This is a genomic window from Adlercreutzia caecimuris B7 (assembly GCF_000403355.2).
GTDB classification, from domain to species: Bacteria; Actinomycetota; Coriobacteriia; order Coriobacteriales; family Eggerthellaceae; genus Adlercreutzia; species Adlercreutzia caecimuris.
Window position 1 is genome coordinate 1,144,258 of the sequence record NZ_KE159646.1, and the last position, 766,477, is coordinate 1,910,734.

General features: G+C 64.0%; 728 protein-coding genes, 14 tRNA genes, 1 rRNA gene, 1 other RNA gene, 4 pseudogenes and 3 riboswitches. Of the genes and pseudogenes, 239 read left to right on the plus strand and 509 right to left on the minus strand.

Annotated elements, in window-relative coordinates:
• Window positions 1-388 precede the first annotated feature (388 nt).
• Window positions 389-1,900: ribosomal RNA gene (locus tag C811_RS08450) — 16S ribosomal RNA — on the minus strand.
• A 492-nt stretch (window positions 1,901-2,392) separates the two neighbouring features.
• On the opposite strand from C811_RS08450, the gene C811_RS08455 reads away from it, so the two are divergent.
• A complete protein-coding gene (locus C811_RS08455; RefSeq protein WP_016309141.1) occupies window positions 2,393-3,832 on the plus strand; it encodes a CCA tRNA nucleotidyltransferase in 1,440 nt (479 codons plus the stop codon).
• A gap of 109 nt (window positions 3,833-3,941) precedes the next feature.
• Here C811_RS08455 and C811_RS08460 read toward each other — a convergent pair whose 3' ends face one another.
• From C811_RS08460 to C811_RS08515, 12 genes are all read right to left on the minus strand, one after another.
• A complete protein-coding gene (locus tag C811_RS08460; protein WP_016309142.1) occupies window positions 3,942-4,691 on the minus strand; it encodes a sulfite exporter TauE/SafE family protein in 750 nt (249 codons plus the stop codon).
• 164 nt (window positions 4,692-4,855) lie between these two features.
• Window positions 4,856-4,932 (minus strand) — tRNA-Glu (locus C811_RS08465).
• Window positions 4,933-4,987: 55 nt separating this feature from the next.
• A tRNA-Glu gene (locus C811_RS08470) sits at window positions 4,988-5,064 on the minus strand.
• Between the two features lie 24 nt (window positions 5,065-5,088).
• Window positions 5,089-5,162, minus strand: a tRNA-Gln gene (locus C811_RS08475).
• 195 nt (window positions 5,163-5,357) lie between these two features.
• Entirely contained in the window at window positions 5,358-6,053 is a 696-nt protein-coding gene (locus C811_RS08480; RefSeq protein ID WP_016309143.1) for a TetR/AcrR family transcriptional regulator, read from the minus strand.
• 111 nt (window positions 6,054-6,164) lie between these two features.
• A complete protein-coding gene (locus C811_RS08485) occupies window positions 6,165-6,548 on the minus strand; it encodes a cytochrome c3 family protein (RefSeq protein ID WP_016309144.1) in 384 nt (127 codons plus the stop codon).
• Window positions 6,549-6,552: 4 nt separating this feature from the next.
• On the minus strand, window positions 6,553-7,737 hold the full coding sequence (locus tag C811_RS08490) for an FAD-dependent oxidoreductase (RefSeq protein ID WP_016309145.1): 1,185 nt from the start codon (window positions 7,735-7,737) through the stop codon (window positions 6,553-6,555).
• Between the two features lie 348 nt (window positions 7,738-8,085).
• The gene (gene thiD / locus C811_RS08495; protein WP_016309146.1) at window positions 8,086-8,940 is read right to left on the minus strand and encodes a bifunctional hydroxymethylpyrimidine kinase/phosphomethylpyrimidine kinase; all 855 of its coding nucleotides are present in this window, start codon (window positions 8,938-8,940) and stop codon (window positions 8,086-8,088) included.
• Window positions 8,941-8,946: 6 nt separating this feature from the next.
• Window positions 8,947-9,543 carry a cysteine hydrolase family protein gene (locus C811_RS08500; protein WP_016309147.1) on the minus strand — a complete coding sequence of 199 codons (597 nt, stop codon included), beginning with the start codon at window positions 9,541-9,543 and terminating at the stop codon, window positions 8,947-8,949.
• A gap of 40 nt (window positions 9,544-9,583) precedes the next feature.
• Window positions 9,584-10,261, minus strand: a complete 678-nt coding sequence (gene thiE, locus C811_RS08505) for a thiamine phosphate synthase (RefSeq protein ID WP_016309148.1) — start codon at window positions 10,259-10,261, stop codon at window positions 9,584-9,586.
• A gap of 161 nt (window positions 10,262-10,422) precedes the next feature.
• The gene (gene thiC, locus C811_RS08510; protein ID WP_016309149.1) at window positions 10,423-11,793 is read right to left on the minus strand and encodes a phosphomethylpyrimidine synthase ThiC; all 1,371 of its coding nucleotides are present in this window, start codon (window positions 11,791-11,793) and stop codon (window positions 10,423-10,425) included.
• A riboswitch (TPP riboswitch) is annotated at window positions 11,782-11,911 on the minus strand. Its footprint overlaps the gene before it by 12 nt.
• A gap of 11 nt (window positions 11,912-11,922) precedes the next feature.
• Window positions 11,923-12,549 (minus strand): thiamine diphosphokinase, encoded by a 627-nt coding sequence (locus tag C811_RS08515; protein WP_016309150.1) that lies wholly within the window; start codon window positions 12,547-12,549, stop codon window positions 11,923-11,925.
• A gap of 48 nt (window positions 12,550-12,597) precedes the next feature.
• Between C811_RS08515 and rnpB the strand changes: the two genes are divergently transcribed.
• An RNA gene (gene rnpB / locus C811_RS16125) (RNase P RNA component class A) lies at window positions 12,598-12,968 on the plus strand.
• Window positions 12,969-13,028: 60 nt separating this feature from the next.
• On the opposite strand, the gene C811_RS08520 is transcribed toward rnpB, so the two are convergent.
• The 19 genes from C811_RS08520 to C811_RS08605 form a co-directional block, all read right to left on the minus strand.
• Window positions 13,029-13,859: a DivIVA domain-containing protein gene (locus C811_RS08520; protein ID WP_016309151.1), complete on the minus strand. Its 831-nt coding sequence runs from the start codon at window positions 13,857-13,859 to the stop codon at window positions 13,029-13,031.
• A 56-nt stretch (window positions 13,860-13,915) separates the two neighbouring features.
• On the minus strand, window positions 13,916-14,173 hold the full coding sequence (locus tag C811_RS08525; protein WP_016309152.1) for a YggT family protein: 258 nt from the start codon (window positions 14,171-14,173) through the stop codon (window positions 13,916-13,918).
• 66 nt (window positions 14,174-14,239) lie between these two features.
• Complete coding sequence (gene sepF, locus C811_RS08530; protein WP_016309153.1) at window positions 14,240-15,061, minus strand: cell division protein SepF; 822 nt, start codon at window positions 15,059-15,061, stop codon at window positions 14,240-14,242.
• 113 nt (window positions 15,062-15,174) lie between these two features.
• Window positions 15,175-15,867 (minus strand): YggS family pyridoxal phosphate-dependent enzyme, encoded by a 693-nt coding sequence (locus C811_RS08535; protein WP_016309154.1) that lies wholly within the window; start codon window positions 15,865-15,867, stop codon window positions 15,175-15,177.
• Between the two features lie 4 nt (window positions 15,868-15,871).
• Window positions 15,872-16,699, minus strand: coding sequence for a purine nucleoside phosphorylase YfiH/LACC1 family protein (locus C811_RS08540; RefSeq protein WP_016309155.1), 828 nt, complete (start codon window positions 16,697-16,699; stop codon window positions 15,872-15,874).
• 22 nt (window positions 16,700-16,721) lie between these two features.
• The gene (gene ftsZ, locus C811_RS08545; RefSeq protein WP_016309156.1) at window positions 16,722-17,846 is read right to left on the minus strand and encodes a cell division protein FtsZ; all 1,125 of its coding nucleotides are present in this window, start codon (window positions 17,844-17,846) and stop codon (window positions 16,722-16,724) included.
• Window positions 17,847-18,112: 266 nt separating this feature from the next.
• Window positions 18,113-19,153 carry a cell division protein FtsQ/DivIB gene (locus C811_RS08550; protein WP_016309157.1) on the minus strand — a complete coding sequence of 347 codons (1,041 nt, stop codon included), beginning with the start codon at window positions 19,151-19,153 and terminating at the stop codon, window positions 18,113-18,115.
• Window positions 19,146-20,138 carry a UDP-N-acetylmuramate dehydrogenase gene (gene murB, locus C811_RS08555; protein WP_016309158.1) on the minus strand — a complete coding sequence of 331 codons (993 nt, stop codon included), beginning with the start codon at window positions 20,136-20,138 and terminating at the stop codon, window positions 19,146-19,148. The genes C811_RS08550 and murB overlap by 8 nt, the downstream gene beginning before the upstream one ends.
• Window positions 20,139-20,149: 11 nt before the next feature.
• On the minus strand, window positions 20,150-21,532 hold the full coding sequence (murC, locus tag C811_RS08560) for a UDP-N-acetylmuramate--L-alanine ligase (protein ID WP_016309159.1): 1,383 nt from the start codon (window positions 21,530-21,532) through the stop codon (window positions 20,150-20,152).
• A 38-nt stretch (window positions 21,533-21,570) separates the two neighbouring features.
• Complete coding sequence (gene murG / locus C811_RS08565) at window positions 21,571-22,686, minus strand: undecaprenyldiphospho-muramoylpentapeptide beta-N-acetylglucosaminyltransferase (protein WP_016309160.1); 1,116 nt, start codon at window positions 22,684-22,686, stop codon at window positions 21,571-21,573.
• Between the two features lie 3 nt (window positions 22,687-22,689).
• Entirely contained in the window at window positions 22,690-24,006 is a 1,317-nt protein-coding gene (locus C811_RS08570) for an FtsW/RodA/SpoVE family cell cycle protein (RefSeq protein WP_016309161.1), read from the minus strand.
• Window positions 24,007-24,035: 29 nt separating this feature from the next.
• Window positions 24,036-25,517, minus strand: a complete 1,482-nt coding sequence (murD, locus tag C811_RS08575) for a UDP-N-acetylmuramoyl-L-alanine--D-glutamate ligase (RefSeq protein ID WP_016309162.1) — start codon at window positions 25,515-25,517, stop codon at window positions 24,036-24,038.
• A 1-nt stretch (window position 25,518) separates the two neighbouring features.
• The gene (gene mraY / locus C811_RS08580; protein ID WP_016309163.1) at window positions 25,519-26,568 is read right to left on the minus strand and encodes a phospho-N-acetylmuramoyl-pentapeptide-transferase; all 1,050 of its coding nucleotides are present in this window, start codon (window positions 26,566-26,568) and stop codon (window positions 25,519-25,521) included.
• A complete protein-coding gene (locus C811_RS08585; RefSeq protein ID WP_016309164.1) occupies window positions 26,568-28,070 on the minus strand; it encodes a UDP-N-acetylmuramoyl-tripeptide--D-alanyl-D-alanine ligase in 1,503 nt (500 codons plus the stop codon). Before C811_RS08585 ends, mraY begins: the two co-directional genes overlap by 1 nt.
• Before the next feature lie 15 nt (window positions 28,071-28,085).
• Window positions 28,086-29,576, minus strand: a complete 1,491-nt coding sequence (locus tag C811_RS08590) for a UDP-N-acetylmuramoyl-L-alanyl-D-glutamate--2,6-diaminopimelate ligase (protein ID WP_016309165.1) — start codon at window positions 29,574-29,576, stop codon at window positions 28,086-28,088.
• A 7-nt stretch (window positions 29,577-29,583) separates the two neighbouring features.
• Window positions 29,584-31,353 (minus strand): peptidoglycan D,D-transpeptidase FtsI family protein, encoded by a 1,770-nt coding sequence (locus C811_RS08595; protein ID WP_016309166.1) that lies wholly within the window; start codon window positions 31,351-31,353, stop codon window positions 29,584-29,586.
• A gap of 3 nt (window positions 31,354-31,356) precedes the next feature.
• Window positions 31,357-31,902, minus strand: a complete 546-nt coding sequence (locus C811_RS0103210) for an FtsB/FtsL family cell division protein (RefSeq protein ID WP_016309167.1) — start codon at window positions 31,900-31,902, stop codon at window positions 31,357-31,359.
• Window positions 31,903-32,023: 121 nt separating this feature from the next.
• Entirely contained in the window at window positions 32,024-32,980 is a 957-nt protein-coding gene (gene rsmH, locus C811_RS08600) for a 16S rRNA (cytosine(1402)-N(4))-methyltransferase RsmH (protein WP_016309168.1), read from the minus strand.
• A 24-nt stretch (window positions 32,981-33,004) separates the two neighbouring features.
• Window positions 33,005-33,481, minus strand: coding sequence for a division/cell wall cluster transcriptional repressor MraZ (locus C811_RS08605; protein WP_016309169.1), 477 nt, complete (start codon window positions 33,479-33,481; stop codon window positions 33,005-33,007).
• A gap of 492 nt (window positions 33,482-33,973) precedes the next feature.
• Between C811_RS08605 and C811_RS08610 the strand changes: the two genes are divergently transcribed.
• Window positions 33,974-34,894, plus strand: a complete 921-nt coding sequence (locus C811_RS08610) for a site-specific tyrosine recombinase (RefSeq protein WP_016309170.1) — start codon at window positions 33,974-33,976, stop codon at window positions 34,892-34,894.
• A 3-nt stretch (window positions 34,895-34,897) separates the two neighbouring features.
• On the opposite strand, the gene C811_RS08615 is transcribed toward C811_RS08610, so the two are convergent.
• From C811_RS08615 to C811_RS08630, 4 genes are all read right to left on the minus strand, one after another.
• Window positions 34,898-35,932 carry an asparaginase gene (locus tag C811_RS08615; RefSeq protein WP_016309171.1) on the minus strand — a complete coding sequence of 345 codons (1,035 nt, stop codon included), beginning with the start codon at window positions 35,930-35,932 and terminating at the stop codon, window positions 34,898-34,900.
• A gap of 3 nt (window positions 35,933-35,935) precedes the next feature.
• The gene (locus C811_RS08620; protein WP_016309172.1) at window positions 35,936-36,700 is read right to left on the minus strand and encodes a trimeric intracellular cation channel family protein; all 765 of its coding nucleotides are present in this window, start codon (window positions 36,698-36,700) and stop codon (window positions 35,936-35,938) included.
• A 21-nt stretch (window positions 36,701-36,721) separates the two neighbouring features.
• Window positions 36,722-38,203: a DUF1846 domain-containing protein gene (locus C811_RS08625; protein ID WP_016309173.1), complete on the minus strand. Its 1,482-nt coding sequence runs from the start codon at window positions 38,201-38,203 to the stop codon at window positions 36,722-36,724.
• 255 nt (window positions 38,204-38,458) lie between these two features.
• Window positions 38,459-38,947, minus strand: coding sequence for a DUF1269 domain-containing protein (locus C811_RS08630; RefSeq protein ID WP_016309174.1), 489 nt, complete (start codon window positions 38,945-38,947; stop codon window positions 38,459-38,461).
• Between the two features lie 280 nt (window positions 38,948-39,227).
• On the opposite strand from C811_RS08630, the gene C811_RS08635 reads away from it, so the two are divergent.
• The gene (locus C811_RS08635; protein ID WP_016309175.1) at window positions 39,228-40,841 is read left to right on the plus strand and encodes a CTP synthase; all 1,614 of its coding nucleotides are present in this window, start codon (window positions 39,228-39,230) and stop codon (window positions 40,839-40,841) included.
• A 220-nt stretch (window positions 40,842-41,061) separates the two neighbouring features.
• Here the strand turns inward: C811_RS08635 and map are convergent, their stop codons facing one another.
• A complete protein-coding gene (gene map / locus C811_RS08640; RefSeq protein ID WP_016309176.1) occupies window positions 41,062-41,835 on the minus strand; it encodes a type I methionyl aminopeptidase in 774 nt (257 codons plus the stop codon).
• 4 nt (window positions 41,836-41,839) lie between these two features.
• The gene (gene murJ / locus C811_RS08645; RefSeq protein ID WP_016309177.1) at window positions 41,840-43,843 is read right to left on the minus strand and encodes a murein biosynthesis integral membrane protein MurJ; all 2,004 of its coding nucleotides are present in this window, start codon (window positions 43,841-43,843) and stop codon (window positions 41,840-41,842) included.
• 66 nt (window positions 43,844-43,909) lie between these two features.
• Here murJ and C811_RS08650 point away from each other — a divergent pair, with 66 nt between their 5' ends.
• Window positions 43,910-44,914 carry an NAD(+)/NADH kinase gene (locus C811_RS08650; protein WP_016309178.1) on the plus strand — a complete coding sequence of 335 codons (1,005 nt, stop codon included), beginning with the start codon at window positions 43,910-43,912 and terminating at the stop codon, window positions 44,912-44,914.
• Window positions 44,915-45,000: 86 nt separating this feature from the next.
• Here the strand turns inward: C811_RS08650 and rplA are convergent, their stop codons facing one another.
• The 10 genes from rplA to C811_RS08700 form a co-directional block, all read right to left on the minus strand.
• Entirely contained in the window at window positions 45,001-45,705 is a 705-nt protein-coding gene (gene rplA, locus C811_RS08655; RefSeq protein WP_016309179.1) for a 50S ribosomal protein L1, read from the minus strand.
• A 63-nt stretch (window positions 45,706-45,768) separates the two neighbouring features.
• The gene (gene rplK / locus C811_RS08660) at window positions 45,769-46,266 is read right to left on the minus strand and encodes a 50S ribosomal protein L11 (RefSeq protein WP_016309180.1); all 498 of its coding nucleotides are present in this window, start codon (window positions 46,264-46,266) and stop codon (window positions 45,769-45,771) included.
• A 115-nt stretch (window positions 46,267-46,381) separates the two neighbouring features.
• Window positions 46,382-46,912, minus strand: a complete 531-nt coding sequence (gene nusG / locus C811_RS08665; RefSeq protein ID WP_016309181.1) for a transcription termination/antitermination protein NusG — start codon at window positions 46,910-46,912, stop codon at window positions 46,382-46,384.
• A 3-nt stretch (window positions 46,913-46,915) separates the two neighbouring features.
• Complete coding sequence (gene secE / locus C811_RS08670; RefSeq protein WP_016309182.1) at window positions 46,916-47,320, minus strand: preprotein translocase subunit SecE; 405 nt, start codon at window positions 47,318-47,320, stop codon at window positions 46,916-46,918.
• A gap of 72 nt (window positions 47,321-47,392) precedes the next feature.
• Window positions 47,393-47,469, minus strand: a tRNA-Trp gene (locus C811_RS08675).
• 23 nt (window positions 47,470-47,492) lie between these two features.
• Entirely contained in the window at window positions 47,493-47,642 is a 150-nt protein-coding gene (gene rpmG, locus C811_RS08680; protein ID WP_016309183.1) for a 50S ribosomal protein L33, read from the minus strand.
• A gap of 123 nt (window positions 47,643-47,765) precedes the next feature.
• Window positions 47,766-48,968 (minus strand): elongation factor Tu, encoded by a 1,203-nt coding sequence (gene tuf / locus C811_RS08685; RefSeq protein WP_016309184.1) that lies wholly within the window; start codon window positions 48,966-48,968, stop codon window positions 47,766-47,768.
• A gap of 78 nt (window positions 48,969-49,046) precedes the next feature.
• A tRNA-Met gene (locus C811_RS08690) sits at window positions 49,047-49,123 on the minus strand.
• Between the two features lie 3 nt (window positions 49,124-49,126).
• Window positions 49,127-49,202, minus strand: a tRNA-Thr gene (locus tag C811_RS08695).
• A gap of 6 nt (window positions 49,203-49,208) precedes the next feature.
• Window positions 49,209-49,293: transfer RNA gene (locus C811_RS08700), tRNA-Tyr, on the minus strand.
• A 330-nt stretch (window positions 49,294-49,623) separates the two neighbouring features.
• Between C811_RS08700 and C811_RS08705 the strand changes: the two genes are divergently transcribed.
• The gene (locus tag C811_RS08705) at window positions 49,624-50,802 is read left to right on the plus strand and encodes a coiled-coil domain-containing protein (RefSeq protein ID WP_016309185.1); all 1,179 of its coding nucleotides are present in this window, start codon (window positions 49,624-49,626) and stop codon (window positions 50,800-50,802) included.
• A 120-nt stretch (window positions 50,803-50,922) separates the two neighbouring features.
• Here C811_RS08705 and C811_RS08710 read toward each other — a convergent pair whose 3' ends face one another.
• Together C811_RS08710 and putP are read right to left on the minus strand one after the other, a co-directional pair.
• Window positions 50,923-52,116, minus strand: coding sequence for an FprA family A-type flavoprotein (locus C811_RS08710; RefSeq protein WP_016309186.1), 1,194 nt, complete (start codon window positions 52,114-52,116; stop codon window positions 50,923-50,925).
• Window positions 52,117-52,269: 153 nt separating this feature from the next.
• On the minus strand, window positions 52,270-53,832 hold the full coding sequence (putP, locus tag C811_RS08715; RefSeq protein ID WP_016309187.1) for a sodium/proline symporter PutP: 1,563 nt from the start codon (window positions 53,830-53,832) through the stop codon (window positions 52,270-52,272).
• A 292-nt stretch (window positions 53,833-54,124) separates the two neighbouring features.
• Here putP and C811_RS08720 point away from each other — a divergent pair, with 292 nt between their 5' ends.
• The 4 genes from C811_RS08720 (at window position 54,125) to asnB (ending at window position 59,908) form a co-directional block, all read left to right on the plus strand.
• The gene (locus tag C811_RS08720; RefSeq protein WP_016309188.1) at window positions 54,125-55,414 is read left to right on the plus strand and encodes an aspartate aminotransferase type Ic; all 1,290 of its coding nucleotides are present in this window, start codon (window positions 54,125-54,127) and stop codon (window positions 55,412-55,414) included.
• A gap of 301 nt (window positions 55,415-55,715) precedes the next feature.
• A complete protein-coding gene (locus tag C811_RS08725) occupies window positions 55,716-57,149 on the plus strand; it encodes a carboxylate--amine ligase (RefSeq protein ID WP_016309189.1) in 1,434 nt (477 codons plus the stop codon).
• Window positions 57,146-57,943: a cysteate racemase gene (gene cuyB, locus C811_RS08730; RefSeq protein WP_016309190.1), complete on the plus strand. Its 798-nt coding sequence runs from the start codon at window positions 57,146-57,148 to the stop codon at window positions 57,941-57,943. The genes C811_RS08725 and cuyB overlap by 4 nt, the downstream gene beginning before the upstream one ends.
• Window positions 57,944-58,036: 93 nt before the next feature.
• The gene (asnB, locus tag C811_RS08735) at window positions 58,037-59,908 is read left to right on the plus strand and encodes an asparagine synthase (glutamine-hydrolyzing) (RefSeq protein WP_016309191.1); all 1,872 of its coding nucleotides are present in this window, start codon (window positions 58,037-58,039) and stop codon (window positions 59,906-59,908) included.
• A gap of 259 nt (window positions 59,909-60,167) precedes the next feature.
• Here asnB and C811_RS08740 read toward each other — a convergent pair whose 3' ends face one another.
• The 6 genes from C811_RS08740 to C811_RS08765 form a co-directional block, all read right to left on the minus strand.
• A complete protein-coding gene (locus C811_RS08740) occupies window positions 60,168-61,124 on the minus strand; it encodes a slipin family protein (protein ID WP_016309192.1) in 957 nt (318 codons plus the stop codon).
• Between the two features lie 23 nt (window positions 61,125-61,147).
• Window positions 61,148-61,534 carry a GntR family transcriptional regulator gene (locus tag C811_RS08745; protein ID WP_031325016.1) on the minus strand — a complete coding sequence of 129 codons (387 nt, stop codon included), beginning with the start codon at window positions 61,532-61,534 and terminating at the stop codon, window positions 61,148-61,150.
• A gap of 68 nt (window positions 61,535-61,602) precedes the next feature.
• Window positions 61,603-62,484, minus strand: coding sequence for an NrfD/PsrC family molybdoenzyme membrane anchor subunit (gene nrfD / locus C811_RS08750; protein WP_016309194.1), 882 nt, complete (start codon window positions 62,482-62,484; stop codon window positions 61,603-61,605).
• 59 nt (window positions 62,485-62,543) lie between these two features.
• Window positions 62,544-63,335, minus strand: a complete 792-nt coding sequence (locus C811_RS08755) for a TorD/DmsD family molecular chaperone (RefSeq protein ID WP_016309195.1) — start codon at window positions 63,333-63,335, stop codon at window positions 62,544-62,546.
• 172 nt (window positions 63,336-63,507) lie between these two features.
• Window positions 63,508-64,134, minus strand: a complete 627-nt coding sequence (locus C811_RS08760; protein WP_016309196.1) for a DMSO/selenate family reductase complex B subunit — start codon at window positions 64,132-64,134, stop codon at window positions 63,508-63,510.
• 12 nt (window positions 64,135-64,146) lie between these two features.
• Window positions 64,147-66,783 (minus strand): molybdopterin-dependent oxidoreductase, encoded by a 2,637-nt coding sequence (locus tag C811_RS08765; RefSeq protein ID WP_016309197.1) that lies wholly within the window; start codon window positions 66,781-66,783, stop codon window positions 64,147-64,149.
• Between the two features lie 428 nt (window positions 66,784-67,211).
• Here C811_RS08765 and C811_RS08770 point away from each other — a divergent pair, with 428 nt between their 5' ends.
• A complete protein-coding gene (locus C811_RS08770) occupies window positions 67,212-67,928 on the plus strand; it encodes a ferric reductase-like transmembrane domain-containing protein (RefSeq protein ID WP_016309198.1) in 717 nt (238 codons plus the stop codon).
• Between the two features lie 283 nt (window positions 67,929-68,211).
• Here C811_RS08770 and nifJ read toward each other — a convergent pair whose 3' ends face one another.
• Window positions 68,212-71,763 (minus strand): pyruvate:ferredoxin (flavodoxin) oxidoreductase, encoded by a 3,552-nt coding sequence (nifJ, locus tag C811_RS08775; protein ID WP_016309199.1) that lies wholly within the window; start codon window positions 71,761-71,763, stop codon window positions 68,212-68,214.
• Window positions 71,764-72,197: 434 nt separating this feature from the next.
• On the opposite strand from nifJ, the gene C811_RS08780 reads away from it, so the two are divergent.
• Window positions 72,198-73,844 carry an ABC transporter substrate-binding protein gene (locus C811_RS08780; protein ID WP_016309200.1) on the plus strand — a complete coding sequence of 549 codons (1,647 nt, stop codon included), beginning with the start codon at window positions 72,198-72,200 and terminating at the stop codon, window positions 73,842-73,844.
• A 20-nt stretch (window positions 73,845-73,864) separates the two neighbouring features.
• On the opposite strand, the gene C811_RS08785 is transcribed toward C811_RS08780, so the two are convergent.
• The 22 genes from C811_RS08785 to C811_RS0103215 all read right to left on the minus strand — a co-directional run bounded on the left by C811_RS08785 (window position 73,865) and on the right by C811_RS0103215 (window position 88,872).
• Window positions 73,865-76,054 (minus strand): hypothetical protein, encoded by a 2,190-nt coding sequence (locus tag C811_RS08785; protein WP_016309201.1) that lies wholly within the window; start codon window positions 76,052-76,054, stop codon window positions 73,865-73,867.
• A gap of 123 nt (window positions 76,055-76,177) precedes the next feature.
• Complete coding sequence (locus C811_RS08790; RefSeq protein WP_016309202.1) at window positions 76,178-76,804, minus strand: adenylate kinase; 627 nt, start codon at window positions 76,802-76,804, stop codon at window positions 76,178-76,180.
• A gap of 35 nt (window positions 76,805-76,839) precedes the next feature.
• The gene (secY, locus tag C811_RS08795; protein WP_016309203.1) at window positions 76,840-78,120 is read right to left on the minus strand and encodes a preprotein translocase subunit SecY; all 1,281 of its coding nucleotides are present in this window, start codon (window positions 78,118-78,120) and stop codon (window positions 76,840-76,842) included.
• Entirely contained in the window at window positions 78,114-78,563 is a 450-nt protein-coding gene (rplO, locus tag C811_RS08800; protein WP_016309204.1) for a 50S ribosomal protein L15, read from the minus strand. Before rplO ends, secY begins: the two co-directional genes overlap by 7 nt.
• 152 nt (window positions 78,564-78,715) lie before the next feature.
• Complete coding sequence (gene rpmD / locus C811_RS08805) at window positions 78,716-78,907, minus strand: 50S ribosomal protein L30 (protein WP_016309205.1); 192 nt, start codon at window positions 78,905-78,907, stop codon at window positions 78,716-78,718.
• Window positions 78,907-79,440, minus strand: a complete 534-nt coding sequence (gene rpsE, locus C811_RS08810) for a 30S ribosomal protein S5 (RefSeq protein WP_016309206.1) — start codon at window positions 79,438-79,440, stop codon at window positions 78,907-78,909. The genes rpmD and rpsE overlap by 1 nt, the downstream gene beginning before the upstream one ends.
• A gap of 15 nt (window positions 79,441-79,455) precedes the next feature.
• Window positions 79,456-79,824: a 50S ribosomal protein L18 gene (gene rplR / locus C811_RS08815; RefSeq protein WP_016309207.1), complete on the minus strand. Its 369-nt coding sequence runs from the start codon at window positions 79,822-79,824 to the stop codon at window positions 79,456-79,458.
• A 35-nt stretch (window positions 79,825-79,859) separates the two neighbouring features.
• The gene (rplF, locus tag C811_RS08820; RefSeq protein WP_016309208.1) at window positions 79,860-80,399 is read right to left on the minus strand and encodes a 50S ribosomal protein L6; all 540 of its coding nucleotides are present in this window, start codon (window positions 80,397-80,399) and stop codon (window positions 79,860-79,862) included.
• Between the two features lie 18 nt (window positions 80,400-80,417).
• Window positions 80,418-80,816: a 30S ribosomal protein S8 gene (gene rpsH / locus C811_RS08825; RefSeq protein ID WP_016309209.1), complete on the minus strand. Its 399-nt coding sequence runs from the start codon at window positions 80,814-80,816 to the stop codon at window positions 80,418-80,420.
• A 101-nt stretch (window positions 80,817-80,917) separates the two neighbouring features.
• Complete coding sequence (locus C811_RS08830; RefSeq protein ID WP_013980746.1) at window positions 80,918-81,103, minus strand: type Z 30S ribosomal protein S14; 186 nt, start codon at window positions 81,101-81,103, stop codon at window positions 80,918-80,920.
• Between the two features lie 94 nt (window positions 81,104-81,197).
• Complete coding sequence (gene rplE / locus C811_RS08835; RefSeq protein WP_016309210.1) at window positions 81,198-81,749, minus strand: 50S ribosomal protein L5; 552 nt, start codon at window positions 81,747-81,749, stop codon at window positions 81,198-81,200.
• Window positions 81,750-81,921: 172 nt separating this feature from the next.
• A complete protein-coding gene (gene rplX, locus C811_RS08840; protein WP_016309211.1) occupies window positions 81,922-82,254 on the minus strand; it encodes a 50S ribosomal protein L24 in 333 nt (110 codons plus the stop codon).
• A 13-nt stretch (window positions 82,255-82,267) separates the two neighbouring features.
• Window positions 82,268-82,636 (minus strand): 50S ribosomal protein L14, encoded by a 369-nt coding sequence (rplN, locus tag C811_RS08845; protein WP_016309212.1) that lies wholly within the window; start codon window positions 82,634-82,636, stop codon window positions 82,268-82,270.
• A 51-nt stretch (window positions 82,637-82,687) separates the two neighbouring features.
• Complete coding sequence (gene rpsQ / locus C811_RS08850) at window positions 82,688-82,948, minus strand: 30S ribosomal protein S17 (RefSeq protein WP_016309213.1); 261 nt, start codon at window positions 82,946-82,948, stop codon at window positions 82,688-82,690.
• A 19-nt stretch (window positions 82,949-82,967) separates the two neighbouring features.
• Window positions 82,968-83,162, minus strand: a complete 195-nt coding sequence (rpmC, locus tag C811_RS08855; protein ID WP_016309214.1) for a 50S ribosomal protein L29 — start codon at window positions 83,160-83,162, stop codon at window positions 82,968-82,970.
• On the minus strand, window positions 83,162-83,584 hold the full coding sequence (gene rplP, locus C811_RS08860; protein WP_016309215.1) for a 50S ribosomal protein L16: 423 nt from the start codon (window positions 83,582-83,584) through the stop codon (window positions 83,162-83,164). Before rplP ends, rpmC begins: the two co-directional genes overlap by 1 nt.
• Complete coding sequence (rpsC, locus tag C811_RS08865; RefSeq protein ID WP_016309216.1) at window positions 83,585-84,298, minus strand: 30S ribosomal protein S3; 714 nt, start codon at window positions 84,296-84,298, stop codon at window positions 83,585-83,587.
• Between the two features lie 4 nt (window positions 84,299-84,302).
• Window positions 84,303-84,644 carry a 50S ribosomal protein L22 gene (rplV, locus tag C811_RS08870; protein ID WP_016309217.1) on the minus strand — a complete coding sequence of 114 codons (342 nt, stop codon included), beginning with the start codon at window positions 84,642-84,644 and terminating at the stop codon, window positions 84,303-84,305.
• 19 nt (window positions 84,645-84,663) lie between these two features.
• A complete protein-coding gene (gene rpsS, locus C811_RS08875) occupies window positions 84,664-84,936 on the minus strand; it encodes a 30S ribosomal protein S19 (protein WP_016309218.1) in 273 nt (90 codons plus the stop codon).
• 20 nt (window positions 84,937-84,956) lie between these two features.
• Entirely contained in the window at window positions 84,957-85,787 is an 831-nt protein-coding gene (gene rplB / locus C811_RS08880) for a 50S ribosomal protein L2 (RefSeq protein WP_022926468.1), read from the minus strand.
• A 510-nt stretch (window positions 85,788-86,297) separates the two neighbouring features.
• Window positions 86,298-86,990 (minus strand): succinate dehydrogenase/fumarate reductase iron-sulfur subunit, encoded by a 693-nt coding sequence (locus C811_RS08885; RefSeq protein ID WP_016309220.1) that lies wholly within the window; start codon window positions 86,988-86,990, stop codon window positions 86,298-86,300.
• A gap of 34 nt (window positions 86,991-87,024) precedes the next feature.
• Entirely contained in the window at window positions 87,025-88,872 is a 1,848-nt protein-coding gene (locus C811_RS0103215) for an FAD-dependent oxidoreductase (protein ID WP_016309221.1), read from the minus strand.
• 366 nt (window positions 88,873-89,238) lie between these two features.
• On the opposite strand from C811_RS0103215, the gene C811_RS08895 reads away from it, so the two are divergent.
• Both C811_RS08895 and C811_RS0103225 read left to right on the plus strand, forming a co-directional pair.
• On the plus strand, window positions 89,239-89,952 hold the full coding sequence (locus tag C811_RS08895) for a MarR family transcriptional regulator (RefSeq protein ID WP_016309222.1): 714 nt from the start codon (window positions 89,239-89,241) through the stop codon (window positions 89,950-89,952).
• Between the two features lie 279 nt (window positions 89,953-90,231).
• A complete protein-coding gene (locus C811_RS0103225; RefSeq protein WP_016309223.1) occupies window positions 90,232-91,197 on the plus strand; it encodes an Abi family protein in 966 nt (321 codons plus the stop codon).
• Here the strand turns inward: C811_RS0103225 and C811_RS08900 are convergent.
• A complete protein-coding gene (locus C811_RS08900) occupies window positions 91,194-93,383 on the minus strand; it encodes a YgiQ family radical SAM protein (protein WP_016309224.1) in 2,190 nt (729 codons plus the stop codon). The genes C811_RS0103225 and C811_RS08900 overlap by 4 nt on opposite strands.
• Before the next feature lie 85 nt (window positions 93,384-93,468).
• Window positions 93,469-94,842 (minus strand): trigger factor, encoded by a 1,374-nt coding sequence (locus C811_RS08905; RefSeq protein WP_016309225.1) that lies wholly within the window; start codon window positions 94,840-94,842, stop codon window positions 93,469-93,471.
• Window positions 94,843-95,119: 277 nt separating this feature from the next.
• Between C811_RS08905 and C811_RS08910 the strand changes: the two genes are divergently transcribed.
• Entirely contained in the window at window positions 95,120-95,947 is an 828-nt protein-coding gene (locus tag C811_RS08910; RefSeq protein WP_016309226.1) for a pyridoxamine kinase, read from the plus strand.
• Between the two features lie 66 nt (window positions 95,948-96,013).
• The gene (locus C811_RS08915) at window positions 96,014-96,646 is read left to right on the plus strand and encodes a TatD family nuclease-associated radical SAM protein (protein ID WP_016309227.1); all 633 of its coding nucleotides are present in this window, start codon (window positions 96,014-96,016) and stop codon (window positions 96,644-96,646) included.
• A gap of 20 nt (window positions 96,647-96,666) precedes the next feature.
• On the opposite strand, the gene C811_RS08920 is transcribed toward C811_RS08915, so the two are convergent.
• From C811_RS08920 to C811_RS08930, 3 genes are all read right to left on the minus strand, one after another.
• Complete coding sequence (locus tag C811_RS08920) at window positions 96,667-99,939, minus strand: FtsX-like permease family protein (protein ID WP_016309228.1); 3,273 nt, start codon at window positions 99,937-99,939, stop codon at window positions 96,667-96,669.
• Between the two features lie 49 nt (window positions 99,940-99,988).
• Complete coding sequence (locus C811_RS08925) at window positions 99,989-100,690, minus strand: ABC transporter ATP-binding protein (protein WP_016309229.1); 702 nt, start codon at window positions 100,688-100,690, stop codon at window positions 99,989-99,991.
• 203 nt (window positions 100,691-100,893) lie between these two features.
• Entirely contained in the window at window positions 100,894-102,573 is a 1,680-nt protein-coding gene (locus C811_RS08930; RefSeq protein WP_016309230.1) for a response regulator transcription factor, read from the minus strand.
• A gap of 220 nt (window positions 102,574-102,793) precedes the next feature.
• Between C811_RS08930 and C811_RS08935 the strand changes: the two genes are divergently transcribed.
• Complete coding sequence (locus C811_RS08935) at window positions 102,794-104,374, plus strand: molybdopterin-dependent oxidoreductase (protein ID WP_016309231.1); 1,581 nt, start codon at window positions 102,794-102,796, stop codon at window positions 104,372-104,374.
• A 16-nt stretch (window positions 104,375-104,390) separates the two neighbouring features.
• Window positions 104,391-104,882, plus strand: coding sequence for a molybdopterin-binding protein (locus tag C811_RS08940; protein ID WP_016309232.1), 492 nt, complete (start codon window positions 104,391-104,393; stop codon window positions 104,880-104,882).
• A gap of 301 nt (window positions 104,883-105,183) precedes the next feature.
• On the opposite strand, the gene C811_RS15755 is transcribed toward C811_RS08940, so the two are convergent.
• The 10 genes from C811_RS15755 to C811_RS08985 all read right to left on the minus strand — a co-directional run bounded on the left by C811_RS15755 (window position 105,184) and on the right by C811_RS08985 (window position 114,506).
• Window positions 105,184-106,527 carry a CAP domain-containing protein gene (locus C811_RS15755; RefSeq protein WP_016309233.1) on the minus strand — a complete coding sequence of 448 codons (1,344 nt, stop codon included), beginning with the start codon at window positions 106,525-106,527 and terminating at the stop codon, window positions 105,184-105,186.
• Window positions 106,528-106,829: 302 nt separating this feature from the next.
• Window positions 106,830-107,117, minus strand: coding sequence for a 50S ribosomal protein L23 (rplW, locus tag C811_RS08945; protein WP_016309234.1), 288 nt, complete (start codon window positions 107,115-107,117; stop codon window positions 106,830-106,832).
• The gene (gene rplD / locus C811_RS08950) at window positions 107,117-107,743 is read right to left on the minus strand and encodes a 50S ribosomal protein L4 (protein WP_016309235.1); all 627 of its coding nucleotides are present in this window, start codon (window positions 107,741-107,743) and stop codon (window positions 107,117-107,119) included. The genes rplW and rplD overlap by 1 nt, the downstream gene beginning before the upstream one ends.
• A gap of 33 nt (window positions 107,744-107,776) precedes the next feature.
• On the minus strand, window positions 107,777-108,397 hold the full coding sequence (rplC, locus tag C811_RS08955; protein ID WP_016309236.1) for a 50S ribosomal protein L3: 621 nt from the start codon (window positions 108,395-108,397) through the stop codon (window positions 107,777-107,779).
• A gap of 13 nt (window positions 108,398-108,410) precedes the next feature.
• On the minus strand, window positions 108,411-108,719 hold the full coding sequence (gene rpsJ / locus C811_RS08960) for a 30S ribosomal protein S10 (protein ID WP_016309237.1): 309 nt from the start codon (window positions 108,717-108,719) through the stop codon (window positions 108,411-108,413).
• 41 nt (window positions 108,720-108,760) lie between these two features.
• A complete protein-coding gene (fusA, locus tag C811_RS08965) occupies window positions 108,761-110,878 on the minus strand; it encodes an elongation factor G (RefSeq protein WP_016309238.1) in 2,118 nt (705 codons plus the stop codon).
• A gap of 15 nt (window positions 110,879-110,893) precedes the next feature.
• The gene (rpsG, locus tag C811_RS08970; protein ID WP_016309239.1) at window positions 110,894-111,364 is read right to left on the minus strand and encodes a 30S ribosomal protein S7; all 471 of its coding nucleotides are present in this window, start codon (window positions 111,362-111,364) and stop codon (window positions 110,894-110,896) included.
• Between the two features lie 83 nt (window positions 111,365-111,447).
• Entirely contained in the window at window positions 111,448-111,819 is a 372-nt protein-coding gene (gene rpsL, locus C811_RS08975) for a 30S ribosomal protein S12 (protein WP_016309240.1), read from the minus strand.
• A gap of 286 nt (window positions 111,820-112,105) precedes the next feature.
• On the minus strand, window positions 112,106-113,332 hold the full coding sequence (locus tag C811_RS08980; protein WP_016309241.1) for a M20/M25/M40 family metallo-hydrolase: 1,227 nt from the start codon (window positions 113,330-113,332) through the stop codon (window positions 112,106-112,108).
• 205 nt (window positions 113,333-113,537) lie between these two features.
• Complete coding sequence (locus C811_RS08985) at window positions 113,538-114,506, minus strand: manganese-dependent inorganic pyrophosphatase (RefSeq protein ID WP_016309242.1); 969 nt, start codon at window positions 114,504-114,506, stop codon at window positions 113,538-113,540.
• Between the two features lie 202 nt (window positions 114,507-114,708).
• Between C811_RS08985 and sdaAA the strand changes: the two genes are divergently transcribed.
• Window positions 114,709-116,316, plus strand: a complete 1,608-nt coding sequence (gene sdaAA / locus C811_RS08990; RefSeq protein WP_016309243.1) for an L-serine ammonia-lyase, iron-sulfur-dependent, subunit alpha — start codon at window positions 114,709-114,711, stop codon at window positions 116,314-116,316.
• 245 nt (window positions 116,317-116,561) lie between these two features.
• On the plus strand, window positions 116,562-117,494 hold the full coding sequence (locus tag C811_RS08995) for an InlB B-repeat-containing protein (protein WP_016309244.1): 933 nt from the start codon (window positions 116,562-116,564) through the stop codon (window positions 117,492-117,494).
• Between the two features lie 147 nt (window positions 117,495-117,641).
• Here C811_RS08995 and C811_RS15760 read toward each other — a convergent pair whose 3' ends face one another.
• Window positions 117,642-119,204, minus strand: a complete 1,563-nt coding sequence (locus C811_RS15760) for an FAD-dependent oxidoreductase (RefSeq protein ID WP_016309245.1) — start codon at window positions 119,202-119,204, stop codon at window positions 117,642-117,644.
• A gap of 146 nt (window positions 119,205-119,350) precedes the next feature.
• On the opposite strand from C811_RS15760, the gene C811_RS09005 reads away from it, so the two are divergent.
• On the plus strand, window positions 119,351-120,244 hold the full coding sequence (locus C811_RS09005; RefSeq protein WP_016309246.1) for a LysR family transcriptional regulator: 894 nt from the start codon (window positions 119,351-119,353) through the stop codon (window positions 120,242-120,244).
• Between the two features lie 46 nt (window positions 120,245-120,290).
• On the opposite strand, the gene C811_RS09010 is transcribed toward C811_RS09005, so the two are convergent.
• Both C811_RS09010 and C811_RS09015 read right to left on the minus strand, forming a co-directional pair.
• A complete protein-coding gene (locus C811_RS09010) occupies window positions 120,291-122,717 on the minus strand; it encodes an ATP-dependent helicase (protein WP_016309247.1) in 2,427 nt (808 codons plus the stop codon).
• 215 nt (window positions 122,718-122,932) lie between these two features.
• Window positions 122,933-123,322, minus strand: coding sequence for a transporter substrate-binding domain-containing protein (locus C811_RS09015; protein ID WP_016309248.1), 390 nt, complete (start codon window positions 123,320-123,322; stop codon window positions 122,933-122,935).
• 268 nt (window positions 123,323-123,590) lie between these two features.
• On the opposite strand from C811_RS09015, the gene C811_RS09020 reads away from it, so the two are divergent.
• On the plus strand, window positions 123,591-123,968 hold the full coding sequence (locus C811_RS09020) for a hypothetical protein (RefSeq protein ID WP_016309249.1): 378 nt from the start codon (window positions 123,591-123,593) through the stop codon (window positions 123,966-123,968).
• On the opposite strand, the gene C811_RS09025 is transcribed toward C811_RS09020, so the two are convergent.
• On the minus strand, window positions 123,965-124,279 hold the full coding sequence (locus tag C811_RS09025; RefSeq protein WP_022926472.1) for a hypothetical protein: 315 nt from the start codon (window positions 124,277-124,279) through the stop codon (window positions 123,965-123,967). The genes C811_RS09020 and C811_RS09025 overlap by 4 nt on opposite strands.
• Before the next feature lie 346 nt (window positions 124,280-124,625).
• On the opposite strand from C811_RS09025, the gene C811_RS09030 reads away from it, so the two are divergent.
• The 4 genes from C811_RS09030 to gad all read left to right on the plus strand — a co-directional run bounded on the left by C811_RS09030 (window position 124,626) and on the right by gad (window position 129,591).
• On the plus strand, window positions 124,626-125,429 hold the full coding sequence (locus C811_RS09030) for a TatD family hydrolase (RefSeq protein WP_016309251.1): 804 nt from the start codon (window positions 124,626-124,628) through the stop codon (window positions 125,427-125,429).
• A 48-nt stretch (window positions 125,430-125,477) separates the two neighbouring features.
• A complete protein-coding gene (locus C811_RS09035; RefSeq protein ID WP_016309252.1) occupies window positions 125,478-126,221 on the plus strand; it encodes a TlyA family RNA methyltransferase in 744 nt (247 codons plus the stop codon).
• 175 nt (window positions 126,222-126,396) lie between these two features.
• The gene (locus C811_RS09040) at window positions 126,397-127,962 is read left to right on the plus strand and encodes an amino acid permease (protein WP_016309253.1); all 1,566 of its coding nucleotides are present in this window, start codon (window positions 126,397-126,399) and stop codon (window positions 127,960-127,962) included.
• Window positions 127,963-128,148: 186 nt separating this feature from the next.
• Entirely contained in the window at window positions 128,149-129,591 is a 1,443-nt protein-coding gene (gene gad / locus C811_RS09045; RefSeq protein ID WP_016309254.1) for a glutamate decarboxylase, read from the plus strand.
• A gap of 159 nt (window positions 129,592-129,750) precedes the next feature.
• Here gad and C811_RS09050 read toward each other — a convergent pair whose 3' ends face one another.
• Together C811_RS09050 and C811_RS09055 are read right to left on the minus strand one after the other, a co-directional pair.
• Window positions 129,751-130,800, minus strand: coding sequence for an aspartate-semialdehyde dehydrogenase (locus C811_RS09050; RefSeq protein WP_016309255.1), 1,050 nt, complete (start codon window positions 130,798-130,800; stop codon window positions 129,751-129,753).
• A 247-nt stretch (window positions 130,801-131,047) separates the two neighbouring features.
• Window positions 131,048-132,325 carry an aspartate kinase gene (locus tag C811_RS09055; RefSeq protein WP_016309256.1) on the minus strand — a complete coding sequence of 426 codons (1,278 nt, stop codon included), beginning with the start codon at window positions 132,323-132,325 and terminating at the stop codon, window positions 131,048-131,050.
• A gap of 231 nt (window positions 132,326-132,556) precedes the next feature.
• On the opposite strand from C811_RS09055, the gene C811_RS09060 reads away from it, so the two are divergent.
• Window positions 132,557-133,579 (plus strand): zinc dependent phospholipase C family protein, encoded by a 1,023-nt coding sequence (locus C811_RS09060; RefSeq protein ID WP_016309257.1) that lies wholly within the window; start codon window positions 132,557-132,559, stop codon window positions 133,577-133,579.
• A complete protein-coding gene (locus C811_RS09065) occupies window positions 133,573-134,769 on the plus strand; it encodes a trimeric intracellular cation channel family protein (protein WP_016309258.1) in 1,197 nt (398 codons plus the stop codon). The genes C811_RS09060 and C811_RS09065 overlap by 7 nt, the downstream gene beginning before the upstream one ends.
• Before the next feature lie 101 nt (window positions 134,770-134,870).
• Here C811_RS09065 and C811_RS09070 read toward each other — a convergent pair whose 3' ends face one another.
• From C811_RS09070 to C811_RS09125, 13 genes are all read right to left on the minus strand, one after another.
• Window positions 134,871-135,500 (minus strand): DUF47 domain-containing protein, encoded by a 630-nt coding sequence (locus C811_RS09070; RefSeq protein ID WP_016309259.1) that lies wholly within the window; start codon window positions 135,498-135,500, stop codon window positions 134,871-134,873.
• 18 nt (window positions 135,501-135,518) lie between these two features.
• The gene (locus tag C811_RS09075; RefSeq protein WP_016309260.1) at window positions 135,519-136,574 is read right to left on the minus strand and encodes an inorganic phosphate transporter; all 1,056 of its coding nucleotides are present in this window, start codon (window positions 136,572-136,574) and stop codon (window positions 135,519-135,521) included.
• 179 nt (window positions 136,575-136,753) lie between these two features.
• Window positions 136,754-137,428: an MBL fold metallo-hydrolase gene (locus tag C811_RS09080; RefSeq protein ID WP_016309261.1), complete on the minus strand. Its 675-nt coding sequence runs from the start codon at window positions 137,426-137,428 to the stop codon at window positions 136,754-136,756.
• A 161-nt stretch (window positions 137,429-137,589) separates the two neighbouring features.
• Complete coding sequence (locus C811_RS09085) at window positions 137,590-139,959, minus strand: RelA/SpoT family protein (protein WP_051127492.1); 2,370 nt, start codon at window positions 139,957-139,959, stop codon at window positions 137,590-137,592.
• A 79-nt stretch (window positions 139,960-140,038) separates the two neighbouring features.
• Complete coding sequence (gene recJ / locus C811_RS09090) at window positions 140,039-143,377, minus strand: single-stranded-DNA-specific exonuclease RecJ (RefSeq protein ID WP_016309263.1); 3,339 nt, start codon at window positions 143,375-143,377, stop codon at window positions 140,039-140,041.
• Between the two features lie 240 nt (window positions 143,378-143,617).
• Window positions 143,618-145,327 carry a phosphoenolpyruvate--protein phosphotransferase gene (ptsP, locus tag C811_RS09095; protein WP_016309264.1) on the minus strand — a complete coding sequence of 570 codons (1,710 nt, stop codon included), beginning with the start codon at window positions 145,325-145,327 and terminating at the stop codon, window positions 143,618-143,620.
• A 4-nt stretch (window positions 145,328-145,331) separates the two neighbouring features.
• Window positions 145,332-145,595 carry an HPr family phosphocarrier protein gene (locus C811_RS09100; RefSeq protein ID WP_016309265.1) on the minus strand — a complete coding sequence of 88 codons (264 nt, stop codon included), beginning with the start codon at window positions 145,593-145,595 and terminating at the stop codon, window positions 145,332-145,334.
• Between the two features lie 170 nt (window positions 145,596-145,765).
• Window positions 145,766-147,775, minus strand: a complete 2,010-nt coding sequence (locus tag C811_RS09105) for a PTS fructose transporter subunit IIABC (RefSeq protein WP_016309266.1) — start codon at window positions 147,773-147,775, stop codon at window positions 145,766-145,768.
• An 18-nt stretch (window positions 147,776-147,793) separates the two neighbouring features.
• Entirely contained in the window at window positions 147,794-148,768 is a 975-nt protein-coding gene (locus C811_RS09110; RefSeq protein WP_016309267.1) for a 1-phosphofructokinase family hexose kinase, read from the minus strand.
• A 168-nt stretch (window positions 148,769-148,936) separates the two neighbouring features.
• Window positions 148,937-149,647, minus strand: a complete 711-nt coding sequence (gene queF, locus C811_RS0103245) for a preQ(1) synthase (protein ID WP_016309268.1) — start codon at window positions 149,645-149,647, stop codon at window positions 148,937-148,939.
• A 3-nt stretch (window positions 149,648-149,650) separates the two neighbouring features.
• Window positions 149,651-150,364 (minus strand): 7-cyano-7-deazaguanine synthase QueC, encoded by a 714-nt coding sequence (queC, locus tag C811_RS09115; RefSeq protein WP_016309269.1) that lies wholly within the window; start codon window positions 150,362-150,364, stop codon window positions 149,651-149,653.
• Window positions 150,364-151,149 (minus strand): radical SAM protein, encoded by a 786-nt coding sequence (locus C811_RS09120; RefSeq protein ID WP_016309270.1) that lies wholly within the window; start codon window positions 151,147-151,149, stop codon window positions 150,364-150,366. The genes queC and C811_RS09120 overlap by 1 nt, the downstream gene beginning before the upstream one ends.
• A gap of 4 nt (window positions 151,150-151,153) precedes the next feature.
• The gene (locus C811_RS09125) at window positions 151,154-151,579 is read right to left on the minus strand and encodes a 6-pyruvoyl trahydropterin synthase family protein (RefSeq protein ID WP_016309271.1); all 426 of its coding nucleotides are present in this window, start codon (window positions 151,577-151,579) and stop codon (window positions 151,154-151,156) included.
• Between the two features lie 112 nt (window positions 151,580-151,691).
• Here C811_RS09125 and C811_RS17170 point away from each other — a divergent pair, with 112 nt between their 5' ends.
• Window positions 151,692-151,820: a hypothetical protein gene (locus C811_RS17170; RefSeq protein WP_016309272.1), complete on the plus strand. Its 129-nt coding sequence runs from the start codon at window positions 151,692-151,694 to the stop codon at window positions 151,818-151,820.
• Between the two features lie 133 nt (window positions 151,821-151,953).
• On the opposite strand, the gene C811_RS09130 is transcribed toward C811_RS17170, so the two are convergent.
• The 6 genes from C811_RS09130 to glmU all read right to left on the minus strand — a co-directional run bounded on the left by C811_RS09130 (window position 151,954) and on the right by glmU (window position 159,133).
• A complete protein-coding gene (locus tag C811_RS09130) occupies window positions 151,954-152,571 on the minus strand; it encodes an IMPACT family protein (RefSeq protein ID WP_022926476.1) in 618 nt (205 codons plus the stop codon).
• Complete coding sequence (locus C811_RS09135) at window positions 152,571-154,403, minus strand: ABC-F family ATP-binding cassette domain-containing protein (RefSeq protein WP_016309274.1); 1,833 nt, start codon at window positions 154,401-154,403, stop codon at window positions 152,571-152,573. The genes C811_RS09130 and C811_RS09135 overlap by 1 nt, the downstream gene beginning before the upstream one ends.
• Window positions 154,404-154,447: 44 nt before the next feature.
• Window positions 154,448-155,839: an MFS transporter gene (locus C811_RS09140; protein WP_016309275.1), complete on the minus strand. Its 1,392-nt coding sequence runs from the start codon at window positions 155,837-155,839 to the stop codon at window positions 154,448-154,450.
• 131 nt (window positions 155,840-155,970) lie between these two features.
• Entirely contained in the window at window positions 155,971-156,528 is a 558-nt protein-coding gene (pth, locus tag C811_RS09145; RefSeq protein ID WP_016309276.1) for an aminoacyl-tRNA hydrolase, read from the minus strand.
• A 173-nt stretch (window positions 156,529-156,701) separates the two neighbouring features.
• Window positions 156,702-157,667, minus strand: a complete 966-nt coding sequence (locus tag C811_RS09150; RefSeq protein WP_016309277.1) for a ribose-phosphate diphosphokinase — start codon at window positions 157,665-157,667, stop codon at window positions 156,702-156,704.
• A gap of 89 nt (window positions 157,668-157,756) precedes the next feature.
• Complete coding sequence (gene glmU, locus C811_RS09155; protein WP_016309278.1) at window positions 157,757-159,133, minus strand: bifunctional UDP-N-acetylglucosamine diphosphorylase/glucosamine-1-phosphate N-acetyltransferase GlmU; 1,377 nt, start codon at window positions 159,131-159,133, stop codon at window positions 157,757-157,759.
• 112 nt (window positions 159,134-159,245) lie between these two features.
• Here glmU and C811_RS09160 point away from each other — a divergent pair, with 112 nt between their 5' ends.
• On the plus strand, window positions 159,246-159,761 hold the full coding sequence (locus tag C811_RS09160; RefSeq protein ID WP_016309279.1) for a DUF6125 family protein: 516 nt from the start codon (window positions 159,246-159,248) through the stop codon (window positions 159,759-159,761).
• Between the two features lie 17 nt (window positions 159,762-159,778).
• Here C811_RS09160 and C811_RS09165 read toward each other — a convergent pair whose 3' ends face one another.
• Both C811_RS09165 and C811_RS09170 read right to left on the minus strand, forming a co-directional pair.
• The gene (locus tag C811_RS09165; protein WP_016309280.1) at window positions 159,779-160,171 is read right to left on the minus strand and encodes a hypothetical protein; all 393 of its coding nucleotides are present in this window, start codon (window positions 160,169-160,171) and stop codon (window positions 159,779-159,781) included.
• The gene (locus tag C811_RS09170) at window positions 160,158-160,529 is read right to left on the minus strand and encodes a hypothetical protein (RefSeq protein WP_016309281.1); all 372 of its coding nucleotides are present in this window, start codon (window positions 160,527-160,529) and stop codon (window positions 160,158-160,160) included. The genes C811_RS09165 and C811_RS09170 overlap by 14 nt, the downstream gene beginning before the upstream one ends.
• A gap of 495 nt (window positions 160,530-161,024) precedes the next feature.
• Here C811_RS09170 and C811_RS09175 point away from each other — a divergent pair, with 495 nt between their 5' ends.
• Entirely contained in the window at window positions 161,025-161,801 is a 777-nt protein-coding gene (locus C811_RS09175) for a fibronectin type III domain-containing protein (RefSeq protein ID WP_016309282.1), read from the plus strand.
• Between the two features lie 135 nt (window positions 161,802-161,936).
• On the opposite strand, the gene C811_RS09180 is transcribed toward C811_RS09175, so the two are convergent.
• The 3 genes from C811_RS09180 to nhaA form a co-directional block, all read right to left on the minus strand.
• A complete protein-coding gene (locus tag C811_RS09180; RefSeq protein ID WP_016309283.1) occupies window positions 161,937-164,741 on the minus strand; it encodes a heavy metal translocating P-type ATPase in 2,805 nt (934 codons plus the stop codon).
• Window positions 164,742-164,750: 9 nt separating this feature from the next.
• The gene (locus C811_RS09185) at window positions 164,751-165,098 is read right to left on the minus strand and encodes a metal-sensing transcriptional repressor (RefSeq protein WP_016309284.1); all 348 of its coding nucleotides are present in this window, start codon (window positions 165,096-165,098) and stop codon (window positions 164,751-164,753) included.
• A gap of 181 nt (window positions 165,099-165,279) precedes the next feature.
• Entirely contained in the window at window positions 165,280-166,878 is a 1,599-nt protein-coding gene (gene nhaA, locus C811_RS09190; RefSeq protein WP_016309285.1) for a Na+/H+ antiporter NhaA, read from the minus strand.
• A 425-nt stretch (window positions 166,879-167,303) separates the two neighbouring features.
• Here nhaA and hpf point away from each other — a divergent pair, with 425 nt between their 5' ends.
• Window positions 167,304-167,888: a ribosome hibernation-promoting factor, HPF/YfiA family gene (gene hpf, locus C811_RS09195; RefSeq protein WP_016309286.1), complete on the plus strand. Its 585-nt coding sequence runs from the start codon at window positions 167,304-167,306 to the stop codon at window positions 167,886-167,888.
• A gap of 3 nt (window positions 167,889-167,891) precedes the next feature.
• Window positions 167,892-168,110: an acyl carrier protein gene (locus tag C811_RS09200; protein WP_016309287.1), complete on the plus strand. Its 219-nt coding sequence runs from the start codon at window positions 167,892-167,894 to the stop codon at window positions 168,108-168,110.
• A gap of 76 nt (window positions 168,111-168,186) precedes the next feature.
• Here the strand turns inward: C811_RS09200 and C811_RS15765 are convergent, their stop codons facing one another.
• Complete coding sequence (locus C811_RS15765; RefSeq protein ID WP_016309288.1) at window positions 168,187-169,620, minus strand: bifunctional folylpolyglutamate synthase/dihydrofolate synthase; 1,434 nt, start codon at window positions 169,618-169,620, stop codon at window positions 168,187-168,189.
• Between the two features lie 229 nt (window positions 169,621-169,849).
• Here C811_RS15765 and C811_RS09210 point away from each other — a divergent pair, with 229 nt between their 5' ends.
• Entirely contained in the window at window positions 169,850-170,773 is a 924-nt protein-coding gene (locus tag C811_RS09210) for a magnesium transporter CorA family protein (RefSeq protein ID WP_016309289.1), read from the plus strand.
• Here the strand turns inward: C811_RS09210 and C811_RS09215 are convergent.
• The 4 genes from C811_RS09215 to C811_RS09230 all read right to left on the minus strand — a co-directional run bounded on the left by C811_RS09215 (window position 170,751) and on the right by C811_RS09230 (window position 174,795).
• A complete protein-coding gene (locus C811_RS09215) occupies window positions 170,751-171,347 on the minus strand; it encodes a uracil-DNA glycosylase (RefSeq protein WP_035009408.1) in 597 nt (198 codons plus the stop codon). The genes C811_RS09210 and C811_RS09215 overlap by 23 nt on opposite strands.
• 15 nt (window positions 171,348-171,362) lie before the next feature.
• Window positions 171,363-172,790, minus strand: coding sequence for an alanine racemase (alr, locus tag C811_RS09220; RefSeq protein ID WP_016309291.1), 1,428 nt, complete (start codon window positions 172,788-172,790; stop codon window positions 171,363-171,365).
• Between the two features lie 142 nt (window positions 172,791-172,932).
• On the minus strand, window positions 172,933-173,466 hold the full coding sequence (locus tag C811_RS09225; protein ID WP_016309292.1) for a MogA/MoaB family molybdenum cofactor biosynthesis protein: 534 nt from the start codon (window positions 173,464-173,466) through the stop codon (window positions 172,933-172,935).
• A 72-nt stretch (window positions 173,467-173,538) separates the two neighbouring features.
• Window positions 173,539-174,795: a molybdopterin molybdotransferase MoeA gene (locus C811_RS09230; protein ID WP_016309293.1), complete on the minus strand. Its 1,257-nt coding sequence runs from the start codon at window positions 174,793-174,795 to the stop codon at window positions 173,539-173,541.
• A 244-nt stretch (window positions 174,796-175,039) separates the two neighbouring features.
• On the opposite strand from C811_RS09230, the gene C811_RS09235 reads away from it, so the two are divergent.
• Window positions 175,040-176,161 carry a putative NPN-dependent ornithine cyclodeaminase gene (locus C811_RS09235; protein ID WP_016309294.1) on the plus strand — a complete coding sequence of 374 codons (1,122 nt, stop codon included), beginning with the start codon at window positions 175,040-175,042 and terminating at the stop codon, window positions 176,159-176,161.
• A 261-nt stretch (window positions 176,162-176,422) separates the two neighbouring features.
• Here the strand turns inward: C811_RS09235 and eno are convergent, their stop codons facing one another.
• Both eno and C811_RS09245 read right to left on the minus strand, forming a co-directional pair.
• Complete coding sequence (eno, locus tag C811_RS09240) at window positions 176,423-177,715, minus strand: phosphopyruvate hydratase (RefSeq protein WP_016309295.1); 1,293 nt, start codon at window positions 177,713-177,715, stop codon at window positions 176,423-176,425.
• Between the two features lie 203 nt (window positions 177,716-177,918).
• Window positions 177,919-179,838, minus strand: a complete 1,920-nt coding sequence (locus C811_RS09245; protein WP_016309296.1) for an oleate hydratase — start codon at window positions 179,836-179,838, stop codon at window positions 177,919-177,921.
• Between the two features lie 275 nt (window positions 179,839-180,113).
• Here C811_RS09245 and C811_RS09250 point away from each other — a divergent pair, with 275 nt between their 5' ends.
• A complete protein-coding gene (locus C811_RS09250) occupies window positions 180,114-181,079 on the plus strand; it encodes a DMT family transporter (protein WP_016309297.1) in 966 nt (321 codons plus the stop codon).
• Here the strand turns inward: C811_RS09250 and C811_RS09255 are convergent.
• The 19 genes from C811_RS09255 to C811_RS09330 all read right to left on the minus strand — a co-directional run bounded on the left by C811_RS09255 (window position 181,014) and on the right by C811_RS09330 (window position 195,658).
• Entirely contained in the window at window positions 181,014-181,787 is a 774-nt protein-coding gene (locus C811_RS09255; RefSeq protein ID WP_016309298.1) for an energy-coupling factor transporter transmembrane component T family protein, read from the minus strand. The two genes, C811_RS09250 and C811_RS09255, sit on opposite strands and share 66 nt — an antisense overlap.
• Before the next feature lie 225 nt (window positions 181,788-182,012).
• Entirely contained in the window at window positions 182,013-182,246 is a 234-nt protein-coding gene (locus C811_RS09260) for a hypothetical protein (protein ID WP_016309299.1), read from the minus strand.
• Window positions 182,247-182,518: 272 nt separating this feature from the next.
• On the minus strand, window positions 182,519-183,169 hold the full coding sequence (gene rplQ / locus C811_RS17220) for a 50S ribosomal protein L17 (RefSeq protein WP_016309300.1): 651 nt from the start codon (window positions 183,167-183,169) through the stop codon (window positions 182,519-182,521).
• Window positions 183,170-183,181: 12 nt separating this feature from the next.
• Entirely contained in the window at window positions 183,182-184,132 is a 951-nt protein-coding gene (locus tag C811_RS09270; protein WP_016309301.1) for a DNA-directed RNA polymerase subunit alpha, read from the minus strand.
• A 28-nt stretch (window positions 184,133-184,160) separates the two neighbouring features.
• Entirely contained in the window at window positions 184,161-184,757 is a 597-nt protein-coding gene (gene rpsD / locus C811_RS09275; protein WP_016309302.1) for a 30S ribosomal protein S4, read from the minus strand.
• Window positions 184,758-184,775: 18 nt separating this feature from the next.
• Window positions 184,776-185,171, minus strand: a complete 396-nt coding sequence (rpsK, locus tag C811_RS09280; RefSeq protein ID WP_016309303.1) for a 30S ribosomal protein S11 — start codon at window positions 185,169-185,171, stop codon at window positions 184,776-184,778.
• 15 nt (window positions 185,172-185,186) lie between these two features.
• A complete protein-coding gene (gene rpsM / locus C811_RS09285; RefSeq protein ID WP_016309304.1) occupies window positions 185,187-185,555 on the minus strand; it encodes a 30S ribosomal protein S13 in 369 nt (122 codons plus the stop codon).
• Window positions 185,556-185,577: 22 nt separating this feature from the next.
• Entirely contained in the window at window positions 185,578-185,691 is a 114-nt protein-coding gene (gene rpmJ / locus C811_RS09290; protein ID WP_016309305.1) for a 50S ribosomal protein L36, read from the minus strand.
• A 135-nt stretch (window positions 185,692-185,826) separates the two neighbouring features.
• Window positions 185,827-186,045: a translation initiation factor IF-1 gene (infA, locus tag C811_RS09295; RefSeq protein WP_016309306.1), complete on the minus strand. Its 219-nt coding sequence runs from the start codon at window positions 186,043-186,045 to the stop codon at window positions 185,827-185,829.
• A 301-nt stretch (window positions 186,046-186,346) separates the two neighbouring features.
• Window positions 186,347-186,928 (minus strand): DUF5028 domain-containing protein, encoded by a 582-nt coding sequence (locus C811_RS09300; protein WP_168770131.1) that lies wholly within the window; start codon window positions 186,926-186,928, stop codon window positions 186,347-186,349.
• A gap of 83 nt (window positions 186,929-187,011) precedes the next feature.
• On the minus strand, window positions 187,012-187,671 hold the full coding sequence (locus C811_RS09305) for an ABC transporter ATP-binding protein (protein WP_016309308.1): 660 nt from the start codon (window positions 187,669-187,671) through the stop codon (window positions 187,012-187,014).
• Window positions 187,668-188,504 carry a hypothetical protein gene (locus tag C811_RS09310; protein ID WP_156997065.1) on the minus strand — a complete coding sequence of 279 codons (837 nt, stop codon included), beginning with the start codon at window positions 188,502-188,504 and terminating at the stop codon, window positions 187,668-187,670. Before C811_RS09310 ends, C811_RS09305 begins: the two co-directional genes overlap by 4 nt.
• Window positions 188,505-188,524: 20 nt before the next feature.
• Window positions 188,525-189,391 (minus strand): hypothetical protein, encoded by an 867-nt coding sequence (locus tag C811_RS09315; protein ID WP_016309310.1) that lies wholly within the window; start codon window positions 189,389-189,391, stop codon window positions 188,525-188,527.
• Window positions 189,388-190,113: a hypothetical protein gene (locus C811_RS0103255; protein WP_136432396.1), complete on the minus strand. Its 726-nt coding sequence runs from the start codon at window positions 190,111-190,113 to the stop codon at window positions 189,388-189,390. Before C811_RS0103255 ends, C811_RS09315 begins: the two co-directional genes overlap by 4 nt.
• Window positions 190,106-190,609 (minus strand): hypothetical protein, encoded by a 504-nt coding sequence (locus C811_RS16530; protein WP_156997066.1) that lies wholly within the window; start codon window positions 190,607-190,609, stop codon window positions 190,106-190,108. Before C811_RS16530 ends, C811_RS0103255 begins: the two co-directional genes overlap by 8 nt.
• 119 nt (window positions 190,610-190,728) lie before the next feature.
• Window positions 190,729-192,873, minus strand: a complete 2,145-nt coding sequence (locus C811_RS09320) for a helix-turn-helix domain-containing protein (protein ID WP_022926481.1) — start codon at window positions 192,871-192,873, stop codon at window positions 190,729-190,731.
• 732 nt (window positions 192,874-193,605) lie between these two features.
• A complete protein-coding gene (locus tag C811_RS09325; RefSeq protein ID WP_016309314.1) occupies window positions 193,606-193,944 on the minus strand; it encodes a HepT-like ribonuclease domain-containing protein in 339 nt (112 codons plus the stop codon).
• 73 nt (window positions 193,945-194,017) lie between these two features.
• Window positions 194,018-194,335, minus strand: a complete 318-nt coding sequence (locus C811_RS17255; protein WP_136432403.1) for a nucleotidyltransferase family protein — start codon at window positions 194,333-194,335, stop codon at window positions 194,018-194,020.
• A gap of 45 nt (window positions 194,336-194,380) precedes the next feature.
• Window positions 194,381-195,658 carry a hypothetical protein gene (locus tag C811_RS09330; RefSeq protein ID WP_016309315.1) on the minus strand — a complete coding sequence of 426 codons (1,278 nt, stop codon included), beginning with the start codon at window positions 195,656-195,658 and terminating at the stop codon, window positions 194,381-194,383.
• Between the two features lie 358 nt (window positions 195,659-196,016).
• Between C811_RS09330 and C811_RS09335 the strand changes: the two genes are divergently transcribed.
• Window positions 196,017-196,092, plus strand: a tRNA-Lys gene (locus tag C811_RS09335).
• 55 nt (window positions 196,093-196,147) lie between these two features.
• Window positions 196,148-196,221: transfer RNA gene (locus tag C811_RS09340), tRNA-Gln, on the plus strand.
• Between the two features lie 72 nt (window positions 196,222-196,293).
• On the opposite strand, the gene C811_RS15770 is transcribed toward C811_RS09340, so the two are convergent.
• From C811_RS15770 to C811_RS09420, 17 genes are all read right to left on the minus strand, one after another.
• On the minus strand, window positions 196,294-197,817 hold the full coding sequence (locus C811_RS15770; protein ID WP_016309316.1) for an MFS transporter: 1,524 nt from the start codon (window positions 197,815-197,817) through the stop codon (window positions 196,294-196,296).
• Complete coding sequence (locus tag C811_RS09345; protein WP_016309317.1) at window positions 197,817-198,248, minus strand: universal stress protein; 432 nt, start codon at window positions 198,246-198,248, stop codon at window positions 197,817-197,819. The genes C811_RS15770 and C811_RS09345 overlap by 1 nt, the downstream gene beginning before the upstream one ends.
• A 458-nt stretch (window positions 198,249-198,706) precedes the next feature.
• Complete coding sequence (locus C811_RS09350) at window positions 198,707-200,149, minus strand: UPF0236 family transposase-like protein (RefSeq protein WP_016309318.1); 1,443 nt, start codon at window positions 200,147-200,149, stop codon at window positions 198,707-198,709.
• Window positions 200,150-200,301: 152 nt separating this feature from the next.
• Window positions 200,302-200,901, minus strand: coding sequence for an HD domain-containing protein (locus C811_RS09355; RefSeq protein WP_016309319.1), 600 nt, complete (start codon window positions 200,899-200,901; stop codon window positions 200,302-200,304).
• A gap of 241 nt (window positions 200,902-201,142) precedes the next feature.
• Entirely contained in the window at window positions 201,143-202,894 is a 1,752-nt protein-coding gene (locus C811_RS09360; protein WP_016309320.1) for a carbon starvation CstA family protein, read from the minus strand.
• A gap of 47 nt (window positions 202,895-202,941) precedes the next feature.
• The gene (locus tag C811_RS09365; RefSeq protein ID WP_016309321.1) at window positions 202,942-203,547 is read right to left on the minus strand and encodes a DUF8052 family protein; all 606 of its coding nucleotides are present in this window, start codon (window positions 203,545-203,547) and stop codon (window positions 202,942-202,944) included.
• Between the two features lie 171 nt (window positions 203,548-203,718).
• The gene (locus tag C811_RS09370; RefSeq protein WP_022926483.1) at window positions 203,719-204,681 is read right to left on the minus strand and encodes a putative manganese transporter; all 963 of its coding nucleotides are present in this window, start codon (window positions 204,679-204,681) and stop codon (window positions 203,719-203,721) included.
• A 95-nt stretch (window positions 204,682-204,776) separates the two neighbouring features.
• Window positions 204,777-206,411: a chaperonin GroEL gene (gene groL, locus C811_RS09375; protein ID WP_016309323.1), complete on the minus strand. Its 1,635-nt coding sequence runs from the start codon at window positions 206,409-206,411 to the stop codon at window positions 204,777-204,779.
• Window positions 206,412-206,442: 31 nt separating this feature from the next.
• The gene (locus tag C811_RS09380) at window positions 206,443-206,730 is read right to left on the minus strand and encodes a co-chaperone GroES (protein WP_016309324.1); all 288 of its coding nucleotides are present in this window, start codon (window positions 206,728-206,730) and stop codon (window positions 206,443-206,445) included.
• Window positions 206,731-206,973: 243 nt separating this feature from the next.
• Window positions 206,974-207,693 carry a response regulator transcription factor gene (locus C811_RS09385; RefSeq protein WP_016309325.1) on the minus strand — a complete coding sequence of 240 codons (720 nt, stop codon included), beginning with the start codon at window positions 207,691-207,693 and terminating at the stop codon, window positions 206,974-206,976.
• Window positions 207,674-208,924 carry a sensor histidine kinase gene (locus C811_RS09390; protein WP_084811587.1) on the minus strand — a complete coding sequence of 417 codons (1,251 nt, stop codon included), beginning with the start codon at window positions 208,922-208,924 and terminating at the stop codon, window positions 207,674-207,676. The genes C811_RS09385 and C811_RS09390 overlap by 20 nt, the downstream gene beginning before the upstream one ends.
• A 64-nt stretch (window positions 208,925-208,988) precedes the next feature.
• The gene (gene nadE / locus C811_RS09395) at window positions 208,989-209,831 is read right to left on the minus strand and encodes an NAD(+) synthase (RefSeq protein WP_016309327.1); all 843 of its coding nucleotides are present in this window, start codon (window positions 209,829-209,831) and stop codon (window positions 208,989-208,991) included.
• Between the two features lie 141 nt (window positions 209,832-209,972).
• The gene (locus C811_RS09400) at window positions 209,973-210,329 is read right to left on the minus strand and encodes a hydrogenase maturation nickel metallochaperone HypA/HybF (protein ID WP_016309328.1); all 357 of its coding nucleotides are present in this window, start codon (window positions 210,327-210,329) and stop codon (window positions 209,973-209,975) included.
• Between the two features lie 91 nt (window positions 210,330-210,420).
• Window positions 210,421-211,203 carry a twin-arginine translocase subunit TatC gene (gene tatC / locus C811_RS09405; protein WP_016309329.1) on the minus strand — a complete coding sequence of 261 codons (783 nt, stop codon included), beginning with the start codon at window positions 211,201-211,203 and terminating at the stop codon, window positions 210,421-210,423.
• A gap of 1 nt (window position 211,204) precedes the next feature.
• Window positions 211,205-211,885 (minus strand): twin-arginine translocase TatA/TatE family subunit, encoded by a 681-nt coding sequence (locus C811_RS09410; RefSeq protein WP_016309330.1) that lies wholly within the window; start codon window positions 211,883-211,885, stop codon window positions 211,205-211,207.
• Between the two features lie 22 nt (window positions 211,886-211,907).
• Window positions 211,908-212,120 carry a hypothetical protein gene (locus C811_RS09415; RefSeq protein ID WP_016309331.1) on the minus strand — a complete coding sequence of 71 codons (213 nt, stop codon included), beginning with the start codon at window positions 212,118-212,120 and terminating at the stop codon, window positions 211,908-211,910.
• 214 nt (window positions 212,121-212,334) lie between these two features.
• A complete protein-coding gene (locus C811_RS09420; RefSeq protein WP_016309332.1) occupies window positions 212,335-213,693 on the minus strand; it encodes an amidohydrolase family protein in 1,359 nt (452 codons plus the stop codon).
• A gap of 222 nt (window positions 213,694-213,915) precedes the next feature.
• On the opposite strand from C811_RS09420, the gene C811_RS09425 reads away from it, so the two are divergent.
• Together C811_RS09425 and C811_RS09430 are read left to right on the plus strand one after the other, a co-directional pair.
• A complete protein-coding gene (locus tag C811_RS09425; RefSeq protein ID WP_016309333.1) occupies window positions 213,916-214,659 on the plus strand; it encodes a class I SAM-dependent methyltransferase in 744 nt (247 codons plus the stop codon).
• A gap of 74 nt (window positions 214,660-214,733) precedes the next feature.
• Window positions 214,734-215,609: a DUF5685 family protein gene (locus tag C811_RS09430; protein WP_016309334.1), complete on the plus strand. Its 876-nt coding sequence runs from the start codon at window positions 214,734-214,736 to the stop codon at window positions 215,607-215,609.
• A 24-nt stretch (window positions 215,610-215,633) separates the two neighbouring features.
• On the opposite strand, the gene C811_RS09435 is transcribed toward C811_RS09430, so the two are convergent.
• From C811_RS09435 to C811_RS09515, 17 genes are all read right to left on the minus strand, one after another.
• Complete coding sequence (locus tag C811_RS09435; protein WP_016309335.1) at window positions 215,634-216,389, minus strand: TorD/DmsD family molecular chaperone; 756 nt, start codon at window positions 216,387-216,389, stop codon at window positions 215,634-215,636.
• A gap of 51 nt (window positions 216,390-216,440) precedes the next feature.
• The gene (locus C811_RS09440) at window positions 216,441-216,914 is read right to left on the minus strand and encodes a DUF4405 domain-containing protein (RefSeq protein ID WP_016309336.1); all 474 of its coding nucleotides are present in this window, start codon (window positions 216,912-216,914) and stop codon (window positions 216,441-216,443) included.
• Window positions 216,911-217,300, minus strand: a complete 390-nt coding sequence (locus C811_RS09445; RefSeq protein ID WP_016309337.1) for a hypothetical protein — start codon at window positions 217,298-217,300, stop codon at window positions 216,911-216,913. The genes C811_RS09440 and C811_RS09445 overlap by 4 nt, the downstream gene beginning before the upstream one ends.
• A gap of 63 nt (window positions 217,301-217,363) precedes the next feature.
• Entirely contained in the window at window positions 217,364-218,641 is a 1,278-nt protein-coding gene (gene nrfD / locus C811_RS09450) for an NrfD/PsrC family molybdoenzyme membrane anchor subunit (protein ID WP_016309338.1), read from the minus strand.
• A 109-nt stretch (window positions 218,642-218,750) separates the two neighbouring features.
• Complete coding sequence (locus tag C811_RS09455; protein ID WP_016309339.1) at window positions 218,751-219,371, minus strand: 4Fe-4S dicluster domain-containing protein; 621 nt, start codon at window positions 219,369-219,371, stop codon at window positions 218,751-218,753.
• A 2-nt stretch (window positions 219,372-219,373) separates the two neighbouring features.
• Window positions 219,374-221,899, minus strand: a complete 2,526-nt coding sequence (locus C811_RS09460) for a molybdopterin-dependent oxidoreductase (protein ID WP_016309340.1) — start codon at window positions 221,897-221,899, stop codon at window positions 219,374-219,376.
• Window positions 221,900-222,678: 779 nt separating this feature from the next.
• The gene (locus C811_RS09465) at window positions 222,679-223,650 is read right to left on the minus strand and encodes a slipin family protein (RefSeq protein WP_022926485.1); all 972 of its coding nucleotides are present in this window, start codon (window positions 223,648-223,650) and stop codon (window positions 222,679-222,681) included.
• Window positions 223,553-224,086, minus strand: a complete 534-nt coding sequence (locus C811_RS09470; protein WP_016309342.1) for a GntR family transcriptional regulator — start codon at window positions 224,084-224,086, stop codon at window positions 223,553-223,555. The genes C811_RS09465 and C811_RS09470 overlap by 98 nt, the downstream gene beginning before the upstream one ends.
• Window positions 224,074-225,237, minus strand: a complete 1,164-nt coding sequence (nrfD, locus tag C811_RS09475) for an NrfD/PsrC family molybdoenzyme membrane anchor subunit (protein ID WP_016309343.1) — start codon at window positions 225,235-225,237, stop codon at window positions 224,074-224,076. The genes C811_RS09470 and nrfD (C811_RS09475) overlap by 13 nt, the downstream gene beginning before the upstream one ends.
• 170 nt (window positions 225,238-225,407) lie before the next feature.
• Complete coding sequence (locus C811_RS09480; RefSeq protein WP_016309344.1) at window positions 225,408-226,118, minus strand: response regulator; 711 nt, start codon at window positions 226,116-226,118, stop codon at window positions 225,408-225,410.
• A complete protein-coding gene (locus C811_RS09485; RefSeq protein ID WP_016309345.1) occupies window positions 226,118-229,009 on the minus strand; it encodes a sensor histidine kinase in 2,892 nt (963 codons plus the stop codon). The genes C811_RS09480 and C811_RS09485 overlap by 1 nt, the downstream gene beginning before the upstream one ends.
• Before the next feature lie 250 nt (window positions 229,010-229,259).
• On the minus strand, window positions 229,260-229,868 hold the full coding sequence (locus tag C811_RS09490; protein ID WP_016309346.1) for a potassium-transporting ATPase subunit C: 609 nt from the start codon (window positions 229,866-229,868) through the stop codon (window positions 229,260-229,262).
• 27 nt (window positions 229,869-229,895) lie between these two features.
• Window positions 229,896-231,974, minus strand: a complete 2,079-nt coding sequence (gene kdpB, locus C811_RS09495; protein WP_016309347.1) for a potassium-transporting ATPase subunit KdpB — start codon at window positions 231,972-231,974, stop codon at window positions 229,896-229,898.
• Between the two features lie 16 nt (window positions 231,975-231,990).
• A complete protein-coding gene (gene kdpA / locus C811_RS09500) occupies window positions 231,991-233,778 on the minus strand; it encodes a potassium-transporting ATPase subunit KdpA (RefSeq protein WP_016309348.1) in 1,788 nt (595 codons plus the stop codon).
• A 479-nt stretch (window positions 233,779-234,257) separates the two neighbouring features.
• Entirely contained in the window at window positions 234,258-236,678 is a 2,421-nt protein-coding gene (gene tsaD, locus C811_RS09505; protein ID WP_016309349.1) for a tRNA (adenosine(37)-N6)-threonylcarbamoyltransferase complex transferase subunit TsaD, read from the minus strand.
• A gap of 284 nt (window positions 236,679-236,962) precedes the next feature.
• Window positions 236,963-237,475 (minus strand): tRNA (adenosine(37)-N6)-threonylcarbamoyltransferase complex ATPase subunit type 1 TsaE, encoded by a 513-nt coding sequence (gene tsaE / locus C811_RS09510; RefSeq protein ID WP_016309350.1) that lies wholly within the window; start codon window positions 237,473-237,475, stop codon window positions 236,963-236,965.
• A 202-nt stretch (window positions 237,476-237,677) separates the two neighbouring features.
• Window positions 237,678-238,499, minus strand: a complete 822-nt coding sequence (locus tag C811_RS09515; protein ID WP_016309351.1) for a formate/nitrite transporter family protein — start codon at window positions 238,497-238,499, stop codon at window positions 237,678-237,680.
• 337 nt (window positions 238,500-238,836) lie between these two features.
• Here C811_RS09515 and C811_RS09520 point away from each other — a divergent pair, with 337 nt between their 5' ends.
• Window positions 238,837-240,531, plus strand: a complete 1,695-nt coding sequence (locus C811_RS09520; RefSeq protein ID WP_016309352.1) for an FAD-dependent oxidoreductase — start codon at window positions 238,837-238,839, stop codon at window positions 240,529-240,531.
• Between the two features lie 40 nt (window positions 240,532-240,571).
• On the opposite strand, the gene C811_RS09525 is transcribed toward C811_RS09520, so the two are convergent.
• From C811_RS09525 to C811_RS09545, 5 genes are all read right to left on the minus strand, one after another.
• Window positions 240,572-242,011 carry a helix-turn-helix transcriptional regulator gene (locus tag C811_RS09525; RefSeq protein ID WP_198010024.1) on the minus strand — a complete coding sequence of 480 codons (1,440 nt, stop codon included), beginning with the start codon at window positions 242,009-242,011 and terminating at the stop codon, window positions 240,572-240,574.
• Between the two features lie 111 nt (window positions 242,012-242,122).
• A complete protein-coding gene (locus C811_RS09530; protein ID WP_016309354.1) occupies window positions 242,123-242,983 on the minus strand; it encodes a bifunctional 5,10-methylenetetrahydrofolate dehydrogenase/5,10-methenyltetrahydrofolate cyclohydrolase in 861 nt (286 codons plus the stop codon).
• Window positions 242,983-243,597, minus strand: coding sequence for a cyclodeaminase/cyclohydrolase family protein (locus C811_RS09535; protein WP_016309355.1), 615 nt, complete (start codon window positions 243,595-243,597; stop codon window positions 242,983-242,985). Before C811_RS09535 ends, C811_RS09530 begins: the two co-directional genes overlap by 1 nt.
• 267 nt (window positions 243,598-243,864) lie before the next feature.
• Window positions 243,865-245,553, minus strand: coding sequence for a formate--tetrahydrofolate ligase (locus C811_RS09540; protein ID WP_016309356.1), 1,689 nt, complete (start codon window positions 245,551-245,553; stop codon window positions 243,865-243,867).
• A 211-nt stretch (window positions 245,554-245,764) separates the two neighbouring features.
• The gene (locus C811_RS09545; protein ID WP_016309357.1) at window positions 245,765-246,535 is read right to left on the minus strand and encodes a type III pantothenate kinase; all 771 of its coding nucleotides are present in this window, start codon (window positions 246,533-246,535) and stop codon (window positions 245,765-245,767) included.
• A 137-nt stretch (window positions 246,536-246,672) separates the two neighbouring features.
• Here C811_RS09545 and C811_RS09550 point away from each other — a divergent pair, with 137 nt between their 5' ends.
• On the plus strand, window positions 246,673-247,368 hold the full coding sequence (locus tag C811_RS09550) for a response regulator transcription factor (RefSeq protein ID WP_016309358.1): 696 nt from the start codon (window positions 246,673-246,675) through the stop codon (window positions 247,366-247,368).
• 406 nt (window positions 247,369-247,774) lie between these two features.
• Here the strand turns inward: C811_RS09550 and C811_RS09555 are convergent, their stop codons facing one another.
• From C811_RS09555 to C811_RS09590, 8 genes are all read right to left on the minus strand, one after another.
• Window positions 247,775-248,419, minus strand: coding sequence for a biotin transporter BioY (locus tag C811_RS09555; RefSeq protein ID WP_016309359.1), 645 nt, complete (start codon window positions 248,417-248,419; stop codon window positions 247,775-247,777).
• Window positions 248,420-248,597: 178 nt separating this feature from the next.
• Window positions 248,598-250,133 carry an MATE family efflux transporter gene (locus C811_RS09560; RefSeq protein WP_016309360.1) on the minus strand — a complete coding sequence of 512 codons (1,536 nt, stop codon included), beginning with the start codon at window positions 250,131-250,133 and terminating at the stop codon, window positions 248,598-248,600.
• A gap of 41 nt (window positions 250,134-250,174) precedes the next feature.
• Window positions 250,175-251,020, minus strand: a complete 846-nt coding sequence (locus C811_RS09565; protein ID WP_016309361.1) for a biotin--[acetyl-CoA-carboxylase] ligase — start codon at window positions 251,018-251,020, stop codon at window positions 250,175-250,177.
• Window positions 251,021-252,334, minus strand: a complete 1,314-nt coding sequence (folP, locus tag C811_RS09570; RefSeq protein ID WP_016309362.1) for a dihydropteroate synthase — start codon at window positions 252,332-252,334, stop codon at window positions 251,021-251,023.
• Between the two features lie 88 nt (window positions 252,335-252,422).
• Entirely contained in the window at window positions 252,423-254,693 is a 2,271-nt protein-coding gene (ftsH, locus tag C811_RS09575) for an ATP-dependent zinc metalloprotease FtsH (RefSeq protein ID WP_198010052.1), read from the minus strand.
• A gap of 69 nt (window positions 254,694-254,762) precedes the next feature.
• Window positions 254,763-255,311, minus strand: coding sequence for a hypoxanthine phosphoribosyltransferase (hpt, locus tag C811_RS09580; RefSeq protein ID WP_016309364.1), 549 nt, complete (start codon window positions 255,309-255,311; stop codon window positions 254,763-254,765).
• Between the two features lie 227 nt (window positions 255,312-255,538).
• Window positions 255,539-256,261, minus strand: coding sequence for a succinate dehydrogenase/fumarate reductase iron-sulfur subunit (locus C811_RS09585; RefSeq protein ID WP_016309365.1), 723 nt, complete (start codon window positions 256,259-256,261; stop codon window positions 255,539-255,541).
• 33 nt (window positions 256,262-256,294) lie between these two features.
• Window positions 256,295-258,154: an FAD-binding protein gene (locus C811_RS09590; RefSeq protein ID WP_016309366.1), complete on the minus strand. Its 1,860-nt coding sequence runs from the start codon at window positions 258,152-258,154 to the stop codon at window positions 256,295-256,297.
• A gap of 189 nt (window positions 258,155-258,343) precedes the next feature.
• Here C811_RS09590 and C811_RS15775 point away from each other — a divergent pair, with 189 nt between their 5' ends.
• Complete coding sequence (locus C811_RS15775; RefSeq protein ID WP_016309367.1) at window positions 258,344-258,955, plus strand: TetR/AcrR family transcriptional regulator; 612 nt, start codon at window positions 258,344-258,346, stop codon at window positions 258,953-258,955.
• Window positions 258,956-258,966: 11 nt separating this feature from the next.
• Here the strand turns inward: C811_RS15775 and C811_RS09600 are convergent, their stop codons facing one another.
• The 5 genes from C811_RS09600 to rlmD all read right to left on the minus strand — a co-directional run bounded on the left by C811_RS09600 (window position 258,967) and on the right by rlmD (window position 265,022).
• Window positions 258,967-259,647, minus strand: a complete 681-nt coding sequence (locus tag C811_RS09600) for a Maf family protein (protein ID WP_016309368.1) — start codon at window positions 259,645-259,647, stop codon at window positions 258,967-258,969.
• A gap of 52 nt (window positions 259,648-259,699) precedes the next feature.
• On the minus strand, window positions 259,700-260,863 hold the full coding sequence (gene tilS / locus C811_RS09605) for a tRNA lysidine(34) synthetase TilS (RefSeq protein WP_016309369.1): 1,164 nt from the start codon (window positions 260,861-260,863) through the stop codon (window positions 259,700-259,702).
• A 251-nt stretch (window positions 260,864-261,114) separates the two neighbouring features.
• Window positions 261,115-262,059 carry a hypothetical protein gene (locus tag C811_RS16215; protein ID WP_016309370.1) on the minus strand — a complete coding sequence of 315 codons (945 nt, stop codon included), beginning with the start codon at window positions 262,057-262,059 and terminating at the stop codon, window positions 261,115-261,117.
• A gap of 4 nt (window positions 262,060-262,063) precedes the next feature.
• Window positions 262,064-262,489: an SMI1/KNR4 family protein gene (locus C811_RS0103285; RefSeq protein ID WP_022926489.1), complete on the minus strand. Its 426-nt coding sequence runs from the start codon at window positions 262,487-262,489 to the stop codon at window positions 262,064-262,066.
• Between the two features lie 1,093 nt (window positions 262,490-263,582).
• Window positions 263,583-265,022, minus strand: coding sequence for a 23S rRNA (uracil(1939)-C(5))-methyltransferase RlmD (gene rlmD / locus C811_RS09610; protein ID WP_016309371.1), 1,440 nt, complete (start codon window positions 265,020-265,022; stop codon window positions 263,583-263,585).
• A 44-nt stretch (window positions 265,023-265,066) separates the two neighbouring features.
• On the opposite strand from rlmD, the gene C811_RS09615 reads away from it, so the two are divergent.
• Window positions 265,067-265,438, plus strand: a complete 372-nt coding sequence (locus tag C811_RS09615; protein ID WP_016309372.1) for a phage holin family protein — start codon at window positions 265,067-265,069, stop codon at window positions 265,436-265,438.
• Window positions 265,439-265,610: 172 nt separating this feature from the next.
• Here the strand turns inward: C811_RS09615 and C811_RS09620 are convergent, their stop codons facing one another.
• Complete coding sequence (locus tag C811_RS09620; RefSeq protein WP_016309373.1) at window positions 265,611-268,874, minus strand: ABC transporter ATP-binding protein/permease; 3,264 nt, start codon at window positions 268,872-268,874, stop codon at window positions 265,611-265,613.
• A 185-nt stretch (window positions 268,875-269,059) separates the two neighbouring features.
• Between C811_RS09620 and C811_RS09625 the strand changes: the two genes are divergently transcribed.
• From C811_RS09625 to trhA, 3 genes are all read left to right on the plus strand, one after another.
• Complete coding sequence (locus tag C811_RS09625; protein WP_016309374.1) at window positions 269,060-269,575, plus strand: ferritin; 516 nt, start codon at window positions 269,060-269,062, stop codon at window positions 269,573-269,575.
• 228 nt (window positions 269,576-269,803) lie between these two features.
• Complete coding sequence (locus tag C811_RS09630; RefSeq protein WP_022926490.1) at window positions 269,804-270,598, plus strand: epoxyqueuosine reductase QueH; 795 nt, start codon at window positions 269,804-269,806, stop codon at window positions 270,596-270,598.
• A 138-nt stretch (window positions 270,599-270,736) separates the two neighbouring features.
• On the plus strand, window positions 270,737-271,480 hold the full coding sequence (trhA, locus tag C811_RS09635; protein ID WP_016309376.1) for a PAQR family membrane homeostasis protein TrhA: 744 nt from the start codon (window positions 270,737-270,739) through the stop codon (window positions 271,478-271,480).
• A 98-nt stretch (window positions 271,481-271,578) separates the two neighbouring features.
• Here trhA and C811_RS09640 read toward each other — a convergent pair whose 3' ends face one another.
• Entirely contained in the window at window positions 271,579-272,415 is an 837-nt protein-coding gene (locus tag C811_RS09640) for a deoxyribonuclease IV (RefSeq protein ID WP_016309377.1), read from the minus strand.
• Between the two features lie 111 nt (window positions 272,416-272,526).
• Here C811_RS09640 and C811_RS09645 point away from each other — a divergent pair, with 111 nt between their 5' ends.
• Both C811_RS09645 and C811_RS09650 read left to right on the plus strand, forming a co-directional pair.
• Entirely contained in the window at window positions 272,527-273,471 is a 945-nt protein-coding gene (locus tag C811_RS09645) for an AEC family transporter (protein WP_016309378.1), read from the plus strand.
• A 164-nt stretch (window positions 273,472-273,635) separates the two neighbouring features.
• Window positions 273,636-274,736 (plus strand): MerR family transcriptional regulator, encoded by a 1,101-nt coding sequence (locus tag C811_RS09650; RefSeq protein WP_016309379.1) that lies wholly within the window; start codon window positions 273,636-273,638, stop codon window positions 274,734-274,736.
• Window positions 274,737-274,783: 47 nt separating this feature from the next.
• Here the strand turns inward: C811_RS09650 and C811_RS0103290 are convergent, their stop codons facing one another.
• Window positions 274,784-274,999, minus strand: a complete 216-nt coding sequence (locus tag C811_RS0103290) for a helix-turn-helix domain-containing protein (RefSeq protein WP_022926493.1) — start codon at window positions 274,997-274,999, stop codon at window positions 274,784-274,786.
• 83 nt (window positions 275,000-275,082) lie between these two features.
• Here C811_RS0103290 and C811_RS09655 point away from each other — a divergent pair, with 83 nt between their 5' ends.
• The 5 genes from C811_RS09655 to C811_RS09675 are packed head-to-tail and all read left to right on the plus strand — an operon-like array spanning window position 275,083 to window position 278,664.
• On the plus strand, window positions 275,083-276,210 hold the full coding sequence (locus tag C811_RS09655; RefSeq protein ID WP_016309380.1) for an SPFH domain-containing protein: 1,128 nt from the start codon (window positions 275,083-275,085) through the stop codon (window positions 276,208-276,210).
• A complete protein-coding gene (locus C811_RS09660; protein WP_016309381.1) occupies window positions 276,200-276,613 on the plus strand; it encodes a hypothetical protein in 414 nt (137 codons plus the stop codon). Before C811_RS09655 ends, C811_RS09660 begins: the two co-directional genes overlap by 11 nt.
• The gene (locus tag C811_RS09665; protein ID WP_016309382.1) at window positions 276,613-277,155 is read left to right on the plus strand and encodes a hypothetical protein; all 543 of its coding nucleotides are present in this window, start codon (window positions 276,613-276,615) and stop codon (window positions 277,153-277,155) included. The genes C811_RS09660 and C811_RS09665 overlap by 1 nt, the downstream gene beginning before the upstream one ends.
• Before the next feature lie 39 nt (window positions 277,156-277,194).
• Window positions 277,195-277,782, plus strand: coding sequence for a zinc ribbon domain-containing protein (locus C811_RS09670; protein WP_016309383.1), 588 nt, complete (start codon window positions 277,195-277,197; stop codon window positions 277,780-277,782).
• Between the two features lie 21 nt (window positions 277,783-277,803).
• Entirely contained in the window at window positions 277,804-278,664 is an 861-nt protein-coding gene (locus C811_RS09675; RefSeq protein ID WP_156997067.1) for a DUF6591 domain-containing protein, read from the plus strand.
• Between the two features lie 170 nt (window positions 278,665-278,834).
• Here C811_RS09675 and C811_RS09680 read toward each other — a convergent pair whose 3' ends face one another.
• On the minus strand, window positions 278,835-279,962 hold the full coding sequence (locus C811_RS09680; RefSeq protein WP_016309385.1) for an aldo/keto reductase: 1,128 nt from the start codon (window positions 279,960-279,962) through the stop codon (window positions 278,835-278,837).
• A 160-nt stretch (window positions 279,963-280,122) separates the two neighbouring features.
• Here C811_RS09680 and C811_RS09685 point away from each other — a divergent pair, with 160 nt between their 5' ends.
• The 3 genes from C811_RS09685 (at window position 280,123) to C811_RS17175 (ending at window position 283,312) form a co-directional block, all read left to right on the plus strand.
• On the plus strand, window positions 280,123-280,725 hold the full coding sequence (locus C811_RS09685; protein ID WP_016309386.1) for a 5-formyltetrahydrofolate cyclo-ligase: 603 nt from the start codon (window positions 280,123-280,125) through the stop codon (window positions 280,723-280,725).
• Between the two features lie 98 nt (window positions 280,726-280,823).
• Window positions 280,824-282,479 carry an AmmeMemoRadiSam system protein A gene (gene amrA, locus C811_RS17055; RefSeq protein ID WP_016309387.1) on the plus strand — a complete coding sequence of 552 codons (1,656 nt, stop codon included), beginning with the start codon at window positions 280,824-280,826 and terminating at the stop codon, window positions 282,477-282,479.
• A gap of 302 nt (window positions 282,480-282,781) precedes the next feature.
• Window positions 282,782-283,312 carry an LbetaH domain-containing protein gene (locus C811_RS17175; RefSeq protein WP_016309389.1) on the plus strand — a complete coding sequence of 177 codons (531 nt, stop codon included), beginning with the start codon at window positions 282,782-282,784 and terminating at the stop codon, window positions 283,310-283,312.
• A gap of 2 nt (window positions 283,313-283,314) precedes the next feature.
• Here C811_RS17175 and C811_RS09700 read toward each other — a convergent pair whose 3' ends face one another.
• The 5 genes from C811_RS09700 to C811_RS09720 all read right to left on the minus strand — a co-directional run bounded on the left by C811_RS09700 (window position 283,315) and on the right by C811_RS09720 (window position 288,938).
• Entirely contained in the window at window positions 283,315-283,764 is a 450-nt protein-coding gene (locus C811_RS09700; protein ID WP_016309390.1) for an aldo/keto reductase, read from the minus strand.
• Window positions 283,765-283,795: 31 nt separating this feature from the next.
• Window positions 283,796-284,911 carry a galactose-1-phosphate uridylyltransferase gene (locus tag C811_RS09705; RefSeq protein ID WP_016309391.1) on the minus strand — a complete coding sequence of 372 codons (1,116 nt, stop codon included), beginning with the start codon at window positions 284,909-284,911 and terminating at the stop codon, window positions 283,796-283,798.
• A complete protein-coding gene (locus C811_RS09710) occupies window positions 284,908-286,221 on the minus strand; it encodes a galactokinase (protein ID WP_016309392.1) in 1,314 nt (437 codons plus the stop codon). Before C811_RS09710 ends, C811_RS09705 begins: the two co-directional genes overlap by 4 nt.
• Window positions 286,196-288,145, minus strand: coding sequence for a glycoside hydrolase family 2 protein (locus C811_RS09715; protein ID WP_016309393.1), 1,950 nt, complete (start codon window positions 288,143-288,145; stop codon window positions 286,196-286,198). The genes C811_RS09710 and C811_RS09715 overlap by 26 nt, the downstream gene beginning before the upstream one ends.
• A 160-nt stretch (window positions 288,146-288,305) precedes the next feature.
• On the minus strand, window positions 288,306-288,938 hold the full coding sequence (locus tag C811_RS09720) for a TetR/AcrR family transcriptional regulator (RefSeq protein ID WP_016309394.1): 633 nt from the start codon (window positions 288,936-288,938) through the stop codon (window positions 288,306-288,308).
• Window positions 288,939-289,358: 420 nt separating this feature from the next.
• On the opposite strand from C811_RS09720, the gene C811_RS09725 reads away from it, so the two are divergent.
• Both C811_RS09725 and C811_RS09730 read left to right on the plus strand, forming a co-directional pair.
• On the plus strand, window positions 289,359-290,480 hold the full coding sequence (locus tag C811_RS09725; RefSeq protein WP_016309395.1) for an endonuclease/exonuclease/phosphatase family protein: 1,122 nt from the start codon (window positions 289,359-289,361) through the stop codon (window positions 290,478-290,480).
• A 39-nt stretch (window positions 290,481-290,519) separates the two neighbouring features.
• On the plus strand, window positions 290,520-291,293 hold the full coding sequence (locus C811_RS09730) for a CPBP family intramembrane glutamic endopeptidase (RefSeq protein ID WP_016309396.1): 774 nt from the start codon (window positions 290,520-290,522) through the stop codon (window positions 291,291-291,293).
• A 52-nt stretch (window positions 291,294-291,345) separates the two neighbouring features.
• Here C811_RS09730 and C811_RS09735 read toward each other — a convergent pair whose 3' ends face one another.
• Window positions 291,346-291,900, minus strand: coding sequence for a DJ-1 family glyoxalase III (locus tag C811_RS09735; protein ID WP_016309397.1), 555 nt, complete (start codon window positions 291,898-291,900; stop codon window positions 291,346-291,348).
• 469 nt (window positions 291,901-292,369) lie between these two features.
• On the opposite strand from C811_RS09735, the gene C811_RS09740 reads away from it, so the two are divergent.
• Window positions 292,370-293,908, plus strand: a complete 1,539-nt coding sequence (locus C811_RS09740) for a helix-turn-helix domain-containing protein (protein ID WP_218957589.1) — start codon at window positions 292,370-292,372, stop codon at window positions 293,906-293,908.
• 322 nt (window positions 293,909-294,230) lie between these two features.
• Here C811_RS09740 and C811_RS09745 read toward each other — a convergent pair whose 3' ends face one another.
• The 3 genes from C811_RS09745 to C811_RS09750 all read right to left on the minus strand — a co-directional run bounded on the left by C811_RS09745 (window position 294,231) and on the right by C811_RS09750 (window position 298,543).
• Window positions 294,231-295,943 (minus strand): FAD-dependent oxidoreductase, encoded by a 1,713-nt coding sequence (locus tag C811_RS09745; protein WP_016309399.1) that lies wholly within the window; start codon window positions 295,941-295,943, stop codon window positions 294,231-294,233.
• A gap of 185 nt (window positions 295,944-296,128) precedes the next feature.
• Window positions 296,129-297,328 (minus strand): HipA domain-containing protein, encoded by a 1,200-nt coding sequence (locus tag C811_RS0103295; protein WP_016309400.1) that lies wholly within the window; start codon window positions 297,326-297,328, stop codon window positions 296,129-296,131.
• 54 nt (window positions 297,329-297,382) lie between these two features.
• Window positions 297,383-298,543, minus strand: coding sequence for an aldo/keto reductase (locus C811_RS09750; RefSeq protein ID WP_016309401.1), 1,161 nt, complete (start codon window positions 298,541-298,543; stop codon window positions 297,383-297,385).
• A 184-nt stretch (window positions 298,544-298,727) separates the two neighbouring features.
• On the opposite strand from C811_RS09750, the gene ade reads away from it, so the two are divergent.
• The 3 genes from ade to C811_RS09765 all read left to right on the plus strand — a co-directional run bounded on the left by ade (window position 298,728) and on the right by C811_RS09765 (window position 302,622).
• Window positions 298,728-300,551 carry an adenine deaminase gene (gene ade / locus C811_RS09755; RefSeq protein WP_016309402.1) on the plus strand — a complete coding sequence of 608 codons (1,824 nt, stop codon included), beginning with the start codon at window positions 298,728-298,730 and terminating at the stop codon, window positions 300,549-300,551.
• Between the two features lie 265 nt (window positions 300,552-300,816).
• Complete coding sequence (locus tag C811_RS15780) at window positions 300,817-301,779, plus strand: gamma-glutamyl-gamma-aminobutyrate hydrolase family protein (RefSeq protein WP_016309403.1); 963 nt, start codon at window positions 300,817-300,819, stop codon at window positions 301,777-301,779.
• Between the two features lie 81 nt (window positions 301,780-301,860).
• Entirely contained in the window at window positions 301,861-302,622 is a 762-nt protein-coding gene (locus tag C811_RS09765) for a DNA/RNA nuclease SfsA (RefSeq protein WP_016309404.1), read from the plus strand.
• A gap of 111 nt (window positions 302,623-302,733) precedes the next feature.
• Here C811_RS09765 and C811_RS09770 read toward each other — a convergent pair whose 3' ends face one another.
• The gene (locus C811_RS09770) at window positions 302,734-304,101 is read right to left on the minus strand and encodes a Na+/H+ antiporter NhaC family protein (RefSeq protein WP_016309405.1); all 1,368 of its coding nucleotides are present in this window, start codon (window positions 304,099-304,101) and stop codon (window positions 302,734-302,736) included.
• A 141-nt stretch (window positions 304,102-304,242) separates the two neighbouring features.
• Between C811_RS09770 and C811_RS09775 the strand changes: the two genes are divergently transcribed.
• Window positions 304,243-306,915, plus strand: a complete 2,673-nt coding sequence (locus tag C811_RS09775; protein ID WP_016309406.1) for a DEAD/DEAH box helicase — start codon at window positions 304,243-304,245, stop codon at window positions 306,913-306,915.
• Window positions 306,916-306,991: 76 nt separating this feature from the next.
• Here C811_RS09775 and C811_RS09780 read toward each other — a convergent pair whose 3' ends face one another.
• The 3 genes from C811_RS09780 to C811_RS09790 all read right to left on the minus strand — a co-directional run bounded on the left by C811_RS09780 (window position 306,992) and on the right by C811_RS09790 (window position 308,893).
• A complete protein-coding gene (locus tag C811_RS09780) occupies window positions 306,992-307,663 on the minus strand; it encodes a SanA/YdcF family protein (protein WP_016309407.1) in 672 nt (223 codons plus the stop codon).
• 229 nt (window positions 307,664-307,892) lie between these two features.
• Window positions 307,893-308,501 (minus strand): ATPase, encoded by a 609-nt coding sequence (locus C811_RS09785; protein WP_016309409.1) that lies wholly within the window; start codon window positions 308,499-308,501, stop codon window positions 307,893-307,895.
• A complete protein-coding gene (locus tag C811_RS09790) occupies window positions 308,501-308,893 on the minus strand; it encodes a helix-turn-helix domain-containing protein (protein ID WP_016309410.1) in 393 nt (130 codons plus the stop codon). Before C811_RS09790 ends, C811_RS09785 begins: the two co-directional genes overlap by 1 nt.
• 281 nt (window positions 308,894-309,174) lie before the next feature.
• Window positions 309,175-309,293, plus strand: a riboswitch (glycine riboswitch).
• Window positions 309,294-309,356: 63 nt separating this feature from the next.
• Here C811_RS09790 and C811_RS09795 point away from each other — a divergent pair.
• Entirely contained in the window at window positions 309,357-310,832 is a 1,476-nt protein-coding gene (locus C811_RS09795) for an alanine/glycine:cation symporter family protein (protein WP_016309411.1), read from the plus strand.
• 207 nt (window positions 310,833-311,039) lie between these two features.
• Here C811_RS09795 and C811_RS09800 read toward each other — a convergent pair whose 3' ends face one another.
• Both C811_RS09800 and C811_RS09805 read right to left on the minus strand, forming a co-directional pair.
• Window positions 311,040-312,092, minus strand: a complete 1,053-nt coding sequence (locus tag C811_RS09800; protein WP_016309412.1) for a DUF3644 domain-containing protein — start codon at window positions 312,090-312,092, stop codon at window positions 311,040-311,042.
• 92 nt (window positions 312,093-312,184) lie between these two features.
• A complete protein-coding gene (locus C811_RS09805) occupies window positions 312,185-315,601 on the minus strand; it encodes a DEAD/DEAH box helicase (RefSeq protein WP_016309413.1) in 3,417 nt (1,138 codons plus the stop codon).
• A gap of 272 nt (window positions 315,602-315,873) precedes the next feature.
• On the opposite strand from C811_RS09805, the gene C811_RS09810 reads away from it, so the two are divergent.
• Window positions 315,874-316,293, plus strand: coding sequence for a YgdI/YgdR family lipoprotein (locus tag C811_RS09810; protein ID WP_016309414.1), 420 nt, complete (start codon window positions 315,874-315,876; stop codon window positions 316,291-316,293).
• Between the two features lie 68 nt (window positions 316,294-316,361).
• Here the strand turns inward: C811_RS09810 and C811_RS09815 are convergent, their stop codons facing one another.
• Window positions 316,362-317,207, minus strand: coding sequence for a PmeII family type II restriction endonuclease (locus tag C811_RS09815; protein ID WP_016309415.1), 846 nt, complete (start codon window positions 317,205-317,207; stop codon window positions 316,362-316,364).
• A 118-nt stretch (window positions 317,208-317,325) separates the two neighbouring features.
• On the opposite strand from C811_RS09815, the gene C811_RS09820 reads away from it, so the two are divergent.
• A complete protein-coding gene (locus C811_RS09820) occupies window positions 317,326-318,684 on the plus strand; it encodes a DNA cytosine methyltransferase (protein ID WP_016309416.1) in 1,359 nt (452 codons plus the stop codon).
• Between the two features lie 50 nt (window positions 318,685-318,734).
• Here C811_RS09820 and C811_RS09825 read toward each other — a convergent pair whose 3' ends face one another.
• The 5 genes from C811_RS09825 to C811_RS09845 all read right to left on the minus strand — a co-directional run bounded on the left by C811_RS09825 (window position 318,735) and on the right by C811_RS09845 (window position 325,402).
• A complete protein-coding gene (locus tag C811_RS09825) occupies window positions 318,735-320,519 on the minus strand; it encodes an ABC transporter ATP-binding protein (RefSeq protein ID WP_016309417.1) in 1,785 nt (594 codons plus the stop codon).
• 299 nt (window positions 320,520-320,818) lie between these two features.
• Complete coding sequence (locus C811_RS09830; RefSeq protein WP_016309418.1) at window positions 320,819-322,936, minus strand: HelD family protein; 2,118 nt, start codon at window positions 322,934-322,936, stop codon at window positions 320,819-320,821.
• Window positions 322,929-323,348, minus strand: coding sequence for a peptide deformylase (locus C811_RS09835; RefSeq protein WP_016309419.1), 420 nt, complete (start codon window positions 323,346-323,348; stop codon window positions 322,929-322,931). Before C811_RS09835 ends, C811_RS09830 begins: the two co-directional genes overlap by 8 nt.
• Before the next feature lie 99 nt (window positions 323,349-323,447).
• The gene (locus C811_RS09840) at window positions 323,448-324,449 is read right to left on the minus strand and encodes a hypothetical protein (protein ID WP_016309420.1); all 1,002 of its coding nucleotides are present in this window, start codon (window positions 324,447-324,449) and stop codon (window positions 323,448-323,450) included.
• A 104-nt stretch (window positions 324,450-324,553) separates the two neighbouring features.
• On the minus strand, window positions 324,554-325,402 hold the full coding sequence (locus C811_RS09845; protein WP_016309421.1) for an MBL fold metallo-hydrolase: 849 nt from the start codon (window positions 325,400-325,402) through the stop codon (window positions 324,554-324,556).
• A gap of 458 nt (window positions 325,403-325,860) precedes the next feature.
• On the opposite strand from C811_RS09845, the gene C811_RS09850 reads away from it, so the two are divergent.
• Complete coding sequence (locus C811_RS09850) at window positions 325,861-327,123, plus strand: RidA family protein (protein WP_016309422.1); 1,263 nt, start codon at window positions 325,861-325,863, stop codon at window positions 327,121-327,123.
• Between the two features lie 189 nt (window positions 327,124-327,312).
• Here C811_RS09850 and C811_RS15785 read toward each other — a convergent pair whose 3' ends face one another.
• The 3 genes from C811_RS15785 to C811_RS09860 form a co-directional block, all read right to left on the minus strand.
• Entirely contained in the window at window positions 327,313-329,628 is a 2,316-nt protein-coding gene (locus tag C811_RS15785; protein ID WP_016309423.1) for an ATP-binding response regulator, read from the minus strand.
• 219 nt (window positions 329,629-329,847) lie between these two features.
• Window positions 329,848-330,348: a hypothetical protein gene (locus C811_RS09855; RefSeq protein WP_016309424.1), complete on the minus strand. Its 501-nt coding sequence runs from the start codon at window positions 330,346-330,348 to the stop codon at window positions 329,848-329,850.
• Between the two features lie 195 nt (window positions 330,349-330,543).
• Window positions 330,544-330,999: a hypothetical protein gene (locus tag C811_RS09860; protein WP_016309425.1), complete on the minus strand. Its 456-nt coding sequence runs from the start codon at window positions 330,997-330,999 to the stop codon at window positions 330,544-330,546.
• Between the two features lie 261 nt (window positions 331,000-331,260).
• Here C811_RS09860 and C811_RS09865 point away from each other — a divergent pair, with 261 nt between their 5' ends.
• The gene (locus C811_RS09865) at window positions 331,261-331,737 is read left to right on the plus strand and encodes an MGMT family protein (RefSeq protein ID WP_016309426.1); all 477 of its coding nucleotides are present in this window, start codon (window positions 331,261-331,263) and stop codon (window positions 331,735-331,737) included.
• 42 nt (window positions 331,738-331,779) lie between these two features.
• Here C811_RS09865 and C811_RS09870 read toward each other — a convergent pair whose 3' ends face one another.
• Both C811_RS09870 and C811_RS09875 read right to left on the minus strand, forming a co-directional pair.
• Window positions 331,780-332,901 carry a DUF1648 domain-containing protein gene (locus C811_RS09870; RefSeq protein WP_016309427.1) on the minus strand — a complete coding sequence of 374 codons (1,122 nt, stop codon included), beginning with the start codon at window positions 332,899-332,901 and terminating at the stop codon, window positions 331,780-331,782.
• Window positions 332,902-333,143: 242 nt separating this feature from the next.
• Entirely contained in the window at window positions 333,144-333,632 is a 489-nt protein-coding gene (locus C811_RS09875) for a GntR family transcriptional regulator (protein ID WP_022926497.1), read from the minus strand.
• A gap of 94 nt (window positions 333,633-333,726) precedes the next feature.
• Here C811_RS09875 and C811_RS09880 point away from each other — a divergent pair, with 94 nt between their 5' ends.
• The gene (locus C811_RS09880; protein WP_016309429.1) at window positions 333,727-334,719 is read left to right on the plus strand and encodes a CPBP family intramembrane glutamic endopeptidase; all 993 of its coding nucleotides are present in this window, start codon (window positions 333,727-333,729) and stop codon (window positions 334,717-334,719) included.
• A 54-nt stretch (window positions 334,720-334,773) separates the two neighbouring features.
• Here C811_RS09880 and C811_RS16225 read toward each other — a convergent pair whose 3' ends face one another.
• Both C811_RS16225 and C811_RS0103315 read right to left on the minus strand, forming a co-directional pair.
• A complete protein-coding gene (locus C811_RS16225; RefSeq protein WP_016309430.1) occupies window positions 334,774-336,210 on the minus strand; it encodes a DNA-deoxyinosine glycosylase in 1,437 nt (478 codons plus the stop codon).
• A 200-nt stretch (window positions 336,211-336,410) separates the two neighbouring features.
• Window positions 336,411-336,626, minus strand: a complete 216-nt coding sequence (locus C811_RS0103315; protein ID WP_022926498.1) for a desulfoferrodoxin family protein — start codon at window positions 336,624-336,626, stop codon at window positions 336,411-336,413.
• Between the two features lie 226 nt (window positions 336,627-336,852).
• Between C811_RS0103315 and crcB the strand changes: the two genes are divergently transcribed.
• From crcB to C811_RS09910, 7 genes are all read left to right on the plus strand, one after another.
• Complete coding sequence (gene crcB / locus C811_RS09885) at window positions 336,853-337,233, plus strand: fluoride efflux transporter CrcB (RefSeq protein WP_016309432.1); 381 nt, start codon at window positions 336,853-336,855, stop codon at window positions 337,231-337,233.
• Window positions 337,234-337,441: 208 nt separating this feature from the next.
• Window positions 337,442-337,792: a zinc ribbon domain-containing protein gene (locus C811_RS16230; RefSeq protein ID WP_016309433.1), complete on the plus strand. Its 351-nt coding sequence runs from the start codon at window positions 337,442-337,444 to the stop codon at window positions 337,790-337,792.
• A gap of 235 nt (window positions 337,793-338,027) precedes the next feature.
• Window positions 338,028-338,699, plus strand: a complete 672-nt coding sequence (locus C811_RS09890; RefSeq protein ID WP_156997068.1) for a protein kinase domain-containing protein — start codon at window positions 338,028-338,030, stop codon at window positions 338,697-338,699.
• A 266-nt stretch (window positions 338,700-338,965) separates the two neighbouring features.
• Entirely contained in the window at window positions 338,966-340,219 is a 1,254-nt protein-coding gene (locus tag C811_RS09895) for an SLC13 family permease (RefSeq protein ID WP_031325113.1), read from the plus strand.
• Between the two features lie 258 nt (window positions 340,220-340,477).
• Window positions 340,478-340,909 carry an MOSC domain-containing protein gene (locus C811_RS09900; RefSeq protein WP_016309436.1) on the plus strand — a complete coding sequence of 144 codons (432 nt, stop codon included), beginning with the start codon at window positions 340,478-340,480 and terminating at the stop codon, window positions 340,907-340,909.
• A gap of 139 nt (window positions 340,910-341,048) precedes the next feature.
• The gene (locus tag C811_RS09905) at window positions 341,049-341,267 is read left to right on the plus strand and encodes a type II toxin-antitoxin system Y4mF family antitoxin (protein WP_016309437.1); all 219 of its coding nucleotides are present in this window, start codon (window positions 341,049-341,051) and stop codon (window positions 341,265-341,267) included.
• 41 nt (window positions 341,268-341,308) lie between these two features.
• Complete coding sequence (locus C811_RS09910) at window positions 341,309-342,544, plus strand: HipA domain-containing protein (RefSeq protein ID WP_198010026.1); 1,236 nt, start codon at window positions 341,309-341,311, stop codon at window positions 342,542-342,544.
• Window position 342,545: 1 nt separating this feature from the next.
• On the opposite strand, the gene C811_RS09915 is transcribed toward C811_RS09910, so the two are convergent.
• The 3 genes from C811_RS09915 to C811_RS16870 all read right to left on the minus strand — a co-directional run bounded on the left by C811_RS09915 (window position 342,546) and on the right by C811_RS16870 (window position 345,281).
• Window positions 342,546-342,800, minus strand: a complete 255-nt coding sequence (locus tag C811_RS09915; RefSeq protein WP_016309439.1) for a hypothetical protein — start codon at window positions 342,798-342,800, stop codon at window positions 342,546-342,548.
• 138 nt (window positions 342,801-342,938) lie between these two features.
• Window positions 342,939-343,616 carry a hydrogenase nickel incorporation protein HypB gene (gene hypB, locus C811_RS09920; protein ID WP_016309440.1) on the minus strand — a complete coding sequence of 226 codons (678 nt, stop codon included), beginning with the start codon at window positions 343,614-343,616 and terminating at the stop codon, window positions 342,939-342,941.
• A 198-nt stretch (window positions 343,617-343,814) separates the two neighbouring features.
• Window positions 343,815-345,281: a response regulator transcription factor gene (locus C811_RS16870; protein WP_016309441.1), complete on the minus strand. Its 1,467-nt coding sequence runs from the start codon at window positions 345,279-345,281 to the stop codon at window positions 343,815-343,817.
• A gap of 319 nt (window positions 345,282-345,600) precedes the next feature.
• On the opposite strand from C811_RS16870, the gene C811_RS09930 reads away from it, so the two are divergent.
• The 3 genes from C811_RS09930 (at window position 345,601) to C811_RS09940 (ending at window position 349,797) form a co-directional block, all read left to right on the plus strand.
• Window positions 345,601-347,304 carry an FAD-binding protein gene (locus tag C811_RS09930; RefSeq protein WP_016309442.1) on the plus strand — a complete coding sequence of 568 codons (1,704 nt, stop codon included), beginning with the start codon at window positions 345,601-345,603 and terminating at the stop codon, window positions 347,302-347,304.
• Between the two features lie 329 nt (window positions 347,305-347,633).
• Window positions 347,634-348,086, plus strand: coding sequence for a hypothetical protein (locus C811_RS09935; protein ID WP_016309443.1), 453 nt, complete (start codon window positions 347,634-347,636; stop codon window positions 348,084-348,086).
• A gap of 196 nt (window positions 348,087-348,282) precedes the next feature.
• Window positions 348,283-349,797 (plus strand): APC family permease, encoded by a 1,515-nt coding sequence (locus tag C811_RS09940; RefSeq protein WP_016309444.1) that lies wholly within the window; start codon window positions 348,283-348,285, stop codon window positions 349,795-349,797.
• Window positions 349,798-350,486: 689 nt separating this feature from the next.
• On the opposite strand, the gene C811_RS09945 is transcribed toward C811_RS09940, so the two are convergent.
• Window positions 350,487-351,281 (minus strand): ZIP family metal transporter, encoded by a 795-nt coding sequence (locus tag C811_RS09945; RefSeq protein WP_016309445.1) that lies wholly within the window; start codon window positions 351,279-351,281, stop codon window positions 350,487-350,489.
• Between the two features lie 230 nt (window positions 351,282-351,511).
• Window positions 351,512-353,356 (minus strand): flavocytochrome c, encoded by a 1,845-nt coding sequence (locus tag C811_RS09950; RefSeq protein ID WP_016309446.1) that lies wholly within the window; start codon window positions 353,354-353,356, stop codon window positions 351,512-351,514.
• A 314-nt stretch (window positions 353,357-353,670) separates the two neighbouring features.
• Here C811_RS09950 and C811_RS09955 point away from each other — a divergent pair, with 314 nt between their 5' ends.
• Window positions 353,671-354,312 carry a phosphatase PAP2 family protein gene (locus C811_RS09955; protein WP_016309447.1) on the plus strand — a complete coding sequence of 214 codons (642 nt, stop codon included), beginning with the start codon at window positions 353,671-353,673 and terminating at the stop codon, window positions 354,310-354,312.
• A gap of 23 nt (window positions 354,313-354,335) precedes the next feature.
• Window positions 354,336-354,560, plus strand: a complete 225-nt coding sequence (locus tag C811_RS09960) for a 4Fe-4S binding protein (RefSeq protein WP_016309448.1) — start codon at window positions 354,336-354,338, stop codon at window positions 354,558-354,560.
• A gap of 10 nt (window positions 354,561-354,570) precedes the next feature.
• Here C811_RS09960 and C811_RS09965 read toward each other — a convergent pair whose 3' ends face one another.
• Complete coding sequence (locus C811_RS09965) at window positions 354,571-355,614, minus strand: deoxyguanosinetriphosphate triphosphohydrolase (protein WP_016309449.1); 1,044 nt, start codon at window positions 355,612-355,614, stop codon at window positions 354,571-354,573.
• A 413-nt stretch (window positions 355,615-356,027) separates the two neighbouring features.
• Here C811_RS09965 and C811_RS09970 point away from each other — a divergent pair, with 413 nt between their 5' ends.
• Window positions 356,028-357,152 (plus strand): IS1249 family transposase, encoded by a 1,125-nt coding sequence (locus C811_RS09970; RefSeq protein ID WP_016308716.1) that lies wholly within the window; start codon window positions 356,028-356,030, stop codon window positions 357,150-357,152.
• Window positions 357,153-357,370: 218 nt separating this feature from the next.
• Here the strand turns inward: C811_RS09970 and C811_RS09975 are convergent, their stop codons facing one another.
• Window positions 357,371-358,549, minus strand: a complete 1,179-nt coding sequence (locus C811_RS09975; protein ID WP_016309450.1) for a phosphoribosylaminoimidazolecarboxamide formyltransferase — start codon at window positions 358,547-358,549, stop codon at window positions 357,371-357,373.
• 177 nt (window positions 358,550-358,726) lie between these two features.
• Window positions 358,727-359,362, minus strand: coding sequence for an IMP cyclohydrolase (locus C811_RS09980; RefSeq protein ID WP_016309451.1), 636 nt, complete (start codon window positions 359,360-359,362; stop codon window positions 358,727-358,729).
• 126 nt (window positions 359,363-359,488) lie between these two features.
• Window positions 359,489-359,571, minus strand: a riboswitch (ZMP/ZTP riboswitch).
• A gap of 630 nt (window positions 359,572-360,201) precedes the next feature.
• Here C811_RS09980 and C811_RS09985 point away from each other — a divergent pair.
• The 4 genes from C811_RS09985 (at window position 360,202) to C811_RS10000 (ending at window position 365,391) form a co-directional block, all read left to right on the plus strand.
• Window positions 360,202-360,852, plus strand: a complete 651-nt coding sequence (locus C811_RS09985) for a putative ABC transporter permease (protein ID WP_016309452.1) — start codon at window positions 360,202-360,204, stop codon at window positions 360,850-360,852.
• Window positions 360,853-361,023: 171 nt separating this feature from the next.
• Window positions 361,024-362,958, plus strand: a complete 1,935-nt coding sequence (locus tag C811_RS09990) for a fructose-bisphosphatase class III (protein WP_016309453.1) — start codon at window positions 361,024-361,026, stop codon at window positions 362,956-362,958.
• Between the two features lie 177 nt (window positions 362,959-363,135).
• Window positions 363,136-363,714, plus strand: a complete 579-nt coding sequence (locus tag C811_RS09995; RefSeq protein WP_016309454.1) for a hypothetical protein — start codon at window positions 363,136-363,138, stop codon at window positions 363,712-363,714.
• A 132-nt stretch (window positions 363,715-363,846) separates the two neighbouring features.
• Entirely contained in the window at window positions 363,847-365,391 is a 1,545-nt protein-coding gene (locus C811_RS10000) for an APC family permease (RefSeq protein ID WP_016309455.1), read from the plus strand.
• Between the two features lie 153 nt (window positions 365,392-365,544).
• Here the strand turns inward: C811_RS10000 and C811_RS10005 are convergent, their stop codons facing one another.
• The 7 genes and pseudogenes from C811_RS10005 to C811_RS10030 all read right to left on the minus strand — a co-directional run bounded on the left by C811_RS10005 (window position 365,545) and on the right by C811_RS10030 (window position 369,843).
• Complete coding sequence (locus tag C811_RS10005; RefSeq protein WP_016309456.1) at window positions 365,545-365,850, minus strand: ferritin family protein; 306 nt, start codon at window positions 365,848-365,850, stop codon at window positions 365,545-365,547.
• 141 nt (window positions 365,851-365,991) lie between these two features.
• Window positions 365,992-366,534: an adenine phosphoribosyltransferase gene (locus C811_RS10010; protein ID WP_016309457.1), complete on the minus strand. Its 543-nt coding sequence runs from the start codon at window positions 366,532-366,534 to the stop codon at window positions 365,992-365,994.
• Between the two features lie 144 nt (window positions 366,535-366,678).
• Window positions 366,679-366,951 (minus strand): annotated as a pseudogene (msrB, locus tag C811_RS0103325) (peptide-methionine (R)-S-oxide reductase MsrB); the annotation flags it as partial.
• A 26-nt stretch (window positions 366,952-366,977) separates the two neighbouring features.
• A complete protein-coding gene (locus C811_RS10015) occupies window positions 366,978-367,418 on the minus strand; it encodes a GNAT family N-acetyltransferase (RefSeq protein ID WP_016309459.1) in 441 nt (146 codons plus the stop codon).
• Between the two features lie 135 nt (window positions 367,419-367,553).
• Entirely contained in the window at window positions 367,554-369,242 is a 1,689-nt protein-coding gene (locus C811_RS10020) for an FAD-dependent oxidoreductase (protein ID WP_016309460.1), read from the minus strand.
• On the minus strand, window positions 369,243-369,563 hold the full coding sequence (locus C811_RS10025; RefSeq protein ID WP_016309461.1) for a rhodanese-like domain-containing protein: 321 nt from the start codon (window positions 369,561-369,563) through the stop codon (window positions 369,243-369,245).
• A 10-nt stretch (window positions 369,564-369,573) separates the two neighbouring features.
• Window positions 369,574-369,843 carry a DUF1905 domain-containing protein gene (locus C811_RS10030; RefSeq protein ID WP_016309462.1) on the minus strand — a complete coding sequence of 90 codons (270 nt, stop codon included), beginning with the start codon at window positions 369,841-369,843 and terminating at the stop codon, window positions 369,574-369,576.
• Window positions 369,844-370,320: 477 nt separating this feature from the next.
• Between C811_RS10030 and C811_RS10035 the strand changes: the two genes are divergently transcribed.
• The 4 genes from C811_RS10035 to C811_RS10045 are packed head-to-tail and all read left to right on the plus strand — an operon-like array spanning window position 370,321 to window position 373,709.
• Window positions 370,321-370,752: a potassium channel family protein gene (locus tag C811_RS10035; RefSeq protein WP_016309463.1), complete on the plus strand. Its 432-nt coding sequence runs from the start codon at window positions 370,321-370,323 to the stop codon at window positions 370,750-370,752.
• Window positions 370,749-371,306 (plus strand): potassium channel family protein, encoded by a 558-nt coding sequence (locus tag C811_RS0103335; RefSeq protein ID WP_016309464.1) that lies wholly within the window; start codon window positions 370,749-370,751, stop codon window positions 371,304-371,306. The genes C811_RS10035 and C811_RS0103335 overlap by 4 nt, the downstream gene beginning before the upstream one ends.
• Window positions 371,307-371,311: 5 nt before the next feature.
• The gene (locus C811_RS10040) at window positions 371,312-372,850 is read left to right on the plus strand and encodes a TrkH family potassium uptake protein (RefSeq protein ID WP_016309465.1); all 1,539 of its coding nucleotides are present in this window, start codon (window positions 371,312-371,314) and stop codon (window positions 372,848-372,850) included.
• Window positions 372,837-373,709, plus strand: a complete 873-nt coding sequence (locus C811_RS10045; protein ID WP_016309466.1) for a DUF4118 domain-containing protein — start codon at window positions 372,837-372,839, stop codon at window positions 373,707-373,709. Before C811_RS10040 ends, C811_RS10045 begins: the two co-directional genes overlap by 14 nt.
• A gap of 40 nt (window positions 373,710-373,749) precedes the next feature.
• Here C811_RS10045 and C811_RS10050 read toward each other — a convergent pair whose 3' ends face one another.
• The 4 genes from C811_RS10050 to C811_RS10065 all read right to left on the minus strand — a co-directional run bounded on the left by C811_RS10050 (window position 373,750) and on the right by C811_RS10065 (window position 377,642).
• A complete protein-coding gene (locus tag C811_RS10050) occupies window positions 373,750-375,435 on the minus strand; it encodes a SulP family inorganic anion transporter (RefSeq protein WP_016309467.1) in 1,686 nt (561 codons plus the stop codon).
• A gap of 354 nt (window positions 375,436-375,789) precedes the next feature.
• Window positions 375,790-376,353 (minus strand): hypothetical protein, encoded by a 564-nt coding sequence (locus C811_RS10055; protein WP_016309468.1) that lies wholly within the window; start codon window positions 376,351-376,353, stop codon window positions 375,790-375,792.
• Window positions 376,354-376,363: 10 nt separating this feature from the next.
• Entirely contained in the window at window positions 376,364-376,564 is a 201-nt protein-coding gene (locus C811_RS10060) for a helix-turn-helix transcriptional regulator (protein WP_016309469.1), read from the minus strand.
• Window positions 376,565-376,709: 145 nt separating this feature from the next.
• Window positions 376,710-377,642 carry a Fic family protein gene (locus C811_RS10065; protein WP_244874318.1) on the minus strand — a complete coding sequence of 311 codons (933 nt, stop codon included), beginning with the start codon at window positions 377,640-377,642 and terminating at the stop codon, window positions 376,710-376,712.
• A 194-nt stretch (window positions 377,643-377,836) separates the two neighbouring features.
• On the opposite strand from C811_RS10065, the gene C811_RS0103340 reads away from it, so the two are divergent.
• The 8 genes from C811_RS0103340 to C811_RS10095 all read left to right on the plus strand — a co-directional run bounded on the left by C811_RS0103340 (window position 377,837) and on the right by C811_RS10095 (window position 387,160).
• The gene (locus tag C811_RS0103340) at window positions 377,837-378,715 is read left to right on the plus strand and encodes a Fic family protein (RefSeq protein ID WP_016309471.1); all 879 of its coding nucleotides are present in this window, start codon (window positions 377,837-377,839) and stop codon (window positions 378,713-378,715) included.
• A 188-nt stretch (window positions 378,716-378,903) separates the two neighbouring features.
• Window positions 378,904-379,683: a MerR family transcriptional regulator gene (locus tag C811_RS10070; RefSeq protein WP_016309472.1), complete on the plus strand. Its 780-nt coding sequence runs from the start codon at window positions 378,904-378,906 to the stop codon at window positions 379,681-379,683.
• Window positions 379,684-379,866: 183 nt separating this feature from the next.
• The gene (locus tag C811_RS10075; RefSeq protein ID WP_016309473.1) at window positions 379,867-380,811 is read left to right on the plus strand and encodes an SDR family NAD(P)-dependent oxidoreductase; all 945 of its coding nucleotides are present in this window, start codon (window positions 379,867-379,869) and stop codon (window positions 380,809-380,811) included.
• Window positions 380,812-380,822: 11 nt separating this feature from the next.
• Window positions 380,823-382,310, plus strand: a complete 1,488-nt coding sequence (locus C811_RS10080; RefSeq protein ID WP_016309474.1) for an MFS transporter — start codon at window positions 380,823-380,825, stop codon at window positions 382,308-382,310.
• A gap of 46 nt (window positions 382,311-382,356) precedes the next feature.
• Entirely contained in the window at window positions 382,357-383,316 is a 960-nt protein-coding gene (locus C811_RS0103345; protein WP_016309475.1) for a hypothetical protein, read from the plus strand.
• A gap of 100 nt (window positions 383,317-383,416) precedes the next feature.
• Entirely contained in the window at window positions 383,417-384,388 is a 972-nt protein-coding gene (locus C811_RS10085) for an IS481 family transposase (protein WP_016309476.1), read from the plus strand.
• A gap of 6 nt (window positions 384,389-384,394) precedes the next feature.
• Window positions 384,395-385,246 carry an AmmeMemoRadiSam system radical SAM enzyme gene (gene amrS / locus C811_RS10090; RefSeq protein ID WP_016309477.1) on the plus strand — a complete coding sequence of 284 codons (852 nt, stop codon included), beginning with the start codon at window positions 384,395-384,397 and terminating at the stop codon, window positions 385,244-385,246.
• 636 nt (window positions 385,247-385,882) lie between these two features.
• Window positions 385,883-387,160, plus strand: coding sequence for an IS256 family transposase (locus C811_RS10095; protein WP_016308427.1), 1,278 nt, complete (start codon window positions 385,883-385,885; stop codon window positions 387,158-387,160).
• 35 nt (window positions 387,161-387,195) lie between these two features.
• Here the strand turns inward: C811_RS10095 and C811_RS10100 are convergent, their stop codons facing one another.
• From C811_RS10100 to C811_RS16540, 5 genes are all read right to left on the minus strand, one after another.
• Window positions 387,196-387,669, minus strand: a complete 474-nt coding sequence (locus C811_RS10100) for a hypothetical protein (RefSeq protein ID WP_016309478.1) — start codon at window positions 387,667-387,669, stop codon at window positions 387,196-387,198.
• Window positions 387,670-387,789: 120 nt separating this feature from the next.
• Window positions 387,790-389,340, minus strand: coding sequence for a serine/threonine protein kinase (locus tag C811_RS0103350; protein ID WP_016309479.1), 1,551 nt, complete (start codon window positions 389,338-389,340; stop codon window positions 387,790-387,792).
• 253 nt (window positions 389,341-389,593) lie between these two features.
• Entirely contained in the window at window positions 389,594-391,612 is a 2,019-nt protein-coding gene (locus C811_RS10105; RefSeq protein WP_016309480.1) for an AlwI family type II restriction endonuclease, read from the minus strand.
• 2 nt (window positions 391,613-391,614) lie between these two features.
• A complete protein-coding gene (locus C811_RS10110; RefSeq protein WP_016309481.1) occupies window positions 391,615-393,480 on the minus strand; it encodes a Dam family site-specific DNA-(adenine-N6)-methyltransferase in 1,866 nt (621 codons plus the stop codon).
• 2 nt (window positions 393,481-393,482) lie between these two features.
• Window positions 393,483-393,704 carry a hypothetical protein gene (locus C811_RS16540; protein WP_156997069.1) on the minus strand — a complete coding sequence of 74 codons (222 nt, stop codon included), beginning with the start codon at window positions 393,702-393,704 and terminating at the stop codon, window positions 393,483-393,485.
• Between the two features lie 489 nt (window positions 393,705-394,193).
• Between C811_RS16540 and C811_RS10115 the strand changes: the two genes are divergently transcribed.
• The 3 genes from C811_RS10115 to C811_RS10125 all read left to right on the plus strand — a co-directional run bounded on the left by C811_RS10115 (window position 394,194) and on the right by C811_RS10125 (window position 398,588).
• Entirely contained in the window at window positions 394,194-395,636 is a 1,443-nt protein-coding gene (locus tag C811_RS10115) for a UPF0236 family transposase-like protein (RefSeq protein WP_016309482.1), read from the plus strand.
• Between the two features lie 230 nt (window positions 395,637-395,866).
• Window positions 395,867-398,260: a hypothetical protein gene (locus C811_RS10120; RefSeq protein WP_022926506.1), complete on the plus strand. Its 2,394-nt coding sequence runs from the start codon at window positions 395,867-395,869 to the stop codon at window positions 398,258-398,260.
• Complete coding sequence (locus tag C811_RS10125; protein ID WP_016309484.1) at window positions 398,244-398,588, plus strand: hypothetical protein; 345 nt, start codon at window positions 398,244-398,246, stop codon at window positions 398,586-398,588. The genes C811_RS10120 and C811_RS10125 overlap by 17 nt, the downstream gene beginning before the upstream one ends.
• A 186-nt stretch (window positions 398,589-398,774) precedes the next feature.
• On the opposite strand, the gene C811_RS10130 is transcribed toward C811_RS10125, so the two are convergent.
• The 3 genes from C811_RS10130 to C811_RS10140 form a co-directional block, all read right to left on the minus strand.
• Window positions 398,775-399,161, minus strand: coding sequence for a hypothetical protein (locus C811_RS10130; RefSeq protein WP_016309485.1), 387 nt, complete (start codon window positions 399,159-399,161; stop codon window positions 398,775-398,777).
• Between the two features lie 64 nt (window positions 399,162-399,225).
• Window positions 399,226-400,503, minus strand: a complete 1,278-nt coding sequence (locus C811_RS10135; RefSeq protein WP_016308427.1) for an IS256 family transposase — start codon at window positions 400,501-400,503, stop codon at window positions 399,226-399,228.
• A gap of 76 nt (window positions 400,504-400,579) precedes the next feature.
• Complete coding sequence (locus C811_RS10140) at window positions 400,580-400,912, minus strand: TetR/AcrR family transcriptional regulator (RefSeq protein ID WP_016309486.1); 333 nt, start codon at window positions 400,910-400,912, stop codon at window positions 400,580-400,582.
• Window positions 400,913-401,087: 175 nt separating this feature from the next.
• Here C811_RS10140 and C811_RS10145 point away from each other — a divergent pair, with 175 nt between their 5' ends.
• Window positions 401,088-402,050, plus strand: coding sequence for a DUF5692 family protein (locus tag C811_RS10145; RefSeq protein WP_016309487.1), 963 nt, complete (start codon window positions 401,088-401,090; stop codon window positions 402,048-402,050).
• A gap of 34 nt (window positions 402,051-402,084) precedes the next feature.
• Here the strand turns inward: C811_RS10145 and C811_RS10150 are convergent, their stop codons facing one another.
• The 4 genes from C811_RS10150 to C811_RS10160 all read right to left on the minus strand — a co-directional run bounded on the left by C811_RS10150 (window position 402,085) and on the right by C811_RS10160 (window position 407,307).
• Window positions 402,085-402,957 carry an ADP-ribosylglycohydrolase family protein gene (locus tag C811_RS10150; RefSeq protein ID WP_016309488.1) on the minus strand — a complete coding sequence of 291 codons (873 nt, stop codon included), beginning with the start codon at window positions 402,955-402,957 and terminating at the stop codon, window positions 402,085-402,087.
• 160 nt (window positions 402,958-403,117) lie between these two features.
• Window positions 403,118-404,362, minus strand: coding sequence for an ATP-binding protein (locus C811_RS10155; protein ID WP_016309489.1), 1,245 nt, complete (start codon window positions 404,360-404,362; stop codon window positions 403,118-403,120).
• 278 nt (window positions 404,363-404,640) lie between these two features.
• A complete protein-coding gene (locus tag C811_RS16545; RefSeq protein WP_016309490.1) occupies window positions 404,641-405,702 on the minus strand; it encodes a hypothetical protein in 1,062 nt (353 codons plus the stop codon).
• Between the two features lie 321 nt (window positions 405,703-406,023).
• The gene (locus C811_RS10160) at window positions 406,024-407,307 is read right to left on the minus strand and encodes an IS256 family transposase (RefSeq protein ID WP_022926507.1); all 1,284 of its coding nucleotides are present in this window, start codon (window positions 407,305-407,307) and stop codon (window positions 406,024-406,026) included.
• A gap of 52 nt (window positions 407,308-407,359) precedes the next feature.
• Here C811_RS10160 and C811_RS16550 point away from each other — a divergent pair, with 52 nt between their 5' ends.
• Window positions 407,360-407,797 (plus strand): hypothetical protein, encoded by a 438-nt coding sequence (locus tag C811_RS16550; protein ID WP_156997070.1) that lies wholly within the window; start codon window positions 407,360-407,362, stop codon window positions 407,795-407,797.
• Here C811_RS16550 and C811_RS10165 read toward each other — a convergent pair.
• From C811_RS10165 to C811_RS10175, 3 genes are all read right to left on the minus strand, one after another.
• Window positions 407,751-410,120, minus strand: a complete 2,370-nt coding sequence (locus C811_RS10165) for a DUF3825 domain-containing protein (protein WP_022926508.1) — start codon at window positions 410,118-410,120, stop codon at window positions 407,751-407,753. The two genes, C811_RS16550 and C811_RS10165, sit on opposite strands and share 47 nt — an antisense overlap.
• Before the next feature lie 153 nt (window positions 410,121-410,273).
• Window positions 410,274-410,660, minus strand: a complete 387-nt coding sequence (locus tag C811_RS10170; protein ID WP_016309493.1) for a hypothetical protein — start codon at window positions 410,658-410,660, stop codon at window positions 410,274-410,276.
• Between the two features lie 171 nt (window positions 410,661-410,831).
• A complete protein-coding gene (locus tag C811_RS10175; protein WP_016309494.1) occupies window positions 410,832-411,251 on the minus strand; it encodes a hypothetical protein in 420 nt (139 codons plus the stop codon).
• A 168-nt stretch (window positions 411,252-411,419) separates the two neighbouring features.
• Between C811_RS10175 and C811_RS0103355 the strand changes: the two genes are divergently transcribed.
• The 3 genes from C811_RS0103355 to C811_RS16235 all read left to right on the plus strand — a co-directional run bounded on the left by C811_RS0103355 (window position 411,420) and on the right by C811_RS16235 (window position 413,918).
• Window positions 411,420-411,935 carry a hypothetical protein gene (locus tag C811_RS0103355; RefSeq protein WP_156997071.1) on the plus strand — a complete coding sequence of 172 codons (516 nt, stop codon included), beginning with the start codon at window positions 411,420-411,422 and terminating at the stop codon, window positions 411,933-411,935.
• Window positions 411,936-412,094: 159 nt separating this feature from the next.
• A complete protein-coding gene (locus tag C811_RS10180; RefSeq protein WP_016308716.1) occupies window positions 412,095-413,219 on the plus strand; it encodes an IS1249 family transposase in 1,125 nt (374 codons plus the stop codon).
• 102 nt (window positions 413,220-413,321) lie between these two features.
• Window positions 413,322-413,918 (plus strand): WYL domain-containing protein, encoded by a 597-nt coding sequence (locus C811_RS16235; protein WP_198010027.1) that lies wholly within the window; start codon window positions 413,322-413,324, stop codon window positions 413,916-413,918.
• Window positions 413,919-415,171: 1,253 nt separating this feature from the next.
• On the opposite strand, the gene C811_RS10185 is transcribed toward C811_RS16235, so the two are convergent.
• The 6 genes from C811_RS10185 to C811_RS10210 all read right to left on the minus strand — a co-directional run bounded on the left by C811_RS10185 (window position 415,172) and on the right by C811_RS10210 (window position 421,074).
• Window positions 415,172-416,074: an IS3 family transposase gene (locus C811_RS10185; protein WP_156997038.1), complete on the minus strand. Its 903-nt coding sequence runs from the start codon at window positions 416,072-416,074 to the stop codon at window positions 415,172-415,174.
• Entirely contained in the window at window positions 416,017-416,538 is a 522-nt protein-coding gene (locus C811_RS10190; RefSeq protein WP_016308383.1) for a helix-turn-helix domain-containing protein, read from the minus strand. Before C811_RS10190 ends, C811_RS10185 begins: the two co-directional genes overlap by 58 nt.
• A 186-nt stretch (window positions 416,539-416,724) precedes the next feature.
• The gene (gene guaA, locus C811_RS10195; RefSeq protein ID WP_016309495.1) at window positions 416,725-418,329 is read right to left on the minus strand and encodes a glutamine-hydrolyzing GMP synthase; all 1,605 of its coding nucleotides are present in this window, start codon (window positions 418,327-418,329) and stop codon (window positions 416,725-416,727) included.
• Window positions 418,330-418,418: 89 nt separating this feature from the next.
• Window positions 418,419-419,276, minus strand: coding sequence for a tyrosine-protein phosphatase (locus C811_RS10200; protein WP_016309496.1), 858 nt, complete (start codon window positions 419,274-419,276; stop codon window positions 418,419-418,421).
• A gap of 98 nt (window positions 419,277-419,374) precedes the next feature.
• Window positions 419,375-420,679 carry a cation:dicarboxylate symporter family transporter gene (locus tag C811_RS10205; RefSeq protein ID WP_016309497.1) on the minus strand — a complete coding sequence of 435 codons (1,305 nt, stop codon included), beginning with the start codon at window positions 420,677-420,679 and terminating at the stop codon, window positions 419,375-419,377.
• 17 nt (window positions 420,680-420,696) lie between these two features.
• On the minus strand, window positions 420,697-421,074 hold the full coding sequence (locus C811_RS10210) for a sulfurtransferase (protein WP_016309498.1): 378 nt from the start codon (window positions 421,072-421,074) through the stop codon (window positions 420,697-420,699).
• 350 nt (window positions 421,075-421,424) lie between these two features.
• Here C811_RS10210 and C811_RS0103365 point away from each other — a divergent pair, with 350 nt between their 5' ends.
• The 4 genes from C811_RS0103365 to C811_RS10225 all read left to right on the plus strand — a co-directional run bounded on the left by C811_RS0103365 (window position 421,425) and on the right by C811_RS10225 (window position 425,973).
• Window positions 421,425-421,766, plus strand: a complete 342-nt coding sequence (locus C811_RS0103365) for an ArsR/SmtB family transcription factor (RefSeq protein ID WP_051127496.1) — start codon at window positions 421,425-421,427, stop codon at window positions 421,764-421,766.
• A 107-nt stretch (window positions 421,767-421,873) separates the two neighbouring features.
• Window positions 421,874-422,101: a cation transporter gene (locus tag C811_RS10215; RefSeq protein WP_016309500.1), complete on the plus strand. Its 228-nt coding sequence runs from the start codon at window positions 421,874-421,876 to the stop codon at window positions 422,099-422,101.
• 247 nt (window positions 422,102-422,348) lie between these two features.
• Entirely contained in the window at window positions 422,349-424,346 is a 1,998-nt protein-coding gene (locus tag C811_RS10220) for a heavy metal translocating P-type ATPase (RefSeq protein ID WP_016309501.1), read from the plus strand.
• Between the two features lie 376 nt (window positions 424,347-424,722).
• Entirely contained in the window at window positions 424,723-425,973 is a 1,251-nt protein-coding gene (locus C811_RS10225) for a baeRF8 domain-containing protein (protein WP_016309502.1), read from the plus strand.
• Window positions 425,974-426,268: 295 nt separating this feature from the next.
• Here C811_RS10225 and C811_RS15790 read toward each other — a convergent pair whose 3' ends face one another.
• A complete protein-coding gene (locus C811_RS15790) occupies window positions 426,269-427,597 on the minus strand; it encodes an MFS transporter (protein ID WP_016309503.1) in 1,329 nt (442 codons plus the stop codon).
• 340 nt (window positions 427,598-427,937) lie between these two features.
• On the opposite strand from C811_RS15790, the gene C811_RS10235 reads away from it, so the two are divergent.
• The gene (locus tag C811_RS10235; RefSeq protein ID WP_016309504.1) at window positions 427,938-428,852 is read left to right on the plus strand and encodes a patatin-like phospholipase family protein; all 915 of its coding nucleotides are present in this window, start codon (window positions 427,938-427,940) and stop codon (window positions 428,850-428,852) included.
• A gap of 399 nt (window positions 428,853-429,251) precedes the next feature.
• Here C811_RS10235 and rplL read toward each other — a convergent pair whose 3' ends face one another.
• From rplL to C811_RS10290, 12 genes are all read right to left on the minus strand, one after another.
• Window positions 429,252-429,629, minus strand: a complete 378-nt coding sequence (gene rplL / locus C811_RS10240; RefSeq protein ID WP_016309505.1) for a 50S ribosomal protein L7/L12 — start codon at window positions 429,627-429,629, stop codon at window positions 429,252-429,254.
• A 90-nt stretch (window positions 429,630-429,719) separates the two neighbouring features.
• Window positions 429,720-430,241, minus strand: a complete 522-nt coding sequence (gene rplJ, locus C811_RS10245) for a 50S ribosomal protein L10 (RefSeq protein WP_016309506.1) — start codon at window positions 430,239-430,241, stop codon at window positions 429,720-429,722.
• Window positions 430,242-430,553: 312 nt separating this feature from the next.
• Window positions 430,554-431,981: a helix-turn-helix domain-containing protein gene (locus tag C811_RS10250; RefSeq protein WP_016309507.1), complete on the minus strand. Its 1,428-nt coding sequence runs from the start codon at window positions 431,979-431,981 to the stop codon at window positions 430,554-430,556.
• Between the two features lie 122 nt (window positions 431,982-432,103).
• Window positions 432,104-433,732 (minus strand): FAD-binding protein, encoded by a 1,629-nt coding sequence (locus tag C811_RS10255; protein ID WP_016309508.1) that lies wholly within the window; start codon window positions 433,730-433,732, stop codon window positions 432,104-432,106.
• Between the two features lie 284 nt (window positions 433,733-434,016).
• Entirely contained in the window at window positions 434,017-436,269 is a 2,253-nt protein-coding gene (locus tag C811_RS0103370; RefSeq protein WP_244874319.1) for a Tat pathway signal sequence, read from the minus strand.
• A 194-nt stretch (window positions 436,270-436,463) separates the two neighbouring features.
• Entirely contained in the window at window positions 436,464-437,780 is a 1,317-nt protein-coding gene (gene hisS, locus C811_RS10260; protein ID WP_016309510.1) for a histidine--tRNA ligase, read from the minus strand.
• A gap of 132 nt (window positions 437,781-437,912) precedes the next feature.
• On the minus strand, window positions 437,913-438,098 hold the full coding sequence (locus tag C811_RS10265) for a hypothetical protein (RefSeq protein ID WP_156997073.1): 186 nt from the start codon (window positions 438,096-438,098) through the stop codon (window positions 437,913-437,915).
• A gap of 119 nt (window positions 438,099-438,217) precedes the next feature.
• Window positions 438,218-438,598 (minus strand): NifB/NifX family molybdenum-iron cluster-binding protein, encoded by a 381-nt coding sequence (locus C811_RS10270; protein ID WP_016309512.1) that lies wholly within the window; start codon window positions 438,596-438,598, stop codon window positions 438,218-438,220.
• A gap of 234 nt (window positions 438,599-438,832) precedes the next feature.
• Entirely contained in the window at window positions 438,833-439,939 is a 1,107-nt protein-coding gene (gene leuB / locus C811_RS10275) for a 3-isopropylmalate dehydrogenase (protein ID WP_016309513.1), read from the minus strand.
• Between the two features lie 328 nt (window positions 439,940-440,267).
• Window positions 440,268-440,762: a 3-isopropylmalate dehydratase small subunit gene (locus tag C811_RS10280; protein WP_016309514.1), complete on the minus strand. Its 495-nt coding sequence runs from the start codon at window positions 440,760-440,762 to the stop codon at window positions 440,268-440,270.
• Window positions 440,763-440,776: 14 nt separating this feature from the next.
• A complete protein-coding gene (gene leuC, locus C811_RS10285; protein WP_016309515.1) occupies window positions 440,777-442,063 on the minus strand; it encodes a 3-isopropylmalate dehydratase large subunit in 1,287 nt (428 codons plus the stop codon).
• A gap of 367 nt (window positions 442,064-442,430) precedes the next feature.
• Window positions 442,431-444,182: an FAD-dependent oxidoreductase gene (locus tag C811_RS10290; protein WP_016309516.1), complete on the minus strand. Its 1,752-nt coding sequence runs from the start codon at window positions 444,180-444,182 to the stop codon at window positions 442,431-442,433.
• 248 nt (window positions 444,183-444,430) lie between these two features.
• Between C811_RS10290 and C811_RS10295 the strand changes: the two genes are divergently transcribed.
• Window positions 444,431-445,963, plus strand: a complete 1,533-nt coding sequence (locus C811_RS10295; RefSeq protein WP_016309517.1) for a response regulator transcription factor — start codon at window positions 444,431-444,433, stop codon at window positions 445,961-445,963.
• Window positions 445,964-445,971: 8 nt separating this feature from the next.
• Here the strand turns inward: C811_RS10295 and C811_RS10300 are convergent, their stop codons facing one another.
• Both C811_RS10300 and C811_RS10305 read right to left on the minus strand, forming a co-directional pair.
• Window positions 445,972-446,874, minus strand: coding sequence for a peptidoglycan-binding domain-containing protein (locus tag C811_RS10300; protein ID WP_016309518.1), 903 nt, complete (start codon window positions 446,872-446,874; stop codon window positions 445,972-445,974).
• A 1-nt stretch (window position 446,875) separates the two neighbouring features.
• Entirely contained in the window at window positions 446,876-447,931 is a 1,056-nt protein-coding gene (locus C811_RS10305; protein WP_016309519.1) for a polyprenyl synthetase family protein, read from the minus strand.
• 258 nt (window positions 447,932-448,189) lie between these two features.
• Here C811_RS10305 and C811_RS15795 point away from each other — a divergent pair, with 258 nt between their 5' ends.
• A complete protein-coding gene (locus C811_RS15795; protein WP_016309520.1) occupies window positions 448,190-449,062 on the plus strand; it encodes a sortase domain-containing protein in 873 nt (290 codons plus the stop codon).
• Between the two features lie 52 nt (window positions 449,063-449,114).
• Window positions 449,115-449,199, plus strand: a tRNA-Leu gene (locus C811_RS10315).
• Between the two features lie 123 nt (window positions 449,200-449,322).
• On the opposite strand, the gene C811_RS10320 is transcribed toward C811_RS10315, so the two are convergent.
• From C811_RS10320 to C811_RS0103385, 7 genes are all read right to left on the minus strand, one after another.
• Complete coding sequence (locus tag C811_RS10320) at window positions 449,323-450,273, minus strand: Ppx/GppA phosphatase family protein (RefSeq protein WP_016309521.1); 951 nt, start codon at window positions 450,271-450,273, stop codon at window positions 449,323-449,325.
• A gap of 80 nt (window positions 450,274-450,353) precedes the next feature.
• Window positions 450,354-451,310 carry an FtsB family cell division protein gene (locus tag C811_RS15800; RefSeq protein ID WP_016309522.1) on the minus strand — a complete coding sequence of 319 codons (957 nt, stop codon included), beginning with the start codon at window positions 451,308-451,310 and terminating at the stop codon, window positions 450,354-450,356.
• Window positions 451,311-451,399: 89 nt separating this feature from the next.
• Window positions 451,400-451,780 carry a metal-dependent transcriptional regulator gene (locus tag C811_RS10325; RefSeq protein ID WP_016309523.1) on the minus strand — a complete coding sequence of 127 codons (381 nt, stop codon included), beginning with the start codon at window positions 451,778-451,780 and terminating at the stop codon, window positions 451,400-451,402.
• Between the two features lie 352 nt (window positions 451,781-452,132).
• A complete protein-coding gene (locus tag C811_RS10330) occupies window positions 452,133-452,336 on the minus strand; it encodes a FeoB-associated Cys-rich membrane protein (protein ID WP_016309524.1) in 204 nt (67 codons plus the stop codon).
• A gap of 91 nt (window positions 452,337-452,427) precedes the next feature.
• Window positions 452,428-454,761: a ferrous iron transporter B gene (gene feoB, locus C811_RS10335; RefSeq protein ID WP_016309525.1), complete on the minus strand. Its 2,334-nt coding sequence runs from the start codon at window positions 454,759-454,761 to the stop codon at window positions 452,428-452,430.
• Between the two features lie 144 nt (window positions 454,762-454,905).
• Entirely contained in the window at window positions 454,906-455,136 is a 231-nt protein-coding gene (locus C811_RS10340; protein WP_016309526.1) for a FeoA family protein, read from the minus strand.
• Window positions 455,137-455,230: 94 nt separating this feature from the next.
• Window positions 455,231-455,512, minus strand: a complete 282-nt coding sequence (locus tag C811_RS0103385) for a FeoA family protein (protein ID WP_016309527.1) — start codon at window positions 455,510-455,512, stop codon at window positions 455,231-455,233.
• A 226-nt stretch (window positions 455,513-455,738) separates the two neighbouring features.
• On the opposite strand from C811_RS0103385, the gene thrC reads away from it, so the two are divergent.
• Both thrC and C811_RS10350 read left to right on the plus strand, forming a co-directional pair.
• Window positions 455,739-457,313: a threonine synthase gene (gene thrC / locus C811_RS10345; RefSeq protein ID WP_016309528.1), complete on the plus strand. Its 1,575-nt coding sequence runs from the start codon at window positions 455,739-455,741 to the stop codon at window positions 457,311-457,313.
• Between the two features lie 27 nt (window positions 457,314-457,340).
• Window positions 457,341-457,685 carry a winged helix-turn-helix domain-containing protein gene (locus C811_RS10350; RefSeq protein ID WP_016309529.1) on the plus strand — a complete coding sequence of 115 codons (345 nt, stop codon included), beginning with the start codon at window positions 457,341-457,343 and terminating at the stop codon, window positions 457,683-457,685.
• On the opposite strand, the gene C811_RS10355 is transcribed toward C811_RS10350, so the two are convergent.
• The 15 genes from C811_RS10355 to C811_RS10405 form a co-directional block, all read right to left on the minus strand.
• Entirely contained in the window at window positions 457,682-458,152 is a 471-nt protein-coding gene (locus C811_RS10355; protein WP_016309530.1) for a hypothetical protein, read from the minus strand. The two genes, C811_RS10350 and C811_RS10355, sit on opposite strands and share 4 nt — an antisense overlap.
• A complete protein-coding gene (locus C811_RS17260) occupies window positions 458,143-458,583 on the minus strand; it encodes a DUF192 domain-containing protein (RefSeq protein ID WP_425304018.1) in 441 nt (146 codons plus the stop codon). Before C811_RS17260 ends, C811_RS10355 begins: the two co-directional genes overlap by 10 nt.
• Window positions 458,514-459,008, minus strand: a complete 495-nt coding sequence (locus tag C811_RS16880; protein WP_022926516.1) for a hypothetical protein — start codon at window positions 459,006-459,008, stop codon at window positions 458,514-458,516. Before C811_RS16880 ends, C811_RS17260 begins: the two co-directional genes overlap by 70 nt.
• 10 nt (window positions 459,009-459,018) lie before the next feature.
• Complete coding sequence (locus tag C811_RS10360) at window positions 459,019-459,456, minus strand: hypothetical protein (protein ID WP_016309532.1); 438 nt, start codon at window positions 459,454-459,456, stop codon at window positions 459,019-459,021.
• Window positions 459,457-459,465: 9 nt separating this feature from the next.
• Entirely contained in the window at window positions 459,466-461,568 is a 2,103-nt protein-coding gene (locus tag C811_RS10365; protein WP_022926517.1) for a hypothetical protein, read from the minus strand.
• The gene (locus C811_RS10370; protein ID WP_016309534.1) at window positions 461,558-462,076 is read right to left on the minus strand and encodes a TadE/TadG family type IV pilus assembly protein; all 519 of its coding nucleotides are present in this window, start codon (window positions 462,074-462,076) and stop codon (window positions 461,558-461,560) included. Before C811_RS10370 ends, C811_RS10365 begins: the two co-directional genes overlap by 11 nt.
• Window positions 462,077-462,275: 199 nt before the next feature.
• A complete protein-coding gene (locus tag C811_RS17060) occupies window positions 462,276-462,518 on the minus strand; it encodes a class III signal peptide-containing protein (RefSeq protein WP_016309536.1) in 243 nt (80 codons plus the stop codon).
• A 30-nt stretch (window positions 462,519-462,548) separates the two neighbouring features.
• Window positions 462,549-463,505: a type II secretion system F family protein gene (locus tag C811_RS10375; protein WP_156997074.1), complete on the minus strand. Its 957-nt coding sequence runs from the start codon at window positions 463,503-463,505 to the stop codon at window positions 462,549-462,551.
• A gap of 5 nt (window positions 463,506-463,510) precedes the next feature.
• A complete protein-coding gene (locus tag C811_RS10380) occupies window positions 463,511-464,305 on the minus strand; it encodes a type II secretion system F family protein (protein WP_244874320.1) in 795 nt (264 codons plus the stop codon).
• A gap of 149 nt (window positions 464,306-464,454) precedes the next feature.
• The gene (locus C811_RS10385) at window positions 464,455-465,786 is read right to left on the minus strand and encodes a TadA family conjugal transfer-associated ATPase (RefSeq protein WP_016309539.1); all 1,332 of its coding nucleotides are present in this window, start codon (window positions 465,784-465,786) and stop codon (window positions 464,455-464,457) included.
• Window positions 465,787-465,791: 5 nt separating this feature from the next.
• Window positions 465,792-467,063 (minus strand): CpaE/TadZ family protein, encoded by a 1,272-nt coding sequence (locus C811_RS0103405; protein WP_244874338.1) that lies wholly within the window; start codon window positions 467,061-467,063, stop codon window positions 465,792-465,794.
• 5 nt (window positions 467,064-467,068) lie between these two features.
• Entirely contained in the window at window positions 467,069-467,878 is an 810-nt protein-coding gene (cpaB, locus tag C811_RS10390) for a Flp pilus assembly protein CpaB (protein WP_016309541.1), read from the minus strand.
• Window positions 467,879-468,424: 546 nt separating this feature from the next.
• Window positions 468,425-469,525: a tyrosine-type recombinase/integrase gene (locus C811_RS10395; RefSeq protein WP_016309542.1), complete on the minus strand. Its 1,101-nt coding sequence runs from the start codon at window positions 469,523-469,525 to the stop codon at window positions 468,425-468,427.
• 268 nt (window positions 469,526-469,793) lie between these two features.
• Window positions 469,794-470,252, minus strand: coding sequence for a hypothetical protein (locus C811_RS10400; protein ID WP_016309543.1), 459 nt, complete (start codon window positions 470,250-470,252; stop codon window positions 469,794-469,796).
• A 25-nt stretch (window positions 470,253-470,277) separates the two neighbouring features.
• Window positions 470,278-470,649, minus strand: a complete 372-nt coding sequence (locus tag C811_RS10405) for a helix-turn-helix domain-containing protein (RefSeq protein WP_016309544.1) — start codon at window positions 470,647-470,649, stop codon at window positions 470,278-470,280.
• A gap of 150 nt (window positions 470,650-470,799) precedes the next feature.
• Between C811_RS10405 and C811_RS10410 the strand changes: the two genes are divergently transcribed.
• The 44 genes from C811_RS10410 to C811_RS10590 all read left to right on the plus strand — a co-directional run bounded on the left by C811_RS10410 (window position 470,800) and on the right by C811_RS10590 (window position 501,479).
• Window positions 470,800-471,093, plus strand: a complete 294-nt coding sequence (locus C811_RS10410; RefSeq protein WP_016309545.1) for a DUF7678 domain-containing protein — start codon at window positions 470,800-470,802, stop codon at window positions 471,091-471,093.
• Window positions 471,094-471,096: 3 nt separating this feature from the next.
• Window positions 471,097-471,339: a hypothetical protein gene (locus tag C811_RS10415; RefSeq protein WP_016309546.1), complete on the plus strand. Its 243-nt coding sequence runs from the start codon at window positions 471,097-471,099 to the stop codon at window positions 471,337-471,339.
• 252 nt (window positions 471,340-471,591) lie between these two features.
• Window positions 471,592-471,828, plus strand: coding sequence for a helix-turn-helix domain-containing protein (locus C811_RS10420; protein ID WP_016309547.1), 237 nt, complete (start codon window positions 471,592-471,594; stop codon window positions 471,826-471,828).
• Between the two features lie 176 nt (window positions 471,829-472,004).
• A complete protein-coding gene (locus tag C811_RS10425) occupies window positions 472,005-472,226 on the plus strand; it encodes a hypothetical protein (RefSeq protein ID WP_016309548.1) in 222 nt (73 codons plus the stop codon).
• Window positions 472,226-472,534, plus strand: a complete 309-nt coding sequence (locus C811_RS10430; protein ID WP_016309549.1) for a hypothetical protein — start codon at window positions 472,226-472,228, stop codon at window positions 472,532-472,534. Before C811_RS10425 ends, C811_RS10430 begins: the two co-directional genes overlap by 1 nt.
• Window positions 472,531-472,737: a hypothetical protein gene (locus C811_RS10435; protein ID WP_016309550.1), complete on the plus strand. Its 207-nt coding sequence runs from the start codon at window positions 472,531-472,533 to the stop codon at window positions 472,735-472,737. The genes C811_RS10430 and C811_RS10435 overlap by 4 nt, the downstream gene beginning before the upstream one ends.
• A complete protein-coding gene (locus tag C811_RS10440; RefSeq protein ID WP_016309551.1) occupies window positions 472,734-472,988 on the plus strand; it encodes a hypothetical protein in 255 nt (84 codons plus the stop codon). Before C811_RS10435 ends, C811_RS10440 begins: the two co-directional genes overlap by 4 nt.
• A complete protein-coding gene (locus tag C811_RS10445) occupies window positions 472,975-473,418 on the plus strand; it encodes a hypothetical protein (protein ID WP_016309552.1) in 444 nt (147 codons plus the stop codon). Before C811_RS10440 ends, C811_RS10445 begins: the two co-directional genes overlap by 14 nt.
• The gene (locus C811_RS10450) at window positions 473,415-473,903 is read left to right on the plus strand and encodes a hypothetical protein (protein ID WP_016309553.1); all 489 of its coding nucleotides are present in this window, start codon (window positions 473,415-473,417) and stop codon (window positions 473,901-473,903) included. Before C811_RS10445 ends, C811_RS10450 begins: the two co-directional genes overlap by 4 nt.
• 133 nt (window positions 473,904-474,036) lie before the next feature.
• Window positions 474,037-474,471 carry a hypothetical protein gene (locus tag C811_RS10455; protein WP_156997075.1) on the plus strand — a complete coding sequence of 145 codons (435 nt, stop codon included), beginning with the start codon at window positions 474,037-474,039 and terminating at the stop codon, window positions 474,469-474,471.
• Window positions 474,468-474,815 (plus strand): hypothetical protein, encoded by a 348-nt coding sequence (locus tag C811_RS10460; RefSeq protein WP_016309555.1) that lies wholly within the window; start codon window positions 474,468-474,470, stop codon window positions 474,813-474,815. Before C811_RS10455 ends, C811_RS10460 begins: the two co-directional genes overlap by 4 nt.
• Window positions 474,808-476,034 (plus strand): hypothetical protein, encoded by a 1,227-nt coding sequence (locus tag C811_RS10465; protein WP_016309556.1) that lies wholly within the window; start codon window positions 474,808-474,810, stop codon window positions 476,032-476,034. Before C811_RS10460 ends, C811_RS10465 begins: the two co-directional genes overlap by 8 nt.
• Window positions 476,027-476,941 (plus strand): DUF1351 domain-containing protein, encoded by a 915-nt coding sequence (locus C811_RS10470; RefSeq protein ID WP_016309557.1) that lies wholly within the window; start codon window positions 476,027-476,029, stop codon window positions 476,939-476,941. The genes C811_RS10465 and C811_RS10470 overlap by 8 nt, the downstream gene beginning before the upstream one ends.
• The gene (gene bet / locus C811_RS15805) at window positions 476,934-477,827 is read left to right on the plus strand and encodes a phage recombination protein Bet (protein WP_016309558.1); all 894 of its coding nucleotides are present in this window, start codon (window positions 476,934-476,936) and stop codon (window positions 477,825-477,827) included. The genes C811_RS10470 and bet overlap by 8 nt, the downstream gene beginning before the upstream one ends.
• 12 nt (window positions 477,828-477,839) lie before the next feature.
• Window positions 477,840-478,529, plus strand: a complete 690-nt coding sequence (locus tag C811_RS10475; protein WP_016309559.1) for a hypothetical protein — start codon at window positions 477,840-477,842, stop codon at window positions 478,527-478,529.
• On the plus strand, window positions 478,513-479,262 hold the full coding sequence (locus C811_RS15810) for an ATP-binding protein (protein WP_016309560.1): 750 nt from the start codon (window positions 478,513-478,515) through the stop codon (window positions 479,260-479,262). Before C811_RS10475 ends, C811_RS15810 begins: the two co-directional genes overlap by 17 nt.
• Window positions 479,249-479,989 (plus strand): DNA-methyltransferase, encoded by a 741-nt coding sequence (locus C811_RS10480; protein ID WP_016309561.1) that lies wholly within the window; start codon window positions 479,249-479,251, stop codon window positions 479,987-479,989. The genes C811_RS15810 and C811_RS10480 overlap by 14 nt, the downstream gene beginning before the upstream one ends.
• On the plus strand, window positions 479,990-480,400 hold the full coding sequence (locus tag C811_RS10485; protein ID WP_016309562.1) for a hypothetical protein: 411 nt from the start codon (window positions 479,990-479,992) through the stop codon (window positions 480,398-480,400).
• Window positions 480,397-480,534: a hypothetical protein gene (locus tag C811_RS16560; protein ID WP_016309563.1), complete on the plus strand. Its 138-nt coding sequence runs from the start codon at window positions 480,397-480,399 to the stop codon at window positions 480,532-480,534. The genes C811_RS10485 and C811_RS16560 overlap by 4 nt, the downstream gene beginning before the upstream one ends.
• The gene (locus C811_RS16565; protein ID WP_016309564.1) at window positions 480,531-480,689 is read left to right on the plus strand and encodes a hypothetical protein; all 159 of its coding nucleotides are present in this window, start codon (window positions 480,531-480,533) and stop codon (window positions 480,687-480,689) included. The genes C811_RS16560 and C811_RS16565 overlap by 4 nt, the downstream gene beginning before the upstream one ends.
• A gap of 2 nt (window positions 480,690-480,691) precedes the next feature.
• Complete coding sequence (locus C811_RS10490) at window positions 480,692-481,402, plus strand: hypothetical protein (RefSeq protein ID WP_016309565.1); 711 nt, start codon at window positions 480,692-480,694, stop codon at window positions 481,400-481,402.
• Window positions 481,403-481,404: 2 nt separating this feature from the next.
• Window positions 481,405-481,776, plus strand: a complete 372-nt coding sequence (locus C811_RS0103435) for a DUF4406 domain-containing protein (RefSeq protein ID WP_016309566.1) — start codon at window positions 481,405-481,407, stop codon at window positions 481,774-481,776.
• A 375-nt stretch (window positions 481,777-482,151) separates the two neighbouring features.
• On the plus strand, window positions 482,152-482,298 hold the full coding sequence (locus C811_RS16885; protein ID WP_016309568.1) for a thioredoxin domain-containing protein: 147 nt from the start codon (window positions 482,152-482,154) through the stop codon (window positions 482,296-482,298).
• Window positions 482,298-483,950 (plus strand): PBSX family phage terminase large subunit, encoded by a 1,653-nt coding sequence (locus tag C811_RS0103440; protein ID WP_016309569.1) that lies wholly within the window; start codon window positions 482,298-482,300, stop codon window positions 483,948-483,950. The genes C811_RS16885 and C811_RS0103440 overlap by 1 nt, the downstream gene beginning before the upstream one ends.
• Entirely contained in the window at window positions 483,950-485,374 is a 1,425-nt protein-coding gene (locus C811_RS16890) for a phage portal protein (protein ID WP_016309570.1), read from the plus strand. Before C811_RS0103440 ends, C811_RS16890 begins: the two co-directional genes overlap by 1 nt.
• Entirely contained in the window at window positions 485,374-486,996 is a 1,623-nt protein-coding gene (locus C811_RS15815) for a phage minor capsid protein (protein ID WP_016309571.1), read from the plus strand. Before C811_RS16890 ends, C811_RS15815 begins: the two co-directional genes overlap by 1 nt.
• On the plus strand, window positions 486,993-487,277 hold the full coding sequence (locus C811_RS10515; protein ID WP_016309572.1) for a hypothetical protein: 285 nt from the start codon (window positions 486,993-486,995) through the stop codon (window positions 487,275-487,277). Before C811_RS15815 ends, C811_RS10515 begins: the two co-directional genes overlap by 4 nt.
• A 256-nt stretch (window positions 487,278-487,533) precedes the next feature.
• Complete coding sequence (locus C811_RS10520; RefSeq protein ID WP_016309573.1) at window positions 487,534-488,061, plus strand: hypothetical protein; 528 nt, start codon at window positions 487,534-487,536, stop codon at window positions 488,059-488,061.
• Between the two features lie 10 nt (window positions 488,062-488,071).
• A complete protein-coding gene (locus C811_RS10525) occupies window positions 488,072-488,944 on the plus strand; it encodes a hypothetical protein (RefSeq protein WP_016309574.1) in 873 nt (290 codons plus the stop codon).
• Between the two features lie 11 nt (window positions 488,945-488,955).
• Window positions 488,956-489,213 (plus strand): hypothetical protein, encoded by a 258-nt coding sequence (locus C811_RS10530; RefSeq protein WP_016309575.1) that lies wholly within the window; start codon window positions 488,956-488,958, stop codon window positions 489,211-489,213.
• A gap of 3 nt (window positions 489,214-489,216) precedes the next feature.
• On the plus strand, window positions 489,217-489,573 hold the full coding sequence (locus C811_RS10535; RefSeq protein WP_016309576.1) for a hypothetical protein: 357 nt from the start codon (window positions 489,217-489,219) through the stop codon (window positions 489,571-489,573).
• Entirely contained in the window at window positions 489,570-489,917 is a 348-nt protein-coding gene (locus tag C811_RS16895) for a putative minor capsid protein (RefSeq protein ID WP_016309577.1), read from the plus strand. Before C811_RS10535 ends, C811_RS16895 begins: the two co-directional genes overlap by 4 nt.
• Entirely contained in the window at window positions 489,914-490,252 is a 339-nt protein-coding gene (locus C811_RS16900) for a minor capsid protein (protein WP_016309578.1), read from the plus strand. The genes C811_RS16895 and C811_RS16900 overlap by 4 nt, the downstream gene beginning before the upstream one ends.
• Before the next feature lie 14 nt (window positions 490,253-490,266).
• Window positions 490,267-490,644, plus strand: a complete 378-nt coding sequence (locus C811_RS10545) for a minor capsid protein (RefSeq protein ID WP_218957590.1) — start codon at window positions 490,267-490,269, stop codon at window positions 490,642-490,644.
• 3 nt (window positions 490,645-490,647) lie between these two features.
• A complete protein-coding gene (locus tag C811_RS15820) occupies window positions 490,648-491,370 on the plus strand; it encodes a phage tail tube protein (RefSeq protein ID WP_016309580.1) in 723 nt (240 codons plus the stop codon).
• A gap of 96 nt (window positions 491,371-491,466) precedes the next feature.
• A complete protein-coding gene (locus C811_RS10550) occupies window positions 491,467-491,928 on the plus strand; it encodes a hypothetical protein (RefSeq protein ID WP_016309581.1) in 462 nt (153 codons plus the stop codon).
• Window positions 491,903-492,580 carry a Gp15 family bacteriophage protein gene (locus tag C811_RS10555; RefSeq protein WP_016309582.1) on the plus strand — a complete coding sequence of 226 codons (678 nt, stop codon included), beginning with the start codon at window positions 491,903-491,905 and terminating at the stop codon, window positions 492,578-492,580. The genes C811_RS10550 and C811_RS10555 overlap by 26 nt, the downstream gene beginning before the upstream one ends.
• A gap of 3 nt (window positions 492,581-492,583) precedes the next feature.
• Entirely contained in the window at window positions 492,584-495,463 is a 2,880-nt protein-coding gene (locus tag C811_RS15825; protein ID WP_016309583.1) for a phage tail tape measure protein, read from the plus strand.
• Window position 495,464: 1 nt separating this feature from the next.
• Complete coding sequence (locus C811_RS10565) at window positions 495,465-498,095, plus strand: fibronectin type III domain-containing protein (RefSeq protein ID WP_016309584.1); 2,631 nt, start codon at window positions 495,465-495,467, stop codon at window positions 498,093-498,095.
• Window positions 498,092-499,210 (plus strand): hypothetical protein, encoded by a 1,119-nt coding sequence (locus C811_RS10570; RefSeq protein WP_016309585.1) that lies wholly within the window; start codon window positions 498,092-498,094, stop codon window positions 499,208-499,210. Before C811_RS10565 ends, C811_RS10570 begins: the two co-directional genes overlap by 4 nt.
• Window positions 499,204-499,437: a hypothetical protein gene (locus C811_RS10575; protein WP_031325166.1), complete on the plus strand. Its 234-nt coding sequence runs from the start codon at window positions 499,204-499,206 to the stop codon at window positions 499,435-499,437. Before C811_RS10570 ends, C811_RS10575 begins: the two co-directional genes overlap by 7 nt.
• A 9-nt stretch (window positions 499,438-499,446) precedes the next feature.
• Window positions 499,447-500,925 carry a BppU family phage baseplate upper protein gene (locus tag C811_RS10580; protein WP_016309587.1) on the plus strand — a complete coding sequence of 493 codons (1,479 nt, stop codon included), beginning with the start codon at window positions 499,447-499,449 and terminating at the stop codon, window positions 500,923-500,925.
• Window positions 500,926-500,953: 28 nt separating this feature from the next.
• Complete coding sequence (locus tag C811_RS10585) at window positions 500,954-501,199, plus strand: hypothetical protein (protein ID WP_156997078.1); 246 nt, start codon at window positions 500,954-500,956, stop codon at window positions 501,197-501,199.
• 76 nt (window positions 501,200-501,275) lie between these two features.
• Window positions 501,276-501,479, plus strand: coding sequence for a pyocin knob domain-containing protein (locus tag C811_RS10590; protein WP_016309589.1), 204 nt, complete (start codon window positions 501,276-501,278; stop codon window positions 501,477-501,479).
• Here C811_RS10590 and C811_RS16575 read toward each other — a convergent pair.
• On the minus strand, window positions 501,476-501,625 hold the full coding sequence (locus C811_RS16575; protein ID WP_016309590.1) for a hypothetical protein: 150 nt from the start codon (window positions 501,623-501,625) through the stop codon (window positions 501,476-501,478). The two genes, C811_RS10590 and C811_RS16575, sit on opposite strands and share 4 nt — an antisense overlap.
• A gap of 345 nt (window positions 501,626-501,970) precedes the next feature.
• Entirely contained in the window at window positions 501,971-502,981 is a 1,011-nt protein-coding gene (locus tag C811_RS10595) for a tyrosine-type recombinase/integrase (protein WP_156997079.1), read from the minus strand.
• A 36-nt stretch (window positions 502,982-503,017) separates the two neighbouring features.
• On the opposite strand from C811_RS10595, the gene C811_RS10600 reads away from it, so the two are divergent.
• Genes C811_RS10600 through C811_RS15830 form a run of 3 tightly spaced genes read left to right on the plus strand, consistent with a single transcriptional unit; the run spans window position 503,018 to window position 504,493 of the window.
• Window positions 503,018-503,473, plus strand: a complete 456-nt coding sequence (locus tag C811_RS10600) for a phage holin family protein (protein ID WP_016309592.1) — start codon at window positions 503,018-503,020, stop codon at window positions 503,471-503,473.
• Window positions 503,470-503,622 (plus strand): hypothetical protein, encoded by a 153-nt coding sequence (locus C811_RS16580; protein WP_016309593.1) that lies wholly within the window; start codon window positions 503,470-503,472, stop codon window positions 503,620-503,622. Before C811_RS10600 ends, C811_RS16580 begins: the two co-directional genes overlap by 4 nt.
• Before the next feature lies 1 nt (window position 503,623).
• Window positions 503,624-504,493 carry a peptidoglycan recognition protein family protein gene (locus tag C811_RS15830; protein WP_016309594.1) on the plus strand — a complete coding sequence of 290 codons (870 nt, stop codon included), beginning with the start codon at window positions 503,624-503,626 and terminating at the stop codon, window positions 504,491-504,493.
• Window positions 504,494-504,693: 200 nt separating this feature from the next.
• On the opposite strand, the gene C811_RS10610 is transcribed toward C811_RS15830, so the two are convergent.
• Window positions 504,694-504,768 (minus strand) — tRNA-Val (locus C811_RS10610).
• A gap of 404 nt (window positions 504,769-505,172) precedes the next feature.
• Here C811_RS10610 and C811_RS15835 point away from each other — a divergent pair.
• The 3 genes from C811_RS15835 to C811_RS10625 all read left to right on the plus strand — a co-directional run bounded on the left by C811_RS15835 (window position 505,173) and on the right by C811_RS10625 (window position 508,041).
• A complete protein-coding gene (locus C811_RS15835; protein WP_016309596.1) occupies window positions 505,173-505,997 on the plus strand; it encodes an AraC family transcriptional regulator in 825 nt (274 codons plus the stop codon).
• A complete protein-coding gene (locus tag C811_RS10620; RefSeq protein WP_016309597.1) occupies window positions 505,994-506,929 on the plus strand; it encodes a DMT family transporter in 936 nt (311 codons plus the stop codon). The genes C811_RS15835 and C811_RS10620 overlap by 4 nt, the downstream gene beginning before the upstream one ends.
• 416 nt (window positions 506,930-507,345) lie before the next feature.
• A complete protein-coding gene (locus C811_RS10625) occupies window positions 507,346-508,041 on the plus strand; it encodes a pentapeptide repeat-containing protein (RefSeq protein ID WP_016309598.1) in 696 nt (231 codons plus the stop codon).
• Between the two features lie 204 nt (window positions 508,042-508,245).
• On the opposite strand, the gene C811_RS10630 is transcribed toward C811_RS10625, so the two are convergent.
• Window positions 508,246-509,232 (minus strand): DMT family transporter, encoded by a 987-nt coding sequence (locus C811_RS10630; RefSeq protein ID WP_016309599.1) that lies wholly within the window; start codon window positions 509,230-509,232, stop codon window positions 508,246-508,248.
• 219 nt (window positions 509,233-509,451) lie between these two features.
• Here C811_RS10630 and C811_RS10635 point away from each other — a divergent pair, with 219 nt between their 5' ends.
• Window positions 509,452-510,339, plus strand: coding sequence for a LysR family transcriptional regulator (locus C811_RS10635; RefSeq protein WP_016309600.1), 888 nt, complete (start codon window positions 509,452-509,454; stop codon window positions 510,337-510,339).
• Window positions 510,340-510,493: 154 nt separating this feature from the next.
• On the opposite strand, the gene C811_RS10640 is transcribed toward C811_RS10635, so the two are convergent.
• Entirely contained in the window at window positions 510,494-510,784 is a 291-nt protein-coding gene (locus C811_RS10640) for a helix-turn-helix transcriptional regulator (protein ID WP_016309601.1), read from the minus strand.
• Window positions 510,785-511,060: 276 nt separating this feature from the next.
• Here C811_RS10640 and C811_RS10645 point away from each other — a divergent pair, with 276 nt between their 5' ends.
• The 5 genes from C811_RS10645 to C811_RS10660 all read left to right on the plus strand — a co-directional run bounded on the left by C811_RS10645 (window position 511,061) and on the right by C811_RS10660 (window position 515,104).
• Window positions 511,061-511,435: a GntR family transcriptional regulator gene (locus tag C811_RS10645; RefSeq protein WP_016309602.1), complete on the plus strand. Its 375-nt coding sequence runs from the start codon at window positions 511,061-511,063 to the stop codon at window positions 511,433-511,435.
• Between the two features lie 37 nt (window positions 511,436-511,472).
• Window positions 511,473-512,357: an ABC transporter ATP-binding protein gene (locus C811_RS10650; protein ID WP_016309603.1), complete on the plus strand. Its 885-nt coding sequence runs from the start codon at window positions 511,473-511,475 to the stop codon at window positions 512,355-512,357.
• Entirely contained in the window at window positions 512,354-513,058 is a 705-nt protein-coding gene (locus tag C811_RS10655) for an ABC-2 transporter permease (protein ID WP_016309604.1), read from the plus strand. Before C811_RS10650 ends, C811_RS10655 begins: the two co-directional genes overlap by 4 nt.
• 102 nt (window positions 513,059-513,160) lie before the next feature.
• The gene (locus C811_RS0103485) at window positions 513,161-513,637 is read left to right on the plus strand and encodes a MarR family winged helix-turn-helix transcriptional regulator (protein ID WP_016309605.1); all 477 of its coding nucleotides are present in this window, start codon (window positions 513,161-513,163) and stop codon (window positions 513,635-513,637) included.
• Between the two features lie 108 nt (window positions 513,638-513,745).
• On the plus strand, window positions 513,746-515,104 hold the full coding sequence (locus C811_RS10660) for an MATE family efflux transporter (protein WP_016309606.1): 1,359 nt from the start codon (window positions 513,746-513,748) through the stop codon (window positions 515,102-515,104).
• Between the two features lie 68 nt (window positions 515,105-515,172).
• Here the strand turns inward: C811_RS10660 and C811_RS10665 are convergent, their stop codons facing one another.
• The 9 genes from C811_RS10665 to C811_RS10700 all read right to left on the minus strand — a co-directional run bounded on the left by C811_RS10665 (window position 515,173) and on the right by C811_RS10700 (window position 524,854).
• Window positions 515,173-518,247 (minus strand): ABC transporter permease, encoded by a 3,075-nt coding sequence (locus C811_RS10665; RefSeq protein ID WP_016309607.1) that lies wholly within the window; start codon window positions 518,245-518,247, stop codon window positions 515,173-515,175.
• Window positions 518,244-518,927, minus strand: a complete 684-nt coding sequence (locus C811_RS10670; RefSeq protein WP_016309608.1) for an ABC transporter ATP-binding protein — start codon at window positions 518,925-518,927, stop codon at window positions 518,244-518,246. Before C811_RS10670 ends, C811_RS10665 begins: the two co-directional genes overlap by 4 nt.
• Before the next feature lie 161 nt (window positions 518,928-519,088).
• Window positions 519,089-520,201, minus strand: coding sequence for a sensor histidine kinase (locus tag C811_RS10675; RefSeq protein WP_016309609.1), 1,113 nt, complete (start codon window positions 520,199-520,201; stop codon window positions 519,089-519,091).
• Window position 520,202: 1 nt separating this feature from the next.
• Entirely contained in the window at window positions 520,203-520,874 is a 672-nt protein-coding gene (locus C811_RS10680) for a response regulator transcription factor (protein ID WP_016309610.1), read from the minus strand.
• Window positions 520,875-520,971: 97 nt separating this feature from the next.
• Window positions 520,972-522,426 (minus strand): bifunctional phosphopantothenoylcysteine decarboxylase/phosphopantothenate synthase, encoded by a 1,455-nt coding sequence (locus C811_RS17065; RefSeq protein WP_016309611.1) that lies wholly within the window; start codon window positions 522,424-522,426, stop codon window positions 520,972-520,974.
• Window positions 522,427-522,458: 32 nt separating this feature from the next.
• A complete protein-coding gene (locus C811_RS10690; protein WP_016309612.1) occupies window positions 522,459-522,728 on the minus strand; it encodes a hypothetical protein in 270 nt (89 codons plus the stop codon).
• Window positions 522,721-522,993 (minus strand): type II toxin-antitoxin system Phd/YefM family antitoxin, encoded by a 273-nt coding sequence (locus C811_RS15840; RefSeq protein ID WP_016309613.1) that lies wholly within the window; start codon window positions 522,991-522,993, stop codon window positions 522,721-522,723. Before C811_RS15840 ends, C811_RS10690 begins: the two co-directional genes overlap by 8 nt.
• Before the next feature lie 191 nt (window positions 522,994-523,184).
• The gene (locus C811_RS10695; RefSeq protein ID WP_016309614.1) at window positions 523,185-524,105 is read right to left on the minus strand and encodes a 3-phosphoglycerate dehydrogenase; all 921 of its coding nucleotides are present in this window, start codon (window positions 524,103-524,105) and stop codon (window positions 523,185-523,187) included.
• Window positions 524,106-524,227: 122 nt separating this feature from the next.
• Window positions 524,228-524,854, minus strand: a complete 627-nt coding sequence (locus tag C811_RS10700; protein ID WP_016309615.1) for a TetR/AcrR family transcriptional regulator — start codon at window positions 524,852-524,854, stop codon at window positions 524,228-524,230.
• Between the two features lie 246 nt (window positions 524,855-525,100).
• Here C811_RS10700 and C811_RS10705 point away from each other — a divergent pair, with 246 nt between their 5' ends.
• Window positions 525,101-525,541, plus strand: coding sequence for an IS1096 element passenger TnpR family protein (locus C811_RS10705; protein ID WP_016309616.1), 441 nt, complete (start codon window positions 525,101-525,103; stop codon window positions 525,539-525,541).
• Here C811_RS10705 and C811_RS10710 read toward each other — a convergent pair.
• Together C811_RS10710 and C811_RS10715 are read right to left on the minus strand one after the other, a co-directional pair.
• Window positions 525,538-526,389 carry a hypothetical protein gene (locus C811_RS10710; RefSeq protein WP_016309617.1) on the minus strand — a complete coding sequence of 284 codons (852 nt, stop codon included), beginning with the start codon at window positions 526,387-526,389 and terminating at the stop codon, window positions 525,538-525,540. The two genes, C811_RS10705 and C811_RS10710, sit on opposite strands and share 4 nt — an antisense overlap.
• Window positions 526,390-526,397: 8 nt before the next feature.
• A complete protein-coding gene (locus C811_RS10715) occupies window positions 526,398-527,093 on the minus strand; it encodes a SanA/YdcF family protein (protein ID WP_016309618.1) in 696 nt (231 codons plus the stop codon).
• Between the two features lie 186 nt (window positions 527,094-527,279).
• On the opposite strand from C811_RS10715, the gene C811_RS10720 reads away from it, so the two are divergent.
• Window positions 527,280-530,030, plus strand: coding sequence for a PAS domain-containing hybrid sensor histidine kinase/response regulator (locus tag C811_RS10720; protein WP_016309619.1), 2,751 nt, complete (start codon window positions 527,280-527,282; stop codon window positions 530,028-530,030).
• 104 nt (window positions 530,031-530,134) lie between these two features.
• On the opposite strand, the gene leuS is transcribed toward C811_RS10720, so the two are convergent.
• Both leuS and C811_RS10730 read right to left on the minus strand, forming a co-directional pair.
• Window positions 530,135-532,708 carry a leucine--tRNA ligase gene (gene leuS, locus C811_RS10725; RefSeq protein ID WP_016309620.1) on the minus strand — a complete coding sequence of 858 codons (2,574 nt, stop codon included), beginning with the start codon at window positions 532,706-532,708 and terminating at the stop codon, window positions 530,135-530,137.
• A 386-nt stretch (window positions 532,709-533,094) separates the two neighbouring features.
• On the minus strand, window positions 533,095-533,325 hold the full coding sequence (locus C811_RS10730) for a hypothetical protein (RefSeq protein WP_016309621.1): 231 nt from the start codon (window positions 533,323-533,325) through the stop codon (window positions 533,095-533,097).
• A 495-nt stretch (window positions 533,326-533,820) separates the two neighbouring features.
• On the opposite strand from C811_RS10730, the gene yihA reads away from it, so the two are divergent.
• Window positions 533,821-534,405, plus strand: a complete 585-nt coding sequence (yihA, locus tag C811_RS10735; protein WP_016309622.1) for a ribosome biogenesis GTP-binding protein YihA/YsxC — start codon at window positions 533,821-533,823, stop codon at window positions 534,403-534,405.
• 275 nt (window positions 534,406-534,680) lie between these two features.
• Here the strand turns inward: yihA and C811_RS10740 are convergent, their stop codons facing one another.
• Window positions 534,681-535,670 (minus strand): TDT family transporter, encoded by a 990-nt coding sequence (locus C811_RS10740; protein ID WP_016309623.1) that lies wholly within the window; start codon window positions 535,668-535,670, stop codon window positions 534,681-534,683.
• 235 nt (window positions 535,671-535,905) lie between these two features.
• On the opposite strand from C811_RS10740, the gene C811_RS10745 reads away from it, so the two are divergent.
• Entirely contained in the window at window positions 535,906-536,790 is an 885-nt protein-coding gene (locus C811_RS10745; RefSeq protein ID WP_022926525.1) for a LysR family transcriptional regulator, read from the plus strand.
• A 64-nt stretch (window positions 536,791-536,854) separates the two neighbouring features.
• Here the strand turns inward: C811_RS10745 and C811_RS10750 are convergent, their stop codons facing one another.
• From C811_RS10750 to C811_RS10775, 6 genes are all read right to left on the minus strand, one after another.
• The gene (locus C811_RS10750; RefSeq protein ID WP_016309625.1) at window positions 536,855-537,682 is read right to left on the minus strand and encodes a hypothetical protein; all 828 of its coding nucleotides are present in this window, start codon (window positions 537,680-537,682) and stop codon (window positions 536,855-536,857) included.
• 147 nt (window positions 537,683-537,829) lie between these two features.
• The gene (locus tag C811_RS15845) at window positions 537,830-538,798 is read right to left on the minus strand and encodes a VanW family protein (protein ID WP_016309626.1); all 969 of its coding nucleotides are present in this window, start codon (window positions 538,796-538,798) and stop codon (window positions 537,830-537,832) included.
• 3 nt (window positions 538,799-538,801) lie between these two features.
• Entirely contained in the window at window positions 538,802-540,616 is a 1,815-nt protein-coding gene (locus C811_RS10760; RefSeq protein WP_016309627.1) for a tetratricopeptide repeat protein, read from the minus strand.
• 221 nt (window positions 540,617-540,837) lie between these two features.
• Window positions 540,838-542,358 (minus strand): IMP dehydrogenase, encoded by a 1,521-nt coding sequence (locus tag C811_RS10765; protein WP_016309628.1) that lies wholly within the window; start codon window positions 542,356-542,358, stop codon window positions 540,838-540,840.
• Between the two features lie 122 nt (window positions 542,359-542,480).
• Complete coding sequence (hdhA, locus tag C811_RS10770; RefSeq protein WP_016309629.1) at window positions 542,481-543,278, minus strand: 7alpha-hydroxysteroid dehydrogenase; 798 nt, start codon at window positions 543,276-543,278, stop codon at window positions 542,481-542,483.
• 318 nt (window positions 543,279-543,596) lie between these two features.
• A complete protein-coding gene (locus C811_RS10775; protein WP_022926527.1) occupies window positions 543,597-544,217 on the minus strand; it encodes a LysE family translocator in 621 nt (206 codons plus the stop codon).
• 178 nt (window positions 544,218-544,395) lie between these two features.
• Here C811_RS10775 and C811_RS10780 point away from each other — a divergent pair, with 178 nt between their 5' ends.
• Window positions 544,396-545,304 carry a LysR family transcriptional regulator gene (locus C811_RS10780; RefSeq protein WP_016309631.1) on the plus strand — a complete coding sequence of 303 codons (909 nt, stop codon included), beginning with the start codon at window positions 544,396-544,398 and terminating at the stop codon, window positions 545,302-545,304.
• 36 nt (window positions 545,305-545,340) lie between these two features.
• On the opposite strand, the gene ngr is transcribed toward C811_RS10780, so the two are convergent.
• A complete protein-coding gene (gene ngr, locus C811_RS10785; protein ID WP_016309632.1) occupies window positions 545,341-545,949 on the minus strand; it encodes a nigerythrin in 609 nt (202 codons plus the stop codon).
• A gap of 273 nt (window positions 545,950-546,222) precedes the next feature.
• Between ngr and C811_RS10790 the strand changes: the two genes are divergently transcribed.
• Complete coding sequence (locus tag C811_RS10790) at window positions 546,223-547,695, plus strand: aminopeptidase (RefSeq protein ID WP_016309633.1); 1,473 nt, start codon at window positions 546,223-546,225, stop codon at window positions 547,693-547,695.
• 166 nt (window positions 547,696-547,861) lie between these two features.
• On the opposite strand, the gene C811_RS10795 is transcribed toward C811_RS10790, so the two are convergent.
• Window positions 547,862-548,725 carry a hypothetical protein gene (locus C811_RS10795; protein WP_156997080.1) on the minus strand — a complete coding sequence of 288 codons (864 nt, stop codon included), beginning with the start codon at window positions 548,723-548,725 and terminating at the stop codon, window positions 547,862-547,864.
• Between the two features lie 957 nt (window positions 548,726-549,682).
• The gene (locus tag C811_RS10800; RefSeq protein WP_016309635.1) at window positions 549,683-549,970 is read right to left on the minus strand and encodes a YerC/YecD family TrpR-related protein; all 288 of its coding nucleotides are present in this window, start codon (window positions 549,968-549,970) and stop codon (window positions 549,683-549,685) included.
• Window positions 549,971-550,247: 277 nt separating this feature from the next.
• Between C811_RS10800 and C811_RS10805 the strand changes: the two genes are divergently transcribed.
• Together C811_RS10805 and C811_RS10810 are read left to right on the plus strand one after the other, a co-directional pair.
• Complete coding sequence (locus tag C811_RS10805; RefSeq protein ID WP_016309636.1) at window positions 550,248-551,456, plus strand: IS3 family transposase; 1,209 nt, start codon at window positions 550,248-550,250, stop codon at window positions 551,454-551,456.
• A gap of 100 nt (window positions 551,457-551,556) precedes the next feature.
• Entirely contained in the window at window positions 551,557-552,528 is a 972-nt protein-coding gene (locus tag C811_RS10810) for an IS481 family transposase (protein ID WP_016308429.1), read from the plus strand.
• A gap of 142 nt (window positions 552,529-552,670) precedes the next feature.
• Here C811_RS10810 and C811_RS10815 read toward each other — a convergent pair whose 3' ends face one another.
• The gene (locus C811_RS10815; RefSeq protein ID WP_016309637.1) at window positions 552,671-554,050 is read right to left on the minus strand and encodes an MFS transporter; all 1,380 of its coding nucleotides are present in this window, start codon (window positions 554,048-554,050) and stop codon (window positions 552,671-552,673) included.
• Between the two features lie 366 nt (window positions 554,051-554,416).
• A complete protein-coding gene (locus tag C811_RS10820; protein WP_084811484.1) occupies window positions 554,417-555,982 on the minus strand; it encodes a helix-turn-helix transcriptional regulator in 1,566 nt (521 codons plus the stop codon).
• 220 nt (window positions 555,983-556,202) lie between these two features.
• On the opposite strand from C811_RS10820, the gene C811_RS0103515 reads away from it, so the two are divergent.
• The 7 genes from C811_RS0103515 (at window position 556,203) to C811_RS10850 (ending at window position 563,771) form a co-directional block, all read left to right on the plus strand.
• On the plus strand, window positions 556,203-556,868 hold the full coding sequence (locus tag C811_RS0103515) for a 4Fe-4S dicluster domain-containing protein (RefSeq protein ID WP_016309639.1): 666 nt from the start codon (window positions 556,203-556,205) through the stop codon (window positions 556,866-556,868).
• On the plus strand, window positions 556,861-557,853 hold the full coding sequence (locus tag C811_RS10825; RefSeq protein WP_016309640.1) for a 4Fe-4S binding protein: 993 nt from the start codon (window positions 556,861-556,863) through the stop codon (window positions 557,851-557,853). The genes C811_RS0103515 and C811_RS10825 overlap by 8 nt, the downstream gene beginning before the upstream one ends.
• Window positions 557,840-558,574: a hypothetical protein gene (locus C811_RS10830; protein ID WP_016309641.1), complete on the plus strand. Its 735-nt coding sequence runs from the start codon at window positions 557,840-557,842 to the stop codon at window positions 558,572-558,574. Before C811_RS10825 ends, C811_RS10830 begins: the two co-directional genes overlap by 14 nt.
• Window positions 558,575-558,613: 39 nt before the next feature.
• Window positions 558,614-561,502 (plus strand): molybdopterin-containing oxidoreductase family protein, encoded by a 2,889-nt coding sequence (locus C811_RS10835; RefSeq protein ID WP_016309642.1) that lies wholly within the window; start codon window positions 558,614-558,616, stop codon window positions 561,500-561,502.
• Window positions 561,503-562,090, plus strand: a complete 588-nt coding sequence (locus C811_RS10840) for a 4Fe-4S dicluster domain-containing protein (protein ID WP_016309643.1) — start codon at window positions 561,503-561,505, stop codon at window positions 562,088-562,090. It begins immediately after the preceding gene.
• Window positions 562,091-562,092: 2 nt separating this feature from the next.
• Complete coding sequence (locus C811_RS10845; RefSeq protein WP_016309644.1) at window positions 562,093-562,977, plus strand: DmsC/YnfH family molybdoenzyme membrane anchor subunit; 885 nt, start codon at window positions 562,093-562,095, stop codon at window positions 562,975-562,977.
• A 113-nt stretch (window positions 562,978-563,090) separates the two neighbouring features.
• Entirely contained in the window at window positions 563,091-563,771 is a 681-nt protein-coding gene (locus C811_RS10850; protein ID WP_016309645.1) for a TorD/DmsD family molecular chaperone, read from the plus strand.
• A gap of 250 nt (window positions 563,772-564,021) precedes the next feature.
• Here the strand turns inward: C811_RS10850 and C811_RS10855 are convergent, their stop codons facing one another.
• From C811_RS10855 to C811_RS16915, 3 genes are all read right to left on the minus strand, one after another.
• The gene (locus tag C811_RS10855; RefSeq protein ID WP_022926529.1) at window positions 564,022-566,172 is read right to left on the minus strand and encodes a carbohydrate-binding domain-containing protein; all 2,151 of its coding nucleotides are present in this window, start codon (window positions 566,170-566,172) and stop codon (window positions 564,022-564,024) included.
• A 320-nt stretch (window positions 566,173-566,492) separates the two neighbouring features.
• Window positions 566,493-567,188: a DUF4956 domain-containing protein gene (locus tag C811_RS10860; protein ID WP_016309647.1), complete on the minus strand. Its 696-nt coding sequence runs from the start codon at window positions 567,186-567,188 to the stop codon at window positions 566,493-566,495.
• A gap of 25 nt (window positions 567,189-567,213) precedes the next feature.
• Entirely contained in the window at window positions 567,214-568,206 is a 993-nt protein-coding gene (locus C811_RS16915) for a polyphosphate polymerase domain-containing protein (RefSeq protein ID WP_016309648.1), read from the minus strand.
• A gap of 143 nt (window positions 568,207-568,349) precedes the next feature.
• On the opposite strand from C811_RS16915, the gene C811_RS10870 reads away from it, so the two are divergent.
• From C811_RS10870 to C811_RS10880, 3 genes are all read left to right on the plus strand, one after another.
• Window positions 568,350-569,030, plus strand: a complete 681-nt coding sequence (locus C811_RS10870) for a response regulator transcription factor (RefSeq protein WP_016309649.1) — start codon at window positions 568,350-568,352, stop codon at window positions 569,028-569,030.
• Window positions 569,027-570,511 (plus strand): sensor histidine kinase, encoded by a 1,485-nt coding sequence (locus C811_RS10875; RefSeq protein ID WP_016309650.1) that lies wholly within the window; start codon window positions 569,027-569,029, stop codon window positions 570,509-570,511. The genes C811_RS10870 and C811_RS10875 overlap by 4 nt, the downstream gene beginning before the upstream one ends.
• Before the next feature lie 161 nt (window positions 570,512-570,672).
• Complete coding sequence (locus tag C811_RS10880; RefSeq protein WP_016309651.1) at window positions 570,673-572,031, plus strand: ATP-binding protein; 1,359 nt, start codon at window positions 570,673-570,675, stop codon at window positions 572,029-572,031.
• Window positions 572,032-572,217: 186 nt separating this feature from the next.
• Here the strand turns inward: C811_RS10880 and C811_RS16595 are convergent, their stop codons facing one another.
• From C811_RS16595 to C811_RS10910, 6 genes are all read right to left on the minus strand, one after another.
• Complete coding sequence (locus C811_RS16595; RefSeq protein WP_016309652.1) at window positions 572,218-573,606, minus strand: 4Fe-4S dicluster domain-containing protein; 1,389 nt, start codon at window positions 573,604-573,606, stop codon at window positions 572,218-572,220.
• A 361-nt stretch (window positions 573,607-573,967) separates the two neighbouring features.
• A complete protein-coding gene (locus C811_RS10890; RefSeq protein WP_016309653.1) occupies window positions 573,968-574,957 on the minus strand; it encodes a 4Fe-4S binding protein in 990 nt (329 codons plus the stop codon).
• A 9-nt stretch (window positions 574,958-574,966) separates the two neighbouring features.
• A complete protein-coding gene (locus tag C811_RS10895) occupies window positions 574,967-575,677 on the minus strand; it encodes a 4Fe-4S dicluster domain-containing protein (RefSeq protein ID WP_016309654.1) in 711 nt (236 codons plus the stop codon).
• A 209-nt stretch (window positions 575,678-575,886) separates the two neighbouring features.
• Entirely contained in the window at window positions 575,887-576,801 is a 915-nt protein-coding gene (locus C811_RS10900; RefSeq protein WP_016309655.1) for a dimethyl sulfoxide reductase anchor subunit family protein, read from the minus strand.
• A gap of 6 nt (window positions 576,802-576,807) precedes the next feature.
• Window positions 576,808-577,467 (minus strand): 4Fe-4S dicluster domain-containing protein, encoded by a 660-nt coding sequence (locus tag C811_RS10905; protein ID WP_016309656.1) that lies wholly within the window; start codon window positions 577,465-577,467, stop codon window positions 576,808-576,810.
• Between the two features lie 18 nt (window positions 577,468-577,485).
• Entirely contained in the window at window positions 577,486-581,130 is a 3,645-nt protein-coding gene (locus C811_RS10910; protein ID WP_016309657.1) for a molybdopterin dinucleotide binding domain-containing protein, read from the minus strand.
• A 334-nt stretch (window positions 581,131-581,464) separates the two neighbouring features.
• Between C811_RS10910 and C811_RS0103530 the strand changes: the two genes are divergently transcribed.
• Window positions 581,465-582,418, plus strand: a complete 954-nt coding sequence (locus tag C811_RS0103530; RefSeq protein WP_016309658.1) for a hypothetical protein — start codon at window positions 581,465-581,467, stop codon at window positions 582,416-582,418.
• Window positions 582,419-582,427: 9 nt separating this feature from the next.
• Window positions 582,428-584,383 carry a UvrD-helicase domain-containing protein gene (locus C811_RS10915; RefSeq protein WP_016309659.1) on the plus strand — a complete coding sequence of 652 codons (1,956 nt, stop codon included), beginning with the start codon at window positions 582,428-582,430 and terminating at the stop codon, window positions 584,381-584,383.
• A 252-nt stretch (window positions 584,384-584,635) separates the two neighbouring features.
• Here C811_RS10915 and C811_RS10920 read toward each other — a convergent pair whose 3' ends face one another.
• Complete coding sequence (locus C811_RS10920) at window positions 584,636-585,331, minus strand: TorD/DmsD family molecular chaperone (RefSeq protein WP_016309660.1); 696 nt, start codon at window positions 585,329-585,331, stop codon at window positions 584,636-584,638.
• 3 nt (window positions 585,332-585,334) lie between these two features.
• Window positions 585,335-586,165 (minus strand): hypothetical protein, encoded by an 831-nt coding sequence (locus C811_RS10925; RefSeq protein WP_016309661.1) that lies wholly within the window; start codon window positions 586,163-586,165, stop codon window positions 585,335-585,337.
• 239 nt (window positions 586,166-586,404) lie between these two features.
• Here C811_RS10925 and C811_RS10930 point away from each other — a divergent pair, with 239 nt between their 5' ends.
• Window positions 586,405-586,920: a LisH domain-containing protein gene (locus tag C811_RS10930; RefSeq protein ID WP_016309662.1), complete on the plus strand. Its 516-nt coding sequence runs from the start codon at window positions 586,405-586,407 to the stop codon at window positions 586,918-586,920.
• A 171-nt stretch (window positions 586,921-587,091) separates the two neighbouring features.
• Window positions 587,092-589,140 carry a response regulator transcription factor gene (locus C811_RS15850; RefSeq protein WP_016309663.1) on the plus strand — a complete coding sequence of 683 codons (2,049 nt, stop codon included), beginning with the start codon at window positions 587,092-587,094 and terminating at the stop codon, window positions 589,138-589,140.
• A 343-nt stretch (window positions 589,141-589,483) separates the two neighbouring features.
• Here the strand turns inward: C811_RS15850 and C811_RS0103540 are convergent, their stop codons facing one another.
• On the minus strand, window positions 589,484-590,692 hold the full coding sequence (locus tag C811_RS0103540) for an IS3 family transposase (protein WP_016309664.1): 1,209 nt from the start codon (window positions 590,690-590,692) through the stop codon (window positions 589,484-589,486).
• Between the two features lie 505 nt (window positions 590,693-591,197).
• Here C811_RS0103540 and C811_RS10935 point away from each other — a divergent pair.
• Together C811_RS10935 and C811_RS10940 are read left to right on the plus strand one after the other, a co-directional pair.
• Window positions 591,198-592,076 carry a LysR family transcriptional regulator gene (locus tag C811_RS10935; RefSeq protein ID WP_016309665.1) on the plus strand — a complete coding sequence of 293 codons (879 nt, stop codon included), beginning with the start codon at window positions 591,198-591,200 and terminating at the stop codon, window positions 592,074-592,076.
• Between the two features lie 257 nt (window positions 592,077-592,333).
• The gene (locus C811_RS10940) at window positions 592,334-594,562 is read left to right on the plus strand and encodes an oxidoreductase (protein WP_016309666.1); all 2,229 of its coding nucleotides are present in this window, start codon (window positions 592,334-592,336) and stop codon (window positions 594,560-594,562) included.
• A gap of 219 nt (window positions 594,563-594,781) precedes the next feature.
• Here C811_RS10940 and C811_RS10945 read toward each other — a convergent pair whose 3' ends face one another.
• The 3 genes from C811_RS10945 to C811_RS10955 are packed head-to-tail and all read right to left on the minus strand — an operon-like array spanning window position 594,782 to window position 597,709.
• Window positions 594,782-595,657, minus strand: coding sequence for a sensor histidine kinase (locus C811_RS10945; protein ID WP_016309667.1), 876 nt, complete (start codon window positions 595,655-595,657; stop codon window positions 594,782-594,784).
• A 14-nt stretch (window positions 595,658-595,671) separates the two neighbouring features.
• Entirely contained in the window at window positions 595,672-596,748 is a 1,077-nt protein-coding gene (locus C811_RS10950; protein ID WP_016309668.1) for an ABC transporter permease, read from the minus strand.
• A complete protein-coding gene (locus C811_RS10955) occupies window positions 596,741-597,709 on the minus strand; it encodes an ATP-binding cassette domain-containing protein (protein WP_016309669.1) in 969 nt (322 codons plus the stop codon). The genes C811_RS10950 and C811_RS10955 overlap by 8 nt, the downstream gene beginning before the upstream one ends.
• A 173-nt stretch (window positions 597,710-597,882) precedes the next feature.
• On the opposite strand from C811_RS10955, the gene C811_RS10960 reads away from it, so the two are divergent.
• Together C811_RS10960 and C811_RS10965 are read left to right on the plus strand one after the other, a co-directional pair.
• Window positions 597,883-598,731 (plus strand): response regulator transcription factor, encoded by an 849-nt coding sequence (locus C811_RS10960; RefSeq protein ID WP_016309670.1) that lies wholly within the window; start codon window positions 597,883-597,885, stop codon window positions 598,729-598,731.
• Window positions 598,732-598,915: 184 nt separating this feature from the next.
• Window positions 598,916-600,988 carry a tetratricopeptide repeat protein gene (locus C811_RS10965; RefSeq protein WP_016309671.1) on the plus strand — a complete coding sequence of 691 codons (2,073 nt, stop codon included), beginning with the start codon at window positions 598,916-598,918 and terminating at the stop codon, window positions 600,986-600,988.
• Window positions 600,989-601,277: 289 nt separating this feature from the next.
• Here the strand turns inward: C811_RS10965 and C811_RS10970 are convergent, their stop codons facing one another.
• The 15 genes from C811_RS10970 to C811_RS11030 all read right to left on the minus strand — a co-directional run bounded on the left by C811_RS10970 (window position 601,278) and on the right by C811_RS11030 (window position 617,658).
• The gene (locus C811_RS10970) at window positions 601,278-603,371 is read right to left on the minus strand and encodes a glutamine synthetase III family protein (RefSeq protein ID WP_016309672.1); all 2,094 of its coding nucleotides are present in this window, start codon (window positions 603,369-603,371) and stop codon (window positions 601,278-601,280) included.
• Between the two features lie 178 nt (window positions 603,372-603,549).
• Complete coding sequence (locus C811_RS15855; protein ID WP_016309673.1) at window positions 603,550-604,401, minus strand: Rpn family recombination-promoting nuclease/putative transposase; 852 nt, start codon at window positions 604,399-604,401, stop codon at window positions 603,550-603,552.
• 314 nt (window positions 604,402-604,715) lie between these two features.
• Complete coding sequence (locus tag C811_RS10975; protein WP_016309674.1) at window positions 604,716-606,074, minus strand: MFS transporter; 1,359 nt, start codon at window positions 606,072-606,074, stop codon at window positions 604,716-604,718.
• 17 nt (window positions 606,075-606,091) lie between these two features.
• Window positions 606,092-607,024, minus strand: coding sequence for a rhamnulose-1-phosphate aldolase (gene rhaD, locus C811_RS10980; RefSeq protein ID WP_016309675.1), 933 nt, complete (start codon window positions 607,022-607,024; stop codon window positions 606,092-606,094).
• An 11-nt stretch (window positions 607,025-607,035) separates the two neighbouring features.
• Window positions 607,036-608,289, minus strand: a complete 1,254-nt coding sequence (locus C811_RS10985) for an L-rhamnose isomerase (protein ID WP_016309676.1) — start codon at window positions 608,287-608,289, stop codon at window positions 607,036-607,038.
• Window positions 608,290-608,603: 314 nt separating this feature from the next.
• Window positions 608,604-610,118 carry a rhamnulokinase gene (locus C811_RS10990; protein WP_016309677.1) on the minus strand — a complete coding sequence of 505 codons (1,515 nt, stop codon included), beginning with the start codon at window positions 610,116-610,118 and terminating at the stop codon, window positions 608,604-608,606.
• Between the two features lie 356 nt (window positions 610,119-610,474).
• Window positions 610,475-610,777 (minus strand): molybdopterin-binding protein, encoded by a 303-nt coding sequence (locus C811_RS10995; RefSeq protein WP_016309678.1) that lies wholly within the window; start codon window positions 610,775-610,777, stop codon window positions 610,475-610,477.
• Window positions 610,778-610,852: 75 nt separating this feature from the next.
• On the minus strand, window positions 610,853-611,653 hold the full coding sequence (locus C811_RS11000) for a molybdopterin-dependent oxidoreductase (RefSeq protein WP_016309679.1): 801 nt from the start codon (window positions 611,651-611,653) through the stop codon (window positions 610,853-610,855).
• Between the two features lie 9 nt (window positions 611,654-611,662).
• The gene (locus tag C811_RS11005; RefSeq protein ID WP_016309680.1) at window positions 611,663-613,318 is read right to left on the minus strand and encodes a molybdopterin-dependent oxidoreductase; all 1,656 of its coding nucleotides are present in this window, start codon (window positions 613,316-613,318) and stop codon (window positions 611,663-611,665) included.
• A gap of 117 nt (window positions 613,319-613,435) precedes the next feature.
• Entirely contained in the window at window positions 613,436-615,100 is a 1,665-nt protein-coding gene (locus C811_RS11010; RefSeq protein ID WP_016309681.1) for a hypothetical protein, read from the minus strand.
• A 216-nt stretch (window positions 615,101-615,316) separates the two neighbouring features.
• On the minus strand, window positions 615,317-615,709 hold the full coding sequence (gene rpsI, locus C811_RS11015) for a 30S ribosomal protein S9 (RefSeq protein WP_016309682.1): 393 nt from the start codon (window positions 615,707-615,709) through the stop codon (window positions 615,317-615,319).
• A 2-nt stretch (window positions 615,710-615,711) separates the two neighbouring features.
• Entirely contained in the window at window positions 615,712-616,146 is a 435-nt protein-coding gene (rplM, locus tag C811_RS11020) for a 50S ribosomal protein L13 (RefSeq protein ID WP_016309683.1), read from the minus strand.
• A 496-nt stretch (window positions 616,147-616,642) separates the two neighbouring features.
• Window positions 616,643-616,996: a hypothetical protein gene (locus tag C811_RS11025; RefSeq protein WP_022926530.1), complete on the minus strand. Its 354-nt coding sequence runs from the start codon at window positions 616,994-616,996 to the stop codon at window positions 616,643-616,645.
• Window positions 616,971-617,246 (minus strand): type II toxin-antitoxin system Phd/YefM family antitoxin, encoded by a 276-nt coding sequence (locus C811_RS15860; RefSeq protein ID WP_016309685.1) that lies wholly within the window; start codon window positions 617,244-617,246, stop codon window positions 616,971-616,973. The genes C811_RS11025 and C811_RS15860 overlap by 26 nt, the downstream gene beginning before the upstream one ends.
• A 103-nt stretch (window positions 617,247-617,349) precedes the next feature.
• Entirely contained in the window at window positions 617,350-617,658 is a 309-nt protein-coding gene (locus tag C811_RS11030; RefSeq protein WP_016309686.1) for a hypothetical protein, read from the minus strand.
• 229 nt (window positions 617,659-617,887) lie between these two features.
• Here C811_RS11030 and C811_RS11035 point away from each other — a divergent pair, with 229 nt between their 5' ends.
• The gene (locus C811_RS11035) at window positions 617,888-618,754 is read left to right on the plus strand and encodes a ZIP family metal transporter (RefSeq protein ID WP_016309687.1); all 867 of its coding nucleotides are present in this window, start codon (window positions 617,888-617,890) and stop codon (window positions 618,752-618,754) included.
• Here the strand turns inward: C811_RS11035 and C811_RS11040 are convergent.
• Both C811_RS11040 and C811_RS11045 read right to left on the minus strand, forming a co-directional pair.
• Complete coding sequence (locus C811_RS11040) at window positions 618,751-619,122, minus strand: type II toxin-antitoxin system VapC family toxin (protein ID WP_016309688.1); 372 nt, start codon at window positions 619,120-619,122, stop codon at window positions 618,751-618,753. The two genes, C811_RS11035 and C811_RS11040, sit on opposite strands and share 4 nt — an antisense overlap.
• Window positions 619,106-619,363 carry a type II toxin-antitoxin system Phd/YefM family antitoxin gene (locus tag C811_RS11045; RefSeq protein WP_016309689.1) on the minus strand — a complete coding sequence of 86 codons (258 nt, stop codon included), beginning with the start codon at window positions 619,361-619,363 and terminating at the stop codon, window positions 619,106-619,108. Before C811_RS11045 ends, C811_RS11040 begins: the two co-directional genes overlap by 17 nt.
• A 220-nt stretch (window positions 619,364-619,583) precedes the next feature.
• On the opposite strand from C811_RS11045, the gene dtd reads away from it, so the two are divergent.
• The gene (dtd, locus tag C811_RS11050) at window positions 619,584-620,030 is read left to right on the plus strand and encodes a D-aminoacyl-tRNA deacylase (protein ID WP_016309690.1); all 447 of its coding nucleotides are present in this window, start codon (window positions 619,584-619,586) and stop codon (window positions 620,028-620,030) included.
• A gap of 50 nt (window positions 620,031-620,080) precedes the next feature.
• On the opposite strand, the gene C811_RS11055 is transcribed toward dtd, so the two are convergent.
• From C811_RS11055 to C811_RS11110, 14 genes are all read right to left on the minus strand, one after another.
• Entirely contained in the window at window positions 620,081-620,968 is an 888-nt protein-coding gene (locus C811_RS11055) for a hypothetical protein (RefSeq protein WP_016309691.1), read from the minus strand.
• Entirely contained in the window at window positions 620,965-621,450 is a 486-nt protein-coding gene (locus C811_RS11060; RefSeq protein ID WP_016309692.1) for an RNA polymerase sigma factor, read from the minus strand. Before C811_RS11060 ends, C811_RS11055 begins: the two co-directional genes overlap by 4 nt.
• Before the next feature lie 165 nt (window positions 621,451-621,615).
• Window positions 621,616-621,882, minus strand: a complete 267-nt coding sequence (locus tag C811_RS11065; RefSeq protein ID WP_016309693.1) for a hypothetical protein — start codon at window positions 621,880-621,882, stop codon at window positions 621,616-621,618.
• Window positions 621,883-621,967: 85 nt separating this feature from the next.
• Complete coding sequence (locus C811_RS11070) at window positions 621,968-622,255, minus strand: hypothetical protein (protein ID WP_016309694.1); 288 nt, start codon at window positions 622,253-622,255, stop codon at window positions 621,968-621,970.
• 220 nt (window positions 622,256-622,475) lie between these two features.
• Window positions 622,476-624,329 carry a GNAT family N-acetyltransferase gene (locus C811_RS11075; RefSeq protein ID WP_016309695.1) on the minus strand — a complete coding sequence of 618 codons (1,854 nt, stop codon included), beginning with the start codon at window positions 624,327-624,329 and terminating at the stop codon, window positions 622,476-622,478.
• 412 nt (window positions 624,330-624,741) lie between these two features.
• Entirely contained in the window at window positions 624,742-625,194 is a 453-nt protein-coding gene (locus tag C811_RS15865) for a hypothetical protein (protein ID WP_016309696.1), read from the minus strand.
• Complete coding sequence (gene metA / locus C811_RS11085) at window positions 625,191-626,138, minus strand: homoserine O-acetyltransferase MetA (protein ID WP_016309697.1); 948 nt, start codon at window positions 626,136-626,138, stop codon at window positions 625,191-625,193. Before metA ends, C811_RS15865 begins: the two co-directional genes overlap by 4 nt.
• An 89-nt stretch (window positions 626,139-626,227) precedes the next feature.
• Entirely contained in the window at window positions 626,228-627,511 is a 1,284-nt protein-coding gene (locus tag C811_RS11090) for an O-acetylhomoserine aminocarboxypropyltransferase/cysteine synthase family protein (RefSeq protein ID WP_016309698.1), read from the minus strand.
• A gap of 560 nt (window positions 627,512-628,071) precedes the next feature.
• On the minus strand, window positions 628,072-629,613 hold the full coding sequence (locus tag C811_RS0103560) for a putative ABC transporter permease (RefSeq protein WP_016309699.1): 1,542 nt from the start codon (window positions 629,611-629,613) through the stop codon (window positions 628,072-628,074).
• A gap of 315 nt (window positions 629,614-629,928) precedes the next feature.
• Window positions 629,929-630,732: a spermidine synthase gene (locus C811_RS11095; RefSeq protein WP_016309700.1), complete on the minus strand. Its 804-nt coding sequence runs from the start codon at window positions 630,730-630,732 to the stop codon at window positions 629,929-629,931.
• 141 nt (window positions 630,733-630,873) lie between these two features.
• Window positions 630,874-632,076 carry a hypothetical protein gene (locus tag C811_RS11100; RefSeq protein ID WP_016309701.1) on the minus strand — a complete coding sequence of 401 codons (1,203 nt, stop codon included), beginning with the start codon at window positions 632,074-632,076 and terminating at the stop codon, window positions 630,874-630,876.
• A gap of 158 nt (window positions 632,077-632,234) precedes the next feature.
• Window positions 632,235-632,441, minus strand: coding sequence for a hypothetical protein (locus C811_RS11105; RefSeq protein ID WP_022926532.1), 207 nt, complete (start codon window positions 632,439-632,441; stop codon window positions 632,235-632,237).
• A gap of 73 nt (window positions 632,442-632,514) precedes the next feature.
• Window positions 632,515-633,327 carry a VanZ family protein gene (locus C811_RS15870; RefSeq protein ID WP_198010029.1) on the minus strand — a complete coding sequence of 271 codons (813 nt, stop codon included), beginning with the start codon at window positions 633,325-633,327 and terminating at the stop codon, window positions 632,515-632,517.
• A gap of 44 nt (window positions 633,328-633,371) precedes the next feature.
• Window positions 633,372-634,268, minus strand: a complete 897-nt coding sequence (locus C811_RS11110; protein WP_022926533.1) for a hypothetical protein — start codon at window positions 634,266-634,268, stop codon at window positions 633,372-633,374.
• 504 nt (window positions 634,269-634,772) lie between these two features.
• Here C811_RS11110 and C811_RS11115 point away from each other — a divergent pair.
• On the plus strand, window positions 634,773-636,056 hold the full coding sequence (locus C811_RS11115) for an IS256 family transposase (protein ID WP_022926507.1): 1,284 nt from the start codon (window positions 634,773-634,775) through the stop codon (window positions 636,054-636,056).
• Window positions 636,057-636,803: 747 nt separating this feature from the next.
• Here the strand turns inward: C811_RS11115 and C811_RS17265 are convergent.
• On the minus strand, window positions 636,804-637,283 hold the full coding sequence (locus C811_RS17265; RefSeq protein ID WP_084811489.1) for an amidase domain-containing protein: 480 nt from the start codon (window positions 637,281-637,283) through the stop codon (window positions 636,804-636,806).
• Between C811_RS17265 and C811_RS11120 the strand changes: the two genes are divergently transcribed.
• Both C811_RS11120 and C811_RS11125 read left to right on the plus strand, forming a co-directional pair.
• Window positions 637,273-637,530, plus strand: a complete 258-nt coding sequence (locus C811_RS11120) for a hypothetical protein (protein ID WP_016309705.1) — start codon at window positions 637,273-637,275, stop codon at window positions 637,528-637,530. The genes C811_RS17265 and C811_RS11120 overlap by 11 nt on opposite strands.
• A 9-nt stretch (window positions 637,531-637,539) precedes the next feature.
• Window positions 637,540-637,779 (plus strand): hypothetical protein, encoded by a 240-nt coding sequence (locus tag C811_RS11125; RefSeq protein WP_016309706.1) that lies wholly within the window; start codon window positions 637,540-637,542, stop codon window positions 637,777-637,779.
• Window positions 637,780-637,818: 39 nt separating this feature from the next.
• Here the strand turns inward: C811_RS11125 and C811_RS11130 are convergent, their stop codons facing one another.
• Window positions 637,819-638,187, minus strand: a complete 369-nt coding sequence (locus tag C811_RS11130; protein ID WP_022926535.1) for a DNA methyltransferase — start codon at window positions 638,185-638,187, stop codon at window positions 637,819-637,821.
• Window positions 638,188-638,567: 380 nt separating this feature from the next.
• Here C811_RS11130 and C811_RS16920 point away from each other — a divergent pair, with 380 nt between their 5' ends.
• Window positions 638,568-638,756: a hypothetical protein gene (locus tag C811_RS16920; protein WP_022926536.1), complete on the plus strand. Its 189-nt coding sequence runs from the start codon at window positions 638,568-638,570 to the stop codon at window positions 638,754-638,756.
• On the opposite strand, the pseudogene C811_RS17270 reads toward C811_RS16920, so the two are convergent.
• The 32 genes and pseudogenes from C811_RS17270 to C811_RS11275 all read right to left on the minus strand — a co-directional run.
• Window positions 638,702-639,019, minus strand: a pseudogene (locus tag C811_RS17270) (DNA methyltransferase); the annotation flags it as partial. The gene C811_RS16920 and the pseudogene C811_RS17270 overlap by 55 nt on opposite strands.
• A gap of 17 nt (window positions 639,020-639,036) precedes the next feature.
• Window positions 639,037-640,488: a glycoside hydrolase family 73 protein gene (locus tag C811_RS15875; protein WP_016309708.1), complete on the minus strand. Its 1,452-nt coding sequence runs from the start codon at window positions 640,486-640,488 to the stop codon at window positions 639,037-639,039.
• Between the two features lie 54 nt (window positions 640,489-640,542).
• Window positions 640,543-640,923, minus strand: a complete 381-nt coding sequence (locus C811_RS11140) for a hypothetical protein (protein WP_016309709.1) — start codon at window positions 640,921-640,923, stop codon at window positions 640,543-640,545.
• Window positions 640,924-640,938: 15 nt separating this feature from the next.
• Complete coding sequence (locus C811_RS11145; RefSeq protein WP_016309710.1) at window positions 640,939-641,352, minus strand: hypothetical protein; 414 nt, start codon at window positions 641,350-641,352, stop codon at window positions 640,939-640,941.
• Between the two features lie 32 nt (window positions 641,353-641,384).
• Complete coding sequence (locus C811_RS16265; protein WP_016309711.1) at window positions 641,385-641,546, minus strand: XkdX family protein; 162 nt, start codon at window positions 641,544-641,546, stop codon at window positions 641,385-641,387.
• Window positions 641,539-641,850, minus strand: coding sequence for a hypothetical protein (locus tag C811_RS11150; RefSeq protein ID WP_016309712.1), 312 nt, complete (start codon window positions 641,848-641,850; stop codon window positions 641,539-641,541). The genes C811_RS16265 and C811_RS11150 overlap by 8 nt, the downstream gene beginning before the upstream one ends.
• A complete protein-coding gene (locus C811_RS11155) occupies window positions 641,838-643,052 on the minus strand; it encodes an RNA-directed DNA polymerase (RefSeq protein ID WP_016309713.1) in 1,215 nt (404 codons plus the stop codon). Before C811_RS11155 ends, C811_RS11150 begins: the two co-directional genes overlap by 13 nt.
• Window positions 643,053-643,274: 222 nt before the next feature.
• Window positions 643,275-643,424 carry a DUF6273 domain-containing protein gene (locus tag C811_RS16600; RefSeq protein ID WP_022926537.1) on the minus strand — a complete coding sequence of 50 codons (150 nt, stop codon included), beginning with the start codon at window positions 643,422-643,424 and terminating at the stop codon, window positions 643,275-643,277.
• 1 nt (window position 643,425) lies between these two features.
• The gene (locus C811_RS11160; RefSeq protein WP_016309714.1) at window positions 643,426-643,917 is read right to left on the minus strand and encodes a hypothetical protein; all 492 of its coding nucleotides are present in this window, start codon (window positions 643,915-643,917) and stop codon (window positions 643,426-643,428) included.
• 73 nt (window positions 643,918-643,990) lie between these two features.
• Complete coding sequence (locus tag C811_RS11165) at window positions 643,991-644,929, minus strand: DUF6273 domain-containing protein (RefSeq protein ID WP_016309715.1); 939 nt, start codon at window positions 644,927-644,929, stop codon at window positions 643,991-643,993.
• Between the two features lie 12 nt (window positions 644,930-644,941).
• Entirely contained in the window at window positions 644,942-645,622 is a 681-nt protein-coding gene (locus C811_RS11170; RefSeq protein ID WP_016309716.1) for a phage tail-collar fiber domain-containing protein, read from the minus strand.
• Window positions 645,622-646,440, minus strand: coding sequence for a phage tail protein I (locus C811_RS15880; protein WP_016309717.1), 819 nt, complete (start codon window positions 646,438-646,440; stop codon window positions 645,622-645,624). Before C811_RS15880 ends, C811_RS11170 begins: the two co-directional genes overlap by 1 nt.
• The gene (locus C811_RS11180) at window positions 646,431-647,804 is read right to left on the minus strand and encodes a baseplate J/gp47 family protein (RefSeq protein ID WP_016309718.1); all 1,374 of its coding nucleotides are present in this window, start codon (window positions 647,802-647,804) and stop codon (window positions 646,431-646,433) included. Before C811_RS11180 ends, C811_RS15880 begins: the two co-directional genes overlap by 10 nt.
• A gap of 11 nt (window positions 647,805-647,815) precedes the next feature.
• The gene (locus C811_RS11185) at window positions 647,816-648,079 is read right to left on the minus strand and encodes a hypothetical protein (protein ID WP_016309719.1); all 264 of its coding nucleotides are present in this window, start codon (window positions 648,077-648,079) and stop codon (window positions 647,816-647,818) included.
• On the minus strand, window positions 648,076-648,627 hold the full coding sequence (locus C811_RS11190) for a phage tail protein (protein ID WP_016309720.1): 552 nt from the start codon (window positions 648,625-648,627) through the stop codon (window positions 648,076-648,078). The genes C811_RS11185 and C811_RS11190 overlap by 4 nt, the downstream gene beginning before the upstream one ends.
• A 17-nt stretch (window positions 648,628-648,644) precedes the next feature.
• Complete coding sequence (locus C811_RS16925; protein WP_016309721.1) at window positions 648,645-648,992, minus strand: hypothetical protein; 348 nt, start codon at window positions 648,990-648,992, stop codon at window positions 648,645-648,647.
• A complete protein-coding gene (locus tag C811_RS11200) occupies window positions 648,992-649,915 on the minus strand; it encodes a phage late control D family protein (RefSeq protein ID WP_016309722.1) in 924 nt (307 codons plus the stop codon). The genes C811_RS16925 and C811_RS11200 overlap by 1 nt, the downstream gene beginning before the upstream one ends.
• A gap of 3 nt (window positions 649,916-649,918) precedes the next feature.
• Window positions 649,919-650,152 (minus strand): tail protein X, encoded by a 234-nt coding sequence (locus C811_RS11205; RefSeq protein ID WP_016309723.1) that lies wholly within the window; start codon window positions 650,150-650,152, stop codon window positions 649,919-649,921.
• Window positions 650,145-652,190: a phage tail tape measure protein gene (locus tag C811_RS11210; protein ID WP_016309724.1), complete on the minus strand. Its 2,046-nt coding sequence runs from the start codon at window positions 652,188-652,190 to the stop codon at window positions 650,145-650,147. Before C811_RS11210 ends, C811_RS11205 begins: the two co-directional genes overlap by 8 nt.
• A 90-nt stretch (window positions 652,191-652,280) precedes the next feature.
• Window positions 652,281-652,706, minus strand: a complete 426-nt coding sequence (locus C811_RS11215) for a hypothetical protein (RefSeq protein ID WP_016309725.1) — start codon at window positions 652,704-652,706, stop codon at window positions 652,281-652,283.
• 75 nt (window positions 652,707-652,781) lie between these two features.
• Entirely contained in the window at window positions 652,782-653,291 is a 510-nt protein-coding gene (locus C811_RS11220; RefSeq protein ID WP_016309726.1) for a phage major tail tube protein, read from the minus strand.
• 2 nt (window positions 653,292-653,293) lie between these two features.
• A complete protein-coding gene (locus tag C811_RS11225) occupies window positions 653,294-654,805 on the minus strand; it encodes a phage tail sheath family protein (protein ID WP_016309727.1) in 1,512 nt (503 codons plus the stop codon).
• 55 nt (window positions 654,806-654,860) lie between these two features.
• Window positions 654,861-655,436: a hypothetical protein gene (locus tag C811_RS11230; protein WP_016309728.1), complete on the minus strand. Its 576-nt coding sequence runs from the start codon at window positions 655,434-655,436 to the stop codon at window positions 654,861-654,863.
• A gap of 22 nt (window positions 655,437-655,458) precedes the next feature.
• Window positions 655,459-655,776: a hypothetical protein gene (locus tag C811_RS11235; RefSeq protein ID WP_016309729.1), complete on the minus strand. Its 318-nt coding sequence runs from the start codon at window positions 655,774-655,776 to the stop codon at window positions 655,459-655,461.
• Window positions 655,773-656,351 carry a hypothetical protein gene (locus tag C811_RS11240; protein ID WP_016309730.1) on the minus strand — a complete coding sequence of 193 codons (579 nt, stop codon included), beginning with the start codon at window positions 656,349-656,351 and terminating at the stop codon, window positions 655,773-655,775. Before C811_RS11240 ends, C811_RS11235 begins: the two co-directional genes overlap by 4 nt.
• Before the next feature lie 24 nt (window positions 656,352-656,375).
• Window positions 656,376-657,449 (minus strand): major capsid protein, encoded by a 1,074-nt coding sequence (locus C811_RS11245; RefSeq protein WP_016309731.1) that lies wholly within the window; start codon window positions 657,447-657,449, stop codon window positions 656,376-656,378.
• Between the two features lie 12 nt (window positions 657,450-657,461).
• Entirely contained in the window at window positions 657,462-657,827 is a 366-nt protein-coding gene (locus C811_RS11250) for a hypothetical protein (protein ID WP_016309732.1), read from the minus strand.
• The gene (locus C811_RS11255) at window positions 657,827-659,077 is read right to left on the minus strand and encodes a head maturation protease, ClpP-related (RefSeq protein ID WP_016309733.1); all 1,251 of its coding nucleotides are present in this window, start codon (window positions 659,075-659,077) and stop codon (window positions 657,827-657,829) included. Before C811_RS11255 ends, C811_RS11250 begins: the two co-directional genes overlap by 1 nt.
• On the minus strand, window positions 659,067-660,647 hold the full coding sequence (locus C811_RS11260; RefSeq protein WP_016309734.1) for a phage portal protein: 1,581 nt from the start codon (window positions 660,645-660,647) through the stop codon (window positions 659,067-659,069). The genes C811_RS11255 and C811_RS11260 overlap by 11 nt, the downstream gene beginning before the upstream one ends.
• Window positions 660,647-660,919, minus strand: coding sequence for a hypothetical protein (locus C811_RS11265; RefSeq protein ID WP_016309735.1), 273 nt, complete (start codon window positions 660,917-660,919; stop codon window positions 660,647-660,649). The genes C811_RS11260 and C811_RS11265 overlap by 1 nt, the downstream gene beginning before the upstream one ends.
• Before the next feature lie 13 nt (window positions 660,920-660,932).
• Window positions 660,933-662,858 carry a phage terminase large subunit family protein gene (locus C811_RS11270; protein WP_016309736.1) on the minus strand — a complete coding sequence of 642 codons (1,926 nt, stop codon included), beginning with the start codon at window positions 662,856-662,858 and terminating at the stop codon, window positions 660,933-660,935.
• On the minus strand, window positions 662,830-663,402 hold the full coding sequence (locus C811_RS11275) for a hypothetical protein (protein WP_016309737.1): 573 nt from the start codon (window positions 663,400-663,402) through the stop codon (window positions 662,830-662,832). Before C811_RS11275 ends, C811_RS11270 begins: the two co-directional genes overlap by 29 nt.
• On the opposite strand from C811_RS11275, the gene C811_RS17275 reads away from it, so the two are divergent.
• Window positions 663,389-663,451, plus strand: a complete 63-nt coding sequence (locus tag C811_RS17275) for a hypothetical protein (protein WP_370689556.1) — start codon at window positions 663,389-663,391, stop codon at window positions 663,449-663,451. The genes C811_RS11275 and C811_RS17275 overlap by 14 nt on opposite strands.
• Before the next feature lie 73 nt (window positions 663,452-663,524).
• Here C811_RS17275 and C811_RS11280 read toward each other — a convergent pair whose 3' ends face one another.
• The 27 genes and pseudogenes from C811_RS11280 to C811_RS11380 all read right to left on the minus strand — a co-directional run bounded on the left by C811_RS11280 (window position 663,525) and on the right by C811_RS11380 (window position 677,839).
• Complete coding sequence (locus tag C811_RS11280) at window positions 663,525-664,154, minus strand: hypothetical protein (RefSeq protein WP_016309738.1); 630 nt, start codon at window positions 664,152-664,154, stop codon at window positions 663,525-663,527.
• 241 nt (window positions 664,155-664,395) lie between these two features.
• On the minus strand, window positions 664,396-664,866 hold the full coding sequence (locus C811_RS15885; RefSeq protein WP_016309739.1) for a hypothetical protein: 471 nt from the start codon (window positions 664,864-664,866) through the stop codon (window positions 664,396-664,398).
• A gap of 109 nt (window positions 664,867-664,975) precedes the next feature.
• On the minus strand, window positions 664,976-665,317 hold the full coding sequence (locus C811_RS11285; protein WP_016309740.1) for a DUF2786 domain-containing protein: 342 nt from the start codon (window positions 665,315-665,317) through the stop codon (window positions 664,976-664,978).
• On the minus strand, window positions 665,314-665,712 hold the full coding sequence (locus C811_RS11290; protein WP_016309741.1) for a hypothetical protein: 399 nt from the start codon (window positions 665,710-665,712) through the stop codon (window positions 665,314-665,316). Before C811_RS11290 ends, C811_RS11285 begins: the two co-directional genes overlap by 4 nt.
• A 107-nt stretch (window positions 665,713-665,819) precedes the next feature.
• Window positions 665,820-666,041, minus strand: coding sequence for a hypothetical protein (locus tag C811_RS16610; protein WP_156997085.1), 222 nt, complete (start codon window positions 666,039-666,041; stop codon window positions 665,820-665,822).
• A gap of 136 nt (window positions 666,042-666,177) precedes the next feature.
• A complete protein-coding gene (locus C811_RS17070; protein WP_244874321.1) occupies window positions 666,178-666,477 on the minus strand; it encodes a hypothetical protein in 300 nt (99 codons plus the stop codon).
• Between the two features lie 25 nt (window positions 666,478-666,502).
• On the minus strand, window positions 666,503-666,856 hold the full coding sequence (locus C811_RS17075) for a DNA cytosine methyltransferase (RefSeq protein ID WP_016309743.1): 354 nt from the start codon (window positions 666,854-666,856) through the stop codon (window positions 666,503-666,505).
• Window positions 666,853-667,263, minus strand: a complete 411-nt coding sequence (locus tag C811_RS17080) for a hypothetical protein (protein ID WP_016309744.1) — start codon at window positions 667,261-667,263, stop codon at window positions 666,853-666,855. Before C811_RS17080 ends, C811_RS17075 begins: the two co-directional genes overlap by 4 nt.
• 8 nt (window positions 667,264-667,271) lie before the next feature.
• Entirely contained in the window at window positions 667,272-667,904 is a 633-nt protein-coding gene (locus tag C811_RS11305) for a hypothetical protein (RefSeq protein ID WP_156997086.1), read from the minus strand.
• On the minus strand, window positions 667,901-668,779 hold the full coding sequence (locus C811_RS11310; RefSeq protein WP_016309746.1) for a radical SAM family protein: 879 nt from the start codon (window positions 668,777-668,779) through the stop codon (window positions 667,901-667,903). Before C811_RS11310 ends, C811_RS11305 begins: the two co-directional genes overlap by 4 nt.
• Window positions 668,779-669,432 carry a hypothetical protein gene (locus C811_RS11315; RefSeq protein ID WP_156997087.1) on the minus strand — a complete coding sequence of 218 codons (654 nt, stop codon included), beginning with the start codon at window positions 669,430-669,432 and terminating at the stop codon, window positions 668,779-668,781. Before C811_RS11315 ends, C811_RS11310 begins: the two co-directional genes overlap by 1 nt.
• 8 nt (window positions 669,433-669,440) lie before the next feature.
• Complete coding sequence (locus tag C811_RS11320) at window positions 669,441-669,626, minus strand: hypothetical protein (RefSeq protein WP_016309748.1); 186 nt, start codon at window positions 669,624-669,626, stop codon at window positions 669,441-669,443.
• Window positions 669,627-669,831: 205 nt separating this feature from the next.
• Window positions 669,832-670,260, minus strand: a complete 429-nt coding sequence (locus C811_RS11325) for a class I SAM-dependent methyltransferase (RefSeq protein WP_016309749.1) — start codon at window positions 670,258-670,260, stop codon at window positions 669,832-669,834.
• 64 nt (window positions 670,261-670,324) lie between these two features.
• Window positions 670,325-670,654: a DUF4406 domain-containing protein gene (locus C811_RS11330; protein ID WP_016309750.1), complete on the minus strand. Its 330-nt coding sequence runs from the start codon at window positions 670,652-670,654 to the stop codon at window positions 670,325-670,327.
• Window positions 670,654-670,896 (minus strand): hypothetical protein, encoded by a 243-nt coding sequence (locus C811_RS11335; protein ID WP_016309751.1) that lies wholly within the window; start codon window positions 670,894-670,896, stop codon window positions 670,654-670,656. The genes C811_RS11330 and C811_RS11335 overlap by 1 nt, the downstream gene beginning before the upstream one ends.
• Entirely contained in the window at window positions 670,897-671,262 is a 366-nt protein-coding gene (locus tag C811_RS11340; RefSeq protein WP_016309752.1) for a hypothetical protein, read from the minus strand.
• On the minus strand, window positions 671,259-672,014 hold the full coding sequence (locus C811_RS17085) for a DNA cytosine methyltransferase (RefSeq protein ID WP_016309753.1): 756 nt from the start codon (window positions 672,012-672,014) through the stop codon (window positions 671,259-671,261). The genes C811_RS11340 and C811_RS17085 overlap by 4 nt, the downstream gene beginning before the upstream one ends.
• Window positions 672,015-672,281: 267 nt before the next feature.
• A pseudogene (locus tag C811_RS17090) lies at window positions 672,282-672,740 on the minus strand (DNA cytosine methyltransferase); the annotation flags it as partial.
• Window positions 672,740-673,459 carry a DNA-methyltransferase gene (locus tag C811_RS11345; protein WP_016309754.1) on the minus strand — a complete coding sequence of 240 codons (720 nt, stop codon included), beginning with the start codon at window positions 673,457-673,459 and terminating at the stop codon, window positions 672,740-672,742. The pseudogene C811_RS17090 and the gene C811_RS11345, both read right to left, overlap by 1 nt.
• A 115-nt stretch (window positions 673,460-673,574) precedes the next feature.
• A complete protein-coding gene (locus C811_RS11350) occupies window positions 673,575-674,006 on the minus strand; it encodes a hypothetical protein (protein ID WP_016309756.1) in 432 nt (143 codons plus the stop codon).
• Window positions 674,003-675,091: a DUF4373 domain-containing protein gene (locus C811_RS11355; protein WP_016309757.1), complete on the minus strand. Its 1,089-nt coding sequence runs from the start codon at window positions 675,089-675,091 to the stop codon at window positions 674,003-674,005. The genes C811_RS11350 and C811_RS11355 overlap by 4 nt, the downstream gene beginning before the upstream one ends.
• On the minus strand, window positions 675,088-676,302 hold the full coding sequence (locus tag C811_RS11360; protein ID WP_016309758.1) for a tyrosine-type recombinase/integrase: 1,215 nt from the start codon (window positions 676,300-676,302) through the stop codon (window positions 675,088-675,090). The genes C811_RS11355 and C811_RS11360 overlap by 4 nt, the downstream gene beginning before the upstream one ends.
• Window positions 676,299-676,682 (minus strand): P-loop NTPase family protein, encoded by a 384-nt coding sequence (locus C811_RS11365; RefSeq protein ID WP_016309759.1) that lies wholly within the window; start codon window positions 676,680-676,682, stop codon window positions 676,299-676,301. The genes C811_RS11360 and C811_RS11365 overlap by 4 nt, the downstream gene beginning before the upstream one ends.
• On the minus strand, window positions 676,679-676,960 hold the full coding sequence (locus C811_RS11370) for a hypothetical protein (RefSeq protein ID WP_016309760.1): 282 nt from the start codon (window positions 676,958-676,960) through the stop codon (window positions 676,679-676,681). Before C811_RS11370 ends, C811_RS11365 begins: the two co-directional genes overlap by 4 nt.
• 321 nt (window positions 676,961-677,281) lie before the next feature.
• The gene (locus C811_RS16615; protein WP_016309762.1) at window positions 677,282-677,455 is read right to left on the minus strand and encodes a MerR family transcriptional regulator; all 174 of its coding nucleotides are present in this window, start codon (window positions 677,453-677,455) and stop codon (window positions 677,282-677,284) included.
• Window positions 677,418-677,594, minus strand: coding sequence for a hypothetical protein (locus C811_RS16620; RefSeq protein WP_016309763.1), 177 nt, complete (start codon window positions 677,592-677,594; stop codon window positions 677,418-677,420). Before C811_RS16620 ends, C811_RS16615 begins: the two co-directional genes overlap by 38 nt.
• The gene (locus C811_RS11380) at window positions 677,591-677,839 is read right to left on the minus strand and encodes a hypothetical protein (protein WP_016309764.1); all 249 of its coding nucleotides are present in this window, start codon (window positions 677,837-677,839) and stop codon (window positions 677,591-677,593) included. Before C811_RS11380 ends, C811_RS16620 begins: the two co-directional genes overlap by 4 nt.
• Window positions 677,840-677,921: 82 nt before the next feature.
• Here C811_RS11380 and C811_RS11385 point away from each other — a divergent pair, with 82 nt between their 5' ends.
• Window positions 677,922-678,116, plus strand: a complete 195-nt coding sequence (locus C811_RS11385; protein ID WP_016309765.1) for a hypothetical protein — start codon at window positions 677,922-677,924, stop codon at window positions 678,114-678,116.
• On the opposite strand, the gene C811_RS11390 is transcribed toward C811_RS11385, so the two are convergent.
• The gene (locus C811_RS11390; RefSeq protein ID WP_031325241.1) at window positions 678,073-678,459 is read right to left on the minus strand and encodes a DNA-binding protein; all 387 of its coding nucleotides are present in this window, start codon (window positions 678,457-678,459) and stop codon (window positions 678,073-678,075) included. The genes C811_RS11385 and C811_RS11390 overlap by 44 nt on opposite strands.
• 171 nt (window positions 678,460-678,630) lie before the next feature.
• Between C811_RS11390 and C811_RS11395 the strand changes: the two genes are divergently transcribed.
• The 8 genes from C811_RS11395 (at window position 678,631) to C811_RS16630 (ending at window position 682,293) form a co-directional block, all read left to right on the plus strand.
• The gene (locus C811_RS11395; RefSeq protein WP_016309767.1) at window positions 678,631-679,014 is read left to right on the plus strand and encodes a helix-turn-helix domain-containing protein; all 384 of its coding nucleotides are present in this window, start codon (window positions 678,631-678,633) and stop codon (window positions 679,012-679,014) included.
• Between the two features lie 23 nt (window positions 679,015-679,037).
• Window positions 679,038-679,283 carry a hypothetical protein gene (locus C811_RS11400; protein ID WP_016309768.1) on the plus strand — a complete coding sequence of 82 codons (246 nt, stop codon included), beginning with the start codon at window positions 679,038-679,040 and terminating at the stop codon, window positions 679,281-679,283.
• Between the two features lie 90 nt (window positions 679,284-679,373).
• Window positions 679,374-680,903, plus strand: a complete 1,530-nt coding sequence (locus C811_RS11405) for a recombinase family protein (RefSeq protein WP_016309769.1) — start codon at window positions 679,374-679,376, stop codon at window positions 680,901-680,903.
• A 110-nt stretch (window positions 680,904-681,013) separates the two neighbouring features.
• Window positions 681,014-681,388, plus strand: a complete 375-nt coding sequence (locus C811_RS16930) for a DUF6900 domain-containing protein (RefSeq protein WP_016309770.1) — start codon at window positions 681,014-681,016, stop codon at window positions 681,386-681,388.
• A 29-nt stretch (window positions 681,389-681,417) separates the two neighbouring features.
• Window positions 681,418-681,666: a hypothetical protein gene (locus tag C811_RS11410; protein WP_016309771.1), complete on the plus strand. Its 249-nt coding sequence runs from the start codon at window positions 681,418-681,420 to the stop codon at window positions 681,664-681,666.
• The gene (locus C811_RS11415; protein ID WP_016309772.1) at window positions 681,663-681,845 is read left to right on the plus strand and encodes a helix-turn-helix domain-containing protein; all 183 of its coding nucleotides are present in this window, start codon (window positions 681,663-681,665) and stop codon (window positions 681,843-681,845) included. The genes C811_RS11410 and C811_RS11415 overlap by 4 nt, the downstream gene beginning before the upstream one ends.
• Window positions 681,846-681,901: 56 nt before the next feature.
• Window positions 681,902-682,117 carry a hypothetical protein gene (locus C811_RS11420; protein ID WP_016309773.1) on the plus strand — a complete coding sequence of 72 codons (216 nt, stop codon included), beginning with the start codon at window positions 681,902-681,904 and terminating at the stop codon, window positions 682,115-682,117.
• A gap of 14 nt (window positions 682,118-682,131) precedes the next feature.
• Window positions 682,132-682,293, plus strand: coding sequence for a hypothetical protein (locus C811_RS16630; protein WP_016309774.1), 162 nt, complete (start codon window positions 682,132-682,134; stop codon window positions 682,291-682,293).
• A gap of 217 nt (window positions 682,294-682,510) precedes the next feature.
• Here C811_RS16630 and C811_RS16635 read toward each other — a convergent pair whose 3' ends face one another.
• The 7 genes from C811_RS16635 to C811_RS16645 form a co-directional block, all read right to left on the minus strand.
• Window positions 682,511-683,422, minus strand: a complete 912-nt coding sequence (locus tag C811_RS16635; RefSeq protein ID WP_016309776.1) for a hypothetical protein — start codon at window positions 683,420-683,422, stop codon at window positions 682,511-682,513.
• 229 nt (window positions 683,423-683,651) lie between these two features.
• On the minus strand, window positions 683,652-684,386 hold the full coding sequence (locus C811_RS11430; protein WP_016309777.1) for an ATP-binding cassette domain-containing protein: 735 nt from the start codon (window positions 684,384-684,386) through the stop codon (window positions 683,652-683,654).
• Between the two features lie 18 nt (window positions 684,387-684,404).
• Window positions 684,405-685,196 (minus strand): hypothetical protein, encoded by a 792-nt coding sequence (locus C811_RS11435; protein ID WP_156997088.1) that lies wholly within the window; start codon window positions 685,194-685,196, stop codon window positions 684,405-684,407.
• An 82-nt stretch (window positions 685,197-685,278) separates the two neighbouring features.
• Window positions 685,279-686,067 (minus strand): hypothetical protein, encoded by a 789-nt coding sequence (locus C811_RS11440; RefSeq protein WP_016309779.1) that lies wholly within the window; start codon window positions 686,065-686,067, stop codon window positions 685,279-685,281.
• A 4-nt stretch (window positions 686,068-686,071) separates the two neighbouring features.
• The gene (locus C811_RS11445) at window positions 686,072-687,268 is read right to left on the minus strand and encodes a hypothetical protein (protein WP_016309780.1); all 1,197 of its coding nucleotides are present in this window, start codon (window positions 687,266-687,268) and stop codon (window positions 686,072-686,074) included.
• 53 nt (window positions 687,269-687,321) lie between these two features.
• The gene (locus C811_RS16640) at window positions 687,322-687,756 is read right to left on the minus strand and encodes a hypothetical protein (protein WP_156997089.1); all 435 of its coding nucleotides are present in this window, start codon (window positions 687,754-687,756) and stop codon (window positions 687,322-687,324) included.
• A gap of 162 nt (window positions 687,757-687,918) precedes the next feature.
• A complete protein-coding gene (locus C811_RS16645; RefSeq protein ID WP_016309781.1) occupies window positions 687,919-688,542 on the minus strand; it encodes a hypothetical protein in 624 nt (207 codons plus the stop codon).
• Window positions 688,543-688,664: 122 nt separating this feature from the next.
• On the opposite strand from C811_RS16645, the gene C811_RS11450 reads away from it, so the two are divergent.
• Complete coding sequence (locus tag C811_RS11450) at window positions 688,665-689,948, plus strand: IS256 family transposase (protein WP_022926507.1); 1,284 nt, start codon at window positions 688,665-688,667, stop codon at window positions 689,946-689,948.
• A gap of 243 nt (window positions 689,949-690,191) precedes the next feature.
• Here C811_RS11450 and C811_RS11455 read toward each other — a convergent pair whose 3' ends face one another.
• The gene (locus C811_RS11455) at window positions 690,192-690,617 is read right to left on the minus strand and encodes a hypothetical protein (protein ID WP_016309782.1); all 426 of its coding nucleotides are present in this window, start codon (window positions 690,615-690,617) and stop codon (window positions 690,192-690,194) included.
• A gap of 375 nt (window positions 690,618-690,992) precedes the next feature.
• On the opposite strand from C811_RS11455, the pseudogene C811_RS17280 reads away from it, so the two are divergent.
• From C811_RS17280 to C811_RS16650, 3 genes and pseudogenes are all read left to right on the plus strand, one after another.
• A pseudogene (locus C811_RS17280) lies at window positions 690,993-691,403 on the plus strand (RNA polymerase sigma factor); the annotation flags it as partial.
• Window positions 691,404-691,458: 55 nt separating this feature from the next.
• A complete protein-coding gene (locus C811_RS11460) occupies window positions 691,459-692,328 on the plus strand; it encodes a hypothetical protein (protein WP_244874323.1) in 870 nt (289 codons plus the stop codon).
• Window positions 692,325-692,993 carry a hypothetical protein gene (locus C811_RS16650; RefSeq protein ID WP_156997091.1) on the plus strand — a complete coding sequence of 223 codons (669 nt, stop codon included), beginning with the start codon at window positions 692,325-692,327 and terminating at the stop codon, window positions 692,991-692,993. Before C811_RS11460 ends, C811_RS16650 begins: the two co-directional genes overlap by 4 nt.
• Before the next feature lie 56 nt (window positions 692,994-693,049).
• Here C811_RS16650 and C811_RS11470 read toward each other — a convergent pair whose 3' ends face one another.
• The 5 genes from C811_RS11470 to C811_RS11485 all read right to left on the minus strand — a co-directional run bounded on the left by C811_RS11470 (window position 693,050) and on the right by C811_RS11485 (window position 698,320).
• Window positions 693,050-693,577, minus strand: coding sequence for a hypothetical protein (locus C811_RS11470; RefSeq protein WP_016309786.1), 528 nt, complete (start codon window positions 693,575-693,577; stop codon window positions 693,050-693,052).
• 266 nt (window positions 693,578-693,843) lie between these two features.
• Window positions 693,844-694,668: a helix-turn-helix domain-containing protein gene (locus C811_RS15910; RefSeq protein WP_016309787.1), complete on the minus strand. Its 825-nt coding sequence runs from the start codon at window positions 694,666-694,668 to the stop codon at window positions 693,844-693,846.
• A gap of 445 nt (window positions 694,669-695,113) precedes the next feature.
• Window positions 695,114-695,782, minus strand: coding sequence for an HAD family hydrolase (locus tag C811_RS11475; RefSeq protein ID WP_016309789.1), 669 nt, complete (start codon window positions 695,780-695,782; stop codon window positions 695,114-695,116).
• A 182-nt stretch (window positions 695,783-695,964) separates the two neighbouring features.
• Complete coding sequence (locus C811_RS11480) at window positions 695,965-697,248, minus strand: homoserine dehydrogenase (protein WP_016309790.1); 1,284 nt, start codon at window positions 697,246-697,248, stop codon at window positions 695,965-695,967.
• Window positions 697,249-697,924: 676 nt separating this feature from the next.
• On the minus strand, window positions 697,925-698,320 hold the full coding sequence (locus C811_RS11485) for a molybdenum cofactor biosynthesis protein MoaE (protein WP_016309791.1): 396 nt from the start codon (window positions 698,318-698,320) through the stop codon (window positions 697,925-697,927).
• A 543-nt stretch (window positions 698,321-698,863) separates the two neighbouring features.
• Here C811_RS11485 and lysA point away from each other — a divergent pair.
• Together lysA and C811_RS11495 are read left to right on the plus strand one after the other, a co-directional pair.
• Window positions 698,864-700,219, plus strand: a complete 1,356-nt coding sequence (gene lysA / locus C811_RS11490) for a diaminopimelate decarboxylase (protein WP_016309792.1) — start codon at window positions 698,864-698,866, stop codon at window positions 700,217-700,219.
• Between the two features lie 271 nt (window positions 700,220-700,490).
• A complete protein-coding gene (locus C811_RS11495) occupies window positions 700,491-700,991 on the plus strand; it encodes a nitroreductase family protein (RefSeq protein WP_016309793.1) in 501 nt (166 codons plus the stop codon).
• 37 nt (window positions 700,992-701,028) lie between these two features.
• On the opposite strand, the gene C811_RS15915 is transcribed toward C811_RS11495, so the two are convergent.
• Window positions 701,029-702,483 carry an Mbeg1-like protein gene (locus C811_RS15915; protein ID WP_016309794.1) on the minus strand — a complete coding sequence of 485 codons (1,455 nt, stop codon included), beginning with the start codon at window positions 702,481-702,483 and terminating at the stop codon, window positions 701,029-701,031.
• 374 nt (window positions 702,484-702,857) lie between these two features.
• Between C811_RS15915 and C811_RS11505 the strand changes: the two genes are divergently transcribed.
• Together C811_RS11505 and C811_RS11510 are read left to right on the plus strand one after the other, a co-directional pair.
• Entirely contained in the window at window positions 702,858-704,261 is a 1,404-nt protein-coding gene (locus tag C811_RS11505; protein ID WP_423773938.1) for a sodium-dependent transporter, read from the plus strand.
• Between the two features lie 93 nt (window positions 704,262-704,354).
• Window positions 704,355-704,438: transfer RNA gene (locus C811_RS11510), tRNA-Leu, on the plus strand.
• A 496-nt stretch (window positions 704,439-704,934) separates the two neighbouring features.
• Here the strand turns inward: C811_RS11510 and C811_RS11515 are convergent.
• The 6 genes from C811_RS11515 to C811_RS11540 all read right to left on the minus strand — a co-directional run bounded on the left by C811_RS11515 (window position 704,935) and on the right by C811_RS11540 (window position 710,937).
• Window positions 704,935-705,714 (minus strand): hypothetical protein, encoded by a 780-nt coding sequence (locus C811_RS11515; RefSeq protein ID WP_016309796.1) that lies wholly within the window; start codon window positions 705,712-705,714, stop codon window positions 704,935-704,937.
• Window positions 705,715-706,741: 1,027 nt separating this feature from the next.
• Window positions 706,742-707,251 carry a GNAT family N-acetyltransferase gene (locus tag C811_RS11520; RefSeq protein ID WP_016309797.1) on the minus strand — a complete coding sequence of 170 codons (510 nt, stop codon included), beginning with the start codon at window positions 707,249-707,251 and terminating at the stop codon, window positions 706,742-706,744.
• 77 nt (window positions 707,252-707,328) lie between these two features.
• Window positions 707,329-708,276, minus strand: coding sequence for a beta/alpha barrel domain-containing protein (locus tag C811_RS11525; RefSeq protein ID WP_016309798.1), 948 nt, complete (start codon window positions 708,274-708,276; stop codon window positions 707,329-707,331).
• A gap of 319 nt (window positions 708,277-708,595) precedes the next feature.
• The gene (locus tag C811_RS11530) at window positions 708,596-709,390 is read right to left on the minus strand and encodes a TVP38/TMEM64 family protein (RefSeq protein WP_016309799.1); all 795 of its coding nucleotides are present in this window, start codon (window positions 709,388-709,390) and stop codon (window positions 708,596-708,598) included.
• Window positions 709,391-709,563: 173 nt separating this feature from the next.
• Window positions 709,564-710,382 (minus strand): PRC-barrel domain-containing protein, encoded by an 819-nt coding sequence (locus tag C811_RS11535; RefSeq protein WP_016309800.1) that lies wholly within the window; start codon window positions 710,380-710,382, stop codon window positions 709,564-709,566.
• A 3-nt stretch (window positions 710,383-710,385) separates the two neighbouring features.
• A complete protein-coding gene (locus C811_RS11540) occupies window positions 710,386-710,937 on the minus strand; it encodes a YtxH domain-containing protein (protein WP_016309801.1) in 552 nt (183 codons plus the stop codon).
• A 1,169-nt stretch (window positions 710,938-712,106) separates the two neighbouring features.
• Here C811_RS11540 and C811_RS16275 point away from each other — a divergent pair.
• From C811_RS16275 to C811_RS16280, 3 genes are all read left to right on the plus strand, one after another.
• The gene (locus C811_RS16275) at window positions 712,107-713,354 is read left to right on the plus strand and encodes a radical SAM/SPASM domain-containing protein (protein ID WP_016309802.1); all 1,248 of its coding nucleotides are present in this window, start codon (window positions 712,107-712,109) and stop codon (window positions 713,352-713,354) included.
• 172 nt (window positions 713,355-713,526) lie between these two features.
• Entirely contained in the window at window positions 713,527-714,057 is a 531-nt protein-coding gene (locus tag C811_RS0103675; RefSeq protein ID WP_022926553.1) for a hypothetical protein, read from the plus strand.
• Window positions 714,058-714,071: 14 nt separating this feature from the next.
• The gene (locus C811_RS16280; RefSeq protein ID WP_084811494.1) at window positions 714,072-714,287 is read left to right on the plus strand and encodes a helix-turn-helix domain-containing protein; all 216 of its coding nucleotides are present in this window, start codon (window positions 714,072-714,074) and stop codon (window positions 714,285-714,287) included.
• Between the two features lie 105 nt (window positions 714,288-714,392).
• On the opposite strand, the gene C811_RS16655 is transcribed toward C811_RS16280, so the two are convergent.
• From C811_RS16655 to serS, 11 genes are all read right to left on the minus strand, one after another.
• On the minus strand, window positions 714,393-715,151 hold the full coding sequence (locus C811_RS16655; protein ID WP_016309803.1) for a hypothetical protein: 759 nt from the start codon (window positions 715,149-715,151) through the stop codon (window positions 714,393-714,395).
• Between the two features lie 33 nt (window positions 715,152-715,184).
• A complete protein-coding gene (locus tag C811_RS11545; RefSeq protein ID WP_016309804.1) occupies window positions 715,185-715,871 on the minus strand; it encodes a DUF5028 domain-containing protein in 687 nt (228 codons plus the stop codon).
• Window positions 715,864-716,553 carry an ABC transporter ATP-binding protein gene (locus tag C811_RS11550; protein WP_016309805.1) on the minus strand — a complete coding sequence of 230 codons (690 nt, stop codon included), beginning with the start codon at window positions 716,551-716,553 and terminating at the stop codon, window positions 715,864-715,866. Before C811_RS11550 ends, C811_RS11545 begins: the two co-directional genes overlap by 8 nt.
• Window positions 716,546-717,394, minus strand: a complete 849-nt coding sequence (locus tag C811_RS16660; RefSeq protein ID WP_016309806.1) for a hypothetical protein — start codon at window positions 717,392-717,394, stop codon at window positions 716,546-716,548. The genes C811_RS11550 and C811_RS16660 overlap by 8 nt, the downstream gene beginning before the upstream one ends.
• Window positions 717,391-718,269 (minus strand): hypothetical protein, encoded by an 879-nt coding sequence (locus C811_RS16665; RefSeq protein ID WP_156997092.1) that lies wholly within the window; start codon window positions 718,267-718,269, stop codon window positions 717,391-717,393. Before C811_RS16665 ends, C811_RS16660 begins: the two co-directional genes overlap by 4 nt.
• 109 nt (window positions 718,270-718,378) lie before the next feature.
• A complete protein-coding gene (locus C811_RS16670; protein ID WP_156997093.1) occupies window positions 718,379-718,879 on the minus strand; it encodes a hypothetical protein in 501 nt (166 codons plus the stop codon).
• Between the two features lie 426 nt (window positions 718,880-719,305).
• A complete protein-coding gene (locus tag C811_RS11555) occupies window positions 719,306-720,310 on the minus strand; it encodes a D-alanine--D-alanine ligase family protein (RefSeq protein WP_016309808.1) in 1,005 nt (334 codons plus the stop codon).
• 189 nt (window positions 720,311-720,499) lie between these two features.
• The gene (locus tag C811_RS11560) at window positions 720,500-721,936 is read right to left on the minus strand and encodes an aminotransferase-like domain-containing protein (RefSeq protein ID WP_016309809.1); all 1,437 of its coding nucleotides are present in this window, start codon (window positions 721,934-721,936) and stop codon (window positions 720,500-720,502) included.
• Between the two features lie 2 nt (window positions 721,937-721,938).
• Window positions 721,939-722,337 carry a cyanophycin synthetase family protein gene (locus C811_RS11565; RefSeq protein ID WP_016309810.1) on the minus strand — a complete coding sequence of 133 codons (399 nt, stop codon included), beginning with the start codon at window positions 722,335-722,337 and terminating at the stop codon, window positions 721,939-721,941.
• The gene (locus tag C811_RS16675) at window positions 722,337-723,095 is read right to left on the minus strand and encodes a hypothetical protein (protein WP_016309811.1); all 759 of its coding nucleotides are present in this window, start codon (window positions 723,093-723,095) and stop codon (window positions 722,337-722,339) included. The genes C811_RS11565 and C811_RS16675 overlap by 1 nt, the downstream gene beginning before the upstream one ends.
• 7 nt (window positions 723,096-723,102) lie before the next feature.
• Entirely contained in the window at window positions 723,103-724,398 is a 1,296-nt protein-coding gene (gene serS, locus C811_RS11570; protein WP_016309812.1) for a serine--tRNA ligase, read from the minus strand.
• Between the two features lie 242 nt (window positions 724,399-724,640).
• Here serS and C811_RS11575 point away from each other — a divergent pair, with 242 nt between their 5' ends.
• Window positions 724,641-724,838 (plus strand): DUF6724 family protein, encoded by a 198-nt coding sequence (locus C811_RS11575; protein WP_016309813.1) that lies wholly within the window; start codon window positions 724,641-724,643, stop codon window positions 724,836-724,838.
• A 137-nt stretch (window positions 724,839-724,975) separates the two neighbouring features.
• Here C811_RS11575 and C811_RS11580 read toward each other — a convergent pair whose 3' ends face one another.
• From C811_RS11580 to C811_RS11590, 4 genes are all read right to left on the minus strand, one after another.
• Complete coding sequence (locus C811_RS11580) at window positions 724,976-725,878, minus strand: hypothetical protein (protein ID WP_016309814.1); 903 nt, start codon at window positions 725,876-725,878, stop codon at window positions 724,976-724,978.
• A 227-nt stretch (window positions 725,879-726,105) separates the two neighbouring features.
• Window positions 726,106-726,597, minus strand: a complete 492-nt coding sequence (locus C811_RS11585) for a GNAT family N-acetyltransferase (RefSeq protein ID WP_016309815.1) — start codon at window positions 726,595-726,597, stop codon at window positions 726,106-726,108.
• Window positions 726,585-726,863: a type II toxin-antitoxin system TacA family antitoxin gene (locus C811_RS0103695; RefSeq protein ID WP_016309816.1), complete on the minus strand. Its 279-nt coding sequence runs from the start codon at window positions 726,861-726,863 to the stop codon at window positions 726,585-726,587. The genes C811_RS11585 and C811_RS0103695 overlap by 13 nt, the downstream gene beginning before the upstream one ends.
• A gap of 159 nt (window positions 726,864-727,022) precedes the next feature.
• Window positions 727,023-727,988 (minus strand): helix-turn-helix transcriptional regulator, encoded by a 966-nt coding sequence (locus C811_RS11590; RefSeq protein ID WP_016309817.1) that lies wholly within the window; start codon window positions 727,986-727,988, stop codon window positions 727,023-727,025.
• A gap of 368 nt (window positions 727,989-728,356) precedes the next feature.
• Between C811_RS11590 and ptcA the strand changes: the two genes are divergently transcribed.
• The 4 genes from ptcA to C811_RS11610 all read left to right on the plus strand — a co-directional run bounded on the left by ptcA (window position 728,357) and on the right by C811_RS11610 (window position 733,633).
• Window positions 728,357-729,427, plus strand: a complete 1,071-nt coding sequence (gene ptcA, locus C811_RS11595; protein WP_016309818.1) for a putrescine carbamoyltransferase — start codon at window positions 728,357-728,359, stop codon at window positions 729,425-729,427.
• Window positions 729,428-729,490: 63 nt separating this feature from the next.
• A complete protein-coding gene (locus C811_RS11600) occupies window positions 729,491-731,008 on the plus strand; it encodes an APC family permease (RefSeq protein WP_016309819.1) in 1,518 nt (505 codons plus the stop codon).
• Window positions 731,009-731,141: 133 nt separating this feature from the next.
• On the plus strand, window positions 731,142-732,347 hold the full coding sequence (locus C811_RS11605; protein WP_016309820.1) for an agmatine deiminase family protein: 1,206 nt from the start codon (window positions 731,142-731,144) through the stop codon (window positions 732,345-732,347).
• Between the two features lie 245 nt (window positions 732,348-732,592).
• Complete coding sequence (locus C811_RS11610; protein WP_016309821.1) at window positions 732,593-733,633, plus strand: PDDEXK nuclease domain-containing protein; 1,041 nt, start codon at window positions 732,593-732,595, stop codon at window positions 733,631-733,633.
• Window positions 733,634-733,747: 114 nt separating this feature from the next.
• Here the strand turns inward: C811_RS11610 and C811_RS16285 are convergent, their stop codons facing one another.
• The gene (locus C811_RS16285; RefSeq protein ID WP_016309822.1) at window positions 733,748-733,909 is read right to left on the minus strand and encodes an agmatine deiminase family protein; all 162 of its coding nucleotides are present in this window, start codon (window positions 733,907-733,909) and stop codon (window positions 733,748-733,750) included.
• Between the two features lie 29 nt (window positions 733,910-733,938).
• On the opposite strand from C811_RS16285, the gene C811_RS16680 reads away from it, so the two are divergent.
• From C811_RS16680 to C811_RS11625, 4 genes are all read left to right on the plus strand, one after another.
• The gene (locus C811_RS16680) at window positions 733,939-734,043 is read left to right on the plus strand and encodes an agmatine deiminase family protein (RefSeq protein WP_022926558.1); all 105 of its coding nucleotides are present in this window, start codon (window positions 733,939-733,941) and stop codon (window positions 734,041-734,043) included.
• A gap of 447 nt (window positions 734,044-734,490) precedes the next feature.
• Entirely contained in the window at window positions 734,491-735,984 is a 1,494-nt protein-coding gene (locus C811_RS11615) for a hypothetical protein (RefSeq protein WP_016309823.1), read from the plus strand.
• Window positions 735,985-736,157: 173 nt separating this feature from the next.
• Window positions 736,158-736,820, plus strand: a complete 663-nt coding sequence (locus C811_RS11620) for a cytochrome c biogenesis CcdA family protein (RefSeq protein ID WP_016309824.1) — start codon at window positions 736,158-736,160, stop codon at window positions 736,818-736,820.
• A gap of 27 nt (window positions 736,821-736,847) precedes the next feature.
• Window positions 736,848-737,618: a TlpA family protein disulfide reductase gene (locus C811_RS11625; protein WP_016309825.1), complete on the plus strand. Its 771-nt coding sequence runs from the start codon at window positions 736,848-736,850 to the stop codon at window positions 737,616-737,618.
• Between the two features lie 27 nt (window positions 737,619-737,645).
• Here C811_RS11625 and purB read toward each other — a convergent pair whose 3' ends face one another.
• Entirely contained in the window at window positions 737,646-738,995 is a 1,350-nt protein-coding gene (purB, locus tag C811_RS11630; protein ID WP_016309826.1) for an adenylosuccinate lyase, read from the minus strand.
• A 214-nt stretch (window positions 738,996-739,209) separates the two neighbouring features.
• On the opposite strand from purB, the gene C811_RS11635 reads away from it, so the two are divergent.
• A tRNA-Ser gene (locus C811_RS11635) sits at window positions 739,210-739,300 on the plus strand.
• 564 nt (window positions 739,301-739,864) lie between these two features.
• On the opposite strand, the gene C811_RS11645 is transcribed toward C811_RS11635, so the two are convergent.
• From C811_RS11645 to C811_RS11740, 22 genes are all read right to left on the minus strand, one after another.
• Window positions 739,865-740,152, minus strand: coding sequence for a hypothetical protein (locus tag C811_RS11645; RefSeq protein WP_016309828.1), 288 nt, complete (start codon window positions 740,150-740,152; stop codon window positions 739,865-739,867).
• A 2-nt stretch (window positions 740,153-740,154) separates the two neighbouring features.
• Window positions 740,155-740,562, minus strand: a complete 408-nt coding sequence (locus C811_RS11650) for a hypothetical protein (RefSeq protein ID WP_016309829.1) — start codon at window positions 740,560-740,562, stop codon at window positions 740,155-740,157.
• A gap of 169 nt (window positions 740,563-740,731) precedes the next feature.
• Window positions 740,732-741,538 carry an FtsK/SpoIIIE domain-containing protein gene (locus C811_RS11655; RefSeq protein ID WP_022926562.1) on the minus strand — a complete coding sequence of 269 codons (807 nt, stop codon included), beginning with the start codon at window positions 741,536-741,538 and terminating at the stop codon, window positions 740,732-740,734.
• On the minus strand, window positions 741,539-741,682 hold the full coding sequence (locus C811_RS16685; protein WP_016309831.1) for a hypothetical protein: 144 nt from the start codon (window positions 741,680-741,682) through the stop codon (window positions 741,539-741,541).
• 79 nt (window positions 741,683-741,761) lie between these two features.
• Window positions 741,762-742,526 (minus strand): hypothetical protein, encoded by a 765-nt coding sequence (locus tag C811_RS11660; RefSeq protein ID WP_016309832.1) that lies wholly within the window; start codon window positions 742,524-742,526, stop codon window positions 741,762-741,764.
• On the minus strand, window positions 742,498-742,839 hold the full coding sequence (locus C811_RS11665) for a hypothetical protein (RefSeq protein WP_156997095.1): 342 nt from the start codon (window positions 742,837-742,839) through the stop codon (window positions 742,498-742,500). Before C811_RS11665 ends, C811_RS11660 begins: the two co-directional genes overlap by 29 nt.
• 168 nt (window positions 742,840-743,007) lie before the next feature.
• Window positions 743,008-743,346 carry a hypothetical protein gene (locus C811_RS11670; RefSeq protein ID WP_016309834.1) on the minus strand — a complete coding sequence of 113 codons (339 nt, stop codon included), beginning with the start codon at window positions 743,344-743,346 and terminating at the stop codon, window positions 743,008-743,010.
• A 31-nt stretch (window positions 743,347-743,377) separates the two neighbouring features.
• Complete coding sequence (locus tag C811_RS11675; RefSeq protein ID WP_016309835.1) at window positions 743,378-743,713, minus strand: hypothetical protein; 336 nt, start codon at window positions 743,711-743,713, stop codon at window positions 743,378-743,380.
• A 265-nt stretch (window positions 743,714-743,978) separates the two neighbouring features.
• On the minus strand, window positions 743,979-745,784 hold the full coding sequence (locus C811_RS11680) for a BspA family leucine-rich repeat surface protein (protein ID WP_016309836.1): 1,806 nt from the start codon (window positions 745,782-745,784) through the stop codon (window positions 743,979-743,981).
• Between the two features lie 223 nt (window positions 745,785-746,007).
• Window positions 746,008-746,973, minus strand: coding sequence for a hypothetical protein (locus C811_RS11685; protein ID WP_016309837.1), 966 nt, complete (start codon window positions 746,971-746,973; stop codon window positions 746,008-746,010).
• Between the two features lie 119 nt (window positions 746,974-747,092).
• On the minus strand, window positions 747,093-747,434 hold the full coding sequence (locus C811_RS11690) for a hypothetical protein (RefSeq protein WP_016309838.1): 342 nt from the start codon (window positions 747,432-747,434) through the stop codon (window positions 747,093-747,095).
• Between the two features lie 82 nt (window positions 747,435-747,516).
• Window positions 747,517-748,569, minus strand: coding sequence for a hypothetical protein (locus C811_RS11695; RefSeq protein WP_022926567.1), 1,053 nt, complete (start codon window positions 748,567-748,569; stop codon window positions 747,517-747,519).
• Between the two features lie 295 nt (window positions 748,570-748,864).
• Window positions 748,865-749,548 (minus strand): hypothetical protein, encoded by a 684-nt coding sequence (locus C811_RS11700; protein WP_016309840.1) that lies wholly within the window; start codon window positions 749,546-749,548, stop codon window positions 748,865-748,867.
• Window positions 749,549-749,550: 2 nt separating this feature from the next.
• Complete coding sequence (locus tag C811_RS11705; RefSeq protein ID WP_016309841.1) at window positions 749,551-751,458, minus strand: hypothetical protein; 1,908 nt, start codon at window positions 751,456-751,458, stop codon at window positions 749,551-749,553.
• 589 nt (window positions 751,459-752,047) lie between these two features.
• On the minus strand, window positions 752,048-752,530 hold the full coding sequence (locus C811_RS11710) for a hypothetical protein (RefSeq protein ID WP_016309842.1): 483 nt from the start codon (window positions 752,528-752,530) through the stop codon (window positions 752,048-752,050).
• A gap of 331 nt (window positions 752,531-752,861) precedes the next feature.
• Window positions 752,862-754,043: a tyrosine-type recombinase/integrase gene (locus C811_RS11715; protein WP_016309843.1), complete on the minus strand. Its 1,182-nt coding sequence runs from the start codon at window positions 754,041-754,043 to the stop codon at window positions 752,862-752,864.
• Between the two features lie 400 nt (window positions 754,044-754,443).
• Window positions 754,444-755,925, minus strand: a complete 1,482-nt coding sequence (locus C811_RS15920; RefSeq protein WP_016309844.1) for a hypothetical protein — start codon at window positions 755,923-755,925, stop codon at window positions 754,444-754,446.
• A 175-nt stretch (window positions 755,926-756,100) separates the two neighbouring features.
• Complete coding sequence (locus tag C811_RS11720) at window positions 756,101-756,463, minus strand: hypothetical protein (protein ID WP_022926569.1); 363 nt, start codon at window positions 756,461-756,463, stop codon at window positions 756,101-756,103.
• 5 nt (window positions 756,464-756,468) lie between these two features.
• On the minus strand, window positions 756,469-757,536 hold the full coding sequence (locus C811_RS11725) for a 4-(cytidine 5'-diphospho)-2-C-methyl-D-erythritol kinase (RefSeq protein ID WP_016309846.1): 1,068 nt from the start codon (window positions 757,534-757,536) through the stop codon (window positions 756,469-756,471).
• Window positions 757,533-758,081: a nucleoside deaminase gene (locus C811_RS11730; protein ID WP_035009541.1), complete on the minus strand. Its 549-nt coding sequence runs from the start codon at window positions 758,079-758,081 to the stop codon at window positions 757,533-757,535. The genes C811_RS11725 and C811_RS11730 overlap by 4 nt, the downstream gene beginning before the upstream one ends.
• Before the next feature lie 114 nt (window positions 758,082-758,195).
• A complete protein-coding gene (locus C811_RS11735) occupies window positions 758,196-759,476 on the minus strand; it encodes an ATP-binding protein (protein ID WP_016309848.1) in 1,281 nt (426 codons plus the stop codon).
• A 263-nt stretch (window positions 759,477-759,739) separates the two neighbouring features.
• Window positions 759,740-761,362 (minus strand): FAD-dependent oxidoreductase, encoded by a 1,623-nt coding sequence (locus C811_RS11740; RefSeq protein ID WP_016309849.1) that lies wholly within the window; start codon window positions 761,360-761,362, stop codon window positions 759,740-759,742.
• Window positions 761,363-761,582: 220 nt separating this feature from the next.
• Here C811_RS11740 and C811_RS11745 point away from each other — a divergent pair, with 220 nt between their 5' ends.
• Both C811_RS11745 and C811_RS11750 read left to right on the plus strand, forming a co-directional pair.
• Window positions 761,583-763,067, plus strand: coding sequence for a response regulator transcription factor (locus C811_RS11745; protein ID WP_016309850.1), 1,485 nt, complete (start codon window positions 761,583-761,585; stop codon window positions 763,065-763,067).
• A gap of 133 nt (window positions 763,068-763,200) precedes the next feature.
• A tRNA-Ser gene (locus tag C811_RS11750) sits at window positions 763,201-763,288 on the plus strand.
• A gap of 253 nt (window positions 763,289-763,541) precedes the next feature.
• Here C811_RS11750 and C811_RS0103720 read toward each other — a convergent pair.
• Complete coding sequence (locus tag C811_RS0103720) at window positions 763,542-763,928, minus strand: CdiA C-terminal domain-containing protein (protein ID WP_016309851.1); 387 nt, start codon at window positions 763,926-763,928, stop codon at window positions 763,542-763,544.
• Between the two features lie 518 nt (window positions 763,929-764,446).
• Here C811_RS0103720 and C811_RS11755 point away from each other — a divergent pair.
• Window positions 764,447-765,571: an IS1249 family transposase gene (locus tag C811_RS11755; RefSeq protein ID WP_016308716.1), complete on the plus strand. Its 1,125-nt coding sequence runs from the start codon at window positions 764,447-764,449 to the stop codon at window positions 765,569-765,571.
• Window positions 765,572-766,477: the final 906 nt, after the last annotated feature.

Below are 766,477 nucleotides of genomic sequence, written 5' to 3' on the forward strand. Positions count from 1 at the left end.
CTCCCCGCAGCTTATCGCAGCTTGCCGCGTCCTTCGTCGACTTCCTGTGCCAAGGCATCCGCCGTGCGCCCTCGGTATCTTCGCTTTCCTCAGATACCCTAGGCGCCGGGGCCGACAAGGCCCCGGCTTCGTCCTCTGGTTTAGATCTATGAGAATTAAAAATCCGTCGTAAGATAAAAACATACGTTCGCGATCGTGATGAATCGTCGTGTCCATGATGCGAACACCCATCGAACCTAAAGCCTCAGCTTAGGGAATTGATGTAGGTGTTGATCATGTGCGACATTTTCATGTCACGCGCTATGCAGCTGTCAAGGTGCCGGGGGCCTCAAGGGGCCCTCGCAGCCGGATGCTGGGGAATGGAGAAGACGGCCTAGGTTCTCCCTAGAAAGGAGGTGATCCAGCCGCACCTTCCGGTACGGCTACCTTGTTACGACTTCACCCCCCTTACCCTCCACACCTTCGACGCCTCCGCCCCCAGGGGGGGGTTCGGCCGGCGGCTTCGGGTGCAGACGACTCGGGTGGTGTGACGGGCGGTGTGTACAAGGCCCGGGAACGTATTCACCGCGGCGTGCTGATCCGCGATTACTAGCAACTCCGGCTTCACGCAGGCGGGTTGCAGCCTGCGATCCGAACTGGGGCCGGCTTTCCGGGATCCGCTCCCCCTCGCGGGGTGGCAACCCTCTGTACCGGCCATTGTAGCACGTGTGCAGCCCAGGGCATAAGGGGCATGATGACTTGACGTCGTCCCCACCTTCCTCCGGCTTGACGCCGGCAGTCTCCCGCGAGTCCCCAACCTAATGCTGGCAACACGGGACGGGGGTTGCGCTCGTTGCGGGACTTAACCCAACATCTCACGACACGAGCTGACGACAGCCATGCACCACCTGCGCGCCCTCCTCTCGGCCACCGCGTCTCCGCGGCTTCAGGCGCATGTCAAGCCCTGGTAAGGTTCTTCGCGTTGCTTCGAATTAAGCCACATGCTCCGCTGCTTGTGCGGGCCCCCGTCAATTCCTTTGAGTTTTAGCCTTGCGGCCGTACTCCCCAGGCGGGGCGCTTAATGCGTTGGCTGCGGCACGGAGGGGGGATCCCCCCACACCTAGCGCCCATCGTTTACGGCTGGGACTACCAGGGTATCTAATCCTGTTCGCTCCCCCAGCTTTCGCGCCTCAGCGTCAGTGACGGCCCAGAGAGCTGCCTTCGCCATCGGTGTTCTTCCCGATATCTGCGCATTCCACCGCTACACCGGGAATTCCGCTCTCCTCTACCGCACTCGAGCCGCCCAGTCCGGAACCCGGCCCGAGGTTGAGCCCCGGGGTTAGAGGTTCCGCTTAGGCGGCCGCCTACGCGCGCTTTACGCCCAATGAATCCGGATAACGCTCGCCCCCTACGTATTACCGCGGCTGCTGGCACGTAGTTAGCCGGAGCTTCTTCTGCAGGTACCGTCTTGGATCTTCCCTGCTGAAAGCGGTTTACGACCCGAGGGCCTTCGTCCCGCACGCGGCGTTGCTGCGTCAGGGTTTCCCCCATTGCGCAAAATTCCCCACTGCTGCCTCCCGTAGGAGTCTGGGCCGTATCTCAGTCCCAATGTGGCCGATCGACCTCTCAGTCCGGCTACCCATCGTCGGCTAGGTGGGCCTCTACCCCGCCTACTACCTAATGGGCCGCGACCCCATCCCGCGCCGTCGGGGCTTTCCCGCCGCCCCCATGCGGGGGCCGCGGAGTATCCGGTATTAGCCGCCGTTTCCAGCGGTTGTCCCGGAGCGCGGGGCAGGTTGGTCACGTGTTACTCACCCGTTCGCCACTGTATGTCCGCCCGAGGGCGGTTTAACCGTTCGACTTGCATGTGTTAGGCACGCCGCCAGCGTTCATCCTGAGCCAGGATCAAACTCTCCGTTCAAACAGCGCCCTTCCGGGCGCCACAGATCGTGTGAGTCTCGATTCTGTTAAAACTCTCCGCGGGGCCCGTGGCCCCGACGGGGATAAAAGTAAAGCTTTTCGCTTCGAATGTCCGTCTGACGCCCGAGATGAATCTCGGGCTTCCATCCTCAGTATCCGGTTGTGAAGGTGCCGCGGGGCCTCTCCCCGCCGCCGTCTCTCGCGAGCGGCGCAAGGAAGTACTTTACGCGCTTCTCCAATCGGTGTCAACTCGTTCACAAAATCTTGACAACTTTGCTTTCTCGTCTCTCACCGCGAAGAGCCTTGCGAGGTTGTCTTCCGCACTTCCAAAAAAGACAACTTGCTTATAATACCCATCTTCCATAGAAGCGCAAGGGGTCAATTTGAGATTTCTTGAAAATCTTTCCTTTCTGACATCGGTGGAAACTTTTTCGCAAAGAGAGACCGCTATACTGGGCACTCTTAGCTTCAATACACGTTAAAGGATACGCCCATGGCCCATCGCAACCCCAACATCAGCGCCCAACCCTTCCGTTTTGCGATGGAAAACGGCTCAGCGGCTTCCATCCGAAGGGGGGCGCTTCCCCTTCCCGATGTTGCCCGTGAAGCCCTGCGTATCTTGGAGGAGTCCGGGGGCGAGGCGTGGTGCGTGGGTGGCTGCGTGCGCGACGCGCTTCTGGAGCGACCCGTTCACGATGTCGATCTGGCCACGAATCTGCCGTGGCCCTTGGTGCAGAAGGCGTTTCGCGACGAAGGCTGGGGCACGGTGGAGACCGGGGTGGCCCATGGCACTCTGACGGTTGTTCGGGATGGGGAGCCGCTGGAGATCACCACCTATCGCTGCGACGGCACCTACAGCGACGGGCGACACCCCGATGCGGTAACGCCCGCTGCCACCATAGAGGAGGATCTGCTGCGGCGCGATTTCACCGTGAACGCGCTGGCCTATCACCCCGATCGCGGCATCATCGATCCGTTCGGAGGCGCCGAGGACATCGGACGCGGCATCATTCGCTGCGTGGGCGATCCGACGAGCCGCTTTTCCGAGGACGCCCTGCGCATCCTGCGAGCCTGCCGCTTCGCCTCGCAGCTGGGTTTTGCCATCGAGAAGACCACCTTCGATGCCATGCTGGCGTCGAAGCACCTGCTGCGCAAGGTATCGGGCGAGCGCATCTACCGCGAGCTGGAGCGCTTCCTCTGCGGCGACTACGTGCACGACGCCCTCATGGCCTGCGTGGACGTGCTGGCCTTCGTGCTCCCGGAGCTGGTGGCCATGAAGGGCTGCGAGCAGGTGACGAAGTACCATATATACGACGTGCTGGAGCACACCGCCTGGGTAGTGCAGCACACACCGCCCGAGCCCCTGCAGCGCTGGAGCGCCCTATTCCACGACATGGGCAAGCCGGCGGCGGCCTTCTTCGAGAAGCGCGATGGCGAGCTTGTGGAGCACTTCTACGGCCATGCCGCCGTGAGCGTCGTACTGGCCGAGGGCATTATGCGGCGCCTGCCCTTCCCCGCATGGCTGCGGCGCGACGCGCCGACGCTCGTGCGCACCCACGACGATGTAGTGCCGGCGAACTCGCGGGCGGTGCGCCGAATGCTCGGGCGGCTGGGCGGTCGCACCGACCTGTTCGAGGCGCTCTGCGACATCAAGCGGGCCGATGCGCTCGCCCAAGCTCCCTTCTGCGCGCCTCGGGCCGATGAAGCCGAAGAACTGCGATCCGCCCTGCACGAAGTGCTGGCGGCCGAGGAGGCCTTCACGGTGAAGCAGCTCGCCATCAGCGGCAACGATGTGATGGCCCTCGGCGTGAAAGCCGGGCCCGAGGTGGGCCGCATCTTGGATGCCGCGCTCGGCGCCGTCATTGATGAGCGCGTGCCCAACGAACGCGAGGCGCTGCTGGCATTCGCAAGGAGCGTGGCGTCAGCCGAATAGGCGGCCGCCAGCCGAGGAGGGCCCGAGCATAACGGGCGCGCGGCATGTGCGGCAGCCTGTCGCTCATGCCGTATGTTGCCGGGACGGGCAGCCCATCGGCACGCAACATCTAGGCGATGAGATCGGCGATGAGCTTGACGGCGAACAGCGCGATGACCACGAGCATGATGGGGCGCAGGACGAGCGCCCCCTTTCTGTCAAAGAAGGTGGAGCCGAGCCAGTTGCCCACGATGTTGAACGCCGCAGCGGCCAACCCGAGGGCGATGAGCACCTGACCGTTGACGAGAAACACCGCGAGAGCCGCCGCGTTCGTAGCCAGGTTGACAGCCTTGGTGGTGCCGGCCGCGCTCTTCACGTCCTGGCGGCCCACCGCGGCGAGCAGCAGCATGAGGATGGTGCCGGTGCCCGGCCCGTAGAAGCCGTCGTAGATGCCCACGACCAGGGCGATGGCCGCGGTCGCTGCGAGGGCGGCGACCGACGGCAGAGGCCGCTCGGAGAACCGGTTGAGGTCTTTGGCGCGAAACACCAGCACAGCCACAGGCGGCAGGGCCACGAGCATGAACACCATGAGTGCCGTGGCATCGGCAAGCAGGGCCAGGTTCGCGCCCGCGGCCGAACCAACCAGGCCGCAGACAACGCCCACGACGACGAACCGCTTCACCATATAGCCGAACAGCGCATAGCGCACACAGGCCACAGCGGTGCCCAGGGTGCTCGACAGCTTGTTGGTGGCGATAGCGGCATGGGCGGGAAGGCCGGCGAAGAAGTAAGCGGGCAGCGAGATGAGCCCTCCCCCGCCGGCGATGGCATCGACGAAGCCGGCGATGAGCGCCAGCGGGCACACGATGAGAAATTCCATGGAGACCCTTTCCGCCGTCCGTTCGACTAGACGAACTCCAGCCTCGTCCCTTTAACAGCCGCAGGATGCGGGACACCGCGGTCTCGCGGCTGCCTCCTCGCCCCGGCGACGACCGCCATCGCTCAGACATGAAAAGAGCCGCCCGCAGGCGGCTCGTGAGTTCTTGGTAGCTCCGACCGGATTCGAACCGGCGACCTCCGCCTTGAGAGGGCGGCGTCCTAAACCGCTAGACGACGGAGCCACATAGTGCGCTTCATAAAGCCGGGAGGGATAAACACCTCCCGGCCCGATTTCCCTGGTAGCTCCGACCGGATTCGAACCGGCGACCTCCGCCTTGAGAGGGCGGCGTCCTAAACCGCTAGACGACGGAGCCACATAGTGCTTCGCGCGATGAAAATGGCTGGGGTGGAAGGAGTCGAACCCTCACATACGGCACCAGAAACCGCTGTCCTGCCATTAGACGACACCCCAACGACAATTCTTCGCACGAACCGCTAAAGCGGTAAGCGCAAGTGAGTATATTAATGATGAAGGAGCTGTCCGTCAAGACCCAATTTTCTCTTTTTTCGGAATACCCCTCAAGCGGTACGGGCGGCAGAGACAGCGCGGTCTGCTCTCGGGCGGCGTGGAGCCCTGTGGAGTCGGGAGCTGTTCGCAAGCGACAGGCTATTCCTCGGGAGTGCGCCATGCGCAGGGATCGGGGGCGGACAGAGCACGGATGCCCTGGATGATGATCTCCACGCCGTGGGCGAAGGCCTCCTCGGTGTAGGCGCTTCGCACGATGCGCTGCCACAGCGGCGCCGCAGCCGCCTCCCCGTCAGCGCCGCCCCCTCCCTCTTCCCTCAGCTCGGCAGCGGAAACCCCCTTCCGCTCCGCCTCAGCCTGCAAGGCAATGGCATTGCCGACGAATCCGGCGAGATAGGCGTCCACCATAGCCCAGGCCTGGCGCAGCACCGGCTCGGGCATGCCCTGGGCCAAATGCAGGCTCACAATCTTCTCGGTATGGGCGGCCAGGCCGTTGCCGGCTGCCTGGGGGTTCACATCGATGGAGGCCACCTCGGGATGGGCCAGCTCCTCCCGGTAGATGGAGGTCATGGTGCGACGCAGGGTGTCGTCCCAACGCTCCCCGGGAACCGGATCGGTATCCATCGTGCCCATGAACCGCTCGAGCACCGCGCAGAGAACCTCGTCGCGGGAAACGAAGTGACTGTACACCGCCATGGCCGACACGCCCAGATCGCGGCCGAGCGCGCGCATGGTGAAGGCGCCGAGGCCCTCCCGTTCGATGAGCTCGGTCGCCACCTGAACGATGTGGTCGCGCGTGAGCGCCGGGCGCTCCTTAGCGGCCGGGGCATGTCCCATGGGGGCGACTCCCTTCTCCGTCGCGTTTACCTCGTAAGGCAAGTATAGAAAAGCGGCGCGCCCGCGAGGAGCGCGCCGCCTTCTTCCCCATCTGGAATCCAGACCCGATCCCTAGGCCGCTTGGAGCGCGGTGCCCGGACCCTGCTCGGGGTTATGGGGCCAGCTGTGGCAGTTGTCGCACTGGTTGTCGGTGACTTCCTTGTCCCGGGCGTGGCAGTTCACACAGGAGTTGGGGCCGCCGTGAATGGAGCCGTGGGGGTTCGACAGGCCGTAGTCGGCCGTGGTCTCGGCCAGGGCGTCGTAGGAGCCGCCGTGGCAGGACAGGCACTGCTCGTCGGAGACGTACATGCCGTCGCCCGTATCAGCCATCTCGGTGTGGACGCCGCCGGCGGCATCCTCGGTCGTGGACTGAGTCGCCGGCGCGCAGGCGGCCAGGGCCGCGCAGAGGGCCACCGCACAGGCAACGCCGGCCAGCTTGATCATGTTCTTCTTCATAGGACTACTCCCCCTTCATCGCGTGCTCGGCGGCCACATAGCCGAAGGTGATGGCGCGGCCGATGGATGTTCCCGGAATATGACGCGGGTAGTTGCCCGCGAAGAAATTGCCCGAGGCGTTGCCCACGGCGTACAGACCCTCGATGACCTTGTCGTCCACGTCGAGCACGCGGCAGTCGCCATCGATGGTGAGGCCGCCGCCCGTGGCCAGCACGCAGCTGTTGGTGGTCAGCGCGAAGAGGCGCGTGCCCGTGAACGGCATGGTGGTCGCCAGATCGCGGTTGAAGTCCTCATCGATGCCGCCGGCGAAGAAGCCGTTGTAGCGCTCGATAGTGGCGGCGAGGTTCTCCCCGTCGATGCCGGCGGCCTGGCCGAGCTCCTGGGGCGTGGCGCCCTCGAAGAGCCAGCCGCGGCCCTTGAACTCCTCGATGGCGGCGTCGTCCATGCCCTCCATCATGTTCTCGTCGAACACCTGGAAGCAGCCGGCACCATAGCCGGGCTGGGCGTTCTGGGCGTTGGACACGGCCTGGAAGGGTAGATCCTCGCGCACGAAGCGCTTGCCCTCGGGGTTGATCATGAGGCCGAAGTAGATGGCGTTCCACGTGCGGGCATCGAAGAACGAGTCGGGGTTGCCCCAGCGGAAGTTCATGACCGGCTGCGGGCACGGATCCATCTGGGCGCCGATCTTGAGGCCCATGAGGTGGCCGTCGCCGGTGGTGCCCCAACCGGGATTCCGCCAGCTGGACGTGGCGTAGTCCTCCGGTCGGGTCCAGGCCTCCATGAGCTCGGGGTTCGCGTCGTAGCCGCCCGTGGCCAGGATGACGCCCTTGGCGGCGTTGATGCGCCCGTAGGTGCCGTCGGCGTTCTTCACAATGACACCGGTCACACCAGCGCCCTCGCGCACCAGCTGCACGGCCGGGGTGGAGAAGCGCAGCTCCAGATTGCTGTACTGCTTGGCCACTTCCTGCATTTCCAGGCACACGTAGATGCCCGAGTAACCGGAGCGCACGCCGGCATCGGGCGGCAGGCAGGGGCTGTCGTAGAAGCCGAGCTCGGTGGGGATGAGATTGGTCACGGCCGGCATGCCGTTGGAGGAGGGAGGCTCCTCGACCGGCGTGATGACGAAGCCGTTGGAACCCTTGTCGAGCATGGTCTGCCAGAAGTCGGTGGCCTCGCCGGAGCAGTCCACGTAGGTGCGGATCGGTTCGAGGCGCCCACGGCACCGGCGCCGCGCAGGAAATCGCGCCGGGATACGCTTCTCTCCTTCATGGTTCCTCCTTCTCTCCCCGAACCCCTCTCACGGGTTCGCCAGATACCTCAGACCCGTCCTTTCCTTCATTGCCACACGGGCCTTACACTGTAAAGTTAGCAGTGCAATGCGCATCATAGCGACTTTACTTTACATTGTAAAGAGACTGAGGGAACAAAAGAGCCCCGCCGAAGCGGGGCCGATGGGTTCTACGGAAAACCCGATGATGAGAAGGGAGGGGAAGCGAGCCGGTGAACCGCGCCGATGCGGAGGGCGCCGAACGCAAGCCTAGCAGGGCACCGGGCCGTAGCGCCACATGTGGTTCAGAGGACCGCTGCCGCGCCCCAGATCGAGCCCGTCCGCCAGGGCACCGGCCACGTAGGCCTTGGCCTCGCGCACGGCCACATCGACGGCGAAGCCCTGGGCCAGGTTGCAGGCGATGGCCGAGGAAAGGGAGCAGCCCGTACCGTGGGTGTTGCGGGTCTCGATGCGTGGCCCGCGCAGCCAAACGTGCTCGCCGTGAGCCAGATGCAGGTAATCGTCGGCCGCATCGGGCTCGCCCACCCCGTGACCTCCCTTGATCATGATGGCGGGAACGGGCGCGTCGCTGTCGGCGAAGTCGGGTGCCGTTTGCCGGGCCGCCACGATGCGGTCGGCGATAAGGCGGGCGGCCTGTTCCACGTCGGCGGCGCAGGAGATGGCAATGCCGGCGAGCACTTCGGCCTCGGGAATATTCGGCGTGACGACCGCGGCCACGGGGAACAGCTCGGCCACCAGCGCGTCCACCGCCGCATCAGCGATGAGCGCCGAGCCGGAGGTGGCGACCATGACCGGGTCCACCACGATGTTGGCGGCACCGTGCCGGCGCAGCCCATCGGCAATGGCGCGGACGATGGCCGGCGACGAGACCATGCCCACCTTCACCGCATCGGGGCGGATATCCTCGAACACGGCGTCGATCTGCGCGCCTACGAAGGCGGGGTCCACATCGAGCACGCCGGCCACGCCCGTGGTGTTCTGGGCCGTGAGCGCCGTGATGACGCTCTCCCCGAAGAGCTGGTGAGCGACGATGGTCTTCAGATCGGCTTGGATGCCCGCGCCTCCGCTGGAATCGGAGCCGGCGATGGTGAGAACTGCCTTCATAGGGGCCTACCCTTCGATGAACTTCACGGCCTCATCGGTATTGATGACCTTTGCAGCGTAGCACACCTTCATGTACTCGATGCCCTCCTCCTGATTTCCCACGAGGAAGGTTGCCGTCGCGTCATCCACGACGATGATATTGAAGTTGTTGAAGTAGGCATCGGCCACGGTGTGCTTCACGCAGATGTTCGTGTCCATACCGCAGCAGATGAGCGTGTCCACGCCCAGCTCGTTCAGCAGCAGAAGCAGCCCCGTTTGGAAGAAGCCGCTGTAGCGGCGCTTCTCCACCACGTAGTCGGTGGGCTGCGGGTCCAAAAACGGCGAGGTCTGCGCCTCGGGCGTGCCGGCGATGCCGTGGGCGCCCCACAGGGCCAACTCGCGATCGATGCCGGGCAGGTGCGCGTCGTTGGTGAAGATGACGGGCACACCGGCCGCGCGGGCAGCGGTCGTAAGCTTCGCCGTCTGCAGGATGGAGGGCAGAAGCACGGCCTCCAGCGGGCCGCCCGTGGGGTCCCCTAACTCGTCGATGACAAGCAGCGCGCACTTCGCGCGATCGATGGCGTCCAGGTTCACCAGGTCGTTGTTGTTCTCGTCTCCCAGCATGATCGTCCTCTCTCGATGGCGGCCGCGAAAGCAGGCCGGCCTAGGCTTGCGGGTTCGCAGCCCCTCGTTCACGGGGCAGCACCTCATCCATGATACGAGAAAGCTCGCGGGTCGCCGCCGCTATATCGTCGGCGGCGAAGATGGCGCTCACCACGGCGGCGCCGTCCACGCTCAGGTCGGCCAGAAGTGGCAGCGTGTCGCCGTTGATGCCGCCGATGGCCACGATGGGGATATCCACCGCTGCGGCAATGGCGCGGAACTCCTCGGGTGCGAGCACGCCAGCCTCGGGCTTGGTGGCCGTACCGCGCACGCCGCCCACTCCCAGATAGTCGGCGCCGGCGGCCTCGGCAGCGCGGGCCTGCTCTACCGTCTGGGTGCTCACGCCCACGATGGCATCGGGACCGAGCAACGCCCGGGCCCGCTCGCAGGCCATGTCGTCTTGGCCCACGTGCACCCCGTCGGCGCCGACCGCGAGCGCGCACTCCACATCGTCGTTCACCACGAAGGGAACCCCGGCCGCCCGGCACAGGGCCAAAAGCTCGGCGGCCTCCGTGCGCAGCGCGGCCCCATCGGCCCCCTTGTGACGCAACTGCACAAAGGTGGCGCCTCCCTCAAGTGCCTCTTCCACGCACGAGGCCAGGGTACGCTCCCCCAGCCACGCATTGTCGGTCACCGCGTATAGGCGCAACGCGGCCTTCAGGTTTTTCTTATCGAACATGTTCTTACCTCCCGGGTTGAACCCATGTCAGCGAGGGTCCGATAGGTGCCTGGAATTGCCCCGCCTTCGCACCAAGTTGGCTTCGGCCAACGCCGCGCGCGAAACAAGGGGCAAGGCCAGGTGCCTATCGGAGCCACAGCGTCGGCTTAATTCGTTGTCCGTCAGGACAACGAAACAGTGAGTCCGTCCATGATGTCGTTCACCGTCTTCATGGCGCACATCTTGCCGCACATGGTGCAGGTGCCCTCAGTGGAGGGCGGAGCGCTCTCGAAGACAGCGCGGGCGCGGGCCGGATCCAGGGCCAGATCGAACATCTCGTCCCAGGCCACGCGCCGGCGGGCGTCGCTCATGCGGTTGTCGCGGTCACGGGCACCGGGCACGCCCTTGGCGATGTCGGCGGCGTGGGCGGCGATCTTCGTGGCCACCAATCCCTCGCGCACATCGGCCGCGTCGGGCAGGCGCAGGTGCTCGGCCGGGGTCACATAGCACAAAAAGTCGGCGCCCGCAGTGGCCGCAACGGCCCCGCCGATGGCGGCCGTGATATGGTCGTAGCCGGGGGCGATGTCGCACACGAGCGGCCCCAGCACGTAGAAGGGGGCATCGTGGCACAGACGCTTCTGCAGCTTCATATTGGCGGCGATCTCGTCGAGGGCCATATGTCCCGGGCCCTCCACCATCACCTGCACGCCGGCATCCCAAGCGCGACGCGTGAGCTTGCCCAGCTCGATGAGCTCGGCGATCTGCGCCGCATCGGTGGCGTCGTAGCCGCTGCCGGGACGCATGGCATCGCCCAGCGAGATGGTCACGTCGTGCTCGTGCAGGATGGCCAGTACCTCGTCGTAGTACTCGTAGAAGGGGTTCTCACGCCCCGTGGCCTCCATCCAGGCGAAGATGAGGGAGCCGCCGCGGGAGACGATGTTGGTCAGGCGGCCCGTCTCCTTGAACGACTCGATGACCCGGCGGTTCATACCCGCGTGGATGGTGACGAAGTCCACGCCGTCTTCCGCATGGGCCCGCACCACTTCCAAAAAGTCCTCGGGCGTGATGGCGATGAGGGACTTTTCCAGATAGCCGATGGCATCGTACATGGGCACCGTGCCGATCATGGCCGGCGACTGCTCGATAAGCTTCGTGCGGAAGGCGCGCGTCTTGCCGGAGTTCGACAGATCCATGATGGCATCGGCCCCCAGTTCCAGGGCCACGGCCACCTTCTCCCATTCCGTCGCCTCGTCGGCCAAGTCGCCAGAGATACCGAGGTTCACGTTCACCTTGGTGGTCAGCGGCACGCCGTCCAAGGTGGAGCCCACGCCGCCCGGTGTCAGGCTCGCATGGTGGATGTTGGCGGGAATGGCGATGCGGCCGGCGGCCACGGCAGCGCGGATGGCCTCGGGCTCGCGGCCCTCGGCGGCGGCCACGGCGGCCATCTGGGGCGTGACGATGCCGGCACGGGCATAATCGATCTGGGTGACGGGTGCGGCAGCGGCCGGGGCTGAGACGGCGGCAGATACGGACGTTGTGCGATCTTCGATCATAAAACTCCCTTCGTTGGCATTACCCACAGCAGGTTCGGCGGGTCGAGGCGTATGCGGCGCCTCCTCTCAGCCTGCCCGGCCGCCCATACGGCGGCTGCAAGCTCCCCGAATATGAGGTTGTGGTCGCTATTATAACGGCAGGAACACCGCGAGTGTGCCGCTTTCCACGGAAATGCGGGCGGCGGCACCCGCGAGCTCGTTGGAAAGCCCCCAGCTCGTGCGGTTGGTGAGCGCAACGTGGTCGAGACCGTACTTCAGCCCCTCCTCGCACACGCCGGTGGCCACATCGGAAAGGGAGAACACCGACACGATGCCCTCGTCGGCCGCCTCGATCAGCAACTCACCCGGCCCTACCAGCAGTGCGATGCGCTCGCGCTCCCCCACGGCCACCACGTCCAGCCCGCGCTCGGCGAACGAGGCCAGAAGCGACAGGTTCGCAAGTGTGTGGTCGAGCCGACCGCCGAGGGCCCCGTACACTTCCACGGCTCCGGCGCCGCGCGTCAGCGCCTCTTCCAGGGCCAGCTCCATGTCCGAAGCGTCCTTCTCCGCTGGAAATAACTTCACGGGCACGCCCTCGGGCACGAAGCCCAGAGAGTCGAAATCGCCCAGAGCAAGATCGGGCACGCAGCCCGCCGCCTCAAGGGACGCGAAGCCGCCGTCCACAGCGATAACGGCATCGAAAGCACCGCGGGCCGCGCGCTCGGCGAAGTATGCCGCGTTGAAATCCGAGGCGCCGATAAGAGCGTAGGTGGTCACGAAAGTCCCTTCTGGCAAGTTCCGTCCTTTCTGCTACAATACCACAGGCGAGCGGGCCAGACGGCCGCGTACCCATCGGGTGCGAGGAAAGTCCGGGCTCCGCAGGGCAAGATGCCAGCTAACGGCTGGGCGGGGCGACCCGACGGAAAGTGCCACAGAAAAGAAGACTCCCCCGCGCGAAACGTGCCGCCTGCGCGGCACGCACGAAACGGGAGAAAAGCTGAAACGGTGCGGTAAGAGCGCACCAGCGCGCTGGCAACAGCGCGGCTTGGTAAACCCCATCTGGAGCAAGCGCAAATAGGAGCGCCATACGGTGGCCCGCCGTGCGCTCGGGTTGCGTGCTAGAGGCGTCTGGCGACAGGCGTTCGAGATAAATGGCCGTCCCACGACAGAACCCGGCTTACCGGCCCGCTCGTTTTCTCAAAAAGAAAAGGCCCCGAAGGGCCTTTTCGTGTTCCTTGGCGCTCTATCGCGGCAGGTTAGTCGATTTCCTCGAACTCGAAGTCGTCAGCGTCGCCGAAGCCCGAGAGATCCTTCTCGTAGGCCGAGGCCACCGGCGTGGCAGCGGCCACGGCAATGCCCGCCGAAGCGGCCGGAGCGGCCGCAGGGGCGGCCGGCGTCACATAGGAGGAAGGAGCCACGTACTCGTCGATCTCGAAGTTGCCCGTAAGACCGGCGGCCACATCGTACTCGCCGTCGCCGGCAGCAGCGGCGGCGGCCGGCACGTTGGCGCCGATGTCGGCCAGCTTGCGGGAGGCGTCGGAGATGATGTCCTTCAGCAGGTCGGCATACTCCTCGCGCGCATCCTCGCGATCGTCCTGCAGCTTGCGAATGGCGTCGATGACGTCCTGACGGTCGGTGTTGGCGCGATCGATGATGCGCTGGGCCTCGTCGCGGGCGTCCTGGATGGTCTCCGTGGCGTTGGCATTGGCCTTGGCGAGAATCTCGTCAGCGGAGCGCTGGGCGATGATGAGGGCCTGGGCGATGGCGTTGTCGTCGGCGCGCTTGTCGTTGAGCTGGCGCTCCAGATCGGCGATGATCGCGTCCTTCTGGGCGAGCTGGGCATCGTACTCGGCGGTGTCAACCGAGGCAGCCACCGTCTCGGTGATGGCCACCGTGGAGGCAGCCGGCGCGTCGAAGCCGCTGAAGCGATCCTCCTCCAGCTGCGCCTGCAGCTGGGCGATGGTGTCGTTCAGAATGTCGATCTCGTCGGCCACATGCTCGAGGAAGACGTCCACCTCGTCGACATCGTAGCCCTTACGATCGATAGAGAAGCTCTGGTTGTGGATGTCGGAGGCGGTGATAGCCATGTAGTTACCCTAGCCCTTCTTACGTTGCCTTTGTTACCTGAATGCTCATCGCTCGGTTAGATGAGCCAAGCGAGCAGACGTACCCCGAATTGTAATACAAGCAAGGCGATGATGGGAGTTACATCCACCATACCTCCAAGGGGCGGGATCAACTTTCGGAACAAGTCGAGGTACGGGTCGCAGAGTTTCCCCAGCGCTCGGTACACATCGCCAATCACGCCGCTTTGGGTGTTCGGGAGCCACGACATCATCACGTAAATGAAGATGATCATGGAGTACGCGTCCACGAGACGGACGAGAAGCGAGAATAGCATAGAGCAGACTCCTTATCACGGGCCGCGAAACGCCGTTGCCGTACCGTTTGCGACCCTATGCGGCTATTAGATCAGACCCTGGCTGCGCAGATACGAGCGCTCCGCTTCGGAAAGCTCGTTGATCCGCGTAAGGGCGAACACCTTGTTGCCCACGCACTCCACATTGGCATCGAGGGCGCTGGCCACGCCGAACGAGAAGTCGAGGATCCGCTTGGCCAGAGCATCGGGCGTGCCCGTCAGGCACAGCACCACGGCATCCCCCAGCTTAAGCGCTGTGGAGACCGCCTCGGCGTCGTTGTAGGCCACGGGCTTGACCACCTTCACCGTACGGGAGGGGGCGGTGCGGCCGACAGCGGCCGCGCTGCTGGACGAGGTGAAGCTGCGCGCTGCGCCGCGGTCTTCGGAAGGCGCGGGCGCCGTCGGCTCGAACAGCGAGTTGAGACCCTCTGAACGCGCATGGTGAGCCGCCGAGGCCGCCGCCGAGGCCGCCGCGGTGCCCTCCGGGGTCATTTGGGGCGGCAGCGAGGAGTCCACCATGGTGCGGAAGGAGCTGGAGCCTGAGGAGCGACGCGTGGAAATCGCACCGTCATCGGGCAGCGAGGGCACCTGGGTACGGGCACGCACGTCGTCGATGGAAACGAGGCGCGGCATGCTCGAGCGGCCCGACGAGCGCACGCCCGGCTCGCGCGTCGTCACCGAGTCGTAGCGATCGTAGCTCGAGCGGGCGGAGGTGCGGGTGTAGCTCTCGTCGTAGCCGTACTCGCCGTAGTCCTCGCCGTCATCGAACTCCTCGTAATCGTCGTAGAACTCCTCGTGGTCGTCCTTGCGACCGAAGCCCAGTTTCGACTTGATGTCGCCGAACATGCGCTTGCCGTCGTTCAGATCCATGGGGCCTCCTGCTTCGTTTTCGCGACCGCGGGGCCGCGTTCTTGTTCGTTGAAAGACACGGGGGTCTTTTTCCCTCCCGCTGTAAGCCATCCACCATCATAGCAGGTTCGGGGCTACTCCTGAAAAGATTCGCTAAAGATAGCACGGCCGACGCGCACAATGGTGGCGCCGCAGGCGATGGCCTCGCGCCAGTCATCGCTCATGCCCATGGAAAGCTCGGTGAACGCAGCCGCCTCGTCGGAGGGAAGCTGAGCGCGAATCTCGCCCGCCAAGTCGGCCAGGCCGCGGAACGTATCGGCCGCCACGGACAGATCGCCTTGGGGCGCCATGGTCATGAGCCCGCAGACGCGCACATGGGGAAGCGCGGCGCACGAGCGCACGAGGGCGAGCGCCTCTTCGGGAGCCGCGCCGCTCTTCGACGCCTCCCCCGACACGTTCACCTCGACGAGCACGTCCTGCACCTTGCCGAGAGCCTCGGCTGCGCGATCGATCTTCTCGGCGTGGCGAAGCTGGTACAGCGAGTGGATGAGGGTCGCGGCCCCCACGATATCGGGAATGCGCCGGGACTGGATGTTCCCGATGAAATGCCAACGGGCCTGCGGAAACGCCGGGGCCTTGGCAACGATCTGGTCGGGTCGGTTCTCGCCGAAATCCCGTGCACCGGCCTGCAGGGCGCAGGCAACCTCATCGGGGCCCACGGTCTTCGACACCGCGACCAGGCGCACCGATCCGGGGGCGCGCCCGCAGGCCGCGCACACCTCCGCCACCTCGTCGGCGACCGTCCGGTAGCGTTGAGCCGTATTCATGTCGTCACTCCTTTCGACCGGCAAAAGCACCGTGGCGTCCGCAGCGCCCTCCGCTCTTGCGGTATGAGAAATAGCGGTCATCGCAGCAGGCGGTGCACTCCCCCGCCGCCGCGATGCGCCGCGCGGCAATACCCGCCTCGGCAAGACTGGCGCGCACGGCCATCTCGAGATTCAGATGATCGGTTCCGAGGGCGCAGGCCTCACCGAAGCGCTCGACGAAGCGGCCCACGAGCTCCTCGCCGCATTCATAGCAGGCCGCGGCGATATGCGGGCCGATGTAGGCGTTGAAATCGCCCGCATCTGTCAAAGCTCCGGCCTCGGCGTCCAGCGCCGCCACCGCACTGACCGCTTTCGCGGGAATACCGGCGAGCGCCCCGCGCCAGCCGGCGTGGGCCACGGCGAAGGCCCCCGTGGGAGAGGCGACGATCACCGGCGTGCAGTCGGCGAAGCACAGAAGCGCGGTCACCCCCGGCACGTCCACCGCCACGCCGTCGGCGCCCGCGCGAGCAGCGGCGGCGACGGCCGCGAAGGCGGGGGCGTCGGCAGACGACAATGAGAGCACCCTGTCGCCGTGGACCTGGTTCAACGTGAGCATCTCGGTGGCGGCAAGGCCGGCGGCATCGAGCAGGCGGCGGCGGTTCTCCGCAACGGCGGCCGGGTCGTCTTCCACGTGGTCGCCGAGGTTCAGGCTGTCATAGGGCGCCTCGCTCACGCCGCCCCAGCGCCGCGAGAACCCCACACGCAGGCCCGTAGCGGCGAAAAGCGGCTCGTCGGTTAAAAAGGACAGGCCCGCACAAGCGCGGGCCTGCAATGTAGGCAGGGGAAGTGCCATAGGGCGTCGTCGGGCCTCTCTCCTAGCGCGAGCGCTTCAGGAAGTCGGGGATGTAGTCCTCGTCGGCAAAGCGGTTTGCAGGCGCCGGCGCGCTGAAGGTGACCGGGGCCTGCTGCACCGGCTGGGGCGCGGGCGCCTCGGTGGAGGCGAACAGGTCCTTGCGCGGGGCGAAATCCATGGACGCCTGGGCGGCGCCCACCTTGAAGCCCGTGGCGATAACGGTGATACGCACCGCATCGCGCAGCTCCTCGTCGATGATCTGGCCGTAGATGATGTTCGCGTTGTCGTCGGCGCAGGCCTCCACGGTGCGGGCCGCCTCGGACACCTCGGTAAGCGTGAGGTCGGGGCCGCCGGCGATGGAGAACAGCACGCGGGAAGCGCCGGCGATGGAGGACTCCAGCAAGCTGGAAGAGGTGGCCTGCTGGGCGGCGTCGAGGGCGCGGTTCTCGCCCGTGGCCACGCCGATGCCCATCATGGCCGTGCCCGCATCTTTCATGACGGTGCGGATGTCGGCGAAGTCGAGGTTGATGAGGCCGGGGATGGTAATGAGATCGGTGACGCCCTGAATGCCCTGGCGCAGCGTGTCGTCGCAGATGCGGAAGGCGTCGATCATGGACGTCTTCTTATCGACGATCTCGAGCAGGCGGTCGTTGGGGATCACAATGAGAGTGTCGACCTTTTGCGAGAGCAGATCGATGCCCTGGTCGGCCTGGTTGCGACGCAGACGGCCTTCGAAGGAGAAGGGCTTGGTGACCACGCCCACCGTGAGGGCGCCGATCTCCTCACGAGCAATCTCGGCCACGATGGGGGCCGCGCCCGTGCCCGTGCCGCCGCCCTCGCCGGCGGTGACGAAGACCATGTCGGCCTCGGCCAGCGCCTCGCGGATCTCCGCGCGGCTCTCTTCGGCAGCCTGGCAGCCCACCTGCGGGTTCGCGCCGGCGCCCAGACCACGCGTCAGCTCCTCGCCGATGTGGATGGTCTTATCGGCGTCGGACATGAGCAGCGCCTGGCGGTCGGTGTTGACCGCAATGAACTCGACGCCTTTCACGCCGGCTTCCACCATGCGGTTCACCGCATTGGTGCCGCCGCCGCCCACACCGACGACCTTGATGACCGCCAGATGATCTCCGCCCGAGATATTCGCCATGGTTTCCTCCACACTAGCTGCGTTTATTGCTGCGTTTTTCAATCGTTCTTCACGGGCCTTTGCAGGCACGCCCTTTGAGCCGCTCATTCGAGCAGCCGTTATGTGGGGATATTGTACACGATGAGCTGCCCATTGCAACGACTGGCGCGGTCAAAGGATTCCCCACGTCCACGAATACGACAGATTACCGATCCAGGATTTCGAAGCGCCGCGCGGCTCCTTGACCGGTAACAGGAGAATCGCCCTCCCCGGACAAAGGCATCCCGCTATACGGCACGCCAGGTAGGACGGTCGGGGACGCGGACGTTGATATAGGCGACCTTGCCCTCGTTCTTGGCCATGATCTCCAGGCAGATGCGCTCCTTATCGCGAATGTCCTCGGCGGTTCCGAAGGCGATCTGGATGCCGTTTTCCAGGGTGAGCAGCGTCGACTGCGCGTCGGTGGCCGAGACGGCCTTCACCTGGTCGGCCAGCTCGCCGGTCAAGCCGCCCAGAATCTCCAGCGCATTGTTCACGTTGCCGTCGGTGCAGTAGGTTCCCACCTCCGGCGCGAGCCCGAAGGGCACGCCGGTGATGTGCAGCACGCTGCCGGCATCCTCGTAGATCTGCGGACTGATGGACTGCCCCAGCTCGGAATTCTGATCGGGAATCTCCATAAGCCACATGCCATCGGAGGCGATGGCCCAATGCTGGGTCGTCTTGGCGTTGTCGGCCACCACGTCCACCACGGCGGCGATCTTGCGCTCGGTCACAGCGATCTCCAGCGTGTTGGGAAAATGGCGGTTCACCCTCACGTCGGCCACCCAGGCATCGCGCACTACGCTGTCGGCCACCGCCGAGGCGTCCACGTTGAGCAAGGTGGTGCCCTGGGGCACCGCTGCGAGCACCGCCATCTCGTCGCTCGTCAAATGATCGGCGCCCGTCACCTCCACCTTCTCGATGGTGAAGGCCGAGGAGAAGTAGAGGCCCGCATAGACCACGCCGAGCACCGCCGCCGTCACAGCCAAGGCCACGATTACGCGAAAGGCGCCGGAGCGCTTGGGGCGCGCAACGCCCTCGCGCAACGTCGTAGCGCGACGGGATGCGCGCGAACGATCCATGTCGCCCAAACGGACCGAGGTCACCGCCTTGCGCGTGGAGGCGGCGCGGCCCGAAGACGGCCGGCTCGTGGGCGCCGATGCGCCGCGCGCGGATCTCGAGCGCGGCGACGGCATCCGACCGGCGGCGGGCTGCCAGCTCGACGAGGGTACGGCGCGGCGGGCGGCGGTCTTGTTGTAACGGGGGTTGTTCGCCCCTCCCCTAGCCATGATGCTCCCCGACGGCGCCGTGAGCGCCGTGCACGGGCGCGTCGGCGGCAGCCGCCCGCGGTGCGTCGGCGCCGAAGCCCACCATGCGCACCTCGGGCACCAAATCGATACCGAACGTGGCCGCCACGCAGCGACGCACGTGCTCCATGAGCGCACGCACGTCAGCCGCCGTGGCCGCACCGGCGTTCACGATGAAGTTGCCGTGCACGTCGGACACCCGGGCACCGCCCACGCACGTGCCCTTCAGCCCCAGCTCCTCCACGAGCTTGCCCACCGAGGCGCCGTCGGGGTTTTTGAACACGCTGCCGCAGGTGGGAAGCGACAGGGGCTGGGTCTGCTGGCGGCGCGCCAGGTTCTCCTCCATCTTATCCCGCACCTTGAACGGGTCGGCCGCCTCGGCGGACAGCTCGCATTCCAAGATGACCTCGTCGGGCGAGAACGAACTCTCGCGATAGCCCCAGGAGAGCTCCGAGCCGCGACGACGCAGAAGGCCGCGCCCGGGCCGGTAGGTGGTCACCGTCACCACGCGCTCGCCGATCCACTCGTCCCGGGAGCCCGCATTCATGCGCAGGGCCCCGCCGACCGTGCCCGGCGTGCCCACGGCGAACTCGAAGCCGCCCAAATTGCGGCGGAAGGCGTCCTGCACCACCGAGGAGAGCGTGGCCCCCGCGCCGACCATGAAGCGGCCGTCCTCGAACCGCGAGGTGCGGAAGTCGCGCCCGAGGGCGATGGCCACGCCGCCGAAGCCCTCGTCGGCCACGAGCACGTTGGAGCCACGGCCCACAACGACCCACGGCACGTTCCCATCCGCGCACACGTCGACAAGACTGCAGAGCGCGCCGATGGAGTTGGCGCGCACGAAGAAACGCGCCGGGCCTCCGATACGGTAGGTGGTATGCCGGCTCATAGGCTCGTTGGGGTACACATCGCCGTCAAAGCGATCGTCTACGAGCAGCGATTGGAGCGGAGAGGCGTGACGGGCCATGGACGCAACCCCTAGCGGCCCAGCTCGTCGACGAGCTGGGGCGCCACGGCGGTAACGTCCCCGGCGCCCATGGTGATGATCAGGTCCCCCGGCTCGGCCACCTCGATCATGGCGGGCACCACGTCGATGCGACGCGGCACGTACCGGGTTCCGCCATGGCCGTGCTCCACTACGGGCGCGAGAAAGGTCTTGCCCGTGATACCGGGCACCGGCGCCTCTCCGGCCGAGTACACGTCCATGAACGTCACTGTGTCGGCCCCGTCGAAGGCGGCCCCGAACTCGTCGCGCATCACCTCGGTGAACAGTGCCGCACGAGAGTAGCGATGCGGCTGGAACAGCACATGCACGCGCTTGAAGTCGAGTTCCTTGGCCGCCTTGATGGTGGCGGCGATCTCGGTGGGGTGGTGCGCGTAGTCGTCCACCACCGTCACCCCGGCCGCCTCGCCGGCCAGATCGAAGCGCCGGCGCACGCCCGAGAACTCGCCGAGCTTCTCGGCGGCCGTCTCCACGTCGAGACCCAGCGCGTCGATGAGCGTAAGCACCGCCGCGCCGTTGGCCACATTGTGCAGGCCCGGGTTTTGCTTGATGGAGCTGGCCACCATGCGCCCGTCGGGCAAACGCAGCGTGAAGCGCGTGCCCACGCCGGCGGCCTCCCACACCGTCACCCGGGCATCGCAGCCCTCGGAAAAGCCGTAGGTGATCACCGGGCGCTTCGTCGAGCGAGCCTGCGCCACGAGCCCCTCGTCATCGCCGCACACCACGATAGGGCCGCCCTCGCGCACCCCTTCCATGAACATGCGGAACTGGGAGTAAATCTCGTCGAGACCCTCGTAGTGATCCAGATGATCGGCCTCGATGTTGGTGACGATGGCCGCAGCCGGCGTGAGGTAGGTGAAGGACTTGTCGGACTCGTCGGCTTCCACCACGTAGTAGTCGCCGGTGCCGGAATGGGCGTTGGTGCCGTAGGCGCGCACGATGCCCCCGATGAGGAAGGTGGGGTCGCACCCCATGGCGTCCAGGGTACTCGCGAGCATGGACGAGGTGGTCGTCTTGCCATGGGTGCCGGCCACGGCGAGCGTGTCCAGGTTGCGCCCCAGATGAGCCAGCATCTGGGCACGGTGGCAGATCTTCAAATCGCGGCGGCGCGCCTCGATAAGCTCGGGGTTGTTGTCCAGAATGGCCGTGGACACCACGACCATGGGATCTCCTTCGGGAATGTTCGCGCCGTCCTGGCCGATGAAGACGGTCACGCCCGCGTCGCGCAGCTGCTTGGTATAGCGGCTCTCCTTCAAATCGGAGCCCGACACCTCCATACCCTGATCGTGGGCGACCCGCGCGATGCCGCTCATGCCGACGCCGCCGACTCCGATGAAGTGAAGCTTGTCCGTGCTCATAGCCAACCGCCTTACACCCGTCTCGTGTTCAAACTTCGCTATTGTACAGCACGCGCGACCGGTTGGGCCGCCGCTTCCACGACATCTGCCAACATCGCGGCCGCCTCGGTCGTTTTCTGCGCCCGCGCGGCGTCGCGCTGGGCCTCGCGCACCGCTTCGTCGTCGATAAGCAGCGAGACGGCTTGAGCGAAGCTCTCGGTTTCAAGCTCGGCATCGGGCACCATAAAGGCGCAGCCGGCCTCCACGTAAGAGCGGGCGTTGGTGGTCTGGTGGTCCTCGGTAGCGTAGGGAAAGGGCACGAGCACCGCGGGGATGGCCAGAGCGGAGATCTCGGCAAGGGAGGTGGCGCCGGCCCGCGAGACGATGGCGTCGGCAGCGGCCATAGTCTCGCCCATGCGGTCCTGGTAGCCCATTACATGCCAGCGACGCTCCTCGTCGGGCGTGAGCGCCAGGGCCTCGCGCACCGCATCGAGCTCCTTCGGACCGGTGATGTGCACCACATGCAGGTGCGGCCGGGCCAGCAGGTCGTCCTTCATCGCGACGACGGCCTGGTTGATATGACGCGCCCCGAGAGAGCCGCCGAAGACGAGCAGCATGAAGTCGTCCTCGCCCAAGCCGAACAGGGCCCGGCCACTTGCGCGGTCGGCCTCGACGACCTGGCGGCGCACCGGGTTGCCTGTCAGGCGCACCGATGCGCCCTCAGGCAATCCGGCCCGAGCGTGCTCGTAGGTCAGGCATACCGCCTCGGCCTTCTTCGCGAGGTACCTGTTGGCCATGCCGGCTACGGAGTTCTGCTCGTGCAGCACCACCGGAATGCCCGCCTTCTCGGCGGCGCGGGCCACGGGAATGGACACATAGCCCCCGAAGCCGACGACCACATCGGGCTCGATCTCGCGGAACCACTTCCGCGCCTTGGCCGTGGATGCGGCGATCTTAGCCACGCCGCGGGGCAGCGACAGCAGGTGCGCCCGATCGAATCCCGAGGCCTCGAAAGCAGTGAAGGGCACGCCGGCCGCCGGCACGAGACGGGCCTCGACCCCCTCGGGCGTGCCGGCGAAGCGCACCTCCCACCCGCGCGCGGTCAGCTCCTCGGCCAAGGCGAGGGCCGGATTGATATGGCCGGCGGTTCCGCCGCCGGAAAGCACTGCCAGCATAGCCTACCTCCTCGAAGATCGGGATCGGGTTCTTTCGGATCGGCCGCCGGCTCTATCGGCGGATCCCGCAGGCCGGCGCCGCTGCGCGCAGGCCCGCGCGTCGCGGGGGCCCGCATCGTCGACAAACCGGGTGCGCCCGGCACGCTCGGCTCCTTCCGCACGCCCCTGCTTCACGAGGCGCAAGTCGGCCCGACGCTGCTCGTAGACGGACGGGGCCGCATCGGCCCTCGAGACCGACAGCACGAGCCCCACCAAGATAAACGACGCGAGCATGGACGTGCCGCCCGACGAAATGAAGGGCAGGGGCTTGCCCGTGGTGGGAAACACGCCGATAACGCAGGCGATGTTCAGAAACGCCTGAAAGACGAGCATCACCGTGCAGCCGCCGGCGATCATGGATCCCACCTCGTCGGGCGACCCCTCGGCAATGGAGAGCCCCGAGAGGAGCACCCCGAAGAACAGCGCGATAACGGCCATGGCGCCCACAAGCCCCAGCTCCTCGCCGATAACCGCGAAGATGAAATCGCTCTCGGAGGCGAACAGGTACTGGAACTTCTCATGGGAGTTGCCGAGGCCCACGCCGAACAGGCCGCCCTCGGAGAGCGCGTAGAACGAGCGGATGATGTTGTAGCCGGTGCCGTAGCCGCCCTTCCCGTCGTTCCACGGATCGAGGAACACCATACGGTCGGCACGATAGCCGGTGCCGAACACAGCGATGAGGCCGCCCACGAAAGCGGCTACGAGCAGTGCCGCGATAGCCCGCCGACTCACCCCGCCCATCCAGAGCACCGCGAGAATACCCACGAAGCAGATGGCCGTGGTGCCCAGATCGGACTGGGTTCGGTACATAAGTCCTACGGGCAGGATGACGAACAGAAACGCGCGGACCATAGCGGCGCGAAAATCAACCGCCCCGCTTTGGTAGTCCACTAAAAGGCGCACGGCCACGAGCAGAAAGGCGATCTTGCAGAATTCGGAGGGCTGCATCTCGGTGCCTCCGACGGCGAGCCAGCGCTGGGCGCCGTAGTGGTCGACGCCCACGAGCCACACCGCGAAGATGAGCAGGACGGCCACACCCCACACGATCCACACCAAAGGCCCGATCCACACATGGTAGGGCACGACCTTCCACAGCACGAGGGCGACGATGACGCCGAGCACAGCGTAGATCACTTGATTGCGGAAGAACGTCTCGGCGGGCGCGCCGTTCTCCAGGGCCTTAACGATGGAGGCGGAAAACACCATTACGAGCCCGATGAGCACCAGCGCGAGCACGCACAGGAGCAGGAGAACACGAGGCCCCTGCAAGAAGGGGCCCATCGTGGAAGGACTCTGTCGCGCGGCGCGGCTCATGCGCCTGCCCGAACCGCCGCAGCACGGGCGGCCACGAGCTTTTTGAAGACATCGCCGCGTTCCTCGAAGCAGGAGAACTCGTCGAAGGAGGCGCAGGCCGGCGAGAGGAGGACAACCTCGTCGGGCGTGGCGACGGCCAAGGCCTCATCGAGGGCCGCCTCCATGGTGGGAGCACCGAGCACCCGCAGAACCCGCGAGCCCGCAAAGGCCGCCTCAAAGCGCTCGCGCGCCTCGCCGAAGCACACGACCGCCGCGGCGCTCTCCTCGCAGGCCGCCACGAGCGGCGCCAGATCGGTTCCCTTGTCGCGGCCGCCGAGCAACACCACAGGCCGCGCGGGCAGAAACGCCGTCAGCGCCACAAGCGTCGCGTCGACGTTCGTGGCCTTGGAATCGTTATAGCAAGCCACGCCGGCCACGCTGCCGGCCGGCTCGATGCGATGCTCCAGGGGCGCGAAGGACAGAAGCCCCTCGGCCACAAGCGACGCCGGCGCGCCGAGCGCCAGGGCGGCCGATGCCGCGGCCAGGGCGTTGGCCTGGTTGTGGGAGCCCTTGATCTGAAGGTCGTCGACGGAGACGAGCTCGGAGACCTCGCCGCCCAACGCCACCATAAGGCGCCCTCCCGCTCCGCGGAACGCCGCGTTCGCTGATCCGCAGGCCGCGCGCATGTCGCCCCCCACGCCCGCCGCGGTGCCCACGGGCGCATAGGGAAACGGGAACCCGCCGGCCTCGCGCGCCGCGCGGATAGCCGCGCGCACCTCCTCGTCGCAGGCAACGAGAATCGCCATGGCACCCGGGGTGCGCTTCAAGTTCGCGAGCACCTTCCACTTGGCCGCCGCGTAGTTCTCGTGGCTGCGGTGCCACGCCACATGATCGGGGGTGATGTTGAGCACCACCGCCGCATTCGGGGCGAAGTCGCGGGTAGAGGCCAGCTGATAGCTCGACACCTCGGCGACGTAGACCTCGGTCTCCCCCGCTGCCACGGCCTCGATGCACGTATCGCCGATGTTTCCCACCGCCGCGGCGTCAAAGCCGGCATGGCGCAGCACGTGGGCGATCAGGGCCGTCGTGGTGGTCTTGCCGTTGGTGCCGGTCACCGCCACCCACTTCGCGTCGGCGGCGCTCTCGCGCCAGGCAAACTCCACCTCGCTCACCACTTCGGCGGCCGCCGCCTGGGCGCTGCCGTAGAAATCGGAGAACTGGGAGATGCCCGGACTTGCGATGCACAGGTCGTAGACGCCCTCGATAGCCTCGTGGTCGAACATGACCACCGCGCCCCGCTCCCGCGCGGTCTCAGCCCACGCCTCGGCATCGGCGCCCGGCGCGCCCGTCGCCACGGCGAGCGCCTCCACGCGGCCGCCCAGCAGGTTCAGGCAGTAGTCGGCCACGGCGCGGCCCGACTTGCCGAGGCCGAGCACGAGCACGCGCCCGAGGTTCGCCGGGGCGAGCTTGCGCCCTTCCAGATACTCGCGCGCCCCCATGCTAGGCCACCGCCAGAGACGAGGCGAACTGCAGCACGAAACCGCAGGCCGCAAGCATGCCCGACACGATCCAGAAGCGCACGACCACCTTCGTCTCCGACCAGCCCTTCTTCTCGAAGTGATGGTGCAAAGGCGCCATGAGGAAGATGCGCTTCTTCGTCTTTTTATAGTAGAACACCTGGATCATGACCGAGAGGGCCTCGGCCACGAACAGGCCGCCGATGATGATGACGATGAACTCCACCTTGGCGACCACAGCCAAACAGCCCAGCGCCATGCCGAGCGCGAGCGAGCCGGTATCCCCCATGAAGATGTCGGCCGGAAAGGAGTTGAACCACAGAAACCCGATGCAGGCGCCGGCGAGCGCCCCGGCAAACAGCGCCGGCTCCAGGGAACCGTGGCTGAAGGCGATGGCGGCCATCACGAGCATGACCACCATGACCGTGCCGGCGGCCAGCCCGTCCAAACCGTCGGTGAGGTTAACCGCGTTGCACAGGCCCACGAGCAGGATGAGGCAGTAGACGAGGTAGAGCCAGGGAATCTCGATGCCATCGCCCACGGGCACCACCGTGGTGAGCACGCCCAAGTCGATCACGCACACGAAGGGGATCTCCACCGTGGGCGCCACATCGAGCAGGTTCACCGCGGCCAGGACGAATACGCCCGCGATGAGAAACTGCCCGACGAGCTTCGCCTTGGGGGTGAGGCCCAGCGAGCGCTCATGGGCCACCTTCGAGGCGTCGTCGACAAGACCCAGAAGTCCCGTGGCCAGCGTGGCGCCCAAGAGCAGCCACAATTCCGCAGTGGGGGCGTTCACCGAGGCCACCAGCGTGAAGACGATAACGGCCACGAGCATGATGACACCGCCCATGGTGGGCGTGCCCTGCTTCACCAGGTGGCTCTGGGGGCCGTCGGCGCGCACCTGCTGGCCGATCTGAGCGCGCTTGAGGAAACGTATCCAGGCGGGCATGAGCACCATGGTGATGACCATGGACAGCACCACCGCCAGAAAGACCATGAACGTGGGATAGGCAGAGAACAGCGACAGCATTAGCGAACCAATCCTTCGACAACACGGGTAAGCCCCATGAAATGAGACGCCTTCACCAGCACGGCGTCCCCGGGCTCCAACAGGGTATCAAGTTCCTCTAGCACATCGGCCACGGTGGCCGCACGGCTTATGCGGGCGGCATCCATGCCGGCATCGCGAGCGCCCTCGGCGATGAACGAGGACAGCGCTCCCACGCAGACGAGGCGATCCAGGGAAAGGGCGGCCGCATGGGCCCCTACGCCCCGGTGGCATGCCTCGGCGAAGTCGCCCAGCTCTCCCATATCGCCGAGCACGGCGATACGGCGGCCGGCCACCTCGGTGGCGGCGAAAGTGGAAAGCGACGCGCGCATAGAGTCGGGGCTCGCGTTATAGGCGTCGTTGACGATGGTAAAGCCCCCGCGGGCGGCGATGACCTCCTGACGGCCCGGCTCGGGCACCGAGGCGCCGAGGGCGGCGGCGATCGTCTCCAAATCCAGACCGAGGGCAAAACCCACCGAGGCTGCCGCCACGGCGTTGTCCACGTTGTGGGCTCCGGTCAGGGTGAGAGCGCACCGGCACCGCTCCACCGGGGCGAGCAGCGCCTCCTCCTCATGGTCGGCATGGTCGCGAGCGCAGAGAGCGAAGCGGGCACGGCCCTCGCCGTCCAGCGCCACGTCCTCGGCCCACACCACCTCCTCGCAGACCGTCCCGTCGCGCTCGAGCATCTCGCGCAGGTCCTCGTCGGGATTGCCCGCGAAACCCGACAGCAGCATCGGGCGCTCGCGCAGGCCGCCGGCTTCCATCAGCACATCGAGGTAGGCGCCGTCCAGATTGAGGAAGGCGCGGCCGCGCCCGGCGGGCAGCGCCGCATACAGCTCCGCTTTCGCCCGGGCGATATTCTCGCGCGAGCCCAGAAGCTCGATGTGGCTCTCCCCCACGTTGGTGACAAGACCCCAGTCGGGACGCACGAAATCGCACAGCTCGGCGATCTGGCCGCTCCCGCGCATGCCCATCTCGACCACCACGACGGCGGTCTCCGGATCGGCAGCCAGAAGCGTGCGGGGCACCCCGAGCTCGTTGTTCTGATTGCCGCGTGTGGCCACGACGCTGCCATAGGCGGCGCACACGTCGCGCACGAGGTTCTTGGTGGTCGTCTTGCCCACCGATCCGGTGAGCGCGATCACGCGCCCGCGCAGGTACCCGCGCCACGCGCGGGCCAAGTCGGTGACGGCACTGGCGGTGTTGGCCACCTCGATGACAGCGGCCCCCATCTCGCGGGCGAGCAGGCAGGCGGCACGGCCGGGGCTCTGCATGACAAGCGCGCCCGCAGCGCCAGCGCGCAGGGCCGCCTCCACGAAATCATGGCCGTCCACCCGCTCGCCGGGCAGCGCCACGTACAGCCACCCGGGCTGCATCTCGCGGGAATCCCAGGTAACGCCCGTCATGAGGGCGCTCGGGTCAATGGCTTCTACGAGAAATTGTCCGCCCGTGCATGCTGCGATTTGTTTTGCGTTGAGGCGCACGCGACTTCCTTCCCCTTAGTTGGTCTCCGTCTCGCCGAAGGCGCGCACGAGCTCCTCGGCGGCCACCTTGCGGTCGTCGAAATCGAGCACGGCATCGCCCACCAGCTGGTAATCCTCATGGCCCTTGCCGGCCAGAAGAATGGCATCGCCCGGACGAGCCTCGGCAATGGCGGCCGCGATGGCGGCGCGGCGGTCGGGCTCCACGATAAAGGCGCCGTCGGCATCCATGCCCGCCACGATGTCGTCGATGATGGCCTGCGGATCCTCGTGACGCGGGTTGTCGCTCGTCACCACGGCGAAATCGGCGGCCAGGGCCGCGGCGCCCATGATGGGCCGCTTGCCCGCGTCGCGGTTTCCACCGCAGCCGAAGACCACGATGGTGCGCCCGCCCGACAGCTCTTGGATGGAAGCGATAGCCTTCGTCAGCGCGTCGGGGGTATGGGCGTAGTCCACATAAACGGTCACCGGCGCATCGACGCCGGCATCCACCTGCTCCAGGCGGCCGGGAACGGCCGGCATGGTGGCAAGCGCGTCCACGATGACATCGGTCGGAATGCCGAGCGCGAGCGCGCAGCCGAAGGCCGTCATGACGTTCTCCACATTGAAGCGGCCCACGAGGGGATAGACGACGTCCACCTTCGCCCCGCGCACCTCGAGCGTCACGCGCGTGCGCGTGGCCTCGTAGGCGATGTCGACCGGATGAATCTGGGCCATGGACGCAAAGCCGGTGGTGATCACCTCGTCGCCCGCCTCGGTCGCGCGTCGCAGAAGCTCGCGACCCCAGGAGCTGTCGATATTGATGACGCGGCGCGCCGGATAGGCGCGGGAGAACAAGAGCGCCTTGGCTTCGAAGTAGTCGTCGAAGGTATGGTGGTAGTCCAGGTGGTCCTGGGTCAGGTTCGTGAACGCGGTCACCGCGAAGTCGGTGCCCCAGGTGCGCTGCAGGTCGAGCGCGTGCGAGCTTACCTCCATGGCCACCACCGTGCAGCCTGCGTCCCGCATGCGGGCGAAGAGCTTCTGCAGGTCGGGCGACTCGGGAGTGGTGTGCTCGGAGTGCTCCATACGCCCGGCGATCTTGTTGCCCACCGTGCCGATGACGCCGCAGCGGTTGCCGGCCACGCTCGCGATATGCTCCACCAGATAGGTCGTGGTGGTCTTGCCGTTGGTACCCGTAATGCCCACGAGCGAGAAGTCGGCCGAGGGATGGTCGTAGAAGCTCACAGCGGCGTGGGCCATGGCCTTGCGGGAATCGGCCACCACCACCTCGGCAACGTCGGTGGCATCGGCCAGATACACCTTGCGCTGAACCACCAGCGACGTGGCGCCGCGATCGATGGCGTCTTGGGCAAAGGAGTGGCCGTCCACCACATTGCCTACGATGCAGAAGAACATGTCGCCCGGCTCGACGGCATCGGAGCGGAACGACAGGCCCGTCACCTCCTCGTCGCCGTTGCCGATGATGGTGCATTCCATTCCCTGGAAGAGCTCTGCGCAAGTATGGGTCATGGCTCGTCTATTCCTTTGAGGTTGCGGGTTGCTTTGCTTCGGCCGCCGTGATGTTGTACTGCTTGACGGCATTAGACATTATATCGTTAAAAATTTGGGTAGTCTGGCGCATGGCGTAAACCTCGTTGGCTCCTACAAAACAAACCAATTTGCTCGAGGAGTTGTCGATAAACCCGCAGAACCCGAGGTTGTAGACCTCCTGCTTATAGCCGCCCTCCTCTGAGGGGATCTCGGCGGTGGAGGTTTTGCCGCACACCTCGTAGCCCTCGATGTCGGCCGCCACGCCAGTGCCGTTGGTCACCACCGAGCGCAGCATCGAGCGCAGATCCTCGATGGCCTCCATATCCTCGGTCACCGTCTCCTCGTGGTAGGTGGGAACCTCCCCGCTCTGGGTCTTCGCGATGAGGAAGTGCGGGGTGACCATGACGCCGTCGTTGGCGATGGCGCCGTAGAAACGCACCATCTGCAAGGGGGTCACCGAAATGCCCTGGCCGAAGCTGATGTTGTAGCCGGTGATGCGGCCCCACTTGCTGAAATCGAGCACACTGCCAGAACCCTCGCCGGGGTAGTCGATGCCCGTGGCCTCGGTAAGGTGGTAGCGCTTGATGGCGTCGTTGAGCTTGTCGAAGCCGGCATTGTAGCTGGCCAGCGAGATACCCACGTTCGAGGAGTGGTTCAGGATCTCGCGCAGCGAGTAGGTGGCGCCGTCTCGCTCATGGGAGTCGGAGACGTCGTAGTCGTTGGCCGAGATGGTGCTCGGGCAGAACATGGTGGTCTCAGGCCCCATGGCCTTGCTCTCCAGAATAGCCATGGCCGATACCGATTTGAAAGTGCTTCCGGGCTCGTAGGGCTGGGTGATGGCCTTCACATGCTCGCTTCCCACCTCGGATTTCGTCATATCGGTAGGATCCATGTAGGGCAGCGAGCAGGCTGCGTACACCTCGCCGGTGGCCGCATCCATCACGATGGAGGAACCCTCCTCGGTTTCCAGCTCCTCCACGCCCTCTTCCAGGGCGCGCTCCACGGTATCCTGGAGCTTGATATCGAGCGAGATCATGATGTCCTGGCCGTCAACGGCGGCCACTTCCTCCTTCACCCCGCCGGGGATGGGAAAGCCCTTCTCGCCGCGCTCGGCCACATAGACGCCGGGGGTGCCCTTCAAAATGTCGTCGTACTGCAGCTCCAGGCCCGTAAGGCCCTCGCCGTCGGCGTTGCAGAAACCCACCACCTGGCCGCCTACGGAACCGTGGGGGTACTCGCGGCGCATGTCGGCGATGAAGTAGATGCCGTCCAGATCGAGTTCCTTCACCTTCTCGGCCTTGTCCACATCGGCCTGGCGCTTGATGTAGACGAAGGTGGTGGAGGGGGTGGCGAGCAGATCCTGGTAGTCGTCGGCCTCGCCGCCGAGCACGTCGGCCAGCTGACGGGCCTCCTCGACGGCGTTGCTCACTTCCACCGGGTTCGCGTAAATGGTCGTGGCCTCCACGCTCGTGGCGAGCACGATGCCGTTGCGATCGTAAATGGTCCCGCGGCGCGGGGAGGTCTCGAAGCTGACCGTACGCGACTCCTCGGCCATGGCCGAGTACTGATCGGCAACGATAACCTGGAGGAATATCAGGCGCAAGAAGAAGGCGGCCGCAATGGCAGCGAAAACGAGCAGCACGACCCGCGTCCGCTCGGGCAGCGCTCCGATCACGGAGGCGAAAGCGTCGCGGGCGCCCATAGGCGTCGAGCTGGCGCGACCGCGGCCGCGGCGCTGACGAGACGGGGTGCCCATGGGCTACTCCTGAGCCGCTGCGGCGGCGATGCTCTGCGAAAGCGACAACTTGCCCGCCGCGTCCACGATGACGATGTCCTCGGGCAGCACGATGTGATCGGTGTACTCGGCGCTCGGCGCGGCCATGCCGAGCGACTCGGCCTTGTGCTTGATGCGCGAGGGATTGGACAGCATGCTCTGGGCCACTTCCAAATCGTTGCCCTCGGTGCGAGCGGTCTCGATGTCCTGCTCGATCGCCTTGGTTTCCAGGGCGCAGGCCGCCGCCGCCGAGGTAATGGCCACGCGGACCACGGCGATGAGGGCCAGGGAGACGAACACGATCGCGCAGACCTTCGCCAGAACCAGCGCGCCGGCGGCCAGACCGGCGGGCTCAACGGCCGCGCCGCGGCCTGGAACGACCGAAATGGCCGGTTTCTCATCGAAGTCGGGCAGCGCCTCGGCCACCGAGGTGGAGACGTAGCGCGCGCCGCGATAGCCAGCCGCGAAGCTCGCGCCGCGCGAGGAGGCGCCCGCACGAGCGCGCGCGTTGGGGCGAGCTGAAGCGCTCATGGGCCGTTCCTCCTTCGAACTCATCGGGCCGTATAGGCTACGCAAGCCCGAGAAGTGCGTCCTCGGGCTTGTCGTCACAGTCTGTCATAGTCGGTGAGTTTCCCCTGCTTGGAGAAGGCTCTCACCGTTTCCGCGCCACACGCAGCTTGGCGCTGCGGGCCCGCGGATTCCTCTCAATTTCCTCAGGCGTGGGAAGTTGGGGTTTTCTCGTTACCACATCGAGTATCGGCTGCTTACCGCACGCGCACACCGGCAGCTCCGGCGGGCAGGTGCATCGGTTCGCGAAACGCGCGAACGTGTCCTTCACGATGCGGTCCTCGAGCGAGTGGTAGCTGATCACCACCAGCATGCCGCCCGGATTCAGCCAGCGAACCGCCGCGTCGAGTCCGCGACGCAGAACGGTCAGCTCCGAGTTGACCTCTATCCGGAGGGCCTGGAAGGTGCGCTTGGCAGGGTGTCCCCCAGCCCGGCGCGCCGAGGCGGGAATAGCCGCCTTGATGATGTCGACCAGCTGCCCACTCTCTTCGATGGGAGCCTCCTCGCGGGCCTTCACGATGAAGTCCGCGATGCGGCTCGCCCATTTCTCGTCCGAGTAGGCGCGAATGATCCGAGCGAGATCTGCTGCGTTGTAAGTGTTGACGATCTCTTGTGCGGTTAGGGTTTGTTTACCCGGATCCATCCGCATGTCAAGCGGGCCGTTCTCCTTGAAGGAGAAGCCGCGTGATTGCGTGTCTATCTGCACCGACGAGACGCCCAGATCGAACAGGATCGCATCGATCCCGGGAATCTCGCAGGATGCGAGCATATCGTCGAGATCCCCGAAGTTGCCGCGCAGAAGCGCCAGTTCCGGACGGTTCGCCCCGGGAATCGCCTCCAGGCGCTCGGACGCGCTCGCAAGCGCCACCTCGTCCTGGTCGATGCCGATGAGCAACCCGTCACGCCCCAGCTGCTTGGCAGCCTCGAAGGAGTGTCCCGCGAAACCGAGCGTCGCGTCCACGAACACCGGGTGATCCGGCAGATCGAGGGCATCGATGCACTCGTCGAGAAGAACAGGTATGTGCCGATATTCGCTTGTCACGGTTCCGCTGCCTTACGCCCCGTTCTAGGTGAACAGCAGGCTCAGATCGACATCGTCCATCATTGCCTCGTAGCGTTCGGCGTCCCACACCTCGAACCGGCTTCCGTTGCCCACCACGATGATGTCCTTGTCGATGCCGCAGGCCTCGCGCATGTCCGCCGAGAGCATGATGCGGCCAGCCGAATCGACCTCCACATCGCGGGCGCGGCTCTTCAGGGCACGATGGTATTTGTCCTGCTGCCGGTCGTTGGCCTTCCGCTCGGGAAAGGCACCGCCCATAACGCTCTCGACCCACTGGTTGAAGTCCGGCGCCTCGAACGCGTACACGCATTCGTCGAAGGGGTTCCGGGTGACCGTGAGGTCGTTGGAAAGAACCTTGCGGAACTTCGCGGGAAGGGTCACGCGGCCCTTGCCGTCGACCTTCAAACGGAACTCGCCATTCAGATCCACCTCGCGGCGAGGCGCATCTTCAGCGATTCCGTTGTCGACGGTTGCGGCCAAGGCTTCCTTTCCCCTGCTGCGTTTTGAGTGGGATTTGATTTCGTGTGTGGTGCGTTTCGAAATCCCGCTCGGTCGTTTTCCACGGGATGCATATTACCCCACTATGCCCCACTTCGCAACATTTTGCCCCACTTTTGCCGCATTTTCACCCCACTTGTTACCCGCAAGATATTGAAAAAGAAAGCGGACAATCGTACAATTTTCTACATCTTGTATTTCTGATGCAAGAACCAAACGCGATACCACTAGATGTGCCCAATCGTCTCATAAATGGGGGACAACCCGTCGGACGCAAGGGTTTCGCCCATGCTGTGAGCGAGATTTGAAGAGGCTGTGCACAGGGCGCCGCGAACGGCAGACGCGATTGCGGGCGGCAGGGCCATGGCGGCCAGGCGAGCTCCGTGCGGCTGTGGCCGAACGGAGCAGGGTGCCCACTCCGGCGGCATCGCGCGAAGGCGGTACAATGGGGCCGTCCCGAGAGAAGGAGCCGCCGTGTTCGAGTTGGAGAACGCCTTAGACGAGTACCTTTCGCACCTGCGCATCGAGCGGGGCGCCTCGCCGCGCACCGCCGAGGCCTATCGACGCGATCTGGAAAGGTATCTGGCCTTCCTCGACGAGCAGGGCGTCGGCAGCTGCGATGCGGTAACCCCCGAGATTATCGCAGCCTTCGAGAAGCGGCTGGCCGAAGAGGGCCTGGCCACCACCACGGTGCGTCGCCGCATCTCAGCGGTGCGCGGCTATCACAAGTTCCTCGTGCGGGAAGGGCTCACCGCGTCCAACCCCGCCGAGGCGGTGGACATCCCCAAGGCGGCCGACGTGCTGCCCGACGTGCTCTCCATCGAGGAAGTGGGGCGCATGCTGGACGCCTATATCGACGAGCGACCGAGCGGCCTGCGCGACCGCGCCATTCTGGAAGTGCTCTACGGCTGCGGGCTGCGCGTGAGCGAGGTATGCGGACTCGACCTGGACAACCTGCACCTGGACGATGGCTTCCTCCGGGTGTTCGGCAAGGGGTCCAAGGAGCGCATCGTGCCCATCGCCGGCGCGGCCGATGCGGCCCTGCGCACCTACTTGGCCGAGGGACGCCCGACCCTTGCCCGGGGCACGTCCCAGGGCAACGGAGCCGATGCCCAGGCCGCGGTATTCCTCAACCAGCGGGGCGGTCGCCTCGGGCGCCAGAGCGTGTTCAATCTGGTGCGCAAGGCGGGCCGGGCCATCAGCCGCTACGATCTGCACCCCCACACCCTGCGCCACTCATTCGCCACCCATATGCTAAAGGGCGGTGCCGACCTGCGCGTGCTCCAGGAGATCTTGGGCCACGCCGACATGTCCACCTTGCAGGTGTACACCCACCTGGACCGCACCCACCTCCACGAGGAATATGCCCACGCCCATCCCCGCGACAAGATGTAAGGGTTACTTCCCCACGGTCAATTCGCCGGCGAGGGGACGCGTCATGGCGGCGGTCACCTCGGCAGCGGTGAGGCCCTGGCCGAACAGGTGCATGAGCTTGGTGAGGGCCGCCTCGCAGGTCATGTCGCAGCCCGACACCACGCCGGCCTTCGCCAGGGCGTCGCCAGTAGCGTAGCGCTTCTCCTCCACGCCGCCCGCAGGGCACTGGGTCACGTTCACCACCACCTTGCCTGCACCCACGGCCTCGGCCACCAGATCGGTGAACCAGGTCTCGGTGGGGGCGTTGCCGGCGCCGAAGGTGCGCAGCACCACGGCCTTGGTGCCGGGAGCCAGAAGCTGGGGCCGCAGGGCCGCCTCGGTGATGCCCGGGTACAAGAAGGCCACGGCCACGGCATCGTCCATGGCGTAGAGCGGTGCCAGGGCCGTGCCCGCCGCCGGCCGGGCGAGCAGCCGCTCGCGGTACACGATATGCAGGTCCATATCGGCTAGGGGCGGGTAGTTGTAGGAGGCGAAGGCGCCGAAGTTCGTGGAGCTCACCTTCATAGCCCGGTTGCCGCGCCACAGGTGACGCCCGAAGGAGATGGCCACTTCCTGCACCATGGGCGCCCCGTCCCCGGTGCGGGCCGCGGCGATCTGCAGGGCCGTGATGAGGTTCTCGGTGCCGTCCTCGCGAATCTCGCCGATGGGCAGCTGGCTGCCCGTGAGGATGACCGGCTTGGCCAGGCCGCGCAGCATGAAGGATAAAGCCGAGGCCGTGTAGGCCATGGTGTCGGTGCCGTGGAGCACCACGAAGCCGTCGAAGTCGTCGTAGGCGTCGGCGATCATCTTCGCCACCTGGGCCCAATGGGCCGGGTTCATATTCGACGAGTCGATGGGCGGGTCGATCTCCACGTGGTCGAGCGCGTAGCCGAGCCGCCCGATTTTCGGGACGTTCCTCACAAGGTGATCGAAGCTGAAGGGCACGAGCGCCCCGGTGGCCAAATCCTCCGTCATGCCGATGGTGCCGCCGGTGTACACGATGAGAATGCGCGGTTTCACGATCTAGTCCTTTCGCTTGCGGAAGAAGGGCGCCCGTGCCACCGAGTCGCGCTTGCGGTGCAGGGTGGCGCGGCGGAACAGCTCGGCACAGAAATCCTTGGCGGCGTGGGCCCCGCGGGACACCTTCGGCGTCAGGTCGGCCTCGTCGGCGGTCTTCCAATCGAAGTACACCGACAGGTAGCGCAGAAACACCACGGCGAACACGCAGGCCACCGCTGCCAGCACGAGCGGCGCGCCGGCGAAGGCCATGGCCGCGAACACGAGTGCCCCGCCGAAGCCGGCCACCGCGTAGAAGTTCGACCGCTGAAACACCCCGGGCGTCTCCCCCACCGATATGTCGCGCAGGGCACCACCGCCCACGCTGGTGAGCGCGCCTAAGATGACCACCATGACGAAGCCCTCCCCGCAGGCGAAGGCCTTGTTGGCCCCGGCCAAGGCGAACAGGGCCACCGACAGGGCGTCGGCGAAGAACAGCAGCTGGCCCGAATGGCGGAACAGCCCGCGGAAGTAGAACACGAACACGGCCAGCCCGATGCAGATGAGGATGACGCTCGGGTGCTCCATGAAGTACACCCCGTCGTCTTGCAGCAAAAGATCGCGGATGATGCCGCCCCCGTAGGCGGTCATGAGGCCCAGCACGATGGTGCCGACGATATCCAGTTTGCGGTCGCAGGCGAACATGGCGCCGGTGATCACGCCCACGGCCACCGAGAAGAAGTCGGCGCCGAAGGGCACGGTCAGGGCCCCGTCCGAGAAGAGCTGCTCCATGATCAGCGGAACGGGCGCCGGCTACTTGTGGTAGTAGCGGTGCTGCTCGTACTTCGGCTCGCAGCACACGTTGATGCCGAGCGTGCGGTACAGCTTCTCATCAGCCGCCGAGATGATGACCGAGAAGTAGGCGTCGCAGCCGCGCAGCTTGTCCGCATTGTCGATGAGCTCGGCGGCCAGCGGATTGCTCACCGAGGAGATGGACAACGCGAGCAGGGTCTCGTCGGAGTGCAGGCGCGGGTTGTGGCTGCGCAGGTGGGCCGTCTTCAGGTGGCAGATGGGCTCCAACACGTCGTCGGAGATGACGTAGAGCTCGTCGTCCACCCCCGATACGCCCTTGAGCGCGTTCATGAGCAGGGCCGAGGCGGCACCCAGAAGATTGCCGGTCTTGCCCGTGACCACCCGCCCGTCGGGCAGCACCATGGCGCCGGCCGGGCCTCCCGTGGTCTCCTCCTTCAGCAGCGCCGCCGAACGGGCCGGCGACAGGTTCTGGTTGATGCCGGCCTGGTTCATGAGAAGCTCGATCTTCTTCAGGGCCTCCTCACCGGTGCCGGTGCGCTTGATCTCCTCGGCGGTCTGGAAGTAGCGGCGCACGATCTCGTTGTTGCCCGCATCGCGGCAGGCCTCGTCGTCGGAAATGGCCACGCCGGCCATGTTCACGCCCATGTCCGTGGGCGACTGGTAGGGGCACGCCCCCGCGATGCGCTCCATAGTGGCCCTCAGCACGGGGAATATCTCCACGTCGCGGTTGTAGTTCACCGTGGTCTCGCCATAGGCCTCCAGGTGGAAGGGATCGATGATGTTGTCGTCGTCCAGGTCGGCCGTGGCCGCCTCGTAGGCGATGTTCACCGGGTGGGTGAGCGGCAGATTCCAAATGGGGAAGGTCTCGTACTTGGCGTAGCCGGCCGTGACCCCGCGCTTGTGCTCGTGGTAGAGCTGCGAGAGGCAGGTGGCCATCTTGCCCGAGCCGGGGCCCGGGGCCGTCACCACCACAAGTGGCCGCTCGGTCTCGATGTAGTCGTTCTTGCCGAAGCCCTCATCGGACACGATATGATCGATGTCGTTGGGGTAGCCGGCGATGGGATAATGCAGGTAGCTCGTGATGCCCATGGCCGTAAGCCGCTTGCGGAACAGGTCGGCGTTGGGTTGGTTCGCGTAGCGGGTGATGACGACCGAGCCCACCGCAAATCCCATGGAGCGGAAGATGTCCATGAGGCGCAGCACGTCCTCGTCGTAGGTGATGCCCAAGTCGCCCCGCACCTTCGAGCGCTCGATGTCGTTGGCGTTGATGGCGATGACAATCTCCGCCTCGTCCTTCATGGACTGGAGCATGGAGATCTTCGTATCGGGCTTGAAACCGGGCAGCACGCGGGAGGCGTGGTAGTCGTCGAAGAGCTTGCCGCCGAATTCCAGGTACAGCTTGCCGCCGAACTGGTCGATGCGCTCGCGGATGCGCTCCGCCTGCAGCTCGATGTACTTGTCGTTGTCGAATCCCTCGCGCATGGGCGACACTCCTTCGCATGAATGGGGCCAAGGCGGCGGGAACCACGAGCGGGCACCGGCAACCGCCAGCGTCGATGACCGATCCAGTATAGCGCAGGGGCCGGTTTCGCCTCCGTTAAATCATCGCGTTCGCGGCTTTTGCACAGAGCCGCTGCCACAAGAAAAGGCGCCGACCGAAGCCGACGCCCAGAGATGGTGAAGCGAGGGACGCTGGGGCCGCCGGGCCCGCGTCCGCCAAGCGAGGCGCTCAGCAGGTTAGCACTTGCCCAGCTCGCATTTGAGCTCTTCCTCGTCCTTGATAGACAGCGAGGTCTGCAGGATGTCGCCGCCGAAGGGGCGCATAGCCTCGGCGAACTTGTCCTCGGTCATAGAGCTGACCACCATGAACACAGCCGCCTCGTCCTTCTGGGTCAGAAGGTTGCGCACGCGGTCCTGGAAGTCCTCGTCCACACCGCGCTTCACGAAGAAGCCCGTAAGCGCGCCCAGGCCGGCGCCGATAGCGGCGCCCCAGAAGGGGATGAGGAAGATGAGGCCGAAGAGCATGCCCCAGAACAGGCCCCACACGGTGGAGTTGCCGATGGGCTGCCCCGGGGTGACCACGTCGAACTTGTCGTTGTCGCGGCGGGCAACCACGGCTACCGACTGAAGGTTCACGATGAAGTCGTTGCCGAGGTTCAGCACCTCCTGGTAGGCCTCCTTGGCCTTCTCCTCGGTGGGGTAGCCCAAAACGAGCAGCGTAGACATAAGCACGTCCTTTCTCTTGAAATCGGGTTGACGCCCAGTCTAAAGATGACCCTCCCGCAAAGAACTGAGCGCGCGCCATCCGTCATCGCTCGATGAACATCTCGTTGTCGGGGCGTCACACGCCCTCGCCCATGTTTCGGATGCGTTACAGTGCCGGCGCGTTTCACATCGGAAACATTGGCGCTATAAGCTGATCAGGCGTTGGGGAGTTGCGCGAGCGCGCCGCTCCAAGGCGCATTTTTTATGCCCGGGCGCGAACCTGCGGCGGAAGGAGCGGTTTATGGCCAAGCACATCTTCGTTACCGGCGGCGTCGTCTCGTCGCTTGGCAAGGGCATCACCGCCGCGTCCCTCGGCCAGCTTTTGAAGGCGCGGGGCTATCATGTGACCATGCAGAAGATGGATCCGTACCTGAACGTGGATCCCGGCACCATGAGCCCGTTTCAGCACGGCGAGGTGTTCGTCACCGAGGACGGCCACGAGGGAGACCTTGATCTGGGCCACTACGAGCGCTTCATCGACGAGAACCTGTCGCGCGAGAGCAACTTCACCCAAGGCTCCATCTACCAGACGCTCATCGCCCGCGAGCGCCGCGGCGACTTCCTCGGGGGCACCGTGCAGGTGATCCCGCACGTGACCGAGGCCATCAAGGAGCGCATCCGCCGCGCGGCCGAGCAGTCCGGGGCCGACATCGTCATATCCGAGATCGGCGGCACCGTCGGCGACATCGAGGGGCTGCCCTTCATCGAGGCGGCCCGCCAGTTCAAAAAGGAGATGGGGCCGGGCAACGTGCTGTTCGTGCACGTGACACTCGTGCCCTACATCGCGGCGGCCCACGAGGTGAAGACCAAGCCCACCCAGCACTCGGTGAAGGAGCTGCGGTCCTTGGGCGTGCAGCCCGACTTCATCGTATGCCGCAGCGATCACGCCATCGAAGACGGCGTGCGCGAGAAGATCGCCCTGTTCTGCGACGTGGACGCCGACGACGTGCTCGCCTGCCCCGATGCGCCCTCCATCTACGAGGTGCCCCTGAGCCTCTACGAGCAGGGCTTCGATATTTCGGCCCTGGCGAAGATGGGTCTGGCGCCCCGCAAGATCAAGCTGGCGCCGTGGCGCGCCTTCCTGAAGGCGAAGGATGCCTGCGCAGGCGAGCTGGACATCGCCGTGGTGGGCAAGTACGTGAGCCTGCCCGACGCCTACCTATCGGTCCACGAGGCCTTGGAGCACGCGGGCATCGCCTGCGGCCGCAAGGTGAACGTGCATCTCGTGGACGGCGAGGAGCTTACCGACGCGAACGCCGAGGGGGTGCTCGGGGCCATGGACGGCATCCTCGTGCCGGGCGGCTTCGGGCAGCGGGCCTTCGAGGGCAAGATCGCCGCCGCCCGCTATGCCCGCGAACGCGGCGTGCCCTTCCTCGGTATCTGCCTGGGCCTGCAAGCGGCCGTCTGCGAGTTCGCCCGCAACGTATGCGGTCTTACAGGCGCCACCTCGGCCGAGTTCGCCGACAGCGCGCCCGAGGGCACGCCTTTTGTCGTCGATCTCATGCCCGAGCAGGAAGATGTGGAGGACAAGGGCGGTACCATGCGCCTGGGGGCCTACCCCTGCAAGGTGGTAAGCGGCACCCGCGCCGAGGCAGCCTATGGCGAGCCCATCATCTACGAGCGCCATCGCCATCGCTACGAGGTGAACAACGCCTATCGCGACCGGCTTACCGAGGCGGGGCTCGTCGTCTCGGGACTTTCCCCCGACGATCGTCTCGTGGAAATGGTGGAGGCTCCCGACCATCCCTTCTACGTCGCCAGCCAGGCCCACCCCGAGTTCAAGAGCCGCCCCGGCAAGCCGCACCCCCTCTTCAAGGCATTCGTGGAAGCCGCGAACACACACAAGGAGAACTAACCGAAAAAGCAGCGCGTTCCGGCCGGCCTCGCTTCCGACGGCCTCTGAGCGCCTTCCGGAGAACGCGGCCGTTAAGAAGCGGATTCCACTTCGCCAGCACCGATGCGGGGACAGTACCGACCTGTGGGCATCATTTTCTCCGCTTCTGTTGCCGCGTTCGGAGGAAGAGCAGCGATCAGCGGACGGCGGGAGCGAGGCCGGCCGGAACGCGCGAACAGCCCTAGACCGGCCGCTCGTGGCCCTCTTCGGTGGTGAGGATCACCGGGCCGTCCTCGGTGATGGCCACGGTCTTCTCGAAGTGCACCGAGGGACGCCCGTCCCGCGTGCGCACCTCCCAGCCGTCGGCGCCCTGCACGGTGCGCCGCGTGCCCATGTTCACCATGGGCTCGATGGCGAGTACCATGCCGGGCAGGAGCTTCAATCCCGTACGGCGGCGCCCGAAGTTGGGTACATTGGGATCCTCGTGCATATCGCGCCCGATGCCGTGGCCCACGTACTCGCGCACCACGCTGAAGCCCGCAGCTTCGGCCATGGACTGCACCGCGTGCCCGATGTCGCCGAGGCGCTTCTTAGGGCACGCTGCCGCAAGCCCCTCCCACATGCACCGCTCCCCCACGGCCAGAAGGCGCGCCACCTCGGGCGCCACCTCCCCCACCGGATAGGTCCAGGCGTTGTCGCCCACCCAGCCGTCCACAATGGCCCCGGTGTCGATGGAGATGATGTCCCCTTCGCGCAGCTTCACGCGCCTTGAGGGAATCCCGTGCACGATCTGGTCGTTCACCGAGGCGCAGATACTGCCCGGGAACCCGCCGTAACCCTTGAACGCGGGAATGCCGCCCTCGGCGCGAATGGCCTTCTCGGCGATGGCATCCAGCTCGCGCGTAGTGATGCCGCACTCCACGGCCTCGCCCACACGGCGCAGGGCCAGGGCCGACACGCGGCCGGCTTCCCTCATGGCCTCGATCTGGGCCGGCGATTTCAACTTCACTGCCATGGCGCTACCCCCGCTTCAACTTTCGCGTCACTTTGCGCACGGCGCCGGCGATAAACGATGCCTCGGGCCAATTCCAATGCACTGCCGGCCCGAAGGTGACCGCGAGGGCCGCGATGCCCCCTGCCGCAATATAGGCGAAGGCCTGGCCCACGCTGCCGCTCAACGGGCCGAAGCCCAGCGACAGCCCCACGAGCACCCCGTAGCCCGCAACCGCACCTGCGCCGCCCAAGGCAAGCGCCAGGAAAAGCGACTTCACCACACTGCCCAGCCCCATGGGCCCGTAGTGGCGCCGCAGGTAGATGAAGGCGATGAGGTCGCCAATCACATAGGACACGATGGTGGAGGCGGCAATAGCCTCCAGAGTGACGGCAAAGCCGGCTTGGTAGGCCGCCGCCGCGCCCATGGTCACGGCCACCTGGGCCGCCACGGCGATGAAGTTGATCACCGAGAAGATGCCCATACGCCGAATGGAGCTGAAGATCTTGTTCAGGTAGGCGTTCACCCCGTAGAACGGCAGGGCCACGGCCATAACCGCCAGGTAGCGGGCAATCTGGGCGATAGCGTCCTCAGTGAAGGCGCCGATATGATACAGGGTCACGAGCGGCGTGGCAAACACCATGAGGTACAGGGCCATGGGGACCATGAGGAACAGAATCTGCCGCGTGCCGTCGATGATGCCCGCCACCACCCCGCGCACGTTCCCATCGGCCTGCATCTCCGAAAGCTCCGTGAACAGCGTGGTGGTCACGGGCACCGCGAGGAAGGAGTACGGGAAGGTGAACCACAGCCGCGCGTAGGCGATGACCGACGGCCCATTGTCGGCGAACACGTAGGAGGCGGCGTTTTGGGCCGACACCGTGGCAAAGGAGCACACGGTCACGAAGATGGCCGGCGCCCCCAGACGCAGCGTGTCCACGAGGGCCGGATCGCGCAGATCGATGCGCGGTCGCAGGCGGATGCCCACCTTCTTGAGGGCAGGAATCTGGAAGGCCATCTGCACGAACACGCCGAGGGGGTTGCCGATGGCGATGGCGAAGTAGGCCAGGTTCTGATCATGGGTTGCAAGCACCGCGTACAAGATGAACGACGCAATGACGATGACGTTGTTGAATACCGGCGCGAAGGATGACCAGAAGTACTCCCGGTTCGCGTTCAGCAGGCCCGACACGATGGAAGATGCCCCGTAGAACACCACTTGCACGGCGAAGAACTGGAAGAAGAAAGTGGCGAGCGCCATCTCGTCCTGGTTCGAATAGAAGCTCTGGGTGTAGATGACCTGGCCGGCGAAGACGACGCAGAGCGCCGATACTACCGCGAGCAGAACCACCACAATGGTGAGCAGGTTCGAGGCGTACTCGTTGCCCCGCTCCCAGCCGAGCTCTTTCTTCACCGACAGGTACACCGGCAGAAACGCCGTGATGAGCATGCCGCCCATCACGAGCTCGTAGAGCATGTTGGGCAGGTTGTTGGCCACCTGGTAGGAGCTGGACACGAAGGTGGATCCCAGGGCGAAGGCCATGGCCCAGGTGCGGGCGAAGCCGGTGATGCGCGAGGCGATGACGCAGATGGAGATGAGGGCCGCACTGGCTCCCACCGACTCGGCACGGGCATCGGCGTCGGGAACGGCCGTCTCGGCGGCGAGCGCGCCGGGGGCGGCGGACTGCTCCACCGCGAGCACCTCCTGCTGGCGGATGGACTGCTCCATCACCGCCGAGGGAATGGTGCGATCGAGCCCGGCGTGGGCCCCCACCACGGGAATGAGCCCCGTGGCCCCGGGATCCATGGGCGGGTTCACAAGCGTCTTGTCGGAGCCGCGATGGCGTCCGCGAGCGGGAAGGTCACGCGCCTCTTTGAGCCAGCGGGGGTTGTTGGTGGCGGGCAGCGCAGGCTCGCCCGCGCGCTCGGGCGTCGGCCGGGGGGCCGCCGAGCGCGCGTCCGACGACGGCGCGGCCGGCCGTGCTGGGCCGCCGTGCTTGATGTGTCGTGCTCGTTGGAGCTTATCTGGCATGAACGCGCCTCTGAAAACCTTCGGGTATAATCGACAATCATAGCAAAGATGCGAAAGTGGAACCCCATGCAGATACTCGTTGTGCGCAATAACTCCAATCCGCAGGCCGTGGATGCCTCGATGCTCCTCGTCGCTTATCTCGGAGAACAGGGCATCCGGGCCCTCGTGGCCGACTCGGCCTCCCTCGGCAACGACCAAGGCCGCGCCGCCATCCGCGCCCAGCTACCCGAGGTGCTCGACATGGCCGTCGTGCTCGGCGGCGATGGCACCGTGCTGCACACGGTGCATCTGCTGAACAACCGCCAGGTGCCCATCCTGCCCGTGAACTTCGGCCGCCTGGGGTTTCTCGCCAACGCCGACGACAACGGCCTCATCCCCCTTGTGGCCGAGGCTCTTGCCGGCGAGCTCACAGCCGAGCGCCGCAGCGTGCTCTCCCTCGATGTAGCTTGCGAAGGCGAACCCGACCCCTACGGCGAGGGCGCCGAGGAGGTGCCCTACCCCCAGATCGTCACCGAGGAGGACTACGCCGCCAGCGTCGATCCGAACGCTGCCTTCGTGGGCGGCACGATGATGCCACCGGACAAGTTCGGCGTGAACCTGCGCGGGATGGCCGGCATTCGCCGCTTCATCGCTCTGAACGAGATCGCCATTACCCGCGGGGCGCTCGGCCGCATCATCGAGCTATCGCTGGGTATCTCGGGCACTCACGTGGCCCGTATGCGCGGCGACGGGCTCGTGGTGTCCACCGCCACCGGCTCCACCGCCTACGCGCTTTCGGCCGGCGGCCCCCTCATCTCGCCGCGTTTTGGCGGCATGGTTGCCGTGCCCCTGGCACCTCATACCTTGCGCTCGCGAGCCATCGTCACCGACACGAGCGACGTCATCGAGATCACCTTCGACGACACCGAGGACTACCGCGATGCCACCTTGTTCGTCGACGGCGAAATCGTCCCCTTCGAGCGTTCCCTCCAGAAGATCTACGTGCAGGTAGCCCCCTTCCCCGTCACTCTCCTACGCGCCAATGGCGCCAGCTTCTACGAGCGTATCTCCCACGACTTTTTTGGCGAGTAGACCCGTTTTTCGCCCGCAAAACGCAAAAGGGCCCCGCAGCCTCATCGGCTGCGGGGCCTTCTGTTGATAGAGAAACGAGGAGTCGCTTACTCGGCGGTGTAGGCGCGGGTCACTGCAGAATCAACGGCAACGCCCGGCGTCATGGTGGCGGACACGGTAATGGACTTCACGTACTTGCCCTTGGCCGCGGCCGGCTTCATGCGCAGGATCTCGTCGTAGACGGCGCCGTAGTTCTCGGCCAGCTGCTCGGGGGTGAAGGACACCTTGCCGAGCACCACATGCGCGATACCGTAACGGTCGGCACGGTACTCCACGCGACCGCCCTTCAGCTCGCTGATGGCCTTCGCCACGTCGTTGGTGACGGTGCCGAGCTTCGGGTTCGGCATAAGACCGCGGGGGCCGAGGATCTTGCCGAGACGACCGACCTTGCCCATCTGATCCGGGGTAGCCACGGCGGCGTCGAAGTTGAACTCGCCGGCCTGGATCTGCTCCATGAGGATGTCGGTGCCCACGATGTCGGCGCCGGCCTCCTCGGCCGCGCGAGCAGCCTCGCCCTCAGCGAAAACGGCCACGCGCACAGTCTTGCCGGAGCCGTTGGGCAGGCTCACGGTGCCGCGCAGCTGCTGGTCGGCCTGACGGGTGTCGATGCCCAGGCGGAAGTCGCCGGTCACGGTCTCGTCAAAGTTGGCCGTGGAGATCTCCTTCAGCAGCTTCATAGCCTCGAGCGGAGACACCGCCTCGGCCGGGATCTGCTTCTCAGCCGCGTCGTACTTCTTTCCATGCTTTGCCATGTTAGACATTCCTTTCGTGGTAATGGCGGGCGCTTCTCACCCTTCCACTGGTTCTTCTACAGATTAATCGAGGGTCTTGCCCTGAAGCATGGCGGCAACCTTGCGGCTGGGCACGTACTTCTTCTTCATCTCGCGGCCCTCGATGCGCACGCCCATGGAGCGGGCAGTGCCGGCAACGATCTCCTTGGCGGCCTCGATATCGTTGGCGTTCAGGTCGGGCATCTTGATCTCGGCGATCTCGCGGAGCTGATCCTCGGTCAGAGTGCCGGCCACCTGAATCTGCGGGATGGCGGCGCCGCTCTTGATGCCGAGCTTCTCCTTGATGAGCACGGCTGCCGGAGGGGTCTTGCACACGAAGGTGAAGGACTTGTCCTCGTAGACAGTGATCTCAACGGGGATGATGGTGCCGGACTGGTCCTGCGTCTGGGCGTTGAACGCCTGGCAAAACTGCATGATGTTGACGCCCTGGGCGCCGAGGGCCGGGCCAACCGGAGGAGCCGGATTAGCGGCACCGGCGGGGATTTGCAACTTTACAAATCCGGTGACTTTCTTGTCAGCCATCTGTGACTACCTTTCAGATGAATCGACTACTACTTCTCTATCACTAAAAACTCGAGGTTCGCGAGAAGCCCCGGTCCACGCGGGCACAACCCCTCGAGTCAAAGTGCTCTCGCAATTAAATCTTCGCCACCTGGTCGAACGACAGCTCGACGGGGGTTTCGCGGCCGAAGATGGAGACCATGACCTTCACCTTGCCGGCCTCGGGCATAACCTCGGACACCGTGCCGTCGAACTCGGCAAGGGGGCCGTGGGTGACCTTCACCGACTGGCCGACCTCCAGGTTGGAGGAGGTCTTCTTCGGAGCCTCGCGGCTCGTGCGCTTCATGATCTTGTTGTATTCGTCGCGGGTAAGCGCCTGGGGATTGCCCTGGCTACCCACAAAACCGGTGACGCCGGGGGTGTTGCGTACCGCAGCCCAGCTGCGGTCATCGAGCTCCATACGCACGAGCACGTAGCCCGGGAACACCTTCTTCTCGCTCTCGACGCGACGACCGCCCTCTTTGATCTCGGTGACCATCTCGGTGGGGATCTCGATGCCAAAGACGTTGTTCTCGAGGCCCATGGCCTCGATGCGCTGCTCGAGGTTCGACTTCACCTTGTTCTCGTAGCCCGAGTAGGTGTGCAGCACGTACCACTTTTTAGCCATGTCTTAAGCCCCAATCCCAGAGACCAGCACGAGCAGAGGCGTGATGATCGCGTTGTCGAGAACCGCCACGAAGATACCGAAGAACAGCAGGGCCACCACGACCACGCCGCTCCAACGGAGCACGTCGGTACGGGTCGGCCAGGTAACGCGCTTCATCTCGCCCTTCACATCGCGGAAGAACTGGAAGCGCTTCTTCTTCGGCTTCTCATCGGCCTTCTTCGCGGCCTTGCCGCTATCGGAGGACGCAGGGGCAGCATCGGCGCTCTTCTTGAAGAGCCCCTTCTTTTCGGGCTCATCCGCCACAGCCTGGGTCGCCTGCGGGTTCTGGGCCTCGAGCTCGCGTTCGGCCTTGCGCTGCTGGCGAGCAGCGGATGCCTTTGCCTTCTGTGTCTTTGATTTCTTAGCCATGGGGTTCCTTACGGAATAATCTTTTCTCTAATCGCCAAAAAAGCAGCCTCTAGGCTGCTCACGTAAACAAGCTGGCAGGCCAGGAGGGACTCGAACCCCCAACATGCGGTTTTGGAGACCGCCGCTCTACCAATTGGAGCTACTGGCCTATGCCTGTTTCGAACCTAACCTCTTATCGGGTTTCCTTATGCAGCGTGTGCTTGTTGCACCACTTGCAGTACTTCTTGAACTCGATGCGGTCAGGATTGTTCTGCTTGTTCTTCTTGGTCGTGTAGTTGCGGCGCTTGCACTCGGTGCAGGCCAGGGTGACCAGAGTACGCATGAATTCTCCTTTTACCTATAAAACCAAAACGCAGGATTGATGATACACATGAAGCGCTGGAAAGGAAGGGGCTGCTCGGTTGAGGAACAGCCCCTTCCGGTGAAGCGATCAGTAAGGGTTAGCTTACTTGAAGATCTTGGTCACGCGACCGGAGCCCACGGTACGGCCACCCTCGCGGATAGCGAACTTCAGGCCCTCCTCCATGGCGATGGGGTGAATGAGCTCGCCCTTGATCGTCACGTTGTCGCCGGGCATGACCATCTCGGTGCCCTCGGGGAGGTGCGCCACGCCGGTCACGTCGGTGGTGCGGAAGTAGAACTGCGGACGATAGCCATCGAAGAACGGGGTGTGACGGCCGCCCTCTTCCTTGGTCAGGATGTAGACCTGGCCCTCGAACTCGGTGTGCGGGGTCACGCTACCGGGCTTGCAGAGAACCTGGCCGCGCACGATCTCCTCGCGCTTGATGCCACGGAGCAGGCAGCCGATGTTGTCGCCGGCCTGAGCCTCGTCCAGCAGCTTGCGGAACATCTCGATACCGGTGCAGACCGTGTTCTGGGTCTCCTTGATGCCGACGATCTCCAGCGGGTCGTTCACATGCAGAACGCCACGCTCCACACGACCGGTGGCAACGGTGCCGCGGCCGGTGATGGTCATGGTATCCTCGACAGCCATCAGGAACGGCTTGTCGACGTCGCGGTCGGGGGTGGGGATGTAGTCGTCGACGGCAGCCATGAGCTCCCAGACCTTCTCCTGCCACTCCTTGTCGCCCTCCAGGGCCTTCAGAGCAGAGCCGCGGATGATCGGGGTGTCGTCGCCCGGGAACTCGTAGGAGTCCAGCAGCTCACGAACCTCCATCTCGACGAGCTCGATGAGCTCCTCATCGTCGACCATGTCGCACTTGTTCAGGAAGACCACGATGTAGGGCACGCCCACCTGACGGGCGAGCAGGATGTGCTCGCGGGTCTGAGCCATGGGGCCGTCGGTAGCAGCGATGACCAGGATAGCGCCGTCCATCTGAGCAGCACCGGTGATCATGTTCTTCACGTAGTCGGCGTGACCGGGGCAGTCCACGTGAGCGTAGTGGCGGGTATCGGTCTCGTACTCGATGTGAGCAATGGAGATGGTGATGCCGCGCTCGCGCTCCTCGGGAGCCTTGTCGATCATGTCGAAGGCGGTGAAGTCCGCGTTAGCGGTGCCGTGGGAGCCATCATTCTCAGACAGGGTCTTGGAGATGGCGGCGGTGAGCGTCGTCTTGCCGTGGTCAACGTGACCAATGGTACCGATGTTAACATGCGGCTTGGAACGCTCGAACTTCTCCTTAGCCATGTTTCATCCTCCTTCAAGGGTGGTGGCGATTCGATTTCAACAAAATAAACGCGCCCAAAAAGGACGCGGTAAATCTAATGGTAGCGGTGACTGGATTTGAACCAGTGACGCCACGGGTATGAACCGTGTGCTCTGACCAACTGAGCTACACCGCCAAGTGGAGCCTGCGACCGGACTTGAACCGGTGACCTCTTCGTTACCAACGAAGTGCTCTACCGACTGAGCTACACAGGCGAGAAATGGTGGGCGCGCTAGGATTCGAACCTAGGTAGGCATAACCAACGGGTTTACAGCCCGTCCCCTTTAACCACTCGGGCACACGCCCATTTCGGCGCTGAATTCATGTGTACTTTTCAAGCTGCCACCCGTCTTTCGCGGTTCCCCGTGAAAAGCGAGCGAACGGAATAATACGCTACGGCAACGAACGTGTCAACTGTTTCCACGCCCCCGGGCGTGTCTCCATCATTCCTCCCCAAAATCGCGCGACCTACTATATATATGAGATGCAAGCCACGACACCCACAAGAGCGTCGCCATTGGGGGTTTTGGAATGTGAATCCCTTCTGGAAGGGACGTGAAGACCCTTCTCGCGTGCTATGATACACAAACTAGTTTGCAATGAACGCACCAGATGCTCCCCAGGAGGACACTATATATGAGTGAGCATACACGCCCTTTTAGCAGACGCGCTTTCGTCGGCGGCGCTGCGGCCTTCGGCATCTCGCTATGCCTGCCCACGCTGACCCCGACCCCGGCCCATGCCGTCACGGCTGCCGAGAAGCAGGCCGAGGCGAACGCCGCGCTCGAAAAGCTGAACGCCATGCAGGAGAAGCTCGACCGCGCCTCCGACGCGCACTTTGAGGCTGTCGAGGAGCGCAAGGCGGCCGAGGCCCGCATGGACGAGGCCCAGGGTCGTATCGACGACGCTTCTTCCCGCATCAGCGAGCTGCAGGGGCAGCTGGGCGACCGCGCCCGCTCCATGTACCGATCCGGCTCCAGCACCTTCCTCGATCTCCTGCTCGGCTCCACCACGTTCCAGGCCTTCGCCTCGAACTGGGATCTGCTGAACGATATGAACGAGAACGACGCGAACATGGTGGAGGAAACCAAGACGCTGCGCGCCGAGGTGGAATCCGAGAAGGCCGTCTACGCCGAGCAGCGCGATGTGGCCGACAAGAAGGCCAAGGAAGCCGAGGAGGTCGAGAAGGAGGCCAACGCCCTCGTCGACCAGATGACCGAGACCTACAACTCGCTGTCCGCCGAGGCTGCCGAGCTGCTGCGCCAGGAGGAAGAGGCCCGCGAGGCCGCGGCCCGCGAGGCCGCCCGTCGCGCCGAAGAGGAGATGCGCCGCCAGGCTGAAGCCGAAGAGGCTGCCGCGCGCGAGCGCCAGCAGAGCAACGGCGGCGGCAACAACGACAGCTCGAACGACGGCGGCGGCAACAACGACAGCTCTGACGACGGGAGTTCCGACGACGAGCCGAAGCCGTCCAGCTCGGGCAACTCCAAGCCCCAGTCCGTTTCCGGCAACACCGTGGTGGATCGCGCCTACGGCGAGCTGGGCAAGCCCTATGCCTGGGGTGCTGTGGGCCCGAACTCCTACGACTGCTCCGGCCTCGTAAGCTACTGCCTCACTGGCAGCCACTCGCGCCTGGGCACCACGGGCACGTTCATGGGCTGGACCCACGTGAGCAATCCGCAGCCCGGCGACATCTGCGTGAACAGCCACCACTGCGGCATCTACATCGGCGACGGCCAGATGATCCACGCCCCCCGCACGGGTGATGTGGTAAAAGTGTCGGGCGTGCACTCCGGCATGGTATACGTGCGCTACTAGGCGGCACGGCATATCCCGACATAACGAGGCGCTCCCTGCGGGGAGCGCCTCTCTTTTTCTCGACCAAGGGAAATACGCAGGGCGGAAGCACCGTCTCGCGCGACAGCGAAAACCTCTCCCCTACTCCACTTTGTCGTGGAACAGGCTCACAAACTCCACCACGGCATCGTGCAGGGCGTTCAAGCCATCGGCGTCTTCCACCCACTGATGGGTAAGCGGAGCCTCGGGCAGGGTGAACTTGCAGCTCTCCAGGGCCGAGTATACCTCGCCCGGCCCCATGGGCGCCCAACCGTAGCTGCCGAAGGGAATGCCCACGCGCCCTGCCGGCGCTAAGCCGCGCATGTAGCAGAGGAAGGCCGACACCGTGGGCATCATGGTCTTGTTGAGCGTCGGCGAGCCCACAGCGATATAGCGGGCCGAGAGCACCTCGGCCATGATGTCGGAGATGTGGTTCACCTTCAAATCGAGCAGGCGCGCCGGAATGCCCATTTCCACGAAGGCCTCGGTGATCTCCACGGCCATGGCCTCGGTGGTGTGCCACATGGAGTCGTACACCACGAGCGCGTACTCGTCGGGTTCCCCGCTGCTCCACTTCGCGTACATATCCAGGATCTCGGGCACATGGCTGCGCCAGATGATGCCGTGGGCTGGCGCGATCATATCGAAGGAGAGACCGGAGAGCGCCTTCAAGGCCGCCTCCACGTTCTTGCCGTAGGGCATCACGATGTTCGCGTAGTATTTCTTGGCCTGCACGAGCACCTCCGGCAGCCCCACCTCGTCATCGAAGCGCTTCGAGGAGGCGTAGTGCTGGCCGAAGGAGTCGTTGGAGAAGAGAATCTGGTCGTACTCGTCGTAGGTGACCATGGAGTCGGGCCAGTGCACCATGGGCGTCTGCACGAAGGTAAGCGTGCGGCGGCCAATGTCCAGAGTGTCGCCGGTCTTCACGCCCATGAGGTTCAATCCCTCGCCGTAATGGGCGGTGAGCCCCGCCACGCCCTTGGGGGCGCCGGTGACGATGGTGGCGTTCGGCGCGATCTCGGCTAAGGCTGGAAGCCCGCCGGAGTGGTCCATCTCCACGTGGTTCGACACGATGTAGTCTATCTTGGCCGGGTCCACGATAGTGCCGATACGTTCAATGAGCTCGTCTACGAAGGGTCGCTTACAGGTGTCGATAAGCGTAATCTTCTCATCCATGATGAGATAGGCGTTGTAGGTGCTGCCCCGCTCGGTGGTATAGCCGTGGAAGTTGCGCTCGTTCCAATCGATGCCGCCCACCCAGAACACGTCCGGCTTGATCTCAACTGCTTTCAGCATGGAAACCCCTTACTCGTCGGTTACCGGCCTATGATAGCCCAGATGCCGGCCACCGCCCAGCGGCGTGGGCGCTTGTTGGGGAACTGTTTGAGCCGCAACGTGAAAAAAGAGCCGCCCGAAGGCGGCTCGAGAACATGCGGCGCGGATGCGCTGCTACACGTCCAGCTCCATGTAGGTGTCGAAGTCGTCGGTGACCTCCTTGCTGGGCTCGGGCGTGAGCTTGGAGACCACGATGATCACCAGCAGCGCCAGCACGAAGCCGGGCAGAAGCTCGTAGACGGCGAACCATCCGCCCAGAGGCGCGATGAAGTTGTTCCAGATGATGACCGTGGCGGCACCGGTGAGCATGCCGGCGATGGCGCCGGGCAGCGTGGTGCGACGCCAATACAGCGCGCACAGCATGAGCGGGCCGAACGAGGCGCCGAAGCCGGCCCAGGCGTAGGACACGATGTTGAAGATGGAGGAGTTCTGGTCCATGGCCAAGAAGCACCCGAGCACGAGGATGCAGGTGAGCGTCACCCGGGCCACGATCATGACCTGGCGGTCGGTGGCGTCGCGCTTGATGAGGCCCTTGAAGATGTTCGTGGCCACCGCGCTGCCCGAGATGAGCAGATAGGAGGACGACGAGCTCATGGCCGCCGCGAAGATGCCCGAGACCACCAGGCCGCAGAAGAACGACGGCAAGAGGATCTGGGCCAGCACGATGAACACACTCTCGGCCGCCGCCTGGGTGGCGAAGGCGTCGGGCAGATACGCGCGGCCGATAAGGCCGATGCACACGGCGGCGCTCATGGACACCACGAGCCAGATCATGGCGATGAGGCGGGACTTCTTGATCTCGTCGGAGTGGCGGATGGACATGAAGCGGATGAGCACCTGGGGCATGCCGAAGTAGCCGAGGCCCCAGGCCAGGCCGCTCACGATGGTGATGATGCCGTAGGTGTTGGCGTCGCCGAACTGCGGCAGCCCGTCGATCATGAGCTGGGCGCCCCCCTCGTCGAGCACCGGCGTGGCGATCTGGGTAGCTGACAGGAAGCCGGGGATGGACTGGAGGAAGGCCACGGTGTTCTCCACACCGCCGGCCGCCGTGACGCTGCCGACGAAGATGGTCACGAGTGCGCAGAACATGAGGGTGCCCTGCACGAGATCGGTGGTGCACACCGAGAGATACCCGCCCATGAAGGTGTACAGGAACACGATGATGGCGCCGATGACCATCATGGCCGCGTAATCCCAGCCGAACAGCGTGGCGAACAGCTTGCCCACGGTCACGAAGCACGAGGCCGTGTAGATGGTGAAGAACAAAAGGATGATGACCGCGGCGATGGTCATGAGGATGTGCTTCTTATCGTGGAAGCGGTTGCTGAAGAAGTCGGGCACGGTAATGGCGTTGCCGGCCTTCTCGGAGTACTTGCGCAGGCGCTTGGCCACGAACTTCCAATTCAGGTACGTGCCGATAACCAGGCCGATGGCCGTCCACATGGCATCGGATGCACCGGTGAAGTAGGCCACGCCGGGCAGGCCCATGAGCAGCCACCCCGACATGTCCGAGGCCTCGGCCGACAGGGCCGTCAGCCACGGGCCCAGCCCGCGCCCGCCGAGGAAGTACTCCTCACTCGACGAGTTGGAGCGCCGCGCGTAGACGAAGCCGATGACGACCACGACGACGAAGTAGATGAGCATGGCGAAAACTACCCAGAAGTCGCTTTCGATCATGTTTCCCCCTTTACCACGAGAGTCTTTCATTCGGAAGTCCCCGGGGGTCGGTTTCGGCAGGGGGCGCCGTGCTCAAACAGTCCTCGCTTTGGAGGACAGTCCGCTGGACTGCCCTCGTCGCTGCGGAACTGCGCGCGGACCCCCTGCCGAAACCGACACCGCATGGCCGGCCTTTCCTGCAAAGTGCCGTAATCCATGGCGCCGAACTTTACCTTCGGGATTATACTTTACCGTACTGGAGTAGACGGCCGCATCTTGTGCGGGCGAACAGTTTTACGGCGAAAGGACGATTATGCCGCGCTACGCAGATATGTCGAAGGCGGAATTGGAGACCGAGCTAGCGGCCGTGCGGGCCCTCTACGACGAGATGGTCGCCCGGGGGCTTTCCCTGAATATGGCCCGCGGCAAGCCGTCGGCGGCGCAGCTGGAGCTTTCCCTGCCGATGCTGGACGTCCTGGACGCAACCGCCGATCTTGCAGCCGAGGACGGCACCGACTGCCGCAACTACGGGGTGCTCGACGGCATTCCCGAGGCGAAGCGGCTCATGGCACGCCTTCTGGATGATGAGCCCGAGAACGTCATCGTGCTGGGCAACGCCAGCCTCACGGCCATGTACGACGCCATGGTGCGATACCTGCTGTTCGGTGCCTTGGGAAGCGAGCCCTGGGGGCAGCTCGGCGAGGTGACGTGGCTCTGCCCCGTGCCGGGCTACGACCGCCACTTCACCATCTGCGAGGCGTTGGGCATCCGGATGATCCCCGTGCCCATGGACGAGCACGGCCCGGACATGGACGAGGTGGAGCGCCTGGTGGCCGAGGACGCCTCCATCAAGGGCATCTGGTGCGTGCCGAAGTACTCGAACCCCACGGGCATCACCTACTCCGATGACGTGGTGCGCCGCCTGGCGGCCATGGACACCGCCGCGCCCGACTTCCGCATCTTCTGGGACAACGCCTACGCCGTGCACCACTTCTCCGCCGATGCCGCCGAGCAGGATACCGTACTCGACATCGCCATCGCCTGCCGCGAGGCGGGCAACCCCGACCGCTACCTGAAGTTCGGTTCTACCTCCAAGATCACTTTCCCCGGGGCTGGCGTGGCGGCCGTGGCGGCGAGCCCTGCCAACGTAGCGGAGATCAAGCGCCACATGAGCGCCCAGGCCATCGGCCACGACAAGCTGAACCAGCTGCGCCATGCCCGCTTTTTGGACGAGGGACGCAAGCTCGCGGCCCACATGGCACGCCACGGTGAGCTCATGGCGCCGAAGTTCGACCTGGTGTGCCGCCGCCTGGGCGAGGAGCTGGGCGAGGCCGGCATTGCCACGTGGACGAACCCCCGGGGCGGTTACTTCGTGAGCTTCGAGGGGCCCGAGGGCACCGCCCGCCGCATCGTGGAGTTGGCGAAGGAGGCCGGCGTGACCATGACCGGCGCGGGCGCCACCTGGCCCTACGGCGACGACCCGGCCGATTCCAACATCCGCATCGCGCCGTCGCTGCCGCCCCTGGAAGAGCTGGACGCCGCCATGGACGTGTTCTGCTGCTGCGTGAAGCGCGCTGCCTTGGAGAAGATACTCGCAGACTAAACAATCTGTCCGCGCGGGAGGGGCCGGCATCATCGCCGGCTTACCCGCTTCGCTATTCGCCCTTCGGGCTCAGGCGCTGCGCTGCCTCATGCATTTACCGGGACGGTCTTCGACCGTCCTCTTTTCTGCAGTATTCAGAGAAAGCCGTCGACGACGCCGGCCCCTCCCGCGCTCCCCATCTCCGTAAGGAAAAGTTACGGGGGTCTTACTATTTCTTCAGCTTTTGCTATGGGAAGCGTAATGGGGGCGACCCCTACCATGGACCTTGGACGGAACAATGCGAGTTCAGGAGTTGAGCGCCATGGAGAAAACGGACGCCCCCGACGTGCTGCCGGTGATACTGGGGGGCGACATCGGCGCCTACAGCCTGGCCCGGGCCTTCCACGAGGCCTACGGCATCGTCTCCCTCGTGCTGTCCCAGGCCGACTGCCATATGTGCGGCGACTCCTCCATCCTCGTGAACCGGGTGGTACCGCATCTGGAGCGCCGCGAGGTGCTGCTGTCCACCCTGGCCGATGTGGCCGAATGCTTCGACCACCGCCCTCTGCTGCTGCTCGGCTGCGGCGACTGGTACGTGCGCGCCATCGTGGAGATGCGCACCCAGCTCGAGAGCGCCTTCATCATCCCCTACATCGGCGAGGATCTCCTGAACCGCCTCACCGACAAGGAGCGTTTCTACGCCCTGTGCGCCGAAGTCGGCGTGCCCACCCCGCGCACCGTTGTGGTGGATCTGGCCGACCCGCAGTTCGACCCCGCCGCGCTGAAGCTCCCCTTCCCCTTCCCCGTCGTGGCCAAGCCCGCCTCCTCGGCGGCCTACCACTATGCCGACTTTCCCGGCAAGGAGAAGGTGTTCTTCCCCCGCGACGGCGCCGAGCTCGCCCGCGTGCTCGGCGCCGTGCAGAAAAGCCGCTACGACGGATCGTTTCTCATTCAGGAGACCATTCCCGGTGACGACACCCATATGCGCATCTTGACCACCTATTCCGATCAGACGGGAAAAGTGCGCTTCGCCGCCTTCGGCCAGACGCTTCTGGAAGACATGCGGCCCATGGGGGTGGGCAACCCGCTGGCCATTGTGAGCCGAGTAGACGAGACCGTCGTGGCCGAGGCGATGCGGCTTTTGGAGGCCGTGGGCTACACCGGCTTCGCGAACTTCGACATCAAGGTGGATCCGCGCGATGGCAGCCACGTGTTCTTCGAGATCAACACGCGGCTCGGCCGCAGCAACTACTATGTGACGGCCGCCGGCTACAACGTGGCCCGCTGGCTCGTGGACGACCTCGTAGAGGGCCGCGGGCTTCCGGCCGGGCTCACCGTAGCCCGCACCACCGACTCGCTGTACACCGTGGTGCCGAAGGCCATTTTGGTGGACTACATCCGAGACGACGACCTTAAGCGCGAGGTGCGCAGCCTGTATGCCCTGGGCCTCGACGCCGACCCTCTGGACTACGAGGCCGAGCGCAACCTGCGACGACGACTCTATCCCCTCGCATTCGCCGCCCGCCAATGGCGCACCTGCCGGGCGGCTCTGGCCGCCAAACGAGCCCGGGAAATGCGCGGGGAAGCCTCTTTCGGGTGCGGGGTAACCCCGCACCCGGCCCGTGCCCAGCACGGGCCGGCGCCTGATGGGAGTCCCGACTGCGGGCAGGAGGACCCCGCGCCCTCTGCCGGCGGCGCGCCTGCGCCCACCACGCTCAAGGGCGCCGAAGACTGCTGGGCGGGAGCAACCCTGTGACCGCTCGCTTGGTGGGTGTACTCGGCGGCGTGGGGCCGGGGGCAACCGCCTACTTCCTGCAGCGCATCGTGGAGCGCACCAATGCCTCCTGCGATCAAGACCACGTACGCACCCTGGCCTTCAACGATACCGCCATCCCCGACCGCACGGCCTTCATCACCGGCGAAAGCGCCCGCTCGCCCATATCCGCGCTCATCGAGGATGGCCAGCTTCTGGAGGCCTGCGGCTGTGAAGTGCTGGCCCTGCCCTGCAACACGGCGCATGCGTTCTTCGACGAGATACAGGCATCCCTGCGCGTGCCCGTGGTGCACATGGTGCGCGAGACCGTGCGCGCCGCCACCGAGGCAGGCTGCCGCCGCTTGGGCGTGCTGGCCACCCGCGGCACCGTGCTCACCGACGTGTACGGCCGCGAAGGGGCGCGTCGGGGCGTGGAATGCCGCTACCCCGCCGAAGCCGTGCAACAGCACGTGGGCCGCATTATCTTCGACGAGGTGAAGGCGGGGCGCACGGTGCATCGCGTCGTGCTCGACGAGCTGGCGACCGACCTGGCCGATGCGGGCTGCGACGGCATCGTGCTCGGATGCACCGAGCTGTCGCTGGCCTTCGGGGGCGCACGGCATGCGGCCGGGCTGCCCGTCATAGATGCCCTGGACGTGCTCGCCGACCGCGTGATCGCGCTCGGCGGCGGCACCCCCGTGCGCGCAACCGTCGAGAAAACGCCGAGGCAGGCGGGTGCCGAAGCGGATCCTGCACCGCTACCGCAAAAACGCGCCATTTCACTATCCGAGATTTGACCAGGCATTTTTCAAAGTTTTACCAGATCAGGCGCACTGGCGCGAATGTTCGCTTTTGGTGCAGAAGACATCGAGGAACGTGAGGAGAACCCTATGTGCGGATTTGTCGGCTGGGTCGATGAGGGCGCCGCGGGCTACGATGCCGCCACGACCATCCGGCGCATGGCCGACGCCATCGCCCATCGCGGCCCCGACTCCGAGGGCTTTTACGCCGATGAGCGATGCGCCTTGGGCTTCCGCCGCCTGGCCATCATCGACCTGGCCGGCGCGAACCAGCCCCTCTTCAACGAGGACGGGTCGCTCGTGCTCGTGTTCAACGGCGAGGTGTACAACTACCGCACGCTGCGGCGCGAGCTCATCGCGCACGGCCACGCCTTTGCCACCGAAGGCGATGCGGAAGTGGTGCTCCACGGCTTCGAGCAATGGGGCGAAGCCGTGCTCGACCGCCTGCGCGGCATGTTCGCCTTCGCGCTGTACCGCCCCGCAAAAGGCGAGCTCTTCCTGGCACGGGACGCCTTCGGTATCAAGCCCCTGTACTGGCACGCCGAAGGCGGCGCCGTCGTGTTCGGTTCCGAGATAAAGGCCCTTCTCGCGCACCCCCGCGTGCCCCGGCAGCTGAACGAGCGGCGGCTCGGGCACTGGCTGTGCATGGAATACCTGCCCGACGAGGAGACCCTGTTCCGAGGCGTGCGCAAGCTGCCCGCGGGCCACTGGCTCCGCTGGCGCGACGGACACGCCGAGGTGCGCCGCTGGTTTGCCCCGCGCTTCGCGCCCGACCCCTCCCTGCGCCCCGAGGCGGCGGCCGAGGCCATCGAGGCCGCGGTGCGGGAGTCGGTGGCGGCCCACGCGGTGGCCGATGTGGAAGTGGGCTGCTTCCTCTCGGCGGGCGTGGATTCCAGCCTCGTCGCCGCCGAAGCGTCCCGCATCATGGAGGCGCGCACCTTCTCCATCGGCTACGGCGAGGAGCGCTACTCGGAGCTTGCCGCCGCGGCGGCCTTCGCCAAGGCGACGGGGCTGCCCAACCGAGCGCGGCACCTGGGCGCCGAGGAGTTCTTCGCCTCGGTGCCCGCCGTGCAGTACGCCATGGACGAGCCTCTGCCCAACCCCTCCGCCGTGCCCCTGTACCACCTGTGCCGCATGGCGGCCGAATCGGTGAAGGTGGTGCTGTCGGGGGAAGGGGCCGACGAGCTGTTCGGCGGGTATCCCTACTACCAGGAATACCTCGCCTTCGAGCCCTACCGGGCCCTGCCCGCGCCCCTGCGCCGCGCCCTGGCCGCCGGCGCGCGCCAGCTGCCGCCGGGCATGCACGGGCGGCGCTTCCTCTTGCGCGGGGCGCACCCCCTCGCCGAGCGCTACATCCGCCTGGAGTACAACTTCACCTGGGAAGAGGCTCTCGGCCTGCTCGCCGGCGACCTGGCCGCCGAAGCGGCAGGTGCGAAAGCTCCCTGGGAGGCGACATCCGCGCTCTTCGCCGAGCTGGAGCGCGATGGGGCGGATCGGCTCGACGAGGCGACCCTCATGCAGACCGCCGACATCCTCACCTGGATGCAGCAGGACATCCTGCTGAAGGCCGACAAGATGTCCATGGCCGCCTCGCTGGAGCTGCGCGTGCCCTTTCTCGATCGCGAGGTGTTCGCCTGCGCCCGCACCCTGCCGCGAAAGATGCGTGTGACGCGCCGTGAGACGAAGCCGGCCCTGCGCCGCGCCGCTGCCCGCACTCTGCCGTCCGTCACGGCGGCCATGCCCAAGAAGGGCTTTCTCACACCGCTTTCCCAGTGGCTGCGCGAGGAGCCGTGGGCAGGTCAGGTGCGCGAGGCGCTCCACAGCGCCACGGCGCGGCAGTTCTTCCGCGTCGAGGCACTGGATGCGCTCCTTGACGAGCACCGAAGCGGCGCCCGTTCGCATATGAAGAGGATTTGGTCGGCCTACTGCTTCGTCCTGTGGCACGAAGCCTACTTCAGCTAGAACAGGCGGGGCACCGGGCAAATCGGGAGGGAGGGGGATGAATCTGTCCGGTACCCGCCTTGATTTCGGATTATACCGACCTCGCCGCCCATTGGGGCGGCGTTGGCAAGGTTCACGAAAGGGGCACAGGTCGCACGGGCCGCGACGGGGCGAAAAGGTTGCGTCGGAGCGCAAAGGTCGCGCCGGAACGCACGGGCCGCACAGGATACGGCGGAATGCGCAGAGAGCCCCGCAACACCGCCGCGCTGGCAGCTGCCGGCTATTTCCCGCGCTTCAGGCTGTCGATGGCCTTGTCCAAAGCCGCGTCCGAGAAACCCTCGGAATACGCGCTCGGCACCACCACGGTGCCGCCCGACCCCTTCACCGACTCGTAGAGCAGGTGCATGGTGCGCAGGCGCACGGCCAGATCGTTCTCCTCGTACACGTTCGCGGCGTCCACGAGCATGGCCGAGATGTCCTTCTCCACTTCGGCGAGCACCATGCGGGCGTTCTTCTCCCGCTCGGCCTGGGCCTCGGCCGACATCACCTCCTGCAGCTCGGCGGGAATGACGATGTCGCGGATCTCCACCGACAGCACCGTGATGCCCCACACGCTCGTGCGCTCCTCGATGACCTCCTGCAGCTCCTGGTCGAGCTGGTTGCGGCGGATGGCCACCTCCGACACGCTGGCCCGGCCGATGGCGTCGCGCAGGGCCGTTTGGGCCGCCAGAGACACGGAGTTGTAGTAGTTCTCCACCTCCAAGCAGGCCTTCTTCGCGTCCCATACCATCCAGAACAGCACCGCGTCCACGTTGATGGGCACCAGATCGCTCGTCAGCGTCTCCTCGGCGCCGAAACCCGTGACCATGATGCGCTGGTCGGCTTTAAGCGCGGTCTGCTCGATGAAGGGAATGGTGAAGTAGAGCCCCGGCCCCTTCACGCGGGAGAACTTACCGAGGCGGAAGACCACCACCTTCTCCCACTGCATGGCGATATGCACCGACATGGTAGCCACCCACGCCACGAGCAGCGCAACCACAAGCCCCTCGACGGTGAACATGCCCGCGAGCACGAACCCTGTGCCGAGTGCCGCCAGGAACACGACAACGGCCGCGAAAGCTGAGAATACGAGCGGGCCTGTCTGCGAGGCGCGCCTCTCGATGTTCGAGTTGTAGCGCTCGATGCCCGCGAGCTTGGGCTCCTCGCCACGAGCGTGCTTCTCGGTGCGCTTCTTCATGGAAATCACGTCCTTCGAACGGATCAGGACTTCTCATCCTGAATGCGATGGGCCACATCGATAAGGCGCAGCTTCACATCGTCGATGCTCATGCCGAGGGCGAGGCAGCGCCGTATGCAACCCTCTATCTCGGTGTCGGCGACGGAGAGCACGTCATCGCCCCTGCTGCCGATATCGCGCACGAACACGCCGCGCCCGCGTATCGATTCCACGTAGCCGTCGCTCTCCAGGTTCACGTACACCTTGCTGACGGTGTTGTAGTTGATGGCGGCCTCGGCGGCCAGCGTGCGCACGCTGGGCAGCTGATCGCCCGGCTGGTAGTGGCCTGTTTTGATGAGGTAGACGAAGCGGTTGCGCAGCTGCACCCACACGGGCAGTCCGCTTGATTCGTCTATCTCGAACAGAGCCATAATGCCCGTGCCGCCCTTCTCCCGCCAAATCACGGGGTCGTCCCGCATTTCCGTTGCCCCGCATTGTATCACCCGAGCCAATGGCTTCCGGCGGCCACTAAGCAGAACCGCAGAATCAGCCCGCCGAGAACGCAGAGCACCTCGACGACCTGCAGCGTCGCGGGCACCCTGAGAAGGGCGCGGGCACCCTCGGCGGCCAGGGGCACGATGACGCCGAGACCCGCGAACCCGACGGCGAACCACGGGCCGGCGCCCTCGGGCGCGAGGAGAACCGCGAGGGCCGGGCGCGCGAAGGGCCCGGCAAGAGCCAGGGCGAGGAAAGCCGCAAGGGCACCCGCCTCCAGCAAGAGCACGACGCGGTGGACACGACGCAAGGCCTCGGTCCACCCGCCCAGAAGCGCGCTATCCCGCACGAAGGGGACAGCCAGAAGCACGACCGCCACCCCCGAGGAAGCCGAGGAGAGGGCGAGCAGCACGGGCAGGGCGGCATTGTTCCACAAGGGCACCGCCTCCATGAGCGCCATGTAGAGCCCCGTGTACACCATGAGGGCGAGGGCGAGAACGACCGCCGCCCCCTCGAGCGCTATGCGCAGCGGCTCGGATACGACCCGCGGGGCAACCAGGTGCGCCGCAGCCAGAACGCCCGAAACGCCAAGGGAGGCGAGCAGGGCGAAGGAGCCGAAGGTGAGCAGCGAGGGGGTTGGACGCGTGAACAGCAGGAAGAACCGCTGGGGACGCCCTAAATCAAGCAGCAGGCAGAACGCCGACACCGCGAGCAGCACGAAGGCGATGGCGGCCAAGATGCCCATTAGACCGTCGAAAGCCCGGCTCTGGGCCCGGCTGCGCGTGCGGGTGCGATGAAAGAGCAGCGACCAGGCGGCGGCCGCGAGCAGCACGCCGGCGCCGCATCCGCCCAGAAACAGGTACATCACCACGAATGATCCTAGCATGGGCACCTCCCCTCGCCCTCGCCTCAGCCTCGGCCCTCGATGCGGGCCCTGATCCGGCGCTAGCCGAGCCGCTTCTTGAACGCCTGGGCCGCCTCATCATAACGAATGCCGAAACGCTCCGCATAGCAGGCGCACAGGCCGAAGACGAAATCGCCCAAGCCACGGAAGTAGTCGGTGCGGGCATGCTTCTCCACCGCATAGCGCCACGCAGCCAGCCAGGGCAGCACGTGCTCGGTAAGAAACGCCTCCTGCTCGACAGCGGCCTCGTCAGCAGCCGCTTCGTCCCCCGCCTCGCGGGCCGCTCGCTCCTCTTGCACGAGACGCGCGAGGAAGCCGAGCATGAGGGCAAGGTGATCGTCGGGCTCCCTGCCGACGCGCTCGGACACAAGTCCGTGGCGACGGTAGGCGGCGCGCGCCGTCAGCGCGGTGCGACCGAACATGTGGCTGTTGGGCTCGACGTAAAACGACTCCAAACACGACGCCTCGGGAGCGCCCGCGCCCACGAAAAGGCGCAGCCACTCGCGGCGCAACTCGCCCACGCGCTCGGCGAAGGAGACATCCTCGGCAAGGACGGCCGCGACTTCGGCGACGGCAGCCTCCGCAGGAACCGAGCCGCCCCCATCGACGGCCAGGCCGGCAGCTCGGACCGCTTCGGCACACCAGCCGTCCATGAGGGCGAGGCCCCGGGCAGCCCGGGCATTATCGGCAGCGAAAGGCGCGGAGGCGAATTGGCAGGCGGCCACCTGGGCCGCAACGGCCGGCACCGCGGGCTCGCTGTAGAGCAGCGCCGACGCCCCGGCAAGGCAGACCTCGACCGCCGCCAGCGTTTCGGATGAGAATGGTGCGTTCATGAGCATACCTCGGATAGGAAGGGCGGCCCCGAACACGCGAAGAGAACCGTCGCGCATCCGGCAGCCGCATCGGAGCGGGAGGCCGCACGCCATGGCGCGGCCCGATGACGCGAAAGGGGCGTCGGCTCGAAACCGGCACCCCTTCCCATCTTAAGAGTACGAGCCAGAAGATCTACAGCTCTTCCTCCAAATTGACGACGGAACCGGTGCCGGAGCCCGATTTCTGGGCATCGCGATGGGGCGTCACGATGAGGTTCGCCTCGGTGGTGTCCTGCGGCAGCGGCTCCACCTCCACATCGCCCTCGCCATACTTGTCCACCAGCTCCTCGCGGGTGCCGAAGTCCAGCGCGCGCATGGGGCAGCCAGTCACGCAGATAGGCTTGCCGCCACCCTCGACTTCGCTCTTGCACATGTCGCACTTGAGCATGTAGCCCTCGTCCTCACCGAAGGTGGGGGCACCGTAGGGGCAGGCGGTCTCACAGGTCTTGCAGCCGATGCACACATCGTGATCGGTCCAGACGATGCCGGTCTCCTCGTCCTTCTGCATGGCGCCCGTGGGGCAGTTGGCCACACACGCTGGGTTCGTGCAGTGGTTGCAGGCCAGCGACACGAAGTAGCCGAACACGCCGTCGGGCGCGTAATGGCCCGCCTCGGTGGCCTTCCAAGCGCCGCCCTGGTAGTTCAACACGCGCCGGTACAGATTGTTCACCGGCAGCTTGTAGGTCTCCTTGCACGCGACCTGGCAGGTTTTGCAGCCCGTGCACTTGCTGGAGTCGAAATGGAATGCGTACTGAGTCATGGCGCACCTCCCCTATTCCTCGATGCCCACGGGCATGACGATGGGCGTGTTCTTGTCGGGATCGAGCGTGAGCGGCCCGTCGTACTTCTCCACCTGCACGAGGGTGCCCGTCCAAGACTGGGAGCCCTGGCCCGAAGACTTAGGCGCCTGCAGGATGTTCGGGTCGCCGCCCAGATCGATACCGGTCTCCTCGTCGATGCGGATCCACGCGCCGTCCTGGAGCGCCACCGCGCCCGGAACGATGGTGGGCAGCACCTTGGCCGGGCGCAGCACCTGGCCATGCGGGCTCGTCATGAGCACCAAGTCACCGGTCTTGATGCCACGGGCCTCGGCGTCCACCGTGCTCATGAAGCACTCCTGGGGGAAGGCCTCGCGCAGCGAGACGACGTTGTCGTTCACTGTGTGGGCGCGGCGCAGGGAGTGCGGGGTCCACAGCAGCAGCGGGAACTCGTCGGTCTGGGTGCCGGCGCCCTGCTCGGGGTCGGCGATCTGCCACTTCGCGATGGGCGAGAGCGTGGAGAAGCCGAGGGAATTCACCGTAGCGGCGAGGCCCATGGAGTAAATCTCGAATTTGCCTGTGGAGGTAGGCAGGGGATTAGCCTCGGGATCCTCGTAGAAAGCAGCCCACGGCAGGCTGGACAGAGCATCGCCCTTCGTGCGCGGAATCTTGAAGAAGCCCTTCTCCTTGAACTCGGCCACGGTCATGAGGCCTTCCTGGGGAGCACCCTCCACGCCGAGCTCGTCGATATCGGACTGGGAGATGGTAAGCAGCGGGGCGTAGCCCATGGCATTGCGATCGGTCAAGTAGGCGGCGCCAGCCAAAGACGAATAGGTGCGCTCGGCGTCGGTCTGGGCGTTCACGACTTTGGGATCCACATCAAGCCGCTTCGCCAGCTCTTCGGCGATGTAGCTTTCGGGCTGCGATTCGAACAGGGGCTCCATGATGCGATCGGCCCAATACACGGTATCGGAGTTGTTCATCCAGGCAATATTGCCCTTCTCCCACCAGGTTGCCACGGGCAGCACGATATCGCAGTACTGGCGCGACGGGTCGAAGAATGGGTTGGCGCCCCACACGAAGTCAACCTTCCGGAACGCCTTGATGGCGGCGTTCGCATTCGGCATGGAGTTGAGAGAGTTCTCGTAGCCACCGCAATAGATAACGTGGATATCGAGCGGATGCTTGCCGCCGGGCCAAACGTCGCGACCATAGGCGCCATCCAAAATGGACTGCCAGCATTCGGAGTAATCGATATTCTCCCACGCCGTCGGGTCTTCCATCTCGGAGAACAGGGGAACCGAAGAAAGCGCGGGGGGCTTGAGCGGATTCACCGGATTCAGCTCGCCCGAGGACGAGTCGCCCGCCATGCAGAACGGCGCCGCCGACATGCCTTCGGCCAAGCCTACCCACGAGGCGTAGTTGCCCGGAGTGCCCAGGCCGCCGTGCATCATGGCCAGGGTGTAGAAGGCCTGGGCGAACATTTCGCCCGCGGGGATCTTCGTGGTAGACTGGCCCGCGAAGAAGTTCACCTTCTCGGTGGAGGCGATCTCCTCGGCCAAACGGCGGATGTCGGCCGCTGGCACACCACAGATGGCCTCGGCCCACTCGGGAGTCTTCGGCTCGCCGTCATGGGTGCCCAGCACATAGTCCTTGAAGTTGTCCTTCGGGTCGGCGCCCTCGGGCATATGCTCCGCGTCGAAGCCCACGCAGTACTTGTCGAGGAAATCCTGATCCTGCAGGTCGTTCTCGATCATGTGGTACATCATGCCGATGCAGAAGGCCGTATCGGTGCCGGGGATGATGGGCACCCACTCGTCGGCTACCGCCTGGGCCGTCTGGTTCAGCCACGGCTCAACGATGATGACCTTGCCGCCCTCGCGCTTGGCGTAGTCGAGCTGGTAGGCGGTGTTGCCGCCCTTGTTGGCCATCCAGTTATTGCCGAAGTGGAAGTGCAGCTCGGAATCTTGGATGGACAGCGAGTCGGGCGCGGCCAGCATGCCGCCGGTCATCATGATCTCGGGAACGGGCCACGAGCCCAAAGACACGGTACCCAACTCATGATGCATCGCGCCGCCCTTGGCGTTCAGCAGGCAGATGACCTGATCGAAATAGGTGTCCCCAATATCGCTGTAAGCAGCAGCTAGGATAGATTTGGGACCCCAGGTGTCGTAGGCCTTCTTCATCTCGGCGGCAATGTAGTCGAGCGCCTCGTCCCAGCTGATGCGCTCCCACTCGTCGCGACCGCGCATCTCGCCGTTCGGATTGTCGGGACTCCACCCCTTGCGCTTCATGGGGTATTTGATGCGCGCCGGCGACATCATGTTGCCGATCTGCGCGCGACCGCGGGGGCATGCGCGACGCTGGGGCACCTCGATGGAATCCTCGTCTTCCTCGTCGGTGCGGATCTTCAGCGGAACCCCGTCCTCCACATACACCTTGAGCAGGCAGCGCGATGAGCCGCAGCTGCAGTTGTTCATGCAGGCGCCCGTCAGCCACGTGCCCGTCTCCTCGGCGGCATCCCCACCGGTCTGGGACAGCTCGTCATCGCTCTGCGAGGCGCAGCCGGTGAATCCCACCAGCGCTGTAGCGCCCGCGGCGGCCGTTCCCCATTGAACGAACCTGCGTCGAGTCAGTTGGCTTGTACCCATGTGTGACCCTCCCTCTTGTGATCGCATCAGGAAAGCTCCTGTACAGGCCGCTTCCCCTCTTTCCTTACACGACCTATGCATAGGCGAAACCGTCCTAAAGAAATATGACGGCTACAGGGCGCATACTATCATGAGGCTATAGGACAGTCAATGGAATCGGCGGCTTTGATCTATCTATTTTGAGGATAATGTAGTTTCTCACCACTGTTCGTCACAGTTAACTTTCTCGGCCCCACTCCCGCGATTCGGCCTTATTTTCCGAGATGAATCATCTCATGCCGCCACCTTTTCCTCCTCTGCGATGTCAAAAGAGCACTTCAGAACTCCTTGTCTATACCCAATGTTGTGTTGAGAAACTAGCTGTCCTATGCTATTGTGACAATAGGGAAAGAAACGTCCTGGGTTTCCAGGCTGTCGGAGGAGGCGTCATGAGGTTCGTCGTTGCCCTTATCCTGTCGTTCGCGCTCGTATGGTTGTGCGCCAAGCCCCTGAAGAAGCACCCCGTGCCGTTCTACGTCGGCGCCGTGGCGCTGGTGGCCCTATACTTCTGGGGCGTGAGCGCCAACGTGCGCGGCGAGGCGTGGTCGTATTTCCAACCGCTCATGCAGCGCTGCGCTCTTGCCTTTCTGCTGTTCTCCGTCGTGATGTTCGTGGGCGTGCTCGGCGAGAAGAACCCCCTGCGCGTGCACCTCATGCCCATTCGCCGGCAGTTGTCCATCCTGGCGTGCATCTTCGCCTGCGGGCACATCGTCTTCTACGCCGCCTCCTATATCCCCCGCCTCACGAGCGCGTTTTCCGGCAACCTCGCCTTCTCACTGGGCCTGGCCGCGCTCATCACCGCGCTTATGGCGGTGCTGTGGGTCACCTCGGCCCAGCGCGTGAAGCACGCCATGAAAGCGACCAGCTGGAAGCGCATCCAAAGGCTCGCCTACCCCTTCTACGTGCTCACCTACGTGCATCTGGCGCTGCTGCTCATGCCGAGCGCCCTGGCAGGCAACTCGGTGGCCATGTTGAGCATCGCCGTGTACTCGGCGGTGGTGGGCGTCTACGTGGTGCTGCGCGCGGCCAAGGCCCTGCGCGACCGGGCCGCCGAGGCAGCCGCCCCCGCCACCGAGCTCGACCTGGAGACCGCCGCGACCGTTTAGGCCGTCTCGATACCGATCTTAACGCGAACGCGGAAGCAGCGTAGGCGCGTGCTATTTGGCAGGTGCCCCTACATCCCCTCTTGCAAGGTTTATCACCAATAGAGGAGGACGGGGATCTCGTTAAGCTTGCTAGCTGGGGTTTGTCGCTAATACGGAAAGAATATCTCTGATTTTGTAGCTAATACGGAAAATTCACTGAGCTAAAACGGAGAAGGGAGCCCGAAGGCTCCCTTCTCGTTTGCGGCCCGAAGAGGACCGACGGGTTCTAACGATGGGCTCGCGCTTACTCGGCGGCGTAGAGGTCCTTGAGCTTCTGCAGGTGATCCCAGCGATCCATGGCGGCGCGCTCGTTCTCGGCGAAGAGCTCGCCCGCCCGCTCGGGGAACTCGCGGGTCAGACGGCTGTAGCGAGCCTCGTTCATGAGGAAGTTCTGGTACTCGCCCTCCGCCGGCTCCTTGGAGTCGATGACGAGCTTCTTGCCCGGGGCGCCCTCGGGGTTGAAGCGCAACAGGTTCCAGTAGCCGCAGTCCACGGCCTTCTTCATCTCGGTCTGGCAGTTGGTCATGCCGCCCTTGATGGAGTGCATCTCGCAGGGGCTGTAGCCGATGATGAGCGAGGGGCCCGGGTAGGCCTCGGCCTCGGTGATGGCCTTGATGGTCTGATTCAGGTTCGCACCCATGGCGATCTGCGCCACGTACACGTAGCCGTAGGTCATGGCGATCTCGGCGAGGCTCTTCTTCTTCACGTCCTTGCCAGCCGCGGCGAACTGCGCCACCTGGCCGAGGTTGGAGGCCTTCGAGGCTTGGCCGCCGGTGTTGGAGTACACCTCGGTGTCGAACACGAACACGTTCACGTCCTTGCCGGAGGCGAGCACATGATCCAGGCCGCCGTAGCCGATGTCGTAGGCCCAGCCGTCGCCACCGAAGATCCAGACCGACTTCTTGGTCAGGTACTCCTTGTTGGCCAGAATGCCGGCTGCCAGCTCGGCCAAGTCGCCCTCGCCCGCAGCCGCCGTCTCCAGGGCCGCGATGTAGGCCGCCGCCGCAGTCTTGGACGCCTCGGCGTCGGTGCGGGCCTCGAGCCACGCACGGGCCGCGTCGGCCAGCTCGCCGGCCGCGCCGCCGCACTCGATGAGCGCCTCGGTATCCACCACGACTTTGTCCTGCACAGCCTCATAGCCCAGAAGCATGCCCATGCCGTGCTCGGCGTTGTCCTCGAACAGGGAGTTGGACCAAGCCGGACCGTGACCGTCGGCGTTCACCGTGTAGGGAGAGGTGGCCGCCGGACCGCCCCAAATGGACGAGCAGCCCGTGGCGTTGGCGATGTACATGCGGTCGCCGAACAGCTGGGTGACCAGACGGGCGTAGGAGGTCTGGGCGCAGCCGGCGCAGGAGCCGGAGAACTCCAGCAGAGGCCGCTTGAACTGGCTGGCCTTCACCGAAGTGCCCTCCAGCTCCTCCTTGCGGGCAACGTCCTTCACGCAGTAGTCGAACACCGGCTGCTCGCCCAGCTCATCGGCGATGGGCATCATGGTCAGCGAATTGGTGGGGCACTGGATGGCGCACAGGCCGCAGCCCATGCAGTCGAGCGGCGAGACGGCCAGCACGTACTGCATGTCGGCGCCCACCTTGCCCTTCACAGGAATATGCTTGGTCTGGGCCGGGGCAGCCGCCATCTCGGCGTCGGTCAGGGCGAAGGGACGAATGGTGGCGTGGGGGCACACGAACGCGCACTGGTTGCACTGGATGCAGGTGTCGGCGTTCCACTCGGGCACCGACACGGCCACGCCGCGCTTCTCGTAGGCCGAGGCGCCCAGCGGGAACTGGCCGTCCTCATAGCCCATGAAGGCGGACACGGGCAGGGAGTCGCCGTCCATGCGGCCCACGGGGAACATGATGTTCTCCACAAGGCTCACGGTCTCGGGACGGCCCTCGGCAGAAGCGGCCTTAACGGAGCCCTCGGCGTCCTTCCAAGAAGCGGGCACTTCCACGGCCACGAAGGCAGTAGCGCCGGCATCGATGGCCTTGTGGTTCATGTCCACGATATCCTGGCCCTTCTTGGCATAGGAGGCCGTGGCCGCGTCCTTCATGTAGCGGATGGCCTCCTCCTGGGGCATGACGCCGGCCAGGGTGAAGAAGGCGGACTGCAGGATGGTGTTGGTGCGCTTGCCCATGCCGATCTCGATGGCCAAATCGATGGCGTTGATGAGGTACAGCTTGATGTCGTTCTCGGCGATGTAGCGCTTCGCGTCGGCTGACAGGTGCTCCTCCAGCTCCTCTGCCGTCCACTGGCAGTTGATGAGGAAGGCGCCGCCCGGCTTCACATCGCGCACGATGGGGAAGCCCTTGGTGATGTAGGAGGGGTTGTGGCAGGCCACGAAGTCGGCCTTGTTCACGTAGTAGGGGCTGCGGATGGGGGCATCGCCGAAGCGCAGGTGCGAGATGGTCACGCCGCCGGTCTTCTTCGAGTCGTACTGGAAGTAGGCCTGCACGTACTTATCGGTGTGGTCGCCGATGATCTTGATGGAGTTCTTGTTCGCGCCCACGGTGCCGTCGCCGCCGAGGCCCCAGAACTTGCACTCGATGGTGCCGGGGGCGGCGGTGTTGGGGGCGGGCACCTCGGGCAGCGAGAGACCCGTCACGTCGTCCACGATGCCGATGGTGAACTGGCGGCGCGGCTCGTCCTTCTCAAGCTCGGTGAAGATGGCGAACACGGACGCGGGCGGGGTGTCCTTGGAGCCCAGGCCGTAGCGGCCGCCGGTCACGGTGATGCCCTCGCGGCCTTCCACAGACAGCGCGTTCACCACATCCATGTACAAAGGCTCGCCGATGGAACCGGGCTCCTTGGTGCGGTCGAGCACGGCGATCTTCTGCACGGTGGCGGGCAGGGCGGCCGCGAACTTCTCGGTCACGAAGGGGCGGTACAGGCGCACCTTCACGAGGCCCACCTTCTCGCCTTGGGCGGTGAGGTAGTCGATGACCTCCTCGGCCACGTCGCAGATACTTCCCATGGCTACGATAACGCGCTCGGCGTCCGGCGCGCCGTAGTAGTTGAACAGCTGGTAGTTGGTGCCCAGCTTCGCGTTCACCTTGCTCATGTACTCCTCCACCACGGCCGGCAGGTCGTTGTAGATGGAGTTGCAGGCCTCGCGGTGCTGGAAGAAGATGTCGCCGTTCTCGTGGGAACCGCGCATGGCCGGGCGCTCCGGGTTCAGAGAATGCTCGCGGAAGGCGGCAACGGCGTCCATGTCGCACATGTCGGCCAGATCCTCGTAGTCCCACACCTGGATCTTCTGAACCTCGTGGGAGGTGCGGAAGCCGTCGAAGAAGTTGAGGAAGGGAACGCGGCCCTTGATAGCGGCCAAGTGGGCCACGGCGGACAGGTCCATGACCTCCTGCACGTTACCCTCGGCGAGCATGGCGAAGCCGGTCTGGCGGCAGGCCATGACGTCGGAGTGGTCGCCGAAGATATTGAGCGCCTGGGTGGAGACGGTACGGGCCGACACGTGGAAGACGGTCGGCAGCTGCTCGGCAGCGATCTTGTACATGTTGGGGATCATGAGCAACAGGCCCTGGCTGGCCGTGTAGGTGGTGGTCAGCGCGCCGGTGGCCAGCGAGCCGTGCACGGCACCCGCCGCTCCGCCCTCGGACTGCATCTCGCACACCTTCACCGTGGTGCCGAAGATGTTCTTGCGGCCCTGGGCAGCCCAAATGTCGACGAAGTCGGCCATGGGGCTTGAGGGAGTGATGGGGTAGATGCCGGCAACCTCGGTGAACGCGTAGGACACGTGCGCCGCGGCGTTGTTGCCGTCCATCGACTTCAGAACTCTCGTCATGTTCCTCTCCTTTGCATCTGGCCCGCGCGGGATCGGCCGGCTTGCGGCCTCGCGAACATCCGCGGGGTGGTACTGTCGCGGAGAGGTCGAGAGGACGGAAGCGCACCGACCGGCGAGTCGGATTTGCTCTGCGAACAGAAATACCTTTTGGATATTAGCAGCAGCGCCGCACCTGACGCGCCGTCAAACGCGGCGGCGCTCCCCCAGCAGCCCTCCCCCGTCGGTCGGCGGGGCGGCAGCGCCTATCGGCAGGTCGGCGGCAGCCAGGCCCGTCGTGCGCAAGGGAGCCTGCCCGCAGCGGTCCTGGCACGGCGGGTGCGGGCAGACTCGTGCGGGCGCGGGCGACGGGCGATTGACGTGTCTGTGGGGTTTCTATCGGGGGCAGCGCCGCCTTTTATAATGAGGGGGAAACGATCCCGATTGCAGGAGTTCGCATGAACGAGCTTGCCCTTTCCCGCCGCGCCTTCATGATCGGCGCTGCCTCCCTTGCCGCTGCGGCGCTTGCCGGCTGCTCCTCCGAGGGCACCGGCACCTCCCCGGCTTCGGATGCCACAGCGCCCGATGCCCCCGCCGGCTCCCCCGATCCCGAGATCAACGAGCGCGTGGCCTCGGTGCTGTCCGCCGCCGTGGCCTACGACGATGGCAGCTGCAACCCTATCGGGTGCTCCTCCACGCTGTTCGTGGCCGCCGGCTGGCACGTGTTCGAGGGCCTCTACGAGCTCGATCTGCACACCTACCGCACCGAGCTGGGGCTAGCTGCCGAGATCCCGCTTCAAGTGTCCGATCTGGAGTACGAGGTGACGCTGCGCGAGGGCGCGGTGTTCTCCGACGGCTCGCCGCTCACCGTGAACGACGTGTGCAACGCCTTCACGCGCAACAGGGAAAGCGACTTCTACGCCCCTCTGCTCTCGTTCATCCAGTCGGTCGAGGCAAAGGATGCGAGCACGGTCTCCTTCAAGCTGGCCTTCCCCATGGGCACGCTGCTCCAGGAGCGCCTTGCCCTCGTGCGCATCTTCCCAGCCGCTCAAACCGACGAGGAACTGAATACGTTGCCGATAGGCTCGGGCCCCTGGCGCTACGACACCATCGACGCCGCGGATGGCGGCTTCATCACCTTCGTCCCTAACCCCCACTACGAGGGCGCCTTCCCCGCCACCTGCGAGCGCATGGAGTGGGCCGTGGCCACCGACGACGAGGCGCGTACCCAGCTGCTGTGCGACGGCCAGGTCGTCTGCGCCGAGGCGGCCCCCGAGGTGATGGCCGACCAGATTACCGAATCCGGAGCGGTGGTGGACTACGTGCCGGGCATGAACGTGCCCTTCCTGATGTTCAACTGCGAGAAGCCCCCCTTCGATGACGTGCGGGTGCGTCAGGCGCTCCTGTACGCCCTCGATGTGGACGGCATGATCGGGCGCGTGATGGCGGGTCATGCCCGCCCGGCCACGAGCCTTCTGCCCGACTACTTCCGCGGCTACCACCGCGCCGCCACCGTGTACAGCTACGACCCCGAGCGCGCCCGCGCCCTTCTGGCCGAGGCCGGGGCCGCAGACCTCACGCTCACCTTGCGCGTGAACGACAACTGGGTGCGCCTGCTGGCCGAATCGGTGGTGGGCGACTGGAATGCGGTGGGCGTTACCGCCGAGGTGGTCTACCTCGACCAGACGGCGCTGTTCGCCGACATCTCCGAGCCGCCCAAGAAGAAGCAGGTGCTTCCCTTCGACGCCGTGCTCTGCCCCGGCGATCCCTCGCGCTTCGGCAACGATCCCGATCTCATCATGAACTGGTGGTACGGCAGCAACGTCTGGACCCTGGCACGCAGCTGCTGGGCCTACAGCAAGGAGTTCGACACGCTGGCCGATCTGCTGCAGGAGGCGCGCGCGGTCAGCGACGAGAACGAGCAGCAGCGGCTGTGGAACCAATGCTACGATCTGATCGCCGCCGAGGCGCCGCTCTACCCGCTGTTCCACCGCGAGACCGCCACCGCCTACTTTGAGGGGCGCCTGTCGGGCTACGACCCTATTTCGGCTACGGGCCTGCTGTTCCTCGGCACCACGCCCATGAAGGAGAGCGATCCCATCTAGAAGACGGCCGGGGGGGCGTCCTACTTCCAGAACAGCGCGGTCTGGAGCAGATCCTGGTAGGCCCAGGGATACACGTTCGAGTACCAGCCGGTCTCCGGCACCAGGCACAGAAGCAGGCTGTAGGTGACGCTTGCGCATACGAGCGCGATGAGCAGCTTCAGCATGAGGTCATGCGCGCGACGCGTGCGGGCAAGCTGCTCGTTCACCACGAAGTACAAAAGCACCGCTGCCGCCAGGAACATGAAGCTGAAGTCGGCGTAGTAGCGCTGAAGGATACCCGCCAGCTCCGCATCGGCTAAGGCCACCACCACGCCCGAGCCCAGCAGCACCACGATGACGCCCATAATGGTGCGCGTCAGACGTTGGCGCGCGCGCATCCCCAAGATACGCTTCGAGAACGCGAGCACCCACAGCACCGGCAGGCACGCGAAGATACCGCCGAAGGTGACCTCCTTGATGGTCTGCCCCATATAGGTAGTGTCGAAGGGAGCCGGCTGCAGAAAGGGAAATACGCCGGTCATGCAGGGCGGCTGGAGGAAGTAGGTGAAGAACGCCGGCGCCAGGCGCCCCGCGTTCATGCCACGCTTGGTCATATCGTTCACGGTGAGGTTGTAGTTCGCCCCGAAGTCGGTGAACGACCCGAACCGCGCGTAGTTGTAGCCCATGATGCCCGCCGCAACCATTACATAGGGTGCCGCCAGGCAGGCGAACTCCCGCGCGCCGGCTGCGGTGAGCAGGCGCCGCTCGGTGATGTAGGTGCGCCAGAACAGCGGGAAGGCCAAAAACGACAGCACGAGCAGCTGCGGTCGGCAGCCTGCCACAAGCGCCATGCACAGCGAGCCGGCGAACAGCCAGCCGCAGCGATGGCGCGCCATTGACGAACGAGACCAGCAGTACAGCCCCCACACCGAGAAAGCCAGGCCGCACATGATGGGCAGCGAGTAGAAGGTCGGGAACTTCACCAAGTACAGAATGCCGCTGCAGGCCACGAGCGGTATCTGCAGAAGCAGGTACATACCGAGCGATACGGCACGGAAATGATAGCGAGCGAACCGGTCCAGCAATGCCGTAGCGCCGAGCACGAAGGCGATGGCCATGACGAGCACGCCGATGGCCGTGGGAAAGTTAGCGCCGGTGAGCAGATAGAACGGCAAGTGGAACAACAGCACCGGCACAACGCCGAAATACACGTAGTAATGACCGTCGTAATAGGCGACGTCGAACAGATAGGGCTCGCCGGTGGCCTTCTGCGCTTCATCGCGAGCGCCCTTGTCGTAGGGGTCGGCCATGTCCTTCAGCCACTGCGGCGGCTCTTCTTCCAGATACAGCTTCCCCTCGGCCATGGACTTCGCCAGCTCGGCGTACTGCTGGGCGTTATCGCCACCCACCTCGAAGGTGTTCACAAGGGAGGCGCCGTCCCAGGAACCGTAGTTGTAGCCGGCGGTGGCCACGCCCACCAGATTCGACCCGTAGAAGAGAAACAGCGTCAAAAGCGCGACCTCCACGGCCACGGCGCATACGATGCCTGCCTTCGATTTGCGGGGGTTCTCCACGATGCGTATGCGGTAAATGGCCGACTTGGGACGAAAGAGGTAGGCGCCGAGCAGCAAGATGAGCACCGCGCCGAAACGCCATCCGCTGAACGCGAAGGGACGATGGGCGTTCAGATAGACTCCGTCGAGCAAGATGGGATAGGAGACCTCCCCGCCCGCCCCCTCGCCGGCAATCTCTATGCGCAGGTTCTCCACGCGCCCGGCGGTTTGGAGGTTCACGAACATGCTCTGCTCCACCTTGGTGGAAATATCGGCCAAAGGCACGCCCACAGTGTATTCCGTCGAGTCGAAGTAGGTCTGGTGCGCATCGTCGGTGAACTGGATCTTCACCGAGATCAGCTGGGCAGGCTGGTCTGGATCGAAGGCGAGCCTGATGTTGCGCACCTCGGTGTTGAGGTTCCAAAACTCCATGACATGATCGACATCTGTGAGCACATAGGACCCGTCGTCGCTTTGAGTCAGCGAGAGCCGATCGGTCAGATCGATGGTGCGGTATTCCGCCGAGGCGAAGTAGTTCACGTTGAAGACGAACACCTCGAGCGCAAGCGCCGCCAGCACGATGAGCGCCACAGCCCGCGCCACCCGCACAAGGGTGCCGCGGTAGATGAGCATGAAATGCTCGAAGGTGTAGGCTATGTTCTCGCGCACGGTGGGCATAGGCCCATTATATAGAGAAAACCCGCATCCCTTCGCGAGATGCGGGTTTCAGAGGTTAAACGCCTCGGCTGGCAGCCGACGTCAACGAAGTCGCCTCCGCCGATTCGACGAAACGGGCCGAACCTAGGCCAGCGCCTCCTTCACGTCGGCGTAGACCACCTCCGGGTCGCGGTCGCCGTCGATGGTGACGAGCAGATCGCAGCCGCGGTAGTAGTCGATGAGGGGGCTCGTGGAGGTCTCGTACACATCGAGGCGGTTGCGCACCGTGGCCTCGTTGTCGTCGTCGCGCTGGTACATCTCGCCGCCGCACTTCGGGCAGACATCGCCATCGGCCGCACTGCCGATGTAGCCGCAGGCGCGGCACATGCGACGAGAGGTGAGGCGACCCACGATGACCTCGGGGTCCACATCGATGAGCAGGGCCGCATCCAGCGGGCGACCCAGCTTGGAAAGCTCGGCGTCGAGCGCCACGGCCTGGGCCGAGGTACGCGGGAAGCCGTCCAGGATGAAGCCGTTGGCCGTGTCGTCATCCTGCAGACGCTCGGTGACCAGGCCGATGATGACATCATCGGGAACCAGATCGCCAGCATCCATGTAGGACTTGGCCTTCAGACCCAGCTCGGTCCCGGCCGCCACCGCCGCGCGCAGCATATCGCCCGTGGAGATGTGCGGGAGCTCGAACTCCTGCACCAGCTTGGCCGCCTGGGTGCCCTTGCCAGCACCGGGTGCTCCCAGAAGCACGATGTTCATGAAAACATCCTTTCGTTTCGAGTTGCGGCTCTTCCCTACTTGAAGAAGCCCTCGTAGTTGTACATCTTCAGCTGACTCTCGATCTTGCTCATGGTGTCCAGGGCAACGCCGATCATAATGAGGATCGAGGTGCCGCCGAAGGCCTGGATGAGCTGATTGTTCGTGAAGTAGAAGATAATGGTGGGCACCACGGCAATGGCCGCGATGAAGATGCCACCGGGAAGCGTCACGCGGTTGATAACGTTCTTGATGTACTGCACGGTAGCGGTGCCGGGGCGCACGCCCGGAATGAAGCCGCCCTGCTTGCGAATGTTGTCAGCGGTCTCCTCGGGGTTGAACACCATAGAGGTGTAGAAGTACGCGAAGAACACGATGAGCAGCACCGTGAGCAGCCAGTTCAGCCAGCCAGTGGAGCACCAATTCGCGAACGTGGTCAGCCAATCGACATTGAAGATGGCCGCCAGCTGCGCCGGGAAGTAGATAAGGCAGCTCGCGAAGATGATCGGGATAACGCCCGCGGCATTCACCTTCAGCGGGATATAGGTGGACTGGCCACCCATCATCTTACGGCCCTGGACGCGCTTGGCGTAGTTCACCGGGATACGGCGCTGGGCGCGCTCGACGAAGATGATGAGCGGGATGCACACCAGCACCACGGCCAGAATGACGAGGGTGAGCGCAATGCCCGTGCCCAAGTCGCTCGTGAGGTTCACCGACGAGAAGATGGCGGAAGGCACGCGGGACACGATGCTCACGAAGATGATGAGCGACATGCCGTTGCCGATGCCGCGCTGAGTGATCAACTCGCCCATCCACATGATGAACGCGGTGCCGGCCACGAGGGTGAACACGATGATGATGTTCGTCAGCGCCTCGGGAACCTCGGTGGAGAACTGCACGCCGTAGGCCGGGGACTTGAACAGCAGCAAGTAGCCGACCGCGTTGATGAGGCCCAGACCCAGCGTGAGATAGCGGGTGACTTGGGTGATCTTACGGCGCCCGGTGTCACCCTCGCGGGCCCAGCGGCCCACGGCGGGAATAACGCCCTGCATCAGCTGCATGATGATGGATGCGGTGATGTAGGGCATGATGCCCAGCGAGAACACCGAGAAGTTAGACAGCGCGCCACCGGTGAACAGATCCAGCATGGTCATGGCCACGCCGGTATCCTGGAAGGCCGTGGCAAACTCATGGAAGGGAATGCCCGGGACCGGCACGTAGGCACCGAAGCGGTAGAGCGCGAGAATCGCCAGCGTGAAGAGGATCTTCTTGCGCAGCTCCGGAACCTTGAATGCGTCAAGAATCGACCTTAGCAAGGCTCTTCGACCTTTCCTCCAGCCGCCTCGATCTTCGCCTTGGCGGTAGCGGACACCTTATCGACGCGCACGATGAGGGCCTTGGTGATCTCGCCGTCGCCGAGCACCTTCACAAGCGCGTCGGCATGCTTGATGATGCCCTTGGCCTTCAGGGAGTCGCCGTCCACCACGTCGCCGGCCTCGAACTTGGCCTCAAGACGGCTCACGTTCACGGGCAGGTACTCGACGCGGTTGAAGTTGCGGAAGCCGGGGAGCTTCGGCAGACGACGGGCGAGCGGGGTCTGGCCGCCCTCGAAGCCGGCGCCCTTGCCGCCGCCGGCGCGGGACTTCTGACCGTTCATGCCGCGGCCGGCGGTCTTGCCGGTACCGGAAGCCGGGCCACGGCCCACGCGCTTACGGTTCTTGGTGGAGCCCTCAGCGGGGCGCAGATCCTTGAGTTCCATGTTGTGCTTTCTCCTTTTCGCTTTCCGACCTGGGCTTTCCTTTACCCAGACCGGTGCTGGCAGCTCGCCGCCAGCAAACTTCCTTGTATCATGGCAACGGCGCACCCGCCAATCGGGTGCGCCGGGAACCATCGAAATGGGTGCGAGGGGACCTAGATCTCCTCGACGGTGATGAGGTGCTTCACGGTAAAGATCATCCCGCGAACGCTCTCGTTGTCCACCTGATCGACGGAGCTGCCGATGCCGTGCAGGCCCAGGGCGCGCAGGGTGCGACCCTGGTTCGGCTTGCGGCCGATGGCGCTCTTCACCTGGGTCAGACGCAGAGTCTTCTTCGTCTCAGCCATTAGTTCTCCTTCCCACCGAACATCTCGGCCACGGAGATGCCGCGACGAGCGGCCACCTCGGCGGGGCTCTCCATGTTCTTCAAGCCCTCGGCGGCGGCCTTCACGATGTTCATGGCGTTGTTGGTGCCGAGCGACTTGGTGATAACGTTCTGCACGCCCGCGAGCTCCATGATGGCACGGACCGGGCCGCCGGCGAGCACACCGGTACCGGCAACGGCCGGCTTGATGAGCACGCGGCCGGCGCCGTACTCGCCCATGATCTCATGGGGCACGGTGCCCTCGGCGGTCACGGGCACGGTGAACATGTTCTTCTTCGCGTCCTCCACGCCCTTCTTGATGGCGGTGGGCACTTCCTGGGACTTGCCCATGCCCACGCCCACACGACCGTTGCCGTCGCCCACGACCACGAGGGCCGACAGCTGCATGCGGCGGCCGCCCTTCACGGTCTTGGCGACGCGGTTGATGAAGACGACGCGCTCCTGCAGCTCGGGAGTCGTGCTCTCCTGCTGCTGGCGGTTGTTGTTACGAGCCATAAGCTAAAACCCCTTCTAGAATTTCAAACCTGCTTCACGGGCAGCCTCGGCGAGAGCCTTCACGCGCCCATGATACAGGTGGCCGCCACGGTCGAACACAACTTCCGTCACGCCGTTTTCCTGAGCCAACTTGCCAACGATGGTGCCGAGCTCGGCCGCGCCCTCGACGGTCGCGCCGCTCTTGCCGGTGGCCTTGAAGGCCTCGCCGAGCGTGGACACACCGCAGATGGTGGTGTGAGCCACGTCATCGATGACCTGCACGTACATGTTGCTGTTGCTGCGCGTCACGCACAAACGCGGACGAGCGGCAGTGCCGGAGATCTTACCGCGCACGCGACGATGGCGACGGGCAAGACGGGCCTGCTTCTCCTGTTGCTTATTCATAGGTTGATCCCTTCAATCAGCTACCGTAATGAGGCTTAGTCTTTGCCGGCCTTGCCAGCCTTGCGGCGGACATGCTCGCCCTCGTAGCGAATGCCCTTGCCCTTGTAGGGCTCCGGCTTGCGCCACTTGCGGATGTTCGCGGCAACCTGGCCGACCTGCTCCTTGGAGGGACCCGAGACCACGATCTCGGTCTGCGAGGGAACCTCGAAGGTGATGTTCTCGGGGGCCTCCACCAGCACCGGGTGGGAGTAGCCGAGCTGCATCTCCAGGTCCTTGCCCTTGAGTGCCGCACGGTAGCCGACGCCGACGAGCTGCAGCTTCTTGGAGAAGCCGGCCGACACGCCCTCCACCATATTGGCGAGCAGCGAGCGAGTCAGGCCGTGAGCGCTCTTGGACTCACGGGTGTCGTCGGGACGGGTCACGATAAGCTCATCGCCCTCGCGGGTGATGGTCATGGACGGCAAAAACGTGCGGGTCAGTTCGCCCTTGGGGCCCTTGACCGTCACCGTCTGGCCGTCGATGGTCACATCGACGCCGGCAGGAACGGGAATGGGCATCTTACCGATACGAGACATATGCTCTACCTTCCTTTCCTACCACAGATAGGCGATGACCTCGCCGCCGATGCCCTCTTTGCGGGCATCGCGGTCGGTCATAACGCCGCGGGACGTCGAGATGATGGCAGTGCCCAGACCGCCGAGCACGCGGGGCAGCTCGTCCTTGCCGGCGTAGATACGCAGGCCGGGCTTGGAGATGCGCTTGATGCCGCGGATGGTCTTGGCCTTCTTCGGGCCATACTTGAGGGTGATCTCAAGCGTGGCGCGGGGCTCGCCGTCGATCACGTCGAAGCGCTGGATGTAGCCTTCCTGCTCCATGATGCGCACGATCTCGACGAGCTTCTTGCTCGACGGCATGGAAACCGTCGCCTTGCCGGCAGACTGGCCGTTGCGCACGCGCGTCAGCATGTCTGCGATGGGGTCGGTCATTGTCATGTTGTGTTTCTCCTTTGATCCGTGATGAACCGTGCGTCCGGTTCGTCGGCGCCCTTAGCGCCTCCGCCTGTAACGCCGGCACACCCAAAACGTGCCAGTACTTACCAGGAAGCCTTGGTCACGCCGGGCAGCTCGCCTTTGTTGGCCAATTCACGCACGCAAATGCGGCACAGGCCGAACTTGCGATAGTAGGCGCGGGGACGTCCGCAACGGGTGCAGCGGTTATGCTGACGCGTCGAGAACTTCGGCTCGCGCTTGGCTTTGGCGATCATCGATTTCTTAGCCATGCATGTCCTTCTTTCTTATGCCTTTTAAATCCGCGTCCTTTGCGGACTTAAAACCTGAGGTTTCGCGACGCAGGGCCCGCAGGCCCCGGTCGTTTTACTTGCTCTTGAACGGGAAGCCGAGCGCCGAAAGCAGCGCGAAGGCACCCTCGTTCTCGCCGGCATTGGTGACAAAGGTGATGTCCATGCCGCGGGTACGGTCGATCTTGTCGTACTCGATCTCGGGGAAGATCAGCTGCTCGGTGATGCCGAGCGTGTAGTTGCCACGGCCGTCGAAGCTCTTCGGCGAGATGCCGCGGAAGTCGCGGACGCGGGGAAGAGCAGTGGCCAGCAGGCGATCGAGGAACTCCCACATGCGGTCGCCGCGCAGGGTCACCTTGCAGCCGATAGCCTGGCCCTCGCGCACATGGAAGCCGGCGATGGACTTCTTGGCGCGGGTCACGCAGGGCTGCTGGCCGGTGATGATGCGCATGTCGTTCATGGCGGCATCGAGCAACTTGGAGTCGCCGGCGGCGGCGCCAACGCCCATGTTCACCACGATCTTCTCGAGGCGGGGCACGCAGTTCACGTTCTTGATGCCGAGCTGCTCAACGAGCGCCGGCACGATCTCGGTCTGGTACTTGACCTTCAGACGAGGAGTCTCAGCCATCAGTCTTTGCCTTTCTTCGATGGATTAAACGCGGGATTTCCGACCCCGCGTCCCCGGGATCTTCCCGGGGCCATAGCGCGCACGCGCGCGATTGGATATTGTCCCACAGTCGGGGCCTCTATCCAAGAAGAAATCCGCTTCCTTCACAGGAAGCGGATTTCAACGGTGGCATTTACTCGGCGGCGGGAATGTCCTTGCCGCACTTCTTGCACACGCGGACGAGCTTGCCGTCCTCGCGGCGACGAGCCACGCGGGTGGCCTCGCCGCAGCTGGGGCACACCAGCATCACGTTGGACACGTGAATGGGAGCCTCGATGGTGGTGATGCCGCCCTGGGGGTTCTGCTGGGTGGGGCGCATGGCCTTCTTCGCCAGGTTCACCTTCTCGACCACCACGCGGGACTTCTCGGGAACCGAGCGGAGCACCTTGCCGGTCTTGCCGCGGTCCTTGCCGCTGATGACCTTGACGGTGTCGCCCTTGCGGATCGTCATCTTGTTCTGAGCCATTCTGACACCTCCCCTACAGCGTTTCCGGTGCCAGAGACACGATCTTCATGTACTTCTTGTCGCGCAGCTCGCGGGCGACAGGCCCGAAGATACGGGTGCCGCGCGGAGAACCGTCCTGATTGATCAGCACGGCGGCGTTCTGATCGAAGCGGATGTAGGAGCCGTCGTTGCGGCGGACTTCCTTCTTCACGCGCACGATCACGCAGCGCACAACCTCGCCCTTCTTGACGTTGCCGTTGGGCATCGCTTCCTTGACGCTGCAGATGATCACGTCACCGAGGCCCGCATAGCGGCGCTTCGAGCCGCCCAGGACCTTGATGCACTGCACCTTGCGAGCGCCGGAGTTGTCGGCCACGGCGAGCATGGATTGCATCTGAATCATGTGATGTTCCTAACTTTCCTTAACAATAGCCTTCGTGCCGGGGCACCAAAACTATTTGGCCTTCTCGACGATCTTCAGCAAACGCCAGCGCTTCATCTTGGACAGCGGGCGCGTCTCCATGATCTGAACGGTGTCGCCGACGCCGGCCTCGTTGTTCTCGTCATGGGCATGGAACTTCTTGGTGGAGGTGATCATCTTCTTATAGATGGGATGGGGCTTGCGCTCCTCCACGGCCACCACGATGGTCTTGTCATTGGCATCGCTCACCACGACGCCCTGACGAACCTTACGCAAATTGCGCTCTTCAGTCATTGTTTGCACCTTCCTTGATCTACGCGCTCAGCTCGCGAGCCCGCATCTCAGTCATGATGCGCGCGATGTCCTTCTTAACCTGCTTCACGCGGGCGGTGTTGTCGAGCTGGCTCGTAGCCATCTGGAAGCGGAGGTTGAACAGCTCAGCCTTGGCCTCCTTCAACTTCACCTGCAGGTCCTCGGCAGAAAGTTCACGAATCTCTGCTGCTTTCATTATTGCTGCCCCTCCGTTTCACGAGTGACGATCTTGCACTTGATGGGCAGCTTGTTGATGGCCAGACGCAGAGCCTCGCGGGCGGTCTCATCGTCCACACCGGCGATCTCGAACATGATGCGGCCCGGCTTCACAACGGCGACCCAGCCCTCGGGGTTGCCCTTGCCGGAACCCATGCGGGTCTCGGCGGGCTTGGAGGTGATCGGCTTGTCGGGGAAGATGGTGATCCACACCTTGCCGCCACGCTTCATGTGGCGGGTCATGGCGATACGAGCAGCCTCGATCTGACGGTTGGTAATCCAGTGGGCCTCCAGAGCCTGGATGCCGTACTCACCGTGGTTCAGGCGCGTGCCACCCTTGGCCTTGCCCTTCATGGAACCACGCTGCACCTTGCGGTGCTTGACGCGCTTAGGTACGAGCATTTACTTGTCACCCCTCTCGCGGCGATCGTTACGACGGGAACGGTTGGGGCGCGAAGAGCCCTCGAGCGCGGGCTGGGGAGCCTTCTGGCCCGGCAGCACCTCGCCGTGGTACACCCACACCTGCACGCCGATGGAGCCCATGGTGGTGGCGGCGGTGGCGAAGCCGTAGTCGATCTTCGCGCGGAGGGTGTGCAGCGGCACGCGACCCTCGCGGTACCACTCGCGGCGGCTCATCTCGGCACCGCCCAGACGGCCGGAGCACTGGATGCGGATACCCTTGGCGCCGGACTTCATGGCGGACTGCACGGCCTTACGCATGGCGCGGCGGAAGGCCACGCGGCCCTCGAGCTGCTCGGCCACGGACTGGGCGATGAGCTCGGCGTCCAGCTCGGGGCGCTTCACCTCGATGACGTCGATGGACACGGGGCCATTGGCGACCTTCTCCAGGTCCTTGCGCAGGGCATCGATCTCGGCGCCCTTCTTGCCGATGACCACGCCGGGACGGGCGGTGGTGATGGCGACCTTGATCTTGTCGCCGGCACGCTCGATCTCCACCTTGGAGACGGAGGCGCGGGCGAGACGCGCATCGAGGAACTTGCGGATGGCAATGTCGTTCTCAAGCGTGGCGGCGTAGTCCTTGCCGGCGTACCAGCGGCTGCGCCAATCCTCGGTAATACCGAGGCGGAATCCGGTAGGGCTTACTTTCTGACCCATTACCTTATGCCTCCTCTCGGGGTGCGACGACGATGGTGATGTGGCACGTGCGCTTGTTGATGCGCGACGCGGAGCCCTTGGCGCGGGGACGAATGCGCTTCAGGGTGGGGCCCTCGTCGACGAACGCGGTCTTCACGACCAGGTTGTCGCCGCGAAGGTGGTTGTTGTGCTCGGCGTTGGCGACTGCGGAGTTCAGCGTCTTGGCGACGTTCTCGGCGGCGGCGCGCTCGCAGAAGGCCAGGATCTCGCGGGCCTGGGTCACGGACTTACCGCGAACCAGGTCGACCACGGCACGGGCCTTGCGGGGAGCGATGCGGACGTAACGCGATACTGCTTTAGTTTCCATGTAACTTCTCACCTATGCCCTATCGCTTCTTCTTGTCGGCCGCGTGACCCTTGAAGGTGCGGGTCGGCGAGAACTCGCCCAGCTTGTGGCCAACCATAGACTCGGTAATGTAGACCGGCACGTGCTTGCGGCCATCGTACACGGCGATGGTGTGACCCACCATTTCCGGGAAGATGGTGCTGGCGCGGGACCAGGTCTTGATGACGTTCTTCTCGCCAGCCGCATTCATTGCCTCGATACGGGCAAGCAGGCGCGGCTCTACGAAAGGACCCTTTTTCAAACTTCTGCTCACTTAAGACTCCTTCTATTCCGCTACTTCTTGCGACGACGGATGATGAGACGGCTCGAAGCCTTCTTCTTGTTGCGGGTGCGATGGCCCTTGGTCGGCACGCCCCACGGGGTGACCGGGTGACGACCGGCGGACTTGTTCTTGCCCTCGCCGCCGCCGTGCGGGTGGTCGACCGGGTTCATGACGGTACCGCGGACGGTCGGACGGACGCCCATCCAACGCTTGCGGCCGGCCTTGCCGATCTTGATGTTGGAGTGCTCGGCGTTGCCCACCTCGCCGATGGTGGCGCGGCAGGTGATCAGCACGCGGCGCATCTCGGAAGAGGGCATGCGCAGGATGGCGTAGTTGCCCTCCTTGCCCATGAGCTGGATGGAAGTGCCGGCGGAACGGGCGATGGCGGCACCCTTGCCGGGCTGCAGCTCCACGTTGTGGATGAGCGTACCGACCGGGATGTTAGCCAAAGGCAGCGCGTTGCCGGGCTTGATGTCGGCATCGGGACCGGAAACCACGATGTCGCCCACCTTCAGGCCCTTCGGGTGGATGATGTAGCGCTTCTCGCCGTCAACGTAGTGCAGCAGAGCGATACGGGCGGAACGGTTGGGATCGTACTCGATCGTGGCGACCTTGGCGGGCACGCCGTCCTTGTTCCGCTTGAAGTCGATGATGCGGTAGCGCTGCTTGTTGCCGCCGCCCTGGTGACGGGTGGTGATGCGACCGTAGCAGTTACGACCGGCCTTCTTCGGCTTCGGGGCCAGCAGAGACTTCTCCGGCTTGGACGTGGTGATCTCCGCAAAGTCGGAGACCGTCTGGAAACGTCGGCCGGGGCTCGTCGGCTTGTACTGTTTGATTCCCACAGTAACAACCTTTCTTGACTTCGGACCTCCCCCGCCGCCGGCTGGTAGGGCAACCTGCACCGGGATCCGTCCCTTACCTTGGATCTTCCGCTCGCGCGCCTCTCCGCACACCGGAAGCTCCCTTACCTGGTGGTCAGGCGATTGCCGATCGGCTCCGATGGAGGCTCGAAGTCGCGACGCCGTCTAACCACGCGCCCGGGTGTATCCATCGCTGGCCACACAGACGCAAAGATGCATTATAGGCGTGGCGTATGGCGCATTCAAGAAGTTTTTCGCTCGGCGGCGCTCCCCCACATTTCTGCCACATACGGGGAAGATAGGGAATAGCCGATGGCAAGCTCGCTTCAACTGGGAGATGCAAAACGGAGGCCCTCCCCCTTTGGTACGAACTTGCCAAGATTTTACGTGCACAGAGAAGCGCCCCTCGGAGCAGATGAGGCTGCGATCCGAAGGGCGCTTAAAAGGAAATGAAGGCGCGGTGGGGAGGGGGATCAGCGCGCCTTTCCGGAGTTAGTCCTGCTTCACGAAACCGCGCTCGGTGGCGGCGTCGCGCAGCTTCTGCCAGATGGTCAGATGGTCGATCTCCAGCTGGTTGCAGTGGGCCGTGCAATTGCCGCACATAGTGCAATCCCACAGACCGCCCTGCACCGCCTCAACGATACGGTCGGCCTGATCATAGGGATCGAAGTGGCGGAAGGCCACGGCCAGCATATGCGAGGGGCCGATGTATTCGGGGCTCATGGCTCGAGCCGGGCAGCCGGCAGTGCACACTTGGCAGCGGGCGCAGTAGTTGATGCCGAACAGCTCGTCGGCGTCGTCCATGTTGTAGGTCTGAATGTCCTCCTCGGTTAGAGGGGCCACGCGCACGCGCTTGTAGGTCTCGGCGATGCGGGCCTGCACCTGGCTCTTGTCCACGACCAGGTCCTTCACCACCGGCACGCCGGCGAGCGGCTCTACAGTATGGGCGCCGTCGGTCAGGGGCTCCACGCACGCGAGCACCGGCTCGCCGTCGAGCATCATCGCGCAGCGACCGCACATGCGTCCGCGGCAAGAGAAGTCGAAGGCCAGAGGCTCCTCGTTCTCGTGAATGTACACGAGTGCCTGCAACAGGGTCATGTACTCGTCGTCGTGGGGAACCTCGTAGGTGGCCTCATAGGGCGCGTTGTCCTTGGAGGGGTCATAGCGCTTAACAGTAATCTTCATTGTCTATCTCCTCGGAATCAAGAGCTCTCATCGACTAGTAGGCGATCTTCTCGTAGGACAGGCTGCCGTCCTCGGCGCGGGTATAGGCCAGGGCGCACTTCCAGTTCGCGTCGTCGGGCTCGGGGAAGTCCGGACGGATGAACGCATCACGGCTCTCCTCGCGCGCAAGCGATGCCTCCACAGTCAGGCGCGCGATGTCGAGGAGATTCACCACCTCGATGGCGTCCTTCCAGTCGGCGTTCTGAACGAGGCTGTCGTCGGCGCATGCCATACGGGGAAGATCCTCGGCCATGATGCGATCGAGCTCGGCCTTGACCGTCTCCAGAACATCGGCGGGCCGCACGGGGCGGCCGGCCTCGGCGCAAGCGTGCTGGATGTTGCGGCGTACCGTGATGGGGCGCAGCGGGTCGTCCACGGTGCGCGTCCGCAGATCCTCGAGGCGAGCGATCTCGGCCGCCACCCCCTCGTAGGTCACGGAGGCGGGCTCTTCGTAGGTCGCCAGATACTCGAGCGCCTTCTTCATAGCGTAGCGCCCCATTCGGCGATTGGTGATGTTCATCATGCCGCCCTCGCTGCCAGCGTTAGCGCGAACGCAGAATAGGCCCTCGGCGTCGACGCACATGGCATTGTCGTCGGTAATGGGCTCGCCGCCATGCTCGTACATCTCCGGCACCACCTCGGTCGGCTGGGCGGTGAAGTCATAGCCGAATTTCTCCTTCAGCAGCTGGGCGTTGCGCTGGTACATCCAGCGCATGGTAGCAAGGGATTCCTCTTTGCAGTCCAGATACACGCCACCGCTCTCACTGCCCTTGCCGGCACGCACCACCACGTCGACCGCCTGCATGACACCCGACTGGGTGGCAAGGTACTCTTTCTCAGCAATCTCGGGGTAATCCTTGAGGTACGTTCCCTCGGAGTCCATGAGGTCGCCCGAATGCACGCTGTCGGCACCGACCATGGAGCCTTCGGAAGCCGCGAAGCTGCGCGGGAAGGCGCCCATCATGTCATAGCTGCCGAACTCGGCGTTGGCGATCTTGCCGCCGTGGCGCAAAAGGGCCATTTCCACGTCGGCCGTGTTGTCGCACACGTTGTTCGTGGTGGGCGAGGTGGAGTTCCAGCCGTAGAACTGCGTACAGCCGCCCGTGGCCGTCAGCGTCACCTTGGCGCGGTAGACGCGATACTCACCAGTGGGAATATGAAGGCCCACCGCGCCCAGGCAGCGGCCGCCCTCGATAATGAGGTCGGTGATCATGGTACGATCATGCACCGTGATGTAGTCCTTGGCACGGAAGTGGTCGGACCAATGGCGCGTCATCGAGTGCTCGAAGCCACGCGTCGTCGGAAAGTCATAGATGTAGAAGGGCGTACCGTCCTCGTTGCGCGCCGAGAGGATCTCGCCCCAGTTGGCGCAGACCACGTCAGGGTTCAGCTCGACCTCGTTCTGAACGCCAGTCTTGCGGTAGAGGCTCTCGTTGCGAATCTTGGTGGCAACGGGCACCTCCTCTTCGGTTTCATAGAAGGCCCCAGGTACCCACGTGTTCATGATGTCGAAGTTCATACCGAACGCGCCGCCGAAGCCGTAGGGAGCTTTGTCGATCACCAGCATGTTCTGACCGGCCTTACATGCCTCCTGCATCGCAAAGCTGGCGCCATAGCCTGCACCGATGACAAGAATGTCGGTGTCGAACACCGCGTAAGGCACCGCCGCGTCCACCGTCTCGTTCTCGCCGCCGGTAGCCGCCATGTCGGTCTGGCTCTGAGGCGCACAACCGGCGAGCATGCCACCGGTAAGGGCCGCAGCGCCGGCGGTCAGGCCGCCCAGCTTGAAGAACGAACGTCGATCGATGCTGCGCATCTCCTTCTCTCCTTGCGTCTTCCCCATCCCTTTTTCTCCTTTCAAGTCGGGATCAGACAGACGGAAAGATTACACAGACCGCCAAAGGGCGGCAAAGGTTGCATCGATGGATCAATTGTTGACGCCATCGTGCACGATGGCGTCCATAGCGACCATTGCGCATTTGGAATATCTTTCCAAAGGGAGGGCAGCGAGCGTAAGATGGGCGCAACCCGAAGACAGGAGGGGTCTTAATGGGTACATCGTTAAATTCGTGGGAGCTGGCCACCGAGACCGCGCTCATATTCGATCAATGGATGAGAGCTATCGCCGCGTCGTTGCGCGATGAAGGCGCCGGAAGCATCAACCAGTTCTGGATACTGCTCCTCGCCAGCGAGCGCCCCCCGAATACCCGTGGGCGCTGCCGCCGATGTGCTGGAGCTGAACTACACCACTACCGCCGAATGCGCTGCCCAGCTGGCGCAAGCGGGCACCATCGCGAAAACGACCTCGGAGGACGATGGCCGCCGCAGCCTCATCTCTCTCACCGCGACAGGCACGCAGCGCATAGCGGCATTCGATCAGAGCCTCATGGGCATAGCCAAAATAGCGCTGGATCCTCTTGAGGGCGAGGGACGCATTCGGGCCATGCACCTGCTCTTCAGCGCCTGCAAGCGCCGCGACAAGAAACGAATGATGGGCAACCTCGTGCGCGGCGATAGCACGTTCATTATGACCTGCCAACAGATATCCATCGAATTCGGGCGGCTGTGCAAACGTCAAGGCGTCAGCTCGATTCAGGCTCATGCCCTCGTGCATGTCGCGCAGCGGGAGTCGATTTCCGCCAAGGAGCTGCGAGGGCACTTGTGCCTCGACGCACCGACGCTCTCACGCACCCTGACCGCCCTTGCCGATCGCGGCCTCATCTCGCGCCAAGCCGGAGCGAGCAGACGCGAGGTGGAGGCAACACCCACGGCCATCGGCCTGCAATACGCCTCCCTCATTGCAGAAGAGACCGATGCGCTGCTCGCCAACCTGTTCGGCGACGACTACGGCAGCCCGGCGCACCTCCAGACCGTGGCCGCCCTGCGCACGTCGCTGGAGGCACGCACGGGGCAGTCTGCCTAGCGGCCTTTGAGGATGCCGCCTTTGCGGCCGTTGGCCTTCGGAGGCCTGCCGGAGCGCTGCGCTGTAGGGCGGGTACGGTCGGGTCTGCGGGCGGGACGGCCGCGGTCGGGCCTGCAGGCAGCGCGATAAGTGCTGTCTCGGCAAGAAAATGCGCTCCGGCGGTTGACTGAGCGGCGCCGTTGCTGATAAAGTTAGCGGCGTGAAGAGACTTGGCGACGGTACGTCCGGCCAAGTTCGCAGAGGCCGCCGCAAGGCGGTCTCTTGCGTTCTGGAGGGAGCATGATGGACAAGCCGTTTCGTACCATTGAGGAGCAGATCGCCATCCTCAACTCGCGTGGCGTCGCCACCGACAAGTCAACGCCGGAAGTGCTCGCCCGCGAGGGATATTACTCGGTAGTCAACGGCTACAAAGATCTCTACCTCGATCCTGCGGCAACCAAAGCCGCCGGCGAAGATGTGTTTCGCAAAGGTACAACCTTCCAAGACATCTGTCGGCTCTTTCGATTCGATCGAGCGTTGCGCCAAACATTCTTCAGATACTTTGCCATCGCCGAGGCAGCTCTCAAATCCCTTTGCGCCTATCACTTTGCGGAAGCGCACCAAGACGAGCCCGAGCCTTACCTTAACGCCACGAACTACGATGAATGCCAGCGCACCTATGTCGATTGGCTCATCAGCGATTTCGAGTCAGCACTTGCGAGAAACCCCCGCAAAAAACCGCAGCCCAAAGCCTATCTGGAGCATTATCTGAAAAACCACGATGAGGTGCCCCTCTGGGTATTGCTGCGCTATATGACCCTCGGGCAAGCATTCAAGTTCTACTGCTACCAAACCGAGTCTATGCGCAATAAGATCGCCAAAGGCTTCGCCGTTCTCTACGAGCTGTCCTACGGAGAGAAAATCAACGTCTCACCGCGCAGATTGACACAAGCCTATGACCACATAAAAGACTTCCGCAATATCTGCGCCCACGAAGAACGCTTGTATTGCGCGCGAGTATCACCGGGACACGACATCTCCGTCGTCGATGCGCTGTCCGACCTTCAACTCGTGCTGCCGAAAAATGAGGCGGCACAGCTCACAAACGACATACTCGATCTTCTCGCCAGTATCGGAGAGGACATGAGGGAAGCAGATTTTTCCAGGCTCGTAACGAGTATGGGAGCCGAACACCTCCCTGGGCTGAAAGAGCGCCGAAATGTTCCGCGCACGTCGCTTGAAGCTCGCGTGGCGCAACCTGCCTAGCGGCCCTTGCGGATGCCGCCCTTGCGGCCGTTGGCCTTCGGAGGCTTGCCGGCCCGCTGGACCTTCGGAGCAGGGCGGCCCTTCGCGGGCTTGAAGGCGCCTGCTTTGCCGGCGCCCTTGCCGGCCTTCGGGCCGCGGGCGCCCGATTCGGCTCTGCCGCTCTTGCCCGGCACACCGCCCTTCCCCGCTTCCGACCGGCCGCCCTTCGCCGCTTTCTCGGGCGCGTTTCTCTTTGCCGCCTTCGCGGGCGCGCCGCCCTTCCCCTTGCGCGGGACGCTCGCGTCCTCGTCGCGCTTCTTGGGACGGATGGGCCGGATGAGGCACTTCTCGTCCCAGCCGATGAGGTCTTGGCGGCCGGCCTTCACCAGCGCCTCGCGCACCAGGTCGTAATTCGCGGGGTTGCGGTATTGGATGAGCGCGCGCTGCATGGCCTTCTCGCGGGCGGATTTCGGCACGTAGATGGACTCCATGGTACGCGGGTCCAGCCCCGTGTAGTACATGCACGTGGAGATGGTGGAGGGCGTGGGGTAGAAGTCCTGCACCTGCTCGGGGTTGAAGCCCATGTCGCGCACGTACTCCGCCAGCTCGACGGCCTCGGCAAGCGTGCTGCCCGGGTGCGAGCTCATGAGATAGGGCACCACGAACTGGTCCTTCCCCGCCGCACGGTTGGCCTCGTCGAAGGCCTCGCAGAAGGCGTCGTAGACCGCCCGCGGCGGCTTGCCCATGGCGGAAAGCACCGTGTCGGACACGTGCTCGGGGGCCACGCGCAGCTGGCCGGACACGTGGTGGGCAGCCAGCTCGTGCAAAAAGGTGCGCTCGGGATCGGGATCGGCCATCACGTAGTCGAAGCGGATGCCGCTGCGCACGAACACCTTCTTCACCCCGGGCAGCCTCCGCAGCTTGCGCAGCAGACCCGTGTAGTCGCGGTGGTCGGCCTTCAAGGCCGGACAGGGCTTCGCGCCCAGGCAGCGGCGGTCGACGCAGGCGCCGCGGGTGCGCTGCTTGGCGCAGGCCGGCCCGCGGAAGTTCGCCGTGGGACCGCCCACATCGTGGATGTAGCCCTTGAAGTCGGGCTCGGCGGTCATGGCGCGGGCCTCTTCCAGAAGCGACTCGTGGGAGCGGCCCGTGACGATGCGGCCCTGATGGAAGGTGAGCGCGCAGAAGGCACACTCACCGAAGCAGCCGCGGCAGGAGGTGAGCGAGAACTTCACCTCGGCAAGGGCCGGCACGCCCCCGGCCGCGTCGTAGGAGGGGTGCCACGTGCGCGCGTAGGGCAGCCGGTAGACGGCGTCCATCTCGTTTTGCGTGAGGGGCGCGGCAGGCGGGTTCTGCACCACGTACACGCCATGGGGGTAGGCCTCCACCAGGCGACTGCCCGTGACCGGATCGCTCTCGCGGTACTGGGCGGCGAAGCTTGTCGCGAAGGCGCGCTTGCTGGCGGACACCTCCTCCCAGCTCGGCAGCATCTGGTAGTCCACCACGTGCTCAAGGGAGCGGGTGCGAAACACCGTGCCGTCGATGAAGGTGAGATCCTCCACCGCTAGGCCGGCGGCAAGCGCGTCGGCGATCTCCACGATGGAGCGCTCCCCCATGCCGTAGGAGATGAGGTCAGCCCCCGAGTCCATCAGGATGGAGCGCTTGAGCGAGTCGGACCAGTAGTCGTAGTGGGCGAGCCGCCGCAGGCTCGCCTCGATGCCGCCCAGGATGATGGGGGTCTTCTTGAAGGTACGGCGGATGAGGTTGGAATACACCACCGCCGCGTGGTTGGGGCGCCGCCCGCCCTCGCCGCCGGGGGTGTAGGCGTCGTCGTGGCGGCGCTTCTTGTTCACCGTGTAGTGGTTCACCATGGAGTCCATGTTGCCCGCCGACACGAGAAACCCGAGGCGCGGCTCGCCGAACACGGCGATGCTCGCAGGGTCGTTCCAATCGGGCTGGGCGATGAAGCCCACCTTGTAGCCGTGGGACTCCAGCACCCGCGTGATGATGGCGCTCCCGAACGAGGGGTGGTCCACGTAGGCGTCGCCCGACACGTAGACGAAGTCGAGCTGATCCCAACCGCGCTCATCGGCCTCGGCGCGGGTCGTGGGCAGAAACGCCGAGGCGGGCACGGACTCGCGCGATGTCCGCGCAGCGCCCTTCGCGGACGACGGGGATTTCGGTCGCTTCGGCGCGGTTTTCTTCGACACGGCTACCTTCTTCATAGAAAGGGGCGGGGAACCTCCCCGCCCTGGCGAATCTTCTGGCACGCAGCCGCCGAAGCGGCCGCGGCGGCTAGTTCTCGTCGGCCCTCGCATCCTCGGCCGGCTTCTCGGCCTCGGCTGCGGAGGTCTCGGAAGCGGGCGCGGCGGCGGGGGCCTCGGCCACGGTGATCTTGGCGTTGGCGGCCACGAAGCGGGCGGCCTTCAGACGCTCGGCAGTCTCGCGCAGGGCGAAGCCGCGACCCGAGGCCTCCAAATCCTCGCGCATGGCCTTGGGGTTGCCCTGGGGGTTCATGCCGTAGCAGGCGTCCTCCAGGTCCTTGTCGGTGAGCGTCATGCGCTCGTGGCGGTACACCGCGTCCAGGCAGAAGCCCTGCACGAGCACCTCGCGGGTCTGCATCATGAGCATCATGCCGAACTGCTGCTCGCCGCCGTTACCCTCCACGAACTGCTCCCAGGTCATGCCGGCCTGCTGCAGCTCCATGCGCAGGTTGTTCATGAGGTGGTCGCGGGTGGCCTCGTAGATCTCGTCGGCGATGCGGCCTTCGAAGCGGTGCGTGAGGGCGCCCACGGCCATCTGCTGCACGTAGCCCTCGTAGCTCTCGCGCTGCTGGGCCTCGAAGACGCGGCGCATATCGGCCACGAGGGCTTCCTTGCTCGCGAACATGGGCATGTTGGCCTTCACCCACGCGTCGTCGATGATCGGCACGACTTCCTTCTGCACTTCCTTCACCGTCACGGTGCAGGAGATGGGCTTGTTCACCACCTCCCCGCTCTCGGTGCCGAGCGGCGCTTCGAAGGTGAACTCCTTGGTCTGGCCCGGCTCCATGCCGAGCAGCTCCTCGTCGAAGCCGGCGGGCATGTAGCCGCGACCCATGATATAGGTGCGGTCCTCGCAGGTGAGCGCCTTGATCTCCTCGCCGTCGTCGAAGCACTTCATGGCAATGGAGCAGGCATCCCCAGCCGTAAGCGGCTTCGCGTCGGTGGCCACGTAGGTCACCGAGTTCTTCGCGATCTCCTCCAGCTGCTGGTTGATGGGGCTCTCGTCGAAGACGAAGGGCGGCACGGTGATCTCCACCGGCTCGTAGCTCGTGAGCTCGTAGGTGGGCTTCACGGTGACGTTCAAGGCGAACGAGAACTTCTTGCCCCGTTCGAACTTCACGCTCGGCGTCGCCTTCGGCGGGAAAGCCGGCACGAGGTTGCGGCGATCGAGGGCGCGGGGCACGAGCACCTCGATGGCATTCATCTCGACGATCTTGTCCAGATCGGCAATGCCCAGCTGCTCCTGGCAGAGCTGCTCGATGGACTTGCCCGGCTCGGGGCGCACGCCCATGGACAGCGCGAAGGCCTCGCCGGCCTCCTTCAGGGCGTTGTTCACCTCGATGGCCGTCGCCTCGCAGTCGAGCTTGATGACGCCGTCAGCCAGCTTCTTCTCGGTAACTCTCATAGGTTCGGTGCTCCTCCTTCACGGGCGGGGCCGCCTTGTGCGGACCCTCAAAGGTTTGCCCGCTATGGTAGCACAGGCGTTTCCCGCCCCGACGCGCGCAGCGGGAAGCCCACAAATAAGCAGCGCGCGGAAGACGGGCGCGCCGCGGCGCGCGCCGTGCGCCGTTTCGACCCGAAGGGCCGCGCGACCGGCGGCGAGGTTTTTACGCACCTGCAACAGATCGCACGCGCAAAGGGGTATGATGATACGATCGATGAGGATTGCAGGAGGTTCGCCCGTGCCCCATAACCGCCAGAAGAAGATCGCGCTCGTGAACGACTACACGGGATTCGGACGTTGCTCGGTGGCCGTGCAGCTGCCGATCATCTCGCATCTGGGTGTGCAGTGCTGCCCGCTGCCCACGGCGGTGCTCTCCAACCACACCATGTTCGACAGCTTCAGCATCCAGGATTTCACCGCGCACATGGACGAGCACATCGCCGAATGGCGCAAGCTCGACCTGCGGTTCGCGGGCATCTGCACGGGATTTCTCGGCTCGGCCGACCAGATCGCCATCGTCGACGGGTTCATCCGCGAATTCGCGGGGGCGGGCACCACCGTGGTAGTTGACCCGGTGATGGGCGACTACGGGCGGCCCTACGCCACCTACACGCCGGATATGTGCGCGCGCATGGGCGAGCTGGTGGCTCGCGCTGATATCGTGACGCCGAACCTGACCGAGGCCTGCATCCTGCTGGGCGAGCCCTATCGCGCTGACGCGAGCCTGGAGGAAGTGGCCGTCCTGGCCGAGCGGCTGGGCGAGGCCGGCCCCGCCCGGGTGGTCATTACCGGCAATGTGCGCGACGGGCAGGTGGTGAACGTGGGGTTCCAGCACGGCGAAGGATCCTTTATTGTGGCCACGCCCCAGTGCGGCGGCGACCGCTCGGGCACCGGGGATGTGTTCGCGGCCATCATCGCCGCCGACGCGGTGAACGGCATCGCCTTCCGCGCCTCGGTGGAGCGGGCGGCGGCCTTCGTCGGACGATGCATCGAGCGTTCGGCGGAGATGGGCATCCCCGTCACTGACGGGGTGGCCTTCGAGGAGGTTATTCGGGAACTGGACTAACCGCCGCCGGTGCGGGCGGAGAAGCCCCGCGCCAAAGAAGAAGAGACCGAAGGAGGCACAAGACCCATGACACGCACAATGACCCTGCTCTACGAGGTGTATGACGGCCTGTACGTGAACCTGACGAACCGCTGCTCGTGCCGCTGCACGTTCTGCCTGCGCAGCCAGGGCGAGAGCGTGTGCGGCTCCGACAGCCTGTGGCTTGAGCGCGAGCCCACCTTCGAGGAAGTGCGCGACGAGTTCGCGAAGTTCGACATGAGCCGCTACGACGAAGTGGTCTTCTGCGGCTTCGGCGAGCCCACCGAAGCCTGGGAAGTGCTGAAGCGGGTGGCTGCCTACGTGAAGGAGGCCTTCGGGCTGCCCGTGCGCGTGAACACCAACGGCCAGGGCTCGCTCATCTGCGGCCGCGACATCGCGCCAGAGTTCGCGGGGCTGGTGGACGCGGTGTCCATCTCGCTGAACACGCCGAATCCCGAGCGTTACGCCGAGCTCACGCGCAGCCGGTTCGGAGAGGCGGCCTTCCCCGCCATGCTTGATTTCGCCCGCGAGGTGAAAAGCTTCGTGCCCGAGGTGACCATGACCACGGTGGAGACCACCCTCACTCCCGAGGAGGAGGACGCGTGCCGCGCCATCTGCGAGGACTTGGGCGTGAACTATCGCATCCGCCTGTGGGTGGAAGAGGGCAAGGTCACGAAATAGCCTCGACCCAGCGGCTACCCCTACTCGTTGCTCTTCAGGCTCTCCACCATGTCGATGCGGGCGAGCTTCGGGCGCATGACGAGCATGACCACGGCGGTGAACACGAGCGTCAGCGCAAAGGCGACAGCGAAGCTCGCCGCATGGATGGTGCGTCCGAACATCACCTGGTCCACCTCGGCGGTCACCACCACGAAGCCCTCCAGCACCACGCCAAGGGCAAGCCCCAGAAGCGCCCCCAGAATGGCAAGCAGCACAATCTCGCGGAAGATGTAGGCGTTCACTTCCCGCGGCGTGAAGCCGAGCACCTTCAAGGTGGCGATCTCGCGGGCGCGCTCGGTGATGTTGATGTTCGTGAGGTTGTACAGCACGATGAAGGCGAGCGCCGCGGCGGCCACCACGAGCACCACCACGACCATGTCCACCGACTTCAGCATCTGGCGATAGGAGTCGATCACCTCGTCGTTGTAGGCCACCGTGTCCACCGCACCGGTGGCCCGCAGCGCCTCGGAGAGGGCCGCGCGCTCGGCGGCATCATCGGTGGCACGGGCGTACACGGTCAGGTTCGCCGGCTCCTCGCCGAAGGTGCGCTGGTAGGAGGCCGGGGTCATAAAGGCGTAGTCGCCGATATAGTTCTCGATGACGCCGGCCACGGGCACCGCGTAGGTGGTGGCAGTAGCGTTGCCCAGATCGTCCTGCTCGGCGAAGGTGATGGCATCGCCCGGAGAAAGCCCCAGCTTCACCGCGAGCTTCTCGGTAACGACCGCCCCCTCGGTCGGCAGCGGCACCGTCTCGCCACTTGCGCGCTCGCGGAAGTGCCACAGGTCCTGGAAAGTCGCGGCATCCTCGGGGACCACGATGGTGGTCATGGCCTCGGCACCGTCGGCGCCTTGGGCGATCATGGAGGCCTCCGTGGCGCGCACCGCCACGGACAGCGGCGCCGCATCGGACAGGATGGCGTCGGCCGTCTCCCGCGCACCGCTGTCGGCATCGGCCTTCTCGCCCACCACTACGTTGTAGTCCACCAACTCGCCGTACTGCACGTCGATGATGTCGTTGATGGAGTTCTGCAGCCCCAAGCCCGTCAGCAGCAGCGCCGTACAGCCGGCGATGCCGATCACGGTCATGACCAGGCGCCGCTTGTAGCGGAAGATATTGCGAAACGTCACCTTCCATGAGAAGGACAGCCGGCGCCACAGCGGCCCCACGTGCTCCAGCAGAATGCGCTTGCCCGCCTTGGGCGCCGGAGGCTGCATGAGGGCCGCGGGCGGCTCGCGCAGAGTGGCCGCCGCAGCCGCCCAGGTGGCCAGAAGCGTGATGCCCACGCCGAGGCCCGCGGCCGCGCCGGCAATGGGCCAGTCAATGGGCATGGCGCCCTGGGGCACGTAGTACACGATGGCGTAGGCGTCCATGATGACCCAGGGCAGCACTTGGGAGAGCGCGCCGATGCCGACGATGCTGCCCAGCCCCGCAGCAAGCGCCGCGTAGATGAGATACTTCGAGGTGATGCGCGCCCGGGAGTAGCCGAGGGCCTTGTAGGTGCCGATGAGCATGCGCTCCTCGTCCACCATGCGCGTCATGGTGGTGAGCGCCACGAGCGCAGCCACGAGGAAGAAAATGAAGGGGAAGAACGAGGCGATGGCGTCAATGCGCTCGGAATCGTTCTCGAAGCTGACGAGGCCCACGTTCTTCGAACGATCCATGACAAGCCAGTCGGGCGGCTCGATGTTGTCGATATCCTTCTGGGCATCGGCGAGCTCCCGCTCGGCTTTGTCGAGCTCTTCGTTGGCGCGGGCGGCCTCCTTGTCGTACTCGGCCTTGCCCTTGTCGTATTCCGCTTGAGCCTCGGCGAGCTTTGCCTCGTTTTCCTTGTAGGCCGCCTTGCCCTCCTCCAAGCGCTTCTTGCCCTCGCGCACATCCACCTGGGCCTGGTCGAGCTTCTTCTGAGCCGCCGCCATCTGGGCTTCGGCCTTTTTGCGCTCGGCGGCCACCTGGGCTTTGCTCTCGTCCAGCGTGGCCCGGGCCTGCTCCACCTCGCCAATCGACTTCTCCAGCTCCGCCTTCTGGGCCTCAAGCTGGGCCTTCTGCTCCTCGGGAAGATCGGGGGCCGAAAGGGCGGCCGTCACTTGGGCCAGCGACTCTCTCAGAGTGGGCAGAGCCGCCTCCGCCTCCGCAAGATTCGCCTCATTGGCCGCAATGGCGTCCTCGGCTTCCTTGAACTGCGCCTCGGCGTCTTTGCGGCGGGTGTCCAGCTCGGCAGCGCCCTTGGTGTATTCCTTCTCGCCATCCTTGATCTTCTTCTCGCTGGATTCCAGGGTGGATGCCGCCGACTTCAGCTTGCGCCGGCCCTCGTCCAACTCTTCTTTCGCATCGTCCAGCTGCGCCCGCGCGTCGGCCAGCTCCTTTTGAGCCTTCGCCTCCTCGTCCTCGTATTCCGCACGGGCCTCATCCAGCTCCTCCTGCGCCTCGGCTTTCAGGCCGTCCACCCGAGCCTGCTCGCGCTCGGGTGCAATGGCCTCGATGGCGGATGCCACCTCGGCCACGCGCGCGTCGTAGGCTGCGCTGTCGGCCGGCAGAGCCGCCGCGCCGTCCACGGCCACGTAGGCTTCCACAAAGGGCATGTCGGCATTGAAGTCCTCCGGCAGCACGTACATGAACTGCTCCACCGTGCCCGAACCGATGGTAGACGTGCCCATAGCCGTGGAGCTGACGTACAGCGGGGAATGGGCGAAGCCGACGACCGTGAACTCGGTGCGGGCCAGCGCGTCTTCCGCCTCCCCCACCGACAAGTCCACCGTCACCGTATCGCCGAGCGCCGTCGGGCCGCTCATGACGCGGTCGCTGAAAATGACACATTCGCCGGGCGCGCTCGGCCAGCGCCCCTCGGTCAAAATGAGCCGGTTCAAGTAATCGGGATCCTCGGAGGCCACGGTAGCGGCGTCCGCCTGCACGCTCTGCGGGGCGCTGGTCGGCAGCGAGTGCACACGCACGACGTACTGCTCGTCGTTCAAGGTCGCCAGCACATCGGCCGAATAGGCGCCCGCAACAGCGCTGACGCCTTTCACCTGGCGCAGCGCCTCGATGTCGTCGTCGGTAAGCCCCAGGGTGGATACCACGCGGATGTCCATGAGCGCCGTGCCGTCGTAGTAGGCATCGGCCGCCAACCTCATATCGGGCGCCGTCATGCGCAGGCCGGCATAGAAGCCCGTGCCGAGCGCCACGATGGCCGCGATGGCGACGAAACGCCCGAGCGAATGGCGAATGGAGCGCACGATGTCCTTGTTGAAAGCCCTCACAGGATCACCGCCCGGCGCACTGTGCGGCACGACGAGAGCGCACCGGCCCCTACCATTCCAGCACCTCGGCGGACTGGGGCGCCGGGTTTACCTCCACTGCGGCCACGGAGCCCTCACGCACGTGGATGACCCGGTTCGCGATGGCCGTGAAAGCGCTGTTGTGGGTGACGACCACCACCGTGCGGCCCGTCTGGCGGCAGGTGTCCTGCAAAAGCTTCAAAATGGCCTTGCCCGTCTCGTAGTCGAGCGCACCGGTAGGCTCGTCGCACAGCAGCAGCTTGGGATTCTTCGCCAGGGCGCGCGCGATGGCCACGCGCTGCTGCTCGCCGCCGGAGAGCTGCCCGGGGAAGTTGCGCGCCCGATCGGCGAGCCCGACGGCAGCCAGCACCTCGTCGGCGGGCAGCGGATCGCGGCAGATCTGGCTTGCCAGCTCCACGTTCTCCCGCGCCGTCAGGTTCTGCACCAAGTTGTAGAACTGGAACACGAAGCCGATGTCGTAACGACGGTAGCGCGTAAGCTGCTTCTTGTTGTAGGCGCTCACCCGGTCCCCGTCGAGCATGATGGTGCCCGAGGTGGCCGTGTCCATGCCGCCGAGCATGTTCAGAAGCGTCGTCTTGCCCGCACCGGACGGCCCCACGATCACCACGAACTCGCCCCGCTCGATGTCGAAGGACATGTCGCGCACGGCGGCCACGGGCACCTCGCCCATCTGGTAGATCTTGCTCACATCACGAAACTCGACAAACGCCATGCCAACCTCGCCTCACTGCGCGCCGCGCATCTTTGCTGCGGCAATCTTCTATCGCATCTTACGATACACGAGAAGGCCCGCGCCCGAAAGCGAGCGCGGGCAAATCAACAGAAGCGGCGCATGAGGGAACCAGCCCGGACGACGCGGTCAAGTGCCGGAAGGATGGCGGCCGAGACGCGAGCGGGGCGGAAGGCGAAGACGCTTTACTCGGGGCGACCATCTTCGCGAATGAGGGCCGCCAGCTCGTCGGCGGAGTGCACGTTCGCTTTCGTGTAGATGGCGTGCACGTGCGATCTCACCGTGGCTACCGACACCACGAGCGTCTCGCTGATCTCCTTCGGGCGGCGCCCCTCGGCCAGAAGACGCAGCACCTGGGCTTCGCGCTCGGTGAGCCCGCGGGCGGCCGCCAGCGCATCGCAGCGCTCGACACGGCGACGATCGAAGCGGCCCCGCGGATCCTCGTGGGGCAGAAGGCCCCAGACCGTCTTGGCATAGCGCTCCGAATTCATATTGAACGTCACCAGGCACAGCAGCACGAACACCGCCGTGCCCACCACGCTGAACGCCGCCGTGTCGAGCACGACAACATCGTGCACCGCCGATCCGATGACATTGCCGATGAGAAAGCCGACCGACCGAATGAGGAAGGCGCGGCCGAACACCTGGAAGGGCGCCGCGTGAATGGCCTGGCACACGGCATAGCACGCCGTGGCCAGCAGCGCGTCGAAGTAGTAGAGCGCGCAAGCTTGCATGACGAGCGCCGGCAAGAACTCCGTGGAAGCCGTCAGCGGCCCGAGCAGAGCGGCCACCGTCACCACGGGAAAGACAAAGCGGTAGAAGCATGTCCAGATACGCGAGACATCGCGGGCACGCGCGGCGGGCATCGTGACGGCGAAGAGCCCGAGCGCCAGGGCGCCGCCGATGAGAAACGAGCTGACCCGGGCAACCACTCCGAGCGGAATTGCCAACGGCACCACGTGGAGGAACCCGAACACGCCGCCGTACACACCCACGATGAGGAAGAGCCTCACGCAGAGGGGAATTTTGCGCCTCGGCCGGGCCGGCCGGGCGCCCTGTGGCAAGAAGCCCGTCGCCTGGTCGGCCTCGGCCTTCCTGCCGACAGCGGCCGCCGAGGCCGAGCCGTCGACGCCGCCCTCCCCCTCCTCGGGGGTGCCAGTCTGCGACCGGATGGGCAGGTACGACATCTCGTTCCAAGCCGCCACTAGGCACGACGAGGGAGAGAGGGCCTTCAGCGTGCACAGCAGGGCGGTCCCCACCAATGCCAGATGCAGCAACTCGGAGACGAAGAGGGGCGCATTGGTCTCCAGAACGCTGAACAGCCCTTGCACGACCAGCGTGGTTCCGCCGATGACCGCCACCGCCGAAAGCACGAACTGGCGCGGGGTCAGCGTCGCCGCCGCCTGGCTGGCCGCGACGAAGAACATCGCCCCCGAAGCCGCCCCCAGAAACTGCACGACCACAACGGCAAAGACCGGGCCTGTCCCCTCCATCAACCAGTAGAAGGCAAGCACGTCCACGAACTGCACCGCGAAGAAGGCGACCCAGGTCGGCACATCCCGCACGCGCCGAGCGAACCAGCTGGCGTTAATCTGGGTAATGGCGTAGCCGAACACCAAGCCGAGCGAATGGGCGTCGCACGAATAGGCCCGCATGTTCACCGCCCGGCCGCCGACCATGGCGTAATCGAGCGACCAGCTCGCCGATTCGTGCAGCAGCATAGCCGACGACACCAGCGCCACCACCGCTGCCAGTGTCCAACCCAAACCGACGGGCAGATCGGCCCGATTCCACATCTTCGACGCCCCCGCATCGCCCGTCGGCATACCCCGATCCCCAACTTCCACCTGCACCCTCTCCTTCAAGCGCTCATTCCTCCTATTCATCCGATTGCATCATATCACCTGGCATTTCATGGAAATCAACAAGAGTTGTTGAGATGAGCGCAAAAGCTCAACAACCCTTGCTGATTTCAAGAGGCTTTCCCGAATTTAGAGTGAAGTACGGTTCGGAACGCGGCTTCCCGCAGGCAGAAAGAGCGGTTCCGGGCAAGAGTAGTTGGAGAAGAAAGGAAAGGAGAGGAAGATGGGGAAGAGGGAAACCATGCGGTTCTCGAAGCTGGCCATGGGGCTGGCAGTCGTGGCCGCCGTGCTCGCCATCGCGCTCGCGCTCTGGGGGTGCGCCCCCAAGGCAACGCTGCCCGACACCGGCAACGCGGAGGGAGGTGCTACCGAGGAGGTCGCGTCGATGTACCCCGACTTCACCGAGAAGTCGTCGGGCAACTTCAACGACACCTTCACCACCACCGACATGCTGAATGCGGGCAACCGCGGCTGCATGTCGTGCCATGAGGACCTATGGGATGTCATGAACATGAAGGATGGCTACAAGCACATCCTGACCCATGTGGGCTACGGCAAGGCAATTACCTATCAGGACTGCGAGCCCTGCCACCGCGGCCATACGGCGCTCACCGGTCCGTACCTGGGCGACCTCATTCATGCGAGCCACTACGGCAGCGCCACCTTCGTGGAGGCCAACGGCAACTGCTGGAGCTGCCACGCGATGAACTCCGCCGGCAACCAGGGCGACTACCAGCTGGTGTTGTGGGACGACATCTACGATGACCCGGCCCTCGGCGGCTATCCCAATATCGACGGCAACGAGATGGAGCAGGACTGGGTCGACTCCCGCGGCTTCTTCGGCGGCTTCATGAACGGCATGACCCAGGACAGCGCCCCGACCGTCGACGTGAAGCTCGACCAGGCCGTGACCGACCACGACGACGTGTTCATCGTGAACAACTGGGGCCCCGAGGTCACCGAGAAGAACGGCGAGCCCTTCAGCTTCGACGAGGTGTGCAGCGACGAGAACACCCTCACCCTCACCGGCGTGAAGAACCCGCGCTCATTCACCAAGGCCGAGCTTGAGGCCATGCCTCGGACCGAATTCACCATGGCCCTCGCCTGCGCCACCAACGGTCGCGGCGGCTCACTCGTGTCGAACATCCCCATGTCCGGCGTGTCGGTGGCCTATCTCATCGAGCAGTGCGGCGGCCTGGCCGACGGCGTGAACGCCGTGAACGCCACCGGCGCCGACGGCTGGAAGGCCTTCCCGCCCATGAACTTGGAGGCGAGCACCTACACCGAGAACGCCTATATCGCCCTGAAGTACTACGGCGAGGATCTCTCCGACGACGACGGCGCGCCCATGACGCTCGTATCGCTCGGCAACCCGGGCGCTCGTCAGGTGAAGCACATCCAGTCCATCGACTTCACCCAGGACGAGAGCTTCTTCGAGGGCCCCATGATGGCCGAGTCCGACGAGCCCTCCCCGAGCTACCCCATCAACGGCATGTGGTTCCAGGAGGACGGCATCACCGCCAAGGTGGGCGAGACCGTAACCCTGACCGGCGCCGTGTACAGCTGGAACCGCGTGGTGGGCGACTTGGCCAGCGTGAACTTTAGCTTCGATATGGGCAAGTCCTGGACCGACGTGCAGATCGCCGACCAGATTACCGACTTCGATCCGTTCCAGTGGGTGACCTACTCCCTTGACTGGACCCCCACTCAGGCCGGTAAGTATCAGGTGAAGCTGCAGGCCACCGACGTGAACGGCACCCAGATGAAGAAGCCCGTCACCCTGTTCGTGAACGTTGAAGAGTAGGAAGGCCGGTGAAATTATGAAATCCCAGACTTTGAAGACCATCGGGGGCGCGCTTTCTGCCGTCGCCCTCATTTCCGGCGGCGCGACCGTGGCCGTGGCCGCCCCGGCGGACGCCGCCAACGTGCCCGCGGCCGCCATCGAGGCCGCATCTGAGGTCGGCACCGGCGATGTGGTGAAGGCCAGTGCCGTTGAGGGCACCTTCTCGTTCGACCAGGCCGCCACGACCAGCAACGAGACCTTCTCGAGCATGTTCGCCAAGGCCGCCGCGGTTCTCTGCAACGGGCTTCCCGTGTACGAGGCGCAGGCCGCCCAGGCCGCTATCGAGGTCAACGGTGTCGACGGCAGCTCGTTTACGGCCACCGTGGACGAGATGGCCGAGGCGAACGGCGCCGAGAGCTACACCATGGCATGCGCCTGCTCCACGAACACCCCGGGCGGCGGCGCCATCGCCAACGCCGAGGTAGAGGGCGTGAGCCTTGCCACCATCATGAAGATGATGGCCGCCTAGCCGCTCCCGGAAGAGCCGCTCGCTCCTCCCCTCCCATATGAGCGGCAATTCCGAGCGCCAAGCCCCGAGGGTTCCCTCGGGGCTTTTTCACGTGCCGGCGCAACACCACGGTACCGCACGTCGGCCTGCACGCTCTGCGGAACGCCGGCATTGGGCCGCACGCTCTGCGGAGCGCTGAGCGCCCGCCTCATACCGAAGGCAGTCGCGAATAGCGCGGCACCGCGCGTCGGCAGAGCCGCAAAATACGATTCCCCGCATGAAAAAGCGGCTCGCTCCGATGGGAACGAGTCGCTTGCCAGGGCTACTTCGTCTTGGCCTTTTTAACGCTCGACCACTTTGAGTAGTATTTTTTACCGTCGATCTTGTGGTAGGTTCGAATCTTCACATAGTAGGTTTTCTTCGCCTTCAACTTCTTCACCATAAGGGAAGTGGTTTTGGCTTTTTTGGCCGTCTTCTTCACCGTGGTCTTCTTCGTGAACCTCTTCGACGTGGAGCACCAAATCTCATAGCCCGTTACGTTCTTCGTCTGCTTCTTCCACTTGATCTTGAGAGACTTCTTCGCACCCTTGACCGAGGTGAACTTCGTCTTCGGCGGCTTAACGGCTTTGGTCGATACGGAAGGCTTAGACGCGGTGGACCCTGACGGCTTCGTTGCGGAAGGCGTCGAGGGCTTTGCAGCTCCCGCCGAAGACGACTGGGCTTTTACCGTCACCGCAACCGCAGTCTGCAGCCCATTAGCCGATGCCGTGAGGGTGGCGGTGCCGGCTTTTTTGCCGACCACGGTGTTCCCGCTGATGGCGGCCACCGACGAATTGCTGCTCGTCCACACGGGGCTAGAAGCCCTCAGCGTCAGTGGGCTCGACGGCCAGCGGTCCCGCACGGTGAGGGACAAGTTCACCAAAGGCAACGCAACCGATTTCCCCGCCGTCACCGTCAGAGACGCCTTGGCGGGCTTGAGGGCTTTCTGGGAGATCATCGCATCGTCGATCGCGACAGGCACCGTGCGAGCACCATCAGCGACGGCTGTAGCAGGCGCCCCGGTGTTTGGAGAGCCGAAGTTTTGCACCCAATAGTGGACGCCGTTGAAAGTCACGTGCCCGATGCCAACCGCGGTAAAACCGCTGTTGAGCATATTGCGACGATGACCCTGGCCCGCATAACCGTAGTTGTCCTCGCGCCAACTTGTAAAAGCGCTCGCAGCCGTTGTCTGCCCAGCAGCGATGTTCTCGCCCATTGCGTAAAGAGGGAGGGAGGAGAGCGCATCGAAGCAGCTGCCGCCATTCGGCCGAGTGTGAGAGAAGCTCACTGCGATCTCAGCCGCACGCAGCATAGCAGCCTGCTCAAGCGCGTAATCGTAGGTCAGCTCTCCCAAGTTCGCACACGTCACCTTCGTTGCGTCACCCCGATTCCAGTACCACGCATCGCCGCCCGTTCGGAAGTCGTTAATCATTTTGATCATTTCGCGGGCCTCGGTCTGGCCGTAGGTGACAGGAACCTGGTAATCCGCCGTCGCGGCTTCGGCCGGCTGGGTCGGCAGAATCGTCATGGTAGCGGCGAGGGCCACGGCCAGCACGCCGCTTATCATCCGATTACAGCGAGCTACCCCCCCCCGAATGCCTTTTTCGCTCTTCGGCAATGCGAACATGGAGCCTCCTTCTCGTATAAGCGAACCTTGTCGCAGTATACCCCTTTTGACGACCTATCAAGTTCACTTTACGGCAGTGGATCGATCGATCTCGATCACACACGATTGAATTATGGCCCCGAATCGCGTTTCGTGCCGCCACGCGTTTCGATTCAGGGCACGGATCCGGCGCGCAAGCACCAACCACAAGAAGGACCCCTCTCCAACGAGAGGGGCCCTTCAAGTCATTGCCCAGCCCACAAAGGAGCCGGCTGGCGCACATTTCGGCATTATGCCAGCGATACAAGTCCCGAAGACTTATATCATGCGCTGAAGACCTCGATGGTCTCGCCCTCGGCCAGGGTGACCATGGCCTTCTTCCAGGTGCGGGTGCGACCCTCCTGGTAGCGGACGCGCTTCGGCTTCGACTTCACGTTCAGCGTGTTCACCTTGACCACCTTCACCTTGAAGATAGCCTCGATGGCCTGGCGGATCTCAACCTTGTTGGCATCCTTGGCCACCTCGAAGGTGTACACGTTGTTCTCCATGGCGTCGTAGCTGGCCTCGGTGATAACCGGGCGAATGATGACGTCGCGGGGATCCTTCTCCATTATGCAAGCACCTCCTCGATGCGGGCCAGGCACGGCTCGGCGATGACGAGCACCTTGTTGTCAATGAGCTCGTAGGTGTTGATATCGCCCACCGGCAGAATGTTCACCTCGGGGATGTTGCGGAACGACAGAAACGCCTCGATGTCCTCGTTGCCGATGACAACGGTGATGCGCTTGCCCTCCAGGCCCAGGGCCTTGATCAGCGCCACGGCATCCTTGGTGCGGGGCTTCTCAAAATCGAAGTCCTTCACCACCACGAGCTCGCCGTCGGCCAGCTTGGCGGACAGGGCCGAACGCATGGCCAGCTTGATCTCCTTCTTGTTGACCTTCTGGTCGTAGGAGCGGGTGTGCGGGCCGAACACGGTGCCGCCGCCGGTCCACTGGGGAGCGCGGATGGTACCCTGACGGGCACGGCCGGTGCCCTTCTGACGCCACGGCTTCTTGCCGCCGCCGCGGACCATGCCGCGGGTGCGCGTGTTGGCGGTGCCCTGACGCCACGATGCCTGCTGCGCCTTCACGGTGCGATGCATGACAGGCACGTTCGGCTCGATACCGAACACGGCGTCGTTCACATCGACCGTGCCGGCGGCAGCGCCCTTCACGTCCTTAATCTCAATAGTTGCCATAATTTCTGTAACTCCTTGTTACCGATCGATACCTTAAGCCATGCGAACGCGCACGATGCCGTTCTTACCGCCCGGCACGGCACCCTTCACGAGGATCAGGTTCTGCTCCTCGTCGATGCGAACAACCTCGAGGTTCTTCACGGTCACGGTGTCGCAGCCCATGTGGCCCGGCAGGCGCAGGCCCTTGAACACGCGGGAAGGCGTGGCGCACTGGCCGACGGAACCGGGAGCGCGATGGAAGTGCGCACCATGGCCGCCCGGACCACCGGCAAAGCCGTAGCGCTTCATAACGCCGGCAAAGCCCTTGCCCTTGGACGTACCGGTGACGTCCACCTTCTTCACGTCGGCGAAGGCCGCGACGGTCTGCTCGTCGCCCACCTTGTACTCGCCGGCGTTCTCCACGCGCACCTCGCGCAAGTAGCGCTTCGGCTCGGTGCCCTGCTTGTCGAAGTGGCCCTGCATGGGCTTGTTCACGCGGCGGGGCTTGATGTAGCCGAAGCCCATCTGCACGGCCTCGTAGCCGTCGGTGTCGACGGTCTTCACCTGGCACACCGTGTTCGGCTCGGCCTGGATGACGGTCACGGGGACGATGCGATCCTCCTCGTCGAAGATCTGGGTCATGCCGATCTTCTTGCCATAGATAGCGTTAATCATGTCCCAAACCTCCTTACAGCTTGATCTCGATGTCAACGCCAGCGGGGAGATCGAGACGCATCAGGGAATCGACCGTGTTGGGGGTCGGCTCCAGGATGTCGATCAGGCGCTTGTGGGTGCGCATCTCGAACTGCTCGCGGGAGTCCTTGTTCACATGGGGCCCGCGGATGACGCAGTACAGGTTGCGCTCGGTGGGCAGCGGAATAGGACCGGAAACTTTGGCACCCGTCTTCTGAGCGGTATCGACGATGAGGCGCGTGGACTGGTCCACGATCTCATGATCGTACCCCTTCAGGCGGATGCGAATCTTCTGACTTGCCACTTACATTACCTCCAAATAGAAGTTTCTCACGGACGCCCGGCTTAGGCGTTGCCGCCGGCCTTGCTGATGATCTCGTCCTGCACGGACTTGGGCACGGGCTCGTAGGAATCGAACTGCATGGTGTACACCGCGCGGCCCTGGGTGCCGCTGCGCAGGTCGGTCGCGTAGCCGAACATGTTGCCCAGCGGAACCTTCGCCTCGATGACGACGGCGCTGCCACGCTGCTCCTGACCCTGGATGAGGCCGCGGCGGCTCGGGATGTCGCCCATGACGAAGCCAGTGTACTCCTCGGGCGTCTCCACCTCGACGGCCATAACGGGCTCGAGAATGACCGGGTTGGACTTGCGCAGGGCGTCCTTGATGGCCATGGAGCCGGCCACCTTGAAGGCAGCCTCCGAAGAGTCGACGTCGTGGTAGGAGCCGTCGATGAGCTCGACCTTCACGTCCTCGACCGGATAGCCGGCCAGCACGCCGGAGTTCAGCGCCTCCTGGATGCCCTTATCGATGGAGGGGATGTACTCCTTGGGCACCACGCCGCCGACGATCTTGTTCACGAACTCGTAGCCGGCACCGGGCTCCTGCGGGTACATGTTGATGACCGCATGGCCGTACTGACCGCGACCACCGGACTGGCGCACGAACTTGCCCTCGGCGCTCATCACCTCGTGGCCCGGACGCTCGCGGTAGGAAACCTGGGGCTTGCCCACGTTGGCCTCCACCTTGAACTCGCGCAGCAGACGGTCGACGATGATCTCGAGGTGCAGCTCGCCCATGCCGGCGATGATGGTCTGACCGGTCTCGTGGTTGGTGGACACGCGGAAGGTCGGGTCCTCCTCGGCCAGCTTCTGCAGGGCGATGGCCATCTTGTCCTGCTCGGCCTTCGTCTTGGGCTCCACGGCGATGTCGATAACCGGATCGGCGAACTCCATGGACTCCAGGATGATGGGAGCGTTCTCGGCGCACAGGGTGTCGCCGGTGGAGGTGTCCTTCAGGCCCACGACGGCGACGATGTCACCGGCGGACACGGCGTCGATGTCGACGCGCTGATTGGAGTGCATCTGCAGAAGACGGCCGATGCGCTCCTTCTTGTCCTTCGTGGCGTTCAGCACGTAGCTGCCGGCATCCAGCGCACCGGAGTACACGCGCAGGTAGGTGAGCTTGCCCACGTAGGGGTCGGTCATGATCTTGAAGGCCAGCGAGGAGAACGGAGCCTTCGGATCGGCCGGACGGTCCTCTTCCTCGCCGGTCTCGGGGTTGGTGCCCTTGATCGGGGGGATGTCCACCGGGGACGGCATGTAGTCGACCACGGCGTCCAGCAGCTCCTGCACGCCCTTGTTCTTGTAGGCGGAGCCCACGAACACGGGATTGATCTGGCAGGCGATGACGCCCTTGCGGATGGCGGCCTTCAGCTCCTCGACCGTCACCTCTTCCTCCATGAGCACCTTCTCCATGAGCTCGTCGTCGCAGTCGGCGGCGGCCTCCAAAAGCTCCTGGTGGTACAGCTCGGCGTCCTCGACGAACTCAGCCGGAATGGCATCCATGGGCTCGGGGTAGGTCATGCCCTTGTCGTCGGCCTTGAAGTCCCAGGCGGTCATGGTCACGAGGTCCACGATGCCCCAGAAGTTGTCCTCGGCGCCCATGGGGATCTGGGCGGCCACGGCCTTCGCGTCCAGGCGGTCGCGCATGGTCTGGATGGCATGGAAGAAGTCGGCGCCCACGCGGTCGTACTTGTTGATGAAGGCGATGCGGGGCACGCCGTAGCGCTCGGCCTGGCGCCACACCGTCTCGGACTGGGGCTGCACGCCGGCAACGGCGTCGAACACAGCCACGGTGCCGTCGAGCACGCGCAGGGAGCGCTCCACCTCAGCCGTGAAGTCCACGTGACCGGGGGTGTCGATGATCTGGAAGCGATACTCCTTGCCGTCGGCAGCGCCGCCGGGGTACTTCCAAAAGCAGGTGGTGGCAGCGGCGGTGATGGTCACGCCGCGCTCCTGCTCCTGGACCATCCAGTCCATGGTGGCAGCGCCGTCGTGCACCTCGCCGATCTTATGAGTCTTGCCCGTGTAATAGAGGATGCGCTCGGTCGTGGTGGTCTTGCCTGCATCGATGTGGGCCATGATGCCGATGTTGCGCGTATCCTTCAGATCGATTTTAGCCATATATCACACCAGCCTTTAGAAGCGGTAGTGCGAGAACGCACGGTTCGCTTCGGCCATCTTGTACATATCCTCGCGCTTCTTCACGGCAGCACCGGTGTTCTCGGAGGCGTCGATGATCTCGTTGGCGAGACGCTGAATCATGGTGTGCTCCTTGCGCTTGCGCGAGAAGTCGACGATCCAGCGGATGGCGAGGGTGGTGGCACGACGGGAGTTGACCTCCATCGGCACCTGGTAGGTAGCGCCGCCCACGCGCTTCGGCTTGCACTCGAGGGTGGGGCGCACGTTGTCCATGGCCTTCTTGAACACGGCCAGCGGATCCTCGCCGGTCTTCTCGGCGACCAGATCGAAGGCGCCATAGACGATGTTCTCGGCGATGGACTTCTTGCCGTCAAGCAGGACCTTGTTGATCAGCTGCGTGACGAGACGGTTGTTGAACTTTGCGTCCGGCTGCGTTTCGCGGCGGACTGCTGCTGCACGACGCGGCATGTAAATCTCCTTTTGCATCTGCGCGCTTCGGGGCTGTGCGTATGCCCATTAGGTCCCGCAGGACCCGCGCGTCTTAACGAACGTTATTTGGGGCGCTTGGCGCCGTAGCGGCTGCGAGCCTGCTTGCGGTTGTCCACGGCAGCGCAGTCGAGCGCGGCGCGGATGACCTTGTAGCGAACACCGGGGAGGTCCTTAACACGACCGCCGCGGATGAGCACCATGGAGTGCTCCTGGAGGTTGTGGCCCTCGCCGGGGATGTAGGCCGTGACCTCCATACCGTTGACGAGGCGCACACGGCAGACCTTGCGAAGAGCCGAGTTCGGCTTCTTGGGGGTGGTGGTGTACACACGGGTGCACACGCCGCGCTTCTGCGGGTTGCCCTTGAGCGCCGGGGTCTTCGACTTGTCGACCGACTTCTTGCGGCCCTTGCGGACCAGCTGGTTAATTGTAGGCAAGACTCTTTTCCTTTCCTTTATCCACGGGCTTGCACTGCACAAAACAAACGCCTCCAAGAGGCGCGAGGGAGCATATTACGAGGGTTTCCGCCGTGTGTCAAACGCCACGCACCCGGGCGTATCCATACCCGTCGGCCAGCGGCACAGAATGTTCATATTTGGCCGAGAAGAACCGGGGGAGTTATGCAGAGCGTGCATTTTCCAACAGATCCATTTTATGCATTCTACCAGCCATTATGGCGTGTATCACCAGGTCATAGCGATACAGGAAAAAGCTCGATTTGCACTAATTACGAGCGTACTCGGCGATGATGGCCTCCACATAGCGGGCCATGGCGCGCAGATCGGCCACCTCGATGTACTCGTCGACGGAATGGAAGTTGGTCATGCCGATGCCGAGGGTAATGGCGTCGGCCCCCTTGGCGGCGAGCACGTTGGCGTCGGCCCCACCGCCCGAGATGGCGTGACGCGACGCAAGGCCCGCGGCGCGGGCGGCGTCCTCCAGATGCGCGACGATGGCGTCGCCGGGCTCGTGCACCACAGCGGGGTAGTCCAGTTCCCAGGCCACTTCCACCGTACCGCCGAGCTGGGCGGCCGCATCTTCCAGGGCCGCCGTCATGGCGTCGCGCTGGGCGAGCACGCGATCCTCGTAGAGCGAGCGACACTCCCCTTCCAGCTCGCAAGCGGCCGGCACGATGTTCACGGCCACGCCGCCCTCGATGCGGCCGACGTTGGCCGTGGTGCACTCGTCGATGCGCCCGAGAGGCATGGCCGCCACAGCAGCGGAGGCGATCTGAATGGCCGACACCCCCTCTTCCGGCTCCACTCCGGCATGGGCGGCGCGCCCCTTGATGCGGGCCCGCAGCGTCCAGTGGTAGGGCGCCCCCATGATGATGGTGCCCGGTGCCCCGTCAGCGTCGAGCACGAACAGGGGCACCGGCTCGGCCGCGACCGCGCCGTCGTCCAGAAGCCCCGCAGCAGCGGTGCCGCGCGAGGCCGCCGGCAGATCGGCCGGCCACGCGAGCGCATCGTCGGCAAGGGCCGAGGAGCCGAGCAGGCTCTGCTCCTCGCAGGTGGTGAGCAGCACCGTGATGTCGGGGCGCAAAGCCCCGGACTCCACCACTGAGCGCACTCCCTCGAATATGGCCGCAATGCCGGCCTTGTCGTCAGCCGATAGAATGGTGTCCCCCGCCGAGCACACCACCTCAGCCATGCGGCAGGTCACCTCGTCGCAGATATGGCGCTGCTCGATGACGGCCTCAATGCCCGCACAGGGCTTCACCGTGTCCAAGTGGGCCGAGAACGCCACGCGCCCCGGCACGGTGCCGGGCAAATGCGCGATGAGATTCCCCGTATCCGACCCCGTCTCGGCCGCCGAAGCGTCGAAGGAGACGGAGAAGCCCATCTCGGCGAGCTTCTCGGCGCAGTAGGCAGCCATCGGCGCCTCGTGCCACGACGGGCTCTCGATGGCCACCATCTCCAAAAACGATTCCAGCACACGATCGGGGTTCATAGGGTTCCTTCTTTCAGCAAAGCAAGTTGGCAAAGCAGCGGGAGAGGCGACGGGGCTGTCGGCGATCCTCTCTGAACACAAAATAGAAAAGCGACCGAAGGTCGCCCGTTAAATGCATGAAGGAGCGCAGCGCCTGAGCCGCAGGCGAATAGCGAAGCGGGAGGAGCGACGACAGCCCCGTCGCCCCTCCCGCGGACAAGCAAGTTTAGCTCGCGAGGATGGGCGCCGCCACCTGCTTCTTGCGGGACAGCACGCCGGGCATCCAGTTGCCGCCCTCGGTGCACTCGATATCGAACACGCGATTCACGCGAGCAGCATCGCCCTCCACGATGAACTGGCTTCCCTCGGCCAGAATATCGGTGACCAGCAGCAGGGCGAACTCATAGCCGTTGTCCTCCACAAGCTTCTTCATGTGCTCGCGAATCTCGGCCTCGCGGCCCATGACACAGGGCAGGTCCACCGTCTCGCGCTGGGCGATGAGCACGGTCACGTCGTCGTTGACCTTGAATTCCTTGGAATCGGCCTCCACCAACTTGGCGATGGGCATCTTGTCCTCGCCGCCGCGGGTACGGAAAATTTCCATACCGAACTCCACCGCATCGAGTCCGAGCTTGTCGGCCAGGAACTTCACCTGGTCGATGTCGACCTGGGTGCAGGTGGGCGACTTCATGATAACCGTGTCGGTGAGGATGGCCGACAGGAGCATCTGGGCGATGGAGTCGGGCAGGTCGATGCCGGTCTGGCGGAACTGCAGCGTAACGATGGTGGCGGTACTTCCGATGGGCAGATTCAGGAAGAGAATGGGGTTGGCCGTAGTCACATCGGCAATGCGATGGTGGTCGATGATCTCCACTACTTCGGCGTTCTCGATACCGGGGGCCGCCTGGGCCACCTCGTTGTGATCCACCAGAATGACCTTCTGCACCACGGTCTCGCCATCGCGCTCGACGGGGTTCACGCTGTCGATGAGCACAGGCTCGGGGATGTTGTTGCGCTCGAGGAGCCAGGCGCTTTCCACGGGCAGCGGGCCCAGGCGGGCGGGCACGTATTCCACGGCCTCGGCTTCGCCGTCGCGGGCGGCCAGGGCGTTCTTCAGATGCGCATACCCCACAGCGGCGGAAATGGAGTCGTTGTCGGGATTGCGATGGCCCACGACGAGAATCTTGGCGGTCATGAGTTCCCCTTTCTCGGTTCTGTTCTTCGCCATTTTACGGTTTTGAAGCAGTATACCCCTCCCACCGCCGAAAAACGATGGGCTATGATAGCGTTCCTCGATGAATGCAGAAGCTCGGGTGGTCGCAGTAGCATGCCGCGCGGCCCGAGCAGCTGAACGCACGCGGACAATCGGCGGAAAAGCCGTCGCGAAAGGAGAAGGCATGAAAACCTACGGCCTGCGGGACATTATCGGCCCCATTATGGTGGGCCCTTCCAGCTCTCACACAGCCGGCGCTCTTCGCATCGCGTCCACGGCGCGCACGCTGTTCGGCGAGCAACCCGAGCGCGTCGTCCTGACCCTGTACGGCTCTTTCGCGGCCACGGGCAGCGGGCACGGCACCGACAAGGCGCTCGTGGCGGGCATCTTGGGCCTTGAGACCGACGATCCGCAGGTAGCACAGTCCTTTGCCCTGGCCGAAGAGGCTGGCGTGGCGGTGGATATCGTGTGGGACGCCTCCACCGATGTGGCGCACCCCAACACCGTCGACATCCGCTGCGAGGGCGCCGGCCGCACGCTGGAAATGCGCGGAGTGTCCATTGGCGGCGGCGCGGCGGTCATCCGGCGCATCAACGGCATCGATGTGGACATCACCGGCGAGCACACCAGCGTCGTGGTGCACCAGCACGATGCGCGCGGCGTGCTGGCCCACATCGCCAGCGTGCTGGCCGCCAACGACATCAACATCGCGAACGCGAATTTGCACCGTACCGCCAAGCGCGGGGACGCCTACACCGTCATGGAAACCGATAGCGACGTGAGCGCCACCGTTCGCGACGAGCTTTTGGATCATCCCTCCATCATCAACGCCCGCGTGGTGCACGCCTCCGCCGCCGGCGACGGCGAGGAAGTGCCCGTGCCCGATGACGCGGAAGCCGTCTTCGCCCGCTGGGACTATGCCTCCGGCGAGGAGCTTTTGGCCCTGTGCGAACGCGAGGGCGTGACCATCGCCCAGGCCTTCCGCGCCCGCGAGGAGGCGCTGTGCGCCAAGCAGGGCGTGGTGCCAAGCATCGACGCTTACCTGGACCGCGTGCTCGAGGTGATGGGCCAGGCGGCTACCGAGCCTTTGGACAACCCGCAGCCCTCGGTGGGCGGTCTTATCGGCGGCGAGGCGGCGAAGCTGCGCGCGAGCCTGGAAGGCGCAGACGGGCAGCAGCGTCTCGTGGACCCGCTTGCGGCCCGGGCGGCCCAGTACGCGCTCGCCACCCTGGAGACCAACGGGCGTATGGGCGTCATCGTGGCCACTCCCACCGCGGGCTCGGCCGGCGTGCTGCCCGGCGTGCTTTTGGCCCTGCGCGATGAACGCGGCTTCACCCACGACGAGCTGCGCGAGGGCATCCTCACCGCCGCCGGCCTCGGCTACCTCATCGCCCGCAACGCCAGCGTGTCGGGCGCCGAGGGCGGCTGCCAGGCCGAGGTGGGCAGCGCGGCGGCCATGGCGGCTGCGGCGGCCGTGGCCCTGGCCGGCGGCACACCCGATCGGTGCCTCGCAGCGGGCGCGAACGTGATGATGTCGCTGCTGGGACTCGTGTGCGATCCGGTAGGCGGCCTGGTGGAGGTGCCCTGCCAGAAGCGCAACGCCACGGCAGCCTCGGTCGCCCTCGTAAGCGCCCAGATCGCGCTGGCTGGCGTGGAGAACCTCATCAGCTTCGACGAGGCCGTGGCCGTCATGGACGAAGTGGGCCGGGGCCTGCCCCCCGAGCTACGCGAAACCGCCCTCGGCGGCATCGCCAAAGCGCCCTCGGCCTGCCGCTACTGCGCAGGGTGTTAGAAGACCATCGCAGGCCGCTGCCGCACATATTCGCGACCTTCGGGGCGCTCCCGGCCAGGAGTGCCCTTTTTTCATGGCCAGAATTCTTCCATAAGGAAAGGGCCCCTCCCCTTCCGAATTGCATCGCGGCGCCCCTTGCGAGGAGTGCCTTTTCGCTGGAATGAGTTCTTCTACAAGGCCATTCTCCCTTCCCATAAGTGCTACCATGTTGGTCAAGGTTTTCACCAGAAGGAGAGGAGATATCTATGACCTTTGCACAGAAGCGACTTTCCGTTGTGGCTATAGCCACAACCCTCGTGCTTGCCCTAGCACTAGGCGGCCTGGCCGGCGGCTTTGCCCCCGAGCAAGCCTTCGCCGACGAGCCCGCAGCCGACCAGGCGGCTGCCAAGACCTACACCATTAAGTACAAGGGCGTATCCGGCGCCAAGAACACCAACCCGACCCAGGTGGAGAAGGGCAAGCTGAAGCTGAAGAAGCCGAGCAAGACCGGTTACACCTTCAAGGGCTGGTACCAGGGCAAGAAGAAGATCACCATCGTCAACGTGAAGAAGAACCTCACGCTGACCGCCAAGTGGAAGGCCAAGACCTACAAGATCACCTACAAGAACGTGAAGGGCACCAACAAGAACGCCAAGAAGTTCACCTATGGCAAGGACGTGAAGCTGAAGAAGCTCTCCAAGAGCGGCTACACCTTCAAGGGCTGGTATTCGGACAAGTACCTGACCAAGAAGGTGTCGAAGGTGGGCGGCAAGACCGCGAAGAACATCACCGTGTACGCCAAGTGGGTACAGAAGCCGAGAAACGCTGCCGAGAAGCGGGGTATCAAACAGGCAAAAACGGAAGTTAAGAAGCTCAACAACCAGGGCGCGACCATGATGTCGAATACCCTCTTCTCCGAGACCGGCGTGTGGATTGATCCGACCGGCAAGAAGATCGGATGCTCCGCTAAGCTTCTCAAGAAGGCGTCGACCTATCCGACCAAGACCACCAATTTCATCGTGAAGAACTGTGGTATCAACTGGTACACGCAGGCTCTGATGACCGCTAACTACTGCGCGGGACTCGCCGACTACGGCTTTGAAGCAAGCGATATCCGCGAGGTAACACGCGACGTTCTCAAGGAGTTCGGCTTCACTAAGGGCGAGATCAACTACGCCCTGAAGAACATGAAGATCTAACGCGCATCTTCCCCTCGCATCAAGGGCGGGCCCGGCGCACACAGCGACCGGGCCTGCTTTCTTTTCTCGCCCAAAACGAAGTCCCCGGATGCAGGGAGGGATGCATCCGGGGACTGTCGCGCGAACGCGGGAATGTCGGCCAAGCCTTTAGGCGATGCCCTCTTCAGCCGCCACGTTCTGGCCGGCGATGCGGCCGAAGGTGAGCACGTCGGCCATGGAGGAGCCGCTGCCCATGTACCATCCGTAGATGGTACCGGCGTTGCGGCCCGCGGCATACAGGCCGGGAATGACATTGCCCTCAAGGTCGATGACGTGGGCATCAGTGTCGATCTTCAGGCCGCCGCAGCTGGCAGTGTACATGGTGTCGGAACCGGCGTAGTACACCACGAACGGCGCCTTCTCCAGAGCGGTCAGGTACTTCGCGGCCTTGCCGAACTCGCGGTCCTCGCCCTGGGCGGCCGAGACGTTGTAGAAGTCCACCGTGCTCTTCAGCACATCGACGTTCACCCCTGTCAGCTGCGCCGCCTCCTCGATGGAACCCACCTCGCCGAGCGGCTCGCCGAAGCGCTGGCCCAGCTCCACCTCCTCGGTGTAGGGCTTCTCGATGATGAGGTAGCAGTCGCTCGTGGGCGCCTGAATGGTGGCCTTGCCCACGTAGGCGTTGTACTCGTCCTCGGCCACAATGCGATGGCCGTTGGCGTCGACGATGATGCAGTGCGCCGCCGCATCGCCCAGGGTGGAGACCGTCGTGCCGATCTGGAAGCAGCCCATGCCGTGGGTGTCGGCGCCGATGGCCTGGCCCATCAGGATGCCCGAGCCGTTCTCGTTGCCGGCAGCCGTAATCTGGGGCCCGCGACGGTTCGTATAGGGGTAGTAGGCATTCAGCATCTCGTCGTTGTTGCCGAAGCCGCCGGCCGTGAGCACCACGCCCTTGCGCGCCTTGATGGCCACTTCCCCGTCCTTGGTCTCGGCGATGATGCCGATGACGCGCCCGCTCTCATCAGTGATAAGACGACGACCTGGCGCCTCAGTCATCACTTCCACGCCCTCGGCCTCCACTGTGGAGGACAGAGCGGCGAAGATGTCGGCGCCCGAGGAAGAGGGCTGGGGCATATGCCCGCGTGGCACCGGCATGGCTACCTTGGCGAACTCGCGCGCCTGCTCGTTGCCGCTGTAGCCCAGGCTGAAGCCGGCGTTGTAGCCGCCTAGATGATGCTCGGTGTCCACGTTACCGCTTGCGAAATCCATGCCGCACTCCACACACCAGTCGTACAGCTCGGGAGACTTGTCGGCCAGCACGCGGATGGCGTCCTTGTTCGCGTTCTCGCCGGCAGCGGCCACAAGGTAGTTGTAGAAGTTCTCGGTGTCGTCCTTCAGCCCGAACTGCTCCTGCAGCTTCGTGCCGCCCATCATGATGAAGCCGCCGCAGGCCACGGTGGAGCCGCCAGGGTTGGAAAGCTCCTCCAGCAGCACTACCTGGGCGCCCGCGCGGGCAGCCTCGATAGCGGCCGCCGATCCCGCACCGCCGAAGCCAACGACCACGACGTCGGTCTCCTTGTTCCACTCGATATCAGCCGTCGCACCGGTCGTCGCCAGATCGGCTTCGGCCTGAGGCGCCTGGGGCGCGCAGCCCGCAAGCCCCGCGCCAGCCGCTACTGCAGCGGCCGCGCCGAACCCCAGAAACGAACGACGAGAGATGTTCTCCTTCATATTTCCCTCCTGAAAAACATGATTCGTTTTCTTTCGGGCAACGCCTTTGCGCCGCCCGATCTCATTGTATGGAGGAGCGTTCATCATGTATATTTGAATGTGCCTTAGCACCCTATGGTGTTTTCACAGGGCATCGGGGAGGAACCATGAACGAGAATCAGATGCAATCATTCGCGGCGGCCGTAGAGCAGGGCTCTATGTCCAAGGCGGCGCGGGACCAGTTCCTGACGGTGCCGTCGCTCGTGCACCGCATCAACACGCTCGAAGCCGAGCTGGGTTACCGCGTGCTCGACCGCGGCCAGCAGGGCGTCACCCCCACACCGGAGGGCGAGCGCCTCTACCGCGCTGTCAAGCAGGCGCTGTCCATCCTCGCCGCTGCAAAGGCTGAACCGCACCCCGCAGACGAAGGGTCCCACGCTATCTCAGTTGGCATATGGTGGCGCATTCCTCCCCATTTCCTCAATGCGATCGAGGAGATCGACCTGCGCGAGCGAGGCATCTATCTCGATTACGTCTCTATGAACTTCAACGAGGCCGCCGAGGGGTTCGACCGCCATGTCATCGACTTGTACCTCTCGACGCGGTCACGCGAACTAGAAGAGCGGGGGCTGCGCTACGTGCCAATGACCACTGCGACCTACCAGTGCGTCTTCGCACCCGATTCGCCGCTGGCGCAGCGGGGGTGTCTGACCGCAGCCGACCTGCGGGACATCACCGTGTATGCCGGCGCCGACTACCGCGACATGCCGGATCTGGCGGTGAGCGCCGATGCGCAGGAGCTGTTCGCCATGGACAACGTGGTGAAAGAGTCCATTTTCAGCGAGAAGCTCATCCAAGACTGTGCCCAGGGTACCGCCGTCGCCTTCTTTCCCCGCATCGGGCTAGCCAACGAGCTCGCCCACGCTTCAGCGCTCGGAAAGCTCGACAGCCGGCCCATGGCGTGGCCCGCCGTGAGCACCGGAGCCTACCTGGCAGACAATGCGTCCTTGGAAGCCGTGCAGCTCGTCGAAGACGTAGCCCGTATTTGCCGGAAAGCCTAGCCGCGCAGGCCGGGCACGCCAACATCCGAGAGAGACGTCGCCCGCCCTAGCCGATCTTCACGATGGGGGCGTAGTCTTTCAGGAGCTTCTTGGTCTGGCCCGTCTTGGCGAACTTGATGTGCAGGGTGTCGCCGTCCACCTTCACCACGGTACCGCGGCCGAAGGTCTTGTGATCCACGGTGTCACCCGCGGCGAAGGTGGCCCGGGCGGCGGCCTTCTTGCCCGCATTCGGGTTCACGCCCGCGCCGACGCGGCCCGCACCCGCCCCGGCTCCGACGCCGCTGCGCGACCGGCCGCCGGCACTGGCCGCGGCGCGCCCGCTGCCCGTGGCTGCGCGGTACTCGGCAAACGAACGGCCCTGGGAGCCCGACGCGCTCGAGCGGCCGAACACGCGGCCCTCCCCCGCCTCGGTGCCCGAGCCGGCGATGCCCCGGCGGCTTCCCCGCTTCTCCCAGCCCGTCCCCGCGAAGCCGGCCGAGCCCAAACCGGTCGTCTGGCGCAGCTCGCTCGGAATCTCGCCGATAAAGCGCGACACGGGGTTCGCGTGGGTCTGGCCGAAGATCTGACGCTGCTGGGCGCAGGTGAGGTAGAGCTTCTTGCGAGCGCGGGTGATGGCCACGTAGGCCAGCCGGCGCTCCTCCTCCACCGCGGCGGCGTCCATGGTGGAGTTCGAGTGCGGGAACAGCGTCTCCTCCATGCCGGCCACCCACACGCAGTCGAACTCCAGGCCCTTGGAGGAGTGCACGGTCATAAGCGTGACGGCCTGGCCGTCCTCGGTCACCGTGTCAAGGTCGGTGCGCAGGCGCACCCATTCGATGAAGTCGGCCAGCGAGTCGCCGCGCAGCACGCGCACCGGCTCGACCGTAGGATCGCCCGCGACCGTGGGGGCGGCGAAGTCGGCGTCTTCCACATCGTGGGTCTCCATGAACTCGTCCACAACACCCAGAAACTCCTGGATGTTCTCCACGCGCCCGCGAGCCTCGTCGGTGCCCTCGTTCTGCAGCGCCTCGATAAGCCCCGCGTCGTCGATGATACGCTCGATCACCTTGCGCAGGTCGCCCTCGTAGCTGGCACCGTTCTTGAGCACCTGCACGAACTCGCCCACCGCGCGCCGCGTGGCCGGGCGGATGTCCTCGTCCACGATGGCCAGCTCGGCGGCCGTGAGGAAGGGCATGTTCAGCTCGCGGCCGAACTGGTCGATGCGCTCGATGGTGGCCTTGCCGATGCCGCGCTTCGGCACGTTGATGACGCGCTTGGCGGCGATGTCGTCGGCCGGGTTCACCACCAACGTGAGGTAGGCCATCACGTCGCGAATCTCGGCGCGGTCGAAGAAGCGCGTGCCGCCGACGATGCGATAGGGCACGCCGGCGCGCAGCAGCATGTCTTCCAGCATGCGCGACTGGGCGTTGGTGCGGTAGAACACGGCCATGTTGTTGTAGGAGACGCCCTCGCCGCGGCGCTTCTCTATCTCGCCGGCGATCCAGCGGCCCTCGTCGCGCTCGTCGCTGGCCAGATACACCGAGATCTTGTCGCCGTCGCCGGCCGCCGTGAACAGGCGCTTCTCCTTACGCTGGCGGTTGTTGGCGATGACGGCGTTGGCCGCGGCTAGGATGTTGCCCACGCTGCGGTAGTTCTGCTCCAGCTTCACCACCCGCGCCTCGGGATAATCGCTCTCGAACTCCAGGATGTTGCGCAGATCGGCGCCGCGCCACGAGTAGATAGACTGGTCGTCGTCGCCCACCACCATGATGTTGCGGTGCCCCGCCGCCAGCAGTTGGGTGATGGCGTACTGGGCACGGTTGGTGTCCTGGTACTCGTCCACCATGATGTAGCGGAAGCGGCCCTGGTAGGCGCGGCGCACGTCCTCGTGCTGCTTGAGCAGCAAGTAGGCGTACAGCAGCAGATCGTCGAAGTCGAAGGCATTGGCGGCGCGCAGGCGCTCCTGCAGGCGCGTGTACACCCGGGCGGCCTGGCGCCCCACCGGGTCGGTGGCTGCGCTCTCGAAGTCGGCCGGCACCATAAGGTCGTTTTTCGCCTGGGAGATGCGGTTCATCAGCTGGTTCACGGGGAAGCGCTTCGGGTCGATGTCCAGCTCGGCCATGATGTCCTTGTACAGGCGCTTCATATCGTCGGTGTCGTAGATGGTGAAGTTCTTCGTGAAGCCGATCCGCTCGGCATCGGCGCGCAGGATGCGCACGCACATGGAGTGGAAGGTGGACACCCACATACCGCGGGCGCGGCCGCCCACAAGCTGGCCCAAACGCTCGCGCATCTCGGCGGCGGCCTTGTTGGTGAAGGTGATGGCCAAGATCTCCCACGGCGCGGCCAGATCCCGATCGAGGATGTTCGCGATGCGATAGGTGAGCACGCGGGTCTTGCCGCTTCCGGCGCCGGCCAGCACCAGCAGCGGGCCTTCGGTGGTGACGACCGCCTCGCGCTGGGGGCCGTTCAGAGTGTCGATATCGATGGGCACGGTTGCTTCCTTCGCCATGGGGTGGAACGTTCGCGGAGTTCGCTGCTCGCACGACGCCGAGCCAGGCGGCCCGGACGGCGAGCATGAAAAGAGCCGCCCGAGAGCGGCTCTTCTATTCTATCCTGTGCGCGGCGCTTTGGCCCCAAAGGCCACGAAGGCTTCACCACCTGTTCGATAAACGAGCAGCCAGCGGGGCGAACGAGGGTGCAAAGGCGCTAGGCCCCGGTGGAGTCCTGCACAGCTTCGGGGGCGTTCCCCGTGCCCTTCTCGCGCGATGCGGCGGCCTCGTTGATGATACCGGCGTCGCCGAACCAGGAATCGTGCAGGGCGTCGTAGGAGCCGTCGGCGCGCAGGGCGGCCAGGGCCTCGTTCACCGTCGCGAGGAGCGTCTCGTTGCCGGCGGCCATCTTCGCGGCCACGTCCTCGGGGCGGCCGGGGGTGATGTTCTGGTCGGCGTCCTTGTGGTTCACGGCCTTGGCGAACTGCACGTCCAGGCCGGCGCGCTCGCCCACCAGCCGGAGCAGTTTCACGATGAAGCCGATCTGGTTCGTGCTAGTGGCCTGCTCATAGGGCTCGCTGTTGAGCGCCGAGGCCACCACGAGCACGCCGGGCTCGGCCGTGGCAGCTCCCTCGGCCGGCTCCTCAGCACCGGATCCCGCCGAGGCGGCATCATCCCCCGAGGGCGAATTTCAACGAAAGCGGAGCAGTTTCCCCAACAATTCCCCACTGCTCGCCCGCGCGGGGCCCCTTCGCGGCCCGACGCCCTACCATGGAGGCGAAAGGGACCGGCGCGCCCGAGCGGGAAGACGCCGAGGCCGACGCCGCGAGCCAGCGCGCTTTCGCCCCATGCCATTGTTGAGAGAGGATCCCCCCATGAGCGACCACAAAGCCCGAGAACTAGAGCACGACACGGCCCCCAAACACCGCGAGCGCAAAGAGACCTTCGCCGAGCGCGACCCCTTGGCCGCAGAGGAGCCCGACGTGCTGGAGTCGTCGGCCGACGATCCGGAATTTCCCGCCATGCAGGAGTTCGAGGTGGACGAGGGTGGCCCCAAGGCGAACACGCGCAAGCATCCCGGGCTCATCTGGGCGATCATCGCCATCGTGGCCGTCATCGCGCTCTGCATCGCCTTCGCCGCCACCGGCGACTGGATGAGCCCCACCCAAGCCGAGAAGGTGCAGCAGACCGCGTTCGAGGAGCAGACCGTCCCCGAAGATTTAGGAGCCGGAGAGAACCCCGAGGCAGCCTAAGCCACTACGACGAAAGACTCTTCCTCCACGACCACCTCGGTTTGGCGCTGAGCATCCAGACGGCGATTGCGGAAGTAGACGAGCCAGTTGGCGGCAATGCACACCACGTTGATGAAGTAGACGATCAGCACCCAGTTCAGATTGCCGGAAACGAACTTGGCCGCGATGCCGGCGAAGTAGCCGGCGGTGATCAGCGCGATGAACTGCCAGCTGGTGCCAGCCGCTGTGCCGGCCCGGTAGTTCTTATACGCGTTCAACGGCCATGACAGACCGAAGCAGATGAGCATAACGGCCTCGAGCAATTCCGCCATAAAATCGATCGCTTCCCTTGCAAATCGTCCTACGTTCCGTGCGTTTGTCGATTCTAGAACACCCTGACCGTGCGTCAACCTTTTTAGCGGCATGGCGCCATCCGTTACCCGTCCGCCACGGCACACCCACAGAATCGGCAAACTGCGGGCAATGCCGCGAGGCGGCTGCCTTCTATACGCGCTCTTGCGGCCACGGCTTTTCCCGCGCTAGTCTCGAAACCCGCCCCCGCTCGCCCGGGCCGGCCCGATCCTACCCGCGCCCACTCGCCTCGCGCTCGGAGCTTCATCGGCTCCGCGCCCCCATCGCCCTCGCATCGGCCTCCTCGGCCGTGGTATGCTGCCGGCTATGGAAAAACTCTACGACATGCACTGCCATGTGGGATTTGCGCCCGACCCCAAGGCCGCTGCGGCCGCAGGGGCCAAAGCGGGCATCGCCGCGCTCTCGTGCACGGTGTCTCCGGCAGAATACGAGCGACTGAGCCCTGCTTTGGCCGAAGTGCCGAACGTCGATACGGCGCTCGGCGCGCATCCCTGGTGGATCAACGACGGGCGCATGGGCGGCGCCGAGCTGGAGCGTTTCTGCGCTCTGGCCCCGGCAACGCGCTTTATCGGGGAGATCGGGCTCGACTTCGCCGGGCCGCGCGATACCGATGAGAGCCGCCGTGCGCAGATCGCGGCGCTAGATTGCATCCTGAGCGCCTGCGATGCAGCACCCGCAGCGGCGGAAACCGCGGGCAAGCTCATTTCGGTACACGCGGTAAACGCCGCTGCCGCCGCGCTCGATCTGCTCGAAGAGCACGGGACGACAGACCGCCACACGGTGATCTTCCACTGGTTCTCGGGCACCTCCGACGACCTGACCCGCGCACTGGCCGACGGCTGCTACTTCTCCGCAGGCCCCCGCATGCTGGTATCGCGACGCGGACGCGAGTACGCCCGGCAGATTCCCCTCGATCGCCTGCTGCTGGAAACCGACATGCCCTCCCGCGCGGGAGAAGCGCTTCCCGCCAACGTCTGGCACGCCGAGCTGGGCAATGCGCTTTCCGGCATTGCCCAGCTGAAAGCCATCGACCGCGACCTTCTCACCGAGCGCCTGGCCACGACGAGCGCCGCCCTCTTAGGTACCGAGCGAGCGCCGCGGCCCCGCTAGCCAACGAGCCCCCGCCCCGCTTAGGCGGCCTCGCGCTATAATGGCCCCATGAACAAGAAGCCGAAGAAACAGCGCTTGGACGACCTGCTCGTCGAGCAGGGCGCGTTCCCCGACCGCGACGCAGCGCTGCGCGCTGTCATGGCCCGCGAGGTGCGGGTAGACGACGTGTACGTTGCAAGCGCCGCCCAACTCGTGCGACCCGATGCGGATATCTTCCTGAAGGGCCGCAAGCAGTTCGTGTCGCGCGGCGGCAGGAAGCTGCAGGGAGCGCTCGATGCCTTCAGCCAGGACGTCGCCGGCATGAACTGCCTGGACATCGGCTCGTCCACTGGCGGCTTCACCGACTGCCTTCTGCAAGCGGGAGCTGCGCGCGTGGCGGCGCTCGACGTAAACTACGGGCAGCTGGCCTGGAAGATTCGCCAGGATGCGCGTGTGGACGTGTTCGAGCGCACGAACATCAAAGAAGCCGACCCCGCTCTCCTCGGCGCCCCCTTCGATCTCATCGTCATCGACGTCTCTTTCATCGGCCTTGCCTCCCTCGCTCCGCTCTTCCCGCACTTCAGTCGCCCGGGCACCGTGTTCATCGGCCTTGTGAAGCCCCAGTTCGAATCGGCCCACGACGAGACCGATCGCGGAGTTGTTCGCGACGAAGCCGTTCGGCGGCGCACCGTGGAGGAGGTGGGCGCCGCGCTGGCCGACGCGGGCTTCGGCGTCACAGGTACCATCGAATCGCCCATCACCGGCCCCGAGGGCAACGTGGAATACCTCGTTCGCGCCGTATTCCGCAAATAGAACACCGCTTGGCCGCTGATTCCAACAGCAGGTCAACAGCTTGCTCCCCCGCGAAAAACACTCGCGCCGCTGCGCGAAATCGCTCCCTCGACGCGCGTAATCTCTCCTTGTTGGCAATGGCGCCGGAACCCGCATGCGCGTTCGTTTCGGCAGATTATCTAGGAGAGGAGCGATCATGGGCACATCTCAGTCGACGCTGGCGTCCAGCTCGCCTTCGAAGAGCAGCGGTCCTGCGAGCGCACCGAAGGCAGCATCCCCCGCGCGTACGCTCGGATTCTTCGGCTTCTTCGCCATCACTGCGTCCATGGTGATGACCGTCTACGCATACCCGAACTTCGCGTCTTCGGGCATGCACCTTATTTTCTTCCTGATCTTGGGAGGCGTTTTCTGGTTCTTGCCCGTGGCCCTGTGCGCAGCGGAGATGGCCACGGTAAAGAGCTGGGAGAACGGAGGCATCTTCGCCTGGGTGGGAAACACCCTGGGCAAGCGCTGGGGCTTTGCGGCCCTGTTCTACCAGTGGTTCCAGATCACCGTGGGCTTTGTCACCATGGCCTTCTTCGTGCTGGCGGCCATCTCCTACATCGTGGGATGGGACGCTCTCTACAACAACCCCCTCGTCATGTTTATCGGCGTGGCCATCATCGTATGGGCGCTTACGCTGACGCAGCTCGGCGGCACGAAGCTGACGGCCCGCATCGCCAAGATCGGCTTCTTCGGCGGCGTGCTCGTCCCTGCCGCCGTCCTCATGCTGGGCCTTCTGGCCTACCTGGCCACGGGCGGCATCTCGCAGCTGAACCTGAGCCCGGGTTCCATCGTGCCCGACTTCACCCAAACCGGCACGCTCGTGATCTTCGCCTCGTTCATCCTGGCCTTCGCCGGCGTCGAGGCCTCGGCGTCCCATGTGAACGAGCTGAAGAATCCCGGCAAGATATATCCGCTGGTCATGATCGTGCTGTGCGTTCTCACCATCGTGCTTGACACCTTGGGAGGCATGGCCGTTGCCATGACGATTCCGCTCGATCAGCTCGAGGGCAACATGAGCGACGGCGTCATCGCCTCGTTCGCCGCCATTTTCGACGCTCACTTCCACATGGGCTGGCTCGTGTACGTGATCGCCTTCCTGCTGGCCGCCGGCGTGCTCGCCGAGATCTCCTCGTGGATCGTCGGCCCGTCTCGCGCCCTTCTGTCAACCGCCGACGAGGGCATCCTCCCGAAGTCCTTCGCCAAGACCAACAAAAACGGCGTGAGCGTGAAGACCGTGGTCATCCAGGGCATCATCGTCACCATCTGGGACGCGGTGCTTTGCGGCTCCATGGCGCTAGCCGGCGGCTCGAGCTCGTCGGTGTCCTACCTGACGGCCGTGGGCCTCACGGTGGTCATCTACCTCGTTGGCTACGTGCTGTTCTTCCTCGGCTACTTCAAGCTGGTGCTCAAGCACGCCGATCTGCCCCGCGTGTTCAACGTGTTCGGCGGAAAGGTGGGCAAGTGCATCGTCGCCGCCTGTGGTCTGGCGCTGACTCTGTTCGCTCTCGTGGTGTCGTTCTTCCCTTCCAGCGAGCTGTCGGCTGAGGCCAATGTGGTCTACGTAGTTACGCTGCTGGTGTGCTGGGCCGTCTCGGTGGCCATCCCGTTCGTCATCTACGGGCTGCGCCATCATTGGGACGGCACCGAAAAACCCACGCCGAAGCAGGTCGCGCCCAAGACCCCGACCTCGCCGAAGGCGCCCCACCCTGCAGGCTAGGCGCCCGTCTTCAAAGGCGCGGGCCGCAAGGCCCAAGCGCCCCCGCCCGGTCGCCCCTCTCTCAGCGATTCGCGGACAGTCCCGACCGACACGTCCGCCGCGCATAACCTCTATCCGCCCTCGACCAACCTATCCCTTTGGTGTCCCGCCCCAAGCCCGGCACCTCACGCAGCAAAGGAGACTGCCATGACTGACAAAGATGTTAAGCTCGTCTCGACCGAGGAGCTCGGCGAAATGGACGCCAAGACCGGCTATACCAGCCCGATCTTCGGCTCCTACGCCTCCGACGTTGAAATGCCCACCACAAAGCTCAACCACGATCCCGTCGAGCCCCGCATCGCCAGCGAGATCATCCGCGAGTACATCGGCACCGAGGGCAACGCGCACCAGAACCTGTGCACTTTCGTCCAGACCTACATGGAGCCCGAAGCTGCCGAGCTGATGAAGGACACGCTGGAGAAGAACGCCATCGACAAGGACGAGTACCCGATGACGGCCGATCTGGAGAACCGCTGCGTGAAGATTATCCAGGATCTGTGGCATGCCGACCAGAACGAGCAGCCCATGGGCACCTCGACTGTAGGCTCGTCTGAGGCGTGCATGCTCGGCGGCCTGGCCGCCTTGTTCCGCTGGAAGGCCCTGGCGAAGGAGGCTGGCATCGACATCTACTCGTCGCACCGCCCCAACCTCGTCATTACGAGCGGCTATCAGGTGTGCTGGGAGAAGTTCTGCCGTTACTGGGACATCGAGATGCGCGAGGTCCCCATGGACGCCGATCATCTGTACATGACGCCCGAGCAGTGCATGAAGTACGTTGACGACCACACCATCGCCGTTGTCTGCATCTTGGGCATCACCTACACGGGCCGCTACGACGACGTGAAGGGCATCGACGCCGCCCTGACCGAGTACAACAAGACCACCAACATGCCCGTGCGCATCCACGTGGACGCCGCATCCGGCGGCATGGTGGCCCCGTTTATCGAGCCCGACCTCGAGTGGGACTTCCGCCTGCCCAACGTCTGGTCCATCTCCACGTCCGGCCACAAGTACGGCCTGGTCTATCCCGGCATCGGCTGGATCGAGTGGCGCTCCAAGGAGGCCCTGCCCGAGGATCTGATCTTCTGGGTGAGCTACCTGGGCGGCCAGGAGGCCACTATGGCCATCAACTTCAGCCGCTCCGCCTCCCAGATCATCGGCCAGTACTACGCGTTCATGCGCAACGGCTTCGAGGGCTACAAGGAAATCCAGCAGCGCACCATGGACGTGGCGCATCACCTGGTAGAGGGCATCAAGAAGATGGGCATCTTCATCATGTACGAGGAGGCCACCGAGATTCCGATCCTCTGCTGGAGCCTCGATCCGGCCGCTGGCAAGAAGTGGACTCTGTACGATCTGGACGATCGTCTGCGCATGCACGGTTGGCAGATCCCGGCCTACCCGCTGCCGGCGAACATGGAAGATGTCACCTGCCAGCGCATCGTGACCCGTGCCGACCTGTCCATGTCCATGGCCGACAAGTTCCTGAAGGACATGGCCGCCGAGATCAAGAACCTCGACAACGCCACCGTTATCGGCCAGCAGGACTCCAACATCTCGAAGAAGTCCTTCGACCATAGCGGACGCTAGGCCGCAGCGCCCCACCGGCGCGTAACGACCCGAGAGCTTAGACGAGTGCCCTGCGGCTCATTGCCGCAGGGCACTCTGGGTGATAGAGGGCATAAATTGCCAGTACGCCTCAGGTCGGCGAGACGCACCCGCTCGTCCCGCCCGGGCAAGCGAAATCCGCTAGGGAAGCAGCAGCTGGGCGATCTGCACGGCGTTCAGCGCGGCCCCCTTGCGAATCTGGTCGGCCACATCCCAAAACGCGATGCCGTGGGGCACTGTGGGGTCTTTGCGCAAACGGCCGACGAAGGTGCCGTCGGTGCCGGCGAGCAGGCCCGGCATGGGATACACCTTGTTCTCGGTGTCGTCCATCACCACGACGCCCGGGGCTACCTCCAGAGCTGCGCGAGCCGCCTCGACCGTCACCTCGTCGGCGAACTCGACGTTGATGGACTCGCCGTGGCAGCGCAGCACCGGCACACGCACGCAGGTGGCCGCCACCTCGATAGCCGGGTCGTTCATGATCTTCTTAGTCTCCACCACCATCTTCCACTCTTCCTTGGTGGAGCCGTCGTCCATGAACACGTCGATGTGCGGAATGGTGTTGAAGGCGATGCGATGGGCGAAGGCCTCGATGGTCAGCTCCTCATCGGGCGTGCCGTTCAGGTAGTCGCGCGTCTGATCGAACAGCTCCGCCATGGCAGGCGCTCCGGCACCCGAGGCCGCCTGGTAGGTGGACACCACCACGCGCTTGATGGGCGACAAATCGTAGAGCGGCTTGAGGGCCACCACCATCTGGATGGTGGAGCAATTCGGATTCGCGATAACGCCTGAGTGCCACGCCACGTCCTGCGGGTTCACCTCGGGCACCACGAGCGGCACGTCCTCATCCATGCGGAAGGCGCTCGAGTTGTCGATCATCACGGCACCGGCGGCCGTCACCGCCTCGCGCATGGCCTTGGAAACGCCGGCGCCCGCCGAGAACAGGGCGATATCCACGCCCTCGAAGGCCTCCGGGGTCATCTCCTGCACCGTAAGCTCACCGGCGGGCACCTGCCCGCAGCCCTCGAAGGGCACCGTCTTGCCCGCCGAGCGGGCGCTTGCCAGCGCGCGCACCTCAGCCGCCGGGAAGTCAACATCGTGCAGTACGCGCAAAAACTCCTGTCCCACCGCACCCGTGGCCCCAGCCACGGCAACTACCGGGTTCGCGGGCATTTCCTTCGTCCAAGCCATGGGTTCTCTCCCCTTCTCTCGTGTGTTCTGCTCGGTTGTGCGGCAAGGGCATGGGCCCTTGCCCTACTTCTTCACATCACCGGTTCGCCCAAGGAAGTCAGCGAGGGTTCAACCGGTGCCTGGCATTGGGCCGAACCGCGGCCGAGCGGCCTTCGCGCCGCGAGGGAAAGCGGTGAAGCGCAAGGCCAGGTGCCCGTCGGAACCGCAGCGTCGGCCCGCTCCGTCGTTGCATAGCAACGACGAAACATCACCGCCCCTTCTTCATCTTCGCGGCAATCTCCTCAGCCGAAAGCTGGGTCTCCACGAACAGGTCGTCGGAATCCAGGCCGAAGGCAGTATGCAGGCATTGCACGGCCTGGGCCGCCTGGGCCGCATCCACGATCATGGACAGGCGGATAGGCGAAGTGGAAATGGCCACGATGTTGATATTGTTGTCGCCCAGCGTCTGGAAGGTGCGCGAGGCCACGCCCGGCGAGGACTTCATGCCCGTGCCCACCAAGCTCACCTTCGCGATATCCTCGTCCACGATGAACTCGCGGGCGCCTATCTCGGGCACGATGCGCTCCATGGTCTCCACTGCCCGGGCCAGATCGGCTCCCGGCGTGGTGTAGGAGATGTCGGTGTAGCCGGCCTCGGATACGTTCTGGATGATCATATCCAGGTTCACGTTGTTGGCGGCAAGCGCCGAGAACACCTTCGCGGCGACGCTGGGGGCGTCGGGCACGTGGCGCACGGTCACCTTCACCTCCGAGGTGTCGCTGGCGATGCCGGTGATGACGGCCTCCTCCATTTCGTACTCCTCCTTCACATAGGTTCCCTCCGCATCGGAGAACGCGGAGCGGGAATGGATGACCACTTTCCATTTGCGGGCAAACTCCACCGCGCGGCTCTGCAGCACGCCCGAGCCGGCGCTGGAGAGCTCCAGCATATCGTCGTAGCAGATGGAGTCGAGCTTGCGGGCGCGGGGAGCCACGCGCGGATCGGTGGTGTAGACGCCGTCCACGTCCGAGTAGATCTCGCATACATCGGCGTTGATGCCCCAGGCGATTGCCACCGCCGTGGTATCCGACCCGCCGCGACCGAGGGTGGTGATGTCGCCGTTGGCGTCGATGCCCTGAAAACCCGCCACTACGGGAATATAGCCGGCATCCAGCGCATCCAAGATGCGCTCGTTGTGCACCTTGATGATCTTCGCCTTGTTGTGGGTACCGTCGGTCTCGATGCCCGCCTGGCGGCCGGTGAAGCTCATGGACTTGTAGCCGAGCGCCTCCACCGCCATGGCCAGAAGCGTCATGGAGACCTGCTCGCCGGTGGACAGCAGTCGATCGAGCTCGCGAGCGGGAGGCGCGCCGGTGACGGCGCTGGCAAGGCCCATGAGCTCGTCGGTGGTCTTGCCCATGGCCGAGACCACCGCCACCACCTCGTCGCCGGCCTGACGCATGCGCACGAGACGCTTGGCGACGTTTTTGATGCGCTCGGGCGACGCGACCGAGGTTCCCCCGAACTTCGCGACTATCAGAGCCATGGCGCTTTCTCCTTCTCAGAATGCGAGGAATTGCCTTCCGAATACGTGAGCCACCACTATACCAAGAAATGGCGGGGCCGTTTTCTTATGTCGGTTTTCCGACGGTGGACGGGCGCGGGCCGCTCGCGGGCCGCCCATTGTCTATGATGAAGCCGTTGCGTACTATAGGCACTTCGCCGCGGCAGCCCGCCCCGGCGCCCTGCCATCCGAGCCTGTCGGGAGGAGCCTGTAATGCCGGCCATCATCACCCACGATCTGTTCGCCAAGGACATCTACGGCACCGCCTTCGAGTCCATCGGGGGCACTCGTGACGAGGCCGAGGCGTTCCTGCTCGGCAACCAGGGGCCCGATCCACTCTTCTTCGTCGGCGCCGATGCGCGCTACCTCGCCTGGCGCGATTTGGGAAGCGCCCTGCACCGCCGCCAGCCGGCCGAGCTGCTCGTCGCCTTCAAGCGGGCCGTCCCGCATCTTGCGCCCCCGGCGCGCTCTACTGCGCGAGCCTATGTGCTGGGCTTTGCCTGCCACTACCTGCTCGACCGCACCGTGCACCCGCTGGTGTTCGGCCAGGAGCGCATGTTGACCAGCGCCGGAGTGGAGGGGCTCACCCCCGATGACCACAGCGAGGTGCATGCGGTCATCGAAACCGATCTGGACGAGCTGGCGCTTGCCGCCAAGCGCGGCGAGACCGTCGCCAGCTTCAATCCGGCCCGTTCCATCCTGAAGGGCAGCGACGCCATGCTCTCGATCGTCTCGCGCCTGTACGCCGAGGCGGTAGGCAATACCCTCGGCGCATCGATTCCCGAGAACCTGTTCCGCGCCTCTGTGCGCGCCGACCGCATCGCCCAGCGCGTGCTCTACTCGCCGTCGGGAGCGAAACGTCGGGCACTGGGCGTCCTCGAGCGCGCCGTGCGCCCCCATTCGATGCTGGCGGCCCTGAGCCACCGCGGCGGCGAGCGAACCGAGACGCCCTTCGCCAACGGGAACGGCGAGCCATGGGCCGACCCCTTCACCGGCCAGATGCGCGCCGAGAGCTTCTGGGATCTGTACGAGACCGCCCGATCCGAGGCGCTTGCCGCCCTCGCGACCATGGACGACGACGAATTCGGCGACGAGGAGGCCCACCGGCTCGCCGCCGATCTGAACTTCTACGGCGAGCCGGTCGTAGCCCGCATCACCGCTGTCGAGAACGTTGACGGCTCCCCTGCCGCACCCGCCAAGTCCTCTCGCACCGACGAGGATGCGCCCGCATGCTAGAGACCGCCTTCACCCTCCCCTTCTGGTTCGAGTTCGCCGCCACCGTCACCGGCGGCCTGTCCGGCGGCATGTCGGCGGTACGCGCCCGCTACGATATCTTCGGGTGCGTGGCCATCGCCTGCATCACCGGCATGGGCGGCGGCATCATCCGCGACGTGCTGCTGCAGGAATACGGCCTGTACGCTTTCCAAAGCCCCTGGTTTCTGCTCTCGTGCGCCGTGGCCGGCGTGATCGTCTTCTACTTCGGCAAGCTGGCCACCTACCTCGATCCCATCGTCGACCTGCTCGACAACATCTCGGTAGCGCTGTGGGCCATCATCGGTGCCTCGAAGAGCCTCTCGGCCGGCCTCGGCATCATCCCCTCGGTCGTGCTCGGCACCATTACCGCCATCGGCGGCGGCATCTCCCGCGACGTGCTCATGAACCGTGCGCCCGTGGCCTTCCAAACCGGCCCCATCTACGGCAGCGCGGCGCTCATCGGCTGCATCGTGTACTGCCCGCTAAAGGCCAACGGCATCCTGCCCGACTCGGCGGGGTTCCTGTGCGCTATGCTCATCATGGCCCTGCGCTACCTGTCGCTCATCTTAGGTTGGCGCACCAAGCCGCCGCGCGACTACTCCGACCGCGTCGTGGAAAGCGTCGTGCGGCCGGCCCGATTCATCGCCCGCAAGGTGCACGTGCCCATGGGAAAAACCGCCCGCGAGCGCCAGGGCAGCACGCGTTTGGAACGCTTCAAGCGCCAGGGCAAGCGCCTCTACGACCGCTTGAGCGGCCGATGGATGGACGAGACCGGCGAGCAGATGCAGCCCACGGTGCTCATGGACAAGCTGGAGCTTCCCATCGTGGATGCCGAGAAGGCATCGCCCGGCGCAGAGAGCGACGAGGCGCAGGCGACAGGGCCCGAGCCCGATCCGTCCGACCGCCTCTTCGTCGATCGCGACGAACTGTACCGCATCATCGGGCTTTCCCCCGATCCCGAGCCTATCGAGGAGCCCGATCCCTTCGAGCCCCAGACTCCCGAGCCGGCCCGCCATCGCTCCAAGAGCCAGGTGAAAGCCGGCAACCCCCGCGCCCGCAAGAAAGCGGAGACGGAGGCGCACGAGCCAACGGCCCCGAATCTCCGAGACGCCGAGGCCGGGAAAGACGCTGGGGCCGCCCCCAACGAACAGGCCCCCGATCCAACTGATTAGCAGTCTGAGCACAGCACGAGGGTCCCGGCACGGTGCCGGGACCCTCGCCTTTGCAACGCATTCTTGTGCAGCGCCCCTACAAGGATGAGGCGCCCGAAGCGCTACATGTTCTTCAGCAGGATGGTGCTCATGAGATCGGCCGTGTGCTCGCAGGCATCGCAGCAGCTTTCCATATGATCGTAGAGGCGCGACCATTTCAGCACGTGCACCGGCTCGTCGGCATGGTTCACGTGCAGGTTGCGGATAACTTCCACGTACAGCGTGTCGGCCTCGTCCTCGTAGTTGCTCACCTCGATGACCAGCTGCTTGAAGCTCTTGGAGCGCTTGAAGTTGCGGAAGTCCTCCATGGCCACGTGCACCGCCTTGCAGGACCTGCGGATGAGCGTGGCGAAGCGCTTGGCATCGTCGGGGATCTGGTGCACGTCGTACATGTACAGGTACTGGAGCACATCCTCCATCTCGTCGAGGATGTTGTCGAGGGCCTGGGCCAAAGCCACGATGTCCTCGCGATCGAACGGCGGCATGAAATCGCCGGCCACCTGCTTGTAGATATCGTGGTTGATGGTGTCGCCACCGTGCTCCAGCTCGTGGGCCTCCTCCAACATGGGGCGCAGGGCCGCGGCATCGGTGAACTCGTCCATGGCGCGGATGAGCACGCCGGCCTCCTGGACGGCCAGATCGGACAGCTCCTCGTAGGCGCTGAAATAATCGTACTTGTGCTTCTTACCCACTGTGTTCTCCTTTTCGCGTTACAGGATCATAAGAAACAACTTCGCGCAGATGTAGCCGAGGATGCCGCAGCCGGGGAAGGTGAGCACCCACGTCTTCACCATGTCGATGGCAATGGACCACTTCACGCTCTTGGGGCTCTTGGCCGCTCCCACGCCCATGATGGCCGTGGTGTTGGTGTGGGTGGTCGAAACGGGAAGGCCGCCGAAGGTGGCCAAGAAAAGGCTCACGAACGTGGACAGGGACGCGGCAAAGCCCTGGAAGGCCTCAAGCTTCACCATATCCATGCCAACGGACTTGATGATGCGCTCGCCGCCCACGGCAGTACCGAAGCCCATGTTGAACGCGCAGAAGATCATGAGCCACATGGGCATGGCCACGCCGGAGAGGTCCATACCCATGCCGGCAGTCATCATGATAGCCAGCATGAAGATGGACATGAACTTCTGACCGTCCTGGGCCCCGTGCATGAAGGCCACCGCGGCCCCCGAGCCCACCTGGGCCCACTTGAAGAAGCGGTTGGCCCGAACCCGGTCGGCATTGCGGAACAGCCGTCCGATAATCTTGTAGTTGATCCAGCCGAGGCCGAAACCGAGCAGAGTGGACAGCAAGATGCCGTAAATCACTTTCATCCATTCCGCCCCGTTGATAGCATCCAAGCTGCCCTGCACGGCGATGGCCGCGCCGGTAAGGCCGGCGATGAGCGAGTGGGATTGGGAGGTGGGGATGCCGAACCACCAAGCCGCCGCCCCCCACACGATAATGGCCACCATGGCCGCCATAAGAGCCGTCAGCGCCTGATGGGAGTCGCCGCCGAAGTCCACCATGGAGAAGATGGTGTGGGCTACGGCCGTGGACACGAGGGACACGAGCAGAAGCCCGAGGAAGTTGAAGACGGCCGCCATGATGATGGCGTGACGCGGCTTCATGGCACGGGTTGAAACCGCCGTGGCAATGGCATTAGGGGCATCGGTGGCGCCATTCACGACGATAACGCCGATATTGAGCAGCGTTACCACCATCAAAATAGGGTTCTGCATCAACTCGGAGAGGAAAAAAGTCCACTCGATGGTCACGGAGTTCCTTCCAACGGACGGTCAAGGGCCGAAAATGCGCACCGTATTAAGTCTAACCTATGACAGCCTGTCGGCAAGACAGATCGCCATATTTTTTCATCATCCTGGAAAAGTTCGTCGAAGATGCCCCATCCGGCCAGACGATGCCGACCGCGCGCCCCGAAAACAACTCCGCCGCTCTACTCCGGGTCGCCGTAGAGGGCGAAGACGCGACGGCGCTCGGCGCCGATGGTGGTGAGGCTGTTATGGCCGGGAAGAACTGCCGTGTCGTCGGGCAGCGCCGCGAGCTTCTTGAGCGACGCGCGCATATCGGCCATCGATCCGCCCTCGAAGTCGGTGCGGCCGATGGTGCCGGCGAACAGGGTGTCGCCGGAGATAAGCACCGGCAGCCCCTCGGGGTGGTTGCCGAACTGCGGGATATCGAACAGGCAGAGGGAGCCGGGGGTGTGCCCCGGGGTCTCGATGACCTTCCACTTCATGGAACCCACCTCCACGATGTCGCCCTGGGCCACGGTGCGATCCACCGGGCAGGGCACCCCGCGGGTGGACAAGTCGGCGTCGGAGGGGCGCTCGATCTGGGGCGCGTCGGCCGCGCTCGCAATGACCGGGGCGCCCGTGGCCTCGCGCAGCTCGGCGGCGGCGCCGGTGTGGTCGAAGTGCCCATGGGTGAGCACGATGGCGTCCACCCGCGCCCCGTCGAGGGCGGCCATAATCTTGTCAGCCGAGCAGCTCGGGTCGACCACCATAGTGCCCTCGCCGTCGGAGATGATGTACACGTTGTTGGCGAGCACGCCCATGACCAGGTACTTCACATCGACGCAAAGCCCGCTTACCTCATACAGATCCATTGCCATCGTTCAGCCTTTCGCTACCATTATCCGTGACTCATCGGGGTCGGAGCCGCCGGGTATTCCGATTCGCTCAAACAGTCCTCGCTTTGTGAAACAGGACATTCAGTCCTGTTTCAGTCGCTGCGGAACTCGCTCGGTCGAAACACCCGCCGTCTCCTCTACACTCAACTCTTCTTGGATGCTCCTTGGGGCATCATTCTATGGGCATCGAAGACGCCGTCCACCTCGGTGAGGCGCTTTGTCATCCTCTCGATAACCGGCAGATCGCTCACCTGGAACAAAAAGCGCATCTCCACCATGCCGTCGCGGTGGGTAGTGGTGTTGCACGACAGCACGTTGGCCCCCATCTCGGAGATGACCCGGGTCACGTCCAGAAGCAGGCTCATGCGGTCGAGGGCCTCCACATAGATTTCCACCTGGTAGGTGGCCGCCGCCGAGGGCGTACCCTCCCATTCCACCTCGATGATACGCTCGGGGTGCCGCTTCAGATCGAGCGCATTGGGGCAGTCGGCCCGGTGCACCGACACGCCGCGCCCGCGGGTCACGAACCCTAAGATCTCGTCGCCCGGCACCGGGTTGCAGCAGCGCGACAGGCGCACGAGCACGTCATCGACGCCCTTCACCACGATACCCTGGGACGTATGGGTCTCGTGCTTCTTGGGACGCTTCACGCTCGTGAGCATAGGGGGCATGATGCCCGTGGAGGACGCCGAAGATCCCACGTTGGGCTTGCCGGCTTCCTCGTTTCCCTTGTCCACGAGAATCTTCAGCAGGCGGTTGCTTACATGCTGGGCCCGCTCCTTCCCCGCTCCCACCTGCACGAACATATCGTCGGGATCCTTGAAGCCCATGGCCTCCGCCACCAGCTTCAGCGCTCGCAGCGACTGCGCGTTGGAGATGCCCAGGCCGTGCTTGCGCATCTCGCGGGCAAGCATATCGCGGCCCATCTGCAAGTCGTCGGAGCGCGTTACCTTCGAGAAGTACGACCGGATCTTCGAGCGTGCGCTGGGGGTCTTCACCAGGTTCAGCCAGTCGCGGGAGGGCCCGGCGCTCTTCTGGGTGAGGATCTCCACGCGGTCGCCCACCTGCAGCTTGTAGGACAAGGGCACGATGGAGCCGTTCACCTTCGCGCCCACGCAGTGGTTGCCCACCTCGGTGTGGATGGCGTAGGCAAAATCAATGGGGGTGGAGCCGGCCCGCAGGGAGATGACCTCGCCCTGGGGCGTGAACACGAACACCTCGGTGTTGTCGAGGTCCATCTTCAACGACTTGAGGAATTCGCGGGAGTCCTCGGTCTCGTCCTGCCAGTCCACCATCTGGCGCAGCCAGGCGAGCTGGGCGTCCAGATTGTCGGCAGCACCCGGGCGCGAGCCGCCCGTCTCCTTGTAGCGCCAGTGGGCCGCCACGCCGTATTCGGAGTTGCGGTGCATCTCCTCGGTGCGGATCTGCACCTCCAAGGGCCGGCCCGTCGGGCCCATGACCGTCGTGTGCAGCGACTGGTACATGTTGAACTTCGGCATGGCGATGTAGTCTTTGAAGCGGCCCGGCATAGGGTGCCAAATGGTGTGCACGGCGCCGAGGGCCGAGTAGCAGTCCTTCACCGAACTCGTGATGATGCGCACGGCGATGAGGTCGTAGATCTCCGAGAAGCCCTTGCCCTTCTTCGTCATCTTCTGGTAGATGGAGTACAAATGCTTCGGCCGACCCATGATCTGGGCGGTGATGCCGAGCTTGTCCATCTCGTCGTGGAGCACCGCGATAACATCGGCCAGGTACTTCTCGCGCTCGGCGCGTGACTCGGTGACCATGCGGCTGACCTGCTTGTACTTATTGGGTTCCAGGTAGAAGAACGACAGGTCCTCAAGCTCCCACTTGATGGAGTTGATGCCGAGGCGGTGCGCGATGGGCGCGTAGATCTCCAGGGTCTCGCGGGACTTGAAGATGCGCCGATCCTCCCGCAGGGCCGCGAGCGTACGCATGTTGTGCAGGCGGTCGGCCAGCTTGATGACGATGACGCGGATGTCCTTGGACATGGCCACGAACATCTTGCGGATGGTGGCCGCCTGCTCGTCGGTGAGGCTCTCCACCTCGATGCGGGTGATCTTGGTGACGCCCTCCACGAGCGCGCGCACCTGGGGGTTGAAGGCGTGCTCCACCTCCTCGGCGGTCACCTTCGTGTCCTCCACGGTGTCGTGGAGCAGCGCCGCGCAGATGGTTTCCGCGTCCATGCGCAAATCGGCCAGGATGATGCCCACCTCGATGGGATGGATGATGAACGGCTCGCCGGACTTGCGGCACTGGCCCGCGTGGGCCGTGCGCGCGAACTCGAAGGCGCGCGCGAGCATAGCCTCCTCCGCAGCGTCCATGTAGGCGCCCGTCAGCCGCGCGAGCTCGGCAAAGCGGTCCTCGGGCGTGCTCGCCGCCGAAACCGCCGACTGGCCCGTGGGGTCGGGACGGCCCAGGAGGGCGTCCACGGTCTGCTTGGTGGCCGACCCCTCGGCCACGGCCGCGGGCGTCACTCCGCGGTAGGGCATATCTTCCTTCTCGGCGCTCACCGGCGCCTCCCTTCTCCTTCTCACGCGGCCGGAAGGGCCGCAGAAACGTCGCTATTCCCTATCGCCCCGGCGGTCGCTTCGGCACAATGGGGTGGCTCAGCCGAATGGTAAGCCCCTGGGTGTCGCAGCCCAGGGCCCAGTTGCAAAAACCGCCGAAGCCCGTACGCTCGTCGATCCCCTCGCGGTAGCGCACCGAATCGGTCAGCTCCACGCGGTCGGCACCCTCGCGCACGCGCACCCACAGGGCAGAGCGCCCCGCTTCATGCACGGTGCGCGTCTCGATAAGCCCGAGCTCGCGGAATACCGCCAGCCCGCACGCCGCCGAGGTGGGGCTCACAGCGCAGAAGCAGTCCGAGGCCTTCTCGGCCAGATCGGCATCGCCTACGGGGAAATAGTCGTCGGGGCATTCCCGCTGCAGATGGCGCAGACGGCGGTACACCTGGGCCATCACATCGTGATCGGGCGTGGCATCGGCCAGAATGCGCTCGTTTAGGGCCGCATCTCCCCGTCCGTAGAGCAGATGCACCCACGCCGGCTTGCCGTCGCGCCCGGCCCGGCCGCTCATCTGATTGAACTCCACATCGCTGAAGGGCAGATGGTACAGCACCACATGTCGAATATTGGGGATATCCACCCCCTCGCCGAAGGCCGAGGTGGCAACGAGCACCTTCAGATCATCGTTGCGGAACAGCTCCTCCACCCGCTTGCGCTCGGCGCGGGACAGGCCTGCGTTGTAGAAGCCGATGAGGCAGGCAAGCTGGGGCACGCGACGGCGCAGCAGGCGCGCAAGCGCCACCGAGTGCTCGCGAGAGTTCACATAGACGACGGTCTTCTCTCCAGCGGCCACCAAACTCGCCAGGTAGTCGTCACGATGCGGGATGTTGCGCTGGTCGTCCACGAACAGGTTGTCGCGGGCCGTCTCGTCGATGACCGACTCGCGCACGGGAAGCACCGCATCGATGTCCTCGGCGATGTCGTCGTTGGCCGTGGCCGTCACCGCGAGCACCGTAGGCGCCCCCATGCGCGCGATGGCATGGCCGAGCTGGGTATAGGCCACACGCTGGCCGGCCTTGGCCTGGCCGATGTGGTGCGCCTCGTCCACCACCACGAACTTGATGCGCCCGGAGGCGGCCAGCTCGTCGGTGTGGAACATGAGGTACTCCGGCGTGGTGAGCACGATGTCGATCGATCCGTCGGCCAACCCCGCGTACACCCGGGCCCGCTCCTCGGGCGTGGACTCGCCGGTGATAACGGCGCTGGCCACCCCGAAGCGCTCGAGGCTCGCGCGCAGGTGGAATACCTGGTCGGCAATGAGCGCGCGCAGCGGGTAGATGAACAGGCTCGCCTCATGGGCCACCAATGCCCGCACAGCGGCGTGCACCTGGAAGCACAGCGACTTGCCCCGGCCCGTGGCCATAACGGCGAAGGTGGAGCGGTCGGCCGCGAGCGCGTCCAAGATCTGGCGCTGAGCCGGATGCAGCGAGGCCTTCCCGATGATGGCCTCGATGACAGCGTCCTCGAGGCCCTTCGGGTCGCGGGCGGCCACCTCCTCCCACCTCCGACGGCGCTCGGCCAGGTCGGGCCCATCTGCGGGCGCGTCCTCCTCGGCCGCATCGGCGGCAAGCAGCACCTCATCGGATTCGGCGAACTTGTCGGCGAAGAAGGCCAGCGCATCCGGATCGAGGCAGGCCTCCAGGGCGCAGCAGGTGCGGGCCGGGGCAATGGCCTCCAGCATCGCCTTCACCGAATGGCGCCCCCGCCACTCGTCGATCTGCACCGTGAAGGCGGCATCCACCACGGCATCGTTCACAAGCAGGGCCTCGATAGCCTGGCAGTGGAACATGATGCCCGCCACCGAGGCGCGGCCGTTGGTGAGCGTGCAGGCAAAGTGATCCTTGGTCTGGCCCACCGCCCGCGTGTTCACCAGCGTGACGTTGCGGGCCAGATAGACCGGCTGGGGGTTTTCCTGACCGAAGGGAGCCAGGCGATCCACCAGGGCCACCGTCTCCAAAGTCAGCTCGCCCAAGCCCACCACAGCATCCACCGTGGTCAACGGGTGGAAGGCAGCCTCGGGAAGCTTCTGCATGTAGGCGTCCAAGCCCTCGGCGAACTTTTTGAGGTTCTTCGTGGGGATGGTCACGCCCACGGCCGCCCCATGACCCCCGAAGCGGGTGGTGAGGTGCGAGAGCGACTCCACGGCCTCGAACAGGTTCACGTCGCCCACAGACCGGCCGCTACCGCGGGCCTCTTCCCCGTCCACCGTGAACAAGAGCGAGGGCACCCCGTAGGCATTCACGAGCCGCGAGGCCACGATGCCCTTCACGCCCTCGTGCCAGCCCTCGCCGGCCACCACGAGCGCCCGCTGGCCGTGGTAGATCTCGCTGGCCTGGGCGCGGGCGATATCCGACAGCTCGGCCTCGATGGCGCGGCGCTGGTTGTTCACGTCTTCCAGTGCCTCGGCCATGGTGCAGCACTCGCCGTAGTTGTCGCACATGAGCAGGTCCAGCGCCAAATCGGCGTTGCCCATGCGCCCGGCGGCGTTCAGCCGCGGGATGAGCGAGAACGACAGATTCGTGGCACTCATGGGCTTGCCGGCCTGGCCCGTGGTGGCCAGAAGCGCCGCGATGCAGGGGCGGGGGTTCTCGTTCATACGGGAAAGCCCGTCGGCCACGAGCGCCCGGTTCTCGTCGCGCATGGGCATGAGGTCGGCCACGGTGCCCAAGGTGGCGAAGTCGGTGTAGCTGCGCCACAGGTGCGGGAACCCCAGCCGCGAGCCCATCATCTGCACGAGCTTTAGGGCCACTCCCACGCCGGCCAGGATGGCACTCGGGCAACCGGGGTGCATCTTCGGATCGGCCACGCACACGCCCTCGGGCACCAGATCGGCCGCCTCGTGGTGGTCGGTGATGTACACCTCGATGCCCGTCTTCACGATCTCGGCCACCTCGTGCTTGCAGGCGATGCCGCAGTCCACCGTGACGATCACATCGGGGGAAAGCTCGCGAGCGCGCTCGAAGGCGGCCGCCGTGATGCCGTAGCCCTCCTCGAAGCGGCGCGGAATGAACGGGAAGGCGCAGGCGCCCAGCGCCCGCAAGCCCCGGGTGAGCACTGTGGTGGCCGAGATGCCGTCCAGATCGAAGTCGCCGAACACGACGATGCGCTTCTTCGCCTCGATGGCGGCGATAAGGCCGTCGGCCACGTCGGCGAGGCCGGGAATGTCGTAGGGGTTCGCCCAGTCGCGGTCGAGCGACGGCGAGAGGAAGCGCTTGGCGGCGCGTACCGTGGTGATGCCACGGCCAACGAGCGTGGCGGCGATGAAACGGGGCAACCCCAGGTCGTGCTGGAGACGCGCCACGACGGCGGGGTCGGCTTCCCTGATGCTGAACTGGGCGGTCATGGTGACAGGCTACCTAACATGCTCAAACTCTTGTGTCTTGCCGTCCATTTTCGCATAAAGCACCCCGCCTGTCACCGCCGCGGGCGCGCTCGTTACAATCCACAGAACACGAAGCGGCGGAAGGCGGGGCGGGGCCGCCTCCTCGCCGAAGAGCACGCCCCGCCGTCCTGCAACCCGGAAAACAACCGGGGGCCGCCCCAACAGACGGCCCCCGGCCCTCGAGGGGCGTAAACGGCAGTGCTACCTAGCCGCCGCCTTCAGAAGATCGAACACCGCATCGGGAGTCACGGCACCCATGACAGCCTCGGCCAGGGCGCGGGCCTCCTCGTGTCTCCACCCGGCGATGGCGGCGCGGGTGGCCAGAATGCTCGCGGGCCCCACGCTGTACTCCGTGAGCCCGAAGCTGATCCACAGCGGGATGAGCAGCGGATCGGCCGCCGCCTCGCCGCACATGCCCACGGGAATGCCCGCCGCCGTGCCGGCGGCGATGACCGAGCGGATGGAGCGGAGCACCGCGGGGTTGAAGGCGGAGTACAGGTAGCGCACCCGATCGTTGCCGCGATCCACCGCCATGGTGTAGCCGGTCAGATCGTTCGTGCCGATGCTGAAGAAGTCGGCCTCGGCCGCCAGCGCATCGGCCATGAGAGCCGCCGCCGGCGTCTCGATCATCACGCCCACGGGCACATCCTTGTTGCAGGCGACGCCCTCGCGGGAGAACTCGTCGGCATAGCGGCGGATGAGGGCGCGCACCTGGCGCAGCTCCTCAACGCCAGTCACGAGCGGCACCATGATGCGCACGTCCCCGAAGGCGCTCGCCCGCAGAAGCGCCCGCAGCTGGGTGCGGAACACGTCCTCGCGGGCCAGGCAGTAGCGGATGGCGCGGAAGCCCATGAAGGGGTTGTCCTCCTTCTCCAGGCCCAGGTAGGGAATGTCCTTGTCGCCGCCGATGTCCAGGGTGCGGATGATGACGGGGCGCCCCTTCATGATGAGGGCCGCCTGCTGGTAAGCGCGGAACTGCTCCTCCTCGGTGGGCATCGCGCCGCCGTCCATGAACAGAAACTCGGTGCGGAACAGGCCCACGCCCTCGCCGTCGTTGTCCACCACGGCCCGGGCGTCCTCCACCGAGCCGATGTTGCCGAACAGCTCCACCTGGCACCCGTCGGCAGTGACGGTCTTCTTCCCCACGAAGCGCTGCAGAGCCTCCTTCTCGCGGCGCAGGGCCTCCTGGCGCACGCGGGCCGCCGCAAGCTCGGCCTCGTCGGGCGCCACGGCTACCGTGCCCTCGCCGCCGTCCACAATGACCTGGGCGCCCTCGGGCAGCTTCCGCACCGCATCCGGCACGGCCAGCACGGCGGGAATCTCCAGGGCACGGGCCAGGATGGCCGAGTGGCTCGTCATGCCGCCGGTCTCCGTCACGATACCCACGACGTTGTCGCGGTCGAGGCCGGCGGTCATGGAGGGCACCAGATCGTGGGTGACGAGCACGGTGCCCCGCGGCACGCGGGACACGTCCACCTCGCGCACGCCGAGCAGCTGGCAGAGCACGCCGCTCTTGATGTCGCGCACATCGGCGGCCCGCTGGCGCGTCAGGTCGTCGTCGGCGGCCTCGAACATGACGGCGAAGGTCTCGCATACCGTATCGAGGGCCGCCTCGGCGCACTGGCCGCCGTCAATGAGGTTGTCCATCTCGGCCACCATGAACGGGTCGGAAATCATGAGCACATGGCCCTCGAGGATGGCGGCCTCGGCATCGCCCACGCGTTCGCGCACCACCTCGGCCTTCTCGCGCGTAAGCGCCGAGAAGGCCTCGATGGCGCCGTGCAACCGGCTCTTCTCCGCCTCGGCGTCGGTCACCTCCACTGCCTCGTAGGCAAGGCAGGGCTCGGCGATGACCATCACCGTGCCGATGCCCAGCCCCGGCGAGGCGGCAACGCCCGCAAGCGCGGCCATGGGGCTACTCCCCCAGGCCCGACTCGATAAGCTGGATGGCCGCGTCGAGCGCCGCCTGCTCGTCGGCACCCTCGCAGCGCACCTCGACCTCGGTGCCGCACTTGATGCCGGCGGCCACGATGGCCATGAGGCTCTTCGCGTTCACTTCCTTGCCCGCGGCCACGATGGTGACATCGCTCGCGAAGGGCGCCATGGCCGAGGCCAAAACGCCGGCCGGGCGCATGTGCAGGCCGCTGCCGTTGGTGAGGGTGATCGTCTGGGAAACCATAGTTCTCTCCTTGTCGTCAAGTCGAATGCTTCTGTCTGTCGCCGAGCGCTCGTGCCGGGATGCCTGTACCGGGGCGCTCCTGCCGGGTGCTCCCGCCGGGGCACGTGCACCGGAGCGCTCCCGCCGAAACGCTCCCGCCGGGACCCGCGCCGGAGGCTCTTGCCGCCGCCTTAGGCCTCAGTGCGCTTCTTCTTCAGCAGCGCGAGCATGAACATGCCCGCAACCGAGCCGACCGCAAGGGCCACCAGGTACATGAGCGCACCGCCGATGACGGGCACCACGAAGATGCCGCCGTGGGGCGCCATGAGCGTGCAGCCGAAGAACCAGGACAGGCCGCCGGCCACAGCCGAGCCCACCACGCAGGAGGGGATGACCCGCAGCGGGTCAGAAGCGGCATAGGGAATGGCACCCTCGGTGATGAACGACAGGCCCATGATGTAGTTCACCGGGCCGTTCTTGCGCTCATCAGCCGTCCAGCGGTCCTTGAAGAAGGTGGTGGACAGCGCGATGGCGATGGGAGGCACCATGCCGCCGATCATGACCGAGGCCATGATCTGGAAGCTGGCGTCGGTGCCGAGGGCGAGCATGCCGGTGCCGAACACGTAGGCCGCCTTGTTGAAGGGGCCGCCCATGTCGATGGCCATCATGCCGGCAAGGATCATGCCGAGCACAATGCCGAAGTTGTTATCGGAAAGCCAGGTGAGCGCGTTGGACATGCCGGTGTTGATCATACCCATGAACGGGCCGACCGCGCACATGATGACGGCGATGGCCCCCAGACCCGCCAAAGGATAGATGAGGATCTGCTTGATGCCGGCCAGCGAGTCGGGCATCTTCTCGCACAGCTTCTCGATGCCGAGCATGGCATAACCGCCCGCGAAGCCCGCGAGCAGGCCGCCGAGGAATCCCGAGGGAATGTCGCCGCCGGGCAGCCCGAAGGTGGAGCCGAGCGTGGCCATGAAGCCGCCGACGAAGCCCACCACCAAACCGGGGCGGTCGGCGATAGACTGGGCGATGTAGGCGGCGAGGATCGGCACCATGAAGCTGAAGGCAAAGCCGCCGATGGTCTTGAACCAGGCCGAGATCGGCGTGCCGGTGCCGAAGTTGCCGTCCTGGGGCACCCCGGCGATGCCATCGATGAGGAAGGCGAGCGCGATGAACAGGCCGCCGGACACCACGAAGGGCAGCATGTGGGAGACGCCCTCCATGAGGTGCTTGTAGATCTTGCGGCCGGCGCTCTCGCCCGCCTCGTCCTCGGCAGCCGCGGCATTCGCGCCGCCGGCGTGGTGGTACACGCGCGCGTCGCCCGCCAGGATGCGGTCGATGAGCTCGTCGGGCTTGTTGATGCCGTCGGACACCTTCACGATGACCGCGGGCTTGCCGTCGAAGCGGGCCATCTCCACTTCCTTGTCGGCGGCCACGATGATGCCGTCGGCGGCGGCGATTTCCTCGCGGGTCAGGCGGTTCTTGGTGCCCCCGGTGCCGTTGGTCTCGGCCTTCAGGGCGATGCCGCGCGCCTCGGCGGCCTTCGTGAGCGCCTCGGCGGCCATGTAGGTGTGGGCGATGCCCGTGGGACACGCCGTCACCGCCAGGATACGGAAGCCGTCGGCCTTGCCGTGCTCCTCAGCGTAGGCGGCCTTGGCGGCGTCGATGAGGGCCTCAGTGCCTTCCACGTCGCCTTCCATATCGGCTTCGGCCTCGGCCTCCACCGCCTCGGCGAAGCGCTCGCGCTCCTTCGCGTCGATGGCGGCGAGGAACGCCTCGGGGGTTTCCGCTGCCATGAGCTGGGAACGGAAGTCGAGGTCCATGAGGATGGTCATGAGCCGCGAGAGCACCTCCAGGTGCACATCTCCCCCGTCGTCGGGCGCGGCGATCATGAACAGCAGCGTGGAGGGAGCCCCGTCCGGAGCGCCGTAATCGACCCCGGCAGGCGCCGTCATGGCCGCCAGGGACGCCCGCTTCGTGGCCGCCGTCTTCGCATGGGGGATGGCGATGCCCTCGCCCACGGCCGTGGTGCCCTGGTTCTCGCGGGCGATGATGGCCTCGCGGAAGGCCTCCTTGTCGTTGAGGTTTCCGACGCTATCATGCAGCTCCACGAGCTGGGCGATGGCGCCGGCCTTGTCGGCGGGCGCGCCGCCGATGGCTATGGCCCCGGGTTGAAGCAAATCGACAATTCTCATAGACGAACCGCACTCCTTTCAGTTGCAGGGTTTCACGAAAGTGACGGGAAGCAGGTCGGACACCTGCCCCGCCGATGCCAAAGAGGGAGAGAAGGCCGTGGCGGAGCCGGCCGCCAGGCCGAGGCGCAGGGCGTAAACGGCGTCGTCCGCGCCGGGGCAGAGCGACTCGCAGCCGGGAAGGGAGGCTCCCGCGAGCCCCGCCAGAAAACCCGCCACCATGGAATCGCCCGCGCCCACCGAGTTCACGAGGGCGCCCGCCGGGGCCGCGCCCCGGGCGATAAGCCCCTTCGCATCCACCAGCAGCGCTCCGGCCGCACCGCAGCTGACGAGCACGAAACGGGCGCCGGCCCGGGCAAGGTCGCGCGCGGCAGCTACCACAGCGACCTCGTCGGCGGCATCGCAGCCGGCCAGCTCAGCCAGCTCGTGGTTGTTGGGCTTTACGAGGAAGGGCCGCGCGGCGAGGGCCTCGGTGAGGGCCGCACCCGTGGTATCGACCACGCATCGCGCGCCGTGCTCGGCGGCAGCCGCGGCCAGATCGGCGTAGAGGTCCGCCGGGCAGCCCGGCGCCAGGGAGCCCGACAGCACGAGGCAATCGTCCGAGCCCAACCGCTCGATGCGGCGACGGAGCGTCGCGATGGCGACCGGGTCCACCGCCGGGCCGCAGCCGTTGATTTCCGTCTCTTCCAACGAGCCGTCGGCGCGGGGGCGCTTCATCTTCACGTTGATGCGGGTCTGCCCCGCATCCAAGCGCACGAAATCGCAGGGGACACCGGCGGCCTCCACGCCTTCCACGAGCGCCGTGCCCGTGGTGCCGGCGATGAACCCGGAGGCGCACGCATCCTGGCCGAAGCGGTGCAGCATGGTGGCCACGTTCACACCCTTGCCGCCGTAGGACAGGTCATCGGCCGCCGATCGGTTCGTGACGCCCTCGGCGAAAGCGGGCAGGCGCATCATCCAATCGAGCGCCGGATTGCACGTGACGGTGAGAAACATTGCGGTCCTTTGGGTCGACCCTAGTCTGCCAGGGCGCAGTATAGCACCGTCGTCCGACCCTGCCCGGGAAAAGCGCCGAGTTTTTCACACCCCGCCAAGAAGCCCGCATGCCGCCGCGGGTAAGGCGCACCCCACCGCGGGCGACCCCCCTCCATCGAGCGGAGTCGCCTAGCGGTTATCCACCTTCTCGGGGTACATGTCGTGCTGGGTTAAGCGCTCCCAGGCCACCTTCTCCCACGGCGTGCCGGCACGGCCGTAGTTGCAATACGGGTCGATGGAGATGCCGCCGCGCGGGGTGAACTTGCCCCAGACCTCGATGTACTTCGGATCCATGAGGCTGATGAGGTCCTTCATGATGATATTCATGCAGTCCTCGTGGAAGTCGCCGTGGTTGCGGAAGCTGAACAGGTACAGCTTCAGGCTCTTGGACTCCACCATGCGCTCGCCGGGCACGTAGGAAATGTAGATGGTGGCGAAGTCGGGCTGGCCCGTGATGGGACACAGGCTCGTGAACTCCGGGCAGTTGAACTTCACGAAGTAGTCGTTGCCCGGGTGCTTGTTCTCGAAGGTCTCGAGCACCGAGGGGTCGTAGTCGGTGGGGTACTGGGTGCCCTGGCTGCCCAAATGCGTCACGCCGCCGGCGCGCGTCTCCCCCTCATCGCGGCCAGAGGTCCCAGCCGCGCAAGGAGCTTCGGGGGCGGAAGGAGCCTGCGCCCCGCTCTTCGCCGGCTCTTCCGCCGGCTCCGCGGAGCGCTTCAAGTGCGCTGCGATGGCCGCCAACGCAGAGGAGTCCACCGAGCCCTCGGGTGCCATCTCCTCGACACCGTCGGCATTGCCCTCGCCGCCGAAGAGCGCTTCGGCCATTTCCATCGGTTTCATAGGCTATCCTCTCGTAATGCCGGTTGCCAGCGCCGGGTCATCCACGCCGTTGGCCGCGAAGGCGGCGGCGCGGTCGAGGCAGGTGGCGCACACGCCGCAGGGCACCTCGCCCCCTTCGTAGCACGACCAGGTAAGCTCATAGGGCACGCCGAGCGCGAGCCCCTCGCGCACAATGTCGGCCTTGGCCAGGGCCACGAAGGGCGCCTCCAGGGTAAGCTCGCCGCCCGTGCCCTCCACGATGGCGCGGTTCATGGCCCCCACGAACTCCATCGAGCAGTCGGGGTAGGCGTTGCCGGCCACATCGTCGTGATGGGCGCCGTAGAGCACCACCTCGCAGCCGAGCGAAAGCGCCATGGAAGCCGCCGAGGACAGGAAGAGCCCGTTGCGGAAGGGCACGTAGGTGCTCACCGGCGCGCCTTCTCCGCCTTCGGCCTGCTGCTCGGCGTAAGTGCCCGCCGGCACCGCCGCATCGGAGTGGGCCAGAAGCGAGCAGGCGCTGTCGGCGAAGATGGCGCCCAAGTCCAGGAAGCGCTGCTGCACACCGTAGTGGGCAGCGACAGCTCGGGCTGCCCCTATCTCGCGTCCGTGCTTCTGCCCGTAGCTGATGGAGAGCGCGTACACGTTCTCCGCGCCGTACTTCACCACGGCCTGCGCCAGAAGCGTCGTGGAATCCACGCCGCCCGAGCACAGCACGAGGGCCTTTCGGTTAGCAGTCATCACACGCCTTTCGTCTCGTTCGGCCAGATGATCTTGTGCAGCTGCAGCTGCAAGCGAGCACGATCGAGGCCGCGCTCGATGAGGCAGGCCGCGATCTCGGCCGGCTCGATGGCGCCCCACACCGGGCTCACGAGCACCTGGCAGCGGTCCCACAGCCCCGCCTCGTCGGCCCGCGCCTCCATGAAGGTCAGGTCCTCTTCGCTGCCGACGACGAATTTCACCGCGTCGCGTGCGTCCAGCAGCTCGTAGTTCTCGCGCCGCATGGCAGCCGACACGGCCTCGCCGGCCGTAGGCGTCTTCCAATCCACGGTGAAATGCAGGCTGCCCGGCAGCCCCGCCTCAGCGCACACCTCGCGCAGATGGGCCATGGGCTCCAGGTCGCGAGAGCCGTTGGTCTCGATCTCCACGCGCAGCGGGCGCGGGTCGCTTACCGCGAGCAATGCCTGCACCAGATCGGGCAGGTAGGGCTGCAGAAGCGGCTCGCCGCCAGTCAGCGTCACGCAGGACACGCCGGTCTCGGCCACCCAGGCCAAAAGCTGCGGCACGCTCCAGCCCTCCACCTCCACGAGGGGGTGGTTCGCCCAGCGGGTATCGCAGTAGGTGCACCACATGTTGCAGCCGGCGAACCGAATGAAGGCCGCGGGGCGCCCGGCGGCCAGCCCCTCCCCGTTCAGGCTCACGAACTTCTCGGCCACGGGAAACAGCTGGGCCCGGGCCGCGATGGTGTGGCGGGCCTGGTGGCGCTCGGCATCTAGCAGGCCGTCGTTCTCTTCCTCGGGAACCATGGCCCTATACGTCCTTCCGATAGAAGGCGCAGTTGTTCGGCGTCTCGTAGACGTCCACCTGCGACACCGGCAGCCCTTGGGCGGCCAGCTCGTCAAAGAACCACTTCGCGAGGTTCTCGGCCGTGGTGCGGAAGGGCACGGTGAACAGCGCGAAACCCTCGCGCTCCAGGCAGGCGAGGGTGTCGGGGGCAAGCGAGCCCTCCTCGATGATGAAGTGGTGGTCGAGCTTGTCGGTCAGCGCGCGCACGGCGGCCTTGAAGTCGCCGAAGTCCACCACCATGTCCTTGCAGGTGCCCTCGGTCTGCAGGCGCTCCACCTCCAGGTAGGCCACCACGCGCCAGCGGTGCCCGTGCAGGTTCTCGCACTTGCCATGATAATCGGTCAGGAAATGAGAGGCGTCGAAGCTGCTCTCGGTCTTCAATCCGTACATAACGAATTCTCACCAATCTACGAACATTTGTATGATATACTATCCCACGCAGGGAGCACTCAGCCCACTGCACACCCCCACACCATGCTAGCTACGAGAGGGGGTGATGCAGATGAGCGAAGCGCTGGCCTTAGCCCAAGTCGTGATTGGGGCTGCCACTTTCATTGTAGCCCTTTTGGCGCTACAAAAAGAGAACCCGCCAAATAATGGCGGGAACTCCAATCACAACGACGAGGACTAGGCACCCTCGTCGAAGGGCGTTCCACTTGGGGCGCCCTTCTTTAGGCAGGAAGCATTGTAGCACATTCCCCTCATCCTCGTCACGCCCCTTGCGCCGATGCCGGGGCATGCGCAGCAGCATATGCAGCAACCGCCTAGAACGCGGCGTCGAAGGGGTCGGTGGCGATGATCTCGCTTTGGCCGCGGGTAAGCTCGGTGAGCTTCTCCAGGAAGGGGGCCTGGGTGCCGTCGAGCATGCGGAAGGTGATGAGGACGTTCTCGGCGAAGTCGGTGTCGTGCACCCGCGCGCCGGCGTCCCCGGCCAGGCGGCAGGCGGGCTCGTACAGGCTGTAGGGCACCTCCACGATGATGTCCACGCAGCGCGACACCACCACGATGCGCGCCGCGTCGATGGCGGCCTTCGTGGCCTGCCCGTAGGCGCGCACCAGCCCGCCCGTGCCCAGCAGGATGCCGCCGAAGTAGCGGGTCACCACCACGGCCACGTCTTCCAGGCCCGCGTGCTGGATGGCCTCGAGCGTGGGCATGCCCGCCGTCTTGGCCGGCTCGCCGTCGTCGGTGTAGCGGATGCGGCCGCCGCGCAACACGTAGGCATACACGTTGTGGCGCGCCATGCGGTGGGCCGCCTTCACCTCGGCGATAAAGGCAAGGGCCTCCTCCTCGTCGGCCACCGGCGCGATGCGCCCAATGAAGCGGCTTTTCTTCTCGACGATCTCCGCCTCGGCAACCTCGGCTATGGTCTGATACGCGGCCACTACTCCCCCAGCTTCTCGGCGGCTTCGAGCCATTCGAGCTCCAGGGCCTCTATCTGGTCTTGGAAGTCGGCGATCTCCTCCTGCATGGCGGTGAGCACGAGGTAGTCGGACTGGTCGGCCTCGGCCATCTCCAGCTGCTTCTTCTCGATCTTGCCCTTCAGGGTGCCGATCTTCTTCTCGTTGGAAGCCATGAGCTTGCGCAGCTCGCGCTGCTCGCCGCCGGAAAGCGCCGGGGCCGTGCGTCCCGCAGGCTTCCCGAACGCCGCCTTCCCGAGCGCCCCCGCCTTCGCCGCCGCTTTCGCGGAGGCGGACTCGGCCGCTTCCCGCTCGGCTTCTTCCGCCAGGCGCAGGTACTCGTCCACCCCACCCGGCAGATGGCGCACCTTGCCGTCGATGAGGGCGAACTGATGGTCGGTCACGCGCTCCATGAGATAACGGTCGTGGGTGACGAGCAAAAGCGTGCCCGGCCAGCCGTCCAGCAGGCTCTCCACAGCGGCCAGCATGTCGGTGTCCAAATCGTTGCCGGGCTCGTCCAAAATGAGCACGTTGGGCTCGTCGAGCAGGATGAGCATGAGCGCGAGCCGCCGCTTCTGGCCACCCGACAGGTCGCACACCGGCTCGTTCTGATCGTCCTTCGTGAAGCCCAAGCGCTCGAGCAGCTGGCCCGGGGTCATCTCCTTGCCGTCGAGCATGGTGCGACGCGAGTAGCGGGAGATCACCTGGCGCACCCGGTCGTCGCCGAGCTTCGTCAGCTCGTCCAGATGCTGGGAGAGCACCGCAAAGCGCACGGTCTGACCGATCTTCACCCGCCCCCGATCGAGCGGCTGGAGGCCCTGGATGATGCGCAAAAGCGTGGTCTTGCCGATGCCGTTGGCGCCCACGATGCCGTAGCGGTCCCCGGGCCCGATGATCCAGTCCACATCGTCCAAGATGACCCGGTCGCCGAAGGAAAGCGAGGCGTCCTGCAGCTCCACCACGGTCTTGCCGAGCCGCGCCATTGCCATGCGCTTGAGTTCCAACTCGTCGCGCAGGGGCGGCACGTCGGCGATGAGCGCCTGGGCCGCGGCCACGTGGAACTTGGGCTTGGTGGCCCGAGCCCGCGCACCGCGCGAGAGCCACGCCAGCTCGCGACGCAGGGCGTTCTGCCGCTTCTGCTCGGCCAGGGCCGCCAAACGGTCGCGCTCCACCCGCTGCATGATGTAGGCGGAAAAGCCGCCCTCGAAGGGCCAGACCCGCTGACCGTGCACCTCCCACATAGCCTCGCACACCTCGTCGAGGAACCAGCGGTCGTGGGTCACCACCAAAAGTGCGCCGGCACCGGGCCGCCAACGGGATTTCAGATGATCGGCGAGCCATGCGATGGCCTTCACATCCAAGTGGTTGGTAGGCTCGTCCAGCATGAGCACGTCCCAGTCGCCAATGAGCAGCCGCGCCAAATCCACCCGGCGGCGCTGGCCGCCCGAGAGCGTGCCTACCAGCCCGTCCCAGGCCACATCGTCCAGAAGGCCTGCGATGATGGAACGCGTGCGGGCATCGCCGGCCCACTCGTATTCGGGGCGGTCCCCTACCACAGCCCGCTCGACCGTATCTTCATCGCGCAGGCCGTCGGTCTGGCCGAGCACGCCCACCGACACGCCGCGCGTGCGGATAACGCGACCGTCATCCACTTCCACCTCGCCGGCAAGCACCCGCAGAAGCGTGGACTTCCCGTCGCCGTTCTTACCCACGATACCGATACGGGCCCCCTCGTCTACGCCGAGGGACAGATCGGTGAATACCGTCTTCGTGGGGAATTCCACCCGCACCTTTTCGCAACCGAGGAGAAATGCCACGGAAAACGCCTTTCGCTCGTCCCATTGGAGAAACAGATTATACGCTAGCGTATCTTCCAAACGGCCGTGACGAGCACGACGGCCGCAAACAGCGTGGAAAGCGCGAAGGCGAGGTTGTAGGGCAGCGCAGCAGCGGTGACCCCGGCATCGGCCGGGTCAGTCGCGGCGAAGACGAGCCCGACCACGGAGATGATGAGCATCATAAGCGCCGTGCCGAACGAGGCGCACGCCTGGCGCACCGTGGCGAAAAAGGCGCTGCCATCCATGACGATGCCGCGATTGAGGCCCGCCAGGCCGTAGGAGTTCAGCGGCCCCACCAGCCCGCTCACGCCCACGGCGCGCACCCCCTGCAGCAGGGTGAGCACCCACAACGGCGTGTCCGCGCCCACGAACACGAACGAGGCGGCGCCCACTGTGAGAAAGGCCGCCGACGTGATGCACACGATGCGCGCGCCCACCTTGTCCACGAGCACGCCGGCCAGCGGGTTCACGAACAGCGCGACGACGGTGGCGGGAATGAAGGCGATGCCCGCATCGAGAGCCGTCATGCCGCAAGGGCCCTGGATGAACAGCGGCAGGATGAGGGTGATGCCCATAAACGAGGCAAACAGGCAGTTCTGGGCCACGAAGCCGGCGCGGTAATGACGCGAGCGGAAGATGTCCAGGCAGATGAGCGGGTTGGGTATCACAAGCTGGCGGCGCACGAACACCACGATGCAGGCGAGGCCGAGCAGCGCGGGCATCCACACCTCCGGCGACGCGAGCGGCATCGTGGCCGCATTGGAAGCACCGAGCAGAAAACCGCCGAAGCCCAGCGTGGACTGCACGAAGGACGGCCCGTCGAACACCGCCTGGGACTCACGATCGCCATGGCTCTTCACCAGCAGGGCGTTAGCCGCCCACAGCACCGCCAGCAGCCCCACGAGGATGATGTAGAAGCTGCGCCAGCCGGTGGTGTTCGCCAGAGCGCCGCCGATAAGCGGGCCGATGTTGGGCGCGAATCCCATGGCAATACCGCCGATGCCCATGGCCGTGCCGGTGCGCTCCCGCGGAAAGCGCGTCATGGCCACCGTCTGCACAAGCGGCAGCGTGATACCCGTGGCAACAGCCTGCAGCACGCGGGCCAGAAGCAACACCCCGAAGGCGGGAGCACAGAACCCCACTGCCGAGCCGGCCAGATAGAAGCCGAGCGCCATGAACACCAGGCGCTTGAGCGAGAAGCGCTTTGCCAGAAACACAACCACCGGCACCGTAATGCCCATGACGAGCATGTAGATGGTAGTGACCCACTGCCCCACCGCCGCATCGATGGAGAAGTCGGCGCAGACCTCGGTGAGCATGGAGTTCATCACCGTCTGGGTAAGAGACCCCAAAGCGCAGGTGATGACAACGACGGCGAACAGGGCATAGGTATGCCCCTTCTCGGAAAGATGCATGAAAACCTCCGTACCTCTGACGACTTTCTCGCAGCGTTCGAGATTTCGCTCGGGCGCCGGCAGAAAAGGCACGTGGCTACAAAACGAACGGAAGGGCACCTGCGCGCCCTTCCGCCATTATAGCGCCTCAGCTAGTTGAAGCGCTGCTGGGTTTTCTCCAAACCGTTGTCGATAAGGAAGGTAACGGCTGCAGCGCCCTCGGCCACCGCGTGCTCGAAAGCCTCGGCGTCGTCCTTGCGGGGCTGCGAGAGCACCCAATCGACCACGGGCTTGCGCCCCGGCGGCCGCCCGATGCCGATGCGCACCCGGTACCAGTCGCGGGTGCCCAGCTTGTCGCCGATGGAGCGCAAGCCGTTGTGGCCGGCATGCCCCCCGCCGAACTTCACCCGAATGGTGCCCGGATCGATATCCAGCTCGTCGTGGATGACGATGAGGTGGTCAGGCGCCACACCGTAGGTCTTCATGAGCGTCTTCACCGGGCCGCCCGAGGTGTTCATGTAGCTCTGGGGCTTGACGAGCACCACCTCTTCCCCGCGCCACTTCCCCTTGGCCGTGAGCGCCCCGCCCTCGGTCTTCCAGTAGCGGCAGCCCAGCTCATCGGCCAGCGCGTCCACGGTATCGAACCCGGCATTGTGCCGCGTATGCTCATATTCCGCACCCGGATTCCCCAGGCCAACGATTAGGTACACGTTACTGCTCATTTCGTCGATCTTGCGTGGAAGAGGAGGCCCGAGATTCGGGGTGAGGGTCCGCGCGGAGTTCCGCAGCGAACGGAACAGTCCCGTGGACTGTTCCGCCGAGCGAGGACTGTCTGAGCACGGCGCCCTTGGCCTGAAGCTCGGGCCGGACAGCTTGAAAAGGGTTACTCGAAGAGCTTACCGATAGAGCCGTTGCCGTACACCGCGCCGATGGTCTGGGCGAACAGCGGGGCGATGGAAAGCACCTTGATCTTGCCGGTCTGGCGCGCCAACGGCACGGGCACGGCGTTGGTCACCACCACTTCCTCGATGCACGAGTTCTCCAGGCGCTCGTAGGCCGGGCCCGAGAACAGGCCGTGGGTGGCGCAGGCGTACACCTCGGCGGCGCCCTTGGCCTTCAACGTGGCGGCGGCGGCCACAAGGGAGCCGCCGGTATCGATCATGTCGTCGTTCAGGATGCAGATCTTGTCGGTCACGTCGCCGATGAGCGCCGTGATCTCGGCCTGGTTGTGCTTGGGACGGTCCTTGTGCATGATGGCAATGTCGCAGTCCAGCGCCGTGGAGAACTTCTTCGCCGCCTTCGCGCGGCCCACGTCGGGGGATACCACGCAGAGCCGCTCGGGGTCGAGCCCCTTGTTGCGGAAGTAGTCCACGAAGATGGGCATGGCCGTCATGTGGTTCACGGGAATGTCGAAGAAGCCCTGGATAGCGTCCTGATGCAGGTCGACCGTGATGATGTTGCTCACGCCGGCCACGGTGAGCAGGTCGGCCACGAGCTTGGCCGTGATGGGCTCGCGCGGGGCGGCCTTGCGATCCTGGCGGGCGTAGCCGTAGTGGGCGATGACCGCCGATATGGAGCGGGCGCTGGCGCGCTTGGCAGCGTCAACCATAATGAGCAATTCCATGAGCGCGTCGTTCACATCGAAGCCCTCGCTCGCGCACACCGACTGGATGAGAAACACGTCGGCCCCGCGAATGGACTCCTGGTAGCGGGCGTAGATCTCGCCGTTGGCGAACTTCTCGTGCTTGATGTTGCCGAGGTTCACGTTCAGGTTCTTCGCGATTTCCTCGGCAAGCTCGGGGTTCACCGAGCCGGAGAACAGGGCCATGCGCTTGGTCATCTCGGTCATGGGATGCGTCCCTTCTAAGACAGATTAACGGCTGACGGATATTGTAGTACGGCCGCGGTCCCTCGGAAGGGGCCGCGGCGGCCTTTGCGCTATTTCTTCTTCTCGATGGGGTGCGCCGCCACCCAGCCGGCGATCTCGGACTGCTTGGCGCGGCCGAGGGCGAGGGCGCCGGGGGCCACATCCTTCGTGATAGTGGAGCCGGCGCCCACGAGCGCGCCCGCGCCGATAGTCACGGGAGCCACCATCATGGTGTCGCTGCCGATGAAGGCGCCGTCCTCGATGACGGTGGCATGCTTGTTCGCGCCGTCATAGTTGCAGGTGATGGAACCGGCGCCGATGTTCACGCCCTCGCCGATGGTGGTGTCGCCGATATAGGACAGATGCGGCACCTTGCTGCCGCGGCCGACGGTGGACTTCTTGATCTCCACGTGGGTGCCGGCCTTGGCGCCCTCGCACAGGTGCGCGGCCGGGCGCAGGTAGGCGCGCGGACCGGTGGTGGCGCCGTCGTCGATTTGCGCCTCCACAGCCACCGTCTCGTCGATGACGCAACCCGCGCCGATGCGCGTGTCGGTCAGGCGGCAGTTCGGGCCCACCACGGTATCCTCGCCGATGGAGGTGGCACCCATGAGGATGACGTTGGGAAGCAGCTCAACATCGGGGGCGATTTCCACCTCGGGGCCGATATAGGCCGTGGCCGGGTCCCACAGGGTGACGCCGGCGGCCATATGGGCCTCGTTAATGCGGCGCTGCATGACGCGGGTGGCCTCGGCCAGCTGTCCGCGGGAGTTCACGCCCAGGCACTGCTCGGCGTCGTCGGTCTTGTAGGCGAGCACCGCCCGGCCCGCCTCGCGGGCGATGGCCAGCACATCGGTGAGGTAGAACTCGCCTTGGGCGTTGTTCGCGTCCACCTGGGCAAGCGCGTCGAAGAGGGCGGCGGCGTCGAAGCAGTAGAAGCCCGAGTTGCACTCGGTGATGGCGGCCTCTTCGGGAGAAGCGTCCTTCTGCTCCACGATGCGGGCCACCTCGCCGGCCCCGTCGCGCACGATGCGGCCGTAGCCGAAGGGATTCTCGAGTTCCATGGTGAGCACCACCACGGCGGCATCGTGCTCCTCGCGCAGGGCGCACATCTCGCGGATGGTCTCGGGGCGGATGAGCGGCGAATCGCCGGAGAGCACCACCACGGCGCCGTCGAAGCCGGCAAGCGCGTCCTTGGCCGCCAGCACCGCGTCGGCCGTGCCGCGCTGGGCGGTCTGCACCGCCACTTCTGTATCGCCTTCGACCAGCGGAATCACCTGCTCGCGCTGATGCCCCACCACCGAGACCACCTTGTCGGCGCCAGCAGCCTTCGCAGCTTCCACCACCCAGCGCACGAGTGGCCGGCCCAGCACCTCGTGGACCACCTTCGGCTTCTTCGACTTCATGCGGGTACCCGCCCCCGCCGCTAGGATAATCGCAGCAGTTTCCATGCAACGCCCTTCTATAGCCATTCGCGCGCCCCACGGCGCTCATTTCCGATTGGCTCAGTATAGCGCAAGGCCCTTATAATCGAGAAAACAGCCACGGAGAAAGGACGCGCCCATGGCCAAGGGATTGGACGAGCTGGCCCGCGAGCAGTTGGTGGAGCTGCTGGAGATTACCGCGAAGGACACCATCGCCCTGGACGGCACGTGGTTCCAGTCGCTTGAGACCGAGCAGGGCATGGATACGGCCATGGAACACGACCGGGCCGCCTGGCGCCGCTTCGTGCCGAGCGAGGCGCAGCGCCTGAAGAAGCTGCTGGGGCTGCCGGATGCCTGCGGGCTTGAAGGCCTAGCGGCGGCGCTCCCTTTGCGCTGCACGTCGCTGGCCAACGAATGGGAAATCGCGTGGGAAGAAGACGGCGCGCTGCTGTTCCGCATCACCGACTGCCGCGTGCAGAACGCCCGAGCGCGCAAGGGCATGGGGTTCCACCCGTGCAAGTCGGTGGGCATCCTGGAATACGGCGAATTCGCCCGCGCCCTGGACGACCGCATCTGCTGCGCGTGCGCCAGCTGCTTCCCCGACATCACCGACGAAACCTGCAACTGCGCCTGGCGGTTCTGGATGGAGGAATAGCCAATCGGCAGGCTATCCTAGAGTCTGATTTCGCTTCCCAGAACTATGCGATGGTAAATGTCTGCGGGTTTGAAGCGGTGGCCGAACCCCTTCACCTCCACATAACCCTCGCGCGGACGGAATACCACGCGGAGCACCGCCTTTTCACCCTGGGCTCGACGCAACTGAAAGTGGTGTGACCACCATCCATCGAGACTTCCAACGAGCGCATCAGGCGTCACCTTGCCTGACGCTACCTGCTCGAGAGCGCGACAGCAGCTGGCCACGGCCACAGCGAAATCATCTTCATTAGGCCACACTTTCGCCAGCAGCGTCACATCCTCCACCAAAGCCTCGGGCGCCATTCGAATGGAAGGTAAAGAAGATATCCGAGCAATAGCCGACCGAAGCAGATCGCTACTCACCGCCATCGAGGAACTCCCGGATCTTGTTCTCGCGCGCGTCGAACTCGGCCAACGCCGCCGTCGCCAAGGCTGTCCCTTCCGCAGGCTCGGAATAATCGCAACGCATATCGAAGAGGGCACGCACATAGGCCTGCTCTAACTCTGCCTCAAGTTGGGAAATGTAGGAGGAAACATCGTCAGCGTAATCGGGTGTCAGCAAAAGCCCGATGGTGCCAGCCCGATCGGTCACCTCCACACAGCCGCTCTCATCGAGCGTATGACGCCACGCTTTTCCCCGCGCAAACTCCGATATGCCCACTCGTTGCGTGCCGGCCGCCATACCGCAGAACCGATGGGCTTTTTCCTCTTGAGCCAAAGGAGACATGGAACCACCTTCCTCGCTAGGAGTGTTTTCTGCATTGTACTACAAATGGGAAATGAATTCACATTTTGTTGTGAATTCATTTCCCATAATAACTCTAATAGATTAGAGCGCAGGATGGAGCCGATCGCTCTCATATTACTCAGCCGGACAGAGGCATTCCTGTTAAAGCGACCAACCTCGCACGCGCGTTTCGGACGCAAGCGATGTACGTGCATGTTATACTGACTTCGCCAAACGCCATAGGACCTTCGGGCCCGTTGAATAGTTGCAATGCTTCAGCAGTTTTGCTGCTGCAATTGACCCTACGCCTTAACGATCAGGTAGAAGAGCATCTGCCTGACAAGGATCGTTTCGGCGTTGAGCCGTTGCAGCAATTCTTGGCGTTTGGCGACGAAGGGTGGATGCTCTCCTTCTTGCCGAACGCAGCTAAGCACTCTCCCTTCGTTTTCTCATACCGCCGTGCGCACGCACAGCAAATCGAAGAAGGGAGACGTCATGTCGCCAAGCACGTCAATCATGAAATTAAGATCAACCTGCATAACCGTTGCATTGATAGCGGCTGTATCGCTTCTTGCCTTAATACCCGAGCGCGCCCATGCCGCCATTGACGAAGTGGAGAACAATAACTCCTTCGAAGCCGCAACACCCATTTCTATGAATCAGAATGTTTACGGCACAATAGATTCATCCGACAAGGAGGACTACTTCGAAATCAATCTTCCGACGAGCGGCACAATAAAAATTACTTTTGCGAATGACAGATTTTTCAAAACGAGTTGGAACAGCCGTATTGGCATGGATATTTACAATGGCTACTTCGAACCCTTTGGAGACACCTATTTTCACTACAAAAACGTTAGCGTTAAAACCACAAAACCCGAGAGCTTCACGATCAATCTTAAGAAAGGGACCAATTACATTAGGGTCGTCCCTAACTCTATAGTCACTTTCGACGAACCGCACCCATACCACTTCAAACTTAGCTACGTGGTCCCTGGCACCACCATCAAAAAGGTCATTCCTGCAAAGAAAGCCTTCACCGTGAAATGGACGAAGAAATCGGGGGCAGCGAAATACCAAATTCGCTACTCAACCAAAAAATCAATGAGAGGCGCAAAGACGATAAACGTCTCGAAGGCGGCGAAGAGCAAAAAGATCAAGGGGCTCAAGTCGGGTAAGAAATACTATGTTCAGGTGCGTGCAGCGAAGAAGATCGGGGGGCAGTTGTACTATTCCAACTGGTCATCCAAAAAATCTGTTCGCACCAAATAAAGCAGCGCTGAGGGGCCGTGCAACTCAAGTGCGGCCCCTCCTTTTCTGAGATTTACTTCACTACAAGTCAATGCGCAATACAACCTCGTAGACCCCTAGAATTCTCAAAGGGCTACTTTTAACGCCCGCACACGATCACTTGAAGCGCTTCAGCAGCAGGGAGTTGCTGACGACGCTCACGCTGGACAGGGCCATGGCGGCGCCAGCCAGGGCCGGGGCCAAGATGCCCACGGCGGCAAGAGGGATCATGATGCAGTTGTAGATGAGGGCCCAGAACAGGTTCTGCTTGATCTTGCGCATGGTGGCCTTCGACAGGCGCAGGGCCACCATGAGGTCGGACAGGCGGTTACGCATGAGCACCACGCTTCCGGCATCCAGCGCCACGTCGGTGCCCGAGGCCATGGCCACGCCGATGTCGGCAGCGGCAAGCGCCGGAGCATCGTTGATGCCGTCGCCCACGAAGGCCACTACGGCCGGGTTCTCGGCCGCGGCGTCTCGAGCCGTCTGCACAGGGGATGCCAGGGGCACAGGCTCGGCGGGCACACCGGTCGCTGGATCGGTGCCGAGAAGGGCTGGGTCGGCCAGCTCGGCCTGGACCAGCCGTTCGTTTTCCCGCTCCGTGTCAGCAGCGGCCTTGCCGGCCGCGTGAAGGACCGCCACCGTGGCGGCGTCCTTCACGGCGCGCACGCAATCGGCCTTCTGCAGGGGCTTCACGCCGGCGAACACGTGGTCGGACGCGATGCCCACTTCCTCGGCGATGGCCCGCGCCGTGGGCTCGGCGTCGCCGGTGACCATGTAGGAGACCACGGAAAAGTCGCGGGCCAGGGCGGCCACCGTGGCGGCGGCATCGGGCTTCGGCTCGTCGCGGAACTGGATGCGGCCCGCTGGCGCGCCGTCCACCATTACGAGGGAACCAGCCCCGTCGCTGGCAGCGCCCACGAACACCTCGCGGCCTTCCACCATGCCGCGCACACCCTCGCCCACCACGGCTTGGAAGTTTTCAACCGCGGGCATCGCCGCCAAACCGCGCTCGGCCGCATAGGCCACCACGGCGCGGGCGAGAGGGTGCTCGCTCTTCGCCTCCAGCGCGGCGGCCAGCCGCAGAGCATCGTCGGGCACGTTGCAGGCCACCACCGCCGGCTCGCCCACCGTGAGCGTGCCCGTCTTGTCGAACACAGCGGCGGTGAGGCCGCCCATGGTCTCGAGCACCGTGCCGTCCTTGATGAGCACGCCGAGCTGGGCTCCCTTGCCCATGCCGACGGTGAGCGCCGTGGGCGTCGCCAGACCGAGCGCGCAGGGGCAGGCCACGCAGATGACGGCGATGGCGGGCATGAGCGCCTGCACGAGACGACCATCGGGATCAGCGGGCACCATGAAGAACCACACGCAGAACACCACGAGCGCGATGACCAGGATAGCCGGCACGAACACCGCGGCGATGCGATCGGCGATGCGCTGGATGGGCGCCTTGGTACCCTGGGCGTCTTCCACCGCGCGCACGATGCGGGCGAGGGTGGAGTCGGCACCCACGCGCAGGGCGCGCACCGTCACCGAACCCGTGGTGTTCTGGGTGCCGCCTGTGACGGCATCGCCCGCGGCCTTCACCACTGGCAGCGTCTCACCCGTGAGCATGGACTCGTCCACCTCGGTGGAGCCCTCGGTCACCACGCCGTCCACGGGCATCTTCTCGCCGGGCCGCACGAGCACCGTATCGCCCGCCACCACCTGAGCCAGCGGCACTTCGCGCTCCTCGCCGCCGCGCAGCACGCAGGCCGTGGGCGGGGTCAGGTTCATGAGCGACTCGATGGCCGCATTCGTGGCCCCCTTCGCGCGGCTCTCCAGCATCTTGCCCAAAAGCACGAAGGTGATGAGCATGGCGCAGGTCTCGAAATAGGGCATGCCCTCGTTGATGGCCAGGGCCTCGTGGCTCGACCAGTCGTTTGCGACCACGGGCAAGAACGTGATCCACAGCGAGAACAGAAACGCGATGGAGGTGCCCAAGGCCACGAGCACGTCCATGTTCGCCGAGCCGCCCTTGAGCGAGCCCCACGCGCCCTTATAGAAGCGCGCGCCGCAGCCGAACTGCACGGGGACGGTCAGCGCCAGCAGCAGGATGTTCGCCGCGAACATGGCCTGCACATGGGTGGGCTCGGGCACGAACAGACCCGCCAGTGCGCTGCCTGCCCCCATGTGCCAGCCGGGGATCATGCCAACGGCCACGATGACGACGGTGAGAACAGCGGAGATGCCGAACACCTTGCGGTCGCGGGCAGCTCGGGCCGCCTCGCGGGCACGGCGGCGCTCGTCCACCAAAGGCGCGTCCTCGGGAATGAGCTCGGCGGTGAAGGCAAGGTTGTCGAAGACGGCGAGCATGTCGTCCACGCTGGCCTGGGCCGGATCGAACACCACGCGACCGGTGTTGTTCGCGAGGTTCACGGCGACGTCGATCACGCCGGGCGTCTTGCGGTAGTGGCTCTCGATGGAGGCAGCGCAGTTCGCGCAGTGCATGCCCTCGATGGCCAGGCGAATGGCGGCCTCCGCGGGCCCGTCGGCACTGTCGGCGGCAGGCGTCCCTTCGCCATCGGGCACCGCGTGCGTTTTCGCGGCAGCCCCCGTTTTCCGCACCTCGGCTTCCCCCTGAGCCTCAGCAGCCTCGGCCGCCTTCTTCGCCGCCCTCTCGGCCTCATCGGCGGCGATGTCGGCCGCGAAGGGGTGCGGGCCCGCCTCGGGCATGACGGCCACCTTGAAGTTGGTGTCGTCGAGGGCGTGCAGCAGATCGTCCACACCCACCTGGCCCGGATCGTAGGTTACCTCGGCGCTCTGGCCGGCCAGATCTACCGTCACCGCCGCCACGCCCGACAGCTCCTCGTAGTGCCGCGCCACATTCGCCACGCACTTCTCGCAGTGCATGACGGCCACGGCCAAACGCTGGGTTTCCATGAATGCCTCCTATTTCGCGAAGCGCCGCATGAGCGCCATCACTTCGTCGATCACTTCGTCGTTGCCCGCGCGCACCTCTTCCACCACGCAGGTGCGCATATGCTCGGCCAGAAGCATCTCCGACACGCGCCGCACGGCCGATTCGGCCGCCGCCAGCTGGGTGAGCACATCCCCGCAGTAGCGGTTGTCCTGAACCATGGCCTTCACGCCGTTGAGCTGCCCTATGGCGCGATTCAGGCGCCGCTGCACGTCGGCCTGCAACGCCTCGGACCGCGGCGTGGCCTTATGGCGGCACCCGCATTCCCGCACCGGCTCGACCAGGGCAGCTTCGCCGAGGCCCTCGCCCTTCTCTTCCATTCCTGCTCCTTCGATTGCAGATTCCGTTTTCTGATTTATACCCCCTAGGGGTATTTTCTGTCAAGGGCTGCCTCCCTGGGTGGCAAGCATGCGCCCCGCATCTGAAGCGAGCGCCAACGAAAAAGGGCGCCCCTGCAGGAGCGCCCTCGCGAATTGAGTCAACTGACGGAACTCGGCCGCCCTACGGCCGCGTGCCCGTCACATCCTCCGCCTCCTCGGCCTCGGCGCGGGCCGTCTCGTGGATGACGAACTCGGCCACCCCGCCCTCGGCCTCGAGCACCTCGCGCACATCGTCTACCACGTCATCGTCTCCGCAGGCGAGCACCAGGTCATCGGCCACATCGGCCGCCTCTTCCCCGGCAGTCTGGCGCACCACGTCGTCAAGAGAGGCCGACACGTACGAGATACCCTGGCGCTCGGCGGCCTTGGCCTGCATGAACAGGAACACGAAGCCGATGACGCCGGCCAGAAGCGACGCCGACAGGATGCCGATCTTCGCATCGGCGATGAGCACGGCCTCGGGGAAGGCCAGGTTCGCCACGAAGATGGCCATGGTGAAGCCCACACCGCCCAGAATGCCGGCGCCCAGCATATGGATCCAGTTCACATGGTCGGGCAGATTCGCGATCTTGAACTTCACGGTCAGGAAACTGAACAGCAGGATGCCGATGGGCTTGCCGAGCAGAAGGCCGAAGAACACGCCGAAGAACACCGGGCTCGACACCATGGCCAGCACATCGCCGCCGAGGAAGCTCACATCGGCGTTGGTCAGCGCGAACAGGGGCAGCACGGCGAAATACACCCACGGGTACAGCATGTGCTCGAGGCGCGTGGCCGGGGGCACCACCTGCTTGGCGACGCTGGACAGGCGGCTCACGGTGAACATGTAGTCCTTCTGGAGCACCACCGGCTGGCTCTCCACAAAGCTGTCGCGGGCCTCGCGCACCCGGTCGCCCGACCAGGTCATGAACTTCTGCAGATCGACGCGAGATCCGGTGGGAATGGTGAAGGCCAGAAGCACGCCGGCGATAGTGGAGTGCACGCCGGACATGAACACAGCGAACCACAGCAGGCAACCGATGAGCAGATAGGGCGCCAGGGAGTATACATGGGCCCGGTTCAGCAGCACGAGGGCCACGAGCACCACCGCCGCCACGGCCAGCCACATCAGCGAGGGGCTCTGGCCGTAGAAGATGGCGATGACGAGAATGGCGATGATGTCGTCGGCCACGGCCAGGGTAGAGAGGAACACGCGCACGCCGTTGGGCACGCGGTTGCCGAGGAGTGCCATGATGCCCAGGGCAAAGGCGATGTCGGTGGCTGTGGGCACGCCCCAGCCGTGGGACGTCTCGGGGTTGGCGGCATTGAAGATGGAGTAGATGACGATGGGCGCCAGCACGCCGCCCATGGCCGCGATGATGGGCAGGGCCGCCTGGCGGATGTTCGTCAGCTCGCCGACGGTCATCTCGTACTTGATTTCCAATCCTACGAGCAGGAAGAACACCGCCATAAAGATATCGTTGATGATGTGGGCCAAAGACATCTCGCCGATAAAGCCGCCCACACCCACTACCACATGGGTGTGCCAGAACTCCTCGAAGGGCTCGAAGGCCGGGGAATTCGCGATGATGAGCGCTACGATAGCGGCGGCGAGCATGATGGCCGCGGCCTTGGTAGACGAGTTCGTAAACTGGATCACCTTGAGCCAGCGACGCTGATGGCCCTGGACCTCGTCGATGAAAATGTGGTGGGGATCGGGGTTCTTCGCAGTGGGTTCCATACTCACATCCTCAGGTTCTCGTTTTGGGCTGCCCGTGGGTCGGCCGCGCATATATCCGTTTATTGTATCGCTTTTCCCCGCGCCGACGACCAAAAGAACGACCCGTTGAGGGACCGTCACGGCAATCTCCATGCAAAACTAACGAGACAACGGCCGCATGAAAGTCTGCCGGCCGCAAGGTCAGACGCTGCCGTCTGATCGAGCTGCGGCCGCTGAGCTGCGGCAGCGCTCGGAGGCGCCCATCGGACGGGAAACGTTTTCCTGCAACCTCAAATTGCCCGCCGATTCCGACCCAAAGTGCGCTATGCTGTTTTCTCCGGTTGGCAGCCCTCCCGTCGCCGCGCTTTCGTCACGCAACTGGCGAGACCGACGCACCGAAGGCCTTCCAATCGAATCTGTAGGCCACGAATTAAAGAGGTGGAACCATGACGATCACCGTGTCCGGACGCAAAATGCCCGTCACCGACGCCCTTCGTCAATATGCCGAGGAAAAGGTCGGCAATGCCATTAAGGCCGTGGATGCCGACACCGTTTCCACGGAAGTTGTCCTGTACACCGAGAAGAATCCGGCGAACCCGCTGCCGGCCATCTGCGAGGTCACCGTTCGCATCAAGGGCCATATCGTGCGTGTGGAGGAAAGCGAAGAGGACATGTACGCCGCCATCGACGTGGCCGCCGCCAAGGTCGCCCGCCAGCTGCGCAAGTACAAGACCCGCGTACTGGACAAGAAGGTCCGCGCCACCGAGCGCATCGTCGATTTCGCCCACGAGGATGCCCATCCCGAGAGCGAGCTGGATCTCGATCGCCTCATGGACGAGCTGGCCGACGACGAGATCGTGCGCCGCAAGGAGACCGAGTTCACGCCTATGACCGAAGAAGAGGCGCTCATCCAGATCGATCTGCTGGGCCACGACTTTTTCGCGTACACTGATCGCGACACCAACCTGGTGCACATCCTGTACCGCCGCGAGGACGGCGGCTACGGTCTGCTCACGCAAAAGGAGGATTAGTTCATGGCCACTATCGACACCATCGCCGGCGTTCTCGAGAGCAATCTCGACATCGACCCCGCCACCGTCACCCCTGAGGCGACTTTCGAGTCCCTCGGCATCGACTCCCTGGACATGGTCGAGCTCATCTGCGACCTGGAGGAGGCCTGCGAGGTCGACTTCGGCGAGCCCGAGGGTCTCGTGACCGTGGGCGATCTGGTCGCCTACATCGACTCCCTGTAAGTCGCGCGGATAACTTCCGCAACCCCAGCCCCCGCCGCCCCTTCGGGCTGCGGGGGCTTTTGTTTTTGAGGCGACCCTACTTGTCGCTCAACGCCTTTGCAAGGTCGGCAATGGCGTACAAGGTGCCGAAGGCCACGGCGACGCCATCGAAGGCGGCGTCGGCGCGGGCGGCGGCGAGGGCCTCGGCCGGGGTGGCGTGCACGCACACGGGTACCGCTTCCACGCGGCCCTTTTCCGCGAGCACCTCGCGGATGCAAGTGGCCAGCTCCTCGGCAGGAAGGGCGCGGGGGTTGGCCGGCACGTACACGTGGAAGCTGGCGGCCCAGGGGGCAACGGCGCGCACCATGGCCTCGTACTCCTTGTCGGCGAGCACTCCCATGGCGAAGGCCACGGAACCTCGCCCTTCTTCGCCCAGCAGATCGGAAAGCGATGCGGCCAGGGCCTGCGCGCCTTGGGCGTTATGGCCGCCGTCGATGATGGTAAGCGGCGCGACGTCCACCACCTCGAAGCGACCGGCCCAGCGGGCCGCTTCGATGCCAGCCGTCTCGGCCTCGGCGGGAATATCCCACCCGCGTTCGCGCAGCACGCGCACCGCCTCCAGGGCGAGCGCCGCGTTGGAGGGCTGGTAGCTGCCGAGCAGGCGTGTCTCGAAAGCGCGGCCCCGATAGGCAAATCGCCGACAAAGCGGCACGGGCGAGGCGCCCCCGCCCCCTTCGCCCGAAGCATCGCCTAACGCGCCGTCTCCCCCTTCGCATGAAGCGGTTGCCGACACACCGTTGCCGTCGCGCTCACCGCCTTCCCCCATATCCCTCCAGGCCAACGGATCCACCGCAAGCTGCGAGAAATCGGGTACGGTAAGCGCGCAGCCTTGCTTGGCGGCGGCCGCCTCCACCACCGCCATAGCCTCGGGCTCCTGGGGCCAGCTGACCACCGGTGCCCCCGGCTTCACGATGCCGGCCTTTTCCGCGGCAATAGCCGCCAGAGTGCTCCCCAGAAGATCAGTGTGGTCGAGCCCGATACGGCAGATCACGCTCGCCTCCGGCGCGTCGATAACGTTCGTGGCATCCAGCCGACCGCCCAGGCCCACTTCCAGCACCACGATATCGCACTTGCAGGCACGGAAATGCTCCAAGGCCACCGCGGCCATCAACTCGAACTCGGTGGGATGGTCGCCGCAAACCGCCTCCATGGCCTCGGCGTGAGGGCGTACCGCCTCCACCGCACGCGCCAGCTCCCCTTGCGCGATATCGCACCCGTTCACGCGGATGCGCTCCTCGAAACGTAGGATGTAGGGGCTTGTGAACAAGCCTACACGCAAACCTGCCGCCTGCAGCATGCTTGCCAGATAGGCGCAGGTGGACCCTTTCCCGTTGGTGCCCGCTACGTGCACGAAGCGCAAATCGTCCTGAGGGCGCCCCATGCGGTCGAGCAGATCGACCATGCGATCGAGCCCGAGACGCGAAGTCTGCCAGCGCGGCGTGTTTATCCAGGCAACGGGATCAAAGGACATGAAAACCCTCCTTCGGCTGCGGGCGGCGCATCGGCGGCCCATAAATACGCGGCGAAAAGCTGCTCCACCCGCAAGGGAGCCACTCTCGCTCCCGAAGCGGCAGCCGCATCCGCAGCAAGCCGCAACGGCGCGGGACACAAATAGGTGACAGATGATCTCATCGAAATGCTCTCGGCGCGGCCCATTCTATACTAAGATGCAGAAAACGCCGGCGCAGAGAGGGGAAACAATGGCAACTGTCTACGAACTGGACCGTCCGCACCCCCTCGATGCGCCCAGCGTCAGCGATACGCCCAGACCGCCGCTGGTGAAGGTCATCACCTCCCACGAGTTCAGCCAGCTGCCCGACATCTCCCAGGAGGGCCGCAGCGGCCTAGCGGCACTCGAGCCGGCCGAGATGAACTTCGTGGAGCTGTACCCCTCCTTCCTCATCGGCTCGTTCGCCGTGCCCGACAAATCCGACCCCACGGGAGACCCCGACTGCCTGTCGTTCTACCTGGACGCCAGCTGCCTCATCTTCATCGACGACGGCAATGTAACGGCCGACCTGCTGAAGAAGGTAGCCACGAGCGGCATCCTCACCAAAGCCACCACCTCCCACTGCCTGTACGCCCTCATGAAGTCGCTCATCGCCGACGACTTCACCTGGTTCTCGGTTATGGAGGACTCCATGGAGGCGCTGGAGGAGGCTATGCTCGACCACAGCGAGGAGGTCACCTCTCAGACCATCATGGGCTATCGGCGGGCCGCCATGCGCATGGGTTCCTACTACCAGCAGATCGCGGTCATGGCCGATCTCATCGCCGACAACGAGAACAAGGTGATGAGCCGAGAGGAGGCCCGCGCCTTCGAGCACGTCGCCACCCACGCGAGCCACCTGGCCAATCGCGCCGAGACGTTGCGCGAGTACAGCCTGCAGCTACGCGAGCTGCACCAGACGCAGATCGACCTGAAACAGAACTCCACTATGCAAATTCTCACCATCGTGACGGTCATGTTCGCGCCGCTCACGCTGGTCACCGGCTGGTTCGGCATGAATCTCACCGTGCTGCCGGGACTCGACTGGCCCTATATGGCGGCCACCATCATCACGCTTGCCCTCATCATGATCGTGGCAATGGTGCTGTTCTTCAAGAAGAAGAACTGGCTGTAGCCGTCCGCTCGTCGGGAACGGACAGAAGCTCCCCCAAGGTGGCGAAGTCGTTTTCCAGAGCCTCGCGCTTCTTGCCATCGTAGAGGGCGGCGGCCGGATGGAAAATAGGGAACACCTTGAAGCGGCCGGCGCGCTGCAGCGTGCCGTGCAGGCGGGTGATGCCCACGTCGGTCTTCAGAATGAACTTCGTGGAAAAGTTGCCCAGTGTGACGATGAACTCCGGATTGATGGTGCGCGTCTGCTCGCGCAGAAACGGCGTGCAGGCCTGAATCTCCTCGGGACGCGGATCACGGTTGGAGGGCGGCCGGCACTTCAGCACATTGGCGACGAACACCTCCTCGCGCGTGAGGCCCGCGATGGCTAAAAGCTCGTTGAGGTACTTCCCCGCAGCGCCCACGAAGGGCTCGCCCTGGGCGTCCTCGTTCTTGCCCGGCGCCTCGCCGACGATGAGCACCCGCGCGTTGGGGTCGCCCACGCCGAACACCGTCTGGGTGCGGCCGTCGCACAGAGGGCAGCGCCGACAGGCCGCCACCTCGGCACGCAGCTCGTCGAGGGGAATGTGGGGCTTTGGCATGTTCATGCTCTTCTCCTAAAGATAAATTCGAGGCATGCGCGAGCATCCGAATCCGATGGCCACTTCATGCTGGATGGTGCCCAAGGTCTCGGCCATCTGGTCGATAGTGACAGACGCCTCGCCCTGCTCACCCACGACGACCACCTCGTCGCCGATCTGGGGCTCGAAGTTGTTGCGCTGGCGCAGGTTCACCTCGAACATGCACTGGTCCATGCAGATGTTGCCCACCTGATGGAAGCGGCGCCCCGCCAAAAGCACGTCGGTGCGCCCCGAAAGGCCGCGACGCAGACCGTCGGCGTAGCCGATGGGCAGGGTGCACACCTTCACCGCGCCGGGGCTGCGGTAGTGGAGCCCGTAGCTGACGCCCTCCCCCACCGGCACCGTCTTCACCTCGGTGATGCGCGCCTTCACGGTCATGGCGGGCTTGAGGTCGATAAGCGGGTAGGCCTCAGGGCACGGGTAGAAGCCGTACAGCGAGATGCCGAGCCGCACCATATCCAGCTGCACCTCCGGGTAGCGGATGGCTGCCGCCGAGTTCGCCGCATGTACGATGCCGGGGTTGATGCCCGCCGCGCGCAGCCCGTTCACGGCTTCGGCAAAGCGCTTCACCTGGCGCTCGAAGTCGATGGTGCCGGGGCAATCGGCCGTGGCGAAGTGGGTGAAGGTGCCCTCCAGATCGAGCGCCCGATGGAAGGAGATCTGCCGGGCGAACTCCACCACTTCGTCCCAGCGCACGCCGATGCGGTTCATGCCGGTGTTCACCTTCAGATGGAACGGAGCGCGCAGCCCCATGGCATCGGCCGCTTCGGCATAGCGGATGGCGAACTCGGCCGTGTACACGCTCGGCATGATCTTATAGGCCAGAAGCAGCGGAATGGCCGCAGCCGGCGGCTCGCCGAGCACGAGAACCGGTGCGTTCAGATAGGCCTCGCGCAGCGCAATGGCCTCGTCCACCGTGGCCACGCCCAGATACTCGGCTCCCGAGTTCAGCGCCGTCTTGGCCACCTGCACTGCACCGTGCCCGTAGGCGTCGGCCTTCACGACGGCCATAAGCCGCGTCCCGGGGCTCAGGCGGTGCTTCACCGTGGAGGCGTTGTGGCGAATGGCATTCAGGTCGATTTCCACCCACGACCAGCGCCGATCGGCCTCAGGAATGTGCGCAAGCTTCTCAGGGTCGAACCGCGGCGGCGCACCAGGCACCCCGCCCTCTTCCGTATAACGCAGGATGTCGGAAGCGGCCCCCACGCGCGGGGCGGAAGCTGCAAAGCCGGAGGAGCCCAGTGACGGCGCGGCGAAGCCCCAGCCCCCGGCCAAAGACTGCTCCTGCTTGCGCGTCGCGAAGGGAGTATCGTCGTAGCGCGAGCGGCGCATCGCATCGCCCGCCGAGACGAAATTCGGGTCGCGATGCGAGAAGCCCGTGAAGCCATTGGGGAGTTCTGCCATGAAACGCCACCTCGAAATCGCACTTGATACCTATAGTAACAGGCACCAGTATAGCGCTTATTGCCCCTTGCGGCGGCGGACGTGCGCCATCTTCCCGGCAGAGCGGCGAAACGAAGGCCGGGCTTTGCCCCGGCCTCGGATCTTACCCGAGCTCGCCTCTCGCTGCCGCAGCGGAGAGCTTCTCCGAGAGGCCCTTCTGCGTATCGTGACCGCCCCCGGCCATCATCTTCACAGCATGGGGCAGCGCGGCGACGATGCCCTCCCAGTTCTCGGTGGCCGCCTTAGTGGAGCCGGGCAGGTTGATGATGAGCGTGCGCCCACGCTGGGCGCAGATGGCACGGGAGAGCATGGCGAAGGGCGTGATAGCCAGGCTGTGCACGCGCATGGCCTCGGCGATGCCGGGCACCTCGCGATCGGCCACATCGCGCGTGGCCTCCGGCGTCACATCGCGCAGGGAAAGACCGCTGCCGCCGCAGGTGAGCACCACATCGGCATCGGTGTTGTCGCATGCATCCAGAAGCGCGCCGGCAATGAAGGGGCGCTCGTCCATTTCCACCACGCGGCGGATACATTCCCACCCCTGCTCGGCGATGAGCTCTTCCAGCTTCTGACCTGCCTCGTCGGTCTCCAACGTGCGAGTGTCGGAGCAGGTGATAATGGCGAATTTGATAGTCATGGAATTCCTTTCCGTCGGCATTCCCTCTTCAACGGAGCCGCAAAGACCCCCAAGAGAGCCGTGACGAACAACCTAAAGGCAGACTTCCTCGGGGACGTCCAGCAAGATGCAGTCTACCATGCTGCCGGCCGGCTGGGGCTCGGTGCCCTCGGGCATGATGGCCATGCAGTTGGTCTTCTGGATGGGCCCGAACAAGCCCGAGCTCTGATTCCGCGAGGGCGTCACTTCGAACGTGCCGTCGGTGGCGCGGGTGAGGGTACCGCGCAGGAAGATGCGCCGCGGGTCGCGGTTCTTCTCGTCGGCAGTCAGACGCGCCCGCACCGTGGGATGGTTCATGAACGTGTAGCCCTGCATGGTGCGCAGCGCCGGGCGGATGAGCATCTCGAAGCCCACGTAGGCCGCCGCCGGGTTGCCGGGCAGCCCGAACACCGGGGTGCCGTTCACTATGCCGAAGGTCTGGGCCTTGCCAGGTCGCATGTTTACCGTGGTCATCTTAAGCTCGCCCAGCTCGGCCACGACCGGCTTGATGAAGTCGAAATCGCCGTTGGCCGCGCCTCCCGTGGTCACCACGAAGTCGTAGTCGCGCGCCGCGGCTGCCACGGCATCGCGCAGGGCCTCGAAGGTGTCCTCCACAATGGGAAGGATGTGGGGCACCGCACCGGCGCGCTGGGCGCAGGCGGCCATGGCGAAGCTGTTGGAGTTGCGGATCTTTCCCGGCCCGGGCACCTCCGACGGCGGCACAAGCTCGCTGCCCGTGGCGATGACGGCCACCCGGGGCCGCCGACGCACCGGCACCTCCAGCACGCCGCAGCCCGCGAGAAAGCCCACCCCGGCGGCGCTGATGACCTCGCCGGCGCGCACGACCACCTCGCCGGCGCGGGCCTCTTCCCCGGCGGCGCGCACGTTGGCGCCCACCTTGGCAGGGGCGGTAAAGGACACGAGCGACCCGGTCTTGCCGTCGCCTTCCTCCACTCCCACGATCTCGTACTTCACCACGGCATCGGCATCGGCGGGCAGGCAGGCGCCGGTCATGATGCGCACGCACTCGCCCTCCCCGATGGAGCCCTCGAATACGTCACCCGCGCCGATCTCGCCGATAACGCGCAGGCACACGGGAGTCTCCTCGGCGGCCGATGCGATCTCGGCGGCCCGCAGGGCGAACCCATCCATGGCCGAATGGGCGAAGGGCGCGACGTTTATGTCGCTTGCCAAGTCGGCCGCGGCTACGCGCCCCACGGCGTCCAGCAACCCCACACGCTCCACCTCGGTGGGCTCCACCGCCCCGCACACGAGCGCGCGGGCCTCCTCCAGCGAGATCATCTCCCTCACGGCCGTTCCCCTTTCTCCTGGTCAAATGCTCCTGTCGGCCACATGTGCCCATGCGGCGCTTCGCCATGTCAATCTGTTCCGTCACATTATAACCGTCCGAGGATAAACCAGCACGGGAGAAACCGCGTTTCCCCTTGCCCCGCCATGCAATCGGCTGCTGTGGAGAACGGCGCACCGCTCCCCGGAAACGCGCCGGCCGCGCTACAATGCGAATACCGACAACCCGCTCCGAGAGAAGGCGCCTATGACGTTCGCACCCACTCCCTACACCCCGCCCGACTTCTCCGCGCCGCACTTGGCGGATGCCCCCGATATCACGCTCGCGCCGGCGCCGAAGGACTTCGTCGCGCCCGAGGGGTACCACGCTATGTCCATCTACCCGGAATACCTGAAGCTGGACGGCCAGTGGGTGCTCGCCCGCGATTCCCGCATGGACTGCGTGGCGGTGGTGGAAAACGGCGAAGTGCACGTGCGCGAGTTCCGCCATATCCGCGCCGGCGACCTTATCGCCTGTGGGCGCACCGAGAACGGCGAAGAGGGCATCCTCGTGTACACCGAGGGCTTTCGCAGCCTGGACGTGCCCGAGCCCGGCGCGCCCCACGCCGGCGGCCACGACAACTTCGCCTTCCGCCTCGGGCGCTCCCGCGAGACCGCCTTCTCCCGCGACTACGACGAGCTGTACGAGCTTCTGCGCCACGACCGCGAGCACGGCTCCATCGTGTGGGTCATGGGCCCGGCCTTCACCTTCAACGGCTTCTCGCGCAATGCCTTTGCGAAGATCATCGACGCGGGCTATGCCGATGCGGTGTTCGCCGGCAACGCCCTGGCCACCCACGATTTGGAAGGCGCCTACTTCCACACCTCCCTCGGTCAGGACATCGACACCCAGGAGAACCGTCCCAACGGGCACTACCACCACTTGGATACTATCAACCGCGTGCGCTATTGGGGAAGCATCGAGCGGTTCATTCAGGAAGAGGGCGTGCACGACGGCATCATGGACGCGCTTGTGCGCAACAACGTGCCCTACGTGCTCGCCGGCTCCATTCGCGACGACGGGCCCTTGCCCGGCGTGTACGGGAACGCTTACGAGGCCCAGGATGCCATGCGCGATCGCATCCGCGGCGCCACCACGGTCATCTGCATGGCCACCATGCTCCATACCATCGCCACGGGCAACATGACCCCGAGCTACCGCGTCATGGACGACGGCACCATCCGTCCGGTGTACTTCTACTGCGTGGACATCGCCGAGTTCGCCGTGAACAAGCTGGTGGACCGTGGCAGCCTCGCGAGCCGCGGCATCGTCACCAACGTGCAGGATTTCATCGCGAACATCGCCAAGGGTTTGGGGCTGTTGGGGTAGCAGGCAGGGTGCCGCGCCGTCGAACGTCGGGCGACGGCGCGCTGGACGGGTGCGGCGAAAGTCGACTCCGGCGTCGGGGCCGAAACTGGACGGTGTCGTCGGAGCCGGAACTGGAGCCGCCAGGCCATTGGGGCCGGCACAATGCCGCGAGCGGCCAAAGCACACGCATGTAGATCGTCGGCTAAACAGAACGGGCCGCCGAGTCTCCTCGACGGCCCTTCCCTTGCGTCGGATCTGCGCCGGCGCGTATGTTCGCTCGGACTAGCGCTTGATGTTGTAGAAGGCGCCCAAGCCCGCGTAGGCGGCCTGGCCCTCCAGCTGCTCCTCGATGCGGATGAGCTGGTTGTACTTCGCCACGCGATCGCTGCGGCACGGGGCGCCGGTCTTGATCTGGCCGCAGTTGGTGGCCACCGACAGATCGGCGATGGTCACGTCCTCGGTCTCGCCGGAGCGGTGGCTCATGACGCAGGCGTAACCATGGGTCTTCGCCAATTCGATGGCCTCCAAAGTCTCGGTGAGCGAGCCGATCTGGTTCACCTTGATGAGAATGGCGTTGGCGCACCCCAGTTCGATGCCCTTGGCAAGGCGCTTCGAATTGGTGACGAACAGATCGTCGCCCACCAGCTGCACGCGGTCGCCGATGCGCTCGGTGAGCTTCTTCCAGCCATCCCAATCTTCCTCGGCCATGCCGTCCTCGATGGAGACGATGGGGTACTTGTTCACCAGAGCCTCCCAGTAGTCCACCATCTCGTCGCTCGTGAGCTCGCGGCCCTCGCCGGCCAGCACGTATTTGCCGGTCTCGGCGTTATAGAACTCGGTGGAAGCCGGATCCATGGCGAACAGGATGTCGGTGCCGGGCTTATAGCCGGCGGCCTCGCAGGCCTGCACGATGTAGGCCAGGGGCTCCTCGTTGGTCTTCAGGTTGGGGGCGAAACCGCCCTCGTCGCCCACGCCGCCGCCGAGCCCGGCATCGTGGAGCACCTTCTTCAGGGTGTGGTAGATCTCGGCGCACCAGCGCAGGGCCTCGGCGAAGGTGGGGGCGCCCACGGGCATAATCATGAACTCCTGGAAGTCCACGTTGTTGTCGGCATGCACGCCGCCGTTCAGAATGTTCATCATAGGCGTGGGCAGAAGATGCGCGTTCGCGCCGCCCACGTACTTGTACAGCGGCAGTCCGGATGCCTCGGCGGCGGCATGGGCCACGGCCAGCGACGCACCCAGGATGGCGTTGGCGCCGAACGCGCCCTTGTTCTCAGTGCCGTCGGCCTCGATCATGGCGGCATCGATCATGCGCTGATCCTCGGCCTCCAAGCCGATGAGCGCATTGGCAATCTCCTCGTTCACGTGGGCCACGGCGTCCAGCGTGCCCTTGCCCAGGTAGCGCTTCTTGTCGCAATCGCGCAGCTCCACGGCCTCGAAGGCGCCCGTGGAGGCACCCGAGGGCACCGCCGCGCGGCCGAAGGAACCGTCCTCCAGCACGACTTCCACTTCGACGGTGGGGTTTCCGCGGGAATCCAGGACCTCGCGCCCGTACACATCGATGATGACGCTCATGTAGTGCCTCCTTGCAGGTAATGTCGACGCTGTTGTTCAGCATTTCCCATCATACCATGCAAACGCGCCCCACACGAAGCGAGTTCCGTGCAGGGCGCGAAACGAGGGCGCAGGCCGCAAAAGGGCCCCGAGAGCTGCACCGGCGGCGTGCAAGCCGTTGCCGGCAAGGTGCGATTCGCGGTTGCAGGCCGCAGCAGCGCGCGCTAGTGGATGCCGGGCCACACCGCCCCGGGATCGGGCGCGGGCGCATCGCGGTTCTCGTCGGTGGAGGGAATGACGCCGTATTCTTTCAGCAGCCCGTAGATATCGGTGTGCTCGATCTCCTTCAGGCCGCGCGAGAGCAGCAGCTTCTCCAACACGTTCATGTTCATGTCCGTGGCCGGTTTGCCGTCGCGCAGCAGCACCGTGGCGTTCAGCAGGCAGCGCAGATCGTAGGCACTCCCCCACACCTCGGGCACGCCGCGGTCGATGTCCAGCAGCGTGTACACCGCCTCCATGCCGGTGCGCATGGAGTACTCGGTGGTGAAGATGGTGTCGCGGGGCGTTTCAGCGAACTGGCCGACGAAGGCGAAGTTCACGGCGCCCTCCGGTACTACGAGCGGACGGTCGCCGTTGGCGCGGGGCATGAAGAAGGCCGTGATGTAGGGCATCATGCAGGGCACCGTGTTGGCGCTCTTCTCGGCCAGCTCCTCGATCTGCTCCTCGGGCACGCCCAGGTGGTACAGCCATTCCTGGCAGATCTCACGCCCGGTGCAGTCGCGCATGGGCTTCTTCACGTAGTTGCCGTCCACGGCGGTGAACAGGCCGTAGAGCCACACGCACACGGTTCCGGGTTTCTGATCGCGAAACTGGGGCTGGCGGTTGATGGTCCAGGACAGCAGCCAGTTGGAATCCCTCACCGACACGATACCGCCGGTCACCACGCCGCCGGAGAGCGGATCGCGCTTGCAGATGGCCTCGATGTAGGGCAAGATCTTCTCGTCCAGCGTGGTCACCGTGGCGCTTTCCCAGTTGCTCTTGGCCGGATCGCCGCAGAACTTCTCAGGCCGCCCGAAGGCCGGCGACTGGGCCGCTATCTTCTTCCACAGATCCCAGCCATCCCCCGGCGTGAGCTCGGGGGCATAGCGGGCCGGCGTGTTCTGGCTGCCGAAAGAGGAATGGGCCACCAGGCTGCCCGGCGTGATGAACACGAGGTCGTTCTCGGTCAGGGGGATGACCTGCTCGCGGATGCCCGCCGGATCGGGGGCCTCATCCCCCGGCAGCCCCTCTACGGCGCCGATGGCCTCAGGCTCGTCCTCCACCAGGAAGCGAATCTCGGTGGCCACCTTGCGGGCGTCGTCGCGAGCCTCATCGCAGGAGAAGCGCACGTCGGTCACGTGGGTATCGAAGCGGAAATCCACTCCGTGATCCTTCAGGTAGTTCACCATGGGCAGGATCATGGACTCGTACTGGTTGTAGCGGGTGAAGCGCAGCGCCGAGAAGTCGGGCAGGCCGCCCACATGGTGCACGAAGCGGGTGATATAGCGTTTCATCTCCAGGGCCGAGTGCCAGTTCTCGAAGGCGAACATGGTACGCCAGTACAGCCAGAAGTTCGAGTTCAGCACCTCGTCGGAGAAGTACTCGGTGATGACCTTGTCCTGGAGGTCCTCCTCGGGGGTGAAGAACAGGTTCATAATCTCCATGCAGGCTTTGTCCGACAAATCGAAGCGGTTGTCGGTATGGGCGTCCTGGCCGCGGTTCACCGTGGCGCGGCACAGGGAGTAGTTGGGATCGCGCTTGTTCAGCCAATAGTAGTAGTCGAGCACGCTTACGTTCGGATCCTCGATGGAGGGAATGTCGCGGAACAGGTCCCACATCACCTCGAAGTGGTTGTCCATCTCGCGGCCGCCGCGCATGGTGTAGCCGAGGCTCGGGTAGTCCCAGCCGTCGCAGCCGCCGCCAGCGCGAGGCCCTCGCTCCAAGATGTGGATGCGCTCGCCGGCCATCTGCCCGTCGCGCACGAGGAAGCACGCGGCCGCCAGCCCCGCCAAACCGCTGCCCACGATGTAGGCCGACTTGCCATCCACCCCCTCGGGCTTCAGGGGATGGGCGAAGGCCTCGTAGTTGCCGCTGGAATAGTACATGGCACGTCCTCTCTAACGCGGTTTTGCCGGTTACCCCATAGTGCCGTGCCCGGGCAACCCGCGCCCTCGGCGGCCCCCGCTCGTTGCCCCCGTGTTGAGAAGCGGTAACGGGAACGGGCCGCGGCCAAAGGCAGCTTCGTCCAACATCTCCTCACCCGCAACTCCGTCACGCCGACCCGCTTGCCCCCTCATTCCGCCGCCCCGCCCCAAGCTGCAACCGATCGACCGCGTTGGTCCCTGGCACCCCGCAGCTGACCCTCGTATAATGGCGAGCCATGGATACCACGCGACAGACCAAACGGAGCCTGCCGAGCTTCGTGTACAAACTCATGCTGCTGGCGGCCACCGTTATCTGGGGGTTTGCCTTCGTGGTGATGAAGGACGCCGTTGACGTGCTGCCGCCAGCGCAGCTCATCGGCGTGCGCTTCCTGCTCACAGGGCTGCTCATGGCCGCGGTGTTTCACCGTCACCTGCGCGGCAGCCTGAATGCCGGCTTCCTCGGCGCGGGGCTCGTGCTGGGCGCGGTCACCTTCCTGGCCTTCTGGGTGCAGACGGTGGGCCTCGCCGAGACAACCCCGGGCAAGAACGCCTTCCTCACGGCTACCTACTGCGCCATCGTGCCCTTCATGCTGTGGGGCCTTACGCGGAAGCGCCCCACGATGGCGAACGTGGGCGCAGCCGTGCTCTGCGTGGCGGGCATCGGGCTCGTATCCATGACTGCCGGAAGCTTCACCATCGGCTTCGGCGATCTCATGACGCTGTTGTGCGCGGTGTTCTTCGCAGCCCAGATCATCGCCATCGCGCGCTTTTCCCGCCGCTTCGACGTGCTGGGGCTTACCGCCTACCAGTTCCTCTTCGGGGGCGCCATGGGCCTCGTTCTCGGCGCCGCCATCGAGCCCGCACCGGCATGGGAGGCAGTGGCCGACCTTGACTTCTTGCTCAACTTGGCCTATCTGGTAGTGTTCGCATCGGGGATATGCTACGTACTGCAGAACGTGGGCCTCGCCCATGTTCCCGAGGCCCAGGGGTCGCTCATCCTGTCACTGGAGTCGGTATTCGGCGTCGTTGCAAGCGTCTTGATCTGCGGCGAGCTCGTAACCGGGCGCATGGTGCTCGGCTTCGCGCTCATCTTCGCCGCCATCCTCATCAGCGAGCTGGCGCCGGCACGCAAGACGTCAGAACAGAAGGGCTGCGCCCAGGCAGAGCCCGCAGCCGACGACGAGGACTACGCCGTCGCCTAGGGAGAAACGCCGTCCGTCTAAGCTGGTGGGCTGGCTGCTTGCCCCGTAGCACCGCGCGTCCATGGCCGCGGCCAGGAGGTCGGCCCGCCGGAACAGACCCACGAACAGCGGGGCCATAAGGCCCGCATTCGCCCGCACACGCGCCGTCACGCCGCCTGACCCCAGCGATGCCCCGCGGGAGGCCTGGGCGGCCCGAATACTCGCCAGCTCTTCAGCGGTCACGGGAATGAAGCGCAGGGCAATGGAGAGCGCGCAGGTCGCATCGCGCACAGGCAGCCCCACACGGCCAAGCGGCGCCAGCAAGCGCCGCAGCGCCTCAGAGAGCTCGGTTGTCGTGGAGAGTTCCATGAGAGCGCCGCTCGCGTACACGAGCAGCATAACGCGTGCCGCCACGACTACGCCCGCTGCCCAGCCCGAGGCCGCAGCGTTGTAAAACAGCAGAAATGCCGCGATCACCCAGGCCGGCGCACCGGCGCGTAGCACCGAGGCGAACCTCACCCGTCCCACAGCCATCACAATCGACAGAAAAGCGACGGCGACGCCCAATCCGATAGGGCTTCCTATGAGAAACAACATCGCACTGTACGCCACAAGAAGCGCGATTTTCACGCGCCCGTCCAACCGGCGCACCGCCGGCGGAATGCGTCTGCTCTGTGCACCCAGCCCCGTCATGGCCCCAGTATGGCAGGGCTCCTGCGCGCCCGGCATCCTGCCCTCAGGCAGATCGGCCAGCAGCACCTATGTCAGGCAGTTTTGTGCAAGTGCGTAAAAAGGGAGCGCCTCCCGATCAAGAGACGCTCCCCATACGTCGGTGAACCTATCCCGCGGGGCTCCTGTTAAGGAAGGGCCCGAAGGCTTACCGGCTGCAAGCGACCAGGCGGTGAGTTAGCGAATCGCCTGTCGCATCAGACTGTCCACGCGACAGCGCAGCTCTTACAGGGCCTCGCCGATGCCCGCCGTACCGATCTTGGCCTGGTCGAACTCGAGGGCCGTCTCGGCAGCCTCGGCCGCAGCCTGCTCGTTGCCGAGGGCATCCTCGAACTCCGCCGACGAGGTGGCCTCGGCGACCACCTCCTCCTCGATGCGTTCGAGATCGGCTACGGCATCCTGGGTCTTTGCAGCCTCGGAATCGACGAACTCCTTCATGAGGGTATCCTTGTCAGCCACGATCCGGCTCCTTTCAATCTGAGAAGATCTTCGTGAACAGATGGTGTAAGAGCAAGATCTCGTGCCCTTGCAAACCGTATTCTACGAACTTGGCGGCGGGCAAAAAGGTGACTGCGCCGATAGTAATTGAGAGGTTGTACGGGTGTTGCTCGGCTGAAATAAAAGAAGACGACCGCCCATAAGCGGTCGTCTTCCCTATAGAACGATGTCTCCGACGCTCGGCTCATGCGGCTGTCCGGCGCCGGACGCATCCGAACGATCTGACAAGCAGCCTACTTGACGTCGGCCTGCTCCTCCTCGATCTTCTCGGCGTCGACGGTCTCGGCCTCCTTGGCGGCCTCGGCCTCAGCCTTCTCGGCCTCCTCGCGAGCCTCCTCGACAGCCTCGGACTTCTCAGCGGCGTCCACGGCCTCGACCTGCTCGATGGTGCCGTCGTTCTCGAAGCCCAAGTCCTCGGCGAGCTCCTCGGACTTCTCCTCCTTCTTGGCGACCTTCTTGGGGGCAGCCTTCTTCGGAGCAGCCTTCTTGGCGGCGGCAGCCTGACGCTCGGCCTTGGGCACGCAGGGCTCGGTCACAAGCTCCATGATGACCATGGGGGCGTTGTCGCCCTTGCGGGGCCCGAGCTTCATGATGCGGGTGTAACCGCCGGGACGATCCTGGAACATGCCCTGGGCGACCTTCTCGAAGATCTCGCGAACCAGTTCCTTGTCGTTCAGGTAGGCGATGGCCAGACGGCGGGAATGCAGGTCGCCGCGCTTGGCCCAGGTGATAACCTTGTCAACGTCGGGGCGGATCTCCTTGGCGCGAGCCTCCACCGTCTTGATGCGGTCGTTCAGGAACAGAGCAGAAACCAGGCTGCGCTTCATGGCCTTGGTATGGCTCCAGTCGGTGCCGAGCTTCCGCCCCTTCTTGTTGTGTCTCATATCTCGTGTCTCCTAAAGCTTCAAATTGAGGTCCATGGAAATGAGCTTGTCCTTCACTTCCTCAATGGACTTCGCACCAAAGTTTCGAATGTTCAGCAGGTCGTTCTCGGAGAACTCGACGAGCTGGCGCACGGAGTGGATGCCCGCACGCTTCAGGCAGTTGTAGGAGCGGACGGACAGATCCAAGTCCTCGATCTGCTTGTCCAGCTCGGCATTGGACTCCTGACCCTCCGGCGCGAAGATGGACGGGGCCTCGCCCTCTTCCTCCTCGCCCGTGGCGGCCAGGGCCAAAAACGCGCCCATGTACTGGTTGATGATGTTGGCCGCACGGCACACCGCCTCGGTAGGGTCGATGGAGCCGTCGGTCTCAACTTCCAAAACCAGCTTGTCGTAGTCGGTGCGCTGGCCCACGCGGGTGTCGGTCACGTTCATCGTGCAGCGACGAACCGGCGAGAACAGCGAGTCCACGTGGATGATGCCGATGGGATCCTCCGTGCGCTTGTTGCGCTCGGCGGACACGTAACCGCGGCCCACGCCAATGCGGATGGTCATGTCCAGCTGACCGCCGTCGGCCACCGTCGCGATGACATGATCGGGGTTCACCAGGTTGAACTGGCCCGGAACCTCGAGATCGGCACCGGTCACCGTGCAGGGGCCCTCGGCGAACACATGCGCGGTCGCCTCGTCGGCCTCGTCGGACACCTGGGAGAACACCAGGCCCTTCACGTTCAGCACGATGTCGGTGATGTCCTCGATAACGCCCTCGGCCGTGGTGAACTCATGCTGCACGCCCTCGATCTGGATAGCGGTGGCCTTCGCCCCGTCCAGCGAGGAGAGCAGCACACGACGCATGGAGTTGCCCAGGGTGTTGCCGTAGCCGCGCTCGAGCGGCTCGACGATGTAACGGGCAACGGTGTCGTTGACTTCCTCCGTAGTTACTGTAGGCCTCATGAACTCTGTCATGTGTGAGTAGCCTCCTTAAAAGCCGCGATTATTTCGAGTACAGTTCGACGATGAGCTGCTCGTTGATGTCCAGATCGATCTGGTCACGCGTCGGGAGGGACAGCACGCTGCCCTGCAGCTTCTCGATGTCAATCTCGAGCCAGGCGGGCACCTGCACGCGCTCGTTGGAGACAAGCGCGCTCTTCACGACGAGGAGCTCCTTGGCCTTGGGGGCCACACTCACGAGCTCACCGGGGCGCACGCGGAAAGACGGGATGTCCACGCGGCGGCCGTTCACGCAGATGTGCCCATGGGACACCATCTGGCGGGCCTCCTTGCGGGTGCGGGCGAAGCCCAGGCGGAAGACCACGTTGTCCAGGCGCGTTTCCAGGATGGTCATCAGGTTCTCACCGGTCTGACCCTGCATGGACTTGGCGCGCTTGAAGTACCCACGGAACTGCTTCTCGAGCACGCCGTAGATGAACTTGGCCTTCTGCTTCTCGCGCAGCTGCATAGCGTACTCGCTCTCCTTGCGGCGACGCTTGGGCTGGCGGATGGATTCCTTCTTGCTGGAGTAACCGAGCACCACAGGATCGATGCCCAGCTGACGGCAGCGCTTGAGAACCGGAGTTCTGTTGATTGCCATAATGTACGATCCTTTCAGTTACACGCGGCGACGCTTCTTGGGGCGGCAGCCGTTGTGCGGAATGGGGGTGCAGTCCTGGATGGAGGCCACTTCGAGACCGGCAGCCTGGAGGGAGCGGATGGCGGTCTCGCGACCGGAACCCGGGCCCTTCACATAGACGGCGACCTTCTTCAGGCCGTGCTCCATGGCCGTCTTCGCGGCGGCCTCGGCGGCCATCTGCGCGGCGAACGGCGTGGACTTACGGGAGCCCTTGAAGCCCACGGTGCCCGCGGACTGCCAGGAGATCACGTTGCCCTGAGGATCGGTGATGGAGACGATGGTGTTGTTGAACGTAGACTTGATGTGAGCGGCGCCCACGGCAATGTTCTTACGCTCGGAGCGCTTGATGCGCGTACGTACTTGCTTCTTAGCCACGGTTTGCTTACCTCACTACTTCTTCTTGCCGCCGATTTGCTTGCGCGGACCCTTGCGGGTACGAGCGTTCGTGTGCGTGCGCTGACCGCGAACGGGCAGGCCGCGACGATGACGCAGGCCGCGATAGCAACCGATCTCCATGAGGCGCTTCACGTTCTGCGAAACCTCGCGGTGCAGGTCGCCCTCCACCTTGAGATTCTGCTGGATGTAGTCGCGCAGCTTCGCGAGATCCTCTTCAGAGAGGTCCTTCACGCGAACGTCGGGATCAACGCCGGTATCGGCGATGATCTTCTTGGCCGTGGTCTGGCCAATGCCGTAAATGTAGGTCAAGGCGATCTCAATGCGCTTATTGCGGGGAAGATCGACACCAACGAGACGTGCCATGTTGTTCCTGGTTCCTTTCTTCCTAGCCCTGACGCTGCTTATGGCGGGGATTCTCGCAGATGACGAGGATCTTGCCATGGCGTCGGATGATCTTGCACTTGTCGCACATCTTCTTGACCGAGGGACGTACCTTCATGTCGTTTCCTTTCGGTATGCGGATCGTTCTATACGTGCACGCCCAGCCGCTGGCGATTGTTTTCTCAGCTGTAACCCCCACGCGAAGGATCCGGGTCTTCGCGGGAGCGTGCGCCCGATCGGGCCGTTCGGGGAACTACTTGAAGCGATAGGTGATGCGGCCGCGGTTGAGGTCGTAGACCGACAGCTCCACCGTAACTCGGTCGCCGGGCAAGATCTTGATGTAGTGCATGCGCATCTTGCCGGAAATGTGGGCGAGAATGGTATGACCGTTCTCGAGTTCCACCTTGAACATCGCGTTGGGCAGGGCTTCGAGCACCGTGCCCTCGAGTTCGATTACATCTTCCTTAGCCAAAAGTCGCTCCTTCAAGCGGTCTGATAAAGCAGCAACGCAAGATGGTATCAAAGATGCAAGACAAATTGAAGAGAAATTTTGCACAAGGGCGTAAAAAACCAAAAAGCGGGTTTGGCTTTGAAATGACCTGCTTGTCAGGCCTGCGGTCGAGCCGCGCAGCTCTCGGAGATCAACCGGAGCCGCCAGGTATTTGCGCTGCCTCAGAGCGCCACCGCCTTGTCGGCGAATGGGATGATAGCACAGGCCGCTACGGGATGCAAGGGAGGCGGAGCCTGCAGCCTCCCTTGCGCGACATTATCCATTATCGCTCAGCCGCAAACTTCAAGAAGATGCGCTCCGGACTGTTCGCGATAAGCATGGCAAACTCATTCCCCTCGATAGGATCGCGATGCTGGCGATCATAGGTTTCAAGATAGGCTGGAGACCCCGATAAAAAGAAAGGGACATCCATTTCGTACGTTGACCCCGGCTTGAGCGCAAACGCAGTATCGCCAGCCAGCTCGGGATAGGCGAGACCCAGGAGCTCCTCATCAAGTTGATAGTCTTTGCTCTTATCCGCGCCCACAATCGTATAGCGAGAAAGAGATACGCCCACTTCCGACGTTCCATCTTCTGCTGACGCGGTGCCCTCGTTGGCGATGACGAGCGTCACGACAAGCACGTCCGCCCCCGACGATTCCGTCATCTCCTCCCCCTTGATATCGGAAGACGATACCCCAGCTCCAATTAAATATTCCCTCGCCGTCATAATCCGAGCCTTTTCAACGGCAAGCTTGTATCCAGGTGCGAGGTCGTAAGTCGAATCGAAGTAATTGACTCCCAAGTCCGCCCGCTCTCCCATTTCAAGCACTTTCGACGGCGCTTCAGGAACAAGGGCGTTCACATGATACACCGCGACAGCCCACAGCATAAGCAATGCAGTCAGAACTATTCCGCATATACCTAGCGCAACACGGCTCCGAACACTCATGAGAGACCTCTCCCCGCAAATATCTCATGACCGTCGATGTGCCCTTCAGCCAGGTAATACACCTCATCAGATAGCGATTCCATCAGCTCTCGGTCATGACATGCCCACAATACAGCAGCCCCTCGCTCACGCTCTTTCAATATGAGCCGTCGCAGCATGCGCACTCCATCCCTATCCAAAGCATTACTCGGCTCGTCCAAAAGCAATACAGACGGCGACTCCAGAACAGCCGCAGCAAGGCCGAGCCGCTGCTTCATCCCCAGAGAGTATTTTCTAAAAGGACGCTTATCGTCCTTCCGCAATCCAACCTCTTCCAGAACCTTATCAATAGCCTCCCCACCCACCTTATCGCGAATAGAAGCGAGGAGGCACAAGTTCATGCGACCCGTATAGGCGCTCAGGAACTGCGGGGATTCGATAAGAATCCCCATGCTCTCGGGAAACGCTCGATCGATGCCGATAGTCGCACCATCCACGACAACCGATCCCTTGTCGGGGGTGATAAGACCCGCGATGAGACGCATGAGCATGGTCTTACCCGACCCGTTAGGTCCGGCAATTGCGGCGATAGCACCATTCGAAACGCTGAGCGACACATCGTCGAGAATCGTCACCCCTCGAATGTGTTTCGTCACATGCTTTACTTCTATACTCATAGTGAATCCTCGCTTCCAAAACAACGCCTTCGATTGAATGCAATACCGCCAACAAGCATCGACGCAATTGCTACGACCCCGCATACCGCTATGGCCTCGGCAAGCAACCAGCCGTCCGCAACAAACGCACCACAGCGTGCCGCCATAGAAAAGGCGCAAAACCCGATCGGCCCCACACCGAAAGCAGACGCGACCAGCAAACCGGCAGAGGCACCGACCCCCGATATCGTACCGAAAAGGAAGGACAGGCAAAGCTGAAACAATCCGAGGGATATGGCGACTACCACAACCGCACCCATGAAGGAGAGGGCATCATAGGGCGCTCCCCTCAGTTCCTGCCAGGGAAAATCAATAAGGTAGAGCATATCGGGCGAAACCGACCACGATGGCCCCGAGCCAGCAATCAGCGAAAACAGCAGGGCAACCAGCAGCGCCGTTGCGCAAAACAGCAGCACTGATCCTGCCACCCAAACGCATTTCGCCCACCACCAAGTCCAACGGCTACCGCAAGCAATGAGGACCTGCTGCCCGAAACCGCGCAAGCTTTCCCGAGGGTATCGTGCAAGTCCGACCACCAGCAGCAGGAAGAACACGAACCACCCGATGGGAGGCGCGAAGGCGCGATCATCACCGCCCGTGAAAGGCACGCAACCCGCGAAGTAGCCGAGCAGATAATCGCCGAGCGTAAAGGCGACATCAAAGGTCATGCCGTCATCTGCACCGGCAAGCGCCATTCCGACCTCGAGACGCAGGGCAACGAGCATGAGGACGCAGCAAAAGGCGCATGCCGTGAGCCATATTCCCGTAGAGCGCAGCGTCGCAAGAACGTCCATGACAAGGCATCGCAAGCACCTCACTGCTCATCCCTCCGACATCCTACCCGCATCAACAACAGGCACGCACCTGCCAACAGCAGAACTTCGCCGGCAATGATCCAGCCATTCTGCACGTACTGGGTGGTGTAAGCACGAAGGTTCTCGAATAGACTCAGCTGGAAGCCTCTGATGCCGCCGAGCGCAAGGAAAATGCGCTCGTTGAGGAACTGCACCGCATAAATTGCAACGTAAGGAATCGTGAGGACCGCCACCCGATTGACGGTGAGGCAACCCAGAAGCAGCACAAAAGCGGCCCACGCACCACAGAGAACGAAGTCGAGCATACAATAGGCCGCTACGTAGATTCCGGGAGCCTCGTAAAACCAAGAGGCCCACAGATTGTCGTGATAGATTCCCGTCGTAATGACGTCGAAGACCTCTGGCGCAATGGCCGGAGCGGTCGTTGCCACGAGAGCGAGGTTCACCAACTGCGGCACCACTACCACCGTGCCCCCAGCGGCGAAGGCCGCCACGGCCTTCGCCACAAGATACTGCCTGCGGCGCGTGCGTGTGTAAATCTGGCCCACGTACCCACTACGCCGCTCTGAAGCAAGAGACCATCCGAAAGGAGCCACGGCAAGCAGAGGAGCGGTCTGGTAAAAAATAGAGCACCAAACGGTGTCACCTCCTACCGACATCCAAGAGATAAAGCAGCTGTAGGACGCAGGCGAGATGAAAACATCGCCTTCGCCGGCCGCCATCTCGTCAAGGTACTGGAAAAACGAATCTCGCCCCATCACCTCTACGGCCTCGGCGCAGCAGAGAAACAGACCTATTCCCAGAGCAACGATGAAGTAAGGATTCGCAATAGCCTTGCGCAATTCCATCTTCAGCAATCGTCTCACAAATGACTCCTTTTATCTTCGCACTCAAGCGCCACCCTGATTCCGCAATTTGGGTCGCCGATCCGCAAGGCGGAGGGGACGCCATCGCCAGCCATGACAATACCCGAATGAAACGTCCTTGTTTCCCCTGGTTCGAGCCGAAAGACATTGCCGTCGCCATCCTCCAGAGAACCATCTTCTATCATGCCATCGAAATAAATCTGGTCGAATGATTCAATGCCTTCAAGTGAAGCAATAAACGAGTTGCAAAAGCCGTCTTTCCCAGATTTCGTTGAGCCAGGAAGTGGAGAGGCGTCGACGTTTTCAACGGTGTAGGTCAGCAAGCAAAGAGAATATCCATCCTGCTTCCATGTCGGGAGATAGCTGGGAAGCTGAATGCCATCAGCAGGAATTCCCGCTGCTCCAGGAGAATCAAACAGCGCCACTTCGTCTATACGCAAACGCAACGTGCCATCCCATTCGCCGAGAGGGCGATAATCTGGCTCAATACTGCTCCTGTCCGTGTTCCTTTTCGCCATATCCGCCATAACTCCTTGGTTATCAAGATCGACCCACTCCCCTATTGGGTAAACCTCTAGGGGGGAGGACTGCGCAGGAACAACTTCTCCGGTGTAAGAAATGACCGATGCCGCAAAACCGACGACAATGACCATGGCAGCAAAAGCCACCAAGCGGAGGCGTTCACCAAATCGGTTTCCCACGCGTCCAGCCCTTTTAATCACCGTTAATCACCTTATAAGTACGTGAGCTGTCAGGGCTCCATTCGCCTTTCACGTCCCCACGTTGCGAATCAGCCCAACCCGTCAAACGAACCATGTACCCTGCCGCTGCCTTATTAACCTTAATGCTGCAATCCGTGTTGATTTTCTTAAGCGTTGCTCTTTTCTTCGTGCCAGCAACAACATTGGACCATTTACTTCCGGTCCACATATCGACATAAACACGGCACCGATCACATACCATTTTTGAGGCACGAACATAAACAGGAGTGCCGTTATCTTTCCTTCTGGGCTCATCACCAAGGCTTGTCGCTCCACTTTTTTTAAAGGTGAAATAGAAACTTGTATTTACGTTGTTGGCATAAGGCTGGATTGAGGAGGCAGATCCCGACGACATGCCCCCGATATCTTCGCCATCCACATCCGCAAAAGCAAACCCTGACGGAACCATAACCGTCATTGCAAGAAGGCAGGCAGCTAGTTTGATCGGAACTTTCATTTTCTTTTCCTTTCTCTTGGGATTCCGACAAGGAAACCATAAGAGAAAAGAGAGGCGCTGTATGTCATCAGGGCTTATGAAATGCCTGATGACATACAGCGGCGGCATCAGTTCCGCATTTAATTGCTCGAATCGAGAACCTTTTTAACAGCATCGGCAAATTGAGCCTTCGAGTTCACGCCCAACCGCCGATACAACGCTAGGCGTGCATTGTTAATCGCTCCCACCGATGAATATGACTCTGCGGAGATTTTCGTTGTCGACCACCCGCGAAGAATGCCCAGCCCCACCGATACCTCCGTGGAAGAAAACCCTTTGGCAACTAGATAAGCCTCCGCACGAGTCAACTCAGACGCATCGAAAAATTTGGAGATCCCCCACAGCTCGTATTCACTCTTTACCTCGCGATAGAGTTTCGCCTGTCCGTAAGCAATCACCACCAGTAGCACCATAGCCGCCGCGAACCCAATCATAGGGAAAAACACATCGCTCGGGTCAAGATAATCGAAAACCCAGCTGCTGTACTCCATAAGGTCATTTATAAAATTCGTCACAATGCGACCAAAAGCCACACCAATACCAAGCGCAGCCGTTATAAGCCCAAACCGCGACGGCAAAAGGGGAGCCGAAAGAACGACACGCCCTAATGCAACAAGTGCCAGAGCGGGCATTACGTAAGAGCCCCCTCCCATCATAGTTGCAACTGCTCCAACAACGAGCAAACCCCCCGCTGAAAAACTCCCTATGCCCAGAAGACGGCCCACCGTCAACAGAGTGGCGAAAACCAGCCAAGCTGCAACAAGGAGCGATGCGGCCACCGGGCGACCAAGATCAGTCCAAGCCATCTGAATAAAAAAACCAACGAACAACGCCGCCATCATAAGCCAAACCGTCACTGCAAGAGAGCCAGCAAGTAGGTAGCAGCCGCTCCCGTCGCCCGAGCTCTTAACATCAATAATCCCTTTTACAACTATACTAAGCAAAAAAGAGCCGCAGAGCGCAACGAGAAACATCAGCCCTTCCGCCGCAGCACGGGTCACTCCCCCGCCCAATGCGACTTTTAAAAATACCAAGGTGCACCAGAGCGCTACTGCAGACATATGCAGGATTCTCTCCGCTTTCCCCCGAGATGCAAGCTTTATGCCGCTCCATTCGACGAGTCCGAAAAGCATAAAGCCCGCTCCCAGGCCAAACAACAGAGGCGCCTCCGAACCCATAGCTGCATTGCTGGATACTTGCGTGGGAATGAGCACGTACGCTATTACTACCGACCCAAGGATACCCGTTATGACTGATGCCGCACGAGAAGAGTCCAACGGCCTCGATACCGACGAGGAGGTATCCTTATGCGACTGCGCTTTCGCCAAGAAGCGCGTTTCTCTGCAGCTTCGGTAAACACTTGAAGCTTCTTCGCCGTTGGCCAAATCAAGCTTGCGATAAGCGCGCTGCAAGTAAGCACGCACTGTTGAAGACCCAATGCCCATCACGTCTGCCGATTGAGCAGACGTGGCACCTGCAAGCATAAGTGCTAGAGCCTGCTGCTCCCGATCGGTGAGAGCCTTCACTCTGCCCTCATCGTAGATTTCCGCTAGTTCGATTTCGGTGGCAAGCTCCGCGAAGGACGATTTATTCGCCGCCTCCTTCACAAATTCATCGCCTGACAGCTCTTTCGCTTCGTGAGGCTGGCGACCAAACCCACCCCACACGCCAACAACAACCAAGCCAACCGAAGCAACAACGCATAGAACGGAGAGGAAAAGCCAGCCACAGAAGGGCATTTTCTCGTAAACAAGCACCGATCTGCTGAAAAAATTCCACACGATGATTCCAAAAGCATAGGCCGCAAGCACCCGACACCCCTTGTCCCACTGCGGGAAAAGCGAGAACCTCTTTGTTTTTTCGCTGACAAGCGCATCTCTGCGCTCGCGCCCATTCCTCGGAAAATAAAGGCACCATGTCACCGCCAGCAAGAGGGCAATGATTCCCGAGAGCGCTGCAGCAGCTGAAGGGCCCAACTGAAACCAAAATACTTCACCGCTAAAGGCCCGAGGGACGGAGGGCAACCATGCTTCCTGATGAAATACGAAGAATTCCAGAGGTTCTTTTGAGAAGCCCGCCACGCAAGAGAGCGCAATCGCTGTTGGATACATGGAAACGACCCTCGCAGAATCATCCTTCGCTGCCTGACAGCTGGCACCGAATTCTCGGACACCGACCCAACAAGGGGCAAAAGCGCAGAGAAACGCCGCGACGAGCAAGCCCATTTTCCCACATTCCTCCACGCACACCCGCCATGGTGTGTCAAAAATAAGGCTTATCGGAAAAACAAAAGGGCACGCCGTCCCCTCATGTGAGTGAAGGGGCATTGCCGCGTATATAACTTCAGGATCACCCTCAAGCACAACAAAGAGACCGACCAGCTCAGCTACGCTGAGTGCAACAGCCAGCAACCACCCACTCGCGAAAAGAACTGCCATTGCAATTCTCGCCCAACAGCAAGTCGATAGAATCCCCTCGGCCCTATTGCGTAAGACGCTCATAGCAGCAGAATTCCAAACCGCACCAAACAAGCACCCGATCAATAGCCCGAAGGCCACCCAAGCGTAGAAACCCGTAAGAACGGGACCTCGGTAAGGCTCAGCCAGGAAAAAGGGCGTTGCGGTTAATGCCACAAACCAAATAATCCACGCCGTACCAATAACCGCCGCTCTCGCAGTGCTCCCACGCTTCATGTATCGCCATACTCTCCACAACTTTACGCCTTACGTCTCCCCTCCATAAAAGATCAGTATATCATTGGATGGTTTTACGCCGTGGTGCCCCAGGCGCTATTGATACCTATTGGGGCAGCTTGAAAGCCCAGCGATCTTACCCTTCCCCCGGCATTCCCGCCAACGTTGGCGAGCCAGCAGCAGGCCGCGAGCGCCACGCTGGCGCGATGGGGCGGCTCGGCAGGGGCCTCTTGGACAGGAGCGCGAGTGAACGGATCCCCGTCTCTAGGTGCGCGCGCCATTCGAAGCTGCGACCGAACGCTGCGCCCATTCTTCTTCGCCATCCACCTGCAAGAGCAAAGGCGCATTATCGTCCCGATATCTTTGGGGGCACTCGGCAAGAGCAGAGGTATCCTCGCCGGCAACATGCCACGCAATGCCGCGATCCACCTCGCGATAGCCGTGGGCGACGAAATTCCGGAAGCCCCCGATCTGTCGCCATGGGTAATCGAGGAAGGAGAACACGACGTCATCGGAAAGATGGATGGTATCTTCAGCGATGCGATAAACGGGGGGCATCACCGCATCGTAGGCCAATTCCCCATCATCCGAGTCATCATTCACGAACTTCTCCCCATCAAGGGAGAAACGTTGGATACGGGTTGTAAGAGTCCTCGCATCGTCTCGATAATGACGCTTATGAGATCGAGATCGCGCTCAGCTGCTGTATAGAGCACCTCCTCATCACGCTGCATGCGCTTTCGGAAAGCCGGACGCATAAACTCAAGGGGGTTGGCCACCATCTCGACAGAACGGCCCAAGTACCCCCCAGCGATTCCTGAATATCGAGCAAGTCGGCATAATCGATTTCCAGATCGCATTCCAGCCGTACGTCAACATCGCTTTGAGGCCCTGCCTCGCCGCGAGCGAACGAGCCGAACAGGTACACCGCGCGCACGTCGTAAGGCACCACAGCGCTCTTCAGGACTTCCGCTATGTGCTCGATCGTCAACATGGGGAAAGTATGGCACGCGTGCACACAGCGAGGACAAACCGCCCCCTACTCCCCCAGGTACTCGCGCTGGCGTTGGCGGGCGAGCTGGAGGCCGCGGGCGACGAAGCCCTGGCCGAACACCTCGCGGATCTTCCAGGCATAGCGACTCTCGGGCTCGTCGAACTTGCGGCGCTCGAAGGCGAGGCAGTCGTGCACCGACTCGCCGAAGTCGGCGTAGAACTCCTCCATCTGGTCGATGAGCCTCTTCGCGGCCTTCACGACCGACTGAGCGCTGCCGTCGGGCTGCACGATCTTCACCGTCTTCAGGTCGTAGTGCGCCGCGTTCTTGAAGTTCTGCACGGCCTGCACCTGGTCCTTCGGCGCCAAGCGCGGGCCTTCCGTGGAAGCGGCCCACACGAGGAACAGCTGGCTGAACAGCACGTCGCGCTCGTCGATGCCGGCGCGCACGAGCGGGTTCAAGTCCACCATGCGCAGCTCGATATGGCTGATGCCCTCGCGCAGGCCCTCCAGGCTGTAGGGTCCGAAGTTCTTCAGGCGGATGGGGTAGTACAGCTCGGAGGGGTAGCGAATCATGCCCGTGTCGATGTAGGACTGGATGGAGTCGGCGTAGGCCGCCGCGCTCGTGTAGTCCAGAATGGGCGCGAAGAAGTTCCAGTAGCCGAGCTCGGAGCAGCGCACCGTGGCCAGGCCCTGGAACAGGTCGCCGCCGATCTTGCCCTTCTCCACGAAGGACGAGTCCATAACGGGGCTCGCGGCCATGACCGCGGTGAGGATCCAGCCCCAGGTGACGCAGTTCTCGGCCAGGCGCACGTACAGATCGTCCCGATAGGCGCCGAAGTCGTCGCCGCCGGTGAGGGCGAAGTCGGCCCGCAGCAGCTCCTCGCCGAGGGAGTAGTTGATGTGGATGCCCGAGAAGGCCATCTTGTAGCGGCCATAGCGGTCGGAGAGGTACTCGCGGTAGGCGGTCTTGCCGACATCGTCGCCGAAGTACTGGGCGATGGGGATGTCCTTCTCCCCCAGGATATAGGGCGGGTTGGAAAAGGGCCAGAGCAGCTCGCGCTCGGGCAGGTTCGCGATGGCCCGCTGCACGAGGCCGTTGTAGTGCTCGAGCGACTGCACCGCCTCGGCCGGCGTGGCGCACACCGGCGTGTTCACCTCCACTTGGTTCTCGGAGAAGTCGCGCACGATGTGCACATCGTCGGCGAAATCAGCCGGCGTGTGGGCCAGAAAGCCACCGCCGTCGATACGCAGGGATTCTTTCTCCAGCCCGAAGCCGCCTTCCAGAAGATGGGCGCGGACCGATTCATCGTGGGCATGCAGCATGGTTGCCTCCCAAGGGCGCGTTGGCGGAGTCGAGCCCGCCAAATCTGATGTTCACGCTTAAGTTTACCAGTTACGACTTACGGCCACGGGAACAACAGCGCAATGCCATCGATCGGTCAACGACGCTGCGCCGGCGCGCAGCTGGCCTCCTACTGGGAAGAAAACGACGGTTCTCGTAGCTCTCTGGAAGAGGAAGTCCTTTCAAAACTTTTGCGAACAGGGAAAACTCGAACTAGATCCTCTGCCGAGAGGCCTCTGACTACGAGAACCGTCGTTTTCTTCCCAAAATCCCGTCGTCCAATTTCGCATTGACCGCGTCCCGCGCGAGCGGTAAACTATACGCTTGCGTGAAGGAGTCGGGCCTTTAGCTCAGTCGGTAGAGCAGGGGACTTTTAATCCCAAGGTCGCGGGTTCGATCCCCGCAGGGCCCACCACTTTTCTCAAGCTCGGCAACGTAGCCGCGCCCGCATCACGCATTCGATACGGCACTGGGGTATCGTCCAACGGCAGGACTCTGGTTTTTGGTACCAGCTACCTAGGTTCGAATCCTAGTACCCCAGCCATTTCCTTTCCCCTCTCAGCAATGAATATATTTCAGAGTCGTGCGGGATGGGGATTCGAGCTGCATCCCCTCCCTACCGGGCGCCCTTCTCGGTTTTCGCGACGACGAGGAACAGGGCGAGCGCGCAAGCGCCGATGGCGGCCATGGCAAGATACAGGTTCGCGTACCCAATGAGCGGCACCACTGCCCCCAGCAAGATGGGGCCCACGCCCACGCCCACGTCGAGCAGCATATAGAAGGTGGCATTGGCCACCGACAAGCGCGCATCTGACGTAACGCGCACGGCCATAGCCAGGCCGCACGACTGCACGGTGCCCACGCCGAAGCCGAGGAGCGCCGCTGCGCCGAGCACCATCCAGTCGTTGGACGCCAGCGCCAGCACCACCATGCCCAAAACGAACGAGACGAAGGCCGGCACCATGACCGGATGCGGCCCCACGCGGTCGAAGGCGCGGCCGGTGAAGGGCCTCGTCGCGAACATAGCCAGAGCGTACACGACGAAGAACACGCTGGCGGCGCGGGCCAGTCCGATCTCCGTCGCATAGGGCGTGAGGAACGTGAGCAGGCTGGAATAGCCGAAGAACAGCAGGCCGCACACCACCGAGATGGGCAGCACGCCGGCCTCCACGAAGCGCGCCAGCGGCGAGCCCTCCACCTTCGCGGCGACCACTTCTTCCAGATGGGTAGAGGGAACCCGGCCGCAAGCCGGGCAGTCGGCATCGGCGTCGGCGCACACCGGGCACGGCGCGTCGTCCGCGGAAACGGCGGCGGCCGCGCAGGCGGCACGGGTATTATCGGCAACTGCGGCCGCGTCTTCGCGCGCCTGCTCCAAGGGGGCGTCGGCCACGGTACCGGCCACCGCATCGGAGGCCGACGCCATCTCGGCCTCAGCTTCCTGCTCGTTCCCGCGCACCCGCGTCGACGGGGCTGGGCGCAGCAGCAGGGCCGCGGGAATGGACGCAGCTACCAGCACGCTCGCCACGATGAACACCACCGGGTAGCCGAAGTTGTTCGCCAGGAAGATGCCCGCAAAGGGCCCGATGGCGCTGCCCAACGTGACGGACAGCATGAAGTACCCAATGCCCTCGCCCTTGCGATCGGGCGGCACCACACTCGTGATGACCGTGGCTATGGTGGTGGAGCACACGCCGTAGGCGAACCCGTGCACGAGGCGCACGCCGATGAGCGTCCCTACCGGCTCGTTCAGCAGATAGAGGGCCGTCAGCCCCACCTCGGCGATGCAGCCGACCAGAAGCAGCGGCATACGCCCGAACCGCTCCATGAGAGGCGCGGCAGTGAAGCGCGAGAACAGCGTGCCCACGATGAACGCGCTCGCGCAGAAGGCGGCTACGGCGGCCGGGGCCTGGTACACCGCAAGCGCATAGGCGGTCATGACCACCATGAGCATGAAATAGTTACCGGCGATGAAGAAGTTCAGCAGCGTGCCGGCCACGAAGTTGCGCGTCCAGAGGGGCTGGGGCGCGGGCTTGGCACGGGACGCCGGCGCAGTTGCGGGAACGGGGCGAACGGCGGCAGACGCCGCAGATTGGCGTGCAGGGGAAGCGGCCGGACGGGTCGCGGCAGCAGGGGCAGACATTACCGGTACGCGCCTTCTTTCGCGATGAGCACGGTGATGGGCGATTCCTTCGTGACCGCGTAGCTGACGCTTCCGAGGAAGCCCTTCACGCCGCCCTGACCGCGGCTGCCCATGATGATGAGGTCGCAGCCCTCGTCCTTCGCGCAGTTCACGATGAGGTCGGCCGGCGAGGTGCCCTTGAGTACCTTCACCTCGGCAGGGTTCGGCAGCTCGGCGGCGATAGCCTCCAGCTCCCGGCGGATGGCCATGGCGTCCTCCACCATGACGGTGTCCATACCGGCGGCTGCCGAGCCCGAGGAGAACAGGCGCATGACGTGTACGAGCACCACCTCCGCGGCAGGGTTCGACTGGGCTATCTCGCGCATGACCTCCAAGGCCCGGTGCGACGGAGCGCTGCCATCGTAGGCCACGAGGATCTTATGACACCACATGGGGGCATCCTTTCTGTCAGCATACCTGATAAGCGGACTGTCAAGTCCTGCGACCATTGTAGACCCGCCCGCCAAACGCCACAAATTGTTTTAGTTCTTGTTGACTGTGTTACAAAAATAGAACAAATGTGCTATAATCACTTACAGAACAGGTGGTAGGGTTGCCTCTGAGTTTTCTGGAGGTACCTATGGTTACTTGGACAGATCTGTTTGCATTCTGCCTCGTTGTAATAGCGGCCATCAGCCTGGCGCTGGAACTGTCTCGGCGCCGGAAAGAGTAAAGCCGCCCCCGCCTAAGCGGAAGCGGCCCCTCAACACAATTACGCAAGTATTGTGAGGCGGCCCGCCGTAGCCGCGGCGACCACCTGTTCTTCATTATAAGAGCCGTCGAGCGAAAGTCAACAATCTTCTCCGCGATGACGGCGTGACCTTGATGGGGGTGACGTCCCCTCGACCTCCTACCAGCCAGTTCCGGCCATTCCGGAGTCGACGGCGGCAGCATAGCGCACCTCGCCCGACGAGGAGGCCACGGATGCCCTGGGCGGCTCGTATCCCGACCCGACGCGGGGAGGGCAGCCGGTCGCGGACAGGCCGCGCCGCTCCAGCGCGGCCGTCTCCCGGCCCTCGTCCCTGCGGCGCCTGAGGGGCGTGGCCGACCCCGCGCGGGTCCTGGGCGGCACGGCCCTGCCGGAGGCCCGCCTGCTGCGCAGCCGGGCCATGTGCGAGGCGCCCGGCCGCGACCACGCGCACGGCACCGACGCCATCCTGGACTTGTACAGGTGCTGGTTCTCCGACTCCATGGTGCCGAGCGAGGGGCCGTCCACCGCGATCAGGTCGGCGTTTCTGCGCAGGTAGGCGAGCACCCGCGGCGCGCCCTTGCGGGCGAGCCCCATGTCTATGCACGCCTCCAACAGCGCCGCGGCGGCCTCCTTCCCGCCGTCGTTGACGACCTCCACGAGCCGCCGCCCCATGGCCGCGTCGTCGAAGCAGGACAGCAGCGCGCGGTTGACGTGGAACGGGTCGAGGTGGCCGACGACCTCCACGCGCAGCGGGAAGTAGGCGCCGCCCCGCTTGCACCAGCCCTCCCCGTCGGTGCCCAGGTGCACGCGCTCCAGCGCGGACAGGTCGAACTCGGAGCCGATGGCGGCCACGGCCTCCGGCCAGAACTCCCCCGGCGCGCACGCGCACCCGTGGCGCACGCAGCGCTCGCGGGCCGCCTTGCGCCCGCGCACCACCTTGCCCGAGTAGGCCGCCATCGCCTTGATCTCCACCTTGGACGGCTCGCCGGGGGCCGTGCCCTGGAGCGCCACCCATGTGCCGTCGGCTTCGACGCACACCTGCGCAGCCGCGGTCCTGCCGCCCGGCTTTATCCCCAGGTCGAACAGGTCGCGGGCCGCGCGGGCGTCCTCCTCGGCGCAGCGCTCGCCGGCCGCGTGCACGGCGGCCATCACCGTCTTGGCGCTCACGCGCGAGCCCCCGGCCCGGGCGAGCAGCCCGGCCGCGGCGGCGTAGGACACCTCGGCGCCCGCCTCCACGAGGAGCTCCTCGGCGGCCGGCGACACCCTGGCGCCCCAGGGAAGGCCCAGCTCGTCGGCCAGCGGGACGCAGGCGCCGCCGCCCCTTGCGCGCAGCCTCCGCCAGCGGAACGAGACGTCGCCGACGACGGTGGCCAGCGAGCGCTCCCGCACGTCGTGGACGCTCAGGCCGGAGGGGAGCTCGGCGCACAGCGCCGCGTCCAGGCGCTCCAGAGCCCGGCCCATGGCCCGGGCCATGATCGCGTGGCCCTCGGTCAGGGCGCTGCGCTCGAACGAGGCGAACGTCAGGCCGCCGGACATGAGCATGCCGGTGAAGATGTCGGCCATGGCGGCCTCCGCGGCCGCGGATGCTGTAGAATTGCCCATCGGGGATTCCTCTCTTTCTCGATTCTTGGTCGATAAGAGATTAGGGGAATCCTCCTCGCTTTGCTCCGGCTCATCGGCCGGCCTCACGGCCGCCCTCGTCGCCGGAGTCGCTATGCATCCCCAAAAAGGTTACGCCGTGCTCCGCGATGCTCCTACTCTGCGACGAAGGTGTCGCGGTCGGGAGCGAAGGACTGCATGGCCTCGATGGTGCGGGCGAACAGCTCGTCCAATTCCCAGCCGAGCATCTCCGCGCCGCTCGCGATGACCTCGCGGCTCACGCCGGCGGCGAAGCGCTTGTCCTTGTACTTCTTCTTGAGTGACTTCACATTGAAGTCCATGACCGACTTGCTCGGGCGCATGACCACGGCCGCGCCGATGAGCCCGGTGAGCTCCTCGGTGGCGAACAGGATCTTCTCCATCTGCAGCTCGGGCTTGGGAAGGTCGGGGTTGAAGTCGGAGGTGTGCGATTGGATGGCGCGGATGAGCTCGGGCGTGCCGCCGGCCTCCTCGATGAGCGGCGCGGCAAACAACGTGTGCTTCTCCGGCTCATCGTCGTGCTCTTCCCAATCCAGGTCGTGCAAAAGGCCCACGATGCCCCAGAACTCCTCGTTTTCCGGATCGTACTCGCGGGCGAAGTAGCGCATGGTCTGCTCGACGGTCTCGCCATGCTCGATGTGGAAGGGATCCTTGTTGTGGGCGGCGAGCAGCTCGAAAGCCTCCTCGCGGGTCATGCCGGCGGAAAGTGCGCTCACAGGCGCCTCCTCTCGTCTCGTGTTTTCGCTTGGGAACACTATAGCGCCTCCCATGGCGTGCGACCGTTGGAATTCGCCCCACGAAGAGCAGGGCGCCGCTGGAGATACCTCCAACGACGCCCCGAAAACGTTGCGCGAGACGGGCACCCGGCACCATACCGGAAGAGCCCGCACCCGAGGGGAGTCCCTGCGCTTAAGGGGCGGGCCGCACCCGATAAGCGACCCGCACTCGAACCGATTCTTAAGCGGCCTGCTTCTTCCCGAAGATGGTTCGCGCCCCCTTCACCGCCAAGATGACGGCGAACACCATGAGCAGAAGCCCGATGACGAGCTGGAGCACCGTAGCCGCGTCCACCGTGCCGGCGACGATGAGGCCGATCTTGCCCCACACGGTAAGCGCCAGCGAGCAGAGCGTCACCACCATCATGAAGGCCATGGGCAGGTAGAACATCTTGTTGTTGCGGCCGGCGTTGCCAAGCCACGCGCACACGGCGAGCAGACCCAGGGCGGCCAAAAGCTGGTTGGCGGCGCCGAACAGCGGCCACACGAGCTGGTAGCCGGTCAGTCCCAGCCCCACGCCGAAGACCACGGTGATGATAGTGGCCACCCACGGATTGGTGAGCACCGCGCGCCACCCGGTCAGCTCGCTCATCTCCATGCCGTGGGGGCAGAACAGCTCCTGGAACATGTAACGGCCCAGGCGGGTGGCGGTGTCGAGCGAGGTGAGGCAGAACACCGACACGGCCAGCACCAAAAGCGCGTAGGCGATGGACTCCACCCCGGCCAGGCCGGGCACGCAGGCGAGCATCTGGGAGAGGCCCGCGGCGAATACCTGGGTCGGCGAAGCGTAGGTGCCGTCCATGTAGCCGGCGAACACGAAGGCCACCGCGCACAGCGAGATGACGGCGACGAGGCACTCCAGCAGCATGCCGCCGTAGGCGATGGGCTGGGCCTCGGCCTCGCGGTCGAGCTGCTTGGAGGTGGTGCCGGAGGCTACGAGGCTGTGGAAGCCCGAGATGGCGCCGCAAGCGATGGTGATGAACAGGGCCGGGAACAAGAAGCCGGAAGCGGCCACCTTGCTCTCCCCCGCCACGGCGGAAAAGCCCGTGAACGCCGGAATCTCGAGCGAGGCGGCATCGCCGGTCAGGCCAGCGCCGATGATGCCGACGAGCGCCAGTGCGATCATGCCGTAGAGCAGGTAGCTCGACAGGTAGTCGCGCGGCTGCAGCAGGATCCACACCGGGGCCACCGAGGCCAAAAGGATATAGAGGCCCACGATGAACATCCACGTGGTGTTGTCCAGAGCGATAACAGGCAGATTGTAGCCAAGCGCCACTACGACCACGATGATGGCGATGGCCGAGACGATGTTGGCCGCCGCGGGAATCTTGCGGCCGCGGGTAACGAGGCCGTAGATGACGGCCACCACGATGAACAGCACCGAGATCATGGCCGTGCGCATGTTCGCCATGTTGGCCGCCTCGGCGGCAGCGGCCTTGGCGGCGTCATCGAGCGGTACGGGCGTGACAGCAAAGGTGCTCGCCACGATGGAGGCGAAGGCGGCCACCACCAGGATGAGCGTCAGGTAGGCGAAGATGCAGAACAGCTTTTTGGCCGTGTCGTCGATATTGTGGGCGATAACGGTGGCCAGCGTCTGCCCCTTGTGGCGGATAGAGGCGAACAGCGCGCCGAAATCGTGCATGGCGCCAAAGAAGATACCGCCGATGAGCACCCACAGAAGCACGGGCACCCAGCCGAAGATGGCAGCCTGAATGGGGCCGTTGATGGGGCCCGCGCCGGCGATGGATGAGAAGTGGTGGCCGAGCACCACATAGGGCGGCGCGGGCACGTAGTCCTTGCCGTCCTCCAGCTCATGGGCCGGCGTGGGGCGGTCGGGCTCAACCCCCCATTGGCGGGCGAGCCAGCCGCCGTAGAAGATGTAGCCCGCGACGAGCACGACGATGGCTACGATGAGAATGACCAGTGCGTTCATTCCTGTCCTTCCTTTCCTTTCCCTTTATCTCCCCACGCGCGAAACCCTCACGGCCGACGCCTCTGCCCCGGCGCCTCGACATCGCCTGCGGAACCGCCCGCACCCGCCGCCACGGATGCGCCCTTTCCGCCCTCTGCCAGGGCACCTTCAGCAAACGCGTTCGCCGCCAAGGTTTCCACGAGTGGCTTTCCCTGAGTATTGGCCCACACGCGGCGCGCCGACAGATCGACGACGGCGACGCGCATATCGGCCCATCCCTTCAGCCCGAAGGCGAAGTTCTTGCGAAACCGGGCCCGGCGCACGAGAGCCGGCACGGCTTCGTCCACCCTATCGGCCACCACGACCAGCGACAGGTACGAGCTCATGTGGTCGGAAGTCAGCTGCACCTTGGCCAGGGCCTCGTGGGTCATGAAGTGCAGCAGGTCGTTCAATTCCGCCTCGTCCAGATAATCAGCGGGCCAGAAAAACAGGTACTCGTGACTGGAGGCCTCCCACAGCTTCGCTCGCTTCACGAGCACGTACTGGGAGGCCGATGAGTGGAATTCGGCATAACCGGAAAAAACGCGGCCCGCGAAGCGGTGGTCGCGCTCGACGTCGAACCACGCCTCATGGGCGGCGAGAAGCCGATCGACGACTTCCATACGGCCAGCCATAGCCATCGCCTTCTTCCCCGAAAAATGACCCTGCAAAATGAACGTAACGAGATTAGTACGATCTCGCCACCAGCGCAAGGAGTTATTTTGACGAATTGTCAGTTCAGAGGAAAATCCGGCCCCGCCGCCAACCCGCCTTTGCCCGAGCAAAGGCGGCCTGTCGCCCGAGCCTCAGAACACCACGCCCAGGACGTTGCAGACGAGCCCCCAGAACACGCCGATGACGTAGAGCAACGCGATGATGGCCGCATTCTGCCGCCAGGGACGGTTCGCCCGCACGAGCACGAGCAGGCCCACGCCGGCCGACACCAGAAGCCCGGCCAGCATGGCCCCGGCTCCCAGCACCCCCTCCACGTACAACTGGGCGATGACCACGCTGGCAGCGCAGTTGGGAATGAGTCCCACGAGCGCTGTGGCGAAGACCGAGAAGGCGGGATTGTCGCCGAGGAGGCGGGCCAAGGCCTCCTCCCCCACCGTCTCGAGCACGATGTTCAGCACAATGGTGATGGCGAAGATGAACAGCGTCACCTGCACGGTGTGCTTCGTGGCGCTGAGGAGGATGCCCTTCCAGCCGTGGCCGTGGCTGTGGGTGTGCTCCACGTCGTCGTGGTGCTCGTAGGCCCGCTCGGGAGCGGCCTCACAGGTGCGGCAGTCGTGGTTGCAGCCGCACTGGTCCTGCTCGCACAGCTCATGGATGCGCAGACGGTCCTTGTCGCGGCGGGCCAGGCGCAGCACCGCGTCCACCACAAAGCCCATGACCATGCCGATGACCACCTTCGCGCCCATGATGGACAGGATGGTGTTGCCCGGCACCGCCTCGGCCAGAAAGATGGGCAGCATCTCGTCGGAGGTGGACAGAAACACCGCGAACAACGTGCCGAGCGTGATGACGCGGCCCGCGTACAGCGTGGCCGCCACGGCCGAGAAGCCGCACTGGGGCACCACGCCGAGGAAAGCGCCCACGATGGGGCCGGCCGCTCCGGCGTGGCGGATGGCACTTTGAGTTCTCTCGCCCGTCTTGTGCTCGAGCCACTCCATGGCCAGGTAGGTGACCCACAGAAACGGGATGAGATAGAGCGTATCCGCGACGGAATGCTCCGCCACGTGCTCGGCTATGTGCATGATTTCGTTCATAGGCTCATTGTAGAAGAAAGGCGACCCGAGGGCCGCCTTTCTGCGAGTTAGTTTGTCGAGCGGTTACTGAACCGCCAGGCCTTGGGGCGTACGGCCTAGTACATCCCGCCGCCACCGCCCATGGCACCGGCCAGAGCGCTCAGATCGGGACCCTCCTTGGGGATCTCGTTGATGGTGGCCTCGGTGATGAGGATAAGGGCCGCCACAGAGGCTGCGGACTGCAGCGCGGTGCGGGTCACCTTCACCGGGTCGTTCACGCCCATCTCGATCATGTTGCCGTACTCGCCGTTGGCGCAGTTCAGACCCTCGCCGGCCGGCAGGCTCTTCACCTTCTCGACCACCACGGAGCCCTCGAAGCCCGCGTTCTGGGCGATGGCGCGCATGGGGGCCTCGATGGCCTTGCGGATGATGTTGATGCCGACTTCCTCGTCCTTGTCAGCGGCCTTGACGGAGTCCAGAGCGCCGATGGCGTCCACCAGGGCCACGCCGCCGCCGGCGACGATGCCCTCCTCCACAGCCGCGCGGGTCGCCTGCAGGGCGTCCTCGATGCGGGACTTCTTCTCCTTCAGCTCGGACTCGGTGGCAGCGCCCACCTTCAGCACGGCCACGCCGCCGGACAGCTTCGCCAGGCGCTCCTGGGCCTTCTCGCGATCGAAGTCGGAGTCGACGCGCTCCAGCTCGGCGCGGATGATCTGGATGCGGTTCTGGATGTCCTCCTTCTTGCCGGCGCCGTCCACGATAAGAGCGGTGTCCTTGGTGACCTTCACGGTCTTGGCGGTGCCGAGCATCTCCATGGTGGCATCAGCCATGGTCATGCCGAAGTCCTTGTCGATGACCTGGGCGCCGGTGACCACGGCGATGTCCTCCAGGATGCGCTTGCGGCGATCGCCGAAGCCGGGGGCCTTGATGGCCACGACGTTCAGGGTGCCGCGCAGGCGGTTCAGCAGGATGGTGGAGAGGGCCTCGCCCTCGACGTCCTCGGCCACGATGAACAGCGGGCGGCCGGCGCGCATGATCTCCTCCAGCAGCGGAACCATGTCCTGGATGGAGTTGATCTTCATGTCGGTGAGCAGCACGAAGGGATCCTTCAGCACCGCCTCCATCTTCTCCATGTCGGTGGCCATGTAGGGGGAGATGTAGCCGCGCTCGTACTGCATGCCCTCGACGATCTCCATGTCGATACCGAAGATGGTCTGGGACTCCTCCACCGAGATGGCGCCGTCGTTGCCCACAGCGTCCATGGCCTCGGCGATCTTGTCGCCGATGGCGGCATCGCCGGCGGAGATGCGGCCGACGTTGGCGACCTGCTCCTTGGTGGACACCGGGGTGGCAGCGGCCTTGATGGCGTCCACGATGGCGTCGGTGGCCTTCTCGATGCCGCGGCGGATGCCGAGGGCGTCAGCGCCGGCGGTCACGTTCTTCAGGCCCTCGGAGACGATGACGTCGGCGAGCAGGGTGGCGGTGGTGGTGCCGTCGCCGGCCACGTCGTTGGTCTTCACGGCCACTTCGCGCACCAGCTGGGCGCCCATGTTCTCCACGGGGTTCTCCAGCTCCACTTCCTTGGCCACGGTCACGCCGTCGTTGGTGATGAGCGGGGCGCCGTAGGACTTCTCCAGGGCGACGTAGCGGCCCTTGGGGCCAAGCGTCACCTTGACGGCATCGGCCAGCTTGGACACACCCGCGGCCAGAGCGGAGCGAGCGTCGGTATCGAACTTGATTTCCTTAGCCATAAGTTCGCGTTCCTTTCGAGTTCTCTTCTATTTATTCAACTACAGCGTAAATGTCGTCGGCACGCAGGATAAGCACGTTCTCGCCGTCCAGGGCGATCTCGGTGCCGCCGAACTTACCGTAGATGACCTTGTCGCCCACCTTCACGGGCATGGGGATCAGCTTGCCGTCCTTGTCCATCTTGCCCTCGCCCACGGCGATGATGGTGCCGGTCTGCGGCTTCTCCTTCGCATCGGAGGCCAGGAAGAGACCGGACGCGGTGGTGACCTCGGCCTCGTCCTGCTTCAGGATGACGCGGTCGCCCAGAGGCTTCAAATTCATAGCTTGCCGTCCTTTCAATGGTTTGCGTAGTGCGGGTGTACAACCTCTCATTTAACCACTCGATCGGGTTAAGTGCTAGCACTCCGCAACTACGAGTGCTAAACAGGAAGACATCATAACAGCAACGGGGAGGAATACAAGAGGCGTGAAGGAAAAACTTGAGTTTTTTCCGCTCAAGTTTCCTGCAATTATAGCATTGATCAGGTATTACCTCATCGCTCTTATTTTTGTGCACCTGCGCAGCTATGCTCGTGCAGGTGCCACAAGCCCCGTCTCGTAGGCGAACACGACGAGCTGGGCACGGTCGTGGGCATCGGTTTTCGCCATGATGCGCGCCAGATGGGTCTTCACCGTGGCCGGCGAGATGAACAGCTCGGCCGCGATGTCGTCGTTGGAAAGGCCGCGAGCCACGAGCATGAGGATCTCCCGCTCGCGGTCGGTGAGCGACGCGAGCGCCGCCCGGCGGCTGTCGGAGGCCTCGGTGCTTCCCCACCCGGCGCGCGGGCGGGCGGCCACGAAGGTCTCCACGAGCCGGCGCATCACCGAGGGCTGGATAAGCGCGTCGCCGTCGGCCACCACGCGGATGGCCGCGGCGATATCGTCGGGATCGGCGTCCTTCAGCAGAAAACCGCTCGCACCGGCGGACAGGGCGTCGAAGACGTACTCGTCGATGTCGAAGGTGGTGAGCACGAGCACGCGCGTCTTCGCCAGCAGCGGATTGCCCGTGATGGCACGGGTGGCCTCGATGCCGTTCATCTCGGGCATGCGGATGTCCATGAGCACCACGTCGGGCTTGAGGCGCTGGGCTTCGGCCACGGCCGCCTCGCCCGTTTTCGCCTCGCCGACGATCTCGATGCCCGGATAGGTGCCGAGAATCATCTTGAAGCCGCTGCGCACCAGGTCCTGGTCGTCCACAACGAGCACGCGAATGGGACGATCAGCCTCAGCCATGGGATCGGTCATGGGGCTCCTCCTTCTGCGCCAGGGGAATGGACACCTCGATGCGCGTACCGCCCTGCGCGCGCTCTGCGGCGACGAAGGCGCCATGGAGCAGCCGGGCGCGCTCGCGCATGCCCAAAAGCCCATGGTGGTCGCCGGAGACATCGGCCCCGGCGAGGCCCCGCCCGTCGTCTTCCACCACAAGCCGAGCGCAACCGGCAGCGCCGTCGGCGGCCAACTCGACGAACGCCTCGGAGGCTCCGGCGTGGCGCACGATGTTCGTCACGGCCTCCCGGGCGATGCCGTAGAGGGCCACGTCGATAAAGGCCGGCACCACCGTGCGGTCGTAGCCCTCCATGGCCAACGACGCCTGCACCCCGGCGCCCTCCAAGTACGCCACCAGGTCGGCCATGCGCTCGGTGCCCTCGGTCGGCGCTGTCTCGGCCGGCCCCTCGCCCGTGCGCAAGACCCCGATCATCGCGCGAATCTCCTCGAGGGCGGCCTTGGAAGTGCGCCGCACCTCGGCGATGGCCTCCTTGGCTGCGGCCGGGTCGCGCTCCACCAGCCGCTCGGCGGCGGCAGCCTGAATGCTCACCGCCGACAACGAGTGGGCCGTGATGTCGTGCACCTCGCGGGCGATGGAGACGCGCTCCTCTTCCACGCGACGGCGAGCCTCGGTCTCGCGGGTGCGCTCGGCAGCCAGCGCCCGCTCCTCAATGGCGCGCGTGCGCTCCTGATGCTCGCGCAGCCCGTAGCCGGCGAACGCCGCCGCCAAGGCCAAGGTGGCGTTTTGAAACGCGGTGAGCTGCGTGAGGATGCGGGACTGGTCGGGAGGCGCCGGGGCGAACAGGAACACCGCCGCCGCCAAGGCGCAAGCCGCTACCGCCTCGCCGCGCGGGCGCGTGGAGGCCACGGTGAACAGGGCCACCAGCGGACCGACCACAGACAGCGCAATGCCGTTGAGCTCTACCTGCAAGGCGCACCACGACAGAAGCGTCCAGGCGAACACGGCCCACGAGAACTTCCGGCGCAACACGAGAGGCAGCGTCGTGAGCGCGATGGCCGCCACGGTCATCGCCGTGGGAACCATGGCTTGGATGCCCATCAGCCGCCGCATGAAATCATCGGGGATGAGCAGGTTCACCGCCAGCGTGAGCTGGAGGCACGCGAATCCGAAGGCTCCCAGCGCGATAACCGCGTCGATGAGCCAGTCGGTAGCCGCGAAAGCTTGGTTCTGTCGAAAGAGCTTATCCATGAGCACCATGGTAAACGACCCGCGCCGGCAACGCCATACTCCGCGCAGGGTAGTTGCGAGCTTGTCAACCGTAGAAGGGCGCTGCCGGATAGGGAGGCTCGAGGGCGCGCTTGAAGGCATTGGCCGCGGTGCGGGAAAGCACGTAGTCCACCAGTCGCGCCGCCTCATCGGCAGGATAGCCGTCGTCCACGAGCGCCGAGGTGACGGCGGACGCGTCGCACCCTCCCTCCACGCTCGCCACGAGAATGCGGTCGAGAGTGGCGTAATCGATGCCGAGGGATTTCTCGTCCTCCTGATCGGGAGCCAACTCGGCCGACGGGGGCTTCACGAACACGTTCACCGGAATGGGCAGCGTCTCGCCGGCCTCGGCGGCCCGGCGGTTGCGGGCGCGGGCCATGGCGAACACTTCGGTCTTGTAGACGCCGCCCAGAGGCGCGAAGGCCCCGGCCGTGTCGCCGTAGAGGGTGGAATACCCCATGCAGGCCTCGGACTTGTTGCCCGTGTTCAGCATAAGCCAACCGCGGGCATTGGAAAGCGCCATAAGGCACACCATGCGGCAACGCGCCTGGGTGTTCTCGGCAGCCAGGCCGGAAAGCGCCCCGCCGCAGGCCCGAGCGAGCACCGACTCGAAGGCCTCGAAGGGCTCACAGATGGACACGGTGCGCACCTCCACGCCCAGATTGGCGGCAAGCGCCTCGGCATCGTCGATGGACGACTCGCTCGAGTAGGGGCCCGGCAACATGACACCGTGCACATGCTCGGCACCGAGGGCATCGGCGGCCATGACGGCCACCAGCGACGAATCCATGCCGCCGGACAGCCCGATCACCACATCGGAAAAACCCGCATCACGCACGAAGGCGCCGAGAGCCGCCGTGCAGGCGTCGAACATTTCAAGGGGTTCCATAGCCGTCCTCTCACTAGCCGAAGCGAAGTCCCCGGAGCTGCGAGTGCCCGCAGCCGCCCGGACAGCGGTCGCGGCGCGGGTGGCGAGCGCAGCCGCCGATCTCAGTATGACCGACGTTTGTTTCCCGTCGGTTACCGGGCCCTACGCATCGGGCACGTCTACCTCGATGGAGTCTATCTGCAGCTCGCGGCCGGCTAAAAGCTCGGTGGCGAAGCTGTCGCACTTCGGGCAGAAGCGACTGTACAGGTCGTGCTCGAATTCCTCGCCGCATTCCAGGCACAGGCTCCGCGGGCGAATCATGGTCAGATCGAGCGTGGCGCCACGGGTGAAGTCGTCGGCTTCCGCCAACGCCTCGAAGGCGAAGACGAGCGCATCCTCCACCGCCTCGGTGGCCTCGCCGATGGACACCTTCACGCCGAGAAGGCGCGTGGCCCCGGCCCCGCGGGCCGCCTCCACCGCCGCGTCCATCACCCCGGTCATGAGTCCCAGCTCGTGCATAGCGCCTTCCTCTCATCTTGATACGAAAAGGGGCGGAGTCTCCTCCGCCCCCGTGCTTTCCCTCTGCCAAAACGCGCCGGAAGAGCGCTTCCTACTCGTCTTCCTCGGCAGCGAGCTTCGCGTTCTGCCGCTTGATGCGGTTGGCCAGCACCAGGCGGGCGAGCAGCAAGCTGCCCTCGTAGAGCACCACCAGAGCCGCGAACATGAGCAGCATGGTCACCGGCGACGCATCGGGGGTGGCCATGGCGGACACTACCATGAGCACCACGTAAACCATGCGCCAGCTACCCCGCAGCTTCTTATAGGGCACCACATCGAAGATAACCAGGTAGAAGATGACCAGGGGCAACTCGAAGGCGAAGCCGAAGGCCAGCTCGAACTTGATGATGGTGTCAATGTAGGACGACATACGCGGCAGGGCATCGCCGAGACCCATGGCCTGGTCGGTGAGCCACTGGAACGCCGGGTTAAGGATAATGAGGTAGCAGAACACCGTGCCGAAGATGAACAGGGCCACAGCGGCGGCAAAGGTGGGGATGAACCACCGGCGCTCGTTAGGCTTCAAAGCCGGCAGGAAGAACGCGAGAATCTGCCACAGAATAACCGGAGCCGTGGCCACGATGGACACCCAGATTGAAATTTTGAAACGGGTGGAGAACGCCTCGAAGGGATCGATGGCGATGGTCTGGACAAATCCCTCGGCATTGGTAGGAAGGAATTCCGCGATAGGCATGAGCAGGAACTGACCGATGGTGGGCGTGGCCATGTAGAACACGATGACGGCCACCGCCAGGCAGGCCACGATGCGCACAAGGCGCATGCGCAGCTCGCCCAAGTGGTCGAAAAGCGGCATGCGTGCCGGTCCGATAGGCATGCTAGTTCTCCTTCTTCTCGGCGGCGGGCGTATCGGCGGCCGGGGCGGCCGGTGCCGCATCGGCGGCCTCGGTTACCGTCTTGGCATCCTCGGCGGCCTTCTTGGCCTCGGCCTCCGCCTTGCGCTTGGCCGCAGCCTCCTCGCGCTTCTTGGCGGCCTCGGCCTTGCGAGCCTCGGCGGCGGCCTTCTTCTCCTCGGCCTCCTTCGCTTTGCGCTCTTCAGCCTCGGCTTCCTTCTTGGCCTGGCGCTCCTTGTCGTAGCGGGCCTTGCGCTCGGCGAAGCTCTCGGGCTTGGCAGGGGCAGCCTCGCCGTCGGCGACCTCGGCCTTGGCTGCAGCTGCAGCTGCAGCGCCGGCGGCGGCCGTGGTGGTGCCCGTCTTCTTCGCGGCCTCACCCACCTTCTTCGAGGCCGTCGTGGCGGCCTTCTTCGCGGCGGCGGTGCCCTTGCTCGCCTTCGCCGCTACGTCATCGAGAGCGTCGAGCGGATTCTTGAAAGGCTCGTCGGAGTCCTTATCGAACACCATCTCGCCCTTCAGCACGCCGCTCATCTCCTCTTGGGCGCTTCTGAATTTAGCAATGGCCTTGCCAAGGGTCTTCGCCATGGCAGGCAGCTTATCGGGCCCGAAGATGAGGAACCCGAACAGCAGAATGAGGAAAAGCTCGAATCCGCCGATTCCAAACACGTCGCGATCCTTTCGTAGGGCTCTACATGGAGAGCACGGTTAAAGCCATGGTGGGAATGCAGAGAGCCAGCACGAGAATGACGCAGACGACGATGGTGAAGATCTTCTTCGTGCGGGCGCGGGCCTCGGCGGCCTCCTTGGCGCGACGCTCGCGCTCCTCGGCAGCGCGAATGCGCTCGGCCTGCTGCTTGCGGGTCGTGCTCTTCGCCCCGGTCTTGTTCTTCTTTTGAGCCATCGTGTACGCTCCTCGCAGTTTCTCTCGTAGCAAATTCGCCATTATCGCAGATTGCGCCGCCCAGCGCCAGAGGAAAACCCTCCGGCGCTGGGCGGCGCTGCATGAATTCCATGGTTTACCGCATATGCGGGGATGCGAGGTGGAGCCAGCCGCCCCCCCGACGCACCCGAGACGCGAAAACCCGCAGACTGCACGTATCGCGCCAGCGGCCTGCCTAGGCCTCGGGACGCAACTTGCTGCGAATCTCGATGACCCGGGCGATGTTCTTCGCCACTTCCACCTTCACGTGCCAGCGGTTCTTCTCGTAGAGCACGTCGCCGTCCACCATGGTCATGAGCACGTCTGCCGTAGTGCAGGTGTTCACGACAGCGGCCACCGGGTCGGTGGTGAAGGACTGGTGCGAGCTGGACAGGTCCACGGCGATGAGGTCGGCGCACTTGCCGATCTCCAGCGAGCCCACCTTGTCCTGGAGGCCGAGAGCGCGGGCGCCTCCGATAGTGGCCACCTCGAGCATGGTGCGCGCGTCGAGGAAGTCGGTGTTCACGGCGCGCTGCAAGAGCATCCCTAAGCGCATCTCGGAGAGCATGTCGGTGGACTCGGTAGCTGCCGGCGAGTCGGTGCCGAGGCCCACGCGCAGATCGGCGCGGAGGAACTCGTCCAACGGCGCGACGCCCATGCCCAGCTGGGCGCAGGCCCGGGGGCACACGCATACGGCCACGTTGTACTCGCGCAGCTTCTTCAGATCGGCGTCGTCTACGCATACCGCGCCGACGATCATGACGTTGGGCGCATCGAAAGCGCTCCAGTTCAGGGCATAGCGCACAGGACTCACGCCGGTGGGCAGCCACGGCGGGATCTCCACGTAGCCGCGCTTCACATCGCCGCCGTGCACCTGGAAAGGCGAGGAGCCGTACTTCACGAAGTCGCACTCCTCGCGGCTGCCGGCGAGCCACATGGCCACAGGCAGGTTCTCCTTGGTGGCGAACTGGGAAACGGCCATGAGCGTGGCCGGATGGTTGGTGAACAGGGGCGCCGGGGCGATGCCGATGGTGACGCGGTCGGAATCCACCTCCTCGCGCCAGTGCAGGATATCCTTCTGGGCCAGCTGCATGGCGGCGTTGATGCGGTCGCGATCCATGGCAGCCACGGAACGGTAGATGACCGAGCGCAGTCCGAGCTTGTTCACCGCAGTGCACGAGGCGCCGGTGGTGGTGATGTCGGCCACGGTGGTGATGCCGCTGGACAGGGCATCCAAACCGCCGAGGATGGCCGAATCGAACCAGTCCACCGCCTCGAGACGGGCGGATTTGCGGGCCACTTCGGAAAGCCACTCCACATAGGGGGCATCGTTCACCACGCCACGCAGCACCGATTGCTCGAGACGCGTGTGCAGATCGACCAGACCGGGCATGATAGCGGCAAGACCCTGGTCGACGACTTCCTCGTCGGGGTAGCGCAAGCGCAGCATGTCGGCGCTGCCGATGTCGCGGATGACGCCGTCGCGCACGAGCACCGCGCCATCGACGATGGGCTCGGAGGTGACGGGCAGGATGTACTGGGCACAAAGGAGCATGGTGCCTCCCTTCTTGCGAGGAGGGGTACGCGATCAGCGACCCATGATAGCATGGACTTTCCGCCGCGCGCGGATAGGCGCGGAGGTTTTGCGGTACGGGGGCGTATACTGGGGGCCGAACGTTGACCGAACCGCCGCGCGGAATTCCCCGGGGGGCCGCAGGCTCCCGGCCACGTGCGACACCGGGCCCCGCCGCCCGCCGATCCGAGGGAGCTGCACTCCATGACCATCGACACCGCCACCGGGCTCGAGGCCCCGGCCGAGCTCTCGAGCGAGCGCGTGCGCGACATCTTCTCGTCCATCGCGCGCAAGTACGAGCGGTTCAACGCCATCTCCAGCTTCGGCGCCTACAAGCTGTGGCTCGCCGGCATGATGCGCCAGGCCCCCATCGAGGAGAGCCACGACGTGCTGGATATCGCCGGGGGCACCGGGGACGTCACCTTCACCGTGGCGCGTACCAAGCACCCGCGCCACATCCAGTGCACCGATCTGGTGCCCGAGATGCTGGATGTGGCCCGCATGCACGTGGACGAGGGCGACGGAGCGGGCGTGCCCATCGACTTTCAGGTGGTGGACGCCCAGGACATCCCCTACGCCGACGGGTCCTACGACGCGATCACCATGGCCTACGGCATCCGCAACATGCCCGACCGCCCGCGGGCCCTCTCCGAGATGTTCCGTGTCCTGCGCCCCGGGGGCGCGCTCGTGTGCCTGGAGTTCTCCACACCGCCCAACGGCGTCTGGCGGGCGCTGTACCACTTCTACCTGCGCCATCTCATCCCCTTCTGGGGAGGCCTCATCACCGGCGATAAGGACGGCTTCGTGTACCTGGCGAAGTCCATCCGCGCCTTCCCCGACCAGGAGGGCCTGGCCGACATGATGCGCGAGGCCGGCTTCACCGACGTGACCTGGAAGAACTACACCGGCGGCATCGCCGCCGTGCACGTGGCGCGAAAACCGGAGTAGCTTCGCGAGCACGAGGCGTTCTGATCATCAAGCGCGAGGCAGTCTGCTGATGGACCGCTCGGAAAGGGAGGGGTATGTTCGGGTTTGTGGTGGCTGATGCCGAGGCGCTTTCCGACGAGGAGAAGGAGCGCTACCGCTCGCTGTACTGCGGGCTGTGCTTCGCGCTGCGCGACCGCTACGGGCAGCTGTCGCGGGCGTGCCTTACCTACGACCTCACCTTCTTCGTGCTGCTGGCGAACTCGCTGCACGAGCCGGCGGAAGCTTCCGGCGCCAGCCACTGCGTGATGCATCCGATGCCGGCCGCAGCCCGCCCCTGGTCGCGCTCGCCGTGGACCGACTACGCGGCCGACCTTTCCATGGCCCTCGCCTACCACAAGGTGCTCGACGACGTGGCCGACGACGGCAGCGCGAAAGCACGGGCGGCCGCACGGCTGCTCGCCGGTGCCTACGAGCGGGCGCAAGCCCGCATTCCCGACCAGTGTGCCGAGATCGAGCGGGCCATGGCGGCCATTCGCGCCATCGAGCAGGAAGACGCCGAAGCCGAAGCCGACCCCGATGCGGCGGCGCGGGAGTTCGGTATCCTCCTCGGCCGCCTGTTCGCCCACAACCAGGGCTTCTGGACCGAGGGCATGGAAGCACTCGGCTGCGCGCTCGGGCGCTTCATCTACCTGATGGACGCCGCCGTGGACTTCGCTGCTGATGCGCAGTCGGGCAGCTACAACCCCTTCGTGACGCTCGGAGCCACCCCTGAGACCATGCGCACTACGCTGGCGCTGGCAGCCGCCGATGCCGCCGAGGCCTACGAGCGGCTGCCTCTCGTGCAGGACGCCCACCTCATGGACGCCATCTTGTACTCGGGCGTGTGGGCTCAGCTCAATAAGACCTATCCGGTTGAAGCGGCCACCGGGCAAAGCAGAGGGGACCCGCCAAGCGAATCCCCTCGAAACTGACCGGCATTCGGAATTGCGCCGGCACTATTTGATGAACGCCCCCAGCAGGTTGGCCGCCGTGGCGTAGAAGGGAACGCGCGACTCCTCCTGCACGGCCGCAGCGAACTGCGGCATCCACTGGCGGGCGTGGTCGGCCATAAACTCGTCCCAGGCCGCCTCGGGGCTGCCGCCGGGCAGATCGGCCGAGGCCACCACCTCGCCGGGCTCGCCGGGATCCTCGAACTCCTCCAGCGCATCCTCGTCTTCCACCACGTCCTCGACGGCGGCGGCGTCGCCCGCGATGCCCTCGGCCTCGGCGGCATCGGCGGCAGCGCGCAAGGCCAAATATTCCAGAAGCTCCAGCTCGGTCCACACGGCATCGAGCGGCTCGTTGGTGCCCTCGGGACGGCCCAGCCCGCACGCCTTGCAGAACCGCTCCACTGCCATGGAGTGCGGGTTTACGAACAGCAGCGGCTGCACGCCCTCGGCAGTCGCGCGCCACACGCCCTCGTAGGGGCTGCAGGCGGCCTGCGGGGCGCCCACGAACAGGCGCGTGGCCTCGGGCCGCAGCTCCTTCTGAATGTCAGCCGGGTCGGCCAGGGCCGCGGCCTCGGCGGCTCCGGGCGCGGTAGCCGACGACCAGGCAAGGCCGAGCGCGGCGGCGATCTCATCGGCGGCCTCGCCCCACTCGCCCGAGGCGATGGCCTCGGCGAGCACCTTGTCCTCGGGATAGCGGAACGACAGGGCCAAAAGCTCGCACATCGCCGCGCGCGCCTGCCACAGGTCAGCGGATACGGTCATGAACATCCTCCTTCACTTGATTTGCTTGAAGGCAGTATAGCGCGAAAACCGCTAACCGACCTCGAAACGATCGTCTTCCAAGACGGTCCCTTCGCCCTTTTGCGAACTTCGTGCCTCCAGTGCGCCCCGCCGCATCCACGCCCACGCCATCGGCGCGCGGAGCACCACATGCACCAGCAGTGCCGCCAGGAGCACCTTCGCCGAGAGGGCGTGCAGCGGATCCCAGAAGTGGTAGCCCGCAGCGTACAGGCCGAGCGCCGGCAGCACGTCGCCCGACACCATGACGCCCGATACGGCGCACGTCGCCAGGGCCGCCAACAGGATGCCGTTCAGCGCCGCACGGCCCCAGCGGCCTCGCCGGAAGGCCAGAAGCCCGTCGGCGCTCGCCACCATATGGGCTGCCATGACAACTACCGCGACAAGCCCGACATACTCGTGCGCCGGAATGCCCGTGAGCGCCGGGTTCGCTGCCACCAGATACCCTGCCAGCACCGCCAGATCGAACGCAACTCTTCCGCGATTCACGATGCACCTCCTCGAACCGGACGCGCGCCTCCGCGCGCCGACCGCCGCACCAAAAGCCACAGTCCCAGCACGAGCACCGTGGGCATGAGAATCCACATATTCAGACTGGCATCCGATGCCTGGTGGTAACGGCCTGTGAGCGACTCCCACGCATGGCACTCCACCGAGGCGCAACCGGCTTCGGGGCAGACCATCTCGTGAACGCCGTCGGGCTCGGGCACGGCGCCGAATCCGTGGCAGGCCCCACTCGCGCAGCCCACCGCGGGGCAGGGAGAGTCGGCGGCGATAGGGCGCAGCCCGCTTTCTGGAGCCGCGGCGAAACCGGCAACAGCCACCACAGCGACAACCGCCAGCAGCACCGCGAGAGCCAAGAGTCTCTTTTTCATACCTGCTCTCCTCACGGAAAAGGCCCGCGCCAAAGGGGCGGCGCGGGCTGCATGCAGAGAGGACTACTCACCGTCGGTCGGACGCAGGGGCAGAAGCTTCACGCCCAGCAGGAACACGAGCACCCCGAGGGCCACCACGCCGAGCGTGACGCCGAACTCGAGCGGAGTAGGCCAGTAGACCATCGGGCCGTAGATGCCCGAAAGGCCCATATCGAAAGCCGGGTGCTGCATGGCGGTCAGCGGGCCCGGCATATCCAGGTTGGCCAGCTGAAAGCCGCCGACCAGCAGCTGCACGCGCTTGCAGAAGATGCCGGCGATGGCGAGCAGCGAGCCGACCACCAGAAGCCCACCGCGGCGCAACGCCGGCGTGAAGCAGATGACGGCGCACGCCGCGCAGCCGATGATCTCCACCCAGAAGTAGGGCGCGAGCGGGCCGGTCGTCAGCATGGCCACCACTTCCAGGCCCGACCCGCCGGGGAAGCCCTCGGTGAGCAGGTCGCACCCGAAGAAGTACAAATCCACCATCACAAAAGCGCCGAGCAGCTTGGCGAGCTTCACCAGGTTGGCCTGCTCCCACTTCAGGTAGCCCGCACCGCGCAGGGCCACGGCCACGCAGATAACGAGCGCCGTGCCGCACACGAGGGCGGAGGACACGAACCAGGGGGCGAGAAGCGCGGTGTGCCACATCTCGCGGCCGGCCTGCAGGCCGAAGATCCAAGCGGTCACGGAGTGCACGAGCACGGCGCACACGAGGGCCACAACGGAGATGACGCGCAAAACGGTGCGGGATACCTTGCCCGCCTCGGCCCGCACCTGCGCCCACAGGTACACGCAGGACAGGATAAGGTAGGTGCCGAGCACCAGGATGTCCCACATGAGCGGGCTGCCCAGATTGGAGTACGCGAACAACTCCCACAGGCGTGCGGGCTGGCCCAAGTCAACCACCACCATGCCGATGGCGGCCACGGTGCAGGCGATGGAGCTCATCACCGCCACCTTCGAGATGCCGCCGAACCCGGCAACGCCGAAGGCCTTGGGCACCGACGAGATGATGAGGCCGCCAGCAGAGAGACCCACGAAGAACATGAACGACGTGATATAGAGGCCCCACGAGTTCAGGTTGCGCATACCGGTCTGCACCATGCCGCCGGAAAGCTGCATCGCCCAGAGCACCAGGCCGGCCACCACCACGACGGCCGACACGCCGATGGCGACGTTCAGTCCGCGACCACCCCACGAGACGGCCTTGGCACCGGCCGCCGCGCGGGCCTTTTTGCGGCCCTGAGCCGCACTGAGGTCGAGGTCGTCATCCAAGACGGCCCCGGAAGAGAAATCAGCCATGAGAATCTCCTAGAGGTAGGCGGGCAAGGCAGCGAGCCCCGCCCGCGTTAGTTTGCGATTCACGCCGCGTCATGCGGCGCGCGAAAAAGGCACCGAACGTGCACGGCTGCTACACCAGGTAGTACACCGAGGGCTTCGTCCCCTCCTCGGGAAGCAGCTGCTTGTACTCGCGCGAGGCGATGAGCCGGGATACCTCAGACTCGGGATCGTCCAAATCACCCCAGTGGCGGGCGCGCTCGGGGCAAACGTCGATGCAGGCAGGCTGATCGCCCTTCGCTTGACGGTGCCAGCACATCGTGCATTTTTCCACCACGTGCTTCTCATGGACGGGAATATCCGCAGCCCCAAACGCTACACCTGTGTAATAGGCCGGCTCCTCCCAATTGAAAGACCGCACCCCCGTATAGGGGCAAGCTGCCATGCACATGCGGCATCCGATACATTTCTCGTAGTCCTGACGCACGATGCCCGTCTCCGGATCCTTGTAGGTAGCACCCACCGGACACACCTTCACGCAAGCTGGATTCTCGCAATGTTGGCAAGCAACCGGCAAATAGGAGAGGCGCGTGTTGGGAAACTCGCCAACCGGTATGTCCATATATTCGCCGCCCTCAGTCATTATCCTGTTCCACCAGACTTCTTTGGGAAGGTTGTTCTCATACCGGCAGGCAACGGCGCAAGTGTGGCAGCCGATACAACGCTTCGTGTCAATCGCAAATCCATATCGCATGGCTACTCCTCCACTTTCCTGACTTCCACCGCTGTATCGTAATAAACATAGCTGCCAGCGCAAGCATCCGCGCGATTGGCGGTAAGCTCCTGATAACCGCCTTCAATGAACTGGCTACGCTGCCAGCCCTTCGGGATGTAGCACAACGCCTCTGGCAGCGCGTCATCCACCACAGCCTTAACGACGCAGCGACCGCGATCATTGAATACCTCGACCACGTCCCCATTTGCAATGTCGCGGGCCTCCGCGTCGGGACGGGAAATGTGAAGCAAGGGCTCCTTGTCAATCTCTCGCAACGTCTCGCTCGAGAACCACTGGGAATGGGTCCGTCCACGTTGGTGGAGCTGCAAGTATCCGAGGGGGTATTTCGACCGAATCTCAGCACCGGGCCAATTCTCGAACGGAGGCAGCCAGACGGGGAACTGCTGATCCTTGGCCTCGCTTTGCCAATCCTGTCCATATTCGTAGCAGGCCGTGGGTATCTCGCAGTAAATCTCAGCTCGCCCTGACGGGGTGGGAAACTCGTTATCGTATTCGAATCCACCGACCATCCACGGCTCTTCCTCGGTGCCGAGCTGACGGATCGCTTTCTTTTCCTTCAAGGTTGCATGGTCGATTCCCCGTGCTCTGTTCTCGTCGGAATCGAGTCCGATATCAATCCATTCCTCATCTGTGAAATAGGGGTAGTGCTCCTCGTAGCCCAAACCATGGGCAATCAGAGTGGTAATCTCGCTGTCGTTCTTGCACTCCCACAAAGGCTCGATCGCCTTGCCTCCGTACACAAGATAGGGGTTGGAGAAGTTTCCGCGTATGTCGGGATACTCGAGCCAGAACGAAGCAGGAAGCACATAATCGGAATACCGCGCCGTGTCAGTCATTTCGATGTCGGTGGTAACAATAAGGTCGAGATTGCCCACCACATCCTCCAGCCACAATCTCTGCTGAGGGTAGTTGCTTGCAGGATTGCCCGTCGCGCCCACAAATGCCTTGATGGGGTAGTCCTCTCCGCAGTACTTGCCCGTCCTCACCGTCTCAAGCCAAGCGGCAGAGCAGAGACGTGGATCCATATTCGCAATATCAACTGGTGATACACCTGTGGAGACAACCGGGTTCACATAGAGAGGCGCCAACGCTCCCTTAGGGCAGCCCGGTCCACCGAGGCCGGATCCGTGGCGTGAAAGATTGTTCGTCAGCGCCGCGATAATCGCAAGCGTCTGACCCCACAGATGGCTCCCGCGGTAATGGTCGATGCCGAACTGGGTATAGGCCATTACCGGCTCGTCGGAGGTGTAAATATCCACAAGCTCGCGAATGGTTTCCACTGGTACGCCCGAAAGCTCGGAGGCATCTTCGACGGTATAAGCCGCCATATGCTCTTTGAGGGCAGAATAAGCGGTTTTCACCTTGATGCCCCGAACCTCGAACTCGCCTTCGAGGACAGGGGTGTCGCACTCGGTATAGAGGGCGATCTCACCCGTAACCTCGTTCATCACGTAGGCGGGATCGGCCTTTGTGCTCCCTGCCGTATTCAAGGTCACCGCATCGCGCACATCGGCCAACTCGCCGCCCTCGATGTCGGATCGGCGCAAAAACAACCCAGTATCCTGGCGAATGAGGAAGGGCGCCGTGGTGGCACGCTTGACGTACTCCACATCGATGCGGTCCTCTTTTACGATCTCATTCAACATGGCCAAGGCCAGATAGAGGTCGGTACCCTGCTTGATTTGAATCCACTCGTCACAATAATGGGATGTCGCCGAGCGCATGGGGTCGATGCACAGCAGCTTGGCTCCGTTGTCCTTCGCCTGCAAGATGATGCGCCACGTCTGCGGAGTAGTTAGAACAGGGTTGGTACCCCACACGATAATGTATTTGGAGTTGACCATGTCCTTCGGTTCGTTGCTGTAGCCGAATGTGCCGCCGCCGATCACTCGATTGGTGCCCCAGCCGACCGCCCAGTCATACATCAATTGAAGGAAGCACCCACCGACCGTGAAAGCAAGCCGAATGGTTGCCGCCTCTTGGCCTCGATAATTGCCCGAAGAGAAACCAAACGTGACAGCTCGCGGGCCGTACTCTTCCCGAATTGCCTTCAGCTGGGTCGTGATCTCGTCGATAGCCTGATCCCAGGAGATGCGCTCCCACTCACCTGCCCCACGCTCGGTGCCCTCGACGCGCTTGAGCGGGTACTTCAACCGGTTGTCGCTATAGGTACGCTCGGGAATGCTCAGACCGCGCAGGCAGCATCCCGAATAGATCTCCTCAGGGTAGTCGCCCCGAGACATTTTGACGACCTTGCCATCGCGCACATGGGCGTTGAGCATGCATGCTTGAAAGCAGTTAGCGCTGCAAATGGTCGAGACAATCTCCTCATTTTCAGGGACAGCCTCTTCTTGGGCCAATGCGGCAAGAGCTCCCCCACCAAAGCCAAGCGACCCTGCTGCCGCAGCACCCAACGAAGTGGCTCCAGCGGCCTTGAGAAAGCTTCGGCGCGTCAACTTGGAGGTCGAGCTATCAAAACCCAACATTTCTCCTCCTCTTTCATGCAGAAGGAAACGCGAGACTTGGGCGGAGAGCTACTCCGATCCCGTCACCTTGCGTCCCTCTCTCCTCCCATCCCCCATGGACGAATCCAGTTGCATGCTCGCGGCACGTGCGATGGGATTCCAACACAGTTTCAAGAATCGGCCGAATTCTGCTGCCATCAGTTTGTCATACTCTGTCATAGACTGTCAAGAGAAAATATAGGGCAATGTATGACAAAGAGGGGCTATAACGGTGTTTCCGCAGGTTAATTACCTATTCCTCTGGATAAATGATTCGATTCAAAATGCACGATCCGGCAATGTCAAGTCTTGAAAACAGAATATTTGTTTGTATTATAGTTGATAAGCGGGGAGCAGGACTCTCTGCATACACCTTCCCTATCACCAATTCTAGATGCGGGAGGGAGGTGATGCAGATGAGCGTTTTCCTAGCCTTGGTTCAGACTTTTGTGGCAGCCGCCTCGTTAGGGGTAGCACTTCTGGCCCTGGAAAGGGTCGACCCACCGCCAGGCGGTGGGTCTAGTCACAAAAGCGAGGACTAGGCACCCTCGCTACCGGGACGTCCTTGCGGCGTCCCGGCCCCTCGGGGCCAAGTTCTCTAGGCGTTGCCCATTGTAACACGCTTACTGCTATTCCGCTTCGCCATCATCCGTCAGAACACTCAGCGGAGTCGTTATTTATACTTTTTCCCGAATCGTATAAATAACGGTGATTTCGAGTGCTCCTTATTTGTACTTTTCACCCAATTGGATAAGGAAGCGCTACCCCTTCTTCGCGGCTTTTGCCAGAGCATCGGCGGCATCAGGGTTGGTGAAGCCCTCGCTGAAGGCGCTGGGGATGACGAGCGTGCCGCCGGAGGCCCTCACGGACTCGTAGGCCAGGTGCATGGTGCGCAGGCGCATGGCCTCCGGATCGCCTTCGTAGTTGGCGCTCGCGTCTTTCAGCATGTCGGAGATGTCCGCCTCGGCCTCGGCCAGGATCATGCGGGCGTCGCGCTCACGGGTGGCCACAGCTGCGGCGGCCATGGAGGCCTGCAGCTCGCGGGGCACCACGATGTCGCGCACCTCCACGTCGATGACGTCGATCCCCCAGCCGTCCAGCTTCTCCTCCAGCGCGTCCTTCAGTTCGGCGTCCAGCTGGTCACGACGACACGCCACCTCGGCCAGGCTCGCGCGGCCGATGGCCTTGCGCAGCGTAGCCTGGGCCATCCACGACACGGCGCTGCCGTAGTCCTCCACCTCGCAGGCGGCCTTCTTCGGCGAGAACACCATCCAGAACACCACCGCGTCTACGTTCACGGGCACCAGATCGGCCGTGAGCGTCTCCTCAGCGCCGAAGTAGGTGACCGCCACGCGCTGATCGATGCGCACGGTGTAGAACTCCACGATGGGCCAGGTGAACACGATGCCTGGCCCCGCCACGCGGTTGAAGCGGCCGAAGCGCATGACCACGGCCTTCTCCCATTCCATCACCACGTGCACCGAGCTCGCCGCCAGCGCGCCGGCCGCGACCGCGCCCACAATGGCCCCAAGCCCGATGACGCCGGCGACAATCTGCGCCAAGGCCAGCACCGCGGCCACTACGACGATAAACACGATAAGCGTGAAGGCCACGGCCCCGTTGCGCGAGGTGCGACTACGCCCCGTTTCCAGCCGAGCGCTCGTCGGCGCCGCCGGCCGCTGCGGGTTCGGGGAACTTGACGAGACGTCCGCACCGCGATTTCTGCGTGTCATATCCTGCTCCTTCGCTCTTGTCGCGCTTGGCCTTGGCCGCCACGAGGGCGGCGGTGAACTGCGCGTCGATATCCTCCAGCGACATGCCCAGCTCCTGGCAGCGCTGCAAGTACTCAGCCGTCACGATCTCAGCCGTCACCTCGGCCGACACGCCCGGCTTGTTCGACACATCGGCCACAAAGGCACCTTGGCGGCGCTTCGAGACGATGTAGCCGTCCTCCTCCAGACTCTGGTACACCTTGCTCACGGTGTTGTAGTTCACCTCCACCTCGGCGGCGAGCCCGCGCACTGTGGGCAGCTGGTCGCCCGGCAGGTAGAACCCCGAGGTGATGAGGTAGATGAAGCGGTTCTTCAGCTGAAGCCAGACGGGAATGGAGCTGGCATCGTCCAGCGCGAACAAGTCGCCGGCCGGAATGGTGCGTCCTAGCTCGACCATAGGGAAAAATCCTCTCTCATCGGGAAAGATGCCCGGTTGTTGCTGGCAGCGGCCTCGCCGTCGGCAACCTCAGCCGCAGCCGCCCCGCCATCAACGGCCGCGCCAGAGGCTTCAGCGACCAATCCAGAGCCGAACGACTCGGTGCCCGCGACATCTTCCACATCCTGCAATTCCAGGGGGCGCTGCGCCCCAGCTTCCACCACGGCCCAGCGCAGCCCCGCACCGCCCACGAGCACGGCGAGCGCCAGCGCGGCCAAGACCGCGGGCGGCGCATCGAAGGCAGGGGCGGGAGCGGAGACGAGCCCGCCGACTCCGGCCGGCGCGGCAAGCCCCGAGCCGGCGCCCCACCGCTCGCGCAGCCACAGCGCGCCCTCGATGGCAAGAGGAGCTGCCAGGCCGCACAGCACAAAGCCGCCCCACCAGGGAAGCGCCGCCGCGCCGCCCTCGAGGCTCGCAACCGACGCGACGACGCCGGGATGCCCGCTTGTCGCCGCCTGCGCGAAGAAGAGCGCCGCGGCAGCTGCCTCGGCGGCGACAATGGCGGCATCCACCCGCAGGATCGCGCGCCCGAGGGCCGCTGTGCGCCCGTCGGCCTCCACGAACAGCGAGCAGCCCGCGAACAGAACGCAGCCGCACGATGCCGCCGACAGCACGAACAGCACGGGAACCCACGGGCTCGCCCACAGGCGCACGCCGGCAAGCCCCTGCAGCAGAAGCCCCGCGTACACCGCCACCGCGCAAGCCAGCACCACCGCCGCCACCTCCAGTGCCATCATGGCGCGGCGGCCGAACCAGGGCAGGTACGCGAATCGTCCGAGCGCCAGGACCGCGCCTACGGCCAGCAACGCCGCAAGCGCCCAGGCGCCCACGTTCATGAGCGTGAAGGCAGGTGTGAAAAACAGCGCGAGCACTCGATCAATGCGCCCCAGATCAGCCACTAGACAGCCGGTACCCATGGCAAGCGCGCCCAAGGCGGCCGCGAGCACCAGGGACACGAGCCGCTCCGCCGCCGGAGCCTCGGCCACCGAGCTTGCCGCGGCGGCTCCGAAGGGAGCCTTCACGAAGAGCAGGTCGGCCAAGGAAGCAGCGGCTATCCCGCCGGCGCCCACGCCGGCGAGGAACAGATAGGCCGCCACAAGCTCGCCGAACACCGGTCGTCCCCTCTCCGTCTCGCATGCTTCCGCAAAGTATGACACAATCGCGCAGAAAAGTATATGACAGCATGAGACAGAAGACAGAGACAAGCAGGAAGCTCCTACAAAGCTCGGCGGCATAGGAACCTTTCGCCAGCCCCCGACCACCCCGAGGGAAAGGCCTTCCCCTATTCCACGCGCAGCATGCGGTAGCCGATGCCGACGTGGGTCTGCAGATAGACGGGATTAGCCGGATCGGGCTCGATCTTCCTGCGCAACGTCGCCATGAACACACGCAAACTGGGCAGATCGCTGGCCAGAGCCTGCCCCCACACCTCTTTCAGAATGTAGTTGTGGGTGAGCACCTTGCCGGTGTTGCGGGCCAAAAGAACCAGCAGCTTGTACTCGATGGGCGTGAGGTGCACCTCTTCCCCATCGCGGGTAGCCACACCGGCATCGAAGTCGATGGCCAGACCTCCGTTGCGATAGACTTCCGGCGCCGTTGCCGCGGGCTCGTCGTAGGACAGGCGGCGCAGGGCCACGCGCACGCGCGCCAGAAGCTCCTCCACCGAGAAGGGTTTGGTGAGATAGTCGTCGGCGCCTGCATCGAGCGCGCCCACTTTGTCCGCATCCTCCTGCCGTGCCGACAGCACGATGACCGGCGTGCGCGACCACCCGCGCAGGGCGCGGATGACCTCCACGCCGTCGCGATCGGGCAATCCTAAGTCCAAAATAACCAGATTGATATCGTTCGCGCAAGTCAGCTCAGCCAAAGCCGCCGTGGCCGATGCGGCCTCGCGATGGGAGAATCCGTGCACGTCAAGCGCCGTGGCCACCAGATTGCGCACGGCCGGATCGTCTTCCACCACAAGAACGGCGCCGTCCTTCTCGACACCCATCAGCACTCACCTTCCTCGCGTTGCGCCGCCAGACTTGCCGACGGCCCCTCGGCCGCCGCCGATGCCGCCGGCCCCTCGGCCGCCGGCAAGCTGAAAGAGAAGACGCAGCCGTGCGGATAGGCATCGCGCAGGGAGATGTCGCTGCCGTGAGCCCGCAGAATGGAGCGGCACAAGGCCAGGCCCAACCCCATGCCACGGCGCGCATCGCCGCCTTCTCCGGCATTGGACGCCTCCCCGTCGGTGCGGCCGCCATGGTAGAACAGATCGAAGACCCGAGCCTTTTCCGCAGCGGGAATGCCCGGGCCGTCGTCGGCCACGCTCACAACCACCCAGTCGCCCGTCGTCCGGCGCTGCCGCTCGGCGGCCACGCGAATGGACGAGCCGGCCGGCGTATAGGCGATGGCGTTGTTCAGCAGGTTCACCACCACCTGCACGATAAGGCGTCCGTCCATATCCGCCATGAGCAGATCGTCGTCCAGATCGACGGCAATGCGATGGTCGGCCGCCGCGCGGCTCGTGTGCCGCAGGGCATCGGCCAGCACGTCCGAGACGAGCTCGGGCATGCGCGTCACCTCTACGTCGCCGTCGTCGAGTCTCGTTACCGACAGCAGGTTCTCCACCAGATCGATGAGCCAGCTCGCATCCTCGTAGATATCGGAGGCCAGACGCCGGCGCTGGGCCGCATCGAGGGCTTCGCCCGAGCTGAGCAGCATATCGGCATCCCCCGAGATGCTCGTGAGCGGCGTGCGCAGATCGTGGGAGATGGCCCGCAGCAAGTTCGAGCGCAGCGCCTCCTTCTCGGCCTTTACCGAAAGGTTGCGATGCTCGGCCGCCGCGGCGAGCGCCTGGGCCTGCTGCCCGCACTCGTCCAGCAGCGCCGCGAGCAGGTTGCGCTCGAAGGAACCGAAGCTGTCGCCCCCCTCCTCCATCACCAGGCCGGCCACGCCGAAGACGCGCTGAGCGGTGCGAATGGGCAGGTAGAGGCAGCGCGCCTCGCGCAGCGTGTCGGTGGTGGCGCCGGCCGGCTCGCCGTTGACCGCCACCCACGATGCCACGGCCGCCTCGTCGGGGGCCGTAAGCGCGTCCGATTCCGCATCTCCGCCGCCGGTGCCGGGCACGTCGAACACCCGCGGGGCCATGAGACTGCCCGTCGCCGAACCACCGACCTGGTACATGACCACCGGACGGTCGAGGATCTTCACCACCTGAGCCGCCGCCGTTTCCAGACATGCGCTCAAGGTTGCCGCAGCCTGGAGCTTGCGACTGCTTTCCAAGAGAACCTCTGTGCGGTAGGAGCGCTTCGCCGCCAGAGCCGCCTGCCGCTTCAGGCGAATGGCCAACGATGAGGCGGCCAAAGTGCCCACCAGCAAAAAGGCAAAGATAACCGGCGCCGAGAGCCCGTAGGCGTGGAAGGTGAAGCGCGGCGCGGTGAAGAAGAAGTTGTAGGCCACCACGCTGCCGAGCGCCGCCAGCACGGCGTACAGGAATCCATCGGCCCGTGTTGCCAGAAGCAGCGACACCAGAAGGTAGATCATGAGGATAACCGATGTGGTGGGACTCACGGCCCAGGCCACCGTGCTCGCCAGCGTCGCGCATGCCACAGCCGCCACGGCGCGCCCCGCGTCTGCGGCCGTGGGTCGAAAGCCGGTGTAGGCGCGCAGGCGTTCCAAGACCGAGGGAGCATCCACCGCGGGCACGGCCGTCACCATGGTCTCCGGGGCGGCCCGCATGAGCCGCCAAGCCACATCCCCGCGGCCGAGCAGACGCACCCGGCCCGAGGTGGCCGGCACCACGATGCGCCGGATGCCCGCCGTGGCCGCATACAGCGCCAAAGGCTGCACCGGATCATCGCCCTCCAGCGTGACCACATGGGCCCCCAGCTCCTCGGCAAGCGCCACAGCGCGGCCGAGAGCATCGCCGTCGGCATCGTCCCCCGTCGTACCGGTGCCCTCGTGCTCGCCGCCCGATTCCACCACAAGGGCGGTGCACGAGCCACCGAACGCCTCGGCCAGATTCATCGCCGTGCGGATGACGCGCGGGGCGGCGGCATCGCCGGTCACCAGCGCAAGCACATCATCGCCGCCTGCCGCGTGAGGCACCGACGCTTCAGTCGAGGCGCGGGTGAGACGGTCGGCCGCCCGACGCAGGGCTATCTCGCGCAGCGCTGCCAGATTCGAGCGGGAGAAGAAATGGGCCAGCGCCGTGCCCACCCGCTCGGGTGCGTAGATCTTGCCCGCCTGCAACCGCTCGATGAGCTCTGTCGGCTCCACGTCGACAATCTCCACCGAATCGGCCGCGTCGAAGATGCGGTCGGGAACACGCTCGCTCGGTGCCACGGCGGTCACGGCCGCGATGCGATCGTTGAGCCCCTCCAGATGCTGCACGTTCACCGTGGTGTACACGTCGATGCCGGCTCGCAGCAGCTCCTCCACATCTTGATAGCGCTTACGGTGGCGGCAGCCCGGCGCATTGGTATGGGCCAGCTCGTCTACGAGCACGATCTGCGGGGCGCGCTCGAGGGCTCCGTCCAAATCGAATTCCCGCAGCGCGATCCCACGGTGCTCGACCGCTCGGGGTTCCATAACCTCCAAGCCGTCCAGAAGAGCAAGCGTGTCGGCACGGGTGTGGGGCTCTACATAGCCCACCACGATGTCGGCACCAGCCTTCTGGGCCCGGTGCGCCTCAGTGAGCATGGCATAGGTCTTGCCCACCCCGGCCGCATAGCCGAAGAACACCTTCAGCTTACCGCGCGCAGGTCCCGTCGCACCCTCCGCATCGCCTGCGGCCTCTTCCTCGCGAATGCGCCGGAGAATGGCGTCGGGATCGCGGCGGACCGCCTCCTCATCCCCGTTGTCGCGCCCGAGCGCCACCACAGTCTCCTCCCACTCCATTGCTTAGTGTTTCCATCATCCTATCACTGGCCACAGCCCCGATGGTTTCGTTCACTTAACAGTTGGTCAATCTAAGGAAACAGGGAAGGCGCCCAAGGAAGTCAGCGAGGGTCCGACAGGTGCCTGGAATTGTGCTGAACCGCGGCTGAGCGGCCTTCGTGCCGCGAAGGAAAGCGGTGAAGCGCAAGGCCAGGTGCCTGTCGGAACCGCAGCGTCGGCGTAATGCGTTCGTCCCGCCAGGGCGAACGAATTACAGAATGCCGTCCAACATGAGGTTCACCTTCAGCACGTTCACTCGGCTCGCCCCGAGGGCGCCCAGCAGCGGCTTCTCGGTGCACTGGCGTATGATGGCGCGCACCTCCTCCTCCGAGCGTCCCGTGGCCGCCGCGATGCGCCCCACCTGGTATTCGGCCGCCGCCGGCGAGATATGCGGGTCGAAGCCCGATCCCGAGGCGGTTACCAAATCGCTCGGCACCGGCGCATCCCCCTCGCCGGGATGGGCCGCGCGCACTACCGCCGCCCGCTCGGCCACCACCGCGGCGAACTCGTCGCTTGCGGGACTGATGTTCTCCGGCTCGTACCACAGAAGCGGCTCGCCGTCCTCGCCGGCAAACGTCGTCGCGTTCGCCACCGTGGGACGGCCCCACAGATGCGTCGGATCGCTGAAGGGCTGGCCCACCAGCTCGCTGCCGTACTTCACACCATCGACCTCGATGATGGAGCCCGTCGCCTGGGCGGGGAAGGCCACGGCCCCCACCCCGGCCACGGCCCAGGGGTACACGATGCCGCAGAGCACCGTGGCCAGCAGGAAGAGCACCGCCGCGCTTGCCGCGCCGCGCGCTATCGTCGTTCCGTTCATGATTCGTCCTTTCCCTTGCCGAGGCCCTTAGGCCACGCCCACGGCGACCATCAGCATATCGAGCGCCTTGATGGCCACAAACGGCACCGCCACGCCGCCGAGACCGTACACCGCCAGATTGCGGGCGAGCAGGCTCGTCGGCGTGCCCTCGCGGTACTTCACGCCCCGCAGCGCCAGCGGAATGAGCGCCACGATGATGAGCGCGTTGTACAGGATGGCGGCCAGCATGGCTGAAGCCGGATTGGCCAGGTGCATGATGTTGAGCGCCTCGAGCCCCGGGTACAGCGGCACGAGCAGCGCTGGGATGACCGCGAAGTACTTCGCCAGGTCGTTGGCGATGGAGAAGGTGGTGAGGCTACCGCGGGTCATGAGCAGCTGCTTGCCGATGCGCACGATCTCGATGAGCTTGGTGGGCGAGGAATCCAGATCCACCATGTTGCCGGCCTCCTTCGCCGCCTGGGTGCCGGAGTTCATGGCCACGGCCACGTCGGCCTGGGCGAGCGCCGGGGCGTCGTTGGTGCCGTCGCCGGTCATGGCCACGAGATGCCCCTCGGCCTGATAGCGGCGGATGGCCGCCAGCTTCGCCTCGGGCGTCGCCTCGGCGATGAAGTCGTCCAGCCCCGCCTCGGCGGCGATGGCCGCGGCCGTGAGGGGGTTATCGCCGGTGACCATGACCGTCTTGATGCCCATGGCGTGCAAATCGGCGAAGTTCTCGCGAATGCCCGACTTGATGATGTCCTTCAGATGGATGACCCCGAGCACGCGCCCGTCGCGCGCCACCACGAGCGGCGTGCCGCCGGAGCGCGCCACCTCGTCGGCCAGCGCCGCCGCCTGGGCGGGATAGGCGCCGCCGAGCCCTTCCACGTAGGCGCGCACCGCATCGGCCGCGCCCTTGCGAATCTCGTGGCCGCCGAAATCGACCCCGCTCATGCGCGTCTGGGCCGTGAAAGGAACCACGGAAAAGCCGGCGCCCGACAACGTGCGCTCGCGAATGCCGAAGCGCTCCTTGGCGAGCACGACCACGGAACGGCCCTCGGGCGTCTCGTCGGCCAAGCTCGCCAACTGGGCCGCATCGGCCAAGTCGCGCTCATCGACGCCGTTCACCGGCAGGAAGGCCGCGGCCTGGCGGTTGCCGAGCGTGATGGTGCCCGTCTTGTCGAGCAAGAGCACGTCCACATCTCCCGCCGCCTCCACGGCTCGCCCGCTCGTGGTCAGCACGTTGGCCGCGTTCAGGCGACTCATGCCGGCGATGCCGATGGCCGACAGCAGCGCGCCGATGGTGGTGGGCGCCAGGCACACGAACAGGGCCACGAGCGAGGTGATGCCGAGGGGGTTGGCCTCGCCGGCACCCTCGGCCGTGAAGGAGCCGAAGGCGTACAGCGCGAAGGTGACGACGAGGAACACGAGCGTCAGCGCGATGAGCAAAAGCTCAAGCGCCTGCTCGTTGGGAGTCTTCTTGCGGGCCGCCGACTCCACCATGGCGATCATCTGGTCGAGGAAGCTCGCGCCGGCCTCGGCCGCCACGCGGGCCACAAGCCAGTCCGACAGCACGGTGGTACCGCCCGTGAGCGCCGAGCGATCGCCGCCGCTCTCGCGCACCACCGGAGCCGATTCGCCCGTAATAGCGCTCTCGTCCACACTCGCAGCCCCCATGAGGATCTCGCCGTCGGCCGGCACCTGCTCGCCGGCACGCACCACGTACACCTGACCGCGCTTGAGCGACGCCGAGTTCACCGCCTGGGCGCGGGCGACGAGCGCGGCAAGGGCGTCGTCGGCATCGGCAGCTTCGGCGAGCACGGCCTCTTCCACCACGAGCGCCTCCACATCGCGCTTCGCGCTGCGCAGGGCATCGGCCTGGGCCTTGCCGCGACCCTCGGCCAGCGACTCGGCGAAATTGCCGAACAGCACCGTCGCCCACAAAATGAGGCAGATGGCGACGATGTAGCCGCTCGGCGCGTCGGCGATGCCCGCCAACGACAGGCAGAACAGCGCCGTGGTCAGGCACGCCGACAGGTACACCATGAACATAACGGGATTCTTCGCCTGGCAGCGCGGCGCCAGCTTGGCAAAGGCATCGCGCACCGCCCGCTTCGTTTCCGTTTTCATACCTTCCCCACCTTACTTAGAGAACCGTCGTGAACTGCTCGGCCAGAGGACCGAGCGCCAGCGCCGGCAGCAGCGTGAGCGCGCCTACCAGCACGATGATGACCAGCAGCAACCCCACGAACAGGGGGCTTGCCGTGGAAAGGGTGCCCGCACCGGACGGCTGGGGCTCGCGGGCGGCCAAGCTGCCCGCCAGAGCCAAAACCGCCGCCAGGGGCACAAGGCGTCCGAGCAACATTTCCACGCCGAGCACGCCGTTGACGAGCGGCGTGTTGGCCGCAAGGCCCGCCAGCGCGCTGCCGTTGTTGGCACCGGCCGAGGTGGCCGCGTACAGCAGGTCGCTGAAGCCGTAGGCGCCGCCTTGGCTCGTGGACACCGCACCGGTCGGCGCCAAGGCCAGCACCGTGGCAGCCGCCAAGATCACCAGCGCCGGGGAGACGACTGCCACCGTGGCCATGCGCATTTCCGCCGGGCCGATCTTCTTGCCCAGGTATTCTGGGGAACGGCCCACCATGAGGCTCGCGATGAACACCGTGAGCACGGCAAATCCCACCAGAGCCGCCAGGCCCGTGCCGACGCCGCCGCCCACGACCTCGCCGAGGCCCATGAGCACGATCGGCACCGCCACGCCGACGGGCGTCATGCCCGCCATCGAGGCATTGGTGGCGCCGGTGGCCGTGGCCGTGGTCAGCACGGCCCACAGAGCCGAGGGCCCGACACCGATGCGGCACTCCTTGCCCTCCATGTTGCCGGCCGACTGGCCCAAGTCACCCACGTACACCGCGCCGTCGGCGGCCAGCTGCGGCGTCGCGGCAGTCTCAGCCGCCACCACGGCCACGAGCGCCACGCCGAGAAGCACCAGCACCGCGGCCATGAGCGCCCGGCCTTGGCGGCGATCCCCCACCATGCGCCCGAAGGCCAGCACGAGCGCGAAGGGAATGAGCGGCATGGCGGCGCACTGGAGGAAGTTCGTCAGCGGCGTGGGATTCTCCAATGCCGACGCGGAGTTCGCCCCGTTGAAGCCGCCGCCGTTGGTACCGAGCTGCTTGATGGCCACCTGCGATGCCTGGGGCCCGAGCGGCACGACGGCCTCGGTCACCTCCCGCACTGCCGCCGGATCGTCGGCCGCAACCACATTGCCCTGGGCATCTATCGCCACCGGCTCCAGCAGCTGCACGGTCTCGTACCCCTCGAAGGTCTGGGGCGTTCCCTGCCACAGCCCGACAAGGGACAGCGCAAGCGCCAGGGGAAGCAGCACGTAGAGCACTGCGCGCACCACGTCGACGAAGAAGTTCCCCAGCTTCCCGGTACCGTGGGCCGCTAGGCCCCGCAACAGCGCGAAGGCTGCGGCAAGCCCTACCGCCGGCGAGAGGAAGTTCTGCACTGCAAGACCTGCGGCCTGGGAGAAGTAGCTGAGGCGCGTCTCGCCGGCCACCGGCTGCCAGTCGGTGTTCGTCACGAAGCTGGCCGCCAGATTGAACGCCGTATCGGCGGGAAGGCCCGCGCAGCCCTCGGGATTCCAGGGCAGGCGCCCCTGTCCCATGAGGATGGCCGTAAGGCCCGCGAAGCAGACCGCCGTGAACAGAAGCGCACTCACAAGAAAGCGCCTCCAGCCCATGGAGTCCTCTTCGCGCACGCCCATGAGGCGGCACGCGGCGCGCTCCACCGGCCCCAGCACGCGACGGGCCGGGGTCAGGCGCCCCTCCATCACGTTCACCAGATAGCCCGAGAGCGGTATCGCGCAAGCCAGCACGAGAGCCACAAGCGCCGCTGCCTGCAACAGCGCCGAAGTCACTGCCGCGCCCATCACCGATCGCCTCCCCGCAGCAGCAAGGCTGCTAGGTACACCATCGCGGCCAGCGCGCACGCTCCCACGATTGCCGTTACCACCGTCATGTCTCGCCCTTGTCTCTTCCAGCCCCGCCAGGGGCTTTTGCCATGCCCGGTGCGGATGGCGATAAAGCGCCGGGCCTTCCGCACCTGATAGAAACAAGCATAGGCAGAGGCGAATAAACGCGCCGTTAAGGTTTTCGCTCAGGTATTAAGATGGTATTAAGACAAGGCCCTCACAAGGGTCGGGGAGGGGAAGGGGTCTCGGCGGACGTCTGAGCGCCCTCCGGAAAACGCGGCTCATAAGAAGCAGATTCTACTTCAGCAGCAGCGATGCGGGGATGGTACCGACCTGCGTGCGCCATCTTCTCTGCTTCGCTTGCCGCGTTTGGAGGAGGACAAGCGCGAAGTCGGCCGCCGAGACCCCTTCCCCTCCCCGGCCCCCAGGCGACTCCCCTAGTAGGGCTGCTCCAGATCGCCTTGGGCGAGGGCGTCAGTGGAAAGGGGCGAGAAGGCGCCGGCGCGGTAGCGATCCAGCGCCACTTCCGCGATCATGCCGGCGTTGTCGCCGCAGGAGGCGAGCGGAGGCATCACGAGGCGCACCCCCTCCTCGGCGCACATCTTCTCGTAGGCCTGCCGCAGGGCAGGATTCGCCGCCACGCCGCCGCCGAGGCAGAAGGTAGGTGCGCCGGTCTCGCGCAGAGCCGTGCGGGCCTTGGCCACCTGCACGTCCACCACGGCCGCCTCGAAGCTCGCGCAGATGTCGGGTACGTTCAGCGCACGTCCGGCCGCTCGCTCGTTGTTGATGTAGGTGACCACGGCGGTCTTCAAGCCCGAGAGCGAGAAGCTGAAGTCCCCCGAGTGCAGCATGGCCCGGGGGAAGGGAATGGCAGCAGGATCGCCCTCGGCCGCGAACTTCGATACCACCGGGCCGCCGGGGTACCCCAATCCGAGCGCCTTGGCCACTTTGTCGAAGGCCTCGCCCACCGCGTCGTCGATGGTGGCGCCGAGCACCTTGTAGTCGCCCCAACCGGCCATGGACACGAGCAGCGTGTTGCCGCCTGACACGAGCGACACCACCGCCGGCGGCGCGAAGTCGGGCAGGCCGATCTTGTTAGCGTAGAGGTGCCCTTCCAAATGGTTCACCACGATGAAGGGGATGTCGGCCCCCCAGGCCGCCCCCTTGGCGAAGGCCACCCCCACCACGAGCGCTCCCACGAGCCCCGGCGCATAGGTGACGGCCACTGCATCCAAGTCGCGCCACCGCACCGACGGGCGCGCGAGGCTCGCGGCGGCAGCATCGAGGGCTTCATCGCATACGCCGCAGATGGCCTCGATATGCTTGCGGCTGGCGATCTCGGGCACCACGCCGCCAAAGCGGGCGTGGAAGTCCACCTGGCTCGCCACGACATCGCTGCGCAGCACGCCGGCGCCGTCGATGACGGCGGCCGCCGTCTCGTCGCACGACGACTCAATGGCCAAAATGAGCGGGCGGGCAACCTCGCAAGCGCCCGCCGCCCCGTCGGCACCCTGGGTGCACGGCCCGTTCGGCACGGCGGCCAAGGTCACTGTCGGCAGCGGGCCCGCCATAATGACGGCATCCTCTCCGTCGGAATAGTAGCGCGGGCGCTTCCCCGCCACAGTCAGGCCGAGAGCCCCGTAGAGCGCCTGGGCGCCCGCGTTGGCCGTGCGCACTTCCAGCGAGCAGGTGCGGGCCCCCAGGTTGCGCGCGTCGTCGGCCACACGGGCCAGCAAGGCACGCGCGATGCCGTGGCGGCGCCAAGCGGGATCCACCCCCACCTTCAGGATCTGCACGTCGCCGTCCACTACCCAGCCGCCGGCATAGCCCACCAAGGGCGCGTCGGCCGTAAGCGGCATCTTCGGGTCGGCGGCGTAGGCGGCCCACCACACGCGGTCGGATCGTCCCAGCTCGTCGAGCACCAGGGCCTCGCTCCATGCGTCGGTGCCCATCACCGCGGCCTCCAGGGCCGCCACGTCGGCTCCGTGGCGCGCGTCGAGGGGCTTGTAGGCAATGCCCTCGCCGTTGGCCCGGGCGTTGGCGATGGCCGTGTCGTTCATGGTCACATGCTTGCTGCCGCGCTTGCCCGCCAGGGCGTCGTCGGCCCGGGCCAGGCGCTGCCGCTCGTTCTCCTCGGCGTCGGACAGGCGCGTGTACACCGGCAGTAGCAGACCGGGATCGTGCCGGCACGCGTCGAGGGGGTCGCACTGTCCCGCCCGCCAGGCCGCCTGCACCGCCTGCAGCAGGCCGCGGCCCGTCGGCGCCCACCGGTCCTCGGGCGCGAAGGGGCCCGCGCCGGCGAACAAGTCGCCGTACTTGCGCAGTCCGTCGCCGGCAACGAAATCCGCCGGGCCGCCCGCGGCCAGCTCTTCGGCGGCCTCGGCAGCCTTCACCACCCGGTCGGCCGTCAGGCGCACGGCGCCGCCATCGGTCAGCGAGAAGCGCACGGGGTACACCTCCCGGCGCATGGCGTCGGCCACCACCGCACCGGTGCCGCGCAGACCCGCGTCCCACAGGCCCCACGCCACGGCATCCAAGGAAGAGACCCCCACAAGGGCGGCGCCCAGGGCGCTCGCAATGCCCTTGGCCGTGGCGAGGGCGATGCGCACGCCGGTAAACGACCCCGGTCCGCGGCCCACGGCCACGCAGGCGATCTCGTCGCGGACCGCGCCCGCTTCGGCGCACAGGCGATCGATGCGGGGAACAAGCTGAGTGTTCGAGGCCCGCCGCGCCTCCACTTCCGCCGAGGCCACGACCGTCACCGCGGACCTGTCGGCATCGAGCAGCCCGAGCCCCAGGGCAATGACCTCGTTGGCGGTGTCGAAAGCGAGAACGAAGGAGCGCACAGCTGTACTCACGGAAACCTCTTCCATGCCGTATCGGTATTTCGTTCCGGTATTGTACCGCAGCCCTCGCGGCCCGCCGAGCGGCACGGGCCGCGACGCGCGACTGCCGACGCGAGATGCAAAAAAATGACGGTTGAGCGAGTTCGTCTGCGACCACAAGCATGCTCGAGCGAGGTTTTGGCCCGGAAAGGGAGGCGCGCCGGCCCCCTCGGCTCGCGAAAACGTCATTTCCCGCATCTCGCGGCACTTGGCTCGCCGCAGGCGAAACACAGGACAGCAGCCGGCGGCACAGGTGCCTAGAGCTTGCACTTCCCCAGACGCGCCTTGGAGTCGTTGGCCCACACGCACAGAAGCTGACGAGCGCGGCTGCCGTAGGAATGGGCCACGATACGGCGAGACTCGTCGGACTCAACGGTGACAGTCAGCTCCAGGTAGTCGTAGGGCATGTCCTCGGGGAACTTCTCGGCCCATTCCACGAAGGCCACTCCGTCGCCGTCGCCGTCGATGGCGCTGTAGTAGTCGATGTCCTCCAGCTGGAAACGATCGTCCAGCCGGTACAGATCATAATGGCGCACGGGAATGCGGCCCTCGCCGTATTCCAGCAGAATGTTGAAGGTGGGGCTCGTGACCGGCGAGCGCACGCCGAGGGCGGCGGCCACCCCCTGCACGAACTGGGTCTTACCGGCGCCCAAGTCGCCATCGAGCACCACCACATCGCCCGGATGCAGGTAGGGCGCCAATGTGGAGGCGAGCTGCTTGGTCGCCTCGGGGGTGGAAGTGGTGCGCTGGTATGTCAGTCCGTTTGCCATGGCCCTATCTTACGGCTCGCGCCCCATAGCGCAAGTCCCGCCAGGGCAAACGCGCAAAACCCGACCGAATTACCCATATTCCTTACGATTTCTTAGGCTGGGGACCCCACAGCGGTTCTGGCCGAGAAGACCGGTGCCGCCTCCGCCAGACGGCACGCCGTTCCCGCTCGTACCCGCTTGCCCGCGCGGTGCCCCGGGAAAGCTACTTCGCGGACTTGGTGCGGTGGCAGGCGTACATGGTCGCGCCTACGAGCACGCCGCCCACGATGTTGCCGAGCGTGACGGGAATGAGGTTCGCCGCGATGAAGTCCCCGAAGGTGAGCAGGGCCGTGTTGATGCCGGCCGCGTCGATCATACCGGTGTAGGCCGGGTTCATATAGGCGAAGATGCCCGCCGGCACATAGTACATGTCGGCCACGCAGTGCTCGAAGCCGGCCAGCACAAACCCCATGATGGGGAAGAAGATGCCGAGGATGCGGCCTGCGGTGTCCTGGGCGGTGTTGGCCTGGTACACCGCGATGCACACCATGAGGTTGCAGAAGATGCCCAGCACGAAGGCGTTCGCCCACGGCAGCCCGTTCTTTGCGGCCGCCACCTTGGCCGTGTACACGGCCAAGTCGCCCCCGCCGATGTTCAGCTGGCCGAAGAACGCCATGCAGGCGGCCAGAAGCACCGCGCCCACGAGGTTGCCGGCGAACACGATGCCCCAATTGCGCAGCAGACGCCCCCAGGTGATGCGGCCGTCCAGCGCCGCCGTGATCATAAGGGCGTTGCCCGTGAACAGCTCGGTGCCCATGAGGATGACCATCATGAGTCCCACGGGGAAGATGAGGCCCGATACGAGGCGCACCATGCCGGCGTTGTCGAGGGCGTGGGCCGCCGTGGAGGAGGTGACGCCGCCTAGGCCGATGAGCAGACCCGCGGCCACGGCGAGGACGAACAGGCGCCACGCCGGCGATTCCGCCTTTCCCACCGAAGCCTTCATGTAGTTGTCGGTGATCTCGGTGGGCGTGAAGATGGGCATGGTCGCTCTCCTTCTCGTGAATGTCAGTGAAAGACATATCATTTCACGAGAAAGCCTCTGACGCTGCGTCATCATTGCGCCAATCGGCTGACGGCACGACCTCCTTTGTCTTTTCCCGCAATTCCCATCCAACTTAGCACGGCGAATGCGAAGATGCGGGCACTGTTTCCAAAAGCGCCTCCATACAGGTGCTTCCCCATTTTATGGGAAGCACTCCGAGCAAAACTATCCCCATTCCATGGGAAGCGCGAGCCGGCTTCATGGGCCATGATGATCACTGGCAAGAGACGTTCGGGCACCGCAGCCCGCGTCCAAGAAACAGTGCAAGGAGGGACTCATGCAGACCATGGATCGCAGAATGTTCATCAAAGGCGGCATCGGCGCAGCGGCCGGAACCGCCCTGCTCGCAGTGGCGGGGTGCGCCCCATCCGCCACTGCGAGCGGGAAATTGGCCGACACCGCAAACGACGAGCTTCCCGCCGACCTCAAGGAGAGCGACTTCGATTTCAGCATCGTAGAGCGCGAGCCGATCGCCGAGTTCGCCGCCGAGGAAACCTACGACATCGTCGTAGTAGGCGCGGGCTGCGCCGGCGTGCCCGCCGTACTTACCGCCGTGGAAGAGGGCGCAAAGGTAGCCTGTCTCCAGAAAGAGGCCGTGGTGTCCGCCAATGGCAACGGTTGCTCCTTCGTCGCGAAAGAGCACTCCACCCCCGCCGGCATCAAGCGCTGGCGCAGCGACTGGGCCCGCCTCAACGACTGGAGGATCAACAACGACTTGTTCGACTACTATGTGGAATATGCCGAGGAAGCCGTGCCGTGGGTGATATCCCAGGGCCGCTCCGTCGGCATCGAGCCCATCGAGTTCCTCACCGACAGCTCCATCCGCTACGATGACGGCAGCGTTGTCGCCGTTTGCGACGCGACCCAAGCCTCGAATCAGGACCTCATGACCGCTCTCGCCCAAAAGGCAGCCGACGGCGGTGCCACGTTCTACTACGAAACCCCCTGCGTGCAGCTCGTCCAGGAAGAGGACGGCACCATCACCGGCGCCATCGGCAAGCAAAAAGACGGCACCTATGTGAAGCTCACCGCCACAAAGGGCGTAGTGCTGGCCGCCGGCGATTACATGAACAACGAGTCTATGGTGGATCGGAACATGCGCGATGCGTCCATGTTCCCCCTCTGCCTGGTCAACCACACAGGCGACGGGCACATCCTCGGCATTCTGGCAGGCGGGCGCATGGCACCGCTCGGACACGCCCGGCAGATCCACACCAACTATATCGGCCCCTTCATGTTCTATCCCTTCCTGGCCCTCGATGTCAACGGCAAGCGCTTCTGCAACGAAACCATTCCGATGAGCAGCCTGAACATCTCCATGTCCGCCACCTACAAACCCGAGGATCGCGGCATCCACTACCGCATCTTCGACTCTAAGACCGAAGGCGCCGTGGAGGGCATCCCCGGCGTACCGCCGGTGGCCCTCGTAGGCGAGGGCAGCGCCTGGATGGATCCCGAAACGGTGGTGTCGGGGAATACCCTCGAGGAACTCTGCGAGGCGGCCGGCATTCCCGTCCAGGAGGGAGTGGCCAGCATCGAGCGATACAACGAGCTGTGCGCCAAGGGCACCGATGACGATTTCGGCGTGGCCGGATCCGACATGGCGGCCATAGACACTCCCCCGTTCTTCTGCATCAAGGGAGATGTGGGCATCTCGGGCATCAACGCCGGTATCATGGTGGACGACCGCTACCGAGTGACCGACGGCGAGGGCAATCCCATTCCCGGCCTCTACGCCGCCGGCATCCAGGCGGGCAACCCCTGCGGGGGCATCAACTGGAACATGCCGGGCGGCTTCTCGAACGCGCATATCTTCACCGCCGGACGCTACACCGTCATCCACGCGCTAACCGGGGACATGACACCCTCGAACCCGGCGAGCTTCGATTCTATCGCCGACTCCTTCATCGGGGAAGACGGCGGCTACGCCTGGGACAGCCCCGCTTGCGCCACGGCCATCTCGGTCTGGTAATCGACCACTTTTCGCCCTCCCCCCCCTGCGACCGGGCCCCTCAGCGGGCCCGGTCGCCTTTGTCCACAGCCTCGTTCACCATGTCGATGAGCTCTTGACGCGAGTGCACGCCGAGCTTTCGATAGAGGCTCTTTGCGTAGGTTTGGATGCTGTTCACCGACAGGAACAAGCGCTCGGCAATCTTTTTCTGGGTGTTACCGCGGTAGAGCAGCCCAAGCACTTCGCCCTCCCGCTCGCTCAAGCCATGTTCGTCGGCCAGAGCAGCGATAACCGCCGACACATCGATGGCACCCGCAAGGTACCCAGAGCGCGCGGGATCCGCACCGTCAAGGCGCAGTCGCACGAACCAGAGCATCCCCAGCGTCATGACAAAGGCCGTAACGAGCATGACGGCATTGACGACTGAATCCATCTGCGCGGAAGAGAGCCCGACAAGTCCGATGGCGTGAATGGCACAATCGACGGCAACGGTGAGCATGGGCGCGACAACCGCGGACTGCCACCAAGGAAGACCCCGCGCACGCATCCCCTCTTGAACCGCCACCCACAGCAGCATGATGGCCATGGGACGGCTCGGCAGGATCAAAGCTCGGCATAGGACGGCCAGCGGCGCATACAGCAGGGCGGTGCAATAGAGGCAGGCGATGCAGAGGATGAAGAAACCGAGCCACGGATAGCCCGCGCGACCCTGGCGCCATGCAGCGAATGCGCAGAGGCAAAAAGCCGGGTAGAGTCCAAGGGCGACGGCGCAATGGATCCACCCATCGGAAAACCACGTCTCACCCCGAGCCACCGACGAGAGGCTCATGAACGCCCCGCTTCCCAGCAGGTAGCACAGTAGAATGGCAGCCGCGAGCGCAGCAGCACGACCCGAAAGCGACGACGCAGGGCGTGGCGGAGACGGCGGCTCGGAATCACTGCGGCCGAGGCGGCCGAGAATCACCAGGAAGACACCGCCCAAGGCGGGCATGAGCGGGTTGGAGATCTCCCCGGTGGGCAGAGGATCCGTAAGCGCCACGATAGCCTCGCCGATCAGGAACGACAGGAACAGGGAGAGGGCGAGCACGACGGCGTTGTCCCGAGAAGACAAACGCCGCGATGCCCCCGCAAGGGCAACGGCGGCCACCACGCCATAGATCGCCATGATGGCGGGATAGGCGACCATCAGCCAAAGCGGTATCGCTCCGATATGAGCGCTGACAATGAGCGCGGCGCCGCAGGCAAGCAGCGCGGCGCCGGACCCAACGACAGCCATCGTGCTTCCGGCCACCCGCTCGGCCAGACCGTCACGAAGCGCTACGAGAACCCCGCCTGAAAGGGCCATCGTAACGAGCGTGACAACGCTGCTGGCGAATACAGGGGCCGCATCGTAGGAGGTATAGGATTCGGGCACTACGTTCGACGGGTAGGGAAACAGCACGAACAACGCCCAAAAGCAGGCGTAGGCCAACGCGAGCAGCAGGATGCGCAGCTTGTTCAACCTCTCTCCCCTCGAATCAGAACCGGTCGCGCGCGGCCCCAGGGGGGCCGCCACCATTATACCCGCTATCTGCCCCCAAGGGGCAAGGCTCGTTTCACGAGTCGTCCGCCCCTAGCGCTGCCCAGCCTCTGCCGCCTGCACCACATGGGCCATGGTAACCGTGGTGGTCACGCCGCCGAGGCCCCGGGGCACCGGCGTGATGGCGCCTTCGGGCCCCAGCACGGGCTCCACGGCGTCGAAGTCCACATCGCCGCAGAGGTTGCCCGCCTCGTCGAAGTTGATTCCCACGTCGAGCACCGTCTGGCCCGGCGCGAAGTACTCCGGCCCGAAAGCGCGGGCCCGGCCCGTGGCGCACACCACAATGTCGGCCTCGCGGGTGTGAGCCGCCGCGTCCTCGGTACGGGAATGGGCCAGGGTCACCGTGGCGTGGCGGGCCAACAGCATCATGGCCACAGGCCGCCCGATCACCAGGCTGCGGCCGAGCACCACCACCCGCTTGCCCTTAACGGGAATGCCGTAGAAGTCCAAGGTCTCCAGGCAGGCCCGGGCCGTGGCCGGGGGGAAGCCCTCCCCCGTATCGGCGAACACCCCGGCCAGCGATGCCGAGCCGATGCCGTCGATGTCCTTTTCCGGGGCCAGTCGATCGCACACGGCCCGCTCGTCCATGGAGGGGGGCAAGGGGCGGAACATGAGGCAGCCGTGGATGCCGTCGTCGGCGTTCACCGCGTCGATCACCGCTTCCAGCTCGCCTTGGGGGGCATCGGCCGGCAGCTCGAAGCGGCGCACGGCGAGCCCCAAGGCCTCGGCCCGCTTGCACGCGGTGCGCTCGTAGGACAGATCGTCCGGACGCACTCCCACCCGCACGATGGCCAGCGTCGGAGTCACGCCGACCGCGGACAGGCGCTCGATGCGGGGCGCCAGATCGTCAGCCAGGGCCGCCGACACTTCCTTGCCAGTGAGCAGCTTCGCCATTATCCCAGCCTCTCCACTACGTCGGCATACACATCGTCGGCCAGGGCGCTGCCAGCGGCGATGAGGTCCTCCATCTGCTCGCGATAGGCGGCGGCCCGGGCCTCGTCGTCCATGGAGCCGATGTTGATGCGCACGTTCAGGCTGGCCGCCAGAAGGGCCGCCTTGGCGAGCACCGCCCCGGCTCCGGCGTCGGACACGGCCAGCACCGAGCCGTGGCGGCCCAGGAACACGCAGGACTCGATTACCTGCACGCACTGGCGCATAATCTCCAGCGGCACCTCGCAGGCATCCACGAGGGCCACTTGCAGGGCCGCACGCTGAGCAGCGGTTTCCTCCTCGGTGCCGCGCGGCAGCCCGTAAGCGGCGGCCAAGGGCGCGAAGGCCTCGGCATCGGCATCGATGAGCTCCAAAAGGCGCAGGCGCGTGGCCTCCAATTCCAACAGTTCGGCCTGCACGCGCTCCTCCACGTCAGCGTACTTCTTTTTCCCCACGGTGAGGTTGCCCACCATGGAGGCCAGGGCACTCGCCAAGGCCCCCACGTAGGCGCTCGCCCCGCCCCCGCCCGGTGTGGGCGCCTTCGACGCCAGCGCCTCGATGAACTCGGTGTTTACCATATTCATTCCTCCCTCTGAGCAATTACGCACGGCCAGCGGCCGTCCATTCTAGCAACAAACAAGGCCCGCAACTTCACGTTGCGGGCCTTTCTTATAAATCTAAACACCCTAACCCACTGGTTCGCCCAAGGAAGTCAGCGAGGGTTCGACAGGTGCCTGGAATTGTGCCGAACCGCGGGCGAGCAGCCTTCGTGCTGCAAGGGAAAGCGGTGAGGCGCAAGGCCCGGTGCCTGTCGGAGCCGCAGCGGCAGCTGCGTTGGGTTGTTCCTAGAACAGCCCAACAATGGTGCCGTCTTCCAGCACGTCGATCTTGTGGGCCGCCGGCGCCTTGCCCAAACCCGGCATGGTCATAATGGAGCCGGTGAGCGCCACGATGAAGCCGGCACCGGCCGACACCTTCACCTGGCGCACCGTGACGGTGAAGTCGCGGGGAGCGCCCAGCTTCGTGGCATCGTCCGAGAACGAGTACTGGGTCTTGGCCATGCACACGGGCATGTCGCCGAAGCCCAGGGCCTCCAGCTGCGCGATCTCCTTCTGCGCGGCCGGCTCGAACACCACGCCGTCGGCCCGGTAGACGCGACGGGCAATGGCCTCGATCTTCTCGGCGATGGAAAGGTCGCTCTCATAGGAGAACGAGAACGTCTCGGCCGAGCGGCCGGCCGCGTCCCCACTCTCGCAGAGGGCCACCACCTCGTCGGCGAGCGCCAGGCCGCCCTCGCCGCCCTTGGCCCACACCTCGGACAGGGCCACGTTCACGCCCAGCTCGCGGCACTTGGCCTCCACCAGGTCCAGCTCGGCCTTGGTGTCGGTCGGGAAGGCGTTGATGGCCACCACGCAGGGCAGGTTGTACACATTCGTGATGTTCTCCACGTGCTGCAGCAGGTTCGGCAGACCCGCCTCCAGCGCTTCCAGGTTCTCCTCGTTCAGGTCGGCCTTGGCCACGCCGCCGTGGTTCTTGAGCGCGCGCACGGTGGCCACCACCACCACGGCATCGGGCGCGAGGCCGGCCAGGCGGCACTTGATATCGAGGAACTTCTCCGCGCCCAGATCGGCGCCGAAGCCGGCCTCGGTGACGCAGTAGTCGCCCAGCGCCATGGCCATGCGGGTGGCCATGATGGAGTTGCAGCCGTGGGCGATGTTGGCGAAAGGACCGCCGTGCACGAAGGCCGGGGTACCCTCCAGCGTCTGCACGAGGTTCGGCTTCAGGGCGTCCTTCAGAAGCGCGGCCATGGCGCCCTCGGCCTTCAGATCGTGGGCGGTGACCGGCTTGTCATCGTAGGTGTAGCCCACCACGATGCGGCCCAGGCGCTCCTTCAGGTCGGTGATGGAGGTAGCCAAGCAGAAGATGGCCATGACCTCGCTGGCCACGGTGATGTCGAAACCATCCTCGCGGGGCACGCCGTGGGCCTTGCCGCCGAGGCCGTCCACGATGTGGCGCAGCTGGCGGTCGTTCATGTCCACCACGCGCTTCCAGGTGATCTTGCGCACGTCGATGTTCAGCTCGTTGCCGTTCTGGATGTGCGCATCCAGAAGCGCGGCGAGCAGGTTGTTGGCAGCGCCGATGGCGTGGAAGTCGCCCGTGAAGTGCAGGTTGATGTCCTCCATGGGCACCACCTGGGCGTACCCGCCGCCGGCAGCGCCGCCCTTGATGCCGAACACGGGCCCGAGCGACGGCTCGCGCAGGGCCACGACCACGTTCTTGCCGCGCTGGGCCAGGGCATCGGCGAGCCCGACGGTGGTGGTGGTCTTGCCCTCGCCGGCCGGCGTGGGGTTGATGGCGGTCACCAGGATGAGCTTGCCCGGGGCGTGCTCCTCCTCGCGCAGCAGGTTGTAATCGACCTTGGCCTTGTAGTTTCCGTACAACTCGAGGTACTTCTCGTCGACGCCGGCGATGCGGGCGATCTCTCCAATGGGTTTCGGTTCGGTCGCCTGGGCAATTTCAATGTCGGTCAACACGTCGGGCCCTTCTTTCTCATGTCGCGGCGCCGGGAAACCCCGGTGCGCCTTTCCTCGTAGATGTGCCCTGCACGGGCGACCATCGGCCGCCGCCGGGGCACTCCCCCATTCTAGCGAGGCGCGCGGGCCTGAGGACGCCCGCATCCCCAAAGGGCGCAACTTCCCCGCATTACGGGCACCGTCACAGATGCCGATGGCCGCCCAATGCCCCCTACGCCTCGGCGCGAGCGGCGATGAGGCGCAGGCCTTCCAGGGTCAGCTCGGAGTTCACCGCGGTAATAGTGGACGAGTGCGGCGCCACCACCGGCGCCAGGCCCCCGGTGGCGATGACCGGGGCCTCGTAACCCAGCTGAGCGAAGATGCGGCGCACGAGGCCGTCTACCCGGTCGGCCTCGCCCAGCATGATGCCGGCCTGGATGGCCTCCACCGTGGAGGTGCCGATAACCTTGGGCGGCACTACCAAATCGATCACGGGAAGGCGCGCGCCGTGGGAGAACAGGGCATTGGCAGACGTCTGCACGCCTGGCGCGATCACGCCGCCGCGGAATCGGCCCTCGCTGTCGACAACCTCGATGTTGGTGGCCGTACCGAAGTCAACGACCACCACCGGCGCCCCGTACAGAACGCGCGCCGCCACCGCATCGGCCACGCGATCGGCGCCAATCTCGGCCGGGCGCGGATAATCGGCGTCGAACAGGCCCTCGGCCGTCTTCGCCGAGCACACCAGCGGCGTGGCTCCCGCAGCATCCTCCACCGCACGCACCCACGCCTGGGTAAGCGAGGGCACCACCGAGGCGACAGCTCCCGCCCTCACATCCTCGAAGGCAAGGCTTTCCAGGGAAAATAGCGACGAGAGCGCCACACGCAGCTCATCGGCGGTAGCAGTGCGGCTCGTAGCGATCCGCCACATAGATTCAAGGCTTTCACCAGCATAAACTCCGATGACGGTATGGGTGTTCCCTATGTCGATGGCAAGTAACATAATTATGACAATCTTTCTCAATTTTCCAGTAAACTGTGACACAGTGTTTATAGTGACACTGCACCTGATTATATCAAGGTTCAAACGATATGCCCCCAACGGGCAATCGTCGAGATGACGAGAGAAAGGCAAGACCCATGATTGAGACACCGAGCCGAATCCTTGTCGTTGACGACGAGCCGTCGATCACGGAGTTCGTAAGCTACGCGTTGAAGAAAGAAGGTTACGAGATCGACGTCGTCGACAATGGCGAAGACGCTTTCGCCCTGGCAAGCACGAACAACTACGATCTTTTCGTGCTCGATATCATGCTGCCGGGCATCGACGGCTACGAGCTGTGCCGCCGCCTGCGCTCGAAAACCACGGCGCCCGTGCTGTTCCTTTCCGCTCGCGATACCGAGCTGGACAAGGTGGTGGGCCTGGAAATCGGCGGAGACGACTACCTGGCCAAGCCCTTCGGCGTGCGCGAGCTCATCGCCCGCGTACGCGCCCTGCTTCGCCGCGGCCAAGGCGGCGAGTTCCCCGGGGCCTCCAATTCCATTACCGCCTCCGGTATCACGCTGGACGAGGACGCCCACACCGCCGCTGGCGATCACGGCGAGATCGACCTCACCCCGCGCGAGTTCGAGCTTTTGGCGAGCCTCATGAAGAGCGCCGGCAAGGTAGTTTCCCGCGAGGATCTGCTGCGCGACGCCTGGGGCTGGGAGTACCTCACCGAGACCAAGACGGTAGACACGCATATCAAGCGCCTGCGCGACAAGATCCACGCCGCCGGCTACGATCCGGCCCTCGTGGAGACTGTTCGCGGCTACGGCTACCGTTTCAAGGCTTAAGTTCGCCGCGAACATACCCCGCACCCAAGGAGGCTCCCACCGGGAGCCTCCTTCTTTGTTGTATCTCCCCGAGATCGGGCCGCGGGGTAATGCTCAGTCGCTCAGACAGTCCTCGCTCGGCAGAACAGGACGTTTAGTCCTGTTCTGTTCGCTGCGGAACTCGCTTGGTGAGCACCACCCCGCGTCCCTCTACGCTCAACCATAGCCGAGCAGGGCGCGGATGCGGAACTCGCTCGGTCGGAACACCCGCCGTCTCCTCTACGCTCATTCTCGGTTGAGCAGGCGGGGGACAGGGGGCGTGCCTCCACGCGCAGTTCCGCAGCGAACGGAAATGCCCGGTGGGCATTTCCGCCGAGCGAGGACTGTCTGAGCATGGAGGTATGTCCCTGGCCCCCGCCGGACGAGCCTACTTCACCACGGCGCGGACGGCATCGGCGCAGACGACGGCAGCCACGATTTTGCAGAAGTCCACCACCATGAAGGGGGCAACCGCGGTCAGAAATGCCGTGGCCAGATCCACCTGACCCACCGCCATATACTGGATGCAACCGCACGCATAGGCGATGGCCGTGAAGATGATGCCGGCGACTATATCAACGCCGAAGTTGCGCACGAACAGCACCGCACGACGACCCGGCGAGAGCGCGGCGACCTCGGCCCGCGTCAGCTTAGGCGCACCCTTGCCCCCGGCCACGCCGAGCTTCGTGCGCACCACGTACAGGAACAGCGCCGCAGCGGCCACACCGAGCAGATAGCCCCACAGAAAGCCGCCCGTCGGGCCGGCCAGCACGCCGATGCCCCCGCGCATGCCCGAGAACACCGGCACGCCCACGGCCCCTAAAAGCAGGTATCCCGCAATGGAGGCAATGGCCTCCTTGGGTGAGAGCACCACCACGGCGAAGGTGACGGCGAACATCTGCAGCGTGAAGGGAATCGGCCCCAAGGGCACCGTCACCCAAGCCGAGACGGCGATAATGGCGATCGCGAGGCCCACGAAGGCCACGGAGCGCGTGCGCGCGGAAGCGCTCGTTTTCGTACGTACTGTTTCCATAGTACTTCTCCTTTCGACAACAAGGAGATACTACGGCACGGCTTTGGAAGCCTCGCACGCGTTCCGCCCAAAGCGGCCAGAGGCATATGATTCAATAGTTTTTGTGCAACTGCACTAAAACTATCGCGCGTCCGTTATGCGAGCCGGTGCGCGACCCGTGTCCTGCAGGGCGGCTTTTCTACCGTGCGTACTTGCGAGCAAGGCGACGCAGACGCACCATTTCCCAACCGATGAACAAGGCCGTGGTGAAAATGGAGAGGAAATCGGCAATGGGCATGGCGAACAGAAGCGCATCCAGGCCATTGTACTGGGGCGCCACGGCAGGCAGCCACAACGGGATGACGTACAGAAGCGGCAGCAAAAACAGGATCTGGCGCGTCAGCGTGAGGAAGATCGACCTCGCTGGCTGACCGGTGGCCTGGAAGTAGTTCGCGCTCACGATCTGGAAGCCGACGAAGGGCAGCATGAGGAACTGCAGGTGTATGGCGAAGGCCGTGAAGTCCACCAAGCCATCGTGCTTGATACCGAACGCATGGGCAATGGGCGCGGCGAACAACTGCACGAGAGCGAACATGAGCAGCGAGATGGCCGTGGCCGCGCCAATGCCGTACCACAGCGTCTTGCGCACGCGATCCACCTTGTGAGCGCCGTAATTGAAGCCGAGCAGCGGCTGCAGGGCGATGGATATGCCCACGAGCGGCATGATGGAGAACTGCGCGATGCGCTGCACCACGCCGATGGTGGCAAGCGCATCGTCGGCACCGATAGGCGAGAGGGCGCCGTACTTCACCAACTGGAAGTTCAGCACGAAATTCACCGCCGCCATGCCGGCCTGCACGCAAAAGCTCGGGAAACCGTAGGCCACGATGGTGCCGTCCATGCGCGGGCGCAGCCCCATAGTGGACAGGCGCAGGCGCATAGGCACGTCGGCCCGACCGCAGAAGTACCACAGTACCGCCACGCAAGAGCAGCCCCAGCCGAGCACGGTGGCAAGGCCGCTGCCCGCTACACCCCAACCGAGCATGATGACGAACAGGAAGTTGAAGGCCACCGAGCTCACCAGACCGATGACCATAGTGCCGAGGGCTCGGTTGGGTGCCCCGCACGTGCGGATGAAATTGTTCACGCCCAGGCCGATGCATTGCAAAATGAAACCCGTGCAGATGATCTGGATGAACACCGTGGCGTGCGGGCGCACCTCGTCGGTGGCGCTCGAAAGGCTCAGCAGCCAATCGGTGGAGGCGGGAAACCATCCCAAAAAGGCCACGATCACGGCCATAACGAGACTGAGCGACACCACGTTGCCGAGCACGCGCTCGGCCTCCTCCCGCTTGCCCTCGCCCAAGCGAAGTGCGGCCAGCGCGTTGCCGCCGTTGCCCACGAGCATGGCGATGGCCATGAACACCACCATGATGGGATTGGCCACCGTCATGGCCGAAAGGCCGATCTCCCCCACGGCGTGGCCCAAAAACACCGAGTCGATGATGGCGTAGGAGCCGTTGATGAGCATGCCTACCACCGACGGAATAGCGAACTCCAAGATAAGCTTCGGAATGGAGGCGGAACCCATGCGCAGCACCTTGTCGTCGGCTGCCGAACGCGCCTCCAGCTTCTCGCCGCGCGGGGCGGAACCGCCCGCAGCGCCACCCTCTTTCCCCTGTGGGGAGAAGTGTCGGGCATCGTCGGGTTCTCGGCTCGTATGCTGCTCAGTCATGAATCGTGCCTTTCCTCATAAACCGAGCGCTATTGTAATCCTTACGGCAGCGGGATGACGTGGGCTTCGCCGGAGGACACGGGTACGATGCGGTCGGCGGCACGTACCAGTAGGCGACCGCGCTCGTCCACGCCGACCCCCTCGCCTTCCACCATGGTCTCGCCCGAGGCGTTCTCGATGCGCAGGCGGCGGCCGTCGAGGAACGATACCGCGCCGTAGCTGGCCAGCGACGGTTGGAAGCCCAGCTCGCGCCAGCGGCCGTAGTTCACGAGCACGCGGGCGAGCACCTCGCGCTGCACGTCGGTGATGACCTCCTCGCGCCGCGCGGCGCGCTCGTCTTCGGGCAGTGCCTCCACCACCTGGGTCAGCGTCGTGCCCCGTGGCGCATCTGCGTCGGGGGCGGCCATGAGATCGGTCATGTACTCGGGAACGTTGCGCCCCTCCACAGGCTGGGCGATCTCGGGCGGGAACACGTTGATGCCGATGCCCACGCACACCCCGCCCCCGCAGGCCTCGAGCGAGATACCGCAGAGCTTGCGGTACTCGTCGCCGCGGTTGCATTCGGCGGGCATGTACACCACGTCGTTGGGCCACTTCAGCTGAATGCCATCCTCGAAGAGCGGCGCCGCCATCGCGGCGAGTGCCCGCTGCACCGACAGCCCCACCACCAGGCTCAAGGTGGCAAGGCCCGCACCGGCGACATCGGGCCGCAGCAGAAGCGACATGTACAGACCGCCCTCGGGGCTGTCCCAGAAACGGCCCTGGCGACCATAACCGCTCAGCTGACGGCGCGCACGGACGACGAGCCCCTCCGCTTTGCCTTCGCGCAGGGCGTTCTTCACCAATTCATTGGTCGAGACGACCTCGTCAACTACGGTGAGCTTCATTTACAATCGCCTCGCTTTCCCGACGCGCGCTTCTTCCGGGATCGCGCCCACAGCGGTGCCGTCGGCCAAATCCCATCCCGGTAAAATGTCCAACAGGGGCTTCACGACGAAATCGCGCTCGGCAGCACGCGGATGCGGCAGCGTGAGCTCGTCGTCGGAGGCCACATACATTTGGTAGTCCACGATATCGATGTCCAAGGTGCGCGGACCGTTTTCGACGGTGCGCACGCGACCGAGCGAGTTCTCGATGCCGTGCAAATAGCCGAGCAGCTCCTTGGGCGGCAGCCCGCTGCGCAAAAGCACCACCGTGTTCACGAAGCTATCCTGGTCCTCGAAGTAGGCCGGCTCGCTCTCGTAGAAGGGCGCCATGTCGATGATCTGGGTATCGGGCAGGCTGCACAGCTGGCCGACGGCAAGATTGATCTGGGCGATCTTCGCCTCGGTCTCCTCGCCGGGCTCGGCCACGAGCGCCACGTTGGAGCCAAGGCCCAAAACAACGGCGGGTCGCAGGTCCTTCAGGGCCGCGACGGTCATGGCCACGTTATGCGTGCGTACCACCGAGGCCCCCAGCTCGCAGGCGAGCAACGCCTCGGCCGCCGAGGCCACATCGCGCTCGCGCGGTTCCTCGATTTTGTAGGCGTAGCCCACGTAGCTCTTGCGCGAGGCGGCCACCATCACCGGATAGCCCAGATGCACGAGCTCGTGCAGGTTGCGCATGAGCTCGATGGTCTGCTTGGGAGTTTTCCCGAAGCCGGGACCCGGATCGATGCAAATGCGCGAGCGATCGACGCCGGCTGCCTCCAGGACGCGGGCTTGCTCGGCCAGGTAATCGCGCACCTCGGCCACCACATCTTCATAGGATGGATCGACTTGCATGGTCTTCGGCTCGCCGGCCATGTGCATGACCACGCACCCGCAGCCGCTCTTAGCCACCACGTCCACCATGGCCGCATCACGAAATCCCGACACATCGTTCACAACGGAAGCGCCTGCCGCCAGAGCGCGCTTTGCCACCTCGGCGTGGCGCGTGTCCACCGACACACACAACTCACGCTCGGCAAGCGCGGCGATCACGCCGCCGATGCGCTCCCACTCCGTCTCGGCATCTACCGGATCGGAGCCGGGTCGGGTCGATTCGCCGCCCACGTCGATAATGGACGCACCCTCGCGTACCATCGCGAGAGCGCGCTCGATGGCCGCCGCATCATCGGCAAACTGTCCGCCGTCGGAAAACGAATCCGGCGTCATATTCAATATGCCCATGATAATGGGCGTTGAGGTATCGAAGTCGAAACGACCGCAGTGCCATATCATACGTTGAGGGTCTCTCTTCCGTCAGCCAGCCTAAAAGGCAAGTGTAACGGTAGGAGAGACCCTCAACAACTGCGTTTCTGCGAAAGGTCTATTCGCCCTTCTTATTCGGGTCGGGGGCATCGGCGGTAGAGTCCGCCGCATCCTCGCGGTCGATCGCGGCGTTCACCTCGGCCTGATCGGGCATATCGGCGCGATCGGCATCCTCGGCGGCCTTGCGGTACGGGGCGTTCGGATCCTGGTCGCCCGGCTCCACCGGCGCTTCGCGCCAGTGCGGGTCGACCAAGGTCTCGCCCGCATCGGACGTGCCGGCCGCATCGGTCTGGGCGCCTTCCGCGTTGCCCTGGGCCGCGAGCAGCTCGGCATCCTTGGCGCGGGCAGCGGCCTCCTCGGCCTCCTTCGCAGCGATAATCTCATCCTCGCGGGCCAGGTACTCGTCCCACTTGTTGTCAAGCAGGGCCTCGCAGGCCTCGCCCTCCACGGTCTCGCGCTCCAGAAGCACGCTGGCCATGAGATCCATCTGGTCGGCGTGGTCGGCAAGGATCTTGTGGGCCCGATCGTGGGCCTCCTTCATGATCTTGGCCACTTCCTCGTCGATACGGCGGGCCGTCTCCTCGGAGTAGTCCTGGGTGTTGCCGTAGTCGCGGCCCAGGAATACCTCGTGGTTGGGCTGGCCGAACACCTGGGTGCCAAGGGGGCTCATGCCGTACTGGGTGACGATGGCCCGGGCCATCTTGCTCGCGCGCTCCAGGTCGTTGGAGGCGCCCGTGGTCACGTCGTCGCAGAAGATCTCCTCGGCCACGCGGCCGCCCATGAACACCGCCAGCTCGTCTTTCATCTCGGAAAGCGAGTTTAAGACCTTGTCCTCATCGGGAATGGACAGCGTGTAGCCGAGGGCCCGCCCACGGGAGATGATCGAGATCTTGTGCACTGGATCGGCGTGATCGAGCAGATGCCCCACCAGGGCATGGCCGCTCTCGTGGTAGGCGATGGTATGCTTGGTCTTCTCGTTCATCACGCGGCCCTTGCGCTCCGGACCGGCAATGACGCGCTCCATGGACTCGCTCACCTCGCGCATGGTGATGATCTTCTTGCCGCGGCGGGCGGTGAGCAGGGCCGACTCGTTCATGAGGTTGGCCAGATCGGCGCCGGTGAATCCCGGGGTGATCTTCGCGATCTTGCTCAGGTCCACATCCGACCCGATGGGCTTGTCCTTGGCATGCACCGTGAGAATCTTCTCGCGGCCCCTCACGTCGGGGGTGTCCACCACGATCTGGCGGTCGAAGCGGCCAGGGCGCAACAGCGCCGGATCGAGCACGTCGGCGCGGTTCGTGGCGGCGATGAGCACCACCGAGTCGTTGGACTCGAAGCCGTCCATTTCCACAAGCAGCTGGTTCAGCGTCTGCTCGCGCTCGTCGTGACCGCCGCCGAGACCCGTGCCGCGCTGACGGCCCACCGCGTCGATCTCGTCGATGAAGATGATAGCCGGAGCCGCATCCTTGGCCTGCTGGAACAGATCGCGCACGCGGGAGGCGCCCACACCCACGAACATTTCCACGAAGTCGGAACCGGAAATGCTGAAGAAGGGCACGCCCGCCTCGCCGGCCACAGCACGAGCCAAGAGCGTCTTGCCGGTGCCCGGAGGGCCCACGAGCAAACAGCCGCGGGGTATCTTCGCACCCATGGACTGGTACTTCGCCGGATTCGCCAGGAAGTCCTTGATCTCCTGCATCTCCTCCACAGCCTCATCGACGCCGGCCACGTCCGAGAACTTCACGTCGGGGCGCTCCTCGGCGGCCTTCTTCGTCTTGGCCTTGCCGAAGTTCATCTGGGAGTTGTTGGCCTGCTGCATCTTGAAGAAAAAGAAGAATAGCAGGCCGCCGATGATGAGAATGGGCAGCAGCGTGGCGAAGATCTCCAGGAACGGGCTCGGCAGCGTCACCTGGTAGGACACGTCCGGATGAGCGGCCAGAAGCTCGCCGAGAGAATCGCTGCCCACGTAGGTGGAGGTGTAGTTGTGTTCCTTGCCCAGGGTGGCCGGCTCAAGGGTGGTAGTGCCCACGCCGGCAAGCGTCTTGCCCTCGGGGTTCTTCTCGGTGGACACGAGCGCATTCATAGCGTCGAAGGCGCCGTTGAAGGCCTCGGCGGCCTCGGCTCCGGCGGTGACGGCCGGGAAGTAGGCGCCCGATACCGTGTAGTCTCCAGCCGAGTAGGTGACCGATTTCACGCGGCCCTGTTCCACGGCCTGGGTGAACTCGGAGGTGATGAGCTGATCGGTAACCGTCGCGCCCGTCGCGCCCGTGCGCATGAACTGACTGCCCACGAAAAACGCCACAGCCAGAAGAATGATGACCATGACCATGGTGGTGCGGGACGACGATGAGGGGGTCGGAATTTTCGGATTGTTGTCTGCCATAGTTGGTTTCTGCCTTTACTGGTAGATCTCGGGCTTCAGAACGCCGATGTAGGGAAGGTTGCGGTAACGCTCGGCATAGTCGAGGCCGTAGCCGACAATGAACTTGTCGGGGCAGGTGAAGCCGACATAGCGGCACGGGATATCGGCCTGGTTCTCCGTGTTCTTGCGCATGAGCGCCGCCACGGTCATGGAGGCCGGACCGCGCGACTCCAAGTTCTGCATCAGGTACTTCAGCGTGAGGCCCGAGTCGATGATGTCCTCGGCGATGATGACGTGGCGACCGCGGATGTCGGTATTCAGATCCTTCAAAATGCGCACCACCCCGGAGCTCTTCACGCCGTTGCCGTAGGAGGACACGGCCATGAAATCCACCTCGAGCGGCAAATCGATGGCCCGGATAAGATCGCAGGTGAACACCGCGCCGCCCCGCAGGATGGAGATGACCACAATGCCGTCGGAGCCGGCTACCCCAGCGTAGTCGCGGGTGATGGCCTCCCCCATCTCGCGCACGCGATCGGCGAGATCCTGCTCGGAGAAGTAAATCTCTGAAATGTCGTTATGCACGTGAGCTACTTTCTTCCACCGTCCGGCCACGAAGGCGCGGACATTCCCTAATCGCAGACCAGTGTACCAAAGACCTGAAAACGCACGCTCGCGATATGCGAACGCAACACAGTTGTTTCATTCAAGGAAGAAAGCGGAAGGCGGGGTGGATCGCCGTGGCATGCAAAAAGCCCGCCGCAAATCCGAAGATCACGGCGGGCTCGAAGAGGGAGGGCGCGCGTCAATTCCTAGAAGGGCATAAGTTTGGACTTCTTTTCAGTCAGGGAGCGCTTCTCGGCTTCGGCTCGAAGCTCGGTCCACGTCTGAAGATGCTCGATCTCGTGCACCGGGCACACCTCGTCGCACTTGCCGCACATGATGCAGTTCCACAGCCCCTCCTGCACGGCCTGAACGATGCGATCGCCCTGATCAAGCGGATCGTAGTGGCGCAAGGCGATACCGATCATAGCCGCCGGACCGACGTAGTTCCCGCCTTCATCGAGGCTGTTCACCGCTGGGCACATTGACTGGCAGCAGCCACATCGAGCGCACCACTCAAGCGGATCGACCTTGTTGAACACCTTCTCGTAGTCGATCGGCGCAATAGCCTCCTCATGCGAGATGGGAGTTGCACGAACGCGCTGCTCAACGCCAGAGATGCGATCATGGAAGCGTGTCTTGTCGACGACGAGATCACGGACGATGGGAAACCCGGCAAGCGGCTCAATGAGCACATCCTCGTCCTTCATGGCCTTAGTGCACGCCGTGCACGACTCGCCGTTCACCATAACCGCGCAGCGCCCGCACACGCGCCCGCGACAGGAATAGTCAAAGGCAATCGGCTCGATATTCTCGTGGATATAGAGGATCGCCTTAAGCACTGTGAGATTCTCGGACATAGGCACATCGTAATCTTGCAGATACGGTTCGGAATCAACAGTCGGATCGTATTTTTGAATCGTGACTTTCATTGCGTCTCCTTCTTTCTCGCGCAGTGAGGTACGCTACGCCATAACCTGCTCGAACTTCTCAGCCTGCATAACGCCGTCCTTCAAGGTGCAGGTGATGCTGGCATGCCAGTTTTCCTCATCGGGCTCAGGGAAATCGGTGCGGTAGAACGTGTCGCGCGATTCCTCACGGAGCATCGCCGCGCGAATGACCGCCTCAGTCATGTCGATAAGATTGTAGTTCTCGATGGCGTCGCGCCACTCGCGATTCCAAACCACGCTCTTGTCCATTACCGTCATCTTGGGCAGATCCTCGCTCTTGATGCGCTCGATCTCGTCGAGGCACGCTTGGAGCTTGTCCGCATCGGTAGCAGGCTCATAGGCATCGTAGAATGTCGTCTGCAAATTGTGGCGAATCACATGGGGGCGGATGCCGTTCTCGGCGCTCCGGGTGCGAATCTCGTCGATACGGCTGATCTCCGCCTCGGCCACCGACCAGTCGATAGCCGGCGCAGCGGCGCTCGCAGCATATTCGGCGGCCCTCCTGCCCGCATAGGAGCCGACGAACGTCTGCTGGGTAATATGGCCCTTCACTTCGCCGTATCCACGCGTGCCGAACAAGCCGGGAAGCTGGGATTGGGCATTCTCGTCGATGAGGAACGTGCCGCCGTGCTCGAAGGCCTCGAGCTTGACGGGGATCTTGTAACCGGGCTCCGTGACATCGATTCCGAATTCCGACTTCCACAGCTCGACATTGCGCGCATAGCAGGGGCGCGTGTTCTCACGATCGAGGGCATCGGGGTCAGTCAGGTCGATGAACACGCCGCCGTGCTCACCTCCCTTTCCTGCGAGCACCGTGTCACGAATGGCGCGCGATACGTCGTATTGATCAGTCTCGCGCATGAAGAAGTTGCCGTCCTTGTCGCACACGTACTTCATGTGATTGCCATCGGCGCCAATGCCCGCGTTAAAACTCGCGCCCAGGGAAGAAGGCTCCACGCTAATGAGGTCAACTCCGAAAAACTCGTTGCCGATAAGAGAGCAGCCATGACGATAGGCCGCCGCATCTACGTCTCCGGTATTGTCGGGAACGTTCATGGATACCGGGTGCACGTCCAGCCAACCATACATCTGGCAGCACGCGCCCACCGACGACACCGTCGCCTTCGCGCGGAAGACTCGATACTCCCCCGTCAGGCTGTGGTAGCCGATCGCCCCGACGCACTGCCCGTCATTGACAAAGAGATCGGTGATCATGGTGTTGTCCATCACCGTAATAGGAAGCGTCTTCATAAGATCGGTGTGATGGCGGGAGAAGCCGCGCTGCACGAGGTTAACGCCCTGACCGGCTGAAATCAGATTTTCGATGCTGCCGTCGGGAAGACGATTCCACGTCGTACCGCCCATGCGCACCCACCAGAGCATCGCATTCCAGGCCTCAGCCTCGTTGCCCACCATCTCCCACACATTCTTAACCAGCTTCTGATTTGCCAGCGTGTCGTTGAAATTGGAGAACTCGAAGCTCTCGGGAGCCTCATCGGGCCATGTGACCTCCTGGTCCCAATTCATGCCCTGGGCGCCAGAGAAGCCGAACGATGCCTTATCGATCATCAGCACGCGCTGGCCCTTTGCCATAGCCTGCATCGCGGCGGCCATTCCACCGAAGCCCGTTCCGATAACGAGCACGTCGGTATCGTAAACGGAATAGGTGAGCATTGTCCCATCGGCACCCGCAACCGCAGCGGCAGGCGCGGCGTCCTCCCCCGTGGCGGGCAACTCTCCTTGCGGAGCGCACGCAGTCAAGCCGGCGCCGGCGAAGAGCGCTGTTCCGGCGAGCAGGCCGCCGGCCTTGAAGAACTGACGGCGCGAAACCCGTGCACCGCCCCCCGCAGGCGAATTGAACTCCTCGTTGCTCATTGCAACCTCCTCCTTCGCAGTAACCTCTCTTCCCAAAAAAAGCTTTCCCTGGGAAGCTGTCAATGGTAGTTTTCCATTGGGGGAACTGGCTATGCAGCTTATAAATGCCATTGCCGTCAGTGAAATCAGAACCCTTCGTCAAGCGGTGCGCGATTGCTTGACGAAAGGGCGTAAAAGTCAGGAGGGGCTATGTTGAACGAGTATGCTGGCTCGATCGAGGATATCGACGAGATACGAATCCGCATCATCGAGGCGATAGATCGCCCCATCGATGAGCTCTCAATCCGGGACATTTGTGCCAGAGCGCACATATCCAAGCAGACCTTTTATTCGCGCTTCTCCTCCAAGTACGATATCGCAAACTGGTTTTGCGCCCGATTCGAGGAGCGCACGCTCAATCAAATCGGACGCACGCTCACGTGGGAAGAGGGCGTCCTCGCGCACTTCAAGACCATTGCGCAGCAGAAGGAATTCCTGGCTCGCACATCTCTCAACGGAGGAAAGGATCGCGGCGAGGCGACAAAGGCGCGTAGGAGACGAGCGATCGTAGAAACGCTCACCCAGTGTCGCGGCATTACCCTGAACATACGGTTTCGCTTCCTTATCGAGGCCTATCTCGAAATGGAGGTATTCCTCTGCGGAGAATGGTTCCGCTCGGGATTTACCCCCGCGCCAGAGGAGTTCTCATCCTATTACATAGGCTGCGTGCCCGGAGAACTCTACGATCTGCTCGAGTTGCCAAAAGACGAGCGCGCTATCTATGAAAGCGAGAACGAGCCCTTCGCGCGGTTCTATGTCTAATATCCAGCGCCCTACTTCACTTCCGCCTGAAGCAGGTCCGGGAATTCCTTGATGAGGCGGTCGGCGGGCAGGCCGATGATGGTGTCGAGGGCACCGTCGTAGTGGTCCACGAGGGCGGCTCCCTCGCCTTGGATGGCGTAGGCACCGGCCTTGTCGAAGGACTCGCCCTTCTTGAGGTAGTCGGCGATCTCCTCGTCGGTCAGATCGCGGAAGGTGACACGGCTTATATCGGCGAAGGTGCGGAAGCCGAGCGAGATGTCCTCGGCGGCCGGGGCGCTGATCATCCATACCGACACGGCGGTGATGACCTCGTGGGTGCGGCCCGACAGCTCGCGCAGCATGTGCTTCGCGTCCGACAGGCTGCGGGGCTTGCCGTAGATCTTCCCGTCGAGCACCACCATGGTGTCGGCTCCGATGACGATGAGCATGCCCACGTAGCTCTGGGCGAGCACCTCCTGCACCACCGCCCCCGCCTTGCGCTCGGCGAGCTTCTTCGCCGCCTCCTCGGGGTTGGCAGCCAGATCGGGCTCGAGGCTCTCGTCCACCGGCGTTTCCGGCGTGTGCACGATGAACTTCACGCCGGCCTGCTCCAACAGCTCGCGGCGGCGGGGGCTCGCGCTGGCGAGCACCACCTCGAAGGCGGGGGCGGAAGTCGGGGCGGCGGATTCAGGCTGAGGCGTTTCTTCGGTCATGGGGACGTCCTTTCGGGAGGGGTCGGATGAATGCGGGAGTGCAGGCGCCGCCCTACGAAGCGGCCTCGGGGGATTGGGGCGCGGCGGCACGTTCGCCGGCCTTTTCCCTGTCGCGCTTCCGACGGGCGCGGAAATAGGCCATTGGCTCCACGAGGACGCCCTGCTTATTGGCGCTCACGGCCAAGTCGTGCTGGATGTTGGTCACGTACCCGCCGCGCGGCTTGCCCTCGGCAAAGCCGTCGAGCACCGCCTCCACGCTGGAGGTCTCCACCCGGGCGTCGGGGCCGAGCATGGCCTGGAGCAGCTGGAGCACGGCCCGGCGCTGCAGAGGCCGCGCGGCAGCCCCGAAGGCCGGGCGCAGGCGGAAGCCCTCGGAGCGGTCCAACCCGAAGGTGTCGTCGGCGGCCACCCACTCGCTGTCGCACTGCGCCAGCTCGCCGGCCATGGCCTCCAGCATGTCGTCCTCGTCGGCGATGAGGTTCATGGATCGCACGAGCACCTCGGGGAGTGCCTCGTTCCACTCCTTGCAGGGGGGCACCACCTTGTGGCGCACATAGGCGCGGAAGCGGTCGGTGTGGGCGTTGGTGGCGTCCTCGCGCCAGAGGTTGCCGGCCTCGTCGCACACGCAGGGCTCGCCGGCCGCCTCGCGGGCAGCCAGGAAGGCCCGCAGCTCATCGCGGGTCGCATCGAGCAACGGGCGCACCACCGGACCGTTCTCGTAGCGCATGGAGCGAAAGCCCCCCGGGCCGGTGCCCACGATGGAGCGCATGTAGAAGTTCTCGATGCGGTCGTCGGCGGTGTGGGCCGTGAAGATGCGCGCCTCGGAAAGCGGGCAGCCCTCGTGCTGGCACATCGAGCGCAGCGCCTCGTTGGCAGCCAGGTAGCGCTCGCGCCGGGCCACCGCCTCCACGTTCTCATGGGAGCGCGCGGCCTCGGCGGCGATGTCGATGGAGCAGATGAACAGCGGGATGTGCAGCAGCTCGGCCAGCGACGAGACGAAGCGCTCGTCGCCGTCGGCTTCCTCGCCGCGCAGCTGATGGTTCACGTGCAGCATGGCCACCGGGCCAATGTCGCCGGCCTCGCGCAGGGCCGCGCCCAGATAGGCGAGCGCCGTGGAGTCGGAGCCGCCCGATACCATGAGCAGCACAGCCGCGTCGTCGGCGACCAGATTGTGGGCCTTAATGGTTTCGCGGGCTTTTTCCAGTACGTCAGTCATTTTCCTTCTCCAGCATTACGATAGATTCCATGTAGTTCGATTGCTTCGAACCGATATCGTATTTCTGCAGTCGTTTGCGAGGATTTATCAAATCACATTTTGCAAAAAGTACACTGGTTTTTTATTCTCGTCCGCTCCCGGAAACGGGTCAACGACCTTGCTCCTACTTATAATATGCGGGCGCGCAGAATTGCTGACCGCCTCAAGGCCTCGTTCTGGCGAAACAAGACCGAAAACCCATCACCTCGACTCTAGTTATCGCATTTACCGCCACGTCGATACGGTTCTTTTTCTTTCAAGACCACACCATCTTTTGTGTGATAATGCTGTGCATGCGCGGACACCGTATGCTCTTCAGGTGAAGACCTCTCATCTGGATAATCCCCATCAGAGAACGGACTACCACAATCATCACCATCCTGAGTGCCTGCATAGTCATCGTTAAAAGAATAGCTGGAATAATTATCCGACGAAGACGATCTTGAACCGCCACTTGATCCTTTACCGCTATTTGCGATCGCGTCAACTCCGACTACTAAAGCAGCCATTCCCGCACTCTTTAGTACGCCAGATAATACTGGATGTCTTTCGCAAAATCCTTTGACAGCGTTAACCGCATGGAGAACCTTATCTCCGAAGCTTTCGTGTGCCTCTGGTGGAGCTACCGTAGTTTTACTTTGCAATTTGGTTTCTGAGTGATACGCCTCATCTTCCTGCCATGAAGGCTTCACGTGTCCTCTTGACTCTACTTCCGCTATGGGCGCTTTCAATTCGTCGTTTTTGTTCTGACTGTCAGCAACAGGACCGCAAACCGGCTTACTGAGATTAATAGCTGTACAGGGAGTAGGTTTACTCTCCCCAAAATCCACAAACTTTTTAGTTTCCGGATTGTAATACCAATTGGTCGGATTTTGCCAACTACCCCTATGAGCCTCCAGGTGTTCTTCTCTTGTAAGAAACTGTATGTTATCCGGATCTCCCTGATATTTCGGATATTCTGCAGCGCTCTTCATGTGCTGGCCTTCAAAGGCACGTCCGTTTTCGTCGTAGGCTTTTCCCTTATCAGGATCAAGAATGTCCTTTTGTTGATCCTGAGACCAGTCTCTTGTTCCCTTGCCTTCAGAGACTAATTTTTGTTCTCTTTCCCAGGCAAGTCTTATTGCTTTATTTCTTTCCCTTATGCTCGTTTTTGACATAGGATCATTCTCCTATCCCAAGCAATTCATAAAGGTCATTTAAAAAGGCGTAGAAGTCATCATAAGTCAGCTCGTCATCAATATCACCAGCTTCATGATCATATATTGAAATCCTCTCGTCCGACTTCTCGCATAATACTGGATCACCTGAAGCCAAAGCGCCAATGACAATATATTTTTCATCTGGCCTGTCGTTTTCATCTACATCGATTATTGGCTTATGTGCCACACCGTAAAGCTGCACTCCGGCGGGAAGAAACAACTCGCCACCGTCAGAGTACCGCAACCATTCTTTATACTTTTCAGGGAGTTCAATTCCATGATCTCTCTCGAACTGAGCAATCTGTTCCTCAGTTGCCCCTTCAAGAAAAATCATCTTTCCCTGCTCATTTAACTTATCTATAATAGCTTTTAATTCTCTTGAAATCATACACTAACTCCTTTATGTCGCAGATCACTCGCGGAGTTTCTGATTGGCTAGCCCTTAAGCATTGAATCCGGAGGATCACGAGCCTTACTGTCTTTCCCGCATAATCAGACGCTGAAGATTAGGAAGGCTAACCTTGCCGTTCTTGACACCACTAAGTAGATCGCCGACCTTGCTTGGAATGTTATCAAACAATTCTTTTCCCATGTGGCCCAGTCTTCCTCGCCTACAAAGTTTTTGAAGTATTCTGCCAGATATATTCGATTTCGTCCTTCACGCTGGTTCGACTGCACTCTGATAACGAGGCCTTCGGTTTTAATTTCCCAGTGCCGTTGCCCTTCGGAGTTTTACTTGATATATCGTGCTGACTCTCACGAGAAGCTATTTCCCTGAGACAGGATTGTCGGCGGATTTTTGGCACCATACTCCACGCATTCATACCAGTTACTGGCGTCCAGCCCCCATCACCCTTAATGCGCCTGAACTCATTGAAAATCGCAAGAAGTGCCGTAGGTCAAAATTCGATCTTTGTGAGGCCTGCCTTTTTCTTCTTGATAGCTTTCTCGATAACCCATTCAAAATCAGTCTCTGTGACGAAATCGGGCAGACGAATGACAGAAGCCCATCCGAAATTCTCCTTGTGAGCATGGTCGATTCCAGCAGCATCATCCTGTCGCAGGAATCCTTCCAGCGGAGGAACAGCGTAATTGCAATATCCGTCAATTCGATGGCCGCCTTTTTCGTTTATCTTTATGGAAGTGCAACGCCACAGAGCAGCCTGATAGACTGCTTGTGCTCCCCATTTCCCACACTCGGATCACTATGTCCGCAAATCGCGATATGACTCATGCCTGGAATTATCACGCTAGACGGCTTATTCGTTGGCATGTAGGATTCTTTATGCTTCTTTTTGATTACAGGTTCATAATGCTTCCGCCATATTCCTCCCCGACCTCTATCTCACGGCACAAACCTCCGATATCAAACTCGGCAACTCAACTCTTACACTTTTGGCCCGTATTGCCCTTGGATAAGTTGCTGCAGAACGTTCTACCTGCCCGATACCGAGTTTACCCGATTGGCCAAACCTACAGTATTAAAGGGCTTTCTCCAGTACGTCAGTCATTTTCCTCTCCAGCATCACAATGGATTCCACGTGGTCGGTGTGGGGGAACATGTCGACGGGACGGATGGCGCGCACCGCGTAGCCGCTCTCCGTAAGCTGGCGCACGTCGCGGGCCTGGGTGGCGGGGTTGCAGGAAATGTACACGATGCGCTCGGGGGCCAGGGTTGCGGCGGCGGCGAGGAACGCGGGCGTCGAGCCGGCCCGGGGCGGGTCCATGAGGAGCACGAGCGGGCAGGGACGCTCCCCCGACGCGGCGAGCTCTTCCATGAACGCCGTGGCGTCCTCGGCGACGAACGCGGCGTTTTTCACGCCGTTGTGGCGGGCATTGCCCGCGGCATCGCGGATGGCCGATTCCACCGCATCAACGCCGACGACGCGGGCGGCTCCCCGCTTGGCGGCCACCAGGCCGATGGTGCCCGTGCCGCAGTAGGCATCGATCACCGTCTCCGCCCCCGTGAGCCCGGCCAAGCGGATGGCCTCGTCGTAGAGCACCTCGGTCTGCGTGGCATTCACCTGGTAAAACGACTGGGATGAGATGCGGAAGCTGAGACCGCACAGCGTGTCCAAAATGAACCCCGGGCCGTAGAGCACGCGCTCCTTCTCGCCGAGGATCACATTGGTGGCCCGCGTGTTCACGTTCTGCACGATGGTGGTGATCTCGGGCACGCGGCGCACGAGTTCGCGGCAGAAGGACTTCGCCGAGGGGAACTCGTCGCCGTTGGTGACCACCGTGACCAGCACCTCGCCCGACTCGTGGCCCACCCGCACCACGGCGTGACGCACGAAGCCGGTTCCGGCGTCCTCGTCGTAGGGCTCCATGCCCCAGCGGGCCATGATGTCGCGGATGGCCAGGGTGACGCGCTTGGCCGTTTCGTTCTCGATGGCACAGGCATCGGTGGGAATGAGGCGATGGCTGCCCGGTGCGTACATGCCCGTGAGGATGTCGTCGCGGGTCAGCTTGGCATCGCCGCCCTTCCCCTTGCCGCCGGCTCGCCGCGCTTTCCCCTTGGCGGGCGCATAGGGCGAGATGACCTTGTTGCGGTAGTGGAAGGACTCTTCCATGCCGATAATCGGCAGCATCGCATCGGCCGGAGCAAGGCCCTCGAAGAGTTCGGCCACGCGTTGCTGCTTGGCCGCCAGCTGCGCCTCGTAGGGCACATCGAGCTGACTGCAGCCGCCGCAACGGCCGAACACGGGGCAGGGCGCGCAGGCACGGGCCGCCGAGGAGCGCGATGCGGGTCGAGAGCCGGCAGGAGCTCCCGTTGCCGGACGAGCGCCTTCGCGCCCGCGGTCGCTGGGGCGCCCCGCGCCGTTGCGGCCGCCGACGCCCCGCCGCGCACCACAGGCCTTCCCCACCTTGGCGGAGCGGTTACTGGCGCGTTTCGGCTTGTTGTCATGTTTTCTCGTCATAGACTCATTTTGACATAATGGGGCCACTGGAAAAGGAGGTAATCATGAACTTCATTATTCGCTGGATCGTGACCGCCATCGCCGTGGCCGCCGCCGTGTGGATCGTGCCCGGCATCGACATCATCGGTGCCGACGCCTCATGGGTGGGCATCGCGCTGTTCGCGCTCATCCTGTCGCTCGTGAACATGTCCATCAAGCCGATTTTGCAGGTGCTGTCGCTGCCGGTGACGGTGCTCACCCTGGGCATCTTCTACCTCGTCGTGAACACACTGCTGCTCTACATCGCGGCATGGCTCGCCAACGGCCTGTTCGGCGCGGGCTTCTACATCGCCAGCTTCGGCAGCGCCTTTGTGGCCTCCATCGTCATCTCCATCGTATCGGCCCTCGTGAACGGCCTTGTGGGCAACGACGCCTAGCGACCGCGCCAACCGAGGCGAGCAAGCCGCGAGGGCGTGGCGCGCCCCTACGTGCAGTTCCGCAGCGACGGGAGGCGCCCGGTAGGCGCTTCCCCGAAGCGAGGACTGCCCGAGCATGGAGGCACGCCATGCCTTCGCGGCCGGACGCCCCGCGCCCCCGCAGTCGTTCGGGCTACTCGCTGCGCAGGGCCTCCACCGGGTCTTTGCGGGCGGCGGCCATGGCCGGGAAGAGACCGGCGATGAACGAGAGGAACACGCTGATGGCCACCAAGATGGCCGCGGCCGTCGGCGGCAGCAGGGCCACATCGGGCACATCGAGCAGCGAGTACACGAGCGCGTTCACCGGAATGCTCACCAGTGCCACCACGCCCACGCCCATAAGGCCTGCCACCAGTCCCTCGATAATGGTCTCGGCATTGAACACACGGCTGATATCGCCCTTCGATGCGCCGATGGCGCGCAGGATGCCGATCTCCTTCTTGCGCTCGAGCACCGAGATATAGGTGATGATGCCGATCATGATGGACGACACCACCAGCGAGATGGCCACGAACGCGATGAGCACGTAGCTGATCATGTCCACGATGGTGGTGACCGACTTCATCAACGTGCCCACGAAGTCGGTGTAGGTGATCTTCTTGTCCTCCTGATCCGAGGCCTGCATGCGATCGTTGTAGTCGTCCAGAATGGCGATGACCTGCTGCTTCGCCTCGAAATCCTTCGGATAGATCTCGATCTCCGAGGGCTTCGAGAGCTGCGCGTAGCCGAGCTTGGCCAAATTCCCGTCGAACGAGGTTCCCTCGCGGTTCATGAGCGCCGTCATCAGCTCCGAGAGCTCCTCTTCGGTCATCGCGAATTGGAAGGCGTTCTTGAAGGCGTCCGCGTCAACCGACATGGCCCCCGGAATGCTTTCCTGGAACTGCTTCATAACCTTCTTCACCGACGCCTCGGTTTTCTTGGAGATGGCGGCCATGGTCTTTTTCATGTAGCTCTGCATGGTACTTTCCAGGGCGGCCGACAGCTTCGAGGCCATTTCCTTCTGCATGGCGTTGGTGTCGACCATCTTCGCGGCGTATTTCGCCATAATGCCCTGAACCTCGGGGCTTTGGGCATAGGATTCGAGCGTCTCCTGGGCCAACGCCTGGAAGTCCGGCGGAGTGCCTGAGGCCGCCGCCTGCTGGTAGGCCGCACCGAGTGCCTGAGTATAGCCGGCCAGAGCCGAACCCATCATCTCGGCGAGCGCGTCCTCGTTGAAGGCCGAGGACAGATCCAGATCGAGATCCTTTGCGGACAGGGAGGGCGCGGCCGGCAGATCGTCGGCGGAAAGCCCCTCGGAAAGCGCGCTCGTATCCGTATTCAGCTTCGACTCGTCGAACTTGAAGGCATCCTGCAGGGCGTCTTCATCCACATTGAACAGCGAATCGGTGTCGAGCTTTCCCTCTTCCTCCTCGTCTTTCTCGGCGAACGAGATGCCGTCGAACACGTTCACCGTGGGATAGTCCAACTGCTCCTGCACGATACGCGCCTCGCCGGCCTTCTCGATAATATGCTGCGTCAGCGCCGGCGTGTAGTAGATGCCCATGGAGAGCGCCGTGGCCTTGGCCTCCGGCTTGGGCTGCACGATGCCGACGATCTTCAGGTCTTCGCCGCCATCGACGAGCTCCTTCATGTATGCCTCGTCATCGGTCTTGTCCACCCACACCTTGTGCTCTTTGTCGTAGGTGTAATAGTCGGCCGCGCTCACGAGCTTCATGGACACGCCGAGCAGCTGGTCGTAGGTCAGATCGAGCTCGTCGGTGGGCGCGGTTACCTCCTCCTCGTTCATGAACTGCTCGATCATGTCGTCGAGCGCCTGATGGTCGCGCAGGCCGAGGGCGTAGGTGACCAGATCGGGCACGTTGCCGTTGCCGCTCAGCACCAGCACGCACTCGTTGTAGGCTTCGGGCCACTTCCCCGCCTTCACGTCGTACTGGCCTTCCACAATGGAGGCGTTGCCCATCATCTCGGAGAACACGTCGGTAGAGTACATGGTGGACATGAGCGCGTTGGACGATCCGCCGCCCATGCCGAAAGCGGAGAACGTGGTGTCGGGATTGATCTGCCGCACGCCGTTCTCGGTGTTGGCGTCGAAGATCTGCGGAATGACGTTGTAGCGGTACTCGATGGAGTTCACGTACTGCTCGATGCCGTCGCCCCCCTCGTCGAAGAAGAGCTTCAGCGCGGCCAAGTCGTTGTTCTCCAGGCTGGCGAACATGTTCGTGACCATCTTGAACTCGTGCACACCGCCAGCGTCGGCCCCCTCGCCCTCGGCCGCGCCCTCGCCTTCGGCGGTCTCGCCCTCGCCGGCGGCCTCGCCCTCAGTCTCCTCGTAGGTGCCGCCCTTGACGCCGACCGCGGCAAGGGCGTCGGCCATCTCGTCGCCGGAGCCTTCCGCGCCCTCGTCTTCCGCCGGCGCATCCCCTTCCCCGCCTGCGCCCATGGTCATGAGCGAGGTCATATCGAAGCCCGTGGACATGATCTGCAGCGGGTACACCGAAAGCGTCTCCTCCTCAGTGTTCTGGATGTAGTTGTCCACGCCATTGGCGAGCGCAAGAATAGCCGCGATGCCGATGATGCCGATGGAGCCGGCGAAAGCCGTCATGATGGTACGGCCCTTCTTGGTCATGAGGTTGTTGAAGGACAACGCGAGCGCCGTGAGAAAGCTCATAGACGTGCGACGGGTGCGCTTGCGGGAGAGGTGCATCTCCTCCTCGGTGGGGAAATACGGGTTCGTGTCGGAGCGGATGACGCCGTCGGCCAGATTCACCGTGCGCGTGGCGTACGCGGCAGCGAGCTCCGGATTGTGGGTGACCATGATGACGAGCCGGTCCTTGGCGATCTGGGTGAGCAGGTCCATGATCTGCACCGACGTGTGCGAATCGAGCGCGCCGGTGGGCTCATCGGCCAGCACGATCTCCGGGTCGTTGATGAGAGCGCGGGCAATGGCCACGCGCTGCATCTGGCCGCCCGAAAGCTGGCTCGGCTTCTTGTTCAGATGATCGGAGAGGCCCACGGCCTCAAGCGCCTCTTTCGCGCGGCGCGTGCGCTCGGAGCGGCCCACGCCCGAAAGCGTCAACGCCAGCTCCACGTTCTGCAGAATAGTCTGATGCGGAATGAGGTTGTAGCTCTGGAACACGAAGCCGACGCGGTTGTTGCGGAAGGCGTCCCAGTCGCGGTCCTTGTACCGATGGGTGGAGACGCCGTCAACGATCATGTTACCGGAGTCGTAGTGATCCAAGCCTCCCATTACGTTCAGCAGCGTGGTCTTGCCCGAGCCCGAGGGGCCCAAAATAGCCACGAATTCGTTATCGCGGAACGAGATGGACACGTCGTTCAAAGCCGCTTGGACAAAATCGCCCGTACGATAGGATTTGCAGATGTTCTTGAGCTGGAGCATTCGCGTCTCTTTCCCTCTTCTCCCAATCGCGCCTATTATGATGCTCTCGACAGAGGGCTTCTAACGCTTTTGTCAAAAAGCGAGTTATTTGCACAGATTTGCCACGGCAGCGGGTGATTTCGCGGTATTCTGTCCAGGTTCGATTTCCCGCCGGCCCGCAAGCCGCGCAAGCAGAAAGGACTTCCATGGACGCCAAGGTGTACGAACTCATCAACGACCAGATCAACAAGGAGCTCTACAGCGCCTACCTGTACCTCGCTTTCGCCGACTACTACGAGGAGGAGGGTCTGTCCGGCTACGCCAACTATTTCGAGATCCAGGCGCAAGAGGAGCGCGACCACGCCATGATCTTCCGCAAGTACCTGCATGAGAACGGCGAGAAGGTGAAGCTTTTGGCCATCGAGCAGCCCGAGGTGACCTTCGCGAACTTCCTGGAGCCGCTGGAGGCTGCCATGGAGCACGAGCAGTACGTGACCTCGCTCATCCACGACATCTACGCCGCGGCGCTCGAGGCCCACGACTACCGCGCCCAGAAGTTCTTGGGTTGGTTCATCGACGAGCAGATGGAGGAAGAGGACAACGCCGACACCATGATCACCAACATGAAGCTGTTCGGCGGCGACCCGAAGGGCCTCTACGACCTGGATCGCGAGTGCGCCTCCCGCGTGTACTCGGTGCCGAGCCCCCTGGCCGCCGAGTAAGCCGCACTCGAAGGCGCGCCGGCCGATGCTGAGCGGAAAGCTGCAGACATCGGCCGGCTTTTTTGGCGCCTTTTTTCGAAATTGGTGCACACGCCCCCGCTGCACGTCCCTTTCCGTATGGAAAATGGTGGTATGGCCGCGTTTTGAGCGTCGGAATCGGCAGAACCGCGGGGCGTTTGCACCAATTTCGAACTTTTGCGCCCCTATTCGCTCCTCTTGGTGACAACTATGACTCATCGCATTCTCCTCCATGCCTGCTGCGGACCATGCTCGTTGGAGCCGGTCCGCGTTTTGCGTTCCGAGGGCGTGGAGCCCGTGGTGTTCTACGCGAACTCTAACATCCACCCAGCCGACGAGTACGCGCATCGGCTGGACACGCTGCGCGCGTGGGCGGTCGAAGAGGGGCTGGAAGTCGTCGAGGGCGTCTACGATCCCGAAGCCTGGGAGGCGACGGCCGGACGCGTGGGCGACGCGGCCGAGGCGGCCTTCGGCATGATCGTGAACGAGGAGGGTGACAGGGCGGAAGGCGCCGAGCCCACCGAGGCCCGCACAGCCCGCGAGGCCCGCTGCCGCGCCTGCTACCGCCTGCGCTTCGAGGAGGCGGCCCGTTATGCCCGCGAGCACGGCTTCGACGCCCTGGGCACCACGCTTTCGGTAAGTCCCTACCAATATACGGCCATCATCCGCGAGGAGCTGGAACGCGCCTGCGAGCGCGAGGGTATACGCGCGCGCTTCGAGGATTACCGCTCCTTCTACAACGAGGCCACACGCCGTTCCCGCGAGGGCGGCATGTACCGCCAGAACTACTGCGGCTGCCGATTCTCCGACGCCGAGGCCGACGCCGAGCGAGAGCTGCGACGCGCCGAGCGCCGAGCCGTGCGCGAGGCCGAGGCAGCCGCCCATGCCAACGAACGTGCCGCCGAGGAGGCCGAACGCGCCCGCAAGCGCGCTGAGAAGCAGGCCTATGCTGCCAAACAGGCGAAAAAGCGAGCTGCATTGAAGGCCCTGCGAGAGCGGCGGTAAATTTCCGCAGCTATTTCAAGGCCCCCAGCGCCCCCGGATGGCCAGCGGACCGCCGCTCCCCATTGTTTCCCTGTTGTGAAGCGCGCGACGAGCCCGTTCGTCTATGATGCGAGAATGCCCCCGATCTGAGGAGTCGCCATGCCGCGCGCCATCGCCCTTGCGCATCCCGAGTTTTCGCCCAACGCCGCCGCAGCGGCCGCCAAAGTATGCCCCGAGATACGGGACCGCATACGCCGCTCCGGCAAGAAGAGCGTGCGCGAGTACACCTTGGGCGAGGAGATCTTCAACGCCGTAACCCACGGTGTGGGCGCCGGTCTTGCCGTGGCGGCCCTCGTGCTGCTCATCGTGAAGTCGGTGGGCGACGGTGGCGGCATCCTTCTGGCTGCAGCCCTCGTGTACGGCATCGCGCTTCTGCTGGAATATCTCATGTCAACTCTGTACCACGCGCTCGCGACCGATGCGGCCAAGCGCGTGTTCAAGGTGCTCGATCATTCGGGCATCTACCTGCTCATCGCCGGCACCTACACCCCCTACTGCCTCATTACCCTGGGCCATGTGGGAGGCCTGTGGCTCGCGGCCTTCGTATGGGCGGTGGCGCTTATCGGCATTGCCTGCGAGGCGTTCTGGACCTACCGGCCCCGCTGGATATCGGCCGTGCTGTATGTGGCCCTGGGCTGGTCCATCGTATTCTTCCTGCCCACTCTGTACGCCCAGCTGCATCCCGTGGGTTTCTGGCTTCTGGCCGCAGGCGGTATCAGCTACACCGTGGGCGCGGTGTTCTACATCTTCAAGAAGGTGCGCTACCTGCACTCCATCTTCCACCTTTTCGTGCTGGCGGCCAGCATCCTGCAGTTCTTCAGCGTGTACTTCTTCGTAATTTAGCAGCCGGCTCAGACATCCCCGAAAGTCGAAATACAAGCGGGTCTCTCCCGCTAAGGGGCGGGCCGCTTTGCCGATGGCGTGGAAGGAGCCCCCGGCGGTTAGGCGGCATGGGCAGCGCGCAAGGCGGCGATCTCGGCGCCCCAGCCGGCCAGGTTGTCCTGGGGTGTTTCCAAGAAGAAGGGCAGATCGCGCAGCGCGGGGTGGTTCGTCACGGCGGAAAGGGCGTCGAAGCCGATGTGCCCCTCGCCGATGGGGGCATGGCGATCCTTATGGGCACCGAGCGGGTTCTTGGAATCGTTCAGGTGGATGGCGTGCAAACGGTCTAGGCCGATCGCGCGGTCGAACTCCTCCAGAACGCCGTCCAGATTGCCGGCGATGTCGTAGCCGCCGTCCCACACGTGGCACGTATCCAGGCACACGCCCACCTTGTCGGAGAGCTCCACCCCATCGATGATGGCGGCCAGCTCTTCGAAGCGGCCGCCCACTTCCGTGCCCTTGCCGGCCATGGTCTCCAGCAGAAGCGTGGTGGACTGGTCCGGAGTGAGCACCTGGTTCAGGGCATCGGCGATAAGGGCGATGCCCGCTTCTGCGCCCTGACCCACATGGCAGCCCGGGTGCATGTTGTACAGCTGGCCGGGGGTGTTCTCCATGCGCATGAGGTCGTCGGTCAATAACTCGATGGCGAACTGGCGCGTCTCGGGCTTGGCCGCCGCCGGGTTCATGGTGTAGGGGGCGTGGGCGAGAAAGCGCGTGATGCCGTGGTCGGCCGCAAAGGCGTGGAAGGCCGCCACATCGGCTGGATCGATGGCCTTGGCACGACCGCCCCGCGGGTTGCGCGTGAAGAACTGGAAGGTGTTCCCGTCGATGGACGCGGCATCCTCGGCCATCTTCAAATACCCCTTGGCAGACGACAAATGACAACCGATGGTGAACACGGGACGATCCTTTCGACGGGGGTAACGTAGCGGCCGCCTAGTATACGCCATCAGCGCGCCGCATCGGGCGTACACTGGGGCGACTTCGCAACAACACGAGAAAGGGCAGGCGTGACCGCGGGCATGATCGGTATATTCCAGGAGATCGTCACGTTGTTCGCCATCGTGGGCGTGGGCTATGGCGCCAAGAAGCTGCGGTTCATGAACGACGAGTTCGACCGCATGCTCTCGAAGCTGGTCATCAACATTGCGCTGCCGGGCATGATTTTAGGCTCGGTGCTCACGGCCACCGAGCTGCCTTCGCAGACCGAGGTGTGGCTGTGCCTGGGGCTCTCCATCGCCAGCAATCTCGTCATGTTCGCCGTGGCCTACGGGTTCACACTGCTTTTGCGCATTCCCGACGGGCACCGCGGCGTGTACCGCTTCATGCTCTGCTTCGGCAACGTGGGCTTCATCGGCTACCCGGTGCTCTCGGCCATCTTCGGGCCGGACGCGCTTATCTACGCCGCCGTGTTCAACCTGCCGTTCAACCTCTTCGTGTTCACCGTGGGCGCGTGGTTCCTCACCCAGGACACCGACGGGGACGTGAAGATGCAGACCACCTGGCGCACCTTCGTCACACCGGTGATGCTGTCGTGTGTGGCGGCCGTGGTCCTCACGCTGACCGGCATCCACTACGCGCCCATCGCAGGCGACGCGCTGAGCACCCTGGGCTCCATCACCACCCCGGCGGCGCTCCTCATCATCGGCTCGTCGCTCGCGAACCTGCCGGTGCGCGAGCTTATCGGTGGGCCGCGGTTGTGGGCATGCTCCCTGTTCCGGCTGCTCGGAATGCCGGCCGTCATCTGGGCCGTCTTCCACGGGTTCGTGCCGGCCGGTCTCATGTTCTCGGTGGCCGTGGTGCTCGCGGGAATGCCCGTGGCCACCAATGGTACCATGCTCTGCTACCAGTACGGCGGCAACTCCCGGGTCATGGCCCAGGGCACCTTCGTCACCACCGTACTGGCCTTGGTGAGCATTCCCTTGCTGGCGACCTTCGTAACCGCGGTGGGATAGCACGGTGCAGCGCGCTCTTTTCCCGTCGAGCGCCAATAGAACACGACGCCCTGGGCCGCAAGCATCGTCCGCATCATTGAGCCCCCTCCTCATTTGACCTCAACGTAGGGTTAGGGTTTATCCTGGGGTCAGTAACGGCAAGCGAGGGATAAGGATCTGAGAGAATGTCTCGAAGAAAGGTCACTACAAGCAACGATCTTATTCGTCAGAATTGCACCTGGCCTATGACCGTGGGCGAGGTCGCCAAGCTAACCGGGGTCACACGGCGCGCACTGCAAGTTTACGACGAGCGCGGACTGCTCTGCCCCGCTCGCAGCGGCGAAGACGTGGCCAACAACCGCAAGCTCTATATGCCCGAGGACATCGATCGCCTGAAGCAAATCGTCGTGCTCAAGGACTACGGATTCGATCTGAAGGAAATGCCGCCCATCCTCGACGGGGAGGTTGACGTAGTCGAAGCCCTCAATGAGAAGCTCGAGGAGCTGAGGGCACAAGAGAACGACTTGAAGAACCGTATCTTATTCGCGCGTTATGCCCAGGTCGTGGGAGATGACATCTTCGAGACCCTCGCTTTCGGCACTTCGGAGGTGGATGCTTTTGCCGAATTCCTTCGCGAATCCCCGGTTTACCAAAGTAAGCAACAAAAATGGCAGAATTTCACCGAGACCGACTTCGAGGAAATGTGGGACGACTTCGGCAGAATCGTCTTGCAATTCCTCTCCATTTCTGGTGACAACACGTTTGATCAGGTTGAGGATGCCGTCGGTGCATTGCGCATCTGGTTTGGAAAAACTCACTTCGAGACGAGCGATCTCGATCTTTTGGCTCCTTGGATGATGTTTGAAGACGGAAGCGATGAGGCCGAATTTGCCCAGACGGTCGGTGACGATTCCACCCCGGGCTTCATGCAAGCGGCCGTATTCCTCGTGTGGCTTAAGAAGATGCTCGACAAGTTGTCCGAGACGCTCCAGGCAATGACCGCAGGGGAGCTCGACCATGCGTCTATAGCGGAGAACAAGATGATACGCCTCGTGCACTTCGTATGCGAAGCGGCCGGCTATCCCGTGGTGGAAGTGGCTCAGCTGGATCGAGAAAAGTGGAGCGAAATGGTAGAGTTTTTCGCAACTACCCTCGCGTATCTGGCGGCAGCCCTCGAAGACCGCGATCTTATGGAAGATATGTATCCCCGCACGAAACCGACCATCGACCCTCGCTGTCTAGAAAAGCTGATCGAACGATCCCGAGCTTTGGATCTTTTCTCCTAGAGGAGCGCCTTGTCGACACAGCCCCATTGCGCGAACGTAAGTAGATCCTAGAACGTAAGTAAATCGCGCACGGCCACACCCAAAGCCTCGGCGATACGAGACAGGTCGTCAATGCCCACCCCAACCCGCCCGGTCTCAATGCGCCAGACGTGAGACTTGCTGCTGCCGACCATAAGAGCAAGCTGATGTTGGGAAAGCCCCTGGTCTTCGCGACAGCTACGTATGGCCGCGCCCAGAGTCCGTCTTTTCTCTTCGATGTTCATGGGATAAGCATATGTGGTAGTATGTGGAAATTGGCTTCATATATGAAGCCATAGGAGATGAGTTCAGAATAGGAGAATAGGCCATGGCTATCGTCTCAGTCGTCAAGTACGACGGCAGTCCAGACGTATTCGCGTGGAAATACCCCGACAGCGAACTGGGCACATGGACGCAGTTGATCGTCAACGAGTCGCAGCAAGCGATTCTGTTCAAGGGCGGCCAAGCGCTCGATGTATTCGAAGCCGGACGCCATACGCTCAGCACTGCGAACATCCCTTTCCTGGAGGCGCTGATCAACCTCCCCTTCGGCGGCCAATCGCCTTTCAGCGCCGAAGTGTGGTTCGTGAACAAGCAATTCAACCTCGACGTAAAGTGGGGCACACCCTCCCCCATCCAGATACAGGACCCTGTCTATGGCGTGTTTGTTCCCGTGCGATCCCATGGCATCTTTGGCCTGCAGATCGATGATGCGAAGCGCTTTCTCGTAAAACTCGTGGGAACACTGCCTGCATTCACCAAAAATGACATCGTGCGCTATTTCAGGGGCGTCTACGTCTCAAAGGTCAAGGATGCCATCTCCACCTACATCGTCGAGCACAAGGTGGGCATTCTGGAAATTAATATGTACCTTGACGAGCTGTCGGACTATCTGCGAGAGCGCATTGCCCCCACTATGGCCGATTACGGCATTTCCCTGACCAATTTCTATGTGAACGACATCAGCGTGCCCGAAGATGACCCCGCTGTTGTGTCGTTGAAGCAGACGTTGGCCAAGCGAGCCGAAATGAACATCATCGGATACAACTACGTGCAGGAGCGATCGTTCGACACCCTGGAGGGAGCGGCCACGAACCCCGGCTCAGGCTCGTCGGATCTGATGGGTGCGGGCCTCGGCTTGGGCATGGGCTTCGGTATGGGCGGTGGATTTGGGAGCGCTTTTGCCGACATGGCGAGAAACCTGAGTCCCCTCGGGCAAGAGCTTCGCTGCCCGTCGTGCGGCACGGCCATGGCCCAGGGGCAGAAGTTCTGCGGGCAATGCGGTCGGCCGGCAAGCACCCCTCCCGCCAAGCCGGCAGCATCGGCGCGATTCTGCACCCAGTGCGGAGAGCCTATGCCCGACGGAGCCCATTTCTGCGGGAGATGCGGCATGCAAACTTCGGATTCCCCCAATGCTTCCGCCCCCGAAGAGAAAGGGACGGAAGATGATCGCTAGCATTTTCGGCGTTCTCGCCATCCTCCTTGCTGTTGGCGCGGCAATCGCGCTCGTCGCCTGGGCGCTTGTCTACGGCGTGCGCTTCATTCGATCGTCAAACGCATCACTCAAGTCGATCACGCAATCAAGCGAATCGATGGTATGCGACCTGCGGCAAATAGCAGCGGGATGCTCCGACAGGGCCCTCAGCGCAAAAATCCGGGAAGCGGCGGAATGCCTGCGCTTCTCCGATAGTGCCATCGCGATGCCTGTCGACGAAGACCTCCGCCAGGAGATCGCCCGATTATCCACGGCGGTGCACTCGGACGACGCAGCAGCCATCAATGAAGCGCTCGCGTCCATCGGGCGATTGACAGAAGAGCGCAATGCGGTAGTCGCCCTCGAGAGGAGGGGATCATTCTAGTGAATATCGAGAACCTGTCTCCGGGCACAATTCGCACGCTTGCGGGCGCGGTGCTGATCTTGCTAGGCATAGTAACGGCAAACGTCTACTCGCCCATCGTCGGGCTGGCGCTGATCGCTCTCGGAATAATCGCAATCTGGTGCGTGATAGAGACCGGCAAGCAGAAAGAAGTCTTGAAAGCGTACCGCGCCCTCATCCGAAAAGGCGAATCCCTCAACTTGACCCTTTTTGCCGAGTCGGTCGGCATGGAACAAGAGGAGGTCAAGCGGTGTTTGGTCGAACTATCTCGCCAGAAGAAAATTCCGCCTTTGAAGTTCGTTAACCACCCCGAAGGCCCCCAGGCGCAAAGGCAGTCGCCGGCGCAGAGCGCGCCGAGCAATCCCTCGTCGGCAAAGACCTCCAGCGCTGGCCAGGTTTACGCCGCGGAGGACGTTCAGTCGCTCTTGACAGCCGTACGATGCCGCGGATGTGGCGCAACGGCGCAAATCCGTCGTGGCGAAGTGGCCGAATGCGAGCATTGTGGAAACCCGCTGACTATTTGAGTCAGGGTTGAAATAGCACAAGAGAGAAAGGACGGACGCATGGCCAAAACAAAAGTCAAAGGATCTGCCGCAAGCAAAACGGAGGTAGTTTTAGGAGCCATCTTGATGGTTCTCTTTTTCACTGGCTGCTCAAACGAATTCCTCATGGATAAAGTGAGATGGATGGCAGCAAGCTTCATGTTCCTTGGCGCATATTTCATCGCCCGGGGCCTGGAATGGGGACAACTCGTTAAAAAATACCGCACCTATGAAGCCTTGCTCGCCAATGATCCATCAGGGTCTCTCTCCGCATTGGCATCCGCCACAAAAACGTCCATAAAGGAAGTGAAGCAGACGCTGAACCTGATGATAAAGCGGGGGATGACGGGGTCACTGACCATTGATGAAGGAGCAGAGCGGGTAATTGGCACATTCTCTCCTAATGTCGTCCTCACTCCGGCGGGGATGGCTCCGAAAAGCGCACCCCAGCAAACAGGAGCTTCGGCACCGAGCGGGGAAGCCGCCATTGCAGAAGCCTCTTCCGACGCAGTGGTGGTTTCCTGCCCGAGCTGCGGAGCTAAAAACACCATGCCTCGCGACACCATCGCCCATTGCGGTCACTGCGGCGCGAAAATACAAGCCAAGTAAACGGAAGGAAGTACGAAGACTATGAATCTCGCCTTACTGAGAAATGCAAAGAGGGTTCTTTTCGTCTTGTTTGCCGCTTGCCTCGTCCTAAGCATCTCAGGTGTGCCGGCGTGCTCAAGCTCATCATCGAAGCTCTCATCGGATTTCACCCCCTCTGATCCGACCGAGGATTTCTCGGACATCACCTGGCCGACACGAGGAGTTGCCACCATGCTGCCCCAGCCGAGCGGCCTGTTTGGAGAAATCACCTCCGACCGCTCGGACCATTTCGGCGCGCGAATCGGGAATTTCACAGCTGAGCAGTTTGCAGCCTATATCGCTGCATGCGAAGAGACCGGGTTCACCGAGAACTATTCAAAGAGCTCGGAAAGCTACGTAGCCGACAATCCAGAAGGCTACCACCTGTGGCTCGATTACTCGCCCGATCACCAGTACATGTCCATCTCGCTCGATGCCCCCGATGATGCCGCGGATCCCTCGTCCGAGGATGCCGGTGCAGATCAGGACTCCAGCGACTCAGCAGAGCACGAGGCCGCAGACAAGACTTCGGACGACAACGAGGCCACACAAGCCGAAGCCGAAAAGCCAGCAGAAGAGTCGAGCGACGGAAACACTGTTCTCGGTGAAGTGACCCCTGATTTCAAGAAAGCCATGGATGAATACGAGGCCTTTTTCGACGAGTATCTTGCCTTCATGGAGAAGTACGAGAAATCTTCGGATATGTCTCCCGAAATGCTCGAGGACTTCACCAAGTACATGGATCGCTACAGTCAGACCATGGACGCTCTTAATGACATCGACGAGGACTCCTTGTCACCAGCAGACTATGCGTACTATACCGAGGTCATGCTGAGGATCAACAAGAAGATCGCCAGTCTCTAAGGTCTACAGCATGGGCAGTTGACCCTCATCTTGGGAACATCGCGCAACGAACATCCCAAAGAGCACCAACGGATCCTCGCCAAAAATCGAGCGCAGGAATCGCCTTAGCGATCTCCTGCGCTCGATCGTTTCGGACCCAGAAATCCACCGAGCCCGGAGCTGCAGCCCCCCTACCCCTCGAAGTGCTCCATGGCTTCGGCGAGGTGGTCGATGATGCCGATGGACTGGGGGCAGGCGGCCTCGCAGGTGCCGCACTGGATGCACTTGGACGCGGGGCCCTCGGCGGCCTGCCAGGAGTACAGCCCCTTGGCGAACTCGCGATCCTCGGTGGTCTTCTCCAGGTTCAGCAGGTTCATGGCCACGGGGATCTTCACGCCCTCGGGACAGTCCTTCACGCAGTAGCCGCAGTTGGTGCACGGGATGAGATCCACCGAGCGCAGAGCGGCGATGGCGCCGTCGATGGCGGCACGCTCCTGCTCGTTCAGCGGCTGGTGCGTTTGGAAGGTGCGCATGTTGTCCTGCATCTGCTCCAGCGAGGAGGCGCCGGCGAGCACTGCGAGCACGCCGGGCAGATCGAGGCAGAAGCGGTAGGCCCAGGAAGCCTGGCTCGCCTCGGGGTTCGCCTCGGCGAGCACCGCCGCGCCGCGCTCGGGCAGGTTCGCCAGACGGCCGCCGCGAACCGGCTCCATGATGATGACGGGCACGCCGTGCTTGGCCGCCACCTCCATGCAGCGGGCCGACTCGGTCACCGGGTCGTCCCAATCGAGGTAGTTCACCTGCAACTGCACGAAGTCCATGTTCGGGTGCGCCGTGAGCAGCTCGTCGAGCACGTCGGCGCCGTCGTGGATGGAAAAGCCGATGTTGCGCACGAGCCCGCGCTCCTTCGCGTCGGCCACGTAGTTCCACATGTCGTACTCGTCGAACTTGGCCGTGCGCTTGCCGCCCACGTTGTGCAGCAGGTAGAAGTCGATGTAGTCCACCCCGAGGCGCTCCAAGGAGGTGGGCAGACACGCCTGGGCCTCCTCCTTGCTCGCGCAGGCCCAGGCCAAACACTTCGTGGCCAGGGTGAAGGCCTCGCGCGGGTAACGCTCCACGAGCGCTTGGCGCAGCGCCCCCTCCGAACAGCCGTTGTGGTAGACGAAGGCCGTGTCCACATAGGTGCCGCCCCGGGCGATGAACTCGTCCACCATGGCCTTGACCTGCTCGATGTCGATGGTGGTCACGTCATCCGGGTCGGTCAGGGGCAGGCGCATCGCGCCGAAGCCGAGCTTGCCCACACCCTCGTAAGATGCCGTCATAGGTGCTCCTCTCATAGGCTTCCCTTGTCGTCTCGCTGTCGAGAAGAGTAAAGGTTGGAGTCGGCTCTAAGTCAAGAGGGTGCCCGCGAGCGGTTATCCAGGCCGCGCTTCCCGATAAGGAGGCTGTTCTCGGCGGCACGACGGCACGGGGCGGCCTATCATGCGGCCCATGGGAACGGAAGAGAAAAAACAGCTGCGCACCGAAGCCCGCGCCTTCCGGGAAGGGCTTGACACCTCCTATCGCACACAGGCCGATACGGCCATCGCCGCCCGCGTGGCGGCAAGCGACGCCTTCGTCGAGGCGCCGCTCGTGTTCGCCTACTGCTCGGTGGGCAGCGAGGTGGACACCCATGCGCTCATCGAAGAGGCCCTGCGCCAGGGCAAGACCGTGGCGCTTCCCCGTGCGGTGCCCGGCACCCGCACGATGGCCTGGCACACCATCGGCTCGCTTGCTGATACGGCACCGGGCTTCGCGGGCATTCCCGAACCGGCCAATGACGCCGCCACGCGCATCAATGCCGACGACGCCGATGCGCACGCCCTCGCCCTCGTGCCCGGGCTCATCTTCGATATCCACGGCTTTCGGCTCGGCTACGGCGGGGGCTTCTACGACACCTTTCTCGCCACCTTTCCCGGACGCTCCCTCGGGCTCATTCGCGAGCGTCAGCTCATCGACGATCTGGGAAAATACGGTGCCCGGGAGCCCTTCGATCGGCCCGTGGGCCTTGTCGCCAGCGAAGGAAAACTGCTAACGGTACCGTGACAGTTCGCTGAGAGAGAGGCTCATCGCAGCCGCCATCCCTCACCATATTCCTCGCTGAAACGTCGTTTACTCGCCCCACCAGAAGAGGAGGGTGTGCCATGGGCCTTCTTGCCGCTTATGCTGTTCCCCACCCGCCGTTGATTGTTCCTGCCGTGGGAGACGGCCAGGAAGCGGAGATTGCCGACACCGTTGTCGCCTACGAGGAGATCGCGCGGCGCGCAGCGGCCCACGATCCGGACATCATCGTCATCGTCTCCCCCCATGCGCCGCTCTACCGCGACGGCTTCTTCATCTCCAACGCCGAGGAGGAAACCGGCTCGATGGCCCAGTTCGGGCAGCCGCATGTCACCGTGACCACCCGCGGCGACGCCGAGTTCGCCCAGGCCGTGGCCGACCGCCTGGCCCGGCGGTCCATCCCCGTGGCCGGAGCGCCCGCCGCCCAGACCGAGATCGACCACGGCGCCTTCGTGCCGCTGCACTTCCTCGCCCAGACGGTGGACTTGGAAGAGGTGCCGGTGCTGCGTGTGGGGCTCTCGGCGCTCTCGCCGTCGGACCACCACTTCCTGGGGCAATCCATCACCCGGGCGGCCGAGCGGCTGGACATGCGCTGCGTGCTCATCGCCAGCGGGGACTTGTCCCACCGCCTGAAAGAGGACGGTCCCTACGGCTTCAACCCGGCCGGTCCTGCGTTCGACCGCGCCGTGGAGGGCGTGTTCGCCCGTGGAACCCTGCAGGAGCTCTTCGCGCTGGACCCCGTGATGTGCGAGAACGCGGCGGAATGCGGGCTGCGATCCTTCGAGATTATGGCCGGCGCGCTAGAGGGGCTCCCCTTCCGCCCCCAACTGCTGAGCTACGAGGGGCCCTTCGGGGTCGGCTACGCTATCGCCGCCTTCGAGGTGGAGGCCGGCCCCTCCAGCACCGAGGAGGAGGTGGAAGCCGAGATTCGCGGCGCCCACGCCCGATGCGTCCCCGCAAGGCAGGCTGATTCCGCAGCCGCACCGCACGATGGCGCGACCATGATGCCGGAGGCCGACTCCGCATTTGACGGCAATACCCTCGAGGCAGACGAGTGCCGCGACGAATACACCACCTCGGCGACGATTGCGCCGGAGGGCGGCTTCGTGGAGGAGCCCGCCGACAGCGCCCCACAGGACTGGTGGGACGCCGACGACGAGTCGCTGGCAAACGACGAGATCCTCTCCCTCGTGCTGGACCCCGAGGTAGACCCGCTCGTAGCCTTGGCCAGGCTGAGCGTCGAATCGATCGTGGGCACCGGCGAGGTGCTGGCGGTGCCGGACGGATTGCCCGACGACATGGTCGGGCGGCGCGCCGGCGCTTTCGTGAGCCTGCACGAGTTCGGCAATTTGCGCGGTTGCATCGGCACCATTGCCCCAGCGCGCCACAGCCTGGCCGAGGAGATCATCATGAACGGCGTGGCGGCAGCCACCGAGGACCCGCGCTTCGCCCCCGTGCGCCCGGCCGAGCTGGACCACCTTTCCTACTCGGTCGACGTGCTCGGCGAACCGGAGCCGGTAGATTCGCTGGAGCAGCTTGACCCGGCACGCTACGGCGTCATCGTGACCCGCGGCTTCAAGCGGGGGTTGCTGCTACCTGATCTGGAGGGCGTCGACACGGTCATGGATCAAATCGCCATTGCCAAACAGAAGGCGGGCATCGCACCGGACGAGGATGCGAAACTGGAGCGCTTCGAAGTGGTGCGCCACACCCTGGGCGGCGACGCTCGCAGCGAGTAACCGGCCCCCGGGCAGTCTCTTCCGCGGGCACACCCCCGCCGCGCGAGGCGGCTCCAAGGGCACGAAGGCGAGGCCCGACCCCGGCGAGGCATCCACGCCCATCCAGGCCGCCAGCTCGCTGCGGGCGCCGGCGCGGTGGGGCACGATGAGCCGCGCGGAGCGCACATCGGCCGGCGTGACGGACGGCAGCGCGGCCAACGGGTCATCGGCACCCACGAGCATGCCCCACCGGTCTTCGTGGGGCAGCCGCAGCATCTCGTAGCGATCCACGTCCACGGCGGGTTCATACTGGAGGAGCAGCCATGAACCTGCAGGACTATCTCGATCACTTGAACGCCGGTCGCACCGTCGTGGGCGGGTCGACCGAGCACCAGTTCATGCCCGGCGTGACCATCGGCGACGGCGCGGTCGCCGGGGCCGTGGTGACCCACGACGTCGAACCCCTCACCGTCGTCGGCGGTGTGCCCGCCCGCCCCCCCTCAAGCGCATCGAGCCGGAAATCAGATAGTCGCCACTTCCCAGCCACGCTCCACCATCAGCTGAACCGGCGTGAGCCTGCGAGCAGCCGCTTCCGCGAAGGCGTCTTCGTCGCGCGTCACGATGAGGTCGACGGCATCAGCCTCGGCAGCGGCCGCGATAATGCCGTCCTCGTAGTCGGGACGCTCCAAGTCCAGCGCCCGACGGCATACCAGATCATCAACGGCGACGACCCGAGCCAGCTCCAGCATACGCTCTACCGCGCCATAGGCGGCCTCGGCGCCCTTAATGCAATAATAGTTGATAAGCGATTTCACCAGGAGAGGAGAGTCGCTGGCCGCCGAAGCGAAGGGTAACCCTAGTACCAGTCGTGCTTCTCGTTGCGGTTGAGGGCGGCGATGGCGGCCATCTCCTCTTCCGTCAGCGCGAAATGGTAGAGCCGGTCATCTTCCTCGATATGGGCCGGATTGCTCGAACCGGGAATGACGACGACGCCACGCTGCAGGTCCCATCGCAGAATGACCTGGGGGATGGACACACCGTGGGTCTGCGCGATGGACGCGAGCACCGGATCGCTCAGAAGCTCGTCGTTGTGCCCGCGGTCGCCCAGCGGATACCAGGCCTGCACGGCGATGCCCTGGTCGTGGATGAAGGGCACCACGTCCGCATCCTGGTAATAGGGATGAATCTCGTTCTGCACGAGGGCCGGCTTCACCGACACACGGGGCAAAAACGCGGTCAGCTCGTCCACGTAGTAGCACGAAAGCCCGATAGCCCGCAGCTTCCCCGCCGTCAGAGCACGCCCCATGGCGCAGTAGGCCTCCACGTCGCCTGTGCCCCTACAGCGCGGCGATGAAGGCGTTCCAGCCGGCGTGGCCGCACTCGTCGTCCTTGAAGACGCCCGTGGCCTGGAGGATCTCGTAGTAGGCGGCACCGCACACCGGACGCACCTCGGGCAGATCGGCGGCCAAACGGCCCGGCAAGATGGCGCGGCCCATGATCTCGATGAGGCCGATGTTCTCTTTCTTGATGCGGAAGAGATGCTCCGGTACGTGGAAGAGGCCGCAAGGACGCTCCGGCGTCGTGCGGTTGTTGCGCAGCACGAGATCCATCACGTAGTCGTCGCCCTCGCGCCACAGGATGGGGTTAAGCGTGTTGTGGGGAACGACGGCCGCTGCCGGCGCCGCCGGCCTTTGACCGGTCCGGTCCGGGACTTTCCCCGGGCTGCCCCCGCTTATGCCGCTCGGCGAGAAGGCCCGGATGCCGCACGACTCGAAGGAGAAGGTGCGCCAGGCGTCCAGCACGCGGCACGCGCCCTCGCGCAGGGCCGCGCGGCGAGCCGAGCGCAGGCGCACCACCGAGGCCGGCCAGTCCACGATGCCGGCCCGTACGTCTGCAAGCCCCGGCAATGCGAACGAGCGCGTAAGAGGCGCCTTCATGAGGGGGAAGCGGTGGCCGCCGCCCTGGAGGTGGTCGTGGGCCAGAAGGGAGCCGCCCACGATGGGCAAATCGGCATTCGACCCGATGAACCACTGCGGGTAGGCGTCGGCGAAGGCGAGCAGCCGGTCGATGGTCGCGTGGGTGATGGCCATGGGACGGTGCACCGGCGCCGATACGATGAGGTGCTCGGGGAAGTACCCGTAGGGCGAGAACCACCAGGCCCATTCCTCGCCGGCAAGCTCCACCGAGCGCACGTCCCCGTCGCCGGCCCCGGTGCAGGCAAGGCTTCCGTCGGCGGCGCGCTGCCAGCAGAGGACGCACCCGTCCACGGCTCCCATCGCGCCGCCCGCTCCCCCACAGCCATGCGAGCCCTCGGGCGCCGCGCCGTCCGCGGGCGCTTCCGCAGCCCGGGCAATGGTCCGCGGATCCTTCTCAGGCTTGGCCAGGTTGATGGTGACCTCCAACGGCCCCGCGGGCGAATCAGCCACCCACGCGGGGTTTTCCACCGCGCTCACGGCAGGCGCTCCGCCCGCACCCCGGGCGCCCCCAGGGTCACCTCGCGGCAGGCCGCATAGCCGAGCAGCCCGTCCATGGCCCCCATGAAGCCATCGGCCTCCGCGCACGGCACGAACGCAAGTACTGAGCCGCCGAAGCCGCCGCCGTGGATGCGCCACGCCCCGCGCTCTCCGAGCAGGTGCGCCGCCAGGCTCTGGATGACCATGGCCGGCTGGCGCGCCTCGCTGCCAGGCTCGCGCAGCGAGACGTTCTGCAGGAACTGGGCCGACGAGGCGCCCGACAGGCGTACCTCGCGCAGGAAGAGCCCGAAGTCGCCGGCAGCCAATGCCGCGCGCTGGGCGTTCACCCGGGCCACCTCGTCGTAGTAGTGCAGCGCGCGCATGGCACGGCGATCCCCCAGCTCGGTGCGCACGCGCTGTAGCTGGGCCAGAAGCGTGTCCACCGGTGCATCGCCCAGGCGGGGCACGCCGAGCAGGTTGGCCACCATGCGCATGTCGGCGGGAATGGCGGCGAACTCGTCCTGGTGCAGCGAGTGGTCCTGCCGGCTGTCGATGAGCACGATACGGTAGCCCTCGGCAGCCGCATCGAGCGTCATCGGCTCCACCACAGGCACCTTCGGCGCGAAATCGATGGTCACCACGCCCCCGCAGGCGCAGGCCAGCTGATCCTGGGCGCCGCAGGGCTTGCCGAAGTAGCGCTGCTCGCACTCCACCGCCGCCAAAGCGACAGCCGCGGCATCAAGCGCAACATCACCGGAAGCAGCGGAGTCACCCGCCGGCGCGCCCGCATCTACCGCCGACACCGCGAACGGCCCCGGGCCGAACAGCCCCTCCAACGCCGCGCCCAGCATCACCTCGAAAGCGGCCGACGACGACAGCCCGCAGCCCGGCGGCACATCGGAGCAGGTCACGATGTCGAAGCCCCGCACCGCGCCGCCGCGGGCCTCGAACAGGGCCGCCATACCCCGCACCATCGCCGCAGACGAGAGCGCCTCCACTGGATGCGGGGCCGCCCATGACGGATCGGACAGGTCCACCTCGTCGGTGCCGAAACCCTCCATGACGGCGCGGATGCGCCCCAGGCCGTTCTCGGCCGCCAGTCCCCAGGTGCGCTCGCCGATAGCCGCCGAGATGACGCGGCCGCCCTGGTGATCCACATGGTTGCCGGCCACCTCCACGCGCCCCGGCGCCGACGCCTCCACAAAGGAGGCCCCCTCCCGCGGTGCTCCGAAGATTTCCTCGAACAGACCGCGCAGATGCGCCCAACGCCCGGCGTCCGCCTCGTCAGCTATCGCTCGCACAACTTCCACGTTCGGCCTCCTTCAGCTTGTTCACACGGCGGTCGTAAGTCAGAATGCCGTTCACTTCCTCTTCCACATCCGACAGCTGGGTGTACACGAACGCGGTCAAGCCCGCGTCCTCCAAAGCCGCCGCCTCGTCCAGCATAGCCCGCACCGCCGCGCGCCACGCCACCACATCGTCGAAGCTGTCGTAGCCGTAGCTGCCCGCGAAGGCGCAGTGGCCCTCCACGCGAAACGCCGCACCGCCGAACTCCGAAATGGCGAACGCCCGGCTGCCTCGTTCCGCCGCATAACCGCGCAGCTTCGAGGGGTCATCGGGATACACCTTCAACGTGCGGAAGTAGTTGTGCACCGAGAGAAAGTCGCCGCAATGCTGGTCGTACCAGCCGCTGACCGCATCCACCGGACGTGTCGGGTCTGCCCGGCGCACCGCCTCGGCCGCCAGCTCGGCGTTGAACTGGCCCCAACCCTCGTTGAACAGCACCCAGCAGGCAACCGACGGGTGGTTGCGCAGGTGATCCACCGTGGCCCGGCAACAGCGTCGCCACTGGTCGCGGTAGTGCTCGTCGCCAGCGCCCAGTTTCTGCTGGTGAGACGGCTCGCGATCGTCGTAGCTGTCCCAGCTGCCGCGCCACAGCGTAGGCCGAAAGCTCGTCTCCCACGTTCCGTAGGCGCCCCCGCCGCTTACCATATCCTGCCATACCAGCATGCCGAGCCGGTCGCAATGGTAGTACCAGCGATCGGCCTCTACCTTCAGATGCTTGCGCAGCATGTTGAAGCCGGCGTCCTTCATCGATTGGATATCGAAGACCATCGCCTCGTCGGAAGGCGCAGTCATAAGGCCGTCCGACCAGTAACCCTGATCGAGCACACCGCGCAAAAGCAGCGGCTCGCCGTTCAGAAAGAAGCGGCTGGTGCCGTGGGCATCGGCGCGCACCTCCACCGTGCGAAACGCCGTGTAGCTGTGCACCACATCGGTGCCGAAGCGCAGGGTCAGATCGTACAGATGGGGGTGCTCGGGGCTCCACAGCTGAGGGTCGGGCACGTCCACCGACACCCGCACCCTGCGCAGCGGATCACCGTTCTCCCCGGCCGGCGGCCGAGCTGCCGTGGCCCCCTCCTCCACGGGAACCGACGCCGATGCCACCGGCGCCCCGTTCCCGTCGGTCACATACAAACGCAGCAAGCCCTCATCGCCTCGCACGTCCGCATCGACGATCAGCCGACCTGCGGAAGCATCCGGTCGCAGCGCAAGCCCCTCGATACGGCGCGCCGGCACCACTTCCATCCACACCGGCTGCCAGATGCCGCTTTGGGCCGTATACCAAATGCCGCCGCGCTCCCGCTTCTGCTTGCCGCGCAGCTGCGTGCCCGCGTCGCTCGGATCGCGCACCGCCACGGCCACCACGATCTCGCTGCGCACGCCGGCGTCCAGCGCCGCCGCCCGCTCCTCGTCGAGCGTGATGGCCTCCGTGATATCGAAGACGAAGGGAAGGTACCCGCCCTCGTGCGTGCCGACGACGCGTCCGTTCACGCAGCAGGCGCAGGCGAAGTCCACCGCCTCGAAATGCAGCAGGCACCGCTCGCCCGGGCGCAGGCGGGGCCGCGGCACGCGGCGCACATACCAGAGCAGCTCGTCGGGAGCCAGCGCGCGCCTTACTCCCGAGAGCAACGACTCGGGCGAGAAGGGAACGAGAATGCGCCCGTCGCGCTCATCGGGCACCCGCACCGTCGGACAGGCGCCCACGGGCACAATGCAAAAATCCCACCAACCGTTCAGCATCGTGAACCGCTCGCGAGCAAATTGGGGGCGCGGGTGCTCCTGGCGCACCGCTGCCGGATCGAGCGCCTCTCCCCATACCGTGAGCATGGAGCGCTCTTCGCCCAGATCGTGCTTGCGGGGAGCGCTGGCCAAAACGCGCTTGATATCCACGGGCACTCCTCTCGCATGGCTCGCGCGACGCACTGCGGCTTCGCCGTCTTTTCCCTACGAACCGATGATAGCCAAACGAGAGGCCGCCAAACCAACCGTAACCGATTCGCCACACCGAATCCGCTTCGGATTCCGCGCGCCGCTCGGAATTCCCCTGGTTCTAGGCAACCGCCTCCGCCTGCTCATCCAGACGCAGCATGCGCGAAACGACACCGATAAGCATCTCGTCGTCGGCATCGGGATGAGACCGCAGGTAGCTGACAAGCCCCACGATAAGCACGTAGAACGTCTCGTACAGATGGTCGGACTGCGGATCGTATTTGCTTGGCTCCACCATCGGATGCATGACCATGAACTCGGCGCCCTGGGCAGCGAAGCGGTTGAGGAAGTCGAGGTACAGTGCCGCGTTTTCCTGAGTGGACAGGGCCATGCGGAACGTGTTCTTCTCGAATAGGACCATGCGCATGATCTTCACCATGGAGTGAAGGGATTCGTCGGCCCGCTGCGCCGCTCGGCTCTCATACCAGTGCTGCATGGCCTCAATGAAGTCGGTAATATACTGGTCGAGCACCGCCGAGGTTACTTCCTCTTTGTTCTGGAAGTAATGATAGAACAGCGAGCGCGTAACCCCGACGTGGTTGGTGATGTCCTGGATAGAGGTGTGGGCCAGGCCCTTCTCCTCGTACAGCTCCCGCGCCGCCACGACAATCTCGGCACTGCGCTTAGCCGTGTCGTTGCTGCGCAGAACCTCCCTCGCAGCGATGCCTCGCCGATTCTTTCGCGTCGATTGCATAGGACCTCCTCAGGACAGCACGGCGGTGGGACACCGATGGGGCTCGCGAGCGAGCGGGGAATGGAGCACGTGGTGCTTATGTGCCGGAAAGACTATACGACTGCACAAAAATATGACATCTCTGCGTAAGACCACTGTTACCTCCCCGTCATTAACTGTTAACAGACCGTGCAAAAGCGTCCATAGAGATCGACCCATCGCCGATCATTACCCTGTCACAACTCTAAACTGCCCTCCAGGAACGCCAGGGTAATGCCAGGGAAGCGTCGGGAACTGGGGCATCTCTCCTCAATCGCCCCTCAGCGAACCGGAGCGGCCCGAAAAGACGTACAATGGCATACGGCCCCGTTCCGCTCGAAGAAGATGAAGCCCTCCCCCGTTCGAGTCTGCTACTTGTGCAGGCATATAAGGAGAATCCCCATGGCGAAAACGTTATCGAGAATCGTGCTGGGCCTTGCGATTGCGCTCCTCGCGATCGTGGGGGCCTATGCGGCCTATGTGGTCTTCACCTACGACCGCCTGGACGACAACTTGCCCCTCGCAGTAGACGGGCCGGCCCAGACAGGGGAAGAGGCGAACGACCCCATAGCCGTCGGCACCGCGCTGACCCTCGCCTCGGCGAACATCGGCTTCGGGGCCTACAACCGCGACTTCGACTTCTTCATGGACGGCGGCACCGGCTCGGTGGCCGCCAGCGCCGAGGTGGTGCGCGAGGACGTCGTCGGCACGGCCGAGGCCGTTCGAAAGACCGGCGCCGACTTCGCGCTATTCCAGGAGGTGGATGTCGACGGCACCCGCAGCCACCATGTGGACGAGTACGCCCTCTTGCGCGAGCAGTTCCCCGCCGATGCGGCCGTCTTCTGCCAGAACTACGATTCCGCGTTTCTGGCCTGGCCCCTCTACGCGCCCCACGGCGCCAACCGCGCGGGCCTGGCCACATTCTCCGCCTTCCCCATTACCGATGGCACGCGCTACCAGCTGCCCATCTCCGAGGGCTTCGGCAAGTTCCTCGATCTGGATCGGTGCTTCTCGCTGTGCCGCATCCCCACCGATGATGGCCGGGCTCTGTCCCTCATCAACGTGCACCTGTCTGCCTACGGCGCCGACGAGTCCATCATGGCGGCCCAACGCGCCAAGCTCTACGAGGTCATGGTGCGCGAGCGGGAGGCCGGCAACTACGTCATCGCCGGAGGCGATTTCAACCATGATATGATCGGTGTGTCGGGCGAGGTGTACGGCAACGAGGTGCAGGCGGTAGAGAGCTGGGCGAAGCCCTACGACTTCGACGGCGTGCCCGCCGGGTTCACCGTAGCCGCCAAGGCGAAACTGGACGAGGTGGGCATCGAGGCCTTCGCCGACGCCGCCACCTGCCGCGATGCGGGCCGCCCCTACGACGGCACCAACGACCGCTGGATCATGGACACCTTCATCTACTCCGACAACGTGACCTGCATCGATTACGCCACCGTGGACTTGGATTTCGCCTATTCCGACCACAACCCCGTGAAACTCACCTTCGAACTCGGCACCGCATCGTCCTGAGGCACCCCTGCGATAGCCGCAACCTGAAAGAGAGGCCCCATGACCTGGATTGACAAAGCCCGCGCGAGATATCCCCTCCCCGTAGAAGAGGAGGGACTGCTCGTAAACGTCGTGCTTGCCTCGGTGCTGCTCACCCTGCTGGCGGCCATGGCGTGCTCCATGATGCTCTCCGTGCTGCAGGGGGCAAATCTGTGGGACGCCCTTACCTTCAGCTGGGCCGCCGGTATCGCCAATGCCCTGAAGGTGGGCTGGCCCTGGTCGCTGGCGCTGGGAGCCGGACTTGGCGCGGTGCTGCTGGCCGTAAATGCCCTGGGAGAACGTGCGATCCTGCACGGCCCCCGCGACGAGTGGCGCGAATCCCTGCTCGAGATGCGCGAGGGCTTGAACGGCGAGCTGCCCCGGGTGGCGGCTTGGAAAACGCCTTTGCTGATGTTGGCCGTGGCGGCCGTGGAAGAGACGGGGTTTCGCTATGCGGTCATCGGTGTGGTCATGGTCGTGGCCGAGCCTGCCGTAGGGTTTCTGCCCGCCGCCGTGGTGGCCGTCGGCGCCTCGGCGGCTGTGTTCGCCGTCATGCACTTCCAATACCGCGGCTACGCCACCATGCTTGTGGGCGTGCTGGGACTGCTGTTCGGCATCGTCTACGTTGCCACCGGGGCGCTTCTCGCCGTCATCGTTGCCCACTGGATCTACGATGTGGGCGTTGTCTTCAACGAGGCCCGCAAAATGACGCGCGACCCCCACTACTTCCCCGATGGGAACGCCCCCGAGAACGCCGTCGAGGAAGAACTCCAGCGGGCGACGTCTGGGGAATAGAACCGGCCCGCAGCCTCTGTCGGGCGTACGGGCCAGCAGTTCCGCCGCGAGCCTACTTCACCAGCATGCCGACGGCCACCTCGTCGGCAGTCTCGTCGCCCTCCAAGGTGCGCAGAAGCTGGATGCCGAAGGGAAGGGCGGTGCCGGGGCCAGTAGCGGTGATGAGGTTCTCATCCACGAAGACGTCGGCGGCAGCCTGGTACACGCCAGCCGGCCAGCCCTCCTCGCAGCTCGGGTAGCAGGTAGCCTTGCGCCCGTTCAGCAGGCCAGCGCGGGCCAGCAGCATGGGGCCGGCGCAGATGGCGGCCACGGACTCCCCCGCTTCCATGCGGCGCGTCAGCTCGGCCATGACCCGGGCGCTCTTTCCCAGGTTATCCACACCCACCGAGCCGCCGGGCACCACAGCCATGGCGAAGCCCGTCAGGTCAAGGGCGGAAAGCGGCGCATCGGCCACAAGCGTCACCCCGTGGGCCGCGCGAATCGCCAGATCGTCCTTGATGCTCGCGAGCACCACCTCCACCCCGCCGCGACGGAGCACATCCGTGGGCGCCACCACTTCCAACGGCTCGCAGCCATCGGCCAGAAACACCACTACGCTCTTGCTCATAGGGACCTTCCTTCCCGGAACTTTCGACACCTGGTGCCTATTGTACGCCAAGGAGAGCTCCGCCCTCGACGCAGCTGTTGATACCGGGATGCAGAGGCGTTTGGTTCCCTTGGGGCGATTTTTGCGCAGTAAGCGCCGCGAGATAGACATCCGCGTTTCGCAGATCGCTCGCAACGCCCCTCGACGTTGCTGATGGCGTAGGGATACAGTCACGTTTTCCCAGTTCAAACGATTTTCAACATCATCGTGCCGGCTTTTGCCCACCTCCCGGCAACAATCGCAGTTCAATGGCAATCTACTTCGCGGCGTTTGCTGCGCAAAACGACGGTTTCAGAAACACGACCGACTCGATGAGGGCAGCAGCTACAATAGACGGCAACAGGAGAGGAGCGGGATGTTCGAAAGCGCACGAAAATTGACACCTTTACGGCAACTCGGATGGGGTTTTCTGCTCGCCTGGGTGTTCTGCGTGTTCTATACCAATGCCACCGGAGAGGTAGGAGGCGAGGCGACGGGCTCGCCGACCTTCGCCGAGAGCCTCTTCTATGCCGCATTTCCCCTGGCAGCGTCGGTCATCACCCTCGTTGCCATCGTCATCGCCGAGCCCCGTATCGGCGCACCGACCGATCACCGCCCCCTCGTGATAGCCGCCCCCGTGCTAACCGCCGCGAGCACGCCGCTCATGTTTACCACCGTTGCCGATCCGGTAGCCCACGCCGCGCTCTTCGCCATCGGCTCGATCGCCACAGGTGTCGGCAGCGCCCTTCTATGGGTGATGTGGGGCGAGTACTACGCTGTTGTCCCCCGCGAGGAATCAGAGATGCTCGCCCCCGCTTCCGCCGTCTCGGCAGCGCTCGTCGTTCTTTTGGTGTCAGCCATGGACGGCTGGGTAGCCGTCGCCGTGGCCACGGCGCTTCCCCTGCTGTCGGGCCTCTGCTTTCGCCTTGTATGGACCCCTGAAGCCCACCGAGTCGAGCGCGCTTTGGCCAAGCACGGCAGAACGGGGCACGACGCGACCCATCGCCCCCTGGCGGGCCTCGGCCGCACAGGCTTCGGCATTCTCACGGTATTCGCCATCGTCAGCATCGCCGGCATGGGCCAGACGCATTGGCTGGAAGGCGCACCGCTTCAAGCCATCCTGCTCTTCAGCACCCTTATGATGGCCGTGGTGGCGCTCATGGCCGTGTCGGGCCCGCGTCGCATGTCCCTGTTCTTCCTCTACCGCTGGATGTGCCCCACCCTCGTCATCGGATTCGCCGCCGTCATCCTGTTCGGCAGCGGAGGGGGCATCGCGACCGTGGCTGCCTCGCTCGGCGGCCGCTTCACCTTCTGCCTCATCGCGCAGATCTACTTCGCGAACTATGCCGCCGCCGGGCGCGCCACCCCCGCCCAGGCATCGAGCCTCGGGTGGCTGTTCGTGCACGCCGGCGACCTTCTCGGGGTAGTGGCCTGGATTGCCTTGGGGCCGTGGGTCGCTGCCGATCCTGCGGCCATCCTGTGGATCAGCACCGTGAGCATTGTCGTTCTCGTCGTCGTCACCATGATAGTCATGGGCGATACGGCGACCTTTTTGCGCGTGCCCGAGCGCGATGCTATCGAGGCCGTTACCAGCGGCAAGACCGGCGCTATCGTCGGCACCGATAGCGAGGCCAGCACCGACGCCGTCCGCACTGGCGCCAACGCGCGCTGCAACAACGACACTCCCCTTTACCCCGACGGGACCGGCAGACGCTCGGAAGTCGTCGCCACGGAGCCCGCGCCAAATCCCGCGAACGAGTCCGCCATCGAGGCCAACCTCGAGGCGCGCATCGCCGCACTTGCCGCGGAACACCGGCTCACGCCCCGCGAAACCGAGGTGTTCGCGTTGCTTTCCCAGGGCCGCTCCATCCCCTACATCCGCGACGAGCTCATCATCAGCCGCGAGACAGCGGCCACTCACGCCAAGCACATCTACGCGAAGCTCGGCGTGCATTCCCGCCAGGAGCTCATCGACCTCGTGCAGCGCTAGATTGCACCGAAATCGACGGTTTTCGTAGTCCAGAACCGCAGCCATAGGTATGTCCAAGTCTCTCACCTGCGAAAACAGGCATCGCCTATATCCTCGATCGCCGCAAACGACGCGGCGAGACTACGAAAACCGTCGATTTCTGCTCATTTTGCCTACCTCCCTGCGCGCAACAGGCCCCGAAAGGTCGCCGCGCCGCCGCGCACGGGCCTGCGACTCGCGCCCCGCGCCAAGCAAAGGGCTCCCCCGAGGGGGAGCCCGAAACGGTCGCCTGCTTGAGGGAGGGATGGCAGGCTCGGGAAGCGCGTTTCTCCTCGCTCGCGGCCTACGCCACGCCGAGGGCGTGCTTGGCGGCGATGCGGGCAAAGGTGGCGGTACGACCCGCATTGATGCCCGTGAAGTTAGACGGGTAGTTGTGCGGGTAGAAACCGCCCTGGTCGTTGCCGCACACGTAGAGGCCCTCGATGGGCGTGCCGTCGGCGCGCAGCGGCTGGGAGTTCACATCGGTGTTCACGCCGTGGATGGTCACCAGCAGCGCGCCGGCGATGCGGGCGGCGTAGAAGGGCGCAGCCTCCACGTCGGACAGACGGTAGGCAGGCTTGCCGAAATCGACGTCCTCGCCTGCGGCGGCCAGCTCGTTGTAGCGGGCCACGGTGGCCAGGAACGTCGCCTTCTGGTCGGTGTCGAACTCCATGAGATCGGCCAGCTCCTCCAACGTGTCGGCTTTCTTCAGCGAGCCGTTCTCCAGGCGGGGCTCAAGCCAGAAGGAATCCAGGTGTTCCTTCGTGAGCGCCTCGCAGTCGTACACGTCGGCGTTGAAGGCCGTGCCCGAGGGCGCCGGGTACAGACGCGAGCAACCGCAGGTGTCGAACTGGGCGATGTCGTCCCAGTAGTTGCCATCCCACACGATCCAGCTGTAGTGCTTGGGCTGGGCCGAGCCGAGCGCGTAGCTCATGGGATAGCACTGGTCCTCGTTCATGAAGCGCTCTCCGTTCACGTTCACGTGCAGGAAGGGCTGGCTGCCAGGCAGGAAGATGTCGCCGCCCATGCGCGATCCGTCGAACTCGTAGCCGTCGGGCAGGATGGCGCGGTTCCACACCATGCAGGCGCCGCCGTTCTCCAGCTCGGCGCCGGCCCACATCGCCATGCGGATGCCGTCGCCCTCCTCGGTGACGGAGCTGTTCAGCGCGCACCACATGGAGTTGCCCGGGCACAGCTCGTCGAGCATCTCGATGTTGGCGCCGTAGCCGCCCGTGGAGATGATAACGCCCTTGGCGGCGTTCACCTGCACGAAGCCGTTCTCGCCCTCGGCGATGACGCCGGACACGCGGCCCGACTCGTCCTGCACGAGCATCTTCGCCGGGGTCATGAAGCGGATCTCGCCACCGAGCTCCTGGGTGAACACGTCGCTCATGACCGCCAGGTGCGCGTAGGAGTTGTAGTTCGGGCCGTCGGGGTTATATTCGCCCATGCAGGGGTTGTAGCACATGGCCGGGTAGTAGGCGTGCGGATCGTCGGGGCAGTGCCACTCGAAGGGGAAGAGCATGCCCTTGGGCTCCAGCGTCTCCTTCATCCACTCGATCATCTCGCCGGACTTCTCGGCCCAGGTCTTGTACAGCACCATGCTGACATCGCCCGCCTGGGTCGTGGAGGCATGGTTGAGAAGCGTGGGCACGTCCTCGTGATGGTCGGGCTCGAGCGCCGAGTTCAGCGCACCGATGGCCTCGCGGGCCGCAGCGATCTCGCCGGCCTTCTCCAGCACGATCACCTTGGCGCCGTTCTGGGCAGCGGTGGTGGCGGCCACCAGGCCGCCGTTGCCCGCGCCGATGACGACGATGTCGGCATCCACCGTCTCGGCGACGTCGGCGGGTATCTCGGGCTTGTCGCGCCAGGACGAGGCGGCCTCGCCGGTGTCGGCGGTCTTCGTGCCGCCCTCGGCCGCCGGCGTGGGCGCACAGGCCGTAAGCCCCATGGCCGCCAGGGCGCCGGCAGCGGCCGCGCCCGTCAGAAATCCACGGCGAGAGAGATTGGTTTCCATAGCAGATCCTCCTTGGTATCGGTTCCGTCCGGCCCTCCCTAATCGAACCGAACGAAATGCAGCCTACCTGAGGACCCACCCCAAAACCATCGCCCGCATTCGGGTATTTACCCTCATGCAACCTGGGAAAACGCGAAATATACCCGAGAATGGGTGAGATGGTTTCAACCCGACTGAAGCGCTATCTAGCCCAGCAGCTGGGCGACGCGGGCGCAGATGAACGAGCTCAGCGCGGCGAGGCGCTTCTTGCTTATGCACTTGCCCTCGGGGCGAAGGAACCGGTACTCCTCGATGAAGCCGCCGCCGTCGAAGGAGAAGTCCGCCAGCGCTTCCACCTGAGCTCGCTGGACATCCCCCATCATGGCCCTCCCTTGCCAGTCCAGCGTCGCATCCATGATGCCTGGGGCATCTGCGAGGCGTGCCTGCAAATCAGGCACAATCAGCTGTTCGTCGAAATCCCGCGAGAACAGCGAGACGTTGTGGTCGAACAGCGGCGCCGTGCCGAGGATCTCGCCGGTTCGGTTGTCCCGCAGCACGCCGAAATTGCCGCTATGGCGATCGGTGTTGGCGATAATCGAATCGAACACTGCCATGGATTTGAAGTGCTCGACCGCCTCGTCGCCGAGCTCGGCAAAGTAGGCCAGGGTCAGCTCAAAATCGCACAGCTGGGCGAGGTCGGAGGGAAGGCACAACTCAAAGGGCACGAAAGCCGTATCGCGGTCATTGAACAACTCGCAGGTGGAGCAGAGCTTCCCCTGCCATTCGGCGAGTTGGTAGGGCACCGCGTCAACGCCGGCCGCGCGAGCCACCTGCCAGGCCAGCTGCTCCGAATAGGGCTCGCGGCCGTAATTGGGCGCCGCTGCGGCAGACCCCGCCTTGTAGAGCACCAGCTTGCCGCCCACCTGGCGCCAGGTTTTGGGGAAGGCACCAGACGGCGTGAGGTCGGAGGGGCGGCCGACGCCCACCACGCCCTGAGGAAGAGCGCCCGTGTAGGCGATAACCTGAAGCACCTCGTCGAAGGTGTTGTCGAATAAGTTGTACTCCCCATAGGGAATGTCGTCGTCGGCCGGAACGATAGAGTAGGCGTCGTTCACCGACACGCCACGCGATAGGTCAATGATGCCCTTGGTGTCGGAGGGCGCCAGACCATAGGGCCGCAGCACCTCTTCCAAATAGGTGCGTCCCTTCGGGATGCGACGGCTCTCCAAAAAGCGGGCCAGCTCCACGTCGCTTTGCACTTGGCCAAGATTGAGGGGCAGCAGATGCACGGCCGAAGAATCGACCTCGAGGCAGCTCGCCCGAAACCCCGTGAGCGTCGGCTCGAACTGGAACTGCGCCAAAGTCCGATCGTATAGTTTCAGTTGGTATGTCTGCCTCTGCGCCATGGGAGGATTCTACCATAGGGCGGAGGCAGTAAGCCCATGCGCCTTGGGCGCCCCCTAGCAGCCGAAGAGCTCCTCGGCGGCCTCCATGCGCTCGGGGATGGGCACGCCGAAGGGGCAGCGGGGCTCGCACTGGCCGCAGCCGATGCAGGCCCCGGCGGTGACGGCCATGGCCTCGTAGTGGGCCTGCACCGAGGCGGGCACGGGAGCCGCGCTGCCCCCGACGGCCACCTCAGCCAGGTCGTAGAACTTGTTCGCGAGCGCGATGTTGATGCCCACCGCGCACGGGGCGCAATGCCCGCAGTAGGTGCACTGGCCCATATAGGCGTGCTTCGGGGCGCCGGCCAGCACGCTGGCGTAATCGCGCTCGGCCGCCGTGGCGCCCTTGTAGGCCAGGGCCTCTTCCAGCTGCTCCACGGTTTCCACGCCCACCATGACGCTGGCCACGGCCGGGCGCGTGAGCGCGTAGTGAATGCACTGCACCGGTGTGAGCGCCACGCCGAAGGGCGACGTATCGGCCGCGAGCAACCGCCCGCCCGCATAGCCCTTCATCACCGTGAGGGCGGTCTCGGTCGCCTCGGCCCGAGCGTACAGGCGGGCACGTACCGGCTCGATGCCGTCGCCGCCTACGTTCTCGTAGTCGCCGAACAGGTCGTCCAAGTTCTCCGAGGCGGGCATCATGTCGAAGGCCGGGTTCAGCGAGAACATGACGACCTCGATCTCCGGCTCGTCCACCGCAAGCAGCGCCACCTCAGGGTTGTGGGTGGAAAGGCCGATGTGGCGAATGCGGCCCTCGGCCAAAAGCTCGCGCATGTAGGCGATGAAGTCGCCGGCCATGATAGAGCGGAACTCGTCGCAGGCATCCACGTAGTGGATCATGCCGATCTCCACATGATCGGTACGCAGCCGCGCGAGCAGGTCGTCGAAGGCGGGACGCACCAGCGCCATATCGCGGGTGCGCACGTACTGGCCGTCCTGCCAGGTGCTGCCCACGTGTCCCTGGATGACCCACTCCTCGCGCGCAGGCGCGAGCGCCTCGCCCAACGCCGAGCGCACGGCCGGGTCGCTCATCCAGCAGTCGACGATGTTTATGCCCGCCGCCGCGCCCCGGGCGGCCATGGCGTTCACCTCGGCCTGCTCCATCTTGCCGATCCACTCGGCCCCGAACCCGATGACGCTCGCCTGCAATCCCGTGCGGCCCAGCTTGCGGTATTCCATGGTGCTCCTCTCGCCCCTTGTCTCGTTGCGGCCATTCAATCACTTGAAGCGAACTCCAGGTCAACGATTATAGCGTGAAGCCCTTCTGCATTATCGGTCGTTGACGCGCCGCCAGGGGTCGACGGGCGTACACTGGCCCCAAGGATCGGCGCCGTCCCGCGCCCGCCAACGACAAGGAGATGCCATGCTGAACCATTTCTGCAAGCAACCGCTCTGGGAGTGCACCCGCACCCTGGCCGCCGTGGCCCAGGGCCAGGCGCCAGCCGACACCGTCATCACCAATGCGCGGCTCGTGAACGTGTGCACCGCCGAGATTCAGGACGACATCGCCGTGGCTATCGCCTGCGGGCGCATCGCCTACGTGGGACCGAGCGCCGACCACTGCATCGGCGAGGACACCCACGTCATCGAGGCCGCCGGCCAGGTGATTGCTCCCGGTTTCCTCGATGGGCACATCCATGTGGAATCCTCCATGCTCGGCGCCGGCGAGTACGCCCGGGCCGTGGTGCCCCATGGTACCGTGGGCATCTACTGGGACCCCCATGAGGTGTGCAACGTGCTGGGGCTTGAAGGCGTGAAGGTGATGATGGACGATGCCGCCCGCACGCCCCTGAAGGCCATGGTCACCACGCCCTCCTGTGTGCCGGCCGTGCCCGGCTTCGAGGACACCGGCTCCTTCGTGGGGCCCGAAGAGATCGCCGAGTCCATGACCTGGGACGGGGTGGTGGGCCTCGGCGAGATGATGAACTTCCCCGGCGTGCTGGCCGGGGCCGACCACGCCCACGGCGAGCTGGCCGAGACGCTGAAGGCCGACAAGGTCATCACGGGCCACTACTCCATCCCCGAGACCGACCAGGGACTGAACGCCTACATTGCCTGCGGCGTGCGCTGCTGCCACGAGTCCACCCGGGCCGAGGACGTGCTCGCCAAGATGCGCCTCGGGCAGTACGCCCAGCTGCGCTACGGCTCAGCCTGGCTCGACCTGCCCCAGCTGGCCGCCGCCATCACCGAGACCGGCATCGACACCCGCTTCGCGAACCTCATCTCCGACGACACCCACCCCCACACCCTGGTGGCCGAGGGGCACCTCGACTACATCCTGCGCATGGCCGTGAGCCTGGGCATCCCCGTCGTGGCCGCCATCCAGATGATGACCATCAACACCGCCACCTGCTTCCGCATGGAGCACGAGCTGGGCTCCATCACCCCGGGCAAGTGCGCCGACATCGTGTTTCTGGACAACCTGGAGGATTTGAACGTCGTGCGCACCATGATCGACGGCGACGTGGTGGCCGAGAACGGGCAGATCACCTTCGATCTGGCGCCCTTCGACTACCCGGACTGGGTCACCCACTCCATGCACCTGGGGCGCACCATCATCCCAGACACTTTCCGCGTGGAAGCGCCCGCCGGCGCCTCCGACGGCGATGCCGTCACCGTGCGGGCCATCGAGCTTCTGCCCGGATCGGTGCCCGACCGCGCGGCCTCCGTGGCCCTCGCCGTGCGCGACGGGGCCCTGGAAAGCGATCTGGACCAGGACGTGCTGAAGACCTTCGTCTTCGAGCGCCACCACGAGACGGGCACGTTCGGCGTGGGCTTCACCAAGGGCTTCGGCATCAAGCGGGGTGCGATGGCCTCCACCGTGGCCCACGATGCCCACAACCTGCTCGTGGTGGGCACCAACGACAATGACATGGCCCTGGCGGCCAACACGCTCGCCGAGGCGGGCGGCGGCATGGTCGTGGTGGCCGACGGCGAGGTGCTCGGACTCGTGGAGCTGCCCATCGCCGGGCTCATGGATGCCCTGACCGCCGAGGAGATGAGCGCGAAGGTGCACCACCTGGAGGACACCTGGGCCGAGATCGGCTGCACCATGCCCTCCCCCTTCATGACCATGGCCCTCATTCCGCTGGCCTGCCTGCCCGAGCTGCGCCTCACCAACCGCGGCCTGGTGGATTGCACCACCTTCCAGTTCACCGATTTGGTGGTGGACGGGGAAGCCGAGTAGGAACGCGGAGCACGAGACGCGCCCGAGTCCCCGACGACGGGGCCGGACCCCATCACCCCCCTCGTCAGGACGAGTCCACGGCGTCGTCGCACCCGTCGGCGCATCCTGCATCGCCGCACTCGTCGGCGTAAGCGCGACCGTGCCCCCGACGCATCCCGGGCGCCCTTCCACGCTTCGCCGGCGCTGCTTGGCCGATGCAAGACGAGCGCCCCTCGCGCATGGTGGTATGTTCGTACCTGAGAAAACAACCAGGGAGGAAATCTCAGTGATTATCGGCATCACCACCACGCTCAACGAGGCCGACGGCTTCCAACGCGTCAACGTGGAGTACATCAACCGCGTGGCCGCCACAGGTGCCGCACCGGTGCTGCTCACGCCCATGCGCGGCGGGGCCGAGGCCAACCGCGCTCTGGCGCGGCAGGTCATCGATACGGTGGATGCGCTCGTCATCACCGGCGGCGGCGATGTGCACCCCCGCTACTACGTGCCCGATCCAGCCAAGAACCGCGATGCCCTGAACATGGACGACGTGGCAGCCCTCGGCTGCGGCTCGGCGTCCCATTGCCGTTCCACGGGCGCACCCGTGCCCTTCTGCGGTCACAACGCATCTGACGAGGCCTTCCGCCAGGCCATGGGCGGCCCTCCCGGCCCTGACGAGGTGACCACCTTGGACGGCCGCAACGTGCTCACCGACCCGGAGCGCCCGGCCGTGCCCTGCCTGTCCGATCTGCTCGCCGTCAGCGAGGACCGCGATGGCTTCGAGCTGGAGCTGGCCCGTCTGGCCCACGAGCGGCGCATTCCGTGCCTCGGCATCTGCCGCGGCATGCAGGTGATGAACGTGGCCTTGGGCGGCAGTCTCTACCGCGACCTGTACAACTGCGGCGTCACCGAGCGGGGCCACCGCCAGGAACCGCCCTACGACCGCACCACCGACACCGTCGCCATTGCCGCGGGCAGCCTGCTGGCCACCGTGCTCGGTGCCGCGGGGGCCTTCGACGTGAACTCCATGCACCACCAGGGCATCGACCATGTAGCTGCGGGCCTTTTGGTGTCCGCGCGCTCGGGCGACCGGGTGGTGGAGGCGGTGGAAGATCCGCACCTGCCCTTCTACCTGGGCGTGCAGTGGCATCCCGAGTACTTAGACCGGTGCCGCGGCCTCTTCAACGCCCTGGCCGCCGCCGGCGAGCGCTTCGCGGCCCAGCGGAAAGCAACGGTTTCGCAAGGCTAGAAGCGCCGCCGCTGTCCCTTCCCCGCCCGTGCGTTAAGCTGAGCATATTGAACGGCGTCAAACGAGCGGGCGGAAGGTGTCATGACAACCCACGAATGCGATAGACCGCCCCTTCTCTTCCCCGAGCCTTTGCGGGAAGGGGTCATCCTGGCGCGGCCGAACCGCTTCATCATGGACGTGGACTTCGGCGAAGGCGCCCCCATGCGCTGCCACTGCCCGGCGGTCTCGCGCATCGGCGACCTGGATCTGGCAGGACGGCCCTGCCTGGTATCTGATTCCCGCAACCCCCGGCGCAAGCTGCCCCTCACCGTGGAGGCCTTCTCGCTGCAGCAACCCGACGCGGCCGAGAAGCAATGGATCGGCATCAACCAGAACGCCTCGAACCGCTACGTGGAGCATTTCCTGCGCGAAGACGCCTTCAAGGCCATCACCGGGCCCGTGGACCAGCTGCGCCGCGAGGTGCCCTTGGGCTCCTCGCGCCTCGACTTCCTCGTGAACGAGAGCCAGTACCTGGAAGTGAAGACGCCCCTCGTGCAGATACAGACCGCCATTCCGCCTTGGGTGTCCACGGTGCCCCCGGCGCCCTTCAACTCCACCGAGCGCGTCCAGCGCCATCTGCGGGAACTGGCCGCGTCCCTCCAGCACAACGAGCGGGCCGTCATCTTGTACTGCCTCTACTACGAAAACGACGGCTTCCGCTACTACCACGGCACCACCTACGAGGAGATGCTCGCCTGCGTGGATAAGGCCCGCGCCGCCGGCGTGGAGCTCTGGCAGGCCGACTTCGCCATCACGCCCGAGGCTGTGGCTCTTACCGGCTACCGCCCGCTGGAAGAGTGGTAGCGAGCGCCGAGCCGGGAGCCCCAACCGATAGCGAGCCCACGCCACAAGAACAGGAGCGGCCTTGCGACCGCCCCTTGCATCGTTGTCCGTGCCCTTGCGTGCCCAAAGGCCCTAAGCCTCTTCGGCCACTTCCAGAACCTCTTCCTCGAAGCCCGCATGATCGGGCTCGTAGCCGCGGTTATCCGGCACGAGAAAGATGAACACAAGCGAGCTCAACAGCAGGAAGAACGGGTAGAACAGAAACGGCATGATCTGGAACGCCGACACATTGAAGCCGAGCTCGGCGCAGGCGGAGATGGCCACGAGCATCTGGGCGCCATAGGGAATCACTCCCTGGAACACGCAGGAGAAGGTATCCAAGATGGATGCGGTCTTGCGCCGGGAGATGTCGTAGGTCTCGGCCATCTCGTGGGCGATGGGGTTCGCCATCACGATGGCCACGGTGTTGTTGGCCGTGGCGATGTCCATGGCGCCCACGAGCAGACCCATGCCCAGCTGGCCGCCCTTGCGCCCCTTGAACACGCGTTTGATGCCGGCGAGCAGGGCCACGAAACCGCCGTTCTCGCGAATGAGCGCGCAGATGGCGCTTACGAGCACGGCCACCATGGTGGTCTCGAACATGCCGGCCGCTCCCGTGCCCATGTTCCCCAAAAGATCGGTGGCCTCCACCGCGCCCTCGGCCACCACGATGATGGAACCGGACAGGATGCCCAGCAGCAGCACGACGAACACGTTGATGCCCAGAATGCCGCCCACCAGCACGATGAGGTACGGAACGAGCTCGATGAGGTTGTAGTCGTTGTGCACCGTGCCCGAGATGTTGGATCCCAGGGACAGCGCCAAGATGAGCACGAGGGTCACGATGGCCGCGGGCAGGGCGATCTTGAAGTTCTCGCGGAACTTGTCCTTCATCTGGCAGCCCTGGCCCTGGCAGGCGGCGATGGTGGTGTCGGAGATGAACGACAGGTTATCGCCGAACATGGCGCCGCCCATGACCGAGCCCACGCACAGAGGCAGGCTGAAGCCGGAGGCAGCCGACACGGCCACGGCAATGGGGGTGATGAGCGTGATGGTACCCACCGAGGTGCCCATGGAGATGGACACGAAGCAGCTGACCACGAACAGCACGGCCACGGAGAACTCCGCCGGAATGATGGACAGCATGAGGTAGGCCACCGACTCGGCCGAGTCGCGCCCCACGGTGCCCACGAACACGCCGGCGGCCATGAAGATGAGGATCATGGTGACGATGGTCTTATCGCCGATGCCACGGCCCATAACCACCAGCTTGTCATCGAAGGGCAGCTTGCGGTTCTGGAAGCAGGCCACCAACAGCGCAATAAGGAAGATCACCACGATGGGGATGTTGTAGAACCCCATGGAGATGCCCATGCCGTACTCGAACAGAACGCCGAGCCCCAAATACAGCACGAGAAACACCCCGATAGGCAGCAGCGCCGCCACATTTCCCTTTTTCACGTCGAACTTCACCTTCTTCGTCTCTGAAAAAACAGCCCGCCTATAGTACACCACAAAAACCGCTGCCGATGCGTCATCTTCTTCACGCGGCCCTTACTTATAATAGATGGTGAGACATCGCCCCGTCAGAACGGACATTCTATGGACAACCCAGCCGAAAACCGCGTCGAGGAAGGCGCCTGCGAGACCTCCGACGACATCGCCGCCGAGGCTGCCGAGCGCGGCGCCTGCGCGGACGCCGACAACCCCGTCGCACCCATCGACCCCTTCGAGCCGGGTTCCCTCGGCTGGCTTCTGCCCTGGGCCGAAACGGGCGAGGGCGACGTGCTTTCCCCCGACGAGGCCCTGGAAGTGTTCCTAGAGTGGGTAGAGGCCCGGGGCATGGAGCTGTGGCCCCACCAGGAAGACGCGCTCATGGACCTGGCCGTGGGCGATTCGGTCATCCTGGGCACGCCCACCGGCTCGGGCAAGTCCATGGTGGCCCTGGGACTGTGCTTCATGGCCGTGGCCACGGGGCGCACTGCCTACTACACGGCCCCCATCAAGGCGCTCGTGTCCGAGAAGTTCTTCGACATGGTAGATGTGCTCGGCCGCGAGAACGTGGGCATGATCACGGGAGATTCCACCATCAACACCGAGGCGCCGGTCATCTGCTGTACGGCGGAGATCCTCGCGAACCAGGCTCTGCGCGAGGGCGCCGCGTCGAAGGTGACCTGCGTGGTGATGGACGAGTTCCACTTCTTCGCCGACCCCGACCGCGGCTGGGCCTGGCAGGTGCCGCTGCTCACCCTGACAAACGCACAGTTCCTGCTCATGAGCGCCACGCTCGGCGACGTGACCGACATCGCCGCCCTCGTGGAGGAGCGCACCGCACGCCCCGTCGACCTTGTCACCGACGCGCCGCGGCCCGTACCGCTGTCCTACGACTACACCTTGGAGACGCTCGAGGCCACCGTGGAGCTGGGCCTGCGCGCCGGCGAGGCGCCGATGTACATCGTGCACTTCTCCCAAGACGAGGCGCTGAAGAACGCCCGCGCGCTCGCGAGCTACGGCGTGGCCGACAAGGAACAGCGCGAGGCCGTGAAGGCGGCTATGAAGGGCACGAAGTTCACCACTCCCTTCGGCAAGATCCTCCAACGGCTTCTGGCCGCCGGCGTGGGCGTGCACCACGCGGGCATGCTGCCGCGCTACCGGCTGCTCGTGGAACGTCTGGCCCAGCAGGGGCTGCTGCCGGTCATCTGCGGCACCGACACGCTGGGCGTCGGCATCAACGTGCCCATCCACACGGTGGTGCTCACCCAGCTCACGAAATTTGACGGGCAGAAGATGCGCCGCCTGCGCTCGCGCGAGTTCCACCAGATCGTGGGCCGCGCGGGACGGTCGGGCTTCGACACCGAGGGCATGGTGGTGGCGCTCGCTCCCGAGCACGAGATCGAGAACCACAAGGCCCTGCTGAAAGCCGGCGACGACCCGAAGAAGCAGCGCCGCGTGAAGAAGAAGCAGCCGCCCGAGGGCTTCGTCAGCTGGAACAAGCAGACCTTCGAACACCTCATCGAAAAGCCGCCCGAGAAGCTGAACCCCCGCATGCGCATCACGCACTCCATGGTGCTGTCGGTGGTGAGCCGCGGGGGCGACGCCTGGGCCAACGTGCATCAGCTCATCGCCGATTCGGCCCAGTCCCCCGAGGAGAAGATCAAGCTGAACGCGCGGGCCGACGAGATCTTCCACACGCTGCTGGAGGCGGGCGTGGTGGTGCGCGGGGAAGACGCCGAGGGCAACCCCTCCTACGAGCTGACGGTGGAGCTGCCCGAGGACTTTGCGCTCGACCAGCCGCTCTCACCGTTTCTGCTGGCCGCGCTCGACCTGCTGGACCCGGAGAGCCCCGACTACGCCCTGGACGTCATCTCGCTTGTGGAGGCCACGCTGGAGAACCCCGCCAAGGTGCTGCGGGCCCAGGAGCGCAAGGCGCGCGACGCGGCCATGGCCGCCATGAAGGCCGACGGCGTGGAATACGAGGAGCGCCTGGAGCGCCTGGCCGAGATCACCTACCCAAAGCCCCTGGAAGAGCTGCTCGACCGCGCCTTCGAGCTGTACTGCCAGGGCGTGCCGTGGGCCCACGACTACGAGCTTTTGCCCAAGAGCGTGCTGCGCGACATGGTGGAGACGGCGAGCGACTTCAAGACCTACATCGGCCGCTACGGCATCGCGAAATCGGAGGGGACGCTGCTGCGCTACCTGTCGGATGCCTTCCGCGTGCTCGTGCGCACTCTGCCGCCCGACGTGTTGGATGACCGTCTGCGCGACATCATCGCGTGGCTCGGGTTCATGGTGCGCACCACCGACTCGTCGCTCGTGGACGCCTGGGAGAATGCCGGCGCACTGCCCGAGGCCGGCGCCCCGCCCGTGGCCGCCGATGCCGTGGTGGCCGACCGGCATGGCATGGAAGTCATGGTGCGCAATGCGCTCTTCGCCCGCGTGCGCCTGGCGGCCCTGGAGCGCACCCGCGAGCTGGGGAGCCTGGACGAGGACTGGGGGCACGGCGAGCGCGCCTGGGAGGCGGCTCTGGACGACTACTTCGCCGAGCACAGCGAGATCCGCTTCGATGGCGATGCGCGCAGCGCGGCCTACCTGGCCATCGACGAGAGCCCGGAGCAGGACGCGCACCTGTGGCACGTGCGCCAGATCTTCCTCGACGAGGACGGCGCCGGCGACTTCCGCATCGAAGCCGATGTGGATCTGGACGCCACCCAGGAGGAAGGCGAAGTCATCTTCAAAAACTACCGCGTGGGGTTTGTAGAGGATTTGGCGGGGTAAGGGCGTCTGCAACCGACGCGGAATGGAAACAGCAGCACTTCTGTTTTCACCGCAGAGAGACCGCTGGCGTTCTCCCTTATCCCTCAGTGACGCTCGCGCTGCCGGAAAGGGAGATGGGGTCGCCCAAGTAGGTCGGCGGAGGCTGCACGATCGCCGTAAGGAAATCCTTGACCCGAGCCAGGATCTCCCGCACTTCGCGTGTCTCCTGCCCGGCATAGGGGCGCAGGTCGGCCGACACTCCGTAGGCATCCAGCCCGAGCCGTTCCGCCACATAGAGAGCCCGGTACAAGTGGTATCTCTGGGAAACGATCACGATGCGCTTTGCCCCGAACACGTCCCGCGCCCGGTACATGCTCTCATAGGTGGAGAAGCCCGCGTGGTCCATGAACACGTCATCGGCCGGGACACCGGCTTCCACGGCGACGTTTCTCATGGTGTTCACCTCGTCGTAGTCGGAACGGCTGTGGTCGCCGCTCATCAAAAGCTTCGGCGACGCGCCCTTCTCGTAGAGAGCAACACCTTGAGCGATGCGGTCCGCCAGCATATCGCTCGGCTGTCCATCGGGCCTCACGCCGCAGCCCAGCACCACTATGCAATCGATGCCATCCAGCCTTGCCGTCTCGTCGGCGGTCACAATCCGCGACTCGGCAGAAGAACGCACATGGGCATCTATCGCGAAAACCGCCACCAGGCAAACAGCGGCGAGCGCCAGAACTCCCAGCCCAATTCGCTTCAGCCGTACGCCCATAGTCCATCCTCCTTTATCGACCAAAACGAATATACCGCGCTTAGTGATCAGATGAAACCGAGTTAAGGAAAAGATAAGCGGCGATTTCGCAGCAAGCTTACCTATGCACGAAAAGAAGCCAGGCGCTATCGACCACCATGCCGCTAAGCACGTCCAATCTCAACTTCTCGATCAGCTCCTCACGGCTGCTCACGCCAATCATCGGCAATGCCATGGGTCGCACCATCACCTACGTCCGCCAGATGGTTTCGTCACGAACGGCCTCCATGAGCCATGAGCCGTGCTTGGCGAGGTTTCCCACCCACGACAGAACGCCGCCCTCCCATCGGGCGAGCGCGACGAACTCCACGGTGTTGTCGTAGAGGGTCACCTCGTCGCACAGGTCGATGGCATGGGAGAGGTTGCGCAGCGAGGCAGCCCAGCGCCGACGCACGGCCGCCTCGTCAATAGGGTGACCTCCTACTGAGACCCGATGCTCGATGCGATCGATGGCCGCCTGGGCCGACGCAATGCCGATGTAGTAGAGCACCACGCGATAGCCCGCTTCGCGCGCGCGGCGGATGGTCTTCAGGCACGTGCGGCCCGTCAGCGTCGTCTCCTGGTTGAAGCTCTTGCGACCCTCAAGGCAGGCGTCGATGCGTCGAAGCGCCTCGCGGCCCGCCCGCATCTGATCGGCGTCCGACCGCGGATCGCCGCCCTCCTCGACGACGATCTCATCGGAGTTCACCCGCGCAAGCGAGCGAGGCATGCCCGGCTCCCTCCAGAACCCGGTACGGTAAAACGTCGACTTGCCCGCACCGTTCACCCCCGCGAACACGACGTAGAGCGGACGTGCCATCAGAACACGCCTTCCTTCACCAGCTGCGCCTGCCGTTGCTGGAGGAAGAAGTCGGACACAGCCATGTAGAAGGCCGCCTCCTCCTGGCTTTGAGCCTGTGCCATCATCGCAGCGGTGGGCACATGGCTGAAAAGGGCGCGGCATTCCCGGTAGAGCCCATGGGGGGCGCCCGCTTCCGTAGGCTCCCGATGGGCAGAGCCTCTCGCAAATCGACTGGCGGCCGACGGACGGCCAGCCCGGGGGTGAACCGCCACGCGCTCGAGCACGTCCTCCTCACGGAGCACCCACGCGCGGCCGCTCTTGCACGCAGGCAGCTGCCCCGCCTTGATAAGCGCCCTCACTCGTGCCGGACTTACCCCAAGCCGCTCCGCGCTTTCCGCCACTGACAGCATGGTTCTCCTTTCCTAAATCATTGCGTTATCGCAATAATAACACAGAGAGACGCCTCGCGTCTCCGCGACGGGGCGCCTCTCTCGGCAGGGGAAACGCAAGCAGGAGGCGAGGGTCTCGCCGACCCTGCGGCCGCCGCGGCGGGGTGCCTTTCGCGGGCTTTGCAGGCACGGCGCACAACGTTGACCAAAATAGTTGTTGATCGACGGTGCGTCAGGGTGTAGAGTGGCCGAGTCAATATTTCTGTGATGTCTTCGGGATGCCCGTGCGGCAAACCGGAGGCGGAGAAAACTCTGGAGAACTCTTAAGTGAGTGCCGAAGGTGCAAGGCCCCCGCGCAAGCGGGCAGCTTCGCGAAGCGGAGCAGGCCGAATCTCTCAGGCAAACGGACAGAGCGATGACGCGACCTCTTCGGCCGGCCACGCATAAGTTCCCCCGAGTTTTCTCGTGAGAAGAAGGGAACGCCGTGGAAGAGGCACTGCTTGGTATCGTTACCACCATCAACAACTATCTTTCCAACTACATCCTCATCATCCTGCTGCTCGGCATGGGCATTTGGTTCACCGTGCGCACCAAGGCCATCCAGTTCCGCTGCTTCGGCGAGGGCTGGCGCCGCGTGTTCGGCGACTTCAGCCTGCGCGGCGGCAACCAGGGCGGCGGCATGACCTCGTTCCAGGCCCTGTCCACCGCCATCGCGGCCCAGGTGGGCACCGGCAACATCGTGGGCGCGTGCGGCGCCATCATCGTGGGCGGCCCGGGCGCCATCTTCTGGATGTGGATCATCGCCCTGCTGGGCATGGCCACCAACTACGCCGAGGCCGTCATGGCGCAGAAGACCCGCGTCGTGGGCGAGGACGGCACCGTGCACGGCGGCCCGGTGTACTACATCACCACGGCCTTCAAGGGCGGTCTGGGCAAGTTCCTCGCCGGGTTCTTCGCCGTGGCCATCATTCTGGCGCTCGGCTTCATGGGCTGCATGGTGCAGTCCAACTCCATCGCCGAGACCATGAACACCGCCTTCGGCATTCCCACCTGGGTCATCGGCCTGGCCGTGGTCATTCTGGCCGGCATCGTGTTCATCGGCGGCGTGTCCCGTTTGGCCGCCGTCACCGAGAAGATCGTGCCCATCATGGCCATCCTCTACGTGCTCGGCTCGCTTATCGTGCTCATCATGAACGCGGCGAACATCCCGGCCACCTTCGCGCTCATCTTCGAGTGCGCCTTCAACCCCGCCGCCACCGTGGGCGGCGCCACCTTCGGCATCATCGCCGCCATCAGCCAGGGCGCCAAGCGCGGCCTGTTCTCCAACGAGGCCGGCATGGGCTCCACCCCGCACGCCCACGCGCTGGCCGAGGTGCGCGACCCCCACGAGCAGGGCGTTGTGGCCATGATCGGCGTGTTCGTGGATACCATCGTGGTGGTCACCATGACCGCGCTCGTGGTGCTGTCCACCCTGTACGTGGGCGACGGAATGCTCGCCACCGGCGACTACGCGAGCCTCACCGCCGAGACTATCACCAAGACCAACATCGCCCAGCTGGCCTTCGGGCAGTTCTTCGGCGAGGGCGCAGGCGCCTGGTTCGTGGCCATCTGCCTTTTGTTCTTCGCCTTCTCCACCATTCTGTCGTGGAACCTGTTCGCGAAGCTGAACGTGGAGTGGCTCTTCGGAAAGCGCGCCGTGCTGCCCTTCACCGTGATCGCGCTCGTGTTCATCTTCCTGGGCTCACTTTTGTCCAACGACCTGGTATGGGAGATGGCCGATATGTTCAACCAGCTCATGGTCATTCCCAACGCCATCGCGCTGTTCGCCCTATCGGGCGCGGTGCTGGCCATCGCCAACGCCAAGCATGACAAACGCGCCCTGGATGTGGCCGAGGAGAAGCTCGCAGACAAGGAGCGCGCCGCCATGAACGCCATGGTGGAGAAGGACGAGCGGAAGTAGGCCGTTCAGTCGTCATGGCAGACTCACGTGTATACCACTCATGAGTCTGCCATTTTCATTTTGTGTCAACTCTATTAAATATAGGAACATTTGTTTCCATATTGACATTGCCGCAAAATGACGCACCTGCTATAATCTATTTCACCAAAGCCGACTTGAGTGGATACAAGCTGGGTTCCCGAATGGGAGTAGGCATAGGTTGTATGCTTAGAATTCCTTTGCTCCTGGGGTCGGCTTTGGTCGTTTCGCAACTTCTTTCTTCAGGCGATCGATGACGCCTTCCGGATTCTCTCGTATCTTATCCCAAATCAAATCCACCGCTTGCTGCGAATAAATGAAAGAAGAGGCCTCCCCTTCCAGCGAGTTATCGTAAGAGTATCGGCTATCGGTTTTCATTCCATAGAATGAAGTAAACAGTCCGAACATATAGAGGTTGAAGGGGCGACGATTCTTTGTGCGGGCGCGCGTATCCGAGCCATCCTGCATCAGAACAACGTTCGACTTCGCCAGACGCTCGCAAATAGCCTTTACCACTCCACTCGGGCGATAGGGATATTTGTTCTTAACTTCAACAGGTGTCTTGATGATCGCCACGGGCACATCACCGCTCTCGGCAATGCGAAAAGTATGGTCGGCATCGCCTTTCTTCGTACTTCTCAACTCAGTTACATAGGTGCAGCTGAATTTTCTGTTATCGAGTTCATCAGCTGTGGTAAGGATGCCCTCGCGTTTTTCCAACATCTTCTCAAGAACAATGGGGTCGTAGCGGGCGCGGCACTCATCTTCATCCACTGCAGATTTGCGAACAGACAAAACAAGATAGTTCTCCGGAATGAGGTCGCTCACCTCGATACCTAAGAGCCTTCTTGCCTGACGATCGAAATTTTCAACGGAGGCTTGCAGAATGGGCCCGTAGAAACTTTCGTATTCAGGAACAATGAAATGAGCGCTGGTATTTCGCACATCGATGAGCTTGTCCATATTCCTGCGAAGAGGATCTTTGCTGTTCGTAAACACTTTTTTGAGGCAATCCTCTAGGGAAAGAGTACGCGTATTTCCAGGATAATAGATCTCCCCAATTCCATACCGCTCAATAATATGAGCTTTAAGCATGAGCTCCCATGCGTTGCAGAGGAAGAAAGAGCAGCCTTCTACATGGTACTGAATAGTAGGGCGATTATAGAGCTCGATGGCGAGCAAGAAAGCCTCCTGAGCCTTTCGTATAAGTCGATCGTACGTCTGTCGCTCCTGGTCGTTCATATCGCCCCCACTTCCATATCCCCTGATAATGACGAAGCATCATAGCACGCGCGAAGAATCGCGCTCTTGGACCCGTCGAAAACTAATACTTTTTACTCTTCCCCCAAAAGCTCGGCCAGACGGTCGCGGGTGAGGCCTTCCAGGGCGTCGACACCGGTGGCGGCCACTACGGAGTCCGCCAGGTCGCGCTTAGCCTCTTGCAGCGCCACGATGCGCTCCTCGATGGTACCCTTGGCCACCACCTTGTACACATCCACCTCGCGCTCCTGCCCGATGCGGTGGGCCCGGTCGGTGGCCTGATCGGTAGCAGCGGCGTTCCACCACGGGTCGGCGTGCACCACCACCGAGGCGCCCGTGAGGTTGAGCCCCGTGCCGCCGGCTTTCAGCGATACGAGGAACACCGGCGTGTCATCCTCGTTGAAACGCTTCACCCGTTCCACCCGCTCGCGCTTGGGCGTGGCGCCGGTGATGGTGAAATGCGCCAGCCCCCGCCGGTCAAGCTCGTCGGCCAGCACCGAAAGATAGCTCGTGAACTGAGAGAACACGAGCACCTTGCGATCGGCCTCCTGAGCCTCGGCCACCAGCTCCATGATGGCGCCGAGCTTCTCGGCGCCGCCCCGGTAGTTCTCGAACACGAGGGCCGGGTCCAGCGCGATCTGCCGCAGGCGCGTGAGTTCGGCAAGCACCTCCACCGAGCTCTTCTCGACCTCGGCCAGGTGCCCGCGCCGGTTCGCCCGCGAGGCGTTCTGGCGCTTCTGGGCGTTCAAGTCCTCGCGCAGCCGCTGCTCGGCCCCGTCGTAGAGGCGCCGTTGCTCGTCGCTTAGGGGCACGTAGCGCACCATCTCAGTCTTCGCCGGCAGGTCGGTGAGCACGTCGGCCTTCCGCCGGCGCAGCAGAAACGGCTCCACGAGCGCCCGAAGGCGGGCGGCCGCCTCCTCGTCTTCCCCTAAGATGCCCAGCTCGTAGCGCTCGCGGAAGCGCTCGTAGCTGCCGAGGAGCCCTGGCATGAGGAAGTCGAAGATGCTCCACAGCTCCGAGAGGCGGTTCTCGATGGGCGTGCCCGTCAGCGCGAAGCGCAGCGGGGCGCGCAGGCGCTTCACCGCGCGGGTGGTCTTGGTGGCGTGGTTCTTGATGCGCTGGGCCTCGTCGAGCACCACCATACCCCAGCCGACCGGCTGCAAGAAGGGCCCGTCGATGCGCACGCGGTCGTAGGAGGCCACGATGACAGCGGGAACCTCGCCCGCGGGAGCACCGTCACCGGCTGCCCGTGCACCGCGCCCGATCACGCGCCCCTCCCCCTCCGCAGCCGCCCGGGCCACGAGCATCTCGCGCTGGGTGCGCGTGCCCTCCAGGGCCGCCACGGGCACAGCAGGCGCGAAGCGGGCGAACTCGTCCAGCCAGTTGAACACGAGGGAGGCGGGGCAGGCGATGAGCACCGGCGCTTCCAGCCGCCCCGCGTCCCGCAGGCTCTGCACGAGCGCGATGGTCTGGAGCGTCTTGCCGAGGCCCATCTCGTCGGCGAGGATGCCGCCGAAGCCGAGGGAGGCAAGCCGCGCGAGCCAGCGGAAGCCCTCCAGCTGGTAGGGACGCAGCGTGGCGGTCAGGCCCGCAGGGGGCTCCACGGGACAGCCCGGCTCCTCCACCCGGCGCAGGTAGTCCTCGAAGGTCGCATCGCGCACCGCGTCGGCGTATTCCCGATCGAGGTAGAACGCCTGGTAGGTGGGAATCTGCGCCGAGCCGTTCAGAAGATCGTCGGCCGACACGCCCAGATCGCGCATCATCTCGCCGAGATGCGCCACATCGCCCTCGGCAAGCGCCACAATGCGCCCGTCGCTCATGCGGTGGAAGCGCTTGCGGCGGCGCAGCGAGGAGAACATCGCCGCCAGCTCATCGCGAGACACGTCGCTGTCGCGCACGTCCATCTGGATGAGGTTCGCGACCAGCGAAAGACCCAGCTGCACCCGCGGCGGCCGCTCTGCCACGAGCCGATCGAAGGCCGGAGTGGTGAACACCTCGCCCGCAGCGCGAAACTGCGCAAGGCCCCCGTAGAGCAGCTCGCCGGCCAGGTCGGCCTGGCGCAGCGGCAGCGTCATAGAGCCGTCGAAGAACTGGGCGGCCAGCATGATGCCGGCATCCTCCAGCGCCTGATCGCGGAAGGGCTGCTGCGAGGCGGGGCGCAGCTCGGGCTCCTCGCCCGAGTCGGCGGGGCTGGCCAGCACCACCTCGCGCTCGCCGTAGAACGCCTTCACCGTCAGGCGTATGAGCGCCGCCTCCTTCTTCCCGGTCTTATCGAAGTAGAAGGCAAGGGTGCCGGCCACCGGGCGCAGAGCCTCCCACCCCTCGGGCAGGCGCACGTCCACCGCCGCCTCCAGCACCGGCAGCGCCCGACGGCAGAACGCCGCCCCGTCGCCCTCGGCCACGAAGGCCGCGCCTCCGTCGGCAAGGCCCGCCTCCCGCAGAAACGCGAAGGCTGCCGCCGCGGCGCCCTCCACCCGCGCGGCCACGCCGTCGGCGAGCACGTAGGCCCGCTCCAAGCCCCGCACCACCAGCGCGGATTCGGACAGGTGCAGGTCGTAGCCGCCATCGGCAGCATCGAACAGAAGGGCCGTAAGCGGTGCGTCGGCGGCCACACGCCACGGTTCAGGCGCAACGTCGGCGCTCGCCTCGGCGCTGCCGGCGCGACGCGCAAACGTGAAGGATCCCTCGCCGAGGGCGTCCAGCAGGGCCACTACCTCCGCCTCGCGCACCCGTGCCTCGCGCTTGCCGGTGCCGGCGGTGCGGAAGGCCGAGCCCCCGAACAGGCGCTCATCGGGAAAGAGCCCGGCCACCACCCGGGCCACGGCCCGGGACGGCTCGTCGAAGGCCTCCAGGCGATGGGCGAAGGCGAGCTTCTTGCCATAGGCGTGGAACTCACCGCTCTGCACGTGGTGGGCGAAAGCCTCGATGTCGCGCACCTGGTAGGTTCCGCGCGCGCCGCCCACCGTCAGATGCAGCGACCAGAGGCGCCCGTCGTAGACGAGCTGAACATCCAGGCGCACGCTGCCGGGCGTCACGCCCAAGGCCGGCCCTTCCGCATCGCGCGAGACGAGAGCGGCCGCGCTATTCGCGCTCCCCTTTCCCTCTGCCAACAGCCGGCCGAGGGCCTCGCTCGTGCGCCGTGCCATCGGAGCCGCCGTTCTCGCCGCACCTTCCTCGAAGCTGCGCGGTTGGGCAAAGTAGGAGGTCACCAAGGCCACGCAGTGCTTGCACAAGCCGTCGAAGCGGGCGATGGCCGGGCAGGTGCACTCGTAGTCGACGATGCGCGACTCGTAGTCGCCGAACATCACCGAGGCGTCGAAGTAGTCGGCAATGCCCGAGGCCGAGGCCACGCGGGCGGATATCACCGTCACATCCTCGTCGCGACGCACGGTGCGCCCCGCGATTGACTTCGCGCTGGCGGCAATGCCCACGCCCCGCGACACGGCACGCGGATCGGCGTAATCGGCCAGCTTGATGCCTCCGACGCCCACGACGCCCTCCTTCCCACAACGAATTGCGAACACTTGAGGTTACCACAACAACGCCATGCGCGAAGAGCGCAGGCGATCTCCCGCAAAAACGGAAGGGAAATCGACACCGCCAGGTCACATCTCCGCGCACCCGCGAGCCCCACGACCGCCCGAAATGCCACGCCCAGCCGCGTCGTGTGCGAAAATACGGTCGCGCGGATGATGGGTACCGCGCCCGTCATGCTAGAATTCTCCCGCAATCCCATCGCACCCCGAGAATCGAGGAGACACCCATGCGCCGCATTCTTCTGGCCCTCTGCCTCGCCGTCAGCCTGGCCGCCCTGGCCGGCTGCTCGTCGAACCATCCCATCACCAAGGCCGGCGAGGCCTGTGCCTCCTGCCACAGCGACGGGCGAGCCGCCGTAGAAGGGGAGGCCGTCGACGCGGCGCTGGCCGATGCGACGGAGACGGGCCTTACCTTTACCGTGGGGAGCGGTGCCGACAAGGTGTACCTGTGCACGGTGGCCGTCGCCGACGGCGGCACCATCGTGCCCGCCCAGATGCGCGCGCTCACCGCCGACGAGCTCGGCGCCGTCACCGTGAGCGAGCCGGGCGTCTACGCCCTCTGCACCGGCGAGATCTCCAGCCCCTCCTCGATCACCCTCGTCAACGCCACCGAATCCGGCCCCACCGATGCCGTCGTGAAGCTGTAAGCGACTCCGAACTTCACCCACAAAGCGGGAAAGTTCGGAGCCGGACAATCAGCAGCAACCCGGCTTTTTCAGCCGATAAGATGTTTCAGGACAAGCACGGAATTCATCGAGTCATCAAGATTATGTTCTTGCAGAGCACGCCGCATCTCCTCCTGCAAGCGATCAATGCACTCCTGGCGCGCCATCCGCACGTCACCGTTGTTGATGCGCGACACGTCCGACACGAGGCCCTTCTCGGAATCGAATCCAGTGAGCCATTGCCAGAAAGCCGCCCCCGTCAGATAGCGATATTGAAAGCCCGCAATGTCCTGATTGGCAAGATCGCGTTCGGAAGGCTCGTATGTGAGCACTTTATCGGTGGCATTCTTGTCGCGCAAAACGCAGAACGCAGCTCGAATCGGCTGGCTGCTCGCTCTCCGGAAGCGGCGTTGCGCCTCACATTTATCTTTCAGTTCGCGCAATTCTTGCGGAAAAGACGAGGAGTTCGTCGTGTTCTTCTGGGACTTCAGCTCGCATACGTAAAGCGCACCGTCGCGAACAGTCATCATATCCCCCGTGTCGAGTGTGTCAGACGATATGGCACTGACAATTGCCTGCCAGGTCGTGCCAATAACCGTCTCCTCGCTTGAGCTCTCGCAAGCGCGAAACGCCTCCGCGACGAACTCCTCGGCATTCTGCACACCGCGCGCCGCGAACATGATGATGTCTTTGGCGAGCAGCTTCTTTAAGTTGAGCTTCTTGGGATCGCGATAGTAGGCAATCCTGTTCTCCACGAATGCGTCAAGGTACTCGTAGGCTATGGCACGCTTATTCTCGATGTCAGTCAGTCCCTCTTCGGGCAAATCTACAAAATCGACTTCGAGACTGCGCTCGTCCGAAAATATCACCCGAGGCTCATCGCCGGAACCACCCATACAAACCCACCTTCCTCGCTGCTTCGCTACCATCGCCATACTACTGGAACATTTTCGAGTCGTCCCATGCAAACTTGTATAAAATGGTCTTAAAAATTTTCCGACCAGAAAGATAGCCATGACCAGCAGCCAACCAGATGCGCTTATCTCCGCCGAGGAAGCCGCCGATATCCTCGGCGTGACCAAGCAAACAATATCACGGCTCATCCGCGAGAGCAGAATTCCCGCGCAAAAGGTGGGAAACAAGTGGGTGCTCTACGCGGAGGATATCGCGGAATACCTCGACGCGAACAACCTTATCCCCGAACCGAAGGACCACGGGAGGCGCTCCGAAGAGGCGACCCCCGTCGTGGCACTAAGCTTCTTCTCCGGTGCTCTAGGCCTTGACCTGGGTATGGAAGCAGCGGGGATCGCACCTCTGCTCTATTGCGAGAACGACCGGAAATGCCGCATGACCATCGAGGCCTGCCGTCCCGATACGGCCCTTGCGGGCGACATCAACTCCTATACCTCCTCCGAGCTGCTTGCCCTCGCGGGCCTTGCGCCAGGCGCCCACGTCGATGTCATGTTCGGAGGGCCACCCTGCCAGGCCTTCAGCACCGCCGGTGCGCGGCGCGCCTTCGATGACGCTCGGGGCAACGTGTTCCTGAAGTACCTCGAGCTGGCAGCGGAAATACGCCCCACCTATATCGTCATCGAAAATGTGCGGGGACTTCTCTCCACCCCCTATCCCACTTGCAAGGACGGCGACCCAGTCAAGGGCGGGGCACTGCGCCTAATTCTCAAGCATCTTGAAGAGGCAGGATACGCGGTGAGTTTCAATCTGTACAACGCCGCTAATTTCGGTGCGCCGCAAATTCGCGAGCGCGTGGTGCTCATCGGAAAGCTCGGAGGCAAAAAGGTTCCCTACCTCACGCCCACCCACGCGGCCGATGGCACGCATGACCTTCCCGCCTGGCGCACGTTCCGTCAGGCAGTAGAGGGCCTCGATCCCGAGGCGTCAACTCACACCGATTTCCCCCCGAAGCGCCTCAAGTACTTCGAGATGCTCAAAGAGGGCCAATACTGGAAACATTTGCCTCTCCCGATGCAGCGAGAGGCTATGGGGAAAGCCTACGAGCTTTCTGGGGGGAAAACGGGCTTCTACCGGCGTATCTGGTTCGATCGCCCCTGCCCAACTCTTGTCACGTCGCCCACGATGCCGGCGACCGATCTGTGCCATCCCACGGATAACCGGCCGCTTTCCGTCGAGGAGTACATGCGCGTGCAGGGCTTCCCCGATGACTGGCGCATTTGCGGAGACATCTCTGACCGCTACCGTCAGATCGGCAACGCCGTCCCCGTGGCACTAGGCCATGCGATCGGCCGCGCAATCGTTGACGATATGCAGGGAATCCCCTTCGATCGCCGTTTCGATGGCTTCAAATACTCCCGCTACCGCTGTACGAGCGATCAAACCTGGTGCATGCCCCAATAGCGAAACGGAGAATCGCGCCCGGGCCCCACTACTGTAGGAAAACCGCCTCCCTACTCTTCCCCGTAGGCGCCGGTTTGGCGGTTCCAGAGGCGGGCGTAGTCGCCGCCCTTGGCCACGAGCTCGGCATGGGGGCCGTCCTCGGCGATCCTGCCGTGGGAGAGCACCACAATGCGGTCGAGGCTCGCCACCGTTGACAGCCGGTGCGCCACCACGATGCAGGTGCGCCCCTCCATCAGGTTGGACAGAGCCTCTTGCACGGCCGCCTCGCTCTCAGAATCGAGCGCGCTCGTGGCCTCGTCCAGCACGAGGATGGGGCAATCGGCCAGCATGGCGCGGGCGATGGCGATGCGCTGGCGCTGGCCGCCCGAGAGCTTGATGCCGCGCTCGCCGGTGATGGTGTCGAACCCCTGGGGCAGCGCCTCGATGAACTCGAGCGCGTTAGCGGCACGGGCCGCCTCGCGAATCTCGTCCATGGTGGCATCGGGCCGTCCGTAGGCGATGTTCTCGGCAATGGAGCGGTGGAACAGCAGCGCCTCCTGGGGCACGTAGGCGATCTGCCGGCGCAGGCTCGTCTGGGTCACATCGGCCACGTTCTGGCCGTCCACCAGAATCTCGCCCTCCTGGATGTCGGCCAGCCGCAGCAAGAGCTTCGTGAGCGTGGTTTTCCCCGCGCCGCTCATACCTACGAGCCCCACGCGCTGGCCGGCGGGAATGGACAGGTTGAAGTCGTTGAACACCTGGGTTTTCACATCGCCGTCGGTGTACCAGAAATTGATGCCCTTAAAGTCGATGTCGCCAAGCTCCACGGAAAGCGGACGCGCTCCGGGCTTGTCAGCCACCAGCCGCGGCTCGTCGAGCACGGCCGTCATGCCGGAGGCGTCGCCGAAGGCCTGGTTGATGCGCTGCAGGCCCGTGTTGATGAAGTTGAACTGGTTGGTGACGGTGTTCGTATAGGTGAACATGAGGATGACCGTGCCCGGCGTGATGCCGAACCACGCGTTGCCGCCCGAGATGAACACGGTGACCACGCTCATGATGATGACGGTGATGGCCGCCGTAGTGACGCCGCGAGCGAGCGAGGCCCGCATGCGCTTGGAGTCGCGGGCCACCACCTCGCGGTTCGCCGTGTCGAACAGCCCCCGCTCGTAGTCCTCGCGCCCGTAGGTCTTCACGGCCAGGATGTTCGTGACCGCGTCCGACAGTTCGCCCGACAGCTGGTTCTGGGCACTGGCGGCCTTCTCGTTCAGGTGCAGGATGCGCTTGTACATGAGGTAGCTCACCATCGCGTACACCGCGAGCATGGCCATGAGCACGCCCGCGTAGACCGGCACGACCGGCAGCAAGATGATGCAGGTGAACGTAATGGAACACAGGATGGGCAGAAACGGGAAGTTCATCGTCTGCAGAAGTTGGGTGTAACCGGCCATGAACTTCGAGGTCTGGCTTACGAGCGTGCCCCCGAAGCGATTGGAATGGAACGACAGCGACTGGTTGCACAAGCAGTCGAAGGCCGTGGTGGCCAAGTCGTAGTTCACGGCGATCTGCAGCTTCCACAACGTGTAGTCCTGCAGCTTGCTGCAAGCCTGGCCGGCGAAGTTGATGGCGATGAGCGCCGCGATATAGGGCCCGAACACGGTGAACACCTCGTCGGCGGCCACCGGCGCCGCGCTGATGCGGTCCACGATGAGGCTCATCACGTAGGGGTTGCCGTAGGTGAGGAACCCGCAAAACCCGATCGTGGAAGCCACCAGCGCCACGAACAGCCCCAAATGCCGCCGCGTAGCCAGCCAGTAGTAATGCAAACTCCGCATCGTCAACGATTGTTTCTTCGCCATACTTCCTCTTCTCATGATCGCGACTTCCCTCAGTCGGAGCCGCCGGGTATTCCGATTCGCTCGGACAGTCCTCGCTTTGTGAAACAGGACGTTTAGTCCTGTTTCAGTCGCTGTGGAACTCGCTCGGTCGGAACACCCGCCGTCTCCTCTACGCTCAACCTTGGCCGAGCAGGCGGGGGACAGGGGGCGTGCCTCCACGCGCAGTTCCGCAGCGAACGGAAATGCCCGGTGGGCATTTCCGCCGAGCGAGGACTGTCTGAGCATGGAGGTATGCCCCCTGTCCCCCGCCGGACAGAACCCTAAAGCTTCAAAAGTTCCGTGAGCTCGCCGTTGGCGAGGATGGTGACGTGGCGGGTGGCGCGGCTGATGGTGGTGTATAGGCGCCGCCGGGCCAAGTCGCTGGCGGGAAACACCTGCGGCGAGGCGTCGGGGACGATGACGCGGTCGAACTCCAGCCCCTTCGCCAACTTGAGCGGCAGCACCACCACGCCGCCATCGGGCAGGCTGTCGCGCTCGCCGAGCACCACAGCGGCCTCTCCCAGCACCTTTGCCACCCGCCGTGCCTCGCTCTTGTAGGGCACGATGACGGCCGTCAGCGTATCGGCGCTGGCCGCCTCATCGGCCACACGCCGCAGCTCGGCGGCCCAGGCCTCTCCGTCCGAGGCCACGACGATCTCCGGCGGGACGGCCTCCCGCTGCACCGAGGACACCTCCACCGCCTCGTCCGGCGGCAGCAGCGATGCGAACAGATCGGTGATGGCCGGGGTGGAGCGATAGCTCGTCATGAGACGGCACTCGTCCACCGATCCGCGCTCGGCTTCGAACACGGCGCGGATCTCGCCCCAGCCGGCCGTGCCCTCGGCGATGGCCTGGTTCGGGTCGCCCAAAAGCAGGAAGTTCGCCCGGCGGAAATAGCGGGCCATCACGGCCAGCTGACCTTCGGAATAGTCCTGCACCTCGTCGATCATCACGTACTTCGCATCGGGGTCGCCCATACCCGTGAGCGCCATCTTCAGATACACCCATTCCACCGAGGTGAGCCCGTCGCAGCCCAGAAGGCGACGGGCGATCTCGTCGATATCGAGCCAGTCCATGGCACGCACCTGCTGAATGCCGGACGCATATTTCTCGCGTACGTAGGTGAGGGCGAGCGCACGAGCCTCCTCCTCGCTTTGCGGGTCGAAGGTCTCGCCGAACAGCCGCAGCTGCTCCTCGATGGAAAGCTCGGAAATCTCGTCGTGGGTGTCCTCGGCCGCCGCGATGCTCGCGAGCCGGCTCTGCAGACGCGCCTCCAGCTCCTCGTTCATGAGCGTCACGCGGTGCGGGCCGGCAGGCAAATGATCGAACTTCGCCGCCACCTTCGCCACAGCATCGCCGCCGACAAGGCGCGTGCCGGCCGCCGTGATGTCGCGGAAGTCCGAACGCTCGAAGGCGAAGTGCGCCAGGGCCGCGTCGATGGCGCGCAGGCGCTCGTAGGAGACGTTGCCCTCCCCCGCCCCGCGACCCGCGGGTAGAAGCGGCGCCAAGAACTCGGCCCAGGTGAGGATCTCGGGGTTGCGCTCGCCCAGATCGGGCAGCACGCGGTCGATGTAACGGCCGAACACCGGATTCGGCGAGATGAGGAACACCTGGGCAGGATCGAGCGTGCCGCGATGCTGGTAGAACAGATACGCGATGCGCTGCATGAGTACCGAGGTCTTTCCCGAGCCGGCCACGCCCGCCACCTGGAGCACCGGCACGTCGGCATGGCGCACGACGGTGTTCTGCTCCTTCTGGATGGTGGCCGTGATGGCCTGCATGTGGGCGGAGCGGCCCCGGGAAAGCGAGGCTAAAAGCAGCTTGTCCTCGATGGCCACGTCGGAATCGAAGTAGCCGAGCAGCTGGTCGCGATCGATCTCGAACTGGCGGCGTAGCAGCAGGTCGGCGTGGATGACGCGCCCGTCGGCCACGTACGACGTCGGCCCCATGGCCTGATTGTAGTACACCTCGGCCACGGGGCTGCGCCAGTCCACCACCAGGCGACGGTAGTTCTCGTCCGAGATGCCGGCTGAGCCGATATAGAGCTCCTTGGCTGGCGCGCCCTCCTTGAATCGCAGGGCGATCTTCGCGAAGTAGGGTTCGCGCAGAAGCACCTCCACAGCGCGCAGGCGCTCGGCCTGCACGGAGTTGGCCATGTCGTGGGCCTCGATGATGTTGTTCATGGCCACGATGTCGGCGTGGGTCTCCAGAATGTCGTCCCAGGTGGCGAAGTTCACGGCCAACTCCTCGGCCATGGACTTCTTGTCCTCGGCCGCCTGAGCCGCCACAGCCTCCATAGCCGCCACCGCATCGCGACCGATCTTCTCCAGCTTTCCGTAGGTCTCCGTTAAGTGCGCCTGCTCGGTGGTAAATTCGGGATCGGACGCGGCGCTAGACAAGGATGCCCTCGCAGTGGTCGATCATGTGCTGCACGGCCTGGGCGGCGTTACCCTCGAGCTTCTTCTTGGCCGGCACGAGCTTGCCGTCCTGGAAGCGGTCGTAGCTCACGCGAATCCAGTCGTAGCGCTGCACCGCCGTGGGCTCCTCGCGGGAGAGGCACGCCTCCACCGCCGTGTAGGGCTTCAGCTTCTGGGTCACTTTCGGGTTGAACATGACCACCGGGCGCCCCGCCTCGTTCAGGTAGGCGACGATGCACTTCGTCTCGCCGATCTGGTTGGCGGCCAGGCACACGGCCTCGTCGCTGGCGAGCAGCGTCTCCACCAGGTCGGTACCGATGGAGGCGTCCTCGGCCGTGGCCGGCTCGCAGGGCTTCGACAGAATGTCCTCGTCGGTGATGATCTCTTTAATCACAGGGGCTCCTTTGCGTCGGCGACGGCTCGGACCGCCGCGTCTTCCGGAAAAATGCGACTATCGAGTATAGCACTGCCGTCGCCAGTCGCGCGCGGCGCACTAGCCTTCCATATCCAGCGCGTACACCGCGCCGGCGCCGTAGAGCTTCCCGAAGATGTACTTGTTGCTGGCCGATTCGTCGGACACATACACACGACCCTCGAACGATTCGATGCCCTCGGCCATGGGCGGCGCCTCCACGTCCTCGGCCAAGCTGCGACCGTCCAGGCAGTACAGCGGCACCTCCTCGCCGTCGGCGGCAAACGTGCCCTCGGCGGCCAGCTCGGTCATATCGTAGGCAAGCAGATGCGAGGTGGCAAGCCCATAGGACTGCGACAGCACGAGCCGTCCCGCGCCGGCCGTACACACCCCCTGGATCATGCCGGGAATGGAATAGACGCGCTCGGCCACCGGGGCCACCCCGAAGGGCGCGCCCCCGTCGAGGGCGTAGGCGTACATGATCGCCGGGTTCTCGGTGCCGTCGGCGGTAAGGATATGGTGCTCGTCGGGCGTCTCGTAGTCGCCGGGGTAGTAGAACTCGCCGACAAGAAAGGTGTCGCCCTCGATGTTCATGAAGGCCGGCGAGAAGTCGAGTTCCACCTTGGCCAGGGCGCCCAGCACCTGCCCGTCGGCCGCGCTGGCCACCTCTTCCGCATCCAGCACGAGGTAGCCGCCCTCGCAGGCCAGATAGGCATACCGGTCGGTGCTCGTGATAGCCGAGCCATGGCCCGCATAGACATCGCCATCGGGCAGAGCCACCGTAAGGCGCGCCACCGCGCCGTCGGCATCGCGCCGGTAGAGCGGCGAGGGGGAATGGTCGGCCATATAGCCGCTGAACAGCCACGCGTCGGTTGTCTCAAGGTGGTCGAGATCCTGGCAGACGAAGCCCGCGTTCACCCCCGGAATGTCGAAGACACGCTCGGCCTGGTCGTAGAAAGGCCCGAAGGCCACGCGCACGTTGATGTTCAGCGCCACCACGGCCGCCACCGCGAGAGCCAGGGCGATGCCGAGCGCCCACGCGACGATTCTCAAGGGATGCCTCTTCTTGGCCGCTGCCTCCATAGGGAATGCTCCTTCCGCCTGCGCCCGCCTGCCCGAACGCGCCTCGCTGCCGGGAAAAGCATAGGGCAGTCCCACGCTCTGCCGGGATGACGCCGCCCGAACCGTCACGCGATGGTTATGGGCCTGTCCTGAAAGGCCACCGACACGCGCACCCGGTCAGATAGCTCGGGAGCCGCGGCGTCCAGGGCGGCCGCAAGCGTCTCTCGGGGCAGGCGGTAGGTGTTGTTCTCCTGGGACACGTGCATGGCCACCACCTGCTCCAGCCCCTCATGGACAAGACGCGCGAGGGCCTCGGCGGCCTGCTTGTTGGAAAGATGGCCCCGCGCCGATGCGATGCGCTGCTTGACGGGATAGGGGTACGGACCTGTGGCGAGCATCCGCGCATCGTGGTTGCTCTCCAGGGCCAAAAGCCGCACGCCGGCAAGGGCCTCCCATGCCTCCTCGGTCACGATGCCGGTGTCGGTCATATAGCCGAGCACGTCGCCACCAAGGGCCTGCGAGGGCGCCGCATCGGAGGAGGCGGTCTCCTCGAAGCGGAAGCCGAAGGAGGCCGCCGCGTCGTGGGACGTAGGGAACGGACGCAGGGTCATCCCCGCGAGCTCGAGCCGATCGCCTGCCTCGAACACCTGGCAGCAGGCGCCCACGCTGGCCACGGCCTCGCGCAGGGGCGCCGAGGCCGCAAGCACCGCCTCGCTCGCGTACACCGCCGGGCGCACCCCCGCCTTGGCAAGCCCGCGCAGCACCACGCCGAGCCCCTTCACGTGGTCGCCGTGATCGTGGGTCACCACCACGGCCCGCAGACCGGCCACGTCGAACCCCACGGCCTCGGCGGTTTCGAAGAAGGCCCGCTTGCAAATGCCGCAGTCCACGAGCACGCCCTCGCCAGTACGGTCGTTTACCACCACGGCGGCATTGCCGCGGCTTCCGCTGGCCAACACGTGCAACTTCAACATGGCGTTTCCCTTCCCTTGTTTGCGAGAGATCATCCTATCGCGCTCCAGGTGCCCTCGAGCCGCTTTCTTTCCCATCACCATAGAGAAAGGAGAGCTGGCACCCCCATTACAGTAAGAGCCGTCCAATAGCCCCCCCCCCGAACTCGTTGCGGCACCTCGAGGCTCGTTGTGGCGCACCCAGATCCGGCCGACCCTACGCGCCGCAGGGGCCGCATCCCCCCTCAACGGCACCCATCCGGCCCGCGTGTCGCTCTTCCCCACAAAACGCATACTTTTGTTCAACTGCACTATTCTTAAGTAGATGACCTGTGGTTTCGCTCCCATATTTTCATTGACCTGGGGTCAACAAAGTTCAACTGCGCTCTTTCTTCATTCGCGAGGCATTGACAGCGACGATGCTTCTAGCGTTTAATGCACTTGCACAAAACGGTGCACATTCTACCTTGAAGGGGGTACCAATGACCGATCCGAACGTGGTAGTGGCCCGCAACACCGAGAAGGCGCCCGTAAGCGACCTCTATTCTCAGACCGTGGCGTTCTCCCACTACAACAACCTCTCGGCCCAGCTGCCCATCGACCCGGCGACGGGTGCCATCGTGGCCGGCGGCGCTGCCGAGCAGGCCGAGCAGTGCCTCAAGAACATCCAGGCCATCGTGGAGAGCATCGGCCACGACATGAACGACATCATCCGCTTGTCCGTCTACCTGGCCGACATCATGGACCTGAATGCCGTGGAGAAGGTGCAGGCTTCCTTCTTCCCCACCTACCAGCCCGCCCGCACCGTGGTGGCCGTGGACGCCCTGCCCCAGGACGCGCTCGTGTTCATCGAGGCCCTTGTGGACAACGGCGAGGGCACTCAGTCCGTGCCCCAGGCCGGCGACCTGGTGAAGCTCACCAACAACACCCATGCCGCCCCCTACGACGCCCTCTCCACCCAGACCGTGGCGTTCTCCCACTACAACAACATCACCATGCAGCTGCCGCTGTGCCCGAAGTCGGGCCGCCCGATCCTGGGCGATGCGGCCGCCCAGACCGCCCAGTGCCTGAAGAACGTGAAGGCCATCCTGGAGTCGGTGGACGTGCCCCTGGACGACGTCGTGAAGGTGACCATCTTCGTGAAGGACCTCGCCGATATGGAGGCCGTGGACGAGGTGTATAAGACCTTCTTCCCCGATTCCGGCATCGCCCGGGCCGTGAACTACCTGCCGGCCCGCACCGTGGTGCCCGTCAACGACCTGCCCTTCCACTGCGACGTGGCCGTGGAAGCCGTGGTGTCCCATGGCGACGGCACCCCGCCCCAGGCCATCGAGGACCGTCACGGCCTCATCATCGAGGCGAGCAACACCGACGCCGCCCCGAAGTGCCCCTTCTCCACCCAGACCGTGGCCTTCTCGCACTACAACAACATCTCCGCCCAGCTGCCCTTCGGCGCTGACGGCAAGCTGATCGCCGGCGGCGCGGCCGAGCAGACCGCCCAGTGCCTCGCCCACGTGAAGACCATCATCGAGTCGGTGGACCACGTGGTGGAAGACATCGTGAAGGTGAACGTGTTTTTGGCCGACATGGCCGACCTGGACGCCATGAACGAGGCCTATGCCGCCTTCTTCGGCGACCACAAGCCGGCCCGCAAGGTCGTCGGCTGCGGCAAGCTGCCCTTCGGCGCCCGCGTCATGATCGACGCCATCGCCGGCAACTGGGAGGGCACCCCGCCGGTAGCCTAGGATCTCGCGGCTGCGCACGTCTCGCACTCATACATGCACAAGGAAGGGGAACCGAAGCGTTTCGGCTCCCCTTCCCGTTTTCTACAGCTTGACGCGCCCTGACCGCAAGGACCGAAACGGACGCCACCGACAGTCCCGCCGCCCATAAGAAAGTGGACTCCAACGACGGAGGGGCGCGCCGCCTTCCCCCTACTTCTCGGGAATGTGCTCGGCGAGCAGGGCGATGAGGGCGTGGGTGTTCAAAGGCTTGGTGGTCAGCGCCGTCATGCCGGCCTCCCGGGCGCGGCGCTGCCCTTCCTCGAAGGCATCGGCCGTCTCGGCGATGATGGGCAAGCTGGCGGCATCGGGGCGGTCGAGCGCGCGTATCTCGCGCGTGGCCTCGTCGCCGTCCATGCGGGGCATGCGCATGTCCATGAGCACCGCATCGTAGTAGAACGGCGCCACCGAGGCCACCTTGCGCACGGCCGCGTCGCCGTCGCGGGCCTCTTCCACCGTGAAGCCGTAGTCCTTCAGAATTTCCATGAGGATCTCGCGGGACAGATCGTCATCGTCCACCACGAGCACCTTGCAGCCCGTAAAATCGCGGCGGCACTCATCAGTCGCAGAGCTCCGCGCCTCCTCGCGGGACACCTCTTCCGGCGACGCCAGGCGCAGCGGCAACGTGATGGTGAAGGTGGAGCCGCGACCCACGGTACTTTCCACCTGGATCTCGCCGCCCATTAAGTCCACGAGGCTCTTGGTGATGGTCATACCAAGGCCGGTACCCTCGGTTCGGTTGGCATAGCCCAACCCGTCGCGCTCAAAGGGCAGGAAGATGCGGTCAAGGAACTCCGGCGTCATGCCGCAACCGGTATCGCTCACCGTGATGACGTAGCTGCCGAACCCGCGAGGCGCCTCGCCGCTCTCGCTGAAGGTCACCGTGATCAGGCCGCCAGCCGGCGTGAATTTCACGGCATTGCCGACGGTGTTCACAAGTACCTGGCTGAGTCGCAGTGGATCGGTAACCACCCGGCTGTGGGAAAGCCCCGAAGTGCTTACCGTCAGATCGATGCCCGAGGCCTCCGCCTTGTCGCCGAACATCGTGGCCACCTCCTCGGCCGCCTCGGCCAGATCGACCACATCCTCGTTGAACGACAGCTTGCCGCTCTCGATGCGGCTCACGTCCAAGATGTCGTTCACGAGGCTCAGCAAATGATCACTCGATACCATGATTTTGCGCAGGCAGTCGCGCACGCGATCGGTATCGTTCAAGTGGTCGAGCGCAATGGAGGCGAATCCCGATATAGAGTTCATCGGCGTGCGGAAATCGTGGGACATATTGGTGAGGAAGGTCGATTTCGCCCGGCTGGCATGCTCGGCCAGATCGAGCGCGTTCTGCAGCGCCAGCTTCTGCAGCAGCTGCTCGCGCATCTCGGCGGTGACGTTGCGCGCTGCGAGAATCACCTTGGAGCTCGGCCGCGGAAGACGGATGATACGCAGCTCCACGTACTGCTCCTCGTCCCCAAACAGGCGCCGGTAGCCCACCGAGAAATCGGCATCGCCTTCGGCGAGGCGCCGCCACAACGCATCGGGCCCCACCTCGGCGCGCACGCGGGCGCGATCCTCTTCCACCACGTAGGTATCGATGTAGCGCTCCATAGCGACCGGATAGTCACCCTCCTGCTCGCTGATGAGGGCAAAGTTGGCGGTGTCGTCCTCGCCGCGACGATATACTTCCAGCTCGTTGGTTTCCAGATCCACCAAATACAGCGCGAAGTTCTCGGCGCCCAGGCTGTCGATGACCTCTACGTACTGCTCGCTTTTCTGCTCGGCCTGCTTGGTGCGCGTGAAGTCCTCCACGAAGCCATAGGCGAAGCGCTCCGAATGGCCCGTGTGGTCCAAGCTGATGCGCAGCCAGCGCCCGTCGGGCAGCTGGCCCTCCTGGTAGAGACTCGTCTGGTCGTCGAGGAAGTTCTCCATCTGGCGGAGCAAGTCGTCGCCGGCGGTGGCGCCGAAAGTAAGCTCGATGAACTCGGCGAGACTGATGTAGTTGGTGCCAACCCCACTCTGCTCGCGAGCCGAGTCGGTAAGCAGCAGCTGGCGGTAGCGCATGTCGTAGAAAAACAGGCCGGCGCCGGCTTTGTCAAGCGAACGCTGGGCTGGCACGATCCAGCTCGTCACATCCTGCAGGGTGAAGCCGCACAGACCCGGGCCCACGGGAAAGGCCTCAGCGCGAAAGAACTGTTGCAGCATATCGGAAAGCGACTCGAACTGGACGACGCGATCCTCAAAGGCTGCCTCGTAGAAGTGATCGAGCCACGTGGGGTCGCCGCCCCACATGAGATACATGAGCGCACCCGTGAGCTCTTCCACGGTGTGGTCGGTAACGGCTGCCATAGCCGGGTTGAGGTAGCGGTAGGCGGCATCGTAGGGCCGGCCGCTGTCGTCGACGAGCACCTCGACGATACCGAAAGGCTGAGGGCTGCGGTCGAATGTCATCGCCCAAACCTTCAGCATTTCATCCATGGCACGCTCCCATCGACAGACTAGCTGGAATTTTTCTCCCATGATGCACGATAACAGTGTATCACGTATCGGTGATTTGGGTCTCTCAAATCGAAATCTTCCCCGTGCAAGCCTAGTTTTTCCACAGAGCCTATCATAGTGCAGTTGCACAAAAAAAGCCCGCCGCGTATCCGCGGCGGGCTAGGCGCTCCGAAGATTTACGCCGTAAGGGAGACAGTCCTAGGCCTCCGGCTCGGCCTGCTGCTCCTGGCCTTGGCCTGCCTCGGCAGCCGCAGCGTCGGCATCGGCGCCAGCGGTAGCGTCGGCATCCGCCGGCAGCTCGCCCTTCTTGAACTTCAGGGAGTCGCCCTCCACCGACAGCACCAGCTCATCGCCTTCCAGCACCGCGTCGGCGGTGTCGCCCTCGAAGGTGAGCGCCACGGTGGTGGCGTCCTTGGCCTCCCACGTGCCGTCGTAATCGCTGCCGAACAGACTCACCACGGCGCTGCCGCCCTCGTTCATCTGGATGTACACGTGCAGCCCCATCTGCTCCATGGCCTCGATGCTCTTGGCCGTCAGCTCCTTGCCGTCGGCATTGCCGCCGGAGAGTACCCAGGTACCCTGGAAGTTCGCGCTGTTGTCGGCGCTGCCCGCAGTACCGCCGCCAGCGCATCCGGCCAGAGCCACGCACAGGGCCACCGCGCACACCGCCGCTGCAAAGATCTTCGCTTTCAGTTTCATTCCCACTCCTTCGATTCGGGTTGTGTAAAACAGCTGTCTCATCTTAATGCTAAGCAAGCCCGTCGACAACAAGCGATTCAGCCTGTTTGTCCGAAAAGAGGCCGAAGACTCCTCCCCTCTGCCGCCGCGAGCCTCCGCGACAGCCCCGTTGCCCTTGCAGCGGGGCTGTCTTTTCGGAAGGGGTACCCGCGCTTGCTAGCGGGCGTGGCCGGTGACGGGACAACGCACAGGCGCGACGTCTTCGCGATGGAGGTACTGGCGCACAAAGCCGATGCCAGCCAGGGCGAGTGCCGTACCGAGACCGGTATAGAAGAAGGCCACGAACCAGCCGGGCACGACGCCGAAGCTGCGCAGGGCAATACCGCCGCCCATCATGACGGCCATGATGATATAACCCTTCACGTCGAAGAACCGCAGCACGTGCATCTTCTCCTCACCGTAGCCGTGAATGCGCGCGGCATGCTTGGCCACGAGCTTCGAGAACATGGCGTGGAAGGCGACGAACGTCGCGGGAATACCGATAACGAGAAGCCACAGAGGGGCCGCGCCGGCCGCCATGACCTCGATGCCCATGCGCATGACTTGCGACCCGGCGATGAGCCACACCGCAGCCGCGATGAGCAGCAAATACTTTGAGCGAACTTTGAACATGGCGTGCCTCCTCGGGCTGGGCCTGCGCGGAACCGGCGCGAGGGGCGCTTTCGGCTTTCCTTTGGATCCGGTTCCGCACGGCCGGGCTGTTTTCTCCGCGCACGATACCACCCCGCCTAACCCTGTTCCACAAAGTGCGCTATGCTGACAGCAAAACTTCAGGAAGCCGTCACGCCAACTGCACCCCGTCGCTCTCGACAGGGCACGGAGCACCCCCCCCCCTGATGGCGACGCGGCGGTCCTTCGACGGGAGGAACAGTCATGGGAGATTTCGCCAATCGGGTATTCGCGGTGGTGCGGCGCATCCCCACGGGGAAGGTGGCCACCTACGGCCAAGTGGGACGTATGATCGGGGCGCCGCGGGCGGCCCGTTACGTGGGCTATGCCCTGCACGGCAACCCGGAGCCGGGCACCGATCCGGGATGCATCCCCTGCCACCGCGTGGTGTTCAAGGACGGCCGCATGGCCACGGGCTTCGCCTTCGGCGGCCCTGACGAGCAGCGCAAGATGCTAGCCGCGGAAGGGGTGGCCTTCGACGAGGAGGGCCGGGTGCTCATGGGCGCCCACCAGTGGGACGGCCATCCCGAAGGCGCGACGGCCGGCGGCGACGGCGCGGCCGACGGGCCGCTTGGGCCGCCGCCCGACTTCGACTGGGAAGCCGAGCTAGCGGAACACCCCCTGCACCGCTGCGAGACCTGCGAGCGCCCCCGCGCCGACTGCCGCAAGAACGGCGCTTGAGCACCCGAGGAGCGCGCTCGAACGCCGTGAAACGACGCATGCCTACGTGAGCAGCAGCGTGGCCACCACGAAGGCCGCGGTCACGAGCACAAAGCCGGCCGTGAGCGCCCATGCAGCCGGGCGGCCCCAGTTGATCGTCCAGCCGATGCCGAAGCGCTCGGGCAAAAAGAGACTCGCGTCGCCGCGGTTCACGTAGAGGATGCCGAGCTTCCAGAAACGGTCGTCGTCGCGGGCCATGGCATCGCTCGCCTCCATGCGCGCGATGAGACGGCTGCCGTTCTGACCGTACACGACACTCACCGCGAGCGTTGCCACGAGGATGATCGCGACGATGGCGACAAGCGGCACGAGCGTCTGGGCCAAGGTGAGCACCCCAACGAACGCGAGCTGCATGAGCGGGCCGATCAGGCTCGCGAGCAGCCCCATTCCCAGGATGAGGATGCTCTGGGCGTGGGCGAACATGCCGTAGGCCCAGGTGCTGGCCGCCGGACATGTCGGATCGCTCCCCTTCTTCGAGCGCAGGATAGACCACTGCCCCAAGGTGAAGCAGGCGGCCATGAACATGGCGAAGATGACCGGAAACGCCACGACACCCGGGGACTTGTCAGCCCAGCGGGTCACCGCACCGTCGAGGCTCACCTGCATGGGGATGCGCTCGGGCATAGCGCCGTAGCCGGCAAGGCCGATGGCGAGCGTGAGCAGAATGACGGGCACGTACAGCAGGCACCACCACAGCGAGAGGGGCTTGGGAAACGACTCGTCCGCCACGAGCGCGGTCATCTGCTCCCCGGCCGCCTTCCAACCGCGCTCTCGCTTGTAGGTGCGCACCTTCGCACGGGAACGCAGCATGAGGGCGTAGCCTGCCACCATGAGCACGAGAAGCGCCGGACAGAGCACCGCGATGAAAACCTGGGGCGAGGCGAAGGTCAGCGAGAGCGCGGAGAGCAGGGTGAGCGCCGCCGTGAGCCCGAGCACCTTCGCAGTAAAGGCGCGCTTGAGGCGACGCAGATACGGGTCGGCCTGGGCGGCATCGGGCACGGTGACGGCGAAGCACTCGCGCTTGGGCATCAGGTAGGGCGTGAACGCGAACAGGGCGCCGGTCAGGGGAAGGGCGATCACGATCACCCCCAGCAAAAGCATCATGGTCGGTTCGATGGATATCATGGTTTTCCTTTCGCTCAGTAGCACCCGGTGCAGATGCAACGAGGCGTCACGGATCGAGTGGCGGACGGAATGCCCTCAGATGGCGCATTTTTTCGGTTTTGGTGCATCTCGAGTCGCCCCTAAACGTCGAATCGAGCCAAGCTACACCAAAAACGAAACCATGCGCCACGACTCGAGGGGTTCCCGCCTTTGAGAGGCCTTCAGAGCCGGGGCTTGCACCATTTCCGCAATTTTGCGCCCGATTACACGCTCGCTCCCTGCAGAGGCATTCCGCACGCCCCTGTTGCGAGGCGGTCCGCCGCGGAGGCGCCGGGCATGGTGCTTTCGACGGAAGCGCCCATCACGCCGTAGGCGCGGGCGGCTTGGGCGGCCGCCGCCTCCAGGAAGGCGCCGCGCGCGCCTCCGCGGGCGCGGTGGGCCAGGGCGAGCTTGAACAACTCGTCTTCCATCTTCACCTGGGCACGCTCGTCCGCATCGGCGCGATCGGCCGCGGCGGGGTCGGCAATGACGGCGCCCGCGCGGCCCCGCATGCGCACGTAGCCCTCGTCGCGCAGGACGGCGTAGGCCTTGTTCACCGTATGCAGGTTGATGCCCAAGTCGCTTGCCAGCGAGCGCACCGACGGCAGCGCCTGGCCGGGCTCCAGCTCGCCAGTGGCGATACCGGCCACGATCTGGTTGCGAATCTGCAGGTACAGAGGCTCTTCCAAGGCCCCGTCCACGGCGAGCATCATGGCGCTCCCCTTTCTCTTGACTTTCTGTTCTATTCGTATTATAACAGAAATTGTTATAGCTTCAATAGAACAAAATTGCTCCAGGAGGTACCCCATGAAACGAGCGCTCATCTTCCTCGCCATCACCTTCGGCATCACCTACGCCTACGAGCTTCTCGTGGTGTATCCCCTGGCAGCGGGTACGGCGCCCTACATAAGCGACCTCGTCTCGCCGACGCTGGCCTACATGGGAGCCGTGGCCCTCGTCATGCTCTTCCCCGCGCTGGGCGTGGTGCTCACGCGCGTGGTGACGCGCGAGGGATTCAAGAACTGCGTGCTGAAGCCGGCACCGCCCCGCCAATCGCTGCCGTGGTTCGCCGTGGCCTGGTTCGGGCCGATCCTTCTGGTGCTGGCGGGAGGGGCCGTGTACTACCTGCTGTTCCCCGGCGACTTCGATCCCGCCCTCACCTCCTTCGTGGAGGCGCAGCGCGCCGCGGCCATGGCGAACGGCGCCGATCCAGCGACCCTGGCAGCGTTCAATGAGGCAGCGGCTGCGCCCCTCGCGATGGTCGCCAGCCTCCTCGGAGCTTGCGCCATCGCGCCCGCGCTCAACATCGTCACCACCTTCGGCGAGGAGTGGGGCTGGCGCGGCTACCTCATGCCGAAGCTGGCGACCCGCCTCTCCATCGTGCCCACCCTGGTGGTCACGGGCGTCATCTGGGGTCTGTGGCACGCGCCCATCGTGGCCCTCGGGCACAACTACGGCACCGGATATCCCACCGAGCCTTGGGGCGGCATCCTGGCGATGTGCGCCTGGTGCGTGGCGCTGGCCGTGTTCCTCGGCTACGTGACCATCCGCACACGCTCCACCTTCGCGGCGGCCATCGGCCATGGCGCGCTGAACGGGTCGGTGAACCTCGTCACCATCTGCTCCATCTCGGGCGGCAGCCCCTTCGTGGGACCCTTGTGCACGGGCATCGTGGGCGGCCTGCCGCTGCTGGCCGTGGCGGCGCTCATGCTGTGGGACCTGTGCCGCCGCGAGAAGGCCGGCACCTTGCACGTCCCTGAAGCGGGCCTTCCCGACGGGGTGCGGAAAGAGCACCGGTAGGAGCGCAACGATCCGGAGCGAACGGGCCGCCACGGCACCGGGGCGCCGCTGCGGTCAGCCCGCGGCGGCTTCGAGAAGCGGCTCGATATAGGCAAGGGGCGCCACGCGAATGCGACCGCAACAGGGCGCGGGAACGAGCGGGGCGGTTGCTGCGGCCGCCTGGCCGCCAGGCACCTGCACGGCGAGCGGCTCGCCCTCGGCACCGCCTCGCCTAGCGCAACCTTGATCGCGGACAATGTACAATCCCGGCTTGGGGGCGATCATAGTGACCGTGACATCGGCGCGCACCGTGTCGGCGGCGGCCGCACCCGTCTGGGCCGAAAGACCGCTCGGCACGTCGGCAGCCACCACCACGGTGCCCCGGACGCGGGCGTCGTTCAGGACGCGAATCCATCTGTCGAAGGGAGCTTTCACTGCATCGTGGGAGAAGCCGGTGCCGAGAATGGCGTCGATGGCGAGGGGCGATGCGGCCAGAAGATCGGCAACCTCACCGTCATCGGGCGCGACGAGCACGGCGGCGCGATCGCTCAGGACCGCCCGGGTCCTGAGCGCCGCCGAGCGCGCCGGCTCGGCCCTCAGGTCTTCGGGAGCCCGCGCCGTCACCACGCGCACCGGGATACCCCACCGATCCAGGTACTCGGCGGCCACCCAGCCATCTCCCCCGTTGTTGCCGCTGCCGCAGAAGACGACAACCGGGCCCTCGCGCCGGAAGCCCCTGTGCCGGGTGCCGTCGGCTGCCGCCGACCCATCGGAGCCCGCTGCGACGCCAACGGCGACTAGCGGCGCATCGGCACCTGCAGCGCCGCTCTCTGCGACAGCGCCCCCGTCGGCTCCCTTCCCCTCCAGCATCTTGCGCGCCTCGTAGGCCAGGAAGCGGCCCGCGCGGCGCATGAGTCCGTCGAGCGGCGTGCCGGCGGCGGCGATGGCCCGTTCCAGTGCCACCACTGCGGACACATCCAGCACCGGTGGCTCGAAGCAAGTCACCGCCTCGGCCACGGGACGGTAGGCCTCCACGAGCCGCGGCAACGACCAGGCGGCGTTGGCCGGGCTTGTGGAGGGCAGCTTCTGGGCCGCGATGCCGCAAACGGGCTCGCACAGCTTCCCGTAGAGTCGCGCCGAGGTGGCGCCGGTGCAGAACACGTGCCGCACGGGAGCCGCATGCAGAATGCGCGAGAGATCGTTGGGCCGGGCGTTACGAATGGAAGCGTCGGAGGCGCCCTCGATGTCGCAGGAGGCGAGCACGTCCCACAGCGCTATATGGTGGCGCAGCAGCAGATCGGTGCGCTCGGCGTTGCTCTCGGGTACCGGCTCGTCGAACAGCGCCGCCAGCACGCGCCAGAACCGATTCTGAGGATGGCCGTAGAAAAACCCCGCCTCCCGCGATTTCGGCGAAGGCATCGTGCCCAGCACGAGCACCTCCGACCGTCCATCGGACACCGGCGGAATGCCGTGCTCTACCGATTGCGGCTGCCTCTGCGTCTCCTTCGTCATCCGACCCCGCCCTTTCCTACCGTCTTTCCATGACAGCGTTATATATCAGGATGACCCCGCTGGCAACGGCCGACGGCCCCTTCAAATTCAAACGCCTCTTTTCCCATCGACCATCTATACCTGATAAAGGACGTCGCCTGACGAGGCGATCACACGCTATAACGGGTAACACGTTCTAAGCTCAATCGACTACGCCCTTTCTACACCAGCTGCACGGCGCTCTTGCGCTGGACGCGCGGGGTGCGGCAGGCGAACAGGCCGTGGCGATTGCAGTAGGCGAAAATGGTGCCGGAGCCGCGGTAGGGGAAGCGGGCATCGGCCGTCTGCTCGGGGTACAATTTGCGGAAGAACACCTGGTCAGTGGTCACATAGGCCATAAAGCTGATGAAGTGGCCCTTGCCCATGGGGTGCTCCATCTTCCGAATGTTGAACGCCGCCGATTATGGGCGCTCGTGACCGCCCTGGCAACCTACGCTCCGTAGACCCATGTCCGCCTGCGAACCGTGCGACCACCGCCTGTCGGCCGCACGCCAGCCGTCCTCCAGCCACACAGCAACCGAGCGCCCAGCGCCCGCGGACGCTCTTGCAGCCACCCATCGCCTATACTGGCGAAAACGGAAACGATGGGGAAAGGGTAACATCATGATGAGCGTGCTGTGCGTGGGGGCGGGCGGTTTCGTGGGCGCGGTGAGCCGCTATGGCCTCGGCCTCATTCCTCTGGCATCGGGCCTGCCACTCGTGACCCTGCTCATCAACTTCACCGGCTCGGTAGTCATCGGCGCAGTCGCAGAGGCCGCATCCCTCGCCCCAACCGCCCTGCCCCGCGAAGCGGTGCTCTTCCTGAAAGTGGGACTGTGCGGTGGCTTCACCACGTTCTCCACCTTCTCCCTGGAAACCCTGGAACTCATCGAAGGCGGCCAATGGGCCGTGGCCGGCGCCTACGCCCTGGCCAGCGTCGTCCTCTGCGTAGCCGGCGTGCTGGCCGGCAAGCTGCTCGCCCGCACGCTTGTGCCGGCCGCGTGAGAACGCCAGCCACTCTCCTTCGGAATCAGCCTCAGCAGCCGACGCCCCGACCTTCTCGGCCAGGCCACCATCCGGCAACCGCAATCGGCGCATCGGTTGTGGCATTTCGGTAGACATCCTTTCAAAAGCCTCACCGCTTTACTCATTCTTTACAATGATCGGCTATCTTGCCTCCATTCGTCAGCAATCGCGAAAGGCGGTAAAGCCCATGGGTCTCTTCTCTTTCAGCAGTCGACGCAAGCGCAGCAGCCATCACGGCGGCGGCTACTATCAGCAGGGAGGCTTTCTCGGCGGGCTGCTCGGCGGCTCTAGAAGTTCCCATCGTCGATTCGGACACGACCCGCGCTATGCGCAGCCCTATCCCGCCCCTCAGGCGCCTTCCGCGGCCCCCCAAGCTGCCCAGTCGAACTGCCCCCATTGCGGATCCACCGTTCCTGCCGGGTCGAAATTCTGCCTGAACTGCGGCAAGGAGATCGGCGGCGGATTTTGCCCGCAATGCGGCAGCGCCCTTGCCCCTGGCGCCAAATTCTGCTCGGAGTGCGGTTCCCCGCGCGCCTAGGACGATACGCTTGCCCCCTGCATTCACAAGAGTGCGGCGAATTGCAGGCATCTTGGGCGCCCGCAGGCTCGTCGGCCGCGCCGTTGCAGGCTACCAGCTGGTTGCCATACTCGGCCACGGCCGCTTCGGCACATGCTATCGAGCCCGCCCCCTCCACACCGACGGCCCCGATCTCGTCTTCAAGCTCGTTGTTGAGTCCCCGGAGCCCCTCTCCCAGCGCGAGGACGCCCCGACAATGGCAACGGACGGGCGGTCGGCAGGAAGCCGTCACTGTCATCGCCCGAACAGCCGCCCTCGTCCGCAAGACGCCGCGCACGAGCTCCTATGGGCTGAAGCCGCCGCGTTCTCCCTCGCTTTTGACGAGCACCGCCGCGATACGCCCGAATGGCTCGGCGTGGCACGAGACGAACGCGGGCGTACCTTTCTCTTGCAAACGCTTATGGAAGGGCGCCCCCTCGACCGTATGCTCAGGGACGGCACCGTCTTCTCGCCCGCAGAAATCCACGCGCTCATCGCACAGCTTATGGCCATACTCGACCGGCTTCACGCGCGGGGCGTACTCCATAACGACGTGCGCCCCGCCAATATCCTCGTCGACGAGGGCCGCCTCGCGCTCATCGACTTCGGCATGGCGACGTTCTTTGACCAACGGCGCTGCCCCGAGGTTTTCGCTGCCGATGGCGTAACCGATCGGTCGGGAGTCGCCGATGTGCTTCTCTTCCTTCTATACAGCGATCCCAAACGTGTTCGCCGCACCAAACGTGGCACGTGGCGCGATGAGCTCGATCTGGACCCGTCGCAGCGCGCGTTCATCGACGGAATGTTCGCAGAAACCCCTTGCGGGGAAAACTGGGGAGCGGTCCGACGTCAGTTCGATCACCTCTTTCGGCCCGCAACCCTGAGTTGAGCGCCCATCTCCATCCGCCCGATCAGCAGGGAGAACTGGCACAGGCGGCCGCTCTAGGGGGCTGAATTGCGGAAGTGCGCCCTGGCTGCCGAGTATCTCGATTCGGCGACAAGGCGAAAAGGGGCACAGCCGGCATTCCCGAGGGCATCCGACTTCCAGCGCTTTCGGACGCACATGGTGTCAAGAAGCGCGGAAGGTGCGCCCTCTTCCTGGGATATACTTTCCCTCGCGAATGTTTCCCGGAGAGAAAGGCCGCTGTGCAATCCATGACCCCCATCGCCTTTCTGCGCGAGCACGCCGTGCTTGCGGTGTCGGCCGTGGCGGCGGCCTCCATGGTGGCGGTGCCGCCCGACAGCGCGTATTGGGGATACTTCGACGGGAAGACGCTCGGCTGCCTGTTCTGCGTGTTGGCCGTAGCGAGCGCTCTCAGGCTCATGGGCGCCTTCGACCGCGCGGCCCGAACCGTCATCGCGCGATTCGGGAGCCCGCGATCCCTTGCGCTTGCGCTCGTACTCACCACAGCGGCACTCTCGTGCATGGCCACCAACGACATGGCCCTCATCATGATGCTGCCGCTGTCGGCCGCCACTCTCGTGGGCGCAGGGCAGGCACGACTGATACCGGCCGTCTTCGTGTTGCAGAGCCTGACGGCGAACCTCTGCGGCATGATCGTGCCCTTCGGCAATCCGCAGAACCTGTACCTGTACTCGTACTACGGGCTGCACCTCGGTGACTTCCTGCGCACCATGGCGCTTCCCTTCGCCATATCCGTGGTCGGCGTCGTTGCCGCTACTTGGTGGCTCGCAGGGCGACCCGGCAGGAAGAAGGCAAGCGCGAGCGCGGAGGCGACCCGGGGCATAGCCACGGCGAAGGCCTCCGTTTCCTCGGCACCTGCGGCCAGCGCCGCCATCGGGGCCGCCCCCGGACCCCCAACCGCGCCCGTCCCTCGCCGCCCCATGCCGCTCAGTCGCCGTCGCCTCGGCGCCTACGGCGTGCTGCTGGCCCTCACGCTGCTGGCCGTGTTCCGCGTCCTGCCCATCGCCGTGGCCGTCGCGGCGGTGGCGGCAACCCTCGCCGTGCTCGGCCGCCGGGCGCTGGCCGCCGTGGATTGGTCGCTGCTCGCCACCTTCGCCTGCTTCTTCGTGTTCGCGGGGAACCTGGCCCGCATTCCCGAACTGGCCGCGTGGCTCGGCCCGCTCATGGACGATCACGGCCTCGTTATCAGCGCCGGCGCAAGCCAAGTCATCAGCAACGTGCCAGCCGCCGTGCTGCTGTCGCATTTCACGGACGCGTGGCAGCCTCTGCTCGTCGGTGTGAACATCGGCGGCGCGGGCACGCTTGTGGGCTCGCTCGCCAGCCTCATCACCCTTCAGCATTTCACCAGCGTACGCAAGGTGTTTCCCCAAACGCGCGACGTGCCCGGGCTGTCAACCGGCCGCTTCATCGGCTTGTTCAGCGCCGTGAACATGGTCTTCCTCGCGGGATTGCTCCTCATCTGCATGATCGCCTTCCCCTGGTGACACTTCTCTGGTGTCGCCGCCCTTTCCGCACGCGAGCACCTCTGCGGATCGCCGCCCTATCCCAACACGCCTAGCCGTCCCCCTCCGGCACTCCCGACCCTTCCAATTATTCTCCCTTGCGAATAGTATAGGAATTCGCTAGAATTTTCCCGCGCCGAAGTTTCCCCCCTCTCGTCGTGCAGCGGGCCGGTGATATGTCCAATGCACCGGGCGGGTCGAGAGTGGCGCACGGCCTGTCGCCAGCGAGAAAGGTGCATCATGGGCGTTGTCAAAGCCGTATGCACGAGCAGCATCAAGGGAATCCAGAAAACCGAGCAGGACGCCATCGAGCTGAAGTCCGATTGGGGCATCGAGGGCGACGCCCACGGCGGGCCGTGGCACCGCCAGGTGAGCCTTTTGTCCTACGAGCAGATCGAAGCCTTCAAGGCCCGCGGGGCCGACGTGGGCCACGGTTCCTTCGGCGAGAACATCATCGTGGAGGGCTTCGACTTGAAGAGCCTCCCCATCGGCACGCGCTTCGCCTGCGGCGACGTGGTGCTGGAGCTGACTCAGGTCGGCAAGCAGTGCCACGCCCACTGCGCCATCTACCACCAGGTGGGCGACTGCATCATGCCCCGCGAGGGCGTGTTCTGCAAGGTCATCGAAGGCGGTACCATCGCCCCCGGCGACACTATCGAGATCGCAAGATAGCTCGCAACGGGCGACCGAAGGCCCCTGGAATTTCTGCGTACGCACGAATTTCGACGCTTTTATGAGAAATTTCGTCGTACGCAGAAATTTTGTCTCATTCTGCGATAATTACGCCGTACGCAGAAATTAAAGGAGAGCCATGAGCCCCGTCTACACCTCGAAAGACCTTGGAGCAGCCATCCGCGCCGAGCGGAAACGCCAAAAACTCACCCAAACCGAGGTGGCAAACTTATGCGCCGTCAGCCTCTCCTTCATTTCCAACCTAGAAAACGGCAAGGAAACGGCGGAGCTTGAGAAGGCCTTGAAGGTGCTGAGCACCCTCGGCCTCGATATCACGATCACAAAGCGAGGCGAATAGGCATGGAGCTGACTATCTACCGCGATTCGCTCGGAGGGCCTATGCCAATCGGAACGCTCAGTCGCCGGGAAGGGGCCGTCTCGTTTCGCTACGATGAGGGCTATCTGGCCTCCTCCGAGGCCGCTCCTGTCTCGCTCTCCCTCCCCCTGCGTGCCGAGGCCTATGCCGAAGAGGAGCTCGCCCCCTACTTCCGCGGCCTGCTACCCGAGGGGGCGGCCCTGGAAAACCTCTGCCGCACTCTCGGTATACCGACCGATGATTACTTCGCCATGCTCGCCTCTTGCGGACTCGATTGTCTGGGCGACATTATCATCAATCCCGCTTCTTACGCCGAGACGCGCTCTTACCAGCCCGTGCCCCTCAGCCAGATCAAGGAGATGGCCGGCAAGCCGGGAAAAGTCGATCTGTCCCTGGAAACGGCACGTCTTTCCCTTGCGGGAACTCAGAACAAATGCGGACTGTTCCACGACCCCCGAGCGGCTATCGACGAGGGTTGGTACCAGCCCTCGGGAGGCGCCCCCTCGAACTACATCGTCAAGTTCGCCCGAGACGATCTTGCCGATCTCATGCAGGTCGAGCATCTTTCGATGACCTGCGCGGCCGCTTGCGGGCTTAGCGTGGCTCGCACCGCCCTCATCAGCCCCCTAAAACCCATTATCTGCGTCGAGCGCTACGACCGGCTTCATGCCTCACGCGAGAGCATCGACGGTCTTGCGGCTCCGGCACGTCGCCACCAGGAAGACCTCACTCAGGCTTTTGGACTGCTGCCCCACGCGAAGTACCGCGAGCTCCAGCCCAGCAGCGTAAGCGTCATTGCCGATTTTCTCCGTCGGCGCTCCGCGGAGCCGGCGCGAGACCTCCGTGCCTTCGCGAGCCTCGTCCTCTTCAATTACCTCATCGGCAACTGCGATAACCACTTGAAGAATATGTCCATTCTCTATGCCCCCGACTGGAAATCATTCGCGCTGGCGCCTGCCTACGATTTAGTGAGCACGACCTATTTCACGCGCTTCTCGCGCGAGATGGGCATGGCCATCGGGAGCCACAGCGATATCGAAGAGGTGACGGTCGCGGATTTCGCAATCTTGGCCGAGCAACTCGGCGTGGGCATAAAACTGCTGCGCGACATAGCAGGCACCTTCGCCGAGCATGCCCTCCCGGCACTCCGTGAAGAAGGAAACCGCCTCGATAGCGAGGGCTACAAGGCCGCCCCTTATATTGCCGACGATATCGAAGAGGACATCATGCCCCGCTTGGAGCTGCTTACTAGCCTGTAGCCTACACCCGCTTGGCGGTGATGCCGTTGCTCACGGTGACGCCCTCCTCGACGCAGAGCTTGGCCTCGTCGAGCAGCGCGCGGGCGTCGGCCAAGAGCGCCTGGGCGGCGTGCAGCTTCTCGGACGCGCTGGCGAAGCCGCCGTCCTCGGCCATGTGGGCCATCTTGTGGGTCCAGCGGTACCCCACGGCCACGTAGTCGTCGGCCATATCGATCATCGACTCGAACTGGGAGGTGTTCACTCCGTTGGTGCACATGGGCATATCCTTTCGAGAACGGGGCGACAGCCGCGGGAATACCCGCCGGCCGCGCTCGGGACGGCACTGGGGCGGCGCGGCGGCGCGGGAGCCCGGGCCGCCTGCGCACAGGTTGGCTCGGATGGGGTCGGCGAAAAGCTACTTCACCTTCGCGGCGCGCTGGGCCTGAAGCCAGTCCACCAGCTCGGGGATGCCTTCGTGGGTGCGCGCGCTCGTGACGAAGATGTCGAGCGCGGGGTTCAGAAGGCGCGCCTGCTCCTTGAGGCGGTCCATGTCGAAGTCCTCGTTTAAGGGCAGATAATCGCACTTGGTGACGATGAGCGCGTCTACGGCGGCGAACATGGGCGGGTACTTCATCACCTTGTCCCAGCCCTCGGGGACCGAGAGCAGCATGACGCGGGTGTGGGCCCCGGTGTCGAAGTCGGCCGGGCACACGAGGTTGCCGATGTTCTCCAAAAACAGGTAGTCGAACCGCGAGCCGTCGAAGGCCTCGAAGGCCATCTCCACCATGCCCATCTCCACATGGCACACGCCCCGGGTGTTCAGCTCCACCGACTCCACGCCGGCCTCCTTGATCTTGAGCGCGTCCACATCGCTCTCGAGGTCCGCCTCGATGACGCCGAGCGCCTCCACGCCGCGGCTGCGCAGCTCCTTGATGATGGCGAGCAGGATAGTGGTCTTGCCGGCGCCCGGGCTCGCCATCACGTCCACGAAGAACGTGCCGTCCTCGGCCCGCGCGGCGCGGAAGGCGTCGGCGGCCTCGTCGTTGGCGGCCAGGATGTTCCTCTTCACTTCGATAACGCGCTTGCTGTCCACAAGGGTCTCCTTCGTTTAAGGCCAGCGCCCTCGGCGCGGCACGTCCGCTTTTCCTCTTGAGACCATAGTAACCGCGCGGCCCCCTTTCGCGCAATTCACAAAGGGAATCGGCTATGCAGATTATCGGAATAGCCCCTGCGCATTTTGCAACCGGCAGCCCGGAAGGCTGCGAAGATGCGGGGCCAAGCCTACGCGCCGCTACCCTTGGGAAGCGACCGCCGTCACCAAGTCGATGAGCTCCTCTTTGGAATGAATGCCGAGCTTCTGGTAAATGTGCTTGATATGCGTCGCCACCGTGTTCTTCGAGATGAACAGCTTCTCGCGAATATAGGGGCGACTGCGGCCCTGAGCCAGGAGGAACGCTATCTCGGTCTCGCGATCGGACAGGCCGAAGCGCTCCTGCAGGCGCAGGCAGCCTTCCATCAGCGCACGCTCCACTGCGTTCGCCCCGACAAGCTGATCGGCATCTTCGGCCGGCTCGCCGGAAGGCGCCACGACGCCGGCAAACGAGACCAGGCAGATGAGCAGCAGTCCCACCGTGGTAAGCGGCACGCCCGCGGCAACGCACAGCTCGCCGCCAACGTTTCCCACGAGCACCCCCGCCTGCACCGCGCCGTTGAGCAGCCCCACGCCCAGGGCTGCCGGCACCTTCCCCTGTTTGGCGAGCGTCAGCGCGAAGAGATAGACGAGCACCTGGATGAGCGAATCGAAGGTCTCCCCAATGGCACTGGCGGCGAATCCCGGCCACAAACCCGGCATCTCGCGCAGCACAAGCGTCACCACGGCGAAGGGCACCGCCCAGCGGAACAGGCCCGAGAAGCTCACCTTCTTCGAGAAGAAAACGATGGTCACCCCCAAAGCCACGCTGGCCAAGCTAGAGAGGAGCATGGCGACATCGAAATCAACGAGCTCGTGAAGACCGTCGCGCGTTTCCGCAAGCGAGGAGAGCCAACCCACCGACACATAGAGAACCGCCAGCACGAGAACTACACGGAGAAAATAGACGCGCCACGATCGCTCGATCGGGATTCGCGCAGCGCGATTCCCATCCACGCAAAGCTCGGCGCACGGCAGATCCCCTTTGCGCGAGGAGCCCTCGGCCCGTTCCCCCGCCTCGCCGTCGCGGGCGCACAGCAAAAGCAGCACCCCCGACGCCAAGGGCAGCAGCACCGTGGCCGCCAGCCCCGACAAGCCCCGCAGGTGGGGAAAGACCACTACGCACGGCACGATCACTATAAAAGAGAGGGGAATGGCGACCTCCATCTCCTCGATGTCGAGCACCATGAGGGCCTGGGCCCACAGCAAGCTGAGCAGAGCGTAGCCCACGCCCGTCAGCAATCCGCCTGCGCCCGAAAGCATCGGAGCGCCCACCCCCAGATAGGAGAGGATCGTGCCAACCGCCATCAGCAGCGGCGCCGCCAGGCGCAAGGGAAGCCACAGCGACGAGGTTCGGGGGATCCGGCTGAGAGCCATACCGCCGACGAGAAACACGATCACCACCGCCGCAGCCGAGGCGAGCCACGACGCGTCGGCGTTTATGGACTGCCCTTGGCGCTCGGAAAACAGCGCCGAAGTGGAATACGAGCAGTACAGCCACGCCCAAACGAGCCCGATGCCCATATAGCGCAGTTTGAAAGCAGATTCGATATATCCCAGCGATGCCAAGGCTCTCCCCCGAGCCGTCGCGCTCTTCACCAAATTCCCCCCCGACTCCGCGAAAAACAAGCAGGCTGCCACGCAGCGCGAATACCGCCACGTGAATTTTCCTCGGAAGAGTATACCGCTGCCCCTCCCCCGCCCTTCGCGAAAAGCCCTGATAACGGCATCACCTCAGAAGGGTGATTTCTCCAATCGCCGCCAGAGGGCGATAGATAGCGCCCTCGCATTTTCCTATGGTGCCCTTGCGTCGCGCGCTTCGCCCCGCCCGTACGAGACGAAGCGGCAGGAGAGCGGCGCGCCCGAGTATCACCGACAGGAGGGACCAATGAGCAACAAAACCATGAGCATGAATCGCCGCGATTTCCTCGGCCTCGGAGCCGCCGGAGCCGCCGTCGTCGGCGCCCTGGGCCTTGCGGGCTGCGCTCCGAGCGCTCCCGCCGAGAAGAGCCTCGGCGAAACAGGTGCGGCAACCGATGCTGCGGCCGCATCCGATTGGCTCGGCACTGAGCCGGAAGTCGCCGAGGGCGATATCGCAGAGACCCTGGACACCGACTTCCTCATCATCGGCGCGGGTACGGCGGGATTGGCCGCCGCCGGCGCCGCGGCCGACTTGGGACTGAACTTCATCATCTGCGACAAGGCGAACCAGGTGCCCGAAACCCGCGAGTACCTGGGCGGCGTCGACACGGCCTACGCCAAGGCGAACAACGTGGAAATCGACAAGCCGAAGCTTCTGAACGAGCTGACGCGCTATGCCTCGGGCAAGTGCAACCAGAAGCTCATCAAAATGTGGATCGACGAGAGCGCCGAGTACGTGGACTGGGTCACCGAGGTCATGAAGGATCAGGGCAAGGAGGTCATGCTGGATATGCCGCCCGCCCACGCCACCGGGGGCACTGACTACTACGTCCCCTATGTGCAGCACCTGTGGGAGCCCTCCTACGTGCCGCCCATGCGCAACGACGTCATCGCCGAGCGGCTTTCCGGCCAGGGCCGCGACATCCTCTTCGAGCATGAGATGGTGAAGCTGCTCCACGGCGAGGGCACGGTGACCGGCGCCATCTTCAAGACCAAGGACGGCTACAAGCAGATCAACGCCAAGAACACGCTTTTGGCCACCGGCGGCTATGCGGCCAACCCCGTCATGATGCGCGCCCTTCAGCCGGCCGCCGTGGCCTGCTGCACCGCTTCCAGCTTCAACCCCACCTGCACCGGCGACGGCATTCGGGCAGGACTCTGGGCCGGAGCCTCTAAGGACATCGATGCCGCTCCCATGATCTTCGACCGCGGCGCGGTGGCCCCCGGCGTCGATGCCGGCTACGAGGGCACGGACGAAGCGGCGGTCTTCCGCGGCAACATCTTCCAGGAGAACATCGGCAGCCAGCCCTTTATGAAGGTGAACCGCCGCGGCCAGCGCTTCGCCAACGAGTCCACCCCCTACGACTTCGTCTGCTTTGCCGCCACCTACCAGCCCGGCGGCGTGTGGTGCCAGGTGTATGACGCCAACATGATGGACGACATGGTGCGCTTCGAGACCGTGGGCTGCTCGCGCGTGGTGCCCTACATCGAGATGGGCATGACCTTCGACGAGTACACCGCCGCCTCCCAGGAGTCCGGCATTCTCATGAAGGCCGACACCTTGGAGGAGCTGGCCGATATGCTCGGTTTCGCCGACCAGGATAAGGAAAACTTCCTCGCCGAGGTAGAGCGCTACAACGGGTTCTTCGACAAGCAGGTGGACGAGGACTTCGGCAAGGAGGCCTACCGCCTGTCCGCCATTCGCCAGGCACCCTTCTACGGCTGCTGGTTCGGCGGAAGCCTGCTCACCACCATCGACGGCCTGCGCATCAACGAGAACTGTCAGGTGCTCGATCCTGAGCTGAACGTCATCGAGGGCCTTTATGCGGCCGGCGACGTATCCGGCAGCTTCTTCAGCGGCAACTACCCCGAGTACATCGTGGGCGTGGCCTGCGGACGCAGCTCCGTTGAGGGCCGCCACGTGGCCAAGCTGCTGGCCGGCGCTGCCTAAGGCGAGCTGCCCGCCTCGTCGCGAAGGGGCGCTCTCGAAAACGCGCCCTCTGCGATTCACTTCCCAGCCCTCCCTGCCGAAATCCAGCCATCGCGTGCTGGATTTCGGTTTTTTGGCTTGGAAAGCACGACCTTGGTACCACACGAGCGCCCTTTCCGCTTCCTTGTCATACGCTACCTGGGAAAATGCCGCCGCTGTAATACGGAGACACCTCTTCTGTGCCGCTTTCCGTCCCAAAGTCGTGTTTTTCAAGCCAGAATACGCGTTTCGAGCGTGCTATAGTGGACACGTTGGCTTCAAACGCAGCGAAAACGACAAAAGGAGCCCTCATGGTTACCACTGAAGTAGCCTTCGCCCGTTCCACATGGCGGAAGTCCCGGGAGTTCAACGCCGGCGTGCGCGATCTGGCGCGCCTCATGCCCATGGAGCTCGTGCGCCTCTACGTCACCGAGGGCACACGCACGCCCCGGGTGCCCCTCACCTGCTACGATCGCATCGACGAGCTGCGCGCCCTACGCCGCGAGGCCCTGCTCGGGGAAATGCCCTCCGTGGAGGCCCAGGCGCAAATCTGGCTCGACGAGCACCCCGCCGAGGCCGCGCGCATGGCCGCCAAGCACCGTCGCAGCACCGCCACCCCCGATATGCTCCTGGGCACTGCCGTCATGAACGGCGAGAGTCCCGCCGCCGGCTTCTCGCCGGAGACCTACCTCATCGCGCCGAGCCTGCGGGTTTACGAGCTGTTCATGTGGTACGACGAGAGCGAGCGCTGGCTTCAAAATTAAGCGAGAAGGAGCTCGGGCGGATCTGCAACCGATTTCGCTTTCGTTAACACTGAGCGTCTCCCTTTACTTTATTACAGTAGAGCACTATAGTATCGGCAGCATTATCGCCGTGTCGATGGTGCCACCTTGGCCGGGAGCAGCGCGCCGCGCGTCCGCCCAAGGTGCCCGTACCGCGCATCGAGAAGAAGGAACCGCCATGAGCGCACCTTACGACGACAACAATCCTGCCGCCACGCCCCCTACTCTGCGCCGCCAATTCGGTCTGCGCGAGGCCATCACCATCACCGTGGGCACCGTCATCGGCGTGGGCCTGTTCACCACCGGCGGCAACATCGTGGGGCTCATGGGCCCATCGGTCATCATTGCCACCCTGGTGGCGATGCTCGTCTCTATCTACCCGGCGCTACTGTACGCGGAAATGGGCGCGGCCCTCCCCTATGCCGGCGGCACCTACCAGTACGCGGGCCTGGGACTCGGCCGACCCTTGGGCATGCTCGCCGGCTGGAACTTCATCATCTCGCTCGTGGCCGTGACCGGCGGCGAGTCGCTGGCCTTCGCCTACTATTTCAAGACCGTCTTTCTTGCCATCGGCATCGAGCTGCCCGTCCCCGATGTAGTGCTGGCCTGCATCGCGCTCGTGCTGTTCATCGTCACCAACGTGCGCGGCGTGCAGATCACCGGTCGTCTGCAGAACGGCTTCATGTTCTTCTTCTGGGGCGTGGCCGTCATCTGGTTCCTCACCATGATCCCCGAGGTGAGCCTGCCCACCTTTGTGACCGCGCCGACCTTCTTAGGCTCCATGGACGCATTCGGGTTCATCGCCGCCGTGGCCATGATCTGGTGGTGCTTCGCCGGCTTCGAGACCTGCTGCGGCATGGGCGAGGAAATTCGCTACCCCTCCATCAACATCCCCCGGGCCTTGAAGCTCGCGCCCTTCATCATCTTCGCCGTGAACGGGGCCTTCCAGTGGTTCCTCGTGGGCATCACGCCGGCAGAGGCCATCCCCGGCCTGGCCGAGGCGGCCGCGCCCTACGCCGAGGCCATGATGTCGGCGGGCATTCTGGGGCTGCCGCTGCTGCTTCTGGCCCTGGGCGTGGCCTTCGGCGGCGACTTCTCCACCCTGAACGCTTCCATCGCCGTCCCGCCGCGCTACCTGTTCACCATGGCCCGCGACGGCGCCATGCCCCGCGTGTTCGCGAAAGTGCACCCGCGCTTCCGCACACCGTATGTGGCCATCATCGCCCTGGGAGTGCTGTCCATCCTGCTCGTGGCCACCTCCACCCTGGACTTCATCGCGTCGCTGTCGCTGTTCGCCGACTTGTTCTACTACATCATCGGCATCGCGGCGGCTTTGGGACTGCGCCGGCGCATGCCCGATCTCGCCCGACCCTTCCGCGTGCCGGGCGTGGCCGTGGGCGTGCCGGTGTCTATCGTCATCTACGCCGTCATGATGAGCCAGCTGGGTACCGAGCCTTTGGTGGTGGGCGCTGCCTGGTGCGTGATCGGCCTTGCGGTGTTCTTCATCTGCCAGAGCCGCTACGGCAAGCCCGAGCCGGTATCGGTGGCCGAGGCCCTGCCCGGCGCCGATGAGGTGCCCGGCGCCGAAGAGGCCGCGAAGATGGATCGCGAGTACCGCGCGTGGAAGATCGTGGTAACCGCCTGCTGCATCGTGGTGGCCCTGCTGTATGCAGTGCCGATGCTCGCGGGCTAGGGGCAGCGGCACACGGCGGCGGCCCCGGCTCCGAAGCGCTCGTGCACGGCGGTGGGCCCCGGCTCCGAAGTGCTCGTGCGCAGTGGTGGGGCGAGGCGGCCGACGGAGGCCCGCATGTTTTCGAACGGCCCTCGGGCTCGCATGTTTTCGAACGGCCCTCGGGCTCGCTCAAGCGCTCGCCCTCCGGGACGGGCGCTTTTCAGTGCGCCTGATTTCTACGGCCCGCTCTTCTGCGCGGAAAAGGTCTGATTCTCTATTTCCTAAATTTGGCCACTAAACTCTGCGAGATAGACTCGGCCGAGCGAAAAACCGCTGAAACGGGGCCACAATAGATCAAATATGGGCCTTTTCGACAACCAGACATCTATTTCGCGAAGTTTGCTGCACAAAAAGCAGCATTACAGAAACAGCGGGCGGGAGCCAGCTGCCGAACTCGAAGACGTACTTGGGTTTTCAGGTGAGATTCCCGTCTGCCCGCGGAAACATCGACGGGAGCGGCGGCCTCCGAAAACGTAAGCCCCTACGAGTCCATGCGTGGAGCCGGCCCGTGCGATTTCCTTGTCCTCTCGCCGTCACGACATGGGGATACTCCAGCCGAGCCAGAGGATCGCGAGACTCCCCCTTCCTAAGGCGGCGAAACGCGCGGTGCCTGCTTTGCACACTGAAGGCCAGCGGCACCCGAGGCTTCGCTACCCGAGGGCCACGTCCAAGACCATCATGAGCACGAAGCCGAGGGCCACGCCGATGGTGCCGATGTTGGTGTGGCGACCCTGCTGGGTCTGGGGAATGAGCTCCTCGGTGACCACGTACATCATGGCGCCGGCGGCGAAGGCCAGCACATAGGGCAAAAGCGGGGTCACGAGTCCCGTAATGGCCAGCATGAGCACCGCGCCGAGCGGCTCCACCGCGCCGCACAGGGTGCCCGCCATAAAGGCGCGGGGCCGCGAGAGGCCGTTGGTCGTCAGCGGCAGCGACACGATGGCACCCTCCGGCACGTTCTGGATGGCGATGCCGACAGACAGCGCCACCACGGCCGAGAGCGTAATAGCCGCATCCCCCGCCAGAAAGCCCGCGAGCACCACGCCCACGGCCATGCCCTCGGGCAGGTTGTGGATGGCCAGGGCCGCCATCATCATCGCCGGCTTCTTCAACGTGGAAGCCGGGCCCTCCGGCTCGTTGGAGCCCACGTGCAAATGCGGCGTGAAGTGGTCGATAGCCAAAAGCAGGAGCATGCCGCCGAGAAAGCCCACGGCCACGGGCAGCCATGCGGGCACCGGACCTCCCTCGGACGCCTCGAGGGCGGGGGTGATGAGGCTCCACACGCTGGCGGCAATCATCACGCCGGCCGCGAAGCCCAGAAGCGCCTTCGTGAACCGTTCGGACATACCGTGGCGCATGAGGAACACGAGCGCCGCGCCCAGAGTGTTCCCCAGAAACGGCACCACCAAGGCCACGAGTACGCCGATCAGAGCGGGGTTTTCCACCGCGCACCTTCCTTTCCCAAGAAACGAGCCTCTCGAGCAGGCTGCCACCCGCCCGAAACGAAACGGGGCACCCGAACGGGGGACGCGCTTACCGGTGGGGCTGCCCCGCGTTCCTGAACATGGGGCAGCCCCACCGGGTAAGCGCGTCCCACTATAGCGCATAGGCCAAAGCGGGGCGTCCCGAGAAGGGCGCCCCGCCAACTTAGTTACCGATATTTTACCGAGAACGCCTACTTCGCATAGCTCGCAGCATTCTTGCCGGCGATGCGGCCGAAGGTGTAGATGTCGGTCATAGAGCAGGAGCCGAGGCGGTTCGTGCCCATCTTGTGGCCGGCCACCTCGCCGGCGGCGTACAGGCCGGGAATGACCTGCGCGTCCACAGTGAGCACCTCGGCCTTAGGCGTGATATGCAGGCCGCCCATGGTGTAGTGCACGGCGGGCTTGCAGGCCATGAGGTAGTAGGGGCCCTCCTCGATAGTGTTCATCTCGGCGCTATAGCCGAAGTCGGGGTCCTTGCCGTCGGCGCAGTACTGGTTCCACGCATCCACGGTCTTCTTCAGCTCCTCAGCATCCACGCCCTGGGCCTGGGCCACCTCGTCGAGCGTGTCGGCCTTCACGATGACGCCGCGGCTCTCGCTGTTCTCGTACTCGTCGGCATGCTGCTCCACGAGCCCCGTCGCATCGGCGGCCGCCTGGTTGAACAGCAGGTAGGCAACCCCGTCGGTCTGGGCCTTGATGCCGTTGGAAATGACGTCGCGGCGGTCGAGCTCCTGCACGAAGCGGTCGCCTTCCTTGTTCACGAGGATGCCGTAGTTCTCCAGGCGCACGTCGCCCACGTACAGCAGCGCGCCGGTCTCGGGGTCGCACACCGGGTAGGTCTGGATGTACTCCATGTCGATGGTATCGGCGCCGATCTTCTCGGCCATGACGATGCCGTCGCCCTGGGCGGCCACCGAGTCGGTGGAGAGGATCTTGTCATCCATCTCGGGGTTGTACTTCACGCGCATATCGACGTTCGAGCCGAAGCCGCCGGTGGCGAGCACCACGGCCTTGCACTTCACCTCGGCCTCCTCGCCGGTGACGGGGTTTTTCACCTTCACGCCGACGACCTTGCCGGTGCTGTCGGTAACGAGCTCGGTGGCCTGGGTGTTGTCGATGAGCGTGATGGCGTCGATGGCCTTCGCGCGGTCGGTCAGCTTCGTGGTCATCTCGGAGCCAGAATGGGTGATGGGGATGATAGAGCGCTTGATGTTATGGCCGCCGAACTGCATGAGGTCGTGCTTCCAGGAAATGCCGCCCTCGTAGGTGAGCCAGTTGGCGGAATCGAGCGCGCCGTTGGCGATGATGGCCACCAGCTCCGGGTCGCCCTTGTTGTCGCCGCCCACGAGCATGTCGGAGATGAGGTTCTCCGGCGAGTCCTCCACGCCCTGGGTCATCTGGATCCAATTGCCGGGCACGGCCATCTCGCCACCCGACAGGCACGTGTCGCCGCCGTAGACGCCCATCTTGTCCATGAGCACCACGCTCTTGCCCTCGTTGGCCGCCGTGATGGCCGCCGCAAATCCTGCGCCGCCGGCGCCCACTACGACCACATCGGCCTCCTCGGGCAGCTTCACGTCGCTTTCCCACGCCTGGTAGTCGCGGTTCTTCCACTCCTCAGAATCCTGGCCCAAAGCGTCGAGGGCGCTTCCCACAGCGGTGAGGAAGGCCATGGACGTGAGCGTGGCGCCGCTGACCGTGTCCACGTTGAGCGTCTGGCCGTCGATGATGGACTTCGTCATCTTCTCCATGGCCACGTCCCCCATGCCCGGCGTCTCGCGGGAATCGAGCACGGTGATGCGGTCGATGGCCCCGTCGTTGGCGGACACCTCCACAGTGAACGTGCCGTGCTTGCCCATCCCCTCGCCGATGGCCGTGGTCGCCGCCCCGGCCGAGGCGCTCCCGGCCGCGCCGGCCTTGCGTTTCTCCTGCGCCTCCTCATGGGACATCGGCGCGCAGCCGACTAGAGCCAGCGTGCCGCCCAATGCGGCGATGGCGCCGCCCGCGATGAACTGCCTACGAGAACAACCAGACATGATGACCTCCCTTGGTCGGACTCCAGAGCGCGATGGCGCACGATACCGGCCGCTCTTCGCGAAAAGCGGCGGTTCGGTATCGGTTGAGCGTCGTCGCTGACGGCTTCCCGTCACCTCGGCTCCCTTTGACGGCGCCATCATAGAACCATCACAGATGCGGTCGCCATTCCGTGGCCGGCCTCAACCGAACCGTTGCCGCTCCGTTGGGATAAGGGAACCCGGAGGGAGCAGACGGAAATCGGGTGGCCGCAGGCAGCGGGGAGTTGCCCTCGGGGGCGCTCTCGGGTAGGCTGTGGGGAAACGAAGGGAGACCCGTGAACGAACTGGCCATACTGGATGCCATGCAAGCGTGGCACAACCCCGTGCTCGATCCGCTTGTGGCGGTCTTCACCAGCACGAGCAACCACGGCGAGCTGTGGATTCTCCTCGGCATCGTGCTGCTGTGCTTCCGCCGCACCCGCAAAGCCGGCGCCGGCGTGCTCGTGGCCGTGGCGCTCGGCGCGGTGGTGACGAACTTGACCATCAAGCCCCTGCTCATGCGCCCACGCCCCTGCGACGTGAACGCCGCTGTGGCCATGATCGTGCCGCGGCCGAGCGGCTCGTCGTTCCCCTCGGGCCACACCACGGCCGCTTTCGCCGCTGCGGCAGCCCTCTGGTTCGCGCGCAGGCCCACCGCACCCGCCGGGCTTATCGCAGGCGTTACCGTAGCCGCCGCCCTTATGGGCCTTTCCCGCATGTACTGCTACGTGCACTACCCCACCGACGTGCTCGCCGGTGCCATCGTGGGCACCCTGGCCGGCCTCGCCGCCGCCCGCCTGATGGATGCGCTCTGGAAGCAGCGCGCCAAACCCAGCATTCCCCGTGGACCTGCCGGCTCCGACTACCCCGCCGGCTCCGACAGCCCCAACAACCCCGACGACGGCCGCGGCCCGGGCGCTCCCGAAATGCGGCCCTAACCGCCGCAGGAATCGGAGCCGCCATGCGCCAGACCTACTACGCCATCGACAAGCGCCTCTGCTGCCGCTGCGGAGCCTGCCAGCGCATCTGCCCCCACGGCGCCCTCGCCACCGCCGCTAACGGGGTGCCCTCCATCGACCAGGAGCGCTGCCGGCACTGCGGCATGTGCTTCCGCGCCTGCCGCTTTGGCGCCGTGGGCCGCCCCTATGAGCTCTACCGCCTGAAAGACGGCCGCTCGCACCGATAGCCGCCCATCCCTAGTACGACAGCGCGTGGGGAATGAACAGGCGCTGATAGGTGCTTGTGGCGAAGCGGTCGGTCATGCCGGCGATGTAGTCGGTCACCGCGCGCAAATCATCGCCGTCGGAGATGGCGCGATAATCGGCCGGCACCTCGTCGATGTGCGCGGCGTAGTAGTCGAACAGATCGGCGATGAGATGCGTCGCCTTCTCCACCTCGGCCATCACGGGAGGGGCGGTGTACACGTTGGCGAACAGGAAGGCCCGCAGCTCCATCATGGCATCCCACACCGCCGGGCTCATGCGAATGTCGCCCTCGGCAGCCGATGTTTCCACCATGTCGCGCACGAGCGTCTCGATGCGGGCCGAGTGGTCGGCGCCGAGTACGCGGTGAGTCGCCTCGGGCAGGTCGGCCTCGCGCAGGATGCCCGCGCGAATGGCATCGTCGATGTCGTGGTTCACGTAGGCGATGCGGTCGGCCGTGGCCACGATGCGTCCCTCCAAGGTCTCGGCGCGCAAGTTCCCTGTGTGGTTCAGGATGCCGTCGCGCACTTCCGCGGTGAGGTTCAGTCCCGCGCCGCCGTTCTCGATGCGCTCCACCACCCGCACCGACTGCTCGTTGTGGCGGTACAGACGCGCCGCCTGCGAGCTTGCCGGATCGATGCCCCTATGGCGTGCGAGTGCCCCGGCAAGGGCCGCCTCGCCCGTGTGCCCAAAGGGGGTGTGGCCCAAGTCGTGACCGAGGGAGATGGCCTCGGTGAGATCCTCGTTCAACCCGAGTGCCCGCGTGATGGTGCGCGCGATCTGCGCCACCTCCAAGGTGTGGGTAAGCCGCGTGCGGAAGTGGTCACCCTCAGATGCGAGGAACACCTGGGTCTTGTGGGAGAGCCGCCGAAACGACTTCGAGTGCAGAATCTTGTCGCGGTCGCGCTGGTAATCGGTACGCAACGCATCGGGCGCCGTCGAGCGATCACGTCCCTCCGACTCGGCGGCCAGCGCCGCATCTTCCGCCAGCATCGCGCGCTCGCGCTGCTCCTGATCTTCCCGGCCCCTCACCCGCATACCGACCTCCCTTCCCGCCGACTAGGCGGACACTCCGCCTGCTGGCAGTGTAGCAAAAGAAGCTGTCCCAAATATTAGAAGTTTCGCATCCGTAGGTTCGCCCAAGGAAGTCAGCGAGGGTCCGACCGGTGCCTGGAATTGTACTGAAGCGCGGCCGAACAGCCTTCGGCTGTGAGGGAAAGAGCTGAAGTGCAAAGCCAGGTGCCGGTCGGAACCGCAGCATCGGCGGGTTAATTCTCAAAAGGTGTGTCTAAGAATCATACATTCTCCCAGATCATATAGCTCTTTTTAGGTCAAAAAGTTGGTACGGCCCAACTTTTGGGAGTCTCAAAAAGTGTGTCCGGCTTGCTCTTGACGTCCCTGTTCAGACATTCTTTTCCCAAAGAAAAGTTGAATCTGGACGGGAGCTTGGTGTGGACAATCCAAAGTGCGGCGCATGCGGGGCATCGATGAAGAGAAACGGCAAGACCGAAGCGGGTGCTCAGAGGTGGCGCTGCAAGTCCTGCGGGGCATCCAAAACCCATCGGATAGACAATTCCGCCAAGCAGCTTAAGGCATTCCTCGGGTGGCTCATGGGTAAGGGCTCGCTCAAGGAACAGAGGTGTTCGAAGGCGACCTTCGAGCGTCGGGCGCAGAGATTTTGGTCCCTTTGGCCGCTGCCGGACTTTGCCGGTGAGGTCCATGATGTCCTGTTCGTTGACGGGATCTATATCTCCAAACGGCTCGTGGTGCTTATCGCCTGCACCAAAAGGCATGTTGTGGCATGGCATCTGGCCGAGAGCGAGTGCTCGGCATCCTGGGCGGCCCTCATGGCCAAGGTGGCGCCTCCGACCATGGTGGTCACCGATGGCGGATCGGGCTTCAAGAAAGCGGCGAAGGCGATATGGCCCGACACCTCGGTACAGCGCTGTCTCGTCCATGTGAGGAGGCAGGTAATACGCAGGACGACCATGCGCCCGAAGCTCGACTGCGGCCGGGAACTGCTCGATCTTGCCCGCGCCCTTCCGAAGATCAAAGGAGCGGATGGCGCAGCGAAGTGGCTGGCGGATTATGCGGAATGGTGCTCCAAATGGGAGAGGTTCCTGCGTGAATTCACCTTGAAGGACGGCCGCAAACAATACGTCCACGAGCGTCTCAGGAGCGCGCGGCATTCCCTCAACGGTCTCGTCCGGGACAGGACGCTGTTCACGTTCGCCGAGATGCAGGAGAGTCTGGGAGGAGTATGGGACTCGACCAACAACGTGATCGAAGGTGGCGTCAACGCCCAGATTCGACTCATGCTTCAACATCATCGGGGACTTACAACCATACGCCGTGCCAAGGCTGCGTTTTGGTGGTGCTATCTGCACTCCGAGTACAAAGTCGGTGAAGCGGAAATGCTCAAGACGATGAAGACGGACGAAGAGGTCGCAGGGCTGTTCATGCTCGCCACCAATAGATCAGAGCACGAAGATGGGGCGCCTGATGAACATGGAACATCTCTGCCGGAATGGAGTGAGATGAGAATGAGTGGATCAAAGGAGACGGGTTGGTTCTAGACAGTAGTGAATAATACGCCTAGACACACTTTTTGAGACCTAACCCGCATCGGCATGCCCGTTGTCGCGTTAGCGACAACGGAAAAACAGGGCCGCCCCCGCCGGATAGCGGAAGCGGCCCCTCAGTCACAATAGTAGCGATACATTGTGAGGCGGCCAGCCGTTGCAGCGGCTGCCACCTGCTTCATTATAAACCTCCGCGATTCTCGCGGTCAATCCTAGTGGTGGAACAGACGCATGCCGGTGAAGGCCATGGCGATGCCGTACTTGTTCGCCACCTCGATGACGTTGTCGTCGCGGATGGAACCACCGGGCTCGGCGATGTAGGCCACACCCGACTTACGGGCGCGCTCCACGTTGTCGCCGAAGGGGAAGAAGGCGTCCGACCCCACGGTCACGCCGCTCATCTCGGCGATCCAAGCCTTCTTCTCCTCACGGGTGAGCGGCTCGGGGCGCTTGGCGAACACGCGCTGCCACTCGCCATCGGCCAGCACGTCCTCCCACTCGTCGGAGATGTACACGTCGATGGCGTTGTCGCGGTCGGGACGGCGGATGCCCTCCACGAAGGGCAGCGCGAGCACGCGCGGATGCTGGCGCAGCCACCAGTTGTCGGCCTTGTTGCCCGCCAGGCGCGTGCAGTGGATGCGGCTCTGCTGGCCGGCGCCCACGCCGATGGCCTGGCCGTCCTTCACATAGCACACAGAGTTGGACTGGGTGTACTTCAGCGTGATGAGGGCCACGATCATGTCGATCTTGGCGGATGCGGGAATCTCTTTGTTCTCGGTTACCACGTTCTCCAGCAGTGCCTCGTTGATCTCGAAGTTGTTGTGGCCCTGCTCGAAGGTGATGCCGAACACGTCCTTCAGCTCCGTCTCGGTCGGCACGTAGGCGGGATCGATCTGCACCACGTTGAAGGAGCCCTTGCGCTTGGTCTTCAGAATCTCGAGCGCCTCGTCGGTATAGCCCGGGGCGATGATGCCGTCGGACACCTCTTTTGCCAGGTAACGGGCCACATCAGCATCGCACACATCCGACAGCGCCGCCCAGTCGCCGTAGGAGCACAAACGATCGGCTCCGCGGGCGCGGATGTAGGCGCAGGCGATGGGCGACAGCTCGCCCTCCTCTTCCACGAAGTACATGGCGCGGTCGGTGTCGGTCAGGGGGTGGCCTACCGCGGCGCCGGCCGGCGACACGTGCTTGAAGGACGCCGCCGCGGGCAGCCCCGTGGCCTCCTTCAGCTCACGCACGAGCTGCCAGGAATTGAAGGCGTCGAGGAAGTTGATGTAGCCGGGCTTGCCGTTCAGCACCTGAATGGGCAGGTCGCTGCCGTCCTTCATATAGATGCGCGAGGGCTTCTGGTTCGGATTGCAACCGTACTTCAGTTCCAGTTCGTTCATGATTCTCCTTTTCGTTGTTGGAAATCACCGAGGGCGAAGCTACGCGGTATTCTGATTCGCTCAGACAGTCCTCGCTTTGTGGAAATGCCCACTGGGCATTTCCAGTCGCTGCGGAACTCGCTCGGTCAGAACACCCCGCATCTTCGCTATGCTCAACCTCCGTTGAGATGCGTGCAATTAATCCCCGAGGTTCTTGTTGTAGAGAGTGACCTCGCCGTTCACGTTGGCGTACAGACTCACCTTGTTCTCGTCGTTGAGCGCGCCCCACAGCTCGTCGGCGGTGGGCAGCGCAACGGGGATCGGCTCGCCGGCGAAAGTGGGCAGCGGGTTGCCGTCGCCCTGGTAGGTGCTGATGAAGTAGCCGCAGCCCTCGTCGACGCCCTCGTAGGCGAAGAACTCGCGAATGCAGCGGTCGTCGGCCCCGTGCTTCAGGATGGACAGCTCGAAGGTGCCGTCAGGGTTCACGATGGCCGAGATGCGCGGGGTGAAGTTCGGCGCATCGGGCTCATATTCGCGGGCCATGCAGCCGGCACGGAAGTCGCCCGCCTCCACGATAGTGTCGGTCTGGTCGCCGTTGGTCACCACGAGCGCCTCGCCCATGGTGCGCACCGGATGGTAGATGATAAGGCTCGGATCCTCCAAAAGCGCCGGGTCGTGGGCCTCGGTGCGGATGCCGTCGGGCTCAATGGCGAAGATACGGTTGCGGCTGTTAAGGCTTCGGCCCATGATGAAGTAGTACACGACGTCCTTCCCCACCACGATGCCGCGGCCCGGGTAGGGGTTGTTCTTCAGCAGTTCGACGAGATCTTGCACGGACTTCCCTTTCTCTCTGACCTGACCGCAAGCGCACGGCCCCTGCAACGGCCCGCATTCCCCCGCGGCACTTCCCCGCATTCCGCCCATGAAAAAGGGCAAACCAACGCCACGCGAATGCGCAGGTCGGCTTGCCCAGACGGTCGGCGGAAATCGCGCGCTGCTCCCCCGTGGTCTTCCACGCTTGCCCGTCAGTCACGGCGCGCTTAGCTTCGTTTCGCAGGGTACCACGATTTGACGGATCCCGCGACCGAAAACACCCCGTGCGCCCAAACCAGCGGATTTTGTGCAGTAAACGCCGCGAGATAGATGTCTCTTTCCGCTGCTACGAGAAATCGTGAAGCGACGTGGAGGAAAACGCCTGGTCAGCATCTTTCGCATTAAGCGGAAACCTGCGCACCGGGCCTCTTGCCCCCTCCGCATGTCTACTTCGCGGAGTTTACTGCGCAGAAAGTGCGACTTCAGAAACACGGCTCCGCTCACGCCCGTCTCGCCCGCGGCGCCGTGCCCGTCTCATCCACGGCGCTGCATTCGGTCTCGCCTGCACCACTCGCGCCCGGTCTCGCCTGCAACCCGTCTCGCCCGCGGCGCCGTGCCCGTCTCATCCACGGCGCTGCATTCGGTCTCGCCCGCGGCGCCGCGTCCGGCCACACACCCGATTCCGCACCCGATCCCTCACTCGGTCTCGCGGCCAGCCGCTAGCGCATGGCGCCGCATGGCCTCTCGCCGCATTCGGCAACGGGCGGGCAACGGTGAGTCAAAAGCTGAGAGATGCCACCGCCGATGGACGGCAGTCGGGAGTACCCTAGAGCCAACGGACGTCCGACTGAGGAAGCATCATGGCATTCCCGAATATGAGAAAACTGACCGAGCACGATGAGATCGGCTACTTTGCGCTCCGCACCTGGGAGTTCTGGCGCGCTCTCATCGTGTGCTTCTGCCTGTGCTGCATCCTGGGCCATTGGCTGGAAATGCCCTACTGCTGGTTGATGGATCAGTGCTTCGGCATCGTAGCCGACGACTACGCCGTGTGGACCGACCCGTGGTACCACCCTTACTGGGTCTACGGCTTCGGCGCCGTGTTCATGACCTTGCTCATCGAACCCTTGAAGGAGCGGCTGATCCTGCATCGCAAGACGCTTTGGGGCGCGTTCCTGGAATCCCTCGTTCTGGCCATCGTCATCGCCATGGTGCTGGAACTAGTCATGGGCTGGCTCATCAACCAACCCGACCCGGCCACCGGCGAGTACCCCTTCTGGGACAACTCCCAACTGCCGGGCAACGTGTTCGGCCAGGCCTGGCTCGTGAACGACTTCTTCATCGGCCTGGCCACCATGATCTACGTCTGGGTCATCTTCCCCCTGGTTTGCGAAGGCTTCTCGCTCTTGAGCCCCAAGGCCGCCAATATCGTCTTCGCCCTTATCATCGTCGGCTTCATCGCCTGCGTCACCGCCTCCTACCTGGAGCTGAGGCTCTGGGAAAAGTACTAGGGGACGCTCCTCCGACAGCACGCTTTCGCGACTCCCCGCGAGATCGCACGCCGTCGCCACCCCGTATCACGGCAAGCGACTCCGCAGTTTCTGCGGCGACGGACGGGGCGGTGTCGGGGTCGGATACAATGGGGCAGCGAAATCCCTGCGGTCCAACAAGGAGGATAATCTATGGACGCGCCTGAAACGACCTACCTGGAGACCCTCTCGGAACTGTACCCCACCGCCGAGGAAGCGGCGGCGGAAATCGCGCTCTTGGAAGGAGCGCTCGCCCTGCCGCGGGGCACCGAGCTGTTCGCCTCGGATATCCACGGGGAGCACAATGCGTTCTCCCATCTGGTGCGCAACGGCTCCGGCGCCGTACGCGAGCTCGTAGCGGCCGTCTTCCCCGACGCGACCGCCGATGCGCGCGCCGAGTTGGCAGCCGCCGTGTGCTACCCCGCCGAGAAGGCCGAGCTGGTTTTGGAAGATGCCGGCGAGGAAGCGCTCGCCGATCTCATCGAGCAGCTGGCCGCCGTGGCGCGGGCGGCCGTCGAGCGGCACCTGCTCGTGGAGGTCGACGCGTTCGTCCCCGAAGACTTCGCCGTCGTCATCGGCGAGCTCTTGGCCGCCACGCCGGCCAAGAGCCCCTGCGCTCGGGCCCTCATCGAGGGGGCCGTAGACAGCGGCGCCGGCATCGTCGTCGCCGAGATCCTGGGCGAACTTACGCAGCACCTCACCATCGACCGGCTACACCTCGTCGGCGATGTGTACGACCGGGGCCCGGCCCCCCACCTCATCATGGACGAGCTCCTCACCCACCCCAGCGTGGACGTGCAGTGGGGCAACCACGACATCCTGTGGATGGGCGCCGCCCTCGGCCAACCCGGCAGCGTGGCCAACGTCGTGCGCATCTGCGCCCGCTACGGCAACCTGTCCATCCTGGAGGACGCCTACGGCATCAACTTGCGCCCCCTGGCCAGCTTCGCCGCCGAGGCCTACGGCGACGATCCCTGCGTCGCCTTCGCCCTCAAAGGCAACCCCGGTCTCTCCGAGGCCGAAACGCGCCTGACGGAGAAGATCCAGAAGGCCATGGCCATCATTCAGTTCAAGGTGGAAGCGGCTCTCATCGCCGAGAACCCTTCCTTCGACCTGGACGACCGCAATCTGCTGCACCGCATCAACCGCGAGCGCAACACCGTGATAGTTGACGGCGTGGAATACGAGCTGACCGACACCGTGTTCCCCACCGTGGACTGGGACGACCCCTATCGCCTGACCGAGGGCGAGGAAGCTGTCATCGAGCAGCTCTGCGCCGCATTCTCCGGCTGCGAGCGACTCCAGCGCCACATGGACTTCCTCCTCACCCACGGCAGCCTGTACAAGATCGTAAACGGCAACCTGCTGCTGCACGCCTGCGTGCCCCTGGCCGCCGACGGCAGCCTCATGGAGGTCACTCTGTTCGGGAAGACCTACCAGGGCAAGAGCCTCTACGACATGGTGGACGCCTCGGTGCGGGCCGCCTATCTGGCCACCGACGAAGCCGAGCGCAAGCGCGGGCTGGACATGCTGTGGTACCTGTGGCTCGGCCCCGGCTCGCCGCTCTTCGCCAAGAGCAAGATGGCCACCTTCGAGCTGTACCTCATCGCCGACAAGGCCGCCCGCAAGGAAGTGAAGAACCCCTTCTACACGCTGCTGGACGACGATGCCGTCATCGATCGCATCTTCGAGGACTTCGCCATGGATCCGGCCACCTCGCGCATCATCTGCGGACACGTGCCGGTGAAGGTGAAGGACGGCGAGGATCCGGTGAAGGCCGCAGGGCGCGTGCTCTGCATCGACGGCGGCTTCTCGGCACCTTACCAGAAGACCACGGGGCTAGCGGGATTCACCCTGGTATCGAACGCCGAGGGACTGTTCCTGGATGCGAACACACCGCTATCCAGCCGTCAGGCGGCCATCGCGGATAACGCCGATATCGTAGCCGAGCGTCGGGTCATCGAGCGCTACGAGACGCCGCGCAGCGTGGAGGACACCGACGAGGGCGCGGCCCTGCGCGAGCGGGTCGTTGAGCTGGCACGGCTCATCGAAGCCTACGACAGCGGCCTGATTGCCGGGGCGCAATAGCCGCATCGTCGCCGTATCGCCTTCATCACCGGGCATTTTACGGGCTCCGCTTCAGGGCGGGGCCCGTTTTGCATAGAAGGAAAATTCTCAAAATGAGACTATTGCGACTATATCTTCCCTCGCACAAATGCGCTATGGTGGGAAGCGCCTGCCGCCCCGTCCCCTCCAGGAGAAGCCATGAGCCACACCGACATCTTCAACTGGCCCCCTTTCGCCGTACCCGTCACGGCGCCGCAGGTGAGCCTTTACTTCGACCGCACCGGCGGCCTGATAGACACATCCGGCTGGCAATGCACCGACCGCCAGGGCCGACGCTACGTCAGCGCGGCCGTGTATTTCGGTGCCCTCGCACTCCACGGAGGCACCGTCAGCGAGCGGGAGCGCCATATGCGCCAGGGGCTGGGACTGCCGCAGTCGGGGACCATCCGCCTCGATTACGCTTGCACCGCCGACGAGGTGCTCCTTCTGCGTGCCGGCATTCCGGGCCACCTCCCCCAGCCCTATACTGTCCTTGCAGCGGGCGCCGTCGCAGAGGCCGAGAGCCTCATCGCCGACTTTCTCGCCCGCGATTTCCGCACGATTCTGCTGTGCCGCTGCAGTCAGCAGGCCGACGGAGACATCCTCTTCGAAGGCGAGGCGGAATTCTACGAGGGATTCCTAGGCGATGATGGCCTCCCCTTGCCGGTGGGAGACAGCGACTCTGCCGATGACGCCCTCCAGCCCTTGGGCTGCGGGCTCGGTCTCGTGCGTTCCTAGAAGCACCGCTGACCCCAACCGCCGCGTCTCATCCGCTTGCCGCCGCGGTGCGCCTGCGCCTACCCGCTTGGGGGGAATGAACTACACTGCAATCCTCATCTACTGCCGAGCCTTCAAGGGGGTGGTTCGCGCTTGGCCGCCAACAACTCGTTTCCTGCCGGAGAACAGGATCTCTTCCCGCCGACCCCGCCCGAAGGGTCCATCGGCAACCTGCGGAAGACCAACATCAGTGCGCTCGGCATTGCCTTCATGCTGTTCTGCCTCGTGTCGGCCGGTGCCTTCGGCATCGAGGAGATCATTCCCGCCGCAGGCCCCGGGCTCACCCTCATCATCCTCATGGTGCTGCCCTTCGTGTGGGCGCGTCCCATCAGCCGGCTCGTGGCCGAGGCCAACGCCATCCTGCCGCGGGAAGGCGGCATCTACGCCTGGGCCAAGGAGACCTTCGGGGAGTTCTGGGGGTTTCAGGCCGGCTGGTGGACCTCCATGGACACCTACATCTCCTCAGGCGCCTACATCGCCATGGTGGGCGGCTACACCTCCCAGCTGCTGTCCCTCGATGCCGAGGGCACCTTCGTGGTGAAGCTTTTGGTGGTGGGCTGCTTCACCGTGGTCAACCTCGTCGGGCTCATCGAGGTGGAGCGCATCAGCTCGTTCTTCTCGGTGCTCATCCTCATCGTGTTCGGCATGGCCGTGGTCTTCGGGCTCATCAACTGGCAGACCAACCCCTTCGACCCCATCTTCGCCGCACCGGAGGCCCCTATGGGCTGTTTGGTGGACTCGCTGTCCATAGGCATCTGGATGTACTGCGGCTACGAGTGCATCGCCGCCATGTCCGGGGAATACGAGGACTCGTCCCGCAACGTGGCCAAGGGCTTCCGCATCGCCCTGCCGCTCATCGCCCTGTCCTACATCCTGCCCACCTTGGCCTGCCTGGCAGCCTACCCGGCCGGCTCGTGGACGCAATGGGGCATCGACGGCGGCTTCTCGGCCGACGTGCTCGGCTACGGCACCATCTTCGCCACGGTGCTCGGCCACTCCGGCGTGGTGCTGTTCCTCGTCATCGCCATCATGAGCCAGTGCACCATCTACAACACCTACCTGGCCAGCGGCTCCCGCAGCTTCTGGGTGCTGTCGGAAGACAACCTGTTCCCCAAATTCATCCGCAAAGTGGACAAGGCCGGCCGCAGCCCCTATGTGGGCGTGCTCACCATCGCCGCCTCGTCGCTCGTCTTCTCGCAGTTCGACTTCACCACCATTATCGAGATGAACATCATCTTCATCCTTGCCCGCTACATGTTCCTCGGCTTCATCGTGATGCGCCTGCGCAAGATGTACCCGGTGGAAAGCCGTCCGGCCGATATGTACGTCATCGGCGGCGGAAAGGTGGGCGTGCGCCTGTACTCGGCTTTGGCCTTCGGCATCGCCACCTTCACCCTGTGCCTGAGCCCCGTGGCGAACTTCTTCGCCACCGTGGCGTTCCTCGCCTCGGGCGTGGTGGCCTATATCATCTTCAAGAAGATCTACGGCGGCCTGGCGAAGGAGAACCCCGAGCATCACCCCACCGATCCCCGCACGGGCCTGGCCGTGGGAGATACGCGCCGCATCGGGCTGTTCGCCCTCATCGTGGCGGGGCTGTTCGCGCTGAACGTTGCGCTGAACCTGCTGTTTCTCGGGTAGGGGCGCAGAAAGGGGAAGGCGGGGCGCAGGACCCTCTCCAGGGAAAGCTTCCCCAAAAGGGAACCGCCCGTTCAGTAACGGATCGCGCAAACACGAAGCGGCGCCCCCGGAATTTCCGAGGACGCCGCGTTCTCGTTTGGGGCGAAGTTCCGCCTACTTGCCTTTCTTGTCGCCGAGCAGCTCGCGCACTTCCTCGCGGCCCTCGTCGTGCAGGCCCTTCTCGTCGGGGCACAGGCGCTCCAACAGCTCGAGAAGCTCGCCCATATGCTCGCGCTCCTCATCGCGGATATCGGAGAGCACCTTGATGGCGTCCTTGTTGTCCGTGGCGAGAATGTGGGCATCGTACTCGTGGATGGCCTCCAGCTCGCCCACCAGATCCTGGCGGATGGCGTTGGCCAGCTCGCGGTCGGTCAGCTTGCGGGGAACTTCCATGACGAAGGGGTTCGAGAGAATTGCCATAATGCGTCACTCCTTAACTCGCAGGGCCAGGCGATGCGAAGGCACCGCCCCTCGACCCGACCATAATATCGGAGCGCGCAGTCACTTGCCGACCCGCCTCATCACCTTACACCGACCCGTTGACGCCGCGCCACCGGCCGATTACGTTCGCGGCTCGCCCTCCACGGCTATAAGCGAGAACACCTCGGCATCGGTTTCCTCGGCGATCACGGCACGGGGGCTCAGGAAGGCCAGCTCCATAACGAAGCCGAGGCCCGCCAGATGCGCGCCGCTCGCGCGCACGAGGCGTACCATGGCCGTGGTGGTGCCGCCCGTGGCCACCAAATCGTCCACGATGAGCACCACGTCGTCGGGCGTCAGCGCATCGGCGTGAATCTCCAGCGCATCGGTGCCGTACTCCAGCACATAGGACTCGCGCAGCGTCGTACGCGGGAGCTTGCCCGGCTTGCGGCAGGGCACGAAGCCAGCTCCCAGGCGCAAGGCCACCGCCGCGCCCACAATGAAGCCGCGGGCCTCGGCGCCCACCACCTTCGTGATGCCGGCACCGGCGAAGTGCGCGGCCAAGTCGTCCACCATGGCGGCGAAGGCCGCGCCGTCCGCAAAGGCCGGCGTGAGGTCCTGAAACACGATACCCGGCTTCGGATAGTCGGGAATGGGCACGATGAGCTCTTCGTAGGGGCGCATGAAGCTTCCTTTCTCATTCGCAATCGAAGCTTTCTCATTGTCGCACACGAGCCGCACCCCGAGCACCGGGCCACCAAGCCGTAACGCAAGCTTCGCCCGAGGCGGCCCCGATGCGAGTCGCCAACTTGCCCCCGTTGCCTCTACCTATTGAGACACGACATCGCGCAGGTAGCCGTAGCCTTCAGCTTCTAGCTTGTCGGCGGGAATGAAACGGAGGGCGCTTCCGTTTATACAGTAGCGTTGGCCACCCAGCTCAACTGGTCCATCTGCGAAGACGTGGCCCAGATGGCTGTCTCCGACAGCGCTGCGCACCTCCACGCGGGGCATGCCGGAGATAGACTCGTCCACCGACTCCTTGACGACGCTTTCAGCCAGCGGACGCGCGAACGACGGCCATCCGCAGCCGGCGTCGAACTTATCCCGGGCCGCCCCGGCCGGATAGGTTAGCGCGTCAGGCGCATCTCGATATGGGGAATGCCGCCGTCGTCGAACTCGTCGGAGGTCTGCTTGAAGCCGAGCTTCTCGTAGAAGCCGCGGGCCTGCACCTGGGCCTCGATGGTGATGACGTCGGCGCCCAGCTCACTTTGGGCCACGCGGATGGCCTCCTCCATGATGCGACGCCCCGCGCCCATGCCGCGGCTCACCGCGATGACGCGGCCGATGGAGGGGGTCTCGTGGGCCACGCCGGCCGGCAGCACCCGGGCATAGGCCGCAAGCGCGCCGTCCCCGTCGCGCAGCCACAGGTGCAGCGCCTCCTTGTCGGCGTCGTCCACCTCTTGGTAGGGGCTCTGCTGCTCCACGACGAACACCGCACAGCGCAGTTTCAGCATCTCGTGATATTCGTCCAGGCTCAGCTCGTGAAAACGCTTGACGGTCAATGCCATGCCAGCCTCCTTAGTTGCCGCGGTGCGCCCCGTCTTCGAGGCGCACCTCTTTTCGCGCAGGGGCCCGTCGCCCCTCTCTTTTTCCCTTCTCACCCCGGAGCAATCCAGGATCAATCCGAAGCGGGCGCTCAGTCCCTAACGCTCGGCACCGCAGGGGCGGGCGCAGCGCACCGGCTCCCCGTCGGCAGCCACCACGCGGTAGAAGCCGTAGCCGCCACGGAAATTGTAGGCGTCGAAGCCGTGCTGGGCCAGCATGCGGCAGGCCACGTAGCTGCGCAGGCCCGACTGGCACGTCACGTAGACCGGCGCTGAGGTCGGCAGCTCACCCAGGCGGTCGCGCAGCTCATCCAGAGGAATGTGCACAAACCCGTCGATGTGGCCCCGATCCCATTCTGCTTCCGTGCGCACGTCGAGCAGCGTGGCGCCAGCCGAGCGCAGAGCCGGTATCTCGTCGTAGCCGGCCTGCTTCATCAGGCCGGCGGCCACGTTCTCGATCATGAAGCCGACCATGTTCACGGGGTCCTTGGCCGAGGAATAGGGCGGCGCGTAGGCCAGGTCCAGATCTTTCAGACGCGCCCCATCGGCTCCCAGCTGCATGGCGCAGGCCAGAACGTCGATGCGCTTGTCTGCCCCCTCGGCCCCTACGATCTGGGCGCCGAGCAGCCGCAGCGTGTCCCTCTCAAACACCACCTTCATGGTCAGGGGGCGTGCGCCGGGGTAGTAGCCGGCATGGGAGCCGGGCGACAGGATAACCGTGTCGCAATCGTAGCCCTGGGCGCGGGCGGCCGCCTCGTTCAGGCCCGTGGACGCTACGGTGAGATCGAACACCTTGATGACCGACGAGCCCCAGGAGCCGCCATAGCGGCTGTTAAGACCGCAGATGACGTCGGCGGCGATGCGCCCCTGCTTGTTGGCGGGGCCGGCCAAGGCCACGAGCGCCTTCTTTCCCGTCACGCCGTGAGTCACCTCCACGGCATCGCCCACGGCGAAGATGTCCGGGTCGGAGGTGCGCATGGACGCATCGGCGGCAATACTGCCGCGCTGGCCGAGGGCGAGCCCCGCCTCGGCGGCCAAATGCGCCTCGGGCGCCACGCCGATGACGAGCACCACCAGATCGGCCGGCAGCGCCTCGCCGTCGCCGAGGCGCACGACAAGACCGCAGGCGTCCTCGTCCACCGCCTCCAGCGAGCCGCCGAGCACGAGACGCACCCCGTGGGCGCGCATCTCAGCGTGCACGAAAGCGGCCATGTCGGCGTCCAGGGGCTTCAGCAGTTGCGCGGGCCGCTGCACGAGCGTGGTTTCCACGCCCATCTCCACCAAGTTCTCGGCGGCCTCGATGCCGATGAAGCCGCCGCCGACTACCACGGCCCGGCGCGGCGCCTTCTCGATCACAAACGTGCGCAGAGCCAGGGCGTCCTCTACCGTGCGCAAGGTGAACACCCGCGGCGAATCCAGCGACACGGCCGCCGGCACCACCGGAGCGGCCCCCGGCGCCAAGATGAGCTTGTCGTAGGGCTCCTCGTAGATGCGGCCCGTCTCCGCCTCGCGCACCGAGACCGTCTTCGCCTCCCGGTTGATGGCGGTCACCTCGCTGCCCACGCGCACGTCGATGTTGAAGCGCTCGCGGAAGCGCTCCGGCGTCTGCAGCGTCAGCTCGGCGCGGTCGGCGATAACGCCGCCCACGTAGTAGGGCAGCCCGCAGTTCGCGTAGGACACGTAGCCCGTGCGCTCCACCATGACGATCTCGGCGCTCTCGTCCAGCCGACGCAGCCGCGCCGCCGCGCTCGCACCGCCGGCCACACCCCCGATAATGACGACCTTCATCTAGCGCTCCACCTCCCCGTTCCAGCTCCCAATACCGCCGATATTGCGCACATCGCCGTAGCCCGCCCGCTTCAGGGCCGCCGCGGCCTGGGCGCTGCGACCGCCGCTCAGGCAGTACACGAACAGCGGCGTGGCCGCCTCGGGCACCGCTGCCGCTATGGAGCCGATCTGCTGCAGCGGCACGTTCACCGCGCCGGGGATATGGCCGTCGGCAAACTCCGCCGGCGTGCGCACGTCGACGAGCTTCGCCCCTGGCGTCTCGCGGAACTCCCGCACCCCGGCGTTGATGTCGGCCGGCCTCAAGCTGTCAAACAATCCCATGGTTTCCCCTTCAGGCTCGCTCGCGAACAGTCACGTGCACCGTATCGCCGGGCTGCTTCCCCACGGCCGCGCGGATATCCTTCCGCACGCCGATGATATGGCCGGGCGTTCCCATGCGCACGAGGCTTCCATCATAGGGCACGCCGTCGAAGGTAGCGCGCACCTTCACCCGTCCGCGCCCGAATTCCTCCCGAACGTCGTAGGGAAACTCCACATAAGCCCCGTCGATGTCGGGCACCTTCTTCAATTCCGCCTCGAATTCGTAGGTTTTCTCATTCATCGGAACGCCCCCTATCGCGCGCGGCGCTTTGCCGTCGCCAGCTCCGGCAAGAGCCCGTCTGCCAGATTCGAGTGCCTTTGCGGCAGGGCACATGGTATCTCAGAGAAAGAGGGCTCATCAATGCCTTGAGGAGGCGGACTCGATCGTTCGCCCTTTAGACGCGTTCGGCAGCTTGCTCGATACGCCCCACGCTTTGCGCGACAGTCCGAACCCGGAGAAGATCACCTGTCGGCCATGGCGGGGGACGCCTGCGGCGAAGCAGCCCCTTCCCAAGGTGCCAAGTTGCGAACAAGAGGGCAACGGGCCGTCCAAGGCGGCGCTAAAGCCTTACCATGACGGTCATGGACGAGACGACGAACGAAACAACCGCCGCAACCGCGGCCGCGCCCGAAACCGCACCGAAGACCGCGGGCCGCGCCCAAAGCGGCCCGGTGAAGCCGGGCGTCTTGGGCGCGGCACCGGGAAGGGAGGCCTAGGATGGCGAAGCGGGCCCGCATCATCGTGGTGGGGTGCAGCATGTTCGGCACGGCCGTGGCCCGGGCGCTTTCGGGTGCGGGCCACGATGTCATTGCCGTGGACATGCAGGAAGGCGCCTTAGACGCCCTGGGCGACGATTTCGACGGTGAGATCATCACCGGCGACGGCAAGAGCGCCCAGGTGCTGGAGGAGTGCGGCGTGCGCGAGGCCACGCACCTGGTGGCCGCCACGAGCGACGATGCCGCCAACCTGCTCATCGCCGAGGTGGCCAGCGAGGTGTTTGGCGTGCCCCACGTGCTGCCCCTCGTGGAAGACGAGGCCTTCGTGGAAATCTTGGAGGATCGGGGCATCGAGCCCATTTGCCCCCACCGCATCTGCGAAGCGGAGTTCTTCCGCCTCACCGACCTGGCCCGAGGCGGTGAGACCCCATGAGAGTGGTCATCGTGGGCGGTCGCACCCGAGCCGACTACCTCATGGGGGCGCTCGCCGAGGAGGCCGAGGCCGTGGTGGTCATCAACGACGACCGCCGCTTCTGCGAGTACCTCTCCAGCCGCCACGAAGGTACGGTGATCTGGGGCGACGGCACCAAGCGATCGGTGCTGGAAGATGCCGACGTGGCCGGCTTCGACGCCATTGTGGCCCTGACCGGCTACGATGCCGACAACCTGGCCATCTGCCAGGTGGCCAAGGCCTTCCTCGATATCCGCCTGCAACTGTGCATCGTCTCCAATCCGGAGAACACGCGCATCTTTCGCCAGCTGGGCGTGACTGCGGCCATCAGCGCCACGGCCGCTCTCACCCAGGCTATCCGCGACGCCATCGGCGCCGTGGCCCCGGACGAGGGCGAAGCGGCCGCGGAAGACGCCGACCAGCGCGAGCCCGACGACGAGGAAAACATCGATCCGGAGGAGGACGGCGGCGAGGAGGGCGGCTCGCTCCTGTCGCTTCTGGGCTCCTGGCACCGGATCGGGAAAGACCGGAGGTAGCCGCCATGGCTAAACTTCGGAGCAGCGCCATTTCGCCGAGCGTAGTTGTGGGCGCGGTTAACGAGGGGCGGCCGCACCCCTTGGCCCCGCTCGCCCGCTACGTGGGCGTGGCCGTCATGTTCGTCGGCCTGGCAGGGCTCGTTCCCCTGGCCGTGCTGCCAGCTCATCCCGCCGAGGTGCCCCTGGCCCCCTGCTTCATCTTCCCGGGCCTGGGGGCAGCAGTGGCGGGATACCTCGTGTACTTCGCCGTGCCCGACCCCGGCCCCTCCGTGCGTCTGACACGGGGGCAAGCCGCCGCATGCACGGTGCTTGTCTGGGTGCTGGCCATCATCGTGTACGCCGTCCCCTATGTGGCGGCAGGCCTGCTCACCCCCATGCAGGCCGTCTTCGAATCCACAAGCGGGCTCACCACCACGGGCTTGAGCGTCGTGGACGTGGACACTTGCCCCGCCATCTTCCTGTTCTACCGCAGCCTCACCTGCTACCTCGGCGGCGTGGGGCTGGTGCTTATCCTCACTTGCGTAGTCAGTCAAACGGGCGGCCTGGGAGTGTACAACGCCGAGGGCCACACCGACCACCTGCTGCCGAGCGCCGCCAAAACCGCCCGGCTCATCCTGCTCATTTACACGGGGCTCATCCTGGGCGGCGCCCTCGCCTACGGGCTGGCCGGCATGACCCCCTTCGACGCCCTGAACATTTCCATGTGCGCCGTGCCCACCGGCGGCTTCGCCACCCACAGCGAGAGCATCGCCTACTGGCACAGCCCCCTCATCGACGGCATCACCATCGTGCTCATGATCGCCGGCGGCACGAACTTCCTGCTGCTGTTCCTGCTTCTGCGGGGGAAACTCAAGGCGCTTCTCACCCACATCGAGACGCCCCTTTACTTCGGCACCGTCGCAATCGCCACGCCGGTGGTAGCCGGCTTCTTCCTGGCCCAGGGCACCGCCGCCGACGTGCCCGATGCGCTGCGCCACAGCCTGTTCCAGGTGGTGTCGGTGCTCACCTCCACGGGGTTTCAGACCATTCCCTCCTTCGGCGACTTGAGTCCGGCGCTGCTGTTCCTGTTCGGCCTGCTCATGCTCGCGGGAGCCGAGGCCCGCTCCACCTCCGGCGGCATCAAGCTGTACCGCGTTGCCGTGGCCGTCCGGGGCCTGGCCCACGACCTGCACGGGCGCTACGGCAATAAGCGGCACGTGACCAGCATCAAAATCAATCGCTTCGGGAAACGCTCGGTGCTCACCGACGAGGACGTGTCCGAGGCCCAGACCTTCGTGGCCCTGTACCTGCTGGTGGCGGCCGTGGGCACCTTCCTGCTCATCCTGTGCGGGGCCACCCTGCAGGAGGCGCTGTTCGACTTCGTCTCCTGCCTGGGCAGCACCGGTGTGGGCACGGGGTTCCTCGGCGCCGAAAGCGGGCCGGTGCCCCTGTTCATCGGGTGTGCGGGTATGCTGCTCGGCCGCCTCGAGATCATCCCGCTGTTTCTGGGCGTGAGGGCCCTCGCCTCGACGGCGTGGAAAGGAGTTCGTCGTGATCGTACCTAGGCAAAGCGACCCCACGCCGGCGGGGAACGAGCAGAAAGCCGCGAAAGCACCGGAAACGAAAGGGCCGGCGCCCGCGAAGCCGAGCAGGGGGACGCCGCCTTCCCCGGCGGTCCGGCGACGGGTGCGCAACCTCGTCGTGCTCGCCATCCTGTACGGGGCGGGGCTGGCCGCCGTGTGGGGTTTCTCGCTCATGGGGGTGAGCACGCTCGTGGTCTTCCCCGTGTTCGTGCTCGGCGTGCTCATCGCCAGCCTGGAGACCGATTCGGGCCTGTGGGGCGGGGCACTGGGGCTTGCCTTCCTGCTGTCCTACGACTTCCTGTTCGCCAGCCCCATGCTGGAGCTGAAGGTGCTCAACCGCACCGATCTGGTGGCGCTCGTCATCTTCGTGGCCGTGGCGCTCATCATGGGGGTCATCACCCACCGCATGAGCCGCCAGGTGCAGGCCGCCGACCGCACCGCCACCGCGCTCAGCCGGCTGAATCGCCTGAGCGCCGGCCTTTTCGAGAGCACCACTCCCGCCGAGGCCTGTCGCTTTTCCCAGGAGTTCCTGGCGAAGATCCTGCGGCGGGACGTCACGATCGCCCTGGGCGAGCCGGGCCCGGACGCACCGAGCGCAGTCCGCGACTGCTACGAGCAGCGCATCCCCACCGGCTACGGCGAAGTGGGCTACCGCGGCGTACCGGAGAAGTTCTTGCCCCTGGGGATGAAGGGGCGCATCTTCGGCGTCGTGGCCGTCGACTGCACCGCCGGCGACCTCGATGGTGCCAGCCGTACCCTCATCGCCTCGGTGGCGGCCCAAACCCTCGTGGCCGTGGAGCGCAACACGTTGAAAGAGCAGCAGGATATCTCGGAGGAGTAAACTCCCTCGCAGAAGCCGCCGGCATCGCCCTTGCGGCCCGCTACTCGGTCGCCGCCGGCGCCCCCTCCCCTAGCAGGTCGCGGGCGTGGGCGATGGCGTCGTCGATGCTGGCGCGGAAGTGCTCCTCCCCCACCAAATCGACGAAGCTGGCGCGGCGCATGGTCTTCATGGGCTGCTCGTTCACGTGGGAGAAGATGAGGCTGACGCCGTGGGCGCTGCAGTACTCGTAGAGGTTCTCCAGGGCGTTCATGCCCGTGGCGTCCAGCGAGGGCACGCCGCGCATGCGGATGATCAGGTAGCGGGTGAAGTCCTTCACCGAGATGTCGGCGATGCGCTCGGTCATGCCGAAGAACATCGGCCCGTTGATCTCGTACACGCGCACGCTTTTCGGCAGCTCGCGCAAGTGGGTGACCTCGGAGTTCTCGTCGCCGTAGTACTTCCAGCCCTTCACCTCGGTCTCCTCGCTCACCATCTTCATGAACAGCACCATGGTGATGAGCATGCCCGCGGCAATGGCGATCACCAGATCGAAGACGATGGTCAGCGCAAAGGTGAGCAGCAGCGTGGCCACGGCCCCCTTCGACGCCGTCTGGCACAGGTGCGCGAAGTTGCGCCAGCCGCACATGTTGTAGGCCACGTATAGCAAAATGGCCGCGATGGCGGGCATGGGAATGAGCGCCGCGTAGGGCATGAGGAAGGCGAGCACGGCCACGAGCACGAGCGCGTGCACCATGCCGGCGATGGGCGTGCGGCCGCCGGCCTTCACGTTCGCGGCCGTGCGGGCGATGGCGCCGGTGGCCGGAATGCCGCCGAAGAGTACCGATGCGATGTTGCCGATGCCCTGGGCCACCAGCTCGTCGTTGGCGCGGTGATGGGAGCTGATCATGGAGTCGGCTACCACGCAGGACAGAAGCGACTCGATGGCGGCCAGAATGGCGATGGTGGCGCCGTTGGCCAGCTGGTCGCGGAACAGCGCGAAGCTGAGCTGGGGCAGGTGGAACTCGGGCAGGCCGCTGTTGATGGCGTAGAGGTCGCCGATGGTGAGCACATCCAAATCGAAGCCGCTCACGAGCGCGACGCCCGCGAACAGCGCCATGAGCGAGCTGGGAACCCGCGGCACCAGGCGCGGCCACAGGAACAGCACGGCCAGGCAGACAAGGCCCACGATGCAGGCCTGGGCGTTCACCGTGGCGATGTTGCCGGCCAGCGCCGCCACCTTGTCCACGGTCTCCACCGTCGCAGTGCCGGCGGGATAGGTCAGGCCGAGGAAGTCCTTCAGCTGACCGATGGCAAGCGTGACGGCAATGCCCGCCGTGAAGCCCGTGGTGATGGTGAAGGGCACGAAGCGGATGATGGCGCCCAGCTTGAACAGGCCCATGAGGATGAGCAGGATGCCGGCGATGATGGTGGCCGCGATGAGGCCGTCCATACCGTCGGTGGCCACGATGCCCGCGACAATGGTGGCGAAGGCCGCTGTGGGGCCCGAGATCTGCACGCGGCTGCCGCCGAGAAACGCGATGAGGAAGCCTGCCACGATGGCGGTGTAGAGGCCCTGCTCGGGCGACACCCCCGAGGCGATGCCCAGGGCAATGGATAGCGGCAGGGCAACGATGGCCACCACGATGCCGGCCACGATGTCGCGGGGAATTTGCCGCTTGAGCTCCTCGGGGCTGGAATGCTTGATGATGCTGAAGAGAATCGGCTTGATCTTGTCGCGCTGCTGCATAGTTCGGGGGCTCGGCTCCTTGGGTCGGCATCGGTCTGGGTGGCGGGTGGGGCGCGCCGGCGGGTTGGCGCGCGGCGACCCGGCGGCCCAGCGGCCCGGGCAGATGGCCGCGGCCGCACGCCTCTTCCCGAGCCAACGGCACAGCACCGCCCCAAGACCCGGGGCGGCTTGCTCAACTATGAGTCATTGAATCAACAAGAAAGCGCAAGGCGGGATTGTACGCCCGACCAGCGGCGCGCACAAGGCGAGGCGGCAAGCCGGCGGGGGAACGGTCGGCAGCGCCCGTGGAAGCCCGGCCGCTCTTGCATGAACCGCAGGAGCGCCGACCGCCCCGTGCATATCGCTTTCGCTCCCCTACTCCTCCAGCTCGCGCTCCAACTCTTGGCGGCGCTTGATGGCGGAGTGGAACTGCAGGCCGACAAACCCCATGGCGAGCCCGAAGCCCATGACGAAGTAGACGACGCCCATGGCCACATCCCCGGCCCAGGTCACGTTTTCCACCCCGACGATCTGTACCTCGGCCGCAATGCGCAGCCCCGTCGTGAGCACGAGGAGCAGCGCGCCGGTCAGAACGGACAGCACCGCCACGTAGTCCCACGGCACCTTGTCCACCGTGGCCAGGCGCATGCGGTCGCCCGTGATGCCGCTTCTCGTCTCCAGATACAGCGACACGAAACACGCCACGACGATGGCCCCGAACTGCAGCTGGATGGGATCCAGCAGCCTCTCCCCCACCGCCGTGGCCAGCGCGGTGTCGGTGGTAAGGGCCACCTGATCGAGCATCATCCCGTAGTAGCAGCAGATGACCGAGCCGAAGAGCAGGATCATGAAGCCCACCTTGGCGTAGCGGTTGCTCACGGCCTCGAGGCGCTCGTCCTTCGGCCCCATGTACTCGTTCCAACGTTTCACGAGGTTCATACGACCCCTCCTATTCCCAAAACAGATCGTTCAGCGTTTTGCCGAGCGCGACGCAGATGGCCCGGCAGAGCTTCAGGCTGGGGTTGTAGCGCCCCGCCTCGATGAGCCCGATGGTCTGTCGCGTAGCCCCCACGCGACAGGCCAAATCCGATTGCGACAGCCCCGCCTCCATGCGGGCCGTCTTCATGCGCAGGTTCTTCTCGCCTCCCAAACCGCTCCTTCCCTCGCACCGATTTATGCAAGATATATCTTCCATTTGCAAAGTATATATTGCATCTAGGAGATGTCAAGGGGGAATGAAAGCGGCCTATGCCGCCAAGGTGAGAGCGAGAGAGTGCTTTAAAGGAGGCGGCGATTTACGCCAATTTCGAGGTGTCGAGGGCCTCGGCGGAGTCAACGTTGCGCAGAAGCGCGGGGTTCTCGAACAGCGGCAAGCAGATGAGCTCCTCGCGGTCGAAGGAGGCGGCCCCGCGTCCGATCAGGTTCTCGTAGAACTTCACCAGGAACGACTCGTCGGGAAAGATGCCCGCGGGAGCGTTGCGGTACATGGCGCGCACGAGAGCGTCGCGGAAATAGCGGGCATGGTGCTCGAAGGGTTCGTTGGACACATCGAAGCCAAGCTGGTTCAGATAGAGCGCCGAGAACACGGCGACGGTGCGCGTGTTGCCCTCGTAGAACGGGTGAATCTGCCAGATAAAGGCGATGCTATGGCAGAAACCGGCCAGCTCGTCTTTCGCAAGGGCGCCGTAGGACTTCGCCTGCTCCGTCGCGAAGACGCCCTTGAGCGCCATCTCGTAGGCCAGCGGATCGGCATAGAGCACACTGTCGCCGTTGAGGATGTCCTCCTGCTTGACCATGCGCTCGACCTTGAACTCGCCGGGATGATACACCGATGCGTCGAGGTCTTGGAACAGGTAGCGGTGGATTTCCGGAAGCATCTCGGGCGCGAGGCAAAAGGGGGACGCCGCCAGCAGCTCGGCGATGCGCTGGCCGACCAAGTCGGCCTCAAGCGACGCCTCGTCATGGCCCGCGGCATGATGCGCCCGCACCAGCTCGCCCGTTTCGGCCAGCGTGCGCGCGCCGGCGATGTAGTCATCGGCCACCCGGCGCACGTAGGGAGAAACCTCCAAGCCGTCCACGGCCTGCAATCCGATGGCCACAGCCCAGTAGTGGCGCCGCGCCGCCTCCGACTCGTGCGCACAAGCCGGCTCGTATGCAAAGCCGTCCAAGCCCTCGGCCGTCATGCCGCGCCACCGCCTTTCCACACCGCCGTCAATTCCGCAGCCCATTGTATACCATGGGCATCAGCACGAGCCGGACAGCTGCAAGACTGCCTGCAAGTCGCGATCACTTCCGCTTCGCCTTCGGGTTCTTACCTCCAACGGCGGCAAACGAGCGATCCCGCAAAAGCCCGTTGCGCCAGAGAGGCGCCACGCCGTAAGCTATACTTACGCTTGCGAAGTCCCGCGAGAGGAGGTGCGCTGTGGAAGATACCTACGGCTACGAACGCTACGAGGAGCCCTACGACTACGCGACGCGCGACAGGCGCGTGCGCATCGCGCGGGGCTTGCAGGCCGTGGACGGGCTCACCACCAGCGCCGCCTTCGACGAACCGGCGCAGCGCTATGTGGAAGGCGAAATCAGCGCCGAGAGCCTGCGCGACATCGTCGACGACTACTACGAGCAGAAGGTCGGCCGGGCCATCGACCGTACCTCCCAGGAAGCCGACCTGGTGAGCGCCCGCATCTGCGACCTTCTGGATTCCAACGGCTTCACCATGGCGCCGCCGACCCTGCGCACCATTCACGGACGCCTTTTCCGCGGGCTGATGGAAGATGCACGCTACGAGGAGCACTACCGCGACTACAATTTCTCGAAGCGCGAGTTCGTCCTCGCCCGCGAATCGGTAGAATACGGCGATTTCGAGACACTGGAGGAGGATCTCGCCGGAGCCTTCGCCGCCTTCGCGCCCGGGACCTATACCGCCGACGATCCATGGCCCTACATACGGTCGATCAGCGCCTTCATCACGCGCATCTGGCAGATTCACCCCTTCGCCGAGGGAAACACGCGCACGGTGGCCGTCTTTCTGCAGAAGCTGCTGCAGAACCACGGATTTTCCTGCGGGAACGAGGCGTTCGAGCACTACTCGCTCCACTTTCGCAATGCGCTCGTGCGGGCAAGCTACCGCAACGTGCCCATAGGTGTGGCACCCGACGACAGCTTCATCAACGAGTTCATGGCCTGCCTGCTCCAAGACCGGTCCTTCCCCTACCGCAACCGCGATATGGCCGCCGCCGTGCTGTTCCGCGCCAAGGGGCTCATCCCGCCCCAAGAGGAGGGTCCATCGCTCATTGGATAAGGAGGCAGAAGAGCAATCAGGCGGAACCGATTCCGGTTCACGGCCCCGCCTTCGTAACACGGCCAGAGAATCGCGACACTCCACGACGCTGCGAGCCCGCACCATCCCGCGAAAAGCCGCGGGCTTGACCTTCCCGTTGCGTGAAGGTTCATACTGGCGCCGTCGGAGAAACCTGAAGGGAGCACACCGTGAAAGAGCGGCCCAAGACCATCGGCGAGGTATCCCGCGCCTCGGGCGTGAGCCCGCGCACGCTGCGCTACTACGAGGAGCGCGGCCTTCTGCGCCCGGCGCGCACCGAGGCGGGCTATCGCCTGTACACGGCCGCCGACGAGCGTCGACTCGCCCACATCATGGCGATGCGGTCCTGCGGCCTTCCGCTGACCGCCATCGAGCACATCATGGACGACGACGAGCCGAACATCCACGGCGCCCTCCTCAAGCACCTCCGCACCCTGCGCGCACAGGAGAAATCGCTGGACGCCGCCCTGCACCGGACGCAGGCGGCCCTACACGCTATCGAAGGGATTACGAACATGAGCACCGAAGACGCATTTGAGAAGTTGAAGCAGCAGGGCCTTGAGAGCTTCGAGGAAACCTATGGCCGCGAGGCCCGCGAGCGCTACGGCAGCGCCCTCATCGACGCCACCAACGAGCGCATGATGGCCCTTACCCGCGACGAGTGGGACGCCAAGGAGCTGCTGGAGGAGTCCATCAAGGTGCAGCTGCGCCTGGCTCTGACCGGAAACGACCCCGCCTCGGAGGAGGCAGCCGAGCTCGCCCGCATGCACGAGCGCTGGATTGCCATCCACTGGGGCCCGGGTTACGGAAAGGACGAGTACCTCGGCCTCGTGCGCGGGTACCTGGCCGACCCGCGCTTCGCCGCCTACTACGACGATGCCGCGGGCCCCGGCGCCACCGACTTCCTCGTGAAGGCCGTTGAGGCCTACCAGAGCGGTGCCGAAAACTAGCCTCTGGTGCAGAACCGAAGCAGGGCGGCGGTGGCCAGCCGGTTGGCGCCGCCCGTGAACCCGTGGCCGGCCCCTTGTCTCACGGGCCACATGACGGCAACAAACCGTTGGCGGAGGCCAGGCGAGCCTTTTTCTTAGATACAGTTCTTGGGGAACGCACATTCCGCAAGAAAGGCGGCTCCCTTGAAAACGAACGACACCCAGTCCGAGAAGGGCACTGCAAGCCCTTCCGCCCCCACCTCCGCTTTCGCTTCCGCTACCGCAGCTTTCGCAGCGGCTCCCACCGGCAGCGCTTCCCCCTCGGTCGCAGAAAACTCCCCCGCCACGCCAGCCCCTTCCGCCTCTCCGCAGGCTCTGCCCAAGCGCATCGCGCTGGTGACGGGGGCCTCGTCGGGGCTCGGGCGGGAATTCGCCGTGCAGATCGACGCCATGCAGGTGGTCGACGAGATTTGGCTCGTTGCGCGCAACGAGGAGGCCCTCGAAGCCGTCGCGGCCGCACTGAGCACGCCCGCCCGCATTATCGTGGCCGACCTCACGGACAAGGACGACATCGCCGCTATCGCCGCGGCCCTGGGCGACGCGCAACCCCGCGTGAGCTACCTGGTGAACGCCGCCGGCTTCGGCAAGTTCGGCGACTGGCAGACCATCTCCGACGAGGCGGCGGATGCCATGATCGACCTGAACTGCCGTGGCCTCGTGGATATGACCCGCGCGGCACTGCCCTACATGGATCGCGGCAGCCGCATCATCGAGGTCGCCTCGGCCGCGGCCTTCGTACCGCTGCCCCACATGAACGTGTACGCGGCTACCAAGGCCTTCGTGCTGCGCTACACCCGCGCCCTGCGCTGGGAGCTGCATGGCACCGGCATCACAGCCACGGCGCTGTGCCCCACGTGGGTGAAGACCGGTTTCGAAGCGACGGCGCGCGATTCCGCGGGCGGGCGCGACGTGGGCCACCTCTTCGGCGAGCAGAGCGCGAGCACCGTGGTGCGCCGCGCCCTCTGCGCCAACAAGGCCCACCTCGCCGTCGCCTGCGCAAGCCCCCAATCGGCAGCCCTGCGCCTCATCGGCAAAATCGTTCCCGATTGCATCGCCATGGCCGGCTGGAACATCCTGCGTCGCCTGTAAGGGAGCACGCCGTGAACACCTCTTCCTCCGCAACTCGCACTTCCGCCGCCGTATCGCCCGCCATCCCCACGGGGCGCGCGATGTGGGCCATGATGGCACTTATGCTGGGCAGCAACCTTCTGGCGTCGTTCAACCAGTCGCTCATGAACATCGCGCTGGATGCCACGGCCACCCAGTTCCACATCAGCCTGTCACAGGCCAACTGGCTCGTGCTCGGGTTCACCACCGTGGCGGCCACGGTCATCACCATGGCCGCGTCGCTTCTGAAACGGTTCGGCATCCGCAAGGTCATGATGTTCGGCTACGCAACCTCCCTTGTCGGCTCGCTCCTCGGCATGGTGGCGTGGAACTTCCCCGCCATGCTGGCCGCGCGCCTCATCCAGGCGCTCACGGTAGGGCTGTTCTTCCCCGTGGTCACGAGCGTCATCCTCACCCTGGCGCCGCAGGGCAAAAGCGCCACCCTGCTCGCCATCAACAGCGGGGCCATCGGAGTGGGGCTCGCCTTCGCGCCGCTGCTCTCGGGCCTCGTGCTCACCTACCTGGGGCTGCGGGCGCTGTTCGCCATCCCCCTTGCGATGTCGGCCATCTTGCTTGGGCTCGGGTTCTTCTTCCTGCACGACATCTACGCCCGCGAGGACCGGCCCATCGACATCGTGAGCGTGGTGTTGAGCTTCGCGGGATTGGCTGCCTTCATCTTCGGGCTGAACGAGGTGACCCGCACCGTGCTGCCGTCGGTGCTCTGCATGGCAGCGGGCGCCGCAGGCCTTGGGCTGTTCGCGTGGCGGCAGTTCGCCATCGCCCACCCGCTGCTGAACCTGGCGCCGCTGCGCCACGGGCGGTTCGTGTTCGGCGAGGCGCTCATGATGCTCGGATACATGGGGTCCATCTACATGAGCCTGCTCGTGCCGCTGTACCTGGAGGGGACGGCGGGCTGCACCGCCTTCGCCGCCGGCGGCCTTCTGTGCGCGCCCATTTTGTGCTACGCCGGCGCGTGCTTTCTCGGCGGTCGCATCGAGGATAGGCACGGCGTGTGGCCGCTCATTCCCCTCGGGTTCCTCGTGCTGCTCGGCGGCTACGTGGCCATGGAGTTCGCCTCGGCGCGGATGCTCGTCATCCCCATGATGGCGTGCGCCGGTGCCGCCTACATCGGGGTGGGGCTCGTCTTCCCCACGTTGAAGGCGGCCGATCTGGCCTCGCTGCCGCCGGCCATCTACGCCCACGGATCGTCCATCCACTCCACCCTGGTGCAGATCGCCGGCTCGGTGGGATCGGCCCTGTTCGTGGGCATCATGTCCGCCGACACCGACCGCCTCATGGCCCAGGGCATCGCGAAGGCCCACGCCTACGCCTCCGGGTTCTCCCACACCCTCCTCATCGCCATCGGCATTCTGGCCGTGGCCTTTGCGGGCGCGGTGGTATTCGCCCGCCTTGGGCGCCGGCGGCTGCAAAAGGGTATCAAATCGCAATCAAAGCCCGCAACGACGATGCATAAAGCCTAGAGCTTCGGTACCCTCGTCGGAAGCATTCGACGAGAAGGAGTTTCCCATGGATTCGACACAGCTCAGCACCGTGACCGTGGAGGCCGGCCAGGAACTGGTCGTCGTGGAGGCGGCGCCCGCGCCCGAGCGGCCCCTGAAAGAGAAGGCCATCATCGCGGCCGTGCTTGCAGCGGTGGCTCTCGTCTCGCTGATCGTGTTCGCGAACATCGCCTCGAACCCCGAGACCTACACCGGCATCATCGGCACCTTAGACGAGAAGAAGGGCAACGTCATGGTGCTCGCCACCACCACGACCGCCGCCTCGGCCGCCATCTCGGCGCTGCCCAACGACATGGGCACGCCCATCGCCGATAAACTTGTGGACTTCAGCTCGTATTTCATGGTCATCCTCGCGGTGATCTACCTGGAGAAGTTCCTGCTGACCACGCTGGGGTTCCTCGGCTTCGGCATTCTGATACCGGTGGCCTGCGCGCTGTTCGCCGTGGCCGTGTTCTTGCGGCGGGGAACGCTCACGCGGGTGAATCTGCAGCGGCTCGGCACGAAGCTCGCGGCCTTCGGGCTCGCCCTGGCGCTCGTAGTGCCGGTGAGTGTGTGGCTGACCGACAACGTGGACGCCACCTTCGACGAATCGCTCGCAGCCGCCAGCGCCGCGGCCCAAGAGGCCACCGAGCAGCTGGAGGAGAGCGCCCAGGCCACTCCCCAGGAGGACCAGGGACTGCTCGGCGGCATCGCGAGCGCCGTGCAGGAGGGGTGGAACGGCCTGACCCAGGGCGCCCAGCAGGCGCTCGACAGCCTGGGGCAGCAGCTGAACACCATGATCGACACACTGGCGGCCATGATCGTGACGAGCTGTCTCATTCCCCTGCTCGTGCTTATCTTGTTCCTGCAGCTCGTGAAGATCATCACGGGGCTCGACTTCGGGGGCGCCACCGCCGTCATGGGCGCCGCCCGCACCAAGGGCCGCGCCGTCGCCTCTTCCCTGCGCCGCCCCGCGCAGAAGGGCTAGGTGTTTAGTGCCAAGACGTTGTTTACATCCGGGTGGTGACAAATAGGGAGGCCTCCGCCAAGCTGTGAGTTGTCTAGATTCGCAGCGAAGGGGGCCTCCCATGCCATCGCATCCTAACGCAAAGCTGACCCCGAGGGGGCGGGAAACCCTCGTTTCCCGCATAGAATCCGGCGTCGGCGTGGCCGACGCCGCCCGCCAGATGGGCGTCAGCCGCCAGACCGCGTGCAAGTGGCTGCGCCGCAGCCGGCGCGGCGAGGGGCTGGCGGACCGCAGCAGCCGGCCGCGCAGGCTCGCCAGGCTCACGCCGCCCGACGCCGAGGAGCGCGTCGCCGAGGCCCGCGCGTCCATGCTGCTCGCGCCGCTCGCGCTGGCGGCGGCCACCGGCGTCCCCGCCCGCACCTGCGCCAGGATAGTGGCCCGCCGCGGGATGCCGCGCCTCGCCGACGTCGACCGTGTGACCGGCGAGGTCCGGCGCCGCGGCCCCGCGACGCCGGTGCGCTACGAGCGCGAGGCCCCCGGCGAGCTGCTGCACGTCGACGTCAAGAAGGTGGCCCGCGTCCCCGACGGCGGGGGCTGGCGGGCGCGCGGCCGCGCCGGCCGGCCGAGGCCGGGGGCGGGCACGGCGTGCCTGCACGTCGCCGTCGACGACTTCAGCCGCGTGGCCTACGCCGAGCTGCTGCCCGACGAGCGCAAGGGCACCTGCGCGGCCTTCATGGGCCGCTGCCTGGGCTTCTTCGGGGAGATGGGCGTCTCGGTCGAGCGCGTGATGACCGACAACGGGCCGGGCTACCGCAGCGGCGAGTTCAACGCGCTGCTCGAGGGGCGCGGGGTCCGCCACGTCTACACGAGGCCCTTCAGCCCCTGGCAGAACGGCAAGGTCGAGCGCATGAACCGCACGCTCGCCCAGGAGTGGCAGTACGGCAGGGCGTGGGAGAGCGAGGCGGGGAGGGCCGCCGCCCTCCCCGCCTTCATCGAGCATTATAATTGGGACAGGCCGCACAGCGCCTGCGGGGGCCTGCCGCCCATGTCGCGCATCGTCGGCGTAAACAACCTATTGGCACACAACAGCTAGGACATTATGGGCGGCTTGGGTGCGAGGCGCGCCACGTGCGCCATCTGCCCCCACGCATGCCAGCTGGCTGAGGGGCAGACAGGGCTCTGCCACGGACGCGTTGCCGCCAGCGGTGAGGTGGTGGACGCCAACTACGGGCGCGTCACGGCGCTTGCGCTGGACCCCATCGAGAAGAAGCCGCTCGCGCGCTTCCGGCCCGACTCGAAGGTGCTGTCGGCGGGCTCCTACGGCTGCAACCTGCGCTGCCCGTTCTGCCAGAACGCCTCCATCGCGTGTGCGGGTGAGAACGACGTGCCCTGGCGTGAGATGATGCCAGCGGAACTGGTCGAGCTGGCCGTGTCGCTTATGCCCGAAGGCAACATCGGCGTCGCCTTCACCTACAACGAGCCGCTCGTGGGTTTCGAATTCGTGCGCGACACCGCCCGCCTGGCACGCGAGCGCGGCCTGGCCAACGTGCTCGTGTCGAACGGGTACGTGAACGACGGTCCACTGCGAGAGATAGCCCCGCTCATCGATGCCGCAAATATCGACCTGAAGGGGTTCACCCCGGGCTTCTACGACCTCGTCGGCGGCGACTTGGACACGGTGAAGCACACGATAGCGACGCTCGCCGACGAGCCCGGCTGCCACCTGGAGGTGACGACGCTCATCATCCCCGGCCTAAACGATAGCGAGGACGAGATCGACGCCGCAGCCGCCTGGCTCGCATCGCTGGACCCGGGCATTCCCTACCACGTAACACGCTTCTTCCCCTGCCACCGCCTGCAGGACCGCCCCGCCACGCCGCCCGCCACCGTGCGCCAGCTGGCCGCGATAGCCCGCCGCCATCTCAAGCACGTCTACGTGGGAAACTGCTAGGAGAAGACGCTGGCGTCCTTGATTTGTTTTAGCGTCCTTGATTTGTTTTAGCGTCCTTGATTGTTTTGACGATCCTGAGAGCCTTGAGCAAAGCGACATCGGCAGTAGAAGGGAGATTAATGGCCAACATGCGCTCCCGCAGATCGCTGTACCGAATTTGATCGAGACCGTGCCATCGATCGCACCAGCACCACAATCGCAGCAGCAGAATAGGGCAACGAGGAAGTTGATGCCTATAACCGTGCTTCGGCATCGCGGGCGGCCTCGCGGGGAGGACGTCCGAAGCTTTCGATCTGCAGCGGAATGGGTGGAAGCCAGATCTTCCGGCAAGATGCCAACGCTAAAACCGCACGGCACTGCCGACAACGAACTACCCGACAACTCCAACGCGAAACCGCAACGTTCCAAAGTATCCTTTGCGGGGAAATGCCGCAGATCCGGAAAACAGGCGAGCCCTTACAGCTCGACCGAGAAGACCTCCGTCTGGTTGACCAGGTCCAGCTCAAGCTGCAGCGCAGCGATCGTGTGCCCAATGTTGGTGTAACGGTCGTTTCTCCTGATGCATGAGGAACGGCCATCGCCTAGAATCTTCAATTGACTAGATTGACGGATTCAGCAGAAAGGCGACAGCCGCATATGGACAGTTTAGAGCACGGCACGGCCGCCATGGCCGAGATTCCCAGATTCGACGACGGCATGGTCAACATCCAGGAGCTGATTCGGATAATGGCCGAGTCGCTCGTCAACGAGATCATGGACGCGCAGGCCGAGGACGCCTGCGCCGACGGCAACCAGAGAAACGGCTACCGCGAGCGCACGCTCGTCACCAGTGTGGGTGCCATAAACCTTCGCATCCCCAAGCTGCGCCGCGGCAGCTACTTCCCGGAGGACCTGCTCGTGCGCTACTCGAGGGTCGACCGGGCGGTGATCGCGGCGGTGTCCGAGATGGTGACCAACGGCGTGTCCACGAGGAAGGTGGAGCGGGTGGCCGCGTCCCTGGGGATAGACCGCATGAGCGCATCCCAGGTATCCCGCATCTGCGAGTCGCTGGACGAAATCGTGGCCGACCTGCAGGGCCGCGACCTGTCCGACGTGGCCTTTCCCTATGTTTGGGTGGACGCCACCTACGTCAAGTGCCGGGACGGCGGACATGTGTCGTCGTGCGCGCTCGTCACGGCCATCGGCGCGGGATCCGACGGCTACCGCCGGCTGCTCGGCCTCGACGCCATCGACACCGAGTCGCACGCGGGCTGGCTCGCCTTCCTGCGCTCTTTGCGCGAGCGCGGGGTCGGGGGCGTCCTCTGCGTCACGTCCGACGCCCACGAGGGCCTGCGCCGCGCCATCGAGGAGGTGTTCCCGGGAGCCGCGTGGCAGCGCTGCGTCGTGCACCTCATGCGCAACGCCGCCTCCTGCGCGCCCACGCGGCAGAAGAGGGCCGCGGTGCTGGCCATCCTGCACGCCGTCTTCGACGAGCGGGACCCGGCGCTGGTGCGCGAGCTGTACCACCTGGCCTGCGGGGAGATGGCCGGTATCTGCCCCAGGGCGGCAGATCTACTGGAGGACGCCGAGGCCGACGCCCTGGCCTACCTCGACTTCCCGTACGCCCATCATCGCAGGCTGCGCACCAACAACGTGCAGGAGCGCGCCAACCGCGAGATCAAGCGCCGCAGCCGAGTGGTGCAGGTCTTCCCGTCCAGGAGGTCGCTGATACGGATGCTGGGCGCCGTGTTCTCCGAGATGGACGAGGACTGGGCGTCCAGGAGATGGTTCACGGAGGAGTCGATAGCGCTGGCGACATCGTCATCGAATACGCCGCTGCCGGCGCCGTCCTACGACGGCACTGCCGAGGAGCACGCCAAGCGCATCATAGAAGTAGTGGTTGCCGACAACCCGATCGGAAGGAGGGCGGCATAGGCGATGGGTTAGAATAGGGGCCAGGTTCTAGGCAATTACACCAACGTTCGGCACACTACCAGCGCAGCGATCTCGTCGGCGACGGCACGGTAGTCCGCCTCAGCCCGGGCAACGTCGTAGTTCGCATAGCGATACTCGATCTGCCCGGCGCCGCCGAGGTAGCGGTCGCCCAGGCGCTCCCGAGGCTGCCGCGAGGCGAGCTCGTTCAAGCGGTCCTTCCGCCCCGAAAGCTGCGCGAGCAGAATGAGCGTCTCGTCGATGCTAATGCCTCGCTCAGGCAGAACCGTCTGCATGTTGAACCGGTGCAGGGCATGGCGAATGGCCCGCGCCTCGGCATCGATATGTGCCACCTTCTCGCGCACGGCCCCGTAGTCGTAAGCAGGAGGCTCGGCCGCCTCCCCCTCCGCGAGCACATAGGTACTCACCTCCTGCTCGGTCCGCAGGAGCCGATTCTTCTCATCCTGCAACCGCCGCAGGTACTTGTTAGCACTAGCCGATGTGAATTCCACGCGACCACCTCTTCCTCGCGCCGACTATTCGATGGCAACCACCATACCAGGTGCCAATAGTCGCATTCAACAGTCCCGCTAGTCCGATTTGAGATTGATACTTTCTTAATTAACAGCCATTTAAAGCGTGCTCAAAAAGCTATTGATATCGGCACTGCTTTCTTGCCTTCTGATTTCACCCTCTCTCTCCTGCACCAAAGCTTCGTGGGCCTCTCGCCTCTCTTTTTCGAGACGCTTCCTCATAACCTCATTTGCCCAATCAATAAAACGAGGCATCTCCTTGCAAGCATCTGCTAAATGCCCCTTATCCCCATGCGTGTTTGGGACCAGAATTTTGTCGCCATTCACCCCAAACCGCTGAGGGTCTAAGAAAAACCCATCTGTGGAAAAACTCGTAACGCCCATGTATGATCTAAAAGCTTGCTCCCAATCTGCGCCGGGACTCGTGTTCAATTTGAAAACCAAGTTGGGCTCAATCCATTCCTTGCTTACAATTGAAATCTCAAATGGCTCCGGAACACAAGCCTCAAATTCCAAAACTTCATCCTCTATCTTTTCAATATTCTTTCGCGCTTCAATATCCGCAAGCAGAATTGGAATACCCTCGTAACGACTGTCTTGTTTTTGAGAAATCATTCTTGCAACGACGGGGTCAAGATACGAAAACCGCTCCGACGCACTTGCGATTTCGGCATAGCCAGTTCCTTGAGGAACTGCACCGGTAAACAATTCATTGATTATTAATCCGAACGCATATTGGTCTGCGCGGTGATCAATCACGCCATCGGCGATGCGTTGCTCGGGTGCAGCGTATTTGAAGTTGGCAAGCCTTTCTGCGCGAGTTGTTTGCAGCGTTAAACCGGGCAGATCTTGATTGATATGGGCAACACCAAAATCAGCTAACACTAATCGACTTGCATCCTTGTCTAAAAGAATGTTCTCCGGTTTTATGTCCCTGTGAACATGGCCGTCGTTATAAAAGTTCTCCAATGAACCGAGAAGCGCAAGAAGCATATGTAAAATGGAAGCACGCTCAATTTTGGGGCTTTCCATCAGTTTTCTTAGGCTATTGTCATAAAGCGGCATCACATAAAACGGCCTCTTAAGTTCACCCTCCTGCTTGAATCCTTGATCAACAACCTTCACCAATGGCGCATCAGTGACTCGTTCGCAGAACGCTATCTCCCTAAGAAAGCGCTTCATCTTCTTGCCATTAGCGCAAGACTGACTATTCAGTATCTTGAGCGCAAAAGACTCGCCATCGTCGCGCTCAACAAGAAACACATTCCCCGCTCCGCCGTTTCCCAGAGAGTGTTTCCTCTCGTATGAATGCCTAGTTGTTTCAAAGCGACGCAACGAGTTGGAAGCGCTTGTCTCTTGACCGGCCATACGCACATCGTCTTCCACCAAATACGCAATCGCATGAATTCGCTCTATCGCCGCGCTAACCGAGCTCCAGTCATCCCAATCGAAATCAACACCATTGATCGCTTCGTTTGTAGAAAGACTAAGTTTTGCTCCAAGCGCAAGAAGCCTCTCTCTTGTACCCAGAATCCACGAGCACCAATCTACATATTCTTGCGAGTTTTTCTGGCAATTTCCGAAGTGGCCTTTGCCTCGTATTTCTTGCACTATTTCCCCAAGCCCCGTCAAAGCTGCCGATTGAACCATCGCCTTTCACCCTTCCAGAAAGCCACTCGTCCTGAAATCGCCCTCTTCTTCTCTTTGCCACCCATACAGGCGAACGAGCGGGTTGTGCCCTCGTTTCCCCTGCAGTATCTACCAAATGGCCGCCGAGCGTCTCTGCTCGTTGCTCTTGCCTTTACGATTTATTTAGCTCGAAGGAGTTTTCTTTTTCTCATATCTCACTCCGCCCACCTACTGCGTCGCCACATCATTTTTCCATGATCGCAAAGATCTTTTCTCAATAATATAAGCGGGCTGCTGACAGCAGATCTTCTCTCTTCATATACCACAGCTTGTCGCCGAACGCGACCTGATAGGCGACCACATCCATCAGCCCCTTGTCCGCATGCTCAAGACGTATCCCATCAGGCAATATCCTGATTTCATCAGGCAGTTGGCCAGCAAAAGGTATGGTTGCGAAAGAATTACCTTTATCTCTATAGACCACTTCGGCGAGAAGAACTTGCCCCGTTCCGAGCAGAGGATGATCAACCGTCATGCCTGGCAAAACGATCAAATTATCAAAGTTGCCCTCCTTGAGCCTCCCCTCCCTAACAAGATGCGCCCTATTCTGGACCGTCCGTTCTATATATAATTTCCATTCAGGCCCATCCAAAGCATCACGCCTTATGGCACATTCGCGAATAAGATCTCTCAGTTTTTCCGGACTGGCATTTTTCGACTCAAACATCGCTACAAAATGCTCTCTAAACTGAGCCAGCGTCAGCGGTACGATGTCCAATCTCCGCTTGTTGTCGCGTTTGTCATACCAAATGCCATGTCTAAAAGTTTCTGCTGTATTAGTGTCAATCTTTATTGCGACGAACAGACCATAGACAGGGCAATTTGAGCTATCTATTGCATCTGATACATGCCTTCTTACAGGTTCGCCTTCCATTGCTTCCTGCCTCGACGAGGTAGACATCGAAACCTCTGTCACCAGCATAAAGTCCTGGTACTCGCAGTAAAGATCGCCCCTGCCCCCTCCGGCTGTGCTCACAGGCAAAAAATCTGAGTCGATCTTGAATCCTCTGACTTCATTTGGCTCCGTAATCATATGGTCTATGGCAAGCTCCGCTCTCCAAAGTATCCACTCAAGATAAGCTGGAAGTTCATCTTTTGGAACTTCTATTCTTGAATCTTCATCCTCTTCGCGACTCACACCGCCGCCTCTTTCGATAAGTCTCATATACTCAGCAATTTCTCGCCATTGATCGCGCTGCTTGTCGGCATATGCTATTTCGTTGGTTAGCTGGAGCGCTTCTTCCACGCGATACCGCGCAATGTTGACGGCCGCAGTATCGTCCACATCTAGGTCGCTTATGTCGTAATAAACGCTCTGATCTTTAGCCATCCTTTCTACGCTGGCAAGTAGTTCTTTTGCGGTCGCCAAGTCATCGCTCGGCAGCGGTGCACCATTTGCAAGGATTGTCTTTGCGTCAAATAGCGATTTGCTGCCTATGGTGGCTTTGGCCATTTTCTCAGCAACGACATGCTTCGTAGGCGCAATAATCAGACCGCGTCCTTTTCTTTGCACGACTCCGGTTATCCGGAGATAACGCATGTTCATATCTGCGTAGTCGAAAAAGTTGCCTTTATTCTTCGAGTACCGCTTACTGCGCTCGTTCATCTCGTTACGATCGAAAACGCGTTTCGAGGACGCAGCCGCCCTTCTTCTCCGTAAATCTAAGATATTATCCACTACGTACTGCAGATCATAGGTTGGATCTGTCGTATGACCCCACAACGCAAACTCGGTTCTTGTGATCTCGCTAGAACCAGTGCGCTTCTCCAATTCGAGCATCACAGCAAGGATCCAACGCAATGGCGAGAACAACTTACCGTTATCAGTCGTGGTCGGAATCTGCTCGACGCTCATTGCCCGCAGGAAGCATTCCTGTTCAGCAGGATATGTGTCGGCTTGGAGAAACCTGTATCCGAAAGGCGTTATTTGACCAATCGGACCCAATTCTTCTTGCGTACACCCGATCCGTCTGACATCAGGATAAACCAAGCCGTTTCTCTCAAACATCAAACGCCATTTCCTCGCATGGCTTCCGGTCGTATCTTTACCCTGCTTGTTGTTGATTATCCCATTTTCCGAAAGATATTTCGTAAACGCTACGTCGTTTTTTCCTCCAATCAATTGGCCCACAAAAGGAGACTGAGCATATAGCTTGAAACCGTCCGAAATACGTGCGGGATTCCTAAAGCCGGTATTTCCAACCAGCCAGATGTCTATCTGTTTTTCTTTCATGCTTAGTATCCTATGAATAAATACTCTTTGACTCTATTCCGATGAGTTTTCGCGGATGCCTGGTTTCCGAATCCGTAGGTATAATCTATGGGTATCACCTCTACATGCTTTTTATGACGGGCTAGCAGCTCAATCATCCTTTCACGATCAGGCAGGCAGTTAGAGGAATACGAGACAACGATTACCGAATCGCTGTACTTGTCAAACATAGCCTCGAAAGCCCCCTCAGCACCCAACTCCGTGCTGAATGGAGTTGGGTAGGACTTGAACTTCTTTGTTTTGGTATGCTCCTGAATTTCAACACCGTCCCAATCTCTCGCAAGACCCTCCACGAAATGGTACCGACGCACATATTCGTTATCTGAATTTTTTGAATAATAAGGAGGATCTATGTAGACCAAGTCTGGGGTTTGAGCGTCAAGCTCTAAGGCATCTCCGTTCACTGAAACATTCTGCCTGCCGTTATCAAAAACAGCGCGGTCGATTAGCTCGACGGCTTCCACAAACTGCTCTTCAACACTCTTCCGAAGATCCTTTCTCCCGTCGTCATATCGATGTCCCGTATAGGTGAATATGCCCCTTGGTCTCTTTTTCATGCACGCCCTGATGAGGGCCATCGTCGCAATGGCTCTCTTATGCTCATTCTCTATCTTCTTGATATTGGCCCGCAGGGTATCGATCGTTTCGTTCTCTTCATCCTCGTAGTAAAGTCCCTTGAATTTAGTGGCCACGAAATGATCGTTATCATCTGAGGGCTTTAAGAGATGCAACGACGCCTCCTTGCCAAGGATGGTATCGTTGTTTTCCACGAGGGCCTTGGTAAAGGTCGAAGACATCCACATATAATCGTTACTAAGCACCTGTATACCTAGCGCTTTTAACATGTAGCTCACAATTCCTGAACCCGCGAACAAGTCGATTGCCGTACTCGGTCCAAACCTCTTTACAACTTCACCGATGGGGCCGAGCATCTTCTGCTTTGAGCCCATATATCTAGTTTGGGGGTACTTATCTACCTGCTGGCACACATCGGTCTTGACCTTTGGTTCGCCTATATCGACAATAACGTCCTCTCCGCTTCTGCTGTCTCCCCTGCATGAAACATGTCGTCGTGTTTGGACGATCGTCATGGGATAGCCACGATAGAGCTCCATCACGACAGGATGATTCGAGTTAGTAAGGACAACGCGACAACCTCTTTCTTCAAGATCCTTAATTGTCTCAGCCAATACCCTATGATCATCCTCGTGAAACTGCTCCTTCGTATATCGTTTGAAATCACCTGACGGCGTTACAGGAAGATACGGCGGATCGAGAAAAACGAAATCCCCCTCAGCGGCATACTCCCTCAACACGTCTTGGTAGTCTCCGCAAACTATGATCGCTTTTCGCAACGCCTCTGATGCCGCCCGCAACGCTGTCTCATTGCAAATGTTGGGCTTCTTATACCCACCGAAAGGCGTATTGAACTTTCCGCTCTTATTTACACGATACAATCCGTTGTAGCAGGTATGATTGAGATAAAGAGTTCGCGCAGCGGCTTCAAACTTTGGCAGATCTTCCCAGCTTTGGTCGCGTACGGCATAATAGGCATTTTTTTCATTTTTATACCCTTTAAGGCGTTCGATCACCTTCTCTACATTTGATGCCACCTGCTCATACATGTTGATAATTTCCGGATTGCTGTCAGCAATAACAGCACTCTCCGGCCGCAGCGCAAAGAACAATGCGCCTCCCCCGAAAAACGGTTCAATGTATTTGCCGTAGCCGTCAGGGATTCGCGGCATAAGCTCGTCGAGAAGTTGAGTTTTGCCTCCCGCCCATTTCAAGATCGGCTTTATTCCTTTCGAAGAAGCTTTAGCTGCCATACCTAAAGCTCCCATCCGATTTCTTCAACCTGATGCGCTTTTGCTAAAACTTCTGGATACTGGTTTTCTAGCATTGAGGTTATCAGCTCTGCATAGGTCATCTGTCGTTCTTTTGCCACTTTCTTTAAGGTGGCTCTAACGGCAGGTTCAAGCTGTAGCTGAATCGGAACCGTCGTAACTTTTGCTTGAGCCTCGTCTATTCCTTGGCCTGTTCTTTTCCCCATGCACGTATCCTTAGGTCGAAACGTATTCGCACTTCTCAATTATAGACGTTACAATCTATGTTTGTTAGTTGCATAGACTATGATCTCGTAAGTTTCTACTTTATACATTTCTCGGCGCTTTACCCCATCCCCACTAGACAGTTGTCGCCTCCGTTCACCTCACCCTCCTTATGCTCACATCCCCTATGGCTTCATTACAGACAGCTCAGCATGCCGTACATAGCCCTTCGGACGAGCATGTAAGGTATACCACCTGCCAGGCCGAAAGACCCCCACTTCCAGCCGAGAACTGCGGGGCTTTTGGAGGAGACGATAGATCTTAGGTGTCTACACCGGCCTCCGAGACACTACACGGCGTAACCTTTTTGGGGATGCATAGCGACTCCGGCGACGAGGGCGGCCGTGAGGCCGGCCGATGAGCCGGAGCAAAGCGAGGAGGATTCCCCTAATCTCTTATCGACCAAGAATCGAGAAAGAGAGGAATCCCCGATGGGCAATTCTACAGCATCCGCGGCCGCGGAGGCCGCCATGGCCGACATCTTCACCGGCATGCTCATGTCCGGCGGCCTGACGTTCGCCTCGTTCGAGCGCAGCGCCCTGACCGAGGGCCACGCGATCATGGCCCGGGCCATGGGCCGGGCTCTGGAGCGCCTGGACGCGGCGCTGTGCGCCGAGCTCCCCTCCGGCCTGAGCGTCCACGACGTGCGGGAGCGCTCGCTGGCCACCGTCGTCGGCGACGTCTCGTTCCGCTGGCGGAGGCTGCGCGCAAGGGGCGGCGGCGCCTGCGTCCCGCTGGCCGACGAGCTGGGCCTTCCCTGGGGCGCCAGGGTGTCGCCGGCCGCCGAGGAGTTCCTCGTGGAGGCGGGCGCCGAGGTGTCCTACGCCGCCGCGGCCGGGCTGCTCGCCCGGGCCGGGGGCTCGCGCGTGAGCGCCAAGACGGTGATGGCCGCCGTGCACGCGGCCGGCGAGCGCTGCGCCGAGGAGGACGCCCGCGCGGCCCGCGACCTGTTCGACCTGGGGATAAAGCCGGGCGGCAGGACCGCGGCTGCGCAGGTGTGCGTCGAAGCCGACGGCACATGGGTGGCGCTCCAGGGCACGGCCCCCGGCGAGCCGTCCAAGGTGGAGATCAAGGCGATGGCGGCCTACTCGGGCAAGGTGGTGCGCGGGCGCAAGGCGGCCCGCGAGCGCTGCGTGCGCCACGGGTGCGCGTGCGCGCCGGGGGAGTTCTGGCCGGAGGCCGTGGCCGCCATCGGCTCCGAGTTCGACCTGTCCGCGCTGGAGCGCGTGCACCTGGGCACCGACGGGGAGGGCTGGTGCAAGCGGGGCGGCGCCTACTTCCCGCTGCGCGTGGAGGTCGTCGGCCACCTCGACCCGTTCCACGTCAACCGCGCGCTGCTGTCCTGCTTCGACGACGCGGCCATGGGGCGGCGGCTCGTGGAGGTCGTCAACGACGGCGGGAAGGAGGCCGCCGCGGCGCTGTTGGAGGCGTGCATAGACATGGGGCTCGCCCGCAAGGGCGCGCCGCGGGTGCTCGCCTACCTGCGCAGAAACGCCGACCTGATCGCGGTGGACGGCCCCTCGCTCGGCACCATGGAGTCGGAGAACCAGCACCTGTACAAGTCCAGGATGGCGTCGGTGCCGTGCGCGTGGTCGCGGCCGGGCGCCTCGCACATGGCCCGGCTGCGCAGCAGGCGGGCCTCCGGCAGGGCCGTGCCGCCCAGGACCCGCGCGGGGTCGGCCACGCCCCTCAGGCGCCGCAGGGACGAGGGCCGGGAGACGGCCGCGCTGGAGCGGCGCGGCCTGTCCGCGACCGGCTGCCCTCCCCGCGTCGGGTCGGGATACGAGCCGCCCAGGGCATCCGTGGCCTCCTCGTCGGGCGAGGTGCGCTATGCTGCCGCCGTCGACTCCGGAATGGCCGGAACTGGCTGGTAGGAGGTCGAGGGGACGTCACCCCCATCAAGGTCACGCCGTCGAGACACTACTCATCTCAAAAAGTCAGTATATTATTATTTGAATTTGTTTTACAATTTGAAAAGCCAAGGTGATTTGAACTCATCAAGCACGAGCGGCTCTTACAACCTGTCGCATATCAACGAGCCTTCAATGAGCAATCGCTGTGCTTCAACTTCAGAGCTTGTCTGTTTCGGACAGAATGGGTGGACATGGCACCAACTAAAAAAATCGTCCAGAAACCGGTAAAGGTAGACTTTCATATCCACTCTGCCGCTTCCGCCCATAAAGACGGGCAAAAAGTGAAAGATGGCACGGCCGAGAACATCAACGTTCTCTTCAACAAACTTGAAGAGAACGAAGTCAATATGGCTGCGATAACAGACCACGACGCTTTCGACTACGATATCTACGACGCTTTACGTGCTAAGGTCAAAAACGCGTGCTCCCTTCAACAAGTTCTTCCTGGCGTCGAGTTTACAGTAAGCTTCAAGACATCCAACACCAGCAAGACCGTACACGTTGTTACCTTATTCGACGATAGCTGCGCTTATGATGCCGCGAAACGTATTAGCGATGCGATACCTCTCAAAAACGATAAACCCGATTATGACTCAGGCAATGCTTTCTCCGAAGATGCATATTGGAACATCATTCGCACCATTGGCCTGGATATTGTAACCATTGCCCACCAAAAAACATCGCCTGGTTCCACTCAAACAAGAAAGAACGATGCCAACAGTGCTGGCGAAGAACTATATAATGAATTTTTGTTTATCGATTATTTTGAAGCATATGAATACAAGAATCGACGAAACGAACTTTTCAACAAAAGCTACGCATACTCCCATGATCAACAGGAAAGGCTGCGCTTCATTACTGGCTCCGATTGCCATGTTTGGAGCGCCTATCCATGCTACGGCTCGCACCCCAGCCCCGCCGATCGTGACTTTGCTCATACGTATCTTAAGTGCCTACCTACCTTCAAGGGCCTTGCGATGGCGGTAACGGATGTGTCTCGCATTAAAACAATACCCAGCTTCTTCAGCGGTTCAACCACAGTTCTCGATACGATTGAGCTAACCCTAGGTGCGGAGGATATCGAAATTCCCTTATCACCTGGAATTAATGCAATCATTGGAGATAACTCAATCGGAAAGTCCTCGCTTCTCAACGCGCTTAATAATTATGAAGGCGTTGGCCAGTACACCAGGAAGGGCCAGGAAAGATACCTTTCCGCCATGGGTCTATCAGTGAGGGCGACTATACCCGAAGGTTATCTCCTGCAATTCGATGGGCAAGAAGCCATCAGAAAGAGTTTCGAGGGGTTAAACGTCGGCAAGGCAAAAAAACAACTTGATCGGCATTTTCCGACCCCTATCGAGCCTGCTCCGTTCAAGCATTATGCAATGGGGCAGTTCAATAGGTTTCTCCAAGCACTACAGAGGTCATGCGAATATCAAGATGCACTATCTTCTCTTCACGATTACGGTATCCCGCGAAAACGACCGTTGGAAGCGCCAGAGAGCTTAACTTTCGACAAAGGCATCCACGTAGCAGACGCGACACCGCATAGTTGTCTCATCGACGAGGTGGCAGCGTCTCGAGTCAAGCTCTTCGATGCCGCAAACTTCTACAAAGAAGCCTTGATCGAAGGCGACGAAAAAGATTTCGCTCTGATATTTGCCGCCCTCGACCGCATCAGAATGCGACACCAAAAAGCAGTCGACGGAATTCACCTCGAAAAGCAAGTTGCCAATAAGGTCAAAGAGGCTGTAGCTTATCGCGAAAAAGACCAGAGCCAGGTCATCACCGACGCCCAAAAAGCTTTAGCTCAGCATCAGCATAGCATAGGCCGTATCGGAGCCGCCATCGCTGAGGCAGTACTGAAAGAGCAGCAGCTGCAAAATCATACTTTTGATTTCAAGCCTATGCGCATAGTACCAGAATCAAATCCTGTCGGTAACCTAAAGTTCGTCTGCAAGCTTGGCATCGAGGCGATCACGCCCGATCTTCTCTCTTCGCTTATCGGCGGACTGATCGGCAAGCGAAAAACCCTCGATACCCTTACGGCCAGCTACGATAGCATCAAGGACGCCATCAACAGCTATCCTAGCGATGAGGAGAATCCACTCGCCGTCCTTTCATCCAGATTTAAGACCGCTCTTGACGCCAAACTCATGCCTAAGAAATCAATCATTCGCGAAGGCGATGATGTTTATGATGAACTCTCCCAGGGTTACAATGCGCAGATGTATTTCACCCTCATGGCTGACAGAGGCATTGGTGAAGGTATCTATATGGTTGACCAGCCAGAGGACCAAATATCCCAAAAGGCAATTAGAGAGTCGGTGCTGAACGAGTTTCGCAACATAGCTGGATCGAGGCAAGTGATCCTCATCACGCACAATCCCCAGTTTATCGTGAATCTTGACGTTGACAATGTGATTTTCATTAGCAGAGAAGGCGATACTCTGCTAATTAGAAGCGGCGCGCTCGAATACTCGTGCGATGAATACAATGTGCTCGACATCGTTGCAGAGAACATCGAAGGCGGTCTGGACACCATTCAGAGGAGGATGAAACGATATGACAAAGCAAATTAACTTCCTAGACGAGACAAACGCCTATCGTTTCGAGCTTAAGGGCAACGACGATGCGGTTTTCGAAATAAGCAAGGATACGTTGATCTTTAACTCAAACGATTTCTATAGACTTTTCTTCAAAGGATTAGAGGAAAAGCCCGAGTACGAATTGGTGACACCTGATATCGAGCTGAAAGGCCAAGCTAAACACGTTTTTGACACAGTTGCAGCGATACTCAAGAAAGCCTGCGACTCCATCGATGCAGATTGGTTCAAAAACGTCGGCATACCACCCACAGAGAGCTGCGAAGATGAGAAAAAACTCGATCCCAAAATCGAAGAAAAGTGACCCAGAATCAATCACGAGCGGAACATCGCGCAACAACCAAATTGCCTTCATCTGTTGACATGATTGCACTCAACATAACTTGAACCCGTATTAGCCGATCAACTCATCCGTCATAGATGCAAATCACAGAACAAGCGATGGCAGAATTATCTCGTTCGCGACCCCGCCCGTCTGGGGCGGAATGGCTCACTCCTCCTCCGCCTCGATCGGCACCATGTCGAGGCGGAGGGTTTGCTCCACCACCTTCATGAGGACGTTGTCTTCTATTTGGGGGTTCACCTTCATCAGGCCCACCAAGCCGAAGATCACGACGCAGAACATTTCGTGCACGAGCTCGATTTCGACCTGATGATAGGCCGCGTACTCCTTCGCGATATGATTCGCCAGGCAGTCTGCCGCCTCGCGCGTGGCGCGCACGTCGAAGGCATCCCTCACGCCCAGCTCCTCGAGCACGGATATCATCGGACGCGGCCTTCCCGCCCCGTCGTAGAGCGAGTACCGAAACGTCCGGATGCACTTCTTCAGCGATCCGGGCGTGTCGCCGAAGATTCTCGCCTCGTTCCACACGATCACGCTTGGTAGTGTGCCGAACGTTGGTGTAATTGCCTAGAACCTGGCCCCTATTCTAACCCATCGCCTATGCCGCCCTCCTTCCGATCGGGTTGTCGGCAACCACTACTTCTATGATGCGCTTGGCGTGCTCCTCGGCAGTGCCGTCGTAGGACGGCGCCGGCAGCGGCGTATTCGATGACGATGTCGCCAGCGCTATCGACTCCTCCGTGAACCATCTCCTGGACGCCCAGTCCTCGTCCATCTCGGAGAACACGGCGCCCAGCATCCGTATCAGCGACCTCCTGGACGGGAAGACCTGCACCACTCGGCTGCGGCGCTTGATCTCGCGGTTGGCGCGCTCCTGCACGTTGTTGGTGCGCAGCCTGCGATGATGGGCGTACGGGAAGTCGAGGTAGGCCAGGGCGTCGGCCTCGGCGTCCTCCAGTAGATCTGCCGCCCTGGGGCAGATACCGGCCATCTCCCCGCAGGCCAGGTGGTACAGCTCGCGCACCAGCGCCGGGTCCCGCTCGTCGAAGACGGCGTGCAGGATGGCCAGCACCGCGGCCCTCTTCTGCCGCGTGGGCGCGCAGGAGGCGGCGTTGCGCATGAGGTGCACGACGCAGCGCTGCCACGCGGCTCCCGGGAACACCTCCTCGATGGCGCGGCGCAGGCCCTCGTGGGCGTCGGACGTGACGCAGAGGACGCCCCCGACCCCGCGCTCGCGCAAAGAGCGCAGGAAGGCGAGCCAGCCCGCGTGCGACTCGGTGTCGATGGCGTCGAGGCCGAGCAGCCGGCGGTAGCCGTCGGATCCCGCGCCGATGGCCGTGACGAGCGCGCACGACGACACATGTCCGCCGTCCCGGCACTTGACGTAGGTGGCGTCCACCCAAACATAGGGAAAGGCCACGTCGGACAGGTCGCGGCCCTGCAGGTCGGCCACGATTTCGTCCAGCGACTCGCAGATGCGGGATACCTGGGATGCGCTCATGCGGTCTATCCCCAGGGACGCGGCCACCCGCTCCACCTTCCTCGTGGACACGCCGTTGGTCACCATCTCGGACACCGCCGCGATCACCGCCCGGTCGACCCTCGAGTAGCGCACGAGCAGGTCCTCCGGGAAGTAGCTGCCGCGGCGCAGCTTGGGGATGCGAAGGTTTATGGCACCCACACTGGTGACGAGCGTGCGCTCGCGGTAGCCGTTTCTCTGGTTGCCGTCGGCGCAGGCGTCCTCGGCCTGCGCGTCCATGATCTCGTTGACGAGCGACTCGGCCATTATCCGAATCAGCTCCTGGATGTTGACCATGCCGTCGTCGAATCTGGGAATCTCGGCCATGGCGGCCGTGCCGTGCTCTAAACTGTCCATATGCGGCTGTCGCCTTTCTGCTGAATCCGTCAATCTAGTCAATTGAAGATTCTAGGCGATGGCCGTTCCTCATGCATCAGGAGAAACGACCGTTACACCAACATTGGGCACACGATCTCACGCTTTCGACCAAATCTTCCACGTAGTCGTCGATGACCGCCTCGATCACGCCGTTGCGGTTCGCGAAGTGGTAGTAGACGAGCTCGCGCGTCACATTCGCCTCCCGCGCGATGGACGCAACGGACGTCGCCCGCACCCCCTGCCGCTCGAAGAGCTTGCGCGCCGCGGCCACAATCGCACCCGGCGTGTCGACCAGACGCCGCGACTCCGTCAGGTCGCGACGCCTTTCCCGCAAACAGCCAGCCGCCTGCAGCGGCGTCATCTTTCCATAATCGCGCTTGGTGGCCATCCTTTGGCTCGCCCCGCCTCTCCCCCTCAAAATGTCCTTCACAAATCATAGCATTTTGTGAAATACCACAGTTTGGGCATTTGCTAGACTCCAAGCAAATCGGTTCGCGCAAGAGCGCACCGCAAGCCGCATCCCCGCTCGCAAGGCACGCGGAGGCACGACGAAAGGAGACCTCATGGGCATCCTCTACCAGGCAGCCGATCCGATCTATTGGGTCATTTGGCTCTTCGTTCTCTTCGCTTTGATGGCCTTCAACGAGCTGGGCCGCGTCAAGCTGTGGTGCGGGCTCGTTCTGTTCGCCCTCGTGCCGATTGCGCTCACGCTCTTCGTGTGGCCCGAAACCGCCGCACCCGGCAACGAATACGGCACGGGCACCTGGTTCAACTGGGTGAAGACCTACTCCGCGCTGGCCGGATGCCTCGGGTTCATCGCCCTGCGCTTCGTGAAATGGCGCGGCGCGGACGGCAAGACCCACTACCTTTACGAGAAGCGCTGGGCGCTCTGCTTCCCGCCGCTCATCCTGGCAATCAACATCGCCGAGGCGGTCATCCGCGACTTCCAGGTGTTCGGCTTCGCGCTGTGGGAGGGCGGCGGCGTCGAGAACCTCTGGACCATTTCGGGCCCGTGGAACATCATGAACGGCATCGCGGGCATCTTGAACATCATCACGATCTGCGGCTGGTTCGGCATTTTCATCTCGAAGGACTCCTCGAAGGACATGATCTGGCCGGACATGATCTGGGCTTGGGTCATCGCCTACGATCTTTGGAACTTCGCCTACACCTACAACTGCATCTCGGACCACTCCGCCTACTGCGGCCTGGCGCTGCTTCTGGCGTGCACCATCCCGACGTTCTTCATCAAGCGCGGCGCGTGGCTGCAGCACCGGGCGCAGACGCTGGCCCTCTGGATCATGTTCGTGATGACGGTGCCCCAGTTCGCCGACGTGCTCGCCCCCATTCCGACCACGCACAACCCCACGGCGTTCTTCGTGGTAAGCCTGCTCGCGCTCGCGTCGAACGTGGCGCTTGCGGCCTACCAGTTCCATCGCATCCGCAAGCTGAAGCTCAACCCGCTGAAGGACCAGATCTACACCGACACGAAGGCCTACCAGCGCATCGTGGAGGAGAATAAGTAGAAAGGGTGCGTCGCCGGCTGCCCGGCCGCAACGTTTACGCGAGGCACCGCTCAATAACCTCTTTCCCGCGGAGTCGGTCCAGCCATTGCCGGGGAATGGAATCGTAGCCGTAGAGGGCGGCCGCCAGCGCGCCGGCGACGCAGGCAGTGGTGTCGGAGTCGCCGCCCAGGTTCACTGCCTCCGTCACGCATTCCTCGTAGTTGCCGGTGTTGCACACGCACCAGAGCGCGGCGCCCAAGGTGTCCAGGACGTAGCCTGTCGAGCGGATCTCGTCGCGGGGCAGTCCCCGGATGCCCTCAAGGAAAGCGAAGCGTTCGTCGCCGGGGATGTTGTGCCGGATGGCGCCTTCCAGCCCCTTCCCTTGCAGCACGTCCCTTAAGACGCGCACGAAGAAAACGCAGGACTCCGTGGATATCGGATGGGCATGCGTGATGGCCGATACCGCCCTGACCTCGTTGTCGGTCGCGTCCGTAAGGGCCAGCGGCGCGATACGCATGAGCGACCCGTTGCCGTTGGAGCGCTCACCATCGCAGCCGAACCCCTGGCGAAGCGCGGCGGCAGTGGCGTTGCCGACCCCGAAAGCACGCCCGTCGGCGGTATACGCACCCTCGTAGAGCCACGCCCTGAAGCGGTTGCGCATGTCGTCGACGTCGATGCCGCCGCAAGCCCCGATGCTGTCGCAGGTAGCGAGCAGAAGCGACGTGTCGTCCGAGAACGTGCCCTCAGGCATTCCGTGAGCACCGCCGCCGACCATACCCTCGCATTCGAAAGTACCGCGCTCCATGCACTCGTAGGGCACCCCGAGCGCATCGCCCACAGCAGCGCCGTACACGACGGCCCTGAGGGCTTTCGGAACGCCGCTTTCATGCGTTGGTGGCGCCGGATGGTTGCATTCCCGAAGGATCATCTCACGCTCCTTGGTAGAATGACTTTCCAGAACGTCCAAGACATCATCTCTTGTCCAAGATGCCAAATCAAGTAGCGTATCGATGCACAGCCGCGGGACAGCCTCTCCGGAAGAACAGCCCCGCAATGGCGCTTACGAGACGCAGCAGCCGACGGCGACCTCAGCCCAAGCGGAGCAATGATTCGTCACGCAGAAAGTCGATGAGCCTCGCATGAGTGATGCCATTCCTGCCCGCGACAACAGGATCCATCGAGATCACGTATTTGGGGTAATTATCGCCAATGGCCTCCAGCGCGCCGAACTCGCGATCGATCGTTGCCTCGCTGGCCATCACGTAGGCGACCTGGACGTAGCAACGACGCCCGTCTCTTTCGGCAACGAAGTCTACCTTGCTCTTGTGCAGCTTTCCCACATATACTTGCATACCGCGCGAGATCAACTCGTTGTAGACCACCGTCTCGACGACGCAGTTCCACTCGTCTTTGACTCGGTTTTTCCGAAGATGGAACAATCCGAGATCGCACACATACTCTTTAGCCTCGAATCGTAGTTTCTTCTTTCCGCGGATATCGTAGCGCTCCGCTCTTCCTACAACGTAGGCCTCTTCGATATAGCGAATGAGGTCGTAAACCGTTGGCGCGGACACCTTCCGAACCGAGTCGGTTAGCTCGGCGGCGATGTTGTTGCCCGACACCGTCGATGACGAATTGGCAATCAGATAATCCAGCACGTTTTCAAGGGTCGTTGCGGAGGATATCTTGTTGCGCTGAATGATGTCTCGGAGCACAATGGAGTTGTACAGATTGTCGAGAACCACACGCCGCGACTCGGCCAGCTCCTGTCCGCACACCAGGGGAAAACCTCCCCATGTCAAGTACTCATCCAAGAGCATCGATTCATCCAAATGTCCTTCGGGGACCTCCGAATGAAGTTGGGCCTCTTTGAAGCAGCAGAACTCTCGGAAGTTGAACGGCATCACATGAAACGACACCGTACGACCACCCAAGCGCGTTGCAAGCTCACCCGATAGCAGCTTCGAGTTTGAACCCGTCAAAAAGATGCTAACGTTGTCGGTTGTATTGAACGAATTAACCACGAGCTCGAAATCGCGCACATTCTGAATCTCGTCAAAAAGCAGATAGGTTTTACGCTCGTCGGAGAGCTTCGGCTTGATGTGGCGGTAGAGTTTGTCGGGATCGGTGAGTTCGCGATTGGCGTAGTCGTCGAAATCGACGAACACCAGCGCATCCGATTCCGCAGAAACGAAATGCTTCGCATGGATTTCATCCGCTATTTGCTTCAGCAAGACGGATTTGCCGCAACGCCGCACCCCGGTAATAACTTTAATCAACTCAGAGTCGTAGAACGGACGAATCCTCTCGAGATATTGCGTTCGTAGAATCACTCCGGGTTCCTTTCGATAGAATTAAGTCCACTTAATTCTATCATGCCTGGCCTATGTAGTGTTAATTGCATTTAATTCTCTTTTCCTTAAGCGCAGACGACAGCAAGGAGTTTTCAGAGATGAAGGTGAGTATTCGATCATTATTTCGATTCGGCCACAAATGAGCCAATTGGCATATGCCGGTATATTCACTAATGAACTATTGGGCACCTAATTTGACAGCGTATTATTCACTTACGAACCCATAACGAACTCAAGGCCATGCTGAGATAATGCATTCATTCTTCATCTTTTCGATTTCGCCTATCTGTATCTACAAATCGCTTTAATAGAACATAAACTCCGTCAAAAACAAGGCATACAATTAATTGTCCCACCCAGATCCACGCCAAACGCCCTGGATTATCAAGAATTCCCGAACCGAAGGTATTTAGCAGAATAGCCGGAATAACAACCGCAACAACTAAGGCGAACAAAACCATACTTCGCGAATCAAGCCTCACTCGATTAGGCCTAAATATGAGGATGGCTACAAAGAGGAGAAGGATTGCTAAGATGAACAGTGTTCCACCCAAAGTGTCGTAATATCCGATTGCTATGGCTGCCACGACGATGTATGTGGAAATGATCAAAGCATCCGAGTTACCGAACTTCCATCCCCTATCCCACAACCGCGTTTGTTTGTAATAGCTCAAAAGAAACTCGTAGATCACATAAGCCGCAATTAGAGCAAAGTACGCACATAGGAGTTTCTCGCTTGAAAGAGGATTGTTCTCCTTACCCATAGTTACATCGCAAACATGAACGGCGAGAGGAGCGGCGAGCGCAGTAACAAATATCAGAATGACATCGTATGATTTGGATACACTATTTTTTTGACCCTTTTCAGACATATCCCTCCTGAGGCGAGCTTGCTGTGGACAGTTTCGAGTGGGATTGCTTTTCCGCACCTTGTCCTGCTGTTCTTGGTCTGTCACTTTTGAGCCTTTACGAATTATTTGAATATTATTTCCAATAACAAAAAACAGTACAACGCCATTCCAAATTATTAAAGCAACTTTTGCGTCAAGAAAATACCCCGCAGCCAACGATCCTAGAAGACTCAAAATGATTGGAGGCATACTTTCGTTTAATACCGAGTCCTTTGCCTGGTAAACAGCGACATAAGTCTGCTGATATAAGCCATCTTTTCGCAAGCTGATAAACTTAGCGTAAAGATTTGCCTGATAACGGCTATAAGCAATTATTGCTGAAGCAAAGATCATACAGGCCGCCCCAGCTAGATAGACATAATAGGTTTCATATCCTTCCGGACCCCTGAGGACTCCAATCAGCCCCATCCCAAGCCATCCAAACGTAAAAACAAGAAATGAGGCATAGTTAAATTCCGATCGCTTATGATCATTTAGCCGCGCAAAGCTCTTCCATAGATAGAATCGGTAAGCTAATCCAACTTGACAATTTAAGACCTTATCGAAATCGCTAATACTCGCATCCCCATCTCTTACGCAGAGCTCCGAATACTTTTTCGCGAGATCAACAGACCGATGCAATGAGGGTAGTGTCACGAAAGTTGGTGTAGCGCCCCGATCGGCGAGGGCGGTCGCAGACTGTCCGAGCCGATCGGGAACATCGCCAGAGAACCCCATTCTACACTATCGTCAGGCCGCCCTCCTCTCGCATCCCTCGTCGGCAAGGACCACCGTTATTATGCGGGCGGCGTGCTCGGCTGCGGTGCCGTCGTAGGACGGGGCGGGCGCCGGGGCCCATTTTGAGCGGTCCTCGTAGGCCTCCGCGATGGAGTCGCCGTCGAACCACCGGCGGCACGCCCACTCCTCGTCCATCTCGGAGAGGACGGCGCCGATGAGCCTGATCAGGGACTTCCTGGACGGGAACACCTGCACCACGCGGGCGCGGCGCTTGATCTCGCGGTTGGCGCGCTCCTGCACGTTGTTGGTGCGCAGGCGGCGCCGGTGCGCCGGAGGGAAGTCCAGGTGGGCCAGCGCGTCCGGCTCGGCCTCCTCCAGGAGATCCCCCACCGCCGCGTTGGCGGCGCCCAGCTCCCCGGCGGCCAGGTGGTAGAGCTCCCGCACCAGGTCGGGGTCGCTCTCCGCGAACACGGCCGAGAGCACCGAGCCGATCAGGCGCCTCTCCCGCCTGTTTCGCCCGAGCGCGCAGGCGTTGCGCTCCAGGTGGACGATGCAGCGCTGCCACGCGGCGCCCGGGAACACCTCCTCTATCGCGCGGCGCAGGCCCGCGTGGGCGTCGGAGGTGACGCAGAGCACCCCGGCGACGCCGCGCTCCCGCAGCGAGAGCAGGAAGGACCGCCACGAGGCGTAGTCCTCGGCGTCCACGGCCTCCAGGCCCAGGAGGGCCCGGTGGCCCGTGTCGGCCGCTCCGATGGCGGTGGCCACCGCGCAGCTGGACACGTGGCCGCCGTCGCGGCACTTGACGTAGGTCGCGTCTATCCAGAGATACGGGAACCGCACGCCCCCGAAGGAGCGCTCCCGCAGGTCGGAGACGGTCGCGTCCAGCGCCTCGCAGATGCGGGACACCTGGCTGGCGCTCATGCGGTCGGCTCCGAGCGTGCGGGCGACCCGCTCGACCTTGCGCGTGGAGACGCCGCTCGCCACCATCTCGGCCACCGCCGCCACGACCGCCCGGTCGACCCTGCTGTAGCGGTCGATGAGGTCGTTCGGGAAGAACGTCCCGCGCCTGAGCTTGGGTATCCTGAGCGTGATCGGCCCCACGCTCGTGAGCAGGCGGCGCTCGCGGTAGCCGTTGCGCTGGTTGCCCTCGGCGCAGGCGTCGTCGGCCTGGGCGTCCATCACCTCGTTGACGAGCGCCTCCGCGAGCGTGCGCACGAGCTCGTTCAGGTTGACCATGCCGTCGTCGAATCTGGGAATCTCGGGCATCGGCCCCTGCAAAGCTGGTAAAGTGTCCATTGCGGTCATCGCCTTTCTCGAATCGTTTACTTCGCAATAAAGGATTCTAGCGATGGCCGTTTCTCATTGGCCGGCTATTCGGCCGGAGAAACGATCGTTACACCAACATTCGGCACACGATCGCAATGAGTTGATGTATATGCTTACCAGAGAAATTATGATTGCAATAGCAGGCAGACCAACACTTGAAATGATGGAGAGATCCATCCACAATCCCCACTTTCCCGTATATGAACTCCGAAGCTTCTCTTCCCTTGAATACATTTTCGCCCTCAAATCCACTCGATTTGGGACAGATTTTCGTCAGCATGCCCCTTGGATAAGAAAAGCGACGATAACGATCTTGAGCACCAGCGTGACAGGCATAGAGAATTTAAAGGTGTTGCTATTGATTGTCAGCCTGCATATTCTGGTTGCTTTGATTGGCCAGCGATCGAAAATCGCTATTCTTCTTCCAAGAAATCATCACTATCGCCGATCAGATCAGTAGTGAGCCATTCACTGTTTGGGCGGCAAATCAATCGGGCGTTCATGTACGCCATCGGCAATGTGAGAATAGTTTCACCCTGATAGCCGCTCTCCCCTGTTGGGGAAATCACTAAGGCTATATCCGCTGCTTCCGATCTGCCTGAAAGCCAGAGCGGAAGCAGGAGGCTGATACGATTCTTCATGGGGTAGTAGGTAGGGACTGCCGTTTTGTAGTTCCACCTTACATGCTTCTTTGTTACCTCTACTGCAGTCTCAAGAGCTTCAACGAGCTTACACATATTGTCGGGGTCGCCGACAACCGCCTCTTCCAGTTGATCGGAGAGAGTCACATCATCGTTTGACCTGATATCGTTTATCAGCTTCCGGATAGGAGTTCTGTAGGAAAGCTCTCTCTCGATGAAGGAGAGCGGAAGACGGTCAAACCTTTCCTTGATGATGTGGTCCCAGTCGCAGTCGATCTCTTTACGCGTGTCCATGAACAGGTCTTCAAGATGGTCCCTGTCAATGTACTCGGGAGCCTGCGGATGCTCCGTGAACTCTTTCTTCAGGCGCTTCCCATTACGCCCAATTCCCCAACAGGCGACGAATTCCATTTTCCACTTGCGAAAACGGTTTTCATTCGCGTCCGTAATCTTGACGAGATGACAATAGATATCCTTGTAGCGATCATCGACGAGACCGGTGTTGAAGAGAGCATTACCTTCCTCGTTTTCGATGATTAGACCGTCGAGCCAAGCCTTGTAGTACGTAAAGATTAGATATTGCTTCAATATGTACTTCTTGCCGACCTCATCGTTTCCTTCGTAGTCCCAATTCTCACCGGACAATGCCAGAGAGGACAGCTCCGGGAGTATCCGATCCCAATCTTCGCCTTGCATATCGATATCCCTGTAAAGGACTCTTTTGACGCTTGTGAACCCGTAAAGGTTCATGATCCACTGGCCATTTTCTCCCTTTCGGAATGCCACGCTCATCGGTACTCCGGTTGAGGATCGGATGCCCAATTCGAAGTCGAAGGTGAAGTGGTTGTTTCGGTACGTCGTTATAACCTTGTAGCCCTCTTTGGCCTCTAGGTATTTTCGGCCGATGTAGCTTTGAAGCGCCTTATGTCCGATGGTGGGGAAAGAGAGGCCCTCGGCGTTTAGCTGCTCAACACTTTGCTCGCTAAGCTTTGTTCCTCTGACCGCGTCCATAACCCCCTTGGGAATGTAGAATTGGTTTAGCGCCTCAGGAAGACGATCCTTAAAGGGCGAGCGGGGGACGTAGCCCTCGACGGCCTCCAGCTCTACCTGCTCGCCTTCATCAAGCTTCCTGATGGTGAAGAGACCAGGTTTTCCAACGGCCGCCACACCAAGTTTTGCCAGCTCGGGTGTAGCGGCAACTGCGACGGGAGTGTTTGGGCCCAGCTCAACCGTGATGGCGCCATCAGGGTCGACGGCTACGATCGGAGCGAGAATTACATCTCCGACGGAGTAGTGCTCTCGGAGAACCCGGTTCTCCCTTTCGATGTATTCCTGGTTGCCCTCAGCCTTCTCTCGAAAGGCCATGAAGAACTGAGTTCCCCATTCCCCTGAGGCGATCGCCTCACGTAGACGAACCCAGTGGAATGTTCCCGTCAGATCCTGTTCACCTAGGAATTCGTGAGCTATGCTTTTTTTGATTTTGGATACAGAAACACCGTCGATTGCGCGGAGAAAGTACTTATCCTCGTATTTGGCGGGGTCATCCGTTGGGATAAGACGCTCAATCTTCACATAAGCAAACTCCCCGGGCTTGTAATAGAAATCGACTCCTTCCGGCTCGACTTGTTCAACGGAATAGTATTTGAACTCCTCGGAACCCTTGCTCTGTTCGTCGCTCGCACAGGGTGACACCTCGGAGGTTGGCATGTTTTCCGCTCTCCAATCATTTGACCAACGGTTTGGCTTAGTTGGCCACTTGTACGCCTCGGGCACGTAGTTGACATACCAGGACTTTTCCTGGTCGGGGCCGCTTCGCCTGATAGACATGGTCAGGGTGTCTCCCGAGATGCCAATCAGAGGAAGTGGGAAGCTCACGGTATCCTCCTTGAAAAGCATCAATGCTCTCTCCTTGTAGGCAGCAGCCCAGGCCATGGCCGCGATGGCAACCGGGTCATCGGCTTTGGGGAACAGGCTCGTGAGGTTGTTTCTCGCCATGTAGGGTACGTTTACGAACTCGAGGAAATTATCTGTGAGCTCATCCATGATAGTCTCCGGTATGGGATTTGCGATGAACTTATTATTGCGGGACATATCGGTGATGATTTTTTCCTCGACTGCCGTGATCTCCGTGATCTTCATCATATAATCCTAACTTTGGGTGGGTGACTGCTCCTATTATCATTCTTTGTGTCTAGTTTACATTTTATACCCGTCCAGCAAAGCAGCGGTTTCCCGGCCAAGAAGGGAAGTGGGTATCTATGTACCCATCCGTGCCATACGCTTCCTTATCGAGTATCAAAAGCAATTCATGGGATCGCTTTTGCAACAGCTCGCTGTCGAGCCAAACAGTGAAGAGGTGGGGCAGTCGCAGTTGGCAACATCGCCGTCCTCGATGACGAGATGAAACCTATCTCTGTCGCGTCCGTTGGCAAGTGCGGCCCTTTTGATGGTAAGCTCATGCGTGAGTTTACGAAGATCGTCGAGCGTCTCGGGCCTCTCAATGCCATACTTCTCAGCAGCTTCGCGCAGCTGCCAGTAAAATTCGCGCATCTTGACCTTGTTCATATAGTTGGGAGCGAGCACGTTTGAGAGAGGCTCGTGTTCGAGTTCGTTGAACTTGCGAATTGCCTCACTGAGCGAGAGCGTATCTCCCAGCTTTGGCATGTCAATGTGGTTCATCATAGTCCCTTCTTACATGCTGATCAAGAGTCAGACAGCTACGTTTCGTCGAAGCAGATTGTCGCTATCGCGCAGGACGCCCCTCGCCACCAATCGATTTGCTTGGTCGGCTCTTTTGTAGATGCCCATCTCTTTCCTCCTCTTTTCTCGTTCGCTGGAAGTGTGTCTTGAACGCTACGAAATCGCGTCTTTAACAATCAGGCGAGGAAGGGTTCTTGCCGCTGCTTTGAGGCACTTCTGCGCAGCTTCAGGGTTATAAGCGGAAAAGCCGAGAGCGGCCACGATTGTGCTGACGACCACGATTCCAGACAGAAGTTCGCGTGCGGCTGCGAAGTGCTCGGCGCCAATCCTCTCCATGCGTTCGTCTTCATCCACTATCCAAGCGTGGATCTGCGCTTTCTCCTCAAAGGAGTAACTATCGCTTTGAAGCATGTTTCGATAGGCCTGCTGGTTAAGCTCGCAGGAATCTAAGCGCTTACTTGCGCATTCGCAACTGCTAGCCTGCTTGCTCTCGAAAGCATCCTTGAGCGCCGAGCTGGTCGCACCGATTCCGCTGATGAGCTCCATGGGATTGATTTGTGCATCCTTGCTCATAATCTGTCCTTCCGTCTAGATTCGCCTGCATGGAAATTTTATTTTCGGACAGAAGAGTCGAGAATTCTGTACTTTTGCAGTCCTATAAAGTTCATGTTTAAATTTCTTGACTGCAAAAAATAGTATAAAATTGGTTCATATACCATGTACCACTTTGGAAGTATTTTCATGACATCAAGAAGCGAGCAGAGGCAACATCTGAACTTAAGCCTTCATGCGAGGCAGGTAATCGAGTCGGACATGTCAGCGTTCTTTCTTGAACAGGAGCTTTCCGGCTTCATCTGTCGGGTGATTCAATGCTTCGCAAGCGAATCTGACGCTTCTATCACCAGAGCAAGCAGAAAGCGCAGGAACCAGCTGGAGCGTTCGGTTCTGACTGCTAGGTATCGAGCATCCCATCCCCTAGATGAGAACTTGGATAACTTTGATCCAACTGTGACTCTGACGGACGAGGAGAGTAGGACGATAGACTCGCTGGTGGATGATTACGTTCGTCAAACCCTAGCCAGAATGAGCTCCTACCCAAGGGATGTCCCGATGAAAATTCGACTGCGAAACAACATCTACGATATGGTCCACCCTGCCAACGGGTCTGATTGGCCCGAGGGTCGCTATTATGCGACTGCAGGAGATTATCTAAAGGCTGTCGTCGAGGACGGGTTAATTCTCAAAAGGTGTGTCTAAGAATCATACATTCTCCCAGATCATATAGCTCTTTTTAGGTCAAAAAGTTGGTACGGCCCAACTTTTGGGAGTCTCAAAAAGTGTGTCCGGCTTGCTCTTGACGTCCCTGTTCAGACATTCTTTTCCCAAAGAAAAGTTGAATCTGGACGGGAGCTTGGTGTGGACAATCCAAAGTGCGGCGCATGCGGGGCATCGATGAAGAGAAACGGCAAGACCGAAGCGGGTGCTCAGAGGTGGCGCTGCAAGTCCTGCGGGGCATCCAAAACCCATCGGATAGACAATTCCGCCAAGCAGCTTAAGGCATTCCTCGGGTGGCTCATGGGTAAGGGCTCGCTCAAGGAACAGAGGTGTTCGAAGGCGACCTTCGAGCGTCGGGCGCAGAGATTTTGGTCCCTTTGGCCGCTGCCGGACTTTGCCGGTGAGGTCCATGATGTCCTGTTCGTTGACGGGATCTATATCTCCAAACGGCTCGTGGTGCTTATCGCCTGCACCAAAAGGCATGTTGTGGCATGGCATCTGGCCGAGAGCGAGTGCTCGGCATCCTGGGCGGCCCTCATGGCCAAGGTGGCGCCTCCGACCATGGTGGTCACCGATGGCGGATCGGGCTTCAAGAAAGCGGCGAAGGCGATATGGCCCGACACCTCGGTACAGCGCTGTCTCGTCCATGTGAGGAGGCAGGTAATACGCAGGACGACCATGCGCCCGAAGCTCGACTGCGGCCGGGAACTGCTCGATCTTGCCCGCGCCCTTCCGAAGATCAAAGGAGCGGATGGCGCAGCGAAGTGGCTGGCGGATTATGCGGAATGGTGCTCCAAATGGGAGAGGTTCCTGCGTGAATTCACCTTGAAGGACGGCCGCAAACAATACGTCCACGAGCGTCTCAGGAGCGCGCGGCATTCCCTCAACGGTCTCGTCCGGGACAGGACGCTGTTCACGTTCGCCGAGATGCAGGAGAGTCTGGGAGGAGTATGGGACTCGACCAACAACGTGATCGAAGGTGGCGTCAACGCCCAGATTCGACTCATGCTTCAACATCATCGGGGACTTACAACCATACGCCGTGCCAAGGCTGCGTTTTGGTGGTGCTATCTGCACTCCGAGTACAAAGTCGGTGAAGCGGAAATGCTCAAGACGATGAAGACGGACGAAGAGGTCGCAGGGCTGTTCATGCTCGCCACCAATAGATCAGAGCACGAAGATGGGGCGCCTGATGAACATGGAACATCTCTGCCGGAATGGAGTGAGATGAGAATGAGTGGATCAAAGGAGACGGGTTGGTTCTAGACAGTAGTGAATAATACGCCTAGACACACTTTTTGAGACCTAACCCTCGAGGACTACGCATCTCGGACCTTCTATGAAAGGGAAGGCATCATTTGCGGGGAGGTGCTGGACACTCTCAATCTTGAACTTGAGCCACGTTTACCGGACAGGAGACTTCTCGTTATCGAAACGGCTGGGCGAGGAGTGCCTACCAATAGCTTTGCTGTTAAACCATATGCCGTCCTACCGGATACAGGCGGCAACTACCATTATCTAGTGGGAATGTCCAAGCGGTTCGACACACGCGAACCTTACAAACCGGTCAGCTTTAGGATCTCGCGTATTCTCCGGGTGAGGCCACGACCAAAATCATACGCTTCAGGAAAGATTACGCAGAACGAGCTGAAGAGCCTGAAGGCTGCCCTAAAGAAGAACGGTGTCCAGTACCTTGTTGGCGAGGCATCGATCTCACGGGTGAACCTCTCCGCAGACGGCGTCAAGATGTTTAATAGCGTTTTGCACATGCGGCCGCAGCCTGTCTCAACAGTCCATTTGGATGACGGCTCATCGATTCTGGAATTCGATTGCACCGAAAAGCAGCTATCAGACTACTTTTTTAAGTTTGGAAGCAATGCACATATCCTTGCCCCTGATACGCTTGCGGCAGCATTTGAAGAAAAATACGAAAGCGCTCTCAAGGCGTATCGCAGCAACCGATAAGGTCATATCTCCAAATCTGCGAAGACGTTGCTATCGCCTATCCCGGCCTTGCCCATTGCAGCACCTGGTGTTCGCCGACAGGCACGTAACCTTAATGTCGACCCCGATGTCGAACCTGCGGCAGCCCTCCTCTATGGCCCGCTGGCTGTATTCGCCAATCTTTTAATCGACAGTTGGGGATGTCAACAAAAACCTGTCCAAATCGTGATGATTTGAAGGCAGGAAATATATTCAAGAGAAGAGAAGCTAAAGACCGTCAAGCTATTTATCAAATATGATGAAAGCTATGCGGCAGCGATAAAAGAGCTCGGCTATCCGCGTCGTGCGACCCTCTACACTTGGCATGAAGAATACCTCGTGAACGGAGGTGACATTCCACTCGCCAACAACCACCTCAGATATGCCGATGACGAGAAACGCTTAGCTGTCGATCATTTCTTCGAGCACGGCCAGTGTCTTGCTCGTACGACAAGGGCACTTGGATACCCAGCACACAAGTTCCTCGCGTCTCGGATAGACGCACTTGAGCCCGAACGCAGAAGGAGACGCACCGTTGCTCACGTCTCCGAAGAAACAACGCGGAAAGCCCTCGCCATCTTGTCACCAGGAAGGGAGCCCAAAGGACGTCGCGGGCGAGCTCGGCGCCGAAAAGGCTACTCTCTACAATTGAAAGCATGGGTATGACCTTGTCGTTGATGATGCGCTCGCGGACGGGAGGCCCCACATCCTCGGCGTAGGCATCGACGAAGGCGCTCAATCGAACGCTTTTGCGCTTTGCACCACTGAATGCAAAATATACCATCTAGTTCACAGTATCGGTCGATAAATTTATTCCCTCATGAATTTGGCACTGTTCTTACATGGCATTCGAGGCCATCTGAACACCCCCCATGCTGTAATCCGATGGAAAAACGAGATGCATAATGCGCCGAAAGCGCCGAATCGTAGTATCCGACGTTTTTTACGCCCCTATCTTTCCTGGAGAACCAGCTTTTTCGCTACTCGATTTCGGGGGGGTGAGTATAAAACGATACCGCTCTCCACAATTGCCCGCTTTTGCCATTGCCAGCCAATAGTATCGGGTGGCTGTATTAAGACATTTTTCTCGACTCCTTTCGAAGACTTTGTAAACCTATCGAACTCCCACCGCGACGAAGAGTCGGACGGCGCTCAAAAACAGTATCAAAGCTGAGGAAAGAACGACCCGCCAAGGCATTGAACTGCGTCCCAAAACTTGGACGAATTAGTAAGGACTAAGCTGCTAAGGACTGATTTCGGAATTCCTCCGGAGTCAGTCCTTTCAGTTTAACCTGTCGTCTCCTCGTATTCCAATGAACGATGTAAGCGTCCAGATCTTTCTTGAACTCTTCGAAGGTGGCCCATTTCCGACCCTTGAAGAACTCGTCTTTGATATGACCGAAGATCTGCTCGGTAGCCCCGTTGTCGATGCAGTTGCCCTTTCCCGACATGCTCTGCACGATGCCGTGCTCTCTCAGCCGCTCGGCCCAGGCCCTCTGCTGGTACTGCCAGCCCATGTCCGAGTGCAGGATCGGCGTCGCGCCCTTCGGCATCCTGGAGAAAAGCTGATCGAGGATATCGTGCTGCTGGGCCATGCTCGCGCTCTTCGACACCGACCACGCTATTGTCTCCTTGCTCCCGAAGTCGTATATCGGCGCGAGATAGGCCTTGCCCCACGCCTGCTTGAACTCCGTGACGTCGGTGCCCATCTTCTGCCAAGGGCCCTCCGCTCCGAAGTCGCGCCCCAGCACGTTCTCGAAGGTCTCGCCGACGAGGCCTTTGTACGAATTGTACTTGCGATAGTCGGTTTCGCGGCGGATGCCGCAGCTGATCCCCATCTCGTGCATGACCTTCAACACCGTCTTGTCCGCGATGCGCGCGCCGCGCTCGGCGCGCAGGCACATGGCGATCTGCCGATGTCCGCAGCCGTTGGGAGTCCGTGAGAATATCTCGCTTATGGCGTCCCATAGCTCCGGTCGGGTCGGCGCCTTCGGATGCGACAGCGCGTAGTAGTAGCTCGATCGCGCCATCTCCGCCGCTTCCAGCAGATCAGCGAGCGGGTAATGCCCTGAGAGCGCGGCTACGGCCGCTGCCTTCTCCCGGTTCGAAGGCTCTTCTCCGCCCTCAGGGCCGCCAATTTTTTTAGGTAGGCGTTCTCCGCCTCGAGCTTTCGGACGCGGGCCTCGAGCTCTTGCTCGCGAGTCGGCTCCTCCTTCGCCGTGCTGCTTCTTCTGGGCCGGCCCTTCGGCTTCGGTCTCAGCGCCTCAGCGCCGCCCTCCCGATACGCTTTGCACCACTTGAGGAGCGCCGACCTCGAGGCTATGCCGAAAGACGCCATGGCATCGGGGACCTTCTCGCCGTCCTCGACCACCGCTTTCGCGGCGGCCAGCTTCTGCTCGTAGGTGTATCTGACCTGTCGTCCGCCCATCTGCAGCAATCCGTCCAATCCAACAGCGCCGAACTTGTAGCACCATTGTTTCGCAACGGAAGGAGGAAGCGCTAGGACGGTCGCGGCCGCGTGATACCCATAGCCCTCCTCGAAGAGCTCCGCTGCGGCCCTGCGGACATCGACGTCGTATCTGATCCTAAGGTCTGATGGCATAAAGAAGCCTCCCATTTCTCGTGTCCAAGAAATGGGAGGCAGTACACATTGACGGGCCGTTTTGGATCAAACCGAAAGTGAAAGAATAATCGGGTTGCTTGCAATTTTCTCATAGAGAATTGCAAAGATTTACAAAGAATTAGAAAGCAACAATAGAGCCAAATAGTGCCTATGAACTGGTATTTCTCACTCCCACTCGATGGTCGCGGGGGGCTTGCTGGTTATATCATACACTACGCGGTTCACGCCGGGGACTTCGGCTACGATGCGACCCGAAATGCGGGCCAACACGTCGTAGGGCAGGCGGGCCCAGTCGGCGGTCATGGCGTCGCTGCTTTCCACGGCGCGCAGGATCACGGGGCGGGCGTAGGTGCGCTCGTCGCCCATGACGCCTACGCTCTTGATATCAGGCAGCACGGCGAAGTACTGCCACACGGCGTGCTCGCTGTTGCGCTCGCCGGTCTCGGCGAACAGACGCTCGTTGTAGGCGTCCAGCTCCTCGCGCACGATGGCGTCGGCGTTCTTCAAAATTGTCAGCTTCTCCCCGTCCACATCGCCGATGATGCGGATGGCCAAACCCGGGCCCGGGAAGGGCTGGCGGTGCACGATGTAGTCGGGCAGACCCAACGCCGTGCCGAGCGCGCGCACCTCGTCCTTGAAGAAGTGGTCCAAGGGCTCGATCAGGTCGAAATGCACGCCCTCGGGGAACGGGATGAGGTTGTGGTGGCTCTTGATGGTGCTCGCCTTCCCGCCAGTCTTGCGCGCGCCGCTCTCGATGATGTCGGGGTAAATGGTGCCCTGGGCCAGGTACTTCACCGGGCGCCCGTCCTGGGCCAGGTCCTCCGCCACGGCGAAGAACTCCTTCCAGAACTGCGTGCCGACGATGCGGCGCTTCTCCTCCGGGTCAGTCACGCCGGACAGCAGCTCCAGGTAGCGCTCCTCGGCGTGCACGTGGATGAAGTCCACGTCGAACTGCTTCGTGAACACCTCTTCCACTTCCTCGGGCTCGCCCTTACGCAGCAGGCCGTGGTTCACGAACACGCAGGTCAGCTGCTTGCCGATGGCACGGGCGCACAGCGCCGCCACCACCGACGAGTCCACGCCGCCCGAAAGACCCAAAATCACGCGGTCATCCCCCACCTCGGCACGGATGGCCGCCACCGAGTCCTCGATGATGGAGTCCATGGTCCAATCCGGCTCAAGCTCGCACACGCCGAACAGGAAGTTGCGCAGCATCGTCTGGCCGAACTCGGTGTGGCGCACCTCGGGGTGAAACTGCGTGGCGAACAGCTTGCGCTCGGGATACTCCATGGACGCCACCGGGCACACTTCGGTGCGCGACGTGATGGCGAAGCCCTCGGGCACGCGGCTCACGGCATCGCGGTGGCTCATCCACACGGTCTGCTCGCCGGGGGTGCCGTCGAACAGCGCCGACTCACCGGCGCGCGTGATGACCGCCGGGCCGTACTCGCCCTTCTCGGTATGCGCCACTTCCCCGCCGAGCGCCACGGCCATGGCCTGCTGACCGTAGCAGAAGCCGAGCACGGGAATGCCCAGGCCGAGGATCTCCGGGTCGATGGAAGGGGCGTCTTCCGCGTACACGCTGGCCGGACCGCCCGACAGGATGATAGCCGCCGGCGCCATGGCGCGCACCTCGTCGGCCGTGATGTCGCACGGCACGATCTCGGAATACACGTGCAGATCGCGCACGCGACGGGCGATGAGCTGCCCGTACTGGGCGCCAAAATCGACGACGATGACAATCTGCTCCGGGGTTGCGGACTCGGCCACGGTGCCTCCTTGGGGTTGCGGAATGTTCGAAGGCGATTTTACACCTCGCCAGCCGCCCCCGCGTTTCCAGCGTGGGAAATCTCGCTGAATTACGCCAAATACTTCTCCCGCAGGGCGGCCCGCTTCTCGGGGCCGAAGTCGAGAGCCTCGGTCAAATAGGCGTCGAAGGTGCCGAATGTGTCGGTCACAGCAGCCATGGCGGCATCGTAGTAGTCGGCGTAGGCGTAGAAGAACGAGTCCACATCGGCGTCGATCCCGCGCAGAGCCGGCAGCTTCGCGGCCAGAGCGTCTAAAACGCCCTCGGCCCGGCTGCGGGCGAACAGGTTCGTGGCCAGATAGTCGGCCCGCACGTCGGCCTCGGACACGCCGAGCGCCCGCTCCACCACCACCGCGCCCAGGCCCGCCCGGTCCTTGCCCTCAGTGCAGTGCCACAGCACCGCCCCGCCATCGGATTCCAGCAGCACGTCCAAAAGCCCGCGGTAGGCCGCACGGCCCGCCTCGCCCAGAAGAATCTGCGGGTACATCTTCCGCACCGCCTCGTGGGGCTGGGCGCTCACGGCCTCGAGCGTCTTCACATCCTGCGCGAGGCTCGCCCCGTGGGTGATGCCGACGGTCTCCCCCGAAAGCGCCGGGAAGTCGTAGAACACCACGCCTTCCATGAACTCGGACGGATCGGGTTCCTTGTCGCGCTCCAGCTCCGTGCGGAAGTCCACCACGCCCTCCAGGTGGTAATCGGCCAGAAGGCGCGCCAGATCGCTCTCGGTCGCCTTGTGCAGGGCACCCGACCGCAAAAGCAGCGCCGGCTTCACCCGGCGCCCGTCGGCTGCGGGCAAGCCGCCCAGGTCGCGGGTGTTGCGCAGCCCCTCGAAGGGGATGTGGCCGAACTCGGAAAACCGGGGAATTGCCCCGGGAAGCTCTATCTTTGCCGGCATCTGCGTCTGGGCCATGGGTGCTCCCTCTCTCGCGAAATCGTTTCCCCCTATGGTAGCGGGAACGGGGCTCGAGCGCGCTCGAGAGCCGAACCTGTCAAGGGCCTGTTGGGAAATCAGGAGCGGCTCGTCGCCCCCTCGCCGGCCGGCTTGCCGCGACCGGCACCGGCGGCTTCGGCCACTTCCCCGTCGAAAAACGCCTCATCGGCAGGGGCCATGGCGTCGGCCACCTCATGGCGGTTCGCATAGCCCGTGAGAATCAGCGTGAGGGCCCCGTCGCCGGTCACGTTGCAGGCGGTGCCGAAGCTGTCCTGCAGCGCAAACACTGTGAGAACCAGCGCCGTACCGGCCCCATCGAAGCCCAAAAGGCCCGTGACCAAGCCGAGCGAGGCCATGACCGTGCCGCCCGGCACCCCCGGCGCCCCGATGGCGAACACGCCCAAAAGCACGCAGAACAAAAGCATCGTCGGCAGACTCGGCAGCGCTCCGTACAGAATTTGGGACACCACCATGCAGAAGAACACCTCGGTGAGCACCGATCCGCACAGATGGATGTTGGCGAACAGCGGAATGCCGAAGCTCACCATGTCGCGCCGCAGGGTCTTCGCCTGGCCGGCGCATTCCAACGCCACGCCCAGGGTGGCCGCCGACGACATGGTGCCCACGGCCGTCAGGTAGGCCGATCCGTAATGGCGCAGCACCTCCCAGGGATTCGTGCGCGAGTAGGCCCCGGCTGCGCCGTAGAGCACCCCGAGCCACACGAAATGCCCCACGAGCACAATGGCAATAACCACCAGGAACACCGGCAGCTGGCTCGTGAGTGCCCCTTCCCAGGCCAGACCGGCGAAGGTGCACACGATGAAGAACGGCAGAATGGGAATGACGATCTTCACCACAATGGTCAGCACCATGCGCTGGAACTCCACCAATAGCGCCGTGAAGCGCGACGCCTTCGCCCACACCGCCGCCAGACCCAGCATGAGCGCCAGGGCCAGGGCGCTCGTCACGGGCATGATGGCGGGAATGTCAAGGGGAAACTCCAAGCTGGGCACCTCGCGCAGGGCCTCCGCGCCCTCGGCCAGGGTAAGGTGCGGAATGATCCCGAAGCCCGCGGCCATGGAAAGCAGCGCGGCTCCCAGGGTAGACAGGTAGGCCGCAAGAAGCGCCACGCCCAGAATGCGCGACACATTCTCGCCCAGCTTGGCAATGGAGGGGGCGATGAAGCCGACGATGATGAGCGGCACGCAGAACACGATGACCTGCCTCAGCACGTCGCCAATGGTAGCCACCACGGCGATGACCTCGGCAGACGCCACCGAACCGATCCCGAGGCCCGCCGCCACCGCCACCAGCAATATGAAGGGCAGGCTCGTGACCACCTGCTTGAGAATGGCCGCGCCGCCGCGCTTCGTCGTCTCCATCGCTCTCTCCCCTTTCCCTATGAGGCCCGCGCGAGCACCGCTTCGGAGACCTCCACGGGCCGGGCCGGATCGCCCACCCAATCGTTCATGCTGCCGGCGTACAGCCGCAGCTCGGTATAGCCCACGCTCGCCAGATAGTCGCAGGCAATCTTCGCGTGGATGCCCGACTGGCAGTACACGATGACGGCGTCTTCGGGGAAGATGCCCTCGCTGCGGAACAGCTCGGCCAAGGTTTCGGCCGGGTCGTCGCTGGCCGCCGCCACATCGAGGCGCACGTTCAGCGCTGTGGGAATGTGGCCCGCATCGTAGAGCAACGGCGGCCGCACGTCCACCAAGGGCATGGACCCTCTCTCGCGCTCCACGTAATCGGCATCGACAACCTGATAAGCTCGCATGACATCACCTTCCGAGAATCGTTGCTCAGGGCGCATCGGGAAAAAGAACGGGAACGGGGCAGGACAACGACGCGACAACGGTGCCGCCATCCCGAGCCGCCGTGCCGAACAGCGCCTCGCCCCCATGGTAGCGCTGGGGGCTGCGGAAACGGACAACGGTGTCGTTACGCTTTGCTTGCCGCTGAGCGGAAAAGTAGAATCTCCCCCACTCCCCCTTGACAGCGCTGTGACATTGCCTATACTTATGAATAGTTGTTCATATGTTGTTACGTTTAGAAGGAGCCGCCATGGCTAAGCCCGCATCACTGGAACAAGAGGCACAGCAAGTCGTGGAAACCGCCTGCGCCCAGATGATCGACTGCCCCTGCGGTTGCAACCGCGAATCCACGGCCACCTTGTTTACGGAAATGCCCGACGAGGAGCTGCTCTTCGACGTGGCCGACCTGTTCAAGGCGTTCTCGGACACCACACGCATCAAGATCCTGTTCGCGCTCATGGGCGGCCCCCTAAGCGTCACCGACATCACCGAGGCCGTCGGCTGCACCCAAAGCGCGGTGAGCCACCAACTGCGCACCTTGAAGCAGGCCCGCCTCGTGAAGGCCGCCCGCGACGGCAAGAACGTCATCTACTCACTGTCCGACGATCACGTGTTCACCATGCTCGCCCAGGGCATGACCCACGTCTGCGAGTAACCCGCACCGCGCACCCCAAGCACGCCCCCTAGCGAGGCCGGCCATCCGACCACCCGCAAGCCACCACCACGCCCCCCCGAAGGGACCCCGCCGAGAAAGGAACTACCATGCGGAAATCATTCAAGCTCGAGAACCTCGACTGCGCCAACTGCGCCGCGAAGATGGAAACGGGCATCAACCAACTGCCCGGCGTGAACAAGGCGTCCATCTCCTTCATGACGAGCAAGCTCGTCATCGACGCCGACACCGACGATGCCGAGGCCTTCGCCGCCATCGTCGACGCCGCCCAGCAGGTATGCACCAGCTACGAGAAAGACTGCCTCATCAAACGCTAGCAGCCCCCTCAAGCCCGTATGAGCAGCCCCAAGCAGGAGGCGATCCTCGACACGCAGCTAGCGAGCCGAGCATCAGTCCTCTCAAGTACGTAAGAGCAGTCGACGGGCGCGGGGCGTGCCTCCGCGCGCAGTTCCGCAGCGACTGGAACAGCCCAGTGGGCTGTTCCACCAAGCGAGGACTGTCTGAGCACGGAGGTATGCCCCGCGCCCGCCGACGGACAGCCAATTAACGGACAAGGACCCCACCATGAGCCCCAAGCAAAAACGCCTCCTCACCCGCATCATCGTCGCCCTCGTCATCTTCTTCGCCATCATCATCGTGGAAGAGGCCGGCCTTTTGCATGCCGCCTTCGGCAGCCCCGGCGACGTGTACGCCGAGTTCGCGCTCTTCCTCATCCCCTACCTCATCGCCGGCTACGACGTCATCGCCAGCGCATTCCGCAACCTCTTCCGCGGTCACGCCCTCGACGAGGACTTCCTCATGACCGTGGCCACCTTCGGCGCCTTCGCGCTGGTGCTGTTCCCCCACACCGAGCCACACATGGCCGAGGGCGCCGCCGTCATGCTGTTCTTCCAGGTAGGCGAGCTGTTCCAAAGCTATGCCGTGGACAAATCGCGGAAATCCATCGCCGATATGATGGACATCGCGCCGGAGTTCGCCAACGTCATGGAAGAGGGGAAACTGAAGCAGGTGGATCCCTTCGAGCTGGCCCCCGACGACGAGTTCATCGTCATGCCCGGCGAGCGCATCCCGCTGGACGGCATCATCCTCACCGGTGACAGCCAGATCGACACCGCAGCGCTCACCGGCGAATCGGTGCCCCGCACGGCGCGCCCGGGCGACGAGGTTATCTCCGGCTGCGTGAACCTCACGGGCAAGCTCACGGTACGTGCCACGAAGCCCTTCGAGGACTCCACCGTGAGCCGCATCCTGGAGCTGGTGGAGAACGCCGCCGAGAAGAAGGCCCGCACCGAGAACTTCATCACGCGCTTCGCCCGCGTGTACACCCCCATCGTCGTGGGCGTGGCGGCCGCGCTCGCCATCGTGCCCCCGCTGTTGCTCGGCGGCGATTGGGCCGACTGGGTGCTGCGCGGCCTCACCTTCCTCGTAGTGTCGTGCCCCTGCGCGCTGGTGATCTCGGTGCCCCTGTCGTTCTTCGGCGGCATCGGGGGCGCCTCGCGCCTCGGCATTCTGGTGAAGGGGTCGAACTACCTGGAGGCCCTGGGCTCCACGGAAACCGTCGTGTTCGACAAGACCGGTACGCTCACCGACGGCACCTTCGCCGTGACCGAGCTGGCGTGCGCCCCCGGCGTGACCGAGGCCGAGCTCGTGGCCACCGCCGCCGCGGCCGAGGCCTTCTCTACCCACCCCATCGCCCAATCGGTGCGAGTCTACGGCGATGCCATGGCGAACGGGGAACGGTCGGGCGGCGACGCCATGGCGAACGGCCAGCGGCCCGCCACCAACGTCGCTCCGCTGGCCGAGCGCGTCCGCGACGTGCGCGAGGTGAGCGGCCAGGGTGTAGAGGCCGTCGTGGACGGTCGCGGCGTGCTCGTGGGCAACGGCAAGCTCATGGCCGCCCATGGCGTGCCCTTCCAGGCGACCGATGCCGCCGGCACGGTGCTGTACGTGGCCGCTGACGGGGCCTTCCTCGGCACCATCGTCATCGCCGACACCATCAAGCCCACGGCCGCCCGGGCCATTGCCGACTTGCACGCGGCCGGCGTGAAGAAGACCGTCATGCTCACCGGCGACCGCACCGATGTGGCCGCCTCGGTCGCCGCCCGGCTCGGTATCGACGAGGTGCACGCCGAGCTGCTGCCCCAGGACAAGGTGGCGGAAGTGGAGAAGCTGCTGGCCGCCACCGAGCGCGATACCCGCGGCAAGGGCAAGCTCGCCTTCGTCGGCGACGGCATCAACGACGCGCCGGTGCTCACCCGTGCCGACATCGGCATCGCCATGGGCGCCATGGGGTCGGATGCCGCCATCGAGGCCGCCGACATCGTGCTCATGAACGACAACCCCGACGACATCGCGAAGGCCATCGACGTGGCCCGGCGCACCATGCGCATCGTGTGGCAGAACATCATCTTCGCCCTCGGCATCAAGTTCGCCGTGCTCGTGCTGGCCGCCTTCGGCATCGCGAACATGTGGATGGCTGTGTTCGCCGACGTAGGCGTGGCCGTCATCGCCATCTTGAACGCCATGCGCGCCATGAACGTGAAGCGCTACGAGAAGCGGTAAACCGTGCCGGCCTCAGGCGCGTGGAGGCGTCCCCCGCGGGGCGTGCCTCCACGCGCAGTTCCGCAGCGACTGGAACAGCCCAGTGGGCTGTTCCACCAAGCGAGGACTGTGTGAGCATGGAGGTATGCCCCGCGGGGGACGCCGGGCAACCGGCACCTTCTCCGCCCCATTCCCCAAGCGCCCAAATCAGCATTTCGGCAACCGCAAGTTCACAGACTTACCCATAGCCCCCCGAACGCATCTCGGGGGGCTATGCTTTTCAGTGCGCAATGGCCCCATCCCTCATGCCGCCCGCGCCGCGCCCGCCGCGCGGATGTCGGCTCCGTCGCGAAGTCGTTGCGCGACACCGTGTTCCCGACCACTTTGGAGGTTCGTCATGAAAGACGAGAAGGAGACCTTGCGCAAGACCGACGAGAGCATTCACGTAATGGAGGGCTTCGACCCCGCCATCCTCTCCGATGTGCCCGCACCGGTCGTATCGCTGTATATTCCCGTTCACCACAGCGAGCGCGAGGAGCGCCGCGACATCTGGGATCGCGACATGTTCAAGGATCTCATGAAAGACGCCGAGCGCACCCTAGCCGAAAGCTACGGCAAGGACGCCTACAAGGGCATCCTGGAGAAGGCCGACTACCTGCTCGCCCATCCCGACATGCCACTGTGGCTGCACGCCGGCGAGGGTCTGGGATTCCTCATGGGCAACGACGACGTGTACGTGTACAACCTGTTCTTCGCCCCCGAGCCCATGGTGGCCGCCGGTGACACCTACTTCGTGAAGCCGCTGCTGCGCAACTTCCAATACGGCACCGAGTACTACATCCTGGAGCTGGGCAACGACCGCTTCAGCTGGGTGAAGGGCGACCGCACCCATGTGGAGCGCCAGCAGCTGCCGCGCGAGGTGCACGACTTCTTCAGCGAGCTGTTCGCCAACAGCGACGACACCGCCGCCGACATGAAGAAGGACGAGCTGGGCGCCCTGGACTATATCACCTTGGAAGGCCACATGGGCCAGTACCACGACCACCAGTCGCGCAACGACGTGAAGAAGGAAGACGCCGCCCAGTGGTTCCGCTACGTGAACAAGGCTGTGAACGACTACCTCGTGCGCGACGATACCACGCCCATCATCCTGTGCTGCGACGAGGAGTACGAGCACGCCTTCCGCAAGGTCTGCACCCTGCGCCACCTGCTGCCCGAGGGCATCAAGAAGGATCCGGCCGGCCTTGACGGCAAGGCGCTCTTGGAAGAGTCGCTGGCCGTGATGGACGGCATCCGCGATGCGAACATCAAGGAGACCGCCGAGAAGTTCGGCGCCGATGCGGCCCACGGGAAGGCCTCCGACGACTTCGACGCCATCGGCATGGCGCTCGCCGAGCGCCGCGTGGCAGCCCTGTTCATGGTGAAGGGCAAGATTCTGCCCGGCGGCTTCGACGTCAACACCGGCACCGTGACCTTCGACGGCAACCCAAACCCGGTCGACGACGGCTACATCGACCCGGCCGCGCCCGACATCACCGACGCCTTCGCCCAGGCCGCCCTGGCCCAGGACGCCCACATCTACATCGTGGACCAGGATCAGATGCCCACCGCCTCGCCGGTGGCCGCCCTGTTCCGCTACGCGGAGTAGGCGCTGGCACCGTAACTCTGCCGCACGGCAAAGCCCGCGACGCGCCACGACCTCGCATCGGCCTTTCCAGGAGCCACCTTCGGGTGGCTCCTTTTATGCCCGAAAACCGCCAAGAGCTCGGCACCCCGCCCCGATGGGACTCGACAGACTCGACAACCTTTTGTCGAGGCCTCGATGAAATTTTATCGAGTCCTCGACAAATCACTTGTCGAGCCTGTCGAGCCTGTCGAGTCAGTCGAGTCCATGTCGATCATCGAGGTTTCGGCGCCGGTTCGCCGGCCTTTGTCCCTCGCGCTCACGCTGCGACGGCAGGTCGTCTCGTAGCGAGGACCACGAGGGCGAGCGGGGCGACAACGAGGAAAAGCCCGGCGAGAGCGAACAGGGCAGGCGCGCCCGTGGCCACGATGAGGGCGCCGAAGAGCAGGCCCGAGACGCCGATGCCCACGTCCACGGCGTTTTGCTGCTGGGAGATAAGCGAGGCCCGGCGGCCCTCGGGCGCCCGCTTGGCCAGAAGCGCCACCGCACTCGTGACCGTGCCGAAATACCCGATGCCCACGAGCAGCCCCGCTCCGGCGAGCAGAGCCGGAATCATCGGAAGCACCGCCACGAGGGCGATGCCCGCGCCCATGACGGCAGCGAAGGCGGCCACCACCCCCGAAGCCGCCCTGCGATCCACCAGCCACCCCGCGAGCGGGTTGGCGATAAGACCGCCCGCCCCGACGAGCGCCATGAGCATTCCCGCGTTGGCCTCGGGTGCCGCCGCCTCGGCGAAGGAGGTGGCGAAGTTGGTGACGAGGCCGTAGCCGAGCGCAGACAAAAGCGTGACGGCAAGCGCGACGACCACCGCCGCGCGCCCGTCTCCCGGCATCCGGGCGGTCGCCGACGTCGCGAGGTCTTCCCGACGCGCTCCCCGCAATGCCTCGGCAGCGTCCCGTTGCGTTCCCGACGAAGCTGCCGCCGTCGCCGTCCGCGCCTCGTCCGCCGGCGTCGCGGCATCCTCCCCCGATGCGCTCCGCCATCCCGCTCGCGTCCCCTTCGCCTCCCCCTCGCTTCCCGCCGGCCGGCAGCAACGGGCGGGCACGAGCGCGGCGCAGAGAAGACCGACGGCGGCCAAAACCCCGCATCCGGTAAATGCGACGCCGTAGCCGACGGCACCCGCCAGCGAGAACATGAGGGGCGCGGCCACCATGAGCGCCACCGACGACACGAACCGGTACAGCCCCAGCGCCAGCCCCGACCGCGCTTGGGCGCTCGCCGCGCTCACGGCCGCCATGGCGCAGGGGAAGAACGCCGCCATCCCCACGGCCTGCAGGCAGCGCACTACCAGAACCGCCGCGAAGTCGTGGCAGAGTCCCAACAGGGGCGCGCCGGCCACGTAGGCCGCCAGACCGAGCAGCATGGGCCTCTTCGCTCCCCTCCGGTCGGCCCATGGCCCGACGACGAAGCGCAAAGCCACGGCCAGGGCCAGAAACACCGTGGCCTGCAGCCCCGCCTGAAGCAAGTCGCCGCCCAGGGCAACCACGTACAGGGGCACGTAGATCATGCACGCGTGATTGCACCCATAGGCGCAGAACCCCGCCGCGAACAGCAACACCAGCGTCCCCCGGCCACTTCCCTTCTCCATGGCTCCCCTCCTCGCCGGATGCCATCGTATCTCAGGCATCCTACCAAACCGCCTCCGGCCATTCCGCCCAGCCTTGGGTGCACCCCTATCCTATTTCCAGGATAAACCAGCACGCCCCTCCTCGGCGAAGACGCGCAGCCCCTCGGCATCGCGCACCCGCACCGGCCGTGCGCTGCGACGGCAGTATCAGACGCGCCAATCCACCGCACCCCAGCGCGGGGGCGGCGCTTCGCTCCATCGCCTGCGGGCCTTTTATCGAGCTCTCGGGGAATTTCCGCCGCGCAGGTGGGAAACTAGGAGCTGACACACTCGAGCAAAACCCGCGAAACGGAGCAGCGACATGCCGATTGCCGACCAAGCCAGCCTTGCCATCAACCAGCCTGACGTGGCGCTCATCTTTGAGGGCGGCGGCATGCGCAACAGCTACACGGCGCCGATGGTGGTGGAGCTGCTCGCGCGCAACATCAATTTCGGGCACGTCTACGGTATCTCGGCCGGATCGAGCCACACGGTGAACTACCTCGTGCGCGACGCCGTGCGCGCGCGGGCCAGCTTCGTGGAGCTGGTGCAGTACCCGCGCTTCGGCGGCTGGAAGAGCTTCCTTGCCGGCCACGGCTACTTCAACGGCCCCTACCTGTACGAGGAGCTTATCGAGACCGCGCCCGCCGACGACCCCATGCGCTTCGACTGGGACACCTTCCACGCCAACCCCGCCGACGTGCACATCGAGGCTTTGGACTGGGACACCGGCGAGACCGTGGCCTTCACGAAGGCCGACATGAGAGAGGCCCGCGACGTGGGGCTCATGGTGCGCGCGTCGTCCACCATGCCCATCTTCATGCCGCCCACGACCATCGGGAGTCGCACCTACGTGGACGGGGGCATGGGAGCGAGCTGGGGCATCCTGTTGAACGCCGCCCGCGCCGACGGCTTCGAGCGCTTCTGCATCATCCGCACCCAGCCCCGCGGCTACCGCAAGAAGCCCATGGGCTCCCTTGAGCAGCGCCTCTTCCGTGCCGCCTTCCGCAAGCACCCCGTGGTGGCCGAGCGCACCATCGCCCGGTGGCAGCCCTACAACGAGCTCTGCGACGAGATAGAGCACCTGGAGAAGACGGGTGCGGCCTGGGTGTTCTACCCTGACGCCATGGAGGTCACCAACAAGACCACCGACTACGACGCCCTCGTGCGCTCCTACGAAGCCGGTCAGGCCCAGGCCCGCCGCGACATAGAGTCCCTGGAAGCGTGGCTCGGCTAGCTCCAACTCCCCAAGGCCCCGGTCCCCCACGCTTCCGTTTCCCTCCAGATTCCCAAATCCTCCAAGGCCCAGACTTTCCCAAGGCCCTCCCGTGCTATTTCTCGCGCACCGCCTCTCGCGCTGCTTCACCTACCCCCCCAAATGGAGAAGAAAATCACGGTTTTCGTAGTCCGACAGCGTAATTTCGCATTCTACATCCACGTTTTCCCAGGTGGGCTAACGTCGTTTCTAACGGTAAGGCATTTTCGATTACGAAAACCGCAATTTTCTTCTCAGAACAGCGAAAATCGCAGCAACGCAGTGCATCCGAAACAGCTTCTCTCGCAAAAAAAAGAACCCCGCTCGTAAGCGGGGTTCCGTATAGCCGTAAAGGCGGTTGAAGTGTTCGCGAAAGCGAATTTACTTCAGGGTCACAGCGGCGCCAGCCTCTTCCAGCTTGCCCTTGATCTCCTCGGCCTTGTCCTTGGCAACGCCCTCGGCCACCGGCTTCGGAGCGCCCTCGACGACCTCCTTGGCCTCCTTCAGGCCCAGGCCGGTGATCTCGCGGACAACCTTGATGACGGCGATCTTGTTGTCGCCGAAGCCCTCGAGGATGACGTCGAAGTCGGACTTCTCCTCGGCGGCAGCGCCACCCTCAGCCGGAGCGGCGGCGGCCACGGCCACCGGAGCGGCGGCGGACACGCCGAAGGTCTCCTCGATGTCCTTCACGAGCTCGGAAGCCTCGAGCAGGGACATCTCCTTCAGAGCCTCAATGATCTCTTCACGAGTAACAGCCATGTTAGTTTCCTTTCAAAGGGGGCCGGCGCCTCTTCGTGCCGGCCAAGTTTTCTTCGTTGCTACGCGGCCCGTCTCAGGCCGCCCGAGCTGTTAGGCAGCTTCCTTCTGGTCGGCCACGGCCTTGATGACCTGGGCCATACCGCGCGGCACACCGTTGATGGTGGTGGCCAGACCACGAGCGACGCCGGAGATGGCACCGGCGATCTGAGCCATGAGCTGCTCGCGAGAGGGCAGAGAAGCGATAGCCTCCACCTCCGCGGCCGACACGGCAGCGCCTTCCATCAGGCCGCCCTTGATCTCAAGGTTCTCGTTGGCCTTGGCGAAGGTCTTCAGGGCCTTCGCAGACGCGGCCACGTCGTTGCCGGAGAACACGAACGCGCTGGGGCCGGCGAGCATGTCGTCGAGCGTCGGCAGCTCGGCCTCGGACAGCGCCAGGTGAACCAGCGTGTTCTTGTAGACCTTCAGCACCGAACCGGTCTCGCGAATGTCGCGACGCAGCTGCTGCATCTCCTTCACGGTCAGGCCGCGGTAGTCCACGACCCACATGGCGGAAACGCCGTCGAGATCCTCCTTGATGCTGGTAAGCATCTCCTTGTTCTGAGCGTTGGGCATGTTGTACGTACACCTCCTTCTCAAGCTTTCCGGGTTCCGCACCTGGTGGGTGGGCCGCAAGCCTGAGAAGCAAAAGCGGCCCCCGCCCATAAGACGGAGGCCGCACGAATTCACGGATGCGAATGTCGACCACCTCGGCTGGCCGCTTGCGCGATTAAACCGAGCTCCCGCGCCTGCCAGTGCCGTTTCTTCCGAAACGTTCTCGCCAGGGCGGACAGCCTCAGTGCCTGCTGTCTTAAGTAGCGGAACATATCTGTTCTCTTGCCGCCCGCTTTGGGCAGCCTGTTCAGTTTAATGCGCCGAGCGCTCCTGTCAATGGGAAATTCCCAAAAGGCCGAAAAGTTCCTTGCGAGAGTTGATGCCCATCTTCTCGTAAATGTGGCGGGTGTGGGCCTTGAAGGTACCCTCGGCGATGAACAGCTCCTGCTGGATGACGCGGCCGGTCTTCCCCTCGGCCAGAAGCGCGAGCACCTCCTCCTCGCGGGGGCTCAGCCGGTAGGTGCGCGCAAGCTCCTCCACGCGCTCGCCCACCCGCTCCTCTTCCTCGGTGCGCTGCACGAGACCGCCCTCTTCCAGGATGGACACGCCCCACTTGCTCGCCAGCTCCTTCTCGGAGAACAGCAGCACCGTGGCCGCCAGAATGAGCGCGCTCACCGCCACTGTTGCGACCAGGTCCTGCGTGGATGCGGGAAGGCCCGTCAGCGCCAGAAGCCCCGGCACCTCGCCGCCGGCCACCTGGAACAGCTGCTCGGCGTTCTTAATGGCCAGAAACGCCACAATGGCCACACCGAGGCGCTTGGCAATGTCGTAGAGCAGAAACATCACGAGAAACGACATGAGCGAGTAGCTGATGGCGATAAGGTAGCTGGATACCGCCGAGCCGAACAGGCTCTCGGCGGGAATGAGCAGGAAGCCGCACACCATGAGCACGAGCGGCGAGCGGTACAGAAGCCCGATGTTGAAGCGGCGCGAGGCGAAGTAGGCCGTCGCGAACAGCACCGCCATGATAATGGCCGTGGAAAGGGACGAGTGCCGCCCGGCGCCCGCCACCAGCTGGTCGGCGCGCATGCCATAGGCGAAGGCGTACAGGCCGTAGAGCACGAACAGCTTCCACGGGTAGGAGAACTTCGGCACGCCGCGTTTGGGGCGCTCGGCCTCGGGCACGTGAGCGTAGGCATCGCGCAGGTACAGCACCGCGAGCACCGGCAGCAGCACAAGCGCGCACTGGGCCTGCCACAGGCCCATACCCTGGCAGAAGAAAGTGACGACGGTGCCGAGCAGCATGGCGCCCGCCAGGAAAAGGAAGATGCGCAGCAGGCTGAAGGTGGCCAGCACCTCAGCCGCCAGCAGCAGGAAGAGCCCGTAACCCACACCGGCCGCCAGCGAGCCGGCCACCACGAGTCCAAAGGACGCATCGGGCACCCAGACTGCCAGCGTGCACAGCAACGACGCGACGATCATGCCCGCAGCGGCCACGACTTTCACCAGGCGGTTCTCGTTGAGGGGAATGAAGCGGCGAAACAGCAGCACCATGAGGATGCTCACGGCGATGTAGGCCGCATCGAAGGTGAGGTGCGGGTCGAACGACCACGGTACCGCGTCCGGCATTCCGGCACCGGCGCCCGCCCCCGTGAAGGTGAGCGTGGCCCAGGCCCGGGCGCACCCGTAGGCCACGACATAGCGACGGCCACCCCGCAGAAGCGCGCGGCGGTCTTCCTTCGATTCCGCTTTCTCGGTCATGGGACCCCTCCTTTTCCAAGGTGATTATACATGGCAAAGCCGGCGACCCGAAGATCGCCGGCTTTGAGGGAGAATTCCGCCGCACCGTGGGGAGGGGACAGGGGCGGCGAAACGGGGATGACTTACAGACCCGCCACGTAGCGGCCCGTGGCGAAGCCGGTGGTGATGGCGCGGCCCACCGACAGGCCCTCGATGTCCATCGGGTAGTTGCTGTTGCCGAAGAAGGGGCCCGAAGCGTTGCCCACGGCGAACAGGCCCTCGATCGGCTGCATGTCGGCGTCGAGGCACTGGAAGTTGTCGTCGCACCACAGGCCGTCCACCAAGGCGTCGATGTTGTTGGCGCCGCGCGGCACGGCGTAGCAGGGAGCCTCGATGGGCACCATGTACTCGTCGCGCTTGCCGAAGTCGGCATCGCCCTCGCCGGCAGCCACCAGCTCGTTGTAGTGGCTGATGGACTCCACGATGGCCTCCACGGTGTAGTCGTGGGCCCAGCCCTCCTCGTCGGCGAACGCGATCATATTGGCCGCGAGCTCCTCCAAGGTGTCGCCCTTGATCCAGGCCTCGGGATCGACGTTGCGGTAGGCGTTGTGGATGGAGATGTCGGAGAACGGCTTCCAAGCGTCGTAGTGCTCCTGCCAGTTGGTCGGCACGATGGAGAAGAACTTCACAGCGGTGGACTCGGCGAAGTCGACCTCGGCCAGGTACTTGTTGGTGAACTCGTTCAGGTAGCCCATGCGGCAGCAGCCCTCGTCCATGAAGCGCTTGCCGTGGCGGTCGAGGAACAAGTACGGCATCTCGAAGCGCACCTTCGGGCCCTCGCCGTGCACCATCTTGGTGTGGGAGGCGGGGCACATCTGGGCGCCTACCCACATGGCGGCCTTGAGGCCCGTGCCGTTGCGGAAGTCCACGGCCTGGTGCAGGCCCTTGGCGTCGGGAGTGTAGAACTCGAGCATCTCGGAGTCGCCCACGTAGTCGCCCGCGGCCATGATGACGCCCTTGGAGGCGCGCAGCAGCACGTGGCCGCCGTCCTTGGTCTCGCCGATGGCGCCGGCCACCCGGCCGTCCTCCATGTAGAGCTGCACGCAGGGAGTCTCGAAGAAGATCTCGGCGCCTTCCTCCTGCACCTGCTCGCCGATCACAAGCGCGCCCTTCTGATGGCCCTCGTCGTGGAAGTAGGTGTTGGCATGGAAGTACACGTCGTGGCCGTTGCAGTTCACCACGTAGTCGTAGGGCTTGGACTCGCTGCCGCCCTTGGCCGCCGCCTCGGCCCACCAGGCCAGCGCCTCCTGGGAGTTGCGGGCCCAGGTTTCCACCTGGCCCATATTGGCGCGGTAGTCGCTCTTGTAGTTGATGAAGGAAAGCGCCGCCTTGATGCCGGCCTCGCTCGTCTTGGTCAGATCGATGGAGGCGCCCATGTTGCCGGCGGTCTGCACGATGGACAGGCTCTGGAGCACGCCCACGGTGGCGCCGGCCTCAAGGGCGGCGTGGATGGCGGCCAGGCCCGACTCGCCCGCGCCGACCACGACGACGTCGTAGGTGTGTTCCTCGGCGAAATCGGTGATCTCGGCCGGCTTGTTCAGGAAGCTCGGCCCCATGTAGGTGGAACCGTCCCCGGCCGCACCGGCGGCGTCGCCCGTGCCGGCGAGCTTGGGCTGCCCGCAACCGGCGAGCGCTCCGGCAGCGGCCACACCCATGGCGGCTACGCCACCGAACTTGAACAGGTCGCGACGAGACATAGTGGACTTGGTCATGATGAACTCCCTTTCCCTCTCTCTGGGTTCCGCCCCCGGCCTTCCCGGATCGCGGCGCAGCGGCTGCTGCCTCAGGTTCGGAGGGGCTCCCTCGCCCCATCCGCCGCAGCTCCCTCGCTGCACCACGCACTATGAACGCCGCGTCGAAATCGCACATCGACCAAGCGGGAAAAAGAAGTTTAAAGCTGTAACCCCTTCTATAAACCTTGGCATTGAACTGGGGAAACAAAAACGGACGGGATTGGTCCCGTCCGTTTTGAACCTTAGCGTGAAAGCTGCTGGAGCTATGCCGCCTGCTTCGTGTCGTCGCCGGCAGCTACCTCCGCGGGGGTTTGGGCCGCACCGTTCTGTTCCACAACGTCGTCCTCGGGCTCGCCAGAGGCGTTCTCGTCGCCGGCAGGAGTCGGCGCAGCTGCCGAGCCATCCGTATTTGCGTCAGCCGGGGCGCCCTCGGCGCCCGCGTCGCCAGCCGCGCTGCCATCCGAACCTGCGGCATCCTCCGTCGCCGGGGCCTTGCCGTCGGCGCCCAAGATCTCGTAGGCAGGGCTCACGTTACTGCCCGCCGATTCCACGTAGGTGAAGTTGATGACGTCGCCCACCTTATAGCCCACAATGTCCAGCAGGCCCGGCAGCGCGAAGTCGAAGATGTTGCCGTCCTCGTCCTCCAGGGTCACATAGAAGTGGGTGTTACCCTCGATGACCGCTTGGTTGAGCGAGCGAATGGTGCCCTTCACGGTCTTCACGTCGGTGGCCGTGCCGCCGTCGCTCTCGGTCACTACGCCGTTGGTGGCCAGCAGGGCCTCGTAGGCCTTCTGAGTGTCGGCAACCGTATCGCCCACGGCCACGTTCTGGTAGCGCTGGATGTCGATCATGGCGAACTTCTTCACCAGGCCCGCGCCGTCCTTCAGGGCCATGAAGTACGTGGGCTGGTTGCCCACATTGATGAGCAGCGGGAACGTGGAGGTGTAGCGCAAGTTCTGCACCTGGCCCTCGGCCGATTCCATAGCCGAGTCCTCGGTGGCGCCAGCCACGCTGTAGAAGTGCGACTCCTGGGTGCGTTGGTTCACCAACACGAAACCGATGATGGAGTTGTCGGCCGTGGCCGAGGTGACGCCGGTGTACACCCACACGTCGTCGTCCTTGGCGATGTAGTTGTAGCCGAGCGTGCCGTCGGTGCCCGGCGTGGTGCGCACCACGCCCTCCTGGCCGAGGAACGAGTTCAGCCACCCGTTGTTATAGGCGCCCCACCAGTTGTACTGCTGGATGAGCAGCTCGGCCGGGAACACGCGGTCGACCCATTCGGGACACTCCTCCACCGACAGGTCCTGGGTCTCGCCCGTGGTGGCATCGCACAGCACCACGCGGCTGATGGTCTCGCCGCCGAAGAGTCCGATGGTGAAGTCCTTCACAGGGCAGATCCACCAGGGATGCCCGTCTTCGTCAATCTCGAAGGACTTCTCGCCGAACATGTAGAAGGGGTACTTCAGCTGCACATGGCGGTCGATGTTGCGGGCCAGAGGCTCGCTCTGGGAGTAGTAGATGGGGTTGTCGCCTAAACGCACGATCTCCGCGTCCTGGGTGGTCATGTTCACCAGAGCGTAGGCCGGAATACCGCCGTCGCGGTTGGTGAACCACTTGAACAGGTCGGCGTAACCCAAGGGGCTCACGCGCACCGGCGTGCCCTGGTAGTTGATCTGGGAGTACAGGTTCGACACCTCGAACTGGCTCACGTACTCGGGAATGGAGCCCATCTCGCGGTTGCCCAGCAGAATGGCCGAGTCGCGGTCGATGACGGGAATCTCGCTGTAGTTCACTTCCTTGATGTCCTGGGCGAACTCCAGCGTGTCGGTCTTCAGCACGTTGGAATACTTCTCGGCATTGCCGGGGAAGATGGCCATGGACATGACAGCGCCGATGGCCACAAGCGCCACCACCGCCACTGGCACGAAGGACAGAATGCGGAAGGTCTTGGCCTTGCCCTCGTTCTTCGTCACTTCCTTGGTGCCGGTCTTGTACTGCTTGCTGCGCACCCAGAAGATGAGGAACAGCGGCAGCAGGATGACAATGAAGACAAAGCCCCAGAAGTCGGTAGAGTGAATGTTGATGGACGGGTGGAACCACCAGTAGGCGCCCGCGATAACGAGCAGGGCCACCAGAATCAACACCGCGAGCCACTTCTTGGATGGCAGGTGAAAGTCGTTGGCCAGAAACTCGAAATCAACCGTGGGGCCGCCGTTGCCGCCGTTGCCGCCCGCACCCGAGCCGCCCCGGCCACGTCCGCCGCCGTTGCCTGCGCCGCCGAATCCGCCGAAGCCCCCGAACGGGAAGCCCCCGAAACCGCCCACGCCGCCGCGCGAGCCCGAGGCGCCGGAGCCGCCATTCGCGCCGGATCCTGAAGCCGGGCCGCTGCCAGGCGTCTGCGGGCCAGCACCGGAGCCGGCGTTCGCGTTCGCACCCGATCCCGATTCCACGCCATCGGTGTTCATACCCGACTGACGAAGCGCCTCGAGCAGCGCATCCAAACCAGATTGTGCCACTAATCTCATCCTCTCCTGATGGGCTCCCGCCGAATGCGGCTCCTCGCCGCACCGCGGGCAAACCCGTCGCACGCGGGGTCTTTCCCTGCCCCGCCCAAAGGTTTCGTGACACTATACCCGAACGGCCCCCGCCGAGGCGGAGGCCGTCAAATACCCGAAAGAAAACCGCAAGGTTGAAGCTGCGCGCACCGTTCCTACAGGATCGCGCGGCTCATCTCGCCGACGACCTCCTCCAGGCGCACCTTGGCCTCGGTGTGGGTGGCCATGTCGCGCAGGGTCACCTCGCCCGCATCCAGCTCGTCGGGGCCGAGCACGGCCACGCGGGCCGCTCCCAGCTTGTCGGCCAGCTTGAACTGGCTCTTCAAGGAGCGCTTCTGGTGGTCCATCTCGGTGACGAAGCCGGCGTCGCGGCACTCCTGCACAAGCGCGAAGGCCCGGGCTCGCACGGTGTCGTCTACGCAGGCCACGAACAGATCGCACCTCTGGGCGCGGGGGAATTCCACACCGGCCGCCTCTAGGGCCAGCACGCAGCGCTCGAAGCCGAGGGCGAAGCCGAGGCCCGGGGTGGCTCGTCCGCCCACTTCCTCGGCCAGCTTGTCGTAGCGCCCGCCGCCGCCGATGGCGTTCTGGGAACCCATGCCGTTGTCCACCTGCACCTCGAACACCGTGCGCGTGTAATAATCGAGCCCGCGCACGAGCTTGTAGTCCTCCTCGTAGACCACGCCCGCGCCGTCGAGCAGGGCCTTCACGGCCCCGTAGTGCTCGCGACAGTCATCGCAGAGATGGTCGGTGATCTTCGGCGCCTCGGCCATCACCGCGGCACACTGGGGGTTCTTGCAGTCGAAGGCCCGCAGCGGGTTCACCTCGGCGCGCGTGAGGCAGGTCTCGCACAACTCGCCGGCATGCGCGTCCATGTAGGCGCGCACCTGCTCGCGGTAGGCCGGGCGGCACTGCTCGCAGCCCATGGAGTTCAGCAGCAGGCGCATGGACTCGCGCGGAATGCCCACCTTCTCGTAGAAGCGCATGAGCATGATGATGGCCTCGGCGTCGATGGTGGGCTCCTCGGCACCCAGGCACTCCACACCCACCTGGTTGAACTGGCGCTGGCGGCCCTTCTGCGGACGCTCGGCGCGAAACATCGGGCCCGCGTACATGAGCTTCGCGGGTGCCGCCCCCTGAGGCACCAAGTCGTGCTGCACCACGGCGCGCACCACGCCAGCCGTGCCCTCGGGGCGCAGCGACAGGCGGCTTTTCGCCTTCGGGGCCTTCCCCTCTTCCACCCAGCGGCGCAAATTCTCGCCGGAGATGGCCGTGAACATCTCCTTGGACACCACGTCGGTCGCCTCGCCGATGCCGCGGACGAACAGCTCGGTCTGCTCCATGATGGGCGTGTCGATGGGCAGATAACCATAGGTGCCGAACACCTCGGCCGCCGTCTGCTTGAACTGGTTCCAGAACAGCGCCTCGTCGGGCAGAAGATCGCGCGTCCCTTCAGGTGCGTTAATGGCCATAGCGAGTCCTTCGTCGTCATCGGGCGCCATGCGCCCCTCTCAGATAAGCTCCGGGTATTGTAACGCAAGCGCCAAAAAGGCGCGCACCGGAAACCGATGCGCGCCCCAGCATGATCGTTGTACGTCTATCTGTTAGTCGAACGTCCAGCGAAGCTGGCCGCGCGCGCCCTTCACCTTGTAGCTGTAGTGCTTGCCGCTCGTGTAGGTAGTCTTCCCCACCTTCTTGTTGGCCACGACATAGACGTAGTAGTTCTTCTTGGGGCTGAACTTCTTGCCCTTGAGCTTCTTCAACGTGACCGACGATTTCGACGACTTCACCGTCGCGAGCTTCTTTACCGCACCGTAAAGAAGCAAGGCGACCTGCAGCAGGCTCGGCGCAAAGGAAAAGGACGGCACCGAAGCGCCGCCCTTCAAAGCCTTTTGAACCGTCGTGTGGCCTAGTGGTGGTGCTGGCAGGCTTGGGAGGGATCCATAACGGGGGCCTCGCCGGCGGCCACGGCAGCTGCGGCATCGCCCACCTGTGGGTGCACGTTGTCGAAGTACACAGTGATGCCCGCCTGGTTGAAACCCGCAAGCGGGCGTCCGCCCATGCCCGCGGCCACGATGGCGTCCACGCCCTCGCCCGCCAAGAGGCCCACCGGGCGCAGGCAGCCGCCCGACTCGTGGGGCGGATTCTCCACCACGCCGGTCTCGGACAGCACTTTACCGTCCTCGATAGTCACGATGGTAAAGCGATCGCAGTGGCCGAAATGCCCCGCACGCTGGGCCTCAAGCCCCGCCTCGCCCATGGTGGGTACGGCCAGTTTCATCGTCGTCATAAGCGTCTCCAATCTCGGAATATGTCTCACCTGCTATTCAACGGGAAGGCAGCGCAAGCGTCAAGTTCGACCACAAAACCCGCAGGTTCGCTCCAGGAGGCACCGCGGCAAGCAGAGAGGTCATGCCCGATAATCTGACTCGCCTTTCACCTGGCGTGCTATCCCACTAAAAAGGGCGCCCGCAGGCGCCCTCGCATTGGCCAAAGCCCGCCGCGCAAGGGTGGCCGGCAACCGCTACAGGTGCGCCACCACCAAGTCGCCCATGCGCTCGGTGCCGACCACGTGATCGGCAGGCGTCTCGGCGTCCTTGATGTCGCCGGTGCGCCAGCCCTCGTCGAGCACCTCAGTCACGGCGCGGCGGATGTCGTCGGCCGCATCAGCCATGTCGAAGCTGTAGCGCAGCATCATCTCCACCGAGAGAATCTGCGCGAGCGGGTTGGCGATGCCGCGGCCGGCGATGTCGGGCGCGCTGCCGTGACTCGGCTCGTAGAGGGCCACGCCATCGCCCAAGCTGGCGCTGGCCAGCATGCCGAGCGAGCCCGTGATCTGGGCCGCCTCGTCGGAGAGGATGTCTCCGAACATGTTCTCGGTCACCACCACGTCGAAGTCGGCCGGGCGGTTGATAAGCTGCATGGCGGTGTTGTCCACCAACAGATCTTCCAGCTGAACGTCGGCGTAGGCCTCGTCGTGCACGCGGTGCACGATCTCGCGCCACAGACGGCTCGTCTCCAGCACGTTGGCCTTATCGACGCTGGTCACCTTACCCCGACGCTTGCGGGCGATCTCGAAGGCCTGGCGGGCGATGCGCTCGATCTCGTACTCGGAGTACTCAAGCGTGTCGTAGGCCCGCTGACCCGGGGCGCCGTCCACTCCGGCGGCCGGTTCGTCATAGAAGCGCTCGCGACGGCCGAAGTACAGACCACCCGTCAGCTCGCGCACGATCATCATGTCCACGCCGTCCACGATTTCAGGGCGTAGGGTGGACGCATCGGCCAGGGCGTTGAAGATCTGCACCGGGCGCAGGTTCGTGTACAGCCCCAGCTCCTTGCGGATGCCGAGCAGGCCCTGCTCCGGGCGCGGGGCATTCGGGTCGGTGGTGTCCCACTTCGGACCGCCCACCGCGGCCAGCAGCACCGCATCCGACGCACGGGCCGCCTCCAGCGTGGCCTGCGGCAGAGGCTCGCCGGTCACATCGATGGCCGCGCCGCCGATAAGGGCATCGGCGTACTCGAAGGCCGTATCGTACTTCGCGCCCACGGCGTTCAGCACCTTCACGCCCTCGGCGATAATCTCCGGACCGATGCCGTCACCGGGCAGCAGGCAGATCTTATAGGTGTTCATCTCTTCCTTCCTCCGTGTTATAATGCAGAAAGCCGGCAAAGCCCGTCAGTCGTTAACTGGGAGCGGGCGGCGCAGGTTAGTACGAATTGGTTAGGACCGGTGGCCGCCGGTCCTTTCCTTTTCTCCCTTCGTCATCCGTCGTTGCTTATATTCTCTCCAGACTTCGAGCAAAAGCCCGGCAACCGTGGCAAGGGCTGCGCAGCCATTCAAGATTTCAAGGAATATATCCATAGGAAGCGCCTCCTCTCAGAAGCGCCACCCGCAAGCGGACTTTGCCGGCCTCCTTAGTATACCAGCTTTCACATACCAATAATACGAATAAATGTTCCTATTTCCCGAGCTTCTTCTGCCAGCGCGGCACCAGGCCGCCGGCGTTGATGATCTCCATGAGGAACGGCGGGAAGGGCTGGGCCGTGAAGGTCGCGCCCGTGGTCTCGTCGACGATGACGCCGCTGTCGGCATCCACGCTCACCACGTCGCCGTTGCGAATGGCCTCCACCGCCTCGGGGCACTCCATGATGGCCAGCCCCGTGTTGATGGCGTTGCGGTAGAAGATGCGGGCGAAGCTCTTGGCGATGACCACGTCCACCCCGGCCGCCTTGATAGCGATAGGCGCGTGCTCCCGCGAGCTTCCGCAGCCGAAGTTCTCGTCGGCCACGATGATGTCGCCCGGTTGCACGTTGTTCACGAATTCCGTGTCAAGATCCTCCAGGCAGTGCTTGGCCAGCTCCGCCGGATCAGAGGTGTTCAGGTAGCGGGCCGGGATGATGACGTCGGTGTCGATGTCGCGGCCGTAGCGGTGCACGGTTCCCTTGAATTGCATGAGGCTTCCCTTCCCTATTCGGCCGCGCAGGCGACCGGCTCCAAGTCTTCCGGAAGGCCGATGTGGCCGAGCACGGCGCTGGCGGCGGCCACGGCCGGCGAGGAGAGGTACACCTCGCTCGTGGGGTCGCCCATGCGGCCGACGAAGTTGCGGTTGGTGGTGGCGATGGCGCGCTCGCCGGCGGCCAGGATGCCCATGTAGCCGCCCAGGCACGGCCCGCAGGTGGGGGTGGACACCGCGCAGTGGGCGTTGATGAAGATGTCCATGAGCCCCTCGGCGATGCACTGCTGGTACACCTGCTGAGTAGCCGGGATGACGATGCAGCGCACGTCCGGGTGCACCGTGCGTCCCTTGAGTACCGCGGCGGCCTGGCGCATGTCGTCCAGACGGCCGTTGGTGCAACTGCCGATGACCGCTTGGTCGATCTTCACGTCGCGGGCCTCGGCCACCGGGCGCGTGTTGCTCGGCAGGTGCGGGAAGGCCACCGTCGGCACGATGTCGGCGGCGTCAATCTCGATGACCTGGGCGAACTCGGCGTCCTCATCGGAGTAGTAGGCGGTATAGGGGCGCTCGACGCGGCCGTCCATATAGGCGCGGGTCACGTCGTCCACGGGGATGAGACCCGCCTTGCCACCGGCCTCGATGGCCATGTTCGAAATGGACAGGCGCTCGTCCATGGGCATGGTCGCAATGGCGCTGCCGGTGAACTCCATGGCCTTGTACAGGGCGCCGTCCACGCCGATCATGCCGATGATGTGCAGGATGACGTCTTTGCCTGTAACCCCCGGCGCCAGCTCGCCGTTAATGACGAACTTGATGGTCTCGGGCACCTTGAACCAGGCCTTGCCGCAGGCCATGCCCACGCCGGCATCGGTAGAGCCCACGCCCGTGGAGAAGGCGCCCAAGGCGCCGTAGGTGCAGGTGTGGCTGTCGGCGCCGATGATGAGGTCGCCCGCGCCCACGACGCCCTGCTCGGGCAGAAGCGCGTGCTCCACGCCCATGCAGCCCACCTCGTAGTAGTGGGAGATGCCCTGCTCGCGCACGAAATCACGCACGATCTTGGCCTGCTCGGCGCTCTTGATGTCCTTATTGGGCACGTAGTGGTCGGGCACGAGGATCACGCGATCGGCGTCGAAGACGCAGTCGGTAATCTCGCGCACGGTCTTGATGGCAATGGGGGCCGTGACGTCGTTGGCGAGCACCAGGTCGAGATCGCATTCGATCAACTGGCCGGGCACCACCTCGTCGAGCCCCGCATGGGCGGCGAGAATCTTCTCCGCCATGGTCATGGGACGAGTCAAGGGAAGCTCCTTTACGCAACGCAAACCTTACTGAAAGCCGCATAATTGTAGCACCGTGCGACTGCATGGAGTTTTTTCTCCCTCGAAGTGGCGCGAAACGTCGGAATTGGTGCACATTCTCTCGACTTGGGGCGCGCGGCCTGGCGTCTGCGTCATGAAAGGCCCGAGAATTGGAGGCGATCGAGGGTGATGGGCCCGCCCTCGCCCCCATCGTGCACCAGAACCGAAACTTTGCGCCACATTTCCCCTACCGCAGCTGCAAGGCGCAGCAAAATGCCGCCCCGGAGGGCGGCATTTGAGGGAGGGTAGGAAACGGCGCGCTCAGCCTGCTGTGGCGAGCCGGTGCGCCAGCTGGGAGCGAGGCGCCCTACTTCTCAGCGAGCATCTTGCCGACCATGCGGCCGAAAGTGACGCACTTGCCCGCGTTCAGGCCCGCGGCCAGGTTCGGGTAGGTGCCGTTGTAGAAGCACCCGCCGTCGTTGCCCACGGCATAGACGCCCTCGATCACCGTGCCATCCTCGCGCATGGGCTGGCAGTCGTCGTTCACCACTACGCCGTCGGTCGTGCACAGGGTAAAGCCGCAGGACTTCACCGAGGCGTAGAACGGGGGCGTGCGCAGCTCGGACAGGCGGAAGGGCTCCTTGCCGAAATCGGGATCGAGCTGGTTGTCGAAGTTCTCGTTCTGGCGCTCGCAGGTTTCCAAAAACGCCGCCTTGTCGTCGCCCGTGAAGCCGAGCGCGTCGGCAAGCGCGTCCAGGGTGTCGGCCTTCACGATGCGGCCGTCGGCCACGAACTGCTCCATCTCCGGCTCGATCCACTCGTCCAGCTGGCCGGGGAAGGCGTCGTGATCGGAACCGCCCTCGGGCTGCATGTAGATGGTGGAGCAGCCCACGGTGTGGAAGCGCGGCACGTCGTTCTTCCAGTTGCCGTCCCACACCTGGTGCCAGAAGCGTTCGCCGGCCGGCTTGCGGGAGATGGCGCTCTGCACGAAGTCGTAGGGTGCGCTCTCGTTGTGGAAGCGGCGGCCGTGGGCGTCAACGCGCAGGAAGGGTTGGGAGGCGTAGAAGTGGTAGCCGTACTCCTCGCCGCCGATCTCGTAGGGGGTGCCCACCTCCTGGTCGGCCGTGAGCAGGCAGCGGTTGAACGACACCGAGGAGGGGTTCTCGTCCATATAGGCGCCCTGGCGCAGCAGGGCCAGGATACCGTCGCCGGTGCAGCTGGGGAAGGCGTCCATGGTGCCGTTGCAGGCGTAGCGGGTGGCATGGCGGTCGGCGAACATCTCCTGGTTGAAGGCGTAGCCGCCCGTGGCCACTACCACGCCCTTGGCGGCGTTCACGCGGATCATGCCGTCCGGGCCCTCGGCGTAGGCGCCCACTACGCGGCCGTCCTCGGCGATGAGGTCCACCATGGAAGTGTTGAAGCGCACCTCGCAGCCGTCAAACGACGCGATGTAGGCGTCCATAATCGCCGCCACATCGCCCTCGCGGGAGGGGTACTCGCCGTTGGTGCCGTGACCCGTGGGGAAGTCCTTGTAGAAGGTGCCCTCGGGCATGTTCCACTCCAGCTGCACCTCCATGCCGTTCTTCTGAAGCAGATCGGTGTACCAGTCGATGGCCTCGCCGGAGTTGAACGCCCACTTCTTCAGAAGGCCCATGGACACCTGGCCGTTGGCGTAGCGGTCCATGTCGTTGACGATCTCCATGGGGTCGATGGCGGCCTTCTCGCCCTCGGCCTGCTGCAGGCGGCTGTTCACCGCGCCGAGCGCCGAGGAGCGCACGGAGTTGCCGTTGCCGGACTTCTCGATGAGCAGCGTCTTGGCGCCGTTCTCGGCGGCGGCGCAGGCAGCGAAGTAGCCGGCGGTGCCCGCGCCGATCACGAGCACGTCAGTGTCCACAGTCTCCACGCAGTCGGCGTCCGACACCGCCGGGGCGTCAACGAGCCATGCGGGCTTGCCCGAGGTGGACGCGAGGGCACCATCGGCGTTGGCGACCCCTTCGGCCGGGGTCGATTCGCCGGGCTGCTTCGGCGAGCAGCCGGTCACAGCCGCGGCGGCGGCCAGCGAGCCCAAGGCGGCCGCGCCGGTCAGAAACGAGCGGCGAGAAAGCGAAGCGTCGGTCATAACATTCCTCCTTTTATCTCGCCCGCTTCTCGTTTGCCGCTTGTCGCGTCGCGCTCGACGAGGACAGCGGCGGGAAGCGGGCCCCTCCCTTGAACGTCTCAAGGCGCGGCCAGTATGCCCGAGGCTGCTGCCCAAAACATCGCCTGAAAGCTGGGTTTTCGCCGTTTTCACCTACAATAGGTGAGGGGCAATGCGGTCTGCTTCGCCTATCATGGCCGTATGAAATACGGCCATCACGGGGAGGGTTCATGGCTCAACGAGAAGCGAAGGCGCTCGACGGCGTCTTCTCAAAATTAGAAGGCCGCCTGAAGGTGCGCTATCTCGGCATCGGGTTTCTGTGGGCTTGGATCTACGGCTCCTACGAAACGTTCGCCGTGTATCCGGAACGCGCCGGCGTCGGCATCAACGCCGACCCCTCATGGGTCGTATCCGCCTCGGCGGTAGTCATCGCGCTCTTCGCCGCCGGTGCGCTGCTGGGCCGTCGCACTGGCAATCCTCCTCGCTGGGTCGTCGTGGCAGCGGGCGCGGCCACGGCCCTCGGGACGGCTCTCTCGGCCCTCGCCCCTGCCTGTCCCCCGCTCGGCACATCCCTTATATGGGCCAGCGGCATTTGCACCGGAATCGGCAGCGGCACGTTGTACGTGCTGTGGGGCCAGGCTCTCGCCCAGCTCGACATGGAGAGCACCGAGCTGGCCATACCGGCCGCGTCTACCATCATCATCGCCAGCGTGCTCGTGCTTCCCTACCTGCCCGCTCCCCTGGGCACCATTGCCACGGTCTCGCTGCCTCTCATCTCCTGCCTCATGCTGTGGCTCACCTATCGCGATGTCGCACGAACCGGCAATGCCGGCCCTGCTGCCCTCGAGCGTCCCGCTCAAGGCGGCATCGCGCGGCCAGCCGCCGCCTCGGCCACCTTTGCCCGCATGGGAGCGCTTCTGTTCATCGCCTACGCGGTCCTGGGCTTTTCCGGCGCGGTGCAGCCCGACACCGACGCACCGTTCTTCGCCTTCGGCATCGATTGGCCTACGCTCATCGGCTCCTGCTGCGGCATCGGGCTACTTGCCTGCTTCATCGTGTACACGGTTCGGCCCCGCTTTGACGCGCTCTTCCGCCCCATCGCCGTGGCCATTTGCGCCGCCTGCGCCCTCTTGCCCTGGGCCGACTTGTGGGCCGTCTTCCTCGCGGAAACCCTCACGACCATTGCCGACACCATGCTCACCATCTCCGCCGTGCTCTTTGTGGCGCAGGCGGCGAAGCGCGGAGCCATGAATGCCGCCCTGGGCACCGGCATCGCCCAGGGCTCGCTGCAGCTGGGCGTGCTCGTGGGAAACGTTGCGGGCGGCATGGGAGCGGAGGCCATCGCCGCTGCCCCGACGGGCCTGTTCACCGTAGCCCTGGGGCTCGCGGTCTTCTTCAGCCTCGCATGGCTTTTGTACCCGGCCGATCGGACGATAGCCACCGCGGGAATGGCGGGTCGCCGGTTGGCCATGCAAGTCGGTACAGGAGCAGACGGCGCAGCGACGGATGCGGGCGCCATCGGCACCGACCCCCATCCGGTCAGCGATTCCACCACCGACGAGCGTTGTCGCATGCTTGCGGAAAGCCGCGGTCTATCAGGCCGCGAGGCGGAGATTCTCGGCTATCTGGCCCGCGGGCGCAGCCAACCTTATATCCGCGACGAGCTGGTGCTCTCCAAGAACACCGTGGCCACCCACGTGAAGCACATCTACCAGAAGCTGGACGTGCATTCCCGCCAAGAGCTATTGGACCTGTTCGAGTAAGGCGGCGCCTACCCCTGAAGGGCCGAGCAGAGGGCGTCCAGCAGCGTGATGGCGTAGTGCTGGGCGGAGCGCTCGGGCCCGGCCTCCAGCCACACCTTCCCCGGCAGCAGCACCGACACGCGGGGCCACGACGCCTCGCGGGCCACATTCAGCGCCGAGGTAAGACGCAGGGCGAGCGAGTCCTCATCCTCGTAGGAGACAAGCGGCACACCCGCTTCGGCATCCTTGGCGGATAACAGAACATGTACGAGCATCATTGACTCATCGGGGGGCACCGACAGGCTGTCGGCGCTGATGATCTTGGCCGCCGGGTTCGTGGCTACCGACAGATTCGACATGCGCGAGGCCACCGAGCGCGAGAATTCGTCGGTACCGAACAGGCACACCGCGTTGCGCTCGAGCACATCGGCGGCACGGGCGAAGCCGAGATGGCGTACCGGCCCGTGAGTCGCTTCCTTCCCCACCCAGGAATGGGCGAGATTGCGCAGGGCGGCGTAGGTGTAGGCCCCGGCGATGCCGTCGGACGGCAGGCCCATGTTCAGCTGGAAACGGCGCAGCGCGTCTTCCGTATGAGCGCCGAAAATGGCGTCGTCGTCGCCGTAGAAGAACCCGAGCGCACCAAGCGCGTGCTGGAGTTCCAGCACATCATGACCGTGGAAGTAGGGCATGCGCAGATACAGCGTGCGGTCGCCAAGGTTGAACGAGGCATCCACCAGGGCCGACCATACCTTCTCGGTTACCTCCTCGGCGATGGGCAGGGCCGCGCCGGCGCAGAAATCGGCCAGGGCCCGGGCGGTGGCGTCGTCGAAGATGCCCGTCACGGCGTCTTCCGAAAGATGCCCGATGCGGACGAGGCGCTGCTGCACGTCCTCGACGGCGGCGCCGGAATCGTTGCGTTTGATAGGCTCCATATTACTTCAACCTGTTCACGAACCAGTCGGCCATAGACACGAGCAGGTCGCGCCAGCGCGAGGGCTCCAAAGCCGCCTCGAGACGCCCCTTCGCGTTCTGGCTGAGATCTTCAGCGTAGGCGCGGGCGTACTCGATGGAGCCCGCCTCCTCCATAATGGCCACGGCCTCGGCCAGCACCTCGGGATCGCGCTCCTTAGCGGAGAGAATCTCGATCAGGCGCTCGCGAGCCGCAGGCGAGGCGTTCTGCAGGGCGTGCACCACCACGAGCGTGCGCTTGCCCTCGGTGATGTCGCTGCGGAAGTCCTTCTTCTTGGCCTCGTCGGTGCCCACGAGGTTCAGCAGGTCGTCTTGAATCTGGAAGGCGAGACCGGTATCGAGCCCGTAGCTTCGCAAAGCCTCCACCTGCTCGTCGGCGGCTCCGCCCACGATGGCGCCCACGGCGAGCGGAACGGCGCCCGAGTAGTGAGCCGTCTTGTGGATGGCCATGGTGAGGTAGTCCTCGGGGGTGATGTCGTAGCGCCCGTCGCGCGCCCAACCCAAGTCGAGCGCCTGGCCCTCCACCGTGCGGCAGGTCATGGCGATAAGCTCGCGGATGACGCGCACCTTGGTGGCGTCGTCGAGCAGCGGATCGCTCACCACCGGTCCGTTCACCATGGAAAGCGCCAAGTCGCCCATGTTGATGGCCAGTCCCAGCCCCTCGGTGAGGTGCAGACACGGCTCGCCGCGGCGCAGCTCGGCCTCGTCGGCGATGTCGTCGTGGATGAGGGCGGCGGAATGGAAGTGCTCGATAGCCGCCGCCGAGGTGGTGGCGCAATCCGGGTCGCCCCCTACCGCCAAGCACGCCGCGTAGCAGATAAGCGGACGATGGCGTTTGCCGGCGTTCTCGCTGTAATGGTAGAGGGGGGTGTACAGGTACTGGTCCATATCTCCGTGGGAGCCGCGGGGAATGTAGCTGTTGATGAGCTCTCCGACCGGGTCGGCATAGCACTTCAAATAGTCTTCGAACGTGGTGGGCGTCTCATCGACGCTGGCGAGAGTTTCAGAGATGTTCTTCATAGCGCTTTCTTGCCGGTGGTCGGTCGCTTAGCATCGCATCATCATACCACGGACGACGCCAAGTCGCCCCTCCGATCGGCGCACTGACATGAATGTAAGATTTGACGGCGTGACAAGGCGTCCAGGCGGAGGAGGCACGCGGCAGCGGCCGATAGGGTCTAGCATTTTTGACGATAAGTCGATACAGTACGGGCATGGGGAATGCGCACCGCGCCCCGTTCGCCTGCCCGCCGCCATCCCAGCCCGAAAGGAGGCCCCGTGCTCTGTCGCGCCCGCCATCGCGCCCTGTCGCGACCGCCGCGCAGCTACGCTTTTGCGGCCCTTGCCTTCCTCGTCCTTGCCGCCGGGCTGGTCTTCCCCGCAAGTGCGCTCGGTGCCGAGACGGCAACCTCCGAGCTGCCGCCGGTCACCCGGGGCGTGGGCGATTTCTTCCTCGCCCTCGAAGGGCGTATCGACTCCCACGGTCAGGAGGTGCTCGCCGAGAAGGAGCTCGAGCACGCGCGCCGCAGCGACGAGGTATCCGAGAAGCTGCGCCTCGATGCCATGAACAGCAAAGGGGATGAGTACAGCAAATCTCTCGATGCCGCCTCCCAGCTGCTCGACGGCACGGCCACCGTGGAGGAGCTTGCCGACGAAGGGGGCTCGACCGACCCTTCCGATACCGGCGTCGATAGCACCGGGGAGCCGGCGGCAAGCGACAGCGCCCCAGCCGCAGCGGCCGAGAAGAAGCCGAGCAAGAGCACCTCGTCTAAGAAGCGCAAGAACACGATCCGCTTCAACGGCGAATACGTGTCCTACGTGCAGGGATCGCCCGCCGACGAGACGGCCCCCGAGGCCACAGCCGCGGCTTGGGTCAGCAACGGCGACGTGACTGACAACGAGAACACGTACTTCATCGGCCACAACCCTGGCGTTTTCAGCGGCGTCATGAACCTGGATGTGGGCGACAAGGTCACCGTATGGGACGGCAAGGGGCGCTCGCGCACCTATTACGTGTTCGATGTGCTCACGCTGCCGAATCAGTCGAACTACTTCCGCTATGAGGGACGCATCGCCCCTACCGGCGAGTCGATCACGCTGCAGACCTGCTGCGCCGACAATAAGCACGTCCGTTGCGTCATGGCGCGCTAGAGACGCTCCGTTCGTGCTATGATGCTCTCGCCTTCCCGGCAGCGGTTCTTTCGGGGGTGTGGCGGAATTGGCATACGCAGCGGACTTAAAATCCGCCGCCGCAAGGCTTAAGGGTTCGAACCCCTTCACCCCTACCAACTCTCATCAGAGAAAAGCACGAGTATCGGGCAAACCCGCCGCGAACCATGCCGCAGGGCGCGCGGACTCGCGGCGCAACCGCGACAGCGCATCCCCGATCCCGGCCCGTCGCCGTGCGGCGCTCAGGCCGTGCGAGCCGCTTCCAAGATCATGCCCTTCAGAATATCCGATTCGCTGGCCGTATATCCGTCGGCACCGGCCAGGTGCAGCACTTCCTCCAAGATAACGAGGCCCGCGCCGATCACGCCCGCGCGCTTAGGATCGAGCCCCACGATGACTCGGCGCTCCTCGATCGGTTGGGCGTTCAGGCGCTCCTCGAGCGCGACCAGCTCTTCGAGGGCCACCCGCGCCTTGTGCACGCGGGCCGAATCGTAGACGGCCATCTCATCGCGCATGCTCACCACGCTCGTGGCCGTGCCCGCTACGGCCACGACCCGCTCGATGGCGAATCCGCGTGCGGCCAAATCGTCGAAGTACGGCGACATTTCCTCGCGAACCCAGGTGCGCGCCGCGCGAAGCTGCTCGGAAGTCGGCGGATCCTCGCGGAAGAAGCGCTCGGTCAGCCGGCGACAGCCGATGTTGAAGGAATGGGATGCAACGGGCGCCATGCCGGCGCGACCGGCCACCAGCTCGGTGGAGCCGCCGCCGATGTCCACGACCAGCAGGTTCTCGTCGGGAAAGTCACTCGAGGCGCCCGAGAACGTGAGCGTCGCCTCGCGCTCCCCGGGAATAACCGAGAGCGTAACGCCCTCATCGGCCAGGCGCTCGGCAAACTCGTCGGCGTTGGCCGCATCGCGGGCCGCCGACGTGGCCATGGCGATCATCCCCTTCACGGGATGCTCGGGCCTATCGCAGGCGGCGAGCACGGCCTTGTACCGGGCCACCGTGGATGCCACGCGGTTCATAGCCTCTTCCGACAGGCGCCCCGAGGCGTCCACACCCACGCCCAGATCGGTAATGGCGTACTCCTTCGCCACCTCCCGCACCGAGCCCGCCTCCACATCGGCCACGAGCAGACGGCAGGTCACCGTGCCGATGTCGAGCGCCGCGAATCGTCCGTTACGCGAAGTCATATTGCATCCTTTCCCTGGAAGCGCCGCATATCGAAGCCGCTGGCGAGACCTCGCACCGGGCGGGGAGGCGGCCGACGCGGTCAGCTTACGCCGAAGAGCGGATCGAGAATGCCCGAGTACCAAGTGTCGGGCAGGGGGATATCCTCCGAGACGATGTTTCCGCGGAACTCGGCGGGGTCTTTCGGGTCCAGGCCGCTCACGCTGACGGCATGCTCGCCCTTGCGCACCCAACCCAGCTGCGTGCGGGCCATGTCCTCGATGCCCTCATCGGTCTCCAGGGCCTGCACCTGGCTGTCGATATGCTCGTTGCGCTCGACCACGGCCGCATACTCAGCCGCGAGCCGATCCTTCTCGCGAATGTCCACATATAGCTGCTGCGCTGGGCCGTAGAGCGTCACGACGCCGAAGACCAGGCAGAGCACCGTGGCGGCCAGACCCATGAACCAGGCCCGCCCGTAGAAGGGCGTGCCGTCAGCCGCACGTCCCCGACGCCCGCGCCGCGAAGACGGGGCCGTCGTCGCCTGCTGCTGCATCCGTGAAGAGCGCTTATGGGTCGAGCCCATCTCGCCCTTGTACACCGCAGCCCGCGGGCCGCCCGTAGGCTCAGAGCCCTTGCCCACCTCGTACTGGCGGAAGTAGGCGCGATCGGCACGTTCCTTGGTACGCTCGCGACGGCGCTTCGCCGAGTCGGCGCGCAGGCGCCCCAACGGACCGCGCTCGCGCTGGGCCATGGCCTCTTCCAAGCGCGCATCGTTGTCGTCGGCTGCCGCGTCGTCGGAAAAGCGGTGAATGCGGCCCGATCGCTCGGAGGCGAAGGGGCTCTCGTCGTCTTGCGAGCGCTCGCGAGACGACGCGGTATACCAGCTGGGAGCGGGGCGCAGCGCGGTGGCCGAAGCGGCGCCGGCGCCTTTATCGCTCACGATTGCCGACTGATCGCCGCCGATGAGAATGCGGCCGCCGCCCGCACGCGGCGCACGCGTACCCGACGCGGCGCGGCGCGCTGCGTCGAAGGATACGATGTTCGCCTGGCGTGGCACTGGTGGAAATTCCTTTCGCTGCCGTAGTTCGTTTCGGGTGCGGTCAGTCAGTCGAAAGCGGTCGGACGAGAACGCTCTCCCGTCGGTTGCTATACGTCGAGGCCCTTGACGAAGGCCTCCCATTTCTCGAAGGACGCATCGCTGATGGCGTGCTCCATCTGGCAGGCCTCTTCCTCGGCGACCTCGGGCGGAATGCCCACCGCCTTGGTGAGGAAGTCGAAAAGCATGCGGTGGCGACCGAGCACCGAGCTGCCGTAGGCATAGCCCTCGTCGGTGAGCGTGATGTCTCCATAGTGGGGCTGGATGACCAGCGCCTGCTCCTTCAGGGCCGAAATGGCCTTGTTCACCGAAGCCTTGGAGACGCCCAGCTTGTTGGCCACATCGACCGAGCGCACGGGAACCTCCGTCGTGCCTCCCAGCATGACGATGGCCTCGAGATAGTCCTCGTGGGACATGGATGTCTTCACCACAGCGCTCTCCTTATCCAGATACATTTTGCCATGGTATCACGGCCCCCTCCAAAAAACGAGGCTCGGACACAGAGTTCCGAGCCTCGTTCACATTGTTTTCGCCAACGGTTTGCCAGCGGTTGCTTGACGGGTGTGGCCACCCGTGCTTCTGCGCTCGTGCGCGATTTTGCGACCTGCGGCGTTGCCGCAGCGCAAGGCTACGCGATCCCGCGGCCCGCCGCATCGCCGGGCCGCGGAAACGCGATCTTCCCGCACCGACCCTTCCCCGGCGCCGCCTTCATGACGGCAACGCTGGGGACGACCCGCCTTCTCCCCGCCAGCGCCGGACGTGGCGAGGAGCGGCTCGCAGGAGCTACTTGCCCTTCGCCGCCTTCTCCATGGCCGCAGCCATGGACTCCGCTGCCGCGCAGCCCTCACAACCGGAGCAGCCGCCCTCGCAGTGGTCGCCGCAGTCGCACAGCCCCCGGCGCGTCATGCGCCGGATGGCGAGCACGGCCAGCGCCGCAATGACGACGAGGATGATGACGGTGGGGAGGTTCAGGCCGAGCTCTTGCATGACATTTCCTTTACGATCGTACGTTTCGGACGGAGGAGGTCGCGACCCTTTCCCCGAGGTGGGATGGCGCGGGATCCCCGGCGGGGGCTGGCTAGGCGTTGTCGACAGCCGTTTCCAGCCGGACCGCGCCCTTCGCCTTGGCGGCGGGGCGGAACAGCAGGAAGAGCATACCGGCGGCCACCACAACGGCCAAAGCCGTGAAGGGGCCGAAGGCGACCTCGCCGGTAGCCAAGCCGGCGAACTGGTAGATCATGAGTCCCACGCACCAGGCGAAGGCGCACATGTAGCCGATGGCGGCCCAGGTCCACTTCGCGGACATCATCTGGCGGCGGATAGTGCCGATGGCGGCGAAACAGGGGGCGCACAGCAGATTGAAAGCGCAGAAGGCCATGATGGCAGCGCTGCCGCCGCCGAGCATGGCGGCGAACGATGCCCACAGGGACGGGTCGGTCTCCCCGGCCTCGCCGAGGCTCGTGATGACGCCCACCGTGGCCACGACGTTCTCCTTGGCCACCAGCCCCGTGATGGAGGTGACGGTAGACTCCCAGTTGCCGAAGCCGAGCGGAACGAAGACCCAGGCGAGCAAGTTGCCGAGGCCGGCCATAAGGCTGTACTGGATATAGCCGTCCATCTCGGGATCGAGCAGGCCGAAGGAGCCCTCGTAGAAGCCGAAGTTCAGCAGGAACCAGATGACCATGGAGGACAGGAAGATGATGGTACCGGCCTTCACCGCGTAGCTGCGCACGCGCTCCCACATGGACAGGAGCACGTTCTTCACGGTGGGCAGATGGTACTGGGGCAACTCCATGATGAAGGGGGCCACCTCGCCGGCGAAGGCACGGAACTTCTTCAGAATGATGCAGGACAAGATGATGGCGGCCAGACCCAGGAAGTAGAACAGCGGGGCGACCCACCAGGTGGCCTCGTAGTCGCCGCCGGCCAAGGCGCCGAACACGAGCGCGATGATGGGCAGCTTGGCGCCGCAGGGGATCATGGTGGTGGTCATGATGGTCATGCGGCGGTCCTTCTCGTTCTCGATGGTCTTGGTGGCCATAACCGCGGGCACACCGCAGCCAGAGGCGATGAGCATGGGAATGAAGGACTTGCCGGACAGGCCGAAGCGGCGGAAGATGCGGTCCATGATGAAGGCAATGCGCGCCATGTACCCGCAGCCCTCCAGGAAGCCGAGGAGGATGAACAGCACGATCAGCTGCGGGATGAAGCCGATGACGGCGCCCACGCCGGCGATGATGCCGTCGAGCACGAGCGACTGCACCCAGGGTGCGGCGCCGACCGCCTCGAGCCAGCCGCCCACCACCACGGGCACGCCCACGTGGTACAGGCCGTAGTCGGCCGGGTCGGGCTCCTCGATCTCGCCGGCCTCGAAGGCGGCAGCGCCCTCGGCGGTTTCCAGGACGCCCTCGAACTCTTCGACGGCGGCATCGTAGGCCTCGGTGTTGGTGTAGAGCCAGCCGTCGCCGAACAGGCCGTCGTTGGCCCAGTCGGTCACGAGTGTGCCCACGGTGGACACCGAGATGTAGTACACGAGGAACATGATGACGATGAAGATCGGAATGCCCAGAATGCGGTTGGTGACCACGCGATCGATCTTCTGGGTGGTCGTCATGGCCTTCGGGGACTTCTTCACGCACTCGGCGCACACGTCACCGATGGCGTCGTAGCGCTCATTGGTGATGATGGATTCGGCGTCGTCGTCCTCGGCGTCCTCGAGCGCCTCGCGCACTGCGGCGATCTTGGACAGCTCCCCGGCCGGCAGGTTGAGCTTGTCGATGGTGAGCTGCTCGCCCTCCAAAAGTTTGATGGCGTACCAGCGGGCGTGGCGGCCGCTGATGCGCGCCCCGGCGATGTCGATCACCTTGGCGAGGGCCTCCTCGACCTTCTGGCCGAAGCCGAACTCGGTCGTGGGAGCCGTGCCTTTCTTCGCCTCGGCGATAGCGCGCTCCATAAGCGCGTCCATGCCGCGGCCCTTAAGGGCGGAGGTTTCCACCACCGGGCAGCCCAAATGGCGCGAGAGCTCGGCCACGTTGATGGAGTCGCCGTTCTTCTCCACGAGATCCATCATGTTCAGAGCCAGAACCACCGGAATGCCCAGGTCGATGATCTGGGTGGTGAGATACAGGTTGCGTTCCAGATTGGTGGCGTCCACCAGGTTGACGACCACGTCGGGCTTGCCGCTCATGAGGTAGTCGCGGGTGACGATCTCCTCGGGGGTGTAGGGCGACAGCGAGTATACGCCGGGCAAGTCGGTGATAACCAACTCTTTGTCGCCGCGGTACTTGCCCTCTTTCTTCTCAACGGTAACGCCGGGCCAGTTTCCCACGTATTGGTTGGCACCGGTCAAATCGTTGAACATGGTCGTCTTGCCGCAGTTGGGATTGCCGGCAAGGGCGATGTTGATTGCCATGATCAGCCTTTCCTTCTCCTCGGGCTTCGATTCCGCTTTTCCCCGACGCTCTCCCAAACGTCCGCGGAGCCAGCAAAGTTAGTTTAAGTTAACTAGAGGGGAGAAAAAATGCGCCGAAGGCGCAGGTGAGAGAGCCGCCTCTCTCTAGGCGACGAGCACGTTTTCCGCCTCGCCCTTGCGCAGCGATAACTCGAAGCCGCGCACGGTCACCTCGATGGGATCACCCAGGGGCGCCACCTTGCGCACATACACCTCGGTGCCCTTGGTAATACCCATGTCCATGATGCGACGCTTGACGGCGCCTTCGCCCACAAGACGACGCACCGTGGCCGACTGGCCCACGGGCACATCGCGCAGGGTCTTGTCCTCTGCCATGTTCCTTCCTTTCTGTGTTCCTCCGGAATGGCGATGGGGCTATGAGATTGCGACGCGCTCGTCTCGCGGAGACGGAGGCGCCTGAAAGGCCGTGCTAGGCGACGATGATCTTCGAGGCCACGCTTCGATCGAGGGCCACGTTGGCTCCCTTGACCTGAACGATAAAGTTCCCCGCCTGCTCGGAAACGACGGACACCGCTGCCCCCTCGACGAACCCGAGGTTCTCGAGGTGGTGATGCACTTCGCCTTTTCCGCGCACCCGGACGACTTTGGCCGCATCCCCGCTGCGAAGAAACGCCAGGGGCATGGGCTGGCACGACGAACCCGCGCTGCCGCTCTGGCAGCGCGCGCCTTCTACAACCATTGCATGGCTCATAACGACTCCCATCAATGTTAACTGCATGCAACATTGTATTGTAGAGCAAAGTTAACTGTTGTAAACCCAAAAAGTTAACTTTTTCATACTTGTTCATCTGCGTCCGCAAACGGCGGAGGCGCGCCATCTTTCTCTTTTCTCTTCGCGCTCGCCTTATCAGGGCGCCCACTTCGCTGTCGACATGGTATTCTTGCCTTATCTGACCTCATTGGAGAAGGAACGTCTCATGGCACAACGCACCGACCGAGCCGCCTCGTTCGGCCAGAACCTCTACCTTGACACCCGCGGCGCCGCCGGGAAGCCCGTACCGTTCACCGCCGCCGTCGTGAACGGGTTGGCCGCAGGCGGCGGACTGTACGTCCCCCAAGAGCTGCCCACCATGACCGTCGAGGAGATCGCCGCCCTGGCATCGCTGCCCTATGCCGAACGGGCCGCGACAGTGTACAAGGCGTTCAACATCGACCTTCCCGACAGCACCATCGACGAGCTCATGGGCCGTGCCTATGGCGAGAACTTCGACGACGCGGCCGTCTGCCCCATCACCTCCCTCGACGAGAGCACTCACATCCTCGAGCTGTGGCATGGCCCCACGAGCGCCTTCAAGGATATGGCACTCCAGTGCCTGCCGCACTTCTTCTCGGCCAGCGCGGCGAAGCTGCGCGACGAGGGAGCACTCGACCACGAGTTCATGATCCTCGTGGCCACATCCGGCGACACCGGCAAGGCCGCCCTCGAAGGGTTCTCGGGCGTGGACGGAGTCTCCATCGGCGTGCTGTTCCCCGACGGGGGCGTCAGCGACATCCAGCGCAAGCAGATGGTTACCACTACCGGCGACAACGTACGGGTGTGGGCTGTGCGCGGCAATTTCGACGACTGCCAGACCGGCGTGAAGCGCGCCTTCTCCGACGCTGCCTTCGCCGAGAAGCTCGCCGAGGAGTGCTCCGTCGCCCTGTCGAGCGCGAACTCCATCAACTGGGGACGTCTGCTGCCCCAAGTGGTGTACTACATCTCCAGCTACGCCGAGCTCATCGCCCAAGGCAAGATCGCTGCCGGCGACGAAATCGACATCTGCGTGCCCACCGGCAACTTCGGCAACATCCTGGCTGCCTGGTATGCCAAGCAGATCGGCGTGCCTGTCGGCATGCTCCTGTGCGCCAGCAACGACAACCGCGTGCTCACCGACTTCATCAACACCGGCACCTACGACATCTCCGACCGCGAGTTCATCCTCACCTCCTCGCCTTCGATGGACATCCTCGTGTCCTCCAACCTGGAACGGCAGCTCTTCGAGCTCACCGGGCGCAACGCCGAGGCCATCAGCCAATGGATGGCCGACCTGAGCGAGCGGCGCTGCTTCCGCGTCGATCCCGAGACGTTTGCCCGCGTGCGCGAGAGCTTCAGCGCCGACTCCATCGACAATGCCACCTGCCTTACCACCATCAAGAAGGTGCACGACGAGCACGGTTATCTGCTCGACCCCCACACGGCCGTTGCCTACGCCGCCGCCCAGAATCTGCGCGGCGAGAACCCGGTGCTCATCGCCTCCACAGCCCATTGGGCCAAGTTCGGCGATAACGTGTACCGCGCATTGCACGGTTTGGAGCCCGGCGAGCCGCTGCCCGAGGAGGTAGCCGCCCTGACCGGTTGCCAGCTTAACGAGCGTATCGCGCAGGAAGCGGAGCGGAGCGATATTCCCGCCGGCCTTGCCAACCTCGACACCATGGAGGTACGATTTACCGAGGTAATCGACAACGATGTGGAGGCCATCGAGTCGGCCGCCGAAGCGTTTCTGCGCCGCTAACGCCCTCCTTCGGATCGGAGAGAAGCCATGAGCCAACTTCAATCGCTCGCCTTGGGCGTGCGCCTTACGGTGACAAACCCGGTATCCGAGAGCACCTCGGCCTTCGGCCCCGGCGTCGCCAAGCTCTGCCTCGGCGTGCGCGAGCACGGATCGTTGAATGCCTCGGCGAAGGCTATTCGCATGGCTTACAGCAAGGCCTGGCGCATCCTGAAGGACACCGAAGAGTCCCTCGGTGTCCAGCTGCTCCTCCGCGACGGCGCCCACGGCTCAACTCTCACCGAAGAGGGCAATCGCCTGCTTGACGCCTATCTCTCCATTCAGGGGAAGCTCTCCGAGGAGGCCCAGGAGCTCTTCGACGACATGGTTCGCTAAATCGCGACGGTCCGGGAACGCCCTTGCTGCGCATCCTGGTCCGGAGCCGTCCGCGCAGCGCACGTTGCCGTCGGGGCCGGCTCGACGGTGATCTCAAGCCCCGATCCGCCGGACACGACTTCTTGCTCGCGCAGACCCACTCTCCAGGCTCCCACGACGACGACCCTTGTCGACGCCATCGGCGCCCCTGCAGCCGCAAGGCGACCTGAAACAACAGCCGCATCCTGGCCTGCATCGCGCTGCCGCTCTATCGGAGGAGGCCATATCTGGGAATCGTCAGAGGCCCATCCAGCGTTCCCGCATCCTTCCCCTTCCAGCACATCCTCGGGGAAATCGCTCCCCTCGATCTCGCGCTTTACCGCCTCCTCCCGCGCAGGATCGCTTCCGAATCGGTACATGCACCCGTAGCAGACGTCCATGTCCTCGAACACAGAAGTCTTGCACGTCGGGCAGAGCTTCAATTCCATCGCCAGCCCCTTCCTTTCCAATCTGCGCGCCGCACGCTCCGACGCGAGCCTGCCATCAGCACCTGATCCCCCCGCTCGAACCACGGTCCATCGCGGGCGAACCGCTCAACAACCAGCGACGCGGATCGGTGATGCAAACGCACCCTCGGAGGCACCGAACGGTGAACCCTGAGCACCCGCCCTTGCTTGTCGACAAAGGCCACGTCTATGGGATGCGCCATGGTGAATGTGTGCACGTCGTTGCACCGTGGAAACACCATCACCGTACAATCAGGGCTCCGCCGCGCTAGTCCCCGCAATCGCATCAAGGAAGTTGAGGCGATCACCCAGAGGCCGCCGAAAGGAGCAGGCGCTCCCTCCCTTATCTCGCAAGCACTTGAATGACAACGCATGCCCTCCCTCCGACAGTCGTGGCGCTGAACCAAAGCCATGAGCACCTCCCCTCTTCCTTTACTCCCGTGAGCGTTCCCTCTACCCCGGTTTTTGCTAACGTCCAACCTCGTCGAATCAACTGATCTTCCAGCCATTCGCACTCTACGGTCGCGTCCGTCTCTCGGGAAAACCCGATGGTGGACCAATCGTCGGTGGCTCTCAGCTCTTCCACGCCCGCCAAATCGGCCACCTCTGCTTCCACCCATGGCGGAGCATCCCGAACATCCCTCCCTGCGGCCGGCGTCTCCCCAGCCATCTCTCCATCGGCATCGATCAGCTGCTCGGCATAGGCTCTCCCCGAAAAGGACCTCCGAACTTCATCTTCGACTGCACCCGTCGCACTCCCCGTTACAGCGATCACCGCGCACAGACCACTTATCGCCAGTGCAGCCCCGACCGCTCTTCTTGCCTGCTTGCCGGACATCCTCTCCCCCTTAGAACAACACACCGGGCTTATACGCATCTACCACCATCGACACTTCGCGAGTCATCGGCGGTAACGCGATGCCGAATATCTCGCGACGCAGCCCCAGGCCGAACAGCGTTGGCGAATACTCCATCCGAGCCGTAAATCGGACAAGGCCGAATTCCGTGTCTTCCACGCCCACCGAAACCACCACATTTTGCGCGCCGACGGCCCGTTCCAGTTCGTCTTTCACAGCCGAAGCCACCTCCCTGCTATCCTGACCGGCCGCAGGTGCGGCACCCCACGCGCAAACCGCCTGACGCGCAACGCGGTCGAACGTCGCGCAGCTGCCCAAAAAGGCCAGTGCATTTACCACGATAACCGCCACGATGATGGCGATCGGCAGCACGACGGCAAGCTCCACCGTCGCCTGCCCCCGCTCATCGCACCCTTGCCTCCCAACCATGGTGCCCTCCTATTCCCACGGACGATCGAAGCCGAGTGATCCCGCCGCCGAGCGCAGCGCGTCGACAGCCCGCTCAACAAGGCCCTGCGCCCCCTCCGTCACCGATGGCGGCAGCGTCACCGTCAGGGGGATCGAACCGATGCCGAGCGGCAGCTCGATGCAGGCAATCTCTATCTCCAGGGCGGCAAGACGGTCGTAGGCTTCTCGCTCGACACGATCGGCCAGAGAGGCGACCGGGCTGCCAGAGCCGAGAGATGAGGCGAGCGCCTCATCTCTCACGGCCGAAAAACGCACCGCGTACTCGCCGCCGTCTGCGGCGGCTACAGCCGCTGTTTGAACGAGCACGGGCTTGAGCGGGCTCGTGTCGGCAGGCTCCAGCCCAACTGCCCCGAGCGTATCGCGCAAGGCCCCGGCGGCCCACGGGCCCAATCCGGCCGCCCCAACGAGGGGCAGGCCGTCCAAAGCGCTTTCCACCCCATCGATCAGCGCCTTCTGGCCCGATCCGTAGGCTTTGAGCATCGCATCCCAGCAATCGAGCACAATGCGCGCCGCCCCGACTGGTGCGCTTTCGGCGCCTAGGCCATCGAGCAGGTTTCCAACCACCGATGCCTCATCTGTCGCATCTTCCAACAAGGTCGCAGCAGATATGGCTGCCCGCGTGCCGAGCCACGAACGCGAGGATACGAAAGGCGATCTCGGCCTCTCTCCCGCATTGGGGGCCACCGCCAAGGCGATGCAGCCCGCCGCTCCCGGCGGCGTCGCATCGATACGCATGGACGCCGCCCCTTGAAGCGCCTCGACCACCTTGTCGAAGAGCCCCTGCGCTTCGCTTTTAACCGATTCAGCGAGAGGGGCCGCCTCACGCAGCGCCGCCCGGTACTCATCGGCGGCTCGGGCAACGGCGTCGTAATGGTACTCGAAGCCGTTGTCGATCGCCGTGGACGCCGATGCTACGCTGGCCAAAGAAGCCGCCGTGAACTTGCACTCCTCGCACACGGCGAACTGCCCTGCCTCCCAGGCACGCACCGAATCGTAGTAGTCGACCAGGCCCAGGCCCGCGCAGCCCTCCCAGGCGTGCATGACCGGAAGTTCGCCTTCGGTATCGACCGGGTACTTCGCCGTGGTGTAGAGCGAGGTCCCGCGCAGCTCATCCAGATTGCGCGGAAAGCGAGGGAGCGACCCCTCGAGAGATGTTGGCGTCTCGTGCAGCTCGCAGGCCCTCAACTGAGCGATAGCATAGGCATAGAAATCCTTGCGCAGCGCCGAACGCGCCTTCTCCTCCCCCGCATCGCTTGCAGGGCGCTCCCCCAGCAGTCGTGCCTGATAGTAGGCAAGCGCCCGATCGCGGGCCACGGTGAACGACCAGGTATCGACCGAGTGATGCATCGGGTTCGCGCCTCCCGTCAGCCCGGCAAGATGACCCGCACGCTCGTACATGCAGTAAGAAGGACTGTCGCCGCAGTCCCGTCGATAGGCCCGCTCCTTCGCCTCTTGCGCGCGGCGCGTGGCCTCTTCCGCGCGCTCGGCAGCCTCGGCCAGACCGTCCTTCTCTTCTTCCACCGCCTCGGTCAGATTGTCCTCGGCGCCATTGGCTCCGACCGCAATCGTCTCCCCCTCAGCCGGCAGCAGCAACGCCATGGCGTGATAGCCTCCCGCACGGTCGTGCCCGTTGGCCGCAGCGACGGCGGCGGCGCTGGCGGCGGCCATAAAGGGAAGCGCCCGCTGCAGCTCGTTGAGCGATTGCGCCGCGCGCTCGGCAAACGCATCCCGCGCATCGAGGATCTTCTGACCCGCCGATATCAGCTTCGCTCCCAACTCAGCAGCCGGCGGAACGCACAACCCAACCACACCCAGGCCGTAGGAGGTAATACCCAGCAGCGTCATGGACAGAACAGCGCCATCTACCACCCGCACGGCGATCATGAACTCGGCCACCTGGTTCTCGGCAGCAAGAGCCGCCGCATCGGCCACCTCCTGCACCTCGGCAGACAGTGTATTGATGCGGTACACCTGCGTCGCCGAGAACAGCAGCGACAGCGATACCAGAAGCGCCACGGCCATACCCGCCGTCGTGAGCCCCTCCTCGTCCCGAATAAACCGTTCAACTCTCATCACGCCATGCACCTGCCTTATCGTTCGGATGACTTCCCCCAAGGGATTCCTGTGCCCATGACGCCCGCGTCGGAGCCTCGACCTCCACCTCGATGACGAGATTGCCGCGCTCATTGACAAGCCCGAGGAGCGTCGCTCCCATATCGAGCAGCGGCAGCGGGCGAACCTCGGTGCGCACCACCACCCGCGATCGATCGGCCGAACCGCCTCCCTCGCACATCACCTCCCACGTGCATCCGCCACGATGCACGTGGAAGTTGTCATGCTGGGGAATAGCGCCCAGGCGACGCTTGACGAAATCGACGCAGGCCGTCGCATCCCCTTCTCCGGTCGCCAGCAGACGGCAGGCCTCTGAAGCCGCAGAGGCCATAACCATACGGTCGTAGAGAACGATGCCGGGCTGCGCGAGCAACAGCACAAGCAGAAAAACAATGGGCAATCCAAAGGCTGCCTCCACCGTGGTCTGCCCGCACTCGCGAGGCCTGCCCGCCCTGACACGCCCTGGCATTCCGTCTCCTCTCCTTAGAAACTGAACACATCGATGACCCAGCTAGCCGCACCCTGCATATGATGAGAGGCGGAGAGCAGCGCATGGTCTATTACGAGCCCCGACGAGAGCATGCGCCACACGGCCCCTCCCGCCAGAATCACGCAGACGAAGGCGGCTGCCACGATGGCATACTCGACCGTACTCTGTCCGCAGTCCCCTACAGCCCGTTGATGCCGCTCGCAATGGCATCCCAGAGCTCTTGCAATTTGGGGCGGAACAAGGTGATGGCGATAATGGCGATGACCACCAGCACGCCGACCAAAATGGCGTACTCGGTCGTTCCCTGCCCCTTGGCCTCGGCGAGCTTCGCGCGGGCAGAGACAAAAGCTCCAATCGTCGCGCGGCCCGCCATCTCCCAACCGCGGCGCGCCGCGGCGATCGTCTTCTCGATTGCTTTCATAATGCGTTTCCTTTCCATGTCTGTTCTCCATCAAAACCCTCCTGCCAACTCGAGCAGAACGGGACCGAGCACCAACATCAGCATCGCCGGCAAGATGAGCACGCCGGTAGGCACCATCATCTTCACGGGCGCCTTCGCCACCTGCTCCTGCTTACGGGCCTTGTATCCGGCACGCGCCTCACGGGCGGCATCCTCCAAGTTGTCCGCCAGCGTTGAACCGAACCGCAGCGAGCGAACGATGTTCTCCATCACCCGCGCGAGGAGAGGGGAGGCGTAGGAAGCCGCCACCTCCCTCAACGCCTCGTCGCGTGCGATAAGGCCGCATGCCCACTGCCGATGAGCCGCCCGAAGCGTCTCGGCGAGCATCGTCTCGAAGTGGCCGGTGTACATCTCGAGGCTCCTGTCGAACGACAGGCCGCTGCGCATCCCCAATGCCACGACGTCGAGCATCTCCGACAAGTCGCGCTCCATAGCCTCGGCTCTGCGGCGGCTGCGCACCGAGAGCGCCCGCGGAAGCGCCTGCCACCCCAGCACGGCGCCGGCTATCGCCAGGAGCATGCCGAGCTCCACCGTGACCAGGCATCCGACGACGGCACCTCCCGCAGCCCCCATCAACGCCAACCGAAAGCGCGCCTCCCAAAACCCCGCATCGGTGAGCCGGCCGGCAACCCCGGCGGGTGCTGCACGGGCCTCGACGCCCCCTCGACGCCGAAGGGCCAAAGGCGCTATCGTGCGGGCCAACGGACTCAGCAGGCGCTGTGACACCTCGATCCCGTAGGCAATGATCTGCTCGTCAACCGTCGGACGTCCCGCAGTCTCGGTCGACATCCTCTGCTCCCCCGATCCGCCCACGCTCTCGGCCACAGCCGCCCGATAGCGCACCCGGCGCCTCCAGGTTTCCGCAAGACGCCAGAGCATCCACCCGACGCCGAAGGCGCTCGCCGCGGCTCCTGCCGCGAGAATCGATCCCAGTATTCCTTCCCCCACAGCGCTCACCCCCCGCTCACATCGAGGAGGCGGTGCACGGCCAGCACGCCGACGGCCTGCATCGCCAGGGCCGCCGCCAACAGCAGCATTCCCGGCAGGCTCTCGAAGAACGGCGCAAGAAACCCCGGACTCATAAGCGAGAAAATGCCAACGAGCACAAAGGGCATGATGGTGACGATGCGAGCGGACAACTTCGCCTGAGCCGTCTGGACCCGCAGCGATCGCTCGAGCTCGATCTCCCCCTCTACCGACTCGCGAGCGGCATCGAGCACCGAGGCCAGGCTACCGCCGCTCGCATGCTGCACATCGAGCGCCACGGCAATGAATGCGAGCTCCGAAGCGTCCGATCGGCAGCGAAATACCGCCAGCGCCTCACCAGCGGTCGCCCCTGTCTCCAGCAGGCGGGCCGATGCGAGAAACAGGTCGCCCAGCGGCCCCTTCATTTCAGAGCCCGTCTGGCGAAGCGTCTGCATGAGGGACAGACCTGCCCGAAAGCAGACGCCAACCGAACGCAGGGCGTCGGGAATCTCGTCGCGCAGCGCGCACGCCCGTCGCTCCGCATCGCTTTTGGCCCAGCCGGAGAAAGTCACCAGGGCGCATCCGGCGACAGCGATGCCGAACACAGGCGATCCCGTCGCCAGCCATCCGATACCGACCAGGACGAGCGTCGCCGCGATCGTCGTCGACAGGAGGGGCACGCGGGCAACGTCGATACCCCGCGCGCGCAGCGCCAGGCACTCACAGTCCACCACGCGCCGAACAAAAGGGCGGCGTAAAAGCGCTTCGGCCAGGGGAACCAAGGGGGCTACCCCGTGTCGGAGCCGCTCCGCCATACGTCCGGCCCGCCCCCGATGCTTCTCCCCGCCTAAAGCCCTCTGTGCACGCTCCCTCCGACGAGAACGATCAATCCAGGCTCGTCCGACGGAAAAGCCCGCTCCAGCCGCTGACATCACGCCGACAAGCGTATATCCAACGAGCGTATCCATTGCTTCACCTCCTTCTTGTCGGCAACGGCCGCTGCCGGAAGATCGTCGATCCAGGCCGGGTAGTCGAACCAGCGCCCTGTCTGCTGCCCCATCTCGCGCCGGTACAGCGTCGTGAGGGCGCACCGTCGCCGATCGACGTCGAACGCCATGGAGGCGATCTCTGCCACACATCGCGTGCCGTCGGGGCGGCGCGACGTCTGGATCACCAAATCGAAGGCGTTCCCGATTTGCGCCTCGATGGCGTCCACCGGCAATTCCACCCCGTAGCGCACCATGGTCACCAAGCGATCGACCGCTTCGCGCGGCGAGTTCGCATGCAACGTCGTCAACGACCCGTCGTGACCCGTATTCATGGCCTGCAGCATATCGATGGCCTCCTCGGAGCGACACTCGCCGACGATGATGCGGTCGGGGCGCATGCGCAGGGCATTAGCCACCAGCTCGCGTATGGTCACCTCGCCCGTCCCCTCGGCATTGGCCGCCCGGGCTTCCAAGCGCACCACATGAGGATGTTCGTCGAATTTGAGCTCGGCGGCGTCCTCGATCGTGATGATCCGCTCCCCGAAGGAGATATGGAACGAGAGGGCGTTGAGCAGCGTGGTCTTGCCGCTGCCGGTGCCTCCCGCTACTGCCATGGACTTGCGAGCACTGACTGCCCAGACGAGGAACTGCTCCACTGTCTCGTCGAACGAGCCGAGGTTCCTCAGCTGAACGAGGCTCAAGGCCTTGCGCGTGAACGACCGGATGGTCAGGCACGGGCCGTCAATGGCAAGGGGAGGCACCACGGCATGCACGCGATGCCCTTGGGGCAGCCGTGCGCTCACCAGCGGCGACGACTCGTCGATACGGCGGCCCAACGGACCGAGGATACGGTCGATAAGAGCCCTAACCTGGTCATCGCTCTCAAATTTCACCGAAGCGAGCTCAAGGCGCCCGTTCCGTTCCACGTATACGCTGTGCGTACCGTTCACCATAATCTCCGTTACAGCCTCGTCGTGAATGAGCGCATCGAGCGGCCCGAAGCCGAAGATCGTATCGATAAGCCCGTTCACAAGCCCGCGAAAGACAAGAGGGTCGAGGGCACGCCAGGGATCGTGCATCGCCGCGCGGCGGCAGGCGGCGCGAACCTCGTTGCGTGCCCGCTCGGGACTCTCGTCCGCCATGGCCGCCACGCGGTCCAAGGGCACGATCTCCCCCACCGCAGAGCGCAACGTCTCGATGCCGATGCGGACGCGTCCATCGTCCTCTCCCCTTCGCTCGTCTTCTATCGCCTGCACACGCTCGAGCAGCGACATGACGCTCACCTCCCCTCGCCTAGCGGCACTCGTATCTCATCACGCTGCGCCCGGCTCCGGCGGCGCGAGGCTCTGCGCATGTGCTTTTTCTCACGCACGCGGGCCCCCTTCAGCCCCCAGCGCGCGATTACCCCCTCCTGAGCCACGCCTTGGCAAAGCGCCGTGCCCCTCGGCAGCAATTCGCCCAGCAAACGATCCACGCTCGCGCACAGGTCGTTGCCCGAGGCAAAGAGCGCCGGCGCCGAGGCCGCGCCCAAAAGTTCCTCAACCTCTCGACCGCCATCGGCCAGCTCTATCACCGGAGCTCCCTGAAGAGCGCTCGACACGTCGATAGAGGTGAAGGGAGCATGGCGGCCGCATCGGTTGAGCACCAGCACGAACGAGCTTGTGGCAACGCCGCAGCGAAGGCACAGGTCGAGGGCCCGTCGGCAAGCACGCACCGAAGATGCTCGCTGGTCGATGAGAAACACGACAGCGGCGCTGCGCTCCAGCAGGCGCACCTGCTGCTCGTTCCAGCTTCCTCCCGTATCGACGACTACGAAATCGAAGCGGCCGAGCGCCTCCTGCACTGCCCTATCGAGCGGCCCGGCAAGCACCTCGGCTAACTCGGGGCGGCCCGGCGCCTCGATGAGCGCAACCTCTCCAGCCGACACCTCAGGAAGCAGCGCCGAATCTTCCGCCAGAGCGTCAAGAGAAACATGCGCATCGGCCGCACCGATTTCACCTAGATCGCCGAATTGGAGATCGGCATCGATCAAAGCGCAGCGCAAGCCGCGTCGGGCCGCTCCGTGGGCCAACACGGTCGCCACCGTGCTCTTCCCGACACCCCCGCTTCCGCTGACCACGGTTAGCAGAAACCCCCCAGCTCTTTCTTCCTCCCGACTCCTCCCCGAAGCGTCGTCCGCAGCGATGGCGGCGGTATCGGGAACGACCTCCGCGCTCAGACGCCGCACAACTTCGTCCAGGGAGAGGACGCCGTCCAAGTGCGCCGCAGCCAGACGGGAGCGCACCGACCCCGTTTCCTCGCAGGCTGCCAAATACACGCGGCAGGCGGGAGCGTCGACCTTCAGCGCGGCGGCGAGGTTGATCCCCTCGACCTCTTCGCTGGACAGCACAATGGCCTCTTCTATCGCCGGGGATGCGGCAATCGCCTCACGTGCAGCGCGGGCACGGGAGCACACCGTGAGCCATGGAGCTTCGAGGAGGGTCGGGTCAAGGCCTCGACTCGTCAACGCCACCTGTTGCTCCGCATCGGCGCAGAGCAGCTTTCTCACCATCGCGCTCACAGAACCGCCCCCTCAGCTGACGGCGCCTCGCTCGGCGCACTTTCCTCCGCAGGCGGCGCCTCAATCGCCGCCGCCTCCTGCTCCGACGCCGGTGTATCGCTCGGCACCGCGCCGCCGTCGGCAGGCACCTCGACTGCGCCATCTAAAGCCGCCTCCGCGCCTCCGGACTCAGATCCCGCCGTAGCGGGCAGGGCGAAATACAGCTCCAGATTCTGTGCGGCGGACACGATCTCCTGCACGCGCTCGGGGGCCACGGCAAGGGTGATCCATGCATTGGACGCGGCGGCCGACCCCGTCTCCGCTGACGCGCTCGAGGCGAGAACGAGCGCCCCCTCAACCAGCCTCGTCGTAGAAACAGGGCCTGTAGCGTACACATCCACGTGCATGCCGGCCTCCACCGAGCCGCCCACCGCTTGCACCGCTCGCGCAGGAACACTGATGGCGGCAAGGCCCTGCGGCACGCTGATATCAGCCTCCTGCGCCTCGGTGCGCCGGACGCTGAGCACTTCGCCCTTGATGACCGGCGAGCCCAAGCGCTGCCCCACAATGCCCGACGGCTCTGTCACCGCGCCGTCGGGAAGCAAATCGGCCACCCACATCTTGGTGGCGACCGCCGAGCCGTCCACCACTTCGCCAGGCGCCAGATCGCGCGTGGCCACGCACACCTCGACCTGCTCTCCTCCGTAACGCGCAAGGGCCTCCGCCCGCGCCTCATCGACCTCCCCGCGCACCTCGGCCATGTACAGCCCGACGCATAATGAGCAGCACAGCCCGCAGGTCAGGCCGGCCAGCGTTGTCTTCTTCATGAGCCATCCCATCTCGTGTTCTCAGGAAACACTGGGCATTATGCCCGCGCATAACCGTCAAACGATCTCGAGAATGACCCGTTTGGAGCCGTCCGGGAACCGCCCCCGAACCGTCCGGCCACCGTCTACAAACCGCTCGGGAGCCGTCCGCGAGCCTCCCCCGAACCGCAGAAAGCCTCAAGCACTGGGGGAGGGTATGCCGCGCGCCATGCCCCCAGACGATCATTTGGCGCACGAGCAGGCAGCGGCTGCAACAACAAGCCGCTGCAGCCGACGGCGCCGTTGGCGCGTGATTGGCACATCTATGGATGCGGCTCGTCAGGAGGAACCCACAGCGTGAACCCTGCGCCATTCGCGGTTGATTTGCAGATTCGGTGCGGACGAACCCTGAAAACGAAAACAGGTCACCGCCTCTAAAATAAGCGATGACCTGCGAATACTTCTGGTGGTCGCGGAGGGATTTGAACCCACCGCCGATGAGCTTTCTACCTGGGGAAACTCCGCTTCGGTCTGCCATGTCTGCCAAATTCACAAGCCCTCCACGGCCTATCCGAGCGCCGCGTCGATGATGTCGGCGTCCTCGTAGAGGTCGGCTATCCGGTGCTTCACGTAGCGGTTGAGCGTCGTGGTCACGTCCACGTGCCCCATCCAGCGGGACAGCTTGGACACCTCGATGCCGGCGGTGATGCAGCTCGTGCCGAAGCTGTGGCGCATGGAGAACTGAGTCATGCGCGGCACGGGGGTGCCGTCGTCGAACCTCGCGCCGTCGCGGAACACCTTCTGGAGCCTGCCCCTGGCGGTGGACGGGTTCATCCTGCCCCCGTCGAGCCCGCGCACTACGGGGCCGTCGGGCAGGTCCCAGCCCTCCATGATCTCGCGGGCCCTGCGCATCATGGGCACGTCCCGGACGGCCTTGGGGGTCTTCGGCGGCCCCAGCTCCGGGCCGTGCTCGCCCTCGGTGTAGGCCTGCCGTATCCCGATCTTGCGGCCGGCGATGTCCACGTCGCACGCATCCAGGCCCAGCACCTCTCCCTTGCGCAGCCCGAAGAGCAGCCCGAGCACCACCATGCGCTCCTCCGGCGCGCCCTCCCATCCCCGGTGCACCCAGTCCACCACGCGGCCTATCTTCTCGAAGCTGGTGAGCCACACCCCAAGGGCCTCGGGGTCCGGCCGGGAGGCGGCGGGGTACTCGTACCGGAAGCCGGCGGGGTTGACGGGGACCACGCCCATCTCCACGGCCAGGGACATGACCGAGGACAGCGTCTCGCGGGCGTTGGTGGCGGTCTTCCTCGTGGGGCACGACATGAGCATGCGCTGTATCTGCAGCCGCCCTATGTCCTCCATGGCCATGCCGCCGAGCGCCGGCAGTATGCGGAGGTCGAGGTCGCGCTTGTAGCCCTTCACCGTGGATCCCTTCAGGCGCGTCTTCTGCGGCCAGAAGAAGTCCGCCACGAACTCCGCCAGGGCTATGCGGCCGTAGGACTTGCCGCGGGCCCGCTCCTTCTCCACGAGCCACGCCCGCTCGGCGCGCTCCGCCTCGGCCTTCGTGCGGCACTGCCTGGTGCGCCTGTCGCGCGAGCCGTCGAGGCGCCGGCCCATGGTCACGTCGGCGACCCACAGGCCGCTGTCCAGCCTCCTCACGGACATGGTACAATCACCTAGCCTTCCGTTGATCGGTCGGTATTGCTTTGAGCCCCGCGCCATCCGCCAAGATTCAGCGGGGCTCGCCTGTATACATTTTCTGTTGTCAAACCCGCTTGACAACATTTTTCGTTGTAGGCGACTCCTCCCCTACCATGTCTGCAGATGATAGGAGGCCGCTATGATAGTCCCGAAAATTCTCTGCATCCTCGTGCCGATCTGCGCCGCACTCGCCGCCGCGGCGTTCAGGATCTACATGGAGGATGCGCCCGGATCATCCTCCCGTACGCGCACGGACGGCGCTTGCGATATTCACTGCGATCTCCACGCCGCACGATGCGGATATGAACAAGAGCACAGCCTCGACGATCTCACCCGACAAGAAACCGAGCATGCCAGATGCGGCAACAACGCACAGTCCTATGGCAACTGATGCCAGCATCATCGAAACGCTCCCGAGCAGCCTAACGACAAGCGGAACCGGTCTGCCGCGAGATGCCGCCTTGACCTCGACCGTGCCGACGATCGACTTCCTCAGGGCCCTCATCGCATCGCGCTCGTTCTGGAGCGACCTCGACTGCTCCATCTGCCGGTAGATCTCGATCTCTTGGAGCACCGCGTCCCGCCACGTCCGGCGGCTGCGGAACTTCAGCAGCAGCTCCACCGCCGCCACGCCGAGCGTCATCACCGTGATGACGAACCCCGGCAGGATCGTTTGCTCGAACGAGATCACGGCATCACCTCCCTACTCCATCTCCCTACGCGCTCCTCAGCGACGGCGCACTATCCTCAGGCCCCGCTGCCTGAGCTCGCGCGCCCTCGGATGCGCGGATGCCCCTCACTGCCCCGGCGGCCGCGTCCTTCCCGGCATCTGAGAGGCGGGCGTAGTCATCGTTCATGACGGCCTGCCGTGGGTCGGCATAACTGTCAGCCTTAAAATCTCGGCCGGCAAGTTCGTCTAGGGTACACCCCAGAACATCAGCAAACTCCCAAGCAAGTTCCAAAGTAATGGGTCTGGCCCCTTGCTCATAGTTTGTATAGGTGTCCTTACTCATGCCGATATGTTCGGCGAAAGCCTTGGCGCTCTTGAAGCCCCGGTCTTTTCTAATTCGTTGAAGCTGCGTTTTCATGCGGGACCTCCTCTCGCAGCGAGATATTACCCGCACTGAACAAAATTAGCAATCTTTTTTACAAAATCTTGTTGACACTTTGCTCGTTCTGAGTAAGATAGCTAATTAGTTAGTTCGCTCCGAACTAAAAACGAAGGAAGGAACAGCGCAATGAAGATCGACCGCAACGCATTTGACGCCCGCCGCAGCAACTGGGTGAGCGGCAGCCACGACGGGTACACCTTCGAGGCCAAGGTGTTCGCCGAGCCTAGCATGTTCGGCATCCCCACTCCACGATTCGAGGACGGCGGCAACGTCTCCAAGCTGGTCATCCGCGACGCCGAGGGGCGCGAGGTTTACGCCTACGACCGCGGGCCGTGCTACGGCGAGACGGTCCCCCACTACGCCGACGTCGCCAACGAGATCGTGGCCGCCCTAGAGGCCGAGTTCTGCGAGGAGGCGTAAGCGATGAGGAACGAGAAGCTGTACCGCCAGGCTATCGAGATCGCCTCCTATGCTGAGGAGCGGTTCCTGGAAGCGCATGAGAAGAACCGCGCGGTATCGCCGGAACTCAGGGAGAGGCACCGCGAGACGTTCGTGCAGCCGGCCGCCGCCGAGGCGTGTGCCCAGCAGAGCCTCATCGCCGAGCTGTTCGGCGTGTCCGAGGAGAAGGTGCACCAGGACCTGGCCAGCGCCATCCTCGCGCGCTAGGCGCCCCGTCAGGCCACCCGCGGCGACGTTAACAACGCGGGGCAGCTTGGGAACCGAATAAGGAGGGCGGCAATCGCTGTTCAAGAAACTAGTAAAGGCCGCTGTCCCGGATCACAGCGAACCCCCTTCCTGCCGCCCTCCTTATTCGGTTCCCAAGCCCCTCATTCCACACCCGCACTGAGTTGGCAGATGCAATCCCGCCAAGGCATTGCATCCCCCAGATCACTGCGAGAACACAGGAAGGAGGAAAACATGGCATGCACCAAGGAGCAAGTCGGAGAGTGCATCCGCGCGGAGCGTGCACGACGCAAGTGGAGCCGCGATGACCTTGCGGAAGAAACCGGCATCCCGGCAACCACCATCGGCTCGTACGAGAACGCTAAGAGCGGCATCACCCTCGACAACGCCTGGGCATTGGCCGATGCGTTCAAGATGCCCATCGGCTCTCTCTTCGGCCGCGACGAGAGCAAGTACGAGAAAGCAAGCTAACCGACCAAGGAAGGAGCACCCACATGGAAGGCGGCGGAGGACCCCGGCGGCGCGTACGCCGTTGCCGAACTCGGCAAGGCGTACGCCGCCATCCTGGACGCCGAGGCGAGGCGCGACGCCTCAAGCATCGGCTCCAAGCTGCTCGAAGAGATCAACAACCTGTAGAGGAGGAACACATGAACGAACTCAACATCCGAGAGGTGGTCGGCCTCATCGCCGACGCCCTGTCCGAGGGCGCCCGGGCCGTGGTCGCCATCGAGCGCAAGCCGGGCGGCGCGGGCTGCGGCCTGACCGTCTCGAAGGCCCCCAGCTGCGTGCTGGACGCCGTGACCGACAACGGCTACTACGCCGCCCCCGACTTCGGTGGCACCGTCATCGCCGCCGAGGAGGTGCTCTGATGGAGAACCGCGTGAAAGTGCGCGCCTGTTTCCAGGGCTGCAACATCAAGAGCGGCAAGACCGTCATGCAGTTCGAGCTGGACCCCGAGCACAAGGGCGCCCTTCCCCAGCTGGCCATTATGACGGGCACCTTCACCACGCTCGAAATGACCAGCGACCAGCTGGTCATCCCGGTGGATGCGAGCAGCGGCGAGGTCCTGGACGGCCAGGATGAGACCTTCGACGAGGAGTTCTGGGTCGACGGTGAGCCGATCGCCTTCGAGCTGCCGCCCGCCGGCTTCGAGTACGAGGAGGACGAGGCGGCATGATCACCGAGTGGCCCGTGCCCGCCGAGTTCCCGCTCTACGCGCCCATCGACAGGGCCGCGGAGATCGCCGGGGTGTCGCGGGACAAGATGCGGGAGTGGGCGCACGACCAGCGCGACCCGCTGCCGCAGATACCGTGCGGCAGGAAGCGCCTCGTTCGCATCGGGGCCCTGCCGGAGTACCTGATGAGGAGGGAGTGCGTATGAGGAAGATCGAGATGCCGGCGCGGGGCGGGTCCAATCGCATCCCGCGCCGGAAGGTGCATCGTCGCCCTTACGCGACGCCGGAAGTGTACCGCATCGCGGGGCTTCGCATCAAGGCCCTGGCCCGCGCGGCCGCGCCGTTTTTGGCGTGCCTGGCGCTGCTGCTGGCCGTGTGGGGCTACTCCATCGCCTTGTGGGACACGGCCTACAACGTGGGCCTGGGGGCATCGGGGGCTGGCCATGCGCAACGCTGACGGAATCGAGACCGCCCTCTACGACGGGGTGCCCATGACGCCCGAGCGGCGCGTGGAGCACGCCCTGGCCTGGATCGCCGGGGACTACCCCCGCAAGTGGCTGCGCCTCGTGAACCTCTGCGAGGAGGCGGCCTGGTCGGGCTGGCCCCGCATCCGCCGCGGCGACCTGTACGTGCTGGCCTCGCAGCAGGGGCTGGACATCACGCTGTGCCGCGAGTTCCGCATGGACAACAACCTGTGGAGCGTGCTCAGCCGCTACCTGCTGATGTTCCGCCCGTCCCTGGCCGCCGTGATCTTCCCGAAGACCACCAAGGCGCTCGATGACGGCTCCATCGACTTCGAGGCCCTGTGGCACGACCAGGTTGCGCGCAACACGTTCTTCCGCGCCCCCACGTGGGAGGCCGCTGCCAAGAGGGGGCGGTCGGCATGAACATCGTGGCCGTGGACCCCGGCACCTCCAACACCGGCATCGTGTACATGAACGAGCGCCGCATCATCTGCGCCAAGACCCTGCGCTACAAGAGCACGGTGAAGGCCGACCAGTACGCCCTGCGCGATCGCGCCGACAACATCGCGCGGCAGCTGAGCGCGTGGGTGGCCGACAAGCCCCACGAGGTCATCGTCATAGAGGGCTTCCTGGGCTACCCGGGCAAGGGCGGCGGCTACGTCTTCCAGACCCCGTACCTGTGCGGCTACCTCCACGCGGCCCTGCGCGGCGAGGAGATCGCCATACAGACCAGCAGGCAGGTGCTCAACCCGAAGTCCCGGGGCAACACGGCCGACCTTCGCACCCTCATGGAGCGCGGCGCGAACCCCTACCCCGGGTGCGAGCACTGCACCAACGACCACCTGCGAGCGGCCGCGTGCCACGGGGCGTACTACCTCGCGCACCATCTGAGGCCGGGCCATGCGTAAGGGGGCCAAGAGGCGGGACTGGTCGGTCGAGGAGGAGCGGTACCTCGCGGCGAGCGCGGGGCGCATCCCGAAGCGGGACATATGCCTCAAGCTGCGCCGGTCCTCCAAGAGCGTCGAGCGGAAGGCCGCCGCCATGCGGGCGGCGGGCGCCGACATCGACCTGAGGTGCTACCGCCCGTCCCTCTCCCCCTGCCCGCGGTGCGGGTGCATGTCGGGGACCATCGACAGGCGCGGCCTGTGCGAGCCGTGCAGGCGCCGGGAGCAGCTGGCGGCCATCCAGTCGAGGATAGCGGCCATGCTCCCCCGGCTGCCGGCCGCCGAGCGGGCCGTCTACGCGCGGACCGAGTCCATGCTCGAGTCCCGCGCCGAGCCGCTGCCGGAGGCGCCCGACACGTCGGGCATGAGCAGGTGGCGCAGGGCCTACCGCGAGGAGGCTCACGCGCTGGCGGTCGAGCAGGCCGTCGCGCGCAACCTGCGCCGCGAGGTCAAGGCGGCGCAGAAGCGCAAGGAGCGCATCCAGAAAAAACTGAAATCAATGGGGGTTACCCAGATAGGAGCAGAGAAATGAAGAAAAAGAAGATGCAGGCGATGATGGCCGCGGGGCCCCACATCCCCGTGGAGGTGGCCACGGCGCTGATCGACGAAATCGACGCCTCCGATCCGGATTCCGGCATGGGGGACTTCGGCAAGGGCGCCGCGGCGGCCCTCGCGTTCCTCTCGTGCGGGCCCGAGTACGGCATGCACGGGGCCGGCTTCGCCGACTTCATGGCCAACGCCAAGGCCGTCGCCGATCGCGCGGCCGAGCCCCCCGAGGAGGTCGTCGGGGCCGCCATGGAGGTCATCGCGCAGCTGGAGGCCATGGGCGTGAGCGTCGTGAGCGCCGCCATCGTGAAGGAGGTGCCCCGTGGCTAGCATAGAGACCGTCAGCATCGAGGACGTCTACCCCCTGACCGACGAGTACGGCAACTCGATGGCCCGCCGCGACTACTCGCTCAAGGCCAACAAGGACTACGTCAAGCGCCTGGCCGAGTCGTTCAACCCCGAGACCAAGCTGCCCGACGAGCCCGTCGTGCTCGTGCGCGACGGCGGGGTCTACCGCATCAAGACCGGCAACTCCCGCGTTGAGGCCATGAAGCTGCTCAAGGTCAAGTCCTTCCCGGCCGTGGTGGAGGACGGCGACGCCGGGGCGGTCGTGGAGGCCGCCTGGCGCACCGACACCAAGAAGACCTACGAGGCCGAGGAGCGCGCCGAGATATTCAAGGCCCTCACCCTGTTCGGCGACGACGAGTACGTGGGCCGGATCACCGGCATCGACGCCGAGCGCGTCAAGCGCATCCGGAAGGGCTCGAAGCGCGCCGGCGAGGCCATGGAGCAGATGACCATGGACTGGATGGAGGCCGTGGGCGAGTTCGAGGGCGACCCCGAGGCCGCCAAGGCCATCCTGGACGCCGGGGCGAGCGGCTGGAGGTACGAGGCGCAGCAGCGGCGGGCGGCGGCGGCCCGTGCGCGGTGGCGCGCCGAGATGGAGGCGGCCCTGGCCGATGCGGGCGTGGAGGTCGCAGACGGGACCCCGGACGGCATGCACTACAAGAAGCTCCTCAAATCCCCGGGAGACCTCGCCGACATCGACATCGAGCCGGGCGCGAAGGCCGAGTTCAACAAGTGGAACACCTGCGCGTGGCTCTACTTCCCCGGCGGGGGGAAGGCCGCCGACCCCGAGAGGGAGCAGATGCTCGCCCGGCGCGACGAGGCCGGATCCCAGTTCGAGGAGGCCGACAAGTCCCGCTCCAAGTGGCTCGCCGAGCACCTGGAGGAGATCGACCCGGCCGCCATCCTCAAGGCGCTGCCGGCGGGCGCCGAGATCGAGGTGTACGACTACGACGTGATCAAGTTCTGCGAGGCGCACGGGGCGGAGATCCCGATCGGGCCCGCCGTGACCGTCGCCGCGTTCTGCGAGGCGAGCGCCAAGCCGTGGGGCAAGTGGAGCGACAGCCCGGACCCGGACGGCTGCCGCAGCTTCGTGGCGCTGACCGACGCCATGGAGCTGTGCGGCTACGAGCCGCCCGAGGCGGAGCAGAAGCTGTACCAGACGTGCGTAGACGCCATCGGGAAGGAGGACGCAGATGAGTAGCGATGCCGTGGAAGTCGCCGCCGAGGTCATCGAGCCGACCGGCGAGCTGGCCGTGACGTACACGCCGGCCGTGATCGACGACAACCTCGAAGCCCTCAACGCCTTCGTCGAACAGCAGATCGCGCCCTACATCGGCGCGCAGATCGACCCTAACGACTACGAGCAGGTCAAGGAAGCGCGCAAGTGCATGGCAGACCTCAACAAGCTGAAGAACCCTATCGAGGCGGAGCGCAAGCGCATCAAGCGCGAGTACGAGGCGCCGCTCAAGGCGCTGGAGAGCAGGGTCAAGGCGATCACGGCCAAGATCGACGAGGCGCGCGCCGTCCTCAAGGTCCAGGTCGACGAGGCCGATGCCCGCTTCAAGGAGCTGCGCCGCGCCGTCCTCGCGGAGGAGTACGAGGGCTGCGCCGGCCCGATCGCCGACGTCATCCCCTTCGCGGCCGTCCTCGAGGACGCGTGGCTCAACCGCTCCACGCCCGAGGCGAAGGCAGCCGACGCCCTGTACGAGAAGGTGGGGAAGGCGCTCAAGGGCTACAAGACGCTGCAGACCAAGGAGCTCGTCCACAAGGACGAGGTGGTCAAGCACTACGCCGATACCCTCGACCTCATCGCCGCGCTTGAGCTGGAGGACAGGCTGAACGAGCGCGACCGCGAGATGGCCGAGTTCAAGGCGGCCCAGGAAGCCGCCCGCCTCGTCGCCGAGGAGCGCAGGGCCCCCGAGCCTGAGCCCGAGCCCCAGCCGGAGCCAGCGCCCCGGGCGGAGCCTGCGGCCGATCGGTTCAGATGGGCGCTGTCCATGGAGTTCGAGGGCACCAAGGAGTTCGCCACCTCCGTGGCCCGCACCCTCAAAGGCCTGGGGCTCACGGGAGCATCCATCGTCTGCACCGGGGTGATCGGACATGACTAGCGAGATAGTGCGTTACAAGGCCGACAACGGCCAGGACATCGAGGTGACCGAGCAGGACGTGCGCGACCTCATGGCCGCCAACGGCACCACCACGTCGAACGTGACGGCGCAGGAGATAAAGACATACCTGCGCCTGTGCCAGGCCCAGCGCCTCAACCCCTTCACGAAGGACGCCTACCTCGTGAAGTACGGCACGAGCCCGGCCACCATCATCGCCGGCAAGGAGACGTTCACCAAGCGAGCGCAGCGAAATCCCAGGTTCCGGGGGTTCGAGGCCGGCATCACCATCTTCGGCACTGACGGCAAGCTCCACCGCCGGGAAGGCTCCATGCTCCTCGACGGGGAGATCGTCGTGGGCGGCTGGTGCAAGGTGTACATAGCCGGCTACGAGGCCCCCATGTACGACGAGGTTTCCTTCTCCGAGTACAACACCGGCAAGAGCAACTGGCTGAAGATACCGGCGACCATGATCCGCAAGGTGGCCATCTGCCACGCCCTGCGCGAGGCGTTCCCCGAGGACCTGGGGGGCCTCTACGGGGCCGAGGAGATGGACCAGGCCGCGCCGCAGCAGTCCTATGAGGAGCCCGCGCCCCAGGCGCCCGCAGCGGTGGCCGTCGAGGCGGCCCAGGCGCCTCCCGAGCCGCCGGCGGCCCGGCCCATCGACGAGTACAAGCTCGCGCTCGTCCGCGCCCGCGACGAGCGCGGCGTCCCCGTGAAGGAGGCCATGGCCAAGGTGCGGGAGACCATCTCCAAGCCGCCCGAGGAGTACGACGCGGCTGACATCGCCTCCGCCGTGGCCATCGTGGACGCCCTGGGTGCGCCCGAGCCCGAGTACGAGCTCGTGGAGGAGCCGCTGCCCCTGTCCGAGTACGACATCCCGTTCTAAGGGGGCAGGCGCATGGGAATGGTAATCCACGATGACTTCTGGGCGGCATGCCAGGCCATGCCCGAGAAGCAGCGCGCCCCGTTCCTCTACGCCCTGGCCGAGTACCGCTTCGAGAAGAAGGAGCCGAAGGGCAGCCCCGCGTGGCTGCCCACCTTCATCGCCTTCAAGCAGCGAATCGACTTGAGCGACGAGGCGAGCGCCAAGGGGCGCAAGATGGCCGAGGCGAGATGGGGCAAGAAGAGGGCGGCATCGGACGGACGCGATGCCGCCGCAACGCACGGGCACGATGCACGAGCAGATGCGCAAGCATATGCGCGTGCATATGCAGCAGTATCGGAGTCGTTCGATGCTGAGAAAGAGAAAGAGATAGGAGTAGATATACCCCCCTATAGTCCCCCCGCGATCAGCATCGAGGACGCGCCGTTCTGGATGCGCTGCCTCGCCGCATTCAACGACGCGAGGGGGACGGCCTACACGACGATGCCCGAGAAGTGCCGGCGCACGCTGGAGCGGGCGGAGGGCTCCTACACGGTCGAGCAGGTCGGCGCCATGGTCGCCTACAAGTGCGACCAGCTGGCCAAGACGAGGTGGAAGGGGTGCCGCACGCCGAGCTTCCTCTTCTCGCCCGACCACTTCGAGGAGTGCATGCACCAGTCCATCGAGGCGCGGGAGGAGGCCGACCGCTATGCAGACTACGCCTAGGGGCTTCGTCTCCGGCCCCAAGCCGTGCCCCCACTGCGGGCGCGTCCTCCAGCCCCTCACCGCCGACCTCAACGGGCGCGAGGTGTTCGCGGGCTGGGAGCCCTGCGGGTGCGACGGGGCCGCGGCCGCCAGGGCCGAGTGGGAGGCCGAGCGGAGGAGGGCCGACGAGGCTGCTTCCGCCGCTTCGTGGGAGCGCAAGCTGGACGCCTCCGGCATCCCCCCGCGCTTCCGCGACGCCCGGCACCCCTGGGCGCGGAGGCTGGCCGAGCGCATCGCCGCCGGCGACGGGCTGTACCTGCACGGGGGCAACGGCACCGGCAAGACCACCCTGGCCTGCGCGGCCGCCCTCATCTGCCTCCGCAACGGGATGAGCGTTCGGTTCGCCGTGGCCACCAAGCTGCTGGACGAGCTGCGCGAGTTCGGCGAGGCGCAGAGGGAGCTGCTGGCGGCCCTCGCCAGGTGCGACCTGCTCGTCGTGGACGACCTGGGCAAGGAGGGCGCGGCCACCCCGAGGGCCGCCGAGAAGCTGTTCGACCTGTTCAACGACCGCTACAACTCCCAGACCCTCGTCCACCCCAGGCCCTTCGTGGTGACGAGCAACTTCCCCCGCAACGAGGTCGCGGTCCGCGTGAGCGACGGGGGGTCCGGAGTGGCCATCGCCAGCCGGCTCAGGGAGACGACCGAGGCCGTCCTGATGGACGGCGACGATTGGAGGATACATGGCAAGAATTGACGTCATCGAGCAGGCCGACGCCCTGGGCGCGCTCCGCGGCGTGCCGTCGGGGTCGGTGGGCATGCTGCTCACCGACCCGCCCTACTCCAGCGGCGGCCTGTTCCGGAGCGACCGCTCGGGCGCGACCTCCGAGAAGTACCAGACCCGGGGCTTCGCCAAGAAGCCCGACTTCTACGGCGACAACCGCGACGAGCGCAGCTTCGTGCTGTGGTCCGTGCTGTGGCTCTCGGAGTGCTACCGCGCCATGGAGGACGGCGCCAGCGCCGTCGTGTTCTCCGACTGGAGGCAGCTTGCCAACGTGGCCGACGCGGTGCAGGCGGCGGGCTTCGTCTTCCGGGGAATCGTCCCGTGGCGCAAGACCTCGTCGCGCCCCCAGCCCAACAGCTTCCGCAACGAGTGCGAGTACGCCGTATGGGCGACCAAGGGCGCGATCGACCGCGCTCCCGTGGCCGGCGCCAAGTACCTGCCGGGCCTCTACTCCGTGCCGGCCCCCGTCCGCGAGGAGCGCGTGCACTCCACCCAGAAGCCCCTGGAGCTGATCAAGTCGCTCATGGAGATCGCGCCCGACGGGTGCGTGGTGCTCGACCCTTTCATGGGCTCGGGCACCACCGCCGTGGCGGCGATAGAGACGGGGCGCCGCTTCATCGGCTTCGAGATGTCGCCCGAGTACTGCGCCCTGGCCAACGAGCGCGTCTCGCGCGCGAAATCTGCGGGAGGGGTGGCTTGAATGGCTAGGGTCACGACTCTGCCGCGGATGTGGTGGCCGATGATGGGCAGGCCGAGCACCCGGCTCCCCTACTGCCCCGTCTGCGGGCGCACCTCGCCCCTGGAGCAGCACCACGTCGTGAGGCGGGGCGCCGGCAGGCTGTTCGACGCCAGCGGGCGTGAGGTGCCCAAGCCCACGGTGACGCTGTGCGGCTTCGGCAGCAATCTGCTCGACGCCGACGGGAGGCCCTACTGCCACGGCCTGGCGCACCACAACCGGCTGCACTTCCGCTGGGCCGAGGTGCGCGGCCTGGAGGAGCCGCTGGGCGGCCTCCCCTGCCCCTGGGAGGGCGGCCACTGGGAGTACCTGCTGCTGGACGAGCCGGCCGACTACCTGACGGCCCTGGGCATGGACGGGTGGAGGCGGCTGTGAGCAACTACCCCGACGGAACCTGGGCGGGAGACCCCCGCGCCCCCTGGAACGAGCCCGGCGAAGACCCCGAATGGGAAGACGAATACGACGACCCTCACATCGACATGCTGCGGGAGGAAGGATACGAACGATGATCGACAAGGAAACCGCCAGCTACATCTGGCGCTGCATCTGCAACCACGACGGCTACTCGGAGGACAGGGGCGAGTGGTGCGACGCCCTGGAAATCGACCCCGAGGCCTGCGACGAGTTCGAGCAGTTCGTCGCCGAGAAGATCGAGGAGCTGTAGCCATGGAGCGGAAAGACCCCAAGGACATGACCGCAAGCGAGCTGCTGCGCCATATTGCGCGAACCGTTGAAGACGAGGAATGCGCCAGTGACGCCATAACCTGGCTGCGAATGAAAGCGGGCACTGAAGAAACACCGAACTATGGGGCAGAGATGGCGAACGCGCTTGAAGCTGTCGCAAACAAAATCGACGCCGAGATCGAGGCGGCCCGCAGGGACGCCGTGAAGGAGTCTAAGAAGCCCATGCGGTGGTTCCGGAGCGCCATCCGGCAGGGCGAGGACTGGCCCGAGCCCCGCGACGGCGAGAAGTTCCGCGAGTACCTGAGACGCTGCTTCATCCTGCTCCCCCGCTACGAGGATGGCGAGCCGGTGCGGTTCGGCGAAGATACCGACAAGCTGCACGAAGTCGAGAAGCTCATCTTCACGCGCTCCGGCGAGTGCTGCCAGATGCAGGACGCCCGCGGGAACATGCAAAATGCATTCCCCGGCCAGCGCGTGAAGCGCCCCGGCCCCGAGATGCTTGGCGCCGACGGGAAGCCCATCTCGGTGGGGGAGACGGTGTACAGCAAGAACACCGGCTCGGTTTATACGGTGCTGAAGGTCAAGCCTTTGGCGGATCTGGTGACAGTCGGCATCTACAACGGCATCGCCTTTGACGTCAACCATGCATCTCTCACCCACACCCCGCCCGACGCCCGCAAGGGAGGCGAGTAGCCATGAGCAGACTCTATGTCTCCGGCCCCGTGACAGGTCGCGATAACCGCAACCTGGATGCGTTCCAGTCGGCGCAGCGGGCGCTGGTCGATGCCGGCCACACGGCTATCATCCCGCATCAGATCGTCCCGCTCTCCGCGACGCACGAGAAGGCCATGCGCGCGTGCATCAACGATCTCACATGGTGGATGGGCGGCTTCGCGTACGACGGCGTGGCCCTCCTCGAAGGCTGGGAGGCATCCGATGGCGCGTGCCTTGAGAGGGCCGTGGCCGTGGCGTGCGGAATCCCGTGCAAGACCGTGGGAGAGTGGTTGGAGGAGGTACGCGATGATCGAGGCGATGGCGCAGTCGCGCCGCAACTTCTGCCGTCGTAACTGCACCCGCGCCACCGAGCGCGGCGGCTGCACGGTGGGGGCCAAGCCCGAGCGGGTCGGCCCCCAGTTCCCGAGGCGCGGCGGCGCGTACTACGTCGGCCGCCTGCGGTGCGAGGTCGGCGAGTGGCTTGACGAAAGGAGATGGTAGCTATGAGCGAGCGCGGCCCAGCCCCTCCTCGCCCTCGCGTCCCGGTGAGGTGACGGTCGTGCGCTAGCGACACATGGCGGAACATGCACTTGCAGGCGCGGGGGCTTCCTCGGACTCCTTCACCCCGCTGCCTGCCCTTCCCTCTCTGAGCCGCCCTCCCCCAGGGGCGGCTCCTCTCTTTGTGCGACAGATTCGCGACAATCCCCTCCCGAGTAAGGAGGTGCCCCATGCCACTCAGCCAGATGAAGTGCGAACGCTGCGGCGGGATGATGCCCGTGCGCCGCAGGCGCGGCCACTTGAGGAAGAAGAACCACATCAAGACCATGTGGTGCCCGTGGTGCAAGCGCGTGACCCCGCACCGCGAGCGGTTCTGATGCTCACCGCGCCCCAGGAGAAATACTGCCAGGCCCGCGCCCGCGGGCTGTCCCAGCGCCAGGCGTACCGCGAGGCATACCCGAAGTCGGCCAAGTGGAAGGACTCGGCCGTGGATTCGCAGGCCTGCCGCCTTGAGGCGCTGCCCAAGGTTTCCGCAAGGCTCGCCGAACTTCAGGAAGCGGCCGCAAAGGAGGCCGTCGCGTCGCGTGCGGCCGTGATCGACCGCATGGCGGCCCTGAACGCGCATTCGGCCAAGATCGCCGTGGAGAAGGCTCGACGGGGCGTGATCGACAAGGACGCCGTGAAGGCCATGGTGGACACCAGCGCGAAGCTGCTCGACGTTCTGCCGGAGGAGCGCGACAATCCGGGCGGCGCCCTCCGCGTGTACGACTTCGGCAGGCTGCTCGGGCGCGCCTTCGTGGATGTGCACCGCGACATAGCCGAGCACGCCCACGAGGAGTACTGGTTCGAGGGCGGGCGCGGCTCGCTCAAGTCATCAACCATCGCCACGGAGATCGTGGGCGGCGTCACCTCTGCGGAGGGCCGCAACGCGCTCTGCATGCGCAACCGCACGAACAAGCTGCGCACGTCGGTATATGCCGAGATCAAGAAGGCGGCCCGCAGGATGGGCGTGGCCGATGAGTTCACCTGGGGCAAGTCGCCCCTGCAGACGACCCACAAGCCCACCGGCAACGTGATCTACTTCTTCGGCGCCGACAACATCAACCCGGAGGACTCCCCGCTCAAGGGCCTCACGCCCGAGGAGGGCTATATCGCCTACGTGTGGTTCGAGGAGGCCAGCCAGTTCCCCGGCTACAACTACATCCGCAACGTGAAGCAGACGGTGCTGCGCGGCGGCGGCGACCTGCCCACCTGGACGTTTCTCAGCTACAACCCGCCCATCAGCGTCAACGCGTGGGTGAACCGCGAGAGCCGCGAGCCGCAGGACGGCAGGCTCGTGCACCGCTCCCACTGGACCGACGCGCCCAGGGAATGGCTGGGCGATGCCTTCGTGGCCGTTGCCGAGGCGCTGAGGAAGCGTAACCCGAAGGCGTACCGGCACGAGTACGACGGCGAGGCCACGGGCACAGGTGCCAACGTGATCGACCCTGAGATCATCGAGGTGCGCCCCATCACCGACGAGGAGCGCGACGCGCTGGACAACATCAGCCACGGCGTGGACGCCGGCTCGGTGCATCCGTGGGTGCACATGCGCGTGGCCTACGACGTGGACGAGGGCGTCCTGTGGCTGCTCGACGAGGACACGGCGACCGGGCACGACGCCCACGATACCAAGACCGCCCCGCTGCTGGCCGAGCGGCTTGAGCAGTTCGGCGAGGAGGACGCCGACCTGTGGTGCGACAGCGCGGCCAAGGGCATGATCCTGTACTACCGCCAGCAGGGGCTGAACGCGCGCAAGGCGTACAAGCAGGGCGTGAACTCCCCCGCCGAGCGAGTGCGCTGGCTCAACCGCCTGGCCAAGATCGTCATCAACCCAGAGACGTGCCCGATGGCCGCCGAGCAGTTCCCCGCCCTGGAGTACGTCGTAACGCCCGCGGGCGACATTACCGAGACACTGCCGAAGGTGAACGACGACACGATCGACGCGGTGGGCTACGCCGCGTCCGTATGGATTAGGCAGGGGCTCTGATGGCAGAGGAACGCGGCACCTACGCTTACGCGATCGAATGGCTCAAGATGCTGGGGTACAGCCCCGACGTGCGCATGGCCGGCACCATAGCGAAGTACTGGGGCTGGTACACGGCGGACAACCTGTGGTACCACTACCGCGCGCGCCGCGGGTTCAAGCTCTTCAAGAGCGACCGGGAGACGCTGCACCCCGCCGCCCTGGCCGCCGAGGCGTGGAGCGACCTGCTCATGAACGAGAAGCTGGAGATGACCGCCGAGGACGGGGGCATGCGGGAGGTGCTGGCGGCGCACTTCGGGAGCTTCGGGGTCGCCCAGGCCGACTTCACCACCCGGGCCTTCGCCCTCGGAACGGGGGCGTGGGCCGTGGGGGTCGACGACGTGAGCGACGACGGGATGCTCCACCCCGACGCCCGCGTGAGGATCGACGGCTACGATGCCCACCAGGTGATGCCCCTCACGTGGTCTGCAGACAGCTGCACCCAGTGCGCGTTCGTCACCCGCGTGGAGCTGGGCGGCCGCGACTACGACCAGTGCCAGGCCCACATCCTGCTCGGCGGCACCTACCACATCCTCACCCAGCTCTTCGACGCGAGGAGCCACCGCATGGTGTTCCCCGAGGGCGTGACCTCTGACCTGGACACGAGATCGCCGCACAAGACGTTCGCGCTCGTGAAGCCCGCCGTGCCCAACCCGCACTTCAGCTACTGCGCGATGGGGGCCAGCGTGTTCGACAAGGGGGTGAGCGCCATCAAGGCCACCGACGAGGCCCTGACCTCGCTGCTGGTGCACCTGCGCGTCTCCCGCCCGAAGATGTTCGTGACGGACACGATGATCGAGAAGAAGACCACGAAGGCGGCAGACGGCAAGAAGGTCACGGAGTACGCCGCGTTCGGCGAGGCCGACGATATCACCTTCCGCACCCCTCCCGGCGAGGAGGGGACCGACCCGCTCAAGGTGGTGCAGCCCGACATGCGCATCGCCGACAACGAGCGTGCCATCAACGCGGGCCTGAAGATGCTCTCCATCGCCTGCGGCCTGGGCGACCAGTACTGGGCATGGGATCACAAGGACGGGCTGAAGACCGCCACCGAGGTGGTCAGCGACTCCTCCATGCTGGCCCGGACCCTCAAGAAGCACCAGAACGTCCTGCGCAAGTCCATCGGCGAGCTAGTGCGGGGCGTGGCCGGCGTGTGCCGGCACCTCTGCAACACCGCCGTCGACCCGATGGCCGAGGTGTCCATCGACTTCGACGACGGCATCATCACCGACACCCAGACGGACAAGAATATGGCGCTCACCGAGATCAGCGTCCTCGGCATCCCCGCGCTCAAGAGGAAATACCTGACCGACTACTGCGGCTTCTCCGAGGAGGAGGCGGAGGCCGCCGTGCCCGACCAGGCCCCCGCGATCGACCCCGGCTACTGATGCTCTCCCCCGAGCAGATAGAGGCGGCGGGCGACGCCGTGGCCGCCGTGTACGGCGAGATCGAGGCGAGGATGCTGGACCGCCTCGCGGCCGCGCTGCTGTCCGGGGGCGGGCTCGGGCAGGCGGACATCGTGGCGCTGAACCTGCTGGCGCAGTCGCGCACGGCCGAGCTGATGGCGATCCTGGAGGAGCACCGCGCCGAGATCGACGCCGCCGTGCTCGCCACGGCCGAGAGGTACCTGGAGGCCTCCGACGCCGACGACGTGGCCCGCTGCGGCGGCGCCCCCGCGTGGCCGCGCCAGGTGAGGGCCACCGTCCAGGGCGTGGCCCGGATACTCGCGAGGGACAACATCCAGATGGTCGAGGGCGCCAAGCGGGCCTTCCTGGGCGCGTCCATCGAGGCGGTGACCCGAGTCAACGCCGGCGCGTCCGACCCCGAGCGCGCGATCCACTCGGCCGTGCGCAAGCTGGAGCGGGAAGGCATCGGCATCGTCACGTACCAGAACCGGGCGACGGGGGCGGTGACCGTCGAGAACAGGATCGACGTCGCCGTGCGCCGCCACGTGCGCACCCAGATAGCCCAGGACGGCATGAGGATGGCCGAGGAGCGCATGCGCGAGGTGGGCGTGCAGCTCGTGGAGGTGTCGAGCCACCCGGACAGCCGCCCGGAGCACCGCGCGTGGCAGGGCCGCTGCTACTCGCTCGTCGGCGACATCGAGATCGACGGCACCCGCTACCCCGACTTCTACGCCGCGACCGGCTACGGCAGCGTGGACGGCCTCGGGGGCGCGAACTGCCGGCACAGCTTCGGCCCCTACCGCCACGGGATGCCGCGCGCCTACGAGCCCGACCCGAAGCCGGCGTGCGGCCTACTCGGCGAGGAGGTGTACGCCCTTGAGCAGGGCCAGCGGTACCGCGAGCGCAAGATACGCGAGGCCAAGCGCGAGCTGCGGGGAGCGCGGCTCGTCTACGACGAGAGGCGGGACGGAGACAGCCTGGCCGAGTACCTGGGGGCGAAGCGGAAGCTGCGCGATCGCCAAGAGAAGATGCGCGAGTACATCGACGCCGCCAACGCACGGAGCAGGGTGCCGGGCGCCAAGGTGCTGCACCGCCACCCTGCCAGGGAGTGGGCCGGCGATATGCCGAAGGGCGGCATCGCCGTCAGCGCGGCCTCGAAGAGGAGGGCACTTGAGAGAGCGGAGCTGAAGGAGAAGTGCCTTCGCGCAAAGTATCCCGTGTTCGACCGGGGAAGGCTCGGGCAAGTCGGCAGGGCAACCCACGAGGCGAGAAGAAGCGGCGGGCATTACGACGTGGTGATGCACGGATCTCCGCAGCTCGCGCTCCCCTACCTCGAAAGGACCGACGCCCGCCTGATCGCCGACGTGCTGCGCTCAAGGAACGACTACCACGGGGAGCCGGTGCGGCTGCTGTCATGCTGCACGGGGCGCGCCGACGAGCACGGAGAGTGCTTCGCCCAGAGGCTCGCCGACGAGCTAGGCGCGACCGTGACGGCGCCCGACGGGATGCTGTGGCTCTACGATGACGGCTCCTTCACCATCGGGAAGAAGAAGGGCGTGAATACGGGAAGCATGGTACAATTCGACCCGAGGAGGAAGCGATGATCGACGCATTCACAGACTACGAGAGCAAGGACGACCTCGTAACCCACGACTACAAGTCGGGCGAGAAGGAGGCACTGCTGTCCTATATGCGATCCTTCCGCTACGACGCCGTGGCGGCCGGGTTCTTCGACGACGTCGTGACTGGCGAGATGAAGATCGGCATCGACTACCTCGCGTTCGATGATGGCATCTTCTCCTGGACATCCAGAGACACCTACCACGTGGAGCACTACGACTTGGCACCCCGCGACGAGTTCCTTGCAGCCGCACTCGCTGCCTAGTCGAACAGCAGGATACAGGGCGACGGTACGCCCGGCTCTGTTGCCAAGCCCCGCCACGGCGGGGCTTTTTCATGCCCAGATTTCCCTGCCACTTCCCCGAACTTCCCGCAACTTCCCCGCCTGGCGACACCTTCGGGACACTTCCAACCATCGCGAGAGACGGCGGCAACGGTCTCACTCGCCCGCCCGAGCGGCAATCGGGTGCCGAAGCGCGCAGAGAAGCGCGGCAAACAAACCCCGGAGAAAGGTTGGAAGAATGGCAGATCAGAACAATGCCGACAACGGCGCACAGGCTCAGCAGGAAGCAGGCGCGCAGAGCCAGCAGGCTCAGCAGACCGAGCAGAGCGCCGCGCAGGGAACCGACAACGGCGCACAGGCTCAGCAGAGCACCCAAACGCAGTCCGCACCGCCGGCAGGCAACACGGTGAACGCCCACAAGCACCAGCGCGACATCGCCAAGCTGGAAGCCGAGCGCGACGCCGCGAGGGCGGAGGCCGAGGGCTACAAGGGCCTCAAGGCCGAGTTCGACGCCTGGAAGGCCGAGCAGGCCGCAGCGAAGGCGGAGGACGCGCTGAAGGCAGCGGGCTGCATCGACGTGGTGGCCGCATCCGCGCGCCTCTCCGAGTTCGACGGCGACGTGGAGAAGCTGAAGGGGGCCGCGCCCTACCTGTTCGCCTCTTCCGACAACAGCAAGAGCACGGGCGGCAACCCGAAGGGGACCCCCGACCCCGAGGACGAGCGCACCAAGAAGATGCGCGAAATGCTCGGGCTGACCAACGAATAGGAGCGTTTCAATGCCTAACCAGATCACCCTGCCCCAGGGCATCCAGACCATCCTCGACGAGGTGTACCGCCAGGCATCGGTCACCTCCGTGCTGACCAGCCCTCCCTCCCAGCTGCGCCCGACCCAGAACGTCCACGAGTTCTGCTACCCGCAGATGGAAGTGGGCGGCCTGGGCGACTACGACCGTGCGAGCGGCTACACCGCGAACAGCGGCGTGAACCTGGTCTGGAAGACCGTGACGGCCGACTACGACCGCGGCACCAAGATCATGGTCGACGAGATGGACAACCAGGAGTCCTTCGACCTCGCCTTCGGGCAGGCCGCGAACATCCTGATGCGCGAGCACGTCGCGCCCGAGGGCGACGCCTTCACCTTCGCCAAGATCGCGGGGCTGGACAGCATCACCAACAACACCGACAGCATCGAGAACGGGGTGCAGTTCCTGGAGGCCATCCTCACCGCCACCACCGAGATGGACGAGGAAGAGGTGCCCGAGGAGCAGCGTTACCTGTTCACCACCTCCACCCTGCTCAAGTCCGTGAAGGCGCTGGACACCACCAAGTCGCGCGAGGCGCTGGACGGCTTCGCCGGCATCGTCAAGGTCCCGCGCGGCCGCTTCAACACCGCCATCGACCTCTTGAGCGGCCGCGACGGCGACGAGATCGCCGGCGGCTGGAAGGCCTCGGAGCTGTCCAAGCCCATCAACTTCCTCATCGTCCACAAGCCCTCGCTCATCAAGTTCGACCGCCACGTTGCAGGCCCCACCGTCATCGGCCCGGAGATCAACCCCGACGCCGACGCGAGCATCGTGAAGTACCGCAAGTACGGCGTGGTCGACGGCTACGAGAACAAGCGCGCGGGCATCTACCTGAGCCACAAGTAAGGAGGAAGCACATGAAGACCGTGGGACTGACCTTCGAGAAAAAGGCCGCCGCCAAGCCCAAGCAGGCTAAGAAGCCCTCAGCGCCCAAGGGCGCGGGGGCCAGGGCCGGAGAGGGGGAGGCGGATAAGGCCGCCGACGAGGCCGGGAAGGCCGAGGGCGCTGCAATCACCGAGACCGCGACCGACAACAAGGGCGCGAAGGCCGACAGCGCCGCCAAGGAGAAAAAGGCCGCCGACGAGGCCGGGAAGGCCGACGGAGGGGAGGGCTAGAGAATGCCACTGCCCTCCGTCACATACGACCTCTACAGAGGCCAGGGCGGAACGCTCGGGGAGGACGCCTTCGCGGCGTCCCTCCGGGCGGCGGCGTCCGCGGTCCGCGACGTCATCGGCTTCAACGAGCCGCAGGACGGCGAGGACGAGGAGGCCTACATCCGCGCGGTGTGCGCCGCCGTGGAGGTGGACGACGCCTACGGCGCGTCCGGGGGCATCGGCGAGTCGGTGGCATCGGTGACTCTCGGCAAGTTCTCCGCCACGGCCGGGGCGTCGTCCGGCTACGGCGCCGACATGGGCCGGGCGATCCGCCGCGAGCTCGCCGGCTCGTCGCTGCTCTACCAGGGGGTGCCGGCATGATGCCCATCCCGCGCAGGCTGCTGCGCCAGGCGTGCACCGTGCGCGTGCCCCGGGACTCGTTCTACAGGGGGGAGTACGAGGAGCCCGTCACCATCGGGCGGGTCTGCTACGAGCCCGCATCCTCCATCGGAGGCACCGCCAACTCGGGCGGCTCCCCCCACCAAGAGCAGAACCCCGTGCGCGGGACGCTGTTCATCGACCCCAGGGCGAGCGAGGGGGCCTTCGAGGTGCCCGCGGGGTCCCTGGTCAAGGTGGACGGGATGGAGACCGAGGCCGTGGTGCGCGAGTGCGCCGCGATCATGTGCGGGGGCCGGGTGCACCACTGGGAGGTGGTGCTGAAGTGACCGTGGCGATCGACACCCCGGGCATCGACGCCATCGCGTCCGGGAGCCGCGCCCGCGACTGCCTGGAGGAGGTGTCCCGCAGGGCCGAGCTGCTCATGCGCCCGTACGTGCCCGTGCGCGAGGGCATCCTGCGCTCGTCCGCGCTCGTGTCGAGCGACTTCGCCGCCGGCATGCTCTCGTGGAGCACGCCCTACGTGGACAGGCACTACTACGTCCCCATGGCCCACACCGACCCCGCCGGCATGGCCACGGACCACTGGGACGAGGCCATGATGGCCGAGCGGGGCGATGAGCTGACGGAGTACGCCGCCGAGGTGTACGGGAAGGATCTGTGATGGAGCTGGATCTGATGGAGTCGGTGAGGTCCCGCCTGAAGGCCGCCGGCATCGGCAACGTCTACGCGAGGCTCGCCGACGCCGCCAGGCACGACGAGTTCACCGTGCTCAGCTTCGCGGCGCCCATGCGCCCCGAGTGCTTCTTCGACATGTCCATGGACATCGCCGCGCGCGTCACCGTCGTGTGCCTGCGGCACAGCGACTTCGAGGCCATGGCGGACGCCACCGCCGCCTTCGACGCCCTCAGGGCCGACCCGCCGGAGTCCGCCAACGGCAGCTACCGCCTCACCGGCATGGACATCTCACTGCCCTCGCCGGTCACCTGGGACGAATCCGGGCGGCTCGCGTGGGCGTTCGACATGAACCTGACAATCGAGAGAAAGGACGCGTAAGCCATGGACATCGGATACGCGATGAACTACCAGCACGTCTGCGAGATCGACACCACGCCGCAGGACGGCGCGCCCACGTGGGCGTGGTTCGGCCCCGGCATCAAGTCGATCAGCGCCGACAAGAGCGAGACCACCTCCGAGGAGTACTTCTTCGACGGCGGGGGCCAGGCCGAGACGTCCGTGGACGCCATCGCGCGGGCCTACAACGTCAGCGGCTACCGCCGCCCGGGCGACCCGGCCCAGGACTTCGTGGCCGGCCTCGACGAGGAGACGGGCGACGCCCTGCTCACCAAGATCCGCATGACGGGGCCCACCGGAGAGATGGTCGAGCGCGACGTGACCGTGCACGAGATCAAGGCCAGCGACCCCACCGGCGACGCCAACGCCAAGACGGAGTTCAGCTGCAAGCTGAGCTGCAAGGGCTCCCCGCGCCTGGTCGAGGAGAGCGCCGGCACCGACCTCCCCGATTCGGTGACGGCCCAGGCCGTCACCGTCGCCGTCGGGGGCACCTCGGCCATCGGCGCCTCGGTCTCGCCCGCCACGGCGTCCCAGCGCGTGCTCTGCGCCGTGCTCGACCCCAAGGTCGCCGAGGTCACCACCGACGGCCTCGTCACGGGCCTCAAGGCCGGCAAGACCACGGTGACCGTCAAGGCGGCCGCCAAGCCGTCGGTCATGGCCCAGGTGGAGGTGACCGTGACGGCGGGGGCGCAGGCCGCCAAGGCGTAGGCGACACCTTAGAGAACATTCCGAGCAAGGCCGGGGCCGACGCGCTGCGCCCCGGCCTTTCCTTTTGTCTCGCAGCGCATGGAACAAGGAGACAAGATGAAGAGGATCAAGCTCTACTCCCCCGTCGAGACCGTGGAGGTCGAGGTGGGCGGCAACGTGGCCGAGCTGAGGCTGGACCTGTCGAAGGAGCGGCTCGAGGACGTCGCGGACGCCTGCATCAAGGCCAAGTCCAAGGTTGCCACCCTGGAGGCCCTGGCGGCGAAGGCCGCAGACAAGCGCGACCGCGCCGAGATCGACCGCAAGGTGAGCAAGGCCATCGAGCCCGCCGTGCGCCTCGTGCTCGGGGACGCCCAGTTCGACGAGGTGATGGAGCTGTGCGGATGCGACGGCTCCATGGGCGCGGGCACGCGCAACCTCGTGGTGCTCCCGCTGCTCGCCCTGGTGATGGAGTGCATCGCCAAGCGCAACGAGGTCATCGGCGAGAGCAAGAAGATCATCGGAACCATCGCAGCGCGCCCCGAGGGGGACGAAGATGCGCTGCGACCTGACGAGGACTAACCGGGTAGACCCCGAGCGCGGCCACGTCGCGGAGTACCGCTGGCGGGGCCGCGACATCGGCATATGCGACTCGGCCCGCAACGTCGTCGCGGTCGTGTCGTCGTTCGACGGGCCCGACCAGGCGTGGCGGGCCGTCACTGAGAAGCTGTTCCTCGACTTCGACAACGAGGCCGTGCTCGCCGCGGCGTGCGAGCCGGGCAGCCTCGAAGACAACATCTCCGACCTCGTGTGCTCGGCCCTGTGGGACGTGTGCGGCCTCGACGCGACGCCCGACCGCCGCCACTCCCCCGAGTGGGAGGAGCCGCGGTTCTCGTGGACCCAGGACGCCCACCGCATACGCGCGTCGCTGCTGGCCGCCTACGGGCTCGACTGGGACGAGTGCGCCGACCGCATGTCCTTCGCCGACATGTGCGGGCTCCTTGCGTCCCTCATGGAGACCACATCCCCCACCCCCTTCCAGCAGGCCGTCATCTACCGGGGCGAGGCCCCTGAGCACGTGAGCAAGAGCGACGGGGCCATGGAGTCGTGGCGGGCCTGCGCCGCCCACTACGCCCTGGAGGACGAGGGCGGCGAGGGCGACGCGATGAGAGCCGCCGACGCGGCCATGGCCGACATGTTCGCCGCGGCGCGGCGCGCCGCGGGGAGGGGGTAGCCCGTGGCCGACGAGATCAAGATCAGGGTCAACATAGACGACCGCGAGGCCGTCGCCGGCGCCAAGCGCATCAAGGCGTCCCTCGACGACATCAAGCGCGCGGACGCCGCCATCGACGGCGAGGGCACCGAGCACCTGGGCGACGCCGCCCGCGACGCGGACGGCGGGTACAGCACCCTCAAGGCCACGATGGCCAACCTCGCCAGCCAGGGCATCGCCCTGGCCGTCGGCAAGGCCAAGGACCTCGCGGCCTCGGTCGTGGAGATCGGCTCCGGCTTCGAGTCGTCCATGTCGAACGTGTCCGCGCTCTCCGGCGCCACGGGCGAGGCCCTGGACGCCCTGGAGGCGAAGGCTCGCGAGCTCGGCGCGACCACCACCTTCAGCGCGGGCGAGGCCGCCGACGCCCTGTCCTACATGGCGCTGGCCGGATGGGACACCCAGCAGATGCTCGACGGCGTGGGCGGCGTGCTCACGCTCGCCCAGGCCGGGCAGATGGACCTGGCCGCCTCCTCCGACCTCGTGACCGACTACCTGAGCGCGTTCAACATGAAGGCGTCCGAGACCGGGCGCATGGTGGACGTGCTCGCCTACGCCCAGGCGAACGCCAACACCACGGTGGACGGCCTGGGGCAGGCCTTCAAGAACTGCGCCGCGAACTGCAACGCCGCGGGGCTGGACGTGGAGACCACCACGGCCGCCCTGGCGATGCTCGCCAACCAGGGCCTCAAGGGATCCGAGGGCGGCACGGCGCTCACCGCCGTGATGCGCGACATGACCGCCAAGATGAAGGACGGGGCCATCGCCATCGGCGACGCCAACGTGAAGGTCATGGACGCCCAGGGCAACTACCGCGACTTCGCGGCCATCCTGGCCGACGTGGAGAGGGCCACCGACGGCATGGGCGACGCCGAGAAGGCCGCCGCCCTGCAGAGCACGTTCACGGCCGACTCCATCAAGGGCCTCAACCTGCTCCTCAACGCCGGGGCCGACGAGATGGCCGGCTTCCGCGACGAGCTGTACGCCTCGGGCGGCGCGGCCGAGGCGCTCGCCGACACCATGACCGACAACCTCCAGGGCGACCTGGCGGCCATGAACTCGGCCCTGGAGGAGACCGCGCTCAAGATATACGACGGCCTCCAGGAACCGCTGCGCTCGGCCGTCCAGTTCGTCACGGGGTCGGTCGTGCCGGCCATCGAGTGGATGCTGGGCCACCTGCCCCAGGTGGGCGTGGCCGCAGGCGCCATAGCGGCGGCGGTCGCCGCCATGAACTTCTCGAAGATCGCGACGTTCCTCACCGTGCTCCCCAAGCTGCTGGCCGCGCTCTCCGCGAACCCCGTCGTGCTCGTCATCGCCGCCGTCGCGGGCCTCGCCGAGGCGTGCATGTGGGCCTACGACAACGTGCAGCCCTTCCGCGAGGCCGTGGACGCGCTCGGCTCCGCGCTCGCCGACAGCTTCGGCCCCATGGTCGACGAGGCCGCCTCGATGCTGTCGGGCGTGTTCGCCGATGCCTCCCGGCAGGCCGGAGACGTCATCGAGGACGTGGTGGTGCCGGCGATAGAGGACTTCGCCGGCTTCCTGACCGGCACCGTCGTCCCCGCCGTCGGGGAGTTCGCCGCGTGGGTTCGAGACGAGGCGGCTCCCGCCGTAAGGGACCTCGCCCAATGGGTCGGGGACAAGGCGCAGCCCGTGCTGGAGGGGATCGCCGGCTACATCACCGGCACCGTGGTCCCCGCCCTGGGCGCGCTCGCATCCTGGATCGCCGAGGAGGTCGTTCCCCGCGTGCGGGAGCTCTGCTCGTGGCTCGCGGACAACGCCCTGCCCGTGCTGTCCGAGTTCGCCCAGGGAGTGGGCGAGTTCCTGGCAGGGTCGCTCGGCGCCCTCGCCGAGCTTCTCGTCGGGACGGTGTTCCCGGCCCTCCAGGAGTTCTTCGCCTGGTTCGGGGAGAACGTGATGCCGAAGCTGGAGCCGGTTGTCGAGTTGATCGGCGGCAGGCTCATGGTCGCGCTCGGCGCGCTGCTCGGCCTGGTCGGCGGCCTGACGGGCGCGCTCGGCGGCCTCGGGCAGATGTTCGAGGGCGTGTGCCAGATGGTGGGCGGCTTCATCGACGCCGTGGCCGGAATCCTCTCCGGCGACGGCGACCGCGTGCGCGAGGGCATGGGGCAGCTGTTCGGCGGCCTCGGGGCCGTCGTCCAGGGCGCGATCGCCACGCCCCTCGGGCTCGTCACGGGATTCGTGGCCACGGTGGCCGACCTGCTCGGCTTCCACGACGCGGCCAACGCCGCGCGTGGGGCCTTCGAGCTCATCAAGGGCTTCATCAGCGACCCCATCGGCCACGTCCAGCAGTTCGTGTCCGACGCTGCGAGGAAGATAGGCGGCTTCCTGGAGTTCAGCGGGGTCGCCTCGAAGGTGCGCTCGGTGTTCGACGCGGCGAAGAAGGCCATCGAGACGCCTCTGAATGCCGCCAAGTCCGCGGTGAAGGGGATCATCGACGCCATCAAGGGCTTCTTCAGCTTCTCGATCTCGTGGCCCCACATCCCCCTGCCCCACTTCGGCATCTCGCCGAGCGGGTGGCAGATAGGGGACCTGCTGAAGGGGTCAATCCCGTCGCTGAAGATCGACTGGTACGCCAAGGGCGGCGTGTTCGACGGCCCCAGCGTCATCGGCGTGGGCGAGGCGGGCCGGGAGGCCGTCGTCCCTCTCCAGGGCGAGCACATGCGCCCGTTCGCCCGGGAGGTCGCGGACAACATGCCGGGCGGGGGCGGGACGCACATCACCATCGGCACGGTGGTGATGGACGCCTCGAAGTTCGCCAGCGCGGCCGACTACGAGGAGTTCTTCGACATGTTCATGCGCTACCTGAAGCAGGCCAAGGAGGGGGCATAAGTTGGCAGACAAGAAGACATACGCGCCGAAGCCGGTCACGGGGGTGCAGCTGAAGGCGGTAAGCGCCTCCAAGCTGAGGGCGAGCTGGGTGAACCACAAGTCCACCGCCCGCCCCTACGACCAGATCATCGTGCAGATGAAGACGGACTCGGGCAAGAAGGCGAAGTGGAAGACCTGCGGCAAGGCCGTGTCCGGCTCCACCTCGAAGCTCGACATATCGGTGAAGGCCGGGCACAAGTACCGCGTGCGCGTGATCGCCAAGAACTCCAAGGGAAAGGCGAAGGCCGTCTACTCGGGCACCGTCAACATCCCCAGGCCCAACGCGCCGAAGCCCGTGTCGGGGCTCGTGGCAAAGAAGGACGAGAAGACCGGCCGCATCGAGCTTCGCTGGAAGAACAACGAGAGCCTGAACCGCGAGTACAGCGAGGTGTACGTCTATGTGCGCACCGACGGGGGCGAGGAGTTCGAGGAGGTCTCCTCCTCGAAGGCCGCCTCCTACGTCTACGACGCTGTCCCCGGCCACACCTACAAGTTCCGCGTAGAGGCCCACAACGACAAGGGGTTCTCGTCGCCCGTATACTCCGGCGACATCAAGATCGCCCCGCTCAAGCCCCTGGCCCCCTCGGACGCGGAGGCGGATCGGGTGTCCGACGGGTCCCACATCGTCTCGTGGCGCAGGGACGTCACCGCCGGGCGCGGCGCCACCGCCATGGTCGTCCAGCGGTCGACCGACGGCGGCGCGTGGTCCCTGGTGGCCGAGGTCGGCGCCGTGGACTCGTGGACCGACAACGGCACCGCGGCGAACCACTCGTACCGCTGGCGCGTCTGCGCGCGCAACTCCGCCGGCGACTCCCCCTTCGCCCTCACCGGCACGGCGGTGACGACCCCGGCCGCGCCGGGGACCCCCTCGGGCGACCGGCTCGGCGACGGCACCGCGACCATCCGGTTCTCCAACACGGCGCGCAACGTCACGGCCGTGGAGGTGCAGCGGTACGACGCCGACTACGGCGAGTGGGCCGACCCCGTGTCGCTGGCGGGCCTCCAGGCCTCCTACCACGACGCCGCCGCGCCCGTCGACGCGGTGCTCCAGTACCGGGCGCGGAACGTGCACGGCGAGGGTACCGGCGCGCTGCGCTCGGCCTGGACCGCGCTCTCGCCGCGCATAGTCCCGAAGGGGCGCCCCAAGGCCCCGCTGCTGCTGTCCCCCGAGGCGCGCGCCGTGGTGCGCGACGACGGCATGTCCGTCGAGGTGTCGTGGCGCCACAACCCCGTGGACGGCTCGGCCCAGACCGCCGCCCAGGTGCGCGTGGCGTGGGGCTCGGCATCCAGGACGGTGGCGGTCTCGGGCCCCGCGGCATCGTGCCGGCTCGACCTGGCCGCCCTCGGCGTGCCGCTGAACACCCAGGTGTCCTGGTCGGTGCGCACCCGCGGCGCGTACCGCGCGACGGCAGCGCCGGACAACGACAACATGTCCCCATGGTCGGAGACGCGGGCCATGACCGTGTGCCGCGCGCCGTCGGTCGCCTTCGTGCTGCCCGGGGCGTCGGGCTACTTCGGAGACCCGTCCGAGCTGGACGGCATCCTATCCGGCGGCGGGGAGGGCGGCACCGAGGACGTGGAGGAGGGCGACTTCGACCAGGACGAGGACTTCGTGCCCGCCGACCCCGACGGCGACGGCGAGGATGAGCCCGGCGAGGGGCTTCCCTACGCGCTCGTGGCGGACTTCCCGCTCGCCCTGCTGCTCGACTACACCGACGAGTCGGGGGCGCTCGCCCAGTGCACCCTGTCGGTGGCCGACGCGACCGGGGCCGGCGTCTACTCGTGCGATCTCGGCGCGGCCGAGGGCGGCCAGATCGCCGGCGAGCTGAACCGCCGCCAGTGGGCGCCGGAGAACAACGCCCGCTACACGCTCACGGCCACGGTGCGCTCCACCACGTCGCTCACCGCCCAGGCCTCCATCGACATACTCACCGACTTCGACCTGCCCAAGCGCGCGTCGCTGGAGATCGAGGCCGACCGCGAGCGCGGGTGGCTCTCCCTCACGCCGCGGGTCGCCGACTACCAGGACGGAGCGGACGTGGACGGCATAGACATCTGGCGCGTCACCGGCTCCGAGCAGGTGCTCATCGCATCCGACCTGGCGGACGGCGAGGTGTTCACCGACCGCTTCGCACCGCTCAACACCGAGTTCGCCTACCGCACCGCGGTGTACTCGCGCGCCGGCACCTACCGCACGGTCGACCACCCCGGCTCCCTCAAGACCCCCTACGCCTTCGTCTACTACGGGGAGGGGCTTGAGCGGGTCGCCAGGGGGATGCACAGCCCCACCGAGTCGGCGGCGCTGTCCCGCACCCGCCGCCGGTACGAGGAGTACGCCGGGCGGCCCTGGCCCGTGCTCTACGACGGCGGCGGCCGAAGCGAGGAGCGCACGATCGGCTTCAACGTCAAGACCGCCGAGGAGGCTGCCGCCCTGGCGGAGGCCATGGACTGGGGCCGCTGCGTGTGCAAGACGCTCACCGGCTCCGTGTTCTGGTGCACTGTGGACATCGACCTCGACGCCGACCTGCGCTACCCCACCCGCTGGGGCACCGCGTCGGCCAAGGTCAAGAGGATAGACGGGGGTGCGCTGTGATCTGGACCGGCTACCGGGAGGAGTCCATCGCCTACCGCCGCGTGAGGTGGGCTCCGGGGAGGGCCGGGCACCTCGACGAGCTGGAGGACTACGGCATGTTCACGGGCGGCTCGATCGAGCTGTCCTCCTCGTCGGAGCTGGGCGCGTCGGGGTCCCTCTCGTTCTCTGGCGCCGCGCTGCCCGACACCAGCGACCTGGTGCGCGTCTACTACCGCTTCGCCGACGAGGAGGGCGGCGCCTACGAGGAGGCCCTGGGCACGTTCTTCGCAGTGCTGAGCGACCCCACCCACGACATGGGCACCGTGTCCGGCAGCGTGACGCTCCAGAGCGTGCTGCGCGTGCTGAAGAAGGGCCGGTGCCGCATGCCGTACAACGTGCCGCGCTACACGAACGCGGTGGAGCGGGCCGCCGACATCGCCGCGGATGCCGGCATACCGACCAACGGGCCGGCCGCCCCCTACAGGGTCGGCCGCGGGGTGTGCTTCGACTTCGGCACCGACTGGCTGGAGGTGTGCAACTCGCTGCTGTCGTCGGCGGGGTTCGCCCCGTGCCGCCCGGACGCCATGGGCGGCGTGGTCATGGCTCCGCGCGGGAGCGCGACGCAGGACGCGCCCGTGTGGACGTTCGAGGACGGCCCCCTGTCCATCATGAAGCCCGAGGTGGTGCTCGCCAACGACGCGGCCGACACCGCCAACGCGGTGCACCTGCGATACGAGGGCGAGGGGCGCACCCTGTGGGCCTCGGCCTACAACGACGACCCCGCCTCCCCCGCCTCGCGGCTCGCCCGCGGGTACGAGGTCTCCGTGTGCGAGAAGGTGACGGAGCTGGCGGGCGCGACGTGGGGCGAGAAGCTGTCGGCTCTCAAGGAGGAGGCCCGCGCGCGGCTCGTGCGAGAGACCGCCGGCACGGAGTACGTCGAGTGGAAGCACCCGTGGGTCCCGCTGAGGCCGGAGTCTCCGGTGGGCATCGAGTACCGCGGCTCGGGGCTGTCCTGGCTGGGGCGCGTGTCGAACATGAGGCTGTCCCTGGGAGGCGACGGCCTGACGGTCAAGACGAGGGCCGTGAGCCAGGCGGACGCCGGCTTCAGGGCCACGGTGGAAGGAGGCGCGTGGTGATCCCGTCGAGCGACGTTAGGAAGATCATATGGGGCGGGGACGGCGGCGGAGACCCCTTCTTCGAGGCCACCGTCTCGGGCGGGGCGGTCTACCGCGACGACCCCGCCGCTGGCGCGCAGCCCGTCGACTGCGACGTGCTCGAGCACGTCGGTGGCCTCGCGGACGGTGACCGCGTGCTCGCCATGTCGGCCGCGAACGGCAAGAGCTACGTAATCGGAAAGCTGTAGGAGGCACCCGTGCTGAAGACCATCACACTGACGCTGGACGTGGAGAAGGGCGACGACCGCTTCGCCACACTGGACGAGCGCATCGAGCTGCGCCAGGGCGACGCGCTGGCCTACGCCCTGGAGGTGAGCCTGCGCGAGAAGTCCGAGGTCATCGATCTCACGGGCAAGGCAGTGCGGTTCTACTGCCAGCTCCCCGACGGGTCCGTGGCCATCGACGGCGGCCACGTGAGCGTCCCGTCCCCCCAGGACGGCGTCATCCGCTATGAGATACCGCCCGAGATCACGCAGACGGCCGGCAACATCGACATGGCCTACTTCCGCATCACCGACGAGGACCCGGAGTCGCGCTGGTCGGCATCGACCCCGAACATCCCCCTGAGCATCCGGCGCGGCATCGCCATAAAGCTGCGCGACGGCGACTACTTCCCCGAGTTCGACGCCGCCCTGGCCGACCTTGAGGCCTCGCGTGTCGCCTACGAGCAGGCCGAGGACGCGAGGCAGACCGCCGAGGCGGCGCGGGCCACGGCGGAGGAGGCGCGGGCGGCGGCCGAGCTGCTGCGCCTGACCGCCGAGGAGGGCCGCGACGCGGCGGAGGCCGAGCGGCTCGCCGCCGAGCTGGAGCGCGGCGCCGCCGAGCTCGACCGCCTCGCGGCCGAGGAGGAGCGAGAGGCCGCCGAGGAGGACCGGGCCCTGGCCGAGCTGGGCCGAGAGGAGGCCGAGGCCTACCGCCGGGCGAAGTTCGCCGAGATCGAGGAGCTTGCCGACGGCCTGCTGTACTACTTCTGCGCCGACGGCGAGTACGATCCCGATACGCGTCACCCGATCATCGCCGAGCCGCACGCCGGCACGCACTACCTCACTCCCGCATCGCACCCGACCGAGAACAACCACTGGGACGAGTGGCTGTGGGACGCCGCGGGCCAGCGGTGGGAGGGATACGGCTCCCAGGACGTGGTCATCGACCCCATGACGGTGGACCAGGCAGAGGCCCTGTTCGGCGGATCCGAGGCCGATGGAGCGGAGGGCGAGCTCGTGACCCGCCGCATCCTGCGCTTCGTGCTGGGAAAGCTCGGCGGCATCTACGCCAAGCTGGTCCACACGCACAGCGGCGCAGACCTCACCGACGGCACCGTGACCGCCGCCAAGCTGGCGAGCGGTGCCGTCACTCAGGCCAAGATAGCTGACGGAAGCGTGAGCCTCGCGAAGTGCTATTCGACCCTCCGGGATTCCGTATCCCGAGCTGGAACATCGTCATCGACCATCCAATGGGCAAGGTTCGGAAAGATCGTCGTTATTGCCGGAAGGTGCGTCGCCACGAGCGAGTCGAACGTCACTGTTCTGACCCTGCCGGCGGGGTGTCGGCCGGGCGTGCATGCGGAAGCGCCGACGGTCACTGGTGGTTACGCCGGTGCCAATACTGACGGAACCGTCGTAGTCCACGCAAAGCCAGGGAACAACTTCTTCACGCTGTGCTTCCCGACGGCTTAGGCATTCCGTATCCCACAAACTCGTGACCGTGGGCGCAGTCGGCAGCATCGGCACGCTCTACCGGTGGGGCAACGTGTCGGCCGCGCTTCCCGGCGGCGTCAAGACCGCCGTAACGGCACGAAACCGGCTCACGTGCGAGGACAAGCCCGGCAACGAGGTGAACGCGCGCGTCGCGGACGGCACCCTTTACATCGAGAACCGCACCTCCGCCGCCGTGTCGATGCCCGCCTCAGGCGGGTACATCAGCGGGAGCGTGGTCTTCCCGATCTTGTAGGCATTCCGTATCCCAGATATATAAGGGCCAGAGAATTTATGCTAACACCAACCTGAACAGCGTGGTCAACCCGGGCATGTACAGGTGCATGCTGTACGCCGATGCGGCCTCCCTGTCGAATACGCCGGTGAAGTGGCCGTTCAACTTGCTTGTGCTCGACCCGGTAGGCGGCTCGGGATACTGCACCCAGATACTCGCGCATAACGGCGGCAGCGGCCTCGTCGGCCTGTACATCAGGGCCGAGTACGGCGGCACATGGAGCGAGTGGAAGCAGCTCTAGACAGCGTAGGAGTCGTGGAACCGGTACGACGTGCCCGTGGTGCCCCCGTGCACCCTGATGCGGCCGGCATCTATGGCGAGCACGCCCGCCGGCGTCTCGCAGTAGACGATTCCGCCCTTCGGAGTCGGCAGCGCGCTGCTCGACATCAGGTGCGTGTACTCCGACGCCGTGTGTGCGTACACGCATTCGAGCAGGCCCGAGATGTGGGCCGTATGCCCGTCAACGTATATTCTGACCTGGCCGATCCTGTGGGTCGAGTTCGCGGTGTCCGGGACGACCGCATCTTTCTGGGATACGGAATGCCTAGGCAGCCCTGAATATCGCCTTCGTCTGACCACTAGGTGAGTTAGTCCCCGACACTGCCGGCAAGGTCGCGGACGGCTTCACGCAGTCGCCTTGGTTGAGGGCCGCAACGTTGACGACCACAGACTTCTGCACAAATAACGTCTTCGAATTTGCGCGGATAGACGTGGCTTGGGATACGGAATCACCTAGGCAGCCGCAGGCAATGTCTCTGGGAAGGCCGGCGCGAGGACGATGCCCTTGTACATGTCGTCGCTCGTCTTGCCGAGCAGCCGCCTGGACACCCTGCGCTGCGCCCTGGTGACGGCGGCGCGCGTCAGGGCGTAGTAATACCTGTAGCTGGTGCCTACGTTGGCGTGGCCGAGCATCGATGCCACCAGCTCGATGGTAACGCCGGACTGGGCGGCGATGGTGGCCCAGGTGTGCCTGAGGTTCTTCATGGTCACCCGTGGCAATCTGTGCTGCTTTATCCACCGCTGAATGCGGTACGTGACCTGCCCCGGCTTCATCCCGCCGATGATGCGGCCCCTCGGGCGGCCCCGATCCACCCATACCTGGTGCAGTCGGTCGAGCGCCCAGGGCGGCAGATACAGGTCGCGCTCTCCCTTAGCGGTCTTAGTCGGCCACTCGTTGAGCCCGTCGCTGGCGAGCTGCAAGGTGGCGCGGATGGGCACCAGCCCCGTGCGCCAGTTGATCTGCTCCCACCTGATCGCGTAGCTCTCCCCGGGGCGCAGGCCCAGGGCCGCGCTCAGGACGAACGTCGGCTCGCATTCGCATCCGACCATGCCACGGATCAGGCGCTTCATCCGGCGATGCGTCAGCGTCTCAGGCTTGTAGGCGGGGACGCGCGGCTTCTCGACGTGCTGGGTCGGGTCGTACACGCGCATCTTCCACTTGGCGAGCGCCCATCTGACGATCTGCCTCAGGCACTTGTAGGCCTTCCAGGCCCCGCCGGGGCCTGCGTCGGTCTTGGCCAGATCGTCCACCCATGCCTGCACGTCATCCGGCTCGATCTCGGCGATGGCCATGCCTCCCCAGCGGGGCGCGACGTAGAGCCGGATGCTGCTCTCGTAGCCGTCGCACGTGTTGGTGCGCCTCCGCTGGCGCTTGGCCGGCAGGTAGTGGCTCCAGGCGATCTCTCCGATGGTCAATGTCACGGGGTTCATGGGGTCTCCTCTCGAGCGACACGTTCGAGACAATGCCCAATGTAGACCAAACCGAGAGAAAGGACGCCAATGGATGCGTTGCTTGCCCACTGGCAGGTGGTGCTCGTGGCCGTGGCCATGATGGCCCTGGACATGCTCACGGGATTCGCCGGGGCGGCGAAGGCGGGCGAGATCATGAGCGGGAAGATGCGCGAGGGCCTGTGGCACAAGGCCGGGTTCTGCGGGCTCATCGTGCTCACCGTCGCCTACGAGGTGGGCGCGAAGATCATCAACGCCGATGTGTCTCAGAGCATGCCGGGGAGCGACTTCACGATGCCGGAGCTCCCGGCGGTGGCCGCAGTGTGCGCCATCATCGCGCTCATCGAGGTCGTGTCGATCTTGGAGAACCTGAGAGCCATCAACCCCGTCATCGCCTCCCTGCCGTTCGTGGACCGCATCAAGGCCCACGACCCGGCTGCCCCGAACGTGACGGTGGGCATCGAGGAAATGGACGAAATGGCTTTCAGCGGAAGGAGCGATCAATGAGCGAGAGCATGAGCGACGAGCAGATCGTCGCGGCGGCGGTCGGCGCCGTCGACAACATCAGGGGCGAGGCGACCGACGAGGAGATCGCGGCCGCCATCGCAGAGATCGAGGCCGAGCGCGCCGACGACGACGACAGGTCGGGCGAGTAGCATGGCACTGAAGATCAACACCTACCACGGCTCCCACAACAGGTCCAAGAGGGCGGGCGGCCTGAAGTCCATCGTCAACTTCGTGGAGCACTACACCGGCGGCAAGGGGTCGGCCAAGAACAACTGCATATACTTCGCAGCGGCCGACCGTAGAGCCAGCGCCGACTTCTTCATCGATAAAAACGGCGACATCTGGGAGTACAACAACGTCCTGGACGGCTACTGCACCTGGCACTGCGGCGACGGAGGCGGGAAGTACGGGATCACCAACACGAACTCCGTCGGCATCGAGGTCGTGTCGGACGGCGAGGACTTCACCGAGGCGCAGATCGAGTCCCTGGCCGCCCTCTACACCCACCTGTGCTCGGTGCTCGGCCGAAAGCTCAACGTGGTGCGCCACTACGACGCGAGCCGAAAGCAGTGCCCGGCACCCTACGTGGACTCGACGAAGTGGGCGGGGCTCAAGGCGAGGACCATGGGAGGGAAGGTGTCCGGCAAGCCCGCCGCCAGCAAGCCGACCACCGCATCCAAGCCGGCAACGGCGAAGCCGGCGGCCAAGGGCGACGCCTGGGTGCGCAACCTCCAGACGGAGTGCAACAAGCAGGGCTACAGCAAGCAGAAGGTGGACGGCATCGCCGGCCCCAACACCCTCTCGGGCTGCCCAACGCTGCGCAAGGGGTCGAAGGGCAACATCACCAAGCTGATGCAGCAGCGCCTCATCTCCATCGGCTACTCGTGCGGCAAGTACGGGGCCGACGGCTCGTTCGGCTCCGGCACCCTCGCCGCCGTGAAGAAGTTCCAGAAGGCCAAGGGCCTGACGACGGACGGCATCGTGGGCCGGAACACCTGGCGCAAGCTGCTCGGCTTGTAGATCCGCCACAGCGGCAGCACCTACGCAAAGAAGGCATGATCTGCGCCTGCCAAAATCTGCCATAGAAACAATTTGACTTTTTCGGCAGGCGCGCTTCACTGGGCATTCGTCTGCCAAAGTCTGCCAAAAATATAGCTAGAAATAGCGGATTATCAAAAAGAAAAACCCCATATGAACTGGGGTTTTTCTTGTTATGAGCATGGTGGTCGCGGAGGGATTTGAACCCCCGACCTTGTGCTTGTAAGGCACCTGCGCTCCCGCTGCGCCACGCGACCCTTTGGTGCTGCGCGAGACACTCGCGCGAATGAATATTGTGCCACAAGTTCGCCGACGGGGCAAACATGCCGACGATAACCTCACGGGCGCCGGGCGCCCCGAGCCTTCCCGCGCGCTTTTCAGCCAGCGGATCCGCAGGTCAGCACCACGACCAGTAGCGCCCCTATCACACTGGCAATCGGATGCTCCACGATGAGACCGTCCCATATCTGCTTCATGGTGCCCACACTCCTTTCGCGACAAGCTCCATTGTACCCCACCGAGCAGAGCGGCCCCGCCCTGGTTTCGCATCGGCAAGCGCGGCCGACCTTTGGAACCGCCGCGCCGACCCCCCCCCCGCCGTCCCCGGCCTCTTTCGACCAGTGCAATTTCATGCAAGAAGCACCCGTGCAGAAGGATTACCATGGCATCCATCATGGAGCAAGATGTCAGACACGCACGGGAATCGGTACGACGCGCCCTCGGCGGCGCGCTGGAATTTCGCCGCTTTGCCGGCCTCGACCGACCCTTCGCGGCCCATGCCCACGATTACCCGGTCATCGGCCTGGCGCGCGAGGGCTGCCGCCTCATGGAGTGCAACCGGCGCGCCTACCGCCTGGAGGCAGGCCAGCTGCTCGCGCTGAACGCCGGGGACGCCCACGGCTGTATCCAGAAGGGCCCCGTGCCGCTCGTCTACGACAGCGTGGCCCTTCTGGGTTTTCCCGACTGCCCTCCCCTCGAGGGCCCCATCGTGGAGAGCGCCGAGGCCTCAGCCTATATGAACGACATCGCCGCGCTCATGGATGCGACCCCTCTTGACGAGGGAGCCATAGAGGAGACGCTCTACCTGCTCATCGACCACCTCTGCGCCCCTGCGGATCTCAAGCCCCGCGACGAGGCCGCGCATGCCATGGCCGCCTATCTGCGCGACCATGTGGGCCAGACCGTGCGCCTGGACGCCCTGGCGGAGGCCGCAGGGCTGGACAAGTACCGCGCCCTGCGAACCTTCACCGCCGCTTTCGGCCTCACGCCCATGCGCTACCTGGCCTCGCTGCGCGTGGAACAGGCCCGGGAGCTGCTCGCCCGCGGAGCCAGCTGCGCCGACGCGGCCTTCCAGGCCGGCTTTTCCGATCAGGCGCACCTCACGCGCGCCTTCAAGGAGCGCCTCGGCGTCACCCCCGGCTTCTATCAGCGTGCGGTCACCGGGAAGAGCAGCCCCATCGCAAGCCGACAGAAGGCGCACCTATGAAAGCCCATCTGCTCGCCCTGTTCACCATTCTCGTGTGGAGCACCACCTTCGTCGCCACCAAGGTGCTGATCGCCGCCGGCCTCACGCCGCTGTGGATTCTCGTCATCCGCTTCACCCTGGGCTTTCTCGCCCTGTGCTGCCTGCGTCCCCGCCGTCTGCCCCTGGCCGACCGCTGCCACGAGCGCCTGTTCGCCGCTGCGGGCCTGGCGGGTGTGACCTGCTACTTCCTGCTCGAGAACATCGCCCTCACCTTCACGAGCGCCACCGCCGTGGGCGCCATCGCGGCCACGGCTCCCCTGTTCTGCGCCCTCATCATGCTCGCCCGGGGCTCGCGCCCCGCCGCCCCGGCGCCCTTCGCTCTCGGGTTCGCCCTGGCCATGGCCGGCATCGTGCTCGTCGGCAGCGCCAGCGGCAAGGCGATCCTCGCCGGCAGCGCCGAGGCCAACTTCATCGGCTGCGGGCTCTCCTTTGCCGCGGCAGTCGTGTGGGCGATCTATTCCACCATCGTGGGGCGCATCGCCGAGGCCGGCTACGAGACCCTGGCCGCCACCAAGCGCATCTTCGGCTGGGGCCTGCTGTTCATGGCGCCCGCGCTCCTCGTCGCCGGGCCCGCGCCCCTGGCCGCCCTGGCCGAGCCCGTCGTGACGGGAAACCTGCTGTTCCTCGGTCTCGGTGCCTCGGCCGCCTGCTTCGTCACCTGGAACTTCGCCGTGAAGCATTTGGGAGCCGTCGTCACGAGCACCTACATCTATCTCGTGCCAGCACTGACGGGCACCGCCTCCGTCATCGTGCTGGGCGAGCCGCTCACTGCGCCCATCGTCGGGGGTCTTGGGCTCACCATCGCGGGCCTTGCGCTCTCGAACCGGTCCCACGAGAAAAAGCGGGTCCCGAAGGACCCGCCTTCCGAACAAACCTGTATAACCGAGACTTAGCCTTCCGTCACCGGATCGCTCGGTGCCTCCTCCACCGCCGCATCGGCAGGGAATCCGCAGGCGACCTTTCAAGTCATCTCGTTCCAGCCGTTTCTACACTGATCGTTTTTTGTTTCCGAAGAGCCGTTTTCTGTGCAGTAAACGCCGCGAGATAGATATCCTGGCTGAAGCTCTCTGCCATGTCGCCCTACCGGACAATTCTGACCTGGAAAAACTCAGAAGCCTTCAACAAGAGCTTTGCCTCTTCGGCGTTTCCCAGCCCGACGATGTCTATCTCGCGGCGTTTACTGCACAAGATTCCGCTTTTCAGATACAAAGGGGCTCCGAGCGCGACTGCACGATCGCCCATCGAAGGCCCCCGATCAGCTCCGCAACCCGTAGTACAATGGCGGCACCTCCCCAACGAAAGGATGCCCATGGCCACGCTTCCCGATACCGTGCAGACCGCCTTCGACCGCGCTGCAGCCCAGCGCGCGCTCGTGCTGCCGACCATTCCCGAAGAGCTGCGCGCCCTGGAGGCCGACGAGCTGCTCGACGGCGCGACCGAGCCCCTCGAGGCCATCGACGCCCGCGACCTCATCATCGCCGACGGCAACTTCTCGGAACTGGAGGCGAGCCACGCCCGCTTCACCAACTGCTTCCTATCCTGCTGCGACTTCTCCGGCGCGCTTTTCACCGATACGGTATTCGAGGAATGCGACTTCGCCAACACCTACTTTGACAGCGCCGGATTCACCCGCTGCACCTTCAAGAACTGCAAGCTTACCGGCGCGTCGTTCATGGAGGCGAACCTGGAGCAGGTGGCTTTCACCGACTGCACGCTGGCCTATAGCGCCCAGAACCGCTGCCGCTGGTGGGGTATGGAGGCCACCCGTTGCGACTTCTCCGGCGCCGACATGACCGAGATGGAGCTGCACTATGTGCTGCTCGACGACGACCGCTTCATCGGCACGAGCTTCTTCCGCACGCCACTGCTCGGCATCGACTTCACCACCTGCCAGCTGGAAGGCGTGGCGCTGTCGGACACCATGGCGGAAATCTACGGCACGAAAATGAACGTGTATCAGGCCGCCGCCCTCGCCCGGCGCTTGGGAGTGATCGTCGCGGAATAGAAAAGGGCGCCGCCGTCCCGATCCGACAACGGCACCCCATGGCAAACCCCAGCGATACCCCCCCAAACCCGCAATTCCAAAAGCCTGCGCGGCGCCGCGGGCGACCGCCCAATCGAACATGCCGAGCTCCGCATACGCGCAAATGGGAAGCGGCCAGCTGAAGCGACCGTCCTTCTGCGGCCGCCGCGATGCGACGCGGGCCCTCTAAGCGGCCATGCGGTCTTCGCGCACCCGGCGCACGAAGAGGCGCGGACGTACCACGCGGCGCGGCAGACGCGTCGGCACCGGAGCTGCCTCGTGGGCCGGTGCGTCTGCACGGCCGTCCACGTAGGTGGCGGCCACCACCGTGCCCACGATGAGCATCGCGCCCGCCAGGCCCATCGGCGAGAGGATCTCGCCCAAGAACAGATAGGCGAACAGTGCCGTGAACACCGGCTCGCCCGTCAGCAGCAGCGACACCGTGGTGGAGGAAAGCCTATCGAGCGCCAGGCTCTGCAGGAAGAACGCCAGGCAGGTGGAGAACAGGGCGAGAAACGCGATGATGCCCCAGGCCACCGGACGCACCGCCGCCACGTTCAGCGCCGGCTCCCACAGAAGCGCGCAACCCAGACACAGCGCGAAAGCCACCGCTATCTGCGTACCAGCCACGGTGACGGCGTCCAGCTCGACCAGCGCCTGCTTGCCGAACACGAGCGCCCCGGCCAGCGCCACCGACGAGGCCAGCGCGAACAGCTCGCCCGCGCCGACAGCCAAGCTGCCGCCCTGGCTGCACAGCAGGTAGAGCCCCGCGGCCACGCCCACTTGGAAGGGAATGATGGCTTTCGGGTAGCGTCCGCGCTCCGCCAGCGTAGAGAGGATGGGTGCGAACACCACCGGCAGCGCCACGAGGAAGCCCACGTTGGTAGCCGTGGTCAGGTCGAGGGCCACGTTGCAGCACAGATACGACACCGCCATGCACAGCGCCTGGGGCAGCCAGGTGCGCACACGCACCCCGTGCAGGCGCCGTGCCATGCGACGGCCGAAGAAGAGGGCGAACACCGCAGTGGCGAGCCCGAAGCGCACGGCCAAACACCACAAAGGCGTGATGGACTCGTAGGCGAACTTCGTCACGGCGCTTCCCGATCCGAAGATGACCACCTCGATGAGCACGAAGGCCACGAACGGCCACCGCGCCTGCTTCCACTGGCTCATGATGCCTCCTCTCGCTTCCCGTGGTGCGCAGCCGGGGCTCCGGCCGCGCACCCTCCTCAAAGCGCACAATACCAAGCCCCCGCAGGGGCGCCTTTTCTTTGAATTTGGAGCGATTGACATACTAAGTTCCGCCTTAATGAAAGTAAAACGGGACTTCTTGTAAAACTTTTAAAGAAAGTCTTATACTTGTGCACGTGCACGACGAAAGGGGGCCGTCCCGTGTCCAATCAGAAATACGATGCGTTCATTACCGTGGCGCGCCGGGGAAGTTTCAAGGCGGCAGCCGAGGAATTGGGCTATACCCAGGCCGGTATCAGCTATTTGGTGAACGCACTGGAAAAGGAGCTGAACCTCACGCTGTTCGTGCGCGAGTACGGCGGGGTGCACCTCACGACCGAGGGGCGCGAGGTGCTCGGCCTTGTGCAGACGATCAACGCCGATGAGCACGCGCTCGCCACCCGCGTGCGCGAGCTGAACGACCGGGAAGGGGGCCTCGTGCGCGTCGGCTCGTTCACGAGCGTAGCCATCGAGTGGTTCCCCGGCATTGCCAAGGCGTTTCTCGCCCAGTATCCGAAGATCGACCTGAAGCTTCTGTGCATCGACGACGAGCAGGAGCTCGTGGAAGCAGCCTGGGAGGGCCGGGCCGACTGCGCGTTTTCCATCGCCCCCGAGCGGCGCGACCTGGACGCAGCGCCCCTGCACACCGACCCGCTCCTCGTAGTGCTGCCGCCCGACCATCCGCTGGCAAAAGCCGAAGTCTTCCCCACCGAAGCTTTGGCAAGCGAGCCCTACATCCAGCTCCAGGGCAACGCGCGCCCCTCGGAGATGGAGGCGCTCTTCGAGGCCAACGGGGTGGAGCCCAACGTGCGCTTCACCGTGGACTCCGATTACGCGGTGATGTCCATGGTGAGCGCGGGGCTGGGCTTTTCCGTCCTGCCGAGCCTCATCTTGAGCCGCCCCTTGTTCCCCTTGGCCGTGCTGCCGGCCGAGCGCGAGTGCGCCCGCAACATCTCGCTGGCCGTCCGCTCGCGAAGCACTGCCTCGGCCGCCACCCGCGCCTTCGTGGAAGTGGCCCGCGCCTGGGTGGCCGAGCGCTACGGCGCCTAAGGAGCGCACCGATCGCAGCAGCATGCTGCCCCACGCGCCCGGCCCCCCCTGCGCACGCCCGGCGCCCGTGCACGCTCGCCGGCGCTCTCGCACGCCCGGCCCCCTGCGCGCTGCCGGCGCCGCATGCGCCGCGCCGGCAGTGCGCAGGTCTCGACTAGATTTCGACGATCATCACCTTCATGTTGGCGTTGCGGAAGATGGGGCGAATGTAGTCCGGGTCGTTCAGCTCGGGCAGCACCTGCTGCAGGGCAAGGTAGATATCGGCCGAGGGGGCACGGCTCGCATCCTCGAGCGCATAGATGGTGCGCTCCGAGATCTTCATGCCCGTGCGCTCCTCCACCGCCTCCACCAACCGCTTGCCCCGGCTATACCCGTTGGCAAGGCGAGCCGCCTTCAGAATCGTGCCGTAGGCCTCCCAGTCGATGACGCTATTCGTTTTTGCCACGGATGCTCCTCCGCTCAAATAGATGATTGTTGTTACCCAGTGTAGCTCTTCTTGAATTATCGTACAAGAATAGTTTCGGCGAGTTTCGCCAATCCCCTTGACGAGTGTATATAGGTGTGTATATACTGTGCTTATAGGGTATATACACTATTCACGCTTTCCGCGATGACGGGACGCCGGCACGGGAAAGCCGAACAGGGAAACGCCCCTTCCCGCCTCAGGCAACCAGCGCAGTTTGCCGATGCGGAAAAGGGCACGACCTGGGAAAGAGGACCTTTGGACATCATCATAGCGAACGGAAGCAGCGAGCCCATCTACGAGCAGATCGCCCGCCAGATCAAGGGGGCCATCATGGCCGGTGAGCTGGCCGAAGGCGACCCGCTGCCCTCCATCCGCGCCCTGGCCAACGATTTGCGCATCAGCGTCATCACCACCAAGCGGGCCTACGCGGAACTGGAGGAAGCCGGCTTCATCGACACGGTGCAGGGCAAGGGCTCTTTCGTTGCCGGCGGCAACCTGGAGCTTTTGCGCGAGGAGCGCCTCCGCCAAGTGGAGACCCACCTCACCCGCGCCGCGACCGAGGCGGCTGCGGCGGGCATCGGCCCTGCCGATTTGCACGCCATGCTGGACTTGCTGTTGGAGGAAGACTGACCCGCGGGCCGCAAGCGGCCCCGAACGAGGAGACATCATGACCAACCTCATCGACATAGAGAACCTGGGCAAGCGCTACGACGACTTCGCACTTGCCGGCGTGAACCTGGCCGTGGAACCGGGGTGCGTCGTGGGATTTATCGGCTCCAATGGCGCCGGCAAGACCACCACCCTGAAGGCGGCTTTGGGGCTCATCGCCCCTGACGAGGGCACCGTGCGCCTGTTCGGACAGGCCGTCACGCCCGGCTCGTCGGCCCTCGACGACCTGAAGAGCCGTATCGGCGTGGTACTGGACACCTGCGCCTTCCCGAGCACCTGCCGCGTGGGCGACGCGGGCCTCATCGGGCGCGCGGCCTATGCCACGTGGGACGCATCCCACTTCAGCCGTCTCCTGAGCACCTTCGGGCTGTCCCCCAAGAAGAAGGTGAGCGAGCTGTCGCGCGGCATGGGCATGAAGCTGACGTTGGCCTTCGCCCTGGCCCACCATCCCGAGCTGCTCGTGCTGGACGAGGCCACGGCAGGGCTCGACCCCATAGCCCGCGACGAGGTGCTCGATATTCTGCGCGACTTCGTGGCCGAGGGCGATCGCGGCATCCTCATGTCCACCCACATCACCTCCGACCTGGAGAAGATCGCCGACGAGATCGTCTGCGTGGACAACGGCGCCATCGTGTTCACCTCCCCGAAAGACGTCATCACCGACGAGGCCGGCGTGGCCCGCTGCCGCGCTGCCGAGGTGGAGACGCTCCTGGCCAGCGGCGTTGTGGCCCCCGGCGCAGCCCACGTGATGCGGCACGATTACGGCACAGACGTGCTCGTGCCCGACCGCTTCGCTGTCGCCCGCGCCTTCCCCGACCTGGTGGTGGACAAAGCTACTATCGAAGATTACATGACGCTGACCCTGAAGGGGGAATCCCGATGAAAACCATGATCGTATCCGACTTCGCCGCCCTGCGCAGCGCGCTTTTGCAACTTGTCGGCATCTGCCTGGTCGTCAGCCTGTTCATGAGCTACGTGATGGGGGCCGTGGGCACCTCTGCCGCCATCGGCGCCATGATACCGTTCATGTGCCTGTTCTCGCTGGCTGCCTTAGACGAGCAGAACGGCTGGGAACGCTTCCGCCTCACGCTGCCCATCACGCGCCGCCAGGTGGTGTTCGGCCGCTACGCCAGCGTTGCCATCGCCACGGTGCTCGCTTTCGTTTTCTCCCTGGCGCTCTCCTTCGCGCTGCTGGCCGTGATGGGCCTGCTGCCCGCCGCCTGGGTGCCCGAAAGCCTCGCGCCCGCCGAGAACCCGCCGGCCGCCATCGTGGGCGCCACGGCGGGCTCCGTGGGCATCGTCATGATTGCCATGGTCGTGGCGCTGCCGCTCATCATGCGCTTCGGCATGACCAAGGCCGCCCGCATTGTGCCCCTCGTCGTGGTGATCGTCATCGCCGGTTGCGTGAGTTTCTTCGACGCCGATTATCTGTTCGCCAACGGCCTCGTGAGCGATCTCGTCGCGTGGCTCGACACCGGCAGCAACTACCTCGTCGCCGCTGGCGCGACCTTGGCCGCCGTCGCCATCCTCTACATCGCCAGCGCCTTCCTATCCGCCAAGCTCTACGAGGGACGGGAGTTCTAAGCCCCTTCTGAAAACCTTGTGAATCTCTTGCTTTGGTCTGATTTCGGACTATACTAGCGAACTCGTTAGTCCGAAATCAGACCATTTCTTTTGAGGGAACCTATGATCGCCGCATCGAAGACCAGCACCGCTCCCACCCCGGAGCGCACCGCCGAGACCATCCGCGCCATCGACGACTTCTACCGCCGTGCTGACGAGCTGTACCGCCAGACCGCCTGGCGCATGGGCCTGGCCGACTGCGCCTTCGACATCCTGTACGCCCTCATGGAGGAAGACGGCCTCACCCAGAAGCAACTATGCGAGCGAGGATTCTCCTCGAAGCAGACCGTGCACTCGTCGGTGAAGCGTCTGCAGGCCAAGGGGCTCATCGCCTTGCGCGGGGACAGCCCCCGCACCATGCGCGCCTTCCTCACCGAGCGCGGCCGCAGCGAGTACGCGGAGCCCATCCGCGCGGTGCTCGCCGCCGAGCGCGACGCCGTGGCCATCTTCAGCGACGAGGAGCAGCGCTGGCTCACGGAGGCCATGGCGCGCTACATAGACGCGCTCGACACGAGGCTGTCGGCCCTCTCCTTCCGCTAGCCGGCGCCCGCCCGTTCGCTCGGGGCCCGCCGAGCGCCCGATCCGCACCCCGCTCGCCGGCCCTGGCACCCCCCTCCGCACCATCGCACTATTCTGAAAGGTTTTCCCATGTCCGTGGATATGTCCAAGCACTTCTCCACCAGCGCCCTCATCAAATTCACGCTGCCCACCATCGCCATGATGATCTTCACCTCGTGCTACACCATCGTGGACGGCTTCTTCGTGTCGAACTACGCGGGCAAGACGGCCCTGGCTGCCGTGAACCTCATCCTGCCGCCCGTGATGATGCTCGCCTCCTTCGGCATGATGATCGGCACCGGCGGCAGCGCGCTCGTGGCCAAGACCCTGGGCGAGGGCGATAATGCCCGCGCCCGGCGCCACTTCTCGCTGCTCATCATCTTCGCCTTCGTGCTGGGCAGCGTGCTGGCCGTGGGCGGCTGGTTCTTCATGGAACCCACCGCGGCCGTGCTCGGCGCCACCGGGCAAATGGCCAAAGACGCCACGCTCTACGGGCGCATGATGATGATCTCCATGCCGTTTTTCATCCTGCAGTACGCCTTCCAGAGCTTCTTCGTCACAGCGGGCAAGCCCAAGTACGGCTTCTACGTCATCGTGGTGGCCGGGGTGACGAACATCGTGCTCGACTTCCTGTTCGTGGGCCTGTTCGGCTGGGGACTGGTGGGCGCGGCCCTGGCCACCAACATCGGCGAGCTCATCGGCGGCGGCATCCCGCTCGTGTACTTCGCGCGCAAGCGCTCCACGCCCCTGTACTTCGTGCGCCCGCACCTGCGCTGGCCCGTCATCGGGAAGGCCTGCGCCAACGGCTCCTCGGAGATGGTCACCAATATCGCCATGAGTATGGTGGGCATCCTGTACAACTGGCAGCTGCTGCGCTTCATCGGCGAGGACGGCGTGGCGGCCTACGGCGTCATCATGTACACGGCCATGGTGTTCGCGGCGGTGTTCATGGGCTACTCCATCGGCTCGTCGCCGCTTATGAGCTTCCAGTACGGAGCGCAGAACCACACCGAGATGCGCTCGCTTCTGTGGAAGAGCCTGGGGCTCATCGCCGTGGCCAGCGTGGTGATGTTCCTGCTCGGCCAAACCCTCGCAGCGCCCCTGTCGGCCATCTTCGTCAGCTACGACGCCGCCCTGCTGGAGCTGACCGCCAAGGCCTACCGCCTGTACGCGCTGTGCTTCTTGTTCATGGGATTCGCCATCTACGCCTCGGCCTTCTTCACGGCGCTCAACAACGGCCTGGTCTCGGCGCTCATCTCGTTTCTGCGCACCCTGGTCTTCCAGGTGGCGGCCGTCATCGTGCTGCCGATGCTGTTCGGCATCGACGGCATCTGGCTGTCGGTCACCATAGGAGACGCGCTCACCTGCCTAGTGGCCGCCACGCTCATGATCGCCCTTTCCGGCCGCTACGGCTACCGCAAGCGAGGAGAGAAGCCGGCAGCAGCATAGAGGCAGCTGCCGGCTCGGGGCCCGGGCGGCACGCTCGCGGCTGCCGCCCGCATAGCCGCAATGGACTCCTACACGCTGTCCATGCGCAGGGCCTCCACGACGTTGTCGGCCTTGCAGCGGTGCATGCCGTAGGCCACCGAGATGCCCACGGCCGCCGCGGTCATGGCGAAGGCCAGGGCCACATAGGCCCAGGGCACCATGAAGGAAAGGCCCGACAGTGAGCCGGACACCGCCACCCACAGCAGCCAGGACACCAAAAGCGACAGCAGCACACCCGGCACGAGGCCTCGAGCGCACCAGGCCACGCACTCGTCCACGATCATGGCGCGGAACTGGCGGTTGGAAAGCCCCACCGACCGCATGACGGCGAACTCGCGGCGGCGCAGGATGAGCCCGTTGGTCACCGTGTTGAACACATTGGCCATGGCGATGAGCGCCAGAATCACCGTGAACAGCAGGCAGAACACGTTGACGACCATGGCCAGCGTCTGATTGCTGGCAACATCACCCGCATAGTCGTTCATGGCGAGGAACGCCACCTCGAAGGGAGCCTCGTCGTGGAAGAAGGTGCCCGCCGCGTTCACCAAGTCGTCCCCCACCTCGCCCGAACGGCCCTCTGGCGCGTCGAAGGAGGCGCGGAAGGTGGGGTCGATGATACCGAGGCTGTGGGTGGCCGCCAGGGACATGGGCACAATGAGCTGCACCGATTCTCCGTACATGCCCACCAGCTCGGGAGCCTCGTCCAGCACAGCGACAACCTCTACAGGGGTCGTGGCCGTCTCCACATCGGCCGGATCGAGGTTGCGCGTCATCCCGCCGTCAGCCCCATCAGGCTCGAACACGTAGGGCACAAAGTCGAAGCCCGCGCCGTTCGCGCCGTCTGCCTCATAGGCCACGGCGAACCCAGACACGACCTCGCCCTCGCAGAGGCCGGCTGTCAGCGCCTGCACCGTGCCCGTAGCCGTAAGCACGTCGAGCAGCTCGTACACGGCGCCGTTGTTCCCATAGGCCTTCCCCACCCCCAGAGCCCGCGGCTCAGTCGGGTCGCGGAAGTCGGCGGGGTTCAGCCCCGCGTCGGCAACGCAGCGGTCGAACGCCGCGTCTTCCAAGTACACCACCGATCCCATCACGGCAAAGGAGCCGTCGGCCATCTGCCCCCCGTGCAGGGCCCCATCGGCCTTGAAGGCATCGCCGACCATGGCCTCGGGCACGATAAGGGACACACCCCCATCCAGACGCCAGCCCACCGGCTCGGCATCCGGCGTCGTCTTCAGCACCTCCCAGGCCTTTCCGTAGACCGCGGCCTCTTCGGCGAAGCGGGCGTTACGGGCCTCGACCACGGCCTCCAAGGTGAGGGAATCGCCGTTGGCCTGGGCGCTCGCATCCACGCCAGCAGCGCCAGCGTCCGCGCCCTCGGCTCCGGGCGCATTGCCAGCCGCGTCCGCGCCCTCGGTCCCATCCCCGCCCGGCACCGTATCGTCCGAAAACATCGCCACCACGCCCACATCGCCCGCATCAACCGGGCCACCGGCCACCTTCGTCAGCGTCCCCAAAAACGTGGACAACGATCCGGCCGTCATGAGCAGCACGATGGCCAGGGCCAGCGATACCGAAGCGACCATGCCCTTCGACGCGCCACGCTTCTCGTTGATGCGCGCCAGAAGGCCGCCCATGCCGAACACGCGCCCGGCGATGCCGCGGCCGCGCCACAGCTTGGCCGGGTTGGCCGCCCGCGCCGCTCGCGCCGCCCCGCGTTTGGAAGCCCGGGCCGACTGGTTGCCGCGCAGCGCATCGATGACGTTCACCCGGCTCGCCCGCCAAGCGGGCACGAACACGCTGAACAGCACTGTGGCTACCGTGAGGCCGGCCGCCACCGCCAGAGCCCACGGCGCCACCGACAGGTTGAAGCCCACCTCGGCCGCGCCGAAGATCGTGGCCAGCGACGGGCCGAGGGCCGCAAATGTCACCGCACAGCCGCCGATGCCCACCACAAGCCCCAGCGGCACGCCGATGGCCGCCACGATAAGCGCCTCCAGCGCCACGGCCCGACGCAGCTGCCGGCGCGAGGCCCCCACCGAGGCCAAAAGCCCGAACTGGCCGGTGCGCTCGGCCACGGAAATGGCGAAGGCGTTGTAGATGAGCGACACGCAGGCCACGATGATGACCACGGCCAGCACCGCCGCGATATTGAAGAACGTGTCCCAAATGGCACCGTCGGTGCGCACGCCCATATAGCGCAAAAGCCCCATGTGCAACTCGGCATAGCGGTCGGGGAAGGCCTCTTCGATGCGCTGTTCCACCGCGGCCGTGCTGTCCACGCCGGCCATGGTCACATAGGCCCGATTCAGCCCCGTCAATTCATCGTCCGGAGAATCGCAGGTGAAGGCCGTCATGCCGTAGCCGTGAGAGGCGACATAGGGAATATTGTCGTAGAATCCCACCACCGTATAGGTGCGCTCGCCCGTAACGCGCAGCTCCTCGTTGAAGATGCCGCCGTCGAGGGCGGCATCCAAATACCCTATGGACGAATCAAGCACGGTGCCCTCAGCGATCTCGTCCTCGGCAGCCTCCATCCCGCCGACGAAACCGCCGCTCGCCGGCACCTCGCCGTGGGTCATCGAGCCAGTGCGCCCCGGAGCGAGCACCGCCACGCGCTCGCCTACGGGCACCGTGATAGTGTCGCCCACCTCCACGCCGTCGCCGGCGGTGCGCCACGTATCGAAGAGCATGATCTCGCCGGCCTTCTCGGGCAAGCGCCCCTCGCTCGGCCGCAGGGAGCACAGCGTTTCTATGTCGCCCGAGAAATCCGCAAGGCGAAGATACCGGCCGAAGGAGTTCTGCTGCTGTTCGGTAAGCTCGCCGAACCCGGCGTCGCGCAGGTAGGCGACATCGTTGACCTGCCCTGCAGCCTGGGCCTCCTGCGCCTGTGCAGCCAGACCGTCGAAGTCGTCACCCTGCACCTCGGCCATCCAGGTGCCAGCTATGCGCGTCTCGGCTTCGTAGAGCATGGCCTGCAAGCTCGTGTAGCTGGTGAGCACCGCCGTCAGCAGCGCCGCCGCCAGTACCACACCGGCAATGGTCACCAGCGTGCGCACCTTGTTGGCCCGCAGGCTCTTGATGGTGAAGGTGGTCATGGCGTTCATCGGCGGATCCTCTCATCGCGCACGATGCGGCCGTCCTCCACGGCGATGATGCGATCGGCGGCCAGGGCGATCTCCTCGTCATGGGTGATCACCACCATGGTCTGGCCGAAGTCGCGGTTGGAGTCGCGCAACAGCTGCATGATCTCGCGGCTGTTGGCCGTGTCCAGATTGCCCGTGGGCTCATCGGCCAGCACCACGGCCGGCGCATTCATGAGGGCTCGTCCGATGGCCACGCGCTGCTGCTGACCGCCCGACAGCTGGCGCGGCAGATGTCCCTCGCGGCCGCGCAGACCCAGCCGGTCCAGCAGGCCGCCCAGACGGTCCTGGTTCACGGTGCGGCCGTCCAGAGCCACGGGCAGCGTCATGTTCTCCACCACGTTCAGCACGGGCACCAGGTTGTAGAACTGGTACACCAGGCCCACCTCGCGGCGGCGGAACACCGCCAGCTCCTCATCGCTGCGCGCGTACACATCGGCGCCGTTCAGCAGCACATGGCCCGACGTGGGCCGATCCACCCCGCCGATGAGGTGCAGCAACGTCGACTTGCCCGAGCCCGACGACCCCACGATGGCCACGAACTCGCCTTCGGTCACGGAAAACGACACATCGTCCAAGGCCCGCGTGGCCGCCTCGCCCTCCCCGTAGATCTTCGTCAAGTGGCTGACGGTGAGAATATCCATACCGAATGCCTTTCTTCTCCTGATTTCCCAATCTACGGAACAGTATGGGCAAGCCCCCTTGCCGCCCCATAACGCGCCCATTACGGAAGTGTAAGCGAAAAGCACGGCGAATCGGAGGGGCCGCACGCACCCAACCACGAGGGGGCGCAGACGAGAAGCCCCTACACCACCAGCTTCGGGAAGGCGATTTCGAAGCGGGCGCCGCCCTCGGGATTGTTGACGGCCCGCAGCGTGCCGCCCTGAGCCGAGATGAGGGCCTGGGCCAGGGAAAGGCCGATACCGAAGCCGGCAGGCTGGCGCACCTCATCGACAACAGCCGCAGCCACGGACGGGTGCGCTCCGGCAGCGCCGGTGCCCCTGCTGCCTTCCCCGCCCTGAAGGCCGTTCGCGTTCCTTGAATCTTCCGCACCCCGAGCCCCCTCGTCGCGACCGCGGTAGAAGCGCTCGAAGATGTGGGGCAGATCCTCCGCGGCGATGCCAGGGCCCGTGTCGCTCACCGCCAAGGTGGTAGCCAGGGCGTCCTCCCGCACGGTCACGGTCACCGTGCCGCCGGCGGGGGTGTGTTCCATGCAGTTCTTCACGATGTTCTCCACCGCCTCGACGCTCCACGGGGCATCGCCGACAAAGGTGGCAGCCTCATCCAGGTCGAGCACCAGGTTCACGGCGCGCAGGTCCATGGCCGTGGCCAAGGGCCCCACGGCCCGGCGGGCCACCTCGCCGGCGCGCACCTCGCGCCGCTCCACATGCATGGCACCCGCATCCACCTTGGCGATCTTCAGCAGCGTGGTCACGAGCCACGACACCTGGTCAAGCATCCCCTCCAGCTCGCGCACGAGGCGACGGCGCTCCCGCCCGTCGTCGGTGCGCTCGATGAGGGGCAGCATGAGGCCGATGGCCGTCAGCGGCGTGCGAATCTGATGGGACACATCGGCCAGGGCGTCGGCCAGGGCGTTGCGCTCGTGGGACAACTGGTCACGCGTGCGCCCCAGACGCGCAACCATCTTCGCCAGCTCGCTCGTCAGAATAGCCACGTCGCCCTCGCGGCACGTGGAGAAGTCCACCCGTCGGCCGCCGTGCAGCACCTCGTCGATCTCGGCCGCCAGGCGCATGATCTGGCGATGGCGGTACAGCGAGATGCCACAGAAAAGCCCGAGAGACACCAGCCCCATGGCCACCACCCACAGCTTCGCATCGGTCGGGGCCAGCCACGCCAGCACCGCGCAGAGGGCCGCCAGCACCGCCGCCTGGCGCAGCAGCGTAGAGAGGGAGCCCACCCTATGCCCCCACCTTGTAGCCGAGCCCGCGCACCGTCACGATGATCTGCGGATCGGACGGGTCAGCCTCCACCTTCTCGCGCAAGCGCTTGATGTACACGTTCAGGGCGTTGTCCGACACGTACTCGCCGGCGCTGTCCCAAATGGCATCGCGCAGCATCTCGCGGGTAACGAGCTTGCCCTTGTGCTGCAAGAAGTAGAGGAGCAGCCGGTATTCCAGGGCCGAGAGGAACACCTCGGCGCCACCCCGGGTCACGGCGCCGGAACTCACATCCAGCCGCACATCGCCCACAGTCAGCACGTTGTCGGCGGGGCTCGCACGCCGCAGGGCCCCGCGCATGCGCGAGACCAGCTCCCGGGCGCGGAAGGGCTTGGCGATGTAGTCGACGGCCCCCATGTCCAGACCGGCCACGGTGGAGTACTCGTCGTCGGAGGCAGTCAGAAAGATGACCGGCATGTCCGGCGCCACTTCCCGGGCGGCAGCGCACACGGCGAACCCGTTGCCCTGGGCCAGAGTCACGTCCAAAAGCGCGATGTCGAAGCTCTCGGCGGCCAGGCGGCCGCAGGCCCCGTCCTGGGTTGCCTCGGCAACCACCGAGAACCCCTCGTCGGCCAGCAGCTCCGACAGCGTGCGCACGATGGCGCCGTCGTCTTCCACCAAAAGCACGCGCATAATGCCCCTTTCTCGTTCGGGCACCATCATAGCGAAAGCGCCCCAGCTGCGGGACGCTTTCGCGAAAAACCTGGGGTTGCTTACGGAAGCGTAATGGCTAGGCCAGATGGGCCGCCACCACTTCCACGAGACGACCGGCCACAGCGGCCTTGCTCATAAGGGGCAGAAGCACCTCGTCGTCGGCCGTGACCAGCCACACCTCATCGTCGTCGGTGCCGAAGGCGAGCCCATCGCCCACCTGGTTGGCCACGATCATGTCGGCGTTCTTCTTCACAAGCTTGGCGTGGGCGTTCATGAGCACGTCGTTGGTCTCGGCGGCAAAGCCCACCACGTACTGGTCGGCGCGCTTGCCCGCAGCCAGGGTAGCCAGAATGTCGGGGTTCTCCGTGAGGGGCACGTTGGCCAGCGCCTCATCGTCGTGGCCCTTCTTCAGCTTGCGATCGGCCGGATTCGCCGGACGCAGGTCGGCCACAGCCGCCGCGAAGATAGCGGCGTCGGCGGCAGGGAACACCTCGGAGGCGGCGGCCAGCATGTCGCGGGCCGTCTTCACCGGCACCACGTCCACACCGGCGGGCGCCGCGCAGGCCACCGGCCCCGACACGAGCACCACGCGCGCTCCGGCGGCCGCCGCGGCCTCGGCGATGGCGTAACCCATCTTGCCCGAAGAGTAGTTGGAGATGTAACGCACCGCATCGATGGGCTCCACCGTGGGGCCCGCCGTCACGAGCACCGTGCGCCCGGCCAGGGCGCCGGCAGGCATGGCAGCCGCGCCATCGGCGACGGCACCGGGCTGAGGCGCACCCGCAACACCGGAAGTCGCGGCGTTCGCAGCAGCACAGGGCGCGGTGGCGGCCGCGTCGTCGGGATCGGTCTCAACCCCCGCAGGCACATCCGCCTCTTCCGCGGGAGCTGCCGTCTCGCGGGCCGCGTTCACCTGCTCGAGCACTGCCGTGAAGGGAATCTCACCATGCTGCTCGCAGGCCCCGCGCAGAGCGTCCAGCCCCACGCGCTCGGCCAGAAGCGCCAGGGTCTCGCGCACCACGATGGCGGGGTCGGCCAAGCGTCCCCGTCCCACATCGCCGCAGGCCAGATAGCCCGCATCCCCCTCGATGAAGAGCACGCCGCGCGAGCGCAGCGTGGCCATGTTCGCCTGGGTGGCCGCGGCCTCGTACATATGCACATTGGCCGCCGGCGCGATGGCCAACGTCGCGGTCGTCGCCAGGGCCGTAGTGGACAGCAGATCATCGGCAATGCCGCAGGCCACCTTCGCCATCACGTTGGCCGTGCAGGGCGCGATGAGGAACACATCGCACTCCTGGGCCAGCGAAATGTGGTGGATGGGGTCGCTCGGATCGTCGAACAGCCCCACGGCCACTTTCTCGTGGGTCAGCGCCCGGAAAGTTACCGGATCCACGAAATGGGTGCCGTGCTCGGTCATGACCACCTTCACCCGCACGCCCGCTTTCTGCAGCCCGCGCACGATCTCGCAGGCCTTATAGGCCGCAATACATCCGGTCACACCCACCAAAACACAAGGGCGCTCCATGCTCATACCAACCTCCAAAAAATGATTTTCCCGCTATTTCAACGAGCCTGTCGCTGAAAAACAAGGGTATAGACGTACACCGTATCGAGAGCATCGAAATACTCGTAGAAAATATCGAAGGGATCGACGACCATCTTAAGGACACCTTCCCCAAACTCTACTTGGATCATCCGGGGAATATTCCGCGAGCCAATGGAGGGAACAGCCTCGATGATATCCAAGGTGTCGTAGATTTTCTGATCCACTCGCGCAGAGGCCACTCGGGAGAGCTCCCGGGCGAACCGCGGCGAGTAAACCATCTTAGTCATGCTGGGCTCGCAGTTCGGCAACCGTCTTGCGAAGAGCATCGGTGCCTTCGATGCCAAGACCCGACGCGATCTGCTCGCGACCTTCGAGAATGCCGCTCCGCACCAGCTCAACATAGTCAGCATCCACCTCATCGGCGGGCGCAATCACCACCCAAGGCTTCGAGTTCTTGAACACCGTCACACGCTCCCCCGTCTCGCTTACCGCCGAGGCAATGCGTGAGAAATTAGTTCGAGCCTCTGCTGCCGTAGCCGTCAACACTGTCATTGCAGCCTCCTTTACTAGACTAGAAGAAATTGTAGCGTAAATTCAAGCGTAAATATAGTGTCTATACTCTTCTGCCACCGTTCTGAAGTCGCAAGAAGCCATAAGAAAAGGGGGCAGCCCGAAGACTGCCCCAACCTCAGACCGTCAACAGGCGAGAGGAAGCTCCCCGCACCGCCCGTCGTGCGAGCTCGCTACATATTCACGCAGTGGATCTTCTCGCCGCGCTCCAGGTAGGCCATGAGCTCTTCCACAGCCATCTTGGCGCAGTTGTCCTCGGCCTCGGCGGTAGAGGCGCCCAGGTGCGGGATGACGATGGCGCGCTCCATCTTCACCACGGCCGGGTTGGCGAAGTCGGTCACATAGGCGGACACCTTGCCGCTCTCCAGGGCGGCGGCCATGGCCTCATCGTCCACGAGCACGTCGCGGGAGAAGTTCAGGAACACCACGCCGTCCTTCATCTGCGCCAGGGCCTCGCCGTTGATCATCATCTTCGTGGCGGGCAGCGCCGGCACGTGGATGGTGATGAAGTCGCAGACCGGGTACAGCTTGGCCAGGTCGTCGGCGAACTCCACCGTGGGGGAAACCTTCTCGTGCACGGTGATGCCGTCCATGGCCGGATCGTAGCCGATGACCTTCATGCCCAGCGCCTCGGCGGCCTGGGCCACCTTGGCGCCGATGGCCCCCAGGCCGATGACGCCCAGCGTCTTGCCCATGATCTCACCGCCGGCGAACTGCTTCTTGGCCTTCTCGGCGGACTTGCCCACGTTCTCGTCGTCGGCGTTGGCGCGCACCCACTCCACACCGCCGATGATGTCGCGGCTCGCCAGCAGCATGCCCGCGAGCACGAGCTCCTTCACGGCGTTGGCGTTGGCCCCCGGCGTGTTGAACACGGCGATGCCGGCCTCGGCGAACTTGTCGAGCGGGATGTTGTTCACTCCAGCACCCGCGCGGGCCACGGCCTTCAGGTTTGCGGGAATGTCCATGACGTGCATGTCGGCGGAGCGCACCAGAATGGCGTCGGCCTCTTCCACGTTATCGGTCAGCTCGTACTCGTCGGTGAGCAGGGCCAGGCCCTCAGGCGAGATGTTGTTCAGGCAGTGGATCTTGTACATGGGGCGCTCCTTCTCGAAAGCTCGGGCATTCCGGGATCACTTGCCGTCCCAGCATACCGCGATTTTGCCGAGCGCCCGATTACCCCGCGCCCGTGCGGGTCAAATGCGCGCGTATGCGGCGCTCAAGAGACCGGCGGCACGTTCGCGTGGTGCACGAAGTCGCAGATACGGGCCACGAAACGCTGCCGCTGCGACAGGAAATCGCCCCGGGTTTCCCCCTCGCCGATATAGTAGAGCGTGGTAGTGAGCACCATGCCCACAAGTGCCACGGCCTCGAAGGCCGGATCGAGCTCGGAGCGCACCGTGCCCTCGCGCTGGCCGCGCACGAGCTGGGCCTGCAACAAGGTCAGCAGGCGCTGCTCGTGACCGCGCATCGCCTCGGACCAGGCGCGACCCGGGCGCCACAGCTCGGCCACAAAGAACCGACCGAAAGAGGGGTTCTCGAAGATAACCGAGGCAAACACCTCGATCATGGAGATGAGCGCCTCGGTGGCCGTGGGCGCATCTTCGGCAATCACCCCGAATGACACGATAAGGTCGCCGATGCCCTCGACGAGAATGCTCTCGGCGATATCGGCCTTGCTCGAGAAGTGGTAATAGGCCACGCCCTTGGAAACACCGGCTACCTCCACGATGCGATCCACCGTAGCCTCGGCATATCCGCGCTCGGCAATGACGGCGAGAGCCGCATCTAGAAGCTGGCGGCGCGTGGCATCGGCCTTGGTCGTCTTCTTTTTCCGTTCCGCCACGCTCGTCCTTTCGAGGTTGTCTTCTTATTTTCCCGATTATACCCGTCGATGTCGCAGCCGCATCGCACAGCCCGCTCCTCATGAAATACCCCGATTCCATGACTTGTTGACTCAACATAAACAACCGATAATCCCCTGATAATCACCGTATTTTTTCATGATTTCAACCGTCGCGCATCAAGACGGAACAGGAATTGCTACAATGCGCGCCACAGCCATTGTCGACCACGGGGAAAGGCGCAGGCCATGGCGGCGAAAATTATCAAGTTTCCGGTCGATCCGCGCATAAAGGCTCAGGGGACGCCGCGCGCGGCCGAAAAGAGCATCCCGCTCGATCTTGCCATCGAGCTTATCGACACCAAACCGGCGCTCCTTCGGAACGCCCGCGTGTATTCCGACGACTCCCTCGCCGATCTGCACCAGGTCATTGCCGGCCTGTTCGGCTGGGACGGTAGCCACAACTACTTCTTCAGCCATGGCAGCAACCGCTACGAGGATCCCGAGCTGTTCCGCATCAACGACTCCACCGCGGCCCGATGCCGCAAGATATACCGGGCCTGCGACGTACCCGTAGGCAACGTCCTCATCGGCCGCGACGCGCCGCTCTTCTATATCTACAACCTGGGAAACTGCTGGGAGCTGCGCATCTCGCTGTGCAACGAGGCGTCTCTCAAGCAGTTCGGCTAGGCATCCGCACTGCTCCGAGCATCCAGACTGCCCAGCGGGATCGACCGGCCCTGGCGGCAAAAGGCGCACCGACCCGCAAGCGACGGCGGGGCCTTGCGCACGACAATTTTGCGAATGCGCAGCCCGAGACGCCGGGCGCGGTCGCGAATGGCATCGCCGAAGACGGCGACGAGACGCTCGATACCCTCGACGTCGTCCACATACAAGGTGAGCCAGTAGCCTTTCTGGCCGCTGCGGCGCTCGTCGCGGCGCGAGCCGTCGGCCCGCGGCTCGCGAAGCAGCACCTCGTCCAGCGCCGCCCCCCGCACCTTCTCCAAAAGCGCCCAGGCCCGCTCAGTGTCCTCGAAGACAAGACAGACAGCGCATTTCACGATATCGAGCCCACGGGAGGCCTCCTCCTCGCGATGCCGGGCCGCCCAGGGGGCCGCCACGACAGCCTCGTCCGCCCCATCCCCGGACAGCTCGGGAAACAGCTTGCGCGTGCGCATGTCCCACTTGGCAGGAAGAAAACGCAGGTCGTCGACGGATAGCCCCTCGGCATTCAGCGCCTGGAGCAGCACCGATTGCCACGCATCCACCTCCGTACGCGCCGCGGCGTCATCGAGGTAGATGCCGAACACCCACCAATCGCGATGGCGATCGGGGCCCTTGCGGGGCCGCTCGTCCTTCGCGATGTAGATACCGTTGGTGTGGGCCAGCACGAAACGCGCCACCTCCGGGCGGTTGCGCCACGTGCGCTCCACCGCAGCCCGGTAGCGCTCCTTGTTGCGGGCGCGCTTCAGCGCCGCCGCGGCCTCGGGCGGCAGATTTCGAGCAAACTGGCTCAGTTCCGAAAATACGCTCGGCATGGGGCCTCCTAGGTCGTGTCGCCGGAATCGAGCAGCGACACCACCTCGCCGTCGGTTTCCACAGGCAGGCGCAGCAGAGCTGCGAAGAAGTCCTTGGTGCGGGCCATAACCTCGCGCGCACTGTACATCCGCTGGTTGTCGTAGGCGCCTTTGTCGCAGGCCACACCCCAAACCTGCATACCCAGGCAGTTGGCGGTGAACATAGCGCGGTAGAGATGGTATGCCTGGGTGGCCACCACGATGCGCTCGGCACCGAAGACGTGGCGAGCGCGGTACATCGACTCGTAGGTGTTCAGGCCGCCATGATCCACGTACACATCCTCGCTCGGAACGCCCGCCTCAACGCAGAAGGCCTTCATGGCATCCGACTCGTTGTAGTGGGTCGAGCGGTTGTCTCCGCTCACGATAACAGCCCGCACGGCGCCCGCGCGGTACAAGTCCACGGCCACTTCCAGGCGGTCGGCCAGGATATCGCTCGGAGTACCGTCGGCATGCACGCTCGCGCCGAGCACCACCACGGCATCGGCGGGGTCGTCCTCCAAAAGCTCGGCGGTCTGCGCCACAGTGTGCACGTTGCCGCGCGTCGAACCCACGGTAATCGCGTTCGCAGCTGCTACAACCAGAATGCCGACAAGAGCCGCAAAGGCCACGACCCGCAGCACGCGAACCGTAAACGATGGGCGGCGAGCGCTTTCGCGGGACACGGAACACCTCCTGAGCGGCAACAAGGACAAGGAAGGTTCACTATAGCAAATTTAGGCTGCGATGAGCGTCTTCGCTAAAATGCGCAGATAAACTTGGCATCAAACTTGGTATACTACGATGAATGAAACGTTGCCCTCTCGTAACGTTGCCGTAATCTGCCGGGCGTATTCTAAAGGACACGCGTCATGTACCACTGCCCTGTTCATATCTGCCTCGTCGGAGTGGCCGACGGGTTCGCGTCGGTGGCCGAGGCCGCCAAGCCCCGCCCCTCCTTCTCGCACCGCTTCCGCCGACTCGAAGCGCCCGATACGGCCGCCATGGCCGAAGCTGACGCGCTATTCGTGGACGTGACCGGCCATGATGCGCTCGCCTGGGTCCGCAAGGCCCTGGAGGCGAAGAAGCCGCGGACCTGCATCGTCATCATCGCCGCCCGCGAGCAGATCGACGAGCTGGCGCCGCTGCTCGACCACATCCACGATATCTGGGTGGCGCCGCTTTCCGCCCGCGAGCTCTCCTACCGTTTCGAGCGCTGGCTCGATCGCTGCAAGCGCGATGCCGACGCCTGGCGCGACAACCAGTATCTGGAGGCCACCATCAACTCCATTCCGTCGCTGGTGTGGTACAAATCGAAGGACGGCATCCACCACAAGGTCAACGACGCCTTCTGCGCCACGGTGAACAAGGCCAAAGACGACGTGCAGGGCCGCGGCCACGCCTATATCTGGGATGTCGAGGCCGACGATCCGGCCTGCATCGAGTCGGAGCGCCAGGTGATGGAAAGCGAGTCCACCATCGTCTCGGAGGAGACGGTGCAGACCAGCGACGGCATCCGCCTGCTCACCACCTACAAGTCGCCCCTGTACAACATCGACGGCGCCGTTATGGGCACCGTGGGCGTGGGCATAGACGTCACCCAGGAGCGCGCCTTCGAGAACGAGATCGTCGAGAAGAACCGCACCCTGGAGACCATCTTCACCACCATGGAATGCGGCGTGATCACCCATTCCTTCGATGGCAGTCGCCTGATCGGCGTGAACCAGGCCGCCTTGAGAATTCTCGGCTACGAATCCGAGGAGAGCCTCATGGAGCACGGCTTCGATATGGTAGCCCCCTCGGTGCTGCCCGAAGACGCCCAGCGACTGCGCGCAAGCATCGCCCTGCTGAAAAACGTCGGCGACTCGGTGTCTACCGAGTACCGCGTGCGCCACGAGAACGGCGACATCCTGCACGTGCTCGGCAACGTGAAGCTCATCGAGAGCGACGGGGAGCTTCTGTTCCAGCGCTTCCTTCTGGATTACACCGACAGGAAGCTGGAGGAGGTGCAGAAGGAGCGCTACCAGAAGGAGCTCATCCACGCGCTCTCGGAGGACTACCTCATCGTGTGCTCGTTCAACCTGGATACCGGCGAGGGCATGCCGCTGCGCGTGAGCGGCGACGAGATGCGCCACCTCGACGAGCTGTTCGCCGGACCCCTGCAGCTGGAATCCTGCATTGGAGCCTACCTGGAGAGCGCCGTGCACGAGGACGATCGCGCCACCATGCGCGAGACGCTGTCCGCCGACTACCTGCGCGAAGTGCTGGCCGAGACCACGCGCACCCACGTGAACTACCGTATCGTTCGCGACGCCGAGATGGAGTACTGCCAAGCCACGGCCGTGCGCACCGGCGATTGGAAGGAGGGCCACGATATCGTGCTCGGCTTCCGCAGCGTTGATGCGCAGACGCGCGACGAGGTGAAGAAGCGGGCGCTTCTGGAAGAGGCCCTGCAGGCGGCGAACAAGGCCAACGCCGCCAAAAGCGCCTTCCTCTCGAACATGTCCCACGACATCCGCACGCCCATGAACGCCATCGTGGGCTTCACCACCTTGGCCGGCAGCCGCATCGACCAGCCGGAGCGCGTGCGCGAGTACCTCGACAAGATCCAGTCGTCGTCCGCCCACCTGCTCAGCCTCATCAACGACATCTTGGACATGAGCCGCATCGAAAGCGGCAAGGTATCGCTCGACGAGCAGCCTTGCAGCCTCATCACCCTGCTGGACGACCTCTACAGCATCATCCAGGCCGAGGCGAGCGCACGCCAGCTGTATCTGACCATCGACACCGGGGGCATTGCCCACGCCGACGTGTGCTGCGACAAGCTGCGCATCAACCAGATCCTGCTGAACCTGCTGGGCAATTCGCTGAAATTCACGAATCCGGGCGGGTTCATCCGCGTAGCCGTCGACGAGCTGACCGGAGCGCCGGCCGGCTGCGGCCGCTACCGCTTCACCGTGTCCGATACGGGCATCGGCATGGCCCCCGAGTTCGTGGATCACATCTTCGACCCCTTCGAGCGCGAGCGCACGAGCACCATCAGCGGCATCCAGGGCACGGGCCTGGGCATGTCTATCACGAAGAACCTGGTGGACATGATGCACGGCACGATCACCGTGGAAAGCGAAAAGGACCGCGGCACGACATTCACCATTGAGCTGCTGCTCGCCTTGGACGCAAGAGGCACGCAGGCGGCGCGGGCCCAGGCCGAACGGGCCGCCCGCACCCGCTCCCACGCCATGCGCGGCAGCCATTTGCTGCTTGTGGACGACAATGACCTGAACCGCGAGATAGCCATCACGCTTCTGGAAGACGAGGGCTTCACGGTGGAGTATGCCGTGGACGGCCAGGAGGCAGTGGATCTGCTGAAGGCATCTGGCGCCGACCATTTCCAGCTGGTGCTCATGGACGTGCAGATGCCGGTCATGAACGGCTACGAGGCCACGCGCGCCGTCCGCGCTCTGGAAGACGAGCGCTTGGCGCACATTCCCATCCTGGCCATGACCGCCGACGCCTTCGAGGAAGATCGTCAAAAGGCCCTGCGCTGCGGCATGGACGGGCATCTGACCAAGCCCATCGAAATCGACAAGCTCTTCGAGGCCCTGGACACGATGCTCGGCTGATCCCCAAGCCCTCGTTCGACAAGGATCCTGTCAGACGTAAGAAGGCGCCCGGATGCTGAGCATCGCGAGCGCCTTCACGTGTGTTGCCTGTCCAGCAGCGGCTCCTACACCGCCACGATGTTCACGAGGCGGCCGGGCACGTACACTTCCTTCTTCACCGCCTTGCCCTCGATGGCGTCGGCCACGGCCTCGCGGGCGGCGGCCAGCACGTCGGCCTCGGGGGTGTCGGCGGCCACCATGATGCGGGCGCGCAGCTTGCCGCAGATCTGCACGGCCAGCTCCACCTCGTCGGCGCGGGCCTGCTCGGGGTCGAACGTGGGCCACGGCTCGCCGTAGAGGAAGCCCTCGCGGCCGAGGGCCTCCCGCCACAGCTCATCGGTGATATGCGGCGCGATGGGGGCCATGAGCTTCACGAGGGTCTCGGCCACATCGGCGTCGAGCGCCCGATGGTCGGGGCAGGCGGCGCGGGTGTCGGGGCTGAAGGCGCGCAGGTACTCGCCAGCGGCGTTGGACAGCTCCATGATGGCGGCGATGGCGGTGTTGAAGTTGTTGCGCTCGATGTCGGCGCTCACCTTCTGCACCACGCGATGGCGCTCGCGCACAAGCTTTTTCGCCGCGGCCACGGCCGCCTCGTCGGACGGTTTCTGCTGGAACAGCGTCTCATCGCCGGCCTTGCCCGCCAGGTCGTGCACCTGGCGCCACAGGCGGTTCAGGAACTTGTACATGCCCGGCAGGCCGTCGTCGTTCCACAGCTTCTCCTTCTCGGGCGGCCCGAGGAACAGCGTGTAGGTGCGCACCGCGTCGGCGCCGTACTCGGCGATGATGGCCTCGGGCGAGACCACGTTGCCCTTGGATTTGCTCATCACCTCGCCGTGGGCATCGAGCACCATGCCCTGGCACAGCAGGTTCGTGAAGGGCTCGTCGAAGTCGAGCATCCCTAAATCGCGCAGGACCTTCGTGAAGAAGCGGCTGTAGAGCAGATGCAGGATGGCATGCTCGATGCCGCCGATGTACTGGTCCACGGGCATCCAGGCGTTGGCCTTCGCCGGATCGAAGGGGCCGTGCTCGTTGTGCGGGTCGGTGTAGCGCATGTAGTACCAGCTGGAGCACGTGAAGGTGTCCATGGTGTCGGTCTCGCGCCGGGCAGGCTTCCCGCACACCGGGCAGGTGCACTCGGCAAAGCCCGCGTGGGTGGCGAGCGTCTCGCCGGCGGCCAGGTCGATGTCCTCGGGCAGACGCACGGGCAGATCCTCCTCGGGCACCGGCACCACGCCGCACGCCTCGCAGTGGATGGCGGGAATGGGGTTGCCCCAGTAGCGCTGGCGGGAGATGAGCCAATCGCGCAGGCGGAACTCCACGGTGCGCTTGCCGCGGCCTGCCTCCTCCAGGGCGGCCACGATGGCAGCCTCGCCCTCGGAGTGCTTGCCGCCGGCCATGCCGGTGTAGGGGCCCGACTGCACGAGGGTGCCCTCGGCGGCGTAGGCCTCCGGCCAGTCCACCTCGGTCACCACGCGGTTCTGCTCGTCTTTCAACGACGGGTACAGCGGATCGTCCTCGGAAAGGATGATGGGGATGATGGGCAGGTCGTACTTGCGAGCGAACTCGAAGTCGCGCGTGTCACCGCAGGGCACGGCCATCACGGCGCCGGTGCCGTAGTCGGCCACGATGTAGTCGGCCACCCACACGGGCACCTTTTCGCCGTTGATGGGGTTCACCACGTAGCGGCCCGTGAAGGCGCCGTGCTTCTCGTGGTCGCCCTGGGCCCGCTGCACGGCGGTCACCTTCTTGGCGGCCTCCACGAGCTCCATGACGGGCTGCTCGTATTCCGTGCCGGCCACCAGCTGGGGCACCAGCTTGCTCTCGGGGGCCAGCAAGAAGAAGCTACACCCGAACAGCGTGTCGGCGCGAGTGGTGAACACGGTGATGATGTCGTCTTCAGTCGGCTCGGCCGGAGCGTTCCCGTCCGCATCGCACAGGATGAAGTCCACATTGGCGCCCTCGGAGCGGCCGATCCAGTTGGCCTGCTGCTGCTTCACGCGCTCGGGCCAACCGGTGAGCTGGTCCAGGTCGTCCAGCAGCTCCTGGGCGTAATCGGTGATCTTGTAGTACCACTGGGTGAGATCGCGTTTCTCCACCTCGGAGTCGCAGCGCCAGCAGCGCCCCTCGATGACCTGCTCGTTGGCGAGCACCGTGGCGCAGCTCGGGCACCAGTTCACCGGGCTGTTGCGGCGCTCCACCAACCCGCGCTCCCAGAACTTCAGGAAGATCCACTGGCCCCAGCGGTAGTACTCGGGGTCGCAGGCCACCACCTTGCGGTCCCAGTCGTAGGAAAATCCCATGCGCGTGAAGCTCTTGCGCTGGGTCTCGATGTTCTGGTAGGTCCACAGGGCCGGATGGCTGTGATGCTTCACCGCGGCATTCTCGGCGGGCAGGCCGAAGGCGTCCCAGCCCATGGGATGCAGCACGTCGAAGCCCTGCATCTTCGCGTAACGGGCCGCCACGTCGCCGTAGGTGTAGTTGCTCGCGTGGCCCATGTGCATGTCGCCGGAGGGGTACGGGAACATCTCCAACACGTACTTCTTCGGCGCGTCGGAGTTCTCCGGCACGCAAAACAGGCCCGCTTCCTCCCAGGCAAGCTGGAGGCGCGGCTCGATCTCATGGGGATTGTAGGCTTTCATGGCTCTCCCTCGAATGCTCGCGGCTTGCTCGGCCGGGCCCGCAGACGCCCGCATCGGCCCGTGCCCCCGCACCGACCGCGCCCGTCGCCCGCTCCCGACCGCGAATTGATTGCCCCATTATAGCCGTGATTTTCCCCAAAGGAAGGCCCGCGCCCGCCTGGAGAGCTTTCCCCGCCTGGAGAGCGGCGTTCTAGCAATGCAAGCGGGGGCTTCCGCAAACCCGAACGGAGAAGAGGGCCGGGGCCTCCTATAATCGGAGCAGGCACATGCCGCCAGCGCGACCGCTCCGGCCCTGCCCATAGAGGCCATCGCCATGGACGGCATAAGTGACCTTTTATGGAAGGCGCGGCGTCTGTCCGAGTGAACGGGGCCGGGGACCTTTCCGCCTACCGCACCCGGCGAAGCGACGCGCCGCAGTTCCAGCAGGTGTCGCGGGTGCCGTCATTGTCGGCAGCGCAGACGGCGCAGGTCTTCACCGGACGGGGGGCATCCACTTCGTCGGTGGGCAGCGGCACCTCGGCCTCGTCGTCGGCCAGACGCGCCATGGCCGCCCGAATCCCCTGCACGCCCGTGATGCGGGCCACTTCCAGCTTGTCGCTGCGTCCTTTTTCTGCCATTCCGCTGCTCCCATCCTTGCGTGGTTCGTCTTTCGGCTACCATGAATGGAACCATTCTCCGCCTTGCTGGCCGCGAAATGGCTTGAAAACGACGGTTTTGGTACCCGAAGGCTCGATTCTCAACGTAAAGCGTATTACTGACGCAGCATTTTCCCTGCTCGTGTATTACCGCAGCCGATTTCAGCCTCTTTTCGGTTCCAAACTCGTCGTTTTCAAGCCAAAATACGTGTCATGAGGCGAAGATGCCGCAAACCGTCGTTTCAAGTTGACTGTCCGCACGCTGGCGACCGCCGCTGGGCATCCACATGAGCGAGCAGCGCCTGGCACCCGCGCGAACGAGCAGCGCCTGGCACCCGCGGGCGCGCACCGTTGGGCAACCGCGCGAGCGAGCAGCGCTATCCGTCCGTGCAAGCGATCAGTCGCCGTGCGCGGCCGTGCGGCACCGCACCGCCGCGTCCGAACGCGCGATACCGCCCCGTCCCCGAAGGAGCACCCATGAACTTCCACAACGCATCGTTTAAGGCCGCCTACGGCACCTCCGCGCAGCTGCCCGCGTCCACCGGCCCCGAGGTGTCCTTCGCAGGGCGCTCAAATGTGGGCAAGTCGTCGCTGCTCAACAAGCTCATGTACCGCAAGGGCCTGGCGAAGGTGTCATCAACGCCCGGCAAGACGGCCACCATCAACTTCTACGATGTGGACGGCCGTGATCTGGTAGATCTGCCCGGCTACGGCTTCGCAAAGGTGTCGAAGTCGGAGAAGGGCCGCTGGTCGGAGCTCATCGAGGGCTACTACAACCAGGACCGCGACTTCGCGCTCGTGGTGTCGCTCATCGACATCCGCCATGACCCCTCGGCGCTCGACCGCAACATGGTACGCTTCCTCCAAGAGGCCGAGCTTCCCTTCGCCATCGCCCTCACCAAAGCCGACAAGCTCTCGAAACAGCAGCAGCAGAAGCAGCGAGCCGCCATCAAGAAGGCCCTCGACCTGCCGAAGGGCACGCCCATGGTGGTCACCTCGTCGGAGAAGGGCGACGGCATCGACGAGCTGCGCGCCCTCATCGCCCGCGCCATCGAGGAGTAATGCGGGACATCGAGCCGGCCGTCTTTCCCATCAACCGCGCCATGGAACGTTAACCGGGCCGCCCGCCCCCCCCTCGGCCGCCCGCCCCCTCTCCTCGCCTTCTCCGCTCCTTCCCCTTCGGTCGCCTGTTCCTTCCCCCTCCCCCCCTCTCCAAGTCAAAGGGCCCTGAAAAGGGGAACGCCCCGGAGGGTGCCGGGGCGTTCAGGAGAGAGAGGAGGAGCCGTCGGGCGTCGCGGCGTGAAGGCCAGCGGCGTCCGAGGCGAGAAACTGCGGAGTTATTCGGCCGTCTCGGCGGTGAGCACCACGGGGGCCTCTACGGCCGGAGCCGCAACCGGAGCGCCCTTCGGCGTGCCGAAGAAGAACTTCATGTAGTGCACGAAGACGTAAGTGACCATCACCGCCGCGAACACGGTCTCCAGGGCGATGAGCGCCTCGACTACGGGCAGCGCGGGAATGGTCGCGCCGGCGGCGTAGAGAGCCTGTACGCCCTTGCCGAAAGCCATGGCGGAGATCACGAAGGGGAAGGTCATGGCCGCGTAGCTCGGGTAGAACTTCAAGGCGATGAACTTCGGCAGCTGGGTTGCCACGCCCACGAGCATCACTTGGCCGAGCCCCATGAGCACGCCCACGAACAGCGGGTCGGGATTCGGCGTGACGGCCAGGTAGCCCACCAGCGACAGGCCCAGCGGAGCCGCGAAGATGCAGAATAGCGGACGGGCCGGCTCGGGAATCTCGTGCTTGAGGTAGCGGGCCACCACCGTGGCCAGCAGCACGGCAAAGCAGGCCAGACCGAACCAGAAGATGCCGCGGCCGAAGGCCTCCATACCGAAGGCAGGCGAGGTGACTGCCGCCACAATGATGCCCACGTAGCAGATGAAGTAGGTGGGAAACACCTCGGAGAGCTTGAAGCGACGGATATAGTGGGCCGTGAACCACGCCATCAGCGTAAAGTGGCCCACTATGGCCGCGCACCACAGCCCGAAGGCGGGCACAATGGCCACAGGCGCCAGGTATCCTGCCAGCTGCATGAGGGTCATGAAGAACGTGGCCGACACGCTGGCCAGAATGGAGTTCTGCAGATCGCTGCGAATCATGGACGGGAACAGGATCACCTTGGCGACGAGCATGCTCACCAGAAACAGGGAGAGTCCGCCGCAGAGTCCGTGGGCGATCTCGGTATAGGGCTGAAGCAGATTGCCCAGAGCCGCCAACCCGAGGGCCACGCCAGCAGTGGGGATCGGTACTTTTTTGATAATGTCGCGCATAGGCTGCCTTTCGTTCGGGGCTCATTGATTGATGAGGGGGTTTCGACCACGGATCGCCGGAAAGATCGCAGCGAGCCGCAGGAAATTCATTGCCGTTATTATGCGGGGTTCCTTACCAAAAGAAAACTTATATATATTTATGTTGTCATAACTTGATGTTATGGTTAGACTACCAGGCATCATGCGGCCGTGCACCCCCGCGGCCGCGGCTCTCAACTTCAAGAAAGGAAGCTCGGTGCAAGACTTTCGCGTGAAGACCTTCCTCACCGTCTGCAAGACGCTCAACTACACCCGCGCCGCCGAGGAGCTGGCTCTCACGCAGCCGGCCGTGTCGCAGCACATCACGTATCTCGAGCGGGAATACAACGCGAAGCTGTTTACCTACCACCGCAAGAAGCTGGAGCTCACCCGAGCGGGCCGTGTGCTGCGCGACGCCCTTGCCACCATGGCCCACGACGACGCGTTGCTCCACGAGCGCATCGCCGAAGTGGCCCACGGCGCAGCCGTCCAGCTGCGCATCGGCATGACCCTCACCGCCGGAGAATACGTAGTGGCCGCCCCCCTCGTGCGCTATCTGGCCGCGCATCCCGAGATTCGGGCCACGGTGCGTTCGGGGGGCACCCAGCAGCTTCTGGCCCTGCTTGCCCAGGGCGCCATCGACTGCGCCTTCGTGGAAGGACTCTTCGACAAGAGCGCCTTTGCGGGCGATACGTTCCGCACCGAGCGGCTCGTGTGCATCTGCGCCGCCGACCACGCTTTCGCCACGGAGCCCGCATCGATGCAGGATCTGCTGGGCGAGCGGCTTATCCTGCGCGAAGAGGGCAGCGGCAGCCGCGACGTGCTCACCCATGCGCTCGCCAAGCACAACCTCTCCCCCGCCGCCTTCTCCGACACCTGCGTGGTGGAAAGCCTCGACATCATCAAGATCTTCGTGGCGGGCAACCTGGGCATCTCGTTTGTCTACGAATCGGCCGTGCAACGCGAGGTGCGGGAGGGCGCCCTGCGCGTCATTCCGCTTTCCGATGCGCCCATCACCCACGACATCGCCTTCGTGCGCCTGCCCCACAGCATCTTCGAAGACGACCTGCGTGCCCTGTTCGAAGGCTTGCAGACGACATAAGTGCGCAAAAAAGGCGCCCCTCTCGAAGAAGGGCGCCAGGTGAAATTGCTCGGGCTCGGGCGGCCTACAGATCGGCGGCCAGGGTCAGCAGCAGCAGTGCGTCGTGGGAGATGGCCTCGTCCACGATCTCGCGGGTGAGCACCGTTTCCTTCTTCACCGTGAAGGCGCCGTCCTCGCTCGTCACGTCGTCAACGAGCGTGGCGCCCACGAGCAGCTCGACGAGCTGGGCGTCCTCGGCGGACAGATCGGAAGCGGCTTCCTCAGCGGCCTCTTCGGCAACCTCTTCGGCGGCCTCCTCGGCCTCCTCCTCGGCCTCGGTCGCAGCCACGGCCACCGCCGCGGCCACCTCGGCAGCAGACGGAGCGGGAGCCTCCTCGACCACTTCCTCAACCACCGTCTCCTCGGCAACCACATCGCCCGAGGAGCGCAGCTCGGCCGCGGTCTTGGCGCCGTTGTCAACGAAGACGAACTCGGGAGCGAAGAACACGAAGGTGTCGGCGGCGTACACGGAGCCATCCTCCAGGGTGATGCTCGTCACCGTGCCGTAGACCGGATCGAACTCGTAGCCGGCCACCGCGCCGAGCTTATCGCCGGTGCGGCTGTAGGCCTCAACGCCCACCAACTTGAAACCGCCGGCGATGAGCGCCTGGGCGCTGCCATCGGAAGCCGGCAGGAAGTTCTCACGCGACTGCACCGTGACGAAGGTGTCGCCGACAGCCAGCGCGCGGTCGAAGGGAAGCACGAGCGGCGCCGTAGTGGTGGCGCTCGCCACAATGTAGTGGCTTACGGCAAGGGTGTCGCAATCAACGCGCAGCTCGCGCATCTTGCCGATGACCCGACGATCGTCAAGGCCGACGACGCTGCGAACGAGAATGGACTCATTGGTTTCCATTTTCAGCTCTTTCTCGGAGGGAGCGGGCCGCCCGGGCGACCGAAAGCTCATAACTTGCAGATAGGCCCCATTGTATACGAAAGCAGCGCCCGCGTCAGCGGAAACTGGGGGCCTTTTGGGAGGTCTGGGCGGAAAATCCGCAGCCCGCTATTTGTTCGGATCGACGCTGCCCTCGGACGTGGTGACCGGAGTGTTCTCGTCCACCTGATAGATGTCGCTCGAGAGCAAGTCGCGCGTCGTGCGCACACCGTCCTGGTAGTACACGCGGAACGCCTCGGACACGTAGTACTGGCGCAGCGTGCCCGCCGCGTCGTCGCGCTCGTAACGGCTGACGATCTGGGACGTGGCATCCACCGTGCGCCCCTCGGGCAGCGGATCGCCCTCGATGCTCACGTCCACCGTCTGGCCCACGGCCTTGGCATGGATGGTTATGGCATGATCGGTGTTGTTCTTCAAGCGCAGGTCGAACGAGCCGTACACGATGGTCGCATCCAGCCCGATGGGGGCATAATCGGACGGAACGGAGTGGGGGTGCCGCTCCACGATTTCCATGTCGGCCTTCACCGCGGCGATGTAGAGGGCCGTAGACACTTGGCACACCCCGCCGCCATCGCCCTGGGCCACTTCGCCGTTGCGGATAACCGCCGCTTCCTGATAGCCGCGCTCGGCGGAGGTGTTGCCCACTACGTCGTTGAAGGAGAACGTGCCGCCCGGCTCGATAACGGTGCCGTCGATGGCCTCGGTAGCCAGGCGAATATTCTCGCTGCGTCCAGGATCCTCGCTCTGGGAGATGGCCTGGTACTCGCCGATGGTCTCCTGCTCGGGCGCGGGCTCCTCCTCGGCCTTCTCGGGCTCCGGGGCGGGCGCCGGATTGCTTGCGGCGGGCTCGTCGACCGGAGCGGGCTCCTTTTGGGCCGCGCTCTCCCAAATAACGGGATTACCGAACGCCATGCACGCCGACAGCGCCACGGCGCAAACGGCAATCAACGGCGCCGCATAGGGCGAGGCGGCGGGGAAACGCGGACGCCGACCGAGCGCGGGGTGCTCGGGCAGCGGACGCGCGCCGGCCATACGGTCGTCGGGCATCGGCTGTTTCACGTGGGATCGCGGAGCCATGGCCTAGCCCATTCTCTCGACGGCGTCGAGCTTAATGCGCTCCACACGCGTCAGCACACTGGACGTGCGCAGCTCGGCGGCAAGAGCGCGAGCCTTGTCGCCCTGGCCCGCCTTCACATAGCAGGCCATCTCCTCGAAGCGGGCGCGACGGGCGTCCGAGTCCTGCGGCGCCGCCGCGGCAGCCTCGCCGTACAGACGGGCGGCCACGGGATAGAGCCCCTTGTCGCGCAGACCCTGGGCCTTGGCGAGGAACTCCTCGAAGCGAGCCTCGCGGGTCGAGGCGGGCGCGGGAGCCGCCGGCACGAAATCGGCGGGGACCTCGATGCCCGGAGCGGACAGCGGCGCAGGCTCGGGCGCAACTGCAGGCGCGAGCTCCGCTGCGGGCACGGGCTCGGGCGCGGTGGGAGCGATCGCCGGTTGCGGGGCGGGAGCAGGCTGCGGGGCGATCTGCGGCTGCGCTGCGGGGGCAGGCGCGGGAACGCCTGCGATGGGGGCCGCAGACTCCGGCGCGGCGGACGCCACGGCAAAAGCAGGCGCGGACGCAGGCGCAGGCGTGGGCTCGGGTGCGGGCTCGGGTGCGGGCTCGGGCGCGGGCGCAGGCGTGGGCTCGGGCGCGGACACAGCCGGAGCCGGCGATGCGGTCGGCACGGAAGCTGCAACAGGCGCCGCGGGGGCCTGCGAAACCGAAGACGGAACGGCCTTCGGCTTTACGGAAGCCGGCGACGCAAGCCCGCGGGCGGCCGTAAAGTCGAGGGCGAGCTGCGAATCGTCGCCCGAAGCGGGCTCTTCCGCGGTGCCGAAGATGGCGGAGAAATCCACTTCGCCGGTGGCATTCGGATCGAGCACGGTCTTGCGCAGCTTGAAGGTCTCCTCCGCCTCGGCCTCGGGAGCGGCCACGGCCTCGGGGATGGCAGGCGCCACCGAAGCGGCTTCCACGTCCGGCTCGGGCGCCGGCTTGGCATGAGCGCCCCGACGCGGAGAGCCGAGCGGCACCAGATGAGACGACGTCGTGCGCTTATAGGCCAGAATGGGATTGGGCACCGTCTCAGTGTCAGACACCACGAGGTAGCGCTCGTCGCCCTCGGCAAAGGGAACGGTGAGCATCATCGTAGACGTACTGTGGGAAGGCCCTTGCGGGGGCTTGAGCGACGGAGCAACCTCCGGCTCGAAGATGCCGTCGTCGGCCTCGTTCTGCTCGATCAGATAATCCTCGATAAACGCTTCGGCCTTGGGGTCGGGGGCGGTTGCATCCGAAGGCTCGGCGACATCGGGGCCGTCGGCACACTCGACGTTCTCGTTCCGAGCCGCCTCGACAACCTCGGCAGAATCGTCCTCCTCCTGCGCCCCCTCTTCGACAGTCGGAAGCTCCTCGTCTTCGAGCTCGTAGTCCTCGACCGGCGGGCACGGACGCTGCAGCGAGCGGAACTCGTTCACCGGGTGGTTGGGGGTCACGGGCATGAGTGCGCCATCGACGCCGACGCCCGGCTTCACGGTGCGCGTCCGCGGCTCGGTCGTGCGGGCGCGTAGCGTGGGCTCCTCACGGCGCCGAGCAGCCTGAGCTGCTTTGGCCGCCTTCATCACGCCCATGTAGGCGGCAATGGGCACCACAATGCAGGCAATGGCGAAGAAGGGGGCCGACCACACCTGGGAGGCATTAATGGCGACAACCCAGAACAGGGCAGCCACCAGAGCCATCGACGCAAATGCAGCAGCAACGGCACGGCGCTGAGGCGATGTCGAGCTCAGCCGCAGGCCGATTACAAGACCTACGACGATGATCAGCACAAAAAGTGCTATGCCGATCGAAAATTCGCCCACATCGCCTCCGTTCCTTCGCAAAATAGGCGGTCTTATCCATTGAAATGGAAGTATAGCATCCGTCAAGAAAGGCGGCACGAGAACGTCAATTTCTCAGAACTTTAGACACAACCAGCGGATTTTCGGTGCGCCGTGCACGTATATATAAGTTCCAACACGAAGGCGGCCTCCTATTCGGAGACCGCCTTCGACAGATCAGGGCTTGCTCGTGGAGCAGTTAGCTAGCGCGTGTTGCTCGCGTAGGGGGCCTTGTCCTTCAGCAGCACGTCGTGGGCGCCGCCCTCCACGATGGACGTGGCGCTCACCAGCGTGAGCTTCGCCTTGTCCTGGAACTCGGGAATGGTGAGCGCGCCGCAGTTGCACATGGTGCTCTTCAGCTTCAGCAGCGTGATGGCCATGTTGTCCTTCAGGCTGCCGGCGTAGGGCACGTACGAATCGACGCCCTCCTCGAAGGAGAGGTTCTTCTTCTTGCCGCCCAAGTCGTAGCGCTGCCAGTTGCGGGCGCGGGCCGAACCCTCGCCCCAGTACTCCTTCATGTAGGTGCCGTTCACCATGACCTTGGCCGAGGGGCTCTCGTCGAAGCGGGCGAAATAGCGGCCCAGCATGACGAAGTCGGCGCCCATGGCCAGGGCGAGCGAGATGTGGTGGTCGTACACGATGCCGCCGTCGGAGCAGATGGGGATGTACACGCCGGTCTCGCGGAAGTACTCGTCACGGGCGCGGGCCACCTCGATGGTAGCCGTGGCCTGGCCGCGGCCGATGCCCTTGGTCTCGCGGGTGATGCAGATGGAGCCGCCGCCGATGCCGATCTTGATGAAGTCGGCGCCCGCGTCGGCCAGGAAGCGGAAGCCCTCGGCGTCCACCACGTTGCCCGCGCCGATCTTCACGGCATCGCCGTAGTGCTCGCGCACCCATTCGATGGTCATCTTCTGCCAATCGGAATAGCCCTCGGAGCTGTCGATGCACAGCACGTCGGCACCGGCCTCCACGAGCGCCGGAATGCGCTCGGCGTAGTCGCGGGAGTTGATGCCCGCGCCCACCATGTAGCGCTTGTGGGAGTCGAGCAGCTCATCGGGGTTGGATTTGTGGGAGTCGTAGTCCTTGCGGAACACGAGCGCCACCAGGTGATCGTCGGCGTCCACGATGGGCAGGGAGTTCAGCTTGTGCTCCCAGATGATGTCGTTGGCCTCCTTGAGGGAGGTGTCGGCCGGAGCCACCACGAGCTTCTCGCGCGGGGTCATGAAGTCGGCCACCTTCTCGGTCAGCTCCATGCGGGAGAGGCGGTAGTCGCGCTCGGTGACGATGCCGAGCAGCTTGCCATGGGCCGAACCGTCGGCGGTGACGGGCATGGTGGAGTGGCCGAACTGCTCCTTCAGGTCCACCACCTGTTCGAGGGTCATATCCGGCGACAGGTTCGCGTCGGAGGTGACGAAGCCCGCCTTGTAGTCCTTCACGCGGGCCACCATGGCGGCCTCGTCCTCGATGGACTGGTTGCCGTAGATGAACGACAGGCCGCCCTCGGTGGCCAGGGCCACGGCCATCTTGTCGTCGGACACGGCGGCCATGATAGCGGACACCATGGGCACGGAAAGCTCGAGGGGGCAGTCCTCCTCGCCCTTGCGGTACTTCACCAGGGGCGTCTTCAGGCTGACCGCCGCGGGCACGCAATCGGCGGGCGTATGGCCCGGCACCAGCAGGTACTCGTTGAATGTACGGGACGGTTCCTCGAAGTAGTAGGCCATAGCTGTGCGCTCCTTCTTTCCACTCGGTGCCCTGGATGAATAATTGATTCATTATAGGACGAGAGCGGGCCCCTGCGCCAGAGGCCCGCTCCGACCCGCTTTATATTTTCGCCAGCGGCCCCCTACCGGGCCACAGCGGCATCCATGGCGTCGGCGTAGATGGGCGTGGCCAGGCCGAAGCCGCCGGCCACTTCGATAAGCTGGCCGGTGGTGGCAGCGCTCTCGTCGCCGAGGAAGTACACCACGGCCGCGGCGATGTGCTCGGGTTCGGCCATACGGCCCAGCGGAATGTGGCGCAGGAAGAAGGCCTTGAACTCATCGGAGAGGTTATCGGCTACGGCATCGGTGGCGGTCATACCCGGCGCCACGGCGTTCACGCGGATGTTGGCGCGGGCCAGCTGCACGGCCATGGACTTCGTCATATGGTTGATGGCCGCCTTCGCCGTGCCATAGGCAATCTGGCTGATGTCGGGCACGCTGCCGGCGATGGAGCTGATGTTCACGATGGAACCGCCGCCAGTCTTGACCATCTCGCGCGCCGCCGCCTGACAGCCGAGAAACACGCTGCCCGCGTTTACGTCCACTCCGCTGATGAAGTCGTCGTAGGAGGTGTTCAGCAGGTCCTTGTCCTCGGCGGGGTTCGTGCCGCCGAAGTTGTTCACAAGCCCGTCGATGCGCCCCTCGGCGGCCACTACGGTATCGATCATCGACTGGTAGCTGTCGGGTTTGGACGCGTCGTTGTACACGCATTTCACCGCAAAGCCAGCCGCCGTCATCTCGTCGACCTCGTTCTGGGCGCGCTCCATATTGCGGGCACCGATATAGACGGTCGCCCCCTCCTGGGCGCACGCCCTCACAATGGCCGCGCCGATCCCGCGCGTGGCCGCCGTTACTACTATTACCTTGTCCTGCAGACGCATGGGGAAGTCCTTTCACGCAGCCGGACCCTCTGCCCGGCGAATAGGAAACCTCCCCATCATACGAGGGCGCTCTCCCGAAAACGGCCGTCCCTTGTCACCTGTTTCCTTCCTGAACTAAATTTCACGTATTTTGGCTTGGAATCGACGGTTTTGTTACCGCACGAGCGCGAAATCGCCCCTGGCGTAATACGCCACCTGGGGAAACGGTCGCATCTGTATTACCTGGCACCTCATTCGTGCGGCTTTTGGTAACAAAACCGTGATTTCTAAGCCAAAAGGAGCTCCCACAGCTCGCTTCGCGCCCGCTGCCGCGGGGTCTCAGCTTCCGAGCAGGGGCGCCACCATAGTCGCGGCGCACAGTGCAAGCGAGGCGGCCATCGCCCCGTCTACACGGCGGCGATGCCGCTCGTAGAACGACCGCAGAAGCTCGCCCGCGTAGATCCAGGCCAGATTGCAGCCGACGCCGATGAGGGGCATCACCAACCCCGCAGCCGCCAGCGCCAGCGGGTGGTCGCTCAAGGGGAGCACGTAGGAGCACAGCGCCGTCAGGCACAGCACCAGTATCTTCACGTTGGTGATCTGCAAGAGGAAGCCCGAGGCCGCCGTGGGCTTCGCCTCGTAGAGCGCGTGCCCCTCCCGGCTGGGCGCCACCATAGTCCAGGCGAGCCAGAGCACGTAGGCCGCTCCCGCCACGGTGAGCCACCCCATCAGGCCCGACGCCACCTGGCCTACGGTCCACACGACCAGCACCGAGGCGAACGACACCGCGTAGAAGCCGGCGATGAGCCCGTACCACTGGCGCAGCGCAAGCGTCCGGCCGTAGCGCAGCGTCGTCGCCAACGAGCAGAGGTTCGCGGGTCCCGGGGTGATGCCCTGCACGAAACAGTAGAACGCCAGCCCTGCCAAGGTGGCCGCTATCGTCATTCCCGTTGCCTCCATGGGTGCTCCCCTTCCGTTGTCTTTCCGTTGGCTCTAGCATAGGACGCCACAACGCATTTGTATAATGAATGATTGAGAAGAATATGTTTGACTAAATCAATCAATGTTGCGTATGCTGGAGCCTGCGCGCGGCGAGGCCGACCCCCGCCCGCGAAGCGCGCCGAAGAGGAGGATCATCGTGGATATCAAGTGCCTGCGCACCTTCCAAGCCGTCGTGGCCTGCGGCACCTACGCCAAGGCGGCCGACCAACTGGGCTACACCCAGTCGACGGTCACGGTGCACATCAAGCAGCTCGAACGCGATCTGGGGCTGCCGCTGTTCGAGCGCATCGGGCGCCGCATGGTGCTGACGCAGAAGGGGGCCGAAGCGCTTGCCCAGGCCGCCGAGATAATCGCCGCTGCCGATCGCCTGGCCGCCCTCGGCGCAGAGGAGACGGCGCTGCGGGGCACGCTGCGGGTGGATCTGGCCGAGACGCTTCTGTGCTATGCGCTCGACGAGGTGATCGCCGCGTTCCGCGAGCGCGCCCCGGGCGTGACGCTGCGCCTGCGCGACCGCACCTGCGCCCAGGTGTCCGAGAACCTGCGCGATGGCTCCTGCGATCTGGGGCTCACCTACGCCTTCGACTGGCAGCCCGAGGATTTCTCCATCGAAGAGGTGGGGCAGATTCGCACGACCCTCGTGGCCGCGCCGGGCGTATCCCTCCCCGATTTCCAGTCCGCGGGGCAGCGGGCGGAACTCCCCTTCATCATCGACGAGCCCGACAACGTGTTCCGCATCGCCCTCGAGCAAACCCTGGACGCGCGCGGCGTAATACTCGCTGAGACGATGGAACTCTGGAGTTCCCAGGCCATCAAGCGCCTCGTTGCCATGGCCATGGGCTTTTCCGTCTTCCCCCGCTTCGCTGTTGCCGACGAACTGGCGCGCGGCACCTTCGTCGAGATTCCCGACCCCTTCGGCAAGCGCACCTTCCCCGTCTACCTCGGCCACCGCAAGACCCACTGGCTCACCCCGGCCGCCCGCCTGTTCTGCGACCTCGTGCGCGAGCACTTGGCCTCTGACAACGAAAAAGCGGCCGCCTCGGGATGAGACGACCGCTTGAGTGGCGTGGTTTCCGCTGCGGAATTAGAACTTGCGGAACTTGTCGGCCGGGGTGAAGCAGATGGGGCACTTCTCGAAGTCGTCGCCCTTGTGGATGTAGCCGCAGATGGGGCACAGGTAGTAGGCCTCGTCGGTGGGAGCGTCGATGTTGTTGTAGGCGTCCATGTACAGCTCGGCGTGCACGGCCTCGGCCAGCTTGGCGCGGGTGAACACCATCTCGGCCTTCTTGTTGCCCTCATCGATGGCGACCTTGATGAAGTTCGGGTACATGTCGGAGGTCTCGTAGATCTCGCCCAGGGCGCCGGCGATGAGGTTCAGGTCGGTGGCAATGCCCTCGGCCTCGGGGGCGGCGGGACGCTCGTAGCCCGGCTCCATCTCGGCGATCACGCCGGCCTCCAGGCCGATGTGGATCTGCTCGGCGGCGCTGGTGGCCTCGAACAGGCGGGCGATCTGGTCGAAGCCCTGCTCCTTGGCGGCCACGGCGCAGGCAGCGTACTTGGCGGAAGCGCCGGTCTCGCCGCAGACGGCGGCCTTCAGGTTCTCCAGAGTGGTGCCCACCTCAGTAATGGCCTCGGGAACCACGTTGAAGTTGCTGGAGTTCTCAGCGGTAGGAATAACGTCACGCAGATTCATGGAATCGCTCCTTCTGACTCGTCTTCTTGTTTCGGCCACCCGAAAATGGCAGCGATCATTATAGTACGAAGATATTGCGTGAAACCTCAAAGCAACATTTCCCGTCCCCTTTTCACAGGGGGAACACGGGAGCCGCCCGCTGACCGCGCATAGGCTCCGCACCAAAGGCCATTATGGGTGCGCGCCCTGGATTTTCCTTGGGGACATGCCCATCCGTTGCGGTTTCGTAGCATACTGGGCCCAGCATCTGGCATCCGCGAGAAAGAGGCAGCTGTGGAACGAAACGTGGCCTGGAAGCAATACGACGAGACGGCCCTGGCCGAGCTGGAGGCGCTGGCCGCCGACTATATCGACTTCATTTCGGAGAACAAGACCGAGCGGGAATGCGCCACGGCAGCCATCGCCGCCGCCGAGAACGCCGGCTACGACTCCCTGGCCGACTGCATCGCCGCCGGCACCCCAGTGGGCCCGGGCAGCAAGCTGTGGGCTTGCGCCCAGGGCAAGGCCGTCGTGCTCGTGCACGTGGGCAGCGAGCCCCTGGCTGCGGGCCTGAACATCCTGGGAGCCCACATCGACTCGCCGCGCCTGGACATCAAGCAGAACCCGCTGTACGAGGCCAACGACTTCGCACTTCTGGACACCCATTACTACGGCGGCATCAAGAACTACCAGTGGACGGCCCTGCCCCTGGCCCTGCATGGCGTGGTGGCGCAAACCGACGGCACCGTAGTCGAGGTGAACATCGGCGAGGACCCCGCCGACCCGGTGTTCTGCGTGACCGACCTTCTGCCGCACTTGGGCACCCAGCAACTGGACAAGAAGGGCGCGAAGGTGGTGGAGGGCGAGGACCTGGACGTACTCGTGGGCAACCGCCCGCTGGTGGAGGCGGCGGCCACCAACGCGAACGCCGAAGCCTCAGCCGATGAGAGCGGCGAGACAGCGGAAGCCGCCGAAGCTACGGGCGAGACGGCCGGCAAGGGCCCGGTGAAGGCCCACGTGCTGTCGCTTCTGGCCGACAAGTACGGCATTGCCGAGGAGGACTTCCTCTCCGCCGAGCTGGAGGTAGTGCCGGCCGGTCGTGCCCGCGATTTGGGACTGGACCGCTCCATGGTCATCGGCTACGGCCAGGACGACCGCGTCTGTGCCTACACGTCGCTGGCGGCCCAGTTGGCCCTGGGCGATGATGTGCCCGCCCGCACTGCCGTGTGCGTACTGGTGGACAAGGAGGAGATCGGCAGCGTGGGCGCCTCGGGCATGGCATCGATGTTCTTCGAGAACACCATCGCCGAGATCATGGCCCTGGCCGGAGAAGACGGTCCCTTGGCCCTGCGCCGAGCGCTGACCCGTTCCCGCATGCTGTCCTCGGACGTGTCCGCCGGCTTCGACCCGGCCTACGCGAGCGTCTACGAGGCGAAGAACTCCGCCTACCTGGGCCGCGGCCTCGTGTTCAACAAGTACACCGGAGCCCGCGGCAAGAGCGGCTCCAACGACGCCTCGGCCGAGTACGTGGCCCTCGTGCGCCGCATCATGGACGATGCGCACGTGAGCTTCCAGACCGCCGAGCTGGGGCGCGTGGATGCGGGCGGCGGCGGAACCATCGCCTATATCCCCGCGAAGTACGGCATGGACGTCATCGATTCGGGCGTAGCCGTGCTTTCCATGCACGCCCCCTGGGAAGTGACGAGCAAGGCCGACATCTACGAGGCCCGTCGCGGCTACGAGGCCTTCCTGCGCGACGCGTCGTAAGGGCTCGCTCCCGCATCACGCGGCGGCAGCCGCTCCGGATTCAACAACCCCGCCTATGCAGAAGGGCTCCCCCCCAGGGAGCCCTTCTCGGTTTCATGCCGTGGCAACGTGCGCCTCTGGCACAACTGCGCCGCAACGGCGCACGGCCGTCTCGCAGCCTACACCCCTATTCCGCAGCCTCCTCGGCCCAGGGGCTCGCGTACACGGCATAGCTGGCGAACTCGGGGGCGCCCACGGCGTAGATGTCGTAGTCGGCGGCCTGGCCCGGCTCGGTGTCGACGATCTTGAAGTAGCCGCCCTCGATCTTGCCGTCCTTATCGAGCAGGATCACATCGACACGGGACTGATCGGCCCCGTCGAGCTGCTCGCTCGCGGTCACCGTGCCCGTGAACTCCTTGGCGCCGAACTCAGTGTCGGCAGCTCCCCCGTCGGCGACGGCGTACACGTCGGCCAGCTTCTGCCCGGTGGCCTGCCAAGAGCCCTCGGGGGTCTTGATGGCGAAGTCCACCGTCGCGGGCTTGGCGCTCGTCGTGGAGTCGGTGCCCTTGCTCGCCGTGGAGCCGGCCACATAGGAATAGTAATAGGTGGAATCGGGCAGCACGCCAGGCGTCTCGATGGTCTCGTCGAAGATCACGTTGCCTGCATCGTCCTTGCCGACCACTTCGATGACGGGATCCACCGCCTCGACGGTCTTGTTCGGATTCTGCACCTTCACGGCAAAGTCGACCATGCCGTTGTCAGCAGCGAACCAGCCAGAATCGACGATCTGGAGTGCAGCGGGGTTGGCTGCTTCCTGTTCGGCCGTGGCCTCATCGGCCGACTCGGCCGTCACCGCGCCGCCCTGGGCCGCCTGCTCACCAGCCTGCTGATCCTTTTGAGCATCCGCCTGCTCGACAGCCTGCGGAGCAGCTTGAGTCTGTTCGGGAGACCCCGGCACTGCAGAAGACTCCGTCGAGGAGGCGGCGCAACCCGCCAGGCTCAAGGCGAAGAGACCCGAGAGCGCCACCATGCCCATGGTACGAATTCTCATATCAATCACCATTCCCTTGCTTTCGAATCGCTTTCCCTCACGGGATGCGTGTCCTTCGTTGAGCACGCAAGTAAATGATGAGGGCGCACCACGCGCAACGGCAGCTCGCAGAGCCTTCGTCACGGCTGCGCCATGGGATTGTTTTCGTTGAAATGGTGGCGTTACACGGGGGAAATGCGCACCTTCCCTCTCATGGTTAACGTCATGTCAACCCCATGGTTCCCGCCCGGCCGCACGGAATGCCGCGAATGCAAAAAGACCCGCGGAGAGGGGGAGTCCCGCGAGTCCTTTCGTTGTGGCGATAGCGAGACGAGGAGATGCTTCGCCACCCAGTAAAACAAGAAGAGAGGAGGTGTCGTCCGGTACAAGGCATCTCGCCCGAGGAGTTTCTCTCGGAGTCGCCTTGCTCCTTCCGACGAAAGTTATAATACGTTAACTTTTCTCTAGCTGCAAGGGTGTTAACTATGGTTTACATTTTCTCCACAAGTATCCAGAAGCGGAATCTCGCCAGACCCCTCCCCCGCTCCCTCCTGCTGTGGCGGCGATTTGTCACAGAAAGATGGACGCTTATTTACGCGAAGGTAACTATGGGCTTCCTCGACCTTGTACCTCAGGGATTGCGGCCTATACTGCACTCAGCGAAACGGAAAAGAGCTGAAATCCTCCTGTATCTTTCCTCTTTCCCTTTCCTTTCCTTCTTCTCTCTTTTGGAAGCGGGCATCCCCTCAACAGGCCCGCTTCCCCGAGAACGAGATTTCCCCAGTCCGTTCTCGAACCCCTGCAAGAGGCGGCCCTCCCCAGGCCGCCTCACTTCTTTTTGGGGCCCCGCCTCCGGGCACAAGCGCCCGGCATGCTGCCGAGGAGGTGGCTGCGGGACGCGCCGAAGCGGTCGGCACCGGGGGGCGACAACCCCGGGATCAGCTGCCCTCGCGATCAGCCGCCGGCGTCAAAGAGGGGTTATTTCTCCTCGAGAATCTCCAGGGCCCGCTTGTAGCCGCCGGAACCGTAGCTGAGACACTTCGACACGCGGGCGATGGTAGTGGCCGAGGCGCCCGTTTCCGCCTCGATGGCCGCATAGGACTTCCCCGCCGCCAGCAGGCGCGCCACCAGCAGGCGCTGGGAGGTCTCGCGAATCTCGCGCACAGTGAACAAATCCTCCAGCAGGGCGAAAATGTCATCGGGCTCGTCAAGCGTCGCCAAAACCGTCAGCAGGTCATCCACGTCCGCCGTGCGAATATCAGCCATCGACTTCCTCCCATACCTCGCAAGCCCGCAGGCTTGCCGCCAGCCTTTTATCAATACAGACCATTGTACTCCAACGCGCTAAAGCGATGGAGCATGGGACAAGGGACTCCAGAGAAATCAGATGTACTGCCCTGCATCAGCACCCCTAGACCTTTAACAGCCAGCGAACACCTTGATGCCACTTTTACGTCGGAATAATTGGCATTTGTGCCACTTTTACGTCGAACGGAGGTGCGGACAAAAACTTGGACCGGCGTCGGTCCGGGAAGGGGTCCGCATGTACGACAGGGACACGATCGAGCTGGCGCTGCTCGCGCTGGAGGAGGGGATGACCCAGGTGGAGGCCGCCGAGCTCTGCGGCGCGTCCAGGGGCGCGGTCCAGCGCTGGGGGCGGGGCCTGCTGCCCCACGCGCGATGGCGGGCGTCCGGCTCCGCCGCAAGACCTCCACGGGGAGCTGCTAGGATGGCCCCTCCCGATGCGGAGGAGGACCCGTTGGACGAGGCGGAGAGGGCGGCCTACGAGGCCGCCATGAACGAGAACATGCTGCTCAGGGCGGTGTTGGACGACCTAAAAGGGGCAGGCTCGCACCCGGGTTCGATATCGAACAGGAGAAAGTGCGAGCTGGGCGAGAGATTGCGCGCGGCGACAGGCCTGCCCCTCCGAGAGATCACCGCTTTCTTGAGGATCTCGAGGAGCTCCTATGAGTACCACCGGGCGCGCCTGGGGCGGCCCGACAAGTACGCCGGGCTGCGGGCGCGCGTGCGCGAGCTGTTCGACGAGGGCTCCCGCGCGTGGGGCTACCGCACCATATGGGCCCGCCTGCGCCGCGAGGACGTGCGCGTGTCGGAGAAGGTGGTGCGCCGGCTGATGCGGGAGGAGGGCCTGTCCGCGGCCTACAACAGGCGCCGGCGCAGGGGGTGGAGCTCCTACGAGGGCGAGGTGTCCGCCGCCCCGCCCAACCTGGTCGCCAGGGACTTCTCGGCGGCCGCCCCGGACGAGCTGTGGGTCACCGACATAACCGAGTTCCGCATCCCGGCCGGCAAGGCCTACCTGAGCGCCGTGGTGGACTGCTTCGACGGGCGCCCCGCCGGCTGGAGGATAGGGGCGTCGCCCACGGCCGACCTGGCCAACGGGTCGCTCGAGGACGCGCTCGCCGGCAGGCGCCCGGGGGCGCGCACCGTGGTGCACAGCGACCGCGGCGGCCACTACCGCTGGCCCGGCTGGATCGCCCTGTGCGAGGGGGCCGGCCTGGTCCGCTCCATGTCGGCCAAGGGGTGCAGCCCGGACAACGCGGCGTGCGAGGGGTTCTTCGGCCGGCTCAAGAACGAGTTCTTCCACTACAGGGACTGGGAGGGCGTCTCCCTGGCGGAGTTCTCCGGGCGTCTGGACGCCTACCTGCGCTACTATTGCTCGGGGCGCATCAAGCGCTCGCTGGGGTGGCTGAGCCCCGACGAGTACCGCGCCTCGCTTGGGTACGCCGCCTAGGTGTTTAGTGCCAAGACGTTGTTTACATCCGGGTGGCGACAAATAGGGAGGCCTCCGCCAAGCTGTGAGTTGTCTAGATTCGCAGCGAAGGGGGCCTCCCATGCCATCGCATCCTAACGCAAAGCTGACCCCGAGGGGGCGGGAAACCCTCGTTTCCCGCATAGAATCCGGCGTCGGCGTGGCCGACGCCGCCCGCCAGATGGGCGTCAGCCGCCAGACCGCGTGCAAGTGGCTGCGCCGCAGCCGGCGCGGCGAGGGGCTGGCGGACCGCAGCAGCCGGCCGCGCAGGCTCGCCAGGCTCACGCCGCCCGACGCCGAGGAGCGCGTCGCCGAGGCCCGCGCGTCCATGCTGCTCGCGCCGCTCGCGCTGGCGGCGGCCACCGGCGTCCCCGCCCGCACCTGCGCCAGGATAGTGGCCCGCCGCGGGATGCCGCGCCTCGCCGACGTCGACCGTGTGACCGGCGAGGTCCGGCGCCGCGGCCCCGCGACGCCGGTGCGCTACGAGCGCGAGGCCCCCGGCGAGCTGCTGCACGTCGACGTCAAGAAGGTGGCCCGCGTCCCCGACGGCGGGGGCTGGCGGGCGCGCGGCCGCGCCGGCCGGCCGAGGCCGGGGGCGGGCACGGCGTGCCTGCACGTCGCCGTCGACGACTTCAGCCGCGTGGCCTACGCCGAGCTGCTGCCCGACGAGCGCAAGGGCACCTGCGCGGCCTTCATGGGCCGCTGCCTGGGCTTCTTCGGGGAGATGGGCGTCTCGGTCGAGCGCGTGATGACCGACAACGGGCCGGGCTACCGCAGCGGCGAGTTCAACGCGCTGCTCGAGGGGCGCGGGGTCCGCCACGTCTACACGAGGCCCTTCAGCCCCTGGCAGAACGGCAAGGTCGAGCGCATGAACCGCACGCTCGCCCAGGAGTGGCAGTACGGCAGGGCGTGGGAGAGCGAGGCGGGGAGGGCCGCCGCCCTCCCCGCCTTCATCGAGCATTATAATTGGGACAGGCCGCACAGCGCCTGCGGGGGCCTGCCGCCCATGTCGCGCATCGTCGGCGTAAACAACCTATTGGCACACAACACCTAGGCGGTACGGAAAAACGTCCGCACCCCCGAATAATTGGCATTTGTGCCACTTTTCAGGCGGAATATCTCACTTCAACCCGTGAAATGGTCGCCGCCATGAACCGAAGGCGGCAGCGTGAGCCGGAGCCGCCGTCGTGCCCGCTTTACGCGCGGCGCATGAAGCGGGCGTAGGCGATGGCGGCCGCGAAACCGCAGGCGGCGACGGCAGCGGCGACGGCCATGGCGCAGGCGAATCCCTCGGCGCTCGCCTGGGCCGCAGGAGCGCCGGCGGCAGCGGCCCTTGCGGTGGCAGCGCTCATGACGCCGATGTAGGTGGCTGGCCCCAGGCACGCCGACAGCTGCACGGCCATGGACATGAGGGTGACGCCATGGGAGTCCAGCTCGTCGGGCAGGCGGCGCAGCCCTGCCGTCTGGGCCGGCGAGAGCACCATGCCCGTGCCCAGGTAGCCGAAGAAGATGCCCACCGTGGCCGCCGCCACCGAACCCGCGAGGGCGCCGGCGATGGTCACGGCAAGCCCCGCGGTCGCCAGTCCGAGGCCCGCCGGCAGCACGGGCCATTCCCCGCGCCGGTCGAGCACGCGCCCGGCCACCACGGCCGCGCTCGCGTTCGCCAACACCGGAGCCACCATGAGTAGGCCCGCCGTGCTGGCAGCAAGCCCGGCGGCTTCCTCAAAGTACAGCGGCGCCATCACCGAGAGCGAGAAATACGTCATCATGGTGATCATCACGAGCACTGCCGCCGGCCAGAACACCCGGCGATGCAACGGCGTGAGCGACACGAGCGGGCAGGCGAGCCTCTCCTGGCGCCACGCGAAGGCGCCGAGGGCCGCGGCCGATCCGGCCAGCGCCGCCGCGCCCACCGGCGGATGCAGGGCCACTTCCGACAGGCCCACCGACAGCAGCGTCACCCCGAGGGCCACGAGCAGCGCCGAGGGCACATCGAAGCGGCTTGCAACCGGCTCGCGTCCGTCGCGCACCACGAAGGCGCCCGCGCTCACGAGGAGCACGGCGGCAGCCAGCGGCACGAGAAAGACGCTGCGCCAGCCTAGACCGCTCACCATGAAGCCGGTCACGATGGGGGCGGTGGCGGGCCCCACGGTAATCATGGCCGAACCGATGGCCAGGTAGGCTCCCATCTTCTCGTGGGGTACCCGATCGACGATGACGTTCATCATAAGCGGGATGAACACGCCGGTGCCCACGGCCTGCACAAGACGCGCCGCCAGCAACACCGCGAAGTTGGGGGCGACAAGGCCGCCGAGCGAACCGGCAATACTCAGGGCCGATGCCGCGAAGAACAGCGTGCGCATAGGCAGGCGGCGGTACAAATACGCCATGCAGGTGACCACCACGGTCACCGCGATCATGTAGCCGGTGACGAGCCACTGGGCCGTCACCGCGTCCACCGCGAAGTCGCCCATAATGGCCACGAGGGCCATGTTCACCAGATTCTCGTTGAAGCCGGCCAGAAAGCCGCAGCCGTAGAACACGGCCAGCAGCGGGGCCAAAGACGGGGTGCGCATGCCCTTCCTCTCTCGAGTTCGTACCGTGGAGCGCGGCAGAACCGGGAAGGCAGCCGCAGGCAGCGTAGATACGGGAGCACGGGCGCGGCGCACGAGCCGCACGACGGCGCTCCCGCCGCGTTCTGCTGGGAAGAGTGTAGCGCATGGGCGCGTTTTTGGCTTGGAAATCACGACTTTGGAACCGATAGGCGGCAATCTCGGCATCGGCGAAATGCGCGACCTGGGGAAACGCCGATCCGGTTGCCCTCCGCGAGCGTCGAAACGGCGTTTTCGGTTCCAAAACCGTTCAAAAGAAGCCAAAAAGCAGCCGGAGCGCCGCCCGTGGGGAGAAACGGCGCTAGGCGACTACCAGAGCAAGCCCGTAAGCTAAAGATCCGAGGCCTTGAACGACCAGCATTCGTCAAAGGCGTCCATCAGTTCCATGCGGGAGTGCACGCCGCACTTCCGGTAGATGCTGTGCACATGGGCCCGCACGGTGGACTCGGCGATGAACAGCTTCTCTGCGGCGAAGCTCGTCGTGCGCCCCGCAAGCAGATAGGACGCCACCTCGGCTTCGCGCCGGGAAAGCCCCTGCTGCTCGGCGAAGGCGGCGAAGGCCTCCTCGCGGGTGGGACCCTCCAAGGCGCCCTCGGATAGGGCCCGGTCGTCGGCAACGGCGGCGAAGGAGGTCATATCGCGCTCGGTGAACACCAGCGAGACGGAAACCAGAGCCGCGAACAGCCCGAGGGCCACCAAGCTCGACACGCTTTCCGCCGCACCCGCCAAGGAGGCCGCGGCAAACGCCGCCAGCCAGCCTAAGAACATTCCCAGCGTAATGGCCAGCCGGGCCGCCGCCATCACGCGCAGAAGCGACGCGTCGTTGGCCTTCACGATGTTGCAGCAGTCGTTGAGAACCAGCAATTCGAAGAGCACGTAGCCCAGGGCAACGCAGAAGCCGCCCACCTCGTCGGGAAGGGGCGAGACGGCCATCAGCAAGAACCCGGCCCCGATAAGCGGGGCAACGGCCCGATAGAGCTTGTAGGGTCGATCGGGCTGACGGTCGAACTTGAAGAAGGCCGCGCAGATAGCCCCCAGCACAATCATGGCTGCCGGCTCCACCGTGAAGGCCCCGATCACTCCCTCCCCGCTGAACAGGGCGATGCCGCACGAGAGGGAAAAGGAGAACGAGTACAGGGCAAGCGCCGCGCCAATGCGCATTTTCTGGCGCACGGGACTCTCCGCGCCGCCCGCTGCCCCATGGCGAGACGCCGCAACGGCAGCCGCCGACGGCAGGGCCTCCCCCGCCTTTGGGGCACCGTCGCCCGAAACCGGCTCCTCGACGAACAGCTCCTCGCCCGTCCGCGCCTTCATGAGGCGCTGGGAGAGCACGAAGGCCGTTCCCGACAGCACGGGGAACAGCACCGATGCGGCTGCCATGGCGTTGAAGCCCAGCGCCGCCGTCAGAAGGAAGAGCACCGAGCCGATGGCGTAGGACCCCACGAGCAGGACGAAGGTCTCGCCCACCTTCATGTACCCGAAAAAGCAGAGCCACAGCAGGAACATGCACACCTCGCCGATGGCGGCCGCCACCGCCGAGGCCGAAGCCGCGCCGGCACCCCCGAGGCCGAGGACAAGCGGGGCCGCCGCGGCGCTTGCCGCAACTCCGAGCACGAGCAGCCCGCGCTGCCCGGCAACGGAGGCCAGCCACCGCGAGGCGAGGAGCACGGCCACGAGCACCAGCGCCCGCACCGACAGCTCGACCATCTCGAACGGCGCATTCGCAAAGCAGAGCGGCGCCCCGATAAGCGGAGAGGGGGTCACCCCCGCCAAAAGGAGCCACGCCCAGAAGAACCCGAACCCCAAAAAGCGCACGGGAAAGAGGCTCTCCGCCGCCTGGCCCGCTGGGCCGCCCACGCGCCCCTCATTTGATGCATCTTTTCCCGCTCCAACCATTACCCCTCTTTTCACCTGCGGAAACACAATCCCTAAGCGTTTTGGTGGAGGCCCGCTTATGGCAATTTACAGCGCTTCGGAGAATGTTCAGCGCGAATGCCGGCCCCTAACCTAGATGCCAACGGGAGGCTCGGCTTTGACGAGTGGATGAGCCTCCCGGAAGTGTAGCAGATTCCCCGCGCCGATAGGGGCGCGGGAAGAGACGAGGAGAGGGGAGAGCGTGAAGACGAGGGAGAAAACGGATTCCGCCGCGAGCCTCCAAGAGGACGGCGGGGCGACACGCCCCCAAAAGCCGGGCCTTAGCCGCCGGTCGCTCATCGGCGGCGCCGCGATGGCCGCAGGGCTTCTGGCCTTCGGGGGCGCCACGGCGGCCTTCGGCGGCGAGACCGATCGCCTGCGACCGCCGGGAGGCCAGGACGCCGACCGGTTCTGGGGCGCGTGCATCCGCTGCGACCGCTGCCGGGCGGCCTGCCCGCTTGCCGCCATCGGCGTGGAGGGGCTCACCCCCGGCATTATCGGGGCGCGGCTGCCGATCATGGACTTCCGCGAGGGCTACTGCGACATGTGCGACGGCGCCTTCCGCTGCATCGCCGCCTGCCCCACCGGGGCGCTTACGGCCTTCGACCCCTACGTGGACAAGATCGGCATGGCCGTGGTAGACGAGGCCGAGTGCCAGCTGTACGGCATCTCGGGCACGTGCAACGCGCCCTGCATCGATGCCTGCGAGTGGGACGCCCTGTCCCTGGACGAGAACGGGCGCCTGGTGGTGGACGAAAAGCGCTGCAACGGCTGCGGCGCCTGCGAGTACGTTTGCCCCACGAGCGCCTATCGCAACTACGACGCCAGCAACAAGCGCGGCATCAATGTGGAGGTGTGGCATGGCTAAGTCGACAACCCCCGAAAACGGCGCCGAGGTTTCCGCGCAGCCGGAGGAGGGCAGCCGCTCGAAGGTGAGTCGCGTGCGTCGGTACGTCCCGGGCATCGTGTTCGCCCTTCTCGTCATCGGCCTGGTAACCGGCATCAGCTCGGGCACCCTGTGCTCGGTGGGCTACGAGTCCATTGCGGCAGTATGCCCCCTCGGCGCGTTGGAATCGCTCTTCGGCGCCGGGACCTTCGTGGCGCGGGCCGTAATCATCCTGGCCGTGGCCGCCGCGGCGGTGCTGCTCGTGGGCAAGGCCTTCTGCAGCTGGGTGTGCCCCATCCCGCCGCTCGACCGGTTCCTGTCGGGCAAGAAGCGCCGCGAGGCCGACAAGGCGGCGCGCATCGAGGCGGCCCATCACGTGAGCGGGCGCCTGGCCGCGTGCGCCGGTTGTGCGGGCTGCGGCGAGAAGAAGCCCGGCGAGACGCCCCTTGCCTCCTCCGATGGCGCCGCCAAGCGACGGTTCGCGAAGGTGGACGGGCGCCATGTGGTGCTCGGCGGTTCGCTTGTGTCGGCGGCGATCTGCGGGTTTCCCGTGTTCTGCCTCATCTGCCCGGTGGGCCTCACCTTCGCCACGGCCATCGCCCTCTACCGCCTCGTCGGGTTCAACGAGCCCACCTTGGACCTCATCGTGTTCCCCCTCATCATCGTAGCCGAGCTCACCCTGCTGCGGAAATGGTGCCACCGCTTCTGCCCCATCAGCGCCCTTATGGGGCTCGTGGCCAACTTCAACAAGGCCACGCGGCCCAAGATCGACCCCGACCTCTGCCTGCGCAAGGACGGCACGCCCTGCACCGTGTGCGCCGCCGCCTGCCCCGAGTTCATCGATCCGGCGGGAGATCTGGGCGACCGGGCTCTGGCCGAGTGCACCCGCTGCGGCCAGTGCGCCGCCGCCTGCCCCGCAGACGCCATCCGCTTCACGAAGAAAGGATTGACCCGTGGAAACCGCTAACACGCCCGCGCCCTGCGATGCCGCCGACGGCGATCTTGCGTCCAAGCCCGCCGACCCCGCATCGGCACCCGAAGCCGACGCCAGCGCCGAGGCCACCTTCGAGGAAGCCGTGGCCGCCCTCACCGAGACGGTGAACCGGGCGCCCCTGCACCGCGAGATCTTCCTCAAGCTGCTCGCCTTCTGCACCACCCAGCGCACGCTCGCCGAAGCCGAGGAGGCGGCCCGAACCTGCCCCGAGTTCTCCTCGGTGGCCCAAAGCCCCTACCGGCTCATCCGCACCCTTGTGCACGCCGGCGGCCTGTATTGGCTGGAGCTGGACGAGACGGGCCGGCCCCTGACGCCCCAGGCCAGGGCGGGGCTCACTCCCGACGAGATCGAGGATGCCACCTTCGCCTACGCCGTGGTAACCACGCCGGTCGGCGAGCAGGTGGCCGAGGACCTCGCGCCCGAGAAGCGGCTGCAACGCCTCTTCGATCTCGTGCCCCAGCGGCTTACCACCTACCTGGACCTTATGGACTTCTGCCGAGAGCAGCGCACCTTCAAGGAGATCGAGGCGCTGTTGCGCACCCGACCCGCCGCTGCCTTCGCGAGCACCACCTCAAGCCAACCCCTGCAGCCGAGCTTCTTCGTGGACGCACTGGAACGCTCGGGCGGCCTTGCCTGGAACGATGGATGGAAGATCACAGAGAGGGGAATGAAGGTATTGCAGCAACTTCGCTAGGAACGCCATTTTGACCGTAGAGAGGAAAGAGAGGACCCCATGACCAAGGGAACCATCAGCCGACGCGGCTTCATGAAGGCCGCAGCGGCCACGGGCGCGGCCCTGACGGCCGCCGGCTCGATCCCGCTGCTCGAAACGACCGATCAGGCCTTCGCCGCCGGATCCGTGGAGCGCGTGATGCACAAGACCGCCTGCCATGGCTGCACCAACTGCTGCCCGGTGCGCGTGTACACCGAGGACGGCCGCGTCGTGAAGATCGAGGGAGACCCGGACGGCCCCCTGAACAAGGGCGGCGTGTGCCTGAAGTGCCTGTCCCAGATCCAAACCGTCTACAGCCCCCGCCACGTGCTGCACCCCATGAAGCGCGTCGGCGAGCGCGGCGAGAACCGGTGGGAGGCGATCAGCTGGGAAGAGGCCGTGGATTTGGCCGGCGAGCAGATTGCCACGGCCGTGAAGAAGTACGGCCCCTACTCCTACTGGAGCGCCCGCGGAGGCGGCGGTGCCTACATCGAATGGGAGACCTCCGGCCTCGACTACACCTTCGGCGGCTGCAACTCCCTCGCCTCCGGCGCCTGCCAGTGCGCCATGCCGCGCGACTTCGTCTCCACCACCTCGGTGGGCTTCAACTGCTGCGTTGACATGGACAACGTGGACCGCTGGGTGGGCATCACCGACAACGCCGAGCTGGACGGCACCCGCCGTGACGACACGGAGCGCGTCTTCGTGCTGTGGGGCAGCCAGCCGCACTCCTCCAAGGCGGCCCACGGCGGCCACGGGCTGACCGACGCCCGGTCGAACCTCGGCGTGAAGACCATCGTCGTGGACCCCTACATGACCGCCGAGGCCACTAAAGCCGATGTGTGGCTTCCCGTGCGCCCCGGCTCCGACTGCGCCCTCATGCTGTCGTGGATCCACCACATCATCGAGAACAACCTGTACGACGAGGCGTTCGTCAAGCACTGGACCAATCTGCCCTTCCTCATCAACCCCGAGACGCGCCTGGCCTATCGCGCCGAGGAGGTATGGCCCGACTACGTGAACCCGGCCGCCGACCCCGCCGGCGTCTACGACACCCCGGCCTACGTGTGCTTCGACGCGAAAACCAACTCCGTCCAGCCCTTCCCCTTCACCGCCCCCGAGAACTGCGCGGTCGACCCGGTTATCTTCGCCACCGCCACCGTGAACGGCAAGGGGGCCAAGACGGCGGGCCAGATTTACAAGGAAGAGGCCGAGCCCTGGACCTTGGAGGCCGCCGGCGAGACCTGCTGGCTCGACCCCGAGCGCATTCGCGAGGCCGTGGAGCTGTACGCCAAGGCCGACTTCGGCGGCTTGTCCAACGGCGTGTTCTCCGACCACCAGGAGAACTCCTCCACCGCCCCCTTGGGCGCGCTCGCCATCGACGCGCTGCTCGGCTACGTGGAGTCCCCCTGCTCCGCCTTCCAGAACCACGGCGCCGCCAGCCGCACCGCCGACCGCCCGACCCAGCGCCTGGGCGTGTTCTCCTCCACCTTCGAGCGCTACGGCCTGGGCTGGACCACCGGTCTCACCAAGGCCGAGAACGATCGGTTGCTGGACGCCATCGTGGCCGACTGGGACGCCAAGGGCCGCGACGGCAAGGAGATGCAGCGCTACTTCTTCCAGTCCCGCTGCGACACCATGGGCGCCAACGAGCACAAGGGCATCCACCAGTGGCAGACCTGCGCGCCGAAGGAGCTGCGTCAGGCCATTACCACCGGCGAGCCCTACCGCCCGCGCGTGATGTACGAGATGTCGGGCAACAAGTACGCCGTTATGGGGCCCTCCCTCGAGTGGAAGAAGGCCTACGACGAGCAGGACTTCGTCATCCAGCAGTACCCCAACATGACCTCGTTCACCGTGCAGACCGTCGACCTGTTCCTGCCCACCACCGAGTGGCTGGAATACGACTCCTACGAGGCGCCGGGCACCCACTTCAACCGCCACTACGCCCGCTGCCAGGTGACGCACCTCGGCGAGACCGTGAACCCCTTCGTGTCGCCCTACCAGGTGGCCGAGGCCGCCGTGGAGAAGCTCGGCGCCGAGAACGTGTTCGACCCCGACGCCTACAAGGTGCCGTTCTTCGAGAGCCTGGAGGCGGCCCGGGCCGCCTGGGCCGAGCAGATGGGCAAGGGAAGCTGGCAGGAGATGCTCGACGACATCGACCACCGCTTCACCGAGGAGCCCATGGATGACTACATGGCCTACTACCAGTACAAGGAGCCGGTGAGCGACGGGCTGCCCCGTGGGTTCGCCACGATGTCGCGCAAGGTGGATGTGTACTCCGAGGCCATGCTGCGCCTGGCCCGCACCGGCTTCCCCTACATGTACCCCTTCGATCAGCCGGCCTGCGACGACTACGACCCCATCTGCACCTTCAAGGAGCCGACGGAAAGCCCCGTCGAGGGCCAGCCGGGCTACGATCCGGAGTATCCGCTCGTTATCACCACGGGACGTTTGCCCCACTTCCACCACGGCACCATGCGCCACGCGCCCTTCATCCGCGAGGTCATGCCGGCCCCCGAGCTGAAGATCAATCCTGAGACGGCAGCGGAGTACGGCATCGAGCACCTGGACTGGGTGAAGATCACCTCGCGGCGCGGATCGTCCAACGCGCGGGCCTACCTCACCCAGGGCATTGCCCCCGGTGTGCTCATCACCGAGCGCTTCTGGAACCCCGAGTGCTTCGATGAGACCCAGGAGTCCATCACCCCCGGCATCGAGGAGTGCGGCTACAACATCATGTCCGCCGACGAGTTCCAAAACCCCTGCTTCGCTACGAACAGCTACCGTGCCTTCACGGTGAAGATCGAGAAGACCGAGCGCCCCGAGCGCATCTGGATCGAGAGCGAGCAGTTCCAACCGTTCATGCCCACGCTTTCGGGCGAACCTGTCACCGAGGAGGTGTTCTAAATGCGCAAGGGTCTGCTGATCAACCTGGATCGCTGCTCCGGCTGCGACAGCTGCATCGTGGCATGCAAGCTGGAAAACGACCTGCCCCTGGGCCATTTCTACAACAAGGTGATCGCCGTGGGCCCCACGGGCACCTTCCCCAACGTGGAGAAGTACTGGCTGCCCTCCCAGTGCCAGCAGTGCGAGAACCCGGCCTGCGTGCACGTATGCCCCACGGCCGCCAGCTACCGCGACCCCGAAACCGGCATGGTGCTCATCGACAAGGAGAAGTGCATCGGCTGCCAGTACTGCATCTACGCCTGCCCCTACGGCGTGCGCCAGTTCAACGAGGATGCCGGCGTGGTGCAGAAGTGCACGCTGTGCGCCCAGATCACCGCTGACGGCGACGGCGTGCCGGCCTGCGTTCACAACTGCAACTGCGGCGCGCGTTTCTTCGGCGACTACGACGATCCGGAATCCGATGTGAGCCGCGAACTGGCGAAGTATCCGGAGGAGGCCATCCACACGCTGCCCGATCCCAATGACGCCAAGCCGCTCACGCGCTACATTCTGTCCCCCAAGTTCGCTTCCTGGAAGGAGCTGGTGTAACCATGGCGATCCAATGGCCCCTCGTCCTGTTCTCATTGCTGGCCGGAGCCGGTGGCGCTATGCTCGCCTTCGCCGGACTTTCCCAACTGCTCGGCGGATCGCGCACGGTGCGCCGCCGCGCCGTCTGGTGCGCACTGGCCCTGTTCGTGATCGGCGGTTTGTGCTCAGTGGCCCACCTGGCCTCTCCGCTGAACGCCATCAGCGCTGTGACGAACCTGCTGTCGTTCTCGGGCATCTCCATCGAGCTGATGCTTCTGGGCGCGAGCTTCATCGCAGGCGCCGCCTACCTGGTGCTCACCCGTGAGGAGGGCCGCGACGGCGCCGTGCGGGTCGTGGCGGTGCTGGCGGTGATCTTCGGTGTGGCCATCGGGTTCTTCTGCGGCCACGGCTATGTGATCGACGCCCAGCCCACATGGAACAGCGAGACGCTGCCTGTCGCCTACCTGGGCACGTCCTTGGCCCTTGGAGCCTTCGCCTACGCCCTGGTAGCGGCCGCGACCAAGACGCCGGCCGGCAAAGCGGCCAACGGGGCGGCGACCAGTGCCGTGGAGCTGGGAGGCAAGCTGTGGCCGGCCGTGCTCGTCTGCGCCGTCATGGACGCCGTGGGCATTCTCGCCTACGGGCTGTTCCTCGGCCTTGACGCGGTCGCGGCCCAAGGAGTCCTGTTCTGGGGCGGGGCCGTGGCGTGCGGCGTCGTCGGCGTGCTGGCCTGCGCCATTGCCGGCATGACCGCGCTGGCCGCGAAGGCACCCCTCCCCCTGGCCGTGGCCGGCGTGGCCTGCGCCGCCATCGGGGGCGTGGCCCTGCGTATGCTCATGTGGGCCTGCGCCACCGGCTACATCGACCTGTTCTCCCACGGCATCCCCAGCGTGATGCTGCACCTGTAGCGTTGTTCCCCGGCCGGGGGGAAGCCCTTCCCGGTACTTTCCCCCGGCCCCTGTGGGACGGTCCGCCAAGGGAATCGTCCCAACCCACCCACTCGTCACCTAAGGAGACCGCCATGACCGACCTCGCCTGCGCCACCGACCTTCTCGAAGATCGCGCCTCCCTGTACCGTCTGCTCGCCTCGCTGTACTATCAGCCGCTGTCCGAGGAGCAGATTGACGCCCTGGCCGCCAGCGACCTCGCCGGGCTGGCCGGCGACAGCGAATCCCCCTTCGCGCCGGCCTATCGCGACTTGCACGGAGCGCTGCGCCTGCGGCACACGGGCACCAAAGAGGAGCTGGCCGCCGACTTCACCGGTGCCTTCTACGGCATCCGCACCCGTGAGGGCCGCACGGCCCAGCCCTTCGAATCGCTGTTTCGCACCCAGGGGACAGGCCAGCTCATGGGCGAGGCTCGCAGCGAGGTATACCGGGAGCTGCGCGCGCACCAACTGCGCGTTCCCGAGGGCGTCGACCTGCCCGAGGACCACCTGTCGTTCATCTTCGCCTACTTGGGCCGTCTTTGCGACGATGCCGCCGCGGCCCTGCGCGCGGGAAACGAAGGCCAGGCCGCAGAGCTTCTCGAGCGCCAACGATCCTTCTTCCGGGCCCATGTGGCCTCGTGGGTACGGGATTTTCTGGCCCAGGCGCGGCTGATGGTGGAAACCCGATTCTACCGGGGCGTCCTCGCGCTGACGGAAGCCTTCGTCAGCGAAGAGGAACGCTCCTTCGAAGAGGCGGCATCAGCGGCCGCATAGATATGGGCGCGCCGATTCGGGGCGCCCATCGCGTTCTGCTGGGAAGAACGTAGCGCATGGGCGCGTTTTTGGCTTGAAAATCACGACTTTGGAACCGACAGGCGGCAATCTCGGCATCGGCGAAATGCGCGACCTGGGGAAACGCCGTCCCGACTACTCTCAGCGAGTGCCGAAACGGCGTTTTCGGTTCCAAAACCGTTCAAAAGAAGCCAAAAAGCAGCCGGAGCGCCGCCCGTGGGGAGAAACGGCGCTAGGCGACTACCTCGGGCTGCGGGCTCTGCGCGGCGGCACCTTGTCGCGTCTGGCCGCCACGCACGGCATCCCCGCGCGGACCGCCGCGACGGCCGCCGTCGCCCATGCGACCAACCTCGTTGCTCGGCGTGGTGGAGGCGGTGAAGTCCACCGTCGTGCCGCCCTCGACCATGGCGTCCGTGGCATAGCCCGCGCTATCGGCGCCCGCCACCGCACCCCCGACAACCACTTTGCCCGTTGCGCCCTCGGTCAGGCCGGGAGCGGACACAACAGCGCACTGGAAGGCCTTGGGGACGGTGTAGCTGACGAGCACGGTGCCGGCCTCGTCGGTCACGGCCAGATTCGTACCCGCGGATCCCTCGGCTGCCACCATCGCGAAGGGCTGCGCGCCCTCGGTGAAGGTCTCGGCCATGCCGGTTGCGCCGGCGAGAATCACCGCACCGCCCGTGATGGTGGCGCCGTACTCGTAGTCGAGGGCGCTATCACCGCCGCCGGTCGAGCCACTTGCGAGAACCACGCCGCCATTCACTTCCACATACCCGTTGGAATCGAGCCCGTCGCCGCCGGCGTCGACGGTCACCTTGCCGCCGTTGATCTGGATAAGGCATTCCTCGCTCGCATTGGCCGCCACCGGACCGCCCGCGCCCATGCCGCCACGGCCGCCCTGGGGCATTCCGTCCTCGGCGCCGGGCCCACCCTCGGGACGCTGGGGCGCCTGCCCCTCCTCCGCGCCCTCGGGCATTTCGGGGCGCTCGCCTTCGGGCATGGCGGGCGCATCGCCCTCGGGCAGCTGCGAGGGGTCGAAGTCCTCGGGTATTTCGGGGCGCTCGCCGCTCTGCGGGTCGAAGCCCTCGGGGGGCTCGGGCGCCTGACCATCCGTGCGCTGCCCATCTTCCAGCTGCTGTCCTCCTTGGTCGGCCGCAACATCCCCGGATCCCGCAGCACCGCCGGCCGCCTCGGCGCTCTCGTCGGAGCGCTCGGCCACCGCGGCGTTGATGCCGTCGTCGGTAGCCACGATATTCAGCTCGCCGTCGTTGACAATCACCTTCTCGGCCTCAATGCCCTCGTCGCTGCCGGTCACGTTCAGCGTGCCGCCGTCCATAGTGAAGCGGGTCTCGGGGTTCATGCCCTTGCCGCCAGCCTCAACGGTGAAGGAGCCGCCGGTCATGGCCGCCTCCACCTCGGAGCGCAAGGCGTGATCGGCAGCCTTCACCGTCCCTTCGCCGCCGGTAATGCGCAGATAGGTGGCCGCCTGCACACCGTCATCCTGCACATCCATGGCGAAGGTGCCGCCGTCGATGGACACGAAACCGCGCGTCGGATCCTCGTCGTTGTTCGACTTCACCCCGTCGCCCCCGGCCGTCACCGTGAGCGAGCCGTCGGCGATCTTCACGCAGTCCTTGCCGCGCAGGCCGTCCTCCTTGGCCGTCACGGTCAGCGTGCCGCCGGCAATGACCAGATCGTCCTTGGAGTTCACACCGTGGCGGTAGTTGCCCTCCACCGTGAGGGCACCGCTTCCGTTGATGGTCAGATCGTCCTTGGAGAACAGCGCCGCATTCGGCTCGTCCTCTCCGTCGGCCAGCGTATAGGTCGCGCCGTCGGCCAGTGTGCTCTGCGAGCCCTCGGCCAAGGTGACGAACACCTTGTCGGCCTGCTGCACCTCGAAGGCAGCGCCGTCGCCGTGGCGAATAGTCGCGCCGTCGAGCACCACCTGCACCTTGTCCTGGTCGGTCGCGTTCACCACAAGAGCGCCGTCGGTCAGCTCGCCCGACACCACATAGGTACCGGCGGCCGTAATAGTCACCGTGGAGCCGTCCGCCGAGGCGCCATCGCCCTCAATGGTCGCACCCGCGCCCGAAAGCACGATCTTCGTTGCCGAGGCGGCATCGTAGGAAGCGTCCTTGTCGCGATCGGAATAGTCGAAGTCCATCCCGGCGATATCGATGAGCGCATCCCAATCGACCGTCTCGGTATTGGCTGCCGCGCCGCCCTCGCCAGTCGGGCCGCCGTTTTCGGCGGCATTGTCGTCGTAGGTGCCGCCCGCGCAGCCGGACAGCGCCAGCGTAGCCGCCAGCGCCGAAGCCAGAGCCCCGCGCGCCCACCGTCGCCGCCGCTCAACCGTGCCGTTCATCATATTCGTCTTCATCATCCAAATCCTCCCAGTAACGTATTGCATTTCCATTTCATTCAGGAACCCACGAGGTGGTTTCCCGGTGGTCTGATCGCGGGCGTCTGAGCGCCCTCGGAGAATGCGGCCCTTAAGAAGCAGATTCCACTTCAGCATCAACGACTCCGGGATAGTACCGAAGCGCGTGCGTCATCTCCTCTGCTTCCTTGGCCGCATTCGCAGAGGGGCCCAAGCGAAGTCGGCCGCGATCAGACTGCCGGGGAACCGCCCCAGCGGGTGCCGATCGCAGACATCGGGAACCGACCCAGCAGGAACCGCCCCCACGCGGCCCCCAGCAGCCGTTACAGCGTTTCCCGCGCCTGGGGCGTCATGCCCAGCGAGATCTTCAGGTTCCCGTTCAAGCAGCGCAACTCGTCGATCATGGCCTTCTCAAGCCCCGGCTCGCGCATGCGCAGCTGGTAGGTCAGCTGGAAGAGGCTGCCCATGTTGGTGGTCGTCACCTCCACCAGCTCCGACTCGGCCGCATAACGCCCGAGCACCGTATCGAACACGCCGTCGTATTCCAAGTCCTCGGGGATGGTGATGCGCAGCGTCTTGCCCGGCTCGCGCGGCCGGCCGAAGGGAGTGAGCACGAACAGCAGATTCACCACGGCCACCACTACGGTGAACACGCAGGCGAGCCCTAGAAAGCCCATGCCCGTGGCCAGGCCGACGGCCATGGCCAGAAACACGCTGCCGATGTCCTTCGCCGAGCCGGGAATGGAACGGAAGCGCACCAGGTTGAACACGCCCATAACGGCGATGCCCGCGCCGAGGTTCCCGTTCACCAGGGTGATGACCATCTGCACGATCAGCGGCAGCAGAGCCAACGTGACCACGAAGTTCTTCGTGTAGCTGTGGCGGAACATGTACACGGCCGCGCAGATGGCGCCGAGCGCCACCGACGCGGCGCAGCACAGCAGAAAGTCGGATGCGGCCACCGATCCCACGAGCGAATCGGCGCTTCCGAAGATCGAGCTGAATGTTGTGGCGAGCATGGGGATCCTTTCTCTTGTCGGTACGCTAGCTGACGGCCACGGCCTGCTGCAGGGCGGTGCCCTCGCACCGTTGGTAGGCGTTGCCGTACTTGGTGAACGATGCGGGGTAGATGCCCTGGGCGGAAAGCGCGGCCACGAGCCAGGGCGGGTAGGGCCCGGCGCTCTTGATCTCCAAGATGGACTCATCCGGCGCGACAATAGGTTGCCAAGACGAGGTGTGCCCGTGGCAATCGAGATAGCTCAGGCGGTCGTCGAAGGTGAGGCGCAACGCGGGATCGAACGTAGGCGCCGCGGCAGGGGCTACGCCGTCCGCCGCCGCAGGAACGCGAGCCGCAGCCGTGTCGCGCGCCGCGAAACCGGCCGCCGAGGGCTCCCCCGCGAGCGCGCAGCGCACGCCCCACGCCTCGCGGTCGCAGGCAATGCCCATGGAAGGCGTAAGAGGCAGCCAACGGTCCATGGCGGCCTCCAACTCCCGGGCGATCTGACGGGAGGCGGGGGCAAGGGCCGCAGCGGCCTGCTCGGCATCGGCAAGCGGCCAGCGCACGCAAACCCGCTCGTAGGGAAGCCCGCTTACGAAGGCCACGGCCGCCGGCAAGGCAAGCGCGATGCGGCGCTTGTACACGATGCCCTTGAACTTCTTCTTGATACCGAAGAACACCGCAGTCGCCTCGCCGCCCGGCACAGCGGCCGCCCGGGCCTCCACCTCGGCATCGGACAGCGGCGGCCGGTCGGCGTTGCGCACGAGCGGCCCGGCGCCGAAGGCCGCCATGAGCGCCGTGCCGGCCGCCTCGCCATAGGCGCGCAGGCGCAGCTTTTCCTTGTACAGCGGCTTCTCTACCGAGCGGGCGATCATGGCACGTTCGGGCGTATCCAGGTACAGGCTCGTGATGCGCGTGCGCCCGTAGGCGTCCACCGCCATGGCGCCCGTATCGCAGGCCGCCGCCTCCACGGCCGTCCGCTGACGCGGCGTCGTGCGGTATTTCTTCTCCACGCGCTTGAACACGCTGTCGTAGGCCATAGCCGTCCTTCCTCGTTTTCGACGGCGGCCATCATAGGCATTCTTCCTGAAAAGTCACTGAAGCGCGGGGCTTCCTTTCAGCTTGCCTTAAGGCGGCGCGGTACAATGGCCCCAGTATTTCCGAGGGCGCAAAGGAGACGCGCGTGCATGTACTGGTAGTGGAGGACGACGTTCGCCTCGCCGAGGCACTCGCCCGCATTCTGGAGGACAACGGCTACATCGTCGATACCGTCCACGACGGCCAGGCGGGCATCGACTACGGGGGAAGCGGCGCCTACGACGTCATCATCCTGGACGTCATGCTGCCCAAGGTCGACGGCTTCGCGGTGGCCCAGCGCCTGCGGCGCGCCCACGTGAGCACCCCCATCCTGCTGCTCACCGCCCGCGACGCCACCACCGACAAGATCGCCGGGCTGGATGCGGGCGCCGACGACTACATGACCAAGCCCTTCTCGCCGGCTGAGCTCATGGCCCACCTGCGCGCCCTCACCCGGCGCCAGGGCGACGTGGTCTTCGAGACCCTCACGGCGGGAGACCTCACGTTGAACCTGGAGAGCCTCGATCTGACCTGCGGTGCCGAGACCATCCGCCTCTCGCAGAAGGAGTTCGCCATCGCCCGCATCCTTCTGGGGTCGCCGGGCGCGGTGGTGTCGAAGGAGGCGCTCATCGCCCGGGCGTGGGGCCCCGATTCCAACGCAAGCGAGAACAACGTGGAGGCCTATATCTCGTTTCTACGGAAGAAGATCGGGCACGTGGGCTCCACGGCGCGCATCGAGACCATCCGCAGCGTGGGCTACCGCCTCGCCGAGAGCGCTGGTCGATGAGCCAAGCCGCCGCTCCCCTGCTGCGCAAGCTGCGCCTGAAGTTCATCGCCCTGAACATGGCCCTGGCCTGCGTGGTGTTGGCCGCCTCCTTTGCCACCATCTGCTACATGGACTACCGCAGCGACGTGGACGAGGTGTACCGCACCCTCGCCATCACCGTCAACCGCGCCGGGGAGCGCCCGCAGCTCGTGCCCGATCACGGCCCACTGCTGCCCGCACCTGACGGAACCGGCGAGACCGCCGGCGCGGGAGACGGAACGGCGACCTACGGCCCCGATGCGGTGGCGCAGCACGAAGGCCCCGCGGCGCCGAGCGGAGATGGCGCCTCCGCGCAAGAGGCGCCCCTGGCCATCGGCAGCGCAGGCGGCGACAGCGCACCCGAAACCGGCGACGAGCAGTTCGCGCCGCCCCAGATCGGCGGCCCGCACGGCATGGGCGACAATGCGCTGCCCGTCGCCACCTACTACTGCGAGAGCGGCACGATCGCCCAGATTGTCGACCAATCGAGCGCCGCCGTACCCGATTCGCTGCTCGCAAGCGCCCTCAATCTGGCCGCAGCGGATCCCCAAAGCCATGGCTACCTCGCCGATGCCGGGCTGTTCTTCGCCAAGCGGGAAGCGGGGCACGGGCTCATCGTGGCCTTCGCCGATGGCGGCGCGGCCTCGTCATGGCAGGGCCTCGCCTGGGGCCTGGCGGGTGTGGGCGTGGCGGCCCTCGGCGTGCTATTCCTGCTGAATCTGCAGCTGTCGACCTGGGCTTTGGGACCGGTGCAGCGCGCCTGGAGCCAGCAGCAGCAGTTCATCGCCGATGCGTCCCACGAGCTGAAGACGCCGCTTACGGTCATTCTCGCCAACAACGCCATCCTGCGCCAGCGCGGCGGGGAAACCGTGGCGAGCCAGGGCCAGTGGATCGAGAGCACTCAGATGGAAGCCGAGCGCATGCAGGCTCTCGTGACCGACATGCTCGATCTGGCGCGACCCGCGGCCATAGCGAGCGCCGAGCAGCCGGCGCCGGCACTCGATTTCAGCCGCCTGGTGGAAGGCGAGGCGCTTACCTTCGAGGCCGTGGCCTTCGAGCGAAACCTCGTCTGGGAGGCCGCCGTGGCCGAGGGCGTATCGGTGCGGGGGAACGCCTCGCGGCTGCAGCGGCTCGTCGCCGTGCTTTTGGACAACGCCTGCAAGTACACCGATGAGGGCGGCACGGTGGAAGTGACCCTGCGCACCGAAGGCGCCGAGGCGGTGCTTTCCGTGCGCAACTCCGGCGAGCCCATTGCCAGGGAAGATCTGCCGCATCTGTTCGACCGCTTCTACCGCGCCGACAAGGCCCGCACCCAGGCCGGCGTCCAGGCAGCTGTCCCCGAAGGCTACGGGCTCGGGCTCGCCATCGCGGCGGACATCGCCCAAGCCCACAAGGGCGCGCTTACCGTGAGCAGCACCGCCGAGGAGGGCACCGCCTTCACCCTGCGCCTGCCCCTCGCGTAAGCGCCCCGCATCCCGTCGATCGCAACCCGATCTGACAAAAACTTTGCATAATGTAGGATTTCCATCCCAAAAAACTTTGCATAATGTAGGATATTGGCATGAAAAAACTTTGCATCTCGTAGATCCCATCGACTGCTATCCAAACTGGCGAACGGAGCACCATGTTCAAACGAAAGGCTTTTAGCGACATCCTCAGCTGGAGCGCAGCATCGCCCCATACGGCACTCCTTGTGCGCGGCGCCCGTCAAATCGGGAAGAGCACCCTGATCCGTCACCTTGGGGAAACCGAGTACGATGTCTTCGTGGAAGTCAATCTCTACCGCGACAGCGCCGCAAAAGACGCCCTCGCCTCATCGCGCGATGCCCAAGAGCTCATCAGCCGTATCAGCTTGCTCTCCCCCACCCCCCTCGTTCCGGGAAAGACGCTTATCTTCATCGACGAAGTTCAGGAATCACCCGATCTCATCACTATGGCCAAGTTCCTCGTAGAGGACGGGCGCTTCCGCTACGCCTTCTCGGGATCGATGCTCGGCACCGAGCTCAAGAAAATCCGCTCCTACCCCGTTGGGTTCGTCACCGAGCTGGTCATGCAGCCCATGGACTTCGAGGAGTTCGCATGGGCCGTCGGGGTAAGCGACGAAAGCCTCGACACCGTTCGACGGGCATGCGGCGCGCTTTCCCCTATCCCCGATTATCTGCACGAGGCGTTCCTGTCCTACCTGAGAACCTATGTCGTTGTCGGGGGAATGCCCGGAGCCGTCCAAACGTTTCTCGACGCACGGGGGGATTTGGCCGCGGTTCGCGACTTCCAATTCCAACTCGTCGCAAGCTACCAGCACGACATCACGAAGTACGCTGGCAGCCGGGCCCTCAACGTGGAGGCTATTTTCGACCAACTGCCTTTGCAGCTTGACAACCGCACCCGTCGATTCGTGCTGAACTCCATTGACGACGACGCGCGCTACGAGGCGTACCGCAAGGACTTCGTATGGCTCACATCCGCAGGCGTTGCCTACAAATGCGACCAGGTGAGCGATCCGAAAAGCCCCCTCAAGGCCACAGAAAGGCCCGGGGTTTTCAAGCTTTACGAGTCTGACACGGGCATGCTCATAAGCCGCTACCCGCAAAGCCTCGCCCGTGCCGTTTTCTACGACGAGCGCAAGGTGAACCAAGGCGCCATTTTCGAGAACGCCGTTGCCCAGCAGCTTTCCGCCATGGGGTTTTCCCTGTACTACTATATGAACCGCAAACGTGGCGAAGTGGATTTCCTCATCGAGGGGAAAGCCGGCGAGGTTGTTCCCATCGAAGTGAAATCTGGAACGAGCGCCCGCGCCCACGCCTCGCTTACCAAGCTGCTTGAAAACGAGGAGTACCGCATCCCACGCGGCATCGTCCTATCCCGCTTGAACATTGAGGTCCGGGGGAAGGTCGTCTACCTTCCCTGGTACGCGCTGTTCTGCCTTGACGAGGTGCTCATCCCCGAAGCCGAACTCCCCAAAGTGACCCTTCCGAAAATATAGCCCACGCGAACCGAAACCGCTTCACGGCAACAGGGCCCACAGCAGCACCAAGCAGCCGACGCATGAGCCTCAGCTCGGTCGCCTTGATGACGAAGCTGCGAAAAAAGCCCCCGAGCCGTGAAGAGGATAGGGGGCTCGGGGGCAGGGCAGACCGGTCGCCGGGTGGTGCAGGGAGAAGGCGACCTGTTACCTCTCGAAAATGTCTCCGTTGAAGGTTTGCCGGAACGTGTCCAGAATCTGGTGCGGGTTGTCGGTAAGGGCCACGGCACGGGGCGTCATGGTGTAGCGGTGGGTCTCGCCGCCGAGCAGCCAGCGCGTGGGCACCGTATCGATCACGGTTATGGCGTCGTTGCGGCACACGTCCTGGCAGCTGCGGCATTTCACGCAGTCGCTCGGCGCATGCTCCACGCCGATGGCGCCGTCGGCGTCGTCGAACTTGCGGATAGCGCCGGTCGGGCAGAATGTGGCGCACATGCGGCAGGAGTCGCAGCGGGTGGCGTCGATCACCACCGCGCCGGCCAGCCGGCACTCCACAGAGGAGGCCGTCGGCTCGCCCAAAGCCGCCAGCGCGTCGAGGAGCCGCTCGCGCCGATCGGGCACGAAGTGCGGCAGGGTGCCGTCGCGCATCACGTGAAGAGAATGGGCCGCCACCTTGCGGGTGTGCCCGGAGTTCCAGTAGAAGCGCATGCCGGGGCCCGCGGTGACATCGGCCGCCTCGGCCTCGGGCGACGAGAGCGACACGGACGCGGAAGGGGCGGAAGCGCCCGGGGCAGCTGCACAGGCGGCGTCGGGGGAAATGCTGGGCTCAGCGGCGCAGACGGTGCCGGCAGGAGGCGCTGCGACCTCGCCCGAATCCGCGGCGTCTGCCAACCCAGCGGAGCCCTTTCCCGCTCGTATCGGCTCGCAGGCGCGCTCCTCGGCGAAGAAGACATCGCAGGCCGCGCGGGCCGCCTCGGCGGACACACCACCTGCGAGCACGCCCTCGGGCACTTCGTCGGTCACGACAATATCCATGGAGGAGCCCCACGCGCCCAGCAGGACGCGGGCCGTCTCGGCCACAAGCTCGGCCACCTCGAGCCCATGGCGCTGGGCGCAGCGGTCGCACCGCCCGCACAGCACCGTCGCGCGGGAAACTCCCTCGGCAGCCAAGGCCGCCAGCAGCGACTCGTCCACCCGTCCGGCGCATACCACCGACGCGCAGGCGCCCGGTGCAAGCCGGTCGCCAAGAGCCGCCCGCGCCTGGCTGCAGGCGATAACCGCCTCGCCGTCGCGCACGGCGCTCAGGCACGCCGCCTTCAGCTCGGCGTCGCTCGGGTTGAGGGCCTCCAGCGCGCAGGTGGGGCACACCGTGGCGCAGGTGCCGCAGCCTACGCATTGGGCCGCATCCAACACCAGCTCGCCATCCACCAGCGCGATGCAGCCCGACGTGCAAGCGGCCGCGCACTTCAAGCATTCCACGTTGCGGTTGCGCACTTTGGCGCACCGCTCGCGATGCACACGAATCGCCTCGCCGTCCACCGCCTCGAAAGCAGCCCCCACATGCCGATGGGCCGCTGCATCAATCTTCTCAACCATGATCGCTCCTCTTCTGCCAATCGAAGGCCTCTCCCAAAACCCTCAACCAGCACCGATCAGCTTCGTTTTCAATATCTCGCCACCGTCGGGCTCCGGCGCCCGTGGCCGACGACCTCTGCGCGCCCTGCACTCTGCTCAAAATGATATCGCGCAGGCGGCCCGCGGAACCCGTGCTCGCCGACCTCTGAGCGCCCTGCGAAGAACGCGGCTCAAAAGAAGCAGATTCCACGCCAGCAGCAGCGATGCGGGGATAGTACCGACTAGCGTGCGTCATCCCCTCTGCTTCTCTCGCCGCGTTCGCAGCAGGAGCAGCGCGAAGCGGGCGGCGAGCACGGGTTCCGCGGGCCGCTGCCCCAAGTTCCTAGTCCAGCTTCGGCTCCAAATCCTCCAAGGAGGGCTCCAGCACTTCCACCGCGCCCTTCTTCTTCGACGGCGCGAACACCGGCATGGTGATGGCCTTGGTGGGACAGGCGTCCACACAGGCACGGCAACGGGTACAGTCGGCCGTGGTGAGCTCGCCGAATTCGGGATGGCGCAGATTGATGTCGAACTGGCATACCTCGGCGCACTTGCTGCACGAGGCGCCCTTGGCGGTTTCCAAGCACTTCTCATCGTTGATAACCGGCACGAAGGTGCGCGAGAAGCGACCCACCAGGTTCATGAGGGCCGACAGCGGGCAGAAGTGCGTGCACCACTTCCGCAAAAACACGAGCTCCACGATGAGCATGGCCGGAATGAGGATGATGCCGATGGTGGCATCGCCCGCCGAGAAGGCCCGCCACAGCACGAGCACCGTGGCGAAGGTAAGGCCCACGGGGCACACGAGGCAGAACACCGGGAAGCCGAACACGGCCGTGGACAGAAGCGCGCCGCCGAGCACCGCGTGGCGCGAGTCCAGCTTGCCATGCTTGACCGGCTGGCACTTCCCGCAGGCACCGCAGGCGTGGCCCTTGGCGTCCTTGGCATCCTTGGCCGGCTTCAGGCTGTCCAGCTCCTGCTGGGAAATGGCCTTGATCTCGGCGTTCTTCTGCTCGGCTAGGGCCTTGCGCTTCTTGGGCGAGCGGAAGTAGTCGCGAATGCGGTAGATGAGGGTGGTGGGGCACAGCCACGCGCAGAAGGCGCGGCCCACGAGCAGCACGAGAGCTGCCATGGCGACAAGCGAGATGACCGCCCGGGGAATCATGGTCTTCGTGGCGATCATGGTGCCGAGCGCGCCCAAGGGGCACAGCGCCGCGATGGTGTCCCAGCCGAAGCCGGACAGGGTGCCGGTGCTCACGCCGGCGATAAGGCCGCCGGCCATGACGGCAAATACAGCGGCGGCAATGATGGTGCGCAGGTTCTTGGTCTTCATAGGTGCCCCCTATGCCTCGATGGGGCGCACCACAATGGCGCGCTCGTTGGACTTGATGGAGCCCGAGGACAGCGACAGGCACACGGCCTGGCAGGCACCGCAGCCGTTGCAGCGGTCCTCGATAACGTAGGGAATGGGGTTCGCGCCGCCCTCGTCCTTCAGCTCGATGGCGCCGTACTTGCAGGCATCGTAGCAGTCGCGGCAGCCGGTGAGGCGGTAGGCCAGGCAGGTGCGCGGGTCGATCTCGGCCGTACCGATGACGATGTCCCCCGTCTCGCCGGTCTCGGGGTTGCCCACGGTGTAGGAGGCCGGAAGCTCCAGGGCCTCGGTGGGGCACACGGCCACGCACTGGGGCACGCCGCCGTTCTCCTCGTAGCAGAAGTCGCAGTAGTTCCCCGTGTTGAAGTCGAGCATGGGGCTGCGCATGCCGAGCAGGCCGTCCTCGATCTTCGCGGGCACGATCACCTTGCGCGGGCAGGCCTCGTAGCAGCGCTCGCAGCGGATGCAGCCCGATACGAGATGCGCCTCGTCAGTGCCTCCGGGCGGTCGGTTCAGCGGGTTGTGCCCCGCATAACGCAGGCCGCCCAGCCCCAGCAGGGCCACCGTGGACCCCACGCCGATGAACAATCCGCGCCGCGAGATACCGCCGCGCTCGGCGCGCTTGGACTCAACGGCACCGTCCCCGGGCACCGCCGCCGCTTCTTTCTTCTCCTCAGCCATGGATTCTCCTCTTCACTCTCGCTCAAATGGCTTCAAAATCAAGGTTGTGGTCGGGCGCAACCTTGATTTTCAAGCCATTTCGTAAGCGCTGCCGAGAAGCGAGGCGGGCCGGTGCGTTGCCTGCGGGGCTTGTCCGATATGAAAAAGCCCACCTCGCTCAAGTTCCTCAAAGGGCGGCCCGTCGACCAGAACGGGCCGCCTCCGTTACGCTAGTTCGCCCACTGGAACTGGATAAGGGCGTTCACGGCTACCTCGTAGAGCAGCACGCGCCACACGATGGTGCCGATGATGGCGCACACGATGGCGATCACGGCGGCCACGAGCACCTTGTCGGCGGCAATCTTGCCGGTCATGGCCAGGAAGGTGACCACGGCGGGCACAGCGCAGCCGATCACGATGGAGCCGAGCCAGAAGGCCAGCGCATGCTGACCGGTCATGATGGCGCCGGTGACAGCTTCCTCAGCCCCGCGCATGGGCACGTCGGGCAGGGTCGGGTCGAAGTAGTACTCCATGGTGGTGTAGGACTCGCCCATGCCGGAGATGGCCACGGCGTAGACCACGGTCACGATGGCCACGCACACCGTGCCGATGAAGCCGATGGTGCTCGACAGCTTCACGGCGTCCTCGGCCTTGGTGGCACCGGCGATGATCATGGCGGCCAGACCGCCGAGCATCACCGTGGCGGCCACGTAGTACACGGGCAGCAGCATGGTGTCCCACACCGGAATGGCGGCCATGAGGTAGGAGTCGCCCGTCGCGAACGGCAGAGCCACGGACACCACGATGGCCAGGATGGCGCACCACTTGGGGGCCACACCCTCCTCGGAGCGGCGCATCATGAGGAAGTACAGCACCACGGCGATACCGAAGATGATCACGAAGATCAGCTCGATGGTAATGCCCGAGGTGATGTGGCCGAAGCCGTTCAGCATGCGCAGGGGGTTCTCCAGGTGGAAGAACACCGCCAGGCCGCCCACGGCCAAAGCCACGATGGCGCTCACGCAGGAGGCCAGCTGCATGGCCTTGCCCTTGCCCGCCAGGGTCAGGATGCCCTGGACGAGGAAGATGCCGGAGGCCAGGCAGTTAAAGAAGGTGAAGAGAATAAGGGGCCACTGAATTTCCATTGGTAGTTACTCCCTCCACTTGCGGCCCTCACGCAGCAAGTACATGATCTTGGGATCGTTGCCCTTGTTGGTGAGATGGTGAATGTCGTTTTCGGTAAAGGCTTCCACGTAGTCCTTGAGCTTGACGCGGGTCTTGGTCATCTCGTCGTACTGGCAGCCCGGGCTGTCGGGATGGGCCGGCGCCTCGAAGTTCGCCACACCCTGGTCCAGATCGCCGAAGAAGCGGGCGCGGGCGCCGCACTGGGCCACGCACTGGGGTAGCTCGCCCTGGGAGATGCGCTGCTCGCACAGCGTGCACTTCTCCACGACGCGCTCCTCCTCGTTCAGGTAGCGCACGCCGTAGGGGCAGGCCATGGCGCAGAACTGGCAGCCGATGCACTTGTCCTTGTCGATCTGGATGGTACCGTCGGCGGCCACGTGCGAGGCCTCGGTCGGGCACACCTTCACGCACTCGGGGTTCTCGCAGTGCTGGCACTGAACGGGAAGGAAGTACATCTCCACGTCCGGGTAGGTGCCGGAGCCGCCCTCGATGGGGTGCGGACCGACGCGCAGGGTCTTGATCCAGAAATTGCCCACGTCGACGCCGTTGATGGCCTTGCAGGCAACGGTGCAGGCAAGGCAGCCGGTGCAGCGGTTCAGGTCCGTGATGATTGCGTAGTTGGACATAGCTTCTACCTCCTTCCTTTATTCCTTGATAAGGCTGATCGTCTGCAGGCCCTTGGCATCGGACTTCGCGTAGGTGAGCTCCACCTTCGAGTCGTCCAGGCGCGGGTCGTTGGCCAGCCATTCCTTCAGACGCGGGTCGTTGGCGTTCGTGATGGCCTCGTTGCCCCACGGATCGCACGGCACCGGATTGCCGAACGGCGAGTTCTCCTCGGTGGCCTTGTAGACGACCATCGGGTTGCCGCGCAGCTGGGAGGCGCCGCAGATCCAGCACTGGGCGTACTTGTCCATGGTGCAGTTGATGCCGACGAGCTCGAAGCCATGGGCGGCGTGGTCCATCTCGGGGTACCACCAGGCATGGTTGGCGTTGGTGGTGCCTTCCTTGATGCCGTAGTACAGGTCGGCCACCTCGCGGATGGCGCCCCACGGCGTGCGGACCCAGATCCAGTCGCCCTGCTCGATGCCGAGGCGCGCCGCGTCGTTCGGGTTCATCTCGAAGCGCGGGGACGGCCACAGCTCGCGGCACCAGGGCAGCTGACGGTGCTCGGAGTGGAAGTACACGGGCTGGCGAGCGCCGGAGGTGCAGATGAAGGTGGCCTCCGGGTTCTCCTTCACGGCCTTCTTGTAGGCCTCGAGGTTGTCGGTGTCGCCATTGTCGGTGGCCTGGCCGGTGCCCACGCCCTCGATGAGGTGGTAGGGCCTGTTCAGGTAGCTCTCGCTGTTGTAGGAGGCGCCGTCCACCAGGTTGGCGTCGTACCACTCGGGGTTGGAGACGCGGGAGTTCTTGGCCTCGAACCAGTGCGGGAACTTGTCGATGTCCGGAATGTCGCCAGCGTAGGCGGCACGCTCGGGCGAGCACACCTCGGCGAAGTACGGGGTCTTGTCGCCCACCTTCACCGTCGTGCCCGGCGTCTCCAGCACGTAGGACTCGGTCACCGTGTCGCCGATATAGGACTCGCAGATGGTCGACCAGATCTCAACCTTGCCGGTGGGAGTGCCGAAGGCGCACTTCTCGTCCACGGCAGCGTACAGGTTGTAGCCGGCCTGCTGGCGACGGTAGCCCATCTCCCAGCGACGGTAGGTGCCCCAGCGCTCGGGATGCCACTTGCGGCAGTCGAACCAGCCCTCTTCCTGGAACTTCGCAGCGTACTGCGGGAAGTCGGGGCCATCGGGGTACTCCTCGGTCTTCCACCAGTCGGTGGCGTCCTTGAGCACGCGGTACTCCTGCTCCTCGTAGCCCACGCTTCCGCCAGCCTGGATGAAGTCGTGGTAGTCGAGGTTCAGCCACTCGTCGTACTCGGGGTCGCGGTCGTTGAACGGCACGCCCATGGACTTGTGCAGGCACACCACGAAGGTCGGGTCGAAGACCACATCTCCGATGGGCTCCACGCAGCGCTGGCCCGCGCCGAAGATGCCGCCGGCACCCTGGGACACACGGCCGGTGTTGGTCTCCAGCCAGTGGGTGCAGGGGAAAACGTAGTCGGCGGTGCCGTTGTTCGGGCAGGACCACAGGTTGATGTCCACCCAGAAGTCGAGCTGGGTGAGGGCGTCCCACGCCTCGAGCAGGTTGGACTGGTTCATGAAGTCGCCGGACATGCAGATGCCGCCGTAGAGCTTGTAGGGAGAATCGATCTCGCGGATGGCGTCCCAGATGGAGGAAGCGTCGGTCCAGGAGTTCCAGAAGCGCAGCAGCGGGAAGCGCTCGGCGGAGATCTGGTCCGCGTTGTTCTCGAACGGCGTCTTCAGACCCGGGAAGGCGCGGGAGCCCTTGTAATCGCCGCCCTTGCGCATGGCGATGATACGGGCCTCCTCATCGGTGGGGATGTGGTTGCCGTAGCGCTCCATGAGCGGGGAGTTCTCCGCCTGCAGGTACTTCACGAAGTTCTGGATCAGCGGGATCTGGTCCTCGATGGTCAGATCGCGCGGGGTGTTGCCGAGCTCCATGGTGCCGATGCCCTCGCGGATACCCCAGTCGACGGGCTCATGATCGGTCACGATCATGTTGGCGCGGCCGCAGCAGCCGTCCACCTGGGCCTTGGAGGAGCCGCGGTTGCCGGCGGGCTCGTCGGAGTTGCCAGTCAGGCAGGCGATGAGCTGCAGGGCGCGGGTGTTCTGCACGGCGTGGCCGGTCTGGTCGGGAGCCAGCTGGTAGTGGATGCCGCCGTTGCCGTGAAGCGGGTTCAGGCGCGTGGTGTAGGTGCGCACCGCCTCCTCGATCTTGTCGGCGGGCACCTCGGTGATCTGGGACACGTTCTCGAGGGTGTACTCCTCCAGGTTGTGCTCCCACTCCTGCCACACGGACTTGGCCTCGATCATGGTGCCGTTCTTCAACTTCACCTGCACGCCGTCGGGCCACAGCTCCGGGTCCTTCGGCAGGCCCTTGGGATTGGACTTCTTGCCCTTCTCGTTGCCCTTGCCGGTCCAGTAGGCGTCGTAGGCCGGGTCGGCCGGGTCGGCGAACTTGGAGGGGTCGGGCAGCCACGCATCGGCGATAATGGGCTTGTAGGGGTGCTCGATCCAGGTACCGGTGGTCGGGATCTTGTGCTTCTCGCCCTCCCACTGGCATTCCTCGGCGTCCCAATAGGTCGGCTTCTCGTTAGCGGCATCCCAGCAGATGAAGCGGCGGTAGGAGTACTGCTCCGGCGCCGGCTCCCAGAACTGGGAGACCCACTCGCGATCAAGGTCAGCCTCGGTGAGAAGACGGCTCGTCATGTGAATGCCGCCGTTCATCTCCAGAAAGTAGCCCTTGTAGGTCTTGCCGTCGGCCTCGGGGTTGTACAAAAACGGACCGTTGGACCAGCGCTTCACGAAGTTCTTGTCGTAGGCGTCGTTGTCCACGATCCACTTCAGCCAGCCCAGCGACAGCGCCAGGTCGGTGCCGACGCGGATGGGCAGCCAGATGTCGGCCTCCTTGCCCAGCGGGCTCATGCGCGGGTCCACCAGGATGTGCTTGTAAGCGCGCTGCGAGCAGTCGACGACGGTACGATTGGTGGAGTCGTAGTTGGAGTACTCCGACGCGGTGCCCCACTGCACGTACACGATCGGGCCCTGCTCCACTTCCATCCAGGGCGAGCCCTTCTCATCGGTGAGCACGCCGCCGAAGTGGCGGGGGCCCTTGCAGATCTCGTAGGCGGAATGGAAGTTGTGGGTGCCGAAGACCGACTTCAGCGTGCCATAGGGCGGCTGCGCCCATACGCGCGAGGTACCGCCCATGGAGAAGATCGACTTCCCGCCGTACTTCTCGATGAGCTCGTTGTACTTGGCGCCCACCTCGTCCATGGCCTCCGCGAAGTTCACACGGACCCAACCGGGATCGTCCTCGCCCTTGGGGTTGGTGCGCTTCATGGTGTAGCGCAGACGATCGGGATGGTACAGAGCCAGCATGGACGACTGCGACTTGGCGCAGCAATGACCGCGGCTGTGCGCGTTGGACTCGTCACCCTCAACCTTGATGACCTTGTTGTCCTGCACGGTGACCCACACACCGCATTCCACTTTACCGCATGCGCGGCAGCAGGAACGGATGCGCTTGACCTCACCAGCTGATTCGTCGACGCCCTCGGCCAAAGCCGCAGACGGAGCGGCGGCAAAGCTCAAGGTGCTCGCAGCGCCCGTGACGGCGGCTGCCTTCAGGAAGCTGCGACGAGTCAGTGAAAGTTTAGCCATGGGTCCCTCCTCTCTCTTAGAGTAGATAGCTTTCAACAAAACACCGGGAGCTGCCGGCGGAGCCTCGGGCGGCGCGCCCCCCAGGATGGATGGGAGGGATGGCCGCCGCGGCTGTCGGCAAGCTGCCGATGTTTTGTTGCCCAACGGTGGGAAATGATACGGAGCCGTTACGTTTCGCAATCATAAGAGCAGGCCGATTCGGGCCCGCGCAATCATCCGCAAGCTCATCTTTTCGGGATGATTTCCCTGTTCGCGCCCCTCCTATACTGGTCGGCGAAGAGGATAGACGGCAGCTTGGCCCCGTGCTGGCTGCCAACAGGAAAGGAGACCCCCGATGGCAAAACCCCATCCTTCCATGGCGTTGCTGCTCGATCTGGACGAGCGCCTCGTGGACAACGATCTGCGCCTGGAAATCGACCGCTGCTACTCTTATCTAGGAACGCCGGTGGTGCGCACGCACCCGGCGGGCGAGGGAGCGCCGGAAAACGCCATCCGCATGATGGTGCGCGTGGGAGCGCGCGAGTACCTGGATTCCACGGCCGAAGGCGCCGATGCGCTGTGGAACGACTCCATCGAGCACTGGCTTTTGAACCAGGTGCACGCCGTTGAGAACCAGATGAAGATCTTCAACCGCCGCCAACGCGAGGAAGGCCGCGACGAGCTTTTCTTCACGTGGCTGGAGGTGGAGCTTGCGGGCGGTCGCCTGACGGTGCGCCTGCGCCTGGATTCCTCCTGCGGCATCGATCCGGCCGACAGCGTGTGGGTGACCCGCGTGCGCACGGCCCTGAACGAGGGCGCCCTCGGCGAGGGCGTGGTAGCTGTGCAGCTGCCCTCCGATGCGTCCTACGAGGCGCAGTACGTCGCTGGCATGGCGGCGCTCGCGGCCCGCAAGGTGGCCGAGGAGGAGGCGGCGCGCGCCGCCGAGGAGGCCGCAGCAGCCGAGGCAGCCGAAGCCGAGGCCGCAGCCGAGGCGGCGTTCATGGCCTCGCCGGCCCTGGTGGCCGAAGCCGAGGAGGCGGCCAAGGAAGCCGAGGAGGCCGCCGACATCGTGGTGCAGGCCCGCATCGCCCGCGATCTGGAGGCCGCCGAGCGCGGCGAGCTGGAGAAGACCCCCGAGCAGATCGTGGCCGAGCGCATCGCCGAGGAGGCGCATCTGGGCGAGGACATTCAGAAGAAGTACGCGCTGCCCGAGGCTGACTTCCCCATTGCCTTCGACCAGTGGACCGTCATATACGCCGACGGCACCACCCGCGACTTCGACGCCATCCGCGGCGTCCTGGCCGAATAGGAGGCTGCCATGACCGATGTGATCGCCGAGATCGCGGCCTTTGACGGCCGTATCGCCAAAATTACCGGACCCGTGCGCTCCGGCAAGACCGAGGCCTTGGTGCGCCGCGCCGCCGCCCTGCTGAGCGCCGGAGTCGCGCCCGAGGCCATTCTGCTGGCCACCTCCACGGCCGAGGCCGCCCGGGTGGCGCGCCATCGGCTGGCTGAAGCCCTCGCCGCTGCCGGCATGCCCGATGCGGCGGCACTGGCGGCCTGCGCGAACGTGACCTGCGCCCGCGCGGTATGTCTGGCCGTGCTGGATACGCCCGAGGCGCGCGCGGCCACCGGGCGCACGCCGCGCGTGCTGACGTCTTTCGAGTGCAACTTCTTCCTGGAGGACATGAAGACCCTCGGCACCCCGGCCCGGCGTTTGCGCTCGCTGCTGCGCCACTTCCAGGAGCAGTGGTGCGCGGGCGCACCCGAAGAGGAATGGGTGGTGCCCGGCGAGGAGCAGGAGACGCTCGATCTGGCTCGGCGCCTGCTCACCCGCACGAACGCCATGCTGGAAGCCGAGGTGGCCTACCTCTGCGGGCGCTACCTGCAAAGCGATGCCGGAGCCGAGGCGCGCCAGCGTTTTGCCCACGTGCTCGTCGACGACTTCCAGAATCTGTCGGCCGCCCAACAGACCTGCCTGTGCCTGCTGGCCCGCGACCAGGTGATCGTGGCGGGCAACCCCGACGAGACGGTGGCCGTGGCCACCGAATTCCCCGCGCCTGAGGGCTTTGCCACCTTCGATGCCCTGCGTCGCGGCGTGACCGTGTTCAACCTGGATGCCGCCTTCGGCAACCCCGACATCACGGGCTTCTGCGATGCCGTGGTGCGCGCGGGCAACGAGGGCGCCCTTGCCGCCGGCGAGCGCCGAGGCGAGGTCCGCGACATTGCCACGGTGAAGTGGAGCACCCCCGACGAGGAGTTCAACGGCCTGACGCGCTACCTGTTCGCCCTGAACGCCGAGAACCCCGAGGCCATCCAGGCCGAGACGTGCATCGTGGCCCCCAACAAGCAGTGGGCCCACGCCTTCTCGCAGATGCTCGCCAAGCGCGGTTTTGCCGTGTCGTCTTTGGGCTTCGAGCGCCTGGCCGGCGACCCCCGCGATATGAGCCGCGCCAAGGCCCTTGCGGCCTACACGGCGCTGAACCTTATCGCCGACCCGGAGGATCTGTTCGCCTGGCGCGCCTGGCTCGGCTTCGGAAACTACCTCACGCTGTCCGATGGCTGGAAGTTCCTGCTGGAGTGGTGCGACGAGCACGACGCGACCATCTTCGATGCCCTGGACGCCGCCAGCACGGCCCGCGCCGCCGGCGAGGCCGAGCCCTACCCCCGCGCCGAGCGCCTGGCCGAGCGCTACGATGCCGGCCGCGCACTCATCGAGGCCAACCGCGCCCGCCGCGGCCATGCCCTGCTCGCGGCCGTGGGCGCCGAGGGCCTGCGCGATTTCACGGCCCTGGCCGACCGCATCGTGGGCGACGAGGATGCGGCGGCCCTGTACGCCGCGGCCCGCGCCACCCAGTTCGCTCCGGTGCACGAGGACAACCCCCGGGCAGTGCGCGTGAGCTCCTACGAGCAGATGTGCGGCTGCTCCTACCGCGCCGTGTACGCCGTGGGCTGCGTGGACGGATTCGTTCCGGCCCGCGACGCCTTCGAGGTGGTCTCCACTGACGCCGACCGCGCCCGCGTGCGCGAGACCGGCCGGCGCGCCTTCGCCGCCGCAGCCGGCAAGGCGAGCGACGCGCTGATGTTCTCCACCTTCAGCAAGGCGCCGTTGGAATTGGCCGAGCGCACGAAGATGCAGGTCTCCCGCGTACGCATGGAATCCGGCGAGCGCGTGGCCACCTTGCGCCCCACCTGTTTCCTAGAGGAAGCCGGTGGGGCGGCCCCCATCACCTTGGGAGGCCAGGCCCTCTTGGCCGATGCGGGCATCGACTAACCCCCCCCCTTGCCTGAATCGCAAGAAAAGCCCCTCATCGGGGCTTTTCTTTTTGCCAAAGTAATTCCGATTGCTTCCGACTGCTTCCGGCCATGATCCACCACCCTTGCGCTTGCCACCTCCAGATATGCGTCGACCCCGCATAAGGGGGAGGCGGGGTCGACTCGAAAGGAGGGGAAAGAGAGGGGTTGGTAAGGGATGGGGCTGCAGCGAGGCGCGCGATCGCGATGCCTCCCGAGCCGCCCGGGGCCGTTAGGCCTCCACGGAGTCCAGAAGCTCGCGCAGGACGGCCTCGTCTTCCTGAATGGTGCCAAAGGTGAGCTGGCCCAAGCCCTGATAGAACAGGGTGCGGGCGTGCATGCGCATATCGGTCACCACCATGGGAACCCAGTTGATGAGGTGGTTCTCCAGGAAGTCGTAGGAGGTGCGCAGATAGGCCACGGCCTCGTCCTCGGCGTCTTCGGCCAAGGCCTCGGCGGCGCGCAGGGCCATGCGCTGCATGAACTCGAGTTCCAGGGCAATGTGATCCTCGGCCTCGTTCCAGTCGCCGCGCTTCAGCTCGTTCTCGCGCAGGGTGGCCAGCACCTCGGCCCGGGCCTCCTGCATGAGCAGACGCCGCTCGGAGGTGTACACGCTCTCGTAGGGGTAGGCCGCCGAGTAGCCGTTCACGCCGTGTCCGATGAAGGTGCTCACGTAGTCCACGGCCAGCTCGGTCACCGAGTCGTCCCAGGCGCGCTTCAGATAGTCGTACAGCTGATGATAGCCCTCGTCCACGGCGGCATTGCCCGTGGCCTGGGGAAAGCGCATGCCCTGCAGCTCGCGCAGAGTCGCCAGGTCCACTTCCTCGCGGAACAGGCGGGCGAGCATCCCGTAGGAGCGGGCGCGGGTGTTCATCAACTCAACGAGATCCACGTCCTCGGTCGTCTTCACGTCTTCCATCACAGCCATGATCTACGCCTCCTTGCGCGCCTTCAGCTCAGCGAGCATCGCGCGTCCCAGATCGGTCAGGTTCCAAGCGCCCGCGCCCCACAAAATGCAGTCGGTCGCCTCCAGAATGTCTACGAAATGCTGGCCGAAGCGCCGCGGCGACTTCGTGATGTCCATGGTGTCGGTCAGCTCCTCGATGGCCGCAAGCTTGCGGGGCTCCTCGGCCAGCGCGTCCATCACCCGCTCATACACCTCGGCGTAGCGGGACTCGTCCGACTCCAGCACAATGGCGCGGAACTGAGCACCGCCCATATACTCCGCGCGCAGCTTGAGCGCCTCTGCGGTGGCATGCCAGATGGGATCCACCGTCTCCTTGATCTCCAGGTAGCTCACGCCCTCTTCGGCGCTCTCCTGTTCTTCGGCGGTCTCGGGCATCTCCAGGGTAAGGGCGCCGGCCCGCTCCAGCATGCGGCACAGCGTCATAGGGGCGTATACCGACCAGTTGTCGCGCTGCCATTCCTCCACGCGCTCGGAGATGACGCTGGAGGCGCAGCCGCCCTCGGCGAGGCCGATGATGTTCAGCAGCACCGGTCGGCGATTGGGATTGCGCACGATGAGCGCCTGCAGGGCCGCCCGGGCACTTCCCTGGCGCTCAGGCGAGTACACCGGATCGTGGTGCACCGTCTCGGGCATGTTGCGCATCGTGGGGTAGTCGATGGTGTCGTAGGGGTTCTCGTCGTCCATCCACTCTTGGTCGATGATCGAATCGTCCACCGCCAAGGGGTCGAACTCGTCGTCGAAGGCGAGCAAGTCGAGAGTGTCCTCCCCTGTCGTCTTCGCTGCAGAATATGCCATGGGGCACCTTCCTTTCTTCTATCCTCTTCGCCATCTATTGTAGGAAGATGGCCGGGGGCATCTTCATACGGCCAGGTCGTATCTGGAGGTCACGGCATCATCCTCTCGTGATGATTTGCGAAGCAAGCGAGGATGATTCCGCACGACAAGGCCCCTTTTCGCCTTGACGTTTCGCGCGGGCACGCCATAATGGGGGTGCGTTGCGAAACTGCGGGGCTACCGAGTTTTAGGGAGCACTTATGACCAACGCAGCATTCGGCAAGAAAACTCTTGCCATCGCGGTTATGGCCAGCCTCTGTGCGGCCCTGATCGCCGTCCCGGCCTATGGTTTCTACCATGTGCACGACGACGGCGTGTCGGACGGATCGCAGGGCCTGGGTGCCTACGAGGTCTTCATGGTGGTCGACGAGACCGCCGTGGGGGGCGACGTGCACTCCGACCTGATGTTCGTTCCGGCGGGCAGCACGGCCGATGTTGTCCTTAACGAGGGCATCATCTCCAGCGAGAACCAGGCCGGTCTGGACGCCATCCACAACTACGACGTCCAGTCTGTCGCCGAGTATCTCGCGGCCAACGGTTACAACTACACGGTTGCCGTGTATCCGACCGGAGAGGTTCAGGCCTACAAGGATGCGGAGGGCGCCTACGCCGCCACGTCGCAGAACGTGAGCGAGGCCTACACCGCCGCATCGAAGGGCGACGGCAGCACCGTCGTCGATCGCTACGACAACGTGGTGATCACGGTGACCCAGTAGGTCGCCACCTTCGGGAGGGCCGTCGTCGACCAGCGGCGGCCCTCCCCCTTTTCGCGGGCCGACATGGCACACGAGACGCTTGACGCTGGCCAGCGTGCGATTCTATAATCCGCTGACTCAGCGTTAAGAAGACGAGAAGAAACAGCAGGGGAATCGACGCCAAGGGGGATCATGGGCTTTCACGTACCGCGCGTCACCATCAGCATCGACTTCGGCAAAGAGGCCTCGTTCGGCGAGCTGAGCCTCATCTCGCTCGGCTACGGGCTGCACCAGGCCTGGATTTACAGCTCCATGTTCGATAAGGGCGGCATCTTCGGCACGGCCCCCTTGGAAGTAAGCCCTCTGAACGAGGAGCTGTCGCTGGCCTACTTCATGTCCATCCTCGTATACGGCGTGTTGCTGCTTGTCGCGAGCGCGCTGGACACGAAGCTCATCCGCTTCTTCCACGCCACGGCGACCCTCGCCAGCGCGGCGGCGCTTGGCGCCGCGGGTACTCTGCTTCTGCTCTTGCCCGCATCGGCCGGATGGGACACCGAGATGACCCAGATCGTCTCCGGCGTGCTCACCGGTGCGGGCTCCTCGGTACTGCTCATCGCCTGGGGCATCGCCTTCGCACGGCGCGACTCGGCTTCCATCGTCATCAACGGGGCTCTGTCCATCGCCATCGGCTTCGGCATCTACGGCGTGGTGCTGCACCAACTCCCCTTCCCCATCGGCGCTATCGCGAGCGCGCTCATTCCCGTGGCGGAAATGGCGCTTTTGCTCGTGCTGCGCTCCCACGTGAGCCTCGATTTCGACAACCGCCGGCTCGTCTTCAGCCCCCTGCCCATTAACCAAGCGCGCTTCGTGTTCCGCTTCGGGCTGCCGGTGTTCTTCCTCGGCGTGGCCCTAGGCGTGCTACGCCAAACTTCCATCGAGACGGTGCTGCCCGGTGACGGCTTCGAGGATCAGGCCATCCTCTTCGTCACCGCCTGCTGCGCCATGGTGCTCATCATGGTGACGTTTCTGGCTCTTGGCGGCAACGAGCGCTGGCACACCTTCTTCCGCCCGCTCATTCCCTTCATCGCCGTGACGGCCGTGTTCATCCCCGTATCCGCCGGCTCCGATTCGGTGCTCACCACTTCGGTGGTGCTCATCGGGTACATGACCTTTGAGGCGCTCATGTGGATCTTCTTCGCCGAGCTCTCGCAGCGCTTCCGCCTCTCGCCCATCTTCGTGTTCGGCCTCGGACGCGGCGTGATGGCCCTGGCGACCCTCGGCGGGTCGCTTCTGCCCGTAGCGAGCGCCGCCCTGCCCGGTATTCCGGCCGTAGGCGAGACGGGCCTTGTGATCCTGGTGATCGTGGCCATGATGGTGGCCTATGCGCTGCTGCCCGAGGAGCGCGAGATGATGACCATCGTGTCCACGGCCCCCTGCGTGAAGCTGGCCGCCCGCACGCCGGGCACACCGCTTGTGGTGGCGAACTTTGCCGACCGCGACGGGGAGGGCGCGGCTGCGGGGGCTGACGCGGCGGCAGAGCCGGCGGAGAAGGCCGGCGCCACTTGCCAGGCGTCGCGGGATCTGGCCGCAGAAGACGAGGGGAACGGGCTTGGAACCGCTCCCAATGCGACGGCAGACCTCGGCGGCGCGGCGGTACTTGCGGGCGCAGCCGGTGCGAGCATGGACCCGGCATCCGCCGCTGCGCCCGGCCCGACGGCCGCGACATCGCCCGCCGCAAGCGCGACCGGCACGGACGCCTCCGCTGCCCCGGTATCTCCTACGACCTCGAGCGCGGGCGCAACTCCCGCAGCAAGCGCGGGCGCCAACGTTGCAAGCCCCTCGGTTCCTGCTTCTCCCGACCCCTCGGCCACCGCTGCGGCGCCGCTGGGCGCTGCGACCGTTGCCGCTCCCGCGGCGCCGTCGGCCTCCGCGGCCAGCGCCGTCCCCGTGTCCGAGGCGCGGCGCACCATGCTCGGCGGGGCGCCCGAGGCCGACGACGAAGGCGCCCGCATGGGCCGCTTCCGCCTGCGCTGCGAGGCCGTGGCCAACACCTACCTGCTGTCGCGCCGTGAAAGCGAGGTGCTCTACTACCTGGCCCGCGGCTACAAGTCGGCCTCCATCCAGCAGCAGCTCTACATCTCCGAGGGCACGGCGAAGACCCACATCCGCCACATCTACCGCAAGCTGAACGTGCACAACCAGCAGGAGCTCATCCTCCTCATCGACGAGGTGGAGCTGTAGGAGGCAAGCCCCTGACGCCTCGGATGCGCCCCGAGCGCCCCGGGCGTTTTCCCGACGTCGAGAGCGTCTGGGGCACCTGGGGTGTCTGGGGCATCCAGGGCGTTTGGGCCACCTGTGGCACCCGGGGTGACCCTTCTGCGACGAATCGCCTGCGGGGTTCCCTGACGCCATCGGCTCAGTCCCCCGACGTCGGGGAAACGCCCGGCCCAGCCCCCTCGGTCCCGCCAATGGGGCCGGGCCTATCGACGAATCCAAATCTATGCATATCGGAACTCTTTGCTCAGACCTGCAAGAAAAGCCCCGATATGTGCAGGTTGGGGGTGCGGACGTTTTTCCGTACCGCCTAGGCGGCGTACCCAAGCGAGGCGCGGTACTCGTCGGGGCTCAGCCACCCCAGCGAGCGCTTGATGCGCCCCGAGCAATAGTAGCGCAGGTAGGCGTCCAGACGCCCGGAGAACTCCGCCAGGGAGACGCCCTCCCAGTCCCTGTAGTGGAAGAACTCGTTCTTGAGCCGGCCGAAGAACCCCTCGCACGCCGCGTTGTCCGGGCTGCACCCCTTGGCCGACATGGAGCGGACCAGGCCGGCCCCCTCGCACAGGGCGATCCAGCCGGGCCAGCGGTAGTGGCCGCCGCGGTCGCTGTGCACCACGGTGCGCGCCCCCGGGCGCCTGCCGGCGAGCGCGTCCTCGAGCGACCCGTTGGCCAGGTCGGCCGTGGGCGACGCCCCTATCCTCCAGCCGGCGGGGCGCCCGTCGAAGCAGTCCACCACGGCGCTCAGGTAGGCCTTGCCGGCCGGGATGCGGAACTCGGTTATGTCGGTGACCCACAGCTCGTCCGGGGCGGCCGCCGAGAAGTCCCTGGCGACCAGGTTGGGCGGGGCGGCGGACACCTCGCCCTCGTAGGAGCTCCACCCCCTGCGCCGGCGCCTGTTGTAGGCCGCGGACAGGCCCTCCTCCCGCATCAGCCGGCGCACCACCTTCTCCGACACGCGCACGTCCTCGCGGCGCAGGCGGGCCCATATGGTGCGGTAGCCCCACGCGCGGGAGCCCTCGTCGAACAGCTCGCGCACGCGCGCCCGCAGCCCGGCGTACTTGTCGGGCCGCCCCAGGCGCGCCCGGTGGTACTCATAGGAGCTCCTCGAGATCCTCAAGAAAGCGGTGATCTCTCGGAGGGGCAGGCCTGTCGCCGCGCGCAATCTCTCGCCCAGCTCGCACTTTCTCCTGTTCGATATCGAACCCGGATGCGAGCCTGCCCCTTTTAGGTCGTCCAACACCGCCCTGAGCAGCATGTTCTCGTTCATGGCGGCCTCGTAGGCCGCCCTCTCCGCCTCGTTCAACGGGTCCTCCTCCGCATCGGGAGGGGCCATCCTAGCAGCTCCCCGTGGAGGTCTTGCGGCGGAGCCGGACGCCCGCCATCGCGCGTGGGGCAGCAGGCCCCGCCCCCAGCGCTGGACCGCGCCCCTGGACGCGCCGCAGAACTCGGCGGCCTCCACCTGGGTCATCCCCTCCTCCAGCGCGAGCAGCGCCAGCTCGATCGTGTCCCTGTCGTACATGCGGACTCCTTCCCGGACCGACGCCGGTCCAAGTTTTTGTCCGCACCTCCGTTCGATGCGCAGAATCCCTCGATATGCATAGATTTGGCCATTATGAGGGGCCAAATCTATGCATATCGAGCAAAAACGAGCAGATAGTTTGGTGGGCATGGCTGACGGGATGGCGCGAGCGGCGTTCGGGGCCGAACAACCTGAGCATCCGCATGCTCCCCAGAGACCTCCCGCCGGAGCAGGGTTGTCACATGGTCGTCGTGCACGCCGCCGCCCTCCTCAGCTCCGAGGAGGACACGCCATTTTGCTTCTGCAAGGTAACAGGAGGGCCGCTTTCGCCCCCGAGGCCCAAAACGGCACGTAGCGCATATGGCACGGCCTGAGGCGCACTCAGACAGCCCGCGCCCTCCCCGAGGCGGGCGACCTATCCAGATCGCCCGCCTCCCCCTTCGCCGAATCTCGCCCTTGGCTCTCCCGTCCGTGGTATGATGCCCCGTCGAAGAGGGGAGGCTCCGTGAACATCAACCAATTGGAGTGGTTCTGCCTGGCCTACGAGGCGCGCTCGTTCGCCAAGGCGGCCGAGCGCGCTTTCGTGTCGCGTCAGGCTCTGGGCAAGGCCCTGGCCCACTTGGAGGGCGAGGTGGGCGCCCAACTGTTCGAGCGCAGCGAGGCCGGCGTGACCCCCACAGCCGCCGCCGATGCCGCCTATCCCATCGCCCAGCGCATCGTCGCCGACGAGCGAACCCTGCGCCGGGCCTGCGCGGAGGCGGCCCAGGCCGAGCACCCCGCCATTCGCATCGCCATCGCCAACGGCGTGCTCCGCTCGCTCTCTGCGGGCCTGCTCGGCCGCTTGGAGGAGGCCTTCCCCGCACTGGACTTCTTCATCGAGAAGCACTACTTCCTGGAATGCTTCGATCGCCTCGAAACGGGCGAGGTGGACTTCGCGCTGTGCCCGGCCCCGCGCGAGGGCTCCTACCAGCGCTGGCCCGTGGCCGAAGAGAGCGTTTTCGTAGTTGCCGACAATACCCTCGTCTCCTTCGACCCCGACACCTGCACGTTAGAAGACCTTGAAAGCCTCGCGTTCTTCCTGCCCGGCGACCGCGGGCCGAACGACCTGGGGCTCGGCCGCGCCATGGCCGAGCGGGGTCTCACGCGCCACACGAACACCCAGTACACCGACTACGATTTCATTACCGAGAAGGTCATCGCAGGCCAGGGCGCAGCTCTGGCGCCGGAAAGCGCCCTGGCCCCCTTCGTCGAAGCCGGGCTGACCACCTTCCCCGTGCCAGAGCCCACGGTACGCTGGCGCGTGGAGCTGCTCGCCCGACAGCGAGAACTCACCGAGGTCGAGCGCCAGGTCATCGCCTTCCTCACCGCGTCTGCGAACCAGTAGTAGCCCGCAACGCACGACTCTTGCGGCCGCGAGAACCCCTCTCCTCACGAGCGGCACCACCGCGCGGACGCTCCCTCGCGATCACCACAGCTGGACGCCCTTCCCACAGATCAGAGCCTCGCGGCCACCTCTCTCAGGATGAAACCTTTAGTTGCATCCCGCAAGATCTTCGCTTCTTCCCGTCCCCGCCTCCCCATGGTTGAATGGCCCCGTTGTCCCCGGTGCCCGCGGGCACCATCCAAGGAGGAGGAGAAACCATGACCCAGCATTCCGTATCTCGTCGTTCGTTCCTGCGCGGAACGGGCCTGGCAGCGCTCGGCGCCGGACTGGCCGGGGCGGGCCTTGCCGGCTGCGCGCCCCAATCGCCGGCCGCCGCACCTGACGGGGAGCTCGCCAGCACGGCCGGTACCAGCAGCGAGAGCGACGTGATCTACCAAGCCCTTGTGAACCCCCAGGACTACGACTACCGCGCAAGCACCACCGATTTCGCCACGCTGTTCTCTCCCTGGAAGCTCGGCAACCTCGAGATCAAGAACCGCGTGGTGAAGAGCGCCGCCGGCAGCGCTACCTACCTGGCCGGCTACACCGACGAGCTGCGCCAGTACTACGTGAACTTCGCCCAGGGCGGCGCAGGGATGATCTGGGTGGAGGGCGAGGCCTTCGCCATGCCCGCCGACGGCGGCCCGGTGCCCGAAGAAGCCGTTGCCTTCTTCACCGATCTGACCGACGAGCTGAAATCCCACGGTGCCCACGTCGGCTTCCAGTGGGCGCCGTTCGGCGTGGCCCCCTCGGAACTGACCGTGGAGGCCATCAAGGGCATCGAGGCCGCCGGTGCCGCCCTGGCCGCCCAGCTGCAATCCATGGGCTTCGAGGCCATGGAAATCAATGCCGCCGGCTTCAATCAGGGCGAGCAGTTCCTCTCCCGCTTCCACAACGATCGCGACGACGAGTACGGCGCCGGCAGCATCGAGAACCGCGCCCGCTTCGTGGTGGAGTGCATCCAGCAGATCAAGGCCGCCTGCGGGAACGACTTCGTCGTGCAGGTGCTCATCGACCTGGCCGAAGAGAGCGACAACCTCACCAACAACCCCACGCTCATGGATCTGGATTGCGACCTGACCAAGCCCTTTAGCAAAACCACCACGGTAGACGAGGGCATCGCGCTCGCCCAGCAGTTCGAGGCTGCCGGCGCCGATTCCATGCACCTGCGCCTCGGGCCTCTGAGCAACCATCCTTGCCAGTTCGGCAGCGATCTGTACTTCATCGTCAACGGCGTCGAAGGCGCCACGGGCTTCGGCACCCAGTTCGACTTCAGCCGCCATTTCGGCGGCGAGCTCATCGGCAACCATAGCGGCGCCGGCATGACGCTGAACATGGTGGCCCGCTACAAGGAGGCGCTCTCCATCCCCTGCGGCGCCGTCACCTACATGGACCCGGCCCACGCCCCCGACTTCTTCGAGGAGGCCCTGGCCTCGGGCATGGTGGATTTCTACATGATGACGCGCCCCCTGACGGTGGACCCCGAGTATGTAAACAAGCTCGCCGAGGGCCGCGCCGACGAGATCATGCCCTGCACGCGCTGCTTCCACTGCCACATCGGCAGCAACGAGATGAACGCCGCCATGGGCTGCTGCCGCGTGAACGCCCTCACCCAGCGCGTCATGCGCGAGGGCGGTCCTGCCACCTACGAGCTTGAGCCGGCGGCCACGCCCAAGAAGGTGCTCGTCGTGGGCGGTGGCCCTGCCGGCATGGAGGCCGCCCGCATTGCAGCGCTGCGCGGGCACTCCGTGACCCTCTGCGAGAAGAAGGGGTCGCTCGGCGGCCTTCTGTCCTTCGCCTCCCAGATCAAGGGCCCTCACGAGAACCTGGACGACTACCGCGCTTACTTGGAGCGCCAGTGCGAGCTGGCCGGGGTGGACGTGCGCTGCAATACCGAGGTGACTGCCGACATGGTGGCGAGCGAAGCGCCCGACGCGCTCGTGCTGGCCACCGGAGGCCTGCGCGGGGCGCTGGAAGTGTCCGGCGGCAACGTGGTGCCCCTGGAGAACTACATGAACGTGGAAGGCGACAACGTGATCGTCTGGGGCTCCAACGCCCAGGCCTTCGATATGGCGCTGTGGATGACGGTGCACAAGAAGAATGTGACCATCGTCACCCCGAGCGGCGTGGACGAGCTGGATATGCAGCAGTCCCACCACGCCCAGCGCTTCATGACCACAAGCCTGTACGCCTTGGGCGTGCGTCCCTACACCCACGCTTCCATCACCTCGGTGGCCGACGGCTTCGCCACCGTGCACGCAGGCGACATGGACTGCGACGTGCGCATCCCCTGCGATGCCATCGTGGATGCGGCCGACATGCTGCCCAACGACGAGCTGCTCTCCCAGGTGTCGGTCGCCGAGACCTACGCCGTGGGCGACTGCGCGAGCCCCTTCAACATCGCCATGGCCGTCCGCGCCGGCAACGACGCCGGGCGCGCCCTCTAACCGGAGCCATTCCCTCCCTCCCCCTTCGCCCGGGCGACCTTTCCCCCTCCCCTCAGGTCACCCGGGCCCTATCTCGCCCCCCCCCTGCGGGCCGACTCCAACCGGATGGCCCGCTTTTCGTGCAGGGTGTCTCGAAAATCCCCAGTGAATTCCCTCGAAAATCCCAAACGATACCTTTGATCAGCGGAAACAACCGACCGATCGCGCTCGCTCAAACCGTCAAACCGGAAACTCCAACGCAATGGAGAGCACATCGCCCTGAAGGGCGGCGGTCGCCTCGATGCCCTGGGCGGCGGCGAGGCTCTTCACTACGGCGAGGCCGAGCCCCGCGCCGCTTTGGACCCGAGCGGCATCGGCCCGATAGAAGCGCTCGAAGAGGCGGCTCACGTCCAAGGCCCCGGGGTCGGCCACCGCGTTGGAGAACACGAGCGTGCGGCCCTCCTGGGTGATGGAGGGCGCTGCCGCCCCATAGCGCAGGGCATTGCTCACCAGGTTCTCCGCCATGCGCCCGAGGGCCGCCTCGTCGGCCTCCACCGTGAACGACTCGTCGGCGAAGCGCACCCGCGGCTCCCAGCCGCGTCCCTCGAAGGCGGGGAACTGCCCAGCCAGCACCGTGGCGAGCACGGGCATCACCGCCACGGGGCGCATATCCAAGTCAGCATCGGGATCGCTCGCCTGAGTGTAGGCGAAAAGCGAGTTCAGCAGCCCTTCCATATCCTGCAGGCGCGTGCGCGCGGCTCCCAGATAGTGGGCGCGGCGATCCTCGTCGGTCTCGTCGGCAGCCAGCGAGACGTAGCCGGCCGCGCCCATGAGCGGCGTGCGGATGTCGTGGGAGAGGCTCGCCAGGTCGCGCTGGAACTGACGGCGCTCTGCGGCGGCATCCTGGCGCTCGGCCTCAGCCGCATCCAGCGCGTCGTTCACCGCCCGGGCAAGCTCCGTAAACCCCGCGCCGGGCATCTCGGTGGCCATGCGCCCGTTCGATCGCCCGTCGCGCGTGCGCAGCCACACCGCCATGCGCCTCAGCTCGCGCCCGTACAGCAGCAGCACGATAAACGCGCACAGGGCCAAACCCCCGAAGCATACCGCCAGCGTCATGAGCCTTCCCCCCCCTACAGGTCACGCTTGCGCAGCACGCCTAAGGCCAGGACGCCGCACAGCCCGGCTGCAACCACGCCCGCGATGAGTACCTGCACCGCCACCGGCGCCATGGTCAGGGGCGCGGCGGCCGGAGTGCCGAGCAGCACGCCCGCAAAGGCCCCCAGATCCTGCACGCAGGATGACAGCAACCACGGCTCCAAGGCGCCGAGCCACGGAGCGACAACGGCAAGCGACAACAGCACCTGGCCCACCGCGGCGCCCAAGAAGCCCGAGCACACCACGATGGCCCAGGCCACACCGGCGCCGGCGCTGCGGCTGATCCACACGATAACCGCCGCCGAGCAGCCATAGGCGAAAATGACGAGCCACGTCAGGCCGAAGAACGCCAGCAGATCAGTCAGGCTGTTCGCGGCCTCGTAGGTAAAGCCCGCCACCGCGAAGGACGCCACGCTGGTCAGCGAGACCACAGCCAGGAAGAATGCCGCCAGCACCCCTACGAGCACGATCTTCTCCCCGTAGTAGCGCATGCGCCCGCGACGGTCCATCACGAGGTTGCGGGCGAACCGCGTTGTGAAGTCCTGGGCGCAGAACAGCGCCGCTACCAGGGCGACGATCAGGGTCAGCATGCCGCCCGACACCACCGAGTCGCCCAACATGTCCGCAGGCGTGGTGAAGGTGCGCATCTCCCGGGACACGTCCTCGAAATCGGCCTCACTCAGGGCCTGGGGGTCCTCGGCGACCGAGGCCCACAGCTCCGCCGAAGCCGAGCCAGACGCAGCACCCTTCTCCGCTTCCGCAGCATTTTCGGCGACGTCCTCGACCGCTTCCGCCGCAGCTGCCACCGATACCGCGGCCGCGGCCGGGCCCTCGGTCTCATCGCCCGAAGCCGCGCCACGGGCTCCTTCGTCTTCGCAGGCCGTCACCGTCATATCCACGGCCGATGCAGTCATGGAAAGAAACTCCGGCGACGATACCACATGCATCATGGCGACCACGAGAACGGACACCGCCACCACGATGGCCGTTACCACCCACAGCATCTTCCCATGCACCAAACGGTACATATCGCTCTTCATCAGGTTAAACATGGGTCGCGCCCCCTTCCATCAGCTCAACGAAGTAGTCCTCGATGTCGCGCTGCTCCTGGGAAAACTCCAACACCACCTGACCGGCTTCCTGAAGCTGACGCGCCACGGCCTCCGCATCGTAGGCACCCGTGGCCACAAGCGTGCCATCCGGCTCGGCGCGAAACGCCACGGTCGGGAAGGCCTCCTGCAACAGCGCGAGCGCCCGGGCCGTGTCCGCCGTGCGCACGCGCAGACTGCGACCGCATTCCGCTGCCATCTCCTCGGCGCTCATCTGGCGCACGAGCCGCCCATCGGCGATCACGCCGTAGCGCGTGGCCATGCGGTCCAGCTGATCGAGCACGTGCGAGCTCACCACCACCGTGATGCCCAGCGTCTGGTTCAGGCGCACGATGAGGTTGCGCATGGCCCGGGTCGCCTCGGGGTCCAGTCCGTTGAACGGTTCGTCCAACAACAGCACGTCGGGGTTGCCCAGCAGCGCCAGGGCGAGCCCCAGCCGCTGCTTCATGCCGAGGGAGAAGCCGCGCACCTTGCGCTTCCCCACACCCTGCAGGCCCACGAGACGCAGCACTTCTTCGCAGCGAGCCGGCGCGTCCACGATGCCCCAGGCAAGCGCCTTGGCCATGAGGTTGCGGTACGCCGACAGGTTCGGCAAAAGCCCCGGCTCCTCGATGAGCACGCCGATGCGCCGGATCGCCGCGCTGCCCGCGACCGGGCCGCCAACGCCAGTGTCACTCGGAGCACTCCCCGCTCCCGAGCCTTCGAGCGCGCCGCCGAACAGGACGACCTCCCCGCCGCTCGGCGCCGCAACGCCGCAGATCATCTTCATGACCGTCGATTTTCCTGCGCCGTTCTTCCCCACGAAACCGTAGATGTCGCCCGCGGCCACGGTCATGTCGAAGTCGCTCACCACCCGGCGGCCGCCGTAGGCCTTCGACAGCCCGCGCGTCTCTATCGCGTTCATGATGCGACCCTTTCCCTCGCACGCTCCATGGCGTCTCTCCTTTCGTCTCCAAGGTATACCGCATTTCCAACGTATCTCAGTGTGCAGCGCGGAATTTAAGAAACCTCTGCCGAAGATTTAAGAAAGTTTGAAGAAGAGTCGCGCAGATCGCTTCGCCGTATTATGCTGGCGCCATGAGCGAATCGCTGCGCATACTGGTCATCGAGGACGATCCCTCCATCAATGAGGTGGTCTGCGCCCATCTTACGCGCCAGGGGCATTGCTGCGTCGGGGCGTTCTCCGGCACCGAGGGGATGCTGCACCTGGAACACGGCGGCGGCAGCGTGCCGTTCGACCTGGTCATTACCGATCTCATGCTGCCGGGCATGACCGGCGAGGACGTCGTGGGGCGTATCCGCGCGGCAAGTGCCACGCTGCCTATCATCGTCATCTCGGCCCGTATCACCCCCGCCGATAAGGTCATGCTGCTTACCCTCGGCGCCGACGACTACCTGACCAAGCCCTTCGACTTGGACGAGCTCACAGCCCGCGTGAACGTGCAGATGCGCCATCGCAGGCGCGCAGCGGGCGAGGACGCCGCGGCGCCGGGGCCGGCGGGCAGCGAAGGCTTCGCGGCGCTAGGGCCGGCAGACAGCGAAGGCGTCGCAGCGAGGGCGGGCGATGGGAGCCCGGCAACCTTAGGCGCGACAGCTCCCGACATCCCCGTCCCGGCGAACAGCCGCCTCTCGCTGCGCTTCCGCGATTGGGAACTCGATCCCGATGGCCACACCTTCGCCGTGGCTGGCGAGCCCGTCGCGCTCACACGCACCGAGTTCAACATCTTGGAGCTGCTCATGGCGCGCCCCCAGAAGGTGTTCACCAAACAGGAGCTGTTCGAGCTGGCCTGGGGCGAGCCCTATTCCGTGGAGGACTCCACCGTGAACGTGCACATCTCGAACCTGCGCCGCAAGCTGAAGCCCACCGGCACCGACGGCTACCTGCAAACCGTCTGGGGCCTCGGCTACAAGCTCTCCCTCGATTAGCCGCGTACGCGCCCCGCGGCCAACCGCTCCCGCGGCCCGCAAGGCCTTCCATCACGCACAGACCGCTGTGGGGATGTGTGGTGAGGTCGGGCGATTTCCCCAAGCCTCCCTTCCTATTAACGCGGGGATATGGGACAATAGACCGACTTGACTTCTACAGCTTCCCCATGGGAAGGAGCACAGGGTGTTTGACTTTTTCCGCAAGAAGAACAACGGCGGCCGCGACGAGGGCAAAGGGGGGCCGGACGGCACGTCGCGCTCCAGCGCCGGCGAAGGCAGCACGCCCGATCCGAGCGATAAGACCACCCGCGACGTGCTGGCCGAGTTTACGGCCGCGCCGCTGCCCGACGCCGTGGACGGGCTGTTGTTCCGCGTGTCCATGGCCGATGCCGCTAGCCCCGCCTCGGGCTTCGAGGCCTACGCCGCCCGACTCCTGTCCGACGCCGACGCACCGAGCCTGCGCGCCATCGCCGTGGAGCACCCGGTGGAGCTGCGCCGCCTGAACACCACCAACCTCTTCTGGTCGGTCTTCGACGACAGCACCATCAGCGCCGGCGCACGCGGCACCATCCTGCGCATCGAATCGGTGCTCGACCGCCTGGCCATGATCTCCATGATCATGGAGGACGACAATGGCGCGGTGCCGGCGAACGCCTTCACCGAGGGCCAGTGCAGCGAGGCCGACTGGCGCGTGCTGCGCTCCATCGCCAACGACGCCGGCCACTACCTCGGCGCCGCCGACCACGACAACAAGTTGGACACCCAGTACGGCACCACGGGCATCCGCGGCGGCAACTGGGATCTGTCCACGCGCTTCGCCGCGGCCTGCGAGGAGATGGTGCTTCCCTTCCGCCTCGAGTACCGCTTCGTCTGCGACTCCGGCACCGGCACCATTGTGGCCGACGTGTCCATGCCCGCGCCCGACGTATTCCTCAAGTCGCGCTTCGACGAGGCCGCCGGCCAGTGGGTCGACGTGTCCGCCCAGCGCGCCAATGCCGCCGCAGCCTACGGGCTGCGCCTGGCCGCACTCATCGCCTCGGCCGCTTTCGGCTCCTCGGTGGGCATCACCCGCGTCATCGTGAACGGGAAGGAGGGCTCCATCGCCGGCGCCACCATCATGTCACTGGAGTTCGCCCGCATCCCCTTCACCATGGGCACCATGGCCGCCATCCGCGACGGTCGCTTCAGCGCGCCTGAGACCGAATGCGATCCGGCGGCCCTCTTCGATATGCTGCATCTGCAGAACAGCGCCTTCAACCTGGCCGACGACGGCAGCCTGCAGCCGGTGGAGCCGCTGGAGGTGGAGCTGGCCGTGGTGCGCACCCCCGTGGCCGAGGATGACCGCGAGCTCTCTCCGGAGCTGCGCGACCTGCTGCACGCCGACACGGTGCGCGAGCTGGATGTGATGAGCGAGCAAGATGCCGACCTAGCCGCCCGCTACCGCGCCATCATGGACGAGAAGGACGATTCCTTGCTTTTGGCCGTCGCCCAACTGGAGGACATCGTGGCCGAGACGAGCAAGGCCACCGAGGAAGAGGAAGCCGCCCGTGCCCTGCGCGAGTCCGGCGTGACAGTGAAGCCGCTGTACTGCGAGAACGTCTTCGCCCGCTACCTCACGAGCGTCGTGGAGAGCGACCCCGCCGTACGCTACCAGCGCATGTCCGACATCGGCCAGGCGGCCCGATCGTCGCTGTCGCGCATCTACCGCGACATGGGCGATCTGGACGCCGCCGAGGCCCAGGCCCGCGTGTGCATCGAACTGGCGCCCACGAGCGCGCCGGCCTACAACGACCTCATCACCTGCTTTGCGGAAGGCGACCACTACGACCGCATCATCGAAGTGGCCAAAGACGCCCTGCGCGTGGCCGTAACCGGCAACGATATCTCCTACGTCTTCTATCGTCTGGCCTTCGCCTACTGGCAGACCGGGCGTTTGCGCGAGGCTCTGGCCTGCTACCTGCGGGTGCCCGAAGGAAGCCCCATGGGCGAGGCCGCTCAGCGCGAGCGCAACGACCTGCTGAGCGAGATGGGCAACAACGTGCCCGGCAACGACTGGGATCCCACGGCCTGCCTGCGCACCGCCGGCGTGCCGCTCGCACCCCTGGACGATGTCATGGAAGTGGTCGGCCGCGCCCTCGTGCTGCTGTGCGACCAGAACATGCCGCTCGCCGCCGCCCCGCTCGCGAGCCTCGTGGCCTCAACCCAGCGCAACGACATCCTCCACGCCGTCGCCGCCAGCCTCCGCCAGGGCGTGTAGAAGATCGGCTGAAGGCCCCCTACGAAATAACCGCGGAGGCGAGGTGCGCAACACTCCGACTCCATGCAAACGAAGGGCCCGCAATGCGGGCCCTCCCTATATATCATCCCTTTTGTCTCCGGAATGCGCCCCAGGAAGTCAGCGAGGACCCCGGAGGCGACGGCCGGGCGGCGTGCCTCCACGCGCAGTTCCGCAGCGACTGGAAGTGCCCCGTGGGCACTTCCACCAAGCGAGGACTGTCTGAGCATGGAGGCATGTCGCCCGGCCGTCGCCGGACAGGCGGGCATTCTTATGCATAGAACAGAATCTCGTTGTAGGTGGGCACGGGCCACGCCTCGCGTTCGACGATGATCTCCATCTCGTCCACGGCGTGGCGCAGGGCATCCATCACCGGCACGATCTCGTGGGCGTTCATGTTCGCGCGCTCCTGCTGATCGGCTATATCAACTGAGGCGCGGTGCAGGCCGTGCAGCTTTTCCAGCTGGATGTTGATCTCGGCCGCCCCGGCCACGAGCCGGCGCAGCTTCTCCTCCATAAACGAAGTGTCGCCGTCGGGCAGCACCTCCTTGATGGCGGTGATGCCGTGGGCGAGCTTGGCCGCGTACCGGTTGATGGCCGGCAGGTAGTCGCGGCGCACGAGGCGCTTCATGGTGCGGCACTCGATGTTCATGATCTTGTTGTACTTCTCCAGCTTCACCTCGTAGCGGCTGCGCAGCTCGGTCTCGGTGAGCACGCCGAACTCGGCGAACAGGTCGATGGACTTCTGGTCCACCATACACGGCAGCGCGTCGGCGGTGGTGCGGTGGTTCGCCAGCCCGCGGCGGGCGGCCTCCTCCTCCCACTCATGGGCGTAGCCGTCGCCGTTGAAGATGATGCGCGCGTGATCGGTCAGGGTGCGCTTGATGTAGTCGATGGCCGCCGCCTCGAAGGCCTCGCCCTCCTTGCCTTCCATCTGGTCGGCGAAGCCCTTGAGCGATTTCGCCATGGCCGTGTTCAGCACCATGTTCGCGTCCGACAGGTTCTGGGCGCTGCCGGGCATGCGGAACTCGAACTTGTTGCCCGTGAAGGCGAAGGGGCTCGTGCGGTTACGGTCGGTGTTGTCCTTGATGAAGTTCGGCAGCACGTCCACGCCGAGGTCCATGGACACGCGCTCGGCCGAAGTGTAGTCGTGGTCGTCCACGAGCGCGTCCACGATGGCCCCCAGCTCGTCGCCGAGGAACATGGACACGATGGCCGGGGGCGCCTCGTTGGCCCCCAGGCGATGGTCGTTGCCGGCGCTGGCCGCCGACATGCGCAGAAGCTCCTGGTACTCGTCCACGGCCTCGATCACGCAGGTGAGGAACACCAGAAAGCGCAGGTTCTCCATGGGGTTCTCGCCCGGGTCGAGCAGGTTCTTGCCGCCAACGGCGATGGACCAGTTGTTGTGCTTGCCGCTTCCGTTGATGAACTCGAAGGGCTTTTCGTGCTGCAGGCACACCAGACCGTAGTGGCTGGCCAGAAGGCGCATCTTCTCCATGGTGAGCAGGTTCTCGTCTACCCCGCGGTTCGTCTCGGCGAAGATGGGTGCCAGCTCGTGCTGGGCCGGGGCCACCTCGTTGTGCTTGGTGCGGGCTGACACGCCGAGCTTCCACAGCTCGTCGTCGAGCTCCTTCATGAAGTTGTTCACCGTGGGGCGGATGGCGCCGAAGTAGTGCTCCTCCAGCTCCTGGCCCTTGCACGGCGAGTAGCCGAACAGCGTGCGGCCGCAGATCATGAGGTCCATGCGCTGTTCGTAGTCCTTCTCGGAGATGAGGAAGTACTCCTGCTCAGCGCCGAGGGTGGTGGTCACGCGCTCGGAGGAGTCGTCGCCGAACAGCGCCAGCACACGGCGGGCCTGCACGTCGATGGCCTTCATGGAGCGCAGAAGCGGCGTCTTCTTGTCGAGCGCCTCGCCGGTGTAGCTGCAGAAGGCGGTGGGGATGCAGAGCACCTCGTCCTTGATGAAGGCGTAGGAGGTGGGGTCCCACGCAGTGTAGCCGCGAGCCTCGAAGGTGGCGCGCAGGCCGCCGGAAGGGAAGCTGGAGGCATCCGGCTCGCCCTGAATGAGCTCCTTACCCGAGAAGGTCATGATGGTCAGGCCGTCGTCGGTCGGGTCGATGAAGCTGTCGTGCTTCTCGGAGGTGATGCCCGTCAGCGGCTGGAACCAGTGGGTGTAGTGGGTGGCGCCCTTCTCGATGGCCCACTCCTTCATGGCGTGCGCCACCACGTTGGCCACGTCCTCGTCCAGCGGCGCGCCTTCCTTGATGGTGCGCATCAGCTGCTTGTAGGTGGCCTTGGGAAGGCGCTCGCGCATGGTGTGCTCGTTGAACACCATGGATCCGTAGATATCGGTGACTTTCGACATAGGGATCCTATCTCCTTCGCTCCGAAATGGTGGGGCAAGAATACCACGACGCACCCCCGCCCCCGCCTCTCATCGGGCATTGACCAAATTAACGGCGCATTGTTTCGGGAGGTTTTCGGAGGGAGGCAATGGTGGCGTTGTGCTGTGCGCTTTCTACCTGAAGCGAGATGGAGCCCCGCTATATACCATAAGCTCGGAAAAGCCTTTCCGCCGCCGAAGGATCGGCCATAGCGGCAAAGGCGTCCTCGGCGCGATCCTCCTCCGCGAGCCGAGCAGCGAGGGCCGCCATACGGGCAGCAAGCTCCGCACGTCCTTCCTCGCGGCCCTGGGCCATACCCTCAGCCATGCCCTGCGCCCTGCCTTCGGCCAGACCCTGCTCTTGAGCATCAAGGCGAACGTCCTCCATCAGGTCTCTTACGGTCATCACGGAGCCCACCCACTCTCTGTCTTCATTGGCTGCGGAAACCTCGGCATCCATAGCAGTAACGAGCCTGTCGCCTGGGGCCACGGCACCCTTTCGAAGGTATTCTAGCAGATTGCGCATCCCCTCGGTGGGAGCGCAGCCGGCTGCCCGGGCATTCAGGATCTTCCAAACGGCGCCTGTAGCGGCACTAACCGACGGATCCTCGCGGCACAGATTCTCGAAGGTGTAAACGGGAAGCCCCGCGCCGAACCAATCGAAGTCGCAGGCAAAGATGATGTAGCTGTCGCGCAAATCTCTCCATGCGGCGCCACGGTCCATAAGCCCCGAGTCGATGCCGGCCTGATAGTAGCGCAACCGGCGCCCTGGAGCAGTGTGGGGGTTCGCCTGCATCTCCACATCGACGACGCCCGCGCCCGTCTCGGCGTACACATCCAGCCGCACCCCACGGGCATCGGCGGCCGGTTGGAACACCTGCTCCCGGTTGAGATAGGCAATGCCGCCCACATCAATGCCTAAGACGCGCTCCAGGAAGCCGCGACATACCTCCTCATTGCAGAGCACGCGCCCGAACATGAAGTTGTCGGATATAGGAAGTCGACCGGCCATGGCAGCCCCTTTCTCTCGGCGGCTGTCCCCGCGAGCGGGTTAGGGGCTCCCCAGCCTATATTTCCTCTGATGAATATCCTACGAACGTTTGTTTCATTATAATCTCTCAAACCGACCGATGCAAGCAGTAATAGAACATCAGTTTTATTTTTGTGAAAGGCATAGGACGAATATTCGGAGGAAGGCAACGGCGGGTGAAGAGATTATCCGCTGGGCAAACCGGGCGTCGTCCGGAGAAAACCGATGTTTTCTGGAGACAACAAGGGCGGCCCGAAGGTCGCCCCTGATTTGCGCTGAAAATTGTCGCCACTCCCCTAGTCGACGTGCTTGCCGTAGCGTTCCTCGGTGATCTCGTCGAGGGTGCGGCCCTGGGTGTTGGGGCACCACACCACACCCACCACGAGCGACACCAGAAGGAAGCCGCACATGATGATGCCGGCCGTCACGAAGCCCGCGGGCGTCTCCACGCCAAGCCCCGCCACCGCTACGAGCGACCAGATGCCCAAAACACCGCGCACCAGGAAGAACATGATGCCCTGCACGCCGCCGCGGTACAGCGTCGGGAAGAGCTCGGTGGACCACAGCGCGTAGAAGCACTGGGCCGAGAAGCCGGCTGAAATGCCCCACAGCGCCACGAACACCCACAGAAGCCAGCCCCAGCTATCGGCCGCGCCGGCCTCAAGCTGCATGCCGAAGAACACCATGACCACCCAGGCCGCCAGGGCCATGAGCGCCGTGGCCGCGAACAGGATGCGGTGCGGGATGCGGTCGCCGAACTTCGAGAAGATGGCGAGCGAGCCCACCGCCGTGAGCACCCACATGACCGCCTGCAGAAGCGAGATGGTGGTGTCGTCCAAGTGCCCCGCCGCCGCGTACATGTAGGGCATGAACTGCCCCATGGTGCCGGCCACGATGTTCCAGGTCAGGTACACCGCCACCAGAAACACGATGGACTTCACGTTCACGGAGTTCGTGAGCGCCCGGCGCATCATAGCCACAAACGTGTCGCGCGGCGCGCCGGCCTGCTGCTTCTCGGTCCAGTCCTTCGACTCCTCCAGCTTGCGCTGCAAATTCCACGCCACGAGCGCCACCACGAACAAGATAAGGAACAGAAGGCGCATGGCGAACAGGCCGTCGAAGGGCCCGTAGGTGCCCGCGGGCAGCAGCGCGCCGTCCGGCCCGAACGTGGGAAATGCGAACGAGAACAACAGCGCGATGACGAAGATGACCGCCGGGCCACAGGACCAGGCGAACTGGCTGATGCCGATGTTGGCAGCACGGCTCGTGGAGGACGACATCTCGGAGATGTAGCTCCACGACGACGGCACGCCGGCACCCACCGACAGGCCCGAGACAACGATGCCGAGGCAGAGCATAGGCAGGTTCACCGCGCACATGATGATGAACACGCCGGCGGCGTATACGAGCAGGTTGTAGGTGTAGATGAACTTGCGCCCGAAGCGATCGGCCAGAAAGCCGCCGATGAGCGCGCCCACGGCCGCGCCGAAGGCGTTCGCGCCCACGGCGCCCAAGATGGATACCCACACATTGTCGAAGTTGAAGGCGATGGCCCAGGCGGCCAAGGCCACCGACGAGGCCACGATGCAGCCCGAGTCGAGGAAGTTGGTCAGCGAAACGGCAATGGTGCCTTTTTTCTCTTGGGACAGTGCCATAGTCGGTTGGAACCTTTCTAGTCGATGGCCTCGCCGGCCACGGGGGATTCCAGCATGGCCTCGTTCAGCGGAATGGCGAACTCGCGGGCGATAGCCTTAAGGCCGTCGTCGGTGATGGTGTTCAGAAAATCGTCGGAGCCCCCGTTCATACAACGGGCGCGCACGTAGATGTCGGCGGCCTTCTCCACGGTGTGCATGAGACCGAAGGTGGTGTCGAAGTCGGGCCCGGAGGCGAACAGACCGTGCTGGGCCCAGATGACGGCGTCGAAGGTCTCCATCATGGCCGCGGTCTCCCGCGCGATGTCAGCGCCGCCCGGCACCATCCACGGCACCACGCCCACGCCGCCGGGGAACACCACGACGCACTCGGTCATGGCCTTCCACAGCGCCCGGGTGAAAGCGCGCGATTCCAGGGGCAGCACGAAGGTCATGGCGATGACGTTGTTCGGATGCGCGTGGTAGAGCACCCGCGAGGCGCCGCCCGTCGCCCGCATGCGCACGGCGTGGCACATGAAGTGGCTCGGGAATTCCGAGGTGGGACGGCCGCCGTCGGTCAGCCCCCACACGATACGCCAGGCGTCGCCCTCGGGGTTGATCTCCACGATGCCGATGTTGTGGGCCGGATCAGCGGCCACGTTGCGCATGTAGCGCCCCGAGCCCGTGGTGAGGAAAAACGCCCCGCCCAGATCGGCCGCTTGCACGCCCATGGGTACCCACGGACTCGGCTCCGGGTTGAAGAAGGGCCGCGCGGCGCTTGCGTCGGCCTCGGTCATGCGGTAAGTGAGGTTACCGCCGTTGCGCTCGTGCCAACCCTGGCCCCAGCCGTCGCTGCACAGGCGCACGAAGCCGCGCACGAAGCCGAGCTGTTCCACCGCCACGCCCGACACCGCCCCGCGGGCCGCGCTGGCCCCCTTCGCCAACAAATCCTGTGCCTGATCGATAAATGCCATGGTTGCTCCTCTTACTGTCGGGTTGGCAGAATCTTCGCCTCGTAGGCGGCAACGAGAGGATACACCTCGCCGTCGGTGGGACAGCCCTCGCGGCGGCAGTACTCGTCCCACACGGCGCCGAAGGGCATGGACTTCGCCTGCTCGGACAGCGCCATCTTCTCGGTGAAGCGGTAGGTGTCCTGCATCTCCTTCAGCTGAGCCGCCGGCTGCAAAAGCGCGTAGAGCAGCGACTTCTCCATGGCGCGAGTGCCGATGGCCCAGGCGCCCACGCGGTTGATGGAGGCGTCGAAGAAGTCCAGTCCGATGATGACCTTCTCCCAGGCACCGGGGCAGTGGGCCACTTCCATGGCCATCTCCTTCACCGGGTCGTCGAACAGCACCACATGGTCGGAGTCCCAGCGAATAGGGCGCGTCACGTGCAGCGGCACCTTGTCAAAGAACAGCAGCAGGGCAGAAAGCTTGTCGGCCACGTTCTCGGTCGGGTGGAAGTGCCCCAGGTCAAGCAGGTCGTACACGCCGGGGTGTGTGGCGGCGTAGGCCAGGTAGAACTCGTTGGAGCCCACGGTCATCGATTCCAGCCCGATGCCGAACACCTTCGACTCGCAGGAGTCGATCACGCGGTCGTACTTCTCGGCGTAGATGGCGTCCAGCGAATCGCGCAGGCGCTCGCGCAGCCCGTAGCGGTCGGCCGGCACGTCCTTCAGGCCGTCGGGAATCCAGATGTTGCAGAGCGTCTCGTCATCGAGCGCCTCGGCGATCTGCTGGGAGATCTTGCGGCAGGCCTTACAGTGGCGAATCCAGAAGTCGCGCGTGGCCGCGTCGGGCGAGGACAGCGACAGCTCGTTGTTCATCATGGGATGCCCGAAGATGGTGGGGTTGAAATCGATGCCGAAGCCGCGTGCCTTCGCCCAGGCCACCCACGGCTCGAAGTGCTTGTACTCCAACGCGTCGCGGTCGACCCAGGGGTTCTCGTCGGTGAACACGGCGTAGGAGGCGTGCAGGTTGATGCGCTTGGCTCCGGGCACGAGCGCCATGGCCGCCTCGAAGTCGGTCGTGAGCTCTTCGAAGGTGCGGGCGCGGCCGGGATAGTTGCCTGTGGCCTGGATGCCGCCGGACAGGCCGCCTTCCTGGTCGAAGCCGAGCACGTCGTCGCCCTGCCAGCAGTGCACCGAGATGGGCTTTCCCGCCAGCTTGGCCATCACGGCCTCGGTGTCGATACCGAGGGCCGCGTACTCCTCTTTCGCTAGTTCGTACATGGTAGTCATTTAGACGTCCTTTCGTTTCGTCCTGTTACGGCAGTAACTCATCGAGGTCGGAACCGCCCGGTATTCCAATTCGCTCAGACAGTCCTCGCTTTGTGGAGCAGGACATTAAGTCCTGTTCCAGTCGCTGCGGAACTCGCTCGGTCAGAGCACCGACCGCTTCCTCTACGCTCAACCGCAGTCGAGCAGGTCGCGGATGTGGGGCGAGGGTCCGCGCGCAGTTCCGCAGCGAACGGAAATGCCCTGTGGGCATTTCCGCCGAGCGAGGACTGTCTGAGCACGGCGCCCTTGCCCCGCAGCTGCGACCGGACAACCCATCACGGTTCCACCTTCGTTACCTCGAAACTCTCCGCGATGGCAGCCCGCACGGCTTTGAGGTGCGGGAACGCGCCGTCGGCGAGCATCTGCACCGCCAGGTTGCCCAGAGCTGTTCCCTCCACGGGGCCGGCGTACACGGGCAGCCCGCACACCTGGGCGGTGCGGCGGTTCAGGTGGTCGTCGCGGCAGCCGCCGCCCACGATGTTGATGGAGGCGTAGCCATGGCCCGCGAGCGCCGTGAGCCCCTCGATGGCGTCGCGGTAGCAGCGCGCGAGGCTCTCGTACACGCAGAGCATGAGCTCACCCAAGGTCTCGGGCGCCGGCTGGCCCGCCTCCTCGCAGGCCGCGCAGATCTCCTCGATCATGGAGTCGGGAGCCAGGAAGCGGTCGTCATTCACGTTCACGATGGAGGCGATCACACCGGCAGCCTCGGCCTCGTCGGCGGCCTTGATGAGGTCGGCGAACCCCACCTCGTGCCCCAGGCCCTCCACACGCATGTACTGATGCAGGCGCCCCTTGCGGATGGCCTTCTCGTCCACCACGTAGGCGATGCCGTTCAGCTCGCGGCGGATGGACTGGATCATCCACAGGCCCATGATGTTCTTCAGGAAGCGGTAGCGGAAATGGTAGCCGCCCTCGTTGGTGAAGTTCGCGCGGAAGGCGCCCTCGGAGCAGATGGGGCTGCGGTTCTCCACCCCCAGCAGGCTCCAGGTGCCCGACGAGAGGAACACCGCCGGCGGCTCGCAGGCGGGCACGGCCAGATACGCGCTACCGGTGTCGTGGGTGGCCGGCAGCACCACGCGCGGCTCGTAGCCGATGACCTCGGCTACCTCGGGCAGTACCGAACCCAGGCTGGCGCCGGCATGGGTCACGTTGGGGAACAGTCGCCGCGGAATGGCGAAGGCGGCCATGACTGTCTCGTCCCACGCGCCGGTTTCCGCGTTCAGCAGGCCCGTGGTGGAAGCGTTGGTATATTCCACCGCCTTCTGGCCCGTGAGCAGGAAGTTCAGGTAGTCGGGAATCATAAGGAAGGTGTCGGCCGCCTCCAGCTGCTCGGGATGTTCGCGCTGCAGGGCCAGCAGCTGATAGATGGTGTTGAAGGGCTGCCGCTGCAGGCCCACACGGCGGTATAGTTCCTCCGGGGCCATGATGGCATCGGCCACCTCGTACATGCCGTTCGTGCGCGCGTCGCGATAGGCCACGGCATCCCCCACCAGGTTGTCGTCGGCGTCCAGCAGCACGAAATCGACGCCCCAGGTGTCGATGCCCACGGTCTTGGGCGCAAAGCCGGCCTCCTTGCAGCAGGCAAGCCCCCGAAGAAGCTCGGTGTGCAGCAGATCCACGTCCCAGCAGTCGTGGCCGTGGCGGCGCACCTGGCGATTGTCGAACCGGTGCACCTCCTGAAGGCGGATGAGCCCGTCTTCCACGTAGCCCACCACCACGCGGCCCGACGAGGCCCCGATGTCCACCGCCGCGTAGCAGTCGGTTCGCGCTTCTTGCGCTTGCTGCGCCATAGCCGTCCTATCTCTGAGCTTATTTCTCAGCTTTCACCTGGAGAAATACCCGTTCGGAAATAATGCGCGGCACAGTGTACCAGTTGGCGAGCCCCCGCAAGCCCACGCATCCAAAGAGGTGCGCGCCTGTAGCAAATCAACAACAATGACTCCATAGGTCGGGGAACGAGTCCTCCTGGCTTCGGACACGAAAAAGCCCGCTCCGGGGAGCGGGCTTTCCGTGACGGCTCGTCGTCAAGGGCAATCGCGGACTACAGCGAGCGCGGCCGTAGGTCCATCGGCAGCCGAAAGCGTCGGCCAGCGCCAGCCGCATCGCCTCGCAGCCACCCTGCACCGTCCACGCCGCCCGAGCCACTCTACCCCCGCAAGCCCTCCTCAGGCTCGAAGGCCGTGAAGGTCGCGGTATCGGGCTCGGGGCTCACCTCGCCGCGATCGTTCACCGAGCGCACGAGCAGACAGTAGGAGCCGGCCACCTCGGGCGTGTACTCGAAGGTCCAGTGCACCCAGCGGTCGCCCGTGGAGCCCGACACGTCATAGTCGGTCCACGTCTCGCCCCCGTCGAGCGAGAACTGCACGGCCACAATGGGCACGCCGTAATCCTCGGCGTAGCCCGTGAAGCGCACCGGGCGCCCCACTTCCACGGCCATCGGCGCGATCATCGGAGGCTCCAAGCCGACGCGACGACAATCATAGCGCTCCCCGCAAGGCGGACGCCCGTCGCAACAGCCATGGCCCTACTCCTGAGCCCCGGCCAGCACGCCGGCATTCGGACTGTTCGGATGCTCGTCGGTCTCGCCGGGAGCTGCCGGCGCTTCGTCTTCCACCGACACCACGATCTCTACCACATCGCGGGCGAAGTAGTTGGCCGGGGTGCGGGTCATCCACAGCTGGTTGTTGCCCCCGACCGACGCGCTCAGGTCCTCCTCGTTGATCTCGTAGCTGAGCACTCCATGACGCCCGACCACGTAGCCGAGCGGCAGCATGGTCTCGGCGCCGTCGGCAGAAACGAACGTCACCGCGTTGGCACCCGGCTGCACACCGGCGCGCGCCAGCATCGCCTCCACCGGCACGCCCTTCACATCGGCCGTCACGATGGCGCGGCCGCCCGCCGGGTTGCCGCCGCAGGTGCAGGTCATCTTCTGCTGCACCGCCGTATCGTCGGCCAGTTCCCCCACCGAGGCCGTGTAGGCATCGTCCACCGCGCCCGACACGGTAATCTGCCAGCCGAGCGGGTTTTCCGACGCTACGGGAATGCCGGCGCCGCAAATCGCGCGCACCGCCTTCTGGAACAGCGTGCGGATGGTGGCATTCGGCGTCACCGTATCCTGGTCGTAGCTGAACGTGCCCTCGGCCCGAGCCTTCACCATCGTCGTCGCGACGGCGTTCTCACCGGTCACTTCGCGAGCGTCGTCCGCACCCGCCGCGCCATCGGCCGGCTGGGCTGCCAGCGCCGGCGCCGCTGACATCGACGCGATCATGGTCACGCTCGCAAGCACGCCGGCCGCCGCGCGCCCCTTCGCTTTCAAGTCTTTCATCGTTTCCCCCTATTCCACCGTGAACATGAACTGGGTGTCGTACTGGCACACATGATCGGTGCCGTCCGGCGCGATGCTCGTCGTGCGGATGTTCAGCAGGTACGAACCGGGCTCGGGCGGCGTGAAGTCGAGTCGCCAGTAGGTCCAATACTTGGAGTCGTTGTTCGGCGTGTCCAACGTCTGCCAGGTAGCGCCGTGATCGAAGGAGAACTCGATCTTCTTGATAGGCTCGTTGAAGGCATCGGCGAAGCCCTCCAGATGCACCGGAGACGCCTCGTCGCCCGTGAGCACCACGCCTGTAGGGTAGTTCAGCACGGCGCTGTTGGGCTTGGAGTACACCTCGCCGGTGCAGTCGTCGGCAAACTCGCCCAGATACACCTGGGACATGAGCGCGTCCTCGGGCTGGGTCATGAACGTCAGGTTGCTGATGCGCTTCACGAAGTTGCCACCGGAGGTGTTGTACACCCACACCATGCAGGGATAGCCCTGGGTGTTCGGCAGCACTTCGCCATCCATCTTCGTCACCAGAATGGCGTCGTTATCCACCACCCAGTCGATGGGCATCTGCGCGTAGTCGTAGCCGTCCGAGCCGATGGGGCTCACGATGTTGGCACCGGCCTTCGGCTTGGCGAACTCGATCACCTTCGACAGCGGAATGCCCTCCACCTCGCTCTGCATGATGGTGGCCTGGCCCACGCCGTTAATGGTGCAGTCCATCTTCATGACCTGCTTCACGGTGCCGAATTGCTCCACCATCTCGGGCAGGGTCATGGTAACGGGGTTCTCGCAGTCGCCGTCGATGGACACCGTCCAGTTCTCGTAAATGGACGGATCCACGTTCGCGTCATCGACGAGCCACTCGGCCGGCTCGTCCTTCACCGTCTTGAAGAAGCGGTTCTCGGCCGGCGTGATGGTGGTCTGGTCGTAGCTCACGCTCGCCTGGGCCTCTTCAGCCGTCACGTCGGTGAAGCCCTGGTACAGATTGTACTTCGCGTCGTCCCAGCGCTTCAGGGTGCTCGTCTTCACGTCGTTGTAGTGGCACGAGAAGCAGTTGCCGCCCTGGCTCTCGAACATCGCGCTGCCCATGTGGGTGCTGTGCACGGCCTCGCCCAGGTAGTTGGTGCCCTGGTAGGTTTCCGAATGGCACGCGATGCAGTTGGCGAAGGTCTGCTCGGTGGGATAGCCGAAGAAGATGAGCCGGTGGTAGGTGGGCAGGCTCATGATGGCGTTTTCCATGGTGTGGCACGAGGTACACCCGCGGTTCTCGGCGTTCAGATACGTGGCGTTGAAGCCGCGCGCGTCAGCCGGCACCGGCTGCACGGTGAATCCGTTGCGATCGGTGTAGCGCTCAGGCTGGTTCGCCTCGGCGTTCGCGGCATTCTTCTCGCTGTTCTGGTAGAAATCGGGCAGCGCCGTCACGCCGTCCACGAACCGGCCCTCGGTGGGATACCCGCTTGCCGAGGCCAGCTGATCGCTGTAGCCGTCGGAAGGCTCCACCGCGGGGGCTTCCGCAGCCCCCTCGTCACCGCCGTCGGTCGGGGCCGTCGATGCGGCGGGAGCGCACCCCCACGCTGCACAGCCGAGCGCCAGCGCGCAGGCCAGCGTCAACGCGCCCAGGCGAGCCTTGCGCGAGAAGCCCCTCTGCTTCCTTGCTTGCTTTCTCATGTCTCCTCCTTTGAAGTTGGCAATAGCGAACCCTGACGCCTTCGCGCCTCCTTTCCGGGCTATCGTCGATGGATGGGGTGGAAAGCGCTGCGGCCTGCCGAGGGGCGGCCGCAGCGCCTAATCCCGCGTGGGACTGCGCCGCACTAACCCGTCGGCGTCGGCAATGGACGCGCGACGGAAGTCGTAATGCTCGGTGTACATTTTGTCGAGCAGCGCCTTCTCGTAGAAGCCGATGTCGCGGTTGTAGAGCGCCGGCGCCTCGTCGGTAGCGCGAAACTCCGGTCGCAGGGCGCCGGACTCGTCGTAGTAGCGCAGATAGGCATCGGCGCAGTGCTCGCGCAGATAGGCGATGCATGCCTCATGCAGGTTGTCGGCAGCGAAGAAGAAGTGGCGCACACCGTCATCGCCCTGCTGGAGGAACCCCAGATCGATCAGGCGGCCGAAATCGCTGCGCGCGCTCGGGTAGGATATGGCATAGCGCTTCATGTGTATATCGTAGGTGAACTCGGCGTTGCTGTGCAGCATGGCCTCCAGCAGCACCTCTTTCTGCCGCGCGTTCATCGAGCCGTCGGCATCGATAATCGCCCGCAGCCGATCGCGGCGCCGGCTCATGCCTTCAAGCTTCGTCATCACCCAGCGCTGCTCCTCGACAAGCAGGCTTCCCACCCGCTCGAACACGAGCGTCCAATCGTAGGTGCCATCGCACTCCACCGCCCAATCAGCGGGATCAGCGGGAAGGCTCCTGCCATCCAGGGCGGCGTAGCGGGCGCGGTCGACCGCAGCCGATCCACCTTCGGCGCCGTACAGCAGCCGCATGATGGGCACATGGGCGGAGAAGTGGTAGCCCGCACGATGGAGAACGAACAAGTACAGCAAGAACGCGAAGGTCGCATTGGCCACCGGAAACAGGCGGGCTCCACGCACGAACAACAACGTCGTCAGCGCGACAATCAACTGGTGATCGCCGCTTTGGCCCGCTAGGGGGCCTTCCTGCCCATCGATGAAGGAGCACAGAAGCAGCAGCCCTTCGGCATCTTTGGGAGCACGGGCGCTCTCGGAGACTTCGGGTGCCCCGGGCGCCTCGGGCGCGACACCTTCGGACATAGTCGCCGTGCAACCTTCAGCAGCGGATGTCCGCGCGGCGGCCGGCGCATCCGATTCAGGCGCGCCCTCCTCTGCGCGAGGGCCGCCTCCTTCCGGATGGGAGCCGCTCCCGCCAACCTCGCGCAACTCGATGCCTGCCACCAGGCGCCGGTAGAAGCCCTCGATGCAAGCCGGGGTAAAGGGCTTGTCGCGGTATTCCTCAATGGCGAGTAGCATCTTTCCCGCATTGGCCGCCAGCAGCTCCAAGCCGTTCTCAGGCTCGCAGGCGTGCACGCACACCCGGCGCAGACGATCCAGGTCGGCCTCGGGATACTCCAGCGCAATGGCGTACACCACCTCGTTGGCCGCCACGTTCAGCTCCACATGGCCGCCTTCCGGATCGTAGAAGATGCGGCCGTAGTGCGAGGCCAGCGCCTCGTTCACCTGGAATTCCTCCAGTGTAGCCTCAAGACGCCAGGTAGGATCATACCAACAGCGGGCAGAAGCGCCGGCAAGGGGCGGCAGATCGTGACCGAGGCTGCGGCGCAGGCTGTTCACGGAAAACCAGTACAGCGCCGCGTCTTCCGGGGTAATACCCAAGGCGCCGGCCAGCGTCTCGCATGTCTGGGCGCGTTCGGAGGCAATACGCAAGGCGCGATCAAACAGCGGCGCCGAGCGATATGCCGGTTTGGATTCCACGAACCTCCCCTTTCGCGTCCCCTTTGTCCTCCAGATATGGCTATGTTCTCAGAAACCCCGGCGCTCCTTCAAGCAATTAATCGTGCACTAGAAAGTATTTACTACCCTTTGAGATAGCTGCAGACGCAAGGATGCGGACACGAAAAAGCCCGCTCCGGGGAGCGGGCTTTCTGCAGGTTGTATCTCGCAGCATCGGCAGCCGATGCGCGGCCAAACTTAGCGCTTGGAGAACTGCGGGCGCTTGCGGGCCTTCTTCAGACCGTACTTCTTGCGCTCCACCATACGGGCGTCGCGGGTCAGGAAGCCAGCCTTCTTCAGCTCGGCACGGTAGTCGCCGGCCTCCAGCAGAGCGCGGGAGATGCCGTGACGCAGAGCGCCGGCCTGGCCGGACACGCCGCCGCCGTCGATGCGGGCCTTCACATCGAAGTGACCAGCGGTGTCGGTCACCTTGAAGGGGGTCATCGCGAAGTTGAACAGCGCCTCACGACCGAAGTACTCCTCGCCGTCGCGGCCATTGATGGTCACCTTGCCGGTGCCGGGAACGAGACGGACGCGCGCCACCGCGTTCTTGCGGCGGCCAGTGCCGTAGTACAAAGCCTCATCTGCCATGATTAACCCTCCAACTCAATCTTGCGGGGCTTCTGAGCCATATGGGGATGCTCAGCGCCAACGTACACCTTCAGCTTCTTGCCCATCGCACGGCCCAGCGTGTTCTTCGGCAGCATGCCCTTGACGGCATGCTCGATGACGCGCTCGGGGTGCTTGGTCATGGCCTCGGTGAACGTCTCCTGCTTGAGCCCACCCGGGAACCCGCTGTGACGATAGTAGGTCTTGGTGGCAGCCTTGGTGCCGGTGACCTTGATCTTGTCAGCATTGATGATGATGACAAAGTCGCCGGTGTCCACATGGGGGGTGTACTGCGGCTTGTGCTTGCCCTTCAGAATCTGAGCGGCGCAGGCAGCCACACGACCGAGGACCTGGTCCTCAGCGTCGATGATGACCCATTCGCGCTCAACCTCACCGGGCTTTGCATAATACGTCTTCACTGTTTCCTCCATTAACTTGCAGGTTCTGTCCGACGGGTGAAGCCTCCGCTTCTCCGTGCGTTGCGACCTTGCGGCCGCGCTGCCTGGAAGCGCGGAACCGTCTTCCAGAGTGTTTGTTTTCAAAAGTGCACGATCCTTGGAAGTCGGTTTCCTACGCCGACACGCGGTGCCGCGGGCCTGGACAACCCTTGGCGGTTGCGTTTCCTTGAACCCATGCGTTTACGGGGCTTTTGAAAGCGAACTTTTGCATTTTCACGCGCGATCGCGCTTATGTCAACGGAGACGGTCGACGAATACCCACAATCGTCAAAACTTTCCCGCTGAGAGGCGCGAGGAGGGCCAACGTAAGCGTTGATGGAGTCGAGATCGGCCGCATCAGACGCAGGTGCCCGATCCCTCTTAGCGCAGGCTGCGACGATGGCGAAGGCCGCCCTTACCTTCACGGACATGCCTCTCGCAGCTTCGTCGGCTTTATGGCTGGTTCGGCCAGCGCACCTTATGCGCTCAATGCCCCCACAACGAGCTCCAGATACACCGGGGATAAGGTTCCCAGCGGTTCATCGCGCAAAAGATTCTCGAAAGCAACCTCAAGCTTTTGGTCAATCCGCAGGTAAGACGGCTTAAGCAGCCCGCACTCGCGCCAGTCGATGATCGGAACGCACCTGCCCGATCCATCTGCGCTCAAATCCTTCGATGTAACCTTTGCGGCAATCGCAATGCACATTTCGCTTTCAACATCAATCACGAACACCGGACGAACCTTGCCGATGCCGGGATGATCGAGAAACTCCACGTAGGCGAGCCAGATTTCTCCAGGCTTCGGATCACACGAGGGCATCGTAAACCCCATCGTCCTCTTCGTTATCCCAATCAGCGGGCAAAACGGTCCGGCGAGTTTCCGGATCCACCCGAATTACATCCTGAGCAGCCCAATCGATATGCGGAATGCGATCACCGTAACCACTCTCGATGGGGGCAACCAGTACCCAGGGCTTCGAGTTCTTGAACACGGTCACAGGCTGCCCGGTCTCGCGCACCGTCGCGGCAATCTTCGAGAAGTTCGCCCGCGTCTCAGCTACCGTTGCGGTCATCTCGGTCATAGACTCCTCCTTGTCGCGTCAATCATAGGCCCATTATAGCTATCTTTATGTACATTTTCATGTACATAAAATAACATTTTGATCAATGTGGGCACCAGGAGGTTCACATTCCCCAGAGGAGGAGGTTGAACGCCGCGAGGACTGCAACGCCGAGGGCCGCGACACGACGCCCGGTCTTCACCTCGCAGAAAAAGAGTGCGGCCAGATAACCGTAGAAGACTATATTTACCGTCACATCTGCCACCCCGTGAGGCACGCCCCAGAAATGCATCCCGACCATGCAGAGCACAATGATCGCCGTCCCGGCAAGTGCGATGACGATCCAGGGGTTTCTCGCACTCCAGAACGCATTGGTGTTCTCGTGCTCGATCCACCACAGAAGACCTCTCCGCTCCGATTTTCCCTCGCTCACAGCCAGCCTCCTTCCCATATCGGGCACCCTCGGAATGGGTGACCCGCCGTCGATTATACCCCCTGGTGGCTTCCCCTCTCGCCGGCAGCCCGTTCGTGCGGCCGCCGTTGCCGTGGGAAATGTTACCTCCGACTAACGTTTGGGCAGGAGGCGCTTCCGCAGCCGCACAGGTTGGCGCACAATGGTGGGCGCTGTGTGAAACCTTGAGGTGTAAGGAAGCCTGCATACTATGGAAGCAATGTCGCCGTTCGCGTTCATCACGTTGGTCACGCTCATCTCCGGTGCCGGGGGCACGGGGCTCGGCGGCCTCATCGGCGCCCTGTTCAAGAGCGAGTCCAACCGTACCATCAGCCTGCTTCTGGCCTTCGCCGGCGGCGTGATGACCGCCATGGTGTGCTTCGACCTGCTGGCCGAGGCCGAGGAGGCCGCCAACCAGGTGGTCGAGCACGGCGTGCTGCTGGTGATTCTGGCCGTGGCCCTGGGCGTGGCCGTGGTGTATCTGCTGAACCACCTGATCGACCGCAAGACGCGGGCCGAGGTGTCCCATACCGCCGACGCGGCCCACCCCGACACCCACGACGATATCGACGAGTTGGTACACGCCGACCACCTGAACATGCACAAGCGTCACAACGATTCGCGGCTGTCGCTGTTCGTGGCCGGCGTGGTCATGGCCTGCGCCATCGCGCTGCACAACATCCCCGAGGGCATGACCATCGGCGCAAGCTTCGCCGTGTCGAGCGACCTTATGTGGGGCACCGGCATGATCATGGCCGTGCTCATCGGCCTGCACAACATCCCTGAGGGCATGGCCGTGGCCGTGCCGCTCATCTCCGGCGGCACGAGCCGCGTGAAGGCCACCCTGCTCACGGCGGCCTGCGGCCTGCCCACGGTGCTCGGGGCGTGGCTCGGTTTCTGGCTGGGCGACATCGGGCCTTTGGGCCTCACCCTGTCCCTCGGCTTCGCCTCGGGCGCCATGCTGTATGTGGTGTTCGGCGAGATCATGCCCGAGAGCTACCTCATCTACCGCAGCAAGCTGCCCGCCTTCGCCGTCATGGTCGGCCTGGCCTTGGGCATGCTGATGATCTTCTTCTAGGACAGGTTTTCCAGCAAGCGGTTGAGCTTCTTGTCGAAGGTGAGAACTTGAGCCCCCTCAACCACCGAGCGGGCGACGAGGATGCAGTCAGCGAAATCGAGGCTGTGATCCCGGTAGAGCCCAAGAGCGTAGCGCATGGCGGCCTCGTGCTCGCAGGCGATGTCGTCGAGAAGGAAGCCCATAGTGTTCGCCACATCGGCCCGGTCGAAGCCATAGACTGAGCCGCCGAGCACGTACACGCATTCCGCTACGAACTCAGGCGCCGTGCACGCACCCTGCTCCACGCAAAGGCGCACCGCCTCGAACTGGTCCTCGATATCGGCGAGCAGGTAACGCAGAAGGCAGTTCGTATCAAGGAAGGTCGACATACTTGGCCTCCAACGCCTCCCGATAGGCAGCTTTCTCGGCCTCGCGCGACGCCACCGGCCGCCTTCCGGCCAGCGCTCCTGCCGCTCTCAACTGCCGTGGCGCCGGCTTGGGAATGGGCACGATCATAGCGCAGGGCCGGTTTCGCACCGTCACCACGAACTCCGCCCCCGTTTCGTCCACGCACCGTACAACGGAGGAGAGGTTCGCCTTCGCCTCTGCCAGGGCAATACTCGCTGCCACGGAACCCCCTTCCAGAGTTGATTCTATGCGACTGATTCTACCACCTTTTTGACTAAGTGACTAGTCATATAGTCACTTCTATTCTCGAGCGAATCACTCACCCTCGCCGGATGCCGGCTGCATCGCGTTGACGCGGGACGGCCTCTGCTCTATAAAGAACCGGGGCGCCACGTGCACCCCGCCCCGCAAAGACCGCCCGTCCCCGAAAGGATGATCCCCGATGCGAGCTGTTGTGCAGTGTGTGAGCGAAGCCAGCGTGAGCGTGGAAGGGAACGTCGTCGGTCGCATCGGCCGCGGGTATCTGATCCTTCTGGGCGTGGGACATAGCGACGACGAGGCCCAGGCACAGCGGCTCTGGGAGAAAATCCGCAAGATGCGCGTGTTCGAGGACGAGAGCGGCAAGACCAACCTGAGCTTGGCCGATGTGGAAGGCGAGGTGCTCGTAGTCAGCCAGTTCACGCTCTTCGCCAACTGCCGGAAGGGCAACCGCCCCTCCTTCACCGACGCCGCCGCGCCGGACGAGGCCGAGCGGCTCTACGAGCACTTCGTCTCCCTCGCCCGGCGCGATGTGCCCCGCGTGGACACCGGCGTCTTCGGCGCCATGATGGACGTGAGCCTGGTGAACCGAGGCCCCTTCACCCTCTGCCTGGACACCGACAACCTGTAGGGGCCGCCGCCGCTCATGCCCATGGTCTTCTTCTAGAAGAGAGCCGATCCTTAGAACTTCGGTATCTCGAAAAGGGCTCCGGCTACGCCTTCGGCGAAGGAGACGGTGCCGTCGGGGTTCTGGACGAAGAGCTCGTCGCCGGGAAACTGCCCCCATCCACGATAGACGGCCAGGTAGGCGCGGCCGCCCACATCGCGCAGGTCGGCAACGTCCGCCAGGAGGTACATGATACCATCGGCGTCATAGCTCACCAAGCCGTATTCCTTCCGGCCGACCGACCAGTCATCATCGCCCGCAACCACCGGCGCGACAAACAAATCAGCAAGCGCAGGGCCGCCGGCGCTGAAGCCGTCTTCGCTGCGGTTGGTGGACGAGTGGTCTATCTCGATGGAACCGTCCGCCTGCGGCGTACCGCTAGCCAGCCACGCCTCGTCAGCCTGGGCCAGCGCCTCGTCAGTGATGGGCTCGCCGTCGGCGCGGCTCACGGCCAGCACGGCATAGGTACGGTCCACCTTCACCTCGGGCGACGTCGCAGTAAAATTGCGGCCCATCGCCACCCCGCACAGCGTGAAGTCGAAATCGCCCACTCGCTGGGTCTCGTCTACGGCCACGCCGTTTCCTTCGGCAAAGGCCTCGGCGAAAGCGACGGCCGCCTCCTCGTCCCCGGCGCCCGCGACAATGGCGGCAAGATCGTCCAGCGACGCCGTCGCATAGGCTGTGCCCGCCAGAGCCAGGCACGCCACGGCCACCATCGCGGCTCTCGCAAACGCAGCTCGCGAGCGCCCGAGGCCGCCCCAACCCGCATGCTGCTTGCGCTTAGGGGGTGCGGCCGCCGGCACTCGGGAAGCTACCGCGCACACCCGTGCCTCGAAATCGTTGGAAACAGGCAGGTCGTCCATGGCCGCCCGATAGTCGTTCCAGTTCACGCGCTCTTTCATAGGGATTCCTCCTTGAGTATCGCCCGCAATCGCGCCCGGCCCCGCGCCAAACGCGTGCCCACGGTGGCCGCAGGCACGCCCAACAGGGTGGCTATCTCTCGCAGGCTGTAGCCCTCGTAATAGTGAAGGTGCAGCACGGTGGCGTATTTATCGGGAAGGGACCGCACGCAAGCGAGCATTTCCAGACCGCCCTGAGCCGAAGCCGCCACATCGGGCACCGGAGCCGCCTCGTCGAGCGGAACGTTGCGCCTAGCCGCCCGGCGGCGCACATCAGCCGCCCGGTTGATGGTGGCGCGAACGAGCCATGCTTTCGCGTGCTCCGCATCGGAGAACTCGGGGCGCTTGCTTACCAGCGCGCAGAACACGTCCTGCACCACGTCCTCGGCATCGGCCGCGGAAGAAAGCCGCGAAGCCGCCAGCCGCACCAGCATGCGTCCATACTCGCGCACGAGCTCTTCGATGCGTCCATCGAACCCGGCCATCGCCGCACCTCCTTCCAATCGCATCGTCGGCACCAGTCCTGCCGCCCTTCACCTATAACACGATTCAGGAGGAAAGAATTTTTCACAGGAATGAGATTTTTGCGCAATGCGGCCGACCGGGCAACTCAAGTCTGCTCGGTCGGCCGCGCGTTCTAATTTCGAGCACTATTGAAAGAGAACGAAGAATATCCAGTAGTCAATCGCTATACCGCACATGTCGAGCGCCGCATAGACATACCGCTTAGCCCGAATCTCACGCACTACCAGATAACAGCCCCAGGCCATCGTGATGACACCCCAGCCAATGCGCCACACGTCCCCAGGAAAGCCGAAGAGCGAGAGCGCAGCAAGCAACGCCATCACAACCACCGAAACAGCAGCTGCGATCTTTTCAGCGCGAGACCACCGATCCAACCCGTTCGTTTTTTTCATCCATGCGGACCTTTCTCCCTGTTTACCCATCGAGCCACAGGCGCGAGATACCAAGGCTCGTCGGCGACGCATCGATCCTTGAGAGTTAGAATCCAACTACGCCGACAATCAAAAGCACGAAGGCTACAAGTGCTTTTCCGTAGTGCTTCTTCCTGATTTCATCTACAACTACGCAAGCCCAAAAGCCACCATACAGCACATCGATCATCACCGTCGCAACATCTCTCGACATACCGAACTGGAACGTCGCTAGCATTATGCAAGCGATGACCGCTATCACTATCAGCGCAGCAATCGTCCATGGGTTTTTGAGTGACCACTCATCGAAAATCGGGGTACTCGCAGGAGAAGGGAGCTCGTCTTTATTTCTCATCGAACATCTTCCTTAAGCACTAAATTGCCCGTCAAGTAAACACGGGCGCCATGAATGCACAGCGCTCAGATCTCCCTGCGATTCAACCGCAAGAGACCCTCTCAGTATAACAATTTCGCTCAATATGGCCGCGATACTTAGAATAGGCACAAAAGAGGAAGGGCAGCCGACGAGCTTGGCGGGAGAAGCAGGTTGACTTGCGCTCTGGCAGTTCGGAGCCTTACCAGTAGAGCTTCTCGTAGATGAGGCGGTGGGACTCATGGCCGTGCCAGTCGCGCAGGGCGATGGTACCGGCGACGGTCCAGCCCTCGCGGACGAGCAGGTCGCGCATGGGGGCGTTGGCCTCGTACACGTCGCAGCACAGGTTGTGGCAGCCGGCGTCGCGGGCGATGCGCTGGGCGGTTCCCAGAATGTAGGCGCCCACACCGCAGCGGCGTGCCGATGGCGCCACGTTCACCCAGTGCAGCGCCCCGTAGTTGCCGTCGCCCTCGGTGATCCAGGTAAGCCCGCGCCCCTCCTCGTAGGCCGCGTCGCCTTCCACGTCCACGTCGAACATGCCGATAATGCGGCTTTCGCCGACCTTCCCCGCGGGGCCATCCCCGCAACCTTCCGCAGCATCCTCAGCGGAAAGGCACTCGACTGCCGTGGCGCCTTCAGCGGAAAGGCCCCCGGCCGCCGGCGCCTCCTCCGACTCGCGGGCCTCCACGCCGAGCCAGGCAGGATTGCTCACCACCACGTACACGCTGCCGGCATCCACCGCGCGCAAGAGACGGCGCGACGAGGGGTAGCGCTTCGTGCCCTCCTTCACGCCGAGCTTCGCCATGGTGCGGCGACCGTCGGCCAGAAGCTGCTGCAGCCGTGGCACATCCTCGCGCGTGGCCACCCGAGCCGCGTAATAGCCCAGCTCGCTCGCGCGCCCCTGGAACACGGGCACGTTGCCGCGAGCGCCGTCGTAGCGGCTGGCCGCCGCGCCCGTGCCGCCTTCCGCAACATGATCGCCGTCGCCCTCGCCACCCCGGTCGGTGACGAGGAACACCATCACCACGATCATGGCGCAGCCGAGCACGTCCATCGGCGTGACCGCGGTGCCGAGCCACGCCGCCGAGATGATGGTGGCCGACACCGGCTCCACGCAACCCACGAGACCCGCGCGCACCGGACCCGCGTCGGCGATGCCCTGGAGGTAGAACAGGTAGGCGGCGAAGGTGCCCACGAGCACCATGAGCGCCATGACGCCCACCACCGCCGGCGTCACCTCCACGCCGAGGGTCCACGGCTGCACGCCGGCCATGGCCACTGTGCCGCCCATGGCCATGGCCAGCCCCGTCACGATGAAGCTGCCCCACTTCGCCAGGGGCTTGCCGGGCATCAGCGTGTAGAAGGCCAGCGCCACCGCCGACACGAGACCCCATCCGAGGCCCGCCGGCGCGATGGCCAGCCGCGAGAAGTCGCCTTGGGTGGCGATAAGCACCGTGCCGCCGATGGCGAGCACGAGCCCCGCCGCCTCGCGCGGGCGCGGCAGACGGCGGGTGCGCAGACACACATAGCCCATGATGAGCACGAGCCCCGTGCGCTCGAGCACGGTGCCCGTGCCGGCGTTGGTGTAGGCGATGGCCGAGAGGTAGCTCACCTGGGTGAGCAGCACGCCCAGAATGGCGAATCCGGCAATGTAGGCGAGGCTGCGCCCATCGCGCAAGGCCGCCAGCAGATGGCGTGGCTCGCGCACCAGGCAGATGACCAAAAAGATAACGGCGGCCACCGTCAGACGCACGGCGGTGATCCACAGCACCGGCACGCCCAGCTCGGCCGTGAGCATTTGGGCGCAGTTGCCCGAGAAGCCCCAGCAGATGCCGCCGAGCGCCGCGAACACGATGCCGCGCAGCACGTGGCTTTTCCCCGCCGGCATCTTCACGGTCGCCTCGGCCGGCGGCGCCTGCGTGCCCGCGGTCGCCTCGGTCGGCGGCATCTGCGTGCCCGCGGCCACCTTGGCTTCCGCCGCGTTCGCGCCAGCCGCTCCTGTGCTCGCGCCAGCCGCTCCTGCGCTCGCGACCGTGGCCATCGCCTTCTCGCCCATCGCGCTCCTCCTCCCATCGCGCCCAGTTTCCAAGGCGATTTTGACAGGTTGCACAATTCCCGTAAAGGGGTGGGATAAGAAGACGAGGGTGCGCCACGCTCTCGCCTGCTCGCAAGCAGCTCCTGCGCTTATCAAGGCACAGCGGCGGTGCGTATCGAACCCAAATGAACGCCGTTGCTACTTTTGAAACGATATGCACAGGTTAGCTGCATAAAAGCATCCGCTTTGCATAGATTCGACCCAGCTGCACCCTGCAAACCTATGCATATCGGCGCAAAGGACGCACTCATGCATTTTTTGAGCCGATATGCATAGGTGACGGCGCGAAAGTGACAGCAGAAAAAGAAGACACCCAACAAGAAAGGCCCTCCAAATCGGTCGATACGCGGCCGAAAGGCTTTCGTTGAGAACCTTAGGCCCAGGGATCCTCTTGGAAGAGAGGCTCCGGCGGAGCCGGGCGGTCAGAATAGGGGTCGTAGCCGTCGTCGTCCTCGTTGGCATCCCGCAGGAAGGGGTCGTCAGACGCAACGCGCGGGGGTGCGATGCGCGGGGACGCAGAGGGCGGGGGGACAGAGCCCGTCGCGCCGGCCGACTCCACGCCAACCTCGGCAGCGCCAACCCCGCTAGCCGCCGCAGGACCGCCGGCCGTCTTCGCGCCAACCCCGCCAGCGCCAACCCCGCCAGCCGCCCCAAGGCCGCCAGCCGCCGTCGCGCCGGCCGCCGTCGCGCCAACCCCGGCAGCCCCAACCCCGCCGGCGGCTTCCGCACTCTCCGCCGCCGCCTTCGCCTTCGCGGCTGCCACTTGGCTCGGCAGCGGCTTCACCACGATGCGCGCGTGGGGGTCGCGCGTCGGATCGATGCTCACCGCGACGCCCCCTCTTCCCCCGCGCGCTCGCCGGCGCGGCTGATGTCGTAGGGAGTCGTCTGGTACACGTAGTAGTTCAGCCAGTTCGTGTACAGCAGCTGCGCGTGGGAGAACCACGTGGCCGCAGGCTCGCGCGCCGGATCGTCATCCGGATAGTAGTGAGCCGGCAGCGCCATGGCCATGCCGCGGGCCACATCGCGGTCGTACTCGGCCTTCAAGGTCTCGCGGTCGTATTCGGGATGCCCGAACACGAAGAAGTTCTGCGAGTCGATGGACTTCGCCACGTACACGCCGGCCTCGTCGGACACGGCGATGAGCTCCAGCTCGGGATGAGCCTCGATGTCGGCGGCGCGCACCTCGGTGAAGCGCGAGTGCGGTGCGAAGAACTCGTCGTCGAAACCGCGCACGAGGGGCGAGGTGCGCTTCACGACCTCGTGGGGGAACACGCCGAACATCTTCTCAGGCAGAGCGTGCTTGGGCACCTCGTAGTGATGGTAGATGCCCGCCTGGGCGCCCCAGCAAATGTGCAACGTGGAATGCACGTGGGTCTTCGACCACTCCATGATCTCGCACAGCTCGGGCCAGTAGTCCACTTCCTCGAAATCCAGCTTCTCCACCGGCGCCCCGGTGATAATGAGGCCGTCGAAATGCTCGTCGCGCACCTCGTCGAAGGTGGTGTAGAAGGCCTCCAGATGCTCGGCGGCCGTGTTCTTCGCATCGTGACTCGCCGTCTGCAGCAGCTCCACTTCCACCTGGATGGGCGTGTTCGACAGCCGCCGCAGGATCTGGGTCTCGGTGGTGATCTTGGTGGGCATGAGGTTCAGCAGCAGCACGCGCAACGGGCGAATGTCCTGGTGCATGGCGCGATGCTCCGTCATCACGAAGATGTTCTCGCTTTCCAGGGCGGCGGTGGCGGGCAGGGCGTCGGGAATGCGGATGGGCATAGGGGCTCCTTTGCCTGACGGTGGGTTCGGCGCGGCATCCTACCGAACGGGAGACGCCGCGTCGACGCGAACGGAAGGATGCGGCGCGTCTATCGCACAGCGGCCAGGGCCGCATCGATGTCGGCGATGAGGTCGGCGGCGTCCTCGATACCGCAGGACAGGCGGATGAGGTCGGGGGTGATGCCAGCCGCTTCCAGCTCGGCATCGTTCATCTGACGATGGGTGGCGTTGGCCGGATGCAGCACACAGGTGCGCGCGTCGGCCACGTGGGTGGCAATTTGGGCCAGCTTCAGGTTCGCCATGAAGGTCTCGGCCGCCTCACGTCCGCCGGCCACGCCGAAGCTCACCACGCCGCAGCTGCCCTCGGGCAGGTACTTCTCGGCCAGGGCCGCCTCGGAATCGCCCTCAAGCGAGGGATGGCGCACCCAGGACACCTTCGGGTGCGCGGCCAAGTGCTCGGCGACGGCACGGCCGTTGGCGGCATGACGGGCCATGCGCAGATGCAGGCTCTCCAGGCCCAGGTTGATGAGGAAGGCGTTCTGCGGCGCCTGGATAGACCCCAGATCGCGCATGAGCTGGGCCGTGGCCTTGGTGATGTAGGCGCCGCCCTGGCCGAAGCGCTCGGTGTACACCACGCCGTGGTAGCTCTCGTCGGGCGTGGTGAGCCCGGGGAACTTGTCAGCGTGGGCGTTCCAGTCGAAGGTGCCCGCGTCCACGATGACGCCGCCGACGGAGGCGCCGTGGCCGTCCATGTACTTGGTAGTGGAATGCGTCACGATGTCGGCGCCCCACTCGATGGGCCGGCACAGCACCGGCGTGGGGAAGGTGTTGTCCACGATGAGCGGCACCCCGTGGGCGTGGGCCGCCGCAGCGAAGCGCTCGATGTCGAGCACGGCGAGCGCGGGGTTGGCGATGGTCTCGCCGAAGACGCACTTGGTGTTGGGACGGAAAGCCGCCGCCAGCTCCTCGTCGGCGCAGTGCGGGTCCACGAAGGTGCATTCCAGCCCCATGCGCGCCATGGTATGGGCGAACAGGTTGTAGGTGCCGCCGTAGATGGCCGAGGAGGCCACCACGTGATCGCCCGCGCCGGCGATGTTGAACACGGCGAAGAAGTTCGCCGCCTGGCCCGACGAGGTGAGCATGGCCGCCGTGCCGCCCTCCAGCGCGGCGATCTTCGCGGCCACAGCGTCGTTGGTGGGGTTCGCCAGGCGCGTGTAGAAGTAGCCGGACTCCTCCAGGTCGAACAGACGGCCCATGTGCTCGGAGGTGTCGTATTTCCAGGTGGTGTTCTGGTAGATGGGCACCTGGCGCGGCTCGCCGTCGCCGGGACGCCAGCCGCCCTGTACGCAGGTCGTTCCGATGGATTCGATCATGGGGCGCTCCTTCTCCAATTGCAGCGCGCACCGCTTCCGCCTGGAATGCAGGGCAGAGGCGGCCGCGCGGTTCCTTCTCCGTATCGCAGTCCCCTATTATAGGAAGCCGCCGACGCGAACGCGCCCGCCCATCGGCCACAGACCATAGGAACTTCCAAGCCCCCGCCATCGGCTAGGCCGAGAGCCGCACCAGCGCAACCTTCACTGGCAGTATCCCAAAGATGCCCCGGCCCCTGGACAACCCGCTCACCCCAGCCTTTGCTCCCCAGCCGTCCCAACGCCCCGCGTGCCACCGAGCGCACAGCATGACGCCGAGCGCACAGCGTGACACCGAGCACAACGTGACACCAAACACACAACGCGCACGAGCTGTTCGCTGTCAGTCAATTGGCTCAAATGTGGCGCAAAATATCGTTTTTGGTGCACAACCGCCGCATCTCTCCCCATCAAGCGCACTTTCACGTAGCAAAAACGGCATTTTGAAGCCCTTCTTCGCCGCTTTCGCACGCTCACAGCGTTCGCCTTGCACCATTTCCGCAATTTTGCGCCATTTTTCGCGTCTACTTCCCGCGCACGGCGTCGGAGGGATGGATGGTCATGGATTGGAAGCGGTCGGCCATGTAGGTGTCGCCGAATTCGTGGTCGTAGAACTGCTGGATGGGCGTGTCCACCGGGTCGTGGGACAGGCGCATGTACCAGCAGTCGAGCGACTGCAGCGTCATGACGGCATCAACCAGCATGAAGCAGGCGGCCACCGTGGTGAGCACGTAGCGCCAGTTCCACGGAATGAAGTTCACGAGCCGCAGCATGAAGGGCAAAAGCAGCTTGATCCACACCACGCCGAGCAGTCCCCAGCAGGCCATGAACGGCAGGCAGGTGCGGCCGCCGAACAGCGATCCGGGCATATTGGAGTAGTCCCAGGCCACCGCACCGAACGCGTACTGCATGAACAGGCTGGTGAGCGCCTCGAAGCCGCCGCCGATGACCGCCGCCACCAGGAAGATGACAAGCCAGTTGCTCTTGTGGAAGCGGTTGAGGAACACCGTCATGAGCACCGCGCCGCAGCCGTAGATGGGCGAGAACGGCCCGAACAGAAGCCCCGCGCGGTCTTGCCACTGGCCCGGCACCACGAACAGGAAGTGCACGATCTCCTCCATGATGAGCCCCAGCACGCTGGCAACCACGAAGATCCAGAACAGGTTGAAGAAGTTCAGCGCGATGTAGCCCTTACCCGTCGGGTCGCGCCCGAGGGTGCCGTCCTCGCCCTCTTTGTGCTCCTCGGCCTCGCGGGCCTTGCGGTGGGCGCGGCGCTCTTCCAAAAGCGTGGGGTCCAGATAGCTCTGCAGCGCGATGGTGAGCACCAGCATGACCAGGTAGAAGACAAGATCGATGCTCATGCCCGACAGCATGATGGAGCACAGACCGCCCAAGATGAGCAGCACGTACAGCCCGTAGGACAGAAGCGCCGCCCAGCGCCGCTGGTTGCGCAGAAGCCGTACGCCGAAGACGATGAACGTCGCGGCCAGGGCCACGAGCACCGCCAGATGCAGGAAGGTAACCACGATGGTGGAGATGCCATCGCCGCTCATGGCGCCGGAGCCGAACATGGTCACAGCCTGATAGATGGCTTTGCCGATGCCGGGCAGCGCCACGCCGGAGCCCACGATGAGCAGCACGCCGAACACGCGCAGCACCGCGGGCAGCCGCTTCTTGTCGGTGGGGCTCGTGAACTCGGCGGCGATAGTGGCCGTCGTTTCGTCGAAGGCCACCTTCTTCTCGGCGACCACATGCTTGGCCTCGGCGACGATCTCGCTCGGGTGCTCCACGGCCTGCGCCACCTCGCGCACATCCTCGGCGGCCTGCGCAAGCTTCTCCTCGGCGGCCTCGGCTAGGCGCTCGGGGTGCCGCACGTCATCGAGCGCCTCGCGCACCTTCTCCTTGTCGCGGGCCACATCAGCTGCCAGCTGCGCGCCGTCGTTGCGCAGCTGGTCGTGCCATTCCTGCCGCGTCTCGGCTAAATCGGCCTTCTCGAATTCCACGGCCTTTTCCAGCTCGGAGGCCACTTCGCGCTTGATGTCCCGCGCGCGCTTCCCGTCGCCCATGGCCGTCTCCCTTCCCGTTCGGTGCCGTTTTCGGTTCCAGTATAGAAAGGCGTCCCACGTAACCATGACCACCGCGCCCAACGTCTGCCAACCCGATAATCCCCCGTTACAAGCCGGTTGACAGCAAGCCAACGAACCGAACGACGCCGACCATCCCCGCACCCCCCGCCCCGCCATTTGACTGAAAAGGAAAAATAAGGAAAGAAAGGAAAACGGCATGAGCGTGCGTATGGCGGTTCCCTATTTGGCCGATCACCTGCGCAAGGAGCTCGGCCTCTGATCAACCAGATCCGCGCCCGTGCGAAGGGCGTCGGGCTATTCGCCGTAGGGAATGACGTTCGTGAAGGGGTAGGTGCCATCGGTGGCGATGACGAGGTAGTTGTCGGCGCCGCCGAACTCCTCGTCGGCAGCGTCGATGACGTACACGTTGGCGAAGTGGCCGCGCAAGCGCTCCACCTGGCTGAACAGCTGGTACATGGCATCGCCGGTGAACTCCACCACGCAGTTGGCCATCAGCAGCCCGCCCGGTGCGAGCCGCTTGCGCGCCGCGACCATGCCCGCATCGCTCGCGAAGAAGGGCACCGCCTCGCGGCCCACGAAGGCATCCACGATAATCGCATCGTAAAGGGGGAAGCCGCGCGTGCCGTCCTGCAGGAACGCCGCGCCGTCTTCCACGAAAATGCGCAGGCTATCGGCACGCCCCTCGGCGGCCAGCTGTGCTTCCAGCCGATCCAAAAAGAAGTGCTCCCGGGCAATCTGCACCATGGCGGGATCTATCTCCACCACATCCAGCTTCACGCCGGAATGAGCGGTCAGCAGCTGCTTGGGGTAGGCAAAGCCCGCGCCCCCGATCATGAGCACGCGCTCGGGGACAAGCGGACGCGCGGCTTCGGGCAGCGTCGCCTCGAACAGATGGTCGAAGGCGCGCAAATACGCGAAGGGGCAGCATGCCCAGCGCTCGTCGGTGTAGGTGGCCGATTGCAGCACGCCGCCCACGTTCAGCATGCGCACGAGCGAACCGTCTTCGGCGGGCATGGCGTACACCGTGGCCTCGCCGAAGCGTGTGGAAAACGATTGCCGCTCCGGCCGCCCCCGCATCTTGTCCAACCAGCCGAACAACGTCCTCGCCCCTCCCGCATGACCGCCACCGCCCAATGCGACGCACGCGCGCCGCTTAGAACGCCATTATACGCGAGGCGCCATAGGGACAGCGCATATTCAGCCTGCCCGGCGAGACGTTTGGGCGGGGCGTATTCGCGCTCAGGCGCCGGCGGGGAACAGGTTGGTGATGTAGGTGTGCGTACCGTCGGGCGCGGCGAACTCGGTCGACGCCGCAGGCACGGCGGCCTGCCCGCCGGAAAGGGCCGCCAGGTCGTAGCCATACAGCATGCGCGCTCCGGCATCGGCCAGGTAGAGCCGATCGCCCCGTATCGCCATCTGGTCGGCCAGGTGCTCCAGCTCGTAGCTTTCCAGGTTGCCGCCGTCCAGGTCGCCCACGCTCAGCACGGCCGCCCCTGTCGGCGCCACCATATCCTGGCGCACGATATACAGGTGTCCGTCGTGCACAGCCACGGCAAGGGCATCCGCCACTGGCTGCGGATACGGCGCCACCTCGCCGGTGTGCGTGTCCACCAGCACGATATTGCCAGCCTGTGCGCGCCCGGCGCCCGACTCGTTCGCGCCGGCAGCGCCAGCCGAGCACACGGCGTACAGCACCCCGTCGCAGGCCACGGCGCGGCGCACCTCGCTCCCGTAGGACGACAGGTCGTACTCGCGCTCCGTATTCAGATTCTCATCCAGCTGAAGCACCCACGAGGAGGCCGGCGGAACATCGGCCTGCGCATCCGCGTCAGGCGCCCCGTCATCGGTGCCGAACACGAACAGCGAGCGCCCCGTCCACAGCAGCTTCGTCGCCATCCCCTCGGGCAGCGGCAGCTCCTTCACCTCGCCGGTCTGCTTATCGTAGCGGACCAGCGGGCCGCCCACAGCGCTGGAGCAGGCGAAAAGATAGCGATCGTTGGCCGCCACGCAATCGAGGCGCGCATGGTCCTCGCCCAGCGCAAAGGGGTGCACCGCCGCATCCCGCAGCGAAACCTCGAGCACCTCGTCGGTAGGGCCGGGCTCGAACTTGTCGATGCCCTGGGGCGCCACGTAGAGCGCATCGCCCCACACGCACGCATCAGCCCATCCGTCGCCCATGCCGCCTTTCTGGAAGGGCAGCTCGCCCAGCTCGCCCAAGTTCTCGTCGTAGAACATGATGCGCGATACGTCCTCGGTGCTGGACGTGTCGATCACCCCCACAGCCGCCCGGCTCATGGGAATATCGACCCGCGTGTTCACAGCGGTCGTGCAGCCAGCCAAAGTGCTCGCCGCCGTCATGGCAGCCACGCACGCGACAGCCGCCCCCACGATAATCGCAACCCATCGCTTCGGAATGAGCTCGTCTAAGCCCTTGCCGTTCATTGTTCGGCCTCCTGCCCTGAACCCGTCATGCTCGACCGCACAATGCAGCGCGACCGACGAGAGAAAAGCCCCTCACTACACAACACGTTTGAGCGAGCCGAAATATTACAGGGAAACTGAGAATTCTCAGAAACTTCACTACCAGGCCGGCGCGGGCCTCATTGCCCTCGGCCGGCGGACTCGGCCAGCGTGCTCTGGTCGGGAAGGTCGGCCACGACGGCGCCCAGCCCCTCCCGCCGGGCCCGGTCGACGATGGCGGCGTTCTCGTCGTCGTTCTCGTAGATGTCGAAGAACGCCCGCAGCATGGCCGCCTGCCCGGCCAAGGCAACCGCGATCGCATCGGTCATGGAAGAGAGCAGCCTCATATCAAGCACCTTTCCATCTCAACAGGCCCGCGAACAAGCCCCGCACGAATCTCTACATCTGGCGATATTCCAGCTATATCTCCCCGTCCATCATGGCTGCCTCAAACTCTTCCTGAGTCATTCCATCCATGAAAGCGTACGGGTCGTAGTCGTAATGCGCCAGAGCAACGCCGATCGTCACCGCCACGGCCACAGCTGCAGCTGCAGCCAATCCAAGCCGCATGCCCGCAGTCCTCACGGCACCCTCCCTCGGCGCGCTGCGCGCGAACCGCACATGAGCGCCGTCTCCGTTCAAGCCGACACCGGCAAGCCGCAGCACGTCCGCAACAAGATAGCCCAAGCAAAGCCCGGCGAAATCGACGACAACATCCACCACGTCGGCAATGCCAAGGCCAAGCGCGTACTGGACAACCTCCACCGCCGCAATGCCGAGCAAGCCGAGCGGCAAGGCGATAAGCGGGCGCCGAAATCGCCAGCCCACAAGCGCTCCAACCGGCACGAAGAGGAGGAAGTTCACCACCACGGACGCCGGATACTCGATCAGCTGGGGCAGCAGATCGACCATGTTGAAGTTGACCTCCCGCACCCCCACGCTCTTTAGCATCACAACAGCAAACAGGCAAACGCCATAGGCCGCCGCCAGCACCCGCCAGAACGCCACATTTAGCCGATTGGATATCAGTTGGTAGCAGGCAAAGAGCAGCACAACCGACGAGGCGACCTCGGCAACGAGCATGATGGCGCCGGTGAAATCGTCCAGTCCGAACGGGCGCAGCAGCATGTCAACGCTCGAGAAAGCTTGGCCGCCCAAAACCCACGCAAGCGAAAGCCACCAGGCAATCGCCACAATGGCCGAAACGCATACCCTCATGACCTTGCCTGGCATGCTCGTCCTCCTCTCATCAGCCGCCATGCTACCTCCTCCGCATCTCATACGATATCAACAAATTCAAGGGCTCCTTCCTTAAGTTCAACAACAATCTTGGCCCTCCCCATCTTGCTTGCCATCTCCTCATTAAAGCCTTCTGGAATGCCCTTGGGCATATCAATACGCACAGCATGACCCACACGAGCTCCCCCTAAGTTGTCATCTATTTGAAAGGAGAGGTATGGGGTTTCCCCCGCATGCTCCACTAAGGCAGCCACTTCTCCCGATAAAATTGTTTCTTCACCCTCGTCAATGCAAAAGCTATCCGCGTCGCGTTGATTGGACTCAGCGAGCGGCTCCAAATCCGTGCAGTCGAAAACCAAATCCAGGAGATCCGGAGTCGGACATTCAACGAAATTCAACTCGACAGCCTGCAACCAACCTTCTTGCACCATAAACGTTCCTTTGACGCTATAGTAGAAAAAGTCATAAAGAACATTGCTCTCGAATTCATCATAAGCAATGGGCGCCCCGTTTTTCAGCAAACGCGTTGCCTCATCGACCACAAGAGGAAATCCGTGAGTCACAGGAATGCCGCCCACCCTCTCGTTGGCTCCCACAACTACCAATGCATTTTTCCCTCCATTTTTCGTGATCCACTGAACTGTTTCCAAAGGAAAGCCCGAAATGCAAATAGACCCGTCGGACTCTTCCTCCAGGCATGAAAAGGATACGCTTTCCCCATTAATTACAAGGGGTGCCCGGTGATCCATTTCTCTCAATAGCTGCGGTTCTTTCGATGTCCTCATCGGTCGTTCAACCAGCACATTGCTGATATCCTCTTCGCTTATCGCGACTTGATCGAACGATCCGTCTAAGACGGGTGCATTCTCATTCGCATTTACGCCCAACACACCAAAGAGCACTGCCGCTATAACTATCCCTGCCAGGGTTACCACGAGAAGACTTCTTCGTCCAGCGAACACAGCACTTCCTCCCACATATGCGAAGATGCGCGATCTCAGCGCACAGCACAGACTGAGATCGCACTACCCTTAAACTTACGCTTAGTGTCATTTAGTAGCAGAAGGCCCCACTAATCGACATCTTCCAGCCTGTCGTTGTTTTAAAATAAAGCCTATATTTACCAGGCTCACAATAACCACGCAGCGATTTGTTTCCAGACACTGTTTTATAGAACGTCTTCGAGTGCACGGTGTCCCAACTCAGCCACCCATTATGTCTCTGAATGGACACCTTCATTCCGTAGACAGCATTTGGAGCATCAGGCTTCTGACTATGCTTCACATAGCATGTTTTCCCTTTTGTAATCTGCTTTTCGATCGTGTGCCGAATGTTGGTGTAACGATCGTTTCTCCGGCCGAATAGCCGGCCAATGAGAAACGGCCATCGCTAGAATCCTTTATTGCGAAGTAAACGATTCGAGAAAGGCGATGACCGCAATGGACACTTTACCAGCTTTGCAGGGGCCGATGCCCGAGATTCCCAGATTCGACGACGGCATGGTCAACCTGAACGAGCTCGTGCGCACGCTCGCGGAGGCGCTCGTCAACGAGGTGATGGACGCCCAGGCCGACGACGCCTGCGCCGAGGGCAACCAGCGCAACGGCTACCGCGAGCGCCGCCTGCTCACGAGCGTGGGGCCGATCACGCTCAGGATACCCAAGCTCAGGCGCGGGACGTTCTTCCCGAACGACCTCATCGACCGCTACAGCAGGGTCGACCGGGCGGTCGTGGCGGCGGTGGCCGAGATGGTGGCGAGCGGCGTCTCCACGCGCAAGGTCGAGCGGGTCGCCCGCACGCTCGGAGCCGACCGCATGAGCGCCAGCCAGGTGTCCCGCATCTGCGAGGCGCTGGACGCGACCGTCTCCGACCTGCGGGAGCGCTCCTTCGGGGGCGTGCGGTTCCCGTATCTCTGGATAGACGCGACCTACGTCAAGTGCCGCGACGGCGGCCACGTGTCCAGCTGCGCGGTGGCCACCGCCATCGGAGCGGCCGACACGGGCCACCGGGCCCTCCTGGGCCTGGAGGCCGTGGACGCCGAGGACTACGCCTCGTGGCGGTCCTTCCTGCTCTCGCTGCGGGAGCGCGGCGTCGCCGGGGTGCTCTGCGTCACCTCCGACGCCCACGCGGGCCTGCGCCGCGCGATAGAGGAGGTGTTCCCGGGCGCCGCGTGGCAGCGCTGCATCGTCCACCTGGAGCGCAACGCCTGCGCGCTCGGGCGAAACAGGCGGGAGAGGCGCCTGATCGGCTCGGTGCTCTCGGCCGTGTTCGCGGAGAGCGACCCCGACCTGGTGCGGGAGCTCTACCACCTGGCCGCCGGGGAGCTGGGCGCCGCCAACGCGGCGGTGGGGGATCTCCTGGAGGAGGCCGAGCCGGACGCGCTGGCCCACCTGGACTTCCCTCCGGCGCACCGGCGCCGCCTGCGCACCAACAACGTGCAGGAGCGCGCCAACCGCGAGATCAAGCGCCGCGCCCGCGTGGTGCAGGTGTTCCCGTCCAGGAAGTCCCTGATCAGGCTCATCGGCGCCGTCCTCTCCGAGATGGACGAGGAGTGGGCGTGCCGCCGGTGGTTCGACGGCGACTCCATCGCGGAGGCCTACGAGGACCGCTCAAAATGGGCCCCGGCGCCCGCCCCGTCCTACGACGGCACCGCAGCCGAGCACGCCGCCCGCATAATAACGGTGGTCCTTGCCGACGAGGGATGCGAGAGGAGGGCGGCCTGACGATAGTGTAGAATGGGGTTCTCTGGCGATGTTCCCGATCGGCTCGGACAGTCTGCGACCGCCCTCGCCGATCGGGGCGCTACACCAACTTTCGTGACACTACCTGCTTTTCATTCTTCGACGCCAAGTTTTGAATCCCCGTGCCTTTATACGTAAATAGCGTCGCTCCATAAGCTTCAGTTGCCATTGCGGCAGATGCGGCAAGCGAAAGAACCACTGCCAGCATCGGCTTCATAAATGCCGATTGAGATAATCCCCTGCGGGCATCTGCGCACCTCCCCACGTGCCGCCACGCACTCGCGCAGCCCGGCCAAGGCGAAAACCGCGGCCGCAGCCAAAATTAAGCGCCGCCTTATGGCTGTTGTGTCGGCCGCTGGAGGCATGTCGCGCACAAACACCATCCTTGCGCAGGCCGACACCCGCAGCAAAGGAGACCATCATATGGACCCATGTGCTTCGATTGAATTAGTTCGAGCGTTTTGTTGATCATTAGCGCATTCGCCAGACCATTCTATCCACTCTACTATTGTGCGAGGCCCTCCAACACAGTCCTCTTCACTGTTCACAATGGGGACCGAAAGCAGCACCCACATAACAACAAGAACCAAGGAAGCGAAGACAGCAACGAGCGCAATGGGGGAAAGATGATCGATAGTAAAATGCCTTTTTCTCTTTGATCTCACTTCGCCACCATTCTCCCGCTCTCTCTGCCACAAACCTAAGCCTTTGCCCTTTCAGCCGCAAACATTATTGGATATCATATGCGAAAAACTTCGCTCCAGGATATTTCTTTAAAACCGTGCTCAGCGAAACCCGATAGCTACTCTTTGAACGATACGTAAAGTAGGGCTCTCCATTTTTTACATACGATACCATCATAGTATGCGTCTTCACCTTCGACCCTTGCGGCTGCACTTGTAACATATCGCCAAGCCGTAGCTTCCAGACATTATTAAGCATTGAGCATCGATGACTTAGTCTGGCAAAAGAACCCAACCCTACCACGTTGACCCAACTCTTAGATTGCGTCGTCTTCGCGTACCACCAATAATTGTAGTCCTTTTCATAGGATCCTTTACGTTTCATTTTCCAGCCACCCGCGTAAAGAGCCTGACTTGCAAAATTTGTACAATCGCCACCACGCTTATCAAAATTGCGATATTGCGCATTTGGATATACATCGGATGTGTAAAACCCGAGAGAAGGGATGCACATCATGCAGTACATCGTCGAGTTCTACGATTTCGACCGCAGCGAGAACACCATGACCGGCCCGTCGTATGAGCGCACCGAGATTGCCCTCAGCCCGCTTGATGCCGTCATTAGGTGCGCACAGCTCGCCGATCCGGAGGTCACCGAGATTTCATGCAGCGACGGCGAGGTGATCGCGTCGGCGATGGCGACCGGGTGCTGCGAGTTCGAGTTCCATCTTTACGTGGGCGACGCCGACGTGGCGTTCACCCTTCCGGAGTAGGTGGTCGCCATGGCATTCGGAACCGTCGAAGAGCTGCGCGACCTGCTGGACGAGATGGTGGAATGCGGGCTTGGGGAGCTGCCCATCCGTATGGCCCACCAGCAGAACTGGCCGCTGGCTGAGGTCATCGCGACGGCGACGCGGTGCGAGAGCAACGATGGAGCCGACACGATCTGGCTCGCCTGCAACCCGGCGCCACGACATGAGAACCCCTACGCTCCGCGCGAAGCGTGGGAGGGCGAGTGGTAGGAGCAGGAAAAAGCCCCCGCCGTGATGGCGGGGGCTTTTCTATTGCCAGAGGTCGAGCACGCCTTGGTTGTAGGCGCGCTGGATGGCATCGGTGGCCGGCTGGAAGTAGCGGTCGTCGCGCTCGATGCCGATGAACGATCGCTTCTCGTGCGCGCAGGCCACGCCCGTGGAGCCTGACCCCATGAAGGGATCGAGCACCACGCCGCCGGGCCTGCAGCTCACCCGGATGATCCGGGCGAGTATGCCGTCCGGCTTCTGGCATATGTGGATGCGATCGGAGCCGGAGAGCGTGTTGATGCGCCAGACGTTGCTGTGCTCCGGATCGCAGCGGTGGTAGTTGCGCATTTCCTCGTAGGACTGGCGCCGCGCTTCGTACCCCTCCCTCATAGCTTCGTAGCTTTCCCGCATCGTGTCGTAGCTGCGGCGCAGGGCGTCGTATCCTCCTGCGGCGGACTCGTCTGTGAGCGACCCCCCCCCCGTGAGGTTTTTTCACGAGGTCGAGCAGGGGCGTCGCGTCGAAGCCCAGCGGCTCGAACGCCGCCTGCCAGACCGCTTCGGTGGGGATTGCGAATTGCGAGTCCTTGAAGTAGTGCCGGAACATGGCGCCGCTCTTGCCGGTCGCCTGCCGGTACTTCTCCACCACGTCCTCCTCGGTTATCCCGAGGCGCTCGAGCTCGGCGTAGTACCAGTCCTTTATCGGCCGGTAGCATTCCGGGTTCGAGTTGATGCGGTCCAGCCCGGTGTGCTTCCATGCGCTGTCCGCGTCCTTCGGCGCATTGAAGAAGTGCATGCAGTACTCGCACACGTTGAACCACGAGCGGGGCGCCGTGTCGGAGTCGGGGTCGCGGTTCTTCCACGACTGGGCGCGGTACTGCCCCTTGTCCCACACGCAGAACGACATGAGCGCGAAGTTGGTGCGCTGCTCCATCGCCACCAGTAGGCGGGCTATCTGGGGCATGTCGTTGTGCCATATGTAGAGCACGCCGTTCGGCTTCAGGACGCGCTGAGCCTCCAGCAGCCACTCGATCATCCAGTCGATATAGCCTGCGCCGAGGTTATCCCACTCCTCGCCCCGCACCTTGATGTTGTAGGGCGGATCGGCGAGCACGAGGTCCACCGATGCGTCGGGAAGAGTGCGCATAATCTCGATGCAGTCCCCCTGCATCGTCTGAAAAGTCGGTTCCATGATCCCTCCGTAGAACGCAGAAGGGCCGCCCCGAAGGGCGGCCCCGTAGTGCATTGCGTGTCGCCTCGCCCTTAGACCATGGCGAGGTACTTCTTCGTGCCGTCGGTGGACGACATCGCCACGTAGCGGGTCTTGCCGCTGTACGAGGAGTAGTGCGCCCACCACCAGCCGTCGGCCTCCACGATGTCGGAGGCCACCGAGTAGATGAGCTCGCCTGCGTCGTAGTGCTTGCCGGTGTCGGTGTCGTTTCCGAGGCGCGGCGCGCTGCGGACGCGCAGGCCGTTGACGAGCACCTTGTAGGTGCCGGGGCGGATGGTGTTCGATGCCGGCTTCGTGGCCGTCGGCGTCGATTCGACGGGCTTGCCGCCGTAGTAGAGCTCCTGAATCTTCGCCTGCACGGCGTCGTACTTGTCGCCGAGCAGCTTGCGGCGCTCCTCGCCGGTCGCGGTGATGCGTCCGGTCCAGATAGCGCGCGCCAGCTCCTCGATGGAGCCGGACACGACCGTCTGGGTCGGCGCGCTTCCGGTCGCGGCCTTGCCCGAAACCACGATGACGGCGTGGCCGTCGCGGACGAGGATGTCGCCCACGCACAGCTGGGACTCGGCGAGGCCGGAGCCCTTGTAGTCGAACATGCCGGTCTCGAGCAGCTTCGCGTGGGCGTTGCCGGTCCACGGAAGGTTGCCGCCGGCGAACAGGATCGCGTCGGACGCGCCGGCGCATATCGCGCACTCGCCGGCGAGCGACATGCAGTCGCACTCGCAGGCCTCGTTGATGGCCGCCAGCACGAGGTTCACCTTCTGCGCCTTGGTGCGGATGGTGTTGCGCTCGTTCTGGTCGTATCCGATGTTGCGGTTCGCAACCGCGCCGGACGCGTTCTCGGCGATCTTCTTAGCCACCGTCGCGTCTTTCGGCCGGTAGCATTTCCACGGGTTCGAGCTCGACGCGTAGTACGCGCGGATGCTGAGCTCCGACCCGCTCTGGTTGCCGGCCTGCCCGCCGACGTACTTGCCGTTCTCGTCGCAGGACGCCTGCGCAAGATATACAGCCATGCTTCCCTCGCTTTCTCCCGTGTCGTAGGCCGTGAGGCCGTACTGGTCCACCAGAGCCATGCAGTTGGCGACGTACGCCGAGCTGGTCGCGTACCCGTCGTCTTTGATGGTCTGGAGGTATGTGCGCGGGTCGGTGATGCCGCGCAGGTTCTGGTAGCGCGCGAGCTGGATGAACTCGAAGTAGCCGCGCACGCCCTCGTCCATCGAGCCGTAGACCCGGAAGTTGTCCGAGATGGTGGTGAGCGTGCCGGGCTGGTACTCCTCCTGCGTTGACATATTCACGCTGGGGCCGGTCCATTTGGTCCCGCACTTCATACCGAAGTAGTTGTGATACTTGGAGGCGAGCTTGCTCTCGCCCCAGCCGCTCTCGTTGATCGCCTGCGCGATGACCGCCGACGGGCACAGGATGCCGTAGTCGGGGGCGTAGCGCTGCACGATCGGCGCGATGCTGGCTATGAAGTCCTCTTTAGCCATGTTCGCTCCTTAATAGGGCACCGGCGGGACGTGCCGCCGGTGCGCCCCGTTGCCCTAGTTGTTCTTCTTGGCGTGCTTTGCGGCGTTCTCGGCGGTGTCCTTCATGGACTGGTTCTTGGCGGCCACCAGCGGGTCGTCGCTGTCCTTGGCGATGCCCTGCAGGGCGTCGAGCCATCCGCAGGTGATTCCCACGGACTTGAATGCCGAGTAGGCGAGCTGCACGGCGCCGATGGCGGCCACGATGCAGGTGATCCACGCGATGGGGTCCGCCGGGATGCCGGACACGAACGCCGTGACGACGCCGGCCAGAACCGACACGCCGATGGCGATCCAGCGGGCCTTGTTGCCCGTCAGCGTCTTGTTCTTGATGAGCGCCACGACGTACGGCACCACCAGTGCCGTGACGAGCAGCGCGATTGCCTCGATTCCGTTCATTGTTGGCTCCTTTCGTTAGCCGTGGACGATCGCGGTGTGGATGTCGTGGACCTCCACGGCGATGCCGTCCACCTTGTTCTGCATGGTCGCCGAGCCCTGCTGGCTCAGCTCGATGCGCGATTCCATGACGGCCATCTGGGCGGTCATGGCGTTCATCGCGGCGGTCGAGCGCTCCTGCGCCTCGACCTGCCGCGCGGCGATTGCGGCGTTCTCGCGCTCGCGCTCGTCGCGCATGCGCGCCTCTTCGGCCTTGCGCTTCTCGCGCTCGGCCTCGATGTCGAGCTGCCGCGTCTTGAACTCGCGGTACATGGGGAACGCCTTGATGAGCACCACCGCGAAGATGGCCAGAACGCCGATGGCGAACACCCACATGGGGCCGTCTGTCGCGGCGGTCAGTCCTTCGATGTAGGCGGTCGCTGCCTGTTCCATAGTTCACCCCCTCTCGCTTCGCGGTGCGGGGGCTACTCGGCGTCGTCGCCGACGATCTCGGCGAGCTCCTCGGCGGTGATGTGGCCGAGCTCGGCCGCTTTCTCCACCTGCTTCTTGCTCCACGTTCCGCGCTTGTAGAAGCCGGAGATGAGCGCGAAGCGCGGGGAATGGTCGGTGGCCTTGGTCTTAGACATCCCACTCACCTCCCGTCATCATCAGGTAGGCGATGTCGGCTGCGTTCTGCTCCTCCTGCGTGGGGAGCGCCGCCTGCTCGCGCTTCTCCTCGAGGATCGCCTCGAACTCCGCCTCGGACACGAGCTCGCCGGCATCGTTGCGCGCGATGACCGTCAGGCAGGCCATCCGGCGCGCCTCCAGCTCGATGCGCTCGGCGTCGTCGATGATGCCCGCCGCGCGCTTGCCGGCGATGTCGCCGGCCTGCTCGAGCAGGATGCGCATCTCGTTGGTCTGCGCCTGCAGGCCGTTGTTCAGTTCGTCCATTCGCTTGCTCCTTTCGCTTGCGTGGCCCCTCCGGGGCCGGTTTGCATTTCGCCATCAGGGGGCGGCCATGCGGCCGCCCTCCCGGTTGCGCCGTGTGTCAGGGATGCGAAGAGCGCATCCATGCCGAGCTTGGTGCGGTGCGCGTTCAGGTCGGTCAGCGACCCGCGCCACGACTGGTAGGCTTGGTTGAGCTGCTCGGCGGTCATCTTCCCGGAGGCGACCAGCCCCGCCTGCCGCTTGATGCGGCGGCGCTCTCGTGTCACGGACTCCCTGCATGGGCGGACCACCACCCCTCCGGTCTGTCGGTCGTAGGTGAACTTCTTCTTTAGGAACACGAAGCCGCGCGTCAGCTTCGTGACGTGCGTTTTCTTCGGGTGGAACACGAGGCCCATCTGGCGCGTCATGTCATAGAGCGCGGCCGCGATGGCCCACAGGTCGGACTTGTCCGGGTGGATGATGATGAAGTCGTCCATGTACCGGACGTACGCCCCGACCCCGCAGCACTCGGCGATGAAGTGGTCGAGCGGGTTGGGGTACGAGACGGCGTATATCTGGTTCGGCTCGCTTCCCAGACCCAGCCCGACCTCGCCCTGAACCTCGACCATGTGGCGGGCGAGCGCCCTCGCGCCGGGGTCGGTCACGTGGCGCTCGAGCAGGTCGAACACCCCCGCATGGGGGATCGACCCGAAGTAGTTGCTGAAGTCGCCCTGCAGCACGTAGCCGTCGGCGCCGTGGGCGGCGTAGTGCCGCGCGAGGTACATCTTCGTGCGCTCGATCGCGAACGCCGTGCCCCGCCCCTTGATGTTCGCGGTGTTGTCGAGGATGAGGCTCGGCACTATCGCGGGCACCAGCACGTTCTGCGTGAGGGACTTCTGCACCACGCGCTCGGAGAAGTGCACCGAGGATATATGGCGCGGCTTGCCGCGCTCCGTGATGTCGAACTCGTGGAAGCCCCGGCATATCTCCTCGCCGGCCAGCAGGGCCTTGCGGGCGCCCGCGATCTTGAGGAGCCAGTGCCACTGGTAGCGCTGGGTGCTCGCTTTCCACCCGACGCCGCGAGCGGCTTCGCGCTGCGCCTTGTAGAGGCTGTTCAGGTCTGCGACCTTCTCCAGCGTGCACTCCCTCGCGCGCTCCTCGCGCTTGCGCCGGCGCTTCTCCTCTCGTCTGGCGCGGCGGATCGCGCGGCGTTCTTCTGATTTCATAGGGCACCCCGCACAACTCTCAATGGACGCTCGGACAGTTGCTTTGAGGTGGCGGCATGAAACGGCGCCGAGCGCCCGAGGGCGCCGCCATGCAAGCAGCGTTCGCCGCTCCTCGCGGGGTGCATATTTACGGCGATATGCGCCGATGGTTGCAGCTTCCTTCCTTTGAGGCACGGCTTTCGGCGGCGGTTCGCCGCCTACTCGGTCTGGCCGATAGAGGAATCAGGGCAGCGGGCGCACCCCGGTGTTCGAGGTGTTGTTGTTGTTGGCATTGCCGTTGCCGTTGACGTTGCACGCGTTCGTGGAATTCCCCGAATTAGCGCCGCGCAGCCACCAGTTGAAGCGTGGGTCAAGCTGCAACCAGCACCGCATGTCACGGCACCGGAAGGTCGGAGGCGATCTCCTCGAGCTCGGCGAGGTCGTAGCGCAGCTTCGCGATCCGCTCGTCGATGCCGGCGCTGCCGGTGAGCTTGGTGTTGCGCTTGCGCGAGGTGAGCGTGTCGAGCTCCTTGCCGAGCATCCCGGCGATCTTCTCGTAGCGGTTCAGGTTGACCGGCAGGCCGAGGTCCTTCACCACTTGGAGGTCTTGGGTCAGCTGGTAGCAGTTCGCGATCGCGAGCGTCAGGTAGTGCTTGCGCCACAGCACGCCGTGGGCGGTCGATGGGTAGAACGCCTCGGCCGTCTCGACGTTGTTCACGAGCTCGCGGGCCGTCGCGATCGTCGGGACCGACAGCAGCAGGCGGTGCTTCTTCGGCACCACTTTCTCGGACGCCATCAGGGCCGTCATCTCGATGCGGATCGACCGCGCGAGCGCCATGTGGTCGCACGGCGACGGCTTGCGGTCGCTCTCGTACACTCCGCTCACGCGGTCCTCCTCTCGTGGGACGGATAGGCCGCCGCATGACGCGGCGGCCGTTCATAGCCGGTGTGTGTCGGCGCTACACGCCGACACGGAAGCAGGGCAGCGGGCGCACCCCGGTGTGCGAGGTGGTGTTGGTGTAGGCATTGCCGGTGCCGTTGACGCCGCACGCGGACGCGGAATTCCCCGAATGAGCGCCGCGCAGCCACCAGATGAAGCGGTCCCCGTCGGGGTTCCGGCGGATGCGGGAGGCGGTGTCCGGGAAGATTGGGAAGTGGCAGTCCATGCCCACGCTGTAGCCGTTGCCCCAGACGTTGAAGCCGTAGACCTCGGTCTCGGAGAGCGCCCAGACCTTGCCCATGTCGGCCCACGACCACGTGGTCGATTCGGTGAGGGCCGCCGTGGAGCTGTAGCGCTCCTCGAGCAGCGTGCGGTGGTTCGCGATGACATTCTTCCACTTCTGCGGGAGCAGCGGGAAGAAGGTCTGGTTCAGCCACTTGTGGAGGTTGCTCGCGAGGTAGGGGTGCTTCTCGGAGGCGTTGCCGTTGTTGTTGTTCGTGGTGTTCCAGACCACGCTGTCCGGCCATACGGTGTCGGGCACCATCATGACGTGGTGGTCGGTGATCTCCTCGTCGCAGCAGTTGAGGTAGGGGTCGATCGCGCCGATGCGGTAGCGCATCACCTTGCCGTCGCTGAGCTTGATGTCGAAGTAGTCCTTGACGTAGATGCCGTCGAAGTTGCCGGCCTTGATGCGCGCGTTGAACCACGCGGCGTCGTCGGTGTAGCCCACGATCTCGAGCGCGAAAACCTCCGAGAGGTTGCGCCCGTCGTAGTCGCGCTGCTCGAGCTGCTCGAACCGGGTCTTGTTCTGCTTCTCGTACGCCTGCATGTTCGCCACCGACACCGGCGTGCGGGTCGGGTCGAACACGGGCGCCTCGGTGTCCGGGGCGGTCGGGGTCGAGGGGGTGTCGGGCGTCTCGGTCTCGGTGCCCTCGGGGGTGGTGGTCTCGTCAGCCATGGTGGCTCCTTTCTATTCGGGCTTGCCGGGGATGGTCGCTTGCAGGTTCGACGAGGTGTTCTCGCCGAGCATGCCTAGCAGGGACAGGAACGGCTCGTCGGGCAGGTACGTCGGCTGGCCTATGCCGTCGCCGGAGGTTCCGCCGCCCATGCCGATGGCCTCGAGGAACGGGCCGTTCTCCATGAAGGTGAGGACCTTCCAGACGGCATCGAGCTCCTCCGTGAGCTGCTCGGTGGTGATGAACGAGTCGGGGAGGACCTTGAGCTCGACGGACGCCTTGCTGCCGACGTACACGAACAGGTCCATGCGCTTCTCGAACACGGTGGTGCCGTCGGATGCCGGTATCCACTCGGCGTATTCGCCGGCGTTGGCGTAGGAGAACAGGATTTCCTCCCCGGTTTCCGGCATGATCGCGAACAGGCCCACCTCCCTCCACCAGTAGCCGTGCTCCAGCTCGTCGTTGATGTAGGTGCCGCCGATCGTCGCGGTGTTCTCCGGGTGCACCTTGACGCGCGTCACGGCGAAGCTCGCGCAGGTGTGCACAAGGTCCGTCATTTCCTCTGGCGACGTCGTGTCGGGAACGTAGCCGTCGCCGAAAGCGATGCGGGTGAATACGAGCTTCTTACCCGCGAGCGCCTGCGCGGCCGCCATGTTTCCCCAGCGCGTCATCGCCGAGTTGTTGAATTCCGCCATTACTCGCTCCTTTCGTTTTCGTCGTCGGCTCCCGCCGACATCATTCGGATCACCACGCGATCGTGCTCGCCTACGGCCTGCCCTGAATATGTCCGAGCCGGGATGCGCCATACGGGCAGCATCACGAGCGTCGTGTGGTCTGATATGCGGTGCGCCTGACCGCCCCGCGCGGGGACGTCGAGCTTCTGCCACGGGATCATGCACACCTCGTAGCTGTCGGCCCCGCCCATCCCGACGCCTGCGAACGCCCACGCGCCCTCGCGCGCGGCGAAGTGGACGCCGTGGGTGGACTCCCGGAAGCCGGTCCCGCTGCACAGCGGGACGTCGCCGGTGAGGAGCACGAGGATGCTCTCGAGCTTCGAGGAGTGGCGCTTCGCCTGCATGAGCCGGTCCAGCAGGCGCGCTTGGTTCGCCTGCAGCATCGGCAGGTTGCCGGTCGCTATCTTGAAGTTGTGCGGGTGGCCGCCGTAGTCGAACCACTCGAGCACCTCGCCGTCGCCGAGGTATGCCCGCGCGACGTTCTCCATGGCGGCGACGGTGCCGAGCTTCGAGTGCACGTAGTCGGAGTCCTTGATGAGGGCGCGCTTGGTCTCGATGGACGCCTCGGAGTCCCACCAGCTGATGTCGAGCGCCCACGCGAGCTCGTCGAGGACGTCCTCGGGCAGCTCGTCGATCTTGTCCCACTGGGTGAGCACCTGCGCGCGCCCGTGCGCCTGCGCGGCGGCCGCATCGACCACCGAGGCGAACGCCCCCACGGCGCGGTCGTCCTGCATCCACGTCGGCAGCATCCTCACCACTTGGCAGTTCGTTAGGTCCATGTGGACCACCGCGCCTTGGTCGTGACGTGATGGGTGACCTTGATGTTGCCGGAGAAGCACGCCGCCTCGTCGCCCTCGAGCTCGAGGTGCTGCGGTGACGTCATGTCGACCCGGATGGCGCCCTTGAGCGAGTCGTCCCAGTCGGGGCGCATGATGTAGCTCTCGAGCATGTCGGGGTTGATGTTGCGCCCGAGGACAGAGCCTTGCTCGTAGATGTAGCGCTCGATCGCGCCGCCTGCGCCCTCGACGCTCCGCACCACCGTCGCCTCGTCCTCGGGCGTCGTCCAGTACTCCAGCTCGATGTCGTAGGGCACGAGCTCGGGTCCGTCAACGTCCACGACGTCGGTGAGGGGGCGCACGTCGGAGGCCGACACGGCCGCCCGGACCTTCTCGAGGGTGTCCTCGTCGGGGTAGCCCCCGCCCTCCATGAGCACGATGATGCGCACGCGGCCGTCCATCTTGTGCTGCCATCGGGCGAGGACGGTATCGGCATCGGCGAGCTCCGGGCCGAGCCGGATCGTGAGGAGGTGGTCCTCGTAGTCGTACTCGAAGCCGTCAGCCTGCCCGTTGATCGTGAGCGTCTCGGGGATCAGCAGCTCGCCGCCGATGTAGGCGCGTCCCGCCGAGACCGGGAGCTCGCGGCTCATCCACTCGGTCTCGCTCATGGCTGCGACGTCGGATATGCCGGCGTCGGCGCTCTTCGCGTAGTAGACGTAGCCCTTCTCCGGCCCCGCCGTCGATAGGTGCGACGGCGCGAGCAGGATGCGCTCGCGGAAGCGGTCGTCGCCGGCCACCGTGTACGGCTCGCCGTCGTCGCCGCCCTCTGACGTGGTGACGTTGGTGACCTTTGACACGTACGGGATGAGGTCGACCATCGTCGTGATCGCGTCGGTGCCGTAGCCGTTCGCCGCCGCGCCCACCTCGGTGCATGACGCCGGCACGTCGACCGATGTCGCGCCCGCCTCGATGACGGCGGTCTCGTCGGTCGCGAAGTAGACGCTCCCGTCGGGCGTCGCTTTGGTCCCCTCGGGGATGGCTACGGAGAGCGCCTGCGGGGCGCCGAGCGTGAAGCGAAGCACCGTGCGCGCCGCGTCGCCGTCGAGGCGAAAGACGCGCAGGCGCGCGCCGAGCGCGTCGAGGACCTCGCCCCGCGCGTAGCGCAGCATGACCTGCTGGGCCGCGTCTTGGATCGTCCCGTGGACGCGGGAGAGCACGGCGGCCATGCCCTCGCCGAAGATTCGGCGCTCGTCGCCGGGGTAGAGCGGCTCTGCGACCGCCTGCTCTAGGGCTCCTATCGTCGCGTCGTATATCGACCCGGAGTCCGAAACGATGAGGTCCGTGGACCCCACTTCTATCTGCTCCATGCTGCCTCCCTTCACCGCACGCTCGCCTCGAGCGCGTAATCGCCGCCGGCGGCGTCGGCCGCCAGAAGCGCGATCTCCTCGCCCGATAGGCGAGGCTCGTAGGTCTCGAGCACCCATTCGGCGTCGGCCTTGAGCTCGTCGGATTGCGTGATGGGCTTGTCGATGTGCTCGCGGTCGATTCCCTTGGTGCGCTCGAGGGGAACCTCGCCACGGATGGTCCGCAGCAGGTTCAGCGCGCATACGCGCGGGTCGCTGTTGCCCTGTGCGAGCATCATTTCCACCCTTTCATCTGCTTGTTGGTCTTTGCCTTGGACGCTTTCTGGGCGCTCGTGGCGCCCACGGACAGCGCGCTCGTCGCCTTGGGCTGCGTCCGCACGCCGGGCCGCAGGGCGCTCTTGCGCTCCACCTTCTGCAGCTTCAGCCCCGATGCGTCCACCGCGTACTCCTCGAACTTCACCGAGATGCGCACCGACGTGGGGCGGCCCTTCGCGTCGAGCACCCAGTCGGACGCGTCCACCGACTTGAGCATCATCTCGTTGGCGATGAACTTCGAGCCGTTCAGGTAGAGCGGCGCGTGCACGCCCGGGCAGTCGTTTATGGCCTCGAACTCCTTGCGGGGGCTGCCGCCGGCAGCGGCCGACACCGTGTAGGAGAACGACAGGGAGGCGAGCTCGAGCGCCACGGTCTGCGTCGCTGGCTCGCCCTCTTTGTCTTGGTTGCGCTCCACGTTGATGGAGCGGCTCGTCGATAGGTCCTCGACCGACCGGATGCAGCCGGTATCGAAGCCCCACTTGAACGAGTGCCACGTTATCTGGATAGCCATCGGCCGGTCCTCCTTCCCTATGCCGTGGGCGGCGCGGTCTCGCCGTGCGCCCCTGCGTACGTGTGTCCTTTGAGCGATGCGCCCGCTGCAGTGAAGTCGCCCTGCGCGGCGGTCGTGCCGCCGATCGTCTGGGTGAACGTCCCGTCGGGGCGCGACAGGATCAGCCCGCTGCCGTCGTCGAGCTGCAGGCATATGACCTCGTCGCCCTCGGAGACCGCGCCGTCGCCGGCGCGCAGGGGCCAGTAGACCGCGAAGGGCATCGTCACGACGCCGCCGGCGGTGTGCGGGAGCACGCGCGCCGTGGCGGGGTTGCCGTTCTCGTCCAAGCTGTCGATGCTCGAGACGGTTGCGAGGTATACGCCCATCAGTAGCCTCCTAGCATCTTGGTCATCCATATCTTCGAGCGGGAGTCGAAGTAGTCATGCCGGAGCCGCGAGACGAACGCCCTGCCGTCCCACGACGCCGCTGCCGGAGCGTCTATCTCGAGAACCGATCCGGGCGCCCACTCGCGCAGGAGCGTGTCGGTGCGCAGCCTGATCGTGGCCACCTCGCGGTTCGCCTCGCGCAGCAGTCCGCGCGCGAAGCGGGTCGCCTCGGCGAGGTCGGTTATGCGGTCGTCGAGCACGCGCTTGAGCTGCCGGCCTTGGCCGGCGGAGAACGTCGCGCTCGTCGAGCCGTCGGTGACGAGGCACGATCCGTATGCGCGGGCGGTGAAGTCCTCGAACTCGTAGTCTTTGCCCGGGGCTATCTCGAGGCGCTTCACCGGGCTTTGCGACTCCGCCCACGCGCCGGAGTAGGCGATGAGCTTGCCGTCGAAAGCGATGAGGGACGCGCCCTCGTAGGTCAGGCGCTTCGAGAGGAACGCGAGGTCGCTCTCGTTGCGCTGCTCGACGTAGGCGTAGAGGCTGTTGGCGAGGCCGTAGGTCTCGTAGGACATCCCGGCCTCCTGCGCCACCTGCGCGATGAGCTGGTGCAGGCGTATGGACTCCCACGAGCGGCACTTCGCCTCGCGCATGGCGTGCGGCACCGGGTAGGCGCGTATGTCCATGGCCGACGATCTCGGCGCGACGTCGCGCACGTACATCTTCCCCGTGCGGGCCGCTCCGTCGGAAACCTCTATCACGTCGTCGTCCTTCGGCGCCCATCCGTCCCAGAGGTTGTCGGTGTCGCCGAAGGTTATGGTGAGCTCGTCGAGGGCGCCCCATGCGCTCATGTCGTGCCAGCATCGGGCGACGCTCACCTTGTCGTATATCTCCGCCCCTTGGTATTTCACTGAAAGCGTCGACATGGGTCATCGCCTCCACGGCGGGAGCGTCTCGGGCGTCTCGACCTTCTCGACGATCGGGATGCGCAGCCGCTCGCCGCCCTCGAACAGGAGCACGCCCACGTATTCGCGGTTTGCCTTGGCGATGATGTGGGCCATGCGCTCCTCGCCGTAGGCTTGGAGCGCCAGCAGGTCGAAGGAGTCGTTCTGGCGCGCCACGTAGTCCTCGTAGCCGACCACCGTGGCCGTTGCGTTAGGCATATGCGCCCTCCTCCCTCTTCGATATCGCGTCAAGGATCAGGTCGACGAACTCCGGCTCGAGCTCGCGCACGGCCGACAGGACGCTCTCGGCGTCGGCGTTGCCCCTGATGTTCACCTGCGGGGAGAACGTCAGGCCGGACAGGTCGTACGTCGTCGAGTCCACGACGGCACCGCCCGACAGCCCGTAATCGGAGCTGAAGAGCGACGTGCCGACCTCGCCGGTGAACCCTCCTGCGGCGTAGCCGTAGACGGGAACCGTCGAGCCGCCGGCGGCGCCGAGCATCGCGCCGGCCATGCGCCAGTACTTGAGGTTCTGGGCGCGGTAGGCCGGGTTGAAGCTGATGACGGCCTCCGTCGGGTAGCGCGGGTCCTCGCCGACGATGGCGAGGCCGTTGGTGAAGCCGCCCGTGGCGAAGCCGAGCAGCCCGCCGATGCCGCCGCCTATGAAGTCGCCGATGCCGCCGAGGGCGCTCGCGGCCTGCCCGGCGAGGTCGATCACTTGGCTGATCCACCCCACGAGCGTGCCGATCGCGCCGGCGATGCCCTCGATGACCCCGATGACCGGCTGGAGCACGGCCATGATGCCCGTGATGAGGCCGGCGATCGGCGGCAGGAGCATCTGGACGATCTGCAGGAGCGGGTCGAGGATCGGCATGAGCGCCGAGAGCAGGCTCCCGATGACGCTCACCACCGAGGATATGATCGGCATGAGCGCCGAGAGCAGCGTCGTCACCACCGGCAGCACCGCCGATATGATCTGCATGATGATCGGCAAGAGCTGCATGATGAGGTCCATCAGCGGCGGGAGCAGCGAGCTCACCAGCTCGGAGAGCATCGGCCCCACCTGCGCGCCGAACTCGACGATCATGGGCGTCATCTGCTCGAGGCCCTGCGAGACGACCGACACGATCTGCTCGATGACCGGGGCGGCCGACGAGGCCACGTTCTCGATCACCGGCAGGAACGCCTCGATCGCCTGCGCGGCGATCGGCATCAGCGCGTTCAGCGAGTCGAACACCGTGTTGGCCAGCGGCTTGAGCGCCACCTCGGCGGTGTGCTTGAACATCTCGAGCCGCTCGGCGAAGTCGTAGGTGTCCTCGGCGGCGCCGCTGATCGTCTCGCCGTTGGCCTGCAGCTCTGCCGTGAGGTCCTCCACCGACAGCGTGCCGTCGCGGATCGCCGACGCCAGCGTCGATCCCGCGCGGGAGCCGAACACCTCGGCCGCGATCGTCGCGGCCTCCTCGGCGGTGGCCGCGTTCTTGATCTCTTCGGTGTACTTGGCGATGCCCTCGGAGGCCGACAGGCCGTCTTGGGCCATGGTGGTGACCGACTTCTTGAGCGCGCCGAGCACCTCGTCGGTGTTGACGCCGGCTTTCTCGAGCTGGCCCATGAGGGCGCTCGCGTGGTCGAAGTCGAAGCCGAGCTCTTGGAGCTGCGCGCCGTACTTCTGCATCTTGGTCGCGAGGTCGTTGAACCCGATGCCGGTCGATTGCGACACCTTGAACAGGTAGTCCATCTTGCCCGACATCTCGTCCTCGGACAGGCCCCACTGCTGGAACGCCTGCGACGAGCTCTCGATGACGGTCGGAAGGTCCTCGCCGAGCATGTCGCAGACTTGGTTCGCTTGGATCGAGAGCTTCTGCAGCGGCTCGCCCGTGAGGCCGAGGCGCGTGTTGAAGTCGGCGATGGCGGTCGATGCGCCCTCCAGCTCGCCCGGTATCGCCTTGTACACCGCGTCGCAGTCGGCCTGCAGCGCGGCGAGGGCGTCGCCGGTGGCGCCCGTCCCTATCCGGATCGTGTCGGCCGACTCGTCGAACTTCGTGCCGAGGTCGAGCAGGTACTTGCCGCCGGCCACGGCGGCGGCGGCCGCAGCCGTGCCCACCGCCGCGAAAGCGCCTGCGGTGATGGCGGCGGTTTTCTTGAGCTTGCTGCCCATGCCGCTCGTGAGCTTGTCGGCCTTGCCGATCGACTGCTGGAGCGACGGCTCCAGCTTGCCGGCGATGGCGATCACCTGCTCGAGGGTCTTGCCGCCTGCCATGTGTTCACCTCCTGCGCTTGGGTCTTTTCGTCTTGCGCCGGGCCTTTGCTATCTCGGCCTCGTGCGCCTTGCGGCGCTCCTTCGATTCCTCTACGGCCTCGCCGTAGTCGGTGAGGAAGTCGAGGAGGCGCATGCGGTTGATGTCGTGGATGGAAGTTGAGAACTCTCGGGAGTAGTCGCGGGCTGCTCGTCGGATTTGCCGTCCTCTTGCTCGTCCGACCTCATAGTGAAAAAACGGCCCACCTCGATGAGCTGCATGATGTCGAGGCCCTTGATGCGCTCGAGGTCGGTTACGTCAATGCTGGGATTGGCGGCAATGATCGAGTACGCGCCGAGGTAGAAGTGGAACGTGTAGTCGAACTCGGCGATAGCCACGAGGTTCGCCGCTTTCTTCTTCGCGGCGGCCTCGGCGGCGGCGAATTGCGTGATGGTGATCTGGCTCGGGTCGTAGGTGAGCTCCGAGACCTCGTTGCCGTCGATCTCGATTGGTGCGTGCAGTTCGAGCTTTCCTTGCATGGTTTCCCTCCTGAAAAAAGAGGAGGGCGCGGGATCGTCCCGCGCCCTCGTCGGTCGGTTCTTTTCCTTTGCGCGCTACAGCAGCGAGTCGATGCCCGACGTGTAGTTCTTTCCGTTCGCGCGCAGGATGGCGTTGAGCTTGTCGGCGAGCACGATCTCCTTGCCGCCGACGAAGAGCTGGTAGCGCAGCACCGAGAACGTCATCTCGTTCTCGGACACGCTGCCCGGCTCCACGGACAGCCCCGGCAGCCCCTTGGAGATTGCGCGCATGAACGCCTTGCATCCCTCGGGGGCCGTGGTGCCGTCGCTCTTCATGACGTCTTGGACCCAGCGGACCTCGATGTCCTGGGCCTTCATGTTCGCGAGCTTCCCGAGCTCGCGGTCGATGCCCTGCTTTGTGAGCGCCAGCTCCATGGCCTCGAGCTGCGTCGGGTTCGGCATCTCGATGGTGCCCATGCCCTTGAGCTCGCCGGTGGTCGGGGTGACGGCCGGCAGGGTGACGGTGACGTCGCGGGCGACGAGCTCGCCGCCGGCGTAGATGGTGCACGCGGCGATGGGGCCGCGCAGGTCTAGGTACTTCGGCATGTCTACTCACCGTCCTCGAAGTAGGCGCTGAAACCCTCGTCGGTGTAGGCGACGTAGACGCTCGCGGACTTGAGCGGCGGCGTCGGGGTGACGGAGATGTCCCAGCGGAAGTCGCCCTCCATGATGGAGGAGTCGGGGTTGTTCGCTTGGTCGAACACGACCGTGGGCTTGCCGAGCAGGGCGCCCTGCGTCACGTAGCCGTCGAGCTTTGCCTGCTCGCGGTTGATGATGCGGTCCTGCAGCGCGCGGGTCATCGGCTCGTCGATCGTCGTCGCCCATTCCAGCTGGAAGTAGTTGGTGATGTGGAAGAGCATGCGGATGGCCGTGGCGAAGATGGAGCGGGCGTCCATCGTCGTGGACCCGAAGCGGTAGGCTGCGGTGTGCGGACCCCACAGCACCCACTCGCCGGCCCATCCGATCGCGGTGGTGATGCCGCGCTCGTTGAGGCCGTTCGCCCTCACTTGGTCGAAGCCGCGATTGGGAACGCCGTCGCCGAAGTGCTGGCGGCATACCGGTATCGCCTTGTTCGAGCAGGACTCGAACGGCACGCCGTCGTTGTCGTTGTCGGCGCGCAGGGACTCGACCACGTAGAGGGTGGACAGGTGGAACACGCGGCCGGTGTAGTCGCTCACCTGCGGCCAGCACACCGCCGAGCGCTCCGAGTCGTAGGCGTTGTCGTCCTTCCATGCGATCGCCTTGTCGATGGTGTCCACGGCGCTCTTGCCGTCCTGCAGCGGGAGGTCGGCTACCACGAACGCGTCCCAGTGGCCGTTGATCTTCTGCGCCACCTTGACGAGGCGCGAGTACACCTCCGGGTCGTCGGTCCAACCCGGCGCGGCGAGCAGGTTCGGGACGACGAACTGCTCCTGATACAGCAGCTGCAGCGCGTCGATGCCGAAGTACTGGCCGTCGTCGGAGGTGTATCCGATGATGTCCTCGGAGGTGATGGCCTCCGGGGTCACCTCGAAGAAGCTGACCGCGATGTTGCCGTCGGCCATCGCGCCGCCCTCTTTGGCGGTGATGACCACCTTGCCGGCGTTGTGGTTGTAGGCGAGGGTGTAGTCGGCGCCCTCGGCGTAGGGCTGGGCGCCCTCGTCTGCGCCCTCGGCCGCGATCGTGATCGTGTCGAGGATCGCGCGGTCCGTGGCGAACGACGCCGTGCCGTTCACGAGGCCGATGACCTCCACGGTCTCTTTCTTCGCTCGGTGCTTGTCGGGATCGAGCACGTTGACGAAGTAGATGGGGCCGACCGCCTCGGCGGTGGTGTTGTAGTGCGCCGCGATGGCCTCGCAGAGCGTGAACGCCTCCCAGTCGGAGGAGTCGCCCATGCGGGCGCGGGCGTCGCTTAGCGACGTCAGGCGCACCGGCGCGTTCACGATGTCGGCCTCCGCGTAGCCGCGCACGAGGTTGACGGGCGCGGTCCCGAAGTAGACCGGCACGGTGGAGACGGTGACCATCGACTCCACCACGGAGTCGGAGAGGTTGCCGTACACGCCATGCTTGTATTCTGCCATTTGCTGCACCTCCTAGATGCAAGGCGCCGCCCGGGTCCGGGCGGCGCGTAGTCGTTTACAGGTATTCCTCGGCGTAGTATTTCGACGGCGGGGCCTGCGCCATCGCGCACGAGAACTCGAGCTCGGCGAAGTAGAACGGGTAGAAGTCGATGATGGCGCCGTCCTCTTGGTAGGGCTTGTAGTCGAAGCCCTCCTCGGCCTTGACCCGGAGGACCTCGCCTATCTGCTCCGCGTTGCGGAGGCGCTGCAGCAGCAGGTCCATGAAGTTCCACACGTCGTTCCATCCGTCGGCGTTGGCCTCGAACGGAGCGGCGTCGGCGCCCGCGTCCTCGGCGTGGAGGCCGGGGTTCCATACGCTCAGCAGGAGCCGGAACCTCAAGTCGCGGGCGCTCTCGCGCGGCATGTCGCGGCCGTTGACGAGGTGGACGAGAATGCCCGGGCATATCTCCCGGTTGACCTGCTGCGCGAGCTTCGCCGGCGGCGCGTACATCTTGTGCACTGACGGGTTCGCCAGCTGGTAGTCGTAGGCTGCGGTCTGCCTCTCGTTCGACGGCACCTTGAGCTTGATGTGCGGGCACACCTCGCTCTCGAGCCACTTCGCGAGGGCGTGTATTCCCTCTGTCACGGTCACGGCTGCGACCTCCTTTCGCTTGCTAGTAGGCGGATCGCGCGCTCGAGAGCGACACTTGGGCGACGCCCATGTCCTCCTGCCACGAGGTGATCGTGTAGAGCGACCCGTCCACGTCCATGACGTCGCCGGCCTCGCGCCGCTGGCCGATCTCCTCGGCGGCGGCGAACAGGCGCACGTCGCCGGACTCCACCCCGAGCTCCGGGGCGCGGGTCGACCGCACGTCGGTGTCGAGCACGCAGGTGAGGAGCACGTCGTCTACGGTGTGCTCCTCGCCGAAGTCATCAGGGGACAGGAACACGCGGGAGCGGTCGGCCTCCACGAGCTCCTTGAACGCCGTCATTCGACGACGCCCTCGGCGTCGATGACCGGAGGCTGCTCGCCGTCCTCGCCCTCGGACCCGGCGCCATCGGGGTCGCCAGCGGGGTCCGAACCGTCGCTTCCGGCGTCATTCCCGCCGTTTTCGGCTCCGTTTTCGCCGTTTTCGGCGGTTTCAGGGTCGATTTCGCCGGATTGGCCGTTCTCGTCGCCTGTGGCGGCCGTTTGCCCGTTTTCCGGGTTCGTGGTCGGGTCGTCGTCCGTTCGGCCGTCAGACGCGCCCTCATCGGACGTTTTCAGGAGCTCGATGAGCTTCTTGCCCGCGATGTCGTCGTATTGGCCGTTGTAGAGGCCGCGATCTTTCGCGAGGTCGAAGAGCTCCTGCTTCCGCATGCGGTCGTAGCTGACCGGAGCCGCCTGCTGCGTCTGGGAAGCGTTCGCGGCGGCTGCGGTCGGATCGACGTACTCGGCGACGCCTTGGGCCACGAGCATGGCCTCGGTCGCCTTGTCCGTCTCGAACGGGCCGTCGGCGGCCGTCGTGGGGACGACCTTCGCCCCCACGCGGCGGCCGAAGGTGCCCACGTTGGTGATCTGGATCATGGTTTCCCTCCTGTCCTCTCCGGCCTACTCGCTCGTCAGGCTCTTCGCCGAGATGAACGGGTCGCGGTTGTAGGGCAGGCACAGCGGGCGGGCGGTAAGGCGCAGCTCGCGGGTGTCGGCGTTGGCGTCCGCGATGTACTTCGGCACGCGGCTCTTCGCGTAGGTGTGCATCTCGCCGTCGGACTGCTCGACCTGCGTCACGGCGCCGTAGACGGTGTGCCCGGCGTTCGGCGCGGTCATGGAGCCGCAGCCGGCGGGGATGTACTGCTTGGTGGAGCCGTCGCTGTCCGTGTAGACCTGATCGTAGCTGATGATGCTGATGATGCGGCCGCGCACGTTGAGCTGGCACACCACAGCGGCGCCCGTGGCCTCGAGCTTCGGGGCGGCGGTGCCGATCTCGATGCGGCGGTTGTCGAGCATGCGCTGCACGCCGTTGTTGTTCAGCACCGAGTCGGCGACGTCGGGCGCGCACACGAAGTCGGATGCGGCGAGGCCGCGACGGGTCAGCATCGAGGCCATGGCGTTCAGGTCGCCGAGGATGTCGGCGTCGGGGTCGTCCCACTTCTTCGCCACGGCGTAGGAGGCGGGGTTGACGTCGCCCTCGTAGAAGCGCACCTCGTACTCCTCGAACTTGCTCGCGTCGTCGCCGATCGCTTTCATGGTGCAGCCGTTGTTCAGGAGGGTGGACGCAGCCATGACCTCCTCGCGGCGGGTGATGGAGTTGTCGAGCTCGATGAGGTCCTGCATCACCATGATCTGGGCGCGCTGCGCGGGCGACTTGTCGCCGTAGAGCGCCTCGCCGAAGCCGCGAACCTTCACCTCGTCGAGGGTCAGGGGGCGCTTGGGGGCGACGGTGGGCGGCTCGTACTCGAACATGCGGGCGGCCGTGCGCGAGAGCGCGATGCCGCCTTGGCGCTGCAGGATGATGGGCGCCACGCGCATGTCGCCGTCCTTGTACTCGCAGAGCACCTTCTCGCTGTTGAAGATGTCGGCGGTGCCGTTGGAGGGGAAGTAGCGGTCGCGCAGGAACGAGTCCGCCGGGTTGATCCCCTCGACCGCCTGAATGAGGCGGGCAGTTTCGTAGATGTTGTAAGGCATTTGCATCTCCTCCTAGTCGATGACGTCCTCGGACAGGATGCCGGCCTGTCGCATGTAGTCGAAGTCGGTCGCGGTGAGCGTGTAGCCCTCGGCCGCGACGAGGCGGCCGCGCGCGAAGTTGCCGGTCTTGTAGCCGGTGGCGATGCCGCCGGCGGCAGGCGCGTCCTCGGAGAGCACCAGCACGATGCTCTCGGCGGTGAGCGCCTCCGATGCGGGCTTGTACTTGCCGTCCTCGCCCTTGACGATGACGGTGCCCGCCGGGATGTCCGCCTCGCCTGCGGCGATCTCCGCCGTGGCGACGATCGCGGAGGGAGTGGTGGATGCGAGCAGGCCGTTGTAGTCCTGCTCGCCGATGATGTTGTCGAGTCGCTTGGTCATTAGCGTGCCTTTCTCCCTGCGAGGCTGTTGGCTACCTCGGCCGCTGCCTTGATGGCCGCCTCGGCTTCCTTGTCCTCGTCGTCCTTGCCCTCTCCGCCGCCGTTGGGGTCGGAGTCAACGTCGTCGGCCTTAGACTCGTCGTCGTCCTCCTCGATGGCGGCGAGGAACTTGGACGCGCTGTCCTTTCCTGCCTTGATGGATGCGACGGCGAGCTCGCCGGCCGTGATCGGCTCCTCGAACTTCGCCTTGGCAACCATGTCGGGCGCGACGCTTCCGGCGATCTCGTCGATGGCCTTGATGCGCTCGCGCTCGTTCTCCGCAGCCTGCGCCTCGATCTGGGCGACAAGCTCGGGATGCGACGCTCGCAGCTCTGCTACGGTTTCCATATGCGTCTCTCCTTTCGTTTTTGCCGCCATGGGCGGCGCTGCCTTATCTATCGCTGCAGCGGCCGGTGTCTCTCCGGCCGCGTGTAGCCCTGCCTGTGCCGCGTGGACTGCGGCTGTGGGGACGTTGCGGAACATCGACGCGTCGTGGCGGATGCCGCGCACGGTGAGCGTGCGGGCGCTTGCGTCGTACACAACGTCGTCGACCTCCCCTTGGTCGGTGTCGTCGTCATCGTCTGGCTCCGCGAGGGTGTCGGCGAATCCCGCGTCCACGATCTCCTGTCCGACGAACCACGTCTCGGCGGCCACGAGCTCGCCGATCTCGTCCTCGCTGCGGCCGGTCTTGGCCGTGTAGATGTTGGTCATGGACTTGACGATGGCCTCCGCTTGGTTCTGCGTGAGCGCGAGCTCGTCGGGCGTGTACCATCCGTACATGCCGACGTAGCCCTTGTGGATCATGAACATGCTGCCGGGATGGACCACCACCTCGTCGCCTGCGCAGGCGATGATGCTCGCTGCGGACGCGGCGAGGCCCTCGATGTGGATCGTCTTGGTGCCCGGCAGCTCCTTCAGCGCGTTGTGGATCGCGACGCCCGTGAAAACGTCGCCGCCGCCTGAGTTCAGGCGCACGCTGATGTGCGACGCGTTGCGGATCGCCTGCAGCTCGTCGATGAAGCGCTGGGCGGATATGGTCAGCTCGCCGGTCGGCTCGCCGGTCCACCAGTTCACCGGCTCGTTCTCCGTGACGTCGCCGTACATGACGATCTCCGCCTCGCCGTTGCCGAGGTCGGTCGCGGCGAGCTGCGGCTTGATGGCGGCGGCTCTCGCCTTGCGGCCTCGGATGGCCGCCATGATTCTATTGGGCATCTTCTGTCCTTCCTTCCGTTTCGGTCGCGCCGATGCTCTCGAGCTCGGCGATGCGCTGCGCCTCGTGGTGCAGCCTGTCCATGTTCTCGTCCCAGTTGCTCCCGTTGATGCGGATCGCGGCGGCCTCGCGCGTCGTGATGCCCGCGTCGATCGCGGACACCTCGGCCGCTATCTCCTTGGTCGGGTCCAGCTGGCCTTGGCTCGGCCCCACCCACTCGCATCCGAGGTAGGCCCTGCGGATGATCGGGTCGGCAAAGAAGCCCGGGGCGTCGATGCGCCCTTGGGCGATCGCCTCGGAGAGCCATATCTCCCAGACGGGCTGGCAGAAGTCGGCGACGAACCAGCCCCGCCGCATCCGGAACGCTTTCCATGCCTCCATGAGCGCCGCGCGCGACGCCGAGTAGCTGGAGTTGAACGTCTTGAGGAGCAGTTCGCCGGGTATCTCCAGCGCCGCTCCCACCTGCCGGCACATCGCCTGCATGAACGCCTCGAAGCCCGAGCTCGGGCGCTTCGGGTCGGCGAAGGTGATGTCCTCGCCGGGTTCGAGGAAGTTGACCTGCCCCGGCCCCATCTCGTACTCGTCGGGGTCGCGGCTTATCTCCTCGTCGTCGCCGTCCGCGCCGATGACGCCCGTCCCGGTCTCGTTGAACGGGTTCTCGTAGGCCCCCTCCACCTTGACGAACGCGGTGAAGAACGACTCCACCACGGCGGCGGTGAGCTCGCTGGACGTGTAGCGCCGGAGCTGCAGCAGAGGCTCGATGACCTGCGCGAGGTAGCTGACGCCACGGTACTGGTCCGGCCGCTCGCTCTCCATGACGTGAAGCACGTTCGGAAGCCCCGTCTTGCGGCCCATGGCGAGCACGCGCGTGAACTGCACGGCGCCGGCCGTGAAGTCGCCGGGATAGCCCTTGCGGATGTGGTAGGCGACTATCTCGCCGTCGCCGTTGATCTCCACTCCGTCGTATATCTTGTTGTCGTTTTCGCTGTTGACGCCGGTGGTGTAGGCGTCGGGCAGGCCCGTCGCGTACGCGGTCGGGGTCGCCACGCGGTCGGCCTCCACGAGGTGAAGTCGCAGCCGGTACGGACGCAGCGCCTGCGGCTTCCTGTGCTTGATGACCGCGAACACGTCACCGGACATGAGCCACGACTGCATGGCGAGCTGCTGCATCTCGTAGAAGGTGTTGACGCCGGTGGCGTCGCAGGCGATCTTGTCCTCGGCCCACAGCGCGAACTCGCGCTGCACGCGCTTCGACCAGTCCTGCGCCTGCTCTTGGCTCATGCCCAGCACGTCGCGGTCGGGGCGGGGCTTGGGGAACAGCCCCTCGCCGACCGCGTTGGTGCGCACGGTGCGGATGGCGCTCGTGGCGATCGGCGCGCCCATGTAGAGCATGCGCGCCCGCTGGCGCATCGTCTCGTTGTTGTCGTCGATGTCGCGCGCGGGCGACCCGCTCTGCTCCTTGAAGTCTCGCATGGAGCGCTTGGTCAGGCTCGCGCCGGCGTCGGCGTAGCCCTGCGCCTTGAAGCGCGCGGTCTTTCCGCGCTGCCTGTTCTTCGGTTTCGCCATCGCCATCACACATCCCTGATGACGACGGCCACAGCCTTGCGGCGATGTCCGGCGAGGGCGGCGTCTATCTCGTCGATGCGCTTCTCGACCTGCTCTATCGCCGCGAGGACCTCGCCCACCGACTTGTATCGGCTGAGGTTGCGGCTTCCGATGGTGTAGCTCTGCACGTCGGAGGAGGTCATCATGTCGAGCAGGTCGTTCAGCTTCTCGAGCTGCTCCACGCACCTCTCGCGCCTCTTGACGAGCCGCTCCCTCCGCGCGGTGGTCATTCGCGCCATGCGCATCGCCTCCTTACAGTGAGTCGGCCAGCGCGCTCTTGCGCCGGCGGGTTTTCTTCTTCTTCGGCTTCGGCGCGGCCGCGTTCGCGGGCGCGCCCTTTATCGCCTGCTCGAGCCTGTCGAAGTCGGGGTTGACTATCGTCAGGGCTGCGATCGCGTAGTTCCTGCAGTCGAGCGCCTCGTTGCGCTCGTGGCCGGGCAGCTTCTCCCATTGCCACTTGCTCGCGGTCCGCGAGGACGACAGCACGAGCCGCTCGGAGAGCAGCCCGGAGAAGAACGTCTCGTCGTAGCCCGCCTCCGGCCGCTTCGGGAAGTGGCAGTAGCGAGGCCCCGGCTCCGCGACCTTGAGCGAGCTCATGATCTGCGCCTTGCCGGCGTCCACGCCGATGGTGTAGAGCCACGCCTTGACTCGCTTGTCTCGGATGGATACCTGCGTCGGCACCGCCGTGAACGGGACGCCCTCGCCGCCCTTGCCCTTCACCGCGAACACGCGGGAGGGCTGTCGGGCGCGGGTGCGCTCGTAGACCTCTTGGGTGAAGTGGCCGCCCGAGTCGATGCATGTCATCGAGATGCGCAGGCCGCGACCGTCGCGGAAGCGGTAGACGTGGCCGACCACGCCGTCGAGGCGCGCCCATGTCTCGTCCGAGTCGGGGCGCCCGTGGATGATCCCTTTCTCGATGCCCCACGTCTCGCCCCAGCGCCCGTGGCCGACCACCTCGTACTCGAGGCGGTTGTCCTGCGTGTCGACGCCGCACGTGACGCAGAGCACCCCGTCGGGGAGCTCCACAGGCGTGCCGTCGTCGCGGCATCCGTAGTCCTCGCGCCGGGCGAGCATCTCGTCGTCGTCCACGAGGTCGCCACGGTTCTCCCATAGCTGCCCGAAGAGCGTGTTGTAGACGACCTGCAGGCGGTTCGGGTCGTCCTTCGCCTGCAGGAACTGCACCACGATCTCGCGCCACGAGAGCCACGGCGAGACGAACGCGTTCAGCCAGAAGCTGCGCACGCCGCCCTCGTCGATGGCGGAGGGGTTCGCCGCCACCCACTTCGCGGGCGACTTGCGCATCTGCTGCTCGGATGACATGCAGCCGCACGATGGGCACGCGTACTCGACGGCGCCCTCGATGCTCCACACCTTCCGGCCGTTGACCTTCTCCACGTGCGGCGTGAACCGCAGGTTGTCGAACACGATGTCGTGGTACTCGCCGCAGTGCGGGCAGCGGGTGCACCATCGCTCCTGCGTCCCCTTGCTGTAGCTGTACTCGATCGCGCTCGACCCCTTGATGGTCGGCGTCGATACCTCGATGGCCTTGGCGTTGTAGAACGTGGTCTGACGGCGGGCCGCCAGCTCCCACGGGTCGCCCTCCTCGCCGGCCGACGTCGCCCAGCGGTCGCGCTCGTCGCCGATGACGTAGCGCGCCGGCGTGGACGCGAGGGCGCTCGCCGCGTTGCTGCCGGTCATGATGAGCATCCCGCCCGGGAAGCTCTTCTGCAGGATGGTCTTTGAGACGTCCTTGCCGGACGGGGCGTCCTCTATCTTGCTCCGAAGCCGCGAGCAGTCGCGGATCATCGGCGCGATGCGCAGGCGCGAGAACTTCCTCGCGTCGTCGAGCGTCGGGTGCACGAAGATGACGGTGCCGGGGTCTTGGTCCATGAGGTAGCCGAGGCAGTTCAGCTCGCATTCGGTCTTGCCGATCTGCGAGCCGGCGACGATGACGATGCGGCGCACCTTCGGATCGGTGAACGCTCGCATCGGCTCGGCGAGGTAGGGCGTGCGCGACGTGCGCCACGGCCCGGCCTCCGCCGAGCTCTCGGGCGAGAGCCTGCGATAGCTGTCCGCCCATTCGTCGACGGTCAAGTCCTCCGGAGGGGAGAAGGACCTGACCGCCCGCGAATAGACGGCGTTCAGGTCGTCAACTCTCTGCTGCGTCGTCCTCGTCATCCGCTACCTCCCCCCATCCTTTCCTCTCGCGCATCATCGCGGCGTAGACTTCCGGGTCGTAGCGGAAGCCCATCAGCTCCTCGAGCACGTGCTCCACCTCGCGGCGGATCATTCGGCTCGCCTCGTCGGCCCCGGATGCGCCCACGACGTCCACGGCGAGCCTGCCCGGCATCGCCACGAGCATCGAGCGCACGGTGTAGACGAGCTGCTCGGTCGCGGCGCGGACGTCCTCGCTGCGGTGCATGGTGCCCTCGAGCTCGGCGAGGTGGATGCGCGCCTCGGCGGCTTTCATCTCCTTGTACTCGGCCTCGGCCTTGAGCTTGCGCTCCTCGAGGCTGGTCACCTCGTCGGTGGTCACCTCCTCCTTGAGGTAGGCGACGTACTTGCGCACGGTCTCGAGCAGGTCGTAGCGGTTGGTCTTGCCGACCTTCACGAAGTCGATGATGCCGTCGGAGGCGAACTGCTGGACGCGCCTTTCGCTAACGCCGAACGCGGCGGCGACCGTCGCGCTGTTCACCAGACCGAGCTCCATCGGCTTCGCCATGACGGCACCCCTCCCTCCGCTCGCCGTGGCAGGCGTAGCGAAACGCTAGATTTTCAAAACTGGAAAAATTCACTTTTTCTGGGCTCGCAAGCACCCCAGGCGATTCTCGTCGCCGGAAGAACCTATGAGGCTTCGAGGAATCGCTTGAGGTTGTGATTGAGTCTTTCTTCCGCGAGCTCGCCGATGTCTTTCACGGCGCGCTCGGCCACCTCGTCGGCGCCGACCATCTGAGGGATCGACACGGTGCGGAACACCTTGGCGAGCTTGTCGCCCTTGCGCTGGAACGGAAGGGTCGAGCCGCCGTTGCCGCCTGCGAGGAAGTAGGGCGAGTCGCCCGGGCGCGCGTAGGCTCCGCCCTCGCTGCCGGGCTTTGCCCAGTGGCCGATGGTCACCTTGCTGCCCTTCTTGATGGTGGCCTTGACGGTGTACCGCCGGCCACCACCGGGGGGCGCCTTGGGCGTCATCTTGAAGTGGGTGGGGGTCATGGGCGAGCCGGTGTAGGTGAGGGCGAACTCATCTATTGTTTCGCCGGATGCCCGTACCTTGCCACCGCCGCCCATGCCGCCCTTGCCCGGCTTGACGTCGCCTTGCTTCACGGCGTAGACATCCACCACGGCCTGCGCCACCTTGGTGGGGGCGCGCCGCTTCAGGTCTTTCATGGTGTAGCTCATCGCCTTGCGTGCGGCCTGCTCTTTCTTGAGGAGCTTCTGGGAGAGGCTGTTGTCCAGCAGCTTCGCTTCGAGCTTCAGCATGTGGGCACCTCCCTAGATTCAGGCCGCGCGCCCGTGGCCGTGAGGGGTGAAGGATTACCCGGATCGCCACGGGCGGCGTGCGTCTTTCGGACGGTTCGCGGCGGATGTTATTAAAACTCGCCGAGGTACTCTCCATGTGTCCACATTGCTCCACATTGCTCTCATTTACTCTCAAAGTGTCCACAACTTTGACGGCTGAACTGGGCTTTTATTTGTGGAGGAATTATGAAGGGCGGGGGAATCAGGCGAACATGCGGCGGTGGACGGCGACCAGAGACGACACCGCGCGGGAGTGGAGCCGGTAGCATTTCGCCACGTAGTCGTGCTCCTCGGTGAGGTAGTCCACGCGATCGCCGAAGAACGCGAACGCGATATCCGCCCAGTCCTTGAGGTCGAAGTAGCGCAGGCGCAGGAGCGCGCGCTGCTGGGCGTTGGTGACGCGGCATATCATCCGCTCGAGGTCGTCGTGCTCGGACTCCTCGTGGTCGATGAGCTCCGCCACGCGGAGCTCTAGGTTCTCGAGCGCGATCACGTCACGGGCCACTCCGTCGCCCGGCCCGGACGACGCCTTGCCGGGTTCGTACTTAGGGGAGCGTATGTCGCCGATCGTCTGACGCATCTGGTCGAGCCGCATCGCCTGCATCCGTAGCTCTTTTCGCAAGTCCACATACGCATCGAGCCTCTGGCGCATGGTGCGCGCGGTTACCGCCATTCATACCTCGTTCCCCTATTTTTGCCGCGTTTTCCCTTCATTTTATATCACAGGGTGGTACGGCGGTAAACGATGAAGTTTCGAGGGAGCCGGGTTTTCGGAATATGGCTCAGAGTTTTCCACAATCGCGAGCGCTGGCGATCTTCTCGAGCGCTTCCATGAACTCCTCGGACGATGCGGAAACCTGCGCGAGGAACGCGTTGATGTCGATGCCGAGCTGGCGCATGGCCTCGGCCAGCTCCTCGAACGACACGGCAGCGCCGGCGGTTGCGGGTTCTGCCGGCTTCGGGGGCGCCTTGCGCTTCGGCTTCTCCTTCCGCCGGTACCCGTACTTCGCCATGATGCGGTCCATGGCCTCGCGCGCTGCCTTGCGCTCGCCCTCGGTCGCGCCGCGATCGGCGAGCGCTTTCAGCTTGTCGAGGCGGGCGCGGTCGTGCTTGGTGATGTTCATTTGCGGCGCCTCTTTCCGCGCGGGGCCACGCGCTGGCGGCCTTTCGGCTGCTTGCGCTGGGTTCTTTCGTATGCGTCAACGATGCCGCCGGCCATGCGCTCTGCTTCTTCGGCGATCACGTCAGCGAGGCCTCCCATCGCGTCGAGCACGCCGTCGAAGTCAGGCGAAACCGCACCCTCGGCGCATTCCCCGTTTGGCACGGTCTCGGGCCGTTTTTGCCCCACCTCGCGGAACTGGGCGAGGTTGAACACGCCCGGGACCTCCTCGAAGGTCACGCAGGTGATGCCCCCTGCCTTGAACGGTGCATGTTTTACGGTCACGACCTGCAGGTTCTCGATGAAAGAGCTGCGCTGCCCGCGCTTGAGAGCGAGCTTTGAACCTATCGAAACGGCCATTTTCGGCCTCCTTCCTTCTCACCTTCTCCAAAGAATTACCTGTTCTTTGGGAATCGGGCATGCGGGGTGCGGTGCGCGCATGCGCTGACCTTGGCGTTTCGCGCTTTTCAGGTTTCGGACCCCCTCGGACTTTTGGCAGACTTTTGGCAGTTTTGCCCTTCGCCTCCCATGGCCTGCGCGATCCGACGCGAAACGGCCAGCGCGTGCTCGGCGAACTCCCGGGCCGTTGTACCTGCTTTTCCCAGTTCAGTTAGGTTTTCTGCCGCTTCTCGGGCGGGAATCTTGCCGAGGTCCGCAGGGATGTCGATCGTCAGTTCTCCGAGTTCCATTCGTGGATGTCGCCTCCGTTCGGTCGGTGCGGTCGCGTGGCTCGCCCGCACCTCGGGCACGACACGCGCCATCGCACCCCGTTTCGCGTCCTCTTCGATGTCCGCACGGGTTCGCAGGCGCATCGGCGGCAAGGTCTCAGCTCGGCTGCCATAGTCTGCCCTCCTTCGCGAGCCGGGAGAGGTGCTCCTCGGATATGGTCACGATGTGCTCGCAGAGCTCGTCGGGGATGCGGCTGCGCTCCACCGATCCGGAGCGGCCCTGCGTTCCGGTCTTGGCGCCGCGCGGTGCGGCGGTGTGGCACGGGTAGCCGTTCTTGCACATCGGCTTGAAGCGCGGGTCCGGGTGGTTGGTCCAGATGTCGGTCGGCTTCATGCGGTCGTCGCCGTACTGGCAGTACGTCACGGTGTAGCGCTCCAGCCCGTGCATGAAGTCCATCTTCCTCATGCCGCCGCGCGGGTTTTCAATGAACCATAGGGGGGGGGGACAGCATCAGCATCAGGTTGTGCAGGTGCATGTTCACCCGGTCGCACGCCCGTGCGTAGTCGCTCACACCGGCGAGGTTTCCGCTGTCCTCGCGGGTGCGGTGGTGCGATATGGCCGCTATCGAGTACGTGGTGCAGTCGGGAGAGGCCCATACCACGTCCACATGCCCGATCCGCTCCACGATGTCGCGGGCGTACACGTTCATGACGTCGTCTTGGATGTCGATGTCCGGGAACTGCTCGTCCCAGTCCACCGAGAGGACCTCGTGGCCGTGGCGCTCGAAAGCGCGGCCGATGGATCGCGTGCCCGCGAACAGCTCCAGCACCTTCATCGCGCCTGCTCCTTCCCGGCTTCGGCCATGAGGTCGAGCCACTCGTTGAAGCCCTCGACGACGGGCGCGGTGTTGTTGTCGTCCGCCCACCCGCAGAAGCCGATGAAGCCGTCGCGGTTGAACGAGATGCACTCGCGCATCTGGAAGTAGTGGGCGTTCATGAAGAAGTACGCCTCGGCGATCGTGCCGTTGCTCTTGTGCTTCACCCTCGTCTTTCGGCTGAGCGTCATGGATGACCGCACGGGGGTCAGGGCCTCCTTGCGCGCCTTTTTGAACGCCTTGTTCAGCGTCATGGTGAGCATCAGCAGCTCGCCGTCGGTGATGTCGGCGTAGGTGAGGCCCATGGCCTCGAACCTTGCCCGCGCCTGCTTTCGCGCGTCGGTCGTTACGTCTTTTCCGTTCTCCATGTTTCCTCCTATGCCTTTTCGACCACGGCGCAGCAGTCGTCGTCGCAGTTGAAGTTCCAGAGCAGCTCCCAGAAGCTGATGAAGTTGTCGTTGAAGCAGAAGTCCGGGCGGTTGTCGCAGCCGGTGCATTCCTTGATCTTGCCCGCTATGGCGTCCCAGTCGATGACGTCCTCGAACGCGATGCCGTAGGCTCCGCACTCGAAAGCCGCCTCGCCGGCGATGCCGAAGAGCTCCACGCGGTCGCCGACCCGGATCCGGTTTCCCGATGCGTCGAGGACGCCGGTGAACGGGCGCGCGAGCCTCTCTTTGGCGATGTGGTAGACGTCCGTCAGGTTGCACGGGCAGTCGGGTTCGGGGGCGCCGACGATCCGGGCGATGCGGTCCGCGAAGCCCTGAAGGTCCTCGGCTCGCAGCCCGGTCGATGACGGCGCCTGAGCGTTCCACGCCTTGATGGCCGCCTCCTCGCTCACGTACATCGTGTCCATGGGCGGCTCGTGCAGCGACCAGAAGCAGGCAGGATCGTGGTCGATCTTCACGACGACGCCCTCGTGCCCGCTATGGAAGCGCATCGGCTCGAGGTGCGCCCTGCCGCCGCATTTCTCGCATCCCTTGAGCGGCGTGCTCGGTTTCATCTCCATCATTCGGTTCCTTTCTTGATGTGGCACTCGGCTCCCCAGCGCTTGCACCATTTCCTGACGGCCTCGGCCTGCCGGAGGCACCACTCCCGATCCTCGGCGGTGACCTTCGGGCCGTAGTTCCAGCGGCCGAACACCACGCGGTCCACGAACGGGACGAGCGAGAGGACCTCGGCCGCATCCCACGTCTGGCCGCATGTCTCGAGCTGGATCGCGGGCGTGGGGAACGGCTCCATCGAGACCCATGTGCGGCATCCCTCCTCGTGCATGATCCGCAGCGACCGCGCGCGGAACTCGACGGGTGCGGCTCCCGGCTCCCATGCGGATCGGAACTCGTCGCAGGGCGTCACCAGCGATATGCCGAAGAGGTTGTCCGGGTGGAGCTCCTGCGAGTACATGCTCGCCGCGACGCCGCTGCTGGCGCGCAGGGTCGTGAAGTCGTCGCCCTCGCAGAAGTCGCGCTCGATTCGCGGGAGCGCGCCCTTGGTGAGCATCGTCACCGGTATGCCGCGCGCGTTGAGCTCGCCCACGGCCCGCAGGGTGTCCGCATGGATGAGCTCCATGGTTCGCCGGTTCGAGCATCCGACGGACCATGGCAGCGGGTCGGTCGTGAAGCACATATGGACGCGCTCGACAGGCTCCTTGCGCTTCGCGTCGAGCTCGCGGACGAGCTTCCCGATGACGTCATCGACGGGTCTCGGCGTCATCCACTCGCCCTCGCTCGAGGCGGTGCCGAACCGCTTCGCGGCGAGGTAGGCGTAGCACGGGTAGCGGCAGCCGTGGGCGCATCCCTGCACGTGGTTCATGGTGTAGACGCCCGGCCCGTCCATGTACTCGACCTTGCTCTTGTAGAGCAGGCGCTTCTTCTCGATCGTTTCCATCAGTCCTCCTTCATGGCGGCGCATCCGCCGATGCGGCACCGCCATCCGTCGCGGAACCTCTCCGTGCTTTCAGAGCCGGGGCACATGGAGAACGGGTCAGGATCGACGTTCGTGTAGTAGGCGACCCACTCGCGGTAGACGTCGAAGGACTGGCCGCACCGCCGACACCAGACGGTCGTGCGGTCCTCGAAGTCCGACCCCTCCCATTCGTCGTAGGTCGCCTGCTGCTCGTGTCCGCAGTAGGGGCATGTGTAGTCGCCGATCTCCGGCTGTTGGGGCTTCGCGTAGGCGATCGACTGCGGGGCGCCCTTGAGGCCGAGGTACTCGAGCAGGATCGGCGGGTTCAGAACCTGCGGGCGCGGGGCGAGCGAGATGGCCGTGGCGGTTTCGCATCCGTCGAAGTAAGCGAAGAAGTCCTCGCGCGATATTCCCGGGGGCATGATCGCGGCGCACTCGCTGCAGTACTCCCAGATGGCCTCTGGCGTGCCGGTGTGCACGCAGTTCACGCCCACGTATGCCTGCGCGTACGGTCCGGTGCCGGCGATGTGGACGTACAGGCCGTCGATGTCGCGGGCGGGTGCCTTGCGCCTGAACTCGTAGCGCTTGGTGCCCTCCATGATCCGGTCGGCGTAGGGCTGTTTGACGGTCAGCACGGCGTCCATTATTCGACGACCCCCAGCTCTTTCAGCTTTTCGTGGTAAGTGACGAAGCAGCAGTCAGCGCCCCAGCCCATTTCGCCGAGGTTCACGCAGGTGTCCTCGCAGCAGCACTCGTGCATGGGTGCTATCGCGTCGTGCATCTCGCGTGCGACTTCGGCCAGCTTCTCGTAGCGCTGCTCGAGGGTCATTTCGCTGTCTTGGGGGGGCTAGGTCAAAGCCGTCGGCCGCATACGCCCCTCCCAGCGAAGGATCGGTGAACACGCACTCCTGCCCTCCGATCGTGGCCACGTTTGTCACCGTGAACACCTCGCCGACATGGCTGCGGGCGTCCATGTACTTGTCGTTCAGGCGCACTTTGTCGCCGATGTTGAATCTTGGCATTGCTGGCTCCTTCTATTCGGGTTTGAAGAACAGCAGCCAGTGGGTCTTGCTGTTCGTCGGCTTTCGGTTTCCGCACACCGGCTTCGCCGGGGCGCATTTCAAGATTTCAGATAGCGCCACGTGGCACTCGTTCCATTTGAAAACGAGGGTGCCTGCCGGGCGAAGCACGCGCCAGCACTCGGAGAACGCGCGCGTCATCCATTCGCGCCAGTCCTTCGGCAGCTTGCCGTACTTGTCGACCATCCATCCGCTCCCGCGCAGGAGGTGTGGAGAGTCGAATATCACGAGGGGGAATGTGCCGGCATCGAACGGCAGCTCCGTGACGTCGGCAGCCATGTCCGGCTTGACCTTGAACGATCGGCCGTCGCAGAGCGTCTTGGCGAAGTCCTCCCGGATGTCGCAGAAGAGCACCTGCGGGTTTTCGTGGTCGAAGTAGAACATTCGGGCACCGCAGCAGGGGTCTAGGATAAGGGGGGGGGGGTCGTTTTCGGATCGCTCACGCGGATCACGCAGCCTTGGGCGCGCCGTCGAGCCATTCCTTGACCGTGCGCACCTCGGCGAGGCCGTAGTGGCGCAGAATCTCGGCCACTTGGAACTCGAGGCACGCGCCACGGCTCGAGGTCCACCCGTCGAGCATCGCCACGGCGTCGGCTTTCGCGAGGCGCGAGAGCGACTGGTGCATGGCCTCTTCCCATCCGGTACCGGGCTTGATCGTGTCGTGTGGTATCTCCACCTCGCACCCCAGCGCCTCGTGCAGCTCGCGGGCTGCTTGCTCGAACGCCGGGCGGTTGTCGTTCTCGATGTTCGATACCGGCCCTATCACGTAAATCCTCATCACTTCACCTCCAGACCGTCGAGCAACTTGCCCGGCGTCGTGTTGAACATATCGGCCATCGCCACGATCGTCGCAGCGCTGGGGCTGCTGACGCCGTGCAATGCGCGGAACGCGGTAGCGGGATCGACCCCGTAGAGATTCGCGGCTTTCGTGAGGTTCTTCACGCCGCTGCGTTTCTTCGCGGCAAGGAGCCTCCGCGACAGCTCCTTGCGCGATTCCGGGGTCAGCTCGTTGCGCGGCATCTATGCCCCCGGCTTGAGGAGTCCGCCCGCGAGGTCGTAGAACCTCTGCTTGCGGGCGCGCTCCTTCTCGATCTCCGCCGGAGTCGCAGTGGCCGGCGCGGCTGCGCACGCTGCGGCGTCAGCACACAGCGGCTGGGTGTAGCGCATCCCGATCCTGTGCCGCCCGTGCTTCGCGTCCCAGAGCTTGCAGGCATCCTCGGGTGTCCCTCCGTGGGGTCCTTCGGCACCGCACTCGAGGCAGGCGACGTACCAGAACGGGTCGCTCGGCTCGTACTCCCCGGAGAAGAGCTCGAGCTCCTCGTCGTCGCAGTGTGGGCACGACATCTCCGGTCGCGCGTCGTTTGTCTGAGCGTCTCTCTTTGTCATTCCTGTTCCTTTCCCTTTTCGATCCTTTCAACCGTCTCGATGCGCTTTCCTATCCAGAGCATCACGGGGACGGCCATGGAGTTGCCGAGCGCCTTGTACCTGAGCGTATCCGGGCACTCGTCCGCAGGCTTGCCCCTGAACGGGACGGCGGTCCATCCGTCGGGAAACCCCTGCAGGCGCTCGCACTCCACCGGCGTGAGCCTGCGGATGACCATCCCGAGCGAAGGGTCGCGGTATGCGATGGGGTTCTGGTAGTTCATGGAGAAGCCGCCGTTGGGCTTTGCAAGAAGCGTGCCCGACATCTCGGTCACTACGTCGTAGTTCCTGCAGTTGATGGCGACGCACGGAACGTCGCCGCCCACCTTGAGCGACCCGGCGAGCTCCACGTCTATCGCCGAGCGCGCGTTGCTGTCCGCGACGCAGATGACGGGCGGGGTCTTGCCTTGGCTCGCCGTTTGGGATGGGCAGAGCTCGATCGCGGCGGCTTCAGGGTTCGCTCCTGCCGGGAGGCATATCGTGGGCACTTGGTTGGTTCCGCTTGCAGCCGCCCGCAGCGTCGGCGATACCTCGCATCCGACGGCGACGGATCCCGACGTCGCTGACTGGCCGGCGCAGAATGCGAGCACGGGCTGCTGTGTGACCACCGGGACGTCCATCGTGTTGAGCGTGTACGAGAGCTCCTCCGAGTATCCCGACCCGTTGCATCCGAAGTGCGCACCCCGGGCGATGTCGCCCTGCACGCAGTAGGTCACCCCGGCGGTAGCTCCGGAAGGATCAGGCCCAGATGCCGGCACATTGCCATCTTGAGGGTATAGGTCGGACCGCCGGTACCTTCCGACTCCGCCGAAGCGAGGAGCTTTCTGATCGCCTGCAGGCGCAATGTATCGTCCAGCAGCAGCGGTAAGGGCTTGTCTCTTGTGGTGGCTCGACGGATGATCCCACCGCAGGCTTTCGCGCTCGAAGAGTACCGAGGCGGCACATCCGACTCGAGAATGTCCGACAAGAAACATGCGACGGCGCCGCTGTGCCACTCCGGCGAATTGAGCGTCAAGAGTTCGCCATGCGCACGAATACCCGCATTGCTCCAGCTCCCTTTGGAGCGTGTCGAAAGCATCTCCTCCCGACTGGGAAAATACTCCAGGCACGTTTTCCCATAGCACCCAGCGCGGATGAAGGTCCCGTACAGCTCGGACGTACTCGAGCATGAGCTGACCTCTTTCGTCCATGAGTCCCGCTCGCTTTCCGGCAATCGAGAACGCTTGGCAAGGTGATCCTCCGACCACAAGGTCAACTGATCCGGCATATTCGCTCCAATCTATCGTCGAGACGTCGCCGAGGTTGGGGACGTCGGGGAATCGGTGCGCGAGGCACGCGCAGGCAAACGGGTCGATGTCCGCGACGGCCACGAGCTCCCATCCGAGCTGCCTCCACGCCACGCTCGCCGCCTCGATGCCGGAGAACAGGCTCACGTACCGCATCAGAAGCACCCCGCGAACATGCGGCCCTGCGCTGATTCGGCGTCCAGACGGTCGCGGGCGACGCCGAAGTAGCCGGGGTCGATCTCGCAGCCCACGAAGTCGCGCCCGCAGTTCAGGCAGGCCACTCCCGTGGAGCCTGACCCCATGAAGGGGTCGAGCACCGTGTCGCCGGGGTCGCTCATGGACAGGACCGCCTGCTCGAGCAGCGGCACGGGCTTCTCGTTTTGGTGGTGCAGCTTGTCGGCCGACACGCGCATGTGCCTCCACACGTCAGGCCACCTCTTCCCGCGTATGGCCGGCGCGCCCTTGGTCGCGAACATGAGCACCTCGTACTGGTAGCCGAACGCGCCCTTCAGGTCGCCTGCGGTCGTGGTCCCCTTGTCCCAGACGATGCGGTTCTTCACCGTGAACCCCCCCCCTGCGAGTATTTCGGCCACCTCGTCTTGGCGTTTCCACGCGCAGAACATGAAGCAGGCCGAGTCGTTCTTCAGCAGGCGGTACAGGTGCGGCACCACGGCCTCCACGACCGACAGGTCGCGGTCGTTCTCGATCTCCCGGGCGAAGCGGTGCGGCTCGGTGCGGTGCCCGGTCTTGTAGGCGATGCCGTAGGGCGGGTCGGTCACCACGAGGTCGATGCAGCCGCCGGGAAGCCCGGCGAGGTAGTCGATGCAGTCCCCGTGGTGGATGTGCAGCGGCGTGTCGAACGCGGGCGCGGTCATCGGGTGACCCTTTCGGACTCGCGGATCGCCGCGTATGCGAACAGCGCGATCACGATGCCGCAGGCGATGCGCGCGATGGGTGGTTTGCGTCGTTTCTTGGTCATGTCGTCGCCTCCTAGAACAGGTCGGACAGGTCGTAGGGGTCGCCCGGATCGGTCGCGGTCTCTTCGGGCTTCGGCTCCTCCTCGGGCAGGTACTCGCCGTACGGCTCTTGGTAGAAGTCGTACGGCAGCTCGTCCTCGGCGAACTCGTGGGGCACGGCCTGACCGCGCGAGATGTGGCAGCAGCACTTCGAGCACATGAACTCGACCTTGTGCACCCAAACCCGTCCCGTGCGCCGCGCGGTGTAGCGGCCGGTCTTTTCGGTGACCTCCTCCAGCACGTCGTCGGGACCCCACGGCCCCTTCTTCTCGGGGCGCTTGCCCGTCTGCACCTGCCGCTTGTGCCGGCCACGGTTGTCCTGCACGTAGAGCTTCCGGAGCATCCCGCCGCAGCGGGGGCAGGCGAGCTCCTGCTCGAAGGTGAAGTTGGGGGTCTCGCGGATCATCTCGCTCCCTTCTCGCGGTCCTCGGTGAGCACCTTCCGCACGAGCGGGATCGGGGAGCCGCATTTGTTTCGGTTGAACTTGTCGAGGGCGCCGGATATGAGCTCGAAGCACCGACCGGTGCACTCGGCGTCCTCCGGGCATGTGGCGGGGCATGTGGCGGACACGGCGGCGGCGAAGCTGGCGACGTCGCAGTCCGGGGCCTTGTATCGCAGGTGCATCACGAGGGCGTCCCACGGGGTGTCGTGCATCTTGCCCATGCCGTCGTCGTAGAGGGCCTCGCCGCGCATCTGCGAGAGGCAGGAGAGGGGGTATGGCTGCTGCTGGCGCTTGGTTCGCGAGTCGGGAGGGGTTCGGAGAGCCTTGGAGAGGTTCGAGATGGCCGCGTCGATGTCGCGGGCCTTCTCTTCATCTTCTCTTTCGTTTAAGTTCTCTTCTCTTTCCTTCTCTTCTCTTCTCTTCTCTTCTCTTAGGGGGCAGGATTCCTCATCGTGTTGCAACGTTGCAGCATCATGTGTGCATGATGTAACAGAATGCCCTGCCTGCGGTTTCTCGCCGTTCTCGTCGGCTTCGGGCATGTCGTCGCATGGTGCATCATCATGTGTGCAAGATGTAACATCATGTTGCGGCGTTGTAGCAGGCGGCAGCATCTTGCCCCCGTCGCCCTCTTCGTCGGGCAGAAGCCACCGCCTTTGCGACTCGGGGATGGTCCCCGTTCGCCGGCTCGCCACGATGTAGTAGCGCCGCTGGATGCCGCGCGAGGTGAGCACCTTCGCCTGCTCCCATATGCCGCGATCGAACAGCCCCACGTCCACGCAGTCGGCTATGAACGCGTCCAGCTCCTCCGGCGTGTAGCCCATTTGCTGGGACAGGCGCACGCGACGCTGCAGCGACATCTCCGCCGCGAAGCCCTCGCGGTATATGTCGGCCAGCAGGTCGATGAGGCGTCCGAACGCCGCATAGCCCGCGCCCGCATCGTAGCCTCCCGCCTTGGTGGCGTAGAGGTAGCGCAGCGCGAACACCTTGTCGTCGTCTTTGATGTCGGTCTCGATGCAGAAGTAGTCGATCCCCATCTTCTGTTCCTTCATAGGGCACCTCCTTCCATCTGCTCGGCCCTTCGGGCGAACTCGGCGAACGCCTCGACCGCAGCCGCGTCGCGGCCGGGCATGAGGTGCCCGTAGAGGGCGAGGCTTGTTGATTCCTTGGCGTGCCCCAGCCGCTCCTTCACCTCGACGAGGTTGGCGCCGTTGAGGATCATCCACGTGGCGTGCGTGTGCCGCAGGGTGTGAAAGTGCGTGTCCGCCGGAAGCCCCAGCGGATCGCGTATCTGGTCGTCGAAGTAGTGCGAGAGGTCCGAGGCGCGCATGTATCCGCCGTCTGGCGTGGTCACCACCATGCGCAGCACGTCGCCGGCATGGGGCACCACCTCGTCGGCCCATTCGAGGTGCCGGCGGAACTCGGCCACCGGGTCCTCGTAGATGGTGATGTTGCGGCTCTTCTTGCCCTTGGTCTTTTCCTGCCGGATGACCTCGCCGTCGTCCTCGACCATCGTGCAGTGGATGTGCAGGTTAGACCTCCACAGCTGCGCGTCTGTCGTGGATATGGCGCACGTCTCGCCGGCGCGGGTCCCGTGCCAGTAGCCGATGTAGGTGGCGAACGCCACCATGCGCGCGCGGATCGCCTCCGGGGAGGTGTCGGTGCAGCGCATCGCTCCCTTGAGGTAGGCGGTCAGCTTCGCCGCCTGCGCCTCGTCGTAGGCTTTCGCCTCGGCGACGTCGGGCATCCACGACGGCACGGAGAGCATCGGGTTGTTGTCAACGATCCCGTGGGCCGCGAAGTGCTTGAACGCGCCCTGCAGGAGCCAGTGAATCTTGAGGACGGTGTTGGGCGATATGGTGCCGCCCCGGCGGCTCTCCTGCATGAGCACCACGCTGTACAGCTGCTGCGCCGTGGCCGACGTGAACTCGTCGGCGCGCATCGAGCCGACGTTGGGCGCGATATAGCATCGCAGCGTTGAGCGGTGCGTCTTGATGGTGTTCTTCGGCACGCGCTGGGCGGCCATGAGGTCGATGTAGCTCTCGATGAGCTCGACGATCCGCGACGAGACGCCGAACTTGGCTGCCTCAGTTTGCTGCTCGAGCCACCGTTCGGCGAGCTTCTCGGCCTCGGCCTCGGTGCGCGCCTGCGGGAAGCGCTTGTACGGCCGGATCGGCTTCTTGGTCACCTTGTTCATGCCGAGGTAGGGCCGGGTGAAGTAGATGCCGTCCTTGTCCTGTTTGACGAGCTTGCGGCGCTTCACCTGCGCCCCCGCTCCCGATCGTGCTCGACGATCTTCTCGCAGGCTTTCTCCATGACGTCGGTTATGCGGTCCGGCTCCATCTTGCCGTGCATGGCGCGGAACGCGCGCTGCACCGTTTCGGCGAGCTCCGAGCGGTCCTCGGCCTTGGCGAGCCGGAGGTTCCCGCGCGCCAGCACGTCGAGCGCGGCGATGAAGCCGAGTGCGAACTCGCCCTCGCCGTAGCTTGCCTCCTTCGAGTTGAAGAGGTCCTCCACGACGCCGTGCATCGCGTCCTCGAGCCTGCCCTCGAGCTTCCACGGCTCGAGGCGACAGAAGACGCCCACGTTGCGCACGATGATGAAGTCGTAGCCCATGGGGTCGAACGAGAGCTGCGGGCTCATGCGAGCGCCCCGTAGCGCATCTCGTATACCTTCAGCTGGTTGCGCAGGATGCCGTTGTCGGCGCGCAGGCGGGCGTTCTCGGCCATGATGGCCCGGACGTCCGGGCACGGCACCGGATCGCTCTCGGTGGTGACGTTGCGGCGCAAGGTCGTGCGCTCGATCTTCTGCGGGGCGTCCTTCGCCCCGATGATGGGGAACGGGACCATGCTGCGCAGCGGGTTGCGCCGCTTCGGCGCCTCTGCTGCGGTCCCTCTCGGTATGGTGATGATGTTTCCCACGCTAGACCACCTCCCTCTTGCGCGCGGGAGCGGCCTGCTGGTAAAATGGGCTCGTCTTTATGACGTTTGCGCCCTTGGTTTTAGCGAGCCGGGCGCATTCTTTTTTACGCGGCATCCGCGACCACCCCCTGAAGCGCCCCGTGAGTTAGCGGACGGAACGCGCGGGCTATGTCGCGGGCTGTGCGGTTGCGGGGTACGTGGACGCGGGCGGTGCCGTGGGCGCACGATACGTCGTGGACGCCTGCGCGCATGGCGGTCGCGTCTGCGGCGGCTTTCTTTGCCATGGTTCCCCTCCTATTTCCTTGTGTTCGGTCAGATGGCTTATTTGGCGGTTGGTTCTTTCTTCCTGAAGTCGTCGGGGTCGAGCGCCACGATCCAGCGCCCTCCGATCTTCTGGCAGGAGATGCAGCGTCGCTCTACGCGCCGGCGCATCGCTTTCTGGGTTATCCCCATCACCTCAGCGGCTTCGGAGATCGTGAATATCTCGACGGCCATTTCCGGCCCCCTTCCCGGCTTCGCGGTAGAGGCGCACGGCGATCGTCGCGGCGATGCCCACGATCACGATGCACACGGCCAGAACGACGGCGGCGACGATCGCGGCCAGCGCGCACATGCCGATGGTCTCGATCGTCATGCCGCCACCTCTTCCGCCTCGGGTTCCACGCGCTTGAACAGCTCGCACATGGGGATGGTCGGCCAGAACGTCGCCTGCACGGCGATCGCGCCGGAGATGGGGAACTCGCCGGACTTGCCGGTGATCCACCCGCCGACGCACTCGGACGTCTTTCCCACCACGCGCGCGATGTCCTCGCGCGACACGTTGTCGCGCGTCATCTCGGCGGCGAGGTTGGGGTATACCGGGGGTAGCTTGCGTGCCATCTTCTGCTCCTTTCCTGTCGGTCGAATAGGCGCGAACATGGCGGCTGGTAGAATCTTTCGTGCATGTGAGAGGAGGTGAAACGTGGAAGATTTCAGGGATTACTACTACGGTTTGGCGATCGACGGCGAGCTCAAAGCCGCGCAGGATAGATTGAAGCGCGCGGCAGAAAGCCACGGCATCGACTCCGAGACCATCGAGCTGCTTTTCGACTACGCCGACGAGCTCGTGAACGTCAAGACAGAGGCTCTGCTCGCTTTTCTAGCTGCTCGAGGATGACCTCGACGAGCTTCGGCTCGGCTTCGCGATACGCAGCGAGGACCTCTTTCGCATCCTTGCGGTGCACGTTCGCCCTCATGTGAGCGCAGTAGCTCTTCACCGACGCCGCAGCGTCGTAGGCGCTGTAGCCATTCTCGTCTTGCATCCTGTCAAAGATGCCGTCTGAGGCGAGCCTCTGCACGCGGCTCGGATGGATGCCGAGCAGCTTGGCGAGCTCGCGGGTCGATAACAGCCCCTCCGGGGCGATCCGTTCGTGGCCCTCTATGTCCTTGAGGACGTCGCGAACCTCGGACGGATCGCCCTCTATCGTTATCTTCATGGGCAGCTCCGTTTCTGCCGCCATGTTCGTGCCTATTCGATTCTCAAGATGCCGAAATTATGCTGTGGCATAACTTCCGAGTTAGAGAATACACTATTCCTAAAGAATGGCAAGGTACAAACGGGAGATTTTTAGTTTTAGTGTAATTTTCTTCTGCCCTCATGTATAATCAGTGCCCGAGAGGAGGCCCAAACCATGACTAACCGCATCCAGGACCTTTTCTCCGAGCGAGGGATTAAGGTTGCGCCCTTCGCAAGGGAGAACGACATAACGCCGTCAACGCTCTACGCGATCATTAGCGGAAAAACGGCATTCGAAAACATCGGCATCAGCATCTTTATCAAGATCGCGGAGGGATTAGGGATGACAGCCGAGGAGCTCTACTACGGAACGCCGCCCACGGCGCCGGAGTATTCGGACGTGAGGCAGACGGCCCTCAACGGCTACTTCGAAAGCATGAACGAGGGCGGCAAGGACACGCTGGTGGCATCGGCCCGGCTCATGGCCGGCAGCCCTGACGTTAGGGTAGAAAAAAATAGCGGAGAAGATATACCGCTACAGACCGCGATGGGAGCCTAAAGCATAGGGCGGAAGGAGAAACCATGGAATGCCCGAAGTGCAACTCGGAGAACGTGATTGTCCAGATGGCACAAGACTCGGAGAAAACGTCGAAGAAGGGCGTGGGCTTCGGAGGCCATATGAACAATGCCGCGCGCGCTGTCACTGCCGTTAGCACGCTTGGCATGTCGAATCTCTTCTGGAAGAAGAGCAAGGGCACGAACAAGACGAAGGTGAAGAACAAGGCGGTTGCCGTATGTCAGAACTGCGGCCACATGTGGGACGCCTGACAAAATAAAAGACCACGCGCTACGGGTTGCAGCCCTACGCGTGGTCTCGCCAAATAAACCATCTGCCCAACCAGTTAAGGAGGGAGCGGTTTGTCATATTCTATCACGCTTCCCCCGGGGCGCTATGCGATGCTTTTGCGAAAAAGCCGCGAGGACGAGGAAGCGGAGGCCGAGGGCCAGTACGAGACGCTGCGCTACCATGAGGGGCAGCTGAACCGCCTCGCGGACAGCTTCGGCATCAGGATCGCGGAGGAGGACATCTACCGCGAGCTGCAGTCCGGCGAGATTCTCGCCGAGTGCCACAACGTCCTGCGCTTGGTCGAGAAGGTGTCGGCGGGCTATTACGTGGGGGTGCTCGTGGTGTCCGGCGAGCGCCTGACACGCGGCGACCCCGTGGATCGCGGCACGATCCTCTCGTCGTTCACCTACTCGCGCACGCTCATCATCACACCGCAGCGCATCTATGACCCCACCATCGAGCAGGATATGTTCATGCTCGAGATTGAGCTGCTCATGGGGCGGCAGGAGCTCGGACGCATCAATTACCGCTTCGCAAACGGCAAGGTGAATAAATCGACCGAGGGCCAGTACCTCGCGGCCCGGGCGCCCTTCGGCTGGGACAAAATCGTCGTGGACCGCCGCAAGACGATCCGCCCGAACTCCGACGCGCCGCTCGTGGTGTCGTGGTACGAGGAGCTCGCCGCCGGCAGGACCACCTGCGGGCGCATCGCCGACGACCTGAACGCGCGCGGCGTCCCGTCGCCCACCGGCGGCCTGTGGACGGCCCTAACCATCGCCCAGATCATCCGCAACCCCGTGAACAAGGGCTACGTACGCTGGGGGCTGCAGAAAACGGTCACGGAGTTCACCTCCGACTTCCAGAAGGTGAAGCGGCGCTACCGCGCCGACGACGAGGACGTGGTGCTCGAGAAGGGCCTGCACGAGGGCATCGTGTCCGAGGAGCTGTGGGCGGCGGCCGTGGCGAACATCACCCACGAGACGCGCAAGCGCCGCTCGTACGAGCAGCGCGATCCGCTCGCCGGGCTTCTGGTGTGCGCCGGGTGCGGGCGTGCCATGCACCGCGTCACGTGCGGCGAGGGCATACCCGAGCGCTACACGCACCCCAGCGTGAACCGGCGCGAGTGCTGGCAGACGGGCGCCACCGTGGCCGACGTCATGGCGCTCCTGTCCGAGAGCCTGCAGGCGGTGTGCGCCGACATGGCCGTGGCCGACGACGAGGGCGAGGACGAGCGCAAGGCCACGCTCAAGCGGGCGGACCTCATGGAGGCCGACGCCGCCGAGGCGCAGGCGGGCATCGAGCGGCTGTTCCGGCTCGTGGAGAAGGGCTTCATAGAGGACGAGGACTTCTACGCGCGCAAGGTCCGGCTCGACGAGCGCATCAAAGAGGACCGCAAGCAGGCGGCCATGCTCCGGGGCGAGGCAGAGGGGATGCTCGACACCGAGCAGCGCATGACCTACCTGCGGCAGGCCATCGCCGAGGTCGAGGACTACGAGGGGCGCGCCCGCGAGGTGAACGAGGTGCTGAAGCGCCTGCTGGATCGCATCGAATACCGCAAGGAGAAGGGCGGCCAGCCCCACATCGAGGTGTGGCTGCGGTAGCTTCCGAACTTTCGCCGAACTTTTCCTGAACTTTCTCGCCATTCTCGCTTGCCTTATTCTAACGTTTGCGTTATAGTTAAGACATAAGGAAACGACGGAAGGGGCAGACGATGACGAAGATGACCGAAACGCAGGCTCGCAAGCTGTATGAGATTGCCGAGAAGAACATGCCAGCAGTTGCCGAGCGAGGTGACCTTGAGACCCGCCACAGCGACAACGCCGACTTTCTTGATCTTTCCGTATGGGGAACCCAGTGGGCACTCGAGGGCGCTTTCAACTTCGGGCGCGGAATCGAGAAGAAGCTGACGAAAGCTCAGCAGCGCAGCATCTACGAGATCGCAGCGAAGAACTTGCCGGGGGTTGATGGCCGTGGCGACCTCGAGGAGCGCAAGTGCGACGACGAGGACTTCTTCTGGGGTTCTGTTTGGGGTATTCAGCAGGCGCTCGAGGATGCTTTCAATCTCGGGCGCGCGGCCGCTAAGTAAGGTTTTGTCCGGGATAAGGAGGAGTGAACATGACACGCTACGAGAAGCCGTATCTATTGAAAATCGACGCGACGTCGAAGGTCCGAGGAGATCGCAGGTTCAATGACAACCGCTCGGTATATAAGGACCTGCGCGCAGCTGTAAAGATGGCGGAGAGGCTGGCGACAAACAACGGCGATGCCGAATACTGGATACACCATCACATCTGGATCATCGACCGAAACGCCGACGAGGGCGAGTGCATCGTGTTTGACTGGAAACGGGAGGAGGCAGTATGAGCGAATGGATGACGGTTGCCGACGCCGCAAAAGAGCTCGGGGTAAACCAGAGCCGGGTGCGCCAGCTCTGCATTTCTGGCAACCTTGCCGCCCAGAAGTTCGGGAAGATGTGGATGGTATCGGCGGAAGCCGTGAAGGATCGCGCGAAGAACCCACCGCGATCCGGGCGTAGATGGTAAGGAGACGGCTGCGCACGATCGAACAGCGACGGCGCCGGAAGTCATAAGGAGGAGCTATGACAAACTGGGAGAAGTACTTTAGTGAACCGTGGAAGGCAGCGGAGATGCAGATCGAATGGGGCACTGCCGGCCAGCTTACAAAGCCGCACGACGGGTTTGTGATTCGACGTTTCGACATCGACGAGATGGATCACCCCGAGGAGGTCGCTTTCGTGCCGGCAGAATACGAAAACCCCGCACCGCTCTATGAGTGGATGATAAGCCGAGCGTGATATAAGAGATTGCTATGTTGACACTTGCAATATGCACGCTGCTGGCCGTGGGCCTCGTACTGTTCGTCGTTGCAGTCCTTCGCCTCGCATGGATCGGCCTGCTCTACGCATGGCGGGCGTTCCTCCACGTGTCCTGCGCGATCGTCGCCCGCATTTCCCGGCGCGATATTTCCTGAACTTTCTCGCCATTCTCGCTTGCCTTATTCTAACGTTTGCGTTATAGTTAAGACATAAGGAAACGACGGAAGGGGCGGCAATGATCACCATCACGACGAACCACGGCGGCAAGGTAAGCGGATACACCGACGACAGCCTCATGTTCGATGCGGTTATAAGGGACGGCGAGCTTGTCAGCTTGTTCGTTGCTGATAGCGGAACCGGAGAGCTCGCGTATTACCTCGACGGCAAGAGCGAGGGCGCTATCGACGAGGTTCTCGAGGGCCGAAACGTTGCCGCGATCGCCTCAAATGTGGTCGATTGGGCGAAGTAGCCCGAAGGTTTCACCAGTTCAAACCGTTTTTTACACATCGCATGTATATTTGGATGCAGATAGTACTTCTCAAGATATTTCGCCGCTTTTATAGCGTCATAGCCGGTCGGAGCAACCGCTTGAGGGGCAATCTGAGATGCATCCTCGCCAAGATCTTCAGGTTTAGCAGTGGATGCCTCCACTTCAGGCAAGCAGTCGACGGGTTCACCAGATATCTCACTTAGCGCGACAGCATCGCCCTCTTCTCCGGGAGAAACTTCCTCTTCGCCGCCATAAACAAATCTCAAATCCTTTCCCTCGGGAAGTAGGCCGGTTGGATCAATTTGGCGATCCTCCACCAGCGTCCAATCCTTCCCTTGACCCTCAAAAACAAAAACGTGGCGACCACCGAAACGTTGCTCAACCCCAGAATGTTTATTAATAAGCATGGTTTCCTCTATGGCATCAACAAGTATTCTTCCGTCTTCGTCAACGCGTTGAGCTTCGATGGTGAGATTTGAAGATGCCGAAGAGTACTCAACATCTGGCTTTAGTCGCTCCCTCCAATTGCAAATCTCCTTCCGCAATTCCCGCTGCATTTCTGAATCGGAAATAGATTTCTTCGCTCTGATGAAGGCGGCGGATTCTTGCTCAGGAGTACCAGTCGCGAGCAAATTAGCCATACTTTCCAAATACTCTTCCGCCGCCGTACCAATGGTCGTCTTGGAAATAGCATCGTCTCCGAAAGCCGATCCTGGCGTCACCGCCAAACACAGCAACACTGCCATAGCCGCAGCGAGGAGAAACGCACCGGCATTCCTTTTCAAGGCTGTCATCGCAGCTCCTTTCGCACTTACAAGTGGTTATGCCCCGTTGCCGTAAATCGTCATTCACTTCGGAGACATATCTTCGGGAAAATTTTCCTCTCACCCTTAGACACGAACGGGAGGCGGGAATTATTACAGGTTTCGTGAAAAATTTCGAAAATTTCCTGTTCAGATGCCACACGAGCAAGGCTCATGCCAGCCACCGGCCCATACCCCCAAGGCCTCGCGCACCCGACTCCTAGCGTATCCGCTCCAGGCGGCCGTGCTCCAGCTCGTGCACGGTATCGCACAAAATGCCGATGTCCTCGCTACTGTGGCTTGCGAGCACGATGGTACGCCCCTCCTCTTTCAGCTGCAGGAACAATTGGCGCATGTCGGCAAGCCCCTGCTTGTCGAGGCCGTTCATCGGCTCGTCTAGAAGCAAAATATCCTGCCCTTCCATGAACGCTTGGGCAATGCCGAGGCGCTGCCGCATACCCAGCGAGTACTTCCCCACATGCTTGCGACTGTCGGGGTCAAGGCCCACAGCCTCGATCGCCTTCCGCACCTCTTCTTTGCCAGCTCGGTTCTGCAGCCGTGCTAGATACATCAGGTTGCGTAGACCGCTGTATTGAGGCGAGAAGCCCGGCGTCTCGATGATCACGCCGATACCCTCCGGCAGCCGCCGGTAAGGTGCCGCCTCGCCGCCGCGAATCTGGATGCTCCCCTCGTCGAACCGCACAAGGCCGCACAGGCATTTCAGCAGCACCGTCTTGCCCGAGCCGTTGCGCCCGATGAGTCCGTGAATCTTCCCCGCCTCGAAAGAGGCCGAGACGCCATCGAGCACCGTGGCCTCGCCGTAGCACTTCGTCAGACCATCGAAGGCAAGGGCGCACGGATGCGAGACCCCATCAAACCCTCCAGACCGACCGATGCCCCGCTCAACAGCTACTACGTCCATAGATGCTTTGATCACTCCCCGGTTCTGCTGCATGCTCTTCACCTTCCCATATCAATCTCGAACCTGTAGCTGAATATCCATTCGCTTCATGGCCCACACCGCAATCGCACCGACGACCACCGTCGCCGTCAAATCAAACAGGAGCGCGTTTCCGACCGTTGGAAGATACGCCGACGTGCCCACAAAATCCAAAAGCTGTATACGGGCATGGGAAACAGGGGAGAAATTGAACACGATATAGGGCAACGTGTTGAGCGCGAGCAGATCGAAGAGGACGACGAAAGCCGCCGGCGCCAGCCCAATGCGCGTACCCGTACAAGCATTCACCGCCGCGATGATCAGCCCGAGCAGCACGCCACCCAGCACTTCAAACCCAAGTGTCAGCCCCAACGCACCTAATGGCGGCAGCGAGCCGACGATGCCGGCATCGAAGCCCAGGCTCATTGCCGCCGCTTGGGCCGCATCAGTCTCGGCCAACGTCGTAATCACCACGCCCCAGCCATCCAACGTGAATGTCATCCAAGGAGCCACGAGCAGCCATGACAGCACCAGAAGACACCCGTAGTAGCCAGCTGTTATCAGAGCGATCGCCATAAGCCGACTCGCCGCCCACCGTGCGCGACTTGCCCGCACCACGATCATGGCCTCATCGGCTGAGACAAAGGGAGCGTCGGCCAGCAAAAACAGCAGGCCAAAAGCGAAGAACGCCTGGCAAACGGGATCGCTGGCCACGAAGGTGAAGAGCCATGGCCCAACCCGATACCCAAGCTCGGTTACGAGACCGCCGATGGGAGACAGCAAATCCCAGAGCGGCATCGCCTCAACGAGCAGGACGAGAAGCATGCGCCTGGAAAGAAGGACACGAGCCACGACGGATCGCGTCAGCATCCACGCCGCACGAAGACCGCCAGTTCCGATCGGTCTATTACGCACGGTCCACCACCGCCTTTAAGCGCCCCCCGCACACCAGCAGCATCACAAAACAGAGCGCCCCGTAAACCCCAGCCACAATCAGCAGCGTTTGGAGAGAACCCCCGAAGCTTTGGGCATAGGCCAACGAGGCCAAGTTGAGCCGCGCGGGCCACAGGCCGAGGTGAATGATCTGCACGAAGGCGATTGCCCCTATGAAAGGCGCCGCATAGGCCGCATACCGATAAAGCGCGAACAGGGAAACCGTGAACCCGAAAGCCGCCCAGAAAGCACCGTAGCAAAACTGGGAGCAACAGAACAGCACCCAGTAGAGAGCCGTGTTGCCCTCCACGAGCAGCTCGACAAAAGGCTCGTAGCCTGCCAGATCTCGCCATTCCCCCGTTTCCAAGGAAACCACTTCGGGACGGAGGCTCGCACACAGTCCGAAGAACAAGCTGCACGCAAGCACTACCACAGCGCCGCCTGACACAGCGCACGCCGCAAGCTTGCTCAGCAGATAGCGCCACCGGCTCTCGCGCACAAGCAGGAAGCGCAACTCGCCCGAGCGGTAGTCCTCGCAGAAGGAGCCCGAAAAGGGCAGGGCCGCACCAACTACCACGAACCAGAAAGAGTTGTTGAAGCAGTAGGCAAAACGAAAAACCGCAAGGGCGTCCATCGACGAGGCCTCCCCTGCGGAAAGGTCCGGAACACCCGAAAAGAGCAGCCCCGCAAAGGACACCGCCACTCCCACTAAGAATAGAGGCGAGATGAAGGCGCGCCGCATTTCGGAGGCAAGAGACGCCATGGCCCTAGATCACCTCCGCCGTCAAAGCATTAACGCGAATGCCGTAATCGGGGTCATCGGCGTTCTGAAACACCCAGGCCGGCACCAACACGATGCCCGTTTCACTTCCCGAATCGGGCATTGCGCAGTATTCAAGAGAAATTTCATCTATGTGCATGGAATCAGTTCCCACGATCGAGCCAAACTTTGTCGCCAAGACGTTCAGCGCTTCGTCCACAGAAATCAAACGATCTTTACCCTGAATCTTTGATCCAACTGTGAAGAGATTTCTTGAGTCAACGCGCCGAATTCCTTCTTTTCCGACATATATATGAAGAAAGCTCATATCTACATGCTCATCCCCCTCGTAGCGCATGCCAAGCCTGTTGCCATAGGATGTAGTATTTAGTGGCACCCCCTTTGACGTCAGGTGCACATGCACTGAGTACATCTCGTCTTCAGTTGTGTAAACAATGTTGCGCATACGTTCTAGCTCCGCCAAGTCTTGCGCATATACACCAGTGTCAAAATCGTCCAATTCTTCGTAAGACCTCTGCATACTCAGAACATAATCTTCCTTGACCTGCTGCATTGAGCCCGCGCTTAATGCATAAACCTCTATCGACGACACCTCGTTTATGCCAAAACTTCTCAGAAGGGCTTGAGCATGCTCAACGGCCTCTTGAGAGGAAAACTGGACTAACTCCTCCTGCGCGTAAGGAGCCAAGAGAGCCCCGTCGGGCATGTTAAAATCTATTGCGTCATATCGTTCGACGAAGTCGCCCACGCTAAACCCGACAGAATCGCATCCCACAAGAATACCGTCGCCCCCATCCTCCTCATATTGAAGGTCAGTCAAGTCGTCATATTTCCAATAAAGTGAATCGGCGGGTACTTCATCAGGCTGTTCTTCCGGAAAAAACGCTCGGAATGCCCTATCTTGAACACCCAAAAGAGCTGGCTCGGCATTATAAACGGCAACCCCTATGGCTTCGGGAAGTATAACCTCGGCATCAACGAAAATCGCATCGGCCACGGTCTCGTTAATATGGTGAGGGGTTGTTGAACGCATTGAATCGTACGTTGTCGTATCTATCCCATACTCAAACGAAGGTGCCGCCACGACACTTCCGTCGATGCTCTCGGACAAGCAACCCGAGAGCATCGACGGTATCAAGCAGAGGCCAACGACAATTGCTACTCCGCGGTTTTTTTTAACCATTTCTCGCTAACCTCTCCTTTTGCATCAAACTAGCCCAAGCAGCTGGCTATGCTTTATGGGCGCCACGTCCCACCCGCATAAGCCGATTTCGTTCCGCTTGTTGAATCAAGTTGGCCAGCCAACTTGTAATAGTTTTTCTTACCACCAAAACCTGACCAATATGCCATCTTCTTTGTGCAGTATGACGTATATGTTTTAGAGTCTGAGGCCATTTCGTTCTTTGAATTTCGTACTCTTAGTACTACTTTTCCGTTTTTAAGCATGAACACATTTGACCTTGCTTTCTGGATTGTCGCTGAAGCGCTGCCTGTCACTGTTTTTTGAGCTATGGATGAATAAAAAGTCTTTGTTCCTAGAAAAGAAAACGACCAACTTTTTTCAGCCGCATGTGCCTGCGATGCAGGAACCAACGCAAGTGCCGCCAAAGCAAGCATTACCGCCAGCGCAATACATAGGCCATTATGCTGCCCCAACACTTTCTGAGCCATTTCTTTTTCCTTTCTTCAATCGTGTCGCCCCAGCCAGTCGTCACTGACCGAGGCTGGGCCCTCGGGAAAGATTTCCTCTCATCCCTTGCGATCCTCTATGGACCGAACGTATCCGATGCAAGCGCCAACAATTACTTGCATGCTTGTCGGATCCAATTTACGCTACTCGAAGTGAATCTCGAACTCGTCGATTTTCGTCACTCCATCCGCAAGATACACGGGAATGCGTACCGGCGCACCACCAGCCGCCCTCATCGCCTCTTCGGGAGATGATGGGGTTGTGGCCTCCAGGTCCGCATAATAAATATAGCCTTCTCGACCACCGATGCCTTCGGCGGCAACCAGATCCGGAGGGGCCACCTCACAAACAGTGGCTAGGTACAGGTTTCCAAGCGTTTGATCGGCTTCGTTTACGCCGTACTCTATCTGAGTTTTAGCCTTAGAAGCCATCGCATACGGCGTTTTCGCACATGTAAATGATGCATAGCTCTCCGTTTTGGGACGCCAGACAAATCCCGTAGCAGTCGCTTGAACGCCTCTTACATAGGCGTTTGACGGGATTGTATAAGAGGCACCTGCGGCTACGCTTGCGCACTTCTTTTTTGAAATGACTTTACCCGCTGAAACAAGATTACCGCCGGCACGAAATAGTCGCGATTCGACCCCAATGCGACCAGCCGCAACAGCCGCAGAAGTTGAGATGGTGCCAAACGTATAGCCGGCACTGCCCAGCGTATGGGCCGTCGCCTTCACTGTATATTGCCGACCATCAATGGTCTTTTTCATGATCGTGTGCCGAATGTTGGTGTAACGATCGTTTCTCCGGCCGAATAGCCGGCCAATGAGAAACGGCCATCGCTAGAATCCTTTATTGCGAAGTAAACGATTCGAGAAAGGCGATGACCGCAATGGACACTTTACCAGCTTTGCAGGGGCCGATGCCCGAGATTCCCAGATTCGACGACGGCATGGTCAACCTGAACGAGCTCGTGCGCACGCTCGCGGAGGCGCTCGTCAACGAGGTGATGGACGCCCAGGCCGACGACGCCTGCGCCGAGGGCAACCAGCGCAACGGCTACCGCGAGCGCCGCCTGCTCACGAGCGTGGGGCCGATCACGCTCAGGATACCCAAGCTCAGGCGCGGGACGTTCTTCCCGAACGACCTCATCGACCGCTACAGCAGGGTCGACCGGGCGGTCGTGGCGGCGGTGGCCGAGATGGTGGCGAGCGGCGTCTCCACGCGCAAGGTCGAGCGGGTCGCCCGCACGCTCGGAGCCGACCGCATGAGCGCCAGCCAGGTGTCCCGCATCTGCGAGGCGCTGGACGCGACCGTCTCCGACCTGCGGGAGCGCTCCTTCGGGGGCGTGCGGTTCCCGTATCTCTGGATAGACGCGACCTACGTCAAGTGCCGCGACGGCGGCCACGTGTCCAGCTGCGCGGTGGCCACCGCCATCGGAGCAGCCGACACGGGCCACCGGGCCCTCCTGGGCCTGGAGGCCGTGGACGCCGAGGACTACGCCTCGTGGCGGTCCTTCCTGCTCTCGCTGCGGGAGCGCGGCGTCGCCGGGGTGCTCTGCGTCACCTCCGACGCCCACGCGGGCCTGCGCCGCGCGATAGAGGAGGTGTTCCCGGGCGCCGCGTGGCAGCGCTGCATCGTCCACCTGGAGCGCAACGCCTGCGCGCTCGGGCGAAACAGGCGGGAGAGGCGCCTGATCGGCTCGGTGCTCTCGGCCGTGTTCGCGGAGAGCGACCCCGACCTGGTGCGGGAGCTCTACCACCTGGCCGCCGGGGAGCTGGGCGCCGCCAACGCGGCGGTGGGGGATCTCCTGGAGGAGGCCGAGCCGGACGCGCTGGCCCACCTGGACTTCCCTCCGGCGCACCGGCGCCGCCTGCGCACCAACAACGTGCAGGAGCGCGCCAACCGCGAGATCAAGCGCCGCGCCCGCGTGGTGCAGGTGTTCCCGTCCAGGAAGTCCCTGATCAGGCTCATCGGCGCCGTCCTCTCCGAGATGGACGAGGAGTGGGCGTGCCGCCGGTGGTTCGACGGCGACTCCATCGCGGAGGCCTACGAGGACCGCTCAAAATGGGCCCCGGCGCCCGCCCCGTCCTACGACGGCACCGCAGCCGAGCACGCCGCCCGCATAATAACGGTGGTCCTTGCCGACGAGGGATGCGAGAGGAGGGCGGCCTGACGATAGTGTAGAATGGGGTTCTCTGGCGATGTTCCCGATCGGCTCGGACAGTCTGCGACCGCCCTCGCCGATCGGGGCGCTACACCAACTTTCGTGACACTACCTTTTTCATCGAGGACGACGTTGCCGCGTGCGCAGCCTCAGGCAGACCAGCCACGCCTAGGAGGGCGGCAGCACCCACTGCCGAAGCCATGAAAGCGCGTCGCGACATTGCGGTGTTTATCATAATTAGCCTCTTTCCATTCACATTGTTCCGAGAATCGTTTTGCCGTCCTTGTCGAAAAGGGTAACGCCATCCAGCGTTTTCCTGTACTCGCCCTGTACGGCCCTTTCTGGGGAGGAGGGCATGTCACCGAAGAAGTCGTCGACAGTGATGTAGCCTTCTACGCCATCAGAGTTCTGGGCAGCGATTAAGTCGGGATAGAACTGCTTCGTCTCCTCCACCGTTCCGTCGAAGTCGGCGGGAATCACCACATCGAGCGCGGACCCATAGGTCTGACCGGAGGAGTTGACCCCCTTTTCCGCACTCGACCCCTCTCTGCTCACCTCGGAAACCGCCTGCGCGAAAACAGTGCTCTCGCCGTTTCCCTTTCCGGCAGAATCCGCTTCTTCGGACGACGGGGACGAGCAACCGCAAAGCGCTAAAAGCGCAGCGACTGCCACCGACATTACACTCGATCCTAAAGCACAGCTCCTCATTGAAGACCCCTTTCTTTCGACATGTCGAATGAGAGTACTGAGATTTTCCGGAAATTTTCCTCTCACCCCTAGACACGAACGGGAGGCGGGAATTATTACAGGTTTCGTGAAAAATTTCGAAAATTTCCTGTTCAACGGCTAAATATGATCTTTTTCAAAATATTTTGGATTTCTGTAATAAAACCGCCTTCCCAAACGTGATAGAGAGTAGGAAGAAATTTCCTGCGCATTGCGCAACGGCTCGTCCGCAACCCGGAGAGGAGGTGACGGCCTTTGAGGAGCGACCAATTCATAGAAGACGCCATGCGCGCCCACAGCGACGCCCTGTTTCGCACCGCATGCAGCATGCTGAACTCCGAGGAAGAGGCACGCGATGCGACGCAGGAGGCATTCATCAAGCTGTTCAAAAGCGAGACGAACTTCAAGGACGACGACCACGTGCGCTGCTGGCTCATTCGGGTGGTGCAAAACGACTGCATCGACCGCCAACGGCGCGAGAAAAGGGTAGCCATCGACCTGGTAGATCCGACCGAGCCCGACGCCATCGAGCGGCTCATAGGCGACCGGGCGCTGCTCAGCCAAAGCGAAGTAGAGCTCGACGAGGACCACTTCCTTTGGCGCCACGTGGCCACACTCTCGGAAGATGACCGGCGCGCCGTACACTTACGGTATGCCGAGGACCTGTCACTTCGGGAGATCGCGAAGATCACCGGGTGGTCCTACGGCGCGACCGGCACTCGGCTATGCCGCGCCTGCAAGAAGCTGAAACGCTTAGTTGAAGCCGAGCTGAAACAGAGAAAGGAGGAAGACCGTGAGAAGATCGACAAGAAGACGATTCGAGACGTACCGCAAGCAGACCCGCACGCTGACCTTCGGGGACGAGGCCCGCAACGAGACGATGCGGATCATTCGGGCTCTGAGGGCCGAGCAAGCCCAAAGAGAGGCCGCCGCAGCCGAGGCTCCAGCCGTCGCCCCGATGGCGGAGAAGACGGCTTTGCCTGCGCCTAAGCCCAAAAAGCGCCCGAGCTGGATCGGCATGAGAGCGCCCTTCGCGCTGAGGGCCGCCGCCTGCGCCGTCGTGGCCGTAGGCGTCGCGCTGTTCGCGGTGGCGGGCATTGCCCCTACCGTCGATAGAGAACACAGCATCGCCACCGCATCGTCTCCCCTCCTTCCGTATCAGCGCATCCAGTTCGATCACAATAGCGAGGGGATATTTGAAGCCGACGACGGTGTTTACATCACCGTGCCTATTCTGCTTGCACTGCCGGGGAACCCCGCGGGAGACGCAACGGTGAGTCTTAATGGGGCAGAAAACACGCTCTTGTCAACCGAATGGTTTCCCGGCGAGGAATCGGAGCCCGGGTCGGCCTCGATCCAAACAAAGATCGTTTCTGGGCAGGTGAGCGCCTACGCCATCTACCGCACCAGCTTAACCCATGCAGACTTCATGAACGGAACCACCGTTCCATCGGGCTGGACATGGGATCCGACTGATGCCATCAACATGATAAAAGACCTTCGCAATTGCGAGATTGTCGTCACGCCGTCAGCGGGCAGCCCCGTCGCCTACACGATCAACTTTGACGACTATCCAACGCGCGAGGACATCGCTGATCGGTTGTACAGCCGCGCCGGCTTCCGTCTTACCTATTTCTCTCTAGACCGAAATGAGGACCAATGAGCTCTGAAAAACGCAGCACGGGCATTGATCGCCGAAGCTTTTTAATCGCCGCAGGAATTACCTGCCTCGGTATTTTTGCGCATCCTGCCTCGGCTTTTGCAGCCATAATAAAATGGGGAACACCTCTTAAGAAGACAGTGAGCGGTGTTACCTATACTTATAAATCTGGTTTCTCCGCAGGCTCGGATCCTTGTGTATATACGCAGATAACTGCAAGCAAGACCGTCTCGGCTGGAACAATGCAGGCACGCGCTATCGCAGTAAAAGAAACCAACCTGGCCATTGCAGCGGCAAGCAACTGGATGAGCAACTCCAAAGGAACGAGCCTTACCGTAAAAAAGCAAACCCCCGCGGTTACCCTCGGCTGCACCTCTCGGGGTCGAGTGCAAATCAAGAACGTTCAGGGACAGCTTTCCTGCAACCCCATTAGAACCCGCTCTCTCGCTCCCGAGCTTTCTGTGAACGAGCACGGGCAGACGCTCGGCACCTACGAGGATGTCGAGCGCGGGGCCGTTCCCGATCTGGTGGGCATCGTGGCCGATTCCGGAATCGACGGCTACGCCTACTGGGAGCAGTTCGACGCCGAGGATGCTTCCGACGCCATTCCCGTGTACGCCGAAGACGGCACCACGCAGATCGGCATCTTCACCTTCGGCGACAAATAGCCTTCTTCTCTCGCGCGGGGCGCCTCCTTCCGGTCGCCCCGCGCCCTCTTTCTCCCCTACGAAGCCTTGCAGGCGTACTCCAGGATGCGCCGCGCGGTGCCCTGGCTCACCTTCGTATCGTCGCCTTTGCCGAGAAACGCGTAGATGTTTCCCTTGTTCAGGCCCAAGTCCTTGCAGAGGCGGTACACCGTTACACCGCGGCCCTTCATGGCCTGCAACGTTTTCTCCCTCATACCCGCAATAACGAGGCGCTCCCCCGCGATGGCGTAGCGCTTGGCTATGTAGGCGCTCCACACCGCGCGATACCGCGGCGGCGCTTCGGCCGACTGCAGGAAGAACGACACCTCTTCGGGATCGTCTAAGCAGTCGGCCATCTGCGCGTAGCTGCGCTCCATCCACGTACCCTCGCTGATGGCGGCCAGGTATCGGGCCTTGCCCTGAACCGCCGCGAACACCATGAGGGCCTCGGCCGCAGCCGGCATGGACGTCGCGACGGAATCGCGGAGTTTCCGCAGGTTGTCGGTCTTCAAGCCGGTGAGCTCACGACAGTGCAAACGCAGAAACCCTTTGAAAGTCAGGTTCACGCTTCCTCCTTTCTTGATAGTATTATTCGTAACGAATAATACTATCATAAGTTAATTCATCATCGTTGACTTTTTCGACGATTGGCGACATAAAAAAGCCCCGCCGCTCGAAGACGAGACGGCAGGGCTTGCGGAGGGGTCGGCGCCGGCTTGTCCGACAACGGGTGCGACCTGGACGGCAGGTCGCGAGAGCTTGGGTACGGCCAAACGAAAAGGGCCGACCCAGTGGATCGGCCCTTGGAGGGAGAGGTGCGGCACGGGATTGGCTACTCGGCAAACCACTCCTTCAGCCAATCGTCGGAGCCCTGTATGCCTTCAGCGGCCCCTTCCCGGGCACGATCCGCCATCACGCCCCATGCCGACGAATAGTCTTGCGCGTAATGATTGACGAAGTCGTCCATGCGCCTCACTTGGTAGCACGTGTCTTGGTACTGCACGTAGGCGAGCCCGTCGATGTTTCCACCGAAGGAGCTTGTAAAGGCCACGTGTGCCCATCCCACCTCCTGGCCCTCCTCGTTCTGCAGCACATATACATTCGGATCACCGGTTTTCCTGAAGTAGCCGTTGACAGGCGGCGTCCCCTCGTCAAGACGAGCCAACTGCCACACCCCGCCCTCGTCGTCGGCGAAGCCAAAGGAGAGATAGGTTGACCGTTGGTCAGGCCGCTCGGATATCCACGTGCCTTCCAGCTTGAAGCCGTGCTCGAATCCGCTGGCGAACTTCCCCGCCTCGTTGGCGAGCGCGTAGACGATGCCCGTCGCCAGCACCACCGCACAAGCAACGGCAAGAGCCACAACAGACCAGCGGTAGATGCGCTCGCTACGATCCTTCTGCGAGACGCGCTCCTTCAAAAGCCCTGCCTCAAGGGCCAGCTCCTCCTGGCTTTGCGCCCACACGACCGACTCTCCCAGCAAGTCGGCCGCAGTTACCTCGAGGGCCCGGGTCAACGCCACCAGCATGCTCGCATCAGGCACCGACTTCCCGCGCTCCCACTTCGAGACGGTCTGCCGCACCACATGCACCTCGTCAGCCAGCTGCTCTTGGGAGAACCCCTTCTGCTCACGGTACTTCCGCAGGTTGTCCTTCAGCATGGCCACCTCCTTCATCGCTTCTCTCCCACCACGCTACCATATTCGCGCCGCCAGGCAAGCAACGATCGCTAACAGCGCGTATGAACTGGGCAAACACAAAGGGCCGACCCAGTGGATCGGCCCTTGGAGGAAGGGGTGCGACATGCCCTACAGGGTGGCGGCGCCGATGCAGCCGGCCATGGCGGCGGTGGCGAGGGCGAACAGGGCGACTCCGGCAACGATGGCAATCATGGTAGATCTCCTTTCCGTGCGGAACATTTTCGATGAGACCACTATGACAGCCGCAACTTACCGGCCCGTTGCGCGTCCCTTACAATAATGTCGCTTTACGCCGAGCCGCCAGAAGAGAGCGCAAAAGTTGATAAATGTTCCGAGTGCGGAATACTTTTCTTGCGGAATAGCGTGGAGGAAAATATACCGAATGAGGAATACTTTTATGGCGCGGCTATTCCCCGGCCTTCTCCAGGAACTCGTCGGGGCTGAGGTCTTCCCAGCTGGCGATGAGGAAGTCGGCGCGGGCGAGCAGGGCCTCGCGGGTGCCGGAGATGTCGTTGTCGTAGATGGCGCCGGTGCGAAAACCCGCGGCCCGCAGGGTGTCCAGGGCATAAGTGGCGTCCTCGAAGCCCCAGGTGTGGGCGCGGTCGGTGCCGAGGAAGCTGCGCGCGTGGTCGTAAACGGCCGGCTCGCGCTTGCTGGTGCGCAGGTCGTCCACCGACACGACGGCCTTCATATAGGGGGCGAACCCGCAGCGCTCAACGCAGATGGCCAGCATGTCGGCCGGCGTGGAGGAGGCCACGGCCATGGGCACGCCGCGCGCGTGCAGGCCCTGCACGAAGGCGAGCGCGCCGGGCCGGGCTTCCACCTCGTTGGCGTAGAAGGCGCGCATGCGCTCGAAGATCATGGCGAGCACGTCCTCGCTGCTGACCCCCAGGCCGCACTGCTCGTGCAGGTAGGCGGAGGCCTCGGACAGCGACATGGTGGTGATGGCGTCGGCGTCTTCCTTGGTCAGCGTAATGCCCGCCTCGGCCGCCAGCGTGCGGTCCACGTCGTGCCACGCGCCCATGGAATCCACGAGCGTCCCGTCGCAGTCGAAGATAACACCGATACCACTCATTTTCTGCAACCTCACATTCCTGGCAAAGTCAGCGAGAAGCTCTGGCGCGTTTCAGATTCGCCCGCCTTTGCGCCAAGCCGGCTTCGGCCAACGCCGCGTGCAAAACAAGGGTGAAGATGAAACGGGCCAGAGCCTCGCAGCGTCGGGCGGCCCGTGCGCCCCGTCAGGGCGCACGGAACAAGTTACTCCTCCACGCGGATGACCGAGGGAGTGTCCAGCACCACGTTGTCCAGGGAGAGGGCCTCTTCCAAGGCCTCGCGGATGTCGCGCTCGCTGCAGCGATGGGTGACCACTACCTGGTCAACCCGCTCGGCACCCGAGCGGCCGCGCTGCACGATGGACTTCACCGAGATGTTGTGACGAGCGAACACGCCGGCCATGGTCTCCAGGACGCCGGGACGATCGGTCACCGAGAAGCGCAGGTAGTAGCGCATGACCAGCTCGTCCATGGGCAGGATGGGCAGCTCATCAGTGCAGGTGCAGCCCACGATGGGAGCCACGCCCTGCTGAATGTGACGCGCCACTTCCAGCACATCGCCCATCACCGCGCTGGCCGCCGCACCGGCACCGGCACCTTCGCCGAAGAACATGGTCTCGCCCACGAAGTCGCCCACCACGTAGATGGCGTTGAACACGCCGTTCACCGTGGCCAGCTGATGGCTCTCGGGAATCATGGTGGGATGCACGCGCACGTCCACGCCGCCCTCGCGGCGATGGGCGATGGCCAAAAGCTTGATGACGTAGCCCATGTCGCGAGCCGCCTCGATGTCCACGGGCGAGATGTTGGTGATGCCGTCGGTGAACACGTCGTCCAAGGTCACGCGCGAGTTGAAGGCGATGGAGGCCAGAATGGCGATCTTGGCGGCCGCATCGAACCCGCCCACGTCTGCCGTGGGGTCGGCCTCGGCGAAGCCCTTCTCCTGAGCCTCGGCCAGCGCATTCTCGTAGGACAGGCCGTTGTCGGCCATGCGGGTGAGCATGTAGTTGGTGGTGCCGTTCACGATGCCCATGACCGAAGTGATCTCGTTGGCAATAAGCGAGTGCTTCAGCGGGTCGATGATGGGAATGCCGCCGCCCACGGACGCCTCGAAGGCCAGCTCCTTGCCCGCGGCTGCCGCAGCATCCATGACCTCCTTGCCATGGGTGGCCATGAGCGCCTTGTTGGCCGTGACCACATTCTTCCCCGCCGCCAGCGCGTTCAGCACCACGGTGCGGGCGATGGTGGTGCCGCCGATGAGCTCCACCACGATGTCGATCTCGGGGTCGTTGATGATGTTGTTGAAGTTGTCGGTGAACAGGTGCCCCACGCCGTGGGCCTCGGCCTCTTCCGATGAGAGCGAGCACACGCGGGCCAGCTCCAGGTCGATGCCGAAGTGGCGGCGGAAGGCGTCGCCGTGCTTCAAGATGATGTCGATGCAGCCGCCACCCACGGTGCCGGTGCCCACCAAGCCGATCTTCACTGCCATATTGCGTCCTCTCCCGAGCGCGAAGGTTCTCTCTGATCGGACGATTATAAGGGCGCACGGCGCAAAAGCCGCGACGGCTCAGGGGAGAGGGCCGTATTCACGGCCGTCTGAGTTTCTCCGCCTTTCCCTTTGAAGCGTCAAAGGGAGGCGAACGTCGGCGCGTGTTTCCGAAATGGCCGATTTTGCGCAGTAAACTCCGCGAGATAGATATTGCGCGTCGCCGACTTCGCTACATGTGGGTTGAAACTTATACTTCGACGGCGTTTTCCCAGGTAAAAAAGTTCGGAAAACTGAGTCGCGTTAGGTCTTGCGACAAAGGTGTCTATCTCGCGGAGTTTACTGCGCAAAATTGCGAAATAGAGAAATAAAAGAGATGCGGAAACCAATCGAATGCAGTCTGGTGAGGCGAGCAGAGCACGAGGAGCTCGTCGCGGGCGAGAAAACATAGTTCGAAATTGAGAAACGCCGACAGGGATGACGGTCTGCGCTTAGTCAAGCAAACATCGCGAGCACTTATCCAGCCCCGCTCTGGGCCATCCTTCCAGCATCAAGTTTTATAATTCTAAGTATAATACTTGAAAGTATAACAACTAGCTCTATGGAGGAAACCGCACGTCAAAGCGGGGGAGAAGGCCCGTTCGCCAAACTTCTCCCCCCCCCGCTCCGTCAAAGACTTCTACGCGAAAATCTCCTTCTCCACGACGAGCTCGTTTTTGATGTGGCCGACGAGCTTTTGCAGGGCGTCGATGCAGTTGGGGCGGATGTCGGCGCCGATGAGCACGTACATGAGCGAATCGCCCACGTTACAGCGACCCTCGTTCAGCCACGTGCGCACGTAGTAGACGCCCGGCCAGGTGAGCGCCTCAGCCTCGGCCGCGGCCAGGCCCTCCGCATCGTAGGAGAACTCTACGGCCACCACCTCGCCGAGGCCTTCCACACCCTCGCGCACCTGCTGTTTGGGCGTTACGCGCACCACGCCGTTGTGCGTGAGGAACATGCCGCACTGGGCTGCCGCCGGATCGGCCTTGGCCTCGCGCAGCCACTGATCAACAGAAGGTTCGGTCTTCGCCATGATGGGTCCTTTCATCGGGCGCCGCCGCAGCAGCAATTATTCACTGGCGAGAACATACCACAGAATCGTCGCTTCACGGCCCAGCCCTCGCTCTTGCACACCCTTTCAACAGCTCCTCAAATTCTACGGCACTTCAGCAGCGCTTCTTATTAACACCGAAGAACAAAAACGGGGCGCCCCTCCCGTAGTTCTTAGAAAAACACCTGGTCAGCGTCTTTTGTCTCATCGCTTTCTTATTGCCTTCTTATTATCATTCAATTAACAAGAAGGCTCATGGGGCGCCCTGCTAGAACGCGCCTGCCCCTCGAGCGAAACTGCGTGAACCGAGCGAGCTGCCGGGCGATTTCGCATCTCGCCTTCCAATGAAGCCGCTCAATTACCGGTTGGGCGATTTAACGATTCGGACATACGCAGGCAGCCGGCAGGCTGGTAAGATACGGCCATTCACGAGAGAAACACGGGTGCGGACCCGCCCCCCCGCCGAGATGCCTGCGAGCGCTCGGCGAAAGACACACCTGACGCCCGAGAAGAAAGGAAGCGGAAATGGCCCTGCCTGCCTCCGACCTTACCAAGAAGCCCGACCTGCGCACCACCATGGAGCTGGGCGCCGTACTGCCCGAGACTGCGGAAGTGCGCGACGACCACCTGTTCATCGGCGGCGTCGACATGGTTCAGCTGGCCCGCGAAGAGGGCACGGCGCTCTACGTGTTCGACGAGGCCGACCTGCGTCATCGCATGGAAGCCTATCGAGAGGCCTTCCGCAGCCGCTACGAGAACTCCGACGTCATTTACGCCTCGAAGGCCTTCCTCAACAAGGAAGTGGTGCGCATCGCCCAGGCCGAGGGGCTGTGCCTGGATGTGTCCGGCGGCGGAGAGCTCGCCTGCGCTCAGGCCGTGGGCTTTCCCATGGAGCGCGTGTTCGTGCACGGGAACAACAAGACGCCGCGCGAGCTGGAAGAGGCCATTGCCGCGGGCGTGGGCCGCATCGTGGTGGACAGCCGCATCGAGCTGGCCCGCGTGAACGAGATCGCCGGCCGCCTCGGCGTGGTGCAGGACATCTACATGCGCATCACCCCCGGCGTGGAGGCCGACACCCACGAGTACATCCGCACCGGCTGTGAGGATTCGAAGTTCGGCTTCACCATGCGCGAGGACTTCGCCTTCACCTGCGTCGCCGACGTGCTGGCCGCGGAAAACGTGCGCCTGGCGGGCCTGCACTGCCACATCGGCTCGCAGATCTTCGCCCTGCACTCTTTCCGCGAGGCGGCGGCGGTCATGGTGGAGTTCATGGCGCGCATCCGCGAGCGCTACGGCTACGAGATCGAGGAGCTGGACTTGGGCGGCGGCCTGGGCATCGCCTACCTGGCCGACGACGCCCCCTCCTCTATCGACGACTTCGCCGAGGTCACCTGCACCGCCGTGCGCGACCTGTGCGAGCGCCACGGCCTGGCGCTGCCGCGTCTTTTGGTGGAACCGGGCCGCAGCCTGGTAGCCAACGCCGGCGTGACCCTGTACACCGTGGGCATTTTGAAGACGCTGCCGGGCATCCGCAAGTACGTGGCCGTGGACGGCGGCATGTCCGACAACATCCGCACGGCGCTCTACCACGCCGACTACGAGCCCACCATCGCCAACAAGGCATCCCAGCCGCGCACCGAGATCGTCACGCTGTGCGGCAAGCACTGCGAGAGCGGCGATGCCGTGGTGGTGGACATGCCGCTGCAGAAGGCCGATGTGGGCGACATCGTGTGCGTCTTCGGTACCGGCGCCTACAACATGACCATGGCCAGCAACTACAACGGCCAGCCGCGCCCAGCCGTGGTGTTCGTGCGCGACGGCGTGTCGCGCGTGGTCACCCGCCGCGAGACCTACGAGGACCTCTACCAGCGCGACTTGTAGGGCAATGGGGTCGCTTACGACCCTGCCACCTGATACGCTGCAAAGCGGGCGGCTCTGCGAGGGGCCGTCCGCTTTTCTTTCAGTTCCGTAGCAACAAGATCGCAGGTCAGTAAAGGGGAGCGGCCGCATACTCCCCACCACGCACGCGCCCGTTACAGTGGCAAGGTGCGATGCGAATCCGCGCGCCCCCGAAGCGCGCTTCCATGCCGAGGCCACGCTCTTTCCCGTCGGCTCGGCATTTTTACTGGCGAAAAGGATCGAGGACTGCTTCATGAACGCCATTTTCAAGCGGTGCAGCGTGCGCCAATTCACCGACGAGCCGGTGAGCATCGATGATATCGAGCGGCTCATGCGCGCCGCCATGGCCGCCCCGTCGGCCGGAAACCAACAACCTTGGGAGTTCTTCATCGCCCGCGACGAGACTACCCGCATGGCCCTGGCCGCGACAACCCCCTACGCAGCACCCGCAAAGCTGGCCCCGTGCGTCATTGCCGTGTGCACCCGCACCGAGGGGCTGCGCTTCCCACGCTGCACCCCGCTCGATATGAGCGCTGCCGTGGAGAACATCCTGCTGGAGGCCGCAAACATAGGCCTTGGCGCAGTTTGGCTCGGCATTGCGCCCGAACCCGACCGCATCGCGGCGGTGAAGGTCGCCCTCGGCGGCCCCAGAGAGGTGGAACCGTTCGCCCTCGTGGCAGTGGGCCACGCCCTGAACCATCCCGAGCCCAAGGGCTCCACCCGCTACGACGAGACGCGCGTCCATTGGATTTAGGCCCGGGCGCCATAGACGATAGGGGTGCCGGCTGCGCTTAGCCGCTCTTGGCTTTGCGCTGGGCATCGCGGTGGGCGTGGTTGCGCTCGGCGGTCACATCGCTGAAGGCGCGGGTGAGCCCGCGCAGCGCATTCAGCATGGTCGTGCGGCCCTCGGCAGGCGCACGCATCACGCCATCGCGCAAGATCGCCCATTCGCGGCCGCCTTCGAATATCTGCGCCGCATCGGTAACGCCGGCGGCCCGCACCGCATCGAAGAGGGCATCGACCATGCGCTCGCGATCGGCTCCGTCCATGGAAGCGAGCCAGCGCTTCAGAGCCTCAGCCCGGCGCTGAGTGCGCTCGGGCAGCCCCGGCAGCGTGACAAAAGCCGTCCCGGCCGCAGAGCTTTCGACAGTCGCGGAACCGACGACCTCGTCGCCCTCGGCGTCGGCGGCCTTCGAGGCCTTCGGCTTCTTCCCCAACGGGCCCTCGGCCACAGCGCTTTCGCCCGATGCCACCTCCCAGCGATACACCGAGTGCTGCTCGAAACCCCGTCCGGCAGCACTCACCACCTGGGTGGGCATCCCCGATTCCATAAGGATGCCCACCATGGAATCCTCTGGCACGTGCTTGGTCATGCGGCCGGCCAGGGGCGCGTAGTCGTCTTCCGAGAACGTAGCGGCCATGAAACCCGGGCCATCGTGACTGTACAAGTGCGCGATGCGGGCCTGCACCGACGGGGCTGCGGTAAGCGCCGCGTACTCGGCCAAGTTACCGCCCTTGGAATGGCCGCCCACTATGATCGTGTCGGGCAGACGCGGGTCGGCCGCCACGGCCGTCAGATAGCGAGCCGCCATATCCTGGGCCGGCACGGGCACCATATAGGCCATGTTGAAATCTTCCCGCCAGCCGGTGAGCGTGGTGTCGGTGCCCCGGAAGCCCACGTAGGCGAAACACCCCGGGCACACATAGGTCGTGGCGGCGAACTGGAGCCCCAGATCCTCGTCGAAAGCGGCGGCATGATCGTACATGAGCAGGTCGCGAAAACGGGGGCTCGCGGCCATGAGAAAAAGCTGCTGCTTCATCTGCGCCGCATGCATACCCGAGAACATGGTGGGGAACAGCTCTGCCCGCAGCAGGTCGGCAAAGCGCACCGGGCTTGTCGGAGCGTCCGCCATCTGCGCGGCCTCGAACCGGTCGCGCACGACATCTTCATCCTTGTCCGCTCCCCCTCGCTTGCCGCTCCGCTTCAGGCCGCCCTCGCGCACGCGGCGCCATTTTGCCCGCAGCGCCGATAACCCCCGAAAGCGTCGCGTGCCCTGGGCTTCTGCACCGTTACCGCCTTCGCCCGCGGCTGCGGCGGCCTCCTCCCCGCAACCCAGCACCCGCGGCATGATGCCCTCGCCCCGAGCCATGCAGAATTGGGCGAGCAGCGCCGAGTCCACGGCGTTGAAAGGCTCCTCGTCGAAGGTGGCCAGCTGCGTTTCCAGATATGTGAGTATATCGCTCATGGGTCTATTATGCCCCACCTTGCCGAAAGGCACACCGCGCCGACCCCGCCAGACACAAAGCCGTTGCCTGCACTTCGCAGCCTTACCATGACCGCACCTCTCACCTTCGGCTACAATGGCAGCGCAATTTCGTTCAAATGCGGGCATCTCCCGGCGCGGCGAGTGCACCGCCGCCATGACCGCGAGCCGCCATCGGCCCTGCCATTCCCGCAGCGGCCGTCGCGCCCGGTCACTCGCCGTGCCGAGGGGCGCCCGCGCGCCCAACCCAGGAGGTTCCCGTGTCCATCGATCCCGCCTCTATCCCCGCGCCGGCCCGCGACGCCGCCGTTCCGGCCGCCGACAGCAACCCCGCCGGCGCCGACATCCCCGCCGGCATCGGCAGCGCCGCCGCGCCCCGCGAGCACTTCGCCAGCCGCCTCGGCTTCATCCTCATCTCAGCCGGCTGTGCCATTGGCCTCGGCAACGTGTGGCGCTTCCCCTATATCGCCGGCGAGTACGGCGGCGCGGCGTTCATTTTGCTGTACCTGATCTTCCTCGTCATTTTGGGTCTGCCGGTCATGGTGATGGAGTTCGCCGTGGGCCGCGCCTCCCAGCGCTCGGCGGCCCTGGCCTTCGACGTGCTGCAGCCCTCTCGCCGTTGGCACTGGTTCAGCTGGTGGGGGTATATCGGCTGCATGCTGCTCATGATGTTCTACACCACCGTGTGCGGCTGGATGCTCGCCTACACCGCCAAGATGGCCACGGGCACCTTCGACGGGCTGGATCCCGAGGGCGTCGGCGGCGTGTTCGGCACCATGCTGGCGAACCCCTCCGAGATGGTGGGCTGGATGCTCGCCGTCATCGTCATCGGCTTTTTCGTATGCAGCTTCGGCCTGCAGAAGGGCGTGGAGCGCATCACCAAGATCATGATGATCTGCCTGCTCGGCGTCATGGGCCTGCTGGTCGTCCGTTCGGTCACCCTGCCCGGCGCCGCCGAGGGTCTGGCCTTCTACCTCGTCCCCGACTTCGGGCGCATGTTCGCCGGCGGCATCGGCGGCTTCGGCGAGGCCGTGTACGCCGCCATGGGCCAGGCGTTCTTCACGCTGTCGCTCGGCATCTCGGCCATGGAGGTCTTCGGCAGCCGCATCGGCAAGCAGAACTCGCTCACCGGCGAGGCCCTGCGTATCTGCGGCCTGGACACGCTCGTGGCCATTCTCGCCGGCCTCATCATCTTCCCCGCCTGCTTCGCCTTCGCCGTGGCCCCCGACCAGGGCCCCTCGCTCGTGTTCGTCACCCTGCCCAACGTGTTCAACCAGATGCCCTTGGGCCAGCTGTGGGGCACCCTGTTCTTCGTGTTCATGAGCTTCGCGGCCTTGTCCACCATCATCGCCGTGTTCGAGAACCTCATCACCTTCACCATGGAGAAATGGGATCTCTCCCGCCGCGACGCCATCAAGCGCACGGCCATCCTCGTCACCGTGCTCAGCCTGCCCTGCGCGCTGGGCTTCAACGTGCTTGCCGGCGTCACCGTGCCGGGCATCGGCGACATCCAGTCCATCGAGGACTTCATCGTGTCGAACAACCTGCTGCCTTTGGGCAGCCTCCTGTACGTGGTGTTCTGCGTGTCCCGCAAGGGCTGGGGCTGGAAGAACTTCCTCGCCGAGGCCGACACGGGCACGGGCGCGAAATTCCCCCGCTGGGCCCGCGGCTGGCTTGCCTTCGGCCTGCCGACGCTCATTATCATCATCTTCATCATGGGCTACGTGCCGAAGATCATGCTGTGGCTGGGGCTCGCATAGCGAACCGCCCCGCATGGCGCCAGCGTGCGGGCCTTCGACGGTTTCTTCTCGACGGCGCACCGCGTTTCCGCTATACTGCGTAGATGCGCCTAGGCCCGGGTGGTGGAACGGCAGACACGACGGTCTCAAAAACCGTTGCCGAAAGGTGTGCGGGTTCAAATCCCGCCCCGGGCACCACGAACCTCAAACGGCTCCCCTCGGGGAGCCGTTTTCCGTCGGAAGCGAGCTGGCCGACGGAGCCGTTTTTCGTCGGGAGCGAGCTGGCGGACGGAGTCGTTTTCGTTGCAGGCCGCGGCCGTCGCCTCCGCGCCTCCGCGCCTCAGCCATCGGCTTCATTCCCCTGTTTCCCTATTTCGCAATTCTGCGCAGCAAACTCCGCGAGATAGACATCGAGCTCGCCTGTCCTTGCCAGGAAGAGATCGAGATGCGGGTGTTGCCCGCGTTTTTCCAGGTGGAGAAAGCGCGAAAGGGCGGTGTACGATCGTCTCTGCGGGAGGCGCATCTACCTCGCGGAGTTTGCTGCGCAGAATCGGCCCTTTCGGAAACAAAACCCGGGAAGGCAAAGGCCATCTTCTCCCGGAGCACGAGCCTGCCCCCTCCCGTCACCTTCCGCGCCAAAGAAGAACGGCCCACGGCGACCGGTCGACAGACAGGGGGCATTGCGCGCCTCGGCTCAGAGCTGCTCGCGATGGAATTTCCCCACCTGCCAGCGCAAAGCCGTGTGCTTCTCAATCTGCCCGGGAAGCCACCCCCGAAAGCGCTTCCCCGTCTTCTCGGACACCTTGCCCATCAAGCTCGCGAACTCATACACATTCGAGAACTGCGCCGACGTCACGGTGACCACATCGACGCCCTCGGCAAGCAACGCGTCTCTTCGCCGCGAATCGCGCGCCTGGGCGAGACTGCCGCTGTGGGCGTCGCGACCATCGTACTCAACCACAATGCCGCATTCCCACCAGCACAGATCCCCGACAACATACTTCTGTCGCGCAATACGACGCCCCCGATCGCCCAGTGCGCGAGGTTCGTTCAGGCGGGCATCGGGAAGCCCCAACCCTCCTCGGCGCCTCGGAGTGAGCGCAATGATGGCCAGCTCGGTCTCCATAACGGACGCCGATTTACGACGCACCTGCTTCGCCGCCGAGCGCGCCAACTTGATAGCACGAACATCGGTAAGCTGCTCGAGAAACGCCAGCAGTCGCTCCGGAGTCGTTAGGGGGCGGCGCACCATGTCGCCTCCGCTTCCCTCAATCGGGTAGCTGCCGCAAAGCTCATAGCCGAGCGCGAGCAGCTCTCCATAGGTGAGCCGCGACGCCATCTGCGCGAAAACCAACTCGGGCGACGCGGCCCACACTCCAGGCGCGACCTCGAGAAACGCATTGCGCGGCATACTGCGGCCGCTCTGGCGCCGACACACCGAGGCCGCCGATCGCACACCGGGCTTCTTGCCCACGAGCACCTCAAGGGGAAGACCCCCAGGTGTGACCGGCTCGCATCCCGCGAGCAACGCGCGCGACTCCGGGGGAAGCTTCCCGAGAACATACGCTATATCTTCGTGCGTCGACGCGCACATCTTCACTGTCGTAGAGCCGGAGAGCATTGATGCGGGCAGGTCGACGCCTCGGCGCTTACCGGACAGGTGAAACTCACTCAACGGAATCGAATGCGCCACCGACCAAGCGCGCCACAGGAGAAGGGCGGAGGTATGACTCGGATATATGTTCATTGGTGCAGGATACTGTGCCGATTCGACGCTCGGCAGGCCATGCCGCGAAATTAACCGAACGACCATTCATGAGGGACTTGCTTGCTTTTGGAATTGCCTTGGAATGGCGCTTGCGCTTCCTATGCCGCAGCCGACACAAGAAGGGTAACGATTGAGGTTCAGTGCTCCGATCGAGGTGTGCCCGATTCCCTCGTGGAACCAGTTCGTGTTTCCGAAACGGGGAAATTTGCGCAGCAAACTCCGCGAGATAGATGCTCCCCGAAATACATTCCAGCTCGAACGGCTTTGCGGCCGTATAACACCAGGGAAAACGCCGTATAGACCGCATCTCAACCAAGCCAGCCACCCCTTCCGGAGACCTTACGTCTACTTCGCGGAGTTTACTGCACAAAATCGGTCTCTTCAGAAACAAAATCCGAGCCGCAGCGCCGAAAATCGCGCTGGGAGAACCTCAGCCGACCGCACCGATACTCCTCATACGGCGGCTCACCCGCAAACTCGCAAGCGCCCTCACTCGCAAGCCCGATTGACCTCGCAGCTTAGCGACTCCACGCCAGCGAATCGCCGCGGCCCCGCAGACCCACAACGCCGCACGCCAATGATCCACCGGAAATTGACACCCACAGCGGGAAAGGGGCCGTCATTCGCAGTGCGCGGCTCCCTATCGAAACACCCCGGGTGCCGCGAACCTCAAACGGCTCCCCCGAGGGAGCCGTTTTTCGTCGCAGGCAAGGGCGGCGGCCCGACGGAGCGCTTAAGCAGTCTCGTGGTAGTAGATGAAGGTGTCCTCGTAGACGCCATCCTTGTTGCGAAAACCGTCGGGAATACGCCCGATGCGCTGGAAGCCCAGATCTTCGTAGAGGGCGATGGCGCGCTCGTTGCTGGCCACCACCGCGTTGAACTGCAATCCGCGAAAGCCGAGACGCGCCGCCTGACGCAGCGAGTCCTCCACCAGAAGACGTCCGACCCCGTGGCCGCGCACCTCCGACGACACCGCGTAGCTGGCATTCGACACATGCCCGCAACGCCCCACATTGTTGGGATGCAAGATATACAGCCCCGCCACGCGTCCAGCCACCGTGGCCACCGCCGTATGAGACTGCTCGGCGAAGAACGCGCTCGCCTCCTCCGCCGTCAGCGGATCGGTCTGTGGAAAGGCGCGACCGGCCTCCACCACGGCGTTCCAAATCTCCATCATGGCGGCCACGTCCTCCTCGCGGTACGGCCGCGTAACCCGCATCGTCAATCCATCAAGCGCGCTCATTGCCACTGCTCCCTTCTCTATCCCATAAAGAAAGGCTCCCTCGCGGAAGCCTTTCCTGCAAGCACTATGCCAGCGGCCTAGATGTCGGCCAGCGTGAAGTCGCGCTCGCCGTTGAACACGGCCAGGGCGTCGGCCACCGTCCAGTCGGCCAGGGTGATGGCGGAGATGGCCTTGGTCAGGCGCACGGCCTCGTCCAGGGAGCGCTGATGGATGTTGCGGCCCGTGGCGTTGCCCACGGCCCCGCCCACGCGAATCTGATCGTAGAGCTGGGTGAGGAAGGTGTCGGCATCCACCGTGGAACCGCCCGCGCACACCAGACCGCAGCGGCCAGCGGCGGTAGAGGCGATCTTCAGCGCCTCGGCAGCCGGGGTACCGTCCTCGGGCTTCGGCGGGTTCACCTTCACGAAGTCGGCGCCGAGGCACAGGGCCACGCCGGCGGCACCGGCGATGAGATCCGGATCCTTCTCAGCGGTGACAGCCTTGCCGCGGGGGTAGATCCACAGCACCACAATGAGGCCGTTGGCATGGGCCTGGGCGATAAGCTCGCCGGCCTCGGCCATCATGGTGGCCTCGTACTCGCTGCCGAGGTAGATGGTGTAGCCGAGGCCCACCACGTTCACGCCGGCCTCCTTCATAGCCAGCACGGCGTCCAGATCGTACAGCTGCGGGGAGTAGGGATCCTCCTGCTTGGTGCCCACGAGGTTGGTCTTGGAGTTCATCTTCACGAGGTAGTTGATCTCCGGGTAATCGGCCGCGTACTGGGCCACCAGGCCGCGCTGGCCGGCGAGCACGCCGCAGACACCCTCGGAGCCGATCTTGAACAGGTGCTCCGGATCCAGGTCGGCGATGTCGATGCCCTCGCCGTAGAAGTCCTTGTTCAGGTGCTCGATCTTCTGATCGCAGGCGAACAGCATGAGACGACCGGTCTCGCGCGTGGCCTTCATGTAATTGGAAATGTACTCGTCACGCATCTCGGGCATGACGTCGGCGGGAACGCGCACCTGATCACGGGTGATCTTCGGCATGGGGATCCTCCTTGGAATTCGTATCAATAACGGCGACTATTGTACAGAAACAAACCCTGACCGCGCATTCTTTCACAAAGAAAGTGGCGAAGGGCGGCCGTCGCTACCGCACGACGATGGACCTCTTAACCGACCAAGCACCGTAGACCACCCTGCCATTGGCCTTCGCCACGGTGCGCACCTGCACAGCGCCCGCAGGAACCCCTACTCCTTCGCCACGGTGCGCACCCGCAAGGCTCCCACACCGCCCCACGGCGCGTCCGCTGTGCGCCCGGAGCAGCATCACCTGCAGCGTGCCCGCGGTGCGCCCGCAACGGCCCTACTCCTTCGGCGTGCTGTCTTTCGGCGCGCTCGGCTTCTTCGTCATGCGGCTGTACACAATGAGCGCCACCACGGCCACAACGGCAGTCACCGCGAAGATGGCCACCGATTCCATGATGTTGCCCGACACGAGCCCGGACGCTGCATAGGTGGACAGCACGATGCCGGGGATGCGCGCAAAGTTCGAGATAAGCACGAAGCTGCGCATGGACATGTGCGTGAGCGGCGTGACATAGGTGAACACGTCCTTCGGCAAGCCCGGGATCAGGAACAGGATGAACACGATGACGTTGAACTTCTCGGAGGTTTCCCATTCGCGGAACTTGCCCATGTACTTCTCGGGCACCATGGCCTGCACGAAGGGGGCGCCCAGCTTGTGCACGAGCACAAAGATGAACGAGCTGGAGATGATGCAGCCGAGCCAGATGATGAGCGCGCCCACCCACGGACCGTAGATCATGCCGGCGGCCACCTGCACCACTTCGCCGGGAATGAAGGCCACGACGATCTGGAGGAACTGGATAGCCAGCAGAATGAGGAAGCCCCAGGGGCCGGCGTTGCGAATGTCGGAGGTGACGCGATCCACCCCGCCGGGCTCGAACAGCTCGTGGATCATGGGCCAAACGGCCACGCATACCACGATCATGATGACGAAAAACGCAATGAGGCCCGCGAACTTGAAGATGTTCGCCGCGGGCATCTCGTGGCCGGCGACGGACTTCTCCTGGTGGGCCTTGGCCTCCAGCTTCTGGAGGCGCTCGGATTTGGGGGATTTGTTATCGTGTGTATTCATGGGCTCCAGTGTAACGGAGCGCCCCGCGGGGCGGGGCGCATCTTAAAGAACTCTATAGCTTAGTGACGAAATCGTAAGGGCTGCCCGCGAAGAGCCCGAAACGCCCAGCCGGATCTTCGCGCCAACGCACCCCGCCATACTGGGACAGTCTTACCAGGTAAGACTGTCCCGCACTAATCGTCGTCCTTGCGAGCCTTGTCGTACTCCTCCTTAAAGGCGGAGAACATGCCGCTGGCCCGCTTTATCTGGCGGCCCGTGGCGTAGGCGCCGGCGTTCACGGCCTTGCCCGCCGCCTTGGTGGCGCCCGACACGGCCGGCTTCACCGCCTCGACGGTTTCCCGCGCGCGGTCGGCCACCACCGCCGTGGCCTCGCCGGCCTTGGCAGCCAGGCCACCCTCGGCCGCAAGCTCGGCCACCTCATCGCCCACGAGGATGGCGCCGAGCACCGGGTTCTCCTCGTCGGCAGCCCCGTTCACGGCCAACGCCGTGCCGATGCCGCGCTTGAAGCCGCGGATCATGGAGCCGGGAATCTCCTTCACGCCAAGCAGCGCGTTGGCCGTGGCGCCCTGGCTCACCGTAAGCGAACGCACCTCGCCAGTCTTCGGGTCGAAGGACACATCGCCCACAATGCCGTACACCGTACCGTCCTCGCTGATAACCGGCAGGTCGGCCCACAGCACGCAGTCGTCATAGTCGACGCCGAGCGCCCGGCAGGCCCCTTTGTCGGTGGCCTCGGGCTTCTGCAGCACCACAATGCGGCCGTCTATCACGTCGTAGCCGTTGTAGGCCACGAACACGTCCTTGCGGCGGAACATCCACAGCAGGTCGGGCCGCTTCACGATAAAGCCGACGAAGCGCCGCTGGTTGGGATGGAACACGCAGTGGCGCACCTTCCCCAACCGACCGACCGCCTCGGGTTTCTTCGGCGTGCTCTTGTCGCGAAGCACGCGCTTGCCGACAAGTTCGCCGGTGGTGCCGTAGCGCTTGGCCATGATCTACTTTTCGTCCTTCTTGTCGGCGGCCTTCTCGGCCACGTCCTTCGCGGTTTCCTTCGCCTCGTGGGCGGCGGTCTTCACGGCCTCGCCCGCATCGGCGGCGGCTTCCTTCACATCTTCAGCGGCATCGGAGACCGCATCGGCGTCCTCGCCGGCGTTCTTGGCCACCTGATCGGCAATGCGCTGACGGGCAGCCTCGATCTTGTCGCGCAGCTCGTCGCCCTTCTCGTTGATGGTGGGGGAAATGTTGCTGGCAGCCTCCTGGATGGAAGCGGCCACATCGGCGCCGCGGGCAGCCGCCTCGGAGGCGATCTCCTGGCCGCGGGCGGTCACGTTGTTCACCACTTCGGCGCCCTTGGTGGCAGCCTCCTGGTAGATGTGCTGAGCACCGGCCGCCGCCGAATCGCCCCACTGCTGGGCATTGCCGACGAACTCGTTGGCCTTGTCGGCCACCATCGCGCGCGTCTCCACGCCCGGACGCGGCGCAGCCAGCAAAGCTGCGACGGCACCGACGACGCCACCGATCAGAAACATTCCAAATTTGTTGGCCATGACTGCCTCCTTTATCGACGGAATATCAAGTTCGCTCATTATAGAGTGCGCGCAAGTCGACCGCAGCCGTTGATGCGCGGTTCTCACCTTACGGTAAACAAAGCGTCAAACATCATCGATAAGTAAATCTCTCACAGAAAACCTCAGCCTGTGCGCAAAAGCGGCATGGGGTGCAAAGCAATAAAGCATCCTGTCAAGCTCATCAAGGTAGACCAACTATGGGAAGCCCTTCGAGTGGTTGGAGTTCGCTCGTTTTTATACATTTTGCGCTCACGGCCCAAAAACTGGTCGAAAATCGCTCGCTTTGCTACATCTCGTGGCCGAAGATCGCCCATTTTTCGACAAGCGTCTGTCGCACAGTCAGAGCACTCATCGCTGACCTGGCAAAACGTCATCGCTTCTCAGCCACTCGCAAAACTCACTTTGCTAAAAGCGCAAAAACAAGCGATCCCCAACCATTTTTATAGGAAGATGACTCAACGTCCAAAAACAGAAGATCTCTGCCGCCCCCCCCTGTAAGCCACGTAGACCACCGAAATCCAATGGCAAATTGCTATGCAGGCTGCTTGATCGTGATGTGGCCGCACGAAAACCATGCAAGAAATCAGCCGCGGGTGCAGAATTCGATTCCTTCCCTGTTGTTTTGTGCAGGAGATGCGGGCTGTGGCGTGGAGAAGGCGGCACTGACCGTCGCTGCTGATTTGGCCTTCCCTCTGGCGAGCAACTGACGTTCGAGCTCTCGGATGAACTCCATTATGCATTCGAAATTCTCGCCTGACAGTTTCAGCAATTGCGCTTGTTTGGCAAACGTCTCGAAACGACCGTATCGCTTTTTACGTCACCACCGCCGGATCCTCTGACGCCATCCCATGCGCATCCTCCCTCAGAAAATCGGAAGCCCCTACTCTTAAACACGTACGAAAATGGTAAAACGCAGCAAGAGTTTTCTAAAACCACGAAGCATGCAAAAACGCACTGTCGCGATCCAAATCCAAGCATTACACGCACGAGATAAGACCATACATCGTCGCCGTAAAACCTAGCCGAACAAAGTCTTCGTTAATATCTTTCATGGAGACATCGACGAAAAGCTGGAAAACTCAAAGTAATCTCTCTAAAATTAAATTATAAATTTAATTTTTTCGTTATACTCAACCGAAGAAGGAAGTATGAAGTTCGGCCCTCACATCAAATTGTTCGAATTCGCCGATATCCCCATGATTGGCAATGCAGATACGGGAGATGTGATTGGATTAAGCGACAAAGGACTCGACCTTTGCCAACGAATCGAAGATGGGCGAACGAGCATTGACGAGGCGGCTCGCGAACAACCAGACCTTTTTGAGCATTTAGAGATGGGCGGCTTTTTAGCTGAACCTTATCCACGCTCGCTTGAAGCCGCATACCTCCATATAACTCAGCGCTGCAATCTCCATTGCATAGGTTGTTATTCTGACGGCCCTGATCGCAATCGCTCAACCGATTTATCTTTATCCGCGATAGATGACATTATCGCGCAACTTGCGAGCATGGGCGTACGGACATTGAATATTTCTGGAGGGGAGCCTTTCCTCAGAAAAGATCTTCCTCTAATTGCTCAGCTAGCCAGCCGAGCACATGGCATTCCCGAAATAAATATTCTCACCAATGGCACTATCTATGCTCAGAATACAATTGACGGAATTGCTCCATTTGTAAAAAAGGTATCTGTTTCTTTTGATGGAATCTCTTCCTCGGACGAAGCCCTCGTTCGTGGCAGCCAACGCTTTGATGAACTTGTTTCATTTGTTAAGCTTCTTCAAAAAGCAAACATTCCCGTGGTTCTTACAGCCACCGTTCACCGCAGGAACATAGAAATCTTAGATGAATATGTTCGCCTAGCAAATCGGCTAGGGGCGACGATGAATTACAGCCTTCTTTCGCCACCATCTCATGGGATGTCCGAATTCGAAGACCTCGCATTTCGTGATGATGATTTGGTACAAGCCGCCACCGTTTTGTGGGATCTTGCCGACAAAGGCCTAGCAACTGTGGCTGAGGAAGAACCTGTTGGTGTTGGCCTTCGCTGTCGCGACACTTGCGGCGCCGGAGCGCGAGTCGTTAGCGTTGGAGCGGACGGAACGCTTTTTCCTTGCCATATGATGCACGACGATCGCTTCGCATTAGGCAACTTACTAGAAAAATCATTGGAGGAAATACTTGCCTCGAGCAAATCTGAGAGTGTATCTCTAACAACCAGCCAACTGAATGGCTGCAAAGGATGCGACGCCCTTCCCTTCTGCGCCGGCGGCTGTCGTGCGCGCTCAGTAGCATCCGGCAACGGAATAGCTGGAAAAGACGCCTATTGCGCAATGCATAAGGCATACTACAACGAGGCAGCCAGGCGGTTGAAAGCCGCCCTAGAAGATAGGAGTTAGATTATGTTGTTTCATCTGTCCGGAAATGTGTTAAAGCCTTGTGAATGGATAGGCCTGTTTGGTTTCTGCTATTCTGCGGGGTAGAAGAAATGTCTCTGGCGGGGTTCTTGAAAACTCCGCCAGAGCCCACGTCACATGCGTTTAGATAGTTTTTCCTGCGGAGGATGCCAACTTGGAAGCCGCTCAGATTGAGAATTCTCGAAATGCTGTCAGGAATTTTGGCAAGATTCTAATTGTCGTATTTACGGTGATGGCTTTTTTCTGCGCCTTCAACGTCTTGGCCTACTTGTTCGCTGCTTTTAAATCATCCGCATCGGAAGAAGTCCAGGATTGGTATCTTTTTGTCCCTGGTACTCTGGAGTGGGCTGCTTTTCTAATCGCGGCCCTTACCTGCATTTCAGCAGCTCATAAGATTACAATCGGCGCATCTTTATTTGTCCCCACGGTATCAAAGCGCCTAATGGGTTCTGCAATTTTTCTCTGGATCTATGTCCTTGTTAATGCTTTCTGGTTCCCTCTTCTTCAGCATTTCGGAACATTGATAGATTGCAGTGAGGTGGCCATCAGCATTGCAGAGAACGGCTTTACCGCAGGCATATATTTTGATATCGGAACGGCATTTGCCGCCACAATCCTTATGCTGGTTGCTTCTATAATTCGCTATGGATCGGCGCTCCAAGAACAAGCTGATGAGTTATTTTAGCGAAGGTTTGCCTAATGCCTATCCGCATCAACCTTGACGAAATGCTTGAACGAAAAGGAATAACGGCACGGGAGCTAGCCGCCGCCATAGATACGTCTGAGGTGAACCTCTCCCATATTAGGACAGGAAAAGTCAAAGCGTTTCGATTCTCAACTTTAGAGAAACTGTGCCGCGCACTCTCTTGCACGCCAGGAGACCTCATAACCCTCGTTGATGATTACCCCGAATGAACTGGCGCTCCTACGCAGGTTGAAGAATCCAATCTACAGCCTCTCGAATCCCCTGTGCTTCAGAAGGCTCGAGAGGCTGCTCTAAAGTTTTGATTTACACCCTTACTACTTCTCGGTCTTCGACTGGTCTTTACCGTCACACACGCTGGCAGTAAGCCAAATGAAATCATGATTAGGAACGGCACCCTCTCCCACCTGATGATACTCTTCCTTACTGCCGCCAAAAGCGATATAGTCCCGGTTGTTCATGTCCGCGCTTCCATCGAACCATGTTTGAGGCACGGAAAACCCAACGTATATGATCGTTGAGTCTCCTTTTGGAAGGGAGAATGTCATAGAATCCGAACCGCCGATGTCTGTACGTTCGGATTGCTCAGGTGCAGCAAAGAACGTGACGGGGATTCTATCGGGGCCTAGGAACATAAAGTTGGCCCGGAATTTCTCGTCCTGTGCGTCGCTTTTCGCATCGTGATTATCAAGATACACTTCGCAAATAAGTATAGGGGCATCTTTTAAAGCATCCTTTCCTGCGACAAGATGCCCAACGTGATCTTTAGCTTCGTTGTAACTCCGATAGATCGTTGCAGATTTGATCTCGACGTTCATGACCCCTGACCAACCCAGATTATCGCGACTAGAGGAATCAAGCGTAAGCGCACCAGTCATGCTCACACCGGGAAGAGAAGGCGTTTCCCGGTCGGCTTCTGATTCCTCCACCGTTTTTGAATTCGGGGTTGCGCCTTGCCCATCATCAGACGAGCTTGACGGCGGTTGACAACTTGGCTGACAACCACTTAGGGCAAACAAACCTGACATGCAGACTATCAGAAGGATCGACAACAACTTTGCTTTGCAGTTTTTCATAGTTACCCTTTCATTTAGATATTCGCACTCTCGTTAACTCCTATAGCCAGCTGAAAACAAAATGATTTTTCGTATCGGCGAATTTGTCACCACAAGTTTGTACTCACCCTCCTTCAGTGGCAGTCGAGTTCGTAAATTGCTAGCTTCAAAGTACCGCTCCTCAGCTTGAATGCTAAACGGTACGACTAAGTCAAACTCAGTACCTGGCTCTATGCGAAACATAGATTGATCAGTCATTTTCGGATCTGAAATTTCCCACAAATCCCAATCGGGCTGCATCGACAAGCTAGGATTTTTCGAACTTATAGCTCGCCAGTCAATTGCAGCAAAGTATCCATCGCTATTCTCGGGAGCGCATTTCACTGCAAGTTTAACGACAAGAACCGATAAAGTGTCGGCTTCCTCCACCTTGATGTCGTCATATTTGCCAAGAATATCTTTGCTTAGATCGACCGATGCTTCACCGTAGGCTTCCAAAAACTGCTTGGGTGACATGATCTGAGAAGACTCCAATTTCAATGAGAGTCCGTTGGTTTTTTCATCTGCCAGACCAGCAAACGATCCATCGAGGTCAACCCAGTCTGCATTTTCGTAGTTTTCCTCAACAATCTGAGGCGCATGCGCATTGACGTAATCAATGCGCAAAAAACACGCTATCGCAAGAAGACCTACGACAATTGGCACAGAAATACGGAGCGCCCTCCTCAAAGCGTCACTCATCTCGCCCTCCCATCGATTGGCTGCAACATATATTGCTGTCGCGCATCGGTGGCTTCTCTTCTATCAGCCTGCCCTCTTCCACAAGAGCCATTCTGTCGGATACCATCCCCAAAACCTTATCATCATGCGAGGTGATCACTATGCTTGCCCCACATCCCCTGGCTTTGCATATCAGCGACTTGAACATTTCAACGCCATCTTGATCGAGTGCATTTGTAGGCTCGTCTAAAAGCACCACATCGGGTCTCTCCATAAATGCAACAGCCAAGCCCAAACGCTGCTTCATTCCAAGCGAGTACTTATGAAAAGGGCGGCGATCCTGCGGATCAAGGCCCACTTGCCTCAGAATCGTCTTGATGTCTTCGACCGTAACGGTGTTTCTAATTGATGCCAAAAGTCGACAGTTGTCCAGCCCTGTATAGTGAGCGAGGAATGACGGCGTTTCGATTAGGAGCCCAAGATTGACAGGGTACGGCACGCCCGGACCGAGCTTGATTCCATTGATAAAGATTGCTCCTGCATCGGAATAGACTAAACCAGCTATTGCTCGAAGAAGCATAGTTTTCCCAGAACCATTAGGCCCTTTTACGCCAACAATCTCTCCAGGCCTGACCGTTAGATTGATTTCTCGAAGGACTTTGTGGCCTCTGATGGTTTTAGAAAAACTACTTACTTCAATCATAAGTTTCCACCATCCCTACAATATTGCTGCCACGAAAAATTAGCGCCCCAACCAAAGTTGAAAAAAACCCGACCAATACCGCATATGCTAAGGATTGAATCGATGAAATCCCAGTACTTAAGAAACAATCCGATCGTACAGCCATCAAATACTCCCCCGGAATAAAACCGGACACAATTAGCAGGGCAGGGAGCAACGACACTAACACAGTCAAAAAAGCGAACAATTCGTTCTTTAAAAGCGAAATTACCACCAGAGGTAGAACGAAAAGGGCCCCTATGAGCGGAATCATTAGCAAGAAGGAGGTCAAATCGTATGGACTATCTAACAGTTCGTCATTTCGTGATAAGTTGATGGCTTCGATGGAACTGGAAGCCTCCAAAGAAAAGTGTCCCGAATTGATACTAGTTAAGAACATTGCCGTAATTGCTACCGCTATCCAAAACAAAAATGTCGCAATCAACGCCCAGATACATTTCGCCAAGAACCACGAGGAGCGCTTTTTCGATTTCAGAAGAGAACTCACGCCAAAATACCCTTTGCCATATTTACCCACATAGGCTATTGGCGCAAGAGCACACGCCGTCCATAACAGCATCCAACCGATTGGAAAAAGAATTGAATCTCGTTCGATCTGGTCAGGAGGCAGAAGACCAGCCAATATAAGGAGAGCGTTATCGCCAAGAGTGAATTCGCTCCAATCAATCTGGTAGGCAGAGGCTTTGACCCATCCTCCCAATATAACAGTAAAGGCGACCGTAGCTCCTAAGGCAACAGAAAGGAGCAGGTATCGCTTTCCAGCTCGTAAATCAAACCGAAGACCGTTGTAGACGCCAATCATCGCGCACCACTCCGATTCCGCGAAAAAGCAAGCACTGCGGACAAAAGAATAAGAAGAGCGACTATGCTAACCGAAATTATAGGCTCATGCGCATATTCAAAGCTCCATCCTTGGAGTATCTGAAAAATGCTAAACTCGAAAATAGGAACCGAAGTTAGAGCCGCAAAGAAGAAGTGGTTGCAAAATTCAAGTATCAGCAGAAAGAAATAGGGCAAAATAAGCGCAAAGGAAACTCTCTTGACGAACCAGCCGATACTGAGCACCAAGGCACCCCATGCTCCGCACAGACACGAATCAAACAAGGTTCTCAAAAAGACAAAAAATGCAGGGTTGGAATAGAATACATCGGCAAAAACCTCGCTATACGTCATTCCCGTATACAAGCTATCATAAGCATTAGGCATAAATGCCGGGAAATAGCATGCGACAAAAATCATATTTGACAACAAAGCAATGGCGGCCACTGCAGCAGATGCACAAAAAGACGCAATCAGCTTACTAAAGTAGTACTGCCAGCGAGGACACCTGGTAATCTCCTGACAGTAATAGCCGGACCGCATTTCCGTAACACTAGACCAGCTATACGCAAAAGGCGCAATGAACACCATTCCGTAGAAGAAGAGGTAATAGAATCCCGCTCTGCCCCACGCCCCTACCCCGAGCCATGCAGCATAGCAACTCCAACTAGAATAATAGGGATACGCATCTGTATTGGCTGTGTTAAAGCCGATAACTTCGAACTGATTTATCGATTCTACAGCCGCAAGGCCGGCAAGCACGAGTGCGATTGCCACAGCAATCGCAAACCATCTCCCGCAAAAAGCTTTTCGAATCTCCAGTGACAATACTCGACGCATACGAATTAACAGCTCCAAATCCCCAAAACCATAGCAGCAGCCAGATACGGTACTAGTGCAGAATGCCTCACGATAGAGCAGAGCGTCACGTCGGCACCGGCGGACGCACCGCCCTATCAGCCAAGCCTTAATCTATGTTCAGGACCGGCAAGTCAGCTGCAGCCTCGCTGCAATCCGGACTCCACACACCATTGGTGCTTCCAGTTCCAAACGGCGCCCATGCCGTCAGACGAGCCCATTTGTAGTCCTCATTGCCATGTCGGGAATCTCGCACAGTGTTGCGAATTCGATATTGCCCATCTCGCTCATCGTAGGCTTTTCCGACCATGCAATTTTTGGAACCCCTGCCTTCGCGATCGAGAGCCCCATCAATGTACAAGCGACAATGATGCCCGTTATGGTACATGATGTGGATATAAGCACTTCCCGCCGCCGCCTTGTGGCGCCACTCGGTTCCGTCCGTAGAGCCTTTGCTCTCCAAATAGAAACCATAGCCAGTATTTGCGTCACTAGCGTATGCGTGCTGAGTTGTCGTCGCAGTACCAAACACTGACAGCAAACCAACAAAGGCCACGATCAGTGCCTTCCGCCTAAAATCGAACGTTGTAATGCTAGATGTAGACTTCATTACATACCTCCTGGATAGGATTTATCTAATCAGCAATCGATCGCACGATAAAGCGTATCAGTATTTAAAGTTTTAGTTTAATTTAAATGAGCAAAGTTGCTTGACCGTTACCGAAGAAAGATTCCGGGAGGTTTCTGTTGTATTCTATATTTATTTCAGCCATCTAAAAGAAAGCGCTCTCAACAGACAGGAGCAAAAAAAGAAGTGCAAAGGTATAACACGATCTAGCACATATGGCTTCGCGATATCCTGAAATATGGCTTAGTTTTCTTAGCTTATCTTGATTTGTTTAGTTCGCCTTGTTTTTAGTTCATCTTAGTTTCTTTAGTTCATAGTTTGGACTGGGAAAATAGAAGAGCCGTATGCCGAAGACTTTCTTCTTGACATACGGCTCTGCGCTGAAAAGCGGACTCAGGATGCAGCGTCCTAGAACTTGGCGCCGCGGGCGTAGGCTTCTTCCACCAGGGTGTCGAGTACCTTGGGCAGGGTGAGGCCGGCAGCCGAGCAGGCCATGGGGAACAGGGAATGCGGCGTCATGCCCGGGGACACGTCCAGCTCGAAGCAGCGGGCGGCACCGCCGTCCCACACGAGGTCCACGCGGCCCAGATCGCGGGCGCCGTAGGCGCGATACACTTCCAGCGCGGCCCGTTCGATCTCGGCGCGGATGGCGTGGGCCGTAGCCTCATCGGGCGAGAGCGACGCCGGGCGCACGGGGCAGAAGAACTCCACGGCGTCGTTGCGCATGCGGGCGGAGGCGTCGAAGAACTCGCCCTCGCGGGCCACGATCTCCACCGGCGGGAGCGCATAGGCGTCCCAGCCGGTACCGAGGATGGCCACCGACACCTCCACGCCGTCGATCCACTGCTCGATGTTCACCGCGTCGTCGAAGGAGAGCGCGTCGAGCACCGCCTCGCCCAGCTCGTCCTGGGAGTTCACCTTGTGCACGCCAAGGGCGCTTCCGCCGTGGGCCGGCTTCACGCAGACCGGGTAACCCCCGATCACGCGGTCGGCCACCAGGTCGAGAGCCGTGGCAGCACCCATGTCCTTGAAGGCGTCGCGGGACAGGTACACACCCTGGGGCCAGCTTGCGATACCCTCTTCGCCGGTGACGTCGCGGTACTTCTCCAGCGACGAGTGCAGCGCGTCCTTATTCCAGGCGCGATGGCACACGCTGGCCGGCGAGCCCACAAAGGGCAGGCCGACGAATTCCATCAGGCTTTGGATGGTGCCGTCCTCACCGTGCTTGCCGTGCAGGGCGTTGTAGACCACATCGGGGCGCTCGCTGCGCAGGGTGGGCACCAAGTCGGCGTTCGTGTCCAGCGGCACCACCTTGTGACCGGCCTCTTCCAGGGCCTCGCAGACCACCTTGCCCGATGCCAGCGACACCTCACGCTCGAAGGACTTGCCTCCCATCAGCACTGCTACTTTCATGTTGCCTCTCTTTCCCTTGTGAGTAGGGCACGGATGCGGGGTGTGCCTCCGCGCGCAGTTCCGCAGCGACTGCAAGTGTCCAGCGGACACTTGCACCAAGCGAGGACTGTCTGAGCACGGAGGTATATCCCGCAGCCGCGTCCGGACGACCGCGGAGTATGCCCCCTGGCCCCCGCCAAACGTTCGCAGTTATTCCGCCGCTTCTTCTTCGGCCTCGGCCACCTTGTCCTCGGCAATCTCGATCTGGGCGGCATCGCCGTCGTGAGACTGCATGACGGCCTCCTCGTTCTGCTCGGACGCCACGATGACCTCGTCCCAATTCTCGCGCTCGTTCTCGGCCATGACGGCCTCCTTTCCGTAACCCGGCAGCGCGCCGGCATTGATGAACACGCGGTACAGTTCCAGGCGCTCCTCGATGACCCCGGCCAGCCGGCGGATGGCCTCGGTGATGGATTCCGGCGTCTCGAAGCTGAAGTTCACGCGCATGGAGTTCTTGCCGGTCACGCCATCGGGGAAGAAGGAGTTCCCTGGCACATAGGTTACGCCCGCCTCCAGCGCCTCGGCAAGCATCGAATCGGTATCCATATAGTCCGGCAGGGTGATCCAGAGGAACATGCCGCCGGCGGGATGGGTCCAGGAGGCCTCGGGCGGGAAGAACTCGTCCAGGGCCGCCAGCATGGTGTCGCGCCGCTCCTTGTACAGGGCGATGAACTTTTGCAGCGTGCGCTGCCAGGGAATATCGGCGAAGTAGTGCTGCACCACGAGCTGGTCGAAGGCGCTGCCGCACAGATCGGCCCCCTGCTTCACCAGGTTGACGCGGGCGAGCACCGATTCCGGCGCCGCAATCCAGCCCGTGCGCAGGCCCGGCCCGAGCATCTTCGAGATAGTGCCCAGGTAGATGACCGAATCGTCCATGGCCTTCAAGGGCACCTGATGGCCGCCGTCGTAGCGCAAGCGACCATAGGGGTCGTCTTCCACCACCATGAAGCCGTACTCGTCGGCCAGCTCCAGCAGGCGGCGCCGGCGCTCGGCGTTCATAGTCACCCCGCCGGGGTTCTGGAAATTCGGGATGGTGTAGCAGAACTTCAGGCGCGGATTGCCCTTGCCGATGCGCTCGAGTTCGGCCTCCAAGAGATCCATGCGCATGCCGTCCTCGTCGAAGGGGATGGCGCGGATATCGGGCTCGAAGGCGGAGAAGGCCTGCAACGCCCCCAGATAGGTGGGACCCTCGGTGATGATGATGTCACCCGGGTCGATGAAGGCCTCGGCGATGAGCGTGAGGGCCTGCTGGGCCCCCGATGTAACGAGAATCTGGTCAGCCTTCACGCGAATGCCCAGGTCGCGCATCATATCGGCGAGTACGGCCCGCAGGCCGGCCAGGCCGTCGGTGGGCCCGTACTGCAACGACACGGCCCGGGCCTGGGGACTTTCCACCGCGGCTAGCACAGCGCGACGCACGTCCTCCTCGGGCAGAAGCGACACGGCGGGCATGCCGCCCGACAGCGAGATCACGTCGTCGCGCGTGGCGGCGGCGAAGAGGTTGCGCACGGCCGAGGGGCGCATCTTGCGCACGCGGCGAGCGATCTTGTCGCCGGTGGTGTCGAAGGTGATGTGAGCTGATGACATGGCTAATCCACCATCCCTTCCATAAGCGCCCGGGCCGCCTTCAAGGCCGCCAGAGCGATGAGGTCATCGGTAAAGTTTACTTCAACGCGGGCCAGACCCTCGCGCTCGTTCAGCCATTCCGTCGTACCGACAAAAGTTGCCGCCGAACGGTCGGCAAGCTCGGCTTGGAAATCGATGATGAGGTGCTCCAGGATATGGGGAAGAGAGGTGCGGTCGAGAATGGCCCCGAACGGCTCGCCTTGGGCGTTCACGCACGCGTGCCGGGCCAGCCGAGGGCGCGCCTGAAGAAGCCGCGCGGCCGCCTCGGGCGACAGATGCGCGGCAGGACCGCCCGCCACGCGCACGAGCAGCGCCATGCGGTCGCGCTCGATGGCCACGCGCTCGACGACGAGGGTCGCCATCAGGCGCCGCCCGACGGGGTGCGCGACAGCAGGGTAAGCCCCTCGGCACCCGCCTCTGCGGGGGCAAGCGTCTCGCCCTGCAGTTTCTTCACCAAGGCCTCCAAGGTCCAGCCGATGTCGCGGCCCAGCGTATCGCCGCCCGTAAACGAGCCGTCGACGAGAGCCAGCTGGTTGCGATCGAGGGAGAACCGATAGCAGCCCGATCCGGCCAGATTGGTGAAGGTGAACGCGATGGTCTTGTCGCCCGTATCGAGCGCATAGCGGTAGGACACGTCCTTGGTGAGGTTGATGCGGTCCTCGGTGATCTCAATGGGGGTAGAGGTGCCGGCCAGATACCACGTACCCTGGATGTCGGCCGCATCGTCGGCGGAGAACCAGCGCAGCCAGGAAAAGCCGCCGACCACCGCGCACACCAGGGCCAGCACCACCGCCGAGCAGGCAACGGCGACGATTTTCCGTCGCCGCCGGCGACGTTGCTCGGGGGAAGGCTGCGTTCGCGCACGCCGCGTGGGGGCCGCCTCCCCCTCGGACGAACGGGCCGCCGCACGACCACGAGCCGATGAGCCCGGGCGGGCGGCGCTGCGCTTGGTGGGGGCACTGCCGGCTGCCCGAGCCTCGCGAGCAGCCCGGGCCTCCGCAGCCGAAGCGGGAGGAGCCGCCGGCTCCGGCGGAAGAGCCGCGGCCTCGCGGCGGGCGCGCTCCTCGCGGGCGCGCAGCCGGGGGTCGTTGCTCCCCGACCCGCGCGTTCTCATACCCATGGTGCCCTTAGACCTCTTCCGGCCCAATCACCGTTTTGCCGCCCATGTAGGGCACGAGCACCTCGGGCACCGTGATGGTGCCGTCGGGGTTCTGGTAGTTCTCGATGACCGCGGCCATGGTGCGGCCCACGGCCAGACCCGATCCGTTCAGGGTATAGGCGAAGCGGGTGCCCTTGAAGTTGGCCGGATCGCGGTACTTGATGTTGGCGCGGCGGGCCTGGAAGTCGGTGCAGCAGCTGCACGAGGAGATTTCCTTGTAGGCGTTGTAGCTGGGCAGCCACACCTCAACATCGTAGGTCTTGGCGGAGGAGAAGCCGATGTCGCCCGTGCACAGGCTGATGACACGATAGGGCAGCTCCAGCTTCTGCAGGATGTTCTCGGCGTCTTCCACCATGGACTCCAGCTCGGCAAAGCCGGTCTCGGGGGTGGCAAACTTCACCATCTCCACCTTGGAGAACTGGTGCACGCGGATGATGCCGCGGGTATCGCGGCCGGCGCTGCCCGCCTCCTCGCGGAAGCACGGGGTGAAGGCGCAGTAGTGCAGCGGCAACTGATCGGCGTCGAGCACCTCGCCGGCATGCAGGTTGGTCAGCTGCACCTCAGCGGTGGGAATGAGGTAGAGCCCCTCGGTGGTGTGGAACAGGTCTTCCTCGAACTTCGGCAGCTGGCCAGTGCCCGTGAGCGTGGCGGCGTTGGCCATGGCCGGCACCCACCACTCCTTGTAACCGCGCTCGGTGTGCTGATCCAGCATGAAGGAGATGAGGGCGCGCTCCAGGCGGGCACCAGCGCCGCCGAGCACGTAGAAGCGGCTCTCGGCCAGCTTCACGCCACGCTCGAAGTCGATGATATTCAGGGCCGGCCCCAGATCCCAGTGGGCCTGGGCCTCAAAGCCCTCGACGGCGAAGTCGCGCGGGGTGCCCCAGCGGCGCACCTCGGGGTTGTCGTCCTCGTCCTCGCCGATGGGAGTGGAGGCGTCGCACAGGTTCGGCACGCTCATCAGCAGGGTGTTCAGGGCGTCGTCGGCCTCGGTGCGGGCCGCGCTGGCCGCCTCCAGCTTCTCGTTGATCTGGCGCACCTGCTCCTTGGCGGCCTCGGCCTCGTCCTTCTTGCCCTGGCCCATGAGGGCGCCGATCTGCTTGGAGATGCGGTTGCGCTCGGCCTGCAGGGCCTCCTCCTCGGCAATCAGCTCGCGACGCTGAACGTCAAGGGCGGAGAACTGCTCGGGATCGAAGGACGCATGGCGGTTCTTCATGGCCTCGGCTACTTCGTCGAGATGTTCACGTACGTACTTGATGTCCAGCATAGGTTGCTCCTCGGAGTCGGGCGTTTTGCGTTCGACCAGTATAGCGCAACCATCGCGCCTGGTAGCAGCCAGGGCGGGCAGCGAGCCGAAAGACACCTCAAAACCACCGACGGAATATGCCCTATCGCACGTGGAGATTGCGTTTTCGGCGGGGGAAGCATAGTATACTTTCCGCAGCACATCACCGACCCGCCGCAGCGGCCCGCAGGTTCGTGCCGGCGCGAGAAGACGAGGACAGCCCCATGAATTTCGAAGAGCTCTACCACTTCCTGTTCGAGACCATGCCCGGTATCGGTATTCTCGTCGGCGGCGGCCTTGTCATCAGCATCATCGTGTGCCTCATCTTGGAGCGCAAGACGCGCAAACAGTACAAGAATCACGAGAAGACCGAGGACGACTGGTCGCTGTTCGACGATGACGACGAGGATGAGAGCAAGTAACCCGATCCCCATCCCGATCCCAAGCCCAAAGCAAGGCTGAAGAAAACCCCGAAGAGCCCACCTCAATCTGAGTCACCTAACAACAAGAGCGCCCCACCCCGGAGCGCTCTTTTGCTGTACGGCTTTCGCCTGAGAGGTTATCCCGCGAGGAACAGCCCCTTGAAGGGCGGTCGATAGGTTGCGCCCCATGACTCCTGCTGGCGGTACATGAGCGGACTCTCATAGCGATCGGCCACCTTGATCCACCCGGTCTTCCCGCCGGTTTTCACCTGGAAGCGCACCGTATTGCCCTTTACGTACACCTTGAGGAACTTCACCTTCTGGCCCTTCTTAATGGTGAACTTGGTCGACTTGCAGTTCGTGCTCTTGTAGGCCTTCATGCTCTTCAAGGCCTTGTAGGTGTTGGACTTGCGATTACCCACGGAAAGCTTACCAGTATTGCTCGTCTTCTTCAGTGTTCCCTTCGTATACTTGTAAGTAAAATCACCGGAAATATTTCCTGCCATGTAGGACATAATTCGGTGCGATACCACGATCTTGTTCCCCGTCACAGCCTTTATCTCGCCGCCTCGATGGGTGCCAATTTTCTTACCGAACCCGTTATTGCAGTCGACAACCTGCTTCAATTTGCCCTTGGAGCACTTGAAGAGGCCGCGAACATCGGCGTCATCATTGTCCGACCACGCCTCGAGAAACAGAAACGGCTTCCCGTTCTTAAGCGTGATCAGCTGGGCCACCACACCGTAAAAATAAGTGCTTTTCGAGAACGCCTTCTTTCCGTTCACGTACACAACGATGCGACTGCGGTACCCGTACCCGTCGTAAGTCGCCTTCACCTTGATCTTGTCGGGCTTCTTGTCGCCGGTGATGTCGTACTGGGTATAGGTCACATTCTCGCTCAACGTATGCACCTGCGCGCCACCGCTTGTCTTCGGTGCCGCATGGGCGACGCCCGGCGCCGCCGCCATCAGCAGCGCCGCAGCGCACACCGCCACGGCAAGCATTGCCACCCTCCCGCACTTGCTTCTCACTCTCTCCATTCCCGCACTCCTCTCTCTTCCTTTCCGCGCCGAAAACGCGGCCTCTACGAGGAAGTATAGCACCCCTTCTTCATCCTCGCTGAGGCACCCCATCGCAAACTGAATACAAGGGGCGCCCCGCGATTCTTGAATAGAAAACGGCGCAGCGAAGCGGCTCGGTGGCGGCCGTTTGGGCGAAGAGAGACGCGATCAGGCTGACGGCTTGCTTGCGCTAAGCCGACTCAGACCTAAAGTTTTGCGAACATGCTGCCGGTGTCTCCCAAGTCGCGGAAGCCGTAGCGCTCGTAGAAACTACGCGCACTCTCATCGTAGGGATCGACAACAAGGGCCTTGGCACCGAGCTGCTCGGCGATGGCCTTGCTTCGCTTCGCCGCGTCAAGCAGCAAATCGCGCCCCAATCCGCAACCTTGATAACGCGCATCGACTCCAAGCATGCCCAGAAGAATGACAGGGATGGAGGCCGGAGTATTCCGCGCCAACCACCCTTTGGCACGGCTGCGGGCAACGGCGTAAGAACTGAGGGAGCAGAATCCCGCAAGCTCCTGCTTTCCGTCCGATGGCGAAATGAAGGTCCCATAGACAACGGCAGTGCCGTGCTCCTTAGCCGTGAGGCCATGAGTGGCGAGCCATTGGTCTATGAACTCCGTTCCGCAGCAAAACCCCGACACGTCATCTTGGGGTTGCAGTATCCGGGGCTCGCTGAACTCTAGCGCTCCCATCGGGTGCTGCCTTCTGCAAACTCATCGAAACGCGGGGTCGGATCGCCCTGAAGCAGCTGCAGGAACTCGTCGAAGACACTCTCCTCCAACATGATCTGGGAACTCTCCAGAATGTCTTCGCGAGCAGAAGCAATCAAATGGGCAAGGGACCATTGGGAGACGGTAACGCCGTTGAGGCGAGCAGCCCTTTCAATTTGGCGCTTCTGGTCGCTCGTCATGCGCAAATCGAGCCGAGAATTCTTCGGTTCAGCTGCGGCCGTCGCCATGATTCCTCCTAAAGTACGGTGTTACACCGTACAATTCTAATAACCGCGACAGCTGAAGTCAACGGACGAGGCGCTAGGCGCAAGGAATGAATGCGGCTTCTCGCTCCTCGATGCGGCGAGATGGGCCGCTGCGTTGTGCGGCCATCTGGTCGGATCGCCTTAGCCCTTCCAGAAGTCTTGGGTGAGCTCTTGGCGGGTGGCGTGGCCGGTCTTCTTCAGGATGTTGTGCACGTGGGCCTTCACGGTGCCCAAGGCCAGCTGCAGTGTGCTGGCGATGTTCTGGTTGTCCTTGCCCTCGAGCACCATTTCCAGAATCTCGCGCTCGCGGGCCGTCAGGCCGTGGCGCTCGCAGTAGGCGGGCAAGAGCTCGTCGATGTAGGACTGCAAATCGGGGTTGTCAGCCGCCGGCGGCTCCTTGAAGCGCAGCCACAGCGTTTCAGCGGCAGCTCGCATGGCGAAGAAGGCGAAGGCCAGCACGAGGAAGTTCTCGGAGAAGTTGCGCTCCGAGAGGTAGAGGGGCAGAAGGCTATCGGCGATGGTGGCCGGATCCAGCATGAGCATCATGAAGATGTCCTCGGCCAGAATGCACAGCACGAACGCGAAGGTGGCGAACAGCAGCGGTTCTTGACGGCGCATGCGCGCCCGCTCGATGTCGCTTTGGCAGGTGCAGTAGCGGAATATCACATAGCCGATGCCCCAGAGCAGGAACAGCTGGCGCAGGCTGAAGTACAGCCACTGCCGGAAAGGGCCCTCGGGCAGCAGCCCGAGCACGAGGGCGCAAGAGCCGAGGAACAAGGCCAGGGGCAGCCACAGAAGCACCGGGCGGCGCTCGTTCTCGAAGTCGCACACGAGCAGCCACAGCGACTGCAAGGCGCCCGCTGCCAGCGCCGTGCGCATCAGCGGCCGATCGATTCCGTAGAACGAGTCGAAGGAGTAGGCGAGGTTCTGCCCCAGGTACTCGTACTGGAAGATGAGGGCCATATCGAGGAAGTAGAAGAGGAAGAGCGCACCTGCGTACAAATAAGCGCGCCGCCGCGAGACGAAGTAGGCCGATAGGCATACCGACCCCGCCGCCACGCAAGCCACCATGATGAGGATGGTGTAGAGGTAGAAAGCTGTCTCCATCGTGCCGCTCCTTGGCCCCGAATGTGCGTTTCCAAGTTCTAATCCGGATTAGGAAGCTGGATGCACCCGCTATGCGAGCCGCGTAAACCTCCGTTCGCACTGAGACCCATTGAACCACAACTGCCCGCTCAGGGCCCTCAACTTCGGGATTATTTTGGATATAGACGCGGGTGTGAAATTCCCTGAACGCAAAATAATCCCGGTTAATGCTTCCCAAGCCGCCGCGCCGCCCCCATGCTGTGCCCCAACGGATGCGGAGGAGCATCAGGGGACGGTCAGGCTGGCACGGCCTCGCCGCTTCCTCCGCGACAAGTCGCCCGCGGTCTTTCCGACCGAAGGCCGCGGATATATCCCTAAGGAGGATTTCCATGGTCAAGGATTACATCGACACCAACGACTTCACCAAGGAGGAGCTGCTCGGCATGGTAGATCTGGCCATCGCCATGAAGGGGCTCATCAAGGAGGGCGGCGAGTACCCGCTGCTGCTGAAGAACAAGACCCTCGGCATGATCTTCCAGCAGGTGTCCACCCGCACCCGCATCTCCTTCGAGACGGCCATGACCGATCTCGGCGGCCACGCGCAGTTCTTCGGCCCCGGCTCCATCCAGCTGGGTGGCCATGAGTCCATCGAGGACTCCGGCCGCGTCATGGGAAGCCTCGTCGACATCCTCATGGCCCGCGTCGATCGTCATAAGGATGTAGTGAGCTTGGCGAAGTACTCCGCGGCCCCCGTCATCAACGGCATGAGCGAGTACAACCATCCCACCCAGGAGCTCGGCGACCTCATGACCATGATCGAGAACTTGCCCGCCGGCAAGAAGATCGAGGACTGCAAGTTTGCCTTCATCGGCGATGCCACCCAGACCTGCGTGTCGCTCATGTTCATCTGCTCGAAGATGGGCATGGATTTCGTGCAGTTCGGGCCGAAGGGGCATCAGATTCCCGACGGCGCCCTGCATATAGGCACCGATGAGGAGCGCGCTGCCTTCGGCAAGCAGCTCATGGCTATCGGCGAGGAGAACTGCAAGGTCTCCGGCGGCACCATCACCATTTCCGACGACATCTCCTGCATCGAGGGCGCCGACTTCGTGTACACCGATGTGTGGTACGGCCTCTACGACGAGGAGGTCTCCAGCTCCAGCTACATGGACGTGTTCTATCCGAAGTACCAGGTGACCTGGGATATGATGAATGTGGCCGGTCCGAACAGCATGTTCATGCACTGCCTGCCCGCCAACCGTGGCGAAGAAGTGGTGGACGAGGTAATGGACGACCCCGCGCGCAGCTTGTGCTGGGACGAGGCCGAGAACCGCAAGCACTCCATTCGCGCCATCCTGGCCACTCTGTGCCCCCAGAGCGAGCCCGACGAGGCGAAGGCCACGGCCTACCGCGCCACCATCGATGAGCGCATGGCGGCCCTCGGTAAGCACGGTCTGTAAGACGTACCAGGTCGGGGGAGCTGCGGCTCCCCCGCCTTTATCTTCCAAGTAAGGAGCCACACTATGAGTGGTAAGAAGAAATTCTCCTTCGTGTCCGTTATTCTGTCGGTAATCTGCGTGGTGTTCGTGTGCGAGGCGGCGGCGCCGGCTGCTGCCATCGGCAACCAGCAGTTCTTCTGGTGGATCTTCCTTATCATCACCTTCCTTCTGCCCTACGGCATGGTGGCGGCCGAGCTCGGCACCGCCTACGACTCTGAGGGCGGCATCTACGACTGGGTGCGCGATGCTTTGGGCGACAAGTGGGGCGCCCGTATCAGCTGGTACTACTGGATCAACTTCCCGCTGTGGATCGCCAGCTTGGCCACCCTGTTTCCGCCGATCCTCGGTATGGTGTTCGGAGCCGACATCGAGTCGAATCTGGCGCTCACGCTGGCCATCGAGATCGCATTCGTGTGGATTGTCGTGCTCATGAGCTTCTCCAAGGTGTCCGACTCCGAGTGGATTCTGAACGGCGGAGCCGTCTTGAAGGTGCTCGTGGCCGTGTCGGTGGGTGTGCTCGGTATCTGGTATGCTTGCGCCAACGGATTTGCCGGATCCATGGCCCCCGAGACGTTCCTGCCCGACGTGACCAACACTGCCGCGCTCGGCTATTTGTCCATCATTATCTTCAACTTCACGGGCTTCGAGGTGGTCTGCACCTTCGCCAAGGACATGCAGAACCCGGCCCGCGACATCCCGAAGGCCATCATCCTGGGCGGCCTGGCCATCGGCGCCATCTACCTGTTCTGCGGCTTCGGCGTCGGCGCCGCCATCCCGGCCGACCAGATCGACCCCGACTTCGGCATGATCGTGGCCGTAATGACCATGGTGGGCGAAGCCTCCCCCATCTTCATCATCATCGCCGTGGTGTTCCTCATCACCCTGTTCGCGAACATGGCCTCCTGGTCCTTCGGCGTGAACGCCGTGGCCCAGTACGCCGCGAAGAACCAGAACATGCCGAAGGTCTTCGCCCACGAGAATCCGAAGACCGGCATGCCCACCGGTGCCGCCGTTGTGAACGGCATCGTGGCTACCGCCGTGCTGCTCATCCAACTCATCCCCAACGAGGCCATCTCTAACGGGTTGTTCTGGACGCTGTTCGCCACCTCGGTCGTGTTCCTGCTGCTCACCTACATCCCCATGTTCCCGGCGTTCATCAAGCTGCGCAAGGTGGATGCGAACCGTCCGCGCGTGTATCGCCTCCCCTTCCAGGGTACAGCTATGAAGGTTATTCTGGCCATCCCGGTCATCGAGCTGGTGCTGGCCGTCGTGGCCACGATCGTGCCGTTCTCAGCCGAGGAAGTAGCGGACAAGGTGCCGATGATCGCCATCTTCATCATATTCCTCCTTATGGGCGAGGTGGTGCGCGTGGTGAGCGCCCGCGGCCGCAAAGAGGAGTTCACGGGCCTCACCGAGGCCACGGCTGCCGAGCGCCTCGCTGCCGAGGCCGCTGGCGAGACCGACTCGCTGGAGCCTGCCGACCCGGCCCAGATCGAGGCAATCCTCGCTGCCAACGGCGGCAAACCCGAGAAGGTCCTGTAGCCTTAACCGTCAGGACCTCCGTGGAACCGAGGCGGGTCTGTGCCGGCCGCCTCTGACCAAGTGGTGCCGGGGCGCGCCAAGTCCTCCGACGCGTCCCTGCTCCGAAGCCATTTCACTCCGAAAGGATTTCCCCATGAAGACTATTTTTGAGTCTGACTCTACCCCCGCCGCCGACGGTTTCTTCATGCCCGCCGAGTTCGCCCCGCAGGATCGCGTGTGGATAGGCTGGCCCCATCGCACCGACACCTGGGCCCATGGCGCCAAGCCGGCTCAGAAGCAGTACGCTGCCATCGCTCGGGCCATCGCCGAGTTCACGCCGGTCGTCATGTGCGCCAACGAGGACGATTACGCCAACTGCAAGGCCGTTTTCGAGGACGATGAGAATGTGACCGTCATCGAGATGACCACCGACGACGCCTGGTTCCGCGACACCGGGGCCACCTACGTCATTAACGGCAAGGGCGACAAGCGTGCCTGCGACTGGCACTTCAATGCCTACGGTGGCTTCGTCGACGGTCTGTACTTCCCGTGGAGGGCCGACGACCAAATTGCCTGCAAGATGGCCGAGCTGTCGCACTGCCGCCGCTACCGTCCCGATGACATGATTCTCGAGGGCGGCTCCATCACCGTGGACGGCGAGGGCACCCTCGTGGTGACCGACCAGTGCCTGCTCTCCCCGGGCCGCACCGCCTCTGCCGTGTTGGCCGACGAGGCCGACGAGGACACCATCTGGCCCGTCTACGCCAAGAAGTTCCAGCCCTGGAGCGAGGAGCTGCGCGCTTATATGGACGAGCACCTGAAGGCCTATCTGGGCGTTGAGAAGGTCATCTGGGTGAAGGAGGGCATCGACCCCGAGGAGACCAACGGCCACATCGACGACGTGGCCACCTTCATCGCCCCTGGCGTCATGGCCTGCATCTGGACCGATGATCCGGACTACCCCTTCTACCGCCAGTGTCATGAGGCCTATGAAACCCTGAGCAACGCTACCGACGCGAAGGGTCGCGCCATCAAGGTGTACAAGCTGCCCATGCCGGCGAATCCCCTGTACATGGACCAGGCATCCTGCGACACCATCGACATCGACGAGAATGCCGAGCCCCGCGTGGCCGACGAGCCGCTGATCGCCTCCTACATGAACTACCTCGTGACCAACGGCGGCGTCATCGTGCCGCAGTATGGCGACGAGAACGACCAGCTTGCCGTGGACACGCTGCAGCAGATCTACGACGAGGTGTGGGGCGAGGGCGTCTATAAGTGTGTGGGTGTCCAGTCCGATCAGGTCGTCTACGGCGGCGGCAACATCCACTGCATCACCCAGCAGGAGCCCAAGGCCTAAGGGCGCCTGCCGAATTGCGGTCTTGACCGAAGTATCAGAACGCGAAAGGCGGTTCCCAGTCCGGGAGCCGCCTTTTTTCGTGGGGGGGGCTCCGCGCCAAGTCGCCCCCTCCGCAAGGGCGGCTACGGAAAGGGCGTCGTCCTTCATGGTAGCCAGGACGAGGGGCGCCCGGCGGCTGAATACGTTATCATGGCGGCCTATTAACTTTCTATCACCAATGGTGACAGTAGTGAGACGAGGCGTTTATGGAAGAGATCGAGAAGCCGGTCGTGCGCGAGCTGGCCGGAGAGATAGCTCATCTTATCAACGAGCGGCAGTATCGTGCTCTGAGGCGGCTGAATACCAGTACCATAGATCTGTACTGGCGCATCGGCGAGATAATATGCGCCCGGCAAGAACTGGAGGGATGGGGAAAATCGGTCGTAGAGGGCCTCTCTGATGAACTCATGAAAATGTTTCCCGGCGCCAAAGGTTATTCAGCAGTCAATTTATGGAGAATGCGAAACTTCTATCTCACCTATCGCGACAGCGAGAAACTGTCACTTTTGGTGAGAGAAATCAGCTGGTCATGCAATCTGGTGATAATGAACAAATGCGATGATGACCTGCAGCGTGAGTTTTATCTAAAAGCGGCGGCGCGATATGGCTGGACCAAGCGGCTCCTCGCAAATTATATAGAGGCCGGTGCCTATGAGAGATTTCTCTCAAACCAGACGAACTTCGAAGCCACGCTTCCGCCTGAACGACAGGCGCAGGCAAAGCTTGCCGTTAAAGATGAGTATGCCTTCGACTTCGCCGAGCTTTCTCCCGAGTACTCCGAGCACGAGCTCGAGCTTCAACTGGTTTCGCGCATTCGCGACTTCCTCGCGGAAATGGGAGGTGCCTTCGCGTTTGTCGGCAGTCAATTCCATCTGAAGGCCGGAGAGCGAGACATCTATATTGACTTGTTGCTGTTCCACCGAGGGCTAAAGTCGCTTGTGGCTGTCGAACTGAAAGTGGGCGAATTTGAAGCAGAATATGCGGGGAAAATGCAGCTCTACCTTTCTGCGCTGGACGATCAGGTGCGCCTCCCCGATGAGAACTCGTCCATTGGCATCATCATCTGCAAGAGCAAGGACAGAACTTATGTGGAGTATGCCTTGCGCCAGTCGTCTGCACCCATCGGCGTGGCTACTTACAGCTTGAGTCGTGCGTTGCCCGAGGAGCTAAGAGACCAGCTTCCTTCACCCGAGATTATCGCCGAGAGACTTGCCGCGTTCGATGACGTCCCCTTTGGGGATAGCTAGCATCAGCGCGCCGATAACAATTGCGTGCCCAGCCGCTCTCCGGCAAGGAGAGGGCACCGGAGGTTTGCCTCTAGGCCTCCGGCGCCCTCAAAATGCTCTTGTCAGGCAAGAAGGCTATCCGACGGCTGGCTGCTGCTGCGTCGCACAATGGATATTGCCGCCTCCGAGGAACATCTCATGGCACGCAACGCCCACGATCTCGCGGTCGGGGTAAGCCTCGCCCAGCACTTCGGCTGCCTGGCGATCATGCACCTCATCGCCGAAGAGCGGGAACACAATGCCGCCATTAGCCGTATAGTAACGAGGTGTGGGGCGAGGGCGTCTATAAGTGTGTGGGCGTCCAGTCCGATCAGGTCGTCTACGGCGGCGGCAACATCCACTGCATCACCCAGCAGGAGCCTAAGGCCTAAGGATCGCGACCCGCAATGGAGCGGGACAGCACGCTCGGCAGGCTGCCCCGCTCCGCACCATCCAGCAGCCTTGTGCCAAGCTACACGTTTCACAGAAAGAGGCGACCGAGATCGGCGGTCGCCCCTTTCTTGTGGCTATTCCAACGTGACGCACACCTGCTTGCCGAGCGCCTCGGCAAGATCTGCCATCAGGTTGGCTGCCACATTGCCGCGACCGCGCTCCACCCGACTCACCACCGCCTGGTTCACATGGGCCCGCTCGACCAACGGCCCCGACCGAAGTCCCCCGGCAGCCTCGTGTCCGAAACCAAAGTGGGACAGCTTACCCGGTAGGTCGTCCCGCCTCCGCTACCCTGTACGACAATCCCGCGCTCCGCCCCTCCCCTTTTGTGCCCCAATACGATATGCTGGAAGGTAATGGTTACCGAGTCCGCAAGGAGGCATTCGATGCCCCGTTCCCGCTTGCTGCAGCATTCCGTATGCACTGCCCTCGCCATCCTTCTCGCCGCGTTTCTCCTGGCCGGTACGGCTATGGCGGCAACGACCACCCCGGCCTTCGCCGACGAGCCTGCCGCCCCATCGGTGCAGTGGGTCGAGAAGGGGTCGCGCATCTACTGCAAGGTGGACGGCGTGGCTCAGAAGGGCGGTCTGCGCACCATCAACGGCAAGACGTATCTCTTCGACAAGAAGGGTCGTCAGCTGACCGGCTGGCACAAGGTGGGCAAGCATTACCGCTACTTCACCGTGGCCAACAAGGCCAAGGGCGCCATGGTGACGGGCAAGGTGGTCAACGGTGTGAAGCTGGACAAGCAGGGCCGTGCCGTGCTGAACGATCAAACGAAGGCCGAGCTGAAGGTGCTCGCGAAGGCGACGGCGTTCGTGGAGCGCAACACCAAGCCCGGCTGGTCGCAGAAGAAGAAGCTGCGCGCCTGCTTCAACCTGCTGCGCGACAAATACAGCGAACGGGCCTTCCGCGGCTTCTCGTCGAAGTCGGGCTGGCAGAGGGCCTTCGCCCTGGACATCTTCGACAAGAAATCGGGCAGCTGCCATTCCTATGCCGCCGCCTTCGCCTACATCGCCAACGCCATCGGCTGCAAGAGCTGCAAGGTGGTTTCCAGCGGCGGCCACTCCTGGGCCGAGGCGGACGGCAAGGTGTACGACCCCGAATGGGCCAAGCACTGCCGCGTGGACCTGTTCGCCTTTCCCTATGCGCGAAGCGGCCAGGGCGGCACGCCGGGCTACAAGAACGCCCGCACATACGTCGTGACTATCGCGCCGCGCACCAAGGCCCTCGGCGGGAAGGCATCGACGGCCAGCAGCCGCTTCGCTGGCAAGCGCGGCCTGGTGAAGATGGGCGGCGAGCGCTACTACGTGCAGAACGGCAAGGCCGTCAAGAAGCAGTGGAAGACGGTGAAGGGCGCGAAGTACTACTTCCTCGCCAACGGCAAGGCCGCCACAGGGCCGGCGAAGATCAAGGGCGCCTGGTATGTGTTCGGGCAAAACGGCAAGCTGCTGACGGGGAAGAAGACCCGTCTCGTGAAGGTGGCGGGCGACACGTACCGCGTGACGAAGAGCGGCCGCGCCAAGGCCGGCTGGGACAGCGCCAAAGTGCGGCGCTTCGCCAAGAACGGGCAGATGATGACCGGCACCGCCGTGGTAGGCGAGAAATTCTACGCCTTCAGCGCCAAGGGCCGCTACGATGCGGCGAAGACCAAGCAGCTGCGCAGCGCCGCGCGCATCGATGCCGATGCGGCGCCCCTGCTGAAGCTTCTGGGCAGCCCGCAGAAGCGCACCTACAGCGCCAGCTGCTACCAGATGACCGACGCCGACGGTAACAGCATCCTGGGCGATGACGGGCGTCTCGTGTACCCGCACTTCACCGTGTTCACCTTCAAGGCCGACAACGGCGTGGAATACTACCGCGGCGTCGAGGCGCGGTAACAGGACGGCTGCCGGGGCACTTTACCGGGCAAGCGTGTCCCAGCTAGGCTCGGACAGAGGCATCTCCCCGTAACGGACGGGCGACTTTCTGTGAAGGGCATCGCGCCTTCGGCCGTTTTCGGGAATAATAGACCGCACGATCGTCGGCAGCGCAACACGGATGGGAGCACGCAGTGACCTACCTCATCACATTCCTGGAAGGCATCATCACTTTCGTGTCGCCGTGCCTTTTGCCCATGATCCCCATTTACGTCACCTACTTCGCCGCCGGCGAGGAGGTGCGCACCTCCGTGGTGCTGCGCAACGCCCTCGGCTTCGTGCTGGGGTTCACGTGCGTCTTCATTGCCATGGGCGCCCTGGCTTCCACCGTGGGCGCGTTCTTCATCGAGTACCAGAGCGTCGTGAACGTCGTGTGCGGTCTGGTGGTCATCGCCTTCGGCCTGTACTTCCTCGGGTTCATCAAGGTGAACCTGTTCCGTGGCGGGAAGAATCCACTGGCCGGCCGCCAGCTCGGCTTCTTCTCGTCGGTGCTGTTCGGCATCATCTTCTCCATCGGCTGGACGCCGTGCGTGGGCGCGTTTCTCGGCTCGGCGCTCATGTTGGCCTCGCAGCAGGCCTCGGTGGTGCAGGGCGTCATACTGCTGCTGTGCTACTCGGCCGGCCTCGGCATTCCCTTTGTGGCTGCCGCCGTGCTCATCGACAAGCTGAAGGGCGCTTTCAACGCGATCAAGCGCCATTACGATATCATCAACAAAGTGTGCGGCTGGTTCCTCGTGGCTGTGGGTGTGCTTATGGCCACGGGGCTGCTCGGCGGGTTTCTGCGCCTGCTGAGCTAGAACTGCACGAGAGAGAAAGGACGCTCCATGAACGATCACGAGAACAAGGACGAGGCCGCCACCCCCGCAGAGCGCGGCGAGCGGATCGGCGCGGCCCTGGAAGCCGAAGCTGCGGCCCGAGCTGCCGAGGCGGCCACTCCCGCAGGCGAGGCCCGCGACCGCAAGGCCCATCGGGGCATCGCCATCGCCGCCGTTGCCTTTGCCGTACTGCTCATCGGCGCCGGTGTCGCATACAGCGTGCTGGCCCCGGCCGCAGAAGACAAGTCCATCGAGGTGACTGGCACCGATGCCGTCCATAGCACCGAAGGACCCGCGGAAAACAACAGCGACACCGGCGATGGCAATGGAGGCAACGCGGCCACCACGCCCGCGCCCGACTTCACCATGACCACCAGCGAAGGCAAGACCCTTCACCTGTCCGACTTCAAGGGACGTCCGGTGCTCTTGAACTTCTGGGCCAGCTGGTGCGGCCCCTGCAAGAGCGAGATGCCGGCCATTCAGGCGGCCTGGGAGCAGTCCGGCCAGGATGTCGACTTCGTCATCGTGAACATGACGGACATGGGCGGTGAGTCCGAGGAGGCCGCCAAGGCGTTCCTCGCCGAGGGTGGCTACACCTTCCCCGCCTACTTCGACGCGGGCAACAGCGCAGCCACCGCCTTCGGCGTCACTTCCATTCCGCAGACGTACCTCATCGATGCCGAGGGCAACATCATCGGCGCCTGCATGGGGGCCATGGACGAGAGCGTCATCGCCCAGGGCATCGCCATGCTGAAGGGCGAAGCCACCACTGCCCAGTAGCCGCTTACCGTCGCTCAGCGCGAGCTCCTAGAACTCCAGCTCCTGCAGGCGATCGAAGACCACGTCCTTGCGGGTGAGGAAATCCCAGGGGTCGAAGATCTCGTCGAGCTTCTCGGTCGTGAGCAGCGCGGCGGCCTCGTCGTCGGCCTCCAGGCGCTCGCGATAGGTGGGGCCGTCCACGGCGTTCTGGATGTCCTCCCACACCTTCATGGCGTTGCGCTGCACGATGACGTAGGCATCCTCGCGGGTGATGCCGGCGTCCACCAGGGCCAGCAGCACCTTGCTGGAGAAGATGAGGCCGCGGGTGCGCCACAGGTTGTGCTCCATCTTGGCCGGGTAAGTCTGCAGGCCGTCGAGCATCCACTGCATCTTCGCGAACATGTAGTCCAGCGCCGTGAAGCTGTCGGCCAAAACCACGCGCTCGGCGCCGGAATGGGAGATGTCGCGCTCGAACCACAGGGCCACGTTATCGAAGGCCACCTGGGCGTTCGCCTTCACCACGCGAGCGAGGCCGCACACGCGCTCGGCCGTGATGGGGTTGCGCTTGTGGGGCATGGCGGAAGAACCCTTCTGACCCTTGGTGAACGGCTCCTCGGCCTCAATGACGTCGGACTGCTGCAGCAGGCGCACCTGCATGGCGATGGATTCCAGGGTGGAGGCGGTCACGGCCAGAGCGGCCATCACCTGGGCGTGGCGGTCGCGGGCCAGCACCTGGGTGGACAGCGGGTCGGGGGTAAGGCCCAGCTTCTCGCACACGTACTGCTCCACATAAGGATCGATGGAGGAGTAGGTGCCCACCGCACCGGAGATAGCGCCGGTGGCGGCCACGGCGCGGGCCTCCTCCATGCGGGTGAGGGCGCGCTTCAAGGCCCAGGCCCAGCTGCCGAACTTCATGCCGAAGGTCATGGGTTCGGCGTGGATGCCGTGGGTACGGCCCACGCAGAGGGTGTTCTGGAACTCGAAGGCGCGGCGCTTGCAGGTCTCGCCCAAGCGCTTGATGTCCTCGATGATGATGTCGCAGGCCTGGGTGACCTGATAGGAAAGCGCGGTGTCGCCCAGATCGGAGGAGGTCATGCCGTAGTGCACCCAACGGCTCGGCTTGTCACCGCCCTCGGGGATGTCGGCGTCGATGTAGTTGGCCATGCACGTGGTGAAGGCGATGACGTCGTGGTTCGTTACCTTCTCGATCTCGTCGATCTCCTCCACGGTGAAGTCGGCGTGATCGCGGATCCACTGAGCCTCTTCCCGCGTGATGCCCGCCTGGCCCAGCTCGGCCTGGGCCTCGCAGGCCAAAACCTCGATTTCCTTCCAGATGGCGAACTTGTTCTCGAGTTCCCAGATACGGCCCATTTCCGGACGGGTGTAGCGACCAATCACGTGCGTTTCCTTTCCTCGCGCCTGCGCGGCCGCCCACGCGGCCCGCTTCAATGCTCTGTGCGTAGGGTACCAAAAACTGCGGCCGCCAGCGGGGCTTTCCCGCCCAATCGCCCCTTTCCGCAGCCGTAGGGCCGCCACAAAGGGCAGTCTTTGCGAAAGTGGCGAATATGCCGTTGCAGAAAACGCGCCGCTCGGGTAAGATACGAACTTACGCGGAGGAGTGACCGAGAGGCCGAAGGTGCTCGCCTGCTAAGTGAGTATGCCCCACAAGGGCATCTAGGGTTCGAATCCCTACTCCTCCGCCAGTTTTCCCTGTTCAAACGGTACGCAGCTGGCTCAAGTGGTCGGTAAGTGGTCGGGAATTTTGGTCTGAACCGCATCGCAGCAAACCCGAATAAGCCGAAAAAGAGAAAGACCCTGGGCGCATTCGAGCGTCGCCAGGGCCTTGCGCATCTCGCGTGCAGGTGGTCGGAATCACCACTCCACTTTGATCTCGCCGTCGCATTCCTCCAACCACTTCTCGAAGTCTTCCTTCGAGACCATTGGAGTCCGACCGACGTAGATGCGGCCAGGCTGCATGTGCAGGATCTTCATTGCCTTGTTACGGCCGCAGCAGAATTCTCTCGCGATGTGACGCCAAGTATAGTAAGAGCGCATTAGATGCTCCTCTCAGGACATGTGGGCATAGCTCGCCCACGACGAATAAGAGAGGAGGACTTGGATAATCGCATCAATAGCGGAGGGTGCCTACGCCACTGCGGGCAGCGTTCCCTAATGGGGTCAGGTGTCCTCCCTGGTCTACGCGACCGTCTTGGTGGCGTGCCAGGTACCTGAGCACCCTGCAATATAGCACGTTTAATATGATCTGTCTAGTCGACTTGCTCGATGAAATAGGCCAGCTGAGGCCCCTTCAGGTTGTCGAGTGCGTAATCGTTGGCCGCTGCCCACAGCTCGTTGTAGAGCGCGGTAAAGGGGGAGTCTGGGTCTTTCTCCCAGTGCTTCCACAGCTTGCGATTGAGCACCAATACCAGGTCAGTGAGGTAGCGGTAATCGTCGTGCCACTGCTGGAACACCCTCTCGTAGGTGTCCTGGACTGCCGCTGGGCCGAACTGCTCCGCGATGGTGAAGTCGCGCATGAAGGTTGTGTTGAACTCCATGGCTACCACTCCTCCTCTTCTTCGTCGTAGTCGCAATCCTCGGGCTTAGCCCAATCCCAGAAGTCAAAAGTACACGGCTCAGTCACCAGCCAGGGGCGCTCCTTGATGTAGATGACCATTTCATTAGCAAGGGCCTCGATCTGCTGGCCGTACATGGGGTCGTAGGAGCACCAGAGGGAGTCGATGATTCCAGGAATAGAGGTGTCCTGGTCTACGCACTCGTCGATGAACCTGGCGGCTGCGTTGCACGTCTCGTTGCCGTAGTCGCGGCCTACCATATCGCCATCATTGAGGTAGCGGTAACCGAGCCTGGCCGTTGCTCGCAATAACTCACCGCCGAGGGTTCCTGCCTTGCCTTGGGCTGGCACCAGCGCATCGAAAAGCTGGTTAAATTCCATGATTACCTGCATCTTTGCTCCTTCTATTGACGCTCTATCAGTGTGAGTTAATTATGCTGTGAGCAGGAGATACAGGTGTCCCCAAATGAGGTCTACTAGGAATGGTTTTCTATAGCTGACCTGGTGTTTTCATTGAATGTAGCAGTGCGGTTGAGCGTTATAGCCCTACCGCACTTTTTCGTTAGTCTTCGAAGGGGTTGCTCACACGCCAGCCGAGGCCGATGTCTCGGTTGTCCACGGAGTAGGCCTGGGCCATGGTTCGTATCCTCTCCTCATCGGTGTACCACGTCTTGAACCTGACCCACTGGTTGAAATCGTCTTGCGCGAAGTAGAACTCACCTGGGCCAGCGAGCCTCAGCACGTTGCACTTGTCGGTCTGCCCCTCGCAGAAGAGGTTCGCGTCGCCGATGGAGCAGCGCCCTATGAACCTTATGTTGAATTGGGAGCGGATGCTGGTGGCGATGGTCACGCCAGAGTCGAAGGTCTGGGATGCCACGAGGATGCCCATGTTCGCCGCTCGGGCCATGCGCAGGTAGGAGCCGAACCACTCGCGGATGGCGTTCTGCTCGTTCTTGCTCAATTCCGTGTTGTTGATGAGCGAGGGAAGCTCCTCCACGACGACTATGATCTGCGGGAACTCGCCGCCGTGCCTCACTGGGTCTATCTTGGCCCAGCCCCGCGCCTTCATCTCGGCGAGTCGGTCGTTCATGATCTGCTCTATCTTGTTCATCGTCGGGAGCCATGTCGCGGGCTGAGTGAACACTGGCACGCTGAACCTCGGCTCGATGGAGAACAGGGAGGTCAGCTTCGGATCGAAGCCTATGAACTGCACCTTCTCGCGCAGCTCGCGTGAGAGCATGAGCACGATGTTCTGCAATAAGGTGGTCTTCCCCGAGCCAGAGGATGCGAGGAGGCCTATCCTCATGGGGTCGCCCAGCTGCATGCGCACCTCGTTCCTCATCTTGTCATATCCGACTAGCATATCCATCTAGATCACCCCGCTCTCGTCGCCGATGCTCTGGACGTTGTACTCGAACTCCCTCTCAAGATAGGAGAGCTTGCGCTGGTGGGAGGCGCACTCCTCGTCGATCATCTTCATGAGCACCGCCATTCTCGCGTTGTGCTCGGTCACCAGGGGGCACGCTCGCTGCGGTACCTATCGCGCATCGACTTGTACTTCAGGGCCTGGGCCTTGTTGATCTTTGCCATAATTATCTACCTGCTTTCATGATCTGCTTCAATTTCGATGTCTTAGGTGCTGGGGCCAGGGGGTCATCGTCAAATGGGTTGTTCTGCTCAAGAGTCTTGGAGAAGGGGTCAACGTCATAGAAGATATGGAGGAGCCAGGCTACCTGGTTACCCCGCTTGTCTCGGGAGGGTTCCAGCTCCACTTCCTGGGCCTTATAGAACGCGCTGGCCAATCCCTCCTGCAATTTCTCCATGCGCTCGGGTGTCGCCTTTACTGACTTCAGCTCGAACTCAAGGGAGTAGCAGTGATTCGCCCTGTCGTAGTGACTCGACGGGAATATGCGAATCTGGGTGTTCATTCGCTCGACATCTGGGCGCAAGATACCTGAGTCGATAAGAGCGGTAATCAGCTCATCGCGCACCCTGTACATCGGGGGTGGTGTCCTGGTCTGTTCCCACATCTCAATGGCAATGGCAGCAACGAGAAGGACTATGCCGATGACAAGGGATGTTGGTGAGAGGAGGAACGCGATCAGCTCATGCACTGACTTTAATGCGTCAATGAGCACCGCGATTCCGAGCTGGGCTACTGCTTCCGTATGAGCTACCCAATCAATAGCCCATAATATGATGAACCCGAAGGCAGCAACAAGAAGGGCATAGGAGACATTGGAGGTGCGCTGGGGTTTCCACATCTCCTTGGGCTGCTCGCTCTGATCGTCACCATAGGCGATTCGATTAAAGATGCCGTAGTCGTTGTCATTTCTCGGGTTTGAGTTCTTTTTCATAACTTTTCTCCTGTTCGTTGTTAGACATTATTTCAAGGTCCCCCATCGAGTTCTGCACCCTCACGGGCACGACCTCGAAGCCCTGGGGATAAACGAGCTTGCATAGGGTCTCCAGGGCCTCTAGAGACGGAACGCATTCCAGATCGAGGTAGACCGTCTTGGTTTCCAAGGTATCCAGATTTCCGAGAGCGGCCATATCCATGAACTTATCCCATGGGTACGTGCGGTAACGGGCCATGATGCCGTACCAAAAATTACTTACAAGGGTATCGATGGGGATGGGTCTGCGCTTCCTCCTCTTCAGCAGGGCCATCAGTCCTTGAGGCTCGGGAAGGGGGGTGACATGAACTTTCGTTGCGATCGGGGGCGCAATGGTCTCACGCCCCGTGATAGTGGGGAGTGCTGCCATCAGAGCCTCGCTTTCGTTGAATGCAGAAGGGCCGCACAGGAGACGTTCCCATGCGACCCCCTAGTTTTACGGTTAGGCTCTTTTGACTGATGCAGCGCTCAGCTTCTCGGACAGGCGGGTCTTCCCGCTGCCGTCAGTCCAGGTGTTCACACGCAGCTTAGCGCCGTTGACCTGCACGGGCGTGAAGTCGGGGATGGCCTCTGGTGCCTTGGCGCTCGGAACCTCGACGCTGATCTTCTCGTAGTCGGCCGCACCCTTGGGCTTGTACAAGAGAGGGATTTTGTACAGCGGCACTCCCTCGGCGTTGGTCTGAGGGGTGTCGGTCGGCTTGTTCCCCTCCCACTTCATCATGGGGACGGGCTGGCCTGAGGCCACAATTACACCAGTTAGATTCACGTTCCAATTACTCATTTTTGCTCCGCCTTTCAATACTAGACAACAATTATTCGGAGTTTTCTTCACTCGAACTGCACTCGGATTCACTGCTATCTAAAACGGCGAGGGTTCCCGTGCTTTCCAGCTCGTCTAAGACAGTGGAATAAGTCTCAAGAAGGCCCCTCAGTGCCGCTTTGATCATGTGGGTGTTGGGGGCATCTGATTCAGCCTCGTGCTGAACCTCGGCCAGCTCGTAGATCGTCTGGAACATGAGGCCGTTGAGTTCGTTGGCCTCAGCGTCGATTACGGCAATATCGAGAACCGCATTCTCTCCGCCGTTGAATCGGACGAACCCGCAGGCTCTGTCCATTGCGTCCTCGGACACTTCCAGTGCGATCTTCATGGCTCTTGCCTCCCAACTGGGTTTAATCGAGTTTACTTTTTATTATCGAAAAGTTATCTACGGCTAACTAACCCACAGAGCCAGTGAGGCTCGCCGTAAGCAAATCACAACGAAAGTGAGAGAAAGCGCAGGTAGGACACCACAACGAATAGGAGAAACAATGGTGTTATAATGAGCAAGCCTCACTGATCCTGGGGGTTTAAAAATGGGAGCAGCGGGCGGAGACTGCACTAGCACTACTCCCATTTTTCTATCAGAAATTAAACTACTTCAAACTGAAATAGCCTGGGTTATCTGCGCCGCCGTCGATGCGGGCGTAGGTGCCAGAGCAGGCGTTCCAAGACCACTTCGAGCCCTGGCCGCCAACGAGGAGAGGGTTCTCGAAGAAGGTCATGGAGCCAGTGACACCGTTCCACGAGTCATTGGCATAGATGGTGGTCAGGTTGTACATTCCCGCGAACATCTGATCGGCCTCGGCGAGGTTGGCGACGTTCCAGCTTGAGAGATCGAGCACCGAGGCGTTGGAACCCGCGAACGCCACATTGGCGCTGGTCACCTTATGCACGTCCAGCTTCGCAACGTCGAAGGAGGTCGCAGGGAACATGAACCAGCCGTCGAGGGAGGCGGGCTGGATACCCTCGTCTACCACCGTGACGGTCACGATAGAATTGCTACCCCATGGAGCGCCGTTGCCGTAGGCGCAGTTCTCCTCGTCTATGGGGTAGACGATCTCGGTCTGGGTGCTGGCGGGAAGGGTGTCGCGCTTGTAGAACTTCAGGCTCTTGGTGGCGCTGTGGTACACCGCGAATGCGCTGCCGTCGGAATCGGGATTGCCCAGATCGAACGGGGTCTTCTCAGTGAAGTACCCTGGCTTGCCTGAGCTGCCGTCGATGCGGGCGTACTGGTAACTGTTGTAGAGGGGCAGATGGCTCAGAAAGGTCGTTCCCTGGCCGCCAGTGAGCTTCGGGCAGCTGGTGAAGGTAGTATTCGTGGGCCTACTGGTATCATCGGCGATGGCTTCCCATGAATCGTTGGCGTAGATAGTCACCACGTCGCGCATCTCGTGAAACATGAAGTTAGTTGTTTCCACATCTGCGGGAACGTTCCAGGTGGAGAGGTCTAGGGTCTCTACGGAGGCGCAAGCCGCGAAGGTGGCCCAGAAGGTGCGCACCCTCTCAACGTCCAGCTTCGTGACGTCGATGGTCAGGCAGTTCTCGCAGCCAGCGAACCACTCTCCCATCGAGGTGGGGCTGATGCCGTCATCGACCACTGTGATGCTCTTGATCTCGCGGGTGTGCGCATTCCAAGGTGCCGTGCCGTCGGTGTAGTCGCAGTCCTCCTCGTCTACGGGGTACACCTCGATGCCGCTCCCAGACTCGGGCATGGAGGTGCGCTTGTAGAAGTTTAGAGACCCATCAGAGGCCGTGAAGACGGCGTAAGTGACCTTGGGCGTGCTCTGGGTAAAGAGGATTGCAGCAGCGTCCTCAGGGGTCTCGATGCCCTCGGTCTGGACACCGAAGCCGACTACGATGATATGCTGGTGGAGCTCGTCGGGGGTGAGCTGCCCGTTCACGTAGTTGCAGACCGTCACGCTGTCGAAGATGCTCTGGGTGGTGTCGCCTGGCTCCAATGGCTCAGTGTAGATGTAACGATAGATCACCGTGCCGTCGCCCGTGATCACATCGTCGAGCACCCACTTGTCATTTGCCTCGTAGGAGAAGAGATCGGTCACCTGCTGGGGCCTCGGGGTCCCGTCCAGCTCGGCGGTAATAATGTCTTTGGTGGGAATGGTCACTTCCGCAGTGACGTAGATCGGGATGTTGTTGGGGTTCTGGATGGCGGGGTCTTTCGGAACGGTCTGGGTGGGCAGGAGGTTCACCGCCTCGTCGGGGTTCCAGTTCGGCTCAACTACCTTGACTTTGATGCCGTCGGCGATGCTGAAATCATTGATAACGGTGTCCTTCGCGGTGAAGTAGGCAAGGGTTCCCGTGCACACTACGGCGAGGACGCACAGAAGCACCGCTAATGCACCTATGCCCTTTTTCTTCTCATTTACTGTTGTAATACTCATGGTTTTCACCTTTCGTTATGATCATTAACTGCACAAAAAGAAAAGGTGCTCTGACCTGCACCTTTTATATCTATTTAACGAAAAGTGATTGCTCTTGAAAGAAAGAGGGAGATGCAGAAAGAGCGCCTGGCTAAAATGTGAAGGCCAGGCGCTCAAGCATCATGCGTCATCTCGACTGAGTGCGAAAAGAGGGCGCAAGAATCTCATTTCTCAGGCTCGTAGGCTACTGCTTGGTATAGGTGATACCCTCGAAACTCTTCGCACCTCCGTCAGAACCCGAATCGTCGTTCGATGCGGCATCCGTGTCCTCTGCATAGGAGTAAGTCAAATCTTTGAGTCCAGATTCAGTGAAAAGACCTGCAAAAGCTAACGCGACAGAGGAGGGGGAATCGTCTGTGTTGTAATACGCAACGAAGGCTATATAGTCGCCGTTATCCTCTCCAGCGTAAACTATGCCTGGGCCGGACCCTTCGGTGCCCATAAAGGAGTACGTGATACCGCAGCTGTACGCATCAACCCCAGCAATTTCATTATATTCTGTGGTTGAGTTGACATTACTGATTGTTATCTCAGGTGCATTCGGGTCATCGGGAATGCAAGTGCCCTCGATCGCTGAAGGCTTTATGCTGACGTCCAGGGTAGTGTCTTCCTTGCCCTTAACCCAGATGCCGTCATCCCAATCAAATTCGATGGTGCCGCTGCAAAGAACCGCAAACTGCACAGCGTCTTCTACAGCCACATTATCCAGCGTGACAACAGCCTTGTTCGCAGCCTCGTCAAACTCAACCGTGTACCCGTCGCCATCGACAAACGGGGAGTCTTGCTCTATGTAGTCGATACCCTTCTTGGGAGTAATAATGGGGGTACTCGCCTCAGTGAAGTTATAAACACCGTCGGAGCTTTTCGCGCCCGACACCGTGACAACGGCTCGTAGGCTCTCGTCTTCAACCGTGGCGGTAATGTAGGCGCGGTCGTAGTCGCCCCCTTTACTCATCTCACATTCATACTCAGTCACAACGTTGGGAGTGTCAATCAAGTACTGATTGTCGCTAATGAGTGCTTTGACGTAATCGCTCTGTTCAAAAGCCTCGCGACATGCAGCGGACTCGTCGACACAGCCCGACAGTGAACCTAGGCTCGCTGCCAAGATGCAGCCTAGCACTGCCGATGATAGTCTAAGTTTGTTCATTGCGTCCTACCTTTGTCGTATCTCATTCAGCCAATGTCAGGCTGCGCTTCCCTTGCCCAGATAAAAGAGGGCGTGTCAACGGTCTGTTATCTCAGATGAAATCAAGCGAATCGGGATGACTACATCAGCGATGCACCCAGGGACGCAATGCCGCCCACAATCACAACAAGAGCAATAATGTCAATGAAGGAGATAACGGTACCCGCGATGGCGAGGCCCTTGGGTTTGCGGAAGATTCCCACTACAGACATGATGGCGCCGAGAAGCCACAGCACCCAGCCCAAGATGGGAACCCAACAAAGGAAGAGACCCACCAAGGCGCACACAAAGCCGGCAGTACCGAGGCCGTTCTTCTGCACTTGGGGAATCTGCACATTGATGTTCGTGGTTTGGCCGCCAGCGCCGTTGTCGCGCGTGATGACGGAGGCATCAAACTCACTGCTCACTACTTCGTTACCCATAATTCTTTCCTTTCGATCTATGCTCTTAGACAGCCCTCATGCCGTCTTCTTACTCTTGTATACGCGTGTGCTAAAGCTGGGCTTACTCCTTCAGCATTGCCCAGTCAGATATCTCAGTGATGCGATTCTGGTCGCCGACACCAGTAACGAGAATTGAGTCAACGGAACAATCGGTGATGTAGAGGATCTTATTTCCAGATTTATCGACTCCGAGATAGCCGTTCATCGATGCAGTCTTATCGCCCTTGTCGGTTGTTCCGTGGGCTTGGAACTCGTAAATGATTCCATCATCCATGGCACCATCCTCCGACGAGCCGTCAACGGGCTTTATCCCCGCATCAAGCTCAACCGATGTCTTCTGCATGGTCTCTTTGAAGCTGTTAACGTATTCCTGCTGCGTAAAAGAGATATGGAATGCGCCAGTTGAGGGGACAAGGTTGGACACCTTGAAATCGGAGTACGTCACCAGTTCGCCAGCTGGCTGAACATAAGTACCTTCAATGTCCTTGTACTCGGTTTTCTCCGCGGCATCGGTGCTGTCGAAAAGCCAGCCAGTCTTATCGAATTTATAGGTGTAAATGCCGCCCTTCGTCACAGTTGCAAACCAGTAATCGTAGGACTCTATATTTTCGACAGTGCAGGTCGTTCCGTCTTCAGCAAGTACAGAAGTGGCCTCCATGATTCCGTTCTCATTGTCGTAGTCAACACCCTTCTTAGGGGTTGTGGTGCTATCTACTACATCGAACGTATAGCGGGTGTCTTGTTGCAGGGCATTCACCGTCATATCAGTGATGAAGTTGTCATTCTCAATAGTGGCTGTGAACTCGTACTCGGTGCCGTCGGGGGTGTCGGTGTTGCTGAGGAGGTCAAGAGCAGTGACCTCATAAGGTGATTCATTGACGTAGTTGCTGGAAACTACGCCCCTCTCAACTATCGAACTTGATTCAAATTCCCTTTGCAAGTCTGGCAGCACTTCCTCAGGAGCAAACGAGTACTGTTGTGCCTCTCCGGCTGCGCTGCCACCTACAGAATCGTGGTTGCCGCCGCTGCACCCAGCCATAGCGCCGCCTGCGATCGCCAGTGCAGTCGCCAGTGCAAGGAACGAGCTCTTTCTTGCGAAACTGATGCCTCTCATTACTTCCCCTTTCACGGTAACGGACTGTGAGGGGAAGCCTTGGCAAACTAAAGAAGAAGAGCATCCACCTCAGTTTGCTACGACCGTGAGCTGTGAAAGTAGGGAACCCTACAAAAACCCAACGGCAGATGCTCTTCTGCTCGGGTTTTAGATAGGGCAATCCCTTTGCTTTCACAGTATTCGGTTGGTCGTAGCGGCGCTATTCTATCACCTAGGGAAATGGACTGTCACTACAATATCGTTGTTCGATCGTTGATTTTGCCGAAGTGGTACCAGCCAAGAGTAGGAGTTCCCCCTACCACGGGTAGTCATCTTCCCGCTCTCTCATGTATGCCGCCTCATCGAACTCTGGCTCTCTGTCAAAGTAGTCCGCCGCCTCGTCGTACTGGCGAAGCTCGTCCATCCTGGCATTCTGCTTCATCAGCTCTCGGTCGAGGTCGATGTTCAGCGCCCTCTCCTCGTGGAGGAACGGGTTTCCATGCATCCTGCGACGATTCACGTGCTCTCTCTGCTCTGCCATCTCGGCCTGCATGGAAAGGTAGCGTCTCTTCCACTCTTCATCGTCGGACTCCATCACAGAGCGCTGGTAGGCGAGGAAGTCATCCTCAGGCTCACCAGCATCGAGGACTCTGCGACCGCTGGCATCGTAGGTCTGATGCACTCCGTCAGAAAAGAAATCGTCGATCTCGTAGAAGAGGGAGTCGGGGCTGAGATCGGTCTTCCCCGTGGTGGTGTGGGTGCCCGAGAAGTCGCTGACGTTCTCTCGAAGGTACTGAGCTTTGAATTCATTAAAGTCCAGGTCTGCGTTGCCAGTGCGCCGACGCTCCTGGTTGTAGGCTCGGCCGATCTCGATGTAAGTGCTGATGTCGATCTTCTCGTCGGCTGGCTGGGGCGGGAAGTCATCGAGGATATTCTCGTCCTCCTCCTGAGCGAAGTAATCGAATGGTTCCACTTCTGATAAGGGTTGAATGTTAGCCATGGTTATAGCCTTTCTACTAGTTGAGGTGCGTACTCGCGCACCTTATCGAGGTACTGTTCTTCAGGCATCGTGAATACGTTGCCGCCGAAGTCGAGGGGCGGGGGAGCGGTGGCTGCGAACTCATCAGCGTAAGCGGCTTCCTGCTGGATGAGCATATCGAGGTAGTCGCGAAGCTGGTAAAGGTCGCAGCTGATGGAGTTGTTCTTGGAGTCGGCGGGGACGGGAATATCTAGGGCGTAGGTGCCGAACACCGCATGGAGAAGCAGGTGCTCGGGAGAAAGGTATATGCACCTCGTGGAAGGTTCTTTACTGAGATCGGGAGCGCCAGCCTCGCTCATCAGCCCGATCTCCTTAATGAAGCGCTTGCGCCTTGGGTTGAACTGCTCATTAAGGGCGAGAGTATCAGCGATGCTCTGAGTTACCTTAGGCGGCAGCTGGTAAGGGATGCCGTTGTTCTTCATGACCTTTTCCATGATGAGGGCGATGGCATCGTCTGGGCGCAGCCAGGTGGGCAGGTCATCGGGAACCCGATGGATGTAGCGTACCGTGTAGCCGTTCAGGTCGCTGGCGCTGCTCGGGTACATGATCTTCAGCTGCATGGGGTCGTTGGCGGGGAGCCTTTTGACATACTTCAAGGAGATACGGAGGCTGTCGTTAGTAGGTGGAGTGTCGAGGTTGTCAGAAGCGCTCTCCGCATCGAGCGAGTAGGTCTCCGCGCAAAAGTCAATGCGCCTCAAACCCTGGTCAATGTGCTCGTCGTAGTCGCGGTGCTTGTTGGAGTAGAAGTACTCGTAGACGTTCTTCGTATTGGCAACAATGTTGACTTTCGAGCAGAACTCGCCGTTCTTGTATCGCGCACCGAAGGAGCTGACAGTACGATAGGGATCGAAGAAGCGCTTCACTTTTTCCCAGCTCATATCGCTGGTCTTCAGATCGTCAAAGATAATGATCTCCTGACCAGCGTAGTCATCGAGGAGGTTGGGGCCGTCAGCGGGGTCGAAGATACTCCACTCCTCTCCCGTTGCCGCCCTTATATACTCGACTATGCGCCTGGCGAGTTGACCAGCAGTCCAGGTCTTCCCGTGGCCAGCGTCGCCAGTAAAGTAGATGTTAGTGCGGACAAAAGGGTTATCAGTGTACGACTCCATCTTCTTCTGGCGCTCTGCCTCGGCGACAGTGGCGTAGAGGACGTTGATATCCTTCGAGTACCTTGAATAAAGCAAGCGGCCCTCATCCGTTGAAATAAGCTCTCTGTAAGGGAGCTGGCCGTGGTTGATCTTATCAAACGTTAGAGCCTTGCGCTCTTTCGAGGTGGCAGCTTTCTGGCTGATTACCGCGCGACCTGCCATCCAGTCAGAGTAGCGCTGGGAGTAGACCCCCGTGTAGTCATGGCCTCTTGCGGTGTACACGATCTCGGGGCCGTACTGGGTCTTTTCAGGATACTTGATGTGCGTGAGGTAGCTGATAGCGTTGTCTTTGTTCTGCTCTACGACACCGCCCTTCTTCAGCTTCTTGATGAGGTTGCGGTTGATACCGATGTAGCGCTCCCACTCGACGAAACTGCACCCCTTGGCGTGAGGGTCATCGTCGCTCTCAGCAGGAGCCATATGCAGCACGAAGTGGAGGTGGGGATATTTCTTGCCCGTGCTGGGGTCGGTAATATCCGCTGCTCCTGGTTCGTCCTTGAAGTGCCGAGCAAAATAGGCGCACTCAAATTCTATTCCGTCAGCCTCGGCCTGAGCGACGATAAAATCAGCTAGGCCCCTCACTGCCTCAGCATCGGGGATACTAGTGTCGCGTGCTCTGGTCACCAGCTCATCGAGTGTCGCCTGATCTTCCTTGTTCTGGGCCTTCCAGAACTCAGGTTTCAAGTAAGAACTACCGTTCACGTTCTTGCATACATTTGCCATATAATCAACTCCTTATTCGTTGTGGTTCCTAACTGAGTTTAGTTCAGTTTTATATCACTTATTCCACGCTGACCTGCGTATATGCTCTGCTCTATACCTATGCACGGATGTATGCATGAATAGGCCAACGTGGAGCGCCGTAGCCCTGGGCGTATGTGCCGCGCCGAAGGCAGAAGGCACAGGAGCCTGGGGGCGTAGGCGTGGAGCGGTGGCTGCGAGCGATAGCGAGCACTACTGACCACTGCTGAATGAGGCTTTAGGGGTAAAAAGAGGTTTCGGGGTAAGGTTTAGGGCCAAAACCTCAGCCAAAACCTCGCCAAAACCTCGGCCAAAACCTCGCGGAAATAGCCTGGTGGAGATGGATTGAGGGATGATGACAGAGAAGAGATTTTCGGGGATTTACCAGGGGATTTGATGTTTCGGGACGGTTATCGACAAGACCACCGTCCCGCGCGCAAGGGGCGAAATGAGGTTTTGCCCCCGAAAAACAGCGAAAACTCCTAGCACCGATGCAGCGGGCAAAAAGAAAGGGCAGCACGTAGCCGCCCTGTCGTCATCCTGCGATCTCCACCAGCCTCCATGGGGCCTACTACACCGCCATGAACGGGTTGGTGGCGTGAGACTGAGGTACGCGCTCGATGATGGGACCCGCATCGAGGTCGAACGAGAGCGCCTCGAAGCGCCATGCCTGCTTGCCCGAGTTCGTGGTGTAGGGGAACACGAGGGCCGAGCCGTTCCACTTCTTCCCGTCAACAAGGGATGGGTCGATGGGGTTCGGGTCGCCGTGCTTGAACACGTTCACACGGGTGGGCGTGCTCGCGTAGTTGCTAAAGCGCTCGCCAGTGTCGCGGATGGCCCCGACGAGCTTCACGCTGAAGCAGCCGAAGTCGTTCTTTCCCGCGATGTTCTGCACGTCGATGACACCATCAACGAAGATGGGGTAGTCGTAGCCGTCATCGGGAGTGTACCGCTCTACCAGCGAGGGCGCGGCATTGGTGCCGTCAGGGGTCATGCGGGGTGCGCACTGGCCCAGGGTCGGAGTCTGGCAGGATGCGGAAGTTGGCTCAATCATGTCGAGTCCTTTCTTACGGGTGATACTCTCGGTATCACATCAATTATTAGAACGAGACGCATGATATGAGCCTGCGATCGTGCCGTCCAGAGCATTAAACTGGCGTGTACTGGTTCGGACGGAGCGCATGGCTCCCAGGGGTTCACAACCAGCACGAGGGGCCAGGGGTGAGGTGGTCGCGAGTATCAGAGCACAGAAGACGGGAGAGGACGCTACAGCGGTCATCCGCTCGCTCTCAGTGGCGCTACGCCCTCTGCTCCGTTGCCTGTTCGCTCCGCACGGCACTCCGCAGGGCTCCGCAGCCCAGCGCTCGCTCATCGACCGCAGCACGTTAATCCAGTATCGCATCGAGGAGTTCTGCGGCCTGGCGCTCTTTTTCATCAATCACGTGAGCGTAGATATTCAGCGTGGTGGTGATGTCGGCATGGCCCATCCGAGATTGCAGAGTCTTCACGTCAACACCCGCCGCAGCCTCCTGGCTGGCATGACTGTGGCGCAGCTCGTGGAAGGTGAAGGGCTTCACCTTGCCCATGTCCTCATAGGTGATGCCGTTCGCCATGAAAAACTTTATCAGCCAGTTCCTGAAGGGCGAGAGAACGAGGTGCGCCGAATCGAAGTCCCTGGTGCAGCTGTAGTGGGAGCACACGGGGTAATGCCCTGGCACTTCTTCACCGCCGAATATATGCTCGGACTGCCATCCCCTCCAATCAGCAAGGAAGTTAACGACGCGCTGGCTGATGGTGATGGTTCTGATCGAGTGAGGAGTCTTCAGCGCCCTGTGGGACTTCCGTCGGCAGTACTGGTACCGCATGTGGATGCACCTGTTCTCGAGATCGACGTTCGACCATTCCAGGCCCAGCGCCTCACCCTTGCGCGCACCCGTCATGAGAGCGAGGTAGACGGCTACGATCTCGCCCGACTTAGGCGATTCCTCAAGAATAGTCACCAGCTTCCTGAACTGCGCAAGGCTTAACGAGTGCTTCGTATTCTCCCTCGGTCTCCTCACATCCACACAGTCACAGGGATTAAACTGAAGCTTGTTCCGCTTCTTTGCGTGGCGGTATATCTGAGAGAGTTTTGAATGGTGCTTAAAAATAGCATCTTCCGACCATCCAATATCGCGCCAATGCTGGTAAACGTTCTCCACTGCCTCTGGCTTCAGCTCCTCCATGAGATCGTTTTTGAAAGCCTCGCAGAGATGATCGATCACAGAGTCATCACGGATGATCGTGTTCTCGGCGTAGGTGCCAGACCGCTTCCGATCAGCGTGCCACTGCCTCGCGTAGCTGGCAACAGTGCCTATCGAGTTGATCTTGGCCTCATACTCCTGGCGTATCTCCTCGGCTACTCGCTGAGCGTCGCTCTTCGTTCCGCGCACCGTTCGCAGCGGAGTCCATTTCAGCTTGCCATCGTCGTCGGTGTAGCGCAGCCTCACGCGCCAACGGTGGGGGATGATCTTCCCGTCTTTATCCTTGGCGGGTACGATTGACCCCTTTCCTAGTATTTGTTTCATGCCTACCTCCAAAAGTACAAACGTACGAAATCGCGTGAATTATGTCCTTCTGGAGAGCATTGTAAAAGTGGTCGAAAAGTGGTCGGAAAGATTAAATTGGACGTGATCGAAACCTACTGGTTGGGATTGCGACCTGGGGAAACGTGTGTTAATTTAAGGTGGGTCAGCACAGTAGAGTTTAAGAGCGCGTGCTTCGAATCCCTACTCCTCCGCCACTTGAATGCCAACGCTCCCTGATCAGGGAGCGTTTTCTTTTCACGAGCTCTTCCCGAGTGGTCGATAAGTGGTCGGGGATATCCTTGCCGCCGGACGCCTCCCTCGTGCGCCCCTTGGAGCCCTTCGGCCGGAAGACGAAAAGGACCCCGTCCCTCGGCAACGAGGAGCGGGGCCCGGGGAGAAACTAATCCAGGGAGGCCGAGCGGAAATAGGTTACGCCGTCCTCGCCCTTCAGCAGTGCCAACTTGGCGTTCTTGAAGGTGTAGGTCACATCCTTGCCCCACACATCGGTGCCGTCGGGCAGAAACACCGGGTTGCATCCCGTCACCGAGCTCTTCTTCGTCGGCGTGCCGATAAGCTTCAGCAGCTCGGCGGCGTTCCCCTCCTTCTTGGCAGCCGCCTGAATAGCCCTGGTCTTCTCGGCGTCGTAGACGCCCTTGCCGCTGAACCAGTACAGCTTGCCCTTGTAGCAGGACAGGCCCGTGGCGCGGCGGCCGTTCTCCAGGTACAGCCCCTGCTTGTTGGAGGTCCAGCCGGCCTTCGCGCGACCCGTCTTCGTCACCCGATACATGTCGCCGGACACCTTCACCGTGCGGGTCTTCTTGCCCGTGAGCAGCTTGCCCTTGGCCGAGAACACGTAGCGCTTGCCCTTCACGATCGCCGGACCCGTGGCCGCCTTGGCGTTCTTCTGGAAGTAGTAGCGGGAGCCCTTCACGGTCTTCCAGGCGCCCTTCAGCTTCTTGCCCTTCTGGTAGTAGACGTAGGAGCCGCCCACCTTTACCAAGCCATTGCTGGCAGCGGCGTTCACCTCGGCCTCGGAGCTCTTGGGCTTCTCGCCGACGTACTTCGAGGTGGCGTACCCGTTGGAAGCCGACGGCACGAGCAGCTGCACCGAGCGGTTGAAGATGCCCGCGTTCTTCCCGCCGTAGTACTTCGAGAAGCTCTTCGCCTCGGCAAAGAGCGGATCGTAGTACCTGTTACCGATCTTCGCGCAGCCGTGACCGCCGATACCGGAAGCCTTGTCGACGCCCACGTACACCTTGTCGTAGCCGATGGCCAGCGCCAAATATGCGAAGGCCGCGCCGTCGGACATACAGCAGCCGCTGCGGTTGCCCTTCCACTTCTTCTTGAAGTGATCGTTGGCGAAATCGGCTGCCCAGCCCTCGTAGTTGCGGAACTTGCGGTACTGATGGTAATAGCCCTTCTGCACCCACTTGAAGCATTTCAGCAGCTTGGTAGCCTTGCTGTCGCTTTTCTTGGTAATCTCGGCTACCTTGTCCCGCGCCGTCAGAAGCGTGCGGTATTCCTTGGCCTCGTAATCCTTCATCTTCTTGCCCGTTGGCTTGTAGAAGGTGCTCTTTACCTTGTAGGCCTCCATGCGGCCCTTGGAGTTCAAGTAGTAGGTAGTGGCGCCGTCCTTCACCGTGCCCGTTCTTATGACGCCCTTTTTGCTGAAGAAGTAGTAGCTCTTGCCGATCTTCTGCTTACCGATGAGCGGCGTGCCGTTCTTGTAGTAGAGCTTCTTGCCGTTCACCGTCTGCCAGCCCTTCGCGGGCGCGTCGGCGAAAGCCGGCTGCACCTCGACCGTCATCGCAGCCACGCAGGCGCACAGCAGCACGGCCGCAAACGCCGCCATGGCGGTGCGCATCATCTTCGATGCCGTCATCGTATTCCCTCTCTTTTCCAGCCCCGCCTGCGCAGGGCTCTCCCCAGCGTTTCTCTCTGTCGGATCATAATAGTTCTTCTGGTGCGGAACCGCAAACGCGCAATCGACGGCAAGTGGCAATGACCTGGGGAATTGGCAAGGCAGATGAAGCCTGCGGCGGAATTGCGAAGCGAGCTCAGCGCCCCCAGGGCCAGCGGCGGCGCGTGGTGGCGGCGAGACGCTTCTTGCGATAGGCGGGGTTGTGCTTCAGGAAGCGGCGGTTGGCGAGGCGGGTGATGCCGAGCCCGACCAGAGAGACGGCGAGAAAGCTGAGCGTGAGATCGAGCACCGCCGGCGCGTTGTCGAAAAAGGCGTACACCGAAACCAGGGCGAAGCATACGCTGAGGGCACCGCACAGCCAGGTGAACAGGCGAATGAGCACCTCTTTGGCCCGGGCTGGAGAATGGCGGTAGGTGACGACCAGGTAGATGACGCCGGCCACCAGGGCCAGCACCAGCACCAGGGGCACCACGCGGGAAAGGCGAGCGAGAAGTCCCATGGCCATTACCTTCCGGGAACCACGGCGGCCCGCAAGCCGCTGAAGCTCGTCGGGCGCGCCCACCAGCCGCGGCTGAGGGCCGCCGTGGCGATGCGGCTCGCCTCGGCGAAGGACTCTGCCACGGCAAAGGTGGCCGACCCGCTGCCGCAGAGCAGCACGTTTTCGGCGCCCACCTGGTCGGCAAGCCACGCACGCACCCCGGCCAGCTCGGGAAGCAGCGACTCGGCTGCGAAAGCCAGGTTGTTTGCCAGGGGCACCCCATCGGCGCTTGCCGCGGCGGCGGCCGCCTGCAGCAGGGCGGCCGAGACCGGTGCGGGCGCCTCGTCGAAGGCGCGGTAGGCCGCAGCCGTGGAGACGCCGCCCGCCGGTTTCACGAGCACGACGGCCTTGCGGGAAGGCTCGAGGATGCGCTGCAGAACCTCACCCGCGCCGCCGAGCTGAGCGCAGCCGCCCTGCAGGAAGAAGGCCACATCGGCGCTGAGCGCTTGGGCCGTGGCGACCACGCGCGCATCGTCGGGGCTCACGCCCCACTGCGAGGCCAGTCCCACGAGCACGGCCGCCGCGTTCGACGAGCCGCCGCCCAAACCGCCCTCGGCGGGAATGTGCTTCTCGATGCGCAACTGCACGATCTCGGCCCCCTCGCGGCCGAGCGCCCGGGCCAGAGCATCGGCGGCCTTGAACGCGAGGTTGTCCGCCGCGGGCACCGACAGGTCTGCCCCCGTGCGATCGGCCAGGTCGATAGCCACGGCCAAGTTGCCAGCCGGGCCACCGAGCGCAATGTCGACGCGCCCCGCGGCAGCCTGCTCGGCGAGCTGGGCCACCTCGTCTTCCGAAGCCGGCTGCACGCGCAAGTACACCGTGTCGTGCAGGGCCAAGGCGTGCATGACGGTGTCCGCATCGTGGTAGCCGTCCGGGCGGCGCGCGCCGATGGACAGCAGCAAGTTCACCTTCGCGGGCGAGACCACCTTCACCGCATTCGGCCCCATAAAGGCGGCCGCCGACCACTGGGCCTCGCGAGCCGCCGCCAGGAGATTCACTTCCGCCTCGCGATTACGCTGGGTGTTCTCGGTCATTCGGTTTCCTTTCGTGTCGCCGCGCGCTTCCCGCGCCGAGCGGCGAAGAAATCGCGCAGCAGTTCCGCGCACTCTTCCTCGCGCACGCCGCGCACGGCCTCGAACTGGTGGTTCAGGCGCTCATCGGCATGGATGTCGTACAGCGTGCCCACAGCACCGGCCTTCTGGTCGGCCGCGCCGTACACGCAGCGGGCCACGCGCGTCTGGTGCATGAGGCCCGCGCACATGATGCAGGGCTCAAGGGTCACATACACCGTGCAGTCGGAAAGCCGCCACGCATCGAGTACGCGGGAGGCCTCCTTCATAGCGAGAAACTCCGCGTGCCCCGCCGGGTCGCGGTCGGTCTCGCGCCGGTTGTGGGCCCGAGAGATGACGCGGGGCTCAGCCAAGGGACGCCGCGTGCCGCGGTCCATGGGCTCGTGCACCACTACCGCGCCGATGGGCACCTCGCCCGCGGCCGCGGCCGCCCGCGCCTCTTCCAAGGCCAGGGCCATGTACTGCTCGTCGAGCGCGCGCTGCTCTTCAGGTGTGCGATGTTCGTTCATAGCGGGAATTATAGCGAACGAGAAGAGCACGGCCGGGGAGGGTCGGCCGCGCTCTTCCAAATCTCCGTCAGGCCGCGGCGGAGATCGGCAGCCTCGACAGATCCGAACGGAAAATCACGGCTTCAGGCACCCAATCGGCACCACGCAGACACCATCCTCACGACGATAGCCGTACTCGGTAGCTGTAACCACGAGCTTCACATCGGGAAGACGCAGCGGGACTTGCTTTTCCTTTTTGTTGTGCTCGGAAACAAGCCGCTCGATTTCAAGAAGATGCTTCGCTCCTTCATCAATCTCGCCTTCGCCGAGCTTAAATTCAACGAGCGCATACCGCCCATCGCCAAGATGGAGCACCGCATCGGCCTCCAATCCGTACCGATCGCGATAATACGATAGCTCGCCCCCGAGGGCAGAGGAGTAGGCCTTCAAATCCCTCATGCAGAGAGATTCGAAGAGGAATCCCAGCGTTTTGAAGTCTTCATTGAAATATGCCGGGCTCAACCCAAGCGCGGCAACGGCAACGGACGGATCCACCATATTCCGCTTCTTCGAAGCACGAATCGCTGTTTTTGATCTAATGGCAGGGCACCACGCGAGAACATCCTCGACAATATAAAGCTTCTCGAGCGCCTCAAGATAATCGTAGAACGTCGATTCGGACAGCTCCGCCGTTGCCCGCACATCACCATAGATTGTCTTCGTCTCTGCCAACGTGCATAGGTTTCGTGCATAGGAGCGCAGAATCGCCTCGACCCATCGAGGGTTTCTCTTCTGCCCATCTATGTTGGACATGTCAACAGAACATGTCTGGCGAAAAAGATCTTTGGCCACCGCCAGCTGCGAGCGCAGGGACGTGTTATTGACGGCATGCGGCCATCCGCCTCGGCATATCGCCACAATCAGCTCGTCGACAGAGAGCTTCGAAATGCAACCGTCGTAGCTCGACGGGTCGTCGAAAAGCGCTTTGAGAGAGACAGCGCCGTCCGACTCGCCGCTTTCGAACAAGCTCATCGGCTGCATCTTCATCGTTGATATGCGCAAGGTGCCTGTGTGCGGAGTCTCCACTTCTCGCGATGTCGATCCCGTAAGAATATAGAGCCCGTTCTTTTGCTCATCATCCACCGATTTGCGAACGGCACCCCACAGTTTCGGCGCGTCTTGCCACTCATCGAAAAGCCTTGGCTTCGGCCCCTCCAACAGCCGCGACGGCTGCATTCTCGCTACGGCAAGATAGTTGTCGCGCTTGTCCTCGTCCTGCAACTCCACAACACTGGCAGCTTTTTGCTTAGCGGTAGTGGTCTTGCCGCAGCCTTTAGGGCCCACGATGAGCGTGGCGCCGAAAGATTCCAGGCGAAGCTCGAGCTCTTGGTCTGCAATGCGACTGCGATACCGCATTATTGATCACTCCTTTAACAATTTCTATGCAATCATGGCATCTACGTTGTAGTTTACACTGAATTGCGGCATTTTATCGGAGAGATTTGCGTTACATTTCTGGACACATTTGCGTCATAAGAGCAACGTGGAGCATGCAGAGGGGCGAGAACGGAAGAGATAGAAGAGCGCGGCCGGGGAGGGTCGGCCGCGCTCTTCCAAATCTCCGTCAGGCCGAAGGCCCGAGGAGGCGATGATGATGCGAGTGCTGCTTCCGGCAGCCTTTAGGCTCCCAAGATCTCGGCGGCCACGTAGGCGCCCGAGCCCAGGGCCAGGCCCACCGAGGAGCCCTCGTTGGTGTAGTAGGGAACGCTGTACACGCTGCCCTGGTCGACGCCGGCCACGTACAGGCCGGGGATGGCCTTGTTCTCCTTGTCCACGGCGCGCAAGTGGCTGTCCACCTTCACGCCGCCGTTGGTGCCCCAGCAGCTGGGAACGTACTCGAAGGCGTAGAACGGAGCGGTCTTCACGGCCTTCAGGAAGTGCGGCTCCTTGCCGTACTCCTCATCGACGCCGGCCTCGCAGAAACGGTTGTAGCTCTCCACCGTCTTCTCGAGTGCCGGCAGATCGAAGGCCGCGGCGATCTCGGCGATGGAGTCGGCCTTCACGGCCCAGCCCTGCTCGATGGCTTCCTGGAGGTGCGCCTCGCCGTTCTCGGGCGTCACGTTGTAGTAGCCCGCCTCAGGACCCGCAATCCAGGCCTCGGGCTCGCCCAGATAGGCGTAAATGCCCTCGTTCTGCACGGCCTGGTAGTAGTCGTTGTCCATGATGACGTAGGCCTTGCCGGCACGCAGCAGCGCCTCGCCGCCCACCGCCAGCGGAAACTGGGCGATCTTGCCCTCGCTGATGAAACGCTCGCCTACCGGATCGGTGTACAAGCCGCCGAACAGCCAGTAGCCTAAGTGCTCGTTAGTGTTGTGCCAGTCTTCCGTGAAGGGGCTCGTGGTGGCCTTCGACACCGCGCCGCACTCGTTGCCGAGCACTGCGAAGTTGCGATCCCATGCGCCGCCGGCATCGAGCACCATGTTGATGCCCGTGCCGTCGGAAAGCGTGCTGCCCAAGGGAAATACCGTCGTGTTCAGCTTCTCCAGCTGCATCTCCTCGTTGCCGCCGAAACCGCCGGTGCACACCACCACAACCGGAGCCATAACATCGATGCCCGCGTCGGTCTGCACGCCCTTCGCGACGCCATCCTCCATGATGATCTTCTCGCCTCGCGTGCTGTAGAGGAACTCGCCGCCGTGGGCCTCGATATCAGCCACGATGGGAGTCGTGCGACCCTCGCCGTCTTCCATGAAGAAATGGCGGCCGCGGAAGCCCACGCCGTAGGTGTCGGGGATGAGCTCCATGCCAATGCCGAGATCGAGCATGGTATCGATGGCCTCACCGGTATGCGCCAGGCAGTTGCGCAGCAGCGCACTGTTCACCGAACCGCGCGAGAAGTCGTTCATGTAGGTGAAGATCTGGTCCAGGGTCACTGTGGCGTTCTCCTGCGCCTGGAGCTTCGTCTCGCAGGCCGTAGGGCCACCGCACATGGAGAAGTTGGAAATGGCCGCCGAGGGGCCCGCCTCGATGACGACGACCTTCTTGCCGCCACGCGCCAGATTGAGCGCTGCCATGAGGCCAGCCGCGCCAGCGCCGACAATGGCCACATCGCACTCCTTGGTCTCGCTGCCCTCCTTGCGCGCGATACCTGCCGGGGCCGCCTCGCCCGTCTCGCCGAGCGCTTCAGGGGCGGCTCCCGCACCCGACGGCTGCGGCGCGCAGCCGGCGAGTCCAGCGCCTGCAGCAAGCGCGCCAAGCGCACCGAGACCGAGAAAAGAGCGGCGATCCATTGCTTGAGTCATGAGTTTCCTCCTTCGAGTCCTCCCCCGCAGCCAGCGCTTGCGCGTCCTGCCAGCTGCGGCATTTGCAAGGAGCACTTTAGGCGCAGAGGCGTCAGCGTACATCGCCGCAAAGAGAGGCGATGGCTCCGAACTGGGCATTCTTTGTTAAAATCACCGTGCTGAGGTGATGGCCCCCGCAAGGTTTTCCCGTATGGTAGGCACTGCAATTGAAGGAGGGATCGTGGCAGAAGGAGCATCGCGACAATCTGCGACCGTTCTCGAGCGACTCGACGCGCACCTTCCTGCGCGCCTGCTCGGATTCGGCCTCATCTATGCCTGGGGCATCTGCCTGTGGGACATTCCCCTGCCAGCAAGCGCGCATGCGAATGCCCTGCAAACCGATCCCGCGTGGTTTCTCTCCGCCCTCTTGACGCCCCTTGCCTGCCTCGTTATCGCCCTTATCGGACGGCAGCGCGAACTCTCATCGCTTCCGGGCGTTACCGTGGCTGCGCCGTTGCTCTGCTCGATTGGAAGCATCGCCCTCATCGGCTGCGGATATACATCGGGCTGGGTTCACGGGTTGTGCACGCTCGTTGCCGGGGTGGGCACGGGTCTCGGCCCCGCCTTCCTTGTCATTTTATGGGGCTGCCTGTTCGCCCGCATCAGCACGTCTATCGTCGAGACGATGATCCCCGCCTCGTTTGTGGCCACGCTCTTGGGAGCGCTTGTTGTTCCGGAGCTGCCGCCCCTGCCCGCCGGCCTGATCGTCACGCTGCTGCCCATCGCCTCGGGGCTTCTTCTGGCCTTGTCGCGGCGCAGCCTGGATATGGGCGCGATCCCGCCCGAAGACTCCGCGGACATCAAACCGCTGACCGTCGGCCCCTTCACGGTGCTGCGCATGGTAGTAGCGGTTTTCGTGCTCTATACTCTCGGTTGCGCTGCGCCGGCCATGTCGTCGGTGTCGCTCTCGGCAACCATCGACGCCTACGCGACGGTCATCGGCATGTTGTTCGCCGTCGCCCTCTCCGTCTGCATCGTGCTGTTCTCGCACCGCGTGAACGTCGCGGCGCTTTACCGATGGATCACCGTGCCCTTCGTTGTCGGCCTGGTTATCATCCCTCTGTCGAGCGAGACCGCCGCTTTCATAGCGCGAGTGCTGCTCAACACCATCTTCACGGGCATCGAGATCATCTCCATGCTCTATTTCATCCGCCTTTCCCAGCGCACCGCACTTTCAACGAGCTTCTACGTAGGGCTGGGAGCGGGCGCTGCCTACGGTGGCGTTTTCGTCGGCTACGGCATGATGGGAGCCCTTCAGGAGTTGGCTGCAGATACCGCGAGCGCCACCTTCGGATGCCTTGTTATGCTCGGACTGTTCTCGCTCACCTCGCTGCTCGTACCGCGGCATGACGCCACCTTGGAGGGAAGCGCCGCGCCGGACGCGGAAGCCGGCCCGAAGGAGGCGGGCGAGGGGGCGCCCGTTGCCACGTCCTACGCCTCCGAGGTCGACGCGGTCATCGAGCACCGCAGCGCCGTGGCGAAATCCTTCGGGCTTTCCGCGCGCGAGACCGATATCTTCCTGCTTCTGGCCCAAGGTCGCAGTCGCCCCTACATTCGCGATTCGCTGTACTTGTCGAAGAACACGGTGGCCACGCACATTCGGCACATTTACGAGAAGCTGGGCATTCACTCCCAACAAGAACTCATCGACCTGGTAGAGAGGTAGGCTTAGAACCGACGAGCGGCACTGCCTTCGCGACCCGGTTGCGAGATTTGGCGCACGGCGCGACGGCGCATGTGGTATGCTTTTCCCGCTTCATTGCGGCAATGCGAAGGTCGCGTTGCGCTTCACCGAACGCGGAGGCGTGTCCGAGTGGCTTAAGGAAGCAGTCTTGAAAACTGTCGTGCCGAAAGGTACCGTGGGTTCAAATCCTACCGCCTCCGCCATGTTTTTCTAGGTCAAATCAGGGAATTTCAGAGTTTTCAAATGCAAACCTTGCAGCGTAGCCGTTTGCTTTCCCCGAATGCAACGTTTTCCGCACGAGTTGGCACAAGCCCGCTCCCCGTTGACACGCTAGCGATTGGCCTCACCGAATAGCGGCCGTAGAATGAGGGTTACGAGCACAAAAAGTAAAGCACCGACGATGGTGTAGGTGGACACCATGCCAGTGCTTTTCTGACTGCAAGGATAATCGCGCCTCTACTTTATGTCAATGACTTCCCGCTTCTTGTTCACAAAAACCAGCCTCCTGATCTGCCGGATGGCTTCGGCCTGCTTCCTGAGCTCTCGCTCGATCTTGAAATCAGGGACGCCCTTGATCCGCCTAGAGTCGAAGATGATGTTCCGGGACTGCCCCAGGGCGCTACGGAGGGTCTTGCGGACTTTGTCCATATCGGAACTCTGGGGAGACTTCATCTCCCACCGCTCACCGTCAACGACAACGTCGGGAGTGCGGATATGGTCGCCCTCTTGGCGCCGAAGGAACCGCACGGTCATGCCTGAAGCGGCGAGAGCCTCGGCCGTGCGCTCCTCGTGCGGCCAGACATCGACACCGGGCTCGATTATGATTACGCCTTTGCTCTTCATGCCCCTATTGTATACCCAGGGCTGCCTCTCAGCCGGCGATATGCCAGATATCCACGCTGCACCGCGAGTTCGGATGCCGGCCACGCCCGCTATCGTCTCAGAGGGGCTTGAGGGATCGACCAACCTGGAATCGATCGCGCCGATCTTACCCCACATGAACAACGACGGGGAGCCACTTATGGTGATTATGCGGCCTAACGAGAAAATCGGGTACGAGGCGGAGACAGTAGATACCAACCATCTGGCAAGCATCTGCGGCAAGAGGAACGCCGGCAACTTCTCGCGACCTACCGTAGAGCAGGGGAGCTGATCTACGTGGATAAAGAAAAATCGGGTTAATTCTCAAAAGGTGTGTCTAAGAATCATACATTCTCCCAGATCATATAGCTCTTTTTAGGTCAAAAAGTTGGTACGGCCCAACTTTTGGGAGTCTCAAAAAGTGTGTCCGGCTTGCTCTTGACGTCCCTGTTCAGACATTCTTTTCCCAAAGAAAAGTTGAATCTGGACGGGAGCTTGGTGTGGACAATCCAAAGTGCGGCGCATGCGGGGCATCGATGAAGAGAAACGGCAAGACCGAAGCGGGTGCTCAGAGGTGGCGCTGCAAGTCCTGCGGGGCATCCAAAACCCATCGGATAGACAATTCCGCCAAGCAGCTTAAGGCATTCCTCGGGTGGCTCATGGGTAAGGGCTCGCTCAAGGAACAGAGGTGTTCGAAGGCGACCTTCGAGCGTCGGGCGCAGAGATTTTGGTCCCTTTGGCCGCTGCCGGACTTTGCCGGTGAGGTCCATGATGTCCTGTTCGTTGACGGGATCTATATCTCCAAACGGCTCGTGGTGCTTATCGCCTGCACCAAAAGGCATGTTGTGGCATGGCATCTGGCCGAGAGCGAGTGCTCGGCATCCTGGGCGGCCCTCATGGCCAAGGTGGCGCCTCCGACCATGGTGGTCACCGATGGCGGATCGGGCTTCAAGAAAGCGGCGAAGGCGATATGGCCCGACACCTCGGTACAGCGCTGTCTCGTCCATGTGAGGAGGCAGGTAATACGCAGGACGACCATGCGCCCGAAGCTCGACTGCGGCCGGGAACTGCTCGATCTTGCCCGCGCCCTTCCGAAGATCAAAGGAGCGGATGGCGCAGCGAAGTGGCTGGCGGATTATGCGGAATGGTGCTCCAAATGGGAGAGGTTCCTGCGTGAATTCACCTTGAAGGACGGCCGCAAACAATACGTCCACGAGCGTCTCAGGAGCGCGCGGCATTCCCTCAACGGTCTCGTCCGGGACAGGACGCTGTTCACGTTCGCCGAGATGCAGGAGAGTCTGGGAGGAGTATGGGACTCGACCAACAACGTGATCGAAGGTGGCGTCAACGCCCAGATTCGACTCATGCTTCAACATCATCGGGGACTTACAACCATACGCCGTGCCAAGGCTGCGTTTTGGTGGTGCTATCTGCACTCCGAGTACAAAGTCGGTGAAGCGGAAATGCTCAAGACGATGAAGACGGACGAAGAGGTCGCAGGGCTGTTCATGCTCGCCACCAATAGATCAGAGCACGAAGATGGGGCGCCTGATGAACATGGAACATCTCTGCCGGAATGGAGTGAGATGAGAATGAGTGGATCAAAGGAGACGGGTTGGTTCTAGACAGTAGTGAATAATACGCCTAGACACACTTTTTGAGACCTAACCCGAAAAATCGGAAGAGCTGGCATCCCAAACGCGGCTCCAATTGCCGAGTGGGGAAGCAGATCTCCCGCTGAACGGCATTATACGACGCTCAGAAATCATTGACAAGGCGGAGGACGGGGCAACGCGCAAGCAGTCGACCGCTCCGCCAGCGCCACGGCCGTCGCGGAAGATGCCCCCGGGATGATGCACCTCGACCGAGCCCGCGCGGCAGGGACATGCGAGTTTGAGCACTAGTCAGAATGCCACTGCTCCAAAACCTGCTCCTCGTCGATGCCGACGTACTTGACAGCCGCCGTGGCCGGGGGGCTTGAACCGATACTCTTTCACAGCCTTCCCCCTTTCATCGGGTGTATACTGCTCCAAACCAAGGGACGCGGAACCGAACCGCGCCCCTCGGGGTCTCAAGCCCGCTCGCTCGGTTCTCCATCGGGGGCGGGTTTTTTTGTGCCCCCAGCCCTCCCCACCGCAAGCCGTAGGGGGCATAGGAGCACCCCTATATTCAAGGGCGCGCGTCTCCGAGAAGAGCTGGTAGACGAATAGCATGTCGAGCATCTAAACAACGTGCGAATTTCATACCCGAGCGGGCTGGCGTAAAAGAATTTGCCCGCCGAACTTCCAACACTCCGCCCAACAACGCTTGCACCCTTCCCGCAGAGAGGAGGCTTCATCGCTGCCGTGGCGCAGACCGCCCCACTGTCTCAATCCACGCTCCCCTTGCGGGGAACGACGAGGCTCGACTCGAGATCCTCGTACTGGGTCCCATTTCAATCCACGCTCCCCTTGCGGGGAGCGACGAGGCTCGACTCGAGATCCTCGTACTGGGTCCCATTTCAATCCACGCTCCCCTTGCGGGGAGCGACG

What these genes read in the sequence shown, in the direction of transcription:
- C811_RS17170 (WP_016309272.1), top strand. Translation starts at nt 151,692, where the DNA reads ATGAGCGAAGCGCTGGCCTTAGCCCAAGTCGTGATTGGGGCTGCCACT.
- C811_RS09465 (WP_022926485.1), bottom strand. Translation starts at nt 223,650, where the DNA reads ATGACACGCAGAAATCGCGGTGCGGACGTCTCGTCAAGTTCCCCGAAC.
- C811_RS10255 (WP_016309508.1), bottom strand. Translation starts at nt 433,732, where the DNA reads ATGACCAAGTCCACTATGTCTCGTCGCGACCTGTTCAAGTTCGGTGGC.
- C811_RS08760 (WP_016309196.1), bottom strand. Translation starts at nt 64,134, where the DNA reads ATGACTCAGTACGCATTCCATTTCGACTCCAGCAAGTGCACGGGCTGC.
- C811_RS11600 (WP_016309819.1), top strand. Translation starts at nt 729,491, where the DNA reads ATGAGTGGTAAGAAGAAATTCTCCTTCGTGTCCGTTATTCTGTCGGTA.
- C811_RS11560 (WP_016309809.1), bottom strand. Translation starts at nt 721,936, where the DNA reads ATGTCATCAGCTCACATCACCTTCGACACCACCGGCGACAAGATCGCT.
- C811_RS11545 (WP_016309804.1), bottom strand. Translation starts at nt 715,871, where the DNA reads ATGAGTGACGCTTTGAGGAGGGCGCTCCGTATTTCTGTGCCAATTGTC.
- C811_RS10165 (WP_022926508.1), bottom strand. Translation starts at nt 410,120, where the DNA reads ATGATGAAGATCACGGAGATCACGGCAGTCGAGGAAAAAATCATCACC.
- C811_RS09855 (WP_016309424.1), bottom strand. Translation starts at nt 330,348, where the DNA reads ATGAAACTGAAAGCGAAGATCTTTGCAGCGGCGGTGTGCGCGGTGGCC.
- C811_RS0103215 (WP_016309221.1), bottom strand. Translation starts at nt 88,872, where the DNA reads ATGGGGAAGACGCAAGGAGAGAAGGAGATGCGCAGCATCGATCGACGT.
- C811_RS10960 (WP_016309670.1), top strand. Translation starts at nt 597,883, where the DNA reads ATGAGCGAATCGCTGCGCATACTGGTCATCGAGGACGATCCCTCCATC.
- C811_RS10145 (WP_016309487.1), top strand. Translation starts at nt 401,088, where the DNA reads ATGGGCATCCTCTACCAGGCAGCCGATCCGATCTATTGGGTCATTTGG.
- C811_RS08500 (WP_016309147.1), bottom strand. Translation starts at nt 9,543, where the DNA reads ATGCTGGGAGACGAGAACAACAACGACCTGGTGAACCTGGACGCCATC.
- C811_RS08830 (WP_013980746.1), bottom strand. Translation starts at nt 81,103, where the DNA reads ATGGCTAAGAAATCGATGATCGCCAAAGCCAAGCGCGAGCCGAAGTTC.
- C811_RS11625 (WP_016309825.1), top strand. Translation starts at nt 736,848, where the DNA reads ATGAACGATCACGAGAACAAGGACGAGGCCGCCACCCCCGCAGAGCGC.
- C811_RS10740 (WP_016309623.1), bottom strand. Translation starts at nt 535,670, where the DNA reads ATGCGCGACATTATCAAAAAAGTACCGATCCCCACTGCTGGCGTGGCC.
- crcB (WP_016309432.1), top strand. Translation starts at nt 336,853, where the DNA reads ATGATGAGCGTGCTGTGCGTGGGGGCGGGCGGTTTCGTGGGCGCGGTG.
- C811_RS11585 (WP_016309815.1), bottom strand. Translation starts at nt 726,597, where the DNA reads ATGGGAGCGCTAGAGTTCAGCGAGCCCCGGATACTGCAACCCCAAGAT.
- C811_RS11720 (WP_022926569.1), bottom strand. Translation starts at nt 756,463, where the DNA reads ATGGGACTTCTCGCTCGCCTTTCCCGCGTGGTGCCCCTGGTGCTGGTG.
- C811_RS10925 (WP_016309661.1), bottom strand. Translation starts at nt 586,165, where the DNA reads ATGGCATATTCTGCAGCGAAGACGACAGGGGAGGACACTCTCGACTTG.
- rplV (WP_016309217.1), bottom strand. Translation starts at nt 84,644, where the DNA reads ATGGAAACTAAAGCAGTATCGCGTTACGTCCGCATCGCTCCCCGCAAG.
- C811_RS0103350 (WP_016309479.1), bottom strand. Translation starts at nt 389,340, where the DNA reads ATGGTTCAATCGGCAGCTTTGACGGGGCTTGGGGAAATAGTGCAAGAA.
- C811_RS10290 (WP_016309516.1), bottom strand. Translation starts at nt 444,182, where the DNA reads ATGACCGACGCTTCGCTTTCTCGCCGCTCGTTTCTGACCGGCGCGGCC.
- C811_RS08915 (WP_016309227.1), top strand. Translation starts at nt 96,014, where the DNA reads ATGACACGCACAATGACCCTGCTCTACGAGGTGTATGACGGCCTGTAC.
- sepF (WP_016309153.1), bottom strand. Translation starts at nt 15,061, where the DNA reads ATGGATCTGAACGACGGCAAGCGCATGTTCGGCGACATCAAGTCGAAA.
- C811_RS11615 (WP_016309823.1), top strand. Translation starts at nt 734,491, where the DNA reads ATGCCCCGTTCCCGCTTGCTGCAGCATTCCGTATGCACTGCCCTCGCC.
- C811_RS08790 (WP_016309202.1), bottom strand. Translation starts at nt 76,804, where the DNA reads ATGAACATCGTGCTTCTGGGAGCACCCGGTGCTGGCAAGGGCACCCAG.
- C811_RS09905 (WP_016309437.1), top strand. Translation starts at nt 341,049, where the DNA reads ATGAGCCCCGTCTACACCTCGAAAGACCTTGGAGCAGCCATCCGCGCC.
- rpsE (WP_016309206.1), bottom strand. Translation starts at nt 79,440, where the DNA reads ATGGCTCGTAACAACAACCGCCAGCAGCAGGAGAGCACGACTCCCGAG.
- C811_RS0103365 (WP_051127496.1), top strand. Translation starts at nt 421,425, where the DNA reads ATGATCGACTGCCCCTGCGGTTGCAACCGCGAATCCACGGCCACCTTG.
- kdpB (WP_016309347.1), bottom strand. Translation starts at nt 231,974, where the DNA reads ATGAAAACGGAAACGAAGCGGGCGGTGCGCGATGCCTTTGCCAAGCTG.
- C811_RS11325 (WP_016309749.1), bottom strand. Translation starts at nt 670,260, where the DNA reads ATGTTCTACTTCGACCACGAAAACCCGCAGGTGCTCTTCTGCGACATC.
- asnB (WP_016309191.1), top strand. Translation starts at nt 58,037, where the DNA reads ATGTGCGGATTTGTCGGCTGGGTCGATGAGGGCGCCGCGGGCTACGAT.
- C811_RS08720 (WP_016309188.1), top strand. Translation starts at nt 54,125, where the DNA reads ATGCCGCGCTACGCAGATATGTCGAAGGCGGAATTGGAGACCGAGCTA.
- C811_RS10680 (WP_016309610.1), bottom strand. Translation starts at nt 520,874, where the DNA reads ATGCGCGTGCTTTTGGTGGAAGACGACGGCGCCATCGTGCGCACGCTG.
- C811_RS10875 (WP_016309650.1), top strand. Translation starts at nt 569,027, where the DNA reads ATGAGCCAAGCCGCCGCTCCCCTGCTGCGCAAGCTGCGCCTGAAGTTC.
- C811_RS11180 (WP_016309718.1), bottom strand. Translation starts at nt 647,804, where the DNA reads ATGGAGCAGATAGAAGTGGGGTCCACGGACCTCATCGTTTCGGACTCC.
- C811_RS10805 (WP_016309636.1), top strand. Translation starts at nt 550,248, where the DNA reads ATGTACGACAGGGACACGATCGAGCTGGCGCTGCTCGCGCTGGAGGAG.
- C811_RS08935 (WP_016309231.1), top strand. Translation starts at nt 102,794, where the DNA reads ATGGGGAAGAGGGAAACCATGCGGTTCTCGAAGCTGGCCATGGGGCTG.
- C811_RS10425 (WP_016309548.1), top strand. Translation starts at nt 472,005, where the DNA reads ATGAACGAACTCAACATCCGAGAGGTGGTCGGCCTCATCGCCGACGCC.
- C811_RS09680 (WP_016309385.1), bottom strand. Translation starts at nt 279,962, where the DNA reads ATGACGGCATCTTACGAGGGTGTGGGCAAGCTCGGCTTCGGCGCGATG.
- C811_RS09840 (WP_016309420.1), bottom strand. Translation starts at nt 324,449, where the DNA reads ATGGAGGCAGCGGCCAAGAAGAGGCATCCCTTGAGAATCGTCGCGTGG.
- amrA (WP_016309387.1), top strand. Translation starts at nt 280,824, where the DNA reads ATGGGCCTTCTTGCCGCTTATGCTGTTCCCCACCCGCCGTTGATTGTT.
- C811_RS09255 (WP_016309298.1), bottom strand. Translation starts at nt 181,787, where the DNA reads ATGCCGGGCGCGCAGGAGCCCTGCCATACTGGGGCCATGACGGGGCTG.
- C811_RS0103405 (WP_244874338.1), bottom strand. Translation starts at nt 467,063, where the DNA reads ATGGTGAGAAAGCTGCTCTGCGCCGATGCGGAGCAACAGGTGGCGTTG.
- C811_RS11060 (WP_016309692.1), bottom strand. Translation starts at nt 621,450, where the DNA reads ATGGCCGGGTTCGATGGACGCATCGAAGAGCTCGTGCGCGAGTATGGA.
- C811_RS17075 (WP_016309743.1), bottom strand. Translation starts at nt 666,856, where the DNA reads ATGAAGGTGCTGGAGCTGTTCGCGGGCACGCGATCCATCGGCCGCGCT.
- C811_RS10775 (WP_022926527.1), bottom strand. Translation starts at nt 544,217, where the DNA reads ATGGAGGCAACGGGAATGACGATAGCGGCCACCTTGGCAGGGCTGGCG.
- C811_RS09225 (WP_016309292.1), bottom strand. Translation starts at nt 173,466, where the DNA reads ATGACTATCAAATTCGCCATTATCACCTGCTCCGACACTCGCACGTTG.
- C811_RS09620 (WP_016309373.1), bottom strand. Translation starts at nt 268,874, where the DNA reads ATGCTCCAGCTCAAGAACATCTGCAAATCCTATCGTACGGGCGATTTT.
- C811_RS0103485 (WP_016309605.1), top strand. Translation starts at nt 513,161, where the DNA reads ATGATCGCCGCATCGAAGACCAGCACCGCTCCCACCCCGGAGCGCACC.
- C811_RS10010 (WP_016309457.1), bottom strand. Translation starts at nt 366,534, where the DNA reads ATGCGCCCCTACGAAGAGCTCATCGTGCCCATTCCCGACTATCCGAAG.
- rhaD (WP_016309675.1), bottom strand. Translation starts at nt 607,024, where the DNA reads ATGGCATTTATCGATCAGGCACAGGATTTGTTGGCGAAGGGGGCCAGC.
- C811_RS10535 (WP_016309576.1), top strand. Translation starts at nt 489,217, where the DNA reads ATGCCACTGCCCTCCGTCACATACGACCTCTACAGAGGCCAGGGCGGA.
- C811_RS11205 (WP_016309723.1), bottom strand. Translation starts at nt 650,152, where the DNA reads ATGCCTAACGCAACGGCCACGGTGGTCGGCTACGAGGACTACGTGGCG.
- rplP (WP_016309215.1), bottom strand. Translation starts at nt 83,584, where the DNA reads ATGCTCGTACCTAAGCGCGTCAAGCACCGCAAGGTGCAGCGTGGTTCC.
- C811_RS11200 (WP_016309722.1), bottom strand. Translation starts at nt 649,915, where the DNA reads ATGTCGACGCTTTCAGTGAAATACCAAGGGGCGGAGATATACGACAAG.
- C811_RS0103290 (WP_022926493.1), bottom strand. Translation starts at nt 274,999, where the DNA reads ATGAACATCGAAGAGAAAAGACGGACTCTGGGCGCGGCCATACGTAGC.
- C811_RS09210 (WP_016309289.1), top strand. Translation starts at nt 169,850, where the DNA reads ATGGCAACTGTCTACGAACTGGACCGTCCGCACCCCCTCGATGCGCCC.
- C811_RS11580 (WP_016309814.1), bottom strand. Translation starts at nt 725,878, where the DNA reads ATGGAGAGAGTGAGAAGCAAGTGCGGGAGGGTGGCAATGCTTGCCGTG.
- C811_RS0103385 (WP_016309527.1), bottom strand. Translation starts at nt 455,512, where the DNA reads ATGAGCCATGCAATGGTTGTAGAAGGCGCGCGCTGCCAGAGCGGCAGC.
- C811_RS08595 (WP_016309166.1), bottom strand. Translation starts at nt 31,353, where the DNA reads ATGGGCACCCCGTCTCGTCAGCGCCGCGGCCGCGGTCGCGCCAGCTCG.
- C811_RS09060 (WP_016309257.1), top strand. Translation starts at nt 132,557, where the DNA reads ATGCCGGCCATCATCACCCACGATCTGTTCGCCAAGGACATCTACGGC.
- thiE (WP_016309148.1), bottom strand. Translation starts at nt 10,261, where the DNA reads ATGTTCGATAAGAAAAACCTGAAGGCCGCGTTGCGCCTATACGCGGTG.
- C811_RS11715 (WP_016309843.1), bottom strand. Translation starts at nt 754,043, where the DNA reads ATGAAACAAATACTAGGAAAGGGGTCAATCGTACCCGCCAAGGATAAA.
- C811_RS10160 (WP_022926507.1), bottom strand. Translation starts at nt 407,307, where the DNA reads ATGGACACTTTACCAGCTTTGCAGGGGCCGATGCCCGAGATTCCCAGA.
- C811_RS09110 (WP_016309267.1), bottom strand. Translation starts at nt 148,768, where the DNA reads ATGTTTCTCACCGTCACGTGCAATCCGGCGCTCGATTGGATGATGCGC.
- C811_RS0103440 (WP_016309569.1), top strand. Translation starts at nt 482,298, where the DNA reads ATGCTCACCGCGCCCCAGGAGAAATACTGCCAGGCCCGCGCCCGCGGG.
- amrS (WP_016309477.1), top strand. Translation starts at nt 384,395, where the DNA reads ATGGGCGGCTTGGGTGCGAGGCGCGCCACGTGCGCCATCTGCCCCCAC.
- C811_RS15760 (WP_016309245.1), bottom strand. Translation starts at nt 119,204, where the DNA reads ATGAAGGAGAACATCTCTCGTCGTTCGTTTCTGGGGTTCGGCGCGGCC.
- C811_RS10410 (WP_016309545.1), top strand. Translation starts at nt 470,800, where the DNA reads ATGAAGATCGACCGCAACGCATTTGACGCCCGCCGCAGCAACTGGGTG.
- thiD (WP_016309146.1), bottom strand. Translation starts at nt 8,940, where the DNA reads ATGAAGGCAGTTCTCACCATCGCCGGCTCCGATTCCAGCGGAGGCGCG.
- rplX (WP_016309211.1), bottom strand. Translation starts at nt 82,254, where the DNA reads ATGGCTCAGAACAAGATGACGATCCGCAAGGGCGACACCGTCAAGGTC.
- C811_RS11335 (WP_016309751.1), bottom strand. Translation starts at nt 670,896, where the DNA reads ATGCCGCGCAACGAGCTGACCCCGGAATCGCGCAAGGAGCTGTCGCGG.
- C811_RS10945 (WP_016309667.1), bottom strand. Translation starts at nt 595,657, where the DNA reads ATGACGCTGGCGGTATGCTTCGGGGGTTTGGCCCTGTGCGCGTTTATC.
- C811_RS11355 (WP_016309757.1), bottom strand. Translation starts at nt 675,091, where the DNA reads ATGAAGGAACAGAAGATGGGGATCGACTACTTCTGCATCGAGACCGAC.
- C811_RS11310 (WP_016309746.1), bottom strand. Translation starts at nt 668,779, where the DNA reads ATGGAAACGATCGAGAAGAAGCGCCTGCTCTACAAGAGCAAGGTCGAG.
- C811_RS08705 (WP_016309185.1), top strand. Translation starts at nt 49,624, where the DNA reads ATGAGTGAGCATACACGCCCTTTTAGCAGACGCGCTTTCGTCGGCGGC.
- C811_RS11605 (WP_016309820.1), top strand. Translation starts at nt 731,142, where the DNA reads ATGAAGACTATTTTTGAGTCTGACTCTACCCCCGCCGCCGACGGTTTC.
- C811_RS10950 (WP_016309668.1), bottom strand. Translation starts at nt 596,748, where the DNA reads ATGTTTAACCTGATGAAGAGCGATATGTACCGTTTGGTGCATGGGAAG.
- kdpA (WP_016309348.1), bottom strand. Translation starts at nt 233,778, where the DNA reads ATGGGCGCGGCAGTGACTTCGGCGCTGTTGCAGGCAGCGGCGCTTGTG.
- murJ (WP_016309177.1), bottom strand. Translation starts at nt 43,843, where the DNA reads ATGCCAGATAAGCTCCAACGAGCACGACACATCAAGCACGGCGGCCCA.
- C811_RS16650 (WP_156997091.1), top strand. Translation starts at nt 692,325, where the DNA reads ATGAGCTCTGAAAAACGCAGCACGGGCATTGATCGCCGAAGCTTTTTA.
- C811_RS15870 (WP_198010029.1), bottom strand. Translation starts at nt 633,327, where the DNA reads ATGCCAGGCAAGGTCATGAGGGTATGCGTTTCGGCCATTGTGGCGATT.
- gad (WP_016309254.1), top strand. Translation starts at nt 128,149, where the DNA reads ATGACTGACAAAGATGTTAAGCTCGTCTCGACCGAGGAGCTCGGCGAA.
- C811_RS09170 (WP_016309281.1), bottom strand. Translation starts at nt 160,529, where the DNA reads ATGTCTCCTTTGGCTCAAGAGGAAAAAGCCCATCGGTTCTGCGGTATG.
- C811_RS09250 (WP_016309297.1), top strand. Translation starts at nt 180,114, where the DNA reads ATGGATACCACGCGACAGACCAAACGGAGCCTGCCGAGCTTCGTGTAC.
- tatC (WP_016309329.1), bottom strand. Translation starts at nt 211,203, where the DNA reads ATGCCTATCGGACCGGCACGCATGCCGCTTTTCGACCACTTGGGCGAG.
- C811_RS0103345 (WP_016309475.1), top strand. Translation starts at nt 382,357, where the DNA reads ATGGATTCGACACAGCTCAGCACCGTGACCGTGGAGGCCGGCCAGGAA.
- C811_RS16655 (WP_016309803.1), bottom strand. Translation starts at nt 715,151, where the DNA reads ATGAAAAACTGCAAAGCAAAGTTGTTGTCGATCCTTCTGATAGTCTGC.
- C811_RS11400 (WP_016309768.1), top strand. Translation starts at nt 679,038, where the DNA reads ATGGAATGCCCGAAGTGCAACTCGGAGAACGTGATTGTCCAGATGGCA.
- C811_RS09875 (WP_022926497.1), bottom strand. Translation starts at nt 333,632, where the DNA reads ATGATGCTCGCCGTGGACGGGGCCTTGGAAGAGCCTCTGTACCTGCAG.
- C811_RS09590 (WP_016309366.1), bottom strand. Translation starts at nt 258,154, where the DNA reads ATGAGCAACGAGGAGTTCAATTCGCCTGCGGGGGGCGGTGCACGGGTT.
- C811_RS09965 (WP_016309449.1), bottom strand. Translation starts at nt 355,614, where the DNA reads ATGCGGGTGAGGGGCCGGGAAGATCAGGAGCAGCGCGAGCGCGCGATG.
- rplD (WP_016309235.1), bottom strand. Translation starts at nt 107,743, where the DNA reads ATGGCAACTATTGAGATTAAGGACGTGAAGGGCGCTGCCGCCGGCACG.
- nusG (WP_016309181.1), bottom strand. Translation starts at nt 46,912, where the DNA reads ATGGCTAAAAAGTGGTACGTGCTGCACACCTACTCGGGCTACGAGAAC.
- C811_RS09625 (WP_016309374.1), top strand. Translation starts at nt 269,060, where the DNA reads ATGGACGCCAAGGTGTACGAACTCATCAACGACCAGATCAACAAGGAG.
- C811_RS09990 (WP_016309453.1), top strand. Translation starts at nt 361,024, where the DNA reads ATGGACGCGCCTGAAACGACCTACCTGGAGACCCTCTCGGAACTGTAC.
- C811_RS09520 (WP_016309352.1), top strand. Translation starts at nt 238,837, where the DNA reads ATGCAGACCATGGATCGCAGAATGTTCATCAAAGGCGGCATCGGCGCA.
- C811_RS10520 (WP_016309573.1), top strand. Translation starts at nt 487,534, where the DNA reads ATGGCAGATCAGAACAATGCCGACAACGGCGCACAGGCTCAGCAGGAA.
- C811_RS10365 (WP_022926517.1), bottom strand. Translation starts at nt 461,568, where the DNA reads ATGAGAGTTGAACGGTTTATTCGGGACGAGGAGGGGCTCACGACGGCG.
- C811_RS11740 (WP_016309849.1), bottom strand. Translation starts at nt 761,362, where the DNA reads ATGACTCAAGCAATGGATCGCCGCTCTTTTCTCGGTCTCGGTGCGCTT.
- rpsD (WP_016309302.1), bottom strand. Translation starts at nt 184,757, where the DNA reads ATGGCAATCAACAGAACTCCGGTTCTCAAGCGCTGCCGTCAGCTGGGC.
- C811_RS11435 (WP_156997088.1), bottom strand. Translation starts at nt 685,196, where the DNA reads ATGCTTCTCGTCCTGCTCGTTGAGGCGATGCCGCTCTGGGATTTGCTG.
- C811_RS10415 (WP_016309546.1), top strand. Translation starts at nt 471,097, where the DNA reads ATGAGGAACGAGAAGCTGTACCGCCAGGCTATCGAGATCGCCTCCTAT.
- C811_RS10820 (WP_084811484.1), bottom strand. Translation starts at nt 555,982, where the DNA reads ATGGTTGGAGCGGGAAAAGATGCATCAAATGAGGGGCGCGTGGGCGGC.
- C811_RS10055 (WP_016309468.1), bottom strand. Translation starts at nt 376,353, where the DNA reads ATGAACCTCGTGAAACGTTGGAACGAGTACATGGGGCCGAAGGACGAG.
- C811_RS08780 (WP_016309200.1), top strand. Translation starts at nt 72,198, where the DNA reads ATGAACGAGCTTGCCCTTTCCCGCCGCGCCTTCATGATCGGCGCTGCC.
- queF (WP_016309268.1), bottom strand. Translation starts at nt 149,647, where the DNA reads ATGAAACCGATGGAAATGGCCGAAGCGCTCTTCGGCGGCGAGGGCAAT.
- C811_RS10095 (WP_016308427.1), top strand. Translation starts at nt 385,883, where the DNA reads ATGGACAGTTTAGAGCACGGCACGGCCGCCATGGCCGAGATTCCCAGA.
- C811_RS11185 (WP_016309719.1), bottom strand. Translation starts at nt 648,079, where the DNA reads ATGATGCTCGCACAGGGCAACAGCGACCCGCGCGTATGCGCGCTGAAC.
- C811_RS10215 (WP_016309500.1), top strand. Translation starts at nt 421,874, where the DNA reads ATGCGGAAATCATTCAAGCTCGAGAACCTCGACTGCGCCAACTGCGCC.
- C811_RS15815 (WP_016309571.1), top strand. Translation starts at nt 485,374, where the DNA reads ATGCTCTCCCCCGAGCAGATAGAGGCGGCGGGCGACGCCGTGGCCGCC.
- C811_RS10665 (WP_016309607.1), bottom strand. Translation starts at nt 518,247, where the DNA reads ATGAACGCCATGACCACCTTCACCATCAAGAGCCTGCGGGCCAACAAG.
- C811_RS16595 (WP_016309652.1), bottom strand. Translation starts at nt 573,606, where the DNA reads ATGGTTGAGAAGATTGATGCAGCGGCCCATCGGCATGTGGGGGCTGCT.
- C811_RS10915 (WP_016309659.1), top strand. Translation starts at nt 582,428, where the DNA reads ATGACCGATGTGATCGCCGAGATCGCGGCCTTTGACGGCCGTATCGCC.
- tuf (WP_016309184.1), bottom strand. Translation starts at nt 48,968, where the DNA reads ATGGCTAAGGAGAAGTTCGAGCGTTCCAAGCCGCATGTTAACATCGGT.
- C811_RS11415 (WP_016309772.1), top strand. Translation starts at nt 681,663, where the DNA reads ATGAGCGAATGGATGACGGTTGCCGACGCCGCAAAAGAGCTCGGGGTA.
- C811_RS10305 (WP_016309519.1), bottom strand. Translation starts at nt 447,931, where the DNA reads ATGAAGAACATCTCTGAAACTCTCGCCAGCGTCGATGAGACGCCCACC.
- rplK (WP_016309180.1), bottom strand. Translation starts at nt 46,266, where the DNA reads ATGGCTGACAAGAAAGTCACCGGATTTGTAAAGTTGCAAATCCCCGCC.
- C811_RS10845 (WP_016309644.1), top strand. Translation starts at nt 562,093, where the DNA reads ATGGCGATCCAATGGCCCCTCGTCCTGTTCTCATTGCTGGCCGGAGCC.
- C811_RS10650 (WP_016309603.1), top strand. Translation starts at nt 511,473, where the DNA reads ATGACCAACCTCATCGACATAGAGAACCTGGGCAAGCGCTACGACGAC.
- C811_RS11005 (WP_016309680.1), bottom strand. Translation starts at nt 613,318, where the DNA reads ATGAGAAAGCAAGCAAGGAAGCAGAGGGGCTTCTCGCGCAAGGCTCGC.
- C811_RS10490 (WP_016309565.1), top strand. Translation starts at nt 480,692, where the DNA reads ATGGAGCGGAAAGACCCCAAGGACATGACCGCAAGCGAGCTGCTGCGC.
- leuB (WP_016309513.1), bottom strand. Translation starts at nt 439,939, where the DNA reads ATGAACACCTATAAGATCTGCCTGCTGCCCGGTGACGGCATCGGTCCG.
- C811_RS09470 (WP_016309342.1), bottom strand. Translation starts at nt 224,086, where the DNA reads ATGGTCGAGCTAGGACGCACCATTCCGGCCGGCGACTTGTTCGCGCTG.
- rplN (WP_016309212.1), bottom strand. Translation starts at nt 82,636, where the DNA reads ATGATTCAGATGCAATCCATGCTCGCCGTGGCCGACAACTCCGGCGCT.
- C811_RS11455 (WP_016309782.1), bottom strand. Translation starts at nt 690,617, where the DNA reads ATGTCGGTGGCAGTCGCTGCGCTTTTAGCGCTTTGCGGTTGCTCGTCC.
- C811_RS10370 (WP_016309534.1), bottom strand. Translation starts at nt 462,076, where the DNA reads ATGCCAGGGCGTGTCAGGGCGGGCAGGCCTCGCGAGTGCGGGCAGACC.
- C811_RS11380 (WP_016309764.1), bottom strand. Translation starts at nt 677,839, where the DNA reads ATGGCACGCAAGCTACCCCCGGTATACCCCAACCTCGCCGCCGAGATG.
- C811_RS10020 (WP_016309460.1), bottom strand. Translation starts at nt 369,242, where the DNA reads ATGAAGGTCGTCATTATCGGGGGTGTGGCCGGCGGTGCGAGCGCGGCG.
- hpf (WP_016309286.1), top strand. Translation starts at nt 167,304, where the DNA reads ATGACGATCACCGTGTCCGGACGCAAAATGCCCGTCACCGACGCCCTT.
- glmU (WP_016309278.1), bottom strand. Translation starts at nt 159,133, where the DNA reads ATGGAAACTGCTGCGATTATCCTAGCGGCGGGGGCGGGTACCCGCATG.
- C811_RS11730 (WP_035009541.1), bottom strand. Translation starts at nt 758,081, where the DNA reads ATGAACGAACATCGCACACCTGAAGAGCAGCGCGCGCTCGACGAGCAG.
- murD (WP_016309162.1), bottom strand. Translation starts at nt 25,517, where the DNA reads ATGGGGGCGCGCGAGTATCTGGAAGGGCGCAAGCTCGCCCCGGCGAAC.
- C811_RS09880 (WP_016309429.1), top strand. Translation starts at nt 333,727, where the DNA reads ATGAAACGAGCGCTCATCTTCCTCGCCATCACCTTCGGCATCACCTAC.
- C811_RS09720 (WP_016309394.1), bottom strand. Translation starts at nt 288,938, where the DNA reads ATGCAATCGACGCGAAAGAATCGGCGAGGCATCGCTGCGAGGGAGGTT.
- C811_RS10450 (WP_016309553.1), top strand. Translation starts at nt 473,415, where the DNA reads ATGAACATCGTGGCCGTGGACCCCGGCACCTCCAACACCGGCATCGTG.
- C811_RS09140 (WP_016309275.1), bottom strand. Translation starts at nt 155,839, where the DNA reads ATGCATCTTTCCGAGAAGGGGCATACCTATGCCCTGTTCGCCGTCGTT.
- C811_RS09400 (WP_016309328.1), bottom strand. Translation starts at nt 210,329, where the DNA reads ATGCACGAGCTGGGACTCATGACCGGGGTGATGGACGCGGCGGTGGAG.
- C811_RS11170 (WP_016309716.1), bottom strand. Translation starts at nt 645,622, where the DNA reads ATGGCGGAATTCAACAACTCGGCGATGACGCGCTGGGGAAACATGGCG.
- C811_RS10065 (WP_244874318.1), bottom strand. Translation starts at nt 377,642, where the DNA reads ATGGGCTGCGGAATTGACGGCGGTGTGGAAAGGCGGTGGCGCGGCATG.
- dtd (WP_016309690.1), top strand. Translation starts at nt 619,584, where the DNA reads ATGCGAGCTGTTGTGCAGTGTGTGAGCGAAGCCAGCGTGAGCGTGGAA.
- C811_RS08740 (WP_016309192.1), bottom strand. Translation starts at nt 61,124, where the DNA reads ATGAAGAAGCGCACCGAGAAGCACGCTCGTGGCGAGGAGCCCAAGCTC.
- C811_RS11485 (WP_016309791.1), bottom strand. Translation starts at nt 698,320, where the DNA reads ATGGCGAAGACCGAACCTTCTGTTGATCAGTGGCTGCGCGAGGCCAAG.
- rplE (WP_016309210.1), bottom strand. Translation starts at nt 81,749, where the DNA reads ATGGCTGAGACTCCTCGTCTGAAGGTCAAGTACCAGACCGAGATCGTG.
- C811_RS11685 (WP_016309837.1), bottom strand. Translation starts at nt 746,973, where the DNA reads ATGAACAAACTTAGACTATCATCGGCAGTGCTAGGCTGCATCTTGGCA.
- C811_RS08535 (WP_016309154.1), bottom strand. Translation starts at nt 15,867, where the DNA reads ATGAATACGGCTCAACGCTACCGGACGGTCGCCGACGAGGTGGCGGAG.
- rlmD (WP_016309371.1), bottom strand. Translation starts at nt 265,022, where the DNA reads ATGACGAGAAAACATGACAACAAGCCGAAACGCGCCAGTAACCGCTCC.
- C811_RS10125 (WP_016309484.1), top strand. Translation starts at nt 398,244, where the DNA reads ATGACAAAGCAAATTAACTTCCTAGACGAGACAAACGCCTATCGTTTC.
- murG (WP_016309160.1), bottom strand. Translation starts at nt 22,686, where the DNA reads ATGCTGGCAGTGCTTTCCGGCGGCGGAACCGCCGGCCATATCAATCCG.
- C811_RS09025 (WP_022926472.1), bottom strand. Translation starts at nt 124,279, where the DNA reads ATGGCGGAATTGCTCGAGGCCGTTATGCTCATCTGCTTCGGTCTGTCA.
- C811_RS16215 (WP_016309370.1), bottom strand. Translation starts at nt 262,059, where the DNA reads ATGTCAAAAACGAGCATAAGGGAAAGAAATAAAGCAATAAGACTTGCC.
- C811_RS15875 (WP_016309708.1), bottom strand. Translation starts at nt 640,488, where the DNA reads ATGGCTAAAGAGGACTTCATAGCCAGCATCGCGCCGATCGTGCAGCGC.
- C811_RS08485 (WP_016309144.1), bottom strand. Translation starts at nt 6,548, where the DNA reads ATGAAGAAGAACATGATCAAGCTGGCCGGCGTTGCCTGTGCGGTGGCC.
- C811_RS10670 (WP_016309608.1), bottom strand. Translation starts at nt 518,927, where the DNA reads ATGGATATTCTCACCGTCAGCCACTTGACGAAGATCTACGGGGAGGGC.
- C811_RS10515 (WP_016309572.1), top strand. Translation starts at nt 486,993, where the DNA reads ATGATCGACGCATTCACAGACTACGAGAGCAAGGACGACCTCGTAACC.
- C811_RS09035 (WP_016309252.1), top strand. Translation starts at nt 125,478, where the DNA reads ATGAACAAGAAGCCGAAGAAACAGCGCTTGGACGACCTGCTCGTCGAG.
- C811_RS11645 (WP_016309828.1), bottom strand. Translation starts at nt 740,152, where the DNA reads ATGGAGTTCAACACAACCTTCATGCGCGACTTCACCATCGCGGAGCAG.
- C811_RS11565 (WP_016309810.1), bottom strand. Translation starts at nt 722,337, where the DNA reads ATGGCGACCCTCGTCGTCGAGCGCGTGGCCATCGAGCGCGACCGCATG.
- C811_RS09385 (WP_016309325.1), bottom strand. Translation starts at nt 207,693, where the DNA reads ATGACCGATCCCATGGCTGAGGCTGATCGTCCCATTCGCGTGCTCGTT.
- C811_RS09685 (WP_016309386.1), top strand. Translation starts at nt 280,123, where the DNA reads ATGCGGCCCATGGGAACGGAAGAGAAAAAACAGCTGCGCACCGAAGCC.
- C811_RS09085 (WP_051127492.1), bottom strand. Translation starts at nt 139,959, where the DNA reads ATGCCCTACCGCGGAGTGACGCCCGCGGCCGTGGCCGAGGGGTCGGCC.
- C811_RS09820 (WP_016309416.1), top strand. Translation starts at nt 317,326, where the DNA reads ATGACCAGCAGCCAACCAGATGCGCTTATCTCCGCCGAGGAAGCCGCC.
- C811_RS11035 (WP_016309687.1), top strand. Translation starts at nt 617,888, where the DNA reads ATGGAAGCAATGTCGCCGTTCGCGTTCATCACGTTGGTCACGCTCATC.
- C811_RS11165 (WP_016309715.1), bottom strand. Translation starts at nt 644,929, where the DNA reads ATGGCTGACGAGACCACCACCCCCGAGGGCACCGAGACCGAGACGCCC.
- rpsQ (WP_016309213.1), bottom strand. Translation starts at nt 82,948, where the DNA reads ATGACTGAAGAGCGCAATTTGCGTAAGGTTCGTCAGGGCGTCGTGGTG.
- C811_RS09390 (WP_084811587.1), bottom strand. Translation starts at nt 208,924, where the DNA reads ATGGATAAGCTCTTTCGACAGAACCAAGCTTTCGCGGCTACCGACTGG.
- nrfD (WP_016309338.1), bottom strand. Translation starts at nt 218,641, where the DNA reads ATGGCTGATTTCTCTTCCGGGGCCGTCTTGGATGACGACCTCGACCTC.
- C811_RS10660 (WP_016309606.1), top strand. Translation starts at nt 513,746, where the DNA reads ATGTCCGTGGATATGTCCAAGCACTTCTCCACCAGCGCCCTCATCAAA.
- C811_RS09775 (WP_016309406.1), top strand. Translation starts at nt 304,243, where the DNA reads ATGGACAACCCAGCCGAAAACCGCGTCGAGGAAGGCGCCTGCGAGACC.
- C811_RS09050 (WP_016309255.1), bottom strand. Translation starts at nt 130,800, where the DNA reads ATGGCTTGGACGAAGGAAATGCCCGCGAACCCGGTAGTTGCCGTGGCT.
- C811_RS0103295 (WP_016309400.1), bottom strand. Translation starts at nt 297,328, where the DNA reads ATGGCGCAGAGGCAGACATACCAACTGAAACTATACGATCGGACTTTG.
- nifJ (WP_016309199.1), bottom strand. Translation starts at nt 71,763, where the DNA reads ATGACGAGAGTTCTGAAGTCGATGGACGGCAACAACGCCGCGGCGCAC.
- C811_RS10085 (WP_016309476.1), top strand. Translation starts at nt 383,417, where the DNA reads ATGCCATCGCATCCTAACGCAAAGCTGACCCCGAGGGGGCGGGAAACC.
- sdaAA (WP_016309243.1), top strand. Translation starts at nt 114,709, where the DNA reads ATGAAAACCTACGGCCTGCGGGACATTATCGGCCCCATTATGGTGGGC.
- C811_RS09935 (WP_016309443.1), top strand. Translation starts at nt 347,634, where the DNA reads ATGGTTACCACTGAAGTAGCCTTCGCCCGTTCCACATGGCGGAAGTCC.
- C811_RS10320 (WP_016309521.1), bottom strand. Translation starts at nt 450,273, where the DNA reads ATGACTTCGCGTAACGGACGATTCGCGGCGCTCGACATCGGCACGGTG.
- C811_RS16915 (WP_016309648.1), bottom strand. Translation starts at nt 568,206, where the DNA reads ATGGCCTACGACAGCGTGTTCAAGCGCGTGGAGAAGAAATACCGCACG.
- C811_RS09455 (WP_016309339.1), bottom strand. Translation starts at nt 219,371, where the DNA reads ATGCGATATGGATTTGCGATTGACACGAAGCGTTGTATCGGCTGCCAC.
- C811_RS16550 (WP_156997070.1), top strand. Translation starts at nt 407,360, where the DNA reads ATGGCCGTTTCTCATTGGCCGGCTATTCGGCCGGAGAAACGATCGTTA.
- tilS (WP_016309369.1), bottom strand. Translation starts at nt 260,863, where the DNA reads ATGACTGACGTACTGGAAAAAGCCCGCGAAACCATTAAGGCCCACAAT.
- C811_RS11480 (WP_016309790.1), bottom strand. Translation starts at nt 697,248, where the DNA reads ATGGCAGTGAAGATCGGCTTGGTGGGCACCGGCACCGTGGGTGGCGGC.
- C811_RS08755 (WP_016309195.1), bottom strand. Translation starts at nt 63,335, where the DNA reads ATGAACGCACCATTCTCATCCGAAACGCTGGCGGCGGTCGAGGTCTGC.
- C811_RS11610 (WP_016309821.1), top strand. Translation starts at nt 732,593, where the DNA reads ATGGAAGAGATCGAGAAGCCGGTCGTGCGCGAGCTGGCCGGAGAGATA.
- C811_RS15885 (WP_016309739.1), bottom strand. Translation starts at nt 664,866, where the DNA reads ATGGCGGTAACCGCGCGCACCATGCGCCAGAGGCTCGATGCGTATGTG.
- C811_RS10115 (WP_016309482.1), top strand. Translation starts at nt 394,194, where the DNA reads ATGGGCAATTCTACAGCATCCGCGGCCGCGGAGGCCGCCATGGCCGAC.
- C811_RS15840 (WP_016309613.1), bottom strand. Translation starts at nt 522,993, where the DNA reads ATGACAGTGTTGACGGCTACGGCAGCAGAGGCTCGAACTAATTTCTCA.
- C811_RS10135 (WP_016308427.1), bottom strand. Translation starts at nt 400,503, where the DNA reads ATGGACAGTTTAGAGCACGGCACGGCCGCCATGGCCGAGATTCCCAGA.
- C811_RS09080 (WP_016309261.1), bottom strand. Translation starts at nt 137,428, where the DNA reads ATGGCAATGGATCTGTATGAGGTAAGCGGGCTTTGCGTCGATGTGAAG.
- C811_RS10620 (WP_016309597.1), top strand. Translation starts at nt 505,994, where the DNA reads ATGAAAGCCCATCTGCTCGCCCTGTTCACCATTCTCGTGTGGAGCACC.
- C811_RS15855 (WP_016309673.1), bottom strand. Translation starts at nt 604,401, where the DNA reads ATGGCCGGTCGACTTCCTATATCCGACAACTTCATGTTCGGGCGCGTG.
- ptcA (WP_016309818.1), top strand. Translation starts at nt 728,357, where the DNA reads ATGGTCAAGGATTACATCGACACCAACGACTTCACCAAGGAGGAGCTG.
- C811_RS09380 (WP_016309324.1), bottom strand. Translation starts at nt 206,730, where the DNA reads ATGAATTTGAAGCCTCTGGGCGACCGCGTCATCCTGAAGCAGGACGAG.
- C811_RS15910 (WP_016309787.1), bottom strand. Translation starts at nt 694,668, where the DNA reads ATGCTGAAGGACAACCTGCGGAAGTACCGTGAGCAGAAGGGGTTCTCC.
- C811_RS10040 (WP_016309465.1), top strand. Translation starts at nt 371,312, where the DNA reads ATGGCTAAACTTCGGAGCAGCGCCATTTCGCCGAGCGTAGTTGTGGGC.
- C811_RS10550 (WP_016309581.1), top strand. Translation starts at nt 491,467, where the DNA reads ATGAAGAGGATCAAGCTCTACTCCCCCGTCGAGACCGTGGAGGTCGAG.
- C811_RS11115 (WP_022926507.1), top strand. Translation starts at nt 634,773, where the DNA reads ATGGACACTTTACCAGCTTTGCAGGGGCCGATGCCCGAGATTCCCAGA.
- C811_RS09700 (WP_016309390.1), bottom strand. Translation starts at nt 283,764, where the DNA reads ATGGGGCGTGCTCTGACGGCGGGGAAGCTGCGGGCTATCGGGCTTTCG.
- C811_RS11070 (WP_016309694.1), bottom strand. Translation starts at nt 622,255, where the DNA reads ATGAGAAATAAAGACGAGCTCCCTTCTCCTGCGAGTACCCCGATTTTC.
- cpaB (WP_016309541.1), bottom strand. Translation starts at nt 467,878, where the DNA reads ATGAAGAAGACAACGCTGGCCGGCCTGACCTGCGGGCTGTGCTGCTCA.
- C811_RS09860 (WP_016309425.1), bottom strand. Translation starts at nt 330,999, where the DNA reads ATGTTCAAAGTTCGCTCAAAGTATTTGCTGCTCATCGCGGCTGCGGTG.
- C811_RS09370 (WP_022926483.1), bottom strand. Translation starts at nt 204,681, where the DNA reads ATGAACGAAATCATGCACATAGCCGAGCACGTGGCGGAGCATTCCGTC.
- C811_RS11525 (WP_016309798.1), bottom strand. Translation starts at nt 708,276, where the DNA reads ATGCCGAAGATCACCCGTGATCAGGTGCGCGTTCCCGCCGACGTCATG.
- C811_RS15820 (WP_016309580.1), top strand. Translation starts at nt 490,648, where the DNA reads ATGGACATCGGATACGCGATGAACTACCAGCACGTCTGCGAGATCGAC.
- C811_RS10480 (WP_016309561.1), top strand. Translation starts at nt 479,249, where the DNA reads ATGGCAAGAATTGACGTCATCGAGCAGGCCGACGCCCTGGGCGCGCTC.
- C811_RS10690 (WP_016309612.1), bottom strand. Translation starts at nt 522,728, where the DNA reads ATGACTAAGATGGTTTACTCGCCGCGGTTCGCCCGGGAGCTCTCCCGA.
- C811_RS11145 (WP_016309710.1), bottom strand. Translation starts at nt 641,352, where the DNA reads ATGGAACAGGCAGCGACCGCCTACATCGAAGGACTGACCGCCGCGACA.
- C811_RS09550 (WP_016309358.1), top strand. Translation starts at nt 246,673, where the DNA reads ATGATTGAGACACCGAGCCGAATCCTTGTCGTTGACGACGAGCCGTCG.
- nhaA (WP_016309285.1), bottom strand. Translation starts at nt 166,878, where the DNA reads ATGGAACCCACTGCGAAGAACCCCGATCCCCACCACATTTTCATCGAC.
- thrC (WP_016309528.1), top strand. Translation starts at nt 455,739, where the DNA reads ATGGCACAACGCACCGACCGAGCCGCCTCGTTCGGCCAGAACCTCTAC.
- C811_RS09030 (WP_016309251.1), top strand. Translation starts at nt 124,626, where the DNA reads ATGGAAAAACTCTACGACATGCACTGCCATGTGGGATTTGCGCCCGAC.
- C811_RS10625 (WP_016309598.1), top strand. Translation starts at nt 507,346, where the DNA reads ATGGCCACGCTTCCCGATACCGTGCAGACCGCCTTCGACCGCGCTGCA.
- eno (WP_016309295.1), bottom strand. Translation starts at nt 177,715, where the DNA reads ATGAGCGTCATCATCGATGTGTACGGGCGCGAGGTCCTGGATTCCCGC.
- C811_RS11475 (WP_016309789.1), bottom strand. Translation starts at nt 695,782, where the DNA reads ATGAGTGGTATCGGTGTTATCTTCGACTGCGACGGGACGCTCGTGGAT.
- mraY (WP_016309163.1), bottom strand. Translation starts at nt 26,568, where the DNA reads ATGCTGTCGCTGTTCTCTGCCTATCCCACGTTCATGGTCTTTCTGGCG.
- rpmC (WP_016309214.1), bottom strand. Translation starts at nt 83,162, where the DNA reads ATGAAAGCAGCAGAGATTCGTGAACTTTCTGCCGAGGACCTGCAGGTG.
- C811_RS11675 (WP_016309835.1), bottom strand. Translation starts at nt 743,713, where the DNA reads ATGAAGATCGCACTGGAAGTGTCCGAGGACGCAATGGACAGAGCCTGC.
- C811_RS16660 (WP_016309806.1), bottom strand. Translation starts at nt 717,394, where the DNA reads ATGATTGGCGTCTACAACGGTCTTCGGTTTGATTTACGAGCTGGAAAG.
- C811_RS09995 (WP_016309454.1), top strand. Translation starts at nt 363,136, where the DNA reads ATGAGCCACACCGACATCTTCAACTGGCCCCCTTTCGCCGTACCCGTC.
- C811_RS09310 (WP_156997065.1), bottom strand. Translation starts at nt 188,504, where the DNA reads ATGGACGTTCTTGCGACGCTGCGCTCTACGGGAATATGGCTCACGGCA.
- C811_RS16930 (WP_016309770.1), top strand. Translation starts at nt 681,014, where the DNA reads ATGACGAAGATGACCGAAACGCAGGCTCGCAAGCTGTATGAGATTGCC.
- C811_RS09950 (WP_016309446.1), bottom strand. Translation starts at nt 353,356, where the DNA reads ATGTCTGGTTGTTCTCGTAGGCAGTTCATCGCGGGCGGCGCCATCGCC.
- C811_RS10855 (WP_022926529.1), bottom strand. Translation starts at nt 566,172, where the DNA reads ATGATGAAGACGAATATGATGAACGGCACGGTTGAGCGGCGGCGACGG.
- bet (WP_016309558.1), top strand. Translation starts at nt 476,934, where the DNA reads ATGACTAGCGAGATAGTGCGTTACAAGGCCGACAACGGCCAGGACATC.
- C811_RS08460 (WP_016309142.1), bottom strand. Translation starts at nt 4,691, where the DNA reads ATGGAATTTCTCATCGTGTGCCCGCTGGCGCTCATCGCCGGCTTCGTC.
- C811_RS11520 (WP_016309797.1), bottom strand. Translation starts at nt 707,251, where the DNA reads ATGAGCGCGCTTGATGGATTGACGATGCGGGTTACGCGGCCGTACCGC.
- C811_RS11430 (WP_016309777.1), bottom strand. Translation starts at nt 684,386, where the DNA reads ATGCAGCAGAACCGGGGAGTGATCAAAGCATCTATGGACGTAGTAGCT.
- C811_RS08630 (WP_016309174.1), bottom strand. Translation starts at nt 38,947, where the DNA reads ATGTCTACGCTGCTCGTTTTGGGCTACCCCACCGAGGAGAAGGCCAAG.
- C811_RS09200 (WP_016309287.1), top strand. Translation starts at nt 167,892, where the DNA reads ATGGCCACTATCGACACCATCGCCGGCGTTCTCGAGAGCAATCTCGAC.
- C811_RS17060 (WP_016309536.1), bottom strand. Translation starts at nt 462,518, where the DNA reads ATGAAAGCAATCGAGAAGACGATCGCCGCGGCGCGCCGCGGTTGGGAG.
- C811_RS16545 (WP_016309490.1), bottom strand. Translation starts at nt 405,702, where the DNA reads ATGGGGCTGATTGGAGTCCTCAGGGGTCCGGAAGGATATGAAACCTAT.
- C811_RS10235 (WP_016309504.1), top strand. Translation starts at nt 427,938, where the DNA reads ATGCCGATTGCCGACCAAGCCAGCCTTGCCATCAACCAGCCTGACGTG.
- C811_RS11265 (WP_016309735.1), bottom strand. Translation starts at nt 660,919, where the DNA reads ATGGCGCGAATGACCACCGCGCGGAGGGAGCGGCTCGTCAAGAGGCGC.
- C811_RS09460 (WP_016309340.1), bottom strand. Translation starts at nt 221,899, where the DNA reads ATGTTGGGTTTTGATAGCTCGACCTCCAAGTTGACGCGCCGAAGCTTT.
- C811_RS09305 (WP_016309308.1), bottom strand. Translation starts at nt 187,671, where the DNA reads ATGAGTATAGAAGTAAAGCATGTGACGAAACACATTCGAGGGGTGACG.
- C811_RS10985 (WP_016309676.1), bottom strand. Translation starts at nt 608,289, where the DNA reads ATGACTACCATGTACGAACTAGCGAAAGAGGAGTACGCGGCCCTCGGT.
- C811_RS16600 (WP_022926537.1), bottom strand. Translation starts at nt 643,424, where the DNA reads ATGCGGTGCTGGTTGCAGCTTGACCCACGCTTCAACTGGTGGCTGCGC.
- C811_RS09725 (WP_016309395.1), top strand. Translation starts at nt 289,359, where the DNA reads ATGGCGAAAACGTTATCGAGAATCGTGCTGGGCCTTGCGATTGCGCTC.
- C811_RS09560 (WP_016309360.1), bottom strand. Translation starts at nt 250,133, where the DNA reads ATGACTGAGCAGCATACGAGCCGAGAACCCGACGATGCCCGACACTTC.
- rplL (WP_016309505.1), bottom strand. Translation starts at nt 429,629, where the DNA reads ATGGCTGTTACTCGTGAAGAGATCATTGAGGCTCTGAAGGAGATGTCC.
- C811_RS11210 (WP_016309724.1), bottom strand. Translation starts at nt 652,190, where the DNA reads ATGGCAGGCGGCAAGACCCTCGAGCAGGTGATCGCCATCGCCGGCAAG.
- C811_RS0103315 (WP_022926498.1), bottom strand. Translation starts at nt 336,626, where the DNA reads ATGGAGCACCCCATGGGCAAGGGCCACTTCATCAGCTTTATGGCCTAT.
- C811_RS10655 (WP_016309604.1), top strand. Translation starts at nt 512,354, where the DNA reads ATGAAAACCATGATCGTATCCGACTTCGCCGCCCTGCGCAGCGCGCTT.
- C811_RS16610 (WP_156997085.1), bottom strand. Translation starts at nt 666,041, where the DNA reads ATGGAACTCGGAGAACTGACGATCGACATCCCTGCGGACCTCGGCAAG.
- C811_RS11650 (WP_016309829.1), bottom strand. Translation starts at nt 740,562, where the DNA reads ATGCAGGTAATCATGGAATTTAACCAGCTTTTCGATGCGCTGGTGCCA.
- C811_RS11225 (WP_016309727.1), bottom strand. Translation starts at nt 654,805, where the DNA reads ATGGCAGAATACAAGCATGGCGTGTACGGCAACCTCTCCGACTCCGTG.
- C811_RS09545 (WP_016309357.1), bottom strand. Translation starts at nt 246,535, where the DNA reads ATGTTACTTGCCATCGACATAGGGAACACCCATACCGTCATCGGAGTT.
- C811_RS11040 (WP_016309688.1), bottom strand. Translation starts at nt 619,122, where the DNA reads ATGTCGACCTTCCTTGATACGAACTGCCTTCTGCGTTACCTGCTCGCC.
- C811_RS11660 (WP_016309832.1), bottom strand. Translation starts at nt 742,526, where the DNA reads ATGAAAAAGAACTCAAACCCGAGAAATGACAACGACTACGGCATCTTT.
- C811_RS15915 (WP_016309794.1), bottom strand. Translation starts at nt 702,483, where the DNA reads ATGAGCGATATACTCACATATCTGGAAACGCAGCTGGCCACCTTCGAC.
- C811_RS10815 (WP_016309637.1), bottom strand. Translation starts at nt 554,050, where the DNA reads ATGCGCACCCCGTCTTTGGCCCCGCTGCTGGCCGTGTTCTACGGCTGC.
- C811_RS16615 (WP_016309762.1), bottom strand. Translation starts at nt 677,455, where the DNA reads ATGGCCGTCGAGATATTCACGATCTCCGAAGCCGCTGAGGTGATGGGG.
- C811_RS10890 (WP_016309653.1), bottom strand. Translation starts at nt 574,957, where the DNA reads ATGAAGACCAAGAACCTGCGCACCATCATTGCCGCCGCTGTATTTGCC.
- C811_RS16575 (WP_016309590.1), bottom strand. Translation starts at nt 501,625, where the DNA reads ATGTCGAGCAGCGCGCTGCCGACTCCGAAGGGCGGAATCGTCTACTGC.
- ftsH (WP_198010052.1), bottom strand. Translation starts at nt 254,693, where the DNA reads ATGGTCATGGTCATCATTCTTCTGGCTGTGGCGTTTTTCGTGGGCAGT.
- C811_RS10005 (WP_016309456.1), bottom strand. Translation starts at nt 365,850, where the DNA reads ATGGCAATTCTCTCGAACCCCTTCGTCATGGAAGTTCCCCGCAAGCTG.
- rpsH (WP_016309209.1), bottom strand. Translation starts at nt 80,816, where the DNA reads ATGACAATGACCGACCCCATCGCAGACATGCTGACGCGCGTGCGCAAC.
- C811_RS15785 (WP_016309423.1), bottom strand. Translation starts at nt 329,628, where the DNA reads ATGGATGAAATGCTGAAGGTTTGGGCGATGACATTCGACCGCAGCCCT.
- C811_RS10905 (WP_016309656.1), bottom strand. Translation starts at nt 577,467, where the DNA reads ATGTCCAACTACGCAATCATCACGGACCTGAACCGCTGCACCGGCTGC.
- C811_RS09730 (WP_016309396.1), top strand. Translation starts at nt 290,520, where the DNA reads ATGACCTGGATTGACAAAGCCCGCGCGAGATATCCCCTCCCCGTAGAA.
- C811_RS09890 (WP_156997068.1), top strand. Translation starts at nt 338,028, where the DNA reads ATGGCAACGGACGGGCGGTCGGCAGGAAGCCGTCACTGTCATCGCCCG.
- rplW (WP_016309234.1), bottom strand. Translation starts at nt 107,117, where the DNA reads ATGGAGAAGGATCCCCGCGACGTCATCATTCGCCCGGTTATCACCGAG.
- C811_RS09585 (WP_016309365.1), bottom strand. Translation starts at nt 256,261, where the DNA reads ATGAAAGTCACGATTCAAAAATACGATCCGACTGTTGATTCCGAACCG.
- C811_RS0103530 (WP_016309658.1), top strand. Translation starts at nt 581,465, where the DNA reads ATGGCAAAACCCCATCCTTCCATGGCGTTGCTGCTCGATCTGGACGAG.
- C811_RS11550 (WP_016309805.1), bottom strand. Translation starts at nt 716,553, where the DNA reads ATGATTGAAGTAAGTAGTTTTTCTAAAACCATCAGAGGCCACAAAGTC.
- C811_RS15810 (WP_016309560.1), top strand. Translation starts at nt 478,513, where the DNA reads ATGCAGACTACGCCTAGGGGCTTCGTCTCCGGCCCCAAGCCGTGCCCC.
- C811_RS10200 (WP_016309496.1), bottom strand. Translation starts at nt 419,276, where the DNA reads ATGGCCCAGACGCAGATGCCGGCAAAGATAGAGCTTCCCGGGGCAATT.
- C811_RS15920 (WP_016309844.1), bottom strand. Translation starts at nt 755,925, where the DNA reads ATGACGGCATCGAAGATGATGCGCACCGCCATGGCGGCGTTTGCGGCC.
- C811_RS10765 (WP_016309628.1), bottom strand. Translation starts at nt 542,358, where the DNA reads ATGGCCTACTACTTCGAGGAACCGTCCCGTACATTCAACGAGTACCTG.
- C811_RS0103695 (WP_016309816.1), bottom strand. Translation starts at nt 726,863, where the DNA reads ATGGCGACGGCCGCAGCTGAACCGAAGAATTCTCGGCTCGATTTGCGC.
- C811_RS10995 (WP_016309678.1), bottom strand. Translation starts at nt 610,777, where the DNA reads ATGATCGCGCCGATGGCCGTGGAAGTGGGGCGCCCGGTGCGCTTCACG.
- C811_RS08940 (WP_016309232.1), top strand. Translation starts at nt 104,391, where the DNA reads ATGAAATCCCAGACTTTGAAGACCATCGGGGGCGCGCTTTCTGCCGTC.
- C811_RS10930 (WP_016309662.1), top strand. Translation starts at nt 586,405, where the DNA reads ATGACCAACGCAGCATTCGGCAAGAAAACTCTTGCCATCGCGGTTATG.
- C811_RS08925 (WP_016309229.1), bottom strand. Translation starts at nt 100,690, where the DNA reads ATGGCGTTTGTCGAGTTTCGTGATGTGAGCAAGATCTACCAGATGGGC.
- C811_RS09895 (WP_031325113.1), top strand. Translation starts at nt 338,966, where the DNA reads ATGACCCCCATCGCCTTTCTGCGCGAGCACGCCGTGCTTGCGGTGTCG.
- leuS (WP_016309620.1), bottom strand. Translation starts at nt 532,708, where the DNA reads ATGAAAGCCTACAATCCCCATGAGATCGAGCCGCGCCTCCAGCTTGCC.
- C811_RS11240 (WP_016309730.1), bottom strand. Translation starts at nt 656,351, where the DNA reads ATGATCCAGATCACCAACGTGGGCACCTTCGGCCGCCGCGTGGGGGCG.
- C811_RS08785 (WP_016309201.1), bottom strand. Translation starts at nt 76,054, where the DNA reads ATGCCCACCGTGCGCGAGAACATAGCCTACACCTTCGAGCATTTCATG.
- C811_RS08590 (WP_016309165.1), bottom strand. Translation starts at nt 29,576, where the DNA reads ATGACCCATACTTGCGCAGAGCTCTTCCAGGGAATGGAATGCACCATC.
- C811_RS0103540 (WP_016309664.1), bottom strand. Translation starts at nt 590,692, where the DNA reads ATGTACGACAGGGACACGATCGAGCTGGCGCTGCTCGCGCTGGAGGAG.
- C811_RS08520 (WP_016309151.1), bottom strand. Translation starts at nt 13,859, where the DNA reads ATGGCTATCACCGCCTCCGACATCCACAACCAGAGCTTCTCTATCGAT.
- C811_RS10250 (WP_016309507.1), bottom strand. Translation starts at nt 431,981, where the DNA reads ATGACCGAGAAAGCGGAATCGAAGGAAGACCGCCGCGCGCTTCTGCGG.
- C811_RS08980 (WP_016309241.1), bottom strand. Translation starts at nt 113,332, where the DNA reads ATGAACCCCGATCGTGTGCTGGAATCGTTTTTGGAGATGGTGGCCATC.
- C811_RS09630 (WP_022926490.1), top strand. Translation starts at nt 269,804, where the DNA reads ATGACTCATCGCATTCTCCTCCATGCCTGCTGCGGACCATGCTCGTTG.
- C811_RS10445 (WP_016309552.1), top strand. Translation starts at nt 472,975, where the DNA reads ATGCGCAACGCTGACGGAATCGAGACCGCCCTCTACGACGGGGTGCCC.
- C811_RS0103355 (WP_156997071.1), top strand. Translation starts at nt 411,420, where the DNA reads ATGACATCAAGAAGCGAGCAGAGGCAACATCTGAACTTAAGCCTTCAT.
- C811_RS09555 (WP_016309359.1), bottom strand. Translation starts at nt 248,419, where the DNA reads ATGGAAACAGTACGTACGAAAACGAGCGCTTCCGCGCGCACGCGCTCC.
- C811_RS11530 (WP_016309799.1), bottom strand. Translation starts at nt 709,390, where the DNA reads ATGAATACACACGATAACAAATCCCCCAAATCCGAGCGCCTCCAGAAG.
- C811_RS10110 (WP_016309481.1), bottom strand. Translation starts at nt 393,480, where the DNA reads ATGGCAGCTAAAGCTTCTTCGAAAGGAATAAAGCCGATCTTGAAATGG.
- C811_RS09765 (WP_016309404.1), top strand. Translation starts at nt 301,861, where the DNA reads ATGACAACCCACGAATGCGATAGACCGCCCCTTCTCTTCCCCGAGCCT.
- C811_RS10225 (WP_016309502.1), top strand. Translation starts at nt 424,723, where the DNA reads ATGAAAGACGAGAAGGAGACCTTGCGCAAGACCGACGAGAGCATTCAC.
- C811_RS10530 (WP_016309575.1), top strand. Translation starts at nt 488,956, where the DNA reads ATGAAGACCGTGGGACTGACCTTCGAGAAAAAGGCCGCCGCCAAGCCC.
- C811_RS09780 (WP_016309407.1), bottom strand. Translation starts at nt 307,663, where the DNA reads ATGGGCGTACGGCTGAAGCGAATTGGGCTGGGAGTTCTGGCGCTCGCC.
- C811_RS15860 (WP_016309685.1), bottom strand. Translation starts at nt 617,246, where the DNA reads ATGACCGAGATGACCGCAACGGTAGCTGAGACGCGGGCGAACTTCTCG.
- C811_RS11680 (WP_016309836.1), bottom strand. Translation starts at nt 745,784, where the DNA reads ATGAGTATTACAACAGTAAATGAGAAGAAAAAGGGCATAGGTGCATTA.
- C811_RS11670 (WP_016309834.1), bottom strand. Translation starts at nt 743,346, where the DNA reads ATGAGTAATTGGAACGTGAATCTAACTGGTGTAATTGTGGCCTCAGGC.
- C811_RS10900 (WP_016309655.1), bottom strand. Translation starts at nt 576,801, where the DNA reads ATGGAAATTCAGTGGCCCCTTATTCTCTTCACCTTCTTTAACTGCCTG.
- C811_RS09480 (WP_016309344.1), bottom strand. Translation starts at nt 226,118, where the DNA reads ATGGGTGTCGAGAAGGACGGCGCCGTTCTTGTGGTGGAAGACGATCCG.
- C811_RS09940 (WP_016309444.1), top strand. Translation starts at nt 348,283, where the DNA reads ATGAGCGCACCTTACGACGACAACAATCCTGCCGCCACGCCCCCTACT.
- C811_RS10430 (WP_016309549.1), top strand. Translation starts at nt 472,226, where the DNA reads ATGGAGAACCGCGTGAAAGTGCGCGCCTGTTTCCAGGGCTGCAACATC.
- C811_RS09245 (WP_016309296.1), bottom strand. Translation starts at nt 179,838, where the DNA reads ATGTACTATTCCAGCGGCAACTACGAGGCCTTCGCCCATCCCCTGAAG.
- C811_RS08635 (WP_016309175.1), top strand. Translation starts at nt 39,228, where the DNA reads ATGGCCAAGCACATCTTCGTTACCGGCGGCGTCGTCTCGTCGCTTGGC.
- nrfD (WP_016309194.1), bottom strand. Translation starts at nt 62,484, where the DNA reads ATGCTAGGATCATTCGTGGTGATGTACCTGTTTCTGGGCGGATGCGGC.
- C811_RS10825 (WP_016309640.1), top strand. Translation starts at nt 556,861, where the DNA reads ATGGCTAAGTCGACAACCCCCGAAAACGGCGCCGAGGTTTCCGCGCAG.
- C811_RS10840 (WP_016309643.1), top strand. Translation starts at nt 561,503, where the DNA reads ATGCGCAAGGGTCTGCTGATCAACCTGGATCGCTGCTCCGGCTGCGAC.
- C811_RS08625 (WP_016309173.1), bottom strand. Translation starts at nt 38,203, where the DNA reads ATGCGCGAGGGATTCGACAACGACAAGTACATCGAGCTGCAGGCGGAG.
- C811_RS10860 (WP_016309647.1), bottom strand. Translation starts at nt 567,188, where the DNA reads ATGCTCGCCACAACATTCAGCTCGATCTTCGGAAGCGCCGATTCGCTC.
- C811_RS15755 (WP_016309233.1), bottom strand. Translation starts at nt 106,527, where the DNA reads ATGTTCGCATTGCCGAAGAGCGAAAAAGGCATTCGGGGGGGGGTAGCT.
- C811_RS09535 (WP_016309355.1), bottom strand. Translation starts at nt 243,597, where the DNA reads ATGGTAAACACCGAGTTCATCGAGGCGCTGGCGTCGAAGGCGCCCACA.
- C811_RS16635 (WP_016309776.1), bottom strand. Translation starts at nt 683,422, where the DNA reads ATGACAGCCTTGAAAAGGAATGCCGGTGCGTTTCTCCTCGCTGCGGCT.
- C811_RS09490 (WP_016309346.1), bottom strand. Translation starts at nt 229,868, where the DNA reads ATGAACGGAACGACGATAGCGCGCGGCGCGGCAAGCGCGGCGGTGCTC.
- C811_RS11365 (WP_016309759.1), bottom strand. Translation starts at nt 676,682, where the DNA reads ATGAGCCCGCAGCTCTCGTTCGACCCCATGGGCTACGACTTCATCATC.
- C811_RS16280 (WP_084811494.1), top strand. Translation starts at nt 714,072, where the DNA reads ATGCCTATCCGCATCAACCTTGACGAAATGCTTGAACGAAAAGGAATA.
- rplQ (WP_016309300.1), bottom strand. Translation starts at nt 183,169, where the DNA reads ATGAGACACAACAAGAAGGGGCGGAAGCTCGGCACCGACTGGAGCCAT.
- C811_RS15835 (WP_016309596.1), top strand. Translation starts at nt 505,173, where the DNA reads ATGGCATCCATCATGGAGCAAGATGTCAGACACGCACGGGAATCGGTA.
- C811_RS09900 (WP_016309436.1), top strand. Translation starts at nt 340,478, where the DNA reads ATGGGCGTTGTCAAAGCCGTATGCACGAGCAGCATCAAGGGAATCCAG.
- C811_RS09435 (WP_016309335.1), bottom strand. Translation starts at nt 216,389, where the DNA reads ATGACCGTATCCGCTGACCTGTGGCAGGCGCGCGCGGCGATGTGCGAG.
- C811_RS11065 (WP_016309693.1), bottom strand. Translation starts at nt 621,882, where the DNA reads ATGAAAAAAACGAACGGGTTGGATCGGTGGTCTCGCGCTGAAAAGATC.
- C811_RS11735 (WP_016309848.1), bottom strand. Translation starts at nt 759,476, where the DNA reads ATGCGGTATCGCAGTCGCATTGCAGACCAAGAGCTCGAGCTTCGCCTG.
- nadE (WP_016309327.1), bottom strand. Translation starts at nt 209,831, where the DNA reads ATGGAACCCCTTGAAATGTTCGACGCCTGCACGGCGGCTCTCGGCGCC.
- C811_RS09915 (WP_016309439.1), bottom strand. Translation starts at nt 342,800, where the DNA reads ATGTGCACCAACGGAGTGAACACCTCCCAGTTCGAGTCGATGATCGAT.
- C811_RS10170 (WP_016309493.1), bottom strand. Translation starts at nt 410,660, where the DNA reads ATGATGAACCACATTGACATGCCAAAGCTGGGAGATACGCTCTCGCTC.
- C811_RS11215 (WP_016309725.1), bottom strand. Translation starts at nt 652,706, where the DNA reads ATGCAAGGAAAGCTCGAACTGCACGCACCAATCGAGATCGACGGCAAC.
- C811_RS09870 (WP_016309427.1), bottom strand. Translation starts at nt 332,901, where the DNA reads ATGATATCCATCGAACCGACCATGATGCTTTTGCTGGGGGTGATCGTG.
- C811_RS16895 (WP_016309577.1), top strand. Translation starts at nt 489,570, where the DNA reads ATGATGCCCATCCCGCGCAGGCTGCTGCGCCAGGCGTGCACCGTGCGC.
- tsaE (WP_016309350.1), bottom strand. Translation starts at nt 237,475, where the DNA reads ATGGCAAACGGACTGACATACCAGCGCACCACTTCCACCCCCGAGGCG.
- C811_RS10350 (WP_016309529.1), top strand. Translation starts at nt 457,341, where the DNA reads ATGAGCCAACTTCAATCGCTCGCCTTGGGCGTGCGCCTTACGGTGACA.
- C811_RS09565 (WP_016309361.1), bottom strand. Translation starts at nt 251,020, where the DNA reads ATGAAGCTCACCGTAGTTGACGAGGTCGTCTCGACCAATGAATTGGTG.
- yihA (WP_016309622.1), top strand. Translation starts at nt 533,821, where the DNA reads ATGAACTTCCACAACGCATCGTTTAAGGCCGCCTACGGCACCTCCGCG.
- C811_RS11710 (WP_016309842.1), bottom strand. Translation starts at nt 752,530, where the DNA reads ATGATTGAGCCAACTTCCGCATCCTGCCAGACTCCGACCCTGGGCCAG.
- C811_RS11280 (WP_016309738.1), bottom strand. Translation starts at nt 664,154, where the DNA reads ATGCTGAAGCTCGAAGCGAAGCTGCTGGACAACAGCCTCTCCCAGAAG.
- C811_RS10385 (WP_016309539.1), bottom strand. Translation starts at nt 465,786, where the DNA reads ATGTCGCTGCTCGAGCGTGTGCAGGCGATAGAAGACGAGCGAAGGGGA.
- rplA (WP_016309179.1), bottom strand. Translation starts at nt 45,705, where the DNA reads ATGGCAAAGCATGGAAAGAAGTACGACGCGGCTGAGAAGCAGATCCCG.
- C811_RS08985 (WP_016309242.1), bottom strand. Translation starts at nt 114,506, where the DNA reads ATGACCGCCAAGATTCTCGTCGTGGGCCATCGCAATCCCGACAACGAC.
- C811_RS09100 (WP_016309265.1), bottom strand. Translation starts at nt 145,595, where the DNA reads ATGGTTTCCCAGACGATCACCCTCACCAACGGCAGCGGCCTGCACATG.
- C811_RS09005 (WP_016309246.1), top strand. Translation starts at nt 119,351, where the DNA reads ATGAACGAGAATCAGATGCAATCATTCGCGGCGGCCGTAGAGCAGGGC.
- C811_RS16230 (WP_016309433.1), top strand. Translation starts at nt 337,442, where the DNA reads ATGGGTCTCTTCTCTTTCAGCAGTCGACGCAAGCGCAGCAGCCATCAC.
- C811_RS10395 (WP_016309542.1), bottom strand. Translation starts at nt 469,525, where the DNA reads ATGTCCGTGAGGAGGCTGGACAGCGGCCTGTGGGTCGCCGACGTGACC.
- C811_RS11220 (WP_016309726.1), bottom strand. Translation starts at nt 653,291, where the DNA reads ATGCCGAAGTACCTAGACCTGCGCGGCCCCATCGCCGCGTGCACCATC.
- C811_RS11420 (WP_016309773.1), top strand. Translation starts at nt 681,902, where the DNA reads ATGACAAACTGGGAGAAGTACTTTAGTGAACCGTGGAAGGCAGCGGAG.
- C811_RS11260 (WP_016309734.1), bottom strand. Translation starts at nt 660,647, where the DNA reads ATGGCGATGGCGAAACCGAAGAACAGGCAGCGCGGAAAGACCGCGCGC.
- C811_RS16925 (WP_016309721.1), bottom strand. Translation starts at nt 648,992, where the DNA reads ATGGGCGTATACCTCGCAACCGTCTCGAGCATCGACAGCTTGGACGAG.
- metA (WP_016309697.1), bottom strand. Translation starts at nt 626,138, where the DNA reads ATGCCCATCCGCATTCCCGACGCCCTGCCCGCCACCGCCGCCCTGGAA.
- C811_RS10340 (WP_016309526.1), bottom strand. Translation starts at nt 455,136, where the DNA reads ATGGCAGAGGACAAGACCCTGCGCGATGTGCCCGTGGGCCAGTCGGCC.
- C811_RS11320 (WP_016309748.1), bottom strand. Translation starts at nt 669,626, where the DNA reads ATGACCCTCGAGCAGCGCTACGAGAAGCTGGCCGAAGTCGCACGCGAG.
- C811_RS10435 (WP_016309550.1), top strand. Translation starts at nt 472,531, where the DNA reads ATGATCACCGAGTGGCCCGTGCCCGCCGAGTTCCCGCTCTACGCGCCC.
- rpsG (WP_016309239.1), bottom strand. Translation starts at nt 111,364, where the DNA reads ATGCCGCGTCGTGCAGCAGCAGTCCGCCGCGAAACGCAGCCGGACGCA.
- C811_RS08995 (WP_016309244.1), top strand. Translation starts at nt 116,562, where the DNA reads ATGACCTTTGCACAGAAGCGACTTTCCGTTGTGGCTATAGCCACAACC.
- rplC (WP_016309236.1), bottom strand. Translation starts at nt 108,397, where the DNA reads ATGATTAACGCTATCTATGGCAAGAAGATCGGCATGACCCAGATCTTC.
- C811_RS10420 (WP_016309547.1), top strand. Translation starts at nt 471,592, where the DNA reads ATGGCATGCACCAAGGAGCAAGTCGGAGAGTGCATCCGCGCGGAGCGT.
- C811_RS11690 (WP_016309838.1), bottom strand. Translation starts at nt 747,434, where the DNA reads ATGGGTAACGAAGTAGTGAGCAGTGAGTTTGATGCCTCCGTCATCACG.
- C811_RS11090 (WP_016309698.1), bottom strand. Translation starts at nt 627,511, where the DNA reads ATGATCGAATCCATCGGAACGACCTGCGTACAGGGCGGCTGGCGTCCC.
- C811_RS10750 (WP_016309625.1), bottom strand. Translation starts at nt 537,682, where the DNA reads ATGGAAACCAATGAGTCCATTCTCGTTCGCAGCGTCGTCGGCCTTGAC.
- putP (WP_016309187.1), bottom strand. Translation starts at nt 53,832, where the DNA reads ATGATCGAAAGCGACTTCTGGGTAGTTTTCGCCATGCTCATCTACTTC.
- C811_RS10940 (WP_016309666.1), top strand. Translation starts at nt 592,334, where the DNA reads ATGACCCAGCATTCCGTATCTCGTCGTTCGTTCCTGCGCGGAACGGGC.
- C811_RS11075 (WP_016309695.1), bottom strand. Translation starts at nt 624,329, where the DNA reads ATGGGCGAGAAGGCGATGGCCACGGTCGCGAGCGCAGGAGCGGCTGGC.
- C811_RS16275 (WP_016309802.1), top strand. Translation starts at nt 712,107, where the DNA reads ATGAAGTTCGGCCCTCACATCAAATTGTTCGAATTCGCCGATATCCCC.
- C811_RS11450 (WP_022926507.1), top strand. Translation starts at nt 688,665, where the DNA reads ATGGACACTTTACCAGCTTTGCAGGGGCCGATGCCCGAGATTCCCAGA.
- secE (WP_016309182.1), bottom strand. Translation starts at nt 47,320, where the DNA reads ATGGCTAAGAAATCAAAGACACAGAAGGCAAAGGCATCCGCTGCTCGC.
- C811_RS11000 (WP_016309679.1), bottom strand. Translation starts at nt 611,653, where the DNA reads ATGAAAGACTTGAAAGCGAAGGGGCGCGCGGCGGCCGGCGTGCTTGCG.
- C811_RS11540 (WP_016309801.1), bottom strand. Translation starts at nt 710,937, where the DNA reads ATGGCCAACAAATTTGGAATGTTTCTGATCGGTGGCGTCGTCGGTGCC.
- C811_RS08710 (WP_016309186.1), bottom strand. Translation starts at nt 52,116, where the DNA reads ATGCTGAAAGCAGTTGAGATCAAGCCGGACGTGTTCTGGGTGGGCGGC.
- thiC (WP_016309149.1), bottom strand. Translation starts at nt 11,793, where the DNA reads ATGATCGAAGATCGCACAACGTCCGTATCTGCCGCCGTCTCAGCCCCG.
- C811_RS16890 (WP_016309570.1), top strand. Translation starts at nt 483,950, where the DNA reads ATGGCAGAGGAACGCGGCACCTACGCTTACGCGATCGAATGGCTCAAG.
- murB (WP_016309158.1), bottom strand. Translation starts at nt 20,138, where the DNA reads ATGGCCCGTCACGCCTCTCCGCTCCAATCGCTGCTCGTAGACGATCGC.
- C811_RS16645 (WP_016309781.1), bottom strand. Translation starts at nt 688,542, where the DNA reads ATGAAAAAGACCATTGATGGTCGGCAATATACAGTGAAGGCGACGGCC.
- feoB (WP_016309525.1), bottom strand. Translation starts at nt 454,761, where the DNA reads ATGGCAATCAACATCGCCCTTGCCGGCAATCCCAACTGCGGCAAGACG.
- alr (WP_016309291.1), bottom strand. Translation starts at nt 172,790, where the DNA reads ATGGCAGAACTCCCCAATGGCTTCACGGGCTTCTCGCATCGCGACCCG.
- C811_RS10050 (WP_016309467.1), bottom strand. Translation starts at nt 375,435, where the DNA reads ATGCAGCAGCGCGACAAGATCAAGCCGATTCTCTTCAGCATCATCAAG.
- C811_RS16630 (WP_016309774.1), top strand. Translation starts at nt 682,132, where the DNA reads ATGTTGACACTTGCAATATGCACGCTGCTGGCCGTGGGCCTCGTACTG.
- C811_RS09850 (WP_016309422.1), top strand. Translation starts at nt 325,861, where the DNA reads ATGACCGATCCGAACGTGGTAGTGGCCCGCAACACCGAGAAGGCGCCC.
- C811_RS08620 (WP_016309172.1), bottom strand. Translation starts at nt 36,700, where the DNA reads ATGGAGCAGCTCTTCTCGGACGGGGCCCTGACCGTGCCCTTCGGCGCC.
- C811_RS10850 (WP_016309645.1), top strand. Translation starts at nt 563,091, where the DNA reads ATGACCGACCTCGCCTGCGCCACCGACCTTCTCGAAGATCGCGCCTCC.
- groL (WP_016309323.1), bottom strand. Translation starts at nt 206,411, where the DNA reads ATGGCTAAGGAAATCAAGTTCGATACCGACGCTCGCTCCGCTCTGGCC.
- C811_RS10405 (WP_016309544.1), bottom strand. Translation starts at nt 470,649, where the DNA reads ATGAAAACGCAGCTTCAACGAATTAGAAAAGACCGGGGCTTCAAGAGC.
- rpmJ (WP_016309305.1), bottom strand. Translation starts at nt 185,691, where the DNA reads ATGAAGGTACGTCCCTCGGTCAAGAAGATGTGCGACAAGTGCAAGATC.
- C811_RS17255 (WP_136432403.1), bottom strand. Translation starts at nt 194,335, where the DNA reads ATGTTGACGATCGAGCACATAGCGGAAGTCCTGAAGAGCGCTGTGGTG.
- C811_RS08765 (WP_016309197.1), bottom strand. Translation starts at nt 66,783, where the DNA reads ATGGGTACAAGCCAACTGACTCGACGCAGGTTCGTTCAATGGGGAACG.
- hisS (WP_016309510.1), bottom strand. Translation starts at nt 437,780, where the DNA reads ATGGCCATTAACGCACCTGAAGGGACGCGCGATCTTCTGCCCGACGAG.
- C811_RS10810 (WP_016308429.1), top strand. Translation starts at nt 551,557, where the DNA reads ATGCCATCGCATCCTAACGCAAAGCTGACCCCGAGGGGGCGGGAAACC.
- C811_RS10475 (WP_016309559.1), top strand. Translation starts at nt 477,840, where the DNA reads ATGGGAATGGTAATCCACGATGACTTCTGGGCGGCATGCCAGGCCATG.
- C811_RS16265 (WP_016309711.1), bottom strand. Translation starts at nt 641,546, where the DNA reads ATGTCTAAGACCAAGGCCACCGACCATTCCCCGCGCTTCGCGCTCATC.
- C811_RS17175 (WP_016309389.1), top strand. Translation starts at nt 282,782, where the DNA reads ATGAACCTGCAGGACTATCTCGATCACTTGAACGCCGGTCGCACCGTC.
- C811_RS09485 (WP_016309345.1), bottom strand. Translation starts at nt 229,009, where the DNA reads ATGGAGTGGGAGGAGACTGTGGTGGCGCTCGGGCGCGACAACGGGGAT.
- C811_RS10880 (WP_016309651.1), top strand. Translation starts at nt 570,673, where the DNA reads ATGTTCAAACGAAAGGCTTTTAGCGACATCCTCAGCTGGAGCGCAGCA.
- C811_RS09165 (WP_016309280.1), bottom strand. Translation starts at nt 160,171, where the DNA reads ATGGCGGTGAGTAGCGATCTGCTTCGGTCGGCTATTGCTCGGATATCT.
- C811_RS10970 (WP_016309672.1), bottom strand. Translation starts at nt 603,371, where the DNA reads ATGTCGAAAGTCACCGATATCTACGGATCCATGGTGTTCAACGAGCAC.
- rpmD (WP_016309205.1), bottom strand. Translation starts at nt 78,907, where the DNA reads ATGGCTGAGACGAAGAAGACTCTGCGTCTGACCCAGGTGAAGAGCGCC.
- C811_RS09600 (WP_016309368.1), bottom strand. Translation starts at nt 259,647, where the DNA reads ATGACCGAAGAAACGCCTCAGCCTGAATCCGCCGCCCCGACTTCCGCC.
- C811_RS15850 (WP_016309663.1), top strand. Translation starts at nt 587,092, where the DNA reads ATGGGCTTTCACGTACCGCGCGTCACCATCAGCATCGACTTCGGCAAA.
- C811_RS11105 (WP_022926532.1), bottom strand. Translation starts at nt 632,441, where the DNA reads ATGAGGCTGCTCTCTTCCATGACCGATGCGATCGCGGTTGCCTTGGCC.
- C811_RS10025 (WP_016309461.1), bottom strand. Translation starts at nt 369,563, where the DNA reads ATGGGATTGTTTGACAGCTTGAGGCCGGCCGACATCAACGCCGGGGTG.
- C811_RS16885 (WP_016309568.1), top strand. Translation starts at nt 482,152, where the DNA reads ATGCCACTCAGCCAGATGAAGTGCGAACGCTGCGGCGGGATGATGCCC.
- queC (WP_016309269.1), bottom strand. Translation starts at nt 150,364, where the DNA reads ATGACTGCTAACCGAAAGGCCCTCGTGCTGTGCTCGGGCGGCGTGGAT.
- C811_RS08745 (WP_031325016.1), bottom strand. Translation starts at nt 61,534, where the DNA reads ATGGCTCTGTTCGAGATAGACGAATCAAGCGGACTGCCCGTGTGGGTG.
- C811_RS09825 (WP_016309417.1), bottom strand. Translation starts at nt 320,519, where the DNA reads ATGGCGAAGAAACAATCGTTGACGATGCGGAGTTTGCATTACTACTGG.
- C811_RS11655 (WP_022926562.1), bottom strand. Translation starts at nt 741,538, where the DNA reads ATGGATATGCTAGTCGGATATGACAAGATGAGGAACGAGGTGCGCATG.
- C811_RS16580 (WP_016309593.1), top strand. Translation starts at nt 503,470, where the DNA reads ATGAGCGAGAGCATGAGCGACGAGCAGATCGTCGCGGCGGCGGTCGGC.
- C811_RS09670 (WP_016309383.1), top strand. Translation starts at nt 277,195, where the DNA reads ATGGCCAAAACAAAAGTCAAAGGATCTGCCGCAAGCAAAACGGAGGTA.
- C811_RS10835 (WP_016309642.1), top strand. Translation starts at nt 558,614, where the DNA reads ATGACCAAGGGAACCATCAGCCGACGCGGCTTCATGAAGGCCGCAGCG.
- C811_RS10150 (WP_016309488.1), bottom strand. Translation starts at nt 402,957, where the DNA reads ATGATCCTTCGGGAATGCAACCATCCGGCGCCACCAACGCATGAAAGC.
- C811_RS11305 (WP_156997086.1), bottom strand. Translation starts at nt 667,904, where the DNA reads ATGATGGAGATGAAACCGAGCACGCCGCTCAAGGGATGCGAGAAATGC.
- C811_RS17065 (WP_016309611.1), bottom strand. Translation starts at nt 522,426, where the DNA reads ATGAGCATGGAGCGCCCTTGTGTTTTGGTGGGTGTGACCGGATGTATT.
- C811_RS09175 (WP_016309282.1), top strand. Translation starts at nt 161,025, where the DNA reads ATGTCGCCAAGCACGTCAATCATGAAATTAAGATCAACCTGCATAACC.
- C811_RS10205 (WP_016309497.1), bottom strand. Translation starts at nt 420,679, where the DNA reads ATGGAGACGACGAAGCGCGGCGGCGCGGCCATTCTCAAGCAGGTGGTC.
- C811_RS16225 (WP_016309430.1), bottom strand. Translation starts at nt 336,210, where the DNA reads ATGACGAAGGAGACGCAGAGGCAGCCGCAATCGGTAGAGCACGGCATT.
- C811_RS10105 (WP_016309480.1), bottom strand. Translation starts at nt 391,612, where the DNA reads ATGAAAGAAAAACAGATAGACATCTGGCTGGTTGGAAATACCGGCTTT.
- C811_RS11495 (WP_016309793.1), top strand. Translation starts at nt 700,491, where the DNA reads ATGAACGCCATTTTCAAGCGGTGCAGCGTGCGCCAATTCACCGACGAG.
- C811_RS09270 (WP_016309301.1), bottom strand. Translation starts at nt 184,132, where the DNA reads ATGACAGAGTTCATGAGGCCTACAGTAACTACGGAGGAAGTCAACGAC.
- C811_RS15765 (WP_016309288.1), bottom strand. Translation starts at nt 169,620, where the DNA reads ATGTCCTTTGATCCCGTTGCCTGGATAAACACGCCGCGCTGGCAGACT.
- C811_RS09445 (WP_016309337.1), bottom strand. Translation starts at nt 217,300, where the DNA reads ATGAAAAAGAGACTCTTGGCTCTCGCGGTGCTGCTGGCGGTTGTCGCT.
- C811_RS09750 (WP_016309401.1), bottom strand. Translation starts at nt 298,543, where the DNA reads ATGGAATACCGCAAGCTGGGCCGCACGGGATTGCAGGCGAGCGTCATC.
- C811_RS08570 (WP_016309161.1), bottom strand. Translation starts at nt 24,006, where the DNA reads ATGGGCCCCTTCTTGCAGGGGCCTCGTGTTCTCCTGCTCCTGTGCGTG.
- C811_RS15775 (WP_016309367.1), top strand. Translation starts at nt 258,344, where the DNA reads ATGTTGAACGAGTATGCTGGCTCGATCGAGGATATCGACGAGATACGA.
- C811_RS0103435 (WP_016309566.1), top strand. Translation starts at nt 481,405, where the DNA reads ATGAGCAGACTCTATGTCTCCGGCCCCGTGACAGGTCGCGATAACCGC.
- C811_RS11250 (WP_016309732.1), bottom strand. Translation starts at nt 657,827, where the DNA reads ATGACCAAGCGACTCGACAACATCATCGGCGAGCAGGACTACAACGGC.
- C811_RS10990 (WP_016309677.1), bottom strand. Translation starts at nt 610,118, where the DNA reads ATGGCGCAGCAAGCGCAAGAAGCGCGAACCGACTGCTACGCGGCGGTG.
- rpmG (WP_016309183.1), bottom strand. Translation starts at nt 47,642, where the DNA reads ATGCGTACTCTGGTCACCCTGGCCTGCACCGAGTGCAAGCGCCGCAAC.
- C811_RS11575 (WP_016309813.1), top strand. Translation starts at nt 724,641, where the DNA reads ATGAATTTCGAAGAGCTCTACCACTTCCTGTTCGAGACCATGCCCGGT.
- C811_RS16620 (WP_016309763.1), bottom strand. Translation starts at nt 677,594, where the DNA reads ATGACGATCGAGACCATCGGCATGTGCGCGCTGGCCGCGATCGTCGCC.
- C811_RS09320 (WP_022926481.1), bottom strand. Translation starts at nt 192,873, where the DNA reads ATGGGCTTGCTCGTCGCGGCGTTTCTCTGCGCTTTTGCCCCTTGTTGG.
- C811_RS10360 (WP_016309532.1), bottom strand. Translation starts at nt 459,456, where the DNA reads ATGGTTGGGAGGCAAGGGTGCGATGAGCGGGGGCAGGCGACGGTGGAG.
- C811_RS09160 (WP_016309279.1), top strand. Translation starts at nt 159,246, where the DNA reads ATGGCCAAGGGATTGGACGAGCTGGCCCGCGAGCAGTTGGTGGAGCTG.
- serS (WP_016309812.1), bottom strand. Translation starts at nt 724,398, where the DNA reads ATGCTGGACATCAAGTACGTACGTGAACATCTCGACGAAGTAGCCGAG.
- C811_RS10920 (WP_016309660.1), bottom strand. Translation starts at nt 585,331, where the DNA reads ATGGCTGTGATGGAAGACGTGAAGACGACCGAGGACGTGGATCTCGTT.
- C811_RS11285 (WP_016309740.1), bottom strand. Translation starts at nt 665,317, where the DNA reads ATGAACATCACCAAGCACGACCGCGCCCGCCTCGACAAGCTGAAAGCG.
- C811_RS09180 (WP_016309283.1), bottom strand. Translation starts at nt 164,741, where the DNA reads ATGGAAACCCAGCGTTTGGCCGTGGCCGTCATGCACTGCGAGAAGTGC.
- C811_RS10120 (WP_022926506.1), top strand. Translation starts at nt 395,867, where the DNA reads ATGGCACCAACTAAAAAAATCGTCCAGAAACCGGTAAAGGTAGACTTT.
- C811_RS09810 (WP_016309414.1), top strand. Translation starts at nt 315,874, where the DNA reads ATGCGCCGCATTCTTCTGGCCCTCTGCCTCGCCGTCAGCCTGGCCGCC.
- C811_RS0103560 (WP_016309699.1), bottom strand. Translation starts at nt 629,613, where the DNA reads ATGGGCGACGGGAAGCGCGCGCGGGACATCAAGCGCGAAGTGGCCTCC.
- C811_RS09910 (WP_198010026.1), top strand. Translation starts at nt 341,309, where the DNA reads ATGCCAATCGGAACGCTCAGTCGCCGGGAAGGGGCCGTCTCGTTTCGC.
- C811_RS17265 (WP_084811489.1), bottom strand. Translation starts at nt 637,283, where the DNA reads ATGTACTGCATGATGTGCATCCCTTCTCTCGGGTTTTACACATCCGAT.
- ptsP (WP_016309264.1), bottom strand. Translation starts at nt 145,327, where the DNA reads ATGGCCGCGCTTGCGGGCGTTGCCGCCTCGCCGGGGCTGGGCATCGGC.
- ftsZ (WP_016309156.1), bottom strand. Translation starts at nt 17,846, where the DNA reads ATGGCGAATATCTCGGGCGGAGATCATCTGGCGGTCATCAAGGTCGTC.
- C811_RS11340 (WP_016309752.1), bottom strand. Translation starts at nt 671,262, where the DNA reads ATGACAAAGAGAGACGCTCAGACAAACGACGCGCGACCGGAGATGTCG.
- C811_RS09185 (WP_016309284.1), bottom strand. Translation starts at nt 165,098, where the DNA reads ATGGAAGAGAAGGGCGAGGGCCTCGGCGAAGCTGCCCTGGTCGAGCCG.
- C811_RS09790 (WP_016309410.1), bottom strand. Translation starts at nt 308,893, where the DNA reads ATGCTGTCAGTGGCGGAAAGCGCGGAGCGGCTTGGGGTAAGTCCGGCA.
- C811_RS10720 (WP_016309619.1), top strand. Translation starts at nt 527,280, where the DNA reads ATGTACCACTGCCCTGTTCATATCTGCCTCGTCGGAGTGGCCGACGGG.
- C811_RS16565 (WP_016309564.1), top strand. Translation starts at nt 480,531, where the DNA reads ATGATCGACAAGGAAACCGCCAGCTACATCTGGCGCTGCATCTGCAAC.
- C811_RS11555 (WP_016309808.1), bottom strand. Translation starts at nt 720,310, where the DNA reads ATGAAAGTAGCAGTGCTGATGGGAGGCAAGTCCTTCGAGCGTGAGGTG.
- C811_RS11440 (WP_016309779.1), bottom strand. Translation starts at nt 686,067, where the DNA reads ATGGCGTCTCTTGCCTCCGAAATGCGGCGCGCCTTCATCTCGCCTCTA.
- C811_RS10590 (WP_016309589.1), top strand. Translation starts at nt 501,276, where the DNA reads ATGTACAGGTGCATGCTGTACGCCGATGCGGCCTCCCTGTCGAATACG.
- C811_RS11345 (WP_016309754.1), bottom strand. Translation starts at nt 673,459, where the DNA reads ATGACCGCGCCCGCGTTCGACACGCCGCTGCACATCCACCACGGGGAC.
- C811_RS09530 (WP_016309354.1), bottom strand. Translation starts at nt 242,983, where the DNA reads ATGGCGAAGCTGCTCACTGGCAAGGAAGTGTCGGCGGCCCTGGCTGAC.
- C811_RS10030 (WP_016309462.1), bottom strand. Translation starts at nt 369,843, where the DNA reads ATGAATGAGAAAACCTACGAATTCGAGGCGGAATTGAAGAAGGTGCCC.
- C811_RS16670 (WP_156997093.1), bottom strand. Translation starts at nt 718,879, where the DNA reads ATGAAGTCTACATCTAGCATTACAACGTTCGATTTTAGGCGGAAGGCA.
- ade (WP_016309402.1), top strand. Translation starts at nt 298,728, where the DNA reads ATGCTGAACCATTTCTGCAAGCAACCGCTCTGGGAGTGCACCCGCACC.
- C811_RS09065 (WP_016309258.1), top strand. Translation starts at nt 133,573, where the DNA reads ATGCTAGAGACCGCCTTCACCCTCCCCTTCTGGTTCGAGTTCGCCGCC.
- C811_RS16880 (WP_022926516.1), bottom strand. Translation starts at nt 459,008, where the DNA reads ATGTCCGGCAAGCAGGCAAGAAGAGCGGTCGGGGCTGCACTGGCGATA.
- C811_RS16640 (WP_156997089.1), bottom strand. Translation starts at nt 687,756, where the DNA reads ATGGCTCAGAAAGTGTTGGGGCAGCATAATGGCCTATGTATTGCGCTG.
- C811_RS09420 (WP_016309332.1), bottom strand. Translation starts at nt 213,693, where the DNA reads ATGCTCCTTTGTGCCCAGTACATCCTGCCCGTCACCTCCGAGCCCATC.
- C811_RS11695 (WP_022926567.1), bottom strand. Translation starts at nt 748,569, where the DNA reads ATGAGAGGCATCAGTTTCGCAAGAAAGAGCTCGTTCCTTGCACTGGCG.
- C811_RS15845 (WP_016309626.1), bottom strand. Translation starts at nt 538,798, where the DNA reads ATGGCTCCGCGATCCCACGTGAAACAGCCGATGCCCGACGACCGTATG.
- hdhA (WP_016309629.1), bottom strand. Translation starts at nt 543,278, where the DNA reads ATGCGTCTGCAGGACAAGGTAATAGTAGTAACGGCGGCCACGCGCGGG.
- C811_RS15790 (WP_016309503.1), bottom strand. Translation starts at nt 427,597, where the DNA reads ATGGAGAAGGGAAGTGGCCGGGGGACGCTGGTGTTGCTGTTCGCGGCG.
- C811_RS10795 (WP_156997080.1), bottom strand. Translation starts at nt 548,725, where the DNA reads ATGAGAATTCGTACCATGGGCATGGTGGCGCTCTCGGGTCTCTTCGCC.
- C811_RS09660 (WP_016309381.1), top strand. Translation starts at nt 276,200, where the DNA reads ATGATCGCTAGCATTTTCGGCGTTCTCGCCATCCTCCTTGCTGTTGGC.
- C811_RS09650 (WP_016309379.1), top strand. Translation starts at nt 273,636, where the DNA reads ATGTCTCGAAGAAAGGTCACTACAAGCAACGATCTTATTCGTCAGAAT.
- C811_RS10455 (WP_156997075.1), top strand. Translation starts at nt 474,037, where the DNA reads ATGCGGGCGGCGGGCGCCGACATCGACCTGAGGTGCTACCGCCCGTCC.
- C811_RS09120 (WP_016309270.1), bottom strand. Translation starts at nt 151,149, where the DNA reads ATGGTTCCCGAGGAAGAGAACGACGGCCTGCTAGATGCCGAGCGCCAC.
- folP (WP_016309362.1), bottom strand. Translation starts at nt 252,334, where the DNA reads ATGATATGGCACTGCGGTCGTTTCGACTTCGATACCTCAACGCCCATT.
- rplF (WP_016309208.1), bottom strand. Translation starts at nt 80,399, where the DNA reads ATGTCTCGTATCGGTAAGATGCCCATTCCCGTTCCTGCCGGCGTCGAT.
- C811_RS17070 (WP_244874321.1), bottom strand. Translation starts at nt 666,477, where the DNA reads ATGGACTTCATGCACGGGCTGGAGCGCTACACCGTGACGTACTGCCAG.
- C811_RS0103720 (WP_016309851.1), bottom strand. Translation starts at nt 763,928, where the DNA reads ATGAAGAGCAAAGGCGTAATCATAATCGAGCCCGGTGTCGATGTCTGG.
- C811_RS09345 (WP_016309317.1), bottom strand. Translation starts at nt 198,248, where the DNA reads ATGTGGTGTCATAAGATCCTCGTGGCCTACGATGGCAGCGCTCCGTCG.
- C811_RS10280 (WP_016309514.1), bottom strand. Translation starts at nt 440,762, where the DNA reads ATGCAATTCAAGGGAACCGTGCACCGCTACGGCCGCGACATCGACACC.
- C811_RS10525 (WP_016309574.1), top strand. Translation starts at nt 488,072, where the DNA reads ATGCCTAACCAGATCACCCTGCCCCAGGGCATCCAGACCATCCTCGAC.
- C811_RS09040 (WP_016309253.1), top strand. Translation starts at nt 126,397, where the DNA reads ATGGGCACATCTCAGTCGACGCTGGCGTCCAGCTCGCCTTCGAAGAGC.
- map (WP_016309176.1), bottom strand. Translation starts at nt 41,835, where the DNA reads ATGGCAGTGAAGTTGAAATCGCCGGCCCAGATCGAGGCCATGAGGGAA.
- rpsC (WP_016309216.1), bottom strand. Translation starts at nt 84,298, where the DNA reads ATGGGTCAGAAAGTAAGCCCTACCGGATTCCGCCTCGGTATTACCGAG.
- C811_RS11410 (WP_016309771.1), top strand. Translation starts at nt 681,418, where the DNA reads ATGACACGCTACGAGAAGCCGTATCTATTGAAAATCGACGCGACGTCG.
- C811_RS08525 (WP_016309152.1), bottom strand. Translation starts at nt 14,173, where the DNA reads ATGCTATTCTCGCTTCTCGTCCGTCTCGTGGACGCGTACTCCATGATC.
- C811_RS15770 (WP_016309316.1), bottom strand. Translation starts at nt 197,817, where the DNA reads ATGTCTGCCCCTGCTGCCGCGACCCGTCCGGCCGCTTCCCCTGCACGC.
- C811_RS09150 (WP_016309277.1), bottom strand. Translation starts at nt 157,667, where the DNA reads ATGACCGAGATGACCAAGCGCATGGCCCTGTTCTCCGGCTCGGTGAAC.
- C811_RS10545 (WP_218957590.1), top strand. Translation starts at nt 490,267, where the DNA reads ATGGAGTCGGTGAGGTCCCGCCTGAAGGCCGCCGGCATCGGCAACGTC.
- C811_RS09615 (WP_016309372.1), top strand. Translation starts at nt 265,067, where the DNA reads ATGAACTTCATTATTCGCTGGATCGTGACCGCCATCGCCGTGGCCGCC.
- murC (WP_016309159.1), bottom strand. Translation starts at nt 21,532, where the DNA reads ATGAGCACGGACAAGCTTCACTTCATCGGAGTCGGCGGCGTCGGCATG.
- C811_RS10220 (WP_016309501.1), top strand. Translation starts at nt 422,349, where the DNA reads ATGAGCCCCAAGCAAAAACGCCTCCTCACCCGCATCATCGTCGCCCTC.
- rplO (WP_016309204.1), bottom strand. Translation starts at nt 78,563, where the DNA reads ATGGAACTCAAGGATCTGCGCCCCGCTGAGGGCTCCACCAAGAACCGT.
- C811_RS08480 (WP_016309143.1), bottom strand. Translation starts at nt 6,053, where the DNA reads ATGGGACATGCCCCGGCCGCTAAGGAGCGCCCGGCGCTCACGCGCGAC.
- rplR (WP_016309207.1), bottom strand. Translation starts at nt 79,824, where the DNA reads ATGAATAAGCAACAGGAGAAGCAGGCCCGTCTTGCCCGTCGCCATCGT.
- C811_RS10015 (WP_016309459.1), bottom strand. Translation starts at nt 367,418, where the DNA reads ATGGCATTGACCGTCAAGCGTTTTCACGAGCTGAGCCTGGACGAATAT.
- C811_RS09930 (WP_016309442.1), top strand. Translation starts at nt 345,601, where the DNA reads ATGAGCAACAAAACCATGAGCATGAATCGCCGCGATTTCCTCGGCCTC.
- C811_RS08905 (WP_016309225.1), bottom strand. Translation starts at nt 94,842, where the DNA reads ATGAGAGTTACCGAGAAGAAGCTGGCTGACGGCGTCATCAAGCTCGAC.
- C811_RS10710 (WP_016309617.1), bottom strand. Translation starts at nt 526,389, where the DNA reads ATGCCGAGCGTATTTTCGGAACTGAGCCAGTTTGCTCGAAATCTGCCG.
- C811_RS11535 (WP_016309800.1), bottom strand. Translation starts at nt 710,382, where the DNA reads ATGGCCAAGCGCTACGGCACCACCGGCGAACTTGTCGGCAAGCGCGTG.
- C811_RS09960 (WP_016309448.1), top strand. Translation starts at nt 354,336, where the DNA reads ATGCGCCAGACCTACTACGCCATCGACAAGCGCCTCTGCTGCCGCTGC.
- ngr (WP_016309632.1), bottom strand. Translation starts at nt 545,949, where the DNA reads ATGAATCTGCGTGACGTTATTCCTACCGCTGAGAACTCCAGCAACTTC.
- C811_RS16920 (WP_022926536.1), top strand. Translation starts at nt 638,568, where the DNA reads ATGCAGTACTCGCACACGTTGAACCACGAGCGGGGCGCCGTGTCGGAG.
- C811_RS09515 (WP_016309351.1), bottom strand. Translation starts at nt 238,499, where the DNA reads ATGCCCATCTTCACGCCCACCGAGATCACCGACAACTACATGAAGGCT.
- rplJ (WP_016309506.1), bottom strand. Translation starts at nt 430,241, where the DNA reads ATGCCCAACGCTCAGAACAAGGAGATGCTTACCAGCATCAAGGAGGAT.
- C811_RS09215 (WP_035009408.1), bottom strand. Translation starts at nt 171,347, where the DNA reads ATGCCAAAGCCCCACATTCCCCTCGACGAGCTGCGTGCCGAGGTGGCG.
- C811_RS09125 (WP_016309271.1), bottom strand. Translation starts at nt 151,579, where the DNA reads ATGTACGGATTGAAGACCGAGAGCAGCTTCGACGCCTCTCATTTCCTG.
- C811_RS11125 (WP_016309706.1), top strand. Translation starts at nt 637,540, where the DNA reads ATGGCATTCGGAACCGTCGAAGAGCTGCGCGACCTGCTGGACGAGATG.
- C811_RS09430 (WP_016309334.1), top strand. Translation starts at nt 214,734, where the DNA reads ATGTTCGGGTTTGTGGTGGCTGATGCCGAGGCGCTTTCCGACGAGGAG.
- rpsM (WP_016309304.1), bottom strand. Translation starts at nt 185,555, where the DNA reads ATGGCACGTCTCGTTGGTGTCGATCTTCCCCGCAATAAGCGCATTGAG.
- C811_RS10695 (WP_016309614.1), bottom strand. Translation starts at nt 524,105, where the DNA reads ATGTACAAGATCCACTGCCTGAACAACATCTCGCCTGAGGGCCTGGCC.
- C811_RS0103335 (WP_016309464.1), top strand. Translation starts at nt 370,749, where the DNA reads ATGAGAGTGGTCATCGTGGGCGGTCGCACCCGAGCCGACTACCTCATG.
- C811_RS10470 (WP_016309557.1), top strand. Translation starts at nt 476,027, where the DNA reads ATGAGTAGCGATGCCGTGGAAGTCGCCGCCGAGGTCATCGAGCCGACC.
- C811_RS16540 (WP_156997069.1), bottom strand. Translation starts at nt 393,704, where the DNA reads ATGGGGAAAAGAACAGGCCAAGGAATAGACGAGGCTCAAGCAAAAGTT.
- C811_RS10705 (WP_016309616.1), top strand. Translation starts at nt 525,101, where the DNA reads ATGGCGGCGAAAATTATCAAGTTTCCGGTCGATCCGCGCATAAAGGCT.
- C811_RS10140 (WP_016309486.1), bottom strand. Translation starts at nt 400,912, where the DNA reads ATGGCCACCAAGCGCGATTATGGAAAGATGACGCCGCTGCAGGCGGCT.
- C811_RS11190 (WP_016309720.1), bottom strand. Translation starts at nt 648,627, where the DNA reads ATGGCTATCCAGATAACGTGGCACTCGTTCAAGTGGGGCTTCGATACC.
- C811_RS11150 (WP_016309712.1), bottom strand. Translation starts at nt 641,850, where the DNA reads ATGGACGAACTGAACAACGGCCTGCAGGCGCAGACCAACGAGATGCGC.
- C811_RS10270 (WP_016309512.1), bottom strand. Translation starts at nt 438,598, where the DNA reads ATGACGACGATGAAACTGGCCGTACCCACCATGGGCGAGGCGGGGCTT.
- C811_RS11330 (WP_016309750.1), bottom strand. Translation starts at nt 670,654, where the DNA reads ATGAGGATTTACGTGATAGGGCCGGTATCGAACATCGAGAACGACAAC.
- C811_RS09365 (WP_016309321.1), bottom strand. Translation starts at nt 203,547, where the DNA reads ATGGCTGGCCGTATGGAAGTCGTCGATCGGCTTCTCGCCGCCCATGAG.
- recJ (WP_016309263.1), bottom strand. Translation starts at nt 143,377, where the DNA reads ATGACCGCCCAGTTCAGCATCAGGGAAGCCGACCCCGCCGTCGTGGCG.
- C811_RS0103225 (WP_016309223.1), top strand. Translation starts at nt 90,232, where the DNA reads ATGATGGACAAGCCGTTTCGTACCATTGAGGAGCAGATCGCCATCCTC.
- C811_RS16675 (WP_016309811.1), bottom strand. Translation starts at nt 723,095, where the DNA reads ATGGGTATGAGAACGCGCGGGTCGGGGAGCAACGACCCCCGGCTGCGC.
- C811_RS09350 (WP_016309318.1), bottom strand. Translation starts at nt 200,149, where the DNA reads ATGGGCAATTCTACAGCATCCGCGGCCGCGGAGGCCGCCATGGCCGAC.
- C811_RS11270 (WP_016309736.1), bottom strand. Translation starts at nt 662,858, where the DNA reads ATGACGAGGACGACGCAGCAGAGAGTTGACGACCTGAACGCCGTCTAT.
- C811_RS09105 (WP_016309266.1), bottom strand. Translation starts at nt 147,775, where the DNA reads ATGAGAATTGTCGATTTGCTTCAACCCGGGGCCATAGCCATCGGCGGC.
- C811_RS10975 (WP_016309674.1), bottom strand. Translation starts at nt 606,074, where the DNA reads ATGGCACTGTCCCAAGAGAAAAAAGGCACCATTGCCGTTTCGCTGACC.
- C811_RS09330 (WP_016309315.1), bottom strand. Translation starts at nt 195,658, where the DNA reads ATGCTGCATGCCCACGATGAATCGGTCCGCGCCCATCTTCTGGAAGGC.
- rpsI (WP_016309682.1), bottom strand. Translation starts at nt 615,709, where the DNA reads ATGGCAGATGAGGCTTTGTACTACGGCACTGGCCGCCGCAAGAACGCG.
- C811_RS10555 (WP_016309582.1), top strand. Translation starts at nt 491,903, where the DNA reads ATGCGCTGCGACCTGACGAGGACTAACCGGGTAGACCCCGAGCGCGGC.
- C811_RS10460 (WP_016309555.1), top strand. Translation starts at nt 474,468, where the DNA reads ATGAAGAAAAAGAAGATGCAGGCGATGATGGCCGCGGGGCCCCACATC.
- C811_RS10440 (WP_016309551.1), top strand. Translation starts at nt 472,734, where the DNA reads ATGAGGAAGATCGAGATGCCGGCGCGGGGCGGGTCCAATCGCATCCCG.
- C811_RS08885 (WP_016309220.1), bottom strand. Translation starts at nt 86,990, where the DNA reads ATGAAGATTACTGTTAAGCGCTATGACCCCTCCAAGGACAACGCGCCC.
- C811_RS11155 (WP_016309713.1), bottom strand. Translation starts at nt 643,052, where the DNA reads ATGAAATCAGAAGAACGCCGCGCGATCCGCCGCGCCAGACGAGAGGAG.
- C811_RS09815 (WP_016309415.1), bottom strand. Translation starts at nt 317,207, where the DNA reads ATGGGTGGTTCCGGCGATGAGCCTCGGGTGATATTTTCGGACGAGCGC.
- C811_RS11725 (WP_016309846.1), bottom strand. Translation starts at nt 757,536, where the DNA reads ATGACCGAGAACACCCAGCGTAATCGCGAGGCGGAAGTGAATCTCCTG.
- lysA (WP_016309792.1), top strand. Translation starts at nt 698,864, where the DNA reads ATGGCCCTGCCTGCCTCCGACCTTACCAAGAAGCCCGACCTGCGCACC.
- C811_RS10955 (WP_016309669.1), bottom strand. Translation starts at nt 597,709, where the DNA reads ATGAACGCGATAGAGACGCGCGGGCTGTCGAAGGCCTACGGCGGCCGC.
- C811_RS10485 (WP_016309562.1), top strand. Translation starts at nt 479,990, where the DNA reads ATGGCTAGGGTCACGACTCTGCCGCGGATGTGGTGGCCGATGATGGGC.
- C811_RS10800 (WP_016309635.1), bottom strand. Translation starts at nt 549,970, where the DNA reads ATGGCTGATATTCGCACGGCGGACGTGGATGACCTGCTGACGGTTTTG.
- C811_RS11390 (WP_031325241.1), bottom strand. Translation starts at nt 678,459, where the DNA reads ATGGCGGCAGAAACGGAGCTGCCCATGAAGATAACGATAGAGGGCGAT.
- C811_RS09975 (WP_016309450.1), bottom strand. Translation starts at nt 358,549, where the DNA reads ATGAACGAACTGGAACTGAAGTACGGTTGCAATCCGAACCAGAAGCCC.
- C811_RS11120 (WP_016309705.1), top strand. Translation starts at nt 637,273, where the DNA reads ATGCAGTACATCGTCGAGTTCTACGATTTCGACCGCAGCGAGAACACC.
- C811_RS09800 (WP_016309412.1), bottom strand. Translation starts at nt 312,092, where the DNA reads ATGAACGACCAGGAGCGACAGACGTACGATCGACTTATACGAAAGGCT.
- C811_RS16530 (WP_156997066.1), bottom strand. Translation starts at nt 190,609, where the DNA reads ATGAAAGTTCCGATCAAACTAGCTGCCTGCCTTCTTGCAATGACGGTT.
- C811_RS17260 (WP_425304018.1), bottom strand. Translation starts at nt 458,583, where the DNA reads ATGGCTTTGGTTCAGCGCCACGACTGTCGGAGGGAGGGCATGCGTTGT.
- C811_RS11025 (WP_022926530.1), bottom strand. Translation starts at nt 616,996, where the DNA reads ATGGGGTTTACGATGCCCTCGTGTGATCCGAAGCCTGGAGAAATCTGG.
- C811_RS09675 (WP_156997067.1), top strand. Translation starts at nt 277,804, where the DNA reads ATGAATCTCGCCTTACTGAGAAATGCAAAGAGGGTTCTTTTCGTCTTG.
- C811_RS09425 (WP_016309333.1), top strand. Translation starts at nt 213,916, where the DNA reads ATGACCATCGACACCGCCACCGGGCTCGAGGCCCCGGCCGAGCTCTCG.
- C811_RS08770 (WP_016309198.1), top strand. Translation starts at nt 67,212, where the DNA reads ATGAGGTTCGTCGTTGCCCTTATCCTGTCGTTCGCGCTCGTATGGTTG.
- C811_RS09020 (WP_016309249.1), top strand. Translation starts at nt 123,591, where the DNA reads ATGAGCGACCACAAAGCCCGAGAACTAGAGCACGACACGGCCCCCAAA.
- C811_RS10190 (WP_016308383.1), bottom strand. Translation starts at nt 416,538, where the DNA reads ATGCCATCAGACCTTAGGATCAGATACGACGTCGATGTCCGCAGGGCC.
- C811_RS09785 (WP_016309409.1), bottom strand. Translation starts at nt 308,501, where the DNA reads ATGGCACGTCCGCTCTACGTCGTGTTCGCGGGGGTGAACGGTGCGGGC.
- C811_RS09415 (WP_016309331.1), bottom strand. Translation starts at nt 212,120, where the DNA reads ATGGCTCAAAAGAAGAACAAGACCGGGGCGAAGAGCACGACCCGCAAG.
- C811_RS0103210 (WP_016309167.1), bottom strand. Translation starts at nt 31,902, where the DNA reads ATGAGCGCTTCAGCTCGCCCCAACGCGCGCGCTCGTGCGGGCGCCTCC.
- C811_RS10630 (WP_016309599.1), bottom strand. Translation starts at nt 509,232, where the DNA reads ATGAGCCAGTGGAAGCAGGCGCGGTGGCCGTTCGTGGCCTTCGTGCTC.
- C811_RS15830 (WP_016309594.1), top strand. Translation starts at nt 503,624, where the DNA reads ATGGCACTGAAGATCAACACCTACCACGGCTCCCACAACAGGTCCAAG.
- C811_RS09845 (WP_016309421.1), bottom strand. Translation starts at nt 325,402, where the DNA reads ATGTTGAAGTTGCACGTGTTGGCCAGCGGAAGCCGCGGCAATGCCGCC.
- C811_RS08725 (WP_016309189.1), top strand. Translation starts at nt 55,716, where the DNA reads ATGGAGAAAACGGACGCCCCCGACGTGCTGCCGGTGATACTGGGGGGC.
- C811_RS10355 (WP_016309530.1), bottom strand. Translation starts at nt 458,152, where the DNA reads ATGGAATTGAAGCTCTGCCCGACGTGCAAGACTTCTGTGTTCGAGGAC.
- C811_RS10210 (WP_016309498.1), bottom strand. Translation starts at nt 421,074, where the DNA reads ATGCGAGCTTATCAGGTTGTCGATGCCGATTACGTGGAGCGCGAGAGA.
- C811_RS11350 (WP_016309756.1), bottom strand. Translation starts at nt 674,006, where the DNA reads ATGATCCGCGAGACCCCCAACTTCACCTTCGAGCAGGAGCTCGCCTGC.
- C811_RS11275 (WP_016309737.1), bottom strand. Translation starts at nt 663,402, where the DNA reads ATGGCGAAGCCGATGGAGCTCGGTCTGGTGAACAGCGCGACGGTCGCC.
- C811_RS10895 (WP_016309654.1), bottom strand. Translation starts at nt 575,677, where the DNA reads ATGGCTGAGGAGAAGAAAGAAGCGGCGGCGGTGCCCGGGGACGGTGCC.
- C811_RS10035 (WP_016309463.1), top strand. Translation starts at nt 370,321, where the DNA reads ATGGCGAAGCGGGCCCGCATCATCGTGGTGGGGTGCAGCATGTTCGGC.
- C811_RS11705 (WP_016309841.1), bottom strand. Translation starts at nt 751,458, where the DNA reads ATGGCAAATGTATGCAAGAACGTGAACGGTAGTTCTTACTTGAAACCT.
- C811_RS09745 (WP_016309399.1), bottom strand. Translation starts at nt 295,943, where the DNA reads ATGGAAACCAATCTCTCTCGCCGTGGATTTCTGACGGGCGCGGCCGCT.
- C811_RS11700 (WP_016309840.1), bottom strand. Translation starts at nt 749,548, where the DNA reads ATGGCTAACATTCAACCCTTATCAGAAGTGGAACCATTCGATTACTTC.
- C811_RS11445 (WP_016309780.1), bottom strand. Translation starts at nt 687,268, where the DNA reads ATGGTTAAAAAAAACCGCGGAGTAGCAATTGTCGTTGGCCTCTGCTTG.
- C811_RS11245 (WP_016309731.1), bottom strand. Translation starts at nt 657,449, where the DNA reads ATGCCTTACAACATCTACGAAACTGCCCGCCTCATTCAGGCGGTCGAG.
- trhA (WP_016309376.1), top strand. Translation starts at nt 270,737, where the DNA reads ATGCCGCGCGCCATCGCCCTTGCGCATCCCGAGTTTTCGCCCAACGCC.
- C811_RS09360 (WP_016309320.1), bottom strand. Translation starts at nt 202,894, where the DNA reads ATGAACGCACTGGTCATTCTCATCGTAGCCATCGTCGTGCTCGTCGCG.
- C811_RS11140 (WP_016309709.1), bottom strand. Translation starts at nt 640,923, where the DNA reads ATGAACGGAATCGAGGCAATCGCGCTGCTCGTCACGGCACTGGTGGTG.
- C811_RS11665 (WP_156997095.1), bottom strand. Translation starts at nt 742,839, where the DNA reads ATGGCCCTGCTGAAGAGGAGGAAGCGCAGACCCATCCCCATCGATACC.
- C811_RS11055 (WP_016309691.1), bottom strand. Translation starts at nt 620,968, where the DNA reads ATGAAAGAGCGCGTGAACTGGAACGACTATCGGGCGGCCATGGACGAC.
- C811_RS09985 (WP_016309452.1), top strand. Translation starts at nt 360,202, where the DNA reads ATGGCATTCCCGAATATGAGAAAACTGACCGAGCACGATGAGATCGGC.
- C811_RS11100 (WP_016309701.1), bottom strand. Translation starts at nt 632,076, where the DNA reads ATGAACGGCAAGGGCTTAGACGAGCTCATTCCGAAGCGATGGGTTGCG.
- C811_RS11395 (WP_016309767.1), top strand. Translation starts at nt 678,631, where the DNA reads ATGACTAACCGCATCCAGGACCTTTTCTCCGAGCGAGGGATTAAGGTT.
- C811_RS11130 (WP_022926535.1), bottom strand. Translation starts at nt 638,187, where the DNA reads ATGCGGGAAAGCTACGAAGCTATGAGGGAGGGGTACGAAGCGCGGCGC.
- C811_RS09865 (WP_016309426.1), top strand. Translation starts at nt 331,261, where the DNA reads ATGGGAGATTTCGCCAATCGGGTATTCGCGGTGGTGCGGCGCATCCCC.
- C811_RS10295 (WP_016309517.1), top strand. Translation starts at nt 444,431, where the DNA reads ATGGCTCAACGAGAAGCGAAGGCGCTCGACGGCGTCTTCTCAAAATTA.
- C811_RS0103285 (WP_022926489.1), bottom strand. Translation starts at nt 262,489, where the DNA reads ATGATTTCAAGAGAATTAAAAGCTATTATAGATAAGTTAAATGAGCAG.
- C811_RS11290 (WP_016309741.1), bottom strand. Translation starts at nt 665,712, where the DNA reads ATGGCCGTTTCGATAGGTTCAAAGCTCGCTCTCAAGCGCGGGCAGCGC.
- C811_RS10910 (WP_016309657.1), bottom strand. Translation starts at nt 581,130, where the DNA reads ATGGCTAAACTTTCACTGACTCGTCGCAGCTTCCTGAAGGCAGCCGCC.
- C811_RS10730 (WP_016309621.1), bottom strand. Translation starts at nt 533,325, where the DNA reads ATGGCAGAAAAAGGACGCAGCGACAAGCTGGAAGTGGCCCGCATCACG.
- C811_RS17080 (WP_016309744.1), bottom strand. Translation starts at nt 667,263, where the DNA reads ATGGAGAACGGAAAAGACGTAACGACCGACGCGCGAAAGCAGGCGCGG.
- C811_RS10600 (WP_016309592.1), top strand. Translation starts at nt 503,018, where the DNA reads ATGGATGCGTTGCTTGCCCACTGGCAGGTGGTGCTCGTGGCCGTGGCC.
- C811_RS10330 (WP_016309524.1), bottom strand. Translation starts at nt 452,336, where the DNA reads ATGCAAGAGCTCGGCCTGAACCTCCCCACCGTCATCATCCTCGTCGTC.
- C811_RS09235 (WP_016309294.1), top strand. Translation starts at nt 175,040, where the DNA reads ATGACGTTCGCACCCACTCCCTACACCCCGCCCGACTTCTCCGCGCCG.
- C811_RS09055 (WP_016309256.1), bottom strand. Translation starts at nt 132,325, where the DNA reads ATGGCTCTGATAGTCGCGAAGTTCGGGGGAACCTCGGTCGCGTCGCCC.
- C811_RS10175 (WP_016309494.1), bottom strand. Translation starts at nt 411,251, where the DNA reads ATGAGCAAGGATGCACAAATCAATCCCATGGAGCTCATCAGCGGAATC.
- C811_RS11590 (WP_016309817.1), bottom strand. Translation starts at nt 727,988, where the DNA reads ATGGAGACAGCTTTCTACCTCTACACCATCCTCATCATGGTGGCTTGC.
- fusA (WP_016309238.1), bottom strand. Translation starts at nt 110,878, where the DNA reads ATGGCTAAAATCGATCTGAAGGATACGCGCAACATCGGCATCATGGCC.
- C811_RS11235 (WP_016309729.1), bottom strand. Translation starts at nt 655,776, where the DNA reads ATGACGGCGTTCAAGGAGCTCGTGGAGGCCGACCGCTCCCGCGTGTTC.
- C811_RS08650 (WP_016309178.1), top strand. Translation starts at nt 43,910, where the DNA reads ATGCAGATACTCGTTGTGCGCAATAACTCCAATCCGCAGGCCGTGGAT.
- C811_RS08540 (WP_016309155.1), bottom strand. Translation starts at nt 16,699, where the DNA reads ATGGCACTTCCCCTGCCTACATTGCAGGCCCGCGCTTGTGCGGGCCTG.
- C811_RS11255 (WP_016309733.1), bottom strand. Translation starts at nt 659,077, where the DNA reads ATGCCCAATAGAATCATGGCGGCCATCCGAGGCCGCAAGGCGAGAGCC.
- C811_RS09735 (WP_016309397.1), bottom strand. Translation starts at nt 291,900, where the DNA reads ATGAGCAAGAGCGTAGTGGTGTTTCTGGCCGATGGCTGCGAGCCGTTG.
- C811_RS10300 (WP_016309518.1), bottom strand. Translation starts at nt 446,874, where the DNA reads ATGGAGCCTATCAAACGCAACGATTCCGGCGCCGCCGTCGAGGACGTG.
- C811_RS15880 (WP_016309717.1), bottom strand. Translation starts at nt 646,440, where the DNA reads ATGGACCTAACGAACTGCCAAGTGGTGAGGATGCTGCCGACGTGGATG.
- C811_RS09655 (WP_016309380.1), top strand. Translation starts at nt 275,083, where the DNA reads ATGGCTATCGTCTCAGTCGTCAAGTACGACGGCAGTCCAGACGTATTC.
- C811_RS08455 (WP_016309141.1), top strand. Translation starts at nt 2,393, where the DNA reads ATGGCCCATCGCAACCCCAACATCAGCGCCCAACCCTTCCGTTTTGCG.
- C811_RS08550 (WP_016309157.1), bottom strand. Translation starts at nt 19,153, where the DNA reads ATGGCTAGGGGAGGGGCGAACAACCCCCGTTACAACAAGACCGCCGCC.